At 61.4% G+C, this 922,746-nt stretch carries 814 protein-coding genes, 13 tRNA genes, 3 other RNA genes, 12 pseudogenes, 1 riboswitch and 1 other annotated feature (2 of these 844 only partly in view); of the genes and pseudogenes, 385 read left to right on the top strand and 457 right to left on the bottom strand.

The window, feature by feature from the left end:
- Both ACPW75_RS09475 and pdxY read left to right on the top strand, forming a co-directional pair.
- Positions 1-33, top strand: the end of a protein-coding gene (locus ACPW75_RS09475; RefSeq protein ID WP_077097091.1) for a DUF429 domain-containing protein. Its footprint begins 723 nt before the window's first position; only the last 33 of its 756 coding nucleotides appear in the window; its start codon lies beyond the left edge, outside the window; it ends in the stop codon at positions 31-33.
- 449 nt (positions 34-482) lie between these two features.
- Positions 483-1,346, top strand: coding sequence for a pyridoxal kinase PdxY (gene pdxY, locus ACPW75_RS09470; protein WP_077097089.1), 864 nt, complete (start codon positions 483-485; stop codon positions 1,344-1,346).
- 165 nt (positions 1,347-1,511) lie between these two features.
- Here pdxY and ACPW75_RS09465 read toward each other — a convergent pair whose 3' ends face one another.
- The 5 genes from ACPW75_RS09465 to ACPW75_RS09445 form a co-directional block, all read right to left on the bottom strand.
- Complete coding sequence (locus ACPW75_RS09465; protein WP_077097087.1) at positions 1,512-1,838, bottom strand: antibiotic biosynthesis monooxygenase family protein; 327 nt, start codon at positions 1,836-1,838, stop codon at positions 1,512-1,514.
- Positions 1,839-1,954: 116 nt separating this feature from the next.
- Positions 1,955-3,073 carry a glycerol dehydrogenase gene (locus ACPW75_RS09460; protein WP_016350588.1) on the bottom strand — a complete coding sequence of 373 codons (1,119 nt, stop codon included), beginning with the start codon at positions 3,071-3,073 and terminating at the stop codon, positions 1,955-1,957.
- 266 nt (positions 3,074-3,339) lie between these two features.
- Positions 3,340-3,846 carry a GNAT family N-acetyltransferase gene (locus ACPW75_RS09455; RefSeq protein WP_077097085.1) on the bottom strand — a complete coding sequence of 169 codons (507 nt, stop codon included), beginning with the start codon at positions 3,844-3,846 and terminating at the stop codon, positions 3,340-3,342.
- Between the two features lie 169 nt (positions 3,847-4,015).
- Positions 4,016-4,408, bottom strand: a complete 393-nt coding sequence (locus ACPW75_RS09450; protein ID WP_179101472.1) for an NUDIX hydrolase — start codon at positions 4,406-4,408, stop codon at positions 4,016-4,018.
- Complete coding sequence (locus tag ACPW75_RS09445) at positions 4,405-4,977, bottom strand: class IV adenylate cyclase (RefSeq protein WP_077097081.1); 573 nt, start codon at positions 4,975-4,977, stop codon at positions 4,405-4,407. Before ACPW75_RS09445 ends, ACPW75_RS09450 begins: the two co-directional genes overlap by 4 nt.
- Before the next feature lie 356 nt (positions 4,978-5,333).
- Here ACPW75_RS09445 and ACPW75_RS09440 point away from each other — a divergent pair, with 356 nt between their 5' ends.
- From ACPW75_RS09440 to ACPW75_RS09425, 4 genes are all read left to right on the top strand, one after another.
- Positions 5,334-6,179 (top strand): DUF5718 family protein, encoded by an 846-nt coding sequence (locus ACPW75_RS09440; RefSeq protein ID WP_077097079.1) that lies wholly within the window; start codon positions 5,334-5,336, stop codon positions 6,177-6,179.
- A 173-nt stretch (positions 6,180-6,352) separates the two neighbouring features.
- The gene (locus ACPW75_RS09435; RefSeq protein WP_011706244.1) at positions 6,353-6,685 is read left to right on the top strand and encodes a YnfA family protein; all 333 of its coding nucleotides are present in this window, start codon (positions 6,353-6,355) and stop codon (positions 6,683-6,685) included.
- Between the two features lie 33 nt (positions 6,686-6,718).
- On the top strand, positions 6,719-7,210 hold the full coding sequence (locus ACPW75_RS09430; protein WP_077097077.1) for a GNAT family N-acetyltransferase: 492 nt from the start codon (positions 6,719-6,721) through the stop codon (positions 7,208-7,210).
- A gap of 7 nt (positions 7,211-7,217) precedes the next feature.
- Positions 7,218-7,655 carry an acetyltransferase gene (locus ACPW75_RS09425; RefSeq protein WP_077097075.1) on the top strand — a complete coding sequence of 146 codons (438 nt, stop codon included), beginning with the start codon at positions 7,218-7,220 and terminating at the stop codon, positions 7,653-7,655.
- A gap of 63 nt (positions 7,656-7,718) precedes the next feature.
- Here ACPW75_RS09425 and ACPW75_RS09420 read toward each other — a convergent pair whose 3' ends face one another.
- Together ACPW75_RS09420 and ACPW75_RS09415 are read right to left on the bottom strand one after the other, a co-directional pair.
- Positions 7,719-9,104: a DEAD/DEAH box helicase gene (locus ACPW75_RS09420; RefSeq protein ID WP_011706241.1), complete on the bottom strand. Its 1,386-nt coding sequence runs from the start codon at positions 9,102-9,104 to the stop codon at positions 7,719-7,721.
- Positions 9,105-9,263: 159 nt separating this feature from the next.
- The gene (locus ACPW75_RS09415; protein ID WP_016350595.1) at positions 9,264-9,740 is read right to left on the bottom strand and encodes a glutathione peroxidase; all 477 of its coding nucleotides are present in this window, start codon (positions 9,738-9,740) and stop codon (positions 9,264-9,266) included.
- A 287-nt stretch (positions 9,741-10,027) separates the two neighbouring features.
- On the opposite strand from ACPW75_RS09415, the gene ACPW75_RS09410 reads away from it, so the two are divergent.
- Complete coding sequence (locus ACPW75_RS09410) at positions 10,028-10,636, top strand: 2OG-Fe(II) oxygenase (RefSeq protein WP_016350596.1); 609 nt, start codon at positions 10,028-10,030, stop codon at positions 10,634-10,636.
- A 200-nt stretch (positions 10,637-10,836) separates the two neighbouring features.
- Positions 10,837-11,826: a D-alanine--D-alanine ligase gene (locus tag ACPW75_RS09405; protein ID WP_016350597.1), complete on the top strand. Its 990-nt coding sequence runs from the start codon at positions 10,837-10,839 to the stop codon at positions 11,824-11,826.
- Between the two features lie 78 nt (positions 11,827-11,904).
- On the opposite strand, the gene ACPW75_RS09400 is transcribed toward ACPW75_RS09405, so the two are convergent.
- Positions 11,905-12,318, bottom strand: coding sequence for a VOC family protein (locus ACPW75_RS09400; RefSeq protein ID WP_029301010.1), 414 nt, complete (start codon positions 12,316-12,318; stop codon positions 11,905-11,907).
- A gap of 166 nt (positions 12,319-12,484) precedes the next feature.
- Here ACPW75_RS09400 and ACPW75_RS09395 point away from each other — a divergent pair, with 166 nt between their 5' ends.
- Together ACPW75_RS09395 and ACPW75_RS09390 are read left to right on the top strand one after the other, a co-directional pair.
- Positions 12,485-13,246, top strand: a complete 762-nt coding sequence (locus ACPW75_RS09395; RefSeq protein WP_045789937.1) for a tRNA-uridine aminocarboxypropyltransferase — start codon at positions 12,485-12,487, stop codon at positions 13,244-13,246.
- Positions 13,247-13,454: 208 nt separating this feature from the next.
- Positions 13,455-14,234: a TSUP family transporter gene (locus tag ACPW75_RS09390; RefSeq protein WP_011706235.1), complete on the top strand. Its 780-nt coding sequence runs from the start codon at positions 13,455-13,457 to the stop codon at positions 14,232-14,234.
- A gap of 84 nt (positions 14,235-14,318) precedes the next feature.
- Here ACPW75_RS09390 and ACPW75_RS09385 read toward each other — a convergent pair whose 3' ends face one another.
- Together ACPW75_RS09385 and ACPW75_RS09380 are read right to left on the bottom strand one after the other, a co-directional pair.
- On the bottom strand, positions 14,319-15,173 hold the full coding sequence (locus tag ACPW75_RS09385; RefSeq protein ID WP_077097071.1) for a LysR family transcriptional regulator: 855 nt from the start codon (positions 15,171-15,173) through the stop codon (positions 14,319-14,321).
- A gap of 57 nt (positions 15,174-15,230) precedes the next feature.
- Positions 15,231-16,142, bottom strand: a complete 912-nt coding sequence (locus ACPW75_RS09380; protein WP_043161018.1) for a DMT family transporter — start codon at positions 16,140-16,142, stop codon at positions 15,231-15,233.
- A gap of 167 nt (positions 16,143-16,309) precedes the next feature.
- On the opposite strand from ACPW75_RS09380, the gene ACPW75_RS09375 reads away from it, so the two are divergent.
- The 4 genes from ACPW75_RS09375 to ACPW75_RS09360 all read left to right on the top strand — a co-directional run bounded on the left by ACPW75_RS09375 (position 16,310) and on the right by ACPW75_RS09360 (position 20,025).
- Positions 16,310-17,197 (top strand): helix-turn-helix domain-containing protein, encoded by an 888-nt coding sequence (locus tag ACPW75_RS09375; protein ID WP_077097067.1) that lies wholly within the window; start codon positions 16,310-16,312, stop codon positions 17,195-17,197.
- A 61-nt stretch (positions 17,198-17,258) separates the two neighbouring features.
- Positions 17,259-17,381 carry a hypothetical protein gene (locus tag ACPW75_RS09370; RefSeq protein ID WP_254902163.1) on the top strand — a complete coding sequence of 41 codons (123 nt, stop codon included), beginning with the start codon at positions 17,259-17,261 and terminating at the stop codon, positions 17,379-17,381.
- Between the two features lie 77 nt (positions 17,382-17,458).
- The gene (locus tag ACPW75_RS09365; protein WP_042067495.1) at positions 17,459-19,096 is read left to right on the top strand and encodes an ATP-dependent endonuclease; all 1,638 of its coding nucleotides are present in this window, start codon (positions 17,459-17,461) and stop codon (positions 19,094-19,096) included.
- A 209-nt stretch (positions 19,097-19,305) separates the two neighbouring features.
- Positions 19,306-20,025, top strand: coding sequence for a hypothetical protein (locus ACPW75_RS09360; protein WP_077097065.1), 720 nt, complete (start codon positions 19,306-19,308; stop codon positions 20,023-20,025).
- Between the two features lie 70 nt (positions 20,026-20,095).
- Here the strand turns inward: ACPW75_RS09360 and glgX are convergent, their stop codons facing one another.
- On the bottom strand, positions 20,096-22,159 hold the full coding sequence (gene glgX, locus ACPW75_RS09355) for a glycogen debranching protein GlgX (RefSeq protein WP_077097063.1): 2,064 nt from the start codon (positions 22,157-22,159) through the stop codon (positions 20,096-20,098).
- A 196-nt stretch (positions 22,160-22,355) separates the two neighbouring features.
- Here glgX and ACPW75_RS09350 point away from each other — a divergent pair.
- The 5 genes from ACPW75_RS09350 (at position 22,356) to yjjG (ending at position 25,132) form a co-directional block, all read left to right on the top strand.
- A tRNA-Met gene (locus ACPW75_RS09350) sits at positions 22,356-22,432 on the top strand.
- Between the two features lie 92 nt (positions 22,433-22,524).
- Positions 22,525-22,601: transfer RNA gene (locus tag ACPW75_RS09345), tRNA-Met, on the top strand.
- 96 nt (positions 22,602-22,697) lie between these two features.
- Positions 22,698-22,774 (top strand) — tRNA-Met (locus tag ACPW75_RS09340).
- Between the two features lie 172 nt (positions 22,775-22,946).
- Positions 22,947-24,443, top strand: coding sequence for a M17 family metallopeptidase (locus tag ACPW75_RS09335; RefSeq protein WP_077097526.1), 1,497 nt, complete (start codon positions 22,947-22,949; stop codon positions 24,441-24,443).
- An 8-nt stretch (positions 24,444-24,451) separates the two neighbouring features.
- Positions 24,452-25,132, top strand: coding sequence for a pyrimidine 5'-nucleotidase (gene yjjG / locus ACPW75_RS09330; protein WP_077097524.1), 681 nt, complete (start codon positions 24,452-24,454; stop codon positions 25,130-25,132).
- An 80-nt stretch (positions 25,133-25,212) separates the two neighbouring features.
- Here yjjG and ACPW75_RS09325 read toward each other — a convergent pair whose 3' ends face one another.
- The 4 genes from ACPW75_RS09325 to elyC form a co-directional block, all read right to left on the bottom strand.
- Positions 25,213-26,469 carry a M20 family metallo-hydrolase gene (locus ACPW75_RS09325; RefSeq protein WP_043122694.1) on the bottom strand — a complete coding sequence of 419 codons (1,257 nt, stop codon included), beginning with the start codon at positions 26,467-26,469 and terminating at the stop codon, positions 25,213-25,215.
- A 1,224-nt stretch (positions 26,470-27,693) separates the two neighbouring features.
- Complete coding sequence (gene pfkA, locus ACPW75_RS09320) at positions 27,694-28,665, bottom strand: 6-phosphofructokinase (protein ID WP_011706225.1); 972 nt, start codon at positions 28,663-28,665, stop codon at positions 27,694-27,696.
- Positions 28,666-28,812: 147 nt separating this feature from the next.
- Positions 28,813-29,568, bottom strand: a complete 756-nt coding sequence (gene tpiA / locus ACPW75_RS09315) for a triose-phosphate isomerase (protein ID WP_011706224.1) — start codon at positions 29,566-29,568, stop codon at positions 28,813-28,815.
- A gap of 135 nt (positions 29,569-29,703) precedes the next feature.
- A complete protein-coding gene (elyC, locus tag ACPW75_RS09310) occupies positions 29,704-30,474 on the bottom strand; it encodes an envelope biogenesis factor ElyC (protein WP_179101491.1) in 771 nt (256 codons plus the stop codon).
- A 299-nt stretch (positions 30,475-30,773) separates the two neighbouring features.
- Here elyC and cmoM point away from each other — a divergent pair, with 299 nt between their 5' ends.
- The 12 genes from cmoM (at position 30,774) to ACPW75_RS09250 (ending at position 43,049) form a co-directional block, all read left to right on the top strand.
- The gene (gene cmoM / locus ACPW75_RS09305; protein WP_029303111.1) at positions 30,774-31,550 is read left to right on the top strand and encodes a tRNA uridine 5-oxyacetic acid(34) methyltransferase CmoM; all 777 of its coding nucleotides are present in this window, start codon (positions 30,774-30,776) and stop codon (positions 31,548-31,550) included.
- A 77-nt stretch (positions 31,551-31,627) separates the two neighbouring features.
- Positions 31,628-32,947 (top strand): chromosome partition protein MukF, encoded by a 1,320-nt coding sequence (gene mukF / locus ACPW75_RS09300; protein WP_077097520.1) that lies wholly within the window; start codon positions 31,628-31,630, stop codon positions 32,945-32,947.
- Complete coding sequence (gene mukE, locus ACPW75_RS09295) at positions 32,928-33,665, top strand: chromosome partition protein MukE (RefSeq protein WP_077097518.1); 738 nt, start codon at positions 32,928-32,930, stop codon at positions 33,663-33,665. Before mukF ends, mukE begins: the two co-directional genes overlap by 20 nt.
- Positions 33,666-33,692: 27 nt before the next feature.
- Positions 33,693-38,120, top strand: a complete 4,428-nt coding sequence (gene mukB, locus ACPW75_RS09290) for a chromosome partition protein MukB (RefSeq protein ID WP_077097516.1) — start codon at positions 33,693-33,695, stop codon at positions 38,118-38,120.
- Between the two features lie 171 nt (positions 38,121-38,291).
- On the top strand, positions 38,292-38,690 hold the full coding sequence (locus tag ACPW75_RS09285; protein WP_017410169.1) for a septal ring lytic transglycosylase RlpA family protein: 399 nt from the start codon (positions 38,292-38,294) through the stop codon (positions 38,688-38,690).
- Positions 38,691-38,824: 134 nt separating this feature from the next.
- Positions 38,825-39,145 carry a putative quinol monooxygenase gene (locus ACPW75_RS09280; RefSeq protein ID WP_179101490.1) on the top strand — a complete coding sequence of 107 codons (321 nt, stop codon included), beginning with the start codon at positions 38,825-38,827 and terminating at the stop codon, positions 39,143-39,145.
- A 304-nt stretch (positions 39,146-39,449) separates the two neighbouring features.
- The gene (locus tag ACPW75_RS09275) at positions 39,450-39,905 is read left to right on the top strand and encodes a GNAT family N-acetyltransferase (protein ID WP_077097512.1); all 456 of its coding nucleotides are present in this window, start codon (positions 39,450-39,452) and stop codon (positions 39,903-39,905) included.
- A 26-nt stretch (positions 39,906-39,931) separates the two neighbouring features.
- Positions 39,932-40,432, top strand: coding sequence for a peptide deformylase (def, locus tag ACPW75_RS09270; RefSeq protein ID WP_077097510.1), 501 nt, complete (start codon positions 39,932-39,934; stop codon positions 40,430-40,432).
- 64 nt (positions 40,433-40,496) lie between these two features.
- A complete protein-coding gene (locus tag ACPW75_RS09265; protein WP_077097508.1) occupies positions 40,497-41,108 on the top strand; it encodes a DJ-1/PfpI family protein in 612 nt (203 codons plus the stop codon).
- A gap of 66 nt (positions 41,109-41,174) precedes the next feature.
- Positions 41,175-41,660, top strand: a complete 486-nt coding sequence (locus ACPW75_RS09260; protein WP_077097506.1) for a GNAT family N-acetyltransferase — start codon at positions 41,175-41,177, stop codon at positions 41,658-41,660.
- A gap of 52 nt (positions 41,661-41,712) precedes the next feature.
- On the top strand, positions 41,713-42,222 hold the full coding sequence (locus ACPW75_RS09255) for a GNAT family N-acetyltransferase (protein WP_077097504.1): 510 nt from the start codon (positions 41,713-41,715) through the stop codon (positions 42,220-42,222).
- Positions 42,219-43,049 (top strand): hypothetical protein, encoded by an 831-nt coding sequence (locus tag ACPW75_RS09250; protein WP_077097502.1) that lies wholly within the window; start codon positions 42,219-42,221, stop codon positions 43,047-43,049. The genes ACPW75_RS09255 and ACPW75_RS09250 overlap by 4 nt, the downstream gene beginning before the upstream one ends.
- Positions 43,050-43,140: 91 nt before the next feature.
- Here the strand turns inward: ACPW75_RS09250 and ACPW75_RS09245 are convergent, their stop codons facing one another.
- Entirely contained in the window at positions 43,141-43,344 is a 204-nt protein-coding gene (locus tag ACPW75_RS09245) for a hypothetical protein (RefSeq protein WP_077097500.1), read from the bottom strand.
- 186 nt (positions 43,345-43,530) lie between these two features.
- Here ACPW75_RS09245 and ACPW75_RS09240 point away from each other — a divergent pair, with 186 nt between their 5' ends.
- Positions 43,531-44,418, top strand: coding sequence for a PhzF family phenazine biosynthesis protein (locus tag ACPW75_RS09240; protein WP_077097498.1), 888 nt, complete (start codon positions 43,531-43,533; stop codon positions 44,416-44,418).
- 75 nt (positions 44,419-44,493) lie between these two features.
- On the opposite strand, the gene ACPW75_RS09235 is transcribed toward ACPW75_RS09240, so the two are convergent.
- Positions 44,494-45,771 (bottom strand): esterase/lipase family protein, encoded by a 1,278-nt coding sequence (locus tag ACPW75_RS09235; protein WP_252410680.1) that lies wholly within the window; start codon positions 45,769-45,771, stop codon positions 44,494-44,496.
- 660 nt (positions 45,772-46,431) lie between these two features.
- Positions 46,432-47,010, bottom strand: a complete 579-nt coding sequence (locus ACPW75_RS09230) for a PhnA domain-containing protein (RefSeq protein ID WP_016350625.1) — start codon at positions 47,008-47,010, stop codon at positions 46,432-46,434.
- A gap of 225 nt (positions 47,011-47,235) precedes the next feature.
- Here ACPW75_RS09230 and ACPW75_RS09225 point away from each other — a divergent pair, with 225 nt between their 5' ends.
- The 5 genes and pseudogenes from ACPW75_RS09225 to ACPW75_RS09205 form a co-directional block, all read left to right on the top strand.
- Complete coding sequence (locus tag ACPW75_RS09225) at positions 47,236-48,465, top strand: methyltransferase (protein WP_077097430.1); 1,230 nt, start codon at positions 47,236-47,238, stop codon at positions 48,463-48,465.
- A gap of 316 nt (positions 48,466-48,781) precedes the next feature.
- Entirely contained in the window at positions 48,782-50,230 is a 1,449-nt protein-coding gene (locus ACPW75_RS09220) for a chitinase (RefSeq protein WP_077097428.1), read from the top strand.
- Between the two features lie 454 nt (positions 50,231-50,684).
- The gene (locus ACPW75_RS09215; protein ID WP_077097426.1) at positions 50,685-51,065 is read left to right on the top strand and encodes a VOC family protein; all 381 of its coding nucleotides are present in this window, start codon (positions 50,685-50,687) and stop codon (positions 51,063-51,065) included.
- Positions 51,066-51,091: 26 nt separating this feature from the next.
- Positions 51,092-51,241 (top strand): annotated as a pseudogene (locus ACPW75_RS09210) (GFA family protein); the annotation flags it as partial.
- A gap of 43 nt (positions 51,242-51,284) precedes the next feature.
- Positions 51,285-51,878 (top strand): annotated as a pseudogene (locus tag ACPW75_RS09205) (histidine phosphatase family protein); the annotation flags it as partial.
- A 13-nt stretch (positions 51,879-51,891) separates the two neighbouring features.
- Here the strand turns inward: ACPW75_RS09205 and ACPW75_RS09200 are convergent.
- On the bottom strand, positions 51,892-53,187 hold the full coding sequence (locus ACPW75_RS09200) for a sensor domain-containing diguanylate cyclase (protein ID WP_077097422.1): 1,296 nt from the start codon (positions 53,185-53,187) through the stop codon (positions 51,892-51,894).
- 221 nt (positions 53,188-53,408) lie between these two features.
- On the opposite strand from ACPW75_RS09200, the gene ACPW75_RS09195 reads away from it, so the two are divergent.
- Positions 53,409-53,819, top strand: a complete 411-nt coding sequence (locus ACPW75_RS09195) for an SRPBCC family protein (RefSeq protein ID WP_011706200.1) — start codon at positions 53,409-53,411, stop codon at positions 53,817-53,819.
- Positions 53,820-53,915: 96 nt separating this feature from the next.
- Here the strand turns inward: ACPW75_RS09195 and smrB are convergent, their stop codons facing one another.
- Positions 53,916-54,440: an endonuclease SmrB gene (gene smrB, locus ACPW75_RS09190; protein ID WP_011706199.1), complete on the bottom strand. Its 525-nt coding sequence runs from the start codon at positions 54,438-54,440 to the stop codon at positions 53,916-53,918.
- A 65-nt stretch (positions 54,441-54,505) separates the two neighbouring features.
- Here smrB and prmB point away from each other — a divergent pair, with 65 nt between their 5' ends.
- Positions 54,506-55,441 carry a 50S ribosomal protein L3 N(5)-glutamine methyltransferase gene (prmB, locus tag ACPW75_RS09185; protein ID WP_077097436.1) on the top strand — a complete coding sequence of 312 codons (936 nt, stop codon included), beginning with the start codon at positions 54,506-54,508 and terminating at the stop codon, positions 55,439-55,441.
- Between the two features lie 12 nt (positions 55,442-55,453).
- Positions 55,454-56,542 carry a chorismate synthase gene (gene aroC / locus ACPW75_RS09180; protein WP_016350634.1) on the top strand — a complete coding sequence of 363 codons (1,089 nt, stop codon included), beginning with the start codon at positions 55,454-55,456 and terminating at the stop codon, positions 56,540-56,542.
- A 100-nt stretch (positions 56,543-56,642) separates the two neighbouring features.
- Here aroC and ACPW75_RS09175 read toward each other — a convergent pair whose 3' ends face one another.
- On the bottom strand, positions 56,643-57,458 hold the full coding sequence (locus tag ACPW75_RS09175; protein ID WP_077097420.1) for a substrate-binding periplasmic protein: 816 nt from the start codon (positions 57,456-57,458) through the stop codon (positions 56,643-56,645).
- 323 nt (positions 57,459-57,781) lie between these two features.
- Between ACPW75_RS09175 and ACPW75_RS09170 the strand changes: the two genes are divergently transcribed.
- Positions 57,782-59,182, top strand: coding sequence for a DEAD/DEAH box helicase (locus ACPW75_RS09170; protein WP_024945273.1), 1,401 nt, complete (start codon positions 57,782-57,784; stop codon positions 59,180-59,182).
- 106 nt (positions 59,183-59,288) lie between these two features.
- On the opposite strand, the gene ACPW75_RS09165 is transcribed toward ACPW75_RS09170, so the two are convergent.
- From ACPW75_RS09165 to cra, 4 genes are all read right to left on the bottom strand, one after another.
- A complete protein-coding gene (locus tag ACPW75_RS09165; RefSeq protein WP_077097418.1) occupies positions 59,289-59,978 on the bottom strand; it encodes an RES family NAD+ phosphorylase in 690 nt (229 codons plus the stop codon).
- Entirely contained in the window at positions 59,978-60,382 is a 405-nt protein-coding gene (locus ACPW75_RS09160; RefSeq protein ID WP_077097416.1) for an MbcA/ParS/Xre antitoxin family protein, read from the bottom strand. Before ACPW75_RS09160 ends, ACPW75_RS09165 begins: the two co-directional genes overlap by 1 nt.
- A 261-nt stretch (positions 60,383-60,643) precedes the next feature.
- Positions 60,644-61,837, bottom strand: a complete 1,194-nt coding sequence (locus ACPW75_RS09155; protein ID WP_077097434.1) for an aromatic amino acid transport family protein — start codon at positions 61,835-61,837, stop codon at positions 60,644-60,646.
- Between the two features lie 306 nt (positions 61,838-62,143).
- Positions 62,144-63,130 carry a catabolite repressor/activator gene (gene cra / locus ACPW75_RS09150; RefSeq protein ID WP_017410145.1) on the bottom strand — a complete coding sequence of 329 codons (987 nt, stop codon included), beginning with the start codon at positions 63,128-63,130 and terminating at the stop codon, positions 62,144-62,146.
- A gap of 305 nt (positions 63,131-63,435) precedes the next feature.
- On the opposite strand from cra, the gene fruB reads away from it, so the two are divergent.
- The 4 genes from fruB to ACPW75_RS09130 all read left to right on the top strand — a co-directional run bounded on the left by fruB (position 63,436) and on the right by ACPW75_RS09130 (position 68,004).
- Complete coding sequence (gene fruB / locus ACPW75_RS09145; RefSeq protein WP_077097414.1) at positions 63,436-64,536, top strand: fused PTS fructose transporter subunit IIA/HPr protein; 1,101 nt, start codon at positions 63,436-63,438, stop codon at positions 64,534-64,536.
- The gene (gene pfkB, locus ACPW75_RS09140; RefSeq protein ID WP_077097412.1) at positions 64,536-65,525 is read left to right on the top strand and encodes a 1-phosphofructokinase; all 990 of its coding nucleotides are present in this window, start codon (positions 64,536-64,538) and stop codon (positions 65,523-65,525) included. The genes fruB and pfkB overlap by 1 nt, the downstream gene beginning before the upstream one ends.
- Positions 65,522-67,246: a PTS fructose transporter subunit IIBC gene (gene fruA, locus ACPW75_RS09135; RefSeq protein WP_077097410.1), complete on the top strand. Its 1,725-nt coding sequence runs from the start codon at positions 65,522-65,524 to the stop codon at positions 67,244-67,246. Before pfkB ends, fruA begins: the two co-directional genes overlap by 4 nt.
- Positions 67,247-67,431: 185 nt before the next feature.
- Positions 67,432-68,004, top strand: a complete 573-nt coding sequence (locus tag ACPW75_RS09130; RefSeq protein ID WP_256822243.1) for a glucose-6-phosphate isomerase family protein — start codon at positions 67,432-67,434, stop codon at positions 68,002-68,004.
- A gap of 21 nt (positions 68,005-68,025) precedes the next feature.
- Here the strand turns inward: ACPW75_RS09130 and ACPW75_RS09125 are convergent, their stop codons facing one another.
- The gene (locus ACPW75_RS09125) at positions 68,026-69,033 is read right to left on the bottom strand and encodes a LacI family DNA-binding transcriptional regulator (protein ID WP_044799945.1); all 1,008 of its coding nucleotides are present in this window, start codon (positions 69,031-69,033) and stop codon (positions 68,026-68,028) included.
- A 212-nt stretch (positions 69,034-69,245) separates the two neighbouring features.
- Here ACPW75_RS09125 and ACPW75_RS09120 point away from each other — a divergent pair, with 212 nt between their 5' ends.
- The 6 genes from ACPW75_RS09120 to ACPW75_RS09095 all read left to right on the top strand — a co-directional run bounded on the left by ACPW75_RS09120 (position 69,246) and on the right by ACPW75_RS09095 (position 74,861).
- On the top strand, positions 69,246-71,012 hold the full coding sequence (locus tag ACPW75_RS09120; protein WP_252410679.1) for a class I mannose-6-phosphate isomerase: 1,767 nt from the start codon (positions 69,246-69,248) through the stop codon (positions 71,010-71,012).
- A 5-nt stretch (positions 71,013-71,017) separates the two neighbouring features.
- Positions 71,018-71,449 carry a PTS sugar transporter subunit IIA gene (locus ACPW75_RS09115; protein WP_077096267.1) on the top strand — a complete coding sequence of 144 codons (432 nt, stop codon included), beginning with the start codon at positions 71,018-71,020 and terminating at the stop codon, positions 71,447-71,449.
- Between the two features lie 9 nt (positions 71,450-71,458).
- Positions 71,459-71,953 carry a PTS system mannose/fructose/N-acetylgalactosamine-transporter subunit IIB gene (locus ACPW75_RS09110; protein ID WP_077096266.1) on the top strand — a complete coding sequence of 165 codons (495 nt, stop codon included), beginning with the start codon at positions 71,459-71,461 and terminating at the stop codon, positions 71,951-71,953.
- A gap of 12 nt (positions 71,954-71,965) precedes the next feature.
- On the top strand, positions 71,966-72,769 hold the full coding sequence (locus ACPW75_RS09105; protein ID WP_039213311.1) for a PTS mannose/fructose/sorbose/N-acetylgalactosamine transporter subunit IIC: 804 nt from the start codon (positions 71,966-71,968) through the stop codon (positions 72,767-72,769).
- Positions 72,769-73,617 (top strand): PTS system mannose/fructose/sorbose family transporter subunit IID, encoded by an 849-nt coding sequence (locus tag ACPW75_RS09100; RefSeq protein WP_044799949.1) that lies wholly within the window; start codon positions 72,769-72,771, stop codon positions 73,615-73,617. Before ACPW75_RS09105 ends, ACPW75_RS09100 begins: the two co-directional genes overlap by 1 nt.
- 86 nt (positions 73,618-73,703) lie before the next feature.
- Complete coding sequence (locus ACPW75_RS09095; RefSeq protein ID WP_077096265.1) at positions 73,704-74,861, top strand: AGE family epimerase/isomerase; 1,158 nt, start codon at positions 73,704-73,706, stop codon at positions 74,859-74,861.
- A 24-nt stretch (positions 74,862-74,885) separates the two neighbouring features.
- Here ACPW75_RS09095 and ACPW75_RS09090 read toward each other — a convergent pair whose 3' ends face one another.
- Positions 74,886-75,137, bottom strand: a complete 252-nt coding sequence (locus tag ACPW75_RS09090; protein ID WP_077096264.1) for a DUF1289 domain-containing protein — start codon at positions 75,135-75,137, stop codon at positions 74,886-74,888.
- Positions 75,138-75,287: 150 nt separating this feature from the next.
- Here ACPW75_RS09090 and mltA point away from each other — a divergent pair, with 150 nt between their 5' ends.
- Positions 75,288-76,439, top strand: coding sequence for a murein transglycosylase A (gene mltA, locus ACPW75_RS09085; RefSeq protein WP_011706178.1), 1,152 nt, complete (start codon positions 75,288-75,290; stop codon positions 76,437-76,439).
- A 108-nt stretch (positions 76,440-76,547) separates the two neighbouring features.
- Here the strand turns inward: mltA and yfaE are convergent, their stop codons facing one another.
- The 5 genes from yfaE to ubiG all read right to left on the bottom strand — a co-directional run bounded on the left by yfaE (position 76,548) and on the right by ubiG (position 82,313).
- The gene (gene yfaE, locus ACPW75_RS09080; RefSeq protein ID WP_179101414.1) at positions 76,548-76,868 is read right to left on the bottom strand and encodes a class I ribonucleotide reductase maintenance protein YfaE; all 321 of its coding nucleotides are present in this window, start codon (positions 76,866-76,868) and stop codon (positions 76,548-76,550) included.
- Positions 76,865-77,998 (bottom strand): class Ia ribonucleoside-diphosphate reductase subunit beta, encoded by a 1,134-nt coding sequence (gene nrdB / locus ACPW75_RS09075; RefSeq protein ID WP_044799954.1) that lies wholly within the window; start codon positions 77,996-77,998, stop codon positions 76,865-76,867. The genes yfaE and nrdB overlap by 4 nt, the downstream gene beginning before the upstream one ends.
- Before the next feature lie 66 nt (positions 77,999-78,064).
- Entirely contained in the window at positions 78,065-80,332 is a 2,268-nt protein-coding gene (nrdA, locus tag ACPW75_RS09070; RefSeq protein WP_264098243.1) for a class 1a ribonucleoside-diphosphate reductase subunit alpha, read from the bottom strand.
- A gap of 578 nt (positions 80,333-80,910) precedes the next feature.
- Positions 80,911-81,597: an HAD family hydrolase gene (locus tag ACPW75_RS09065; RefSeq protein ID WP_077096261.1), complete on the bottom strand. Its 687-nt coding sequence runs from the start codon at positions 81,595-81,597 to the stop codon at positions 80,911-80,913.
- Positions 81,597-82,313 carry a bifunctional 2-polyprenyl-6-hydroxyphenol methylase/3-demethylubiquinol 3-O-methyltransferase UbiG gene (gene ubiG / locus ACPW75_RS09060; RefSeq protein ID WP_179101412.1) on the bottom strand — a complete coding sequence of 239 codons (717 nt, stop codon included), beginning with the start codon at positions 82,311-82,313 and terminating at the stop codon, positions 81,597-81,599. Before ubiG ends, ACPW75_RS09065 begins: the two co-directional genes overlap by 1 nt.
- Positions 82,314-82,514: 201 nt before the next feature.
- Here ubiG and gyrA point away from each other — a divergent pair, with 201 nt between their 5' ends.
- Both gyrA and ACPW75_RS09050 read left to right on the top strand, forming a co-directional pair.
- The gene (gene gyrA, locus ACPW75_RS09055; RefSeq protein WP_077096259.1) at positions 82,515-85,262 is read left to right on the top strand and encodes a DNA topoisomerase (ATP-hydrolyzing) subunit A; all 2,748 of its coding nucleotides are present in this window, start codon (positions 82,515-82,517) and stop codon (positions 85,260-85,262) included.
- A 304-nt stretch (positions 85,263-85,566) separates the two neighbouring features.
- On the top strand, positions 85,567-85,737 hold the full coding sequence (locus tag ACPW75_RS09050; RefSeq protein WP_179101411.1) for a hypothetical protein: 171 nt from the start codon (positions 85,567-85,569) through the stop codon (positions 85,735-85,737).
- 30 nt (positions 85,738-85,767) lie between these two features.
- Here the strand turns inward: ACPW75_RS09050 and ACPW75_RS09045 are convergent, their stop codons facing one another.
- Positions 85,768-86,823, bottom strand: coding sequence for a PA0069 family radical SAM protein (locus ACPW75_RS09045; protein WP_077096258.1), 1,056 nt, complete (start codon positions 86,821-86,823; stop codon positions 85,768-85,770).
- Between the two features lie 174 nt (positions 86,824-86,997).
- Here ACPW75_RS09045 and ACPW75_RS09040 point away from each other — a divergent pair, with 174 nt between their 5' ends.
- From ACPW75_RS09040 to ACPW75_RS08970, 15 genes and pseudogenes are all read left to right on the top strand, one after another.
- Entirely contained in the window at positions 86,998-87,585 is a 588-nt protein-coding gene (locus ACPW75_RS09040) for a tetratricopeptide repeat protein (RefSeq protein ID WP_026080375.1), read from the top strand.
- Between the two features lie 249 nt (positions 87,586-87,834).
- Positions 87,835-88,785: an IS1595-like element ISAeca5 family transposase gene (locus ACPW75_RS09035; RefSeq protein ID WP_279962591.1), complete on the top strand. Its 951-nt coding sequence runs from the start codon at positions 87,835-87,837 to the stop codon at positions 88,783-88,785.
- 75 nt (positions 88,786-88,860) lie between these two features.
- Positions 88,861-90,789 (top strand): threonine--tRNA ligase, encoded by a 1,929-nt coding sequence (thrS, locus tag ACPW75_RS09030; RefSeq protein ID WP_011706169.1) that lies wholly within the window; start codon positions 88,861-88,863, stop codon positions 90,787-90,789.
- Between the two features lie 3 nt (positions 90,790-90,792).
- Positions 90,793-91,341 (top strand): translation initiation factor IF-3, encoded by a 549-nt coding sequence (infC, locus tag ACPW75_RS09025; protein ID WP_026080374.1) that lies wholly within the window; start codon positions 90,793-90,795, stop codon positions 91,339-91,341.
- A gap of 86 nt (positions 91,342-91,427) precedes the next feature.
- The gene (gene rpmI / locus ACPW75_RS09020; RefSeq protein ID WP_005300673.1) at positions 91,428-91,625 is read left to right on the top strand and encodes a 50S ribosomal protein L35; all 198 of its coding nucleotides are present in this window, start codon (positions 91,428-91,430) and stop codon (positions 91,623-91,625) included.
- A gap of 15 nt (positions 91,626-91,640) precedes the next feature.
- A complete protein-coding gene (rplT, locus tag ACPW75_RS09015) occupies positions 91,641-91,997 on the top strand; it encodes a 50S ribosomal protein L20 (RefSeq protein WP_005300683.1) in 357 nt (118 codons plus the stop codon).
- 316 nt (positions 91,998-92,313) lie between these two features.
- Positions 92,314-93,297, top strand: a complete 984-nt coding sequence (gene pheS / locus ACPW75_RS09010) for a phenylalanine--tRNA ligase subunit alpha (protein WP_016350663.1) — start codon at positions 92,314-92,316, stop codon at positions 93,295-93,297.
- 12 nt (positions 93,298-93,309) lie between these two features.
- The gene (gene pheT / locus ACPW75_RS09005) at positions 93,310-95,697 is read left to right on the top strand and encodes a phenylalanine--tRNA ligase subunit beta (protein ID WP_077096257.1); all 2,388 of its coding nucleotides are present in this window, start codon (positions 93,310-93,312) and stop codon (positions 95,695-95,697) included.
- Positions 95,698-95,700: 3 nt separating this feature from the next.
- Positions 95,701-95,997, top strand: a complete 297-nt coding sequence (ihfA, locus tag ACPW75_RS09000; RefSeq protein ID WP_005300715.1) for an integration host factor subunit alpha — start codon at positions 95,701-95,703, stop codon at positions 95,995-95,997.
- A gap of 54 nt (positions 95,998-96,051) precedes the next feature.
- Entirely contained in the window at positions 96,052-100,011 is a 3,960-nt protein-coding gene (locus tag ACPW75_RS08995; protein ID WP_179101417.1) for an ATP-binding protein, read from the top strand.
- 1 nt (position 100,012) lies between these two features.
- Positions 100,013-101,260 carry a response regulator gene (locus tag ACPW75_RS08990; protein ID WP_011706164.1) on the top strand — a complete coding sequence of 416 codons (1,248 nt, stop codon included), beginning with the start codon at positions 100,013-100,015 and terminating at the stop codon, positions 101,258-101,260.
- 3 nt (positions 101,261-101,263) lie between these two features.
- Positions 101,264-101,863 (top strand): GNAT family N-acetyltransferase, encoded by a 600-nt coding sequence (locus ACPW75_RS08985; protein WP_077096256.1) that lies wholly within the window; start codon positions 101,264-101,266, stop codon positions 101,861-101,863.
- Between the two features lie 69 nt (positions 101,864-101,932).
- Positions 101,933-102,721 (top strand): annotated as a pseudogene (gene cobB, locus ACPW75_RS08980) (Sir2 family NAD+-dependent deacetylase); the annotation flags it as partial.
- 89 nt (positions 102,722-102,810) lie between these two features.
- Complete coding sequence (locus ACPW75_RS08975; RefSeq protein ID WP_043119653.1) at positions 102,811-103,287, top strand: hypothetical protein; 477 nt, start codon at positions 102,811-102,813, stop codon at positions 103,285-103,287.
- A complete protein-coding gene (locus ACPW75_RS08970; RefSeq protein ID WP_179101410.1) occupies positions 103,287-104,936 on the top strand; it encodes a GGDEF domain-containing protein in 1,650 nt (549 codons plus the stop codon). Before ACPW75_RS08975 ends, ACPW75_RS08970 begins: the two co-directional genes overlap by 1 nt.
- An 87-nt stretch (positions 104,937-105,023) precedes the next feature.
- Here the strand turns inward: ACPW75_RS08970 and ACPW75_RS08965 are convergent, their stop codons facing one another.
- The 7 genes from ACPW75_RS08965 to ACPW75_RS08935 form a co-directional block, all read right to left on the bottom strand.
- Entirely contained in the window at positions 105,024-106,028 is a 1,005-nt protein-coding gene (locus ACPW75_RS08965) for a substrate-binding domain-containing protein (RefSeq protein WP_077096253.1), read from the bottom strand.
- Positions 106,028-106,960 (bottom strand): ribokinase, encoded by a 933-nt coding sequence (rbsK, locus tag ACPW75_RS08960; RefSeq protein ID WP_077096252.1) that lies wholly within the window; start codon positions 106,958-106,960, stop codon positions 106,028-106,030. Before rbsK ends, ACPW75_RS08965 begins: the two co-directional genes overlap by 1 nt.
- A 107-nt stretch (positions 106,961-107,067) precedes the next feature.
- Positions 107,068-107,943 carry a ribose ABC transporter substrate-binding protein RbsB gene (rbsB, locus tag ACPW75_RS08955; protein ID WP_010634030.1) on the bottom strand — a complete coding sequence of 292 codons (876 nt, stop codon included), beginning with the start codon at positions 107,941-107,943 and terminating at the stop codon, positions 107,068-107,070.
- A gap of 21 nt (positions 107,944-107,964) precedes the next feature.
- Positions 107,965-108,930, bottom strand: a complete 966-nt coding sequence (gene rbsC, locus ACPW75_RS08950) for a ribose ABC transporter permease (protein WP_011706157.1) — start codon at positions 108,928-108,930, stop codon at positions 107,965-107,967.
- Entirely contained in the window at positions 108,927-110,444 is a 1,518-nt protein-coding gene (rbsA, locus tag ACPW75_RS08945) for a ribose ABC transporter ATP-binding protein RbsA (protein ID WP_077096268.1), read from the bottom strand. Before rbsA ends, rbsC begins: the two co-directional genes overlap by 4 nt.
- Positions 110,445-110,519: 75 nt before the next feature.
- Positions 110,520-110,939, bottom strand: a complete 420-nt coding sequence (rbsD, locus tag ACPW75_RS08940; RefSeq protein ID WP_077096250.1) for a D-ribose pyranase — start codon at positions 110,937-110,939, stop codon at positions 110,520-110,522.
- A gap of 205 nt (positions 110,940-111,144) precedes the next feature.
- Positions 111,145-111,762 carry a glutathione S-transferase family protein gene (locus ACPW75_RS08935; RefSeq protein ID WP_077096249.1) on the bottom strand — a complete coding sequence of 206 codons (618 nt, stop codon included), beginning with the start codon at positions 111,760-111,762 and terminating at the stop codon, positions 111,145-111,147.
- Positions 111,763-112,031: 269 nt separating this feature from the next.
- Between ACPW75_RS08935 and ACPW75_RS08930 the strand changes: the two genes are divergently transcribed.
- Entirely contained in the window at positions 112,032-112,769 is a 738-nt protein-coding gene (locus ACPW75_RS08930) for a hypothetical protein (protein WP_029303065.1), read from the top strand.
- A gap of 71 nt (positions 112,770-112,840) precedes the next feature.
- The gene (locus ACPW75_RS08925; RefSeq protein WP_190284287.1) at positions 112,841-113,518 is read left to right on the top strand and encodes a DUF2987 domain-containing protein; all 678 of its coding nucleotides are present in this window, start codon (positions 112,841-112,843) and stop codon (positions 113,516-113,518) included.
- An 84-nt stretch (positions 113,519-113,602) separates the two neighbouring features.
- Here ACPW75_RS08925 and ttcA read toward each other — a convergent pair whose 3' ends face one another.
- The 11 genes from ttcA to ccoN form a co-directional block, all read right to left on the bottom strand.
- Entirely contained in the window at positions 113,603-114,511 is a 909-nt protein-coding gene (ttcA, locus tag ACPW75_RS08920) for a tRNA 2-thiocytidine(32) synthetase TtcA (RefSeq protein ID WP_011706151.1), read from the bottom strand.
- A 67-nt stretch (positions 114,512-114,578) separates the two neighbouring features.
- Complete coding sequence (uspE, locus tag ACPW75_RS08915; protein ID WP_005300766.1) at positions 114,579-115,523, bottom strand: universal stress protein UspE; 945 nt, start codon at positions 115,521-115,523, stop codon at positions 114,579-114,581.
- A gap of 134 nt (positions 115,524-115,657) precedes the next feature.
- Entirely contained in the window at positions 115,658-116,413 is a 756-nt protein-coding gene (locus tag ACPW75_RS08910; protein WP_005300768.1) for an FNR family transcription factor, read from the bottom strand.
- A 68-nt stretch (positions 116,414-116,481) separates the two neighbouring features.
- Positions 116,482-117,168, bottom strand: coding sequence for a sulfite exporter TauE/SafE family protein (locus tag ACPW75_RS08905; RefSeq protein WP_024945239.1), 687 nt, complete (start codon positions 117,166-117,168; stop codon positions 116,482-116,484).
- On the bottom strand, positions 117,152-117,343 hold the full coding sequence (gene ccoS, locus ACPW75_RS08900) for a cbb3-type cytochrome oxidase assembly protein CcoS (RefSeq protein ID WP_005300771.1): 192 nt from the start codon (positions 117,341-117,343) through the stop codon (positions 117,152-117,154). The genes ACPW75_RS08905 and ccoS overlap by 17 nt, the downstream gene beginning before the upstream one ends.
- Positions 117,344-117,471: 128 nt before the next feature.
- Positions 117,472-119,871: a heavy metal translocating P-type ATPase gene (locus ACPW75_RS08895; protein WP_077096247.1), complete on the bottom strand. Its 2,400-nt coding sequence runs from the start codon at positions 119,869-119,871 to the stop codon at positions 117,472-117,474.
- A 92-nt stretch (positions 119,872-119,963) separates the two neighbouring features.
- Entirely contained in the window at positions 119,964-120,452 is a 489-nt protein-coding gene (locus ACPW75_RS08890; protein ID WP_011706148.1) for a FixH family protein, read from the bottom strand.
- A 118-nt stretch (positions 120,453-120,570) separates the two neighbouring features.
- Entirely contained in the window at positions 120,571-121,560 is a 990-nt protein-coding gene (gene ccoP, locus ACPW75_RS08885) for a cytochrome-c oxidase, cbb3-type subunit III (protein WP_011706147.1), read from the bottom strand.
- The gene (locus ACPW75_RS08880) at positions 121,560-121,739 is read right to left on the bottom strand and encodes a CcoQ/FixQ family Cbb3-type cytochrome c oxidase assembly chaperone (protein ID WP_005300779.1); all 180 of its coding nucleotides are present in this window, start codon (positions 121,737-121,739) and stop codon (positions 121,560-121,562) included. Before ACPW75_RS08880 ends, ccoP begins: the two co-directional genes overlap by 1 nt.
- A gap of 12 nt (positions 121,740-121,751) precedes the next feature.
- Positions 121,752-122,366 carry a cytochrome-c oxidase, cbb3-type subunit II gene (gene ccoO, locus ACPW75_RS08875; protein ID WP_077096245.1) on the bottom strand — a complete coding sequence of 205 codons (615 nt, stop codon included), beginning with the start codon at positions 122,364-122,366 and terminating at the stop codon, positions 121,752-121,754.
- Between the two features lie 16 nt (positions 122,367-122,382).
- A complete protein-coding gene (ccoN, locus tag ACPW75_RS08870; RefSeq protein ID WP_016350679.1) occupies positions 122,383-123,807 on the bottom strand; it encodes a cytochrome-c oxidase, cbb3-type subunit I in 1,425 nt (474 codons plus the stop codon).
- 283 nt (positions 123,808-124,090) lie between these two features.
- Between ccoN and ACPW75_RS08865 the strand changes: the two genes are divergently transcribed.
- The 14 genes from ACPW75_RS08865 (at position 124,091) to rmf (ending at position 144,829) form a co-directional block, all read left to right on the top strand.
- Positions 124,091-124,549, top strand: a complete 459-nt coding sequence (locus tag ACPW75_RS08865) for a hypothetical protein (RefSeq protein WP_077096244.1) — start codon at positions 124,091-124,093, stop codon at positions 124,547-124,549.
- A 110-nt stretch (positions 124,550-124,659) separates the two neighbouring features.
- The gene (locus ACPW75_RS08860) at positions 124,660-125,118 is read left to right on the top strand and encodes a GAF domain-containing protein (protein WP_011706144.1); all 459 of its coding nucleotides are present in this window, start codon (positions 124,660-124,662) and stop codon (positions 125,116-125,118) included.
- Between the two features lie 101 nt (positions 125,119-125,219).
- On the top strand, positions 125,220-125,858 hold the full coding sequence (gene proQ, locus ACPW75_RS08855) for an RNA chaperone ProQ (protein WP_077096243.1): 639 nt from the start codon (positions 125,220-125,222) through the stop codon (positions 125,856-125,858).
- An 8-nt stretch (positions 125,859-125,866) separates the two neighbouring features.
- Positions 125,867-127,882, top strand: a complete 2,016-nt coding sequence (prc, locus tag ACPW75_RS08850; RefSeq protein WP_016350681.1) for a carboxy terminal-processing peptidase — start codon at positions 125,867-125,869, stop codon at positions 127,880-127,882.
- 134 nt (positions 127,883-128,016) lie between these two features.
- Positions 128,017-130,641 (top strand): aminopeptidase N, encoded by a 2,625-nt coding sequence (gene pepN, locus ACPW75_RS08845; protein WP_264098245.1) that lies wholly within the window; start codon positions 128,017-128,019, stop codon positions 130,639-130,641.
- Between the two features lie 72 nt (positions 130,642-130,713).
- Positions 130,714-130,935 (top strand): DUF2835 domain-containing protein, encoded by a 222-nt coding sequence (locus ACPW75_RS08840; protein ID WP_005300804.1) that lies wholly within the window; start codon positions 130,714-130,716, stop codon positions 130,933-130,935.
- Positions 130,936-131,213: 278 nt separating this feature from the next.
- Positions 131,214-136,052, top strand: a complete 4,839-nt coding sequence (locus tag ACPW75_RS08835; protein WP_077096241.1) for an NAD-glutamate dehydrogenase — start codon at positions 131,214-131,216, stop codon at positions 136,050-136,052.
- A 76-nt stretch (positions 136,053-136,128) separates the two neighbouring features.
- Positions 136,129-137,139 (top strand): quinone-dependent dihydroorotate dehydrogenase, encoded by a 1,011-nt coding sequence (pyrD, locus tag ACPW75_RS08830; RefSeq protein ID WP_029300913.1) that lies wholly within the window; start codon positions 136,129-136,131, stop codon positions 137,137-137,139.
- A gap of 87 nt (positions 137,140-137,226) precedes the next feature.
- Positions 137,227-137,763, top strand: coding sequence for a cell division protein ZapC (locus ACPW75_RS08825; RefSeq protein ID WP_011706138.1), 537 nt, complete (start codon positions 137,227-137,229; stop codon positions 137,761-137,763).
- A 681-nt stretch (positions 137,764-138,444) separates the two neighbouring features.
- The gene (gene rlmKL / locus ACPW75_RS08820) at positions 138,445-140,616 is read left to right on the top strand and encodes a bifunctional 23S rRNA (guanine(2069)-N(7))-methyltransferase RlmK/23S rRNA (guanine(2445)-N(2))-methyltransferase RlmL (protein WP_179101416.1); all 2,172 of its coding nucleotides are present in this window, start codon (positions 138,445-138,447) and stop codon (positions 140,614-140,616) included.
- Positions 140,616-140,846, top strand: coding sequence for a glutaredoxin family protein (locus tag ACPW75_RS08815; protein WP_077096239.1), 231 nt, complete (start codon positions 140,616-140,618; stop codon positions 140,844-140,846). The genes rlmKL and ACPW75_RS08815 overlap by 1 nt, the downstream gene beginning before the upstream one ends.
- 74 nt (positions 140,847-140,920) lie before the next feature.
- The gene (gene uup / locus ACPW75_RS08810) at positions 140,921-142,843 is read left to right on the top strand and encodes an ATP-binding cassette ATPase Uup (protein WP_024945227.1); all 1,923 of its coding nucleotides are present in this window, start codon (positions 140,921-140,923) and stop codon (positions 142,841-142,843) included.
- Positions 142,844-142,851: 8 nt separating this feature from the next.
- Positions 142,852-144,489 (top strand): DUF3466 family protein, encoded by a 1,638-nt coding sequence (locus tag ACPW75_RS08805; protein ID WP_029303051.1) that lies wholly within the window; start codon positions 142,852-142,854, stop codon positions 144,487-144,489.
- A 160-nt stretch (positions 144,490-144,649) separates the two neighbouring features.
- Positions 144,650-144,829, top strand: coding sequence for a ribosome modulation factor (gene rmf, locus ACPW75_RS08800; protein ID WP_005315693.1), 180 nt, complete (start codon positions 144,650-144,652; stop codon positions 144,827-144,829).
- 81 nt (positions 144,830-144,910) lie between these two features.
- Here rmf and fabA read toward each other — a convergent pair whose 3' ends face one another.
- The 13 genes from fabA to ACPW75_RS08735 form a co-directional block, all read right to left on the bottom strand.
- A complete protein-coding gene (fabA, locus tag ACPW75_RS08795; RefSeq protein WP_016350690.1) occupies positions 144,911-145,471 on the bottom strand; it encodes a 3-hydroxyacyl-[acyl-carrier-protein] dehydratase FabA in 561 nt (186 codons plus the stop codon).
- Positions 145,472-145,552: 81 nt separating this feature from the next.
- On the bottom strand, positions 145,553-147,532 hold the full coding sequence (locus tag ACPW75_RS08790) for a Lon protease family protein (protein ID WP_039213568.1): 1,980 nt from the start codon (positions 147,530-147,532) through the stop codon (positions 145,553-145,555).
- Positions 147,533-147,920: 388 nt separating this feature from the next.
- Entirely contained in the window at positions 147,921-148,154 is a 234-nt protein-coding gene (locus ACPW75_RS08785; RefSeq protein WP_143239038.1) for a hypothetical protein, read from the bottom strand.
- A gap of 13 nt (positions 148,155-148,167) precedes the next feature.
- On the bottom strand, positions 148,168-148,464 hold the full coding sequence (locus ACPW75_RS08780; RefSeq protein WP_143239039.1) for a hypothetical protein: 297 nt from the start codon (positions 148,462-148,464) through the stop codon (positions 148,168-148,170).
- A 49-nt stretch (positions 148,465-148,513) separates the two neighbouring features.
- Entirely contained in the window at positions 148,514-148,714 is a 201-nt protein-coding gene (locus ACPW75_RS08775) for a hypothetical protein (protein ID WP_077098244.1), read from the bottom strand.
- A gap of 118 nt (positions 148,715-148,832) precedes the next feature.
- On the bottom strand, positions 148,833-149,978 hold the full coding sequence (locus tag ACPW75_RS08770) for a zonular occludens toxin domain-containing protein (protein WP_077098246.1): 1,146 nt from the start codon (positions 149,976-149,978) through the stop codon (positions 148,833-148,835).
- Positions 149,979-149,989: 11 nt separating this feature from the next.
- Positions 149,990-150,316 (bottom strand): hypothetical protein, encoded by a 327-nt coding sequence (locus ACPW75_RS08765; RefSeq protein ID WP_077098249.1) that lies wholly within the window; start codon positions 150,314-150,316, stop codon positions 149,990-149,992.
- Positions 150,317-150,321: 5 nt separating this feature from the next.
- Positions 150,322-151,788, bottom strand: a complete 1,467-nt coding sequence (locus tag ACPW75_RS08760; RefSeq protein WP_143239040.1) for a hypothetical protein — start codon at positions 151,786-151,788, stop codon at positions 150,322-150,324.
- A gap of 171 nt (positions 151,789-151,959) precedes the next feature.
- Complete coding sequence (locus ACPW75_RS08755) at positions 151,960-152,172, bottom strand: hypothetical protein (RefSeq protein ID WP_019841175.1); 213 nt, start codon at positions 152,170-152,172, stop codon at positions 151,960-151,962.
- Positions 152,173-152,182: 10 nt separating this feature from the next.
- Entirely contained in the window at positions 152,183-152,431 is a 249-nt protein-coding gene (locus ACPW75_RS08750; RefSeq protein WP_077098252.1) for a hypothetical protein, read from the bottom strand.
- Between the two features lie 3 nt (positions 152,432-152,434).
- Positions 152,435-152,722 (bottom strand): hypothetical protein, encoded by a 288-nt coding sequence (locus tag ACPW75_RS08745; RefSeq protein WP_077098254.1) that lies wholly within the window; start codon positions 152,720-152,722, stop codon positions 152,435-152,437.
- Positions 152,723-152,785: 63 nt separating this feature from the next.
- Complete coding sequence (locus ACPW75_RS08740; RefSeq protein ID WP_077098256.1) at positions 152,786-154,828, bottom strand: replication endonuclease; 2,043 nt, start codon at positions 154,826-154,828, stop codon at positions 152,786-152,788.
- Between the two features lie 85 nt (positions 154,829-154,913).
- Positions 154,914-155,228 (bottom strand): hypothetical protein, encoded by a 315-nt coding sequence (locus tag ACPW75_RS08735; protein ID WP_077098258.1) that lies wholly within the window; start codon positions 155,226-155,228, stop codon positions 154,914-154,916.
- 202 nt (positions 155,229-155,430) lie between these two features.
- Between ACPW75_RS08735 and ACPW75_RS08730 the strand changes: the two genes are divergently transcribed.
- On the top strand, positions 155,431-155,616 hold the full coding sequence (locus ACPW75_RS08730) for a hypothetical protein (protein WP_077098259.1): 186 nt from the start codon (positions 155,431-155,433) through the stop codon (positions 155,614-155,616).
- 470 nt (positions 155,617-156,086) lie between these two features.
- On the opposite strand, the gene ACPW75_RS08725 is transcribed toward ACPW75_RS08730, so the two are convergent.
- From ACPW75_RS08725 to ACPW75_RS08675, 11 genes are all read right to left on the bottom strand, one after another.
- Positions 156,087-156,320 (bottom strand): hypothetical protein, encoded by a 234-nt coding sequence (locus tag ACPW75_RS08725; protein ID WP_143239038.1) that lies wholly within the window; start codon positions 156,318-156,320, stop codon positions 156,087-156,089.
- 13 nt (positions 156,321-156,333) lie between these two features.
- Positions 156,334-156,630 carry a hypothetical protein gene (locus ACPW75_RS08720; RefSeq protein ID WP_143239039.1) on the bottom strand — a complete coding sequence of 99 codons (297 nt, stop codon included), beginning with the start codon at positions 156,628-156,630 and terminating at the stop codon, positions 156,334-156,336.
- A 49-nt stretch (positions 156,631-156,679) separates the two neighbouring features.
- Entirely contained in the window at positions 156,680-156,880 is a 201-nt protein-coding gene (locus ACPW75_RS08715; RefSeq protein ID WP_077098244.1) for a hypothetical protein, read from the bottom strand.
- Positions 156,881-156,998: 118 nt separating this feature from the next.
- Complete coding sequence (locus ACPW75_RS08710; protein ID WP_077098246.1) at positions 156,999-158,144, bottom strand: zonular occludens toxin domain-containing protein; 1,146 nt, start codon at positions 158,142-158,144, stop codon at positions 156,999-157,001.
- An 11-nt stretch (positions 158,145-158,155) separates the two neighbouring features.
- Complete coding sequence (locus tag ACPW75_RS08705; protein WP_077098249.1) at positions 158,156-158,482, bottom strand: hypothetical protein; 327 nt, start codon at positions 158,480-158,482, stop codon at positions 158,156-158,158.
- A 5-nt stretch (positions 158,483-158,487) separates the two neighbouring features.
- The gene (locus ACPW75_RS08700; protein ID WP_143239040.1) at positions 158,488-159,954 is read right to left on the bottom strand and encodes a hypothetical protein; all 1,467 of its coding nucleotides are present in this window, start codon (positions 159,952-159,954) and stop codon (positions 158,488-158,490) included.
- A 171-nt stretch (positions 159,955-160,125) separates the two neighbouring features.
- A complete protein-coding gene (locus ACPW75_RS08695; RefSeq protein WP_019841175.1) occupies positions 160,126-160,338 on the bottom strand; it encodes a hypothetical protein in 213 nt (70 codons plus the stop codon).
- 10 nt (positions 160,339-160,348) lie between these two features.
- Positions 160,349-160,597, bottom strand: coding sequence for a hypothetical protein (locus tag ACPW75_RS08690; protein ID WP_077098252.1), 249 nt, complete (start codon positions 160,595-160,597; stop codon positions 160,349-160,351).
- Between the two features lie 3 nt (positions 160,598-160,600).
- Positions 160,601-160,888, bottom strand: a complete 288-nt coding sequence (locus ACPW75_RS08685; RefSeq protein WP_077098254.1) for a hypothetical protein — start codon at positions 160,886-160,888, stop codon at positions 160,601-160,603.
- Between the two features lie 63 nt (positions 160,889-160,951).
- The gene (locus ACPW75_RS08680; RefSeq protein WP_077098256.1) at positions 160,952-162,994 is read right to left on the bottom strand and encodes a replication endonuclease; all 2,043 of its coding nucleotides are present in this window, start codon (positions 162,992-162,994) and stop codon (positions 160,952-160,954) included.
- An 85-nt stretch (positions 162,995-163,079) separates the two neighbouring features.
- Positions 163,080-163,394, bottom strand: a complete 315-nt coding sequence (locus ACPW75_RS08675; RefSeq protein ID WP_077098258.1) for a hypothetical protein — start codon at positions 163,392-163,394, stop codon at positions 163,080-163,082.
- Between the two features lie 202 nt (positions 163,395-163,596).
- Between ACPW75_RS08675 and ACPW75_RS08670 the strand changes: the two genes are divergently transcribed.
- A complete protein-coding gene (locus tag ACPW75_RS08670) occupies positions 163,597-163,782 on the top strand; it encodes a hypothetical protein (RefSeq protein WP_077098259.1) in 186 nt (61 codons plus the stop codon).
- A gap of 470 nt (positions 163,783-164,252) precedes the next feature.
- On the opposite strand, the gene ACPW75_RS08665 is transcribed toward ACPW75_RS08670, so the two are convergent.
- From ACPW75_RS08665 to ACPW75_RS08635, 7 genes are all read right to left on the bottom strand, one after another.
- Positions 164,253-164,486 (bottom strand): hypothetical protein, encoded by a 234-nt coding sequence (locus ACPW75_RS08665; RefSeq protein ID WP_143239038.1) that lies wholly within the window; start codon positions 164,484-164,486, stop codon positions 164,253-164,255.
- 13 nt (positions 164,487-164,499) lie between these two features.
- Complete coding sequence (locus ACPW75_RS08660) at positions 164,500-164,796, bottom strand: hypothetical protein (protein ID WP_143239039.1); 297 nt, start codon at positions 164,794-164,796, stop codon at positions 164,500-164,502.
- Between the two features lie 49 nt (positions 164,797-164,845).
- Positions 164,846-165,046, bottom strand: coding sequence for a hypothetical protein (locus ACPW75_RS08655; RefSeq protein WP_077098244.1), 201 nt, complete (start codon positions 165,044-165,046; stop codon positions 164,846-164,848).
- 118 nt (positions 165,047-165,164) lie between these two features.
- Positions 165,165-166,310: a zonular occludens toxin domain-containing protein gene (locus ACPW75_RS08650; protein WP_077098246.1), complete on the bottom strand. Its 1,146-nt coding sequence runs from the start codon at positions 166,308-166,310 to the stop codon at positions 165,165-165,167.
- A gap of 11 nt (positions 166,311-166,321) precedes the next feature.
- On the bottom strand, positions 166,322-166,648 hold the full coding sequence (locus tag ACPW75_RS08645; RefSeq protein ID WP_077098249.1) for a hypothetical protein: 327 nt from the start codon (positions 166,646-166,648) through the stop codon (positions 166,322-166,324).
- Positions 166,649-166,653: 5 nt separating this feature from the next.
- Positions 166,654-168,120: a hypothetical protein gene (locus ACPW75_RS08640; protein WP_143239040.1), complete on the bottom strand. Its 1,467-nt coding sequence runs from the start codon at positions 168,118-168,120 to the stop codon at positions 166,654-166,656.
- A 171-nt stretch (positions 168,121-168,291) separates the two neighbouring features.
- Positions 168,292-168,504, bottom strand: a complete 213-nt coding sequence (locus ACPW75_RS08635; protein ID WP_019841175.1) for a hypothetical protein — start codon at positions 168,502-168,504, stop codon at positions 168,292-168,294.
- A 190-nt stretch (positions 168,505-168,694) separates the two neighbouring features.
- Here ACPW75_RS08635 and ACPW75_RS08630 point away from each other — a divergent pair, with 190 nt between their 5' ends.
- The 3 genes from ACPW75_RS08630 to istB all read left to right on the top strand — a co-directional run bounded on the left by ACPW75_RS08630 (position 168,695) and on the right by istB (position 171,526).
- The gene (locus ACPW75_RS08630; protein ID WP_425904435.1) at positions 168,695-169,015 is read left to right on the top strand and encodes a hypothetical protein; all 321 of its coding nucleotides are present in this window, start codon (positions 168,695-168,697) and stop codon (positions 169,013-169,015) included.
- 199 nt (positions 169,016-169,214) lie between these two features.
- On the top strand, positions 169,215-170,756 hold the full coding sequence (gene istA, locus ACPW75_RS08625) for an IS21-like element ISAs29 family transposase (protein ID WP_001274811.1): 1,542 nt from the start codon (positions 169,215-169,217) through the stop codon (positions 170,754-170,756).
- A 14-nt stretch (positions 170,757-170,770) separates the two neighbouring features.
- The gene (gene istB, locus ACPW75_RS08620; protein ID WP_000194037.1) at positions 170,771-171,526 is read left to right on the top strand and encodes an IS21-like element ISAs29 family helper ATPase IstB; all 756 of its coding nucleotides are present in this window, start codon (positions 170,771-170,773) and stop codon (positions 171,524-171,526) included.
- Positions 171,527-171,735: 209 nt separating this feature from the next.
- On the opposite strand, the gene ACPW75_RS08615 is transcribed toward istB, so the two are convergent.
- A complete protein-coding gene (locus ACPW75_RS08615) occupies positions 171,736-173,778 on the bottom strand; it encodes a replication endonuclease (RefSeq protein ID WP_077098256.1) in 2,043 nt (680 codons plus the stop codon).
- A gap of 85 nt (positions 173,779-173,863) precedes the next feature.
- The gene (locus ACPW75_RS08610) at positions 173,864-174,178 is read right to left on the bottom strand and encodes a hypothetical protein (protein ID WP_077098258.1); all 315 of its coding nucleotides are present in this window, start codon (positions 174,176-174,178) and stop codon (positions 173,864-173,866) included.
- Between the two features lie 202 nt (positions 174,179-174,380).
- Between ACPW75_RS08610 and ACPW75_RS08605 the strand changes: the two genes are divergently transcribed.
- Positions 174,381-174,566 carry a hypothetical protein gene (locus ACPW75_RS08605; RefSeq protein ID WP_077098259.1) on the top strand — a complete coding sequence of 62 codons (186 nt, stop codon included), beginning with the start codon at positions 174,381-174,383 and terminating at the stop codon, positions 174,564-174,566.
- Between the two features lie 294 nt (positions 174,567-174,860).
- On the opposite strand, the gene ACPW75_RS08600 is transcribed toward ACPW75_RS08605, so the two are convergent.
- Both ACPW75_RS08600 and ACPW75_RS08595 read right to left on the bottom strand, forming a co-directional pair.
- Entirely contained in the window at positions 174,861-176,138 is a 1,278-nt protein-coding gene (locus tag ACPW75_RS08600) for a tyrosine-type recombinase/integrase (protein ID WP_077097765.1), read from the bottom strand.
- A 278-nt stretch (positions 176,139-176,416) separates the two neighbouring features.
- Positions 176,417-176,731 carry a YebG family protein gene (locus ACPW75_RS08595; RefSeq protein ID WP_077097764.1) on the bottom strand — a complete coding sequence of 105 codons (315 nt, stop codon included), beginning with the start codon at positions 176,729-176,731 and terminating at the stop codon, positions 176,417-176,419.
- 173 nt (positions 176,732-176,904) lie between these two features.
- Between ACPW75_RS08595 and ACPW75_RS08590 the strand changes: the two genes are divergently transcribed.
- Complete coding sequence (locus tag ACPW75_RS08590) at positions 176,905-177,801, top strand: esterase/lipase family protein (protein WP_179101511.1); 897 nt, start codon at positions 176,905-176,907, stop codon at positions 177,799-177,801.
- A 48-nt stretch (positions 177,802-177,849) separates the two neighbouring features.
- On the opposite strand, the gene ACPW75_RS08585 is transcribed toward ACPW75_RS08590, so the two are convergent.
- Complete coding sequence (locus tag ACPW75_RS08585) at positions 177,850-179,820, bottom strand: SDR family oxidoreductase (RefSeq protein ID WP_077097760.1); 1,971 nt, start codon at positions 179,818-179,820, stop codon at positions 177,850-177,852.
- A gap of 248 nt (positions 179,821-180,068) precedes the next feature.
- Between ACPW75_RS08585 and ACPW75_RS08580 the strand changes: the two genes are divergently transcribed.
- The 4 genes from ACPW75_RS08580 (at position 180,069) to ACPW75_RS08565 (ending at position 183,418) form a co-directional block, all read left to right on the top strand.
- Positions 180,069-180,650 carry a phasin family protein gene (locus tag ACPW75_RS08580; protein ID WP_024945221.1) on the top strand — a complete coding sequence of 194 codons (582 nt, stop codon included), beginning with the start codon at positions 180,069-180,071 and terminating at the stop codon, positions 180,648-180,650.
- 88 nt (positions 180,651-180,738) lie between these two features.
- Positions 180,739-181,923: a patatin-like phospholipase family protein gene (locus ACPW75_RS08575; protein ID WP_077097758.1), complete on the top strand. Its 1,185-nt coding sequence runs from the start codon at positions 180,739-180,741 to the stop codon at positions 181,921-181,923.
- Between the two features lies 1 nt (position 181,924).
- Entirely contained in the window at positions 181,925-182,575 is a 651-nt protein-coding gene (locus ACPW75_RS08570) for a TetR/AcrR family transcriptional regulator (protein WP_016350698.1), read from the top strand.
- Between the two features lie 42 nt (positions 182,576-182,617).
- Positions 182,618-183,418: a hypothetical protein gene (locus tag ACPW75_RS08565; RefSeq protein ID WP_077097756.1), complete on the top strand. Its 801-nt coding sequence runs from the start codon at positions 182,618-182,620 to the stop codon at positions 183,416-183,418.
- Between the two features lie 116 nt (positions 183,419-183,534).
- Here the strand turns inward: ACPW75_RS08565 and ACPW75_RS08560 are convergent, their stop codons facing one another.
- Together ACPW75_RS08560 and ACPW75_RS08555 are read right to left on the bottom strand one after the other, a co-directional pair.
- The gene (locus ACPW75_RS08560) at positions 183,535-184,959 is read right to left on the bottom strand and encodes a wax ester/triacylglycerol synthase family O-acyltransferase (RefSeq protein ID WP_077097754.1); all 1,425 of its coding nucleotides are present in this window, start codon (positions 184,957-184,959) and stop codon (positions 183,535-183,537) included.
- Positions 184,960-185,241: 282 nt separating this feature from the next.
- Positions 185,242-185,619, bottom strand: coding sequence for a polyhydroxyalkanoic acid system family protein (locus ACPW75_RS08555; protein ID WP_029303024.1), 378 nt, complete (start codon positions 185,617-185,619; stop codon positions 185,242-185,244).
- Positions 185,620-185,818: 199 nt separating this feature from the next.
- Here ACPW75_RS08555 and ACPW75_RS08550 point away from each other — a divergent pair, with 199 nt between their 5' ends.
- A complete protein-coding gene (locus ACPW75_RS08550; RefSeq protein ID WP_077097752.1) occupies positions 185,819-186,562 on the top strand; it encodes an FFLEELY motif protein in 744 nt (247 codons plus the stop codon).
- Between the two features lie 84 nt (positions 186,563-186,646).
- Here the strand turns inward: ACPW75_RS08550 and ACPW75_RS08545 are convergent, their stop codons facing one another.
- From ACPW75_RS08545 to prpB, 3 genes are all read right to left on the bottom strand, one after another.
- Positions 186,647-188,092, bottom strand: coding sequence for a bifunctional 2-methylcitrate dehydratase/aconitate hydratase (locus tag ACPW75_RS08545; RefSeq protein WP_190284299.1), 1,446 nt, complete (start codon positions 188,090-188,092; stop codon positions 186,647-186,649).
- Between the two features lie 129 nt (positions 188,093-188,221).
- On the bottom strand, positions 188,222-189,349 hold the full coding sequence (prpC, locus tag ACPW75_RS08540; protein WP_043162712.1) for a bifunctional 2-methylcitrate synthase/citrate synthase: 1,128 nt from the start codon (positions 189,347-189,349) through the stop codon (positions 188,222-188,224).
- A gap of 11 nt (positions 189,350-189,360) precedes the next feature.
- A complete protein-coding gene (prpB, locus tag ACPW75_RS08535) occupies positions 189,361-190,248 on the bottom strand; it encodes a methylisocitrate lyase (RefSeq protein ID WP_077097749.1) in 888 nt (295 codons plus the stop codon).
- 148 nt (positions 190,249-190,396) lie between these two features.
- Here prpB and ACPW75_RS08530 point away from each other — a divergent pair, with 148 nt between their 5' ends.
- From ACPW75_RS08530 to rsmF, 5 genes are all read left to right on the top strand, one after another.
- Positions 190,397-191,029 carry a paraquat-inducible protein A gene (locus ACPW75_RS08530; protein ID WP_039215808.1) on the top strand — a complete coding sequence of 211 codons (633 nt, stop codon included), beginning with the start codon at positions 190,397-190,399 and terminating at the stop codon, positions 191,027-191,029.
- A complete protein-coding gene (locus ACPW75_RS08525) occupies positions 191,007-191,615 on the top strand; it encodes a paraquat-inducible protein A (protein WP_016350707.1) in 609 nt (202 codons plus the stop codon). The genes ACPW75_RS08530 and ACPW75_RS08525 overlap by 23 nt, the downstream gene beginning before the upstream one ends.
- A gap of 77 nt (positions 191,616-191,692) precedes the next feature.
- Positions 191,693-194,245, top strand: coding sequence for an MlaD family protein (locus tag ACPW75_RS08520; RefSeq protein WP_190284300.1), 2,553 nt, complete (start codon positions 191,693-191,695; stop codon positions 194,243-194,245).
- Positions 194,246-194,371: 126 nt separating this feature from the next.
- Entirely contained in the window at positions 194,372-195,709 is a 1,338-nt protein-coding gene (locus tag ACPW75_RS08515) for an IS4-like element ISAeme15 family transposase (RefSeq protein ID WP_024945976.1), read from the top strand.
- Positions 195,710-195,818: 109 nt separating this feature from the next.
- Entirely contained in the window at positions 195,819-197,246 is a 1,428-nt protein-coding gene (gene rsmF / locus ACPW75_RS08510) for a 16S rRNA (cytosine(1407)-C(5))-methyltransferase RsmF (RefSeq protein WP_043162715.1), read from the top strand.
- 220 nt (positions 197,247-197,466) lie between these two features.
- Here rsmF and ACPW75_RS08505 read toward each other — a convergent pair whose 3' ends face one another.
- The 18 genes from ACPW75_RS08505 to ACPW75_RS08420 form a co-directional block, all read right to left on the bottom strand.
- On the bottom strand, positions 197,467-197,736 hold the full coding sequence (locus ACPW75_RS08505) for a RepB family protein (protein WP_077097002.1): 270 nt from the start codon (positions 197,734-197,736) through the stop codon (positions 197,467-197,469).
- A gap of 180 nt (positions 197,737-197,916) precedes the next feature.
- Positions 197,917-198,858, bottom strand: coding sequence for a site-specific integrase (locus tag ACPW75_RS08500; RefSeq protein ID WP_289710413.1), 942 nt, complete (start codon positions 198,856-198,858; stop codon positions 197,917-197,919).
- A 385-nt stretch (positions 198,859-199,243) separates the two neighbouring features.
- Entirely contained in the window at positions 199,244-200,023 is a 780-nt protein-coding gene (locus tag ACPW75_RS08495; protein ID WP_077097005.1) for a TatD family hydrolase, read from the bottom strand.
- A 21-nt stretch (positions 200,024-200,044) separates the two neighbouring features.
- A complete protein-coding gene (gene holB, locus ACPW75_RS08490; protein WP_077097007.1) occupies positions 200,045-200,992 on the bottom strand; it encodes a DNA polymerase III subunit delta' in 948 nt (315 codons plus the stop codon).
- A complete protein-coding gene (tmk, locus tag ACPW75_RS08485) occupies positions 200,977-201,618 on the bottom strand; it encodes a dTMP kinase (RefSeq protein WP_077097009.1) in 642 nt (213 codons plus the stop codon). Before tmk ends, holB begins: the two co-directional genes overlap by 16 nt.
- Positions 201,618-202,619, bottom strand: a complete 1,002-nt coding sequence (gene mltG, locus ACPW75_RS08480; protein WP_016350715.1) for an endolytic transglycosylase MltG — start codon at positions 202,617-202,619, stop codon at positions 201,618-201,620. The genes tmk and mltG overlap by 1 nt, the downstream gene beginning before the upstream one ends.
- Positions 202,609-203,463 carry an aminodeoxychorismate lyase gene (pabC, locus tag ACPW75_RS08475; RefSeq protein WP_077097011.1) on the bottom strand — a complete coding sequence of 285 codons (855 nt, stop codon included), beginning with the start codon at positions 203,461-203,463 and terminating at the stop codon, positions 202,609-202,611. The genes mltG and pabC overlap by 11 nt, the downstream gene beginning before the upstream one ends.
- 19 nt (positions 203,464-203,482) lie before the next feature.
- Positions 203,483-204,724: a beta-ketoacyl-ACP synthase II gene (fabF, locus tag ACPW75_RS08470; protein WP_017408413.1), complete on the bottom strand. Its 1,242-nt coding sequence runs from the start codon at positions 204,722-204,724 to the stop codon at positions 203,483-203,485.
- A gap of 82 nt (positions 204,725-204,806) precedes the next feature.
- Positions 204,807-205,043 (bottom strand): acyl carrier protein, encoded by a 237-nt coding sequence (acpP, locus tag ACPW75_RS08465; RefSeq protein ID WP_005300909.1) that lies wholly within the window; start codon positions 205,041-205,043, stop codon positions 204,807-204,809.
- A 157-nt stretch (positions 205,044-205,200) separates the two neighbouring features.
- Positions 205,201-205,935: a 3-oxoacyl-ACP reductase FabG gene (fabG, locus tag ACPW75_RS08460; RefSeq protein ID WP_005300916.1), complete on the bottom strand. Its 735-nt coding sequence runs from the start codon at positions 205,933-205,935 to the stop codon at positions 205,201-205,203.
- A 13-nt stretch (positions 205,936-205,948) separates the two neighbouring features.
- Positions 205,949-206,884 (bottom strand): ACP S-malonyltransferase, encoded by a 936-nt coding sequence (gene fabD / locus ACPW75_RS08455; RefSeq protein ID WP_024944762.1) that lies wholly within the window; start codon positions 206,882-206,884, stop codon positions 205,949-205,951.
- Between the two features lie 69 nt (positions 206,885-206,953).
- Positions 206,954-207,913: a beta-ketoacyl-ACP synthase III gene (locus ACPW75_RS08450; protein ID WP_017408410.1), complete on the bottom strand. Its 960-nt coding sequence runs from the start codon at positions 207,911-207,913 to the stop codon at positions 206,954-206,956.
- A 7-nt stretch (positions 207,914-207,920) separates the two neighbouring features.
- Entirely contained in the window at positions 207,921-208,940 is a 1,020-nt protein-coding gene (gene plsX, locus ACPW75_RS08445; protein ID WP_077097013.1) for a phosphate acyltransferase PlsX, read from the bottom strand.
- Between the two features lie 9 nt (positions 208,941-208,949).
- Positions 208,950-209,117, bottom strand: coding sequence for a 50S ribosomal protein L32 (gene rpmF, locus ACPW75_RS08440; protein WP_005300935.1), 168 nt, complete (start codon positions 209,115-209,117; stop codon positions 208,950-208,952).
- A gap of 19 nt (positions 209,118-209,136) precedes the next feature.
- Positions 209,137-209,658, bottom strand: coding sequence for a 23S rRNA accumulation protein YceD (yceD, locus tag ACPW75_RS08435; RefSeq protein WP_011706102.1), 522 nt, complete (start codon positions 209,656-209,658; stop codon positions 209,137-209,139).
- Positions 209,659-209,906: 248 nt separating this feature from the next.
- Complete coding sequence (locus ACPW75_RS08430) at positions 209,907-210,572, bottom strand: START domain-containing protein (protein ID WP_077097015.1); 666 nt, start codon at positions 210,570-210,572, stop codon at positions 209,907-209,909.
- 69 nt (positions 210,573-210,641) lie between these two features.
- Complete coding sequence (yidZ, locus tag ACPW75_RS08425) at positions 210,642-211,616, bottom strand: HTH-type transcriptional regulator YidZ (RefSeq protein WP_017764484.1); 975 nt, start codon at positions 211,614-211,616, stop codon at positions 210,642-210,644.
- A 2-nt stretch (positions 211,617-211,618) separates the two neighbouring features.
- The gene (locus tag ACPW75_RS08420) at positions 211,619-212,812 is read right to left on the bottom strand and encodes an MdtL family multidrug efflux MFS transporter (protein ID WP_077097017.1); all 1,194 of its coding nucleotides are present in this window, start codon (positions 212,810-212,812) and stop codon (positions 211,619-211,621) included.
- A gap of 186 nt (positions 212,813-212,998) precedes the next feature.
- On the opposite strand from ACPW75_RS08420, the gene ACPW75_RS08415 reads away from it, so the two are divergent.
- Entirely contained in the window at positions 212,999-213,580 is a 582-nt protein-coding gene (locus ACPW75_RS08415; RefSeq protein ID WP_179101470.1) for a Maf family protein, read from the top strand.
- A gap of 77 nt (positions 213,581-213,657) precedes the next feature.
- Here the strand turns inward: ACPW75_RS08415 and ACPW75_RS08410 are convergent, their stop codons facing one another.
- A complete protein-coding gene (locus ACPW75_RS08410) occupies positions 213,658-214,305 on the bottom strand; it encodes an HAD family hydrolase (protein WP_077097021.1) in 648 nt (215 codons plus the stop codon).
- On the bottom strand, positions 214,305-215,249 hold the full coding sequence (rluC, locus tag ACPW75_RS08405; protein ID WP_201356046.1) for a 23S rRNA pseudouridine(955/2504/2580) synthase RluC: 945 nt from the start codon (positions 215,247-215,249) through the stop codon (positions 214,305-214,307). Before rluC ends, ACPW75_RS08410 begins: the two co-directional genes overlap by 1 nt.
- 411 nt (positions 215,250-215,660) lie before the next feature.
- On the opposite strand from rluC, the gene rne reads away from it, so the two are divergent.
- Complete coding sequence (gene rne, locus ACPW75_RS08400; RefSeq protein WP_077097023.1) at positions 215,661-218,792, top strand: ribonuclease E; 3,132 nt, start codon at positions 215,661-215,663, stop codon at positions 218,790-218,792.
- An 823-nt stretch (positions 218,793-219,615) separates the two neighbouring features.
- Here the strand turns inward: rne and ACPW75_RS08395 are convergent.
- The 4 genes from ACPW75_RS08395 to apbC all read right to left on the bottom strand — a co-directional run bounded on the left by ACPW75_RS08395 (position 219,616) and on the right by apbC (position 223,974).
- Positions 219,616-221,085 carry an inorganic phosphate transporter gene (locus tag ACPW75_RS08395; RefSeq protein ID WP_011706094.1) on the bottom strand — a complete coding sequence of 490 codons (1,470 nt, stop codon included), beginning with the start codon at positions 221,083-221,085 and terminating at the stop codon, positions 219,616-219,618.
- 407 nt (positions 221,086-221,492) lie between these two features.
- Positions 221,493-222,074 carry a dCTP deaminase gene (gene dcd, locus ACPW75_RS08390; RefSeq protein WP_011706092.1) on the bottom strand — a complete coding sequence of 194 codons (582 nt, stop codon included), beginning with the start codon at positions 222,072-222,074 and terminating at the stop codon, positions 221,493-221,495.
- A 63-nt stretch (positions 222,075-222,137) separates the two neighbouring features.
- The gene (udk, locus tag ACPW75_RS08385) at positions 222,138-222,782 is read right to left on the bottom strand and encodes a uridine kinase (RefSeq protein ID WP_011706091.1); all 645 of its coding nucleotides are present in this window, start codon (positions 222,780-222,782) and stop codon (positions 222,138-222,140) included.
- Between the two features lie 109 nt (positions 222,783-222,891).
- Positions 222,892-223,974, bottom strand: a complete 1,083-nt coding sequence (gene apbC / locus ACPW75_RS08380) for an iron-sulfur cluster carrier protein ApbC (protein WP_190284302.1) — start codon at positions 223,972-223,974, stop codon at positions 222,892-222,894.
- Between the two features lie 186 nt (positions 223,975-224,160).
- Here apbC and metG point away from each other — a divergent pair, with 186 nt between their 5' ends.
- On the top strand, positions 224,161-226,194 hold the full coding sequence (gene metG / locus ACPW75_RS08375) for a methionine--tRNA ligase (protein ID WP_077097027.1): 2,034 nt from the start codon (positions 224,161-224,163) through the stop codon (positions 226,192-226,194).
- A gap of 208 nt (positions 226,195-226,402) precedes the next feature.
- Positions 226,403-227,038 carry a glutathione S-transferase family protein gene (locus ACPW75_RS08370; RefSeq protein ID WP_010633965.1) on the top strand — a complete coding sequence of 212 codons (636 nt, stop codon included), beginning with the start codon at positions 226,403-226,405 and terminating at the stop codon, positions 227,036-227,038.
- An 84-nt stretch (positions 227,039-227,122) separates the two neighbouring features.
- Here the strand turns inward: ACPW75_RS08370 and ACPW75_RS08365 are convergent, their stop codons facing one another.
- A complete protein-coding gene (locus tag ACPW75_RS08365; protein WP_043162739.1) occupies positions 227,123-227,395 on the bottom strand; it encodes an acylphosphatase in 273 nt (90 codons plus the stop codon).
- A gap of 85 nt (positions 227,396-227,480) precedes the next feature.
- On the opposite strand from ACPW75_RS08365, the gene ACPW75_RS08360 reads away from it, so the two are divergent.
- Positions 227,481-228,911 (top strand): methyl-accepting chemotaxis protein, encoded by a 1,431-nt coding sequence (locus ACPW75_RS08360; protein WP_077097029.1) that lies wholly within the window; start codon positions 227,481-227,483, stop codon positions 228,909-228,911.
- A 158-nt stretch (positions 228,912-229,069) separates the two neighbouring features.
- Here ACPW75_RS08360 and ACPW75_RS08355 read toward each other — a convergent pair whose 3' ends face one another.
- Positions 229,070-230,584, bottom strand: coding sequence for a flagellin (locus tag ACPW75_RS08355; RefSeq protein ID WP_077097030.1), 1,515 nt, complete (start codon positions 230,582-230,584; stop codon positions 229,070-229,072).
- A gap of 347 nt (positions 230,585-230,931) precedes the next feature.
- Between ACPW75_RS08355 and ACPW75_RS08350 the strand changes: the two genes are divergently transcribed.
- Positions 230,932-232,125 carry a class I SAM-dependent methyltransferase gene (locus ACPW75_RS08350; RefSeq protein WP_049049566.1) on the top strand — a complete coding sequence of 398 codons (1,194 nt, stop codon included), beginning with the start codon at positions 230,932-230,934 and terminating at the stop codon, positions 232,123-232,125.
- Positions 232,126-232,617: 492 nt separating this feature from the next.
- Here ACPW75_RS08350 and ACPW75_RS08345 read toward each other — a convergent pair whose 3' ends face one another.
- The gene (locus ACPW75_RS08345) at positions 232,618-233,262 is read right to left on the bottom strand and encodes a glutathione S-transferase family protein (protein WP_077095442.1); all 645 of its coding nucleotides are present in this window, start codon (positions 233,260-233,262) and stop codon (positions 232,618-232,620) included.
- Between the two features lie 259 nt (positions 233,263-233,521).
- Between ACPW75_RS08345 and ACPW75_RS08340 the strand changes: the two genes are divergently transcribed.
- The 4 genes from ACPW75_RS08340 (at position 233,522) to ACPW75_RS08325 (ending at position 237,898) form a co-directional block, all read left to right on the top strand.
- On the top strand, positions 233,522-234,706 hold the full coding sequence (locus tag ACPW75_RS08340) for an acyltransferase family protein (protein WP_077095443.1): 1,185 nt from the start codon (positions 233,522-233,524) through the stop codon (positions 234,704-234,706).
- 385 nt (positions 234,707-235,091) lie between these two features.
- Positions 235,092-236,129, top strand: a complete 1,038-nt coding sequence (gene selD / locus ACPW75_RS08335) for a selenide, water dikinase SelD (RefSeq protein ID WP_077095444.1) — start codon at positions 235,092-235,094, stop codon at positions 236,127-236,129.
- A complete protein-coding gene (gene mnmH / locus ACPW75_RS08330) occupies positions 236,126-237,226 on the top strand; it encodes a tRNA 2-selenouridine(34) synthase MnmH (RefSeq protein WP_077095445.1) in 1,101 nt (366 codons plus the stop codon). Before selD ends, mnmH begins: the two co-directional genes overlap by 4 nt.
- 27 nt (positions 237,227-237,253) lie before the next feature.
- Complete coding sequence (locus tag ACPW75_RS08325; protein WP_024945381.1) at positions 237,254-237,898, top strand: MBL fold metallo-hydrolase; 645 nt, start codon at positions 237,254-237,256, stop codon at positions 237,896-237,898.
- Here the strand turns inward: ACPW75_RS08325 and ACPW75_RS08320 are convergent.
- The 7 genes from ACPW75_RS08320 to ACPW75_RS08290 all read right to left on the bottom strand — a co-directional run bounded on the left by ACPW75_RS08320 (position 237,888) and on the right by ACPW75_RS08290 (position 249,300).
- Positions 237,888-238,889: an HD domain-containing phosphohydrolase gene (locus tag ACPW75_RS08320; RefSeq protein ID WP_077095446.1), complete on the bottom strand. Its 1,002-nt coding sequence runs from the start codon at positions 238,887-238,889 to the stop codon at positions 237,888-237,890. The two genes, ACPW75_RS08325 and ACPW75_RS08320, sit on opposite strands and share 11 nt — an antisense overlap.
- Positions 238,886-242,056, bottom strand: coding sequence for a hybrid sensor histidine kinase/response regulator (locus tag ACPW75_RS08315; RefSeq protein WP_179101320.1), 3,171 nt, complete (start codon positions 242,054-242,056; stop codon positions 238,886-238,888). Before ACPW75_RS08315 ends, ACPW75_RS08320 begins: the two co-directional genes overlap by 4 nt.
- A gap of 205 nt (positions 242,057-242,261) precedes the next feature.
- Positions 242,262-242,549 (bottom strand): 50S ribosomal protein L25, encoded by a 288-nt coding sequence (rplY, locus tag ACPW75_RS08310; protein WP_024945378.1) that lies wholly within the window; start codon positions 242,547-242,549, stop codon positions 242,262-242,264.
- 106 nt (positions 242,550-242,655) lie between these two features.
- Complete coding sequence (locus tag ACPW75_RS08305) at positions 242,656-243,522, bottom strand: hypothetical protein (protein ID WP_077095449.1); 867 nt, start codon at positions 243,520-243,522, stop codon at positions 242,656-242,658.
- A gap of 66 nt (positions 243,523-243,588) precedes the next feature.
- Positions 243,589-247,503 carry an ATP-dependent RNA helicase HrpA gene (hrpA, locus tag ACPW75_RS08300; protein ID WP_077095450.1) on the bottom strand — a complete coding sequence of 1,305 codons (3,915 nt, stop codon included), beginning with the start codon at positions 247,501-247,503 and terminating at the stop codon, positions 243,589-243,591.
- 219 nt (positions 247,504-247,722) lie between these two features.
- Entirely contained in the window at positions 247,723-248,145 is a 423-nt protein-coding gene (locus tag ACPW75_RS08295) for a CBS domain-containing protein (RefSeq protein ID WP_016350742.1), read from the bottom strand.
- Between the two features lie 84 nt (positions 248,146-248,229).
- A complete protein-coding gene (locus tag ACPW75_RS08290; RefSeq protein WP_017408386.1) occupies positions 248,230-249,300 on the bottom strand; it encodes a helix-turn-helix transcriptional regulator in 1,071 nt (356 codons plus the stop codon).
- Positions 249,301-250,340: 1,040 nt separating this feature from the next.
- Here ACPW75_RS08290 and ACPW75_RS08285 point away from each other — a divergent pair.
- Complete coding sequence (locus tag ACPW75_RS08285) at positions 250,341-252,029, top strand: ArnT family glycosyltransferase (RefSeq protein ID WP_041215998.1); 1,689 nt, start codon at positions 250,341-250,343, stop codon at positions 252,027-252,029.
- A gap of 187 nt (positions 252,030-252,216) precedes the next feature.
- Here ACPW75_RS08285 and ACPW75_RS08280 read toward each other — a convergent pair whose 3' ends face one another.
- From ACPW75_RS08280 to ACPW75_RS08265, 4 genes are all read right to left on the bottom strand, one after another.
- A complete protein-coding gene (locus tag ACPW75_RS08280) occupies positions 252,217-252,546 on the bottom strand; it encodes a YbaB/EbfC family nucleoid-associated protein (protein WP_011706069.1) in 330 nt (109 codons plus the stop codon).
- 115 nt (positions 252,547-252,661) lie between these two features.
- Complete coding sequence (gene dnaX / locus ACPW75_RS08275; RefSeq protein WP_077095451.1) at positions 252,662-255,208, bottom strand: DNA polymerase III subunit gamma/tau; 2,547 nt, start codon at positions 255,206-255,208, stop codon at positions 252,662-252,664.
- A gap of 181 nt (positions 255,209-255,389) precedes the next feature.
- Entirely contained in the window at positions 255,390-255,935 is a 546-nt protein-coding gene (gene apt, locus ACPW75_RS08270) for an adenine phosphoribosyltransferase (protein ID WP_016350746.1), read from the bottom strand.
- Between the two features lie 131 nt (positions 255,936-256,066).
- Positions 256,067-256,444: a YbaN family protein gene (locus ACPW75_RS08265; RefSeq protein WP_077095452.1), complete on the bottom strand. Its 378-nt coding sequence runs from the start codon at positions 256,442-256,444 to the stop codon at positions 256,067-256,069.
- A gap of 218 nt (positions 256,445-256,662) precedes the next feature.
- Here ACPW75_RS08265 and dusC point away from each other — a divergent pair, with 218 nt between their 5' ends.
- From dusC to ACPW75_RS08250, 3 genes are all read left to right on the top strand, one after another.
- Positions 256,663-257,607, top strand: coding sequence for a tRNA dihydrouridine(16) synthase DusC (gene dusC, locus ACPW75_RS08260; protein WP_077095453.1), 945 nt, complete (start codon positions 256,663-256,665; stop codon positions 257,605-257,607).
- Positions 257,608-257,704: 97 nt separating this feature from the next.
- The gene (locus tag ACPW75_RS08255; RefSeq protein WP_011706064.1) at positions 257,705-258,073 is read left to right on the top strand and encodes a TraR/DksA family transcriptional regulator; all 369 of its coding nucleotides are present in this window, start codon (positions 257,705-257,707) and stop codon (positions 258,071-258,073) included.
- Positions 258,074-258,167: 94 nt separating this feature from the next.
- On the top strand, positions 258,168-258,926 hold the full coding sequence (locus ACPW75_RS08250) for a substrate-binding periplasmic protein (RefSeq protein WP_077095454.1): 759 nt from the start codon (positions 258,168-258,170) through the stop codon (positions 258,924-258,926).
- 47 nt (positions 258,927-258,973) lie between these two features.
- Here ACPW75_RS08250 and rnd read toward each other — a convergent pair whose 3' ends face one another.
- The 7 genes from rnd to ACPW75_RS08215 form a co-directional block, all read right to left on the bottom strand.
- Positions 258,974-260,086, bottom strand: a complete 1,113-nt coding sequence (gene rnd, locus ACPW75_RS08245; RefSeq protein ID WP_174892443.1) for a ribonuclease D — start codon at positions 260,084-260,086, stop codon at positions 258,974-258,976.
- Between the two features lie 96 nt (positions 260,087-260,182).
- Positions 260,183-261,859: a long-chain-fatty-acid--CoA ligase FadD gene (gene fadD / locus ACPW75_RS08240; RefSeq protein WP_011706061.1), complete on the bottom strand. Its 1,677-nt coding sequence runs from the start codon at positions 261,857-261,859 to the stop codon at positions 260,183-260,185.
- A 198-nt stretch (positions 261,860-262,057) separates the two neighbouring features.
- Positions 262,058-262,924: an alpha/beta fold hydrolase gene (locus ACPW75_RS08235; RefSeq protein ID WP_179101321.1), complete on the bottom strand. Its 867-nt coding sequence runs from the start codon at positions 262,922-262,924 to the stop codon at positions 262,058-262,060.
- A gap of 8 nt (positions 262,925-262,932) precedes the next feature.
- Positions 262,933-263,448 carry a Slp family lipoprotein gene (locus ACPW75_RS08230; protein WP_016350775.1) on the bottom strand — a complete coding sequence of 172 codons (516 nt, stop codon included), beginning with the start codon at positions 263,446-263,448 and terminating at the stop codon, positions 262,933-262,935.
- Between the two features lie 95 nt (positions 263,449-263,543).
- Positions 263,544-264,245: a tRNA (adenosine(37)-N6)-threonylcarbamoyltransferase complex dimerization subunit type 1 TsaB gene (gene tsaB / locus ACPW75_RS08225; RefSeq protein WP_179101322.1), complete on the bottom strand. Its 702-nt coding sequence runs from the start codon at positions 264,243-264,245 to the stop codon at positions 263,544-263,546.
- Positions 264,246-264,354: 109 nt separating this feature from the next.
- Complete coding sequence (locus ACPW75_RS08220) at positions 264,355-266,277, bottom strand: ATP-dependent DNA helicase (RefSeq protein ID WP_045789731.1); 1,923 nt, start codon at positions 266,275-266,277, stop codon at positions 264,355-264,357.
- 67 nt (positions 266,278-266,344) lie between these two features.
- Positions 266,345-266,587, bottom strand: coding sequence for a hypothetical protein (locus ACPW75_RS08215; RefSeq protein WP_077095456.1), 243 nt, complete (start codon positions 266,585-266,587; stop codon positions 266,345-266,347).
- Between the two features lie 186 nt (positions 266,588-266,773).
- Positions 266,774-266,902, top strand: a sequence feature (His leader region).
- A gap of 24 nt (positions 266,903-266,926) precedes the next feature.
- Here ACPW75_RS08215 and hisG point away from each other — a divergent pair.
- The 11 genes from hisG to hisIE all read left to right on the top strand — a co-directional run bounded on the left by hisG (position 266,927) and on the right by hisIE (position 281,756).
- A complete protein-coding gene (gene hisG, locus ACPW75_RS08210) occupies positions 266,927-267,823 on the top strand; it encodes an ATP phosphoribosyltransferase (protein WP_017408376.1) in 897 nt (298 codons plus the stop codon).
- A gap of 12 nt (positions 267,824-267,835) precedes the next feature.
- The gene (gene hisD / locus ACPW75_RS08205) at positions 267,836-269,161 is read left to right on the top strand and encodes a histidinol dehydrogenase (RefSeq protein ID WP_077095457.1); all 1,326 of its coding nucleotides are present in this window, start codon (positions 267,836-267,838) and stop codon (positions 269,159-269,161) included.
- Positions 269,158-270,228, top strand: a complete 1,071-nt coding sequence (hisC, locus tag ACPW75_RS08200; protein ID WP_077095458.1) for a histidinol-phosphate transaminase — start codon at positions 269,158-269,160, stop codon at positions 270,226-270,228. Before hisD ends, hisC begins: the two co-directional genes overlap by 4 nt.
- Positions 270,229-270,243: 15 nt before the next feature.
- Positions 270,244-271,395, top strand: coding sequence for a bifunctional histidinol-phosphatase/imidazoleglycerol-phosphate dehydratase HisB (gene hisB, locus ACPW75_RS08195; RefSeq protein WP_077095459.1), 1,152 nt, complete (start codon positions 270,244-270,246; stop codon positions 271,393-271,395).
- Positions 271,395-272,036 (top strand): imidazole glycerol phosphate synthase subunit HisH, encoded by a 642-nt coding sequence (gene hisH / locus ACPW75_RS08190; protein ID WP_077095460.1) that lies wholly within the window; start codon positions 271,395-271,397, stop codon positions 272,034-272,036. Before hisB ends, hisH begins: the two co-directional genes overlap by 1 nt.
- A 5-nt stretch (positions 272,037-272,041) precedes the next feature.
- Entirely contained in the window at positions 272,042-272,785 is a 744-nt protein-coding gene (gene hisA / locus ACPW75_RS08185) for a 1-(5-phosphoribosyl)-5-[(5-phosphoribosylamino)methylideneamino]imidazole-4-carboxamide isomerase (RefSeq protein ID WP_044800028.1), read from the top strand.
- Positions 272,786-272,950: 165 nt separating this feature from the next.
- A complete protein-coding gene (locus tag ACPW75_RS08180) occupies positions 272,951-274,060 on the top strand; it encodes a response regulator (RefSeq protein ID WP_016350784.1) in 1,110 nt (369 codons plus the stop codon).
- Positions 274,053-276,206, top strand: coding sequence for a PAS domain-containing protein (locus ACPW75_RS08175; protein WP_077095461.1), 2,154 nt, complete (start codon positions 274,053-274,055; stop codon positions 276,204-276,206). The genes ACPW75_RS08180 and ACPW75_RS08175 overlap by 8 nt, the downstream gene beginning before the upstream one ends.
- The gene (locus ACPW75_RS08170; protein WP_077095462.1) at positions 276,203-280,174 is read left to right on the top strand and encodes a PAS domain S-box protein; all 3,972 of its coding nucleotides are present in this window, start codon (positions 276,203-276,205) and stop codon (positions 280,172-280,174) included. The genes ACPW75_RS08175 and ACPW75_RS08170 overlap by 4 nt, the downstream gene beginning before the upstream one ends.
- 180 nt (positions 280,175-280,354) lie before the next feature.
- Complete coding sequence (gene hisF, locus ACPW75_RS08165; RefSeq protein WP_010633929.1) at positions 280,355-281,128, top strand: imidazole glycerol phosphate synthase subunit HisF; 774 nt, start codon at positions 280,355-280,357, stop codon at positions 281,126-281,128.
- Positions 281,121-281,756 (top strand): bifunctional phosphoribosyl-AMP cyclohydrolase/phosphoribosyl-ATP diphosphatase HisIE, encoded by a 636-nt coding sequence (hisIE, locus tag ACPW75_RS08160; RefSeq protein WP_077095463.1) that lies wholly within the window; start codon positions 281,121-281,123, stop codon positions 281,754-281,756. The genes hisF and hisIE overlap by 8 nt, the downstream gene beginning before the upstream one ends.
- Before the next feature lie 39 nt (positions 281,757-281,795).
- Here hisIE and ACPW75_RS08155 read toward each other — a convergent pair whose 3' ends face one another.
- Both ACPW75_RS08155 and ACPW75_RS08150 read right to left on the bottom strand, forming a co-directional pair.
- Complete coding sequence (locus ACPW75_RS08155; RefSeq protein ID WP_077095464.1) at positions 281,796-283,286, bottom strand: KAP family P-loop NTPase fold protein; 1,491 nt, start codon at positions 283,284-283,286, stop codon at positions 281,796-281,798.
- Between the two features lie 139 nt (positions 283,287-283,425).
- Complete coding sequence (locus ACPW75_RS08150; RefSeq protein ID WP_077095465.1) at positions 283,426-285,048, bottom strand: acyl-CoA synthetase; 1,623 nt, start codon at positions 285,046-285,048, stop codon at positions 283,426-283,428.
- A gap of 635 nt (positions 285,049-285,683) precedes the next feature.
- On the opposite strand from ACPW75_RS08150, the pseudogene ACPW75_RS08145 reads away from it, so the two are divergent.
- A pseudogene (locus ACPW75_RS08145) lies at positions 285,684-287,210 on the top strand (YfcC family protein).
- A 60-nt stretch (positions 287,211-287,270) separates the two neighbouring features.
- Here the strand turns inward: ACPW75_RS08145 and ACPW75_RS08140 are convergent.
- Positions 287,271-287,459 (bottom strand): hypothetical protein, encoded by a 189-nt coding sequence (locus ACPW75_RS08140; RefSeq protein WP_017764436.1) that lies wholly within the window; start codon positions 287,457-287,459, stop codon positions 287,271-287,273.
- A 504-nt stretch (positions 287,460-287,963) separates the two neighbouring features.
- Here ACPW75_RS08140 and ACPW75_RS08135 point away from each other — a divergent pair.
- Positions 287,964-288,509 carry a glycine zipper 2TM domain-containing protein gene (locus ACPW75_RS08135; protein ID WP_016350791.1) on the top strand — a complete coding sequence of 182 codons (546 nt, stop codon included), beginning with the start codon at positions 287,964-287,966 and terminating at the stop codon, positions 288,507-288,509.
- A 136-nt stretch (positions 288,510-288,645) separates the two neighbouring features.
- On the opposite strand, the gene ACPW75_RS08130 is transcribed toward ACPW75_RS08135, so the two are convergent.
- From ACPW75_RS08130 to mocA, 12 genes are all read right to left on the bottom strand, one after another.
- Positions 288,646-291,864 carry an ExeM/NucH family extracellular endonuclease gene (locus tag ACPW75_RS08130; RefSeq protein WP_077095467.1) on the bottom strand — a complete coding sequence of 1,073 codons (3,219 nt, stop codon included), beginning with the start codon at positions 291,862-291,864 and terminating at the stop codon, positions 288,646-288,648.
- 530 nt (positions 291,865-292,394) lie between these two features.
- Positions 292,395-292,880, bottom strand: a complete 486-nt coding sequence (gene xdhC / locus ACPW75_RS08125; RefSeq protein ID WP_077095468.1) for a xanthine dehydrogenase iron sulfur-binding subunit XdhC — start codon at positions 292,878-292,880, stop codon at positions 292,395-292,397.
- Positions 292,877-293,755, bottom strand: coding sequence for a xanthine dehydrogenase FAD-binding subunit XdhB (gene xdhB, locus ACPW75_RS08120; RefSeq protein ID WP_077095469.1), 879 nt, complete (start codon positions 293,753-293,755; stop codon positions 292,877-292,879). Before xdhB ends, xdhC begins: the two co-directional genes overlap by 4 nt.
- Positions 293,748-296,066, bottom strand: a complete 2,319-nt coding sequence (gene xdhA / locus ACPW75_RS08115) for a xanthine dehydrogenase molybdenum-binding subunit XdhA (RefSeq protein ID WP_077095470.1) — start codon at positions 296,064-296,066, stop codon at positions 293,748-293,750. The genes xdhB and xdhA overlap by 8 nt, the downstream gene beginning before the upstream one ends.
- Positions 296,067-296,395: 329 nt before the next feature.
- Positions 296,396-297,772 carry an NCS2 family permease gene (locus ACPW75_RS08110; protein WP_011706033.1) on the bottom strand — a complete coding sequence of 459 codons (1,377 nt, stop codon included), beginning with the start codon at positions 297,770-297,772 and terminating at the stop codon, positions 296,396-296,398.
- A 285-nt stretch (positions 297,773-298,057) separates the two neighbouring features.
- A complete protein-coding gene (guaD, locus tag ACPW75_RS08105) occupies positions 298,058-299,374 on the bottom strand; it encodes a guanine deaminase (protein ID WP_077095471.1) in 1,317 nt (438 codons plus the stop codon).
- Between the two features lie 24 nt (positions 299,375-299,398).
- A complete protein-coding gene (locus ACPW75_RS08100; protein WP_077095472.1) occupies positions 299,399-300,916 on the bottom strand; it encodes a nucleobase:cation symporter-2 family protein in 1,518 nt (505 codons plus the stop codon).
- Positions 300,917-301,011: 95 nt separating this feature from the next.
- On the bottom strand, positions 301,012-303,909 hold the full coding sequence (locus ACPW75_RS08095; protein ID WP_218668657.1) for a molybdopterin-dependent oxidoreductase Mo/Fe-S-binding subunit: 2,898 nt from the start codon (positions 303,907-303,909) through the stop codon (positions 301,012-301,014).
- Positions 303,906-304,682 carry a molybdopterin-dependent oxidoreductase FAD-binding subunit gene (gene ygfM, locus ACPW75_RS08090; RefSeq protein WP_077095473.1) on the bottom strand — a complete coding sequence of 259 codons (777 nt, stop codon included), beginning with the start codon at positions 304,680-304,682 and terminating at the stop codon, positions 303,906-303,908. The genes ACPW75_RS08095 and ygfM overlap by 4 nt, the downstream gene beginning before the upstream one ends.
- Before the next feature lie 80 nt (positions 304,683-304,762).
- Positions 304,763-306,091: a putative aminohydrolase SsnA gene (gene ssnA / locus ACPW75_RS08085; protein WP_077095474.1), complete on the bottom strand. Its 1,329-nt coding sequence runs from the start codon at positions 306,089-306,091 to the stop codon at positions 304,763-304,765.
- Between the two features lie 30 nt (positions 306,092-306,121).
- Complete coding sequence (gene ygfK, locus ACPW75_RS08080) at positions 306,122-309,232, bottom strand: putative selenate reductase subunit YgfK (RefSeq protein ID WP_077095475.1); 3,111 nt, start codon at positions 309,230-309,232, stop codon at positions 306,122-306,124.
- 420 nt (positions 309,233-309,652) lie between these two features.
- Positions 309,653-310,288: a molybdenum cofactor cytidylyltransferase gene (gene mocA, locus ACPW75_RS08075; RefSeq protein ID WP_256821929.1), complete on the bottom strand. Its 636-nt coding sequence runs from the start codon at positions 310,286-310,288 to the stop codon at positions 309,653-309,655.
- On the opposite strand from mocA, the gene yqeC reads away from it, so the two are divergent.
- The gene (yqeC, locus tag ACPW75_RS08070) at positions 310,287-311,135 is read left to right on the top strand and encodes a selenium cofactor biosynthesis protein YqeC (protein ID WP_077095477.1); all 849 of its coding nucleotides are present in this window, start codon (positions 310,287-310,289) and stop codon (positions 311,133-311,135) included. The genes mocA and yqeC overlap by 2 nt on opposite strands.
- 19 nt (positions 311,136-311,154) lie before the next feature.
- Complete coding sequence (yqeB, locus tag ACPW75_RS08065) at positions 311,155-312,747, top strand: selenium-dependent molybdenum cofactor biosynthesis protein YqeB (RefSeq protein ID WP_077095478.1); 1,593 nt, start codon at positions 311,155-311,157, stop codon at positions 312,745-312,747.
- A gap of 68 nt (positions 312,748-312,815) precedes the next feature.
- On the opposite strand, the gene ACPW75_RS08060 is transcribed toward yqeB, so the two are convergent.
- The 12 genes from ACPW75_RS08060 to fadI form a co-directional block, all read right to left on the bottom strand.
- A complete protein-coding gene (locus tag ACPW75_RS08060; protein WP_077095479.1) occupies positions 312,816-313,739 on the bottom strand; it encodes a DMT family transporter in 924 nt (307 codons plus the stop codon).
- A 184-nt stretch (positions 313,740-313,923) separates the two neighbouring features.
- Complete coding sequence (gene arcC / locus ACPW75_RS08055; RefSeq protein ID WP_077095480.1) at positions 313,924-314,856, bottom strand: carbamate kinase; 933 nt, start codon at positions 314,854-314,856, stop codon at positions 313,924-313,926.
- A 95-nt stretch (positions 314,857-314,951) separates the two neighbouring features.
- Positions 314,952-316,376 (bottom strand): dihydropyrimidinase, encoded by a 1,425-nt coding sequence (gene hydA, locus ACPW75_RS08050; RefSeq protein WP_077095481.1) that lies wholly within the window; start codon positions 316,374-316,376, stop codon positions 314,952-314,954.
- Positions 316,377-316,494: 118 nt separating this feature from the next.
- Complete coding sequence (locus ACPW75_RS08045) at positions 316,495-317,712, bottom strand: YgeY family selenium metabolism-linked hydrolase (RefSeq protein ID WP_077095482.1); 1,218 nt, start codon at positions 317,710-317,712, stop codon at positions 316,495-316,497.
- Positions 317,713-317,835: 123 nt separating this feature from the next.
- A complete protein-coding gene (gene dpaL, locus ACPW75_RS08040; protein ID WP_077095483.1) occupies positions 317,836-319,035 on the bottom strand; it encodes a diaminopropionate ammonia-lyase in 1,200 nt (399 codons plus the stop codon).
- A 127-nt stretch (positions 319,036-319,162) separates the two neighbouring features.
- Positions 319,163-320,350 carry a knotted carbamoyltransferase YgeW gene (ygeW, locus tag ACPW75_RS08035; RefSeq protein WP_011706019.1) on the bottom strand — a complete coding sequence of 396 codons (1,188 nt, stop codon included), beginning with the start codon at positions 320,348-320,350 and terminating at the stop codon, positions 319,163-319,165.
- Between the two features lie 428 nt (positions 320,351-320,778).
- Complete coding sequence (locus tag ACPW75_RS08030) at positions 320,779-322,713, bottom strand: sigma 54-interacting transcriptional regulator (RefSeq protein ID WP_077095484.1); 1,935 nt, start codon at positions 322,711-322,713, stop codon at positions 320,779-320,781.
- A gap of 215 nt (positions 322,714-322,928) precedes the next feature.
- Positions 322,929-323,813: an AEC family transporter gene (locus tag ACPW75_RS08025; protein ID WP_010633898.1), complete on the bottom strand. Its 885-nt coding sequence runs from the start codon at positions 323,811-323,813 to the stop codon at positions 322,929-322,931.
- 11 nt (positions 323,814-323,824) lie between these two features.
- Complete coding sequence (locus tag ACPW75_RS08020; RefSeq protein ID WP_016350817.1) at positions 323,825-324,382, bottom strand: YaeQ family protein; 558 nt, start codon at positions 324,380-324,382, stop codon at positions 323,825-323,827.
- Positions 324,383-324,574: 192 nt separating this feature from the next.
- Entirely contained in the window at positions 324,575-324,715 is a 141-nt protein-coding gene (locus ACPW75_RS08015; protein ID WP_005301193.1) for a TIGR02808 family protein, read from the bottom strand.
- Positions 324,716-325,010: 295 nt separating this feature from the next.
- Positions 325,011-327,158: a fatty acid oxidation complex subunit alpha FadJ gene (gene fadJ / locus ACPW75_RS08010; protein WP_077095485.1), complete on the bottom strand. Its 2,148-nt coding sequence runs from the start codon at positions 327,156-327,158 to the stop codon at positions 325,011-325,013.
- Positions 327,158-328,468: an acetyl-CoA C-acyltransferase FadI gene (gene fadI, locus ACPW75_RS08005; protein ID WP_077095486.1), complete on the bottom strand. Its 1,311-nt coding sequence runs from the start codon at positions 328,466-328,468 to the stop codon at positions 327,158-327,160. The genes fadJ and fadI overlap by 1 nt, the downstream gene beginning before the upstream one ends.
- Before the next feature lie 193 nt (positions 328,469-328,661).
- Here fadI and ACPW75_RS08000 point away from each other — a divergent pair, with 193 nt between their 5' ends.
- The 11 genes from ACPW75_RS08000 to ACPW75_RS07950 all read left to right on the top strand — a co-directional run bounded on the left by ACPW75_RS08000 (position 328,662) and on the right by ACPW75_RS07950 (position 341,061).
- Positions 328,662-329,612, top strand: coding sequence for an AAA family ATPase (locus ACPW75_RS08000; protein WP_043123155.1), 951 nt, complete (start codon positions 328,662-328,664; stop codon positions 329,610-329,612).
- A 34-nt stretch (positions 329,613-329,646) separates the two neighbouring features.
- Positions 329,647-330,537 (top strand): DUF58 domain-containing protein, encoded by an 891-nt coding sequence (locus ACPW75_RS07995; RefSeq protein WP_179101323.1) that lies wholly within the window; start codon positions 329,647-329,649, stop codon positions 330,535-330,537.
- Positions 330,522-331,103, top strand: a complete 582-nt coding sequence (locus tag ACPW75_RS07990; protein ID WP_077095488.1) for a DUF4381 domain-containing protein — start codon at positions 330,522-330,524, stop codon at positions 331,101-331,103. The genes ACPW75_RS07995 and ACPW75_RS07990 overlap by 16 nt, the downstream gene beginning before the upstream one ends.
- Positions 331,100-332,113 (top strand): VWA domain-containing protein, encoded by a 1,014-nt coding sequence (locus tag ACPW75_RS07985; protein WP_077095489.1) that lies wholly within the window; start codon positions 331,100-331,102, stop codon positions 332,111-332,113. The genes ACPW75_RS07990 and ACPW75_RS07985 overlap by 4 nt, the downstream gene beginning before the upstream one ends.
- Positions 332,113-333,612 (top strand): tetratricopeptide repeat protein, encoded by a 1,500-nt coding sequence (locus tag ACPW75_RS07980; protein ID WP_077095490.1) that lies wholly within the window; start codon positions 332,113-332,115, stop codon positions 333,610-333,612. Before ACPW75_RS07985 ends, ACPW75_RS07980 begins: the two co-directional genes overlap by 1 nt.
- A 50-nt stretch (positions 333,613-333,662) precedes the next feature.
- On the top strand, positions 333,663-335,150 hold the full coding sequence (locus ACPW75_RS07975) for a hypothetical protein (protein ID WP_370539138.1): 1,488 nt from the start codon (positions 333,663-333,665) through the stop codon (positions 335,148-335,150).
- Positions 335,151-335,162: 12 nt separating this feature from the next.
- A complete protein-coding gene (locus ACPW75_RS07970) occupies positions 335,163-335,753 on the top strand; it encodes a sigma-70 family RNA polymerase sigma factor (RefSeq protein WP_017408325.1) in 591 nt (196 codons plus the stop codon).
- On the top strand, positions 335,746-336,489 hold the full coding sequence (locus ACPW75_RS07965) for a DUF3379 domain-containing protein (RefSeq protein ID WP_077095492.1): 744 nt from the start codon (positions 335,746-335,748) through the stop codon (positions 336,487-336,489). The genes ACPW75_RS07970 and ACPW75_RS07965 overlap by 8 nt, the downstream gene beginning before the upstream one ends.
- 410 nt (positions 336,490-336,899) lie before the next feature.
- Positions 336,900-338,198 carry an outer membrane protein transport protein gene (locus ACPW75_RS07960; RefSeq protein ID WP_024945328.1) on the top strand — a complete coding sequence of 433 codons (1,299 nt, stop codon included), beginning with the start codon at positions 336,900-336,902 and terminating at the stop codon, positions 338,196-338,198.
- A 253-nt stretch (positions 338,199-338,451) separates the two neighbouring features.
- A complete protein-coding gene (locus tag ACPW75_RS07955) occupies positions 338,452-339,708 on the top strand; it encodes an OmpP1/FadL family transporter (RefSeq protein ID WP_077095493.1) in 1,257 nt (418 codons plus the stop codon).
- 129 nt (positions 339,709-339,837) lie between these two features.
- Positions 339,838-341,061 carry an EAL and HDOD domain-containing protein gene (locus ACPW75_RS07950; protein ID WP_024945326.1) on the top strand — a complete coding sequence of 408 codons (1,224 nt, stop codon included), beginning with the start codon at positions 339,838-339,840 and terminating at the stop codon, positions 341,059-341,061.
- Here ACPW75_RS07950 and ACPW75_RS07945 read toward each other — a convergent pair.
- Positions 341,058-342,221: a thiolase family protein gene (locus ACPW75_RS07945; protein ID WP_077095494.1), complete on the bottom strand. Its 1,164-nt coding sequence runs from the start codon at positions 342,219-342,221 to the stop codon at positions 341,058-341,060. The genes ACPW75_RS07950 and ACPW75_RS07945 overlap by 4 nt on opposite strands.
- Before the next feature lie 121 nt (positions 342,222-342,342).
- Here ACPW75_RS07945 and ACPW75_RS07940 point away from each other — a divergent pair, with 121 nt between their 5' ends.
- Positions 342,343-342,738, top strand: coding sequence for a MerR family transcriptional regulator (locus ACPW75_RS07940; RefSeq protein ID WP_016350830.1), 396 nt, complete (start codon positions 342,343-342,345; stop codon positions 342,736-342,738).
- A gap of 60 nt (positions 342,739-342,798) precedes the next feature.
- Here the strand turns inward: ACPW75_RS07940 and ACPW75_RS07935 are convergent, their stop codons facing one another.
- On the bottom strand, positions 342,799-344,037 hold the full coding sequence (locus tag ACPW75_RS07935; RefSeq protein WP_011705999.1) for a dicarboxylate/amino acid:cation symporter: 1,239 nt from the start codon (positions 344,035-344,037) through the stop codon (positions 342,799-342,801).
- A 269-nt stretch (positions 344,038-344,306) separates the two neighbouring features.
- Between ACPW75_RS07935 and ACPW75_RS07930 the strand changes: the two genes are divergently transcribed.
- From ACPW75_RS07930 to ACPW75_RS07920, 3 genes are all read left to right on the top strand, one after another.
- Positions 344,307-344,591, top strand: coding sequence for a pyrimidine/purine nucleoside phosphorylase (locus ACPW75_RS07930; protein ID WP_010633884.1), 285 nt, complete (start codon positions 344,307-344,309; stop codon positions 344,589-344,591).
- Between the two features lie 202 nt (positions 344,592-344,793).
- The gene (locus ACPW75_RS07925) at positions 344,794-346,176 is read left to right on the top strand and encodes an L-serine ammonia-lyase (protein ID WP_077095495.1); all 1,383 of its coding nucleotides are present in this window, start codon (positions 344,794-344,796) and stop codon (positions 346,174-346,176) included.
- Positions 346,177-346,453: 277 nt separating this feature from the next.
- Positions 346,454-347,824 carry an L-serine ammonia-lyase gene (locus tag ACPW75_RS07920; protein WP_011705996.1) on the top strand — a complete coding sequence of 457 codons (1,371 nt, stop codon included), beginning with the start codon at positions 346,454-346,456 and terminating at the stop codon, positions 347,822-347,824.
- A gap of 219 nt (positions 347,825-348,043) precedes the next feature.
- On the opposite strand, the gene ACPW75_RS07915 is transcribed toward ACPW75_RS07920, so the two are convergent.
- A complete protein-coding gene (locus ACPW75_RS07915) occupies positions 348,044-349,003 on the bottom strand; it encodes a lytic murein transglycosylase (RefSeq protein WP_077095496.1) in 960 nt (319 codons plus the stop codon).
- Entirely contained in the window at positions 349,000-349,281 is a 282-nt protein-coding gene (locus tag ACPW75_RS07910) for a YcgL domain-containing protein (protein WP_077095497.1), read from the bottom strand. Before ACPW75_RS07910 ends, ACPW75_RS07915 begins: the two co-directional genes overlap by 4 nt.
- 107 nt (positions 349,282-349,388) lie before the next feature.
- On the opposite strand from ACPW75_RS07910, the gene minC reads away from it, so the two are divergent.
- The 5 genes from minC to mtgA all read left to right on the top strand — a co-directional run bounded on the left by minC (position 349,389) and on the right by mtgA (position 352,475).
- Entirely contained in the window at positions 349,389-350,105 is a 717-nt protein-coding gene (minC, locus tag ACPW75_RS07905; RefSeq protein ID WP_041216358.1) for a septum site-determining protein MinC, read from the top strand.
- A gap of 18 nt (positions 350,106-350,123) precedes the next feature.
- Complete coding sequence (minD, locus tag ACPW75_RS07900; RefSeq protein ID WP_011705992.1) at positions 350,124-350,936, top strand: septum site-determining protein MinD; 813 nt, start codon at positions 350,124-350,126, stop codon at positions 350,934-350,936.
- A gap of 2 nt (positions 350,937-350,938) precedes the next feature.
- Positions 350,939-351,205, top strand: coding sequence for a cell division topological specificity factor MinE (gene minE, locus ACPW75_RS07895; RefSeq protein ID WP_011705991.1), 267 nt, complete (start codon positions 350,939-350,941; stop codon positions 351,203-351,205).
- A gap of 188 nt (positions 351,206-351,393) precedes the next feature.
- Positions 351,394-351,720: an HI1450 family dsDNA-mimic protein gene (locus tag ACPW75_RS07890; protein WP_043162467.1), complete on the top strand. Its 327-nt coding sequence runs from the start codon at positions 351,394-351,396 to the stop codon at positions 351,718-351,720.
- A gap of 47 nt (positions 351,721-351,767) precedes the next feature.
- On the top strand, positions 351,768-352,475 hold the full coding sequence (gene mtgA / locus ACPW75_RS07885) for a monofunctional biosynthetic peptidoglycan transglycosylase (protein ID WP_029300775.1): 708 nt from the start codon (positions 351,768-351,770) through the stop codon (positions 352,473-352,475).
- A gap of 18 nt (positions 352,476-352,493) precedes the next feature.
- Here the strand turns inward: mtgA and ACPW75_RS07880 are convergent, their stop codons facing one another.
- Positions 352,494-352,628, bottom strand: coding sequence for a hypothetical protein (locus ACPW75_RS07880; RefSeq protein WP_256821928.1), 135 nt, complete (start codon positions 352,626-352,628; stop codon positions 352,494-352,496).
- Positions 352,629-352,773: 145 nt separating this feature from the next.
- Here ACPW75_RS07880 and ACPW75_RS07875 point away from each other — a divergent pair, with 145 nt between their 5' ends.
- On the top strand, positions 352,774-353,097 hold the full coding sequence (locus ACPW75_RS07875) for an HI1450 family dsDNA-mimic protein (protein WP_016350838.1): 324 nt from the start codon (positions 352,774-352,776) through the stop codon (positions 353,095-353,097).
- A gap of 41 nt (positions 353,098-353,138) precedes the next feature.
- On the opposite strand, the gene ACPW75_RS07870 is transcribed toward ACPW75_RS07875, so the two are convergent.
- Positions 353,139-353,450 (bottom strand): DUF1289 domain-containing protein, encoded by a 312-nt coding sequence (locus ACPW75_RS07870; protein WP_077095499.1) that lies wholly within the window; start codon positions 353,448-353,450, stop codon positions 353,139-353,141.
- Positions 353,451-354,323, bottom strand: a complete 873-nt coding sequence (locus ACPW75_RS07865; RefSeq protein ID WP_039214397.1) for a CvfB family protein — start codon at positions 354,321-354,323, stop codon at positions 353,451-353,453.
- A 212-nt stretch (positions 354,324-354,535) separates the two neighbouring features.
- Between ACPW75_RS07865 and ACPW75_RS07860 the strand changes: the two genes are divergently transcribed.
- From ACPW75_RS07860 to ACPW75_RS07845, 4 genes are all read left to right on the top strand, one after another.
- A complete protein-coding gene (locus ACPW75_RS07860; protein ID WP_077095501.1) occupies positions 354,536-355,750 on the top strand; it encodes a UPF0149 family protein in 1,215 nt (404 codons plus the stop codon).
- A 168-nt stretch (positions 355,751-355,918) separates the two neighbouring features.
- Positions 355,919-356,389 carry a MarR family winged helix-turn-helix transcriptional regulator gene (locus tag ACPW75_RS07855; RefSeq protein ID WP_016350842.1) on the top strand — a complete coding sequence of 157 codons (471 nt, stop codon included), beginning with the start codon at positions 355,919-355,921 and terminating at the stop codon, positions 356,387-356,389.
- The gene (locus ACPW75_RS07850; protein ID WP_042065161.1) at positions 356,386-356,574 is read left to right on the top strand and encodes a DUF4250 domain-containing protein; all 189 of its coding nucleotides are present in this window, start codon (positions 356,386-356,388) and stop codon (positions 356,572-356,574) included. The genes ACPW75_RS07855 and ACPW75_RS07850 overlap by 4 nt, the downstream gene beginning before the upstream one ends.
- A gap of 163 nt (positions 356,575-356,737) precedes the next feature.
- A complete protein-coding gene (locus ACPW75_RS07845) occupies positions 356,738-356,917 on the top strand; it encodes a hypothetical protein (protein ID WP_039214394.1) in 180 nt (59 codons plus the stop codon).
- 96 nt (positions 356,918-357,013) lie between these two features.
- Here the strand turns inward: ACPW75_RS07845 and ACPW75_RS07840 are convergent, their stop codons facing one another.
- On the bottom strand, positions 357,014-357,601 hold the full coding sequence (locus tag ACPW75_RS07840; protein ID WP_179101324.1) for an FMN-dependent NADH-azoreductase: 588 nt from the start codon (positions 357,599-357,601) through the stop codon (positions 357,014-357,016).
- A gap of 225 nt (positions 357,602-357,826) precedes the next feature.
- Here ACPW75_RS07840 and ACPW75_RS07835 point away from each other — a divergent pair, with 225 nt between their 5' ends.
- The 4 genes from ACPW75_RS07835 (at position 357,827) to ACPW75_RS07820 (ending at position 361,111) form a co-directional block, all read left to right on the top strand.
- A complete protein-coding gene (locus tag ACPW75_RS07835; protein ID WP_179101325.1) occupies positions 357,827-358,717 on the top strand; it encodes a DMT family transporter in 891 nt (296 codons plus the stop codon).
- A gap of 85 nt (positions 358,718-358,802) precedes the next feature.
- Positions 358,803-359,981 carry a formate-dependent phosphoribosylglycinamide formyltransferase gene (gene purT, locus ACPW75_RS07830; RefSeq protein ID WP_077095504.1) on the top strand — a complete coding sequence of 393 codons (1,179 nt, stop codon included), beginning with the start codon at positions 358,803-358,805 and terminating at the stop codon, positions 359,979-359,981.
- Between the two features lie 128 nt (positions 359,982-360,109).
- Positions 360,110-360,769 (top strand): hexitol phosphatase HxpB, encoded by a 660-nt coding sequence (gene hxpB / locus ACPW75_RS07825; protein ID WP_077095505.1) that lies wholly within the window; start codon positions 360,110-360,112, stop codon positions 360,767-360,769.
- Positions 360,770-360,907: 138 nt separating this feature from the next.
- Positions 360,908-361,111 (top strand): CPXCG motif-containing cysteine-rich protein, encoded by a 204-nt coding sequence (locus ACPW75_RS07820; protein WP_005301298.1) that lies wholly within the window; start codon positions 360,908-360,910, stop codon positions 361,109-361,111.
- Positions 361,112-361,200: 89 nt separating this feature from the next.
- Here ACPW75_RS07820 and ACPW75_RS07815 read toward each other — a convergent pair whose 3' ends face one another.
- Positions 361,201-361,818 carry a riboflavin synthase subunit alpha gene (locus tag ACPW75_RS07815; RefSeq protein ID WP_077095506.1) on the bottom strand — a complete coding sequence of 206 codons (618 nt, stop codon included), beginning with the start codon at positions 361,816-361,818 and terminating at the stop codon, positions 361,201-361,203.
- Positions 361,819-361,948: 130 nt separating this feature from the next.
- Here ACPW75_RS07815 and ACPW75_RS07810 point away from each other — a divergent pair, with 130 nt between their 5' ends.
- The 7 genes from ACPW75_RS07810 to ACPW75_RS07780 all read left to right on the top strand — a co-directional run bounded on the left by ACPW75_RS07810 (position 361,949) and on the right by ACPW75_RS07780 (position 364,402).
- Positions 361,949-362,155 (top strand): YaeP family protein, encoded by a 207-nt coding sequence (locus ACPW75_RS07810; protein WP_005301307.1) that lies wholly within the window; start codon positions 361,949-361,951, stop codon positions 362,153-362,155.
- A 146-nt stretch (positions 362,156-362,301) separates the two neighbouring features.
- A complete protein-coding gene (locus tag ACPW75_RS07805) occupies positions 362,302-363,681 on the top strand; it encodes an MATE family efflux transporter (RefSeq protein ID WP_077095507.1) in 1,380 nt (459 codons plus the stop codon).
- A gap of 160 nt (positions 363,682-363,841) precedes the next feature.
- A tRNA-Val gene (locus ACPW75_RS07800) sits at positions 363,842-363,918 on the top strand.
- A gap of 12 nt (positions 363,919-363,930) precedes the next feature.
- A tRNA-Val gene (locus tag ACPW75_RS07795) sits at positions 363,931-364,007 on the top strand.
- Between the two features lie 17 nt (positions 364,008-364,024).
- Positions 364,025-364,101 (top strand) — tRNA-Val (locus ACPW75_RS07790).
- Positions 364,102-364,211: 110 nt separating this feature from the next.
- Positions 364,212-364,288, top strand: a tRNA-Val gene (locus ACPW75_RS07785).
- 37 nt (positions 364,289-364,325) lie between these two features.
- Positions 364,326-364,402, top strand: a tRNA-Val gene (locus tag ACPW75_RS07780).
- A 132-nt stretch (positions 364,403-364,534) separates the two neighbouring features.
- On the opposite strand, the gene ACPW75_RS07775 is transcribed toward ACPW75_RS07780, so the two are convergent.
- Positions 364,535-366,964, bottom strand: a complete 2,430-nt coding sequence (locus tag ACPW75_RS07775; protein ID WP_077095508.1) for a DNA polymerase II — start codon at positions 366,962-366,964, stop codon at positions 364,535-364,537.
- Between the two features lie 211 nt (positions 366,965-367,175).
- Here ACPW75_RS07775 and ACPW75_RS07770 point away from each other — a divergent pair, with 211 nt between their 5' ends.
- The 3 genes from ACPW75_RS07770 (at position 367,176) to ACPW75_RS07760 (ending at position 369,650) form a co-directional block, all read left to right on the top strand.
- Complete coding sequence (locus ACPW75_RS07770) at positions 367,176-367,670, top strand: prolyl-tRNA synthetase associated domain-containing protein (protein WP_161785090.1); 495 nt, start codon at positions 367,176-367,178, stop codon at positions 367,668-367,670.
- Between the two features lie 208 nt (positions 367,671-367,878).
- Positions 367,879-369,117 carry a GGDEF domain-containing protein gene (locus tag ACPW75_RS07765; protein WP_179101326.1) on the top strand — a complete coding sequence of 413 codons (1,239 nt, stop codon included), beginning with the start codon at positions 367,879-367,881 and terminating at the stop codon, positions 369,115-369,117.
- Positions 369,117-369,650: a GNAT family N-acetyltransferase gene (locus ACPW75_RS07760; protein ID WP_179101327.1), complete on the top strand. Its 534-nt coding sequence runs from the start codon at positions 369,117-369,119 to the stop codon at positions 369,648-369,650. The genes ACPW75_RS07765 and ACPW75_RS07760 overlap by 1 nt, the downstream gene beginning before the upstream one ends.
- Before the next feature lie 52 nt (positions 369,651-369,702).
- Here ACPW75_RS07760 and ACPW75_RS07755 read toward each other — a convergent pair whose 3' ends face one another.
- The 4 genes from ACPW75_RS07755 to ACPW75_RS07740 all read right to left on the bottom strand — a co-directional run bounded on the left by ACPW75_RS07755 (position 369,703) and on the right by ACPW75_RS07740 (position 374,113).
- Positions 369,703-370,563 carry a PA4780 family RIO1-like protein kinase gene (locus ACPW75_RS07755; RefSeq protein WP_043161761.1) on the bottom strand — a complete coding sequence of 287 codons (861 nt, stop codon included), beginning with the start codon at positions 370,561-370,563 and terminating at the stop codon, positions 369,703-369,705.
- 141 nt (positions 370,564-370,704) lie between these two features.
- The gene (locus ACPW75_RS07750; protein ID WP_043161760.1) at positions 370,705-371,700 is read right to left on the bottom strand and encodes a lipid A biosynthesis acyltransferase; all 996 of its coding nucleotides are present in this window, start codon (positions 371,698-371,700) and stop codon (positions 370,705-370,707) included.
- 172 nt (positions 371,701-371,872) lie between these two features.
- Positions 371,873-372,862 carry a lauroyl-Kdo(2)-lipid IV(A) myristoyltransferase gene (gene lpxM, locus ACPW75_RS07745; RefSeq protein WP_077095512.1) on the bottom strand — a complete coding sequence of 330 codons (990 nt, stop codon included), beginning with the start codon at positions 372,860-372,862 and terminating at the stop codon, positions 371,873-371,875.
- Positions 372,863-373,129: 267 nt separating this feature from the next.
- A complete protein-coding gene (locus ACPW75_RS07740) occupies positions 373,130-374,113 on the bottom strand; it encodes a TDT family transporter (protein WP_043168602.1) in 984 nt (327 codons plus the stop codon).
- Between the two features lie 99 nt (positions 374,114-374,212).
- Between ACPW75_RS07740 and ACPW75_RS07735 the strand changes: the two genes are divergently transcribed.
- Positions 374,213-375,121 (top strand): LysR substrate-binding domain-containing protein, encoded by a 909-nt coding sequence (locus ACPW75_RS07735; RefSeq protein ID WP_077095513.1) that lies wholly within the window; start codon positions 374,213-374,215, stop codon positions 375,119-375,121.
- A gap of 115 nt (positions 375,122-375,236) precedes the next feature.
- Here ACPW75_RS07735 and ACPW75_RS07730 read toward each other — a convergent pair whose 3' ends face one another.
- The 3 genes from ACPW75_RS07730 to ACPW75_RS07720 form a co-directional block, all read right to left on the bottom strand.
- Positions 375,237-376,226, bottom strand: a complete 990-nt coding sequence (locus tag ACPW75_RS07730) for a Gfo/Idh/MocA family protein (RefSeq protein WP_077095514.1) — start codon at positions 376,224-376,226, stop codon at positions 375,237-375,239.
- 33 nt (positions 376,227-376,259) lie between these two features.
- Positions 376,260-377,105, bottom strand: a complete 846-nt coding sequence (gene nfo, locus ACPW75_RS07725) for a deoxyribonuclease IV (protein WP_077095525.1) — start codon at positions 377,103-377,105, stop codon at positions 376,260-376,262.
- A gap of 165 nt (positions 377,106-377,270) precedes the next feature.
- Positions 377,271-378,224, bottom strand: a complete 954-nt coding sequence (locus tag ACPW75_RS07720) for a LysR family transcriptional regulator (protein ID WP_077095515.1) — start codon at positions 378,222-378,224, stop codon at positions 377,271-377,273.
- A 126-nt stretch (positions 378,225-378,350) separates the two neighbouring features.
- Here ACPW75_RS07720 and ACPW75_RS07715 point away from each other — a divergent pair, with 126 nt between their 5' ends.
- Entirely contained in the window at positions 378,351-379,106 is a 756-nt protein-coding gene (locus ACPW75_RS07715) for an SDR family NAD(P)-dependent oxidoreductase (RefSeq protein WP_077095516.1), read from the top strand.
- Positions 379,107-379,151: 45 nt separating this feature from the next.
- On the opposite strand, the gene ACPW75_RS07710 is transcribed toward ACPW75_RS07715, so the two are convergent.
- Entirely contained in the window at positions 379,152-380,441 is a 1,290-nt protein-coding gene (locus ACPW75_RS07710; RefSeq protein WP_179101328.1) for an HD-GYP domain-containing protein, read from the bottom strand.
- A gap of 301 nt (positions 380,442-380,742) precedes the next feature.
- Between ACPW75_RS07710 and ACPW75_RS07705 the strand changes: the two genes are divergently transcribed.
- Together ACPW75_RS07705 and ACPW75_RS07700 are read left to right on the top strand one after the other, a co-directional pair.
- A complete protein-coding gene (locus ACPW75_RS07705) occupies positions 380,743-381,228 on the top strand; it encodes a molybdopterin-dependent oxidoreductase (RefSeq protein WP_077095518.1) in 486 nt (161 codons plus the stop codon).
- 2 nt (positions 381,229-381,230) lie between these two features.
- Positions 381,231-383,153, top strand: a complete 1,923-nt coding sequence (locus ACPW75_RS07700) for a putative bifunctional diguanylate cyclase/phosphodiesterase (protein WP_179101329.1) — start codon at positions 381,231-381,233, stop codon at positions 383,151-383,153.
- A gap of 109 nt (positions 383,154-383,262) precedes the next feature.
- Here ACPW75_RS07700 and ACPW75_RS07695 read toward each other — a convergent pair whose 3' ends face one another.
- Positions 383,263-384,696 carry a glycoside hydrolase family 1 protein gene (locus ACPW75_RS07695; RefSeq protein ID WP_043161748.1) on the bottom strand — a complete coding sequence of 478 codons (1,434 nt, stop codon included), beginning with the start codon at positions 384,694-384,696 and terminating at the stop codon, positions 383,263-383,265.
- Between the two features lie 157 nt (positions 384,697-384,853).
- On the opposite strand from ACPW75_RS07695, the gene ACPW75_RS07690 reads away from it, so the two are divergent.
- Together ACPW75_RS07690 and ACPW75_RS07685 are read left to right on the top strand one after the other, a co-directional pair.
- Positions 384,854-385,756 carry a LysR family transcriptional regulator gene (locus tag ACPW75_RS07690; RefSeq protein ID WP_077095519.1) on the top strand — a complete coding sequence of 301 codons (903 nt, stop codon included), beginning with the start codon at positions 384,854-384,856 and terminating at the stop codon, positions 385,754-385,756.
- 188 nt (positions 385,757-385,944) lie between these two features.
- Positions 385,945-387,582 (top strand): GGDEF domain-containing protein, encoded by a 1,638-nt coding sequence (locus tag ACPW75_RS07685; protein ID WP_077095520.1) that lies wholly within the window; start codon positions 385,945-385,947, stop codon positions 387,580-387,582.
- A gap of 124 nt (positions 387,583-387,706) precedes the next feature.
- Here ACPW75_RS07685 and ACPW75_RS07680 read toward each other — a convergent pair whose 3' ends face one another.
- From ACPW75_RS07680 to ACPW75_RS07670, 3 genes are all read right to left on the bottom strand, one after another.
- A complete protein-coding gene (locus ACPW75_RS07680; RefSeq protein ID WP_077095521.1) occupies positions 387,707-388,555 on the bottom strand; it encodes an aldo/keto reductase in 849 nt (282 codons plus the stop codon).
- Positions 388,555-388,773 carry a hypothetical protein gene (locus ACPW75_RS07675; protein WP_077095522.1) on the bottom strand — a complete coding sequence of 73 codons (219 nt, stop codon included), beginning with the start codon at positions 388,771-388,773 and terminating at the stop codon, positions 388,555-388,557. Before ACPW75_RS07675 ends, ACPW75_RS07680 begins: the two co-directional genes overlap by 1 nt.
- 108 nt (positions 388,774-388,881) lie before the next feature.
- Complete coding sequence (locus ACPW75_RS07670) at positions 388,882-389,865, bottom strand: aldo/keto reductase (protein ID WP_041218643.1); 984 nt, start codon at positions 389,863-389,865, stop codon at positions 388,882-388,884.
- 192 nt (positions 389,866-390,057) lie between these two features.
- Between ACPW75_RS07670 and ACPW75_RS07665 the strand changes: the two genes are divergently transcribed.
- On the top strand, positions 390,058-391,038 hold the full coding sequence (locus tag ACPW75_RS07665) for a LysR family transcriptional regulator (protein WP_081398581.1): 981 nt from the start codon (positions 390,058-390,060) through the stop codon (positions 391,036-391,038).
- 363 nt (positions 391,039-391,401) lie between these two features.
- Here ACPW75_RS07665 and ffs read toward each other — a convergent pair.
- The 9 genes from ffs to ACPW75_RS07620 form a co-directional block, all read right to left on the bottom strand.
- An RNA gene (gene ffs / locus ACPW75_RS07660) (signal recognition particle sRNA small type) lies at positions 391,402-391,498 on the bottom strand.
- Positions 391,499-391,600: 102 nt separating this feature from the next.
- Complete coding sequence (locus tag ACPW75_RS07655) at positions 391,601-392,389, bottom strand: sulfite exporter TauE/SafE family protein (protein ID WP_011705953.1); 789 nt, start codon at positions 392,387-392,389, stop codon at positions 391,601-391,603.
- Between the two features lie 90 nt (positions 392,390-392,479).
- A complete protein-coding gene (gene arcD / locus ACPW75_RS07650) occupies positions 392,480-393,916 on the bottom strand; it encodes an arginine-ornithine antiporter (protein ID WP_039214372.1) in 1,437 nt (478 codons plus the stop codon).
- A gap of 389 nt (positions 393,917-394,305) precedes the next feature.
- Complete coding sequence (locus tag ACPW75_RS07645; protein WP_041218642.1) at positions 394,306-395,067, bottom strand: SDR family oxidoreductase; 762 nt, start codon at positions 395,065-395,067, stop codon at positions 394,306-394,308.
- A gap of 71 nt (positions 395,068-395,138) precedes the next feature.
- Positions 395,139-396,059 (bottom strand): 3-hydroxyisobutyrate dehydrogenase, encoded by a 921-nt coding sequence (gene mmsB, locus ACPW75_RS07640; protein WP_190283603.1) that lies wholly within the window; start codon positions 396,057-396,059, stop codon positions 395,139-395,141.
- 27 nt (positions 396,060-396,086) lie between these two features.
- Entirely contained in the window at positions 396,087-397,190 is a 1,104-nt protein-coding gene (locus ACPW75_RS07635) for an enoyl-CoA hydratase/isomerase family protein (protein WP_190283604.1), read from the bottom strand.
- A gap of 59 nt (positions 397,191-397,249) precedes the next feature.
- Positions 397,250-398,062 carry an enoyl-CoA hydratase gene (locus ACPW75_RS07630; protein WP_077097675.1) on the bottom strand — a complete coding sequence of 271 codons (813 nt, stop codon included), beginning with the start codon at positions 398,060-398,062 and terminating at the stop codon, positions 397,250-397,252.
- A gap of 137 nt (positions 398,063-398,199) precedes the next feature.
- Positions 398,200-399,357, bottom strand: a complete 1,158-nt coding sequence (locus ACPW75_RS07625) for an acyl-CoA dehydrogenase family protein (RefSeq protein ID WP_167825099.1) — start codon at positions 399,355-399,357, stop codon at positions 398,200-398,202.
- 65 nt (positions 399,358-399,422) lie between these two features.
- Positions 399,423-400,934 carry a CoA-acylating methylmalonate-semialdehyde dehydrogenase gene (locus ACPW75_RS07620; RefSeq protein ID WP_077097679.1) on the bottom strand — a complete coding sequence of 504 codons (1,512 nt, stop codon included), beginning with the start codon at positions 400,932-400,934 and terminating at the stop codon, positions 399,423-399,425.
- Positions 400,935-401,179: 245 nt separating this feature from the next.
- Between ACPW75_RS07620 and ACPW75_RS07615 the strand changes: the two genes are divergently transcribed.
- From ACPW75_RS07615 to ACPW75_RS07575, 9 genes are all read left to right on the top strand, one after another.
- Positions 401,180-402,328, top strand: coding sequence for an isovaleryl-CoA dehydrogenase (locus tag ACPW75_RS07615; RefSeq protein WP_077097681.1), 1,149 nt, complete (start codon positions 401,180-401,182; stop codon positions 402,326-402,328).
- Positions 402,325-403,926: a carboxyl transferase domain-containing protein gene (locus tag ACPW75_RS07610; RefSeq protein ID WP_077097683.1), complete on the top strand. Its 1,602-nt coding sequence runs from the start codon at positions 402,325-402,327 to the stop codon at positions 403,924-403,926. Before ACPW75_RS07615 ends, ACPW75_RS07610 begins: the two co-directional genes overlap by 4 nt.
- Positions 403,927-403,935: 9 nt before the next feature.
- The gene (locus tag ACPW75_RS07605) at positions 403,936-404,775 is read left to right on the top strand and encodes an enoyl-CoA hydratase-related protein (RefSeq protein WP_077097685.1); all 840 of its coding nucleotides are present in this window, start codon (positions 403,936-403,938) and stop codon (positions 404,773-404,775) included.
- Positions 404,772-406,736, top strand: coding sequence for an acetyl/propionyl/methylcrotonyl-CoA carboxylase subunit alpha (locus tag ACPW75_RS07600; RefSeq protein ID WP_077097687.1), 1,965 nt, complete (start codon positions 404,772-404,774; stop codon positions 406,734-406,736). Before ACPW75_RS07605 ends, ACPW75_RS07600 begins: the two co-directional genes overlap by 4 nt.
- Positions 406,733-407,689: a hydroxymethylglutaryl-CoA lyase gene (locus ACPW75_RS07595; protein WP_077097689.1), complete on the top strand. Its 957-nt coding sequence runs from the start codon at positions 406,733-406,735 to the stop codon at positions 407,687-407,689. Before ACPW75_RS07600 ends, ACPW75_RS07595 begins: the two co-directional genes overlap by 4 nt.
- Positions 407,690-407,700: 11 nt before the next feature.
- The gene (locus tag ACPW75_RS07590) at positions 407,701-408,123 is read left to right on the top strand and encodes a MerR family transcriptional regulator (RefSeq protein ID WP_016350898.1); all 423 of its coding nucleotides are present in this window, start codon (positions 407,701-407,703) and stop codon (positions 408,121-408,123) included.
- Positions 408,124-408,160: 37 nt separating this feature from the next.
- Complete coding sequence (locus tag ACPW75_RS07585) at positions 408,161-408,922, top strand: substrate-binding periplasmic protein (RefSeq protein WP_077097691.1); 762 nt, start codon at positions 408,161-408,163, stop codon at positions 408,920-408,922.
- A 48-nt stretch (positions 408,923-408,970) separates the two neighbouring features.
- Positions 408,971-411,871 (top strand): DUF748 domain-containing protein, encoded by a 2,901-nt coding sequence (locus tag ACPW75_RS07580; protein ID WP_190283606.1) that lies wholly within the window; start codon positions 408,971-408,973, stop codon positions 411,869-411,871.
- Between the two features lie 673 nt (positions 411,872-412,544).
- On the top strand, positions 412,545-413,141 hold the full coding sequence (locus tag ACPW75_RS07575) for an acetate uptake transporter (protein ID WP_011705937.1): 597 nt from the start codon (positions 412,545-412,547) through the stop codon (positions 413,139-413,141).
- 82 nt (positions 413,142-413,223) lie between these two features.
- On the opposite strand, the gene ACPW75_RS07570 is transcribed toward ACPW75_RS07575, so the two are convergent.
- Both ACPW75_RS07570 and ACPW75_RS07565 read right to left on the bottom strand, forming a co-directional pair.
- A complete protein-coding gene (locus ACPW75_RS07570) occupies positions 413,224-414,033 on the bottom strand; it encodes a zinc-dependent peptidase (RefSeq protein ID WP_077097695.1) in 810 nt (269 codons plus the stop codon).
- Between the two features lie 18 nt (positions 414,034-414,051).
- Positions 414,052-414,489, bottom strand: a complete 438-nt coding sequence (locus ACPW75_RS07565) for a GNAT family N-acetyltransferase (RefSeq protein ID WP_179101507.1) — start codon at positions 414,487-414,489, stop codon at positions 414,052-414,054.
- Positions 414,490-414,803: 314 nt separating this feature from the next.
- Here ACPW75_RS07565 and ACPW75_RS07560 point away from each other — a divergent pair, with 314 nt between their 5' ends.
- The 3 genes and pseudogenes from ACPW75_RS07560 to ACPW75_RS07550 all read left to right on the top strand — a co-directional run bounded on the left by ACPW75_RS07560 (position 414,804) and on the right by ACPW75_RS07550 (position 418,412).
- Positions 414,804-416,303, top strand: coding sequence for an alanine/glycine:cation symporter family protein (locus ACPW75_RS07560; RefSeq protein WP_425904434.1), 1,500 nt, complete (start codon positions 414,804-414,806; stop codon positions 416,301-416,303).
- A gap of 85 nt (positions 416,304-416,388) precedes the next feature.
- A pseudogene (locus ACPW75_RS07555) lies at positions 416,389-417,377 on the top strand (replication endonuclease); the annotation flags it as partial.
- A gap of 117 nt (positions 417,378-417,494) precedes the next feature.
- Positions 417,495-418,412 carry an IS5 family transposase gene (locus ACPW75_RS07550; RefSeq protein ID WP_024946304.1) on the top strand — a complete coding sequence of 306 codons (918 nt, stop codon included), beginning with the start codon at positions 417,495-417,497 and terminating at the stop codon, positions 418,410-418,412.
- Positions 418,413-418,614: 202 nt separating this feature from the next.
- On the opposite strand, the gene ACPW75_RS07545 is transcribed toward ACPW75_RS07550, so the two are convergent.
- From ACPW75_RS07545 to ACPW75_RS07510, 8 genes and pseudogenes are all read right to left on the bottom strand, one after another.
- Positions 418,615-419,127, bottom strand: coding sequence for a hypothetical protein (locus ACPW75_RS07545; protein ID WP_143239050.1), 513 nt, complete (start codon positions 419,125-419,127; stop codon positions 418,615-418,617).
- Between the two features lie 92 nt (positions 419,128-419,219).
- Positions 419,220-419,792, bottom strand: a complete 573-nt coding sequence (locus ACPW75_RS07540) for a YkgJ family cysteine cluster protein (RefSeq protein ID WP_143239049.1) — start codon at positions 419,790-419,792, stop codon at positions 419,220-419,222.
- Positions 419,793-419,939: 147 nt separating this feature from the next.
- Positions 419,940-420,845, bottom strand: coding sequence for a hypothetical protein (locus tag ACPW75_RS07535; RefSeq protein ID WP_077098391.1), 906 nt, complete (start codon positions 420,843-420,845; stop codon positions 419,940-419,942).
- A gap of 81 nt (positions 420,846-420,926) precedes the next feature.
- A complete protein-coding gene (locus ACPW75_RS07530; RefSeq protein ID WP_077098389.1) occupies positions 420,927-421,508 on the bottom strand; it encodes an AlbA family DNA-binding domain-containing protein in 582 nt (193 codons plus the stop codon).
- 64 nt (positions 421,509-421,572) lie between these two features.
- Complete coding sequence (locus tag ACPW75_RS07525) at positions 421,573-422,166, bottom strand: hypothetical protein (protein WP_081398637.1); 594 nt, start codon at positions 422,164-422,166, stop codon at positions 421,573-421,575.
- A 377-nt stretch (positions 422,167-422,543) separates the two neighbouring features.
- Positions 422,544-423,461, bottom strand: a complete 918-nt coding sequence (locus ACPW75_RS07520; protein ID WP_024946304.1) for an IS5 family transposase — start codon at positions 423,459-423,461, stop codon at positions 422,544-422,546.
- A 152-nt stretch (positions 423,462-423,613) separates the two neighbouring features.
- Positions 423,614-423,864 (bottom strand): annotated as a pseudogene (locus ACPW75_RS07515) (ogr/Delta-like zinc finger family protein).
- Between the two features lie 412 nt (positions 423,865-424,276).
- Entirely contained in the window at positions 424,277-425,083 is an 807-nt protein-coding gene (locus ACPW75_RS07510) for a crotonase/enoyl-CoA hydratase family protein (RefSeq protein ID WP_077096976.1), read from the bottom strand.
- Between the two features lie 177 nt (positions 425,084-425,260).
- Between ACPW75_RS07510 and ACPW75_RS07505 the strand changes: the two genes are divergently transcribed.
- The 5 genes from ACPW75_RS07505 (at position 425,261) to ACPW75_RS07485 (ending at position 431,578) form a co-directional block, all read left to right on the top strand.
- Positions 425,261-427,048: a putative nucleotidyltransferase substrate binding domain-containing protein gene (locus ACPW75_RS07505; RefSeq protein WP_077096978.1), complete on the top strand. Its 1,788-nt coding sequence runs from the start codon at positions 425,261-425,263 to the stop codon at positions 427,046-427,048.
- A 2-nt stretch (positions 427,049-427,050) separates the two neighbouring features.
- On the top strand, positions 427,051-427,677 hold the full coding sequence (locus ACPW75_RS07500; protein ID WP_077096980.1) for a 3'-5' exonuclease: 627 nt from the start codon (positions 427,051-427,053) through the stop codon (positions 427,675-427,677).
- Positions 427,678-427,786: 109 nt separating this feature from the next.
- Positions 427,787-428,098, top strand: a complete 312-nt coding sequence (locus ACPW75_RS07495; RefSeq protein WP_077096982.1) for a DUF485 domain-containing protein — start codon at positions 427,787-427,789, stop codon at positions 428,096-428,098.
- Positions 428,095-429,750, top strand: coding sequence for a cation acetate symporter (locus ACPW75_RS07490; RefSeq protein WP_017408234.1), 1,656 nt, complete (start codon positions 428,095-428,097; stop codon positions 429,748-429,750). The genes ACPW75_RS07495 and ACPW75_RS07490 overlap by 4 nt, the downstream gene beginning before the upstream one ends.
- 235 nt (positions 429,751-429,985) lie before the next feature.
- A complete protein-coding gene (locus tag ACPW75_RS07485) occupies positions 429,986-431,578 on the top strand; it encodes an ABC-F family ATPase (protein WP_077096984.1) in 1,593 nt (530 codons plus the stop codon).
- 226 nt (positions 431,579-431,804) lie between these two features.
- On the opposite strand, the gene ppiD is transcribed toward ACPW75_RS07485, so the two are convergent.
- The 6 genes from ppiD to tig form a co-directional block, all read right to left on the bottom strand.
- Positions 431,805-433,718 carry a peptidylprolyl isomerase gene (gene ppiD, locus ACPW75_RS07480; RefSeq protein ID WP_043123304.1) on the bottom strand — a complete coding sequence of 638 codons (1,914 nt, stop codon included), beginning with the start codon at positions 433,716-433,718 and terminating at the stop codon, positions 431,805-431,807.
- A 151-nt stretch (positions 433,719-433,869) separates the two neighbouring features.
- On the bottom strand, positions 433,870-434,142 hold the full coding sequence (hupB, locus tag ACPW75_RS07475; protein ID WP_005315375.1) for a nucleoid-associated protein HU-beta: 273 nt from the start codon (positions 434,140-434,142) through the stop codon (positions 433,870-433,872).
- A 240-nt stretch (positions 434,143-434,382) separates the two neighbouring features.
- On the bottom strand, positions 434,383-436,737 hold the full coding sequence (lon, locus tag ACPW75_RS07470; RefSeq protein WP_077096986.1) for an endopeptidase La: 2,355 nt from the start codon (positions 436,735-436,737) through the stop codon (positions 434,383-434,385).
- 141 nt (positions 436,738-436,878) lie between these two features.
- Positions 436,879-438,153 (bottom strand): ATP-dependent protease ATP-binding subunit ClpX, encoded by a 1,275-nt coding sequence (clpX, locus tag ACPW75_RS07465; protein WP_190283610.1) that lies wholly within the window; start codon positions 438,151-438,153, stop codon positions 436,879-436,881.
- A 146-nt stretch (positions 438,154-438,299) separates the two neighbouring features.
- Positions 438,300-438,923 carry an ATP-dependent Clp endopeptidase proteolytic subunit ClpP gene (gene clpP, locus ACPW75_RS07460; RefSeq protein WP_005301526.1) on the bottom strand — a complete coding sequence of 208 codons (624 nt, stop codon included), beginning with the start codon at positions 438,921-438,923 and terminating at the stop codon, positions 438,300-438,302.
- 86 nt (positions 438,924-439,009) lie between these two features.
- Positions 439,010-440,320 carry a trigger factor gene (tig, locus tag ACPW75_RS07455; RefSeq protein ID WP_077096990.1) on the bottom strand — a complete coding sequence of 437 codons (1,311 nt, stop codon included), beginning with the start codon at positions 440,318-440,320 and terminating at the stop codon, positions 439,010-439,012.
- A 428-nt stretch (positions 440,321-440,748) separates the two neighbouring features.
- Here tig and ACPW75_RS07450 point away from each other — a divergent pair, with 428 nt between their 5' ends.
- Complete coding sequence (locus tag ACPW75_RS07450; protein ID WP_011705879.1) at positions 440,749-441,183, top strand: YccF domain-containing protein; 435 nt, start codon at positions 440,749-440,751, stop codon at positions 441,181-441,183.
- A gap of 73 nt (positions 441,184-441,256) precedes the next feature.
- Positions 441,257-441,847: a 5'-deoxynucleotidase gene (gene yfbR / locus ACPW75_RS07445; RefSeq protein ID WP_017408232.1), complete on the top strand. Its 591-nt coding sequence runs from the start codon at positions 441,257-441,259 to the stop codon at positions 441,845-441,847.
- Positions 441,848-441,930: 83 nt separating this feature from the next.
- Here yfbR and lolE read toward each other — a convergent pair whose 3' ends face one another.
- The 3 genes from lolE to ACPW75_RS07430 form a co-directional block, all read right to left on the bottom strand.
- A complete protein-coding gene (gene lolE, locus ACPW75_RS07440) occupies positions 441,931-443,172 on the bottom strand; it encodes a lipoprotein-releasing ABC transporter permease subunit LolE (RefSeq protein WP_041217146.1) in 1,242 nt (413 codons plus the stop codon).
- Entirely contained in the window at positions 443,172-443,870 is a 699-nt protein-coding gene (gene lolD, locus ACPW75_RS07435) for a lipoprotein-releasing ABC transporter ATP-binding protein LolD (protein ID WP_020480138.1), read from the bottom strand. The genes lolE and lolD overlap by 1 nt, the downstream gene beginning before the upstream one ends.
- 76 nt (positions 443,871-443,946) lie before the next feature.
- The gene (locus ACPW75_RS07430) at positions 443,947-445,182 is read right to left on the bottom strand and encodes a lipoprotein-releasing ABC transporter permease subunit (RefSeq protein WP_190283611.1); all 1,236 of its coding nucleotides are present in this window, start codon (positions 445,180-445,182) and stop codon (positions 443,947-443,949) included.
- A 76-nt stretch (positions 445,183-445,258) separates the two neighbouring features.
- On the opposite strand from ACPW75_RS07430, the gene ACPW75_RS07425 reads away from it, so the two are divergent.
- Together ACPW75_RS07425 and mfd are read left to right on the top strand one after the other, a co-directional pair.
- The gene (locus tag ACPW75_RS07425) at positions 445,259-445,834 is read left to right on the top strand and encodes a hypothetical protein (RefSeq protein WP_011705874.1); all 576 of its coding nucleotides are present in this window, start codon (positions 445,259-445,261) and stop codon (positions 445,832-445,834) included.
- Positions 445,835-445,843: 9 nt separating this feature from the next.
- Positions 445,844-449,305, top strand: a complete 3,462-nt coding sequence (gene mfd / locus ACPW75_RS07420) for a transcription-repair coupling factor (RefSeq protein ID WP_077096995.1) — start codon at positions 445,844-445,846, stop codon at positions 449,303-449,305.
- A gap of 217 nt (positions 449,306-449,522) precedes the next feature.
- Here mfd and fbp read toward each other — a convergent pair whose 3' ends face one another.
- Positions 449,523-450,557 carry a class 1 fructose-bisphosphatase gene (gene fbp, locus ACPW75_RS07415; protein ID WP_077096996.1) on the bottom strand — a complete coding sequence of 345 codons (1,035 nt, stop codon included), beginning with the start codon at positions 450,555-450,557 and terminating at the stop codon, positions 449,523-449,525.
- A gap of 384 nt (positions 450,558-450,941) precedes the next feature.
- Between fbp and ACPW75_RS07410 the strand changes: the two genes are divergently transcribed.
- The gene (locus ACPW75_RS07410) at positions 450,942-452,558 is read left to right on the top strand and encodes a peptide ABC transporter substrate-binding protein (RefSeq protein ID WP_077096997.1); all 1,617 of its coding nucleotides are present in this window, start codon (positions 450,942-450,944) and stop codon (positions 452,556-452,558) included.
- Between the two features lie 49 nt (positions 452,559-452,607).
- Here ACPW75_RS07410 and ACPW75_RS07405 read toward each other — a convergent pair whose 3' ends face one another.
- From ACPW75_RS07405 to sixA, 3 genes are all read right to left on the bottom strand, one after another.
- Positions 452,608-453,525: a DMT family transporter gene (locus ACPW75_RS07405; protein ID WP_024943970.1), complete on the bottom strand. Its 918-nt coding sequence runs from the start codon at positions 453,523-453,525 to the stop codon at positions 452,608-452,610.
- A 201-nt stretch (positions 453,526-453,726) separates the two neighbouring features.
- Positions 453,727-453,933, bottom strand: a complete 207-nt coding sequence (locus tag ACPW75_RS07400; protein WP_016350921.1) for a DUF1107 domain-containing protein — start codon at positions 453,931-453,933, stop codon at positions 453,727-453,729.
- 133 nt (positions 453,934-454,066) lie between these two features.
- Positions 454,067-454,534, bottom strand: a complete 468-nt coding sequence (gene sixA / locus ACPW75_RS07395) for a phosphohistidine phosphatase SixA (RefSeq protein WP_077096998.1) — start codon at positions 454,532-454,534, stop codon at positions 454,067-454,069.
- A gap of 162 nt (positions 454,535-454,696) precedes the next feature.
- On the opposite strand from sixA, the gene ACPW75_RS07390 reads away from it, so the two are divergent.
- Positions 454,697-457,471 carry an insulinase family protein gene (locus ACPW75_RS07390; RefSeq protein WP_077096999.1) on the top strand — a complete coding sequence of 925 codons (2,775 nt, stop codon included), beginning with the start codon at positions 454,697-454,699 and terminating at the stop codon, positions 457,469-457,471.
- A 295-nt stretch (positions 457,472-457,766) separates the two neighbouring features.
- On the opposite strand, the gene ACPW75_RS07385 is transcribed toward ACPW75_RS07390, so the two are convergent.
- Complete coding sequence (locus tag ACPW75_RS07385) at positions 457,767-458,420, bottom strand: thiopurine S-methyltransferase (RefSeq protein WP_016350923.1); 654 nt, start codon at positions 458,418-458,420, stop codon at positions 457,767-457,769.
- 216 nt (positions 458,421-458,636) lie between these two features.
- Positions 458,637-459,986 carry a leucine-rich repeat-containing protein kinase family protein gene (locus ACPW75_RS07380; RefSeq protein WP_190283612.1) on the bottom strand — a complete coding sequence of 450 codons (1,350 nt, stop codon included), beginning with the start codon at positions 459,984-459,986 and terminating at the stop codon, positions 458,637-458,639.
- A gap of 337 nt (positions 459,987-460,323) precedes the next feature.
- Here ACPW75_RS07380 and ACPW75_RS07375 point away from each other — a divergent pair, with 337 nt between their 5' ends.
- The 4 genes from ACPW75_RS07375 to ACPW75_RS07360 all read left to right on the top strand — a co-directional run bounded on the left by ACPW75_RS07375 (position 460,324) and on the right by ACPW75_RS07360 (position 465,821).
- Entirely contained in the window at positions 460,324-461,088 is a 765-nt protein-coding gene (locus tag ACPW75_RS07375; RefSeq protein ID WP_077097267.1) for an SDR family oxidoreductase, read from the top strand.
- Between the two features lie 51 nt (positions 461,089-461,139).
- Positions 461,140-461,967, top strand: coding sequence for a bifunctional transcriptional activator/DNA repair enzyme AdaA (locus ACPW75_RS07370; RefSeq protein ID WP_077097253.1), 828 nt, complete (start codon positions 461,140-461,142; stop codon positions 461,965-461,967).
- Between the two features lie 376 nt (positions 461,968-462,343).
- Positions 462,344-464,089 carry a hypothetical protein gene (locus ACPW75_RS07365; RefSeq protein WP_077097251.1) on the top strand — a complete coding sequence of 582 codons (1,746 nt, stop codon included), beginning with the start codon at positions 462,344-462,346 and terminating at the stop codon, positions 464,087-464,089.
- A complete protein-coding gene (locus ACPW75_RS07360) occupies positions 464,073-465,821 on the top strand; it encodes a hypothetical protein (protein WP_077097250.1) in 1,749 nt (582 codons plus the stop codon). Before ACPW75_RS07365 ends, ACPW75_RS07360 begins: the two co-directional genes overlap by 17 nt.
- 176 nt (positions 465,822-465,997) lie before the next feature.
- Here the strand turns inward: ACPW75_RS07360 and ACPW75_RS07355 are convergent, their stop codons facing one another.
- From ACPW75_RS07355 to guaB, 3 genes are all read right to left on the bottom strand, one after another.
- Entirely contained in the window at positions 465,998-466,270 is a 273-nt protein-coding gene (locus ACPW75_RS07355) for a hypothetical protein (RefSeq protein ID WP_010633780.1), read from the bottom strand.
- Between the two features lie 378 nt (positions 466,271-466,648).
- Positions 466,649-468,238 carry a glutamine-hydrolyzing GMP synthase gene (guaA, locus tag ACPW75_RS07350; protein WP_016350936.1) on the bottom strand — a complete coding sequence of 530 codons (1,590 nt, stop codon included), beginning with the start codon at positions 468,236-468,238 and terminating at the stop codon, positions 466,649-466,651.
- 83 nt (positions 468,239-468,321) lie between these two features.
- Positions 468,322-469,785, bottom strand: a complete 1,464-nt coding sequence (gene guaB, locus ACPW75_RS07345; RefSeq protein WP_011705859.1) for an IMP dehydrogenase — start codon at positions 469,783-469,785, stop codon at positions 468,322-468,324.
- Between the two features lie 465 nt (positions 469,786-470,250).
- Here guaB and ACPW75_RS07340 point away from each other — a divergent pair, with 465 nt between their 5' ends.
- From ACPW75_RS07340 to xseA, 6 genes are all read left to right on the top strand, one after another.
- Positions 470,251-472,119, top strand: a complete 1,869-nt coding sequence (locus ACPW75_RS07340) for a potassium transporter Kup (RefSeq protein WP_218668673.1) — start codon at positions 470,251-470,253, stop codon at positions 472,117-472,119.
- 251 nt (positions 472,120-472,370) lie between these two features.
- The gene (locus ACPW75_RS07335) at positions 472,371-473,174 is read left to right on the top strand and encodes an energy transducer TonB (RefSeq protein ID WP_077097246.1); all 804 of its coding nucleotides are present in this window, start codon (positions 472,371-472,373) and stop codon (positions 473,172-473,174) included.
- Between the two features lie 2 nt (positions 473,175-473,176).
- The gene (locus ACPW75_RS07330; RefSeq protein ID WP_077097244.1) at positions 473,177-473,932 is read left to right on the top strand and encodes a MotA/TolQ/ExbB proton channel family protein; all 756 of its coding nucleotides are present in this window, start codon (positions 473,177-473,179) and stop codon (positions 473,930-473,932) included.
- Complete coding sequence (locus tag ACPW75_RS07325) at positions 473,932-474,351, top strand: ExbD/TolR family protein (protein WP_044800135.1); 420 nt, start codon at positions 473,932-473,934, stop codon at positions 474,349-474,351. Before ACPW75_RS07330 ends, ACPW75_RS07325 begins: the two co-directional genes overlap by 1 nt.
- A 138-nt stretch (positions 474,352-474,489) precedes the next feature.
- The gene (locus ACPW75_RS07320) at positions 474,490-475,419 is read left to right on the top strand and encodes a DMT family transporter (RefSeq protein WP_045789635.1); all 930 of its coding nucleotides are present in this window, start codon (positions 474,490-474,492) and stop codon (positions 475,417-475,419) included.
- A 107-nt stretch (positions 475,420-475,526) separates the two neighbouring features.
- On the top strand, positions 475,527-476,891 hold the full coding sequence (gene xseA, locus ACPW75_RS07315) for an exodeoxyribonuclease VII large subunit (RefSeq protein ID WP_077097242.1): 1,365 nt from the start codon (positions 475,527-475,529) through the stop codon (positions 476,889-476,891).
- Positions 476,892-476,977: 86 nt separating this feature from the next.
- Here xseA and hutW read toward each other — a convergent pair whose 3' ends face one another.
- Positions 476,978-478,348: a heme anaerobic degradation radical SAM methyltransferase ChuW/HutW gene (gene hutW, locus ACPW75_RS07310; protein ID WP_179101480.1), complete on the bottom strand. Its 1,371-nt coding sequence runs from the start codon at positions 478,346-478,348 to the stop codon at positions 476,978-476,980.
- A gap of 262 nt (positions 478,349-478,610) precedes the next feature.
- Between hutW and ACPW75_RS07305 the strand changes: the two genes are divergently transcribed.
- On the top strand, positions 478,611-480,206 hold the full coding sequence (locus ACPW75_RS07305; RefSeq protein ID WP_026080109.1) for a methyl-accepting chemotaxis protein: 1,596 nt from the start codon (positions 478,611-478,613) through the stop codon (positions 480,204-480,206).
- Positions 480,207-480,309: 103 nt separating this feature from the next.
- Here ACPW75_RS07305 and aroG read toward each other — a convergent pair whose 3' ends face one another.
- The 5 genes from aroG to ACPW75_RS07280 form a co-directional block, all read right to left on the bottom strand.
- Positions 480,310-481,365 (bottom strand): 3-deoxy-7-phosphoheptulonate synthase AroG, encoded by a 1,056-nt coding sequence (gene aroG / locus ACPW75_RS07300; protein WP_011705850.1) that lies wholly within the window; start codon positions 481,363-481,365, stop codon positions 480,310-480,312.
- Between the two features lie 213 nt (positions 481,366-481,578).
- Positions 481,579-482,862 (bottom strand): 3-phosphoshikimate 1-carboxyvinyltransferase, encoded by a 1,284-nt coding sequence (gene aroA, locus ACPW75_RS07295; protein WP_039213554.1) that lies wholly within the window; start codon positions 482,860-482,862, stop codon positions 481,579-481,581.
- A 171-nt stretch (positions 482,863-483,033) separates the two neighbouring features.
- The gene (gene serC, locus ACPW75_RS07290) at positions 483,034-484,122 is read right to left on the bottom strand and encodes a 3-phosphoserine/phosphohydroxythreonine transaminase (protein ID WP_016350946.1); all 1,089 of its coding nucleotides are present in this window, start codon (positions 484,120-484,122) and stop codon (positions 483,034-483,036) included.
- Between the two features lie 223 nt (positions 484,123-484,345).
- Positions 484,346-485,272 (bottom strand): electron transfer flavoprotein subunit alpha/FixB family protein, encoded by a 927-nt coding sequence (locus ACPW75_RS07285; RefSeq protein WP_017408213.1) that lies wholly within the window; start codon positions 485,270-485,272, stop codon positions 484,346-484,348.
- Between the two features lie 100 nt (positions 485,273-485,372).
- Complete coding sequence (locus ACPW75_RS07280) at positions 485,373-486,122, bottom strand: electron transfer flavoprotein subunit beta/FixA family protein (RefSeq protein WP_039213551.1); 750 nt, start codon at positions 486,120-486,122, stop codon at positions 485,373-485,375.
- 124 nt (positions 486,123-486,246) lie between these two features.
- Between ACPW75_RS07280 and ACPW75_RS07275 the strand changes: the two genes are divergently transcribed.
- The 3 genes from ACPW75_RS07275 to ACPW75_RS07265 all read left to right on the top strand — a co-directional run bounded on the left by ACPW75_RS07275 (position 486,247) and on the right by ACPW75_RS07265 (position 489,980).
- Entirely contained in the window at positions 486,247-487,890 is a 1,644-nt protein-coding gene (locus tag ACPW75_RS07275) for an electron transfer flavoprotein-ubiquinone oxidoreductase (RefSeq protein WP_077097234.1), read from the top strand.
- Between the two features lie 529 nt (positions 487,891-488,419).
- A complete protein-coding gene (corA, locus tag ACPW75_RS07270) occupies positions 488,420-489,367 on the top strand; it encodes a magnesium/cobalt transporter CorA (RefSeq protein ID WP_011705843.1) in 948 nt (315 codons plus the stop codon).
- A 142-nt stretch (positions 489,368-489,509) separates the two neighbouring features.
- A complete protein-coding gene (locus ACPW75_RS07265) occupies positions 489,510-489,980 on the top strand; it encodes a DUF2919 domain-containing protein (RefSeq protein WP_024943989.1) in 471 nt (156 codons plus the stop codon).
- 60 nt (positions 489,981-490,040) lie between these two features.
- Here ACPW75_RS07265 and ACPW75_RS07260 read toward each other — a convergent pair whose 3' ends face one another.
- Positions 490,041-490,793 (bottom strand): hypothetical protein, encoded by a 753-nt coding sequence (locus ACPW75_RS07260; RefSeq protein ID WP_077096489.1) that lies wholly within the window; start codon positions 490,791-490,793, stop codon positions 490,041-490,043.
- 250 nt (positions 490,794-491,043) lie between these two features.
- Between ACPW75_RS07260 and ACPW75_RS07255 the strand changes: the two genes are divergently transcribed.
- From ACPW75_RS07255 to ACPW75_RS07235, 5 genes are all read left to right on the top strand, one after another.
- Positions 491,044-492,273 carry a siderophore amonabactin export MFS transporter gene (locus ACPW75_RS07255; RefSeq protein ID WP_026080106.1) on the top strand — a complete coding sequence of 410 codons (1,230 nt, stop codon included), beginning with the start codon at positions 491,044-491,046 and terminating at the stop codon, positions 492,271-492,273.
- Positions 492,274-492,330: 57 nt separating this feature from the next.
- Positions 492,331-494,304 carry a siderophore amonabactin TonB-dependent receptor gene (locus ACPW75_RS07250; protein ID WP_077096491.1) on the top strand — a complete coding sequence of 658 codons (1,974 nt, stop codon included), beginning with the start codon at positions 492,331-492,333 and terminating at the stop codon, positions 494,302-494,304.
- Between the two features lie 67 nt (positions 494,305-494,371).
- Positions 494,372-495,388 carry an amonabactin ABC transporter permease subunit 2 gene (locus tag ACPW75_RS07245; RefSeq protein WP_011705838.1) on the top strand — a complete coding sequence of 339 codons (1,017 nt, stop codon included), beginning with the start codon at positions 494,372-494,374 and terminating at the stop codon, positions 495,386-495,388.
- Between the two features lie 13 nt (positions 495,389-495,401).
- Complete coding sequence (locus ACPW75_RS07240) at positions 495,402-496,469, top strand: amonabactin ABC transporter permease subunit 1 (protein WP_039213545.1); 1,068 nt, start codon at positions 495,402-495,404, stop codon at positions 496,467-496,469.
- A 43-nt stretch (positions 496,470-496,512) separates the two neighbouring features.
- Complete coding sequence (locus tag ACPW75_RS07235) at positions 496,513-497,316, top strand: amonabactin ABC transporter ATP-binding protein (RefSeq protein WP_016350955.1); 804 nt, start codon at positions 496,513-496,515, stop codon at positions 497,314-497,316.
- 60 nt (positions 497,317-497,376) lie between these two features.
- Here the strand turns inward: ACPW75_RS07235 and amoD are convergent, their stop codons facing one another.
- The gene (gene amoD / locus ACPW75_RS07230; protein ID WP_077096518.1) at positions 497,377-498,162 is read right to left on the bottom strand and encodes an amonabactin biosynthesis phosphopantetheinyl transferase AmoD; all 786 of its coding nucleotides are present in this window, start codon (positions 498,160-498,162) and stop codon (positions 497,377-497,379) included.
- Between the two features lie 156 nt (positions 498,163-498,318).
- Between amoD and ACPW75_RS07225 the strand changes: the two genes are divergently transcribed.
- Complete coding sequence (locus ACPW75_RS07225; protein WP_077096493.1) at positions 498,319-499,263, top strand: amonabactin ABC transporter substrate-binding protein; 945 nt, start codon at positions 498,319-498,321, stop codon at positions 499,261-499,263.
- Positions 499,264-499,345: 82 nt separating this feature from the next.
- Here the strand turns inward: ACPW75_RS07225 and ACPW75_RS07220 are convergent, their stop codons facing one another.
- Entirely contained in the window at positions 499,346-500,731 is a 1,386-nt protein-coding gene (locus ACPW75_RS07220; protein WP_077096494.1) for a tryptophanase, read from the bottom strand.
- A gap of 469 nt (positions 500,732-501,200) precedes the next feature.
- Between ACPW75_RS07220 and ACPW75_RS07215 the strand changes: the two genes are divergently transcribed.
- The 3 genes from ACPW75_RS07215 (at position 501,201) to ACPW75_RS07205 (ending at position 504,290) form a co-directional block, all read left to right on the top strand.
- A complete protein-coding gene (locus tag ACPW75_RS07215; RefSeq protein ID WP_077096495.1) occupies positions 501,201-501,365 on the top strand; it encodes a DUF2256 domain-containing protein in 165 nt (54 codons plus the stop codon).
- Positions 501,365-502,885, top strand: coding sequence for a cryptochrome/photolyase family protein (locus tag ACPW75_RS07210; protein ID WP_077096496.1), 1,521 nt, complete (start codon positions 501,365-501,367; stop codon positions 502,883-502,885). Before ACPW75_RS07215 ends, ACPW75_RS07210 begins: the two co-directional genes overlap by 1 nt.
- 151 nt (positions 502,886-503,036) lie before the next feature.
- Positions 503,037-504,290, top strand: coding sequence for a D-amino acid dehydrogenase (locus ACPW75_RS07205; RefSeq protein ID WP_011705831.1), 1,254 nt, complete (start codon positions 503,037-503,039; stop codon positions 504,288-504,290).
- Positions 504,291-504,401: 111 nt separating this feature from the next.
- Here ACPW75_RS07205 and ACPW75_RS07200 read toward each other — a convergent pair whose 3' ends face one another.
- Entirely contained in the window at positions 504,402-505,094 is a 693-nt protein-coding gene (locus ACPW75_RS07200; protein ID WP_179101441.1) for a TetR/AcrR family transcriptional regulator, read from the bottom strand.
- A gap of 166 nt (positions 505,095-505,260) precedes the next feature.
- Between ACPW75_RS07200 and ACPW75_RS07195 the strand changes: the two genes are divergently transcribed.
- On the top strand, positions 505,261-507,195 hold the full coding sequence (locus ACPW75_RS07195) for an amidohydrolase (RefSeq protein ID WP_077096497.1): 1,935 nt from the start codon (positions 505,261-505,263) through the stop codon (positions 507,193-507,195).
- Positions 507,196-507,237: 42 nt separating this feature from the next.
- On the opposite strand, the gene ACPW75_RS07190 is transcribed toward ACPW75_RS07195, so the two are convergent.
- Positions 507,238-508,365, bottom strand: a complete 1,128-nt coding sequence (locus tag ACPW75_RS07190; protein WP_077096498.1) for an HPP family protein — start codon at positions 508,363-508,365, stop codon at positions 507,238-507,240.
- A 285-nt stretch (positions 508,366-508,650) separates the two neighbouring features.
- Between ACPW75_RS07190 and ACPW75_RS07185 the strand changes: the two genes are divergently transcribed.
- On the top strand, positions 508,651-509,772 hold the full coding sequence (locus ACPW75_RS07185; RefSeq protein ID WP_077096499.1) for a glycosyltransferase family 9 protein: 1,122 nt from the start codon (positions 508,651-508,653) through the stop codon (positions 509,770-509,772).
- Between the two features lie 89 nt (positions 509,773-509,861).
- Here ACPW75_RS07185 and metE read toward each other — a convergent pair whose 3' ends face one another.
- Entirely contained in the window at positions 509,862-512,126 is a 2,265-nt protein-coding gene (gene metE / locus ACPW75_RS07180; RefSeq protein ID WP_060389561.1) for a 5-methyltetrahydropteroyltriglutamate--homocysteine S-methyltransferase, read from the bottom strand.
- 182 nt (positions 512,127-512,308) lie between these two features.
- Between metE and ACPW75_RS07175 the strand changes: the two genes are divergently transcribed.
- Positions 512,309-513,229 (top strand): LysR substrate-binding domain-containing protein, encoded by a 921-nt coding sequence (locus ACPW75_RS07175; protein WP_077096501.1) that lies wholly within the window; start codon positions 512,309-512,311, stop codon positions 513,227-513,229.
- Positions 513,230-513,380: 151 nt separating this feature from the next.
- On the opposite strand, the gene ACPW75_RS07170 is transcribed toward ACPW75_RS07175, so the two are convergent.
- The 3 genes from ACPW75_RS07170 to ACPW75_RS07160 all read right to left on the bottom strand — a co-directional run bounded on the left by ACPW75_RS07170 (position 513,381) and on the right by ACPW75_RS07160 (position 517,602).
- Entirely contained in the window at positions 513,381-514,187 is an 807-nt protein-coding gene (locus tag ACPW75_RS07170) for a siderophore ferric iron reductase (protein ID WP_077096502.1), read from the bottom strand.
- 38 nt (positions 514,188-514,225) lie between these two features.
- Positions 514,226-516,370 carry a TonB-dependent siderophore receptor gene (locus ACPW75_RS07165; protein ID WP_190283616.1) on the bottom strand — a complete coding sequence of 715 codons (2,145 nt, stop codon included), beginning with the start codon at positions 516,368-516,370 and terminating at the stop codon, positions 514,226-514,228.
- Positions 516,371-516,624: 254 nt separating this feature from the next.
- Positions 516,625-517,602, bottom strand: a complete 978-nt coding sequence (locus ACPW75_RS07160) for an AraC family transcriptional regulator (RefSeq protein ID WP_077096504.1) — start codon at positions 517,600-517,602, stop codon at positions 516,625-516,627.
- Positions 517,603-517,787: 185 nt separating this feature from the next.
- Between ACPW75_RS07160 and ACPW75_RS07155 the strand changes: the two genes are divergently transcribed.
- Positions 517,788-518,528 (top strand): SDR family oxidoreductase, encoded by a 741-nt coding sequence (locus ACPW75_RS07155; protein WP_011705821.1) that lies wholly within the window; start codon positions 517,788-517,790, stop codon positions 518,526-518,528.
- 115 nt (positions 518,529-518,643) lie between these two features.
- On the opposite strand, the gene ACPW75_RS07150 is transcribed toward ACPW75_RS07155, so the two are convergent.
- Positions 518,644-519,549 (bottom strand): LysR family transcriptional regulator, encoded by a 906-nt coding sequence (locus tag ACPW75_RS07150; protein ID WP_077096505.1) that lies wholly within the window; start codon positions 519,547-519,549, stop codon positions 518,644-518,646.
- Between the two features lie 101 nt (positions 519,550-519,650).
- Here ACPW75_RS07150 and ACPW75_RS07145 point away from each other — a divergent pair, with 101 nt between their 5' ends.
- From ACPW75_RS07145 to ACPW75_RS07135, 3 genes are all read left to right on the top strand, one after another.
- The gene (locus ACPW75_RS07145; protein ID WP_019838689.1) at positions 519,651-520,289 is read left to right on the top strand and encodes an NAD(P)-dependent oxidoreductase; all 639 of its coding nucleotides are present in this window, start codon (positions 519,651-519,653) and stop codon (positions 520,287-520,289) included.
- Positions 520,290-520,758: 469 nt separating this feature from the next.
- Positions 520,759-521,829: an isopenicillin N synthase family dioxygenase gene (locus tag ACPW75_RS07140; RefSeq protein WP_190283617.1), complete on the top strand. Its 1,071-nt coding sequence runs from the start codon at positions 520,759-520,761 to the stop codon at positions 521,827-521,829.
- A gap of 106 nt (positions 521,830-521,935) precedes the next feature.
- A complete protein-coding gene (locus ACPW75_RS07135) occupies positions 521,936-523,099 on the top strand; it encodes a trans-sulfuration enzyme family protein (protein WP_077096507.1) in 1,164 nt (387 codons plus the stop codon).
- A 79-nt stretch (positions 523,100-523,178) separates the two neighbouring features.
- Here the strand turns inward: ACPW75_RS07135 and ACPW75_RS07130 are convergent, their stop codons facing one another.
- Complete coding sequence (locus tag ACPW75_RS07130; protein ID WP_077096508.1) at positions 523,179-525,956, bottom strand: M16 family metallopeptidase; 2,778 nt, start codon at positions 525,954-525,956, stop codon at positions 523,179-523,181.
- A 601-nt stretch (positions 525,957-526,557) separates the two neighbouring features.
- The gene (asd, locus tag ACPW75_RS07125; protein WP_077096509.1) at positions 526,558-527,673 is read right to left on the bottom strand and encodes an aspartate-semialdehyde dehydrogenase; all 1,116 of its coding nucleotides are present in this window, start codon (positions 527,671-527,673) and stop codon (positions 526,558-526,560) included.
- A 339-nt stretch (positions 527,674-528,012) separates the two neighbouring features.
- On the opposite strand from asd, the gene sugE reads away from it, so the two are divergent.
- The 4 genes from sugE (at position 528,013) to pflB (ending at position 533,772) form a co-directional block, all read left to right on the top strand.
- Positions 528,013-528,327, top strand: a complete 315-nt coding sequence (sugE, locus tag ACPW75_RS07120) for a quaternary ammonium compound efflux SMR transporter SugE (RefSeq protein ID WP_011705814.1) — start codon at positions 528,013-528,015, stop codon at positions 528,325-528,327.
- A gap of 127 nt (positions 528,328-528,454) precedes the next feature.
- On the top strand, positions 528,455-530,215 hold the full coding sequence (ycaO, locus tag ACPW75_RS07115; RefSeq protein WP_077096510.1) for a 30S ribosomal protein S12 methylthiotransferase accessory factor YcaO: 1,761 nt from the start codon (positions 528,455-528,457) through the stop codon (positions 530,213-530,215).
- Between the two features lie 380 nt (positions 530,216-530,595).
- Positions 530,596-531,444, top strand: coding sequence for a formate transporter FocA (focA, locus tag ACPW75_RS07110; RefSeq protein WP_011705812.1), 849 nt, complete (start codon positions 530,596-530,598; stop codon positions 531,442-531,444).
- A 45-nt stretch (positions 531,445-531,489) separates the two neighbouring features.
- Positions 531,490-533,772, top strand: a complete 2,283-nt coding sequence (gene pflB / locus ACPW75_RS07105) for a formate C-acetyltransferase (RefSeq protein WP_016350517.1) — start codon at positions 531,490-531,492, stop codon at positions 533,770-533,772.
- A gap of 123 nt (positions 533,773-533,895) precedes the next feature.
- Here pflB and phnX read toward each other — a convergent pair whose 3' ends face one another.
- From phnX to phnW, 3 genes are read right to left on the bottom strand one after another with little or no spacing between them, the layout of a single operon-like run.
- Positions 533,896-534,735, bottom strand: coding sequence for a phosphonoacetaldehyde hydrolase (gene phnX / locus ACPW75_RS07100; protein WP_077096511.1), 840 nt, complete (start codon positions 534,733-534,735; stop codon positions 533,896-533,898).
- Positions 534,728-536,152 carry an aspartate aminotransferase family protein gene (locus ACPW75_RS07095; RefSeq protein ID WP_077096512.1) on the bottom strand — a complete coding sequence of 475 codons (1,425 nt, stop codon included), beginning with the start codon at positions 536,150-536,152 and terminating at the stop codon, positions 534,728-534,730. The genes phnX and ACPW75_RS07095 overlap by 8 nt, the downstream gene beginning before the upstream one ends.
- Positions 536,149-537,291, bottom strand: coding sequence for a 2-aminoethylphosphonate--pyruvate transaminase (gene phnW / locus ACPW75_RS07090; RefSeq protein ID WP_077096513.1), 1,143 nt, complete (start codon positions 537,289-537,291; stop codon positions 536,149-536,151). The genes ACPW75_RS07095 and phnW overlap by 4 nt, the downstream gene beginning before the upstream one ends.
- A gap of 241 nt (positions 537,292-537,532) precedes the next feature.
- Here phnW and phnR point away from each other — a divergent pair, with 241 nt between their 5' ends.
- The 5 genes from phnR (at position 537,533) to ACPW75_RS07065 (ending at position 543,917) form a co-directional block, all read left to right on the top strand.
- Positions 537,533-538,240, top strand: a complete 708-nt coding sequence (phnR, locus tag ACPW75_RS07085) for a phosphonate utilization transcriptional regulator PhnR (RefSeq protein WP_029303195.1) — start codon at positions 537,533-537,535, stop codon at positions 538,238-538,240.
- A 120-nt stretch (positions 538,241-538,360) separates the two neighbouring features.
- Positions 538,361-539,380: a putative 2-aminoethylphosphonate ABC transporter substrate-binding protein gene (locus ACPW75_RS07080; protein ID WP_077096514.1), complete on the top strand. Its 1,020-nt coding sequence runs from the start codon at positions 538,361-538,363 to the stop codon at positions 539,378-539,380.
- Between the two features lie 272 nt (positions 539,381-539,652).
- Positions 539,653-540,747, top strand: coding sequence for a putative 2-aminoethylphosphonate ABC transporter ATP-binding protein (locus ACPW75_RS07075; RefSeq protein ID WP_077096515.1), 1,095 nt, complete (start codon positions 539,653-539,655; stop codon positions 540,745-540,747).
- A complete protein-coding gene (locus ACPW75_RS07070; protein ID WP_077096516.1) occupies positions 540,744-542,492 on the top strand; it encodes a putative 2-aminoethylphosphonate ABC transporter permease subunit in 1,749 nt (582 codons plus the stop codon). The genes ACPW75_RS07075 and ACPW75_RS07070 overlap by 4 nt, the downstream gene beginning before the upstream one ends.
- Positions 542,493-542,510: 18 nt before the next feature.
- Entirely contained in the window at positions 542,511-543,917 is a 1,407-nt protein-coding gene (locus ACPW75_RS07065) for an FAD-dependent oxidoreductase (protein WP_190283618.1), read from the top strand.
- A gap of 118 nt (positions 543,918-544,035) precedes the next feature.
- Here ACPW75_RS07065 and ACPW75_RS07060 read toward each other — a convergent pair.
- Positions 544,036-544,305: pseudogene (locus tag ACPW75_RS07060) on the bottom strand (YcgN family cysteine cluster protein); the annotation flags it as partial.
- A 50-nt stretch (positions 544,306-544,355) separates the two neighbouring features.
- Between ACPW75_RS07060 and ACPW75_RS07055 the strand changes: the two are divergent.
- Together ACPW75_RS07055 and ACPW75_RS07050 are read left to right on the top strand one after the other, a co-directional pair.
- Positions 544,356-544,670 (top strand): transposase, encoded by a 315-nt coding sequence (locus ACPW75_RS07055; protein ID WP_039026396.1) that lies wholly within the window; start codon positions 544,356-544,358, stop codon positions 544,668-544,670.
- Entirely contained in the window at positions 544,667-545,488 is an 822-nt protein-coding gene (locus ACPW75_RS07050) for an IS3 family transposase (RefSeq protein ID WP_039026397.1), read from the top strand. Before ACPW75_RS07055 ends, ACPW75_RS07050 begins: the two co-directional genes overlap by 4 nt.
- 28 nt (positions 545,489-545,516) lie before the next feature.
- On the opposite strand, the pseudogene ACPW75_RS07045 reads toward ACPW75_RS07050, so the two are convergent.
- The 10 genes and pseudogenes from ACPW75_RS07045 to sdhC form a co-directional block, all read right to left on the bottom strand.
- Positions 545,517-545,708 (bottom strand): annotated as a pseudogene (locus tag ACPW75_RS07045) (YcgN family cysteine cluster protein); the annotation flags it as partial.
- Between the two features lie 460 nt (positions 545,709-546,168).
- A complete protein-coding gene (locus tag ACPW75_RS07040; RefSeq protein ID WP_190283619.1) occupies positions 546,169-547,200 on the bottom strand; it encodes a hypothetical protein in 1,032 nt (343 codons plus the stop codon).
- Between the two features lie 255 nt (positions 547,201-547,455).
- Positions 547,456-548,328 carry a succinate--CoA ligase subunit alpha gene (gene sucD / locus ACPW75_RS07035; protein ID WP_005300222.1) on the bottom strand — a complete coding sequence of 291 codons (873 nt, stop codon included), beginning with the start codon at positions 548,326-548,328 and terminating at the stop codon, positions 547,456-547,458.
- The gene (gene sucC, locus ACPW75_RS07030) at positions 548,328-549,494 is read right to left on the bottom strand and encodes an ADP-forming succinate--CoA ligase subunit beta (protein ID WP_016350506.1); all 1,167 of its coding nucleotides are present in this window, start codon (positions 549,492-549,494) and stop codon (positions 548,328-548,330) included. Before sucC ends, sucD begins: the two co-directional genes overlap by 1 nt.
- 223 nt (positions 549,495-549,717) lie before the next feature.
- Entirely contained in the window at positions 549,718-550,905 is a 1,188-nt protein-coding gene (gene odhB, locus ACPW75_RS07025) for a 2-oxoglutarate dehydrogenase complex dihydrolipoyllysine-residue succinyltransferase (protein ID WP_017409622.1), read from the bottom strand.
- Positions 550,906-550,997: 92 nt separating this feature from the next.
- Positions 550,998-553,808 (bottom strand): 2-oxoglutarate dehydrogenase E1 component, encoded by a 2,811-nt coding sequence (gene sucA / locus ACPW75_RS07020; protein WP_024945410.1) that lies wholly within the window; start codon positions 553,806-553,808, stop codon positions 550,998-551,000.
- Positions 553,809-553,930: 122 nt separating this feature from the next.
- A complete protein-coding gene (locus ACPW75_RS07015; RefSeq protein ID WP_011705798.1) occupies positions 553,931-554,647 on the bottom strand; it encodes a succinate dehydrogenase iron-sulfur subunit in 717 nt (238 codons plus the stop codon).
- Positions 554,648-554,663: 16 nt separating this feature from the next.
- Positions 554,664-556,430 (bottom strand): succinate dehydrogenase flavoprotein subunit, encoded by a 1,767-nt coding sequence (gene sdhA / locus ACPW75_RS07010; RefSeq protein ID WP_011705797.1) that lies wholly within the window; start codon positions 556,428-556,430, stop codon positions 554,664-554,666.
- 1 nt (position 556,431) lies between these two features.
- Complete coding sequence (gene sdhD / locus ACPW75_RS07005; RefSeq protein ID WP_011705796.1) at positions 556,432-556,776, bottom strand: succinate dehydrogenase, hydrophobic membrane anchor protein; 345 nt, start codon at positions 556,774-556,776, stop codon at positions 556,432-556,434.
- Positions 556,770-557,159 (bottom strand): succinate dehydrogenase cytochrome b556 subunit, encoded by a 390-nt coding sequence (gene sdhC / locus ACPW75_RS07000; protein ID WP_011705795.1) that lies wholly within the window; start codon positions 557,157-557,159, stop codon positions 556,770-556,772. Before sdhC ends, sdhD begins: the two co-directional genes overlap by 7 nt.
- A gap of 424 nt (positions 557,160-557,583) precedes the next feature.
- Between sdhC and ACPW75_RS06995 the strand changes: the two genes are divergently transcribed.
- The 3 genes from ACPW75_RS06995 (at position 557,584) to ACPW75_RS06985 (ending at position 559,898) form a co-directional block, all read left to right on the top strand.
- Positions 557,584-558,870 carry a citrate synthase gene (locus tag ACPW75_RS06995; protein WP_005300205.1) on the top strand — a complete coding sequence of 429 codons (1,287 nt, stop codon included), beginning with the start codon at positions 557,584-557,586 and terminating at the stop codon, positions 558,868-558,870.
- A 94-nt stretch (positions 558,871-558,964) separates the two neighbouring features.
- Positions 558,965-559,291 (top strand): DUF4377 domain-containing protein, encoded by a 327-nt coding sequence (locus tag ACPW75_RS06990; RefSeq protein ID WP_077095926.1) that lies wholly within the window; start codon positions 558,965-558,967, stop codon positions 559,289-559,291.
- A gap of 112 nt (positions 559,292-559,403) precedes the next feature.
- Entirely contained in the window at positions 559,404-559,898 is a 495-nt protein-coding gene (locus tag ACPW75_RS06985) for a GNAT family N-acetyltransferase (RefSeq protein ID WP_042065806.1), read from the top strand.
- 58 nt (positions 559,899-559,956) lie between these two features.
- On the opposite strand, the gene fabB is transcribed toward ACPW75_RS06985, so the two are convergent.
- Positions 559,957-561,168: a beta-ketoacyl-ACP synthase I gene (gene fabB / locus ACPW75_RS06980; RefSeq protein ID WP_029301086.1), complete on the bottom strand. Its 1,212-nt coding sequence runs from the start codon at positions 561,166-561,168 to the stop codon at positions 559,957-559,959.
- Positions 561,169-561,258: 90 nt separating this feature from the next.
- On the opposite strand from fabB, the gene mnmC reads away from it, so the two are divergent.
- Positions 561,259-563,277 (top strand): bifunctional tRNA (5-methylaminomethyl-2-thiouridine)(34)-methyltransferase MnmD/FAD-dependent 5-carboxymethylaminomethyl-2-thiouridine(34) oxidoreductase MnmC, encoded by a 2,019-nt coding sequence (gene mnmC / locus ACPW75_RS06975; protein WP_179101382.1) that lies wholly within the window; start codon positions 561,259-561,261, stop codon positions 563,275-563,277.
- An 82-nt stretch (positions 563,278-563,359) separates the two neighbouring features.
- On the opposite strand, the gene ACPW75_RS06970 is transcribed toward mnmC, so the two are convergent.
- The gene (locus ACPW75_RS06970) at positions 563,360-563,959 is read right to left on the bottom strand and encodes a DUF922 domain-containing Zn-dependent protease (protein ID WP_179101383.1); all 600 of its coding nucleotides are present in this window, start codon (positions 563,957-563,959) and stop codon (positions 563,360-563,362) included.
- Positions 563,960-564,294: 335 nt separating this feature from the next.
- Here ACPW75_RS06970 and dcuC point away from each other — a divergent pair, with 335 nt between their 5' ends.
- The 5 genes from dcuC (at position 564,295) to ACPW75_RS06945 (ending at position 570,766) form a co-directional block, all read left to right on the top strand.
- Entirely contained in the window at positions 564,295-565,647 is a 1,353-nt protein-coding gene (gene dcuC / locus ACPW75_RS06965; RefSeq protein ID WP_016350497.1) for an anaerobic C4-dicarboxylate transporter DcuC, read from the top strand.
- Between the two features lie 131 nt (positions 565,648-565,778).
- Complete coding sequence (locus ACPW75_RS06960) at positions 565,779-567,437, top strand: bifunctional metallophosphatase/5'-nucleotidase (protein WP_077095928.1); 1,659 nt, start codon at positions 565,779-565,781, stop codon at positions 567,435-567,437.
- Positions 567,438-567,632: 195 nt separating this feature from the next.
- Positions 567,633-569,276, top strand: a complete 1,644-nt coding sequence (locus tag ACPW75_RS06955; RefSeq protein ID WP_179101384.1) for a hypothetical protein — start codon at positions 567,633-567,635, stop codon at positions 569,274-569,276.
- Positions 569,277-569,416: 140 nt separating this feature from the next.
- Positions 569,417-569,920, top strand: coding sequence for a M48 family metallopeptidase (locus tag ACPW75_RS06950; protein WP_011705787.1), 504 nt, complete (start codon positions 569,417-569,419; stop codon positions 569,918-569,920).
- 24 nt (positions 569,921-569,944) lie between these two features.
- On the top strand, positions 569,945-570,766 hold the full coding sequence (locus ACPW75_RS06945) for a DUF2927 domain-containing protein (RefSeq protein ID WP_077095930.1): 822 nt from the start codon (positions 569,945-569,947) through the stop codon (positions 570,764-570,766).
- A 135-nt stretch (positions 570,767-570,901) separates the two neighbouring features.
- Here the strand turns inward: ACPW75_RS06945 and ACPW75_RS06940 are convergent, their stop codons facing one another.
- A complete protein-coding gene (locus ACPW75_RS06940) occupies positions 570,902-571,150 on the bottom strand; it encodes a DinI family protein (RefSeq protein ID WP_011705785.1) in 249 nt (82 codons plus the stop codon).
- Positions 571,151-571,365: 215 nt separating this feature from the next.
- Between ACPW75_RS06940 and ACPW75_RS06935 the strand changes: the two genes are divergently transcribed.
- A complete protein-coding gene (locus ACPW75_RS06935) occupies positions 571,366-571,635 on the top strand; it encodes a type B 50S ribosomal protein L31 (protein WP_010634187.1) in 270 nt (89 codons plus the stop codon).
- Entirely contained in the window at positions 571,632-571,757 is a 126-nt protein-coding gene (ykgO, locus tag ACPW75_RS06930) for a type B 50S ribosomal protein L36 (protein WP_005300174.1), read from the top strand. Before ACPW75_RS06935 ends, ykgO begins: the two co-directional genes overlap by 4 nt.
- Before the next feature lie 50 nt (positions 571,758-571,807).
- Here ykgO and ACPW75_RS06925 read toward each other — a convergent pair.
- Positions 571,808-572,674 (bottom strand): annotated as a pseudogene (locus ACPW75_RS06925) (pirin family protein).
- 123 nt (positions 572,675-572,797) lie between these two features.
- Here ACPW75_RS06925 and ACPW75_RS06920 point away from each other — a divergent pair.
- Complete coding sequence (locus ACPW75_RS06920; RefSeq protein WP_077095931.1) at positions 572,798-573,703, top strand: LysR family transcriptional regulator; 906 nt, start codon at positions 572,798-572,800, stop codon at positions 573,701-573,703.
- 87 nt (positions 573,704-573,790) lie between these two features.
- Here the strand turns inward: ACPW75_RS06920 and araC are convergent, their stop codons facing one another.
- The 4 genes from araC to ACPW75_RS06900 all read right to left on the bottom strand — a co-directional run bounded on the left by araC (position 573,791) and on the right by ACPW75_RS06900 (position 578,453).
- A complete protein-coding gene (gene araC / locus ACPW75_RS06915; protein WP_044799840.1) occupies positions 573,791-574,702 on the bottom strand; it encodes an arabinose operon transcriptional regulator AraC in 912 nt (303 codons plus the stop codon).
- Positions 574,703-574,847: 145 nt separating this feature from the next.
- A complete protein-coding gene (gene araH / locus ACPW75_RS06910; RefSeq protein ID WP_029303215.1) occupies positions 574,848-575,849 on the bottom strand; it encodes an L-arabinose ABC transporter permease AraH in 1,002 nt (333 codons plus the stop codon).
- Positions 575,850-575,897: 48 nt separating this feature from the next.
- Entirely contained in the window at positions 575,898-577,397 is a 1,500-nt protein-coding gene (araG, locus tag ACPW75_RS06905; RefSeq protein ID WP_077095932.1) for an L-arabinose ABC transporter ATP-binding protein AraG, read from the bottom strand.
- Between the two features lie 72 nt (positions 577,398-577,469).
- Positions 577,470-578,453 (bottom strand): arabinose ABC transporter substrate-binding protein, encoded by a 984-nt coding sequence (locus ACPW75_RS06900; RefSeq protein WP_077095933.1) that lies wholly within the window; start codon positions 578,451-578,453, stop codon positions 577,470-577,472.
- A 361-nt stretch (positions 578,454-578,814) separates the two neighbouring features.
- Here ACPW75_RS06900 and ACPW75_RS06895 point away from each other — a divergent pair, with 361 nt between their 5' ends.
- The 5 genes from ACPW75_RS06895 to ACPW75_RS06875 all read left to right on the top strand — a co-directional run bounded on the left by ACPW75_RS06895 (position 578,815) and on the right by ACPW75_RS06875 (position 585,036).
- Positions 578,815-580,506 carry a ribulokinase gene (locus ACPW75_RS06895; RefSeq protein WP_425904432.1) on the top strand — a complete coding sequence of 564 codons (1,692 nt, stop codon included), beginning with the start codon at positions 578,815-578,817 and terminating at the stop codon, positions 580,504-580,506.
- Complete coding sequence (locus ACPW75_RS06890) at positions 580,503-581,201, top strand: L-ribulose-5-phosphate 4-epimerase (protein WP_077095935.1); 699 nt, start codon at positions 580,503-580,505, stop codon at positions 581,199-581,201. The genes ACPW75_RS06895 and ACPW75_RS06890 overlap by 4 nt, the downstream gene beginning before the upstream one ends.
- A 13-nt stretch (positions 581,202-581,214) precedes the next feature.
- Positions 581,215-582,714, top strand: coding sequence for an L-arabinose isomerase (gene araA / locus ACPW75_RS06885; protein WP_077095936.1), 1,500 nt, complete (start codon positions 581,215-581,217; stop codon positions 582,712-582,714).
- A 233-nt stretch (positions 582,715-582,947) separates the two neighbouring features.
- Positions 582,948-584,375 carry an exodeoxyribonuclease I gene (gene sbcB / locus ACPW75_RS06880; RefSeq protein WP_179101385.1) on the top strand — a complete coding sequence of 476 codons (1,428 nt, stop codon included), beginning with the start codon at positions 582,948-582,950 and terminating at the stop codon, positions 584,373-584,375.
- Positions 584,376-584,529: 154 nt separating this feature from the next.
- The gene (locus ACPW75_RS06875; protein ID WP_039214596.1) at positions 584,530-585,036 is read left to right on the top strand and encodes a hypothetical protein; all 507 of its coding nucleotides are present in this window, start codon (positions 584,530-584,532) and stop codon (positions 585,034-585,036) included.
- Between the two features lie 72 nt (positions 585,037-585,108).
- Here the strand turns inward: ACPW75_RS06875 and ACPW75_RS06870 are convergent, their stop codons facing one another.
- Positions 585,109-586,818, bottom strand: a complete 1,710-nt coding sequence (locus ACPW75_RS06870; protein ID WP_077095938.1) for a glycoside hydrolase family 36 protein — start codon at positions 586,816-586,818, stop codon at positions 585,109-585,111.
- Between the two features lie 159 nt (positions 586,819-586,977).
- On the opposite strand from ACPW75_RS06870, the gene ACPW75_RS06865 reads away from it, so the two are divergent.
- The 3 genes from ACPW75_RS06865 to cdd all read left to right on the top strand — a co-directional run bounded on the left by ACPW75_RS06865 (position 586,978) and on the right by cdd (position 589,086).
- Positions 586,978-587,334, top strand: coding sequence for a CidA/LrgA family protein (locus ACPW75_RS06865; protein WP_011705771.1), 357 nt, complete (start codon positions 586,978-586,980; stop codon positions 587,332-587,334).
- The gene (locus tag ACPW75_RS06860) at positions 587,331-588,017 is read left to right on the top strand and encodes an LrgB family protein (protein WP_011705770.1); all 687 of its coding nucleotides are present in this window, start codon (positions 587,331-587,333) and stop codon (positions 588,015-588,017) included. The genes ACPW75_RS06865 and ACPW75_RS06860 overlap by 4 nt, the downstream gene beginning before the upstream one ends.
- Before the next feature lie 187 nt (positions 588,018-588,204).
- On the top strand, positions 588,205-589,086 hold the full coding sequence (gene cdd / locus ACPW75_RS06855; protein ID WP_077095939.1) for a cytidine deaminase: 882 nt from the start codon (positions 588,205-588,207) through the stop codon (positions 589,084-589,086).
- Positions 589,087-589,169: 83 nt separating this feature from the next.
- On the opposite strand, the gene ACPW75_RS06850 is transcribed toward cdd, so the two are convergent.
- The 3 genes from ACPW75_RS06850 to ACPW75_RS06840 form a co-directional block, all read right to left on the bottom strand.
- Positions 589,170-590,834, bottom strand: coding sequence for an AMP-binding protein (locus ACPW75_RS06850; RefSeq protein WP_016350478.1), 1,665 nt, complete (start codon positions 590,832-590,834; stop codon positions 589,170-589,172).
- 97 nt (positions 590,835-590,931) lie between these two features.
- Positions 590,932-591,210 (bottom strand): YfcL family protein, encoded by a 279-nt coding sequence (locus tag ACPW75_RS06845; protein WP_011705767.1) that lies wholly within the window; start codon positions 591,208-591,210, stop codon positions 590,932-590,934.
- Positions 591,211-591,320: 110 nt separating this feature from the next.
- A complete protein-coding gene (locus ACPW75_RS06840) occupies positions 591,321-592,436 on the bottom strand; it encodes an ATP-NAD kinase family protein (RefSeq protein WP_190283623.1) in 1,116 nt (371 codons plus the stop codon).
- A gap of 118 nt (positions 592,437-592,554) precedes the next feature.
- Between ACPW75_RS06840 and ACPW75_RS06835 the strand changes: the two genes are divergently transcribed.
- Positions 592,555-593,289, top strand: a complete 735-nt coding sequence (locus ACPW75_RS06835) for a TerC family protein (protein WP_016350476.1) — start codon at positions 592,555-592,557, stop codon at positions 593,287-593,289.
- 57 nt (positions 593,290-593,346) lie between these two features.
- Here the strand turns inward: ACPW75_RS06835 and ACPW75_RS06830 are convergent, their stop codons facing one another.
- The 12 genes from ACPW75_RS06830 to pspA all read right to left on the bottom strand — a co-directional run bounded on the left by ACPW75_RS06830 (position 593,347) and on the right by pspA (position 602,966).
- Positions 593,347-593,835 carry an OmpA family protein gene (locus ACPW75_RS06830; protein WP_011705764.1) on the bottom strand — a complete coding sequence of 163 codons (489 nt, stop codon included), beginning with the start codon at positions 593,833-593,835 and terminating at the stop codon, positions 593,347-593,349.
- Between the two features lie 2 nt (positions 593,836-593,837).
- Complete coding sequence (locus ACPW75_RS06825; RefSeq protein ID WP_077095941.1) at positions 593,838-595,106, bottom strand: diguanylate cyclase domain-containing protein; 1,269 nt, start codon at positions 595,104-595,106, stop codon at positions 593,838-593,840.
- Positions 595,103-595,684 (bottom strand): YfiR family protein, encoded by a 582-nt coding sequence (locus ACPW75_RS06820; RefSeq protein ID WP_017409649.1) that lies wholly within the window; start codon positions 595,682-595,684, stop codon positions 595,103-595,105. Before ACPW75_RS06820 ends, ACPW75_RS06825 begins: the two co-directional genes overlap by 4 nt.
- A gap of 165 nt (positions 595,685-595,849) precedes the next feature.
- Entirely contained in the window at positions 595,850-597,397 is a 1,548-nt protein-coding gene (gene tyrR, locus ACPW75_RS06815) for a transcriptional regulator TyrR (protein WP_016350472.1), read from the bottom strand.
- A gap of 134 nt (positions 597,398-597,531) precedes the next feature.
- Positions 597,532-597,624 (bottom strand): 4a-hydroxytetrahydrobiopterin dehydratase, encoded by a 93-nt coding sequence (locus ACPW75_RS06810; protein ID WP_373881255.1) that lies wholly within the window; start codon positions 597,622-597,624, stop codon positions 597,532-597,534.
- Between the two features lie 28 nt (positions 597,625-597,652).
- Positions 597,653-597,991, bottom strand: coding sequence for a 4a-hydroxytetrahydrobiopterin dehydratase (locus ACPW75_RS06805; RefSeq protein WP_005300093.1), 339 nt, complete (start codon positions 597,989-597,991; stop codon positions 597,653-597,655).
- Positions 597,992-598,045: 54 nt separating this feature from the next.
- A complete protein-coding gene (phhA, locus tag ACPW75_RS06800; protein ID WP_011705758.1) occupies positions 598,046-598,840 on the bottom strand; it encodes a phenylalanine 4-monooxygenase in 795 nt (264 codons plus the stop codon).
- 171 nt (positions 598,841-599,011) lie between these two features.
- On the bottom strand, positions 599,012-600,043 hold the full coding sequence (locus tag ACPW75_RS06795; protein WP_077095943.1) for a YcjF family protein: 1,032 nt from the start codon (positions 600,041-600,043) through the stop codon (positions 599,012-599,014).
- 62 nt (positions 600,044-600,105) lie between these two features.
- Positions 600,106-601,512: a YcjX family protein gene (locus tag ACPW75_RS06790; protein ID WP_179101386.1), complete on the bottom strand. Its 1,407-nt coding sequence runs from the start codon at positions 601,510-601,512 to the stop codon at positions 600,106-600,108.
- A 132-nt stretch (positions 601,513-601,644) separates the two neighbouring features.
- The gene (pspC, locus tag ACPW75_RS06785; protein ID WP_029303246.1) at positions 601,645-602,049 is read right to left on the bottom strand and encodes an envelope stress response membrane protein PspC; all 405 of its coding nucleotides are present in this window, start codon (positions 602,047-602,049) and stop codon (positions 601,645-601,647) included.
- On the bottom strand, positions 602,046-602,282 hold the full coding sequence (pspB, locus tag ACPW75_RS06780; protein ID WP_005300084.1) for an envelope stress response membrane protein PspB: 237 nt from the start codon (positions 602,280-602,282) through the stop codon (positions 602,046-602,048). Before pspB ends, pspC begins: the two co-directional genes overlap by 4 nt.
- Positions 602,283-602,285: 3 nt before the next feature.
- On the bottom strand, positions 602,286-602,966 hold the full coding sequence (gene pspA / locus ACPW75_RS06775; RefSeq protein ID WP_011705754.1) for a phage shock protein PspA: 681 nt from the start codon (positions 602,964-602,966) through the stop codon (positions 602,286-602,288).
- 196 nt (positions 602,967-603,162) lie between these two features.
- On the opposite strand from pspA, the gene pspF reads away from it, so the two are divergent.
- From pspF to ACPW75_RS06740, 7 genes are all read left to right on the top strand, one after another.
- A complete protein-coding gene (gene pspF, locus ACPW75_RS06770; protein WP_077095960.1) occupies positions 603,163-604,197 on the top strand; it encodes a phage shock protein operon transcriptional activator in 1,035 nt (344 codons plus the stop codon).
- Between the two features lie 90 nt (positions 604,198-604,287).
- On the top strand, positions 604,288-605,883 hold the full coding sequence (gene sapA, locus ACPW75_RS06765) for an ABC transporter substrate-binding protein SapA (RefSeq protein WP_016350465.1): 1,596 nt from the start codon (positions 604,288-604,290) through the stop codon (positions 605,881-605,883).
- Positions 605,884-605,885: 2 nt separating this feature from the next.
- Positions 605,886-606,845: an ABC transporter permease gene (locus tag ACPW75_RS06760; RefSeq protein WP_011705751.1), complete on the top strand. Its 960-nt coding sequence runs from the start codon at positions 605,886-605,888 to the stop codon at positions 606,843-606,845.
- 35 nt (positions 606,846-606,880) lie between these two features.
- Positions 606,881-607,774 (top strand): ABC transporter permease subunit, encoded by an 894-nt coding sequence (locus ACPW75_RS06755; RefSeq protein ID WP_011705750.1) that lies wholly within the window; start codon positions 606,881-606,883, stop codon positions 607,772-607,774.
- Entirely contained in the window at positions 607,774-607,902 is a 129-nt protein-coding gene (locus ACPW75_RS06750; protein WP_256821944.1) for a hypothetical protein, read from the top strand. Before ACPW75_RS06755 ends, ACPW75_RS06750 begins: the two co-directional genes overlap by 1 nt.
- Positions 607,902-608,900 (top strand): oligopeptide/dipeptide ABC transporter ATP-binding protein, encoded by a 999-nt coding sequence (locus ACPW75_RS06745; RefSeq protein WP_005300065.1) that lies wholly within the window; start codon positions 607,902-607,904, stop codon positions 608,898-608,900. The genes ACPW75_RS06750 and ACPW75_RS06745 overlap by 1 nt, the downstream gene beginning before the upstream one ends.
- 55 nt (positions 608,901-608,955) lie before the next feature.
- On the top strand, positions 608,956-609,741 hold the full coding sequence (locus ACPW75_RS06740) for an ATP-binding cassette domain-containing protein (RefSeq protein WP_011705748.1): 786 nt from the start codon (positions 608,956-608,958) through the stop codon (positions 609,739-609,741).
- Positions 609,742-609,895: 154 nt separating this feature from the next.
- Here ACPW75_RS06740 and miaE read toward each other — a convergent pair whose 3' ends face one another.
- The 8 genes from miaE to lrp form a co-directional block, all read right to left on the bottom strand.
- Positions 609,896-610,654 (bottom strand): tRNA isopentenyl-2-thiomethyl-A-37 hydroxylase MiaE, encoded by a 759-nt coding sequence (miaE, locus tag ACPW75_RS06735; RefSeq protein WP_017409658.1) that lies wholly within the window; start codon positions 610,652-610,654, stop codon positions 609,896-609,898.
- Positions 610,655-610,838: 184 nt separating this feature from the next.
- On the bottom strand, positions 610,839-612,359 hold the full coding sequence (purF, locus tag ACPW75_RS06730) for an amidophosphoribosyltransferase (protein WP_011705746.1): 1,521 nt from the start codon (positions 612,357-612,359) through the stop codon (positions 610,839-610,841).
- A gap of 21 nt (positions 612,360-612,380) precedes the next feature.
- A complete protein-coding gene (locus ACPW75_RS06725) occupies positions 612,381-612,869 on the bottom strand; it encodes a CvpA family protein (protein WP_011705745.1) in 489 nt (162 codons plus the stop codon).
- Between the two features lie 186 nt (positions 612,870-613,055).
- Entirely contained in the window at positions 613,056-614,351 is a 1,296-nt protein-coding gene (gene serS, locus ACPW75_RS06720) for a serine--tRNA ligase (protein WP_011705744.1), read from the bottom strand.
- 339 nt (positions 614,352-614,690) lie between these two features.
- Entirely contained in the window at positions 614,691-616,028 is a 1,338-nt protein-coding gene (locus tag ACPW75_RS06715; RefSeq protein WP_077095946.1) for a replication-associated recombination protein A, read from the bottom strand.
- 152 nt (positions 616,029-616,180) lie between these two features.
- Positions 616,181-616,789 (bottom strand): outer membrane lipoprotein chaperone LolA, encoded by a 609-nt coding sequence (lolA, locus tag ACPW75_RS06710; RefSeq protein WP_011705742.1) that lies wholly within the window; start codon positions 616,787-616,789, stop codon positions 616,181-616,183.
- A gap of 77 nt (positions 616,790-616,866) precedes the next feature.
- A complete protein-coding gene (locus ACPW75_RS06705; protein ID WP_077095947.1) occupies positions 616,867-619,389 on the bottom strand; it encodes a DNA translocase FtsK in 2,523 nt (840 codons plus the stop codon).
- A gap of 201 nt (positions 619,390-619,590) precedes the next feature.
- Positions 619,591-620,082, bottom strand: coding sequence for a leucine-responsive transcriptional regulator Lrp (lrp, locus tag ACPW75_RS06700; RefSeq protein ID WP_005300047.1), 492 nt, complete (start codon positions 620,080-620,082; stop codon positions 619,591-619,593).
- A 149-nt stretch (positions 620,083-620,231) separates the two neighbouring features.
- Here lrp and ACPW75_RS06695 point away from each other — a divergent pair, with 149 nt between their 5' ends.
- From ACPW75_RS06695 to ACPW75_RS06685, 3 genes are all read left to right on the top strand, one after another.
- On the top strand, positions 620,232-620,462 hold the full coding sequence (locus ACPW75_RS06695) for an alanine dehydrogenase (protein WP_077095948.1): 231 nt from the start codon (positions 620,232-620,234) through the stop codon (positions 620,460-620,462).
- Positions 620,463-621,066: 604 nt separating this feature from the next.
- A complete protein-coding gene (gene trxB, locus ACPW75_RS06690) occupies positions 621,067-622,017 on the top strand; it encodes a thioredoxin-disulfide reductase (RefSeq protein WP_017409663.1) in 951 nt (316 codons plus the stop codon).
- A gap of 57 nt (positions 622,018-622,074) precedes the next feature.
- Positions 622,075-623,322 (top strand): response regulator, encoded by a 1,248-nt coding sequence (locus ACPW75_RS06685; RefSeq protein ID WP_039214578.1) that lies wholly within the window; start codon positions 622,075-622,077, stop codon positions 623,320-623,322.
- A 110-nt stretch (positions 623,323-623,432) separates the two neighbouring features.
- Here the strand turns inward: ACPW75_RS06685 and ACPW75_RS06680 are convergent, their stop codons facing one another.
- Positions 623,433-623,903 carry a glycine zipper 2TM domain-containing protein gene (locus ACPW75_RS06680; RefSeq protein WP_077095949.1) on the bottom strand — a complete coding sequence of 157 codons (471 nt, stop codon included), beginning with the start codon at positions 623,901-623,903 and terminating at the stop codon, positions 623,433-623,435.
- Between the two features lie 19 nt (positions 623,904-623,922).
- Between ACPW75_RS06680 and aat the strand changes: the two genes are divergently transcribed.
- From aat to infA, 3 genes are all read left to right on the top strand, one after another.
- Positions 623,923-624,630, top strand: a complete 708-nt coding sequence (aat, locus tag ACPW75_RS06675; RefSeq protein WP_029303253.1) for a leucyl/phenylalanyl-tRNA--protein transferase — start codon at positions 623,923-623,925, stop codon at positions 624,628-624,630.
- Positions 624,627-625,343 (top strand): arginyltransferase, encoded by a 717-nt coding sequence (locus ACPW75_RS06670; protein WP_011705735.1) that lies wholly within the window; start codon positions 624,627-624,629, stop codon positions 625,341-625,343. Before aat ends, ACPW75_RS06670 begins: the two co-directional genes overlap by 4 nt.
- A gap of 69 nt (positions 625,344-625,412) precedes the next feature.
- On the top strand, positions 625,413-625,631 hold the full coding sequence (infA, locus tag ACPW75_RS06665) for a translation initiation factor IF-1 (RefSeq protein WP_005300033.1): 219 nt from the start codon (positions 625,413-625,415) through the stop codon (positions 625,629-625,631).
- Positions 625,632-625,700: 69 nt separating this feature from the next.
- Here the strand turns inward: infA and clpA are convergent, their stop codons facing one another.
- Entirely contained in the window at positions 625,701-627,953 is a 2,253-nt protein-coding gene (gene clpA, locus ACPW75_RS06660; RefSeq protein ID WP_024944043.1) for an ATP-dependent Clp protease ATP-binding subunit ClpA, read from the bottom strand.
- Between the two features lie 59 nt (positions 627,954-628,012).
- Entirely contained in the window at positions 628,013-628,330 is a 318-nt protein-coding gene (gene clpS / locus ACPW75_RS06655; protein WP_005300028.1) for an ATP-dependent Clp protease adapter ClpS, read from the bottom strand.
- 228 nt (positions 628,331-628,558) lie between these two features.
- Here clpS and cspD point away from each other — a divergent pair, with 228 nt between their 5' ends.
- Positions 628,559-628,777, top strand: a complete 219-nt coding sequence (gene cspD, locus ACPW75_RS06650) for a cold shock-like protein CspD (protein ID WP_005300025.1) — start codon at positions 628,559-628,561, stop codon at positions 628,775-628,777.
- A 107-nt stretch (positions 628,778-628,884) separates the two neighbouring features.
- On the opposite strand, the gene folD is transcribed toward cspD, so the two are convergent.
- Positions 628,885-629,748, bottom strand: a complete 864-nt coding sequence (gene folD, locus ACPW75_RS06645) for a bifunctional methylenetetrahydrofolate dehydrogenase/methenyltetrahydrofolate cyclohydrolase FolD (protein WP_077095950.1) — start codon at positions 629,746-629,748, stop codon at positions 628,885-628,887.
- Positions 629,749-629,951: 203 nt separating this feature from the next.
- Here folD and ACPW75_RS06640 point away from each other — a divergent pair.
- From ACPW75_RS06640 to ACPW75_RS06630, 3 genes are all read left to right on the top strand, one after another.
- A tRNA-Pro gene (locus tag ACPW75_RS06640) sits at positions 629,952-630,028 on the top strand.
- Between the two features lie 36 nt (positions 630,029-630,064).
- A tRNA-Arg gene (locus ACPW75_RS06635) sits at positions 630,065-630,141 on the top strand.
- 49 nt (positions 630,142-630,190) lie between these two features.
- Positions 630,191-630,266, top strand: a tRNA-His gene (locus tag ACPW75_RS06630).
- 436 nt (positions 630,267-630,702) lie between these two features.
- On the opposite strand, the gene ACPW75_RS06625 is transcribed toward ACPW75_RS06630, so the two are convergent.
- The 30 genes and pseudogenes from ACPW75_RS06625 to ACPW75_RS06480 form a co-directional block, all read right to left on the bottom strand.
- A complete protein-coding gene (locus ACPW75_RS06625; protein ID WP_143238969.1) occupies positions 630,703-631,614 on the bottom strand; it encodes a hypothetical protein in 912 nt (303 codons plus the stop codon).
- A 1-nt stretch (position 631,615) separates the two neighbouring features.
- The gene (locus ACPW75_RS06620) at positions 631,616-634,150 is read right to left on the bottom strand and encodes a hypothetical protein (protein ID WP_077095951.1); all 2,535 of its coding nucleotides are present in this window, start codon (positions 634,148-634,150) and stop codon (positions 631,616-631,618) included.
- Between the two features lie 9 nt (positions 634,151-634,159).
- Positions 634,160-636,205, bottom strand: coding sequence for a type VI secretion system tip protein TssI/VgrG (gene tssI, locus ACPW75_RS06615; RefSeq protein WP_077095952.1), 2,046 nt, complete (start codon positions 636,203-636,205; stop codon positions 634,160-634,162).
- A 10-nt stretch (positions 636,206-636,215) separates the two neighbouring features.
- Positions 636,216-636,503 carry a type VI secretion system PAAR protein gene (locus ACPW75_RS06610; protein WP_017411057.1) on the bottom strand — a complete coding sequence of 96 codons (288 nt, stop codon included), beginning with the start codon at positions 636,501-636,503 and terminating at the stop codon, positions 636,216-636,218.
- A 257-nt stretch (positions 636,504-636,760) separates the two neighbouring features.
- Positions 636,761-638,191 (bottom strand): VasL domain-containing protein, encoded by a 1,431-nt coding sequence (locus ACPW75_RS06605; protein ID WP_077095953.1) that lies wholly within the window; start codon positions 638,189-638,191, stop codon positions 636,761-636,763.
- A gap of 46 nt (positions 638,192-638,237) precedes the next feature.
- Positions 638,238-641,723: a type VI secretion system membrane subunit TssM gene (gene tssM / locus ACPW75_RS06600; protein ID WP_077095954.1), complete on the bottom strand. Its 3,486-nt coding sequence runs from the start codon at positions 641,721-641,723 to the stop codon at positions 638,238-638,240.
- Positions 641,724-641,764: 41 nt separating this feature from the next.
- Positions 641,765-643,210 (bottom strand): type VI secretion system protein TssA, encoded by a 1,446-nt coding sequence (gene tssA, locus ACPW75_RS06595; RefSeq protein WP_077095955.1) that lies wholly within the window; start codon positions 643,208-643,210, stop codon positions 641,765-641,767.
- Positions 643,211-643,218: 8 nt separating this feature from the next.
- Positions 643,219-643,824 carry a type VI secretion system-associated protein VasI gene (gene vasI / locus ACPW75_RS06590; protein ID WP_077095956.1) on the bottom strand — a complete coding sequence of 202 codons (606 nt, stop codon included), beginning with the start codon at positions 643,822-643,824 and terminating at the stop codon, positions 643,219-643,221.
- Positions 643,824-645,362 (bottom strand): sigma-54-dependent transcriptional regulator VasH, encoded by a 1,539-nt coding sequence (gene vasH, locus ACPW75_RS06585; protein ID WP_077095957.1) that lies wholly within the window; start codon positions 645,360-645,362, stop codon positions 643,824-643,826. Before vasH ends, vasI begins: the two co-directional genes overlap by 1 nt.
- Before the next feature lie 2 nt (positions 645,363-645,364).
- Positions 645,365-647,698 (bottom strand): annotated as a pseudogene (gene tssH / locus ACPW75_RS06580) (type VI secretion system ATPase TssH); the annotation flags it as partial.
- Positions 647,699-647,756: 58 nt separating this feature from the next.
- Positions 647,757-648,674, bottom strand: a complete 918-nt coding sequence (locus ACPW75_RS06575; RefSeq protein ID WP_024946304.1) for an IS5 family transposase — start codon at positions 648,672-648,674, stop codon at positions 647,757-647,759.
- A gap of 78 nt (positions 648,675-648,752) precedes the next feature.
- A pseudogene (locus tag ACPW75_RS06570) lies at positions 648,753-649,067 on the bottom strand (type VI secretion system ATPase TssH); the annotation flags it as partial.
- A 20-nt stretch (positions 649,068-649,087) separates the two neighbouring features.
- Positions 649,088-649,867 (bottom strand): type IVB secretion system protein IcmH/DotU, encoded by a 780-nt coding sequence (gene icmH / locus ACPW75_RS06565; RefSeq protein WP_179101467.1) that lies wholly within the window; start codon positions 649,865-649,867, stop codon positions 649,088-649,090.
- Between the two features lie 22 nt (positions 649,868-649,889).
- Entirely contained in the window at positions 649,890-651,224 is a 1,335-nt protein-coding gene (gene tssK / locus ACPW75_RS06560; protein WP_029301183.1) for a type VI secretion system baseplate subunit TssK, read from the bottom strand.
- A gap of 2 nt (positions 651,225-651,226) precedes the next feature.
- Positions 651,227-651,742 (bottom strand): type VI secretion system lipoprotein TssJ, encoded by a 516-nt coding sequence (gene tssJ, locus ACPW75_RS06555; RefSeq protein ID WP_011705718.1) that lies wholly within the window; start codon positions 651,740-651,742, stop codon positions 651,227-651,229.
- Positions 651,742-652,992, bottom strand: coding sequence for a type VI secretion system-associated FHA domain protein TagH (gene tagH / locus ACPW75_RS06550; protein WP_011705717.1), 1,251 nt, complete (start codon positions 652,990-652,992; stop codon positions 651,742-651,744). Before tagH ends, tssJ begins: the two co-directional genes overlap by 1 nt.
- A gap of 56 nt (positions 652,993-653,048) precedes the next feature.
- Positions 653,049-654,047, bottom strand: a complete 999-nt coding sequence (tssG, locus tag ACPW75_RS06545; protein ID WP_077096904.1) for a type VI secretion system baseplate subunit TssG — start codon at positions 654,045-654,047, stop codon at positions 653,049-653,051.
- Positions 654,011-655,777: a type VI secretion system baseplate subunit TssF gene (gene tssF, locus ACPW75_RS06540; RefSeq protein WP_011705715.1), complete on the bottom strand. Its 1,767-nt coding sequence runs from the start codon at positions 655,775-655,777 to the stop codon at positions 654,011-654,013. The genes tssG and tssF overlap by 37 nt, the downstream gene beginning before the upstream one ends.
- Before the next feature lie 3 nt (positions 655,778-655,780).
- Positions 655,781-656,212: a type VI secretion system baseplate subunit TssE gene (gene tssE / locus ACPW75_RS06535; protein ID WP_011705714.1), complete on the bottom strand. Its 432-nt coding sequence runs from the start codon at positions 656,210-656,212 to the stop codon at positions 655,781-655,783.
- A 6-nt stretch (positions 656,213-656,218) separates the two neighbouring features.
- Positions 656,219-657,697, bottom strand: coding sequence for a type VI secretion system contractile sheath large subunit (gene tssC, locus ACPW75_RS06530; RefSeq protein WP_043163044.1), 1,479 nt, complete (start codon positions 657,695-657,697; stop codon positions 656,219-656,221).
- 38 nt (positions 657,698-657,735) lie between these two features.
- Entirely contained in the window at positions 657,736-658,239 is a 504-nt protein-coding gene (gene tssB / locus ACPW75_RS06525; protein ID WP_011705712.1) for a type VI secretion system contractile sheath small subunit, read from the bottom strand.
- Positions 658,240-658,911: 672 nt separating this feature from the next.
- Positions 658,912-660,285 carry a tetratricopeptide repeat protein gene (locus ACPW75_RS06520; protein ID WP_077096906.1) on the bottom strand — a complete coding sequence of 458 codons (1,374 nt, stop codon included), beginning with the start codon at positions 660,283-660,285 and terminating at the stop codon, positions 658,912-658,914.
- A gap of 135 nt (positions 660,286-660,420) precedes the next feature.
- Complete coding sequence (locus tag ACPW75_RS06515) at positions 660,421-660,966, bottom strand: DUF6630 family protein (protein ID WP_077096908.1); 546 nt, start codon at positions 660,964-660,966, stop codon at positions 660,421-660,423.
- Positions 660,967-661,089: 123 nt separating this feature from the next.
- On the bottom strand, positions 661,090-662,079 hold the full coding sequence (locus ACPW75_RS06510; RefSeq protein WP_077096910.1) for a PoNi-like cognate immunity protein: 990 nt from the start codon (positions 662,077-662,079) through the stop codon (positions 661,090-661,092).
- A gap of 9 nt (positions 662,080-662,088) precedes the next feature.
- Entirely contained in the window at positions 662,089-663,408 is a 1,320-nt protein-coding gene (locus tag ACPW75_RS06505) for a hypothetical protein (protein ID WP_077096912.1), read from the bottom strand.
- A 1-nt stretch (position 663,409) separates the two neighbouring features.
- Positions 663,410-665,641, bottom strand: a complete 2,232-nt coding sequence (gene vgrG / locus ACPW75_RS06500; RefSeq protein WP_252410918.1) for a type VI secretion system effector VgrG — start codon at positions 665,639-665,641, stop codon at positions 663,410-663,412.
- A gap of 279 nt (positions 665,642-665,920) precedes the next feature.
- Positions 665,921-666,439, bottom strand: a complete 519-nt coding sequence (gene hcp1, locus ACPW75_RS06495) for a type VI secretion system effector Hcp1 (protein WP_010634822.1) — start codon at positions 666,437-666,439, stop codon at positions 665,921-665,923.
- A 796-nt stretch (positions 666,440-667,235) separates the two neighbouring features.
- Positions 667,236-667,371, bottom strand: a non-coding RNA gene (locus ACPW75_RS06490) — RtT sRNA.
- 222 nt (positions 667,372-667,593) lie between these two features.
- Positions 667,594-667,681, bottom strand: a tRNA-Ser gene (locus ACPW75_RS06485).
- A 146-nt stretch (positions 667,682-667,827) separates the two neighbouring features.
- Positions 667,828-668,283 carry a YbjN domain-containing protein gene (locus ACPW75_RS06480; RefSeq protein ID WP_029301206.1) on the bottom strand — a complete coding sequence of 152 codons (456 nt, stop codon included), beginning with the start codon at positions 668,281-668,283 and terminating at the stop codon, positions 667,828-667,830.
- 158 nt (positions 668,284-668,441) lie between these two features.
- Between ACPW75_RS06480 and ACPW75_RS06475 the strand changes: the two genes are divergently transcribed.
- A complete protein-coding gene (locus tag ACPW75_RS06475) occupies positions 668,442-669,779 on the top strand; it encodes a flavohemoglobin expression-modulating QEGLA motif protein (RefSeq protein ID WP_077096916.1) in 1,338 nt (445 codons plus the stop codon).
- 68 nt (positions 669,780-669,847) lie between these two features.
- Here the strand turns inward: ACPW75_RS06475 and ACPW75_RS06470 are convergent, their stop codons facing one another.
- Positions 669,848-670,429 (bottom strand): thymidine kinase, encoded by a 582-nt coding sequence (locus tag ACPW75_RS06470; RefSeq protein ID WP_011705703.1) that lies wholly within the window; start codon positions 670,427-670,429, stop codon positions 669,848-669,850.
- A gap of 86 nt (positions 670,430-670,515) precedes the next feature.
- Positions 670,516-672,096, bottom strand: a complete 1,581-nt coding sequence (locus ACPW75_RS06465) for a Na+/H+ antiporter NhaC family protein (RefSeq protein WP_011705702.1) — start codon at positions 672,094-672,096, stop codon at positions 670,516-670,518.
- Between the two features lie 86 nt (positions 672,097-672,182).
- Positions 672,183-672,354, bottom strand: a riboswitch (Lysine riboswitch).
- A gap of 321 nt (positions 672,355-672,675) precedes the next feature.
- On the opposite strand from ACPW75_RS06465, the gene ACPW75_RS06460 reads away from it, so the two are divergent.
- Positions 672,676-673,080 (top strand): H-NS family nucleoid-associated regulatory protein, encoded by a 405-nt coding sequence (locus ACPW75_RS06460; RefSeq protein WP_011705701.1) that lies wholly within the window; start codon positions 672,676-672,678, stop codon positions 673,078-673,080.
- A 66-nt stretch (positions 673,081-673,146) separates the two neighbouring features.
- Here ACPW75_RS06460 and ACPW75_RS06455 read toward each other — a convergent pair whose 3' ends face one another.
- The 5 genes from ACPW75_RS06455 to ACPW75_RS06435 form a co-directional block, all read right to left on the bottom strand.
- Positions 673,147-673,710 carry a cob(I)yrinic acid a,c-diamide adenosyltransferase gene (locus tag ACPW75_RS06455; protein WP_011705700.1) on the bottom strand — a complete coding sequence of 188 codons (564 nt, stop codon included), beginning with the start codon at positions 673,708-673,710 and terminating at the stop codon, positions 673,147-673,149.
- Positions 673,707-673,937, bottom strand: coding sequence for a DUF3820 family protein (locus ACPW75_RS06450; RefSeq protein ID WP_005299948.1), 231 nt, complete (start codon positions 673,935-673,937; stop codon positions 673,707-673,709). Before ACPW75_RS06450 ends, ACPW75_RS06455 begins: the two co-directional genes overlap by 4 nt.
- A 1-nt stretch (position 673,938) precedes the next feature.
- Complete coding sequence (gene queE, locus ACPW75_RS06445) at positions 673,939-674,610, bottom strand: 7-carboxy-7-deazaguanine synthase QueE (RefSeq protein ID WP_016350442.1); 672 nt, start codon at positions 674,608-674,610, stop codon at positions 673,939-673,941.
- Positions 674,611-674,671: 61 nt separating this feature from the next.
- Positions 674,672-675,379 (bottom strand): 7-cyano-7-deazaguanine synthase QueC, encoded by a 708-nt coding sequence (gene queC / locus ACPW75_RS06440; RefSeq protein ID WP_077096919.1) that lies wholly within the window; start codon positions 675,377-675,379, stop codon positions 674,672-674,674.
- Between the two features lie 22 nt (positions 675,380-675,401).
- On the bottom strand, positions 675,402-676,088 hold the full coding sequence (locus tag ACPW75_RS06435; RefSeq protein ID WP_077096921.1) for a tRNA-uridine aminocarboxypropyltransferase: 687 nt from the start codon (positions 676,086-676,088) through the stop codon (positions 675,402-675,404).
- Here ACPW75_RS06435 and rrtA point away from each other — a divergent pair.
- A complete protein-coding gene (gene rrtA / locus ACPW75_RS06430) occupies positions 676,018-676,596 on the top strand; it encodes a rhombosortase (RefSeq protein WP_225319234.1) in 579 nt (192 codons plus the stop codon). The two genes, ACPW75_RS06435 and rrtA, sit on opposite strands and share 71 nt — an antisense overlap.
- A gap of 47 nt (positions 676,597-676,643) precedes the next feature.
- Here the strand turns inward: rrtA and pyrF are convergent, their stop codons facing one another.
- From pyrF to cmk, 6 genes are all read right to left on the bottom strand, one after another.
- Entirely contained in the window at positions 676,644-677,345 is a 702-nt protein-coding gene (pyrF, locus tag ACPW75_RS06425) for an orotidine-5'-phosphate decarboxylase (protein WP_049049063.1), read from the bottom strand.
- Positions 677,346-677,446: 101 nt separating this feature from the next.
- On the bottom strand, positions 677,447-678,613 hold the full coding sequence (gene lapB, locus ACPW75_RS06420) for a lipopolysaccharide assembly protein LapB (RefSeq protein WP_077096923.1): 1,167 nt from the start codon (positions 678,611-678,613) through the stop codon (positions 677,447-677,449).
- Between the two features lie 9 nt (positions 678,614-678,622).
- Entirely contained in the window at positions 678,623-678,907 is a 285-nt protein-coding gene (locus ACPW75_RS06415; protein ID WP_011705692.1) for a LapA family protein, read from the bottom strand.
- Between the two features lie 156 nt (positions 678,908-679,063).
- Positions 679,064-679,348, bottom strand: a complete 285-nt coding sequence (ihfB, locus tag ACPW75_RS06410; protein ID WP_011705691.1) for an integration host factor subunit beta — start codon at positions 679,346-679,348, stop codon at positions 679,064-679,066.
- Positions 679,349-679,443: 95 nt separating this feature from the next.
- The gene (gene rpsA, locus ACPW75_RS06405) at positions 679,444-681,114 is read right to left on the bottom strand and encodes a 30S ribosomal protein S1 (protein WP_011705690.1); all 1,671 of its coding nucleotides are present in this window, start codon (positions 681,112-681,114) and stop codon (positions 679,444-679,446) included.
- A gap of 93 nt (positions 681,115-681,207) precedes the next feature.
- Positions 681,208-681,900, bottom strand: coding sequence for a (d)CMP kinase (cmk, locus tag ACPW75_RS06400; RefSeq protein ID WP_011705689.1), 693 nt, complete (start codon positions 681,898-681,900; stop codon positions 681,208-681,210).
- Positions 681,901-682,149: 249 nt separating this feature from the next.
- On the opposite strand from cmk, the gene ribA reads away from it, so the two are divergent.
- Entirely contained in the window at positions 682,150-682,743 is a 594-nt protein-coding gene (gene ribA, locus ACPW75_RS06395) for a GTP cyclohydrolase II (protein WP_010634253.1), read from the top strand.
- A gap of 78 nt (positions 682,744-682,821) precedes the next feature.
- Here ribA and cysB read toward each other — a convergent pair whose 3' ends face one another.
- Together cysB and ACPW75_RS06385 are read right to left on the bottom strand one after the other, a co-directional pair.
- Positions 682,822-683,796 carry an HTH-type transcriptional regulator CysB gene (cysB, locus tag ACPW75_RS06390; RefSeq protein WP_010634254.1) on the bottom strand — a complete coding sequence of 325 codons (975 nt, stop codon included), beginning with the start codon at positions 683,794-683,796 and terminating at the stop codon, positions 682,822-682,824.
- Positions 683,797-683,869: 73 nt separating this feature from the next.
- Entirely contained in the window at positions 683,870-684,745 is an 876-nt protein-coding gene (locus ACPW75_RS06385; protein WP_077096925.1) for a LysR family transcriptional regulator, read from the bottom strand.
- Between the two features lie 93 nt (positions 684,746-684,838).
- Between ACPW75_RS06385 and ACPW75_RS06380 the strand changes: the two genes are divergently transcribed.
- Positions 684,839-686,047 carry an MFS transporter gene (locus ACPW75_RS06380; protein WP_252410920.1) on the top strand — a complete coding sequence of 403 codons (1,209 nt, stop codon included), beginning with the start codon at positions 684,839-684,841 and terminating at the stop codon, positions 686,045-686,047.
- 46 nt (positions 686,048-686,093) lie between these two features.
- Here ACPW75_RS06380 and ACPW75_RS06375 read toward each other — a convergent pair whose 3' ends face one another.
- The 4 genes from ACPW75_RS06375 to ACPW75_RS06360 all read right to left on the bottom strand — a co-directional run bounded on the left by ACPW75_RS06375 (position 686,094) and on the right by ACPW75_RS06360 (position 690,346).
- Positions 686,094-686,648: a VOC family protein gene (locus ACPW75_RS06375; RefSeq protein ID WP_179101454.1), complete on the bottom strand. Its 555-nt coding sequence runs from the start codon at positions 686,646-686,648 to the stop codon at positions 686,094-686,096.
- The gene (locus ACPW75_RS06370; protein WP_011705685.1) at positions 686,642-687,406 is read right to left on the bottom strand and encodes a DNA repair ATPase; all 765 of its coding nucleotides are present in this window, start codon (positions 687,404-687,406) and stop codon (positions 686,642-686,644) included. The genes ACPW75_RS06375 and ACPW75_RS06370 overlap by 7 nt, the downstream gene beginning before the upstream one ends.
- A gap of 188 nt (positions 687,407-687,594) precedes the next feature.
- Positions 687,595-688,320 carry an oxygen-insensitive NADPH nitroreductase gene (gene nfsA, locus ACPW75_RS06365; protein ID WP_077096720.1) on the bottom strand — a complete coding sequence of 242 codons (726 nt, stop codon included), beginning with the start codon at positions 688,318-688,320 and terminating at the stop codon, positions 687,595-687,597.
- Between the two features lie 88 nt (positions 688,321-688,408).
- Positions 688,409-690,346 (bottom strand): putative bifunctional diguanylate cyclase/phosphodiesterase, encoded by a 1,938-nt coding sequence (locus ACPW75_RS06360; RefSeq protein ID WP_425904467.1) that lies wholly within the window; start codon positions 690,344-690,346, stop codon positions 688,409-688,411.
- Positions 690,347-690,512: 166 nt separating this feature from the next.
- On the opposite strand from ACPW75_RS06360, the gene ACPW75_RS06355 reads away from it, so the two are divergent.
- The 4 genes from ACPW75_RS06355 (at position 690,513) to ACPW75_RS06340 (ending at position 693,755) form a co-directional block, all read left to right on the top strand.
- A complete protein-coding gene (locus ACPW75_RS06355; RefSeq protein ID WP_041218153.1) occupies positions 690,513-691,214 on the top strand; it encodes a DUF2982 domain-containing protein in 702 nt (233 codons plus the stop codon).
- A gap of 73 nt (positions 691,215-691,287) precedes the next feature.
- A complete protein-coding gene (locus tag ACPW75_RS06350; protein WP_042064364.1) occupies positions 691,288-692,226 on the top strand; it encodes a LysR family transcriptional regulator in 939 nt (312 codons plus the stop codon).
- A gap of 54 nt (positions 692,227-692,280) precedes the next feature.
- Positions 692,281-693,315 carry a response regulator gene (locus ACPW75_RS06345; RefSeq protein ID WP_045526399.1) on the top strand — a complete coding sequence of 345 codons (1,035 nt, stop codon included), beginning with the start codon at positions 692,281-692,283 and terminating at the stop codon, positions 693,313-693,315.
- An 8-nt stretch (positions 693,316-693,323) separates the two neighbouring features.
- Positions 693,324-693,755, top strand: a complete 432-nt coding sequence (locus ACPW75_RS06340; RefSeq protein ID WP_005346525.1) for a PAS domain-containing protein — start codon at positions 693,324-693,326, stop codon at positions 693,753-693,755.
- Positions 693,756-693,815: 60 nt separating this feature from the next.
- On the opposite strand, the gene ltaE is transcribed toward ACPW75_RS06340, so the two are convergent.
- From ltaE to ACPW75_RS06325, 3 genes are all read right to left on the bottom strand, one after another.
- Positions 693,816-694,835 carry a low-specificity L-threonine aldolase gene (ltaE, locus tag ACPW75_RS06335; protein ID WP_077096722.1) on the bottom strand — a complete coding sequence of 340 codons (1,020 nt, stop codon included), beginning with the start codon at positions 694,833-694,835 and terminating at the stop codon, positions 693,816-693,818.
- A 90-nt stretch (positions 694,836-694,925) separates the two neighbouring features.
- Complete coding sequence (locus ACPW75_RS06330) at positions 694,926-695,627, bottom strand: short-chain dehydrogenase (protein WP_077096723.1); 702 nt, start codon at positions 695,625-695,627, stop codon at positions 694,926-694,928.
- Between the two features lie 81 nt (positions 695,628-695,708).
- Positions 695,709-696,116 carry a helix-turn-helix domain-containing protein gene (locus ACPW75_RS06325; RefSeq protein WP_011705676.1) on the bottom strand — a complete coding sequence of 136 codons (408 nt, stop codon included), beginning with the start codon at positions 696,114-696,116 and terminating at the stop codon, positions 695,709-695,711.
- A 115-nt stretch (positions 696,117-696,231) separates the two neighbouring features.
- On the opposite strand from ACPW75_RS06325, the gene ACPW75_RS06320 reads away from it, so the two are divergent.
- Complete coding sequence (locus ACPW75_RS06320) at positions 696,232-697,131, top strand: aldo/keto reductase (RefSeq protein WP_039214919.1); 900 nt, start codon at positions 696,232-696,234, stop codon at positions 697,129-697,131.
- A gap of 71 nt (positions 697,132-697,202) precedes the next feature.
- On the opposite strand, the gene ACPW75_RS06315 is transcribed toward ACPW75_RS06320, so the two are convergent.
- Positions 697,203-697,481 carry an RNA recognition motif domain-containing protein gene (locus ACPW75_RS06315; RefSeq protein WP_026080382.1) on the bottom strand — a complete coding sequence of 93 codons (279 nt, stop codon included), beginning with the start codon at positions 697,479-697,481 and terminating at the stop codon, positions 697,203-697,205.
- A gap of 219 nt (positions 697,482-697,700) precedes the next feature.
- Positions 697,701-698,243 carry a hypothetical protein gene (locus tag ACPW75_RS06310; protein ID WP_077096725.1) on the bottom strand — a complete coding sequence of 181 codons (543 nt, stop codon included), beginning with the start codon at positions 698,241-698,243 and terminating at the stop codon, positions 697,701-697,703.
- A gap of 175 nt (positions 698,244-698,418) precedes the next feature.
- On the opposite strand from ACPW75_RS06310, the gene mepA reads away from it, so the two are divergent.
- The 23 genes from mepA to ACPW75_RS06195 all read left to right on the top strand — a co-directional run bounded on the left by mepA (position 698,419) and on the right by ACPW75_RS06195 (position 723,200).
- The gene (mepA, locus tag ACPW75_RS06305) at positions 698,419-699,183 is read left to right on the top strand and encodes a penicillin-insensitive murein endopeptidase (protein WP_179101455.1); all 765 of its coding nucleotides are present in this window, start codon (positions 698,419-698,421) and stop codon (positions 699,181-699,183) included.
- A gap of 42 nt (positions 699,184-699,225) precedes the next feature.
- Positions 699,226-699,831 (top strand): LemA family protein, encoded by a 606-nt coding sequence (locus tag ACPW75_RS06300; protein ID WP_179101456.1) that lies wholly within the window; start codon positions 699,226-699,228, stop codon positions 699,829-699,831.
- The gene (locus ACPW75_RS06295; protein WP_077096729.1) at positions 699,828-700,562 is read left to right on the top strand and encodes a TPM domain-containing protein; all 735 of its coding nucleotides are present in this window, start codon (positions 699,828-699,830) and stop codon (positions 700,560-700,562) included. Before ACPW75_RS06300 ends, ACPW75_RS06295 begins: the two co-directional genes overlap by 4 nt.
- Before the next feature lie 20 nt (positions 700,563-700,582).
- Positions 700,583-701,200 carry a TPM domain-containing protein gene (locus tag ACPW75_RS06290; protein WP_011705669.1) on the top strand — a complete coding sequence of 206 codons (618 nt, stop codon included), beginning with the start codon at positions 700,583-700,585 and terminating at the stop codon, positions 701,198-701,200.
- A 145-nt stretch (positions 701,201-701,345) separates the two neighbouring features.
- A tRNA-Ser gene (locus ACPW75_RS06285) sits at positions 701,346-701,433 on the top strand.
- A 440-nt stretch (positions 701,434-701,873) separates the two neighbouring features.
- On the top strand, positions 701,874-702,632 hold the full coding sequence (locus ACPW75_RS06280) for a flagellar motor protein (protein ID WP_011705668.1): 759 nt from the start codon (positions 701,874-701,876) through the stop codon (positions 702,630-702,632).
- A complete protein-coding gene (locus tag ACPW75_RS06275) occupies positions 702,610-703,485 on the top strand; it encodes a flagellar motor protein MotB (RefSeq protein WP_011705667.1) in 876 nt (291 codons plus the stop codon). The genes ACPW75_RS06280 and ACPW75_RS06275 overlap by 23 nt, the downstream gene beginning before the upstream one ends.
- 258 nt (positions 703,486-703,743) lie before the next feature.
- Positions 703,744-704,148, top strand: a complete 405-nt coding sequence (locus tag ACPW75_RS06270; protein WP_016350419.1) for an NADH-quinone oxidoreductase subunit A — start codon at positions 703,744-703,746, stop codon at positions 704,146-704,148.
- A gap of 29 nt (positions 704,149-704,177) precedes the next feature.
- Entirely contained in the window at positions 704,178-704,852 is a 675-nt protein-coding gene (locus ACPW75_RS06265) for a NuoB/complex I 20 kDa subunit family protein (RefSeq protein WP_005299840.1), read from the top strand.
- Positions 704,853-704,854: 2 nt separating this feature from the next.
- Positions 704,855-706,660: an NADH-quinone oxidoreductase subunit C/D gene (gene nuoC, locus ACPW75_RS06260; RefSeq protein ID WP_011705665.1), complete on the top strand. Its 1,806-nt coding sequence runs from the start codon at positions 704,855-704,857 to the stop codon at positions 706,658-706,660.
- Between the two features lie 61 nt (positions 706,661-706,721).
- Positions 706,722-707,264, top strand: coding sequence for an NADH-quinone oxidoreductase subunit NuoE (gene nuoE / locus ACPW75_RS06255; RefSeq protein WP_077096731.1), 543 nt, complete (start codon positions 706,722-706,724; stop codon positions 707,262-707,264).
- Complete coding sequence (gene nuoF / locus ACPW75_RS06250) at positions 707,261-708,628, top strand: NADH-quinone oxidoreductase subunit NuoF (RefSeq protein WP_044799798.1); 1,368 nt, start codon at positions 707,261-707,263, stop codon at positions 708,626-708,628. The genes nuoE and nuoF overlap by 4 nt, the downstream gene beginning before the upstream one ends.
- 79 nt (positions 708,629-708,707) lie before the next feature.
- Positions 708,708-711,437, top strand: a complete 2,730-nt coding sequence (nuoG, locus tag ACPW75_RS06245; RefSeq protein ID WP_077096733.1) for an NADH-quinone oxidoreductase subunit NuoG — start codon at positions 708,708-708,710, stop codon at positions 711,435-711,437.
- Complete coding sequence (gene nuoH, locus ACPW75_RS06240; protein ID WP_011705661.1) at positions 711,434-712,402, top strand: NADH-quinone oxidoreductase subunit NuoH; 969 nt, start codon at positions 711,434-711,436, stop codon at positions 712,400-712,402. The genes nuoG and nuoH overlap by 4 nt, the downstream gene beginning before the upstream one ends.
- 128 nt (positions 712,403-712,530) lie before the next feature.
- A complete protein-coding gene (gene nuoI, locus ACPW75_RS06235) occupies positions 712,531-713,073 on the top strand; it encodes an NADH-quinone oxidoreductase subunit NuoI (protein WP_011705660.1) in 543 nt (180 codons plus the stop codon).
- A gap of 10 nt (positions 713,074-713,083) precedes the next feature.
- Positions 713,084-713,632, top strand: a complete 549-nt coding sequence (nuoJ, locus tag ACPW75_RS06230) for an NADH-quinone oxidoreductase subunit J (protein WP_011705659.1) — start codon at positions 713,084-713,086, stop codon at positions 713,630-713,632.
- A complete protein-coding gene (nuoK, locus tag ACPW75_RS06225; protein WP_005299823.1) occupies positions 713,632-713,940 on the top strand; it encodes an NADH-quinone oxidoreductase subunit NuoK in 309 nt (102 codons plus the stop codon). The genes nuoJ and nuoK overlap by 1 nt, the downstream gene beginning before the upstream one ends.
- Complete coding sequence (gene nuoL, locus ACPW75_RS06220) at positions 713,937-715,784, top strand: NADH-quinone oxidoreductase subunit L (protein ID WP_077096734.1); 1,848 nt, start codon at positions 713,937-713,939, stop codon at positions 715,782-715,784. The genes nuoK and nuoL overlap by 4 nt, the downstream gene beginning before the upstream one ends.
- Before the next feature lie 78 nt (positions 715,785-715,862).
- Positions 715,863-717,383, top strand: coding sequence for an NADH-quinone oxidoreductase subunit M (gene nuoM / locus ACPW75_RS06215; RefSeq protein ID WP_011705657.1), 1,521 nt, complete (start codon positions 715,863-715,865; stop codon positions 717,381-717,383).
- Between the two features lie 61 nt (positions 717,384-717,444).
- The gene (gene nuoN / locus ACPW75_RS06210; protein ID WP_017410206.1) at positions 717,445-718,908 is read left to right on the top strand and encodes an NADH-quinone oxidoreductase subunit NuoN; all 1,464 of its coding nucleotides are present in this window, start codon (positions 717,445-717,447) and stop codon (positions 718,906-718,908) included.
- Positions 718,909-719,097: 189 nt separating this feature from the next.
- The gene (locus ACPW75_RS06205; RefSeq protein WP_077096736.1) at positions 719,098-720,228 is read left to right on the top strand and encodes an FIST signal transduction protein; all 1,131 of its coding nucleotides are present in this window, start codon (positions 719,098-719,100) and stop codon (positions 720,226-720,228) included.
- Positions 720,225-721,658 carry an HD domain-containing phosphohydrolase gene (locus ACPW75_RS06200; protein ID WP_077096738.1) on the top strand — a complete coding sequence of 478 codons (1,434 nt, stop codon included), beginning with the start codon at positions 720,225-720,227 and terminating at the stop codon, positions 721,656-721,658. The genes ACPW75_RS06205 and ACPW75_RS06200 overlap by 4 nt, the downstream gene beginning before the upstream one ends.
- Positions 721,659-721,673: 15 nt before the next feature.
- Positions 721,674-723,200, top strand: a complete 1,527-nt coding sequence (locus tag ACPW75_RS06195) for an HD domain-containing phosphohydrolase (protein ID WP_077096740.1) — start codon at positions 721,674-721,676, stop codon at positions 723,198-723,200.
- 60 nt (positions 723,201-723,260) lie between these two features.
- Here the strand turns inward: ACPW75_RS06195 and purL are convergent, their stop codons facing one another.
- Positions 723,261-727,166, bottom strand: coding sequence for a phosphoribosylformylglycinamidine synthase (gene purL, locus ACPW75_RS06190; RefSeq protein WP_264098114.1), 3,906 nt, complete (start codon positions 727,164-727,166; stop codon positions 723,261-723,263).
- Between the two features lie 149 nt (positions 727,167-727,315).
- On the opposite strand from purL, the gene mltF reads away from it, so the two are divergent.
- Positions 727,316-728,806 (top strand): membrane-bound lytic murein transglycosylase MltF, encoded by a 1,491-nt coding sequence (mltF, locus tag ACPW75_RS06185; protein WP_077096766.1) that lies wholly within the window; start codon positions 727,316-727,318, stop codon positions 728,804-728,806.
- Between the two features lie 358 nt (positions 728,807-729,164).
- On the opposite strand, the gene ACPW75_RS06180 is transcribed toward mltF, so the two are convergent.
- From ACPW75_RS06180 to trmJ, 20 genes are all read right to left on the bottom strand, one after another.
- Entirely contained in the window at positions 729,165-729,398 is a 234-nt protein-coding gene (locus ACPW75_RS06180) for a zinc ribbon domain-containing protein (protein ID WP_077096764.1), read from the bottom strand.
- Between the two features lie 103 nt (positions 729,399-729,501).
- A complete protein-coding gene (der, locus tag ACPW75_RS06175; RefSeq protein ID WP_077096762.1) occupies positions 729,502-731,010 on the bottom strand; it encodes a ribosome biogenesis GTPase Der in 1,509 nt (502 codons plus the stop codon).
- Positions 731,011-731,084: 74 nt separating this feature from the next.
- The gene (gene bamB / locus ACPW75_RS06170) at positions 731,085-732,269 is read right to left on the bottom strand and encodes an outer membrane protein assembly factor BamB (protein WP_024944077.1); all 1,185 of its coding nucleotides are present in this window, start codon (positions 732,267-732,269) and stop codon (positions 731,085-731,087) included.
- Positions 732,262-732,912 carry a YfgM family protein gene (locus ACPW75_RS06165; RefSeq protein ID WP_077096760.1) on the bottom strand — a complete coding sequence of 217 codons (651 nt, stop codon included), beginning with the start codon at positions 732,910-732,912 and terminating at the stop codon, positions 732,262-732,264. The genes bamB and ACPW75_RS06165 overlap by 8 nt, the downstream gene beginning before the upstream one ends.
- A gap of 3 nt (positions 732,913-732,915) precedes the next feature.
- On the bottom strand, positions 732,916-734,193 hold the full coding sequence (hisS, locus tag ACPW75_RS06160; protein WP_011705646.1) for a histidine--tRNA ligase: 1,278 nt from the start codon (positions 734,191-734,193) through the stop codon (positions 732,916-732,918).
- A gap of 138 nt (positions 734,194-734,331) precedes the next feature.
- Positions 734,332-735,447, bottom strand: coding sequence for a flavodoxin-dependent (E)-4-hydroxy-3-methylbut-2-enyl-diphosphate synthase (ispG, locus tag ACPW75_RS06155; RefSeq protein ID WP_016350405.1), 1,116 nt, complete (start codon positions 735,445-735,447; stop codon positions 734,332-734,334).
- Positions 735,448-735,457: 10 nt separating this feature from the next.
- Positions 735,458-736,396 carry a RodZ domain-containing protein gene (locus ACPW75_RS06150; RefSeq protein ID WP_077096758.1) on the bottom strand — a complete coding sequence of 313 codons (939 nt, stop codon included), beginning with the start codon at positions 736,394-736,396 and terminating at the stop codon, positions 735,458-735,460.
- Positions 736,386-737,177 carry a PilW family type IVa pilus biogenesis/stability lipoprotein TapF gene (tapF, locus tag ACPW75_RS06145; protein ID WP_425904430.1) on the bottom strand — a complete coding sequence of 264 codons (792 nt, stop codon included), beginning with the start codon at positions 737,175-737,177 and terminating at the stop codon, positions 736,386-736,388. Before tapF ends, ACPW75_RS06150 begins: the two co-directional genes overlap by 11 nt.
- A gap of 12 nt (positions 737,178-737,189) precedes the next feature.
- Positions 737,190-738,293, bottom strand: a complete 1,104-nt coding sequence (locus ACPW75_RS06140; RefSeq protein WP_011705642.1) for a bifunctional tRNA (adenosine(37)-C2)-methyltransferase TrmG/ribosomal RNA large subunit methyltransferase RlmN — start codon at positions 738,291-738,293, stop codon at positions 737,190-737,192.
- Positions 738,294-738,461: 168 nt separating this feature from the next.
- On the bottom strand, positions 738,462-738,890 hold the full coding sequence (gene ndk, locus ACPW75_RS06135; RefSeq protein ID WP_011705641.1) for a nucleoside-diphosphate kinase: 429 nt from the start codon (positions 738,888-738,890) through the stop codon (positions 738,462-738,464).
- 269 nt (positions 738,891-739,159) lie between these two features.
- Complete coding sequence (pepB, locus tag ACPW75_RS06130; RefSeq protein WP_039214901.1) at positions 739,160-740,443, bottom strand: aminopeptidase PepB; 1,284 nt, start codon at positions 740,441-740,443, stop codon at positions 739,160-739,162.
- Positions 740,444-740,546: 103 nt separating this feature from the next.
- The gene (gene pepB, locus ACPW75_RS06125; RefSeq protein ID WP_077096756.1) at positions 740,547-741,848 is read right to left on the bottom strand and encodes an aminopeptidase PepB; all 1,302 of its coding nucleotides are present in this window, start codon (positions 741,846-741,848) and stop codon (positions 740,547-740,549) included.
- Between the two features lie 157 nt (positions 741,849-742,005).
- A complete protein-coding gene (gene fdx / locus ACPW75_RS06120; RefSeq protein ID WP_005299781.1) occupies positions 742,006-742,344 on the bottom strand; it encodes an ISC system 2Fe-2S type ferredoxin in 339 nt (112 codons plus the stop codon).
- Between the two features lies 1 nt (position 742,345).
- Positions 742,346-744,193, bottom strand: a complete 1,848-nt coding sequence (gene hscA, locus ACPW75_RS06115) for a Fe-S protein assembly chaperone HscA (protein WP_077096754.1) — start codon at positions 744,191-744,193, stop codon at positions 742,346-742,348.
- Between the two features lie 28 nt (positions 744,194-744,221).
- A complete protein-coding gene (gene hscB / locus ACPW75_RS06110) occupies positions 744,222-744,740 on the bottom strand; it encodes a co-chaperone HscB (RefSeq protein ID WP_016350399.1) in 519 nt (172 codons plus the stop codon).
- A 122-nt stretch (positions 744,741-744,862) separates the two neighbouring features.
- Positions 744,863-745,186, bottom strand: a complete 324-nt coding sequence (iscA, locus tag ACPW75_RS06105; protein WP_011705636.1) for an iron-sulfur cluster assembly protein IscA — start codon at positions 745,184-745,186, stop codon at positions 744,863-744,865.
- A gap of 15 nt (positions 745,187-745,201) precedes the next feature.
- Positions 745,202-745,585 (bottom strand): Fe-S cluster assembly scaffold IscU, encoded by a 384-nt coding sequence (gene iscU, locus ACPW75_RS06100; protein ID WP_005299770.1) that lies wholly within the window; start codon positions 745,583-745,585, stop codon positions 745,202-745,204.
- A 41-nt stretch (positions 745,586-745,626) separates the two neighbouring features.
- Entirely contained in the window at positions 745,627-746,841 is a 1,215-nt protein-coding gene (locus ACPW75_RS06095; RefSeq protein WP_005299763.1) for an IscS subfamily cysteine desulfurase, read from the bottom strand.
- Between the two features lie 57 nt (positions 746,842-746,898).
- Positions 746,899-747,402, bottom strand: a complete 504-nt coding sequence (iscR, locus tag ACPW75_RS06090; RefSeq protein WP_011705634.1) for a Fe-S cluster assembly transcriptional regulator IscR — start codon at positions 747,400-747,402, stop codon at positions 746,899-746,901.
- Positions 747,403-747,495: 93 nt separating this feature from the next.
- Positions 747,496-748,221 (bottom strand): tRNA (cytosine(32)/uridine(32)-2'-O)-methyltransferase TrmJ, encoded by a 726-nt coding sequence (gene trmJ, locus ACPW75_RS06085; RefSeq protein ID WP_011705633.1) that lies wholly within the window; start codon positions 748,219-748,221, stop codon positions 747,496-747,498.
- A gap of 179 nt (positions 748,222-748,400) precedes the next feature.
- Between trmJ and ACPW75_RS06080 the strand changes: the two genes are divergently transcribed.
- Positions 748,401-748,817 (top strand): hypothetical protein, encoded by a 417-nt coding sequence (locus ACPW75_RS06080; RefSeq protein WP_039214895.1) that lies wholly within the window; start codon positions 748,401-748,403, stop codon positions 748,815-748,817.
- On the opposite strand, the gene ubiT is transcribed toward ACPW75_RS06080, so the two are convergent.
- The gene (ubiT, locus tag ACPW75_RS06075) at positions 748,764-749,303 is read right to left on the bottom strand and encodes a ubiquinone anaerobic biosynthesis accessory factor UbiT (protein ID WP_039214938.1); all 540 of its coding nucleotides are present in this window, start codon (positions 749,301-749,303) and stop codon (positions 748,764-748,766) included. The two genes, ACPW75_RS06080 and ubiT, sit on opposite strands and share 54 nt — an antisense overlap.
- A gap of 189 nt (positions 749,304-749,492) precedes the next feature.
- Here ubiT and ubiU point away from each other — a divergent pair, with 189 nt between their 5' ends.
- Both ubiU and ACPW75_RS06065 read left to right on the top strand, forming a co-directional pair.
- The gene (gene ubiU, locus ACPW75_RS06070; RefSeq protein WP_017410222.1) at positions 749,493-750,488 is read left to right on the top strand and encodes a ubiquinone anaerobic biosynthesis protein UbiU; all 996 of its coding nucleotides are present in this window, start codon (positions 749,493-749,495) and stop codon (positions 750,486-750,488) included.
- 12 nt (positions 750,489-750,500) lie between these two features.
- Positions 750,501-751,373: a U32 family peptidase gene (locus tag ACPW75_RS06065; protein WP_077096753.1), complete on the top strand. Its 873-nt coding sequence runs from the start codon at positions 750,501-750,503 to the stop codon at positions 751,371-751,373.
- A 117-nt stretch (positions 751,374-751,490) separates the two neighbouring features.
- On the opposite strand, the gene nlpI is transcribed toward ACPW75_RS06065, so the two are convergent.
- The 7 genes from nlpI to queA all read right to left on the bottom strand — a co-directional run bounded on the left by nlpI (position 751,491) and on the right by queA (position 758,486).
- Positions 751,491-752,438: a lipoprotein NlpI gene (gene nlpI, locus ACPW75_RS06060; protein ID WP_280940144.1), complete on the bottom strand. Its 948-nt coding sequence runs from the start codon at positions 752,436-752,438 to the stop codon at positions 751,491-751,493.
- A 90-nt stretch (positions 752,439-752,528) separates the two neighbouring features.
- Positions 752,529-752,897, bottom strand: coding sequence for a rhodanese-like domain-containing protein (locus tag ACPW75_RS06055; RefSeq protein ID WP_011705627.1), 369 nt, complete (start codon positions 752,895-752,897; stop codon positions 752,529-752,531).
- A gap of 99 nt (positions 752,898-752,996) precedes the next feature.
- Positions 752,997-753,944: a protein translocase subunit SecF gene (gene secF, locus ACPW75_RS06050; RefSeq protein ID WP_016350392.1), complete on the bottom strand. Its 948-nt coding sequence runs from the start codon at positions 753,942-753,944 to the stop codon at positions 752,997-752,999.
- 9 nt (positions 753,945-753,953) lie between these two features.
- Complete coding sequence (gene secD, locus ACPW75_RS06045; RefSeq protein WP_011705625.1) at positions 753,954-755,807, bottom strand: protein translocase subunit SecD; 1,854 nt, start codon at positions 755,805-755,807, stop codon at positions 753,954-753,956.
- 18 nt (positions 755,808-755,825) lie between these two features.
- Positions 755,826-756,161 carry a preprotein translocase subunit YajC gene (yajC, locus tag ACPW75_RS06040; RefSeq protein ID WP_011705624.1) on the bottom strand — a complete coding sequence of 112 codons (336 nt, stop codon included), beginning with the start codon at positions 756,159-756,161 and terminating at the stop codon, positions 755,826-755,828.
- Between the two features lie 50 nt (positions 756,162-756,211).
- Positions 756,212-757,348 carry a tRNA guanosine(34) transglycosylase Tgt gene (tgt, locus tag ACPW75_RS06035; RefSeq protein WP_016350389.1) on the bottom strand — a complete coding sequence of 379 codons (1,137 nt, stop codon included), beginning with the start codon at positions 757,346-757,348 and terminating at the stop codon, positions 756,212-756,214.
- A 70-nt stretch (positions 757,349-757,418) separates the two neighbouring features.
- Positions 757,419-758,486 carry a tRNA preQ1(34) S-adenosylmethionine ribosyltransferase-isomerase QueA gene (gene queA, locus ACPW75_RS06030; protein ID WP_016350388.1) on the bottom strand — a complete coding sequence of 356 codons (1,068 nt, stop codon included), beginning with the start codon at positions 758,484-758,486 and terminating at the stop codon, positions 757,419-757,421.
- 212 nt (positions 758,487-758,698) lie between these two features.
- On the opposite strand from queA, the gene ACPW75_RS06025 reads away from it, so the two are divergent.
- From ACPW75_RS06025 to ahpF, 3 genes are all read left to right on the top strand, one after another.
- A complete protein-coding gene (locus ACPW75_RS06025; RefSeq protein ID WP_011705622.1) occupies positions 758,699-759,145 on the top strand; it encodes a CBS domain-containing protein in 447 nt (148 codons plus the stop codon).
- 658 nt (positions 759,146-759,803) lie between these two features.
- Positions 759,804-760,370: an alkyl hydroperoxide reductase subunit C gene (gene ahpC / locus ACPW75_RS06020; protein ID WP_011705621.1), complete on the top strand. Its 567-nt coding sequence runs from the start codon at positions 759,804-759,806 to the stop codon at positions 760,368-760,370.
- Between the two features lie 93 nt (positions 760,371-760,463).
- Positions 760,464-762,044, top strand: a complete 1,581-nt coding sequence (gene ahpF / locus ACPW75_RS06015) for an alkyl hydroperoxide reductase subunit F (RefSeq protein ID WP_077096751.1) — start codon at positions 760,464-760,466, stop codon at positions 762,042-762,044.
- Positions 762,045-762,110: 66 nt separating this feature from the next.
- On the opposite strand, the gene ACPW75_RS06010 is transcribed toward ahpF, so the two are convergent.
- Positions 762,111-763,403, bottom strand: a complete 1,293-nt coding sequence (locus ACPW75_RS06010) for an MFS transporter (RefSeq protein WP_077096749.1) — start codon at positions 763,401-763,403, stop codon at positions 762,111-762,113.
- Between the two features lie 166 nt (positions 763,404-763,569).
- On the opposite strand from ACPW75_RS06010, the gene ACPW75_RS06005 reads away from it, so the two are divergent.
- Positions 763,570-763,815, top strand: a complete 246-nt coding sequence (locus ACPW75_RS06005; protein WP_029301252.1) for a hypothetical protein — start codon at positions 763,570-763,572, stop codon at positions 763,813-763,815.
- Positions 763,816-763,912: 97 nt separating this feature from the next.
- Here ACPW75_RS06005 and ACPW75_RS06000 read toward each other — a convergent pair whose 3' ends face one another.
- From ACPW75_RS06000 to ACPW75_RS05955, 10 genes are all read right to left on the bottom strand, one after another.
- Entirely contained in the window at positions 763,913-764,662 is a 750-nt protein-coding gene (locus ACPW75_RS06000; protein WP_077096748.1) for a class I SAM-dependent methyltransferase, read from the bottom strand.
- 140 nt (positions 764,663-764,802) lie between these two features.
- Positions 764,803-765,234: a glutaredoxin-dependent arsenate reductase gene (gene arsC / locus ACPW75_RS05995; protein WP_077096746.1), complete on the bottom strand. Its 432-nt coding sequence runs from the start codon at positions 765,232-765,234 to the stop codon at positions 764,803-764,805.
- Complete coding sequence (arsB, locus tag ACPW75_RS05990) at positions 765,231-766,307, bottom strand: ACR3 family arsenite efflux transporter (protein WP_179101458.1); 1,077 nt, start codon at positions 766,305-766,307, stop codon at positions 765,231-765,233. The genes arsC (ACPW75_RS05995) and arsB overlap by 4 nt, the downstream gene beginning before the upstream one ends.
- Before the next feature lie 45 nt (positions 766,308-766,352).
- Entirely contained in the window at positions 766,353-766,703 is a 351-nt protein-coding gene (locus tag ACPW75_RS05985; RefSeq protein WP_041216337.1) for an ArsR/SmtB family transcription factor, read from the bottom strand.
- 158 nt (positions 766,704-766,861) lie between these two features.
- Entirely contained in the window at positions 766,862-769,738 is a 2,877-nt protein-coding gene (gcvP, locus tag ACPW75_RS05980) for an aminomethyl-transferring glycine dehydrogenase (RefSeq protein WP_077097724.1), read from the bottom strand.
- Positions 769,739-769,990: 252 nt separating this feature from the next.
- The gene (gene gcvH, locus ACPW75_RS05975; protein WP_010634317.1) at positions 769,991-770,380 is read right to left on the bottom strand and encodes a glycine cleavage system protein GcvH; all 390 of its coding nucleotides are present in this window, start codon (positions 770,378-770,380) and stop codon (positions 769,991-769,993) included.
- 105 nt (positions 770,381-770,485) lie between these two features.
- Complete coding sequence (gcvT, locus tag ACPW75_RS05970; RefSeq protein ID WP_039214983.1) at positions 770,486-771,583, bottom strand: glycine cleavage system aminomethyltransferase GcvT; 1,098 nt, start codon at positions 771,581-771,583, stop codon at positions 770,486-770,488.
- Between the two features lie 478 nt (positions 771,584-772,061).
- Positions 772,062-773,297, bottom strand: coding sequence for an FAD-dependent 2-octaprenylphenol hydroxylase (locus tag ACPW75_RS05965; RefSeq protein ID WP_179101509.1), 1,236 nt, complete (start codon positions 773,295-773,297; stop codon positions 772,062-772,064).
- 89 nt (positions 773,298-773,386) lie between these two features.
- Entirely contained in the window at positions 773,387-774,604 is a 1,218-nt protein-coding gene (gene ubiH / locus ACPW75_RS05960; protein WP_077097722.1) for a 2-octaprenyl-6-methoxyphenyl hydroxylase, read from the bottom strand.
- A 183-nt stretch (positions 774,605-774,787) separates the two neighbouring features.
- Positions 774,788-775,357 carry a UPF0149 family protein gene (locus tag ACPW75_RS05955; RefSeq protein ID WP_011705605.1) on the bottom strand — a complete coding sequence of 190 codons (570 nt, stop codon included), beginning with the start codon at positions 775,355-775,357 and terminating at the stop codon, positions 774,788-774,790.
- A 173-nt stretch (positions 775,358-775,530) separates the two neighbouring features.
- Between ACPW75_RS05955 and zapA the strand changes: the two genes are divergently transcribed.
- Together zapA and ssrS are read left to right on the top strand one after the other, a co-directional pair.
- Complete coding sequence (zapA, locus tag ACPW75_RS05950) at positions 775,531-775,863, top strand: cell division protein ZapA (RefSeq protein ID WP_016350376.1); 333 nt, start codon at positions 775,531-775,533, stop codon at positions 775,861-775,863.
- A 16-nt stretch (positions 775,864-775,879) separates the two neighbouring features.
- A non-coding RNA gene (ssrS, locus tag ACPW75_RS05945) (6S RNA) lies at positions 775,880-776,062 on the top strand.
- A 159-nt stretch (positions 776,063-776,221) separates the two neighbouring features.
- On the opposite strand, the gene emrD is transcribed toward ssrS, so the two are convergent.
- The 3 genes from emrD to ACPW75_RS05930 all read right to left on the bottom strand — a co-directional run bounded on the left by emrD (position 776,222) and on the right by ACPW75_RS05930 (position 778,981).
- Positions 776,222-777,421, bottom strand: coding sequence for a multidrug efflux MFS transporter EmrD (emrD, locus tag ACPW75_RS05940; RefSeq protein ID WP_016350375.1), 1,200 nt, complete (start codon positions 777,419-777,421; stop codon positions 776,222-776,224).
- 250 nt (positions 777,422-777,671) lie between these two features.
- Positions 777,672-778,334: a glutathione S-transferase family protein gene (locus ACPW75_RS05935; RefSeq protein ID WP_077097721.1), complete on the bottom strand. Its 663-nt coding sequence runs from the start codon at positions 778,332-778,334 to the stop codon at positions 777,672-777,674.
- Positions 778,335-778,525: 191 nt separating this feature from the next.
- Positions 778,526-778,981 carry a hypothetical protein gene (locus tag ACPW75_RS05930; RefSeq protein WP_077097719.1) on the bottom strand — a complete coding sequence of 152 codons (456 nt, stop codon included), beginning with the start codon at positions 778,979-778,981 and terminating at the stop codon, positions 778,526-778,528.
- Between the two features lie 201 nt (positions 778,982-779,182).
- Between ACPW75_RS05930 and suhB the strand changes: the two genes are divergently transcribed.
- Positions 779,183-779,986 carry an inositol-1-monophosphatase gene (gene suhB / locus ACPW75_RS05925; protein WP_016350372.1) on the top strand — a complete coding sequence of 268 codons (804 nt, stop codon included), beginning with the start codon at positions 779,183-779,185 and terminating at the stop codon, positions 779,984-779,986.
- Between the two features lie 53 nt (positions 779,987-780,039).
- Here the strand turns inward: suhB and ACPW75_RS05920 are convergent, their stop codons facing one another.
- On the bottom strand, positions 780,040-781,377 hold the full coding sequence (locus tag ACPW75_RS05920; protein ID WP_024945976.1) for an IS4-like element ISAeme15 family transposase: 1,338 nt from the start codon (positions 781,375-781,377) through the stop codon (positions 780,040-780,042).
- 504 nt (positions 781,378-781,881) lie between these two features.
- The gene (locus ACPW75_RS05915) at positions 781,882-783,513 is read right to left on the bottom strand and encodes a methyl-accepting chemotaxis protein (protein ID WP_179101448.1); all 1,632 of its coding nucleotides are present in this window, start codon (positions 783,511-783,513) and stop codon (positions 781,882-781,884) included.
- A gap of 377 nt (positions 783,514-783,890) precedes the next feature.
- On the opposite strand from ACPW75_RS05915, the gene ACPW75_RS05910 reads away from it, so the two are divergent.
- From ACPW75_RS05910 to ACPW75_RS05890, 5 genes are all read left to right on the top strand, one after another.
- Positions 783,891-784,823 (top strand): ZIP family metal transporter, encoded by a 933-nt coding sequence (locus ACPW75_RS05910; protein WP_039214986.1) that lies wholly within the window; start codon positions 783,891-783,893, stop codon positions 784,821-784,823.
- Between the two features lie 94 nt (positions 784,824-784,917).
- A complete protein-coding gene (locus ACPW75_RS05905; protein ID WP_077096648.1) occupies positions 784,918-785,676 on the top strand; it encodes a substrate-binding periplasmic protein in 759 nt (252 codons plus the stop codon).
- A gap of 107 nt (positions 785,677-785,783) precedes the next feature.
- A complete protein-coding gene (mtnN, locus tag ACPW75_RS05900; RefSeq protein WP_077096647.1) occupies positions 785,784-786,476 on the top strand; it encodes a 5'-methylthioadenosine/S-adenosylhomocysteine nucleosidase in 693 nt (230 codons plus the stop codon).
- Positions 786,473-787,423 (top strand): cobalamin biosynthesis protein, encoded by a 951-nt coding sequence (locus tag ACPW75_RS05895; RefSeq protein ID WP_179101447.1) that lies wholly within the window; start codon positions 786,473-786,475, stop codon positions 787,421-787,423. Before mtnN ends, ACPW75_RS05895 begins: the two co-directional genes overlap by 4 nt.
- A complete protein-coding gene (locus ACPW75_RS05890) occupies positions 787,416-788,246 on the top strand; it encodes a cobalamin-binding protein (protein ID WP_077096646.1) in 831 nt (276 codons plus the stop codon). Before ACPW75_RS05895 ends, ACPW75_RS05890 begins: the two co-directional genes overlap by 8 nt.
- Positions 788,247-788,256: 10 nt before the next feature.
- On the opposite strand, the gene ACPW75_RS05885 is transcribed toward ACPW75_RS05890, so the two are convergent.
- The 7 genes from ACPW75_RS05885 to flaA all read right to left on the bottom strand — a co-directional run bounded on the left by ACPW75_RS05885 (position 788,257) and on the right by flaA (position 795,415).
- Positions 788,257-790,338, bottom strand: a complete 2,082-nt coding sequence (locus ACPW75_RS05885) for a motility associated factor glycosyltransferase family protein (RefSeq protein WP_077096645.1) — start codon at positions 790,336-790,338, stop codon at positions 788,257-788,259.
- A gap of 7 nt (positions 790,339-790,345) precedes the next feature.
- Positions 790,346-790,645 carry a hypothetical protein gene (locus ACPW75_RS05880; RefSeq protein WP_077096644.1) on the bottom strand — a complete coding sequence of 100 codons (300 nt, stop codon included), beginning with the start codon at positions 790,643-790,645 and terminating at the stop codon, positions 790,346-790,348.
- Entirely contained in the window at positions 790,642-791,064 is a 423-nt protein-coding gene (fliS, locus tag ACPW75_RS05875; protein WP_077096643.1) for a flagellar export chaperone FliS, read from the bottom strand. The genes ACPW75_RS05880 and fliS overlap by 4 nt, the downstream gene beginning before the upstream one ends.
- Before the next feature lie 25 nt (positions 791,065-791,089).
- Positions 791,090-792,499: a flagellar filament capping protein FliD gene (fliD, locus tag ACPW75_RS05870; protein ID WP_077096642.1), complete on the bottom strand. Its 1,410-nt coding sequence runs from the start codon at positions 792,497-792,499 to the stop codon at positions 791,090-791,092.
- Positions 792,500-792,525: 26 nt separating this feature from the next.
- Entirely contained in the window at positions 792,526-792,969 is a 444-nt protein-coding gene (locus ACPW75_RS05865) for a flagellar protein FlaG (RefSeq protein WP_077096641.1), read from the bottom strand.
- A 38-nt stretch (positions 792,970-793,007) separates the two neighbouring features.
- Positions 793,008-793,919 (bottom strand): flagellin B, encoded by a 912-nt coding sequence (gene flaB, locus ACPW75_RS05860; RefSeq protein ID WP_077096640.1) that lies wholly within the window; start codon positions 793,917-793,919, stop codon positions 793,008-793,010.
- Between the two features lie 578 nt (positions 793,920-794,497).
- The gene (gene flaA / locus ACPW75_RS05855) at positions 794,498-795,415 is read right to left on the bottom strand and encodes a flagellin A (RefSeq protein WP_077096639.1); all 918 of its coding nucleotides are present in this window, start codon (positions 795,413-795,415) and stop codon (positions 794,498-794,500) included.
- Between the two features lie 416 nt (positions 795,416-795,831).
- Here flaA and ACPW75_RS05850 point away from each other — a divergent pair, with 416 nt between their 5' ends.
- Entirely contained in the window at positions 795,832-796,464 is a 633-nt protein-coding gene (locus ACPW75_RS05850) for a trimeric intracellular cation channel family protein (RefSeq protein ID WP_011705587.1), read from the top strand.
- A 101-nt stretch (positions 796,465-796,565) separates the two neighbouring features.
- A complete protein-coding gene (locus tag ACPW75_RS05845; protein ID WP_039214967.1) occupies positions 796,566-796,958 on the top strand; it encodes a hypothetical protein in 393 nt (130 codons plus the stop codon).
- Between the two features lie 77 nt (positions 796,959-797,035).
- Here ACPW75_RS05845 and thiI read toward each other — a convergent pair whose 3' ends face one another.
- Complete coding sequence (thiI, locus tag ACPW75_RS05840) at positions 797,036-798,484, bottom strand: tRNA uracil 4-sulfurtransferase ThiI (protein ID WP_077096636.1); 1,449 nt, start codon at positions 798,482-798,484, stop codon at positions 797,036-797,038.
- Between the two features lie 178 nt (positions 798,485-798,662).
- Here thiI and ACPW75_RS05835 point away from each other — a divergent pair, with 178 nt between their 5' ends.
- On the top strand, positions 798,663-799,622 hold the full coding sequence (locus ACPW75_RS05835) for a hypothetical protein (protein WP_143239000.1): 960 nt from the start codon (positions 798,663-798,665) through the stop codon (positions 799,620-799,622).
- A gap of 101 nt (positions 799,623-799,723) precedes the next feature.
- On the opposite strand, the gene pbpC is transcribed toward ACPW75_RS05835, so the two are convergent.
- The 3 genes from pbpC to ACPW75_RS05820 all read right to left on the bottom strand — a co-directional run bounded on the left by pbpC (position 799,724) and on the right by ACPW75_RS05820 (position 808,608).
- Complete coding sequence (pbpC, locus tag ACPW75_RS05830) at positions 799,724-802,123, bottom strand: penicillin-binding protein 1C (RefSeq protein ID WP_077096635.1); 2,400 nt, start codon at positions 802,121-802,123, stop codon at positions 799,724-799,726.
- A gap of 10 nt (positions 802,124-802,133) precedes the next feature.
- Entirely contained in the window at positions 802,134-807,023 is a 4,890-nt protein-coding gene (locus tag ACPW75_RS05825) for an alpha-2-macroglobulin family protein (protein WP_370539143.1), read from the bottom strand.
- A gap of 187 nt (positions 807,024-807,210) precedes the next feature.
- Positions 807,211-808,608, bottom strand: a complete 1,398-nt coding sequence (locus tag ACPW75_RS05820; RefSeq protein WP_024943695.1) for an amidohydrolase — start codon at positions 808,606-808,608, stop codon at positions 807,211-807,213.
- Between the two features lie 806 nt (positions 808,609-809,414).
- Here ACPW75_RS05820 and ACPW75_RS05815 point away from each other — a divergent pair.
- The 5 genes from ACPW75_RS05815 to ACPW75_RS05795 are packed head-to-tail and all read left to right on the top strand — an operon-like array spanning position 809,415 to position 814,599.
- Positions 809,415-810,509, top strand: a complete 1,095-nt coding sequence (locus ACPW75_RS05815; protein ID WP_425904428.1) for an AI-2E family transporter — start codon at positions 809,415-809,417, stop codon at positions 810,507-810,509.
- Between the two features lie 25 nt (positions 810,510-810,534).
- A complete protein-coding gene (locus ACPW75_RS05810; protein ID WP_256822052.1) occupies positions 810,535-812,034 on the top strand; it encodes an efflux transporter outer membrane subunit in 1,500 nt (499 codons plus the stop codon).
- Positions 812,027-813,133: an HlyD family secretion protein gene (locus ACPW75_RS05805; RefSeq protein WP_077096632.1), complete on the top strand. Its 1,107-nt coding sequence runs from the start codon at positions 812,027-812,029 to the stop codon at positions 813,131-813,133. Before ACPW75_RS05810 ends, ACPW75_RS05805 begins: the two co-directional genes overlap by 8 nt.
- Positions 813,134-813,140: 7 nt before the next feature.
- Complete coding sequence (locus ACPW75_RS05800; protein ID WP_077096631.1) at positions 813,141-814,169, top strand: DUF2955 domain-containing protein; 1,029 nt, start codon at positions 813,141-813,143, stop codon at positions 814,167-814,169.
- A 1-nt stretch (position 814,170) separates the two neighbouring features.
- Positions 814,171-814,599: an ion channel gene (locus ACPW75_RS05795; protein ID WP_016350335.1), complete on the top strand. Its 429-nt coding sequence runs from the start codon at positions 814,171-814,173 to the stop codon at positions 814,597-814,599.
- Positions 814,600-814,690: 91 nt separating this feature from the next.
- On the opposite strand, the gene ACPW75_RS05790 is transcribed toward ACPW75_RS05795, so the two are convergent.
- On the bottom strand, positions 814,691-816,379 hold the full coding sequence (locus tag ACPW75_RS05790; protein ID WP_077096630.1) for an FAD-dependent oxidoreductase: 1,689 nt from the start codon (positions 816,377-816,379) through the stop codon (positions 814,691-814,693).
- A gap of 134 nt (positions 816,380-816,513) precedes the next feature.
- On the opposite strand from ACPW75_RS05790, the gene ACPW75_RS05785 reads away from it, so the two are divergent.
- The 3 genes from ACPW75_RS05785 to ACPW75_RS05775 all read left to right on the top strand — a co-directional run bounded on the left by ACPW75_RS05785 (position 816,514) and on the right by ACPW75_RS05775 (position 821,065).
- Positions 816,514-819,453, top strand: coding sequence for a sensor domain-containing phosphodiesterase (locus ACPW75_RS05785; RefSeq protein WP_179101446.1), 2,940 nt, complete (start codon positions 816,514-816,516; stop codon positions 819,451-819,453).
- A 65-nt stretch (positions 819,454-819,518) separates the two neighbouring features.
- The gene (gene pflA / locus ACPW75_RS05780; RefSeq protein WP_011705579.1) at positions 819,519-820,337 is read left to right on the top strand and encodes a pyruvate formate lyase 1-activating protein; all 819 of its coding nucleotides are present in this window, start codon (positions 819,519-819,521) and stop codon (positions 820,335-820,337) included.
- 86 nt (positions 820,338-820,423) lie between these two features.
- The gene (locus tag ACPW75_RS05775; RefSeq protein ID WP_077096628.1) at positions 820,424-821,065 is read left to right on the top strand and encodes an energy-coupling factor ABC transporter permease; all 642 of its coding nucleotides are present in this window, start codon (positions 820,424-820,426) and stop codon (positions 821,063-821,065) included.
- A 50-nt stretch (positions 821,066-821,115) separates the two neighbouring features.
- Here the strand turns inward: ACPW75_RS05775 and ACPW75_RS05770 are convergent, their stop codons facing one another.
- The 4 genes from ACPW75_RS05770 to ACPW75_RS05755 all read right to left on the bottom strand — a co-directional run bounded on the left by ACPW75_RS05770 (position 821,116) and on the right by ACPW75_RS05755 (position 824,366).
- Positions 821,116-821,808 carry an ABC transporter permease gene (locus ACPW75_RS05770; RefSeq protein ID WP_039214955.1) on the bottom strand — a complete coding sequence of 231 codons (693 nt, stop codon included), beginning with the start codon at positions 821,806-821,808 and terminating at the stop codon, positions 821,116-821,118.
- Positions 821,809-821,811: 3 nt separating this feature from the next.
- Positions 821,812-822,552, bottom strand: a complete 741-nt coding sequence (locus ACPW75_RS05765; protein WP_011705576.1) for an ABC transporter permease — start codon at positions 822,550-822,552, stop codon at positions 821,812-821,814.
- Positions 822,553-822,756: 204 nt separating this feature from the next.
- Positions 822,757-823,530 (bottom strand): ABC transporter substrate-binding protein, encoded by a 774-nt coding sequence (locus ACPW75_RS05760; protein WP_011705575.1) that lies wholly within the window; start codon positions 823,528-823,530, stop codon positions 822,757-822,759.
- 65 nt (positions 823,531-823,595) lie between these two features.
- Complete coding sequence (locus ACPW75_RS05755; RefSeq protein ID WP_011705574.1) at positions 823,596-824,366, bottom strand: ABC transporter ATP-binding protein; 771 nt, start codon at positions 824,364-824,366, stop codon at positions 823,596-823,598.
- A 533-nt stretch (positions 824,367-824,899) separates the two neighbouring features.
- Here ACPW75_RS05755 and ACPW75_RS05750 point away from each other — a divergent pair.
- Complete coding sequence (locus tag ACPW75_RS05750) at positions 824,900-825,802, top strand: lysine exporter LysO family protein (RefSeq protein WP_077096650.1); 903 nt, start codon at positions 824,900-824,902, stop codon at positions 825,800-825,802.
- 112 nt (positions 825,803-825,914) lie between these two features.
- On the opposite strand, the gene iadA is transcribed toward ACPW75_RS05750, so the two are convergent.
- Complete coding sequence (gene iadA, locus ACPW75_RS05745) at positions 825,915-827,045, bottom strand: beta-aspartyl-peptidase (protein WP_077096627.1); 1,131 nt, start codon at positions 827,043-827,045, stop codon at positions 825,915-825,917.
- Between the two features lie 175 nt (positions 827,046-827,220).
- On the opposite strand from iadA, the gene ACPW75_RS05740 reads away from it, so the two are divergent.
- A complete protein-coding gene (locus ACPW75_RS05740; RefSeq protein ID WP_077096626.1) occupies positions 827,221-827,841 on the top strand; it encodes an ACP phosphodiesterase in 621 nt (206 codons plus the stop codon).
- 36 nt (positions 827,842-827,877) lie between these two features.
- Here ACPW75_RS05740 and ACPW75_RS05735 read toward each other — a convergent pair whose 3' ends face one another.
- From ACPW75_RS05735 to arsC (ACPW75_RS05725), 3 genes are all read right to left on the bottom strand, one after another.
- Positions 827,878-828,948, bottom strand: a complete 1,071-nt coding sequence (locus ACPW75_RS05735) for a linear amide C-N hydrolase (protein WP_077096625.1) — start codon at positions 828,946-828,948, stop codon at positions 827,878-827,880.
- A gap of 294 nt (positions 828,949-829,242) precedes the next feature.
- The gene (locus ACPW75_RS05730) at positions 829,243-829,638 is read right to left on the bottom strand and encodes a DUF2069 domain-containing protein (protein ID WP_077096624.1); all 396 of its coding nucleotides are present in this window, start codon (positions 829,636-829,638) and stop codon (positions 829,243-829,245) included.
- The gene (gene arsC, locus ACPW75_RS05725; RefSeq protein ID WP_043121948.1) at positions 829,635-829,985 is read right to left on the bottom strand and encodes an arsenate reductase (glutaredoxin); all 351 of its coding nucleotides are present in this window, start codon (positions 829,983-829,985) and stop codon (positions 829,635-829,637) included. The genes ACPW75_RS05730 and arsC (ACPW75_RS05725) overlap by 4 nt, the downstream gene beginning before the upstream one ends.
- A 60-nt stretch (positions 829,986-830,045) precedes the next feature.
- On the opposite strand from arsC (ACPW75_RS05725), the gene ACPW75_RS05720 reads away from it, so the two are divergent.
- Positions 830,046-830,528: a TlpA family protein disulfide reductase gene (locus tag ACPW75_RS05720; RefSeq protein ID WP_264098109.1), complete on the top strand. Its 483-nt coding sequence runs from the start codon at positions 830,046-830,048 to the stop codon at positions 830,526-830,528.
- A 98-nt stretch (positions 830,529-830,626) separates the two neighbouring features.
- Here the strand turns inward: ACPW75_RS05720 and ACPW75_RS05715 are convergent, their stop codons facing one another.
- Positions 830,627-832,081, bottom strand: a complete 1,455-nt coding sequence (locus ACPW75_RS05715; RefSeq protein WP_348981351.1) for a beta-barrel assembly-enhancing protease — start codon at positions 832,079-832,081, stop codon at positions 830,627-830,629.
- Between the two features lie 128 nt (positions 832,082-832,209).
- Here ACPW75_RS05715 and ACPW75_RS05710 point away from each other — a divergent pair, with 128 nt between their 5' ends.
- The 3 genes from ACPW75_RS05710 to ACPW75_RS05700 are packed head-to-tail and all read left to right on the top strand — an operon-like array spanning position 832,210 to position 834,377.
- Positions 832,210-832,452 carry a sulfurtransferase TusA family protein gene (locus ACPW75_RS05710; protein WP_011705565.1) on the top strand — a complete coding sequence of 81 codons (243 nt, stop codon included), beginning with the start codon at positions 832,210-832,212 and terminating at the stop codon, positions 832,450-832,452.
- Between the two features lie 15 nt (positions 832,453-832,467).
- Positions 832,468-833,535, top strand: coding sequence for an AI-2E family transporter (locus ACPW75_RS05705; RefSeq protein ID WP_077097981.1), 1,068 nt, complete (start codon positions 832,468-832,470; stop codon positions 833,533-833,535).
- Positions 833,536-833,570: 35 nt separating this feature from the next.
- Positions 833,571-834,377 carry a MipA/OmpV family protein gene (locus ACPW75_RS05700; protein ID WP_077097979.1) on the top strand — a complete coding sequence of 269 codons (807 nt, stop codon included), beginning with the start codon at positions 833,571-833,573 and terminating at the stop codon, positions 834,375-834,377.
- Positions 834,378-834,449: 72 nt separating this feature from the next.
- Here the strand turns inward: ACPW75_RS05700 and ACPW75_RS05695 are convergent, their stop codons facing one another.
- Positions 834,450-835,250 carry an alpha/beta fold hydrolase gene (locus ACPW75_RS05695; protein WP_024943709.1) on the bottom strand — a complete coding sequence of 267 codons (801 nt, stop codon included), beginning with the start codon at positions 835,248-835,250 and terminating at the stop codon, positions 834,450-834,452.
- 112 nt (positions 835,251-835,362) lie between these two features.
- On the opposite strand from ACPW75_RS05695, the gene ppk2 reads away from it, so the two are divergent.
- On the top strand, positions 835,363-836,178 hold the full coding sequence (gene ppk2, locus ACPW75_RS05690; RefSeq protein WP_011705561.1) for a polyphosphate kinase 2: 816 nt from the start codon (positions 835,363-835,365) through the stop codon (positions 836,176-836,178).
- 115 nt (positions 836,179-836,293) lie between these two features.
- Here ppk2 and ACPW75_RS05685 read toward each other — a convergent pair whose 3' ends face one another.
- The 5 genes from ACPW75_RS05685 to yejK all read right to left on the bottom strand — a co-directional run bounded on the left by ACPW75_RS05685 (position 836,294) and on the right by yejK (position 842,757).
- Positions 836,294-837,430, bottom strand: a complete 1,137-nt coding sequence (locus ACPW75_RS05685) for an ABC transporter ATP-binding protein (protein ID WP_011705560.1) — start codon at positions 837,428-837,430, stop codon at positions 836,294-836,296.
- A 69-nt stretch (positions 837,431-837,499) separates the two neighbouring features.
- Entirely contained in the window at positions 837,500-838,390 is an 891-nt protein-coding gene (gene malG, locus ACPW75_RS05680) for a maltose ABC transporter permease MalG (protein WP_005299600.1), read from the bottom strand.
- Positions 838,391-838,402: 12 nt separating this feature from the next.
- Entirely contained in the window at positions 838,403-840,055 is a 1,653-nt protein-coding gene (malF, locus tag ACPW75_RS05675) for a maltose ABC transporter permease MalF (protein ID WP_077097977.1), read from the bottom strand.
- 75 nt (positions 840,056-840,130) lie between these two features.
- On the bottom strand, positions 840,131-841,312 hold the full coding sequence (gene malE, locus ACPW75_RS05670; RefSeq protein ID WP_011705558.1) for a maltose/maltodextrin ABC transporter substrate-binding protein MalE: 1,182 nt from the start codon (positions 841,310-841,312) through the stop codon (positions 840,131-840,133).
- A 395-nt stretch (positions 841,313-841,707) separates the two neighbouring features.
- Positions 841,708-842,757: a nucleoid-associated protein YejK gene (gene yejK, locus ACPW75_RS05665; protein WP_016350315.1), complete on the bottom strand. Its 1,050-nt coding sequence runs from the start codon at positions 842,755-842,757 to the stop codon at positions 841,708-841,710.
- 73 nt (positions 842,758-842,830) lie between these two features.
- Here yejK and ACPW75_RS05660 point away from each other — a divergent pair, with 73 nt between their 5' ends.
- From ACPW75_RS05660 to hdfR, 10 genes and pseudogenes are all read left to right on the top strand, one after another.
- Positions 842,831-843,058 carry a DUF1414 domain-containing protein gene (locus ACPW75_RS05660; RefSeq protein ID WP_011705556.1) on the top strand — a complete coding sequence of 76 codons (228 nt, stop codon included), beginning with the start codon at positions 842,831-842,833 and terminating at the stop codon, positions 843,056-843,058.
- Positions 843,059-843,101: 43 nt separating this feature from the next.
- A complete protein-coding gene (locus tag ACPW75_RS05655; RefSeq protein ID WP_077097975.1) occupies positions 843,102-844,952 on the top strand; it encodes a DUF3413 domain-containing protein in 1,851 nt (616 codons plus the stop codon).
- 304 nt (positions 844,953-845,256) lie between these two features.
- A complete protein-coding gene (locus ACPW75_RS05650; protein WP_077098414.1) occupies positions 845,257-847,419 on the top strand; it encodes a TonB-dependent hemoglobin/transferrin/lactoferrin family receptor in 2,163 nt (720 codons plus the stop codon).
- A pseudogene (locus ACPW75_RS05645) lies at positions 847,419-849,497 on the top strand (prolyl oligopeptidase family serine peptidase). The gene ACPW75_RS05650 and the pseudogene ACPW75_RS05645 overlap by 1 nt, the downstream one beginning before the upstream one ends.
- A 32-nt stretch (positions 849,498-849,529) precedes the next feature.
- Positions 849,530-851,944, top strand: a complete 2,415-nt coding sequence (locus ACPW75_RS05640; protein ID WP_077098416.1) for a proprotein convertase P-domain-containing protein — start codon at positions 849,530-849,532, stop codon at positions 851,942-851,944.
- A gap of 59 nt (positions 851,945-852,003) precedes the next feature.
- Positions 852,004-853,377: a DUF1566 domain-containing protein gene (locus ACPW75_RS05635; RefSeq protein WP_264098107.1), complete on the top strand. Its 1,374-nt coding sequence runs from the start codon at positions 852,004-852,006 to the stop codon at positions 853,375-853,377.
- Complete coding sequence (locus tag ACPW75_RS05630; protein WP_017409924.1) at positions 853,374-853,931, top strand: DUF1566 domain-containing protein; 558 nt, start codon at positions 853,374-853,376, stop codon at positions 853,929-853,931. Before ACPW75_RS05635 ends, ACPW75_RS05630 begins: the two co-directional genes overlap by 4 nt.
- Before the next feature lie 231 nt (positions 853,932-854,162).
- Positions 854,163-854,645: a serine protease inhibitor ecotin gene (gene eco, locus ACPW75_RS05625; protein ID WP_005299572.1), complete on the top strand. Its 483-nt coding sequence runs from the start codon at positions 854,163-854,165 to the stop codon at positions 854,643-854,645.
- A 302-nt stretch (positions 854,646-854,947) separates the two neighbouring features.
- The gene (gene maoP, locus ACPW75_RS05620) at positions 854,948-855,310 is read left to right on the top strand and encodes a DUF413 domain-containing protein (RefSeq protein WP_016350309.1); all 363 of its coding nucleotides are present in this window, start codon (positions 854,948-854,950) and stop codon (positions 855,308-855,310) included.
- Positions 855,310-856,185 (top strand): HTH-type transcriptional regulator HdfR, encoded by an 876-nt coding sequence (gene hdfR, locus ACPW75_RS05615; protein ID WP_016350308.1) that lies wholly within the window; start codon positions 855,310-855,312, stop codon positions 856,183-856,185. The genes maoP and hdfR overlap by 1 nt, the downstream gene beginning before the upstream one ends.
- A gap of 72 nt (positions 856,186-856,257) precedes the next feature.
- Here the strand turns inward: hdfR and tyrA are convergent, their stop codons facing one another.
- The 4 genes from tyrA to glpD form a co-directional block, all read right to left on the bottom strand.
- Positions 856,258-857,397: a bifunctional chorismate mutase/prephenate dehydrogenase gene (gene tyrA, locus ACPW75_RS05610; protein WP_077097440.1), complete on the bottom strand. Its 1,140-nt coding sequence runs from the start codon at positions 857,395-857,397 to the stop codon at positions 856,258-856,260.
- A gap of 118 nt (positions 857,398-857,515) precedes the next feature.
- Complete coding sequence (locus ACPW75_RS05605; protein WP_011705545.1) at positions 857,516-858,589, bottom strand: 3-deoxy-7-phosphoheptulonate synthase; 1,074 nt, start codon at positions 858,587-858,589, stop codon at positions 857,516-857,518.
- A gap of 318 nt (positions 858,590-858,907) precedes the next feature.
- Complete coding sequence (glpQ, locus tag ACPW75_RS05600; RefSeq protein WP_077097442.1) at positions 858,908-859,987, bottom strand: glycerophosphodiester phosphodiesterase; 1,080 nt, start codon at positions 859,985-859,987, stop codon at positions 858,908-858,910.
- 102 nt (positions 859,988-860,089) lie between these two features.
- The gene (glpD, locus tag ACPW75_RS05595) at positions 860,090-861,577 is read right to left on the bottom strand and encodes a glycerol-3-phosphate dehydrogenase (protein ID WP_077097444.1); all 1,488 of its coding nucleotides are present in this window, start codon (positions 861,575-861,577) and stop codon (positions 860,090-860,092) included.
- Positions 861,578-861,681: 104 nt separating this feature from the next.
- Between glpD and ACPW75_RS05590 the strand changes: the two genes are divergently transcribed.
- Positions 861,682-861,891 carry a hypothetical protein gene (locus ACPW75_RS05590; protein ID WP_081304644.1) on the top strand — a complete coding sequence of 70 codons (210 nt, stop codon included), beginning with the start codon at positions 861,682-861,684 and terminating at the stop codon, positions 861,889-861,891.
- A gap of 7 nt (positions 861,892-861,898) precedes the next feature.
- Here the strand turns inward: ACPW75_RS05590 and ACPW75_RS05585 are convergent, their stop codons facing one another.
- On the bottom strand, positions 861,899-862,657 hold the full coding sequence (locus tag ACPW75_RS05585; RefSeq protein ID WP_011705542.1) for a DeoR/GlpR family transcriptional regulator: 759 nt from the start codon (positions 862,655-862,657) through the stop codon (positions 861,899-861,901).
- A 101-nt stretch (positions 862,658-862,758) separates the two neighbouring features.
- On the bottom strand, positions 862,759-864,114 hold the full coding sequence (glpT, locus tag ACPW75_RS05580) for a glycerol-3-phosphate transporter (RefSeq protein ID WP_029301313.1): 1,356 nt from the start codon (positions 864,112-864,114) through the stop codon (positions 862,759-862,761).
- A 487-nt stretch (positions 864,115-864,601) separates the two neighbouring features.
- On the opposite strand from glpT, the gene ACPW75_RS05575 reads away from it, so the two are divergent.
- Together ACPW75_RS05575 and glpK are read left to right on the top strand one after the other, a co-directional pair.
- Positions 864,602-865,450 (top strand): MIP/aquaporin family protein, encoded by an 849-nt coding sequence (locus ACPW75_RS05575; RefSeq protein ID WP_077097448.1) that lies wholly within the window; start codon positions 864,602-864,604, stop codon positions 865,448-865,450.
- A 54-nt stretch (positions 865,451-865,504) separates the two neighbouring features.
- Positions 865,505-867,007 carry a glycerol kinase GlpK gene (gene glpK / locus ACPW75_RS05570; protein ID WP_017409920.1) on the top strand — a complete coding sequence of 501 codons (1,503 nt, stop codon included), beginning with the start codon at positions 865,505-865,507 and terminating at the stop codon, positions 867,005-867,007.
- Between the two features lie 165 nt (positions 867,008-867,172).
- Here the strand turns inward: glpK and ACPW75_RS05565 are convergent, their stop codons facing one another.
- Positions 867,173-868,075 carry a LysR substrate-binding domain-containing protein gene (locus tag ACPW75_RS05565; protein WP_029303383.1) on the bottom strand — a complete coding sequence of 301 codons (903 nt, stop codon included), beginning with the start codon at positions 868,073-868,075 and terminating at the stop codon, positions 867,173-867,175.
- Positions 868,076-868,269: 194 nt separating this feature from the next.
- On the opposite strand from ACPW75_RS05565, the gene ACPW75_RS05560 reads away from it, so the two are divergent.
- The 5 genes from ACPW75_RS05560 to ACPW75_RS05540 all read left to right on the top strand — a co-directional run bounded on the left by ACPW75_RS05560 (position 868,270) and on the right by ACPW75_RS05540 (position 871,888).
- A complete protein-coding gene (locus ACPW75_RS05560; protein ID WP_077097450.1) occupies positions 868,270-868,668 on the top strand; it encodes a DUF6404 family protein in 399 nt (132 codons plus the stop codon).
- Positions 868,655-869,017 carry a VOC family protein gene (locus tag ACPW75_RS05555; protein ID WP_029303385.1) on the top strand — a complete coding sequence of 121 codons (363 nt, stop codon included), beginning with the start codon at positions 868,655-868,657 and terminating at the stop codon, positions 869,015-869,017. Before ACPW75_RS05560 ends, ACPW75_RS05555 begins: the two co-directional genes overlap by 14 nt.
- A 175-nt stretch (positions 869,018-869,192) precedes the next feature.
- Positions 869,193-869,489, top strand: a complete 297-nt coding sequence (locus tag ACPW75_RS05550) for a putative quinol monooxygenase (protein ID WP_077097452.1) — start codon at positions 869,193-869,195, stop codon at positions 869,487-869,489.
- 47 nt (positions 869,490-869,536) lie between these two features.
- Positions 869,537-870,340: a 2,5-didehydrogluconate reductase DkgB gene (gene dkgB / locus ACPW75_RS05545; RefSeq protein ID WP_077097453.1), complete on the top strand. Its 804-nt coding sequence runs from the start codon at positions 869,537-869,539 to the stop codon at positions 870,338-870,340.
- A gap of 375 nt (positions 870,341-870,715) precedes the next feature.
- Complete coding sequence (locus ACPW75_RS05540; protein ID WP_065478163.1) at positions 870,716-871,888, top strand: MFS transporter; 1,173 nt, start codon at positions 870,716-870,718, stop codon at positions 871,886-871,888.
- Between the two features lie 62 nt (positions 871,889-871,950).
- Here the strand turns inward: ACPW75_RS05540 and cydX are convergent, their stop codons facing one another.
- From cydX to ACPW75_RS05525, 3 genes are read right to left on the bottom strand one after another with little or no spacing between them, the layout of a single operon-like run.
- Positions 871,951-872,064 carry a cytochrome bd-I oxidase subunit CydX gene (cydX, locus tag ACPW75_RS05535; RefSeq protein ID WP_005310033.1) on the bottom strand — a complete coding sequence of 38 codons (114 nt, stop codon included), beginning with the start codon at positions 872,062-872,064 and terminating at the stop codon, positions 871,951-871,953.
- A 27-nt stretch (positions 872,065-872,091) separates the two neighbouring features.
- Positions 872,092-873,219, bottom strand: a complete 1,128-nt coding sequence (gene cydB / locus ACPW75_RS05530) for a cytochrome d ubiquinol oxidase subunit II (RefSeq protein WP_077097454.1) — start codon at positions 873,217-873,219, stop codon at positions 872,092-872,094.
- The gene (locus tag ACPW75_RS05525) at positions 873,219-874,790 is read right to left on the bottom strand and encodes a cytochrome ubiquinol oxidase subunit I (protein ID WP_077097455.1); all 1,572 of its coding nucleotides are present in this window, start codon (positions 874,788-874,790) and stop codon (positions 873,219-873,221) included. Before ACPW75_RS05525 ends, cydB begins: the two co-directional genes overlap by 1 nt.
- 120 nt (positions 874,791-874,910) lie before the next feature.
- Here ACPW75_RS05525 and ACPW75_RS05520 point away from each other — a divergent pair, with 120 nt between their 5' ends.
- Positions 874,911-876,350 (top strand): PLP-dependent aminotransferase family protein, encoded by a 1,440-nt coding sequence (locus ACPW75_RS05520; RefSeq protein WP_252410928.1) that lies wholly within the window; start codon positions 874,911-874,913, stop codon positions 876,348-876,350.
- A 40-nt stretch (positions 876,351-876,390) separates the two neighbouring features.
- Here the strand turns inward: ACPW75_RS05520 and ACPW75_RS05515 are convergent, their stop codons facing one another.
- The gene (locus ACPW75_RS05515; RefSeq protein WP_077095529.1) at positions 876,391-876,909 is read right to left on the bottom strand and encodes a GNAT family N-acetyltransferase; all 519 of its coding nucleotides are present in this window, start codon (positions 876,907-876,909) and stop codon (positions 876,391-876,393) included.
- 135 nt (positions 876,910-877,044) lie between these two features.
- On the bottom strand, positions 877,045-877,695 hold the full coding sequence (locus ACPW75_RS05510; protein ID WP_077095530.1) for a tellurite resistance TerB family protein: 651 nt from the start codon (positions 877,693-877,695) through the stop codon (positions 877,045-877,047).
- A 142-nt stretch (positions 877,696-877,837) separates the two neighbouring features.
- Between ACPW75_RS05510 and ACPW75_RS05505 the strand changes: the two genes are divergently transcribed.
- The 5 genes from ACPW75_RS05505 to ACPW75_RS05485 all read left to right on the top strand — a co-directional run bounded on the left by ACPW75_RS05505 (position 877,838) and on the right by ACPW75_RS05485 (position 880,696).
- Positions 877,838-878,149, top strand: a complete 312-nt coding sequence (locus tag ACPW75_RS05505; RefSeq protein WP_016350291.1) for a hypothetical protein — start codon at positions 877,838-877,840, stop codon at positions 878,147-878,149.
- Between the two features lie 20 nt (positions 878,150-878,169).
- Entirely contained in the window at positions 878,170-878,640 is a 471-nt protein-coding gene (locus tag ACPW75_RS05500) for an acyl-CoA thioesterase (RefSeq protein WP_041216644.1), read from the top strand.
- 81 nt (positions 878,641-878,721) lie between these two features.
- Complete coding sequence (gene rsmS / locus ACPW75_RS05495; protein ID WP_077095531.1) at positions 878,722-878,877, top strand: pleiotropic regulatory protein RsmS; 156 nt, start codon at positions 878,722-878,724, stop codon at positions 878,875-878,877.
- Positions 878,878-878,917: 40 nt separating this feature from the next.
- Complete coding sequence (locus ACPW75_RS05490; protein WP_041216645.1) at positions 878,918-879,385, top strand: GyrI-like domain-containing protein; 468 nt, start codon at positions 878,918-878,920, stop codon at positions 879,383-879,385.
- A 111-nt stretch (positions 879,386-879,496) separates the two neighbouring features.
- A complete protein-coding gene (locus tag ACPW75_RS05485) occupies positions 879,497-880,696 on the top strand; it encodes an MFS transporter (protein WP_077095532.1) in 1,200 nt (399 codons plus the stop codon).
- A gap of 22 nt (positions 880,697-880,718) precedes the next feature.
- Here the strand turns inward: ACPW75_RS05485 and ACPW75_RS05480 are convergent, their stop codons facing one another.
- Positions 880,719-881,567: a LysR family transcriptional regulator gene (locus ACPW75_RS05480; protein ID WP_043166442.1), complete on the bottom strand. Its 849-nt coding sequence runs from the start codon at positions 881,565-881,567 to the stop codon at positions 880,719-880,721.
- 105 nt (positions 881,568-881,672) lie between these two features.
- Here ACPW75_RS05480 and ACPW75_RS05475 point away from each other — a divergent pair, with 105 nt between their 5' ends.
- The gene (locus ACPW75_RS05475; RefSeq protein WP_077095533.1) at positions 881,673-882,176 is read left to right on the top strand and encodes a nucleoside deaminase; all 504 of its coding nucleotides are present in this window, start codon (positions 881,673-881,675) and stop codon (positions 882,174-882,176) included.
- Positions 882,169-883,404 (top strand): cyanate transporter, encoded by a 1,236-nt coding sequence (locus tag ACPW75_RS05470; protein WP_041216650.1) that lies wholly within the window; start codon positions 882,169-882,171, stop codon positions 883,402-883,404. Before ACPW75_RS05475 ends, ACPW75_RS05470 begins: the two co-directional genes overlap by 8 nt.
- A gap of 73 nt (positions 883,405-883,477) precedes the next feature.
- On the opposite strand, the gene rluF is transcribed toward ACPW75_RS05470, so the two are convergent.
- Positions 883,478-884,512: a 23S rRNA pseudouridine(2604) synthase RluF gene (gene rluF / locus ACPW75_RS05465; RefSeq protein ID WP_077095534.1), complete on the bottom strand. Its 1,035-nt coding sequence runs from the start codon at positions 884,510-884,512 to the stop codon at positions 883,478-883,480.
- A 629-nt stretch (positions 884,513-885,141) separates the two neighbouring features.
- Here rluF and gdhA point away from each other — a divergent pair.
- Positions 885,142-886,488 (top strand): NADP-specific glutamate dehydrogenase, encoded by a 1,347-nt coding sequence (gdhA, locus tag ACPW75_RS05460; RefSeq protein WP_077095535.1) that lies wholly within the window; start codon positions 885,142-885,144, stop codon positions 886,486-886,488.
- A gap of 198 nt (positions 886,489-886,686) precedes the next feature.
- On the top strand, positions 886,687-888,270 hold the full coding sequence (locus tag ACPW75_RS05455) for an alpha/beta hydrolase (protein ID WP_077095536.1): 1,584 nt from the start codon (positions 886,687-886,689) through the stop codon (positions 888,268-888,270).
- A 125-nt stretch (positions 888,271-888,395) separates the two neighbouring features.
- Here ACPW75_RS05455 and ACPW75_RS05450 read toward each other — a convergent pair whose 3' ends face one another.
- Positions 888,396-888,764 carry a VOC family protein gene (locus ACPW75_RS05450; protein ID WP_010634411.1) on the bottom strand — a complete coding sequence of 123 codons (369 nt, stop codon included), beginning with the start codon at positions 888,762-888,764 and terminating at the stop codon, positions 888,396-888,398.
- Between the two features lie 153 nt (positions 888,765-888,917).
- Positions 888,918-889,385, bottom strand: coding sequence for a hypothetical protein (locus tag ACPW75_RS05445; RefSeq protein WP_077095537.1), 468 nt, complete (start codon positions 889,383-889,385; stop codon positions 888,918-888,920).
- Between the two features lie 256 nt (positions 889,386-889,641).
- Here ACPW75_RS05445 and ACPW75_RS05440 point away from each other — a divergent pair, with 256 nt between their 5' ends.
- Positions 889,642-890,319 (top strand): HNH endonuclease, encoded by a 678-nt coding sequence (locus ACPW75_RS05440; protein ID WP_232105234.1) that lies wholly within the window; start codon positions 889,642-889,644, stop codon positions 890,317-890,319.
- Between the two features lie 58 nt (positions 890,320-890,377).
- On the opposite strand, the gene ACPW75_RS05435 is transcribed toward ACPW75_RS05440, so the two are convergent.
- The 4 genes from ACPW75_RS05435 to ACPW75_RS05420 form a co-directional block, all read right to left on the bottom strand.
- Positions 890,378-890,965, bottom strand: coding sequence for a histidine phosphatase family protein (locus tag ACPW75_RS05435; RefSeq protein WP_077095539.1), 588 nt, complete (start codon positions 890,963-890,965; stop codon positions 890,378-890,380).
- 143 nt (positions 890,966-891,108) lie between these two features.
- Positions 891,109-891,762 carry a helix-turn-helix transcriptional regulator gene (locus ACPW75_RS05430; protein WP_005299461.1) on the bottom strand — a complete coding sequence of 218 codons (654 nt, stop codon included), beginning with the start codon at positions 891,760-891,762 and terminating at the stop codon, positions 891,109-891,111.
- Positions 891,763-891,820: 58 nt separating this feature from the next.
- Positions 891,821-893,110 carry a serine dehydratase subunit alpha family protein gene (locus tag ACPW75_RS05425; protein WP_043166427.1) on the bottom strand — a complete coding sequence of 430 codons (1,290 nt, stop codon included), beginning with the start codon at positions 893,108-893,110 and terminating at the stop codon, positions 891,821-891,823.
- A 22-nt stretch (positions 893,111-893,132) separates the two neighbouring features.
- Entirely contained in the window at positions 893,133-893,516 is a 384-nt protein-coding gene (locus tag ACPW75_RS05420; protein ID WP_005299455.1) for a Rid family detoxifying hydrolase, read from the bottom strand.
- 248 nt (positions 893,517-893,764) lie between these two features.
- Here ACPW75_RS05420 and ACPW75_RS05415 point away from each other — a divergent pair, with 248 nt between their 5' ends.
- The 3 genes from ACPW75_RS05415 to ACPW75_RS05405 all read left to right on the top strand — a co-directional run bounded on the left by ACPW75_RS05415 (position 893,765) and on the right by ACPW75_RS05405 (position 897,833).
- Entirely contained in the window at positions 893,765-895,060 is a 1,296-nt protein-coding gene (locus ACPW75_RS05415) for an amino acid permease (protein WP_218668658.1), read from the top strand.
- Between the two features lie 189 nt (positions 895,061-895,249).
- Positions 895,250-897,256, top strand: coding sequence for a methyl-accepting chemotaxis protein (locus tag ACPW75_RS05410; RefSeq protein ID WP_179101330.1), 2,007 nt, complete (start codon positions 895,250-895,252; stop codon positions 897,254-897,256).
- Positions 897,257-897,542: 286 nt separating this feature from the next.
- A complete protein-coding gene (locus ACPW75_RS05405) occupies positions 897,543-897,833 on the top strand; it encodes a hypothetical protein (protein ID WP_179101331.1) in 291 nt (96 codons plus the stop codon).
- Positions 897,834-897,907: 74 nt separating this feature from the next.
- Here the strand turns inward: ACPW75_RS05405 and ACPW75_RS05400 are convergent, their stop codons facing one another.
- Positions 897,908-898,096, bottom strand: coding sequence for a hypothetical protein (locus ACPW75_RS05400; RefSeq protein WP_011705509.1), 189 nt, complete (start codon positions 898,094-898,096; stop codon positions 897,908-897,910).
- 282 nt (positions 898,097-898,378) lie between these two features.
- The gene (gene speA / locus ACPW75_RS05395; protein ID WP_024943754.1) at positions 898,379-900,280 is read right to left on the bottom strand and encodes a biosynthetic arginine decarboxylase; all 1,902 of its coding nucleotides are present in this window, start codon (positions 900,278-900,280) and stop codon (positions 898,379-898,381) included.
- Between the two features lie 27 nt (positions 900,281-900,307).
- On the opposite strand from speA, the gene ACPW75_RS05390 reads away from it, so the two are divergent.
- The 3 genes from ACPW75_RS05390 (at position 900,308) to ACPW75_RS05380 (ending at position 904,437) form a co-directional block, all read left to right on the top strand.
- A complete protein-coding gene (locus tag ACPW75_RS05390; protein ID WP_143238953.1) occupies positions 900,308-900,565 on the top strand; it encodes a hypothetical protein in 258 nt (85 codons plus the stop codon).
- 782 nt (positions 900,566-901,347) lie between these two features.
- Positions 901,348-902,571, top strand: coding sequence for a peptidase T (pepT, locus tag ACPW75_RS05385; RefSeq protein ID WP_041218310.1), 1,224 nt, complete (start codon positions 901,348-901,350; stop codon positions 902,569-902,571).
- A gap of 141 nt (positions 902,572-902,712) precedes the next feature.
- Positions 902,713-904,437, top strand: coding sequence for a lysophospholipid acyltransferase family protein (locus ACPW75_RS05380; protein WP_077095543.1), 1,725 nt, complete (start codon positions 902,713-902,715; stop codon positions 904,435-904,437).
- Between the two features lie 62 nt (positions 904,438-904,499).
- Here ACPW75_RS05380 and ACPW75_RS05375 read toward each other — a convergent pair whose 3' ends face one another.
- The 4 genes from ACPW75_RS05375 to ACPW75_RS05360 form a co-directional block, all read right to left on the bottom strand.
- On the bottom strand, positions 904,500-904,811 hold the full coding sequence (locus tag ACPW75_RS05375) for a SelT/SelW/SelH family protein (RefSeq protein ID WP_077095544.1): 312 nt from the start codon (positions 904,809-904,811) through the stop codon (positions 904,500-904,502).
- Between the two features lie 37 nt (positions 904,812-904,848).
- Complete coding sequence (locus ACPW75_RS05370) at positions 904,849-905,970, bottom strand: adenosylhomocysteinase (RefSeq protein ID WP_077095545.1); 1,122 nt, start codon at positions 905,968-905,970, stop codon at positions 904,849-904,851.
- Positions 905,971-906,156: 186 nt separating this feature from the next.
- Positions 906,157-906,894, bottom strand: coding sequence for a hypothetical protein (locus tag ACPW75_RS05365; protein WP_077095546.1), 738 nt, complete (start codon positions 906,892-906,894; stop codon positions 906,157-906,159).
- Positions 906,894-907,454 (bottom strand): YceI family protein, encoded by a 561-nt coding sequence (locus tag ACPW75_RS05360; protein ID WP_011705502.1) that lies wholly within the window; start codon positions 907,452-907,454, stop codon positions 906,894-906,896. The genes ACPW75_RS05365 and ACPW75_RS05360 overlap by 1 nt, the downstream gene beginning before the upstream one ends.
- Positions 907,455-907,564: 110 nt before the next feature.
- On the opposite strand from ACPW75_RS05360, the gene ACPW75_RS05355 reads away from it, so the two are divergent.
- On the top strand, positions 907,565-908,467 hold the full coding sequence (locus tag ACPW75_RS05355) for a LysR family transcriptional regulator (RefSeq protein WP_005299405.1): 903 nt from the start codon (positions 907,565-907,567) through the stop codon (positions 908,465-908,467).
- A 23-nt stretch (positions 908,468-908,490) separates the two neighbouring features.
- On the opposite strand, the gene ACPW75_RS05350 is transcribed toward ACPW75_RS05355, so the two are convergent.
- Positions 908,491-908,907 carry a hypothetical protein gene (locus tag ACPW75_RS05350; protein WP_077095547.1) on the bottom strand — a complete coding sequence of 139 codons (417 nt, stop codon included), beginning with the start codon at positions 908,905-908,907 and terminating at the stop codon, positions 908,491-908,493.
- Positions 908,908-908,973: 66 nt separating this feature from the next.
- Here ACPW75_RS05350 and ACPW75_RS05345 point away from each other — a divergent pair, with 66 nt between their 5' ends.
- Complete coding sequence (locus ACPW75_RS05345) at positions 908,974-910,704, top strand: formate--tetrahydrofolate ligase (protein WP_077095548.1); 1,731 nt, start codon at positions 908,974-908,976, stop codon at positions 910,702-910,704.
- Between the two features lie 241 nt (positions 910,705-910,945).
- On the opposite strand, the gene ACPW75_RS05340 is transcribed toward ACPW75_RS05345, so the two are convergent.
- Together ACPW75_RS05340 and folE are read right to left on the bottom strand one after the other, a co-directional pair.
- Positions 910,946-912,601: a methyl-accepting chemotaxis protein gene (locus ACPW75_RS05340; RefSeq protein ID WP_077095549.1), complete on the bottom strand. Its 1,656-nt coding sequence runs from the start codon at positions 912,599-912,601 to the stop codon at positions 910,946-910,948.
- A gap of 422 nt (positions 912,602-913,023) precedes the next feature.
- Positions 913,024-913,680, bottom strand: a complete 657-nt coding sequence (gene folE, locus ACPW75_RS05335) for a GTP cyclohydrolase I FolE (RefSeq protein WP_011705496.1) — start codon at positions 913,678-913,680, stop codon at positions 913,024-913,026.
- 305 nt (positions 913,681-913,985) lie between these two features.
- Between folE and moeA the strand changes: the two genes are divergently transcribed.
- Together moeA and moeB are read left to right on the top strand one after the other, a co-directional pair.
- On the top strand, positions 913,986-915,212 hold the full coding sequence (moeA, locus tag ACPW75_RS05330) for a molybdopterin molybdotransferase MoeA (RefSeq protein ID WP_077095550.1): 1,227 nt from the start codon (positions 913,986-913,988) through the stop codon (positions 915,210-915,212).
- Entirely contained in the window at positions 915,209-915,964 is a 756-nt protein-coding gene (gene moeB / locus ACPW75_RS05325) for a molybdopterin-synthase adenylyltransferase MoeB (protein WP_077095551.1), read from the top strand. The genes moeA and moeB overlap by 4 nt, the downstream gene beginning before the upstream one ends.
- A gap of 85 nt (positions 915,965-916,049) precedes the next feature.
- On the opposite strand, the gene ACPW75_RS05320 is transcribed toward moeB, so the two are convergent.
- The 11 genes from ACPW75_RS05320 to napH all read right to left on the bottom strand — a co-directional run.
- Complete coding sequence (locus ACPW75_RS05320) at positions 916,050-916,826, bottom strand: alpha/beta fold hydrolase (protein ID WP_016350261.1); 777 nt, start codon at positions 916,824-916,826, stop codon at positions 916,050-916,052.
- A 64-nt stretch (positions 916,827-916,890) separates the two neighbouring features.
- A complete protein-coding gene (modC, locus tag ACPW75_RS05315) occupies positions 916,891-917,967 on the bottom strand; it encodes a molybdenum ABC transporter ATP-binding protein (RefSeq protein WP_077095552.1) in 1,077 nt (358 codons plus the stop codon).
- A complete protein-coding gene (modB, locus tag ACPW75_RS05310; RefSeq protein ID WP_016350259.1) occupies positions 917,964-918,644 on the bottom strand; it encodes a molybdate ABC transporter permease subunit in 681 nt (226 codons plus the stop codon). Before modB ends, modC begins: the two co-directional genes overlap by 4 nt.
- Before the next feature lie 104 nt (positions 918,645-918,748).
- The gene (modA, locus tag ACPW75_RS05305) at positions 918,749-919,477 is read right to left on the bottom strand and encodes a molybdate ABC transporter substrate-binding protein (protein ID WP_077095553.1); all 729 of its coding nucleotides are present in this window, start codon (positions 919,475-919,477) and stop codon (positions 918,749-918,751) included.
- Between the two features lie 103 nt (positions 919,478-919,580).
- The gene (gene moaE / locus ACPW75_RS05300) at positions 919,581-920,054 is read right to left on the bottom strand and encodes a molybdopterin synthase catalytic subunit MoaE (RefSeq protein ID WP_077095554.1); all 474 of its coding nucleotides are present in this window, start codon (positions 920,052-920,054) and stop codon (positions 919,581-919,583) included.
- A 2-nt stretch (positions 920,055-920,056) separates the two neighbouring features.
- The gene (moaD, locus tag ACPW75_RS05295; protein WP_077095555.1) at positions 920,057-920,302 is read right to left on the bottom strand and encodes a molybdopterin synthase sulfur carrier subunit; all 246 of its coding nucleotides are present in this window, start codon (positions 920,300-920,302) and stop codon (positions 920,057-920,059) included.
- Complete coding sequence (gene moaC / locus ACPW75_RS05290) at positions 920,299-920,823, bottom strand: cyclic pyranopterin monophosphate synthase MoaC (protein WP_011705487.1); 525 nt, start codon at positions 920,821-920,823, stop codon at positions 920,299-920,301. Before moaC ends, moaD begins: the two co-directional genes overlap by 4 nt.
- Before the next feature lie 9 nt (positions 920,824-920,832).
- A complete protein-coding gene (moaB, locus tag ACPW75_RS05285; protein ID WP_077095556.1) occupies positions 920,833-921,339 on the bottom strand; it encodes a molybdenum cofactor biosynthesis protein B in 507 nt (168 codons plus the stop codon).
- Positions 921,340-921,601: 262 nt separating this feature from the next.
- The gene (locus tag ACPW75_RS05280; RefSeq protein WP_011705485.1) at positions 921,602-922,192 is read right to left on the bottom strand and encodes a cytochrome c3 family protein; all 591 of its coding nucleotides are present in this window, start codon (positions 922,190-922,192) and stop codon (positions 921,602-921,604) included.
- An 11-nt stretch (positions 922,193-922,203) separates the two neighbouring features.
- A complete protein-coding gene (locus ACPW75_RS05275) occupies positions 922,204-922,659 on the bottom strand; it encodes a nitrate reductase cytochrome c-type subunit (RefSeq protein ID WP_005299342.1) in 456 nt (151 codons plus the stop codon).
- A protein-coding gene (gene napH, locus ACPW75_RS05270) for a quinol dehydrogenase ferredoxin subunit NapH (RefSeq protein ID WP_011705483.1) crosses the window boundary here: on the bottom strand, positions 922,659-922,746 show its final stretch. 788 nt of this gene lie beyond the right edge of the window; only the last 88 of its 876 coding nucleotides appear in the window; its start codon lies off the right edge, out of view; its stop codon occupies positions 922,659-922,661. Before napH ends, ACPW75_RS05275 begins: the two co-directional genes overlap by 1 nt.

Here is a 922,746-nt window from a genome sequence, read left to right as displayed (position 1 = left end):
GAGGGTTGGGTCTACCACTTTGCTCGCCCCTGATAAACCGGATCGGGCCGACTAGCCCGATCCGACCTTTGGCCGGCTGGTGATACCTTCATTTGCACCGACGCCGTTGCCTCCTTCCACTACATTGCCTTGCTGCCTTGCTGCCTTGCTGCCTTGCTGCCTTGATGGCCGATGGCCGGGGCTGCCGCAGGTATCTGCCGGTTTACTCGTCATCAAATGGCTCTACGCACAAAAAGCTCACTTGTTAATCTTATATGCCATCAAACAAGAGTTTTGTACCACCTTATCAAGCCATGTCGGCCATGCTCGCGGTTGCAAGCTGCGGCATGTCAGTGTAGAGGGGGCCGGTGATGGCAATGGCAACCAGCGTTATCGAGAATTTTGCCGACCAAATAAGGGTTTGTGCTGATCAAGGGTGGAAGATCAATATCTTCATCCGATATATTGCGCCTTTCCCCTGACTCTTCTCTGCGGTGATGTCGATGAAACGCATTCTCTCTATCCAGTCCCACGTGGTGTTCGGCTGTGCCGGCAACAGCGCCGCCGTGTTTCCCATGCGCCGTCTCGGTATGGAGGTATGGCCAATCAACACGGTGCAGTTCTCCAACCACACCCAATATGCGGCCGGTTGGCAAGGAATGGCGATGCCCGCAGGGCATATCAGCGCCCTGTGCGAAGGGCTCTCGAACATCGAGGTGCTGGCCCACTGCGACGCCGTGCTGAGCGGTTATCTGGGCTCGGCGGAGCAGGGGGACGAGATCCTGGCGGTGGTGGCCGCGGTCAAGGCAGCCAATCCTGCCGCCATCTATTTCTGCGATCCCGTGATGGGCCATCCGGAGAAAGGGTGCATCGTCGCCCCTGGGGTGACCCGTTTCTTGACCGAGCAGGCGCTGCCGGCGGCCGACATCATGGCCCCCAATCTGCTGGAGCTGGAGACCCTGTGCGACGTCCATCTGACGGATTTGGCGCAGACGCGGGCCGCCGCCCATCAGCTGCTGGCACGCGGGGTGAAGATGGTGCTGGTCAAGCATCTTGGACGTGCCGCTCGCGAGCCGGGCCGTTTCGAGATGCTGCTGGCCACCCCCGAGGGAGATTATCTGATCGACCGCCCGCTCTACGAGTTTGCCCGCCAGCCGGTGGGGGTGGGGGATCTCATCAGCGCGCTGATGCTGGCCAATCTGCAGGCGGGTTACGATGCCGTCAGCGCATTCGAGCGCACCAACGCGGCGGTGGATACGGTACTGCTGCACACCTGGCAGGCCGATGCCTATGAGTTGCAGCTGATCGCGGCTCAGGATGCCTTTGCTGCCCCCCTGATCAAGGCGCGGGCCGAACGGCTGGCCTGATCGCGCCATTGGGGGCCAAGTCTGGTCGCGGATGATCCGCGCTCATTTAGCCCCCTGATCATCCTTTCCCATCTCTCAGTTAACAGCCCCCCGCGCCACTTATCTGCTTGCACACCTGACGAGGCAATGCCGCTTCAGCCGTTACCCTGGTCCATCCGGTTCAGGTCAGTCGTTATCCTGTTCCCGCTGCTCTGCCTCATCGAATACTACCTGCCGGTAGTGCTCGACCGTGGGGAAGGGATCGTAGAAGTGATGGAGCAGGGCCTTCCACTGCTGGTACTGGGGTGAGCCACGAAAGCCCTGGGTGTGATCTTCGAGGCGCTGCCAGTTGACCAGCAGCAGATAGCGGTGGGGATCGGTCAGCGAGCGCTGGAGCTGGTGTCCGCCGTAGCCCGGCATGGTGCTGATGATGCGCTGGGCCTGGGAGAATGCCAGCTCGAAGGCGGCAGCCTGACCGGGGATGACCTGCAGAGGGGCGACTTCCAATATCATGGTGACTCCTTGTCCCAAGGATAAAGGGGCCATTGCAGCAGGTTGGGTAGGGAATGACAAGGCCGGCCGCTGGGGCCGGCCTGGTCGGTATGATCACGGCTTTGCTTGCGTGCCGATCAGGCGCGTGGGTGGCGGGCCCGGTAGCGCTCTGCCATGGCGTTGGCCGCGATCATGGCGTGGTAGACATCCTGCTCGCTGACGCTCATCGGCATGTTGCCCATGGTGTCGAGGGGATCGCAGGCAAGCTTGGCCACCTGGCGCCACTCGCTCTCCACGAAACGGCTCAGCCCCATCTCCTGCAGGGTCATGGGCAGGCCGGCCAGCTGGATGATGCGCATCACCTCGTCCAGTTCGGCCTGGGGCGCGCGCTCGAGGACCAGCTGGGTGAGCAGGCCGAACACCACCTTCTCACCGTGCTGGGCCCGGTGCAGATCCGCCACCACCGACATACCGTTGTTGACCGCATGGGCCGCCGCCAGGCCGCCTGCTTCGGCGCCCACGCCGCTCAGATAGATGGTGGCCTCGATGGTCTGCTCCAGCGCCGGGGTGGTGACATGGTGGCGCACCGCGTCCATCGCCAGCTCGATGTTCTCCCCCAGCAGCTCGTAGCAGAGCCGGGCCAGCCCGAGGCCGGTGCGGGAGGGGCGCTTGCCCACCAGATTGATGCCGTCCGCCCGGTAACAGGCGCGGGCCTCGAAGTAGGTGGCGAGCGCATCACCCACGCCGGCGGCAAAGAAGCGGGCGGGGGCCGCCGCTATGATGGCGGTGTCGGCGATCACCACATCCGGGTTCTGGGGCAGGAACAGATAGCGCTCGAACTCGCCCGCCGGGTTGTAGATCACCGCGAGGGCGGTGCAGGGGGCATCGGTGGAGGCGATGGTGGGAAACAGCACCACGGGGCGGCGCAGGTAGAAGGCCACCGCCTTGGCGACATCCAGGGTCTTGCCGCCGCCGATGCCGACGATGACGTTGGCCCCCTGTTGTTCGGCCAGATCGCACAGGCGGCGGATCTCGATGTCGGTGCATTCGTAGTTGAACTTCTCGACCGCCCCCTTCAGACCTGCCTGCAGCAGGCCGGCCAGCGCCTCCTCCCGCACTCGCTCCAGAATGAACTCGTCGCTGACGAGCAGGGCGTTGTCGCCGAAATCTTTTACGTGATCATGGAGTTGGGGCAGCAGATCGTGGCCGATGATGAACTTCTTGGGGGAGGTGACGGTACGAGGCAGGATAGGCATGCAGTATTCCTCAAGGCAGTGAGCGGCATCCGCTTGGTATGCAAACGGGTCTTTCTGCCACACCATACGCCTCGTCTGGTGTGAGGTGAAGGAACAATCATATGCAAATGGGGCTATAGCAGATTCAAAATTAATCTTGATGATAATTTGATTGTTTTTGAAAGCTGAAGGGGTAACGCAACGCGCCCTCCATGGGGAGGGCGCACTGTGGCTACAGAGTAGGGGCGAGCAGTGTAGAGGCGTGCGAAGCGGAGGCGATGCGCGGCTCAGAGCTGCTTGTAGAAGAAGAGGGTGGCCGCCAGGGTGCCGTCGGCACTGCGGGCAAAGGCGGGGATTTGGCCCGCCTCCTGGTAGCCGAGCTGGCGATAGAGGCGGGAGGCGGCATCGCCCACCCGGGTGTCGAGTACCAGCAGGTTGCGGCCGGCCTCTCTGGCTCCTTGCTCCATGCTGGCCATCAGGGCACGGCCGACCCCCTTGCCACGGTGGAGACTGTGCACCATTAGTTTTTCCACCTCGGCGCGGTGACGGCCATTGGCCTTGGTGCACAGCGAGAGCTGGAGGGCGCCGACCAGCTGGTGTTGCAGGAAGGCGACCCAGAGCCGGCGGCTGCCCGCGGCCAGCTCCGTCTCTATGCCCTGCCAATAGACGAGCCCCTGCTCTTCGGTCAGCGGCGGCAGGAAGCCCACCGACGCGCCGCTGGCGACGCTGTCTTGCAGCAAAGTGATGAGGGCAGGCTTGATGCCCTGGGTGGTATCAACCTCAACTATGTCCATCAGGAGTCCTTGTCAACGAAGTTCACGCCGCCGGCCCGGTCTGCCGCGGCGCCTGCCGCCAACGGGACCGGCGGCAGGATGACTGGCTAGACTCGCCGTTTCTGCCGCCAATTTCAAGTCGTTGTCGCTCGCCGGGTGCGCCCGATCACGCCCTCCAGGCGGGTTTCCCTCAGCGGATGAGCTGCTGTTCGACCAGCCAGGCAAACAGCAGCCGGGAAACCGGAGAGATCTCGGCCATATGGCGGCTGTCGAGCCAGCGCAGCTCGGCGATCTCCGCCGAGGCGACGGGAGTGCCGTCAGCCTCGCCGGTGTAGCAGCGCAGCCTGACGTTGACCCCCTGCGGCTTGCCGTCGGCCTGGGCGCTGAACTCGCAGGCAAACGCCAGGGTGTCGGGCTTGAGTGCCACGGCCAGCTCCTCCTCGATTTCGCGCATCAGCGCCGCTTCATCGGTCTCTCCCGCTTCGCGCTTGCCGCCGGGAATGTAGTAGATGTGCTTGCCGTGGGAGCGGGCACAGAGCAGTTGCTGATCCTTGAAGGTCAGCCAGGCGAGTTTGTCGATCATGAACGTCTCTCTGGTGATGGGGTGGTGGCTTGTCCGCACAGGGTGCGATAGGAGCGGGTCTCCAGCCATTCGGGGTTCAGCCCGAGCTGGGCGGCCAGGGACAGCAGTTGCTGGCGATAATCTGGCAGCAGGGTTTCGTCATCGGTCATGATGGCCAGCTCGGCAAAATCACCAAGCCCCGCCAGGTGATCCAGGGTGACGTGGTACGGGCCGACGAAATAGATGCTGCGCACTTTGCGAAGGGTCAGTATCGGCTGGTAGCCCAGGGTGTGCAGCATGCTGATGGCCTTGTCGGCGTCGGTGATGTTGACCGCCTCGCAGCGATCGGGTTCGGGCCCCTTCACGATCCAGAGCTGGATGCCGGAGGGCTGCATGGCGCGGATCAGCAGGCTCTTGCCCGCCGCGCTCAGGCTGCGGTCCGGCGTGTCGAAGTAGGTGTCCTGCTCCTGGTTGCGCTCCAGCATCAGCTCGGGATTGAGGGCGGCGAGGGCTATGCTGAAGGCCTCGACATCGCCGAGCCTGTATTTGAACTCGACCTCGAAGCGGCCCTGAAAGTGCTGTGCTGACATCGGCAGGCATCCTTGAGTGTGCAGATTGGCATGGCGGGCAGCCTAGCAAAGTTGGCGGGCTGGCCCAAGGGGCAAGGCGGTAGGATGTGGAAACGATCTGTTTCCGGGGGCCATGGTTGATCAATGCGCAGCCTGTCGCCCTGATCAAGGGCAGGCACCGCACACGGTCGAGTCAGTTTGGGCATGGCGGTTGTTCACAAGCTCGCCGAGCGGCCGGCAAAAGTTCGCGCTGGCGCACAGGATGGGGCGTGCAGGCTGGGTGAGGGCAGACCCTTGTGTTTTAATCCTCGCCACGTTTGCGGCAGCCGCCCCGTGCCGGGCCGCTGCCTTCGCTTTGGCAAGAGGCAGGTGAGAAGATGCAAGTGACAGCAGAGAGCAAGTTTATCGGACTCGGGGTGGCGGGCAATTTCGCCGGTCATCTGGAGCAGGCCGGCGAGGCCTCGGATTTCGTGGCGGTGGTGGTGCGTGACACCAGCGCCCCCAAGGCGCTGTTCCCCTTCTACGTGCCGGGCCACCCCGGCCAGCTCGGGGTCTTCCCCTTGAGCGGCGACGCCATCTTCTTGCCGGAAGCGGCGGTGAGCGGCGATGAGAAGGTGCAGATAGAGCCGGAAGTGGCGCTCTGGTGCGAGCTAGAGTACGCGGGGGAGCAGGTGGTGGCCATCCATCCGCGCGCCTTTGGTGCCTACAACGACTGCTCCATCCGTCGTCCCAACGCCAAAAAGATCAGCGAGAAGAAGAACTGGGGCGAAGAGAGCAAGGGGCTGGCCCCCACGTTGCTCCCCCTTTCCCATTTCGCCGCCGGCTGCGAGCTCGATGACTACCGCATCGCCTGCTATCTGGAGCGGGATGGCGAGCTGTACCCCTACGGGGTCGACAGCGCTGCGGTGGATTACAGCTACTTCCACGGCCAGCTGCTGACGTGGGCCATCGACAAGTTCAACCATCAGCAGGACGAGGGGCCGGCCGAGCACATCCAGGGGCTGCTGGCCCAGGCCGGGCGCCCGGCCCATGCCCTCATCAGCATCGGCGCCACCTGCTATACCCCGTTTGGCGAGACCCACTTCCTCAAGCCCGGCGACACCGCCTGCGTGCTGCTCTATCCGGCCAGCCGTTATAGCGAAAGTGATATCCGTGAGGCCATTCGCACCCGTCAGTTCGGGCCGGATTTGTCTGTCCTGCTGCAGGCGGTCAAGACCCGCTGATGACCCGGCCTTCCCCCGTGCTGGCGGGGGAAGGCCGGCTGCGCGTTGCATCCGCTATCCTTCCCCCTCGCGTTTGTTGCCTGATCCCGCTTACCCGGCTCGGCCATTTGGCTTACCATTGCTCTTTTTGCCGAACACGTTGCTGAATACGTTGTTGAATAATGGGGTAGCCGATGGGCGAGTTGAAAACCATGGGGTTGTTTCTGGTGACGGCGCTGGCTGAGATCCTGGGCTGTTATCTGCCCTATCTATGGCTGACCCAGGGGCGCAGCGTCTGGCTGCTGCTGCCGGCGGGGTTGAGCCTGATGCTGTTCGCCTGGCTCCTGTCGCTGCATCCGACCGCGGCCGGGCGCGTTTATGCCGCCTATGGTGGCGTCTACATCTTCGTGGCCATCCTCTGGCTCTGGCTGGTGGACGGCATCCGGCCCAGCCTGTGGGATCTGGTGGGGTCGCTGGTGGCCCTGTGCGGCATGGCCATCATCATGTTTGCCCCCCGCGAGGCGTGAAGCCGCATCGCCCGCAGTTCAAGGAGAAGAAGGATGACGCTCATCAGGGCCTGTACTCTGCAGGATATGACCGGTCTGCTGGCGCTCTATCGGGAATTGCGCCCCCATGACCCTGCACTTGCGCCGGATGCTGCCCGTACGGCGCTGACGGCCTTGCTGGCGCAGCCTCATCTTCACCTGCTGGTGGCGGAGGTGGATGGCCAGCTGGCGGCCACCTGCCAGCTCGGCGTGGTAGCGACCCTGACCAATGGCGGCCGGCCGTTTGGCATGGTGGAGCACGTGGTGACGGCCTCTGCGTTTCGGCGCCGGGGCATCAGCCGACAGTTGCTGACCCATGCCCTCGCGCTCGCCTGGCAGCAGGATTGCTACAAGGTGATGCTGCTGTCGGGGGAGGGGCGCGAGGCGGCCCACCGGCTCTATGCGTCGCTCGGCTTCAAGGCCGGCATCGAGAAGGGGTTTGTCCTCAAGCATGTCGACGCCATGGCGCCGGCCGGGCAGGCTCCAAACAATCAATCTGTTGAGTGAGTACGATATGAAACTGGAACAGCCATCACGCGGGGATTATCAGGCCCTGATCGCACTGTGGGAGTCGTCGGTGCGCGCTACCCACCATTTCTTGCCGGATGAGGAGATCGCCACCCTGCGCGAGCTCATTCTGGAACACTACTTTGACGCCGTGACCCTCACTTGCGCCCGCAACGACCAGGGGATCGCCGGCTTTTGCGGGGTGCACGAGGGCAACATCGAGATGCTGTTCATCGACCCGGCGCTGCGTGGGGGCGGGGTTGGCCGCCTGCTGGTGGCCGATGCCATCGCCCGGCTGGGGGCGACCCGGGTGGACGTCAACGAGCAGAATGAGCAGGCGCTCGGCTTTTATCGCCACCTGGGCTTCGAGGTGGTGGGGCGCTCGCCACTGGACGGGCAGGGCAAACCCTATCCATTGCTGCATATGACACTGGCAGGCCAGTGACATCGGCCCAGTAAAAAACCGCCCTCGGGCGGTTTTTGTTTATGACGTGAGCAGGAAGGCCTGTTACTCCTCGTTGGAGTTGTCCTGATAGTCGTCGCGCTGGGCCTTGGGCAGGCGGCGCATGGGGGTAAAGCCGATATCCTCGCCCACCACTTCCCGCTTGCGGGCTGGGGCAGGCTTCTTGCCGCCATCGCTCTTCGCCTTGCTCTTGCCTGCGGCGGATTTGCCGTTGCCACCCTTGGCATTGGCGGCGCCACGGGCACGCGGCGGATTTTGTACCGGCTTGCTGCCCGGCAGGGTCTGCCGGCTCGGCTTGCCGCTCGGCTCATACCCTTCCAGGATCTCCACCGAGAGGGATTGGCCGATCAGCGCCTCTATGCCCTTGAGCTGGCCCAGCTCGTCCTGGCTCACCAGCGAGATGGCCTCGCCGCCACGGCCGGCGCGGCCGGTGCGGCCGATGCGGTGGATGTAATCCTCCGCCATCTGGGGCAGTTCGAAGTTGATCACGTGGGGCAGCTGATCGATGTCGAGGCCGCGAGCGGCGATGTCGGTCGCCACCAGCACCCGCACCTTGCCTTCCCGAAAATCTGCCAGCGCCCGGTTGCGGGCACCCTGGCTCTTGTCGCCGTGGATGGCGACGGTATCGAGCCCGTCTTTTTGCATCTGCTGGGCCAGGCGATCGGCAATCTGCTTGGTGCGCACGAACACCAGCACCCGCTGCCAGTTGCCGCGGCCGATCATGTGGGAGAGCAGCTCGCGGCGACGTTCCCGGTCGACCTGAATGATGCGCTGGGTCACCTGCTCGGCGGCGGTGTTGCTGGGATCCACCTCGATCAGGGTGGGCTCTTTGAGCAGGTCATCCGCCAGCGCCTTGATCTCGCTTGAGAAGGTGGCGGAGAACAGCAGGGTCTGCCGTTCGGCCGGCAGCGCCTTCATGATGCGGCGAATGTCGACGATGAAGCCCATGTCGAGCATGCGATCCGCTTCGTCCAGCACCAGCACTTCCAGCTCGGACAGGGTCAGCGCCCCCTGGGTCAGCAGATCCAGCAGACGGCCCGGGGTAGCCACCAGGATGTCGATGCCGAGCTTGATGGCGTCCAGATTGGGCTTGATGCTGACGCCGCCGTAGGCGATCAGGGTACGAAACGGCAGGTGGTGGGCATATTTGATGATGCTCTCACCCACCTGGGCAGCCAGTTCGCGGGTCGGGGTCAGCACCAGGGCCCGCACCTGACGGCGGCCACGGCCATGGTTGGCCAGCAGGCGCTGCAGCATGGGCAGGGTGAAACCGGCCGTTTTGCCTGTGCCTGTCTGGGCGCCGCCGAGCACATCCTGTCCGGCCAGAATGGCGGGAATGGCTTGTTGCTGGATGGGGGTTGGCTGTTCGTAACCCAGCTCCTTGACGGCCCGCAGGATGTGCGGAGACAGACCCAGTTCGTTGAATGACATGTTCGAGAGAGACTCCTCTGGTGAGCCTTGGGCTCAGCGGATGGCAGGTGCGCTGGCACCCGCCACAAGATGGAAATGATAACGGGGGCGTAATATAGCAGATGCGCGCCCTGCACGCAGCAGCCGTGTCGCGTTGTCCGGCCGCTGCGTGCAGCGGCCTCAGAGCAGGGCCAGGATATCGTCTCGCAGGCTCTCGGGTTTGGTGGTGGGGGCAAAGCGGTCAACCACCTTGCCATCCCGGTCGATCAGAAACTTGGTGAAGTTCCACTTGACGTTCTCCAGCCCCAGCAGGCCCGGTTTCTCCTTCTTGAGCCACTGATAGAAGGGGTGCGCCTGTTCGCCGTTGACCTCGCACTTGGCCATGATGGGGAAGCTGACCGGATAGTCGAGGGAGCAGAAGCGGGCGATCTCCTCTGCATCTCCCGGCTCCTGATGGCCAAACTGATCGCAGGGGAAGCCGAGGATCACCAGCCCGCGTGGGCCCAGTTCGCGATAAAGCGCCTCCAGTCCGGTGTACTGAGGGGTAAAGCCGCAGCGGCTGGCGACGTTGACCACCAGCACGACCTGGCCTTGCAGGGTGGACAAGGGCAGTTCGGTACCGTCAAGGCGTTGCAGGATAAGGTCGGGCAATGACATGAAGCACTCCTGTTGCATGGGGCCCATTCAGGGCGTATCGCTCCACGGTAACGGGCGCGACGGCGCGGAGCAAGCGCCGCTTTTCCCTTTGCCATGAAAGATCTGGCCCGGTCTGAGGCCATTTGAGTGCGCCGGATCACAGGTTGGCGAGGGCGACCAGATAATGGGGGCCTTGTGCGCCCGGATAGCGTATTGATGGTGGGACTTCTGAGGATAAGCAAACCGGTTTGTGTCTTGCCCTGGAAGTCGCTAAAAAGCGCGCTCTCTCCACTTGTTGCGAGTCAATCTTGGACTATCAAGCCGTCATGGACGCCATTTACACCCGGGGATGGGTGATAGTGGATGATTTTTTAACCGCCGCCGAGGTGGATGCCCTCAAGGCGTGTCTGCCGGATGCGTGGCGGCCGGCGGGGATCGGCCGCGATGCCCTGCATCAGGACAACCGCGCCATTCGCCGGGATCAGATCCACTGGCTAGAACCCTCCCTCGGTGCGCCGGTGGCCGACTATCTGGCCCGCATGGAGGCACTGCGGCTGGCCGCCAACCGGATGCTGATGCTGGGGCTGTTCGACTACGAGGCCCACTTTGCCCGCTATCGTAGCGGTGACTTCTATGCCACCCATCGCGATGCCTTCGCCGGGCGCTCCAACCGCCGCCTCACCTCGGTGTTCTACTTGAACAACGACTGGCAACCCCAGGCGGGCGGGGTGCTGCGGATGTACGATGACGACGAGCAGTTTTTGATGGATGTCTCGCCCCGAGGCGGGCGACTGGTGCTGTTTTTATCCGAAGAGTTCCCCCACGAGGTGTTGCCCGCCAACCAGGAGCGCTACAGCATCGCTGGCTGGTTTCGGGTCAACGGCAGCGGCAACGGCCGGCTCGATCCGCCGCGCTGAGCTCTTTTCATCCAATTTCTGACACAGGCGGGAATTTTTATGGCCGTTGTCGGCGGATGGGGCTCCCATCGGCTGACAAGGCTTGATCTCCCTTGCTACACTGGCCCGCACTTATCTTCGTATCTGGCTTCGTCCGGTTTTAATGCGGTTGGGTTTTAAATGGTGATGGCGAAGCCGCTTTTCCCAAGGGATCACATCTAATGAAGAACATCCATGTCTTGCTGCTGTGCGGCGGCGGTGGCTCCGAGCACGAAGTCTCTCTGCGAAGCGCAAATTTTCTCGAGCAACAGCTCGGTCTTTTGCCTGGGGTCGACGTGACCCGGGTCGAGATGTTTGCCGACCGCTGGCTCAGCGCCGACGGCCGCGAATGCAAGCTGGGGCTGGACAAGCTGCTGTCGTTTGACAGCGTGGCCCGTCCGGTGGATTACGTGGTGCCCTGCATCCACGGCTACCCTGGCGAGACCGGCGACCTGCAATCCTTCCTCGAGCTGGCGGGCCTGCCTTATCTGGGCTGCGATGCCGAGGCGAGCAAGATCTGCTTCAACAAGATCAGCACCAAGCTGTGGCTCTCCGCCATCGGCATCCCCAACACCCCTTATCTGTTCCTGACCGAGCAGAACGACGCGGCGCTGAGCGAGGCGAAAGCCGCGCTGGCCAAGTGGGGCAAGGTCTTCATCAAGGCGGCCTCCCAGGGTTCCTCCGTCGGCTGCTACTCCGCCAGCAACGAAGCGGATCTGGTGAAGGGCATTGCCGATGCCTTCGGTTACTCCGAGCAGGTATTGATCGAAAAAGCGGTCAAGCCGCGCGAGCTGGAAGTGGCGGTGTACCAGTACGGTGACGAGCTGGTGGCCACCTACCCGGGCGAGATCTGCGTGCCGCAGGACAAGTTCTACACCTATGAAGAGAAGTACAGCAGCGCCAGTCACACCGAGACTGCACTGCGCGCCGAGGGGCTGACCCAGGCACAGGCTGACGCCATTCACGAGTACGCGCTCAAGGCGTTCCGTCAGCTCAAACTGACCCACCTGTCGCGCATCGACTTCTTCCTGACCGAAGAGGGCGAGATCCTGCTGAACGAAATCAACACCTTCCCGGGCATGACCTCCATCTCCATGTTCCCGAAACTGCTGGAGCATCACGGTCACCGCTTCGCCGACTACCTTGAGCAGATCCTGCGCAAGGCGGTCTGAGGCCGGCGCCCGATCAGGGCGAGCTGAATGATGAAGAGGGGCCCGCGGGCCCCTCTGTCGTTGTTGCGGTGGGCGATGTCACATGGCTTCCGGGGTGAACAGCCAGATGTGCGCCCCTTGTGGATCTGCGATCAGGGCCATGCGCCCGACCCCCGGGATATTCATGGCGGGCACCACCACGCTGCCGCCGTGCTGGTTGACCCTGAGCACCCTGGCATCGACGTCATCCACCGCGATATAGGTTGCCCAGTGGGGTGGTACGCCGGCCATCTCGGGATTGCCCCGGGTGGCCTGCACGCCGGCGATCGGCCTGCCATTGGCAACCAGCATGGGGTAGTCGCCGCCCTCCATCGCCATGGTCTGGCTCTCCCAGCCGAGCACCTCGGTGTAGAAACGGATCCCGGCCTCGGCATCGGGCAGATAGAGCTCGTGCCAGGTGAAGGTAGTGCCTTCGGCCAGGGCGTGCTCGCGGGCAATATCTTGTTCTGCCATCGTCGTCCTCCTGTGTCCCATGCGTGGGTGCATGGGTTGACGACCAAGTATAGAGAGGCGTGGCCTCCCGGCTTGCCCCGGATGGGGGGCCTTGCTGCGCGGTGGACGGCTCGTTACAATCTGCCCCCTTTTTGTCCTGCCACAGGCATCGCCAGAGCCGCGTTCCATGAAGCCAATTCCCGATCACGCCGTCAATCGCCTGCGCATCTGGCGCAAGAGCGTCTCGACCCGACCCTTTCTCGCCCGTGGCGGCAGCGTGCCGCGCTGCGAAGCCTGTCAGCTGCGCCACGACTGGTGTGCCTGCGAATGGCGCCCCGAGCTCAAAGCCGAGGCCGGCTTCTGCCTGCTGATGTACGACAGCGAGCCGATGAAGCCCTCCAACACCGGTCGTCTCATCGCCGATGTGCTGCCGGATACCACCTGGGCGTTTCTCTGGTCGCGCACCAAGCCCCATCCCGAGCTGCTGGCCCTGCTGGCGGATCCCGTCTGGCAGCCCTATGTGGTGTTTCCCGCCTGCGAGAAGGAGCCGGCCCGGCTCACCTCGGTGGTGACCCCGCTCCCTGGCAAGAAGCCGCTGTTCATCCTGCTGGACGGCACCTGGCCCGAGGCGCGCAAGATGTTCAACAAGAGCCCCTATCTGGACGGCTTGCCGGTGCTCTCCATCAAGCCCGACGCGCTCTCCACCTATGGCATGCGGGTAGCGCACTGCGACGAGCACCTGTGCACCGCCGAGGTGGCGGCCTGCGTGCTGGAGGTGGCCGGCGAGCTGGCGGCGGGGCAGGCACTGCAGCTCTGGTTCAATCTCTTCAGCAGCCGCTACATGGCGGGTCGGGTCAGCCGGGCCCCCGGCGAGGATGAAGTTCATCTGCAGCAGGCGCTGGCCGACATCAAGGGCGATGGGGCGACCTGTGCGCCCGATGCTGCCTGAGCAAGACGGGTGAGGGGGCCGGCATGCTTGCCAGCCGCTTCACCGGGATGATTCATTGATGAAAATCAGGAATCAATTGCCTGCCACTGTTTCGTTAGCTTCATGAGCCAAGCCCCATTAGGATAGCGACCAGCGTTGTTCATCAGGCTCATGGCGAGCCTGCGCCGTGCGGGCCCTTGCCGGCCCCGTCAATGTTGTGAGGCTATGGATGGAATTGGAACTATTTACCCTGCTTGCCCTGTTCGGTGTGGCCCTAGTGGCCGGCTTTATCGATGCCATTGCCGGCGGGGGCGGCCTGCTGACGGTGCCCGCCTTGCTCGCCACCGGCATGCCGCCGGCGCTGGTGCTCGGCACCAACAAGCTGCAGAGCAGTTTTGGCTCCTTCTCCGCCACCTGGTTCTATGCCCGCAAGGGGCTGCTGGAGTGGCACATCATCTGGCCGGCGGTGATCTGCACCTTCATCGGCGCGGCGCTCGGCACCCTGGCGGTGCAGACCATCGACGCCGCCATCCTGGAGCGGTTGCTGCCCTTCCTGCTGATGGCCTTCGCCTGTTACTTCTTCTTCTCTCCCCGGGTGAGCGATGCCGAGAGCTCCCGCCGCCTCGCTCCCATGGCGTTCGCCCTGCTGGTGGGCGGCGGGGTGGGTTTTTATGACGGCTTCTTCGGACCGGGCACGGGATCGTTTTTTGCCATCGGTTTCGTGGCGCTGGCGGGTTTTGGCATGGCGCGGGCCACCGCCCACACCAAGCTGCTCAACTTCACCTCCAACATCGCTTCGCTGCTGTTTTTCGCGCTGGGGGGCAAGGTGGTGTGGAGCGTCGGCTTCTGCATGGCGCTGGGCCAGTTCATCGGCGCCCGTTTCGGCTCGAAAATGGTGCTCAAGCAAGGGGTCAAGCTGATCAAGCCGCTGCTGGTGACCGTCTCCTTGCTGATGTCCGCCAAGCTGGTGTGGAGCCAGTACCCCGAGCTGTTTGCCTGGCTGGGGTAAGCGCTTTTCGCCGACAGCGGCAGTCACGGCTGTCAACACTAAGGGGGCCCGATCCGCAAGATCGGGCCCCTTGTGTTGTGGCGCTCAGCCAGCCAGCGGCTGGAAGTGGGCTTGCAGGGCCTGCACCAGCTGGGCGATGCGCGCACGCTTGAGGCTGTTTGGCCGATAGACCAGGTGCAGCGGGCGGGCGAGCCCGGCGAGGGGGCGAGCCTGGGGCCCCTGTGCGCCGACCAGCGCCAGCAGGCCGGCCGGCAGCAGCACAGGGCCGATGCCGGCCTTGGCCAGCTCGATCAACGCTAGGTAGGAGTCGAGCTCCATGGCGGGGATGAGGCCAAGGGCCGCCAGCGGTTCGCGCAGGTAGCGGTTGGAGGGGTTGTCCAGGTCCATGGTGAGGATCTGGCGCAGGTCTTGATCGGCGTTTTCCCCCTCGCGCTGATCGCCTTCCACCAGATAGAAGGGCTCCTCCAGCAGCAGTCTGGCCTCCAGTCCGTGGCCCGGTGGCAGGCGCCCGGCGCAGATGCCGAGCAGGGCATCGCCGCTGCGCACCCGCGCCAGAATGACCGGTGTATGGTGGGTGGAGAGGGCGAGGTGGGGATCCTGTCGCAGGTAGTCGTGCATGAAGCGGGCGAGGTAGCCCGCCAGCAGGGTCTCGGAGCAGGCGACGGGCAGGGGAGTCAGGTCGGTGAGGATCTGGCTGTCGGCCAGCACCCCCTTCATCTCGGCGAGGCTGGGAGCGACCCGGGCCAGCAGCTCTTGTGCCTGGGGGGTGAGCCTTATCTGGCGCCCGTCCGGCTCGACCAGCTTCTTGCCGAGGCGCTGTTCCAGCTGGGCGATGCGCTTGCTCACCGCCGACTGGCTGATATAGAGCCGGCTGGCCACCTTGGCCATGGTGCCTTCGCTGGCCAGCAGGCAGAGTGTCTCCAGCCCTTCCAGTAACATATCGCCTCCCGTCGTCTTCGTAGGAAGGCGTTACCTTAGGGGCTGGCGGGGTTGGGATCAAGCATCCTTCGCCGTTCTGACGGGGCGCAGGCGCCACTCCCGCAGGGGCGGTGCGAAGATCACCAGATTGCCAAGCAGGCTGATCATGACCCCCACCACCGACACAGGCTGCCAGACGAACCCCTCGTAGAAGGTGGAGAGCGTCAGCGCCACCAGGGGGAACAGCACGGTGGCGTAGGAGGCCTTGCTGGCCCCGATCCGCCCCACCAGGGTGAGGTAGGCCGTGAAGGCGATGACCGAGCCGAACAGGGCGAGATAGACCATGGCCGCCAGGTAGTGACCATCGGTCGGGATCACCAGCTGCTGGCCGAGCAATGTGACCCAGCCCAGCAGCAACACCACTCCGTAGACCATGCCCCAGGGCACCAGCTGCAGCACATGGTAGCCCTGGCGCTGGCCGCGGGCCGAGACCAGATTGCCGAGCGAGAAGCAGAGGGTGCCGCCGCAGGCGAGCAGCAACCCCTTCCAGCCGTTTGCACCCAGTTGCGCATCCGCCAGCACCGGCCAGAACAGCAAGAGGGTGCCAAGGAGCCCCAGCAAGGATCCTTGCAGCCAGCGCAGGCCGGGTCTTTTACCCTCGAACAGCCAGAGGTTGAGGCCGTTGAAGATGCTGGCACTGGCGAAGATCACCGCCGACAGGCCGCTCGGAATGTAGAGGGTGGCGTGGTAGAAACAGAGGAAGTTGGTGGAAAAGAGCAGGCCGCCGAGCAGGGCGGCATAACGTTGGCCCGCCCAGGGCAGGCGCGGGAAACGGCCGCTTGCGGTGAGCAGGGCAAACAGTGCCAGCGCCGCCAGGGCGAAGCGATAGAGCACCGAGACCTCGATGGGAATGGGGCCAAGCTGCCAGGCGATGGCGATCCAGGTGCTGCCCCAGATAAGGACGGTGGCAAGATAGAGCATCAGATTCATGGGGTATCCGGTGAGATGACAACGACATGGGATCAGCATGCAGCGGGCGATGACGGCGGGCTTACACCATCTTGCGGTTTTTTGCGGGCAGCCGCAGCCTTTGCCGCCGCGCCGCGTTAAGATGGCGCACAAGGGCCATCAGGCAAGCAACAAGAGGAACGGAGCGGGTGCTGCAGACTAAGCCGGCGGGAGTATTCGATGCACTGGTCAGCACGGGCGCGCGCCTGGAGAACGCCTGCTGGCTGGAACCCGGCCTTGGCGTCGCCAGCTGGCGCAACTGTTACGATCAGACCCGCTACCACAAGCCGGGCCACCATACCCTGAGCGTCTACCTGCAAGGGGGCGAGCAGACCGAGCGGCTGGACGGCCCGGGCGGCCACGGCGGCACCGGCAAGGTGTGCATCATGCCGGATCACCACAGATCCGAGTGGCTGGTGCGCGAGGAGTTTCGCTTCTTCCACCTCTACTTCACTCCGGCCCACCTGACCCGCATCGCCGAAGAGGTGTGCGACAAGGAGGGGCGTCACCTGCAGCTGGAAGACAAGACCTTCATCGACGATCCCAAGGCCGCCACCCTGGTGCAGGGCCAGCTGATGCAGCTGGACTGGCAGCACCAGGTGGATCGGATGGCGCTCTCCCACGGCGCCTGGATGCTGATGCTGCACGCCTATCGCCACCACACCCGGGAGGCGCCGCCGCTGCCCGAGGTGCGTGGCGGCCTGGCGCCAGCGGTGATCCGGCGGGTGCAGGAGTACCTGCTGGCCCATCTGGCCGAACCTGTCACCCTGGCCGAGCTGGCGCAGGAGGCGGGCCTGAGCGAATACCACTTCGCCCGCATGTTCGGCCAGAGCCTCGGCTGCCCGCCCCATCGCTACCTGCTGGGGCTGCGGCTCAAGCGGGCCAAGCAGCTGCTGGCCGGCGCCGACTCCCTGGCCAGTATCGCCATCCAGTGCGGCTTCTCGTCCCAGGCTCATCTTGGCAACCGCTTCCGGGAGGCGTTTGGCCTGACGCCAGGCCAGTGGCGCAGCCAGCTGTCATCCTCCTGTCACAGATAAGCGGCAGATTGGTTGGCAACGAGGGGGAGCCTCGTTCCTTCAACCTGCACAGGAGTTGCCCTTGAATCATCGCAAACGTCAGACCCGTACCCGCCACCTCTGGTTTAGCCACTGGAATGCCCCTCAGGGCCGCCTTGGCATGCCGACCCCGCCCGAACCGCTCGTTCCTCACAGTTCCCGCTGAAAATCGCCACGACCCGATAGGATTTTCCCGACAACTTTGCCACTATTGCGCCATCAGGATGGACTGGATATGGCCGCATGTTTCTGGAACGCATTGAAGTCAAAGGTTTTCGTGGAATAAATCGCCTCTCGCTCGGGCTGGACAACACCACAGTGCTCATCGGCGAAAACGCCTGGGGCAAGTCCAGCCTGCTGCGCGCCCTCTGGTGTCTGTTGGGTCAGGATGCCGAGCCCTATCAGTTCAGCAGCGATGACTTTCACCAGCCCGAAGATCCCGAACTCGAACCGGCCCGCCACCTGCAATTGGTGCTCACCTTCAGCGAGCACAGACCCCAGATGTGCTTGCACTCCCGCCGGCTGGCTAGACTTGGCGCGGCCTGGGTCAAGCATAAGGACAAGTTTCACCGCATTCACTACCGCGCCAGCGCCGAACTGCAGAGCGATGGCAGCGTCACCACCACCCACGACTTTCTCGACGGCATTGGCAAGAGCCTGCCCATCGACGATGCCCATGAGCTGGTCTGCCTGCTCATCACCATGAACCCGGTGTTCCGGCTGCGGGATGCCCGTACCGCGCGCAACGGGGTGGAGACCCTGCAGTGGGGGGATCTCTCCGAGCACCGGCTGAGCGAGCTGGCCGACAAGCTGATCGACGAGCCCCAGCGCATCGGCGAGCCCGAGCTCAAGGAGGCGCTGCAGGCGGTGCGCCAGCTGATGGATCACTACTTCAACGCGCTGGCCCCCATCAAGAACAAGCCGCGCAGCCAGCGGGAGATCGTCAATCGCCCCATGACCCTGCGCAACCCCGGCAATCTGCAGGCGCTGCTGCGCAATGCCGACAACCGAGCGCTGCAACTGGCGATGGCAGGCATGGCGGCCACCCTGCTGCAGGCGCGGGGCAACCGGGAGCTGGAGCAGGGGGCGCGCCCCATCATGATCCTGGAAGACCCGGAGAGCCGCCTGCACCCCACCATGCTGGCGCTGGCCTGGGGGCTGCTGGAGCAGTTGCCGGGGCAGAAGCTGCTCACCACCAATTCGGGGGACCTGCTCTCCTCGCTGCCCCTCAACCAGATCCGCCGGCTGGTGCGCCGCCAGCAGGACATCGTCTGCCATCAGCTGGGGGGCGAGCGCTACAGCAGCGACGATCTGCGCAAGATAGCCTTCCACGTGCGCATCAACCGCCCCATGTCGATGTTTGCCCGCTGCTGGTTGCTGGTGGAGGGGGAGACCGAGATCTGGCTGCTCTCCGAGCTTGCCCAGATCTGCGGCTACAGCCTGCGGGCGGAGGGGGTACGGATCATCGAGTTTGCCCAGTGCGGCCAGTCACCGCTTATCAAGGTGGCGCGAGATTTCGGCATCGAGTGGCATCTGCTCACCGACGGCGACGAGGCGGGGGTCAAGTACGCCACCTCGGCCCGCTCCCTGCTCAAGGGCGAGCGGGAGCGGGATCGCTTGACCCAGTTGCCGGCGGCGGACATAGAGCACTACCTCTATCACAACGGCTTCGAGGCGGTGTTCCGGCGTGAAGCCGGCGTGGGGGGGCGCTCGACCCTCAACGCCGGGCGCATCATCAACAAGGCGATTCATCATCGCAGCAAGCCGGGCATGGCGCTGGCGGTGGTGGAGGAAGCGGAGCGGCTCGGTGGCGAGCACATCCCGCCGGTGCTGCGCCAGATGTTCGCCCGGGTGGTGGCGCTGGCCCGCGGCCAGGGCTGACCGCTGCCGGCTCGGGTCGCAGCGGATGACGAGGGCCTGGCATTCTTGGCAGGCAAGGCCGCTGGCACCCGTTGCCTGCGTCTGATCGCCAGTGGTCAATGACGGCCGTGCTCCCGGCAGGGATTGGGGATGGCGGCGGCTTTGGGTATACTCGGCCCCTTCATCCGGCGCCCATCGGCGCGTTCTGAATCCTTGCTGCTGGAGGCGTCATGTTCGTCCAACTCCCTTTTTGGCTCTTTCCCCTGACCGGCCTGATGGCGCTGGGGGCCCTCATCGCGCTGGTCCTGGTGCTCTGGCGCGGTGATCTCTGCCCGGGTCAGCGCTCGCGGATCACCACCCAGCTCTTCTCGGTCTGGGTGATCACCGGCCTCTCCCTGATGCTGGCGGTGGAGGCCAAGGCGGCCGACTGGCTGATCTGGAGTGGTGCTGCCGCCCTGATCCTGGGGGTGGCGCTGTCGCTGGCTCAATCCAGGCTGGAGGGCAAGCGCGCCATTCCTGCCACGCTGTTCTGGCTGCCGGCCATGCCGCTGCTGGTCTATGGCATCGGCTTGCTGCAGATCCAGGGCTGGCTCGGCGGTCTGCTGCAGATGGTGCTGCTGGGGGCGGCCTTTGCCCATTTGATGCTGCTGCGGGCCCGTCACCGCCTGCAGGCGTTCAATACCCTGCTGCCGCTGGCCGGGTTGGTGGCCGCCATCCTGAGTCTGCTCTGGCTGGCAGTGCTGGTGGGCTGGCAGGGAAGCAGCGCCAGCCTCGATGCCCTGATCCCCGGCGTGCTGACCCAGGCTGCCCTGCTGATCGCGGCCCTGCTGCTCTGGTTCAGCCCGCTCTATCGCCAGCAGGAGACGGCGCCGGTGGTGGTCTCCACCGCCCTGTGCGGCCTCATCATCGCCCAGCTTGCGGCGACCAGCGTGCTGCACCAGCTGGTCTGACAGACTGGCGTCATGACAAAGCCCACCCCGGTTGCCCGGGGTGGGCTTTTTGCTGGCTGCAAGCCACCCCTTAGTAGAAGTCGTCGGCGCCGCAGATGAAGAGGCAACTGCTGCGCGGCTGGGCCAGGTACTCCCGGGTCAGCCCCTCCAGCGGCATGCCGAAGGTGCTGATGTCCTCGGGCGAGGGCAGGGCGGTATCCAGGATCCGGCGCCAGTAGCCGCCGACCCCCTTGGGGGGGCTTGGCAGATTGAAGGTGAGCGGCTCCCAGTAGGCGTTGAACAGCACGTAGAGGGCCAGCCGGGTTTCACTCGACAGGGCCGACATGGCGATGGCGTGGGAGTGGGGGCTGAAGTCCGGCTGGGCGGCGTTGACCCCGTGCCAGCAGATCTCGCTGTGGCGCAGGATCTCGGTCAGCGACAGCGGCATGCTCTCCTGCTCCGGGCGCTGGAACAGGTGCTTGCGATACTGGATCAGCTCCTTCATGAAGCGGAACATCTCCTGGCCCATGGCGTCGGGCTGCCACTGCATCCAGCAGGTGTCGTTGTCCTGGCAGTAGCCGTTGTTGTTGCCGTGCTGGGTGCGCAGCACCTCGTCCCCCATCAGCAGCATGGGGGAACCCACCGAGAGCAGGGTGGCCACCATCATGTTCTTGGCTTGCCGTAGCCGCAGGGCGTTGATCTGGGGATCCTCGCTCGGCCCCTCCTGGCCGTGGTTCCAGCTGAAGTTGTGATCGCAGCCATCCCGGTTCTGCTCGCCGTTGGCGTCGTTGTGCTTGCCGTTGTAGCTGGCCCAGTCCCACAGGGTGAAACCGTCATGGCAGGTGACGAAGTTGATGCTCTTCTCCGGATCGGCGTGATGGTAGTGGTAGATGTCCGGGCTGCCGCACAGCCGCTCCACGAAGGGCATCACCGCATTGTCATCCCCGCGCAGAAAGCGGCGCACGTCGTCCCTGAACTGGCCGTTCCACTCGCGCCAGCGGGCGCCGGCCAGGCTGCCCACCTGATAGAGGCCCCCTGCATCCCAGGCCTCGGCAATGAGCTTGATGTCGGCGATGCGAGGATCGGTATCGATGGTGCGCAGGGTCGGCGCATTGGCCTGGGGCTGGCCCGATTCGTCCCGCGACAGGATGGCTGCCAGGTCGAAACGAAAGCCGTCCACGTGCATCTCCTGGCGCCAGAAGTGGAGGCTGTCCATGATCATGCGCAGCACCACCGGGTGGGCACCGTTGAAGGTGTTGCCGCAGCCCGAATAGTTGGTGTCCTTCTGATTGGCGTCGAGGATGTAGTAGGCCTCGTTGTCGATGCCCCGAAACGAGAAGGTGGGGCCATCGTCGCCTCCCTCGGCGGTGTGGTTGTAGACCACGTCCAGAATCACCTCGATGTTGGCCCGGTGCAGCGCCTTGACCATGTCGCGAAACTCGGTGAGGGGATCTTCGCCGCTGGCGTACTGGGCGTGGGGGGCAAAAAACGACATGGGGCTGTAACCCCAGTAGTTGGAGAGCCCTCTGGGGGAGTCCTGGGGATCGAACTGGAACACCGGCAGCAGCTCGACCGCGGTGACGCCGAGGGATTGCAGGTAGGGGATCTTCTCGATGAGACCGAGGTAGGTGCCGCGCAGGGCGGGGTCGACCCCTGAACTCGGCGACTTGGTGAAGCCCCCCAGGTGCAGCTCGTAGATCACCGAGCGGGAGAGGGAGTGGGCGGGCAGCTTGTCCCCCTCCCAGTCGTAGTGGCGGGTGTCCACCACCCGGTTCTTGGCACACTCCGCCAGGTTGCTGCCGGGGCGGGCCGCCGCCCAGCGATCATAGTTGGCACCCAGCTCGATGCTGCGGCCATACGGATCCAGCAGCACCTTGTCCGCATCGAAGCGGGTACCGTAGTAGGGGCGCCAGGGGCCCTGGATGCGATAGGCATAACGTTGACCGAGCTCGATGCCCTCTATATGGATGTGCCAGTAGTAGGCGGTACGGTTGAGGCGAGGGGAGAGCGGGATCACTTCCGGCGTGGCGTCGTCGGCGCTGGTAAACAGCAGCAGTTCGACCCGGCTGGCGAGGCGAGCCCAGATGGCGAAGTTGACGCCGTCGTGCTCGGGTGTGGCCCCTAATTGACGGCAATGACCGGCGGAGATGCGCATGATAAACCTACCCAAAACGAGGAGTTACAAACCATCTGAGTGTAGTGCGCCAAGCTGGCCCCAAACCTGCTTGTCTGAAAAATCGGCGCTCTGTTGCAAATTCCTGCGATTTGTGCCGGTTTAATCTTCGAATGAAGTTTTTTTAGGATATTTACTTGCAATCTGAGCGCCGGCGCCTATTATTGGCGACCTCAGACGCGGGGTGGAGCAGCCCGGTAGCTCGTCGGGCTCATAACCCGAAGGTCGTCAGTTCAAATCTGGCCCCCGCAACCATCTGAGTTCTTGTATCAGAATTGCCTTGCAATGGTCTGATAAACAAGAGAATTCGAACAGGCTACTGCTCAGCCTGAACGAAAAAATACGGACGCGGGGTGGAGCAGCTCGGTAGCTCGTCGGGCTCATAACCCGAAGGTCGTCGGTTCAAATCCGGCCCCCGCAACCAACTACTTGTGTCCATGGCAAGCGCATTGCGCGGCGGTGGAGACGAAGACAGCAAGGGACAACTGCTCTGTCTCTTGTGGTGGCAATACAATTCGGACGCGGGGTGGAGCAGCTCGGTAGCTCGTCGGGCTCATAACCCGAAGGTCGTCGGTTCAAATCCGGCCCCCGCAACCAAATTCCTTTCTCTATTACCTCAATCTCACCGTTTTTCATCCAGCCGCCTTCGCGGTTTTCTGCTTTGTGTCGCCTTCACGCTTGATATTGATTTTCAAGTGCAAATCTGGCTGTGACCCCGCTTTGTTGGGTATCATCTCTGGTATCTCTTCATGGATGAGGGCCTTGCCCAATGATGCAACCATTTACCTATCTGCCGCCGCAGATCGACATTCACGACGCCGGCCTCGCTGCCGTCCTCACCAACGGCCTGGCCGCCAACCTGCTGATCTGCGCCGAAGATCGCCGCGAAAGCCTGCTGGCCCTGCCCGAGTTTGCCGCCGTCGGCGCCCAGATCGCGCTGGGGCAGAAAGCGCCCTACAGCTTGGTGCTGCACAATACCCTGCAACTGCTGATCTTCCTGCCGGCACACCCCACGCGCGATCATGCCCTCTACAAGCAGGTGCGCGGCTGGGTTGCGCCGCTGGCCGGGCTCAAAATCGAGCGGTTGGGGCTGCACCTGGAAGGTTTTGACGAGGCCGATACCACGCTGTTGGCCGAACTGGTGCTGGCCACCTTGCTAGCCGCCAACGTGCCGCTGCCCAGTCACAAGCATCGCAGCGAGGATCCCTGGCGCTACCAGCAGATTTCGGTGTCCCCCAATTGCGTGCTGGATCTGGCGCGGATCTATGCCGAGGCGGAGGGCAACGGTCTGGCGCGCCATCTGGCGGTGTCGCCGGCCTCCGATCTGACCGCCCGCAGCTACCGGGAGTGGGTACGTCAGCTCGCCCAGAGCGAGGGGTGGCAGTGGCATGAATACGATCAGGCCCAGCTCGCCGAGCGGGGGGCTGGCGCCTTCATCGCGGTGGCGCGCGGTTCGGAAGACAACCAGGCCGCCATGGTCAAGCTGAGCTACTGTCCGCCCAATGCGGTGCGGCGGCTGGCGCTGGTGGGCAAGGGGATCTGCCACGACTCGGGCGGCTACAACCTCAAGATCTCCGGCAGCATGTATGGCATGCACCTGGACATGGGGGGCAGCGCGGTGGCGCTGGGGGCGCTCCATGCCATCAGTCGGGCCAGGTTGCCCTATGAGGTGCACTGCTGGCTCGCCATCGCCGAGAACCACATAGGCCCGCTCGCCTACCGGCCGGGGGAGGTGGTGACCGCCCTCAACGGCACCACCATCGAGGTGGTGGATACCGATGCCGAGGGGCGCATGGTGCTGGCGGATACCCTCTGCATGGCGGTGCAGGACAATCCGGATCTGCTGATCGACTACGCCACCCTGACCGGGGCCTGCAAACGGGCGCTCGGCAGCCGTTACAGCGGCGCCTTCACCAACCGCCCCCAGTGGCTGGGGGAGCTGATCAATCTTGGCCAGCGCAGCGGCGAGCGGATCTGGCCCTTCCCGCTGGATGAGGACTACGACGACAACCTCGATAGCGAGTGGGCCGATCTGTTACAGTGTGCGCCGGGCTCGTCGCCGGATCACATCGATGCGGCCCGCTTCCTCAGCTGCTTCGTCCCCGCCCAGACCCCCTGGCTGCACCTCGACTTGAGCGGTTTTCGCAACAAGGGTGGCAATGGCGTGGTCAGCAGCGAGGTGACCGGATTCGGGGTCAGATTGACACTGGATCTGCTGGCCGGCCCGCTGGGGCGGCGCAATGAATTTGATCAACCAGAACAGTAAGGGATCCCGTGAAAGAACCAAGTTATGACTGGGTGTTGTTCGATCTGGACGAAACACTGCTCGATTTCCCGGTCGCCCAGGCGCTGGAACAGACGCTGCACATTTACGGCGTGACGCCGACCCCGCCCAAGATGGCGGAGTACCATGCCCTCAACCACCGGCTCTGGCAGCAGTACAACTCCGGCGAGATTGATGCCGCCCACCTGCAGCAGACCCGCTTCTCCCTGTTTGCCGAACAGGTGGACGTGGCGCCGATGGCGATGAACGATACCTTCCTGCAGCAGATCATCGCCCTGAGCATGCCATTGGAGGGGGTGGTGGAGACCCTGCAGGCGTTGAAGAGCAAGGTGAAGATGGGGATCATCACCAACGGTTTCAGCCTGCCGCAGCGCGGTCGCCTCGACAAGCTGGGCTGGAACGAGTGGTTCGAGCCGTTGGTGATCTCGGACGAGGTACAGGTGACCAAGCCGGCGGCGGCCATTTTCCAGCATGCCCTCGAGCTGATGCAGCGCCCGGATCCGGCGCGGGTGCTGATGGTGGGGGACAACCCCAAGACCGATATCGCCGGCGCCGCGGCGCAGGGGCTGGCAACCTGCTGGTACAACCCGGCTCGCCAGGATGGTCCGTGCGAGGCGACCCACGAGATCCACCACTTCGCCCACCTCTCGGCCATCGTGCTGGGACAGTAGATGCAATCGAGCCCCTTGCCACACAAGGGGTGAAAAAAACAAGGCAGCCCACGGGCTGCCTTGTTTGATCCGGCTGCTTGCTAGCGGCCGAGGCGAGCCAGCAGCCAGGACTCCAGTAAGGCAACGCCGGGGGCCAGCACGGCCTCGTCAAAGTCGAACTCCGGGTGATGATGGGGCGCCGCCAGATTGGCCCCCAGGATCAGGTAAGCCGCCTCGCCACCGCTTCGCTGCACCCGTTCGATGAGAAAGCCCGCATCCTCGCTGGCGCCGAAACGGCGGGTATGGATGGTCTCCAGCTTGAGCGCCTGGGCGAGCGGAATGATCTCTTCGAGCAGGGCCGGACTGTTGTCGATGCCGATGGCTTCACCCTGCTTGCGGATGAGGTAGGTGGCGCCCTGCATCATGGCTGCCCCTTCCACCATCTGCTGCACCTGGCTGAACATGTAGTCGTTGAGGGCCGGCGTGGCGCCCCGGGTCTCTCCCTGCAACAGGGCGTGACCCGGGATCACGTTGCGGCCGCTGCCGCCATGGAGCTGGCCCACGTTGATGCGGGTCATGCCATCGCGGTGGCGGGCGATGCCGAGCATGGCGGTGGTGGCCATGCAGGCAGCCGCCAGCGCATTGCTGCCGGCGTTGGGCTCAAGCCCCGCGTGAGCGGCACGCCCCATGAACTCAACGTCGAACTTGGTGGAGCAGAGAAACTCGGTGGGATTGACCACCAGCTCGCCGCTGTTGGCATGAATGCCGATGTGCAGCGCCAGCAGGGCATCCACGTCGTCGAGTTGACCGCCGGCGGCCAGCGCCTTGCCGCCGCGACAGCCCTCTTCGGCGGGCTGGAAGAACAGCTTGATGCGGCCGTTCAACCGATCGGCGAGGGCGGCGATCCGCTCGGCCAGTACCAGCCCGATGGCGGTATGGCCGTCATGGGCACAGGCGTGCATCCAGCCGGCGTTGCGCGAGTGCCACCCCTCCTGGCTGGGGGGATGCAGCTCATCCTGGCTCTCTTCGACCTCCACCGCATCGATGTCGAAGCGAAAGGCCAGGGTCGGGCCGGGACGGCCGCTGTCCCACAGCCCCATCACGCCCGTTATCTCTTCTATCCTGCCCAGCCAGTCCGGATGGGCACCCTGGCGCAGGGCTCGCTCCTTCTGGGCCTGCACGTCGATGTTGCGTCCCATGATGAGGTTGCTGGCCAGCAGCTTGTCGCCCAGCATGATGGAGAAACCGAGTTCACTGAGGTGGTGGGCGATGAGGGAGCTGGTACGAAATTCACACCAGGCCGCTTCGGGCAGACGATGAAGATCACGACGCCAATGGCTTAGCGCATCTTGTGTCATGGTAATTCCTGCATGGCGAATCCAGCGGACATTGTGACGGGCAGGGGGGCAAGAGTAAATCCCGCAGACGCAAATGCAACAGGGGGAGCCACTGGCTCCCCCTGTTGACGCGCTGCCTCTGGCAGGCAGCTGTAATTATGTTCGCTTGGTCGTACTAATGGCCGTATTGGTCGCTGTTTTCTATGAACCACCAAAAAATGACATTAAGCGGTGAATTAACCAGCGTGGCGATGCCTGTCGTTGCCCATCAGGATCACTGGGTGGGCAACTAACCGCCTCAAAGCTGTGACAGTGACGGCAGAGAGACGGCAACCAGAGTGAAAAACACAGTAAAAACTGCAGTAACCACAAACTCTTTCATATTTTGTCTCCCTTGGCTGACTGTTGATGGAACCAAGATACCACAATTGTGCGGTAAAACAATAGTAAGTTGCATTTATTGGCTTTAATCTGTCTAGTGCGCATCAAAAGCTTCATTTTTGCATTTTTAAGCTCATTTTATCGCCTTGATGGTCATGTCATGCGGTGTAGAGACATGGCATCTTAAGTTATTTCAATTAAAACAATGCATTAGTTCATTTCATTGCGATATCAATGATGGGTTTTATATGAGGCTTTTTTGTTTTTTTAAAATTATGTCGGCAAAAAATGACGATTTTTAGGGGGGAGTGATGACCTCGCCATGGTTTGGGCGGCTGTCAGCGCCATTTTCCGTCTCCAACATGTTTTTGTCGCAGTCGAACGCTTTTTCCCTGTCGTGACGCCACCTTCTGACATGTCTCTTCCCGTCTTTTTGCAAAATCCCCTTCGCTGATGGTGTTCTGTCGGCCCACTTTTCGTCTCTGTTCGGATCTTTTCCAGGCATGTTGGCGGCCCGACAGGGCGCCTGCGGTCGGCAACGCCAGGGTGCAGAGCACAAGAAGAGTGTGCAGAGCAAGAAGAGTGTGTAGAGAGGTGGTGCTGTTCTTGGCAGAAGCCGGACTGCAGAGGGTTGTGTACCGCGTTGTTTCAGCCCTGAACCGAAGCAATGCCACTTGAATCGGTTAACGGGTCAAGGAGCCCCGAAGAAGGGGGATGGTGGGCAGGCGATAAACAGAGGAAGTGCTGCGAGGAGAGCAAGGATGGTTGTAACGAGGTGGCATCATGGCCCGGGCGTGGCGAGCAGGGCCCAATGAAAAAGCCCTCCAGTGGAGGGCTTTTGTCACAGCAACCTGAAAGCGGGGCTTAGAACAGGGTGGTGGAGAGATCGTAGAGCTCCTGATCGAACGGGCGCTTGAGGTTCTCGATGCAGTCGATGATGTCGTGATGCACCATCTCGTTGCGCTGGATGCCGACGCAGCGGCCACCGTGACCGGCCAGCAGCTGCTCGACGGCGTAGGCGCCCATGCGGCTGGACATGATGCGGTCACGTGCGGTGGGGGTACCGCCACGCTGGATGTGGCCCAGGATGGTGGCACGGGTTTCGCGGCCGGTCAGGGCTTCGATGTCCTTGGCCAGGGCGTTCACGTCGGTGACGTGCTCACAGATGGTGATGATGGCGTGCTTCTTGCCCTTGGCTTCGCCTTCCTTGATCTGTTGCAGCAGCTTGTCCTTGTCGAACGCCACTTCCGGCACGATCACGTACTCGGCACCGCCGGCAACGGCGGCGGACATGGCCAGATCGCCGCAGTGGCGGCCCATGATCTCGACCACGGAGATGCGATGGTGGGAGCTGCAGGTATCGCGCAGACGGTCGATGGCGTCTACCACCACGTTCAGCGCGGTATCAAAGCCGATGGTGAAGTCGGTACCGGCGATGTCGTTGTCGATGGTGCCCGGCAGGCCGATGCAGGGGAAACCCTCTTCGGTCAGCTTCTTGGCACCCATGTAGGAACCGTCACCACCGATCACCACCAGGGCGTCGATGCCGTGCTTTTTCAGATTTTCGATCGCTTCGGCGCGTACTTTCGGATCTTTGAAGGCGGGGAAACGGGCGGAGCCGAGGAAGGTACCACCACGGTTGACCACGTCGGAGACGCTGTGACGCTCCAGCTTGACGATACGGTCCTGGTGCAGACCGAGGTAGCCATCATAGATGCCGTAGACTTCCAGGCCATGATGCAGACCGGCGCGCACCACGGCGCGGATGGCTGCGTTCATACCCGGTGCGTCACCACCACTGGTCAAAACACCAATACGTTTGATTTGTTTGGTCATGAGTGCCTCTGGATCTGAGTTGTCGAATACGAAATGGTTGAATGAGACAAGCCACTTTTACTATATCGGCTTTCCTATGGGATGCGGCGGCTGCCATAGGAAAAGCGATATGCAGGAGGGGGCAAGCGCCCCCTCCATGGCAGCCGATTACTTGGCCGCGCCAGCGATGATCTGGGAGAAGTCGTCCACTTTCAGGGACGCGCCACCCACCAAGCCGCCGTCGATGTCCGGCTGACCGAACAGGTCGGCAGCGGTAGCACCGGTAACGGAACCACCGTACAGGATCTGTACCTTGGCAGCCACGGCGGCGTCGAAGCCGGCCAGGTACTGACGGATGTGGGCGTGAACGGCCTGAGCGATTTCCGGGGTGGCAGTCTTGCCGGTACCGATGGCCCATACCGGCTCGTAAGCCACGACGGCGTTCTCGAAGGAGGCGATACCGCAACGGTCGATCACGGCTTTGAGCTGGGTTTCGACCACGGAGTTGGTGGTGCCGGCTTCGAACTGAGCCAGAGTCTCACCGATGCACAGCACGGGGATCAGGCCGCCTTTCTGGATGGCTTCGTACTTGGCAGCAACCACGTCGTCGGTCTCTGCGTGCAGGGTACGACGCTCGCTGTGGCCGACCAGGGAGTAGGTGCAACCGAAGGCTTTGAGCATGGACGGAGCATTCTCGCCGGTGAAGGCGCCGGACTCGTGAACGTCAGCGTTCTGGGCACCGTAGGCAATCTTGCTGCCGGCGGTCAGTTGCTCAACCAGACCCAAAAAGATAACCGGCGGGCAGACGGCGACTTGCACAGAAGGATGAGCGGCAGCAGCCGGGGTCAGTCCTTTGATCAGAGCTTCGACGGAAGCTTTGGTGCCGTTCAGTTTCCAGTTACCCATTACCAGGTGCTGTCTCATCTTGTATATCTCCTAGGCATTTGATTGCGCGACATTATATGAATTGAACCGAGCCCAAGATAGCTGACCCGGCGGCAAATGACGTAATTTTTTTTCGCTTTCCTGATCCAAATCAGGAATGAAAGGCTCGATTGCTCAATCGTTAACCTGCCCCCGCAAACGGGCCCACCATACCCCAATCCATTCGTGAATGGCAGCCTCGGAATACATCAGATAGCGCCCTTTTGGCAGGTAGCTGTAGAGGGGCTGGGCCACCTGACTCTGCTTGGCGGTGTAGTCGGTGGGGGCGGGCACGGCGTTCAGTCCCTGACCCTGATAGAGCGCCATGGCTCGCGGCAAATGGGTTGCCGAGCTCACCAGCGCCACCTGCTTGCCCTTGAGATGACGGCCGATGCTGACCGCCTCGTCGTGGGTGTCTTTGTTGTTTTCAAACAACGTCATCCGCGAGCGGGGAATGCCGAGGCTCACCGCCATGCGGGCGTTGACCTCGGCGTTGGACAGGGGATCCCCGGACACATAACCGGAGAAGATGAGCTCCGCCTGCGGATACGCCTGGGCCAGCCGTACCCCCTCGAGGGTGCGGGCCAGCGCAATATTGTTCTGCCAGGAGCGCTCGGGCACCGCCGGGTCGCTGACATGGCCGTTGCCGAGCACCACGATGGCCTCGATGTCGGGGTGCTGGCTCACTTCGAAGGGGGGGAAGGTCTGCTCCAGCCCGCGGGCCAGCTCGTAGCTCACCGGTCGCATCCCCATCAGGGTGACCAGCAGCAGCGAGAGGGTGGCCAGCAGCTTGCCGGTCTTCTGGAAACGGGTGAACCAGAGCAGCAATAGCGCCAGCAGCAGCAGGCTGAGGGAGAAGGGGAGCGGCATCAGCAGCTGGCCCAGCCACTTTTTGAGGTCAAACAGGGCGTCCACTTGTTATTCCTTATATAACAATGCATTAAAAAATTATTAAGGATTTTGGCGCCCTTGTATAGGCGCCTCTTCCCAAGGCAGCATGGCGCCATCAAGGCACGCAGGTTGTGCAGTGACTGCCCGCACAACCCCGAAAAGCGCTAAACGGGGGCAAAGTGAGCGCGGCTCGATGTTTTTTTAATCACCTGGGGGAGGGAGCTGCGCCTTGAGTTTTCAGCAAATTCGGGATGTGACAGAATACCCTCTTTTTCGTCAGGCCCGTTTCCCGTGGCCACAGAGTTGAGTTCGTCTTGAAGCAAGATCAGAGTTTTGACGGGCGCGCCGACAAGTTCGCCCGCAACATTTATGACTCCACCAAGGGGCGCATCCGCACCACAGTGGTCTGGAGCGACATCGAAGCCTGCCTGGCCCGCTTGGGCAACCGGCCGCTGCGCATCCTGGATGCGGGGGGCGGCTTTGGCTATTTCGCCCAGAAGCTGGCGGCTATGGGCCATCAGGTGGAGCTGTGCGATCTGTCGGCGGAAATGCTGGCACTGGCCCGCAGCCAGATCGCCGAGAAGGGGCTGGAAGACAGAATTCGTCTCATCCATTGCCCCATTCAGGATCTTAAAGCACACGTGACCGGCACCTTCGATCTGGTGCTCTGTCACGCTGTGCTGGAGTGGCTCGCCGAGCCGCGCCAGACCTTGCTCGGTCTGTTCCCTTTCGTCAATGCCGGGGGCATACTGTCGCTGCTTTTTTACAACCGTCACGGTCTGCTGTTTCAGAGCCTGGTGGTGGGCAATTTTGACTATGTGCGCCAGGGGCTCAACAAGAAGCGCCAGACTGCGCTGACCCCCACCAATCCCCAGCTGCCGGAGCAGGTCTATGACTGGATTGGCCGGGGCGGGCTCAAGATCATCGGCAAGACCGGGGTGCGGGTGATCCACGACTACATGCGCCACAAGCAGGATCAGCGGGAAAAGTTCGATGATCTGCTGGCCATGGAGCTGCAATATTGCCGGCAAGAGCCGTTTATCTCCCTGGGGCGCTATATCCACGTGATGGCGCAAAAACCCACCGGCTGAGGCCCCCTTTTTTGATGCTACCGGATGTAGCCGCGCGCAAGGCTTTGCGCCCAATACAACAACGAGATGACAACATCATGATGAGTACATCCCGTACCCTGCCCGAAATGGTGGGATGGGTCAGGCAGGAGGGGTTGGCGTTGAACCTGCCCACCGATCGGCTGGCCTTTCTGATTGCAATCAAGACGCTGTCCGAAGATGAATCGGATCTGTCGGAAGCGGCGCTGCACGATGCCTTTGGCTACGTCAGCAACGCCTTCGGCCAGATGGACGAGACCCTCACCGGTCGCGCCAACAACGCCATCAATGATCTCATTCGTCAGCAACTGCTGTCGCGCTTCAACACCGACATGGTGGCGGGGGAGAGCCTCTATCGCCTGTCGCGCCTTGGCATGGGCATCGTCGACTTCTTCATGGATCAGCGCCAGGTTGATTCCATCAAGCTCTCCATCCTGCTCGAACACCTGGCGGCCGAGCTCGACACCGCCCGCAAGGCGGCGCTCGAGACCAACACCCGCGAGCAGTGGGATGCCGAGGTGCTGCCACGGCTCACCTTCTCGCTGGAAGAGACGCTGGGGCGCATCGATCTGACCCAGCGCGCCATGGATGAGCAGCAAAATCAGGTCAAAAGCGAGATCGCGGCCCTGCTGACCCAGAACTGGGTCGATGCCATCCACAGCTGCGAAAAGCTGCTGCACGAGACCGGCCAGACCCTGCGCGAGCTGCAAGATACCTTGGACGCCGCCGGCCACCGCCTGCAGGCGGGGCTGCTCAACATTCAGGAAGCGGCGCAGGGGCGCGAGGATCTGTTCCACGTCGAGGAACTGACTCATGCCCTGCAGGGGCGGCTGGACGTCATCACCAGCTGGGGCCAGCAGTGCATCGAGCTGTGGGCCCGCTATGACAGGCACGTCCACAAGTTCATCCGCAACGCCATCGACATGGACAAGAACCGCGCCTTCAGCCAGCGGCTGCGCGACTCCATCCGCAACTTCGAGCAACACAACTGGTTGCTGCGGGTGGCTGAGGAGCCGCGCCTGCTGGAACTGCGCGACGAAACCATCGCCATCCACGACGAGGAGGTGACCGGCGAAGTGCCCCTCGAGATGGAGTACATGGAGATGGTCGACATTAACCAGGAGCTGGCCGAGCGTATCGAGCGCTATCTGGCTCGCTACCCCGAGCAGGGCCAGCAACTGGATCTCGCCGACGTGCTGCGCGAATACCTGCTGGACTACCCGGCCCATGCCCACTTCGACGTGGCGCGTCTTCTGATCGACCAGGCCGTGCGCCTGGGCCATGCCAGCGGCGAGCACCAGCTGCATCGTCAGCCCGCATGGAAACCCATTAACCAAGCTGGATCCAAGGTTCAGGCCTATGTCATTGATCAATACTGAGTTTCCCTTGCCGCTGCGGCTCGCAGAGGCGATTGCCAACCCCTTGTTTCCGCGCATCGACACCGCCTTGCGCTCCGGCCGCCACATCAGTGCCGACGAGTTCGAACAGCACTCGGCGCTGGTGGAGTACCACCAGGAGCTGGAGATCTTCTACGGCCGCTATCAGGTTGAACTGATCAAAGCGCCGGAAGGCTTCTTCTATCTGCGCCCGCGCCCGAGCGCCGACATTGGCACCACCGTCCTCTCCGAGCTCGACATGCTGGTGGGCAAGGTTCTCTGTTACCTGTTCTTAAGCCCAGATCGGCTCGCCTCGGAAGGGGTGTTCGCCATGGGCGAACTGCAAGAAGAGGTGTTGAGCCTGGCCGACGAGAAGCAGCTGCTGCGGATGGTCAACAGCCGCTCCGGCGGCACCGATCTGGACAAGAAGAAGCTCTTGGAGAAGATCCGTACCTCCATGCGCCGTCTGCGCCGCTTGGGCATGATCACCGCCCTTGGCAACAGCGACAAATTCCGGGTCAACGAATCGGTGTTCCGCTTTGCCGCCGACGTGCGCTCCGATGAGGATCCGCGCGCCGTCCAGCTGCGGATGATCCAGGAGGGCGAGGCCATCTTCCACGACGACGAAATGCCGAGCAGCGACTCGCTGTTTGAGGATATCGAGGCGGATCTCGATGAAGAGCAGCTTGAACTGGAGGTGGAAGATGACCTGCAGCGTTAAATCCAAGGCCCAGATGGAGGCAAAGTCGTGAGAGGCAAATTCAAATCCCTGACCATGGTCAACTGGAACGGCTTCTTCGCCCGCACCTTCGATCTCGACCAGCTGGTCACTACCCTGTCCGGCGGCAACGGCGCGGGCAAGTCCACCACCATGGCGGCCTTTATCGCGGCGCTCATTCCCGACCAGTCTCTGCTCCATTTCCGTAACACCACGGAAGCGGGCTCCTCCAGCGCCTCCCGCGACAAGGGGCTCTACGGCAAGCTGCAGCGCGGCCACTGCTATTCGCTGCTGGAAGTGATGAACAGCCGCGAGCAGCGGATCTGGGTCGGTGTTCACCTGGAGCAGGTGGCCAACCGTGACAACAAGGTCAACATCACCCCGTTTGCGCTGGTGGATGTGCCGGAGCAGTTGCAACCCACCGATCTGCTGCTGGAGAAGCTCGATGACGGCAAGGGGCGGGTACGTGCCTTCGCCGATCTGAAAGGCGCCGCCGCCGAGCTGGGGGCGCTCAAGGTCGCCAAGTTCAATACGGTGACCGATTATCACAACTTCATGTTCGAGTTTGGCATCACCCCGAAGAAGCTGCGTGATCAAAAGGATCGCGGCAAGTTCTATCGCCTGATCGAAGCCTCCCTCTACGGCGGCATCTCTTCCTCCATCAGCCGCTCCTTGCGTGAATACCTGCTGCCGGAGAACTCCGGGGTGCGCAAGGCCTTCCAGGACATGGAGGCGGCCATCTACGAGAACCGCCGTACTCTGGAAGCCATTAAAGAGACCCAGGGTCAGCGGGATCTGTTCAAGAACCTCATTACCGAGACCACCCACTATGTGGCGGCCGACTATGTGCGCAACGCCGCCGAGAAGAATCGTCTCTCCGAGCTGGCCCTCAAGGCCCGCCAGGAGCTGGCAGGCAAGCGTCGCCTGCTGGCCGAGGAGAAGCAGCGCGCCATCTATCTGGCCGACGAGGTGGAGCAGCTCACCAACCGTGAGAAACTGCTGACCGACGAGCTGGAATCGGCCGCCGAGCACCTGGCCAAGGTGATGGCAGCGGTTTCCTTGCAGAAGAAGATCGAGATGTATCGCGCCGATCTGGCGGAGCTGATGGACAAGCTGGAGCAGCAGCAGGCGATCGTGGAGGAGATCCATGGCCAGTTGCTGGAGGTGGAAGAGCGCAAGGAGCTGGCGCAGGCAGAGGTAGACAGCCTCAAGACCCAGCTGGCCGACTACCAGCAGGCGCTCGATATCCAGCAGACCCGTGCCATCCAGTACCGTCAGGCGGTGCAGGCGCTGGAGACTGCCCGCGAGCAGTGCGAGCTGCCAGGGCTGACCGCCGAACAGGCGAGCGACACCCTGCATCAGTTCCGCGCAGCCGAACAGAGCCTCACCAGCCGGGTGCTGGGGGCCGAGCAACAGCTGGCGCTGGCCAAGGCGGCGGTGGCCGAGCACGAAGCGGCGCTGGCGCTGCTTTTGAGCATCGCCCCCGAGACAGTGCGCGAGGCCGCCTGGCCTACCGCGCAGGCGCTGCTCAAGCGTCACATCGAAGACAAGGCCCGCATCGCCCAGGGGCAGGGGCTGCGCGCCGCGCTGGCTCGCCTCGAGAAAGAGAGCGAAAGCCAGCAGGCGCTGCTGCGCTTGCGTGACGAGCTGCAGCAGGCCTCTGGCCAGCTTATCGCCAGCCAGGACGAGCTGGAGATCTTCCTCGAAGCCCAGCGCACCCGTCAGGAAGAGCTGGCCGAGCAACAGGCGGAGGTAAACCAGCGCCGCGCCAGCCTGGAGCATCAGGGCACCCAGCTGGGCCGCGATATCAGCGAGCTCACCAAGCTGGCGCCGCGCTGGCTCAAATCCTTTGAAAAACTTGAGCAGTTGCGCGAGCAGAGCGGTCTGCCGCTCACCACCGCCGAAGAGCTTTCTTCCGGCATGCAGAGCGTGCTCGACAAGGAGCGCGAGTTCGAGCAGGAGAGCAACCGCATCGCGGCGCAGAAAAAGGCGCTAGAGCTGCAAATTCGCAACCTGCAGCTGGGGGCCGGCGAGGCGGATCCGCGCCTGGCTCGCATCGCCGAGCAGGTGGGGGGGGTGCTGCTCTCCGATGTCTATGACGACATCTCCATCGACGATGCCCCTTATTACTCCGCGCTCTACGGCCCGGCTCGCAGCGCTTTGGTGGTGCTCGACCTGGAAGGTGCCATCGAGCGGCTGAAAAAGCTGGAAGATTGCCCGGAAGATATCTACCTCATTCAGGGCAACCCCGACTCCTTTGACGAGGATCTGGTGGAAGCCGACGAGCTGGGGGACGCCGTGCTGGTGCGCGCCAGCAAGCGTCAGGTGCGCTTCTCCCGCTACCCCGAGCTGCCGCTGTTTGGCCGCGCCGCCCGGGAAAAACGCATCGAGCAGCTTGACCTTGAACGCGAAGGCCTCATCGAGGGTTATGCCAAGGCCGCCTTCGAGCAGCAGAAGTTCCACCGTCTCTACGGCCACTTCCGCGACTTTATCGGTCAGCATCTGGACATCGCCTTCCGCCCCGACCCGGAAGCGGAAGTGCAGGCCAAACAGCACGAGCAGCGTAAGCTGCAAGAAACCATAGCCGAGTGCAACAAGCAGCTGGCGGATGCCAAAGCGGCTGCTGCCCAGCTGACTCGCCATATCCAGCTGGTGCAGGGCATGCTGCCCTTTGCCCACCTGTTTGCCGAGACAGACCTGGCGGCCCGCCTCGAGGCGGCTCACGCCGATGTGGAAGCACTGAAACAGGCCGAAGCCTTTATCGTCAAACACGGCAAGGCGCTTGAGAAGCTGGAAACCATGGTGCAGGTGCTGCGCCAGGATCCACAGGATCTGGCCGCGCTGCAGGCAGCTTACGATGAGGTGAGTGACCTGCTGGCCGAGCAGAAGCGCCGTTGCTACGCCCTCGATCAGCTGGTGGCCCGTCTGCCGCACTTTGCCTATCAGGATGCGCAAGACCTGCTGGGCAAAGCGTCCGAGATGAGCGAGCGACTCAAAGAGAAGCTTAAAGCTGCCGAGCTGGCGGCCCGCACCGCTGGCGAGCAGCACAAGCAGATTGCCCAGCGCCACACCGAGGCGTTGCAGCTGCGCACCGCCCTCAACTCCAGCGTCGAGGCCAAGCGCCAGACCCTGACCGAGTTCGAGCAGGAGCTGGCGGCCATGGGCTTGACCCTCTCTGACGACATGGAAGAGAAGGCGCGCGCCCACAAGAAAGAGATCGAAGAGCTGCTGATCCGCACCCGTTCCCGTCGCACCAGCGCCGAGGCCCAGTTGCAGGTAACCAAGCGCGAGATCGAATCCCTTGGCGGTCGTCTCAAGCTGGAAGGCAAGGATTACTACGGCGCCCGTAAATCCCTGGTGGGTCACAAGGCGAGCTGGTCGCGGGTGGTGCGGCTGGCGCGGGAGACCGACGTCGAGAAGCGCCTCAACAAGCGCGAGCTGGCTTATCTGGACAGCGACGAGCTGCGCTCCATGTCGGACAAGGCCCTCGGTGCCCTGCGGGTCGCGGTGGCCCACGACGAGGCCCTGCGCGATGCGCTGCGTCTCTCCGAGGGCAACCGCAGCACCGAGCAGAAGGTGGCCTTCTATGTGCAGGTGTACCGTTACCTCAAAGATCGCATCCGCAACGACATCATCCGCTCCGATGATCCGGTGGAGGCGATCGAGGAGATGGAGATCGAGCTGGCCCGTCTGGCCGACGAGCTCAAGCAGCGGGAAACCCATCTGTCCCTCTCCTCCCACGAGGTGGCGGCCAAGATCACCAACATCATCCGCCGCGAGCAGAACCGTATCCGGGTGCTCAACCAGGGCTTGCAGAACATCGCCTTCGGTCTGGTGCGCGGGGTGCGCCTCAACGTCAATATCCGCGAGGCTCACACCCGTCTGCTGACGGCGCTGGCGGATCAAACCGCCATGCACAACGATCTGTTTGCCGACAAGGAGCTCAGCTTCTCCGAGGCGATGGCCAAACTGTTCCAGCGCTTGAACCCGCAAGTGGAGCAGGGGGATCGCAGCTATCAGGTGATGGGCGACGTGCTGCTCGACTATCGCAACTACCTGGAGCTGGAGATCGAGGTGCAGCGTGGCGCCGATGGCTGGCTGCGGGCCGAGAGCGGCGCGCTCTCCACCGGTGAGGCGATCGGTACCGGCCAGGCCATCCTCTTGATGGTGCTGATCAGCTGGGAGGAGGAGTCCCGCCGTCTGCGCGGCAAAGATATCGCCCCCTGCCGCCTGTTGTTCCTGGACGAAGCGGCTCGCTTGGATGGCAAATCCATCGCCACCCTGTTCGAGCTGTGCGAGCGGCAGGATATGCAGCTGCTTATCGCGGCGCCCGAGAACATCAGCCCCGAGAAGGGCACCACCTACAAGCTCATCCGCAAGGTGCAGGGCAAGCACGAGCATGTGCATGTGGTGGGGCTGCGCGGCTTCGGCTTCGCCGACGACAAGCTCATCGCCTGACAGAGGCTGACGGACGAGGTATGAAAACGGGAGGCTTGGCCTCCCGTTGTGTTTGGAAACTGTGGCAAAGTAGCGGCGCGGCCATGGCTGGCCGGCACCACGCCGGTTCGCTCATGCCCGCTACCGCTTTATTGGCATCGACAACCCCGCAGGGGAGCAAGGACAAGGCACATGGTTGAAAAGGGGCAATTTTTGCGAAAGGGGCTGCTGCTGTCGCTCACCGTGCTGCTGGCGGCCTGCAGCAGCCGCTATGACGAGAGCCACGGCGGCAGCTGGCGCGGCTATAGCGAGACGGGGCTCGCTTCCTACTACGCCGATCGCTACCACAACAAGCGCACCGCCAGTGGCGAGCCGTATCAGCGCCACGCCAACACCGCCGCCCACATGGAGTTGCCCTTCGGCGCCATGGTACGGGTCACCAACCTCGCCAACGGCAAGAGCGTGGTGGTCAGGGTCAACGACAGGGGCAATTTCCCGCGCGGGCGCATCATCGACCTCTCCAAAGCGGCCTTCAGTGCCATCGGCAATCCTCGCGCCGGGCTTATCAAGGTGAAAATAGAGGCGCTCTAGGCGCCGACTCGTTCAGTGGCTTGAACAGAGTGTCCATCCTGCCCGGCTATATCCCGCCTGGCCGCTCCTCTTACACTGCAGCTCGACGCAAAGGCAGCGCCCGGATCTGGGCCCCTTTGCTTACCCTCGAGAACATGGAGCAGACCGAAATGAATGAACAGAAACGGGTGTCCATCGCCGTGCTGAAAGCCCGCGCCGGCATGAGAGAGGCGCTGCGCCGCGAGCTGCTCAAGCTCATTGCGCCGACGCGGCGTGAGCCGGGCAACCTGGATTACGTGCTGTTTGAATTGCAGGACGAGCCGGGTACCTTCTACATGCGTGAGGCGTTCGTCAATCAGGCAGCGCTGGACAGTCACTGCCAGACGGACTATTTCCAGGCCTTTGCCGCCGAGGCTGAGGCACTGCTGGCAGAGCCGCTGCGGCTGATTTTTATGGAGGAGGTGAGCCACGCCTAAATTAGTCGGGCCCACGGCTGGCCCGGCTTTTACTCATGCTCCGATGTCGCCCCGGACGCTATTCCATCACATCCCATTATGGCCCCCCTGGTCTGCGTCTCTGCATCCTCTACCGAGAGGTTGATCGGGGCTTATTGCTCTTGTCCCGCCTGTTTATGCCTGCCCTCTTTTCATCTCCAGATTGTCCGCTAAGATACCCAAATGAAAATCAACATTGGGCCAAGCGACATGACCGCCATGGCGGGTGGGCGCTCTGACCAGGGTAGTCATCAGGCCGCCAAGATGGTTGAGCCGAGGAGGCGGGATGGAGATCGAACTGGCGGGGATAGCGCCAAGTGAGTTTGAACAGCGTTTTGCGGCCGTCAAAGAGGGGATCTTTCCCTATGTCGAGGCGGTGTTTGGCTGGGATGACGAGATGCAGCGTGAGCGGTTGACCAGCGAATATGAGCCGCACTGGTTCTCGTGGATCCTGGCAGGGAGCGAGCGAGTCGGCCTGCTCTGCTGCAAGGCATACGACGATGCGCTGCACGTCCATCTGCTGATCATCTTCCCTCGCCATCAGGGCCGGCAACTTGGTTCTGCCGTCATGGCGCGGCTGCATCGCGAAGCGGAATCTGAGGGGAGACTCCGGGTGACCTTGTCGAGCTTTAGCGCCAATCAGAGGGCGATAGGGTTTTATCGGCGCCTCGGTTATCAGGTGGTAGCGGAAGAACCGGCGTTCGTCTCCTTGTCTCGGCCGGTGACGAGAGAAGAGTTGTAGGTACTAATGGTTGACGGAGAGCCCTCATGGCAATGCTGGATATTTTAACGGTTCCCGACCCGCGATTGGGCATCAAGGCCGAGCCGGTTGAGGATATTGCGGCCGTGCAAGGCCTGATCGATGACATGCTGGAGACCCTCTATGCCACCGACAATGGTATTGGTCTGGCGGCCACGCAAGTGGGGCGCAAGGAGGCCATCGTCATCATCGACCTGTCGGAAAAACGGGATCAGCCGCTGGTGTTGATCAATCCGCAAGTGATAAGCGGTACCGAACCGGCGTTTGGCCAAGAGGGGTGTCTGTCCGTGCCGGATTATTATGCCGATGTTGAGCGTTACGGCTCGGTGGTGGTGTCAGCACTGGATCGCCATGGCGTGCCTATCACGGTAAAGAGCTGCGATTTTCTGGCCATCGTGATGCAGCATGAGATCGATCACCTGCAGGGCAAGGTGTTTATCGATTATCTCTCGACGCTAAAGCGCAAGATGGCGTTGAAGAAGGTGAAAAGGCACCTCAAGGCGACATGACGTGATATTTCATGCGGCGCGTTACATATCCATTTGATTATCTGCACAGGAGGACGGGGTAGCCATGTACAAGGTTGGTATTGTTTTATTTGATGATTTCACCGATGTGGATTTTTTCTTGATGTATGACCTGCTTGGGAGAAGCAAAGAAAGCTGGTCGGTGAAAATACTGGGAACCAAGCCTGAGCATGGCTCTGCACTGGGTATCAACGTAAAGACGGATGGAGATGTGGCGGAAGCACAGGATCAGGATGTGGTGCTGATCACCAGCGGGCAGCGTGGTATCCCTGCCGCGCTGCAAGACGATGAGTTCATGTCCGCATTGCGGCTGGATCCGCAGCGGCAGCTGATTGGCTCAATTTGTGCTGGTTCATTCATATTGCATGAGCTGGGCTTGCTGCAGGGAAAGAAATTAACAACCAACCCTGTAGCCAAAGCCCAGTTGCTGGAGATGGGGGGTGATGTTCAAGACGCTCCTCTGGTCGTGCAAGGAAATATTGCAACGGCAGGCGGCTGCCTCTCACTGGTTTATTTGATTGGTTGGATGGCCGAACGGTGTTTTGGTCCGGAAAAACGTAGGTTGATGCAATCTCAGCTTATTCCTGCCGGACAAATGGAAATCTTCGAACAGCTGATCTCCTCCACTATCAGAGAGGCTGAAGAGTCATTCGACTGATGTTATTGCTCACTGTTTATATCTGTCTGGACCCATAGCCGGTCTGCCCAAGCAAACAGGATGGCGATGAATCTCGAATTCAAAAAAATAAACCTGGCGCGTGACTATGAGTTTTGTGTGGCAGCCCGTCGGGACGCCTATGTTTGCAGCTTCCACCGCGATGAGGGATTTGACGAATTTCTGACGGACTATCGGGAGCGGATGGCGACGAGGCTGGCCAGCCAGGAGTGGCATTATCTGCATGTCTGGCAGGGTGGCGAGATTGTGGGGCAGCTGGAGTTTTGCACTGTCTCAGCCGAGCCGGAAACCGGTTACATATACCTGATCTATTTGACGCCACAGGCTCGTGGTCAAGGCATGGCCGATCTGCTGCTGCAATATATCGGCCGCACCTTGTGGCAGGCTGGCTGCCGGCGAGTGGTGTTGTCGGTCAGCCGTCTCAACCCGCGGGCGCTGCGTTGCTATCGGCGCAGCGGGTGGCAATATCGGGGGCTCAACCCCAAGCATGCCGAGACAGATTTCTATGAGTATTGGTTGTCGGATCCGGCGTGATCAGTAGCCGTATTTGAACGGGAAAAACAAAGTCCCATGGAGGGGAAAATAGATGGAAGTGAGACAAGTCCGGGTATCGGATGCAGATAACCTACTGGCCTTGATGAACAGACTCGACAATGAAACAACCTTTATGCTCTATGAGCCGGGTGAGCGCACCACGACAGAGATCGAGCAAGCTCAAATATTGGCCTCGTTTATCGATGCAAACAACAAAGTCATGCTGGTACTGTCGGAGCATGACGAGATTGCTGGTTTTATTGTCGGCATCGGTCAACCGGCAAATCGCAACAAACATGTACTGTATTGCGTTATCGGCATTCAACTCTCTGCAACTGGACAGGGCTTTGGCAAAAAGATGATGTCTGCGCTGGAGGCGTGGGCCAGGGCGCACGGCTTTACCCGTATGGAGTTGAGCGTCATGTGTCACAATGCCCGGGCTTGTGCGCTATACCGCGCCTGCGGATTCGAGGTGGAAGGGGTCAAACGCAATACGATGAGGGTCGATGGTGCATATGTCGATGAATATATGATGGCCAAGCTGATTGAGGAGGTGGCATGAGCAAGATGCAGTGGCAGGTTTCCTGGAACGTCGCTTGGTCGTCAAGGCGTGTGCGCAGTGGGGTGATACTTGTGCTGGTGTCGTTGCTGGGCTGGCTGCAGATCATGGCGCCAGCTTATGCCGAGGAGCCGCAGCTCGGCGCCGAGTATCGCCCTCTGGTACAGAAGGTGATCGATGCCGCCAAGGCGCGGGATCCACAGGCTCTTGCCCGTCAGTTCAAATATCCCTTCAAGCAGGAGTATCCCATCCCTGTCGTCAAGAATTCGTCCGAGATGGTAGCCCGTTTCGACGAGGTGTTTGATGAGGCTCTTTTAAACAGCATCGCCAGCTCCCGGGTCGGGCAGGATTGGCAGGCCATGGGCTGGCGCGGCATCATGCTGGGCAGTGGCGAGGTGTGGCTGGATTTTGATGGCAAGGTGATCGGCATCAATCATCAGACGGCGCAGGCTGCAAAACGCAAGGCCGAGCTTGTCGCCAAACAGAAAAGCGATCTTTATCCCGGCCTGCGGGAGTACCAGCGCCCCGTGCTGATGTGGCAGACCGAGAAATTTACCATTCGCATCGATGAGCTGGGTGACGGCCGTTATCGCTATGCCTCCTGGGCCAAGGGCAAGGCGCTCAGCGACAAGCCGGACCTGGTGCTCAGCAATGGCACCGTCAGGGTGGAGGGGACGGGGGGCAACAACACCTATCTATTCACCAGCGGCCCTTACCGCTACCAGTGCGCCGTGACCGTGTTGGGTGAGAGCGGCACGCCGCCGGGTGAGCTGGTGGTCTATCAGAACGAGGTTGCCATCATGCACCAGCCGGTGATCAAGGTGCTCTGATATCCCGTGATCTACCCGGAACGTTCAACGCGCGGCCAAGAGCCGCGCTTTTGTTGTCTGCAACGGTTATCTGCAACGGCTGACGGCTTCGCTAGCCCTGCGGTACTCGAACTCCCTTGTCGAGGTAGAGGCTGCTGTAGTGGGCGCGGTGGGTGACAAACATCACCTGATGACGGCTGCCATCGGAGAGGATGACGAAATCACCGGCCTGGGCGGGAGTGTGCAGGCTGATTTCATGTTCGGGGGCGGTCAGCTTGTCGACCTCCTCCTTGAAGGTGAGGGTGTAAGAATACATAGGGTGCTCCACAACAGGACCTTATACAGACACGCATCAAACGTAGCTGCTGTGGCCCGGATCTGCGGCGCCCAAGCGGCACCCGCGTACCATTTAATTTACCGGCCGCGGCGGGCTCGCTATCTTATGGAAAGCGGCCCGCGGCAAGTGCAGGCCAATCATGTCGGCGACAGTCAGGAGCGAGCGATGACAGAGCGTGAATGGAAACCCGAGTTGGTGCGCATTGCCGCCTTCTCCACCGGTGCCAAGGGGGGCAATCCAGCCGGGGTCTGGCTGGGGCCGCAGCTGCCCGGTGTCGAAGAGATGCAGCGCATCGCCGCCGAGGTGGGCTTTTCGGAGACCGCGTTCGCCGCGCCCTTGCCCACGTCCGCAACGCCGGTGGATGAGCAGGCCGGCCCACGGCAGTGGCGGGTTCGCTACTTCTCTCCTGCCGCCGAGGTGCCGTTTTGTGGGCACGCCACCATTGCCCTCGGGGTGGCGCTGGCCCGTCGGGTTGGCGCCGGCGAGTATCAGCTGCAACTCAATCAGGCCACCATCTCGGTCTCGAGCTGGCTGGACGGGGAATGGGAGTGGCAGGCGGCGCTGCAATCGCCCCCCACTCGTAGCAAGCCAGCCCCTGCCGAACTGGTGAGCGCCACGCTGGCGCTGTTTGGTTATACCCAGGCAGATCTGGATCCCCGTATTCCGCCGGCCCTCATTCATGGCGGTGCCGATCACCTGGTGCTGGCGCTCAACAGTCGCGCCGCCCTGGCGGCCATGCACTACCAGATGGCCGAGGGACGGACCCTGATGCAGCAAGGGGGGCTGGTCACCATCTTGCTGGCGTATGCCGCCCGCGAGCAGCTGTTTCATACCCGCAACCCCTTTGCCTATGGCGGCGTGTATGAGGATCCCGCCACCGGCGCCGCCACCGCGGCCTTTGCCGGTTACCTGCGGGATCTGCACTGGCCCCACGGCGGCATCATCGATCTCTTTCAAGGGGAGGATATGGGGATGGCGTCGCACCTGCATGCCGAAATTCCCCCCGAGCCCGGCAGCTCAATCCGGGTATTTGGCCGCGCCCGCCTGATGTGAGCGCCAGACAATGAAAAAACCGCCGGCTGGCGGTTTTTTCATTGTGTCGGGACGAACCTGAACGGTCGTTTCGGCCTATTGCGAGTCGTGCTTTTCAGCTGGGATCTGCTCTTGCTGATCGCTCTGTAGCCAGTGCAGCAGCTGACGAGCCACCTGCGGGCTGCCGAGCAGCGCCATGTGGCTGGTGCGATAGGCAATCATGGTATGGGCGGGGAGAAAGGCCAGCTGGTGGCGAGCCTCGTCATGCAGGCCAAGGGCACTGCGCAGGGGCACCAGACCATCACCAATCAACCGATCTGCCAGCACGCTGCGTTTGGCCGCCGTGGTGGCCGCAATGGCAAAACAGCGTACTCCGCTTGGCAGGGGCAAGGGGACGCGGGGATCGGCCAAGGGGGAAGAAGGGGGATTCCGGGCAGAGGATGAGTCCATCACCTTGCCGTGGCGCAGATCCTTGATGCCGACGCTGCGCAGCTGTGCCAACCTGACGAACGGCTCGCTGTAGGCAGTCGCCGGCAGCAGTTGCTCGAGCCAGTGGCCGGCGGATTCGAGCGGTGCGCCGTGATGGGGTGTGCCAAGAAACAGCAAATTTTTAAGGTGAGCCGGCCAGGCCTGGGCGGCCAGGTCGGCGCTGTGACAGGCGCTGCGGATCACCAGCCCGCCCATGCTGTAGGCCAGCACGCTGATCTCGCCAAGGCCGCCGGGCCAGTGGGTTGCCAGTTGTTCCAGTTGACGGGCCAGTGCTTGACCGTTCTGCACGATGGAGAGGCCCGAGTTGTAGCGCACATAGATGGGGACGTAACCGAGCGTCTCGGCCAGCATCTCCCCGTGATTGACCGGCGCATCCTGATGCCGGGTCTGCCACTGCAGATCGTTCATGCACAGCCCGTGCACCATCAGCAGCACCCGTGCGCGAGGGGGCAGTGGCGCCGGCAGGGCCGGCCAGCTCAGGGGCTTGCCGAGATAACGCAGGGTCATGGGGGTGGCCAGGGCATTGTGACTCTCGACCAGCTTGTCCCCCATCACGCCATTGAGGGTGGCGAGCAGGGCGGCGCGGCTGGGGGTGTCGGGAATTTGCTGCAAAGGCGGGGCTGGCGGCAGACGGGCAAGCAGGCTATGGATACCGCTGCCCAGCGCGCTGGCAGCGCCATATACCCCCTTGTAAACCAGCCCGGTGATCCCCGCCGTCTTTCCTTCCTCCCGCCCCTTGAAGCCCATGCCGCTCAATACCGCCTGATGGACGGCCTCGGTGAGCTGTATCGTCGCAGGCAGGGCCTGAATGAACAGTCGGGTCAGCTCGCGAATATCCGCAAGATGCCAGGAGGAGGCGGGTTGCGGTGCTGTTGGTTGCGTCATGAAAAGCCCCTCTGAAGGTATCGCCGGCCGGCTCCCGCCCGGCAGCGGGGCGGCATGCATGACAACCAGCTTGCGCCGTTTGTCCCGGGTTTGCCAGTGACGTATCGGCGGGCTACCTAGTACGCTGACCGGCGGGCAGGGCAATCCGCTGGCAGAGGCGCTTATGCAGCTGATCAGGCAGGGTTGGTGGCTGGAGCAGGAGGTATTGGTACTGGCCAGGGGATGGCAAGCATGGCCACTGGATGGTGGTTTACGACTGATATCGCCACAAAAAAACCGCCATCAGGCGGTTTTTTTGTTCTGCCGGCCCTTATTTCAGGGCTTTCTTCAGCTTCTTGATCTTGCTCTCGTGCTTGGCAATTTTCTCAAGGCGGGCGGCAATCTTCTGCTTGATCTCTTTCTTGCTGACTTTGGCCATCTGGCGTGCTCCTTTTGCAGTGATGACACTTGCGGTGTCGGGGGTAGGTCAGTCCATGAAACGCCAGAGTGCCACAGGGTCGCTGATGACACCAACTTTTCGCTCAAAATAACAGCAAACGATGTGCTGAGGGGCGACCTTTTGCCGTGACGGGTCGCGGCAAGAAGAGGGGGATGGCGGGCAATCGGCAGGCACAAAAAAAGCGCCCCGCGGGGCGCTCTTGCTAGCAGGGCTGAGGGCGATCAAGCCTTTTTCAGGTAGGCGGCGACCAGCACGATCTGCACGCCGTTGACCTTGCCTTCGATGTGCAGCGGGTTGTTGGTGAGGCGGATGCCCTTCACCAGGGTGCCGCGCTTGGCGGTGAAGCCCGCGCCCTTGACGTCCAGATCCTTGATCAGGGTCACCGAGTCACCTTCGACCAATACGGCGCCGTTGGAGTCGACGGTGGGCACGCTGTCATCATCATCGCTGGCCATGCCCGCTTCGGCCCAGGCCTTGGTCTCTTCTTCCATGTACATCATGTCCAGCATGTCCTGGGCCCAGACCTCGCCTTGAGCGGAGAGGTTCTTCAACTGGCGCCACGCCATGACCTGTACCGCAGGCACCTGGCTCCACATGCTGTCGCCCAGGCAACGCCAGTGGTTGACCACTGTGGTCGCCGGCTGCTCCAGCTGGCCACGGCAGGTGTCGCACAGGGCAACGCTGTGATCATCATCGCTGGCCGGAGAGTGGGGGACCGCGAAGGCAGTCAGCGCCTGTTCGGCACCGCACAGTTCACACTTGGCGCCCGCGCGCGCTTGCAGGATGGCATTGATGGTCATGTTTTGGTTCCATTCACGTTGGTAAAATGGCCCGCGATGGGCAGGCCAAGATAATGAAGGGGCGGAATATACCACAAAACCCCGCTCTTTGTCAGGCTAAGCCCGGTCGCGGGCTTGCTGCCGACCAGCGGAGGCATCATCGGGACCTGTTGGCGCAGGAGGACTGCGGGGCAGCCATAACGGCGCAGCATAGATGAGGGTGCTTTTTGACGCGGGATCGCTAGAATGAGCCTCCATTTTGACGGCAGAACAGGGGCGCGCGTGCTGGCTCAACGTTTTCAACAACTGGATCGACTGCTGAGCGAAGCCCGGCACTGGTGGCAATACCAACCCTACCACCACCTGGACCTTGCCTTTGCCAAGGCGGCGCCGGCGCTGGCTGAGCGGCTCAATGCCCTGTCACTGGCCGAGATTGAGCGGCTCGATGGCGACATGCCCGCCCTGTGCGAGCTGCTGGCCCCCTGGATCCCGCAGGGGGCAGCGCTGCATGCCCTGAGCGCACTGCCGACCCTGACGGCCGAGCCCATCCCGTGCGAGCGGACCATGGCGATGTACATGCCGGGGCGCAAGCAGGCCCAGATTGAAGCCTTCACTGCCTGTCTGCCCGTGCACCGCGGCCCCTATCTGGAGTGGTGTGCGGGCAAGGGCCACCTGGGGCGACTGGTCTCCCTGCACCGCCAAGCCGAGGTGCTGAGCCTGGAGCTGCAGGCGCCACTGTGCGAAGAGGGGCGCCAGCTGGCCGCTCGCGACGGTGCCCGGATGGCATTTGTCTGTGCCGACGCCTTCGCCGATGAGACTTCCCAGCTGATCGCCCCGGCCCATCACGCCATGGCGCTGCACGCCTGTGGCGAGCTGCACACCCATCTGCTTGAACAGGTGGCGGCGCGCGGTGCCGAGGGGGTGACCCTCTCCCCCTGCTGTTATCACCTGATCCGCACCAGCCACTACCGCCCGCTCTCCGGCCCGGCCAAGGCCAGTGTGCTGCAGCTTGCCAAGAGCGATCTGAAGTTGCCGCTGCAGGAGACGGTCACCGGTGGCGCCCGCATCGCCCGCCTGCGCGAGCAGGAGGTGGCCTGGCGGCTGGCCTTTGATTGCCTGCAGCGCCAGGTGCGCGGGGTGGACGAGTATCTGCCGGTGCCCAACATGCAAAAGAGCCTGCTGACTGGCACCTTCGAGGATTTCTGTGGCTGGGCCGCCGAGCGAAAGGGGCTGGTGTTGCCGGCCGGCCTCGACTACGCCGGGTTTCTGGCAAAGGGGGAGGCGCGCTATGGCGATGTCGCCCGCATGGAGCTGGTACGTCACCTGTTTCGTCGCCCGCTGGAACTCTGGCTGGTGCTGGATCGCGCCCTCTTCCTGCAAGAGCAGGGCTACCGGGTGGAGGTGGGCGAGTTTTGCGACAAGCCCATGACCCCCCGCAATATCCTGATCCGCGCGGTGCGAACACGGCACGGATAAGCGGCGGGCCTCGTCGCGGCGGGGCCCGTTGCAGCGCTGTGCGGTTTGCCCTTTGGTGCTTCTCGTTGATGGGATCTTGTCGTTGAAAGAGCGGCGTGACCGCTCTTTTCTCATTTTTCTTCGGTTTATTTTCATATAGCCGAAAGGCTCGCCATCACATCGCTTCACAATGCATTTTATGCTCGCCAACCGGCAGAGTGAATTGGCTCACAGTTCCTACAACATTCTTAATTTTCATCGTGAATTTAGTGGCCTGGAGGATTATTCTCGAGGCGACTCTTATCCCGACGTTATTCTGACATAAGGACTGTCTGTTATGTTCAAGCCTACACAGTGTGCCTGGCTGGTTGCGGCTGCCTGCGCATTGCCAAGTTATGCCATGAATATTCAACCCGATCCGCAAAATGCCGGTGGATATGTCATTGCCGCCCCGGATCTGGCGGCGGTGGAAAAAACCAAGACGGCCAATCCCATGTACGGGATTTGGGCAAAGGCGTTGGCGACACGTTCCAATACCATTGTCGATGCCATCAAACCAAGGGCGGTCAGCAATCCGGATAACGTCAAGCGGGTCGAGCGGGTATTCACCGAATCGGATTGGGATTATTTAACCCAGATGGCGGCGCCGGAATATACCTATGAACGCTTCTTGCGGGCGGTTGGTAAATTCCCGGCTTTCTGCGGTGAATATACCGATGGCCGCGATGCCGATGCCATCTGCAAAAAATCCATCATCACCGCCTTTGCCCATTTCGCCCAGGAGACCGGCGGTCACATCGCCAAGGAGAATATCTCCGACAACCCGCTGGCGCTGGAGGAGTGGCAGCAGGCGCTGGTGCACGTGCGCGAGATGGGCTGGTCGGAGGGGCAGACCGGCTACACCACCGGCTGCGGCCAGAACGACTGGCAGAACAAGAAGTGGCCATGCAGCACAGGCCAGGGTTATTTCGGCCGCGGCGCCAAGCAGCTCTCCTATCACTTCAACTACGGCGCCTTCTCCGAGGCGATGTTTGATGGCGATGCGTCCGTGTTGCTCAACAACCCCGGGTTGGTGGCCGACTCCTGGCTCAACCTCGCCTCCGCCATCTGGTTCTTCCTGACGCCGCAGGCACCCAAACCCGCCATGCTGCACGTGATTGATCGCACCTGGGTGCCCTCCCAGCGCGAGATCGCCGCCGGCATCGGCTACGGCTTTGGTACCACCATCAACGTCATCAATGGCGGCATCGAGTGCGGCGAGCAGAACAAGAACAAGGGCCAGCCGGTCAACCGCATCCGCTACTGGGAAGGGCTCGCCGAGCACTATCAGATCCCCGTCAAGGCCGACGAGAAGAACACCTGCTGGCAGCAGACCCCCTATGGCAGCCTCAACCTCAACGGTGCCACCGACGTGCTCTACACCAACTGGGACGGCAACTGGAAGTACTATCCGGATCGGCCCGGCGGCTACTCGTTCGAATGTGAGCTGGTGGGGTTCCAGACAGCCTACTCGGCACTGGTGCCGGGGGATTACGAGAAGTGCGTGACCAACTTCTACGGCTCCCACGCCAACTGGCCCAAGGTGCGGGTAGTGGCCAAACTGGATCCTGCGCCGGTTGATCCGACCGATCCTCCCGTGGGGGATGTGGCCGCCTGGAGCGCCAGCAAGGTCTATACGGCGGGCAACAAGGTGAGCTACAAGGGCGCCATCTATCAGGCCAAGTGGTGGACCCAGGGCAATGAACCGGGCAAGGGTGATCCCTGGGTGCTGGTGCCGGCGAAATAGCGTAAAGCGGCTGGTATCAATAAACACGGCAATGGATAACACCTCTCTTGCCAAGTCGGGGGACATATTGTCCCCCTTTTCGATATCCGGCCTGCAAAAAATAAAACCAGTGTCTAATTTTGCAGGATAGAGTGCGGTGCTGGATCTCTATCAGCGTATAAGCGTGCTCGGTGATAAAAATATCCGGCAACAATGGCTGAGGGGGGCATAGTCAGTCAAAAATATCGCGCTGGCCCTGTTTTTAATCTTGGCTGTGTGTCATCGGATATTATTTATTAGGGCCGAAATTGGTGACTGCCAGGTGTTATTGTGCTGCCTCCTTTTTGTCACTAGGTACCCATCGCCCGAATATTCATCTCTATGGAAGCAGGCATATCCAGCGGTTAAAAAGCATTGGCCATTACCCCGCAATGGGGTATCACTGTGTCGATGAGTGCAAATCAAAGGAGACTTCATGTTCAATATTGCCATGCATTTTGAAATCCCGGTGACGGATATGGCGCGTGCCACGGCGTTTTACCGCCGTGTGTTTGGCATCGAGTTCGAGTTGACCCAGATTGATGGCAACGAGATGGCATTGTTCCCGCTGATGGAAGGGGTGGAGGGTTGCTCCGGCGCCTTGGCCAAAGGGGAGAGCTATGTGCCCAGTATCGACGGCACGCGGATCTATTTCGCGGTCAGCGAGATTGAGCGGGTGATGGCGATGGCCCTGGAAACCGGGGCCCGGCTGCTCTACCCGGTAACTCAGGTTGGGGAGGGCATCAAGGTGGCCGAGTTTCAGGACTTGGAAGGTAATCGGATTGCATTGCAGGAGCGTTGGCTGCCGGCCTCGTGAGCTATCCCACAGCCGGTTTTGTGATGATAGTACCGGCCGGCCTGTTTCAGAGCGAATCCTTCCAGCTGGCGAGCCAGATCTTCATCGATGAAAAGCCGGACTTCTACGAGCTGAAAAACGAGACACCGACCCTGACCGGTCAGCAGGTGTTCGAGCAGTTTGCGTCCAAGCCGTGAGAACGGGCTGCGCGAGCATCGGCCGCAATCAAAGGAACAGACAATGCAACTGGTGGTGATGCGCCATGGGCAAACCCCGGCCAATGCCGAGGGGCGCTATCAGGGGGCGCTGGATATCGGTCTGAGTGACACCGGGGTGGCCCAGATCAGATCGCAGGCAAGGGCGCTGGCCTTGGCGCAGGCTCCGTTTCAGCGGCTGCTGAGCTCCCCTTTGCTGCGGGCACGGCAAAGCGCGGCCCTGGTGGCGGACGAGCTGGGGTTGCCGGTGACGCTCGTCCCCGCTTTTCGTGAGCGCCATGTCGGGGTGTTCGAGGGACTGACCCAACAAGAGGCGAGGGAGCGTTACCCTGCGCTGTGGGCACGCAACATCACCCGGCGCTGGGCCGAGGCCCCACCTGGGGGCGAATCGCTGGACGAAGTCATTGCCCGGGTCGGGCTGGGACTGGCAGAACTGGCGCAGAGCGGCCGCCAGGAACGGGTGCTGCTGGTGGCGCACGGCGTAGTGGCCAAGGTGATCCGGGCGTTGACCGTGGCGGGATTTGACGACTTCTTCGAGTGGCAGCTGGCCAACGGGGCCGTGCTGGAGGTGTCGCTGGCATGTGGCGACGCTGGCGGGCCGCTGAGTTTCTTTGCCCGACGCGTATTGCCTGTCAGGGGGTATCTGGCAGTGCTTTTCTTAAGCAGTTGCGCCCCTGTTTCTTGGCCAGATAGAGGGCGGTATCGGCCCGGCGCACCATGCGTTCCACCGTATCCTGCGGGCCCAGGCTGGCACTGATGCCGATGCTGATGGTGAGCGGCACCTCGGTGCCTGGGCCCAGCTGATGCAACTGCGACTCGACGGCGAGGCGGATCCGCTCCGCACTGGCCCAGGCCAGCTCCAGCGAGGTTTCCGGCAGCTGCACGATGAACTCCTCGCCGCCCCAGCGGCCCAGCATGTCCACCTCCCGCAGCTGTTTGGCAACCCGTCTTACCAGGCTGAGAATGGCCTGATCCCCTTGTTGATGGCCATAGGTGTCGTTGATCTGCTTGAAGTGATCGATGTCGATCAGCAGCAGGCTCATGGTGTGGCCGAAGCGCTGACAGCGTTGCATCTCCAGCTTGACCAGCTCGTCGAAGCGGCGCCGGTTGGCGATCCCGGTGAGGGGATCCGTGGTGGCCGCCACCTTGAGCTCCTCCACCAGCCGGGCCCGTTCCGAGATATCCCGCAGGATGGCGGTCATCTCGGTAGTCTGACCCAGATTGATCTTGGCGATGGTCACCTCCAGCGGAAATTCGCTGCCGTCGCGGCGCAGCCCCATCACGGAGGCGCGGGCATGCATGGGGCGCGAGTTGATGGGGGAGTTGCTGAAGGCCTTGAAGTAGCCATCGTGGTTGGCCCGAAAGCGCTGGGGCAGCAGGGTCTCCAGCCGTTTGCCGAGGTAGCTCTCGTCCACCCCGAACATCTCGCAGGCAGCGGTGTTGATAAGTTCGATGCGCGACTCGCTGTTGACGCTGATGATGCCGTCGTAGGCGGAGTTGACCACCGCCTCGAAGCGCTTGCGGCTCATCTTGAGCGCCTCTTCCAGCTGCTTTTTGGCGGTGATGTCGATGGCGGTGACCATGATGCGGGTGATGCGGGACTGCTCGGGAATAATGGGGGAGATGACAAAACGCCACCAGCTGGTGCGCGACAGGGTGTCGATGGGCAGCTCGCTCTCGAGCCCCGTCTGCTGGCTCACGCACTCGTGCATCGGCTGCTCGATGCTGCCGGTGATGTAGCGGGGAAACATTTCATTCAGGCGCTTGCCGATGCTGCCGAGCACGTCCAGCTCGAAGGCTTGGGCAAAGGTGTCGTTGGCGGAGACCAGGGTAAAGCGATCGTCGTCGTCGAGGGAAAACACTGCAACGGCGGCACCGATGGCATCGAGAGACGACTTGATGTCGGCATGGGAACCCTGTGTGAACATGCAACCTCCATGGCGAATAACGTATTGATATTCAGTATAGTGCGGCCGTTTTTGATCCTTGTCCCGCAGGCAGAAGCAACACCTTGCCACTGGGTGGGCGGTGGTCAGCCCCGCCAGATGGACTGGCTCGACGCCATCGGCTGGGCTTTACTTGCTGGCATCCGCAAGCGAGCTGGCCGGCATGGCCAGTCATCCCACAGCAAACTAGCACGGAGCGCGTCATGAAGATCAGCATCGAGGCACATATCGAGCAGGAGATAGAGGCCGTCTGGTGGGCCTGGAACGATCCGGACTGCATCGCCAGATGGAATGCGGCCTCCAGCGACTGGCACACCACCGGCAGCCGGGTCGACTTGGTGGTGGGCGGGCGTTTTTGCCATCACATGGCGGCCAAGGATGGCAGCGCCGGTTTTGATTTCACCGGCACCTTTACCCGGGTGGAGGCACCGACCCGCCTCTCGTTCGTGATGGATGACGGGCGCGAGGTGGATGTGCAGTTTGCGAGCGAGCCGGGCGGCACCTGGGTGCAGGAAACCTTCGATGCCGAGACGAGCCACACCCCGGCCCAACAGCAGGCGGGCTGGCAGGGGATCCTCGACAATTTCAAGCGTTATGTGGAGGCGGCGGGCTAGGGGAGGTGCCTGCGTCCATAAAAAAACCACCGCCAGGTCGCGGTGGTTTTTTTATGCTGCTTTGCACGTACGCCAGAGCATGCCAGAGGACGAAGGCTACTCCTCGATATCCAGCAGCACCAGGATGGCGCTGTCGCCGCCCCACTCGCGGGGGGCCTGATGGAACGCCTGCACGTTGGGGTGCTGGGCCAGCCAGCTTGGAATGCGCTGCTTGAGGATATGTTTGCCGATGCCGTGCATCACGGAGGCGACGTGGATGTTCTCTTTTTGGCAGAGGGTCAGCAGGGCCGCCAGCTCCTGTTTGGCCTGCTGCTGGTTCATGCCGTGCAGGTCCAGGTAGATCTCCGGCGGATAGCTGCCGCGCTTGAGCTTTTTCAGCTCGAATTTTGACACATCTTCGCGCACGTAACGGGTCGGTCCATCGGCCTCGAGATGGGGCTGGTACTCATCGCTGAAATAGTGGTCAACCCCAAGCTTTTCGCGGCTCTCACGCAGTTCGCGTTTCTGCTTGACCGGGCGCAGGTCGGCCCTTATGGTATCTTGCTTGATTTTCCGGGTACCTTTTATCGCATCGCGGAACAGCTGGGTTTCCTCGTCTGTCGGTGAGGGCGTTTTTTTCATCAGGTACTCGTCTTGCTCGCTGTATAGAATTCTCGGGCCGGATATTACTCGACTTGGAGGTGGATTTGGACAAGATATTTATCGATGAGGTGGTTGCCGAGATGCACACCATCCAGGACATGTTGCGCTGGGCCATGAGTCGTTTCAACGACGCCGGGATCTTCTACGGACATGGTACCGACAACGCCTGGGATGAAGCCGTGCAGCTGGTACTGCCCGCGCTACATCTGCCGCCGGACGTGGATCCGGGCATGCGCCACTCCCGTCTGACCACCAGCGAACGGCACCGTATCGCCGAGCTCATCATCCGCCGCGTGCAGGAGCGGGTACCGGCCGCCTACCTGACCAACAAGGCCTGGTATGCCGGTTGGGAGTTCTACGTGGACGAGCGAGTGCTCATTCCCCGTTCCCCCATCGCCGAGATGGTGGCCAACCGCTTCTCTCCTTTCCTCAAGCATGAACCGACCCGGATCATGGACCTGTGCACCGGCTCCGGCTGCATCGCCATCATCATGGCCCACGAGTTCCCACAAGCCGAAGTGGATGCCATCGACATCAGCGTCGATGCCCTCAACGTGGCCGAGCGCAACATCAACGATCACGGCTTGGAGCAGCAGGTCATTCCGATCCGCTCCGATCTGTTCCGCGATCTGCCGGTTGGCGACAAGTACGATCTCATCGTCTCCAACCCGCCCTACGTGGATTCCGAAGACATGTCGGATCTGCCGGACGAGTTTCGTCACGAACCCGAGCTGGCGCTGGCCTCCGGCTCTGACGGCCTCAAGCTCACCAAGCGCCTGCTGGCCAATGCCGCCGACTTCCTCAAAGAGGACGGCGTGCTGGTGGTCGAGGTGGGCAACAGCATGATCCATCTGGAAGCCCAGTTCCCGGACGTGCCCTTTACCTGGGTCGAATTCGAGAACGGCGGTCACGGCGTGTTCGTGATGAGCCGTGCCGATCTGGTGCAATACCAGGACTATTTCGCGATTTACAAGAGCTAAGCAGGAGCACTCATGGCAGGGAACAGTTTCGGCCAACTCTTTCGTGTGACGACCTTCGGCGAGAGCCACGGCCTGGCGCTGGGCGCCGTGGTCGACGGCTGCCCGCCGGGACTGGAGATCAGCGAAGCGGATCTGCAGGGGGATCTGGACCGGCGCAAGCCCGGCACCTCCCGCTACACCACGCCGCGCCGCGAGCCGGACGAGGTGAAGATCCTCTCCGGGGTGTTCGAGGGCAAGACCACCGGCACCTCCATCGGGCTCTTGATCGAGAACACCGATCAGCGCTCCAAAGACTACTCCGACATCAAGGACTTGTTCCGTCCGGGCCACGCCGATTACACCTATCACCAGAAGTACGGCCAGCGCGACTATCGCGGCGGCGGTCGTTCCTCCGCCCGTGAAACCGCGATGCGGGTGGCGGCGGGGGCCATTGCCAAGAAGTACCTGAAACAGGTGCACGGCATCGAGATCACCGGTTTCCTCTCCCAGCTCGGCCCCATCAAGGCAGAAGCCTTCGACGCGGCGCAGATCGAACAGAATCCCTTCTTCTTCCCCGATGCGGGCAAGCTGGAAGCGCTCGATCAATACATGCGCGACCTGAAAAAAGAGGGCAACAGCATCGGTGCCAAGGTGCAGGTCATCGCCAGCAATGTGCCGGTGGGCCTCGGTGAGCCTGTGTTCGATCGCCTCGACGCCGACATCGCCCATGCCATGATGGGCATCAATGCGGTGAAAGGGGTGGAGATTGGCGACGGGTTCGCGGTGGTGGAGCAAAAAGGCTCCGAGCACCGTGACGAGATGACCCCGGCCGGCTTTGCCAGCAACCATGCGGGCGGCATTCTGGGCGGCATCTCGTCGGGTCAGGATATCGTGGTGAGCTTAGGCTTAAAGCCTACCTCCAGCATCACGGTACCGGGCAAGACCATCACCACAGAGGGTGAGGCCACCGAGATGATCACCAAGGGTCGTCACGATCCTTGCGTCGGCATCCGTGCCGTGCCCATCGCCGAGGCGATGCTGGCACTGGTGCTGATGGATCACCTGCTGCGCCACCGTGCCCAGAACCAGGGCGTGCTGACGCATACCCCGCAACTGCGCTGATCGGCCTGTTCACTGCTCGGCTGATCGAGTAGTGCAGCCACAGACACAGTCAAAAGGCGACCTCAGGGTCGCCTTTTTCATGGGCCTTCATCGCGCTGGGTTATTGGTTGGGTGTCACCTGCTCAGCCGCCGGGTTGTCGAGCCGGCAGGGGGGCGGCGCCACATCACGGCCGGGTGGGGGCAGGCCGGCAATCACCTCATTGACCTGGGTGAGCTGCTCGTCGGTGACGGCCGAGCTGGCAAACATCAGGCTGACCGGTTGGTGATGGAGCAGCAACTGACAGCGGATAAAGCCGTCGGCCCCCAGCTGTTGCAGCCGGTAGCGGGCGTATTGCCACTCCATGATGACGCCGTCCAGCCGGCGGGCCAGCAGCAGATCGACCAGCCGGTCATCCGCGTTGTATTCACTCGCCTGCTTGAGGGCGGGGCACGCTTCCATCAGCTGGATGGGGCGGGTGCCGCGCAGCTTGCCAAGGCGCAGCTGGCTTTGCTGGCAAAGCTGTGGCAGGTCTGACACCGCCAGCCAGGGATCACGCTGGCCCGGGATGGGGTTGTTGCTCAGCAGCACGAAGGTACTGCGCCGATAGGGCACCGAGAAGCGGGCAAAGGCGCGCCGCTCCGGCGTATCGAGAGCCCCCATGGCCACGTCCAGCTGCTGCTGTTCGAGCAGATGGATGGCCCTGGCCCAGGGCAGGTTGCGAAAGTGGGATTCCAGCCCCGCCTGGCTCAGGATCTGGCGGGTCAGGGTGACGTCCAGCCCATCCAGCGTCCCCTGGGGATTGATGTAACTGAACGGGGGCCAGTGACTCCAGGCCACCGACAACCTGGGCTTGGCCTGCAGCGGCAGAGAGAGCCCAACTGCCAGCAGGAAGAGCAAGAGCCAGCCAGGGGCGGCCGACAGAAGATGAACACGCATGAACCTGAACCTCCTTGTACAGGACGGATGCGGCGGTATCGCCGTTATCTGGCATCAAGCATAGCCTGATTCGAATGAGTTCTTGAGCGGCTTTTCCGGGCGGGACGGTGACCTGCTTTTGGCAAACATGCTGGGAGGAACGTCACATTTTTCTCGTTTCTCCTCAATAACTCCGTTAGACTGCGCCCCTATTCTTTCCCCTTTGCTCTGCTCCCCGGGGAAATCGTTGTGTTCTCAACAGGCCCGAGTCTGGCGAGATGGCATCGGCTCAGCAGAGGAGCCCCATCCCGGATTGTCGGCGCCCCTATCCCTAGCAGGTAACTATGAGTTTTACTTCCCTCGGTCTGGCCGAACCCTTGTTGCGTGCCGTTGCCGAGCAAGGCTACGACACCCCGTCTCCCATTCAGCAACAAGCGATCCCGGCGGTACTGGCTGGCCGTGATCTGATGGCCGCCGCCCAGACCGGGACCGGCAAGACCGCAGGTTTTACCCTGCCGATGTTGCAGCGTCTGACTGAAAGCAAGCGCAAGGTCTCCCCGAACCGCATCCGTGCCCTGGTGCTGACTCCGACCCGCGAGCTGGCCGCCCAGGTGGGCGAGAGCGTGCGCAACTACGGCAAACATCTGCCGATCCGCAGCCATGTGGTATTTGGCGGCGTGAGCATCAACCCGCAGATGATGGCCACCCGCCGTGGTCTGGACGTGCTGGTGGCCTGCCCGGGCCGCCTGATGGATCTCTACAACCAGAACGCCGTCAAGTTCGACGAAGTGGAAATCCTGGTGCTGGACGAAGCGGATCGCATGCTCGACATGGGCTTTATCCGCGATATCCGCCGCATCCTGGCCCTGTTGCCGAAGAAGCGCCAGAACCTGCTGTTCTCCGCCACCTTCGCCGACGAGATCCGCGAACTGGCCACCGGTTTGCTGGACAACCCGGCGGTGATCGAAGTGACCCCGCGCAACAGCACCGCCGAGCGTATCGAGCAGCTGGTACACCCGTGCGACAAGGCCAACAAGATTGCGCTGTTGAGCCATCTGGTCACCAGCAACAACTGGCAGCAGGTGCTGGTGTTCACCCGTACCAAGCACATGGCCAACCGCGTCGCCGAGACCCTCGACAAGAACGGCGTCAGCGCCGCCGCCATCCACGGCAACAAGAGTCAGGGTGCCCGTACCCGCGCCCTGGCCGGTTTCAAGGATGGCAGCGTCAAGGTGCTGGTGGCGACCGACATCGCCGCCCGTGGTCTGGACATCGACAAGCTGCCGCAGGTAGTCAACTTCGAGCTGCCGAACGTGGCGGAAGACTACGTGCACCGCATCGGTCGTACCGGCCGTGCTGGCGCCGCCGGTCATGCCATCTCCCTGGTCGCGGCCGATGAAGGCAAGCTCATCAAGGCCATCGAGCGGCTGACCAAGCAGAACATTCCGTGCGAGCAGGTGGCCGGTTTTGAAGCTTCCCGCGAAACCCTCGACAACATCGCCCGTGGCATCGGCGCGCCGCTGCGCAAAGAGCCGCGCGATCCGAGCGAGCAGCGCCGTGCGCCGCGCCCGCAAGGTCAAGGCCAGCGTCAGGGTGCCGGTCGCTCTGCCAACGGTGGCAATGGCGGCGGTAACCGCTCCGGCAACGGTGGCAAGCCCAAGCCCCAGGGTGGCCAGCGCCCGGAAGGCGGCGCCGGCAAACCGGCTCAGGCTCGTCGTCCCCGTCGCGCTACCCACAACCAGTAAGCGGCCTGGGAGCCTGCTCCCCGCTCGGTTGATGTAAAAAGCCCCGCCAGTCTGGCGGGGCTTTTGTATATCTAGGAGTCGGCCGAGTGAGGCGGGGCAGTGCCCGTCATTCGCCATAGAGGGTGATTTGCAACACGTTGGCGATGGCGCTGCCGTTCCAGTGGTACTCCAGATGGCGGGGCTGATGGACGCGGCTGACCAGGCGCGGGCGATAGAGCAGGTAGCAGTCGTGGCCGCTGTGGCGCACCGAGCGGTAACAGATGCCGTCCACATCCAGGGCTTTCTGCTCGCGGGCGAAGGCCTGGGAATACCCGTAGTCGGTCGCATGGTAGAGCGGTGTGGCGAGAAAGGCTTCGCCGGTAATGTCGACCAGGCTGGCGCTGAATTCGGCATGGATCACCCGCATCTGCACTTTCTGGGCGGGTTCACGGGTGTAGCCGAAGACGCGCTCCTGGTGGTAGACCGTCTCCTTGATGGCGGTGTCGAGGCTGGGGGCGCAGTAATAACCGCCAAAATCACCGGTGGTGAAGCGGGCCCCTTCCGGATTGAGGTGGGTGAAGGCGGCCATCACATGGCTGCCGCCGGGCAAGCCTACCAGCCAGTCCGCTTTCGGTACCCGCGTCAGCTCGCCGGCCTCTTCCCTCAGCCTGTCGTTGGTCAGCGCCTCGATGGCCCAGACTGCCTCCAGTTCGTCGGCGTTGGCCACATCCTCATAGAGGCAGATGGTGGGGTAGCGGCTCGGGATGATCCGGTAGGCGGACTCGTCCTTGAATGCACGCTGCGGGGGAGTCTGCATCAGGCTATGCCTCCGCGCCAGGCGTGCAGGCGGGTAGCGACCTCATAGAGATCGGCCACGCGGCCACCCTGCATCACCTCCATGGCGCTGCGGCCGGCGAAGAAGGGGTGGCTGTTGGACTTGCGTACCCAGCCATAGATACTCTCGTCCGCGCTGAACAGCACCCGCAAGCTCTTGTGAATGTTGAGCAGGTAGCTCATTCGCTCCTGCAGATCCGCACTCAGTCTGATCCCGCCGTGGGACTCCTTGTACTTGTTCAAGGTTGAACGGGAAGAGATGCCGAGCAGTCGCAACTGTTCATCTGTGTTGCACTGCCATTTGTCCAGGATGCGAAACACCACCGGCAGCGCCTTGCTGGGATCAACGGCGCCATCTTGCCGTTGAACGTGTGCGGTTGCGACCATGTCAGGCTCCTTGCGGGATTGAGCGTGTGTTCTGTTGCCAAAAAGGCGATCTGTTATCAGTGTACAAGAACTGTTCACATATATACAGGGTGTCGATGTATTGTGCATATATGAATGCGTGGTGTATCAGAGAGATGATCACCGCGCCAGCGGCTCCCTTTATATCGATGGCATGTACCGATGGCATAGAAAAAGCCCCGCCAACTGGGTTGGCGGGGCTTTTGTGCTTTTGCTATTGGGGCATGCAATACCGGCTCTGGCTTAGAGCGCGGGCAGCAATCCCATGCTGACGCTTATCTGCACCCCGACGATCAGCACCCCCATGGCGCCGGCAAGGCCCAGGGCCAGCACGCCGCCCGGGGCGCGGTAGTGGTGCGCCTCGGTTTGCTTGCGGCTCTGCCACACCAGGGCCACCGGCAGCAGCACCGCCAGCACCGCCAGCGCAATGGCGGCGTAACCGAGCGCCATGATGAAACCCTGCGGGAAGTAGAGGGCAAACAGCAGGGGCGGCACGAAGGTGATGAGGCCGGTCTGGGTGCGACCTTGCCAGTTGTCCTTGCGACGGGTCACCTTGGCCATGAAGTCGAACAGTCCCAGCGTCACCCCGAGGAAGGAGGTGGCCAGCGCCAGATCGGCGAACAGGTGCATCGCCTGGTTGAAGGCGGGCCAGCTCACCAGATTGCCGACGTTGGCCAGCAGGCTGTCCAGCGCCCCGCCGGTCTGGATCAGGGATTGTTGACCTAGCAGCCCCAGGATGGCGACTTGCCACAGCACGTAGAGGATGAGCGGCAGGGCGGAGCCCCACACGAACACCCGGCGCAGCTGCTTGGGGCAATCCCCCAGGTAGAGCATCACGCTCGGGATGGAGCCGTGAAAACCGAACGAGGTGAAGATGACCGGCAGGCCTGCCAGCAACAAGCCCTGACCGAGCGGCATGGAGAGCAGGTGTTGCCCCTCGGCACGCGGCAGCAGCAGCCCGAGGACAGCCACCATGATCACCAGCTTGACGGTGAACATCAGTCGGTTGAGGTAATCCACCTGTTTGGTGCCAACGCACACCATGCCGCCAAACAGCAGGGTAAAGGCCCAGGCCGCCTGCTCCTGGCTGAGGGGCAGGCCGGCATCGGCCAGCGCCTGGGCCAACAGGCTGCTGCCGCCGCTGATGTAGGCGGAGGCCAGCGAGTAGAACAGCATCAGAATGCAGAAGGAGGCAATGCGCTTGCCCCAGGGGCCGAGCAGGTGATCCGCCAGCTGGTGCAGGTACCACTTGCCGGTGTTGAGGCTGGCTTCCACCTGCAGCATGGCGGTAAAGGCCATCAGGCCCCAGAGACCGATCATCAGGAGCAGGGTGACGGGCCCGCCAAGGGAGGAGGAGGCCAGCGGCAGGGCCAGCATGCCGGCGCCTATGGTGGTGCCGGCAATCAACAGGGTACATCCCAGGGTTTTGGTATTCATGGTGTCCATCCGAATCGAGAAACTGCGCCGTGCGCAGCAGGCATATGAGGTGTTGGCAAGGCGCCTCCGGGGTCGAGACCGGAGGCTAGCAATATCGGAGTGAACCCATCGTTACGAAAAATCCGCTTGTTGTAAAAGATGGTTGCCAACTTAGCGAATTAAAATGTTGGATACAAGCGTGTAAAGGCGGATTTTGTACTGGGTGGGTAGAATAAGTGGAAATAAAAGATGACAGGAGTGCGCCTTGGCTGGTGAAAAAAAGCGCCGCTACGAACCGGGTCGCAGCGGCGCGTGATGCAGAGAGGATTAGCGGCGGCGCTTGAGGGTACGGCTCACATAGTGCAACCCGCACTGATATTCACCGCCAATCGCCTTGAGGGCCAGCTCCAGCGCCTGGCTGGCGAGGGCATCGTGTTGCTGGGGCAGGGAGTTGATGCCGAAGGGGAGAAAATCGAGCAGGCGATCGTCGCCAAAGGTGGCCATGGCCAGCCGGCTCATGTCGGTCTCCTGTTCCAGCAGATAGTCGAGCACCCCCTCCATCAGAATGTAGGAGGTGGCCACCAGTGCCTGGGGCAGCTGGCCGAGCTGTTGATGCAGCGTCTTGATCAGGCGGTAGCCCTCGGCGCGGGAGAAGTGGGCCCCTTCACACAGATGGCAAGCCGTGCTGTGGCTGGCGACGGCCTGCTCGAAGCCTGCCTTGCGTTCACGGCTGATCGTGAGCGCCGGCAGCGCGGTGATCAGGGCGATGTGCTTGATTGCCGGCGAGAGCAGGGAGGCGGTGAGATCGCAGCTCGCCTTCTGGTTTTCGCTGGCCACGGTGACGAACTTGTCGGCCGCCATGGCCCGGTCGATGGCGAGCACCTGGATGCCGCGCGTCTGCAGGCCGAGGTAGAAGGGATCTTCGGGTGGCAGGCAACTGGCCACCAGCAGTGCATCCACGTGGCGACTGGCCAGCATCTCGGCCAGCTCTTTCTCGGTAGCGGGGTCATCTTCCGAGCAGACGATCAGCAGCTGATAACCCTGTACCCGCGCCCCTTGTTCCAGCCGTTTGGCGAGCTTGGCATAACTGGCGTTCTCCAGGTCGGGCAGGATGAAGCCCAGGGTCTTGGTCTGGCCACCGCGCAGGGAGGCGGCGCGGCTGTCCGGCTGGTAGTTGTGGGCGGTGACCACCGCCATCACCTTGTCGCGGGTGGCCTGGCTGATGCGGTATTGGTCGGCCTTGCCATTGATCACATAGCTGGCCGTGGTGCGCGAGACACCGGCGAGGGCGGCGATTTCATCCAGTTTCATCATGTTGGCTCTGTTTGAGTTGCAAGGCCCACGGGCACTGCCTGGTGAGGGCACCGAAAAGTGTGCGCGGGATCATATCATTGAAAAGCACTCTTTGTGGGTACTTGATCAATTCGCTGAAACGATTCAGTCTGAGTGTAAGTGAAACGATTCAGCTTGTCAGCAGACAATCGATGGCCGGGCATAAAAATCGGGTATGACCCGCGAAGGGATGCAATCCGGTCTATTGTCAGCAGGCGAGTGGTAAGAATGGTTATGTTTGATGAGCCGGTACGGCCAGGCCGCCCGGCACCTGATGGAGAATCTCTATGTTGAAGTTGGCGCGACAGCAGATCCTGCTGGGGCAGTCGGTGGCGACCAAGGCCGAAGCCATTGCCCTGCTGGCAGGCAAACTGACCGAAGCCGGTCTGGTGGAAGCGGGATATGTAGATGGCATGCTGGCGCGTGAAGCGCAGCACGCCACCTATCTTGGCAGCGGCATCGCCATTCCCCACGGCACCACCGACACCCGGCATCTGGTGAAGAACACCGGCGTCATGGTGGCCCAGTTCCCGCAGGGGATCGAGTGGGATGAGGGGCAGATCGCCTATGTCGCCATCGGCATCGCCGCCAAGTCCGACGAGCATCTGGGCATTTTGCGCCAGCTCACCCACGTGCTGGGTGACGAGCAGGCGGCGGCGCAATTGAAAGAGGCCACCGATGCCGACACCATCATCAATATCCTGACCGGTGCGACGGCGGCCAAAGAGGTGCAGTTCCTGGCTTTGGCCGACTTCCCGGCGGACGATCGCGACCAGCTGCTGCTGGGCGCAGCCGCCCGCGCCAAATCCGCCGGCTGGGGCGATGCCGCCATGGTGAGCGCCCTGCTGGCAAGTGAACCCGCCTACCTGGGCGAGGGCATTTGGCTGGCCCGGACGCAAGCAGCCCAGACCGGCTGGGTGCTGGCCACCCCGAGCAGCGCGCTGAGCGCTGGTGATCTGCCGGTCAGCGCCCTGCTGCTGCTGTGCGCCGCAGATAGCGGCCATCTGGCGCAGCTCGACAACCTGGCCAAACTGGCCGCTGCCGGTCAGCTGGCTACGCTGGCAAGTGGCGAGGGGCTGGCCATGTTGCAAGCGGGGCCGGCCAGCGGTCTTAGTGAAACTTTCACCATCATCAACCCCCACGGGTTGCACGCCCGTCCGGGCGCCATGCTGGTCAAGGTGGCCAAAGAGTATGAATCCGATATTCGCGTGGCGAATCTGGATGGCAGCGGCGAAGCGGTCTCCGCCAAGAGCCTGATGAAGGTGATTGGCCTTGGCGTCAAGTGCGGGCACCGTCTGGCGTTTCGTGTTGAAGGCCCGGATGCCGAAGCGGCGCTCAAGGGCATAGGCGCCGCCATTGCGGCCGGTCTGGGCGAGGGGGCGCACTGATGGACATAGTGACCATCACCCTCAATCCTGCGCTCGATCTCACCACCCGTCTCGAGGCGATGAGCCTGGGCGAGGTGAACCTGGTGAGCGAGGCCAACCTGCGTGCGGCGGGCAAGGGGATCAACGTCGCCATGGTGCTCAAGGACTTGGGCCGCGAGGTGGGCGTCACCGGCTGGCTTGGCGCCGATAACCAGCAGAGCTTCGTCTCCCTGTTTACGGAACGTGCTCTGGCCGATCACTTCGTGCGCGTGGCGGGCAGCACCCGCATCAACGTCAAGATCTCCGAGCAATCCGGTCGGGTCACCGATCTCAACCTGCCGGGGCTCACCATCCACCAAGGGGAAGTGAGCGCGCTGGAGCAGGCCATCGACCAACTGGCAGCGCACGCCGACTGGTTTGTGCTGGCGGGCAGCCTGCCCAAAGGGGTGGCCCCCGATTACTGCGCCCATCTTATCCGCCTGCTCAAGGCCAAGGGCAAGCAGGTGATCTTCGATTGCAGCGGCGCGGCCTTAAGCGAAGGGATCAAGGCGGCGCCGACCCTGGTCAAACCCAATCTGGAAGAGCTGAGCCAGTGGGCGGGCCGCCCCATCAAGACCCTGAGCGAGCAGGCCGAATGTGCCCGCGCGCTGCAGGCAAGCGGCATCCCCAACGTGGTGATCTCCAACGGCGCCGATGGCCTCATCTGGTTTGCCCCGGATGCCGTCTGGCAGGCGATTCCGCCGCGCATGCAGGTGGTCAGCACGGTCGGTGCCGGCGATTCCCTGGTGGCAGGTCTTGCCCATGGTCTCAGCCTTGGCTGGGCGCCGGAGCAGACCCTGCGGCTGGCCACCGCCGTCTCGGCGCTGGCGGTCAGCCAGGTGGCGGTCGGCTTTAGCGATATCTGTGTGCTCAACCCCTTGCTTGAACAGGTGCGCGTACAGCGTCTGGATGCGCTGGCTCCGGTTCAATGCCATACCCCCTCAATGGAAAACTCAGGAGATGCCCAATGAAAGCAATCTTGGTTACGGCTTGCCCGGCGGGCATTGCCACCAGCTTTCTCGCTGCAAAACGGATAGAACAGCAGGCCAAACTGGCTGGCTGGGAGCTCACCCTCGACGTCGGCTCCAGCGTGCAGCCCCGCCAGGTACCGAGCAAGGAGCAGATTGCCGCGGCCGACCTGGTGCTGGTTGTCGCCAGTGCTCCGGTGGATCTCGCCGCCTATGACGGCAAGCGGGTCTATCAGGGCAGCATGGATCTTGCCCTGCAGGATCCGGCCGCCTTGCTGGACGCTGCCGCCAGCGGTGCCAGCCTCTATCGCCATCAAGCCGCGCCCGTTGCCGCCAAACCGGCAGCCGCTGGCAAGCGCATCGTGGCGGTGACTGCCTGTCCGACCGGGGTGGCTCATACCTTCATGTCGGCAGAAGCGCTGGAGACCATGGCCAAACAGCTGGGTCATCAGATCCGCGTCGAGACTCAAGGCTCGGTCGGTGCCCAGAATGCCCTGACTGCCGAGGAGATTGCCGCCGCCGATCTGGTGTTCCTCGCCACCGACATCGAGGTGGACATGGCCCGTTTCGACGGCAAGCCGGTCTATCGCACCAGCACGGGCGCGGCGCTGAAGAAAACCCGTGCCGAGCTCGACAAGGCCTGGACCGAGGCGAAAACCTATCGCCACAGCGGCGCCAGCCAGCCCAAGAAAGAAGAGAAGGCTGGCCCCTACAAGCACCTGCTGACCGGGGTCTCCTTCATGCTGCCGATGGTGGTGGCGGGCGGTCTCATCATCGCGCTCTCGTTCGTATTCGGTATTGAAGCGTTCAAGGTGGAAGGCACTCTGGCCGCGGCTCTGATGAAGATCGGTGGCGGCTCCGCCTTTGCCCTGATGATCCCGGTGCTGGCCGGCTATATTGCCTACTCCATCGCTGACCGTCCGGGCCTCGCTCCCGGCATGATCGGCGGCATGCTGGCAAGCTCGCTGGGCGCCGGCTTCCTTGGCGGCATCGTGGCCGGTTTCCTGGCCGGTTACAGCGCCAAGTACCTGAGCGACAAGGTGCGCCTGCCGGTGACCCTGGAAGCGCTCAAGCCCATCCTGATCATTCCGCTCTTTGCCAGCCTGTTTACCGGCCTGGTGATGATCTACGTGGTGGGTGGTCCGGTGGCCGGCATCATGAATGCCATGACCACCTTCCTCAACAACATGGGATCCGCCAACGCCGTGCTGCTGGGTGTCATCATCGGCGCCATGATGTGCTTCGACATGGGTGGCCCGGTCAACAAGGCGGCTTACGCCTTCGGGGTCGGCCTGCTGGCCTCCAAAACTTACGCCCCGATGGCTGCCGTGATGGCCGCTGGTATGGTGCCGGCACTGGGGATGGGGATCGCCACCTTCCTGGCCCGCACCAAGTTCATCAAGGCGGAGCAGGAAGCGGGTAAAGCCTCCTTCGTGCTGGGTCTGTGCTTTATCTCCGAGGGGGCCATTCCGTTTGCCGCCAAGGATCCGATGCGCGTTATCCCGGCCTGCATGGTCGGCGGCGCCCTGACCGGAGCGCTCTCCATGCTGTTCGGCTGCGAGCTGATGGCACCCCACGGCGGTCTGTTCGTGTTGTTCATCCCGCATGCCATCAGCAACGTCATGATGTATATCGTGGCGATTGCAGCAGGCTCGCTGCTGACCGGTGTCTCCTACGCCATGCTCAAGCGCGGCGAAGAGCAGGCCAAGCTGGCCACGGCATAAGCCGCTAACCAGCGATACGCCATACAAGAGAGCGGCCTTTGGGCCGCTTTTTTATTGCCCCAATTTATTGTCCAAAAAAGTGACGAGGGTAGGGCAACCTGGCTTGTGGTTAATGGATTAACCCTCTAGCGTGGAGCCCCGAAGGGCGCCGCTGCGCCTGCCGATAACCCGATCCCCAGGAGCTGATGATGACCCCCATGATCCCCCCCATCCTCGATTTTGCGACCGGCAAACTCGGCGGCGCCGAGCTGGTGGAAAAGAGCACCACCCTGGCTGACCTGCAGGGGCTGTTTGCCGATCCGCACGCCGAGGCGGCGCTTTCGCCTGATACCCGGCTCTATCGGGTCGCCATGCTGCCCGGTCATGGCGGCGAGGGGGATCTCAACATGGGGGTCACCTATCTGGAGGCGGGCCGGGTTGGCCAGGAGTTCTTCATGACCCGCGGTCATCTCCATGCTCGTGCCGAGCAGGCCGAATACTACTTCGGGTTGTGCGGAAAGGGGCTATTGCTGTTGCAGGATATGGCCGGTGTCTGCCGGCTGGAGCAGGTCTTTGCCGGCAGCGTTCACCATATCCCTGGCCATGTGGCCCATCGACTCATCAACACCGGCGCGACGCAGCTCTCGGCGCTGGCGGTGTGGCCCGCCGTCGCCGGTCACGATTACGAAGCGCTGGGAGCGCGCGGCTTTGGCCTGCGGGTGCTGGCCGGGGAGGATGGCACGCCCCGCATTGTCACTTCTGCTGGGCAAGCAACTTGAAACCGCGCTTGCGGCGGCCCGCTAGGGGCTGCCGCAGGATTGGCGCACCACCAGGGTGGGGGGCAGAATGATGCTCTTGGCCGGTTCGTCGTTGCCGGCCATCCGCTCGAGCAGCAGCTCGCCGGCTTTTCGGCCGATCTCCCGCGACGCCACCGAGACGGTGGTGAGGGGCGGGTCCACCAGCGCGGTTTCCGGCAGATCGTCAAAGCCCACCAGTGCAACGTCCTGACCGATGACCCGCCCCAGCTTGCGCAGCGCCAGAATGGCGCCGAGCGCCACCACGTCCTGATAGCAGACCGCCGCCGTCACCTCGGGATGCTGTTCCAGCAGCGCCGCGATGGCACGGGTGCCTTCCACCCGGCTGGCGCCGCAGCCGATGATCCACTCCGGTCTTGGGGAGATGCCGTGTTCGAGCAACTTGCTCATGTAGCCGCCGAGGCGCTGGGAGCGACTGATGGAGGCGGGGTTGCCCCCGACAAAGGCAATATGGCGGTGGCCCAGCTTCAGCAGGTGTTCGGTCGCCAGCTGGCAGCCCAGGAAGTTGTCGGTGCCGACGAAGTCGATCGCCACGTCCGGCACCGGCCGCACGATCAGAATGGTGGGCATGCGGCGGCGCTGCAGGCTCTCGAAGAAGCTGCGGGGAGTGGTCTGGGTGGCGCAGATCACCATGCCGGCGGCGTTGTTGCGCTGCAGCGAGTCGGTGAACTGCTGCTGCCGGGTGGCCGACTCCTCGCTGTTGGCCAGAAACAGCATCAGATCGTGATGCTCCATCTCCCGGCTCAGGCCCGCCGTCATCTCCGCATAGAAGGGGTTGGTGATGTCGTGCAGCAACAGACCGACCTGGTTGCTGCTCTTGTTGCGCAGGTTGGCGGCGGTCTGGTTGTAGACATAGCCGAGCTCGTCGATGGCCCTGAGTACCCGCTGGCGGGTGTGCTCGGAGATGCGCCCCTTGTTGCGCAGGGTCATGGAGACGGTGGCAGTCGACACCCCCAGATGGCGGGCGATGTCGGCAACGGTCACATTGCTCATGGGATGGATCCTGTCAGGGAGTAGGCCTCAAAGGTATATCGATTAACCTTCTGTTGTTAACGTGCCATGATGAAATTGCCGTCATGATCACATATTTCGCCCATGTTGGCGATCAAATACACCATTTTATGAGGTTAATCTTGTTTATCAGGTTGTGGTTAACAGGTTAATCGATTTATCTCTTTCGTAGGTGTCAACGAGAGAGCAAGCCAATGATTCATTCGAGTTACGTCTCCAACTACGACAAATTCCCGGAAGTGGTGGTCGCCGGCCATGAGGGCGCCGCCTGTGCCGGCTGGCACGAGATAGCCCGGCGACTGCAGGCCGCGGCAGACGGGCAAGGTGGGGCAAGGGTAGTGCTGGTGATCGACTGCTATCACGGCGTGGATAAGGACGAGCTGCGTAGCCAGCTGCTGGCGAGGCTTGGACCCCACACGCTCATCGAGGTGGAGCAGGCCCGCCTGCCCGAACCAAAAGTGCTGGCGATGCTGGATCGCTTCATCACCGACGACCGGGTCTTTGGCGTGCTGGCCCCCCACAAGATGGTGGAGTTTTTTGACCCGGCCGCGCTGGCGCGTCTGCAGCAGCAGGTCGCAGAGATAACCGGTGGCCTGGTGGTGGTGATGGGCAGTGGCGCCTCCCTGGTGGCCGAGGGGGACGTGCGGGTCTATGCCGATCTCGCCCGCTGGGAGATCCAGCAGCGGCTGCGTCGCAAGGAGATCGGCAACTGGGGGGCCGGCAACGAGGAGGAGGACATACTGCGCCGCTACAAGCGCGCCTTCTTCATCGAGTGGCGGGTGTTTGACCGCCATAAACTGACCCAGCTGCCCACCATCGATTTCCTGCTCGATACCAACACCCGAGGCAAGCCGACCCTGGTGACGGGGCAGGCGCTGCTGGCGGGGTTGCATCAGGCAGCGCGCCAGCCGTTTCGGGTGGTGCCCTTCTTCGACCCCGGGGTCTGGGGCGGGCAGTGGATGAAGCAGGTGTGCGATCTGGACCCGGCTCAACCCAACTATGCCTGGTGCTTTGATTGCGTACCGGAAGAGAACAGCCTCTACCTGCGCATTGGCAAGGTGCGGGTGGAGATCCCGTCGCAAAACCTGGTGCTGTGCCAGCCCAGCGCCCTGCTTGGGGAGCGGGTACACGCCCGCTTTGGCGCCGAGTTCCCGATCCGGTTCGATTTTCTCGATACGGTGGGGGGGCAGCCGCTCAGTCTGCAGGTGCATCCGCTGACCGAATACATCCAGCAGGAGTTCGGCATGCACTACACCCAGGACGAGAGCTACTACCTGCTCGATGCCAAGCCGGACTCCTGCGTCTACCTCGGTACCCGCAACGGTATCGACCCGCAGGCGATGCTGGCGGATCTGGCTGCCGCCCAGCGCGGCGAGAAGCTCTTTGATGACGAGCGTTTCATCAACCGCTTCCCGGCCCGCAAGCACGATCACTTCCTGATCCCGGCTGGAACCGTCCACTGCTCGGGAGAGGGGGCCATGGTGCTCGAGATCAGCGCAACCCCCTACATCTTCACCTTCAAGCTGTGGGACTGGGGTCGGGTCGGGCTCGACGGCATTCCGCGCCCCATCCATCTGGCGCATGGCAGCAAGGTGATCCAGTGGGAGCGCGATACCGACTGGACTCGCGAGCATCTGGTCAATCGCATCGAGCCCATTGCCGAGGGGCCAGGCTGGCGCGAGGAGCGCACCGGGTTGCACGAGCGGGAATTCATCGAGACCCGTCGCCACTGGTTCAGTGTGCCGGTGGAACACGACACCGGCGGCACCGTACAGGTACTCAATCTGATCGAGGGGCGAGAGGCGACGGTGGAAAGTCCCGACCATGCGTTCGCGCCGTTTGTGGTGCACTACGCCGAGACCTTCATCGTCCCGGCCTCGGTGGGGCGTTATTGCATCCGCCCTAGCGGTGAGAGTGAAGGGGCGACCATCGCCACCATCAAGGCCTATGTGAGGGGGTAACCAAGATGCTGAGGATCCTTATCGCAACCCATGGTTCACTGGCGCCGGCCCTGCTGGCCAGCGCCAGCATGGTTTACGGCGAACTGCCCGCTGTGGCGACCGTCTCCCTCACCGAAGAGGGGGGAATAGCGGCGTTTCGCAGCGAGTTTGAACAGACCCTGCGCCACCATGGCGCGGGGGCTGACGGGGTGCTGGTGCTGTGCGACATGGAGTGCGGCACCCCCTACAACGTGGCGTGCCGCTTCGCGTTTGACCCCGAATGGCGGCAGCCGCTGGCGGTGGTGACCGGGGTCAACTTCCCCATGCTGCTGATGAGCGCCGATCTGCTGGATGCCGTGGATGTGCACGAGGCGGCCCGCCAGTTGCTGGTCCAGGCGCTGGAATCCATGGTGATCGCGGCCCCGGCGGTTGCACACCAGCAAGACGACAACTTCTAGGAGAGCGAGATGGCCATTTCATTTGTACGCATTGACGATCGGGTGATCCATGGTCAGCTGGTGACGCGCTGGGCCAGGGAGCTGCCTTGCGACGGCATCGTCGCGATCGATGACGAGGTGGCGGCCGATCCGCTGCTCTCCCAGGTGATGATCGGTGCCGTGCCTGACACCCGGGTATGGCTGTTCGACGTGGCGACGGCGATTGCCAAGCTGCCCAAGGTGATCGCCAGCGACAAGCGCTACTTCGTGATCGGCAAGTCGCCGGTCACCCTGCAGCGGCTCTGCGCCGCCGGCATCTCCCTTGAGAATCACAACGGCAAGATCAACGTCGGGCCCATGAGTGCCCGCGAGCAGACCACCACCATAGGCCCCAACCAGTCGGTGACGGCGCAAGAGATCGCCGCTTTTGACTATCTGGCCAACCTTGGCCACGAGATCGACTTTCGGCTGGTGCCGGATGCCAGCCACTACAGCTGGGCGGATGCCCAGAAAAAGCTGAAATAGGGAGCAAACATCATGTTTCTGGAAGCAACACTCATCGGGATACTCTGTTATCTCGGTGCCCTCAGCAGCCCCTGGCTGCTGGGATTGACCGGGGGCTGGTACACCATCACCCGTCCGCTGGTCTCGGGCATGCTGGTGGGGGCCATCCTCGGTGACATCCAGACCGGGATCCTCATCGGGGTGGCGGTGCAGGCGGTCTACATCGCCATGGTGACGCCGGGCGGTTCCATGCCGGCGGATCTCAACTTCGTCGCCTTTCCGGCCATTGCGCTGGGCATCCTGTCGGGCAAGGAGCCGTCAGTTGCCGTGGCCATTGCCGCCACCATAGGCATTGCCGGCACCATCCTCTTCAACTTCATGATGGTGCTCAACTCCTACTGGAACCACAGGGCCGACGTGGCACTGGAACAGGGGGACGAGCAGGGGGTCTACCTCAACAGCGCCATCTTCCCGCAGGTCAGCAACTTCGTGCTGCGCTTCGTGCCCACCTTCATCGCCGTCTATTTTGGCAACCAGTACATCGAAGGCTTCATGAACAGCCTGCCGGAGCTGGTGATCCGCACCATGACGGTGGTGGGCGGCATTCTGCCGGCGGTCGGCATCGCCATCCTGCTCAAGCAGATCATCAAGCAGAGCAGCATGCTGATCTATTTTCTGGTGGGCTTTGTCGGCATCGTCTTTCTCAAGCTCAACATGGTGGGGCTGGTGATGATCGGCGCCCTGCTCGCGCTCATCCACTACAACTACAAGCCGGAGCCGCGCCCTGCGTCGGCTGCCCGCGCTGCCACCCAAACCGACGATGAGGATGAATTCTGATGGACGCACAGCTGCAAGCGGGCCAGCCGGTGAGCAAGGCGCCGGTGGCCCTCACTCTCAAGGATCTGCGTGCCTGCTGGCGCGCCTGGATGATGTACAACCTCTCCTCCATGAGCTTCGAGCGGCTCGAATCCTTCGGCTTCTGCCTTGGCATGATGCCGGCGCTCAAAAAACTCTATCCCGGCAAGGCGGAGCGGACGGAGGCGATGAAGCGTCACGCCTCCTTCTACAACACCGAGCCTCAGCTTGGCGCCATCATCAACGGGTTGGCGGTAGGGCTGGAGGAGAAGCGGGCCAACGGCGAGCGGATCGATGGCGAGACCATCAACACCCTGAAAGTGGGGTTGATGGGGCCCATCGCCGGGATCGGGGACTCCATGATCCCGGGCATGCTGGTGCCCATTCTGCTCAGCATCGGCATGGCGCTGGCCGCCGGCGGCAGTGTGCTGGGGCCGCTCTTTTACATCATCAGCTTCAACGCCATCGTCATCACCGGCTCCTACATGCTGTTCATGAAGGGCTACCGGATGGGGACCGGCTCGGTGGAGGCGCTGGTGAGCTCGGAGTCGGTCAAGCTGCGCGAGGCGCTCTCCCTGCTCGGGGTCTTCGTGATGGGCGGGGTGGCGGCCAGTTACGTCAATCTCTCCACCGGGCTCGATTTCGTCACCTCGGACGGGGTCAATATCCAGGTTCAGAGCATGCTGGACGGCATCTTTCCCAAACTGATGCCACTGCTGGTGGTGCTTGGCACCTGGTATCTGATGGCCAGACGCAACGTCTCGCCGGTCAAGGCCATGCTGGGGCTGCTGGTGCTGGCCTTTGTCGGGGTCGCCGTCGGGCTCTTCTAGGCCGGTTGAGGGTGAGCACAGACAGGGGAGAGCGGGGCTCTCCCTTTTCATGGGCTGGATGATGGGTTGGCTGGAGAGGTGCTGAGATGCATGACGAGATAAGAGAGGCCGCGCGGCGCTGCCGACGCTGGCTGGTGGAGGAGGCGCTGCCTCACTGGGGGGCAAGGGGTTTTGATTGGGAGCGGGGGCTGTTTGCCGAGGGGCTGGATGGCGCAGGCGCGCCGCTCTGGCAGCCCATTCGTTTTCGGGTGCAGAGTCGCCAGATCTACGTGTTCAGCCACGCAGCCCTGCTCGGCTGGTATGAGGGGGGCGAGCTGGCAGAGCGCTGCGCCAAATTCGGCATGAGGCGCTTTGATGATGGCACCGGCAACCAGCAGTTTTCCCTCAATGCAGATGGCTCGCCTGCCGACGGTTCGGTGTGCTGCTACGAATACGCCTTTGCCCTGCTGGCCGAGTGCTGGCTCTACCGTTTGAGCGGCGAGCCGCGCTGGCAGCTGCAGGCCGAGTCGCGCTATCAGGCCATCGAACTGCTCTTTACCGATCCTGTGTATGGCGGGTTTCACTCCTGCTTTCCGCCAAGCGTGCTGCGCTGTCAAAACCCTCATATGCATCTGTTCGAAGCGCTGCTGGTGGCGGCGGAGTGCTTTGATGATCCGCGCTGGCAGGGGCGCACCCATCGGCTCTATCAGCTGTTTCGCCAGCGCTTGCTGGAGCCCGCCTTGCTGCGGGAGTTCTTCGATGAACGGCTTCTCCCGACCCATCCCGATTCGCACCTGATCGACCCGGGCCATCACTACGAGTGGTGCTGGCTGCTGGCCCGTTACCGGGCATTGGCACAAGAGTGGGAATGTGGGCCGAGTGAGCGCGAGATCGAGGAGGGGATCGCCATCCTGACCCGCTTTGCCGCCGCTCACGGCCACGGGCCGACCGGGCTGGTGCTGGATGAACTCACCGATGACGGGCTGCCCCATCGGACGACCAGCCGGCTCTGGTGTCAGACCGAGCAGCTCAAGGCGCTGCTGGCAGCCTACGAGCGGCGAGGGGAGGCTGAGACAGCCCGCCGGATTGGTGAGGTGGTGGGGCGGATCTTTGACTATTACCTGATGCCGGCGCTGCCGGGTCAGTGGCTAGATCAGGTGGATGTGACGGGGGCGCCGTTGGCCGACCATGCACCGGCCAGCACCTTCTATCACCTGTTCGTGGCGTTCAGCGAGCTGGTGCGGGTGGCGCAAAGGGAGGGGTAAAGAGGGATAAAAGAAGGGCTGGATTTAAAAATCCCAGCCAGGTTGCTCTGGCGACTCGGGTTGGGCCCCCTCCTGCGCCTTGCGGCGAGCGGCTTCCACCCGCGCCTTGCGACCACGGCACAGGCGCATCACCTCTTGTTGCTGGGCATGGCTCATGGTCAGCCAGTTGAAACGCTCCTCGCGGCTGCGCAGGCACCCCTTGCAGTAGCCCTTGTTGTTCACTTCGCAGACCCCGATGCAGGGGCTCTGCAGCGGGAAGATTTCGAGCTGTTCCATCCATGGCCTCTCACACCCTGTTACCTTGTTATAACCCAGAAGATCCCCTTTGGAGAAATCCGCTGTCCCAGGCCTGAAGGCGTTTGCTTTCCCCCTGCAAATTTGGCATCTTCCCCGCCGAACATAACCCTTGGTGTTATATGAGGACATATGAATAAACACGCTTACTGGCTGACCGCCGCAGTGCTGGGGTTGGCCGGTTGTGCGGGCAACTCTGAGCAAGCCCAGGTGCCCAAAAACAAACCCGATGCCAGATGTTTTCTCAACTGCGAGGTGCCGGAAAATCTGGGCAAGCAGTATCTGGACGGTCCCCTGCCTGATGATCTGGTGCGAGTGGAGCGGGTCAACAGCCGACAGCGTGCCGACTACAGCAAGTTCGGCCCCCAGAGCCGGCTGGTGCTGGAGCGCTCCGGCAAGATGACTCGTCGCTACGGCGAGCTTTACCATCAACTCTCCCGCTGGGTGGCCAATGGCGGCGATCCCGCTCAGATCACCCGTTACGGCATCAGCCTGGCCCAGCTGGGTGGCTCGGATCGGATGGGCAACGTGCTGTTCACCGGTTACTACTCGCCGGTGCTGGAGGTGCGTCACCGCCCGGATGCCAAGTACAAGTACCCCATCTATGCCATGCCCAAATGCGGCGGGCGCTGCCCGAGCCGGGCCCAGATCCATCAGGGGGCCCTGGCCAACCGTGGGCTGGAGCTGGGCTACAGTAAATCCCTCATCGACAACTTCCTGATGGACGTGCAGGGCTCGGGCTTCGTTCACTATGGTGACGACGATCGGCTGCAATATCTGGGTTACAGCGGCAAGAACGGTCATGGTTACGTCAGCATCGGCCGGGTGCTGATCGATCGTGGCGAAGTGCCCAAGGAGCAGATGTCCATGAAGGCCATCAAGGAGTGGGCCAACCGCCAGCCGGAGGAGAGCGTCAAGGAGCTGGTGGAGCAGAACCCCTCCTATGTCTTCTTCGAGCGTCGCCCCACCAACGACGTGATCGGGGCCGCTGGCATTCCGCTGCTGCCGATGGCGGCGGTGGCCGCCGACAAGACCCTGCTGCCGATGGGCACGCCGATCCTGGCGGAAGTACCGCTGCTGGACAAAGAGGGCAACTGGACCGGCAAGCATCAGCTGCGGCTGTTGATCGCGCTGGATGTGGGCGGTGCGGTGAAGAAGGGCCACCTCGACCTCTACCACGGCATGGGCGAGAAGGCCGGTGTCGCGGCGGGGCATTACAAGCACTTCGGCCGGGTCTGGAAGCTGGGTCTGCACCATGGGCCGACCGCCGCGCCCTGGCTGTAAGGCGCTGTGGGGGCGGTTGTGCATCAGCCGCCCGCCTACAAGGCATAGAAAAAAGCCGCCGGAGCAATCCGGCGGCTTTTTGTTTGCTGACGCGAACCTGAGGGGGTCTCAGCGCTTCTTGATGTCCAGCCGGATGGCGCCCATCGGTTTGCAGCAGCAGGGCAGGCACTCTCCCTGCGAGACAAAGGCGAGCGGCACGGCGGCATAGTGCACCTTGCCTGCCAGCAGCGGGGTGCGGCAGGCGCCGCAATAGCCGCTGCGGCACTGGAACTCCACGTGATGACCGTGGCGCTCCAGGGTTTCCAGCACGCTCTCGCCGGGATGGGCGTGCAGCACGCCATCCTGGGTATGCACCCGTGGCGAGCCTGCGTCGCTTGGAGCGGGGGCCGCGTGCGGGGCAGGGGTCAGCGTGCTGGTGGCGTCACTCACAGCTCGAAATCACCCAGGTCTTCGGCATTCACTTCGCTGTCGATCTGACCTACCAGATATGAGCTCACTTCCACTTCCTGCGGGGCGACCTGCACGTTGTCGGACGACAGCCAGGTGTTGATCCAGGGGATCGGGTTCTGCTTGGCCCCGGCAAAGGCTGGCTGCAGACCCACCGCATTCATGCGCAGGTTGGTGATGTACTCCACGTACTGGCAGAGGATGTCCTTGTTCAGACCGATCATGGAGCCGTCCTGGAACAGGTACTCGGCCCACTCCTTCTCCTGAATGGCCGCTTCCTTGAACAGCTCGAAGCAGGCCTGCTCGCACTCGGCGGCAATCTCGGCCATCTCGGGGTCGTCCTGGCCGCTGCGCATCAGGTTCAGCATGTGCTGGGTCCCGGTCAGGTGCAGCGCTTCGTCGCGGGCGATCATCTTGATGATCTTGGCGTTGCCCTCCATCAGCTCGCGCTCGGCGAAGGCGAAGGAGCAGGCGAAGCTGACGTAGAAGCGGATCGCTTCCAGCGCATTGACGCTCATCAGGCACAGATAGAGTTTCTTTTTCAGCTCGCGCAAGGTGATGGTCACGTCACGACCGGCCACCCGGTGGGTACCTTCACCGTGCAGGTGGTAGAGCGCGGTCGCTTCAATCAGATCGTCGTAGAAGTGGCTGATGGAGCCGGCGCGCTTCAAGATCTGCTCGTTGGTGACGATGTCGTCGAACACCTGGGCGGGGGTGTTGACGATGTTGCGGATGATATGGGTGTAGGAGCGAGAGTGGATGGTCTCCGAGAAGGCCCAGGTCTCGATCCAGGTTTCCAGCTCCGGAATGGAGACCAGCGGCAGCAGTGCCACGTTGGGGCTGCGACCCTGGATGGAGTCCAGCAGGGTCTGGTACTTCAGGTTGGAGATGAAAATGTGCTGCTCGTGGGGCGGCAGGGCCTGGAAGTCGATGCGGTCGTGGGAGACGTCCACCTCTTCCGGGCGCCAGAAGAAGGAGAGCTGCTTTTCGATCAGCCGTTCGAACACTTCGTGTTTTTGCTGGTCATAACGGGCCACGTTGACCGATTGGCCGAAAAACATCGGCTCCTTGAGCTGGTCGTTTTGGGTCTGGCAGAACGTTGAATAGGCCATGGTGATTTGAATGTCTTGAATAAGGGGAAACAGGAGGGCGGGAGCTTGTCGCTCCCGCCCGGTTCATCAGATCTTGCAGGCGCCGCCGGCACAACCGTCATCTTGCAGATCGGTCTGGGCATCGTCCGCACCATCACGGGTGTTGTGATAGTACAGGGTCTTGAGGCCGTATTTGTAGGCGGTCAGCAAGTCCTTCAGCAGCTGCTTCATCGGTACCTTGTTGCCTTCGAAACGGGCGGGGTCATAGTTGGTGTTGGCGGAGATCGCCTGATCCACGAACTTCTGCATGATACCGACCAGCTGCAGGTAACCATCGACGCTCGGTTGCTTCCAGAGCAGTTCGTATTGATCCTTCAGGCGGTCATACTCGGGCACCACCTGCTTGAGGATGCCGTCCTTGGAGGCCTTGACAGAGACCAGGCCGCGCGGCGGCTCGATGCCGTTGGTGGCGTTGGAGATCTGGCTGGAGGTCTCGCTCGGCATCAGGGCGGTCAGGGTGGAGTTGCGCAGACCCACGGTGCGGATCTCCTCGCGCAGCGCTTCCCAGTCCAGGTGCAGCGGCTCGTTGCACAGGTTGTCCAGATCCTTTTTATAGGTATCGATGGGCAGGATACCCTGGGCATAGGTGGTCTCGTTGAAGGCCGGGCAGGGGCCGAACTCGCGGGCCAGCTGCACGGAAGCCTTCAACAGGTAGTACTGGATCGCCTCGAAGGTGCGGTGGGTCAGCGCCAGACCGGAACCGTCGGAGTAGCGGGCACCGTTCTTCGCCAGGTAGTAGGCGTAGTTGATGACGCCGATCCCCAGGGTACGGCGGTTCATGCTGCCCTTCATCGCGGCCTTGAGCGGGTAGTCCTGATAGTCGAGCAGGGCATCCAGAGCGCGCACGGCGAGATCCGCCATCTCTTCCAGATCTTCCAGCTTCTCGATGGCACCCAGGTTGAAGGCGGACAGGGTGCAGAGCGCGATCTCGCCCTCTTCGTCATCCACGTTGTTGAGCGGCTTGGTGGGCAGTGCAATCTCGAGGCAGAGGTTGGACTGGCGTACCGGCGCCACGCTCGGATCGAACGGGCTGTGGGTGTTGCAGTGGTCTACGTTCTGGATGTAGATGCGACCGGTACCGGCGCGCTCCTGCATCATCAGGGAGAAGAGATCGACCGCCTTGAGGGTCTTCTTGCGAATGCTCGGATCCTGCTCGTACTTGACGTAGAGCGCTTCGAACTTGTCCTGATCCGCGAAGAAGGCATCGTACAGACCCGGTGCATCAGACGGGGAGAACAAGGTGATGTCGCCGCCCTTGATGAGGCGCTGATACATCAGCTTGTTGATCTGCACGCCGTAGTCCATGTGACGGACCCGGTTCTCTTCCACGCCGCGATTATTCTTCAGTACCAGCAGGCTCTCCACTTCGGTGTGCCACAGCGGGTAGAACAGGGTGGCCGCACCGCCGCGCACGCCGCCCTGGGAGCAGCACTTCACGGCAGTCTGGAAGTACTTGTAGAAGGGGATGCAACCGGTGTGGAACGCTTCGCCGCCACGGATCGGGCTGCCCAGACCACGGATGCGGCCGGCGTTGATGCCGATGCCGGCGCGCTGGGAGACATAACGCACGATGGCGCTGGCGGTGGCATTGATGGAATCCAGGCTGTCGTCGCACTCGATCAGCACGCAGGAGCTGAACTGACGGGTCGGGGTGCGCACGCCGCTCATGATCGGGGTCGGCAGCGAGATCTTGAAGGTCGAAACCGCATCATAGAAGCGCTTGATGTAGTCCAGACGGGTATCTTGCGGATACTTGGAGAAGAGGCAGGCCGCTACCAAGATGTAGAGGAACTGCGGGCTCTCGTAAATTTCGCCGGTGACGCGGTTCTGGACCAGGTACTTGCCTTCCAGCTGCTTGACCGCCGCATAGGAGAAGTCCATGTCGCGCCAGTGATCCAGGTGCTGGTTCAGCTCCTCGAATTCGGCCTGGCTGTAGTCTTCCAGCAGGTGCTTGTCGTACTTGCCCATGTCCACCAGTTTGGCAACGTGCTGATAGAGATGGGGCGGCTCGAACTGGCCGTACGCCTTCTTGCGCAGGTGGAAGATGGCCAGGCGGGCGGCCATGTACTGGTAGTCCGGGCTTTGCTCGGAGATCAGGTCAGCAGCGGCCTTGATGACGGTTTCGTGGATATCGGCGGTACGGATGCCGTCATAGAACTGGATGTGGGACTTGAGTTCCACCTGGGAGACCGACACGTTGTCGAGACCCTCGGCAGCCCAGTCGAGCACGCGGTGAATTTTATCCAGATCGATGGGTTCTTTGTGGCCGTTACGCTTCGTCACAAACAAGTTCATTGGCTGATGACCTTTAGTTGATTCCCGAAAAACCATCGCACGGTGCTTGCCTCCAGGCCTTTGAGGGGCGTGGGAGGTGGGGACCTATTGTGCGATGAATCACAAGATATAGTGTTATTTTGATTTCGAGCTACAAGATAGTGAGGTCGGCCCGGCTTTGCAATCTGTGGATAAGGGATTAGCTGTGGATAAATTGTGGGTGTTCCGCTCTGTGTTAGTAGACGCTCACAGCGAGTGGGTTTTCATCCGTCCGATCCGGTAAATGCAAGTCTGATGATCGAACATGGAAAATTTAAATAACTTTTTTTGCTTGCGAAAAGGGGGTGTTTTTACTAGCAAATTCAGCCTGATTATCCCTTGTGCAGCAAGGGTCAAAAGGTGTCCGATCTCGCCGCTTCCCTGCTTGTCAAACCGCCAAAACGGGGGATCGCCAGGGATCCCCCGTCGGTACTGCCAAGGCACTGCCGCGATCAGTCAACAGTGCTCATCTGGCCACCCTTTGGCGGCAAAGCTGCCTTTGCTATCCATCTCTGTTGTCTGCTTCCTGTACCAGAGGGTCCCGGCACGGGCTGGCAATCTCAGCCCAGCTCGTAGCGCAGCCAGTGGTGCAGGGCTTGCACGGTGTCAAAGTGCAGATCGGCGCCCCACTGGGCCGGATCCTCATCGTCATTGAGATAACCCCAGCCGGCAACGGCAGTGCGCATGCCGGCGTTGCGGCCCGCCTCGATGTCGCGCACGTGATCCCCCACATAAAGGCAGTGGCTCGCCTCGACGCCAAGCTGGTCGCAGGCAAAGTACATGGGGGCGGGGTCGGGCTTGCGCACCGGCAGGGTGTCGGCGCTGACGGTGACGCTGCAACTGGCGAACTCGGGCAGGGCCGCCAGCAGCGGCTCGGTGAGAAAGCCCGGCTTGTTGGTGACGATGCCCCAGGGCAGCTGCTTCTCGTCGAGCCACTCGATGAGATCCACCATCCCCTCATAGGGGCGGGTGCCAACGCAGAGGTTGGCGGCGTAGTAGTCGAGCAGGGCGGTGCGAAGGCGGGTGGCGCCCAGCTCTTCCAGCAGCTCGTCACCAAGGCCGGCTCTGAGCAGCCCGAGCGCCCCGTGGGAGGTGGTCTGACGGATGATGTCGTCAGAGAGGGGGGCAAAGCCTTCGCTTATCAGCACGTGGTTGACGGCGGCCCCCAGATCGGGCGCGGTGTCGAGCAGGGTGCCGTCCAGATCGAACAGCACGCAGCCAAGGGGCGCAGCAGAGTGAGTCGTCATCAGCCTTGCTCCGGGCGCTCGAACGCCACCATGTAGTTGACGTCGACGTTGCGACCGAGCTTGAAGCTGTTGGAGAGCGGCGCGTAGTGCACCCCGCTCATGTCCCGTACCAGCAGGCCAGCTGCCTCACCCATGCGACACAGTTCGGCGGGGGTGATGAACTTCTTGTGGTCGTGGGTACCCTTGGGCACCATCTTCATCAGGTACTCGGCGCCGAGGATCATCATCAGATAGGCTTTCGGGTTGCGGTTGATGGTGGAGACGAACACCTTGCCGCCCGGGCGCACCAGGGTGGCGATGGCACGCAGCACGGAGGCGGGATCCGGCACGTGCTCCAGCATCTCCATGCAGGTGACCACGTCATACTGGCCGGGGGCCTCATCGGCGTGAGCCTCGGCGGTGATCTGGCGATACTCGAGCTCCACGCCTGCTTCGAGGGCATGGAGGCGGGCGACCCCGAGGGGCTCCTTGCCCATGTCGATGCCGATGACCTTGGCACCCCGGCGGGCCATGCTCTCGGCGAGAATGCCGCCGCCGCAGCCGATGTCGAGGATGCGCTTGCCAAACAGGCCGCCGCTCTTGTCGGTGATCCAGTCAAGGCGCACCGGGTTTATCTGGTGCAGCGGCTTGAACTCTCCCTCCATGTCCCACCAGCGGGAGGCGATGGCTTCGAATTTGGCAATTTCTGTCAGATCGACATTGGCATCACTGTGCATTTTTTGATGATCCTGTGGCAAGGGCGCGCAGGCTGGGTGGGGCGCGCGCAATCTGTTGTCCTGGCGGGCATTATAACGGACGGACTTTGTCACACCAGCCCGACTTGTTACCGGATTTGTGGCTTAAGGTATTTGGCTCAGTGTGTTACCATGTCGCGCTGTTTAAGCCAAAGAACAACTAATTAGGGATTAAGGCTTTCTATGAGCGATCTGGCCAGAGAGATCACGCCGGTCAACATCGAAGAAGAGCTCAAGAGTTCCTATCTTGATTACGCCATGAGCGTGATCGTAGGACGAGCTCTGCCGGATGTGCGTGATGGCTTGAAACCGGTTCACCGCCGCGTTCTGTATGCAATGAACGAGCTGGGGAACGACTGGAACAAGCCCTATAAAAAATCGGCCCGTGTGGTCGGTGACGTAATCGGTAAATATCACCCGCACGGCGACATTGCCGTGTATGACACCATCGTTCGCATGGCGCAGGATTTCTCCATGCGTTACATGCTGGTCGATGGTCAGGGCAACTTCGGTTCGGTCGACGGCGACAGCGCCGCCGCCATGCGTTACACCGAAGTGCGGATGGCCCGCATCTCCCACGAGCTGCTGGCCGATCTGGACAAAGAGACCGTGGACTGGGTGCCGAACTATGACGGCACCGAGATGATACCGGCTGTCATGCCCACCAAGGTTCCCAACCTGCTGGTCAACGGCTCCTCCGGTATTGCGGTGGGCATGGCGACCAACATTCCGCCTCACAACCTCACCGAGATAGTCAACGGCTGTCTGGCGTTGATCGAGAACGGCGACCTCACCATCGACGAGCTGATGACCTACATCACCGGCCCGGATTTCCCCACCGGTGGCATCATCAACGGTCGTTCCGGCATCGTGCAGGCGTACCGTACCGGTCGTGGTTCCGTCTATGTGCGGGCCAAGGCCGAAGTGGAGGTGGACGAGAAGACCAGTCGCGAGACCATCATCGTTCACGAGATCCCCTATCAGGTGAACAAGGCTCGTCTGATCGAGAAGATCGCCGAGCTGGTCAAAGAGAAGAAGATCGAGGGCATCAGTGCCCTGCGCGATGAGTCTGATAAAGACGGCATGCGCATCGTTATCGAGATCAAGCGCGGCGAGTCCGGCGAGATTGTGCTGAACAATCTCTACAAGCACACCCAGATGCAGACCACGTTCGGCATCAACATGGTGGCGCTCGATAACAACCAGCCCAAGGTGATGAACCTCAAAGAGATCCTGGATGCGTTCCTGCTGCACCGCCGTGAAGTGGTGACCCGCCGGACCGTGTTCGAACTGCGCAAGGCGCGGGATCGGGCGCACATCCTGGAAGGTCTGGCGGTGGCGCTGGCCAACATCGACCCGGTCATCGAACTCATTCGCCACAGCGCGACCCCGGCCGACGCGAAAGCGGGCCTGGTTGCCCGTGGCTGGGAGCTCGGCAACGTGGCCTCCATGCTGGAGAAAGCCGGTGACGACGCGGCCCGCCCCGAGTGGCTGGAACCCGAGTTCGGCATCCGCGAAGGTCACTACTACCTGACCGAGCAGCAGGCCCAGGCCATCCTTGACCTGCGTCTGCACAAGCTGACCGGCCTCGAGCACGAGAAGATCCTGGAAGAGTACCAATCTCTGCTGGATATCATCGCCGAGCTGCTGTTCATCCTGGCGAGCCCGGTGCGACTGATGGAAGTGATCCGTGACGAACTGCTGGCCGTGCGCGAGCAGTACGGCGACGAGCGTCGTACCGAGATCAGCATGTCCAGTGCCGAGATCAACATCGAAGATCTGATCACCCCGGAAGACGTGGTCGTGACCTTGTCTCACCAGGGTTACGTGAAGTATCAGCCGCTCTCCGACTACGAGGCCCAGCGCCGCGGTGGTCGTGGCAAGTCGGCTACCCGGATCAAGGAAGAGGACTTTGTGGAACGTCTGCTGGTGGCCAACACCCACGACACCATTCTGTGCTTCTCCACCCGTGGCAAGGTCTACTGGCTCAAGGTGTATCAACTGCCGGAGGCGTCCCGTGGCGCCCGCGGTCGTCCGATCATCAACCTGCTGCCGCTGGATGAGGGTGAGCGCATCACCGCCATCCTGCCGGTTAAAGAATATGACGCCGACAAGTATGTGTTCTTCGCCACCGCCAACGGTACCGTGAAGAAGACCAGCCTGTCCGATTTCAGCCGTCCGCTCTCCTCCGGCATCCGCGCCATCAACCTCAAAGAGGGTGATGAGCTGATCGGGGTGGATATCACCGATGGCAGCAACGAGATCATGCTGTTCTCCGATGCGGGCAAGGTGGTTCGCTTCGCGGAAGGCAGCGGTCGCGCTGATGCCGATGCCACTGACGAAGTCGACACCGACGACGACGCCGGCAACGACGATGATGGCAGCGACAACGGCGAAGGCACCGAAAGCAAGGGCACCTTCAAGGGCGTACGTCCCATGGGTCGTACCGCTGCCGGTGTGCGCGGCATCAAGCTGGGCGCCGGTGACAAGGTGGTGTCCCTCATCGTGCCGCGTGGCGACGGGGCCATCCTCACCGCCACCGAGAACGGTTACGGCAAGCGTACCGCGCTGGACGAGTACCCGACCAAGAGCCGTGGTACCCAGGGCGTCATCTCCATCAAGGTGGATGAGCGCAACGGCAAGGTGATCGATGCGATCCAGGTCGAAGATACCGACCAGATCATGCTGATCACCAACGGCGGTACCCTGGTACGTACCCGGGTGTCCGAGGTGAGCGTCATCGGCCGCAACACCGGCGGTGTGCGTCTGATCCGTACCGGTGAAGACGAGACCGTGGTCGGTCTGCAGCGGGTTGCCGAAAGCGACGAAGACGAAAACGAAGTGCTGGCCGTTGAAGGGGAGGTGTCTGAAGGCACCGATACCGCAGCGGACACCGGTGCTGTCGATGCTGGTGAAGCGGGCGACGAATAATCGCTCTCCTTTACCCGATACCAAAGAGCGGCCTCATGGCCGCTCTTTTCATTGGTTCGCTTGTTGCTGGCGTCCCCCGTTATCCTCCTTCCTTCTCTTCCTTCTCTTCCTTTTCCCTGTCCAGTCTTGCCTGTCATGGCAGAAAGAACGGGCACTACCCGCTTGCCAGGCTGCCCTGATGGGAGCATGGCCTCGACACGGCTCCTTCATGTGAATGTCATTGCTCTGTCATGGCGGCCAGCCATGCTGCTCCCGTTGGAGAGAAACCACCATAGACGCAGGTAACGCCTGCCAGGAGCATGTCATGACCAGCTGGGTAATGTGGGAGATCTGGTGGAGCCGGGTATGGGGCGAGGCAGAGATGGATGCGCGCACAGGCGAACATGAACCTGAGGTGGCACACGAGCCAGCCCGTTTGCCCGCCGAGTTGATTGCCCACCGCAGCAAGGCCAGTGCGTCGCGACCAAGGGGCTGAGGCTTTGCCCGTGGCGGGCTTGACGGGCGCCTAGAACAGTCGCAACTGCTCGCCAGGGCGGATGAAGGCATCCTGGCGCAGCTGAAAGTGGCGCTTGCCGAGCCCGAGCCGCTTGGCGATCAACCGAAAGCGCTGGGCCAGCAGATCGGCAAACTGGCCTTCTCCCCGCATCCGGCTGCCGAAGGCGGGACTGTTGAGGGCGCCGTCCCGGCTGGCCCGCAGCTGGTTGAGGATCGCCTCCTTCTGGCCGGGATAGTGCTCATCAAGCCAGTCACTGAACAGCGGCGCCAGCTCGTGGGGCAGTCGCAGCAGGATATAGTCGGCGCAATGGGCTCCGGCCTCGGCTGCGCCTTTGATGATCTGCTCGAGCTCGGGCTCGTTGAGCCGCGGGATCATGGGCGCCGCCAGCACGCCGACCGGCACGCCGGCGCCGGCCAGTTTCTCCACCACCTTGAGCCGGCCGGCCCCGGTGCTGGCTCTTGGCTCCAGCTGTCGCCGCAGGGTTTCATTCAAGGTGGTGACCGACACCATCACCTGGCAGAGCCCCTCCCGGGCCAGCTCCGTCAGCAGATCGAGGTCGCGCAATATCATGGCGCTCTTGGTGATGATCCCGACCGGATGGCGGTGGGCCAGCATCACCTCGAGCAGCTGGCGGGTGAGGCGATAGTGATGCTCGATGGGTTGATAGGGGTCGGTATTGGCTCCCAGCACTATGGTCTGCGGCTGATAGGCGGGTCTGGCAAACTCCCGGCGCAGCAGCTCGGCGGCATTGAGCTTGGCGAACAAGCGGGTCTCGAAGTCGAGGCCGGGGGAGAGTTCGAGATAGGCGTGGCTCGGTCTGGCGTAGCAATAGATGCAACCGTGTTCGCAGCCCTGATAGGGGTTGATGGAGCGGCTGAAAGGGACGTCGGGAGAGCTGTTGTAACTGATGATGCTGCGGGCGCTGATCTCCGTCACCTCGGTGCGGGGATCGCTGGCGGCAAATGCCGCTTCCCACTCGGGTTGGGACCAGCCGTCGTCGACCGCATCGACTCGCTGGCTGCTGAAACGGTGATCAACATTGTGGGAACTGCCTCGACCTGCCATCGCACCCTACCAACACTGTTTATATATACAGTTATCATGCTGGCCCCTATTGCCGAATGCAAGCCCTGCCGACCCAGCCGTCCATAAAAAGCATGTCAAAGGGATCTCTTGCTTGATCGCGGCGCTACATTTCGTTTACATAGACGAAATGCGAACTGGATCACGGAAATCATCATGGCACCCATCACCTCCCGCTGGCTCTTCATCGCTGTCATTGCGCTGGTTATCTGGCGCCTGATCCCGCTCTCCACCGAGCAGGAGCTGGCCTCGGCCAATCGCGCCTGGCGCACCGGTCACTTCGATGAGGCGACCCGGATCTGGTCGCCGCTGGCCGAGCAGGGCCAGCCACGAGCCCAGGCGCTGATGGGCTGGAGCCATGAAGTGGGGCAGGGGAGCGAGCAGGATATCAGTCGGGCCATCACGCTCTATCGTCAGGCGGCGCAGGCGGGGGATGCCTTCGGCCAATACCGGCTGGGGGAGGTCTACCTGCGGGGGGCCGGGGTGAAGCGAGATCTGCGCGAGGCGTTTCACTGGATGGAGCTGGCAGCCAAGAACGGTGATGTGCCCGCCATGTTGAAGGTGGGCGTGCTGCATCTGATGGGGGTCAGCGGACGGGTCGATCTGCCCCGTGCCAAGGAGTGGCTCTATCAGGCCGCCAAACAGGGCAACCAGCTCGCGCTCAAGGTGCTGCAGGAGCTGGAACTGGCGCAGGAGGGGAGCTCCACGTTCGATTTCAACTGGCAGCCCCTGCTGGGGGAATAGCTGCCAAGCACTTCATCTGACTGTAGAAAATCTCAGCAAACCCGATACAGCCCCGCCTACTTCTGGTAGCATGGTCCGGTTTTTGGTTTGTCTTGCGACGTTGAACGGGTTGTTTGCGTCGCGGGGCGCCTTCGCAAAGTGCTGTGGAGAGCCAGAACATCACCCATTTTTGAACCTGATTACCCATGATTAGCAGTCAGTTACCACGAACTATACTGATCTTACGTACAGTTATCGAGGTGCGAGATCATGGCCAAAAGCAAAGTCCAATTCCAGAAAGGCTACAGCCTGTTTGATTTTTTCAAGGACTATGGCACTGAAGCGCAGTGCGAAAACGCGCTGCTTGCTTGGCGTTTTCCGAACGGTTTCATCTGTCCTGAGTGCGCCAACAAGACCTGCTGTCGCCTGAAAAGTCGGCCACGCGTGCTGCAATGCAATAACTGCCGTCACCAGATGTCATTGACTGGAAACACGATTTTTGCAAACACCAAACTCCCACTGACCAAGTGGTTTCTGGCGATGCAGCTGCTGTCACAGACCAAAACTGGCTTGTCAGCGATGGAGCTAAAGCGCCAGTTGGACGTCAAATATGACACCGCCTGGATGCTCAAGCACAAGCTGCTGCAAGCCATGAAAGAGTCCGATGACAAGCAGCCCATCAGCGGCATCATTCAGCTCGATGATGTCTACTGGGGTGGAGAGCGCCGTGGTGGCAAACGAGGTCGCGGCGCGGCAGGCAAGACGCCGTTTGTGGCAGCAGTAGCCCTGAACAAGGAAGGGCATCCAATCAAGATGCGGATGACGGTGGTCGATGGTTTCAAAACCAACGTCATTGCTGATTGGGCAAAACGGCATCTTGCTAGTGGTAGCGCGGTGATATCCGATGGATTGGCCTGTTTCAAAGCGGTCAAGGAGGCCAATTGTGAGCACCTGGGTGTTGTCACCGGGGGCAACCTTGATTTGCTGGATCATCCGGCATTCAACTGGGTAAACACGATGATAGGGAATGTGAAGAACTCGCTGCGGGGCAGTTGCCATACGCTCGGAGCGAAGCATTTACCAAGGCATCTTGCGGAATACTGCTTCCGGTTTAATCATCGTTTTGACCTCAAGAGCATGTTGGTTGAATTGGGGCATGCAGTCGTGGCAAGCCCTCCGATGCCATATCGGCTCTTGAAGCTGGCTGAGGGTCATGGGTAATCAGGTTTTTGAATGAATCTTTCCATCCCGCATGTGCCCTTTGGTAGGGGGCACCACTGTATAAGGAAACACACAATGCCAATCATTACTCTGCCTGATGGCAGCCAACGTCAATTTGCCCACGCCGTTTCCGTCATGGATGTGGCCGCGGACATCGGTCCCGGTCTCGCCAAGGCGTGCATTGCCGGTCGGGTAAACGGTGAACTGGTGGATGCCTGCGAGCTGATCGAAGCCGATGCCTCCCTGGCCATCATCACCGCCAAAGACGAAGAAGGTCTGGACATCCTGCGCCACTCCTGTGCTCACCTGCTGGGTCATGCCATCAAGCAACTCTGGCCCCAGACCAAGATGGCCATCGGTCCCGTCATCGACAACGGTTTCTACTACGACATCGATCTCGATCGTACCCTGACCGACGAAGATCTGGCGGCGCTGGAAGAGCGCATGCTGGCGCTGGCCGCCAAGGATTACGACGTCATCAAGAAGAAGGTCTCCTGGCAGGAAGCACGCGACGTGTTCGAAGCCCGTGGCGAGACCTACAAGGTCGAGATCCTGGATCAGAACATTGCCCGTGATGACCAGCCTGGTTTGTATCATCACGAAGAGTACATCGACATGTGTCGCGGCCCGCACGTGCCCAACATGCGTCACTGCCACCACTTCAAGTTGCAGAAGATGTCCGGCGCCTACTGGCGCGGCGACTCCAACAACAAGATGCTGCAGCGCATCTACGGCACCGCCTGGGCCGACAAGAAGCAGCTCAAGTCTTACCTGCAACGTCTGGAAGAGGCCGCCAAGCGCGACCACCGCAAGATCGGCAAGCAGCTCGACCTGTACCACATGCAGGAAGAAGCGCCCGGCATGGTGTTCTGGCACAACGATGGCTGGACCATCTTCCGTGAGCTGGAAACCTTCATCCGCGGCAAGCTCAAAGAGTACGACTATCAGGAGGTGAAAGGCCCCTTCATGATGGATCGCGTGCTGTGGGAGCGTTCAGGTCACTGGGAGAAATACGCCCAGGCCATGTTCACCACCCAGTCCGAGAACCGCGAGTACGCTATCAAGCCGATGAACTGCCCGGGTCACGTGCAGATCTTCAACCAGGGTCTGAAATCCTACCGCGATCTGCCGCTGCGCATGGCCGAGTTCGGCTCCTGCCACCGCAACGAGCCGTCAGGCTCCCTGCACGGTTTGATGCGAGTACGTGGTTTTACCCAGGATGATGCGCACATCTTCTGTACCGAAGAGCAGATCATGGAAGAGGTGTCGGCCTGTATCCGCATGGTCTACGACGTCTATGGCACCTTCGGCTTCGAGAACATCGTGGTCAAGCTCTCCACTCGTCCGGAACAGCGTATCGGCTCCGATGAAGCCTGGGATCGCGCCGAGGCCGCACTGGCTGAAGCCCTGGTGCTGAACGGTCTGAAGTACGATCTGCAGCCGGGTGAGGGGGCGTTTTACGGTCCCAAGATCGAATTTACCCTGCACGATTGCCTTGATCGTGCGTGGCAATGTGGTACCGTGCAGCTCGATTTTGCCCTGCCGGGCCGTCTGGGCGCCACCTACGTGGGTGAAGACAACGAACGTCATGTTCCCGTGATGATCCACCGCGCCATTCTGGGCTCGCTGGAGCGTTTCATCGGGATCCTGACCGAAGAGTACGCCGGACTGTTCCCGACCTGGCTGGCACCGACCCAAGCCGTGGTCATGAATATCACCGACAATCAGGCCGATTATGCAGTGAAAGTAGCCAAAGCATTGAATGATGCGGGCCTTCGCGCAAAAGCGGACTTGAGAAATGAGAAGATTGGCTTTAAAATCCGCGAGCATACTTTGAAGCGAGTACCCTTCATGCTGGTCTGCGGCGATAAAGAAGTAGAAGCCGGCAAGATTGCAGTGCGTACTCGTAAAGGGGCTGACCTGGGCACTTATCCTGTTGAAGAGCTGATTGCTCTGTTGACCCAGGAAGTTCAGACCCGCGGACAAAAGAAAGTGGAGGAATAAGCTATAAAAGGCGGAAAAAAACTGGGCAAGCAACCGCAAGCCCGCGCTCACCGGATCAACGAAGAGATCCGTCTGAAAGAAGTTCGTCTGACTGGTCTGGATGGTGAAGCCATTGGCATCACCTCCATCCAGGATGCCCTGAACTTGGCCCTTGAGGCCGGAGTGGATCTGGTCGAGATCAGTCCGAACGCTGAGCCGCCCGTTTGCCGGATCATGGATTACGGCAAATTCCTCTACGAAAAGAGCAAGACCACCAAAGAACAGAAGAAAAAGCAGAAAGTCGTCCAGGTCAAGGAAATCAAATTCCGTCCTGGCACCGACGAAGGCGACTATCAGGTAAAACTACGCAACCTGGTTCGCTTTCTGGAAGACGGGGACAAGGCAAAGGTCACCCTGCGCTTCCGTGGTCGTGAAATGGCCCACCAGGAACTTGGTATCAAGGTTCTGGAGCGAGTCAAGAACGATCTGGAAGAGCTGGCCGTAGTCGAATCGTTCCCGAAAGTCGAAGGCCGTCAAGCTGTGATGGTCCTCGCACCTAAGAAGAAATCTTAAGGCCCACAAGAAATTGACTCATGGGGCTGGCCCCATGAGTTGGTTCGCCTTGCGATTTTGTTGTCACTCACAATGCGGAGTATGAAATGCCGAAGATGAAAACCAACCGGGGCGCCGCAAAGCGCTTCAAGAAGACTGGCTCAGGTCGCTTCAAGTGCAAGCACAACCACCTGCGTCACATCCTGACCAAGAAGAGCAGTAAGCGTAAGCGTCAGCTGGGACCGAAATTCTTTGTTTCCGCTGCCGACCACAAACGTGTTGTCGCTTGTCTGCCGTACGCATAAGGGGGGATGTGAAAAATGCCAAGAGTTAAACGTGGTGTGACCGCTCGCGCTCGTCACAAGAAAGTAATGAAAGCCGCCAAGGGTTACTACGGCGCCCGTTCCCGTGTCTACCGCGTAGCGGTACAAGCGGTAACCAAAGCTGGTCAGTATGCCTACCGTGACCGTCGCCAGAAAAAGCGTCAGTTCCGTCAACTGTGGATTGCTCGTATCAACGCAGCAGCCCGTCAGAACGGTCTGTCCTACAGCCGTCTGATCAACGGTCTGAAGAAGGCTTCCATCGAGATCGATCGCAAGATCCTGTCCGATATCGCCGTTCACGACAAGCTGGCTTTCACCGCCCTGGTTGAAAAGGCCAAAGCAGCTCTGGTCTAATCCGGTTCTGTTATAAATGCTAAAAGGAGGCCTAGGCCTCCTTTTTTGTTGTCTGTCATTTGTCGTTTGCAGGCAGTGATGACTCTACCATCATGATAGCCATACATATGGTTCCATATGCCATCAAACTAAAATTGTGTAGCCAATCACGAAGAAGAAGCCGGTCCGGCTCGAAGCCCTACTTGATAACAAAATGATTTCTAGGGAGAAAAGGGCACCTTAACTATGGTCAGTGAAGGGGCTTTTTTTGTATTATTCCCCTCTTGACCTTATTTAGCCTAAAGGCTCCTGTATCGGGAGTGGTGACGAGGAAGACATGCAACAGCTTGAAGAAGTAGTCGGCCAAGCCAGGGCCGAAATTGAGGGCGTAAGCGACATCGCCGCCCTTGACGAAATCCGGGTCAAATATCTGGGTAAAAAAGGCTTTTTTACCGAGCAGATGAAGGGCCTGGGCGCCCTGTCCGCTGAAGAGCGTCCCGCCGCGGGCGCCGTGATCAACCAGGCCAAACAGCAGGTTCAGGATGCCCTGAACGAGCGTCGTGAAGCCCTCGAAGTCGCCGTGCTGAACCAGAAGCTGGCCGCCGAGACCATCGACGTCAGCCTGCCGGGCCGCCGCATCGAGAATGGTGGTCTGCACCCGGTGACCCGCACCATTGAGCGCATCGAGCGCCTGTTTGGCGAGATGGGCTTCAAGGTTGCCCGTGGTCCCGAGATTGAAGATGGCTTCCACAACTTCGATGCGCTGAACATCCCGGCTCACCACCCGGCGCGTACCGATCACGATACCTTCTACTTCAATCCTGATCTGATGCTGCGTACCCACACCTCCGGTGTGCAGATCCGCACCATGGAACATCAGCAGCCGCCGATCCGCATCATCGCGCCGGGCCGCGTCTATCGTAACGACTACGACATGACCCACACCCCGATGTTCCACCAGGTCGAAGGCCTGCTGGTCGACGAGCATGCCAGCTTCACCGAGCTGAAAGGGATCCTGCACGATTTCCTGCGCAACTACTTCGAGGAAGACTTGACCATTCGCTTCCGTCCTTCCTACTTCCCGTTCACCGAGCCGAGCGCCGAAGTGGACGTGATGGGCAAGAACGGCAAGTGGCTGGAAGTGCTGGGCTGCGGCATGGTGCATCCGAACGTGCTGCGTTCGGTCGGCATCGATCCGGAAAAATACTCCGGCTTTGCCTTCGGCATGGGCGTTGAGCGCCTGACCATGCTGCGTTACGGGGTCAACGACCTGCGTGCCTTCTTCGAAAACGACCTGCGCTTCCTCAAGCAGTTCAAGTAAGGGCGAGAGAACATGAAATTCAGTAAATCCTGGGTGATGGAGTGGGTCCGCACCGAGTTGAGTGACAACGCACTGGCCGAGCAGATCACCATGGCCGGTCTGGAAGTGGACGCCGTGGAAGCGGTGGCCGGCCAGTTCAACAACGTGGTGGTGGGTGAAGTGGTCGAGTGCGCCCAGCACCCAGACGCCGACAAGCTGCGGGTGACCAAGGTCAACGTGGGCGAGGCCGAGTTGCTGGACATCGTCTGCGGCGCGCCGAACTGCCGCGCCGGTCTGAAAGTGTGCGTGGCTAAAGTAGGGGCGACCCTGCCGGGTGATTTCACCATCAAGAAAGCCAAGCTGCGCGGCCAGCCGTCTCACGGCATGCTCTGCTCCTTCAGTGAGCTGGGTATCGACGTCGAAGCCGATGGCATCATCGAGCTGCCGCTGGATGCGCCCATCGGTACCGATATCCGCGAATACCTCGCGCTCAACGACGTCAGCATCGACGTGGATCTGACCCCGAACCGTGCCGACTGCCTCGGCATTGCGGGTCTGGCTCGTGAAATCGGCGTGCTCAACAGCGTGGACGTGGTCGAGCCGACCTGGGCGCCGGCTATTGCCACTATCGATGCTAGCTTCCCGATCCGGGTTGAAGCGCCGGCTGATTGCCCTCGTTATCTGGGCCGCGTCATCAAGGGGCTGAATCTGCACGCCCAGAGCCCGCTCTGGATGCAGGAGAAGCTGCGCCGTGGCGGCATCCGTTCCATCGACGCCATCGTCGACATCACCAACTACCTGCTGCTGGAATACGGTCAGCCGATGCACGCCTTCGATCTGGCAACGCTTGAAGGGGAACTGGTGGTGCGCCGCGCCCACGCCGATGAGCCGATGACCCTGCTCGATGGCAACGAAGTGAAGCTCAAAGAGACGACTCTGGTGATTGCCGATGCTAAAGGTCCTGCCTGCATGGCCGGTATCTTCGGCGGTGATCGCACCGGTGTCTCCGAGACCACTACCGACATCCTGCTGGAGTGTGCTTTCTTCGCGCCGCTCTCCATCACCGGCCGTGCCCGTGCCTACGGTCTGCACACCGACTCTTCCCACCGCTTCGAGCGCGGGGTGGATCCGCAGCTGCAGGCCAAGGTGATGGATCGTGCCACTCGTCTGCTGCTGGACATTTGTGGCGGTGAAGCCGGTCCGGTCATCGAGGTCAAATCCGATGATCATCTGCCCAAAGCGGCCCCCATCCGCTTGCGTCGCACCAAGCTCGACAAGGTGATCGGCATCAGTGTGGCAGATGCGCAGGTGGTCGAGATCCTGACTCGCCTTGGCATGCAGGTCACTGTGGACGCCGACGGCTGGACCGCGCTGGCCCCCTCCTGGCGTTTCGACATCGCCATCGAGGAAGACCTCATCGAGGAAGTGGCCCGCATCTACGGCTACAACAATATCCCGAACCTCAAACCCGCCGCCTCTCTGGCGATGGTGGAGCAGGCAGAAGGGCAGGTGACCTTGAAGCGCGTGCGCGACCTGCTGGTTGATCGCGGCTTCCAGGAAGCGATCACCTACAGCTTCGTCGATCCCAAGGCTCAGCAGACCCTGTTCCCGCAGAGCGATGCCATCGTGCTGCCGAACCCGATTTCGGTCGAGATGTCCGCCATGCGCGTCTCTCTGTTCCCGGGTCTGGTGCAGGCCGTGGTTTACAACCAGAACCGTCAGCAGCCACGGGTGCGCCTGTTCGAACAGGGCCTGCGCTTCATCAAAGACGAAAACGCCGAGAACGGCATCCGTCAGGAGCCCATACTGGCCGGCATCATCACCGGCAACCAGAGCGACGAGCACTGGGACATCAAGAGCCGCGCTGCCGACTTCTTTGATTTGAAAGGGGATCTGGAAGCGGTGCTGGATCTGACTGCCGAAGGAGCCACCTTCAGCTTCGAGCGTGCCGAGCACAGCGCCCTGCACCCGGGCCAGAGCGCCGCCATCCTGCGCAATGGCGTGGTCATCGGCCACATCGGCGTGATCCACCCGAGCCTCGAGAAGAAGCTGGGTCTGAAGAGCCGCGCCGTGATGTTCGAGCTGGAGCTGGACAAGCTGACCCCGGCCAAGGTGCCGGTTGCTGCCGAGGTTTCCAAGTTCCCTGCCAACCGTCGTGACATCGCCGTGGTGGTTGATCGTCAGGTCCTGGCCGGTGATGTCCTCGCAGTAATTAAAAAAGTTGGCGGAAATCAGGTAGTTGGAATAAACTTGTTTGACGTATACCAGGGTGCTGGCATGGCAGAGGACAAGAAGAGCCTGGCCATCAGTCTTGTTCTGCAAGACACCCAGCGCACTCTGGAGGAGAAAGAGATTGCCGAGACCGTAGACAATGTCGTGCGGGCCCTTGGTGAAGAGTTGAATGCATCCTTGAGGGATTGATCTATGGCGCTTACCAAAGCCGACATTGCAGAGCACCTGTTCACCCAGCTCGGGATGAGCAAGCGTGAAGCCAAAGATATGGTGGAAGCCTTCTTTGAAGAGATCAGACAAGCGCTTGAGCGTGGTGAACAAGTCAAGATTTCAGGCTTCGGTAACTTTGATCTTCGTGAGAAGAACCAGCGTCCTGGACGTAACCCGAAAACCGGCGAAGATATTCCTATCAGCGCCCGGCGGGTGGTCACCTTCCGCCCTGGTCAGAAGCTCAAGGCCAGGGTCGAAAATGTTGAGCCCAACGAGTGACAAAAAGCCAGGCAACCGCCTGGCTTTTATTTTTTCATGAGAAAAACCAGCCTATTGCTAGGCCTGCTGCTGGCTGCGCCACTGCAGGCGATGGATCTCCCCCTCTCTCCGGCGGCCAAGGCGTATGCCGATGCCACCAAGTCGCTGACCATCTGTTATCCGGCGCTGATCCGGCCGCCTTATCTCGAGGAGTCGGGAGGCTTGCTGATCGATCAGATGGAGCGGTTGGCAGAGCAGCTCCCTTTTCCGCTCCTGCACGAGAAGCTGCCCAACTGGTCGGCGGTGCAGCGCGGCTTGCAGGAGGGGCGCTGCGATCTCATTCCCAATGTCGGCCCTTCGTTGCAGGCCCTGCCGGGCATGGCACTGAGCCGTGCCATGCTGGAGGCCGAATCCGCCATCCTCTATCGCGGCGATCTGGAGCGGGCGACCTTCTTGGTCTCTCCCATCTGGCAGGCGAACGAGGTGCTCAAGGCGCTTTATCCCCGCTCAACCCAGTTGCCCCTGACCGAGGCGGACAACTGGTACGCGGCGCTGGCGGCGGGCAAGGGGACCGCCTACCTCGGTGACTATCTGCAACTGCGCTACCTGATGCGCGAATACCCGGATCAGGGGCTGCGGCTGCGCCGGCTGCGCAGCGATGAACTGGTGGTGAGCTACCGGCTGATGATGCGCGACCAGCCGGAACTGCGCGAGCTCATCGATACCGCCATCCGCTATCTGCCGCCCGGTGCCCTTTACAAGGATCTGGACCGTTATCTGGCGCAGGGGGAGCAGGACATCAACCCGCTTCACTTTACCGACAAGGAGCAGGCCTGGCTGGTCGGCACCTCCCGCGCCATCAAGCTGGTCGTCAACCCGGATTTCATGCCCTACAGCGGTCTCGACGAGCAGGGGGAGCTCAAGGGGTGGAGCGCCGACGTACTGCGGCAGGTGAGCCAGCAGACCGGCCTCAACTTCCACGTGATCCCGATCGCCAGCAAGGAAGAGGCGCTGGCCAAGCTGCGCAGCGGCGAGGCGGACATGATGGCCGGCCTGCTGGAGACGCCGGCGCTGACCGATACCTTCGACTTCACCCGCATCATGGCGCTCAATCGCTATGCCCTGGTCAGTCGCAAGGCGAAGTCGTTCGATACGCTGGCGGCGGTGAAGGGCGACATCGTGGTGCCCGCCACCCTCTATGACGAAGCGATGCTGGCCCGGCTGGGTGGCGAACATCATTGGCGCAAAAGCGACACCCTGGCGCAGGGGCTTGCGGCGGTGCAAAGCGGTGAGGCCGACGCCATGCTGGCCGAGCTCTACCAGCTGCAATACCCGCTTCGCAACAACCAGCTGGACGGGCTGGATATCAGGGAGCTGCCTCAACGATTCGGACTGGGGTTTGCCATCAGCCATCACAGCCCGCGACTCGCCGGGGTGATGGAACAGAGCCTGATGGCCTTCACCAGCAGGCAGAACGACGATCTCAATCAGCGCTGGCGCCGGCTGGTGCTGACCCAGCAAGCCGGGGTCAGCTACGGGATCTGGCTGGGGTCGGTGTCGCTGGCGCTGTTGATCAGTGCTGGTGTCATCTGGCTGATCTGGCGTTCCCGCCAGCAGCTGGCCCGGGAAGTGAGCCAGCGTCAGGAGATGGAGCAGACCCTGGCGCTGGAGAGCCAATTCAGGGAGTCCCTGTTCCAGGCGCTGCCGGTGCCGGTGTTTCTGCGGGACAACCAGGGCGAGATCATCAAGCGCAACAAGCAGGCCAAGCGGCTGGAGGCGCGCTACCTGGCCGAGCTGCACCTGCCAGAGGCCCAGTTGCAGGGGGGCGAGGGGGAGATGGCTTTGGGCGATCAGGTCTACTCCTATGCCCAGATCCCGCTTCAGCTTGGCAAGCAGTCGCCGGCCGGGGATCTCATCGCGCTCTCCAACATCAGCGCCCTGCGCGAGCGCACCCGCTTGCTGCGCCAGGCCGAGCGCCGCTTGCGGGCATTGACCAATACGGTGCCCGGGGTGGTGATCCAGTTCCTGCTGCAGCGAGAAGGCATCGCCCAGGTAGAGTTCATCAGCCGTGGCAGCTACGAGCTGCTGGGGCTGGCCAGTCAGCAGATCCGCCGCAATCCCGGTCAGGCGCTGGGCCGACTGGAGCAACATGACAGGCGCAAGATGAAGGCCCCCATGCTGGAAATGCTGCAGGCCGGTCAGCCTTTTTCCTACGCGCTGCGCTATGAGCACCCGGGCAAGGGCACCCGCTGGCTGCAGTTCTACGGCCGGGGGCGCAGCCAGTCCGAGCAGGGCTGGCGGGTGTACGGGGTGGTGCAGGATGTGACGACCCGGGTCGAGCAAGAGCAGGCGCTGCAGGCTTCCCACGAGCGGGCCGAGCAGGCGGTACTGGCCAAGGGGCGTTTCCTCGCGGCGGTGAGCCACGAAATTCGCACCCCCATGAACGCCATTCTGGGGTTGCTGGAGTGGCTCAGCCACACCTCCCTCAATGCCGAGCAGCGCTCGGCACTGGCCCACGTCCGCCAGGCGGGGGACGAGCTGCTGGGCCTGCTCAACGACGTGCTGGACTTCAGCCGCAACGAGAACCGACAGTTGGCGCTCTCGCTGCAGCCCACTGATCTGGTGGATTTGTGCGAGCACGTGGCGGCCGTGCACTGGTCCAAAGCCCGCTCCAAGCGTCTGCAACTGCGGCTGGATCTCGATCATCGACTGCCCGCCCAGGTGGAGCTGGATCCGCACCGGGTGCAGCAGGTGCTGCACAACCTGCTGGCCAATGCCATCAAGTTCAGCTCCCGTGGCGAGGTGGTGCTGTGGGCCCGCCGCGCTGGCTCTCAGCTGTTGTGCGGAGTGGATGACGAGGGGCCCGGCATCAGTGCCGAGCTGCTGCCGCGGCTGTTCCTGCCCTTTGAGCAGGGCGGGGAGGCGGGTCAGCCGCGGGCCCAGGGCACCGGGCTCGGACTTGCCATCTGTCGCCAGCTGATGGAGCAGATGGGTGGCGAGATCCGGGTCGAGCCGCGGCCGACCGGCGGCAGCCGTTTCCTCTGTGCGCTGCCCCTGGTGTTGCTGCAGGAGATGCCGCGCTGGCGACCAAGGGTGGCCAGCGTGCATGTGCAACTCGGCGGGGCCGAGCGGGACTATCTGCTGCCCTGGCTGGGCGAACTGGATTTGCAGGACGATCCGGCCGGCCCGGTATTGAGCGTCCGGCTGGATGAGCAGGGGCTGCGTTACTGGGACTGGCAGGGGGAACCCTGGGTGCCGGGCTCGGTGGTGAGTCTGATGCAGCCAAGGCTGGTGCCCTCTAGCCAGGGCATGATCACGCTGCCGGGGCAGGGGATGCGGGTGCTGCTGGTCGAAGATCACGAGGTGAACCGGGTGTTGATCAGCATGCAGCTGACCCAGCTGGGGGCCCGGGTGATCAGCGCCGCCAACGGCCAGCTGGCGCTCGACATCCTGCAGCATGAGACGGTCGATCTGGTGTTGACCGATCTGCAGATGCCGGTGATGGACGGCGCCGAGCTCTGCCGCCAACTGCGCGACTCGCCGCGCTGGCAGCATCTGCCCACCTACGTCATCACCGCCGATCTCAGCGAGCAGGCGGCGGCGCAGCTGGCCAGCTGTGGTTGTCGCGGGCATCTGGACAAACCGCTGCTGCTCAAAGACTTGGCCAATCTGCTGCGCAGCCTGGGCGAGCCGGACCAGGCACTGGCACCCGAGCCGCCCCCTCAAAGCGACGTATCGGCAGAAGGGGAGGTCTGGGCAGCGCGGGAGGTGTCGCTGCTGGCGCCGGAGCTTATCCCCCTCTATCTGGATGCGACCGGGCAGGATCTGGCCGACATTGAGCGCTGTGTCACACAAGGGGATGAGATGGCGCTTGAAGCCGCTTTACACAAGATGAAGGGGGCCGCCAAAATGGTGGGAGCCACCCCGCTTGTTCAGGTGATCGAGCAGTGGAAACGGGATCCACGGCAACCCCTGCTACCCCCGCTGCGGCAAGCTCTGGATGAGGTGTGCCGGCGACTACGTGAGAGGCTCTGACATGATCATCACAGATGAAGAGTTACTGGCGTTGCTGAACTCGGAAGAGACGGACGAGCGCCTGTTCCACCCCGTGACCATCTACGCTCTGGACGGGGTCGCCTATCGGACGGCAAAGGCCGTCGAGCTACCCGAGTTCGCCACCTTGCGCCGTACCCGCCCTGATGCCTGCTGGCAGTGGGAAGGGTTGTTTGCCGCCGGTGCCATCGCCCTGTTCGATCCCGACTCCCACGTGGGGGCTGACTATCTGCCGCAGCTGACGGCGCAGGCCGAGGGTGTCTATCGCCTCACCGACGACTGGCTGGCGGGGGTCAATGGCCGCTACCTGGCGTGGCAGGAGTGGCTGGCCCAGACCCAGGTGCTGCTGCTGGAGGATCACCCGTTTCAGGGGGCCCACATCCAGCAGGAGATCAAGGGGCTGGGGGTGCCCTGTCAGTGGGTGCAGGATGGCAACGCCTGCATCAAGGCGCTGGCCGGCGGCGAGGTCAAGCTGCTGGTGAGCGATCTCAGTCTGGTGGAGCAGGATGCCATCAGCCTGCTGATGAGCCAGCCCCAATACCAGCACAGTGGCTTGCCCATCGTGCTGCTCTCGGCCCACGATCAGACCTTGATCGACGGCGCCCGCCGCCTGCTGCACGATGCCGGTTTCAACGTGCTGGCCGCCCTGGCCAAGCCGCTGCTGGCAGATGATCTGCTGCGGCTGCTCAAGACGCTCTATCTGGGGCCGCAGCGTCAGCGCCGGTTGAGCGGCCTGCGCCGCACCATCCGCACCTGGCAGGGGGAAGAAAAAGGGCTGCTCGGGCTCTTGTCCGATCCTCCGTCGCCCTTGCCCATCTGGCTGGCAGTGACCGGCTTGCCACCGCGCTGGGAGCGGGTGCGCGAGTGGCTGGTCCAGCAGGGCCGGGAGCCTGGCGAGCTCACCCTGCTCATCCACCGGCGCGACCACCTGCTGAGCCAGGCGGAGCGTTTTGCCCTGGTGTTGCAGGCCAGTCTGGCGGGGGCCAAACTGGCACTGCTGCTGGACAACGATCAGCACATCCCGTTCGACTTGCTGGAGCGGATGCCGCTGCAGCACCTGCTGCTGGGACAGAGTCTGCTGCCCGGGCTGGAAGCCATGACCCCGGACTCCCTGCTGGGGCGTTTCATCAATCGGGCCAGAGAGCTCGGGATCGCCCTCTATCTGGACGATCCCTTCAACCTGCTGGACAGCAATCTGTGGCGCGATCAGGGCGTGGCGGGGCGCTGGTAGACAGTGGCCCGCTACCTCTGCTGGCCACCGGACGAGGCCCGGCTGCGGCGCGCCCTGGCCGGCTGGTTGCATCCTCATTCGCGGGCAGCCCTGCCGCTGATGATGGAGGTGGGGGGCATTCCCTGCCGCTTGCAGGAGTTGGCGGGGGCCGATCCCGAGCGGATCAGGGCCGCCTATGGCGAGCTCAGCGAACAGAGCGTCTACCTGCGTTTCATGCGCGCCAAGCAGCTCCCGAGTGACGAGCAGCTCGCCTTCTTCCTCGATTACCCCAAGGAGCAGCAGATTGGGCTGCTGCTGACCGACGGTCAGGGGCGACCACTGGCCCAGGCCCAGTCCATCCGGCGGCGGCTGCACCCGGATCGGGCCGAGTTTTCCTGTATCGTCGCCGATCACTTCCAGCACAGGGGGGCAGGGCGGCGCATCCTGCTGGCGCTGGCTTTGCTGGCGCGCGCCGAAGGCATTCGCGAGTGGACGGCAGAGGTGCTGCCCCAGAATCGCCCCATGCTGGCGCTGCTGCGCGGGCTGGGCTTGCCGCTCACCCTGGTGACGGGACGGGAGCTGGTGTTCGTGCGACTCGATCTGAGCGTGCTCGACACCCTGTAACCGCGTCATAAGACCAAGGGCGAATAGGCCGGTTTTTCACCCTGTGCTAAGGTCAGCCAGAGAAGTAGCCAGAGGGAGTCAGTCATGGTGCAGTCAGCGAAACACATCGTCATTCTTACCGGTGCCGGGATCTCGGCCGAGTCGGGCATCAAGACCTTTCGCGCCTGTGACGGTCTGTGGGAAGAGCACAGGGTCGAAGACGTGGCGACGCCGGAGGGCTACGCACGGGATCCCGCTCTGGTGCAGGGCTTTTACAACTCCCGCCGCCACCAGCTGCAGCAACCCCACATCCACCCCAATCCGGCCCACTATGCGCTGGCCAGGCTCGAGCGCCTGCTGCCGGGCTGCGTCACCCTGGTGACCCAGAACATCGACAACCTGCACGAGAGCGCCGGCAGCAAGAACCTCATTCACATGCACGGGGAGCTGCTCAAGGCGCGCTGCCCGGGCTCGGGCCAGGTGATCGAGTGGCGTGGCGATCTGCAGCAGGAGGAGCTGTGCACCTGCTGCCAGTTTCCCCAGCCGCTGCGCCCGCACGTGGTCTGGTTCGGCGAGATGCCGCTCGGGCTGGATCGCATCTACAGCGTGCTGGCCCAGTGTGATCTGTTCATCTCCATCGGCACCTCGGGCGCTGTCTATCCGGCGGCCGGTTTCGTGCACGAGGCGGGATTGAACGGGGCCCACACCATCGAGCTCAATCTCGAACCGAGCGAAGTGGGCAGCCAGTTTGACGAGAAGCGCTACGGTCCGGCCTCGTTGCTGGTGCCGGCCTACGTGGATGAGCTGCTGCAAAGCTGCGGCGTCCACCAGCCGGCGCAGATCGAGGGCCACAACTGGATGGAGATGCGCGGTCCCTGAGCTATTGTGCGACTGGACAGTTGCAATGAACCGGTGAAATCGCCACACTGGCAGCCACAAAAAATGGGACGCAGTTGGCGCAAATTACCATGACCGCAGTAAAGCAATGGATCGCTTTTTTTCTCCTGATGCTGGCCAGTGCCGGCGCATCGGCCTCGATCCCCCTGATGACCCTGGTGCTGCCAGGCGGCCAGCAAGTGACCCTCGATGAGGCGGCCCTGTCCGCCCTGCCGCAGACCGAATTCACCACCACCACCCCCTGGACCCAGGGCGCCCACCACTATCGCGGGCCGACCCTGGCGGCCGTGCTGGCGGCGCAAGGGATCCTGGATGCCCGCAAGATCGCCGTCTCGGCCCTCAACGGCTATCAGCAGGTGGTGGATCTGGCCCTGTTCGACGGCGTGCCGCTGACCCTGGTGCGCCAGGAGGACGGCAAACCGCTGACCCGGCGCAACAAGGGCCCGCTCTGGCTGCTCATTCCGTTCACCACCTATCCCAAGCTGGACGTGCCCGCCATCCACAATTGCATGGTGTGGCAGGTGACCCGCATCGAGATCGTCGATTGATGGGGCTATCCCGCCACAAACTGCTGTTGGTTGCGGTGTCGCTGCTGTTTCTGCTCTCCTCGGGCAGCAGCCTCTATCTGCAGCATCGCCAGGAGCAGCTGGTCGATACCTTCTACCGCAATATCCACTGGAACATCAGCCAGGTGATGCTGGAATCCCAGCGTTTCCTCTACGATCTGCAGCTCTACCGAGCCGGCCGGCTGGGGATGGAGACCCTGAGCCTGGATTACGATCTGCTGTGGAACCGGCTCGATATCTTCCTCATCAGCAGCGAAACCGCCGAGGCGCGCCAGCGGCACGGGCTCGGCAAGGCGCTGGCCGGACTGTTCGAGCAGATCAAGCAGCTCGAACCCCAGATGGAGGCCGGTGCGCTGCGCGAGGGGGCCGAGCTTGCTCGCTTGCAGGAGGCGATCGCCAGCCAGACCCGCCTCATCGAGCAGATAGGGGATCAGATCCTCTCCGGCCAGGAGCGGGAGCGTTCGGTCAGCCAGATCCGCAGCAGCCTGTTCTGGTTGCAGATCTGGCAACTGATCCTGTTGCTGACCGGCGGCGCCCTGGTGGCCGCCCTCATTCGTGCCAATCTGGCAAATCGCCGGCTCGCCCTGCTGGATCCCCTGACCCGGCTTGGCAACCGCCGTGCCCTGCAGGAGCAGCTCTCCCGCGCCCTGCATGCCGGCGAGGCGAGCGCCCTGGTGGTGCTCGATCTCAAGCGCTTCAAGCAGGTCAATGATCTGCTCGGCTATCAGGTCGGTGATCGGCTGTTGCAGACGGTGGCCGACAAGCTGCAGCAGGCCCACGGTGGCCACGCCTACCGGCTCGGTGGCGACGAGTTCGCGGTGGTGTTGACCAGCGCGGATGGCGCGCTGGAAACCCGCATTCATGAGCTGGTGAGCCTGCTCCATTTCGAGTTCGTGACCCGGGAGTGCAGCTTCGATCTGGCCTGTCGGCTCGGGGTGGCCAAGGCGCAGCAGCAAGATGCCGGCCGGCTGCTGGATCAGGCCATCCTGGCCCTCAATCAGGCCAAACGCAGCCAGGAGGGGGACATCTGCTGGTTCGAACCTGCCATGCTGCAGCAACTGCAGTTGAGCCAGCATCAGCTTCATCAGCTGCGCGACTGGCTGGCCGGGCGTGAGCCTGCACCGCTGCGAGTGGCGTTGCAGGGGCTGACGGACGGGCAGGGCAACGACCTGTGGCAAATGACGCTCTACTGGCGTGAGCAGGGGGCGCCCTGCCAGATGCGCTGGCTGCAGGAGTGCGGCGTGCTGGGGCCCGTGCTGGCCCGGCTGCTGCAAGCGCACGAGGCGCAGCATGTCGATGGGCGGGCGTTGTTGCTCCCGCTCGACAACCAGGCCCAGCTGGCCCATGTCGTGGCCTATCTGCCGGGTGCATCCCGCACGCCGCGGGTGCTGCTGGTGCCAACGCTGTTGCCGGATGCTGCCTTGCTGGCGGGGTTGCGGCAGCAGGGTTGCACCCTGGCGCTCAGAGACATTGGCAGCGCCACCCCAGCGCAGCTGGCGGCCGGCTGGCCTGTCCGTTACTGGCTGCCAGATGACGCGGAGCACAGCGAGTTGTTGCAGCCGCTGGCCCGGCGACTGGGGCTGGTTCAGTTGCAGGTGCTGGCGGGCAGTGAGGCAAGGCAGCTGGCCTGAGCACAAAGAGCGGTATTGAACCGGCCAGAGACAAAACGCAGCAAGGCGACCCCAGGGTCGCCTTGCTGCGTTTAATGCCCGTGAATGTCAGGGGCGGGGGGCGCAAGAATCCCTGATCACCAGGTCTGGGTCGACGGTGATCAGATGATCCGCCACCGCCTCGCCATTGATGCGCGCCAGCAGCCGGGTGACGGCGAGGCGGCCCAGCTCCTCTTTCGGCTGATTGACGGTGGTGAGCGGCGGCGACATGAATTCAGCCAGCGCCACGTTGTCATAGCCGACGATGGAGAGATCGCGCGGGATCACCAGCCCCGCCTGATGAGCGGCGCTGATGGCCCCCATCGCCATCATGTCGTTGCAAACGAACAGCGCGGTGGGGCGCTCGGGCAGCGCCAGCAGGCGGGTCATCGCCTGGTGGCCGCTGGCGCAGTCGAAGTCACCCTCCTGGACCCACTGTGGGTTGACAGTTAGCCCGGCCTCCTGCATCGCCTGCTCAAATCCTGCCTGACGCTGGTTGGCGGGAGCGCGGCTGTGGGGGCCGGTGATGCAGCCGATGGCGGTGTGACCGAGTCCCAGCAGGTGGCGGGTCGCCAGGTAGCCGCCGCGATGGGAGTTGTCGGCGATGAGGTCCACGTCGGCACTCTCCATCCCCCAGTCCATCACTACAACAGGAAGACTCTTGAGCCAGTCGAGCTGGTTGAACACCTCTTGCTGGCCTTCGCTACACATGATCAGCAGGCCATCGACCCGCTTGCGCAGCATCATCTTGAGGTAGGAGAGCGCCGTCTCGGCTTGGCCCTCGGTGTTGCCCAGCATCAGGTTGTAGCCCTGCTCGAAGCAGTAACGCTCCACCCCGCGCACCACCTCGGCAAAGAAGGGGTTGCTGGAGGTGGTGACCAGCATGCCGATACTGTTGGTCTCCTTCACCTTGAGGCTGCGGGCCACCAGGCTCGGGGCATAGTTGAGATCACGCATGGCGGCGAAGACCCGCTCGCGGGTCTCCTCGGCGACGAAACGGGTCTCGTTGATGACGTGGGAGACGGTGGTGGTCGACACCCCCGCCAGCGCCGCCACCTCCTTGATATTGGCCATCAGTGCCCCTGCGCAGTCTGCTCAAGCAGGAAGGCGTCGACCTCCTGCTTGCTCGGGATGGAGCTTTGGGCACCAAACCGGGTGACGGAGAGCGCGGCGGCGCCGTGGGCAAAGCGCACGGCAGCGTCAAAGTCGGCGCCGGCGAGCTCGGCCGCCAGCAGGGCGCCGTTGAAGGTATCGCCGGCCGCCGTGGTGTCCACCGCCTTGACCCGAAAACCCGGGATGAGCGCTTGTTGCTGCCCCTTGCTGCAATAGACTCCTTGCGAGCCCAGGGTAATCATCACCTCTCCGATGCCCATCTGGTGGAAGCGGGCGGCCGCCTCGGCTGCGCTCGCCTCGTCGGTGACCTTGATGCCGGTCAGCAGCTCTGCTTCGGTCTGGTTGGGGGTGATGAGGTCGACCAGTGCCAGCAGTTCGCTTGAGAGCGGGCGAGCGGGGGCGGGGTTGAGCACCACCCGGGTGCCGTGGGCACGGGCCAGGCGGGCGGCTTCCTGCACGCTCTCCAGCGGCACTTCCAGCTGCAGCAGCAGGGTGTGGGCGGCGGCGATCATCGCTTCATGGCCTTTCACCACGGATGGGGTGAGGGCGCCGTTGGCTTCAGCGGAGATGCCGATGCTGTTCTCCCCCTCATCGCTCACATAGATGATGGCGATGCCGGTCGGGAGCTTGGGGTCGAGCTCGACGGCGCTCACGTCGATGCCGTCTTTGGCAAAGCCGGTTTTCATCTGGTGGCCGATGGCGTCATCGCCGATGCGGGCGATAAAGGAGACCTCAGCACCTAGCCGAGCGGCGGCCACCGCCTGGTTGGCGCCCTTGCCACCGGGCACCACTTGATAGCTGTGGCCGGTCAGGGTTTCACCCGGGCGAGGAAAGTGGGGAACGCGCAGCACGTGGTCTGCATTGACACTGCCCAGAACGACGAGACGATTCATGTTGAGTACTCCTGATGCATCTTGGCATGGACACGAAAGCCGGATCCAGGCCGGGAGGCACCGTAAACCTTGAGTGAAAAGGGGGAGGTGAACCTCCCCCCGTCAACTTACTTGCTGACCACTTGCAGCGGAACCGGGATGGATTTTTCCACCGGCTGGCCCTTGAGCACCTTGTCGGCGGTTTCCACGCCGATGGCGCCGATCAGCGCGGGCTGCTGGGCCACGGTGGCGGCCAGTTTACCCTTGGCTACGGCGGCCTTGCCATCGTCGGTGCCGTCGAAGCCGACGATCATCACCTCTTTGCCGGCGGCCTGCACGGCGCGGATGGCACCCAGAGCCATCTCGTCGTTCTGAGCGAACACCGCCTGTACGCTCGGGTGAGCGGCCAGCAGGTTCTCCATGACGTTCAGACCCTTGGTGCGGTCAAAGTCGGCGGGCTGGGAGGCCAGCACTTCCAGCTTGTTGGCGGCCACGGCCAGGGCAAAGCCTTCGCCACGGTCACGGGCGGCGGAGGTACCGGCGATCCCTTCCAGCTGGATCACCTTGGCACCGGCACCCAGCTTCTGGGTGATGAAATCGCCGGCCAGTTTGCCGCCCGCCACGTTGTCGGAGGCGATGTGGGCCTTGACGTCACCCTGCGCCGCGCCGCGGTCCAGGGTCAGCACCGGGATGTTGGCCTTGTTGGCCAGCCGGATGGCGTTGCCCACCGCTTCGGAATCGGTCGGGTTGATCAGGATGGCGTTGACCTTGCGCACGGTGAGATCTTCCATGTTGGAGAGCTCCTTGGCCGGGTCATTCTGGGAGTCCAGCACCACCAGCTCGTAGCCAAGCTCCTTGGCCTTGGCTTCGGCCCCTTCCTTCATGGTGACGAAGAAGGGGTTGTTGAGGGTGGAGACCACCATGGCCAGGGTGTGATCGGCGGCCTGGGCGGTGCCCAGCACGGACATGATGGCGGCAGCGAGCAGGGTATTGAGCTTTTTCATCATTTCATTCCTTGTGTGTGCTTACTTGCTTTTGTTATCGATCATCACGGCGAGCAAAATCACGCTGGCCTTGGCGATCATCTGGTAATAGGACGATACGTCGAGCAGGTTGAGGGCATTGTTGAGGAAGCCGATGATCAAGGCACCGATCAGGGTGCCCATGATGCGACCCTTGCCCCCCATCAGGCTGGTGCCACCCAGCACCACGGCGGCGATGGCATCCAGCTCGTAACCCATGCCGGCGGTCGGCTGGGCGGAGGAGAGGCGGGAAGTGACGATGAGCCCGGCCAGTGCCGACAGCATGCCGCACAGACCATACACCGCGAGCTTCACCCGGTCCACATTGATGCCGGAGAGGCGGGTGGCCGATTCGTTGCCGCCGAGGGCATAGATGTAGCGACCCAGGCGAGTGTGGTTGAGCATGAACCAGGCCAGCAGGAAGACGATGGCCATCAGCCAGATGGGCACCGGCAGACCGAACAGGTAACCGGTACCCAGCCAGGCGAAGTGATCAGCGCCGTCACTGAAACCGGTGGAGATGGGACGCCCCTCGGTATAGACCATGGTGACGCCGCGCAGAGCGGTCATGGTGACCAGGGTGGCGATGAAGGCCTGCACCTTGCCCTTGGCAATGATGAGGCCGCTGATGCCGCCAAGCAGGGCACCGGCCCCCAGGGTGAGGGGGATCACCAGGGCGATGGGCAGCTCCATGGCGACCATGGTGGCGGCCAGGGCGCCGCACAGGGCCAGTACCGAGCCGACCGACAGATCGATGCCGGCGGTGAGGATGACCAGCGTCATGCCGACCGCCATGATGGCGTTGACCGAGGTCTGGCGCAGGATGTTGAGCAGGTTGTCGGCGGTGAAGAAGTTGGGGCTGAGGAAGGAGACCACGCCGATCAGCACCAGCAGCGCGACCAGGGATTTGTTCTCGATCCACCAGGCCTTGCTCATGACGCCGCGGCGGGAAAGGGTTTGGGTTGTCATTGTGCTGCCTCTTGCTCTGCTTGCCACTGTTTACCGACTGCCGCTGCCATCAGCTTCTCCTGATTGGCATCGCGGGTGTTGAATTCTGCGCTGATGCGCCCTTCGTGCATCACCATGATGCGATCACTCATGCCGAGCACTTCCGGCATTTCGGAGGAGACCAGGATGATGCTCATCCCCTCCTTCTTGAACTGGTTGATGAGCTGGTAGATCTCCTTCTTGGCGCCGACATCGACGCCGCGGGTCGGCTCGTCCAGGATCAGCACCTTGGGCCTTGTCAGCAGCCCCTTGGCGATGGCCACCTTCTGCTGGTTGCCGCCGGAGAGGAGCTTGATCAGCTGATCCTGACTCGGGGTCTTGATGTTGAACAGGCGCACATAGTCGCCCACCGCCTGGCGCTCGGCCTGGCCGTCAATCTTGCCGTGGCTGATGAACTCGCCAAGGGCGCACAGGCTCATGTTCTCGCGCACCGACAGCTCCAGCACCAGGCCGTCGCCCTTGCGATCCTCGGAGATGTAGGCGATGCCGGCGGCCAGGCCATCGGCCGGGCTCTTGGGGGCCAGTGCATGGCCATCCACGGTAATGTCACCGGCGCTGATGGGGCTGGCACCGTAGATGAGCTTCATCAGCTCGGTACGGCCGGAGCCCATCAGGCCGCTGAAGCCCAGAATTTCACCCTGACGCAGGGAGAAGCTCACCCCGCGCACGCCGGGACCGGCCAGCTCCTTGACCTGCAGGCTGACCGGGCCAAGCTCGCGGGCGAGGCGGGGGTACTGCTCTTCCAGCCGGCGACCCACCATCATCTCGATGATCCTGTCTTCGTCTAGCTCGCTCACCGCCTGCTCGCCGATCCACTTGCCATCGCGCAGCACGGTGACCCGATCGCAGATTTCGAAGATCTCCTTCAAGCGATGGGAGATGTAGACGATGCCGCAGCCCTGCTCACGCAGCTCGCGGATGACCACGAACAGCTGCTCGGTCTCGGTGTCGGTGAGGGCATCGGTGGGCTCGTCCATGATGATGACGCTGGCATCGAACGACAGCGCCTTGGCGATCTCCACCATCTGCTGTTCGCCGATGGAGAGATCCCCGAGCCGGGTATCCGGGCCGTGCTTGACGCCAAGCCGTGCCAGCAGGGTGCTTGCCCGTTCGCGCAACTGTTTGTGGTCGATGCTGCCAAAACGGGTACGAGGTTCGCGGCCGAGGAAGATGTTGGCGGCAATCGACAGCTCAGGCAGCAGGTTCAGCTCCTGGTGGATGATGCTGATCCCCTGATCCTGGGAGTCGCGGGGGCCCTTGAAGTGAACCGGCTGGCCGCGATAGCTGATGCTGCCCGCATCGGCCTGGTAGATGCCGGTCAGCACCTTCATCAGGGTCGACTTGCCGGCGCCGTTTTCGCCGAGCAGGGCCATCACCTGACCCGGATAGACCTTGAGGCCCGCCTCATCGAGGGCACGCACCCCGGGGAAGGTCTTGACGATCCCGGAAAGCGCTAGAATGGGCGAGGGGAGCATATTGGCGTTCCCGGAGAGCCCGGCAGGGGACGGGGGGAGCATATTGGCGTTGCTCATAGCTGCTTCCTTGGGAATTTAAAACGCCACGCCGGCGCAGAGAATGAGGTTGGCGTAGGGGGTCACCTCGCCGCTGCGCACGATGGCCTTGCTCTGGTGGGAGCGAGCCTTGAACGCTTCGTGCAGGCAGTACTCGATGGTGATGGGCTTGCCCTGGGCGGCGGCGTGCGCCTCCAGCTGATCCACCAGCGCCTGATGGGCGGCGGGGCTGATCTGCTTGATCTCGCTTGCCATGATCACCTTCTCCACCACCAGGTCGGTGAGCAGGGCGGTCAGCACGCTTTCAAGGCTCGGCGTCCCCGCCATCAGCGCCAGATCGATGCGCTCCGGGCCCGCCGGGATAGGCAGGCCCGCATCGCAGACGGTGATCTCGTCGGTGTGACCCATCCGTGCCACCAGGGCACTCAGGGGAGCATTGAGCAGTACGCCTCGTTTCATACAGCACCTCGGCAGGCTATGCCTGCGTATCTGATGTTAGCTAGGCAACCGGTTACGCAATCGGTTGCGTCATGAGGTGGAAGATAGGCGCTCAGGCGGTTTTGATCCACCAAGAGATGGCAGAAATGTGAAAACGATCTCAATGGCGAGGGGGAAGCGGGGAAAAACAGGTGCCAGAAGAGCACTGGCACCCGCAACGAGAGGACTAGAGGGCGAGCCCTTGTTGCACGCCGGGACGTGCCAGCATGCGCCGATAGTGGTCCGCCACCTTGGGAAATTCGCTGATGGCCACCCCGTCGCCCTCGAGCCAGCTCGCCACCACGAACAGGTAGATGTCGGCCAGGCTGAACTGCTCCCCCAGCACCCAGGGGCCGGCCAGATAATGGCGTTCAATCTCGGCGAAGCCCTCGCGCATGTTGTGCGGCACCTTGGCCTGCATGGCGGCAATGGCCTGCGGGTCATCGGCCCAACGACTGCCGCGCCGGCCGTGGGCATGGGCGACGTGCAAGGTGGCGGCGAGAAAGCCGTGTACCTCCTGCATGCGGGCCAGCAGAAAGGGGTCGTCCAGCGGCGCCAGCCCGGCATCGGGAAAACGCTGCGCCACATAGAGCAGCAAGGCCGGGGTTTCGGTGAGCACGCCGCGCTCGGTCACCAGAGCCGGCACTCGGCCTTTGGGGTTGATGGCAAGATAGGCAGGGGAGCGCTGCTCGCCGGCCGCCAGATCCAGCTGCTTGATCCGGTGAGGGGCACCGGCTTCGGTGAGGGCGATACGCACGGCCATGGCGCAGGTACCGGGCGCAAGATAGAGGGTCAAATCAGACATGAACATCTCCTTGTGAAGTGCGTGCCCCCTGTGTTCCCGTGTGGGTCGGGGCGCGCAAAAAAAATCCGCACTGTCGCCTGGCATCCTACGCTCCTGATTGGTGTCGGCCAAGGAGGGGATCTTGGCCTGGACTATGGGGGCTGATGAAATCAAAGGCTTTTTGAGCGCAGCCGCGCGGGAAAAACGGCTACGCATGCCGGGTCAAATCGCTATAATGTGCTCCCTGAATAGCAGTTTTTCGGATGTTGGATAGTCAATTGAGTAACAAAATGCGGATAGGTGGTTCCCTCGAACAGTCCCTGAGCCAGGGATATCGTCTCGACCTCAAGGGGGTATTGCAGGAGAGCTGGCAACAGACACGGCGCACCGGATTCGGCTTGCTGCTGGCCATCGTCGGGGTGACGGCCATCTGGATGCTGCTGAGCAACACCCTGCTCGCCCCCTACGTCAATCAAGAAGGGGGGATGGACGTGGCCCTGGTGCTGAGCCTGCTCATCACCATCATCATGTCGCCGATGACTTCCTCCCTCGACATGCTGGGCTTGCAGCAGTCGGTGGGGGTGCGTGCCCGGCCGAGCCAGGTATTTGACTTCTTTCGCCACTTCCTGCGCCTTGGCAGCCTGAGCCTGCTCGGCAGCCTCATCACCAGCCTGTTCGGCCCGCTGTTCGAACTGCTGGGTCTGCCGGTGATGCTGGCCTTCATTCCGTCGGCCCTGATCGGCATGGGGCTGGTGTTTACCGTGCCGCTGGTGCTGGAGCGCGGCCTGTCACCGGTGCAGGCCATCCTGGTCTCCCTGCGGCTGTTTGCCCGCGGCTGGCCCAGCATAGTGCTGCTGCACGGGGTCATGATGGCGCTGTTCTTCCTGGCGCTGATCCCCATGGGGCTGGGACTTATCTGGGTGGCACCGCTCTATTTCAACTGCAAGGGGATCCTCTATCGGGATCTGTGCGGGGTGGCGGTCGAAGTGACCGAGGTGAGCCAAGGCCCCGATCATTTCAACGCCTGACGGCATGCAGGGCGTCAGACAACAGCAACAGACAGCGGCGCGTACAGATGCGTGATGCAAAAGGATGGCATATGAACAATCGATACGGGATGGCGGCCGCGCTGCTGATGGCGCCCATGCTGGCAGTGGCGCAGCCTTCCCTTGAGCTGCAGTACGGCACCTTCTACAGCCAGATGAAGACCTTCGCCAAAGGGGAGTTTGGTCACGCCAGGCTGGGCTTTTATCTGACCGATCAGCAAAATGGCCGGCGCTGCCTGCTCACCTCGGCCCGGGTCTCGACCCTGGATCGGGACGTGGCGGCCGAGGTGACCGTCGACAGCGAATTGCGGCTGCCCTATGACGACGACTTGAATCTCGACAAGGCGACCGTGGTGGTGGGGCTCACCGAGCCCCATGAGGCCTGCGATCTGTCGGTACAGGTGATGGCGGATGTACCGCCGCCGGAAGACAGTGGGTGGGAGCTCAAGGTGAGCGAGCTGACAGGGCGCCAGCACGACATGCAGAGCCTGCTGGAGAAGCTGGCCGGCATGGTCGGCAAGTATTTCCTGCCCGAGATGACGGGGGTGAGGGTCAGCCTGGTGCAGCCAAGCGGCACCGCCTACCTCATCGATGGTGCTCGCCAGCTGCCGCTGCCCTGGCAGGAGGGACAACTGCTGCTGAGCAACGCCCAGCTGGCGGAGTTTGCCGAGGGCAAGCTGCAGCTGCAGGGGGAAATCCTGCGGTTGACGCCCTGGCTGCACAAGGGCTAGCCCATCTTGAGCCGCCACTGAGGGTGGCCGGCATAAAAATGAAAAAGGAGCGCGATGCGCTCCTTTTTTATGGCTGAGGTGGGCTTAGCGCACCTCAATGACGTCCAGCATGTCCATCTCGTCGATGTCCAGCAGCGGCGCTTTGGGCAGCTCGGGCGGATCAAACGCCTTGTCGCCACCGTCGATGATGCCGGAGTCGCGGTTGATGCTCTTGAAGTCAAACAGCTTGTGATCGAGCAAATGGCTCGGGATCACATCCTGAATGGCGGTGAACATGGTCTCGAGACGACCCGGGAAGCGGCGATCCCACTCCTGCATCATCTGCTTGATGGCCTGGCGCTGCAGGTTCTCCTGAGAGCCGCACAGGTTGCACGGGATGATGGGGAAGGCCTTGACCTCGGCGTAGCGCACCAGGTCCTTCTCCTTGCAGTAGGCGAGCGGGCGGATCACCACGTTCTTGCCGTCGTCGCTCACCAGCTTGGGCGGCATGGACTTGAGCTTGCCGCCGTAGAACATGTTGAGGAACAGGGTCTCGAGGATGTCGTCGCGGTGGTGGCCAAGGGCAATCTTGGTGCAGCCCAGCTCCTGGGCGGTGCGGTAGAGAATGCCGCGGCGCAGGCGGGAGCAGAGTGCGCAGGTGGTCTTGCCCTCCGGCACCTTCTCCTTGACGATGGCGTAGGTATCTTCTTCGACGATCTTGAAGTCGATGCCGAGGGTGGTCAGGTATTCGGGCAGCACGTGCTCGGGGAAGCCGGGCTGCTTCTGATCCAGGTTGACCGCCACCAGATCGAAGTGGATGGGGGCGCTGGCCTTCAGGCTCATCAGAATGTCGAGCATGGCGAAGCTGTCCTTGCCGCCGGACAGGCACACCATGACCTTGTCACCCTCTTCAATCATGTTGAAGTCGGCGATGGCCTGACCTACGTTGCGCCGCAGGCGCTTCTGCAGTTTGTTGAAACTGTATTTTTCTTTGGCGTTAAGCTCTTCTAGCATGACCTGAAACCCGGGACAAAAATAAGCGGCTTATTATAGCCATGTCCCGGGGGAGGGCAAGAAAGGCTTATGCTGGACGGCGGCTATCGACCGGGCAGCTGTAATCGGCGGGCTTGAGGATCAGCATGTCGCAGGCGAGACGATCCACCACGTGTTCGGCGGTGTTGCCGAGCAGGGCGGCGGAGAGCCCGGTGCGACCAACGCACCCCATGATCATCAGGGTGGCCTGCAGCTCGCCGGCGAGATCGGGCAGCACTTCTTCGGGCAGGCCTTCCGCCACCCGGGTCCAGAGATGGCCGATGCCGTATTTGTCGGCGTGGCTCAGCAGCAGGCTCTCGTGGTGTTTGCGAATGGCGTCGTTGTAGGCGTTGGGGTCAAACTCCGGCAGCTCGATAGCCACGTTGACCGGGGTGCCCGGATAGGTGTTGACCAGATAGAGGTTGGAGCCGAGCAGCTCGGCGATGGCGATCCCCTCTTCGGTGATCCGCTCGTTGAGCAGTTTCTGATCCTGATCGTCGCTGGAGCAATTGATGGCGGCGATGATGTTGCCGCCCCGCTGCCAATGACCCTCTTTCACCAGCAGCACGGGGCAGGGGCACTTGCGCAGCAGATGCCAGTCGGTAGGGGTGAAGATGAAGGTTTGCAGGAAGGAGTGGTGGTGGGTGGCCTTGACCACCAGATCGTGGCGCTGCTCCAGCACTTCCTGAATGATGCATTCGAAGGGACGGTTGTGCCAGACCACCTTGATCTCGCAATCCAGTCCACGGGCACGGTAGGGTTTGAGGATGTCGTCGAGCCATTCGCGGCGCTGGGCAATCACCCCGTGGCGCATCTCTTCCCGCTCATCCACCGACAGCATGGCGGTCATTTCATACGAGAAGTCGTAAATGGTGAGCAACAGGGTCAGTTGGGCGCCTTCATCCAGCTCGGCTACCTTGACCGCACGTTCGAGGGCGATTTGCCGCTCTTCTTCCGGGTTGATGACCACCAGGATTTTTCGGTACTTGACCATGTTCTCCTCCTCTTTGGCAAAAATACCAATGATGGCAGACCTTTAGCCATTACAGCTTAGCTCAGGAGGAGAAGGGGGGACGTGTGCCGGATCAAATTTCGGAGTAAACCGATCCGGCACCAGAGAGAGGAAGCTTAACCGCAGGGGGGGCGGGTCGCACCGGCCATGACGCCGAGGGCGACGTGATCCAGTACGGTAATGTATTTGCCCTTGACGCTGATGAGACCGGACTTCTGGAAGCGGCCCAGCAGGCGGCTGATGGTCTCGACGGTGAGGCCGAGGTAGTTGCCGATGTCGCCGCGGGTCATGGAGAGGCGGAACTCCTTGGCGGAGAAACCACGCTCGGAGAAGCGCACCGACAGGTTGTGCAGGAAGGCGGCAAGGCGCTCTTCGGCATTCTTCTTGGAGAGCAGCAGGATCATCTCCTGGTCGCCCATGATCTCGTTGCTCATCAGCCGCATGATCTGCTGGCGGAGCTTGGGCATCTTGCCGGAGAGATCGTCGAGCACGTCGAACGGGATCTCGCACACCATGGCGGTTTCCAGCGCCTGGGCGAAGGAGGGGTGCGCCTGTTTGTGGATGGCGTCAAAGCCGACCAGATCGCCAGCCAGGTGGAAGGCCGTGATCTGCTCGTCACCCTGCTCGGTAATGGTGTATGACTTGATGGTCCCGGAACGGATGGCGTAGAGCGATTTAAGCTCATCGCCGGCCTTGAACAACTCTTCACCCTTCTGGATCGGCTTCTTGCGCTCGATGATGCTGTCCAGCTGATCGAGCTCGTTGTCGTTCAGAGTGAAGGGAATGCAGAGCTGGCTGATGCTGCAATCCTGGCAATGAATTGCACAGCCACCGCTCTGAATACGTCTGCCAGGTTTCTTTTCCGGGATCATAGGCTCATACGAATAATTGATTTATATCAAACAAGTTTACCATCAACTCATCCGTTTTGGATAGGGTTTCAAAAGGACGCAATCCCGATCCAGAGGGTATGCAGCCCGTATGCGATGAGCAGCAGGGCCCCACCAAGGCGCAAACTGCGCAGGGTCAGCCAGTAGCGCAGTCGATCCGCCAGCCCCCCCAGCGCAAACAGGGTCGGCAGGGTGCCGAGACCGAAAAAGAGCATGATCAGCGCTCCGCCGCCAGCGGATCCCGCCGCTGCGCTCCAGGTCAGCATGGAGTAGACCAGCCCGCAGGGGAGCCAGCCCCACACCATGCCAAACGGCAGTGCCTGCCAGGCCGAGGTGAAGGGGATGAACTTGCCCGCCAGCGGCTTGAGGCGGGGCCACAACCTAGCGCCAATGCGCTCGAGCAGCAACACTCCCTGCCACCAGCCGGCGAGATAGAGCCCGAGAGCAATCATCAGGAAGGCCGCCACCAGCCGCAGGCCGGCGATGGCGTGCTTGCCCGCGCCGAGTTCACTGGTGGTGGCCAGCAGTCCCCCGACCAGGGCACCGGCAATCACATAGCTCAAGATCCGGCCGAGGTTGTAGTTGAGCAGGTAACCGAGCCGACCCCAGAAGTGCTGCTTCTCGGCAGGAATGGCCATGGAGAGGGCGGCGGAGACACCGCCGCACATGCCGATGCAGTGGCCGGCGCCAGCCAGTCCCACCAGCAGGGCGCCCAGCAGATCAAGGGTGGCCGTCATCTTTGTGCTCGTGCTCGGCGTGTTTGGGGGCGGGTTGCTCTTCATCGAACAGGATATTGGAACCCTGGCGGTCGAGATCTTCAAACTGCTCGGAGCGAATGGCCCAGAAGAAGACGGCGCCGGCGATGATGACGAAGAGGATGGCGATGGGGATGAGGACGAAGATGATGTTCATGCAGCAAACCTTGCAATGAAAGGGGTCATGGTACACCACCTTGGTGGCCGCAGACCCGTCGATTTGATGGTGAAGGGAGCCTGACAGGAGCCCGCTCCCTTCACCCTGTCTGTCCTTGTGGCCACGGCTCAGCGGTTGAGCCGCATGGAGTTGGTGACCACGATGAGGGAGCTGAGCGACATGCCCGCCGCCGCCACGTAGGGAGGCAGCCAGCCGCTCGCCGCCAATGGCAGCACCAGCAGGTTGTAGCCGATGGACCAGGCGAAGTTCTCCTTGATGATCTTGCGGGTGCGCAGCGCCAGGGCGCGGGCATCCAGCAGGCGGGAGAGATCGTCGGCCAGCAAAATGGCGTCGGCGCTGTTCTTGGCCAGGTCGGTGCCGCCGGCCATGGCGAAGGAGGCGTGGGCACCGGCCAGCACCGGGGCGTCGTTGATGCCATCTCCCACCATGATGCTGATGTCACCGCGGGCCTCGTGCTCCTTGAGGTAGGCCAGCTTGCCATCCGGCGTGACGCCCTTGACCAGCTCGTCGACCCCCAGCTCGCGGGCCACCTCGTCGGCCTGGGCAGAGCTGTCGCCGGTGAGGATGGTGGTCTTGAGGCCGGCTGCCTTGAAGGCCTGGATCAATGCCTTCGCATCGGGGCGCAGGGTGTCGGTCAGCAGGAAACGGGCGAGCGCCCGGTCCTCGTCGGCCAGGTAGATGACTAGCCCGTCCGCTTGCGCTGCGTGGGTATCGCTGATGCCGAGCCAGCGGGCACTGCCGAGGCGATAGTGGCGACCCTCGATCACCCCTTCGATACCGTGTCCGATGACGGGGGTCACCTTGCTGGCCGCCAGCAGCACGGCGTCCTCTGCGGCGTTGCTGCGAAAGGCGCGGGCGATGGGGTGTTCGGAATAGGCCTCCAGGGCGCGGGCGATGGCATGGCAGCGCGCCGCGTCGAGATTACCCAGGGCCTCCGTGCTGGTGAGGCTGATGTTGCCGGTGGTCAGGGTGCCGGTCTTGTCCATCACGATGCGGTTGGCTCGGGTCAGTACGTCCAGCACGTGACCGCGGCGCAGCAGGATGCCGGCACGGGTCAGGCGGGCGGTGGCCGAGGTGAGCGCGGTGGGGGTGGCCAGCGACAGGGCGCAGGGGCAGGTCGCCACCAGCACTGCCAGGGTGACCCAGAAGGCCTGCTCCGGCTGATGGAAATGCCAGAAGGTCCAGACCCCTGCGGCGATGAACAGCAGCACCAGAATGAAGTGGCGAGAGAGCACGTCCGCCATCTGGGCGATGGCCGGTTTGTCGTCCAGCGCGTGATCCTGCAGCCGCATGATCTGGGCCAGGCGCGACTCTTCGATGCGATGGCTGACCCGGATCTCGAGGGGGGCGTCGGTGTTGATGGTGCCGGCATAGACGGCATCCCCCGCCTGCTTGAGCAGCGGCAGCTGTTCGCCGGTCAGCATGGATTCGTTGAGGCTGGCCTGCCCAAGCAGGATGATGCCATCCGCCGGCAGGGTGGCCCCCGCCAGCACTCGCACCCGGTCGCCCACCTGCAGCGTCTTGGCGGCCACCTCGTGTTCACCCTCCTCATCGAGCCGGGTGGCCATGATGGGTACCAGCCGCGCCAGGTTGGAGCTCGACTCGGAGGCCTTGCGTCTGGCCCGCAGCTCGAGGAAGCGCCCCAGCAGCAGGAAGAAGACGAACATGGTGATGGAGTCGTAATAGACCTCACCGGTATTGAACACGGTGGCCCACATGGAGGCGACGAAGGCACCGATCAGCGCCAGCGACACCGACACGTCCATGGAGAGGTGCCCCTGCCTGAGGCTGCGCCAGGCGCCCACGTAGAAGGGCTGGGCCGAGTAGATCATGATGGGGGTGGAGAGCAGCAGACTTATCCACTTGAAGTAGACCATGAACTCCTCTTCGACACTGATGAAGAGGTCCATGTAGAGCGCCACCGCGCACATCATCACCTGCATGGAGCCGAGCCCCGCCAGTGCCAGCCGGAACATGTAGCTGCGCACCTCTTTGGCATAGAGCGCTTCCTGCTGGTGAGTCTGGAAGGGGTAGGCGCGATAGCCGATCTTGGCAAAGCCCTTGAGGATATCGCTCAACGAGAGCCGGTCCGGATCCCACTTGATGCGGGCCCGGTGGGTGGTGGTGTTGACGTTGATGTAGTACAGCCCGGCCAGATTGCCCAGATGGCGTTCGATGAGCCAGGCACAGGCGGCGCAGGTCAAGCCTTCCACCGTCAGCTGGATCTCGCGCACCTTGTGGCTGCCGGTGGCGCTGTCGGTGACAAAATCCTGCTGCACTTCGGCCAGATCATAGTGGGTGAGGGCGGCGAGCTCTGCGGGTACCAGCTCGCCCTTGGTGCCGGGGGCGGTGCGGTGCTCGTAGTAGCTGGCCAGGCCGCACTCCAGAATGGTTTCCGCCACCGCCTGACAACCGGGGCAGCACATGGGCTGGACTATGCCTTTTATCTCGAGGGCATAGCGGCTGCCGGCGGGCACCGGCTCACCACAGTGAAAGCAGCCGCTCATGACAGCTGGCCGCAGGCCGCCTGGCCTGTCGGCAGAAACAGTGAAGCGCCGGTCACTGCCGGCGCGTCATGGTAAACAGGACGGCTCATGACTCAGCGTCCTTTGGGATCGAGTTCGACGGGGGCCTTGGTGGGGAGCTGGACAGTCTCTTGCAGCCGCCATTCGTGGTTGAAGGCATCCACCCGCACATGCCACTTACCGGTGAGCGGTTTGTCGAGCAGCAGGCGATAGACGCCGTTGCCGTCGGCGGTCACCATGTGCTCGCTGTCCATGCCGGCGAGGGTGGGGTGAAACAGGGAGAGGTAGAGCGCCTGGCCGGCCGGGATATCCCCCGACAGCGGCTTGAGGGTCAGCTCGTTGCCGTTGACCTCCAGCGCGATGTGGATGTTGAGGGCTTCGGAGCGATCAAACTTGCTGAGATCCTGATTAATCTCTTTGCCTTGCTTGTAATAGTCTTCGGCCACCAGGTTGACGCCATCCTTGCTGGCGATGATCGCCGTGCTGATGCTGCCGATCACGGCTGCGGTCGGGAGGGCGATGATGAACCAGGGCCAGAATTGGCGATACCAGGGTTGGGACATAGTGCTACTACCGTGAAACCAGTGATTAACGAAACAGAGGAATTTCAGTCAACACAAGATAACAAAAAGCCTCGAAGAGTCGAGGCTTTTTGCTGAGTAATCACGTGTTTATCACATGTTACTGCTTATTTTGCTGGTCGTTGTGGGACAAGCTGTAAACGTAGGAGGCGAGCAGGTGCACCTTGTCTTCACCCAGAATATCCTTCCAGGCCGGCATCACGCCGTGACGACCGTGGGTGATGGTCTGCTCGACCACCTGACGGGAACCGCCGTAGAGCCAGGTGTTGTTGGTGAGATCTGGCGCCCCGAAGGCGATGCCGCCCTTGGCGTCCGGACCGTGACAGGCGGCGCAGATGGTGAAGCGTGCTTCACCCTTCTTGGCTTCCACCATGTCCACCTTGCGACCGGAGAGGCTCAGCACGTAGGAGGCCACTTCCTTGACCCCGTCCTTGCCGAGGATCTCGCCCCAGGCTGCCATCACGCCCTGGCGACCGCCCATGATGGTGGTCTTGATCTGGTCGGGCGCGCCGCCCCATTGCCATTCGCTGTCAGTCAGGTTCGGGAAACCGCGACCACCGCGGGCATCGGAGCCATGGCACTGGGAGCAGTTCTGCAGGAACAGACGCTGACCCACCTTGCGGGCTTCCGGATCGGCGGCGATCTCTTCGATGGCGCGATAGGTCTTGCCATCAGCCTGATAGGCCAGCTCGCGGAACTTGGCGCCGTAGATCTCGTCGGCCTTGATGAGCTCGCGATCGTACTCCACCGCACGCCCTTCAGCCTTGGCGGAGGCCGCCGCAGCCTTGGACTCGGCCAGCGAGCGTACGTCCTGGTTGGAGCTCTGCCAGCCCAGTACGCCCTTGAAGTTGCCAAGGCCCGGGAAGGCAATCAGATAGACCAGACCGGTGACGATGAAGAAGAGGAACATGTAGGTCCACCACTTCGGCAGCGGGTTGTTGATCTCTTCGATGCCGTCGAAGGCGTGTCCCATGGACTTGCCCTCTTCCACCCCCATCTTGTCGCGCAGGCACCAGACCAGCAGCAAGAAGCAGCCGAGGATGGTCCCCAGACTGATGACGGTGACAAAAATGCTAAACAAAGTGCTCATTATTGTTTCGCTCCTGCGTTCTTGTTATCAGCACTGGGTTGCTCGTCGTCGGCAAAAACCAGATTGGCAGCCTCGTCGAAGGAGGTCTTGCGGCGCTTGCTGTAGGCCCAGACGATGATGCCGATCATGATGGCCATCAACAGCAGGGTATACAGGCCGCGAAATGTGCCGTAATCCATATCCTGACTCCTTTATTTCAGGGCATGACCCAGTGATTGCAGATAGGCTACCAGCGCATCCAGCTCGGTCTTGCCCTTCACGGCCTCACCGGCATCCTGAATGTCGGCATCCGTGTAGGGTACGCCGAAGTGATCGCGGAACAGGGCCAGCTTCTTGCCAGTCAGTTCACCGGTCAGCACGTTGGTGTCGAGCCAGGGGAAGGCGGGCATGTTGGACTCGGGCACCACGTCGCGCGGGTTGATCAGGTGGGCACGGTGCCAGTCGTCGGAATAACGACCGCCGACCCGGGCCAGATCCGGACCGGTACGCTTGGAGCCCCACAGGAAGGGGTGCTCCCACACGCTTTCGCCGGCGACCGAGTAGTGGCCGTAACGCTCGGTTTCGGCGCGGAACGGACGGATCATCTGGCTGTGGCAGACGGTGCAGCCTTCGCGGATGAAGATGTCGCGCCCTTCCATTTGCAGAGCGGTATAGGGCTTGAGGCCCTCGACCGGCTCAGTGGTCTGCTTCTGGAAGAACAGCGGGGTGATTTCGACCAGGCCCCCCAGGCTGATGGCAAATATGATGCCGACCACCAGCATGGGAACGCTCTTTTCAAAGATCTCGTGACGGTTATTGTTGCTCATGCTTTGACCTCTTCAATCATGCTGGCTGTGCGACAGGTTCCAGGGAACCTTTGGGCGCAGTGATGGTGCGATAGGCGTTGTAGGCCATCAGCAACATGCCGGTGACAAAGAAGCAGCCACCCAGGAAGCGCACGAAGTAGAAGGGATAAGAGGCCTGCAGCGCTTCTACGAAGCTGTAGGTCAGGGTGCCGTCGTCGTTGACCGCACGCCACATCAGACCCTGCATCACCCCGGAAATCCACATGGCGACGATGTAGAGCACGGTGCCCACGGTAGCCAGCCAGAAGTGGACGTTGATGAGCTTGATGCTGTACATGCGGCCCTGGCCGAACAGGTTCGGGATCAGGTGGTACACGGCACCGATGGAGACCATGGCAACCCAGCCCAGTGCACCGGAGTGGACGTGACCGATCGTCCAGTCGGTGTAGTGGGAGAGGGCGTTGACGGTCTTGATCGCCATCATCGGGCCTTCGAAGGTGGACATGCCGTAGAACGACAGGGACACGATCAGGAAGCGCAGAATGGGGTCGTAACGCAGTTTGTGCCAGGCACCGGAGAGGGTCATGATGCCGTTGATCATGCCGCCCCAGGAAGGTACGAACAGGATCAAGGACATCACCATGCCCAGCGACTGGGCCCAGTCAGGCAGCGCGGTATAGTGCAGGTGGTGCGGACCGGCCCAGATGTAGAGGGAGATCAGCGCCCAGAAGTGAACGATGGAGAGACGGTAGGAGTAGACCGGACGACCCGCCTGCTTGGGCACGAAGTAATACATCATGCCGAGGAAGCCGGCGGTCAGCAGGAAGCCTACCGCGTTGTGGCCATACCACCACTGCACCATGGCATCCATGGCGCCGGAGTACATGGAGTAGGACTTCATGCCCGAGAGCGGTACTTCCATGTTGTTGACGATGTGCAGCACGGCCACCGTGATGATGAAGGCACCGAAGAACCAGTTCGCCACATAGATGTGGGAGGTGGTGCGCTTGACCAGGGTGCCGAAGAAGACCACGGCATAGGCGACCCAGACGATGGTGATGGCGATATCAATCGGCCATTCCAGCTCTGCGTACTCCTTGGAGGTGGTGTATCCCAGCGGCAGCGAGATGGCGGCCGAGAGGATGATCGCCTGCCAGCCCCAGAACACGAAGGAGGCAAGCTTGCCGCCGAACAGTCGGGTTTGACAGGTGCGTTGCACCACATAGAAGGAGGTCGCCATCAGGGCGCTACAGCCAAACGCGAAGATCACCGCGTTGGTGTGCAGAGGGCGAAGGCGACTGTAAGTCAGCCAGGGAGTATCAAAGTTGAGGGCAGGCCAGATCAACTGGGCTGCGATCAGTACGCCAACCGACATGCCGACAATTCCCCAGACAATCGTCATGATGGTGAACTGGCGAACAACGGTGTAGTTGTACTCAGGATGGTTAGTTGTATGGCTCATCGTTGTATTCCGCTTCCGATGCTGCTGTTGTTTGATTTTGTGTCCAGTGACGTGGACCGACTTCATTGGCTACTGCCTTTTCTCTTGTTAACAACTGTTAATAAAAGGAAAAGCAAAAAGTAGCTAAATGAAAATTCAATGGGAATGATACTGAACTGACAGGTAAAATAACAGTATAAACAGTGATATATTTGGCTCCGTTGGGTCTCGCCTGTTCAATTATTTACCTTGCGCGAGATCACGAAAATGTCATTTTTCAGACATCTTACAAGGCTGTTTTTTCATGAAAGAGAGACTCACTTCACGCAAAATTGTCCATTTGGCGATCGTATTGGCCATTTTGCTCGGATTGGTTGCCTATCGAACCTGGTTCGACAACGCGCAGACCGCGGTGGCGGGATCAGAAAAAGATCAGATTTGTGATCTGTCCCACACCAGCTGCAACACCCGGCTGGGCGACAAGCCGTTGACCGTGCGTGTTGTCTCGCTGCCGGTGCAGGCCGAACGTGACTTTGTGATACAGCTTCAGGGCGGCGATCCGGCCGTGACGCCGGTGAAGGCGTGGCTGGAGGGGCGGGACATGTTCATGGGGACCATTCCGGTCAACTTTGAGGCCACCGAGCAGGGCTGGCAGGGGACTACCCTGGTGGGATCCTGCACCTCGCCGCTGATGGTCTGGCTGCTCAATATCGAGTGGAGCAATGGCCAGCGCCAGCAACTGGCGCTCTCCGTTGCCCGCTAAATGCCTCGCCTGATTGAAGAAAGGATGGGGGGTGAGGTGAAAATTGATTTGAATTTTTCAGGCGGGGCGTTACCTTGCACTGATTGTCAGGGAGTGAAGTTCATTTAATCATGATTGAAAAACAAGCATTTTATCGCACCCTCAACCAGCAGGCCCAGGCATTGCTGGAAGGGGAGCCGGATCTCATCGCCAACCTGGCCAACCTGTCTGCACTGCTCAACCAGGAGCTGGCCGACATCAACTGGGTCGGCTTTTACCTGTTGCAGGGCGAGACCCTGGTGCTCGGCCCGTTCCAGGGCAAGCCGGCCTGCGTGCGCATTCCGGTCGGACGCGGGGTGTGTGGTACGGCGGTGGCCGAGGGCAAGACCCAGCTCATCGACGACGTGCACCAGTTTGAAGGCCATATCGCCTGCGACGGTGCCAGCAATGCCGAAATCGTGATCCCGCTGCGGCGTGGTGGCGAGATCATTGGCGTACTGGATATCGATAGTCCAATCTTTAACCGCTTTGATGCGCAAGACCGGATTGGACTGGAAGAAACGGTGCAAATTTTGGAAAGCATGCTCTAAGTCATTGCTTGATGGTTCGCAAAAGGCCCCAAGCTCTCTATAATGGGGCCTTTGTTGTGCTCGGGTGTGCCCGCGCGTTTATATGAAAGCCAAGGTTATACATGGAAAACACTGAGAAGCTGAAGAACAGTAAAGAGATCGTTGCCTACCTGGTCGAGAAATTCCCGGCCTGCTTCATTGCTGAAGGAGAGGCCAAGCCGCTCAAGATTGGCATCTTCCAGGATTTGGCCGAGCGTCTTGCTGACGACGCCAGAGTCTCCAAGACCATGCTGCGTTCTGCTCTGCGTCAATACACCTCAAGCTGGCGTTACCTGCATGGCCTCAAGGCCGGCCAGGCCCGTGTCGATCTGGACGGCAATCCGGGCGAGCTGCTCACCGAAGAGCACATCGAGCATGCCAAGCAAGCCCTCAAAGAGAGCAAAGAACGTGTCTTTGCCAGCCGTCGTACCAACACCAAAGAAGAGAAGGCCAAGCAGCCACGTCGTCCTGCCCCGCGCAAGGCCGATGTTGCCGCCAAATCCGACAAGCCGAAAGCCGCTCCCAAGGCTGTTCCCGCTGCTGTCGAAGCACCGCTGGTCAAAGTGGATGCCGCTACCCTGAAAGTGGATCAGGGCGTCCGGGTTGTGCTGGGCAAGTCTCCGGTGCCGGCCACCATCAAGGAAGTGACCAAGGATGACGTTCAGGTTCAATTGCAGACCGGCATGATGCTGCGGGTCAAATTCGAGCACCTGGTTCTCTAAGGAGACAAATGTTGAAGCATGGCGTAATTCGTTTTTCCCTCGTTGCCTGTAGCCTGGCGCTTGCCGGGCTTGCACAGGCCATCGAGCCGGTGCTCAAGGAAAGTGATTTGCCTGTGTTGGCTCAGGAGAGCCAACATGCTACGGCTAGCAAGCGAATTGCCAATCTGTTTACCCGCTCGCATTACAAGCAGTTCAAGCTGGACGATGCCTTTTCCTCCGTGATCTTTGACAAGTATCTGGAGAATCTGGACTACAGCCGCAACCTGTTTCTGGCCTCTGATATCAGCCGCTTTGAAAAGTACCGTACCGGTTTTGACACCGACCTCGAGAGAGGACGGCTGGCACCGGCTTACGAGATGTTCAATCTGAGTCAGCAGCGGCGTTATGAGCGGTTCGAATACGCCCTCAAACTGCTCGATACTCCTTTCGATTTTACCCAGCCCGACAACTACATCTTTGATCGGGAAGGGGCGGCCTGGCCGAAAGACGAAGCCGAACTCAACGAGTTGTGGCGCCAGCGGGTCAAATTCGATGCCCTGAGCCTCAAGCTCAGCGGCAAGGAGTGGCCCGAGATCAAGGAACTGCTTGGCAAGCGTTACAACAACGCCATCAAGCGGATGTCCCAGACCGAGAGCGAGGACGTGTTCCAGCTCTTCATGAACTCCTTCGCCCGCGCCATCGAACCGCACACCAGCTATCTGTCTCCGCGCAGCGCCGATCGTTTCAACACCGAGATGAACCTCTCGCTGGAGGGGATTGGTGCCGTGCTGCAGGCCGAGGATGACTTCACCGTCATTCGCTCCCTGGTGCCCGGTGGTCCGGCTGCCAAGTCCAATCACCTCAAGCCTGATGACAAGATTGTCGGGGTAGGGCAGGACGACGGCAAGATTGTCGATGTGATCGGCTGGCGTCTCGATGACGTGGTCGAACTCATCAAGGGACCAAAAGGCAGCAAGGTGAAGCTGGAGATCCAGCGCGGCAAAGGCGCCGCCGCCAAGACTGAGCAGATCGAGCTGGTGCGCGACAAGGTGCGGCTGGAAGACAGAGCCGCCAAGTCCAAGGTGATCACCGCCGAAGGCAAGAAGATCGGGGTGCTTGAGATCCCTAGTTTCTACGTCAACCTGCACGACGACGTGATCAAGGAGCTCTCCAGCCTCAACAAGCAGAAGATCGATGGCCTCATCGTCGATCTGCGTGGCAACGGCGGCGGTGCGCTGACCGAAGCCTCTGCCCTGAGCGGCCTGTTCTTTGCCAGCGGTCCTGTGGTGCAGATCCGGGATCACATGGGCCGCATCACCGTCAACGGTGATGACGACGGCAACGTCTACTACGGCGGTCCCATGTCGGTGATGATCGACCGCTACAGCGCCTCGGCCTCCGAGATCTTTGCCGCCGCCATGCAGGATTACGGCCGTGCCCTGATCCTCGGCGAGAACTCGTTCGGCAAGGGCACGGTGCAGCAGCATCGCAGCCTCGCCAAGGTGTATGACTTCTACGAGCAGCCGCTCGGTCATGTGCAGTACACCATCGCCAAGTTCTACCGGATCAACGGTGGCAGCACCCAGAACAAGGGCGTCGCTCCGGACATCAGCTTCCCGACTGCGGTAGCACCGGAAGAGACGGGCGAGAGCCGCGAGTTCAACGCCTTGCCGTGGGACAAGATTGCATCGGCCAAGTACGACAAGCTCGGCAACTTCGCCAGTTTGCTGCCCAAGCTGCAGTCTGCCCATGAGGCACGGATCAACAAGGATCCGGAGTTTGCCTACGTGATGCAGGACATTGCCGACTACAAGGAGGAGAAAGACAAGAAGTCGGTCTCCCTCAACGAGGCGGAACGTCTGGCGGATCAGGCCAAGCAGGACGAGAAGGCTCTCAAGCGCACCAACGAGCGTCTTGCCCGTCTCGGCAAGCCGGCGGTGAAGAGTCTGGATGAACTGCCTGCCGATTTCGAGGCGCCCGACGAGTATCTGGTCGAGGCTGCCAACATCACGGCGGACCTGGCCAAGCTCAGCAAACGCAGCTGATCATCGGCGAGTCAATTAATCAACAAGGGCGACTGAGGTCGCCCTTTCTTTTGCCTGAATGCAAACTATTTGACCCTGCCAACCGGTTGTGACAGCCTCTGACACGTCAATTACAAGCGTGGAAGCAAACAATAATGACCGATCACTCCCAGGCCATGACGGCCAAATATCGCCAGGATTACCGGGCTCCGCTCTACTGGATCGACAGCATCGATCTCGACTTTCAACTGCAGGAGCCGCTGACCCAGGTGACCGCCATCTCCCGTCTGCGGCGCAATGGCGAGCACAATGAACCGCTGGTGCTGGATGGGGAGGGGCTCTCCCTGCACAGCGTCAGCGTGGACGGGGTGCCCTTCACCCAGTACGAGCAGGGCGAGAGCAGTCTGACTCTGTTCAACTTGCCGGCCGAGTGCGTACTGACCATCGTGACCTTGCTGGATCCGGCTGCCAACACCGCGCTGGAAGGGCTCTACAAGTCCGGCGACGCCTACTGCACCCAGTGCGAGGCAGAAGGGTTCCGGCGTATCACCTATTACCTGGACCGGCCCGACATTCTGGCCCGTTACAGCACCCGCATCACCGCCGACAAATCCCAGTTCCCTTTCCTGCTCTCCAACGGCAACAAGGTCGACAGCGGCGATCTGGGTGACGGCCGCCACTTCGTGCAGTGGCAGGATCCCTTCCCCAAGCCGAGCTACCTGTTTGCCTTGGTGGCCGGGGACTTCGACGTTGAACGCAGCCACTACACCACCAAGAGCGGCCGCAAGGTGGTCCTCGAGATCTTCGTCGACAAGGGCAACCTGGACCGCGCCGGTTTCGCCATGGAGAGCCTCATCAACTCCATGCGCTGGGACGAGCAGCGCTTTGGCCTCGAGTACGACCTCGACATCTATATGATCGTGGCGGTGGACTTCTTCAACATGGGCGCCATGGAGAACAAGGGGCTCAACATCTTCAACTCCAAGTTCGTGCTGGCCAATCCGGCTACCGCTACCGACAGCGACTACCACGGCATCGAGCGGGTGATCGGCCACGAATACTTCCACAACTGGACCGGCAACCGCGTCACCTGCCGCGACTGGTTCCAGCTCAGCCTGAAAGAGGGGCTGACGGTGTTCCGGGATCAGGAGTTCTCCTCCGATCTGGGCTCACGCGGGGTCAATCGCATCAATAACGTGCGCACCGTGCGCGGCCCGCAGTTTGCCGAAGATGCCGGCCCCATGGCCCACCCCATCCGCCCGGATGTGGTGATCGAGATGAACAACTTCTACACCCTGACCGTCTACGAGAAGGGCTCGGAAGTGATCCGCATGCTGCACACCCTGCTGGGTGAGGCCGCCTTCCAGGCAGGCATGCGCCTCTATTTCGAGCGCTTTGACGGTCAGGCCGTCACCTGTGACGACTTCGTGCAGGCGATGGAAGATGCCTCCGGGGTCGATCTCGGCCGCTTCCGCCGCTGGTACAGCCAGTCCGGTACCCTTGAGCTCACCGTGACCGACGAGTACGATGCCGAAAGCGGCGTCTATCGCCTGCACGTGAGCCAGCACACCCCGCCGACCCAGGATCAGCCGCAAAAACTGCCGCTGCACATTCCGCTCGATATCGAACTCTATGATGAGCAAGGGGCCGTCATTCCGCTGCAGTATCAGGGCAAGGCCATTGGCAACGTACTCGACGTGCTGGAAGCACAGCAGACCTTCGTCTTCGATCGGGTGGCGGTCAAGCCGGTGCCCTCCCTGCTGCGTGATTTCTCGGCACCGGTCAAGCTGCATTTTGACTACAGCGACGAGGCGCTGGCCTTCCTGATGCGCCATGCCCGCAACGAGTTTGCTCGCTGGGATGCGGCGCAGATGCTGATCAACAAGGCGGTCATCGACGGCGTGGCCCGGGTGCAGCATGGGCAGGGGGTTGAACTCTCCCAGACTCTGCTGGCGGCCTTTGTCGCCATTCTGGATGACGGCGAGCTGGACCCGGCCCTCAAGGCGGAGATCCTGGCGCTGCCGGGTGAGGCGACCCTGGCCGAGCTGTTCGAGGTGGCCGACATCGACGCCATCCATCAGGTTCGCAACGAGATCCACACCTCGCTGGCCCACGCCTTCGGTGCCCGTCTGACAAGCAGCTACGAGGCGTTGCGCCTGCCGGCGTATCAGGTGGTGCATGCCGACATGGCCAAGCGGGCGCTCAAGGGCGTCGTGCTGGGCTATCTGGCGGCGCTCGACGCCGGCAGTGCCGATCTGCTGGTACGCCAGCAATATGCCACCGCCGACAACATGACCGACACCCTGGCGGCGCTGCAGGTGGCCAACAGCCATCTGTTGCCGTGCCGCTCCGAGCTGCTGGCCGATTTCGAAGGCAAGTGGGCCAAGGACGGGCTGGTGCTGGACAACTGGTTGCGACTGGTGGGTAGCAAGCCGGCGGAAGACGTGTTGGAGGAGGTGAAGCTGGCGATGGCGCATCCTACCTTCAGCATCCGCAACCCGAACCGGCTACGTGCGCTGATCGGTAGCTTTGCCATGAACAACCAGGTGCAGTTCCATGCGCGCGATGGTCGCGGCTACCGCTTCCTGACCGATCTCTTGATCGAGCTCAACGAGGTCAACCCGCAGGTGGCCTCCCGCCTCATCACCCCGCTCATTCAGTTCAAGCGGCTCGATGAGGGGCGCAAGGCGCTGATCCGCACCGAGCTGACCCGTCTGGCCAACCTCGAGGGGCTGGCACGGGATCTGTTCGAGAAAGTGAACAAGGCACTGCAGCAGTAAACCCAACGGGGTGGGGGAGCCATCTCCCACCCTTTCAACCCCCGGGCCGTTTATCAGACCAGAGGAGTCATCGTGAAGCAGTTTACCTTTCGCCTGTCCCTGAGCCACGACGAGGTCATGCTGATGTATCAGGGCCATGCCAAACGTCTGGTGGTACGCAGCGAGCAGGGGCTGACCCTGGAGCTGGGCATTGAGAAAATCCGGCCTTTCGTCGCCATCAGCGGGGTACATGGCTATTTTCGCCTCAAAACCCAGGACGATTATCGCTTTATCAGCCTCGAACGCATAAATTAACAAAACTTGAACATATTTCCGCGCAATTCACTGCTTTAAGTCACTATCTATCCGGTAAATCCGTAACCATCCAGTGGGATTTTCTGTTTTTTGCCAGAACGGCAAAATATTTCACAGCTTAAGGCGTGATCTGACCCTTGTTTTTAACAACTCATTATCACCTTTGCTCGCCTTCCTTGATCCAAGACATTACACTTCGCAGCAACTCTGTACCGGTGGGCATCCAGGGTGGATGTCTCTGTGTCGGTGGTTAATGTCGTCCGATAAGGAATATAGAAATGGCATTGAAAGACGCCCCTACCTCAGTTCTGCTCGAAAACGTTCTCAGCCTGATCCATCAGAAGTTGCCCAAGAAGAGTGCCTCCCTGGTCGAGTGTTTCGTCGCCAAGTTCTACGGCAACATGGCGAGCACCGATCTGCACGATCGCAATGACAGCGATCTCTATGGTGCCGCGCTCAGCCTGTGGAATGCGCTCAACCAGCGCACCTCGACCTCCCCCTATATCCGAGTCTACAATCCCGAGCTGACCCGCCATGGCTGGCAGTCTCCCCATACCATCGTCGAGATCATCCTGCAGGACTCCCCCTTCCTGGTGGACTCCATCCGCATGGCGCTCAAGCGCCGGGGCATCACGGCGCACATGATGCTGCACCAGCCGCTGCACCTCATTCGCGGCAACGAAGGCAAGATCAGCGCCATTCTGGATCTCGACAACAGCGCCGAACAGACCTCGGTCGAGACCGCCTTCCTCATCGAAATCGATCACCTCACCAGCGAGGAGCAGATGGAAGGGCTGACCGCCGAGCTCAATTCCGTGGCCGGTGAAGTGGCCCTGGCAGTCGGTGACTGGCAGCCCATGCTGGCACGTTTGAACGAGATCATCGACGAATTGCCCAAGCGCAAGAACCCGGTCAGTCAGGCCGAAGTGGACTCCTGCGTTGCCTTCCTCAAGTGGGTAGCGGCCCATAACTTCACCCTGATGGGCTATCGCCGTTACGACGTCAAGGCGGTGGAGGGGGATCACGAAATTCTGCCCCAGGCGGACTCCAGCCTGGGTCTGATGAAGAACTCCATCAAGGAAGCGGGGCAGCGCCTTGGCAACATGCCCGCCAGTGCCCGTCACGCGGCGCTGAGTTCTGATTTGCTGATCCTCACCAAGTCCAACAGCAAGTCGCGGGTGCATCGCCCGGCGTATGTGGACTACATCGGCATCAAGCGCTTCGACGAGCACGGCAAGGTGGTGGGAGAGGATCGCTTCATCGGCCTTTATGCCTCCTCCATCTACAACACCAGCGCGACCCAGATCCCGCTCATCAGTCACCGTCTCGAGCACATCATGGCCGCCTCCGGTCACGAGAAGGGCTCCCACGCCTACAAGGCGCTGCTGAACGTGCTGGAAACCTACCCGCGCGATGAGCTGATCCAGGCCCGTGAAGAGGAGCTGCTGGCCACCGGTCTTGGCGTGCTGGAGATGCAGGAGCGCGACATGCTGCGCCTGTTCGTGCGCCGCGACGTGTACGGCCGTTTCTTCTCCTGCATGGTCTATGTCACCAAGGAGCGCTACAACACGGCGCTGCGGGTCAAGACCCAGCAGATCCTGCAGAAGTATTTTGGCAGCAGCGAAGAGGTGGAGTTCAACGTCTACTTCACCGAGGGCGTGCTGGCACGGACCCACTACATAGTGCGGGTCAACAACAACAACGTGGATGTGGATGTGAACGAAGTACAGAACAACCTGATTGAAGCGGCCCGCAGCTGGGATGATCGCCTCGACTCCGTGCTGCTCTCTCACTACGGTGAAGCCCGCGGCAACGAACTGCGCCGCCGTTTCAGCACCGCCTTCCCCCGCGCCTACAAGGAAGACGTGCTGCCGGGTTCCGCCGTGGCCGACATCATGGAGCTGGACAACCTGAGCGAGGCCAATCCGCTCGGCATGCTGTTCTACCGCGCTCAGGAGGAGGAGAACGATCGCCGGGTCCGCCTCAAACTGTTCCACCGCACCGAACCCATCCACCTCTCCGATGTGCTGCCGATGCTGGAAAACATGGGGCTGCGCGTCATCGGCGAAACCCCGTATCAGGTGCGCACCCCGGCGGGTGACATCTTCTGGATCCTCGATTTCTCCATGCTGCTGCATGGCGAGCAGCCGTTCGATCTGGAGCAGAGCCAGCAGCGCTTCCAGCAGGCCTTCGCCGCCATCTGGAACAAGCAACTGGAAGATGACGGCTTCAACCGCCTGGTGCTGGGGGCCGGCCTCACCGGTCGTCAGGTCTCGGTGCTGCGCGCCTATGCCAAATACATGCGTCAGACCGGCGTCTCCTTCAGCCAGTCCTATATCGAAGAGACCCTGACTCGCTACCCGGATATCGCCCAGTTGCTGTTCACCCTGTTCGAACAGCGCCTGGATCCGGCCGGCAAGCAGGAAGCCAAGGTACAGATCAAGCTGCACGAGCAGCTCGCCGCCAAGCTGGATCAGGTCGCCAACCTGGACGACGATCGCATCATCCGCCGCTATGTGGAGATGATCGACGCCACCCTGCGCACCAACTACTACCAGCTGGACAAGGCGGGCAACATCAAGCCCTACATCTCCTTCAAGCTGGCCCCCTCCAGCATCACCGACATGCCGCTGCCGCTGCCTAAGTTCGAGATCTTCGTCTACTCGCCGCGGGTAGAAGGGGTGCACCTGCGCTGGGGCAAGGTGGCCCGTGGCGGTCTGCGCTGGTCTGATCGCAAGGAGGACTTCCGCACCGAAGTGCTGGGTCTGGTAAAAGCCCAGCAGGTGAAGAACACCGTCATCGTGCCAGTCGGTGCCAAGGGCGGCTTCTACTGCAAACAGATGCCGGCGGGGGCCCCCCGTGCCGCCATCCAGGAAGAGGGCAAGGCCTGCTATCGCCTGTTTATTCGCGGCCTGCTCGATGTGACCGACAACATCATCGGCGGCGAGGTGATCCCGCCGAAATCCGTGGTGCGTCACGACGAGGATGACTACTACCTGGTGGTGGCCGCCGACAAGGGCACCGCGACCTTCTCGGACATCGCCAACGAGATAAGCCTCGAATACGGCCACTGGCTGGGCGATGCGTTCGCCTCCGGCGGCTCGGTCGGCTATGACCACAAGAAGATGGGCATCACCGCCCGTGGCGCCTGGGAATCGGTCAAGCGGCATTTTCGCGAGATCGGCGTCAACTGCCAGACCACCGACTTCACTTGCGTCGGCATCGGCGACATGGCGGGGGACGTGTTTGGCAACGGCATGCTGCTCTCCGAGCACACCCAGCTGGTGGGCGCCTTCAACCACATGCACATCTTCATCGACCCGACCCCCAATGCGGCCAAGAGCTTCGTCGAGCGCAAGCGCCTGTTCGAGCTGCCCGGCTCCAGCTGGGATGACTACAACCGGGAGCTGATATCCCAAGGGGGCGGCATCTTCCTGCGCTCGGCCAAGTCCATCAAGCTGAGCCCCGAGATCCAGACCCTGCTCGGTACTGACAAGGCCAGCATGGCCCCGAACGAGCTGATCAAGGCGCTGCTCTGCCTGAACGTGGATCTGCTGTGGAACGGCGGCATCGGCACCTATGTGAAGAGTTCCCGCGAGAGCGACGCCGAAGTGGGCGATCGCAGCAACGATGTGCTGCGGGTCAATGGCCGCGATCTGCGGGTCCGCATCGTGGGTGAGGGCGGCAACCTCGGCTTTACCCAGCTCGGCCGGGTGGAGTACGCCAGCCAGGGCGGTCGCATCAACACCGACTTCACCGACAACGTGGGCGGGGTGGATTGCTCCGACAACGAGGTGAACATCAAGATCCTGCTGAACCAGCTGGTGGCGGCCGGTGACCTGACCCTCAAGCAGCGCAATCAGATGCTCTATGAGATGACCGACGACGTGGCGCAGATTGTCATCACCAACGCCTATCGCCAGTCCCAGTCCATCTCGGTGACCAGTTTCCGCGGCGCCGAGCAGCTCAAGGAGCAGCAGCGTTTCATCCAGGGGCTGGAGCGGGAAGGCAAACTGGACCGCGCCCTGGAGTTCCTGCCCTCCGACGAGGAGCTCTCCGAGCGGATGGCGGCGGGGCAGGGGCTGACCCGTCCCGAACTGGCGGTGCTGGTGGCCTATGGCAAGATGGTACTGAAAGAGCAGCTCAACTGCCCGGAAGTGACCGACGAGCCCTTCCTCGCCAACATGCTGGTGACCAGCTTCCCGGCCAAGCTGCAGCAGCAGTTCGGTGCGGCACTGGCCCAGCATCCGCTGCGCGGGGAGATCATCGCGACCCGGGTGGCCAACATGCTGGTCAACGACATGGGGCTCAACTTCGCCAGCCGGATGAAGGACGAGACCGGTGCCTCGGTGGCGGAAGTGGCCTGCTGCTTCGCCATGGCCCGCGAGGTATTTGGCCTCAACCAGCTGTGGCGTGACATCGAAGGGTGCGACAACCTGGTGGGGGCAGAGACCCAGCTCGAGCTGATGTTCTACAGCCGTCGCATCGTGCGCCGCGCCACCCGCTGGTTCCTGCGCGCCCGCAATCGCAGCTGGAGCATCAGCGAGAACATCGCCTTCTTCCGTCCGGCCTTCGAGACGCTGGGTCAGCACCTCTACGAGGTGATGGACGAGAGCGAAGTGGCCGAGCACCAGCAGGCGGTCGCGGCGTTGGTGGCCAAGCAAGTGCCACAAGCCATCGCCCGTCAGGTGGCCCACATGAGCAGCCTCTTCTCCAGCCTGGATCTGGCGCAGATCGCCGCGGAGCACAAGACCGACATCCTGCGTGCCGCCAACGTCTACTATCGCCTCGGTGCCAAGCTGGATCTGCACTGGTTCCTCGACCAGATCAACCATCAACCGGTGGGCAACCACTGGCAGGCGATGGCGCGGGCCTCCTTCCGTGAAGATCTGGACTGGCAGCAGCGCAGCCTCACTTCCGTGGTGCTGGAAGGGTGCAAAGATCAGGGAGAATGCGCTACCATACTGGCCGACTGGATTTCGGAGCATGAGCAACTCTTGTCCCGTTGGACCCACATGTTGGCCGACTTCAAGACCACCAGTACCCATGAGTTCGCCAAGTTCTCGGTGGCCTTGCGGGAGTTGAACCTGCTCCAGTTGAATTGCCGAGCACTGTGATTGCCAGTTAAGGCATGACAGCGGTATCACACCCAAAGCCCCGGCCAGTTGCCGGGGCTTTTTTTAAGGAGCAAACATGCTGTACCCTCTCGCCAGGCATTTCCTGTTCAAGCTCAACCCGGAACAGGCGCACGATCTCTCCATCAAATATTTGCCCCGCCTTCTCGGTACGCCGCTTGATTGTTTCTTCCGCCACTCCTTGCCCAAACGCCCCGTCACTGTCATGGGGCTTTCTTTTGCCAATCCGGTGGGTCTGGCGGCCGGTCTGGACAAGGATGGCGAGTGTATCGATGCCTTCGGGGCCATGGGGTTCGGCTTTATCGAGGTCGGTACCGTCACCCCCAGACCCCAGAGCGGCAATGACAAGCCGCGTCTGTTCCGGGTTATTCCGGCAGAGGGGATCATCAACCGGATGGGCTTCAACAACAAAGGGGTCGACCATCTGGTTGCCCAGGTCAAGAAAGCCAAATATCAGGGGGTGATCGGCATCAATATCGGCAAGAACAAGGACACCCCCATCGAGCAGGGCAAGGATGATTACCTGATCTGCATGGACAAGGTGTATGACCATGCCGGTTATATTGCCGTCAATATCTCTTCTCCCAATACGCCGGGGTTGCGTTCACTGCAATATGGCGATGCGCTGGATGAACTGTTGGCTGCCCTCAAGGTTCGTCAGCAGGAGCTGGCCGCGCAATATAAGAAATACGTGCCACTGGCCGTTAAAATTGCGCCGGATTTGACTCCGGATGAAATTAATCAGGTGGCCGCATCTCTGATAAAAAATGGCATTGATGGGGTGATTGCCACCAATACTACCCTTGAGCGCGACATGATTTATGACATGCCCCATGCCGCTGAAGCGGGTGGCCTCAGCGGTCGTCCTTTGCAGCACAAGAGCACCGAAGTGATCCGCCAGCTGGCCAAAGCACTGGATGGTGCGCTGCCCATTATTGGCGTCGGTGGCATCGACAGTGCCATGGCGGCCCGCGAGAAGCTGGCTGCGGGTGCCAGTCTGGTCCAGATTTACAGCGGCTTTATTTATAAGGGCCCGGATCTGGTCAAAGAGATTGTGACCCATATATAAGAAATAAATCGGTGCCCTTTATTTAAAGTTGCTGAAATTCTCGACATGGAATAAAGTCGAGTAACGACTTTCAGTAAGGGCACCTGCATGTGTATCCAACCCAATGACAATTGGCAGTGGCATTATGATGCTCATGATGATCGTCTGATGCTGGATTTATCCGATCGCATGATCTTCGCCACCGAATATAAAGGGCGACAATTGGTGCCCAGCTCCTTCACCACCCAGCCTTTTTGCGTGGATGATGCGGCGCTCTATTATCAGCTGATGGACAGGGTTGCCGAACTGGAGTGGAGCGTACCGCATCAGGTTCAGCTGGTACTCAATGCTATCGCCGTCAGCCGCTTTTACAAACCCCTGATGCCACAAAGCTGGTTCTTTGGGGAAACCCACCCCGCCATTATTCCCGAAACCGGTGCGCTGGTGTGCATGGGCACTCCTCACGGCAAAGGGGAGTTTCTGGTGATCGAAGCCGGTGAACAGGCCAGCGTCTGTTTGAACCTGACTGACGATCTGATATTGACCACCAGCAAGACACTGCCCCGTTTTGGTGTTATCAAGGTGATGAACAATCGCATGAGCCCAAGGCCGGTGGCACAGGCGCAATATCGCCAGGTGAGTTGAATCTCGGGTTATTTTATAGCAAGCCTTTATCCTCTCCTTCGGTTCATCCTAATGAACACTCACTCGTCCCCATTCTGTTCCTATCATTAGCCTTGATTATTTCAGGTGACTGCTTTTGTGCAAAAAATGCCCTCCGATCAATTTGATAAGAGGGCGGCAAACACACACTACAGGAGGAATAAGCGGTTGTATCAACAACACGGGGTTATTCTAAATCCTGTAGTTTCTCTTGAAACCTGATAGATGTGACAGTCGGACAATAGCGATATGAACAGAGAGAGGAGGAAAAAATGGCCCTCCCGTTTACGGACGATAACGGGAGGGCCAAACACGGGGTTTACAGAAAGGACTTGCTCTGTCGTGGGAAATAATAACGAGTTGAGTCTTGTTTGACGCCTGTCAGATATGGCAGCGGGATAGATCACCTATTCCTGACCATGGCCATGTCATATATGGTTGCAGCCTCAGCAAGGTAATGCCGTGCCAATAAGAGATGCCGGAGTACACCTGGTTATTGTTTGAACTTGCCGAGCGGCTGGTACATTTTTTATTCGTGAGATCCTTCCTGCGCGCATGCCTCGCCAGAACGGCCAAAAGGTCGGAGGCGGCGCATGTCAGATACCCTCGGTTTATGTCGTTACTGGCAAGCTTTTGCTGCTCCGGATCGCGGCTTAAGGTATAATACGGCACTATTTTTATGGGTTCCCCGTGAGCGTGATGAAAGAATTTTTTGCAACCTGCCCCAAAGGGCTGGAAAACCTGTTGGCCGTCGAGCTGACCAACCTGGGCGCAGAGCAGGTCCGTGAGACCGTGGCTGGCGTGCATTTCAAAGGCGAACTGGCCACTGGCTACAAGGCCTGTCTGTGGAGCCGTTTCGCCTCCCGCATCGTGCTGGTGCTGTCCGAATTCCAGATGAATGACGACCTGGATCTCTATCTGGGTGCTCACACCATTCCCTGGGAAGAGCACTTCTCCGGTACCTCCACCATTGCCGTGGATTTTACCGGTACCAATCCGGCCATTCGCAATACCCAGTACGGTGCCCTGAAGATCAAGGATGCCATCGTCGATCGTTTCACCAAGCGCGGTCACGTGCGTCCTGACGTGGATAAGAAGTCGCCGGATATTCGCATCATGGCGCACCTGGGCAAGGGCAAGGCCAATATCACGCTGGACTTGTCAGGCCCCGCGCTGCACCAGCGTTTCTACCGCCAGGGCACCGGCGAGGCGCCGCTCAAAGAGAACCTGGCCGCTGCCATGATTGCCCGTAGCGGCTGGGCCGGCGAGCCCATGATGGACCCCATGTGTGGCTCCGGTACGCTGCTGGTGGAAGCTGCCTTTATCGCCGCCGACATGGCACCGGCCCTGCGCCGTGAGCGTTTCGGGTTCGATCGCTGGCTGCAACACGATAGCGAGCTGTGGCAGAGCCTGCTGATGGAGGCTCAGGTACGGGCCAAGCGCGGCATGCAGCGCTGCGAGGTGAAGCTGTTTGGTTGCGATGCCGACAGCCGCGTGCTGCTCAAAGCCCGCGACAACGCCAAAGCCGCCGGCGTGGCCCATCTCATCACCTTCAAACAGGCCGACGTCACCGCGCTGGAAAACCCGCTGCCGATGCCGGCAGTGGAAGGGGAGGCCCGTCAGGTCGGCATGCTGATCTCAAACCCCCCCTATGGCGAGCGTCTTGGCGAGTTCCCGGCACTGCTGGAAGTCCACCAGGCCCTCGGTGATGCCCTGCGTCGCAGCTTCCAGGGCTGGAAAGTCTCCATTCTTTCCGCATCCCCCGAGCTCTTGAGCTGTCTGCGTCTGCGCGCCGACAAGCAATATCGCCTGTTCAACGGCGCCCTCGAGTGTCAGCTGCGCAACTACCAGATTGCACAGGACTCCGTTGCTTCCCAGAAAGAGGTGGCGCAGGACTTTGCCAACCGTCTGCGCAAGAATCTGAAGACCCTGGAGAAGTGGGCACAGAAAGAGAACCTCGACTGCTATCGCCTCTATGACGCCGATCTGCCGGAGTACAACGCCGCCATCGACCGTTATCAGGACTATCTGGTGGTGCAGGAGTACGCGGCGCCCAAGGACATTCCCGCCCAGAAGACCCGTCAGCGCCTGCTCGACATGGTGCAGGCAGCCATCAAGGTGACCGGCATGGACGGCGAGAAGGTGATCCTGAAGGTGCGCGAGCGTCAGGAAGGCAAACAGCAGTACCAGAAGCTCTCCGAAGAGCAGCACCGGATGGAAGTGCAGGAGTACGGCGCCCGTCTGTGGGTCAATCTCTATGACTATCTCGACACAGGTCTGTTCCTCGACCACCGTCAGACTCGCCGTATGCTGGGTCAGATGGCCAAGGGCAAGCGCTTCCTGAACCTCTTTGCCTACACCGGCAGTGCCACCGTGCATGCTGGGTTGGGCGGTGCCAGCGAGACCACCACGGTGGACATGTCACGCACCTACCTCAACTGGGCACAAGACAACATGCGCCTCAACTCGCTGGTGGGCCGAGAGCACAAGTTCGTGCAGGCCGACTGCCTGAAGTGGCTCTCCGAGGCGGACGAGCAGTACGACCTCATCTTCATCGATCCGCCCACCTTCTCCAACTCCAAGCGGATGGACGAGAGCTTCGACGTGCAGCGCGATCACATGCTGCTGATGCAGCACCTGAAGCGGCTGCTGGCTGCGGGTGGCACCCTGGTGTTCTCCAACAACAAGCGCCACTTCAAGATGGATCTGGCCGGTCTCGAGGCCATCGGTCTCAAGGCCCAGAACATCACCGGCAAGACCCGACCCAAGGATTTCGAGCGCAACCAGCATATCCACAACTGCTGGATCATCACCCATGCGGAGGCCCAGGCCTGATGCTGATCCTGTTTCACACCGACGGTTGCCACCTGTGCGAACAGGCGTGGGCGCTGGTGGAGCAGGCCGGTCTTGCGGCCGACACTCGCCAGTGCGACATCATGGATGATGAGCAGTGGCTGGCAACCTATCGGGTCCGTATTCCAGTACTGCGCGATGAGGCGGGGCGTGAACTGGGTTGGCCCTTCACCCTGGCTGAGCTGCAAGCGTGGCTTGCCAGGCAGGGGTGAGCGGGCGATTTGACGATGAAACGGGGGGAGATCCAGTCTGCCACCCGTTTTTTCATTAGCAATAAGGAACAAGAATGGCTCTTTTGACATTGCACGGCGCATCGTTGTCGTTCAGTGATTTTCCGCTGCTCGATCAGGCCGAGCTCACCATCGAGCGGGGCGAGCGCCTCTGCCTGGTGGGGCGCAACGGGGCGGGCAAGTCCACCCTGATGAAGGTCATCGCTGGCGAACTGCCGCTCGATGACGGTCGTCTGGTGCTGCAACAAGATTTGAAAGTGACCCGTCTCGAGCAGGATCCCCCCGCGTCGAGCGAGCTCACCGTGTTTGACTACGCCGCCGAAGGGCTGGCCGGGGTAGGGGAGCTGCTCAAGCAGTATCACCATATCTCCATGGAACTGGCACACGATGCCTCCGATGCCAACATCCGCAAGATGAGCCAGCTGCAGGAGCAGCTCGACTACCAGAATGGCTGGCAGTTCGAGACTCGCATCAACCAGGTGCTGACCCTGCTCGGTCTGGATCCCGACGTGACCCTCGACAGCCTCTCCGGCGGCTGGCTGCGCAAGGTGGCACTGGCCCGCGCACTGGCCTGCGATCCGGATCTGTTGCTGCTGGACGAGCCGACCAACCACCTGGACATCGATGCCATCAACTGGCTGGAAGAGTTCCTCAAGGATTTTCGCGGCGCCATCGTCTTCATCTCCCACGACCGGGAATTCATCCACAAGCTGGCGACCCGGATCATCGATCTGGACCGCGGTGTGATCACCTCCTGGCCCGGCAACTACGACGAGTACCTGCAGGGGAAAGAGGAGTGGTTGCGGGTCGAGGAGCTCAAAAACGCCGAATTCGATCGCAAGCTGGCCCAGGAAGAGGTGTGGGTACGCCAGGGGATCAAGGCCCGTCGCACCCGCAATGAGGGACGCGTGCGCGCCCTCAAGGCGATGCGGATGGAGCGGACCCAGCGCCGTGAACTGCAGGGCAAGGCCAAGCTGCAGCTGGATGAGGCGAGCCGCTCCGGCAAGCTGGTATTTGAAAGTGAAGGCCTGGGGCTGGACTTTGGTGATCGCACCCTGTTCCAGGGGCTGGATCTGCAGGTGCTGCGCGGCGACAAGATTGCGTTGGTCGGCCCCAACGGTTGCGGCAAGTCGACGCTGATCAAGCTGCTGCTCGGCCAGTTGAGCCCAAGTCGTGGCACGGTCAAGGGGGGCACCAATCTGGAGGTGGCCTACTTCGATCAGTACCGCGAGCAGCTCGATCCCGAGAAGACGGTGGTGGACAACGTCGGGGAGGGCAAGCAGGAAGTGATGGTGCGCGGCCGCTCCCGCCACATTCTCGGTTACCTGCAGGACTTCCTGTTTGAGCCAAAACGGGCACGCACCCCGGTGAAAGCCTTGTCAGGGGGCGAAAAAAACCGTTTACTGTTGGCCAAATTGTTCTTGAAGCCCAGTAATTTACTGATCCTCGATGAACCAACCAACGACCTGGATGTCGAAACGCTGGAATTGCTGGAAGAGCTGCTGGCGGACTACCCCGGCACCCTGTTGCTGGTGAGCCACGATCGTCGTTTCATCGACAATACCGTGACCGGTTGCTGGTTGTTTGAAGGGGACGGGCAGATCAGCGATTATGTGGGCGGTTACGCCGACATGATGGCCACCCGTGCTCAACAACAGGCACAGCAGTCTGCGCAGCACGTCGCCAAACAGGCGCAGAGCAAAACGCCAGAGCCTGTCGTGGCGCCGGCGCCTGCTGCCACAAAAGCCAAAAAGCTCTCTTACAAGTTGCAGCTGGAGCTGGATAATCTACCGGCTCGACTGGAACAGCTGGAGGCAGAGCTGGATGCCCTGCAGACCGAGATCAACCACCCCGGTTTCTTCTCCCTGCCGAGCGACCAGACTCAAGCCAAACTGGATGCCCTGAATGCAGCAGAGGCTGCATTGGAACAAGCCTTCTCCCGTTGGGAGGAGTTGGAAGCGTTGAAACATCAGGACTAAGGAAGTAGATGAAAAAGCAATTATCCATGCTGGCCATTCTGGTCAGCGCCAGCCTGCATGCCCAGGCGGCACAAAGTCCCTTTTTCACCATTGTCGATGCGTCCGACAAGGGTTACGCCAGCGGGATCAGCGGCGACGGCAACGGGCTCATCGGGATCAATACCAAGAACAACATGGCCGAGCACTTCTCGACCGTGCGTTTCGCCGACTTCCTGGTCGATCGTTTCCGTTTCGAGCAGGGCTGCATGCTCTCCAACTCGGTCTGCAACTCCTTCTGGAACGACAACAGCAACTTCGCCTATCAGTGGCGTCGTGACTTCCTCGACGGGGTCGACCAGCGCAACAACGTAGGTTACGTACAGCTGGGCGAGACCGACGGTCTGGTGACCGCGCTGGGCGACGTACCCGGTACCCGGGCAGGCTACAAGATGAGTGGCAAGCTGCGTACTGCCTTCGCCGTGGTCGAGGAGGGCAACCCCGTCGAGCTGAAAGACGGCGCCGGCACTCACAGCCTGAGCGTACCGACCAGCATCAAGAAACTGGACAACGGCCAGTATCTGGTGACCGGCACCGCAGCGACCGGCAAGAACATTGCCGTCAACTCCGAAACCTACAACTGGTGCTTTGCCGGCAACGACGGCCAGTATGGCGACTACCGCTACTGCCCGGGCCTCAATACCCAGGCCAGCTTCTGGCTGGTCAACAGTACCGGCACCTTCAACAAGCTGCTGCAGGCCAACGAGTATGCCCGCGCCCGCAACGAAGTAGTGCAGACCGCCTCCGCGCTCGGGGTGGGTAAATTCAACGGCAATCTGTACGGGGTAGGGTACTCCTCCACCGGCGAGATCGGCACCAACTACCTGGACGGTCGCAACCTGGCCGCTTACTGGACGCTGGATCTGGATGGCAGCAAGGTTGGCACTACCCAGATCATCCCGTTGGCCGAAGGCGAACCCGGCAAGGATGACGCCAAGCTGCAACACAGCTGGGCCGTGGGGGTCAATGACAACGGTTATGTGATCGGCAACCAGCTCTATCGCATCAACAAGGGCCAGAACCGCCCGGTCGAGATGTTCGTGTTCAACCTGAACACCCCGACCACCAATGCCGTGGTCTCCTTGCAGGACAAGCCGCTCAGCGGCTCCGGCTCGGAAGCGGCCGCCATCAACAACCACAACATGGTGGTTGGCTGGCGTGATTCCCGCCATCAGACCCAGCCCGTGGTCAATGGCACCAATCGCATGCAGGAAGGCTTCCTGCTGAACGCGGCTACCGGCAACAACTGGTATCTGAACGATCTCATCTGTGGTCTGGATGATGCGGGTGCCAAGCAGTGTACCCAGAACGGTTACTACTACCACATCGCCTATGCCAGCGGCATCAGCAGCAACGGTACCGTCGCGGCCACGGCTTATCGCTACAACAGCGAGAGCGATCTGAACAACCGCACCAATGCTACCGTAGTCAGCGTCAAGCTGGCGCCGGTGGTAACCGACTACAAGAACAACGATCCGGCCGGTTATGTGGTCGCCAACGCACCGGTCAACAACCAGACCGGTCAGGATGGCGGCAGCGGTGGTGGCAGCCTGTTCTGGTTGACTCTGCTGGCCCTGCCATTCGCCTGGCTGCGCCGTTTCCAGCGCTAAAAAGTTGTGTCACTAAAAATTAATGCGGTTCAGTGTCTTGTGTCACAATGACCGGATAGCATGAAATTTTTTGTTTGACCCTGCCGACCCCCTGGGGTAAAGATGAAAGCGACCGATGAAAAATTGGTCGCTTTTTTTGTTCCACGGAAGAGGGTCGTAGATGATGAAGAGACAAAAACGGGACCGTCTGGAAAGAGCTCGTGCTCGTGGTTATCAGGCTGGCGTGGTCGGCAAACAGAAAGAAGCGTGTCCGTATCAATGCCTTGATGCCCGTGGGCATTGGCTTGGTGGTTGGCGTGATGCCATGGAAGGGCGGGGCTCAGGCCTCTTCATGAAGTAGCCGGTACTTCATCACTCATTGCAAAAGGAAAGGGGCCATGATGGCCCCTTTACGTTGTTCAATTCGACCTGAAGGTCAGACTTAGAATGCGGTGGTGTCCTTGAACAGACCCACTTTCAGATCGGTAGCGCTGTAGATCGGGCGACCATCCACTTCCACCACGCCATCGGCGATCCCCATCACCAGCTTGCGGTTGATGACGCGCTTGAAGGTGATCTTGTAGGTCACTTTCTTGGCGGTTGGCAGGATCTGGCCGGTGAATTTCACCTCGCCAACCCCCAGTGCACGACCCTTGCCGGGGCCACCTTTCCAGCCCAGGAAGAAACCGACCAGTTGCCACATGGCATCCAGACCGAGACAGCCAGGCATGACCGGATCACCCGGGAAGTGGCAATCGAAGAACCAGAGATCCGGCGTGATATCGAGCTCTGCCAGGATTTCTCCCTTGCCATGCTCACCACCGTTGTCATTGATCTTGACGATGCGATCCATCATCAACATGTTGGGGGCGGGCAGCTGACTGTTACCCTCACCAAACAGTTCGCCACGGCTGCAGGCGAGCAGCTCTTCACGGGTAAACGAGTCTTTGCCTTGTTCACACAGGGAAAGGCGGGCATCAATGGTGGTATTGTCTACGGTCACGCTGTTTATCCTTCAAATGGGTCAAAGCCGGGCCAATTTAGCGTACAGTTGTTCGCTAAACAACTCCGATCACTTCTTTTCTCACCGTCCGAACACTCGACCAAGCAGGCGGCGCAGCACGCCACCCTTGATGACGTCGGTGCCGTTGAGCTCATCCAGCCGCTGCTGGATCCGGCCGAACAGGGTATCCGGCATATCCGGCTCACCGGCAACACAGCCAGTCAGCAGCTCGATGGCCTCTTCCACATGATCCACCGGATGGATATGGAATTGGCCGGCTTCGACGGCTGCAATCACCTCATCGGACAGGTTGAGCTGCTGGGCATTGGTGCCGGGCAGCAGGATCCCCTGTTTGCCGGTGAGACCGTGGATCTTGCACACCCGGAAGAAGCCTTCAATCTTCTCGTTGACGCCGCCGACGGCCTGCACATTGCCGAACTGATCGACCGCGCCGGTCACCGCAAAGTGCTGGTAGATGGGCTGGCGGGCGAGGGCAGAGAGCAGGGCACACAGGCCGGTCAACGAGGCGCTGTCACCATCGATTTCGTGATAGGACTGCTCGAACACCAGGTTGGCCGACAGCGGGGAAGGGTTCTCGGCCCCAAACTTGTTGGAGAGATAACCGTGGATGATCATCATCGCCTTGGCGTGGATATGACCCGCCAGCTCCGCTTTGCGCTCGATGTCCGCCACATCGCCATCACCCAGATGCACTGTGGCGGTGAGGCGCACCGGCTCGCCGAAATCATAGGGATGCCCTGAGACCTGGATAACAGAGAGGCCGTTGATCTGGCCCACTTCCTCACCGTCGGTCTGCAGCAGGATCTGGCCGTCGATGACGCCCTGGTCGGACTGTTCGACCAGATAGTTGAGGCGGTAATCCTGCTCTTCCAGTGCACCGCGAATGTGCTCGTCGGTGACGACGTCCGCTTCCAGCTCGCGTGCCAGGCTGTCAGCCATCCGCATGATGGCAGAAAGTTGCACCTCGGAGAGCGACAGCCACTCCTGATGGTCGCACAGTCGGCTGGCGTGACGGCAAAGGGCGGCGAGGGCGGCTGGGGTGAAGTCCAGCAGCTCCCAGCGCTCGCGCAGCCAGGCCAGATACTGAAGATAATCGGGCAGATCCTCTTCAATGTTCACCTCGGAGACCAGATCTGCGCGCAGGAAGATACGCTCGGACATGTCGCGGTCCAGCATCTGGAACTCGGCCACATCGAGTCGATCGCCGACCAGGATCAGCTTGAGCTTGATGGGGGTGGCTTCCGGAGTGAAGAAGGGGGTGAGGGTCTTGCCTTCCTGATAGGCGTTCCAGTCCAGCTCGCCTTTTTGCATCGCGTTCTTGAGCTTGAACCAGAGATGGGGCTGATCCAGCAGCTCGTCCAGCTGCAAAATCAGATAGCCACCGTTGGCCTGACGCAGCAGACCCGGCTCCAGCAGGTGCTGGTTGGCATAGACCGAACCTTGCTCGGTCTGATAGTTGATGGAGCCAAACAGGGTATCCCAGTTCAAATCCCGCCCATAGATGATCGGCGCTTCCTGCTCTTCATGGTGGATCAGCAGATTGATGAGTACCGGATGCTGGAATTCGAGCCCTTGAGCCACGTGCGCCGCGAGATCGGAGAGGAAGTCATCGATCTTGGGATCGTTGTTCTGTTTGCGCATGATGCGGGTGACCAGGCGCTCGGCATCCAGATGATGGCTCATCAGCTTGAGCAATTCACCGACCATTTCACAGAACTCGAAGCCGGTGCCGGGTTGCAGGCGCAGCCAGATGGGCTTGAACGGGTTGTTCAGATTTTCGGTGTAGCAGAGATCGAACAGGTCTCCATCCTTGCCGTTGGAGGCGGCGATCAGCGTTTGGCAAACGCCTTCATAATCCACCCCGGGAAAACCGTTGAGCAGCATGACCGGGCAGTCGCCATCAAAGCTGGCGAGACGCTTGATGCCGGAAATGGCTCTGGGTTGCAAGGCGGCAAAAGGAATGGGTTCGAGTTCGCTGAGGGCAGGAAACTGTTCAATCGAAAAAACAGGTTTTAATTGTTCTGATGTTAATTCAGCCACTTAAGACATCCGGTCGGAGATAGGATCAATTGTTGCCATTATACACAGTTCAATAGGTGGTGACAGGAAACAAGATAGTTAATTTAACATAATATACATTATGCGCGGTGACGGGACAATCTATCGTGGCCAGCGCATCGAGAGGCTGCCGGCGCAGAGCGTTATGCCGATAACTAGCTTTATCGGCATCAGAGATAATGGGTTGCCCTGTTGAGCATTTGCGGGCGCTGCGGCGCTCACCGGCATCTGGTTCTGATCGCCTCAACTGCCGGTTTTGCAGGAATGGGAGGTTTCCACCTCACAGCAGCATTCCAAAGAAGTTTCGGCGGGCTCACCGACGTCACGACAATCGGCATCTGTGAGCCGCCTTATAGGGCTTCGCCCTGACTCATTGACCATCAGCCAGCTTACGAGCTGCGGCCTTGGCACGACGTCTGGCACGGGCACGATCTTCACTCCACCCGGCGATACAGGCAACCCCCAACAAGAGCGCCCAACCCAAGGGCAGCGATACAACCACCACGAAAATGAAGTACCACGTGGTGATCGGGTATCCGAACTGATGGGCACCAAGCAGCAGGCCCAAGAAGACCAGCACGGCAAATGCTTTGGTTAAGTCCATGATTGGCATCATTTCACCTCTTGGTGTCAAAGCTGGGTGGCGTTATAGGGTGCTGATAGCACCAAGCTGTAACGTGCTTGATTTTCTTCATATCGATCTGACGTAACAGCCACTCCGAATTGACCGAGTGCTCGGCGAACTGAAATTCAGCGGCATGCCAGACCACGATCTTGCGCCCTGGCTCTGGGCGTTGTGTGAGGGGCTGCCAGTCATAAACCAACCCGCCGCCAGCAGGACGATCCACATGATTTCTGTGATCGGTTATCACTGCCCTCACCTGTTCCAAACACCCTTCGGGGACGCGCACCATGGTCGTGGCCTCTCCCTTGGGTCGTCCGGCGCCTTCTCGAACCCCGCCCCTAGACATAGAAAGACTCCCTGATCAGTTTCTTGACCTGAACCACTGTAAAGCCTTCTGGGACTGGCAATTCGGCGATATCCGCGCCTTCGTTACTCACATCAACCCGCGTGTCTCCCTTGAACCAAGAGAAATCATTCCCTGTCTCAGAGCAAAACCCCTCCAGTATTCCGCTGGCGTACTCGAAATTGACCTTCACCATTTTCCCCTCTCCTTTTTGAATTCCGTTTACATCATTCATTGTAGGCAAACACACTGAATTTCGCTCACTAAATTCAAACGTGGAGACGATCAAATTCGCTCATGCAATTGCTCGCGCATCAGAATACATCGGTGCTTGCCTTGGCGACTTCGGTCGGGATTTCACTCCGGTCCGGAGAGGAGACACGCGGCTTGGCGTTCCGTTCCCGAAACAGCATCTTGGTATCGCCCTTCTCGGCCAGGACACCGGAGGGCTTGAGAGTGAGAGTCCAGCCAAGATCCAGCAGGTCGACCTGTCTCCAGACTTCGAGAACGTTGTCCGACTTGTCCCAGACCTCCACGTTGAAGTCGACGAGGTTGCCGTCCACGGTGAGGAGATAGGTCAAGGCGATACGGTTCTCCCCCACCGAATCAAGAAAGAAATCGCCCTGCGGCTTGGGTCTGGATTTGGGCTTGGGAGCCGCACCATCCGGCGTACCGTTCTGCGGCGTTCCAGGCTCGACTTGCTCTTGCTTCGGAGACTCCGGTTTCTCAACAACCGGGTCGCTGAATCCGGTCATGATGAAGTACATGCCGATGCAGGATGCCACCAGAGAGATCCCAGCCAGCGGCATGCCAATCCGGAATTTCCACCCCTTGAGAACGTTCGCCCGGTCATCGGAATACGTCCCCATGTTGTTGTCGTCGGCGGTGGTCGAGGCGTAGGAGCCGAAATACTTGGTTTCGTATGATCGGATACCAGATTGCACCTTGGTGAACTCCACCTGGGTGCGCCTGCCGCTTGAGATGAGCGAGCCGTTGTAGGATGTCCATGAGTACCGGTTCTCTTGCCCGATGGCGTCCAGCTTCATGAACGTCAGCTTGCGGTTGCAGCGGAATCGCCAAATGGAGTGCAGGTCGTTGAGGTTCTGCCCCATGCCAATGATGTCGATACCGCGGTGCCGGTGCTCCGAGATAAAGTCGGTGATGTCGTCTGCCATGCGGCGCTGGGCTGCCCGCCAATACTTGTGAATTTCGTCGACAACAATCAGCTCTTTGTCTTGGGCTACCTCATGAACCCGCAGCACTTCGTCATCCGTCATCTCTATCAGCAGATCACGGCAAACGTCCTCCGGTATCTCGGCCAGCGCGGCAATCTGAGCATGGTTCAGGCCATTGATACGCGCCCTGACACGCCTGCCCAGTTTGAGCGCGGGTATGATGACGAAGACCAGCGCCTCGTAACTCTTGCCGGAGCCCGGCATACCCTCGTGGAAGATAAACATGACCAGTCACCTTACCACTGGAAGAGGGTCGCGAACTTGCGCACAATCCGGAACAGAAACGCCGAACTGAACACCGCTACCGAATAGGAAAATCCGGTCTTGTCGAGGAAATACATCACTTGGTCAGGCAGCCCCAAGAATAAGTCATTGAGGCTATATGCCAATATATCAGGCATGGGTATCATGCCAATAACGGTACGCATCGCCGCAAGTATTAACTCTAACGTATTCAGCAGGAAATCGTTCACGAACTGGATGATTGCCAAAACAATCGACAATATCCATTGCGCAAAGCTGTTTATTATTTCCCAAAGCCAATTAGTGAATTCGCCCAACATGATATTTACTCCAGTGCGTATCTGACTGCGAAGAATGTCGATGCAACAATTACCACGCTCTTGATTATGCGCAGAATGACATCCATGTTTGTTTCACAAAACGAATATTGAACTTGGCCGCCACCGAATGAGCCGACACCGGGCAAATTTGCCGTTGGAATATCAAGGGTGAATTCTGGGCACTTGCCGCCATTCACGTTCACATGAAAGAAGCCGCTCACACCTGAATATAACGGAAGCTCTTTCATCTTATTCGCATGGTTCTGCAAGACGGTCGCGTAATTACGTTCCGCCCAGTTGTTGGGGTTCTCATTGATGGTCGCCGGGTCTGCATCAATGGTGGTTGCCACTGGCGGGAAATCCTCCCCTTCGTCCTGCTTCTCGATGGCATCCTTGATCGCGTCCAGCTTATCACCGAGCGAGGCGTTGCCGTCCTTGATGGCGTTGGCGGTCTGCATCTGGCCGATACTGGCCCCAGCGTTGCCCACGGACGCCGAGTCCTTGATAGCCGCCTGAATGTCTCGCCCTACCCCCTCAATCACCTTGCCGGTTGCTGCGCTCTGCTGCGCACTGGCCTTGATTTGGGCATTACCGACTTCGGCTATCTTGTCGACCACATTATTCAGATTGGCCGTGCCGGTTGATGGCTGTATCGGGTTCGCCGTAGCGCTGCTGGCGGCGTTCTGGAGCTGGGTCTGAGCGTTAGCCGTGCCCTGTGACGTAGTAGGCCCATCAACGTTACCAGAGACCGTTTCGTTGCCATCCTCGCCACTGACTTGAAGCGGACAGTTCTGCCCTGTGAACTTGATAACGCCCTGATAGACGTTCGGATTCTGCAAGGAGTTAATCGACGCACCAACGGACACCACGGAGCACTGGCCATAACAGGAAAGCTGTGACGAGCCAATATTGCCCGAGAAGAATGTAACGAGTGCGCCTGGAGCGCCAAGCGTGTTACCGGCAATGCCGTGGCAATATGGGCGGCAGAACTCTTTACCGGTGATGACGTTGGTTTCGAGAATAGAACCAGTCAGACATGTCAAAGGTTTTTTCTGACAAACAGTGCCATCTTTAGTCACTACAGGACCAACTAGAAAATCGGGATTACCATCAGGCGGGCAATAAGCAGTGGGGCCACCCTGCGTATTAAGAACAAGCGCAGTCTGTGAGCAAGAGTTTGCGGGTGTGCATGATTTAAAAGTCCATTGGAAGGAAGATGCACCAGAACCACTTGCCGCCCAGTTCTGAACAAAAGTAACAGTATTATCAGGTTTTTGAGACTTTAAAAGATTCTGATAGAAAGTTGTGCATTGAGTCGGAGTCCAATCAGAACCATAAGTAGTGGTGGCGTATTTGCAAGAACCTTTATAAGCAGTGGGCGATGTAACCCATTCAGCCGCATGCGAAAGAGACATGGTGAGAAATGACACCACAAGGCTTAGGAAGAAGAAATAAAAGAACCATTTCAGCAACCTGAACGGGTTCAATATGTATCGGAGGAGCCGGAATATATCAACGGCCCTTAAACCCTTCAATGACCGCATACGCTAATACCATCCCTAGAATAACCATTATTGGTGCCCAAATCATGGGAGCCCCCTATAAGAAGAAAGGGCGGCCGAAGCCGCCCCAGTTGCTTGACCTTAACGGCTCGACACCATGGAAGAGATTTTCTTCCAACCCCAGATACCCCCGTTCAGCGACACCTTGGCCACCCCCACCGTGGCCAGGAAGGTACCCAGCGCGACGATGATCGCCAAAATGGCGGCTTGAGGGCCGGTGATGTCAAAACCGTCGGCAGCTTGAGCAGCGCCAGCAGACAGCAGCATGGCGGCAATGATGGTCATTTTTTTCATGTGATATTCCTTATCTCATTCTTACGATGGATGACGCCTTGGCATATCCCCACGCCATGAAATAGACGGTGATGATTGCCGAGAACGTCCCGCCGCACATTGCGACGAGGGTTGCTTGCCCACCGATGGTTGCTGGGTCTAACCATGCGGCCATCGTGGCAAGGTCTTGGGGCTCGACCAAGTACGTACCTTGGCACTGCGAAACCGCCGTATCGACGGCTTGCAGGAACCCATCAGCAGTGACCTGGACGCAGCGCATGGGTTACGCCTTCTTGACGTTGTTCGGGAGGGCGAACAGACGGAACCCGTTGAAACTCTTGTGCTGACCGCCTTCACCGGCATAGGAATTGTCGACGTACTCGATCTGCAGGGTGATTTTGCTGCCGACCATGCCACGCAATTCGCCGTGCTGGTTGGCTGCAACCTGTTCCTCGCTCAGAGCGACGTCGATAACCGCCGTAGGCTTGGTGGTGGTGAACTTGACGTTACCAACCTTGACGTCCTGCCCGTTGCGTTTGCGGGTGCTCAGGATGACGTCTGCTTCGTCCATGATGATTCCAGTGATTTCCATTTTTCGTTTCTCCGGTTTGATGGGATTTAAAAACCACGACACTTAATGACACGGGTCCAAGCCGCCGCCGTGCGGCTCGCACCCCAGAGGGGGCCCCGCGAGGCGCTCGGTGTCGGGATAGAGCAGCCACACACGAGACTCGTGGTCGCATATCGCGTGTAAGCGCATCTGCTCAAATTCTTCGTACTCCATGAAGGCGTAAGCCTTCTCGGCCTTGAGCACTTCAAACTGTTCGTTGATGCCTTCCATGGTTTTCTGGCAAGCGGCTTCCCACTTCTCTTTCGAGGTGATAAGCCAGTCTTTGGCGCGAGTCAGGATGAAGACCTGCGAGAACATCAACCCCATGGGGCGGTCGGATGCCATGTCGCCGAACTGGGTGCGGCCACGCGGCTTGTGCTTGAGGACGCCGTCTTCATCACAGAGCATCTGCATGGCTTCGGGGATGCCGTAGGAGACCCGCACGGTCTGGTCATTGCGACGAACCTGCACACCGCCCATGGCGCAGCAGAAGGCTTGCCAGTCCCCGGCGTTGGCGGCCATACGGACGTTCTCGAGCGCGAAATGCTGCTCGGGGGTGAGGTCTTGAAGCATCTGGTTATCCTGTTCAAGGGGTTCACGAACACGGCGAAACTCGCGCCATGCCTGTACGGACGGGCCGCCGAGCTGCTGGAACTGTCGAATTCTGTTATCAGATTTCCATGCATCCACGCGGGCAGCGGTTTCAATGGACTTGGCACGTTTACCGGCTTCGTGGTCATTGCCAACCGCAAAGCCGTCGATGTTCTTGGCCACGTACTTGGAGCAGTACGCCACAGCGTCACCCTTGCGCGGGTCGATGAATACGACCTTGAAGCGGTGCTGACGCGCACCTGGCTCATTGCCTGAATCGGCCAGCATGTAGTGACGGCAGATCTTGATATAGGTCTTGATGTCAGCCAGCGTCATGAACAGCACGGCGTGCCAGTGCGGGGTGCCGTCGTGATGCGGTTCTGCAAAGCGGAAGCCATACGGCTTGATGCCCTCTTTGTCGGCCTTCTTGCGGATGTTGTTGAAGGTCTTGACCAGCCATTGCTGGGCATCCCGGACTGAGGGCTTGCCGGCTTCCAGCCAGTTCTGGTTTTGATTTCCGTTACGGTGAACAGAGTGGAACCGGCTCGGGGTTGTGAACGTCAGGAAGATGGCGTGATGGCCTTGCTCCTTGGCGCATTTGGAGAAGCCGGACAGGCGGGCCATGAGCTCGGCACGGCGGTTCTTGAGGTTGCTGACGCTGGCGTCTACGGCGTCTTTCATGCCTACCGCGTCAAAAACATCCTCTGAATTGTGCGCAACCAAAGCCGCAAGAGTCTCGTCATTTCTGGCACGACGAAAGGCGCGGCGAGCAACAGAGAGATCAGTTGTATACGGCGCCAGTCGACCGCTGATAAGGGAGTACTCTCGGGCGGTATCGTACAGACGGCTAGCTGAAACACGACGAATACGACACCGAACCCAAGCCATATCGGCCCAGCGATTGAGCGTCGGATAGGGGTCAAGCGCCTGCTCCTCGGTGATTGTATCCACAGGACGCAGGCCGTAATGGTGAGCCAGTTCAACAACGAGTTGCAGAGCAACCACGTGAGCCCGAGTAGAAACCAGCTTGCCGGTATGGTCAGCGAACCGCTGGGCAAAGGTATCAACAAACTGGTCATCCCCAGAAAAACGGAGCACGCCGAGCTCGCCAGAAATAGACAGCCGCTGGTCAATGGTGCGTATTGCCGCGTTAGCAGCTTGTAGGCCCAATAACGCATTGCGCGATTGATAGACATGGGTGAACCATCCAATCAGAGCAGGGTGACGGAGCGCGATTTTCTCCCTGAATATCGCGCATGAAGCCGTGCCGATTGGCAGGGCGGCGAATTTGTCGGCGACAGTCTCCGGCGAGAACGGCTGACAGCGGCGCAGGTTAGCGATGCTGTTCCAGGCGGTGCTGGTGACGGGCGCAAAGTTGGGCTGAATCTCGCGGGGGGCGCATTTGGCGGCCCGCTTGGCTTGGGCCTTGTTGAACCACTCGGGCAGCGGGACTTGTTGGTTCTGGGCGATGTTCATTGGGTCACCAAGGATGCGTAGTAGGAGGCAGCGAACACGCCACACAGCAGGCTCAGCCAGCAGAATTGGATGAAGGCTTGGCGACTCATTGGGCGGCCTCGCAACTGGCGCGGGTGCAGGTGACCTGATAGCTGGCCTTGGTCTGGAAGCAGCGCGGGCAGTAGAGGTCGGGATTGAGCAGGCAGTCACGCAGCATCTTGATGGCGAGCAGCCGGTTACGACCGGAGTTGTACCGGGCCACACGCTGCTGGATGGTTTCTTTGGGCTCGTGGATTTCTTCGTCCCATTCTGGGTCGAGCTGGATGTCGCCATCCAGAATCATCAGGTCGGAACAGGCGGCGCACCCTTCACCGCCGCAGAGCTGGCAAACGTGGTATACGGGCACCTGATGGCAGGCCATCGAATCGCCCTCCCCTCTACCCAAAACGCTGTTTGCGAACCCGTGCAAAGCATCCATGATTGCCTCCGAAACCCAAAACTAACTTTCTAAGAAATCAGATATTGGGCAAATCTTGGCTTCTGATTTCTTAGATGTCAAGAAATCTCAATTCTGCGAATCAATTTTGTTAGAATTGGAGAGATAGTTCACAAGGAGTAAAACCATGCCGTCAAAGCACATCGACGACAGCACCTGGAGGAGGGTTGAGTCCGAAACCGTGAAAGCGGTGATAGCGACACGAACAAGCTTGAAGGACACCGAGATCCTGAAGCTACTAATCCTGAAGGGTCTGGAATGTATTACCGAGGACGATTACAGACAGTACCTGAAGGAGAAAGGTAGAGACTGACGTGGTCGGTTGTTTGCCTGCAAGGCCCCGCATGGATAGCGGGGTTTTTGATTTCTGGGGGTCTGGAAAGTGTCCTTCCCTCACCTCGCATAATGCGGTTTATATTCAATGCCCCCTACGGGGCCGCCTGCTGCTGGCGCAAGTTAGCAGACGGGCCGCAAGAAACATAAACCCTGTATATTATGCGCGGTGACGGGACAATCTATCGTGGCCAGCGCATCGAGAGGCTGCCGGCGCAGAGCGTTATGCCGATAACTAGCTTTATCGGCATCAGAGATAATGGGTTGCCCTGTTGAGCATTTGCGGGCGCTGCGGCGCTCACCGGCATCTGGTTCTGATCGCCTCAACTGCCGGTTTTGCAGGAATGGGAGGTTTCCACCTCACAGCAGCATTCCAAAGAAGTTTCGGCGGGCTCACCGACGTCACGACAATCGGCATCTGTGAGCCGCCTTATAGGGCTTCGCCCTGACTCATTGACCATCAGCCAGCTTACGAGCTGCGGCCTTGGCACGACGTCTGGCACGGGCACGATCTTCACTCCACCCGGCGATACAGGCAACCCCCAACAAGAGCGCCCAACCCAAGGGCAGCGATACAACCACCACGAAAATGAAGTACCACGTGGTGATCGGGTATCCGAACTGATGGGCACCAAGCAGCAGGCCCAAGAAGACCAGCACGGCAAATGCTTTGGTTAAGTCCATGATTGGCATCATTTCACCTCTTGGTGTCAAAGCTGGGTGGCGTTATAGGGTGCTGATAGCACCAAGCTGTAACGTGCTTGATTTTCTTCATATCGATCTGACGTAACAGCCACTCCGAATTGACCGAGTGCTCGGCGAACTGAAATTCAGCGGCATGCCAGACCACGATCTTGCGCCCTGGCTCTGGGCGTTGTGTGAGGGGCTGCCAGTCATAAACCAACCCGCCGCCAGCAGGACGATCCACATGATTTCTGTGATCGGTTATCACTGCCCTCACCTGTTCCAAACACCCTTCGGGGACGCGCACCATGGTCGTGGCCTCTCCCTTGGGTCGTCCGGCGCCTTCTCGAACCCCGCCCCTAGACATAGAAAGACTCCCTGATCAGTTTCTTGACCTGAACCACTGTAAAGCCTTCTGGGACTGGCAATTCGGCGATATCCGCGCCTTCGTTACTCACATCAACCCGCGTGTCTCCCTTGAACCAAGAGAAATCATTCCCTGTCTCAGAGCAAAACCCCTCCAGTATTCCGCTGGCGTACTCGAAATTGACCTTCACCATTTTCCCCTCTCCTTTTTGAATTCCGTTTACATCATTCATTGTAGGCAAACACACTGAATTTCGCTCACTAAATTCAAACGTGGAGACGATCAAATTCGCTCATGCAATTGCTCGCGCATCAGAATACATCGGTGCTTGCCTTGGCGACTTCGGTCGGGATTTCACTCCGGTCCGGAGAGGAGACACGCGGCTTGGCGTTCCGTTCCCGAAACAGCATCTTGGTATCGCCCTTCTCGGCCAGGACACCGGAGGGCTTGAGAGTGAGAGTCCAGCCAAGATCCAGCAGGTCGACCTGTCTCCAGACTTCGAGAACGTTGTCCGACTTGTCCCAGACCTCCACGTTGAAGTCGACGAGGTTGCCGTCCACGGTGAGGAGATAGGTCAAGGCGATACGGTTCTCCCCCACCGAATCAAGAAAGAAATCGCCCTGCGGCTTGGGTCTGGATTTGGGCTTGGGAGCCGCACCATCCGGCGTACCGTTCTGCGGCGTTCCAGGCTCGACTTGCTCTTGCTTCGGAGACTCCGGTTTCTCAACAACCGGGTCGCTGAATCCGGTCATGATGAAGTACATGCCGATGCAGGATGCCACCAGAGAGATCCCAGCCAGCGGCATGCCAATCCGGAATTTCCACCCCTTGAGAACGTTCGCCCGGTCATCGGAATACGTCCCCATGTTGTTGTCGTCGGCGGTGGTCGAGGCGTAGGAGCCGAAATACTTGGTTTCGTATGATCGGATACCAGATTGCACCTTGGTGAACTCCACCTGGGTGCGCCTGCCGCTTGAGATGAGCGAGCCGTTGTAGGATGTCCATGAGTACCGGTTCTCTTGCCCGATGGCGTCCAGCTTCATGAACGTCAGCTTGCGGTTGCAGCGGAATCGCCAAATGGAGTGCAGGTCGTTGAGGTTCTGCCCCATGCCAATGATGTCGATACCGCGGTGCCGGTGCTCCGAGATAAAGTCGGTGATGTCGTCTGCCATGCGGCGCTGGGCTGCCCGCCAATACTTGTGAATTTCGTCGACAACAATCAGCTCTTTGTCTTGGGCTACCTCATGAACCCGCAGCACTTCGTCATCCGTCATCTCTATCAGCAGATCACGGCAAACGTCCTCCGGTATCTCGGCCAGCGCGGCAATCTGAGCATGGTTCAGGCCATTGATACGCGCCCTGACACGCCTGCCCAGTTTGAGCGCGGGTATGATGACGAAGACCAGCGCCTCGTAACTCTTGCCGGAGCCCGGCATACCCTCGTGGAAGATAAACATGACCAGTCACCTTACCACTGGAAGAGGGTCGCGAACTTGCGCACAATCCGGAACAGAAACGCCGAACTGAACACCGCTACCGAATAGGAAAATCCGGTCTTGTCGAGGAAATACATCACTTGGTCAGGCAGCCCCAAGAATAAGTCATTGAGGCTATATGCCAATATATCAGGCATGGGTATCATGCCAATAACGGTACGCATCGCCGCAAGTATTAACTCTAACGTATTCAGCAGGAAATCGTTCACGAACTGGATGATTGCCAAAACAATCGACAATATCCATTGCGCAAAGCTGTTTATTATTTCCCAAAGCCAATTAGTGAATTCGCCCAACATGATATTTACTCCAGTGCGTATCTGACTGCGAAGAATGTCGATGCAACAATTACCACGCTCTTGATTATGCGCAGAATGACATCCATGTTTGTTTCACAAAACGAATATTGAACTTGGCCGCCACCGAATGAGCCGACACCGGGCAAATTTGCCGTTGGAATATCAAGGGTGAATTCTGGGCACTTGCCGCCATTCACGTTCACATGAAAGAAGCCGCTCACACCTGAATATAACGGAAGCTCTTTCATCTTATTCGCATGGTTCTGCAAGACGGTCGCGTAATTACGTTCCGCCCAGTTGTTGGGGTTCTCATTGATGGTCGCCGGGTCTGCATCAATGGTGGTTGCCACTGGCGGGAAATCCTCCCCTTCGTCCTGCTTCTCGATGGCATCCTTGATCGCGTCCAGCTTATCACCGAGCGAGGCGTTGCCGTCCTTGATGGCGTTGGCGGTCTGCATCTGGCCGATACTGGCCCCAGCGTTGCCCACGGACGCCGAGTCCTTGATAGCCGCCTGAATGTCTCGCCCTACCCCCTCAATCACCTTGCCGGTTGCTGCGCTCTGCTGCGCACTGGCCTTGATTTGGGCATTACCGACTTCGGCTATCTTGTCGACCACATTATTCAGATTGGCCGTGCCGGTTGATGGCTGTATCGGGTTCGCCGTAGCGCTGCTGGCGGCGTTCTGGAGCTGGGTCTGAGCGTTAGCCGTGCCCTGTGACGTAGTAGGCCCATCAACGTTACCAGAGACCGTTTCGTTGCCATCCTCGCCACTGACTTGAAGCGGACAGTTCTGCCCTGTGAACTTGATAACGCCCTGATAGACGTTCGGATTCTGCAAGGAGTTAATCGACGCACCAACGGACACCACGGAGCACTGGCCATAACAGGAAAGCTGTGACGAGCCAATATTGCCCGAGAAGAATGTAACGAGTGCGCCTGGAGCGCCAAGCGTGTTACCGGCAATGCCGTGGCAATATGGGCGGCAGAACTCTTTACCGGTGATGACGTTGGTTTCGAGAATAGAACCAGTCAGACATGTCAAAGGTTTTTTCTGACAAACAGTGCCATCTTTAGTCACTACAGGACCAACTAGAAAATCGGGATTACCATCAGGCGGGCAATAAGCAGTGGGGCCACCCTGCGTATTAAGAACAAGCGCAGTCTGTGAGCAAGAGTTTGCGGGTGTGCATGATTTAAAAGTCCATTGGAAGGAAGATGCACCAGAACCACTTGCCGCCCAGTTCTGAACAAAAGTAACAGTATTATCAGGTTTTTGAGACTTTAAAAGATTCTGATAGAAAGTTGTGCATTGAGTCGGAGTCCAATCAGAACCATAAGTAGTGGTGGCGTATTTGCAAGAACCTTTATAAGCAGTGGGCGATGTAACCCATTCAGCCGCATGCGAAAGAGACATGGTGAGAAATGACACCACAAGGCTTAGGAAGAAGAAATAAAAGAACCATTTCAGCAACCTGAACGGGTTCAATATGTATCGGAGGAGCCGGAATATATCAACGGCCCTTAAACCCTTCAATGACCGCATACGCTAATACCATCCCTAGAATAACCATTATTGGTGCCCAAATCATGGGAGCCCCCTATAAGAAGAAAGGGCGGCCGAAGCCGCCCCAGTTGCTTGACCTTAACGGCTCGACACCATGGAAGAGATTTTCTTCCAACCCCAGATACCCCCGTTCAGCGACACCTTGGCCACCCCCACCGTGGCCAGGAAGGTACCCAGCGCGACGATGATCGCCAAAATGGCGGCTTGAGGGCCGGTGATGTCAAAACCGTCGGCAGCTTGAGCAGCGCCAGCAGACAGCAGCATGGCGGCAATGATGGTCATTTTTTTCATGTGATATTCCTTATCTCATTCTTACGATGGATGACGCCTTGGCATATCCCCACGCCATGAAATAGACGGTGATGATTGCCGAGAACGTCCCGCCGCACATTGCGACGAGGGTTGCTTGCCCACCGATGGTTGCTGGGTCTAACCATGCGGCCATCGTGGCAAGGTCTTGGGGCTCGACCAAGTACGTACCTTGGCACTGCGAAACCGCCGTATCGACGGCTTGCAGGAACCCATCAGCAGTGACCTGGACGCAGCGCATGGGTTACGCCTTCTTGACGTTGTTCGGGAGGGCGAACAGACGGAACCCGTTGAAACTCTTGTGCTGACCGCCTTCACCGGCATAGGAATTGTCGACGTACTCGATCTGCAGGGTGATTTTGCTGCCGACCATGCCACGCAATTCGCCGTGCTGGTTGGCTGCAACCTGTTCCTCGCTCAGAGCGACGTCGATAACCGCCGTAGGCTTGGTGGTGGTGAACTTGACGTTACCAACCTTGACGTCCTGCCCGTTGCGTTTGCGGGTGCTCAGGATGACGTCTGCTTCGTCCATGATGATTCCAGTGATTTCCATTTTTCGTTTCTCCGGTTTGATGGGATTTAAAAACCACGACACTTAATGACACGGGTCCAAGCCGCCGCCGTGCGGCTCGCACCCCAGAGGGGGCCCCGCGAGGCGCTCGGTGTCGGGATAGAGCAGCCACACACGAGACTCGTGGTCGCATATCGCGTGTAAGCGCATCTGCTCAAATTCTTCGTACTCCATGAAGGCGTAAGCCTTCTCGGCCTTGAGCACTTCAAACTGTTCGTTGATGCCTTCCATGGTTTTCTGGCAAGCGGCTTCCCACTTCTCTTTCGAGGTGATAAGCCAGTCTTTGGCGCGAGTCAGGATGAAGACCTGCGAGAACATCAACCCCATGGGGCGGTCGGATGCCATGTCGCCGAACTGGGTGCGGCCACGCGGCTTGTGCTTGAGGACGCCGTCTTCATCACAGAGCATCTGCATGGCTTCGGGGATGCCGTAGGAGACCCGCACGGTCTGGTCATTGCGACGAACCTGCACACCGCCCATGGCGCAGCAGAAGGCTTGCCAGTCCCCGGCGTTGGCGGCCATACGGACGTTCTCGAGCGCGAAATGCTGCTCGGGGGTGAGGTCTTGAAGCATCTGGTTATCCTGTTCAAGGGGTTCACGAACACGGCGAAACTCGCGCCATGCCTGTACGGACGGGCCGCCGAGCTGCTGGAACTGTCGAATTCTGTTATCAGATTTCCATGCATCCACGCGGGCAGCGGTTTCAATGGACTTGGCACGTTTACCGGCTTCGTGGTCATTGCCAACCGCAAAGCCGTCGATGTTCTTGGCCACGTACTTGGAGCAGTACGCCACAGCGTCACCCTTGCGCGGGTCGATGAATACGACCTTGAAGCGGTGCTGACGCGCACCTGGCTCATTGCCTGAATCGGCCAGCATGTAGTGACGGCAGATCTTGATATAGGTCTTGATGTCAGCCAGCGTCATGAACAGCACGGCGTGCCAGTGCGGGGTGCCGTCGTGATGCGGTTCTGCAAAGCGGAAGCCATACGGCTTGATGCCCTCTTTGTCGGCCTTCTTGCGGATGTTGTTGAAGGTCTTGACCAGCCATTGCTGGGCATCCCGGACTGAGGGCTTGCCGGCTTCCAGCCAGTTCTGGTTTTGATTTCCGTTACGGTGAACAGAGTGGAACCGGCTCGGGGTTGTGAACGTCAGGAAGATGGCGTGATGGCCTTGCTCCTTGGCGCATTTGGAGAAGCCGGACAGGCGGGCCATGAGCTCGGCACGGCGGTTCTTGAGGTTGCTGACGCTGGCGTCTACGGCGTCTTTCATGCCTACCGCGTCAAAAACATCCTCTGAATTGTGCGCAACCAAAGCCGCAAGAGTCTCGTCATTTCTGGCACGACGAAAGGCGCGGCGAGCAACAGAGAGATCAGTTGTATACGGCGCCAGTCGACCGCTGATAAGGGAGTACTCTCGGGCGGTATCGTACAGACGGCTAGCTGAAACACGACGAATACGACACCGAACCCAAGCCATATCGGCCCAGCGATTGAGCGTCGGATAGGGGTCAAGCGCCTGCTCCTCGGTGATTGTATCCACAGGACGCAGGCCGTAATGGTGAGCCAGTTCAACAACGAGTTGCAGAGCAACCACGTGAGCCCGAGTAGAAACCAGCTTGCCGGTATGGTCAGCGAACCGCTGGGCAAAGGTATCAACAAACTGGTCATCCCCAGAAAAACGGAGCACGCCGAGCTCGCCAGAAATAGACAGCCGCTGGTCAATGGTGCGTATTGCCGCGTTAGCAGCTTGTAGGCCCAATAACGCATTGCGCGATTGATAGACATGGGTGAACCATCCAATCAGAGCAGGGTGACGGAGCGCGATTTTCTCCCTGAATATCGCGCATGAAGCCGTGCCGATTGGCAGGGCGGCGAATTTGTCGGCGACAGTCTCCGGCGAGAACGGCTGACAGCGGCGCAGGTTAGCGATGCTGTTCCAGGCGGTGCTGGTGACGGGCGCAAAGTTGGGCTGAATCTCGCGGGGGGCGCATTTGGCGGCCCGCTTGGCTTGGGCCTTGTTGAACCACTCGGGCAGCGGGACTTGTTGGTTCTGGGCGATGTTCATTGGGTCACCAAGGATGCGTAGTAGGAGGCAGCGAACACGCCACACAGCAGGCTCAGCCAGCAGAATTGGATGAAGGCTTGGCGACTCATTGGGCGGCCTCGCAACTGGCGCGGGTGCAGGTGACCTGATAGCTGGCCTTGGTCTGGAAGCAGCGCGGGCAGTAGAGGTCGGGATTGAGCAGGCAGTCACGCAGCATCTTGATGGCGAGCAGCCGGTTACGACCGGAGTTGTACCGGGCCACACGCTGCTGGATGGTTTCTTTGGGCTCGTGGATTTCTTCGTCCCATTCTGGGTCGAGCTGGATGTCGCCATCCAGAATCATCAGGTCGGAACAGGCGGCGCACCCTTCACCGCCGCAGAGCTGGCAAACGTGGTATACGGGCACCTGATGGCAGGCCATCGAATCGCCCTCCCCTCTACCCAAAACGCTGTTTGCGAACCCGTGCAAAGCATCCATGATTGCCTCCGAAACCCAAAACTAACTTTCTAAGAAATCAGATATTGGGCAAATCTTGGCTTCTGATTTCTTAGATGTCAAGAAATCTCAATTCTGCGAATCAATTTTGTTAGAATTGGAGAGATAGTTCACAAGGAGTAAAACCATGCCGTCAAAGCACATCGACGACAGCACCTGGAGGAGGGTTGAGTCCGAAACCGTGAAAGCGGTGATAGCGACACGAACAAGCTTGAAGGACACCGAGATCCTGAAGCTACTAATCCTGAAGGGTCTGGAATGTATTACCGAGGACGATTACAGACAGTACCTGAAGGAGAAAGGTAGAGACTGACGTGGTCGGTTGTTTGCCTGCAAGGCCCCGCATGGATAGCGGGGTTTTTGATTTCTGGGGGTCTGGAAAGTGTCCTTCCCTCACCTCGCATAATGCGGTTTATATTCAATGCCCCCTACGGGGCCGCCTGCTGCTGGCGCAAGTTAGCAGACGGGCCGCAAGAAACATAAACCCTGTATATTATGCGCGGTGACGGGACAATCTATCGTGGCCAGCGCATCGAGAGGCTGCCGGCGCAGAGCGTTATGCCGATAACTAGCTTTATCGGCATCAGAGATAATGGGTTGCCCTGTTGAGCATTTGCGGGCGCTGCGGCGCTCACCGGCATCTGGTTCTGATCGCCTCAACTGCCGGTTTTGCAGGAATGGGAGGTTTCCACCTCACAGCAGCATTCCAAAGAAGTTTCGGCGGGCTCACCGACGTCACGACAATCGGCATCTGTGAGCCGCCTTATAGGGCTTCGCCCTGACTCATTGACCATCAGCCAGCTTACGAGCTGCGGCCTTGGCACGACGTCTGGCACGGGCACGATCTTCACTCCACCCGGCGATACAGGCAACCCCCAACAAGAGCGCCCAACCCAAGGGCAGCGATACAACCACCACGAAAATGAAGTACCACGTGGTGATCGGGTATCCGAACTGATGGGCACCAAGCAGCAGGCCCAAGAAGACCAGCACGGCAAATGCTTTGGTTAAGTCCATGATTGGCATCATTTCACCTCTTGGTGTCAAAGCTGGGTGGCGTTATAGGGTGCTGATAGCACCAAGCTGTAACGTGCTTGATTTTCTTCATATCGATCTGACGTAACAGCCACTCCGAATTGACCGAGTGCTCGGCGAACTGAAATTCAGCGGCATGCCAGACCACGATCTTGCGCCCTGGCTCTGGGCGTTGTGTGAGGGGCTGCCAGTCATAAACCAACCCGCCGCCAGCAGGACGATCCACATGATTTCTGTGATCGGTTATCACTGCCCTCACCTGTTCCAAACACCCTTCGGGGACGCGCACCATGGTCGTGGCCTCTCCCTTGGGTCGTCCGGCGCCTTCTCGAACCCCGCCCCTAGACATAGAAAGACTCCCTGATCAGTTTCTTGACCTGAACCACTGTAAAGCCTTCTGGGACTGGCAATTCGGCGATATCCGCGCCTTCGTTACTCACATCAACCCGCGTGTCTCCCTTGAACCAAGAGAAATCATTCCCTGTCTCAGAGCAAAACCCCTCCAGTATTCCGCTGGCGTACTCGAAATTGACCTTCACCATTTTCCCCTCTCCTTTTTGAATTCCGTTTACATCATTCATTGTAGGCAAACACACTGAATTTCGCTCACTAAATTCAAACGTGGAGACGATCAAATTCGCTCATGCAATTGCTCGCGCATCAGAATACATCGGTGCTTGCCTTGGCGACTTCGGTCGGGATTTCACTCCGGTCCGGAGAGGAGACACGCGGCTTGGCGTTCCGTTCCCGAAACAGCATCTTGGTATCGCCCTTCTCGGCCAGGACACCGGAGGGCTTGAGAGTGAGAGTCCAGCCAAGATCCAGCAGGTCGACCTGTCTCCAGACTTCGAGAACGTTGTCCGACTTGTCCCAGACCTCCACGTTGAAGTCGACGAGGTTGCCGTCCACGGTGAGGAGATAGGTCAAGGCGATACGGTTCTCCCCCACCGAATCAAGAAAGAAATCGCCCTGCGGCTTGGGTCTGGATTTGGGCTTGGGAGCCGCACCATCCGGCGTACCGTTCTGCGGCGTTCCAGGCTCGACTTGCTCTTGCTTCGGAGACTCCGGTTTCTCAACAACCGGGTCGCTGAATCCGGTCATGATGAAGTACATGCCGATGCAGGATGCCACCAGAGAGATCCCAGCCAGCGGCATGCCAATCCGGAATTTCCACCCCTTGAGAACGTTCGCCCGGTCATCGGAATACGTCCCCATGTTGTTGTCGTCGGCGGTGGTCGAGGCGTAGGAGCCGAAATACTTGGTTTCGTATGATCGGATACCAGATTGCACCTTGGTGAACTCCACCTGGGTGCGCCTGCCGCTTGAGATGAGCGAGCCGTTGTAGGATGTCCATGAGTACCGGTTCTCTTGCCCGATGGCGTCCAGCTTCATGAACGTCAGCTTGCGGTTGCAGCGGAATCGCCAAATGGAGTGCAGGTCGTTGAGGTTCTGCCCCATGCCAATGATGTCGATACCGCGGTGCCGGTGCTCCGAGATAAAGTCGGTGATGTCGTCTGCCATGCGGCGCTGGGCTGCCCGCCAATACTTGTGAATTTCGTCGACAACAATCAGCTCTTTGTCTTGGGCTACCTCATGAACCCGCAGCACTTCGTCATCCGTCATCTCTATCAGCAGATCACGGCAAACGTCCTCCGGTATCTCGGCCAGCGCGGCAATCTGAGCATGGTTCAGGCCATTGATACGCGCCCTGACACGCCTGCCCAGTTTGAGCGCGGGTATGATGACGAAGACCAGCGCCTCGTAACTCTTGCCGGAGCCCGGCATACCCTCGTGGAAGATAAACATGACCAGTCACCTTACCACTGGAAGAGGGTCGCGAACTTGCGCACAATCCGGAACAGAAACGCCGAACTGAACACCGCTACCGAATAGGAAAATCCGGTCTTGTCGAGGAAATACATCACTTGGTCAGGCAGCCCCAAGAATAAGTCATTGAGGCTATATGCCAATATATCAGGCATGGGTATCATGCCAATAACGGTACGCATCGCCGCAAGTATTAACTCTAACGTATTCAGCAGGAAATCGTTCACGAACTGGATGATTGCCAAAACAATCGACAATATCCATTGCGCAAAGCTGTTTATTATTTCCCAAAGCCAATTAGTGAATTCGCCCAACATGATATTTACTCCAGTGCGTATCTGACTGCGAAGAATGTCGATGCAACAATTACCACGCTCTTGATTATGCGCAGAATGACATCCATGTTTGTTTCACAAAACGAATATTGAACTTGGCCGCCACCGAATGAGCCGACACCGGGCAAATTTGCCGTTGGAATATCAAGGGTGAATTCTGGGCACTTGCCGCCATTCACGTTCACATGAAAGAAGCCGCTCACACCTGAATATAACGGAAGCTCTTTCATCTTATTCGCATGGTTCTGCAAGACGGTCGCGTAATTACGTTCCGCCCAGTTGTTGGGGTTCTCATTGATGGTCGCCGGGTCTGCATCAATGGTGGTTGCCACTGGCGGGAAATCCTCCCCTTCGTCCTGCTTCTCGATGGCATCCTTGATCGCGTCCAGCTTATCACCGAGCGAGGCGTTGCCGTCCTTGATGGCGTTGGCGGTCTGCATCTGGCCGATACTGGCCCCAGCGTTGCCCACGGACGCCGAGTCCTTGATAGCCGCCTGAATGTCTCGCCCTACCCCCTCAATCACCTTGCCGGTTGCTGCGCTCTGCTGCGCACTGGCCTTGATTTGGGCATTACCGACTTCGGCTATCTTGTCGACCACATTATTCAGATTGGCCGTGCCGGTTGATGGCTGTATCGGGTTCGCCGTAGCGCTGCTGGCGGCGTTCTGGAGCTGGGTCTGAGCGTTAGCCGTGCCCTGTGACGTAGTAGGCCCATCAACGTTACCAGAGACCGTTTCGTTGCCATCCTCGCCACTGACTTGAAGCGGACAGTTCTGCCCTGTGAACTTGATAACGCCCTGATAGACGTTCGGATTCTGCAAGGAGTTAATCGACGCACCAACGGACACCACGGAGCACTGGCCATAACAGGAAAGCTGTGACGAGCCAATATTGCCCGAGAAGAATGTAACGAGTGCGCCTGGAGCGCCAAGCGTGTTACCGGCAATGCCGTGGCAATATGGGCGGCAGAACTCTTTACCGGTGATGACGTTGGTTTCGAGAATAGAACCAGTCAGACATGTCAAAGGTTTTTTCTGACAAACAGTGCCATCTTTAGTCACTACAGGACCAACTAGAAAATCGGGATTACCATCAGGCGGGCAATAAGCAGTGGGGCCACCCTGCGTATTAAGAACAAGCGCAGTCTGTGAGCAAGAGTTTGCGGGTGTGCATGATTTAAAAGTCCATTGGAAGGAAGATGCACCAGAACCACTTGCCGCCCAGTTCTGAACAAAAGTAACAGTATTATCAGGTTTTTGAGACTTTAAAAGATTCTGATAGAAAGTTGTGCATTGAGTCGGAGTCCAATCAGAACCATAAGTAGTGGTGGCGTATTTGCAAGAACCTTTATAAGCAGTGGGCGATGTAACCCATTCAGCCGCATGCGAAAGAGACATGGTGAGAAATGACACCACAAGGCTTAGGAAGAAGAAATAAAAGAACCATTTCAGCAACCTGAACGGGTTCAATATGTATCGGAGGAGCCGGAATATATCAACGGCCCTTAAACCCTTCAATGACCGCATACGCTAATACCATCCCTAGAATAACCATTATTGGTGCCCAAATCATGGGAGCCCCCTATAAGAAGAAAGGGCGGCCGAAGCCGCCCCAGTTGCTTGACCTTAACGGCTCGACACCATGGAAGAGATTTTCTTCCAACCCCAGATACCCCCGTTCAGCGACACCTTGGCCACCCCCACCGTGGCCAGGAAGGTACCCAGCGCGACGATGATCGCCAAAATGGCGGCTTGAGGGCCGGTGATGTCAAAACCGTCGGCAGCTTGAGCAGCGCCAGCAGACAGCAGCATGGCGGCAATGATGGTCATTTTTTTCATGTGATATTCCTTATCTCATTCTTACGATGGATGACGCCTTGGCATATCCCCACGCCATGAAATAGACGGTGATGATTGCCGAGAACGTCCCGCCGCACATTGCGACGAGGGTTGCTTGCCCACCGATGGTTGCTGGGTCTAACCATGCGGCCATCGTGGCAAGGTCTTGGGGCTCGACCAAGTACGTACCTTGGCACTGCGAAACCGCCGTATCGACGGCTTGCAGGAACCCATCAGCAGTGACCTGGACGCAGCGCATGGGTTACGCCTTCTTGACGTTGTTCGGGAGGGCGAACAGACGGAACCCGTTGAAACTCTTGTGCTGACCGCCTTCACCGGCATAGGAATTGTCGACGTACTCGATCTGCAGGGTGATTTTGCTGCCGACCATGCCACGCAATTCGCCGTGCTGGTTGGCTGCAACCTGTTCCTCGCTCAGAGCGACGTCGATAACCGCCGTAGGCTTGGTGGTGGTGAACTTGACGTTACTGCATATTCCGGCCGATCATGAACACCAATTCCGATTCAACGTGAACACCATTTCCGGACCAATGTGAACGCTCATTCCGGTTCAACCTGAACACTTCGCCCCTCCTTTCCGGAAACAGTGTTCAACATCCCGGAATCACTGTTCACATTCACCGGAATCATCCTTAACGCATTGATTTAACAACCTTTGATACGCTCTCCCTTTTGCCAGGGAAGAGCCTATGTCTGCCAAGAGGATTGCAATGCGTAAAATTCGTGAAGTACTGCGACTGCGGCTGGAAGCTGACCTCTCTGTTCGCCAAATCAGTATCTGTACCAAGGTCAGTGTCGGCTCCATCCAGAAACTCCTCAAAAGTGCCCAGGCGCTCGGCCTTACCTGGCCCTTACCTACCGAGCTTGATGATGGCCGACTGGCTGCCCTGTTCTATCCGCAGGCCGATACCACCATCTCGGCCCGCCATGTTGTGCCGGATTGGCCCTCTGTCCATCAGGAGCTCAAGCGCAAGGGGGTCTCCAAACAGCTGCTCTGGGAGGAGTACACCCAGCGCTATCCCAATAGCTGTTACAGCTACTCCCAGTTCTGTGACCGTTACAAGTCCTGGTGTCAGTTGCAAAAGCGCTCCATGCGCCAGATCCACAAGGCGGGGGAAAAGCTCTTTATCGACTACTGCGGGCCCACGGTGCCCATCGTGTCGCCGACTACGGGTGAGGTCCGTCAGGCACAAGTCTTTGTCGCCGTGCTCGGTGCGTCCAACTACACCTTTGCCGAGGCCACCTGGTCACAGTCACTGCCGGACTGGCTGCAAAGCCATGTCCGTGCCTTTGAGTTTTTCGGCGGGACACCGGCACTGCTGATCCCCGACAACCTCAAGAGCGGTGTCAGCAAGGCTTGCCGATACGATCCCGAGCTCAACCCCAGCTACCAGCAGTTGGCCGAGCACTATCAGGTGGCGGTGATGCCAGCTCGTCCTTACAAGCCCAAGGACAAGGCCAAGGCGGAGGTGGGTGTGCAGATCGTCGAGCGCTGGATCCTGGCCCGTCTACGCCATCAGACCTTCTTCTCGCTTGCCGAACTCAACCAGTGCATCCGTGCCTTGCTGAACGAACTCAACGAGCGTCCGTTCAAGCAACTGCCCGGTAACCGACGTGACGCATTTGAGCAGTTGGACCGCCCGGCACTGGGACCACTGCCGGTGCATCCCTATCGCTATGTCGCCATCAAAACGGTCAAGGTCAACATCGACTATCACGTCAGTTATGAGCAGCACCATTACTCGGTGCCACACCAGTATGTGGGTCAGCAACTGGAGCTCCATGCAGGCGACACACTGCTTCAGGTCTATCACCAGCAACAGCTGGTCGCGAGCCATCCACGTAAAACCATCCCGGGGATGAGCACGCTCCCTGAGCACATGCCGGAACGTCACAGCAAGCAGCAACGCTGGACCCCAGGGCGTCTTAAACAGTGGGCTGCTGACATCGGACCGAGCACCTTGTGCTGGGTTAGCGAACGGTTGGAAGAGAAAGCCCATGCCGAGCAGGCATACCGACTCTGCCTGGGGCTGCTGAGTCTTAGCCGGGAGTATCCGCCATCACGGGTTGAAGCCTGTTGCCAGTTGGCCAACCGGGAAGGTCTGGTGCGACTCAAACAGCTCAAGTCGGTGCTGACCAGTGGCCGCGACCAACTGCCCGCAAGCCCGCTGAGCTACCCAGAGTTACCGCAAGAGCACGAGAACATCCGTGGCCCCCAGAGCTTCCACTAAAGAGGATACGTCCCATGACCCAACAAACGCTGACCCGCTTGAGACACCTGAAACTGACCGGCATGGCGGATGCCGTGCAACAACAACTGGAACAGGCAAGTACCTACGAAGGGCTGCCCTTCATCGAGCGGCTAAGCCTGCTGGTCGAACACGAACAACTGAGCCGGGAGCAGCGTAAACAAGCTCGGCTGGTCAAGCAGGCGAGGCTCAAACTCCAGGCCACGGTGCAAGAGGTGGACTACCAGTCTGCACGCAACCTGGAGCGGTCACAGGTGGCAAACCTGGCCCAAGGAGAGTGGCTGCGCCGGGGCCAGAACCTGCTCATTACCGGCCCCTGTGGCTGCGGAAAAACCTACCTAGCCTGTGCGCTGGGCTACCAAGCCTGTCAGCAGGGGCACAGCACTCGTTACTACCGGCTGCCGCGTCTGCTACTTGAGCTGAGCCAGGCCAAGGTAGATGGCAGTTACGCCAGACTGCTGGGTCAACTGGCAAGGATAGAGCTGCTGATCCTGGATGACTGGGGACTGGAAGCGGTGAATGCCGAGCAGCGCAACGCCCTGCTGGAGATCATGGATGATCGGTACGGGAAATACTCGACGGTCGTGGTCAGTCAGCTGCCAACGGAAGAGTGGTACGCGAGCTTGGGGGACAACACTCTGGCAGATGCGATCCTGGACCGGCTGATGCACAACGCTCACCGGCTGTCACTGAAGGGAGAATCGATGAGAAAGAGGAGAAGTGAGTTGACCCAATCTGAACACTCGAGTTAGAAACGGGGTGACGTGAGCGCGTTAAGGATCAGGGTGTTCACGTTGGCCGGAATGGCTGTTCAACTTCGCCGGAATACGCAGTTACCAACCTTGACGTCCTGCCCGTTGCGTTTGCGGGTGCTCAGGATGACGTCTGCTTCGTCCATGATGATTCCAGTGATTTCCATTTTTCGTTTCTCCGGTTTGATGGGATTTAAAAACCACGACACTTAATGACACGGGTCCAAGCCGCCGCCGTGCGGCTCGCACCCCAGAGGGGGCCCCGCGAGGCGCTCGGTGTCGGGATAGAGCAGCCACACACGAGACTCGTGGTCGCATATCGCGTGTAAGCGCATCTGCTCAAATTCTTCGTACTCCATGAAGGCGTAAGCCTTCTCGGCCTTGAGCACTTCAAACTGTTCGTTGATGCCTTCCATGGTTTTCTGGCAAGCGGCTTCCCACTTCTCTTTCGAGGTGATAAGCCAGTCTTTGGCGCGAGTCAGGATGAAGACCTGCGAGAACATCAACCCCATGGGGCGGTCGGATGCCATGTCGCCGAACTGGGTGCGGCCACGCGGCTTGTGCTTGAGGACGCCGTCTTCATCACAGAGCATCTGCATGGCTTCGGGGATGCCGTAGGAGACCCGCACGGTCTGGTCATTGCGACGAACCTGCACACCGCCCATGGCGCAGCAGAAGGCTTGCCAGTCCCCGGCGTTGGCGGCCATACGGACGTTCTCGAGCGCGAAATGCTGCTCGGGGGTGAGGTCTTGAAGCATCTGGTTATCCTGTTCAAGGGGTTCACGAACACGGCGAAACTCGCGCCATGCCTGTACGGACGGGCCGCCGAGCTGCTGGAACTGTCGAATTCTGTTATCAGATTTCCATGCATCCACGCGGGCAGCGGTTTCAATGGACTTGGCACGTTTACCGGCTTCGTGGTCATTGCCAACCGCAAAGCCGTCGATGTTCTTGGCCACGTACTTGGAGCAGTACGCCACAGCGTCACCCTTGCGCGGGTCGATGAATACGACCTTGAAGCGGTGCTGACGCGCACCTGGCTCATTGCCTGAATCGGCCAGCATGTAGTGACGGCAGATCTTGATATAGGTCTTGATGTCAGCCAGCGTCATGAACAGCACGGCGTGCCAGTGCGGGGTGCCGTCGTGATGCGGTTCTGCAAAGCGGAAGCCATACGGCTTGATGCCCTCTTTGTCGGCCTTCTTGCGGATGTTGTTGAAGGTCTTGACCAGCCATTGCTGGGCATCCCGGACTGAGGGCTTGCCGGCTTCCAGCCAGTTCTGGTTTTGATTTCCGTTACGGTGAACAGAGTGGAACCGGCTCGGGGTTGTGAACGTCAGGAAGATGGCGTGATGGCCTTGCTCCTTGGCGCATTTGGAGAAGCCGGACAGGCGGGCCATGAGCTCGGCACGGCGGTTCTTGAGGTTGCTGACGCTGGCGTCTACGGCGTCTTTCATGCCTACCGCGTCAAAAACATCCTCTGAATTGTGCGCAACCAAAGCCGCAAGAGTCTCGTCATTTCTGGCACGACGAAAGGCGCGGCGAGCAACAGAGAGATCAGTTGTATACGGCGCCAGTCGACCGCTGATAAGGGAGTACTCTCGGGCGGTATCGTACAGACGGCTAGCTGAAACACGACGAATACGACACCGAACCCAAGCCATATCGGCCCAGCGATTGAGCGTCGGATAGGGGTCAAGCGCCTGCTCCTCGGTGATTGTATCCACAGGACGCAGGCCGTAATGGTGAGCCAGTTCAACAACGAGTTGCAGAGCAACCACGTGAGCCCGAGTAGAAACCAGCTTGCCGGTATGGTCAGCGAACCGCTGGGCAAAGGTATCAACAAACTGGTCATCCCCAGAAAAACGGAGCACGCCGAGCTCGCCAGAAATAGACAGCCGCTGGTCAATGGTGCGTATTGCCGCGTTAGCAGCTTGTAGGCCCAATAACGCATTGCGCGATTGATAGACATGGGTGAACCATCCAATCAGAGCAGGGTGACGGAGCGCGATTTTCTCCCTGAATATCGCGCATGAAGCCGTGCCGATTGGCAGGGCGGCGAATTTGTCGGCGACAGTCTCCGGCGAGAACGGCTGACAGCGGCGCAGGTTAGCGATGCTGTTCCAGGCGGTGCTGGTGACGGGCGCAAAGTTGGGCTGAATCTCGCGGGGGGCGCATTTGGCGGCCCGCTTGGCTTGGGCCTTGTTGAACCACTCGGGCAGCGGGACTTGTTGGTTCTGGGCGATGTTCATTGGGTCACCAAGGATGCGTAGTAGGAGGCAGCGAACACGCCACACAGCAGGCTCAGCCAGCAGAATTGGATGAAGGCTTGGCGACTCATTGGGCGGCCTCGCAACTGGCGCGGGTGCAGGTGACCTGATAGCTGGCCTTGGTCTGGAAGCAGCGCGGGCAGTAGAGGTCGGGATTGAGCAGGCAGTCACGCAGCATCTTGATGGCGAGCAGCCGGTTACGACCGGAGTTGTACCGGGCCACACGCTGCTGGATGGTTTCTTTGGGCTCGTGGATTTCTTCGTCCCATTCTGGGTCGAGCTGGATGTCGCCATCCAGAATCATCAGGTCGGAACAGGCGGCGCACCCTTCACCGCCGCAGAGCTGGCAAACGTGGTATACGGGCACCTGATGGCAGGCCATCGAATCGCCCTCCCCTCTACCCAAAACGCTGTTTGCGAACCCGTGCAAAGCATCCATGATTGCCTCCGAAACCCAAAACTAACTTTCTAAGAAATCAGATATTGGGCAAATCTTGGCTTCTGATTTCTTAGATGTCAAGAAATCTCAATTCTGCGAATCAATTTTGTTAGAATTGGAGAGATAGTTCACAAGGAGTAAAACCATGCCGTCAAAGCACATCGACGACAGCACCTGGAGGAGGGTTGAGTCCGAAACCGTGAAAGCGGTGATAGCGACACGAACAAGCTTGAAGGACACCGAGATCCTGAAGCTACTAATCCTGAAGGGTCTGGAATGTATTACCGAGGACGATTACAGACAGTACCTGAAGGAGAAAGGTAGAGACTGACGTGGTCGGTTGTTTGCCTGCAAGGCCCCGCATGGATAGCGGGGTTTTTGATTTCTGGGGGTCTGGAAAGTGTCCTTCCCTCACCTCGCATAATGCGGTTTATATTCAATGCCCCCTACGGGGCCGCCTGCTGCTGGCGCAAGTTAGCAGACGGGCCGCAAGAAACATAAACCCTGTATATTATGCGCGGTGTTGGGTTGTAGAAGAATCCGGAGTGATGCCGGTTAAAAAACGCAGGTCCATCACAGCCATGTTCCTGAACTTCTCTCTTCGTTATCTCTCATTTTGAAAGGCCTAGTCGTGCAACCGATCCAGCGGTTTGTGATTGGCACTTTCATGGCGCTCGCTGTTGCCGGTGTGCAGGTACTTGGAGGTGGTGTCGATGCTGTCGTGGCCGGCATCGGCTTGCACGTGTGATAACGGCCGTCCGTTGAGATTGATGTCGTGAGTGATGCCGGTATGACGAATGGAGTGTGGTGTCAGGTTGCGCATCTCGGCGCCGTCCTGCATAAACCCATCTTTTTCTGCCAGCTCGGCGGCGGTCTGGATGACGCTCATCACCAGGTCACGCAGCTGGCGGATCCCGAGGTTGGCGTTGAGCTCGCCTTGTTCCCGGCCATGTGCCGCAGCTTTGTGGCGCACAAACAGCGGAGTCTGCTCATCGGGCGCCGGTAATGGTGAGAGACCGAGAAACGTCCGATAGCGTTTGAGGGCCTCAAGCAAGGCATGGGAGACCGCCACGGTGCGGCGCTTGCCACCCTTGCTGCGGGGAATGAAATAGCCCCAGACGCCGGTTTTTCCATCGCGGCGAAACTGCCCCATGACGGGGGTAAATCCCGGTCTTGCCGCGACTTCCGAGATCCGCAGGTAACAGGCGTACATCAGGCTTATCAGGAAGCGACTGCGCTCGTGCTGCTCTGGTGATTCGGCCGCCAGCAGGTCGGCTGCCTGCATCACATAGGACCACTGCAACTCGCTGAAGGCCTGGCCATGGTCGTCCGACTCCTGCTGCATTGAGCGCTTCACCCGTTGCAGTAACAGCGCGGGGTTGCGGTCCATGTACTCTTCCTGGATCAAGAACTGGAAGAAGGCAGACAGAATGGCGAGTTTGGTCTTCATGGCCTGTTCGCTGAGGCGGTACGGCAGCTCGCGGCCCAGCTCCCGCTTGCCAAGGAAGGGTCGCCATTGGGGATTGGGCAGTCGTTCTCCCCACTCCTTGTCGAGCACGAACTGGGCTACGTTGCGATAGGCAATCAGGGCCGCCGGCGGTGCCTGACAGTAATCGAGATAGCGCATCATGATGCGCCGGGTCAGATCCTTGGGGCTGATGCGCATTTCGCCGAAGCACCAGTGCAAAAACGTGGTCAGCTCGCTGCGATAGGTTTTGTAGTTGTTCTCGCTGTTGCGCTGCTCCAGCAGCCAGTCGACGGCGAGCTCATAGACCAACCCGGCATCGGGCACATCGTTGAGGCTGAGGTTGGCAAGATATTGATTGACCTGAGGGTTGCCCGCCTCTAGGTAGGCCAGACCATCGAACAGCGGCATGGCGGGTGGAAGTAACATAGTGGTCATGATGATGCTTGTGGATGAGAGGCTCGGCTCGGGGTTTGCGTGATGGTGATGCCGATAAATGGGGTTATCGGCATCACGCGGGAATGGAACGTCGATGCTGTACAGCGAACAGCATCGCCATCAACAGCTGATGCTGCATAGTGTGTTTATTCAATGGATATGCACCTTAGTTGGAAAATTCTCGGGGTAAATATCCATATAAATGCTTTAAAATTCTCATCAATGCATAAACTGAGGCTGTTTCCATACTGTGATGGGCAGCCTCCCCCGTGTCGTCCTCACGCTACACGCTTGAGGGATTTGTCTTTTGGCTTGCCCGCCTCGCTCTGTTCTTCCTGCGGCTCCGACTTGCCGCTCCCCTGCCCCTTGGCCCCGCGCAGCACGTTTTGCAGCAGATCGCGCTGCTCGGCCAGGTAGAAGGCCAGACTCTCTTGCTGCTCCGGTTCAAGGCGAACGGGCGCGCCTGCCAGCAAATGCATCAACTCATCGGCAGTGTCCAGCAGCTTGTCATAGGCATCGGCCTCTTTCTTGCTGGTAAAGGTCATCTTCTCCACTCCCCCACGCACCACAACATATTTGATCTCAACGGCCATAGCGGCGTCCTCCTTCTGATAGTGATCACAAGTATATGTATGGATATACAGTATTGCAAATAACCCCATGCAGAAGTGTTTTATTGGCGCGCCGGCTAATGATTGCGCGTCTGCCATCACATTGATGAAAGGGTCATTTGACTTCCATGCCAAACTGGTCGGATGATTGGGTCATGACGATCACAAAGCAACTCCTGATCCTGCTGCTGGTTGAGGTGACGCTCCTTGGAGGCATCGCCCATCTGGTCATTGGCCTCTCGCTACAGCTCTCCCTCCTGTTCGTGGTGGTGGCCCTGTTGGGGCTGCGCACCCTGGTGGTGCTGCTGACCTGGGGCTTTTCCCGCTTCTACCCGGTGCCTGCCATCGGTTGGCGAGCATGGTTGCCCATGGTGGGACGAGAGATAGCCGCCTACCTGCTGACCTTCACCTGGTTGCTGCCGTTCGAGCGCTGGCTGATGGCGCCAGACAAGCTGACTCCCTCCCCCCTGCCCCTGCTGCTGATCCACGGTTATGGTTGCAGTCGCGGCATCTGGCGGGTGCAACGAGCCAGACTGAAGGCTGCCGGCCACACGGTGGCGACCGTCACCCTGACCCCTCCCTTCGGCCATCTCGACGACATGGTGCCGCTCTTGGCCAATCGCATCGATGAGGTGTTGGCTGCCACCGGTGCGTCGCAGCTGGTGCTGATCGGCCACAGCATGGGTGGCCTGGTGTGCCGCGACTATCTGGCGGTGGCGGGCGGGGACAAGGTGGCCCAGCTCATCACTCTGGCCACTCCCCATCAGGGCAGCCAGCTGGCGACCCTGGGACTGGGCGACAATGCCCGCGAGATGGAGCCCGGCTCCGGCTGGTTGCAGCGCTTCGCCGCCGTACCGCTCTGCGTGCCCGGGGTCTCGGTGCGCACCAGCCACGACAACTTCGTGCTGCCCCAGTCCCGCCAACGGCTGGATGGTATGGAGGATGTGGAGCTTGCCGCCCTCGGCCACCTCTCCTTGCTCTACTCCCGCCGTACCACGGCCTTATTGTTGACCCTGCTCTCCCGCCCGCAGCCGCAAATGAAAAGGGCCTGATTGCGCAGGCCCTTTCCGTTTTTGCTACCTCAGTTCGTTGTCACCCCCCTAGAAGTGGATCCCCTTGATCAGGGTGGAGACAGCCATCTGATCTGCCGAGGCCTTGGACTCGTTGCCCTCCTTGGGGTCGGAGAAGGTGCGGAAGCTGGTGTTCATGATCACCTGGGCCACTCGCGGCGCCAGGGCATGGATGACCTGGCCGAATACCCCGAGCCGGGTGGCCAGTCGCACGTGCTTGTTGATGATGGTGTCGCACACCAGATCGGCGGCCTCTTCCGGCGTCATCATGGGCACCTGCTCATACACCTTGGTGGGCGCCACCATGGGGGTCTTCACCAGCGGCATGTTGATGATGGAGAAGTTGACCCCCTTGTCGGCAAACTCGGAGGAGGCGGTGCGCACCCAGGCATCGAGCGCCGATTTCGAGGCGACGTAGGCGGAGAAGCGCGGCGCATTGGTCAACACCCCGATGGAGGAGATGTTGATGATGTGGCCCTTCTTCTTCTCGATCATGGTGGGCAGCAGCCCCATGATCACCTTGAGGGTGCCGAAGTAGTTGAGCTGCATGGTGCGCTCCAGATCGTGGAAGCGATCAAAGGAGTCCTCAATGGCGCGGCGGATGGAGCGACCGGCATTGTTGATGAGGATGTCCACCCCGCCGTGCTCGGCCACGATCTGGCGGGTGATTGCCTCCCCTTGGGCGAGATCGGCCAGATCCCCCTGATAGACCTGCAGAGTCAATCCCAGCTCGGCAAACTCGGCCTGAGTCTCGGCAATCTTGTGCTCGTCACGGGCGATGGTCAGTACCTTGGCCCCCGCCTCGGCCAGTTTTCTCGCCGTGGCCTTGCCGATGCCGGAGGTGGCACCGGTGATCAGCACCACCTTGCCCTCGACCCGGCCGCGCAGGGTACGATCGATGAACAGCTCAGGGTCGAGGTGACGCTCCCAATAGTCCCACAGCCGCCAGGCATAGCTGTGCAGCGGCGGCACTTCGATGCCGGTCCCCTTCAGTACCCGCTGGGTTTCGCGGTTGTCGAAGCGGGTGGGATAGTTGATGAGCCGGAAGATGTCCTTGGGCAGCCCCAGATCGGCAATCGCCGCATCTCGAATGCGCCGCACCGGCGTCAGCGCCATCAGCATGGTCATCAGATGGCGGGGAATGAAGCTGAACAGGGCCGCATTGATGCGAATGGCAGGCTCGGGGGCATGGGCGGCGCGGGAGAAGGTGCTCAGCATGTCGCCGACCCGCATGGGGTGGGAATCGGTCAGGTGGAACGCCTTGTTGTCCTCTCCTTCCAGATGGGCGATGTGATCGATGGCATCCACCACGAAGTTGACCGGCACCAGGTTGATGCGTCCCCCTTCGACTCCGATGGCGGGCATCCAGGGCGGCAGCATGCGGCGCAGCTTCTGGATGGTCTTGAAGAAGTAATAGGGGCCGTCCACCTTGTCCATCTCGCCGGTGTTGGCATCACCGACCACGATACCCGGTCGGTAGATGCGCCAGGGCAGCGTGCTCTCCTTGCGCACGATTCCTTCGGCCTCGTGCTTGGTCTGGAAATAGGGCATGTCGAGGTGTTCGGCCTCATCGAACATGTCTTCCCGAAACAGGCCGTCGAACAGACCGGCCACCGCGATGGAGCTGCAGTGATGGAAACAGCGGGCCTGGAGCCGCTCGGCCAGTTGCAGGGCCTGACGGGTGCCTTCGGCATTGACCTGCTGCTGAATGCCCGCCTTGGCGTTGAGATCGTAGATGGCGGCGAGATGCAGGAAGTGGTCGACTTTGCCGATGAGAGGCTCCAGCTCGGCACTGCCCACTCCGAGCAGCGGGTGGGTCATGTCGCCGACCACGGGGATGGCGCGATCCGCCTCAACCCCCCAGTAGGCCAGCAGATCGGGTACCCGATCGAGATGGGCGGCACGCATCAAGAAATGCACCCGGCTATTCGGGCGCTGCAGCACTTTTTTAATCAGCCGGCGACCGATAAAGCCGCTGCCCCCCGTGATGAAATAGTCCATGGTATTTATATCCCTTACTGATTGGGCTGTTAGTTGCTGTTAGATATATCACGCTTTAACGCAAAATATTCATTCGAATATCATTCTTCGTGACCCAGACCAAAATTACCAGGGTTGCTTGTTCCGTTATTAGGTAGAACCCTCTATTTTTTCTCCATAGACTGAGGATGAAAGCCAAGTAATGCCACAACGAATATATCAAGGTTGTTGTCATTACCATCATCTATATCACGAGCAAGGAGATTGTCATGGCCAAAAAATTGAAAGCACTGGCAAGTTCGGTGACCGACAACCAACTCACCTCCACCATCAAGGAGTCCACCCAGCAGATCTGGTTGGCGGGTCTGGGTGCCTATGCCAAAGCCCAGGAAGAAGGCGGTAAAATCTTCGAAGCCCTGGTGCAGGAAGGGGAAGCCCTGCAAACCCGTACCCGCCAGAGCGCAGACGAGAAGATCGCTGCCATGACCGACAAGACTGCCGGTACCTGGGGACGTCTGGAGCAGGTGTTCGAGGATCGCGTGGCCCGCGCCGTCGCCAGCCTCGGCATCCCGACCCGCAAGGACATCGACAAGCTCTCCAAGCGCATGGCCGAGCTGACCGAGGTGGTACAGCAGCTGATCGATGCCCAGGATCTGGATGACGTTGCTCCGGCTGACGAGGCCAAGCCTGCCGCCGCCGCTGCCAAGAAGCCGGTGGCAGCCAAAAAGCCGCCGGTCAAGAAAGCCGCCGCCCCCATCGCCAAGGTGAAGGAAGAGGTGAAAGCACTGGCAACGGAAGTGGAGAGCGTGGCCAAAGAGGTCAAGGAGAAGAGTGAAACCACGCTCTTCTGATCCACTGACCGGCTTGTTCTGATTGCGTAATGATCCACCGGCCCATGCCCTCTGCTGGGCCGGTTTTGCATGAGAAGGGAGGCAAATCATGAGCACGATTGCGGTTGCCCTCGCCGGAGGGGGACCTCTGGGGGGGATCTACGAGATCGGAGCCTGCGCCGCCCTGGCCGACAGCATCAAGGGGCTGCGTTTCGAGCAGGCCGATATCTATGTGGGGGTGAGCTCGGGGGCGGTGATCGCCTCGGCGCTGGCCAACGGCATCTCGCCGGACAAGCTGGTGCGGATCCTGTTAAGCGATGACACCGGCGAGTTCTTCGACCCCTCCACCCTGCTGCGTCCCGCCTTCGGGGAATATTTTGACCGGCTCACCTCGCTGCCGCCGCTGGTGCTGACCTGTCTGGCCGACTATCTCTCCTCTCCCTGGAACAAGAGCCTGCTCGGCTCGTTGCAGGGGTTGTCCAGAGCGATCCCGACCGGCATGTTCGACAGCCGCGGGGTGGATCGGATCCTCACCCAGTTTTTCTCCCGCCCCGGTCGCAGCAACGACTTTCGTGAGCTTGCCAGCCGGCTGTTCGTCATCGCCACCGAGCTCGATACCGGCCGCGCGGTGGCCTTCGGCAGCCCTGGGCTGGACCAGGTGCCCATCTCCGCCGCGGTACAGGCCTCGGCCGCCCTGCCCGGTCTGTTCCCGCCCTCGCTCATCGATGGCCGCTACTACGTGGACGGTGCGCTGATCAAGACGCTGCACGCCTCGGTGGCGCTGCAGGAGGGGGCCGATCTGGTGTTTTGCATCAACCCGCTGGTGCCCTTTGATGCGGGACTGGCCTGCGAACACCCCGCCAAGCTGGTGGACCGCGGTCTGCCGGTGGTGCTGGCCCAGACGTTTCGCGCCATCATCCATTCGCGCATGCACGTGGGGATGGATCGCTACAAGCACCAGTATCCCGAGGCGGATGCCCTGCTGTTCGAACCCTCCTCGGCCGACGGCGAGATGTTCTTTACCAATGTGTTCAGTTACCGGGATCGGCGCCATCTGTGCGAGCACGCCTTCCAGCATACCCGCCAGGATCTGTGGCAGCGACGGGACGAGCTTGGCCCCATCCTCGCCAGACATGGGTTGGAACTGGATCTGGGCGCGCTGGCCGATGAACAGCGTTCCCTGCTGACCCCGGGCACCGGCTCGGTGGCAGCGCTGGATGCCTCTTTGACCCAGCTGCAGCACTGGCTGACTCGCCGCTATGGCGGCAAGGGTCGCCGGCAATCGAAGGAGTAGCATGGACTGCAAACCCAAGCGGCGTACGCGGGATCGCATCCTGGCCACCGCCCTCGCCCAGTTCAACCTGCTGGGCGAGCCGACCGTCACCACCTCCGCCATCGCGGCCGAGCTGGAGATGAGTCAGGGCAACCTCTATTACCACTTTCACAACAAGGAGGAGATCGTCAACGCCCTGTTCGGCGAGTTTGAACAGGAGATGGCCCACCTGCTCGATACCATTACGCCGCCGCTGAACGAGGCGGAAGACATCTGGTTCTTCTTGCACCTGATGTTCGAACTCATCTGGAAGTACCGTTTTTTCTATTACGACATCAGCACCCTGATGAGCGGCAACCACAAGGTGGAGCTGCGCTTCTCGGCCCTGCTGCGGCGCAAGGAGCAGACCGCTGCCGCCATCTGTCACAGCCTCTGGCGCAGCGGCCTGCTGCAAGGCGATGAGACGCAGGTGACGGCGCTGGCCGCCAACATCGCGCTGGTCGGGACCTTCTGGATCTCCTACCAGCGGGCGCTGCATCCGCGGGCCGATGCCGACATCGCGCTCGGGGTGTTTCAGGTGATGCAGCTGGTGGCCCCCCGGCTGCGAGCCGATGCCCGCGCCGATCTGGATGCCATCGCCACCCATTATCAGCCCGCCACCACGGCGAGCTGACAGCATCGTGTATTTGATTGTGTTTTTAACAGGGAGAATCATATGACCACTTCACAGCCCAAATTGTCCGATTTCACCCCCTTCCCCTGGCCGGATGCGGCCTATGACTATGCCGGGGAGCGCCTTGCGCAGCATTGGGAGCGGCTACACCAGGGGGATGCCGAACCCTGGCCCGAAGATGAACAAGTGCAGGAAGCCTGGCGCGCTTATCACGCCGGTGATTTCGCCCGCGCCGTCACTCTGGGGCTGGGCGCCGGCGAGGAGGGCCTCAACGTGGCGAACAAGGCGCTGGTGATCCACGCCAGCTACCTGCTGGATGACAAGTATGCCAAGCGCGAAGCGTTCGAGCTGGCCGCCAGCAACGCCGAGAAGCTGCAAAAGCGCCAGCCTGGCAACGTCAACGCCTGGTACTTCCACGCCCTGGCGCTGGGTCGTTACAGCCAGGTGATCTCGGTCTCCAAGGCGCTCTCCATCGGCATCGGTGACAAGATCAAGAGCAGCCTGGAGCAGGCGCTGACCCTTGAACCTGACCACGCAGAGGCTCATATCGCCTTCGGTGCCTGGCATGCGGAGATCATCGACAAGCTGGGCGCCATGATCGGTGGTATCACCTACGGCGCCAAGAAGGATGAGTCCGAGCGTCACTTCAAGGCGGCGCTGGCCATCATCCCCCACTCCGCCATCGCCCGCATGGAGTACGCCAACGCCATGGTGATGATGCACGGCAAGAGCAAGATGGCGGCCGCCGAGGCGCTCTACGGCGAGGCCGCCGCGTGCGAGCCGCTGGATGCCATGGAGCGGCTCGACGTGGAAGCCGCCCGTGAGGAGCTGGCGGACGAGTAAGGCAGCCATTGCTGCAATGAAAGAGGCCAACCCCCGGGTTGGCCTCTTTTCTTTTTCACTTTTTTTCTTGCAGGCTTCCTTTCTTGCCGGCTCCTTCTCTTGCAGGAGTGGCACGGTCAGCCGTGCAGCAACTGATCCAGCATGTCGGGATCATAGAGCAGGTCCGGCTCCATCAACACCAGCAGCAGTAACTGCTCAAACTCCACGGCGAAGCGCTCGACGATGAGATCCGGGTCCGGCACCCGCTTCTTGTCGGTGATGAGGCCGAGCTGCACCTTGTTGTCATAGGAGAGAATGGAGACGCCGACCGCGATGTCGCCGGCCTGGGGCACCCAGAACAGCGGCTGACGCAGGCGGGCGCCGGCCAGATAGAGGGTCTGCTGCGGGCCCGGTACGTTGGTGATGACCGCGCTGGCCTTGGCCGAGAGGATGTCGATGGCCTGCTGCTGTACCGCCTTGGGGGCCATGCCCATCACTTCCAGCAAGTTGAGCACCACCGCCGGCTGCAGGGAAGACTTGAGCGCCTGCATCCGATCCCGCACCACATAGAGCCGCTGCAGCGGGTGCTCGATGTTGAGGGGCAGATCCAGAGCCACCAGCCCGAAGCGATTGCCCAGCGCCCCCTTGTCGTCCGGGGCGCGCATGTTGACCGGCACCAGCGCCCGGATGTCGATGTCGGTCTGGTCGCCCTGCTCCAGCAGGTAGTGGCGAAACGCACCGGCGGTGGCGGCGATCAGCAGATCGTTGACCGAGCAGCCGAGCACTCGCCCTACCGCCTTCACGTCCGGCAGCGGGATTTGTTCTGACCAGGCTACCCGCTTGGTACTGCCGGTCTCCCCCTTGAGCCGGGTATTGGCATCATCGGAGAGGGTGGCGATGGTATAAAGCTCGGCGGTCACGTCCCGGCTGGTCTTGAGGTAGTCCATCGCCTTGGTGGGATGGGTCAGCACCTCGACGTACTTGGACCAGAGGGTGCCGGTCAGCTTGAGGCCGGCCCGCAGCAGGCGACTGCCCTGCTGATCGTGCTCCTCGTCGCCGTCGTCATTGGCCACCGGCTCGGGTTGGGGTCTGGGGGGCGCCACCGGGCTCTCGTCCATCATGGTCAGCATGGCCCGCACCAGAGAGAAGCCGTCCCCCATGGCGTGGTGAAAACGCACCACCAGCGCCTGGCCGCCCAGAGAGGTATCCACCAGGTGCATCTCCCACAGCGGGCGCTGGTGGTTGAGCGGGGTGGAGGCAAAATCGGCCACCAGCCGCTCCAGCTCGGCTTTGCCGGCCTTGCCTGGCAGGATCACCCGCTTGAGGTGCAGGTCGAGGTCGAAGTCGGGATCGGTGCGCCAGTAGTATTCGCCCCCTTCCAGGCAGGCCTTCTGCCCGAAGCGCGGCTGTACCCGAACTGTGTGCAGCAGGCTCTCCCGCAAGATGGCTTCATCCAGCTGACCGTCGAACATCAGCACGCCGACGATCTGCATCAAGTTGTTGGGCCGGTCCATCCGCAGCCAGGCGGTATCGACACAGGAGATGAGTTCACACACAGACATGTATTATCCCTATCGTTTCGCGTTATTTGTCTCCTGCCGTTTCATGAATTGGCTTGATCAGGAGTGAATGAACAAATAGCACTTATATGTTGGTGAAACTGCACGGCGATTAATTCAGGATGATGTTTCATGACAAAAATGGAGGCAATTTTCATGCCTCTTAAAATAAAGCAAACAAAGTGTGCTTGGCCCTTTTAATAATAAATATCAGGCCGGGTCACGATAGTGGAATCGGTTATTTCATGACTATTTCTTGCGCTGGATCAGTATTTATTGGCCTCATCAGCGCCGGGTTGGGCAAGGCAGGCGCTGATCGACGTATTCGAGGATCTCCTGCTCCAGCACGCTGCGCACCGGCAACAGCATCAGGCCGAGGCGCACCTCCAGCGACAGGGTATCGTCGGTGAGGAACAAAGAGCCGTTGACCCCGGCGCCACGAAACAGCAAGCGGGTCTCCTCCTCGTCTTCCCACTCGCAGTCGAGTTCGTACTCCTCGCTCATGTCCTGGGCGATGGCTTCGGCGGCCAGTCTGGCGCCGGCGAGGCCCAGCGGGTGTTGGCGGCTGACCTGGATGGTCGACAGGCTGCTGCCGGCAAGGGGATCGTATAGAAACATGCTAACTCTCTGAGCGATGACAACATTTATTGATATTAAACACATGAATCAAACAAGTGAAAGCCATTTGCAACATTTTTGGGACTCACTTAACAAAGCCTGTTGAGTAAAAGCTCCATCGATTCCGCCTGGGCTGCCGCCGCGTTACACTGGACCGGCAACACGTGACGAGCGTCGGCAAGGCGCCGCCTGTCGTCATGTCTATCCGTGACAGGCCATTGGAAACAGGTCAAGAGAGCCGCAAATGACCCAACAGCAACAACCATTCGATGACCCGCAACCGGATGAAGAGAGTACCCTGGCGCGACTCTATCGCCAGCTCAACCGGGTGGCCGCGCTGCGCGAGCAGATGCGCACCCATCCGCAGGATCAGCAAGACAGGGACGCATTGCGCCAATGGCAGGCCGATCGGCTGGGGCGTACCCACCGCGATCTGCTGGAGAGCAAGCGCTACGGGCCGGCCGCGCAGTTCTTCCTGACTGACCTCTATGGGCCGGGAGATTGTGCCCGCCGGGATGCGGACGTGATGCGGGTGATGCCGACCGCCGAGCGACTGTTGCCGGAATCCGGTCTCAAGGTGCTGGCGCAGGCAATTGAACTCGATGCCCTCTCCGAGGAGCTCGACTACCTGATGGTGGTGGCGCTGCGTCGCAGTGGCCGCATGGCGCGGCTGAATGCCAAGTCCTATGCCCTCGCCTATCAGGAGGTCGGTGAGGAAGCGCGCCGCCGTCATCAGTTGCAACTGGTCACCGAACTGGGGATGACCCTGGATCGGCTGGCCAGAAAGCCGCTGCTCGGGGCAACCTTGAAGCTGGTATCGGGGCCGGCCCATCTGGCGGGACTGGGCGAGCTGTTTACCTTTGTCGAACGGGGTTACCGGGTCTGTCACCACATGGGACGAGCCAACGAGTTTCTCGAGACCATCGCCAGCCGCGAGACGGCCATCATGCAGGCGCTGCTGGCGGGCGACGAGACTGTGCTGGATTGACCCTGGGAGCCATGCGGGCAGACATGACAAAGCGGGCCGAGTGGCCCGCTTTTCATTTATAACAGTATGCCGATAGACAAGCGGTCAGATCACCAGCAGGTCCATAAAGGCGTGCACCGGGGTGGCGGCCAGTTGCTTGCCATCCTGGCAGAGGGCCAGGATCGCCTCGGCCCGTTTGGCCGGGAAGCGGGTGGCCAGGTTGTGGCGAAACTTCTCCACCAGCAGCGGGATCCCCTCTTCGCGGCGGCGACGATGACCGACCGGGTACTCCACCTCCACCTTCGGCGTGTGGGTGCCGTCCTTGAAGAAGACCTGGATGGCGTTGGCAATGGATCGCTTGTCCGCTTCCAGATATTCGCGGCTGTAGCGTTTGTCCTCCTGCACCACCATCTTGGCTCGCAGCCCATCGATGCGGGGATCGGCGGCCACGGCGTCCTCGTAATCCTCGGCGATCAGGCGACCGAAGATGAGCGGCGCCGCCACCATGTACTGCAGGCAGTGATCCCGGTCGGCCGGGTTGTTGAGGGCGCCGACCTTGCTGATGATGCGAATGGCCGACTCATGGGTGGTGAGCTCGATGCGGTCGATCTCGTCGAGGCGTCCCTTCACCTGCTCATGCAGCTTCATGGCGCACTCCACCGCGGTCTGGGCGTGGAACTCGGCAGGATAGGAGATCTTGAACAGCACGTTTTCCATCACATAGCTGGCGTAGCCCTGATGCAGGGCGAACTGGTTGCCCTTGAACAGCACGTCGTAGAAGCCCCACTTGGGGGCAGTCAGAGCGCCGGGATAGCCCATCTCGCCGCTCATGGTGATAAGGGCGAGGCGCACCGCCCGAGAGGTGGCATCCCCCGCCGCCCAGCTCTTGCGCGACCCTGCATTGGGTGCATGACGGTAGGTACGCAGGCTCTGGCCATCGACCCAGGCCTGGGAGACCGCATCGATCACCTGATCGCGGCTGCCGCCGAGCATGTGGGTCACCACGGCGGTACTGGCAACCTTCACCAGCACCACGTGATCGAGACCGACCCGGTTGAAGGAGTTCTCGAGCGCCAGCACCCCCTGGATCTCATGGGCCTTCACCATGGCCGTCAGCACATCGCTCATGGTGAGCGGCGCCTTGCCTTCGGCCACCCGGGTACGGGAGAGCCAGTCGGCGGTGGCGAGGATGCCACCCAGGTTGTCGGAGGGGTGACCCCACTCGGCGGCCAGCCAGGTGTCGTTGTAATCGAGCCAGCGGATGATGGCACCGATATCCCAGGCCGCCTTGACGGGGTCGAGGCAGAGCTGGGTGCCGGGTACCCGGGCGCCGAAGGGCACGACGGTGCCCGGCACGATGGGACCGAGGTGCTTGGTGCACTCGGGAAAACGCAGGGCCAGCAGGCCGCAGCCCAGGGTATCCATCAGGCAGTAACGGGCGGTATCGAGGGCTGCCTGGCTGGTGATGGGGTGATTGCAGACGTAATCGGCAATATCGACCAGCACCTGATCGGGGTCTGGTCTGTGGTTGACGTCGACGTTGGCGGACATCGTGACTTCCTTATCGTTGTTGTGAATGAAACAGGGTGATGAAACGGCGCCCTGCCCGCCCGCCTGCGCGTATCGACCCCGGTGCTGCCGGGGTCGGGTGAGGCAAGGGAGTGACAGGGCCGCCCATGTTTATCGCTGCTGCAGCGAGACGAAATGACGGGGCGCCGGGCCGACATAATCGGCGCTCGGGCGGATGATCCGGTTGTGTTCGCGCTGCTCCATCACGTGGGCGCACCAGCCGGTGACCCGCGAACAGACGAAGATGGGGGTGAACAGCTTGGTCGGGATCCCCATGTAGTGATAGGCGCTGGCGTGGAAGAAGTCGGCGTTGGGGAAGAGTTCTTTCTCCTCCCACATCACCTTCTCTGCCTCGCAGGAGACGCGGTAGAGCCTGCTATCGCCCACTGCCTCGGCCAGCTTGGCCGACCAGTTTTTGATGATGACGTTGCGCGGATCCGAGGTGCGATAGACGGCGTGGCCAAAGCCCATGATCTTCTCCTTGGCCGCCAGCTTGGCCAGCAGCTCGCGCCGCGCCTGGGCCTCATCCTGCCAGGGTTCGATCATCGCCATGGCCGCCTCGTTGGCGCCGCCGTGCAGCGGGCCGCGCAGGGTGCCGATGGCCGCGGTGACGCAGGAGAACATGTCAGATAGCGTCGAAGCGCAGACCCGCGCCGCGAAGGTGGAGGCGTTGAACTCATGCTCGGCGTAGAGAATGAGGGAGACGTGCATCACCCGGCGCTCCAGTTCGCTCGGCGCCTTCTGGTGCAGCAGCGCCAGGAAGTGGCCGCCGATGCACTCCTCGTCGGTGTCAAGGGCGATGCGTACCCCGTCGTGGCTGAACTTGTACCAGTAGAGGAGAATGCCCGGGAAGGCGGCCAGCAGCCGATCCGCCACTTCATGCTCGTGCTCGAAGCCATCTTCCGGCTCCAGATCGCCAAGCATGGAGCAGCCGGTGCGCAGTACATCCATGGGGTGGGCATCGGCGGGAATGCGCTCGAGCACTTCCAGCAGGGCGGCAGGCAGGGTGCGCAGGCTGCGCAGGGTCCGCTTGTAATCCTCGAGCTGCTGCTCGTCCGGCAGCTCGCCCTTGAGCAGCAGGTAGGCGACTTCTTCGAACTGGGCGCCGTCGGCCAGCTCCTGGATGTCATAGCCGCGATAGGTGAGCCCGGTGCCGCTCTTGCCCACGGTGCAGATGCTGGTCTCCCCCGCGCTCTGGCCACGCAGGCCGGCGCCACCCAACGGTTTTTGCTGTCCCATTGCCTTTCCTCCTAGTCCCTGGATGTAAACAGACGGTCCAGCGTCTGCTCGTAGTGGTGATAACCGAGGAAATCGTAGAGCGACTCCCGGGTCTGCATGGTGTCGACGACGGCCCGCTGATGGCCATCCTGGCGAAGGTGCTGATAGACGTTGAGGGCCGCCTGATTGGCCGCCCGGCTGGCACTCAAGGGATAGAGCACCATGTCGACGCCGTGGGCGGCGAGTGCCTCCTTGTCGAACAGCTCGGTTTTGCCAAATTCGGTCATGTTGGCGAGAATGGGCACCCCGGCCGCCTGCTTGAACAGGTCATACTGACCGAGTTCGGTCACTGCCTCGGCGAAGATCATGTCGGCCCCGGCGGCCACATAGGCGGCGGCGCGCTCCAGCGCCGGGCCAATCCCCTCCACCGCCAGCGCATCGGTGCGGGCCATGATGATGAACTCGTCACTCTCGCGGGCATCCACCGCCGCCTTGATGCGATCACACATCTCTTCCTGCGAGACCACCGCCTTGTTGGGCCGGTGACCACAGCGCTTCTGGGCCACCTGATCTTCCATGTGCACGGCGGCCACCCCGGCCCGCTCGAAGGCGCGCACGGTGCGAGCGATGTTGAATGCCCCGCCCCAGCCGGTGTCGATGTCGACCAGTAGTGGCACACGGGTGGCTGCGGTGATGCGCTCGGCGTCGATCAGTACGTCGTTGAGGGAGGTCATGCCGAGATCCGGCAGGCCATAGGAGGCGTTGGCAACGCCGGCGCCTGACAGATAAATGGCCTGAAAGCCGCTGCGCTCCGCCATCAGCGCCATGTAGGCATTGATGGTGCCGACGATCTGCAGGGGGCGTTCGTTGGCGAGGGCGGTGCGAAAACGCAGGCCTGCCGAGGGGGTAAGGCTGGACATCATGACTCCTTTCACTTGTCTGGTGAGACTATCTAATATCACGTTTACGTTAACGTCAATCATACTTTCGTGGCATGCCCCCGCCAGGCAAGACAGGACGCGGCTTTTAGGGTAAATTTCACCAATTCCTTCAACAGGTTGAATCGTAATGTCGGATCTCAATCCCGTGATCGTCTGCCCGGCTTGCGACTTGCTGATCGAACGCAAGTTATTGCCGCTGAGGCGCCACGCCCACTGCCCCCGCTGTCACCAGCATCTGTACGGGCGCTATGCATTTCGCCCCTCCCAATTGATGGCGCTGACCATCACCGGCTTCCTGTTGCTCCCGTCCGCCTTCTTCGAACCGCTGATCTACCTGCGCCTGGCCGGCGTCAACTCGGACGCCAACCTGCTCAAGGGCATCATGGTGCTGCTGCTCGAGCACGAGATCTGGGTGGCGGGGCTGGTGTTCTGGTGCGCCGTGCTGGCGCCGGTGGGCTTGCTGCTCGGGATCTTTGCGCTGGCCTCGGGCCTCGCCAAACGCTGGCACATACTGGCGCCGACCCTGAAGGCGGTGGAGGTGTTTCGTCACTGGGCCATGCTGGAGGTCTACATCGTCAGCCTGCTGGTCGCCCTGTTCAAGCTGATCGACATCGCCGACGTGCGCCTCGGCGGCGGACTGTTGAGCCTGGGGATCCTGATGCTGCTCAACCTGACCCTGCTGATCCTGTTTGACCCGGCCCCCTACTGGGAGCGAGTGCCACTGGAGGAGCCGGACCATGTCCCAGACCAGCGCTCGTGAACTGGGGCTCTGCCGCTGCCACACCTGCGGCCTGTTGGTACGCTATCAGGCGGGCAGCGTCTGCCCTCGTTGTCACAGTCGGCTGCAGGTGCGCATTCCCCACTCCCTGGCCTGGTCCTGGGGGCTGCTGGCGCTGGCCAGCTTCATGCTGCTACCCGCCAACCTGCTGCCCATTACCCATTTCTATAACAAGGGATTGTTGCAGTCCGACACCATCTTCAGCGGTATCATGATGCTCTATCGCAGCAAGATGTCGGGTATCGCCACCATCGTCCTCACCGCCAGCATCATAGTGCCGGTGGGCAAGATCCTGGGGCTGGGTTGGATCTGCTGGCAGCTGCAGCGAACCAAGCCGGTGCGGCGCAAACGCCAGCTCATCATGTATCGCATCATCGATTTCATCGGCCGCTGGTCCATGCTGGACTTGTTCGTCATCTCGCTGATGGTGGCCCTGGTGGATCGCGGGGTGCTGCTCAACGTGCGGGCCGGCCCCGGCGCCACCGCCTTTGCCGGCGTGGTGGTGCTGACCATGATGTCGGCTCGCATGCTGGATACGCGCCTGCTGTGGGACAAGGCGGCCCGCTAGGGTCGGCTATCACATATGCCTGAAACTGTTTGTCTTTATCTGAACTGCTGTTTATCTCAGCCAATTAAGGAGTCGGTATGATCGGGGCTGAACCCGTCATTGAGAAGCGTCGCTGGTTGTCACCCGTCTGGTTGCTGCCCTTTATCGCCCTGTTGCTGGCGGGGGGCTTCATCTACCAGCAGTTTGCCAGTAGTGGCCAGCTGATCCGCATCAACTTCGCCCAGGGCAACGGTATCCTGCCGGGCAAGACCCAGGTGCGCTATCAGGGGGTCGCCATCGGGGTGGTGCAGGAGCTGGAGCTGGCCGAGGATGGCCGCAAGATAGCCGTGCTGGCCAAGATTGACAGCCGGGCCCGCCCGCTCATCCGCAAAGGCTCGGATTTCTGGCTGGTGAGCCCCAAGGCATCGCTCACCGAGATCTCCGGTCTCGATACCCTGGTCTCCGGCAACTACATCAACCTGCAGCCCGGGCGTGACAACAACCCGCTGCAGGAGGAGTTCGACGCGCTGGACGGCCCTCCCCCCGGTTATCAGGCCCAGGGGCGGATGCTGCACCTGACCGCCGATTCGCTCGGCTCGGTCGGCATCGGCGCCAAGCTCTATTTTCGCGGTATCGAGGTGGGCAGCGTCATCAACACCCGCCTTGGCGAAGAGAACCAGAACGTGATCCTGGATCTGGTGATCGAGCCGCGTTTTGAGCACCTCATCAAGGCCGACACCCGCTTCTGGAACATCAGCGGCATCAAGGGCTCCTTCAGCCTGGCCGGGGTCAATGTGGAGGCCGGCAGCCTCACCTCCATCCTGAGCGGCGGCATCGCCTTCGACTCTCCCAAGGACTCTCCGGAGCCGGAGAAAGGCCAGGTCTTTACCCTCTACAAAGGGTTGGCCGAAGCGGCTCGCGGCGAGCGGATCGACATTTTGGCGGGGGATCTGCCCATCAAAGAGGGGATGCCCATCCTGTTCGAAGGCATCGAGATCGGTCGCATCGACCCCATTCGCCTCACCGACAAGGGCCGGGTGGTGACTGCACTGATCAACCCGGAACAGGCGTTTCGGATCACCGGCAACAGTCGTCTGGTATGGGAGAGCGTCTCCCTTGACGCCGGTGGTATCAAGCATGCGGATCGCCTGCTGGCGGGTCCGGCCATTCGCCTCGACTATGTGGCGGGTGAGCGGGTCAAGGCCATGACCCTGAGCAGTAAAGAGCAACCGGGTGGCATCAAACTGGTGCTGCAGGCCGACGATCTGGCCGGCCTCAACGAAGGAGCGCCGCTCTGGTACAAGGGCTTGCAGGTGGGTCAGATCAGCCAGCTTACCCTGGATGGTGGCGGCAATGCCAGCGTGACCCTGGTCGTGCAGAGCCAGTATCAGCATCTACTGAACCGTGCCCGTTTCTATCGGGCAGCGCCGCTGCAGATCGATGCCGATCTGAGCGGCATCAAGGTGGAAACCAGCCCGGCCAGCGCCTGGATCGGTGGCGGCATCAAGCTGGTGCAGGCCCCCACCGGCGAGCGGCTCAACCGGCTCTATCCCAGCCAGGAACTGGCCCTGCTCGGTACCCGGGATACCAAGCCCCGTCGCTGGATCTTGAAGGCGGAGCAGGCTGACGGCATCGGCATCGGCTCCCCCGTGCTCTATTTGGGGCTAGAGGCCGGCAAGGTCAACGCGCTGCGCGCCGCCAAGGAGGGGGTGGAGATCGAACTCGAGATCGCCGGTGTCTATGCCCCCTTGCTGGAGCAGCAGCCGCAATTCTGGAAAAAACCGGCGCTGGATACCCGGGTGCGGGTGGATGGCGTGCAGGTCAAGGTGGGGAATCTCGCCACCCTGCTGCGCGGCGCCATCGAATTCGATCGGCTCGGCACGGGCCGCAGCAGTCACCAGCTGTTCGACAGCAAGGAGCAGGCCAAGGCCAAGGTACGGACCCTCTCCCTGGTGGCTGACAGCAACCCGGGACTCGGGGTCGGCAGCCCTATCCGCTACCGCGGGGTCGACATCGGCAAGATTGAACAGATTGAGCTGGAGCCAACCCTGGGTCAGGTGATCTTCAAGGCCGAGCTGGATGGCCAGTATGCCGCGCGCTTCCTGCAGTCTGGTGCCCGCTTCACCCTGGTGCAGGCCAAGCTGGGGCTGGGCGGCGTGGCCCACCTCGATACCCTGATCAAGGGCGCCTTTGTGGAGGCGCAGCCCGGTCAGGGCGCAGGCAAGGAGCGCTTTCCCCTCAGCCAAAGCGGCCCGGCCGGCCTGGCGCTTACCCTCAAGAGCGCGTCGGTCAACGGCTTGAGCGTCGGCAGCCCATTACTGTTTCGCAAGATGGTGGTGGGCAGCGTGACCAAGGTAGCGCTGGCCCGCGATGGCAGCGAGGTGCTGATCGACGTCAACGTGGAGCAGGAGTACGCCCATCTGGTGCGGGCCAACTCCCGCTTCTGGAATGTCTCCGGGGTCAAGGCAGATATCGGCCTGACCGGTGGCACCATCGAGGTAGAGACGGTGCAGAGCCTGCTCGCCGGCGGCATCGCCTTCAATACGCCGGAGAAAGAGATGGGGCCGACCGTCAAGGCCGGTCACAGCTACCCGCTGCATCCCAAGGCCGAGAAAGAGTGGCAGGAGTGGAGCCCCCGCATCCAGCCCTGATCGCTCCCCTCACCTACGTTCACCCAAGCCCGGCACTGTGCCGCAATGCTGATCAGTTAAGGATCCATTGACCGATCCTTCTGCTGTAGGACAATCCGGAACCAATCACTGGTTCCGGATTTTTTTATGTCTATTGCAAACGATCTGAACGATGTTGTTGAGGCATCTGGCGACATGCTGGCTCGGCTGGCCATTTTTGCCGACCATATTCCCGACGAATGGATTACTGCCGCTGCCGCCTTGTCTGAAAAGGCCACTATCCGCCGACGCCGCTTACCTTCTGATATGGTCTTGTGGCTCGTCGTGGGGATGGCCTTTTTCCGCAATGAGCCTATCTCCGAGGTCGCTCGGCGCCTCAACATCTGTGCAGAAGGGTTGGCCAATGATGCCTTGCTCGCGGACAGTGCCCTGTCTCAGGCCCGTCAGCGACTCGGCAAACAGCCGCTCGAGTGGCTGTTCAAACAGTGCGCCGATGTGTGGGGGCGGGAACGTTATCCTGAAGACCATTGGCACGGTTTACAGGTCTTTGCCATCGATGGGGCCCTGTTCCGAACCCAGGATATGCCTGAACTCAGAGCACATTTCGGCTCGGGTAACACCTCAACCAACCGGCAGACACCCTACCCGATGCTGCGGTTGGTCACGCTCATGAATGTCCGCTCGCATGTCATTGCCAACGCGGCCATCAGCCCGTACCGCAAAGGGGAAATCCCCCTGGCCAGCGAGTTCATTCACTCATTGCCGGACAAGTCAGTGACCCTGCTGGATAAAGGCTTCTTCGGTGCCGACCTGTTGCTGCGTATTCAGGCCGAAGACACCGACCGTCACTGGCTCATCCCGGAACGCAAGGGGCTGGTATACACGGAACTTGAGCGCTATGGCGACGGTGACCGTCTGTTGCAAATGACGGTCTCGCCTCAGGCTCGCAAGAAAAACCCGGCGTTGCCGACACACTGGCAAGTTCGCGCAGTGACCTATGAGGTGGCAGGCAAGGAGAAAACGGTCTTTACCTCCCTGCCCGTGGCGCGATTCAGCGCAGCTCAGGTGGCGACCCTGTACCACGAGCGCTGGGAAATCGAGCTGGGATACCGGGATATCAAAAGCGCGATGCAGCACAACGCCATCACGCTGAGAAGCAAGAAAGTGGACTTGGTCTATCAGGAGCTGTGGGGATTGCTGCTTGGATACAATCTGGTCAGGCGGGAGGCCAGCCAGGCCGCCGTAGCCCATCAGCGAGCGCCCAATGAGGTGAGCTTTAAGTTTGCCTGTCATTTCATCGCGAACCAGATGGCAGTGATGGCGGGCGCGTTATCGCCAGCCCATACGCCACGGAGGTTGGCGGAGTTGCGGGGCTGCATAGGCGTCATGTTCATAGAAAAACGCCCCAGGCCATCGAGACCCAGGGCGGTGAAGATATCAAAGACCCGTTTTCCGGTAAATCGCAATGCGGCTCCGCTTAAGTGAACAGCATTGCGGCACTGTGCCGGGCTTGTTTTTACCCGCCGTGTTTTCAGAATATTCCTACCCTTGTGATAAGATGTCGCCCCTCTTTTTCGGTCAACGAGACTGCACCGTGCACGACAACACCTATCTTCCCGATCACTTCTTGCGCCATATCGCGGCCATCATGCCGGCGCACCTCTCCATGGATGAGTTCGTGGCCAGTTGTCGACGACCGCTGCGGCGCAGCATTCGGGTCAATACCCTGAAGATCTCGGTGGCGGAGTTTGTGGTGCAGATGCAACCGCTCGGTTGGCAGCTCGATCCCGTGCCCTGGTGCGACACCGGCTTCTGGCTCAGTCGCGAAGACGAGAGCGTGCCCCTTGGCAACACCGCCGAGCATTTGAGCGGTCTCTTCTATATTCAGGAGGCGAGCTCCATGCTGCCGGTCACCGCCCTGTTTGCCTGCGAGCAGACCCGGCGCGACGGCATGTTGCTGGACGCGGCGGCGGCCCCCGGCTCCAAGACCACCCAGATCGCGGCCTTGATGAACAACCAGGGCATGCTGGTTGCCAACGAGTACTCCAGCAGCCGGCTCAAGGTGCTCAGTGCCAATCTGCAGCGCTGCGGCGTGACCAACGTGGGCATGACCCACTTCGATGCCAAGGTCTTCGGCCAGTGGTTGCCAGAAACCTTCGATGCCATCCTGCTCGACGCCCCCTGCTCCGGCGAGGGCACGGTACGCAAGGATGAAGACGCCTTGCGCAACTGGAGCATCGAGAGCATCGACGAGATTGCCGCGGTACAGCAGGGATTGCTGGAGAGTGCCTTTCATGCCCTCAAACCGGGCGGCGTGCTGGTCTACTCCACCTGTACCTTGAGCCTGCAGGAGAACCAGGCAGTCTGTCAGTCACTGCTGGACAAGTTCGGCGATGCGTTCAGCTTTGACTCGCTGGCCGATCTCTTCCCCGCTGCAGAGCAGGCCTGCACGCCGGAAGGATACCTGCACGTTTGGCCCCAAATCTTCGACAGTGAAGGCTTTTTCGTTGCAAGATTGCGCAAGCACCACTCCGTACCCAACACCATGTTCAAACCGGGCAAGCTCGGCAAATTCCCCTTCTCGCCGCTGCCGGCCAAAGAGTCCGAGCCCATGCTGCGCGAGATTGAAGCCGCCTTCGGGGTCGTGCCGCAGGGCAATCTGTTTGGCCGCAGCGAGGAGATCTGGCTCTTCCCCCAGCTGTTCGAACAGGTGCAGGGCAAATTGCGCTTCGATCGCATCGGGCTGAAACTGGCGGAGACCTTCAAGAAAGGTTATCGGCTGACCCATGAGTGGGCGCTGGCCTATGGCGACGGCGCGAGCAAGGGATTCGTCGAGCTCGGCATTGCTGATGCGCGGGAGTTCATGATGGGGCGGGATGTGTGGCCGGAGCAAGCCGCCGGCACTGGCGAGGTGATCGTTCGTTATCAGGGTCATACCCTGGGCATGGGGAAATGGGTGGGCAGCCGGGTCAAGAATGCCCTGCCCCGCGAGCTGGTGCGCGACAACAATCTGTTCGTGTAACGAGTGTCGTCGGAGCAGGAAAACCCACACTCCGGTTGAACTTTTACGTGGATCTTGAAAAGCCTTGAGCCTTGTCTAAGCTTAAGGCTATCCGAACACCAGTTAGCGCACGGCTCTGCAAGGAGCCAATTCCCCTATGCCAGGTACAAGGAATTCGTACCTGGCTTTTTTTATGTTCGCCGTTCGCATCTAGCAATTAGGCATCATGCCGCCGATGCGTTTACGCGAGCACCTCTGCCGGTTCTGGCACTTCGACATGCGGCGCGGTTTGCTTCTGTTCCAGCTCATGTTGATAAAGCAGATCGATGGCCTGCTCGATGAGAGAGGCCTGGCTGTCTTCGAGCTGCAACCCCAGCATGGCCAACCGTTCGGCGTGGCGATTGCTGATCCAGCATTGCAATCGGCTGTGAGTTTCCTGTTTGCGTTTCACGTGCTGGCGCTGGCGCTCGGCGTTGTCTTGCGCACTGCTCACTTTCATTTCCTGGCTCATATTACCTTGCAACTTTGATTCTTATCGCCTGTTATCTCTCATCGAGTCTTCACAATTCGCTGACGAACGTGAGGAGCCTGACTCTCCCCCTCTTGATGGGGGTGAGTTCAGTGCGCTGCAAATATATCATTGGATCAACAAGATATCATTTAACATAAAAATGTGAGTGACGCGGTTAGCTTACAGCAAGCCATCCAGGGCGTGATCCGAGAACTTGTGGGCATCGTCGAAATACTCCTGCAAGGTGCGGATGTCCTTGTGACGGGTGACCTCGATGATTTTGTTCATCGGTTTGCCGGCAGTGACCGCCGAGGTGATAAAACCTCGGCGCAGACTGTGGCCACTGACCTGGAGATCGTCGATGGCTTGACCGGTACGCCGCTTGATCATCAGATTGATACCCTGCGGACCGAGCGGCTCCTGCATGAGCTGACCCCAGCGATTCATGCGGCGAAACAGGGCACCCTCGCTGATCCTGCTCTGTTTGAGCCAGCGCGCCAGAGCCGATACCGGACAATATTGTTTACCTGGCACCAGGGCGATCTCCGTTTCATGCAGCTGATGCTTGCTGGGTTTGAGCCGAAGACGGATCCCCTGCCCTACAAAGTCGAGATCATCCACTTCAATTCTTGCGGCCTCCGAGCGTCGCAAGGCGCCGCTGAACATCAGCAACAACAGGGTGTAATCCCGCAGCCCCGCCAGATTGCCGGTGTCGATCTCGTCGAGCACACAGGCCAGCGGTTTCAGGGTCAGCGCCCCCGTTTTGCGTTTGCGGTTGTCACCGAGCCGCACTATGCCCCGCATCAGCTCCTTTATTTCCGCGTGCTCGGTCGGCATGGGATGGATCCCCTTCTGCTTGAAAGCATAACGAATGCCGGCGAGCCGTCTTACCAAGGTGGCCGGCTTGCGGGGTTCACCGTTGCGCAGTTCCCCCTTCCCCTCTTCTTTGTCCAGCCAGACCCAGTCGGCCAGGATGCCATCGGCCTGATCTGCCAGGAAGTTCATGATGTCATGATGGGTGATCTGCAATGGATCGAGCCCATGCAGCTGACACCAGAACACGAAGATGCGGGTATCGGCCTGATAGGCATTGAGGGTGGAGTCGGCTTTGGCGCTGCGCAGGAAGCGTCTGGCCCGGCTGTTCAACTGAGGATCGAAGACACTCTGCAAAGCCTGTTGCGTTTGGGCCTGGATGTGTGGGTAGTTCACTTAACTCTATGATTTAATGCGGAGTTTCGTTGGATCTTACAGGATCTTGCAGATCTATCAAGTATCGATAATGATTATTATCGATATCTATGAAGTGTGCTTTTAACACATTTATCCTCCTCATTTATTCCTCAAGCTCCCTCTGATCCCTGCTCCGTTTTATCAGGGTTGGGGATTTGATCTCATCAGCATCCACCACACCAAGTGAGAGATAACGACTATCCATGATTGTTTTTGGATAGGTCATGATAGTGCTGACTGTCATAGTAAAACGCCCCGCATAGCGGGGCGTTGTTTGTTATCGCTTTGCCAACTTGAACAACTCAAAGAAGTTGTGACTGGTCGCTTGCGCCAATTCGGCCAGCGGTATTTGCCGCAGATCCGCGATGAACTGGGCCACGTCGCGCACAAAGGCCGGCTCGTTCTCCCTGCCCCGGTGCGGAACTGGCGCCAGATAAGGTGAGTCGGTTTCAACCAGCAGCCGCTCCAGCGGCAGCGCCTTGACCACCGCCTGCAGAGCTGCCGCATTCTTGAAAGTGGCGATGCCGGAGATGGAGATATAAAAACCCATCGCCATGGCCGCCTCGGCCATCTCGAGCGACTCGGTGAAGCAGTGCAACACCCCGCCGACCTGCTCGGCCCCCTCTTCGCGCATGATCTGCAGGGTGTCCTGCTGGGCATCACGGGTATGGATGATGAGGGGTTTGTTCAGAGCGCGGGCCACCCGGATATGCTCGCGGAAGGAGGCCTGCTGTACTTCCTTGTTCTCCGGCGAATAGAAGTAGTCGAGCCCGGTCTCGCCGATGGCCACCACCCTTTCATCTGCCGCCTGGGTCAGCAACAAGGCGGCATCGACGCCAGGTTCCTGGTTGAGAGGGTGCACACCACAGGAGGCAAATACCTGAGGATAAGGGGCGATCGCTTCCAGCATGGTCGGGAACTGCACCTGGGTGACGCTCACGCACAGAAAATATCCCACGTCCTGCTCGGCGGCCTTGGCCAGCACATCGGCCATATTGGTCTGCTTGCGGCCATAGCTCAGGCGATCGAGATGACAATGGGAATCAACGAGTAACATATAAAACCTTTGTAGCGAGATCTATAACCAGCGAGTGAGCCAGTTCATCAGATGGATGGTGGGATTGGAGAGCTGCCCCGGCTGACAGGCCATCTTCAGCTCGACCAGCTGTTGCTCCGCCTCCAGCAGCTTCTCGCTGGAATGAAGCTCGGCCAGTTGCTGGCTGAGTGCCGTCAGATCCGGCATCGCCAGCTGATGATGACCACAACCGGCCTGCGTCTTGAGAGCATCGCACAAGAACAGCTGCAACCAGTGCAGCCTGACCTGGGTATCGCTCGCCAGCAGACCGCACACGTGGTTGGCCCGGGTCGGCGTCTGTGCCAGCGCGAGAAAACTCTCCAGCAGATCCCGGCGGGCACTGTCTTGCTGCTCTTCGATATAGCGCAGCACCCGCAGCGGCGCCCCCTGGCAGATCCGTACCTGGGCCAGCGTGGCCTGATGACCCTGCTCGGCCAGCCAGCGCACCGTCTCACCCTCGGCAGGCAACTGGCAGACATGTTTGTGACAGCGACTGAGAATGGTCGGCAACAGGCGGGAAACCTGGGAGGCGATCAGCAGCAGCAAGCTGTCGCCGGCAGGCTCTTCCAGGGTTTTGAGCAGGGCGTTGGCGGCCGACTCCGTCATGCGCTCCGCATCCGGGATGATCACCACCTTGCCGCGGCCAAGCTGGGCCGAATTCTGCAGGCGCGAACAGATCTCGCGGATGGCCTCGACCCCGATGGTCTTGCTCTCCGTCGTCAGGGTGCCCAGATCCGGATGATGGCCCTTCTCAAACAGCTGGCAGGAGTGACATTGCCCACAGGGCTCACCCCGCTCGGGCCGATGACAGAGGTGCAAGCGCGCCAATTGTTCCGCAAGCTGCTCCTTGCCAAGACCGGGATCACCGAGCAACAACCAGGCGTGACCGAGTCGGCCGGCCGCGGCGGTCTGGCTTAAGGCATGCCAGTCCGGGATCAACCAGGGATACATGAGGGCTCATCTTTCAGATAGTGGGCCAATGCAGCCTCGATGGCCGCCTTGACCTGCGCCGGCGCTTGGCCGGCATCGATCACCTTGATTGACTCATCAGCGGCGGCCAATTCCAGATAGCGCTGGCGGGTACGTTCGAAGAAGCTGAGTTGCTCGAGCTCGATCCGGTCCAGTTCACCGCGGTGGCGAGCCCGTTGCAGACCGATGGCGGGATCGATGTCGAGATAAAGCGTCAGATCCGGTTTGAAGTCGCCGAGCACGGCCCGTTTGATGGCGCCGATGAGGTTGGCATCGATGCCGCGGCCACCGCCCTGATAGGCCTGGGACGAGAGATCGTGGCGATCGCCCACCACCCAGATGCCGTCGGCCAGCGCCGGCTTGATGCGGGTCTCGACCAGCTGGACCCGGGAGGCGTACATCAGCAACAGTTCGGCTTCGATGGTGAGGCGCTCGTCGTGCACTTCCTTGACGATGGCCCGCATCCGCTCGGCCAGCGGGGTGCCGCCCGGCTCACGGGTACACTCGATCCGCGCCACGCCGTGGCCATGCAGATAGTCGGTCACATAACGCACCGCGGAGCTCTTCCCTGCTCCTTCCAGTCCTTCAATCACGATAAATTTAGACATTAGGGTTTCTTCAATATGTATTCGCGGACCGCCCGATTGTGTTCATCGAGGGTCTTGGAGAAGTAGTGGGCACCTCCCCCTTTGGCGACAAAATAGAGGTAGTCGGTCGATTTGGGGTTGAGCGCCGCTTCGATGGAAGCCTTGCCCGGCATGGCGATGGGCGTGGGCGGCAAGCCGTCGATCACATAGGTGTTGTAGGGGTTCACATCCGTCAGGTCGCTGCGGCGGATGTTGCCATCATACCTGTCCTTCACCCCGTAGATGACGGTGGGATCAGTCTGCAGCTTCATGCCAAGGCGCAGGCGATTGACGAACACCGAGGCAATCTGGGCCCGCTCTTCCGGCTGCCCGGTCTCTTTCTCGATGATCGAGGCCATGATCAGCGCCTCGTAAGGGGTCTTGTAAGGCAAATTGGCCTGGCGCTTGTCCCAGCTCTGCTGCAGGAAGGCCCGCATGTCCTGATAGGCCCGGCGCAGGATGGAAATATCGCTGGCATGGGTGGTATAGGCGTAAGTCTCCGGCAGGAACCACCCCTCCAGCTTGCCATTGTCGATGCCAAGCTCCTGGGCCAGATCCGCCTCGCTCTGCTCCACCGTCAAGCGCTCCAGATAAGGGGCGCTGGCCAGCTGCTTCAGCCAATCCTCGAAACGGGATCCTTCGACGAAGGTCAGGCTGAAGTGAAACTCCTTGCCGGAGGCGAACAGGGAGAGGGTCTCCTTGAGCGGCGCCCCTTCCTTGATTTCATAGGTGCCGGATTTGATGGCAACCAGCTCGGGGTGACCGCGCAGCCAGAGCCGCACCGCCCAGGGACTGGTTTCCCCCTCCCCCAGTTCGGCGATCAGGCGCGCCGCATGGGCCCCCTTCTCGACGGTAAAGAGGCGGGTCGGCCCCTTGTTGGTGAGCGTCTCCACCTGCTGCCATTTGTAATGTACATAGCCCCCGGCCACGGCGACTGTCAGCGCCGCGCCCGCGAGCAGGGTGTAAAGCCGATTAAACTTCAATGACCAAACGCTCCTGTAAGCGGCGGATCAATACCGGACTGGCATATTGGGTCTCCCCGATGCCGGTCACCGGCACTATGCCCATCAGGGTATTGGTCAGCCATACCTCTTCGGCCTGCCACAGTGACTCCAGCGGAGCCTCCACGACACGCAGTTCAATGCTCATCTGTTTTAGCATCGCCATCACATGGCGCCGCATGATGCCGTCTATGCCGCAGTGGGTAAGATCCGGCGTAAACACCGTTCTGCCACGGCGCCAAAACAGATTGGCACTGACCCCTTCTACCAGAAATCCCCGGCTGTTCAAGACTATACCTTCGACTCCCGAACGCGCCGCAAGTTCGCTTTTCAGCAGCACCTGCTCCAGCCGGTTGAGGGTCTTGAGGCCCGCCAGCATGGGGGCATCGCCCAGTCGTTGCTGGCACACCAGCAGTGGAATACCGGTTTGCTGCCACGCCGGGTAGTGAGCCGGGTAAGCAGCCAGCGACAGGATCCGGGTCGGTGCATGGCAGGCGGTGCCATCATACCCCCGACCACCGCTGCCTCGGGTCAGCATCACCTTGATCACCGCCAGCGTCTGGTCGCGAGCCATCCCGGCGACCTCGTCACCAAGTTGTTGCCAGTCCAGCTCGGCAAGGCCGAGTCTGGCGCTCGCTTGCTGCAGCCGTGCCAGGTGAGCCGGCCACCAGACGGGGTGACCATCCTTGACCAGCAAGGTGGTGAAATGGCCATCGCCATAAGCCAGGCCACGATCCATGGCGGAAACGCTGTCTGTCGGTATTCCATTGATCAGCAAAAGGATCCCTCCGATAAAAAAGGCCCGATACTGTCGTATCGGGCCCATACTATCCGCCCAGGGCGAATTATACGCGTTTGAAGATCAGTGAGCCATTGGTGCCACCAAAACCGAAGGAATTGGAGAGGGCGTATTCGAAGTTGCCAGCCTTGGCAACATGAGGCACCAGGTCCAGATCGCACTCATCATCCGGGTTGTCCAGGTTGATGGTGGGCGGCGCCATCTGATCGCGCAGCGCCAGTACCGTGATGATCGCCTCGATGGCGCCGGCGGCACCCAGCAGGTGACCGGTCATCGACTTGGTGGAGCTGATCATCAGGGATTTGGCATGCTCGCCAAACACCGCTTTCATGCCGCGCAGTTCGGCCACGTCACCCAGGGGGGTGGAAGTGCCGTGGGCGTTGATGTAACCCACCTGCTCGGGGGCGATGCCGGCATCCTTGATGGCATTTTGCATGGCGCGGGCGCCACCGTTGCCGTCAGCGGGAGGCGCCGTCATGTGGTAGGCATCGCCACTCATGCCAAAACCGACCAGCTCGGCGTAGATCTTGGCGCCGCGGGCCTTGGCATGTTCGTACTCTTCCAGCACCAGCACCCCGGCGCCATCACCCAGCACGAAACCGTCGCGATCTTTATCCCACGGACGGCTGGCCTTGGTGGGCTCGTCGTTGCGGTTGGAGAGCGCCTTGGCCGCCGCAAAACCCCCCATCCCCATCGGGGTGGAAGCTTTCTCGGCGCCGCCGGCCACCATCACGTCCGCATCACCGTAGGCGATCATCCGGCCGGCCATGCCGATGGCATGGGTACCTGTGGTACAGGCGGTGGTCACGGCGATGTTCGGCCCTTGCAGACCCTTCATGATGGAGAGATGACCGGACACCATATTGATGATGGTGGACGGCACGAAGAAGGGGCTCAGCTTGCGGGGGCCACCGTTGACCAAGCTGCTGTGGTTCTGTTCAATCAGACCCAGGCCGCCGATACCGGAACCGATCGCCACACCGACGCGCTCGGCATTTGCCTCGTTGATGACGAGACCGGCATCATCCAGCGCCTGTATGCCTGCGGCGATACCGTACTGGATGAAGAGATCCATCTTGCGAGCTTCTTTGCGGTTGATACCGTACTGCTCGGGATCGAAATCCTTGACCTGGCCTGCGAAACGGGTCGCAAACTCGCTGGCATCAAAGTGTTCGATGGGAGAAATGCCGCTCTGCCCGTTGAGCAGGGCTTGCCAGCTGGATTCGGCAGTGTTGCCTACCGGGGAAAGCATCCCCAAGCCGGTCACCACGACTCTGCGTTTTGACACTGAGGTAGTCTCCGAGAGGTGTTTTGAAAAGGGGTAAACATAAAAGAAGCGGCCCTTGGGCCGCTTCTTTCAGAACAGGAACTTATTCCTGATTAGCGGTGATGTAGTCGATAGCCGCTTGAACAGTGGTGATCTTCTCGGCTTCTTCATCAGGAATTTCGGTATCGAATTCTTCTTCCAGCGCCATTACCAGTTCAACGGTATCCAAAGAGTCAGCGCCCAGGTCGTCGACGAAGGAGGCAGCGTTCTTAACGTCTTCTTCTTTAACACCCAGTTGTTCGATGATGATTTTCTTTACGCGTTCTTCGATGTTGCTCATGACCTGAATTTTCCTTTAAAAATACGCTATTGCGTCTGGTTGGGGTAGTTTATTCAATTGACGTGAGTTTGCAAGTGGCTTGCCGCTGGTCAAACCACGAAATTCGCCAAACTTCGGCGTACTATCGCAAATTTGAACAGATCTCACGACAAATTGATTACACCATGTACATCCCGCCATTAACATGCAGGGTTTCGCCAGTGATGTAGGCGGCATCATCCGATGCCAAGAATACCACAGCAGCGGCAATTTCTTTTGGATCGCCCAGACGAGCGGCAGGCACCTGGCTCATGATGCCGGCACGCTGCTCTTCATTGAGCGCCTTGGTCATATCGGTCTCGATGAAACCGGGGGCAACCGCGTTCACGGTAATGCCGCGGGAGGCCACTTCACGGGCCAGCGACTTGGTAAAACCAACCAGCCCCGCCTTGGCGGCCGCATAGTTGACCTGACCGGCGTTGCCCATGGTGCCCACCACGGAGCCGATGCTGATGATGCGACCATTGCGCTTCTTCATCATGGCGCGCAGCACCGGTTTGCTCAGTCGATACAGGGAGGTGAGGTTGGTGTCGATGATCTCGTTCCACTCATCGTCCTTCATCCGCATCAGCAGGTTGTCACGGGTGATACCGGCGTTGTTGATCAGGATGTCGATGTCACCAAAACGCGCCTTGATGGCGGCGAAGACGGCTTCGATGGATTCCTGGCTGGTCACGTTCAGCGCCATGCCGCAACCCTGTTCACCCAGATAGGCGCTGATCGCCTCGGCGCCGCTCTCGCTGGTTGCCGTGCCGACTACCTTGGCGCCACGGGCCGCAAAAGTTTCGGCAATTGCACGGCCGATGCCACGACTGGCACCGGTCACCAACACAACCTTATCGGTAAAGCTCATTACTTGCTCCTGTTTACTTGATCTGGGCCAGCGCCTGCTCGAAAGAGGCGGCGTCGTTGGCATGAATACCTTCCACGCGCTTGTCGATGCGCTTGGCGAGCCCGGTCAATACCTTGCCCGGTCCCATCTCGATCTCGAGGGTAACCCCCTCATTGGCCATCCGCTCGACAGTCTCGGTCCAACGAACCGGACTGAACAGCTGACGCACCAGAGCCTGTTTGATGGCGGCCGGATCCTGTTCACAGGATACATCGACATTATTGATGACAGCGATGGCAGGAACCTTGATCTCGATCCCGTCCAGCGCAGCTGCCAATTTTTCTGCGGCAGGTTTCATCAGGGCGCAGTGAGAAGGCACGGAGACCGGCAGCGGCAGTGCACGCTTGGCGCCGGACTCTTTCATCAGCACGTTGGCACGCTCGACGGCCTCTTTGTGGCCGGCGATGACCACCTGGCCCGGAGAGTTGAAGTTGACCGGGGAGACCACCTGTCCTTGCGCCGCTTTTTCGCAGTTGGCGGCGATGGCGTCATTGTCCAGCCCGATGATGGCGGCCATGGCACCGGTGCCTTCCGGCACGGCTTCCTGCATGGCCAGACCACGCAGCTCGACCAGTTTGACCGCATCGGTAAAGGCCAGTGCACCGCTGCACACCAGGGCGGAGTACTCACCCAGGCTGTGGCCAGCCATCACGGCGGGGGTTGCCCCACCCTGTTGTTGCCACAGGCGCCACAGCGCGACAGAGGCTGTCAGCAAGGCGGGCTGGGTGCGCCAGGTCTTGTTCAGATCGTCGGCCGGACCATCCATCACCAGGGCAAACAGGTCATAACCCAGCACCTGGCTCGCCTCGGCGAAGGTCTCCTTGATCACGGCATGTTGTTCGGCCAGCTCGGCCAGCATGCCGACGGTTTGGGAGCCCTGTCCCGGGAAGGCAATGGCAAATTGGGTCATCATTGATTCCTTTAGATAAGACAAAAATGAGAGCAGCAGGATGAGCCAGATTGCTCATCCCGACCACGATCAGAGGCGAACCAGCGCCGAGCCCCAGGCAAAACCACCGCCGAAGGCCTCCAGCAGTACCAGCTGGCCCGGTTTGATCCGGCCGTCACGCACCCCTTCATCGAAGGCAATGGGCACGGAGGCGGCAGAGGTGTTGCCGTGCTTGTCGAGGGTCAGCACCACCTTGTCCAGCCCCATGCCAAGCTTCTTGGCGGTGGCGCTGATGATGCGGAAGTTGGCCTGATGAGGCACCAGCCAGTCCAGCTCGCTCGGCGCGATGCCGGCGGCGGCCAGGGTCTCGGTGACGATCTCGCTCAAACGAGTGACCGCCACCTTGAACACATCGTTGCCCTTCATGTACATGTAGGCTTCAAGCTCGGCCCCCGGCATACCGCGGCGCGGCTGCGGCAGCTTGAGTAGATCGCCGTAACGGCCATCGGCATGCAGATGGGTGGAGAGAATGCCCGGTGTTTCGCTGGCGCCGATCACCACGGCCCCTGCCCCGTCACCAAAGAGGATGATAGTGCCGCGATCTTCCGGATCGCACATGCGTGACAGCACATCGGCCCCGACCACCAGGACGTGGCGGGCAGCACCGGATTTGACGAACTGATCGGCGATGGAGAGCGCGTAGGTAAAGCCGGCGCAGGCGGCGGCCACATCAAAAGCCGGGATCCCTTGCACCCCGAGCAGCCCCTGCAATTCACAGGCTGCGGCCGGGAAGGCGTTCTCGGCACTGGTGGTGGCCAGCACTATCATGTCGAGATCGGCAGCGGTCAGGCCCGCCGCGTCCAGGGCGCGCAGAGCAGCCTGGTGAGACAGGGTGGCGACGGTTTCATCGGCACCGGCAATGCGACGTTCACGGATCCCGGTACGCTCCACAATCCACTCGTCGCTGGTTTCCACCATCTGTTCGAGATCGGCATTGGTACGTACCGAGTTCGGCAGATAACTGCCAGTACCCAAAATTTTGCTATGCATAGAGTTCTTATAGATCCCTGTCGGAAAAGACAGATTCAAGGCGATCTGCTATTTGCAATGGAAGTTGATGCTTGGCCTCTTGCGCGGCCAGCAGGATCGCGTTACATAGGGCGCGCCGTTCGGCCCGCCCGTGGCTTTTTACCACAATGCCGCGCAATCCTAACAGACTTGCACCGTTATACTGGTCGGGGTTCAGGTAAGAAAAACGCCGTTTGAACATAAATCCGGCGATACGACCAAGAAAACTGCTTTTTTTGCGGGGATATCCGGCCAGTTGGGCCATCATCCGCACGACCCCTTCCGCCGTCTTGAGGGCCACGTTGCCAACAAAACCGTCGCAGACGATCACGTCGCACTCACCGCTGAAGATCCGGTCCCCTTCGACAAAACCGACGAAGTTGAGCGCCTGGCACTGGCGCAGCAACTCGGCACTGTGGCGCACCAGATCGTTGCCCTTGATCTCCTCCTCCCCCACGTTGAGCAGGGCCACCCTGGGAGTGGCAATGCCCTCCACCTTTTCAGCCACCACGGCGCCCATCACCGCAAATTGCAGCAGGGTATCGGCATCACAGCTGACGTTGGCGCCAAGATCCAGCATCACGGTACGTTTGCCGGAAAGAGTGGGCAGCGCCTTGATGAGGGCGGGTCGGTCGACCCCGGGCAGGGATTTGAGCACGCACTTGGCCATCGCCATCAGCGCACCGGTATTACCGGCGCTGACGCAGGCATCGGCCTCGCCGGCCTTCACCAGATTGAGGACGACCCGCATGGAGGAGTCTTTCAGGGTGCGCAGCGCCACGATCGGTTTGTCGCCCATGCCAACCACCTGGGATGCATGCACGAAACGAACGCGGGGGTGATTCAGCAAGCCATGTTGCTGCAAAAGAGGGGTGGTCTGGTGTTGGTCACCAACCAGGATCAGTTTTAACTGGGGTAAAAGAGACAGTGCCTGCACGGCGGCAGGCACTGTTTCCGAGGGGCCAATATCTCCCCCCATGATGTCTAGCGCGACAGTTTGCGTAGACAAAGGCAATCCTTAAGCGATTACCTTTTTACCGCGGTAGAAACCATCGGCAGTCACGTGGTGACGACGATGAATTTCGCCACTGGTCTGATCAACAGTCAGGGCAGCGGTGGTCAGCGCATCGTGGGAACGACGCATGCCACGCTTGGCACGGGTTTTACGGTTCTGTTGTACGGCCATTGTAGGCTAACTCCTAAATTCACTTACGTTTAAGCTCTTCAAGAACTGCAAAGGGATTCGGCCGCTCATCAGCAGGTTCGATTTCACCCCAGGTCATCTCCATGTTACCGCGCGGGCAAGCATCCATGGGATGCATGGCCACCTGCGGCAACGAGAGGATGAGTTCATCCTCCAGGATTTGATGAAGATCCATCTCGCCGTTTTCGTCCAACTCAATGGGCTCATAAGCTTCCGGCAGTTCTTCCTCGTTTGTTCTCTCGAACAGCGGAGTGTAGATAAATTCAGCTTCACAGAGATGCTCGAATGTTTCTCCACAACGCTGGCAAACCAGGTCAACCTTGGCATGGGCAGTGCCTTTCATAACGGTCAACTTCTGGACATCTTTGCCAAAGTGCAGCGATACATCGATATCACTCTGCAAGCCTGCGGTTGATTCCTCCAGCCTGGGCATCTGCGACTTTTCCACTATCCCGACATAATCGAGCAGCTTCGAGGCACTACGGACTGGATCAACCTTTACGGGCAACTTCACCTTTTGCATAGGGCGCGAATATTATAGGTCCAACAACTGATAGTCAAAGGAAAAAGTCCTTACCGCCGATGATTTTAACCTCACAACCCCCGCACATGGCGGAACTTGCGCTCACCGGTGGCTGATTATGCCATAAACCCACGGATCCGACACCGGATCCTGGCCGCATTTGCGTTGACGGCGGGGATCCGGCGCACTCCTTGACAGCAGCATTTCACAGCGCAGGTGGCTCAACCACTCCCCTGCCCCCACAGGGTTCATGGATGGCTGCCGCACAGCCCGACTAGGCGCCCCTGCCGCATGCGGGCGCAAGGGCAAGGCTCGGGCGGGATGGCCTCCATCAGGCGACGGATGGCCCGAAAACTGTCCAGCGCCGCCTGGGCGGCGATGGGATTGATAAGCCAGCCAGGCAGGTTGTCACCCGGGTTGGTATAAGTTTCGAGGCGTATCAGGGTGGTGCCGTTGAGTTGCGGCACCGCCTCCCAGCGTCCTTCACTTGCGCGGATCCGCACCCGACCGGGGTAAGGCGGCAGTGCATCAGGGGCGGCCCATACCGTCAGCACCAGGGCGCAATTTGGCAGGCGTTGCAGGCGGGAGTGGGTGATAAGCTCCCGCTCCTGTACCGGCCAGGGCGCAGAGAGCCGGGTATAGACCAGATCTTCATCGGGTGCCGGCTTGGCCAGCACCCTTACCTCCAGGCTCTGAGGCAGCCACTCCTGATGGCGGGAAGTATCGCGCAGTACGGCCAGCAGTGCCGACGGCGGCGCGGCCACGTTCATCTCCAGGCGCAAAGCCTGAAAAGCGCCAGGGGGATGAGCCCGGCTCCACAGCAATATGCCCGCCTCCCCCGCCTGCAGGTGCCAGCCCTGTGCCCAGGCCGGTATACAGAGCAACCATAACAGCCATATCCCGACTCTCATCATCCATGACCCCGTTTTGCCCATTCCTATGCTTATAGCCGTTTTTATGACCCTGCGAGGTAGAGGCCAGGGTTAACCTGCGCCGGTTGCCCCGATATGCTGGTGGTAGAGCCGTTTGATCTCGTCGCGCAGCCACAGCACCTTGGTGTTGTGGTTGTTGCGCTTGTGCCAGAGCAGGATGAAGGCGATGTCGAGTTGCCGATAGAGGGCTTCATCCAGCGGCAGCGGCAAGGAGATCAGATTGTCGTGGTGCTGACGGGCATAGCTGGCGCAATAGGAGGGCACCACCGCGATCAGTTCGTGGTCAGACTGGGCTGCGATATGCAGCGCCTGCTCGAAGCTGGAGACCCGGATCGGCACCTGCCGGCTGAGCCCCTCATCATCCAGCAGGCTGTCGAGCGCCCAGGCATCGCTCGCCTCCCACACCACGCTGACATGGGGATAGGCGAGGAAGTTGTCGAGGTTCCAGGTGCGGGCCAGCAGCGGGTGATCCTTGCGCAAAAACACCATGGGCCTGTCTTCGAACAACACCTCGTGATCGATGTAATAGGGCAGCCGGTTGACCCTGGCCAGCGAGCTGGGGTGGGTTTCCCTCGCACAGAAGCCGAGATCGGCATCACCATTGATGATGTCGTTGAGGGAGTGATGGTCCCAGTTCATGATCCGGATGGTCGATTTGCGATAGGTTTCATAAATCACCATGGGCAGGTCATTGAGAAAGCTGATGTAAAAGGGCGACTCCAGCACCAGCCTGAACGCGGCCCCCGCCGGAATGGCATTGCCGCAGAGAGAGGCGATGTTGCCCGATAGCTGGAACCACTCCTTGAGCTCTTCCTCCAGGGTGAGCGACAGATTGGTGGGCTCCAACCCCCGCTGAGTGCGAAGGAACAGCGGGTCGTCGAACCAGTCGCGCAGCCGCGCCAGCGCCTTGCTGACGGTGGGCGCCGTGACATTAAGTTTCTTGGCCGCCTTGGTGACACTGCGCTCTTGCAGCAACAGCCGAAATACCACCAACAAATTGAGATCGAGGTCGATCAGGGGACGCATGCTCAGGGATTCTCCATGACCGGGGCGCCATGGGCGGGGCTGTCGAAGGCCGGCCCCAGGGCGCGAAAGAGCAGATAGAGTAACACGGCGCCGAGCAGGGCACAGGCAAGCAGCGTGCTGGGTGCAAAGCCAAGCCACCCCATCAGCCAGATATAGCCGGCGCTCACGGTTATCTGGGCAAGACAGAGGGTGGCGCTGGCGAGCGCTATCTGATGACGGCAACTGGCCAGCGCCTCGCCCATGGCGATGCCGAAGCTCGCAGAAAAACCGATGCAGGTGAAGGCAAAGCCCGCCAGCAGCAGCCACAGGCCCCAGGAGCTCTCAAGATGAGAGGCCAGGATCAGCAGCAGTGCCAACCCCAACCCACCGTGGGCCAGCTCGAGCAGGCTGTGCTTGTGGAGCCGACGCAGCAACAAGGGGGCGAAGAAGGAGGTGATCATGCTGATCATCGCCATGATCATCATGATGCGGGCATACTCTGCGGTTGCCAGCCCCCTCTGGGTCATCAGGATCATGGGTGAAGTGCTGACGTAGGTCAGAATGCAGGTCATGCCGGCACTGCTCAACGCGCACATCCAGAGGAACTGCGGCACTCGCAAGAAGGCAAAGCGGGCTACTGACGCACGCGAGGATGGCTCAGAGTGCAGCGGCAGACTCTCTTTCAGCCCCAGCAGGTTGATCAGCAGCACCACGCCACCGAGCAGCGCCATGGCCTGAAAGATGGCAGGCCATGGGAAGCCGGTCAGGATGAGATAGCCGAGCAGTGGCGCCAGCACGGGGATCACGCAGATGACCCCATTGATGGCCGACAGCACGGCCGCCAGCCGGGCCGGTGGCAACACGTCTCGCAGCACGGTAAAGGTCATGATGTAGAGTGCGCCGGCCCCTGCCCCCTGACCCACCCGTGCCAGCAGAAACTGCGCTGTGTCGTCGGCGCTGCCGGCCAGTAGCGACGCCAGCATAAACAAGCCGGCCCCGCTCAGGATCACCGGCCTGCGGCCGTGGCGATCCGCCAGCAAGCCGGCCAGCGGGACGGTCGCGGCCATGCCGAGCAGATAGAGGGAAAACGCGGTGTGCAGCTGAGCCTCGCTGGCCTGAAGGCTGGCGCCTATGTTGGGCAACGCCACCAGATAGAGATCGATCCCCACCGGGTAGAGCTTGATCATCAAAAAACAGCAGAGTATGTAACGGCCCATGGTGACTCCTCAGCGAATGGGTAGCATCGACGGGGCACTATAACGTCAGGCCGGATGAATAAGCCGATAGCGGTGTTTTCCAATCTCGACATGCTGGAAAAGAGAATGGCGGCGACATTTGCCCTCGCCGCACGGTGGCGATACCATCCACGCCTGCCCGTTTCTGAACCTGGATACCTGATTGCCATGTCACGTCCCCTGATCCTCGCTTCCACCTCCCGTTACCGCAAAGCCCTGCTGGAAAAGCTGGGCCTCCCCTTTGAGTGCGCCGCGCCAAATGTTGATGAATCTGTGCAGCCTGGTGAGGATGCACTGACGCTGGTGGCACGGCTGGCCCATGCCAAGGCCCGTGCCATCGCCGACCAGCATGATCAGGGGCTGATCATCGGCTCGGATCAGGTGTGCGTCTGCGATGGCCGGATCCTGGGCAAGCCGGGAACGGTCGAGCGAGCGGTGGCCCAGCTGATGGCGGCCCAGGGGCGCAGCGCCACCTTTTATACCGGCCTGTGCGTGCTGGACACCGCGTCTGGCCGCGCCGAACAGCTGATAGAACCCTTCACCGTTCACTTTCGCCAGCTGGGTGAGGCGGCCATTCGCCGCTATGTAGAAGCTGAACAGCCCCTCGACTGTGCCGGCAGCTTCAAGTGTGAAGGCATGGGGATCGTGCTGTTCAAGGCCTTGGAAGGCCGCGATCCCAATGCGCTGATCGGCCTGCCGCTGATCGGCCTGATCGAGCTGCTGGCCCGCCACGGTATTGCCCTGCCCTGATGGGAGCGGCATGCCAGCCACGAAAAACGGGAGCCAAGGCTCCCGTTTTTCGTTTATTCATCTGTCATATCGCAAGGCTAATCCAGCAACCGCTGGAGCTCCGCCATGGTATCGACCACCGCCAGCGGATGGTGGGCCAGCAAGCGCGCACGGTCGTGCACGCCCCAGCTAACCCCGATCCGCGGCATGGCCAGCGCCTCGGCCATCGCCATGTCGTGGATGGAATCGCCGATCATCACCGCCTGGTGCGGGGCAATGCCCAGCTCATCCAGAATTTGCGTCAGCATCAGGGGATCGGGCTTTGAGTTGGCCTCGTCCGCCCCGCGCGTGGCAACAAAGAGCGGCCGCAACCCGGTTTCATCCAGTACCCTGTCCAATCCACGCCGGGACTTGCCGGTGGCGACCGCCAGGGCCACGCCTTGTTCATGCCAATGCTGCAACAGCTCCCTTGTACCGGCAAACAACGGGCTGGGTGTGCTGTCATGCACGTAATGGTGGCGATAACGGGCGATCAGGGCGTTGGCTCGTTCACTCCCCTGCTCCAGGGAAAACAGCCGGGGGATACCGACCTCCAGACTGAGACCGATGATCTGGTGCGTCTCGACGGCGGTGGGCACGGGCTCACCACAGTCGCACGCCGCGTGCGCCACACAGGCAACAATCCGGCCCACCGAGTCCATCAGGGTACCGTCCCAGTCGAAGATGGCGAGCCGGATGGTCTGCATCAGCGGGCCAACTTGTTCAGGAAGTCGTCGAGTTCGGGGGCCAGCGGTGCTTCCACCTGCATCTCGCGACCATCGGCCGGATGGATGAAGCTCAGCTTCCAGGCATGCAAAAACAGTCGTTTCAGCCCCTGACTGCGCATTTTATCGTCAAATGCGGCTTCTCCATACTTGTCATCACAGGCGATGGGGTGACCCGCATGCTGGGTATGCACCCGGATCTGATGGGTACGACCGGTGATCGGGCTGCACTCCACCAGGGTGGCCTCGGCAAACTGACGGGCAATCCGGAAACGCGTTTCCGAGGGCTTGCCATCGCTACTGACCCGCACTACCCGCTCGCCGGATTGCAGGTCATTTTTACGCAGCGGTGCATTGACCACCTTGACGTGAGGCTGCCACTGGCCACGCACCAGCGCCAGGTACTGCTTGCGCATGGTTTTGACCCGCAGCTGTTCATGCAGGCTGCGCAGGGCGCTGCGCTTCTTGGCAACCAGCAGTACGCCGGAGGTGTCGCGATCGAGCCGATGCACCAGTTCGAGGAAACGGGCTTCCGGGCGCAGGGCGCGCAGCCCTTCAATCACGCCAAAGCTAAGGCCGCTGCCGCCGTGTACCGCCATGCCGGACGGCTTGTTCAGCACTATCATGGCGTCATCTTCAAACAGGATCTGGCTCTCCAGACGCTGGATGCTGCCAAGATTGGCCGAGGGCAGTTCGTTCTTTTCGGCAACCCGCACGGGGGGGACCCGTACCTCGTCGCCAGTGCAGAGTTTGTATTCCGGTTTGATGCGCTTTTTGTTGACGCGCACTTCCCCTTTGCGAAGGATGCGATAGATCAGGCTCTTGGGGACGCCCTTTAGCTGAGTCTTGAGAAAATTGTCGATGCGCTGCCCTTCATGCTCAGCTTCGATGGTGAGCAGCTGCACTTGTTGATGTATCTGTGTCATGGCGCGGATTTTAACACTGCCGGCGGCCCTTGGCTGCATGCTTTGTTGAAAAATGGCGCCTTGCTATAAAAGTGGTTTAAATGGGATAATAAACAAGGTTTTGTCATTGTGTTCAAGCCTTGTACTAAGTGGCCAAAATTTATGCCACCCAATCCCGAAACACCGTGTATACAAGAACATGACGGTTCCCGGGTGCGAGGTACAGCGCATGGAGAACGCAAACAGAACCGCTAATTTGTCTCCACACCGGTATCCTTTTCATGCCTTCTCGAGAAGGCTGGACCAGAGTGCCCTTAGTTTGCGCCTCATGCATACCCCAACCGGGAGGTTGCCCCAGTATGCTGAAGACCCGAGGCCGGCGCCGGCAGGATCCTGTGGAGGAAATCAAAATGACAAAATAACGAGAACTCAATGAAAAGAATGCTAATCAACGCGACTCAGGAAGAAGAGTTGCGCGTAGCGCTGGTTGACGGACAACAGCTCTACGATCTGGATATTGAAAGTCCGGGACACGAGCAGAAAAAAGCGAACATTTACAAGGGCAAAATCACCCGCGTAGAACCCAGTCTTGAAGCTGCTTTTGTCGACTATGGCGCCGAGCGCCACGGTTTCCTGCCGTTAAAGGAAATCGCCCGCAATTACTTCCCCTCCGGTTACTCCTATCAGGGTCGTCCCAACATCAAAGAAGTGGTCCGCGAAGGCCAGGAAGTGATCGTCCAGATCGACAAGGAAGAGCGTGGCACCAAGGGTGCAGCCCTCACTACCTTTATCAGTCTGGCCGGCAGCTACCTGGTACTGATGCCGAACAATCCTCGCGCCGGCGGTATCTCCCGCCGTATCGAAGGTGATGAACGGACTGAACTGAAAGAAGCCCTGAGCGGCCTGACCGTGCCGGACGGCATGGGTCTCATCGTGCGTACCGCCGGTGTGGGCAAATCCCCGGAAGAGCTGGAGTGGGATCTGAACGTTCTGCTCAACCACTGGGATTCCATCCACAAGGCGTCACAGAGCCGCTCTGCACCAGTGCTGATCCATCAGGAAAGCAACGTCATCGTGCGTGCAATCCGTGACTACCTGCGTCGCGATGTCGGCGAGATCCTGATCGACAACCCGGTCATCTTCGAGCGTGCCAAAGCGCATATCGAGCTGGTTCGTCCCGATTTCCTCAATCGCGTGAAGCTGTACAAGGGTGAAGTTGCCCTGTTCAACCACTTCCAGATCGAGAGCCAGATCGAGTCGGCCTTCCAGCGTGAAGTGCGTCTGCCCTCCGGCGGCAGCATCGTCATCGATCCGACCGAAGCACTGACCTCCATCGATATCAACTCCTCCCGCGCCACCAAGGGCGGCGATATCGAAGAGACTGCGCTGCAAACCAACCTGGAAGCGGCCGACGAAATTGCCCGTCAATTGCGCCTGCGCGACCTGGGTGGTCTGATCGTCATCGACTTCATCGACATGACCCCGGTTCGTCATCAGCGCGAAGTGGAAAACCGTCTGCGTGAAGCGGTGCATCAGGATCGTGCCCGCATCCAGCTGGGCCGGATCTCCCGTTTCGGTCTGCTGGAGATGTCTCGCCAGCGTCTGCGTCCCTCCCTCAACGAGTCCAGCAGCCATATCTGCCCTCGTTGCCAGGGCCAGGGGGTGATCCGTGACAACGAATCACTGGCGCTGTCCATCCTGCGTCTCATCGAAGAAGAGGCCATGAAGGACAACACCGAGCAGGTTCACGGTCAGGTGCCGGTCGATGTTGCCGCCTATCTGCTCAACGAGAAGCGTGCCTCCATCGCCAGCCTGGAACAGCGCAATGATGTGCGTGTCTACATCATTCCGAACCAGCATCTGGAAACCCCGCACTACGAAGTGACCCGCATCCGTCAGAACGAGATCCCGGAAGCGGCCAGCTACGAGCTGAAAACCGAGATTGCCAAGCCGGTCTACCAGCCGAAGCAGGCTCAGGTGATCGAGCGCGAACAACCGCTGCTGCAAGGTTTTGTCCAGGCGCCCCAGCCGGCTCCCGCCGCGCCGGCCCCGGTCGTGGCTCCTGCTGCACCGGCCGCGCCCGAAGCTGGTCTGTTTGGCAAACTGTTCAAGGCCATCTCCGGCTTATTCGGTTCCGACACCGCCCCTGCCGACGTGAAGGCTCCTGCCGACAAACCGGCAGCCCAGCGCGAAGCACGCAAGGATGAGGGTCATCGTCATCAACGCGATGAAACCCGCAGCCGTGGTCAGCGTGGTCGTCGTGATGACAACCGTGGTAACCGCAGCCCTGCCGATACCGCAGAGAAGCGGGAAGCGGGTGCCAACCGTGAAGGTGGTGAAAGCCGCAACCGTCGTCCCCGCAAAGAGCGTGAGCCGCGTCAGGAGCGTGAAGCCCGTGGCGAAGTGCGTGAACAGCGCATGGAACGTGAACCTCGCGAGGCTCGTGAGCCACGTCAGGAACGCGAACCCCGCGCACCGCGCCCGGCTCGTGAACCCCGCGCTCCGCGTGAACCTCGCGCCGAAGTGGTCGTTGACGCGGTAGAAACCGTCGATACCACCATGGTCAACGACGAGCCGCGTTTGGAAAAAGAGCAGAAAGTGGCTGAGCGTCGCGAACGTCGTCAACTGCGCAAGCAGATCCGGGTCGATGCCCCGGTCAGCGACGTTGCCGCCCTGCCCGCCGATGCTCCGGTTGTTGCCGAAGAGACCACCGACGCAGTAGAGCAACACGATGAGCAGGCCGAAGGCCAGCGTCGTTCCCGTCGTACGCCGCGCAATCAGCGTATCGAAGGCCAACGTCGCAAGCGCATCAATGAAGATGCCCGCAGCCAGCGTGAAGATGAAGAACAGTCTGCCGAAGGCGCTACCCCTACCCTGACTGCAGCTGCCCAGGCAGATGCCGCCCAGGTGAAAGTGGAAGAGCCGGCAGTTCCTGTCATCACCATCCCCAGTGCTGAAGCGGTTGCCGCCGCCCTGCAGGCCTCTGCTGCGCTGACTGAGCATGTCGTGCCTGAAGCAGTTGTGGCCGAGGCTCACGAGCAGGCTGAAGTCGTGGCCACAGAGCCAGTGGTAACCGAAGCGGTAGTTGCTGAAGAAGCCCAGGTAGCGGTTGTCAACGAGCCAGTGGTTGCAGAAGTTGCTGCCCCGGTCATTGCGGAAGCCGTTGCTGTCGAGGCTCCGGCCATCGAGACTGCCGTGGTTGAAGCGGCACCTGCTGCACCAGCAGTTGAAGAAGCGGCTCCGGCAGTGGTTGTAGCCGAGGTTGCCCCTCTGGTAGTTGAACAGCCAGCTCCGGTCGCTGAGCCTGTCATCGCTGACGAAGCTCCGGTAGCAGCTGCCGTAGCAGCCCCTGTGACCAAGCAAGTCAAACGTGGTGGTGGCCTGCTGGCCGGTGCCCGCAAGGCCTCTGCGCCAATGGCAACTCCGGCTGCTGCCCCTGCCCTGCCGGTACGCGAGCCGGTTGATCATGCGCCGCTGGTGCGCAGTGAAGTGGCAAGCTCAGGTCGCCATGGCGGCAGCACCGCTGCCGTGAACGTTGCAACCAGCCCGGCCGGTCGTCCTTGATGACTCGCTAGTCTGACAAAAAGAGCCACACATTGTGTGGCTCTTTTTTTATGTGCGTGCGGCATAGCACCGTCAGCTCGTCTCGGTTACCAGTCCTTTTACTACTCCGCTACCTACTAGCACTTAGAGCCACAAGCTTCTCCCATCATATTGAATAACCACAGCCATTGACTCGCTGCGGTTCAATCCACACTCCTTGTTTTGTCTTCCTGCTGCTGCGACTGTATAGCTCCTTGCTTTGGCAGAGTGGATAAGATAAGAGCCGGCACAGATACAAATATCGAGCTGTATAGACATCCTTCACGACACTGGCGCGCATGAACTGAATGGCCACAAGCCTGCCACCCATCTCGAAGTCAGCTTGGTGTGCGTATGCTTCTATCAATCGACACCGGTTGTCCATTCGACCATCCATCCTCTCGGCACTCCAGACGTACTGCTGACCAATGCAGGCAAAGACCTCTCCTCCACCGCCGCCAACACAGCTAATCCCATCTGCTAATTTAGGCCGTCATGTGCCATGAGATGACAGGCACCGACCTTAGCCGAACAACTCCATGGCCCTCGCATCTCCCTAGCAGGGGCAGAACCGCAAAAGACGCCCAATCGGCCACTGCCCTCTATTTTGAATACATGTGATGGGTGGGGATGATCTTAGTGGGTGAGAGAAGTAATTGATTGGATTGAAAAAATAGTTTGATGGCATATAGGAGATGGTCAAATTGGAAAAACGGCTGGCGGGAGCTTGGCATCACATATCCGTTTTGAGGCCATGAAAAAAGGGCCACAAGGGCCCTTTCTCAATATGCTTTGGTATCTGCTATTAGCTGAACAGATGATGGCTGATCAGGAACAGACCACCAGAGAGCAGCATGGTCAGCGGCAGGGTCAGCACCCAGGCCATCAGGATGGTCTTGATGGTCTGGCTCTGCAGGCCCGACTTGTTGGCCACCATGGTCCCCGCTACTGCAGAGGAGAGGATATGAGTGGTCGATACCGGCATCCCGGTCAAGCTGGCCACGCCGATGGAGGCGGCAGCGGTGATCTGGGCGGCAATCCCCTGGCTGTAGGTCATGCCGGAGGAGCCAATCTTCTCGCCTACGGTGTAGACGATACGACGCCAGCCCACCATGGTGCCACAGCCCAGCGCCAGCGCGATGGAGACGATGACCCAGGTCGGTGCATATTCGGCAGTGGCCGTCAGATCCTTGCGCCATTTGGCAAGGTCGGTCAGCTCTTTGGCCGGCAGCGGCAGCTTGGACACCTTGCGAGCGGTATCGTCGATACACAGCAGCAGACGGCGCACTTCACGGCGGTCGGTCAGGTCCATCTCTTCATAGGTCCGCACCTGGGCAAGACGATTGTCCAGCGTGGCCATGGCCTGCAGAGCACCATCGGCAGCACAGTGGGTCATCAACTCTTCCTGGGCCTGGGCAGGCACACTGAAGTTCACTACTTTGGAAACCTGCTCATGGTTGCGCTGATAGATCTCCATGATGCGCTGATTGGCATCTTGGGTGCGATCCAGATCATAGGAGCGGCTGTTCATGTCCAGTGCGAAATAGGCAGGAGCCATGCAGATCAGCACCAGCATCACCAGACCGATGCCCTTCTGGCCATCGTTGGAACCGTGCACAAAGCTCACGCCCATGGCAGATGCCACCAGAGTGAGACGCGCCCAGAACGGCGGATGCTTCTTGCCGTCCACCAGCAGACGCTCTTCCGGGGTCTTGTGGATCTTGCTGCCCTGCCATACGCGTTTCATGGCGAACAGCAGCAATGCGGCGATGATGAAACCGACGGTGGGAGAGATGATGAGGGAAAGCATGATGTCGATGGCTTTCGCGACGTTGATGCCTTCCTGCAGCGGTTGATGGCTGATCCAGGCATAGGCGCCGCCTACCCCCAGAATGGAGCCGATCAGCGTGTGTGAGCTGGAGGCCGGGATCCCGAAGAACCAGGTACCCAAATTCCACACGATAGCGGAGAACAGCAGGGAGAACACCATGATCAGACCCTGAGTGGAGTCCATCCCCAGCAGCAGATCGATGGGCAGCAGGTGGACAATGGCATAAGCCACCCCCAGACCACCCATCATGACCCCGGCAAAGTTGAACAGACCGGAGGCCACTACTGCCATGTGTGCCGGCATCGCCTTGGTATAGATAACCGTTGCTACCGCGTTGGCGGTATCGTGAAAGCCGTTGATGAATTCATAGGCCAACACAAAAAAAACGGCCAATACCAAACCGATTGACCACCACAAACCCAAACCACTAAACATTTCAAACATAAAAAACGAACCTGTTTATGAGTTGCGGCGGATTATGCCAGAAGGCTGGTAACGCCATACCCGTTGTTGAAATATTTCAGTAAGAAAAAAAAAGAGCATTCCGTCAGCAAATAGCTTAGAGCCAGTCACCATGCGGCTTGTCCTTGATTAATTAAACAGACCTTGCCTGACAAAAACAGTTCCCAAATGGGAACAATTCATCATCAGTATGCCGCAAAAATCACTCTCACCGACTTAGGCTCCGTCAATTTTCGACCGACCGCATCGCCCTGTTTGTACAAATGGCAGGCAAGATCACTCCCTCGCCCTGCCCTCTTCGCCACATCAATCTGCCGAAGCAAATGGAGAAGGGCGCCACCGGCGCCCTCTTTTAACACATTGCCGACGGCTCGACTGTCGATCCGATCTCAGTCCTGATTGATGCGACTGGCCACCGCACCCTGCTGGCTCTTGTACTTGGCGTTTTCCCGTTTGTTGTAGGGACGCGCCGCCACACCGGAGAGCATCTCGAAGTTCAGCGCACCGATCTTCATCTTGGGGCGCAGCGCCAACGGCAGCTTGCCGCCGTTGTAGAACTCCAGCACGATGCGGCCGGACCAGCCCGGATCGATGCGGTGCGCGGTCACGTGCACCATCAGCCCAAGGCGGGCCAGGGACGAGCGGCCATCCAGCCAGCCCACGATGTCGGCCGGCAGGGTGACCGATTCATAGGTCACCGCCAGGGCCAGCTGGCCAGGGTGCAGATAGAAGGCTTCGCCATCCGGCACATGGATTTCATCGCTCATCACCCGATCGATGGCGTCGGCCATTTCGCTGCTGGGGCCGCTCAGATCGATATAGGGGGCGGTGTGATCGCGAAACACCCGAAACTCGTTGCCCAGCAGCACGTCGACGCTGACGCCGCTGATCCGTTCAATACCGGGTCTGGGCTCAATGACGATCTTGCCTTCATCCAGATGACGTTCGATATCGGTATCACAAAGACGCATTGGGCGACTCTCCTGACAAATTGTTCATTTAAAAAAGCCGGGCATCACCCGGCTTGATATATCTCAACCAATCAACATGTGGCGAATACGCGCCTTGAGCATGTCAATGGCGATGCGGTTCTTGCCGCCACGGGGGACGATCACGTCCGCATACTGCTTGGAAGGCTCGATAAACTGCAGGAACATGGGACGCACCGTCTTCTGGTACTGCTTGAGCACGGAATCCATGGTCCGGCCACGCTCCTGCACGTCGCGCACCAGGCGGCGCAGCAGGCAGATGTCGAGCGGGGTATCCATGAAGATGGAGGCATCCATCAGATCCCGCAAGCGGCTGTCGGTCAGCAGCAAGATCCCTTCCAGAATGATCACCCGGCGCGGTGCGAACGGGGTCACTTCACTCATGCGGGTATGTTCGGTATAGGAGTATTGGGGAATATTGACCGCATCACCTTGCACCAGCTGGCTCAGATGCTGGACCAGCAGATCGTGATCCAGCGCGTTGGGGTGGTCATAGTTGGTTTTGACCCGCTCTTCCATGGTCAGGTGGGTCTGATCGCGGTAGTAGCAATCTTCGGTGATCACGCCAATCTGACCGGCTCCCAGCTCGGCCACCAGCTCTTCATAGATGGTTTGGGCTATAAGACTCTTGCCGGAAGCGGATGCACCAGCAATACCGATGATCACACACGAATGTTGAGTATCAGACATTGAAAATACCTAAAGAGAAGAGCAGTGGGGATGGTTTAAACCGATCCATTATATAAAAAAGGGTGAGCCATGCCCACCCTCAAATCCACCCCAGGCGGTCGACCGCCGATTATTCATCCAGCGCCATGGCATAGAGGGGGGTCGCAATCGGTTTACCGCTGAAATAGAGTTCAGCCCCCACCCGACGGGCCAGTTTCAGATAGGCCTCTGCCAGCTCCCCGGTCGGGGCGCCGAACACGGTCGGACAGCCATCGTCCATGTGCTGGCGGATGTCGATGTGCAGCGGCAGCTGGCCAAGCAGCGCCACTTGGTACTGCTCAGCCATCTTCTGGCCGCCACCAGTACCGAATAGCGGCTCATGATGACCACAGGCGCTGCAGACGTGGTAACTCATGTTCTCGATGATGCCGAGCACCGGTACGCTGACCTTGTTGAACATGGCCAGTCCCTTGCGGGCATCTGCCAGCGCCACGTCCTGCGGCGTGGTGACGATCACCGCCGCCGTGGTCGGCACCTGCTGGGCCAGGGTCAGCTGGATGTCGCCGGTACCCGGCGGCATGTCCACCACCAGATAGTCCACTTCACCCCAGCGGGTCTCGTGGAGGATCTGGGCCAGCGCCTTGCTCGCCATGGGCCCACGCCAGATGGTGGCATCCTGCTCGGCCACCAGATAGCCGATGCTGTTGCTCTTGAGGCCGCAGGCCATCACCGGCTCCATCAGCTTGCCGTCATGGCTGACGGGGCGCTCCTTCAAGGTCCCGGTCATGGTCGGAATGGAGGGGCCATAGATGTCCGCATCCAGAATGGCGACCCGCGCCCCCTCCTTTTGCAGCGCCAGCGCCAGGTTGACGGCAGTGGTGGACTTGCCCACCCCGCCCTTGCCGGAGGCGACCACGATGATGTTGCGAATGCCCTGCACCGCCGCCAGCCCTTGCGCTCGCGGCAGGCTGGCGACCTCGACTTCGCCCACCCAGTCGATACGGGTGGCGCCGGTGGCGCTGCACAGACGAGCATCGAACTCCTGCTTGATCTGCTCAAACAGGGAGTGGCCTGCAAAGGGCAGCACCAGCTTGATGGTCAGCGTCGAGCCCTGTTTGTCGATGCTGCGCACGAAGCCGGCAGCCACCAGATCCTTGCCCCAGCCAGTTGGCTTAAATTCGGCGAGGATCTGTTTTACTGAATCAATCACCATTAACTCCTCATTATCTTGTCTTTATCTTGAGGTGAACGGTTACCGCACACAAATCAGTGGCTTGCCTGCTGGTCGGCCAGCGTGCGCCGGCAGAGCGGACGAGCCACAACCCTAGGCAGGCTACCCCCAATTCGGGTAACATGCACGGCACTCTATCATCCCAACAAGCACATCAAGAACGACTATATGGCAACTGATCCTCGTACAATGCTGGTAACCTGCGCCCTTCCCTATGCCAATGGCTCCATCCATCTTGGCCACATGCTGGAACACATCCAGGCCGATATCTGGGTTCGTTATCAGCGAATGCGCGGTCACCAGGTGCACTTTGTCTGTGCCGACGATGCCCACGGCACCCCGATCATGCTCAAGGCCCAACAGCTGGGGATCACCCCGGAAGAGATGATCGCGGCCGTCTCCAAGGAGCACCAGGCCGACTTCGCCGGGTTCAACATCAGTTTTGACAACTATCACTCCACCCACAGCGACGAGAACCGCGAGCTGGCGGAGCTGATCTACGCCCGTCTGCAAGCCGGCGGCAAGATCAAGAGCCGCACCATCTCCCAGCTGTTCGATCCGGAAAAGTCCATGTTCCTGCCGGACCGCTTCGTCAAAGGCACCTGTCCCAAGTGCAAGTCCCCGGAGCAGTATGGCGACAACTGTGACAGCTGCGGCGCGACCTACAGCCCGACCGAGCTGATTGATCCGAAATCCGCCGTCTCCGGCGCCACCCCGGTGATGAAGGACTCCGAACACTTCTTCTTCGATCTGCCGCAGTTTGAAAAATGGCTGGCAGAGTGGGTACGCGGCTCCGGCGCCATCCAGGAAGAGATGGCCAACAAGATGCAGGAGTGGTTCGAAAGCGGCCTGCAGCAGTGGGACATCACCCGTGACGCCCCCTACTTCGGGTTCGAAATTCCCGGCGCCCCGGGCAAGTACTTCTACGTCTGGCTGGATGCCCCCATCGGCTACATGGCGTCGTTCAAGAACCTGTGCAACAAGCGCGGCGACATCGATTTCGACAGCTACTGGAAAGCGGACTCCGAGGCCGAGCTCTATCACTTCATCGGCAAGGACATCGCCTACTTCCACTGCCTGTTCTGGCCGTCCATGCTGGAAGGCGCCGGTTTCCGCAAGCCGACCAAGGTCAATGTGCACGGCTACGTGACCGTCAACGGTGCCAAGATGTCCAAGTCCAAGGGCACCTTCATCAAGGCTTCCACCTATCTCAATCACCTGGATCCGGAGTGCCTGCGTTACTACTACGCCGCCAAGCTCAACAGCCGCATCGACGATCTGGACTTGAACCTCGATGACTTCGTCGCCCGCGTCAACGCCGACGTGGTCAACAAGCTGGTCAACCTGGCGTCGCGCAACGCCGGTTTCATCGCCAAGCGTTTCGACGGCAAGCTGGCCGCCACCTGCGCCGAGCCCGAGCTCTACGCCGAGTTCGCCAACGCCCGCACAGCCATCGCCGAGGCCTACGAGAGCCGCGAGTTCAGCCGCGCCATCCGCGAGATCATGGCGCTGGCCGACAAGGCCAACCGCTACGTGGATGACAAGGCTCCCTGGGTCATCGCCAAGCAGGAAGGCGCTGATGCCGAGCTGCAGGCGGTCTGCTCCGTCGGCATCAACCTGTTCCGGGTGCTGATGGCCTACCTCAAGCCGGTGATGCCGCTCTTGGCCGAGCGCGCCGAAGCCTTCCTGGGGGAAACCCTCAGCTGGGACGGTGTCGCCCAGCCGCTAACCAACCATCAGCTGGCCCCGTTCAAGGCGCTGTTCTCCCGTATCGAACCGGCCAAAATCGAAGCCATGATCGACGCGTCCAAGGAAGATCTGGCCAAAGAGCAGGCACCGAAAGCGAGCGGCCCGCTGGTAGACGATCCCATCAGCGAAACCATCAGCTACGACGACTTCGCCAAGATTGACCTGCGCGTTGCGCTGATCAAGAAGGCCGAAGCAGTACCGGAAGCGGACAAACTGCTCAAGCTGCAGCTGGATATCGGCGGTGAGACCCGCCAGGTGTTTGCCGGCATCAAGTCCGCCTACAACCCGGAAGATCTGGAAGGCAAGCTGACCGTGATGGTGGCCAACCTGGCCCCGCGCAAGATGCGCTTCGGCATGTCCGAAGGCATGGTGCTGGCGGCAGGCCCGGGCGGCAAGGATCTCTGGATCCTGGAGCCGCAGGACGGCGCCCAGCCCGGCATGCGCGTCAAGTAAGCGCAGCCCGGTCATCAAGCAATCAAGGGAGGCCTGCGGCCTCCCTTTTATTTTTCCCTCTTCGCCCCCTTCCCTCTCTCCTCTCCCCACTAAACGCCCTGGGTTGTGGACGCGCTCCCCCTTTCGGTGCTTGTTGCACCTGGGTAATTTGCCTAGACTGGCGATTCACTTCGGGCCCATGGCCCCCTTCATCAGGCAAGGAGCAAGCATGATCACCTTATATGGCACCCCCGTCAGCCGGGCCCTGCGCGTATCCTGGTTACTGGAAGAGCTGGACGTGGCATGGCAGTTCCAGTTTCTCGACTTCGCCAAGGGCGAGAACCGCAGCGACTGGTTTCTGACCCTCAACCCGAGCGGCAAGATGCCGGTGCTCAAGGACGGGGAGTTCGTGCTGACCGAATCCGCCGCCATCATGCAGTACCTGGCCGAGGTGTATGGCCCGAACTGGCTGCCGGCCAGAGGGACCCAGGCCTCGGCGCTGCACGCCCAGTGGGTCAGTTTCATCACCTGCGAGCTGGAGCAGCCGCTGTGGACCATCGGCAAGCACCGCTTCGCTCTGCCCGAGGCCCAGCGCCTGCCGGCCATCTTCCCCACCGCCAAGTGGGAGTTCGACAAGGCGGCGGCCATCGCCGAATCCTGGGTACCCGAGCAGGGTTACCTACTGGGTGAGCAGGTAACCATCGCCGATCTGCTGCTGGCCCATACCCTGATGTGGGCCACCCGCTTCGAGCAGACCATTCCCCCCAAGCTGGCGGCCTATCGGGATCGTCTGGCCAAACGCCCCGCTCTGCAGGCGGTGCTGGCCAAGACCCAGGCCATCGCCGATGCCGCCCAGGCTGGCTGACTCAAGAGTGCCATCGATGCAAACGGGAGCCTGTGTGGCTCCCGTTTTTCATGGCTGTTCGGCGTCATTGGCGTGGCAAGGCGCTCAATTGGTATGAAAGCCGTTCCCCTTGGGCGGTGGCGCCGCTTCATACTCCATCCGGGTCACCTCGGCGGTGCGCGGCCCGCGCTCCAGCCAACCCAGCATCATTTGCACGCTCTGCTCCGGCCCGCAGATGAGGATCTCCACCGAGCCATCTTCCAGGTTGTAGGCGTGGCCCCGCAGCCCCAGTTGCAGCGCCCGCTCCCGGGTGAAGTAACGAAACCCCACCCCCTGAACCAGACCCCACACTCGCACGACAAACGATTGCTCTCCCATTTCTCACACCTTCCCCTTAAGAAATTTCCCCCCAAGGCGATAATGAGCGCGACACTCTCATCCCCTTGCAGGACGCAATACCATTATGAAAGAAGTAAAGTTTCGGTGGGTTGACCGTTATCTCATTCACCTCACGATCAGCGAAAAATTTCTCATCACCTTCTGGTGCCCGCTGCTGTTCATTGCCTTTCTCAGCTGGTATCTGCTGGCCGACGGCCATCAGCAACAGATGCAGCTGCGCCTGGATCAGCTCAAGCAGCGGGTCGAACTCAGCGCCCAGCTCTCAAGCCAGCACGCCGGTCTCACCCTGCCGGCAGAGCTCACCTTGAGTCCGACCGGCAGCACAGGGTTAACCCGGCAGGGCGACATCTATCGATACGGTGCCAGCGCCGGTCAGGCCGGGATCGTCACCGGCACCCTGGATGCCTCCCGCTACTCCATGTGGGATGGTCAGGGCACCACGCTCACCATCATCGCCGTGCTGGCTGCCCTGCTGGCCCTGGTCACCCACTACCTGATGACCTTTGTCTCCGGTGCGCTCTACTCCACCAACAAGGCATTGCAGACCGTGGCGGATGGCGATCTCACCTTCCGCCTCAACTTCTTCCCGGTACGGGACGAGTTCTCCATTCTGGCGGGCAGCATCGACAGGTTTACCGACCGCCAGCACAAGATAGTGCAACTGGTGGAAGAGTCCGCCGAGGCGCTCACCCTGGCCGCCGACGAGTTTCGCGATCACGCCAGCGAGGGTGAGAGCATGGCCCGCTCCCAGCGCCAGCACATGGACTCCCTGGCCGCCGCCATGGAGCAGATGTCTGCCGCCATCCGTGAAGTGGCCCGCAACGCCAACGACACCCTGCAGCAGACCCGCCAGTCGAGCGAAGAGGCGGCCAACGGCGCCGCCCGGGTATCTCGCACCATCGCCGCCATCCGCACCCTGGCCGACGAGATCGGCAACGCCTCCGGCGCGGTGGAACGGCTGACCCACAACGCCAATCGCATCAACGAAGTGGTCAACGTCATCAATGCCATCTCCCAGCAGACCAACCTGCTGGCCCTCAATGCCGCCATCGAGGCAGCCCGCGCCGGCGAGCAGGGCCGCGGCTTCGCGGTGGTGGCCGACGAGGTACGCACCCTCGCCAGCCGTACCCAGCAGGCCACGGTGGAGATCCAGCAGATGATCGAAGAGCTGCAGGCCGGCACCGGCGCGCTGAACGACATCATGGAGAAAACCGTAGGTCGCGCCGCCAGCAGCCAGGCCTTGATCAGCGAAGTGGGGCTTGATATCGACAAACTCAGCAACCACAGCGATGCGGTGCTGGAGATGAGCACCCAGATCGCCACCTCCAGCGAGCAGCAGAGTTCGGTGGCCGAGGAGATCACCCGCAATCTGGATCAGGTGCGCCACGAAGCGGGCCAGGTGGAAGAGTCCGCCAGCGCCTCGGTGGCCGGCACCGCCGGCCTCAAGGCCACCGCCACCGAGCTGGCGCAGGCATTGAAAGGGCTAAAAATCTAACGTACCGCCCAAACAGCAGAGGCCATCCATGGGACGGCCTCCGTTGTTTCAGCATCAATTCACAATCTGAATATCATGACTTCACAATCATCTGCCAAGGGAGAAATCCCTTTGTTGAACTCATGGCACTGCAGAGTGCCATGAGTTCAACTTGTTGCTCATGACTGCAGCAGACTAAGTGCCATATTGGGCCGACTATTGGCCTGACTTAATATGGATGAGCTAGCCTGCTGCAAGATCTGGGTACGAACCAGACGCGCCGACTCACTCGCCATATCGGCATCACGGATCCGTGAACGGGCAGCACTGAGGTTCTCATTGGCATTGGCAAGATTGCGCACCCGTGCATCCAGCGCATTGGCCTGCGCGCCCAGTCTCGCACGCTGCACTCCCAGCTGTTTCATTCCCACATCCAGCGTCTTGATCGCTCTGCTGGCATTGTCATTATTCAGAACATCAATGTTATCAACGGTGTATTTCTTCTTGTCCGCTTGATAGAAGCCCAGCGCATTCAAGCTAGCCCCTTGCATATCGATGTTAGAGTACTTGTCGCCTGATGAATGCAGCTCCATCTGACCGATATACGTCGTGGGGGTAACATCAGGCAACAGAGCGCTCAAAGAGGAGTTGCTGCTCACTGGAGGCGCCGGTGGAGCGGGCTGCGGTGGGGCTGTTGTGCCATTGGCCAGCGCCAGGCTGTTGCCCTGAGCGCTATGCATGGTCAAAGCATTGCTGGCGGGATTGCTGTTGTTGGAGGCACTCACATAAAAACCCAGACCTGCCGCTTGAGCAGTACTGTTGATGCGTTGAACCACGGTTGCCATGATGGCACTATTTTTCGCTGTCGGATTGACCGGATCCCATCCAGTCATGTCAATGCCGGTGGTCAAGTCCACAGAGTGGCCCGCCACATCGATATAGGATGGCAATGCGGATAAATCGACTGCAGAAGCGACTGAAAAAGGCAGTTGTTGTGCTTTTACCGGCCCCTCATTATTGGGGAAAGTGGTGCCATTGATATCTGCCACGAATGCTTCCAGGGTGGAATAATCTTTGTCAAAGGTCACGCCATTGAGAGTCACTGGTTGAGATGAAAGTTTGAGATCAGCAATGTCATATGCCCCCGGCTTGATGCCTGCCGGACTGCGCGCTTGCCACTCCATCTCTCCCAAATTTTTGGTCTGGGCATTGAGATCGGTAATGACGGTATTCTGTCCTGCATAAGCACCAACCGAAAAAATGCCTTTGTAGCTCCCCACCAGCAGATCCTGTCCGGCAAACCGGGTGCCTGTGGCAATCCGGTCCATCTCCAACTGCAGTTGCTTGAATTCAGCATTCAAGGCCGCGCGATCCTCTGCCGTATTGGCACCGCTTCCCGACTGAAGAGCCAAGGTGCGCATGCGCTGCATCAGGTTTACCGACTCATCGAGTGCACCATCGGCCACATTGATGACCGAGATCCCATCATTGGCATTGCGGATCGCCGTGTTGGTTCCGTTCACTTCACTGGTAAGACGATTGCTGATCTGCAAGCCGGCTGCATCATCGGCGGCACTGTTGATACGCAGTCCGGATGACAGTCGTCGATATACAGAGTCCAGCGTATTTGCTGACTGACCAAGATGGCGAGACGCATTGAGGGCAGAAACATTGGTGGCAATAGAAAGTGACATGGACAGCTCGATGCAAGGAAAGATTCAAAATAGCCCCCACTCTATCGACATCACCAAATGGCTCTTTAGAGGAAATCTCACAAAATAAAGATAAAAATACCAATATGGATATATTTTGCGCATCAAGAAACGATTATTGAACATAAATTAAGCACCTCAAACCACAGCCACTGAAATAAGCAGTCTGCAACACCAACAAGAAATCTCCTCAAACTGCGCATATCCTGCATCCAACCATTGTCCAACGGCAAAGATGAGTCATTCGTCATATACCAGCAAAGACTGGCTTAGCCGCCCTATTGCCCTTAGAATGTGGCCCCTTTTCTTTTGACCATCTGGCAACCCCCATGAGCGCTTCCATCTATCTCGTCAAAGGCCGCGAAAAATCCCTGCTGCGTCGCCACCCCTGGATCTTCTCCAAGGGGATCGAGCGGGTACAGGGCAACCCCATCGATGGCGATACCGTCGAGATCTACACCCAGGATGGCAAGTGGCTCGCCCGCGGTGCCTGGTCCGGCAGCTCCCAGATCCGTGCCCGGGTCTGGACCTTCGACAAAGAGGAAACCGTCGATCTCGACTTCTTCATCCGTCGCCTCAAATACGCCCAGGAGTCCCGCGACGGGCTCATCAAGCGTCAGGGCCTCACCGGCTATCGCCTCTGCGCCGCCGAATCCGACGGCCTGCCGGGTCTGACCATCGACCGCTACGCCGACTTTCTGGTGTGCCAAATTCTCTCCGCCGGTGCCGAGTTCCAGCGCGAGTTGATCACCCAAGCACTGCGTACCCTCTACCCCGAGTGCAGCATCTATGAGCGCTCCGACGTGGCGGTACGCAAGAAGGAAGGGCTGAAAGAGCGTACCGGCGTCATCTATGGCGAAACCCCGACCGAGCCGGTGGTGATCGAGGAGAATGGCGGCGTCAAGATCCTGGTAGACATCCGCAACGGCCACAAGACCGGTTTCTATCTGGATCAACGGGACAACCGCCAGGCTGCCGCCAAGTACACCGAAGGCAAGCGGGTGCTCAACTGCTTCTGCTACACCGGTGGTTTTGGCGTCTACGCCCTCAAGGGCGGCGCCAAGGAAGTGGTCAACGTCGATCTCTCCCAGAACGCGCTGGATATCGCCCGCCAGAACGCCGAACTGAACGGGCTGGATACCAGCAACACCCAGTTCGTCCGTCACGACGTGTTCAAGCTGCTGCGTGAATACCGCGAGAAGGGCGAAAAGTTCGACGTCATCGTGCTGGATCCGCCCAAGTTTGCCGAGAGCAAGGCCCAGCTGCTGGGCGCCTGCCGCGGCTACAAGGACATCAACATGCTGGCGTTCCAGCTGCTGGCGCCGGGTGGCGTGCTCTTGACCTACTCCTGCTCCGGCCTGATGGAGCAGAGCCTGTTCCAGAAAATCGTCGCCGATGCGGCGCTCGATGCTGGCCGCGACGCCCAGATCCTGGAGCTCCTGTCCCAGGCATCCGATCACCCCATAGGTACCGCCTATCCGGAAGGCTTCTACCTCAAGGGGCTGGTGGTGCGCGCCCGCTAAGCCGGGCAGACCAGCGCTGCCCCCCTGTCCCCGGCTCCAGATCCGGGCCAGGACTGGGTTCGGCAAGCCATCAAAAAGCCCGCGCTCAAAGCGGGCTTTTTTTATGCGGCCGCCAAAGAGATAACCTCGCCCTCACCCTGACTCTGACTCTGCCACCAGCAGCGATGGGTGCCCCCAACAATCCTCTTCGACTGACTGCAGCCATCCTCAACCTGGAATTGCCGCATCGTTAGCCAGATTCTCATCTCTCTTTCACCCCAGACATGGCATACACAGCCCACCAGCACGGACATTCCCGGTATTTTTATGCAAAAACATGAAGTATTACGCATCAATATTCAAAATTTCTCGGGGAAATATCGGCCATAAATGCATACTCACTCAATCGAATGAATACTGCTGTTTTTCCCCTGCGGTTGATCCCGTCATGCCCCTGTCCGCCTCGCACATTACCCGCGGCGGCAATATTCCGCCCGGCACAAACCATCCCGCTCAGTCACGCGCCGGCGCACCCAGCGGGAAGTAGTGTCGAAATGGCCTGGCCTCCTCCACTACCCGCACGATGGAGGGATGGCTGAGCAGCCGGGCGCGATAGGCACGCAGGCGACCATAGCCAGCGGGGATCTCGTGGGCCCAGTCGGCGTAGAAGAGCGAGGGGGCGGCGGCGCAATCGGCCAGCGTGAAGTCTGCACCGGCAATCCAGTGGCGTCCTTCGAGCCGCTGATCGAGCCAGGGGTAGATCTGATCGAGCAGCTCGCGGGCCTCCGCTACGCCATAACGGTCGCGATCCGCGACCGGGCGCAGCGCATCCAGCACCACTTTTTGCATCGGCGTCATTACATAATTATCGAAGACGCGATCCAGCATATGCACCTCCAGACCCGCATCACCAGGCGGGATCAGGCAGACGGGGCCCGGGTGGTGCGCCTGCAGATGGGCGACGATGGTGCTGCTCTCGAGAATGCAGCGACCGTCATCCAGCAACACGGGGAAGCGCTTGAGTGGCCAGAGGGCGGCAAGTTCGGCGTTGGCCGTCGGCTCTTCGAGATTCAGGTACTCGAACGGGGTGGCATTCTCGTAGAGGGCGATCAGCACCTTCTGGCTGTAGGATGAGAAAGGATGGGCATAGAGTTTCATTAGGACAATCCTCGCACGCTGATGGATGACTTCCCTAGTCTAGATCCCCTCTTCACCTTCGCTGCAGCGCTGATCCCTTGCTGGTTTTTGGATGATAAATGCGCATTCATGACGAAAATCACACCCGTATGGCTCTCTTTTAGGTAGGGTGATCCCGCCTGTGGCCGCCAAGCCAGGGCAGCCGACTCATCAGGGTTGATGAGCGGCACCACAACAAAAATCGATGTCAGGCCAAGCTGAACATCACAAGGATCCCGTCATGAATCAATCATTGCCGCTGTTGACGCCGCTGCGGGGCATCGCTGCCCTGATGGTGGTACTGTTCCACGCCCGCTTGCTGCTCTTTCCCCAGTGGATGGAGTCGATCGCCGGCCACACCCAACTCATCGAGAACGGCTACCTCTGGGTCGATCTGTTCTTTATTTTGAGCGGGCTGGTGCTGGCCCATGTCTACGGGGAAGCCTTCGCCCGCTCGCCCCGCACCATAAGTTATGGCCGCTTCCTCTGGCTGCGGCTGACCCGGGTTTATCCCCTCTATCTGGCGACCCTGCTGCTGCTGCTGGGCTGGGAGCTCTACAAGGCCCACCATGAGATTGGCTTCTACGCCGGCCCCCTGTTCAAGATGTGGGAGTGGGAAGGGATGCCTCCTTTCGGCTCGCCCTTTACCCCGGCCGAGGCGCTGCCAAGCAGCCTGTTGCTGCTGCAGGTGGTGACCGATCACGGGTTGACCTGGAACTTCGCCGCCTGGTCGCTCAGCGTGGAGTGGATTAGCTATCTGCTGTTTCCGCTGCTCATTCCGCTCGCCGTCACCCGCAGCCGCTGGAGCAACCTCGCCCCCTTGCTGGCCCTGACGGTGCTGGCCTTTATCGTGCACAGTCGCGGTACCCTGGATGTCACCAGCGGGGCGCTGGCCATCGGGCGCGGGGTGGGTGAATTCGTGCTCGGCCTCTGGCTGCTGCCGAAGGTCAAGGCCGCCCAGCAGTGGCCCATGATGCAGCGGGATCTGCCGCTGCTGCTCGCCTTTCTGCTCCCCTTCGCGCTGATGCAGTTCACCATGACGCCGCAGCTGACCCTGCTGCTGATCAGCGCCTACGTGTTGCTGATCTGGATTGCCGCCTGCCAGGGCGATCGCCAGAGCCCGCTGCTGCGCCTCCTGGATAACCGCTTCACCAACTGGCTGGGGGATCTCTCCTACTCCATCTACCTGCTGCACGCGCTGGTGCTGCTCACCGGCTGCGAGCTTGTCCACTATCTGGCGCCAGGGCTCACCGCGTGGTGGTACGCCCAGACCAACCCCTTGCTGGGTGTGCTGGCCACGTTGTTGATGCTGGCGGTGCTGATCGGGCTCTCGTCCCTCAGCTACACCCTGCTGGAGCGGCCGCTGCAACGGCGCCTGCGCCGGCTCGGCAAGGCTCGCCAGCCGGTGATGGAGCAAGCCGGCTAAGTTCCCCACCAAAAGATGGCCCCGATGGCAGCATGGCTCGCCTTTGGGGCTACGCCGGGGGAGAGCCTTGTCAGCGTCATGGCGAGGGCGGCTCCCCTCATCTAAACCCGCCAATTCCCTGCGCTTTGTGTGAATTCCAGTTCGAACCAGAGTGGCCATTTGTGGCATAATGGCCCGTCCTGTGGCCCTTGGCGGGGCTGCGCCGGCGCATCTGTCGCCTCTCCTCCCCCGTCCTGCCAGACTGCCTTGCACGGCTGCCTGACATCGCTGCGCTCAAAGCCAGCCAAGGCCACCCGAATTTCGCGCGCATACGCGCACATTTGACGGCTCCACAGAGCCGCTGCACTTATTTGTACACACAAGTTTGCACACACAAGGGGAAAGTATGTCTTCCATTCGTCTGACCCAATACAGCCACGGCGCTGGCTGCGGCTGCAAAATCTCTCCCAAGGTGCTCGACACCATTCTCAAGAGCCAGATCCCGGGCTTTGACGACCCGACGCTGGTGGTCGGCAACAGCAGCAAGGATGACGCGGCCGTGGTCGATATCGGCAACGGTCAGGGTATCGTCTCCACCACCGACTTCTTCATGCCCATCGTCGATGATCCCTTCACCTTCGGCCGCATCGCCGCCACCAACGCCATCAGCGACATCTACGCCATGGGCGGCAAACCCATCGTCGCCATCGCCATCCTCGGCTGGCCCATCAACACCCTGGCGCCGGAAGTGGCCCAGCAGGTGATCGACGGTGGCCGTCAGGTGTGTCACGAAGCGGGTATTTCTCTGGCCGGCGGCCACAGCATCGATGCCCCCGAGCCCATCTTCGGCCTCGCAGTGACCGGTATCGTGCCGCTCAATGCCATCAAGCAGAACGACACCGCCAAGGTGGGTGACACCCTCTATCTGACCAAGCCGCTTGGCATCGGCATCCTCACCACCGCCCAGAAGAAGGGCAAACTCAAACCAGAACACGAGCAGCTGGCCCCCAACGCCATGTGCACCCTCAACAAGATTGGCCAGCGCTTTGCCGAGCTGCCCGGCGTACACGCCATGACCGACGTGACCGGCTTTGGTCTGGCCGGCCATCTGCTGGAGATGTGCGAAGGTTCCGGCGTCAGTGCCCGCCTGAACTTCAAGGCGCTGCCGCTGCTGGACGAGGTGGATTACTACCTGAGCGAGGGCTGCGTACCGGGCGGTACCCTGCGCAACTTCGACTCCTATGGTGACAAGCTGGACGCCATGGATGATCGCACCCGCAACATCCTGTGCGACCCGCAGACCAGCGGCGGCTTGCTGGTAGCCGTCGGTAAAGAAAGTGAAGCCGAGCTCCTCGCCATTGCCGCACAGGCAGGGCTGACCCTCTCCCCCATCGGCCAGCTGCAGGCCCGCACCAGCAACCAGTTCATCGAGGTTGTCCAATGAGTGCACTGCCACTGGCCACGGATTACGCCCGAATCTTTCTGGATGACGTTCCGCTCATCGACCTGCGCGCCCCCATCGAGTTCAAGGAGGGGGCCTTCCCCTGCTCGACCAATCTGCCATTGATGACGGATGATGAGCGGGCCCAGGTCGGTACCTGCTTCAAGCAGCAGGGGCAGGCGGCCGCCATTGCACTGGGCCATCAACTGGTCGGTGGCGCCGTGCGCGCCGAACGCCTCGAGGGCTGGCTGGCCCAGCTGCGCCGGCAGCCGGATGCCGTGCTCTACTGCTTTCGCGGCGGCCTGCGCTCGCAAACGGTGCAGCAGTGGCTGCATGAAGCTGGGGTCACCCGCCCGCGGATCGCCGGCGGCTACAAGGATCTGCGCCGCTTCCTCATCGACACCCTCGATGGGGCGGCAGCAGAGTGCCAGTGGACCGTGCTGACCGGCATGACCGGCTCCGGCAAGACCCACATGCTAACCGAGGTGGCCCAGGCGCTGGATCTGGAAGGCCATGCCCATCACAGGGGGTCGTCGTTTGGCCAGCTGCCCGGCGGCCAGCCCAGCAACATCAGCTTTGAGAACAACTTGGCCATCGAGCTGCTCAAGCGCCGCCAGCAGGGCGAGCAGACGTTCGTGGTGGAGGACGAGAGCCGTCTCATCGGCCGCTGCTGCCTGCCCAATCCACTGTTCGATGCCATGAGCCAGGCGCCGCTGGTGGTGGTCGAGGTGCCGCAAGAAGAGCGCGCCGAACAGATCCGCCAGGACTATGTACACGATCTCTGGCTGCGCTATCAGGCGATGTTTGGCGCCGAAGAGGGCTGGCCACTGTTTGCCACCTACCTCACCGATGCACTGGCCAGACTCAAGCGCCGGCTTGGCGATCAGGCCCATCGCGAGCTGGACGCCCTGATGCAGAGCGCGCTCGCCGAGCAAGCCAGCAGCGGTGATACCTCGCTGCACCTGGCCTGGATCACCCTGTTGCTGACCCGCTATTACGATCCCATGTACCTTTACCAGCTTGGCAACAAGCGCGAGCGCATCATCTTCCAGGGTGACAAGCAGGCTTGCCTCGACTTCTTTGCCGAGCAGCACGCCTGAATCAGCGGCCCATCAAGAGGACCCCATATGTTGAAATTCGAGGTGATCCCGGTCACCCAGTTTGCCCAGAACTGCTCCCTCATCTGGTGTGACGAGACCCATCAGGCCGCCCTCATCGATCCGGGCGGCGAAGCAGACAAGCTGCTGACCGCCATCGCCAAACGCGGGCTGACCCTGACCCATATCCTGCTGACTCACGGTCATCTGGATCACGTGGGTGCCGCTGCCGAGTTGCGGGAGAAAACCGGGGTGGCCATCACCGGCCCCCACAAAGAGGATGCGTTCTGGCTCGACATGCTGCCCCAGCAGAGCCAGATGTTTGGCTTCGCCCATACCCCCGCGTTCACGCCGGATCACTGGCTTGAGCAAGGTGACAAGGTAAAGGTGGGTCAATGCGAGCTGGAGGTGTACTTCTGCCCTGGCCACACCCCGGGTCATGTGGTGCTGCTCTCGCAAACCGAGCGGCTCGCCTGGGTGGGTGACGTGCTGTTTGCCGGCAGTATAGGCCGGACCGACTTTCCCCGTGGCGATCACGGGACGCTCATCAAGTCGATCACCGAAACCCTGCTGCCCCTTGGCGATGACATCGTCTTCATCCCCGGCCACGGTCCCAGCTCGACATTCGGCCGCGAGCAGGCAAGCAATCCCTACCTGACCCAACCTATCTGGTGATCCCCCGCTCCTCGCGGGTGTCCCACTGGGCCTTGAGGCGCAAGATCTCCGGCATGATCTCGAGAAAACAGGCGAGCAGCCGGGGATCGAAGTGCTGGCCGGCACCGTCACGCATCGTCGCCAGCACCTGCTCCAACGGCCAGGGTTCCTTGTAAGGGCGACGCACACTCAGGGCGTCAAACACATCGGCGATGGCCACGATCCGCGACGCCTCGGGGATCCCTTCGCCGGTTTCTCCTGCAGGGTAACCCGAGCCGTCCCACTTCTCGTGGTGATGCAGGGCAATCTCCGCCGCCATGCGGAAGATGAGCCCGTCTGAGCGCTTCAAGATTTCGTAACCGATGCGCGGATGGGTGCGCATGATGGCCCACTCCTCTTCGGTGAGGGGACCGGGCTTTTTGAGGATATGATCGGGGATCCCAATCTTGCCCATGTCGTGCATGGGGGCCGCCAGCTCCAGTAACTCGGACTGATCCGCACTCCAGCCTGCCGCGTCGGCCAGGGCTCGGGCATAGGCGGCCATGCGCCAGATATGTACCCCTGTGTCGGTGTCGTTGTAGTGACCCGCCTCGCTCAACATCACGATGGCAGTGCGGTAGCTGCGTTCGAGCTGATCGAGACGCACCAGCGAGAGGTGAGTGCGCACCCGGGCGCGCACCGTGCTTGGGCAGACCGGCTTGTAAATGTAATCCACCCCGCCCGCTTCGAACCCCTGGCTCTCGCTGTCCGGGTTGTCGCTCGCCGTGATGAACAGCACCGGGATCCCGGTGTGGGCCGGATCGGCCTTGAGCCGGCGGCACACCTCGTAGCCGTCCATGTCAGGCATGCGCACGTCAAGCAGGATCAGGGCCGGTTCGTGGCGCGCCACGGCGGCCAGCCCCTCCTCGCCGCCTTTGGCAAAAAAGAGGCTGTACTCCTCCTTGAGGATTTGCCGCAACAGCCCGAGGTTGCTCGGCTCGTCGTCGATGATCAACACGCGCGGTCGATTCATGATCCAGCTGCCTCCCGATTATCCAGATACCCCTCCAGCTTGCAGGTCGCGAGCTGGATGTCGAACAGCTCCAGGGCCGCACCGATCTCGCTCACCAGCTCAGCAGGCAAGTAACTCTTGGCCTGGCCCAGCGCCGGTTCAATCAGTTCCAGATCCTCGCTCACAAGGGCCTCACGCAGAGCGTGCAGGCACACCTCCTGCGCCTCACTCTGAGCCAGCGGGGAGCTGACGGCTCCCGGCTCTCGTCCGGCATAGAGGTCGATGGCCTGCTGCGCCCGTTCCAGCGCCTCCAGGAAGGGAGCCATCAGCTGACTGGTGTCTCCCCCCTGCTCGATGGCCTCATTCAGTTCTGCACTGATGCGCGCCACATCGGTGAGCGACAGGCTGCCTGCCACCCCCTTGAGCTTGTGTGTCAGGCTCGCGGCCGCATCAGTCTCGTGCTGGGCGATGTAGTCCGGCAGCACGGTACCGACCGTCATGTAGTCATCGCGGAATCGGCGCAGGTATTTGAGATAGACGGAGGCCTCGCCCCAGTTGCGAAGCCCGGTATCGATGTCAATGCCGGCCACCGGCTCCACGGCAGGTGGCACGTCGTTGATCGTGAGCGGCACCACGCTGTCGGGCAGGTAACGCAACAGGGTCGCGATGAGCTGCTCCACGTCAAGCGGCTTGGCGATGAAATCGTTCATGCCACAGGCCAGCGCCGCCTCGCGTTGGTCCTTGAACACCCCGGCGGTGAGTGCCAGCACGGGCGTCTCCTTGTGTCCCGGCAGCTGACGCAGGCGACGGGTCGCCTCGTAGCCATCCATCACCGGCATCTGCACGTCCATGAGCACCAGATCGATACGCTGCGCCGGGTCGGCAAGACAGGCCAGGGCCCGCTCCCCGTCGATGGCGGTGATCACCTCGGCCCCCTCCCGCTGCAACAGGCGGGTTGCCACCTCCAGGTTGATGTCGCTGTCATCGACCAGCAGTATGTGAACGCCAGGCAGGCGCAGACGGCGCTGACCGCTCTCCAGCAGATCCACATGCTCGCGCTTCTCATGAATGAGGCGTGCCACCGCGTTGTAGAGGCTGGAACCGGTGACCGGCTTGTGCAGCACCAGATCCACCTGCTCCGAGCCGGGGCGGCGCATCAGCTCTTCTTGGGAATAGGCCGTTGCCATGATGATGATGGGCGAGCGATCCTGCTGCTCGAAGGCTTGGCGAATGGCCACGCAGGTCTCGAGACCGTCCATGCCCGGCATGATCCAGTCGAGCAGGATCACGTCGAAACGCTCCCCCTGCCGCAACAGATGGTGCAAGGCCTTCTCGCCCGACTCCACCACCCGTGACTGCCAGCCGAGGGAGCCCACCGTCATTGACAGGGTGTCACGGGTCACCTGGTTGTCGTCGGCGATAAGCAGCGAGACGTGCTGCAACCGCTCGTGGAAGGCCTCAGGCCGCTCTACCTGCTCCAGCCGGACGCGGAACCAGAACTCGCTCCCCTTGCCCAGTTCGCTGGTGACACCGATGTCGCCCCCCATCAGGTTCACCAGACGGCGACTGATGGTCAGACCGAGCCCGGTTCCCCCAAAACGGCGGCTGGTAGAGGAGTCGGCCTGGGAGAAGGCATTGAAGATGTTGGCCTGCTGCTCGGGCGGAATGCCGATCCCGGTATCACGCACCCGAAACAGCAAGGTGGCCATGCCGTCTTGCTCGGCTTCCAGCTCGACCTTGACTTCCACCTCCCCGCGCTCGGTGAACTTGATGGCGTTGCCGGTCAGGTTGAGCAATACCTGCTCGAGGCGCAGGGCGTCCCCAACCAGGTGGGCGGCCTGCTCGGGGGCGCTGCTCACCACCAGCTCGAGGTGCTTGTTGCCAACGCAGGTGGACATGATGGCCGCCACATGATCGAGCACCTCTTCCAGGCTGAATGGCACCTGCTCGAGCTCGAGCCGGCCCGATTCAATCTTGGAGAAATCGAGGATGTCGTTGATGATCCCGAGCAGAGCCTGCCCGGCCTGATGGATCTTGCGCACCAGGGCGCGCTGGCCATCGTCGAGCCCCCCCTGTTCGAGCAGGTAGGCCAGCCCCATGATGGCGTTCATGGGGGTACGGATCTCGTGGCTCATGTTGGCGATGAAATCCCCTTTGACCCGCGCCAGTCTGGCCGCCTCCTGCTGCGCCAGCTGCTCCCGATGCCGGCTGAGCACCAACGAGGCCACTGCGGCGCCGAACAGCAACAGCAAGATGGCGCAAGTGGCCGAGATGATCCCCCAGATATGGGTTCGAATGGCCAGCAGCTCGCTGCGTGGCACCATGGAGGCAGCCTTCCAGGCCAGCTGATCGTGATTCAGTGCCGGGTACAGCGTGGTCCAGCTCCACAGACCGTCGGCGAGTTCAACCTGGCCACTCGAAGCACCCAAGAATGCCTGCCAGGCCTGGGGAGAAAACTGCTTCAAGGTGAGGTCCGGACGTTCGAGCATGAAGCCCCACTCTTGTGCCGGATCCGGGCTGCGCAACCAATAGCCATCCTGATTGAGCAGCATGGTGTGATCGGCGGCCCTGCCACTGCTGTTGGCGAATACCTTGAGCATACGGCCGGCCTGCACGTTGATGAGCAGCAAGCCCAGATCGCGATCTCCCAGGCGCAGACGCTTGGCAATACGGATCATGGGATTGAAGGGGCGATCGATCACCCCCTGCTCGACGTTGAGATCGAGCGGCGAGACGTAGATCCGCTCCCAGGGCAGCGCCATGGCATCGCGGAAATAGTAACGATCCTTTTTGTTTTGCAGCTGGTCATCGGGCACACGCTGCAGATGCTGGCCCTGACGATTGAAGCGCACCAACTCCATGCCATCCGGCGCCAGCCAGCGCACCTGGGCATAGTCAGGATTGCGGTTCATCAGCACGGTAAACTGGGCGGCAATGTTGTCACGTTCGTTGCGACCCGCCGCCTCGAGCAGGATGGGCTCTTCAGACATGCTGCGCACATGGCGCAGCGGCACCGCCAGTTCGTCGTCGAGACGACCGCTGGCGAGCGACAGGAAGGTGCTCTCATCACTGCGTACACGGTAGAGCTCGCGCTCGATCAGTGCGTCACCCAGCAGATACCCACCCACCAAAACCAGTACCAGAATGGGTGTGAACAGCAGGAAATATCCCCGTATGATTCCCTTCATCACGGTCAACATTACCCCGTATTTGGACTTGTTCGAATACTTTGTAGATGCCAGAGCATCACAATTGGTGTGTTGCTGTCAATCATGCCTACAAGTAAAGACTAACAGTACTATTTGAGTATTTTATTTTTATCGGGGAAAAACGCTGTAAAAACAAAGAGGCCACCCGTTTGGGTGGCCTCTTTACTGGAACGTTCGTTGTCGATTAGACGCGAACGAAGTCCAGGTGAACCAGCTTGTAACGTACCGGGTGACGCTGGATAGCCTTCACTTTCACGTTAACTTCTTCGCCGTTGATAACCAGAGTCAGTACAGACTCGTAGAATTCCGGCTTTTCTTGGGCCAGGATGAATTTCTTGTGGTCAACAGTGATGGACTGGGCTTCTTTGCCTGCACCGTAAACGATGGCAGGAACTTGGTCAGCATGACGCAGGCGGCGGCTCGCACCTTTCCCCAGGTCAGAACGGACTTCAGCTTGGAATACGAAAGACATAATGTTTATCTCATATGGATGAATGTATGGTGTTGACTGCGACCGGTCAGCACCTCGCAAAACGAGGGCGCATACTATCACGGGCCCCTAACAGTGACAAGAGACCTTAACGCCCCTGCTCCAACCGGGCAAAGCGCTGCTGCCGCTGGGCCGGGCTCAGGGCATCGAAGCGGGCCAGGGTCTGCGGCGCCGGACAATACAGGGTGTCTCCGGCCTTGACCCGAATGCCGTTGCCCATCAGCGCCCGATTGTCATCGACGATGGCCAGCAGATAGCTGTAGGTATCCCCTGCCGCCCCCGTCACGGTACCGCTCTGGGCCAGCATGGCGGCGATACGCCAGAGCGTCTCCCCCGCCGCAACCTGATGACATACCCGTTTGCCACCCGCCGCTGGTGCCGCCAGCGTGAGGGTACTGCCGGTCGGCTCGCTCGCCAGTGACACCAGCGCGGGATCCTGCCCCTCACCAGCTTGAGCAAGCAGTATCGCAGGCGCTTGCCAGTCCTCTGCTCGCAGATTCAGAACGGCCAGCAGGGGCTCGGCACCCTCTGTACTATTGCTACGGGGCTGACCTGGTCGCTGCGGCGCGGCAAACTCGGCCATGAAGGGGACGCCAAGGCTGACCACCTCTTGCTGCGCATGGTGCTGGTAAGGGGGAACCACAACGGGTGCCAGCCCGTAGGCTGCCTCGTCAATGCGCCTTAACCTGGCCAGATAGGCCTTGGAAAGCTCGGCCTCCCCTTCGAACAGATCGAACGGTGGCACCAGCCTGGCCGGAAACAGCACCTGCCAGCGCCCCTTCTTCTTCTTGAGTTCCAGGGTGGGAAATTGATTGCCCCGCCAGGCCACGAACATGGCGGGCGGGGTACGTTGCAGCGGGTAGTATTCCGGGTTCAGTTGCACCCAGGTTTGCTCGGCAATGGGTTGATAGCCACTGATGTTGACCATCGCCATCCCTAACCAGATTCCAAGCATCCTTGCTCCTCCGTCAGCGTCCAACCGGCCGGTAATACGGCACCGGCTCCTCTCCTTTACAGCAGATTAGCACTGAGCGATAGCGTTCAGCACCCGTTTATCGGAGACCGGATAGGGGGTTCCCAGATTCTGGGCAAAAAACGACACCCGCAGCTCCTCGATCATCCAGCGAATATTGGCCACCTCGGTGGGAATAAGCTGGGACTTGGGGATCTTGGCAAGCAGCGCCTTGTACTCCAACTCCACGCTGTGCACCTTGAGCATGTAGACCCGATCCCGGTTGGGATCGATGGCAAGCTTCTCCAGGCGCCGCTCGATGGCCCGCAGGTAGCGCAGCAAGTCAGGCAGCCGCTGCCAGCCGGTCTCGGTGACAAAACCCTTGTGGATGAGGTTGCCGAGCTGCTGCTGGATGTCGGACATGGCAAAGGCGGTGTCGAGCTGCATCTTGCCCTTGAGCCGTTTCTTGATCTCATGGGACAGCGTCAGTACGGCTTCCACCTGCTTGGCCACCTCTACCACCGCATCGTTGAGCTCGGCGCGGACATACTCCTTGAGTGCCTCGAAACCGGCCTCGTCCCACGCCATGCCGCCGTGCTGCTCAATCAGCTTGTCACAGCCGCAGGCGATGCAATCATCGATAAGCTCCGCCACCTTGCCAAACGGGTTGAAATAGAGCCCCAGCTTGGCCTTGTTGGGCAGCTTTTCCTGCAGATACTTGATGGGCGATGGCACGTTGAGCAGCACCAGCCGGCGCTGGCCCGCCCACATCAGCTGCTGCTGCACCACCGGGCTCTCCACCAGCTGGATGGCGACCGAATCCTTCTCGTCTACCAACGCCGGATAGGCCTTCACCTCGAACCCGCCGCGCTTCTGGCTGTACTCCTGGGGTAGCTCGCCAAAGCTCCACAGAGTGAGACCGGACTGCTCGATGTCATCGTCCGCCACTTGTGACAGGGTCTCCTGCACCTTGCCGCGCAGCGACTCTTTCAATGCCTCCAGATCTTTGCCTTCCGCCACCTTCTTGTGCTTGTCGTCCACCACCCGGAAGGTGAGTTTCAGGTGATCGGGCACCGCAGCCCAGTCCCAGGATTCACGGGGCACGGTCACACCCGTCATACGGCGCAGCTGGCGCTCCATCTCGTCCAGCAGCGGCCCCTGTTCAGGGTTGATACTGGCGAGCAGTGCATCGGCATAGTTGGGCGCCGGCACGAAGTTCTTGCGCATCGGCTTTGGCATCGACTTGATGAGAGCCACCAACAGCTCGTGACGCTGCCCCGGGATCAACCACTCGAACCCCTTTACCTCCACCTGATTCAGGAGCGGCAGCGGAATATGCAGGGTCACGCCGTCCGCCGCCTCCCCCGGCTCGAACTGATAGGTCAGCTTGAGCTTGAGACGCCCCTGCTGCCAGAAGTTGGGGTAGTCGAGATCACTGATGTGGGCCGCATCCCCCTTCATCAACATCTCTTTCTCGAAGTTGAGCCGCTCGGCGTCCTGCTTTTGCGCCTCTTTCCACCACTTGTCGAAATGGCGGCTTGATATCACCTCCTCCGGCAAGCGGGCATCGTAGAAGCGGAACAGATCCTCGTCATCCACCAGGATGTCGCGCCGACGAGACTTGTGCTCCAGCGCCTCCACCTCGGCCAGCAGCTTGCGGTTATCGCTGAAGAAGCGGTGGCGAGTCTCGAAATCCCCCTCCACCAGGGCGCGACGGATAAACAGCTCGCGGCACAGCGCCGGGTCGATGCGGCTGAAGTTGATGGTGCGCTCATTGACCAGCGTCAGGCCATAAAGCGTCACCTTCTCCTTGGCCATTACGGCGCCGTTTTTCTTCGACCAGTGAGGGTCGCTGTGGTGCAGCTTGATGAGGTGTCCTGCCAGCGGCTCCACCCATTCGGGTTCAATCTTGGCGTTGATGCGGGCGTAGAGGCGCGAGGTTTCCACCAATTCTGCGGCCATCACCCACTTGGGCGGCTTCTTGAACAGACCCGAGGCCGGGAACAGGTGGAAGCGGCCGTTGCGGGCGCCGAGGAATTCAGGTTTTTCCAGATCCTTGTTGCCGATGTGGCTCAAGAGGCCGGTCAACAGGGCGCAGTGCACCGTCTTGAAATCTGCCGGTTCATGGTTGGCTTTAAAACCAAGCTCCTTGACCGTCTGGCGCAGCTGGAAATGGATGTCCTGCCATTCGCGCACCCGCAGGTAGGAGAGAAACTCCTTCTGGCACATGCGACGGAACGGGTTGCTGCCGAGCAGATCCTGCTGCTCTTTCAGGTAGTTCCACAGATTGACGAAGGCGAGGAAGTCGGAATCCTTGTCCTCAAAGCGTCTGTGCTGCTCGTCGGCGGCCTGTTTCTTCTCCATGGGCCGCTCGCGGGGATCCTGAATGCTGAGGGCAGCAGTGATCACCATCACCTCGCTCAGACAGCCGGTCTGCGCCGCGCTGATCACCATCTTCGCCAGACGCGGATCAAGGGGGATGCGCGAGAGCTGGCGACCGGTCTCGGTCAACTGCAGTTTGGCTTCGCGATCGCCGGTGGCGGGCAGCTCGCGCACCGCCTCCAGCTCTTTGAGCAGGGTCAGGCCATCCTTGATATGGCGCGACTCGGGTGGCTCGACAAAGGGGAACGCCTCCATGTTGCCAAGGCCGAGCGCCAGCATCTGCAGGATGACGGAGGCCAGGTTGGTGCGCAGGATCTCGGGATCGGTAAAGGCCGGGCGGCCATTGAAATCCTCCTCGGAGTAGAGACGGATACAGATACCGTCCGCCACCCGGCCACAGCGACCTTTACGCTGGTTGGCGCTGGCCTGGGAGACCGGCTCGATGGGCAGGCGCTGCACCTTGGTACGCCAGGAATAGCGGCTGATGCGGGCGGTGCCCGGATCGATCACATAACGAATGCCCGGCACCGTCAGCGAGGTCTCCGCCACGTTGGTGGCGAGCACGATGCGCCGTCCGGCGTGTTGCTGGAACACCTTGTTCTGCTCGGCGTTGGAGAGACGGGCGTAGAGCGGCAGTACCTCGGTATCGCGCAGGTTCAGCTTGCGCAGGGCATCGGCAGTATCACGGATCTCCCGCTCACCGTTCATGAAGATGAGGATGTCCCCCAACCCCTCGCGGGCCAGCTCTTCCACCGCATCGAAGATCCCCTGCAGCTCATCGCGCTCCTCCAGCCCTTCACTTTTATCACTGCTTTTTTTATCAACAAATAGCGGACGGTAGCGCACCTCCACCGGATAGGTGCGACCGGAGACCTCGATCACCGGCGCCTTGTTGAAATGGCGGGAGAAACGCTGCGGGTCTATGGTGGCCGAGGTGATGATCACCTTGAGGTCCGGGCGCTTTGGCAACAGCTGCTTGAGATAACCCAGAATGAAGTCGATGTTGAGGCTGCGTTCGTGAGCCTCGTCGATGATGATGGTGTCGTACTGGGTGAGCATCCGGTCGTTCTGGATCTCGGCCAGCAGAATACCGTCGGTCATCAGCTTGATGTGAGTCTGCTCACTCACCTGATCGGTAAAGCGCACCTTGTAGCCCACGTAGTGGCCGAGTTCGGACTCCATCTCTTCGGCAATACGGGCCGCCACGGTGCGGGCCGCCAGACGTCTTGGCTGGGTGTGACCGATGAAGCCCTTCACCCCGCGCCCGAGCGCCAAACAAATCTTGGGGATCTGGGTGGTTTTGCCCGAGCCGGTTTCACCGGCGATGATCACCACTTGGTGCTCTTCAATGGCTTTGGCGATCTCCGCCTGCTTCTGGCTGACCGGCAGGTTGTCCGGATAGGTCACCTTGGGTACGCCCGCCAAACGGGATTGGTAGCGCGCCTGTGCCGCATCCAGATCGGCGGCGATGGTCTCAAGCACGGCGGCCTGTTTGCCCTCGGGCAGCTTCTTGGCTCCGTGCAGACGGCTGGAGAGACGGCGGGCGTCGAGATTCATGCAGGCTGGGAGACGGCGGCGCAGCGCCTCGATAGAGAGAGACAAGGTACGAATTCCTTAAAAGAGTGCCCGGCAAGAGGGCCATATCGATAGCTTCGAGCGATCCTAAAGAGCGAGGCCGGAGGGCGCAAGCCTTAAAGCGGCCGCGAGGGCGATGAAAGAGACGTTATCCGGGTAGCAAGCCCTTCATTACGGACTCACCATAAGAAAGAGCAGGCCAGATGCCTGCTCTTGGGATGACAACAGTGCCCCCATCAACCGGGTTCAGGCCCGCGCCTTGCGCACGAAGCAGGCTCCCAGCTGGGCGTGGATGGCCTGCATCACGTCGTGGCGGCTGATGACCCCGAGCAGATGCCCCTCCTCCACCACCGGGTAGATCTTGGGTTTTTGCCCCATCATCATCTCGGCCAGCTCCAGGATGCTGGTATCGGGGCCGACGGCCAGCACCTCCTTGCGCATCACGTCCCGTACCTGGGCCACCTGTTCACAGTGATAGGCCTCTTTCAACATGACGGCAATGCAGTCTTGCTCGGAGACCCAGCCCACCAAGTGACCCCGCCCATCCACCACGGGGCCACCAAGCTGACGGCTGTTGAGAAATTTTTCCACCGCCGCCTGCACCATCATCTCCGCGCTGAAGGTGATGGGCCGAGTCTGCATGTAATCCTTTGCTTTGAGTGATTCCATCGTGCATTCCCCCAACCGGCCTCCCGGCCGGGAGGCGCGAGCCGGGCACTATGTCCGGCTCACTCCAAGCATAGCTTGCATGGATCAGGAGATGGATTGCAGCAACAGCAAGAGCTCGTTCTGGCTGTGGCAGTCGGTCTTCTTGAAGACCCCTTTCAGGGTCGAGCGCACGGTTTCCACCTTGACGCCGCGCAGCTCGGCGATGTCGTTGCTGCTATAGCCCTTGCTCATCAGCACCAGCAACTCTTTCTCGCCGATGGTGAGCGGATAGAGGCTGGCCAGTGCTTCGATGTCGGGGTTGAAGGAGTGTTCGGGATCCCGCAGCACCACTTCCACATACCGCTCGAAGCGGTTGAGACCGCTCATCAGGGTGCACTGGATCAGCAATGGCCGCAGATTGGGCTGACGGGGAATGGACATATAAGCGCTGGCACCGGGCAGCAGATAGGCAAAACCATTCAATATCTCTTTGAACTGGCGTTGCTGCTCCTTATTTTGCAGCGAGAAAATACCATTGCCTGCCCGCAACTCCACGTTCTCGTCGGCAATACGATTGAAGGCCACATTGGAATAATGAATATGCCCTTTGTCATCGACGATGGCGCTGGGCTTATTGTGGTTTTTCACCAGCTGTTGCAGCTGATAATTCTGGGTTTCCAGGGCCAGCAGGTTCCAATAATGGTGGCTCCAGGCCGCGAGGCCAGAATAAACTTCGCCAAGGGAAGAAATTTCCTGGGCACTGAAATCATCCTGGGTAGCCGCCCGATAGGTACACAGGCTGCTCAGTCCCCGCCCCTTCACCCGGCAGACACCACCGGCCGCGAACTGGGCGCCGAAGCTGGCCAGCAGACCCGCCGAGTTGGACAGCGTGTTGGCGCTGACGATCCCCTGGCAGCCCTTGTCCAGATAGTGATTGAACCACACATCCTGGCGATGATGCTGGACGTAGAACTGCTGCTGGGCCTCGGTCAAGCCGCTCGCGAAGAGCTTGATGCCGTCGCTCTTGTCATCATCGCGCAACAGGAACAGCGACGAGCTGCCCGACACGTCGGAGCGGAACTGATCCACCACCAACTTAATGTCAGAATCATTAATACCGCACTCATATAACTGGCTTATATAGGGCGATACCCTTTCTTTTACTAATGCCTTCACACCCGAACTCCTAATTCTTATTTTTATTGAAGTGGCATCTTACTCTGCAATGAGAAATGCGAAAAGTAGTCAAATGAACAAAGGTTTTATAACTGATCCATAAATAGTAATGATGAAACGACATAAGCGTCTTCGAAAGCGAAAATCTTAAATCCAAGTTAATGTTTTATATGATTTTTGTCGTTGATGTTGGGTTTGTCTGCAACAAGGCAACAGGCCGGTACCACGGTCGATTGCGCGCAAAAGCACTCCTCTTGCACCATTTGTCGCGACAAGTTGCACTGCAACGACAAAATCATCCCGCCAGCCGGGTCGTTGCCCCAGTTATTCTGGGCCTGCCGCCGGCGCAACGCACTCCGCCATTCGCACGCATCGGCTGCAACTTGTCCAAAGATCTGCGGGCAACCAGCAAGGTTCTCTCGGCAACTCGAAGCGCTTCATCTCGACCTTCGTCCCCAGCATCCTCCTCATCGTCTTGGTCAACATGGATCAGCTGATGGTGATCTGGCTGCAGAATGAGCACACCCAAAAGACGCGATCACCTCACTTGCTGTTGACGTCTCCAGTCAAGCGAAGATCCCAACGCAACGCATCTGCTTTGCCTAACTTCGAGATTGCCTCGATACTTGGTGCACCTTCCATCAGGAGGTCGCACATATCGAGCTCCAGAAAACCGATATGAAAAATAAAAACATAGAAGCGGCCAGCGGTATCAATATATGGCCGGCATGTTTATCCATGGCTCGTCAAGCATCTTAGCGATGACCAAACCAAAAGTGTCAATGAGCCAATAAATGTATTTATTTGACAAATGGCAGAGCAAGACAAAATGTCTCCCCACAATAATGGTTAACGTCTTAAGTAATATTTGGTAACAACTTGTTCATTAGCATCCATCAGAATATGTGATACTAGATTGAGCATCGCTATTTTAGTGTGGTGAGCCTTTATCAATATGGATATTGCCACGACCCATTCTCAGACCACGGATGTCAGTCTGTTCGTTATCAAAGCGCAGCTTTACCTGCCGAGAGGACCTCATGCAGCCCACTAGCACAGCCCCGAATACGCATCTGTACGGATTATTGCTGATGGTGCTGGCCATCACTCTGATGGGCCAGTTTGGCCACCAGTTGTGGACCCCCGACGAGCCTCGTGAGGCGGCCATCGCCTGGGAGATGTTCACCAGCCGTGAACTGGCCATCCCGACACTGGGCGGCAGCAGCTTCATCGAAAAACCGCCCCTCTATTACATCCTCACCATTCCCTTTCTTGCCCTTCTCCACAACAACCTCGGCGTCACGGTGGCGCTGCGTCTGGTGGGAGCGCTGTGGGCCATGGCAACCCTGCTGTTCACCGGCCTGTTGGCCAGACGGGTACTGGGCTCCAGCACTGCCGCACTCTGGTCGGTGATCGCCCTGGGCACCATGGAGGGCTTCATCATGAACAGCCACTGGATCCGGGTCGATACCAGCCTCGCCTTTTTCGTCGCTTTCACCATGTGGGCATTTGCCGAATGGTATCTGGCGGATCGCCAGCACATGCTCTGGTGTGCAGGGCTTGGGCTCTCCCTCTGCTTTCTGGTCAAGGGCCCCATCGGTCCCATCACCCTCTTCTTCGGCTGGCTGGCGCTGTTTCTGCCGGCACTCAAACGCCAACTTGCACACCAGGAGGGAGGCCGCTTCGTGATACAGCACCTCGGCATGACCCTTCTGTTTGTCGCCCCCATCGCCGGCTGGCTGCTGGCCCTGTGGCAGCATCCTGAGGGAGAGTCGCTCTGGCAGCAGTGGTTCTGGCAAAATCAGGTGGGCAGGTTGACGGGCAGCTCGGCCGAGCTCGGTCACATCAAGCCCGGTGAATACCTCTTTTACCTTGGCGGGCTGGCCGAATACACCCTGCCCTGGCTGCCCCTGGTGCTGCTCTGGTGCTGGCAGACCCTCAGGCAGAAGCAGTGGAGCGCCTCCCGCCTGTTTCTGCTGAGCTGGGCGCTGGGCACCCTGCTGCTGCTCAGCATTGCCTCCACCAAGCGGACTCTCTACCTCTTTCCACTGATGCCGGTCTTTGCCCTGATGATCGGGCAACTGAGCGTCTGCTGGCCTCGCTGGCTCAATGGTTATGGCCGTGGCTGGACCTTGTTCATGTTCCTGTTTGCACTGGCGCTACTGACGGCCCCCTTTTATCTGCCGCTGTTGCCGCTGGAAATACCCGATAACGTGCTCAGGGTCATCAGTACGCTGGGCTGGCGGCATGTATTTGCGGCCATATTACTTATCTTTGCAGTAGAACAGTTGTGGCGCTGGCGCGAAATACACAGTGCAACCTTGCTGGCCAGCGCAGCCGGCATTATGTTTATGCTGACGTTTATTCTGGCCTACCCCGCCATTGATGCTGCCAAGAATATGAAAGATGACACCCAACACTTCTTGGTTAAAATACCGCTAGAACAACGCGCCAATATTGCCGGCTGGCAATTTGGTGAAACCGAACGCGGATTATTTTCGGTATATGGCAACTGGCAAATAACCAATGTCGACAAGGCCCGCCTCAATGCTATTTTGACCTGCAAGGACCCCGTCTATACCAGCCTGCTCATCAACCAGGATGACCCGCATTTCCAGCTGGCCCAGTTGCTGGCAGAGCTGCCTTACCAGCTGCTGGCGACAGGCCACCCCAGGGTGGACAAGGATGCCCGAGCCATCTATTGGGTGAAGGGACGCTGCCTGCCTTGATGATCCCCCCCTGCATGGCTGGGGTAGCACTTCACAGTTGCGCGCCAGCAGACGACCAAACAAGACCGGCTATCGCCTTGCAAACCGGATAAAAAAACACAGCGGATACATTTCTGTATCCGCTGTGTAGTCTGGTCACGCCGTCATCTGCAAGAAACGCGGTACGGCGCGCTCTGCCAAGCCGAGCTTAGAACGGCATCTTGAAGCCGGGGGGCAGTTGCATGCCGCCGGTCAGTTCGCCCATCTTGCTCTTGTTCTGCTCTTCCACGCGACGCACGGCATCGTTGACAGCTGCGGCCACCAGATCTTCCAGCATCTCTTTGTCATCTTCCATCAGGCTCGGGTCGATCTCGATGCGGCGCACGCTGTGGCTGCCGGCCATGGTGACCTTGACCATGCCAGCGCCGGCTTCACCGACCACTTCCATCTGGGCAAGCTGCTCTTGCATCTTCTGCATGCGCTCTTGCATCTGTTGGGCCTGTTTCATCAGGTTCCCCATTCCACCTTTACCAAACATATGTCGTCTCTCGTCTTGAAATCCGGCATCCAGCGCCGGGCCGTGGGTTTACCCGTCCTAAGTGGGGACAGCCAAACCATTTTTCAACCGGGCACCAGGCCCGGCATGGTGTTTGTCAGCGACTCAGCGGCTCTATGCTGTCGTGGTGAAGCACGGCGCCGAATCGCTGCTGCAAAAATTGCACGTTGGGATCCTGCTCCAGATCTCGGGTGACCTGCTCACGCACCCCGAGATAGAGGCGATGTTCTATCTCCAGCGGCGTCTCCTGCTCGGGCACACTGCCCAGCGTGACCGCCACCTGCACCGGTTGCCCCAGCTCGGGGCCGATGATCTCGGCCAGATCGGCGCACGCCCTGTCGCTGATCAGATGGCGCTGCTCCGGTTTGAGGGTCAACAGTACCTTGTCCCCCTGCTGGCTCATGACCGAGTTGATGGCCAGCTGACGCAGCCGACCACCGACACCGGTGCGGGCAATCAGCTCGGCCCAGGGATCGCCACAGCTGTTCAGCAGGGAGGACGGGATCAATCTGGCCACCACTTCTCCCGCTTGCGGCTGGCTGTCACCCTCCAGCTCGTCCCAGTCGATGGTTTCCATCACCGAGACCGCTGGTGCCGGCTCGCTGGCAACGACCTCGCGAGAGGCCGTCACGGGAGCCGCAACAGGCGCAGCGCTAACCTGCCGAGGTGCACTGCCGTCCAGATCCCAGGGCGGCAGATCGTCTGACTGAGGACGTGTCACGGCCGCGGGGACAGGTACCGGTGAAGCCGCTTGGGCAGCCCGCTCCGGCAGAGGGGCGCTGGCAAACGCATCGCTGAAACCTTGGCTCAAATACTCTTCGTAGTCGCTGCCGCTCTCTTCATAGGCATCGAGCGGCGGCAAGTCGTCATACCCCGTCTGCGGGGCTGGCCGGGCAGACGTCTGCCCTTGCCCATCAACTCGCGCCGGTTGCGGCTCGAACGCCGGGGATGACGTGGCGGAAACTGACTGTATTGCAGTTGCCGGTCTGGCGGCTGCCACCGGTTTGGCGGGCGCTGCGCGCACAGCGCTGGTCGCCGCAGACGGTTCGCTGCGCAGGCGACTGCGCAACAGATTGCGCTTGCCAAGCAGGCTTTGCATGCTGGAGACCGTCGAGGGAACGGCTTCTGCGTCGGCCACCACCTCGGCCTGCGCAATTGGCTCGGGCTCGGCCATGACAGGCATTGAGGGGGGAGCCACAGACGGCTCTGCCGGCAGGTCGCCGGACGCGGCCGGCAACGTAACCGCCTCGTAGCCCATCTGCTCGGCCTCGCGCAGCAACTCATCCTGCTCGGCAAACAGCGGATCCAGCTCGGCGCCGTTATCCTGTCTATCCGGCGCTGGCTCGACAGCTGTAGGCTCGGCCATCACCACAGGGGCCATGGTCGCTGCAGGCGCGGTGGCGGCAACCGCAGACGAAGCCAGTGGCGCTGCGCTGGCAGCCGGGGCCGGCTCAGCCCCCTGGGGCTTTCCCGGCGCCGCTGCGCCACTTCTCGCCTCTGTCGCAAACCCTCCCATGGCGGGGGGCAGCGCCGTCAGGCTGGCAGGGTGCAGTACTTCGCGCCGGGGCGAGAAGGCCAGCATCCGCAGGCAGGTCATCTCCAGTGCGGTGCGGCCATCGGGGGCCCAGGGCAGATCCTTGCGACCGCCCAGCACGATCTGATAGCAGAGCTGCACCTCTTCCGGGCTCATGGCCTGGGCCAGCTGCAGCAGGGCATCGGCGTCCGCCCCCTGCTCCTGCACGGTGGCGGGCAGCAGCTGCGCCATGGCGATGCGATGGAGCAACCCTTCCAGCTCGGCGTGCAGCTGATCAAAATCGGGGCCCAGGGTGGCGATTTCGGTGATCTTGGCCATGGTGGCCGGCGCATCCTGGCGCAGCACCGCCTCCAGCAGCTGGTGCAGATGGCGATGATCGAGCGTGCCCAGCATGGCCAGCACGCTGTCGAGGCGCACGCTGCCATTGCCGTGGGCCAGCGCCTGATCGGTCAGGCTCAGGGCATCGCGCATGCTGCCGTCAGCCGCCTTGGCCAGCGCCAGCAGGGCGCGTGGTTCAAAGGGTTGCCCCTCCTGATCCAGCACCCATTCGAGCTGCTTGGCGATCTGGGTCTGATCCAGACTCTTCAGATGAAACTGCAGGCAGCGCGAGAGGATGGTGATCGGCAGCTTCTGCGGATCCGTGGTTGCCAGCAGGAACTTCACATAGGGGGGCGGCTCTTCCAGGGTTTTCAGCAGGGCGTTGAAGCTGTGGCGCGACAACATGTGCACTTCATCGATGAGATAGACCTTGAAGCGGCCACGGGCCGGCCGGTACTGCACGTTGTCGAGCAGTTCGCGGGTATCTTCCACCTTGGTACGCGACGCAGCATCGATCTCCAGCAGGTCGACGAAGTTGCCCTGATCGATCTCGCGGCAGGTGTCACACACCCCGCACGGGTGGCTGCTGATCCCCTGCTCGCAGTTGAGGCTCTTGGCCAGGATGCGGGCGATAGTAGTCTTGCCGACCCCGCGGGTGCCGCTCAGCAGATAGGCGTGATGCAGCCGTCCCTGATCCAGGGCGTTGGTCAAGGCGGTCAGCACATGGTGCTGGCCTACCACTTGTTCAAACGTATGGGGGCGCCATTTACGCGCCAGAACCTGATAGCTCATAGATCTCGATGCAGGGATGACAAGGCATTGAGGCTGGATGCTAACACAAATGCGGGGCGGGCTGTATCGGCTATCGGCCAGGGCGAGAGGGATCGCTTGAATTTCAAACCGATGCCCGTACGGGCACCGGTCTGGACGCAGGCAGGCTGACGAGACCTGCCTGCTTGGTGAAACTGGGGGCTTATTCGCCCGGCAGTTCGACCAGAGAAACCACCTTGACGCCGGCGGCAGTCAGGCGAGCATCACCACCGAGGGACGGCAGGGAGATAATGAAAGCGGCATCAACCACTTCACCGCCTGCGCGGCGAATGAGCTTGACGGTGGCATCGACGGTGCCGCCGGTGGCCAGCAGATCGTCCACGACCAGCACCTTGTCACCGGGCACGATGGCGTCGGTGTGCAGTTGCAGGGTGTCGGTGCCGTATTCGAGGGCGTAGGACTCTTCGATGACGGCGCGGGGCAGTTTGCCCGGCTTGCGAACCGGCACGAAGCCCAGACCCATGGCGTAGGCAACCGGCGCACCGAAGATGAAGCCGCGCGCTTCGGTACCGACAATCTTGGTGATCCCTTGATCACGATAGTGATTGGCCAGCAGATCGATGGTGGCCTTGAAGGCATCGGCATTCTCGATCAGGCTGGTGATGTCGCGAAACAGGATGCCCGGCTTCGGATAGTCGGGAATGGTCTTGATGCTCGCTTCGATAAATTTCAGGGTTTCCGGATTCATGGTTTGACCGTTTGTTTTTCGACGCAGATGGTCGTTTCTCTCAGCTTCCCGCCAGCGGGAAATAAAAAGGCCCGTCACGCAAAAATGACAGGCCGACTCCATAGCATTATTGCCGCAATAGCTTAGGGACTTCACTTCTCCATTGCAACTGGCTCCAGCACCGGCAGACGCATTAACCAGGTGAGCAGGATCACCATTATGGCAATGAGCAGCAGCCTGACCCACAGCAGGGGGACCACCGCCAGCGACACCGAGAAGGAGAACAGAATGAAGAGGATGGCACGCCGCCGCGCATGGCGGCGAATGCCGCGATACTGCTGCCAGTCGGCAATGGGCGGCCCAAACCAGGGATGGGCCAGCAGCCAGCGGTGAAAACGAGGGGACGAGCGGGCAAACAGGGCCGCCGCCAGCAACATGAAGGGCGTGGTCGGCAGCAGGGGCAGCACGATGCCGATGATGCCGGTCACGAATGCCAGCCAGCCCAACCCCATCAAACACCAACGTTTCATCACAACCCCTCTTGCATACCCTTGCGTCATCCTAACAGGATCCACCCCCATGTTGACAACGATTCCCATTACCACGGCAACTGATGTCCTGGATTGCGCTGCTTGCGCGCCAGTCATGGCCTTAACCTGCCCCCTTCCCGTGGCGTGACGGCTGACAACCTGCCCCGTTACTACTACAATCTGCGCTCTTTTTCTCTGTTTGCCCTTCGGAACCGGTTATGCGCGTTATTTTGGCCCCCATGCAGGGGGTGCTGGATCACTTGATGCGGGAGGTGCTCACCTCCGTCAACGATTACGACCTCTGCGTCAGCGAATTCATTCGGGTGGTCGATCAGCTGCTGCCGGCCAAGGTGTTTCATCGCCTCTGTCCCGAGCTCAAGCAGGACGGCAAGACCCGGGCCGGCACCCCGGTGCGGGTACAACTGCTGGGCCAGCACCCCGAATGGCTGGCCGAAAACGCGCTGCGGGCCATCGAGCTCGGTTCCCCCGGCGTCGATCTCAACTTCGGCTGCCCCGCCCCCACGGTCAACAAGAGCAAGGGGGGCGCCGTGCTGCTCAAAGAGCCCGACACCATCTATCGCATCGTCAAGGCGGTGCGCGAAGCGGTGCCTGCCCATCTGCCGGTGAGCGCCAAGATCCGCCTCGGCTACGATGACAAGGAGCTCTATCTGGAGAACGCCCAGGCCGTTCATCAAGGCGGCGCCAACGAGCTGGCGGTGCATGCCCGCACCAAGCGCGAAGGCTACAAGGCGCCGGCCCACTGGGAGTATGTGGACGCCATTCGCCGTGCCCTGCCCATTTCCGTCACCGCCAACGGCGAGATCTGGGATCATGCGGATGCCCTCGCCTGCGCCCAAGTCTCCGGCTGCGATACCCTGATGGTGGGTCGCGGCGCCATCTCCCTGCCCAATCTGGCCAACGTGATGAAGACCGGCTGCGCCCACATGAGCTGGGCCGAGGTACTGCAGCTGATGGTGAGCTACACCGAGCAGGACTTGGCGAGCGAGAAGGCAGACTACTACCCGAGCCGGATCAAGCAGTGGTTCAGCTATCTCAAGCGGGAGTATCCCGAGGCGGATCGGCTGTTTGGGGAAATCCGGGTACTCAAGGAGACCCATCCCATCCGGGATGCCTTGCTGCAGGCGTCGAAAACTGTGATCTAACCGTCCTTTACTTGACGCATATCATCTTGATAATCCTGTCGCTTCCCTATACTGCCCCAGATTCGTAATTCGTCTGTTGGGGGCTAGTGTGTGTGAAATGACGCAAGCTCAGTTGGCCGTGTGGCGTGATCGCCTGCTGACTGACTGGGCGCAAGTAAGAGAAGAGCTGATCGGTCAGCTCAAAGCCTGTCGGCGTGACGAGTGGGCAGAAAAGGTGGATCACTGCGAGCGGGATCAACTGGTGGATCTGACCAGCCGTCTCGACTTGCCCAAGGTGGAGCAGAGCGTGGCTCGCCTCAAGCGCATCGATGCCGCCCTCTGTCAGATGGATCTGGGCCTCTATGGCCTCTGTTCCGACTGCGAGGAGCCGCTGGCCATCGAACAGCTGGAACAGGACCCGACCCTGCAACGCTGCCCGCGCTGCGAAGCCCGCTATCGCAAGGGATTCCACGCCCACGAACTCTGAGGGATGCACGTCCGTGCATCCTCTTCTGCGGGCTGGTCAGCCCGACATTTCTATTCAATAATCAACAACAACCACGCTGAACAGGGACATCTCCGTGTACAGAGTCTTGTTGTTATGGTGTTTGTGCTGCTCCGCCTGGGCGCAAGAGTCGCTGCTGGTAGGCTGGTCAAGCTGGCACCCGTTCAGCTTTCGCGACGAACAGCAGCAACTGCAGGGGCTGGATATCGACCTGCTGGAAGCCATCTTCAACCGGGCTGGGTTTCACGCCAACTACAGCGAGATGCCCTGGGCCCGCGTGCTGCGCGAGCTGGAGTTCGGTACCATCCAACTGACCATGTCCGCCAACCAGACCGCCGAGCGCGACCTGTATGCCCGCTTTACCCTGCCCTATCGCAATGAAGAGACCGTGCTGCTCATCCGCCGTCAGGACAAGGGTCGCTGGCAGGAGATAACACAGCTCTCCGACTTGCTCTCCCGGCCGGACTTCACCATCGGCCTGCTGCGTGATTTTGATTACGGCACCGATTTTCGCACCTTCATGCAGTCACCCCAGATGCAGCAGCGACTGCTGGTCAGGCTGAAAACGGAGCCGCTGATCAAACTACTGCTGGCCGGCCGGATCCAGGGGGTTGTCATGGACCCCATGGGATTGCAGCAGCTCAATCTGGCCGGGATCCCCCTCGATCAACTGACCCCCCTGCTCGACATCCAGCAGACCCCAGTCCACCTGATGTTGAGTCGTCGCACCACCACGCCACAGCAACTGCAACGGCTTGATGAGGCGATCCGGGCGCTGCTGCAGAGCCCGGTGTACGGGCAGATCCTGGCTCGCTACCGCTATCCGCTGCAGTAACGCCGACAAAAAAAGGGGCCCCGAGGGCCCCTTTTTCTGTTTTGTGATCACTGTGCCAGCAAGTGGCCAACCAGTTCATGGCGCCAGCCCTGCAGCAGCATCGGCTTGTCGGCCCGGGCGCGCTCTTCGTCGCTCATGCGCCAGCTCCAGGTGAAGTACTGGTGAATGATCTTCTTGCTGGCCACCAGCTCGGGCGGAATGTTGCTGGCCTTGGCCTTCTCTTCCACCATCCCCTTGATCCGCTTGAGCTCGGCCTTGTACTGGGGGTAGTCCACCAGCCGGCGAATGGGCTCGGGCCAGCTGTCGGGATCGCTCTGCTGAGCTGCGGCCACGATGTCGAGCATCCGCTTGCCGTGGATCTTGATCTCGATGGGGGCCAGCCCCAGCTCGTTCAGATCGCGCAGCGACGTGGGTCTGCGCTCCGCCACCTTGAACAGGTGCAGCTCTTTGACCACGAAGTTGAGGGCCAGATCACGGCGCACTGCCTCCTGCTGACGCCAGGCGGCCAGCTCACGCAGGATCGCCAGCTCACGACGCCCCAGTTGCCAGGCATTGACGATGTCGAGATAGGCCTGGCGAGGATCGCTGGTCTGGGTCTTGCGGGCGGAGTGGTTCTGGCACTCCTGCTCGAACCAGGCGAACTTGCCGCTCTCATGCAGCTTGGCCATCACCTTCTCGTAGAGTGGTAGCAGATAAAACACGTCGGCCGCCGCGTACTCGAGCTGGCGAGGTGTGAGCGGGCGCGCCAGCCAGTCGGTGCGGGCCTGATCCTTTTCCAGCTCCACCGCGAGAAACTCGTTGACCAGGGCGCCAAAACCGACCGATACCCCGTAACCCAGAAAGGCGGCGGCCAGCTGGGTGTCGTGCATCTGGTTGGGCAGATGGCCCGCCTGATGCTGGATAAGCTCCAGATCTTCACCGGAGGCGTGCAAGATGGCGATCTGCCCTGCCCGGCCGAGCCGTTGCCAGAGGGAGGAGAGATCCAGCGTCAGCGGATCCAGCAGTGCCAGATGCTCACCGTCATAGATCTGGAACAGGCCCAGCTGGGGATAGTAGGTGCGGGTGCGAACGAATTCAGTATCGATGGCCAGGGGAACGTCGGCCAGGGAGGCGAGATACTGCTCCAGTTCGGCTTGCTGTGAAATGAGTTGATAGTGCATCTGTGCCTGCGCGTTGATCAGGGCCAAAAGAAAAAACCGTGGGCTGACCCACGGTTTTGCATAACGACGGCATGCTGCTTGGCAGCGCCACGCCGGTTACTGCTTGGCAATCTCCTCGTCGCGCAGCACGCGGCGCAGGATCTTGCCCACATTGGTCTTGGGAAGTTCGTCACGAAATTCTACCAGTTTCGGTACCTTATAGGCAGTCAGATGTTTGCGGCAGTGAGCAATAATCTCGTCTTCCTGCAGCTTTGCATCTTTCTTGACCACGAAGATCTTCACCAGCTCGCCGGAGACCTTGTGCGGCACGCCGACGGCGGCCACTTCCAGCACTTTCGGGTGCAGCGCCACCACGTCTTCAATTTCGTTCGGATACACGTTGAAGCCGGAGACCAGGATCATGTCCTTCTTGCGATCGACGATCTTGAAGAAGCCCTGCTCGTCGCACACCGCGATGTCGCCGGTACAGAGCCAGCCATCCTGCATCACCTCGGCGGTGGCTTCCGGCCGCTGCCAGTAACCGCTCATCACCTGCGGGCCGCGTACCTGCATCTCGCCGGGTTTGCCAAGCTCGTGGATCACCTGACCTGCATCATCCACCAGACGAATGTCGGTAGAGCAGACTGGCAGACCGATGGAGCCGTTGTAGTCGAGCAGATCATAGGGGCAGACGCTCACCAGTGGCGAACACTCGGTCAGGCCGTAGCCTTCCAGCAGCGGCGTATCGGTCAGCCCTTTCCACTGTTCGGCTACCGCCCGCTGCACCGCCATGCCACCACCTATGGTCAGCTTCAGGCGGGAGAAGTCCATCGACTGGAACTCCCCATTGTTGACCAGCGCATTGAACAGGGTGTTGACCCCGGTGATGCAGGTAAAGGGGTACTTTCTGATCTCTTTGACAAAGCCCGGGATGTCGCGCGGGTTGCTGATGAGCAGGTTGTAACCGCCGATGCGCATGAACAGCAGGCAGTTCACGGTCAATGCAAACACGTGATAGAGCGGCAGTGCGGTGACCACGAACTCCTTACCCCGCTCCAGCATGGGGCCGTATACCCCGAGGCACTGCTCGACGTTGGCGATGAGATTGCGGTGAGTCAGCATGGCCCCCTTGGAGAGGCCGGTGGTACCGCCGGTGTACTGCAGGAAGGCCAGATCGTCGTTATTGATCTCGGGCTTGATGTACTGCAGATAGCGGCCCTTGGCCAGCGCCTGGCGCATGGTGCTGGCGTGGGGCAGATTGTATTTGGGCACCAGCTTCTTGACGTATTTCACCACGAAGTTGACCAGGGTGCCCTTGGCCAGACCCAGGTTGTCCCCCATGCGGGTCAGGATCACGTGCTTGACCGGGGTATCGTAGACCACTTTTTCCAGGGTATGGGCAAAGTTGGAGACGATGACGATGGCCTTGGCACCGGAGTCCTTGAGCTGATGTTCCAGCTCGCGCGGGGTGTAGAGCGGGTTGACGTTGACCACTATCATGCCGGCACGCAGGATGCCGAACACCGCGATGGGGTACTGCAGCAGGTTGGGCATCATCACAGCGACCCTGTCACCCTGGCTGAGCTTGAGCTCGTTTTGCAGGTAGGCGGCAAAGGCGCGGGACTGCTCTTCGAGGCGACGGTAGGTAATGGTCTGCCCCATGTTGACGAAGGCAGGCTGGTCGGCGAATTCGTTCACCGACTCTTCAAACATTTCGACCAGGGAGCTGTATTGGTCTGGATTGATCTCGGCGGGCACCCCTTCTGGATAACGCTTCAGCCAGACTTTTTCCACGAACTTCTCCTGCATAACTAGCACCTGTGCGCTCACTGTGTTGCCTCCGTCCCTGTTCACATCCATTTCAAGCAGTTGTTTTAAGCTCATACTCTAATGCCGCCCATATTTACATAGGGCAACATCAATTAACAGCAAATTAACAACGGAAAAATGTGAGGGAGAAGACAAACCTGGAATTATTGAAAGCCGTCGATTCTACCGAATTTGACAAAATTTTTCGATACAAACCGCGGTCTCTGCCGAATTTTCCATATGAAAATGGTGGTTTCCCGCCAAAACGACCCGCTCTATCTGGGTAAACGCGGCATGACGCTGTTGCCACTGCGCCTGCAGGCTGGCAAAACCCTCTGCACCGGCGATAAACAGTACCGGGCAACGGATGGCCCGGATCAGCGCCTGGGCCTGCCCTTCGCTCATGCGCATGGGGGAGAGATCCCGCAAACAAGGATCGCTGCGCCAATGCCAGCGCCCTGCCCGTACTTCCAGCTGCCGCTCGCAGATGAGGCGTGCCGAACCTGGGTCAATGTCGGCCACCTTGCAACGCGCCGCCACCGCTTCATCGATGGACGCAAAGCCCAGGGAGGCTCGCTCGCGGGTGCGACTGCGATTCAGGATGGCGCGGCGCAGTTGCTCCGGCACCGCCTCGTCGGGTTGGCTGAGAGGCCCGAGCCCCTCCAGCAGGATGAGTCGCTCCACCTGCTCGGGGAAGACCCCGGCATAGGCGGAGGCGATCAAGGCCCCGAGGGAGTGGCCAAGCAGCGTGAAGGCCGTCCAGCCCGCCGCCTGAGCGATCTGGTAGAGATCGTCCAGCCAGTCGACAAAGACATAGGGCGTGCTCTTGTGATCCGAGCGACCGTGCCCCGGCAGATCGATGCAGACCAGCTGAAAGTGGGTCAGATAGGGGGCAAGGGGCACAAAGCTCGCACTGTTGTCGAGCCAGCCATGTAGCGCAACCAGCAAGGGTTTGCTGGTCTGCTCATCCGGCATTGGCTGACTCTCAAGCAAGGCCACCCGGCGGCCATCGGCCAGGGTCAGGAAACGCTCCTGCAGCACGGTCTTCACTCCTGGTCCTAGCGGCGCAGCGGCCGTCTCGGCCAGTAGGGATCATAGAAGGGGTCGTAGAAGTAGGGATCCACATAGCGAACCTCTACCTCCTTGACCGGCGGCCACAGCTTGCTGCCCGTCACCTTGAGCACCGAGAAGCGGTATTTGTGCTCGCCTATCTGGCTGTCGAGCGGCTTGTCGATGGTGCCAAGCACCGTCAGGCTGCGCCCCTTGGCATAGAGGGTCGGGTCGACAAAGCCCTGCATGATGGCCAGAAAACGGCCCGGGCTCTGCTCGGTCTGCTCTGGCACCCCGTTGGACTTGAGCGGCAGATAGACCACCTCGATGACGCTCTGATCCGCCTTGTTGTGTACTGCCGAGATGACCCCGCTCCAGCGGGCCGGTTTGCCCTCCAGGCCGGCAAGGGCCGGCTGGTAGGCCACCAGCTGGTTGGCGGGCTCATAGGCCAGCTCTTTCGGGACCGAGCTGCAGGCACCGAGCAAGAGCCCTGCGGCCCCCATCACCATTGCACGCTTCAACATGTCACGCTCCTCTGGCCGGATGAAACCGGCCTGTCAACCACCCGCAATGGGGCATGTTCCCAGCGGCGTGAGCGACATGCCTGCCACTCCCGCCCTTATTCGCGACCCGGCAGCTTCTTCCAGGTCACCTTGTCACGCAAATAGACCGGGGTCGCCTGCTCCACCGCCACCGCTTCGCCCGCCAGCCAGGCGCTGCGCGCCAGTGGCAGCATGTCTTCTGCCGCCGGGAAACGCACCTGACTCGCTACCAGCTCGTCGGCAAGACCACTCAAAATCTCGCCATAGGTCTCAAAACCGGTGCCGACGCAGGTCACCCGACCCGCCAGCTTGCCACGGACGTCAACCAGTGCCGCGGGATCGCTCACCACCTCGTCGCCCACCAGCTGCATGCGGCCGTCGATCAGCTCATAACGGCCGAAATAGACCTCGTTCATCCGCGCATCGATGGCGGTCAACACCTGTTCGGCGCCATCCAGTCGGTGGGCGCCTTGCGCCATGGCGGCCAGGGTGGAGATGCCGATCAGCGGCACGCCGGCCCCAAATGCCAGGCCCTGCGCCACACCGATGCCGATCCGCACCCCGGTAAAGGAGCCGGGACCACGGCCAAAGGCAATGGCATCGAGCTCATCCAAGGTTATCCCGGCGTCGTCCAACACAGCCTGAACCATGGGCAGGATCTTGCGGGTGTGATCCCGCGGCGCCTCCTCCCAGCGGGAGAACACCTGCGCCCCCACCAGCAAGGCGGCGGAGCAGGCTTCGGTGGCGGTATCAACGGCCAGGATCTTCAACTCGTTCATGCTTTCCAATCTCTATAAAATCAGTCAATTACATAATCTGCAAGCAGACAGTGCCAGCAGTTTTTCAAAATGTTGCAAGGCTTGGCCGGCCGCGGCCGCGCAAACGCGATCACCGACCGGCGAGCGCCTGCTGCTCAAAGAAATTCCCCAGCATCGCCAGCTCCCGGGTCCGTGGAATGGCGGGCAGACTCTTGATAAAGGTGGCACCGTAGGGCTTGTTGACCATGCGGGGATCACAGATGACCAGTACTCCGTGATCACTGCGATCACGGATGAGCCGCCCCACCCCCTGTTTCAAGGCGATCACCGCCTTGGGCAACTGGATATCGGCGAAAGGATCGCCGCCCCTGAGCTTGCAGTCGTCCACTCGCGCTTTAAGCTGCGGATCATCGGGGCTGGCAAACGGCAGCTTGTCGATGATAACACAGGAGAGCGCCGCCCCCCGCACGTCGATCCCCTCCCAGAAGCTGCTGGTCGCCACCAGCACGGCGCGGCCATTCTCGACGAACTCCTTGAGCAATCGCTGCTTGTTGTCCTCCCCCTGCAGCAGGACGGTACGGCCGATCTCCCGGCGCAGCACCTCGGCCACCTGCCGCATTACCTGATGGCTGGTACAGAGAAAAAAACAGCCCCCCGGCGTCTTGTTGATGAGCGGGATCATCAAATTGGCCAGCTGCTCGCCACGGCCAAAGGCATTGGGCTCGGGCAGAAAGCGCGGCACGCACAGCCGCGCCTGCTCGCTATAGTCGAACGGGCTGTCGAGAATAAGCTCGGCACTGCCAGCCAGTCCCAGCTCGGCTTTGAAGTGATCAAAGCGCATGTCCACCGTCAGGGTGGCCGAGGTAAACACCCAGGCGACCTCTGGGCGCAGCACCTCGGCGCCAAAGCGCTCGGCCACCGACAGCGGGGTCAGGTTGAGGGTGAAATGGAGCCGCGAGCAGTCGTACCAGTAGGAGAAACCGGTCTGGTTGATGGCCAATACCTCTCCCAACCGGGTGCGCAGCTCACTGATCCGCTCGAAACAGTGATCCAGCTGCTCGCCGCGCCCGAGCGCCAGTTTCAGCACCTCGTAGCAGAGTCCGAGGGCATCGTTGAGGCGGGCCAGCGCCTGGCCCCAGAGCGGCTGGCGCAGCATGTCGCGGGTGTTGCCGCGCCCACCGTCCACCCCGAAGGCGAGCCGCAGATCCTGGCTGGCAATGGCAAGCCGGTCGGCCGCCTTGCCGAGCTGGGCCATGTCGTGGGCCTCGGCCCGATAGGCGAGCTGGATATCCTGCGCCAGATCCAGGATGGTGCGGCTGCCCACCGATTTGCCGAAGTAGTTGGTGGCGATCTCGGGCAGCTGGTGCGCTTCGTCAAACACGTAAACCTGTGCTTCGGGCACCAGCTCGCCAAATCCGGTGTCTTTGACCGCCATGTCGGCGAAGAAGAGGTGGTGGTTGATCACCACAACCTGGGCATCCATGGCACGGCGGCGGGCCACCACCAGATGGCAGTCGTCGTAATAGGGGCAGTCGCGACCGAGGCAATTTTCATTGGTGCTGGTGACGTGCGCGAGGATTTCGGCGTTCTCCTGCAGCCCCGGAATATCCCCCACGTCGCCGTTGTCGGTGGCGGTGGACCAGGACTTCACCTTGACCAGATCATTGAGCACTTCCGGTTTTTGCAGGTGGGATTCGCTGAGCAGCCGGTTCATCCGCTCGATGCACAGATAGTTGCTGCGCCCCTTGAGCAGGGCCACCGGCGGGGTATAGGAGAGCGCCCCCGTGATGGTGGGGAGATCGCGGTAGAAAAGCTGCTCCTGCAGGTTCTTGGAGCCGGTGCTGATCACCACCCGTTTGCCGGATTCCAGCGCCGGCACCAGGTAGGCGTAGGTCTTGCCGGTACCGGTGCCCGCCTCCACCAGCAAGCGACCATGCTCCTTGATGGCACGCGCCACCGCCTCGGCCATCTCCAGTTGCGGGGCACGGGCTTTGAAGCCGTCGATATGGCTGGCCAGAGGGCCGTCTGGCTTGAACAGGGTCTGGATGGTCAAAAGGGCGTCCCGCAGCAAAAGGGGGCATTATGCCAAAAGTGTGGCAAAAGCGGGACTGATTCTGCGCCTAGACGAAGAGATCGATCTGGTGATCGGGATCCGGCTTGTGATCGTCCTCTTCAGATGCTGGCTGATCACGCTTGGCCGATGGATAAGGCTGCTGGCGCTGCTGGGAGTCACCGTTGTCGGTGCTGGTCTTGCGCAGCTGATGCTTCTGGCTGATCTGGGTCACTTCCCGCTTGATGTCGTCACTGCTCGGGGCAGCCGGTGCCCGGGGCAGAATGGGGAATAACAGGTCCTGACTGGGCATGATGTCGCCTCCTCTGGCTCACCTTGTCTAGTTATCGACCAGAGAACCGTTTTCTCAACTTTAATCGACCAAATCACATTTTCCGGTTGCTTTTTCCGTCAAGGCAGGTAGTTTAAATCGGGCGTCAACTACGACATCTTATTTGTAAAGGATTGATTACATGCAGTTCACCAGCCTGAAGACTCATCACCACCATCATCATCCCGAATAGTCTTTCAGGAGGTTGACTGCTGGAAGACACTTAACTGGTGACTTCCAAAAGGACCGCAAGATTCATAAGCCCTCGGAAGCACTGACTTCCGAGGGCTTTTTCGTTTTTGACTAGAAGGAAATCGAGCAATGGAAACACAACGTCTGCGCATCGCCATGCAAAAATCCGGTCGCCTGAGCCAGGACTCCCAGGCCCTGTTCAAGAGCTGCGGCCTCAAGATCAACCTGCGCGAACAGCGCCTCATCGCCCATGTCGAGAACATGCCCATCGACATCCTGCGGGTACGCGATGACGACATCCCGGGGCTGGTGATGGAAGGGGTGGTCGACCTTGGCATCATCGGCGAGAACGTGCTGGAAGAGGTGCAGCTCATCCGCGCCTCCCAGGGCCAGCCCTTTGCGGTCAAGACCCTCAAGCAGCTCGACTTCGGCGGCTGCCGCCTCTCCCTGGCGGTACCGGACGACGTCACCTACACCGGGCCACAGAGCCTCGCCGGCAAGCGCATCGCCACCTCTTACCCGGGGCTGCTCAAGCGCTTCTTCGACGAAAAAGGGCTCGGCTTCAAGAGCGTGATGCTGGGCGGTTCGGTGGAAGTGGCCCCCCGCGCAGGCCTGGCCGATGCCATCTGCGATCTGGTCTCCACCGGCGCCACCCTGGAGGCCAACGGCCTCAAAGAGGTGGAAGTGATCTACCGCTCCAAGGCGGTACTGGTGCAGGCCCCCAACCCCTTGTCCGATGCCAAGCAGAAGATCATCGACACCCTGCTGCCCCGTATTCAGGGAATGCAGCAGGCGCGCGAGAGCAAGTACATCATGCTGCACGCGCCCAAGGACAAGCTCGATGCCATCACCGATCTGCTGCCGGGCGCCGAGCGTCCCACCATCATGCAGCTGGCGGGCGAGACCAACCAGGTGGCGCTGCACGTCGTCTCCAGCGAGACCCTGTTCTGGGAAACCATGGAACAGCTCAAGGCCCTCGGCGCCAGCTCCATTCTGGTGCTGCCCATCGAAAAAATGATGGAATAAGGAAGGGACATCATGCAGACCCTGATCTGGAAGACCCTCTCCCCCGCCCAGCAGGCCGACGTGCTGACCCGGCCGGCCCTGAGTGACGAAGCCGACATCGGCGCTGTGGTGCGGGAGATCATCGCTGCGGTACGCAGCCGGGGCGATGAGGCCCTGCGCGAGCTGAGCCAGCGCTTCGAGCGCGCCCCGCGCCAGCAACTGCAGGTGAGCGACGCCGAAATCGAGGCCGCCTGCGCCCGCTTGGGTGACGACATCAAGGGCGCCATCGAGGTGGCCATCGCCAACATTCGTACCTTCCACGCCGCGCAAGTGCAACCCGTGGTGCGGGTCGAGACCCAGCCCGGGGTGGTGTGCGAGCTGCGCACCCAGCCCATCAGCCGGGTCGGTCTCTATGTGCCGGGGGGCAGCGCGCCGCTCCCCTCCACCGTGATGATGCTGGCCATTCCAGCAGCTATCGCCGGTTGCCGTGAAGTGGTGCTCTGCACCCCGTCCCCGGCCAGCGACGAGATCCTGTTCGCCGCCCGCGCCTGCGGGGTCGAGAAGGTGTTCGCCATTGGCGGCGCCCAGGCCATCGCCGCCATGGCCTACGGCACCGAAACCATTCCCAAGGTGGACAAGATCTTCGGCCCGGGCAACGCCTATGTGACCGAAGCCAAGGGGCAGGTATCGCGCGACTGGCGCGGTGCCGCCATCGACATGCCCGCCGGCCCCTCCGAGGTGCTGGTCATTGCCGACGAGAGCGCCAACCCCGCCTTCGTGGCGGCGGATCTGCTCTCCCAGGCCGAACACGGCCCCGACAGTCAGGTGGTGCTGGTGACCACCTCGCCGCTGCTGGCCGACGCCATCAACGGCGAGATCAAGCGCCAGCTGGCCAAGTTGACTCGGCGCGATATCGCCGCGCAGGCGCTGGGCAGCAGTCTGGTGATCCTCTGCGACGATCTGGCAGAAGCCTGCGCCATCTCCAACGCCTACGCCCCGGAGCACCTGATCGTACAGACCCGCGCTCCCCGTGATCTACTGGATCAGCTTGAAAATGCCGGCTCCATCTTCCTTGGGGCATGGACACCGGAATCAGTCGGCGATTACGCCAGCGGTACCAACCACACCCTGCCCACCTATGGCTATGCCCGTACCTGCTCGAGCCTGGGCCTCGCCGATTATCAGCGCCGCTACACGGTGCAGGAGCTGAGCGAGCGCGGCATTCAGGGCCTTGGGCCCATCGTCGAACGCATCGCCCAGGCCGAAGGGCTTGATGGTCACAAGAACGCCGTCACCCTCAGGTTGAACGCCCTGGCCGCCGCGTCCCAACAAACAGCACAGCAGAAGGATTTGTCATGAGCATTGCCAACCTGGCGCGCCGCGTGGTGCGGGCCCTCACCCCTTATCAATCCGCTCGCCGCATCGGCGGCAAAGGCCACGTCTGGCTCAACGCCAACGAGGCGCCGCTGGCCTATCCCTTCACCATCGAGGGCAGCCGTCTCAACCGCTACCCCGAGTGCCAGCCGGCCGAGGTGGTGAACGGCTATGCCGCCTACGCCGGGGTCAACCTCGATCAGGTGCTGGTGAGCCGCGGCGCCGACGAGGCCATTGAGCTCTTGATCCGCACCTTCTGCGAAGCGGGTGAAGATCAGATCCTGATCTGCCCGCCCACCTACGGCATGTACGCCATCAGCGCCGAGACCTGCGGTGTCGGTATCGTCGAGCAGCCGCTGACCGCCAGCCGCCAGCCTGACTGGCCCGCCATTGCCGATCGCCTTTCCGACGTGAAGCTGGTGTTCCTCTGCTCCCCCAACAATCCCACCGGAGATCTGGTGGGCCGCGACGGCCTCATCGCCCTGCTGGAGAAAGCGCGGGATCGCGCCATCGTGGTGGTAGACGAGGCCTATATCGAGTTCTGCCCCGAGGCGTCCGTGGTGGACCTGCTGGCTCGCTTCCCCAATCTGGTGGTGACCCGCACCCTCTCCAAGGCCTTTGCCCTGGCGGGGATCCGCTGCGGCTTTACCTTAGGCCATCCCGAGGTGATCGCCATGCTGGCCAAGGTGATCGCCCCCTATCCCATCCCCGAGCCCATCGCCCAGATCGCGGCGCAGGCCCTCTCCCCCATGGGACTGGAGCTGATGCAGGAGCGAGTGGTGGAGCTCAACAAGCAGAAAGCCGCCTTCAAGGCCGCACTGGCAACCCTGCCCTGCGTGAAGGAAGTGTTCGAGGACAAGGGCAACTTCGTGCTGGTGCGCTTTGTGGATGGTGCCGCCGTCTTTGCCGCCATGAAGGCCGCCGGCATCATACTGCGGGATTTCTCGACCAAGCCTGGCCTGGACAACAGCATTCGGGTCACCATCGGCTATCAGGGCGAGATGGATGCCGTACTGGCCGTATTGCGTGACCAGCCCTCTCCCTCTTTTTAAGACAAGGATGTAGCGATGAAGACCCCGTTTTTGTTTATCGACCGCGACGGCACCCTGATTGAAGAGCCGGTCACCGACAAGCAGGTGGACAGCCTCGCCAAGCTGCGCTTCGAGCCCATGGTGATCCCGGTGCTGCGCGAATTGCAGGCCGCCGGCTACGTGCTGGTGATGGTGACCAACCAGGACGGGCTGGGCACCGCCAGCCTGCCGCTGGAGAACTTCCAGCCCCCCCACGACCTAATGATGCACCTGTTCGAATCGCAAGGGGTGAGCTGGGAGCAGGTGCTGATCTGCCCGCACTTCCCCACCGATGGCTGCAGCTGCCGCAAACCTCACCTCGGGCTGGTGAAGGAGTATCTCGCCTCCGGTCGCATCGACTTTGCCAACTCCTTCGTGATTGGTGACAGACAGACCGATCTGCAGCTGGCCGACAACATGGGCATTCGCGGTATTCGCTACCACCCGCAAGATCACGACTGGCTCGCCATCCGTGATCAGCTGCTGTCCAAGGGACGTGTGGCCGAAGTAGAGCGTTACACCAAGGAGACCCGCATTCAGGTTGCGGTGGATTTGGACAAGAGCGGCGGCAACCAGATCGCCACCGGCATCGGCTTCTTTGATCACATGCTGGATCAGATAGCGACCCACGCAGGTTTTCGGCTCAAGCTCAAAGTGAGCGGCGATCTGCACATCGACGATCACCACACAGTGGAAGACGTCGGGCTGGCGCTGGGTCAGGCGCTGCGCCAGGCCCTTGGCAACAAGCGCGGCATCGGCCGCTTCGGCTTCGTGCTGGCGATGGACGAGGTGCAGGCGGTGATCGACGGTCGCCCCCGCCTGGTTGACGGCGCCAATGACAGCACCCAGGCCCCCTCGCTGACCGAGCTGGACGTGGCCACCGCGCTCGACTTGAGCGGCCGCCCCTACTTCGTGTTCGACTGCCCAAGCGGTTTTGGCCGCGACAGCGTGGGCGAGATGGCCACCGAGATGGTGCCCCACTTCTTCCGCTCCCTTTCGGACGCCATGGCCATTACCTTGCAGATGAAGGTGGGCAGCGGCAACACCCACCACCAGGTGGAGGCGCTGTTCAAGGGCTTTGGCCGCGCCCTGCGTCAGGCCATTCAGGTGGAAGGGAGCGAGCTTCCCTCCAGCAAGGGAGTGCTGTGATGGATATAAGCAAGCAGAAGCTGGTCATTATCGACACCGGCTGCGCCAATCTGGCCTCGGTCAGAATGGCATTCGAGCGTCTCGGCGTGCAGCCGCTGGTCTCCAGCCAGGCGGCCGATATCGAGCAGGCGGACAAGCTGATCCTGCCCGGCGTCGGCACTGCGGTGGCCGCCATGAATAATCTCAACGAACGGGGGCTGGTGCCGCTCATTCGCGCCGCCAAGCAGCCGCTGCTGGGTTTTTGCCTCGGCATGCAGATGCTGGCGGAGGCGTCCGAAGAGAGCATGGCGGCCGATGGCAAGACCCATGCCTTGATCGATTGCCTTGGCATAGTACCGGGCAGGATCAAGCTGATGGAGGTGGGCAACCTGCGCCTGCCCCACATGGGCTGGAACCAGATTGAGCACGACGAGACCCATCCTCTGCTCAAGGGGATCCCGAGCGGCAGCTACTTCTACTTCGTGCACTCCTATGCGCTGGAGGTGACCGAGGCGACGCTGGCGACCTGTGACTACGGCAAGCCTTTCACCGCCATCGTGGGCGGGGTTGCAGAGCACAGCAATTTCTTTGGCGCCCAATTCCACCCGGAGCGCTCCGGCGCGGCCGGTGCCCGCCTACTGCAAAACTTTTTGGAGCTGTAACAAGGATGATTATCCCAGCCATTGATCTGATTAACGGCCAAGTCGTGAGGCTCTATCAGGGCGACTACGGCCAGAAGACCGCCTACAGCGACAGCCCGCAGGCCCGCTTCGACGAATATGTTTCCCAGGGGGCGGTGCAACTGCACCTGGTGGACCTTGACGGTGCCAAGGATGCCAAGGCGCGCCAGCTCCCCCTCATCGCCCAGCTGCTGTCGGCCACCGAAGCACCGGTGCAGGTGGGGGGCGGTGTGCGCAGCGAGCAGGATGTGGCTGACCTCTTGGCCGCCGGCGCCAGCCGGGTGGTGATCGGCTCCACCGCCGTCAAATCGCCGGAACTGGTGGCCAGCTGGATGGAAAAATACGGCCCCGAGCGCATCGTGCTGGCACTGGACGTCAACATTGATGCCCAGGGCAATCGCCATATCGCGGTGGCCGGCTGGCAGGAGAACAGCGGGGTGACCATCGAGGCGCTGATCGAGCGCTTTCTGCCCGCCGGTCTCAAGCACGTGCTCTGTACCGACATCAGCCGTGATGGCACCCTCTCAGGCACCAACGTCGAGCTCTACCGGGATCTCTGCGCCCGTTATCCGAGCGTCGGCTTTCAGGCCTCCGGCGGCATTGGCGGCATCGAAGACATCGAGGCGCTCAAGGGTTCAGGGGTCAAGGGGATCATCCTCGGCCGCGCCCTGCTGGAGGGCAAGTTCTCGGTAGGGGATGCCATCGCCTGCTGGGGGAATGGCAGCCTGTAAACAAGCCGCAGCGTCGCCATCAGGACGTCGATTGAGAGAGAGGCTCCCTGCCGGGCCATCCGGCCGGAAGCCTCTTCATCAAGGGGTAAATCGAGGTAAGTCCTTATTACTTGGTAACAATTGACTCTATACTCGAATTCACTGAGACAACGTCACGGAGGACCTATGTTTACATCTCACTCCGCCACCATCCTGATTGTCGATGACTCACCCGAAAATCTGATGGTGCTGACCGACCTGCTCTCTCCCACCTATCGGGTGCTCGCCGCCCAGAGCGGGGAGAAGTGTCTGCGGATCGCCACTGGCAAGACAATCCCGGATCTCATCCTGCTGGATGTGATGATGCCTGGCATGGACGGCTATGAGGTGCTCAAACAGCTGCGTATTACCCCTGCAACCAGTCGTATTCCGGTGGTGCTGCTCACCGCCCTCGCCGACCCCCAGAGCGAGGAGTACGGTCTGTCGCTGGGAGCCGCCGACTACATTACCAAGCCCATCAAACCGGCCATCGTCCAGGCGCGGGTGCGCACCCAGCTGGAGGCCAAACAGGCCCGCGACGGCCTGCAGAATCAGAACGCGGCGCTGGAGGCCGAGGTGGCACGCCGGATGACCGAGAACGACCTCATTCAGCAAGTCTCCATCCGGGCACTCGCCCATCTGGCGGAGATCCGCGACCCCGAGACCGGCAATCACATCTTGCGCACCCAGGGCTACGTCAGGCAACTGGCCTGTGCGCTGGCCAGTCACCCCCGTTTTACCGACACCCTGACCCCCCGCTACATCGATCTGCTGAGCCGCTCGGCGCCGCTGCACGACATCGGCAAGGTGGGCATTCCGGATCAGATCCTGCTCAAACCGGACAAGCTGACCCCGGCGGAGTGGCAGATCATGCGCACCCACGCCAAGCTCGGCAGCGACGCCATCGAAGAGGCCGAGCGGGACATCGAGCAGCCGCTGGTGTTTCTCACCCTGGCCAAGGAGATCGCCCACTGGCATCACGAAAAGTGGGATGGCAGCGGCTATCCCGACGGCCTGCAAGGGGACGCCATCCCGCTCTCGGCCCGCCTGATGGCACTGGCGGACGTGTTCGATGCGCTCATCAATGTGCGAGTCTACAAGGCGGCCATGCCCTATGAAGAGGCGCGCGCCCTGATCCTCTCCGGCAGCGGCCAGCATTTCGACCCGGATGTGGTGACGGCATTTGACAACCACTTCGAGCAGTTCGTCGCCATCGCCGAGCGCTACCAGGATGACAATGAGGCCAGACATGGCTGAGCAGCCCTCGTTGACCCGGGCCCATGTGCTCAACGTCGTGCTCACCTATGCCGCAGTGGCGAGCCTGTGGATCCTGCTCTCCGACAAGGCGGTGGAGTGGTTGTTCAGCACCCCGGCCCAGTTCGCGCTGGCCAGCACCATCAAGGGGTGGCTGTTCATCCTCATCACCGCCACCATGCTCTATACCATGCTGCGCCGGCGCATCGACCAGCCGACGGTGACCACTTCCCCTTCCCGGCGCCAGCTGTTGCCGTTCGTGCTGCTCAACGGCCTGATCCTGGCCCTGACCGCCATGGCCATCGCCCAGAACATCAACCTGACCCAGGACAAAGAGGCCGCCCGGCTCGAAACCATTGCCGATCTCAAGAGCAAACGCATCACCGAATGGCTCAGCGCCCGGGAATTTGACGCCCACATTCTGTTTGAAAATCCGCAATATGCCGCCCTCTATCGCGAAGCCCAAGCCACCCGTGCCGGTCATGCCAACCTGATGACCAAACTGGACGAATTTATCTCCATTCGCCGCTTCAGTGCCGCCAGCGTGCTCTCGCCAGAAGGCAACCTGCTGTGGCACACCCCGGATGCCAGCGGCCTGAGCGCCCAGTTGCGCGCAGCGTTGAAGGACGCAAAAAGCGGCAGCATCACCCGGGTCGGCCCCTATCTGGACGAACAGGGTCAAGCCCGCCTCGACTTTATCGCCCCACTCCCCATGGCGGGCGACAAGTCACCTTTCATCGTGCTGCAGATAAGCCGCAGTGACTGGCTCAACAACATTCTCAAGTCATGGCCGGTGCCGGACAGCAGCGGTGAGGCCCTGCTGTTTCGCCGCAGCGGCGATCAGATCCAGTTTCTCAACGATGTGCGCTATCGCCCCGGTTCGGCTCTCACCCTGCATTTGCCCGTCAGCAGCAAGGAGTTGCTGGCAGTCCAGTTCCTGCAGCAGAGTCGCAATGAAGAGGGCAAGGCGCTCTTCTTTGGCAAGGATTACCGCAACACGCCGGTATTTGGCACCGTACAGCCGGTCATGGGCACCGACTGGTATCTGCTGGCCAAGATAGACAAGGCCGAACTCACCCGGGCGGAGCTCAAAGAGAGCGTCTGGATTGGGCTCATTGGCCTGCTGGTGCTGCTTATCGCCAACACCGGCATCGTGCTGCTGCGCCAGCACACCCGACTGCAGATGGCCGAGCAGGTTCGCCAGTCCCAAGCCGGCCGCCTGCAGGCGCTGCAACTGCTCTCCGCCATCGCCGACAGCTCGGAAGATGCCATCTTCGCCAAGGACAGAGAGGGCAAATATATCCTGTTCAACCGCGCCGCCAGCCAGTTCGTCGGCAAATCGGCCAGCGAGATGCTGGGTCAGGACGACATGGCCATCTTTCCCCCCGATCAGGCCCGCATGCTGATGGCACTGGGTGAACAGGTGATCGCCAACAACCGGGTACAGACTCAGGAGGAGTACCTGACCCTACCAGGCGGCGAGCGTGTGTTTCTCGCCACCAAGGGGCCGCTGCAGGACAGCGATGGCCAGGTGATAGGCATCTTCGGCATCTCTCGCGACATCACGGATTTCAAGCGGGCCGAAGCGGGCCTGCGCGAGCGGGAGGGGCTGTTTCGCGCCCTGGTGGAACAGTCACTGGCCGGCATCTACATCATCCAGCAGGGTCAGCTCTGTTACATCAACCCAGGTTTTGCCCGCCTGTTCGGCTACGCCTCGACCGCTACCCTGCTCAAAATTGGCACCCTGCACGCCCTCGCCAGTCCGAAAGACAGCGCCAGGGTGGCTGAGCAGCTGCAACGCTGCGAACAGGAAGACAGCGAGATCCACACCCGCTTCACCGCCCTGCACCACGACCACCAGAACATCGAGATGGAGCTCTATGGGCGCCGTGTCGACTATCGCGGCCAACCTGCCGTGCTTGGTCTGCTGCTGGATGTCACCGAGCGCGAACAGGTCGAGCAGGCCCTGACCCGTCAAGCCAGCGAGCTTCGCCAGCAAAACAATGAACTGGAGCGGTTCAACAAGGTGATGGTGGACCGGGAGCTGGCCATGCTGGCCCTCAAGCACAAGATCAACGAGCTGTCACTTCAGCTCGGGCAACAACCCCCCTATCCGCAGGCCCCCACCCCGCCGGAGGAGTCCCTATGACGCGCTGGTCTTCACTGTGGCATCCTCGCCAGCCCAGACAGCGCTGGGGGGTCTGCCTGCTGGCGGTGTTGCTGCCCGTGCTGATGCTGCAGATCCGGGTCCAGCTGCCCATCGCCTTTGGCGAGCGGCCGCTGCTGGTGCTGTTCATGCTGCCCATCACCGTCTGCGCCCTGCTCGGTGGCCTGCTGCCCGGCCTGCTCTGTACCCTGGTGAGCGGTCTGCTCACTACCTACTTTCTACTCGCCCCGCTTCACGAGCTGCGCATCGGCGCCGGGCAGGATCTGGTGCAGTGGGGCATTCTGATCGCCAATGGCGTTCTCATCAGCCTGCTCAGCGCAGCCATGCACCGCTCCCGCGCCCGGGAAACCCAGCGCTGGCAGGAGCTCAGCAGCATCCAGTCCCGCCTGCAACAAAGCGAGACCCGCTTCCAGGCCACCTTCGAGCAGGCTGCGGTCGGCATCGCCCTGGTCTCCCCGGATGGCAAGTGGCTGCGGGTCAACCGGCGGCTGTGCGACATGCTGGGCTACCAGGCCGACGAGCTGATGGGCATGACCTTCCAGCAGATCACCCACCCGGATGATCTCTTCATCGACCAGACCTACGTCGCCCAGATGCTGGCGGGCGAACGGCAGCACTACACCCTGGAGAAGCGTTACCTGCGCAAGGGCGGCGAGGTCCTCTGGATCACCCTGACGGTGGCGCTGGTCAAGGACCTCAAGGGAAAACCGGATTATTTCATCTCGGTCATCGAGGATCACCAGCAGCGCAAGGAGACCGAAGAGGCGCTGCGCCGCAACGAAGGGATCCTGCGCGAATCCCAGCACCTGGCCAAGATCGGCAACTGGCGCTGGAACATCGCCGACGACAGCCACTTCTGGTCGCCGGAGATCTACCGCATCTATGGCCGCGATCCCTCCCTGCCCCCCGCCATCTACCCCGAGGTGAGGAAGTACTTCACCCAGGATGGCTGGCGCGCCATCGCCCAGTCGGTCGAGCGCTGTCTGCAGGATGGCCTGCCCTACGAGTGCGATGCCGAGGTGATCCACGAACAGGGCGAACCCATCTGGATCATCGCCCGTGGCGCCGCCCTGCGTGCCAACGACGGCACCATCGTCGAGCTGTATGGCACGGTGCAAGACATCACCGAACGCAAGCTGGCCGAGCAGCAACTGTTGCACAACCAGCAGGTGGCCCTCGATACCCAGCGCCGCGCCAGGCTGGCGGCGCTCAACCTGATGGACGACGCCATCAGCGCCCGCATCCGCGCCGAAACCACCAGCAGCGCCCTGCGCGAGAGCGAGCAACGACTGCTGATGGCCCAGGAGGGAGCCCACGTCGGGATCTGGGAGTGGAACATGCAGGGTGGCCGGCTCTTCTTCTCCCCTGAATGCGCCCGCCTCTATGGCCGCAGCGCCGAGCAGCTCAGCGAGTTCAAGCAGTGGCACAGCTGCCTGCACCCGGACGACAAGCCCCGTCTCGACAAGTTGCTGGCGGAGCTGCCGGCAAGCGGTAAACCCATCGAGATCGAATTTCGGATCCTCTTGCCAAACGGCGATGTACGCTGGCTCAGCAGCAAGGGCAGCATCTACCGGGATGCCCAGCAGCGCCCGCTGCGCCTGCTCGGCATCCACCTCGACATCACCGAGCGCAAGCAGGCCGAGCAGCAGTTGCGCCAGCTTTCACTGGCGCTGGAGCAGAGTCCGGATGGCGTCTTCATCACCGATACCCAGGCCCGCATCGAATATGTCAACGTCGCCTTCCTGGCTGCCAGCGGCTACCAGCAGAGCGAGGTGATAGGGCAGACTCCCTCTCTGCTGCGCTCCGGCCTCACCCCCAAGGCCACCTACATCGCCCTGTGGGATGCCATCAAGCGCGGCCAGCGCTGGCACGGCGAGTTCATCAACCGGCGCAAGGACGGCTCTCATTATCAGGTGCTCGCCACCGTCTCTCCCATTCGCCAGGAGAATGGAGCCGTGACCCACTACGTGACGGTGCAGGCCGACATCACCGAGAAGAAGCAGCTCGGCGAGGAGCTGGACCAGTACCGCTACCACCTGGAGGAGATGGTCAACGAACGCACCCTGCAGCTGGCTCAGGCCCATCAACGGGCGGAGAGTGCCAACCGCGCCAAGAGTGCCTTCCTGGCCAACATGAGCCACGAGATCCGCACCCCGATGAACGCCATTTTGGGGCTCACCTACCTGCTCAAGCGCGACACGCCGGATCACACCCAGCAGGATCGACTGGAGAAGATCGACAACGCCGCCCAGCACCTGCTCACCATCATCAACGACATCCTGGATCTCTCCAAGATCGACGCGGGCAAGATGGCACTGGAGCAGAGCGACTTCTCCCTTACCGCCATGCTGGACAACGTCAGCGCCTTGATGAGCGAGCAGGCTCGTGCCAAGAGGCTCACCATCATAGTCGACATCGGCGATACCCCGGCCTGGGTGCACGGCGACATCACCCGCCTGCGTCAGGCGCTGCTCAACTACGCGGCCAACGCCATCAAATTCACCGAACAGGGCTCGGTCACCCTGCGGGTCAGGGTGGACCACCCGCTTGCCGGCGGCTATCTGCTGCGCTTCGAGGTGGAGGATACCGGCATCGGCATCAGCCCGGAGCAGAGCGAGAAGCTGTTTCAGGCTTTCGAGCAGGCGGATGTCTCCACCACCCGCAAATATGGCGGCACCGGCCTTGGGCTTGCCATCACCAGCCGGCTTGCCACCCTGATGGGCGGGGAAGTCGGGGTCACCAGCACCCTTGGCAAGGGCAGCTGCTTCTGGTTTACCGCCCGCCTCGCGGTGGGTCAGGGCGAACCGCAGCAACCGGCGCCGCTCGAACAGACGGTGCAGCAGGCCCTCTTCTTTGCCAACCACGCCAGGGTACTGCTGGTGGAGGACAACGCCATCAACCGCGAGGTGGTGCTGGAGCTGCTCAACAACAGCGGCCTCGTCATCGAGACGGCGGTCAATGGCCAGGAGGCGCTGGAGCGCGTCAGCCAGCACCCGTTCGATCTCATCCTGATGGACATACAGATGCCGCTGATGGATGGCTACAGCGCGACCCGGGCCATCAGGGCCCTGCCGGGCTGGGAGCAGGTTCCCATTCTGGCGCTGACCGCCAGTGCCTTCGAAGAAGACAGAAAGGCCTGCGAATCCGCCGGCATGAATGACTTCATCGCCAAACCGGTGACCCCCGCCAAGCTGTTCGAGGCGCTGCAGCAGTGGCTGCCCCACAGCACGGCCGCCGCCCCCAAATACCAGCGGCGGACAACCGACCTGCTGACTGGCCCCCTCACCCGCCTGCAAAACCTGCCCGGGATGGATCTGCAACAGGGGCTGGCGGCGCTGCAGGGCAACCAGAGCAAATACGTCGCCCTGCTGCGCCACTTCGCCAGCGAGCACAGTCAGGACATGCAGCAGCTGGAGAGCCATCTACATGCTGGCGACAGGCCGGCCGCCAGCCGGCTGATCCACACCCTGCGCGGGGTGGCCAGCACCCTCGGGCTGGTGGAACTGGCCGCCCAGAGCCAACAACTGGAGCAGGATCTGGCCAACAACAGCCAGCCCCTGGCCGAGCGGATGGCACCGATCGCTCGCCTCCTCAGCGAACTGCCCAGTCTGCTGGGGGAAGAAGATCCCAGCCCCGCCGCGAGCGCCGCGCCGCTTGGCAGCCACGGGCAGCAACAGCTGCTGCGCCAGATTGAAGAGTTGCTGGTGCAGAGCGACACCGCCGTGATCCCGCTGTTTGAGCAGTACGCGGCCCCCCTGCTGCTCGCCTTGGGGACGCCAGGCGAGATCCTGGCTCGCCAGCTGAAAGTGTTTGATTTTGATGGTGCCCTGCTCACCCTTCGTGAGCTGCTGGCAGCAGATGGCTCTCAGCCAGGTTTGAGCGGCCAGGCGCCTGCTGGCACCAGCCGGCATCAGGGCGCGAGCAAGCTTGATAAAGGGTTGAATCACTGAATAAAGTCGTGCATATAGTGGTACTCCCCCGAGTGAAGACACCGCCCGTTTCGGGTCTCTTTTTCCCGCTCAGGAACCCGCTGTTAAAGCATGCAAGCCACCTTTTTCACTCGCCGCCGGGCCCCTGGGCCCGTTGGCAACAACGTTAGTTTTAACAGTGCTTTACATGGAGCAACGAGCATGTTGTCAAAGCGTATTATCCCCTGCCTCGACGTCAAAGATGGCGTGGTGGTCAAGGGAGTGCAGTTTCGTAATCACGAGGTGATGGGCGGCATCGTCGAGCTGGCCCGCCGCTACGCCAGCGAAGGGGCCGACGAGCTGGTGTTCTACGACATCACCGCCTCGAGCGATGAGCGGGTGGTGGACAAGAGCTGGGTAAGCCGGGTGGCCGAAGTCATCGACATCCCCTTCTGCGTTGCCGGCGGCATCAAGAGCGTGGAGGATGCCCGCCAGATCCTGGAGTTCGGGGCCGACAAGGTCTCCATCAACTCGCCGGCGTTGGCCGATCCCACCCTCATCACCCGACTGGCCGAACGCTTCGGCGTGCAGTGTGTGGTGGTGGGCATCGACTCCTATTTTGATGCGCAGAGCGGTCACTATCAGGTCAAACAGTTTACCGGCGACGAGAGCCGCACCCGCACCACCGCCTGGCATACCCTGGATTGGGTGCAGGAGGCGCAAAAGCGTGGAGCCGGTGAAATCGTGCTGAACGTGATGAACCAGGATGGCATGCGCCAGGGCTATGATCTCGAGCAGCTCAAGCTGGTGCGGGCCGTCTGCAAGGTGCCGCTCATCGCCTCCGGCGGCGCCGGTGCCATGGAGCACTTTCGCGATGCCTTCACCCTCGCCGACGTGGACGGAGCGCTGGCCGCCTCCGTGTTCCACAAAGGCCTTATCCCCATTCCCGAACTGAAACGCTGGCTGAAAACCGAAGGAGTCGCCATCCGTGAATAATCAAGCAGTAAACAACGAGCAGTCGCTCGCCGAACGCCTGGACTGGGCAAAATGTGACGGCATGATCCCCGCCATCGTCCAGCATGCCGCCAGCGGCGAAGTGCTGATGCAAGGTTTTATGACCCGGGAAGCTTTGGATAAAACCCTGGCGACCAGTCAGGTCACCTTCTTCAGCCGCAGCAAGCAGCGCCTCTGGACCAAGGGGGAGAGCTCGGGCCATGTGCTCCAGCTGGTCGCCATCACCACCGACTGCGATCAGGACTCCCTGCTGATCGCCGCCAACCCCGTCGGCCCCACCTGCCATCTGGGCAACCCCTCCTGCTTCGACGGCCACCCCGTGCCGCCCCTTGGCTTCCTGGCCGAGCTCGAGCAGATCTTGGCAGCCCGCAAAGGCGCGGATCCGGCCACCAGCTACACCGCCAGCCTCTATGCCAAAGGCACCAAGCGCATCGCCCAGAAGGTGGGTGAAGAGGGTGTCGAAGTGGCGCTGGCCGCCATGGCCAAGGATCGGGAGGAACTTATCAACGAATCCGCCGATCTGCTCTATCACCTGACCGTGCTGCTGCAAAATGAGGGGCTGGGATTGCAGGATGTCGTTCAGCGGCTTTATGAACGGCATAATAAATAAATTTTCTTATTGCTTAACGGGCTATTCAGCCCGTTAAGCTCAGTCAAATGACATCGCTAACTCAACCCAGTTTCTATATACCGACATATCTAATCTGGATTTTTCATATAGCTCTGCATTTAAAATGTAATACTTCAGAGCCTCGCAGTGCTCATCTCTATTAAATCGAGAATGCTGATCAATTAAAATTTTATTTTGTTCTAATAGATGAACAGATGCATTATTGTGTTCACCAAGATAACTCCAAAGATAGTCTCTGATTAAATTTTCAATTTGAATACTGTATTCACCAGAAACAAATTCGACTCCCTGCACTGCTCTCATGGAGAGATATATTGAGCCTTGCAGTTCATTTAATGCCTTTGGTTTTATTTCCTGCATCTTTACATTTGCCAGTTTCTGTCTGCTTCTTGCCATTGTGATTATCATTTCATAATCGGATGGTTTTATCTCATGTAATGCAAGCATATAAGCCAAGAAGACTACATTAATATCGTCTTTCTCTAAATTTAAAAGTACCAATGTCATACGGTCAATTAACTTCTCTGTACTTCGCAAAGATAAGTGGCATGCATCAGATATGGATGACAATACTGTGATAATAGCTTCTATATTTAACCCTTTAGGCCAAACATTATCAAAAGAATGATCTACAAGTACACTATTAGATAAATTACTTTCTATAAAATGTCGTTTTGAACCAGCTAACAAGCTAAAGCGCCTACTAAAAAAACGACTTAAATATGTATGTGCATCAAAATCAGCGCCGTAAATCACCTTCACTGCATGTTGCAATTGCTCGGTATCCGTTGCCAATACAAAAACAACTTTGGGAATGTCGAATATATGCTTGATTGTTTCCAGCATTTCTACCGCATAGGAGGGGCGGCAGCGATCCAGTTCATCAATCAAAATAAAAGCGGGATAATCAAGATCTCCATTACCTAATCCAACAGCCCCTTCCACCCATTGCCGTATCTCTTGTTTAAGATACTGGATAGATTCATAACGCTCTTTCTGATTACTGCATAAGGCATCTACCAGCTGATTGGCATCAGCCCCTTCCAGAGAAAAATCATCTTCTTCCAATCCAGCCTTCTTAATGGCCGCTTTCAATGCCAGTTTGCCGCCGACCTTAAATAATCCCAACAAACGCTGACGCATTCTCTCGGGAATAGGGTTCTCTTTACCTGCAACATGCTTTAGCTGGTCAATAATCGAAGAGATCACCGTCAATAAGGGATCATCAGAAAAGTCCTGCTGCCAAGCATCGATATAGACGGTGGGATAGTGCTGTTTCAGCTCCATATACCAGCGCTTGATAAACCAGGTTTTGCCTGCCCCCCATTCGGCATTGAGGTTCAACACATAGTTGCGCTGTTTGCCCTCTGTCGCCAGATAATTGGTCAGAAATTCGGCATAGCGAGCGCGATCCAGTCGATCTCCTGCGAGAGTATCCCGCACTCCTTCAATGGTTCCCGGACCACTCCATGCAATGGAGTTTTCCCAATTAAACTCTGCACGCGTCATAATATTTTCCTGCCTCGATATTGAGCAGGATATTACCAGAGTGAGCTCCGAAAGAGTTTGATGGACATAGAAGTTTGGTGCCATTTTGCTCCAGGCAAAATGGCACCAACTCAAAACTTGGGATGAGAGTGGCTAGCTCCTACCCCAGCTGCTGGCGCAGCATAAATTTCTGCACCTTGCCGGTGGAGGTCTTCGGCAGCGGGGTGAAGATGATGCGTTTGGGGGCCTTGAAATGGGCCATCTGCTCACGGCAAAACGCAATCAGCTCGGCCTGGCTGAGTTCGCGCCCCTCCTTGAGCTTGACGAAGGCGCAGGGCACCTCCCCCCACTTCTCGTCCGGCATGGCGATCACCGCCACCTCGTCCACATCGGGATGGCGATAGAGCACGTCCTCCACCTCCAGACTGGAGATGTTCTCCCCGCCGGAGATGATGATGTCCTTGGATCTGTCCTTGATCTCCACGTAACCGTCCGGGTGCCATACCGCCAGATCGCCACTGCGAAACCACCCCTCCGCCATCGCCTCGGCGCTGGCAGAAGGATTCTTGAGATAGCCCTTCATCACCACATTGCCGCGCAGCACGATTTCGCCCATGGTCTTGCCATCCCGGGGGACCGGCTCGCCGCTGACCGGATTGATGACCCGCATCTCTCCCTGCAGGGGTGAGGCTACCCCCTGACGTGCTTTCAGACGCGACAGCGTGGTGGCATCCTGCCCCTGCCAGCTTCTTTGCGGTTCGCACAGCACGCAGGGGCCATAGGTTTCGGTGAGGCCGTAGACGTGGGTCACGGCAATCCCCATCGCCTCCATGCCGGCGATCACGGTGGCGGGTGGCGCCGCCCCTGCCGTCATCGCCTTGATGGGGTGGTCGAGCCCGCGTTTGAGGACCGGATCGGCGTTGTTGAGCATGTTGAGCACGATGGGGGCGGCGCAGAAGTGGGTCACCTTGTGCTCGTGCAGCGCCTCATAGATGGCTGCCGCCTGCACATGGCGCAGGCAGACGCTCACCCCGGCGGTAGCTGCCAGCGTCCAGGGGAAGCACCAACCGTTGCAGTGAAACATCGGCAGGGTCCAGAGATAGACGCTGTGCTTGGGCAGCTCCCAGGAGAGCACGTTGTTGACCGCATTGAGGTGGGCGCCGCGGTGGTGATAGACCACCCCCTTGGGGTTGCCGGTGGTGCCGGAGGTGTAGTTCAGGGAGATCGCCTGCCACTCATCTTGCGGCAGCCAGCCGGGCTCATCCCCATTCCCCTCTGCAAGAAACGCCTCATAGTCGAGGTCGCCGACCAGCTCCCCCTCTCGGTAGAGGGGATCGTCGATGGCGATGAGCAGCGGCGCGAGTTCAATCAATGTCAGCGCCTTGCGCACCACGGCGCCGAATTCCCTGTCTACCAGCACCACCTTGCTCTGGGCATGCTGGAAGATAAAGGCCATCGACTCGGCATCGAGCCGGGTGTTGATGGTGTTGAGCACGGCGCCGCTCATGGGCACCCCGAAGTGGGCCTCGAACATGGCCGGGGTATTGGGGGCGACGATGGAGACGGTATCCCCCTCGCCGATGCCATGCAGGCGAAGGGCCGAGGCCAGCTGGCGACAGCGCTGCTCGGTCTGGGCCCAGCTCTGGCGCAGGGGGCCGTGGATCAGCGCCGGATAGTCGGGGTAGACCCGGGCGGCCCGCCCCAGAAAGCTGATGGGGGTCAGCGCCTGGTAATTGGCGGGATTTTTTTCCAGATCGCGCTGATAGATGTTCTGCTCTGTCATCGGGTTCCTTCCTCGCAGGTAGCAAAAGCGGTGCGCTCCCGGGAGCGCCGGCAACCACCCTCTGGCGTCCTGCCAGAGGGTGCTCGTATCGGGGATCACAGCCTAGCGCGAGGTGATGGTCGCAGGTATTAGCAAAACGTCTTAGAGGCGCCGTGCTGGCGCCGCTAGTCTGACCAAGCTGCATGCTGATGCCTGTTTTTTCAGCGACAAATGTCGATGGCCAATATCCTCGGCATAAAACCCGGCAAATAATGAATATGCTGATGCTTGCATGCAAGCTGGCCATATCTGGTTGCAGGATTACCGATATCGATATATTTACAAACATCGCCAGCTGGATATTTATGGCATAAGCAAGCGCATCGGTTTATTGCCAATAAATTAATGACAAACCTCCCATTAAATATATTTTGTGACGGCTTCCATAAAGCAGGCCCGCAGCGCTGTTCATGCTTCCCCTCGGCGGGTTATGGTTTCTTGGTGAAACAATCTACCGGATGTTCAATATCAGGCCAGATTTCTCGCCATACGATGCGCCACAACCAGTGAGTTTGCGCACTCTCGCTGCATGACGAAGGAACCCTATCGACCCGATATTCCGCCGAGCCCGAACCTGCTTTATCGAGGAGCATTTTATGTGTGCCGAGCCGAATACCCAGACCCGCAGACAATTTCCCACCGCGTTTACCATTTTGTTTTTGATCATGTTGTTGGCCATCGCCCTCACCTGAATAATTCCGGCGGGCGCCTATGCCAAGCTCTCTTATAATCCCGCCAGCCATATGCTGACCATCAACACGCCGCAAGGGGAAACCCGGCGCGTGCCCGCCACTCAGGATGAGCTGACCAGGCTCGACATCAATATCGGGGTGGAGCAGTTCGTCAACGGCACCATCCGCAAGCCCATCGCCATCCCCGGCACCTATGAGCGGCTGGCCCAGGCGCCGAAGGGGCTCTCCGACGTGGCAGTGAGCATGGTCAAGGGCACCATAGAGGGAGCCGACATCATCGTCTTCATCCTGGTGCTGGGGGGGCTGATCGGCGTCATCAACAAGACGGGGGCCTTCAACGCCGGGCTGGTGGCGCTGTCGCGCAAGACCCGGGGCAACGAGTTCCTGTTTGTGGCGCTGGTCTGCTTTGTGATGGCGCTGGGGGGCACCACCTGCGGACTGGAGGAGGAGGCCGTCGCCTTCTATCCCATCCTGGTGCCCATCTTTCTGGCGCTCGGCTATGACGCCATCGTCTGCGTGGGGGCCATCTTCCTTGCCGCCTCCATGGGCACCACCTTCTCCACCATCAACCCCTTCTCGGTGGTGATCGCCTCCAACGCCGCCGGCATCCCCTTTACCGAGGGGCTGAGCGTTCGCGCCGTCGGCTGTCTGGTGGGCACCCTGGTGGTGATCGGTTATCTCTACTGGTACTGCAAGAAGATCAAAGCCAACCCCGCCTTCTCCTACACCTATGAGGACAGAGAGAGCTTCCGGGCCCGCTTCCTGAAAGAGGGCTCCCTCGATGAAGGGGTCCCCTTCACCCTGCGCCGCAAGATCATCCTGACCCTGTTCATCCTCGCCTTCCCCCTGATGGTGTGGGGCGTCTCCATGGCTGGCTGGTGGTTCCCGCAGATGGCGGCCTCCTTCCTTGCCGTCGCCATCGTCATCATCTTCATCTCCGGCCTCAAGGAGAAAGAAGCGGTCGAGGCCTTCACCCAGGGCGCGTCCGAGCTGGTGGCCGTCTCGCTCATCATCGGGCTGGCGCGGGGGGTCAACCTGGTGCTGGATCAGGGGATGATCTCGGACACCATCCTAGCCTATGCCTCCAGTCTGGTGGCCGGCATGCACGGCGCCGTGTTTGCGGTGGCCCAGATGCTGGTGTTCACCCTGCTGGGGCTGGTGGTGCCCTCCTCCTCGGGGCTGGCGGTGCTCTCCATGCCCATCATGGCGCCGCTGGCGGATACCGTGATGATCCCGCGCTACATAGTGGTGTCGGCCTACAACTGGGGACAGTACGCCATGCTGTTCCTGGCCCCCACCGGGCTGGTGCTGGTCACCCTGCAGATGCTCGGTATCCAGTTCAACCAGTGGGTCAGGTTCGTGCTGCCCATGGTGGGCTTTGTGCTGGGATTTGGCGCCCTGATGCTGGTGGCGCAGGTGATGATGATCTAGGGCACATGGCCCCCGCCCCGGCGGGGGTCATGCCTTATCCAGGGTGCAGATCTGGAGAGCCTAGTGACGCACCCTGTGTTGCTGGCGAAAACAGAAGAGCTTTAGGCTGATGTCGGCAAGGTCGGCGGGCAGCTCCTGCGCCGTCTCACAGAGGGGTTGATAGAGGGAGTCCAGCAGCCGCTGGGCTTGTTCCCGGGTGATGATGCCGGCCTGCACGGCCGGTTGTATCCATCTTGGCAGCATCGACATATGAACCCCCTTGCTGACCGGATGACCGCAGCCGATCTGGCCTGACTGCGGGTGGCGCCTGCCGGCTCACATTGGAGCGGGCCGCCAGAGACGCGCGATTTATTCTCTCTGCCAACAGAGCAAGCATAATGCTTGCCGTGATCTGTTATCGGCCGCCAGCCATCCCGGCAACAGTGATTTATCAAGCGGTTGGCGCGCCCTGACTGACGCTGGTGGATGACAAGTTCCTCTGGTTTGCCACTGCGCCAGCCAGCGGTGGCAGGAGCTTGGCGCAAAATGGGAAAACAGGTCCAGCTGAATCGCAAAATGCCATTCGCAGATCGCTTTTGTAGCCTTCCCCCCGCCCCTTGTCGCCAAAGCCCGACACCTTTTTGACGAGGCTCTTTTCGATGCAGTCAGGGGCTGTCGTGCCCGCACCGGCTTTGCCTTGTGCCTCCTTGCCCTTGTGCCAAGATGACCGCAAGCAAGAGACGCATCCCGTGATGCATTTGAGGAGAAGAAAAAATGAACAAATCCATGTTGGCAGGAGTCGGGATCGGTGTGGCCTCTGCGCTGGCCTTGTCAGCCGCCGCCAGCGGATCCCTGTTTTCATCACAGCCTCAGTTCGCCGAAGTGCTGGCCAGCAAAGCGGTGACCGAGACCATCAAGACCCCCCGTCAGGAATGTCGCAACGTCACCGTGACCCACCGCAAGCCGGTGCAGGACGAGCACAAGATCCTGGGTACCGTGGTCGGCGCGGCGCTAGGCGGGGTGCTCGGCAACCAGTTCGGCGGCGGCAACGGCAAGAAGGTGGCGACCGCCGCAGGTGCCGTGGCCGGTGGCTATGCCGGCAACCAGGTGCAGGGCAACATGCAGGCCGGTGATACCTACACCACCACCGAGCAGCGCTGCAAGACGGTGCAGGAGAGCAGCACCCGTACCCTGGGCTATGACGTCACCTACCGCCTCGCCGGTCAGGAAGGGGTGATCCGCATGAACAAGGCCCCCGGCGCCACCATCCCGGTCAAGGATGGCAAGCTGGTGATCGACGGCCCTCAGAGCGGCAGCTGATCCCGTCAGCTGGTCCAGCTCAGAGGCCCATCCTGGTGATGGGCCTCGCTGTTTTCGGTACTCCCGGCTGACAACAGCAAGGTGACCAACAACAGAAAGGGGCCCGCAGGCCCCTTTTTATATTGAGAAGTCATCCTCAGTGGCGACCGAAAGGCCACCAGGACTTGTCGTTGTCCAGAATGTCGACCCGGGTCTCCTGCAGGTTGCCCGGCTGGCCACCTTGCAACGCAGCCAGGCTCACCTTGAACTGCTCGGTGGGCTCGACAAACCAGTCATCGATGATCAGCACCTTGACCGACTTGCTGCCCCCCTCGCCCGCGGCCCAGCTCACCGACTGACCGAACCAGGGCAGGAAATCTAGCCCCCAGCGCGCCGTGACTCCGTCAAGGGCCACCCGGGCCCGGGCCGGCTTGCTCAGATCACCGCTGCGCACCAGCGGGATCTCGGCAAACCACTGCCCCTCGTTCACCGTCAGGCTGGCGCGCGCCAGCGAGATGGTGGACGGCGCCAGCTTGTCCTTGATGGTCACCAGGGTCTGGTGCTGCTCGCCCAGGGTCGCGCCACTCGGGTCAAACAGCTCCAGGGTAAAGGTCTCGTCCCCCTCGTTCAGGGTGTCGCTCTTCACCGGGATGCTGATGGTCTGGCTGTCGCTCTGTCCGGCGGCCCAGTGCAGGGTGCCGGTAAGCGGCGCCACGTCGTTGGCATCGGCGCTGCCGTAGGCAATGCGGTAGCTGACGCTGGCCTCCCCATAGGTGCCGTCACGGCGCGCCACGCTCAAGGCCAGGGTGTTGCCCTCCTCCACGTTCGCAGCGGCGCTCTCGAGGCTCAATACCCCGGCAGGCGGCAGCGGATACTGGATGGCCACCAGCACGGGATCATGATCCGAGGCGCTGAAGGGCCCTTCGGATTTCGCCAGCTGGCCGCTGTACTTGCTGCCGTACTCGAAGAAGTTGCTCTCGGCGGAGTTGATGTGCCAATCCTCGATGCCGATCACCTTGGCCGCGAGACTCGGGTTTGCCAGGGCGTGATCCAGGTTGCCGAGCTCACCTTCATAGCTGTAGGAGTAGGTGTCGGTGCCGTGGAAGCGGGTGTTGAGGTTGATAAGGCCATACCCCTTGCCAAGGGCGCTGCCGCTCTCCTCATAGGGCTGACCCGCCAGGGTGGTGAAGGAGGCGCTCATGATCTGACGGGGTTGAGCGGCCGGATCATAGTTGGTCAGCACCCGGATGGGATCCTCCATGCCGTAGGCGTTCATGTCGCCGATGAGCAGCAGATCCCCGGCCAAATCCTTGAGGTGCTCCCCCAGCACCTTGGCGGCGGAGACCCGCAGCGCATTGCAGTGGCCCTGGCCATCCAGCGGATCGGCGGTGGCGTAGTCGGGGTAATCCTCGAAGCAGGCGGAACCCTTGGACTTGAGATGGTTGACCACCAGAGTCAGCGGCGCATCCCCCTTGGGCGAGCTGAAGCGCTGCACCAGTGACTCGCGCATCCCCTGATTGATGGTCACCGGCTTGCCGCTGGCATCCACCGCCTCAGCCTGCTGCACCGGCAGCGCGATGAGGCTGGCAGCCCCCTCCGGGGTCACCTTGGCGGGTCGGTAGATGAGCCCCACCGTGATGGCGTCGGTGCCAATCGGCTTGCCATCCGGCGAGGCAATCCAGCGGTAGTGATCCGCCTCATCCGGCTGGGCGGCGTTGAGGGCCGCCACCAGGTTGGCGATGGCGGAGTTGTCGCCATAGCCGTTGTTCTCGATCTCCATCAGCCCCACCACGTCGGCATTGAGGCGGGTGATGGCGCTGACGATCTTGGTGCGCTGCAGCTCGAACTCCGCCACCGTCAAGGCGCCCCGGTTGCTGCCGGTGGGGTTGGCATCCCCGCCCACGACCGTGGTGAAGAAGTTGAGCACGTTGAAGCTGGCGACCCGCAGATCCCCCGCCTCGGCGAGTTCCGGCGTTTCCACCCGATCCCAGCCACTGTGATCTATCTGGCTGGCGTCGATGTGGTTGCTGGCCACCAGTCGGAACAGGTTGTAGGAGTAGCCAAGCGCCCCTTCCAGCCCGTTGAGCTTGTCGCCGATGCGCAGGTAACCGTCCTCGGCGTTGAAGCCGGGGAACCAGGGCAGCACGCCGTCCGGCGCCTTGGCGTCGGTCTCCACCACCAGCTGGTTCTGCTGGTTGCGCAGAGCCCAGTTGCTCGCCTCCTGGCTCATGGCGGCAAATTTCTGGGTCGACTTGATAAGCGGCGCACCATAGGCCAGCACCAGGTTGTTGCGCTTGCCGTCGTAATCGAAGCTGAAGTTGCGGGTCACCACCAGGCTGGAGCCCGGCACCAGCCGTACCTGCATCCCCTCGTGACGCTCCAGCAGCTGGCTCAGGCTCTCGCCCGCCACCGGCAGCAGATCCACCGCGGCCGGGATGGCCCCCTGCGGCCGGGTCACCACCAGCTCGTCGGCGTTGAGCTGGGTCTGGTTGAAATACTCCTTCACCTTGCCAGAGACGCACACTTCGGCCCCCGGCACGATGGCAGCGTTGGCCTTGGTGCTGTAGACGAAGAGGCCGTCGGAGGTGGCCGGATCGCCGTCCCCCTGCTCATCTTGAATGAAGAAGCCCTTGTAGAGGCCGCTGACCACCTGAGTCACCACGCCGCGGGTGGCGTAGGCCTGTTCCGATTCGAACTTGCCGGCCGGCACCAGCGGGCTGCTGGTGCCCGGGCCCTGAATGGCGGGCACCGGCACCAGGCTGTCCACCGGGCAGACGAAGGCGGGCGGCTGGGTGCCATCGCAGGGACCATCGCCACTGCAACCCAGGCCACTGGCGTCATCTTTCGGGGCGGCCACATATTCCAGCGCTGGATCGAAGGGTCCGGTTGCCTCAGTCCGGCCGGTGGTGACGGTGGCCTTGCGGCGCAGGGTCATGTCCAGGGTCGAGACGTTGCCCGACACCCAGGCCGTGCCCGGATCCACCCCGACCTGGCCGAAGCTGTCGATTATCTCGCTGCCGCGATAGAGCACCAGGGCGTCGTCACCGTTGAACACCAGGTTGCCGCTGGTGCGGTTGGCCTTGGCCAGGATCTCGCTGCTGGCGGAGGGGTTGGCCAGCACCAGGGTGGCGCCCGGGGCCAGCGTGCCTTGCAGCGTCAGGCTGTTGGTGGGGGATTCGCTGATGGGTTTGCCGTTGGCGTAGAGTGCCAACCGGTATTGGGAGAGATCGACGAGGTCGCTGCCGAGGTTGCTCAGCTCCACCGCCTTGTTGTTGCCCGAGCCTTCCAGGTATTCGCTGATGAGCAGCTGTGCCTGTGCCGGTCCCGCCAGCGCCAGCCCGACGGCCAGCGCTACCAGAGAGTGTCTTCCTGACATGCCAGTTTCCTTTTTCTTTTTGATGTTATGTTTTGCGCCCCGCCAAGCGGGCCGCAGCACCTGATTACAACCCTGATTGCGTATCATGGCGGCCTTGGCCGACCATGGCGCCTACTCTGCCCGTTTCCGCTAAGGGTCGCCGCGAGCTGGCTAACAATTACAGAAAAATGTTGCGACCAGGTGACAAAAAAGAGGGCTTTTTTCAGACTCCTTGCCATTATTTTCCGTTATTTCCCGCCCGCCGGTATTTGCTGCCGCCAATAGGCAAAGGCGGCGCACAAGATGGCGACACAAGCTGACATATCGCGTAAAAACAGTCGCTTGCCACCCCACCGGCTGCCGCGCGCAGCCGATTGTTTGTTATTCAGGCGAACAGATGGGTGACACGGGATAGGTGCCCCCCACTGCCCGCCCGAAATAACGGGATGCACGCTTGAGCAGCGGGGTGAAAATAACCTCTCGGCCTATTTCAGGCGCTGTCACCTCGCTGCCGAACGACGGCTTGCGAGGCTAATCGAGGGGTGAGCCCGTCACCCCTTGCAGCACTTCTTCACCGCCCGTACCACGTTCTGATAACCGGTGCAGCGACACAGATTCCCCGACAGGCCGCGGCGGATCTCCGCGTCGGTCAAGGGACGGCGATCTGTCTTGTCGAGCAGGGCGGCGCTCGCCATCACGAGGCCCGGGGTGCAAAAGCCGCACTGCACCGCCCCCTCGTCGATAAAGGCCTGCTGCACGTCGGAGAGCTCATTGCCCTGCCGCTCCCCCTCCACAGTGCGAATGGATTTGCCATCGGCCCACACCGCCAGATAGAGGCAGCTGTCGATGGCGGTGCCATCCACCCGCACGGTACAGGCGCCGCACTCACCGACACTGCACCCCTCTTTTACGCTGATGAGCCCCTGCCCGCGCAGGAAGTGAAGCAACGACATGGTGGGCGACACCGCGTAGGAGTAAGGCTTGCCGTTGATCTCGCACTGGATCGCAACAGTGGGACAGCTTTGCGGTTGCATCATAGGATCTTGCCTCCGGCACGTTCGACGGCGCAGGTGATCACCCGCTGCGCCAGGGTTTTGATCAGGTGCAGGCGAAACTCTTTGTCTGCCCGCCAGGAGGAGCGCGGCGCCACGTCGGCCCCCACCGCCTCGGCAATGGCCGCCAACGTCGCCCGGGTCAGCGGTTGCCCCTCGGCCGCCGCTTCCGCGTGCGGGGTGCGCACCGGCGTCGGGGCCGCCACGCCGTAGGCCAGCCGCAGGCGCTTGAAGTGACCATCCTCAATCTGGCAATAGGCGGCGCAGCCGATGGTGGCGATGTCCATGGCCCCCCGCATGGCGTATTTGAAGTAGTGGGAGCCCACCTGGGGGTGCGCGTCCGGGGCAAAGTGCAATGCCACCAGGATCTCCGCCGGTTGCAGCGCCACCTTGCCCGGGCCGGTGTGAAAGCCGGCGATGGGAATGCGGCGCGTGCCATCGGGGCCGGCGATCTCCAGCTCAGCCTCCAGTGCGACCGTGGGCGCCGCCGAGTCGGCACTGGTGGCGCCGTTGCAGATGTTGCCGCCATAGGTGGCCACGTTGCGGATCTGCGGGCCGGCGATGGTGGCGGCGGCTTCCGCCAGCATCGGCAGGCGGCGCTGCACCAGTTCGTTTTCGATGAGCTCGGTAAAGGTGGTGCCAGAACCGATGCGAATAGAACCGTCAGCCAGTTCGCTCACCCCCTTGAGCTCAGGCAAGTCGTGAATATCGACGATATGGCGATAGGCGGCGTTGAGGTGATGGAGCTGGATCATCACATCGGTGCCACCAGCCAGCAGGCGCGCTTCGGGGTCGGCCTGGCGCAGGGCGACCGCCTCGGCCACGCTGTGGGCCTTGTAATAACGGGCAATATCAAACATGGCGTTGCTCCTCCCCTGCTCCCTCGCCAATCAGACCCGCCGCGACAAACTCCCGAAACAGGGTCTTGGGGGTGATGGGCAGCTCGTTGATGGCGACCCCGGTCGCCATGCGAATGGCGTTACGGATCGCCGGGCCCGGCGAGATGATGGGCGGCTCCCCCAGTGACTTGTGGCCATAGACCGACTGGGGCTCGTAGGTCTGCACGAAGTCGCATTCAAGCTCGGGCAAATCCAGCATGGTGGGGAACTTGTAGTCGAGCAGGTTGGGGTTGCGCACCACGCCGGTCTTGGCGTCGATGATCATCTCCTCGAACAGCGACCAGCCGATCCCCATCCCCATGCCGCCGTGCACCTGCCCCTCTGCCAGCTGTGGGTTGAGGATCTTGCCCGCATCGTGCAGGTTGAGGATGCGGTTGATGGTCACCTTGCAGAGATCGATGTCGACACTGAGATCGACGAAGGTGCAGCCAAAGCTCGGCGGGTTGGTGGTGGTCTTGTGGGAGACTTCCGAGGTGATCTGGCCGCCGATGGTGAGGTGGTAATAGGCGTTGACCGATACCTCGGCGACGCTGATGAGCACCTTGTCCGGCGCACCCGCCAGCACCACGTAACCGTCGATCAGGGTCAGCGATCCCACGTCCTGATGGCAGAGCTGAGCCGCCAGCGACAGGATGCGGGCCCGCAACTGCAGCGCCGCCTGATGGATGGCGGGGGCCGCCACATAGCTCTGGCGCGAGGCGAACGAACCCGGATCATAGGCGGTGATGTCGGTATCCTGGGTCGAGATGACCCGGATCTGCTCAAACGGAATGCCCAAGGTCTGGGCCGCCATCTGGGCAAAGACGGTATCCGAGCCCTGCCCTATCTCGGTGGCACCGATCTGCAGATTGACGGTGCCATCCTGGTTGAGCAGCATGCGGGCGCCGGCAATTTCGACCCCTACCGGATAGGTGTTGGAGCCGTAGCTAAAACAGGCCACCCCGATACCACGGCGTACCCGACTTGCCGGTTCCTGCGCCAGACACTCGGCCTTGAGCCGTTCCCACTCGAACTGCTCGCCACCCCGGCGCAGACACTCAGGGAGCCCTGCGCTGTAGATGGTCTTCTGGTTGACCTGATTGACATCCCCCTCGCGCGCCACGTTGGCGATGCGTACCGCAAGCGGATCCAGTCCCAGCTCGGCGCAGGCGTCATCCAGCATGCATTCGAGGGCAAACACCACCTGGGGCGCGCCGTAGCCGCGCATGGCACCGGCGGTGGGCAGGTTGCTGTAGAAGGTTTTGGCGTCATAGCCAAAGGCGCTGCGCGGATAGAGGTAGCTTATCTTGTTGGCGCCGGCGCTGGCGATGGAGTGGCCGTGGGAGGCATAGCCGCCGGTGTTGGAGAGCACGTTCAGCTGATACCCCTTGAGGGTGCCATCCCGGTTGATACCGAGGGTGCCGTCGATGGCAAAACCGTGGCGGGTGCGCGAGGCAAAGAAGCACTCCTCCCGGCTCAAGGTCACCTTGACCGGCACGCCGCCAAGCTTGTAGCTCAAAAATGCCGCCATCGGCTCTTCCAGCACATCCTGCTTGTTGCCAAAACCGCCGCCCATGTAGGGCTTGATCACCCGCACGCTGGACCAGGGCAAGCCGAGGGATTTGGCCACCCGGCTGCGCACAATCTGGGGGATCTGGGTGCTGGTGACGACGATGATGTGGTCCGGCTGATCCATGTAGGCGTAGCAGGTCACCGTCTCCAGATGACAGTGCTGCACCACCGGCGTCTGGTAGTGCCCCTTGAACTGCAAGTCGGCGGCGGCGATGGCCTGCTCCGGCTCTCCCGCCCGGATCTGGCTCTGGCGCAGCAGGTTGCCGGTTGGGTGGATGGGATAAGCCCCCTCGGCCAGGGCGCTGGCCGCATCCGTCATCACCGGCAGCGGCTCGTAGGTCACCTTGACCAGGGCGGCGGCCTTCTCGGCCACCAGCGGATCGCGGGCTACGACGATGGCGACGCCATCGCCAAAGTGACGCACATGGTCGGTGAGCAGGCGGCGGTCTTTCACATCCCGCTTGGTCTCATCGAGGGACCAGGCGTGACCGGCGGTGCGAAAACAGGTGGTGGGCACATCCTCGTGGGTGAACACGGCTTCAACCCCGTGCAGCGCCAGCGCTTCGCTGGCATCGATGGTGAGCACCTTGCCGTGGGCGATATGGCTTCGCACGTACTTGGCGTGGCGCATGCCGAGCATGATGTTGTCGTCGGTGTAGCGGGCGCTGCCGGTCACCTTGGCCTCGGCATCCACCCGCTTGAGCGGTAATCCTATGGACATATGCAAGTCCTTTGTCAGGCAGAAAAAATCAGAACCGGTATAAAAAACAGCAAGATATGCGCCCGTTTCCGGCAAGGCGGGCCAACCGGGGGGCAAAGGCGGCGAGCAAAGGGAAGAAGTGTGAAGAAGATCCCATCCGGCGCCCATCAGGCTCTCCGTCATGGCCGTGACCAGCCCCGCAGCTGCAGCCCATGGAGGACGCGGCGGCGCCAGTGTCGGGCGGCGTTATCAATCTGGTAAGCCCCGTTATCAAAATGGTATGAGTTCGGTTTGCAGCGCGGGGCCGGCCAAGAGAGGCTGGCCCCGCCAAGAGAAGGAAATGATCCGGACTAGATGGCCCAGCCGCCGGCGTAGAAGAGCACCAGCGCCAGGGCGATGATGACGGTGCCGACGTTGAGCTTGCGCCACTCCTTCGAGCAGATGCGGCCGATCACCAGGGCGCTGAAGCCCAGCATGATGCCGGTGACGATGTTGCAGGTGAGCACGATGAAGACCGCGCACAGCAGGCCGGACATGGCCCCGACGAAGTCATCGAAGTCGAGCCGGGCGACGTTGCTCAGCATCAGCAGCCCCACGTACATCAATGCCGGCGCGGTGGCATAAGCCGGCACCAGGTAGGAGAGCGGCGAGAGGAACAGCATCAGCAGGAACAAGACCCCCACCACGGTGGCAGTGAGGCCGGTCTTGCCGCCTGCCGCCGTGCCCGCCGCCGATTCGATGTAGACGGCGGCCGGCGCGGCCCCCACCAGACCGGAGAAGATGCTGCTGATGGAGTCGGCGCTGAGCGCCTTGCCGCTGTTGATGATGTGGCCATCCTTGTCCAGCAGGTTGGCCTGCCCCGCCACCGCGCGAATGGTGCCGGTGGCATCAAACACCGCCGTCATCACCAGCGCCAGCACGCTTGGCAGCACCAGCGGCGAGAGCGCCCCCATGATGTCCAGGCTGAAGATGAGGGACTTGCCCTGTTCGTCGGCGAGACTCGGCATGGCGAACAGCCCCTGGTACTTGACCGCCGGATCGAAGATGAGGCCGAAAATGGAGATGGCGATGATCACCAGCAGGATCCCGCCCGGAACTTTAAGCTTCTCCAGCCCGACGATGACCGCCAGCCCGATGAGGGACATGATGACCGGCATGGAGGTAAAGGCCCCCAGCGCCACCGGTAGCCCCTCCAGCGGGTTCTTGATCACCAGCCCCACCCCGTTGGCGGCGATCAGCAGCAGGAAGAGCCCGATCCCGATGCCGGTGCCGTGGGCGATCCCCATCGGCAGGTTGTCGAGGATCCAGCTGCGCACCCCGGTCACCGAGATGGCGGTAAACAGCACCCCCATCAGAAAGACGGCGCCGAGCGCCACCGGGATGGAGATCTGCTGCCCCAGCACCAGGCTGAAGGCGGTAAAGGCGGTAAGCGAGATGGCGCAGCCGATGGCCATCGGCAGCTTGGCCCAAAGCCCCATCAGCAGCGAACCAAAGCCCGCCACCAGACAAGTGGCCACGAACACGGCGCCGGGGGGAAAACCCGCCTTGCCGAGCATGCTGGGCACCACGATCACCGAATAGACCATGGCGAGGAAGGTGGTGAGCCCCGCCAGCACCTCCTGGCGCACGTTGCTGCCCCGCTCGCTGATCATGAAGTAGCGATCGAGCGCGCCGCCGGCGGGTTGTCGTCCCGCCGCCGCCCCCTTGTCCGCAACTGCCCCGTCCATCTCGTTTATCCTGTTTGTCTGGCTCATGGCCGACTCCTTCCTGCATCCCTGAATGTGTCGTGACGAAATGGCGGTCGGTGCCGTGGATCTCTGCTGCCACGGTCGCCGGCATCATGGGGTTGGCAGGCAAGGCAAACGTTTGACTTGCCATCTAAAAAAACCGGGCCATTTCACCTGCTGTGGCGGGGCAAGCGCCCCGCCTGTCGTGCGGCGCAGGCGCCACGCTGGCCCCTGCTGCCGTGTTCCCGGGGCGAGCATGCCCGCCCCTCTGCTTTGAAAACCGGATCAGCCCCGCTCGTGCACCAGCTGACCATCCACGTAGGTGCGGTAGATGGATCTGTCATCCCCCAGGGTCAGCAGCACGAACAGCTTGTCGCGCAGGGTGGTGGAGTTGTCATAACGCAGTTGCTGCAGCGGGGTGGCGACCGGGTCGAGCACCACGAAGTCCGCCTCCTTGCCCACCGCGAAGCTGCCGATCTGCTCGTCCAGCCCGAGCGCATGGGCGCCGCCCAGGGTGGCCAGGTAGAAGGCCTGATAGGCCGAGAGGCGCTCGCCCTGCAACTGCATCACCTTGTAGGCCTCGTTGAGGGTCTGCAGCATGTTGAAGGTGGTACCGGCACCGATGTCGGTGCCCATCCCCACCTTCACCTGCTTGTGCCACGCCTTGTGCAGCTTGAAGAGGCCACTGCCCAGATACAGATTGGAGGTGGGACAAAACGCGATGGTGGAGCTGGTCTCTTTCAGGCAATCCCACTCCTGCTCTTCCAGATGGACGCAGTGGGCAAAGACGCAGTTGTGACCGGTCAGCCCGTGCTGGTGATAGACGTCGAGATAGCCCTGATGCTCTGGGAAGAGGGATTTGACCCAGGCTATTTCGTCCTTGTTCTCGCACAGGTGGGTGTGCAGATAGGTGGTCGGGTACTCTTCGCGCAGTCGTCTCGCCATCGCCAGCTGCGCCGGGGTCGAGGTGGGGGCAAAGCGCGGCGTGATGGCGTAGAGCAAGCGACCGTTGCCGTGCCAGCGCTCGATGAGCGCCTTGCTCTGTTCATAACTGCTCTCGGCGGTATCGAGCAGATAGTCGGGGGCGTTGCGATCCATCATCACCTTGCCGGCGATCATCCGCATGTTGATGCGGCTGGCCGCCTCGAACAGGGCATCCACCGACTCGGGGTGGACAGTGCCGAACACCAGCGCCGTGGTGGTGCCGTTTCGCAGCAGCTGCTTGATGAAGAAGGTGGACATCTCGCGGGCGTACTCGAGGTCGTTGTAGCGCCGCTCGGCCGGGAAGGTGTGGCGGTTGAGCCACTCCAGCAGCTGCTCACCATAGGCCCCCACCATCTCGCTTTGCGGGTAGTGGATGTGGGTGTCGACAAAGCCGGGCACTATCATCTTGCCGCGATAGTCGCGCACCCGCACCTGGGCCGGAATGCGATCCTTGCCTTCCTCCCACTGGCCGAACCAGTCGATGCAGCCGTTGCGGATGATCAGCAGGCCGTCTTCGATGAGGCGGGCATTGGGCTCTATCTCCTCGGGCTGGCTCACCACCCGGGTGATGTCAAAGAAGCTGCCACGCACCGCCTTGACGGAGTTGTCGTTTTTCATCTCTCAATTCCCTCTTGTTGTTCGTTAGCCGCGATCCACTTGCGGGGCGCGCACCTGGGCCTCGTCCGTCGCCAGCCCCTGTTGGCAGGCTGTGGCTGACGGAGCGGGCCGGGTGGCAAAACGGCTGTCGGGTTTGTCGCTCAGCTGGATCATCTCCACCGCCTCGGCGGCATTGGCGGCCGCCTGGCGTCTGCGGCTTTGCGGCAGCACCAGGTTCATGATGATGGCAGTGATGCCGCCGGCGCAGATGGGGTTCTCCACCAGCATGTAGATCCCCGCCGGCAGCACCTTGAACACGTTCGGGTCGTAGGAGACACCAAGCCCAAGACCCAGGGAGGTGGCGACGATCAGGGTCTCGCGCCGATCGAAACCATGGCTGATGATGATGCGACCGCCGGCGATGGCGATCATGGAGAACATGATGACCATGGCGCCCCCCATCACAGGGGATGGGATGGTGGTGAAGAAGCGTCCCACAACAGGGAAGAGCCCCAGCAGCACCAGGATGACGGCGATGAACTTGCCCACGTGGCGCGAGGCCACCCCGGTCATCTGGATGACGCCGTTGTTCTGGGCGAAGGTGGTGAGCGGCAGGGAGCCGAGCGCCGAGGCGATCACCGACACCAGGCCGTCCGCCAGCACGCCGCCGGAGAGCCGTTTTTGGAACTCGGGGCCCTGGATCTGCCGGTGGGAAACCATGGCGGTGGCGGTGATGTCCCCCACCGCCTCCAGCACGCTCAACAGATAGATGGTGCCGGCCAGCACGAAGGCGTGCAGATCGAAGGAAAAACCGTACTTGAACGGGATGGGCACAGTAATAAGCGGCAGGTTCTCAAGGGCGGAGAAATCAACCATGCCGAGCATCAGGGCCACCGCATAGCCCACCAGCAGGCCGATGGCGATGCCGCTCATGCGAAGCAAGGGGCTCTTGCTGCAGTTGAAGGCGACGATGACGCAGAGCACCAGCAGCCCCAGGCCGATGTTCTCGTATTTGCCAAAGGTGCCGCTGCTCATGGCGGAGAAACCGCCGCCAAAGTCGATGATCCCCACCTTGATGAGGCTCAGGCCAATCATCAGCACCACCACCCCGCTCACGGTGGGGGTGATCACCCGCTTGAGATAAGGCAGCACGAAGGAGGAGCCCATCACCAGGAAGGCGCCGACGAAGGAGACCCCGAGCAGGGTCGAGACGATCAGCTCCTCGTGCAGGCCATCTTTTTTCATGGCGCTGCCAAGCGCAATCATCACGGTGACGAAGGAGAAGTTGACCGACTGGATGGAGAGCAGCCCCGATCCTATGGGGCCGTAACGGTTCACCTGCAGCCAGGTGCCGATGCCGGAGGCGATCATCGCCATGGAGACCAGGTAGGCTGTGGTCTCGGTGGAGAGGCCGAGGGCCCCGCCCACGATCAGGGCCGGCGTCACCATGGGCACAAAGATGGCCAGCAGGTGGGTCACGGCCCCCATCAGGGTTTGGTAAAAGGGTGGTTTGTCTTCGAGCGCGTAAATCAGGTCCGAGTGCTTGCGTGTTGTTTTAGACATCTTGATTGTCCCATCACACAGAATATGGGCGGAGTACTCATTCCGCTGTCAGGTGCTGGGGGCGAGCCTGCGCCCGCCCCTCACCTTTTCTTTTGTTATGCCGACGCTTGTTGCTCCAGCTTGCCCAGTTCGCGCAGGATCTGCTCCGGCGTGAAGTGCCACTTGCGCAGCCAGACACCGCAGGCGTCGTGGATGGCGGTGGCGATGGCGGGCGCGGCGCCGTTGACACCGATCTCCGAGATGGACTTGGCGCCGTAAGGGCCGACCTTGTCGTCACTCGGTACCAGGAAGGCCCGAAAATCGCGCGGAATGTCGCCAATCTTGGGCGCGCCATAGCTCTTCAGATCCCGGGTGAGCGGAATGCCCTTGCCGTCGTAGCAGATCTCCTCGGTCAGGGAGTGACCGATGGCCCGCATGGTCGCCCCGTAGATCTGGCCGAGCGCCAGCTCCGGGTTGATGGGGGTGCCGCAGTCGAGCAGGGCGTAGAACTTGTCGAGCCGGATTTGACCGGTTCTGACGTTGACCGCCACCTCGGCGAAGTTGGCCCCGTACGGGAAGGCAAGCTCCGAGGTGATGTAGCTGGCGGTGCCCACCAGGATGCCGAAGCCGGTACCTGTCTCGGCCTTGTGGGCCAGCTTGGCGAGGCTCACCTCCCCCAGCTTGCCGCGCACCAGGCCCGGGAACGCCAGTTCAACATCGGCTACCGGCTCGCCCAGCATGGCGGCGCCGTGGAACAGGATCTTCTCCTTGAGGTTCTCGGCCGCCTTCTTGGCCGCGTTGCCGGAGAAGCAGGTACCTGACGAGGCGTAGGCCCCCTTGTCAAACAGGGCGTGGTCGGTGTCACCGGAGATGACGTGCACATCCCCGAGCGGGCAGTGCAGCACCTCGGCAGTCAGCTTGGCCACCACTGTATCGAGGCCGGTGCCGATATCGGCGCCACCGGAGTGGACGATAAAGGTGCCGTCCGATTCCAGCTTGACCATGCAGTTGGCCTGATCGATGTCCGGGATCCCCGATTTTTGCATGATGATGGCGACGCCACGGCCGATGCGCCAATCCCCGTCGGCGGGTTTGGGGCTATCCCACTCGATAAGTTCGCGACCCTGCTTGAGGATGGGTTCAAGGGCACAGCTGGCCGCATGGGGCACCGAGGTAGGCATCTTGCCCTCGCCGATGGCACCCAGCACCTTGAGGATGTCCCCTTCGTGCACCCGGTTGTGCTCCACCATGTCGAGCTGATCGATGCCGAGTTTCTCGGCAAGTTCGGCAATCGCCATGGTCAGCGCGAAGTTGCCCTTGGGCGCACCATAACCCTGATAGGCGCCGGTCGGGCAGATGTTGCTGTAGTAGGTATTGACGGTAAAGCGCACGTTCTCGCACGGATAGAGCGGCAGGGAGAGCGCCGGGCCGTTGCTCGGCACCGTCAGAGAGTGGTTGCCGTAAGGGCCGGTGTTGGCGCGAAAATCCATCTCGATGGCGGTGATGGTGCCATCTTTCTTGGCCCCCACTTTCACCTTTACCTTGGCCACATGGCGGGAGGTGTTGCTGATGAACTCCTCTTCACGGGTGTAGCGGAAGGTAACCGGACGGCCGGTGACTCTGGTCGCCCAGGCGCACACCTCTTCCAGCAGGATATCCTGCTTGGAGCCAAAGCCGCCCCCTACCCGCTCCTTGATCACATGCACCTGGTGCTGCTTCATGCCGACGATGCGTGCCACCTGACGGCGCACGTGCCAGGGCACCTGGGTGGAGGCGTGAATGACCAGACGCTCCCCATCCATGTAGGTGAAGCAGATATGCGGCTCGGTCGGGCACTGCTGGGCCTGGGTCGATTCGTAGGTACGTTCGACAATCTCGTCTGCCTCGGCAAAGCCTTCTGCCACATCGCCAATCTGGCCATGGACGCTGGCGGCCAGGTTCTCGTGCGGACGGGAACCGATGGGGAAGTTGATGATCATGTGCTCGTCGCCGCGGCGCACCGAGCAGGCGTTCTGCTGCTCGAGATCCGCAGGGGCACCAGCCATGTAGATGATGGGCTCGTCGTGCACCAGGGGTGCATTGGGGGCCATCGCCTCGTCTATGTTCATGACCGCCGGCAATACCTGATACTCGACCTCGATGAGCTTGAGTGCGGCCAATGCGATGGCTTCGCTCTCGGCCACCACGGCGGCCACCCGATCACCCACGTGACGCAGCTTGCGGCCAAACATGCGGCGATCCAGCGGTGACGGCTCAGGGGCGCTCTGGCCACCCGGGGTGTAGTAGACATCCGGGCAGTTGAGGTGAGTGATGACGTGCACCACCCCCGGCATGGCTTCGGCGCGACTCACGTCGAGTTTGGTGATCACCGCATGGGGATGGGGGCTTCGCAGCATCTTGATGACCAGCGCATCCTCGCTGACCCTGTCCTCCACGTAGCAGGGTTTGGCCTGCACCATCTTGGCAGCATCCACTTTCGGGCAGCTCTTGCCGATGTGGCGCAGGTCGTCACGAAACTCGGGGGCAATCTGGCACAGGTAATCGGGATCCTTGAGGCGCGAGCTGGCAAGCTCGATGGCCTGATAGAACTGCTGGTAACCGCCGTCCCGGTGAAACAGGCCCGAGAGCGCGTCGTCGATTTGATCACGGGTCGGTTCGGGATGGCGATCAAGCAGGTCGGTGACGATGAGCGCCGCAGCCGGATCGTTGTAGCCGGACTGCACCACGCCCACATCCACCATGGCCTGCTGCACCAGGCTGAGCTGGTTCCAGCTACCCAGTGACTCGGCGGTGCGCACCTGCGCCCCATCCAGTTGTGCGGCGATCAGCAGGGAGGCGTTGATCACCTTGCCGTTGAAGAGGATGGCGTCGGAGCCAGCAAAACCGAAGCCGTCGTCACTGTTGCGCACCGAGTGCATCCGGCACTGGTTGAACAGCACCCGCTGGGCATTCTCACCCGCCGGGGTGATGACGGTGCGCAGGGCACCGTTCAGGGTGAAATTGAGTTCCATCATGCCTGTACCTCCTGCTGCTGGCACTCCACCAGCAGATCCGCCACCACCACGCCGCTGATATAGCGTTTGTAGGCCACGCTGCCGCCGAGATCCTCGCGCGGTGCAACCAGCTCGCTCACGGCCGCCTCCAGCGCGGCATCGTGCAGATCGCGGCGCTCCACATCACGCAGGCGCATCGGTTGCGGCGTAACGCCAGCAACGGCGACCCGCATCTCACCCAGGGCATCGAGGGCCACGGCGGCGGTCATCACCGCCAGACCATCGGCGTTGCGGCTGATGCGGCGAGTGGCGCAGCGCAGCGCGGGCTCCGGCAGCACCACCCCCAGCATCAGCTCCTTGCGCTGGCCGGCCAGGTAGGCATCGATGGGTTGCAGCTGGTTGTTCTCCAGCACCACCACGGCTTCGAGTACCAGCAATACCGGCAGCAGCGGGGAGTCCTGCTGCTGGCAGGCAATTTCGCCGCCAATGGTGGCCTGATTGCGCAGATGGCGGGAGTAGACAAGCCCCAGCGCCTCGCACAGGGCGGCCGGGGTACGAGGGTCATCTTTGAGGGCTTGCAGGGTGACGGTAGCGCCGATGTGGAGTTGACCGTGCTGCTGCTCAATCTGGCCAAGTCCGAGCTTGTCCAGCGAGATGGCGACCTTCTTGTCGGTGCGGGTCGGGGCTGCGTTGAGCTTGCTGCCGCCCCCCATGTAGACGGCGTCGTTGCCAAAGCGGGCCTTGAGTTCCAAAGCCTGACCCAGTTGCTCGGGTCGGAAGAATTGCTCAATCATGTGTCGTCCTTACTCTTGCTGCCCGCCGCCGGGAAAATCCACAGGGCGGGCAATCCAGTCCAAACGTGCGGAGGGTGGCCTCAGGCCAGCTGATCCATCCGCTGCCACAGGCGGCTCGCCACCTTGCTGGCCTGCTGATAAATGGGTTCGACGTCAAAGGCGAACTCGCGATCCTGATAGACCATGCGCCCCTCTACCATCACGCTGTTGACCGAGGATGAGCCCATGCCAAAGGCGAGATGGCCGCCGAGGTTGCGCGGTGCCAGCGGGGTCGGTGCGGCGTAGTCGCAGATGGTGAGGTCGGCCTTGTAGCCCGGCTCCAGGCGGCCAAATTTGGCGCCGAAGTTGCGCTCAAGCAAGGTGTTGCCGTTCCAGAGGAAGCGGGCAAAGCTGTCTGGCCAGAGCGCCCCGCCGGCATCCTTGTGCTTGAAATAGGCAAACTTGAGCTCTTCGAGCATGTCGGAGCCGATACCATCGGTGCCGAGCGCCAGATTGCGATACTCCGGCAGGTGCATGTTGTAGCCCACGTGGTTGTTCATGTTGGAGCGGGCGTTGTGCACCAGGAAGGCATCGCGGCTGTTGAGCAGCTCGATGTCGGCCGGGCTTAAGTAAATGCCGTGAGCGATCAGGGTCTTGCTGTCGACAAGGCCAAACTCGTCCAGCCGGGCGATGGGCTCCTTGCCATGGTGGTGGTGGCCGTGGGCCATGTCGTAGCGGTCTTCCGCCACATGGATATGCAGACCGCGACCGGTGACCTGCACCGCTTCGCACAGCATGGCGAGCCCCTCGTCGGGCACGGTGAAGGGGGCGTGAGCGCCGATGTGGGCCTCCACCAGATAGGGTTCGCTCCCCTTGGCCTTGGCGGCATCAATGGCCTGCGCAAACAGGATGTTCTCCTCCACCCCGGCCTGCAGTTCGGCGAGGCCGCCGTTGCGATCCGTGGTCTCGAAGCAGGTCATGCCGCGCAGACCCGCCTCCACAAACCCTTTGCGCAGTACGTTCAGGGAGCCTTTGATGAAGTTGGGCGACGCGTGGTGGTCGATCACCGCGCTGCAGCCGCCCTTGATCGCCTCCAGCGAGCAGATGAGACCGCTGTAGTAGAGGGACTCCTCATCGAGCGCCCGATCGAGCCGCCACCAGAGGTTTTTCAGGGTGGAGATAAAATCCGGGCAAGGGGCGATGTTGGCCATGATCCCCCGCGACAGGCCGGAGTAGAAGTGGTTGTGGGCACAGACGATGCCAGGCATCACCAGCTTGCCGCCCATCTCCCGATAGGTGGCCTCTGGGTAGAGGGCCCGCAGATTGGGCCCCACCGCTTTGATAAGCGATCCTTCGATGGCGATATCCACCCCCTCCAGCACCAGGGTCGGCTCCAGCTGGACGGCGGTGACGTTTTTCAGAATAAACATGGTTGGCTCCTTCGCTTATTCGTGGTCCGCTCAGGCCTCGACGGCCCCCAGCAGGTAGTGGTGATGAGCGTGGACATGGCTGATGATGCGGCACATGTCGCCAAGGGCCGCTGGTGCATCCTTGATCCGGCTCTGGGCGTCGATGGTCAGGCGATAGGTCTCGCCATCCTGACGCACCCGCAGTTCGCCACCATCCGCCAGATAGAAACCGGGATTGCGGCTGTTGTCGAAGTCCTCCGGCAGGCTGAAGATGGTGACCTTGTCCTGATAGGGCTTGCCCTGCCAGGGGCAGAACTGGGCGCAGTTGCCGCACTCGTTGCAGTAGGCATCTAGGTGCAGGGTCTGGAACTGGTCCTTGAAGCCCGGCACCGCGATGGCGACGTTGGCCCGGTTGGGGCAGACATCCACGCACTTGCTGCAGAGGTAGTTGCACTCGAGGCAACGGTGCGCCTCTTGCGCCACGAAGGCATCGCGCTCCCCCTTGTCCACCAGAGTGATGGCGATGTTTCCTTTGCGGCGGTAGATCTCATCCTTGCCCGACGGCTGGGTGGTCACGTCACGCTGCTGGCTGGCGATATGCTCGCGGGCCAGCACCAGATCCACGGCGCGGCGGGCACCGCCGATGGCACCGACGATGGAGGACGGGCCGCTCTGCACGTCACCGATGAGGAAGACGTTGCGACGGCTGGTTTCGCCGGTCTGGCCATCCACCTCGGGCCAGCCATCGCTGCCAAGAGGAATCCCCATGGCTTTGAGCACCTCGCAGTCAGGCTGTTCACCGATGGCGGTGATCAGGGCATCCATCTGCATCACTTCGGTCTGCTCGGTGGGCACCGGACGGCGGCGGCCCTGCTCGTCGGGTTCCCCCAGCGCCATCATCCGCACGACAAGCTTGCCATCTTTGTCAAAGCGCTCCGGATTGGTGAGGAAGCAAAAACGCACCCCATCTTCCACCGCTTCCAGATACTCCTCGCGATAGGCGGGCATCTCTTTTTCGCTGCGACGGTAGATAACGGTCACATCGCTGACACCGGGCACCTTGAGGGCGGCGCGGGCGCAGTCCATGGCGGTGTTGCCGGCGCCGACCACAGCCACATGGCGGCCCAGCGGCAGCGGCTTGCCCTGATTGAAGCTGCGCAGGAAGTGGAAGGATTTGTAGACCCGATCATGACCCCCTTCGAGACGCATGCCGCCATTCTTGTCGGCGCCGATGCCGACGAAGACATAGGTAAAGCCCTGGGCGTGCAGCTTGTCGACGGTGAGCGCCGGATCGCAGCCAAACTCGAACTTGACCCCGTGGGCGGCGACAAAGTCGATGTCGTGCTGGATAAGCTCGGCCGGGATCCGGAACTCGGGGATGATGTGTTTGACCACGCCACCGGCATCGGCTTCACGCTCGAACAGAGTGACCGGATGACCGGCACGGGCCAGGAAGTAACCGGCTGAGAGACCGGCCGGGCCGGCGCCAATCACCGCCACCGGGTGCTTGTCACCGCTGCCTGCCGGTTTGTGCCAGCGAGCCTTGTACCCTTCCCAGCCGCGCTCCAGCGCCACTTTCTTGAGCTCGCGGATATTTAGCGGGCTGTCGTAATCAAGACGGGTGCAGTTGTACTGGCACTGGTGATCGCAGATATGGCCGGTGATGGCGGGCAAGGCGTTGCGCTGATAAATCAGCTCAAGGGCAGCCACATACTCCCCCTCGCCCATCAGGCGAATGTACTCGGGGATATCCTGATGCACGGCGCAGGCAGTGACGCAGGGCGCCACGTAGCAGTCGGTCAGCGGCAGGCCGCCACCCACTTCGATGCGATCCTCGGACTTCCACTCCTTCTGGGTGTAATCCATGGTGAGGGCCTTGGCGGCAAGGGCTTCCAGCTTCTCGACATCGACCTGGGTCATGGCCCAGCTATCGGACGCGTCGATCTCGTTGAGGCACTCAATCTGGCGCAGGTAGCCACCCGGTTTGAGCAGGTCGGTGGCCATGGTGATGGGACGAATACCGGTCTCGAAGATATCGCTGATGTTGAACTTGCTGGCGCCGCCCGAGTAGGAGATGGGCAGCTTGCCATCGAAGGCGCGGGACAGCACGGCGGCCACGTTGATGGAGAGCGGGAACAGCGCACGGCCGGACATGTACATCTCGTCGCCGGGCAGCGCCCCTTTGCGGTTGATGGTGCCGAGGGTGTTGGTGAGCTTGACCCCGAAGGTGAGCCCCTTCTCGGCCCCCAGCGCCATCAAGCGGGTCAGCATCGCCTTGGCCTGATCCAGTTTGAGGTCATGATCGAACGACGCTTCGCTCAGACCGATGTAATCAAAACCACAGGCATCGAGGATCTCGCGCACCCGCGGGTAGCCCAGCAGGGTCGGGTTCAATTTGACGAAGGTGTTGAGCCCCTTCTCTTCCAGCATGTAGCGGCAGATGGCCTCGATCTCGTTGGGCGGGCAGCCGTGCATGGTGGAGAGGGTGACGCCGTGCACCAGCTCGGCCGGAATGCGCTCCGCCAGCTGTTGCAGGCGAGCGCGGTGCGCCCCCAGCCCCAGCTCAGCGATAAACTGCTCGTCGGCCACGAGGTCACGTACCACCTGCTGGTACTCGGCAAATTTCGGATTGCTGCTTGCATCCATCAGGCTGTGGATGAACTGCTGCATCGGTGGCTGTTTGATGCCATCCAGGTTGTACCCCACGCTCATGTTGAAGATGAAGGATTTGGCCTCTCCGTCGAGGCGCGGGTCGAACACCTCTTCCAGCAGGTAGAGGGCAAACCAGGCTTTCAGGTACTCGTCAAACGCCTTGGGCAGGGTGAACTCGGTGGACCACTCGGTGTTGAAGCACTCGTCTTCGGCATCGATGCAGGGCTTTTCCAGTTCGAGACGGTCCAGGATCTGCACCGTCTTGAGCTCGATAAAGCGCCCGCCGGTCAGCCAGGAGGTGACGATGTTTTGGGCCAGCTGGGTATGGGGGCCGGCTGCCGGGCCGATGGGAGTCTCGCAGGTTTCACCGAACACCTTGATCTTGCGCTCGTCCTGCTTGCGATAGAATTGCGCGGCGGGAATGCCGAAGATGGATTGACTCGCTTTATATTCCGAGAAGATACGGACCAGAAGGTTCTTGAAGGGAACGGGTCGCATAATATCGCCCATGTTGATCTCCTTGCAGCGGCACTGCTCATTGACAGGGTGAATAAATGGGGCCCATCCACAACCACGCATAAAAAGCCCCTTGAAACTGACAAGAGCAACAATCAGGCCAGCGCCGGATCTTTTTATTTTTCAGCCATAAAAACGTGAGGCACCTCCAATTAATAAAACATCGAAAGCCGATACCAGTTTCGACAATGAGAGTGGCTATCAACACCGAATTTAAATAATGGAAACGCCGCCCTCACGGCTAAAAATGATCTCACTTTGGCGCGGCGCGCTATCAGTTTGATAAAGAGTGCGGCCAGCGCCATTATCAGGCCGGCCAGGATGATAACGGCCGCTGTAGGTCCCTGATAACGGGTTCGACAAGGGGATAAATATGCAAACCAAGACCGGGCAAGCCCCTGCCAGCCGACCAGTTCAGCGCTCGAATGCTTCGTTTGCCAGCAGCGCCTGATAGCGCTCCGGGGTATCCACATCCTGCAGGATGGCGTCGCTCTGCACCTCGATGAATCGATGAGGGTGCGCCAGCAGCCAGCGGCGCACCGAACCCTGTGCAGGCGCTGCTGCCAGCGCGGTGGCAAGGGCTCTGGGCAACAGCACGGGGTGGCCCGCCTCCCCCTGATAGGAGGGAAAGAGGGTCTCGTCCCCCCGCGCCTGCCAGAGCGTGCGGAATATCTCGGGGGGAATGCAGGGCAGATCGCCGTGGCTCACGAAGAGGTGATCGCTGGTACAGGCGGCGAGCCCCGCACGGATGGAGCTGCCAAGCCCCTGTGCATAATCATGGTTGTGTACCAGCCGGATACGGGGGTGATTGGCGTAGCGGCTGATCAGCTCATCGGCGCGATGTCCCACCACCAGAATGACCCGGTCACACAGCACCATGGCATTTTTGAGACTCTCATCAAGAATCGTGCTCTGGCGATACGGTAGCATCAATTTCCACGCGCCCATTCGTGATGAGAGCCCGGCCGCCGTAATTAGGCAGTCACACCGCTCGCGCGAATGCCAGTGCTTCTCACTGACCGCGCCTCTATTTTCATCGGTCGTCTCCATGGCTATTTCATCACCCATCCTGCTCACCTCGCCAAATATCGAGAGTGTATTAAACCCGCTCACCGAAAATATTGATGGGCGTACCACTTTAATTAGTCTTTGCGGCGCCGGGGGGAAAACCAGCACCCTCTTCTGGCTGGCCGACTATTTCCATCAACAGGGCAAGAAGGTGCTGCTCACCACCAGCACCCGGATGTTTCTGCCTGCCCCCTCCTCTCGGCGCACCCTGCTGATCGAGGCCGACCCCATCCGTCAGCTGACCCGCTGCCAGGCGCTGCCCGATGAACCGATGCAGCTGGTGCTGTTCAGCCACCTCGATCGGGCCAGCGGCAAGGCGGTGGGGCCGAGCCCCCAGCAGATCGATCTGCTCAAGGGGCAGCAACGCTTCGACATCATCCTGGTGGAGGCGGACGGCGCCCATCACAAGTTATTGAAAGCGCCCGCTTTGCACGAACCTTGCATTCCTCAGCACAGTGATTGGGTGATCGCCCTGGTGGGCGGCGCCATGGTGGGAGCCAGCGCCGACCCGGCGCAGATCCACCGCTGGGCCGAGTTCCAGGCCCTGTGCGGGATTGCGGCCGGTGAACGGCTCGACTGGGCCCTGTTTGATCGGCTCATCGCCCACCCCGAGGGGGCGTTCAAGGGCACCCCGCCCGGGGCGCGCCGAGTCTGGTTTATCAATGGCGATTATCAAAATGAGCAGCAGTGGCTGCCCGCCCTGATAAACCTGCTGCAACACCACCCCGAGCTCCACGCCATCTGGCAGGGGGCCGTGCGTGAACCCGGCGCCATTCACCATGTTTGCTGTCGGCCTGCCTCCGAAGCCGCGCAGTCACTGACCCGTTAAGGATGATACGAGGTACCTTATGAATCTGTTTGCACACGCTGCCCGACTGGAGCAGGAGAACACTCCCTTTGCCATGGCCCAGATCATCGAGAGCCGGGGCTCCACCCCGCGCCATCAGGCCCAGATGCTGGTGATGGCCGATGGCCGGATCCTCGGCACCATCGGCGGCGGCATGATAGAGCGGCTGGTGATCGAGGAAGCCATGGCCGCCATTGCCGAGCGCAAACCGCGCATCTTCCACGGCCGGATGGCCCGCAACGGCGAACATGCGGTGGGCTCGGATTGCGGCGGCGCCATGTCGGTCTATATCGACGTCTACGGCCTGCGCCCCCGGCTGGTATTGATCGGCGCCGGCCACGTCAACCGGGCACTGGCCCATGCCGCGGCGCCGCTCGGCTTTGACATCCACGTGGGGGATTGCTTCGAGGGGAGCCTCAGCCCAGATCGCTTCCCGGCCGGCACCCATCTGCAGCAGGCCGATACCATCAGCGCGGTGATCGAGCAGCTTGCCATCGAACCCGCCAACTTCGTCATCATCGCCACCAACCATCAGGACAAGGAGGCGCTGGATCGGCTCATCAGCCGTCCCCTCGCCTACCTGGGGCTGCTCGCCAGCAAGCGTAAGGTACAGACCTTCACCCAGGCCCTGCGCCAGCAAGGGGTGAGTCAGGAGCAACTGCAGCGGCTGCACGCCCCCATCGGCTACAACATAGGTGCCGAGACCCCCGAGGAGATCGCCATCAGCATCCTCGCCGAGCTGCTGCAGGTGAAAAATGGCAAGGCCGGTGGCCTGATGCAGGATGACGTGCGCCTCAAGCGGGATCAGCTGGTGGTGATGCGTGGCTCCGGCGATATCGCCACCGGGGTGGCGCTGCGCCTCTACCATGCCGGCTTCAAGGTGGTGATGCTGGATCTCGACAAGCCGACTGTGATCCGCCGCACCGTCGCCTTCGCCCAGGGGATGTTCGACGGTGAAACCCGCGTTGAGGGGGTGCGAGCCAAGCGGGTCGAGAGCGTCGAGCAGGCGTTCGAGCAGCTGGATCTGGGCGTCATTCCGCTGCTGGTTGACCCCGACTGCGCGACCCTCGCCGAACTCAAGCCCCGCTATCTGGTGGATGCCATCCTCGCCAAGCAGAATCTCGGCACCCACAGGGAGATGGCCCCCATCACGGTGGCCCTTGGCCCGGGTTTCGAGGCGGGGCGCGACTGCGATGCGGTCATCGAGACCAACCGTGGCCACCATCTGGGGCGGGTCATCTATCAGGGCCCCGCCCAGCCCAATACCGGCATTCCCGGGGTGATCGAGGGGCACTCCGCCCGCCGGGTGGTGCGCGCCCCCGTCGCCGGCGTGATGAAGAGCCTGATCAAGCTCGGCGATCTGGTGCAGGAGGGGGACGTGATCGCCCACGTGGGGGATGCTCCCATCATAGCGCCGCTCTCCGGCATGGTGCGGGGGCTGCTCAGCGATGGCATCGAGGTGACCGTCGGTTTCAAGATCGGTGACATCGACCCCAGAGGCGAGCGGGCCGATCCCACTACCGTCTCTGACAAGGCGCGAGCGATCGGTGGCGCCGTGCTGGAAGCCATGATGCATCTGGCCCAGCGCAGATAAGCCAGCGCACCAACAAAAAGGGCCCGCCATGATGGCGGGCCCTTTTTATCTCGTTGCCGACAATCAACTCAGCCGTGCTTGATGCGGGTCTCCCCCGCCACCGACACCAGGGAACGTTTGCCCTTTCGGCTGATGACGACCAAGGCCAGCACGATAAGGCCAATGCCACTCCCCTCCACCGGCCCCGGATTTTCACCAAGCAGCCACCAGGAGAGCAGCACGCCGCTCACCGGCACCGCCAGGGTGCTGAGCCCGGCGATCCCCGCCGGCAGCTTTTTCAGCACAAACAGCCAGAGGCTCCAGGCCAGCGCCGTGGCGAAGATGGCGCTATAGGCGAGCGCACCAAACACATAGGGCTGCCAGTCGATGGGTCGCTCCGGCACCAGCGCCGCCACCAATGCCATCACCACGGTGGCGTAGATCATCTGCCAGGTGGTGAGGGACATCAGATCCACCCCGGGGTGGCGGGCATACATCCGCTTGGCGATGATGGCGCTGATCCCCCAGCAGATGCCGGAGGCAATGCCCAGCAGCGCGCTCTTCATGGAATCCAGGTGTAGCTGCCAGGGCTCGATCACCAACAGCAGGCCGCAGGCGGCCACCCCGACCGCCAGATAGTGCAGCTTGCGCATCCGCTCCCCCAGAAAGAGCGCTGCGAAGATCACCACCCAGAACGGCATGGTGTAGCTCAGAATAGCCACCTTGCCCGCCCCGCCGCTGATGAGCGCCCACTGGGCCAATCCCACCATGCCGCAGGTCTGGAACAGGGCGATGGCGAGGGTATAGCGAAACGGGGTGGGTTTGAGATAACGGCGTCCGCGCAGGCACTGCACCAGCAGCAACACCAGGGATCCGCACAGGCAGCGCAGGGCGGTGAACTCGAACGCCCCCGCATAGAGCATCACCTGCTTCATCACGATCCAGCTGTAACTCCAGATGGCGGTGAGCAGGATCAATCCCCCCAGCGCCGCCATGTTCAACTTGCTATTCATTGTGCTGCCTTGTTGCTGCTGCGGTCGGTGCGTCCGCCATTCGGGGCGCCATCTTACTCCTCTGCCGTCCCCCTGCCCACCGCGGATAAGAGCTGGCCGGCCCATGCTTCCCTCTGCCAATCCCTGGCACCGGCCAACAGAAAGGGGGCCTTGGGCCCCCTGTTTGCAACCATCAAAGGCGAGGCTACAGGCTGATCAGGGTCCCAGTCTTGCCGGCAATGCCGTCGGCGGCCTTCTCCAGCAGGGTGATCAGGGATTTGCGCCCCGGCATGGAGGTGGCGAACGAGAGCGCCGCCTCCACCTTGGGCAACATGGAGCCCTTGGCAAACTGCCCCTGAGCGATAAAGCTGTTGGCATCGGCGACGCTCAGCTGATCGAGCCACTGCACATCGGACTTGCCGAAGTTGATGGCGACCTTCTCTACCGCGGTAAGGATGATCAGCATGTCGGCGTCAATGAGCTCCGCCAGTCTGGCACTGGCCCAATCCTTGTCGATCACCGCACTGGCACCGCGCAGGTGATTGCCCTCGCGCAGCACCGGAATGCCGCCACCCCCGACGGTGATCACCACCTGACCGGCGGCCAGCATGGCAGAGACGGTCTCTTTCTCGATGATGTCAATGGGTTTGGGGGACGCCACCACCCGGCGATAGCCGCGACCGGCATCCTCCTTGAGTCGCTCGCCCTTGGCCATCAGCGCCTCAGCCTCCTCCTTGCTGAAGAAGCCACCGATGGGCTTGCTCGGGTCGAGGAAGGCGGGATCGTTTTTATCCACCTCCACCTGGGTCACCAGGGTGGCGACCGGCTTATGGATGCCGCGCTCAAGCAGGGCCTCGCGCAGGGCGTTTTGCAGGTCATAGCCGATGTACCCCTGGCTCAGGGCCACGCAGACCGACATGGGCAGATGGGGCGCCTTGGGATCGTGGCGGGCCGCCACCTCGAACGCCTGCTGGATCATCCCCACCTGAGGGCCGTTGCCGTGAGTCACCACCACCTCGTGCCCCTGGGCGATCAGGTCGGCAATGGTGCCCGCCGTGCTCTGCACCGCCTTCATCTGCTCGGGCAGGTTGTTGCCCAGCGCATTGCCACCAAGGGCCAGTACGATTCGCTGTTTCATCTTGTTATCTCCAGTGATGGGACAAGCCGGCGCGATACCGGCCCACCTTTCGTTGTTCAAATAACCTCGTGACTTTGCGGGATGCGAACTGCTTGTCAGCCTGCAACCGCGGGGCAAGGCGAGTGCCGATCCGGCGCCAACGCCGGGTCAAAGGGCGCTCTGGCCAAAAACCGGCCATGACCACGGCGCCCGAGGAACTCGCCATCGCGAGCGACTATCTCGCCACGGCTCAGGGTCAGCCTGATCCGGCCGGGGCAATGCATCCCCTCGTAGGGGCTGTAGTCGCCGTTGTCATGCAGCAGTGGGTGAGAAATCAGGGTGTCATCGCGGGGATCCATCAGCACCAGATCGGCATCAGACCCCAGTTGCAGGTTGCCCTTGCGCGGCCAGAGGCCAAACAGGCGCGCCGGGTTGGCGCTGGTGAGCGCCACGAAGCGCGATGGCGAGATGCGCCCCCCCAGCACCCCGTGGGCAAACAGCAGCAGCATCCGGTTTTCGACCCCGGGCAAGCCGTTGGGGCAGCGGCTGAAATCACCGCCTGACAGGGTCATGCGCTGGGCGTGGGAGAAGTTGCAGTGATCGGTCGCCACCGTATCGATGTCGCCAGCAGCGATACCGACCCACAGCTTGTCCTGCTCGCTACGCCCACGCAGCGGCGGACTCAGCAGATAGTCGACCCCGTTCTCCTTGTAATAACACTGCTCATCGAGCAGCAAGTATTGCGGGCAGGTCTCCACCCAGACCGGTTGGCCCTGACGGCGCGCCAGTTTCAGATACTCCAGCCCCAAGCCATTGGAGAGATGGACGATATAGAGCGGCGCATTGCCCGCCAGACCCGCCAGATTGATCATCCGGGCGATCGCCTCCGCCTCGCACTCCAATGGGCGGCTTTGCGGGTGATGCCAGGGTTCACAGTGGCCGGCGGCCAGCAGAGCAGCCCGGCGCGCCGCGATGGCGGCATCGTTCTCGGGATGGACGGTGGCAAGCGCCCCCACCTCCTTGAGGCGGGCCAGGGCGCGCAGCACGTCGTGGTCCCCCAGCTTGTACTGGTAGGTGAGGTAGAGCTTGAAGCTGCTGATCCCCTCCTCCTGCACCATGGCGGCCATCTCGTGGAGGATGGCGTCATCCACATGCTGAACAACGCCGTGAAAGCTGTAATCGATCACCGCCTGTGTGGCGGCGTAGTCGTGATAGCGGGCCAGCTGGTGATGCAGATTGCACCCCGCCGGGCCAAATCCCATGTGATCGACGATGGTGGTGGTGCCACCACAGGCGGCGGCACGGGTACCGCTGAAAAAGTCATCGCAACTGCGGGCAATCCCGACATCTATGTTGAAGTGGGTATGGACGTCGATACCGCCCGGCATCACGTAGCAGCCGCTGGCATCGATCAGCTCGGTCTCGCCATCGGGCTCGATAGCGGCGGCGCGCTCAAGGATCACCCCGTTCTCGATCAGCAGATCCTGACGATATTCACCCTGCGCATCGACCAGCACACCGTGTTTGATCAGCCGTTTCATCCCCACCCCCTCGCACATCCGATCGCGTCAAACAGCAAGGCCCCGCCTGCTAAAGACGGGGCACTTACCACACATGCAACAGCCGGGCGGTGATGAGAGTCACCGCCCGGCAGACCCCTTACTTGTCCAGCTCAGCCAGATAGAGCATGGGGATCACGGCGTACATGGCGGCGCACTTGACCAGATGCTCTTTCCAGGTCTTCTCGTTCGGCGCGTGGGCCTCCGGCTCTTTACCCGGGCCAAAACCGATGACCGGAATGCCGTGGCGACCCATGATGGAGACCCCGTTGGTCGAGAAGGTCCACTTGTCCACCACCGGCGCCTTGTTGAACAGCTGGGTGTACGCCTTGGAGAGGGTCTTGACCGTGATGTGATCCTCTTCCACCTTCCAGGTCGGGAAGTAGCACTCGGTCGGGTAGACCAGGCCGGTGTAGGCCGGACGGTCGTACTGGTACATGGAAACCTCGGCACCGGCGGCTTTTACCGCAGGCAGGGCGCGGATCTCGTCGAGCGCACCTTGCCAGGTCTCGCCCCAGGTGAGACGGCGGTCGATGGAGACGGCGCAACTGTCCGCCACGGCGCAGCGGCTTGGCGAAGTGAAGAAGATCTCGGAGACGGTCAGGGTGCCCTTGCCGAGGAAGTCGTCGTTGCCGAGGTTGTGGCTCAGCTCCTGCAATTCGCCCAGGATGGGGCCCATCTTGAAGATGGCGTTGTCACCGCGCTCCGGCGCGGAGCCGTGGCAGCTGACCCCCTGCACCTCCACGCGGATCTCCATGCGACCACGCTGGCCACGGTAGATCTGGCAGTCGGTGGGTTCGGTACTGACCACGAACTCGGGGCGGATCTTGCTCTGCTCGATGATGTACTGCCAGCAGAGGCCGTCGCAGTCCTCCTCCTGCACGGTGCCGGTCACCAGCAGGGTGTACTCGTCTTCCAGTCCCAGGTCCTTGATGATCTTGCCGGCATAGACCATGGAGGCCATGCCCCCTTCCTGATCGGAGGCGCCACGGCCACCGATGATCTCGTGATCTTCCATCCCCTCATAGGGATCGAAGGTCCAGTTGGCCATGTTGCCGACCCCTACGGTATCGATGTGAGCATCCATGGCGATCAGGTGCGGGCCCTGGCCGATATAGCCCAGCACGTTGCCCATGGGGTCGATCTCCACCTTGTCGAAGCCGACTTTTTCCATCTCCTGCTTGATGCGCAGCACCACCCGCTCTTCATCGCAGCTCTCGCTCGGGATGGCGATCATGTCGCGCAGGAACTGAGTCATCTCGGCCTTGTACTGGTAAGCCTTCTCCAACACCATTTCAAACGGAATTTGCTTGCTCATTGTGATTCTCCATAACAACTGAGAGTGCGCGGCCTGTTCGTCAGCAGCGCCCTGTGCCCGTTACCGCGCCCCGTTAGTGAGGCGCGATCAGTTCTTCAATTCGTGTCTCTGTTCTCGCAGGGATTAGTCGCAGGCGGGGTGCTTGCCTTCCCACACCACTTCCCGGTAATGGGCCACGTCGGTGTCCCCTTCGGTGTTGATCACCAGCACCACCGACTGCTCATCGAGCCCCAGCCGGGCCATCAGCGCCGCGCGATCCGGGTGGTGACGCACCGCCGCCAGCACGCCAGTGCCGACCGAGCCGGATTCGCCGGAGATGATGCGGGGATCATCGCCAAGGGGGTTGCCGAGCACGCGCATGCCGAGCGCCGAGACCTTGTCGTGACAGGAGATGAACTGGGTGGTGCAGCCGCGCAGCACCGGCCAGCCGAGGGGATTGGGTTCGCCGCAGGCGAGGCCGGCCATGATGGTGCGCATGTCGCCCCCCACGTTGACCATCTCCCCCGCCACGCCGGAGCGGTAGATGCAGTCGGCCTGATCCGGCTCGACCACGATACTGTGCAGATTCTTCGCCCCGAAGCAGTCCACCAGATAGCCGAGCACGCCGCCCGCCAGCGCCCCGACCCCAGCCTGCAGCAGCACGTGGGTGGGCTGTTTGATGCCCATGGCCTGCATCTGCTCGACCGCTTCGTCGGCCAGGGTGGCGTAGCCCTGCATGATCCAGGTCGGGATCTTGGTGTACCCCTCCCAGGCGGTGTCCTGCACTATGTACCAGCCGCGCTCCTCGGCCATCTTCATGGTCAGGCGCACGGTATCGTCATAGTTCATGTCGGTGACGATGCACTCGGCCCCCAGCGCCAGGATGTGGTCCACTCGCTCCTGGGCCGAGCCCTTGGGCATGTAGACCACCGCATGCTGACCCACCTGCTTGGCGGCCCAGGCGACGCCGCGACCGTGGTTGCCGTCGGTGGTGGTGGCGAAGGTCATCGGCTCCTTGATGGTGCGCTTGATGAGATCGAAGGTGAAATCCTCTACCGCCACCCCGTATTTTTCACAGAGCAGGTTGGCGATGGCGTAGACCCCCCCCAGCATCTTGAAGGCGTTGAGGCCAAAGCGTTTGGACTCATCCTTCACTAGGATGTTCTTCACCCCGATATAGCCGGCGAGCGCTGTCAGATCGCACAGGGGGGTGGGCTCATAACCGGCCAGTTTTTTATGAAAGGCGCGGGCCTTTTGCGCCTGCGCACGGGAAAACAGGGGCAGCGACTCACCGGTAAAGAAACGGTTATCGGCAATCTCCATCTTCAGGGAAAATTGGGACATGAATACCTCGCAAAGAGTCATCTCGCCGGGGATCATCGAGTGAAAAGCGCCCCGGGGAGAGAACCCGTGACAATCATTGCGTGATGACGACGGCCGGGCGGGACTTATTTCCCGCCCGGCCAGGCCATTATTTGACGCGTTTTTGCGCCTCTTTTATCAAGCCTTCGAGGGCGGCGCCCGGTGCCGAGAATTTACGGGCGACAATCATGGCGGCGATAATATAGGGCTTCCAGCTCGCCTCTTTATAAGTGGCGATCCGGTATTTCTCGAATACCCCTTCACTCACTTCCCCTTCCTTGCAGGAGACGCCGGAAATATCCGCCGGCAGGCAGTGCATATAGAGCGCCTCGCCCCCCTTGGTGAGTGCCATCATCTCTTCGGTGCAGTGCCAATCCTTGTGCTTGGCGTTCTGTGCCAGGCAATGCTGCTCCAGCTCCTTGAGGCCCGCATGATCGTTGGCCCGCAGCAGCTCGGTGCGCTGCTCCATCACCTGATAGGGAGCCCAGGACTTGGGATAGACGATGTCGGCATCCTTGAATGCCTCTTCCATGGAGGTGACTTGACGAAAGCTCCCGCCGGAGGCCTTGGCATTCTCCTTTGCCACCTCGATCACGTCCGGGATCAGGTCATACCCTTCCGGGTGGGCCAGGGTCACGTCCATGCCAAAGCGGGTCATCAGACCGATGATGCCCTGCGGCACGGAGAGCGGTTTGCCGTAGCTCGGCGAGTAGGCCCAGGTCATGGCAATCTTCTTGCCCTTGAGGTTCTCGAGGCTGCCGAAGTGCTCCTGCAACCAGGCGAGATCAGCCATGGACTGAGTCGGGTGATCAATGTCGCACTGCAGGTTGACCAGCGCCGGGCGCTGGGGCAGTACCCCCTTCTCGAACCCCTCGTCGAGCGCGGCGCCCACTTCACGCATGTAGGCGTTGCCGGCCCCCAGGTACATGTCGTCGCGAATGCCGATGGCGTCGGCGCAGAAGGAGATCATGTTGGCGGTTTCACGGACGGTCTCGCCGTGGGCAATCTGGGACTTGCCCTCGTCCAGATCCTGCTGGGTCAGGCCGAGCAGGTTGAGGGCGGAGGCGTAGGAAAAACGGGTACGGGTGGAGTTGTCACGAAACACCGAGATGCCAAGACCGGTATTGAACAGCTTGGTGGCGATGTTTTCGGCGCGCAGTCCCTTGAGGGCCTCGGCCAGTTTGAGCACCAGCGCCAGCTCCTGAGGGGTCTGCTCCCAGGTCAGCAGGAAGTCTTTTTCATGCAGGTTGGACTTGAGTTCATTGATCTCTTTGATTAACTGGTTCACTGCTTTCATCGTTAGCCCCAATCTGTTGATGAGAAATGCATTGCTCCCCTTCCACTCACAGGTCACCGAAACAAGGGCCATTGGGTGAGTTCATCGGTCAGCGTCAAATAAGGGCAATCAATAAGCGTGCCAACGCATAAATAAGCGGGGAATAACCAGAAAAGGCGTCTTGAATTTGAGCCGGCGCACAGCCTGAGGCTATATGGCGCCCTGCCAAGGCAGGTGGACCAGCTTATTTTCAAGCTGATGACTGAGCGCCACTGAAATAGCGCGAGAATAGTGTGAGAGAAGGCCAAGCCGGCCCTGATAATTATCAGTCCGGCTATCACCAGAGCCTGCCAATTGATAGAAAGCGGGACCACATTCTCATAATGATAACGCCGCGATTGTCGGTCGCGGCGCGGTCAAGCGGGGCCGCCAGGCGACCCGCTGCGGGATCAGGCCTGCACGGCTATCTCGTACTTCTTTATCTTGCGATAGAGGGTGGCGATGCCGATCCCGAGTGCCTGGGCGGCCAGCTTCTTGTTGCCAAGACGCAGCAGGGTCTCCTCTATCATCTGCTTTTCCATGTTCTCCAGCCCGTTTTCGCCAAGTGGCAGCGCCAACCCGCGCTCGACCTGGCCGGCAGCCGGCTCTAACGGGCTTGCCTCTGGCGATGACCAGGGCGTCCCGCTAGCAGATGCCGGGTTGCCAGCGGCAGGGCTGAGCGCAGGGTCGGCCAGCACGCCATGGGGATAAGGGTCGGGCGAGAGCGGCATGCGCGCGATCTGCACCGTGCTCCGAGGCGGCTCGTCCGCCCCACTGCGCTGGTTGCGCAGGATGTTGGGGGGCAGCAGGATGCTCTCGATCACCTCCCCCGCCTGCACCACGTTCACCAGGTACTCGATGAGATTGCTGAGCTCGCGCACGTTGCCGGGCCAGCGGTAACCTTCGAGCAGAGCCATCACCTCCGGGCTCAGCCCCGGATACAGCAGGCCGATGCGGCTGGTGTGCAGGTTGAGGAAGTAGTGGGTCAGCAGCGCCACGTCCCCCTCCCGCTCGCGCAGGGGCGGCAGGTGGATGGGGATGACGTTGAGGCGATAGAAGAGATCCTCGCGAAACTTGCCCTCGGCGATGTACTGCTCCAGATGCTGATGGGTCGCGGCTATGATGCGAATGTCCACTGGCACCGGCCGGCTGGCACCGATGGGGGTCACCTCCCGCAGCTCAAGCACCCGCAGCAGCTTGGCCTGCATGGTGAGCGGCATGTCCCCTATCTCGTCGAGAAACAGAGTGCCCTGCTGGGCGGCCTGGATCAGCCCCTGCTTGCCGGTGCTAGAAGCCCCGGTGAAGGCCCCCTTCACGTAGCCGAACAGCTCGCTCTCGAGCAGCTGCTCGGGGATGGCGGCGCAGTTGATGGCGATGAAGGGCTTGTCGCGGCGAGGGCTGAGCCGGTGGATGGCGCGGGCCACCACCTCCTTGCCGGTGCCGCTCTCGCCGCACACCAGCACGCTGGAGGGGCTCAGGGCGATGCGATGGAGCAGCTTTTTCAGGGCCCGCATCGGCTTGCTCTCCCCGATCAGCATGCTGACCCCTTCATCGGGCTCCAGCGGCGGGTTCGGCGTGCCGTGAGACTGGTGAAACGCCATCAGAAACAGCTGCTGACCCTGCACGTGGTGCAACTGGCCGATGATCAGCTCCTGACGATCCCCCAGGGTGACGATGTGCTGCAGGTGGCCGGTCAACCCCTGCTGGGCAAAGGTGAGCGGGCGCAGCCCTATCTCGCAGCCCAGCAGCGCCTCTTGCTGGCAGTTGAGCTGCTTGAGCGCGACCTCGTTAGCGTAAAGCACCTGGCTCTTCTCATCGAGCAGCAGGCAGCCCTGATCCATGTGGTTCATCAGGCTCAGAAAGACCTTGTTGACCCCGTCCGACAGGCCGCGCGAGTCGAGCAGCTTGGCCACGAAGATGCTGGAGATGTGCTGCACATAGTCGCACACCTCCTGCAGGTTGTTGTTGAGACGGGCCTGCTGCTCCGGGTTGAAGGCCACCAGGCTGATCACCCCGATGCAGTTCTCCTCCACCATGATGGGCACCCCGAGGAAGGCCCGCTCCCGGCAGCTCTCCTTGCAGCTGCACCCCTCGCAGACCGGATCCTCGCTGGTGTGGGTGACGATCTTCTCACGCTGATGCTCGATGACGTAGCGCAACAGGCGGGAGTCCCCCTCCAGCTGGCGACCGAAGAACTTGCCGTAAGGGCCGGTTCCCGCCACCCGCACCATGTTGGCGTCCACGATTTCCACTTCCAGTTGCAGCACGCTGGCCAGCATCTTGGCAAAGCGCAAAATGGTGGGCTGGATCTGCATCAACAAACATTGGTTACTGACGGACATCATGTTGTAAATCCCCTGGCTCCCACCCCGGGTGGGATTCATGCTGGCCAGATACTATGCCAATTCGACGGCAGCGACTTCGCCGAGGATCACGAAAAGGGAACTTGCACCCGCCCCGCATCCCGGAGTGAGAGCTGGCGCAGAGTGGGGAAGAGAAAAGCCAAGGAGCAGGCCGCCCACATCATCCGGTGGGCGCGAAAACGGTGAGAAAGGACGCCTCAACTGCCCAGATGCAGGGCCAGCCAGACTGCCAGCGGGATCACCAGGACCGAGAGCGCATTGCCGCCGAGCACTATGCTGGCCACCTTCTCCGGCTGGCACTGGTACTGCTCGCACAGCATGTAGTTGAGCACCGCCGGAGGCAGCGCCACCGACAGCATCAGCAGCGGGATCCAGGCCGGTTGCAGCGGCAGCAGCCAGACCGCCAGCCCCAGGGAGATGCCGCCGGCCAGCAGATAGAGCAGGTTGCACTTGAGGGCGAGCCCCAGATGATCCAGCTCCCCCTCCATCAGCCGGATACCGAGGGCAAACAGCATCAGCGGTACCGAGATCTGGCCAAGCAGGGAGGCGCTGGTCACCAGGTATTCGGGCAGCGGGATGTGCAGATTGGCCACCAGCAGGCCCGCCAGGGCGGCCCACAGCACAGGGCTGCGTAACCAGAGCCAGCGGGAGGTGTTGGCCGAGAGGATGAACATGCCCACCGAGAAGTGGAGCAGGTTGGAGAGCACGAACAGTATGATGATGGCGCCCAGCTGCTGCTCGCCGAAGGCCAGCACCATCAGCGGAATGCCGAGGTTGCCGGTGTTGCGAAACATGGCGGGCAGGATCAGGGCCGGTCGGCTGATGCTGCGAAGCCTGAGCAGGGAGAGCAGCAGCCCCGGCAGCAGGATCACCAGGGCCCCCGCCGCGATGAGCGACAGGTGGGCCATCAGATCCAGCGGGTATTTGACCAGCGCCGAGAACACCAGCGCCGGGGTGAACAGCTCGATATTGGCCCGGTTGACGTAACCCAGCGCGCCGCCCGGACGCAACCTGCCGTAGAGGGCGCCAAGCCCCACCACCGCAAACACCGGAATGACGATATTGAGCAGCGCGCTGAACATGGGCGAGTCCTTTACAGTTCGCGGGCGGGGGTTCCCATCAGCAGCACGGGATCCAGAGTCACTTCCTGGCGGCCGTTGCTCACCCAGAGCTGACCATCGGAGATGGTGCAGGTGAGCTGCATGGTGCGCTCGACCATCTCGGTCAGCGGCAGGGTCTGGCTGTCGGAGAGCTCAATCACGGTGAGGTTGTCGTGCAGGCCGAGTTTGCCCTGGTTCTGCTTCCACCAGACGCTGGTGCCACGGCCGCCGTAGAGGTAGAGCACCACATGACGGGAGCGGTTGCACGCCTTCTTGAGACGGCGCTCGTCGGGCTGGCCGAGTTCGATCCAGAGTTCAATCTCGTCGGAATAGTTCTTGCGCCAGAGCTCCGGCTCGTCATCGGCAGAGAGGCCCTTGGTGAACTCCAGTCGCTCGGCGGCATGCCAGGCGAAGGCCGCCAGCCGGATCATCATCCGCTCGTCGGTCTCGGAGGGGTGACGGGCCAGGGTGAGAGAGAAGTCCTGATACAGATTGCGATCCATGTCGGACAGGCTGAGCTGAGCCTTGAATACGGTTGCCTTGAGAGCCATAGAAAACCTTGAATACCTTGGGAAGCGGGCCGAAACGAAAAACTGCGCGCCAGTGTAATCAAAATCGGCGGCCGGTTCGACCTCAAGCAGCACACATTTGGCCCCTGGGCCGCAGATAACTGCCTGCCAAGGCTCAAAAAACAAATGCCAGTCCGAAGACTGGCATTTGGCGGTATGAACGAAAGAAGCGGATCACTTCTCGGCGGACTTGACCCCGAAGGCATTGAGCAGCAGGCAGCAGGTCACTGCCACCGCCACAAACCCGCTCAGGAAGATAAAGGGCATGGCCCCGTATCCCAATACAGTCCAGATGGTTTGTTCAAGCAGACTCATTATGTGTCCTTCATCCAGTGAAATGGGTGTCCCTTTCGTGACGGGGTTATCCCCCCGTTCCTGATGATGCTATTTGACCCCAACCAGCGCCTGAGTCCTATGCCACCAAAGTAATAAATAGGGGGCTAGTTTGAGTTGGATCAACAATTTATCCCTTGCCGAGGAAAAATATGGACGGGATTCAACCAGTTGTCAGCCTGCTGCCCCCGCATTTTCCATCTCGGTGCCGAAAAAAAAGAGGCGACCCCGGGGTCGCCTCCTTGTCGGTTGGCCTGTTGTAGCGAGCGGCGCGCACTCAATAGAAGCGCAGCTGCTCCGCCGCCATCGCCTTGAGGCGATCGCAGGGGGCGAAGCGGTCGCCGTAGCGCTTCTGGTAGTGCTCAAGGCGCCCCACCAGGTGCTCGATGCCGAGGCTGTCCATGTAGCGGAACGGGCCGCCCAGGAACGGCGGGAAGCCGATACCGAAGATGGCGCCGATGTCGCCATCGCGAGCCGAGGCCACTACGCCGCTGTCCAGCGCCATGGCCGCTTCGTTGAGCATCATCAGCACGCAGCGCTCGGCCAGCTCCGCCTTGGCCAGCTTGGCCTGGGGCGAGATGCCGAGCACACCGTAGACGCTCTCGTCCACCGTCTTCTTGCCCTCCTTGCCGGTGAGCTTGCTGCGCGGGGCCGCCTTGCCGTAGAGGTAGAAGCCCTTGCCGTTCTTGCGCCCCTTGCGATCGTTTTGCAGCAGCTTGTCAAAGGCCGCCGGAGCCTGGAACTGCTCGCCCCCCAGCTCTTTTTCGAGGATCGGGGAGATCTTGGCACCCACGTCGATCCCCACCTCGTCCAGCAAGGTGATGGGGCCGACCGGGAAGCCGAAATCGAGCAGGGCGCCGTCCAGCACCTCCACCGGCTCCCCTTCCAGCACCAGGCGCGCCGCCTCGTTCATGTAGGGGGCCAGGATGCGGTTGACGTAGAAGCCCGCCTCGTCCTTGACCACGATGGGGGTCTTGCCCTGAGCGCGGGCAAAGGCCAGGGTGGTGGCGACCGTCTCGGCACTGGTGCCGGCGTGGGGGATGATCTCCGCCAGCGGCATCTTGTCCACCGGGCTGAAGTAGTGCAGCCCCACCACCCGTTCCGGGTGCGCCGCCGCCGAGGCGATCTGGTGGATAGGCAGAGAGGAGGTGTTGGAGGCAAACACGGTGTGCTCGCCACATTCACGCTCCACGTCCTTCACCATCTGGTGCTTGAGGGAAAGATCTTCAAACACAGCTTCCACCACCATGTCGACCCGGTGGAAACCGGAGTAGTCGAGGGTGCCGGTCAGCAGGCTCATCTGCTTCTCAAGCTCGCTGCGCAGCAGTTGGCGGCGCTTGAGCTTCTTGGCCAGGATATCGTAGCTGTAGCGCATGGCATTGCCGATGCCGCTGCTGGCCACGTCCTTGATCCGCACCGGCACGCCTGCCTTGGTGGCGGTGACGAAGGCAATGCCGCCCCCCATCAGACCGCCGCCCAGCACGGCGGCGTGACCCACCTTGCGCGGCTCGGCCCCCTGATAGGTGACCTCCTTCTTCATCTCAGTGGTGGCAAAGAAGATGGAGCGCAGGGCGGCGGATTCGCTGGTCATCACCAGCTCGCCAAAATGGCGGGACTCGGCGGCAAGGCCGGCCTGCATCCCCTCTTCCACCCCGATGCGCACCACTTCCAGGATCAGATCCGGGGCCGGATAGTTGCCGCGGGTCTTCACCTTCACCCCTTTGCGGGCCTGATCGAACAGCACCTTGCGGCCAAGCTTGTTGGTCTCCAGCAGCTTGCCCTGCAGATCCCGCTTGAGCTCGTGACGGGGCTTGCCCTTCTTGGCTAACTTGATGGCGGCGTCCAGCAGGATGGAGGGCGGCACCACGTCGTCCACCAGCCCCAGTTTCTTGGCCTGCTTGGCCCGCACCTGCTTGCCGGTCAGCATCAGATCGAGCGCCTTGGCCACCCCGATGAGGCGCGGCAGACGCTGAGTCCCGCCGGAGCCCGGCAGCAAGCCCAGTTGCACCTCGGGCAGGCCGAGCACCGTCTTGCCGTGATCGGTGACCACCCGGCCATGGCAGGCCAGTGCCAGCTCCAGCCCGCCGCCGAGGCAGGGGCCGTGAATGGCGGCGATCACCGGGATCGGCAGTGACTCGATCTCGGCGAAGATCACCTGCCCTTCCCGCGACAGCGTCTCGGCATCCTTGGCGCTGGTACAGGCCGCCAGCATGCTGATGTCGGCGCCGGCGATGAAGGAGTCCTTCTTGCCAGAGACCACCACCAGGCCGATCAGCTCTTTATTGGCTTTCACCTCGGCCAGCACCGCGCGGATCTCCTCCACGAAGGCGGCCTTCAGGGTATTCATGCTCTCGCCCGGCACATCCATGGTGAGAATGCCGATGCCATCCTGGCGCACCGCCAGGGAAAAAGTCTTCTCGCTCATCACTCTACCTCCAACACCATGGCCACGCCGAGACCACCCGCCGCACAGGCGGTGTTAAGCCCCAATCCCCCACCCCGGCGCCGCAGCTCGTGCAGGGTCTGGGTGATCATGCGCGCACCGGTCGCGGCAAAGGGGTGACCAAAGGCCAGCGAGCCACCGAGGACGTTGAATTTGTCCATGTCCACCTCGCCGATGGCCTGATCGCGACCCAGCTTGCTCTGGGCAAACTCTTTGCTGGCAAACATCTTGAGGTTGGCCAGGGTCTGGGCGGCAAAGGCCTCGTGCATGTCGATCAGGGTGAGATCGCTGAGCGTGATGCCGGCGCGGTCCAGCGCCAGCGGGGTGGCGTAGGAGGGGCCCATCAACATGTCCTGCCACACGTCGATGGCAGAAAACGCGAAACTGCGGATATAGCCGAGCGGCTCGAGGCCAAGCTCGCGGGCCCGCCCTTCGCGCATCAGCAGCACGGCGGCGGCGCCGTCGGTGAGCGGGGTGGCGTTGGCGGCAGTGACGGAGCCGTGTACCCGGTCAAACACCGGCTTGAGCTTGGCGTAGCTCGCCAGATCCGAGCTTTCACGGATGTTGTTGTCTCGCTCCAGCGGCGACTTGTAGGGCGGCACGTGGGCGGTGAACACCTCGCCACTTAACTTGCCATCGGCCCAGGCCTGCGCGGCCAGGGTGTGAGAGCGGTGCGCCAGCGCATCTTGCGCCTCGCGACTGATCTGGTGGCTCTTGGCCATCTGCTCGGCGGTCTGCCCCATGGAGAGACCGGTGGAGTACTCGGCCACGGCGGGCGGCACCGGCAGCAGATCCTTGACCCGCAACTGGCGCAGGATATTGAAACGCTGCTGCAGATTGCGCGCCTTGTTGAGATCCACCAGGGCGCGGGCCAGCTTCTTGCTCACCCCGATGGGCAGCACGGAGGAGGAGTCGGCGCCGCCGGCGATGGCGATATCCACCGTGCCGGCCATGATGGATTCGGTGACGTTGGCGACGGCCTGGAAACTGGTGGCGCAGGCGCGCGACACGCTATAGGCATCGGTGCTGACGCTCATGCCGGTGCCGAGCACGATCTCGCGGGCGATGTTGGGGGCTTCCGGCATCTGTACCACCTGGCCGAACACCAGCTGGTCGATGAGCTTGGGATCGAGATCGGTGCGAGCGAGCATCTCGCTCACCACCAGTTTGCCCAGATCCACCGCAGGCACGCCGTGAAAGGCGGTGGCCTGCTTGGCAAAGGGAGTGCGCAAACCCGCCACGACGGCAATCCGTTCGCCCTGGCGAGTCGTCAGTTTCAATGGCTCTTTCATCCTGGCTCCTTGGTTAAACGAGAAGACTAAAGGGAGAGGTCTGACCTCATTGCGCCACATCTTAACAATCCACTCACAAATTTCATACGGCTGATTGAAACTAAATTGCCGCCATCTTGGCCCCCTCCCTCGCCCTTGTGCGTCAACTGGAGTATAAAAAGATCAACTTCTATGAAAACAACGGGTTTATTGCATGGCAGCGGCCGAGTTCAGACAGCTTGGGGACTATCTGGGTAGTCAAATTCTGGGACAGGGCCCCCTCATCGAGGGGCTGCTGATCGCCCTGTTATGTGAAGGACATGTGTTGATCGAAGGCGCCCCCGGTCTTGCCAAGACCCGGGCCGTCAAGGCGCTGGCCGGCGCGGTGGAGGGGCGCTTCGCCCGCATCCAGTTCACCCCCGACCTGCTGCCTGCCGATCTCACCGGCAGCGAGGTGTTTCATCCCCAGGATGCCAGCTTCGTGTTTCAGCCCGGCCCTCTCTTCAACCACCTGGTGCTGGCGGACGAGATCAACCGGGCGCCGGCCAAGGTGCAGTCCGCCCTCTTGGAGGCGATGGCCGAGCATCAGATCACCGTGGGCAAGAAGAGCTGGCGCCTGCCGCCCCTCTTTATGGTGGCCGCCACGCAGAACCCCATAGAACAGGAGGGGACCTATCCCCTGCCGGAGGCCCAGCTCGATCGCTTCTTGCTCAAGCTGCTGGTGGACTACCCGAGCCCCGCCATGGAGCTGGCCATCCTTCAACTCAACGCCCGCGGCGACACCCTGCCGACGCCGCCGCTCACCCTGAGCCAGGCCGATCTGCTGGCGGCCCGCAGCGCGGTACAGGCGGTGCAGATGCAGGGGCGCCTCGAGCACTATCTGGTGCAGCTGGTCTGCGCCACCCGCCCGGGCAGTGGCCTGTGCCCGGAACTCGAACCCCTTGTCGCGGTGGGCGCCAGCCCCAGGGCCAGCATAGGTCTGGCCAGAGCGGCCCGCGCCAGGGCCTGGCTGGCCGGACGGGATTTCGTGCTGCCCGAAGACATTCAGCAGCTGGCGCCGGCCGTGCTGCGCCATCGCCTCATCCCCAGTTATCAGGCGCTGGCGGACAACCTCGACAACGAGGCGCTCATCACCCTGCTGCTGGATGCGATCCCATGCCCCTGAGCCCGCTCGTTTCCTCTGTGCGGGCCCTGCTGCCATGACGAGCACCGTCGATCCCCTCGCCCATCCCGATATCGCCCTGCCGCTTGCCAGACTGCTGGCGATCAGGCTGTGGGCCCGGCAGGGGCCGCGCTCGCGCATTCAACCGGTGGCGCAGGGCCGACTTGGCCGCACGCCGGGGCTCACCTTTCGCGAGCTGCGCGCCTATCAGGCCGGCGACGAGGTGCGCCACATCGACTGGCGGGTGACCGCTCGCCTCGGTCGCCCCTATACCCGGCTCTACAGCGAGGAGCAGGATCAGGCCCATTGGCTGTTGCTCGATCTCTCTCCGGCCATGTACTTCGGCTCTTGCCGCCAGCTCAAGGCGCGCCTGGGCTGCGAGCTGGCTGCCGCCCTGCTCTGGCAAGGGGAAAAGCAGGCCAACACCCTGATCTGCCACGGTGTGGAGCCGCATCTGCAACACCAGCGCGGCCCCCTGGTGCCCTTGCTGGAGGCCCTCTGCCACCACTACCGGCTGGGGCTGGCGCGCACGCCGCCCCCCCACGCCCTGGCCCATACCCTGGCCCGGCTCAACCTGCCCCACGGCGCCAGATTGACCCTGATCACCGATCACAGCCCCCTCGACGAGGCACTCTGCCGCCAGTTGCAACTGCTCGGCCGGCGCCACGACCTGCATTGCTGGCAAATTCGGGATCCGCTGGAGGCAGCCCTGCCCGCCCAGGGGCGTCTGGCGGTGCGCGCCGGCCAGCAGAACGGCTGGCTCGAGGCCGGCGAACCGGGGTTCGCCTGGCGCTATCAAGAGGCTGCCGAGCAGCTGGCCCGCCAGAGCCATCAGCAACTGCTGCCGCTGGTGCAACGCCTCTACCGGCTCGACAACGGCCAGCCGCTGCAACGCCAGTGGCAGGAGGGGGCATGCCGCCAATTCTGAACTGGCTCGCCAGCGCCGTGCCGGGCAGCAGCGTCCCCACCTCGCCGCTGGCGGCCCAGCTACGCGACATTCACCCCGGCCCGCCGCTGCAGCTGGCCTCTGATCCCCGTCTGCTGGGCTGGTGGTGGCTGCTGATCGCGTTGCTGGTCGGCGCCATCATCATCCTCGGTGTGCAGAGCCTGCTGCGTTATCGCCGCTGGCGGCGGCAGCTCGACTGGCAGGCCCCCGATCTGGTGCCCCAACTGCAGACTGTATTGCGCGAGGCTGTGCTGCCCCGCTGGCCCGAGGCGGCTTCCCTGCAAGGCGCGCCCTGGCTCGCCTTTCTCGATTCTCTGGGGCTCGATCCTCTGGGGGGCAGCCGCTTTCGCGAGCTGGCCCCGCACTGGTCTGCCTGGCTCTACGGCGGTCAGAGCCCGGATGCGCAGCAGCGCCAGGCGCTGCGCCGGGCCTACCTCGCCTGGGGACGTCACTGCATCTGCCCGCCAGCCTGGTTGTTGGACCTGCGCACCCGCTGGCCACGGAGGCGAACTCGCACCAGCGACGCGCACGCCGGGAGAGAGCCATGATCCTCGCCTGGCCCTGGTTTGCCCTGGCGCTGGTGTTGCCGCTGCTGGTGCGCTTTGGTCTGCCGCCCCGCCCCAGCAGCGCACATGATCCTGGCGTATTGACCCATGCCGGCTTTCCCCTGCTGCGCCCCCATGCCGGCCAGCCCCTGTGGCGAATGGCGCTGTGCTGGTGCGCCCTGGTGCTGGCGCTCTGCCGTCCCCAGTGGCAGGAGCCGCCTCAGGTGAGCTATCAGAGCAGCCGGGATCTCATCCTGGCGGTGGATCTTTCCGACAGCATGCGCACTCAGGACATGCTGGATGAAGGGGAGCAAAAAGACCGGCTCAGCGCGGTGCGCCAGCAGATAGACAGGCTCATCGCCGCCCGTCCCGGCGATCGCATCGCCCTCATCGTGTTCGCCGATCATGCCTACCTGCTCTCCCCCCTGACCCAGGAGACCAACGCCCTGCTCGGTCTGACCCGCGAGCTCGATTTCGAGCTGGTGGGACGCACCACCGCCCTCGGCGAGGCCATCCTGCTTGCTCGCCAGCACAAGGCCCCCGATCGCTCCACCGCCCTGTTGCTGGTCACCGACGGGCGCAACACTGCCGGCAGCGCCGATCCCCTGCGCGAGGCCAAGCAGGCCGCCGCAGCAGGCATTCGTCTCTATACCCTGGGAGTGGGCGCCGATCCGGATACCTTTGCCGAGGCGATGACTCCCGCCCAGGCCCCGGCCCAGAGCGACCCCAGTGCCGAGCTCGACGAGGCCCTCTTGCAGCAGCTGGCCGAGGTAGGCCATGGCCGTTACTTCCGGGCGCGCACCCAGGGGGATCTCGAGGTCATCAATCAGGCGCTGGATACTCTGGAGCCCGTCGCCACCGCGCAGACCCGCTATCGTCCCAACCAGGAGCTCTACCCCTGGCCACTGGCGCTGGCCTGGCTGCTGCTGAGCTGGCCCGCCCGATTGCGCTGGCCGACGCGGCTGAGCCACAAAGCCACTGTGCCTGACAGTCCGTCCCGAGGCGCCCCATGATGGAGCTCACTCTGCTGCGCCCGCTCTGGTTGCTGGCCCTGCTGCCCTGGCTGTGGCAGGGATGGCGCCGTCGTCGCCAGGCGCCGCTGCTGGCTCCCGCCATGCAGGCTTATCTGCTGCCTGGGCAGCGGCGCCATTTTCCCTGGCTCTGGCTGGCCTGCCTGCCGCTGATCCTGGCCTTGAGCGGCCCGGCCCTGCGCCAGCAGAGCCAGAGCGTTCCGAGCCCGGCCCTCGACATCTGGCTGCTGGATCTCTCCCGCTCCATGCTGGCCACCGATCTGCTGCCAGACCGGGCCACCCGGGTGCGGGTGCTGCTGCAGGATTTATTGGCTGACCGAGTGCAGCAGGAAGCGGCCCATCCCATCGCCCTCATCCTGTTTGCCGGGGATGCCTACCTCGCCATGCCGCCAACCCGGGATCACCAGGCCCTCGCCCTGCTGCTACCCGACCTGCGCCCGGCCATCATGCCAAGGCAAGGCAGCGCGCCCGAGCGTGCAGTGGCGCTGGCACTCAAGCAGATCCCCGCCGGCCAGCAGGCCCGCCTGCTGCTGATCACCGATGACCTGACCGCCCGTCAGGCCAAGCGGATCAAGGCGGTGTGGCCCTGCCAGGGCAGCCTCTTTTGCCACGCCCAGGTACAGGCACGCCTCGACGTCTTGCTGGTCAACAGCGGCCAGGCCAGTCGCCTGCCCGCCACCATAGGCGGTGGCTTCGGTCGTGCCCTGCCGGCCCCCGACGTGGCCACCCTGCAACAGCTGGCCGGCGATCTCGGCGGTCAACTGCAGTGGCTGCAACAGGGGGCGCCACGCTTTGCCCCCCTGCCCATGAGCCAGAGCATAGGTACACACCAGGCCATGGATCTCGGCCCCTGGCTGCTGCTGCCCCTGCTGCCGCTGGCGCTGCTGGCCCGCATTGGCAGCCTCTGGCTGGTGCTGGTGGGGGCGCTCTTGCTGACGCCCCCCTCCCTGCAGGCCAGCCCGGCGCCAACGGCCCTGCCGCCCGCTGCCCATGACAATCAGGCCTGGCAGGCCTTCTTGCAGAAGCGCTATCAGGAGGCCGCCCGCACCTTTGCGGATCCCGTCTGGCAAGGCAATGCCTGGTATCGGGCTGGCGACTACGCCAAGGCGGCCGCCGCCTATGGCCGGGCCAGCACGGCCACTGCCCACTACAACCGGGGCAATGCCCTGGTGCAGCTCGGTCAGCTGGCGGCCGCCGAGCAGGCCTATCTGGCGGCGCTGGCACTGGAACCCAGCCATCAGGATGCGCGCTACAACCTGACCTTGCTGCGCGCCCAGCCGCCCGAGGCAACCCCACAGGCGCAGGATCCCAAGCCCATCGATGCCCCCGAGCAGGCCGCTACCCCGGACGCTCCTCTGCCTCCGTCACCTCCCGTCCTGCTGCTGGAGCAGCGGCTGCGCAAGGAAGATCAGCGCAGGCGCGAGCAGGAGGCCGACCGTGGCCTCGCCCCTGGCAACCTGAAAGGAGAGGATCCCTGGTGAGCTGCCTCTTCACTCGTTGCCATACCCTGTGCCTGTTGCTGCTCTGGCTGATGACGGCGCAGGTTTTTGCCGCCCCGCCCCGGGCCGAGCTGCTGCCAGGGGCCGATCGCCGCGACTGGTTGCTGATCATCGAAGCGGACGGCGAGCGCCAGAGCAATGAGCTTGCCATCACCCCTCTGCTGCGCCAGTTTGCGGTGGGCAAGGTGACCATGAGCCGGATCAGCGCCCCGCAGCAGAGCCTGACCCGGTGGCAGATCCCCCTGCACCTGCTGGATACCAGCCCGCAGCAGGTGCCGGCCCTGCCACTGGGGGCGGAGCAGACTCCATCCATCCCCTTTCCGCCACGCAGCGAAGCCGGCAACCTGGCGCCAACGCCTGCCATCTCCCCCATCGAACTGCAGGCCCGGGTGCTGCAACAGGGGCCGCTCTACCCCGGCCAGCCGTTTGTCTATCAGCTCAGCCTCTGGCTGCCGGCCAACATGGAGGCTCCCAACCTCACCGAGCCGGCCAGCGATGCCTTCACCATTCGCCGCCTCGGCAACGATCAGTGGCAGCCACCGGCAAGCCCCGGTCTGCCCGGCCGCCTGACCCGCAGCTGGCTGCTGCAGGCCAAAGAAGCGGGGCGCCATCCACTGGAATCCCCCCGCTTTCAGGGGCGCCTGCCGCAAGATGACGGTGGCAGTGACCCGCTCTCGGCCCGGGCGGCCACCCTGTTCGTGCAGATCGACGAGCCCCCGCTGCAACCGGTGGCGAGCCAGCTCACCCTGGGTCAGCGGCTGGATCCCCCGACGGCGGCCAGAGCGGGTGAGCCGGTGATCCGTACCCTGACCCTCACCCTGGAGGGGGGGGATGGCAGCCGCCTCAATCTGGCACGCCTGCTCGGCTCATCCGGCCTGCCCGCCGGCATCAGGGCCAGGCCAGATGGGGAGCAGCAGCAGGAGCGCTATCTCGCCAAGGGGACGCTGCGCTTCGAGCGCGAGTGGCGCCAGGCCTTGACCGTGGACGAACCTGGTGACTACCTGCTGCCCGCCATCGAGATGGCCTGGTTCAACACCCAGCGCGGGCGCATCGAATATGCTCGGCTGCCCGCCACGCCCCTGCACATCGCCGCAGGCACGCAGTCGCAGCCGGCGCAGGATGGGCCGAACGACGAGAGCCTGCTGTGGGTCATCTGGGCTCTGCTGCTGCGCGCCTGCTGGCGCCACGGGCCGCGCTGGCACGCCTTCTATCGCCTGCAACAGGCGCTGTGTCGGGCCGATACCGAGCAGATCCGGGCCCGCTTGCTGGCGTGGGCCCACCTGCACTGGTCACTGCCCCATCACCGCCTCGATGTCCTGCCCTGTCGTCGCGATCCCGCCCTTGTACCCCACTTTGCCGCCCTGGAGCGCGCCTGTTTTGCCGCCGCGTCCCCTGCTGAGAGCCACCCGCAAACCTGGACGGACTTTGCCAGCGCCCTATGCGGCCACGAAACTTTTGCGATAGCCTATGGCCTCAGGCAACTGGCCAGGATCGGTCGATCCTGGCCTTCATTCAAATAAGGAAGCCCAGCGATGGCTTTAGGTTTTTTCAGAAAAAAAGGTGCCACGGTCGGAAAGGATCCCACGACCTCCCCGGTCTATGGAGGCATGGCAGACAAACAAACCAAATACGAAGCCTTGGTACATGCCCTGCACGGGGACATCTACCGCTACGCCTACTGGCTGTGCCGGGACCCGCAAGTGGCGGAAGACCTGGTGCAGGAGACCTTTCTGCGCGCCTGGAAGAGCATAGACTCCCTGCTCGACGACAAGGCCGCCAAGGCCTGGCTCATCACCATACTGCGGCGGGAAAATGCACGCCGCTTCGAGCGCAAGCAGTTTGACCTCGTCGATCTCGACGAGCATCCCCAGAGCGATCAGGAGGCACTGCACAGCGAGCAGGAGATGGAGAACGAGTGGCTCAGACGCCACATCGCCCGCCTGCCGGCCGAATATCAGGAACCCCTGCTGCTGCAGGTGCTGGGGGGCTTTAGCGGCGACGAGATAGCGGCGCAGCTGGGGCTCAACAAGAACACCGTCATGACTCGCCTGTTTCGGGCCCGCAACCAGATAAAAGAGGCCATGGAGTCAACGACCCAACAGAGAGGACACACCAATGGATGAGCTGGAATTTCGCCGTCGGGCCATAGCCCATCCACAGGAGCAGGATCCCGCGTTTCTCGCGCAGGCCCAGCGATCCCCCGCCAACCGCAAGCATCTGGACGAGATGAAGCAGCTCGATCGCAGTCTGCAGCGAGCCATGGAGGTCGAGGTGCCGGCCGGTCTGGCCGAGCGTATCCTGCTCAGACAGGCGCTGGAAGCCGATCAGCCGCAGGTGGTTCCCCTGCCGGTGCGCCCGCGCAGCAACTGGCGTGCGCTGGCGATGGCTGCCTCGATCGCTTTCCTGCTCGGCATGAGCACCCGCTGGCTGAACTGGCCGCTAGCCGCTCCCGACGAGCTCTCGCTGGCCCAGGTCGCCATGGCCCACATCTATGGCGAGGAGCCCTTCATCAAGGATGTGGACGAGCAGGTGAGCCTGCGCACCATCAACGCCAAGATGGAGAAATATGGCGCGACCTTGATGGGCATGCAGGGGCTGAAGATCACCTATGTCAACCACTGCTCCTTCTATCAGGGGCCGGCGCTGCACATGGTATTGCAGGGCAAGATGGGCCCGGTCACCCTGTTCCTGGTGCCCAAGCATGTGCCACTCACCCTGCAGCCCACCTTTGAAGATGGCCAGCTCAAGGGCGAGATCCTGCAACTCAAGGGGGCCAACATGGTGCTGATCGGTGGGATGGAAGAGCCGCTGGCGCCGGTGGCAGAGCAGCTGGAATCCCGACTGCACTGGTCGATTTAACAGGCATTAACCCAATCTTGACTCGCCTCGTAGCGGGTCAAGCCAACGGGCAGACCAATCAGGTTGGCTGCCCGTTTATCTCCTTTCCCGTCACGATTCTCCCCTATTCGCTGCTCATTCCCCGCAAATACCCAAAAATATTTTTGTGATGCAGATCGCTGTATGTGGGTGTTTTTTATCCAATTAATGGTAAAAGAGACTATTTAACCGGCGAATTCAAACAAATGATTAACACTCTGGAAACTTTTATGTATTCTGCTGTCACTGGTCTGATTTCTTACCTCCTACCAGATCCATAGAATCACGCCAGAATTGAATGGGAAGAAGCTGAAATAACAACAGATCTTGTCACATACAGAGGCAAAATAGCCCTGATGCCGACGGAAAATCTGCCTACAAGAGAGAACACTATGACAACTGCCTTTTTCAAAAAGAGCCTGATCGCTGCCGCCGTCACCCTGGCCAGTACCCAAACCTTCGCCGCCGCGTTCCAATTGAACGAACACTCAGCCTCCGGCCTGGGTCGTGCGTATGCAGGGGAAGCCGCCGTGGCGGACAACGCCTCCGTGTTGTCCCGCAACCCGGCAGCCATGACCCAGTTTGACAAGATGGCGTTCTCTGTCTCCGGTACCTATATCAAGCCGGATGTGGATGTAAATGGTGACATCTATGCAGGCTCCGCCAAGATGGCCGGTGCCAGCGAAAGCGGCATTGCGCCGAGCGCCTTCGTGCCTGCCACCTACTTCATCCAGCCGCTGAACGACCAGTGGGCCTGGGGTATCGGCCTGTTCTCCAACTACGGTCTGTCGACCGAGTATACCGAGAACTTCAACGGTGGCTCCATTGCCGGCAACACCGAACTGCTCACCTTCAACATCAACCCGAACATCGCCTACCGCGTCAACCAGCACTTCAGCGTCGGCGCCGGTCTGAACCTGGTCTATGCCAAGGCTGAACTGAACCGCCGCGCCGGTGTACTGGCCGCCGTGCCGCCGCTGAGCAGCGTACCGGGTATCGGCAAGGACACCATCGTCAGCCACCTGAAGGGGGACGACTGGGGTTACGGCTGGAACGTGGGCACCATGTATGAAGTGAACGAGAACAACCGCTTCGCGCTGACCTATCGCTCCCAGGTAGACCTGAAGTTCAAGGGTGACTATCAGGGCACCTCTTCCGGCTTCAAGACCGTCGGTGGCGAACTGCCGCTGGATCTGCCGGCCCAGGCCGAGTTCGCCGGTTACCACCGTCTGAACCAGCAGTTTGCCGTGCACTACTCCGTCAACTGGACCGACTGGAGCGCCTTCCAGGAGCTCAAAGCCACCAGCGGTCAGTGCAACAGCACCGACGGTGCCGGCGTCTGCCTCTACAAGCCGGAGAAGTTCAAGGACTCCACCCGTTACTCTCTGGGCGGTACCTGGTACGTCAACCCGTCCTGGGAAGCCCGTATCGGCTTTGCCTACGACAACACCCCGATCGAGCCGGAATACCGCAGCCTGAGCATCCCGGATTCCGACCGCGTATGGTATAGCGCTGGCGCCACCTACCACATCGACAAGGACATGAGCGTCGACTTCGGCATGGCCTATCTGGACGGCAAGAAAGTGGACGTCAACGAGAAGCTGGTCGAAAGCAACGAAGCCCTGCGCTGGAAAGGCACCTCCCACGGCAACGCCTTCCTCGCTTCCGCTCAGTTCAACATGAAGTTCTGATAATCAGCGAATTGACCAGAGCGCCTGCGGGCGCTCTTTTTTTATTCCAAATTCATGTTTCAGCGTACATCTGTAGTAAACAACTGTACGCTTTTCTTTTTTTATCAAGCTATTAGCAGCACATCCCCCAGCATTTAATCCCGTTTTCATCCCCTCGCCCCCACGCCCGTTGCCTTACTGGTCATACCATATAAAATCCTGCCTCCAACCATAAGAACGTTCGAACTCCAAGTTCATTTTCAAGGACAATGCAATGCACTCCATCATGAAGCCGTCTCTCATCGCCCTGCTGGTGCTGTCGAGCCAGGCCCAGGCGGCAGGTTTTCAGCTGGCCGAGCAATCCGCCACCGGCATGGGCCGCGCCTTCGCCGGCGAAGCCGCCATCGCCGACAATGCCAGCGTGCTCTCCCGCAACGCCGCCGCCATGACCCGTTTCGATACCATGGCCTTCTCCGGTGGCTTCATCTATGTGCACCCCGACGTCAACATCGAGGGCACCACCCGGGTGCCGACCCCCAAGGGGCCGGTCAGCCTGGATGCGGCGGCCCACGACATCGCCGATGATGCCTGGGTGCCCAACGCCTACCTCATAGTGCCGCTCAACGACCAGTGGCGCCTGGGGCTGGCTGCCACCTCCTATTACGGGCTCGGCGTCAAGATGCCGGACAACTACAATGCCGGCCACTTCGGCAATGTCTCCGACATCAAGACCGTGGATCTGGGGGCGTCGCTGGCCTACCGCATCAACCGCGTCTGGTCCGTCGGCGCCGGCCTCTCCGCCATTCAGGGCGAAGGGGAAGTGGGTGGCACCTTCCCGTCCAACAACCAGATCGCCAAGCACCTGAAAGGGGATGGCTGGGCCATGGGCTGGAACCTGGGCACCCTGCTGGAACTGTCGGAGGCGACCCGCATCGGCCTCTCCTACCGCCACGACGTCACCCTGAAGCTCTCTGGCGACGCCATCGGCATCGACCAGAACGGGCAGCCCTTCACCGATACCGGCAGCCTGGATCTGCCGCTGCCCGCCACCGCCGAGCTGGCCCTGTTCCATCAGCTCACGCCGGCACTGGCGCTGCATTCGAGCATCAACTGGACCAACTGGAGCAAGTTCGTGCAGCTGGAATCCGAGCTCGACCACCACGGTGTCATGCACATCAAGGACGAGCACTGGGAAGACAGCTGGCGCTACGCGCTGGGCCTGACCTACCAGCTGGCACCGCAATGGCAGCTGCGCTCCGGCCTTGCCTATGACCGCAGCCCGGTCCCGGCGGATCGCCGCACCATCTCCATCCCCGACTCGGATCGGGTCTGGTACAGCGCCGGGGTGGGTTATCAGATCGATCGCCACCTCTCGCTGGATCTGGGGGTGACGCTGATCGACGGCAAGAAGGTGGACGTGAGCGAGACCATGCAGCTCAAACCTGGCATCCCGCAGACCACCTCCACCTTCCAGGGCACCTCGGAAGGGGATGCCTGGCTGGCCGGTCTGCAGCTCAATTACCTGTTCTGAAGCGGGCGGGCATCCCCTGCCCGCCCACTCAAGCACTATGCCAGTTATTGACCGTTTCTGGCCTCCAAGCGCTGGCATAGTGCGCGGCTTCACAATAAAATCAATCCAGTACACACGCTGGAGAGATGCATGTATTCATACGTAGCAAGGCAGCCCATCCTGGATCGGGAGTTGAACACCCACGCCTATGAGCTGCTGTTTCGCGACAGTCTGGATAACGTGTTCCCCCCCATCTCCTCCCAGCAAGCCACCGCCAGACTGGTGGTCGAACAGTTCCTGCAACAGAACATCGATCAGCTGCTCGGCGGTCGCCCCTGCTTCATCAACTTCCCTCATTCGCTGCTGCTGGAAGGGCTGGCCGAGTGCCTGCCGCCGGAGAAGGTGGTGATCGAGATCCTGGAAGATGCCGATCCCGACGATGCGCTGCTGGCCAAGGTCAAACAGCTGCACGGGCTGGGCTATCAGCTCGCCCTCGACGACTTCACCCTGTCGCCGGACTGGGAGCGCTTCCTCCCCTACATCCACATCATCAAGTTCGATCTGCGCGCCACGTCGCTGCTGCAGATCAAGGTGTTCATCCAGCAGCATCAGCAGCTCAAGCTCACCTATCTGGCGGAGAAGGTGGAGGACAAGGCGGAGTTTGAACGGGTCAAGCGACTTGGCATCGACCTGTTCCAGGGTTTCTTCTTCAGTCGACCCGAGATGGTCAAGCAGGCGACCATGGAGCCGGCCCAGGTGGTGGTGATGCAACTGCTCAACGTGGTCAACCAGCCCGAGCCCGACCTCAACCGCATCGAGCAACTGCTGAGTCAGGACATCTCCCTGTCCCTCAAGCTGCTGCGTTACGTCAACCACCTCAAGAGCCACGCCAACCCCATCTCCTCCTTTCGCCAGGCCGCCGTCTATCTCGGCCACACCCAGCTCAAACGTTTCGTGACCCTGGTCGCCGCCACCAGCGCCGGCCACGGCAAGAGTGCCGAGCTCTATCAGATGTCGATGATCCGGGCCCGCTTCTGCGAGCTGCTGGCCCACACCCATGCGCCGACCCAGGAAGCCCAGCAGGCCTTCATCACCGGCCTCTTCTCCCTGCTCGATGTGTTGATGGAACAGCCCATGGACAAGCTGCTCGGCACCATTCCGCTGATCGAGGAGATCCGGGTCGCCCTGCTGGAACGCAAGGGCAACCTGGGGTTCTATCTGTCGTTTTGCGAGGATTACGAGAGTGCGAACTGGCAGCGGATCACGGCCAGAACGGCCCGGCTCGGGCTCAATGAAGAGAAGGTCAGCCAGCTCTATCTGACCGCCACCGCCTGGGTCAACCAGCAACTCCAGGCGATGGCGGAGACAGATTAACCCAGCTCGATGGCGACCGCCGTCGCCTCCCCGCCCCCGATACACAGACTGGCCACCCCGCGTGTGAGACCGCGTTCGCGCAGGGCATGGATCAGGGTCACCAGGATCCTGGCACCGCTCGCCCCCAGCGGATGACCCAGCGCGCAGGCGCCGCCGTTCACGTTGACCTTGTCATGGGGCAGCTGGCAACCGGCCATCGCCAGCAGGCTGACCATGGCAAACGCCTCGTTGACCTCGAACAGATCCACCTCCTCCACCCGCCAACCCACCTTGGCCAGCAGGCCCTTGATGGCCCCTACCGGTGCGCTGGTAAACTCGGCGGGCAGGGCCGCGTGGCTCTGATAACCCACCAGTCGCGCCAGCACCGGCAGTCCCAGCTGCACGGCAGTGTCGGAGCGCATCAGGATCAGCGCCGCCGCCCCGTCCGAGATGGAGCTGGCATTGGCCGCCGTGATGGTGCCCGTCTTGCTGAAGGCAGGCTTGAGCTGGGGGATCTTCTCGGGCCTGGCCTTGGCAGGCTGCTCATCCTCGGCCAGCAGCAGGGTATCTCCGGCCATCACCGGCGCCAGCTCCGCCGCAAAGGCACCGCTGCGCTGGGCCGCCAGCGCCCGCTCCAGCGATGCGATGGCAAAGGCATCCATGTCGGCACGGGTCAGTCCGGCGCGATCGGCGCTCAGCTGGGCATAATGCCCCATCAGCTGGCCTTCGTAGGCATCCTGCAGTCCGTCGAGGAACATGTGATCGAGCACGCTCTGGTGCCCCATCCGAAAACCACTGCGCGCCTTGTCCAGAAGATATGGGGCGCGGCTCATGCTCTCCATCCCGCCGGCGATCACCACCTTGGTATCGCCGAGCCGCAAGCCATCGGCCGCCAGCATCACCGCCTTCATGCCGGAACCGCACACCTTGTTGACCGTGGTGCAGGGGATGCTGTCCGGCAGACCCGCCTTCAGCACCGCCTGGCGGGCGGGTGCCTGGCCGACCCCGGCACTCAGCACGTTGCCCAGATAGGCTTCATCGATCTGCTCTCCCCTGAGCCCCGCTTCTGCCATGGCCGCGGCAATGGCACAGGCCCCCAGTTCAGGTGCCGTCAGGTTGGCCAGGGCTCCCTGGAAGGCCCCCATGGGGGTACGTTTGGCCGCAACAATCACGATATCCATCAATTGCACTCTCCTTGTTACATTGAAATAACATATGCTGCCGCCGCTGCGGGAACAAGACTTGCGGGGCAGTTGACGTTTGGGTAAGGTGCCAGCCAGGATTGACAGTCAAGATAGCGCCATGAACCGAACCAAGGATGACACGCGGACCTACAGCATCAGCGAACTGGCCCGTGAATTTGATGTTACGACCCGAAGTATTCGTTTTTATGAAGATCAGGGACTTTTGAATCCTGCCCGCCAGGGACAGACCCGGATCTACAGTCGGCAGGACCGAGTGCGACTCAAGCTGACCCTGCGCGGCAAGCGGCTGGGCTTCAGCCTGGCGGACATCCGCGATCTGTTCGATCTCTACGATGCGGACAAGAGCAGCCGTACCCAGCTGCAAACCATGCTGGGGCTGGTGGCCGACAAACGGGAGACCCTGCAGCAGCAGCTGGAAGACATCAAGATGGTGCTGCTGGAGCTGGACGCCGCCGAGCAGCGCTGCCAGCAGGCACTCGCTCAGCTCGGCTGACGGTCACAACAACAAGCATAAAGAAAGGGGCCCGCAGGCCCCTTGTTCATTGCAGCTGGATTATTTGTTCCAGCGGTCCGGATCGTAATCCGGACTGTAGCGGTCAACGATGACGGCGCAGGCCGCATCGCCGGTGATGTTGAGGGCGGTCCGGATCATGTCGAACAAACGATCCAGCGCGAACAGCAGCGGCAGCCCCTCGATGGGGATCCCGGCTGCCAGCAGCACGGCGACCACCAGGAAGCTCGGGCCCGGCACACCGGCCTGGCCGATGGCCCCCAGGGTGGCGGTCACTATGATGGCGGCCCAGGCACCCATGGAGAGGTCGATCTGGTAGACCTGGGCAAAGAAGATGGCGACCAGGCCGTAATAGATGGCGTTGCCGCTCATGTTGATGGTGGCGCCCAGCGGCAGCACGAAGGAGGCCGTGGCATTGGTCACCTTCAGCTCCTCCTCGCAGGTCTCCATGTTGACCGGCAGGGTCGCCATGGAAGAGGCGGTGGAGAAGGCGACGATCTGCGGCTTCTTCATGGCAGACAGGTACTTGCGTACCGGCGTGTTGGAGAACAGCACGATCAGCAGCGGATAGACCACGAAGGCGAAGATCAGGATGGCGGCCAGATAGACCACGAACAGCTTGAGCACCAGGGTCAGCACGTCGAAACCGTAGGTGCCGATGGCATCGGCCATCAGGCCGAACACGCCGAGCGGCGCGATCAGCATCACCTTGTTGATCATCCAGACGAAGGCATCCACCAGGGTATTGAGGCCGTCCACCAGCGGCTTGGCCCGCTCGCGGGGTTGCTTGGCCAGGGCGATGCCGAGGAACATGCAGAACACCAGGATCTGCAGGATGTTGGCTTCGTTGAGCGACTGGAAGACGTTGGTCGGGATCATCCCGAGCAGGGTGGCGACCGCATCGGGCAGCGCGCCCTTGTCGGCATAGTCACCGGAGAACATGGAGGCCATGGAGCCGAACTCGACCCCGACACCGGGCTTGAAGATCTGCCCCATCACCAGGGCCAGCAGTACCGCCAGCGCCGAGGTACCGAGGAAGAAGGCCAGCGTGGTAACGCCAATCTTGCCAGCAGCCGGGCTGGCGCCGAGGTTGGCCGCCCCCGACAGAATGGCGACCGCCACCAGCGGGATCACCAGCATCTTGATCAGCTGGATGAAGAGAGTACCGAGCGGTGCAAACACGGTGGCTTGTTCACCCATGAACGCCCCCACCAGTGCCCCCAGCACCATGGCGACCACGACCTGGAAGCCAACGTTCTTAATGAGTCCTTTTGTTAACACAGAATGTTCCTTTAAGTAGCAAATATTCGCACTTTCCCAGTGCAATCAACCAAACAGGGGATGAACAGCTGTCCATTCCCCTGAGCGCGCGCTTTATCTCATATTTATTCGCTGTTTTAAATCGTCAAATCGTTAACGGGAGTTATTGATAAGTTTGCAACAAAGTAAAGATTCAAAAGGCTCACGGCGATTTTTCCCGCTTTATTCATGACAACTGGCAAAAGATTGTGCTACTTTGGCTGGGCAAACGTGCATACAGGGATGAAAACATGCTGAAAGTTAACGAGTATTTTGATGGAAATGTAAAATCCATCGGTTTCGAGCAAAAAGGCGACAAAGCCACCGTGGGTGTGATGGAAGCCGGTCACTACCAGTTCAATACCGCCGCCCCCGAGCGGATGACGGTGGTCAAAGGTGCGCTCACCATCCAGCTGGCCGACGAAGACGAATGGCACACCTATGAGCAGGGTCAATCCTTCGACGTGGCCGGCCACTCCTCCTTCAAGCTGGAAGTGAAAACTCCCACCGCCTATCTGTGCGAGTTTCTCGATTAAGCCGCCGGCAACCCTTGCCTGAACACGCACAAAGGAGCAGCCCCCGGGCCGCTCCTTCTTTTTTGGCGCAAGCCGCCCTCTTCTTTGCAACCCATCCTTGCTTTCATTTGCGTGCCGCCATCACACCCCTCGGTTTTCCCGCTTTCCATCGACTACAAAAAATTTACAATATTTAGACGAAACCCATAATCGGAGTGGTGTCATGATCAGTGTCTTCGACCTGTTTTCCATCGGGATCGGTCCCTCTTCTTCTCATACCGTGGGGCCGATGCGCGCCTCCTACGCCTTTGCCAACGCGCTCAAGCAGCAGGGGGTGCTGCCCAGCACCGAACGGGTAGAAGTGGAGTGCTACGGCTCCCTCGGCCAGACCGGCAAGGGCCATGGCACCGGCAAGGCCATCATCCTGGGACTGGCCGGTTTCGAACCCGAGTCGGTGGACATCGAAGCCATCCCCGCCTTTTTGACCGAGGTGGAGCGCAGCCAGTCGCTGCTGCTGGCGGGTGAACAGCCGAGCCAGTTTGCCCGCAGCGGCGCCATCATCTTCAACCGGCGCAAGACCCTGCCCGCCCACTCCAACGGCATGACCCTGCGCGCCTTCGCCGGGGAACAGCTGCTGTTTAGCCAGACCTACTACTCCATCGGTGGCGGTTTCATCATCGAGGAGAGCCACTTCGCCAACGCCAAGGAGGAAGCCGCCCGCTTCGATGCGGCCCACCCCATCCCCTATCCGTTCGAGAGCGGCGCCCAGTTGCTGGCCCACTGCCAAGAGAGCGGCCTCTCCATCTCCGGCGTGATGCTGGCCAACGAGAAGGTGTTTCGCACCGAAGCCGAGATCAAGGCGGGCCTTCGCAAGATCTGGCAGGCCATGCAGGGCTGCGTCGAGCGTGGCTGTCGCAGCGAGGGGGTGCTGCCCGGCGGCCTCAAGGTGAAACGGCGGGCCCCGGCGCTCTATCGCCAGCTCAGCTGCGAGACCAATTTCAACAAGGATCCGCTGATGGTGATGGAGTGGGTGGATCTGTTCGCGCTGGCCGTCAACGAGGAGAACGCCGCCGGCGGCCGGGTGGTGACCGCCCCCACCAACGGCGCCGCTGGCATCATCCCCGCCGTGCTGCACTACTACGATCGCTTCGTGCGCAAGGTGGATGACGAACTGCTGCTGAGCTACTTCCTCGCCGCCGCCGCCATCGGCATCCTCTACAAGAAGAACGCATCGCTCTCCGGCGCCGAGGTGGGCTGCCAGGGTGAGGTGGGCGTTGCCTGCTCCATGGCGGCGGGGGCGCTGACCGAGATCCTGGGCGGCAGCCCGGCGATTGTCGAAAACGCCGCCGAAATAGGCATGGAGCACAACCTGGGCCTCACCTGCGATCCAGTGGGTGGCCAGGTGCAGGTGCCCTGCATCGAGCGTAACGCCATGGGGGCGGTCAAGGCCATCAACGCCGCGCGCCTGGCCCTGCGCGGTACCGGCGAGCACAAGGTGTCGCTGGACAAGGTGATCAAGACCATGTGGGAAACCGGCAACGACATGAAGACCAAATACAAGGAAACCGCCCGCGGTGGCCTGGCGGTTAACATTACCGAGTGTTAAAAATCGGTAACTTGCCCCATTTGGTTCCTAAATACCCGGCATTGTCGGGTATTTTTATGGGCAAACGCTTAACAAAATGGATAAGCATCAAAATAAATTTTATACTCGCCCGCTCTGATTCAACAAAAATAGATCTATTTCAACTTTTTTTGGGCTTTGAGCCGTTACACTGTGGTTATCTGGTTCATTGACCTCGGCGACGACGCCCTCGTCCCATGGATCACCCCGTTTCTGCGAGTGGGCATGGCGCCCCCTTCTATCCTGAGGTAATTGTTACATGATCAGCGTTTTTGATATCTTCAAAATCGGTGTTGGCCCCTCCTCTTCCCACACTGTCGGCCCGATGAAAGCAGCCAAACAGTTCGTGGATGAACTGCGTGCAGGCGGCAAGATCCGTGACATCACCCGGATCCAGGTCGATGTCTACGGCTCACTCTCCTGGACCGGCAAAGGTCACCACACCGATACCGCTATCATCATGGGTCTGGCGGGCAACCTGCCGGAAAATGTCGACATCGACGGCATCCCCGAGTTCATCTCCCGCGTCGAGCAGACCGGTCGTCTGCCCATCGGCCTGCACTGCCACACTGTCAGCTTCCCGCGCGACGCCATGGTGTTCCATGACGAAGCCCTGCCGCTGCATGAAAACGGCATGAAGCTGACCGCCTTCATCGAAGATGCTGCCGTCTACAGCAAGACCTACTACTCCATCGGCGGTGGCTTCATCGTTGACGAAGAGAACTTCGGCAAGGCCGACAGCGGCGACATGTCCGTCAGCTACCCGTTCAAGAGCGCTGCCGAGCTTATCGCCCACTGCAGCCAGACCGGCCTTTCCATCTCCGCCCTGATGATGGAGAACGAGAAGTGCTTCAATACCCCGGAAGAGATCTACAAGAAGCTTGGCAAGATCTGGACCACCATGCGTGAAGGGATCGAGCGCGGCTGCCGCACTGAAGGCGTTCTCGCCGGCCCGCTGCGCGTACCGCGCCGCGCCGCGCCGCTCTATCGTCAGCTGACCACTAACGAGAACCTCTCCAACGATCCGATGAACATTGTTGACTGGGTCAACATGTTCGCCCTGGCGGTAAGTGAAGAGAACGCGGCCGGTGGCCGTGTGGTGACCGCTCCGACCAACGGTGCCGCCGGCATCATCCCGGCCGTGCTGGCCTACTACGACAAGTTCATCCAGCCGGTTGGCCGCGACGACTACACCCGCTTCTATCTGGCTGCGGCTGCCGTCGGCATGCTCTACAAGATGAACGCTTCCATCTCCGGCGCCGAAGTGGGCTGTCAGGGTGAAGTGGGCGTCTCCTGCTCCATGGCCGCCGCCGGTCTGACCGAGTTGATGGGCGGCAGCCCGGAGCACGTCTGTGAAGCCGCCGAGATCGGCATGGAACACAACCTGGGTCTGACCTGTGACCCGGTCGCCGGTCAGGTGCAGGTGCCCTGCATCGAGCGCAACGCCATCGCTGCCATGAAGGCGGTCAACGCCTCCCGCATGGCGCTGCGTCGCACCTCCAAGCCGCGTGTCTCGCTGGACAAGGTGATCGAGACCATGTACATCACCGGCAAGGACATGGACTCCAAGTACCGTGAAACCTCCCGCGGTGGCCTGGCCATCAAGGTGATGCAAGTCGCCTGCGAATAAGTCGGCGTGGCAACAATAAAAACGGCGGGCATTCCCGCCGTTTTTATTGCCTGTCGTTTGGATATTCCGCCCCGCCTCACCCGGCAAGTCCGCCGCATCCGATCGTTATTCCCACGCTGACGGCTTGTCCCTGAGGACAAATCCGGCAGCACTATTCCGATCGCTATTCCCACCCCGACCGCTTGCCCCCGGTGGCAAATCCGGCGGCGCCATTATCGATTATTCCACGATACGATCGGCCAGGGTGCCCACCGCCACCACGAAATAGTGGGAGCGATTCCAGTCGCGCAGCACCCGATAATTGGGATAGGCGAGATAGGCAGCCCCGCCCTCCCCATCGGGCTGCACCAGCGAGGCTTGCAGCGACGCCTGCGGCAAGTCTGACCCATCCGCTTTGCGCACTCCGAGGGCCTGCCATGCCGACAGCGCCCGGGTCTCCTCCAGCCCGACCAGCGCAGGATCCAGCCCTGCCGGCACCCTCACCAGACGACCCCAGGTTTCATCCCCGTGCCAGCCGTTCTGATGCAGATAATTGGCTGCCGAACCAAACACATCCGCCAGATTGCCCCACAGATCCTGCTTGCCGTCCCCGTCCTGATCGACCGCATATTTGAGATAGGACGAGGGCATGAACTGCACCTGCCCCATGGCGCCGGCCCAGGATCCCTTGAGATCGGCTGGCGCCATTTTCTGCTGCTCCAGAATGCGCAGGGCGTCAAACAACTGCCCCTTGAAGAAGGCTTCACGGCGCCCCTCCCAGGCCAGGGTCGCCAGCGACGACACCAGCGGATATTTGCCGGTCAATTTGCCGAAATTGGTTTCAATGCCCCACAGGGCGACAATAAAACGCGGTTGCACATCATATTCCGCCCCTATTTTTGTGAGCAGCGGCAAATACTGACGATATAGCCGTTTGGCTTGATTGACTTTCCATTGCGGCACGGCGCGAGGAATATAAGTGGCGAGGGTCTGTTTAAATTCCGGCTGATTTTTATCGTGCCGGATGGCGACCTCGATCAGGTGAATATCGGCGAAGGCGGCAGTGACCGTCGCCGGCGAGATCCCGGCGGCCAGGGCCTCTTGTTTGAGGCCCGTCACATAATGTTCAAAATCGGGGCTGGCCTGCAGCGGGTAACTGACGATCCCGCTTATCAATAACAGAGCCAGCCGACCCTTCATTCCCGTTCGGCCTTTAATTGGGCCTTGTGTTGTTCCAGCAGGTTTTCCGGTGGCGGTGGCACCTGTAGATAGAAGCCCTGGCTCTGCAGCGCCCCCATCACCCGGCTGGTGGAGGCGATCCCCAAGGGCTTGGCTGGGTCCAGTTTGGTCATCAATACCAGTTCGGGACGGCCAAATGCACTCATCAGCACCTCGGGTACGCGGGAAAAATCCTCTCTTCTTTCAACAAAAAGATAGGTCTCGGCTTTTTTGCGACTTTTATAGACTGCACACAACATGGAAATTGATATAATCCAACCGGTTTATTGCCTCTGAGGATGGCAAACTATAACATCGGGAATTGAATAACAATAACGGATTACCGTCTCTGTCTCGGGGAAGATTCATGGTTGAGCGCGATAACGAATTGAAAGGGACCACCTTCACTATTTCTGTGTTGCATATCAGCGATGGCAAACCTGAGCGGATCCGCCAGTTGCTGGCGGCCAAAGTGGCTCAGGCGCCCCAGTTTTTTAATTGTGCCCCCCTCGTCATCAATGTGGAACGGCTCACCGATATCCCCGACTTCGAGCAGCTCAAGGAGCTGGTGGAATCGGAAGACTTCGTGCTGGTCGGGATCACGGGGGCCCAGAGCGAGGCGATGAAGACGGCCGCCAAGGCGGCCGGACTGGCGGTGATGGCCTCCGGCAAGAGCCGCAAGGCCGAGCCGCAACCCCAGCCAGAGCCGACCCCGGCACCCATCGTTGAGGTGAAAGCCGTGCCGGCTCCGCTTGTCGCGAGCAAGGTGCATGTGGGCCCGGTGCGATCCGGCCAGCAGCTCTATGCCGCCGGCACCTCGCTGGTGGTGCTGGGTTCGGTCAGTCCGGGCGCCGAAGTGATCGCCGACGACAGTATTCATATTTATGGCACTCTGCGCGGCAGGGCCATTGCCGGTGCCAAGGGCAACCCCCAGGCACGGATCTATTGCCAGCAATTGCAGGCCGAGCTGCTCTCCATCGCAGGCACATTCCAGCTGAGCGATGCATTGCCGGCCGGCCTCATCCAGCAGCCGGTTCATGTCCGGCTGGATAACGAACAACTCCGTATAGACCGTATCAAATAGAGTTACAAGGAAGCGAGAATGGCGCGAATCATAGTCGTTACATCGGGTAAAGGTGGCGTTGGCAAGACCACAACCAGCGCGGCCCTGAGTACCGGTTTAGCTCAGCGTGGCCACAAGACCGTGGTCATCGATTTTGACATTGGTCTGAGAAATCTGGACCTCATCATGGGCTGCGAACGGCGCGTGGTGTATGACTTCGTCAACGTCATCAATGGCGAGGCCAACCTCAACCAGGCCCTCATCAAGGACAAGCGCTGCGAAAACCTGTTCATCCTGCCCGCCTCCCAGACCCGGGACAAGGACGCCCTCACCCGTGAAGGGGTCGAGAAGATCCTGGATCAGCTGACCGAGATGAAGTTCGACTACATCGTCTGCGATTCTCCGGCGGGGATCGAAGCGGGAGCCCTGATGGCGCTCTACTTCGCCGACGAGGCCATCGTCACCACCAACCCGGAAGTCTCGTCCGTGCGCGACTCGGACCGAATCCTCGGCATCCTGGCCTCCAAGTCCCGCCGTGCCGAACGTGGCGAAGACCCGATCAAGGAACACTTGCTGCTCACCCGCTACTGCCCGACTCGCGTCAACCGTGGCGACATGCTGAGCGTGCAGGACGTGCAGGAGATCCTGGCCATCAAACTGCTCGGGGTGATCCCGGAGTCCCAGGCGGTGCTGCGTGCCTCCAACTCGGGGGAACCCGTCATCCTGGACAAGGAGTCCGATGCCGGTCAGGCCTATGAGGATGCCGTTGCCCGTCTGCTGGGCGACACCAAGGATTTTCGTTTTCTGGAAGAAGAAAAGAAGGGCTTCTTTAGCCGACTGTTCGGGAGTTAAGCATGTCATTATTGGATTATTTTCGTTCCAACAAGAAACAGAGCACCGCACAACTGGCCAAAGAGCGGTTGCAGATCATCGTGGCTCACGAGCGTTCATCCAGAGGGGGGCCGGATTACCTGCCCCAGCTCAAGCAGGATATTCTCGACGTGATCCGTAAATATGTGCAGATCGACCCTGACAAGATCACGGTCCAGCTGGACAAGAAGAGTGATGAGTTGTCCGTGTTGGAGCTCAACATCACTTTCGCCGATGACAAGAAGGGATGAGCTGACGCCCTATGCGTGACCCCTTCCCCCAATGAAGACCGGATCCTGTGCCAGGATCCGGTTTTTTATTGCCACGGCGCCGCCAGCCGTACTCGCCAAGCAAGCAGGGGCCAGCTAGAATACCGCGCGCCACCGCCCGGCCTTGCCGACGGGGTTTTTCTTTTATTTTCAGCTGGAACAGACCGCTTATGTCTTTGAACGACGAAATGCACAGCGTCGAGGAACTGCTCGACACCGCTCTGGAACTCTTCATGGAGCTGGCCTCCGACAACCTGCCGGAGCAGGAGATTGCCCGCTTCAATCAGGAGTTCAATGATCGCGGCCTGCTGGCGGAAACCGATCCGGCCGATGACTGGGAAGCGGATGTAGGGTTCGAAGTCAGCGACGCCGAGTATGCCGAAGTCTGGATCGGGCTTGGCAACGAACAGGAAGAGTACGAGCACCTGTTCGCCCGCATGCTGCTCTCCCGCCGTGTTGACGAGAAGTTCTGCCACATCGAATGGCTGCCCCAATAATTCCGGATCCCGATGATCCCAGCCACTACGTCTGGGAGCCCGACCCCGTGCGTCCCGCCCTCGCCAGACGCCTGCTGAGCGGGCTCGGCAAACTGCTGCTGGCGGCGCTGCTCAGCACCATCGTCTCGGTGGCCTTGCTGCGCTTCATCGATCCGCCCATGTGGACCTGGCGCCTCGAGCGGGCGCTGTTTCCACCGGCCAAGGTAGCCGAGGTGAAGCACGACTGGGTGCCGCTCGAGCAGATCTCCCGCGAGCTGCAACTGGCGGTGATCGCCGCCGAAGATCAACGCTTTGCCGAGCACAACGGCTTCGACATGGATGCCATCAGTTCGGCCCTCAAGCACAATCAGCACAGCGAGCGGGTACGCGGCGCCAGCACCCTCAGCCAGCAGACAGCCAAGAATCTCTTCATGTGGAGCGATCGCAGCTTCCTGCGCAAGGGGATCGAGGCCTGGTTCACCCTGCTGATGGAGCTGGGCTGGGACAAGTCCCGCATTCTCGAGATGTACCTGAATATCGTGGAGTTCGGGCCCGGCATCTACGGCGCCGAGGCCGCGGCCAGACACTACTTCGGCAAACCGGCCGCCCGCCTGACCCGCTACGAGGCCTCCCTGCTGGCCGCCGCCCTGCCCAATCCCTGGCGCTACCGGGTCAAGCCTCCTTCACCCTACGTCCAGCAGCGCTCGGCCTGGATCCGCCGTCAGATGGGCCAGCTGGGGCAGGTAACCCTCAACAAGGTGCATCAGGCCGATTGACGAGCCGGCTGCCAAGGCTCAACTGCTGGCGGTCGGATCGTCTGCCGGCGGGCCCAGATGGCCGCCGATGGTGCCCCGATGCAGCGGCAGATAGTGCCACCACCAGGCCTCTCGCCGCCGTTTGATCTGCTGTCGCCTTGTCCGTCGTTTCATGGCACCTCTCCCTTGCCCTCGCCCCCTTCAACCATACCCCTTTGCCGGCGCCCTTGCCCAGACCCGGTGCACCATGGCCACTGGTCTGGCCGCCACCGCCAATAATTGCTACAGTAGCGAACCTCGATGTATCTGGAGTGATTTCATGGAACAGCGTACCCCGGATCAACTGGTCGAATGGGCCTATGATCAGTTTCTTGAGCAGGCCGCAGACATGCTGGCCCCCGAACAAATCGTCGACATCACCCTGGAGTTCGAACAGCGTGGTGCCGTCGAGGCGACCCTGCCCAACGCCGACTGGTCAGCCGAACTCGGTGTGCCGGTCGACATGGAGCGCTGGGTCGAGGTGTGGGTCGGCTTGCTGGATCATCAGGAGGAGTTTGAGGTGATTTTTGCCACCTTCCTGCTGCCCCGCCATCTCAATGAGCACGATGTCCATGTACGCTGGCACCGCCAGCAACAGGCATGAAAAAGGCGCCCTCGGCGCCTTTCTCTTTTCTACTGAGCCCCTCAGGGGCAGGCCGCAATGGCCTTGACCAGACAACGGCGGCACCAGCAGGCGCTGGCCTCCCCCATGGGCAGGGCCGGCAACTGGCTGCACCAGCACTCGGCGATGGTCGCGCCGGCTGACACGGCGCAAAATGCCGGCTCACCACAGCCAGGGCAGCGGTGGGTGCTGGTTGAACCATCCAGCTGCGCCATCACCGCCAGCTGGGCATCACTGTCCATGGCGGACCAGCGACCTATCTCGGTCAGGGTACGGCCACAGCCGAGGCAGAGGCCGTCCTTTGCCTGGCAATGGCCAATGCAGGGGCTCGGCACTTATTCGCCATCCGGCGCGTTATCGGCAGCCACGAGCGTGATGCAGTTGTCCTCGAGCACAATCTTGCCCTGCTTGTAGAGGCCGCCGATGGCCTTCTTGAAGGTGCCCTTGCTCATGCCGAGCAGCTTGTAGATGAGCTCGGGTTCGCTCTTGTCACCCACCGCCAGGCTGCCGCCCTGTTTCTTGAGACGGGCCAGGATCAGCTCGCCGGCATCGTCCATTCGCGCCATGCCCGGCTTTTGCAGGGTCAGGTCCAGCTTGCCGTCGTCACGCACCTGCTTGACCCAGGCGGTCAGTGGCCGGCCCGTGGTCACCCGGCCGAATACCTCGTTCTTGAACAGCATGCCGGCGTATTCGCCGTTGACGATCGCCTTGATGCCGAGCGGCGTGCGCTCGCCGGGCAGGGCTGTCACTTCGTCACCCGCCTTGAAGGGGGGCTTGTCGGTGCGCAGGAAGCGCTCGAGGCGGCTGGTGCCTACCATGCGCCCCTCGTGATCGAGCATCAGCCGCACCAGATAGACATGGCCCACCTGCATCGGCTTGTTCTGCTCACGGGTCGGCACGAACAGATCCTTCTTCATGCCCCAGTCGAGGAAGGCGCCAATCTTGTTGGCATTGACCACCTTGAGGCCGACGATGTCGTCCACCATGGCAAACGGCTTGTCGGTGGTGATCACCGGCTCGCAGTCGGCATCCAGATAGAGGAAGACCTTGACCTCACTGCCTTCGGCCACCCCTTCCGGCAGTTGGCGTTTGGGCAGCAGCAGCTCGCCATATTCGTCGGCCGCAAGCCAGGCGCCGCGCTCTTCGAGCTCGACTACGGTAAGGGTGTTCATCTTGCCAATCTGTAGCATGGTGTTCTCTTCTTTCATTGTCCGGATGGCCAATTTTTCATTGTCCGTATGGGCGCGCATGTTACCCCAAGAGCGGTAACAGGGCCTAGTCCCTTGCCCGGTTCGCGGGTGATTTTCAGGGCCTTTTGGCCGCTTTACGGCGATATAATCGCCAGTCAGCCGCCCTTTAGCTGCAAATAACCCCACTTTTGGGTAGACTTCGCCGCTGTCAAAATCCAGAGGAACTGTCGATGAATTCATCCACTCGTACCCGTCATCTCAATCAATGGATCCAGACCCACAGTGGGCAGGACATGACCTACCCGGCGCTGCACGGCTTTTTGTGCGCCCGCCTGGTCGGGCCGGATGCCCCTGACTGGCAGGCCCCGCTGGCCGGTCTGTTGCCCCATGACGCCGAACTGGATGAGAAGAGCAGCGACGCGCTGCACCATCTGATCGCCGAGCTGGAAGCCCAGGCCGATGAGGCCCAGCTCGCCCTGCCGAGCCAGTGCCGCCTCTCCACCGAGAGCCCGGAACAGGTCTTCGAGCAGAGTCACCCGCTCGGTCAGTGGTGCTACGGCTTCAGCCAGGGCTTTGCCACCTGGCCCAAGCCCAAGGATCTGAACGACCCGACCACCCAGTACCGTTTCAGCCTGGCCGCCGAGCTGAGCCTGTTTCGCGACAAACCCATGGCGCAGATGCTCCACTCGGCCGCCGGCAGCGACCTCCCCTTCATGGAGTTTTGCAAGCGTCAGCGCCAGAACATGAAGACCGCCCTCAACCAGCTGCTGCAACTGGACGAGTATCAGGCCGTGCCAAGCACGGAGCTGGCGCTGGACAGCGAGCAGGCCGAGCAGTGGCAGCAGTGGTTCGAACTGGCCGATGCCAGTCGCGATCCGCACAGTCGCCTCGGCTGGTTCGACAAGGTGATCGCCGACGCCGAGCCGCTGTTCGACGCCGCCTTCTGGCAGCAGATTGCCGGCCATGGCTGGAGTGCCCACGAAGCGCGTCCGCTGCTGGCCGCCCGGGCCGGACGGGCCGACTGCCTGCTGCGCCTCGGCCAGCTGGAACAGGCGCGCAGCGAATATCTGGCGCTGCTCGAGCTGTGCGTGGCCGACGAGCTGGGTTGCCGCTATCCCCTCTCCAGCCTCTATGCCCTGCAAGGGGAGTGGCAGGCGCTGCAGGCCCTGCTGGTGCGCTTTGATGAAGCCTCCAGCTGGCTGCTCTATAACAAGGCGCTGATGACGTTCGTCTGCGCGGGCACCGAGGCCGCGCAGCCGCTGCTGAGCGCCGCCATCAAGGCCAACGCCCATGTGCCGGCCTGCCTGCTGGGCCAGCGCAAGCTGCCCAAACAGGAGCCCCACAGCTGGCAGGCGGGCAGTCGCGACGAAGCGGCGCTCTACACCCTGCAAAGCCGCGAGGCCTGGCTCAAGCACAACGCTTTGATCTGGCTGCGCAAAGGCTGAGCCGCAGCCACAAAACCAGCCTCGAACAGACCCGGTTGCGGCGGATGACGTGCGCAACCGCACATTTCTCTGGTGCATGTTCAGACAAACGGCCTTGTGTTACGTATCATCAAGGCCAAAGTATCAAGAGAAACTGCACCCGATGCAGCCGTCACAGCAGGATGTCATATGTCAAAGATCATAGAGCTGCTTGCCCACTATCCCCCCTATCAGCTGGTTCACGCCGCCGAGATGGTGCGCGACACCTTTGAGCAGTTTTACCAGCAGCGCTATCAGCTGACGGTGCCCCAATGGCGCCTGATGATGGTGCTCGGCCCCAACTACCCCATCAGCCAGAAAGAGCTGGTCGAGGCGAGCGGAATGGACAAGGTGCGGATCTCCCGCGAAATTCACCGGCTGGTGGAGAAAGGGATCCTGTTCACCGAGAGCAGCGAGCACGACAAGCGGGTCAGTCTGGTCTCCTTCACCCAGGCGGGGCTCACCCTGTTCCAGCAGCTCAAGACCGAAGCGGGCAGCTGGCAGCACACCCTCACCGACTACCTGCCGGCCGAGGCGCGTCAATCCATTCGTCTGCACCTGCAAAGCGTCAGCGACGCCATCGAACAACTTCACCTGCTAGATAGCGAGCGACCCTCATGAACCTGAACAACTTTGCCACCATGGACGTCAACATGCTGCTGAGCCTGGTCAACATGCAACTGCGTGATCGCTTCGATGATCTCGATGATCTCTGCAAGTCGCAGGATCTCGACAAGGCGGCGCTGGTCGCCAGGCTGGCCAGCGGTGATTTCCATTATCAGGAAGATCAGAAGCAGTTCAGATAGGGATCCGGATCACAACCCGGCCCATACCGCTGGCTCCGGCGGCAAAAGCTGCTATGGTGATGGCTACCCCGGTCAACTGACCTGCGGCAAGAGGTATGGATACATCTTGCTGTCACAGACCGCGGTTAGCCTTCTACTCACCAGCCGCAGCCAAGGATGACCCATGATGTTCCTGACCCGCCCAACCAGCCTGATCACCCTCTGTGCCCTGCTGATGATCAGCCTCTTGTCACCGCGCCTGCCCGACAGCGCCGAGCAGTGGCTTACCACCTTGCTGCTGGGCTCTCTGGTGGCGGTCTGCCTGATGGTCGGCAGCGGCTGTCGCCGTTTTCTGCGGGATTGACCTACCCGGCCCCATTCGCCGCAAGGCCCCAAAACAGACAACGCAGCCCGAGGGCTGCGTTGTCGCTTTCTGACGTCTGGCAAAGTGCCGTCTTGATCAGAGTGCCAGGGTCTCCAGCTGGCCTTTGGCCTGCTCGATGCCCTTGGCCTGGGCATCCGGGCCCATGCCCATGCCTTCGGCGTAGATGAAGTCCACGTCCTTGATGCCGATGAAGCCCAGCACGGTACGCATGTAGGGGGTCACCAGATCGGTGGCGCTGCCGACGTGCATGCCGCCGCGGGGGCTGATCACCAGGGCGCGGGTGTTTTCCACCAGGCCGACCGGACCGGTTTCGGTGTAACGGAAGGTGACGCCGGCGCGGGCCACCAGATCGATCCAGTTCTTCAGCTGGGTCGGGATGTTGAAGTTGTACATGGGGGCGGCAATCACCACCAGATCGCTTGCCTTCAACTCGGCAACCAGCTCGTCGGATTGGGCCAGCACGGCCAGTTGACGCTCATTGAGGTTCTCACCACCGCGCAGGCCAGAAGCCAGCTCGCCATCCAGTACCGGCAGGTTCAGGGCCGCCAGATCACGCACGGTGACGGTGTCGGACTGATGGTCGGCCAGAAAACCGTCGATCAGGGCGTTGGATTGGGAATATTGGCCCAGGATGCTGGACTTGAGTACGAGGATATTGGCCATGGTGAAACTCCATTTGGTTGTCGGTTGAACAGCGGTGCTGTCGATGGAGGTCACTCTAAACATTGGGCTTCTATACAGATAGCGAAAATAGATGCTCAACTTATTCAAAATATTTGATGTTAGCTCACTCTCTCGCCAGCCACCGCTCCCCCGCCCCGCCAAGGCTTGGCAGAACAAACGATTGCCGTTATGATCCGCCGCACTTTTTTCAGCGTTCCGGATCCCATGACACCCTCGCGCAGGCACTCTCCCTTTGCCGGTGCAGTCTGGATGATGGTAGCGGGCCTCTGCTTCGCCGCCGTCAACAGCCTGAGCCAGTATGTCAGCTTCAAGCTCGGCCTTCCTTCGACCCAGGTCGCCTTCCATCAATATCTGATTGCCCTGATCTGCCTGCTGCCCTGGCTCATTCGTCACGGTCTGCGCCAGTCGCTGATGACCAACCAGCTGCGGCTGCACCTGCTGCGGGTCGCCCTGGCGGTGGTCGGCATCCAGTTCTGGCTGTGGGCGCTGGCGGTGCCCGTGCCCATCTGGCAGGGCATTGCGCTGCTGATGACATCGCCGCTGTTTGCCACCCTGGGGTCGGCGCTCTTTCTCAAAGAGCAGGTGAGCCGGGCCCGCATTATGGCGACCCTGGCCGGTTTTGTCGGCGCCATGCTGATCCTGGCCCCCTGGACCGACGATTTCAGCTGGGCCTCGCTGCTGCCGGTGGCGGCGGCCCTGTTCTGGGCCGGCTACTCCTTGCTGGTGCGCTATCAGGCGGCGAGCGAGTCGTCCCACACCATCGTCGTCTACCTGCTCATCTTCAGTACCCCGTTCAACGCCATGCTGGCGCTGCCGGAGTGGCAGTGGCCGAGCGAAACCCAGTGGCTGCTGGTGGCCGCCTCCGGCGTGCTGTCGGCACTGGCCCAGATGTCCATCGCCCGCGCCTACAGCGTGGCCGAGGCTTCGTTCGTACAACCCTTTGATTTTGCCAAGCTGCCGATGAACGTGCTGGCCGGCTGGCTGGTGTTTGGCTGGGCGCCACCCGGCCGATTGTGGCTCGGGGCCGCCATCATCATCGGCGCCATCACCCTGCTCACCCATCTGGAGCAGCGCGCCCACAAATCCGTTTCCTGAGGTACGCCATGCGTGCCTCTTTTTTTGCCCGCTATTCGCGCAATAGCGGCCATCAACCATCACTCACGACATCAGGAGAGATCACATGTTTGGAACCGCTACCCGCCCCGGCGCCACCCGCGCCCTGCTGCTGGGCTCCGGCGAACTTGGCAAGGAGGTCGCCATCGAGCTGCAACGCTTCGGCATCGAGGTGATCTCCGCCGACCGCTATGCCGATGCCCCCGCCATGCAGGTGGCGCACAGAGCCCATGTGCTGGACATGCTGGACAGCGCCGCCCTGCGCGCCCTGGTCGCCGAGGTCAAACCCGACCTCATCATTCCCGAGATTGAAGCCATCGCCACCGATACCCTGGCCGCCCTGGAGCAGGAGGGCGTCAAGGTGGTGCCGAACGCCCGCGCCACCCAGCTCACCATGAATCGGGAGGGGATCCGCCGCCTCGCTGCCGAGACGCTGGGCTTGCCCACCTCCCCCTACCGCTTTGCCCAGAGCAAGGAGGAGTTTGTCGCCGCCGTTGACACCATCGGCCTGCCCTGCGTGGTGAAGCCGGTGATGAGCTCGTCCGGCAAGGGCCAGAGCGTGCTGCGCGATCTCGCCAAGCTCGACGAGAGCTGGACCTATGCCCAGGAGGGCGGTCGCGCCGGCCGCGGCAAGGTGATCGTCGAGGGCTTCGTCCCCTTCGAGTACGAGATCACCCTGCTCACGGTACGCGCCGTCGACGGCATCCACTTCTGCCAGCCCATCGGCCATCGGCAGGAAGATGGCGACTACCGCGAATCCTGGCAGCCACAAGCGATGAGTGAACTGGCGCTGGCCCGCTCCAAAGAAGTCGCCGCCAAGGTGGTCGAGGCCCTCGGTGGTTACGGCCTGTTCGGGGTCGAGCTCTTCATCAAGGGTGATGAGGTCTGGTTCAGCGAGGTCTCGCCGCGCCCCCACGATACCGGCATGGTGACCCTGATTTCCCAGGATCTCTCCGAGTTCGCCCTGCACGTGCGCGCCATTCTGGGGCTGCCGGTCGGCACCATCACCCAGTACGGGCCGAGCGCCTCCGCCGTGGTGCTGCGCGAGGGTCACAGCCAGGACATCCGTTATCAGGGGATTGGCGAGGCATTGGCGCTGGTGCCGGGTGCCCAGTTGCGGCTGTTTGGCAAGCCGGAGATCGCCGGTCGCCGCCGGCTCGGCGTGGCGCTGGCCCGGGCTGAAGATTGCCGCGAGGCGGTCGAGCAGGCCAAAGCCGTGGCCGCCAGGGTGGACGTGATTTTCTGACCGCTGTTTTTTGTCTCGCGCAAACAAACGTTTACCTGCGTGATCCGGCGCAAGGGGCATGGCAATGCCCCTTTTGCATTGAGGCACCTCGCTTATAATCCCCCCTTCACCTATGTCAGGAGTACAAGATGTTAACTGCCGTGATCTTCGATATGGATGGTGTTCTGATCGACTCGGAACCCTTTTGGCAACGGGCCCAGATGGCCGTATTCTCCGAGCTGGGGCATCCCCACACGGTGGAAGATTGCGAATCGACCATCGGCGTGCGCATCGATCAGCTGGTGGCCCACTGGTATCGCCTGCGCCCCTGGAGCGGCCCCAGCCAGGAAGAGGTGGTGCAGCGCATTCTGGATCGGGTCAACGCGCTGATCCTCTCCGAAGGTCAGGCCAAGGCCGGCGTGCTGGAGGCACTCGATCTCATTGAGGCGCAAGGCCTTAAAATTGGTCTGGCGACCTCCTCCCCCTTTGCCATGGTAGAAGCGGTGCTCGGCAAGCTCGGCATTCGCGATCGCTTCCTGGCGGTTCACTCCGCCGAGGTGGAGCGCTTCGGCAAACCGCACCCGGATGTCTATATCCACGCCGCCGAGAAGCTGGGGGTGGAGCCGGTGCATTGCCTGGCCATCGAAGACAGCTTCACCGGCCTGCTGGCGGCCAAGGCGGCCTCCATGAAGGCCTTGATCGTACCCGACCCCGCGCTGGTGGGCGATCCTCGTCTGGCCATTGCCGATCATCAGCTGCGCTCGCTCACCGAGCTGGATGCCGAGATGCTGGCCAACTGGGTCAAGTAAACAGCACGCAGGCGCTGCCGGACTGACCTCCTGCCTCCCTTGATCCCGGTCATAAACGTGCGCTTGCTCGCGGTCAGGACAGAGCGAACCAACTAGAATCAGGGGAGATAGGCGGCCCACGGGCCCGAGGAGGTCATCATGATCGAGTACACCAGCAAGCGCATCGTCTGCCCCCACTGTGGCCATCATACCCGGGTCGAGCTGGATGCCAGCCAGGGGGATCAGGAGTTCTACGAGGATTGCATGGCCTGCTGCAACCCCATCCATCTGCGACTGCATCGGGATGAGGCGCGCGACTGCCTGCAACTGTTTGTGGACGCAGACGACGAACAGATGTTCTGACTGCCAGTGAACCCACCCACCAGATCGCCAAGGGCTTGCATGATGCAGGCCCTTTTCTATGGCAAATCCCTGAGGGCGCGTTGGTCAGCTTACCCCGGCTGACGGGCCGCCAGTACCCGCTCCACCGTGTCGACGATGGCCTGAGTCTGGGGGTCGATCTCGATGTTGGTGTGCCAACCGGCTTTGACCCAACCCAGGTTGGTGCGAGCCAGCGTCTCGGGAATGAGATTGACGCAGAACTCGCAGCCGCGCACTTCTCCCACGGTGAGGCTGATGCCGTCGATGCCGATGTAACCCTTGGTCAGCACGTATTTCATCAGCGTGGGGGCGAGGCGATACCATACCTGCCGGTTGTTGGGGGTGTCGATGACCGACACCACCTGCGCGGTGCCCATGATGTGGCCGGACATGGCGTGGCCGCCAATCTCGTCGCCAAAGCGGGCAGCCCGCTCCACGTTGACCTTGTCCCCGGGCTGCAGCTGGCCGAGGTTGGTGAGGCGCAGTGTCTCCTGCATCAGATCGAAGCTGACCAGCTCCCCCTCGACCCGGGTGACGGTCAGGCAGCAGCCGTTGTGGGCCACGGAGGCGCCCAGCGCCAGCCCCTCGCCCCAGGCCGGGCTCGGCATGCGGATCACGTGGGTACGAAAGTTGGGCAGCTGGTCGATGGCCACCAGTTCGGCGGTCCCCTGTACTATGCCGGTGAACATGTCTCGTCTCCTGCTACGAAAAAAGGCAGGGTAACCTCGCCACGGGCCCCAGACAAGCGCGCTGGCTGACAAGCAGGCGGCCGATCGCTATAGTGACGGCATTCAAACCAGCGCTGACAAGGAAATAAAAATGCAGGTATATCAATGCTGTGAGGCCATTCGCATCGCCTACAACCAGATTGGCTCCGGGGAGCAGGGCTATGTGCCACAGGCGATTGCCGCCACCATCAGGGCGCTCAATGCCGTGGCATCGGACGAGCGGGTACCGGCGGATCTGCGCGAACAGGCCGCCTACGCCGCCGCCAACCTGCTGATCAGCGATCACGAAGACGCCTGATCCGGCCCTTGCGCCAAACGTTTCGTCCCGGATGAATTTCAGGCTAGAATGACCCCCCCGCACTTTGCATTCCCGTTTCGGGAGTGCAAAGGCTCTTCCCGCTACCCGCTCTTTTTACGCTTTATCTGATCCACTCGGAGGTGTCAGTGCAACGTTATTGGTCCGAGGCGAGGCAACTCGTTCGTCTAGCCAGTCCCATTCTGGTGGCCCAGGTGGCCCAGGTCGCCATGAGCTTCGTCGATACCGTGATGGCGGGCCAGGTCAGCGCCGTGGATCTCGCTGCGGTGTCGGTGGCATCCAGTTTCTGGCTGCCGATCATCTTGCTGACCCAGGGCATCATCATGGCGCTCACCCCCATCGTCTCCCAGCTCAACGGGGCCCGCAAGCGGGACGATGTACGTCCCGCCGTGCATCAGGGCTTCTGGCTGGCGCTGATGGTGATCCCGATCGCCATGCTGGCGCTCTATTTCAGCCCGCTGGCGCTGCACCTGATGAAGGTGGATCCCGTCATGGCCGCCAAGACCACCGGCTTTTTGCACGCCATCATGTGGGGTCTGCCCGCCTTCGTACTCTTCCAGGTGCTGCGCAACTTCAGCGAGGGGCTCTCCCACACCATGCCGACCATGGTGATCGGCTTCGTGGGGCTGGCGGTCAACATCCCCGCCAACTATGTCTTCATCCACGGTCACTTCGGCATGCCCAAGCTCGGTGGCGTGGGCTGCGGCGTGGCCACCGCCATCGTGCTGTGGGCCATGCTGCTGGCGATGATCGTCTATGTGAAGCTCTCCTCTCATTTCAAGGAGATCAACCTCTTCTCCCGGCTCGCCCGCCCCAACGGCAGCCGGATCTGGCGCCTGTTCCGGTTAGGCTTTCCCATCGCCATGGCCATCTTCTGCGAAGTGACCCTGTTTACCGTGGTGGCCCTGATGCTGGCCCCCTTCGGTGCGGAGACGGTGGCGAGCCACCAGATAGCCCTCAACTTCTCCAGCCTGGTGTTTATGCTGCCCTTGTCGATTGGGGTGGGTGTCACCATCCGGGTCGGCCACAGCATCGGCGAGGGTCAGCCCGCGCACGCCCGCGTCGCCGCCCGCACCGGCCTGATGCTGGGCATGGCGGTGGCTGCCGGTACCGCCGCCCTCACCGTGCTGCTGCGCGAGCATATCGCCAGTATCTACACCGACGACCTGCAGGTGATCACCCTCGCGGCCATACTGCTGTTCTTCGCCGCCATCTACCAGATCTCCGACTCGGTGCAGGTGGTGGCCGCAGCCGCCCTGCGTGGTTACAAGGACACCAAGGCGATCTTCTACGTCACCATCGTCGCCTACTGGGGACTGGGGCTGCCCACCGGCATGATCCTGGGGCTGACCGACTGGCTGGTGCCGCGCATGGGGCCGCAGGGCTTCTGGATCGGTTTCATCGTCGGCCTGACCGGCGCCGCCCTGATGCTGGGTGCCCGCCTGCGTCATATCTATGGCCGCTTTGCCAGCCCGGAGGCCTGCAGCGCCCTCTCCAAGGCGCAATAGGGCAAACTCGCCTGCAAAATCAACAGGCTGCGCAAGAACTGGGCAAACAGTCTGCTTTGTGCGTGCGGCCTGTTGACAGCCTTGGGGGGCATGGGTAGTATGCCGACCACGCCAGCAGTGCTGGTGTGGTGAAACGGGTTTGTGACCCGGTTTGCAAAGTGGGTTTATAGCTCAGTTGGTTAGAGCACTACCTTGACATGGTAGGGGTCGTTGGTTCGAATCCAATTAAACCCACCACTTTTCCGTAATGCGTCCTTAGCTCAGCTGGTTAGAGCACCACCTTGACATGGTGGGGGTCGGTGGTTCGAATCCACTAGGACGCACCATCATGGAAACCTGTTATGCGTCCTTAGCTCAGCTGGTTAGAGCATCACCTTGACATGGTGGGGGTCGGTGGTTCGAATCCACTAGGACGCACCATAACAGCTTGAATATATTGCAGATGTGGATTTATAGCTCAATTGGTTAGAACAGTACTTTGACATGGCGTAGGCGATGTCGTTGGTTCGAATCCGGTTGAACACAGATGTGGGTTTATAGCTCAGTTGGTTAGAGCACTACCTTGACATGGTAGGGGTCGTTGGTTCGAATCCAATTAAACCCACCACTCCCCTGCAATCAGATAAAGTCGCCTTGCGCACCCTGCGTCCTTAGCTCAGCTGGTTAGAGCATCACCTTGACATGGTGGGGGTCGGTGGTTCGAATCCACTAGGACGCACCAGATTAGAAAAGCCCGCTCCTCGAGCGGGCTTTTTGCATTTCCCCTTTCCAGCTTCTCCCGACGTCCGCACGGCGGCAGCCGCCACATGCTCAACCATGCCTGGCGGGTCAACCTCTCCCCGCGCCACACCGCTTAAAAGAGATCGAGCTGCTGGCCGCAGATCCGCTCGAACGACTCGCCGATAAAGGGGAGGATCGCATCGGCAATGGGCCGCAACTGCTTGTCGATGTAGTGCTCGTAGTCGATGGCGCTGCGCCGGTATTCCAGCGGCTCGGGGCCATTGAGAGTCATCAGGTAGGCGATGGAGCCCCTGTGCTGGTAGCGCTGGGGCAGGCCGCGGCGCAGGTTCTCCTCGTCCGCCAGGCGCGCCGCCCGCACATGAGGTGGCACGTTCTTCTGGTACTCCTCGAGTTTTTGGCGCAGCCGCTTGCGATAGACCAACAACTCGTCGTGCTGGCCGGCCCGGGTCTCGTCCACCATGGTGCGCACATAGCCGCTGGGATCCTGGTCGTGAAACACCATTTCATAGAGGCGGGTCTGAAACGCCTTGGCAAGGGGCGTCCAGTCGGTGCGCACCGATTCGAGCCCCTTGAACACCAGCTGCTCCTCTTCACCTGCCTGATCGCCTGCCACCAACCCGGCATAGCGCTTCTTGCTCCCCTTCTCCAGCCCGCGAATGGTGGGCATCAGGAAGCGGCGATAGTGGGTCTCGTACTGGATCTCCAGATAGCTTGGCAGGTTGAACTCGCGCTTGATCAGCGCAGCCCAGTTGTCGTTGATCATCTTCGCCAGCCGCCGGCCAATCTCGTCCGCCTGCTCGGGGCTGGCATCCCGCCCCAGGTGCACGAAGGTGGAGTCGGTGTCGCCATAGATCACCTCGAAGCCCTCCCCTTCGATCCACTCCCGGGTCTGCTGCATGATGCCGTGACCGCGCAAGGTGATGGAGGAGGCAAGCCGCGGGTCATAGAAGCGGCAGCCCCCCGAGCCCAGCACCCCGTAGAAGGAGTTCATGATGATCTTGATGGCCTGGGAGAGCGCCTTGTTGCTGGCGGCCTTGGCCCGATCCCGCGCCGCCCACAGGGTGGCGATGAGATCCGGCAGGAAGTGGCGCTCGCGCGAGAACATGGCGCCGCGAAAGCCCGCAATGGCGTGTTCTGGGTGTTGCAACCCCTCGATGAGCCCCATGGGGTCGATGCAGAAGGTGCGGATGATGCTGGGATAGAGGCTCTTGAAATCGAGCACCAGCACGTGGCGATAGAGGCCGGGTTTGGAGTCCATCACATAGCCACCGGGGCTCGCCAGCCCGCCGTCGGCCGGCAAATTGGGGGCCACGTAGCCGCCGCGATGCAGCCGCGGCAGGTAGAGGTTGGTAAATGCCGCCACCGAGCCCCCAACCCGGTCCAGTTCAAGGCCGGTGAGGGAGGCACGCTCGATGGCAAAGGGGATGAGGTGGCAGAAATCGAAGATCTCCCACACCAGCCGGCAATCTTCCAGGTTGTAGCGGGCCAGCGCCTCCTTGTCGGAGTGGAACAGCTCGGTGATCTTCTCCCCCCGGTTGGCCACGTCCTCGATATCCTTGCCACGGCCGAGCAGCTCGCTCGCCACCGCATCCAGGCTGTAGCTCGGGAACTGCCAGGTGGCGCTTTTGAGGGTGTCGATGCCGTCCAGCACCATGCGTCCGGGAATGATGACGCTGCCGCTCTGGGGGTCGTTGCGCGATGAGCGCCAGAAGCAGAGCTCGTGACCGCGCCCCAGCCGCAACCGCCGCTTGTTGAGCTCGGCGCGGCGCAGCAGCAGGCGAAAGTCGAAGTTGACCACGTTCCAGCCGATCACCAGATCCGGGTCGTGCCGCACAAACCAGCGCTCCAGCGCACTCAGCAGGGCGCTCTCGTCCGCCACCCACTCGACCTGGGTCCCCCAGCTGTCGGCATCGGCCTCCGGCACGCCGATCATGATGACTCGCGCATCCTCTTCGCTGTAGAGCCCCACCGAGAAGAGCGCCCCGTCCATGGCGCACTCCACGTCCAGCGACACCCAGGAGAGGGTCGGCGTCACCGCCTGCGGCGCACAGCGCGCCTCGTTCACCTCCCAGTAGCCATGCTTGCCCCCTTTCTTGAGGGTGCGTCCCTCGAAGCGCACACCAGCGGTGATGAAACGCTCCATCAGATAGCGCTCCGGCAGCCGGATATCTGCCTCGAAGTGCTCCAGCCCGCGGATGAGCAGCAGCTCGATGGCGCGGTGAAAGGCGCTCAAGGTGGCAAAGTAGCAACCCACCACGGCGCGGCCGTCGAAGGTGTGCATCGGCAGGCGGCGAAACCGCCCGCTCACCCCTGCCCCCTTGAACAGCTCGGCGGCTTCTTCCATATGGCTCTGGGGCAGGAAGAAGACCGGCTCCTGCCCCGGCACCACCAGGCGCACCGGCCCCTGCGCGCTCCAGAGCCACATCACGATCTCGGTGCGTTCGCCATGTCCGTTGCGACCGCGCACATCCCGCCCGTGACGGGTCAGGATAAAGCCATCGAGTGGCAGAGTAACGGGAGGAACAGGCTTGATCTCGGTCATGCAGGCTACTGGGGTCAACGCTGGGATGGAACCATTGTACGTTCATACAGTGCTTTGCTGCAATCGGCACGCCCAGCCGCAATGACCACGCCAGGCTGCGAGCCGCGCCGCAAACTGGTAAGCTCGGCCAGACTGGCAGCGACTGCCGGTGGCAGCTTTATTCGCCGCGCCATTCATCCAACACTCACTCTTCACCCGACATCAGGAGGTCATGGTGGCGCTTTACTCTCTGCTGGATCAGCTGGCCATTCCCTATCAGCGCATCGATCACGCCCCCGTATTCACCTGCGAGGAGGCCAGCCGGCTGCTGCCCAAGCTGCCCGCCGCCAAGACCAAGAACCTCTTCTTGCGCGACCCGAAGAGCGAGCGACTGTTTCTGGTGGTGACTCCTGAAGAGAGCCGGGTCGACCTAAAGGCGCTGGCGAGCACCCTTGGGGTCAAGCGGCTGAGCTTTGGCTCGCCCGAGCGGCTGGAATCCGTGCTTGGCCTCACCCCGGGCTCGGTCACCCTGCTCGCCATGGTGCGCGACAGGGAAAAAGCGGTGGAACTGATAGTGGATGAAACGATCTGGCAGGCCGAGCGGGTGCAGTGCCACCCGCTGGTCAATACCGCCACCCTGCTTATCCGCCTCGACGACGTGCGCCGCCTGCTGGCCCACCTCGGCCGGGAGGCCACCGTCATGCGGCTGCCGGTCGTGAGCAACTGATCCAAGAAGGGGGGAAGCATAAACGCCCCGGCGTCATGCCCCGCCCCTGATTAATCGAGTCAGCAGCCCTCTTGTGGCGGTTGTTGCCGCGATCGTGCACGGATCACTTAAACCATTGCTCAGCGGCGCAATTCATGCTGTGATCCGGCCCAGTCACCCGGCCCTGAGGTCGCTGCGCCGTTCCCGGCAGGAAGAGCCCACACCCTTGATGCAGAGTCTGTTTTCCTCGGCCCAGTTGCTGAGTCTGGTGCTGTTCGTCAGCCTGTCGCACATCGGGGTCGCGGCCATTTTCGCCTACCTGTGGCATACCCAGCGACCGCTGCGCTCCCTGCTCTACTGGTCGGCCAGCGAACTGGCCATCGCCGCCGCCTTTGGCTGCCTGCTGCTGCGAACCCTCACGGGGGATAGCTCCCTTGCCAATATCCTGCTCACCAACCTGCTGATCATCGCCACCCCGCTGCTCTATGAGCGGGGGCTGCGCCACTTCTTTCGGCGCGAAGCCGACCGTTTCGGCTGGCTCTGCCCGCTCCTCGCCCTCGCCGGCTTCCTGCTGTTCGCCGTCACCGCCGCGCAACTGCCAGCGGATGACATACACAGCCGGATCGTGGTGCTCTCCGGGGCCATCTCGCTGCAGATATGCCTGCTGCTGTGGCAGCTCTGGCGCTATCAGCGACTGGCACCCGCCTACCGGGTGCTGCGCTTCGCCATCCTGCTGCTCGCCCTGCAACTGGCCCTGCAGCTGGTCAGGATCGCCAAGCATCAGTGGTGGCCGGAGTCGGCCGCCTCCAGCCTCACCGATCCCCTGCTCGGCCCGGTGATCCTGCTCAGCCTGCTCTTTACCATCGCCCGCAGCTTCATTTTGCTGAGCCTGGTGCACACTCGCCAGCAGCAGGCGCTGCTTGCCACCCAGCGCGAGCTGGAGCGGCGCGCCAACCTGGATGCCCTGACCGGGCTGGACAGCCGCCACCATTTCGAGCAGCAGCTGGCGGCGCGCGCCTGTCGCAGTGCCCGCCCCTGGCAGTTACTGCTGATCGACCTGGACAACTTCAAGCAGATCAACGACCGCCACGGTCACCCCGCAGGCGATGCCATGTTGCGGGCGGTGGGCCGGGTGATCCGGGAGAGCCTGCCGCCGGCGGGGCTGGCCGGCCGCCTTGGCGGCGACGAGCTGGCACTGCTGGTGATGGAGACATCGCAGACCCTGCCGGCCTGCTGCCAGACCCTGCAGCAACGGGTAGCAGATGCCACCCGGCCGCTGGCCGGCGGCCCCATCAGCCTCAGCATCGGGCTGACCTCGCTGCAGCAGGGCGAGAGCTTCGAGCAGGCCTATCCACGCGCGGATCGGGCACTCTATGCCGCCAAGCAGGCCGGCCGCCAGCGTGCCTGCATCCAGGAGCCGCACCACAGCGAACCCAGGCCGCTGTGGCCCCTGGCCACCCAGACCTGATGCAACCCCCCATCGAGTGCCGGGCCGCTCGGCTGACCGACGCCCCCGCCTACCGCCGCTACGTGGCCGAATGTGGCGCCGCCGGGTTGCCGCTCTATCAGGTGGCGCAATTCGACCCGGAGCAGTGGCTGCAGGAGTTGCTCGCCCATGCCGATGGGCTGCATCTGCCGCCGGGCTACCCATCTACCACCACCTATTTTGCCCTCGAGGGGGAAGAGATCCTCGCCACCTTGCGCCTGCGTCACGGCGACAACTCCGCCACCTGTCAGTGGCTTGGCCACATCGGTTACGAGACCCGTCCCACCCGCCGGGGTGAAGGCGTCGCCCGCACCCTGCTCGGCTGGCTGCAGCGCCATGTGCTGAGCGAGCCCGTGCTCATCAGCTGTGACGAGGCAAATGCCGCCTCGCTCAAGGTCATTGCCGCCGCCGGTGGGCAATGGCTGGATCGCCGCTACCATGCCGGCGATCGCTGCTGGCTCCGGTTTTACCGGCTGGCCCCGGCCAAGGGGCCAGGACTGAGCGGCAGACAATAAAAAAGAGCGCCACAAGGCGCTCTTTTTTCACTGACCACGGCCACTAGCAAGATCAGTAGCTGTCTTCCTCTTCGGCCTTCATCCTGGCCTGACGGGCCAGTGCCTCCTCCTGGGCGCTCTCGATCTCGTGCAGCACGGAGTCGAGATCCACCTGCTCGCGGCTCTCCTCGAACAAGCCGGTCAGCTCGCTGTCGGGGGTCAGTTTGCCATCTTCATACAGGGCCCACATCTCCCGGGCGTAGCGGGTCTTGAGCAGCTCGGGGGCATACATGCCGTAGTAGTTGCGCATGTTGTTGACGTCGCGCTCCAGCATGGCCCTGGCCTGGTTGTTGGCGGCGGCGTCCACCACCTGGGGCAGGTCGATGATGACCGGGCCCTGTTCATCCACCAGCACGTTGAACTCGGAGAGATCGCCGTGGATGAGGCCGGCGCAGAGCATGCGCACCACATAACGGATCACCTTGCCATGGTCGATGACCGCCTGCTCGGCAGAGAGCGCCACGTCGTTGAGGCGGGGGGCAACATTGCCCTCTTCGTCGGTGATGAGCTCCATCAGCAGCACGCCATCGAGGCAGACATAGGGCCTGGGCACCCGCACCCCGGCCGCAGCCAGTTTGAACAGGGCATCCACTTCGGTGTTCTGCCACACCTCTTCGTGCTGCTTGCGACCGTATTTGGAGCCTTTCTCCATGGCACGGGCATCACGACTGCCGCGCACCTTGCGCCCTTCCTGATAGACCACGGCCTGCTTGAAGCTGCGCTTGGACGCCTCTTTATAGACTTTGGCGCAGCGGATCTCGTCGCCGCAGCGCACCACATAGACGTCGGCCTCTTTGCCGCTCATCAGCCGGCTGATGACGTCATCGACCAGGCCGTCATCAACCAGAGGTTGGATTCGATTTGGAATTTTCATGGCCGCCCTTTTACCCTATTTGCGCATCAGAAGATAGCCCCTCCCGGGCCACTTGCCTATCCCTGTTTCCTGACGGCACCCGGCGTGCCGGCAACCGCGATGATCCCGGTGCGATAACCCGCGCCGCCGGGTCGGCCGGCCTCACTCCCCGGGAGGGAGATCGCCACGGATCCGCTTAATGCCCTCTTCGTAGAACCCATCCGATCCTTGCTGGTGCTCCATGGTCTCGAAGATCTTGAGAAACCACATGTACTGCTCGGGATGCTGGCGCAGCTGCTGCTCCACCATGCCGTTCATGGCACAGACATCGGCCACCAGATCCGCACCGGGATAGGGGTCGAAAGGCGGCTCGATCTCCAGCCGGTAGCAGCCCTCCTCCTCGTCATAACAGGCGAGAATGGGCACCGCCCTGGCGCCGGTCAGTTTCACCAGCTTGGGCAGGGCCGGCAGGGTCGCCTTGGGATGGCCGAAGAAAGGCACGAAGATGCTGGCTTCACGGCCGTGATCCTGATCCGGCAGATAGAAGAAGCTGGCGCCGCTGCGGATCGCCTTGATGGCAGGTTTGATGCCGACGCTGCGCTCATATACCTTGCCGCCCTTGGCCCGCTCGCGGTTGATGTACCAGTCAAATACCTGATCCTTCGGGCTCTTCATCATGGTGCACATGGTCAGCCCCCGAATGGCGAAGTAGCGGCCGATCATGTCCACCGCCCAGGTGTGGGGCACCACCAGGATCACCGGCCGGCCGGCGGCCCGCTCTGCCTCGATATGCTCCCAGCCACGCACCTTGACCCGGCTGGCCAGATGAGCGGCGCTGCGCAGGGTCAGTTCGGCAAAGCCCATGAAGGTCTTGAGACCGACCCGGATCGATTTGAGCAGCAGGGCCTGACGGCCAGCCTCGTCCAGCTCGGGAAAACAGATCTTGAGGTTGGTCTCGGCAATGTAGGCCTGCTTCTTAGAAATCCGCAGCAGGGTGGGCGCCAGACGGTTGGCGAGCCGGTCGCGCAGACCATGGGGCACCAGCGCCAGCAGACAGAGCAGACCAAGCGCCAGCCAGCTGCCCCACCAGCGCGGATGCAGCAGACGGGGATGAAATGAGGTGTCAAAAACCGGATCGTGTGAGGACATGGCCGCCATCAAGTCATAGAAAATAAACGGTTATTTTAATTATCCTGACAAATTTTTCCACTTTGGCGGCCACGCCCCCCGGCCACCGGGCTGGCAGGCAAGGAAGCTCTTCCCTCATGACGAGTCACCATCGCCAATAAAAATGGCCCCGCAGGGCCATATGACATAAAGGCGTGCCGCCTCAGGGTAGCGGCTGCAAGCCACTGCGGATGCGCTGGATCCCCGCCTCGTAGCGACCATCCAGGCCCACCTGATCTTCGCGGGTATCGAAGATCTTGAGGAACCACATGTACTGACCGGGGTCGCGGCAGAGCTGCTGCTGCACCATGTCGTTCATCCGGCAGGTGTCGGCCATCACATCCTCGGTGGGATAGTTGTCAAACGGCGCGTCGATCTCCAGCCGGTAGCAGTGCTTGGCCTCGTCATAACAGGCCAGCAGCGGTACCGCCTTGGCGCCGCTCACCTGCACCAACCGTGGCAACGCCGGCAGCGTCGCCTTGGGGTGACCGAAGAAGGGGGCAAAGATGCTCTTCTCGCGGCCATGATCCTGATCCGGCAGATAGAAGAAGCTGCGACCGCCCTTGATGGTGCGGATCACCGCCTTGATGCCGGCACTGCGCTCATAGACTCGGCAACCGTTGCGGGCCCGGGCCCGATTGAGGTGCCAGTCAAAGACCGGGTTGCGTGCCCGTTTCATCATGGTGCACATGGGCACCCCGCGCTGGGTGAAGTAGTAACCAGCCGCATCCACCGGCCAGCTGTGGGGCACCACCAGGATCACCGGTCGGCCGACGGCCTGCTCCGCCTCGATATGTTCCCAGCCGCTGACCTGCATCCGACTCATCAGATAGGCGGGGCTGCGCACGGAGAACTCGCCAAAGCCGAGCAGACTCTTGAGACCGACCCGGATCGAGGTCATCAGGATGGCATCGCGTTCGGCCTCGCTCTTTTGCGGAAAACAGAGTGCCAGGTTGGTTCTGGCGATATAGATCTGCTTTTTCGAGATACGGAACACCAGCGGTGCCAGGGCGGCGGCGAGACGGTCGCGCAGACGGACCGGCACGAAGGCCAGCAGCATCAGTACGCCAAGCGCCAGCCAGCTCAGCCAATAGCGTGGATGCAGGAATCTGGCCTCGAAGCGGGTGTCAAACACGGGATCATGGGAAGACATGGATGGGGATCAAGCTAAGAAAATGGAGCTGCATTGTATTCGTCCTGACAGGTAATACCAGTGAAATTCATCATTGTCTCCCCAGGCTGGGCGCTGGCGCAAAAAACGGGGCGCCAACGGGCATGAATGGCACCTTTCGCTGCCAGAACCGGTACAAAAAGCGCTTCACCCGAGGGTGAAGCGCTTGGTCATTATCCGGTTGATGGCCCCTGTCTGATGCAAGGTTGCTCATCAACGCCCCGTATCCCGGCTCTCGCCGTCTTCTTCTTAGCGACGAACCATGCCGTGCGCCACCTCGTCGCTGCCGTCGAGCGGCAGGAAGAACATCAGGTAGCGCAGGGCCACATAGCCGACGATCAAGGTGGCGGCGCCCAGTTCGAAGTGGGCCAGCAGCCGGATCTGCTCGACATACTCGGCCGCCTGGGGCCACTGCTCGACCAGATGGCTCACCTTGAACAGGGCGGTGGCGCCGATCACCAGCGGGAAGGTGAAGGCGGCGTAGCCCGGTGAGAACGGCAGACGCAGCAGCTTGATGAAGGCCAGATAGATGATGCCGGTCATCAGCACCGCAATCCCCAGCAGCACGGCCACCAGCAGCAAGGAGGGTTCCTCGCTCACGGTCAGGTAACCGGCCAGTGACAGGCTGGCGGGGGCCGCCAGGATGGCGATGGTCGGCTTGGCGGCATCCGGCACTTCATGGCTGAAGATGAGGCGATAGAGCATCAGCGGCAGCATCAGGCCGTAGCAGAGCATGCCGAACCAAAGCAGGCCGTTGGCCAGCGCCGCAAACTGGCCGCCCGGGAAGGCGACGTCCGCGACTATGATCCCCACCGGCGGCACGAACCAGCTCGGCACCATGTGGTGGATTTCAAACTGTTTGGCCCGATGCCAGACGAAAGTGGCCAGGAACGCCAGGTGCAGCAGCACGGCAAACAGCCAGAGCCCCTCGCCCAGACCGGCGTCCAGCATGCCGACCGCCTTGGAGACCACCATGGTACCCATGGCATAGGTGGGCACCACGCTGCCGACCACGGGGTGGGCCAGATCCTGCCACAGCAGGCGCGGGTGCAGCAAAAACTTGAAGGTCAGGATCACCAGCAGCACGGCGGCAATGGCTGCCCCCAGCAACTGCAGACGGCCATCGAAGTGACCGGCATTTTCCCAGCACCAACCGAGACTGGCGATCCCGAGTGCCAGCCCTGCCATGGGAGTCGGGGCTTTGCCTAAGGATTGACGGGTTCTTGCGATCATGTCTGAAACCTCTGATGAGAGACGATGGGCATAGGATAATGGCCCCGTATCGTTTACGATATCTAAATGAATTAAATCAATCGTTCAGGATATCCAAACATGAAGCTGACCCTGCAACAACTCAAGGTCTTTGCCACCATAGCCCGTTACGGCAATCTGGGGCTGGCCGCCAATGAACTGTGCCTGAGCAAGGGCGCCGTCTCCCAGTCGTTGCAGGAGCTGGAGCGCCAGCTCGCCACCCCGCTGTTCGATCGCATTCACCCCAGATTGCAGCTCAACAACGAGGGGCGACTGCTGCAACCGGCGGCCGAGGAGCTGCTGACCCGCATGCAGGACATCGAGACCCTGTTCAGCCCGGATGCCGAACCGAGCGGCCAGCTGCGTCTGGGCGCCAGCCAGACCATCGGCAACTACTTGCTGCCGGCCCTGCTCGCCACCAGCAAGCAGGAGCTGGGGCAGCCGCCCCGCGTCACCATCACCAATACCCACCAGCTCTGCCACCTGCTGGCCAACTTCGAGCTGGATCTGGCGCTGATCGAGGGGGAGAACCACCACCCGGATCTGGTCAGCGAGCCCTGGCTCCACGACGAGATGCTGATCGTGGCCCAGCCCGCTCACCCCCTCGCCGGTCGCAGCCGTCTCTCCCTCGCCCAACTGAGCGATGAGACCTGGGTGCTGCGCGAGCCCCAGTCCGGCAGCCGCGAGCAGTTCGAGCAGCAGATCCAGCCCGAACTGCCGCGCTGGCAGACGGGGCTCGAGCTAAATACTCTGGAGGCGGTGATGCTGGCGGTCGAGAAGGGGCTCGGCATCTCCTTCATCTCCCACCTGGCGGTGTCGGATCGGTTGCAGGCCGGCCGTCTGGTGGCCCTGCCCCTGACCCGTCGCTTCCCCCGTCAGCTCTCCCTCATCTGGCACCGGCAGAAGTATCACTCCGCCACCCTACGCCGCTTTCTGCAATTTTGCCGCGCCCAGGAGGATGTGTTGCACAGCGATGCCAGCAGCACCTGAGCCAATGGGATGATCGGGCAGCCTATTGCCCGGCATTGCCCTTGCCGCCGGAGTATCGGCAGCAATAGAAGAGGGAGAGCCCAGGCTCTCCCTCTTTGTCATTCAGCCTTGTAACTCAGCGTTTCGCGGGCAGCAATCCCCGCTCAACCCAGCCCAGCACTTGTCTGCTCAGCGCCTGCGGCACCCAGGGCGAGTCGCTCAATCCTTGTCTGACGCAGGCGGCAAAGTGATCCGCCTCGTGCTGCATGCCGCCGCCCCCGACCGGCAGTGCGATGTCGTATGGCCAGGCAGGCAGAGGATCGCCACCACGCCACGCTATCTGCTGGGGATTCCACCACTTGCCCACCAGCTCCAGCGCCCAGCCGGGCCCGGACAGCCAGGCCGACTTGTCGAGATCCGCGACGATGGAGGCAGCAAGTTCGGCCTTGAGCGGGCCGGAAAAATCAAAGCGGGCGGCTTCGTCCACCTCGCCCGCCTGGCGAGACAGCGTGACCTCGGGCTCACCCGCCGCCAGCCCGAGCTGGTGACAAAGAGCGGAATAGAGCCAGAGCGGGTAGACCCCCACATCCCAGGCGGCGCCGCCGGCCAGCGCCGGGTCAAACAGCTTGCCGTCCCGCGCCTGCACCGAACCAAAGGCGGCCCGCAGCCTGTCGGGGGCCGGCAGAGCCGCAAGCCGCCCCAGCAATTCGCGCATGGCGGGGAAGCACATCACCTTCATCGCCTCCATCAGCAGCAGGCCCCGCCCGGCGGCGAGCCGCACCAGCCGATCCCAGTCCGCCACCCGGGTCACCGCCGGTTTTTCCACCAGCACGTGCTTGCCCGCCAGCAGCATGAGTTCGATCAGGGCGGCGTGCTCCGGGTGGATCACCGCCACATAGACCGCCTCCACCTGGGGGCTGGCCGCCAGCGCCTGATAGCTGCCATGGGCGTGGGGCAGCCCCTGCTCGTCGGCAAAGGCCTGCGCCCGCGCTTGATCACGGGCGGCGATCGCCACCACCCGGCTGCCACTGGCGTGCCCGTTCACATCCTGACAAAAACGGCGAGCAATGGCCCCCGCCCCGGCAATCCCCCAGCGCAGCGGCTGGTCGCTTGATCTATCTTGCATCCCTGTTTCCTTATGCTGTCTGCCAGTCAGTCATCATGCCTTCGCCAGGCTGCGCAACCAGCGGATCTCGTCGCCCCAGATGGACTCGTCGATGGTCTCCAGGATCAGCGGAATGCCGTCGAAGCGATGGTCATTCATGATGTGATGGAACACCGCCTCCCCCAGGTTCCCCTCGCGCAGACTGTGGTGGCGATCGACCCGGCTGCCGAAGGTGCACTTGGCGCCGTTGATATGCATCCCCTTCAGATACTGGAAGCCCACCGTCTGCTCGAACTCGGCAAAGACGGCGGCGCAAGCGTCTGCAGTGCGCAGGTCATAACCGGCAGCAAAGGCGTGGCAGGTGTCAAAGCAGATGCCGACCCGACTCTTGTCCTCTACCCCGTCGATGATGGTGGCCAGATGCTCGAACGACCAGCCGAGGTTGGTGCCCTGGCCAGCGGTATTTTCGATCACCGCCGTCACCCCCTGGCTGCGCTCCAGCGCCCAGTTGATGGATTCACTCACCAGCTTGAGGCTGGCCGCCTCCGGGATCTGCTTCAGGTGGCTGCCCGGATGAAAATTGAGGTAGCAGAGCCCCAGCTGTTCGCAGCGCTTCATTTCGTCCAGAAAGGCGTCACGGGACTTGGCGAGGCCGTCGGGGTCGGGATGACCCAGATTGATGAGGTAGCTGTCGTGGGGCAGGATCTGCTCGGGGCGAAAGCCGCCCTTCTCGCAGGCCAGCTTGAAGGCGCGGATGCTGGTCTCGGAGAGCGGTGCCGCCTGCCACTGGCGCTGGTTCTTGGTAAACAGGGCGAAGGCATTGGCGCCGATGGCCTGGGCGCGGGCGATGGTATTCTCCACCCCGCCGGCCGCACTGACGTGGGCTCCGATAAATTTCATCTTATCTCCTCTGCACTGTTGCTGGGTCTGGCCGCGCAGCAAAGGGGCGGCCAACATGGGGCGCTATTATGCCCAAGCTGCCCTCCTTGCGCCAAACCGGGATTGTCGATGGCAACCATAGAGAGGCCCGCAATGCCGGCCGCCGATGAGAGAAACGTCAACGAGTCAATCGACCGCGTCGCCCCCGACGCTTTGCTGCCCGCCATCGCGCAGTCCCTCAGGCTCCAGAGCTGATGCCAGAATGCCGCTCAGCCACTGGATGAACGCCTGCACCCGGGGGGCCAGCTGACGGCGATGGGCATAGAGGGCATGAATGGGCAGCGGCGGCGCCTGCCACTTTGGCAGGATGGCCACCAGCTCGCCGCTGGCCAGCAGTGGCTCCACCCCGACTCGCGGCAGCTGGATGATGCCAAGACCGGCCAGCGCCGCCGCCAGATAGGATTCGCTGTCGTTCACCGTGAGCGCCCCGCTCATCGCCAGCACGGCGCGCGAGCCATCCGCCTGCAGATACTCGAAACCACTCTCCTTGGGCCCGCTGCCACCGCCGTAGTGCACCAGCCGATGATCAGTCAGCTCGCTCAGGCTGCGCGGTGTCCCATGGCGGGCCAGGTAACCAGCACTGGCACAGTTGATCTGGCGGTAGTGGCCGAGGGGGCGCGCCACCAGGCTGGAGGGCTCGAGTGCCCCGACCCGGATCACGCAGTCAAAGCCCTCCCGCACCAGGTCGACCCGCCGGTCCGTGCTGCTCAGCAGCAGTTGCAGGTCGGGGTGGGCCGCAAGCCAGGCGGGCAGCGCCGGGATCACCAGATGGCGGGCCATCCGGCTCGGCATGTCCACCCGCAGCTGGCCGCTCAGCTGCCCCTGCTGGCGAAACAGCGCGTTGAACTCCTCCATGTCCGCCAGCAGATCCTGGCAGCGGGCGTAACAGAGCTTGCCATCCGGGGTCAGCTGCACCCGTCGGGTGGTGCGGTGCAGCAAGCGGGTGCCCATCTGCTCCTCCAGCCGCCGAATGGTCGCCGAAAGCGTCGCCTTGGGAACACCCAGCTGTTCGGCACTGCGGGTAAAGCTCTCCAGCTCCGCCACCCGCACAAACATCCTCATCGCATCCAGTTGATCCATGCCGCCATTGTCTCGCCAATTGGAACAGTGCATTCATTATCAACTTATTTATCCAATCAACAATGGACAATAGAGTGATCACACCGGCTCATCCCGAGCGCATTACCCACAGACAGGAGTTCCCACATGGCCCACCCCATCGCACTCATCACCGGCGCCAGCCGCGGCCTTGGCAAACAGGCGGCGCTGACCCTCGCCGCTCGCGGCGTCGACCTCATCATCACCTATCGCAGTCAGGCCGATGACGCGGCGGCCGTGGTGGCCGAGGCGACCGCACTCGGCGTCAAGGCCCACGCTCTGCCCCTCGATGTGGCCGACAGCAGCAGCTTTGCCAGCTTCGCCCACCAGGTGCGCGAGCTGCTGAGCGCATGGCAGCGCCAGCAGATCGATTTTCTGGTCAACAACGCCGGCATCGGCATTCACGCGACCCTAGAACAGACCACCGAACAGCAGTTCGATACCCTGTTCAACATTCACCTGAAGGGGGTGTTCTTTCTGACGCAACAGCTGCTGCCGTTGATCCACGATGGCGGGCGCATCCTCAACCTGTCGAGCGGGCTCACCCGCTTTGCGCTGCCCGGTTATGCCGCCTATGCGGCCATGAAGGGGGGTGTCGAAGTGCTGACCCGCTATCTGGCCAAGGAGCTGGGGCCGCGCGGCATCGCCGTCAACGTGGTGGCGCCGGGGGCCATCGAAACCGACTTTGGCGGGGGTGTGGTGCGGGACAATCAGGTCGTCAACGACTTCATCGCCAGTCAGACCGCCCTGGGACGGGTGGGCCAGCCGGAAGACATCGGCGGCGTGATTGCCGCCCTGCTCTCCCCTGACAGCCGCTGGATCAATGCCCAGCGCATCGAAGCCTCGGGCGGCATGTTCCTCTAGACCTGTCCCCGCAGAGGCTACGGCGCAGCCAGCAGGGGCAGCCCGTCAGTGACTTGAGCTGACGTCAGGCGCCTGTCCGCAGGCGGCACACAGCGCCTGCGGCAGATGGGCGGCCAGGGTCGCAACCACTTCCACATCGACCCGGCTCTGGCTGGCCAGTTGCTGCAAAAAGCTGAGCGCCTGCCCGGCGCTCAACCCCTCCCGGTAGGGTCGGTTCTGCACCATGGCCTGAAAGATATCGGCCACCCGCAGGATCTTCGCCTCCAGCGGCATCGCTTCGGCGGTCAGGTGGAAGGGGTAACCGCAGCCATTGGGCTCTTCATGGTGATAGGAAGCCCACAGGGCGATGGCCTCGAAGCCGTCGATATGGCGCAGGATCTGATAGGTCTCGAAACTGTGGGTATTGATGATGGCCCGCTCCCGTTCATCGAGTGACCCCGCCTTGTCGAGGATTTCGTCAGGCACCCGCAGCTTGCCGAGATCGTGCAGCAGCCCGGCAATCTCCAGCTGCTCGCAGTGCCCCTCTTCAATGCCCATCAGCTCGGCCAGCAGCCGGGCCAGTCTGGCCACGCCGAGGGAGTGGGCCACGGTGAAGGGACTCTTGGCATCGACGATGGCCGAGAAGATCCGCGCCAGCTGCTTGAGCTCGCCGTTGCTGGTGAGACAGGGTTCCCGCTCGCTCAGCATGTCGTGCATGTAGTCGCTGATGGCACGCCCCTCCAGTTGCAGCCAGAACGCCTCCGAGCGAGACGCCAAGAGGAAGGCTGCCACCAGCTCGGGATCGAAAAACTCGCCGGCACACGCCTCGATCCGTTGCCGGATCTCGTGGGTGTGCATCAACAGGGAGCCGTCGCCGTAATGAGGTGCCGCCAGGGCATCCACCCGGTCCACCAGAAAAATGAGATTGGCCTGGCGCATCACGCCCGCCGCCAGGCCAGGGGTTTGTAGCAACCGGTGCCAGTGGGTGTGGTGGTAACGGATGGGTTCCGCCAGCGGCGCCAGCGGCGGAAAGTCCTTGAGCAGGTCATGACCGACCTCGCAGTGGAACTGGGAGGACTCCCAGTCAAACTCGCTGACCAGATGACAATGAATAAAGGTGGAGGAGACGCCGATGTCGTGCAGCACCCCCAGTTCGAACAGACAGGCTCGCTCGCTGGCATTTGCTCCCAGCGCCTTGCCGCACTCGGCAGCCATGATGCCGACCCGCTTGCCGTGCGCCACATCACCGATGCCGACCAGATCCAGCGACGCCGACAAGGCGTATACCACCTGGCGCAGGTCTACCTGCTGGGAAATGTGCTCACCGCTGCGGGTGTATGGGGTGTTGCTGTTCATGATGCGTGTCCACATCTGCCAACGTGAAACATCCCGTGTCTGGGGCCGAGTAAACACATTGAATTTAAATCAGAATATGAACTCTGGTGGTAGCCTCACCCAGATACCCTCATCTAATTGATAAAAAGATGAGTTGGATCAATTTGGCAAGGCACGTGCCGGTTGTGTAATAGATGTGAAGAAAATGAGGCCTTGTGGTTACCTGAAACCATCATCAATAGTCATTCGGAAATGGTCTATGGTTAGAGCGAAATGGCCTCAACAGGCTGGATATCAATAAGTTGCCCATAAGGAACCAACCATGAAAGCGCTAACCTTACCCCTGTTTTACCTCTTGTCTTTACTCTTCTGCGGTCAGGCCTACAGTGCCGATGAAGTCATCCTCAGCGTCGCCGCCAAGGGTTGCTGCAACAACGCCGACAAGAAGGAGTACAGCCGTGCCCAGCTGCAAGCGTTGCCGCAAGCCAGCGTCACCACTACCACTCCCTGGACCAAGGGCTCCCATGTCTATCGCGGCGTCTTGCTCAAGACGGTGCTCGATACCCTCGGCGTCACTGCCGACAAGATAAAAGTGATGGCCCAGAACGACTACTTCGCGGTGATCCCGCGGCAAGATGTCGAGAAATACCCCGTGCTGCTGGCCATCGAGGAAGATGGCAAGGCTCTGACCCTGCGCAACAAGGGCCCAGTCTGGGTCATCTACCCCCTGTCGGACCACCCCGAGCTCAATATCGAGCAATATCACAGCCTGATGGTGTGGCAAGTGCTCAAGCTTGAAGGGATGTAACGATGATCAAGGGCAAGTTCCTCTCCCTTGCCTTTATCATGGTCTCCTTTCTGGGGGTGACCATCTGGTCACTCTTCAATTACGATCGCACCTTCAATGACATGGTCAAATACAACCAGCTCTCCGCCTGGTCTCTGGCCCAGCTGGAACTGGAGCTGCACGGTTTTGACGAGCAGCTGTCGCTGTATCGCAGCGGTCAGACCGATGCCGGGCAGTTGAACAAGGCCTATGACATCGCCTGGAACCGGCTGGACATCTTCTTGACCGGGCAGGAGACCGCTCTCATTCGCGAGCGTTTCAACGCCAGCGAGAGAGTCGGCGCCTTCTTTGAGGTGCTCAAGGAGTATGAGCAGGACGTGGTCAACCCCACCCCCGATTCAGCCCGGCTGGCCGAGATGGAAACTAGGCTAAGCAAGCTGCTGCCTTCCATCCGGGATCTGATGGTGATGAACTTCACCGGCCCCTCCGCCATCAAGCAGCGTCAGGAGCTGCAGCAGTCCAAGGAAGGGCACGTACTGGTGCTGGTCGCCCTGCTGGCCATCGGCCTGCTCATCCTGTTCGTGGTCTCCCGGGAGATGAAGCTGCAATACTTCCTGGCCTGGAACGACCCACTGACCCTGCTGCCCAACCGGGCCGCCTTCATGACCCGGCTGGAGCGGCTGGCCAAGGGCAAGCAGCCCGCCGACGCTACCCTGACCATCTGTCTGGTCGAATTGAACAACTTCAAGGAGGTCAACGACAGCCTGGGCTATGCCGCCGGGGATGAGCTGCTCACCATGGTGGCCAACCAGATCAGAGAGTATGCCCATGACCAGGCCTTCATCGCCCGCATGGGCGGCGATGAATTTGCCCTCTTCATCTATGGCGCCATGCCCATCGAGCACCGTGTACCCTATCTTGTCCGGCTGCTGGATGAGTTGAGGCCCACCGTCTTTCAGGCCGATCCGGCGCACCGGGTGCGCGTTAGCATGGGAATAAGCCAGCACCCCATCACCGCCCACAAGATCGAGGAGCTGATCCTGTTCGCCGACATTGCCCTCGCCAATGCCAAAAAGCTCAAGGAGAACCACCTGCAGGTGTTCAACCACCGGATGTTCGAACACTACAGCCGCAACCGGAAACTGGCCGCCGAACTGCGTGAACATCTGAATATCATCTCCAACAGCACCCTCTATCTGCACTATCAGCCGGTGATAAAACCGGGCAATGCCTACAACATGGGGGCCGAGGTGCTGATCCGCTGGCATCATCCCGAATACGGCTTCATCAACCCGCTGGATATCATCGCCATGGCGGAGGAGAACGGCCTCGGCGAGCTGCTCGGCAAATGGATCTTCAGCCGGGTCAACCACGACATGTCGCAGCTGCCGGCCAGCTTCGTGGACAAGCTGGAGCTGGCCATCAACCTCTCCAACTCCATGTTCACCCCGGCCCTGTTCCACCAGGTCAACGAGATGCTGCAACAGAGCCCGCTGCGCGCCGAACAGCTCATTCTGGAGCTGACCGAAACCATCGCACTCGACGATCTGCCGCTCAGCCAGCGCATCTTCAAGGAGCTCAAACACATCCACGTGCGCATCGCGCTGGATGATTTCGGCACCGGCTGGTCCTCCTTCTCCTATCTGATGTCTCTGAGCTTTGACAAGCTCAAGATTGACAAGTCCTTCGTCAGCAACATCGAGACCGACCCGCGGCAATTCATGTTCGTCGAGTCCATCACCAAGCTATCCCATCAGCTGGGGCTGGTAGTAGTGGCAGAAGGAGTCGAGAGCCTGCATGAACTGCAGCAGCTGGCCCATATCGGGGTGGACGAGATCCAGGGCTACTACTACTCCAAGCCGCTCTCCCCTGCCGAATTTTTCATCTATGCCATGACCCATCTGGCCCATAGCGCCGAGGAGAGCGTGGACGTCAGCTATCACTAAACGCACATCCCATTGCGGACCACCCTATCTTTCGCCTCACCGTCTCGTTCCCACCAAAAACAACAGGCCCCGCCGGTGGGCGGAGCCTGTCAAAGTATTGCTGATTTGCTTAGAGCGTTTTGCCGCCCGAGCTTATCACCGTCTGGTACCAGTAGAAGCTGTCCTTCTTGAGCCGGCGCAGGGAGCCGCCCTGCTCGTCACGCTCCACAAAGACGAAGCCGTAGCGCTTCTGGTAGCCGTTGAGCCAGCTCAGGATGTCGGTGAACGACCAGGCGCAATAGCCGAGCAGTTCCACCCCGTCCTGCAGCGCCTCTTGGCACGCCTTGACGTGGCTGCGCAAATAGTCGATGCGGTAGTCGTCGTGCACCCGATCTCCCGCTGCCAACTTGTCGAACTCGCCGAGGCCGTTCTCGGTGATCATCAGCGGCAGACCGTAGCGAGAGGAGAGCCGGCGCAGGGCGATGCGCATCCCGGTCGGGTCGATGGCCCAGTCCCAGTTGCTGGTCTCAAGGTGCGGGTTGGGGGCCGTCTTGTAGAGGCCGGGAATGCCGCTCGAGGGAGTGGTGCCCTTCTGCCCCGTGGTATTGATGCGCTGCAGGGTCTGGCCGCCGAGCGGGTTGTCGGTGAAGGTCAGGGTGTAGTAGTAGTTGACGCCGATGTAGTCGGGCGTCCCTTCCCGCAGCAGCTCGAGATCGCCGGGCAGGATATCCGGCGCCTCGCCGGTTTCCCGCAGGTAGGCAAGCGCCGCCTGCGGATAACGGCCAAAGCAGTAGGCATCCAGCCACCAGAGGTTGGTGAACTCCTCGGCGTTTTCAAACGCCAGCATGTCTTTGGGATCGCACGACGCCGGATAGGCGGGCGAGTAGGCAAAGCTTGGGCCGATCAGCCCCCCCGGCACGTGCTGGCGGAACGCCTTGATGACCCGGGCGTTGGCCAGAAACGCGATGTGGTTGGCGGCAAAGAAGCGCTTGCGGTCCTGCACTGCGGGCGGGTGAGTGCCGAGCTGATAGGCGTTGGTCAGGTTGTAGTTCTGCTCGTTGAGCGACACCCAGTATTTCACCTTGCCGGCAAAACGCTGATACAGGGTCACGCAGTAGCGCTCGAAATCCTCGATGATGCGTCGGTCTTCCCAGCCGCCGTATTCATCCTGCAGCGCCTGGGGCAAATCCCAGTGATAGAGGGTGAGCACCGGCTCTATCTGGTGAGCCAAGAGGGTATCGATCAGTTTCTCGTAGAAGGCCAGCCCCGCCTCGTTCACCTCGCCGCGGCCGGTGGGATAGATACGCGGCCAGCTCACCGAGAAGCGGTAGGCCTTGAGCCCCATTTCCGCCATCAGCGCCACGTCCTCCTCCATGCGGTGATAGTGATCCACCGCCACGTCGCCATTGCTGCCCTCGAAGGTCTTGCCCGGCAGCTTGGTGAACAGATCCCACACCGAGGGGCCCTTGCCATCGGCGTTCCAGGCCCCTTCCACCTGGTAGGCGGCGGAGGCGGCGCCCCATAGAAAATCGGCGGGGAAGTCGTTGAACTTGTGGTGATGCATCTGGGGTTGCTCCTTCTGCGGCGGTGGCACCTGCCACCTTTATCGCGCCGACTGGCGGCGCCCAATGGAATTGGCATAAGCATCGAACAGTTATAAAATTCCGTCCAATGACAAATAAAACCATTCAACATTCCAAGCAGGAATCATAGGGGCCGGGATGGAGTTACGGGATCTGAAAGCCTTCGTCACCCTGGGAGAAGTGCTGCACTTCGGTCAGGCAGCGGTACGCCAGCACGTCACCCAGTCGGCCCTGAGCAAGCAAATACGGCGGCTGGAAGAGGAGCTGGGCGGCGAGCTGTTCGAACGCAATGCCAGCAGTACCCGCCTCACCGTGCTGGGGCGGGCTCTTTACCAGGATGCCAGCGCGGTGGTGGCGGCCAGCGAGCAGCTCGGTCGCACCGCCCGTGACGTGCTGGCGGGCAACAGCGGCACCCTGCGCATCGGCTTCGGGGTTGCCACCAAGATCCTGGTGCCCGCCGCCATCGCCCGTTTTCGCACCGAACGCCCGCAGGTCACCATAGAGCTCAACGATCTCTCCACTCACCACCAACTGCTGGCCTTGAGCGAGGGCAAGCTGGACCTCGGTTTTTGCCGCCTGCCCGCCCCCAAGGGGTGGCACTGTCTGCCGGTGGTGCGAGCACACTTTGTCGCCGTGCTGCCGGCCAGCTACGCCGGCGTGCGCGAACTGGCGGATCTGGTGGACAAACCGCTGGCTATCTTGCGCCGGGACAAGGCCCCCTCGTTTTATGATCACCTGATGAACTATCTGGCCCAGAGCGGGCTGCGCTTTCGCGATATCCAGTACGTCAACGACTTCGCCGCCGGCGTCGCCACCGCCGCCGCCGACATCGCCTGGACCCTGGTGCCCTCCTCCACCACCATAGAGCACCCGGATGTGCTGACCCTGCCGCTGCATGATACCGAAGCGAGCTGGATCATCGGCCTGATCCGCCCGCCCCACAGCAAGGGCCCGCTCATCGACGCCTTCTGGCAGATTGTCGCCGACCTGAGTGAGCCAGCTCCCACGCTGCAAGCGGGGCCTTCTCCAGAGCAGCCATGAGCCTGCTCGGCGCCTCTGCCTTCCCCCCTCCTGGCAGGCGGCCGCTTGGTGATAGCGCTGACATCCCTTTGCCGATCAAGTGATTATGGTGAAGAAGGGGGTTGGATAGTGATAGCTTTTCGGCAGTTGGCTCCATTAGAATCAATCGTTTTACGATCACTCACCCTCATCGCGGATGCCACACTGCCATGCTGCTTCACCGGTTATTGAAAATTGATCTGCGTCGTCTGATCCTGGCGCTGGCCGTCGTCGGCGTCATGGCGACCCTGAGCAACAGTTTCTATGCCACCTACGAGGCGCAACGGGAGCTGTTGATCTCCAATACCCTGGATGCCAACCGCGTCTACGCCGCCAAGCTGGCCGACATGACCAATACCATGATCCAGTCCAGCCAGAGCCAGCTGGCCTACAGCGCCACCCTGCTCGCCCCTGCCATGGCCGATGACGATGTCCTGCTGGGTGAAGTCCGACGCTTGCAACAGCAGACCGCGACGTTCAACTCGGTGGCCGTGGTCAATGCCGACGCCGTGGTGGTGAGCGTCTACCCGGATACCCTCAAGATCAAGGGTGCCAAGCTCACCTCCGCTGGTTCCAGAGCCGCCATCACGACCCGGCTGCCGGTGATCACGGATCCGTTTATTTCCCTCTCCGGCAACTATCTCATCAGCCTCTCCAGCCCCATCTTCGACAAGGAGAAGAACTATCTCGGCTATGTGGCAGGCACCATCTATCTCCAGTCACCCAATCTGCTCTCCGGCATGCTGGGCCAGCACTACTACCAGGATGGATCCTCCCTCTATGTGGTCGATCGCAACAGAACCCGCATCTATCATCCGGACTCTGCCAGGGTCGGTGAAAAAATCCGTGACAACGGGGTGGTCGACCGGGTGTTGAACGGCGAAGAGGGGGCGCTCGAGCTGACCGATGAGACGGGCACCGAGATGCTGGCCGGCTTTGCCCCCATCCGGCAGACCCACTGGGGAGTGGTGGCGCAGCGTCCCCGCGCCGCCACCCTGACCGGGCTGGATCAGCAGATGGTGCGGGTGCTGCTCAAGATCATTCCCATCAACCTGCTGATCCTGCTGTTCATCTGGATTTCCGCCATCTTCATCTCCAGGCCGCTGTGGCAATTGGCCCACAAGGCCAAGCTGATGGATCAGCAAGAATCGCTCAAGAACCTCGCCAAGATCCGGGCCTGGTACTTCGAGGCGGCGCAGCTCAAGCAGGCCATGCTCAAGGGGCTGGGGCTGCTCAATACCCGGATCACCCAGTTGCACAATGACAGCCATACCGACGCCATGACCGGCCTGTTCAACCGCCGGGGCATGCAGCAGGTGCTCGACAGTTATCAGACACTGGATCAACCCCTCGCCGTGATTGCGCTGGATATCGACCATTTCAAGCAGATCAATGACGGTTTCGGCCATGATGTCGGGGATCAGGTGCTGGCCACCCTCGCCACCCTGATGCAGCAAGGTGCCAGACAGGCCGATACCGTGTGCCGCAGCGGCGGTGAAGAGTTTCTGATCTTGCTGCCCGGGCTGTCGCTTCCCCTCGCCTTCGAGATCGCCGAGCGGCTGCGCCAGCGGGTCGCCGCGCACCCCATGCCCGGCGCCGGCCACATCACCATCTCGCTCGGGGTCGCCCATTGGCCCGGCAGCGATGACGATCTCAACGTCGTCCTGAAGCAGGCCGACCAGGCACTTTATGAAGCCAAGCGACGGGGACGCAATCGTACCGTGCAGGCCGGTCGTGACCAGCAACGTGCCCCCGACAGCGCCCTGCCACCGTCCGAGGATGTCCCCGAGCGCGTGCAGCACGGCTAGACAACGTCAGCTGGGCAACCGGGTGTACAGACCCAGTACCATGGGCGTCAGCTGCGGCAAGCGGCTTGATGCGACAGGCGGTTCGCCGTCAGCCATGACCCGACTCGATGGCTCATTGCCCCGGTCAGACGTCGAGCCTGCGCTGGGTCAGCCACTCCACCATGGCCGGATCGCGGTGCGAGAAGAATGCGCTGACCGCCGTATCGAGCGCCGCTATCTGTACCATCTCCTCATGACTGAGTTCAAAGTCGAAGATAGCGAGATTCTCCTCCATCCGCACCTTGCGCACAGACTTGGCCAGCGCCGCTATGCCCCGCTGGTACAGCCAGCGCAGCACTACCTGCCCCACACTTTTCCCGTGTCTCGCCCCGATGGCGGTCAGCTGCGGGTGTTGGAACAGTCCGTTTCTGCCCTCTGCGAAAGGAGCCCACGCCTGCGACTGTATATGTCTGCTCTGCATCCAGGGCACGGCATGCAGCTGCTGATTGAAGGGGTTCACCTCTATCTGGTTGATGGCGGGCGCCACCTTGTTGAATGCCATGAGATCCGCCAGCCGGTCCGGGTGGAAGTTGCTGACGCCAATCGCCCGGACCTTGCCGGCTTGCTGCAACTCCGCCATCGCCCGCCAGGCGCCGTGGACATCCCCGTAGGGCTGGTGGATGAGATAAAGATCCACATAATCGAGCTGCAGGCGGTTCAAGGAACGCTCGAATTGCGCCTTGGCCCCCTCATAGCTGGCATCCTGCAACCAGAGTTTGGTGGTGATGAACAGCTCGCCGCGCTCGATGCCACTCCGCCTAATCCCGTTGCCGACCTGGGTTTCATTTTGATAGGAGGCGGCGGTATCGATCAGCCGGTAACCTGCATTGATGGCCTCGATGACGGCACGTTCGCACTCTGCCGCCGCCATCTGGAAGACCCCAAAGCCCAGCAGGGGCATCTCGATATCATTGTTCAGCTTTACTGCTTGCATCATCTGCTCCTTGTGTTGTTTGTCATTGGCATGACATGAACCGCCACCATGCCGGATCCTGTCAGCCTGGCTGCGGGTAACCGCATCTTGGTGACCTTCAAGATGGCAACGCCGCTCAATCCCGCCACCAGATTGTGAAACCGGCCCGCCCGATACTGAGCGGAATCCTGGTGTTCGGGCAGCCCCGATTGCACTACAGGCGAGATGATACCGGCCATCGCGGCTCCTGTGAGTCATAACAACAGAACGGCCCCGGCCAACCGGGGCGACGCGAACCAGCGTCTCGACACGCGGCAGTGGCCGGGCTCGCTTTCCAGCAGGGAGCCTCAGCGCCCCACCAGTTTTCCCAGGTGCGCCGGGTAGCGCCCCCCTTCCAGCTCGATGCCTGCCACGGCGGCGTCAATATCGGCCAGCTCGCGGCTGCCGAGCCTGATGGCAGCCGCCCCCAGGTTCTCTTCCAGCCGGTGCAGCTTGGTGGTGCCCGGAATGGGCACGATCCAGGACCGCTGGGCCAGCAACCAGGCAAGCGCAATCTGGGCTGGCGTCACCCCCTTGCTGGCGGCCAGATCCCCCAGCACCTCCACCAGGCGCAGGTTGGCCGCGCGGGCGCCTTCGGCAAAGCGCGGCACTATGCTGCGAAAATCGTTCGCCTCGAACCGGGTATCAGCCTTGATGGCTCCCGTCAGAAAGCCCTTGCCGAGCGGGCTGAACGGCACAAAACCTATCCCCAGCTCGTCAAGCAGCGGCAGGATCCCCTGCTCCGGCTCCCGCCACCAGAGGGAGTATTCGCTCTGCAGCGCCGCTACTGACTGCACCTTGTGGGCACGGCGGATGGAATCGACGCCGGCCTCGGACAGGCCGAAGTGACGCACCTTGCCCTCCTGAATAAGATCGCGCACCGTCCCTGCGACGTCTTCCATCGGCACATCGGGATCGACGCGGTGCTGGTAGAAGAGATCGATGACGTCGGTGTTGAGGCGGCGCAGCGATGCTTCCGCCACGGCGCGGATATTCTCCGGCCGACTGTCCAGCCCATCAGGCACCTTGCCATTTTTGAAGCCGAACTTGGTGGCGATCACCACCTTGTCGCGAAACGGGGCCAGCGCCTCTCCCAGCAACAACTCGTTGTCGCCCGGGCCATAGGCCTCGGCGGTATCGAAGAAGGTGACCCCGAGCTCAAAGGCACGCCGGATCAGGGCGATCGCCTCTGCCTTGTCGGTCGCGGGGCCATAGCCAAAGCTCAAGCCCATGCAACCCAGACCGATGGCGGACACCGTCAGCCCGCTGTTACCCAATTGACGTGTTTGCATGTTTGCTCCTGTTCTCACAATGCAGCCGGAACTGCCCTGATAACCATGGATGCTCAGCCTCTTGTCTCAACCCAACCGGTGGGAGACAAGCGTTAAAGGCTGGCACGTTGGATGGACGAACTATAGAGATGGGATAAACATCGAACTAGACGGTAAATAGCGGAATCAGTTACAACCAAATGATGTAAATCCATGAGCAAGACCATGATCAACGAATTGCGATCCATCACCACCTTCGTCCACACGGCCGAGCTGGGCAGTCTCAGCAAGGCGGCCGAGGCTCAGCAGATCTCCCCTCAGGCCGCCAGCAAGGCGCTCGGCCAGCTGGAAGCGTATCTGGGGGTGCGTCTGTTTCATCGCACCACCCGCAGCATGTCGCTGACCGAAGAGGGTCAGCGGTTTCTGGAGGCGTCGCAGCCTGCCCTGCTCGGCCTGCAACAGGCTCTGACGGCAGCGCGCCAGACCCGTGAGGAGTTCGCCGGTCCGCTGCGGATCGTGGGCCCGCGTTCCGTGGTGCAGACCATCATAGGGCCGGTGCTGGAGGAGTACTGCCGGCGCTATCCCGATGTGCAACCGGATATCCAGCTCGATGACAGGGTCGGCAACTGGGTGGAGGAGCGGGTCGATGTGGGGTTGCGCATCGGCATCTCTCCTCAGGAGGGGCTGATCGCGCGCCGCCTGTTCCCCATGCAGCTCATCATCTGCGCCGCCCCCGCTTATCTGCGCAAATATGGCGTGCCCCTCACCCTGCATGATCTCGGCCTGCACCGCTGCAGTGCCTTTCGCCACGCGGGCAACGGTCGCCTGGTGCCCTGGCATGTCAAGATAGGGGACGAACTGCAGGAACATCCGGTACGCCCGGCACTCTCCACCAACGACGAGATGGTGGAGCTGGGGGCCGTGCTGGCTGGCGACGTCATCGGCCAGCTGGCCGGGCCGACGGCAGCGGCGCATATCCGCGCCGGCCGCCTGGTGCCCCTGCTGCTCGAGCACATGACCCAGATGCACGGCCTGTTTCTCTACTATGGCAGTCGCGCCGCCCAGCCCGCCCGGGTACGCCACTTCATCGATCTAGCGATAGCCTGCCTCGCGGACAAGCGCGACTATGTGCTCGACATGGATGAACTGGCGCAGGCCCATCTGGCCGGCACGGGGTCACTGCAACCGACATAACGTCCCAGATAAGCGCTCGGGGTTGCTGATTGCTGGGTGCGTTCCGGGCTTGGGCGTTGGTGCACGGCAAGCACTTCTCTTTCGAAAAAGGGTCGTAGCGGGGTGAGAATAAAGAGGATGAAATGGCAATAGAGCCCACGGAAAGTGACTGAAGGGAAAATGCTCGCGTAAGGTGCCGGCCCTGAAGATCAAGGGGAAGTTTGCACCAGACTCCAGGCACCTTGCGGTCGTACCTGATAAGTTGCTGCAGAGGGTCGGAGATCCGAGATTAAGAGGCCTGACTCATCCACACAAAGTGGATTACCAAGCGATCTGAAGGGGGCTATTAGCTGTAACTTATTGAATTGCAGAAACAAGTGGTGGCCCTACCAGCCACATCCCGGCACTCGAGTCCCCCGCCTTGGCTGCTACCTTCCGGTCCTGACCAGGTCGACGGGTTATCAATGCGAGAGGACCAATAGGACCACCGGCGAGGAGAATAGGCAAACTGGCCTCTCAATGCAACGGCTTTCTGCCCTCGCTCATGCTGTTCGCCTTATTTTTCAACAATCTGGCCAAGGGTTCAGCTAAACAGCATGAATTTGGCGCCCACCAGCAGCATCAGCAGGGCGAATGCCTGCTTGAGCCGCTGGGGAGAGAGCCGGTGCGCCAGCTTGGCCCCCACCCGGGCAAACTGGGTACTGGTGAGCACGATGCCGAGCAGCGCCGGCAGGTAGATGAACCCCAGGCTCCACTCTGGCAGGTCTGGATTGTTCCAGCCGGCGTAGAGGTAGCTGAGGCTGCCCGCCAGGGCGATGGGCATGCTGCAGGCGGCGGAGGCTGCCACGGCGTTGCGCATCGGCACGCTGTTCCAGCTCAGATAAGGCACGGTCAGCGAGCCGCCACCGATGCCGAACAAGGCCGACATCCAGCCGATGACGGTGCCGGCGATGCCGGTGCCGAGCGCCCCCGGCAGATGACGCTCCGCCTTGGGCTTGAGGTTGAGCCCCATCTGCAACGCCATGGTCCAGGCGAAGCAGCCGATGATGATGTTGAGGGTGCTGGCGCTGAGCAGGTTGGCGGTCATTCCGCCGAGCCAGGCCCCGACCAGCATGCCGGCGCCGAGCCGGCGGATCATCACCCAGTCGACCGCACCGGCCTCCTGGTGGGCACGCAGCGAGCTGAAGCCGGTGAAGATCATGGTGGGCAGCGAGGTACCTAGTGCCAGATGGGTAATGATGTCGGGCGCAACGCCCTGGGCGTGAAAGCTCAGCACCAGCACGGGGACGATGATGAGACCGCCGCCGATGCCGAACAATCCCGCCAGCATGCCGGCGAACGCCCCCAGCAGCAGATAACCCATAAACAGCATAAAAATTCCTTCCGAGGCGGTGCAGCGAGCAAAGAGTGCGCTGCACATAAAAAAAGAGATGGCCCTTGGGCCATCTCTTTATTGTGCCGGTTAACTCAAGGGAATGGTACCGTCCATCACCTTGTAGAAGGCCAGCACCGCGCAACCGAGCAGGGCCGCCGTCATCCCCTGCTCCAGCCGGTTGAGGCCGCGCAGCCCGTGGTGCTGGCGCGCCTTCCAGTAGATGAAGATGCCGGGGCTGTAGAGCAGCGCCACCAGCAGCAGGTACTCGACCCCGGCGGCATAGACCAGCCAGCAGCCGTAGCCGGTGGCCACCAGCGCCAGGAGCAGGTCGCGCTTGCGCTGATGGGGCTGGCCTGCGTAGGTCTCCCCTTTCAGCGCCAGCTTCAGCCCGTAGGCACCGGAGAAGACGTAGGGCACCAGCGCCGCCGAGGTGGCGATGTTGACCAGCGCCAGATAGGTGCTGCTCTGGAAGTAGATGATGATGAGGAAGGTCTGCACCAGGCAGGTGGAGCACCAGAGCGACACCTGCGGCGAGCCGTTCTTGTTCTCCTTGGCAAACCAGCCGGGGAACACGCCGGTCTTGCCCGCGATGTAGGGCACTTCCGCCGCCAGCACGGTCCAGCTCAGCAGGGCCCCCATCACCGAGATCACCAGGCCGATGTTGATGAGCCAGGCGCCCCAGGGGCCAACCACGGCCTCCAGGATCATGGCGGTGGAGGGATTCTTGAGGGCCGCCAGTTGCGGCTGGTTCATGACCCCCAGCGAGAACAGGGTCACCATCACGTAGAGCGCCAGGGCCCCCAGCAGCGCCAGCACGGTGGCACGGCCTACATCCTTGCGATGACGGGCACGGGCGGAGACCACCACGGCCCCCTCGATGCCGATGAAGACCCAGAGCGTCACCTTCATGGTGGACTTGACCTGATCCATCACCGAACCCAGTTCAGGGGTGCCCTGACCCCAGATATCCAGGGTGAAGGTCTCCATGTTGAAGGCGAGCAGGATGGCCACGCAGAACACGATGAGCGGCACCATCTTGGCGATGGTGGTGACGATGTTCACCAGCGCCGCCACCTGAATGCCGCGCAGCACCAGGGCGTGCACCGACCAGATCAGGATGGACGCCAAGGTGATGGCCACCGGCGTGTTGCCGTCACCGAAGATGACCTTGTCCGGCGTGTCGAAGAAGTAGCTCAGCGCACTGAACACCACGATGGCGTAGGAGACGTTGGCCAGCAACTGACAGAGCCAGTAGCCCCAGGCGGCGTTGAAGCCGATGAAATCGCCGAAACCGGCCTTGGCATAGCTGAAGATGCCACCATCGAGATCCGGGCGACGCATGGAGAGGTTCTGATACACCAGTGCGAGGCAGATCATGCCGATACCGGTGATGGCCCATCCCAGCGCGACGGCCCCGGCACTGGCATGAGCGGCAATGTTTTGCGGCAGACTGAAGACTCCGGCACCGACCATGGAGCCGATCACCAGCGAGATGAGGGCACCAAGCCCCAGTTTCTTGTCCATCTCAATCCTGTTTAATTAGGCGGCGGCAGAGCGTCCGTATTCATACTGCGCGCAATATGGGAGGGGCTAGAAATCCGTACCCCGTGAAAAAGGCGGCAACTATATTGCATGACTATTCCGACCGCAATCCCTCGTACCGTCAATCATGCACCGTCTTGACCGCGCGCAATTTTACAGCACTGACCCCGGGGGCCTGTGAGCTGGTTCAAATTAAGAAAGACCCGTTGATATTTCACATTTTTCCATGACCTGAGCCCCGTTTTTACGGATCAGACCTGCATGAGAATGCAGCTTGCGGCCGAGGTCGACAAACCCGGTTGCTGACAAACGTTTCAATAAAAATGCCCCTGCGCCGAGGGCCAGGGGCATCTGCAAAAGAGCGCCGATATTCAGAGGCGCAAGCCGCCGTCCAGCTCGATCATCCGCCCCGACAGATAGTCATTGGCGAGAATAAAATGCACCGTCTGGGCCAGCTGCGCCGCCTGCCCGAGGGTGCCCACCGGGATGGCCTGCTGCATGCGGGCCATCGCCTCCGGCTTCATCGCCGCCGTCATGTCGGTGGCAAACACCCCGGGAGCAATACCCATCACCCGGATGCCGTGGCGAGCCAGCTCCTTCCCCCAGGTGACCACCAGCGAGGCCACCCCCGCCTTGCTGGCGGCATAGTTGCTCTGGCCGATGTTGCCGGCGCGGGCGATGGAGGAGATGTTGATGATGACGCCCCCCTCCCCGCCGGTGGCCATCAACGCCGCCCCCTCGCGCCCGCACAGGAAGGAGCCGGTGAGGTTGACGTCGATGACGCTCTGCCACTGGGCCAGGCTCATCTTCTCCGTCAGCACCCCCTCCTTCACCTTGATCAGCATGCCGTCGCGCAGAATGCCGGCACAGTTGATGAGGCCGTGCAGGGCACCGAACTGTCCCTTGATGGCGGCAAAGGTCGCCTCGACCTCCGGCTCGCTCGCCACGTTGCAGACGAATAGGGCGCACTGGCCGTCACGGCTGCGCACTTCCGCCTCGGTCACCTCCAGATCGGTGCGGTTGACGTCGATGAGCGCAAGTTGCGCCCCCTGCTCCGCCAGACTCAGGGCGATGGCGCGGCCCAGCCCCCTGCCCGCCCCCGTGATGGCGATAACTTTCTGTGTGATATCCATAAATGCTCCTGGTGAGATGGCCGGTGACTGTCGAGTCAAAGACTATCGGGTAAAAAGGTAGATAGCGGCCCTTAATCCGGCGCTGTCTTGTCCCGATAGAGTTCGAGAATGCTGGAGAAATCCTTGTTCCCCTGCCCCTTGCTGGCGTGCAGGTTGAAGAGGTTGCGGGCCAGGGCCCCCATCGGCACGGCGCTGTGGGCATGCTCGGCCAGGGCCATGGCCAATCCTAAGTCTTTGACCATCAACCGGGTCATGAAGCCCCCCTGATAGTTGCGCGACGCCGGTACGTTTTCCATCACCCCGGGCCAGGGGTTGTAGCGCTCGAGACTCCAGTTGTTGCCCGAGCTCTTGCCCATGATGGTGGAGAGCACGCCCGGATCCAGCCCCTCCTTGACCCCGAGCGCCAGCGCTTCCGCAGTGCCCGCCATGTGGATGGCGAGCAGCATGTTGTTGCACATCTTGGCGATCTGGCCAGCGCCGAGCGCCCCGGCGTGAAACAGGTTCTGCCCCATGCAGGCGAGCACGGGTTTGGCCGCCTCAAAATCCGCTTGTTCGCCACCGACGATGAAGGTGAGCGTGCCCGCCGCCGCGCCGGCCACCCCCCCCGAAACAGGGGCATCGAGAAAACGGATGCCGCGCGCCTGCGCCGCCGCCCCCACCTGACGGGCCGAGGCCACGTCGATGGTGGAGCAGTCGATGACCAGGGCGCCAAGCGGCAGGGCTGCCAGCAGATCCTGCCCGCCCCGCTCACCGGCACTCTCACCCAGCCAGAGGCTGCGCACATGCTCGCCCGCCGGCAGCATGCTGATCACCAGCTCGCAGCCGCTCACCGCCTCGCGGGCATCGCCGGCGGCGATGCAGCCGGCCTCGATGGCGCGGGTCAGGCTCTCGGCCACCAGATCAAACACCTGTACCGTGTGCCCCGCCCTGGCCAGGTTGGCGGCCATGGGGCCCCCCATGTTGCCAAGCCCGATAAATCCAATCCTTGTCATGGTCTGTTCCTTGTGTGTGATCGCCCGTCAGCAGGGACGCAGGGGGTTGTTCCCCTCGGGCCAACGATAGAAGTCATCCAGCCAGGCCTCGCCCGCCTGCGGGGCCTGCCAGCGGGGTGATTTGTCCTTGTCGATGAGCAGGGCCCGCACCCCTTCCACGAAATCCCCTTTGAGCACGCAGTTGACCGAGAGGGCCAGCTCGTCGGCAAACACCTCGGCCAGCGACTGGCGCCGAGCCTGCCAGAACTGACGCCAGAGGATGGCGCGGCTGATGGGGCTGCCGCTCTGGCAGGTCTCCCGCGCCAGGGCCAGCGCCGGTTCGTCCAGCTCGGTGCCCGCGAGGCGTGCCAACACCCCTTGCAGGGAGCGGCCGGCCAACAGCGCATCGATGCGCTCCTGGTGGGGCAAGAGCACGGGGGCCGGCAGCGTCTGGCCAAGGGATCGCTGCAAACCGGCCAGCAGCCCCTCAATCTGCTCGCCAGTATCGGCAGAGTCAGACCAGTCGAGGGCGGCGAGGCGCGCCGGCAGCTCCACCCGCTCGCGGCTCGCCATGGCGTGATCCGCCAGACCCAGGCCGATGGCGTCCGCCCCGTTGAAGCGGGCTCCGGTGAGGCCGAGCCAGAGCCCGAGCCGCCCCGGCATGCGGCTCAAAAACCAGCTGGCCCCCACATCGGGGTAGAGGCCGATGGTCACCTCCGGCATGGCGAACAGGCTCTTTTCAGTCACCACCCTGAACCCGGCACCGGCAAAGAGGCCGATGCCGCCGCCCATGCAGATGCCGTCCGCCACGCAGATGAGGGGCTTGCTGTAGCGATGGATATGGTGATCGAGCCGGTACTCCTGCTCGAAGAAGTCGCGGGCATAGCCAAACAGTGCCGACTCGCTCACCTCCTGTTTGCGGTAGTAGAAGGAGCGGATGTCGCCACCGGCGCAAAACGCCTTCTCGCCGGCCCCCTGCAGCAGCACGCAGACGATGGCCGGATCCTGCTCCCAGCGGGTCAGCGCCGCCTGCAACAACTGGATCATCTCAAGGCTCAGGGCGTTGAGGGAGGCGGGGCTGTCTAGGGTCAGTATGCCGATCTGGCCACCATCCGCCGTGGGGTGGGTCTCGATGCGCACAGGCTCACTCATGGCGAGCCCCCGCAGACCGGGTATCAGCCCCTGCGACATGGCGGGCCGCCATCATTACCTCATTCATCCTTCACTCCCTCACTCTTCACCGACTTGGATTGGTCGTAGTGCCAGCGCGGGGCTCGCTTCTCGAGGAAGGCGGCCACCCCTTCGCGCTGGTTGGCATCGTCAAACAGGGTGAGAAACAGGCTGCGCTCGAGCGGCAGTGCCGCGTCCCGATGGCCGCTGCGCCCCTGGTTGATGAGCTGCTTGCAGGCGCGCAGGGCGCTCGGGCTCTGGCGCTCCACCAGCTGGGCCATCTGGTGCGCCGCCTCCCAGGCATGGCCCTCCTTCACCACCTCCTCCACCAGCCCCATCTCGTAGGCCAGGGTGGCGCTCACCTTCTCGCCGCAGAGGATCATCCGCTTGGCCCAGCCCGGCCCCACCAGTTCGGTGAGGCGCTGGGTGCCGCCGGCGCAGGGCAGCAAGCCCACCGAGGCCTCCGGCAGGCCCAGCTTGGCCTGCTGCTCGGCGATGCGGATGTCGCAGGCCAGCGCTACCTCGAGGCCCCCGCCCATGGCGTAGCCGTTGATGGCGGCGATGCTGACACCATGAAAGCGGGCCAGTGCCTCGAAGGCGCGGCCAAAGGCCTCGGCCACTTCGCGGGCGTGCTCCAGGTTGCCGTCGGCAAACATGTTGAGATCGGCACCGGCGCAGAAGAATTTGTCCCCGGCCCCGCGGATCACCAGCGCCACCACGTCGGGGCGGCCGTCGAGCTCCACCATCATCTGCAAGAAGGCCTGCAGGCTGGCGAGGGTCCAGGTGTTGGCGGGAGGATGGTCGAGGGTGATGTAGGCCACGTGACCGTGATATTCGAGCCTGATCCTTGTCATTGCGTTGTCCTTGTCAAAAAACCTGCCCCATGATGACAGGGTTGAATGGAGCCGACCTGCGGCTGGCTCACAAAGCCTGACGACGAGTCACGCCAGCCGCGTCGTCAGGGCGGGCAACGGGCACGGCGGCCCTCCCGCTACTCCAGCGCCAGCCCGGGTTCGGCCAGCAGACGGCGGGCGATGATGAGCCGCATCACTTCATTCGTCCCTTCCAGAATGCGGTGGACCCGGGTATCGCGCAGGTAGCGCTCGAGCGGGTACTCGCGGATATAACCATAGCCGCCAAAGAGTTGCAGGGCGTCGTCGCAGACGCGGTGCCCCACGTCGGTGGCAAAACGCTTGGCCATGGCGCACCAGGCGCTCTTGTCCGGTGCCCCGGCATCGAGCCTGGCGGCGGCCTGACGCACCAGCAGCCGGGCGGCCGCCAGTTCGGTGGCCATGTCGGCCAGGCGGAACTGCACGCTCTGGAATTCGCTGATCGGGTGGCCAAATTGCTGGCGCTGCTGCACATGGGCCAGGGCATCGTCGAGGGCCTGCTGGGCGGTGCCCACAGAACAGGTAGCGATGTTGATGCGCCCGCCATCGAGCGCCTGCATGGCGAACTTGAACCCTTCCCCCTCCTGCCCCAGCCGGTAACGGGCGGGAATGCGCACAGCACTGAAGTTCACCTCCCGGGTCGGCTGGCTGTTCCAACCCATCTTCTCCTCCGCCTTGCCATAACTCACGCCGGGGGTCTGGGCCGGTACCATGAAGGCGGAGATCCCCTTCGCCCCCTCGCCACCGGTGCGGGCCATCACCACCAGCACGTCGGTGCTGCCGGCGCCCGAGATGAACACCTTGCTGCCATCGAGAAGGTAATCCTCGCCGTCACGCACGGCGCGGGTCTTGAGGGCCGCGGCATCGGATCCTGCGCCCGGCTCAGTGAGGCAGTAGGAGCCCAGTAGTTCGCCGCTGGCGAGCCTTGGTACCCACTCCTCGGCCACCTCGGAAGGCAGCCAGCTGCCCAGCATCCAGCTCACCATGTTGTGGATGGTCAGATAGGCGGTAGTGGAGGTGCAGCCCATGGCGAGGCGCTCGAAGATGAGGCTGGCATCGAGCCTCGGCAGGCCGAGGCCGCCATACTGCTCCGGGGTGTAGAGGCCGCAAAAGCCGAGTGCCGCCGCCTGCTTGATGGTAGGGATGGGAAATTCATGTTCCTTGTCCCAGCGCGCGGCGTGGGGCTTGAGCGCCTCCTCGGCGAAGGCACTGGCGGCCTCCACATAGGCCTGCTGATCCGGGGTCAACGTAAAATCCATCTTGTTCGCTTCCTTGTACTTGTTCGATCCGTTTCTGTCAGTGGGTGCGCCTGGGCAACCTGCCATCAGCGCAGCTGAATCGTCATGTTGGGACCGCTGGGGATGTCTTCGTCGAACCAGCGTTCGGTGACCGTCTTGGTCTCGGTGTAAAAACGCACCGCCTGCTTGCCGTAGGCGTGCAGATCCCCGTAGAAGGAGCCGCGCCAGCCGGTGAAGGAGAAAAACGGCAGCGGCACCGGGATGGGCACGTTGATCCCCACCTGGCCCACCGCCACCTCGTGACGAAACTTGCGGGCAGCAGCACCGCAACCGGTGAAGATGGAGGTGCCGTTGCCGTAGGGGTTGTCGTTGATGAGGGCGAGCGCCTCATCGAGGCTCGCCACCTCGAGACAGGCCAGCACGGGCCCGAAGATCTCCTCCTTGTAGATGCGCATCTCTGGGCTCACGCCGCGAAACAGGGTCGGCCCCACCCAGTTGCCCACCGGGTAGCCGGCCACGTCGCAAAAACGGCCGTCCAGCAGGCACTCGGCCCCCTCGGCGATCCCCGCCTCGATGAGCCCCTCCACCCTGACTTTGGCCTCCGGGCTGATAAGCGGGCCATAGGCGGCCTCTGGATCGTGCCAGACGCCGGGCTTCACCTTGGCGAACTCGGCGGCGAGCTCGGGGATCCACTCCCGGGCACTGCCCACGAACACCGCCACGCTGATGGCCATGCAGCGCTGACCGGCGGCGCCGACCCCGGCCCCCACCAGATTGCTCAGCACCTGCGCCTTGTTGGCATCCGGCATGATCACCATGTGGTTCTTGGCACCGACAAAGCACTGGGCCCGCTTGAGCTGCGACGTGGCGCTGCGATAGACGTGGCCGCCAACCCGGGCCGAGCCGACGAAACTGACCGCCTTGATGTCGGGATGGGCCAGCAGCGCATCCACCTGCTCGGCGCCGCCGTGCACCACCGACAGAATGCCCTTGGGGGCCCCCGCCTCGGCAAACAGTTCGACCAGGCGCATGGGGGTGAGCGGATCCTGCTCGGAGGGCTTGAGCACGAAGCCGTTGCCGCAGGCCACCGCCAGCGGGAACATCCAGAGCGGGATCATGGCCGGAAAGTTGAAGGGAGTGATGCCAAGGCAGACCCCGAGCGGCTGCACCCAGGAGTGGCCGTCGACCCGCCGCGCCACGTTGCCCATGGTCTCCCCCAGGGTTTGGCTCGCGATGGCGCAGGCCTGCTCCACCACCTCGATGCCGCGCCACACATCCCCCTTGGCATCCGCCAGATTCTTGCCGGTCTCCTGGGCCAGCAGGGCCGCCAGCTCGTCGTGATGCGTCTTTAAGAGATGCTGGTAGTTGAACATCACCCGGGCTCGCTCGGAGGCCGGCACCTCTCGCCACAGCAGATAGGCGTCGTGAGCGGTGCGCACCGCCAGTTCAATTTCCGCCGAGGTGGCCTTCGGCACCCGCGCCAGCAGGCTCTGATCCGCCGGATCGGTCACCTCGATCCACTGCTCGCTCGCGGAAGGATACGCCTCCCCGCCGATGTGCAGCGGCACGTCGCCGAACCGGGTCTGATGGTTGTTCATGGGCACTCTCTCCTTGCTGGCACATCATGGGCCGTTTGCGGACGGACCATGGGCACTCCTGTGACGGGGGCCATCACGACCGGGCAATCGCCCTTGCCGTCATGGCGCAACAAATTTACCTTAGACTAACAATCAATTTACGTTTACGCTAACGTAAACTTAAATCACAAATGGACTGACCAGTTTGGCCCCCTGTTTCAGCTCGGCCGCCAAGCTGTCACCCCCTTCATATGAGGAAAGTAAGGATGCATGCAGTGATGGACGAGACCCTGTGCGCCCTGACCGAGCAGGTCGAGGCCTTCTGCCAGAAAGTGATCGCGCCGCGCGCCAGCGAGATTGATCAAAGCAACGCCTTCCCCCGCGATCTCTGGCCCCGCATGGGTGAGCTGGGGCTGCACGGCATCACGGTGGCGGAGGAGTATGACGGGGTGAACCTCGGCTATCTGGCCCACGTGCTGGTGATGGAGCAGGTGAGCCGCGCCAGCGCCTCGGTCGGTCTCTCCTACGGCGCCCACTCCAACCTCTGCATCAACCAGATCCACCGCCACGGCACGGCGGAGCAAAAAGCGCGCTACCTGCCCCCGCTGGTGAGCGGTGAGCATGTGGGGGCGCTCGCCATGAGCGAGCCGGGCGCCGGCTCCGACGTGGTGAGCATGCGCCTGACTGCCGTGCGTGAGGGGGATCACTTCGTGCTGAACGGCAACAAGATGTGGATCACCAACGGGCCCGATGCAGACACCTTCGTCATCTATGCCAAGACCGATCCCGCTGCCGGTCCCAAAGGGATTTCCGCCTTTATCGTCGAGGCGGGGACCCCCGGTTTCTCCACAGCCCAGAAACTCGACAAGCTCGGCATGCGCGGCTCCAGTACCTGCGAGCTGGTATTCGATAACTGCCGGGTGCCGCAGGAGAACCTGCTGGGCCCCCTGCACGGCGGCGTCAAGGTATTGATGAGCGGGCTGGATTACGAGCGGGTGGTGCTGGCGGCGGGCCCCCTTGGCATCATGCAGGCCTGCATGGACGTGGTGCTGCCCTATGTGCGCGAGCGCAAGCAGTTCGGCCAGCCCATCGGCGAGTTCCAGCTGGTGCAAGGCAAGCTTGCCGATATGTATACCCGCCTCGCCAGCAGCCGGGCACTGGTCTACTCGGTGGCGAGCGCCTGTGATCAGGGCCGCACCAGCCGCAAGGATTGCGCCGCCGCCATCCTGTTTGCCGCCGAAAATGCCACCCAGATGGCGCTTGATGCCATCCAGCTGCTCGGCGGTAACGGCTACATCAACGAATACCCCACCGGCCGCCTGCTGCGGGACGCCAAGCTCTACGAGATAGGCGCCGGCACCTCGGAGATCCGCCGCTGGCTCATCGGCCGCGAGCTGATGGGGGATAACGCATGAGCAGGATCCACTCCCGCCTCGACACTGCCAGTCCCGACTATGAGGCCAATCGGGCCGCCATGCAGGCCCTGGTCGACGATCTCAATGCCCGCCTGGAGGAGATAGCCTTGGGCGGCGGCGCTGCCAACAACGCCCGCCATCAGGCCCGTGGCAAGCTGCTGCCCCGCGAGCGCATCAACCAGTTGCTGGACCCGGGTTCCCCCTTTCTCGAACTGTCGGCGCTGGCCGGCTGGCAGGTCTATGACGAGCCGGTGCCCGCCGCCGGCATCATCACCGGCATCGGCCGGGTCTCTGGGCGCCTGTGCATGCTGGTGGTGAACGACGCCACCGTGAAGGGTGGCACCTACTACCCGCTCACGGTGAAAAAGCACCTGCGCGCCCAGGCCATCGCCGAGCGGCTGCGCCTCCCCTGCCTCTATCTGGTGGATTCCGGCGGTGCCTTTTTGCCGATGCAGGACGAGGTGTTCCCCGACCGGGATCACTTTGGCCGCATCTTCTACAACCAGGCTCGCATGTCGGCCCAGAACATCCCCCAGCTGGCGGTGGTGATGGGGCTCTGCACCGCCGGCGGCGCCTACGTGCCCGCCATGGCGGACGAGTCGATCATGGTCAGGGAGCAGGCCACCATCTTTCTGGCGGGGCCGCCGCTGGTCAAGGCTGCCACCGGCGAGGAGATCAGCGCCGAGGCGCTGGGCGGCGCCGAGGTGCACTGCGCCCACTCCGGGGTTGCTGATCACATGGCCCGCGACGATGGCCACGCCCTGGCCCTCGCCCGCACCCTGGTGACCCACCTGAGGAGCGAACCGGTAGAGACCAGCCCCGGCTATGAGCCCCCCTGCTATCCCATCGAGGATCTTTACGGCCTGGTGGGCACCAGCCTCAAGCGCCCCTATGACGCACGGGAGCTGATCGCCCGGCTGGTAGATGGTTCGGATTTTGACGAATTCAAGGCGCTGTTCGGCACCACTCTGATGACCGGCTTTGCCCGGATCTGCGGCATGCCGGTGGGGATCCTCGCCAACAATGGCGTGCTGCACAGCGACAGCGCCCAGAAGGGGGCCCACTTCATCCAGCTTTGCAACCGGCGCGCCATCCCGCTGATCTTTTTGCAGAACATCACCGGCTTTATGGTGGGAAGCCAAGCTGAGCGCGAAGGGATCGCCAAGCACGGCGCCAAGCTGGTCACCGCCGTGGCCTGCAGCCGGGTACCCAAGATCACCCTGATCGTCGGCGGCAGCTTCGGTGCCGGCAACTACGGCATGTGCGGGCGCGCCTACGACCCCGATTTTCTGTTCAGCTGGCCCAACAGCCGCATCTCCGTCATGGGCGGCGAGCAGGCGGCCGGGGTGCTGGTGCAGGTGCGCCGAGACAAGCTGACGGCCGAGGGCAAGAGCCTGAGCGAGCAGGAGGCAACCGCTATCCGTGCCCCGGTGATCGAGCAGTATGAGCGTCAGGGTCACCCCTACTACGCCAGCGCTCGCCTGTGGGATGACGGCGTCATCGACCCGGCCCAGAGTCGCACCGTGCTGGCGCTGGCGCTGGCGGCCTGTCAGGGGGCCGAGACCGGCCCAGAACAGTACGGCATCTTCCGGATGTAAGGAGTTCACATGTCCGATCCACTCAGTCACGCTCTCCAGCCCGGTTTTCGGCTGGAGCGACACGGCCCGCTGGCCGAGCTGGTGCTCGACCGCCCGGCCCGCCACAACGCCTTTGACGCCGACCTCATGCTGGGGCTGCTCGACTGCCTCGACGAGCTGGCCCACACCCACGGCCAGGCCCTCGCCGATCGCCCCCACGCCTTGCTGCTGCGGGCCGAAGGCAAGCATTTTTGCGCCGGCGCCGACCTCAACTGGATGCGCAACCTGGCCCATGCCGATTTCGAGCACAACCGGGAAGACGCCCGGGTGCTGGCGCGGCTGATGCAAACCCTGGACGAGCTCCCCTTCCCCACGGTGGCGCTGGTGCAGGGCGCCGCCTACGGCGGAGCGCTGGGCCTCATCTGCGCCTGCGATCTGGTGCTGGCCGCCGATGACGCCCGCTTCTGCCTCTCCGAGGTGAGCCTCGGGCTGGTGCCCGCGGTGATCAGCCCCTACGTGGTGCGCGCCATGGGGATGCGCCAGGCCCGGGCCCTGATGCTCTGCGCCGAACCGTTCGATGCGGTCACTGCCTGCCGGCTCAATGTGGCGCACCGACGCTGCCCGCCGGATCAGCTGCTGGCCGAAGGACGCGCGCAGGCTCTGCGCCTGTGCCGCAACGGGCCAGAAGCGATGAAAGAGACCAAGCGGCTGCTGGCCGCCCTCGAGAGCCATGGCGCCAACCTGCACGAAGAGAAAACCGTCGAGACCATCGCCCGGGTACGGGTCGGTCTCGAAGCCCAGGAGGGGATGCAGGCCTTCTTCGACAAACGCCCCCCCGCCTGGCGCCCCCGTTTCAAGGACGAAGCATGACTCAATACCACTCCATCAAGCGCCTGCTGATCGCCAACCGCGGCGAAATCGCCGTGCGCATCATCAAGACAGCCCGGCGCCTCGGCATTCACACCATCGCCCTCTACTCGGACGCCGACGCCCGCGCCATGCATGTGCGGGAAGCCGACGAAGCCTGGCATCTGGGGCCGGCCCCCGCCCGGGAGAGCTACCTCGACACCGGCAAGGTACTGCGCATCGCCCAACAGGCCAACGCCGACGCCATCCACCCGGGCTACGGTTTTCTGTCCGAAAACAGCGACTTTGCCACCGCCTGCGAGCAGCGGGGCGTGCGCTTCATCGGCCCAAGCGGCGCCGCCATCCTCGCCATGGGCGACAAGTCGGGCGCCAAGGCGCTGATGCAGGCAGCCGGCGTGCCGGTGCTGCCCGGTTATCACGGTGCGGATCAACACCCCGACTTTTTGCGCGATCAGGCGAGCCAGGTGGGCTTTCCGCTCCTTATCAAGGCGGCCAGTGGCGGCGGTGGCAAGGGGATGCGCCGGGTCGATCAGCTCGCCGACTTTGACGACGCCCTGGCGGCGGTCAAGCGGGAGGCTAGCGCCGCCTTCGGTGACGACCACGTACTGCTGGAGCGCTATCTCGCCCGTGCCCGCCACGTGGAGGTGCAGGTGTTTGCCGATACCCTTGGCAACGCCATCTATCTGGGGGACCGGGACTGCTCGTTGCAGCGCCGCCATCAGAAGGTGATCGAGGAGGCTCCCGCCCCCCACATCGCACCGGCGCTGCGCCGTACCATGGGCGAGGCCGCCGTCACCGCTGCCAAAGCCATCCACTATCAGGGGGCTGGCACCATCGAGTTTCTGCTGTGCGGGGAGGAGTTCTTCTTCATGGAGATGAACACCCGGCTGCAGGTGGAGCACCCGGTCACCGAGGCCGTCACCGGCCAGGATCTGGTGGCCTGGCAGCTGGCTGTGGCCGAAGGCAAGCCGCTGCCGCTCACCCAGGATGAGGTGGTGCTGCGCGGCCACGCGGTGGAAGCCCGTCTCTACGCCGAGGACGTGGCCGCCGGTTTTCTGCCCGCCAGCGGCCCCATCAATTGGCTCCACTGGCCGGATGGCGTGCGCATCGACACCGGCGTCGGCGCCGGCGATGCGGTGAGCCCCTATTACGACCCCATGATCGCCAAGCTGATCGTCCACGCACCGAGCCGCAGCGAGGCCTTTGCCAGCCTGGCCGACGCGCTGGCGGCACTGGAGCTCGGCCCCCTGATGCACAACGGCCCGCTCTTGCTGCGCCTGTGCGAAGAGCCAGAGGTGCTGGCCATGGGCCACCATACCCAGTGGCCCATTCCCACCGATACCCTGCCCGTCCCGGCGCTCGCCTGGCCGCTCGCCGCGCTCTGGCTCGCCACTCGCGAGCACGGCGCCTCCCCCTGGCAGCAGGCCGCAGGCTTTCGGCTGGGCCCCACCCGCAGCTTTAGCGCAGCGGTGCGCATCGGCGAGGAGGCCCGCGTGCTGACTCTCACCGAACGGGCCGGCAGCCTGCTCTGGCAGGGCGAGCAGATCCCGTTCGAGCTCGGGGCGGATCAGATCCGCCTGCAGCAGGCCGGCAGCTGGCAGCGCTACCCGCTGCACGCCCTCGACGAGGGCGACTATCTGCTGCACCTGGCGGGCAGGCGCATCCGCTTCTCGGCCGATGATCAGCACCATCAGCTGCACCATGATCATGAGGCAGGCGACGCCCCCGGCATCCTGGCCCCCATGCACGGCATCGTCGTGGCATTGCAGGTCGAGGCCGGCCAGCCGGTCAGCAAGGGGCAGCCCCTGCTGGTGCTGGAAGCGATGAAGATGGAGCACGTCCTCAAGGCCGACCGGGATGGGGTGATAGAGGCGCTGCAGTGCCGCCAGGGCGAACAGGTGAGTCAGGGCGCCCTGCTGGTGCGCTTTGCCGAGCAGCATACCACTCAGGAGGAGCGCTCATGAGCCGAGCACAGGAGAGCCGGGACGACAAGGTCAGCCTGGTGGAGATGGGGCCGCGGGACGGCCTGCAAAATGAGGCCGCGACCCTCTCGCTGGTGCAGCGGCTGGAGCTCATCGCCCGCCTGGCCGAGAGCGGGTTGCAGCGCATCGAGGTGGGCGCCTTCGTGTCACCCAGGAAGGTGCCGCAGATGGCGGATTCCGCCGAGCTGTTCAACGCCCTGCCGCGCAGGGGGCCGACCCGCTATGGCGCCCTGGTGCCCAATCTGCAGGGTCTGCAGGCCGCCATTGCCGCCCGCGCCGACGAGATAGGCCTCTTCACCGCCTGCTCCGACGGCTTTACCCGGGCCAACATCGGCATCAGCGTGGAGGAGTCGCTGGTGCGCTTCGCCCCGCTGGTGCAGGAGGCGCGCAGCCTCGGCATCAAGGTGCGCGGCTACCTCTCCACCGTCATTGCCTGCCCGTTCGATGGTCCGACCCGGCCCAAGCGGGTCGCCGCCATGGCCGAGCGGCTGCTGGATCTGGGCTGCCACGAGATATCCCTCGGCGACACCATCGGCGTCGGCACCCCGGGCACCGTGGCCCCCATGCTGGATGCGGTGCTGCACGAGATCCCGGCTGGCCGGCTCGCGGTCCATTTTCACGACACCTATGGCCAGGGGCTGGCCAATCTGCTGCCGGCGCTGGAGCGCGGCATCCGCACCATCGACAGCTCAGTGGCCGGGCTCGGCGGCTGCCCCTATGCCCCCGGCGCCTCCGGCAACGTCGCCTCGGAGGAGGTGGTCTACCTGCTGCACGGCCTTGGCATGAGCACCGGCGTCGATCTCGACCAGCTGGCCGCCACCGGCCAGTGGGTGAGCGAGCGGCTCGGCCGCCCCAACGGCTCGCGGGTCGGCCGGGCCCTGCACGCCAATGCCGAGCGGCTGCGCACCCGGCTGTGCCAGCCATCCCCGCAATAAGGAGCCCTGCCATGTCCAATACCCTCGCCCACGGGCTCGCCGGCAAGGAGGTGACCTACAGCATCTCCGAGCTGGCCCACGAGTTCGACATCACGCCGCGCACCATCCGCTACTACGAGGACGAGGGGCTCATCACCCCGACCCGGGAGGGACAGACCCGCATCTACAGCCACAAGGACAAGATCCGGCTCAAGCTGACCCTGCGTGGCAAACGCCTCGGCTTCAGCCTGGCGGAGATCCGCGAGCTGTTCGACATGTATGACACCGACCGCTCCAGCAAGACCCAGCTCAACTCCATGATCCAGCTCATCGAGGCCAAGCGTCACTCCCTGCGCCAGCAGCTGGAGGACATCCAGATGGTGATGGCCGAGCTGGAGGCGGCCGAGCAGCGCTGTGTTAATTCCCTTAACAGCTTGAAAACCAGCGCAGATTAACCGAATCTGGGATCATCTCTGCCTCCTGGGAGACCCCATGAAACGCTGGTGCTGGTTGTTGCTGCTGCTCTGCTGTACGGCATGGGGCCACCCGCTGATCCGGGTCGGTGGCTATCCCTATGCCCCCTTCGTCGTAAAAGACGACAGCGGCCGCTATCGCGGGCTGACTCTGGATCTCATTGCCCTGCTCAACGACATCCAGCAGGATGTGCACTTCGTGTTCGTGCCCACCTCTGCCCCCCACCGCTACAAGGCGCTGGCCCTCGGCCGCTTCTCGCTGATGCTGTTCGAGGATATCCGCTGGGACTGGAATGCCGATCAGGTGCGCATCAGCCGTCCACTGCTGCTGGGGGGCGAGCGCTACGTCGCCCTCAAGGCACCGGGGCGGGATCAATCCTTCTTTGACAACCTGGCCCAGCGCCAGCTGATCGGGGTCAGTGGCTATCACTACGGTATCGCCGATTTCGACGCCACCGCCAGCACCCTGAAGCTGCGCTTCAATATCACCCTGGTCAAGGACAACATCAGCGCCCTGCAGGGACTGTTCAAGGGGCGCGGCGAGGTGGCCATCCTCAACCTCTCCTACCTCAACCAGTTCGACAAGGATTACCCCGAGCAGGCAAGCCAGCTGCTGCGCTCCAACCGGTGGGATCAACAGTATGAGCTACGAGCCTTGCTCAGCCCGGACGCCGGGATCTCGGTACAGCAGCTGGAACAGTGGCTGGCCCGGCTGAAAGAGAGCGGGCAATTGGCAAGCCTTTGGACAAAGTACGGCGTACAGCATCAAGTGGCACCATGATCATGCCCTGAAAGTTTGTTACCCTATGCGCATCAATTGGAGACCCTCATGCCCAAGCCTCTGCGTGCCCGTCTGCTGCGCTACGCCCTCTACCTCTGCGCCGCCCTGCTGCTCTCCCTGCTTATTCTGTTATGGCAAGCCCCCACGCTGACCCAGCGCCACCTGCCAACCTGGCTGGCCAAACACTACGGCCTGCACTTGAGCCTGGGGGAGATCGACGTCGGCCTGCGCCACCCCTCCCTCGCCATCGGCCCCACCACCCTGTTCGATGACCAGCAGCAGCCCCTCGTCACCTTCGAGCGCCTGCAACTCACCCCCTTGCTAGGGGAAAGCTGGCGCCAGCGCGCCCTGATCCTCGACGAGGCACGCCTCGTCAAGCCAACCGTCAACCTGGTGCGGCTGGCGGATCAAGACAAAACCGTTCGCTTCAATCTGACCGAGGCGCTGGCCAGCCTGCTCGTGCAAGATGATGTACCGACCACCAGCAACGAGGCCCCCCTGCTGGTGCAGATCAACCAACTGGCGGCAGAGCAGGGTCACATCGCCTATCAGGACAGCCGCAAGCAGAGCAGCCCCGGCTGGGTGCCCACCCTGACCCTGAGCGGGCTCGACCTGCAACTGCCGACCTTCTCTACCGCCCCTGGTCGCGCCAACCCCTTCGTGCTCGCCGCCACCCTCAACCAGCAGAGCCCGCTCAAAGCCAGCGGTGAGCTCGACATCATGAGCGGCGCCGGCAAGGGTAAGATCAGCCTCGGCAAGCTGGCGCTCGCCCCCTTCGCCCCGCTCTGGGCGCCTTATCTCGACGTCAAGCTGCCCAAGGGCGAGGCCAACGCCGAGCTTGCCTACCAGATAGCCGAGGGCAAGCAGGGGCTGAGCTGGCAGCTTTCCAAGGGCAAGCTGACCCTCAATGACTGGCATCTCCAGCGCCGCCAGGGCGACGAATTTGCCCGCTTCAAGCAGCTGGCGCTGACCGGCATCGCACTCGACGGCAACAAGCAGACGCTGCAGATAGACCGGCTGGCGCTCAAGGCCCCGGCCATCAGCGCGGTGCTCGATGCCAACCAGCAGCTGGATCTGGCGACCCTGCTGCTCCCCCAACCGCCGGTCAACACCAGCAAAGCTGCCAAACCGGCGGCGCCGGGCAAACCCTGGCGCTGGAGCCTCAAACAAACCCGCATCGAACAGGGCCAGCTCAAGCTGACCGAATCGAGCAGCGGCAAACTGCTGCTGCGCGAGCTCTCCGCCCTGACGCTGGCGCTGGGCCCGCTGGGCAGTCAGAGCGGACAGAGCGCCCCGCTCACCTTGAGCGGGGCGTTCAACAACCAGGCGAAACTGGATTTTGACGGCGACCTCGCCCTCACCCCCTTCAGCCTCAACGGCGAGATCAAGCAACAGGGTCTGCCGCTCAGCTGGGCCCAACCCTATCTGCAGGATCTGCTGCGCATCAGCGTGCGCGACGGCCAGCTTGCCAGCCGCACCAAGCTGGCGCTGGCCACCGATGCCAAGGGGGCATTGAGCAAGCTGGAGCTGAGCGGCGGACTCGATATCGAACGGCTCAACGTGCTGGATCGGGCCGACAACCAGCGCCTGCTGCAAATTGAGCAGCTGCAGCTGAGCGGCCTGCATTACGACGGCATCAGCCAGCAGGTGAAGATCGACGACATCCTGCTGCGCAAGCCCTTCGCCCGCATCGAGATCAACGAAGACAGGGTCACCAACGTGCAGCAACTGCTGCTGCCGCAACCCGCCACGGCCAAGTCCGCCAGCAGCGAGCCAGCCCCTCGCGTCAGCATTGCCCAGGTTCGCACCGAGCAGGGCAACCTGCGCTTTGCCGATCGCAGTCTGAGTCCGGAATTCGTGGTGGACATCGCCTCCCTCAGCGGCCAGAGCCGCCACATCAGCAACATCCCCGGCCAGCGCTCCGAGCTGGCCTTCAACGGCAAGGTGGACCGCTACGCCCCGGTGACCATCCGCGGCGGCACCAACCTGCTGATCGAGCAGCCGGTGCTGGACGTGGCCGTCACCTTCAACAACCTGGAGCTCACCACCTTCACCCCCTACTCCAGTACCTACGCCGGCTATGCCATCGACAAGGGCCAGCTCTCCATGAAGCTCAACTACCAGTTGCAGGGCAACCGGCTGGAGGGGGACAACGACATCACCATCAAGAAGCTGCAGCTGGGGGAAAAGGTCAAAAGCGAACAGGCCAAGGATCTGCCGCTGGGGCTGGCGGTCGCCCTGCTGAGCGATGCCAACGGCGTCATCCAGATGAACCTGAAGGTGAAGGGCAATCTGGATCAGCCGGACTTCAGTCTCGGCAACATTTTCTGGGACGTACTCGGCAACACCCTGCGCAAGGCGGTCACCTCCCCCTTCTCGCTGCTTGCCTCCCTGGCGGGCGGCAGCGAGGATCTCGATGAGCTGCCCTTCCTGCCCGGTGAGCCGGATCTCACCCCCACCCAGCAGGAGAAACTGGCCAAACTGGCGCAGGCCCTCAAGGACAGGCCCAAGCTCAGCATGAACATTCGCGGCAAGGTCAACTTCAACGAGGAGCGCCCCATCCTGCAGCGCCAGAAGCTCGAGCGGGTGCTGGCCAAGATCACCGGCGGCCCGGTGGACCTCGAGCTGCTGGAGCAGGACCCCGCCATGCAATCGGCGCTGGCACAAGCTTATGAGGCCCGGTTCAACGAAGATCTCGGGGATCTGGCCGCTCGGCTGAAGCTCGATGAAGAGAGCCCGGCCCTGCGCGCCCAGGCGGTTCTCCTGCTGCGGGATCAGCAGCTCATCACCGCCAAGTCTCTGCGCAATCTGGCCATGCGCCGTGCCCAGAACACCAAGGAGTTTCTGGTGGACCGCCAGGGGATCGCGCCGGAGCGGCTGTTCGTGCTGGACAGCCAGGTCAAGGAGGCCGACAAGGAGGCCAAGGTGGTGCTGACCCTGGACGATTGAGTCGCTGACATCTGCAGGATGAGGGGGATGCCATCTCCTCATCCTGCACGTGGCACGCTCGCCTTCTTCTCGCGCCTGCCGCTACATGCATAGTCTCGCCGCAACGTTGCTTTTCCCCCTTCTTCGACCGGCCACTGGCTCTTCGGCCATTCAGCCACCGCACGGCCACGCCTGCGTGATGACACAGCCACTTATCGGCCCAGGATTTTCTCACCCAGCCCCCTAGCCTTCGGTTGTTTCGCTCCTCAATCCCCTTAGCGAACAAGTCCGGCGCAAAGACCTCTGCCTAACCTTGCCAGCGCTGCGAGCAGACAACTTGGCCGTTTGCCTTAATCAAGTAATGGACGCCCCTTGTCTGATGGCATATGAGAGTATTTTTTAGCCTCAAATGTACTCTGGCTTGGCGATGGAAATACTGTCGACGACGCGGCTCAACCCATCGGCTTGAATTGTATGAAACTTTCAGAATCGTGCAGCTCAATACAATTTATCAACCTTGTCCGTACCATTCATTCACCTGCCATCTACCTGGATCGCACGAATGGTCAGTCAGGTAAAAAATCCCGTTATTTTTTTACCGTTTCAGCCATTCCCCCCCTTGCCCAGCGCCCAGACCCTGCCTAAAATCGCGCGTCTTTTATCAACCCCCACCTCTATTTTTGGAGAACGCCACGTGAGCGAAAAATTGGCCAACCCTGCCCCTCTGGGTCTGATGGGTTTCGGTATGACCACCATTCTGCTGAACATCCATAACGCAGGTTTCTTCCCCATCAGCGCCATGATCCTGGCCATGGGCCTGTGCTATGGCGGTCTGGCCCAGATCATCGCCGGTATCATGGAGTACAAGCGCGGCAACACCTTCGGTGTGACTGCCTTCATCTCCTACGGCACCTTCTGGTGGAGCCTGGTGTTCCTGTTGGTGATGCCGACCATGGGTCTGGCCGAAGCCACCCCGCACGCCTACATGGGCTGGTACCTGCTGATGTGGGGCATGTTCACCCTGTTCATGCTGATCGGGACCGTCAACTACCCGCGCGTGAAGCAATTCGTGTTCGCCTCCCTGACCGTGCTGTTCTTCCTGCTGGCCGCCCGTGACTTTACCGGCAGCACCCTGATCGGCACCATCGCCGGTTTCGAAGGCATCATCTGCGGCGCCAGCGCCATCTATCTGGCCATGGCCACCGTGATCAACGAGCAGTTCGGCCGCACCGTGATGCCCATCGGCGATCACAAGAAAGCCGCCGCCGTTCAGCTCAAAGCCGCAGCCTAAGCACCCGGCCGACACAGCTGTCACGAAAAAGGCACCCTGCGGGGTGCCTTTTTGTTGGGCGCGATTTGCCAGGATCGCCCGGCTAGCCGTGATACTCGGGCTCCTCCGCCAGCAGCCGGGTGGCAGGAAAACGCGCTGCCGGCTGCTGGCCGAAGAAGCGGGTGAACTGCTGATACACCGCCGGATAGGTGTCGCGCAGGCGCAGCGGATCGGTGAAAAAGCACTCGCTGCACACCGCAAAAAATTCGGCCGGGTGCGAGGCAGCGTAAGGGTCGATGGCGGTAGGCTCGTGGCGATCCAGCTGCGCCTGCATGGCATCGAATGCCGCCTGCAGCGCATCGGTCCACTGGCGCGGATCCATGCCCGCCGGCAGTGGCGGCGCCCCGTCGGCCTCCCCTCCCAGCATGTCGAGCTTGTGGGTCAGCTCGTGGATCACCAGATTGAAGCCGTCCCAATCCCCGTCCTGCTGCAGCTCGCTCCAGGCCAGCACCAGCGGCCCCTGCGGCCAGGATTCGCCGGCGTTCTCCTCTTCAACTTCGCTCACCAGCCCGAACTCGTCCTGCACCTGCTGCCGGCGCACCACCGGCTCGGGGATCAGGATGATCTCGTGAAAGCCCCGATACCAGTCGAGCCCCAGGTGCAAAATGGGCAGCGCCGCCTGCAGGGCCAGCACCGCCTGCTGACGGGGAGTGAGCGACACCCCGAGCTGGGTCAGGGTCTTGCGAGCCAGCAGCTGCTGCGCCAACCCGATCAGGGTCTGCTCCTCCTCCCGGGAAAAACCCTGCAAAATGGGCACTGCAGCCAGGGCCTGCTGCCACTCCAGCGCACCAGGCCCATTGTCATCTTGCCGGGACGCACCACCAAACACACTTCGTAAGCGGGACCAGAACACGCAGACTCCTCTTGCTGATCAGACTGTTTTCACAAACCGTTTCGGACGCTCGACATACCCCTGCGCCAGATAGAAGCGATGGGCCCCTTCCCGCTTGAGGCTGCTGGAGAGCTCCAGCTGGCTGCAACCCTGCGCTCGCGCCCGCACCTCTGCCGCCACCAGCAGGGCGGCGCCGACGCCGCGTCCCCTTGCACCCTCATCGACAACCAGCGCCGAGATCAGGCCCCACGCTGGTGCAACGTGCAGCGGGCTGAGCCAGTGCCACACCAGCACGCCCGCAATCTCTTCCCCCAGGCAGGCCACCAGCACCTCGCGGGCCGGATCCGGCGCCAACCACCGCTCGCCCAGCACCTGCGGGCTGACCGGATAACCCAGCTGGCCGAACAGGTCGGCCATGGCAGCCATATCCTCGGCACACGCCGGGCGGATCATCGCTTTTTCTTGCTCCATCTTCATCCTTGGCCTTGATTTTGCTCTCCCTCTCCCGCCGCAGAGCGCCGACGAAAGAGGAGATGATACCGGGCCAGCACCGCATTCTGTCCAGTTGCACCGGCCATTTGTTAATGTCAATTCACAAATTAACAAGATAACAACATATTTCGCTGGGAAGCCCCAGCACAAATCGATATGTTAAAACCCGCGGACTGGCCAGTGGAAACATCCACCGACCCGTCCCATACCATAACGAGTGACCCGAGGGTCACCACCAATTTGAGGGAGCAGGGCACAGACCCCGCCAACAAGACAGCACAACAAAGGAGTTGTTGTACATGAATGAGATCGTCAATGCCATCAATGGTGTGATTTGGAGCCCGGCGCTCATCTATCTGTGTCTGGGGGTAGGCCTCTACTTCTCCCTGCGCAGCCGCTTCCTGCAACTGCGTCACATCAAGGAGATGATCCAGCTGATGTTTGATGGCAAAAGCACGGATGCTGGCGTCTCCTCCTTCCAGGCGCTGGCCATGACCCTGGCTGGCCGGGTGGGTACCGGCAACATCGCCGGGGTCGCCACCGCCATCACCTTCGGCGGCCCGGGTGCCATGTTCTGGATGTGGATGGTGGCCTTCCTCGGCTCCAGCTCCGCCTTCGTGGAGTCCACCCTGGGTCAGGTCTACAAGGAGAAGATCAACGGCGAATACCGCGGCGGTCCGGCCTTCTACATCGAGAAGGGGCTTGGCATGAAGTGGTACGCCTGGACGTTCGCCATCGCCACCATCTTTGCCTGCGGCGTATTGCTGCCGGGGGTGCAGGCCAACTCCATCGGCGCCAGCCTGCAAACCGCGTTTGATATCGATCCGAATGTCACCGCCGCCGGCCTGGCGCTGCTGCTCGGCTTCATCATCTTCGGCGGCGTCAAGCGCATCGCCAACTTCGCCAGTACCGTGGTGCCCTTCATGGCGCTGGGTTACATCATCGTCGCCTGCGTCATCATCGCCCTCAACATCCACGCCCTGCCCGGCGTGATCCTGCTGATCTGGAAGAGTGCCTTCGGCTTTGATGCCGGCTTTGGCGCCATTCTGGGTCTGGCCATCATGTGGGGGGTCAAGCGCGGGGTCTACTCCAACGAAGCGGGTCAGGGTACCGGGCCGCACGCCTCCTCCGCCGCCGCAGTAAGCCACCCGGCCAAACAGGGCCTGGTGCAGGCGTTCTCGGTCTACATCGACACCCTGTTCGTCTGCTCCGCCACCGGCTTTATGCTGCTCATCACCGGCCTCTACAACGTGCAGGGTCCGGACGGCGCCGCCCTCTACACCGGCATCGCCGGCGTGGCCGCAGGCCCGGGCTACGTGCAGACCGCCATGGAGAGCATGATGCCTGGCTTTGGCAGCATGTTCGTGGCCATCGCGCTGTTCTTCTTCGCCTTCACCACCATCGTTGCCTACTACTACATCGCCGAGACCAACATCGCCTACATCAACCGCAAGGTAAACCGTCCCTGGTTGACCTTCGTGCTGAAACTGACCCTGATGGCCTCCACCGTCTATGGCACCGTCAAGACCGCCGAGCTCGCCTGGGGCATGGGTGACATCGGCGTCGGGCTGATGGCCTGGCTCAACATCATCGCCATCCTGCTGCTGCAAAAGACCGCCTTTGCCTGCCTGCGCGACTATGAAGCACAGCAAGCCAAGGGGCTGGATCCGGTGTTCCACCCGGAGAAGCTCGGCATCAAGAACGCCGACTACTGGGCCGGTCACCGCTCCGAAGACAACCTGGAGCAGGAGAAATCCGGTCACCCCTTCGAACCGGACCAGGATCGCAAGATCTCCTGATCGCGCATAACTCCCCAACAAAAATGGCAGCCTCGGCTGCCATTTTTATTTCTTTAAATTCAACACCTTGTGTTAGCTCAATTAGTTCAGTGCCAAAAGCATCGACGGCGCCTACCTGGACGATGACGAAGAGGTCGGTACTGCCGCCGATGAGGACGCCCTGCATGCCGTGGCCTGGGCCATTTGGTGGGGCATTCGCACCTTCCAGCAGAGCGGCGGCGCCCCGGTCGGGGTATGGCGCGCGCTGCGCCACATCAGCAACGCCAAGCAGCATGCCGATCTGGTGGGCCCACCCAAGCCAGTGCTGCAAGACCCGCGTTTTGAGGCTGCCCGCTTTGCCGCAGATAACGACATCTTTCGCTGCTACCAGCACGCCATGGGCGGTACACTGGCCACCCGTGCCGAACACCCCATCAAACTGGCCCACCTCACTGAGGAGCAGACCAAAGCTCAAGGCGAAGACATCAAGCGCCTGATGGGCATTACCTGCGCTCGCCTTGGCATCAAGACCCGCCTGCAAGGGTGGGAAATTGTGCCCGCCGGCACCCATGAAGCCAGGAAAGCCGCCGAGGCTGCTGCGAGGGGGTTGGGGTTAAGACGGGCGACAGCCCGGCACCTTGGCGCTCTGACAATAACTGTACGCTACCGGATCCTGATGCCTTCGCAGACCTGATCATGAGCGAACAGTGGGAGTTATCGCCCTTTTCCATCGACCGATTGCGGGCGGGTTCCAGCGTCACGGCTGACGGTTTCACCCTCTGGCTTGAGAACGGGCAGGTGCAGTCGTGCAAATCGCTCACAAGACAGCCGGATTGGCAGCTGGAGGGACTACAGCCTCCCGAACAGGCCGAAGCGGATGAATACGCGATCCCGGATTATGACCAGAATTGGCCGATGCTGGTTGAGCTGTGCAGCGAGGTCTACCAAGCACAAGGCCATGTCGGAGCACACCAATGGATTGAGATGCTGCCGGAGTCCTATCGGTTGGAGATGTGGGCAGAACTGGAGAAACTGGACACCCCGAAGTGGCTGCAAGAACAGAACGACTACAGCGCGGATTGGGCATTAAAATGAGGAGCAAGCAGAATATCAGCCGCGAAGAGTACCGCAGCCTGGCCTTGTTGCTCAAATCGGGGAACTATCTGTCATCTCGGTGATCTGATCCTGTAGCGCAGTCTCCGAGAGCATCAGATGGGCAAGTCCAAGCACAAGATCAGCAACTGGCAGCAGTACAACCAAGCCTTGGTGCAACGCGGTTCGTTGACCATCTGGATGGACGAACAAGCCATTAAGCAGTGGCATTGCCTGGTCCACCATGGCCGCCGAGGGAGAGGTTTCCACTACAGTGACACCGCCATTGAGACGGCCCTGATGCTAAAAGGCTTGTTCAAGTTGCCGCTGCGGGCGCTAGAAGGCTTCATTAACTCGTTGTTCCAACTGATGGCGGTGCCTTTGCAGTCGCCGGACTATAGCTGTATCAGCAAGCGCGCCAAGACCGTCGACATCAAGTACCGCCTCCCCAGCCAAGGCCCGGTGGCTCACTTGGTCATTGATGCCACCGGCCTCAAGGTCTATGGCGAAGGCGAATGGAAAATTCGCAAACACGGCAAGGAGAAGCGACGAGTGTGGCGCAAGCTCCACTTGGCGGTGGATGCCACAACCCATGCGGTCATCGCTGCCGAAGTCAGCCTGGAGACGGTGGCGGATAACGAGGTGTTACCGACGTTGCTCAACCCCTTACGACGCAAGATAAAACAGGTCAGCGCCGATGGTGCGTATGACACCAAGGCCTGTCATGCGCTACTGAAGAAGAAGGGGGCGAAAGCCACCATACCGCCGAGAAAAAATGCGGCACCGTGGGAGGAAGACCATCCCCGCAACGAGGCGGTGACGGCGCTCAAGGCCGGTGAACTGAAGCAATGGAAGAAAGACTCCGGCTATCACCAGCGCTCGATAGCCGAGACCGCCATGTACCGGTTCAAGCAACTCATCGGGCCAACGCTGAGCCTGCGGAACTACAACGCCCAGGTGGGCGAAATCCTGGCTGGCGTGAAGGTGATGAACAAGCTGATAGGGCTTGGTATGCCTGTTCGCCAGCCAGTGAATTGAGTGGTATCAACGGGTTGGGGAACGGCCATCCAGCGACGGATTTGATCAACAACGCCCCGCAGCCTGGGTAATCGGGTGGCCTGTATTCTCCAACAACGAGCTCAACCAGTGGCTGGCTTTGATACAGGGCAAACAGCTGTCTGCGTCCTGCGCCATCCTCTCATAGGATCTCAAACATTGGAAAGCCATGTTAAACGCTTTTTCATACATCACGCTCTCGCCCTTCAACCGCTTCTTTTTTAGATTTTTGCCATTCACTTTTTAACAATTCTTGAGCATTTTTTTCAAGAGCGGCTATTTCAGCCTTTAGCTTGATTAAATTCAATCGTTCTTTCTCACAGGTAGAATAAATTGAATTTATTGATTTTAACACAGCATGATCAAGTGCATGCTCCGAACTATAAAACCAAGCTTTAGGGTTAAGACGCATAATAACTAGAGATTTCAAACTACTAAGTTCTGAAAGTTTTCCTGTGTTTTCGATAAACTTATATGAACACTCGATGTATATACCAACAGTCTCACGTAACTCACTGCGCCAAACAGCTCTTTCATTAGTAACCGATGAGGTAAAAATAGTTTTATCTGTATCTTTGGTAGTTTCTGAAAATTTTCTCACTGCTGATTTGTAACCACAAGCCGCACCAACTGCGCCTACAGCCAATTGGGCTATAATCTTAAGACCTTCCAAATACCAATTTATTTCCGAACTCAATTTTATACCTCTACCTTGTGGCTATGCATAATGTTAAAATTACCCCCACCCCCGTAAAATAGAGCCCTCCAACAGCTGTTGATATGTAACAATTAAAAAACTTCGCGTATATCAAAAAAGTTATTCTTTCCAGATTTAAAAACCAAATACTCAAAGCTTTTTTGAGTTTCAGTGAAATTTAAAAGAGGCATTATTTCTTGGTTGCAACGCTCAAGCTCACACCAATAAGGTGTTTTTGTTAAAACAACATGCCTTCTGCAAACAAACGGCCTCACATTGTATATGGAACAGCTATTATTTTTTAGAAAAGGACAAGGTTTACTCTGCGTTTTGTCATATTCAGAGAATGACTTTCTTTTTATTTTTAATGATCTTTCTATATATTCAACCTCTAGCTCAGACACTGTCACTGGAATATAACAGCAATGAGAGCAACCTTTTTCACAAGGAGTATACTTATCTACATAAGCGTAAATCTCATTCATTTCAGAGAATAATGACGACAACTTATTTAAATAATTTCCTTTGCTTTTTAACATTCTTAAATATAATCCTTCTTCTTTTTTAGATAGAGAAGCAGGAAATAATTTAATTATTTTTTCACGATTCACATTCGCGAATTCAACAGCGCTTCTTGGATTTTTTTCATCGAACTCATGATCCATAAAAAGTCCTAAGTTGCTATAGATGAAGAAAACGTGGCATAAAGTTCCACTCACCTGCACATACAGCAGAGGGGGTTGTTTTGTAAAGTTTGTACCCAGCTACAGAAAAAGCCTGTGCAGCACAGTCAGTCTTAACAGAGCAGTTTGTTACATATTTTCATTGACAAATCTAATGTACTCATCCCTTTGTTCTTTATCTGATATAGCCTCAGAAATCTTAAGAAGATTATCTTTTTGCAAAAAAATCCGTCCAACTTCAATTAAGCTCTTTGTTTTCTCAATTTTCCGCTCTATATCGAAACACCATGCAGACCAACGTTTTAAATCGTTGAAACTACCGTTGTCAACGTCTAGCTCAGACAAACTTTTGAAGCCTTCCTCAAGATCTAAAATCAATATACTTCTTAAGCAATTTTCTTCGAAAAGAAATGACAGACCAGATAATTCTCCAATCTTTTCCTCAATGTAATACGGACGTGGTAATTTTTTCCCTTGAATTACCTCGAGGTCGTCAATCTCCTCTCTACTAGCCTCTCTCTCGGTAGTTATAACTGGATTTCTGCTGCGAACCATTTTAGAGATGATTGATGTAGCAGCCTCTGGGCAACCAGACGATCCTTTTGCTAGAAGTCTGGACTTCTTATACAAAACATCTGCACCTTGAGACCCACTCCTAATACTTGTGATCTTTTCTTTGTACAAATCGAGCACTATAAGCGTGCTTCCAACATTCTCACGGTATGTATGAAGTGAAATATCCCTCTCAAATGCTTTAGACAGCTGATCGAACTCAACATCAAAATGGTTCTTTCCACAATTATGTCCAATATTCGTAATAGGCCCTGATTTTGTGCTAACAATATATCCTTTTCCATGAGGGGTGTGGCAGCTGGACAAACCGCATTTAATATAATCTTTAAATATGTACCTACCAATAATTTGATTTAGTTCGTGCTCTTTGGGATCTAAATTCGTTGTGAAGCCAGGAAGGGTTTCAATATCTTCCCAGCTTTCAACCTTAACAAATCCTCGTTCACTATTAAGTGTAATCATTTGTAGATCTCGATTAACATGTAACGTTTGGTTAAGGGACAGGGTTTAGCCGGTTCTGCAGCAAACGACTTGTATTATTTATTATTCAATTAGTATATCGAGTGAGGCTAAGAATAATTTGGCAATTCCAGTAGCCAGAGCCCCTAGTAGAGCATAGAAGAATTTACGTTTCCAAGAATTTGCACTTTCAAATGACTCACGGAGCTTTCCAATTTCTTCTGTTTGTTTTGAAACTGTTTGACTAAGGGAATCAACCGCATTGTTAATACTAATCTCTTTAGCAAAAAGCTGTTTTAATTGCTCAGGGCCTAAAGCACGGTCTGACTCGCCGAGTCTTGTAAAATAGCCCTCGCTTGAGCCTACGGGGGAAACTGCTTTTTCGACGTGGATGACACCTATCTTTTTATTATTAAGTTCAATAATTTCGCTTGAGGTCTTTGCAAGCCCAGTCACACGCTGAACCGCTTGTTGATAAGTGTTCTCGAACCTCTCAGGATCTATGCCTACGACTATATTAGGCTCTCTAATGCCAATTAATATTGTACCACCGTCAGTGTTTGAAAATGCTGAAATTATCCTTGCTAGCATTTGAGGCGCGGTAATTCGCTCTTTGAATTCGACTGTTTGACTTTCACCATTTTTTATTAAATCTTCAATTATCAACTAAGCTTCCTCAAGTAACTAACACATGCTGTGACGTATTTCATTGTCCTAGCATATAAATCTTTTAGGTTTTTGACATAAATAAAATGTCGATTACCGCTCCATATTTATCATCAATACTTCGTATATATTCTTCTCCGCCATGTGGTTCTGGTGGATAAATACCAGTTTGTTCCTGCCAACGAGAAATAAGAGCAGAGAATATTTCATTTACTTTATGCGCTTGACGTAATAAATTAACTGTAAACTGTTTTGCAACACATCTACCTCTTTCTGTATTTAAATCCCACTCTGGTATTTGATCATTGTTGTGTATGAAGTCATTTCTATTTTTGAGGTAGTCCGAAAGCAGATTTTCAAGAGGCAGAGCTAGAGTTGCTCTTTCTTTCACTTTTCCAATGAAATAACCAAGAGCTTTTTTTCGCTCCTTTGCTTGGATAGAGTTTAGTTTTGCTAAGGTTAATGGATCATCATCTTGCAAGACATAGGTAGTAACAAAGCTAATACTTCTTTCCACAACCTGAATATAGGTAAGTGTGAATCCTATAAGAGAATATATGTCTTCGCTATTTGGTGATGTCATATTGAAACCTATCGTAGCCATAGGGAGCCCCAAACCTGCTCCTTTTTGCTGGCGGTTTAATGCTTTGTTAGGCACTGAATGGCACTATCCCAACTATAAAGCCTATTCCATTTGATCGACTCTTTCAGGTTAACTAGTGTCAGAACTCATTACCCTGCATCTCAGTTTCTGGTAGACAAGATGGCTACCGCTGGGGGTTTCAGCTCCCTGCGCGCTGCTTTATCACCAGATTGAAGAGGGGCATCTCAACAACAATTAGCTCCTCGGATAGTCTGATGAGTAGGGTATCAAACGCAAACCATTACAGTAAGCAAAAAGTTATCTATCAGACTGATTTCTTTCTCATTTTTTGATGAAGGTCAGCCTTGTAGGAAGAATTAAGGGAGGCTGCGGAGAGGCGTTGTTGATCAAATCCGTCGCTGGATGGCCGTTCCCCAACCCGTTGATACCACTCAATTCACTGGCTGGCGAACAGGCATACCAAGCCCTATCAGCTTGTTCATCACCTTCACGCCAGCCAGGATTTCGCCCACCTGGGCGTTGTAGTTCCGCAGGCTCAGCGTTGGCCCGATGAGTTGCTTGAACCGGTACATGGCGGTCTCGGCTATCGAGCGCTGGTGATAGCCGGAGTCTTTCTTCCATTGCTTCAGTTCACCGGCCTTGAGCGCCGTCACCGCCTCGTTGCGGGGATGGTCTTCCTCCCACGGTGCCGCATTTTTTCTCGGCGGTATGGTGGCTTTCGCCCCCTTCTTCTTCAGTAGCGCATGACAGGCCTTGGTGTCATACGCACCATCGGCGCTGACCTGTTTTATCTTGCGTCGTAAGGGGTTGAGCAACGTCGGTAACACCTCGTTATCCGCCACCGTCTCCAGGCTGACTTCGGCAGCGATGACCGCATGGGTTGTGGCATCCACCGCCAAGTGGAGCTTGCGCCACACTCGTCGCTTCTCCTTGCCGTGTTTGCGAATTTTCCATTCGCCTTCGCCATAGACCTTGAGGCCGGTGGCATCAATGACCAAGTGAGCCACCGGGCCTTGGCTGGGGAGGCGGTACTTGATGTCGACGGTCTTGGCGCGCTTGCTGATACAGCTATAGTCCGGCGACTGCAAAGGCACCGCCATCAGTTGGAACAACGAGTTAATGAAGCCTTCTAGCGCCCGCAGCGGCAACTTGAACAAGCCTTTTAGCATCAGGGCCGTCTCAATGGCGGTGTCACTGTAGTGGAAACCTCTCCCTCGGCGGCCATGGTGGACCAGGCAATGCCACTGCTTAATGGCTTGTTCGTCCATCCAGATGGTCAACGAACCGCGTTGCACCAAGGCTTGGTTGTACTGCTGCCAGTTGCTGATCTTGTGCTTGGACTTGCCCATCTGATGCTCTCGGAGACTGCGCTACAGGATCAGATCACCGAGATGACAGATAGTTCCCCGATTTGAGCAACAAGGCCCTGCGGAGACCATAGCAAAGGAGGGTATTCCTGATGAAGACCCATCGTGCAAGAGTGAGAAAACAACTAGGAGCGCTATTGCGCCCCCAGTCCTTTGAGTACCAGTTGCCGCCCCTCTGGTGTCAGCGAGCTCATCAAGCCCAGTACCAACTGGTTCGTGGTCTTGGCCGAAGGGCTTAGGTGTGGGCGAACGACAAGGTGGCCACCCAGCTGTGGCCACACTCGGTATCGGTGCACTGGCAGTAGAGATCCGAGACATCATCGCTCAGTCGGTTGGTCTTGGTAATGCGGCCCCGCTGGCCAGACACTTTGCAATAAACCCGCATTACACCCCCTTTTCTATCTAAATCAAAAGCCTATCTTGCCACGGCAAACTCTGATACCTACCATCCGACCTATTACACCGCCATCATCTGGCCGAAGCACGCTCGCTGGTCCGGCCATGGCACGGTACAGGCGCTCAAGACCAAAGAGGTCGATGACAAGCTCAAGCCGTTCGCCATCCTTTGCCCGAATCGGGATCTCATCTACTGGAACCAGAGCGGCCATATCAGTTCTGCTCCATCGAGCCGATCGAGCAATTCGCCTACCTGGCGCACACCTACCTGCTGGGCCTCGGCATCACCGATGAGCCCAACCCGCAGATGAGGAAATGAAACCAGAACGGTTCGATCAGATGCTGGGGCCCTCAATGGCCTTGGCACCAGATCGATACCATTTCTTGTTTATCCCGGCCTGTCAGAGCGCGTTGCGGCGCGGCCCGAACGGCAGGCGCCAGCGAAACAGGCTGTTGAGGGTGGCGCGCCACTGGTTGGGGCGTCCCAGGATCTGCTTTTGCAACCGGGTCTCTTCCTTCAGCATCGCCTCGTCGCTGCGGGCCCAGGCCTGGTTGTAGAGCTGCTTGATCCCCGCCAGTGCGTCCGGCGACTTGGTGATGAGGGTCTTCGCGAACTCCCGCGCCTCGGCCAGTGGATCGTCGCAGACCCGGCTCACCAGCCCGAGAGACTTGGCCTCAGGCGCCGGCAGCTCGCGTCCGCTCATGGCCAGCTCCATGGCGGTGTCCACCCCCATCAGGTTGCGCATGGTGACGCTGCCGCTCATGTCGGGGATGATGCCCCACTTGATCTCCATCACCGAGAAACGGCAGTCGGGGGTGCTGAAGCGAAAGTCGGCGCCGAGCGCAATCTGCAGCCCGCCGCCAAAGCAGACCCCCTGGGTCACGGCGATCACCGGCACCGGCAACTCGTGCCAGCCATAGGCCACCCGCTGGACCAGGTTGGTGGCTTCATCCGCCTCGCGTTTTAAGATCTCGAGCGCCGCCACCGGCTGCTTGAGCATGGATTTCACATCCAGCCCGGCACAAAAGGCCCGCCCCTCCCCGTGCAGGATCACCGCCCGCAACCCCTTGTGCTGGCGCAGCTGATCGAGAACACCGTCGATGGCGCTGAACATGGCCCTGTCCAGCGCATTGAGCTTGTCGCCCCGTGCCAGCATCACCTCGGCGATGCCGTCCCGGATCTCGCATTTGACCCTTGGTTTTTCCATTTTCCCCTGTCCTCTCCTGAGTTCACACTGGTCATACCACCACGTTATCAGAGTGTTATCGCCAGGTACAGCGAGGAGCCCGGTTTCCCCACTGCCGCGGCGCGTGCGACTAAAGTCGGCTGGCTGGCCAGGCGCCGCTTTGTCAGACTGGCTTGACGCCACCGGCCAAGGATTGCCATGACCAGCCTGTTCAACTTTGCCCGCCCGCCGTTTGACTGCCTGAGCGCAGAGGAGCGCCAACGGCTCGAGCAGCACCTCTCCATCTGCTACTTTCGCGCCGGCCAGCCAGTGCTCAAGGCGGGTGATGCGCCCCCCGGCCTCTATCTCGTCCTCAAGGGAGCGGTGGAGGAGTCGAGCCCTCATCATCAGTTTGGCGACTATGGCGAGGGGGACCTGTTCGACGTGCGCGCCCAGTTCGACGGCCACTGCCGCCACCAGTTCAGTGCGCTGGAAGATCTGCTCTGCCAGCTGATCCCCAGAGCCACCTTCATCGAGCTGTGCGAGGGCAACCCCGCCTTCGCCCGCTACTTCACCGCCAGCCTGGCACAGCGGCAACAACAGCAGGAGCAGCGCGCCCAGCTGGGGCAGAAGAATCTGGCGGAGTTCATCCTGACCCGCATCGAGCCCGGCCATCTGCAGCCGGCGCTCATCGTCGACAGCCGCCTGTCGCTCTTGGCCGCCACCGAGGCTATGGTGGCCAAGGGCACCGATTGCCTGCTCTACCCGGCCACGGACGGCAGCCTGAGTCTGGCAACCCGCAAGACCCTGCTGCACGCCCTGACGCTCAAGGGACTGCCGCTGACGACGCCGCTGGCGGTGCTGGATCCGACCCCGCTCATCGGCCTGCCGCTGGGCAGTTATCTGTTCGACGCCCTGCTGCTGATGACCCGTCATCGCATCAAGCGGCTGGTGGTCTGGCAGGGGCAGGCCGTGGCGGGGATCCTGCACCTGACCCAGGTGCTCGGTCTCTTCTCCACCCACTCCCATGTGCTGACCCTGCGCATCGCCCGCGCCGACACCCTGCCGGCGCTGGAAGCGGTGGCCCGGGAGCAGCAACAGCTGACCCGCTCGCTGTTCGGCCAGGGGATCCACACCGCCTTTTTGATGAAACTCATCGCCACCATCAACGAGCAGCTAATCGCCAAGGCCTTTGCGCTGCTGATCCCGCCCGCGGTGCAGGAGCGGGTCTGCCTGCTGATGCTGGGCTCGGAGGGGCGCGGCGAGCAGATCCTCAAAACCGATCAGGACAATGCCCTGATCCTGCCCGCCGACCTGCACTGGCCGACCCAGCAGGCCGACCTGGCCGCCTTCAGCGAACTGCTGGCCCGGCTCGGTTACCCACCCTGCCCCGGCCGGGTGATGGTCAACAATCCGGCCTGGGTGAGACCCCTGGCGCTCTGGCAGCAGGAGATCGAGCGGGCCTGCGTCGAGGCCAGTGAAGCAGACTTGCTCTGGCTCGCCACCCTGGCCGACGCCCACCCCATCGCCGGCGATCGTGCCCTGCTTCCTCCTCTTGCGCGCAAGTTGCGCGAGCAACTGACCGAGCGGGGAGATCTGCTGGCGGAGATGGTGCGACCGGCGGTGGCGTTTCATGCGCCGCTCACCCTGTTTGGCCGTCTGGAGCGAGCGCCGGAGGGACTGGATCTGAAACGCGGTGGCCTCTTCCCGCTGGTACACGGCATTCGCATGCTGGCGCTGGAAGCCGCCATTCTGGAGACCTCTACCCTGGCACGGATCGAGGCGCTGGTGACGGCCGGGCGGCTTAGCACCGGCTTTGGCGACAATCTGGCGGAGGCATTCAGGCTGTTCGTTCGCTTGCGGCTGCGCAGCCAACTCAAGGAGGGAGAGAGCCGGGTGCAGGTGAATGATCTCAGCCACGGCGAGCGGGATCTGCTGCGCCAGGCGCTGCATCAGGTGAAGAAGTTCCAGCAGTGGCTCACCTTGCACTTTCGTCTGAGGCAGTAGCCATGTTGAACCGCCTGCGCCGTTATTGGCATGGCCGCCGCGTTCAAGACCCGGCGTTTGCCCCGCTCTATGCCGACCCGCCCGCCGACGAGTGGGTGGCCCTCGACTTCGAAACCACCAGCCTGGATCCTGCCCAAGCCGAGATCGTCGCCATCGGCGCGGTGCGCATCCAGGGCAACCGGGTGCTGACCGGCGAGGCGCTGTCCATCCGGGTGCAAGCGCCGGCCAGCCTGAGCGAACATTCGGTGGTGATCCACGGTCTGCGCCATCAGGATCTGCAACAGGGCATGACGCTGGAAGCCGCGCTGCGCCTTCTGCTCGCCTTTATCGGCCCGCGCGAACTGGTGGGCTATCACATCGCCTACGACCTGCGCATCCTCAATCTCGCCTGCCAGCGATGCTGGGGGCTGACCCTGGCGCAGCGCGGGATAGAGGTGAGCCGGCTCTACCACGATCACCTCTATCGCCGCTATCCCGATGCCGCCATCGACCTGCATCTGGCCGCCATCAGCAGCCATCTGCGCCTGCCGGCCCTGCCCGCCCACGATGCCCTGAGTGACGCCATCACCGCCGCCCTCATCTTCTTGCGCCTCACCCGGGGCGGGCCACTGGCTTATCCCAAAGTCTAATTGTCCACAAATAACATTTGATTCACATTTTGCTTACATGAGCAGCCCTGCTGCTCGGTAGGGACCTCCCTTCATTCACCGTCGACACTCAATGTCATGGAGCACTGCAATGGAACAGCAACCGTATCTTCGGATCCAGCAAGATCCCAACTTCCAGGAGCTGGTCGCCAAGCGCCAGCGCTTTGCCTGGTCCCTCTCCATCCTGATGCTGGGGCTCTATCTGGCCTTCATCATGCTCATCGCCTTCGCCCCCGGCTGGCTGGGCACCCCCTTGAGCGAAGGGTCCACCATTACCCGCGGTATCCCGGTCGGCGTTGGCCTCATCGTCTCCTCCTTCGTGCTGACCGGCATCTATGTGTTTCGGGCCAACAGCGAGTTTGACGAACTGAACCAGAAGATCCTCAAGGGAGCCCAATCATGAAAGGCAAGTCTCTGCTGTTGCTGGCCACGCTGGCCTCCTCCCCCCTGCTGGCAGCCGATGCGCTGACCGGCGAGGTGCATCGCCAACCGCTCAATATCTCGGCCATCGTGATGTTCGTGATCTTCGTGGCGGCCACCTTGTTCATCACCTACTGGGCCTCCAAGCGCAACCGCTCGGCCTCCGACTACTACGCCGCCGGCGGGCGCATCACCGGCTTCCAGAATGGCCTGGCCATCGCCGGTGACTACATGTCCGCCGCCTCTTTCCTCGGCATCTCCGCGCTGGTCTACACCTCCGGCTACGATGGCCTGATTTACTCCATCGGCTTTCTGGTGGGCTGGCCCATCATCCTGTTCCTGATCGCGGAGCGGCTGCGCAACCTCGGCAAGTACACCTTTGCCGACGTGGCATCCTATCGCCTCAAACAGACCGAGGTGCGCACCCTCTCCGCCAGCGGCTCGCTGGTGGTGGTCGCCCTCTACCTGATCGCCCAGATGGTGGGCGCCGGCAAGCTGATCGAGCTGCTGTTCGGCCTGCAATACCATGTGGCCGTGGTGCTGGTCGGCATTCTGATGGTGCTCTACGTGCTGTTCGGCGGCATGCTGGCCACCACCTGGGTGCAGATCATCAAGGCGGTGATGCTGCTCTCCGGTGCCAGCTTCATGGCCATCATGGTGATGAAGTCGGTCAACTTCGACATCGGTACCCTGTTCAGTGAAGCGGTCAAGGTGCACGAGAAGGGCATCGCCATCATGAGCCCGGGTGGCCTGGTCGCCGATCCCATCTCCGCCATCTCGCTGGGTCTGGCCCTGATGTTCGGCACCGCCGGCCTGCCCCACATCTTGATGCGCTTCTTCACCGTGAGTGACGCCAAGGAAGCGCGCAAGAGCGTGTTCTACGCCACCGGCTTTATCGGCTACTTCTACATCCTGACCTTCATCATCGGCTTTGGCGCCATCCTGCTGGTCAGCACCAACCCGGACTTCAAGGATGCCACCGGCGCCCTGCTGGGCGGCACCAACATGGCCGCCATCCACCTGGCCGATGCTGTGGGCGGCAGCCTGTTCCTCGGCTTCATCTCCGCCGTAGCATTTGCCACCATCCTGGCGGTGGTGGCCGGGCTGACCCTGGCCGGTGCCTCTGCGGTCTCCCACGATCTCTATGCCAGCGTCATCAAGAAGGGCAAGGCCAACGAAGCCGACGAGCTGCGCGTCTCCAAGTACACCACTGTGGTGCTGGGTGTGGTCGCCATTGGTCTCGGCATCCTGTTCGAGAAGCAGAACATCGCCTTCATGGTGGGGCTGGCCTTCTCCATCGCCGCCAGCTGCAACTTCCCGGTGCTGTTCCTCTCCATGTTCTGGTCTCGCCTGACCACTCGTGGCGCCGTCTACGGCGGCTGGTTGGGGCTGGTGAGCGCGGTCAGCCTGATGATCCTGGGCCCGACCGTGTGGGTGAAGGTGCTGGGCCATGCTCAGGCCATCTTCCCCTACGAGTACCCCGCTCTCTTCTCCATGGCGGTGGCCTTCGTCGGGATCTGGCTGTTCTCGGTCACCGACAAGTCGCAAAATGCGCTCGACGAGCACGCCAAGTTCTTCCCGCAGTTCGTCCGCTCCCAGACCGGACTGGGGGCAGCCAGCGCCAGCTCCCACTGAACCTTCGATTGACGGTTGCAAGCCGGCCCCCAGGCCGGCTTTTTTCATGCCGACAGGCAATGGCCAGCACCCGTTGCAATCGGAACGATGCGGCCATCGCCGCCAGGGGGCGCAAGCGCTCGCCACCACCCTCTCTATCCCCTCTGCAATAGGCCCGGATCACAGTTCTTGCTAAAACTTTCGGGGGATCTGTGCCATAATGCGCGCCATTTGACAGACCAACCGGGACATTCCAGTGCTTTCAAGCAACAACATCACCATGCAGTTCGGCGCCAAGCCGCTGTTTGAGAACATCAGCGTCAAGTTTGGCGGCGGCAACCGCTACGGCCTTATCGGCGCCAACGGCTGTGGCAAGTCCACCTTTATGAAGATCCTCGGCGGCGATCTGGAGCCCACTGGCGGTAATGTGAGCCTGGACGTCAACGAACGCATCGGTAAGCTGCGTCAGGATCAGTTCGCCTACGAAGAGATGCGCGTACTGGACGTGGTCATGATGGGTCACACCGAGCTGTGGGCCGCCATCGCCGAGCGCGATGCCATCTACGCCAACCTGGAAGCGACCGACGACGACTACATGAAGGCTGCCGAGCTGGAAGGCCTGGTCGCCGAGTACGACGGCTATACCGCTGAATCCCGCGCAGGCGAGCTGCTGCTGGGTGCCGGCATTCCCATCGAGCAGCACAACGGCCCGATGAGCGAAGTGGCACCAGGCTGGAAACTGCGGGTGCTGCTGGCACAGGCGCTGTTCTCCAACCCCGACATCCTGTTGCTGGACGAACCGACCAACAACCTGGACATCAACACCATTCGCTGGCTGGAACAGGTGCTCAACGATCGCGAGAGCACCATGATCATCATCTCTCACGACCGTCACTTCCTGAACTCCGTCTGTACCCACATGGCGGATCTGGACTACGGCGAGCTGCGCGTCTACCCGGGCAACTACGATGAGTACATGACGGCCGCCACCCAGGCCCGTGAGCGCCTGCTGGCCGACAACGCCAAGAAGAAGGCCCAGATCGCCGATCTGCAATCCTTCGTGTCGCGTTTCAGCGCCAACGCCTCCAAGTCCAGCCAGGCCACCTCCCGCCTCAAGCAGATCGACAAGATCAAGATTGAGGAAGTGAAGGTCTCCAGCCGGCAGAACCCCTTCATCCGCTTCGAGCAGGAGAAGAAGCTCTACCGCAACATCCTGGAGATCGAAGGCGTCTCCAAGGGCTATGGCGAGGCTCCGCTGTTCAAGGGCCTCAACATGATGCTGGAAGTGGGCGAGAAGGTCGCAATTCTGGGTACCAACGGGATCGGTAAATCCACCCTGATCAAAACCCTGGTGGGCGCGCTGGCACCGGACACCGGCACCATCAAGTGGTCCGAAAACGCCCAGATCGGTTACTACGCCCAGGATCACGCCGAGGACTTCGACACCGATCTCAACGTGTTCGACTGGATGGCCCAGTGGAAACAGGAGAACGAAGACGAGCAGGCGGTACGTTCCGTTCTGGGCCGTCTGCTGTTCTCCCAGGACGACATCAAGAAGCCGGTCAAGGTGCTGTCAGGTGGTGAGCAGGGCCGCATGCTGTTTGGCAAGCTGATGATGCAGCGCCCCAACATCCTGATCATGGATGAGCCGACCAACCACCTGGACATGGAATCCATCGAATCCTTGAACCTGGCGCTGGAGATGTACAAGGGCACCCTGATCTTCGTCTCCCACGACCGTGAGTTCGTCTCCTCCCTGGCGACCCGCATCCTGGAGCTGACTGAAAATGGCATCCGCGACTTCGGCGGTACCTACGAGGATTACCTGCGCACCCAGGGCGTGGTATAACCCCCTCCTGCCCGCACATCCCGTCAATGAAAACCGGCACCTCAGTGCCGGTTTTTTTTATGCCTGCGATTCTGCTGAACGACGCGGATCATCCCGTGCGTCATATCCCCTTCCCCCTGCCAAGACTGGATTGTCATCCCGCCAGAAAGGAGACCAAACAGGCCTTGCAGATAAAAAAACGGCCCCATCAAGGGGCCGTTTTCACATCGATTGGAGTCGGTTCGACTTATTCGACCGTGGCTTCCACATCGGTGAAGTACTCGATCTTGGCAGACTTGCGCAGCTCGTCGATAAGAGACTTATAGCTCACCTGAGCCTTTCCCTGACCCAGCTGGCCTTGCAGCAGCTTGGCCATGCCAGACGGCTCCTTGGCGACAGTCACCTTGTCCAGGGCCACCACTACGCGGTCGCCGTTGGCTTCGGTCACCAGCTCGACGCTCGGCTTGCCGTCGATCGGATGAGGCATGCGGAAGGCCTGTGCCACCAGGTTCTGATCCAGATCCTGAGCGAAGCGGGCTACCCCGTCATGATTCTCCACCTTCAGACCCAGCGCGGTCAGCTCGGCCTGGATATTCTCGCCAGCCTTGAGCTTGTCCAGCAGACCCTGCGCCTTGCCACGGGCCACTTCACTGGCCTTGTCGTGCTTGATGGCTGCAATCACCTGCTCCTTGATCTCCGCCAGCGGTTTGGCCGCTTTCGGCTGGTGACCGGTGATGTGCATGACCAGCGCCTTGCCATCCGCCAGCTCGATCACGTCGGAGTTGGTGTTGTCATCGCGCAGCTGCTCGGAGAAGGCGGCGGAGAGTACCTTGGGATCGTTCAGCGGTGCCGGTGCATCAGCCTGGCTGAAGTAACCGGTGGACTGCACCTTCAGACCCATGGTGTCGGCGGTCAAGTCCAGCGAATCCGGGTTCTCGAAGCTGCTGTCGGCCATCTTCTGCTGCTCGGCAAAGAACAGCTCCTTGGCCTTGTCTGCCTGCAGACGGCTGATGGTCTCTGCTTTCACATCGGCAAACGGCTTGGTCTGGGCCGGTTCAACCCCCAGCAGCTTGATGACGTGGAAACCGAACGGGCTCTTCACCACGGTGGAGAGATCGCCGGCCTTGGCCAGTGCAAACGCGGCCTTCTCGAACGCCGGATCCATCACCCCTTTCTCGAACCAATCCAGCTCGCCGCCTTTTTTGGCGGAGAAGGTATCGGATGAGTCAGCCTTGGCCAGCGCGGCGAAATCGTCACCGGCCTTGGCTTTGGCCAGCACGGCCTCGGCCTTCTGCTCGGCGGCTTTCTCGTCCTTGCCGAACGGGATCAGGATGTGAGCCACATGACGACGCTCGGCACGCTGGAACAGATCCTGGTGCTGATCGTAGTAATCCTGGGCATCCTGCTCGCTCACCTTGACGTCTTTGCCGAGGGTGGCAGCGTCCAGCAGCAGGTAGTCGACCTTGACCTGCTCGTCATTCATGAAGTGGCTGCTGTTGGCCTTGTAGTACTGCTCCACCTCTTCATCGGAGACTTTCACATCCCCCAGGTAGGCAGATGCGGCCAGGCGCACCAGACGCAGATCGCGAGTCTGGTTGTAGAGCTTGTCCAGTTGCTCGGCTTCGCCCTTGAGTGCAAATTCGGTGCCCAGCAGGGCGCCCATCAGTTGCTGGCGAACCATGTCCTGGCGCAGGGAGTCACGGAACATCTCCGGGGTCATGCCGGCGCGGCGGATCAGCTGCAGATAGCGATCGTTGTTGAACTTGCCATCTTCGGCAAACTCGGGCATGGCGACGATGGCCTGCTTGATCTGCTCATCGCTGACGCGCAGACCCAGTTCACGGGCCTTGCTGTCGAACAGGGCCTGATCGATCAGACGGTCCAGCACGCCACGGCGGAACTGCTTCATGTAGTCAGGATTGGCGGCCAACTGGCTGAAAGACTCCCCCATTTGGGATTCCATGCGGGCCCGCTCGTTGCGATAGGCATTTTCCAGCGCAGCGGAGCTGATGTCATTGCCGTTGACGGTGGCGGGGGCGGTACGAGCCGGGCCGTTGAGGTAGCTACCTACACCGGCCAAGGCAAAGGAGAGGATGATCAGGCCCAAGATAACCTTGGCTACCTTGCCCTGCGCCCCTTCGCGTAGTTTATCCAACATCATGTTTGTACTTATGCTCCCGAACTCGATGGGCGTAAATAATGAAAAGGCGCACCGATTGCGATGCGCCTTGGTCAATCAGTATGAGGGAGAGCCCTCTCACTTGTCTGGTCTGTGACCAAGGACGGTGGCCGATGTGATATCAGCGCCCGGCTTAGTTGACAGCGTCTTTCAGGGCCTTACCGGCTTTGAAGGCAGGAACTTTACCAGCGGCGATTTCGATGGTCGCGCCAGTTTGCGGGTTACGGCCAGAACGGGCAGCACGCTCGCGCACGGCGAAAGTACCGAAACCCACCAGAGCAACCTGGTCACCCTCTTTCAGGGCTTCACCCACGGCGTCAATGAAAGCATCCAGCGCACGGCCAGCAGCGGCTTTGGAGATATCAGCACCGTCTGCAATCTTGTCAATCAGTTGAGATTTATTCACTCTTATATTCCCCTTTTATCGAACATCGCTGCGGCGCCGATTTCCCTGGCCACAACAAGTGGAGGTTTTATAGCAAGCCTCCTGATCAGTTGCAAGTGACAATCTAGCGCAAACCCGCGCCACATCACGCATTGCGACTCATCATGAGTACCCGATCGGTGGTCAAGGCTACTTCCGTTATCCGGCGCATGCAAGCCTTAACCACCCCCCGAATGCGCCAAATTTGCGGCGCATCAACATTTACACGACAGAAACGCGCTCAAACCCTTGCGGATTGTCCTGCAACGCCAGTTCCAGCACCTCGTCAATCCAGCGAACCGGATAGATTTCAAGGTCTTGTTTGACGTTGTCCGGGATCTCCTCGAGGTCACGCTCGTTCTCTTTCGGGATCAGCACCCGCTTGATGCCACCGCGATGGGCGGCCAGCAGCTTCTCTTTGAGGCCGCCAATCGGCAGCACTTCGCCGCGCAGGGTGATCTCCCCCGTCATGGCCACATCAGCACGAACCGGATTACCGGTCAAGCTGGAGACCAGGGCGGTACACATGGCGATACCGGCGCTCGGACCGTCTTTCGGGGTCGCCCCTTCCGGTACGTGCACGTGGATATCGCGCTTCTCGTAGAAGTCGGCATTGATGCGCAGCTTCTCGGCACGGGCCCGTACCACCGTCATGGCGGCCTGGATGGACTCCTGCATCACGTCACCCAAGGAACCTGTGTAGGTGAGTTTGCCCTTGCCCGGCATGTTGGTGGTCTCGATGGTGAGCAGATCGCCCCCCACTTCGGTCCACGCCAGACCACACACCTGACCAACCTGGTTCTGATCGGTGGCCTTGCCGTAGTCAAAGCGCTGCACCCCGAGGAACTCCTTGAGGTTGGCCTGATTGACCTGAACATGCTTGATGCTCTTGTCCAGCAGGATGCGCTTGACCGCTTTGCGACAAATCTTGGAGATCTCGCGCTCCAGACTACGCACCCCCGCCTCGCGGGTGTAGTAGCGGATCACCCCGACCAGAGCGGAATCCTCGATGGTGATCTCGGACTCTTTCAGGCCGTTGCGCTGGATCTGCTTGGAGACCAGATGCTGCTTGGCGATGTTGAGCTTCTCATCTTCGGTGTAACCGGAGAGGCGGATCACTTCCATCCGGTCCAGCAGCGGACCCGGAATGTTCATGGAGTTGGAGGTGGCCACGAACATCACGTCCGACAGGTCATAATCCACTTCCAGATAGTGATCGTTGAAGCTGTTGTTCTGCTCGGGATCCAGCACTTCCAGCAGGGCTGAGGCGGGATCGCCACGCATGTCCGAACTCATCTTGTCGATTTCATCGAGCAGGAACAGCGGATTCTTCACGCCGACTTTCGCCATCTTCTGGATGAGCTTGCCGGGCATGGAACCGATATAGGTACGGCGGTGACCGCGGATCTCCGCTTCGTCACGCACCCCGCCCAGCGCCATGCGCACATATTTGCGACCGGTCGCCTTGGCGATGGACTGACCGAGCGAGGTCTTGCCCACGCCGGGAGGTCCTACCAGACAGAGGATGGGGCCCTTGAGCTTGTTGACGCGCGCCTGCACCGCCAGATACTCGAGAATGCGATCCTTGACCTTCTCCAGGCCATAGTGATCGGCATCCAGCACCTCTTGCGCCTTGCCCAGGTCTTTCTTGACCTTGGAGCGCGCCTTCCACGGCACCTGTACCATCCAGTCGACGTAGCTGCGCACCACGGTGGCCTCGGCCGACATGGGCGACATCATCTTCAGCTTGGCGAGCTCGGCCTGCGCCTTCTCACGGGCATCTTCCGGCATGCCGGCCTCTTCAATCTTGCGATTGAGGGCTTCGAATTCATCCGGACTGTCTTCCAGCTCACCCAGCTCTTTCTGGATGGCCTTCATCTGCTCGTTGAGATAGTACTCGCGCTGGCTCTTCTCCATCTGCTTCTTGACCCGGGAGCGGATGCGTTTCTCGACCTGCAGCAGGTCAATCTCCGACTCCATCATGGCCATCAGAAACTCGATGCGCTCGGACACGGAGGCGATTTCCAGCACCTTCTGCTTGTCTTCGAGCTTGAGCGGCATGTGGGCGGCCATGGTATCGGCCAGGCGCGCCGCATCGTCGATCGCCGAAATCGAGGTGAGCACCTCGGGCGGGATCTTCTTGTTGAGCTTGATATAGCCTTCGAACTGACCGATGGCGGAGCGCACCAGCACATCCTGGTCCTTCTCCTCAATCGCCTTGGAGGCGATGTAGTGCGCCTCGCCAACGAAGAAGTCCCGGTCGTCGATCATCCGCTCAAGACGGGCACGCTGACCCCCTTCCACCAGCACCTTGACGGTGCCATCGGGCAGCTTGAGCATCTGTAGAATATTGGCCACTGTCCCGACGGAGAAGATCTCCTCCACCGTCGGCTCATCGGTTGACGCATCCTTCTGGGCCACCAGCAGAACTTTCTTGTCCTGCTCCATGGCCGCTTCCAGACAGCGAATGGATTTTTCCCGCCCCACAAAGAGTGGAATGACCATGTGGGGGTAAACCACCACGTCACGAAGAGGCAGGACGGGAATCTCGATGCGTTCTGAACGCTCTAGGTTCATATATGTCCTCTCGGCTTGTTATACCGTTGGCAAAGCGCTTGGCTGAGTATATGGGGGCGCTTAGATGAGATTCAATCGCCGAAACCGCAAAAAGCATGAAAGGGGCAAAAAGCCCCTTTCATTTGATTAAAAATCAGACAGTTACTCTGATGCGGCGGCATGGGTCTCGGGATTTTCGTAGATCATCAAGGGCGCGGAGTCCCCCTTGATCACGGTTTCGTCGATCACCACCTTGCTGACACCGTCCAGCGACGGCAGGTCATACATGGTATCGAGCAACACGGCTTCCACGATGGAACGCAGACCGCGGGCGCCGGTTTTACGCTCCATCGCCTTGCGGGCGATGGCGTTCAACGCGTCGTCACGGAACTCCAGCTCCACCCCTTCCAGATCGAACAGCGCGGCATACTGCTTGGTCAGCGCATTCTTCGGCTCTTTCAGGATCTGGATGAGGGCAGCCTCGTCCAGCTCGGTCAGGGTCGCGACCACCGGCAGACGGCCGATGAACTCGGGGATCAGACCGTACTTGATCAGATCTTCCGGCTCCACCTTGGCAAAGCTCTCGCTCAAGGTCGCCTTGGCGCTCTTGGACTTGACCTCGGCACCAAAGCCGATGCCGGTGCCCTTGACGGAGCGCTGCTCGATCACCTTGTCCAGACCGGCAAAGGCGCCACCGCAGATGAACAGGATCTTGGAGGTATCAACCTGCAAGAACTCCTGCTGCGGGTGCTTGCGACCACCTTGCGGTGGCACGGAAGCAATGGTCCCTTCGATCAGCTTGAGCAGGGCCTGCTGTACCCCTTCCCCGGACACGTCGCGGGTGATGGAGGGGTTGTCCGACTTGCGGGAGATCTTGTCGATCTCGTCGATGTAGACGATGCCGCGCTGGGCCTTCTCTACGTCGTAGTCGCACTTTTGCAGCAGCTTCTGGATGATGTTCTCCACGTCCTCGCCCACATAACCGGCTTCGGTCAGGGTGGTGGCGTCGGCCATGGTAAAGGGAACGTCCAGCAGACGAGCCAGGGTTTCAGCCAGCAGGGTCTTGCCGCTGCCGGTCGGACCGATCAGCAGGATGTTGGATTTGCCCAGCTCCACACCACCGGACTCGCTGCCGCTGCGCAGCCGCTTGTAGTGGTTGTAGACGGCTACCGCCAGCACCTTCTTGGCGTACTCCTGCCCGATCACATAGTCATCCAGATGAGCGCGGATTTCATGAGGGGTCGGCAGCTCGCTACCATCGCGCTTGGGCGAGATCTCGCGGATCTCTTCGCGGATGATGTCGTTGCACAGCTCGACACACTCATCACATATGTAGACGGAAGGGCCAGCGATCAGCTTGCGCACTTCATGCTGGCTTTTGCCGCAAAAAGAGCAGTAGAGCAGCTTATCACCCTCACCCTTGCGTTTTTCTGTCATTCAGCAACCTCGTTTTATCAATAGAGGATGGATTGTCCTGTTGAGTTTACAACAGTCCGGAACACCCTGCCCATGCCTGATCTGCCGATTGAGGGCATCATCAAACCAGATGATGCCCTCGACGATGGTACGGGCTAGCTCGTGGCTCAGCCGCGGCGGCTCAGGACACCGTCAACCAGGCCATAGGCCACGGCCTGCTCGGCCGACATGAAGTTGTCACGGTCGGTGTCACGCTCGATGGTGGCCATGTCCTGACCGGTATGGAAGGCCAGACGCTCGTTCAGGGTATTCTTGATCTTCAGGATCTCCTGGGCATGGATCTGGATATCAGATGCCTGGCCCTGGAAACCGCCCAGCGGCTGGTGGATCATCACGCGGGCATTGGGCAGGCAGAAACGCTTGCCCTTGGCACCACCGGCCAGCAGGAAGGCACCCATGGAGCAGGCCTGCCCCATGCACACCGTGCTGACGTCCGGCTTGATGAACTGCATGGTGTCATAAATGGACATACCGGCCGTGACGGCCCCACCCGGAGAGTTGATGTAGATGCTGATGTCCTGATCCGGATTTTCAGACTCCAGGAACAGCAGCTGAGCCACCACCAGATTCGCCATGTGATCTTCAACCTGACCGGTCAGGAAGATCACCCGTTCCTTCAGCAGACGAGAATAGATGTCGTAGGAACGCTCCCCTTTCGCGGTTTGCTCTACCACCATCGGGATGAGCGCATTGCGTGGGGATTCAGTCACATCGTTATAGTTCTTGTACATAAGGCATTGTCCCTAAAATAAAATGGCCCGAGTGGAGATCACACGAGCCATTATACTTAACAGTCTTGACCTTAAGTCAAATGTTCTTAGGCAGCGGCACCGGACTTGTTGATCACTTCGTCAAATGCAACTTCCTTCTCGGTCACCTGGGCCTTGGACAGGATCAGGTCGATGGCTTGATCTTCAACTGCCAGGTTGCGAACGCCGTTCAGCATCTGTTCGTTCTTCTGGTAGTACTCGATCACTTCCTTCGGATCTTCGTAGGCAGTGGCCATGGATTCGATGATGCTGTTGACACGCGCTTCATCAGCCTTGATCTCGTTGGTACGGATCACGTCGCCCAGCAGCAGACCTACGCGTACACGACGCTCGGCCTGGCCCTGGAACAGCTCGGCCGGCAGTTCAGGAGCGTTGCCGCCCTGGAAGCCACCGAAACGCTGCAGCGCCTGCTGACGCAGGGCATCGATTTCCTGAGCAACGGCAGCCTTCGGCAGATCGATCTGGTTGGCTTCAACCAGACCGTTCAGAACCTGCTCTTTCACGCTGTTTTTCAGGGCTTGAGCCAGTTCGCGCTCCATGTTCTTGCGCACTTCGGCTTTCAGCTCTTCAACGTTGCCGCTCTCGATGCCGAAACGCTTGACGAACTCTTCGGTCAACTCAGGCAGGATCTGCTCTTCAACCTTGTTCAGCTTGGAAGCGAACTTGGCGGCTTTGCCTTTCAGGTTTTCAGCGTGGTAGTCAGCCGGGAAGGTCACGTCGATGGTGAACTCGTCGCCTGCTTTCTTGCCCAGGATGGCGTCTTCGAAGCCCGGGATCATGCGACCGGCACCCAGTACCAGGTTGAAGCCTTCGGCCTTGCCGCCGTCGAACTCTTCACCGTCGATGGAACCGACGAAGTCCATGGTCACACGCATGCCATCGGCAGCGGCGGCGTCCACTTCACTCCAGGTAGCGTGCTGCTTGCGCAGGGTGTCGATCATGTTGGCCAGATCTTCATCCTTCACGGTAGCAACCGGCTTCTCGACCTTGATGGTCTCGAGGCCAGCCACTTCAAACTCGGGGTACACTTCGAAGGTCGCGGTGAATTCGAAGTCCTGACCTTCCTGGATCTCTTTCGGATCCATGGTCGGGGCACCGGCCGGGCTCAGTTTGTTTTCGATGATGGCCTTGATGAAGTTGCTCTGCATCATTTCGTCAGCAACGCGAGCATGAGCCATGGCGCCGAACATCTTCTTGATGATGGCAACCGGAGCCTTGCCAGGACGGAAACCGTCGATGCGACGGGTTTTGGCCAGGCCGTTCAATTCTTTGCGCACGGCGGCGTCAACGGTAGCGGCCGGTACGGTGATGGTAAGACGGCGTTCCAGACCCTGGGTTGTCTCTACAGAAACTTGCATTCTTCTACCTCGTTCAACTCAGCACTGCGTGCTGACCCTTTATTGCCCCTGGGCAAAGCCCGGAGTCTTCCTGTTTATAAAGACAACGACTGTCTTTGTGATGAGAAAATATGACGCGACATTATAGCGGCGCACTTTGATCGAGTCGAGCCACACGTCCCCCAACCGGGCAGGGGATGGCACAATTCCCGCCAAACTGCCCCTTATATGGGGAATAGCGGAGCCGACTTCAAGCACACAAGCCGCAAGAATTTGCACTTGCTCACCTTTTTTCGTGCAAGAGCCTACTTTTTCACCTCATATCTCTCCATCGCGGTCTCTTTTCGCCCCCTGCGACCCAAATTGTCCACCCCGCCCCTTCAACCATTGCGTCCATGACCATCGCTCGTTATGGTGGCAGCCATCTTGATAAGTCTGGAGTCACCGACATGGCCTTTTTCCGCTTCTTGTTCAATCTGCTCTGGTTCGTACTGGGAGGCGTCTTCATGGGGCTGGCCTGGTGGCTGGCCGGGCTGATCTGTTTTATCTCCCTCATCGGGATCCCCTGGGGACGCGCCTGCTTCGTCATCGGCACCTTTACCTTCTTCCCGTTTGGCAAGCAGGCGGTCAACCGCAAGACCATGACCGGTCTGAGCGACATGGGTACCGGCACCATGGGGCTGATTGGCAACATCATCTGGTTCGTGCTGATCGGGATCTGGCTGGCCATCGGCCACATCGCCTCGGCGCTGGCCTGCTTCGTCACCATCGTCGGCATCCCGTTCGGCATCCAGCACCTCAAGCTGGCGCTCATCAGCCTGGCCCCCATCGGCCAGATGATCGTCACCAATCAGGAGGCCGAATCCGGTCGTTATATTCGCTGAAGGCGATGCCGTCAGCCGTAAAAAAGGGCAGACTAGGGTCTGCCCTTTTTCATTGCCATCTTTGAGGTCATCCATGCTGCCCAGCCACTTCTTCGCCAATCTCGCCCGCATGAAGCTCATCTATCGCTGGCCGCTGATGCGCAACATCCAGCCCGAAAACATCGCAGAGCACAGTCTGCAGGTGGCCATGGTGGCCCACGCCCTCGGCCTCATCAAAAACCGGCTCTTTGGCGGCAACGTGGATGCCGATCGCGCCGCCGTCATGGCCCTCTATCACGACAGCAGCGAGGTGCTGACCGGCGATCTGCCCACGCCGGTCAAGTACTTCAATCCCGAGATTGCCCGCGAATACAAGAAGATTGAGCTGGCCGCCGAGCAGCGCCTGCTGGGCATGTTGCCGCCCGAGCTGGTCGAGGATTTTCGCCCGCTGCTCGATTCGGCAGCCCAGGATGGCGAACTGGCCAGACTGGTGAAGGATGCCGACACCCTCTGCGCCTATACCAAGTGCCTGGAAGAGATTAACGCCGGCAACCGGGAGTTCGAGCCGGCGCGCAAGCGCCTCGAGCAGATGCTGGCGGCCCGGATGAGCGACGAGATGCGCTACTTCATCGATATCTTCGTGGCGAGCTTCTCGTTGCCGCTGGATGAACTCAACGCCCACTAAACCAGACATCCCCCCAAAACAGCAGGGCCCGCCGGTTTGCACCGGCGGGCCCTTCGTTTTTATCAGCAGCAAGATGCCGCCTATCAGTGCCCCAGCTCGCGGGACGGCACCAGCCCGCTTGCCCGCCAGGCGGGGTAGAGGGTGGCCAGCAGGCTCATCAGGATGGCGGCGCCGGTCACGATGAGCAAGTCCTGCATGTGCAGCTCGGTCGGCAGGAAGTCGATGAAGTAGATGTCCGGGTTGAGGAAACGGTGGCCAATGAGCTTCTCGATGCCCCCCAGGATCTGGGTCAGCTTGCTGGAGAGCAGGCCGCCCAGCAGGGCGCCGAGCAAGGCACCCGCCACCCCGTTCACCATCCCCTGAATGACGAAGGTGAGCCGGATCTGGCCCGGGCTCGCCCCCATGGTCTTCAAGATGGCTATTTCGCTGCGCTTCTCGTTCACCGCCATTACCAGGGTGGAGACGATGTTGAAACAGGCCACCGCCACCACCATCAGCATCACCACGTACATCACGGTGCGCACCATCTGGATGTCCTGATAGAGATAACCCTGGCGGCTCATCCAGCTGCTGATGTAGACGTAGTGCGGGAACTTCTGGGCGGCCGCCACCGTGATGGACTGCGCCTTGAGCACGTCGTTCACCTTGAGGCTGAAGCCCTCCACCGCACTGCCCATGCCGGTGATGGCCTGGGCATCCGCCAGATGCATGAAGCCGAGCACCCCATCGAGCTGGCCGCCGATCTCGAGCAGCCCCACCACGGTGAGAGACTCGCGCTTCGGGTTCTTGATGCCAGCGGCATCGCCGCCCTGGGGCAGCAGCAGGGTGACAGTATCCCCTATCTTGACCCCCAGCTTGTCGGCGATGGTCTTGCCGAGGATGAGGCCGTGCTCGCCGGCTTCCAGCTCGCGCAGACCCCGGCCCGTCATGTAGTTGCCCGCATCGGACAGATTGGCTTCAAGCTCCGGCAGCACGGCGCGCACCTGCAGCCCTTTGAGGGCACTGCCGTGCTCCAGCAGGCCGTCGAGCCGGATCACCGGGGCGGCAGCCTCCACCCCGGGCTGGGCCAGCAGGTAGTCCCGCAGCTTGGGCCAGTTGGGGAGCGGTGCCTCCATCCCCATCAGCTCACCGTGGGGCACCACGGAGAGCACCCGGTTCTTGAGTTCCCGCTCAAAGCCGTTCATGGCGGAGAGCCCCAGAATAAGCGCCATCACCCCGAGGGCGATACCGATGAGGGAGGAGGCGGAGATAAAGGCGATGAAGCCGTTGCGACGGCGGGAGCGGCTGTAACGCAGGCCCAGAAACAGGGGCAGCGGTTTGAACATCAGGCGACCTCCGCCATCACGCCGCTCACCAGGGTCACCCGGCGATGGAGCTTGGCTGCCAGGCTGAGATCGTGGGTCACCACCACGAACGCGGTGCCGAGCTCGCGGTTGAGCTCGCAGAGCAGCTCATAGACGGCGGTGGCGCTGGCGTGATCCAGGTTGCCGGTGGGCTCGTCCGCCAGCACCAGGCTGGGTTCGTTGACCAAGGCACGGGCGATGGCCACCCGCTGGCGTTCGCCACCGGAGAGTTCGGACGGTCGGTGGTTGAGACGGTGGGAGAGCCCTACCCGCCCCAGCATCCGGCTCGCCTTGTCGGTCGCGCTCTTCACCGACTCACCGGCGATCAGCAGCGGCATGGCAGCATTTTCCAACGCGGTGAACTCGGAGAGCAGGTGGTGGAACTGGTACACAAAACCCAGCTCCTGATTGCGAAACTTCGCCTGGGTGCGGCTGTCCCAGCGATGGATGTCCTGCCCCTTGAACAACACGGCGCCGCTGGAGGGGTTGTCGAGCGCCCCCATCAGGTGCAGCAGGGTGGTCTTGCCGGAGCCCGAGCTGCCCACCACCGCCAGCATCTCGCCGGGCGCCACGCTAAGATCGATGCCCTTGAGTACCTGGGTCTCCAGATCGCCCTCTTTGTAGACATGGTTGAGGGCCTGACAGCGCAGCAGCGGCTCGCAGGAGACGGATTGATTCATAAAGGAGGCTCCACTTGCACCTGTAACAACGCCGGCGCCGGCAGCAACACCGGCACCAGTAACAACAGAAGATGAATTATTCATAACGCAGCGCCTCGGCCGGTTTGACCCGGGCCGCACGGGCCGCCGGGTAGAGGGTGGCGCTGAAGCTGAGCAGCACGGCACCCAGCAAAATGGTCACGACCTGAGCGGGTTCGACGATGACCGGCAAGCCCGAGCCGCCAGCCGTCATGTAGAGGTTGAGCCCCACCGCATCGAGCAAGGGGTTGAGCCCCATGGAGAGCGCCAGCCCCGCCAGACCGCCGAACAGGGCGCCGATGACGCCGCTGGAGGCCCCCAGCACCATGAAGATCTTGACGATGCCGGTCTCGCTCATGCCCATGGTGCGCAGGATGGCCACCTCCCCTTCCTTGTCGGTCACCACCATCACCAGGGCGGAGAGGATGTTGAAGGTGGCGACCGCGATGATCAGCACCAGCATCAGCCCCATCATCCGCTTCTCCATGGCCACCGCCTGGAACAGCTCGCCGCGCTCGCGGCGCCAGTCCTGCCACTCCAGCCCGTCCGGCAGCGCCGTCTTCACCACCTGATCAGCGGCGAAGGGGTCATCCAGCCAGAGGCGGATGCCGCCCACCTGATCCGCAGGCAACCGCAGCATGCGCTGGGCATCCCCCAGCGCAATCAGGGCGACCTGGCTGTCCACGTCGGCACCGACCCCGAAGATGCCGGAGACGGTAAAGAGACGCTGGGCCGGTACCCGGCCAAACGGGGTGAAGCGGGTGCCTTCGGTCAGGATCAGACGGACCTGGTCGCCCATGGAGACCTTGAGGCGATTGGCCACCCCCTGCCCCAGCACTATGTGGTATTCGCCGGCCTGCAGGCTGTCCAGACGCCCCATCTGCATCTGGGCGTGCAGGATGTCGTCCTTGGGCCACTGGGCGGGACCGATGCCCTGCACGCTGACGCCGGTGAGCTGACCGGGGCTTTGCAGCATGCCTTCGCTGTCGAGCATGGGGGCATGGGCAATCACGTGCGGCAGCCTGGCCAGATCGGGTAGGCCCTGCGGCGCGGCATCGATGCGCCCCGCCGGGCTGGTCACCACCACATGGGGGATCACCCCCAGGATGCGGCCCTTGAGCTGCCCTTCAAAACCGTTCATCACCGAGATGACCACCATCAGGGCGGCGACCCCGATGGCGATGCCGAAAGTGGAAAACAGGGAGATAAATGAAACGAAGCGATTGCTGCGTCGCGAGCCTGCATAACGCAGGCCGATGGCCAGCGACAGTGGCTGAAAAAGTCCAGTCTTCAAGGATATCTACATTGCCAACAAAATAAGATACCGGATAATAAAGGGAAACCGTCTATGACAACAAGGGATAGCCTCCATGCAGGAACAGTTCTTCAGTGTCACCCATGCCACACCGGTCAATGTGATCCCCATGCCCGGTGACTTTCATCTGCCCTCGCTGGAGGCACTGGAGGCCGAGCTGCCCGAACCGTTTCGCATCGCCTCCGCCATTACCTCCATCGACATGGTGACCAGCCGCCTGATCCGCAATCAGAACGATTCGATGCACGATCTGGTGGAGATCATCAACCAGCAGTCGCGCAAGATCGACATGATCATGGGCTATGTGCTGTCGGTGCAGGATCATCCGGAACATCGCTTTCACACCCTGCGCTTTGGTGCCGGCCAGCTGACCTATCTGCATCCGCGCCAGGGCCACGGCGAGGTGCCGCACCTGCACCAAATTGTGCGGCTCAAGATCTTCCTGCGCGAAGAGGCCTCCGCCATCTACTGCTACGGCCAGGTCAAGCAGCTGGAACCGAGCGAGCACGGCACCCACGTGATGCTCGACTATGTGCGGATCCGCGAGGATGACCGTGAACTGCTGGTACGTGCCAGCCTGCATATCCAGTCCAAACAACTCAAACTTCGTGCGCAAGACCGTCAACGTTAAAAGAATCGAATGATGCCAATGAAGCTTCCCGCCTTGCCCGCCAAGGCGGGCCAAAAGTTAACGCTCGGCCAGCTGACAGGCAGCAGCCTCTCGCTGATGGCCGCCCGCCTCACCCAGGAGGCGCATCGCCCCGTCCTGCTGGTGACCGCCGATACCCCGAGCGCCCTGCGCCTCGAACAGGAACTGCAATACCTGTTGGCCGACACCGGCTGTCCGGTGCTGCTGTTCCCGGACTGGGAGACCCTGCCCTACGACACCTTCTCCCCCCATCAGGACATCATCTCCCAGCGGCTCGAGACCCTCTACAAGCTGCCGCAGATGAGCAGCGGCGTGCTGATCGTGCCCATCTCCACCCTGATGCTGCGCACGGCGCCCCGGGTCTATCTCGACAAATACAGCCTGATGGTGAAAAGCGGTCAGCGCCTCAATCTGCAGCAGCTGCGCGCGCGCCTCGCCGAGGCGGGCTATGTGGCGGTGGAGCAGGTGCTGGAGCACGGCGAATTTGCCGCCCGCGGCTCCCTGCTCGATCTCTTCCCCATGGGCAGCAGCAGCCCCTATCGCATCGACTTCTTCGACGACGAGGTGGACTCCATCCGCCCCTTCGATCCCGAGACCCAGCGCTCCAGCGAGCCGGTCAAGAGCGTCAGCCTCTTGCCTGCCCGGGAGTTTCCCACCGACGAAGGGGCCATCGAGCTGTTTCGCGGCCAGTATCGCGAACAGTTCGAGATCTCCCGCGCCGAGGGCTCCGTCTATCAGGAGGTGAGCAAGGGGCGCTGGCCGGCCGGCATCGAGTACTATCTGCCGCTCTTCTTCCAGCAGACCGCCAGCCTGTTTGACCACCTGCCGGACAACACCCTGCTGCTGACCGTGGGGGAGATCTACCCCGCCGCCCAGCGCTTCTGGAACGACATTGCTCAACGCTACGAGGACAGGCGCTGGGACAATACCCGTCCCCTGCTGCCACCCCAACAGATCTATCTGCCGGTGGAGCAGCTGTTTGCGGCGCTCGGCCAATACGCGGCCGTGCGGCTGCAGGAGGCGCCCACTGCCGGTGATGCGGGCCAGCACGACCTGCCCATCTCGGCGCTGCCCGAGCTGCAGCTCGATCACAGCAAGGAGCAGCCGCTGCTGGCCCTCAACCAGTTCCTGCAAGGTTTTGCTGGGCGCACCCTGTTTGCGGTGGAGTCCGAGGGGCGGCGCGAGGTGCTGGGCGATCTGCTGGCCCGCATCGCGCTGCAGCCCAAGGAGTTCGCATCACTCGACGCCTTCATTACCAGCAAGGCCCGTCACGGCCTGCTGGTGGCACCGCTCGAGCGCGGCTTCTTGCTGCGAGAGCCGGGGCAAGAGGAGCTCGCGCTCATCACCGAGACCGAACTGCTGGGCGGCAAGATCCGCAGCAAACGGCAACGGGAGAAGAGCAAGAACCTGAGCTCGGATGCGGTGATCCGAAACCTCGGCGAGCTGACCCAGGGTCAGCCGGTGGTGCACCTGGATCACGGGGTCGGCCGCTATCTGGGGCTGGAAACCATCGATGCCGGCGGCCTGCCCACCGAGTTTCTGACCCTGGAATACGCCGGCGGCGACAAGTTGTTCGTGCCGGTCACCAGTTTGCACCTGATCAGCCGTTATACCGGCTCGGACAACCCGCCCAGCCACAAGCTCGGCGGCGAGGCCTGGGTCAAGGCCCGGCGCAAGGCGGCCGAAAAGGTGCGCGACGTGGCAGCCGAGCTGCTGGATGTCTATGCCATGCGGGCGGCCCGTCACGGCTTTGCCTTCAAACACGACCGCGAGGCCTATCGCCAGTTTGCCGCCGGCTTCCCGTTCGAGGAGACCGACGACCAGCTCAACGCCATCAATGCGGTGCTCGGCGACATGTGCCAGGCCAAGAGCATGGATCGGCTGGTGTGCGGCGACGTGGGCTTCGGCAAGACCGAGGTGGCGATGCGGGCGGCGTTTGTGGCAGTGCATGGCGGCAAGCAGGTGGCCGTGCTGGTGCCCACCACCCTGCTCGCCCAGCAGCACTATGACAACTTCCGCGACCGCTTCGCCAACTGGCCGGTACGGGTCGAGGTGTTGAGCCGCTTCCGCTCTGCCAAGGAGCAGTCCGCCGTGATGAAAGAGCTGGCCGAGGGCAAGGTCGACATCATCATCGGCACCCACAAGCTGCTCGGCGCCGAGCTTACCTTCAAGGATCTGGGGCTGCTCATCGTCGACGAGGAGCATCGCTTCGGGGTGCGCCAGAAGGAGAAGATCAAGGCGCTGCGGGCCGACGTGGACATCCTCACCCTCACCGCCACCCCCATTCCGCGCACCCTCAACATGGCGATGTCGGGCATGCGGGATCTCTCCATCATCGCTACCCCGCCCGCCAAGCGGCTCGCCATCAAGACCTTCGTGCGCCAGCAGGAGCCGGCGGTCACCCGCGAGGCGGTGCTGCGGGAGTTGAAGCGCGGCGGCCAGGTCTACTACCTGCACAACGACGTGGAGAGCATCGAGAAGTGCGCGGCAGATCTTGCCGAGCTGGTGCCGGAGGCGCGCATCGGCATCGCCCACGGCCAGATGCGCGAGCGCGAGCTCGAGCGGGTGATGTCGGACTTCTACCACCAGCGCTTCAACCTGCTGGTCTGCACCACCATCATCGAGACCGGCATCGACGTACCGAGCGCCAACACCATCATCATGGATCGGGCGGATCACCTGGGATTGGCCCAGCTGCACCAGCTGCGGGGCCGGGTCGGCCGCTCCCACCACCAGGCCTATGCCTACCTGCTCACCCCCCATCCCAAGCTGATGACCAAGGATGCGGCCAAGCGGCTGGAGGCCATTGCGTCCCTTGAAGATCTCGGTGCTGGCTTTGCACTGGCCACCCACGATCTGGAGATCCGCGGCGCCGGCGAACTGCTCGGTGACGATCAGAGTGGCCAGATTGAATCGGTCGGCTTCACCCTCTACATGGAGATGCTGGAGCAGGCGGTCGAGGCGCTGAAATCGGGCAAAGAGCCGTCGCTCGAACAACTCATGAGCCAGCACACCGAGGTGGAGCTGCGCCTGCCTGCGCTGTTGCCGGACGACTACATCCCGGACGTCAACATGCGCCTCTCCATGTACAAGCGGATCGCCAGTGCGGCGGACGAGCAGGAGCTGCGCGAACTGAAAGTGGAGCTGATCGACCGTTTTGGCCTGTTGCCGGAGCCGACCAAAACCCTGCTGGAGCTGGCCGCCTTCCGCCAGCGCGCCACAGCCCTTGGCATTCGCCGGGTGGAGATGAGCGAGCGTGGCGGCTATCTGGACTTTACCCAGGAGACCAAGGTCAACCCTGCCTATCTGGTCAAGCTGCTCTCCGAGCAGCCGCGCATCTACAAGATGGACGGGCCGACCCGGCTGCGCTTCCAGGTGCCGACCCAGGACAGGGCCATGCGCCTCAAGCTGGTGGACGGCCTGCTGGCAGACCTCGCCAACAACAGCCTGTAGGCGGAAAGCGAAACAAAACGGGAGCCACTGTGGCTCCCGTTTTGTTTATGTTGGCTGGTGACGAGCGTCTCCCTTCTCCCCTTGTGGGAGAAGGGTCGGGGATGAGGGGGGCAGTGAAAACCATTCCCCTCACCCTGCCCTCTCCCAGAGGGAGAGGGAATCGCACCGGTAAACGTTGGGCTTCGCTGCGCTCAGCACCAACCTACACCTCTGACGATCAACCCTGATTAGCCGGATCCTCATGGGAAGAGAACTCCCGCATAAAGGCCTCGGCCCGCTCCACCATCTTGGTGGAACCCACGAAATAGGGGGTACGCTGGTGCAGCGCGGTGGGCTGGATGTCCATGATGCGGCCAAAGCCGTCTGATGCCTTGCCGCCGGCCTGCTCCACCAGGAACGCCATGGGGTTGCACTCATAGAGCAGGCGCAGCTTGCCGTTCGGCGAGTTGGTGCCGGACGGATAGATGTAGATGCCGCCCTTGAGCAGGTTGCGGTGAAAATCGGAGACCAGCGAGCCGATGTAGCGGGAGGTGTAAGGACGGTGGGTCGCCTCGTCCCGCTCCTGGCAATATTTGAGGTACTTCTTCACCCCGTCCGGGAACTTGATGTAGTTCCCCTCGTTGATGGAGTAGATCTTGCCCTCCTCCGGAATGCGGATGTTCTCGTGGGAGAGGCAGAAGCAGCCGATGGAGGGGTCGTAGGTAAAGCCGTTGACGCCAAAGCCGGTGGTGTAGACCAGCATGGTCGAGGAGCCGTAGACCACGTAACCGGCGGCGACCTGGCGGTTGCCCGGCTGCAGGAAGTCTTCCAGGGTGACGCCGGCGCCCGGCTTGCTGACCCGGCGGTAGATGGAGAAGATGGTGCCGACGGAGACGTTGACGTCGATGTTGGAGGAGCCATCGAGGGGGTCGATCAATACCACGTACTTGGAGTGACGGGAGAGCTCGGAATCGAAGGAGACGAAATCCTCCTCCTCTTCGGAGGCCATGCCGCACACTTCGCCACGGGCTTCCAGTGCCGCCTTGAAGCGCTCGTTGGCGTAGACGTCCAGCTTCTGCTGCACCTCGCCCTGCACGTTTTCAGCGCCCATGGAGCCGATGATGTCCGCCAGCCCCGCCTTGTTGATCTCCCGGTTCACCACCTTGGCGGCCAGGCGGATGGAGCTGAGCAGCGAGGTCAGCTCGCCGGTCGCGGTGGGATAATCCGCCTGCTTTTTGACGATGAACTCGCCCATGGTGATCATGTTTCGCATTATTGTTCCTTTAAGATCGTTTCCGTTGGCTTTGAAAACGTTTGCACGCATAGACAAAAAAAGTGCCGATCCTCGGCAGCCTTGTTTTGTAACCTAATGTAACGCCTGTTTTTTGTTTTTGCAGCGAATTAAGCCGCTGAATAAACGCACATCTCCCCCACCTTTTTCGCCCGAAACCGCCCTCAAACTGGTTTCAATCGGTAACTTTTTCGATGTTAATTCGTGGCAAAAACTCACGAAGATGTCGCCATGAGGATGGCAAGATCCCCGCCATGCCCCCTATCTGGGACACATGCCATGGGGGACCTGTCTGCCTCTTGAGATCTCGCCATCAATCCCGCACACTGGCCCGGCTTTGGAAGCAAAAAAACATAAGGATATTCAATGAAAAGGACACTCATTGCCGGCACGGTTGCCGCCCTGTTCACACTCCCCGCCCTGGCAGCCCAGGTACCGGCCGGTACCAAGTTGCTGCCGGCAGAACAGCAAACCTTCATCCGCAACATAGGTACCGAACCCGCCTCCATCGACCCCCAGATGGTGGAAGAGAGCGCGGGCAGCGAAATCGTCAACGATCTGTTCGAGGGGCTCTACACCCTGGACGGAGACGGCAAGCTGCAGCCTGCCGGCGCTCTTGGCTACGAGCTCGACCCCACGGGCACCGTCTACACCTTCAAGCTCAGACCCGATGCCAAATGGTCCAACGGCGAGCCGGTGACGGCGGCCGATTACGTCTATGGCTGGCAGCGGGCGGCGGATCCCAAGAATGCCTCCAACTACGCCTGGTTCATCGAGCTGACCGGCGTCACCAATGCCGCCGAGGTCATTCAGGGCAAGCAGAGCCCGGATACGCTGGGCATCAAGGCGCTCGATGCCCATACCCTGCAGATCACCTTGAAAAACCCGGTGCCCTTCTTCCTCAAAACCCTCTCCCACTACACCACCTTCCCGGCGCCGAGGGCGACCATCGAGAAGTTCGGTCATGAGTGGGTCAAGCCGGGCAACATCGTCTCCAACGGGGCCTTCGTGCTCAAGGAGTGGACCCCCAACGAGCGTCTCATCTCCGAGCGCAACCCCCATTACTGGGACAACCAGCATACGGTGCTGAACAAGGTGTTCTATCTGGAGATCGTCTCCGACACCGCCGCCTACAACCGCTATCGCGCCGGCGAGCTGCACTACACCAGCTATCCGCTCGAGCAGTACAAGCAGCTCAAGCAGCAGAGCCCGCAGGAGCTGGTGAGCGTGCCGACCCTGGCCACCTACTACTACGTGTTCAACACCCAGCGCAAGCCGTTCGACAACCCCAAGGTGCGCAAGGCGCTCTCCCTGGCCATCGATCGGGACACCATCACCGAGAAGATCCTGGGGCAGGGCCAGATCTCCGCCTTCAGCCTGACGCCGCCGATAGTGGACGGCTTCGAGCTCAAGCGACCGGCCAGCGAGCGGATGAGCAAGGAAGAGCGGATCAAGCAGGCCAAGGCGCTGCTCGCCGAAGCGGGTTATGGCCCGGGCAAGCCGCTGGATGTGGACATCCTCTACAACACCAACGAAGGGCACAAGAAGATAGCCTTGGCCATCTCCTCCATGTGGAAGCATAACCTGGGAGTGCAGGCCAAGCTCAACAACATGGAGTGGAAGACCATGGTGTCGGCCCTGAACGAAGGGGACTTCGGGGTCAGCCGCTACGCCTGGAACGGGGATTACAACGATGCCTCCACCTTCCTCGACATCATGACCTCCAGCAGCAGTGCCAACAGCGGCAAGTGGTTCAACAAGCAGTACGATGCCCTGCTGGCCAAGGCCCATGACGCCAGGGATCCGGCCGAACGCAACCAGCTCTATCAGCAGGCCGAGGCTCTGATCGATGCAGAAGCGCCCATCGCCCCGGTCTATTTCTATGTCAAATCCCGCCTGCTCAAACCCAACATCAAGGGCTACCCCTATCAGAATCCGCAGGATCTGGTCTACTCGAAAGATCTCTATCTGACCGCGCAATAAGGTTCGCCATCCCGCAGACAAAAAGACCGCCTTTCGGCGGTCTTTTTTCTCATTCGTCCCGGCAGGCGGCCAACGCCACCCTGCGCCGGCGCAGCACCACAGGCTGCACCAGCAACTGGGCCAGCAGCACCCCAAACAGGGTCATGCCGCCACCGATCAGATGATAACTGGTCAATCTTTCGCCGAGCCAGCTGATGGCCAGAGCGGCAGTCATCACCGGCAGCAGGTTCATGAAGATGGCAGTGCGACTTGCCCCCAGCAGGGCGATGCCCTGCATCCACAGCCAGGGCGACAGGGCCGAGGTCGGGATCCCCGCATAGAGGATCAGCCAGAGCGCCCGGCCGTCCGGCCATTGCCCGTCCACCAGCAAATAGAACGGAGTGAGAAACAGCAGGCTGCAGAGCACCTGGCCGTAGAGCATGGACCAGTTGTCGAGCCCCAGATCCCACTTCTTGAGCAACACGCTGTAGAGCGCATAGGTACCCGCCGACAGCAGCATGTAGACGGAGCCGATGTGGATACCCTGAGTAAAGAGGCGGGCGGGATCCCCCTGCCCCAGCAAGATCGCCAGCCCCAGGATGGAGATGACGCCGCCAAGCAGCGCCCCCCAGGTGGGGCGCTCGCGCAGCAGCCAGATGCTGAGCAGCACCGTCATCAGCGGAGTCAGCCCCATCATCAGGCCGATCTCGGTGGCCCCCAGGGTCTGCGCCGCGTAATAGCCGAAAGTCTGGTTGAGCACCATGCCGAGCAGAGCCAGCGCCGCCAGCTGATAGAAGCCGGCGCGCAGCTTGGCGCGATCCCGCCAGGCCCGGTGCGCAAGGAACGGCGTCAAGATGATGGCGGCCACCATCCAGCGCGACCAGGCCAGCGCCGCCGGTGAGAGTACGCCCACCGCCAGTTTGCTGACGATGGCGTTGCCGGCCCAGATGGCCATGCAGGAGAAGGGAAACAAGAAGGCAAGTGGCATCGCTATATCCAGAAAAAAGCAGCGGGTATTTCTGGCGGCAGTATAGGGGGGTCAACAGGATTAGCAAGCGCCGCGCCGCCTGGGCAGAATTGGCTGACAAAAAGGGGGGTCGAACAGCGCTGAAGAGGCCGGAGGGAGCCCAAAAACAGTCATGCCCGCACGGTGGCGGGCATGACGCGGATCAGCGAGGTGACGAAGCAATCACGCCGCATCCATGTGCAGTCTCGAGATCAACTCGTTGACCTCGACCACGGTCTGACGGTGGGGAATGTCCGCCGACGTGGGCATCATCAGCAGGCCGGACTGGAAGTCAAAGCGTCCTCTGCCGTGGATGTAAATCCGCCCCTTGAAGAAGGTTTTGACATGTTTTGCCACCATCAGCGGCAGGTACTTCTTGAACACTCTCATCGTTTGCAACCTCTTGCAGTTGTATCCGTATGACAGCAGCTTCTGCGAAATAATTCCGTAAATTCTGTATAAAAATCCGGAAAAATCGCGACTCTCTTCCCCAAAAAACCAATCTATAACTTTTTATTAACTTTTAGCGTATTGTATGTGGTCCTTCCAACCAGAGCAAGACCCCCTTGCCATCTTGCCACTCGATACAGGCCAGACCTGAGGTGGAAAACATGGGGGCACCGGCTGCCGGACAGAGGCTCTGCACCAGATAGCCCACCAGCGGCAGGTGGCTCACCATCAGAATGCTGTCGTGCTTGGCCGCAAGCGCAGTGAGGTAGCTCGCCACGAAGGCCGGATCGCCATAAGGGGTGATGTCACCACTCTCTTCGACGGCCCCTGCCTTGGGTAATTCACTGCATATGCTCTGCCAGGTTTGTTTGGCGCGCAGGTAGTTGCTGTGGATCACCCGATCCAGCTTGTCGCCAAGCTGGGGAGCCAGCCAGCGGGCCATGTAGATGGACTCTTCGATTCCCTGCTCGGTCAGTGGACGCTGTTCATCTGTTTTCGCATTCATGCCTGCCTGGCCATGACGCATGATGTAGATTTTCATTACAACCTCGCCCAACGGGCCTGTTTTGATAGCGGGGGGATCTTACCCCGCCATGCCGGGGGAAACAATTGCGCTACCTCTCAGAAAAGGGTTTGCCTCACCGGGTAGCGGGGTCGATAATCATGTTTAAATTCAAATAAATCCAACAAGAGTCACGCGCCAATGAGCCCATATGCCAGTCCCAACGACCATCGGCAGTACCACTATCTGGAGCTGGCAAACCGGCTCAGGGTCTTGTTGATCTGCGATCCCGACACCGACAAGTCTGCCGCCTCCCTGGCCGTCAACACCGGCCATTTCGACGATCCGGCGGACCGGCAGGGAATGGCTCATTTCCTTGAGCATATGCTGTTCCTTGGCACCTGCACCTATCCCAAACCTGGTGAATACCAGCAATTTATGAGCCGTCATGGCGGCAGCAACAACGCCTGGACCGGCACCGAGTTCACCAACTTCTTCTTCGAGATCGACAACGGCTTCTTCGAGGCTGGGCTGGACCGTTTCTCCCAGTTCTTCATCTGCCCCACCTTCGATCCCGAGTGGGTGGACAAGGAACGCAACGCGGTCGACTCCGAATACCGCCTCAAGCTGCAGGACGACGTGCGCCGCAGCTACCAGGTGCATAAGGAGACGGTCAATCCCGCCCACCCCTTCGCCAAATTCTCGGTGGGCAACCTCGATACCCTGGCCGATCTGCCCGGTCGGGATCTGCGCTCCGACCTCATCCGGTTTTACGAAACCCACTACAGCGCGGATCGCATGGCGCTGGTGATAATCTCGCCAGCCACCATCGAGGCCCAGCTCGGCTGGTGCGATCGCTTTTTCGCTCCCATTTTGAATCGCAATTTGGGAACGCCGACCCTCGAGATGCCCCTCTACCGGCTCGATGACCTGGGCATTCGCATCCAGATCAACCCGGTCAAGGAGACCCGCAAACTCGCGCTCACCTTCCCGTTGCCCAACGTGGATGAGTATTACGACAAGAAGCCCCTCACCTTCCTGAGCCACCTCATCGGCTACGAAGGAGACGGCAGCCTGCTCTCCCTGCTGAAAGCGAAGGGCTGGGTCAACCAGCTCTCCGCCGGCGGCGGCATCAGCGGCGCCAACTTCAAGGATTTTGGCGTCAACTTCGGCCTGACCCCGCTCGGGCTCGAGCACGTCAACGAGATAGTGGCGGCCCTGTTCGGCTACTTGAAGCTCATCGAACGCGGCGGGGTGGAAGCCTGGCGCTACGACGAGAAGCGCACCGTGCTTGAGTCCGCCTTCCGCTTCCAGGAGCGGGGCCGGGCGCTCGACACCGTCTCCGGGCTGGTGTTGAACCTGTTCAGCTATGCTCCCGACGACCTGCTCTACGGCGACTACATGATGCGCGCATACGACGAGCCGCTCATTCGCCGCCTGCTCGCCAAGCTCACCCCCCACAACCTGCGCCTGACCATCACGGCGCCGGAGCTCGGCACGGACCGGCTGGCCCGCTGGTATCAGACCCCCTACAGCGTGACCACCATCACCGAGGCGGAGAAGATCCGCTGGCAGCAGAGCGAACCGGATCCGGCGCTGGCCCTGCCGCTGCCCAACCCCTTCATCAGCAACCGGCTCGATGTGCGCACGCCCGAGCTCACCGCAGACATGCCCGCCTGCCTGATCGATCGGCCCGGCTTTCGGCTCTGGCACCTGCACGAGCATCAGTTCAGCGTGCCCAAGGGCAACCTCTACATCTCCATCGACAGCGAGCACGCGGTCAAGAGCCCGCGCCACATTGCCATGGCCCGCCTGGCAGTGGAGCTGCTCACCGACCACCTCAACGCCCTCACCTACCCGGCGGAGCTGGCGGGGCTCGGTTACCAGATCTATGCCCACCAGGGAGGCTTTACCATCAACCTGAGCGGCTTTGCCGACAAGCAGCCGCTGCTGCTCGACATGATCCTCGGCAACCGCACCCTGGGTTACCCGGATCCGGCCCGCTTTAGCGAGATCAAGGAGCAGCTCATCCGCAACTGGGACAACCAGTCCAAGGCGCGCCCCATCTCCCAGCTGTTCAACCAGCTCACCAGCCTGCTGCAGCCCAACAACCCGCCGTTCGAGCAGTTGCTGCGCCACCTGCGCAGCGTCGAGCTGGGCGAGATGCCCGCCTTCGTGGCGAGCCTCTTTGCCGAGGTGCACGTAGAGACCCTGGTGCACGGCGACTGGACCGCCGCCGAGGCCCTCGAGCTCGCCGCCCTGCTGGAGCGCCACCTCGGTGTCAACAGCCAGCCCAGTGCCGAGACCCGTCGTCCACTCATCTCCATTCAGGACAGGGGCACCCTCATTCGCGAACAGGGCTGCGAGCATGAAGACTCGGCCCTGCTGGTCTACTACCAGTCACGCACCACACGGGCGCGGGATCTGGCCTGTTTCACCCTGGCCAACCACATCATGTCCTCCACCTTCTTTCACGAGTTGCGTACCCGTCAGCAGCTCGGCTACGTGGTGGGGGCCGGCAACCTGCCCCTCAACCGCCATCCCGGCCTCATCTTCTACATCCAGTCGCCAGTAGCCGGGCCGCAGATCCTGCTGGATGCGGTAGAGGAGTTCATCGATCTGTTTCCGCTGGCCATGCTCGAGCTCACCGCCCGCCAGTGGCAGGACAGCAAGGCGGGCCTGCAGGCCCAGCTGAGCGAGCGGGATGCCAACCTGCGCAGCCGCGGCCAGCGACTGTGGGTCAGCATCGGCAACAAGGATCTGGGCTTTGATCAGCGCGAAAGGGTGTGCGAGGAGGTGGGCAACCTGAGCCGCGCCGATCTGGTGCGCTTTATCACCCAGCTGAGATCGAGAACGTCGGATCGGCTGATCCTCTGCAGCTATGGCCAGGGCCACGAGCACGACGAGCGCATCACCGGCCAGTTCATCGACGACCCGCGTGCGTTCCGGCTCAATGCCGCCACCTTCGAGGCCTGATCCCCTTCTTTCAGCCAATAAAAAGCCGACCCCGTGGGGTCGGCTGGAAAAACCATAATCAATTGCGACCAGAGCCGCCAAAAGTGAACATGAGCGTGAAAATCAGACACTGAGTTGATGGTCGGCGGGCAGTCCCAAACCAGAGCGCGCCTGCCGATGACAACAGTGATTGAGAAACAGGCTCATCTTAGGCACTCCCCTCCCTTGTCACGTTGATCTATGTCAAAGGAGGTAATAAAGAGTCAACCAGCTGCAGCTTTATGGCGAGTTTTATGGCCTCGGGTCACGCTTTTGGTCAAGCCTCTGGACGGCGCACCAACCGGTAGGCCACCTCGTCGAAGTAGGAGAGCTGGCCCGACAGCACCCTGGGGTGATCGAGCTCCGCCGCTCGCCCCAGCACCTCGACCTGGAAGTGGCGCTCAAACAGGGTGCGCACCTCCATCTCCCCCACCGAGAACGGCGGCTGGCGCTGCTGCTCCGGCTGATACTCCAGAGTCACCAGCAGGATCTGACCGCCCGCCTCGATAAGCCGGCTCATCAGCTCGGCATATTGACGGCGCATGGCGGTCGGCAGGGCGATGAGGGCTGCCCTGTCGTAAGCCAGCCGATAGCGGCGGCCAAGTTCGGGGGCGGCGAAAAAATCCCCCTCATAGATGCGCAGGCTGTCGTGCTGATGGCACTGATAGGGTCCCTCGGCACTCACAGTGTCGCTCAACTTGTTCTCGCTGAAAAAGCTGTTGATGGCGACGGACGAGAGCTCGAACCCGTCGACCGGATGGCCCTGCCCGCTCAACCAGAGCATGTCGCGGGACTTGCCGCACAGGGGCACCAGCACGGGCTCGCCCTGCTGCTGGGCCGACCACCAGGATTGCAGCCAGCGATTGAAATCCGCCTGATGAAAGCCGATCCGGTTCTCTTCCCAACGCTGATGCCAAAATGCCGCTTCCATCCAGTAACCCCTGTCATGTAAAGATGCCTCAATATCACAACTTAGCCCGGCACACGCAAGCACCAACAAGGCGGCAGCCATAACTTTTGCCCAAAAAAGCGGAACAAAACAAAAAAGGGCCCCAAGGCCCCCTTTTGACATCTTTTTGTCATCCACTCCTGCTTTTGCTCGCCTGCTTTCCACCTGCTTGCAACCGCGACGGCAGGGCGGGCCGGATCACAGCAAAACTGGCTCGGCGCAGATGACCGGCGCCACCGCAGCAAGCCTGGCTACAATCTCGGCAAAGCCGGGACGCACCGCCACCACCTCGGCAAAACAGTCATCTACCAGCACATGCAGGGCATCCAGCCTGTCATCACAGGGGGCACAGCGGGCCAGCAGCTCTTCCAGCAGGCAGCCGAAGGCTCTCACTTCCAGTCGCTCCAGCAAGCCGGCCAGCTCACCATCGGTTCGCTCATAACAGGAGGCGGCGCCGAAATCCCCGAGCAGCAACTGCCCCTCCTCTTGCAAAGAGTGCAGCATGTTGTGGGCGTAGAGATCGCCGTGCAGGATGCCGCGTCCGTGCAGATGCAGCGCGGCGCTCGCCACCCCCTGCACCATGGCCAGCAGCGCGGCCGGGGTAAAGCGGGCATCGGCCGGGTAGATGTCGCGAGTGCAGGAGTCCAGGCTCGGCGGCCCCGCCAGGTTGATAAAATCTGGGTCTATCAGCGCCATCACCAGCGCCGGGATGCCGGAGGGGTGATCGCCCACCCGCCCCTCGACCCCGACCAGATGGGGATGACGACCAGCCGCCAACGACACCGCCAGCTCGCAGCGGGGCAGCCCATCACTGGTCACGGCCCCCTTGAAGCACTTGACCGCCACCGCCCGCGGCCCCGCCGGCGTGGCCAGCTCCGCGCGATGGATGACACCGGATGCCCCCTGCCCCAGCAGCTCGCCCACCGTCAGCGCAGCCCACGGGATGTCGGCCACCGAGGCGCACTGGCCCAGCCGCTGCTCCTGCTTGTCGCTGAAGGGGTTGCCTGCATACGCCAGCCAGGCGAGGCGTGGCAGGCTCACCAGCCAATCCGGCAGCGCGTCGAGCCGGTTGGCGGCGATGCGCACCAGCTCCAGACGCTGGCAGTTGGCCAGGCTTGCCGGCAGCTCGCGCAGGCGATTGCCCGAGAGCATCAGCTTTTGCAGGGCGCCGCATTGACCCAGCTCATCGGGCAACTGCTCCACCGCGTTGTCGGTCAGGATCAACCAGCGCAGCCCCGCCGGCAGCGACGCAGCGGGAACCGTGGTGATCCGGTTGGCCTTGAAGCCCACCATGGTGAGCGCCGGGCTGCGCCCCAGCACCTCGGGCAGCTCGGTAAAGCGGTTCTCGGAGCAGAAAATGATGCGCAGCTTGCTGAACTCGGCCAGCTCGTCAGGCAGCCGACTCAACTGGTTGCCGGTGAGATCCAGCACCTCCAGCGTCTCTTTGAGACTGAAGATCTCGGGCGGGAACTCCGTCAGGTTTTCGGCGAGTTTGAGGTGGCGGGCGCCGCAGAGTTCACCTGCGCGCAGCTGTTCCAGAGTATGCATGACATCGTCTCTATCGGGGTGGCCGGCTCGCGGCCAGCGGTGCCGCCGGTATGGCCCAGCAGTCAAACCGGCAGTCAAAAAAAGAGGGGGCATTATAGAGAATGACGGCCGAAGATCCCCTGTTTTGTTGCCGCGAGGGTCGGCATCGGCGCACGGTGCCGTGATATGGGGCAAAGAGAGCAAGATTCGGGTCGTGTCTGTGAGGGCCGATTGCCATAGTGGGGTCAAACCAGAGTGGGTTCGAATCAATTGAGAGCCGAACCCGTTGAGGTTCCAACCCACAGCCAACCCCGTGCGCCACTTAGCTGGCGCACAACACACCTGCGAGGGAACTGCCATGTCATTACTGTCCAACAAGGTCGCCATCATCACCGGCGCCAGCTCCGGCATCGGCCGCGCCAGCGCCATCCTGTTTGCCCGGGAAGGCGCCAGCGTCGTCGTCGGCGCCCGCCGCCAGCCCGAGCTGGAGCTGCTGGTGGAGGAGATCCGCCATGAAGGGGGCCAGGCGGTGAGCCTGGCGGGGGATGTGAAAAGCGAGACTTACGCCCGCGCCCTGGTGGAGCTCGCGCTGACCCGTTTCGGCGGGCTCGATATCGCCTTCAACAACGCCGGCACCACGGGGACGCCGGGCAGCGTGCCGGCGCTTGAACTGGCGCAGTGGCAGGAGACCCTGGATACCAACCTCACCAGCGCCTTTGTGGGGGCCAAGTACCAGATCCCCGCCATGCAGGCACGCGGCGGCGGCTCGCTGATCTTTACCTCCACCTTCGTCGGCCATACCCTGGGGCTGCCCGGCATGGCGGCCTATGCCGCGAGCAAGGCGGGCCTCATCGGCCTGACTCAGGTGCTGGCCGCCGAATATGGGGCACAAGGGGTGCGGGTCAACGCCCTGCTGCCGGGGGGCACCGACACCCCCATGGGGCGGGCCTTTACCGATACGCCGGAGAGTCTCGCCTTTGTGCAGAATATGCATGCCCTCAAACGGCTGGCCCAACCGGAGGAGATCGCCCGCTCGGCCCTCTATCTCGCGTCCGATGCATCCAGCTTTACCACCGGCATTGCCCTGCTGGCCGATGGTGGGGTATCTATTTGTCGCACATGACCTTGTCGCACCCAACACCCTGCGGCTGCAAACTTATCGTGAGAGCGCCTTATGTCTGATTACGCCCGCATCGCCGATGCCATCCGTTTTATCGCAAGCCAGGTGACGCGCCAGCCCACCCTGGACGAGATAGCGGCGCACGTGCATCTAAGCCCCTTTCACTTCCAGCGGCTGTTCAGCCGCTGGGCCGGGGTGACGCCCAAACGCTATCTGCAGGTGCTGACTCTGGAGCGGGCCAAGGCACTATTGCAGGAGTCACGCCCGCTGCTGGAGGTAGCCGATACCCTGGGCCTGAGCAGCGGCTCGCGGCTCTACGATCACTTCGTGCAGCTCGAAGCGGTGACGCCGGGCGAGTACAAGCAGCGCGGGGCCGGGCTGGTTATCGATCACGGGGTGCACGACACCCCCTTCGGCCAGGCGTTCGTTGCCCTGACCCCGCGAGGGGTGTGCAACTTCTCGTTTCTCGATGACCAGGCCCCACAGGCGCCGCTGACCGCCCTCGCCCACAGCTGGCCAGAGGCAGAACTTAGGGTGGCGCCATCACGTACCCGGGGGGTCATCCACACCATGTTTGACAGCAGCAAGGCGCCGGATCGCCCCATCTCCTTGCACGTGAGCGGCACCAACTTTCAGATCAGCGTCTGGCGGGCGCTGCTGCAGATCCCGCCCGCCAAAGTGGTGAGCTACGCCCAGGTGGCAAGCGCCGTCGGCAATCCCAAGGCCGCCCGCGCCGTGGGGCTGGCGGTGGGCGCCAACCCGGTCGCCTTGATGATCCCCTGCCACAGAGTCATTCAGCAAAACGGCAAGCTCGGCGGCTATCACTGGGGCGAGACCCGCAAACAGGCGATACACGCCTGGGAAGCGGCGAGGTATGAGTGAACCTGGCCTTTTCTGCTCGCCCTGATGGGGGAGAAACTGGAGTGTTGGTTGTGAGTCAGCAGACAATCAGGCAGCGCCGAACGAGCAGGCAGCGATATAAAACGGGAACATGAGAAGAATCGGGGCGCAGATCGCCCCTTTTGTTGTTTTGGCGAGGCATGGCGCTTAGCAACACCACCCCAGCAAATTAACGAAACACGTAGGGTGCAATAAGCGCAGCGCATTGCACCATTTTCAGAGCATTTTTTTGCAAGATATAATATGTCAAATAATCTGCCGAACTACCTCTAAAATAAAAAATTTTCCATTTGACCTCCTTACCGATACATTACAAAGTAACTACTTATTTAATGACAGTGTGTTGAGGTACAGGATAATGTCGTTAGAAGAAACCAGAGGTAAGTTGCTAAATGAAAGTAAAAGCGTAGAAAATCTACTTACTCTGATTCACGATTTGTATATTCAAGAAATACATTCAGAAGAGACCTTCTTGACAGAGACTCTATCTGACCTTCACAACGCAGGTGATATTGATCTCTTAAAAATAGTGCTAGACGTTAATAGAACCTCTCATGAAAGAATTTTTTTTACAATTTTGCATACAGTTGAAGGTGCTCTACCTTTAATAGATGCAAGAGTCGAAGATGTTGTACATTGCCTAGCACACCTCACACAACAAGCAGGCAGAGATTTAGCCATCAATGGAATCTATGATGCCTTTGAGAGTTTCTGCCGCGTAGATGATATACATCGACCTACAGAGTGCGTCATGTATATAATGAAGCAAAATGAGCTTGATTTGTATGCCCCATTTCTTTCCTGTGCAATTCTCGCATATAATTTAGAACATGTAGTTGAGGCTATACAGATAACAAAAAGTTTGATTGCCAATAGTAATGGTCTCATTAGGAATCAAGCCTATTATGCATTAGGGAGGCTAAATATCGATGAAGTTCAAGCCTGCCTCATCTGGGAGCTAATTCAATGCAGTGCCAATATTGAGCATGATAGTATCTGCCGCGCTTCAATACTAAGGTCTGTACTTCACCTTGGAACTATATTTCCATCTTATTGGCCCCATATAGAAGAACTACTAATTACTTTCGTTAAAAAGTCGTCTCCCGAAGTTATTTATGCGATTTCTAATATAATCTTATTTCAAAAAAACAACTTCCCAGATAGTATTCAACAACTACTGGTAAGGCAGCTATTTAATGTCTATCCGGAGCAGAAAGGAATTATAGACAACATTGATTTATTATTATCCAGACTGATTGAAAAACAGGAGTTCTCTCTTGCAATAGAATTACTTGAATCAATTTTAGATAATAATATTAACTTTAAGTCCTTGGACAATTTTTCCAGCGAGTTATTAACAAAGCACTTCGAATTCCGCAATCATCTTATTACAAAATGGTTTTTAGATGGAGAGTCATCTCTTTGTCAGAATGTCTTTATTCTACTTCATGATATCTCAGGGAAGGATATTGAGCTCAATGCAGATATGGCATTGCTAGACGATGAACAGAAGAAATTATTTGTTAGTCGTAAAGCTGTCGGTTGGCTATTTACACGGCCTATAGCTGCAGCAAGTTTAATATTGTCTATATCAAGATCAGCTTCTAAACATACCATTGCAACACTTGAAGATATTTTATACGACCCATTGCTTCTTAGTTATCCTGGTGAACTTAAAAAATTCTTTCAAACATATAGAGATAATAATGAACAAGATTATATATGCAGACTTTTGCTTGACAAGCTTGAGGCACATAATTTAGACATATTAAGAGTGTCTGAATTAAAAGAGCTGGCAGCTCCAAGCAAAAATATAGAGTTATATTGGAAAGATTTTGAAAAAGATATGCAGGAATCCTATGAGGAAGCATCAAAGAATTCTTTTCTTAGACTGATTGCCACGCCACAGCGATTGTTGTATGGCAACAGTTCAATTTATTATATTCATCAGATCGGCGGACAGCCTTCACGACAGGAAATGCAAATGCATTCCTTCTCCCATTCTGCTGAGATGCCAACACTAAACATTTTAGACCCTGAATCCTTGGATTATTCTTTGCGATTTTTTCGTTGTGAGAGAATGAAAAATGAAATTAATTCTTAAGCAATATTTAGCTTCATTAAAAGAGCGGGCTGAATTAGATGCTGTGCTACCAGATTTGCTGAGTAGTATGGGGCTGAATGTATTCATTTCTCCAGCACGTGGAGTGAAAGAGTATGGTGTCGATATCGCCGCAGTTGGACGAATAAATGGTGAGGAAGATAAAGTTTATTTATTCTCAGTTAAGTCTGGCAACCTTACGCGCGAAACTTGGAACGGAAATACAGATCAAGCTCTGAGGCCTTCTCTAGATGAAATTCAAGACTCGTTTATACCTAGTCGCCTACCACCTCAACATAGAGATAAGCAAATAGTAATTTGCTTGTGCTTTGGTGGCGATGTTAACTCAGGAATTAGACAAGAGGTATCAGGTTATGAACAAAGAAATACGAAGAACAATATCTCCTTTGAAGAATGGAATGGTGATAAGCTCTCAGAATTTATACAAGAGCACTTGCTAAAAGAAGAACTATTACCTAGTTCTAATCAAGCATTATTGCGGAAATCTCTAGCATTACTTGAAGAACCGGATAGCTCTATCAAACACTTCTCAAAGTTGCTGGATAACATTTTGTTGCATGCCCTTGATGCAGATTCTACTATGTCATGTATCATTCGAGTAAACATTTGCTTATGGGTTCTTTTTGCATGGTGCCGAGATAGTGAAAACTTAGAGTCCGCATATATTTCATCGGAACAAGCATTGCTTTTATCATGGGATAAAGCCAAGGATTACTACACTGGAAGGAATAAAGTTTCAGCTGGATTTGATAGTATGTTAGATACTTATCAGCAGGTTACTGATTGCTATATAGACCACTGTTTAATTCCACATGTCGAGTTTAAATATGCTCTCTCCCATGCAGTTAAATCACCTTGTTCAATTGATGTAAACATTAAACTTTTTGATGTGCTAGGACGCTTGTCTGTCAAAGGCCTTTGGATTTTAGACTCATTATCCAAGAGCTATGATAAAAACCCTCCAATCGATGGAGAGAGTGAAGAACAGGAAATATTACGCTCTCGCCTTCAAACAATAACAAAATCAATCAAACAACTAATCATTAACAATCCTATACTACTGTCACCATATAAAGACTCACAAGCTATTGATATAGGTCTCGCTTTAACATTACTTTCAAATAACTCCGAGCATGATAACTTTGTACAAAATTGGCTATCTGATATTGTTCATCGATGCATATTTTCTTTCCAGAGTAATGGCATGTACCCAACAATATATAACTCCTATGAAAAACTTCTCGAACATAAGAAAAAAGATAAATCTGATGATGGCTATAAACATAAAGCTACGGAAGCCAGTATTTTATATCCTTTATTAACCATATTTTGCGCTCTATATAAATCAGCCCCAATAAGCCAAGAGCTGGAACAGTTCACTAACAATGAATTAAAACATTGCACGTTACAGTACTGGTATCCAAACCAATACAGTGAACAATTCATGTACTCAGACGCTGATGCACATGGGGCTGCATCAACTAACTTCCCAACGAATGGAAACACTGCTCTAGAGCACATAGCACAAGAGTGTAAACATGCCGATTCTTTTAGAAAAATGTCAGCCATAAATAAAAATAAAGCTCCATTGTTACTAACAGCTTGCCGCTATTACCGTTATCCTGTTCCTTTCCATTATATTGAGTATTGGTTATTAGATTCTTTACCACCTCAACAACCAGAATTAGGTCGCCCAACATCTCAGACAGAATAAATCAATGAGTAGGCTATGTATTCTATTAGTCGGCAACAGTATCAAGACCTTGAACTTTGAGGGAAATATTTCCTAAAATGACGTAAGAAAGACGCCCTAAGGCGTCTTTCTTATTTTCAGGATTTGGAGCAAACCGGTTAGGAGACCTCCCCCTCCCCGCCTTGCCCACAACCTAATCAGATCGGGGTGATGGAGGTGATATGGGCCGATCCATCCAGGGATTGGAAGATCTGCACCACGGCTTCCCCGTGGATCGGGTTGGGCAGCGGCACCGTGGTTTTGCATTTGAAGCGGTAGTTGGTGCCGGCGACGACCTGGGTGGAGACTTCAAAGGGGGTGTACTGCACCCCGACAAATCCTTCCAGCGCCTGGTTGAATACGGCCTGATCTTTGGCGCTCAGCTTGTGGTAGGCAGTCCATCCGCCCAACAACACTGCTTGTTCTGACATAACAAACCCTCCGTGATCTCTTGTCCCTACTCGTTTGGCTGTTCGGGTTCCGCCCCGTTTATTCAAGTGGTGTCCGGACTCCACCGGGTGCCATACCAGATTTGGTATGTCCGGTGTCGACAGTGCACATGAAGACTTTGCTGTCGTCACCCTCCCCTGCTGCCACGACCGCAGCCTCACGGCGTCGGTCTCAATTGGCATGGCAGAGCCTAGTGCGAGATCCATAAAACACCCCCTGTCAGAAATGACAGAGGCAGAGAGGTGAGAGAGCGGCTAGCGAGGGGAAAAGTGAGGCGCAAACGATTGGAAAAAGAAAAGACGCCGCAAGGGCGTCTTTTTTACATTTTTATGTTTGAAGGATGAAAGGGCGTTAGCCGCTTATTCCCATTCGATGGTTGCGGGCGGCTTGCCGGAGACGTCGTACACCACGCGGGAGATGCCGTTGATCTCGTTGATGATGCGATTCGACACGTGACCCAGGAAGTCGTACGGCAGATGGGCCCAGTGGGCGGTCATAAAATCGATGGTCTCGACGGCGCGCAGGGCAATGACCCAGTCATATTTGCGACCATCGCCCATGACTCCGACGGAGCGCACCGGCAGGAACACGGCGAACGCCTGGCTGACCTGGTTGTAGAGGTCGGCCTTGCGCAGCTCTTCGATAAAGACCGCATCGGCCTTGCGCAGCAGATCGCAGTACTCTTTCTTCACTTCGCCAAGCACCCGCACGCCCAGACCCGGACCCGGGAACGGGTGACGGTAGAGCATGTCGTAGGGCAGACCCAGCTCGAGGCCAACGCGGCGCACTTCGTCTTTGAACAGCTCGCGCAGCGGCTCCACCAGACCCATCTTCATCTCTTCCGGCAGGCCGCCGACGTTGTGGTGAGACTTGATGACGTGGGCCTTGCCGGTCTTGCTGGCGGCAGATTCAATGACGTCCGGATAGATGGTGCCTTGCGCCAGCCAGCGGGCGTTTTTCAGCTTTTTCGCTTCATCGTCGAACACTTCGACGAAGACGCGGCCGATGATCTTGCGCTTGGCTTCCGGCTCATCTTCACCGGCCAGGGCAGAGAGGAAGCGCTCTTCGGCGTCGACCTTGACGATGTTCAGACCAAAGTGATCGCCAAACATCTCCATCACCTGCTGACCTTCGTTCAGGCGCAGCAGACCGTTGTCGACGAAGACGCAGGTGAGGCGATCGCCGATGGCACGGTGCACCAGCATGGCGACTACGGAGGAGTCAACCCCGCCGGAGAGGCCCAGGATCACTTCGTCGTCACCCACCTGCTCGCGGATGCGGGCAACGGCGTCGTCGATGATGGTGGCCGGGGTCCACAGGCACTCGCAGCCACAGATGTCTTTGACGAAGTGCTCCAGCATGCGGGCACCCTGGCGGGTGTGGGTCACTTCCGGGTGGAACTGCACGCCGTAGAAACGCTTGGCTTCGTTGGCCATGGCCGCGTGCGGGCAGGTGGCGGTCTGGGCGATGGTGGTGAAGTCGGCCGGGATGGTGGTGACCTTGTCGCCGTGGCTCATCCACACATCCAGCAGTGCATTGCCGTTGTCGGCGATGGCATCTTCGATGTTGCGCAAGAGGGCGCTGGTCTTGCCGGAGTTGCCCAGCACTTCCACCTTGGCGTAGCCGAATTCACGCTCGGTGGAGGATTGTACCTTGCCACCCAGCTGCTCGGCCATGGTCTGCATGCCGTAGCAGATGCCGAACACCGGCACGCCGGCGTTGAACACGTACTCGGGGGCGCGCGGGCTGCCCGCTTCGGTGACGGACTCGGGGCCGCCGGAGAGGATGATGCCGCTCGGATTGAATTCGCGGATCTGCTCTTCGGTCACATCCCAGGCCCACAGTTCGCAGTAGACGCCGATTTCGCGCACGCGGCGGGCGATCAGCTGGGTGTACTGGGAACCGAAGTCGAGGATAAGGATACGGTGCTGGTGAATGTCTTTAGTCATTTTATTCCTGCATCAGGCTGCTGTTGTCACAAAAAGCACGGGATAAAAAAGGGGTGGAGAAACGGGGCCGCAGCCCCGTTTTGTCAACCCATCCGATAGTTGGGGGCTTCTTTGGTAATGGTCACGTCGTGAACGTGGGACTCTTTCATCCCGGCGCCCGAGATGCGCACGAATTCGGCCTTGGTGCGCATGTCGTCGATGGTGGCGCTGCCGGTCAACCCCATGGAGGAGCGCAGGCCGCCCATCTGCTGGTGGATGATCTCTTTGAGACGGCCCTTGTACGGTACGCGGCCTTCGATCCCTTCCGGCACCAGCTTGTCGGCGGCGTTGTCGGTCTGGAAGTAGCGGTCGCTGGAGCCCTTGGACATGGCGCCCAGAGAACCCATGCCACGGTAGGATTTGAAGGAGCGACCCTGATAGAGCTCGATCTCGCCCGGTGCCTCTTCGGTACCGGCGAACATGGAGCCCACCATGACGCAGCTTGCGCCCGCGGCGATGGCCTTGGCCACGTCACCGGAGAAGCGGATGCCGCCATCGGCAATCACCGGGATGCCGGTGCCTTCCAGCGCGTCGACGGCGTCGGAGATGGCGGTGATCTGGGGCACGCCCACGCCGGTCACGATACGGGTAGTACAGATGGAGCCCGGGCCGATACCCACCTTGACGGCGTTGACGCCGGCAGCGGCCAGCGCCTTGGCACCGGCGGCGGTGGCGACGTTGCCGCCGATGATCTGCAGATCAGGATAGGCTTCGCGGGTCGCCTTGATGCGATCCAGCACGCCCTGGGAGTGGCCGTGGGAGGAGTCGATCAGCAGCACGTCCACACCGGCTTCTACCAGCGCGGCGACGCGCTCTTCGTTGCCGGCACCGGCACCGACGGCAGCACCGACCCGCAGACGACCCTTGTCATCTTTACAGGCGTTCGGCTTGCGCTCGGCTTTCTGGAAGTCTTTGACGGTGATCATGCCCTTGAGTTTGAAGTCGGCGTTGACCACCAGCACCTTCTCGATACGGTGCTTCTGCATCAGGCCAACCACCTCTTCGCGGGGGGCGCCTTCACGCACGGTGACCAGACGATCCTTCTGGGTCATGATTTGTTCGACAGTCTGGGAGAGATCGATCACGAAGCGCACATCACGACCGGTGATGATGCCCACCAGCTGATTGCCCTCGGTCACCACCGGATAACCGGCAAAACCGTTCTTGTGGCTCAGCTCTTTGATCTGGGCGATGGTCATGTCTGGGCGTACGGTGACGGGGTCAGTGACCACGCCGCTCTCGTACTTCTTGACCTTGCGCACTTCGGCAGCCTGCTGCTCGATGGACATGTTCTTGTGGATAAAGCCGATACCGCCTTCCTGGGCCAGTGCGATAGCCAGACGGGCTTCGGTCACTGTATCCATGGCAGCGGAGATCATGGGGATGTTCAGGCTGATGGCAGAGGTCAGCTTGGTACGCAGATCGGCAGTATTGGGAAGAACTTCGGAGTGGGCGGGAACCAACAGTACATCGTCGAAGGTTAACGCTTCTTTGGCAATCCTGAGCATGGCAATATCTCACCGTTGAGGAAGTGGGGGTGTAAAATATTGCCGACGAAGTTTACTCACGCATTGGTCACTGGTAAAGAAGTTTTTTGAATTTTTTATGGCGTTTTGGCCTTTTCAGCCGCCAAGCCGCTAAAAAACCAACATTTTCAGTCGCAAAACAGCCTTTTGGGGACAAAAGAGTTGTCTCATTGCGGTTTTATGCAAAAAAGTTCCCGTTTCATTTTTTCAGACAGCCCCGCTTCCCCTCCCTCGTTGCAGACCGTTTGGCCCTGGTCGAGCGCACTCGACAACCAGCTCATGCGCGCTTGGCCGTCCCCCTCAAACACTGAATCGGGCAGAGCAACATCCGGGGTGTGTCAACCAAACCGGCACCCCAAACGCAGGGACCTTTGCGTGGTGCGGGTTTCCTTTGTGCCTGTCCCTGCGTATCATGATTAACAGTCTGAATTGAAATGGAATTTCATGATGAGCCACGGACACCAGCAAGGGCGCATGGCCATTACCCTGGCGGCACTGGGGGTCGTCTATGGCGATCTCGGCACCAGCCCACTCTATGCCCTCAAGGAGAGCTTCGCCGGACACCTGGGTCTGCAGCCCACCCCGGAGGGGATCCTCTCCATCGTCTCCCTCTTCTTCTGGACCATCATGATCGTGGTCTCATTCAAATATGTGCTGCTGGTGCTCCGGGCCGACGACAAGGGAGAAGGGGGGATCCTCACCCTCGCCTCGCAGGCCTCCCGCCGCCTCCCGGCCAAGTCGCGCGCCCTGCTCATGCTGCTCGGTCTGGTCGGCGTGGGGCTCTTCATCGGGGATGCGGTGATCACCCCCGCCATCTCGGTGCTCTCGGCAGTCGAAGGGTTGCAGGTGATCACTCCGGAGCTGGCGCCGTTCGTGCTGCCCATCACCCTCACCGTGCTGGTGATCCTGTTCGGGGCCCAGCATTACGGCACCGCCGGCATCGGTCGCCTGTTCGGCCCCATCATGCTGCTCTGGTTCGGGGTGCTGGCGGCGCTCGGGGCTTATGAGATCGCGCAAAACCCCGCCATCCTGCAGGCGGTCAACCCGCTCTACGCCCTCGATTTCATGATCAGCCGACCGGGTATCGCCTTCATCACCCTGGGGGCCGTCGTGCTCTGCGTCACCGGTACGGAGGCGCTCTACGCCGACATGGGCCACTTTGGCCGTGGCGCCATCCAGCTTGCCTGGGGCTCCCTGGTGATGCCCGCCCTGCTGCTCAACTACTTCGGCCAGGGAGCCCTGCTGCTGCGCAATCCCGCCGCCATCGAGAATCCCTTCTACCTGCTCGCCCCCTCCTGGCTGGCCTTTCCCCTGCTGATCCTCGCCACCCTGGCCACCGTCATCGCCTCCCAGGCGGTGATCTCGGGCACCTACTCGGTGGTGCGCCAGGCCATTTTGCTCGGCTACCTGCCGCGCCAGGAGATCCGCCACACCTCGGAGCACGAGATAGGCCAGATCTACCTGCCGCTGGTGAACTGGCTGCTGCTGGGGGGCATCGTCATCGTCATCCTCTGGTTCCAGAGTTCAAGCAACCTGGCCGCCGCCTACGGCATCGCGGTGACCGGTACCATGGCACTGACCACCCTGCTGTTGATGGTGGTGGCCGCCCGCCGCTGGAAGTGGTCGCGCTGGCTGATTGCGCTGGTGTGCGCACCGCTGCTGCTGGTCGATGTCACCTTCTTTGCCGCCAATACCACCAAGTTTCTGGCCGGTGGCTGGCTCCCCATCCTGTTCGCGCTGCTGGCCATCATAGTCATGACCACCTGGAAGCGCGGACGGGAGCTGGTGCTCGACAAGCTGGAGCACAAGTCACTGGCGCTGAAGGGGTTTGTCGACAACATGCTGGCGCACCCGCCGCTGCAGGTACCCGGCACCGCCGTGTTTCTCTCCAAATCGGTGCAGGTAGTGCCCCACGCCATGCTGCACAACCTCAAACACAACAAGATCCTGCACGAACGGGTCATTTTCCTGACCGTTCAGATCAAGGACGAACCCTGGCTCTCCTTCAAGGAGCGCATCGAACTCACCCACCTTGGCGAGGGGTTCTGGCAGGTGGTCGCCCACTTTGGCTACAAGGAGGTGCCCTCCATGGAGGAGATCTTCCAGGCCTGCGCCCAGGAGGATCTGAAGGTCACCATGGCCAAGACCTCCTTCTTCCTCTCCCACGAGAACCTGGTCAGCACCGATCTGCCCGGCATGGCGCGCTGGCGAGAGGGCCTGTTCGTCTGGATGAACCGCAACTCCCTCAAGGCGACCGACTTTTTTCATATTCCCGCCAACCGGGTGGTGGAGCTGGGGGTATTGCTGGAGCTATGACGCCGCCAGCCAACAGGAGGGCAAGACCGGTGCCAGCCCACACCGCTCAATCCGTTGCCAGGCGGGAACGCCGCTTGCCGGCCCAGCTTCTTATTCTCTGCGAGCCAGCCTCGCCACGATTAAAATGCGATTGATAATGGTTGCTGTTTGCGATACTTATTGTCAGGCATGCTAGCGGCCTGACGCCTGTTCTGGCGCCTTCACACTAGCCGTTTGAGTATGAATATGAAGACCTGGAAGGGAGACAAGTGATGGACTCCTGCAGCCCGAGACCAGCACTGCCCGCCAACGATCCCGACGCCGCCCGTCTCGTTTGCCTTGCCATCGCGATCGCCCTGCATCTTGCCGCCTTCTGGTGGCTCTATGCGCACCAGCCTGCGCCCATCACCCCGCCCTTGCCGCTGACCCTGTCGGCCCGCTGGGTTGGCGAGGCCGCAACCAATGACGCGCCAGCCAAGGCGGCCCCTGCCCCTGCTCCCACAGCGCAGCACGTACAAAAAGTGCAGCAAGTACAAAAAGTGCAGCAAAAGGCCAAGCCGTTACCGACACCCAAAAAACCGCCGCTCAAGCCAGTCAAGAAAAGCGTCAAGCCGGTGGTCAAACCGCTTAAACACAGTACCCCGCCGGTGCAGCCCGCCAAGGTCATGCCGGTGAGCAGTCCGCAACCGCCGGTCACTGCGCCCGCCCCTGCGACGGCGGCAACGGCCGCACAGGCGAGCGGCGGAAGTGCCAGTCAGAGCCCTGCCCACAAGGCTGGTGGCGGCGCGGGCAACAGCGCCCCCATCGCCCGCGATGCCCGGCTCAACAACCCCGAGCCCCAATACCCCTATGAGTCGAGACGACGGGGAGAAGAGGGGCGGGTCATCCTCAATGTGCGGGTGACGGCCGAGGGCACCGCCGCCTCGGTGGAGGTGGACAAGAGCAGCGGCTATCGGCGGCTGGACATGACAGCCCGCAAGACCGTCAGCCGCTGGAAATTCATTCCTGCCAAACAGAACAACGTGGCCGTCGAGGCCTCGGCAAAAGTCACCATCATTTTCAAATTAAGGGCTTGAACATGGATCCTGAAATCGCAAGCAACGGCATGGGCATCGCCCACCTGCTCAGCCAGAACAGCGGTGTGGGGCTGATCCCCTTCATCCTGCTGGTATTGATGTCTCTTGGCACCTGCTATTACGCCCTGCTCAAGGGCTATCTCGCACAGCGGGAACAACGCCTCAACGCCCGCTTCATCGCCGATTTCTGGCAGCACGACAGCGTGCAGGAGATGGAGCGCCAGTTGGCCCACCTACCGCCGCAGGAAGCCTATGGCCGGCTGACCGGCGCCGCGCTGGCGGCCGTGGCCCAGCTGAACCGGGCCGAGGATCGTGCGGTCAGCTGCAAGCTGGGCTCGCCGGATGAATATCTGCTGCGCGCCATGCGCCGGGCCATCACTCAGGAGCGGGTGCGGCTGGAGCAAGGGCTGGCCTTCCTCGCCTCGGTGGGCTCGGCAGCCCCCTTCATCGGGCTGTTCGGCACCGTCTGGGGCATCTACCACGCCCTGCTGGCCATCGGTGCCGCCGGTCAGAGCAGTCTGGACAAGGTCGCCGGCCCCGTGGGCGAGGCGCTGATCATGACCGGCTTCGGCCTCGCGGTCGCCCTGCCGGCCGTGCTCATCTACAACTTCTTCGTGCGGCGCAATCGCCTCAGGCTCGCGGCGCTGGAAGAGTTTGGCCACGATCTGTTCACCCTGCTGGTGACCGGCTTCGAGCAGGTCGCCACCAACAACGTCACCCCGCTGGTCGAGCGGGAAACCAGACAGGGGCGCGGCTGATGGCATTTGGCAAACTGTCGGACGAGGGGGACGATCAACCCCTCTCCGAGATCAACATGATCCCGATGATCGACGTCATGCTGGTGCTGCTCATCGTGTTCATGATCACCGCCCCCCTGCTCACCAACGCGGTCAAGCTGGAGCTGCCAGAGGCCAGCAGCCAGCTCAACCAGCCAGACAAGCAGGACATCAATCTCGCCATCGATGGTGCCGGCAAGATCTACTGGAACGATCAGCAGGTCGATGAGGCCGCCCTGCTCGCCAAGATGGAGAGCGCCGGCCAGGCCGAGGGGGAGCTGCCCGAGATCCAGCTTCGCATCGATCGCAAGGTGGAGTACGGCATCATCGCCAGGGTGATGGCCCAGGCCTCCCAGCACGGCCTGCACAAGATTGCCTTCGTGAGCCAGCCGGAGCCGTAACGCTCCCGTCACCCACGCACCGGCACCACAGGGCATGGACGCCCTGCTGCCATCCAGGCAGTTGCCAGCACAGGCACCTTGTCGGCATCATGCCGATGCAGCGCCAATATTGGCCACCATCACCTCAAGGACGACACCATGAAACCTGCCGATTATGGGCGCCTGCTCCTGCTGGCCGCCATCTGGGGCGCCAGCTTCCTGTTCATGCGCATCGCCGCCCCGGCGTTTGGCGCCGTCAACACCACCTTCCTGCGGGTACTGTTCGCCCTCATCGGGCTTGCCGTCATGCTCCTGCTGCTGCGCGCCCCCATGGGGTTTCAGGGCAAGCTCAAGTCCGCCATGCTGCTCGGCGTCATCAACTCCGCCATCCCGTTTCTGATGTACGCCATCGCCGCCCTCTGGCTGCCGGCCGGCTACTCGGCCATCCTCAACGCCACCACGCCGCTGATGGGGGCCCTCATCGGCTTTTCCTGCTTCAACGAGCGCCTTGATAGGCGCAAATGGCTGGGGGTGGTATTGGGGGTGATCGGGATCAGCCTCATCACCACCACCGGCGAGGTGAGTGCCGGTGGGCATCTGCTGCCAGGGGTGCTGGCCTGCCTGTTTGCCACCGCCTGCTACGGCCTCGCCGGCTTTCTCACCCGCAGCTGGATCACCCATCGCGGCGGGCTCGATGCCAAGCTGGTGGCCTTTGGCAGCCAGCTGGGTGCCAGCCTGTTCCTGCTGCCCTTTTTCGCTTACCAGCTGGCGGCCGGCCCTGCGGTCGACTGGGCCGTGCCCACCGCCTGGGCCAGCGTACTGGCGGTCGGCGTGGTCTGCACCGCCCTCGCCTATCTGCTCTATTTTCGACTGATCGCCGATATCGGCCCGCTGCGCAGCCTCACCGTCACCTTCCTCATTCCCCCTTTTGGCATCTTGTGGGGCGCGCTGGTGCTGGGCGAGACCTTGAGCCAGGGCTTCGTGCTGGGGGGCCTGGTCGTCTGCCTCTCGGTCTGGCTGGTGACCAGCCAGGCCAGCACCCCGGCCGTTCAGGCCCGGGCGCAGCCTCAGGATCCGGACGCACGTTGAACCCGACAGGGCCAGCGCCGCTCGGCGTTCGCCCCGAACTGCGTTAAGATGGCGCCATTGTTTTATGCCCCCGCCCCCAAGGCGGGGCACACAGCGCAGGACCAGCCTTGAACTACCGCAACGAACCGAGTCAAAGCAGACAACAGCAGGTCTTTACCGTCACCCGCCTCAACAGCGCCGTGCGCATGATCCTGGAGCAGGATCTGGGGCTGGTGTGGTTGACCGGCGAGCTCTCCAACCTGGCGATGCCAAGCTCCGGCCACTGGTACTTCTCGCTCAAGGACATGTCGGCCCAGGTGCGCTGCGCCATGTTCAAGGGCAACAACCGGCGGGTGGCCTTCCGTCCGCAGGATGGCATGCAGGTGCTGGTGCAGGCGCGGGTCTCGCTTTATGAGCCGCGCGGCGACTACCAGCTGATCATCGAATCGATGCAGCCGGCGGGCGACGGCGTGCTGGCGCTGCGCTTTGAGGAGCTCAAGCGTCGCCTTGGTGCCGAGGGGCTGTTTGACGAAGGGCGCAAGCGGCCACTGCCGCGCGAACCGCGCGCGGTGGGCCTCATCACCTCCGCCACCGGTGCTGCCCTGCATGACATGCTGACCGTGCTCAAACGCCGCGCGCCGGATCTGCCGGTGTTTATCTACCCGACCCAGGTGCAGGGCAGCGCCGCCATCGGCCAGATCGTCTCTGCCATTGCCCTGGCCAACCGCCGCGCTGAAGTGGATGTGCTGATCGTCGGGCGCGGCGGCGGCTCGCTCGAAGATCTCTGGTGCTTCAACGAAGAGGCGGTGGCGCGCGCCATCGCTAACTCAGCCATCCCGGTGGTAAGCGCGGTGGGCCACGAGGTGGATGTCACCATCAGCGACTTTGCCGCCGACTTGCGCGCCCCGACCCCGTCGGCAGCCGCCGAGCTGGTGGCGCCGGATCAGAGCGCCCGCGCCCAGCGCCTCGCCCATCTCAAGCAGCAACTGCTGCAGGCGATGAACCGCCAGCAGACCGCCGCCCGCCACGATTTCATCCTGCTGCAAAAGCGGCTCGATCATCAGGATCCGAAACGGCGGCTGGAGCAGCAATCTCAGCGGCTCGACGAGCTCTCAGCCCGTTTGCAGCAGCTGATGAATCACAGATTGCATCAGGGGGAGCGGCGCCTCGCCAACCTGGAGCTGCGCCTGCAGGGCAAGAGCCCGGAGCGCTTGCTGGCTGCCGGCAAGCGTCGCCACCAGCTGGCCGAGGAGCGCCTCCATGCCCTCATCGCCAAACGCCGGGATCTGGCCGACCACCGCCTCGCCATGCTCAGCGCTCGCCTCGACGGGGTGAGCCCGCTCGCCACCCTGGGTCGCGGCTACTCCATCACCCGCACCGCGCGTGGTGAAGTCATTAGCCGCGCCGCCCAGGTGGATGCCGGCCAGACGCTGGTCACCCAGCTTGCAGAGGGGCAGCTGCGGGTACGGGTGGAAGAGGTCCACCAGCCATAACGAACAAGGGGGCACATCAGGTGCCCCCTTGTTTATCATCCTCTCTTTGTCAGGCCCTCTCGGCCAGTGCACTCACACCAGCACACTCACACCAGCGAATGGCGCACCGCCTGCGCCGGATCGGCAGGTGGCGTACCCGACCCCGCCAGCGGGTTGAGCTGCAAGTATTCAAACAGCCCGGCCTGCAGATTGACGTTCCAGAAGCGCCCCGCCAGGGTGAGCTCAAGCCTCGCCTCGCTCAGCGTTGCCAGCCCGTGCTGCTGCCAGGCCTCGAACAAGGGGTGCAGATGTGCCCGCAGCGACGCCGGCAAACGGGCCAGCACCAGCCAGCCGCTGTCGAGCGCACCGCGCAGCAGACCATCGAGGCGGCCATTGGGATTGCGCCCCATCACCATGCCGGGGGCCCGCTGATCCGCCGCCAGCGCCTCGTGCCAGAGCGCCAGATCCCGGCCATACATGAGGCCGTGCCCATGCACGTTGCCGCCGGCCCCGGCCCCGAAGGGGAGGATCTCGGCGCCGCGCTTGGCCATCTGGTTGTAGCGGCTCTGTTCGGCCTCACCGCGCCGCCAGTGGCTGCAGGAGAGCCGCTGCCAGCCCCCCTGCTCCAGCGTCTGGGCGCCATAGGCATACATGGCGGCCCGCTGCTGGCCGTCGGCGGCCCAACCGAGCTTGCCCTTCGCCTCGGCACGGGCCAGATTGGTGCCGGCCATGGCGATGAGTTGATAGAGATCCACCCCATGCACCCCGCTCGCCATCACATCCGCGATGTCCTGACGCCACACGGCATCATCCTGGCCCGGCAGGCCGAAGATGAGATCGGCCACGATCACCGCGTCGTCGTGACGGGTCAGCGCCCCCAACCGGGTCAGCAGGGTCGCCCGGTCGTCGAAGCGAGCGGCCTCCTGGCGCACCTCGGTGTCAAAGCTCTGCACCCCGAACGAGAAGCGGTTGAAGCCGCCCGCCAGCGCATTGTGCCACTTGGCATCGTCAAAGCCGTTGAGGCGCCCCTCCAGGGTCACCTCCGCATCCGAAGTCAGAGGAAAACGACGGATGGCGGCGGCCAGCATCGCCAGCTCGTCGGCGCTCATGTCCGTCGGCGTGCCGCCCCCCACATAGACGGCCGAAAAGGGGCGGCTCTGGGTGAAGGGTGTCTCGGCCGCCTTGGCAAGCGAGCTGCAGAGCGCGTCGACATAGCGGGTGATACGGGCCGGGTTGGCGCCATTTTCAAAGAAATTGCAGAAGCTGCAACGCTTGCGGCAAAACGGGATGTGGATATAGAGCGCCCGCTCGTCCGCCTCGCTCTCGCGGCGCCACCAGGCTTGCCAGTCGGCATGGTCGAGGGTAAGCGGGCGCATGCCGCCACGACTGGCGTGGGCCGAGGTCTTGGCGCCAAAGGCGAACTTGAGGGGATCCGGGGTGGCAAGACCGGTCATGGTCGGGGTCAGCTGTGGTGTCATGGCAGGCAAGCTTATCAAGTGAAATAATGCAAATGATAACTACTATCAATAAATGCCAAGTTTGTGCTGGATCAACTCAACGACGAACAGCTCTCGTTTGCTACGCACCATTAACCTCTAACACGGATCCAGTTAACAGATAATTTACTCAAGATGAGGTAGGGTGTGCCGATAGAGAACCATCTCCCCCGTTCTGATGAGCGAGCGCGGGGAGAGTCATCAACCATTGACGATCGCTCACCTGCGCATGGACCTGCCAACGATGCAAAATCTGTCTCTGAACTGGAAAATCTTTCTCCCCCTCGCTCTGGTCATCGGCTGCACCTTCGCCCTCAGCTTCGAGCTCTCCGCCTGGCTGCAACGGGATCTCGCCATCCGGCTGGCGGGTGAAAAGGTGGAGAGCGCCGCCAACACCTACATGGATCAGCTCAACGTGCTGATGATGACGGGGGCCATCGCCAACCGCCAGATCGTGCAGACCAAGCTCAAGAGCGAAGCCGGCATCGTCGAGGCCCGCCTGATCCGCGCCCCGGCAGTGACCAGCCTGTTCGGCCCCGGCCACCCGGATCAGCAGATTGAAGACAAGCTGGACGAGCGTGCCATCAACCAGGGGGAGACCATTCTCGAGCAGCAGGGCAACCAGCTTACCCTGATCAAGCCTTTCAAGGCCTACAAGGAGTACCGCGGTACCCAGTGCACCACCTGCCACCAGGTGGCGGAAGGCACCGTCATGGGGGCGGTGCGCATCAGTTACGATCTCAGCCACACCTTTGGCGAGATCCACCGCAACAACCTGATCCTGAGCGGCAGCCTGGTGGCGGTGTTCGGGCTGGGCTTCGGCCTGCTGGGCTGGGTGCTGCAGCGCTACATCAAGCGGCCGGTGCGCCATCTGCAGCTGGCCATGACCCGCATGGCCAAGGAGCGGGATCTCTCCCTCCCCCTGATCAATCCCAACCGGGATGAACTGGGCGAGATGACCCGCGCCGTCAGCGACATGGTGCAGGGGTTTCGCCACAGCCTGCAGGAGGTGGAGAGCGCCACCCACCAGCTCTATCAGGAGTCCAACCAGATCCGCCAGGTGGCGACCCAGACCGAAGGCTCGGCCCGCCAGCAGGAGAGCATGACGGTTCAGGTGGCCGCCGCCGTGAGCGAGCTGGCCGCCAGCTCCCACGAAGTGCGCGAGCACGCCCGCAAGAGCGCCGAGCTTTCCGCCCTCACCAACCAGGATGCGGCCAACACCAGTCGCCTCGCCCAGCACTCCATCAACGACATGGGCGAGATGTCGGCGGAGATCGAACGGGTCGACAGGGTGATCCAGCAGCTCGACAACCGCTGTCTGGCGGTCGACGGGGTGCTGGAGGTGATCAAGGGGATCGCGGACCAGACCAACCTGCTGGCCCTCAACGCCGCCATCGAGGCGGCCCGGGCAGGCGAACAGGGCCGCGGCTTTGCGGTGGTGGCCGACGAGGTACGCGCCCTCTCCAACCGCAGCCGCGCCGCCAGCGAGGAGATCTCCCAGATGATCGCCGCCCTGCAAAACGAGGCCCAGAGCGCGGTGTCGGTGATCGGGGATGCCAAGGCCAAGGCGGACGAGAGCATCCACAAGACAGAGGCGACCCTGGCCGCCATGCAGAACATCATCGGCCGCATCAGCAGCATCAACGATCTCAATGCCCAGATGGCGCAGTCCGCCGAGGAGCAGGACAGGGTCTGCAGCGAGGTGGACGGCTCCGTGAGCGACATTCGCAACACCTCCAACGATACTCTGGGCCAGGCCCACGCCGCCAACCTCGCCAGCGTCCAGCTGGTGGAGCAGTGCCGCAAGCTCGAGCAACTGCTCAAGACTTACCGCTGGTGATCATGCCTGCCGCCTGCTCTGGCCAATAAAAAAGCGCGACCCAGGGTCGCGCTTTTGTTTTGTGTCGTAGCTCGGTGCGCCACGCGGCGCCGCCAGACCGAAATCAGCCTGCGTTGCGAGTGGCCACCGCATCGGCCAGATTGCGCAGCAGAATTTCGGTGTCGGCCCAGCCGATGCAAGCATCAGTGATGCTCTGACCGACGGTGAGCTCGCACCCTTCCACCAGATCCTGACGCCCTTCCACCAGATGACTCTCCACCATGACGCCAAACACAGCCCGACTGCCGGCACGCAGCTGACCGGCCACATCCTCGGCCACCAGCATCTGGTTCTTGAACTGCTTGCTGCTGTTGGCGTGGCTGAAGTCGATCATCACCTTCTGCGGCAGGCCGGCCTTGTCCAGCCCCTTCACCACCTCGTCCACGTGGGCGGCGCTGTAGTTCGGCTCACGACCGCCGCGCAGGATGATGTGGCAGTCCGGGTTGCCCCGGGTCGCGACGATGGCGGAGTGGCCGTACTTGGTCACCGACAGGAAGTGGTGCGGCGCACTGGCGGCCCCGATGGCGTCGATGGCCACCTTGATGGTGCCGTCGGTGCCGTTCTTGAAGCCCACCGGGCAGGAGAGACCGGAGGCCAGCTCGCGGTGCACCTGGGATTCGGTGGTACGGGCACCGATGGCGCCCCAGCTCATCAGATCCGCCACGTATTGCGGGGTGATCATGTCGAGGAATTCGGAGGCGGTCGGCAGCCCCATGTCGTTGAGATCCAGCAGCAGCTTGCGACCGATGCGCAGGCCGTCGTTGATCTGGCAGCTGTTGTCGAGGTAAGGATCGTTGATCAGCCCCTTCCAGCCCACCGTGGTACGCGGCTTCTCGAAGTAGACCCGCATCACGATCTCCAGCTGGCCCTTGAGTTCGTCACGCAGCACCTTGAGGCGCTTGCCGTACTCCAGCGCGGCGGCGGGGTCGTGAATGGAACAGGGGCCGATCACCACCAGCAGGCGCTGATCTTCACCGGCCAGGATCTGATGGATGGCCTGACGGGATTCAAAGACCGTACTGGATGCGGTCTCGGTGGCCGGAAACTTCTCAAGCACCGCAACCGGGGGCAATAACTCTTTGATTTCACTGATACGAACGTCGTCGGTTTGATGCTGCATGACAAGGCTTCCTGCTAGATGACTGCGATAAAGAAACTTCAATCTAGCCCGCACGGGCAGCGGTGTAAATAGAAAATTACATTATCTTGGGAGGAATTTTCTTATCCTGCCTTGCAAGTTTTAATAATGCTGCTAAGCGAGGATGAAAAGAGGGGGGTAGCAGAGCGGGACAGCCCAAAGAAACAGGCCCGCAGCGAGGCGGGCCTGGGTTCATCACGCGCGCTGACTGATGCTGGCCAGCTTGTCGAAGTAGTCCGGGAAGGTCTTGGAGGTACAACCCGGATCATTGATGGTGACGGCGGTATCGGACAGCGCCACCAGCGAGAAGCACATGGCGATGCGGTGGTCGTTGTAGGTATCGATGGCCGCATGCTTGAGCTGCGCTGGCGGGGTGACGGTGATGAAGTCACGCCCCTCCTCCACCTCGACGCCCAGCTTGCGCAGCTCGGTCGCCATGGCGTGCAGGCGATCGGTCTCCTTCACCCGCCAGTTGTAGATGTTGCGGATCGAGGTGGGCCCCTCGGCGAACAGCGCGGCCACGGCGATGGTCATGGCCGCATCGGGGATGTGGTTCATGTCCATGTCGATGCCGTGCAGCGGCGCCTGCTCGGCCTCGATGAAGTCATCGCCCCAGGTGATGCGCGCGCCCATCTTCTCCAGCACGTCGGCGAAGTGGATGTCGCCCTGAATGCTGTGCTTGCCGATGCCGGTGACCCGCACCTTGCCCTTGATGGCGCCCGCCGCGAGGAAGTAGGAGGCGCTGGAGGCATCCCCTTCCACCAGGAAGTCACCCGGGCTGACATAGCTCTGGTTGCCCTTGATGTAGAACAGCTTGTAGTTGTCGTGCTCGATGACCACCCCGAACTGCTTCATGATGTGCAGGGTGATGTCGATGTAGGGCTTGGAGACCAGCTCCCCCTTGATGTGGATGCGGGTGTCGCCCGCCGCCATCGGCGCCGCCATCAAAAACGCCGTCAGGAACTGGCTGGAGACGGAGCCGTCGACGTGCACGTCACCGCCCCACAGCCCCTTGGCATCCACCACCAGCGGCGGATAGCCATCTTTCTTCAGGTACTGGATATGGGCGCCCGCTTCGCGCAGGGCATCCACCAGATGGCCGATGGGACGCTCTTCCATGCGCGGTTCCCCGCCCAGGGTGTATTCGCCGGAGCCCAGACACAGGGCGGCGCACAGCGGTCGCATGGCGGTGCCTGCGTTGCCGAGGAACAGATTGACCGGCGCCGATACCGCGAAGCTGCGACCCAGACCGTGCACGGTGCACTCGGTCTTGTCGGCGGAGAGCTTGTACTTGACCCCGAGCTGGGTCAGCGCCGCTAGCATGTGACGAATGTCATCGCTGTCGAGCAGGTTGGTGAGCCGGGTGGTGCCACGGGCCAGAGCTGCCAGCAGCAGGGCCCGGTTGGACACGCTCTTGGAGCCGGGCAGATTGACCTCACCGGCCACACGAGAAATAGGTTCCAAACGCAACGAATTCATAGACTTCCTGTACGATCTCAAAAAAATGACCTGACCGGACGTTAGCAGCCCGCGCCCTGCTCGGCAAGACTGCGGGTGGCACAAAAGCAGGCTGCGGGGGCAGCCGGTCCGGCATCACGGAAAAAACAGACGCCGGGGAGTCCCCGGCGTCGGCAATCGGGGAAAAACGCCTCAGCCGTGGCGCTTGGCAAAGCCGTCCATAAAGCTGACCAGCGCCTTCACCCCTTCCAGCGGCATGGCGTTGTAGAGGCTGGCGCGCATGCCGCCGACGATGCGGTGGCCCTTGAGCGCCAGCAGGCCGGCGGCTTCCGATTCGGCCAGGAACAGCTTGTCCAGCTCGGCATTTTTCAGCTGGAACGGGATGTTCATTCGCGAACGGCAGCTGGCATCCACCTGGTTGCCATAGAAGCTCGACTGATCGAGATAGCCGTAGAGGAAATCGGCCTTCTCCTTGTTACGTGCTTCCATCGCCTCGAGGCCACCCTGTTCTTTCAGCCACTCGAACACCAGCCCGGCCAGATACCAGGCGTAGGTGGGCGGGGTATTGAACATGGAGTCGTTCTTGGCGGTGAGCTGGTAGTCGAAGATCGACGGCACATCGGCGCGGGCCTGGTTCAGCAGATCGTCGCGCACGATGGCGATGGCCAGCCCCGACGGGCCGATATTCTTCTGGGCACCGGCATAGATGATGCCGAAGCGGCTCACGTCGATGGGACGGGAGAGGATGGTGGAGGAGAGATCCGCCACCAGCGGCACATCACCGGTTGCCGGGATGTCAAACATCTCGATGCCGTCGATGGTTTCATTCGGGCAGTAGTGCACATAGGCCGCATCGGCGCGAAACGCCGGGGTCGGCAGCAGGTGGGAGATGCCCTCGGCACTCTTAGCCACCCCGTCAAAGGTCTGGATATCGCCGTACTTGCGCGCCTCGTCCACGGCACTCGCAGCCCAGACACCGGTCAGCAGATAGTCAGCCTTCTTGTTGGCGCCGCCGAGCAGGTTCATGGGCACGGCGGAGAACTGGCCACGGCCGCCGCCGTGCATGAACAGCACCTTGTAGTTGTCCGGTACCGCCAGCAACTCGCGCAGATCGGCTTCGGCCTTGGCGGCGACCGCCATGTAGGGCTTGCCGCGGTGGGAAAGCTCCATGACCGAGGCTCCCAGCCCCTGGAAATTACAAAATTCGCGCTGGGCGCGCTCCATGACTTCGACCGGCAACATGGCGGGGCCGGCGCAGAAGTTGTAAATCTGTTTGCTCATGACGCTTTCCGTGAGTGGATGAGTGTGATAGGTGACTTGTCTGGTTTTACACAAGTGCAGCCCCCGGATCAAAGGCTTTTTGGGAGCTGGCTCAACCTTTTGTCGACCCGCCGCCGGCGCAGTTGGCAGAAAAAAGCCCTGAACGGGTCAGGGCTTGCAGAGAACATGCGTAGAAACGGGCGCTTGCCGGTGCTCAATGCCCCCGGTCCCCTTTTTCACCAGGTTACAGCTTGGCAGTGAGCTCCGGCAGCAAGGTGAAGAGATCCCCCACCAACCCGTAGTCGGCCACCTGGAAGATGGGAGCCTCGCTGTCCTTGTTGATGGCGACGATCACCTTCGACTCCTTCATCCCCGCCAGATGCTGGATGGCACCGGAAATGCCGACCGCAATGTAGAGCTCGGGAGCCACCACCTTGCCGGTCTGGCCCACCTGCAGATCGTTGGCGACAAAGCCCGCATCCACCGCGGCCCGCGATGCCCCCACCGCCCCGCCCAGCTTGTCAGCCAGCGCCTCTATCAGGGCGAACTGCGCCTTGGAGCCCAGTGCCCGTCCGCCGGAGACCACCACCCGCGCCGCCGCGAGCTCGGGTCTGGCGGAGCGCACGGCGCGCCGTTCGATGAGGCGGGTACGGCAGGCCACCTCGCTCACCGGCAACCGCTCTACCTGAGCCTGGCCGCCGCTCGCCGCCTTGGCGAAGGCAGTGGGCCGGATGGTCAGCACCTTGATGGGGGCGCTGCTTGCCACCCGGGCCACGGCGTTGCCCGCATAGATGGGGCGCAGAAAGGTGTCACCGCTCTCGATGCCGGTCACCTCGGAGAGCATCTCCACCCCGAGTCTGGCCGCCACCCGCGGCAGCAGATCCTTGCCCTGGGTGCTGGCGGCCATCAGGCAGTGCTGATAATCCCGCGCGATATGGGCCAAGAGCGGATCGACCCCGTCGCTCAGCCCCTCCGCCAGCATGGGGTGCTCGGCCAGCAGCACCCGGCTCACTCCCTGCAGGGCGGCGGCCTGCTCACCCGCCTCGGTCAGCCCCTGCCCCAGCAACAGCAGATGCACCTCGCCGCCCAGCTGGCTCCCGGCAGTGACCAGACGGGCCACGTTGTCGGCCAACTGGCCCTGATGATGTTCGGCAATGATCAATACGCTCATGACTGCCCCTTGCTATCGTCCGTTGATGTCCCTGCCTGTGCGCCCATCACGCCCCCGAGCTTGTCGCCGGCGGGCGGGGTTCTGTTGATTGCTGGCAGCATCAGAGTACCTTCGCTTCGTGCTTGAGTTTGTCCAGCAGCTCGTCCACCGAGCCCACCATGATGCCGGCGCTGCGGGCCGCGGGGGCCATCACCCCGAGCAGCCGGGTCTGACCGGCCGGCTCGACGCCGAGGTCGGCGAAGGGCGCGCTCTCGAGCGGCTTGCGCTTGGCCTTCATGATGTTGGGGAGCGAGGCAAAACGCGGCTCGTTGAGGCGCAGATCCACGGTCACCACCGCCGGCAGCGGCATGCCGAGGGTCTCGAGGCCGCCGTCGATCTCGCGGGTCACCTGCAATTCCCCCTCCACCAGCTTGATGGCGGAGGCGAAGGTGGCGAGCGGCCAGTCATTGAGGGCGGCGAGCATCTGGCCCACCTGGTTGTTGTCGGAATCGATGGACTGCTTGCCGAGCAGCACCAGATCGGGCTGCTCCAGCTCGCACACCTGTTGCAGGGCGCGAGCCACGGTGAGCGGAGTCAGGGTCTCGCCAGTCACGTAATGACGCGCCCGATCCGCCCCCAGCGCCAGGGCGTGACGCAGTTGTTCGGCCGCCGCCTCGGGGCCGAAGGTCACCACCACCAGCTCACTCGCCACGCCGGCTTCACGCAGCCTGACCCCCTCTTCCACCGCAATTTCACAAAACGGGTTGATCCCCATCTTGACGTTGGCCAGCTCCACGTCTGAGCCATCGCTCTTGACCCGGACCTTGACGTTGTAATCCAGCACCCGCTTGACCGCGACCAGCAGCTTCATGACGCGCATCCCTCGCTTCTGTTGAGTGAATCCATGAAAACCCTCACATTTTTTTGCTTACATTTACTTTACGTTTACGTAAACTACCAGCACTACCCTAGGCCAAGTCGAGCACAGAGGCAAGATGGAACGCGAAGCAATGGAATTTGATGTCGTCATCGTCGGTGGCGGCCCGGCGGGACTCAGTGCCGCCATCGCCCTCAAACAACACAATGCCGAGCTGTCGGTCTGTCTGCTGGAGAAGGGGGCTGAGATCGGCGCCCATCTGCTCTCCGGAGCTCTGCTGGATCCCGTCGCCCTCAAGGAGCTGCTGCCAGAGAGCTGGCAACAGGCCCCGCTCGGGGTCGAGGTCAACGACGATCAGGTGCACCTGCTGCAAAGCGACAGCCGCGCCCTGCAACTGCCCAACTGGGCGGTGCCGCCACGCATGCACAACGAGGGCAGCCGCATCATCAGCCTCGGCAACCTCTGTCGCTGGCTCGGTCAGCAGGCCGAGCAGCTGGGAGTCGAAATATACCCGGGTTTTACCGCAAGCGAACTCATCATGGAAGCGGGACGGGTCAAGGGTGTGATCACCGGCGATCTCGGGCTGGATCGGGCTGGCAATCCGAAAGCGGATCACGTGCCCGGCATGGCGCTGCTCGGTCGCTACACCCTGTTTGCCGAAGGGGCGCGCGGCCATCTCGGCAAGCAGCTGATCGCCGACTTTCAGCTGGAAAACGCCGCCCAGCCGCAGCATTACGCCATCGGCTTCAAGGAGCTGTGGCAGCTCCCCCCCGGCCAGGGCAAACCGGGCCGGGTGCTGCACGGCAGTGGCTGGCCGCTCTCTGAGGGGAAGGAAGACAAGAGTCAGGGCGGCTTCTATCTCTACCATCTGGAGCAGGATCAGGTGGCGGTCGGTCTCATCGTCGATCTCAACTACCGCAACCCCTGGCTCAGCCCGTTTGACGAGTTCCAGCGCCTCAAGCATCACCCGCTCATCGCCGCGGCTTTGCAGGGGGGCGAGCGCATCAGCTACGGCGCCCGCGCCATCGCCAAGGGGGGCTGGCACTCCCTGCCCCGCATGCACTTTCCCGGCGGCCTGATCATCGGTTGCGATGCCGGCACCCTCGACTTCTCCCGCATCAAGGGGATCCACACCGCCATGAAGTCCGGCATGCTGGCGGCCAAGACCGTCGCCATGAGTCTGCGCGGTGGCGATGAAGGGGGCCGGGATCTGGCCGAATACGGCGATGCGCTGCAACAGAGCTGGCTGGCCTTGGAGCTGAAAACAGCGCGCAACTTCGGCGCCGCCCTGCACCGCTGGGGCCCCTGGCTCGGTGGCGCCTTCAACTGGCTGGAGCAGCGGCTGTTTGCTCGCTCGTCGCCGTTCACCCTGCTGGACAAGGAGCCGGACTACCGCCAGCTGCGCATGGCCAGCCGCTGCCAGCCCATCGACTACCCCAAGCCGGACGGCAGGCTCAGCTTCGACAAGCTCTCGTCTGTCTACCTCGCCAACACCAGCCACGACGAGGACCAGCCCTGCCATCTCAAGCTACAGGATGAGACTATCCCGGTGGCGGTCAACCTGCCCACCTGGGCCGAACCCGCCCAGCGCTACTGCCCGGCCGGGGTGTTCGAGATCCTGGGTTCAGAGAGCCTGCCCCGCCTGCAGATCAACGCGGCCAACTGCATCCACTGCAAGACCTGCGACATCAAGGATCCGAGCCAGAACATCATCTGGACGCCGCCGCAAGGCGGCTCTGGCCCCAACTATCCCAATATGTAACAGGCTTGCCCATGCAGACCTGCGCAGATAACAAGGATGTACAGCCTAGAACATAGTCTGGACGCCGCCGCAGGGCGGCTGTGGCCCCAACTATCCCAACATGTAACAGGCTTGCCCATGCAGACCTGCGCAGACCTGTTCAGACAACAAAAATGCTCAGCCCCAACACATCAAATAGAGGCGGTTTCCGGCGCGCGGCCGAGGGCTGTCGCAGGGCGCTCGGCAGCCCGCCATCCCGGCCGGTGAGCCCGACTCCTCCCACATACCAGGGGGAATAAAGGAGGCGGCGCCGGGATCGCCCGTTGCGAGGTCGGCGTGGCTGCTCCGACCTCGCTGTTTTTTTGAGCGAACAGGCTGAACCTCCGATGAATAGGCCCTGACAAGCGCGGCCCGCCCCTGTATAGTTCGCCGCATTCAGGTTTTCCATCGGCCCGTTCAGCTTGTCCACGGGATCGCTTTCTACGCGCTCTAAGGCCGCATGACCTGTGCAACCATCCCTGATTACCCATGACTTCTTAAGGGGGGACAGATGATCACCGCCTACATTCTCAATAACAAGGTACTGGACATAGTCACGCTCGGGCCTGACGACATAGTGCCTGACAACACCGTCTGGCTGGATGCCTACAAGCCGGACACGGCGGAACGAGAATGGTTGACGGGCCTGTTTCTGGAAGAGGTTCCCGACAAGGAGGAGCTGGATGACATCGAAGCATCCGCCCGTTTCTACTGGGATACCGACGGTCTGCACATTCACTCCCTGTTTCCCCAGCGGATCGGCCGAGACACCAAGGGTGTCCACGTCTCCTTTACCCTGCGCAACAACCTGCTGATCAGCATCCGCGAAGATGACATCGGCCTGGTGCGCCTGCTGCGCCACTACATGCGTCAGGATCGGCTGGAGGTGGAGGACGCCCTCGACATCCTGCTAGAGGTGCAGAATCTGAAAGTCGAATACCTCTCCGATCTCATCGAAGATGGCTACAAGACCCTGGAAAACACCGCCGATCAGATCTTCGAGCCGGATCAGATCAATCCCATGCTCAAGGAGTTGATGGCTCAGGAAGAGGCCAACGGCCAGATCCGTCTCTCCCTGCACGATACCCGTCGCGCCCTGCGCTTCTTGAAGCGCAGCCTGCGCCAGCGGATGAGCAACGAGCAGAACAAGTGGATCGACGAGATGCTGCACGACGTGGAGTCCCTGCTGCCCCACACCCAGTTCCTGTTCGACAAGATCAACTTCCAGCTGGAAGCCTCCATGGGGGTCACCAACCTGGAGCAGAACAAGGTGATCAAGATCTTCTCGGTGGCCGCGGTCATCTTCCTGCCGCCGACGCTGATCGCCAGCATCTACGGCATGAACTTCGGCCGCATGCCGGAGCTCGCCTGGGAGTACGGCTATCCACTCTCGCTGGTGCTGATGGTGATGTCATCGCTCGGCACAGGCCTCTTCTTCAAGCGAAAAGGCTGGCTGTGACGCCGGTGACCCGGCACCAAAAGAGATAAGCGGATTGGGGGGCATGGCCCCCCGATTAATTCCCGCCCCTCGCCCGCCTTGCAAAGGGCCCCCCTTCGCCCCATATCCCCTTCATCCTTTGCACAGACGACCCCGGGCAACCATGACCCTCTACCCCGAACACCGATATGACGATCACGGCCAGTTGCGTCCCCCGCTCTGGTTCTGGCCCATCGCCCTCTTGCTGACCCGCTCGGTCTGGCTGTTTCTGATGGCCGGCGTCACCCGCGAGAGCGGCAGCGCCATCCTGACCCTCTTCTATCCGGACCGGCTCGCCCTCTACATCAGCCTGCTGACCGACGTGCCCGCCATACTGGCGCTGCTCGCCTGCGGCGGCACCTATCAGCAGACCCGCAGCCTCCGGGCCTGGCTCAGGCGCCACAGCCCATTGCTGCTGCTCTGCTCTGCCGTCAGTGGCCTGCTGATGCAACTGCACAGCCTCAATCTGCAGAAGTGGTCGTTCAGCTGGCCCACCGCCCTGGTGCTGGTCGCTACCCTCTGGTCACTCTGGTATCTGCTGCGCAGCCGCCAGCTGCGTGAATACGCGGCCGATCAGCCCCACGCCGGCAACTGATCAGCCAGGTTCAACCCAGATGACCAGTCACCCGAGGGGCGAGCTGATCAACCAGGTGCCTCACTGGCGCGTGACCCGGATCTGCAGGGTCTGGCGATCGCTCTGACTGCCACTGCCCCCCTGCAACTGGGTGCCCAGGCTGCTGCCCTGCTGCGCCGCGCTGGTGGAGAGCTCCCCCACCGTCAGCCACTGACCGGGGGCACCGCTCACCTCGGTGGCGCTCTGCCCCCGGTTGATGGTGCCCTGCTCCAACCTGGCCTGCTCGCTGCTAAGCGCTATCTGTACTCTGTCGCCAATCAGGGTGGCGGTGGCATAGAGGCCGTTCACCAGCGGCATCAGCCCCACCACCTGGCCTCCACGCCACTGATAAAAGGTGACCGGTTGATAGGTGCCCATCTGCAATAGCACCGGCCGACCCGACAGGCCGCGTACCTGCCAGCTGTCGTTCTGGCTGCGCTGATACTGCTGGGCATTGCCCTCCAGCAACCACTGTCGCTTGGTGGCATCCCGGCCCAGCCCCACCCCGGCCTGCTGACTGCTGGAAGCGCCATCCACCCGCCACTCGATGAGCAGGCTCTGGGGCGGCTGGTTGAATTTGGCCAGCGCCGCTTCGGCCTCCTGCAGCTGGGCGGCGCTGCCGCTCAGCACCAACTGGTTACCCATGGCGCTCACCCCCAGCTCCGGATAGAGATCCTTGAGGGTCTGCACAGCCGCCTGGGTCTCGAATACCGGGATCACCTTCACCTCGGCCCACAGCGGCAGGCACCAGAGCCCCCACAGCAGCCAGAATCCAAACTCGCGCGATCTTCTCATCTTCTCCTCCCGTCCCACTCGGCGGCCAACCAGATCATGGCCTGCTCATCACCTCGTCATCATGGGCCATCCGCCCCGCTTTTCAATGATTTTGCCCGTGAGTGGCAAGCGCCATGAAGGTCAGGCCCTTCATTTTTCTATGAAAAGAGCGGAGACAGATCAAATAACACAAATAAAAATGATTACCATTTGTTGTCACGAAAAAATCGCTCGGATACAATTCGGTCTCATTTTTTTGAGCTTGCCGTCGATGAAGCCAGTGACCACCACCCCCGCCGCCATCCACCTGGCCCTGCTTGTCAACATGCTCTCCATGGGCAGCATGATGATGGTGATGCCGCTCGGGCCGGATCTGGTCATCAGCCTCGGCATGCTGCCGGAGCAGACCGGCTACTTCAGCGGTGGTGCCACCCTGGGAGCCGCCCTGATGGGGCTCATCGCCGCCCCCTGGCTCGATCGGGTCAACCGAAAGCCCGCCCTGCTGGTACTGCTCACCTTGCGTTTTCTGCTGCTGATGGCCTGCGCCCTGGTGCAAAACAGCCAGCAGCTGCTGGTACTGTTCGTCCTGTCGGGCTGTGTGGCCGGGCCGCTCGCCGCCATCCTGATGGCAGCCGTGCTGGATCTGGTGCCGCCGGCCGAGCGGGGCCGTCGCCTCGCCTACGTGGGCATGGCGTTCTCGCTGGCCGCCATCCTGGTGGTGCCCATCGCCCTGGTGCTGGCCCAGTGGTTTGGCTGGCAGAGCCCCTTCCTGCTGTTTGGCGTCTGCGGCCTGCTGCTGGCCCTGCTCTGCGCTACCCTGCTGCCTTCGCTGCCGGTCAGCCGCGCCCCTCACGGCAGCGGCCTGCGTCAGTTGCTGGCCTCCCCGCTCTGCCAGGGCGCCCTGTTCATCCTCTGTTTGCAGATGTTCGGTCACTTCCTGCTGATCCCGCACTTTGCCAACTACTTCCAGTTCAACCTGGCGTTCCCGCGCGAGCAGATCGCCGCCCTCTATCTGTGCGGCGGCCTTGCCAGCATGGCCACCATGCGGCTGTGCGGCAGCTGGATTGATCAGGGCCGGGCCCAGGCCGCCATCCTGATCACCAGCCTGCTGCTGGCGCTGATCACATTGCTCGGTTTCGCCATGCCGGTCGGCGTGCCCGTCTACCTGCTGTTCACCCTCTTCATGGCGCTGAGCTCGGCCCGCTCTAGCACCACCCTCGCCATCACGGCCTCCATCCCGGCCCCGCATCAGCGCGCCGCCTTCATGTCTTTTCAGGGCACGGTCACCAATGTGGCGGCCGGGCTCGGCAGCCTGCTCTCCGCCAGGTTGCTGGTGTCGGATGAGAGCGGCGTGCTGCACGGATTTGCCCATCTGGCCTGGATCAATATCGGCTGCGGCCTGCTGGCCTGCGGCGGTGTCTGGCTCCTGCTCAAGGGGCTGGCACAGACAAGGAATAACAATAACCCCGAGTCTGGCACCGCCAGACAAGGAAGTCAGTGAGCCACCGGCCCCAGAGCCGGACCCCATAACCTCTGTTTTATTCATGGAGTTTTGACTATGCAGTTGCAGCCTGGCGTATTTCGCTTGAACCCGATTTTGCTCTCCCTCGGCCTGCTTGCCTTGCCGGGCCTGGCCCAGGCCGAAGCGGTCAAGGCCAACGAGACCATGGTGGTTACCGCCACCCAGACCCAGCACACCGAACTCTCCGCCCCGGCCAGCGTCTCTGTGGTAACCCGCGCCGATCTGGACAAGATGAACGCCAACAACGTCGGCGAAGCGCTCAAGCACGTGCCCGGCGTCAACATCATCGGCACCAACCCCACCGGCCGCAGCGAGATCAAGATCCGCGGCATGGGCGGCGACTACACCCTGCTGCTGATCAACGGCAAGCGGGTCAACGCCCGCGAAACCCTGGGCAGCTCGTTTGGCAATGACTTCGACTTGAGCTCCATCCCCATGGCCGCCATCGAGCGCATCGAGGTGATCCGCGGTCCCGTCTCCTCCCTCTATGGCGCCGACGCCCTCGGCGGCGTGGTCAACGTGATCCTGCGCCAGGCCAAGGAGCAGACCGAGGCAGCCTTCGGCTACACCCACAGCATGCCCACCAAGGGTGATGGTGGTGATGCCAACCGTGGCAACGCCTTCGTCTCCGGCGCCCTGATCGACAACAAGCTGCTCGGCAGCCTGGTGGTGGAAGGCTATCAGCGCGACCGCTGGCACAGCGATCAGTCCAACAACCCGGACGCCGATGCGCTGGAGAAACGGGAAGTGGTCAACATGCTCTCCAGCCTGAAGTGGCTGGTGGCCGACAACCAGGATGTGGAGTTCGATCTGGGCTACAACCAGAACGACATGGACAGCTATTTCAACAACGTGCCGCGTGCCCCCACCGCCCCGGCTACCCCGCACAACGTGCAAAAACTCGATCGCCTGAGCTTGGGGCTGACCCACAACGGTCGTTGGGAGCACTTCGACAGCCGGGCCCGCTACTACTTCGAGCAGACCGATCTGATGGATGACTCTCAGCTCAACGGCGGCGCCGCCGATGTCACCCAGACCAACCACACGGTCGACGGCCAGCTGAGCGGCTACCTCGGGGATCACCTGCTGACCTCAGGCGCGGAATTCCGCAAGACCGAGCTGGAGCACAGCCGCAGCATCACCAGCGGCAGCGTGGATGCGAGCCAGAGCGCCCTCTACCTGCAGGACGAGTTCAGCCTGGGGGATCTGGCGCTGACCCTCTCCGGTCGTCTGGATCACCACGAGACCTATGGCAACGAGTTCAGTCCGCGCGCCTATGCGCTCTACAAACTGAGCGACGAGTGGGTGATCAAGGGCGGCGCCGGCAAGGCGTTCAAGGCCCCGACCCTGGCCCAGTCCAGCGAAGGCTTCGCCACCACCGCCTGCCGCGGCGCCTGCAAGGTGATCGGCAACCCGGACCTGAAACCGGAAACTGCCGTCAGCTACGAGCTGGGCACCGCCTATGAAGCCGATCGCTTCGGCGCCGGCCTCACCGGCTTCCACAACGACATCGAGGATCTGATCCAGAGCGATCAGTGGGGCCCGGGCTACCGTCCGACCGTGATGACCTACCTCAACGTCAAGAAGGCCCGGGTCAAGGGGCTGGAGCTGACCGGCTGGGTCGATGTGATGGACGACCTCAAGCTGACCGGCAACTGGACCATGCTGGACTCCGAAGACAAGAGCACCGGCGACGATCTGGCCAAGACCCCGGATCACACCGGCAACCTGAGCCTGGATTGGCAGGCCACCGAGATCGTCAGCACCAACCTGGCCTGGCAGTACGTGGGCAGCCAGTTCATCAAGGTGCCGATGCACAACTCCCAGGCGCTCAAGTCCGACAGCTACCAGACCCTGGACGTCAACACCAAGTGGAAGGTCACCCCGGCGCTCGACTTCAAGCTGGGCATCACCAACCTCACCAACACCAAGCGTGACCAGGTCGCCACCGACGCCGACTTCATTCTGGAAGGTCGTACCGTCTACGCCGGCGTGGATTACAAGCTGTAAACCCCGCAGGGAGCCCGTCAGGGCTCCCTTTTCTGCTGTTATTGCCTCGACGTGAAGGAGTAGCCGGGTGCACAGACACCAAACACACCTGTTCTGGCTGGGAGTGGTTCTCCTGTTCCTGCTCATCTGTCTCTCACTGGCCACCGGCGCCGGTGTCTATGGTGGCCGCGAGGTCGCCGGATTTCTGCTGGGCGATCCCGCCCTCATGGCCGATGAAAAGCTCGCCATGATCGTTCATACCCTGCGTCTGCCCCGCACCCTGTGTGCCCTGGTGGTGGGCGTCTGTCTTGCGCTGGCGGCCTCCATGCTGCAAAGCGCCACCCGCAATCCGCTGGCCGAACCCGGCCTGCTCGGGGTCAACGCCGGCGCCGTGTTCGCCCTGGTGATCGGCCTCACCTATTTTGGCGTCGAATCCGCCTACGGTTACCTGCTCTGGTCCGGCATGGGGGCCCTGCTCGGCAACCTCATCGTGCTCGGCCTCGGCCTGATGGTGGGGCGCTCCAACCCCCTCAAGCTCATCCTGGTGGGGGTCGCCCTCTCCGCCACCTTCGGCGGCCTCTCCAACTTCCTGCTGCTCTCCAACCAGGTGGTGCTGGAGCAGTTCCGTTTCTGGAATCTGGGGTCGCTGGCCGCCTCGGATCTCGATGCGGTGCTCACCGTGATGCCCTTTGCCCTGCTCGGCCTGCTGCTGACCCTGGCGCTCTGCCGTCAGCTCACCCTGATGCAGATGGGGGACAATCAGGCGCTGGCGCTCGGCATCCGGCCGACCCGGGTGCGCATCGGCGTGCTCCTGGCCGCCACCCTGTTTACCGCCTGCGCCATCGCCATCGCCGGTCCCATCGGCTTCGTCGGTTTTCTCGCCGCCTACTGCGCCCGCTTGGTGGAGCCGGTGCGCCTCGCCATTCAGGTGCGCTTCTCCGCCCTGTTCGGCGTGCTGTTTCTGCTCGGTGCCGACATCCTAGCGCGCTGGCTGATCCAGCCGTTCGAGCTGCCCAACGGGGTGATCCTGGCGCTGATCGGTGCCCCCGTGCTCATCCTGGTGGTGCGCAGCGGCGGCTTCCGCTCCCTGCTGGCCGTCAAATAAGGTTGCCTGCCTCATGAACAATTCCATCCATCCCTCCCTCACCACGGCGCTTCCCACCGGCACCGTCTGCCTGCGCGTTGGCAGCCGTACCCTGTTGCTGCACCGTCGTGCCTGGCTGATCACGCTGGGGCTCTTGGTCGCCCTGGTGCTGCTCTCCTTGCTGGCGCTGACCCTGGGCTCCGGCAAACTCACCATGCTGGGGGTGATCCAGACCCTGCTTGGCGAGGGCAACCGGCTGAGCGAGGTGACCGTCTTCAAGATCCGGCTGCCGCGCATCGTCGCCGTGCTGGTGGCGGGAGCGGCCATGGGTCTCTCCGGCTGCCTGGTGCAGACCCTCATTCGCAACCGCCTCGCCACCCCGGACATGATCGGGGTCAACGAGGGGGCCTCCCTGGCCATCATCGCCTTCTCCCTCTACCTGACCCTCGGCAGCTGGCCCTGGTGGGCCGCGCCGCTGGGCGCCCTGTTTGCCGCCGCCGTGCTCTATGCCCTGTGCAACAAGCCGGGGGAGCAGGGCTACCTGTTCGTGGTGATCGGCATCGGCGTCTCCGAGCTGATGAACGCCATCGGCCAGTTCGTGATGTCCACCCAGTCGCTGGTGCACCTCACCAGCCTCTACCTGTGGAACATGGGCAACTTCGTCGGCCAGGGCTACAGCACTGTGCTGCCGGTGGGGATCCTGATCCTGCTGGTCTGCCCTTGGATCATTTATCTCTCCCGGGCCCTGGGCGTACTGCGTCTGGGCCCCGTCACCGCCCAGAGTCTGGGGGTGAACGTCAATCGGGTGCAGCTCGGCGTGCTGGCCCAGGCCATCGTCGTGGCGGCGCTCGGCACCGCCATCGGCGGCCCCGTGGTGTTCATCGCCATGGCGGCCCCGGTGCTCGCCTCCTGGCTCAGCCGGGATCGCATCGTGCCGCTGTGGATTGCCGCCCTGTGCGGCGCCCTGCTGCTGCTGGCCAGCGATACCCTGGTGCGGGTGCTGGCCAGCCCCCACGAGGTGGCCACCGGCATCATGACCCGTATTCTCGGCGGCCTGTTGCTGCTGTTCATCCTGCTCAAAGACCGCCAGAAGGCCGACTGACGATGCCATTCATCCATTTTCAAGACAGACCGAGGGCCGCCTGATGACGCTCACCATCAATCACCTGCAATTTGGCTATCAGCACAAGCCCGTCTTCAACGACATCTCCTTCACCATTCCCCAGGGCAAGCTGGTGGGGATCGTCGGCCCCAACGGCGGCGGCAAGTCCACCCTGCTCAAACTCCTGGCAGGCCAGGAGCAGCAACAAGCCGGCGAGATCCTGCTCAAGGGCAAGCCGCTGGCCAGCTACGGCAAGAAGGCGCTGGCCCGCGAGCTCGCCTACCTGCCCCAGCGCCCGCTGGTGCCCGCCGGCATCCAGGTCGAGCAGCTGGTGCAGTACGGCCGCCATCCCCATCAGGGCTGGTTCAATCAGTGGAGCGAGGAGGATGCGCGCATGGTGCGCTGGGCCTGCGAGCGGATGCAACTGGGCGACATTCTGCAGCAGAGCGCCAGCTCCCTCTCCGGCGGCCAGGCCCAGCGGGTGTGGCTCGCCATGGTGCTGGCCCAGGATGCAGACATCATCCTGCTGGATGAGCCCACCAGCGCCCTCGACATCGGCCACCAGACCGAGGTGATGGAGGCCATCCACCAGATCACCGCCGAGGGCAAGACGGTGCTCATCGTCATCCACGATCTCGCCACCGCCGCCCGCTACTGCGACGAGCTGATCGCGCTGGGGGATGGCGGCATCCAGGCCATGGGGCCGGCCCGCGAGGTGGTGACCAAGTCCCTCATCGACCGCCTCTACCAGACCGACGTGGACATACTGCACGCCCCCGGCGACGGCGCCCCCATCATAGTGCCGCGCCGCAGGCCGCACGCCTTTGCCATGCGCCAACCGGCCTGAGCCCCATCAAAAAACCGCCGAGAGGCGGTTTTTTATGCTTGTGTCTCGGCGCACCGCCACTCACAGCAGCAGGCTGGTGAGCACCCCGCCCGGCCGTGTTTGCCAGTGCCCTGTTTGCCAATGCAGTGCCTGCCAGTACATTGGCTGCCAGTACACAGTGCAGCGCCAACCGGCGGGCAGTGTCGGGGTCAGCCCACCCACCAGTTCGACGGTGAGGGTCTGCTCCGTCATGGTCAGCCAGCGGGCATCGAGAAAGTCAAAATAGCGCCCCACACTGGGGTAGAGCGCCTTGAACAGGCTCTCCTTGGCCGAGAAGATCAAGGTGAGCGCCTCAGCCCTGCTCAGGCCGATGGCAGGGGCAGCGGCCGCCAGCCGGACCCACTCCTCCCCGCTGGCAATGCCGGGCCAGAGCTCGCTCGCCTGCCCCTCTGCCAGCCAGCCTTCCAGATCCAGCCCCATTCCCGCCCGACCCGGGCGCACCGCGCACAGCGCCATGCCGCGCCCCTGCAACAGGCTGTGGCTGATGCTGCCCTCAAACCCCGCAGGCCAGCAGGGTTCGCGGGCGGCCCCGATGCTCACCTGCTGCTGGCCCAGACCAAAGGGGTGCAAGGCCCGGCGCGCCGCCAGCCGGCCGGCCAGAAACTCCCCCAGCCGCTTGGGGACCGCGCGCTGCAAGCTGGCGGGCAGCACCATGCCGGCCGCGTCGTAACAGGCCGGGGTGAAGGCGGCGGGGTCAAAGCAGATCCGTTGCAGCGCCATGTGCGCCGCGCCGGGTAGCGGCAGGCTGTCAGCCTGCACGATAAAGCGATCCAGTGAACAGGCTGGCGCAGTGGCAATCAACATCACGAAGAGCCCTTGGTTGGTGAGCCCGCATGGTAGCAAACCGCGCCCTCCTCACGCCACAAACACAAATGACAATTCTTATCATTTGAATTTGTGGTAGCATGAGTTCGCCCGTTTGGGGCCCAGTGTCCCAATGATTTCACCAAGAAGGATGTAACGATGAAGATCTCCTCTCCCCTGGCTGCCGTGCTGATGCTGGCCAGCCTGGTCGGCTTCCAGGCACAGGCCGGCAGCGAGACCCGTCAGGTGACCGATGCCGACGGCAAGACCCAGGTCGTACCGGCCCAGCCCAAGCGGGTGGTGGTACTGAGCGAAATCGATCTGGACAGCGCCCTGACCCTGGGGCTGCAACCGGTCGGCACCGTCAATGGCCGTGGCCAGTCCACCCTGCCCCGCTACCTGCTGCAACAGGCGGGCAAGGAGATCGCCGTGGTCGGCGATCTGGACAATCCCAACCTGGAGAAGCTGATCGATCTGGAACCCGACCTCATCCTCACCGGCCAGACCAAGCCCGAGCTGCTGGCCCTGCTCAAGGAGATCGCCCCCACCGTGGTCACCGGCAACTGGGGTGACTCCTGGAAAGAGATCTTCAATCGCAGCGCCCACGTGCTGAACCGGGACGCCGAAGCCAAAACCTTCCTCGCCCAGTATGACGCCCGCCTGCAGGAAGCCCGCAGCAAGCTTGCCAAGCATCAGGGCGAGCGCCTGAGCATAGTGCGCTGGAACCCCAAGGGCCCGAGCTACATGCACAGCGGCACCTTCGCCAGCAGCGTGGTGGAAGAGATGGGGCTGACCCGGCCGACCCACCAGATCGGTGACAAGACCCCCCACTCCCCGGCTCTGAGCCTCGAATCCCTCAACCTGCTGGACGGCGACTGGCTGGTGATCGGCACCCTCAGCGCCAGCGGCGATGCGGTGGATGCCATGAGGCAGGCCGAGCAGACCCCGGCCTTCCAGCAGCTCGGCGCCATCAAGAGCAAGCGCTTCGGCGCCGTGGACGGATCCCTGTGGACCTCCACCGGCGGCCCCCAGGCGGCCCTCAAGGTGATCGACGACGTCGAGCAGCTGCTGGCCAAACCCGACGCGGCCCCCATCACCCAATAAGCCATCGTGATTGCCGCCCACAAAGAAGCCCGCATATGCGGGCTTCTTTTTATGTCGTGACCAATCCTCAAGGTGATGGCAATCAGACCGGCTTGAGCCGCGCGGTGAAGTGGCGCAGCAGCGGCGGCTCGTAGTCAAAGGTGAGCCCGCGAATGTCGCTGGCCCGCGCTTTCACCGCGATCAGGCAGTCGGCCACATAGTCCATGTGATCCCGGGTGTAGACCCGGCGCGGAATGGTGAGCCGCAGCAGCTCGAAGTCCGCCGCCTCCTGCTTGCCGGTGGCGGGATCGCGCCCGAGCAGCAGGGAGCCAATCTCCACCCCGCGCACGCCCCCTTCCAGATAGAGCGCGCAGGCGAGCGCGTGGGCCGGGAACTGCTCGGCCGGAATATGGGGCAGCAGCTTTTTGGCATCCACAAACACCGCATGGCCACCGGTGGGGGTCTGGATGGGGATGCCCGCCTCGGCCAGCCGCTCGCCGAGATAGGCCACCTGACTGATGCGATAGGTGAGATACTCCTCATCCATCCCCTCGCACAGGCCGATGGCGAGCGCCGCCATGTCCCGTCCGGCGAGGCCGCCATAGGTGACGAATCCCTCCATCGCCACGCAGCGCACCTGTACCGCGCGGAACAGCTCGAGATCTTCCTTGAAGCAGCAGAGCCCGCCGATATTGACCAGCCCGTCCTTCTTGGCCGACATGGTGAAGATGTCCCCCAGCGCAAACATCTGGCGCACTATCTCCTTGATGCTGCGCTTGGCATAGGCCGGATCCCGCTCCTTGATAAACCAGGCGTTCTCGGCAAAGCGGGCGGCATCGATCACCACCGGAATATGGTGGCGACGGGCCAGCGTCGAGACCGCTTCCATATTGGCCATGGAGACCGGCTGGCCGCCGGCGCTGTTGCAAGTGACCGTGATGATGATGCCGGCCACGTTGCCCGCCCCCAGGGTTTCGATGGTGTCGTTCAGGCGAGGGAGATCAAAATCCCCCTTCCAGGCGTAGGGGGCCGTGGTGTCGAGGGCTTTCGGAGTGAGCAGGTTGATGGCCCGCGCCCCGGCCAACTCCACGTGGGCCTTGGTGGTATCGAAGTGGTAGTTGGAGATGAAGACCGGCGCCTTGCCCTGGCAGCGCTTGACCAGCTCGGGGAAGAGGATCTGCTCGGCCCCGCGCCCCTGGTGGGTAGGTATCACATGCTGATAGCCAAAGATCTCGCGCACCGCGCGCTCCAGCTCGACAAAGTTGCGGCTGCCCGCATAGGCTTCGTCCCCCATCATGATGCCGGCCCACTGACGATCAGACATGGTACCGGTGCCGCTATCGGTCAGCAGATCGATATAGACATCCTCGGCCAGCAGCAGGAAAGGGTTCCAGCCAGCGGCCTCGAGGGCGGCGCGGCGCTCGGCGCCAGTGGTCTGTTTGATGGGCTCGACCATCTTGATACGAAACGGCTCGGGTATACGACGCATAAAAGACTCCTCACCGACACAAGGCCAGTGTGTTTGAAATTGGGATAGGCAAAGAGGCCGGGGCGATCAGAGTCGTCCGGCTGACAAATTCAAACGGCGGGTGCCGCCAATCAGCGGTGAGGAAAGTCGAGGGTCAGAATGGGATCCCGGGTGTACCAGTGGGCGAGCAGGCAGGCTGCCCGGGGCGTAGCTGTCACGATTGGCATCACTCCCCTCCATGTCGGTTGTAAACAGTCGGTCCAATAAGATCCATTGATGGGTGCTGCCAGCGGGCAGCCTCGCCACGTTAACGGCAGGTTAATTGGCAGACAAGAGGCGCACAGTCGGGCTGTGCGCCTGCTCACAAAGCGTCCATTCTTCCGACTCGATACCGGCAACGGTGATCCCACCCGCGCCCCGCTTCGTTAAGCTGTTATCCCGTTGACTTGACCCTGTTCACGCCGCTCCCTTGCCAACCATCGGAAGTCCCATGCATCGCAAAGCCCATCTGCCCGAGAAGATCTGCCCCGTCTGCCAACGCCCCTTCAGCTGGCGGCGCAAGTGGGCAAATTGCTGGGAGGAGGTTCGCTACTGCAGCGAGCGCTGTCGCCACGCTCGTCATTGCAGTCATCAACATAACGGGGAGCATGTCTAATGGAGCTGCGCCTCGTGCTCGGCGATCAGCTGAACGCCGGTCACAGCTGGTTTCGCACCCCGGATCCGGCGGTCTGCTATCTGATGGCGGAGCTGCGCCAGGAGACCGACTACTGCCGCCACCACCGCCAGAAGGTGCTGGCCTTCTTTGCCGCCATGCGCGCCTTCGCGGCGGCACTCACCCAAGCGGGCCACCGCGTCTGTTACCTGACCCTCGATGAGAGCGCCCGCTGGCCCGACTTGCCCGGCTTGCTGGAGGATCAGCTCGAAACACATCAGGCCGACAGCGTTGCCTGGCAGAGCCCGGACGAGTGGCGCCTCGCCAGCCAGTTGCAAGCATGGGCGGCAGGCCTTGCCATCCCTGCCACCGAGGTGGAAAGCGAACATTTTCTCACCCCCCGCGATGGCTGGCAGCGCTACCCCCACAGCCGGATGGAGTTCTTCTACCGCGCCCTGCGAAAGCAATACCGGGTGCTGCTCGATGAGCGCGGCCAACCCCTTGGCGGGCGCTGGAACTTTGATGATGAGAACCGCGCCAAATTGCCGGCGAGCCAGCCCATCCCGGCCCCCCTCACCTTTGCCAACGAGGTGAGCGACATCGATGCCATGCTGACCCGTCACGGGGTCAGCACCATCGGCGAGGCAGATGTCAGCAGACTGCCCTGGCCCATCAGCCGGCGCCAGAGCCGCGAGCTACTGGCCCATTTTCTGGCCCACTGCCTGCCCCACTTTGGCCGCAATCAGGATGCCCTGAGCGAGCGAGGCTGGAGCCTGTTTCACAGCCGCCTGTCGTTTTCCCTCAACAGCAAGATGCTCCACCCGCTTGAGGTGATCCGCGCCGCCGAAGCCCACTGGCAGGCCAATCAGGACACTATCACCCTGGCGCAAGTGGAGGGCTTTATTCGCCAGATCCTCGGCTGGCGCGAATTCGTACGCGCCCTCTACTGGGAAAAGATGCCCGCCTATCAGCAGACCAATTTTCTCGGGGCCGAGCGGCCGCTGCCCGGTTTTTTCTGGAGCGGTGAAACCAGGATGGCCTGCGTGCGTCACGCCATTGGCCAGTCTCTGAAGCACGCCTACGCCCACCATATCCAGCGGCTGATGGTGACCGGCAACTTTGCCCTGCTGGCGGGGATCGATCCTGACGAGGTGGATGCCTGGTATCTCGGCATCTATGTGGATGCCATCGAGTGGGTGGAGCTGCCCAACACCCGTGGCATGAGCCAGTTTGCCGATGGTGGCCTGATGGGCAGCAAGCCCTACGCCAGCAGCGGCGCCTATCTAGAGCGAATGGGCCACTACTGCAAGGGGTGCCACTATCAGGTGAAAGCCCGCAGCGGCGACGGGAGTTGCCCGTTCAACAGCCTCTACTGGCACTTTTTATGGCGCAACCGGGACAAACTTGGCAGCAACCCTCGTCTCGCCCTGCCCTATGCCAACTGGGATGGCCAGGCCGCCGAACAGCAGCACGCCATCCTAGGGACGGCGGAGCAGTACCTGATCCGGCTGGAGCAGCTCTGACTGCCACAGCTAATACCAACAAGTCCACACTTTTCAACATTGAAAACCAGTTAAATAAATGTAAATAGATATATATCCCAATTATATCTACACCAGTTGAATATCCTGTGGCGGCTGATTAAGGTGAGGGCCCCAGTCAAGGAGAGACAAGATGGACATAGTGGTACTCGGTGGTGGCGTGGTCGGCGTGACCAGCGCCTGGTATCTGGCCAAGGCGGGTCACAAGGTGACCCTGCTGGAACGGCGTGACGGAGTGGCCCTTGAAACCAGCCACGCCAATGCCGGCCAGATCTCCCCCGGTTACGCGGCCCCCTGGGCGGCCCCCGGCATTCCCCTCAAGGCCGCCAAGTGGCTGCTGCAAAAGCATGCCCCCTTCACGGTGCGACCGACCTCGGATCCCTTCCAGCTGCGCTGGATGCTGAAGATGTTTGCCAACTGCACCCCGGCGGCCTATGCGGTCAACAAGGGGCGCATGGTGCGTCTAGCCGAATACAGCCGCGACTGCATGAAGCTGCTGCGCGACGAGCTGAGCATCGATTATGAAGGGCGCCAGCTCGGCACCCTGCAGCTGTTTCGCAGTCAGGCCCAGCTCGATGCCAGCAAGCGCGACATCGAGGTGCTGGAAGAGTATGGCGTGCCCTACCAGTCCCTCGATGCCGCTGGCTGTGAAGGGGCAGAGCCGGCGCTGGCCCGGGTACGCGGCAAGATAGTGGGCGGCCTGCGCCTGCCGGGCGATGAGACCGGCGACTGCTTCCGCTTCACCAAGGCCATGGCTGCAGAAGCGCAGCGACTGGGGGTCAAGTTCGTGTTCAACTGCGCCATCGACGAGATCGAGCTGGCGCAGGGACGCGCCGTGGCGGTGCGGGCCGGCGAGCAGCGCTTCAAGGCCGACGCCATCGTCTGTGCCCTCGGCAGCTATGCCACCGGGTTCCTGCGCCCGCTCGGGCTCGATCTGCCCGTCTACCCGGTCAAGGGCTACTCCCTCACCCTGCCGATGATCAACGCCGAGGCCTCGCCGCGCAGTACCGTGCTGGACGAAACCTACAAGGTGGCCATCACCCGTTTCGACGAGCGGATCCGGGTCGGCGGCATGGCGGAGCTGTCAGGTTACAACCTGGCCCTCAACCCGAAACGGCACGACACCCTGGCCATGGTGGTCGGCGATCTCTTCCCCGAGGGGGGCGACATCAGCCGCGCCGACTTCTGGACCGGGCTGCGCCCCATGACGCCGGACGGCACCCCGCTGGTGGGCCCAAGCCCCATCCCCGGCCTCTGGCTCAACACCGGCCATGGCACCCTGGGCTGGACCATGGCGGCGGGCTCGGGCCAGCTGCTGTGCGATCTCATCAGCGGCAGCGACACAGCCATCAGCGACGAAGGGCTCACCCTGGCCCGCTACGGCTGAGACTTCTCCTCCGTCTCTTCGCGTTTCATCCCAAAGAGGGAGTGCCTGGCACTCCCTCTTGTTTTGACCCCAGTTTGTTTTGACCGCAGTTTGTTTTGACCCCAGCGCGGTTTATTCAGCCTCTGCCGCCGCACCGCCCGGCATCAGGGTGGGCAGCGCTTGCCACACTCTGGCGGGATCCGGCTCGGCGATGGCGCTCGCCACCAGTTGCTGCAGCCAGTGGCGATGGAGCAGCCAGATGGGATCCCCCAGGCGCCCCTGCTCCTTGGCGCACTGCTTGACCACATCCGCCGTCCGGTAGAAGTAGCGGATCAGGCTGGTGAGCTCGGGTTCGGGCCAGCGGCAGCCAAAATGGCGCAGCCGTTCGTGCCAGAATGCCAGCTGACCGCGCTCGTGCTCCTGCTCGAGCCCGTGCAGGGCCGGGATGAGATCCATCGCCTGCCACAGGGCCCCGTAGCCGACGAAGCGCTCATCCAGTGCGTCCAGCGCCTGATCCAGCATCGCCAGGGTCTGCGGCCAGTCGTCGGCCTGCTGGCGGATCGCCGCCTGCGCCTCGCACACCGCCGCCAGCCAGTCCATCGCCAGCCGGCAGATGATCGCCTCCTTGTTGGGATAGAGGTGATAGAGCGACTTGATGCCCACCCCGGCGCGGGCGGCGATGGCATTGGTGTTGAGCGCCGCGAACCCCTGCTCCCGCAGCAGCGCCAGGGTGGCCTGCTCGATGCGGGTCGCTACCTCCTGACTGCGCTGCTGCCGCGGCTGACGCCGCATGCAGAGCCCCTCTGGCAATGCGTGTTCCGCCATTGCGTCTTTCCCTCCATGGTCACCGAGTCTCATCACTACATGATGAGACAGACTCAACACAAGTCAAAAAAAGTGCAGTAATCACTGGCATTTTCCGGCACAGCTGCAATAAACAACTGTGCTCATATTTGCAGTAATCACTGCAATCATACAAGGAGAGCACGCAATGGATGGCAAACAACACAACCACCGCCGGGGGCTTGTCGCCCTGCTGATAACAGTCCTGCTCGGCGGCTGCCAGCAGGACAACCGCTCGCAGGAACCGACCAGCACCCTCTACTTCAACGGCAAGATTCACACCCAGGACGACCAGCGCAGCCTGGCCGAGGCCATGGTGGTCGAGGATGGCAAGTTCCGCTACGTCGGCTCGCGCCAGGGGGCCGAATCCTTCATGACCAACGCCACCCGCCAGGTGGATCTGCAGGGGCGCATGGTGCTGCCGGGGCTGCACGACAACCACATCCACCTGCTCGGCACCGTGGCCCTGCCCATGTGCGATCTGGATGGTCAGGCCGTCGATCTCGATCAGCTGGCTGCCAAGGTCAAGGCGTGTCTGCCCCGCTACGCCGCACAACCGGGCGAGTGGCTAGTGGTCAATCAGTGGTCCCCCTATGACGGCAATACCCCGACCGCCAGCCATGCCACCCTGCTGGCCGCCCTGGATGCCGTGGCGCCGGACAATCCGGTGGTGCTGCTCGGGGCGGACGGTCACGCCAGTGCCTACAACTCGCAGGCACTGGCCAGCGCCGAAGATCAGGATGGCAATCAGGTGGGCTTCAACCTCGGCACATTGGCGCCGGGCGGGGTGTTCGAGCGGTTCATCCCCTATGTGGACTTGACCAGCGGCGTCATCCGGGAGGGGGCCCGCAGCGCCATCCCGGTGCCGGACAGCGGGGTGCTGAGCGCCAGCGACGAGCGGGCCGCCACCCAGTACGAGCAGATCCTGCCGGCCATCGCTACCCTGATGGCCTCGCGCGGCATCACCGGCGTGCAGGACGCCTGCGCCACCGACTTCATCCGCCAGCGCCTGCTCAGCATGCAGGCACGGGGGCTGCTGCAGATGCGCATCACCGCCGCCACCTGCTTTCACGAAGATGACTACAGCGGCAAGCTGGACATTGAGGGGCACCTGGCCAAGGCCACTCAGGTCAGAAGCGCCTTTGCCGGCAACCCGCTGATCAAGGCCGATGCGGTCAAGATCTTCCTCGACGGGGTGCTGGAGGGGGATCCCTTCACCGCACCGCCTTTCCTGCCCAACGCCGGCATGCTGGAGAACTACCAGAACCCCCATCTGGCGCTGGATCCGGACAGCGGCCGGGTCACCATCACCGCCGACAGCGAAGACGCCGGCAGCAACGGCATCGTCAACTACCGGGAGGCAGACCTGAAACGCTACGTCACCGCGCTGGACGGGGCGGGTTTTGGCATCCACATGCACAGCATCGGTGATCGCAGCACCCGGGTCGGGCTCGATGCGCTGGCCGCCGCCCGCGCCAGCAACGGCGACCGAGGCATCCCCCACACCCTGGCCCACCTGCAGGTGGTGCACCCGGACGATCAGCGCCGCCTCGGCGAGCTCGGGCTCTACCTCACCTTCACCTACGCCTGGACCACGCCCCAGCTTGCCTACGACATGCTGGTCACCCCCTTCATCCAACCAACCAGGGCCGGCCAGTCCCTGAGCGAGGCGCTCTACGATCCGCTGGGTTATCTGCACCAAGCCCTCTATCCGGTCGAGAGCAGCCGCAAGGCGGGCGCCATCCTGGTGGCGGGCAGCGACGCGCCGGTCGACAGCCGGGATCCCCGCCCGTTTGAAAACATGGCCGCCGGCATCGTGCGGGCGGCCGGCAGCGACGATGCATTTCGCGCCAGCCAGCGCATCTCGCTGGCCGAGATGCTGGCCGCCTACACCATCAACGGTGCCAGGGCGGTGCGTCAGGGGAAGATCACCGGCTCCATCGAGGCGGGTAAATCCGCCGATTTCATCGTGCTCGACCGGGATCTGTTCGCCCTGGTCGAAGCCGGCACGCCGGAGCAGATTGCCGACACCCGGGTCGAGCAGACCGTGTTTCAGGGCAACACCATCTACCCGGCCCCCTGAGCCAAACCGCTGACAACAAAAAGGCCCCGCGAGGGGCCTTTCTTATGGACTGGCCGGCGCGCCGGTTTCGCCCTGCGCCGGATGCAGCGCCAGGTTGAACAGCGCTGCCACCATGTCCGACTGGGTCAGGATCCCCACCAGTTGCTCACCATCCACCACCGGCATGTGGTGCAGGCCGCCATCGGAGAAGGCGCCCACCAGATCGTAGAGCGGTTGATAGCGGCGGGCGGTCGACACGTTGCGGGTCATCAGGTCCGCGACCCGCAACTCGGCCAGATCCGCGGCGCCCCGCGGCTGTTGCTGCGCCCGGTCGATCATCAGGTCGTGCAGGGTGATGATGCCGGTCAGCCTGCCGGCCTCGTCCACCACCGGCAGCGCCTTGACCTGATGGTGGGAGAGCAGTTGCCAGGCCGCCATGGCCGGCTGCGGCGCCTCTATCAGGATCAGATCCCGCGACATCACGTCCTGCACCCGCACCGTGCCCACCCTGGCCCGCAGGGCGTGCAGCTGGGCCTCCTGCAGCAGCGCCTGCAGATCCTGGCGGCTGATGTCGAGCAGCTCGCCGTGCTTTTCCAGCGCAAAGTCGATGTCCTCCGCCTGGGTCGCCACCCGCCCGCTCGGCTGGGGATCGGTGGTCTGGTGGCGGTTGGGCTGGGCCTGACCGCTGTTGGGATAACGGCGCCCCAGCAGCCGGTTGTAGCAGAGCGCCAGTAGCAGCAACAGCAGCGAATTGAGCAGCACCGGCAGCAGCACATAGCCGACCCCGAGCTGGCGGATCCCCTCACCGCCGATGACCGCGGTCAAGGCCACGGCGCCGCCGGGCGGATGCAGGCTGCGGGTGAGAAACATGGCGGCGATGGCCAGCATCACGGCAAGGGCGGCAGCCTGCGCCGGATCCGCCACCAGGCTGGCACTCAGCACCCCCATCAGCGCCGAGACCCCATTGCCCACCACGATAGACCAGGGCTGGGCCAGCGGGCTGGCAGGCGCGGCAAACAGCAGCACGGCGGAGGCCCCCATGGGGGCGATCAACCAATGGACCTCAAGCCCCAGCCCCCACCGACACAAGAGGGCGGTACCCAGCAGCCCGACGAAGGCGCCCAGGGCGCCGTAACAACTCTCTTTGATACTGGTATTGGTGGATACCGGAAAAAAATCCCTGAACTGCATGGGGCTCCTGCGCGGATAACATTTATTTCAAATGCGCAATTTTAACGGCATCCCCTCGCCCAATACCACAGCCAGATGCAGCCAGGCCCCTCTTATTTGGTGCCGTGCGGCCTCATGGGAGTCACACCGCCATCCCTCTGCTCCCCGCGCTCGTCACCAAACTGTGATGCAGCAACAAATTCTTACAAAAAAGCTGCTGGCGGCCCCCTTTCCCTCTTCTCTTAACACGTCCTTAAGAATCGCAGTGTCATCTTGAGCTCATCTTCATGCACGGAGCCACTACTTATGAGCACCATCAGAGATGCCCTTCGCCGCTTCGACGGCCAGCGCCGCTGCTGGACCGCCGGGCTGGAGCGGGCCGCCCTCGCCTGGCTCGCGCGTCAAGGCCGACTGCCGGCAAGCAGCCAGCCTCCCCGGCGGATCCTGGTCATTCGCAGTACCTGCCGTATCGGCAACAACCTGTTTTTGCTGCCCTTTTTGCAAAAGGTGCGCAGCGCCCATCCCCAGGTCGAGATAGAGCTGGTGTGCAGCGGCGGCCAGCTGCTCCCCTTCCTGGCCGATCTGCAACTGCAGCGCATTCATCCGGTCAAGCTGCAGGGCAAGCGGCTGCTGGCCTCCCTGTCGGTGCTGTGGCAGTTGCGCCGTCAGCACTACGATCGGGTCTACGTGCCTTTTGCCTCCAGCACCGATCACCTGATCGCCGGCTGGGTGAAGGCGCGCGAGAAGCTGGGCTTTGACGATGCCAAGGGCGATGCCCTGTTCCCCCAGCCCCTCACTCCCAACCAGCACTGCCATTACGCCCACCAGCCGCTGCAACTGCTCGGCATGCACGGCCATCTCGCCGATCAGATTGAGCTCGGCAGCTTGCTGCACAGCGCCAGCCCACGGCTGGTGGCACTCAGGCATGACTACCCGGCGCGGCCGCTCATCGGCTTTTTCACCGGTGCCCGCAAGGGCAAGGGACTCTCTCTGCCCCAGTGGCAACGACTGCTCGGGGATCTGCGCCGCCACTACCCCAGCGCCCTGTTGATCCAGCTCGAGGATCCCACCGATCCCCAGCCCCGGCTCGGCGACGTGCAGGTCTCCCTCGCCAGCCTGAGCGAGCTGGCCCGCTTTGCCGGCGGCCTCTCCCTCTTCGTCAGCGGCGATACCGGGCCGCTGCACCTGGCCGCCGCCAGCGGCGTGCCCTGCCTCGGCCTCTTTACCCAGACCGATCCCGCCCGCTACGGCTGCCTCGGCGCCCAGCACCTCAATCTGGTGATCGGTGATCGCAATGCCATCCCCCTCGATCACCACTGGCTGGCCGAGGCACTGGCAAGAGAACCCCAGCCGCAGCAGCTGCCGAGCGCCCCCTCGCCCGTCCCGAGTCCAGGGCTTGCCAGCGGCGCCTTTGTCATCACCCTTTGAGGGGGCTACAAGCGCACAAAAAAAGAGGGAAGGCTTGCGCCTTCCCTCGTTCGTTATGCCCGTACTCTCTTGTTGTTTGCTGATGCTCTTCAGGCCAGCTCGGCGCGCAGCGCCTTGGTGGCATCGACCATCACCTTGAGGGCGGCCTCGGTCTCTTCCCAGCCGCGGGTCTTGAGGCCGCAATCCGGGTTGACCCACAGCCGCTCGGCCGGGATCTGCTTGGCCGCCTTGCGCAGCAGGCCTTCAATCCAGCTCTGGCTCGGCACGTTCGGCGAGTGGATGTCGTAGACGCCCGGGCCGATTTCGTTGGGGTAGTTGAAGCGCTCGAACGCTTCGAGCAGCTGCATCTGGCTGCGGCTGGTCTCGATGGTGATCACGTCCGCATCCAGCGCAGCCACTGCCTCGATGATGAGGTTGAAGTCGCTGTAACACATGTGGGTGTGGATCTGGGTGCTGTCCGCCACCGGGCTTGCGCTCAGACGGAAGGCGCGCACCGCCCAGTCGAGATAAGCCTGGTGATCCTGCTTGCGCAGCGGCAGCCCTTCACGGATCGCCGGCTCGTCGATCTGGATGATCTTGATGCCGGCGGCTTCCAAGTCAGCCACCTCGTCGCGAATGGCCAGGCCAATCTGCAGGGCGGACTGCTCGCGGCTCACGTCTTCGCGCGGGAAGGACCAGCAGAGGATGGTCACCGGGCCGGTCAGCATGCCCTTGACCGGCTTGTCGGTCAGGCTCTGGGCAAACTTCGTCCACTCAAGGGTCATGGGGGTCGGCCGGTCGATGTCGCGGGTGATCACCGGCGGCTTGACGCAGCGGGAGCCATAGCTCTGTACCCAGCCGAAGCGGGTGATGGCAAAGCCGTCCAGCAGCTCACCGAAATACTCCACCATGTCGTTGCGCTCGGCTTCGCCGTGCACCAGCACGTCCAGCCCGATAGCCTCCTGGCGCAGGATGGCATCCTTGATCTGGGCCTGAATGCCCGCCTCATAGGCACTGTCGTCGATGCGGCCAGCCCGCCAATCCTGGCGCAGCACCCGAATTTCCGAGGTCTGCGGGAAGGAGCCGATGGTGGTGGTCGGCAACAGCGGCAGCTTGAGATCCGAGCGCTGCGCCTCGGCCCGCACCGGGTAGGCGCTGTGGCGATCGAAATCGCTGTTGGTGAGGCTGGCGAGCCGTGACTGCACCGCCTTCTTGTGCACCCGGCTGTCGGACTCTCGATCCACGATGGGCTGGCTGTAGGCTGTGATCTTGTCCAGCTCCCCGCCATTGAGATGGTCAGCCAGCAGCCCCAGCTCGTAGCATTTTTGCAGGGCGAAGGCGAACCAGCTGCGGGTCTGGGCATCCAGCTCCAACTCGAGGGTCAAGTCCACCGGGCTGTGCAGCAAGGAGCAGGAGGAGGCCACCCAGAGCCGCTCGCCGAGCTTGGCTTTCAGTGCTTTCAGGGTTGGTACCAGCTTGGCCAGGTTGGCACGCCAGACGTTGCGACCGTTGATGACCCCGGCCGAGATGACCCACTGGGCCGGCAGGTGCGGGACCAGGGTCTCCAGCTGCTCGGGCGCCGCCACCAGATCCAGGTGCAGGCCGTCCACCTTCAGGCTGGTGATGATGTCGCGCTGATGGGCCACCGAACCGAAGTAGGTAGTGAGCAGCAGCTTGCAAGGACCGGCCAGACGCTCGTAAGCGTTGAGGTAGGCGAGACGCCACTCGTCCGGCAAGTCCAGCGCCAGCGCCGGCTCGTCGATCTGCACCCACTCCACCCCCTGGGCGGCCAGTTTCGCCAGGATCTCCTGATAGACGATGAGCAGGCGATCGAGCAGTTCGAGGCGGGAGAAGCCGCTCTCTTTCTCCTTGCCAAGCCAGAGGTAGGAGACCGGGCCCAGCAGCACCGCCTTGACCGGCAGCCCCAGCGCCTTGGCCTCTTCCACTTCGTCAAACAGCTGGCTCCAGCCCAGTTTGAAACGCTGGTCGCGGCTGAACTCGGGCACCAGGTAGTGGTAGTTGGTGTTGAACCACTTGGTCATCTCGGCGGCGGCGGCGGCCGGGCCGGTCGGCGCACGGCCACGGGCGACCCGGAACAGGGTATCGAGATCGGTGTCGCCATGACGGTGGCGGGCGGGGATGGCATCCACCAGCAGGCTGGTGCCGAGCACTTGATCGTACCAGGCGAAGTCGCCCACCGGCAGCAGGGTCACACCGGCCTGTTGCTGGGCCTGCCAGTGACGCTCACGCAGGCTCTTGCCGGTGGCGATGAGTTCGGCCTGGCTGGTCTCGCCACGCCAGTAGGATTCGAGGGCAAATTTCAGCTCACGCTTGGCGCCGATACGGGGAAAGCCCAGGGTGTGTGCGCAGGTCATAGGTTCCATTCCTTATGCTCATTCATCTGATGGTGAACTGGATGATTTAGCCATCCAGATGTTTACACATCCAAAATGACAAGATAAGGTGGCGTTGGCTATTGAATCCTTTTCAACTGGCTCTCAAGAAATTCTCAAGGCGGGCAACAAGCCGCCGCCCAGGCACAACAAGGAGGGATACCATGGCGGTGTCAAGCAACCCGGGGATCGACATCAAGCACCTGAAGACGGTGAGCGCGCTGGCCGAGCAGGGCTCGCTGGCCGGGGCGGCGCTGACCCTCAACCTCACCCAGTCCGCCCTCTCCCACCAGCTAAAAGAGCTGGAGACCCGCCTCAATCTGGAGCTCTATCTGCGCAAGAGCCGGCCGCTGGTGCTGACTGCGGCCGGCAACCAGCTGCTGGGGCTGGCCCGCCAGGTGCTGCCCGCGCTGGCGCAGACCGAGAAACAGCTGCAGGCCCTGCACAGCGGCGAGGCCGGTCGCCTCCACCTGGCGCTCGATTGCCACAGCTGCATCCAGTGGCTGCTGCCGCTGTTGCCCGATTTTCGCCGCCAGTGGCCGGGAGTGGATCTGGAGGTGGAGTCGGTGCCGGGCTTTGATGCCATCAGCGCCCTGCTCGGCGGCCAGCTCGACTTGCTGCTCACCTCGGACGTGCAGGCCCGCGGCGATCTCCACTTCGAGCCGCTGTTCGCCTTCGAGCTGGTGCTGGTGATGGCGCCGGATCACCCCCTCTGTGGCCAGCAGACCATCAAGCCTGAGGATCTGCGCCCCGAGGTGCTGCTGGTCTACCCGGTGGAGCGGGCGCGGATGGACGTGTTCAGCCGCTTCTTGCAGCCGGCCGGCATTGAGCCCGCCCGCTGCAAGCCGGTGGACAACACCTCTGTGATGCTGCAGATGGCCGCCGCTGGCCTTGGTGTCGCCGCCCTGCCGCGCTGGGCTTGCGAGGAGTTTGTCCGTCAGGGGCTGCTCGAGGCGCGCCCGCTCGCCGAGGGGGTGCGGCGCCACATGTATGGCGCCGTACGCGCCGCCGACCGGGATCAAGCCTGTCTACAGAGCCTGTTCGAGCGTATTCGCACCAAGATGGGCGACGTAAGAGCGCAGTAACTTGCAGGAGCAAGGACGCTGCGCCGACCAGGATCAGTTGTAGCTGTGGACGGCAGAGCCTGCTTGAGCGCATTCGTATCAAGATAGGCGACGTAAAAGCGCAGTAAAAAGCCGCCTGAGGGCGGCTTGTCATCACGCAGGGCTTCTCTGTTCAAGTACCCTCTTCACAGCTCGCCGCCCCCTGCCGCCGCGGACAGTTGGCGCACAGCTCACCATCGCGGCGCTTGTAGTGCAGGCAGCAGCGCTGGCGCACATAACCGACCAAGCTGGCCGCTGGCGGCCAAGGCGCCGGCTGCCAGCCCGCCAGATGCTCGGCCGGCAGGTCGCAGGCGGCAAGCCAGTGCGGCGCATGGGCCGCCACCTCGGCAGGGCTTATCTCGTCAAAGAACGCGGGCACCCGCACCAGCGCCGCCAGCAGATCGTCCGCCAAGAGCGGGCGCACGAAGCCCGGCCGCAGCCGCTGCACCTGCCCCAGCGCTGCGAACAGTGCCTGCCAATGGGCCTGCAGCCGCTCGCCCGCCGCCTTGATCAACACCTCCAGCTCCCCCTTGATCATGGGTTCGGCCGGCAAAGTAAAACCCGATACCAGCCCATCCTGATAGCCCTGGCCCAGCCTCTCCAGCGCAGGCACGGCCCGCAGCCGATAGACGGCCACCATGGCAAGATAGATGGATTGCCAGCAGAGCATGCCCCAGCTGCGAGTGAGCCAATAGGCGGGGCCCGCCTCCGGATGGGCCAGCCGCCAATACTCGTGCAGTGCGGCCGCCACCTCGGCCGGCGTGGCCTGCTTGGTCGCCGTCAACAGCGCCGCGGCATCACCGGCAGCCACCAGCCGCCCCTTGAGGGACGGGATAAGCCCGGCGGCGGCCGCAAACAGGGCGCCGTGATCCGCCAGCGCCTGCAGATCCGGCTCGCGCCGCGCCCCCGGAGTGCGGGCACGGCGGCCGGCGCCAGTCATGGGGTGAGAGAGTCCCGGGCGCGGCCCGGGACGCAGGGTCAGAATACGTATTTGAGTCGCGCCTCCACGCTGCGCTCTGCCCCGAACCAGCAGTTGTTCTGGTCGTAGCAGGAATAGTAGGTCTTGTTGAACAGGTTGCTGGCGCTGAGTGACACCTCGACCCCTTGCAGACGCTGGCTGAGCTGGGCCAGATCGTAGGAGGCAGCCATGTCCATCAGCAGGTAATCCGGCACGGTGTCGGTGTTGGCGGCATCAAGCTGGGCCTCCCCCACGTAGCGCAGGCCAGCCCCCAGGCGCGCCCCTTCCAGCGGACCGGCCGGCAGGTAGTTGCTCCACAGCGAAGCCATTTGCTTGGGCACCCAGACCGGGGTCTTGCCCTGCAGGCTGGTGGTGTCACGGGTGATCTCCATCTCCTGACGGGTATAGCTCAGCGCCAGATCCCAGCGGCTGGTGAGATCGAGTCGCCCCTCCAGCTCGACCCCCTTGGAGACCATCTCGCCGGTCTGCAGCTTGGGCCCGTAGACATTGTCCGGATCCGTCACCAGGGCATTTTGCTTGGTGATGTGGAACGCCGAGAGAGTGGCGGTCTTGCTCATGTCCTCGGAGAGGAACTTGAGCCCCCCCTCCCACTGCCGGCCGGTAGCCGGTTTGAACGCCTGGCCCTGCTTGTCTGCCCCCGCCACCGGCTCGAAACTCTCGGCATAACTCACATAGGGCGAGAGGCCGTGATCCAGCTCGTAGAGGGCACCAAGGCGCAGCGAGAGGTTGTCCTGATCAATCTGGGCCAAGGTGTTGCTCGCCGCCCCCTGATAGAGGGTCCGGCTGTCGGTGTCCATCCGGTAGCGGTCGTAGCGGGCGCCGCCGATGGCCACCAGCCGATCGAGGCGCACCTGATCCTGCAGGTAGAGGCCGCTCTGGTACTGGCGGATGGTTCGGTTGTCCTGATAGTTGAAGACCAGATCTGCCGGCACTATCTGCTGGTGATTCGGGTTGAAGATGTCGATGGCGGGGGCAGAGTAGTCGAGAGTATCCCGGTAGAAAATGCGTGCATCCAGATACTGGTAATCGACCCCCAGCAGCAGGTTGTGCTGGGCCTTGCCGGTCTGCACCTTGCCCGCCAGCTGGTTGTCGATGACAAAGCCGCGAGACTCTTCATCGGTCAGGTAGGCGTTGCGGGCCAGGGTGCGGTGGTCGGCCGCCAGCGCCGCGTTATAGGTGTTCTGCTGATTGGCCGAGGCATCCATGTAGCGGGCGTTTTGCAGCAGCTGCCAGTTGGCGTTGAAGTCGTGGCTCAGCTTGTAGCCAAGCAGGGTCACCTCCCGGCTGTAGTGGTTCCAGTTTTCATCGCCAAGGAAGGTATCGCTGCCCAGCTGGCCCAGCGGGTTGGATTTGACCGAGCCGCTGGCCGGCACCGTGGTGTAGATGCCGGCTTGCGGGTCTTTCTGGTAATAGAGGTTGAGGTTTAGCAGGGTGCGGTCACTCAACTGCCAGTCGAGAGAGGGCGCCAGCACGTAGCGCTCCTCCTCTGAGGTCACCGCCTGGCCCTCTTTCTGACGGGCCAGCCCCACCAGCCGATAAGCAAACTGATCGTTGAGAGCACCGGTGCTGTCGAGGGTCAGCTCCTTGAGGGTGCCCGTCCCGCTCGCCACGCTGACGCTGTGCCTGCTCTCCCGCTGGGGGCGCTTGGCGATGAGGTTGACCATGCCACCGGGGGGCATGCTGCCATAGAGCACGGAGGTGGGCCCCTTGAACACCTCCAGCTGCTCGATGGCCACCGGATCGATCTGGGGCTGCAGGTTCCAGTCGTTGTACTGCAGCAGCAGACCGTCGTAGAAGTTCTGGTAGTTGTCAAAGCCGCGGATGTTGAACAGATCCAGCCGGTTGACCGCCCCGCCCCGCAATTCGGTGTTGACGCCTGGCACGTAGCGCAGCGCCTCGCTCACCGAGCTGACGCCGCGCTGTTCCAGGGTGTCACCCTCCACCACCGAGATGGCCTGGGGCGTCTCCAGGGGGTCGAGCCGGGTCTTGGTCGCGGTGTTGCGATAGGTCTCGCCGAGCACGGTCAGGGTCTCGTCGGCCCGGGTCTGTGTCGGGCGCTCGGCAGCGGCGGCCTGCACGGGGCCAGCCAACAGGGCGGAGATGGTCGCGGCGACCAGGGTCAAAGGGGGGTGAGTGGCGTACATCTGATCCTCGAACGCAATGATTGAATAGTAACAAATCTCATTTGTATTTTATTGGGTCATTTTGCCCTTGAATTAACAATTTGGGGCATGTTGGTGCTGAAGAGGGAGAAAATGCGGCCAGTTTGGCCCCATCCGGCAACCTCAACTGACAGCAGACACGCAGGCGATGTCGAATGGATAGCAAAGCCTGGCGCAGTCAAAAGGGAAAGAGGGAATAGCCGCACCCGGCATCCGCCGGGCAAGAGGTGGTCAGCTCAGAGAGGGGCGACGGGCAGCCAATACTCCATGCGGGCATCCGGCTGGTTGCCGTCAAAATCGGGGGCGTAACGCTCCAGCTCGAAGCCATCCACCCCGCGATAGCCGGAGCTCGGCAGCCAGTGCAGGATGAACCAGTTGAGGGTCTGCCCCAGCTGGCTAACGGGACCAACGTGGCTTAACACCGCGTAGGTCTGGGCCGGCACCGGGAGGCGCGCCAGACCGGCGGGCAAGCTGGCCCCCTCCTCCATCACGCTGCCCGCCCAATAGGGGAGCGACTCGCCGGCGCCAGAAACATCCACCACCCCCACCCGCTCCTGCCCGGGTGGCAAACCGCCCGCCGTGCGCAGGGCGCGCCAGATGGCGGGCACCGTCTGCTGAAAGTCGGGGGCGGCGGCAAACAGCCCGCGGATCTGCCCCTTCACCCCTTGCAGGATAAAGCCCGGCTGGCTCTCGATCCGCACCTGTACCAGCCTGGCAGGCATGGGCTGCGGTAGGGTAGCCCGCACCAGGGGGGTACGCAGCCCCAGCCGCAGACCGCGCTTGCGATAGGCCAGCGGCGAGCAGCCGAACTGCTGCTTGAAGGCGCGGCTGAAGCTCACCTCGGAGCCAAAACCGTAACAGAGCGCCAGATCCAGCACCCGCTGGCGACCAGACAACAGCGCCTCTGCCGCCTGGCTCAGCTTGAGCTCGCGCACATAATGGGCCACCGTCAGCCCCGTCTCATGGAGGAACACCCGCTGCAGCTGCCAGCGCGACCAGCAGCTCTGCTCCGCCAGCTCGGCCAGCGCCAGCGGCTGATCCAGGTTGGCGTGGATATAGTCGAGCACCCGCTCGATGCGGGTCAGCTGGCTGTGCGGCTGGGGCACGCCGCCCGGAATGGGGGACAAGATGGTCATGACGAGATCGGATCTGGGCTGTCGGCAAGGCGCTGCGCGCAAGGGCCCCATTAAACATGGCCGCGACCTTGGCGGCAAGCGCTGGCCGCTGCGCTCACCCTGGCCCCCTTGCCTACCCCTTAGAACCAGCGCGTCAAGCCAGCTTGGCAGACTGTCACAAAAGTGACGCGTTTGCCTGTCAGATTGTTTGAAAACAAATATATCAATTACCTCAAAAAGCCCATAAAGTCCTCGTTCGAATCTTTTATGCAGGGAGAGCCAAGATGAAGAAAGTTGCCTTGATCACCGGAGCCCGTGGCGGCATCGGATCCGCCATCACCACCGCCTTGCTGGCCCAGGGGTATCGCATCATCGCCACCCACTCCAGCCCCAACGGGGCGGCGGCGCACGACTGGTACGGGGAGCAGGGTTTTCGGCCGGATCAGGTGCGGCTGCTGGCGCTGGACGTCGCCGACACCGCCATGTGCCGCGACACCCTGGGCCGATTGCTGCAGGATGAAGGGCGGGTGGACGTGCTGGTCAACAATGCCGGCATCACCCGGGACGGGGCCTTCAAGCGGATGACCCCGGAGCAGTGGTTCGAGGTGATCCACACCAACCTGTGCAGCCTCTACAACGTGACCCAGCCGCTGTTCGACGCCATGTGCGAGCAGCGCGATGCCCGCATCATCAACATCTCCTCGGTCAATGGCCAGAAGGGACAGTTCGGTCAGGTCAACTACTCGGCCGCCAAGGCGGGCATGCTGGGCTTCACCAAGGCACTGGCGGCGGAAGGAGCCCGCTTCGGGGTGACGGTCAACGCCATCGCCCCCGGCTACACCGCCACCCCCATGGTGGAGGCGATCCGCACCGACATCCTCGACAGCATCAAGGCCGACATCCCCATGCGCCGGCTGGCCAAGCCGGAAGAGATCGCCGCCGCCGTGGTGTTTCTTGCCAGCGAGGCGGGTGCCTATATCACCGGCGAGACCCTGGCCATCAACGGCGGCCTCTACATGAAGTGAGGCCGGGCCTGTTCTCACCGACTTGCGCATCGACAGAGGGCAGCCTGCGGGCTGCCCTCTTTGTTTGATCCTTGTTTGCGCCGGCCAACCGGAACGGCCTTCTTCCTTGCCCGGACTACGGACGTGTCGCCGCTGCCCCCACCGGCTCGGCGAAGTGGCTGCGCAGGGCGGCGATCACCCGGCGCACCTTCTCCGGGATCTCCCGCTGCGGAGTGATGGCGTGGATCTCCATGGGTGGCACCCGAAAGCCCGGCAGCAGTTCCAGCAGGCGGCCCGAGGCGAGATCGTCGGCGATCTCCCCCTCCGGCTGCAGCGACACCCCCTGCCCTGCCAGGGTGAACTGGCGCAGCGGCAGCACGTTGTTGCAGACCACCCGCGGCTTGGGCTTGACCCTGTGCCCCTGCCCCTTCTCGTCGAAGAAGGTCAGCCCGCCGCTCAGCATATCGGCGGCCAGCCAGTCGTGATCCAGCAGCGCCTCCGGGCTGCGCGGGGTACCCTTGCGCGCCAGATAAGCGGGCGAGGCGCACAGCAACATCCGGGTCTGGCCCAGCTTGCGCGCCACCAAAGTGGAGTCCGAGAGCGTGCCGACCCGCAGCGCCACGTCGATGCGCTCGGCAATGAGATCCCGCTTCTCGTCGTCGGCGATGATCTGGATGCACAGGCCGGGGTGGGCCAGCAGCAGCGGCGAGAGCGCCCGCGCCAGCGGCTGGCCGGCCATCCCCACCGGGGCGGTGATCCGCACCTCCCCCAGCAGGCTGTCACGCACCTCCGAGAGGCGCAGCTCGGTCTGGTTGAGGGTCTGCTGCAGGGACTGGCACCCCTGCCACACCACCTCTCCCGCCTCGGTCAGGTTGAGACGGCGGGTAGAGCGGTGCAGCAGGGTGAGGCCGAGCAGGCTCTCCAGCTGGCTGATATGCTGACTGACGGCGGAGGGTGTCATGCCGAGGGCCTTGGCGGCGCCGGTCATGCTGCCCGCCTCGACCACGGCGGCGAAGATGGCGTAACGCTTGAGCTGTTCCATTATTAAATCCAGCTTATAAGTGAATGCAATTTACAATGGATTATTAAATCACATTCGGGGGCGTAGGATAGCCCCATTCCAACAGTGAAGGAGAATCTCCCATGAAAATTGCCCTGATCGGTGCCAGCGGTTTTGTCGGTACAGCCATCCTCAATGAAGCCGTCAGCCGCGGCCATCACGTCACCGCCATCGTGCGTGACGTGAGCAAGGTCGCCGCTCACCCGCAGGTCACCGCCGTGGCGGTGGATGCCCAGGACAGCCAGGCGCTGGCCAAGGTGCTCAAGGGGCACGATCGGGTGATCAGCGCCTACAACCCGGGCTGGACCGCCCCGGACATCTACGACCAGTACCTCAAGGGGGCCAGCGCCATCGTGGCCGCCGCCGTCGCGGCCAACAGCTGGCTGCTGGTGGTCGGCGGTGCCGGCAGTCTGGAAATTGCCCCGGGCGTGCAACTGGTGGATACCCCGGAGTTCCCGGCCGAGTGGAAACAGGGGGCCCTGGCCGCCCGCGACGGCCTCACCGCCCTGCGTCGTGAAACCACCCTCGACTGGCGTTTCGTCTCCCCGCCCGTGTTCCTGGAACCCGGCGAGAAGCGCGGCGGCTACCGGCTCGGTGCCGATCAGGTGCTGTTCAGCGGTGAACAACCGGCCGGGATCACGGTCGGCGATCTGGCCGACGGCGTGCTCAACGAAGCGGAAAAACCGGCCCACCTGCGCCAGCGCTTTACCCTGGGTTACTGAGCCTGAGCCAGGCACCACACAGGGCAGCAACGTCCGTCACACAAAGGGAGGCATCAGCCTCCCTTTTTGCATCTCTGTATTTGGGCATCTCTGCATTTTGCGCATCTCTGTGCTGCCAGCGATGCTCGCCTCTCTATTTGCCCAACTTGCCCAACTCGCGCTCACATTGTGCTCAAGCCGATACATGCCGGGTCAGGCCAACATGGGTGCCAAGTGCGCCGGTATATTGCCATTATCGCCGCTCAATCGGCAGCCACCCGGATGGGTGGCGAATTCTATTTCGATTTTTGTATATAACTAAGAATAATTTGTTGTTTCCGTCTTATAACTCCGAACAGTAGCATCTCCCTCAATCCAAATGGCGCCATCCCTGGCAACAGGGTTGCGGCCGGTTCATCGGTCAGGGCGTCGTCGTTTTCATATCAGGTGTGCGGGTAGCATCCCGCCCCTGGCCAGTGAGGAGGTGCACATGGAACATTCACCACTGCCGATCATCGATCTCGCCGCGCTCGACGGCGCCCCCGAGACCCGTCGCCAGATGCTGGCCACCCTTGGCCGGGCGGCCCGTGAGGTGGGCTTTTTCTATCTGATCGGCCATGGCCTGAGCGAGCAAGAACAGCAGGAAACCCTGGCGCTGGCGGCCCGTTTCTTCGCCCTGCCGCAGCAGGAGAAGCTGGCGGTGCAGATGGTGCACTCCCCCCACTTTCGCGGCTACAACCAGGTGGGGGCCGAGCTCACCCGGGCGCGGCCGGATCTGCGCGAGCAGTTCGACATCATGAACGAAGAGGTCGCCCTCGATGCCGCCAGCCTGCAGCATCCCTGGCAGCGGCTCGTCGGCCCCAACCAGTGGCCGACCGCCCTGCCCGGCATGCAGGCACAGCTGCTGGCGTGGCAGGATAGGTTGAGCGCCATCACCCTCACCCTGCTGGCCGCCTTCGCCGAGGTGCTGGCGCAGCCAGCCGGGGTGTTTGACGACAGCATTCGCGGGGCGCCCCATCAGCACATGAAGCTGATCCACTACCCGGGGCAAGCCGCAGGGGGCAGCGGTCAGGGAGTAGGCGCCCACAAGGATCCCGGCTACCTGACCCTGGTGATGCAGGACCACCACTCCGGGCTCGAGGTGGAGACGGCCGACGGCTGGATCTCGGCGCCGCCCCTGCCGGGCGCCCTGGTGGTCAACATCGGCGAGCTGCTGGAGCTCGCCTCCAACGGCTACCTCAAGGCCACCCTGCACCGGGTGCAGAGCCCGCCGCCCGGGGTATCGCGCCTCTCCTGCGCCTTCTTCATGGCGGCGCGGCTGGATGCGACCGTGCCGCTGCTCAGCCTCTCCCCCGCGCTGGCGGCGCAGGCACAGGGGCCCGAGAGCGACCCGACCAACCCGCTCTTTTATCAAGTGGGGGAAAACGTGCTCAAAGGGAGGCTGCGCTCCCACCCGGATGTGGCGACCCGCCACTATGGTGTCGCCCCGCCGTCCGCCAATGCGCAGACAAGCAGCGAACAGATGGCAAAGCGCGATCGGCGCGAGCCACAACTCGCCTGACGCTGCCATACCTAATAGACGGGGGTGCCACGGCGCCCCCCTTCAGATGACACAAGCAGATGACACAAACAGTTGGGCCACAGCCTGGCAATGACGGAGCAATACAATGAAATTCAAAACCATGAGCGTGCACAGCGGCCAGCGGATCGATCCCCAGACCGGTGCCCTCACCACCCCGCTCTACCAGAGCAGCACCTTCAGCTACTTCAACGCCCAGGCGGGCAAGGAGCGCTTCGCCGGTCAGGCCCCCGGTTTCATCTACAGCCGCTTTGGCAACCCCACCACTGCCGAGCTGGAGCAGAAGCTGGCGGCACTGGAAGGGGCCGACGAAGCGCTGGTGGTGGCGAGCGGCATGGCGGCGGTGAGCGCCATCATGTATGCCCTGGCCGACAGCGGTGATGAAGTGGCCTATATCGGCCCGCTCTACGGTGGCACCGATGCCTTCCTCAAGCAGACCTTCAGCCGCGCCGGCATCAAGGTCACCGCCTACGAGAGCGATCAGGATCTGCTGGCCAACATCCGCCCCGCCACCAAGGTGGTACTGTTCGAAACCCTGACCAACCCTACTCTCAAGGTGGTGGATCCGCGGGTAGTGGTGGAAGCGGCCCGCAAGGTGGGCGCCATTACGGTGTGCGACAACACCTTCCTCACCCCCTATCTGCTGCGTCCGCTCGAGCTTGGCATCGACATCGTCATGCACAGCGGCACCAAGTATCTCGGCGGCCACGGCGACATCATCGCCGGGGTGGTGGCGGGTCGTCATGAGCTGATGAAGTCGATTCGCACCGTGGCACTCAAGCACATCGGCTCCCCCATCGGCCCGCAGGAGGCCTACCTGCTGCAGCGCGGGGTCAAGACCCTGCCCCTGCGCATGGATGCCCACCTGCACAACGCCCAGAAGGTGGCCGACTTCCTGGCCGCCCACCCGGCAGTGAAGAAGGTGATCTACCCAGGACTGGCCAACCATCCGGGCCACGATGCCCTCGGCGCCTTCGCCAGCGGCTTTGGCGGCATGGTGAGTATTGAACTTGAAGGCGGGTTTGAGCGCTGCGCCACCCTGCTCGACAACCTGCAGCTGTTCGTGCAGGCGGTGAGCCTCGGCGATCTCGAGAGTCTCGCCTGCCATCCGGCCAGCACCACCCACGCCGCCATGGACGAGGCAAGCCGCCTCGCTGCCGGGGTCAATGACGATCTCATCCGCTTCAGCATCGGGGTGGAAGATGCCGACGATCTGATTGCCGATCTGGCCGCCGCCCTGGCCCTTATCTGACCGTTTGCCTCTTTTGAGCGCAAAAAAACAGCCCGCCCCCTGCCAGGGGGCGGGCTGTTTTGCTTGCGGCAATCGCCCGCTAGGGGGTGGCAGAGAGGCGCTGCAGCGGCCAGCCCAACGCGGCCAGCTCGGGAGCCAGCGTCTTGGCATCCCCCACCACCAGGATCACCATGTCGTCGGGATCGAGCCAGCGGCGGGCCAGCTCACGCAGGGTAAACGGAGAGAGCCGGCTCACCTGCTGCACCCGCTGCTCCACATAATCCTCTGGCCACCCCTTAAGCAGAATGGGCAGCATGTACTCCATTTCCTGCGGCAACGTCTCGTAATCGAGCGCCTGACCATTGAGCACCCGATCCCGCAGGGTGCGTACCTCCAGCCGGGTCGGCCCCAGCCGCTGATACTTGTCGAGCTCCTGCAGGATCTGCCGCAGGGCTGCCCCGGTCACCCCGCTGCGCACGCTGCTTTGCAGCAGGAAGTGGCCCGCATCGGCATTGCCGTCGAAGGCGGCGTCGATAAAGTAGGTGTAACCCAGCTCCTCGCGCAGCCGGATGTGCAGCCGCTCGGCGAGGGACACATTCATCAGCCGGGTCAGGTAGTGCTCGCCGAAGGCATCCTCCGCCATGGCGCGCCGTCCCACCCGGATCTGGCTGAGCGCCGCCCCGGGATTGTCCAGCAGATAGATGGCCCGTTTCGCCTGCTGGCCGCGCCAGCCGAGGGAGTGCAGGGCCGCGGGCTGACCTGCTGGCTCGACCAGAAAGCCGAGGGCCTTCATCACCCGCTCCTGGGCCAGATCCCCGCTCACCACCACCTGGGCTTCCCCGCTGCGATAGACCGACTGATAAAAGTTGCGCACATCATCCAGCGTCAGCGCACGTACACTGGCCAGCAGATCCGGCCGCTTGCGCCCCTCGAGCAGGGCGCCGAACTGCCAGTCCGCCTGCCACTGGGGATCCTGCATCAGCTGTTGCAGCCACTGGACATGATCAAAGCGGCTGCGCTCAAAATCGGCTACTCGCATGGCGGGCTGCTGCACCAGCTCCCGCACCAGGGCCAGCGTCTCGTCAAAATGGGAGGTGAGCCCCTCGATCTCGACGTAGCTGCGCCCCTCCCCATGATTGAAGCGAATGCTGGCCCCCAGCTGGCGGGCCCGCTCCTCGATGCTGGCCGCCTGCAGCTGCTCGCTGCCAAGGAAGAGCATGGCGTCGGCCAGGGTGGCAACCCCGTCCTTGCCCTCGGGTTCGGCCCGCTCACCGCCCGGCCAGCTGATACTCATGGCAAAGGCCGGCACCTCGTCACTGTAGTGACCGAGCAGGGAGATCCGCTCACCCAGCTTGGCCTGCCACAGGGTCGGCATGGGCACCGGCAAGGCGCCGCCGCTGGCCGGCTCCTGACGCCGATCCAGGGTCTCCTTGATGACATGCGGCAGCAAAGAGGGGGTCGGCCGGGCCAGCGGCAAGGGGGGCGGCTCGACAAAATTGGGGCTGCCCGCCTGCCATTCAGGGTGCTCGGCCGGTACCACGCTCAGCACCACCCTGGGCTTGTTCAGCACATAGCGCGTCAACACCCGTTGCAGATCGGCCGGCGTCACCCGGGCGATGCGCTGGAGGTTGCGGTACTGGAAGTTGGGGTCAGCAAACAGGGTGTGGCCGGTGGCCAGCTGCTCCACCTTGCCGGCCACGCTGTCCAGCGGCCAGATCCGCAGGGCCCGCTGGGCATTGACCGAGTGGGCCAGCTGCTCGCGGGAGACGCCCTCGCTGGCGAGCTGGCCGACGATCCGGTCGATCTCCGCCTTGATGGGGCCAAGCTCGCCCCCTTTGGCCAGATTGGGCACCGCCTCAATCACCAGCATGCAGGCCAGCACGCCGCACTCCTGTCTGGCCGTCACCGAGACCAGCCGGCCACTTTGCTGCAGTTGTCGCTGCAACAGGCTGCTGGCCGAGCCCCCCAGCTGATCCGCCAGCAGATCGAGGGCCTCGAAATCGGGCTCGCGGGCGGAGACGGTCGGATAGGCCAGCACCAGCATGGGCTCGCTGACCCGATCGACCAGGGTGCGATAGCGGCTCTTCTTCAGCGTCACCGGGCGCACCACCGGGCTTGTCTGGGTTGGTGACGGAGGCAGCGCGGCAAAATAGCGCTCGACCCAGGCCAGGGTCTGAGCCGGCTGAATGTCGCCACCGATCACCAAGGTGGCGTTGTTGGGCCCGTACCAGCGCAGGAAGAACTGGCGCACGTCCTCCAGAGTGAGGCGATCCAGATCCGCCACCCGACCAAACGGCGTGTTGAAATAGGGGTGATTGGGGGGGTAGAGAGTGCGGTTGAGCACTTCCGGCACCCGGCCGTACGGAGCAGCATCTACCAGGGTGGCTCGCTCGTTCTTGGCGATGTCGCGCTTGGCTTCCAATTTCTGCTGGTAGAGGGTATCGAGCAGAAACCCCATGCGATCCGCCTCCAGCCAGAGCACCTTCTCCAGCTGATTGGCTGGCAGCGTCTGGTAATAGCGGGTCTGATCCTGGGAGGTCAAGCCGTTGATGTTGCGCCCGCCCACCTGTTGCAGCAGCCGGATGTAGCCCTCCTCCCCCACGTGGGCTGAGCCCTGAAACATCATGTGTTCGAACAGATGGGCCAGCCCGGACTGGCCGGGGGCCTCTTCCGGCAGCCCAACCCGGTAGTGGACCGCCACGTGCACCAGGGGATCGGAGTGATCCTGGGTCAGGATCACCGTCAGGCCATTGTCGAGCCGATATTGCTGATAGGGCACGATCAACGGATCGGCCACTTTTTTCTGCTCCTTGACCAGCACCGGGCCGGCCAAGGCCAAGACACTGAAGAAATATAGCAAACTCCACACGACTCTCATGTTATTTCCCAATTTTCAAACCTGAACATTATTATTGGCGGTCGCGGCGCGTCGTTCATATCCAGCGCGCAACAACGAAAAAATGGCGACAGCCCTCTGCAGGTGCCTCGCATTATTGATGACATGAATAATATTTTTCCGGCAGCAAAGTCTGCCCCGAGCCAGTCAATGCAGCCGCCAAAGGCTGGCAGCCTGCAACCCGGCCGTGGCCGTCAGTGTAATCAATCAAGCCCCGAAGGGATATCAGCAACAGACGTGCTTTTGTAACAAGGTATATATCTGGTCCATCAGTCAACGCCCTTGAATAGCCTGAACGGCGCTATTTAACCGTGTTAACTGTGCCGGTTAACAGTGCCGGAAAATATCGTCGGCCTGACGCTGCGCCCACTGCTGGGAAATAAGTCTGCCGTTATTGAGTCACGAACAAATAAGCCCGGCGGGTAGTCAATATTGATGCCATTAATAACAAGCTGATGGCAGGCGCCTTGCCGGCGCCACTCGCCAGCCCATCTTTTTTGCACTCGCTGCCGGCCTGCAAGAGTGGCAAAGGCGCAAAAAAACAGGGGGCCGCGGCCCCCTGTTCATGCTGGGTGCAACCGGATCAACCGCGATCCAGCAGGATGTTGAGCATGCGGCGCAGCGGCTCGGCGGCGCCCCACAGCAGCTGGTCACCCACGGTAAAGGCGGCCAGATACTCCGGACCCATGTTGAGCTTGCGCAGACGACCGACCGGGATGCTGAGGGTGCCGGTAACGGCAGCCGGGGTCAGCTCGCGGGCGGTGATGTCGCGATCGTTGGGGATCACCTTGACCCAGTCGTTGTGGGCAGCCAGCAGGGCTTCGATTTCCGCCAGCGGCACGTCTTTTTTCAGCTTGATGGTGAAGGCCTGGCTGTGGCAGCGCAGGGCGCCGATGCGCACGCACAGACCATCCACCGGAATGGCGGCGTGTTCGATGCCGAGGATCTTGTTGGTCTCGGCCTGGCCCTTCCACTCTTCGCGGCTCTGGCCGTTGTCGAGCTTGGTGTCGATCCAGGGGATGAGGCCACCGGCCAGCGGCACGCCGAAGTTGTCCACCGGCAGGGTGCCGGAGCGGGTCTTCTCGGTGATCTTGCGCTCGATGTCGAGGATGGCAGAGGCGGGATCCGCCAGCTCCACCGCCACTTCATCGCGCAGCAGGCCCATCTGGGTGACCAGCTCGCGCATGTGGCGCGCACCGCCACCGGAGGCGGCCTGATAGGTGGCCACGCTCACCCACTCCACCAGATCGGCCTTGAACAGGCCACCCAGGGCCAGCAGCATCAGGCTGACGGTGCAGTTGCCGCCGACGAAGGTCTTGATGCCGTTGTTCAGGGCATGTTCGATGACGTCGCCGTTGACCGGATCCAGGATGATGACCGCATCCTTCTCCATACGCAGGGAGGAGGCGGCATCAATCCAGTAGCCCTGCCAGCCGGCGGCTTTCAGGCGTGGATAGACATCCTTGGTGTAGTCGCCGCCCTGGGCGGTGATGATGACGTCCTGTGCGGCCAGCGCCTCGATGTCGAAGGCATCCTGCAGGGTGCCGGCATCGACGCCGAAATTGGGGGCGGCCTCACCGGCCTGGGAGGTGGTGAAGAAGGTGGGCTGAATGCGGGAAAAATCCTTCTCTTCCTGCATCCGGCTCATCAACACCGAACCCACCATGCCACGCCAACCGACCAAACCTACTTTTTTCATAATGTCCTACCCTGGATAGCTGCTTATAGAAACCGAGTGTGATACCCGTGATCCCTTGTCCGGCGCGGGCCGTTTACAAGCGGTTCACAAAATATGGGTTGCGAAAAATGCGTCTGTCCACATTACGGATTGTGACGGCGGGCGCAAGTCGAATTGCGCAATATTCTGTGCCGTTCGCTGCAATATCCGTCAGCCTGGCCGACCTGCGGGCAGCCGGTTGGCATCCCGCCCCCACTTGGGGCATCATTGAGACCGACCGGCAGCCCCGCTGCCCCTTGGGGACGACCCCGAGGCCTCCTGATACGCAGGGACGACCCTGCTGCCTGCGGAATCTGCCTTATGTCCTGGTTGCTCCTGCTGTTGGCCGGCCTGTTCGAGGTCGCCTGGGCCATCGGCCTCAAATACACCGACGGTTTCAGCCGTCCCCTGCCCACCCTGCTGACCCTGATCGCCATGGGGGTGAGCGTGCTGCTGCTCGCCATGGCGGTCAAACAGTTGCCCCTTGGCACCGCCTACGCGGTATGGACCGGCATCGGCGCGGTCGGCACCGTGCTGATGGGGATCTGGCTGTTCAACGAACCGGCCACCCTCGCCCGGGTGCTCTGCCTGCTGCTGATCATCGGCGGGATCCTGGGTCTGAAATTCATCGGCTGAGCCGTGACCGACCTCGGTTGAATGGAGAGCAAAACGGGGCATGGGCCCCGTTTTTTGCCTGCCAAACGCGCCGACCCCTGCTATTATCTGCGGCCAAACATGAGCCAATAAAAATCAGGATATCGTGATGACCGACCACACTTTTATTCCCGGCAAGGACGCGGCGCTGGAAGACTCCATCGAACGCTTCCAGACCAAGCTGCAAGCTCTGGGCTTTGATATCGAAGAGGCCTCCTGGCTCAACCCCGTGCCCAATGTCTGGTCCGTGCACATCCGGGACAAGGAGTGCTCCCTCTGTTTCACCAACGGCAAGGGTGCCAGCAAGAAGGCGGCGCTCGCCTCCGCTCTGGGTGAATATTTCGAGCGTCTCTCCACCAACTACTTCTTCGCCGACTTCTATCTGGGCGAGCAGGTCGCCAATGGCGACTTCGTTCACTACCCGAACGAGAAGTGGTTCCACATCGAGGGGGATCAGCTGCCCACCGGTCTGCTCGACCCCTTCACTCGCAAGTTCTACAACCCGGACGGGGAAGTGACCGCCGACATGCTGGTGGATCTGCAATCCGGCAACGAGGAGCGCGGCATCGTCGCCCTGCCCTTCGAGCGCCAGTCTGATCACCAGACCGTCTACATCCCGATGAACATCATCGGCAACCTGTATGTCTCCAACGGCATGAGCGCCGGCAACACCCGCACCGAGGCCCGCACCCAGGGGCTGTCGGAGGTGTTCGAGCGCCACGTGAAGAACAAGATCATCGCTGAGGCCCTCAGCCTGCCGCTGATCCCGAACGAGGTGATCGCCCGTTACCCCGGCATCAAGGCCTCCATCGATGCGCTGGAAGCCGAAGGCTTCCCCATCTACAGCTTCGACGCCTCCCTTGGCGGTCGCTACCCGGTCATCTGCGTGGTGCTGCTCAACCCGAGCAACGGCACCTGCTTTGCCTCCTTCGGTGCCCACCCGCGCTTCGAAGTAGCGTTCGAGCGCACCGTCACCGAGCTGCTGCAGGGCCGTAGCCTCAAGGATCTGGACGTGTTCGTGCCGCCCTCGTTCGACAACGAGCAGGTGGCGGATCACCACAACCTGGAGACTCACTTCATCGACTCCTCCGGCCTCATCAGCTGGGATCTGTTCAAGCAGGATGCGGACTTCGAGTTTGCCGACTGGGACTTCCGCGGCACCTCGCAGGAGGAGTTCGATCACCTGATCGGCATCTTCCACGAGCTGGAGCAGCCGGTCTACATCGCCGACTACGAGCACCTGGGCGTCTACGCCTGCCGCATCCTGGTGCCCGGCATGTCCGACATTTATCCGGCCGAAGATTTGCTGCTGGCCAACAACACCATGGGTGCCCACCTGCGGGAGACCATCCTGGCGCTGCCGGCGCTGGAGTGGGACGCGGAGCAGTACATGGCGCTGTTCGACCAGCTGGATGAAGAGGGTCACGACGAGCGCACCCGGGTGCGCGAGCTGCTCGGCATCGCCGCCGCCAAGGGCACCGCCCTGCACACCCTGCGGGTGGGCGAGCTCAAAGCCATGCTGGCACTGGCCGCCGGCGAACTCGACACGGCGCTCGATCTCATCGACTGGACCATGGAGTTTAACCAGTCGGTCTTCCCGGCCGATCGCGCCAACTACTACCGTGCCCTGCGCACCTGCGTCGAGCTGTTCCTGGATGAGGATCGCGACCCCGAGCAGTACCGCGCCGTGTTCACCCGCATGTATGGTGCAGAGACGCTGGCACAGGCCTGGGCCCACGCCAGTGGCGAAGCGCGCTTCCACGGGTTGGCAGCTGCCGACCTGTCCCTCAGCCAGTTCCCGCTGCATCAGAAGCTGCTGGCAGCCTATGAGAAGCTGCAGAAGGCCAAACGAGCCCACTCATGGGGCTGATGTGGTAGTATGTGAAGGGGCCCTGATGGCCCCTTTTGCTTTATGGTCGCCAGAGAGGCGATTTGTTATTCAAAGATGAAATAAAAAACAAAAAATACCTCTTAGGGGGTTGCCAAGCCGGGGCAGAGAATGCTGGGGAGATGCAAAGATGCCTTGCCAGTACCATTTTTAGGCGATGAAAAATAAATTGTTTAAAATCATTGCATTAAAAAATCAGCATTTATGTTTCAGCTGAAACCTGGTGTAAAGCAACGCTGCCGGAGGACTCAAATTTTTGTAGTAAAATTACATTCACAATCTGCAATTCTTGATCGGAGTCAATTTTGACGATCTGGCCCTTTGTTATGATTTCCACAGGCAAAACATCAGGTACATGAGAATTGAAAGCAGAATCTCCCTTTGATTGTCTCAAGCCAGAAGCCATCGCTGCACTGGCAGAAGATATCACCTATGCCAAGGCCACCAAGCCTGCATACAAGGTCATCCCCCTGGCCATCACCGCAGGCGCTTTCATCGCCATTGCTTTCGTCTTCTTCATCACGGTGACTACCGGTGCCGGCAATGTGGCCTGGGGCCTCAGCAAGCTGGTCGGCGGTCTCTGTTTCGCACTGGGTCTGATCCTCTGCGTGCTGCTCGGTGCCGAGCTGTTCACCTCCACCACCCTGACTCTGGTGGCCAAGGCGGCCAACCGCATCACCTGGGCCCAGCTGTTCAAGAACTGGGGACTGGTCTACTTCGGCAACCTCATCGGCGGTCTCATCATCGTCGGCCTCATCATCATGTCGGCCGAGTACATGGCGGCAGATGGTCAGTGGGGTCTGAACGCCCTCAAGGTGGCCCAGCACAAGATCCACCATACCTTCTTCGAGGCCCTTGCCCTCGGTATCCTCTGCAACCTCATGGTGTGTCTCGCCGTGTGGATGGCGTTCGGCGCCCGCAGTGCGACCGACAAGGTGATGGTCATGCTGCTCCCCGTCGCCATGTTCGTGGCCTCCGGTTTTGAGCACAGCATCGCAAACATGTTTATGATCCCGGTCGGTATCGCTATCCATGCGGTAGCAGGCCCGGAATTTTGGCAGGCCATCGGCCAGGACCCGGCGACCTTTGCCGACCTGACCGTATCCAACTTCGTCCTACACAACCTCATTCCCGTCACCATAGGTAATATCATTGGTGGTGGCGTCATGGTTGGTCTGACTTACTGGTTTATCTTCCGTCGTCATCATTAAGGATGATTGCGGGATACTACATCAATACCGTGTGAGGTAATGAAAATGGCAGAACTTAACGAACAGTTCCAAAAAGCATGGGAAGGCTTCGCGGCCGGTGAATGGCAGACCTCTGTCAACACCCGTGACTTCATCCAGAAGAACTACACCCCGTATGAAGGTGACGAGTCCTTCCTGGCTGGCGCGACCGAAGCTACCACCAAGCTGTGGGACAAGGTCATGGAAGGCATCAAGATCGAGAACCGCACCCACGCGCCGGTCGATTTTGATACCGACCTGCCCTCCACCATTACCGCTCACGATGCCGGCTATATCGATCAGAGCCTGGAGCAAATCGTTGGTCTGCAGACCGACAAGCCGCTCAAGCGCGCCATCATCGCCAACGGCGGTATCAAGATGGTCAAGACCTCTTGCGAAGTGTACGGTCGTCAGCTGGACCCGATGGTCGAGAAGATCTTCACCGAGTACCGCAAGACTCACAACCAGGGCGTGTTTGACGTTTACACCAAAGACATCCTGAACTGCCGCAAGTCCGGCGTCATCACCGGTCTGCCGGATGCCTACGGCCGTGGCCGTATCATCGGTGACTACCGTCGTGTTGCCCTGTACGGTATCGACTTCCTGATGGCCGACAAACTGGCCCAGTTCAAGTCCCTGCAAGCTGACCTGGAAAACGGCGTCAACCTGGAAGCCACCATCCGTCTGCGCGAAGAGATCTCCGAGCAGCACCGTGCCCTGGCACAGATGAAGGTAATGGCTGCCAAGTACGGTTGCGATATCTCCGTACCGGCCAAGAACGCCAAAGAAGCCGTCCAGTGGACCTACTTCGCCTACCTGGCGGCAGTCAAGTCCCAGAACGGTGCCGCCATGTCCTTCGGTCGTACCTCCAGCTTCCTGGACGTGTACATCGAGCGTGACCTGAAGAAAGGCCTGATCACCGAGCAAGAAGCCCAGGAGCTGATGGACCACATGGTCATGAAGCTGCGTATGGTTCGCTTCCTGCGTACCCCGGAATACGATTCACTGTTCTCCGGCGACCCGATGTGGGCTACCGAGACCCTGGCTGGTATGGGCGTTGATGGCCGTACCCTGGTCACCAAGAACAGCTTCCGTATGCTGAACACCCTGTACACCATGGGCCCGTCCCCTGAGCCGAACCTGACCATCCTGTGGTCCGAGAAGCTGCCGGTCGGTTTCAAGAAGTACTGCGCCAAGGTATCCATCGAGACCTCTTCCGTTCAGTACGAGAACGACGACCTGATGCGTCCGGACTTCAACAACGATGACTACGCCATCGCTTGCTGTGTGTCCCCGATGATCGTCGGCAAACAGATGCAGTTCTTCGGTGCCCGTGCCAACCTGGCCAAGACCATGCTGTATGCAATCAACGGCGGTATGGACGAGAAGCTCAAGATCCAGGTCGGTCCGAAAACCGAAATGGTCAAGTCCGAGTACCTCGACTACAACGACGTGATGGATCGTCTGGATCACTTCATGGACTGGCTGGCCAAGCAATACGTTGCCGCGCTGAACATCATCCACTACATGCACGACAAGTACAGCTACGAAGCCTCTCTGATGGCGCTGCACGACCGTGACGTATATCGCACCATGGCGTGTGGTATCGCCGGTCTGTCCGTAGCCGCTGACTCCCTGTCTGCCATCAAGTTCGCCAAGGTCAAGCCGGTTCGTGACGAAGATGGCGTTGCCATCGACTTCGAAATCGAAGGCGAGTACCCGCAGTTCGGTAACAACGACGCTCGCGTCGATGACATCGCCTGTGACCTGGTTGAGCGCTTCATGAAGAAAATTCAGAAGCTGAACACCTACCGTGGTGCCGTGGCTACCCAGTCCGTGCTGACCATCACCTCCAACGTGGTGTACGGCAAGAAGACCGGTAACACCCCGGATGGCCGTCGCGCTGGTGCGCCGTTCGGCCCGGGTGCCAACCCGATGCACGGTCGTGACCAGAAGGGTGCCGTTGCTTCCCTGACTTCCGTTGCCAAGCTGCCGTTCGCTTACGCCAAAGATGGTATCTCCTATACCTTCTCCATCGTGCCGAACGCGCTGGGTAAAGACATGGAAGCCCAGAAAGCCAACCTGGCCGGTCTGATGGATGGTTACTTCCACCATGAGTCCAACCTGGAAGGCGGTCAGCACCTGAACGTCAACGTGATGAACCGTGAAATGCTGCTGGACGCCATGGAAAACCCGGAGAAATATCCGCAGTTGACCATCCGCGTATCCGGTTATGCCGTTCGCTTCAACTCTTTGACCAAAGAGCAACAGCAAGACGTCATCACCCGTACCTTCACCGCTTCTCTGTAATAGAGTCTCGGTGAACAAAAACCGGCGCCAAGGCGCCGGTTTTTTTATGCCTGATAGTCAGGGAGCATCGACCTGAAAACCTGCCGGCAAGGCCGGCACTGCCCTCCTCTCATCCCACCTTGTTCAGGGCCGCTCTCCTGCCGCCAGACGGCGATTGATGTCGGCGATGACCGGGGCGATATCCGCCAGGGTGTCGATCACATAGTGTGCCCCCGCCGCCCGCAGTTTGGCCCCGGCCGGGGCGCGCCGGGCGGCGATCTCCGCCTCGCTCATGGCGGTAAACGCTTCCCAGGTGGCACCGAACTCGTTGCCGGAGACCGACAATCCCACCGTCCACATGCCCGCGTTCAACCCTTCGCTGATACCCGGCACGGCGTCATCCACCTTGATGCAGCGATGCACGGCGCTTATTCCCAGCTCAATCACGTTGGCCAGCGCCATCCAGGGGCCGGGGCGACCACCCGCTTTGAGATCGTCAGTGGCAACCCAGTGATCCGGCCGATAGCCTTGAGCGGCCGCCGCAGGCACCAGCGCCGCCATCACCGGACGGGGGTAACCGGAGCAGGAGCCGATTTTCATCCCCAGCCCCCGCAGAGCCTCCAGCACCGACAGCACTCCGGGGATGGGGTCGGCGAAGCGGGTCACCGCGGCAATCTGCAGCGGCATAAAGGTGTGATAGAGGTGGTCCACCTCGGCGTGGCTCATGGGGTGCCCAAAGCGAGCCTGCCAGCGCGCATCCACCGAGGGCAGACGGCCCAGCGCGGCGATATGATCCCACTTGCCCAGCCCCATGGGCTGGCGCGCCTCATCCAGGGTCACAGGGAAGTCATAGGCGCGAGCGAAGGCCTCGACGAAGATGGAGGTGGGAGCAAAGGAGCCGAAATCGACGACGGTGCCGGCCCAGTCGAGGATCAGCGCCTCTACGTCGGTGGCCGGGTCGATGGCAGTCTGCAAGTCAGTCATGGTGGTGTTCCTGTTTCGGTGAAAGTGCGAGCTCGCCAAGGGCGCGATCGAGAATGGAAATGGCGCGCACCAGATCGGCGCGAGCGATATTGAGCGGCGGCGAGAGCTGGATAACGTTGCCCTGAGAGACCTTGAAGCTGAGCCCCAGCTCCAGACAACGGTAGAGCAGCCGCTCGGCGGCCTGGCTATTGCGGGTACGACTCCGGTGATCGACCACCAGATCGAGCGCCCAGAGCAAACCGATGCCGCGTACCTGCCCGATCAGCGGGTGGCGCTCGGCCAATTTGCCGAGCTCGGCCGCCATAAAACGGCCATCCTCCCGCGCCTTTTCCAGCAGCCCCTCTTCACGAAGGGTGGCGATGGTGGCGAGTGCCGCCGCGCAGCCGATGGGGCTCTTCTCGTGGGTGTAGTGACCGAGCGAGATGGCTGCGGCCTGATTGAAACGGTCGCGGGTGATGAGCGCGGCAAACGGCACCACCCCGCCCCCCAACCCCTTGCCCAGACAGATGATGTCGGGCTCGATGCCGAACTCCTCGAAGCTGAACCAGTGGCCGGTGCGCCCCATGGCATTGGGGATCTCGTCGACGATCAGCAGCACCTTGTGGCGATCGCAGATCTCCCGCACCCGCTGCCAGTAGGCCTTCGAGGGCACCTGCACGTCGGTGTTGCGGATCGGCTCGGCGATAAAGGCGCCGACACCTCCCTCCTTCTCGATGACGTACTCCAGATAATCGGCGTAGTGCAGGTCACCCCCCTCTCCGCGATACCAGACGCCGCGATAACGGGTGGGCGGCGGGATGCGCTCCACCCCGGCCATCAGCGGGCCCATGCCGGCGCGAAAGCAGGCCTCTCCGCCGACCGAGATGGCATCGAGAGAGGCGCCGTGAAAAGCATCCCAGAGGGACACCACCTTGCTATTGCCGGTGATGAAACGGGCGAGCTTCAGGGCAATCCCCACCACCTCGCTGCCGCCGGGGGCGAACAGCACCCGGTTGAGATCGCCGGGGGCCAGTTCGGCCAGAGTGCGGGCGCAGTCGATGGCCACCTGATGGGTGTAGCGGCGGGGCGCGAACGGCAGATCGGCGAGTTGCTGCTGCACTGCGGCCACCACCCTGGGGTGACCGTGACCCAGCTGATGGACGCTGTTGCCGTGAAAATCGAGGTAACGCGCGCCCGATACGCTGGTCAGCCAGCTCCCCTGCGCCCCCTCAAGCAGATCGAGACAGGGGGTGGAGAGCGCCTGATGGAGAAAGTAGCGGCTATCCTCCGCCAATCCAGCCTGCACCGCCTCGCGCTGACCCTCCCACCAGCGCGCCCGACCCTCGCCAAGGTTGATATCCCCTTCGCTGTCGGCGCGGCCACTGCCGTGCAGCTTATGGTCGTGCTGAACGCAACCGTGAGGCGCTTGGCTCGTCATCGCGCGCCCCCTTGCCAGTAGCAGGCGCTGGCCATGGCGGCGAGCAAGGAGCGCACCCGCTCTGGGGTCACATCGCCGATATTGCCGATACGGAAACAATCGGCTTGCGAGACCTTGCCCGGATAGATGACAAAGCCCTGCGCCTTGAGCCGCTGGTAGAAGTCGGCGAAGCGGTAGTCAGTGTGGGCCGGAGAGTAGAAGGCGGTGATGATGGGAGACTGCCACTGCTCGGGCAGCAGCGGCGCAAAGCCGAGGGCAGCCATGCCATCCACCAGGGTGCGCTGATTGTCGCTGTAGCGCCGATGGCGGGCGGCAATGCCCCCCTCTTCGTCCAGCTCGCGCAGGGCCTGTGCAAAGGCGAGTACGGTATGGGTGGGCGAGGTAAAGCGCCACTTGCCCCCCTGCTGCTCCATGGTCTGCCACTGGGCATGCAGATCGAGGGAGACCGAGCGGGCGCGTCCGGCGCAGGCCGCCAGCGCGGCGCGGCGAGCGATGACGAAACCAAAGCCCGGCACCCCCTGAATGCACTTGTTGGCAGAGCTGATGAGAAACTCGATGCCAAGGCGCCCCATATCGATGGGGATGCCGCCAAAGCTGCTCATGGCATCGACGATCAGGCGAATGCCGCGGCGCTGGCAGAGCGCAGCCACCTCCTCAAGGGGGTTGAGCATGCCGGTGGTGGTCTCGCAGTGGACCATGGCCAGATGGGTGATCTCGGGGTGGCGCGCCAGCATCGCCTCGATGGCGGCAGGCTCGGGGCGGGTCGTCTCGCCGCAGTCGAGCTCATGGTGGCGCAAGCCAAGGCAGCGAGCCATCTCCCCCATGCGGGCGCCGTAGGCGCCGTTGTTGATGATCAGCAGACGCTCATCGACACCTATCGCCGAGCCCAGCACGCTCTCCACCACATAGCTGCCGCTCCCCTGCAGCAGCACGGCGCTGTAGTCGCTCTCATATTCCGGGCCGGTGGCGAGGCGCACCAGCTCGCGGCGGATGGGCTCGACCACACCCAGGTTGTAGTCCGCATCCCAGGTGCAGCTGTCTTGCAGCATGGCGGCGCGCACCGTGGTGGTGGTCGAGAGGGGGCCCGGGGTCAGCAGCAGGTAATCGACGGCGGCGGGGGCCGCAGGAATATGGGTCATGACTTCGCTCCTTTTGGTATATACCAGAATGAGCGCATTGTGGGTAACTGCCCCGCCAAGGTCAAAGGGGTGGCGCTACGTGCAACAAAAAATTCATTTTCAGCGCCGGGATCGCGATAATCTAGGAGGCCTCAACAGCAGGACCAATTCTGGTCTCTACCAATGTAGTTAAGCACCTGTATTTAGCGACTAGGCCGACGACCAGCCCGGTGCCCAACTCATTGCACAATCAGGGATTTTCATGAGCAAACCGCAATATCTGCAGATCAAGGATGCCCTCGCCAACCAGATCCTGGCGGGGGGTCTGGCCCCCAACGACAAGCTTCCCTCCGAGCGGCTGCTGGGGGAACTCTATGGCACCACTCGGGTTACCATCCGCGAGGCACTGGTGCAGCTGGAGGCCAACGGCCTTATCTATCGGGAGGATCGTCGCGGCTGGTTCGTCACCCCGCCGCGTTTCAGCCTCAACCCCAGACGCACCTCCAACTTTCACCAGATAGTGCGGGAGCAAGGGGGTGAGCCGCGCACCGAGCTGCTGGAGAAAAGCCGCCAGGCAGTGCCGCCCGCGTTGATGGCGCAGTTGCAGCTCAAGCCGTTCGACAGCCTGTTTCTGCTAAAACGGTTGCGCTACGCCAACGGGCGCGCCATCTGCTACTGCGAGAACCACTGCCTGCCAGAGCGGGTGCCCGGCCTGCTGGAGCTGGATCTCAACGGCAGTCTGACCGAGATCTACCAGGCCCATTACGATCTTCACTACGCCCGCATGCAGGTGCGTTTCTTCCCTACCGCCCTGCCGGACGAGGTGGCCAAGGCGCTGGGGGCCACCGCCGGCCTGCCCGCCCTGCGCCTCGAGCGACTCAACTTCGATCAGCACGGTCGGGTGCTCGACTTCGATCTGGAGTACTGGCGCCACGACAGTCTGGAGATCGAGGTGGATACCCAGGATTAGTCGCGGACAAATCAGGAACAGCAAAACGTCACGGGGCTGTCACGGTCACGTCATAAAAGTCCCCTAGCCTCTCTCTCGACCAATCTGGTTTATACCAAGCCAACTTATATGGAGAAGAGGATGAAACAGGGAACCCATCTGCTGGCCGCCGCCGTGCTGGCCACCACGACAGCCCCGGCACTGGCCGCCACCGATCTCACCGTCTACACCGCCTTCGAACCGGAGCAGCTCGGCGAGCTGAAAACCGCGTTCGAGCGCCAGCATCCGGATATCAACATCAAGTGGGTGCGTGACTCCACCGGCGTGGTCACCGCCCGCTTGCTGGCGGAAAAAGCCCAGCCCAAAGCGGATGTGGTATGGGGACTGGCGGCTACCAGCCTGATGCAGCTCGATCAGCAGCAGATGCTCAATGCCTATGCACCGAAAGGGCTGGATAAGCTCGACAGCCGCTTTCGCGACAGCAAGGCTGAGCCGCACTGGATCGGTCTGGACGCTTTCTTCAGCGCCATCTGCTTCAACAAGGTAGAGGCGGAGAAACAGGGGATCCCGGCACCCACCAGCTGGGCCGACCTCACCAAGCCCATCTACAAGGGCAAGGTGATCATGCCCAACCCCAGCTCCTCCGGCACCGGTTACCTGAGCGTCGCTGGCTGGCTGCAGACCATGGGTGAGAAGCAGGGCTGGCAATTTATGAACGGCCTGCACCAGAACATCGACCGTTACACCCACTCGGGCTCCGCCCCCTGCAAGCTGGCCGCCAGCGGCGAGACGGTGATCGGTATCTCCTTCGACTTCCCGGCTACCAGCCTCAAGGCCAAGGGAGCCCCCATCGAGGTGGTGTTCCCGAAAGAGGGCTCGGGCTGGGATATGGAAGCCGCCGCCATCATCAAGGGCACCCCCAAGCTGGAGGCCGCCAAACAGCTGCTCGACTTTGCCGCCACCGAACAGGCCAACACCCTCTACAACAAGTCGTTCGCCGTGGTCGCCATCCCGGAGGTAGCCAAGCCCAGAGCCGGCTATCCCGCCAACATCAAGGGCCAGATGATCGACAACGACTTTGGCTGGGCTGCCCGCGAGCGCAACACCATCCTGGCCCAGTGGAGCGCCAGCTTCGACGGCAAGACCGAAGCCAAGCAGTAAGCGTGAAGGGCGGCGGTTTGTTCACGCCCCACACACAGCCACCAATAAACTGCCAGTCGAAGGCCAACAGCTGTTGGCCTTCGCTTTTTGGTTTTAACTTCCCGAGTTTGTATTGCCTTCAATTAGCGACGCTTCGCCCATCCACACAGGGCCCAACTACTTGCTGGCGACCCGATGTCATTTGACTGTCATCAAGCTGTCATCCCCCGATCACCTGACCGTCACACTTTGCTCGCAAACTGGTATATACCAAATCAGTAGCGAGTCGAACCATGACCCAGCCCTATCTGGACATTCAACATCTCAACAAGCAGTTCGGTGCTTTTCAGGCCCTCAAGGGGATCTCTCTGACCATTGAGCCGGGGGAGTTTATCTGCTTTCTCGGCCCCTCCGGCTGCGGCAAGACCACCTTGCTCAGGGCCATCGCCGGGCTGGATCTGCCGGACAGCGGCGAGATCTGGCAAGGGGGGCGCAATATCTCCCGGCTGCCGCCCCAGCAGCGCGATTTTGGCATCGTGTTTCAGTCCTACGCCCTCTTCCCCAACCTGACGGTGGCCCAGAACATCGCCTTCGGCCTTGAGAATCAGGGGCTGGCGCGGGACCTCATCAAGGAGCGGGTCGATCACTGGCTGGGGCTGGTGGATCTCACGGCCCAGTCCCACAAATACCCGAGCCAGATCTCCGGCGGCCAGCAGCAGCGGGTGGCGCTGGCCCGGGCGCTCGCCCTCTCCCCCGGTTTGTTGCTATTGGACGAACCGCTCAGCGCGCTGGATGCACTGGTACGCACCCACCTTCGCAGCGAGATCCGTGCCCTGCAACAGCGCCTTGGCATCACCACCATCATGGTGACCCACGATCAGGAAGAGGCGCTGACCATGGCCGATCGCATCGTGGTGATGGAGGGTGGCCGCATCGTGCAGGTAGGCACCCCGCAGGCGATCTACCACCAGCCTGCCAGCCGTTTCGTGGCAAGCTTCGTCGGCACCATGAACTTCCTCGACACCCTGGTGCTCAGCCCCACTCAGGTGCGCCTCAACGAACAACCGCTGCAACTCGCCAACCGGGCAGCGGCCGGCAGCAAATTGCAGGTGGCGATCCGCCCCGAGGCGATCACCCTGAGTGCACCGAGCGAGCCGTATCTTGGGCAGCATGGCGTTGAAGCAACCATCGATCAGGTGGAGTTTCTCGGCGCCGCCCAACGCCTGATCTGTACCGCCGACACCTATCTGGGCCCGCAGCAAATTCTGGTGGAGCGCCCGACCCACGAGCTGCCCCGCCACCAACAGGGTGGCTGGCGCAGCGGCATGCGCTGCTCGCTGCACTGGCCCGCCGGGGCGATGCAGCTGTTTGAAGGAGAGCGCCCATGACAGCCCCCTTCGCGACTTCCTCCCTGTTGCCGCCAGCGACAGCCCGGCAAGACGCCCGCTGGCAGCGGCTCTGTCGCGGCTGGAGCCGGGATCAGCTGCTGCAACTGTTCCTGCTTGCGCTCGGCATCGCCCTGCTGGTGGGGGGGCTCTTGCTGCCGCTGCTCACCATGCTGCAAAAGAGCCTGCAGGATGAGAACGGGCTCTGGGTGGGCCTTGCCAACTTCAGCGCCTACTTCGACTCCCCTCATCTGGGGCGCACCATCGGCAACACCCTCTGGCTCGGGGTACTGATCACCGCGCTGGTGGTGACCATCGCCTGCGGCTACGCCTATGCCCTCACCCGCACCTGCATGCCGGGCAAGAGTCTGTTTCGCCTCATTGGCCTTATTCCGCTCCTGATGCCCTCCCTGCTGCCCGCCATCAGCCTGGTCTACTGGTTTGGCAATCAGGGGATCGCCAAGGGGCTGCTCGGCGGCGAGAGCATCTACGGTCCCATCGGTATCGTCATCGGTCTTGGCTTCTGGTGCTTCCCCCACGCCCTGATGATCCTGATCACGGCGCTCGGTCAGAGCGATGCCCGCCTCTATGAAGCCTCCCGGGTGCTGGGCAGCAGCGGCTGGCGCACCTTTGTCACCGTCACCCTGCCCACCGCCCGTTATGGCCTGCTCAGCGCCGCCATCGCCGTCTTCACCCTCACCATCTGCGACTTCGGGGTGGCCAAGGTGATTGGCGGCCAGTACAGCGTGCTGGCCACCGATATCTATCGACAGGTGATCGGGATGCAGAACTTCTCGCTGGGCGCCGTTGCCAGCGTCACCCTGCTGCTGCCGGCGCTCTTGAGCTTTGCGCTGGAGCACAGGGTACGCAGCAAGATGCAGGAGCAGAGCAGCACCAAGGCGGTGCCCTATCAGCCCAAACCCCATCGGCTGCGGGATCTGCTGGCGCTCGGCTGGTGTACCCTCTGGGCCCTGCTGTTTCTGGCGCTGGTGGGGATGGCCGTTTACGGCTCTCTGGTACAGTTCTGGCCCTACAACCTCGCTCTGACGCTGGATCACTACGCCTTTGACAGCAACAGCGTCTACGGCTGGCAGCCCTTTACCAACACCTTGCAGCTGGGCCTCTATACCGCGCTTATCGGCACCGTGCTGGTGATGGTGCTAGCCTGGGCACAGGAGAAGGGGCGCCACTTTGCATGGCTTCGCCAGTTGCTGCATCTGCTCGCCATGCTGTCGCTGGCGGTGCCCGGCATGGTGCTGGGGCTGGGTTACATCTTCTTTTTCAACGGTAATCCGCTCTTTGGCGGCCTCTACGGCACTCTCTATGGCACTCTGCCGCTGATGGTGCTCTCCTGCGTCATCCACTACTACACCGTGGGTCATCTGACGGCGCTGACCAGCCTGAAACAACTGCCCAAGGAGCTGGAGCTGGTGGCCATCTCATTGCGCATTCCGCTCTGGAAGGCGTTCTGGCGGGTCACCCTGCCCGCCTCCCTGCCCGCGCTGCTGGAGATCTTCATCTATCTGTTCGTCAACGCCATGACCACCACCTCGGCGGTGATCTTCCTCTATTCGAGCGACAGCGTGCTCGCCTCCATCGCCGTGCTCAATATGGAGGATTCCGGCGATACCGCCGCGGCCGCCGCCATGGCCACCCTGATCCTGCTGGCCGCCGCCACCGTCAAGCTGCTCCAGCTCTTTTTGAGCCGCGCCCTGCTAGATCGCACCCAGCGCTGGCGCCACCCATAACCTTGTCGAGGAGTCATCATGTCCACTCTCCCCTTCTGGCTGGCCGAGGCGCTCGCCGCCGAACAGCCCGCGCCGCCTAACCCCCTTGTCGGCAACCACGAGGCCGATGTCTGCATCGTCGGCGGCGGCTTTACCGGGCTGTGGAGCGCCATCGCCCTTAAACAGGCCGAGCCACGCTTGCGCATCCTGGTGCTGGAAAAAGATCGCTGCGGCAGCGGCGCCTCCGGGCGCAACGGCGGCTGCCTGCTCACCTGGTCGGCCAAATACCTGACGTTAAAGCGCCTCTTTGGCGAGCAGCAGGCCGCCTGGCTGGTGCAAAGATCCGAGCAGGCGGTGCACGAGATCGCCCGCTTCTGCGCAGCTCACAACATAGAGGCGGAGCTGAGGGTCGAGGGCACCTGCTACACCGCCACCAGCGAGGCCCAGCGCGGCCTGATGGAGCCGGTATTACGGGAGCTACAGCGAGCCGACCTTAACCAGTGGCAGGCGATTGAAGAGGATGAACTGGCGAGTCAGAGCGGCTCCCACGTTCATCTGGAGGGGCTCTACAGCCCCCACGCGGGCTCGGTGCAACCGGCGCTCTTGGTGCGCGGCCTGCTGCGGGTGGCGCGGGAGCTGGGAGTCGAGGTCTATGAGCACTCCCCCATGGAGCGCCTTGAGGCGGGCCAGCCTGCGCGGGTGCAAACACCGCAAGGTGAGGTGCGTGCCCGCAAGGTGGTGCTGGCCCTCAACAGCGCCATGGTTGCGCACTTTCGCGAGTTTCGCCGCAGCATAGTGCTGGTCTCCTCCGATATGGTGATAACCGACCCCGCGCCGGATGCACTGGCCGCCCAGCAGCTTGAGCACGGCCGCTCCGTGGTGGATGGCCGCACCTTTGTCCATTACTACCGCACCACCCCGCAAGGGCGGCTGATGCTCGGCAAGGGGGGCAACACCTTCGCCTTTGCCAACCGCCATCTGGCCGAGTTCGATGCCCCCAGCCGTTATCTTGCCCCCCTCACCCGCACCCTGCGCCGCTTCTTTCCCGCGCTCAAAGATGTGCCCATCGCCGCCAGCTGGTGCGGCGCCTCCGACCGCTCGGTAGATGGCCTCCCCTTCTTCGGCCACTGGCGAGGGCAGCCCAATATCGTCTATGGCCTCGGCTATTCCGGCAACGGGGTGGCCCAGAGCTGGATGGGCGGCCAGATCCTGGCGGCCCTTTTGAGAGATGAGGTGCGAGAAGCAGACAAGCCGTGGCGCGAATGCGCGCTGGTCAGCGGCCCGCGCGGCTACTTCCCGCCCGAGCCATTTCGCTGGCTGGGCGCCATGGCGGTGCGCAGCGCCATCCGGCGCAAGGAGCAGGCAGAGGATGAGAACCGGCCGGTGGCTTGGTATGACAAACAGCTGGCCAAACTTGCCGATGCCGCTGGCAAGGCGGACAAATAGGCGCCTTCGTCCAGCACTTAGGAAGGAGCCAGAAAGCCGAAGGGGCAGGAGAGTGATGACTCCCCTGCCCCTTCGCAGTTGGTACGGCTCGCAGCTGGCCTGATAGACAGGCCTGGCGTTAGCTGGCCCAGGTAATGATGTGATCGATCCAGTCGCCGGCATCCACCTCGTGCACCACCTTGCCACGCACCGACTGACCAGCCTGGTGCATGGCGCTGCGGCTGCCGGTGATAAGCGGATGCCACTCAGGCAAGCTCTGCCCCTCCGCCAGCAGGCGATAGGCACAGGTAGAGGGCAGCCAGTCATATTCGGCAATCTTGTCGTGAGTGATCTGCAGGCAGTCCGGCTCTTTTTTAAAGCGGTTGCCGTAGTCGGAGCACTGGCATGTAATGACCCACTGAAATCCTGCTCAGGTCATAATGAGTGGAGATCACAGACATGAGCATCACGATGGACGAAGAAATCAAACGTTGGACGGCCAAGCGCAAGTCCGCCTTGGTCATGGAAATCATTCAGGGCAAGACCACCGTCGCCGAAGCGGCTCGAGCCTTTGATTTGCCGCCCTCCGAGATTGAAGAATGGGTAGATGACGCCAAACGGGGCATGGAAAACGCCTTACGGGCCAAGCCACTGGATATTCGCGAGCAGTACGAGAAGCAGCTCAAGGAACTCCAGGAAGCTTATGGCGAGGCCATGCTGGAGTTACGCGCCAGAAAAAAGCTGGCCTCCCTGCTGGGCGAGGACGACAGATAGTCGCCGATGTTCAGCAGGGATTACGCGCAGAAGGTATTGATGTCTCCGTCAGCAAGCTCTGCCGCTGGTTTGGCCTGCCGCGTCGTAGTTGGTACTACCGCAGCGTCAAGGCCGCGCCCAAGCTTCAGGAGCATCTGGTCACCCCGATCAAAAACATGATTGAGGAGAACCCATCGTTCGGTTACCGGACGGTTGCAGCCCTGTTGGGGTTCAACAAGAACACGGTACAGCGCATCTTCCAGCTCAAGGGCTGGCAAGTTCGCAAGCGTCCGGTTGGGTTTCGCCCCCGGATCCAGGCCCTGCCTTCGGTGGCCTCAGCGCCCAACCAACGCTGGGCGACGGACCTATGCCGGATCTGGGCTGGTCGCGATGGCTGGTGTTCCTTGGCGCTGGTGATTGATTGCCATACCCGTGAACTACTGGGATGGCATCTCTCGCGCAGTGGTAAATCGAAAACGGCCGAGGCAGCGCTGGAGCAAGCCTTAATTGCTCGCTTCGGCAGCTTGGGACGAGTTGCATCGCCGTTTTTGTTACGTAGCGACAATGGGTTGGTGTTTACCAGCCGCAACTACACAGCACTGGTGAAGAGCTATGGGTTGCAGCAGGAGTTCATCACGCCGTACACGCCGGAACAAAACGGCATGGTCGAGCGGGTGATCAGAACGCTCAAGGAGCAGTGTGCCCATCGGCAGAGGTTCGAGACCTTGCAGCATGCCAGTCGGGTGATTGGCGACTGGATCCAGTTTTACAACCAGAAGCGTCCTCACCAGGCGCTAAAGATGAAAACACCGGCGCAGGCCTATGCCGAAGCCGCTTAGTTGTGCAGGAACGGCTGGGTCATTACAGGCAGGTCTTGGTATTGAGCAGGTTGCAGGCCACGTTGGTGAACACCAGCTCCTCGGTGTCCTCGTCGATAAGCTTGTTCAGGCAGCACTTGCCGCAGCCGTCGCACAGGGATTCCCACTCCGTCATGGTCATCTGTTGCAGGCTTTTTACCTGCCAAAAGGGGGTGTTCTGCACGGGTTCACTCTGCTGCATAAAAGTTGGCTCACTCAATACACTGACAAGCGCGTGGTTATACGCCCTATGGCCCGATTTTTCAAGGTTGGCGGAAGAGCCTTGCTCGCCTACTCACTAGTAGCTATCGATAAAACAATGGGAAACAAATAGATACAAGACAACAAATTTTGAAATTCTAATGTTCCCATGATGGGTTGAATTGCCCTATTAAGTATGAGTATCAGACTTTCTTGGTCAAGACATTACTCTATCAGTAGCCACATCAAACAATTTCAATGTCAAAAATGGCATTTCACTCGAATAAATGGGAAAACATTAATAATGTTTTTCAAGCATCCAATTACACTGCGATAATACAACCACAAAACTGTCATAATATATCGAAAAAGTTGTTAAAATGACTCATTGGTTCACAAACAAAACTATAAAACAACCATATATAATCACACTGCATATGCAGATGTGATCTGTAACTAATTTACTGTTTTCTCTCAATCATTTTTTTAAGCTCATCTAATTTTGTCATGGTTGCATAGAAAGTTTGATATCCATGGTCTTCTATCTTACCTGTTGCGCTCCACGTCGGCACATCTTTAATGTTCTTATTTACAGTGTGAAATTGACCCTCATTACTCAGGCTGCTTACATAATTGAAAGCTGCTGCCAGTTGTATTTTCTGAGCGCCAGACAAAGTGCTTATTATGTCACTAAATTGAGTGGGCGTTAGCCCTAAACGAGCTTGCACCGTAGCACTAATGCTTCTAGTACTTATATATGCAATTCCTTGTGCCTGCATGACAAATGTTGCTAATTTAGTATCCTTTGGCAAATTCCGATAAATACTGCTGATATCATTTCCCACTAAAAATTGGGATATGCGTAAACCAGACACGATTGTAATTCCACTATTCTGATAGCCACCCTGCCCATCAATTTTCCCATAGGGGTCAGCTTCTACATCGAATCCACCACCGGCTGTGCTGCTCCACTGAAATATAAACGTATTACCATCTGACAACTTTGATAATACTTCCGCCTGTAAAGATTGAAATTCTGACTGAGCAGTAGATGCACTCTCAACCTCCGCCGTGCATTCTTCTTTTCCTGCATTTTGGCAAGTAGCCTTAACAAGTAATTTGGTAACTAAGTCTTGTGATTTTTTCTCTAAATTAGTGAAGCTGTTTTTAATGTCTTTTATTTTTTTACCAGGATTTCCTGTCACGGGGTAGTCATATTCGATAACTTTCGACTTATCTGTACTCAGACATATCATTGAATATGGCACTCGATAACTACTCGCAACGCAAGGCATTCCTACAGTATCTATAGGAAGTTGGCCATTTATTGCAAGAAAGCGACTTTGAAATGGAATGTCATTAAAGTAAGATGAGATACCGCCATCATTTTGAGTCGAGCTAGTAAGTTTATCTACTGCACTTAGATTACTAGAACAGCCAGAAATAAGTGCAGAAGAAATACAAAATAAAAACATACATTTCGAAGTCATCATATTATCTCCCCCAGCAGCATTGATACCAATATCACTTGCAAACCATAAGAATATAGTTCGCCATTCAGCATGTGCAAATTTTATTATTATGATTGTATCGTTTACATGATGGTCTTCAATTCATCGCACGCAGAGACCAGCGCCCCTTTGAGCTGAGATGTGTACTGAATTAAGTTACGCAGGCGAAAAAACTATCCCTATAAAAAATGCCGCCCCAAGGGCGGCATTTTTATCAGAGATAACAGGCAAAAGAACTTACCAGCCGGTTACTTCACGCAGGGCCTTGCCGATATCGGCGAGCGACCGCACGGTTTTCACGCCGGCATCTTCTAGGGCGGCAAATTTCTCGGCCGCGGTGCCTTTGCCACCGGCGATGATGGCGCCCGCATGACCCATGCGCTTGCCAGCCGGGGCGGTGACCCCCGCGATGTAGGAGACCACCGGCTTGGTGACATGGGCCTTGATGTAGGCCGCCGCATCTTCCTCGGCGTTGCCGCCGATCTCGCCGATCATCACGATGGCTTCGGTCTGCGGATCATTCTGGAACATCTCCAGGATGTCGATGAAGTTGGAACCCGGGATGGGGTCGCCACCGATACCGACGCAGGTGGACTGGCCGAAGCCCTCGTCCGTGGTCTGCTTGACCGCTTCATAGGTCAGGGTGCCGGAGCGGGAGACAATGCCCACCTTGCCCGGCTTGTGGATGTGGCCTGGCATGATGCCGATCTTGCACTCACCCGGGGTGATGACGCCCGGGCAGTTGGGCCCTATCATGCGCACGCCGGTTTCCTGCAGCTTCACCTTGACGTCCAGCATGTCCAGAGTCGGGATGCCTTCGGTGATGGTGACGATGAGCTTGATGCCGGCATCGATGGCTTCCAGGATGGCGTCCTTGCAGAACGGGGCCGGGACATAGATGACGGAGGCAGTGGCGCCGGTGGCTTCCACGGCGTCACGGACGGTGTTGAACACCGGCAGGCCCAGGTGGGTGGTGCCACCCTTGCCCGGGGAGACGCCGCCGACCATCTGGGTACCGTAGGCAATCGCCTGTTCGGAGTGGAAAGTGCCCTGACCGCCGGTAAAGCCCTGGCAGATCACCTTGGTGTCTTTGTTGATCAGAACGCTCATTATTTGGCCTCCGCTGCTTTTACCACTTGCTGAGCTGCGTCAGTCAGACTCGTTGCGGCGATGATATTGAGGCCGCTGTCGGCCAGTTTACGGGCACCCAGTTCGGCGTTGTTGCCTTCCAGACGCACCACCACGGGCACTTTCACCCCCACTTCCTTGACGGCGCCGATGATGCCTTCCGCGATCATGTCGCAGCGCACGATGCCACCGAAGATGTTGACCAGCACGGCTTGTACCTTGCTGTCGGAGAGGATGATCTTGAACGCCTCGGTCACCCGCTCCTTGGTGGCGCCGCCGCCGACGTCCAGGAAGTTGGCCGGTGAGCCGCCGTGCAGGTTGACGATATCCATGGTGCCCATGGCCAGACCCGCACCGTTGACCATGCAGCCGATGTTGCCATCGAGCGCCACATAGTTCAGCTCCCACTGGGCGGCGTGCGCTTCGCGGGGGTCATCCTGGGACGGATCGTGCATCTGGCGCAGCTTGGGCTGACGGTACAGGGCGTTGGCATCGATGTTGATCTTGCCGTCCAGGCAGTGCAGGTTGCCCTGGGCGGTGATCACCAGCGGGTTGATTTCCAGCAGGGCGAAGTCGCAGTCCAGGAACATCTGGCCCAGACCCATGAAGATCTTGGTGAACTGCTTGATCTGCTCGCCGACCAGACCCAGTTTGAAGGCCAGCTCGCGGGCCTGATAAGGCTGCGGGCCGACCAGCGGATCGATGGCGGCTTTGTGAATGAGTTCCGGGGTTTCGTGGGCGACTTTTTCAATCTCCACGCCACCTTCGGTAGAGGCCATGAAGACCACGCGGCGAGAGCCACGGTCAACCACGGCGCCCAGATAGAGCTCCTTGGCGATGTCGGTGCAAGATTCCACCAGGATCTTGGTGACCGGCTGACCGTTGGCGTCAGTCTGATAGGTCACCAGGTTCTTGCCGAGCCAGTTCTGGGCGAAGGCACGGATCTCGTCCTTGCTCTTGGCCAGCTTGACGCCGCCCGCTTTACCGCGGCCACCGGCGTGGACCTGGCACTTGACGACCCAGGTGTTGCCGCCAATCTTGTCGGCCGCTTCGGCCGCTTCCTGCGGGGTGGCACAGGCATAACCTTCGGAGACCGGCAGGCCATACTCGGCAAACAGCTGTTTTGCCTGATATTCATGCAGATTCATAGATGCTCTATCCGTGTTGTAGGTATTTCCGTCCGGGGCTCGTGTTTCTCAATCCCCTGTGAAAGGGGCCAAGGCGGCCCCTCGTTATCTTTCTAATTTCACTTTCACTCAGACGTTCCGTCGGGGCCGGCTTGGCCCCCGCTTGCCGCCGAACGGGAAGTCCGGCGGCAAGCTTGTGGCGCGAGCCATCAAGCCAGAGGGCTTGCCGGTCCGGCCGATTTCTTTAGACGTCCAGCAGCAGACGGGTCGGATCTTCCAAGAGCTCCTTGATGGAGACCAGGAAGCCCACCGACTCGCGGCCGTCGATGATGCGGTGATCGTAGGAGAGCGCCAGGTACATCATCGGCAGGATCTCGACCTTGCCGTCGACGGCCATGGGGCGGTCCTGGATCTTGTGCATGCCCAGAATGGCGCTCTGGGGCGGGTTGATGATCGGGGTGGACATCAGGGAGCCGAACACGCCACCGTTGGTGATGGTGAAGTTGCCGCCGGTCAGTTCATCCACGGTCAGCTTGCCGTCACGGCCCTTGCCGGCCAGGTCTTTGATGGCCTTCTCGATGTCGGCCAGGCTCATGTTGTCGCAGTCACGCAGCACCGGGGTCACCAGACCACGGGGGGTGGAGACGGCGATGCTGACGTCGAAGTAGTTGTGGTAGACGATGTCGTCACCATCCAGCGCCGCGTTCACTTCGGGGTAGCGCTTGAGGGATTCCACCACCGCCTTCACGTAGAAGGACATGAAGCCGAGCTTGATGCCGTGCTTCTTCTCGAAGATCTCGCCGTACTGCTTGCGCAGCTTCATGATGGGCGCCATGTTGATCTCATTGAAGGTGGTCAGCATGGCGGTGGTGTTCTTGGCCTCCAGCAGACGCTCGGCGATGCGCTTGCGCAGACGGGTCATGGGCACGCGCTTTTCAGTGCGACCGGCCAGCGGAGCGACCGGTGCAGCCGGGGCTGCAGCGACAACCGGGGCGGCGGCAGGCTTGTTGCCACCCTTGATGAAGGCTTCCACGTCTTCCTTGGTGACGCGACCACCCTTGCCGGTACCGGTCAGCTTGGCGACGTCGATGTCATGCTCGGCCACCAGGCGGCGCACGGAGGGGCTCAGACCATCGGCAGCGTCATCGGCCACCGCTTCCACCGGCTTCTCCTTGGTCTCTTCGCCGGCCACCGGGGCAGGCTTGAGCATGGCGATCAGCTGGCGGGAGAGCACGGTGGCCCCTTCGCTTTGCAGGATGTCGCCCAGCACGCCGGCTTCCGGCGCCGGCACTTCCAGCACGACCTTGTCGGTCTCGATGTCGACCAGCACTTCATCACGGGCAACCAGATCACCCGGTTTCTTGTGCCAGGTGGCGATGGTGGCATCCGCCACTGATTCCGGCAGGTCCGGTACTTTGATCTCGATAGTCATCTAATCAGTTCCTTGTTACTTCTTGGCCAGCAGGCTTGTTCCAGAGTCGGAGAGGGTCGGCGCAGCGGCGCGCCCTCTCCTTCGCAACGGGTTTATTCCAGGGTCAGCGCGTCTTCCACCAGGGCTTTTTGCTGCTTGGCGTGGACTGACATGTAACCGACGGCCGGTGAAGCCGACGCCGGGCGACCGGCATAACGCAGACGGGCATGGCTTGGCAGCACGCTGTCATAGTGATGACGGGTGCAGTACCAGGCGCCCTGGTTCTGCGGCTCTTCCTGACACCAGACGAAGTCGGTGACGTGGGCATAGTCGGCCAGAATGGCGCGCACTTCCTCTTCCGGGAAGGGGTAGAGCTGCTCAATTCGCACCAGCGCCACATCTTGCTGCTCGGCCTTGCGACGGGCATCGAGCAGGTCGTAGTAGACCTTGCCGGAGCAGAACACCACGCGCTTGACGCCCTTCGGATCCAGCGCATCGATCTCGCCGATGGCGTTCTGGAAGGTGCCTTCGGCCAGCTCTTCGAGCTTGCTCACCGCCAGCGGGTGGCGCAGCAGGGATTTGGGCGTCATCACGATGAGCGGACGGCGCATCGGACGTACCACCTGGCGACGCAGCATGTGGAACACCTGCGCCGGGGTGGACGGTACGCACACCTGCATGTTGTGCTGGGCGCACATCTGCAGATAGCGCTCCAGACGGGCGGAGGAGTGCTCCGGGCCCTGCCCTTCGTAGCCGTGCGGCAGCAGCATGGTCAGGCCGCACATCCGGCCCCACTTCTGCTCGCCGGAGGAGAGGAACTGATCGACCACCACCTGGGCACAGTTGGCGAAGTCACCGAACTGGGCTTCCCAGATGGTGAGGCCGGCCGGCTCGGCGCTGGCGTAGCCATATTCGAAGGCCAATACCGCGTTTTCGGTCAGCACGGAGTCGTACACCTCGAACGGGCCCTGTTCGTCGTGCAGGTTGCACAGCGGGGTGTAGGTGCTGGCATCGGTCTGGCTGTGCAGCACGGCGTGGCGGTGGAAGAAGGTGCCACGGCCGGAGTCTTCCCCGGTGAAGCGGATACGCGAGCCTTTGTCCACCAGGGTGGCGTAGGCCAGGGTCTCGGCAAAGCCCCAGTCCAGCAGCTTCTCGCCGGCGGCCATCAGACGGCGGTCTTCGTAGATCTTCTCGACCTGGCGCTGCAGCACGTGGGTGGCCGGGTACTGGCTGATGCGCTCGCCGAGGGACTTCAGATGATCCATCGGTACAGTGCTGTCATAGGCCATGGCCCAGTCGTGACCGAGATAAGGGGTCCAGTCGACGGAGTGCAGCTCCATCGGACGCCACTCCTTGCTCACCCGCTCACCGCGATCCAGGGTCTCGCGATATTCGTTGACCAGGGTAGTGGCCAGCTCCTGACTGATGCTGCCTTCCGCCACCAGCTGGTCGGCGTAGATCTTGCGCGGGGTCGGGTGCTGTTTGATCTTCTGGTACATCAGCGGCTGGGTCGCACTCGGCTCGTCGGCCTCGTTGTGACCGTGACGACGGTAGCAGACCAGCTCGATCACCACGTCGCGCTTGAAGGTGTTGCGGTAATCCAGCGCAATCTGGGTCACCAGCACCACGGCTTCTGGGTCATCGCCGTTGACGTGCAGCACGGGGGCCTGCACCGCCTTGGCGATGTCGGTGCAATATTCGGTGGAGCGCAGGTCACGAATGTAAGAGGTGGTGAAGCCCACCTGGTTGTTGATGACGATGCGCACGGTCCCGCCCACGCCATAGGCACGGGTCTGGGACATGTTGAAGGTCTCGGCCACCACGCCCTGACCGGCCATGGCGGAGTCGCCGTGGATGGTGATGGGCAGTACGGTCGAGCCGTCCTTGTCACCACGGCGGTCCATGCGGGCACGGACCGAGCCGATGACCACAGGGTTGACGATTTCGAGGTGAGACGGGTTGAAGGCGAGCGCCAGGTGGACGTTGCCGCCCGGGGTGGCGAAGTCGGACGAGAAGCCCATGTGGTACTTCACGTCACCCGTGCCCCAGGATTCGCCGTGCTTGCCGGCAAACTCGTCGAACAGGTCCTGGGCGCGCTTGCCCAGCACGTTGATCAGCACGTTGAGACGGCCGCGGTGGGCCATGCCGATGACGGCCTCTTTGCAGCCCTGCTCACCGGCGCGGCGAATAAGCTCTTTGAGCATGGGCACCATGGCATCGCCCCCTTCCAGGGAGAAACGCTTGGCCCCCGGGAACTTGGCGCCCAGGTATTTTTCCAGCCCTTCGGCGGCGGTCAGGCTCTCGAGGAAGCGGGTCTTCTCTTCCAGGGTGTAGCTGCCCGTCCCTTCGATGGATTCGAGACGCTGTTGCAGCCAGCGCTTCTCCTCGGTGGAGGTGAGGTGCATGTAGTCGGCGCCGATGCTGCCGCAGTAGGTTTTCTTCAGCGAGGCATACAGATCGGAGAGCACCATGGTCTCGCGGCCGATGGCGTAGGAGCCCACGTTGAAGGTGGCCTCCATGTCTGCGCCCTGCAGGTTGTGAAACGCGGGATCCAGTTCGGCAACGGTTTCACGCGCCCAGAGGCCGAGCGGATCCAGATTGGCGTTTTGATGGCCACGGAAGCGGAAGGCGTTGATCAGCTGCAATACCCGCACCTGCTTGGCATCCACTTGCGGATCGGAGACGGGGGCACTGTAGCGGGAGGGATCCTTGGCCAGGCGACGGAAATAATCGCGGACTCGGGAGTGAGGTTGTTCTATCGCATGGCCATTGACCTGGGGCAGCGAGCTAAACAGGCTGCGCCACTCTTCGGCTACGGACTCGGGGTCTTCCAGGAAGGATTCGTACAAATCCTCAATATAGCTTGCATTCGCACCAGCCAGGTGAGATGACTCCAACCAGGCCTTCATCACGCCGTTATGCATTTCTATCCCTTGTACATCTTGTTCACTGCAGCGCAGCTTGTAGGGTTTAAATAGCCATCCAGCCATGGTGACGGATGGCTATCCAGAGGTCGGGCCTGGCGCGTGACGCCCTGGCCCTGATACTAAACAGCCCGATTGAGCAGCATCGACTTGATCTGACCGATGGCCTTGGTCGGGTTCAAGCCCTTGGGACAGACGTTCACGCAGTTCATGATGCCGTGGCAACGGAACACGCTGAAGGCGTCATCCAGATTACCCAGTCGATCGGTAGCCGCGGTATCGCGGCTATCAGCCAGCCAGCGATAGGCGGCGAGCAGACCGGCCGGGCCGATGAACTTGTCCGGGTTCCACCAGAAGGAGGGGCAAGAGGTGGAGCAGCAGGCACAGAGAATACACTCGTACAGGCCATCCAGCTTGGCGCGCTCTTCGGGGGATTGCAGGTGCTCACGCACGGGCGGCAATTTTTCGTCGTTGATGAGGAAGGGTTTGACCTTCTCCCACTGGGTGTAGAACTGGGTCATGTCGATCACCAGATCACGGATCACCGGCAGGCCTGGCAAGGGACGGATAACGACGTTATTGCCCTTCTTCAGCAGATCGGAGAGCGGGGTGATGCAGGCAAGACCGTTCTTGCCATTCATGTTGAGACCGTCAGATCCACAGACCCCTTCGCGGCAAGAGCGGCGGAAGGCGAGCGTGGGATCCAGCTCTTTGAGCTGGATCAGTGCGTCGAGCACCATCATGTCGGAACCTTCAGGAATATCAAGACGATATTCCTTCATATGAGGGACGTTATCAACATCGGGATTGTATCTGTAGACAGAGAATGTGACGTTCATAGGGCTAGCTCCGCAATCAGTAAGTCCGGACCTTGGGCGGGAACGCCTCACGGGTCTTGGGTGACATGTTGACAGCGCGACGGGTCATGGACTCGGTGTCCGGATGATAGAGGCTGTGGCACAGCCAGCTCTCATCGTCACGCTCCGGGAAATCGAAGCGGCTGTGGGCGCCCCGGCTCTCGGTACGGAAGTTGGCAGCCACCGCGGTGGCATAGGCCGTCTCCATCAGGTTGTCCAGCTCCAGGCACTCGATGCGCTGGGTGTTGAACTCCTTGGAGGTGTCGTCCAGACGGGCGTTCTTGAGGCGCTCGCGGATGAGTTTCAGCTCGGCCAGCCCTTCGGCCATGGCATCGCCTTCCCGGAATACGGAGAAGTTGTTCTGCATGCAGCGCTGCAGGTCTTTGCGGATCTGCACCGGATCTTCACCGTCACGGCAATTTTCCCAGCGATTGAAGCGGGACAGTGCAGCGTCGATATCGGCGTCGGAGGCGGCGCGGCCGTGCTCCATCTCGCTCAGGGTGTTGACCAGGTGCATGCCGGCGGCGCGACCAAATACCACCAGATCCAGCAGCGAGTTGCCGCCCAGACGGTTGGCACCGTGCACCGAAACGCAGGCGATTTCGCCCACCGCAAACAGACCGACCACCGGCACGTCGTTGCCGTCCTTGTCCTGGGTCAGGCACTGGCCATTCACGTTGGTCGGCACGCCGCCCATCATGTAGTGGCAGGTCGGGATGATGGGGATGGGTTCCTTGACCGGATCCACGTGGGCGAAGGTGCGAGAGAGCTCGCAGATGCCGGGCAGGCGGGATTCCAGCACCTCTTTACCGAGGTGATCCAGCTTGAGCTTGATGTGCGGGCCCCAGGGACCGTCGCAGCCACGACCTTCGCGGATCTCGATCATGATGGAACGGGCCACCACGTCGCGACCGGCCAGATCCTTGGCGTTCGGCGCATAACGCTCCATGAAGCGCTCGCCGTCTTTATTGAGCAGGTAGCCGCCTTCACCGCGGCAACCTTCGGTCACCAGCACCCCTGCCCCGGCGATACCGGTCGGGTGGAACTGCCAGAACTCCATGTCCTGCACGCCAACCCCGGCGCGCAGCGCCATGCCGACGCCATCACCGGTGTTGATGTGGGCGTTGGTGGTGGACTGGTAGATGCGACCGGCACCGCCGGTAGCGAGTACGGTGGCCTTGGCCTTGAAGTAGACGACTTCACCGCTCTCCATGTCGATGGCGGTACAGCCAACGATGTGGCCGTCCTGGTTCTTCACCAGATCCAGCGCATACCACTCGGAGAAGACGGTGGTCTTGTTCTTGACGTTTTGCTGATAGAGGGTGTGCAACAGGGCGTGACCGGTACGGTCGGCTGCCGCCGCGGTACGGGCCGCCTGCTCGCCACCGAAATTCTTGGACTGGCCACCAAACGGACGCTGATAGACAGTGCCGTTGTCGAAGCGGGAGAAGGGCAGGCCCATGTTCTCCAGTTCATAGACGGCCTCGGGGCCGGTCTTGCACATGTATTCAATGGCTTCCTGATCACCGATGTAATCGGAGCCCTTGACGGTGTCGTACATGTGCCACTGCCAGTTGTCGTCGTGGGCATTGCCCAGCGCAACCGTGATCCCGCCCTGGGCAGAAACCGTGTGAGAACGGGTCGGGAATACCTTGGATAACAGAGCGCAGCTCTTGCCGGATTGGGCAATCTGCAGCGCGGCCCGCATGCCGGCGCCACCGGCACCGATCACCACCGCATCAAATTCACGAGTTGGAATAGTCACCTTACACCCCCCACAGTACAACGAAGCCGGTCATCAGGTAGACGAACAGCACCACTACCAGGGCAAATTGCAGCGCACCGCGCAACCCCACCGGCTTGATATAGTCGGTCAGCACCTGCCACAGACCGATCCAGGCGTGGATCAGTACGCACAGCAGCGCCAACAGGGTGAACACCTTGGTGAAGGTTTTGGCGAAGAAGCCGGTCCACACCTCGTAGCTGATGTCGTTGAACGCGACAAAGCCCACCAGGTAGAGGACATAACAGGTCATGATGAGGGCGGTGGCGCGGATCAGGATGTAATCGTGAACGCCGCTGCGCCCGAAGGTTGCAGAATTGGTTACCATACCAGTACCCCCGCCAATACCGCCAAAACCGCGGTGATCACGAAGGCCACACGGGCACTCTGATTACCGGATTCCAGCTCTTCCCAATAGCCCATGTCCATGACCAGGTGACGCAGTCCGCCCACAATGTGGTACGCCAGCGCAGTCAGGATCCCCCACAGCACGAATTTGACCAGGAAGTTGTCCATGATGGACACCACGGTCTCAAATCCTTCGGGAGAGGCGAGTGAAGTACCAAGCATCCACAGCAAGATTGAGAGCGCCACAAAGGTGATGACCCCTGAGACACGATGCAAGATGGAAGCGATGGCGGTGACAGGAAAGCTGATCGTCTGTAGGTCGAGGTTTACAGGTCTCTGTTTATTTTTCACGGCTTTGCCCACTCAGCTCCATTGAGCACGTTAGTTATTGTTTTTACACGCTTATGAGGGCATGGAGTGGCATTTGTTAGGTTTTTGTTACCAAAACAACTCAGGAAAGCCAAAAATAACATTTTCAATATCACATCTAGCTTTGCGAAAGCGTTTCAAACACCGACAGCCATCACCCACGAGGCGCAGTATATCGGCGGGCTTAACCAATGACAATCAATTAGCTACAAAGAAAACCCAAAACCGTAAACCAGATCTCACAACTCATTTAACAAATCATTAATGATCATCCAGCAAAATTGACAACAGCCCTGAACTCTGTTTCAAATAAGGCGCTCCAGCCGCCCTGGTACGGGTCAGAACCTTTGCCAGCGTCATCAAACTCGTAATAAAGTAGAGCTGGAATCAAATTATAAAAGAGCAAAGGAGACGTGCTATGGCTGATAAGATAGCCACCCTACATCTGCCCGGTAAAGACCCGGTAGAACTCCCGATCCTGTCAGGAACTGTCGGACCCGACGTGATCGATGTCAGAAAACTGGGCGCGCAAGGGTACTTCACCTTCGACCCCGGTTTTATGGCAACCGGTTCTTGCAAATCATCCATTACGTACATAGATGGCGATCAGGGTGTCTTGCTGCACCGTGGTTACCCCATCGCCCAGTTGGCCACCCAGGCTAGCTATCTGGAAGTCTGCTATATCCTGCTGTACGGCGAGGCGCCCACCAAGGCGCAGTACACGGAATTCGAACGTCTGGTCACCCGCCACACCATGGTGCACGAGCAGATTGCCTTCTTCTTCCGCGGCTTCCGTCGCGACGCCCACCCCATGGCCGTCATGTGCGGCGTGGTCAGTGCGCTCTCAGCCTTCTATCACGATGCCCTCGACATCAACAACGAAGAGCACCGCGAGATCTGCGCCTTCCGTCTGCTCTCCAAGATGCCGACCCTGGCCGCCATGTGCTACAAGTACTCCATCGGTCAGCCGTTCATGCAGCCGCGTAACGCCCTCTCCTATGCCGGCAACTTCCTGCACATGATGTTTGGCGTGCCGACCGAAGAGTACAAGGTCAACCCCATCGTCGAACGCGCCATGGACCGCATCTTCACCCTGCATGCGGACCACGAGCAGAACGCGTCTACCTCCACCGTGCGTCTGGCCGGCTCCTCCGGCGCCAACCCGTTTGCCTGTATCGCCGCGGGGATCGCCTCCCTGTGGGGACCGGCCCACGGTGGTGCCAACGAAGCCTGCCTCAAGATGCTCGAGGAGATCGGCTCCGTTGACCGCATTCCCGAGTACATCGCCAAGGCCAAGGACAAGAACGATCCGTTCCGTCTGATGGGCTTCGGCCACCGGGTCTACAAGAACCACGACCCCCGTGCCACCGTGATGCGCGAAACCTGTCACGAGGTACTGACCGAGCTGCAGATCAAGGATCCGCTGCTGGACGTGGCCATGGAGCTGGAACGCATCGCGCTCTCCGACCCCTACTTCATCGAGAAGAAGCTCTACCCGAACGTGGACTTCTACTCCGGCATCATCATGAAGGCCATCGGCATTCCCATGTCCATGTTCACCGTGATCTTCGCCATCTCCCGTACCATCGGCTGGATTGCCCACTGGAACGAAATGCACTCGGATCCGGATCAGAAGATCGGCCGTCCGCGTCAGCTCTATACCGGTCAGCCGCAACGCGAGTTCACCCCGCTCGACCAACGTTGAGTCACGGGTTTCGGATTTTTTGTTACAAAGGCGGTCATTGACCGCCTTTTTATTTGCCGCTCTAATGCCCCCCTTTCCATCGAAGGAGTTCATCATGAGACCACTGTTCCTCAGCGCCGCTGCCGCCCTGCTGCTCAGCGCCTGTCAAAGCGCCCCCACGCCAACCGCAGGCGAGACCCTCTACGTCAACAGCCAGCTGGTACACTGCGTCGGCGTCGGCCCCATGCAGTGCATGCAGGTGCGCAGTGACGAGCAGCAGCCCTGGACCCTGTTCTATCAGCAGATTGAAGGCTTTCAGTTTGAACCCGGCTACCGCTATCAACTGACCGTCAGCAAGGAGCAGCTCACCGATGTGCCGGCAGATGCCCCTTCCCTGCGCTACCAGCTCATCAAGGTCGTCAGCAAACAGGCGGCGCGCTGATCAAAGCAGGCATCATTTGGAGATGCTTGTTCAGTTCATGACCCGGTTCTGGTACGCTGGTTGACGAATCCATTGCTTAATCAGCGTTTTCGGGCAGCCATGCCCTACCACTATGATCAAGATCCGCACGACACGGGCCAACGACTGGCCCGCCATCATGGCCATTCAGGACGAGTGTTATCACCAGCTGGATCCTGAGCCCATCGAAGTCATGAGCAACAAGGCCGAACTGGCCCCCGCCTGCTGCTGGGTGGCAGAACATCAGGGCCAGGTGCTGGGCTATTTGCTCTGCCACCCCTGGCGCGCCCACCAGCCACCGCCGCTCTCCGTCCCCATTCAACGCCTGGCCGGCAACGACGAATTCTATCTGCACGATCTCGCCGTCTCACGGCAGGCCCGCGGCAAGGGCATAGGGCAGCGGCTGCTCGCCACCGCCCTTGCGTTTGCCGCAGACGAAGGGTTTGAGCACGCTGGTCTGGTGGCGGTGCAGGATGCGCCGGCCTTCTGGCGCAAACAGGGCTTCCAGCCGGCCAGAACCCGCAAGTCCCTCACCGAATATGGCGAGGGCGCGACCTACATGCGGCTGCCGCTGCCGCAACGGGGCTGACGAACACCCAATGAAAAAGGCGCCTTGCGGCGCCTTTTTTCGACTCATGGTGGACTCATCAAGCCTTGAACTTGCTGAACACCAGGGAGGCGTTGGTCCCGCCGAAGCCGAAGCTGTTGGACATGACGGTATTGAGATCTGCCTCTTCGTACTCGCGCACGATGGGCAGGCCTTCGGCCTTCTCGTCCAGGGTCTCGATGTTGATGCTGGGGGCGATGAAGCCGTGTTCCATCATCAGCAGGGAGTAAACGGCCTCGTGCACGCCGGCAGCACCCAGGGCATGACCGGTCATGGCCTTGGTGGCGGAGAGCTTGGGCGCATTGCTGCCAAATAGGGTCTGGATCGCTTCCAGCTCCTTGGTGTCACCGACCGGAGTGGAGGTACCGTGGGTGTTGATGTAATCCACCTTGCCGACACCCTGCATCGCCATCTTCATGCAACGCACCGCGCCTTCACCGCTCGGCGCGACCATGTCGTAGCCATCGGAGGTGGCACCGTAACCGGTGATCTCGGCATAGATGTGGGCACCACGGGCCAGGGCGTGTTCCAGCTCCTCGACCACCAGGATGCCGCCGCCACCGGAGATGACGAAACCGTCGCGATCCGCATCATAGGTACGGGAGGCTTTTTCCGGGGTGTCGTTGTACTTGGTGGACAGGGCACCCATGGCATCGAACTGGATGGTGGAAGACCAGTCCAGCTCCTCGCCGCCGCCGGCGAAGACGATGTCCTGCTTGCCAAGCTGGATCAGTTCCAGAGCGTGACCGATGCAGTGGGCAGAGGTGGCGCAGGCGGAGCTGATGGTGTAGTTGACACCCTTGATCTTGAACGGGGTGGCCAGGCAGGCGGAGGTGGTGGAGGACATGGTACGCGGCACCATGTAGGGACCCACACGCTTGACGCCCTTCTCACGGGCGATATCCGCAGACTCGGAGGTGTTCTTGCCGGAGGCGCCACCGGAGCCGGTCACGATACCGGAACGCTCGTTGGACACCATCTCTTCCGGCAAACCGGCGTCTTCGATGGCCTGTTGCATGGAGAGATAGGCATAAGCCGCTGCATCGCCCATGAAACGCATGACTTTACGGTCGATCAGTTCAGACGGGTCGAGTTTGATGTTACCCCAGACACGGCTGCGCAGGTTGTACTGTTCGAACTGCTCGGAATAGGTGATGCCAGATTTGCCTGCTTTCAGGGAGGCCAGCACTTCTTCCTTGTTGTTGCCGATACTGGAGATGACGCCGATACCGGTGATCACTGCTCTTCTCATTAATTCATCTCGTCTGGAAAAACTGGCGCCAAGTCTACCCGCTTTCGGCTGCCAAACTGGTCTGCTTTCACGTAGAATGCCCGCGATTTTGTGACGCGAGCAGAGGAAAACGTGAGTCAAACATCCTTACATCATGCCCGATTGGACTGGAATGAAGCGGGAACTCCAGTCTCCAATGAGTTCGGAGATGTGTACTTTTCCAATGATAACGGTCTAAGTGAAACCCGCTACGTCTTTTTGCAGCAAAATCGGCTGCCAGCGCGATTTTCGCATCACGATAGTGACATTTTCGTGATAGGTGAGACAGGTTTCGGCACAGGTCTTAACTTTCTGGCGACAATGGCCGCCTTTCTGGAACAGGCGCCCCAATCCGGCAACGGTGCCCGCCTCCACTTCATCAGCTTCGAAAAATACCCGCTGACCCGGGAGGATCTGCGCAAGGCACTGGCCGCCTGGCCAGAGCTCGCCACCTTCAGCCAGCCCCTCATCGCGCAGTGGCCGCTGCCCGTTGCAGGCTGTCATCGGCTGCTCTTTGCCGGCGGCCGCATCCGGCTCGACCTCTGGTTTGGCGACATCAAGGAGATGCTGCCCCAGGTGCCCCACCCGGCAGACGGGCTGGTGGACGCCTGGTATCTTGATGGCTTCTCCCCCGCCAAGAACCCGGAGATGTGGACGCAAGAATTGTTCGACGGCCTGGCCCGCCTGGCGCGGCCCCACGCCACCATCGCCACCTTTACCTGTGCCGGCTTCGTGCGCCGCGGCCTGATTGCCGCCGGTTTTGCCATGCAGAAGGTGAAAGGGCATGGCAGCAAGCGGGAGATGCTGGCCGGGGAGCGCGCAGAGAAACAGCCACAGCAGACCATCGCCCCCTGGTATGCCAGACCTGCCGGCCGCGCGGGCGAGGTGCTGATCATCGGTGGCGGCATCGCCTCGGCCATGACGGCGCTCTCGCTGGTGGAGCGGGGCCGCAAGGTGACGCTCTTGTGCCAGGATGGCGAGCCGGCGACCGGCGCCTCCGGCAACCGGCAGGGAGCCCTCTACCCGCTGCTCAACGGCGAGCACGATGCCCTGTCGCGCTTCTATTCGCTGGCCTTCGGCTTTGCCAGAAACCGATTGTTATCCCTGGCCGAGCGCCACCCTGTCGCCTTCTCGCTGTGCGGCGTCACCCAGCTCGGCTATGACGACAAGTCCGCCGCCAAGCTGGCCAAGATGGCACAAGGCCCCTTCCCGCCCGAACTGATGCAGGTACTTTCCGAGCCGGAGGTTGAGCAAGTGGTCGGCCTGCCCTGCGGTCACGGTGGCGTCAGCTATCCGCAGGGAGGCTGGCTCTGCCCGGCGGATCTCACCCACGCCGCCATCCAGGAGGCGCAGGCCTGCGGGCTGCTTGAGGTGGCGTTCAATACCGAGGTGGTCGCCATTGCCGAACAGGCCGATGGCTGGCAGGTCGAGTCTCGTGACGGGCGCCGCTGGCAAGCCCCCAATCTGGTGGTGGCCGCCGGCCATCAGCTGCCTGCGCTCATCCCCTTTGCCGAGCTGCCGCTCTACCCGGTGCGTGGCCAGGTGAGCCATGTGCCGACCTCGGTGAGCTTGAGCAAGCTCAACACCGTGCTCTGCTACGATGGCTACCTCACTCCGGCTAGCCACGATCACCACTGCATCGGCGCCAGCTATGGTCGCAACCAGACCGACCTCGGGTTTCGCACCGACGAGCAGGCCCAGAACCAGGCGCGACTGCAAGCCTGCCTGCCGCAGCAGAGCTGGCCCGCCGAGGTGGATGTGAGTGGCAATCAGGCCCGGGTCGGCGTGCGCAGTGCCAGTCGGGATCACCTGCCGGTGGCGGGACCAGTCGCCAGCTTGGCCAACCTCGCGGATCACTACGCCGGACTGCAGGGCGATCAGCAAAACGCCGCGCCCTTGCCGCTGCATCCCGGCCTCTATGTGCTGGGGGCGCTCGGCTCGCGGGGACTCTGCTCGGCGCCCCTTTGCGGCGAACTGCTGGCCAGCGAGATCTGCGGCGATCCGTTGCCGCTGGCGGCCGATCTGCTGGAGGCGCTCCACCCGGCCCGCTACTGGGTGCGCAAGCTGCTCAAGGGCAAGCCACTCCAGTGAGCATTCAGATGCTCGGCAAGGCGCAACAACAAAAAGGGCTCCCCAGCGGGAGCCCTTTTTGTTCGCTCAAATCCTCTCGGGCTCAGATGCCCTTTGGCCAGTTAAGCCCCAGCTTGCGACCGTGATCGGTCTGCTGCTGCAACTGGCTGAAACGTTGGCGCGAGCTGGCCAGCACCCCCTGCCCCCGCTGCCAGGCCTGATATTCCAGGGCGGCGCAGTCGCGCTCCACCGGCAGCTGCGCCAGCTGGATGCCGAGCTGGCTGACGCTCTCCAGCAAGATATCTTTGTGGCGGCTCTCGTAATCGAACATGGCGGCCACCAGCTTGTCCCACTTCTGGCGCTCGGCGGCGGAAGCCTTGGCCTTGTCCATCCAGTTCGGCACCATCACCTTGATCCGGGTGGTGACCCTGACCTGCTCCAGCTCGCAGCGCTGCGCCTCGGGACGGGTCTGCAACTGCCAGGAGAGTTGGTAACTGGCCATGCCGATGTGGCCGTTGGCCCGGGCTGTGCCCGCATTGGTCATCTGGCGCGCCAGGCTCGCCACATCCGGTCCGGAAACCCGATAAAACTGAAAGTCGACCTTGATGTCAGGCACCGCCTTGATACCGGTGTAATGGGAACTCTCGGCCCCGGCCGTGGTGGCGAACAACATCAGTGCCACCATGAAAACTTTGCTGACCATTCCCATCTCTGCTGCCTTGACCTCGTTGCTGGCGGGGTTGTTATTTTAATTAATAATCAACGCATTAATACTCGAAGCAGGAGATTAACCGCGATCCCCGCGACTGTCACCTACTCCCGTCACAAAGCCTAAGTGTCAGGTTGACAAGTCGCAACCCCGCACCGCCATTGATTTGCAAGCAAGATCACAAGTGATGCGCAACATCATGGTGAGATACCCCTTATTGGATAATAATCGCCGAGTTTTATGTCGATACATTTCGGGATTGGCCAGATTAACCTCCAAGTTGACGCCAGGAATGCATCCACCTTCATTCGTACTCAGGAACTCACTCTATGATGGAACTCCTTATCGGCACCCTGGTCACCCTGGCTGTGGGTCGCTACATCTTCAAGGGCTACTCGGCCACCGGGGTGTTGCTCAGCGGCGGCTTGCTGCTGCTGGCGATCACCGCCCTGATGGGCAAGGCGGTGCTGCCCACCAGCGTCACCTCCACCGGCCACGTGGCCACCGACATCTTCGAATACGTGCGCTTCCTGCTGGTGGATCGGGGCGGTGGCCTCGGCATGCTGATCATGGTGCTGTGCGGCTTCGCCGGCTACATGAGCCACATCGGCGCCAACACCATTTTGGTGAAGCTGGCCAGCAAGCCGCTTGGCATCATCAAGTCCCCCTACATCCTGCTGGTTGCCGCCTATCTGGTGGCCTGTGCCATGTCGCTGGCGGTGAGCTCCGCCACCGGCCTCGGCGTACTCTTGATGGCCACCCTGTTCCCGCTGATGGTCAATATGGGGATCTCCCGTGGCGCCGCAGCGGCGGTGTGTGCCTCGCCGGCCGCCATCATCCTGGCCCCCACCTCCGGGGACGTGGTGATGGCCGCCCAGGCCGCCAACATGGAACTGCTCGATTTTGCCTTCAAGCTGACCCTGCCCATCTCGCTGGTGGCCATCGCCGCCATGGCGGTGACCCACTTCTTCTGGCAGCGTTATCTGGATCAGAAGGCAGGCGAGCACAACGAGGCGGTCGCCCCGAGCGATCTCATCACCGATGCCCCCGGTTTCTACGCCATTCTGCCCTTTACTCCCATCATCGGGGTGCTGCTGTTTGACGGCAAACTCGGGCCCAAGCTCGACATCGTCACCATCATCGTCATCTGCCTGGTGCTGGCCGCCCTGCTGGAGCTGGCCCGCAAGCGCAACGGCAAAGAGCTGCTGGACGGGTTGCAGGTGTGCTGGCGCAGCATGGCCGACGCCTTCGCTGGCGTGGTGATGCTGCTGGTGGGTGCCGGGGTGTTTGCCCAGGGGTTGATGGGGCTCGGCTTCATCGCCAACCTCCTGGATCTGGCCCAGAGCTTTGGTACCGGCGGCATCGTCATCATGCTGGTGCTGGTGGTCATCACCACTCTGGCCGCCTTTACCACGGGGTCCGGCAACGCTCCCTTCTATGCCTTCGTGGAGCTTATTCCCCATCTGGCCACCAGCCTCGGTGTCAACCCCGCCTACCTGGTGATCCCCATGCTGCAGGCCTCCAACCTGGGCCGCACCATCTCGCCGGTTTCCGGGGTGGTGGTCGCCTGTGCGGGGATGGGCAACCTCTCGCCGTTCGAAGTGGTCAAGCGCACCTCGGTGCCAGTCGCGGTCGGTCTGCTGGTGGTAATCCTCGCCACCCAGATCATGGTGCCTGCCTAAATTGGCCGGGGCTCCCTGAGCGGATGCCCCGCCTCTATATTCGCGCTACCAGCCCGGCCTGCCGCCGGGCTGGTATCTCCCCCCGCCATTGGAGTAGACTCGGTGCTCTTTTTTCTCTAAGGAGGACCGAGATGAGTATTACGGTTCAACTTGCCCACTTCAGTGACTGCCACTCCCATTTCGATGGCGCACCCATGCGCTTCGCCCCCGCAGGCGAGTCCGAGTGGCGCACCCAGTGTGGTGGCTACGCCCGCATCCTGACCCGGCTCAACGCCTTGCGCCGACAAGCCGACACGGCGGGCCAGACCTGCCTGTTCCTGCACGGCGGTGACACCTTCCAGGGCTCGCTCTATTTCAACCGCTTCAAGGGGCGCGCCAACGCCGACCTGCTCAGCCTGCTGCAGCCAGACGCCATGGTGATCGGCAATCACGAATTCGATCTGGGCAACGGGCCGCTGGTGGAATTTTTGCGCCAGCTCGACTTTCCGGTGCTGGCCGCCAACCTCGACAGCAGTCAGGAGCCCGCCGACGCCCCGCTGCGACTGCGCGGTCTGCCTCAGTTGTATGATGCCAGCCGTCCCTGGCACCAGCGCATCATCGACGGCGTGCCCTTCGCCCTGCTCGGCATCACGCTGCCGCAGATGGCGGCCATCGCCAGCCCTGATCCCCACACCCGCTTTCACGGCATCGAGCAGACCCTGAAAGCCGCGCTGGCAGAGATCAAGGCCGCCGGCATCCGCCACATCATCCTGCTGAGCCACCTGGGGCTGGAGCAGGACAAACAGCTGGCCGAGCATTTCCCCGAGCTCAGCCTCATCATCGGTGGCCACACCCACAGCCTGCTGGGGGATCTGGCGCCGCTCGGTCTGGCGAGCGAGGGCAGCTATCCGCTGATGCGAAACGGCGTCGCCATCCTGCACGCCGCCCACAGCGCTCTCTGCCTCGGGGTGTGCGAGCTGACGTTTGACCAGCACGGCCGGGTAGCGCGCAGCCGTGGCCAGCTGGAGTGGCTGCCCTGGCAGCCCTGGCCGTTTGCCTCGACACCGCCGGCCGGGCTGCACTTTTGCGAGCCGGCGCCTGCGCTCGAGCAACTGCTGGCCAAACGCTACCGGCCCGAGCTCGAGACCATGACCCAGCGCATCGTGACCCGCCTTGGCGGGCCGCTGCACCATCAGCGGCTGCCCGATGCCAGCCTGCCGGCCGGCAGCCAGGTGGCGCCCCTGGTGGCCAGCGCCATGCTGGCCGGGGCCCGCGAGCAAGTCGGTCAGGTGGACTTCGCCCTGCACAATGCCGGCGGGGTGCGCTGTTCCCTCGAACCCGGGCCGCTCAGCGAAGCGGACATCGCCGGCCGCCTGCTGCCCTTCGCCATCCCGCTCACCCTCTATCGGGTGCACGGCCATGAGCTGGCCGAGGCACTGGAGGGGGCCATCGACAACGCCACCAACAACGGCGTGACGGGCAATGGCAGCGGCAGCTTCCCCTATACCGCCGGCGTGCGCTTCTGTTATCAGGCGGACCAACCCAAAGGGCGCCGGATCACCCGGCTGGAGTGGGAGCGCGCCCCCGGCCAGTGGCAGCCGGTCGAGGCCGATGCCATCTATCGGGGGGTTTCCAGCGCCTACACCGCCTCCGGCAAGGAGGGCTACACCGCGCTGGCCCGCACCCTGACCCAGCACAACCAGGAGCTCGGCATCACCCTGGCGGATGCCTTCATCCGCTGGGCCCGCTATCTGCCAGAGCTCGCCGCTGCGCCGGCACTGGTGGAGTATCAGGGGCCATCCACCCGGTAAGGATCTGCCGGGCCCCTTGGTGGAGGTCCGCCAGGCCGCTTTAGCCGGTGTTGTCAGAACACGTGCCGCTTTCATGCCGTAAAGCGGCACTTTTACAAATTATTTCAAGCACATTCCCCTCGCCCATTGCATCGTGCTGTCAGGCTCGGCAAGATAGGCCCGCTTTCGAGACTTCCCAGCAGGAACAGGTCACCCATGAATCATGCCATCCGTTTTACCCCTCCTCGCGTCAATCCGGGCCTGCGGCCGCTGGTGATCCTGCTCACCGGCTTGCTGGCCTTGCTGTTCTGCCTGCGCAACCCGCTGTTCCACGGCATGGCGCCAGGCTTTGACGCCTCGCTGTTTGCGGTGATGGGCAAGATGTGGAGCGAAGGGGGCGTGCTTTACCGGGACATGATCGACATCAAGGGCCCCATGATCTTCGCCCTCGACGCCCTCGGCTACGGCCTCGGCGGCTTCTTCGGGATCTGGCTGCTGGAATGGGCACTCTGCTGGCTGGGGCTGCTGGCCAGCTGGCAGGCGTTCGGCCAGCTCGGCCTCTCGCTGCGGGCCCGGCTCGGCAGCATGCTGGCGGTGCTGGCGCTCTACGGTACCCGCTACTACTACGGCAACATGACCGAGGACTGGACGTTCCATCTGGCCCTCATCGCCCAGTGGGCCTTCATCACCATGCTGCTGGACAAGCGTTGCAGCTGGGGACCGGCGCTGGTGGCCGCGCTCACCTTTGCCATCGTCGCCTGGATGCGCACCAACAACGGCGCCTTCTGGGGTGCCTGGTATCTGGTGCTGTTCTGCCACTGGTGCCTGCGCGAGCAGTGGCGCTGCGCCCTCTCCCTGCTCTGCTCCAGCCTGCTGGGGCTGGCGCTCGTCGGCGGCCCGCTGCTCGCCTACTTCCAGCATCACAACCTGCTGGCCGAATTCAAATACTACGCCTTCGACATCTTCTTCGAGGGGAGCTACGGCAACGGCTTCTCGCCGGATGTGGGCAGTGTCGGCCTGTTGCGTACCGGCCTCATCATGCTGTTGCCCGCCTTCATCGTGCTGATGATGGGGCGCCGTCAGGAGTGGTATCTGCCGGCCCTGTGCGCCACCCTGTTTGGGGTCATCTTCACCCTGATCGCCAACTCGGTCTCCGGCCACGTGTTCGATCACTACGATGTGCTCTATCTGCCGCTGGCCCTGCTGCCGCTCGCCTGCCTGCTGGATCGCAGCGAACAGCAGGCCGATGGCCTCGGCCTGCTCTGCATCTCGCTGGTGGTGCTGACCGCCAGCTGGCTGCTGGCCCAGCAGCTGGGTTACGGCTGGAGCACCAAGGAGTTGTCGCTGGAGCGGGTGCGTGAAGTGCTCGGCAACAGCCTGTTGTGGGCGCTGCCGGTACTCATCCTGGTGCCCCTGTGGCGTGCCTGGGATGTGCGCAGCGCCACCCCCTGGCTCGCCTCGCTCGCCATGCTGGCCCTGCTGCTCAACAACGCCTGGGAAGGCACCCTGAAGGGCACGCCGTTCAACCCGCCGGCCCAGGTACGGGTCGATCGGATCAAGGCCGAGACCAGCCCCACCGACAAGATCTGGGTGGACGGCATCCAGCCGCAATATTACCTCTGGACCGATCGCCAGCCGGCCTCCGCCTACCTGTTCTTTGCCAACGTCAACCCGCCCTACGACGTGCGTGAACGGGTACTGGCCGACCTCAAGCGCCAGAGTCCCAAGTTCATCATCGCCAAGCCGGATCGGGTGGCCGATGAGCTCAAAAAGCCGAGCTCCCCCTCCAGTCTCGCCTTCTATCAACATCTGGTGAGCCAGTATGAAGAGGTGGATCCGGGCCTCTATCGCAGGCGCTGAGCCCCCTTGACCGAAAAGGGCCGTCATCCCGCGATGACGGCCCTTTTCATTGCGCCAACGCAGGCAAGGCCCGAAACGGTAGGCAAGCGGCGACGCGCTGACTACAATGGCGCTCTTTTGATATGACGAGTAATGCAGACATGGCGGAACTGACCTACCTCGGTGGCTACCCCGAGCCCCTCAAGGCCCAGGTGCAACAGCTAATCGCGGCGGGCAAGCTGGGGGACGTGCTGGCCAAGCGTTATCCAGAGACCCACCTCATCCAGAGTGACAAGGCGCTGCTCGCCTACACCATGGAGCTGAAGAACCGCTACCTGAAAAGCTCGGCGCCGCTTTCCAAGGTGATCTTCGATGGCAAGATCAACGTGATCAAGGATGCCCTCGGCCTGCACACCTATGTGAGCCGGGTGCAGGGCAGCAAGCTCAAGGCCAAGAACGAGATCCGCATCGCCGCCCTGTTCAAGGAGGCCCACCCGGCCTTCCTGAAGATGATCGTGGTGCACGAGCTGGCCCACCTGAAGGAGAAGGATCACAACAAGGGCTTTTATCAGCTCTGTCAGCATATGGAGCCCGACTATCATCAACTGGAGTTTGATCTGCGGCTCTGGCTCACCTGGCGCGATCTCGAACGGGCCACGCGCTGATCCCGACTGTTTCAAGGAGGAGACATGACTTCATTGCGCCGTTACCTTGCCGTGCGCCACTCAGACCGGCGCCAGCCGCTCGGCCGCTGGCTGGTGGCACTCCTGTTGCTAAGCCCCTGTCTGCAGGCCGCCGAGCGTTGGCAGAGCGATGCCTATCTCACCGAGAGTTTCTTCGAGGTCGCCATGAAGCGGGAGTACGGCCACGAACAGAACGTGCACTTCTCCCGCTGGGAGCAGCCCATCCGGCTCAAGCTGGTCAACGAATTTGGCGACAAGGCGCTGCAAAGCGAGGTGGTCAAAGTACAGAGCCAGCATCTGGCCAGCATCATAGGCCGTCCCATCGCCCTGGTCAGCGAGCGGCCCAACATCACCCTGATCATGACCGAACGCGCCAAGATGGCGAGCTGGGCCAAACGCACCATGGGGCAGGATGCCTCCGTCAAGACGGCGCTCAAGGAGGGGCTCTGCATGGCCAACTTCACCACCAATACCCGCCGCGAGATGGCCCGTGCCACCATCATCATTCCGGTGGATTACAGCCGGGCCAAGGGGCGCTTTCTCGACTGCGTGGTGGAGGAGCTCACCCAGGTGATGGGACTGCCCAACGATTCGGACAAGGTGTTCCCCTCCATCTTCAACGACAATAGCATCGACAGCTTCCCGACCGGGCTCGATTACGTGCTGCTCAAGCTTGCCTATCACCCGGCCCTGCAGGCTGGCATGACGGCCAGCGAAGTGCGGGCAGCCCTGCCTGTCGCCCTTAAGGCACTGCGCGCCAGCGGCGACATCGCCCAGGCCGATCAGCGGGTGCAGATCAACAGTCTCAAACACTGGGCCGGGCTTTGACGGTTGAGGATTAAAGGCTGAGTACTGACGTACGATCAGCTCGGAAGCTCATCCCACCAGCAACAAAAAACGCAGCCTTGGGCTGCGTTTTTTGTTCGGCAAGAGAGGCGCTAGATAAAATCCCGGCCACCAGGCTCAGGAGGCAACACTCTCCGGCATCCAGCTGTCGGCATTCTCCCATACCTCCTGCACCATGGCTTCAGCCAGCTCCTTGTCCTCCTTGCTGGCGCGGCTGACCGTCAGTGCCATGGCACTGCCGGGGGCGACCCGCACATGCAGGTCGGGGAACTTCTCGCCCAGTTGCTTGAGCAGCTCCTGACGCAGCGCCTCCATGGTCGAGGTGGGCACCTGATGTTTTTTGTCGATGATGATTTCCAGACGCATAGGATACTTCTCCATGATTTATAACTGTATTTTTATACAGTAAAAATCAAAAGTAAAGCGCGTCATCAACCTCTTGTTGCCAACCCTGCAGCGACATCACCAAACCCGGCCGGTTACCCCATCACCAAACAAGACAAAAAATTGTTGATATCTATTCTCAACAAAGGCATGATTTATTTGTTATGTTATAACAGTCAAATTGTGAGGCCAGCATCATGCGTCCCGACATTCACCCCGAGTACCGTCAGGTTTTGTTCCACGACCTGACCGCCAATACCTATTTTCTGGTGGGCTCCACCCTCAAGACCGATCGCACCAAGCTGTGGGAAGACGGCAACACCTACCCCTATGTGACGCTGGATGTCTCCAGTGCGTCACACCCTTTCTATACCGGCAAGCAGAAGCAGGTCAGCAAGGAAGGTCAGGTCGCCCGCTTCGGCCAGCGTTTCGGTCAGTTCTTCAACAAAGGAAAAGCGCAGTCATGAAAGTCCTCTCCTCCCTCAAATCAGCCAAGTCGCGCCACCCCGATTGCCAGATTGTCCGCCGCCGCGGCAAGCTGTTCGTGATCTGCAAGAGCAACCCCAGGTTCAAGGCCCGTCAGCGCTGATCCGCAGCCTCATAAAAACAAGGCCCTCATGGGAGGGCCTGGTCCATTTATCACTCCGGCATCATGCCGAATCTGCCGCTGTTGAAGTCATCGATGGCCTGCACTATCTCCTCATGGCTGTTCATCACGAAGGGACCGTGACCCACGATGGGCTCCTCGATGGGATCACCGCTCAGCAGCAGCACAGAGGCGTCGCTGTTTGCCTCGATCATGACCTGCTACCCTGCCCGGTCCAGCACCACCATCTGCGCCTCCCGGGCGATGGCACTGCCGTTGACCTGCACGGACCCCTTGAGCACGATGAGCGCGCCGGTCCAGCCTTCGGGCAACTCGAGTGTGCTGACACTGCCCTGCACCAGACGCAGATCCCAGACATGCAGCGGACTGAAGGTATGGGCCGGACCACGGACCCCCTCAAACTCGCCGGCGATGACCCGCACCGACCCCGCGTCGCTGGCCAGAGCCACCGTCGGAATGTCGCCCGCCAAGATAGGCTGGTAGCCGGGCGGCGTCATCTTGTGCCGGCTCGGCAGATTCACCCACAACTGCACCATCTCGAGCTCACCGCCCGACTCGCTGAAGGCCGGGGCGTGAAATTCCTCGTGCAGGATACCGGCGCCGGCGGTCATCCACTGCACGTCGCCCGGACCTATCACGCCGCCCTGACCGGTCGAATCCCGGTGCGCCACTTCGCCCTTGTAGACGATGGTCACCGTCTCGAAACCACGATGGGGATGTTCACCCACCCCGCGCGGCTGGCGGGTCGGCGAAAAGTTGGCCGGGCCGGCATAGTCGAGCAGCAGGAAGGGGCTCAGCTGCTTGCCGTGGCTGCTGTAGGAGAAGAGAGAGCGGACGGGAAAGCCGTCGCCTACCCAGTGAGGACGGGGTGCGCTGTAAACGCCGAGGATCTTTTTCATCTGTCGCTCCTGACATATCCGGTGGAATTGAACACTGGAGACAGCATAGTTTCGAGACGAACGGGTGGGTAGACTGCTAAATTGGGCATCAGCGTCCTATTTTTGGAACGATGAGAGCACCCTATGCAAGATCTGAACGATCTCTACTATTTCGTCCAGGTGGTGGATCACGGCGGCTTTGCCCCCGCCGGCCGCGCCATCGGCATGCCCAAATCCCGTCTCAGCCGCCGCATCGCACTGCTCGCAGAGCGGCTCGGCGTGCGGCTGCTCCAACGCTCGACCCGCCAGTTTGCGGTGACCGAGCTGGGCCGCACCTACTACGAGCACTGCAAGGCGATGCTGGTGGAGGCCGAGGCGGCGCAGGCCGCCATCGAGATGACCCGGGCCGAGCCCTGCGGGCTCATCCGCATGAGCTGCCCCATCGCCCTGCTGCATACCCATATCGGCCCCATGCTGGCGGATTTCATGGCCCGTCACCCGCAGATCAGGGTCGAGCTGGAAGGGACCAATCGGCGGGTCGATCCCATCGCCGAAGGGGTCGATGTGGCCATCCGGGTCAGGCCGCCACCGCTGCAGGACAGCGAGCTGGTGATCCGGATACTGGCGCAACGTCGCCAGTGCCTGGTGGCCAGCCCGGCACTCGTCGCACAGCAGGGCTTGCCCACCGCACCGGCAGATCTGCACGGCTGGCCGAGCATGGGGCTGGGGACGCCGCGGCAGCACTACCTCTGGTCACTGTTCGGGCCGCAGGGGGCACAGGTCGACCTCACCCACCAGCCCCGCTTCGTCACCACCGACATGGTGGCGCTGCGCAGTGCGGCGCTGGCCGGGGTCGGGGTGGTGCAGTTGCCGCTGTTGATGGTGCAGGAGCAGCTGAGCGCCGCCACCCTGGTCAAGGTAGTGCCTGCCTGGGAGCCGAAGCCCGAACTCATCCACGCCGTGTTCCCCTCCCGGCGTGGCCTGCTCCCCTCAGTGCGGGCCCTGATCGACTATCTGGTGGAGCGCTTCGCCGCCATCGACGAGGAGTGATGAAGAAAGCAGCAGCCCCAGGCAGCCACCCCATCATGGGGTGAATGCTGAATGGACAAGATGGGCCGCAGCCTCAGGCAAGAGGGGTCACAGCGGGGTGGCGCACTTGCGATATTCGGTGGGACTGACCCCCACCCGCTTTCGAAACACACGCGAGAAGTAGAGCTGATCGTCATAGCCCACCTGCTGGCCTATGGTGGCCACCGACAGCGGCGTGGTCTGCAGCAGCAGCTTGGCCCGCATTATGCGCTGATCCTCGCGCCAGCGCACTATGCTCACCCCCACCTGCTCGCGAAACAGGTGCGCGAGGCGCGAGGGGGACAAGAACACCTGCTCCGCCAACGCCTCCACCGAGATCTCGGCGCAGAGCGACTCGCTTAAGATCTGGCACGCCTGGTGAACCCGGTGGTCGATGGCGGGATAGGCATCCAGGGAGGAGGCTTCGTAGCAGCGAATGAGCAGCCGCTCCAGCAGGTTCATCGCCAGCTGCTCCGACATGGGTCGCAGCTGCTGGTGGGTCTCTTCGATGTCGAGGAACAGGGCATCGAACTCGGCGAGCAAGGCGGCGTCCGCCAGTTGCAATCGCCCCACCCGCTCCGTCACCTGCGGCCACTTGAGCCAGTCGGCCCAATAGGCCCGCGGCCGGAAATAGACCCAGCGGTGATACCACTCCTGGGCATCCGGCGCCCGGCCGTAATGGTGCACGGCCGCGGGTGGGAACAACAGCAGATCGCCAGGCTCCACGGTGAAGGCCTGCTCCCCCTGAAAGATCTGCCCCTTGCCCCTGATGGTCAGATTGACGATGAAGCCCTTCATCCCCTGGGGCCGGTCGATGATGAAGTCGAGCGCACTCCCCTGCTCGATGGGGGTCATGCCCGAGACCAGGAAGACGTCGAAGGCATAGCCCGGCAGCAGGGGGTTGAGTTGTTTCGGCTTCTCTTTTTGCATCGAGGACATGGCGGAAAACAGCGCTTGGGTAAAAAAATCGGCTTGGGCCATTGTAAAGACTCACCTTGAGAACGCGCTATCCGGCGCGTGGCGCCGTGTGAAATTGGTGAACTGGCTCACAACGGGATGTGTTGTGCGCCATGGGGCACCCCTCGGCAGGCCCGCAGCGCGCGGGCCTGCATCGGTCGGACAGGGATCAGATACGCGCCTTGCGTACCTGCTTGTAGCGGTCGAACAGCACGGCGGCGAGCAGGATGAGGCCACGCACCACGTACTGGGCAAACGGGGAGATGTTGAGCAGGTTCATGGCGTTCTCCATCAGCCCCAGGATCAGCACCCCGGCGATGATGTAGGAGATCTTGCCGATCCCCCCCTTCATGGAGACCCCACCCAGCACGCAGGCGGAGATCACCACCAGCTCGAAGCCGATGGAGGTCATCGGCTGACCCGAGGTCATGCGCGAGGCGAGTATGATGCCGGCGATGGAGGCAATCAGCCCGGTCATGGTGAAGATGATGATCTTGGTGCGCACCACGTTGACCCCGGCCAGGCGCGCCGCCTCCTCATTGCCCCCCATGGCCAGGGTGTTGCGACCGAAGGTAGTCTTGTTGAGCAGCAGGCCGAACAGCACGAAGCAGACGGCGGTCAGCCAGACCGGGGTCGGGATGCCGAGCAGGGCGGAGTTGCCGAGCTCGAAGAAACGCTCCTCGACGATGCCCACCGCCTTGCCGTCGGAGATGATGTAACCGACCCCGCGCGCCATCTGCATGGTGGCGAGGGTGGTGATGAGGGCGTTGATCTTGAATTTGGCCACCACGATGCCGTTGATGAGGCCAAACAGTACCCCCACCGACATGCCGGCCAGGATGCCCACCGTGATGCTCTCGGTGGCGTTGATGCCCACCGCGCAGGCAACGCCGGAGCAGGCCACCACTGAGCCCACCGACATGTCGAACTCGCCGGAGGCGAGGCAGAACAACATGCCGCAGGCCACCATGCCCGACATGGAGACGGCGAGCCCGAGCCCGCGCATGTTGATCAGGCTGGCGAAGTTGGGTACCAGCACGCAGGCCAGCAAAAACAGGATGGCGAAGATCACCAGCATGCCGTATTGATCCCAGACGCGGGCCAGTTGCAGGCGGGAGCCGCTGGCCGTCGCGGCGCTGGCGGCCTGGCCGACTGAGGTAGTAGTTGTCATGGTATTTCTCCTGAAAATTCCGGGTGCTATCTCGTTGCGGTCAGCAGATCAACGGGCCGGCATGGCCAGATTGAGCGCCTTGACCTCGTTGGCCTCGTCGTGGGAAAGCTCGCCGGCGATCTCCCCCTCCCGCATGACCATGATCCGGTCCGCGATGCCCAGCACTTCCGGCAGCTCGCTGGAGACCACCACCACGGCGATGCCCACCTTGGCCAGATCGTAAATCACGTTGTAAATCTCGTTCTTTGCCCCGACGTCGATGCCGCGGGTCGGCTCGTCGAGCAAGATGACCTTCATGTCCTCGGAGAGCCAGCGCCCCAGAATGGCCTTCTGCTGGTTGCCGCCGGAGAGGTTCATGATGGCCTGCTGAGGAGACGGGGTCTTGACCCGCATGTCGCGGATCCGCAGTCTCGCGTTCTCGTCCTCCCACCGCTGGTTGATCCAGAAGCCCCCCCACGCGTGGTGACGGCGGGCACTGATGTTGATGTTCTCCTGCACCGAGTGAATGGGGATGATGCCAAGTGCCTTGCGATCTTCGGTGCAGAGCATGATGCCGCTGCGAATGGCGTCGATGGGGCTGCCGATGACCACCGGCTTGCCAAATACCGCGATCTCGCCGCTGTGCATCTTGTCGGCGCCGAAGATGAGCTTCATCAGCTCGCTGCGACCGGCCCCCACCAGCCCGAAGATGCCGAGGATCTCCCCGCGTTTGACCTCGAACGACACCGGCGCCTTGAGTCCAGGCCCCATCAGGTGCTCCACCTTGAGGCCCGCCTCGCCGAGCGGCCTTGGGCTGTAGCCATAGATGTCGGTCAGCTCGCGCCCCACCATGGTCTTGACCAGCAGATCCCGGTCCACCTCGGCCATGGAGGCGAAGGTGCGCACGAACTGGCCGTCCTTGAATACCGTGATGGCGTCGCACAGGGCGAAGATCTCGTCCATCCGGTGGGAGACGTAGAGAATGACCTTGCCCTCGTCACGCAGCTGGCGGATGACCCGAAACAGCTGCTCGATCTCGCGCGACGACAGGCTGCTGGTCGGCTCGTCGAAGGCGATGACGCTGGCATCCCGGGTCAGCGCCTTGGCGATCTCCACCATCTGCCACTGCCCGAGCGACAGGTACTTGAGCGGCGTCTCGGGGGAGACGTCCATCCCGAGGCGCGCCAGCTGCCTGGCCGCATCCTGATAGAGCTTCTCCCGGTCGATGACCCCGCGCCGGGTCGGCAGCTGGCCGAGGTAGATGTTCTCGGCCACCGTCATCTCGGGCACCAGGTGCAACTCCTGATAGATGATGGCGATCCCGCTCTCCAGCGCATCGACCGTGCTCTGAAAGACCCGCTCCTGGCCGGCCAGCTTCACCACCCCGGTGGTGGGCGACTGAAAACCGCTCAGGATCTTGAGCAGGGTGGACTTGCCTGCGCCGTTTTCCCCCATCAGCGCGTGCACCGTGCCCTGCTGGCAGCAGAAGGAGACGTTCCTTAGCGCCTTGACGCCGGGAAACTCCTTGCTGATGCCGCAAAACTCCAGATAAGGAACTGACTGATTCATGTTTCACTCCAGCCGACCGGCATGGCGCACTGCGCCATGCCGGTCTCGGTGTCAGGGTTTAAATGGCGTCAATCACAGACCTTTCTTCTGCAGCTCGACCTTGAAGTTGTCGCGGGTAATGAGCACCACGTCGGTCACCTCGGTGAACTTGGCCGGTTCGGCGCCGTTGACTACCCAGTCATGAAGCATCTGGATGCTCTTGTAACCGTGCACGTCCGGGCTGGGCAGCAGGGAGCCGAGGAAGCCGGTGGCGCTGGACTTGGAGAGTTCGTTCACCGCATCCACCCCGTTGATGCCGATGCCGATGACGTTCTCGGCCTTGAAGCCCTGCCCTTCGGTGGCGCGCACGCCGCCGAGCACAGTGTTGTCATTCATGCCGACGATGAGCCAGTTCTTCACCTCGGGGTGCTGCACCAGCATGGAGTTGGCGGCATCCAGTGCCCCCGGAATGTCGTTGGCCTTGGTGGGTGAGCGGTAGATCTGCGCCTCGGGGAAACCGGCGGCCTTGAGCGCGCTCAGGGAGCCTTCGACCCGGCGGCGGGCGGTGTCGAGCTCGTCGGCGGTGATGGCAAGCACCCCGGTCGCCTTCACGTCCCACTGACGTTTTTGCATCTCCTTGTAGAGCTCCTGGCCCTGGCGTTCACCAATCTTGGTAGCGGCCATCATCACCAGCGGCACCTGCTCCATAGGCTGGCCCTTGGCGTTGACGAACTGATCGTCCACCGTGATGACCTTCAGATCCATGCTGTTGGCCTTGGCCATGATGGCGGCCCCGAGCTTGGGGTCTGGGGTGCAGATGACGAAGCCCTTGGCGCCGTTGGCCGCCAGGCTGTCGATGGCATTGAGGGTTTTCTCGCCATCGGGGACGGCGATCTTGATCACCTCGAAGCCGAGATTCTTGCCCGCCTTGTCGGCGAAGTTCCATTCAGTCTGGAACCAGGGCTCCTCCGGTTGCTTGACCAGGTAGCCCAGCTTCAGTGTCTCGGCCGAGAAAGCAGAATTTGCCATACCAAGGGCAAACCCCATTGCGATCATGCTGTTAACGATTTTGTTCATGCGAGTGTCTCCAGGTGTTCTATCAATCCATGTATCCACGCCGTGCTGCTCCTTGAGTCAATCAAGTCGCAGCCATATAAAAACATGCTTAAACAGGACGTTATTGTTGTTGCTAGTTGAGCGAACCAAGTTGTAATCGTTTTCACATGGAAAAATGGAGAGCAGGATCACGCCATGAAATTGCAGCTGTTTTGTCTATGTTTTCAGCAAAATAATCACATATCCGATCTTCGATGGCCGTCACCCTCTTGCCGGCATAGCGTTTAAATCCATATTTCCAGCAGCCAATGGCTAACCGCCCATCCAGTCCATCTCCTATGGTTCCTCCCCAGTCACCCCTCATTGATGGTCAGGAGCACTTATGTCTGAGCACCCCAGGTCCGAGCAGATCACCATCGGACTCGATTTCGGCAGCGATTCGGTCAGGGCACTCGCCGTGCGCTGCCACGACGGCGCCGAGCTGGCAACCCAGGTCGTCTATTACCCGCGCTGGCAGGCCGGTCGTTACTGTCAGCCGGTCACCAACCAGTTTCGCCACCACCCCCTCGACTATCTGGAATCCATGGAGCAGGCGGTGGTGGCGGTGGTGAGCCAGCTCACCCCGAGTCAGCGCGCAGCCGTGCGTGGCATCGGGGTGGACAGCACCGGCTCCACACCGGCCCCCATCGACGAGGAGGGCCGAGTGCTGGCACTGCGCCCGGAGTTTGCCTACAACCCCAACGCCATGTTCGTGCTGTGGAAGGATCACACCGCCATCGAGGAGGCCGAGGCCATCACCGCCCTGTGCCATGGCGGCCAGTTCCCCGACTACAGCCGCTACATCGGCGGGGTCTACTCCTCCGAGTGGTTCTGGGCCAAGATCCTGCACGTCTCCCGCGCTGACGCGGCGGTGCGCGCCGCCGCCTGCAACTGGGTCGAGCTGTGCGACTGGGTGCCCGCCATCCTGAGCGGTACCCAGGCCCCGGCCGACATCCGGCGCGGGCGCTGCTCCGCCGGCCACAAGTCCCTCTGGCACCCGAGCTGGGGCGGCCTGCCCCCCGCCGAGTTCCTCAACGCGCTGGATCCGCTGTTGACCGAGGATCTCGACTACCCGCTCTTTACCGACAGCTGGACCGCCGATCTGCCGGTCGGCACCCTGACCACCGAGTGGGCGGAGCGGCTGCATCTCTCCTGCGAAGTGGTGATCGCTGGCGGCGCCTTTGACTGCCACATGGGGGCGGTGGGGGCCGGGGCCGGCAACAATGCGCTGGTCAAGGTGATCGGCACCTCCACCTGCGACATCCTGATCGCCGACGAAGCCACCATAGGTGATCGGGCCATTGCCGGGATCTGCGGCCAGGTGGACGGCAGCGTGGTGCCGGGCATGGTGGGACTGGAGGCGGGACAATCGGCGTTTGGCGACATCTATGCCTGGTATCAGCGCCAGCTCGGCTGGCCGCTGGAGAGCCTCGCCGCCCAGTATCCGGAGCTGCGCACCGCCATCGAGGCCCACAAGCGGGAGCTGCTGCCAAGCCTTGCAACCGCCTGGGAGCAGCAGCGCGATCTGGCCCACCTGCCGGTGGTGCTCGACTGGTTCAACGGTCGCCGCACCCCATATGCCAACCAGCGCCTGCAGGGCACCGTCACCGGGCTCAACCTCGGCACCGATGCGCCCGATCTGTTCGGTGCCCTGGTCGCCTCCACCGCCTTCGGGGCTCGCAGCATCATGGAGTGCATGACCAGTCAGCAGGTGCCGGTGGAGCAGGTGATCGCCCTTGGCGGCATCGCCCGCAAGTCGGCCACCGTGATGCAGACCTGCGCCGACGTGATGAACAGGCCCATCCAGGTGGTGGCCTCGGATCAGTGCTGCGCCCTAGGGGCGGCCATCTTTGCCGCCGTGGCGGCCGGCATCCACGCCGATGTGGCCAAGGCCCAGCACCACATGGCGAGCGCCGTGGAGCGCACCCACCAGCCTGACCCTGAGCGGGTCGCCGAATACGAGCATCTCTACCAGCGCTACCTCGCCTGGGGCGCTGCCGCCGAGCCGCTCTACAACCGGGGGATTTCGGCATGAACCTCAAGATGCTCAAGGAGCAGGTGCTCGTCGCCAACCTGGATCTGCCGCGCCACGAGCTGGTGACCTTCACCTGGGGCAACGTGAGCGGCATAGACCGAGAGCGCAATCTGGTGGTGATAAAGCCAAGCGGCGTCAGTTATGAGCGGATGCTGCTCGAAGACATGGTGGTGCTGGATCTGGCCGGCAAGCAGGTGGAAGGCGCCTTGCGCCCCTCCTCCGATACCGCCACCCATTTGGTGCTCTATCGCGCCTATCCGGAGCTTGGCGGCGTGGTACACACCCACTCCACCCACGCCACCGCCTGGGCCCAGGCGGGGCGTGCCATCCCCATTTTCGGCACCACCCAGGCCGACTACTTTAACGGCGAGATCCCCTGCTCGCGCCTGCTCACCCCGGGTGAAGTGGAGGAGGATTACGAGGGGCTGACCGGTCATCTCATCGTCGAGACCCTCAAGCAGACCCCCATCCTCACCATGCCGGGAGTGCTGGTGGCCAACCACGGCCCCTTCAGCTGGGGCAAGAGCGCCGAGGACGCGGTACACAACGCCGTGGTGCTGGAGGAGGTGGCGCGCATGGCCTGGCTCACCGGCCAGATCAACCCCGCGGCCCGCCCCCTGCCCGATTACCTGCTGGAGAAGCACTACCAGCGCAAACATGGCAAACACGCCTATTACGGCCAGACAAAAGCATAAAGAGGACACCAAGATGGAATTGATGAAACAGCTGGAAGTGTGGTTTCTGGTCGGCAGCCAGCACCTGTATGGCGCCGCCACCCTGAAGCAGGTGGCCGATCACGCCCACACCATCACCAGCCAGCTCAACGAGCGCGCCGGCCTGCCGGTCAAGATAGTGCTCAAGCCCACCGGCACCACCCTCGACGAGATAAGCGCGGTGGCCCGTGATGCCAACCACGACCAGCGCTGCATCGGGCTCATGGTGTGGATGCACACCTTCTCCCCCGCCAAGATGTGGATCCCGGCCCTCAGCCAGTTGCAAAAACCCCTGTTGCAGTTCCACACCCAGTTCAACCGGGATCTGCCGTGGAGCGAGATCGACATGGACTTCATGAACCTGAACCAGACCGCCCACGGCGGCCGTGAGTTCGGTTTCATGGGGGCCCGGCTGCGGCTGCCGCGCACCGTGGTGGTCGGTCACTGGCAGGATGAAGAGGCCCACCGCAAGCTGGGCAACTGGATGCGGGTCGCCGCCGCCATTCACGACAGCCGCCACCTGAAGATCGCCCGCTTTGGCGACAACATGCGCAACGTGGCGGTCACCGAGGGCGACAAGATTGAGGCCCAGATCCAGTTTGGCTATCAGGTGAACTACCACCCGGTCGGCGATCTGGTGAAGGTGATCGACGCCGTGCCTGCAAGCGACATCGAGGCGCTGCTGGCCGAATACGAAGAAACCTACCACCTGACCGAGGCGGTGCAGGCGGGCGGGCCGCTTCGCGCCTCTCTGTATGAGGCGGCGCGCCAGGAGCTGGGGATGAAGAAATTCCTCACCGACGGCGGCTTTGGCGCCTTCACCACCACCTTTGAAGACCTTCACGGCCTGCACCAGCTGCCGGGGCTCGCCTGTCAACGCCTGATGCAGCAAGGCTTCGGTTTCGGCGCAGAGGGAGACTGGAAGACCGCGGCCCTGCTGCACACCCTCAAGGTGATGGGGGCCGGTCTTGCGGGCGGCACCTCCTTCATGGAGGACTACACCTACCACCTGGAGGCGGGCAACAACCTGGTGCTGGGCGCCCACATGCTGGAGGTCTGCCCCTCCATCGCCGGCGATAAACCCGTGCTGGATGCCCAGCATTTAGGGATAGGCAAGAAGGCCGACCCGGCCCGCCTGCTGTTCGCGGCACCCGCCGGCAAGGCTGTCAATGCGAGCCTCATCGATCTGGGCAACCGCTTCCGGCTGGTGGTCAATCAGCTCGAGGTGGTGGACCTGCCAGAGGCCATGCCGAAACTGCCGGTGGCCAGCGCCCTGTGGCAGCCCATGCCGGACCTGCAGACCAGCGCCGAGGCCTGGATCCTGGCGGGCGCCGCCCACCACTCGGTATTCACCCAGTCGGTGGATATCGAACAGCTGCGCACCTTCGCCGACCTCATGGGCATCGAGTTTGTGGTCATCGACGAGCACACCCGCATCCCCGAGCTCAAGCAGACCCTGCAGTGGAACGAGGTCTACTACAAGCTCTGCCACTGAGTCCGCCACCAGAAAAGCTGGACAGCCCCACCAGCGGGGCTGTCTCTTTGTACTCTCTCCCCCGTACCTCTTTTTCTCCTGCCACTGGCGCCTGCCTGCCCAATAAAGCGGCAGCCGGCCGGTCTGCCCTTCGTTCTGCCTGTACTATGGTTTACCATGCAGGCAACCGAGGTGCATGGCACCCCCACCCTGGCGCCAGGCGCCACCGTCATCGGATATCCCTCTCGAGCAACATGAGCAAAACAGCACACGCCGGCAGCGAGCCGACCTTCTACTTCCACGACTACGAGACCTTCGGCATCAGCCCGGCCAGGGACAGGCCGGCGCAGTTTGCCGGCATTCGTACCGACGGGGATTTCAACCTCATCGGCGAGCCGCTGGTCATCTATTGCAAGCCGCCCGCTGACTATCTGCCGGAGCCGGAGGCGTGCCTCATTACCGGCATCACGCCGCAAAAAGCGATGAAGGACGGGCTGTGCGAGGCGGATTTCATCCGTCAGATCCACGAGCAGTTCGCCACCCCGGGCACCTGCGTGCTGGGCTACAACAGCATCCGCTTCGATGATGAAGTGACCCGCTACACCCTCTATCGCAACTTCTATGACCCCTATGCCTACAGCTGGCAGAACGGCAACTCCCGCTGGGACATTCTCGACATGCTGCGGGCCTGCTACGCCCTGCGCCCGGAGGGGATCGAGTGGGCGTTTGATGAAGAGGGCAAGCCAAGCTTCAAGCTGGAGAAGCTCACCGTCGCCAACGGCGTGGCCCACGCCAATGCCCACGATGCACTGTCCGACGTGCTGGCCACCATCGAGATGGCCAAGCTGGTGAAAAAGGCCCAGCCCAAGCTGTTCGGCTATCTGTTTGACCTTCGCAACAAGAACAAGGTGAAGGCCCTCATCGACGTGGTGACCATGAAGCCGCTGGTGCACGTCTCCGGCATGTTCTCCCCCTGGCAGGGGTGCGCAAGCTGGGTCTCGCCGCTCGCCTGGCACCCCAGCAACCAGAACGCGGTGATCATGGTGGATCTGACCCGCGACCCCACCCCGCTCATCGAGCTCACCAGCGAGGAGATCCGCGAGCGCCTCTACACCAAGAAAGAGGAGCTGGGGGAGCTGGCCGGCATTCCGGTGAAGCTGGTGCACATCAACAAGTGCCCGGTGCTGGCGCCGGCCGCCACCCTGACGGCAGAGCGTGCCGACCAGCTTGGCATCGACCGGGAGCAGTGCCGCAAGAGCCTGGATCTGCTGCGCGCCCACCCCGAAGTGCGGGAAAAACTGGTGGAAGTGTTCAATCAGGAGTTTGCCGGCAGCAATGACGGCGACCCGGATACCCAGCTCTACGCCGGCTTCTTCGGTCACGGCGACAAGTCCACCATGGATCTGGTGCGCGCCACCCCGGCGGATCTGCTGGGTGAGCGGGAGTTTGCCTTCACCGACGCACGGCTGCCGGAGATGCTGTTCCGCTACCGTGCCCGCAACTGGCCGCACACCTTGAGCGAAACGGAGCAAAAGCGCTGGCGGCTGCACTGCAGCGACTACTTCAGCCACCGTCTGCCCGACTATGTACCGCGCCTCGAGGCGCTGGCCGAGCAGAATCAGGGTAACGAACGGAACTTTGCCATCCTCAAAAGCCTCTATCACTACCTCGAAAATCTGTGAGATGTGACCCGCCTCACGGTTAAATGACTGTACGCTCCCCCGCCCCGCGACATAATGGGAAGGGGAGCAAAGACTCCTGATGTTTCAATTATTTGTGCGCTAACATTGCACTAACGGCCGGTTGGCCTATCGACCCTTGGGGATGCCGCATCCGATGCGTTCAGGATTATCCGGTTTTGGTTTGCTCATCTGCGCCCTGCTGCCATCGGCCAGCATGGCGGGTGTGCGTTTTGATGTCCCCGACTATCTGTTGCAGTTGCCGCAGCAGACCTATCAGTTGATCGAGAGCAACTTCAGCCGCCTCTATCAGCAGACCGACTTTACCCCCCAGATCACCAACAGCTATTTCAACCGCTCCGATCTCTACAACTTCGTCGGCGTGCCCCTGGCCATAACCCCCCAGGCCGGTTTCCAGCTGGAAGTGTTCGGCCAGCTCTACAACCGCGCCTCCCAGAGTTATGTGCACATGAGCCAGGACATGTCGCTCTATCGGATGATCCGGGCCGACATGATGGGCAACACCAACGACGAGGTCGCCCTCGGCATGGGGCTCGGCATTCCGCTCACAGCGCAGCTCACCTTCAAGGCCCTGCTCTCCAGCAACGAGATCCCGGGCTATGGCGCCGCCAATTACGCCATCGGCTTCGAGTGGCGTTACTGACTCCGGCATAGCAGCGCCTTTCGCAATACATTCAGGCTCCCGTGGGAGCCTGAATCATGATGGCCAGCCTGCTCAGCGGTAGCGGATCACCCGCCCCTCGCCCCCCTGCAGGGTGAGCGCGGTACAGACTGTCCCCTCATCCCAGAAATCTTCGCCCCCTGCCGGCAACAGGAACTCCTGAGGCTGCGCCTCCCAGTTGAAGAGGCAGAGCAGGTTGCCTCCCTCGGGCAGGCTCACCTCACCGCAGGCAAAGTCCATCGACTCGAAACGGGCGCCAGGGGCGCGCGCCGCGCAAAGCTCGAGCAGCTTGCGCAGTTGCGCCGCCTGTACCTCGTCGAGATCCTGCAGCCTGTCCCCGGCCAGCATCATGCCGCCGCTTGCCACCAGCACCGCCAGATGGAAACGGTACTCGGCAGGGCTCGCCTGCTGGCTCGGCAGATCCCGCAAACAGATGCAGTCAGGGTCGAGGGCCCACAGCCGGTCGTTCTGCCAGGCGCGGCAGAAGGCCTCGCGAGCGATCTGGCGATAGCGATGGCCATTGCGCTCCACGTCATCGCTCACCCGCATGCCGTGCACCAGCCCAAGGCTTGGCCAGATGGGCGCGTTGCAGCCGAGCAGGAAGGCCCCCTCACCCGCCCCGCGCAGGATGGCGGCCATGCCGCGTCGGTAGGCCTCCACCCGGGTGGCGGCCGGGTCATGGAAGCGACCGCCGTGGATGGCCCCCCAGAAGTTGGCGTCGAGCTTGAAGTAGTGGATGCCCCACTGCTCGCGCAGGGTACGAAACACCCGCTCGAGGTGAGCCTGTACCTCGGGGTGGGTGCCATCCAGCACATACCAGGGGGTACAGCGCCAGCCGCCATAGGTAACCCGCTCGGAGGGCAGCGGCAGCCCGTCATCCCCCTTCACGAACCAGTCGGGGTGATCCTGAAACACCTGGGAGCCAGGCTCGGCGATAAAGGGGGCCACCCAGAGCGCGGGCTCGCAGCCGGCGCCTTTGATCTCGGCGGCCAGGGACGCCACCCCCTGCTCGAACTTGGCCGACGGGGTGAGCCAGTCGCCCATTTTCGCTTGATAGCCGTCGTCGATCTGCACGTAGCGCAGCGCCGGAAAGCGCTCGGCACGCACCTGCAGGTTCTCGCGAATGTCGGCGGCGCTCACGTCCGCGTAGTAGTGATACCAGGAGCACCAACCGCTGGGGCGTTCGCCAACCTGGCCGATCAGCGAGCCATGCTCCGCCTCGATCCGCTGCGCCAGTTCGGCCAGCAGTGCCTCCCGATCTTTCCCCTCAAGGCAGAGCAGCGCCTCGCTCTGCCAGAACTGGCCGGCAGGGAGTGCACGCCCCTCACCGTTCATCATGATCTGCAACCGGCCATCGGGGTAGAGCCGAAACTCCCCGCCAAAGCGCTGACAACTGGCAAAGGCGAGCAGCAGCCAGCCCTTGTCATGCTCCACCAGCAGCAGGTTGTGCACCGTGTGATAACCCTGATCATCGGTGATGCGATAGACACCGGCATCGGAGCAACGGCCGACCGGTTGTGGCGCTTGCCAGCTGCCCATGGTCTGGGCCAGCATCTGGAAGCCTTCGCCGTAGATGGCGCACGTAGGCGAGAGGCCGAGCTTGCCGTCAAACAGCGTCCAGTACCCGACCCGGGCCTCGCTGCCGCCGGTGTTGTCGAGCCGCACCCGGCACAGGGGGCCCTCCCACTGGCGGGTTTGCAGCAACGAAGGGGGCAGATGGTGGTCGTCCGCCAGCTGGCGCAGGCGGGACAAGAGAGATGTCATGGCGACTCCTTGTGGTTCGAAAAGGGTTCTATCTGAAAATCTTCAATTAAATCAGCCTCAAACGAACTGATTTCAGCTGTTATTGTTTTAATGCCGCGACCCGGCCTCTCTGGTAGACTGGCGTATTCCTTAGTTCACCGTTACCAAGATGGGGCTCCTGTGATCGCGCAACGTGCCTTGCTGTACCTTCGTGACTTTCTGGTCATCGTCGCCTGCCTGCTGGCGGGCAAAACCCTGGCAGCCATCCTGCCGTTCGCCTTCCCCGGCAGCATCATCGGCATGCTGCTGCTGTTCGTGCTGCTCTCCCTGCAACTGGTGAAACTGCACTGGGTTGAGCAGGGCGCCGGCCTGCTGCTGCGCCACATGGGGGTCCTGTTCGTGCCGGTGGCGGTCGGGCTGGTGGCCTGGCTGGAGCCGCTGCGCCAATCCTTCGGCCTCATCATGCTCTGCATCGTGCTCGGGATCGTGCTGATCCTCGGCACCGTCGGCCGCCTCTACCAGAGGATGAACAAATGATCTTCTGGCTGGCCATTCCCTTGACCCTGGCGCTCTACTTCGCCACCCGGGCCCTCTATCGCAAGCTGCCCTGGCCCATCATCAACCCGGTGCTGGTGCCCACCGCCGTCATCATCGGCCTGCTGCTCTGGTTCGATCTGCCGCTGGAGCAGTACGAGAGCGGCACCCGCCCCATCACGGCGCTGCTGGAGCCGGCGGTGGTGGCGCTGGCACTGCCCCTTTATCAGCAGGCCCGCCAGATCCAGGCCAGGCTCAAGCCCATCCTAATCTGTACCCTGAGCTCGGTCTTGATCTCGGTCTGCACTACCTTGCTGATCGGTCATTTTATGGGCGCCGATCCGGCACTGCTGGCCTCGCTCGCCACCAAATCCATCACCACGCCGCTCGCCATGAGCGTCAGCCAGTCCCTGGGCGGCATTCCCGCCATCGCCGCCGCCGTGGTGGTGGTGGTGGGGATCGTCGGCGCCCTGATCGGCTTCCCCCTGCTCAAACTGATGCGGGTCACCGACCCCGAAGCCCAGGGGCTGGCGATGGGGGCCTGCGCCCACGCCATCGGCACCGCCACCTCCGCCGAGCAGGGCATCACCCAGGGGGCCTTTGCCTCGCTGGCCATGGTGGTGTGCGGCATCCTTACCGCCGCCGTGGCCCCCCTGCTGTTTGCCATTTACCACTGGTTGAGCTGAAGAGCACCCTTTTCCGCGATGGCGGGCCTGCGGGCCCGCCGATGTGCGACCTGCCGCACAATTTGCACAAGACAAACGTTTCCATTACCATCCCCCTCCGTTTGCCCGTCAGGGCGTGAGCATGCTCACACATTTAGCCGAGCTTGCTCCCTACAATGGCCCCCCAATTGGCCTTTGAGGACACACTATGCATCCCCGTTTTGCCAAGCCACTCGATACCCTGTCCGCCCCGCTCAAGGCGGCGCTGCTGCCCATGCTGGGCGATGATTTCCAGGCTCGCTTCACCCCGGATCAGATCGCCACGCTGAAGGCCGCCACCGGTCTTGACGATCGCGCCCTGCGCCTGGCCCTGCTGCCACTGGCCGCCGCCTGCTCGGTGGCCCCCATCTCCAAGTTCTTCGTCGGTGCCATCGCCTGCGGCCTGAGCGGCAACTGGTATTTCGGCGCCAACATGGAGTTTGCAGGTCAAGGTCTGTTCCACTCGGTTCATGCCGAGCAGTCCGCCATCTCCAACGCCTGGCTGGGCGGCGAGACCGGCATCTCTGAAATCACCGTCAACTACACCCCTTGCGGTCACTGCCGCCAGTTCATGAACGAGCTGAGCACCGCCAAGATCCTCAAGGTCTCCCTGCCGGATGACTTGAGCGCGCTGCAATCCTTCCTGCCCCACTCGTTCGGCCCGGCGGATCTGGACATCACGGACGCGCTGATGAGCCCGCAGGCCCACGACGAGCTCACGCTTGCGAGCGACGATCCGCTGTGGCAGGCCGCGCTGGCCGCCGCCCGCCAGAGCTACGCCCCCTACAGCCAGGGCTATGCCGCGGTGGCGCTGCAGTTCGCCGACGGTCGCATCTTCTGCGGTCGCTACGCCGAAAACGCCGCCTTCAACCCCAGCCTACCACCGATGCAGATGGCCTGTGCCCACGCGGTGCTGGGCGGCGAGGATCTTGCCACCATCCGCCGCGCCGTGCTGCTGGAGAGCAAGGATGGCCAGATCAGCCAGCAGGACTCCGCCCGCGCCACTCTCAAGGCGCTCGGTTCGGTCGAGCTGGAGTATCAGGCGGTCTGACCTACCGTTGCCTGAAACAACAAGGGGAGCCAGTGGCTCCCCTTGTTGTTTTGTGGTGCTCAGCAGCAAGCCTGCCGGGCGCGTCAGGACTCCCAGATGATGCTCTGGGAAGAGGACCAGGCGTCGCCGAGATCGGCATACTTCTGCTCCAGCAGGTGGCGGCGGATCTTCATGGTCGGGGTGAGCACCCCGTTCTCGATGTTCCAGGGGCTCTTCACCACCAGGATGCCGCGAATTTTGGCGTGGGACTCCAGCTGCTCGTTGACCCGGTTGCGGGCCGCCTCCAGCTGGGCGTTGACCTGATTGCGATCCCCCTTCATGGCGCTCTCCGCCAGCTGCACCAGCGCCACCGGCTGCGGCATGCCGTAGCCAATCACGCACAGCTGCTCGATGATCGGCTCCTGGCCGAGCAGCCCCTCGATGGGCACCGGCGCCACATACTTGCCCTTGGCGGTCTTGAACACGTCCTTCATGCGACCGGTGATGGTGAGATAACCCTCCCGATCCAGCTTGCCCATGTCGCCGGTGTGCAGCCAGCCCTCCTCGTCGATGGCTTCACGGCTGTGCTCGGGATCCTTGTAGTAACCCAGCATCATCCCCTCGCAGCGACAGAGGATCTCCCCTTCGTCGGAGATCTTGATGGTGACCCCCGGCCCCGCCTTGCCGACCGTGCCTATCTTGTCGGCCCTAAACGGGTAGTTGAGGGTGGAGAAGGCATGGTTCTCGGTCATGCCCCAGGCCTCGGTGATCTCGATGCCGATGCTGTGGTACCACTCGAGCAGGGCCGGTGCCACCGGCGCCGAACCACAGCCCAGCACCCGCGCCTGATCCAGCCCCAGCCCCTTTTGCAGCTTGCGCTTGATGAGGCCCGACACGAACGGGATCTTGAGCAGCAGCTCGAGTTTCTTCTGGGGCAGTTTCTCGTGGATTTTGATGCGGAACATGGCCCACAGCCGTGGCACCGAGATGAACACGGTGGGACGGCAGCGCTTGACGTCCTCGATGAAGGTATCGAGGGACTCGGGGAAGGCGATCTCGGCGCGGCCATAGAGGCTGCCGCCATAGACATAGACCCGCTCGGTGATGTGGGCCAGCGGCAGGTAGGAGAAGCCGCGGTCCTGCTCGCACAGTCCGACCGCCTCCACCAGCTTCTCGCACGACCAAGCGTAGCGCTCGACGCTCAGCATGGCCCCTTTCGGCTTGCCGGTACTGCCGGAGGTGTAGACCAGGCTCAGCAGGGAGTCCGGTGCTTGCACCGGGCTGTCCGGGATGGGCTCGTGCTGCTCCAGCAGATCGTCCCACTGATGGGCCGCCGGCATGGTGTCATAGGGAAAGGCGATGCGCAGCAGTTCGGCGGGGACCCCCGCCTCCTGGCTCTTCCAGTCATCGAGCTTGCCGACGAAAATCGCCTTGGCCTCGCTGTGACGCAGCACGTATTCGATGGTGTCGACGTTGGCGGTGGGATAGATGGGCACGCTCACGTATTGCCCCATCTGCATGGCGAGATCGGCGATGAACCACTGGGCGCAGTTCTTGGAGAGCAGCGCCACCTTGTCGCCGGCCACCAGCCCCAGCTGACGCAGCGCGGTCACCATGCGGCGGGCCTCGTCAGCGACCTCACCCCAGGTGAAGTCCAGGTATTCGCGGTTGATGGTTTGACGCAGATAGACTCGGTCAGGACACTGCCGCTCCCATTGGTAGAGCATTTCGAGCGGCAGTTTATTGGCAATACGCGAGGAGGAAGCCATAGTTTAATCCCTGAAACAAAAGGCGAAACTTATTATTAACCTTTCACTAACCTCAGGGAAGAATAAACTCAAACTTCTGTTTGAACTGTGTAACCGATCAAGCTTCTGCTTGTTGTTGCAAACGAATCCACATTGCCTGCACCAGCTTCTCATCCTGCTCGGAGAGTTCACCCTGCAGGATGGCCTCGTTCAGGCTGCGCAGCACATAACTCTTTACATCCCGCACCAGGGTCTTGCCTTCCAGCTCGGCCCGCGCCACCGCCAGCGAGATGTGGCCGCGCAGATAACCCCCGGCAAACAGCTCATCGTCGGTCGCCGTGGCCACCATGCCGTCTATCAGTCCCAACAACTTGTGCTCAAAATCATGAATCGTCATTTAACGCAGCCTCATTTTCCGGGGTTGCCGGCAAAATAATTCGGGGGAGTGGAACCGCGATCCGGTTGATCACGGCTCTCTGGCGCCAGGCCAGCCGCATCCTTGATGTCCTATTCCGGGTTGGCCACCGGGTAGATGACCTGATCCTTGTATCCCGTGGTGATCCGCAGATAACCACTTAACGACCGGTTCAGCGCCGGGTCATCGGTATCCACCAGCAAGGGCCTGCCCGCAAGGGCCGCCAGCTTGGCTTTGGTGGCCAGGACCTGGATCTGGTCCCGCCCGACGGCCCGCAACACCTCTGGACTCAGTTGCTGATTTCCGCGCCCGAACAGATGTCCCTGACCGCCGATCAGGGTAATGATCAACCGGCAGCGACGGCCGCGGATCCGGGTCAGGATCTCGGCGGCGGACAGATCCTGCCCGATAAGCCGGCCATTTTCCACCAGATCCACACCGAGTAGGGTATTTTCGAGGCCGAGCTCCGTCATGCAGGCCGCCACCGTGCTGCCGGAGCCCATCAGATAGAGGGTATCGGGCTCCATCTGCTCGACCACGCCGGCGGCGATGTCTGCCAGCACCAGCTCTTCAGACTCGCGCCCCCCCTGCTTGACCGCCTGCACATAGCGCAGATCGCCGGGCACCTGCAGCTGGCCGTAGTGACGGGCGCGCACCTTGCCGGCACGAAACGCCTCCTCGTCGATGTCCATCACCTCGGCATCCACCAGACTCAGCAGCTCGCCGGCAATCATCCGGGCCGCCACCCGGCCGCTGGCGGCGGGGGTCACCCCATAGACCCCGGAGTGGATCTTGCAGCCGGCCGGAATGCCGAGCACGTGGCACGCCTCCCCCACCGCCGCACAGATGTCCCGCGCGGTACCGTCACCGCCGGCAAACAGCAGCAGGTCAACGCCCGCCTCGCGCATCCGTTCGGCAGCGATGCGGGTATCGGCCGCCGTGGTGGCTGCTGCCGCGGGCTGATGGACGATGCGGCAGGGCAGGCCGAGCTCGCCGGCAAGCTCGGCCCCCATCTCGCCCGCCACCGTCAGCAGCTCGAAGCGGTCCGCCAGTTCACACAGCGGCAGCAGCGCCTGACGGGTCCGCTCGCAGGCCTTGGGGACGGCGCCACGGGCCAGCGCCTCGGCCACCATGCCGTCACTGCCCTTGAGACCGACCGCGCCGCCGATGCCGGCGACCGGATTGATGATGAGTCCTAAACGAAACATGTGTCCCTCCCGTTGGATGGCCGCCATTTTTATCTTTTCCTGCCACTGGGACAAGCCATAACCCCCTGTTAGAATGCGCGGCTTCACCCCTCAATCAAAGTTCAACCAAGGTTCAATCATGCTGGAATGGATTGCAGACCCCTCCGCCTGGGTCGCGCTCGCCACCCTGACCCTGCTCGAGATCGTACTGGGCATCGACAACATCATCTTTATCTCCATCCTGGTCGGTCGCCTGCCGGAGGCACAGCGCCAGAAGGCGCGGATCCTGGGGCTGGGTCTCGCCATGGGTACCCGCATCCTGCTGCTGCTCTCCCTGGCCTGGGTGATGCGTCTCACCGAGCCGCTGTTCACCGTGCTGGGCGAGGCCATCTCTGGCCGCGATCTCATCCTGCTGCTGGGGGGTCTGTTCCTCATCGGCAAAAGTGCCCACGAGATCCACGCCACCCTGGAGGGCGCCGCCGAACCTGAGAGCGTGAGCGCCGCCGCATCCGGCTTCATCAGCACCCTGATCCAGATCGCCATTCTCGACATCGTCTTCAGCCTGGATTCGGTCATCACCGCCGTGGGCATGGCGGATCACGTGCCGGTCATGGTGCTGGCCATCATGATCGCCGTCTTCATCATGATGTTCGCCGCCAAGGCCATCGGCGATTTCGTCGACAACCACCCCACCATCAAGATGCTGGCCCTCTCCTTCCTCACCCTGGTCGGTTTCGCGCTGATGGCCGAGGGGATGGATCTGCACATTCCGAAGGGCTACATCTACTTCGCCATGGCCTTCTCGCTGACGGTGGAGATGATCAACATCCGCCTGCGCAGTCACCACGACCGCGAAAAGCTCAAGCAGGAATAACTGTGAGCCACAAAAAAGAGCGCCATCAGGCGCTCTTTTTTTATCTACACAACCATGTCATTCATTGCTGATGACAATCGCCACGCGGCGGTTCTCGGCCCGACCGGCAGCCGTCTTGTTGTCGGCGATCGGATCGCGTTCACCACGGCCCCGGATGTCCAGGTTGGCCTGCGGCATACCGACCGATACCAGCACGTCGGCCACCGACTGCGCCCGCTTGTACGAGAGCTGATCGTTATAGTCCGCCGCCCCGTTGGAGTCGGTATGACCATCGATCCGCGCCCGGTTCAAGCCAACCTCCTGCAGGGTCTTGCCCAGTTTTTCCACCACCACACGGGTCTTGGGGGTCAGGGCATCGGCGTTGTTGGCAAACAGCACACGGTTGGAGAAGTCCAGAGTCCAACCCTCGTCGGTCAGGCGAAAGCCTTGCTCCTTGAGTACGGCGATCTGCTCTGCGGTCAGGCCGTGGGGGGCGCTTTGGCACCCCGCCAGCACGCTCAACAGCAGGCCGATCAAGCCGGTTTTCATCAGGACATGGATCTTCATTGTTATTTTTCCTCAGCAGAGACATCGAATTCCAGCTGGTCATGGAGTGCAAGCTCCCGACGCAGCCGTTTGGCATGGTACATGGCATGGTCCGCCTGCTGCAGCAGATCGGCGGCGGTCAGCCCCTGATCCGGATACAGCGCGATCCCGATGCTGACGGCAGCCAGCAGCTGGCTGCCATCCCCCAGTACCACGGGGTCTGCCATGGCCTGCTGGATGCGGGTTACCACATCTTCCGCCTCGCCCACCTGGGACAAGGGGGTCAGCAGGATGGCAAACTCGTCGCCCCCCAGACGGCATACCAGATCCATCGGCCGCAGCTGATGTTGTATCCGTCTGGCCAGGGCGATCAGCACGTCATCCCCGGCGGCATGGCCCAGGGTGTCGTTAATCTGCTTGAAGCGATCACAATCGAGGTAGAGCAGTGCAAAGCGCTCATCATGCAGCCGGCCGGTGGTCACCGCCTGATCCAGACGAGCCTCAAACAGAGCACGATTGGGCAAGCCGGTCAAGGCGTCATGGGTGGCCTGGTGCAGCAGGCTGGCATTCTCCCGCCGCTGGTGAGCCTGCCAGGCTTCCAGTTCATCGAGCAGGGAGTTGAAATCCTGGCCGAGCGCGTGCAGTTCGGCGATGTTGGCCTCGGGCACCCGCATGGCGAGGATCCGCTGGCGGCTGACGCTGTGGGCCACCTGGGCCAGATCCTTGAGCGGCGCCGTGAGAGAGTTTTGCATCCGGCGCGCCACGTAGAGCGCCCCCAGGGTGCTGAGCACCAGGCAGAGCAGCATCGCCAGCAGGGTCTGCAACAGGAACAGCAGCAGGTATTGGCCGTGCCCCACCAGATGAATGCGGGCGATCTCCACCCCGCCCCGCAGCATGGGCTGATCCACCGGCCCCGGCAGAATGAGCCGCGCCAGGTACTGTTCAAGACCGGACCAGGGGGTGCTCATGGCTCGGCTCCAGCTGGCCAGCAGCTGACCGCTCGGCAGATAGATGCTGGCCCGCGCCACATCCTCGTGGGTAGTGATGGCCTGCAACGCCTCGCGGGCTGCCTCTTCGTCGTGGAACACCACGGCCGCTTCGCTGGTGTAGCTGATGGCCCGCGCCACCAGCTCCAGGTTGTGATCCGCATAGAGTCGCAGCACCAGCAGGGCGATGCCGGTCAGCAGCACACCGGCCATGCAGACCGCCGTCAGGGACGTCACCAAGTGGGTGCGTCCCAGACTCTGTCGCAAGGTGAGGCGCTGGTTAGGGGGGCGAAACAAGCCGATCATGAGCCCCCCTCATCGGCCTTGGCCAGCTTGAGCACGGCGGGGTGCACCCGCACCCCGCTCCTGGCCAGGGCATCCAGATTGACCCGAAAACGGATCCGCTCCTTGCCGATCTGCAGGCAGAAGACGGAGTCGGCCACGCACTCGGTGCTGTGTTCGCTGATGCTGAGAATGGGGTAGCCGCGCAGCCGCTCGAACAGCGGCAGCCGTCGCTCGGGGGACAACACCCCCAGATAGAGCACGTCACACTGGGGGCCGATCGCCTTGTCATCGACGTCGTAGCGATGGACGCTGACCGGCCGGCCGTTGGCCTGCTGCTTGATGGAGAAGAGCGCAGTGGCGTACTCCGTCGGCGCCGCCACGCACAGGCGCAGTTCGCTCGGCTCGGTCGGCCAGCGGGTGTAGCTGAGAATGTCGAGCACGGTCTGGCGCACCTGCTCGGCTCGCAGCTCGGCCGAGGTCAGGGGGGGCGGCTCGGTGGAGAGGGCCAGCGTGCAAACCAGCGGCGCCAACCACGCCAGGATCCGGATCAGTGAAAAAGAGTGCATCGTGCCTGCGCTTAAGCCCACATCAGCACCCATGAAGGGCGGTTGCCCGCGAGGGGTGAGCCGGATGGAAATAGTATTGAACTTGTCAGCAGCATGACAAGGCGCAGCCGACAGAGCAAGGGGCTGACCGGGCCGGCATCACAATAATGACGAGGGCCCACCCGTGCGTGAGCCCTGCAATAAAGTGCATTCATGGGGTTACTTCTTGTTGATCCCGTATTCCCGCAACTTGTTGGCGATGGCGGTGTGCGACACGCCCAGCCGTTTGGCCAGCTGACGGGTGGAGGGAAACGCCGGGTAGAGCCGCTCCAGCAGCCGGCTCTCGAAGCGTTTCACCGCCTCGTCCAGTCCCCCTTCGAACCACTCGTCGATGAGCGGCATGGCGTCGGCCGCCACCGGCAGATCCACGTGCTCAGGGCCGATCTCGTCCCCTTCCAGCAGCGTCATGGCGCGGTAGAGGCAGTTGCGCAGCTGGCGCACGTTGCCCGGCCAGCGGTAGGCGGTGAGGTATTCCGCCATGTTGCGGGTAAAGCGCGGGCGCGGGCGCTGCAGCTCGCTGGCAAAGCGGGAGACGAACTGCTGGGCCAGCGCCATGATGTCCGCCTTGCGCTCGCGCAGCGGTGGCAGCGCCAGGCTCAGCACGTTGAGGCGATAGTAGAGGTCTTCCCGGAACTTGCCCTCGTGCACCAGATCCAGCAGCTGCTTCTGGGTGGTGCAGATGAAACGCACGTTGACCTTCACCTCCTGCTCGTCACCGACCCGGCGGAACACGCCATCCTGCAACACCCGCAGAAACTTGGTCTGCAGATGGGGGGACATGTCGCCAATCTCGTCCAGCATCAGGGTGCCGCCGCTCGCCAGCTCCAGCACCCCGCGCTTGCCTTCGGTGTTGTTGCCAAAGGCGCCGGGGGCGTAACCGAACAGCTCGCTCTCGGCCACGTTGTCCGGCATGGCGGCGCAGTTGAGCGCCATGAAGGGGTGGCTGGAGCGCAGGCTGGCACCGTGGCAGGCGCGGGCCAGCAGCTCCTTGCCGGTGCCGGTCTCGCCGACGATGAGCAGCGGCGCATCCTGCATCGCCAGCTTGCTCGCCTGTGCCAGCACCTGTTTCATCTTCTGGCTCTCGGCCTGCAGGTGTTCAAAGCCCCCCACTTCCACCGCGTGCAGCGCGCTGAAGTGCATGCCGACCCGACGGGCGGATTTGAGCACCACCACGGCGCCGGCCAGGGCCTGTCTGCCCTTCTCTTCGGCCACGAACAGCGGCATCAGATCCGCCAGATACTCTTCGCCATTGATGCTGAGCTTGCAGGTCTGCGGCCGGATCTCGCTCGCTTCCAGCCAGCGGCTGAAGGAGAAGCCCTTGACCAGGGAGCCGAGCGCCGCGCCGCGCACCTCCTCCACCGGCAGAGCCAGGGTGGTGAGGGCGGACTGGTTGGCCTGGGTCACCTTGCCCTTGGCATCGAGGGAGAAGACCAGATCCGGCAGCGCCTTGAGCAGCGCCTCAATCTCGTGGTGTTCGCGCTCGGAGGGCATGTAGGGGATGGTCTTGACGTCATAGACCCCGGGAATGCGGCGGATCTCCGGCATCAGGTGCTGGAAATCACGAAACTCCAGCTCGGGAAAGTTGAGATAGATGATGCCTGAGGTATCGATTTCGATGCCGCGCAGATCGATGTTGTGCTCCACCAGACGGTCGAGCAGTTCCCGGGTCAGGCCCAGGCGGTCTTCACAGCTGACTTCAAGACGCATTCGGGACACACTTCCTAGCTAACTCTATGAATGACCGGATAATACAGACTCGATCCCGCCAGTGCGAGCGCCAGCCCATAAAAATGCGGGCCCGCCCCGTTTTCACCGGGCAGGCCCGCGCCATCTACAGACGTTTATTTGAGCAGCTGGTCGGTGCGTGCCGCCATGATGAAGTCGTTGCGGTGTAATCCACCGATCTTGTGGGGCCACCAGCTGACGGTCACCATCTCGCCCACTCGGTGAGTGAGGGCGTCTTCACTTCAGCAGTTCATCCGTGCGCGCCGCCATGATGAAGTCGTTGCGGTGTAATCCACCGATCTTGTGGGTCCACCAGCTGACGGTCACCTTCCCCCATTCGGTCAGGATTGCCGGATGATGAAACTCCGCCTCTGCCAGTTCACCCAGCCGGTTGGTGAAGGCGAGCGCCTCCTTGAAGTTGCGAAAGGTGAATTCGCGCCGCAGCTGCAGCTCACCTTTCACCACCAGCGGCTGCCAGTCGGGGATGAGGCGCATCAGTTCGCTCAGCTCCTGCTCGCTCACCTTGGGGGCATCGGCGCGGCACGCTTCACACTGCTGGCTGGCCAGTTCGGACATGGGACTCTCCTTGTGTATCGATGAAAAGGGGGTAATCAAACACCGGCGGGCGGCTCAGCTCGCCTGCTTGCCGCCGGCCGGTGCAAAACGGGGGGGACGCAGCCCCAGACGGCGCGCCTCGGCCACCATGGCCATGATGTCCTGCTCCGCCAGACGATAGAGCTCGCCAAGCTCGGGCAACACGAAATAGGTGGGTTGCATGATGTCGATGCGATACGGGGTGCGCAGCACCTCAATGGGATCAAAGGGTTGCAGCACGGGTTGGCCGCCGAGGGCATAGGCGGTCTCGCCGATGGAAGAGAGAATGCCACCGCCATAGATGCGCAGCCCGTCCGCCGTGGCCAGCAGGCCAAACTCCACCGTGAACCAGTAGAGCCGTGCCAGAAAGACCCGCTCCTCCTTGCCGGCCCGCAGGCCAAGCTGGCCGTAGACATGGGTGAAATGGGCGAAGGCGGGGTTGGTCAGCATGGCGCAGTGGCCGAAGATCTCGTGAAAGATGTCGGGCTCCTGCAGGTAGTCGAGCTCGTCTCGACGGCGAATGAAGGTGGCTACCGGAAACTGGCGATTGGCCAGCAGGGCAAAGAAGCGGTCAAAGGAGATGAGCGCCGGCACCGCCGCCACCGACCAGCCGGTGGCCGGTTGCAGCACGGCGTTGATCTGGGCCAGCTGGGGGATCCGATCCCGGGGCAGGTCGAGCCGCGCCAGCCCGGCCTGGTACTCGTCGCAGGCCTTGCCCTCGAGCGCCGCCAGCTGGCGCGCGATCAGGATCTGCCAGGTGCCGTGCTCCTCGTCCGAGTAGTGGATCGTGCCCGCTTCATCCGGCTGGTGGGCGGTGTAGAGACTTGCCATGGGTGACTCCATCCTCTGGGTTGCGACCCGCCATCCGGGCGGTCAGGCGCCATTGCGCGATGGGATCACTGTAACGGTTTGCCCCCCAAAAAAGCAGCCGACCCAAGGGTCGGCTGCCGCGGACAATTGTAAATAATTTGTGACAATCACAATCGAGCCCTGGCCGGCCGCTCACCCCTTGTTGAGGTAGCCTGCCAGCTGACCGATCAGCCGCTTGCGCAGCTCGCCGAGCCTGGGTTTCTCGTCCGCGCACCAGGGCAGCGGGCGGCACGCCTCTATGGTGCGCAGGCCGAGGCGAGCGGTGAGCAGCCCGGCCCCTACCCCTTGCGCAGCACGGGCGGAGAGCTTGGCGGTAAGCTCAGCCCCCAGCAAATCCATCCCCACCTCGGTCACCAGCTCGGTGGCGCCGGCGTAGAGCATGTTGCGAAATACCTGACGGATCAGGCGAATGCGGCTCCAGTAGCCGAGCTCGATGGCGTAGACGTCAGCGATATCCTCGATCATCCGCAGGTTGCGCCACAGCATCAGCATCATGTCGACGGTGGCGAGCGGGCTCAGGGCCACCAGCACGGCGGCCTCCCCCGACCATTTGGCCACCCGCGCCTGGGCCAGCTTGTCGCGCTCGCCGAGCACCAGCTGGCTGTAGAGGGTCAGCACTTCCCGATCGCTGTGGCTCTCGTCGAGCTGGGCCAGCCAGGTCTGATACCCTTCGCGCCCCTTGTCACCACTGCGTTCGGCCAGCCCTTCGCAGAATGCCTGCCCCTGGCCGACCCCCTGATGGGCCAGCAAATCTTCGGCCCGCGAGCGCACATCCTGGCGCCGCTTGAGGGTGCGCAGCCGCAGCCACTCGCGCCCCACCACGCCGGCGGTCCCTGCCGCCACCAGCGCCGAGGCCGCCAGCCAGGCGCCGCCCCAGAGCGGAGTGGTGAGAAACTGCTCGTAAAGGAAGGCGCCATACTGGCCCAGGGAGAGCACACCGACCGCCCCCAGCCCCCACGCCAGCAGCCGATGGCGGCGGCGCGGTTTGATGACAAGGGCGCTCTCCACCTCGGTGAGATCTTCCAGCTCGTCGAGGCGCTCGAAGCTCGCCTCCTCCAGTCGCTGGGCCGGTGCGGGCGCTCGCTCCTTCTCTGCTGCCGTCAACGCGGGCTCCAGGATCACCTTGCCCTGCAGCGGTGGCCGCTCTTTTATCTGATCGTTCATCGCTTCTCCTGAAAACAGTCTCCCGGGTACGGCGCAGGCAACCAGCCCGTGCCGCACACCGGTTATTCGAGGTGATCCCCGAGCAGAAACTCCAGCGCCGCATCGAGCCGGATATGGGGCAGCGCCTGATGGGGGCTCATGGGCAGCGGGCGAAACGCCTGAAAATCAAAGCCCTGATTGTTCCACCACTGGGCGGGGGGGATATGGGACGGCACCTCGCCCGGAAACAGCAGCAACGATTCACCACTCAGGCTGGTGCCACGGATGGCGGGAAACTCGCGGCCATCGGCCACTCCCTTGCCCACCTCGGTCGCCTTGATGGCGGCCAGCGCCAGGCACTCGGTGGCAATCCCCTCAAAACGGGCCTGGCCGCGGCCGCTGCGCACCAGATGCTGCAGCAGGGAAACCATGGGGCCATGCTGTTCGGGGGTGACGTGATCGGCCTTGCTCGCCACGAACAGCAGCTTGTCGATGCGCGGCGAGAAGAGCCGCCGCCACCAGTTGCTCTTGCCGTAGGCAAAGCTCTCCATGATGCGGGCGATGGCCTGCTGCATGTCGCCAAAGCTGGCCGCCCCGGCGTTGAGGGGCTGCAGGCAATCCACCAGCACGATCTGGCGATCGAAACCGGCAAAATGCTGCTCATAAAAACCCTGCACCAGGTGCTGCTTGTACTGCTCGAAGCGCTGCTTGAGGGTGGCGTAGAGGGTGCCTTCGGCCGGTTCGCCAACAGGCATCGCCCACACCCAGGGCACGAACTGCAGCATGGGGGCGCCGGCATACTCCCCCGGCAGCACGAAGCGACCGGGCTGGATCAGGTGCAATCCCAGCTCTTGTTTGCAGGCATGCAGATAGTCGGTGTAGCGCTCGGCGAGCTGGGCCACCGGCCGCTCCTCGAAGCCCTGATCCGCCTGCCATTCGGGTGCCAGCCAGCCGGCGGCAAGGGCCTGCAGCTCGGGGCGACGCAGCTGCTCGCGCACCTGCTCGCTCCACTGCTCGTAGCTCATCTCCAGCAGCGGCAAGTCGAGCAGCCACTCCCCGGGATAGTCCACCAGATCCACGTAGAGGGTGGAGATCTCCCCCAGGTGCTTGCGCAGCGGATGGCGGGTGCGATAGCGAATTTCGAGGCGCACCTCGGCCACCCCGCGGGTCGGCTCGGGCCAGGCCGGCGGATCGCCAAACAGGGCATCGAGGCCGCGCTCGTAGGCAAAGGTGGGAATGTGGGCATTTTGCTGGGGCACCCGGCGGGCACCGAGGATGCGCCCCTGGCGCAGGGCATCCCACAGGGGCAGGCGGCCGTCGATGGCCGCGTGTTCCAGCTGGTTCACCAGCGCCGTGATGAAGGCCGTCTTGCCGCTGCGAGAGAGGCCGGTGACCGCCAGCCGGATGTGGCGATCCCGTACCCGGTTGACCACGTCGTTCGCCTTGTGCTGCAGGCGATTGAACTGCTGTTCCAGTTTATTGAGTATCAAGGCTTGTCCTGTTCTCCCATCCATCCAGAGCGAAGGGGGATGGCCGCTGCCGCCCCCACACCATGGCCCCCTGGCGCGGTGCCCGCCATCAAAGGCCGGCCCGCGCCGGCGGGGCCATGGCATCGCTCGGGGTTACAAGTTGCGAAACTCCCGCTGCAGGGTGAACTCCTTGGAGGTCACCAGCTTCTCGATGCGCTGCAATCTGGGCTCCAGCCCATCCAGCTCCTGGCCGATGCGGGCAAGGGCCTGATGGGGCGTGACACCCGCCTGCCAGCTGCGCGCCTTCATCCGCACCTCGGCAAAGTCGGCATCCTCCTGGGCGTAGAGGGTGACTGGCTTCTTGTCGAGCAGAAACCAGGCGGCCACGTAGGCGGTGAAGGTGATGAAACCGGCGAAGATGAGGCCGCTGATGGCCAGCAGCCGCACGATCCAGGTCTCCACCCCGAAGTACTCTGCCAGACCGGCGCAGACCCCGGCTATCTTGCCGCGCTGGGGATCACGATAGAGGTTGCGCCCCTCTTTGCTCCACTGTGTCATACCTTGTTCCTCCAGCCCGGCACTTCCGCATCCAGAATCGACTCCAGGGCGCCGACCCGCTCCTGCATCTTCTCGGCACGCACCAGCAGCCCCTGCAGCTGTTCACGCTCGCCATCGGCAAGACCGGCGCCAATGCGTCCCTTGGCGCGGTAGTGCAGCACCAGCCAGATGGGGGCCACCACCACCATGAAGACCACCATGGGAACCATCAATACACCCAGCAGATCTTCCATCTGTTACTCCCCCTGTTTCGGCGTGGTATCGCCTTGGCCCAGCTTCTGGCGCATGGCCTCGAGCTCTTTGCTGATCTGATCGTCGGCTTCCAGTTCGGCAAACTGCTGGGCCAGCGCCTTGTCGGACTGTCCCAGATCGGCGCGGGCTTCCATCTCGTCGATGCGACGCTCCATGCGCTCGAACTTGCTCACCACCGCCTGGCTGTCGCCACGGGCGACCTGGCTCTGCACGTTGAGACGGCTGCTGGCTGCTTCGCTGCGAATGGCCATCGCCTTCTGGCGGGCACGGGCGTCTTCCAGCTTGGCTTCCAGCTGACGGATCTCCTCCCCCAGCTTGGCGATGCCGCTGTCCACCGCCTGCTGCTCGCGCTCGAGGCCGTCGGCCAGCTCGGCCTGCTTCTTCTTCTCGATGAGGGCGGCGCGGGCCAAGTCTTCCCGCCCCTTGCTCAGGGCCAGCTCGGCCTTGCCCTGCCACTCGGCAACCCGCTCCTGATGGCGGCTGACCTGGCGGCCAATCTCTTTCTGGTTGGCGAGGAAGCGGGCCAGATTGGAGCGCTCCTTCACCAGCTCGTCTTCCATCTCCTGGATGATCAGGCGCACCATCTTCTGGGGATCTTCTGCCTTGTCGAGCAGGGCCGTCAGGTTGGAATTGATGATGTCGGCCAGGCGGGAAAAAATACTCATGATTGTACTCCTGTGGTTGGCATACGTTGTTTCTCCATTGACAATGGCAACTTGTGTGCCAATCTGGAACAGAATTTAACTTGTTGATTTATATGGGGCTGATAAGTCGAGTTTCAAGATGCACCACACAAGTAATGATTAGAATCACCAACTTTTGGTAAGATTGACCAGCTTTCAACGATTCACGGGGATGACTATGACCACGGCCACGGAAAGCCTGTTGGGGGAATCCAACGCATTTCTCGAGATCATTGAGCAGGCCTCCCGCCTGGCGCCGCTGCGCAAGCCCGTGCTGATCATCGGCGAACGGGGGACCGGCAAGGAGCTCATCGCCCACCGCCTACATTATCTCTCTGCGCGCTGGGATCAAAGCTTTGTCACCGTCAACTGCGCCACCTTGAGCGAGAGTCTGCTGGAGACCGAGCTTTTCGGCCACGAGGCGGGCTCTTTCACCGGCGCCGCCAAGCGCCACCAGGGCCGCTTCGAGCGGGCCGATGGCGGCACCCTCTTCCTTGACGAGCTGGCCACCACCAGCGCGCGGGTGCAGGAAAAACTGCTGCGGGTGATCGAGTACGGCGAGTTCGAGCGGGTGGGCGGCGCCAAGGCCCTCAAGGTGGATGTGCGACTGGTGTGCGCCACCAACGAGGATCTGCCGGCGCTGGCCGACAAGGGGCAGTTTCGCCACGATCTGCTGGACCGGCTCGCCTTCGACGTCATCACCCTGCCCCCCCTGCGGGAGCGGCGCGAAGATATTCTGATGCTGGCGGAGCACTTCGCCCACGGCATGACCCGGGAGCTCGGTTATCCGCTGTTTGCCGGCTTCTCGCGCAAGGCGGCCCAGTTGCTGCTGGATTACCCCTGGCCCGGCAACGTGCGGGAGCTGAAAAACGTGGTGGAGCGCAGCATCTACCGCCAGGGCAACCCCCAGTTGCCGCTGGCCGAGCTGGTGCTCAACCCGTTCGATTCCCCCTGGCGTCCCCGGGCCCAGGCGGCGGTCGCGACCACCGTCCCGCTGGAGCAGACGCCGGCGGTGACACCGGACTCCCCCGCCCTGCCGCTGGATCTCAAACAGGCGGTGGCGGGCTACGAGATTAATTTACTCAAGCAAGCGCTGCAGCAATCCCAGTATAATCAGCGCAAAGCCGCCCAACTGCTGGCCCTGAGCTATCACCAGTTCCGCGGCATGCTGCGCAAATACCAGCTGCTGGACAGTGACAACGATGTGGATTAATCACCCGGGCAGCCTGCCCCAGAGCGGCACCCACCCCTTGCCGGCCCCGTCGCCGGCAACTTCGTATAAAAACATGGTTCGACAATGAGAATGCTCAAACCCTTGCTGCTTGGAGTGCTGGTGCTGCTCACCGGTTGTCAGAAACAAGACGACGCGTCCAGGACGGGACTCATCTATTGTGCCGAAGGCTCGCCCCAGACCTTCAATCCCCAGGTCTCCAATTCCGGGGTGACCCTGGATGCCAGCTCGCGCCCGCTCTACGACCGTCTGCTGGAGGTGAACCCCAACACCCTGGCACTGGAGGGAGGGCTCGCCACCCGCTGGAGCACCAGCGAAGACGGCCTCTTCTATACCCTGACCCTGCGCAAGGGGGTCACCTTTCACCACACGCCCTGGTTCAACCCCTCGCGCCCCCTCAACGCCGACGACGTGGTGTTCACCTGGCAGCGGCTGCTCGACAAGCAGCACCCCTATCACGACGTCTCCGGCGGCGAATACCCCTACTTCTACAGCCTGGGGCTGGATCAGCTGATCAAGCGGGTCTACAAGAAGGGCACGGATCAGGTGGTATTCGAGCTGAACCGGCCGGATGCCTCCTTCCTCGCCACCCTGGCCAGCGACTACGCCATCGTGCTCTCCGCCGAGTATGCCGGGCAGCTGCAAAAGGCCGGCACCCCGGGGCTCATCGACAGCCGCCCGGTGGGCACCGGGCCGTTCAGCTTCAAGGAGTATCGCCACAACGAATACGTGCGCTACCTGCGCCACCCCGGTTACTGGGGCGGCGAGGCCAAGATTGAGCAGCTCATCTACGACATCACCCCCAAATCGTCCAAGCGGCTGGCCAAGCTGCTGACCGGCGAGTGCGACGTGATGAGCACCCCCTCCGCCAGCCAGCTGTCGGTGATCGACCAGGATCCCGACCTCAGCCTGGCGGTGCAGTCCGGCATGAACGTCGCCTTCCTCGCCCTCAACACCCGCAAGGCGCCATTCAACAAGGTGCAGGTGCGCCAGGCCATCGCCAGCGCCATCAACATCGACAACCTGCTGCAGGCGGTCTATTTCGAGACGGGCCAGCCCGCCAACAGCCTGCTGCCGCCGCTCTCCTGGGGTTACAACCCCTCGCTGCCGATGCGCCAGCCGGATCTCAAGCGGGCGCGCCAGCTGCTCAAGGAGGCAGGTCTCGAGCAAGGGTTCGAGATGCAGGTGCTGGTGCAGCCGGGCTCGCGTGCCTACAACCCGGATGCCCTCAAAACCGCCCAGCTGATGCGAAGCGACCTGGCCAAGGTCGGCATCAAGCTCAAAATCGTGCAGCAGGAGTGGCCGGTCATCGAGGCCCGCCTCGCCCAGGGCCAGTACGACAGCCTGCTCAGCGGCTGGATTGCCGACAACGCCGACCCGGACAACTTCTTTCGCCAGCTGCTGAGCTGCGCCGCCGTCGAGCGCGGCAACAACTACAGCCGCTGGTGCAGCCCGGCGTTTGATCAGCTGCTGGACGATGCGGTGACCACGCCCCAGCTGGCATTCAGGCTGCGCAACTACTACTACGCCCAGACCCTGCTCAACGAGCAGATGCCGCTCATTCCGCTGGCCCATGCCCTGCGCACCCAGGTCAGCCGCAGCGACATCGAGGGGCTCTCCCTGATGCCCTTTGGCGGCACCGTCTTCAACCAGGCCTATCGGGAGTAAGCATGTTTCTCTATATCCTGCGTCGCATCAATCTGCTGCTCATCACCCTGCTGGCGCTGACCTTCGTCGCCTACCTGCTGGACGTGCGCCTCATCGGCCAGCAGGCCAGCTTCTGGAGCGGCTACCCCGACTTCCTGCGCCGCATTCTGGACGGAGATCTGGGCCTCTCCAGCGTCTCCGGCCTGCCGGTGCTGGACGAGATCCGTCACTACTTCCCCGCCACCCTGATCCTCTGCGTGGCGGCCTTCGCCATCTCGCTGCTGGTGGGCATTCCGCTCGGCACCCTGGCAGCCCTCTCCCAGGGCAAGCCGCTCGATCTCACCATCATGACCGCCGGCCTCATCGGCTACGCGGTGCCGGTGTTCTGGCTGGCCCTGCTGGTGGTGATGTTCTTCTCGCTGGATCTGGGCTGGCTGCCCGCCTCCGGCCAGATCAGCCTGCTCTATGACGTGCCCTCCATCACCGGCATCGCCCTCATCGACGTGCTGATGAGCCACGAACCCTGGCGCCAGGCCGCCCTGCACGACGCCCTGCGCCACCTGATCCTGCCCTCGCTGGTGCTGGCGGTGGTGCCCACCACCGAGGTGATCCGCCACGTGCGCAGCTCCCTCATCGACGTGATGAAGCAGAACTACATCAAGGCGGCGGCCAGCCGCGGCCTCTCCCGTCGCCAGATCGTCTGGCGTCACGGCCTCAAGAACGCCCTGCCGCCGGTGCTGCCGCTGCTGGGCCTGCAGCTGGGCAGCGTGCTCACCTCCGCCATGATCACCGAGGTGGTGTTCGAGTGGCACGGCATCGGCCGCTGGCTCATCAACAGCATCGCCCTGCAGGACTACGCCGCCATCCGCGGTGCCACCCTGGTGGTGGCCAGCTTCGTCATCTTCATCAGCGTCAGCACCGAGCTGCTCACCACCATCATCTACCCGGCGCGGCGCAAAGAACTCTATGCAAAACAAGACTGAACGTGCTCATGGCATGACCCGGAGCCAGGAATCCTATGCAAGACAAGACTAGCCTCTACCCCGAGCTCAAGATCCTCTCGCCGCTGGAGCAGACCTGGGCCTCCTATCGCCGCAATCCGCTGGCGATGGCAGGGCTCTGGTGCTTCGTGATCCTGCTGCTCATCACCCTGTTCGGCCCGCTGGTGGTGCCCTACGGCATCGACGAGCAGCACAGCGCCCGCTTGCTGCTGGCCCCCTCCTGGGCCAACAGCGGCAACATCGATTATTTCCTCGGTACCGACGATCTGGGGCGCGACATCCTCTCCCGGCTGGTGGTGGGTGCCAGGTTCACCTTTGGCAACGCCCTGCTGGTGGTGGTGATCGCCATGGTGGCGGGTACCGCCATCGGCATCCTTGGCGGCATGAGCAAGGGGCTCAAGTCGAGCGTGCTGCACCACCTGCTCGATACCCTGCTCTCCATCCCCTCCCTGCTGCTGGCCATCATCATGGTGGCCATCCTGGGGCCGGGTCTGTTCAATACCCTGATCGCCATCACCCTGGCGCTGATCCCTCCCTTCATCCGGGCCACCTATAACGCGGTCCACACCGAGATGCAGAAGGAGTACATCATCGCCAGCCGGCTCGATGGCTCTCCCCCCTTGCGCATCATGCGGCTGGCCATTTTGCCGAACATCGTCGAGACCCTGGTGGCCCAGACCACCCGCACCCTGTCGGCAGCCATCCTCGACATCTCGGCGGTGGGCTTTCTCGGCCTCGGCGCCCAGTCACCACAACCGGAATGGGGCGCCATGCTGGCCGACTCGAGCGATCTCATCTATCTCGCCCCCTGGACCGTGACCCTGCCGGGCATGGCCATCCTGTTCAGTGTGCTGGTCACCAACCTGGTGGGTGAAGGCATTCGCGAAGCGCTCAAAGAGGGGAATGACTGATGCAATGCTCTGTGCCCAAGATAGGCATGCTCACCCTTGTCCCCTGCCCATTCCTGTACGGCGTGCAGGTCAACCCATCGCTGGTGGGTGAAGGCACTCGCGAAGCACTCAAAGAGGGGAACGACTGATGCCTCTGCTCGATATACGCAACCTCACCATCGAGATCGACACCCCGCAGGGCAAGGTCAAGGCGGTGGACAAGGTGAGCCTGACCCTGGCCGAGGGGGAGATCCGCGGCCTGGTGGGCGAATCCGGCTCCGGCAAGAGCCTGGTAGCCAAGGTGATCGTCGGCATCCAGAAGGACAACTGGACGGTGCGCGCCGACCGGATGCGCTTCAACGACATGGACTTGCTGACCATGGCGCCTCGCGAGCGGCGCCGCATCATGGGCCGCGAGATCGCCATGATCTTCCAGGACCCCATCAGCTGTCTCGACCCCTCCGAGGAGATCGGTACCCAGCTGGAAGAGGCGATCCCGACCGACTCCTTCGAAGGGCAGTTCTGGCAGCGCTTCCAGTGGCGCAAGAAGAAGGCCATCGCCTTGCTGCACCGGGTCGGCGTCAAGGATCACCGCAAGGTGATGCGGGCCTACCCTCACGAGCTGTCGGACGGCATGTGCCAGAAGGTGATGATCGCCATGGCGATTGCCAACCAGCCGCGCCTGCTGGTGGCGGACGAACCCACCAGCGCCATGGAGTCCACCACTCATTCGCAGATCCTGCGACTGCTGGACAAGATGAACAAGCTGGGCAACACCACCATCCTCATCATCAGCAACGACATCGCCGCCATCGCCAACCTGACCGATACCATCAACGTGATGTATTGCGGCCAGATGGTGGAGGTGGGTACCCGGGAGCAGATCCTGGAGACGCCGCACCACCCCTATACCGATGCGCTGCTCAAGTCGATCCCCGACTTTGACAAGCTGGTGCGCCACAAGTCGCGCCTGGAAACCCTGCCCGGCGTGATCCCGCCGCTGCAGCACCTGCCCATCGGATGCCGGCTCGGCCCCCGCTGCCCCTATGCCCAGAAGCAGTGCGTGCAGACCCCGCTGATGAGCAAGATCAAGGGGCACCAGTTCAGCTGCCACTTCCCGTTGAACATGGAAGAGCCCAAAAAGTGAATTCAATCCCGTATCAGAGCGTGGCTACATGCCCTCTCACCAAGGAGCCAGGACAGTGATCGAACCCTCCCTGTTGCAGGTCAGGGGCCTGTGCAAGACCTATCAGAACCGCACCGGCCTGTTTCGACGCCGGGCGGTGGAAGCCATCAAACCGCTCTCCTTTGATCTCGAGGTGGGCCAGACCTTGGCCATCGTCGGCGAGGCCGGCTCCGGCAAGAGCACCCTGGCCCGCATTCTGGCGGGCATGATCGAGCCGAGCGGGGGCGAGATCGCCATCGAGGGGCAGCCGATGATCCACGGCGACTATCAGACCCGCTGCAAGCTGCTGCGGATGATCTTCCAGGACCCCAACTCCTCCCTCAACCGCAAGATCCGGGTCGGCCAGATCCTAGAGACGCCGCTGCGCCTCAACACCGAGATGACCGAGGAGGAGCGCCGCGACAAGGTGGTGCAGACCCTGCGCATGGTGGGCATGCTGGCGGACCACGCCCTCTTCTATCCGCAGATGCTCTCCGCCGGTCAGCAGCAGCGGGTGGCGTTGGCACGGGCGCTGATCCTCAACCCCAAGATTGTGGTGGCCGACGAGGCGCTCTCTACCCTGGATATCTCGGTGCGCTCCCAGATCATCAACCTGCTGCTGGAGATGCAGGAGACCATGGGGCTGAGCTATGTGCTGGTAGCCAACGATCTGGGGGTGGTGAGCCACATCAGCGACGAGGTGCTGGTGATGCACGAAGGACGGGTGGTGGAGCGCGGCAAGACCCTCAAGGTGTTCGCCGATCCCCAGCACGAGGTGACCCGGCGCCTTATCCAGAACTACAACAACGAATACCGCCGTTGATCCCCACCCGGCGGCTCGCCGCCGGCTCTTGCCCGCCGCTTTCACGCCTGAAAAAGAGACAAAAAAATCCCGGCTCAGGGGCCGGGAATTGCGCTCAAAAATGAATGCGTCGCTCGTAGTAGGAACGCTGCAATGGTAGGCAGCGCCCTGCCCGTCAACAACTGTCAGATCTGACAGGAAGACCGCTATGGAACCGGAACTGCGGATCCGGCGAGCGGATCAGCTCCGCCTCCACCTGGCCGAAGAAGGCCACCCGTTCACTGATGTCCTCCCCCGCATATTGTTCGGCCAGCGCCAGATAGTCCTGGTAGTGGCGCGCCTCGGAGCGCAGCAAGGAGACGTAGAAACGGCCCAGCTCCTCGTCCAGATGGGGCGCCAGCTTGGCAAACCGCTCGCAGGAGCGCGCCTCGATATAGGCGCCGATGATCAGCTTGTCGACGATGGTGGCGGGCTCGTGGGTGCGCACATGCTGCATCAGGTTCCGGGCATAGCGGGAGGCGGTCACCGGACCATAGGGAATGTCGCGGGCCTGCATGATCTCCAGCACCTGCTCGAAGTGGTGCAGCTCCTCCTGAATGAGCCGCACCATGGGAAACAGCAACGGATTGCGGGACAGCTCCTCGAACACGGTGCGATCAGACTCCCCCATGCTGCGCTTGCCCAGGATCTCGGCTTTCTCCGGGATGGCATCCAGCTCCCGATAGAACTCCAGCTTGGGCAACAGATGACGCTTGCCCTTGGGCAGACAGTAGCGGCGCACCAGGCTGTGGGCGGTGAGCGCGGCCTTGTTCTCGCAGTTGGCGTGATCGATGAGCAGGGTCGGCAACCAGGCGGGATCCCGCGCCATCTCGATCCACGCATCCGGGGTCTCGCAGTGCAAAAACTGGCGCACGGGGGCTAGCAGGTCATCCATCTGAATTCTCGTCTGTTCGGGTTGATACGGCGGCGGCCCATGCTAGCGGATCCCGCCGCCACTGCCCATAGCTGCGGATACAAACGCTGCTTTTTCAAGCAGATGCGGGCCCTTTTTAGCGAGCGGAAACAACAATGGGGGCCAAGGCCCCCATCTCGTTGCAACACCCCAGCGTGGAAAACGTTTAACTGCCTTCGTTAAAAATTTCCAGGTTGCTGGTGCCTTCCTGCCACTCGCGCACCGCCTTGTTGTCATCGCTGCGCATGGCGTTGAGGTGGTCGAGGTAGGATTGATCCACGTCGGAAGTGACGTAATGGCCGTTGAACACCGAGGTCTCGAAGTGGCGCAGCTCGGGGTTGATCTCCCGCACCGCCGCTTCCAGATCTTCCAGATCCTGGAAGATGAGGCCGTCGGCGCCGATCAGCTTGCACACCTCTTCCACTTCCCGGCCGTGGGCGATCAGCTCGTTGGCGGTGGGCATGTCGATGCCGTAGACGTTGGGGAAGCGAATTTCCGGCGCCGCCGAGGCGAAGTAGACCTTGGCTGCCCCCGCTTCACGGGCCATCTGGATGATCTGCTCGGAAGTGGTGCCACGCACTATGCTGTCGTCCACCAGCAACACCTTCTTGCCCTTGAACTCGGAGCTGATGGCATTGAGCTTGCGGCGCACCGACTTCTTGCGCTGGGTCTGGCCCGGCATGATGAAGGTACGGCCGATGTAGCGGTTCTTCACGAAGCCCTGACGGTACGGCAAGTCGAGGGTGTGGGCGATCTCCAGCGCCACGTCGCAGGAGGTCTCGGGGATGGGGATGACCACGTCCACGTCGAGATCTTCCCACTCGCGGGCAATCTTCTGGCCCAGCTTGCGACCCATGTTGAGGCGGGCGGCATAGACCGACACCTTGTCGATGCACGAATCGGGGCGAGCGAAGTAGACATATTCGAAGATGCAGGAGCTCATCTGCGGGTTCTCCGCACACTGCTCGGAGAAGAGCTGGCCCTGCTCGGTGATGTAGATGGCCTCCCCCGGCGCGACGTCGCGCACCGTCTCGAAACCGATGGCGTCAAGCGCCACGCTCTCGGAGGCGAGCATGTACTCCACCTGCCCCTGCTCGTCGACCCGGCGGCCGAGGATCAGCGGGCGAATGCCGTTGGGATCGCGAAAACCGATGAGACCGTGGCCGATCACCAGGGAGACCACGGCATAGGCGCCGCGGATCTGCTGGTGCACCTTGCGCACCGCCGAGAAGATGTCTTCCGGGCGCAGCGCCATCTTGTCACAGAGATCCAGCTCGTGCGCCAGCACGTTCAGCAGCACCTCGGAGTCCGAGGTAGTGTTGATGTGGCGACGGGCCACCTTGAACTGCTGCTCCTTGAGCTCCTTGGCGTTGGTGAGGTTGCCGTTGTGGGCCAGCACCATGCCGTAGGGGGAGTTCACGTAAAAAGGTTGGGCTTCAGCGGCACTGGAGCTGCCTGCGGTGGGATATCTGACATGTCCTATGCCGATATGCCCTTTCAAGCGCTGCATGTGACGCACTTCAAACACGTCCTTCACCAGGCCGTTGGCCTTGCGTTGCCGGAAGTTTCCACTGTCAATGGTCACGATCCCGGCGGCATCCTGTCCCCTGTGCTGCAACACCGTCAAGGCGTCGTAGAGGGCCTGATTGACGGGGGTGGTGCCAACTATACCGACAATACCACACATGTCTTTGCTACCTCGAAGTCACTATACCTGTTTAAGAAAACTCGATGAGTTCAGCATGAACCCGAAAAACCACTGGATGACCGGCTTGAACTCGGGCACCAGCTTGGACGCCGTCCACCAGTCGCTCTGGGAGAGATTGGTGAAGGTATCCATGAAAAAAAGCAGGGCACTGACGATCAGTACCCCGCGAATAGCGCCAAAACAGATGCCAAGCACCCGATCGGTCCCGGACAGCCCTGTCTTGTCCACCAGCAGCCCCACCACGTAGTTCACCACGCTGCCGAGGATCAGGGTCGCCACGAACAGGGCGGCGATGGCCAGGCCGTTGCGCACCAGCGGGTCGCTGAACGAGGTGAAGTAGATGGCGAGATCCGAATAGAAATGGCTGGCGATGAAGAAGGCGACGAACCAGGTGACAAGAGACATGGCCTCCTTGACGAAGCCGCGCACCAGGCTGATGAGAGCAGAGAAACCGACGATGCCGATGATGGCGTAATCAATCCAGACCATAGAAAAAGATGTCCTGCGAAATTGCGGCGCAGTCTAACAAAAACGATTGCGCAATGCTTGATAAAAATGTGTTAACGGTTCAAACAGGCGGCGAACCAGCGCATTCACGGCCCATTGAAACGGTTGACCGACGCCAGAATGCACAACGCCATGGCATGCCATGGCGTTGTCGTCTGCAATGAGCGCTTACCCGATGTGGGTCAGGCCGCCCATGTAGGATTGCAGCGCCGCCGGGATGGCGATGCGGCCGTCTTCCTGCTGGTAGTTCTCGATCACCGCCACCAGGGTGCGACCCACCGCCAGGCCGGAGCCATTCAGGGTGTGCAGCAGCTGCGGCTTGCCATCGATGCGCACGCGAGCCTGCATGCGGCGAGCCTGGAAGTCGGTGCAGTTGGAGACGGAGGAGATCTCGCGGTAGGTGTTCTGGGCCGGCAGCCACACTTCCAGATCGTAGGTCTTGGCCGCGCAGAAGCCCATGTCACCAGTGGAGAGCGCCATCACGCGATACGGCAACTCCAGCAGCTGCAGCACCTTCTCGGCATGACCCGCCATCTCTTCCAGCGCTTCCCAGGATTTCTCCGGGTGCACCAGCTGTACCATCTCGACCTTGTCAAACTGGTGCATGCGGATGAGGCCACGGGTATCACGACCGTAGGAGCCCGCTTCTGAACGGAAGCAGGGGCTGTGGGCGGTCATCTTGATGGGCAGTTCCTGCTCGTCAAAGATCTCGTCGCGGGCCATGTTGGTGAGCGGCACTTCGGAGGTCGGGATCAGGGAGAACTTGCGTACCTTGCCCTCTTCTTCCCCTTCGCCGTCGATGCCGGTATTGAACAGGTCTTGGGAGAACTTCGGCAGCTGGCCGGTACCGTACAGGCTGTCCGGGTTGACCAGATAGGGCACGTAGCACTCGGTGTAACCGTGCTGCAGGGTGTGCAGGTCCAGCATGAACTGGGCCAGCGCGCGGTGCAGACGGGCAATCTGGCCCTTCATCACCACGAAGCGGGAGCCGGAGAGCTTGACGCCGTTCTTGAAGTCAACGCCCTTGGCCGCTTCCCCCAGATCGATGTGATCGCGTACCGGGAAGCTGAACTCGCGCGGGGTGCCCCAGCGGCGCACTTCCACGTTGTCGTTCTCGTCACGGCCAACCGGGGTGGTGTCGCTCGGCAGGTTGGGGATGGCGTCCGCGATGACCTTCAGCTCGGCCAGCAGGGCATCCAGCTCGACCTTGCTGGTCTCGAGCTCTTCGTTGATCTTGGTGACCTCGGCCTTGAGCGGTGCAACATCTTCGCCGCGACGGGCAGCCTCACCGATGGATTTGGAGCGGGCGTTGCGCTCGGCCTGCAGCTCCTGGGTACGGGACTGCAGATCCTTGCGTTTCTCTTCCAGAGCATTGACAGCCGCTACGTCCAGAACGTAGCCACGTGTCGCCAGACGAGCGGCAGCTTCGGCGATATCGCTGCGCAGATATTTGGGATCCAGCATGGTTTACCTACTTTTTTAAAATGGGATCTGGGCCTGAGTCATCATGACGGGCTGGAAAACAGATCCGGAAGTTAACATCGGTTGGCGCACCCCTGTCGTCTTTCAGAATCGGGCCTATGGTGAGCAGGCCTTCGAAATCAAGAAGATGGCACCAGGCCAAGACAAGCGGGGTCAGAGGGCCAGTGTATCAGACCGCCCCCCCGCCCGAACAGGGACTATTGCGCCCGTTTTGCCCTGTTTTCCGGGGGATGACGACCTGGATCAAATCGGCTGACCAATTAACGCGCAACCCAGCAAGACAGACCCGGGAGAGGCTCGCTACCAGCCGCCATTGCATCACTATTTGTCCCGTTGCCGCGGGCTCTGCCGATCCAGCTCATGCAGATAGTCGAGCTTCTGGGCTATCTGCTTCTCCAGCCCACGCTCGGTGGGCTGATAGTACTGCTTGCCGGCCAGCTCGGGCGGGAAGTACTGCTCGCCGGCAGCATAGGCACCGGGCTCGTCGTGGGCGTAACGGTACTCGGCGCCATAGCCCAGCTCGCTCATCAGCTTGGTCGGTGCGTTGCGCAGGTGCGGCGGCACCTCGAAATCCGGCAGGTTCTTGGCATCGTGAAGCGCCGCCTTCCAGGCGGTGTAGACCGCATTGCTCTTGGGCGCACAGGCGAGGTAGACGATCGCCTGGGCGATGGCCCGCTCCCCTTCCGCCGGCCCGATGCGGTGGAAACAATCCCAAGCCGACAGGGCGACCTGCATGGCACGGGGATCGGCATTGCCCACATCCTCGGAGGCAATCGCCAGCAGCCGGCGCGCAATATAGAGCGGATCGCAACCGGCGCTCACCATGCGGGCATACCAGTAGAGCGCCGCATCCGGCGCCGAGCCGCGAATGGATTTGTGCACCGCCGAGATGAGGTCGTAGAAGTGATCGCCCCCCTTGTCGAAGCGCGCCACGTGCTCCCCCACCACGGCGGCCAGCAGGGTGCTGTCGATAAGCTTCTGGCCGCTGCCGTCGGGCTCGGCCATGTCAGCCAGCAGCTCCAGGTAGTTGAGGGACTTGCGCCCGTCCCCATCCACCGCCTTGGCCAGCGCCTCCTTCACCCCGGGGGCGAAGGTCAGCGCCGGATCATTGAGCCCGCGAGCGTCCTGCATCGCCTGATCGATCAGGGTGAGGATGTCCTCCTCCTCCAGCCGTTTGAGCAGATAGACCCTGGCCCGGGAGAGCAGCGCGTTGTTGAGTTCAAACGAGGGGTTTTCGGTGGTGGCGCCGATGAAGGTGATGGTGCCGTCTTCGATGTGAGGCAGGAACACGTCCTGCTGGCTCTTGTTGAAACGGTGCACCTCGTCCACGAACAGGATGGTGCGCACCCCGCGCCAGCTGTTCTCCTTGGCCTTGTCGATGGCGGCGCGGATCTCCTTGATGCCGGAGGTGACCGCCGAGAGCCGCTCGACCTCCGCCTGGCAGTAGTGAGCCATCAGTTCGGCCAGCGTGGTCTTGCCGGTGCCGGGAGGCCCCCACAGGATCATGGAGTGGCAGTGGCCGGCCAGGATCGCTTTGCGCAGGGGCTTATCAGGCCCCAGAATATGTTGCTGACCGATATACTGCTCGAGGGTTTGCGGCCGCATCCGGGCCGCCAGCGGACGAAAGTCCGACGAGAAATCCAGCGACAAGTTGCTCATCTGTTTTGACCGTTCAATATCACGCACACAGCCATGGAAAAACGGCCCGACCAGACATCCAATAAGAAGTTACTCATCTGTGTTGACCCCCAGCGTCACGCCCGTTGCCATTGGCAGACGGGCCGACCAGAAATCCAGCGACCGTCTGCTCATCAGCGCTGATCGTCCAGCGCGACCCCCTTCGGGATCTTGAAGACAAATTCGTTGCCCTTGAGCACCGGCTTGCGGTTGAAGTTGCTCAGAGTGAACTCGCTCCACTGGCCCTGGGCCTCTTTCACGTCGAAGCGGCTGATGTTGTTCTGCCTGTCGAAGGTGATGCGGAAGGAGGCGATCAGCTCGTCCTGGTTGCGACTGGTGACGGTGTAAACATCCCCTTCCTGGGTCACGTCATAGTTCTTCCAGAGGCTGTTGTCGTTGCCGGCGATCAGCACGAAGGGGGTGTTGAGCACGGCATCTTTCATCTTGAGGGCGGTCACCTGCTCGACGAAGGGATCATAGACCCAGACATCCTTGCCATCGGCCACGATCAGGCTCTCGTCCGGCGAGGTGGTGTGCCAGTTGAAGCGATTGGGGCGCTGCACCAGCAGATCGCCGCCGGCGCGCTGCAGCTCCTTGCCCTTGCTGTCATAGACGGTCTGGGCAAACTTGGCGGAGAAGAGGCTCACCCCCGCCAGCTTCTGCTTGAGATCGCTGGCCGCGTCGGCCCACACCTGGCTGCTGGCAACCAGCAGCACAGTGCCCATCAACAGTTGTTTTTTCATCATGCTTTTCATAACGACTATCTCGATAAAAGGCCACGCCCGCAGGGGGCATGGCCAGGATGATAGAGGGGTGAGGCTTAGTCCCGTACCGGTGGCGGGGCCAGCACGTCGCGCTGACCATTGCCGCCCGGGGCGCTGACGATACCCTGGTTTTCCATCTGCTCGATGAGACGGGCCGCCCGGTTGTAACCGATCTTGAACTTGCGCTGCACGCTGGAGGTCGAGCCGCGGCGCGACTCCACCACGAAGGCCACCGCCTCGTCGAACAGGGGGTCGAGCTCTTCGTCGTCACCACCGCCATATTCGCCGCTACCGCCCTCGCCGCCGGATTCACCGGAGAGGATCTCCTCGATGTAGTTCGGCTCGCCGCGCAGTTTCCAGTCCGCCACCACCTTGTGCACCTCGTGGTCGTCGACAAAGGCGCCGTGCACCCGGGTCGGGTTGGAGGTACCGGCCGGCATGTAGAGCATGTCGCCCATGCCGAGCAGGGATTCGGCGCCGCCCTGATCGATGATGGTACGGGAGTCGATCTTGCTCGACACCTGGAACGAGATACGGGTCGGGATGTTGGCCTTGATGAGACCGGTAATGACATCCACCGACGGACGCTGGGTCGCCAGGATCAGGTGGATACCGGCCGCCCGCGCCTTCTGGGCGATACGGGCGATCAGCTCCTCCACCTTCTTGCCGACGATCATCATCATGTCGGCAAACTCGTCCACCACCACGACTATATGGGGCAGCTTTTCCAGCTCAGGCGGCATCTGATCCATGGAGTCGCCTGGACGCCACAGCGGATCCAGCAGGGGTTCTCCCTCCTCGATGGCCGCCAGCACCTTGTCGTTGTAGCCCTTGAGGTTGCGCACCCCGACCGCCGACATCAGCTTGTAGCGACGCTCCATCTCGCCCACGCACCAGCGCAGGGCGTTGGCGGCGTCCTTCATGTCGGTCACCACCTCGGTCAGCAGATGGGGGATCCCCTCGTAGACCGACAGCTCCAGCATCTTGGGGTCGATCATGATGAAGCGCAGATCGTCCGGCGTCGACTTGTAGAGCATGGAGATGATCATGGTGTTCACCCCCACCGACTTACCGGAGCCGGTGGTACCGGCCACCAGCAGGTGGGGCATCTTGGCCAGATTCACCACCACGGGTTCGCCGGCAATGTCCTGACCCAGCCCCATGGTGAGCGGGTTGCGGCTGCCCGAGAACGCCTCGCAGTCGAGGGTCTCGCGCAGGTAGACGGTCTGACGCACCCTGTTGGGCAGCTCGATCCCGACGAACGTCTTGCCCGGGATCACTTCCACCACCCGCACGCTGCTGGCCGACAGAGAGCGGGCCAGATCGCGGGAGAGGTTGGTGATCTTGCTCGCCTTCATGCCAGGCGCCAGATCCAGCTCGAAACGGGTGATGACGGGGCCCGGATAGACACCCACCACCTTGGCCTGCACGTTGTAGTCGGCCAGTTTCGCCTCCACCAGTCGGCCCATGCGCTCCAGCTCATCCTTGCTCATCATCTGGGTCTTGGCGGGCGGACGGTCCAGCAGCTCGATGCTGGGCAAGGGTGGCAGCCCAGGTTGCAGGCGGCGCTTGGGCTTGCCGGGCGTGGGAGCCGCCGGTGCTGGCGCCTCCTCATCTCCTTCCGCCCAAGGCAGATCCAGATCATCGTCCTCGTCATCGGCCGTGACCAGGGCAGGCTGATGACGGGCACCGTTGGTGGCTGCTCGCTTGGCCTTGGCCACCGGGGCCGGCTCGTCATCTTCATCGTCAAACTGCGGGTCGAACTGGAAGGTATCTTCATCAAGCTCGGGCAGCCATTCATCGGACTTGGCCTTCTGGCTCTTGGCGCTGGCCTTTTCCTTGGGACGACGGGTCCAGCTGGAGTGCGGTTCATCTTCCTCGTCATCGAGCTCGATGGCCCCCACGCCCCCTTCCAGCAAGGGATCCGGTCCCTCAACGCGAGGCTGGCGCCAGCCACCGGTCAGCCAGCGGCCGAGGGTGGTGGGAAAATGGTAAACGGCGCTGACCGAACCGGTGCAGGCGGCGCCGATCCGCTCGACGATGGTCAGCCAGGACCAGCCGGTGAACAGGGTGATGCCGGTGGCCACGAAGCAGAGCAGCATCAGGTTGGCACCGACTCCGCCAAACAGCGGCACCACGGCGGAGGAGATCACGTCCCCCACCAGGCCGCCGGCGGAAAAATTCTGCAGATCATTGAAGTTCATGCTGGCGATGGCGGACATGCCTAGCACAGTCAGCACGAAACCGACGATGCGCACCGACAGGGTGAGGTAATCCACATCAAGCAGCCGGCTTGGACGCCAGAACAGGCTCCAGCCCAGCAGCACGACCAGGGGAGGAACCAGATAGGAAAACGCCCCGAAGGTAAACATGGTGATGTCGGCGAGCCAGGCCCCCGCGCTGCCGGCGAGGTTTTTCACCTCCCCTTGCCAGGAGGTCTGGGACCAACCGGGATCGGCGGGGTGGTAGGACAACAGGGCAAGCAAGAGATAGGCAGCCATCAGGGTGATGGCGATCAAGACGGCTTCGAAGATCCGTTGTGTACCTGATAAAGGAGTAAACAGCTTTTTATCGGCCAAACTCCGGCTCCTTTCTGAAAACATGTAATGCAGGGGGATAAGGGGGCCTAGTATCCCTGAAAAGCCCACCGGTTGTCAGCCAGTGCCTGGCGTGGCGGCCATATTCACAACCAACTCGATAAGAAGAAACGAGCGGACCGGCCGCTCGTTTCTGAATGTCGTGACTTGTCGCAAGGCTGGCAAGCCACAGCATAACCCGACTCAACGGGTGCTGATCACCAGACGACTGCTCTGTTTGACCTCTTCCATCACCACATAGGTGCGAGTGTCGTTGACACCGGGCAGACGCAGCAGGGTTTCCCCCAGCAGACGGCGATAGGCCGACATGTCGCTGACTCGGGTCTTGAGCAGATAGTCGAAATCGCCGGAGACCAGATGGCACTCCTGGATCTCCTCGAGCACCTGAACAGCCTTGTTGAACTGTTCAAACACATCGGGGGCACCGCGATTGAGGGTAATTTCCACGAATACCAGCAGAGACGCGTCCAGATAATGAGGGTTCAGAATGGCGGCATACCCTTCGATATACCCTTGTCGCTCGAGGCGACGAACCCGTTCCAGACACGGTGTAGGACTCAGGCCAACTCGTTTGGACAACTCAACGTTCGAAATTCTGCCATCCTTTTGCAGCTCATTCAGAATGTTGCGGTCAATCCTGTCCAAATCCTTTAGCCGACTCTTAGCTTCCATCATTTATTCCATCCTTTGGCTATTTTTTGGTAAGAATCACCAGTCATTTTATAATTATGGTCACAAATCCTGTCAATACCTGAATATGCAAGGCGCAAATGTTGCCAAACTAGCTTGCAACATAAACCACCAATCGATAGTCGAGGGATAGCATGATTATCGGTGTACCTAAAGAAATAAAAAACCATGAATACCGCGTAGGCATGGCTGTGGCCAGTGTACGTGAACTGACAGCACGAAACCATACTGTTTTCGCCCAAAGCGGCGCAGGAAGCGGCATTGATTCAGGTGGTGCAGATTATCGCGCTGCCACTGTCGCTATTTTGTCCTGCATTGCAGCAATTTTCACCGCGGCCGGCGTATCCATCAGACTCAAAACATAACGCCCCCCCCTCCCTGCGTCTTCGTCACAACTGCCCGGCAATGATTTGGCATTCCCCCTGCAAGATAACGGGAGGTCGCCATCGTGAATGTGCCCACCAGGAGAGCGGCCACCCCAGCGAAATCCTCCCTCATGTCAGTGCGCGGCCTGAGAATGTGTGCCCCCCCCTCATGGGGCGGGCTTGGCCTGAGGTGCTGTATTACAAAGCACCGGCAGCGAGGGCTACTGCGCCAAAACTTGTCAATCGCGTCTAGATCGCCGCCACACCAGCGGACAGGATCAGCCGAGCGGGCTACGCCCGCTGGCATACACGGCTGCAAACGCCCTTCCCCACCTCATCAATAGAAATGCGCACCACGTCCGGCAAGCGCCAGCGGATACCAAGCGCCACCTCTCACATCACCATGGAGTGAGAGCCATTTTGCTCCTTATCAAGGTGCACCAGACCCGGTTGAGGAGCCTTCCGCGACAGGGCATGTTTTCAGCCCTTTCTTACCCCCCACCCACCCCGCCAGCCGATTGATACAATCGACTCACTGGCCTTTGACCCCTTATCACGAATTACCTACAATCGCGCAAACTCATCACGTCTCGGAAATCACATCATGAGCCAAGTCACTCATAGCAAACTGCTGATCCTGGGGTCAGGCCCGGCGGGCTACACTGCCGCCGTCTATGCCGCCCGTGCCAACCTCAATCCGCTGCTCATCACCGGCATGCAGCAAGGCGGTCAGCTGACTACCACCACCGAAGTGGAGAACTGGCCCGGTGACCCCGAGGGTCTGACCGGTCCGGCCCTGATGGAGCGCATGAAAGAGCATGCGGAGAAGTTCGACACCCGCATCCTGTTCGATCACATCAATGAAGTGCAGCTGACCCAGCGTCCGTTCCGCCTCAAGGGCGACAACGGCGAATACACCTGTGATGCGCTGATCATCGCCACCGGTGCCTCCGCCAAGTACCTGGGCCTGCCTTCCGAAGAGGCCTTCAAGGGCCGCGGCGTCTCCGCCTGCGCCACCTGTGACGGCTTCTTCTATCGCAATCAGGAAGTGGCCGTGGTCGGCGGCGGCAACACCGCCGTGGAAGAGGCGCTCTATCTGGCCAACATCGCCAAGAAGGTGCACCTCATTCACCGTCGCGACGAGTTCCGCGCCGAGAAGATCCTGATCAAGCGTCTGCACGACAAGGTGGCCAGCGGCAATATCGTACTGCACACCCACCAGACTCTGGACGAAGTGCTGGGCGACGACATGGGGGTGACCGGTGTGCGTCTGCGCAACACCCAGAACGACACCACCACCGACCTGCCACTGATGGGCGTCTTCATCGCCATCGGTCACCAGCCCAACACCCAGATCTTCGCCGACCAGCTGGATATGCAGAACGGCTATCTGAAGGTGCGTGGCGGCCTCGACGGCTTCGCCACCCAGACCAGCATCGAAGGGGTATTTGCCGCCGGTGACGTGGCTGACCACACCTACCGCCAGGCCATCACCTCGGCCGGTACCGGCTGTATGGCCGCCCTCGATGCCGAGCGCTATCTGGACGCGCAATAAGCACAAGGGATATAAAAGGCATGCCGCGAGGCATGCCTTTTTACTTTAAGGAGCCGGATGAAACAGAAAATATTGATAGTCGAGGACAGTCTGACCATTCGACGGATGCTGATCCAGGCCATTGCGCAGCAAACCGGGCTGGAGATCGATGCATTCGATACCCTGGAGGGTGCCCGCCACTGTCGGGGAGAAGAGTACGTGGTGGCATTGGTGGATCTGACCCTGCCGGATGCCCCCAGCGGGGAAGCGGTCAAGGTGTTGCTGGAGCGGGGCTTGCCGGTGGTGATCCTCACTGCCGATATCAGCGAGGAGAAGCGTGCAGCCTGGCTGGAGGCGGGAGTACTGGACTATGTGATGAAGGATTCACGCCACTCCCTGCAATACGCCGTCAGCCTGGTTCATCGCCTCTACCTCAACCAACGCATCGAAGTACTGGTGGTCGATGATTCACGCACCTCCCGCCACCGCACCATGGCCCAGTTGCGCAAGCAGCTGCTGCAGGTGCACGAGGCGAGCCACGCCCGCGAGGCCCTGGCCCAGCTCGAACAGAACCAGGCCATTCGGCTGGTGCTGGTCGACTACTATATGCCAGAAATTGACGGGATCAGCCTGGTGCGCATGCTGCGCGAGCGTTACAGCAAGCAGCAGCTCGCCATCATCGGCATCTCGGTGTCGGACAAGCGCGGCCTCTCCGCCCGCTACCTCAAGCAGGGCGCCAACGACTTCCTCAACCAACCGTTCGAACCGGAAGAGCTGCAATGCCGGGTCAGCCACAACCTGGAAGCGCTGGAGCAGTTCAACAGCATCCAGGAGTCGGCCAATCGCGACTACCTGACCGGGCTCTACAACCGGCGCTACTGGTTCAATGAAGGACAGAAATGGTTCGAGGAACACCAGCGTCAGGAGACGCCCCTTGCGCTGTGCGTGCTCGATGTGGATCACTTCAAGCAGGTGAACGATCACTGGGGTCATGCCATCGGCGATCAGCTGCTCTGCCACCTCACCCGGCTGCTCACCCAGTTCTTCCCCGATGCCATGATCGCCCGTTTTGGTGGCGAGGAGTTTGCCCTGATGGTGCCCCACTGCACCGTACCGGTGCTGCTCAAACGGCTGGAGGGGCTGCGCCAGCAGATGCGCCAGCAACCGCTGTCCAGGGAGACGCCGCTGTTTGTTCGCGCCAGTTTCGGGGTGATCAAGGTCGGGCGCGGTTCCATGGACGAGGCACTGAGCGAGGCGGATCGCCTGCTCTATCAGGCAAAGAACACCGGCCGTGACAAGATAGTGTCGCAGGACTCATCGGCCTGACGTTACCTCGCCAGATGTTCTCCGTGTAGTACCCGCCCGACAGCTTGCCCAGCCGGCAGCCCGTCGGGTCACTTCTCCCTCCTTGATGACCGCCTGAGCCAGCGCCTGCTTCAATAGGTCTTGTCGACCCGCACGCCATCGTCGAAATAGAGGATGCGCACCTTGTCGCCGTTCATGAACACCATGGCCGGATCGTAATCCTGAATGACGTTGACCAGCCCGTTTTGCTCGTTGCGAATAAGCAGCTCCACCAGCTTGTTCTCCACCACGCTGCCGCCCAATTGATACTGCTGCGCCGCGGCCGCCCCCGCCAATGCACCGACCGCAGTAGCAATTTCACGGCCATGACCGCCACCAAACTGGTTGCCAAGCAGCCCCCCCAGGACGGCGCCGCCCAAGGTTTTCCAGCCGGAGTGTTCTGACTCCAGAATCTGGCGCTGGGTGATGTTGCGCACCGTCTCGACCTGACCAAACACCACCTGATTCACGGGTCTTGCCGTATTGCGCTCGTAGACCTGCGCCCAGGCGGGCGCAGTGACAAAGCAAAACAAGCTGGATACTATCAGGATAATGGCCTTCATCTATGAACCTCGTTACCTTATGTCTCGCTATCTTACCCAATTGGATGATGAGCTGTGCTGGTTTCCCGACCCCGAGCATGCCCTGGAGGAACCCAACGGCCTGCTGGCGATCGGCGGGGATCTCTCCCCTGCCCGCCTGCTGGCAGCTTACCACAAGGGGATCTTCCCGTGGAATGAACCCCACCAGCCGCTGCTGTGGTGGTCACCGGATCCCAGAGGCGTCATCCGGCCTGAACAGCTGCATATCGGTCGCACTCTGCGTAAATTTATCCGTGGTACCTCATTCGATATTTCCATCGATCGCGCCTTTAATGAGGTTATAGCGGCCTGCGCCGCGCCCCGTCGCAGTGCCAGTGGAACCTGGATTAGCACACCCATGATCGACGCCTATCGACAATTGCACCGCCTTGGCCATGCCCACTCCATCGAGATCTGGCAGGAGGGCCAGTTGCAAGCCGGCCTCTATGGCCTCTCCCTCGGCCGGGTGTTCTGCGGCGAGTCCATGTTCAGTCGTATCGACAACGGTGCCAAACTGGCCATGGTGGCCCTCTGCCGGCACTTCGCCCGCCATGATGGCGCCTTGATCGATTGCCAGATGCAGAACGATTTTTTGGCCACCCTGGGAATAGAAGAGTGGCCGAGACGCCAATTTTTGACGACGCTGGCACAACTGAGCCGACAACCGCTGGCGGCCAATTGCTGGCAAACGGGGAGCATTCTGTTATGACCGAAGAAGTGATCCTCAAGGTAGGGCTGACCCCGAAGCACCAATGCAGCTATCTGGGTCATGAGCAGGAGCAATTGCTGGTGTTGATGGATCACAGCCTGCTCAATGCCAGCGGCTACGAACGGCTGCTGACGGCCGGCTTTCGGCGCAGCGGCAACGACATCTATCGTCCCCACTGCCCGGCCTGCAATGCCTGCCAGTCCCTGCGCATCCACAGCGAGCGCTTCGTGCCGAGCCGCAGCCAGAAGCGGATCCGCCAGCTCAATCAGGATATCGAACTGGTGCTCAGCTACGACGACAAGCCCGAGTACTATCAGCTCTATGAGCGCTACATTCGCGAACGCCATCATGACGGCAGCATGTATCCCCCCAGCCGCACCCAGTACAAGGGCTTCCTGCACTGTGACTGGATGCCGCCCCTCTATCTGGAAATGCGCAAGGATAACCGGCTCATCGGGGTCGCAACCACGGATCTGCTGCCCCATTCCCTCAGCGCCATGTACACCTTTTTCGACCCGGCCCATGCGGATCGTTCCCTCGGTACCTTCGCCATTCTGAGTCAGTTGGAACTGGCCAGAAGAACCGGTCGGAGCTGGCTATATCTGGGCTATCTGGTGGAGGAGTGCCGCAAGATGAATTACAAGCGCCAGTATCTGCCCCATGAACGGTTGATACAGGGGGAATGGAAAAATATCGACAGCAAGCCCGAGTAAACTTTACACATAGCCTTAAATCCGGCATGATCCAGCGGATTTTTTGTTGTGGCTTATCAAGAGGATTCAATGGCTAAAGAAGACAGTATTGAGATGCAGGGCACTATTCTCGAAACCCTGCCCAATACCATGTTCCGTGTGGAACTGGAGAATGGTCACGTGGTTATCGCTCATATTTCCGGCAAGATGCGCAAAAACTACATCCGTATCCTGACTGGGGACAAAGTAACGGTAGCTCTGACTCCGTACGATCTCTCCAAGGGACGTATTGTTTTCCGCTCTCGCTAAGCCAGGAATTCAGCAAAAAACCCCAACCTTCCGGTTGGGGTTTTTTGTGGTTTTCCAACAGCGTTAAGCTTAGTGGGAAACAGCTTCAACATTGACTTGATAGTCAAAGCTGAGGCTGTCATTTATCAACTCAACCTTCACTACCCCCCCATCGACCAAGGATCCGAACAGGATCTCATTGGCAAGGGGTTTCTTGAGGTGTTCCTGGATGACCCGTCCCATGGGTCTCGCTCCCATGGCCCTGTCATATCCCTTCTCGGCCAACCAGTGGCGGACACCCTCGGACACTTCAAGAGACACGCCCTTGGCATCCAGTTGTACCTGCAACTCGACGATGAACTTGTCGACCACCTGATGTATCACCTGCATATCCAAATGGTTGAACCAGATGGTGTGATCGAGCCGGTTGCGAAACTCCGGGCTGAACGTCTTGTTGATCACCGCCATGGCATCGTGGCTCATATCCTGTTGCTGGAAGCCGATGGATTTGCGCTGGGTCTCCTGCACGCCGGCGTTGGTGGTCATCACCAGGATCACGTTGCGAAAATCCGCCTTGCGCCCGTTGTTGTCAGTCAGGGTGCCGTTGTCCATCACCTGCAGCAGCAGGTTGAACACATCCGGGTGCGCTTTTTCGATCTCGTCCAGCAGTACCACTGAGTGCGGGTGCTTGAGTACCGAATCGGTCAGAAGTCCACCCTGCTCAAAGCCCACATAGCCGGGAGGTGCCCCGATCAGGCGAGAGACGGTGTGGCGTTCCATGTACTCCGACATGTCAAAGCGCAGCACCTCGACGCCAAGCGCCTTGCCCAACTGCTGAGTGACCTCGGTCTTGCCCACCCCGGTCGGGCCGGCAAACAAGAAGCAACCCACGGGGCGCCGCTCATTACCCAAGCCCGAACGTGACAAGCGAATGGAGTCGGTCAGCACCTCGATGGCCTTGTCCTGACCAAATACCACCATCTTGAGATTGCGCTCCAGATTCTTCAGCACCTCCTTGTCGGAAGAGGAGACTGATTTCTCCGGGATGCGAGCAATCTTGGCCACAATGGCTTCGATCTCCTGCACATTGATCACTTTCTTGCGCTTGCTCGCCGGCAGCAGCCGTTGTCCGGCACCGGCTTCGTCGATCACGTCGATCGCCTTGTCAGGCAGATGGCGGTCATTGATGTACTTGGCAGAGAGCTCCACCGCGGCGCGGATGGCCTTGACGGTATAGCGCACCCCATGGTGAGCCTCATAGCGGCTCTTGAGACCCATCAGGATGCGAGTGGTATCATCCACGCTAGGCTCGACGATATCGATCTTCTGGAAGCGACGCGCCAGAGCACGGTCCTTTTCAAAGATCTGGGAGTATTCCTGATAGGTGGTGGAGCCGACACAACGCAGCAAGCCATTGGAGAGCAGCGGCTTGATGAGGTTGGCCGCATCCAGCTGACCACCGGAGGCCGCCCCTGCCCCTATGATGGTGTGGATCTCGTCGATGAACAGGATCGCCCCTTCCTGGCGCTCGATCTGCTTGAGCAGCACCTTGAGGCGCTTCTCGAAATCACCGCGATATTTGGTCCCCGCCAGCAGCGAGCCCATGTCCAGGGAATAAATGGTGCTGCCCGCAATCACCTCGGGCACATCACCCTTGACGATACGATAGGCCAACCCTTCGGCGATGGCCGTCTTGCCCACCCCTGCTTCACCGACCAGCAAGGGGTTGTTCTTGCGACGGCGGCAGAGCACCTGGATGGTACGGTTAAGTTCCTGATCTCGTCCGATGAGCGGATCGATACGCCCTTCCAGCACCAGCTGATTGAGGTTGGTGGCAAAGCTTTCTATCTGGGCGGCAGACACATCGTCGTCGGACTCTGCATTGTTGCTGCTGTTGTCCGGCTTGCTGTCTTTGCGCACGCCATGGGAGAGGAAATTGACCACATCCAGTCGGCTGATCTCGGCCTTTTTCAGGAAGTAAGCGGCCTGGGACTCCTGCTCGCTGAAAATGGCAACCAGCACGTTGGCGCCACTGACTTCCGTGTTGCCCGATGATTGAACATGGAACACGGCGCGTTGCAGCACCCGCTGGAAGCCCAGTGTGGGCTGGGTTTCACGATCTTCATCATCACGGGGAATAAGCGGGGTTGTTTGACTGATGAATGCGCTGATCTCTTTGCGCATCAGCTCCACGTCAGCACCACAAGAACTCAGCGCCTCATGGGCTGAGCTGTTATCCAGCAGGGCTAACAACAGGTGCTCGACAGTCATGAATTCGTGGCGCTCGTCACGGGCCAGTTTGAAAGCCTCGTTCAGCGTCTTTTCTAGATCTTTATTCAACATAGGCACCTCCCCTAGTACAGCAACAATGTGGTGTCGTCATCGCCATCAAGTCATCAGATTCAAGCCTTTTCCATGGTACACAGCAGTGGATGTTCGTTGTTACGTGCATAGGTGTTGACCTGGACCACTTTGGTTTCGGCAATCTCGGCGGTGAACGTGCCACAGACTCCTTTACCACTATAATGCACGCTCAGCATCACCTGAGTGGCCTTGTCCAAATCCATACCAAAGAACTTTTGCAGCACCTCCACCACGAACTCCATCGGTGTGTAGTCGTCGTTGTTCAGGACGACCTTGTACATGGGTGGCGGTTGCAGCTTGGTTTTCTCTGCTTCTGCAATCTCTTCATTAGCAAAGAGTTCTTTCTGCTTGCTCATAATCGCGCTTTGGTACCTCTAGATTACTACCGCCTAACACAAGATTGTCAATAGACTTGTTAACCAGATCACATCAGTTGTTAACAACTCCTTGACTCGCTCAAAAGTTAGACTAGATTGGTTACTTGCTAATCGGCGCCCGTCTGCTATGGGCTATGTTACTAGTTATAAAGGGCTGGCGCAGGTTACTCAACGACTTCAAGGTAATCAATAAAAGGATGTAGATGTATGGCAACCGGAACAGTCAAGTGGTTTAACAACGCAAAAGGATTTGGGTTTATCTGTCCGGAAGGAGGTGGTGAAGATATCTTCGCCCACTACTCCACGATACAAATGGAAGGCTACAAGACGTTGAAAGCAGGTCAAGCAGTCAACTTTGAACTGCAGCAGGGGCCGAAAGGCAATCACGCCTCTGTCATTGTGCCAAACGAAGCACAGAACATGTAAGAGTCGAACTGGATAAATAAAAAAACCGGCAAGCCGCAAGGTTGCCGGTTTTTTTATTACTGCAATTCACAGGAGAAGTTCGTTCACCCGAGCAGACTACAAGGAAATCATTGCGCGTTGTCGTGATAGTCCTGACAGGCGCTCAGGGTATTTTCCATCAGGCTGGCAACCGTCATGGGGCCAACCCCGCCCGGCACAGGCGTGATGAAGGAGGCATGATTGCGCGCGGTCTCAAACTCAACGTCACCGACCAGAGAGCCGTCTGCCAACCGATTGATGCCCACGTCGATCACCAGCGCCCCCGGTTTGACCCACTCACCCGGAATGAAATTGGGTTTGCCAACTGCCACCACCAGCAGGTCAGCACGGCGAACCTGATCTTCCAGATCTTGAGTGAAACGGTGACAGGTAGTGGTAGTGCAACCTGCCAGCAGCAGCTCCAGCGTCATCGGCCGACCGACGATGTTGGAGGCCCCGACTACCACCGCATGCAGACCATGCGTTTTTACACCAGTCGCTTCAATCAGCGTCATGATGCCTTTGGGCGTACAGGGGCGCAGTGCCGGAATACGCTGTGCCAGCCGACCCACGTTGTAGGGATGGAAACCATCCACATCCTTGTCGGGGCGAATACGCTCCAATACCTGAGTCGTATCACAATGGGGCGGAAGCGGCAGCTGCACCAGAATACCGTCAACGTCTGCGTCTTCATTCAGCTTATCGATCAGTGCCAGCAACTCTTCCTGGCTCGCCGTCGTATCCAGATCGTAAGAGCGGGAGATAAAGCCTACCTCTTCGCAGGCGCGCCGCTTGCTGCCGACATAGACCTGCGAGGCAGGATCTACCCCGACCAGGATGACCGCCAAGCCCGGCGCCCGTTTTCCTTGTGCCAACCGCTGTTGGACTTGCGCTGCGACCTGATTGCGAATCGTTTGCGCAACCTGTTTTCCATCAATGATTTTGGCAGACATCGTTCTTCACTCACCATGTGTTCAACTGCCGCGCATTGTCGCATTTTTTTGCCACGGGTGTTAGCGGCTCTCGCATGGAGGGCAATAAGTAGGCATTTGAATTCATTGGTGGAAAAATTCGTTGACGCTGGCTTTCCCGCTTGGGTATGATGCCGGCCCGTTGCCCAGTACAGCCGCTGTCGCTATGCTGGAGACGAGATTTTCGGTGATTAGCGCAGCCCGGTAGCGCATCTGGTTTGGGACCAGAGGGTCAAAGGTTCGAATCCTTTATCACCGACCAGGTTTTTCGACATGCCGCCAGGCTTGTCGAGGCAATGCGCCCTTAGCTCAGTCGGATAGAGCAACGGCCTTCTAAGCCGTGGGTCGCAGGTTCGAATCCTGCAGGGCGCGCCATTGATGATATGTGTCTCCCCGATGCAAACATTGATGGATATTTTCAGTGGTGGCTGTAGCTCAGTTGGTAGAGTCCCGGATTGTGATTCCGGTTGTCGTGGGTTCGAGCCCCATCAGCCACCCCATTATCCCTTTCAGAAAACATCCAATCTTATCGATTTAAATCCGGTAGACATAAACCGCTCTCCCAATGTCCTAACCGTTGCTGCAAAAATGCCCGCAATGGGTCGCACAGGCGACACTCTAAAAGGCATAAGTATTGGTGCTGGAGGTCGCCAGCAACCCGTATCAGACCTTGTGGGTATCAAATTGGTATGAATCGGTGGGGTTAATGTAGCCAGACCTGGAGTGCTATTTGGAACACTACTCACCAGAGGTGACATCAGAGCAAAACAATAGAAAGACAACCCCCCTCCTAGCACATATTCAAGAAGGTTCTGAAATTGATACCGAAAGAAGCACACACTAGAGTAGCGTAAACAAGACACCGGCTTGAAGCCGGTGTCAGATGATTACTATATTTATACAAACTAGACCAACACTGATGATCTACATAACTGACTACTTTACTCCAAAATTAATATCAGAGCATAATAAAGAACCGCTTACTTCTTTATTTTTTTCATTTATATAAACAACTTCACAAAGATGATTACTATCATCACTATAAAGATAATTAATAAAGTCCCCCTTAATCAGGTATGACGTAGTTACCTTTCCACCTCTATAAATATATGCTTTTCTAGAATCAACCTTGGCGGGGTTAAAATTCATACACAAACCATCATTCTCCTCATATTTAGCGCCAACTAGAAAAACATTTCCATTTCTGCTCATCTTGGTCTCAAAGGATATTGTTTTTTTATTTTCATAATAAACTACCCAAGGAGATTTTTTATAGCGTTTACAACTATCTCCGGAGATAATTAAATACTCATAATCACCAGCAATAAGAGACTCTTTACTTTCATACACTTTATTTAAAGTCGTATTTTTATCTCTATATGAGACGATAGCAAGATAATCATTTTTACCACTAATAAGACGAGATGTATCAATATCACTAATCTGTCTAGATATTTTATCAGAAAATGATGCTATATAGCTCTCAACATTTCCATACCCATTTACTATCTTTTTTTCTAGACCACAAAACCCTGTTTTATCATAAATTCCATTTTTATTGCTTTTAAATTCTATATAAATACAATCAATGTAAAAATCATCATTATGATATATTAATGTCGCATAAGATGAAAAACTATTCAATGAGTTACTATCATTGACAATAGCCGGTTTACCATTAAAAAAATCGAACCACCGTTCTGAATTACCAGAGCTATTTTCATCAAAATCAAACGATTTTTTCACCTCACCATTCATTACATAAACTTCCCCATCATCCTTACTATACTTTATTTCATGAGATGAAGCCCCAAAAGATACAAAAAGCAATAATAACATACGTAACATATCAGAATTCCTTTGAAGCTATAGATGTTACTTCTAACAGTGATTGAAATTTTTCTGCATAAGATGCAATCAATGCAGCAGCATCATTGCCATTTATTATTTTTCTTGCGGAAACATAGTTCATCGATGACTCATTGATATAATCATCCAACGATGAGCCAGTAAAAATCCCTTCCTCCATTCCCCATATCATAATCGAAACTGCATAGTCAAAATCGGCGGCCTTCTCAGGGAAGTTAACAAAATCAATACCAATATTGTCTTTTGCTCTCTGATAATTTTTTTTCCATGTAAGATGAACACAGCCTCGGCCTCTGTATTTATATCCATCACCTTCCACCGTGTTTCCATTTAATATTGCTCGTTCTCTACGTTTAGGCGTATCAGCTAATATTGGGTCATACTTATCAAAATAGCTAACTGAACCTACTTCAGGTTTCTCACTAAAGTACTCACCGGAAACAAAATGATATGTCTCATGCCTAGCAGTTGCTAACATATAGGCAATCTGATAAAGATTAGCCTTGTACAAGCTATTATTTGCATAGTATTTATTAATGTTAGCTATAAGCTTTCGGAGGTTTTTTTCAGACTGAGAAGATAGGGCCGGAGTTCCTGCTGAAAAACTCATATGCATTTCTTTATATTTCAGAACAAATTCATCGACATTTATCAACCAATCAAATCCCTCCTCCTTTATAACCATCTTCATTGGTGAAAAATGCCAGACCGCCTTATCAAGCTTTAACTTGGCAGCACTCTGCATCCACTCCAGCTTATCGATACGCTGTTTTTCGTGATCCACCAGTTGGTCAAAATCTGGCAGGCCAATTTTTGTCATCAATTTATCTAGCCACAGATAACTGCTGGCTGATGATTTTTCATACCACTCACTGGGATGCTTGACGATTAGCTTGTGAAGTTTTTCTGCATTGCTGATGTTTTGCAGGGCAACCTGTATCTCATCACTGTTAAGTTCACCATTGCCATCGGAATCAAAGCTCTTGACCAGATCGGTGAAAAAGGCTGGAGGTGCATCAGGATCCAGATAGCCGTCGGAGCCTGAACCATCGACCTTTTTAAAACCAATCTTCAGCCAGTCATGCTGGCTCAACAGTTCCACTGACTCTTTCTTGACATACTTTCCTGACGAAACACAGACCCACTCCTGCTTGGCGGCATCTTTTTCAAGCGTGGGTGATTCAACCAGTTCTTCCTGACTTTTGTCAGCAGTCGCTACCCAGAGATCTTTACCATCCTGCTTTTTCTTTTCGTATAAGACGAGTTCCGCCGGGACCTTGGCATAGGTAGCACCGCCTTTTGTTCCCGCCTTGTTGGCCAGCACATCGTCAAGACGAGGATCTTGGGTGAAGACTTCAAGATGGACTTGATGCTTGCTCTTTTTGCCTCCAATCAGAGAGCTTGGCGTTTCCACCAAGCCGAGATAGCCTATGGTCTCACCTGCGGCAATGGCCACGGGAGATGGCAACACATAGAGTTCGCCAAGATGGGAGGGAGGAAGCGTATTTGCCTTGATATATTTGTCTTCGACGCATACCCAGGCGACACCACAACTACTTGGCACACCGTCCACACTCGGCGTCACATATTTGCATCTGGCCATCTTGCGCGCCTTGTCACCATCCCAATGGAATTCGAGTTGGTGTGCATCATACTGCAACTTGGTACCGGCAGGCAGAGAAACACTTTTCTTTCCCACCACCGGACGACCTGTAGGCCCATCAACTCCAGGATCCGCACGGCCAACCATATTAGTCAGCAGTTCCGCCTCTATCTGATCGAATAGCCAGGTAGGCAGGTTGGGTTTAATCACCTCAACAGCAGCCGGACTATTGGCGATCCAGACCGAACTCCCTTGACTGACCACAACACCGGCCTTCTCGGCCTCTTTCATCTGGGTATTGGACAGCTTGCTCTTGATCGTCACCTTGATGAAATCATACTCCTTGCCCCCAACGCTCCCCTTTTGAGGAGGCGTGTTACTGTCCATTTCCAGTTCGGTATTTTTAGGTAGCGTGAAGCGCGGCAAAGCGGCATCAACACGTTGCTGCTCGGCATCAGGATTGGCATGGGGAACGGAATTGCGCGCATTCCACCCCTTCTTCAGTACCAGCTTCTCGGTACTTTGGTACTGATCCCAAGGCAGAAGATGCATATAGAGCGAATAGAAGGTGAACTCGTTTTTCGCCTTGGTCTCTGCATTCACTTCACAATATTCATGCTGTACCAGGCAGAAGCAGTTGGAATAACGCAAGGACTCCCCCTGAAATTCAGAGGTCAGGTAATCCTTCATCATCCGGAAGGCCACCACCTTGCCATCGGCCATGGCTCTGACAGGATACTTATCCTTGCACCAAGGGGCACTCTTGTCGCTGATATGAATGCCGCCATGCCATTTGTTGTGATTGCCAAGAAGATAGTGACCCGATTGCTCGCCATTGATCAGCGCCGTCAATGCCTTGACGTCTTTGAACTCTTCCCCTGTGGCAGTGAGGATGGGAAATGCAAACTTCATGCTGTTTCCTTATTCAGAAAAGAGATAAAACGCACCGGGCTTCTCTTCTTTCAAGAGCGCCTCCATCGCCTTCTCGGTAGGAAGGGCTTTGACCAGTTCAACCAGTTCCGGAGCTTTGACCACCTCAACCCCCTTGGGCACCACGGGGGCCTTGCCACCCCAGCCTGATCCTGACCCTGCGCTGCCACCGGCATTGAGTTTGATGGCGGGGCCCACCAGCTTGATGCCGCTAGGATCCACTTTCACAAAGCTGCCGCCGCCCTTGAGGGTGATCTCGGAACCAGCCTCCAGCACCAGCTTGTCGCCCACCTTGATATGCACTTCCTGCCCGGCTTCCACCAGCAGAGACTGCCCCAGCTTCTGATGCAGGCTGGCATCCACCGTCAGCGAGTAGTCGGCTTTTATCTGGTCGCGCTTCTCACCCTCCACCGTCAGGTGGTCATTAGCCTTGATGCGGGTCACCCGCTCATTGTCGATATCGGTATGCTGGTCGTGCTTGATGTGCCAGGCGGCATCATTCTCGATAAGCACGTTCAGGTCTTTCTGACCGTGGATATAAATCTCTTCCTTGCCAGCCTGGTCTTCAAAACGCAGCTCGTTGAAACCCTCACCCTGGTGGGTTTCGGTGCGCAGCACGGTGCGGGTCTTGTTGGCTGGCAGCTCATACGGCGGCCGATTGGTAGCGTGGTAGGTGCGACCAGTCACGATGGGCTGGTCGGGGTCCCCTTCCAGAAAGCTCACGATGACCTCGTGCCCGATGCGCGGGATGGCCATCATGCCGTACTGACCGCCGGCCCAGCCCTGGGAGACGCGCACCCAGCAGGAGCTCTGGTCGTTGGAGCTGCCGTAGCGGTCCCACGGGAACTGCAGCTTCACCCGGCCGTGCTCGTCGCAGTAAATCTCCTCACCGTCGGGACCCACCACCATGGCGATTTGCGGGCCATCCACCATCGGCTTGTGAGGGGCTTCCGGGCTGCCGATGCGCGCCCGCCAGGTGGTACTCGCTTTTACTACCCCGAATTCGTTGTGGTAGACAGTGGGGCCGCTGCCCCCCTCCTCTTCCAGTGCCTGTGGCTGCAAGCCGGTGTGCTGGATGCGCACGATTTGCCAGTCGGTGTTGAGGCTGCCGTTGGGGTGTTCGGTGAGCGAGAAGCTCTGCCCCGGCTGCAAGGCCGCGCAGTTGGACTTAGCCTGGCCCGCCACAGCATCGTTGCGCAGGGCATCGAGCCGGTGCTGGGCAAAGGCCTTGCCGCTGCCATCCTGCTTGTAACGGCCCGGATAGTCGAAGTGCTGGTAGGTATCGCGTTGATGCTCGAGCTCCGCGCCTTGCTTCTTGTGGGAGAGACCGTAGGCAGGCGTCTTGAAGCTGTAGTCTTTGAGCTCCACATCGCTTGGGCGCACTGCCTCGCGGTAGTGGAACTGCCGCACATAGAGGCCTTGCTCGAGGGAACGGTTGCCGAGGTTGAAGAAGAGTTCGGGGCCAGCGGTCAGGGCTGCCGCGTCATCGGCAAACACAATGCGGTGCTTGCCCGCTTCAAACTCGTGGAAGTAGAACATCCCCTCTTCGGCGGCGAGGCGATTGAGGAACTCGAGGTCGGTTTCCCAGTACTGAACGCAGTATTCCCGCTTGGCGTGCTCGTTTTTCAGGGCAAAGGCGTAGTCGGTGATGCCGTGCTCTTGCAACAGGATGGAGAGGATTTCGTCGGGCTTCTGCGCCTGGAAGATGCGGGAGTTCTGGCGCAAAGAGAGCCGCCACAACGCCGGCTGCACCATGAGCTGATAGCGGGTGTGGCGAAAACCGCTGTCCCCTTGCGCGAAGTCACTGACCACCCCGCACACCCGACGCTGCAGCTCGCCGTTGTACCACACCAGCAGCTCGCAGGGCTGGTCCAACACGGCGCCAAAGTCGATGTCTGGCTGGGCACTCGCCAGCTCCAGGCGCAGGCTGAACGGCCGGTTCAGCCCTTCATCCAGCGCAAACTCGACCACCACGAAAGTGCTCTCGGGCAGCGCCCCCACCTTGACGGTAAATTGTAATCCTGTGCTGTCTGCCATGAAGCGCTCCTTAACCTGCCTGTCCGCTGCCTGAGCCAATCACCACACCGCCGCAGCCGACGGCGGTACCGGTCACGGCGATGGGCTTGCCGTTAACCAGCACAGAGCCGACGCCGCCCGAGATGCTGCGCGGATGGGGTGGATTGTTGGGTTTGTCGTGGGGGGCCAGCGGATCACCCTGGCGGGCCACCGGTTTGCCATCGAGGAACACATCCGGGCTGGCAGCAATCACGGGGGATGGGTGGAAACCATCGTGGTCGGTGCCGATGTCACCGAGCAATGCAATAGAAGGGCACATCTGGATTCTCCGTGGGGCAACCATGGTGCAAGCGCAGTCTGGTGCAGAGACAGTTGGAACGGCGACCCAGCAGCCTCCATGCCATGGCTAAGTCGTCCACAATCACATTAAAAATCAGTCAATTACGATTCAAGCTCGCGGCATCTGACCAATCTGCTGCAATCCATTGCGCAAGACAGGGCAAGTTTCCCGGCAAACCTTGCCTTGCCAGTCAAACTCACCACAGCTTGCGCAATTTTTTGCTCATGACAGCACTTTCAGCTACCAGAAGCGCCCTGCTGCAGCTGATAGAGGCGGATATTGAGCGCTTTCAGATCATTTTCCAGGCTCTTGAGCTCGGCAGCCGTGATGGGCTCCTGGGAGGCTTTTCTCGCCTCCAGTTCACCGAGGCGCAGACTGAACGGAATGTTCTGCATCAGGTTCTTCTGCACTTCGTAGAGCTGGGATTTGAGGTAGGAGATGGTCACCGTCTTGCGCTGGCGCTCCAGCTCCAGCAGCTGATCGAGCAGGGCATCCACCCCGGCGCGGGCATCCAAGTAGGTGGGCACGCTGATGACATCCCCCTGCTGGGCGCCAAGCTGTGCCTGCCACTGCTTGTCCAGCGCCTTGACCGCCAGCGAGTCGGGATAGAGCATCAAGAGCGAGTTGCGCAGCCCTTCGCCGTAGCGATACCAGTAGAGCGGCGACGTCTGCTCGAGCCGGGTCAACTGATTCTGGTAGCGGGCCACCAGATCGCTCTCCATGTTCTGCAGGGTCTGCTCCCCCAGCACGATGCGAGCCTGACGAATGTCGTCATAGTTGAGGGCTCGGGGCAACTCGGCGGCCGGTTGCACCAGACGCTGGGCCGCCACGGTTTTCTCCTGCTGATGTTGCTGCCAGCCGAGCCAGCCCATCACCGGCAGGGCGCAGCTGAGCAGGCCGCAGCCAAACCAGAACCAGGCGGGGCGCTGCCGGCGGTGCTGCTCAATCTTGAGCACGGTGGGCTTGACCTGCCCCTTCTCGCGCCCCACCAGAATGCTGCCCTGGGGCAGGTGCGGGGTCGACGTCGAGACCGTGCCGCCGTGGTCACTCTCCAGGTCGGACTTGAAGAACACCATGGGCGGGATCTGCAGATCCTCCTTGAGGCCCGGCTCGTCGGAGACGATGACGATCTCGGTCTCGTCAAAGAGGTGGGTATACCCCTCGATGAAGTGCACCAGATTCTCGACCCGGGGAATGCGGCTCAGATCCGCGTTGTGCAGCTTCTCGCTGATGAGCTGCAGCGCGCGCTCGCAGCGATAGATCAGCCGCTTGTCCTCGTGGCTGATCTGGTACTGGCGAATGACGTCGCTGATGCGGGCGATGAACCAGTCGAGCATCTCGATGCGGGCCCGCTCCTGATGGACCGGCGGCCAGAAGCTCTCCCACTGGGTGACGATGAGGTTGGCGAGAAACTCGCACCCTTCGGTAAAACCGCTCAGCCCCTGCAGGCGCGAACGGGCCAGGGTGAAGTAGATGGCGGTCTGCAGATCCACCCCGTGTTTTTCGAAGATAAGGCTGGCAAGCTGATGGATCCGCTGCCAGTCCACCTCGGGGCGCGAAGCGTGGCTGAGCTTGTTGATCTCGGCCCGCAGCGCCTCGTACTCCGGCAACATCCTGGGGTCGCGCCCCACTTTCAGGGCCTGCTGACCTTGTTGATTCTGTGACATATGAACTTCCAACGCAGGAAGGGGGCACAACGTGCCCCCGACGCGATCAATAAAGGGATTCGGGCAGTCTGAACTGGCTGAACAGGCCGCCGGTGAAGGGGTTTTGCGCGCTGTCGGTGTAGACGCGATAGGTCATGGCCCCCTGATCCACCGGGAAGCGCACATCGAAGGTGGCGTCATTGACCTGGGTCAGCTCCCCCTTGTCCATCAGGCGGAACATGGCCCAGGGGCCGACGAAGCCTTCGCTGCGTGGTGAGCGCTCGCGGGCGGCCGGCACCAGGGTGATCTTGCTCTCGGCCCCATCGCGCATGGTGTTGGGCCACACCAGCGGGATCTTGGTACGACGGCCATGGGCGTATTCCAGCAGCTGGCCGTCCAGGTTCAGCACGCTGCGCCGCTTGTTGGCGGTGAGCTCGATGGGCTCGAGGGCAAACTGCACCTCCAGGTTGCCCTGCTGACTGAAGAAGATCTGACGGATGCGGGCCGCACGGTCCAGCTGCTTGACCAGCTCTGCCTGGATGGGCGAGCTGAACTCCCCTTCCATCAGGCCGCTCTCCACCATGGGTTTGAGGTTGACCTGATAGAAACTGTCCAGCGTTCCGTTAGGCGCGAAGAAGCGCTCCATCTCGGAGAGGGGCACGTCCTTGTTCGAGCTCGGATCAAACGGATAACGACCGGCCAGCTGGCTGTTGAAGGGGGCCAGCACCTTGTCCTGCCACTCCTGGTTGAGGGAGGACATGGCTAGGTCGATCACCAGCCGAGAGCTCTGCTCGGAGAGCTGACCCACCCAGCGATCGAGCGGGGCCGGCAGACTGCGGGCATATTGCTGCAGCGCGAACACCGGATCGGCGTACTTGTTGGTCATGCGCAGCTGCACCGCTTTCAAGGCGGACTGACCCGGCTCGGTGGCGTTGACGATGAGCTCCAGGTAGTGCTGCAGCTCCACCAGCTTCTGGTTGACCTCGGAGATGAGCGGCCCCTGCTCGCCGCGGCCGCTGAGCGCCGCGTTGGTGGCCATGAAGGGACGACCGATGCGGGCACTGATGGCCTGGGCCGGGTCCCCTTCTACGTCGGAGATCTTGCGAATGCGGGTGTTGTCATCCAGCGAGGCCAGCACCCGCTGGAACGGCTGATCGTTGCCAGTGATGGCAGCAAGCACGTCCAGCGCCTGCTCCGGGCTCTCCAGGGTCTGCACGTCCAGATTGGTCAGCAGTTTTTGCCACTGGTTGACGTAATCGGTGACGTAACGGTCGTTGACCTGACGGGTGATCTCCTTGCGATCCGCCTCGCTCAACTGACTCAGCTTGCGCTGGCCCAGCACCCAGGCATCCATCGCGGTGAGATCGATGAGCGCCTTGTCTTGTTTCAGGAAGAAGTCGTTGAAACCGGGCCAGGTCAGCAACCGCGGCACCTGGCCGGCGTTGTCGCTGCGCAGGGCAAACACGGTGTCGAAGGTGGGGCCCACCTCGTCACGCACGTTAAGATCCGGCGGCAATACATCGCCCGCCTTCACCACCAGATTCTGGTAGACCCGCTGATACATGGGCAGCTTGCCGAGCTCGCGCTGGGCACCGTAGACCGGCTCCTTGAACGGCACGAAGGCGGTGATGGCGGCCTGATCCCGCTCAGCCCTGGCGCCATACCAGTTGGTGTGGTCAAGGGCATAGTCCAGGTGCCCCATCAGCTGCTCCTGTACCGCTCCCTGCCCCGGGAAGGCCTTCTGCCAGCGGCTCGCCATGTACTGCGCTACCAGCTCCTTGTTGCGACCGGACGCATCGTCTAGCATCCGCATCACCCGCAGGATGGCGAGCTTCTCCTCGCTGCCGGCAGGCGCCTGGTTAAGATCCGCCAGCAATCCCTGCATCTGGGCCGGCAGGAAGCGCAGGCTCAGCAGTTGCAGGTAGGAGCCCTCCACATAAGGACCAATCTCGTCCCCCTGGTAGAGGCCGAGGTCGGCCACCAGCGGCATCCGCTCGCGGTAGTTGCCAAAGGAGAGGGTCGCCTCGCGAATGAGGTTCAGGCGCGGCAGCTGGCTCACGCCGAAGGCGTGGGCGTCGGCCACCTCGTTGATCTCCATGAAGGCCTGGGCCTTGGTCAGTACGTTGCGACCCGCCTCCTCGTTGACCCGGTAGAAGTAGTGCCAGCCACCGATGAGGGCGGCCGAGAAGAGCGACAGACAGCTGAGGCCGATGGCCATGCGGCGCCGGCGATAGAGGGTATGCAGCCGGTTTTCGCCGGCCAGATGGGCCTCCGGGAAGATGATGGAGGAGAACAGCTGGCGCACGAAATAGGTGTTGGACTCCCCGCGCAGGGCCGAGTGGATGGGCTCTGGCAGGTTGTAGCGGCGGGAAGCCGCCTGGGCAAACGCATCGAACGGCACCCCTTGCTGATAGACGGAGCTGACATAAACCCCGCGCACCAGCAGTGGCTTGCTCTCCTCGATGGCCAGGGTCTCGGCCAGCAGGCTGGTCACGTAATCCTTGAGGCCCGCCAGCTGGCGCACGAACGAGAACAGCGCGTTGCGCTGGGCGGCATCGAGCCGGCTCAGCATCAGTTCGGGCAGATTCTGGTTGAGGTTGTCCACCCACTGATCCCAGAACAGGGCCAGATCCTGCTGCCAGTCGGCGCCCGGCTTGAAGGTCACCCCCAGCACGGCCTCGCGGGCCTCCTTGTCGAGCTGCTGGTAGATAACGTCAAAGCCGCGCAGCAGATCGAGCTTGGTGAAGGCGACATAGAGCGGCAACCGGGTATTCATGGTGGCTGACACCTCCTGCAGGCGCGAGCGCATCAGCTGGGCATAGGCCTTGCGCTCGGCCACGCTGGCGTGGGAGAGCCAGGCCAGATCCACGGTGAGCACCAGGCCGTTGAGGGGCTGGCGACGGCGGTGTTCATTGAGCCAGCCAAGCAGGTGCAGCCAGAGCCGCTCATGCTTGCGCGCCTGCGGATCCAGTTCGGCTTCGCTCTGGGAGAGCAGCACCCCGGCGGGATCCAGCATCACTGCCTGTTCCCCCAACCAGCAATCCACCAGCTGATCCTGCGCCACGTCGCGCAGTTCGGTATCGAGTCTCGGGTTGAGCTTGTTGGCCGGGTTGGCGCGGTGAATGAGGCTGCTCTTGCCGCTGCCGGGCAGCCCCAGCACCAGATACCAGGGCATGGCGTAGAGCGCCCCCTTGCCCAGATGGGTATTCAACGCCTGCAGCCAGCGATCGAGGAACAGCGCCTGCCTGTCGATGAGCCCCTTGACCGGGTCCTGCTCCAGCACTACCTCGTGCTGACGCTCGGCCTTGAGCTGTTGCATCTTGCGCCACACTCGCCAGGAGACCACTCCCAGCAGCAACCAGAGCCAGAGCAGGGTGAACACCACCCGCCCCCACAGCGGCTCGAACGGCTTGGCGCCGTGCACCTCGAGACGAGGGCCCAGCCACCACACCAGGATGAGAGCCAGCACCCAGAGCACAGCACCGAGCAGGGGCCAGGAGGGTTTCAATTTCGGCAGCTGTTGCCGCAGAAAAGTAAAAATGGTTTTGAACATAAAATGTGATCCAACTCCGACTCAATGACTCATTTCGGCATTCATTTCGACAACGGCGCCGCCAGGCTCTCCAGGCGGTTGACCAGCCCGGGCTCCCAGTGCGACAACCCGAGGCGACTGGCCTCTTGCCACAAGTGTTGATAGTGCTGGCGCGCAAGCGCCTCCATGCCTTCCTGCGCCAACAGCTCCGCCTGCACCAGCAAGGCGTGGAAGCGATCTCTTGGCTCTTTCAACTGCGCAATCCGCTCATCGAGCAGGGCGAGCGCCGCCGCGATCCCCTGCTCGCCGTGGCGCTGGGCGACCTCCTCGGCCAGCCCCGCCTCGCCACTGCCCGCACTGCCGCTCTTGGCCGGTTGCAGCCAGCGGCTGCACTCGGGGGAGAGAAACGGCGAGCCGTCGCTGAAGGCCAGTTCCCGCAGGGCCGGCAGGCGCTGCAGAAAAGTGCCGAGCTCCTCGGCGATCGCCTGAGCCACCGCCCCAAAGCCGAGCTTCTGGGCCACCTCGGCCGAGAGCCTGTGCCCCTCGAACCAGTAAGGCGCCAGGGTCAGGCTCTGCTCGATGCGCTGCCAGAGCCCCTGATCAGGGGCGTTCATGGCGGCGCGGTACTCGTCCACCATGTCCGCCGACATGGGCGCCAGCGGGGTTTTATTGCCCGCCCCGCTCATGGGGACCGCCGTGATCCCGGCCCAGACGGCGTGACGGCGCAGCCGATAGCCCACCGCCGCCTCCGGCTGGCGCTCGATCAGGAGCTCCGCCACCTTGAGCTGGGTCTGGCGCCAGGCGCGATCGTTGGAACTGTCGACGTCGACGCCGGCACTGCCGCCACCGCCGCTGAGCCCCATGGCGCCGGCACCGCTGGCGGTCGACGCAGCCGAGGCCGGGGAGCCCGCTGCCGCCGCGCCGCTGCTTTGCGGCTGCCCGGCGGCATTGGCCTCGGCCTGTGCCACCTGCTGGCGCTGGGCCCGCTTCAGCCCCATCACCAGCGGGTCGAGCAGCTCCCCCTTGTCGGGACACTGCGCCAGCCAGACCCGCTCCAGCTGCTCGGCCTGGGCCAGCAACTGGGCCAACTCGGCAGCCGAGGCGCTCTCGCAAATGCGCGGCAGGGCCCCTTCGAAGCGCTTGACGATCTGCACCATCAGCCGCTGTTTCTGGCTGGCATTGCCGGGCCAGGCCAGCAGCCAGTAAGCCTGGATCCAGGCCTCCAGCAGGCTGATCGCCGCCCCCAGCGGGGTCGCCTTGGCCGGATGCTGCAGACAGCGCAGCAGCTGGGCCAGCACCCGCATGTCCTTGGTGCGGCTCTCCAGCAAGCCGAGGCAAGCCTCGGCCACCGCATTGAGATCCACCTGGCTGTGAGCGAGGGATCCCAGCTTGACCAGCTCGGTCTCCACGTAGTCCCAGCGCGGCTCGTCGGCCAGCACGGCGCCTTTTATCTGATCATCCGGCAGGCTGGTGAGCAGGCGTGCACACCAGGGGTGTTGATAGCTCATCGCCCCTCCTACCAGCGGCACTGCTGACGCAGCGGTGCCAGCGCCTCTTTCAGGCCGCTCAAATCGACCCGCAAGAGGGCGCCGTTGTCGGCCCGCACCTGCAGCTCGCGATGGCCCTGCCAGCGCTTGAGCTCCTCGATGGCGGGCAGGCCGCGGCCATATTCCAGCAACAGCCCCTGATCCCGGATAAACCAGCTCTGGGAGCCAGCACTCGGCTGACCATCCAGCTCGACCTGCACTTTCTCGCCGCTCCAGGGCTGATCCAGCCGCAGCCGGATATGGGTGATGCTGTCGACGCAGCCGATGGCCAGGGTCGCCCCCCGCAGTGCCGGGCGGGTCAGGGTTTCACTGCCACTGCCGGCGTCGCTCTGCAACAGGAAGGGCGCGCTCGCTGGCGTCCGAGCCTGCTCCTGGGCCCAGATGGCCTGCCAGGCCGCCGACTTGGGGGCGGCCCCCTCGGCTGCACTGACCGCCCCATTGCCGATGGCGTCGTAGCAGGCGAGGCGTACCAGCGGCGAGGGTTCCTGCCGGCAGGCCTGCCAGCGCGCCATGTCCAGCGGGACCTCGGCCGCACTGGTGGCCAGCAGCAGCGGTAACAAGCCGAGGATGCTCATCAGTTCACCTCCAGTTTCTGGCACTTGTGATCCAGGGTGCGCTTGGGAATGTTGAGGCTCTCGGCCACCAGCATCCGATTGCCCTGGAAGTGACGCAGCCGCGCCTCGATGACGGAGGCCTCGTACTGCTGCATGGCCCGGCGCAGATCACGGATGTGGTTGTAGTCGTCCATGGTGCCGGGCAACTCGACGCAGACCCGCTCACGCAACTCCGGCGGCAGCGCCTCCAGCCCCACCTCCTCCCCGTGACGGGTATGGGCACAGGCCACCTCCAGCAGGTTGCGCAGCTCGCGCACGTTGCCGGGGAAGTCATAGGTCTGCAGCTGTTTCAAGAACTTGCGCTGCAAACCGACGAGCGTCTTGCCATCCTGGGCGGCAAACTGGGCCATGAAGTGCTGGCACAGCAGCGGCACGTCATCCATGTGCTCGCGCATGGGGGCGATCAGCAGCAGGCACTGACAGAGACGGTGGTAGAGGTCGGCCCGAAACTGCCCCTCCTCCACATGTCGGGTCAGCGGCTGATGGGTAGCGGCGATGAGGCGAAAATCGGAGTGATACTCCTGCTCGGCCCCGAGCGGTCGGTAACTGCGGGTTTCCAGCACCCGCAGCAGCTTGGCCTGCATGGCAGCCGGCATGTCCCCCACCTCGTCCAGAAACAGGGTGCCGCCGTTGGCCTGGGCTACCAGCCCGGTCTTGTTGGCAAGGGCGCCGGAGAAGGCTCCCTTCTGGTAACCAAACAGCTCGCTCTCGATGAGGTTCTCCGGGATGGCGGCGCAGTTGATGGCCACAAAGGGCTTGTTGGCGCGATCGGAGCACTGGTGCACCAGCCGTGCCACCACCTCCTTGCCACTGCCGGTCTCCCCCTGAATGAGCACAGTCAGCTTGTGCTGGCCAGCCTGATTGATCTGCTCGCGCAGCCCGCGGATCACCGCCGACTGGCCGACCAGCTGATCGCCGAGCAGCTTCTCGTGCTGACGCAGCCGCTCCCCCTCCCCCTTCATCTGGCGCAGGGAGTCACGCAGTACCCCCTGATCCCGCCGGCTGCGACCGAGATCGCGAATGAGGGTGAGCTGGTTGCAAAAGACCTGGGAGAGCTGGGCCAGCTCGGAGCCATCGGCCCAGGCCCGCAGCACCTCCCCTTCATCCATCAGGGCCAGCACGGCAAACGGCTTGCCATTGCCGTCCAGCAGCGGATACGCATGCAACCCGCACTGCTGGCCAAGGTTGGCCAGCAGTGCGCGAAAACCGGCGTGCTCGATGCGTGCTCCGCCGTAGAGGGAGTCCCAGGTGCGGGACTGGGCCTTGTGCAGCACATAGGCAAGCGGGTGGGAAAAATCGTCCACCGCCAGCCCCAGCGCCACTTCCTTCCCCCTGACCCAGCCTTGGCACTCCAGCTGACGGCCGCTCACATCCAGCATGCCGAGCAGCAGCCCCCTGGGCTGGAAGCTGGCATGGACGGTCGAGCTCCACCAGTGGCACAGGTGCGGCTCATCACGCTGGGCGGTGAGGGCCAGGGCAAATGCGAGGGCTTGCTCCATACTCAAGCCCCCACCTCGGCCACAAACTGATGATCGACCACGGAAAAGTGGACGCGCTTGATGGGGTCACCGGCCGAGAGGCGCTGCAGCAGTTGCAGGGAGACCGGCGGCAGCAGGGCACCGTCGATGACGGACTCGAGCATGCGGGCACCGTTCTCGCTGCGATTGGCCCGCAGCAGGATCTCCTCGGCCACCTCGTCGTCCAGCACCACCTCGGCGCCAAAGCGCTCCTTGAGCAGCTTGACCAGCCGGTTGAGCTTGCCGCCCACAATCTGCACTAGCGTGTCGTGACCGAGCGGCAGATAGGGGATCACCTCCATGCGCGCCAGCAGCGCCGGTTTGAAGAAGGCGGCGAGCTCCGGATAGAGGGCATCCAGCAGCACGTCCGGTTGCTCGGCATGATCGACGATGGTCTGGAAACCGAGGTTGGAAGTGAGGAAGAAGACCACGTTCTTGCAGTCGATGATGCGCCCTTCCCCGTCCGCCAGCTCGCCCTTGTCGAACGCCTGATAGAAGAGGTTGAGCACGTCCGGGTGGGCCTTCTCCACCTCGTCCAGCAGCACCACGGAATAGGGCTTCTGCCGAATGGCCTCGGTCAGCACGCCCCCCTCGCCGAAACCGACATAGCCGGGCGGCGAGCCGATCAGGCGCGAGACGGTGTGCTTCTCCTGATACTCGGACATGTTGATGGTGGTCAGGTACTGGCGACCACCGAACATCAGCTCGGCAATCTGCAGCACGGTTTCGGTCTTGCCGACCCCGCTCGGTCCCACCAGCAGGAAGGCCCCGAGCGGACGGCCGGGACGACGCAGGTCCGCGCGGGCGGTGAGCAGGTGCTTGTGCAGGTGGGCCACCGCCACATCCTGCCCCTTGATGAGCTCGCCGAGGTACTCCGGCAATCGGGTCACCACGTCCAGCTCCCCTTGCGAGATGCGATTGAGGGGCACCCCGGTCCACTCGGCGATGACGGCGGCAATCTGGGTCTTGTCGACGTGGGCGGAGACCAGCACTTCTCCTTGCTGCAGCTCGGCCAGCTCGCGCTCGAAGGTAGCCAGCTGCTCGGCAGCGGCCTGCGGATCGAGCGGCGCATCGGCGAGATCCAGCGCCTCTCTGGCCAGCATCTCATCCTGCTGATCGGCCAGCAGGGCTGCGCGCAGCTCGACAATCTGGTGTACCAGCCCCTGCTGCTGCTGCCACCGGGCCTCCTGCTCGGCCAGTTCTTCACGGCAAGCCTGCTGGGCCGCCTGCAACTCGGCCAGGCGCTCTGCGTTGTCACCGAGACCTATCAGGCTCTGGCGCTCCAGCTGACGGATCTCCAGCTCACGCTGGCGCAGCGCATTTTGCAGGTGGCTGACCGCGCGCGGCGGCGTGGTGAGGTTGATGGCTACCCGGGCACAGGCGGTATCGAGCACGTCAATAGCCTTGTCCGGCAGCTGACGGCCGGAGATGTAACGGGCGGAGAGCTGGGCGGCTGCCTGCAGCGCCTCCTCATCGATCAGCACCCCGTGGGCCTTCTCGTAGATGCTGCGCAGGCCGCGCAGGATCACGGTGGCCTCGTCGGCATCGGGCTCACCGATTTTCACCAGCTGGAAGCGGCGCGACAGGGCCGCGTCTTTTTCCACGTATTTCTTGTACTCGCCCCAGGTGGTGGCGGCGATGGTGCGCAGCTCGCCCCGGGCCAGCGCCGGCTTGATGAGGTTGGAGACATCCAGCCCGCCGGCCTGGTTGCCGGCACCGATCAGGGTGTGCGCCTCGTCGATGAACAGGATGACAGGCTGCACGGCGTCCTTGACCTCCTGCATCACCCCCTTGAAGCGTTTCTCGAACTCTCCCTTGACCGAGGCGCCGGCCTGCATGGCACCGAGATCCAGGGTCATCAGCTCGACCCCGCGCAGCTTCTCGGGCACCTGGCCCGCCACCATGCGCAGGGCCAACCCTTCGATGAGGGCGCTCTTGCCGACCCCGGCCTCCCCCACCACGATGGGGTTGTTCTTGCGACGACGGGAGAGGATGTCGATCATCAGGTCGATTTCATGATCCCGGCAGAGCACGGGATCCAGGCTGCCCTGGCGGGCCTGCTCGGTCACATTGACGGTAAAGCGGGCCAGCAAGCTGGCATCGGCCGGCAGGGCGGCCTGGGCCGTCTTGCCGCCGGAGGCGGTGGTCACTTGCGTCTCGGCAGACTCCTTGACCCACTCATCGAACTGCTGGCGCAGCAGCTCGCGATTGACCTTGGCGAGCAGGCGGGTCACCGAGCCAGGCAGGTAGCGCTGGGGGGTCATCAGCAGCACCAGCAGCATGACGCCGCTGCGCAGCTGGGCATGTTGCAGCTCGGCGGGGCGTTGTTGATCAAATCCGTCGCTGGATGGCCGTTCCCCAACCCGTTGATACCACTCAATTCACTGGCTGGCGAACAGGCATACCAAGCCCTATCAGCTTGTTCATCACCTTCACGCCAGCCAGGATTTCGCCCACCTGGGCGTTGTAGTTCCGCAGGCTCAGCGTTGGCCCGATGAGTTGCTTGAACCGGTACATGGCGGTCTCGGCTATCGAGCGCTGGTGATAGCCGGAGTCTTTCTTCCATTGCTTCAGTTCACCGGCCTTGAGCGCCGTCACCGCCTCGTTGCGGGGATGGTCTTCCTCCCACGGTGCCGCATTTTTTCTCGGCGGTATGGTGGCTTTCGCCCCCTTCTTCTTCAGTAGCGCATGACAGGCCTTGGTGTCATACGCACCATCGGCGCTGACCTGTTTTATCTTGCGTCGTAAGGGGTTGAGCAACGTCGGTAACACCTCGTTATCCGCCACCGTCTCCAGGCTGACTTCGGCAGCGATGACCGCATGGGTTGTGGCATCCACCGCCAAGTGGAGCTTGCGCCACACTCGTCGCTTCTCCTTGCCGTGTTTGCGAATTTTCCATTCGCCTTCGCCATAGACCTTGAGGCCGGTGGCATCAATGACCAAGTGAGCCACCGGGCCTTGGCTGGGGAGGCGGTACTTGATGTCGACGGTCTTGGCGCGCTTGCTGATACAGCTATAGTCCGGCGACTGCAAAGGCACCGCCATCAGTTGGAACAACGAGTTAATGAAGCCTTCTAGCGCCCGCAGCGGCAACTTGAACAAGCCTTTTAGCATCAGGGCCGTCTCAATGGCGGTGTCACTGTAGTGGAAACCTCTCCCTCGGCGGCCATGGTGGACCAGGCAATGCCACTGCTTAATGGCTTGTTCGTCCATCCAGATGGTCAACGAACCGCGTTGCACCAAGGCTTGGTTGTACTGCTGCCAGTTGCTGATCTTGTGCTTGGACTTGCCCATCTGATGCTCTCGGAGACTGCGCTACAGGATCAGATCACCGAGATGACAGATAGTTCCCCGATTTGAGCAACAAGGCCGCTCGGCGGAGGCGAGCAGCCAGCTGTCTTGCAGCCACTCCACCAGCATGGGCGAGAAGGAGGGGTAACCCTGGCCATAGCCGTTGTCGGCAGCGGACGGTTGCAGCAGGGTCTTGAGCTCTTCCACCTCCACCTCGGCCACCTTCAGGATCTGGCGCACATCGCTCAGCGGGGTCTCCAGCATCTTGAGCAGCAGGTGCTCGATGCGGATCTCGGCTCCCTGGTGGTTGACGCAGAGGGCCGCAGCCTCTTCCAGCATGTGACGGCAGATGGGGTTGAGTCTTTCCACCAGTACCGGTAGCTCTATACGAATCAAGGCGTGCTCTCCTTAAGTATTTATTTTAATAATTCGCCCAGTTGACGCAGCACGTCCTGGGTCTGGTTATTGAGTTGGTGGTGATAGAGGCCAAAGATCAGCGCCAGGATCAGCGCGCCACCCATGAACAGGCTGCGCAGGGAGACCTGCTTGCGCAGCCGATAGCGGGAGGCCTGCTGCCCCAGATCGAGGTGAAACACGCTGGGCGCCTCGCCGCCGGCCTCGGGGGCCAACTGCTTGTGCAGCTGGCGCACGATGCGCTCGAACTCGCCTTGTCCCTTGCTCATCACCTTGTAGCGCCCCTCGAAACCGAGGCACAGACAGAGGTAGATGAACTCCAGAATGTCGCGATAACGCACCGGGTCTTCCTGCAGGCGGGCCAGCAGCACGAACACCTTCTCGCCGCCCCAGGTCTCGTTGTGAAAGCGGGTCAGCAGGGAGTGCTCGGACCATTCGCTCTGACTGCCCCAGTCGCGGCCCATCACGGCCTCGTCGATGAAGGTGCAGAGGATGTAGCGAAACGACAGCACCACCCCGTTCTCGTAGCCCTGGGCCATCAGCTCCTGTTCGATGGCCTGGATCTCGGTCACCACCCGCTGGTAGAGCTCGGGCACCCGGTCGTAGCGCGACAGCAGGCGTACCCGCTGCACCAGCCCCAGCAAGGGGGTCACCGCATCGATCATCGGATTGATGCTCTGGCCGCGCAGGCGGAACCAGTAGTCCGAATCCATGTCCAGCTGCTCGGCATGATCGAACAGCAGATCGCTGAGTTGCTCGTTCTTGATAATGTCCGTGGTCATCTCTGCTTATTCCTTGGTGCGATCACTGGCTGCGAATGGCCCAGAGCTGCATGTCGAGCTCGGGGAAGTCGCCGGCGATGTGGAAGGCAAGGGTGTTGCCCACCGCCAGCATCTGCCAGGCCGGGCTCTGCCGGTCGAGCTGGAAGTAGCTGTAACCGGCGTGATAGGGCAGCTGGCGCGGCGCCACCGGCAGCGGCAGCAGCGGAATGCCGGGCAGCTGCAGGCTGATGAGCTCGCGGATCTTGTCGCTGGAGGCCACCTTGGTCTGCTGCAGCAGCTGTTTGCGCAGCTGCTCCTGCGGCATGCGGGCTCGCACCGCCAGCACGAAGTCGGCGCTGGTCATCAGCTCGCTCTCGTTCACCATGGCCACCATGATGCCGTACTGGTGCTTGCGCAGCTGGATGGAGACGGCGCGCGGCGACAGCACTGTGCTGAGCGCCTGGCGCAGGGCCAGCATCACCGGCTCGAAGCTCACCTGCTGATCGTCGTGGCGATAGGCGGGGAACTCGGGTGGCAGGCGAGACTCGTCGGTAAAGGTCATCAGCTCGCCGCAGAGCTGCACCAGCGCCTCGTGCAGCCGCTCGGGGTGCAGGGTGCCAAGGCGCGCCAGATGGGAGAGCTGGGGCTGGGCCCGGTTGAGCAGTTGCAGCATCATGAACTCGGCCACGTCGGCCACCCCCTGCTGACCCGGCGCGGCGATGCGCTGGGAGAGGCTGCGGGCCCGCTCGGCGACCAACCCGGCCGACTCACCGAGGAAGCGCTTGAGGGTCGGGATGGCGGAGACGCTGATGCTGCAGGGCATGAAGTTGGGATCCAGCACCAGGCCGCCGTCCGGACGCTTGTCCAGAATGCGGGCGATGGCCAAAGAGGCGTAGGCACTGCGATCCTCCCGCTCCAGCATCAGCCGCAGGCTGACCCGCCCCACTTCGAGGGAGACCACGTCCCCCCCTTCGCTGTGCAGATCGCGCACGTCGTGGCGATGGGCCTGCAACCGGGTGGCCACCTGGCCGCCCTGATTGACCTCGTTGACACCGCTCACCGAGAGCGGCAGCGCCAGATAGACCTTCTGGTTGGCGACCGAAGCGTCGGTGACTTCCAGCGGGGTCGGCAGCACATCGTCATTGGGGATGTTGAACACGGTGCCGTCCGGCAGGATGCCGGTGGCCCCCACCAGGGCGATGCGGCCAAAGCCCAGGTAATCCTCGTTGATGGCGAGCGACTGCAAGCCATAGAAATAGTCGGACAGCGCACTCAGGCGAGCGTGCAGCGCATAATCCGAATGTCTTTGTTGTTGCTGGAAGTGCTGGGGCTTGATGAACAACCCCTCACGCCAGATAACCCGATTTCGACTCGACATGGTTATTCTTCTTCTTTTTGCAGTTCCACTTCATCCAGGCGCAGGTGCACCAGGATTTGATAAGCCGTTCCCTTGCTCTTGATCTTGATGACCTTGCGCCACTCGGCGCTGTCGGGGTCGGCGTAGCGTGCGATCACCCCGATGTAGCGGGTCTTCTCGTCGAGCTTGATGGGGGGCAGGTATTTGAACTGGCCCGGCAGCAGGGTGTAGTCCTGATGGTCCAGGTAGTTCTTGCCAAGGGCCTTCTCCACGTCCGCGGTCACCTGGTCGTAGTCGGTGGCGAGCAGCTTGGAATCCTCCGCCAGCAGCACCACCTGAAACTCGATGGGCGCCGCCTCCCCGCTCTCGTTGGGGTTGACGTCCGGCTCCGCCAGCAGGCTCAGCCCCAGGGTCGTCGGTTGACTGTCATTGCTGCCCACCTGGATATCCGGGTTCATGGCCACGTCGGCCATCTTGCCCATGGTGGTACAACCTGCCAGGGCCAGCAGCGCGGCGCCCAGCATCAGCGCACGTATCATCAAATCAGTCCCTGTTGCTGACGCACGGCCTGGTCGTAGGCCTGGGCATACACCTGGTGGAACAGCTTGTCGAACCCCTGCTGACGGGCGGAGGTGAGCTCGCGGTAGTAGTGCTGGTACATATCCCAGGCCCAGCCTTCATCAGCCGTGCCCGGTGCACCACTGCGGCGGTATTGCTCGAAACGCCCCAGCAGGGCCTGCGGCGAAAACGCCTGCAGGATGCTGTCGAGGGCTGCGCCGATGGCCTGCTGGTTCGCCACGTGGTGGATCCGCACATTGTGCAGGCTCTCGGCCACCGCCGCCGGTGCGCTCAGGTGGACCGGGCTCTTCTGCTCGGCAAACAGCACCGCCAGGGTCTCGTCATAATCGAGGCCCAGACGCAGCGGGTTGTCCTCGATGGGGCGCAGGTGCTTGTCCGCCAGCGCAGCCTGTTCGTTTTGCAGCTGCAGCAGCCCCTCCACCATGGCCCGCACCGTCTTGCCCATCTCTTCGAGCATGTCGTGAGCCTGCTGGGTGTCCTGCAGTTGCAAAGGTTGACCCAGGCCGCGCATCAGCGGGGTCAGGGCCACGTGATCGACGCCGTCCAGCGACAGCTGATAATCGGGGTGGTTCTCGATGGCGGGCATATCCAGAAATTCTTGGTTCATGGTGTTCTCGACAGCAGAAAAAGGGGCAAGAGGGGGAACGTCCACATCCGGTTGTGAACGCAGTGAAGCCTGCAGGCGACCGTCCGCCAGCGGGCCATCCATCAACGGATTGGGCGCCCTGCGCTCCTGCTGCAATGCCAGCAAGGGATCGGCCGCCAGGGTGCGCGGATCGTCAGCAGGTACGACGGGTTCATCGCTGGTCAGCCACTCGTCGAGCTGCTCGGTGGGGCGGTTGCCCAGCACCTGTTGCAGGCTCTGCTCGGGGGTGATGGCCCCCAGATAGGCGCGCAGCCGGAACGGGCCGACCACGAGCTCGTCCCCCTGCTCCAGATGCACCTTGCGGGCCCGCCCGATGGGCGAAGTGGCACCGTTGATATAGGTCTGGCCGCTCAGATCGCACAGGCAGAAGCGACCGTCGTTGAGCTCGATGCGGGCGTGGGCGGGCATAACGGCCCCCAGCCTGTCGCGCAGTTGCCAGTCATCCTGTTCGGAGGCCCCCAGGGTCCCCCCCATCTCGTCGAAGCGGTACTGCACCTGCTGGCTGCCGTCGAGCTGTTCGCTGTTGAGCACCACCAGGGAAAGTTGCTGGTTAAAATCGTCCACAGTTACTCCTGCACTGATTCCTGTAGTTAAATTTTCTGCGCTGCTGATGTCTGCACTTATTCCTGCACGCAGATGGTCACGAACGGATCGCTCGGCGGCTGGCCGAGAAAGGTACTCCACCCGAGGCGGGCACTCTGCTCCTCCCCCAGCCTCAGTCCCCTCGCCTGCTCCTGGCCGAACCCCAGGCGCAGATCCCAGGCCAGCTGATCGCGCAGGATGAAGGAGACAAAGGTCACCAGGGCGTGGAAGTGCTCCCCGTTCGGCAGAAAGCCGAGAAACTGGCCAAAGCTCAGGTTGTTGATCTTCAACAAGAACTTGCCGGCACAGTCGTTCACCTTGTCACCGATGACAAAATCGCTCCCCAAGGTGGCGCAGGCGCCGCCGAGGCGATTTTGCTGATCCTGATGAATAGGCACCTTGCGCCACTGCCAGGCACTCACCTGCACGTCGGCCAGATCGAAGCAGTGGGCCACCAGACCGGCCACCACCTCGGGGGAGCGGCTGGGGCTGGCCAGCATGCCCGCATAGGAGAGCATCTTGGCCCGGTTGACCGGCAGGCTCTGGCAGACCGCCTCGTTGCCAAGCCCTACCAGGGCCAACATCAGACGGGAGAAGCCATCCTCGCCGTTGTCCTGAAACCGCACGTGGTAGCGATACTTGCGCCAGATCCGGTGCAGCAGGGTCAGCAGACGGTGATGGAAGAAGTCCAGAAACAGGCCGAGCTTCTGCTCCCCCTGGGCGTACTCCCACGCCAGCGAATCGAGGTAATAACCGGGCATCGGCGACTGGCTGCCGTGCAGGCCAAGGAAGGCCACCTCCAGTTCGTGGCGCCCCTGCCCGTCCCGGCCAATCTGCAGCACGTCGCTGGTGGGGAACCCCAGAGAGGCGGTCGCCTTGAAGCGGATGTTCTCGTCACCCGGCAGGTAGTCGAGCCCCCGCTCCTGATCGGCGCCATCGAGCCGGTTGAGCAGCTCAACCAGCTGGAAGAAATTGAAGCGGGGCGCCTCCCGGGCGGCGTTCACATCAGGGAGTGCTGACCGATCTGGACTGGCCATTGGTAGCGCTCCTTGTTGTCGAGATTGACCACCTCAAGCAGGTGGAAGGCGTTGACGCTGGCATAGAGCGAGAAGAAGTGGGCCAGCACGGTACTGAACAGATAGAGCTCCCCTTCGCTGCCAAAGGCGGACTGGCGGATGGAGAGCACCGACTTGAGCCCCCGCACCGGCATGCCGCGCACCAGCCGGTCAACCGGTTTGGTCTCGATCTCCTCGATCCCCGCCAGCCGCTTGCGCGAGGCCTGCTCGGCCTGCTTGTCGTGCAGCGCCGGAAAATCGTAGGTGCGCAGCACCTGCACCAGGGCATCGCGGCGCAGCAGGGAGACATAGTTGAGCGACAGGTTGGAAATCAGCGTCCAGTGCAGACTGCCGTCCAGCGCCGGGCGCAGCGGCCGGGTCGGCCGGATCAGGTTGCGGAAGGTGGCAAACGAGGGCGAGCTGCCGGTCGGCACGCAGACGCTGCCCACCTTGAGACGGGCGGCGCGAGAGCGGTTGGTGCAAGTGAGCGTCACCGAGATGGATTCATCCAGTTCGACCGTGGTGGTTTCATCCCCGCGCACGAACGAGAGGCTGTGCTCGAAACCATCCCCGCTCACCGCCTCCTTGACCCGCACCCGGTAGTAGAGCGCCAGCCGCTGTTTGGCCCGCTCGATCTGGTGCTGGAAGCTCTCGAACGGCTGATAGATGCGCGGCGTGCCGCGGGAGCGGCCGAGGTTCCCCTCGACCCAGCCCTCCACCTGATCCACCGAGAAGATCTCGAAGCTGTCGGCATGACGATAGCTCGCCTTGAGGGGATACTCCGCCTGACGACCGTTGAGGTTGACCGGCTCGCTGTCGTGCTGGAACAGGTTGATGGCCGGCACGCAGTTGAGCATGAAGGAGTCGGGCCGGATCTTGAGCTCCGCCGGCAGCGGCCGGTCGAAGCAGAAGTGCACCTTGAATTCGCTCACTGGCAGCGGCTGTTTGGGCCACTCACCACCGGAGAGTTCGAAGAAGAGGAAGCTTTCCGGGAAGCAGAAGTACTCCTGCAGGATCCGGTAGCCGGAATAGACGTTGTTCGGATAAGGCAAGAGCGCGTCATCGCGTTCGAAGCCGACCGATTTGAGGGCCTTGGCCTCCTGGCGAAAACGCTTGCCATCGATCTCCAGCTCGATATGGGAGAGCTGGTTGGAGAGCCAGAAGTAGAGCTCATAGGCGGTGTAGCTGTCACCACCGAGGAAGAAGCGCAGCTTGTCCAGCTGCAACTCGCTGAGCGGCAGAGGGGCATGCAGGGCGATATCCAGCGAGATGGTGGAGAGATCGTTGCCACTCTGGGCAGCGATATGACGGATATCGGCCGGATAGACCCAGGTATCGTGACAGGTCTGGAAATGACAGGTCACCTCGTCCAGCGGCAGACTGTCGAGCTGGCAGCCTTGCCTGACCAGCGCCGGCTGGGCGATGGCCCCCGGAATGACCGAAAACTGCATGATGGTCATGCTGGGCACGGGACGCAGGTAGTTGGGCCAGAGCATGTTGAGCAGACCGTGGGTCAGCTCGGGAAACTCATCCTCAATCTTGGCGCGCAGGTTGCCCGTAAGGAAGGCGAATCCCTCCAGCAGGCGCTCCACGTCGGGATCGGTGTTCTGCTCCGACAGAAAGCGGGTGAGCTCGGGATAGGCGTCGGCAAATTCGCGCCCTTGCAGGCGCAAAAATGCCAGTTCATCCCTGAAGTAATGTTCCAGCGACATTGATCAAACCATGCGGTAGTGACGGTGACTGTCCATATGGACGTTGAACGAGGTAACTTGCTCGATATGCTCCAGCCGCACGTGGGCCGTCACCTGAAACGACATCTCAAGCGGACTCGCCTGATAGTCGGGTGAACGAACATCCACATGCACGATCCGCGGTTCATAACGACGGATGCATTGCCGGATCGCCTCCCGGATCCGCCCCTTGATATCCGCACTGCCCTGAGTGGCGTCATTGAGATCGATGACCCCCAGATCGGGTGCACTACGGCAATTGCCGGGGCGGGTGTTGAGAACCTGCTCGAGCTGCCGTTTGACAGATGCGATCAGTTCCTCAGACTCCGAGCGGGGAGAGGAGCCAAGCCCCTCCCCCCGGATGCGATCAAACAGGCTGGCCGCATTTCCTCTATCCCAAGAAGAGAGATGCGGCATCGGGCCTTATTCCTTGTCCAGACGACCTACCAGAGAGAGCTCGAAGCTCGCCCCCATGTACTTGAAGTGCGGACGCACGGCCATGGCGACCTGATACCAGCCCGGCTCCCCTTCCACATCCAGCACCTTGATCTGCGCAGCGCGCAGCGGACGGCGGCTGCGGACCTCTGCCGGCGGGTTTTCCTGGTCTGCGACAAACTGTCGGATCCAGCTGTTCAGCTCACGCTCCAGATCCTGACGCTCCTTCCAGGAGCCGATCTGCTCGCGCTGCAGCACTTTGATGTAGTGCGCCAGGCGGTTGATGATGAACATGTAGGGCAGCTGGGTACCCAGTTTGTAGTTGGTCTCGGCCTCCCGGCCTTCCTTGGTGTTCGGGAACACCTTGGGTTTTTGTACCGAGTTGGCGGAGAAGAAGGCGGCGTTGTCGCTGTCCTTGCGCATGGTCAGGGTGATGAAACCCTCTTCCGACAGTTCGTACTCGCGACGATCGGTGATCAGCACCTCGGTCGGGATCTTCGCCTGCAGCTGACCCATGGCCTCATAGACGTGCACCGGCAGGTCGTGGATGGCGCCACCGCTCTGCGGGCCTATGATGTTCGGGCACCAGCGATACTTGGCGAAGCTGTCGGTCAGGGAAGTCCCCATCAGGTAGGCGGTGTTGCCCCACAGGTAGTGATCGTGGTCCGAGCTGATGTCTTCCTGATAGTTGAAGCCCTTGATGGGGTTTTCGGTCGGGTCGTAGGGCAGACGCGCCAGGAAGCGCGGTGCGGTCAGTCCCAGATAACGGGCATCTTCCGACTCACGCAAGGCGCGCCACTTGGTATAGGCCGGCCCTTCGAATACCGATTTCAGATCCTTGATGGAGGACAGGTCGGTAAAGCTGTCGACGCCGAAGAAGGATGGCGCCACAGAGGAGATGAAAGGCGCATGGGCCATGGCACCCACCGCACTGACGTATTGCATCAGCTTGATGTCGGGTGCGCTGTGGGTGAAGGCATAATCACCGATCACGGCCCCCACCGGCTGGCCACCAAACTGACCATAACCGCTGGAATAGACATGCTTGTAGAGGCCGGACTGGGTGATTTCGGGTGAGAACTCGAAATCTTCCAGCAGCTCTTCCTTGGTGGCATGCAGCACCTGGATCTTGATGTTCTCGCGAAAATCGGTGCGATCCACCAAGAGCTTCAGGGAGCGCCAGGAGGATTCCATCTCCTGCAGCTCCTTGGCGTGCAGGATGACGTCCATCTGCTTACTGAGCTTCTTGTCGAGCTCGACAATCATGCTGTCCACCAGCGCCTTGTTGACCGGATCGCTGGTGGTGCCGCTGTCCAGAATGTTGGCGATCAGGGCTGCAACGCCCTGCTTGGCGACGCTGTAGCCCTCATCCACCGGGGTAATGCGGGCCTGCGCCATGATTTCGTCCAGCAAGGACGAGGAGGCGGCACTCGCCCCCGCTTGAACCTGTTCTTCGACCAAAGACATGTTTGTTCCCTTCTCGTTCAGTCAATCCAACCCGGCGATCACTCGGCAGGCTTAATCAAATCCAGCTCTTTGAGCAGCTGCTCACGAGCTTCATCACTGGACAGCAGATCCTGCAAACGATTGCGGAAGGCAGGAATATTCCCCAGCGGCCCCTTCAGGGCAACCAGCGCTTCGCGCAGCTCCAGCAGCTTGCGCAGCTCAGGTATTTGCTGGGCCACGCGGTCAGGGGTGAAGTCTTCCAGAGACTGGATATTGATCGAAACCGGCAATGCATCCTGGCTGTTCTCTTCCAGACGATTGGGAACGGAAAACTTCAGTTCCAGTGCGGATTCTTTCATGACGGACGAAAAATTATTCTTGTCGATGGAGACGGTCTGACGCTCCTCGATCGGGGTGTCTTCGGTACGGCCCTTCATATTGCCGACTACCATCATGGTCAACGGAAGTTCAACTTCTCCCTGCTGCCCACCGGTCGCCGGTACATATTTTATATTGATACGTTCTTTGGGCGCAACGGTGGCGCCATCGATATTTTTTCCCATGCTCTAAATACCAAGTTATGGATCTACAGAGACCCAAAAGCTTATAGCCGATGGATTAACCAACAACTGTCAAAAATGACAGTTGACGATATGGGTGGATATCGCAAGGAAAGTCCACAGGCCAACAGATATGCTTTTGATATGAATAGAGCAAAGCTCTAATAATCAAAAACATAATATTCACGTTTGTATTTATACAACCCGAAGTGCCTCTACTCTTTGTTAGAGGTCATATTGGCTTAAGGCGCCATTTGCGGCAGATGGTATATTCACAGGCAATAATCCGTCAATAAGCCATTAATAAAACAAGCAAAACAAAAATAAAAAACACAACAAAAACAGTGCGTTACAGGGATTTGCAAATCTAAACAAACATTTGTGGCATATTATCCACATCAAATATCAGAAAATAATTTCACTTTTCAACAATTAAAAATGTTATTTTTCATCATTAACGACTCAATACGTCACTTACTGTCTAAAATATAATGCCATTCATGCGTCAAACTGTGCCGCGACAGCACACAATAGGATTCCATTACATGAAAGGACATGATAAGTAGCTTTCATCAGCTAACCAGAACTCATTGAAAAACCAAGAAAACAATGCATTGCCATCGTAATGACATCATTGAAAAGATGAGTTCCTAGATTGAAAGGTAATTCCTCTACTTAACCAGGCAACAATTCCAGCTGATTTTTCTGTTGTAAAAACCAATGCTGCGCCAATTTTTGTCCAACACTTTTTTCTTTTTCCGTCATGCCTTTTTCCAGTTCATCACGGGCGTTGACAGACGCTTGATTACCATCTGTTGCCGCCAACAAATACCATGCATAAGCATGCACTCTATTGCGTGGTGCTCCCAGCCCCTGTTCACGCATGATCCCCATGCGATATTGGGCGATTCTGTGCTGGGCATTGGCAGCCAATCGATACTGTTTGAGCGCCTGCACATAATCTTCCTTGCCGCCCAATCCCAACCGCAGCATCTCGCCATAGGCATAACGGGCATCGACGTTACCCTGTGCTGCAGCCAGTGCAAAATACTGACGAGCGGTCACAAGGTCCCCCCGTTCTTGCTGCCATTGCGCCAATGCCAGCTGAGCCTGGCTCAATCCCCCTTCTGCGGCACGCGTCAACCAATGCTCTCGCCCTGCGGCATCGCTCTGTTGCAGGCTCAACTGATATTCGGCTTCATGAGAACCATTGCCAGCAGCCAGCTCCAGCCAATAACGACCCAAGGCAAGATCCTGAACGACCTTTTCTCCTGCCAGATAAGCCTGCCCCAGCCACAGTTGAGCTGGCGCAGACCCTGCATTGGCAGCCCGCTGATAGAAACTGAACGCCTCCTCAGGTGCAGCTTTGCGTGCCAGGATCAGCAAGGCATCCGGTTGCTGCTGAGCGGCGGCTTTCTCATACCAGCGCAGGGCAAGATCGGGGCGCTTGCTCACCCCTTTTCCCTGCTCATAGCGAGTGCCAAGCTGGAATTGGGCATCCCGATTGCCTTGTTCGGCGGCTTTCTCCAGCCATTTGACGGCTTCCTCATAGGATCCCACCTGACCTGCATACCATTGTCCAAGTATCAACTGGGCACTCGCATGATCGCGTTGGGCCGCCTGCTCGAACCAGTCGAGACACTCATTGGCCAGCTTGCCCTTGTGCTGCTGCCGACACTCCATCCCCAGCCGATAACTGGCATCCGGATTCCCCAACTTGGCCGAGCGCTGCCACCAGCCACTGGCCTGCTTGGGGCTCTTGGGCTCCCCCAGACCAGCCTGATACCAGTTCCCCACCTGCAGTGCAGCTTTGCCCCGCATGTCAGCATCTGCCGCCAGGGGGCCCGCCTGCTCGGCCGCCTGTTTCATCCAGCGCATCGCCTCGGGATAATCCGGCTTGGCCGCCAAACGATTGGCCAGCTCATATTGCGCCTTGCCTTGGCCCTGCTGAGCGGCTTGAATGAGATCGGATTCAGTCTGTGGCGTCGTAGTGGTACAAGCGGCGAGCCAATGGCTCGCCAGTACCAAACATAATGTGCGGTATGTCATCGTTTGTATCTGAAAATAATGAAGATGGAAGGGTAGTTGTGTACATAATGCTTGCTTACAACCAGATAGACTCTCTATTGCTTATCAACTTTTAAATAGAACTTATTCTGGACATGCCCATGGCGCCCAATAATCTTATTGCTCGTTCACATGATCCAGCTTGACCATAGCCAAACCCAGCTTGCGCCCCTCGTTTAACAGTTTATCGAGAACATCCGTTCGACAAATAAACCCTGTATATTGATCTGCATCTATATCCCAAAGCACGACTTCATATCCTCGCGCTTGCAGCCATAAGTCATAAAGCACCAACATGTGCCAAACCGATGTATCCTCACCCGGTTCGGATAAAATAAAATGTTCCTTGATACCATGAATATCCGCCAATGCGTTGCCCTGCAACTCAACTTCCTCGACGTCTCGCCAGTCAATATTGAGACACACCCAATGCTCATCAGAGTTGAATTCAACAAGTGCTGACACAATGCCCCCCTGTAGCTCATCGGTATGGGTATTCATCAGCGCGTTCAATCTGCCGACTCTGATCTCTTCAGGCAGAGGAAATAGTAAAATTGATAGAAGCCATTTCTTTCTTCGTCTTTCGACATAGACCATGGGAATCAACAGGGGTGACAAGATAATGACGGATAGGAGCAGAAATAGTTTTTTTATCGCCTTCACCTTTCTTTCTCGATTTTTTCATACAGAGCCAAAGAGGCCAAGCAATACCACGGCAGCACCAAAACGATGTTCGGTTCGCGATGTATCGATCACGCAGGCAATGCATGATCGATACACTGCGGACTACTCCTGTACCCAGAACAACATATCATCCTTGTTGACATGGGTTTGGGAAGGTAAGCGCTGCCCTTTGCGAAGCTGCCACTGCTCATCGGTCAGGTTGCAGCGCCAGTTGCCATCCTGCTCCACCACGGAACCCGGCATGGCAATAGGATGTTGGGCTACTCGCAATGCCTGCCATTTCTCTGCAATACCATTGGCTCTGGCATAATCCACCAGATCCTTGGGGTAATAGCGCATGTCTCGATAGCTGCTGTCATCCAGCTCATAAAGCAGGGTGACCAGCGCCGCTTCAAAAGCCCAATAGCCAAAGTAGATGGCATGCTTTGCCTTGTGCCTGTCGTGCCAATAGCACTCTTTACACCCCTTGTACCATCCTTTGAGATATTGCTTGATGCTCACCTGACGCTCAACCTTGGTGGGATTCACACCATCTCCCTTGATGGCATCAAATAGCGGGCGGTACACCTCTGGAATATAGGATTCTGGACCTCGAGGGAAGCCAGGATAACCCAGGCGGGCCAACAGTACGCTCCACAGCGGGTCGTCGTCCCCTTCCGGATTCTTACTGATATAACGCACCAACTCGGGCAATATCTCATCCTGGCCATAGAGGATGCTTAATGAGAACATCCAGAGCAGATATTGATAAGCATCTTGCTCCCAGTAATAAAACTGTTCATCTGGAAACTCTTTTTTATGGCGTAAAAACTCTTTAGTGACGACGCCTAGCTGAGCAATAACCTCTTCATGAGAGACTCCGCCAGAATAAAGCAAGATCAGATGTTCAAGATTATCCATAAACATGCCCGCACTGGCACCAGAGCGAGTAGGCAATCCTGCTGGGTCACTCCAGCGTTCATGGTGAGGATCATTTATCCAACTCCACCACTCCTGGTCAAAATAGAGCGATTCTTTGTAGTCTTCTAGCTGAACCAAGAAGAAATCCTCAGATAATAGTGGATCTCGACGCTGCTCAATAAACGAACTCATTCTCTACTCCTACTTGACCGGGATAGTACCGATAGCATCGGCATTCTTATTCAGCTTGGTGATCTGAATCACCTCACCAGACTCATCGACGATCATCAACCAAGATTCATATTTTTGTTTTCTGATATCCGCCAATAGTTTTTTATCTGCTATTTCATCCGGTAATCGCCTTTCTATCCACAAATTGCTCATCTGCTTGCCCGACCCCTTGGTCATCGACAACAGCTTGGTGCTCTTGGTGCCATCCTCGTCAATATACTCCCCCCCTGCCGTCCGAAACTTAGTCTCGGTCACCACGTAGGGAGGAGGAGGATTGGTATTCTTGTAGATACCATCGATGCCCCGCCCTCTGGGCTTGTCATTCAGGCTACGTACCCGGCGATGTTCTGGCAACAGGTTCTCGAACTTGTGATTTGCCATCCAGTTGTCGCTGATGATCTCACCATAAATCCCTTTCTTCGAGCGGCTCAGGATCTTGAGATCCACTTTGACCACATCGTCCGGCAGCGAGTGGATAACGGCCCCACCGGGCACGGCCTTGTAACCAGGGGTATGCTTGACCGCCTCTTTCTCCAATCCCGCGGCTATCTCATCGAGGGATTTGAGCACGGGCCCCATGGCGACAGGCAGCATCTGACCCGCCTGTGACTGCATCTGCAACACCAGACGCTGGGATTGCTCAAGCCAGATCCTGACTGAAGCAGGAGCCAATCCCTTTATCTTGCCGATCAAACTGGTCAGTGACTTGACTGCATCATTCAGATAACCCAGCAGCACGCTGACGGCAATCTGTCCTCTCAGCCCACGGATCTGGCCGGCAAATCCTTTCAGCACCTTGTCGAGGCGCGAGATACCCAGCACTTTCTTGACCTTGGGATCACTGAGAAACGTCAGCACGGGCGCCATTGCGGGTCTGATCGCCTTGGTGGCATCCCCACCCGCCTTGCGGACAAACAGGAAGATTATCTTCAACACCCCCTTGAGGGCTGAGCCCAGCGACGGGATCAGACCAATCAGGGTAAAGCTCAGAAAAACCCACTTATCCGGCTGCTTGGGATCACGGGAAATATCCCGGGCATTGGCAATCAGATCGCGGCAATCCAGCACCTGATCGACCACGGGAATGAGGCCCAGTACCGCATTGGCAGCGATTTGTCCTGCACTTTGATTGGGGTTGAAGTCACCCTGCAGGGCCTCCCAAATCCACTGCAGGCTGGAAGCAACCCCCTTTTTTACCGCTTCTGCACTTTGTTTGACATAGGCCGCGCCACCAGACACCGCCTGATCCAGGTGGTCATAGAGCTGTTCAAACAGATCGTTACCGAACATATCAGCCCTCGTCGCTCAGACTGTCGAGATGGCCGGTGAGGGCCGAGATGGATTCACGGGGCAGATCGGCAAAAGTGTCCTGCAGGTCATAGGTCACTGAGGCGGTGCCAGCAGGCACATCCTCGAGCAGCGCCATGCCCTCACCATCCAGCGTGCCTTCCCGCACCGAACCATCGCTCAGCACGGCCTTGTATGGGGTGCCCGCCAGCGGCATCAGCTCGGAGTCGAGGTGATAAAATTTCATCCAGCGTGTGTGAGGGCTGTCCAGCATACCCTCGATGCTCTTGGGTACCTTGCCAGCCCAACCAGATCCAGAGCCTGCATTGCCACCCGAATTCATCTTGATGGTGGGGCCGACCAGGGTGACACCGCCGCCATCGACCTTGATAAAGCAGCCACCGACCTTGACGGTAATCTCAGAACCCGCTTCCAGCACCACCTTGGCACCGGCTTTTACGTGCACTTCCTGCCCCGACTGGGTGAGCCAGCTCTGACCGAGTTTTTGATGCATGGAGGTATCCACGCTCAGCGAGTAGTCAGCCTTGATATGGTCCCGCTTCTCTCCTTCAACGGTCAGATGGTCGTTGCCAAGACTGGGTGGGGCCCCCTCCTCACCCGGTACCTTCCTGACACGGGTCACCCGCTCATTGTCGATATCGGTATGCTGGTCGTGCTTGATGTGCCAGGCGACATCATTTTCGATAAGCACGTTCAGGTCTTTCTGACCGTGGATGTAAATCTCTTCCTGCCCCGCCTGGTCTTCAAAGCGCAGCTCGTTGAAACCTTCACCCTGGTGGGTCTCGGTGCGCAGCACGGTGCGGGTCTTGTTGGCCGGCAGCTCGTAGGGCGGCCGGTTGGTGGCATGATAGGTGCGGCCGGTGACGATGGGCTGGTCGGGGTCCCCTTCCAGAAAGCTCACGATGACCTCGTGGCCGATGCGCGGGATGGCCATCATGCCGTACTGACCACCGGCCCAGCCTTGCGAGACCCGCACCCAGCAGGAGCTCTGGTCGTTGGAGCTGCCATATCTGTCCCACGGGAACTGCAGCTTCACCCGGCCGTGCTCGTCGCAGTAAATCTCCTCACCGTCGGGGCCCACCACCATGGCGATTTGCGGCCCATCCACCATGGGCTTGTGAGGGGCTTCCGGGCTGCCGATACGCGCTCGCCAAGTGGTGCTGGCTTTCACCACGCCAAATTCGTTGTGGTAGACGGTGGGGCCACTGCCCCCCTCCTCTTCCAGCGCCTGCGGCTGCAAACCGGTGTGCTGGATGCGCACAATTTGCCAGTCGGTGTTGAGGCTGCCGTTGGGGTGTTCGGTCAGCGAGAAGCTTTGCCCCGGCAGCAAGGCCGCGCAGTTGGACTTAGCCTGGCCCGCCACCGCGTCATTGCGCAGCGCATCCAGCCGATGTTGGACAAACGCCTTGCCGCTCGGGTCCTCTTTGTAGCGGCCCGGGTAGTCAAAATGCTGGTAGGTATCCCGTTGATGCTCTAGCTCCGCCCCCACCTTCTTGTGGGAGAGGCCATAGGCAGGGGTCTTGAAGCTGTAGTCTTTGAGCTCCACATCCGAGGGGCGCACCGCCTCCCGATAGTGGAACTGACGGACATAGGGCCCCTGCTCCAGCGAACGGTTGCCGAGATTGAAAAAGAGCTCTGGGCCGGTGGTCAGGGCGGCCGCGTCATCGGCAAACACGATGCGGTGCTTGCCCGCTTCAAACTCGTGGAAGTAGAACATCCCCTCTTCGGCGGTGAGGCGGTTCACGAAATCGAGGTCGGTTTCCCGGTACTGAACACAGTATTCCCGCTTGGCATGCTCGTTCTTGAGGGCAAACGCATAGTCGGTGATGCCGTGCTCTTGCAACAGGATGGAGAGGATTTCATCGGGCTTTTGCGCCTGAAAGATGCGGGAGTTCTGGCGTAAAGATAGTCGCCACAGGGCCGGCTGCACCAGCAGCTGATAGCGGGTGCGGCGAAAACCGCTGTCGCCTTGCGCGAAGTCACTGACCACCCCGCACACCCGGCGCTGCAGCTCGCCGTTGTACCACACCAGCAGCTCGCACGGCTGGTCCAGCACGGCACCAAAGTCGATGTCGGGCTGGGCACTCGCCAGCTCAAGGCGCAGGTTGAACGGCCGGTTGAGCGCTTCATCCAGCGCAAACTCGGCCACCACGAAGGTGCTCTCGGGCAGGGCCCCCACCTTGACGGTAAATTGTAATCCTGTGCTGTCTGCCATCGCTGAGCGCCTCTGAGATGTCGTGTAGCCCCATCAGGCGGGGCACTGCAAGCCCCGGGTGAGAGATCCGCCATCGCCCCGGTTTTTCTGACACCATGGCTACCGCACGCCCTTGACGGCGTGCGGCAAGACGTAAACCCGGATTTTTTCTTGTACCCGCTCACACCAGGCAAACGGACATAAGAAAAATGAGGGGGAAACTAGCTGACTCGGTTGAAAGCAACGGGCTATGGGTGAGGAAAACAAGGGGCACCGCACGCAGTGCCCCTGATGGGCAAGTTACGCCTCGATCGGCGCACGCCAGTCGTCCGCACCGGAAGTGCCGGCAACGGTGTGTTCCCAATCGATTTTGCGGTAGGCCAGAGAGACCTGGATCAGCTGGGTGAAGTCAGACTTCGCCGGATCCTGGCAGTGGGGCATCTGGCAGTCGATGTCAACGATGGTGGCATCGGTCAGCACGGTAGAGAAGAAGTGCTCCTGCTTGCCCTCGACGGAGGTGCGGTACCACTTCAGGGTCACTTTCGGCAGCATTTCGCCGGAGGCCAGCGAGTTGTACATCAACGGTACAGCTTTGTTCAGCGCAACGGTGAACTTGAACGGCTTGTGGACACGCTGACCAGCAGGCTGACCAGATTGCGGGTCAGTCGGGACAGTCACAACGTGTTGGAACTCTTGTACCAGCATCTCGTCTTCGTGACCCTGCACGAAAATGTTGCCGACGGAATCGGAAGTGAAGGCACCGGCGGTGATGTTGCCCTGGGTTTTACCTTCGATGCTGATATAACATGGAGTTGGCATGGGTATGCTCCTGATTGGTTGAACGGTAATGACACTCGACCGAATCCGTTAGCAGTGACCATGCCAAACAGTTTTTTCGTTAAAAAACAAACAATTAAAATAAACCCTTACTTATCCCGCCGCCATACAGCGCAACAAGTTGCGTAGTTGGCACATAAAACTACCCGCTCTTGCACAACCAGCACCAATCACTGAATAAATGGCAATCCATTGCGCAGAGCAGAGTTTATCCCTACCCCTCACCTATTACCCAGCGATCACTTACTGAAGAAAGGCACTTGACCAATCAAAGCGTGGGCGACCAAAGACTCTCACCACAGGCAGAGAGAAATAGAAAGAAGCGCGCCAGGAAGTCTTCGAAAAACAGACCTATTGGCGCCAGCGTAATAAGGAAGAAGAGAGGCGACGTGGTGAGCGCACTGCTCAACGAAAGGAGACAGCTTGGCAACCTTCCTCTGCATAAAGCCAAGACACCATGCACAGCGTCACCCGGCATCGAACTGACTACATGGCTTGGGCTCAATGCCCCTTACCCTCGACATCGGCATCGGCATCGGCATCGGCATCGGCAGATAATCACTGGCCAGAAACGCAAAAGCCCGACCATCAGGTCGGGCTTTAAATTGGGCAAATGGGTCAGGATTGATCCTCGCCATCCCCGACGCCGGCCCTGCAGGAGGGCTGTGACCGTCTAGGCGGGCTACACTGCCCGCAGGTCGAGCCTGGGTCAGAACCGGGCTGTCTTCAGCCCATAAAGTAAAAGGGCCTGTCTTTCGACAAGCCCTTTTACTTTATTTGGCGATGAGGGAAGGATCATTCGCCACTGCGTGGCTCACCCCTTCGGGGCGGCCTGCGATCCTTCATCTTCATCGCAGCAAGCTGCTCTGCTCGAACCCGGTGACGGTTCTCACCCCTCTCTTCGACATGAACGGATAATTCTTCCCCAAAGCAAAAAACCAACCATCAGGTCGGTTTTTCAATCTGCACGTTGGGCCGGGATTGACTCGCGCCATCCATAGCGCTCGCCCTGCGGGCGGCCTCTGGCCGTCCAGGCGGACTATCCTGCCCGCCTGTCGAACCTGGGCCCGAACCGCGCCGCCCGTCACCGGATAAAGTAAAAGGGCCTGTCTTGCGACAGGCCCTTTTACTTTATTTGGCGGTGAGGGAGGGATTCGAACCCTCGATACGTTGCCGTATACACACTTTCCAGGCGTGCTCCTTCAGCCACTCGGACACCTCACCAAATTTTGGTCTGTTGTTTAACGTGCTCAGCCAGCACGGTGTTCGCTGCGCCGTTGCGCTGGAACGGGGCGTAATTTAGGGGAAAGCCCCGCCGGCGTCAACGGCTTTTTGCATCAGGCGAACCGTTCGCACATTTAACGCACAAATCAGTGCACAGACTCCGGCGCAACCTGGATTTCCGGCAGATTCAGGAAGCCCAACCGCTCGCATTCGGAGACCACTTCATGGGTGGTGGCGATGGTGCTTTCAACGAACAGCAGGAACTGCTCGACCGACAGACCGGCCTTGGTGAAGACGGTGTGGCCCACCACCAGACGCGGCAGGTTGTCATCGATGATGTCGAGGAACACCTTAAGCGACGGGTACTGCATGTTGAGACGACCCAGTTCGGCCACCAGCGGCAGCAAGGCGGAGGGACGCACCTCCAGCTCGGATGAAAACAGCAGCCCTTCCTCTTCGACGAAGATCCGGCTCTCCTGAATGCCTTCGACGGACTGCAGAGAGACAATGTGGATACCGTGGCACTGATCACAGACGTAGTGCTCGATACGAGCCTGCTGCAACCAACGCATTATCATTTCGGAGCTGGGGATATTCATCATTTCCACGACACAATTGGGATCAAGGGGCGCAGTCTAAACCAATTTTCCGGCAACCAAAAGCGCACTGGCCGGATAAGCATACGCCTCGCTTCTTTTTGGCAAGCAGCCTGCATATACTCAGCCCATTCCAGCGCCACACTCGCCCCACAGGGGGCTAAATGACCATCCAAGAAAAGTACCGCCTGCATCTGAAATCCCTCTCGGATGAACTCTTGATCCTGCAAAAGCCCATCCGCATTCTGGATGCCATCAAGTGGCCCCGTCACCTGCAGGCCGACTTTCTGGCCAGTGGAGGACATACGCTGCCGGCCGTCGACAAGGCCTTCTATGATGGCCTCCCCCTCGGCTTCGATCCCCGCAACAAGTATCTGGAGCTCAAGGAGCTGCGGGACAGGATCCGCCGCCGGCTCGGCCCCCAGGACGAGCTTGGCCGCATCCTGCAAGAGACGGTGGATCAATACATGGTGGTCATCGAGATGCTGCGCCAGCGCGGCCAACCGGATTTTCTGCGCTACAGCCAGCTGCTGTACGGTTCGGCCGGCGATCACCTGCGCGGTGATCGCAAGACCCTCAAGGAGCTGGGCGCGAGGCTGTGCGATATCTTCTCCCTGCCTGGCGCCCGCCACCTGGTCCGCCCCTACCCCAAGGAGTTCGAGGGGGAAGCGGCGGTGGCCAAATTGCAGGGCAAGCTGTCGAGCTATTTCAGTGACGGCACCGTGCAGGTCAAGCTGAGCGATGGCATCGTCTCGGACGCGGCGGCCGGCGGCGATTACATCAAGCTCAACTCCCACGCCCGCTTCTCCGAGCTGGATCTGCAGGTGCTGGAGGTCCATGAGGGCTGGGTGCACGTGGGCACCACCCTCAACGGCCGCCAACAACCCTATGCCACCTGGCTCAGTGCCGGCTCGCCGCGCATCACCGCCTGTCAGGAGGGGTTGGCGGTGCTGATAGAAACCCTCACCTTCAGCTCGTTTCCAGACCGGGCCAAGCGCATCTCGGATCGGGTGATGGCCATCGACATGGCGGAGCGTGGCGCCGACTTCATCGAGGTGTTCCAGCACTTCGTCGGCCAGGGTACCAGCGAACACGACGCCTACAAGATCACCCAGCGAGTGTTTCGCGGCGGCATGGTCGAGGGGGGCGCCTGCTTCACCAAGGATCTCTCCTATGTGAAGGGCTATGTGGAGACGGTCAACTTCATCCGCAGCGCCGTGCTGGAGGGGGTGCCCGAGATTCTGCCCATGCTGTTTGTCGGCAAGGTGACCCTGGACGACATCCCGGTGCTCTATCAGCACTATCTGGAGGGGCTCATCAGCGCGCCCCGTTATCTGCCTACCATGTTTCGCGATCTCACCGGCCTCTACGTCTGGTTCGGCTTCGCCTCCGGCATGTCGCTGGTGGATATCGGCCGGGTCCAGCAGCACTTTCGTCAGCTGTTCCACCGCCTGCCGGTGGCCGATCCCATCATAGCCCCCGTCGACATCGAGATTGACTGAACCGCCAGCAACAAAAAAGGCGCCAGATTGGCGCCTTTTTCTATCCACTCATCGCGATGAAGAGGAGGTTATTTGAAGGCCCGCCCTTCCAGATAGTGTTTGCGGCACAGGGAGACATAACGATCATTGCCGCCGATCTCCACCTGCTCGCCATCACGCATCACCTGGCCGGCTTCATTGACCCGGGAGTTCATGTGCGCCTTGTTGCCGCACCAGCAAATGCTTTTCAGCTCCTCGAACTTGTCGGCCAGGCAGAGCAGGTGGTAGGAGCCGGGAAACAGCTCGCCGCGAAAATCGGTCTTGAGGCCGTAAGCGATCACCGGAATGTCCTGCTCGTCGACGATGCGGGCCAGCTGATAGACCTGCTCCTTGGTCAGGAACTGGGCTTCATCGACGATGAACACGTCGATGTGCCGCTCGGCATGGCGGGCTTTTACCATCTCGAACAGATCGCAGCTATCGCTGAACACCTCGACTCTCAGCTCCAGCCCCACCCGGGCACTGATCACCCCGACCCCGAAGCGGTCGTCGATGGCGGGTGTCATGGCCAAGGGATGCATGCCCCGCTCCAGATAATTGAAGTGCGCCTGAATGAGCTGGGTCGATTTGCCTGAATTCATGGTGGCAAACTTGTAGTGCAGTGAAGCCATGATACTGTTCCGAAACTGAATTTATGGGGCGCATGCTAACCAAAGCCCCCAACAAAACCAAGGGGCCTGGCGGCCCCTTGTTCTTTTTATGCGATGGCCAGGTCCGCTTGGGACCTTGCCTTGCGCAAATGGTAGCTGGAGAAGATGACGAACCAGAGCGCACTGACGCTGAAGCCTGCCAGCACCGAGTGCATCAGCCCCATCACCAGATAACCAAGGGCGGCACCAAAGGCGATGGCCAGGGCATAGGGCAGCTGGGTCATCACGTGGTCGATGTGGTGGCAGCCGGCACCGGTGGCCGACAGAATACTGGTGCTGGAGATGGGCGAGCTGTGATCACCGAACACGGAACCGGCCAGCACGGCGGCCAGCATCGGCAGCATCAGCGTGATGTCACTGGCTGCCGCCATGTCGCCGGCCAGCGGCAGCATGATGCCGAAGGTGCCCCAGCTGGTGCCGGTGGCAAACGCCATGGCGCAGGAGAGGATAAAGACCACGGCAGGCAGCACTTCGATGGGCAGGTTGCCGTTGGCAAGCGATGCCAGGTACTTGCCGGTCTCGACGTCACGCACCACGGCGCCGATGGTCCAGGCAAACAGCAGGATGTTGATGGCCGGCAACATGGCCATGACCCCTTGCGGCGCAGCCTTGATCCAGTTCTTGGCACCGAGCTTGAGACGCATGGCCAGACCGATGGAGACCACCAGGCTGCACAGAGCACCATATACCAGAGACGAGCCGACGTTGGTATTCTCGAACGAGCCGAGCACGCTGAACGGCTCGCCATTGGCAGCCAGCACGGCCGCGCCGGAGTCAATCATGAAATAGACGGTGGCCGCGGTCAGGGTCAGGATCGGCAGTACCATGTCGATCATGCCGCCGTTGCTCTCCTCCGGGCTCTCCATGTCCAGGCCGATGGGGCGCCCCTTGGACTCATCCCACAGCTTGCCTTCCAGCGCCCACTGCTCGTGCTGACGCATCGGACCGATGTCGAGCTGGAACGCGATCACCACCAGCACCATGATCAGGGTGAACACCGCATAGAGGTTCATCGGGATCATCTCGACGAAGGCGGAGATGGGGCTCTGCCCGGTGATGCCGTGAGCCGCCATGATGCCGCCGACCAGGGCGATGATATACGCACCCCAGGAGGAGATGGGCATCAGCACGCAGACCGGTGCGGCGGTGGAGTCCAGCAAGTAGGCCAGCTTGGCGCGGGAGATCTGGAAGCGGTCGGTCACCGGACGGCAGATGGCCCCCACCGACAGGCTGTGGAAGAAGTCATCGATGAAGAAGGCAAAGACCATCATGCCGGTCAGCGTCTTGGCCCCCTTGCGGGTCTTGGCGCGCTTGGCGGCCCACTCGGCGAAGGCCCGGGTCGCACCGGAAACGCTCATCAAGCTGATGAGCCCGCCCAGCAGCAGCATGAACAGCAGCATATTGATGTTGTCACGGTTGAGTGCACCGTCGACCCAGAAGATCTTGAGCACTGTGTTCAACATGTAATGCAGGGAATCGAGGGGAGAAAATTGGTTCAGCAGCAGACTGCCAGTGACTATGCCCACCCCCAGCGACAGCAGGACGCGGCGGGTCAGGATCGCCAGGGCGACGGCCAGCAGGGGTGGAATGATTGACCAACCGGAGTCGGCGTAGTGAATGATGTCCATGATCTCTTTGCACCTAAAGACAGCAGGTGGAGATCTACCGAGAGGATAAAGAAACAAAACCCATGGGGAGGTAATACTCCTCAGCCCCTTCAGGTAGCGCTCCATAGTGGATGACTATGGCAGTCCTGCACCTATTAGATGCAGAACCAGCAGCCCGGTATGATGGCCTGGCCACTTCGGCGCTGACTCCTTTCCTCGTGCATCACAGGCATCACCCTCCGCACAAGTAGTCATAGGCAGCGCGCCTCTACTTAAAGGTATTCGAGGCACATTTTATCGTGCCGGCACGTTATAGCAAGTTTTTTGATTAAATCACCAAATGGCGTGGCTTAAAATGGCATGGTGGTAGTCAAATGGTGCAAACATTATGATTTTGTCGCTATTTTCATCTATCAAGAACTCAGTCGAGTATGTATGTTGCCAATATTGCTGAATCGGGCCTGAATCCAAAATAGATCACTTAATTTCCACTATGAATTTATTAATTCAGCTGACTTGACTTGATCATAAATGGCCGTATAAATTAGCCAAAATTACTATATCTATTTAATTCACTCTTTTGCTCGCGTGGTGAACACTATGAACGAATTTTTGAAAGTCCTGCTGAATGTCCGTAGCCTGCGTGCCGCTTGCCGTGAGCTGACACTGGAACAATTGGAAGAAGGTCTGGAAAAGCTCTCCGCTATTGTCAGCGAGCGCCAGCAGGATGAAGCCGCCGAGCGTCAGGCTCGCGAAGAACATCTGCGCAAAATTAACGAATATGCCGAAATGCTGAAAGCCGCCGGCATCGATCCGGCCGAATTGGTTGGTACCGTGGCCGTTGAACCCGCCAAAGCCAGCAAGGGCAAACGTGCTCCCCGCCCGGCCAAATACCGTTATATGGACAACGGCGTGGAAAAAACCTGGACCGGCCAGGGCCGCATGCCTTCCGTGATTGCCAAGGCCGTTGCCGAAGGTAAATCCGTCGAAGAATTTGCCATCTGATAAAGCCGCATCGGCGCAATAAAAAACCTCGCATCGCGAGGTTTTTTATTGTCTGTAGCTTAGCTATCAGCCCCGCTCTGCCGCCTTGACCCAGAGCACTTCTGGGGTCGCCGTACAGGCCAGCAGGTAGCGGGCAATGGTGAAAAACCAGTCACTCAGCCGGTTCATGTAGGGCAAAATGGCCGGATTGAGCTGCTCGCTGCGGCTCAGGGTCAGCAGCAGACGCTCGCAGCGCCGGGTGAGGGTTCGCACCACATGGGCTTGCGCCGCCGCACGGGAACCACTGGGCAAAATAAAATTGCGCAGCACAGGTAAATTGGCGCTGTAGGCATCAATTTGTTGCTCCAGCCGCAAGGTCCACTCATTATTCACCTGCCAGATGGCAGCTTCCTGAGCGGCGCTGGAAAATGCCAGCTCCCCGCCCAGATCGAACAATTCCTGTTGCAATAATAACAAGTCAGCCAATAATCCGGTTTCGGCCGCAGGCACCTCGGCAATAAGAAGACCTATATGAGAATTTAATTCATCAATATAACCATAGGTTTCTACCCGCATATCGTCTTTGGCCAGTTGCAGCCCATCGGCCAGGCGAGTCATGCCCTTGTCGCCCTGCCTCGTATATATCCTCATACCGACATCCTGTTAATAATGGGAACAATCATGGATTCCAGCCCGTTGAGCTTGATTTCATAGGCCAGCGCCAGCGTTTGACCAAGTGAACCGGCGGGAAAACCGGTGCGGGCCAGCCACACCAGATAAGGCTCCGGAATATCGATGATGCGACGTCCCCGATATTTGCCGTAAGGCATCTTGTTGGCCAGGGACAACAATACCCGCTCGTCGGACAACCACTCCATCTCAATCGATATCCAGATATTTATGGGTCTGGATGGAGAGCCGCCAATTGCGGGCAATGCAGGTTGCCATCGCCAATTGAGTGGCCCTGGGTTTCTGGCTGATGGGTTGCAGCGCGATCACCACGTTTTCACGCAAGCGGGCGGTGGCCAGCAGCGCATCGAGCTCCTCCACATGGCGCTCGGTGGCCACCGGATGCTTGATCTCGTTGGCCCGCTCGAGGGCAGAGACCAGCACCGGCAGCCCTCCCTTCATATTGATCTTGGGGGATACGGTGACCCAGGTCTGCTCATGGGTCTGGATCTCGCTGGTACCGCTGGTTTCGATCTGCACCTGATAACCCGCCTCAATCAGAGCGGCAGAAAGATCCTGCAGATCATAGAGGCAGGGCTCCCCACCCGTGATCACCACGTGGCGCGCCTGATAACCGAGCTGCTGGAAGCTGGCCAGGATCTGCTCCGTGCTCATCTTGCTCCAGCCATCGGATTCGTTGGAGCAGTCGAGTACCGCCTGTACCCCCACTTCACGAGCAGGATCGACCACCCAGGTATGACGGGTATCGCACCAGGGGCACCCCACCGGGCAGCCCTGCAGGCGAACGAAGATGGCGGGCAGGCCGGTGAAGACCCCCTCCCCCTGGATGGTCTGGAATATCTCGTTGATTGGGTAGTGCATCTTGGTCACGGCTGGTTGCAAAAGTCGCGGATTATACCCCAAGCATGGCCGAGACGCAGGCTCAGCATCCGCTTTTCTCGCCCAGCCCGGTTTTTTGGTGCAAGCGTGCCGTCACGCCCGCCTTGTCGGCCAGGTACTGCTGCAGGCCACGGCTGCGCAGATCGCAAGCCGGACAGGCACCGCAACCGTCGCCGGCAATGCCGTTGTAACAGGTGAGCGTCTGCTGGCGCACGGTGTCGAGGTGGCCGTAGTGATCCGCCAGTGCCCAGGTCTCGGCCTTGTCAAGCCACATCAGCGGGGTCTCGAAGCGAATGGCGCGATCCAGCCCCAGCGAGACGGCCTGATTGAGCGCCTTGACGAACTCGTCACGGCAATCCGGGTAACCGGAGAAATCGGTCTCGCACACCCCGGTGATCACCGCCTCGGCACCCACCTGGTAGGCGTAGATGGCGGCCAGGGTGAGGAACAGGATGTTGCGGCCCGGTACGAAGGTATTGGGCAGGCCGTTGTCCTGCAGCTCGAAGCTCACCGGGATCTCGTCCCGGGTCAGGGCCGAGATGGCCAGCTCGCCCAGCATGGTCACGTCCATCACCTTGTGGGCGGCGATGCCGAGCCCACTGGCCAGACGGCGCGCCGTTTCGATCTCTTCCCGATGGCGCTGGCCATAATCGAAGGTGATGGCGTGCACCTCGTCATAACGGGACAAGGCCTGGACCAGGCAGGTGGTGCTGTCTTGACCACCACTGAATACCACGACGGCTTTTTTCACGAATAACTCTCCTCTGGGCAGTTCAACTGCGCCGGCCCTGGGCAAAATCGTGCCACTGCCGGTTCAAATGGGTAAAAAGGGCCATCAGCGGGGCGAAGCGATCGGTCGCCCTCTCCCACTGCGACAACAGATGGTAGCCCGCTTCCAGGGTCGACAGCGCCTCTGGAAACGGCTTCTTGCGAATGGAATATTGCCCCGCGACGGCATCCAGCTTTACCCGCGGCAGCTGCTGCAACTCAGGGTTGCTGTGCAGCATCCGGTAGGCCTTGCGCCAGGTGCCATCGAGCAGCAAAAAACAGACCCGGCGAGCCGGCTCGGCCGCCTCCCTCTCCCGCACCCTGGCAAGCGAGATGGCCTCCTCATCCGGCCACAGCAGATAACACTGCAGCGCGGGATCGGCCAGCAAGGCCGCCAGCTCGGGAACGTCAGCCACCTGTTCGCCCACATGCAGGCTGGCCTGCGCCAGCGAGGCGGCCAGCAGGATGGCGGTCCCCTTGGGATGCCCGACTTCGCTTGGATGCTGCAAAATATGGAGAGGGGCGAGATGCGGCACCTGCCGAATATAATCACACAGACAGGCTTTGAGGGCTCTGGTGCAACGTGTACAGTAGCGGCTCTTGTTGTCGTCGGACTGTTTCATGTTGTCAGAAAAATCAGGATTGCTCTGGGTCATCACGCTTTCACTCGCCAGTTTGCTGCTCTTTTTCATCGTGCCGAATCACCAGCTCTCCTTCGATCGCACCCTGATAGCCCAGGGTGAAGGGTGGCGCATCATAACAGGCAATGTGGCCCACACCAATCTGTGGCACCTGCTGCTCAATCTGAGCGGGTTGTGGGTACTTTACAGCCTGTTTCGCGAATACCTGACCGGTTGTCGGCTGCCGCTGCTGCTGTTGTTGCTCGGCTCCGCCGTCGGGCTCGGTATCTGGTGGTGGTGTCCGCAGACCCAGTGGTATATGGGATTGTCGGGCGCGCTGCACGGCCTGTTCGTCTGGGGGGCGCTGCAGGATATCCGCTATCGCCGCTACTCCGGCTGGTTGATGCTGGCAGGGGTGGCGATCAAGCTCGGAGTGGACTTCTACAGTGCAGGAGAGAGCCCGGTGTCCGCCCTCATCGGCGCCAGGGTACACATTGAATCACATCTGATTGGCTCGGGCGCCGGCCTGCTACTCGGCCTGCTCCCGATCACCCTGCGCGAGCCCGCTCCCAAGGAGTGACTCGGCCCTGATGCAATGCCGGCCCCATCGGGCCGGCATCCAGTCCGTTATCGATTTGCCAGCTCTGCGTTGATGCCTGCCAGCATGGCGGCAGGATCGGCCGCCTGGGTGATGGGGCGGCCAATCACCAGATAGTCGGCCCCCGCCTCCACCGCCGCCAGCGGTGTCATGACCCGGCGTTGATCCCCGGCTGCCGAGCCAGTGGGACGGATCCCCGGCGTCACCAGCTTGAAGTCGGCGCCGAGCAGCGCCTTCAATTCACGCGCCTCTTCGGCGGAGCAGACCACCCCATCGAGCCCCGCCTCCTTGGTCAATTTGGCCAGCCGGATCACCTGCTCGGCCGGGCCGACAGTGAGCCCCAGCGGCGCCATGTCGGCCTGCTCCATGCTGGTCAGCACGGTCACCCCGATAAGCAGCGGCGCCTTGTCGCCATAAGGCAGCAGCGCCTCCTTGGCGGCCCGCATCATCCGCTCGCCACCGCTGGCGTGCACGTTTACCATCCAGACGCCGAGCTCGGCACTGGCGGCTACCGCCTTGGCGACGGTGTTGGGAATGTCGTGAAACTTCAGATCCAGAAAGACATCAAATCCCTTGGCCACCAGCTGACGCACGAACTGGGGGCCAAACAGGGTAAACATCTCCTTGCCTACCTTGAGACGGCACTGGGCCGGGGAGATACGTTCAATGAAGGCGAAGGCATCGGCCTCGTGCTGATAATCCAGCGCAACCAGTACTTTGGGATCTAGCATCTCACTTCCTATCGATGGTTATTCGCCGCCCGGAGCTTGGCTCCGGTTCGACCTGAAAACACCAGGCCGCAGGGGCCTAGCTCATGATCTTGTGGTGGCTCTTACTCCCCGTCCAGGCCGCGGATCGGCTTGATGGACCCCCACTGGCGACAGGAGGGACACTGCCAGAACAGGGAGTGGGTTGCAAAACCGCACTGCCGGCACTTGTGGGTGGATTTGATCTTGATCTGCTCGCCAACCAGCTGCTGCAAGAGCTCAAGGCTCTCCTTGGCGGGCCCCTCCTCTGCGCTCGCCAGCTGGAACCCCACCAGCTGATAGAAGCCCTTCATGGAGGGATGACGACGCAATTGGCGCAGCACCAGCGCACGGGCCTGACTCAGGCCGTCGCGCTCTTCTACCAGCTTGGCCAGTGCCAGCGTCACGCTGACGCCGGCATGATCCTCCACCGCCTGCTCCAGCAGTGGAATGAGATCGTGGGCACGACCCAGACGCTGATAGCACTCGTTGAGGGAGGGAATGGCTTCGGAGGCAAAGTCGATATCCTGCTCGAACACCCGCAAGAGATCCTTGCTGGCCTGCTCGTATTCCCCTGCTGCCATGGCCAGCTCTGCCAGACGCAGGCTGGCACGGGCACAGGCTGGATTGACGCTGAGCGCCCGCTTGAGCTTGGCAAGCCCGGCGGGTTTGTCCCCTTCACGCAAGGCGCTCTCTGCCTGCTCGCAATAAAAATGGGAAATGGGCTCGGCCAGCTTCTTGCCCTGAAATTTCTGCAGCCGTACCGCCACCTCGATGGCCTTGTCCCAATCCCGCAGTTGCTGATGAATGATCAACAGCTGGGCCAGCGCCGTCTCTTCATAGTCGCTGTCATCGCACAGCTCGTTCCAGAGCGCCTCGGCCCTGTCCAGCAGACCGGCAGCAAGAAAGTCGCGCGCCAGCTCCTGCAACGCCAGCTGGCGCTGCTCACGGGTCAGCTGGCGGGTCACCAGGTTCTGGTGGATCTTGATGGCGCGGTCCACCTCGCCACGCTGGCGAAACAGGTTGCCGAGGGAGAGGTGGGTTTCGATGGTTTCGCTGTCCACTTCCAGCAGCTGGATAAAGAGATCCACCGCCTTGTCTGACTCATCGGACAACAAATAATTGAGGCCCGCCACGTACTGGCGGGAAAACTGGTTACTCTGTTTCTGGGTGTCCTGGCGAACACTCCTGCGCCCCATGTACCAGCCGTAGCCGGCAGCAATGGGCAACAGCAGGAAAAGCAGTTCAAGCATCGAGGGACATTATTCCTTGGCAGCCGACCGAGCCAGCTCCAACTCGCGGGATTGACGGCGCATGGTGCGATTGAGAGTGCGATTCTGCATCTTCAGACGCAGGAACAAGAGACCGAATACCAGCCAGCCCAGCAGGAAGCCACCACCAAAAAAGAATCCCAGCAACATGGAGAGTGAAAACTCGCCCTGGGCAATCAGATAGTTGAACTGCACCAGCTGGCCATTTTGCGAACCGACGGCCAGGGTCAGAATAAACACCAGCACCAGTGGAATGAGGGCCAAGATACGCTTCATAGGAGCTCCCTGTCAGTATCTAATGAAAGGCTGATTATCCTTAAAATCACCGGCAGACTCTAGAGCGAATGGGAAAAGACTTGGAGAAACCGGACCATTGCCACAAGGCAAACCATAAAAACAAAAAAGGCATACCCAAGTATGCCATTTTCTGCATTATTCAGCGATGTTCACTCGCTCGCGTAACTCTTTGCCAGGTTTGAAATGGGGAACATATTTCCCGGTCAATTCAACCTTGTCCCCGGTTTTGGGGTTGCGGCCCACGCGGGGGGCACGATAGTGCAGTGAAAAACTTCCAAATCCGCGGATTTCAATCCGGTCGCCGTTTTGCAAAGTCGATGCCATCTGCTCAAGGATCTCCTTGATGGCAGCTTCGACATCCTTGGCCGGCATATGCATGCGGCTGGCAGCCAATTGTTCGATGAGATCTGATTTGGTCATAACGTTAAATCTCCTTCCCCGATCACATGCAATATTCATTACGCCAATGATAAAAAAGGGCGGCGTGACACGCCGCCCTTTTCTTGCATCAAGGATTATTCACCCTTGGCGGCTTTGAACGCTTCAGCCATGGCATTGCTGAACACAACTTCTTCTTGTTGGTTCAGGCTGTCGATAGCAACACGCTCATCAGCCTCGTCCTTAGCGCGGACAGACAGGCTTACAGTGCGGTTCTTGCGGTCAACACCCATGAACTTGGCTTCAACTTCGTCACCAACAGACAGCACCAGAGTGGCGTCTTCTACGCGGTCACGAGCAGCGTCGGAGGCACGCAGGTAGCCTTCTACGCCATCAGCCAGTTCGATCACGGCACCCTTGGCATCAACCTCGGTAACCTTACCCTTCACAATAGCACCTTTCTTGTTGTCAGACAGGTACTTATTGAACGGGTCTTCTTCGATCTGCTTGACGCCCAGGGAGATGCGCTCGCGCTCCGGGTCCACTTGCAGAACAACGGCTTCGATCTCGTCGCCCTTCTTGAATTCACGCACGGCTTCTTCGCCCTGGTTGTTCCAGGAGATGTCAGACAGGTGAACCAGGCCGTCGATGCCGCCATCCAGACCGATGAAGATACCGAAGTCAGTGATGGACTTGATCTTGCCGGAAACACGGTCGCCCTTGGCGTGAGTTTCGGCAAACAGCTGCCACGGGTTGGATTTGCACTGCTTCAGACCCAGGGAGATACGACGACGCTCTTCGTCGATGTCCAGAACCATCACGTCAACTACGTCGCCAACGTTAACAACCTTGGACGGGTGGATGTTCTTGTTGGTCCAATCCATCTCGGATACGTGTACCAGGCCTTCCACGCCTTCTTCGATTTCAACGAAGCAGCCGTAGTCGGTCAGGTTGGTCACGCGGCCAGACAGACGGGTGGTCTCCGGGTAACGCTTGGCGATAGCAACCCAGGGATCTTCGCCCAGCTGCTTCAGACCCAGGGATACACGGGTACGCTCGCGGTCGAACTTCAGAACCTTGACTGCGATCTCGTCGCCAACGTTGACAATTTCGGAAGGATGCTTAACGCGCTTCCACGCCATGTCGGTGATGTGCAGCAGGCCGTCAACACCGCCCAGATCTACGAATGCACCGTAGTCGGTCAGGTTCTTGACGATACCCTTAACTTCTTGACCTTCTTGCAGGTTAGCCAGCAGGCTTTCGCGCTCGGAGGTGTTCTCGGTCTCGATCACGGCACGACGGGAAACAACAACGTTGTTGCGCTTCTGGTCCAGCTTGATGACTTTGAACTCGAGTTCTTTGTTCTCCAGGTGAGCGGTGTCACGGATCGGACGCACGTCAACCAGAGAACCCGGCAGGAAGGCACGGATGCCGTTCAGCTCAACGGTGAAACCACCCTTGACCTTGCCGTTGATGATACCGATAACGGTAGCTTGCTCTTCGTAAGCTTTTTCAAGCTGCAGCCAGGCTTCGTGGCGCTTGGCTTTTTCGCGGGACAGCTTGGTTTCGCCGAAACCATCTTCGATAGAGTCCAGAGCCACGTCAACGGAGTCGCCTACGTTGATTTCCAGCTCGCCCATGGCGTTCTTGAATTCTTCAGCCGGGATAGCGGACTCGGATTTCAGACCGGCGTCAACCAGTACGAAACCATTTTCGATAGCAACGACAGTACCCTTGACGATGGAACCTTGACGGGTTTCAACGGCGTTCAGGGACTCTTCAAAGAGTTGAGCAAAAGATTCGATCATTGTTTATGTCACAAATGAAACATCCACTTGCAATCCGGCACAAGCGGGGTTGTTTTAAATTATCTGCGCCATCCATAGTGCAGACGACTGACATCAGTTTGTACTGACATCACCAAGTTGTTGCTCTGCATAGGCAAGCACCGTTACCAGCACTTCGTCTATGGACATGGCGGTTGAATCCACCACGAGAGCATCTTCTGCCGGTTTAAGGGGGGCAACGGCGCGATTTCTGTCGCGATCGTCACGTTCCCGAATCTCGGTTAAAAGACGCTCAAAGTTAACATCAAAGCCCTTATCTTGCAACTGCTTATAGCGGCGAGCAGCCCGTTCTTCGGCGCTGGCGTCGAGGAAAATCTTCACCTCGGCTTCCGGGAAAACCACGGTGCCCATGTCACGGCCGTCGGCGATGAGGCCGGGGGCTTGGCGAAATGCTCGCTGACGACGCAGCAGGGCTTCACGCACCCGCGGGAAGGCGGCGATTTTACTGGCGGCATTGCCCACTTCCTCGGTACGGATGGTACGGGAAACATCCTCCCCTTCCAGCACGACCTTCACCTGCTCGGCATCGACCTGGAACTGCACGTCCAGATTGGCGGCCAGGGGAACCAGCGCAGCTTCGGCATCGAGCTCTACATCGTGATGCAGGGCGGCCAAGGCCAGCACCCGATAGATGGCGCCGGAATCGAGCAGGTGCCAACCCAGTTTTTCAGCCAGCAACTGACACAGGGTGCCTTTGCCTGCACCACTCGGGCCATCAATTGTCATCACGGGGGCCATCTGCGGCATAACGTCTCTCCTGCACACTTGTTGCACGCATCCCAGGGGGGATGAGGTAATGGGCGCCGATTATACCCAAATGTGCCGAGCCTGGCAGTCGTCGTGGCACACATTTGCGCAAAACCAGTCGCAACTGTCCTCTTTGTGTACCGCCAGGCAAATCATTAAGCTGTGCAAGGTTTTGTTCTTATGGTTGTTCCGCACAAGGCGCGCTAAACTGGCCGCCCTTTTTTAAGCAGCTGTAGTAAGGAGCAACCTATGAGCAGCGTTACCCTCGTGGCCAAATCCAAGTTGCCGACCCCCTGGGGCACTTTCACGCTGGTAGGCTTTCAGGAAACCGGCACCGGCAAGGATCACGCCGCACTGGTGATGGGCGATATCACGGGTGATGAGCCGGTGCTGGGCCGCATTCACTCCGAGTGCCTGACCGGCGATGCCCTGTTCAGTCTGCGTTGCGACTGCGGCTTCCAGCTGCAGGCTGCATTGGAAAACATAGCCAAGGCAGGCCGCGGCGTCTTGCTGTACGTGCGTCAGGAAGGGCGCGGCATCGGCCTGCTCAACAAGATCCGAGCCTATCATCTGCAGGATCAAGGCGCCGACACCGTCGAGGCCAACGTGGCACTCGGCTTTGCCGCCGACATGCGCGACTACACCATCTGCGCCGACATGCTCAAGCAGCTGGAGGTGAAATCCCTCAAGTTGATGACTAACAACCCGCGCAAGATGAAGGCGATGGAATCCTTCGGCATTCCGGTGGCGGAGCGGGTGCCCCTGCAGGAAGGGCGCAATCCCCACAACGAGTTCTACCTCTCGACCAAGGCCAACAAGCTGGATCACATGTTCAAGAAGTGATCTCGCCTCGCCGCTCGTCGCCATGAAAAACGCCTCCCATCGGGAGGCGTTTTTTGTTGCTCTCATATCGCCGCAGCGCTAGCGGATGGGCAGCTCGATATCGGCAAACATGGCATCCACGTCGTCGCTGGAGCGCAGGGCGATGGCCCGCTCCACCACATCCCGGGTCAGATGCGGGGCAAAACGGGTCATGAAGTCATACATGTAGGTACGCAGGAAAGAGCCCTTGCGAAAACCTATCTTGGTGGTGCTGTGGGCAAACAGGTGGCTGGCATCGAGCGCCACCAGATCGGTATCGACCTGGGGATCCAGCGCCATGGTCGCCATCACGCCGATCCCCACCCCCAACCGGACATAGGTCTTGATCACGTCCGCATCGGTGGCGGTGAAGACGATGTTGGGCTCAAAGCCGGCCCGATTGAAGGCTGTGTCGAGTTCGGAGCGGCCGGTAAAGCCGAACACATAGGTCACCAGTGGGAAGCGGGCGATGTCGGCGATGGAAAGCTTGCCAACCTGGGTCAGCGGGTGGCCCTTGGGCACGATCACGCTGCGGTTCCAGTGGTAGCAGGGCAGCATGATGAGATCTTCGTACAGGTGCAGCGCCTCGGTGGCGATGGCAAAATCGGCCTGGCCCTTGACCACGGCTTCGCTGATCTGGGTCGGCGTGCCCTGGTGCATGTGCAGGGAGACTTTGGGAAAGCGCTTGATGAAGCCCTTGATCACGTCGGGCAGCGCATAACGGGCCTGGGTGTGGGTGGTCGCAATGTGGAGCGTACCCTGCTCGGGGTGAGTGTGCTGACTCGCCACCGACTTGATGCTTTCCACCTTGCCCAGGATCTCGTTGGCAATCTTGATCACATCCCGGCCAGCAGGGGTGATCTGGGTCAGATGTTTGCCGCTGCGCTCGAAAATCTGGATCCCCAGCTCATCTTCCAGCATGCGCACCTGTTTGCTGATCCCTGGCTGAGAGGTGTAAAGGCTCTCTGCCGTTGCCGACACGTTCAGTCTGTGGTTGGCAACCTCAACGATATAACGCAATTGTTGGAGTTTCATGATGTTAGGCTCTAAAGGCGACTTGAACTAATACTAACAAACTTTTGCCTGATAGCCCTTCCTTCTTGGCCATTTATGGCTGTGCCTGCGCCAGCAAAAAATCCCGTAAGGCGCGGTTCGCCATGGAGAGCGGATCCCCCCGCCGCCACGCCACGCACAGATCGAGAAAGATCGGGGGGGCAAACGGGATCCCGGTCAGGGCTGGCTCTTCGTCCAGCGCCATCCGCAAGAAGGTGGTCACCGCAAAACCCTGCTTCACCACCGCCTTGAGCAGCGGGATGAGGTTGCTCTCAAAGGCGATGTCGGGCTCGCAGCCCAGCCCCTGGGCCAGCGCTTCCATGTGCTCGCGGTGATAGAAGCCGCGGCGAAACATCGCCAGCTCCTGGCCGAAGAACTCGCTCAGCGACACGCTCCGGGCCTGGCGCAGCGGATGCTCCTCCCCCACCACCATCAACATCTCTTCACGCAGCAGCTGGGCCCCCTCCAGCGCCGGCGGCAGGTCGCTAGTGATGAGGATGGCGAGATCCAGCGAGCCGTCCACCATGCGGCTCAATAGCTCGCGAGTACCCGCCTCCTCCACCCGGATCTTGAGGCCGGGGTAGCGATGCTTGAAGGCCATCAGGATCGGCGGAAAGTAATAGGAGCCCATCATGTAGGGGATGCCGATGCGCACCTCTCCGCGCTCCAGCCCCTTGAGCTCGGCCATCTCGGCCTCGGCCTGATGCATCTGGCGCAGCAGGCGCTCGGCATGGCGACAGAGCACCTCCCCTTCCGGGGTGAGCCGCACATTGCGATCCTGGCGGTCGAACAAGCGCAGCTCGAGCTGCTGCTCCAGCTTGGCGATGGCCATGCTGATGGCGGGCTGCGCCACGTGCAACCCGCTGGCCGCCTTGGTAAAGGAGCCGGCATCCCGCACTGCCAGCAGATAGGTGAGCTGTTTCAGGTCCATATCAATTCAATTTATCAGATGGATAACTTAAATATATTATATTTATGTTCTGGCGCGCACTAACCTGCAACAAAGCTGTCAGGACAATTGCATATGATCGAAGTCGGTAGTCGTGAATGGATCCGCGCCACCCTGGCCCTCAGCCTGGGCTCCTTCCTGGTGTTTCTCAATCTCTATCAAACCCACCCGCTGCTGCCGCTGCTGGCCGAGGTGTTCTCAGTCAGCTCGCTGTCGGCCGGCTGGACCCTGGCCGGCTGCACCGCTGGGCTCGCCGTCTCGCTGCTTGTCTGCGCCCGGTTGGCGGATCGCTTCGGCCGGCGCCGGATCATGCTGTGGAGTCTGGCCGGCGCCATCCTGCTTTCCCTGCTCATCAGCCTGGTCAGTCAGTTTGAACAGCTGCTGCTGCTGCGGGTCCTGCAGGGGGTCCTGCTGGCGGGGCTGCCCGCCACCGCCATCGCCTACATGGGGGAAGAGTTCAGCAAGCGGGCCCTGCTCTCCGCCGTCGGGGTCTACATCGCCGCCAACTCGCTGGGGGGTATCACCGGCCGGGTGGTCGGCGGTCTGCTGGCCGGCTGGTTTGGCGACTGGCAGCACACTTTTCTGGGCATCGGCCTCATCAGCCTGGCGCTGCTGCCCCTGGTCATCTGGCTGCTGCCGGCCCAGACCCGTTTCGTGCCCGTCATCGCCAAGCCGGGCCAGTTTCGCCAGGCCATCGCCAGCCACCTCGGCAACCCGCTGCTGGTGGGGGCCTACCTCATCGGCGGCCTCAACTTCATGGTGTTTCTGAACCAATACAGCTACCTCACCTTCCTGCTGGCCAGCCCCCCCTTCTCCTTGCCTACCCAATGGCTCGGCATGCTGTTTCTGACCTATCTGTCGGGGACGGTGGCCTCCTCCCTCAGCGGCCGCTGCGCCCACCGCTGGGGCGCGCAGCGCCTGCTGCTGGTCGGCATAGCCCTGATGGCGCTCGGCAGCGCCCTGCTGCTGGGCGGCTCGCTCGGCGCGATCCTGTCGGGCCTGCTCATCTCGAGCTTCGGCTTTTTCCTTGCCCACGCCTGCGCCAGCGCCTGGGTCGGCCAGCACGTGGAGCACAACCGGGCGCTCGCCTCGTCGCTCTATCTGGTGGGTTACTATCTGGGAGCCAGTCTGGGGGGGCTCTATCTGCACCCTTTCTGGGAGCAAGGGGGGCTCGGGGGATTGGTGCTCGGCATCGAGCTGGTACTGGTCATCACGGCGGGGTTGAGCCTCTGGCTCGGCCACTTGAAGGGACGCCCCGCCCGCCCCCGCATCTGCCATCCCTGATGCTATCTCGGCTATGAAACGGGGCCGGTCAAGCGGCCCCGTTTCATCAAGCCTGGTCGTAGTAGCCGGCAGGCACCGGCACCACGGCGCCGCTCACCAGCTCTTCTTCAATCACCTCGGCCAAGGTGCGCAGATGAAATTTGATCTGCCCAGAGGCCAGCATCACCGCCACGTCAGGATTGCGCTCATCACGCAAGTTGCCGGTTTTGAAGGACACTTCGGGATGGGCCGCCAGCAAGGCCTCCAGCGAAGGTACCACCAGTTCGATATGTTCCAGCCCAGCCTGGTGGCTACGACCCGGTTTGGGCGCCGCCAGCTCGATGCAGGGCACGATGCCGTCGGCGTGGAGCACCGGTTGATGCAGGCGGTAGGTGGCGATGGGCCGTCCGCCGATCATCCCCTCCACCAGCAGGTCACCATGGCTTGCCAGTTGTGCCTTCAGGGCCTGGTACTCAGGCAAGGTGGCGGCCCGGTAGCAGAGGTGGTCGACCTCGATGGTGGCAGGATGGATGGCGAGGGCCTCCAGCTCGGTCAACAGCTGGCAAACAAATGGGGCCATCGGCCCCAGTGTGGTATCGAGTGAGTGCGACATAATCACCATTTCTTCTTGGGTTGGAACAGGACGTCCAGCTCGTCCGCCTCTTTGTCCTTGATGCTTTGCAGCTCTTTCTCGCTGTGCTCCTGCAAGTGGGCATCGAGTCCGGCCAGGCCCTGCCGCATGTCCTCTTCACGGGCCATCAGGTAGGGATCCTTGTCGGTGACGCTGGCCAGAGCCGAAAGCCCCTTGGTGTAGAGCTGCCGGCAGGTGCCGAACTGCCCCTGGATCTGGGCATCCATGGCCCGTTTCACTAGGTTGGCGATGTTGATCTTGAGCTGCATCAGCTCGAGGCGGCGATCCTCCTGGGCAAAGCCCTGCGGATCTATCTTGCCCTTGTTGTGTTCAACCCGCAGCACAGCCCGCATCTTCTTGACCAGCTGCAGCATCTGGATGGCCTGGCGATCCGACTCCGGGGTCTTGAAGTGCCCCTCATCCTGGCTGCTGTAGTTCTCCTGCACGTTCTTGATCTGGGTCTGCACGTCGGCAATGCGCTGCTTGAGCTGACCGCTCGGCATCACCAAGGCGATGGCGCGATAGGCATCGAGGATCCGGTGCTGCAGCAGCAACACTATGTTCTTGGAGAAGGGCACCAGGTTGACGTTGAGCAGCATCTCTTCAGTTTCATCCACCACCGACTTGTGGCGAGCGATGGCGTGACGCTTGTCGGCCTCTGCCTTCTGCTTATATTGCTGCACCACGTTATAGGCGATGACCAGAAACAGGAGTGCGCCAATAGACAGCAATACCAAGGTTAAAATCATAGGAAGTCCAAACTCCTGTCCCAATCCAATTGCGTGATCCTACAACAGCTTACCTAGTTAAGGTAGTCCGCAGCGCGGAGCTTGCCCCCGATTTGTTGTGCCCAGACGGGCAGGAGCACAAGGGAAAGCCAGGATCACGCGGCGCTGGCGACACCGCCATTACCCCTTAGTATCGCCCATCGGGCCCATTACTTGAGGTTGAACCCTCTGGATCGCAGGAAATCCTGCATGAAGGGACGCGCCTCCTTGCCCAGGATGCCCCGGATCTGGCCGCTCCAGCTCTGCTGCTTGTTGTTGCTGCTGCGGGACTGGTAGTAAGCCTCAATCTGCTGGTCGTAGCCGGCAAGCAGTTCGCGATCCAGTTCGGTCTGATAGCGGTTTTCATGCACTACCAGAGCGCGGGGCAAGCGGGGTTTCTGTTCGGGCGCCTGGGCGGGGTGGCCGAGGCAGAGGCCGAACAGCGGGATCACCTGATGCGGCAGCCCCACCGCCTCGCTCACGGCGGCCGGATTGTTGCGGATCCCGCCGATATAGACGCCGCCAAGTCCCATGGACTGGGCTGCCAGCAGCGCATTCTGGGCCATCAGGGCACCGTCGATGGCGCCGATCAGCAGCTGCTCCACAAAACCGGTCTGGGCATCCGGCACCACTTCGCAGTGGCGATGGTAGTCGGCGCAAAACAGCAGGAACTCGGCGGCCTGGGCCACGTAGGCCTGGTGTCCCGCCAACTCGGCCAGGCGGCTGCGCAGTACCTTGTCGGTCACCCGAATGATGCTGTTGGCCTGCAGGAAGCTGGAGCTGGAAGCGGCCTGGGCCGCGCTCAGGATCTGGTCGAGCTGAATGTCGGTGATGGGCTCGGCGGTGAATTGACGAATGGAGCGATGGGCGAGAATAAGGTCGAGAGTCGGGTTCATGTTGCCTCCAGAGACGAAGTTCACACTCTACCCAAAAACAGCGAGGGGCCCAAGGCCCCTCGCATTAGCACCGCCACAGAGTCATCCGCTAGCCTGCCAGCGGATAGCGGCCGGCCTTGCAGCTGACCATGAAACGGCTTTCTTCCACCTGCGCCACCGTCATCGGCTTGCTGAACAGGAACCCCTGAAACACGTGGCAGCCCTGGGTACGCAGGGCGGCGAGCTCGTGCTCGTCCTCCACCCCTTCGGCCATGATGCCAAGACCCAGGCTGGTGGCCATGGCGACGGTGGCGCGGATCACCGGCAGGTTGAGGCCCACCACGAAGGAGCGATCCAGCTTGATGGTGTCGATGGGCAGCCGGTTGAGATAGGCCAGCGACGAGTAGCCGGTACCGAAATCGTCGATGGCAATCTTGATCCCCTGCGCGCTCAGGGCATCGAGGATCTCGATGCACCCCTTCATGTCCAACATCAATACCGTCTCGGTCAGCTCCAGCGTCAGCAGGCTGGCGGCCACCCCGAACTCCTTGAGCTGCTGGGCCACCAGTTCAGGCAGGGCGGAAGAGAGCTGGAAGCCGGAGAGATTGACCGACACCGGCACATTCACCCGCCACTCCCGTTGCCAGTGGGCCATCTGGGCCAGCGCCGTCGACAGCACCCAGCTGCCTATCTCGCGGATCAGCCCCATCTCTTCCGCCAACGGGATGAACTCCACCGGCGAGACGTGGCCCAGCACGGGATTGTGCCAGCGCAGCAGCGCCTCGTAGCCGAGCAGCTTGCCCTGCGCCACATCCACCTGAGGCTGGTAGCAGAGGCTAAGCTCCCCCCGCCCGATGGCCTTGGCCAGGAACTGCTTCAGGGTCAGCTTGCGATGCAGAGTCTGCTGCATGCTGGGAGTGAAGCGCTGCCAGCGCAGCCGGCCCAACTGCTTGGCCTGGTACATGGCCATGTCGGCGCGGGTGATGAGGTTGTCGCCGTCATCCGCATCGTCTGGATAGATGGCGATGCCGATGCTGCCGCCGATGGTCACCTCGGGCACGCCGCTCAGCTGCAGCGGCTTGGTCATCTGGGAGAGCATGAGGTCGGCCACCTCCTGCGCCCGATCGCTCGAGTGGCTGAGCGGCACCAGGGCGGTGAATTCGTCGCCACCGAGCCGGGCCAGCTCCACATCCCGCGGACAGATCTGCTTGAGCCGACCGGCAACCCGCTCCAGCAGCCGATCACCGGCCTTGTGGCCGTAGTTGTCGTTGACCAGCTTGAAGTTGTCCAAGTCCATGAACACCAGCGCAAAACGCCCACCCAGCCCGCAATAGGCCTCCAGCGATTTCATCAAGCCATAGCGATTGAGCAGGCCGGTCAGCGAGTCGTGCCAGGCCAGGTGACGGTGTTCCAGCTCTTCCAGTTTGCGGTCGGTGATGTCACGCATGGTGAGCAGGATCTGGGCCCCCTGCTGAATGTGGCGAAACTGGTACTGAAACCAGCGCATCCCCTTGAGGGTGCGGCACTCCCCCTCGGCCACCACTTCATCGAGGCGGGAGAGCTTCTGGTAGAAAGCCTCGTCATTGCCGGAGAAGAGCTGGGAGAGGTAGCGGATCTGGTTGCCGAAACACATGTCAAAATGGTGGTTGCCACTCTCCAGCTGGCCCTGATTGTCAAACAGACAGGCTAGGGTATCGCCGGTGGCGAGCGAGGACTCCTGATAGAGGGTATCGGCGTCGATCACCGCTTCGGTCATCATCATCAGCCGACCCGCCAGCTGGATGCCGGAGAGACGCAGGTAGATCTGCTTCTTGACCCCCTTGGGGGAGAGGGTCCACCACTCGCTGTAGCTGCGCCCCTGCTGGAAATCCCCGAGGTAACGCTGCAGCAGCAGATCGATGGCCTGTGCCATGTCGGCCGAAAAGTCGCGCGATTGCAGTTCGCCCAGCGAGCTCGCTTCCCACACGCTCAAGGCGGCGCGATTGGCCCAGTAGATGTGGTGATGCCGGATGTCATAAACCCAGATTGGGGTATGCAACACATCCATCCCGTTCAATAACCGTTCGTCTAGCGTATTCATCTAATATGGTGATTCATGATGTGTGATCACAGGGAAACCCAGCGACGGAGGGCCCTCCCGGGCACCCGGTGCTGGTACAAAATCGGATCCAGCCCATAATGTGAAACAAGCATGCGCAAAGGGCTGACTTCATATGAAAACGCTACATGTGAAACCCATGGTCAGAAAAAACGGACTCACGTTGGTATTGTTGGGCATCATAGTAACCATTGCTATGATTTTTATACTTTTTTTATTCGGTGAACAACCACTAATCCCCCTCGTCTCCGGCCTGCTGGCGGGTCTGATGATGATATTTATCGGCTCATTGAAGCTGATTGAACCCCACTTCAGTCTCTCGCTCTGTCACGATTGTCTGCAATATCACCATAAATACGGCGGTTGGATCCTGAAATGGAGAAATATTCAGCGAATCGACCAACCGCGCATTCATCTGGGCTGGGATCTGGTCCCCCTGCCCTATATCGGTTTGAAAATAAAAGATTACGACGATTTTTTGACATTGATCACACCCAGATTGGCAGTACGCCTGCTGACCGAGCAACGCAGTGTCTTGCTGCAGGCACTGCGCAGCGAACAACCGGCCTGCAGCAGCGGGGGTTGTGCCTGTGCCTTTCAGGGCGAGGGATTGCTGGAAGAGAGCCATTTTCGCTCTCCCTCCGGTCAGCGCTATGAAGGGGTGATCGCCATGCTGGCCAACCGCATGACCCGGCTGCGCGAGCTGCTCGGCTACGATCTGCTGGTGCCGGACAACAGCCTTGACCGGGATCCGGTCGAATTTGTCCGGCTGTTGCACCAGTACCAGCGGGAGTCGAATCTAATCCAGATCAATTAAACGCCGGATTGAGCTTGCCAAGGCGGGCGCCTCTTCTTAAGGTCACTGGCTTGTTACACCCAGAACACCGCTTATGAAGTACATCGAAGAGTTCTATCTGTTCGTCAAGGTGGTGCAAGAGGGAGGCTTCTCCCACGCGGCTGCCGCACTGGGCATGCCAACCGGCACCATCAGTCGACGTATTTCTCAGCTGGAAGAGCAGCTCGGCTGCTCCTTGCTACACAGATCCACCCGCAAACTCCGCCTCACCGACGAAGGGCTGCGCTACTACGAGCGCCTGTGCACCCCGCTGGCCGCGATCGAGCAGGCCACCGGCGAGATCCAGGGCAAAGAGGCCGACATCAACGGGGTGATCCGTCTGGCGGCCCCCATCGCCCTATCCAACACCATCCTGGTCGACATGCTGGCGGACTTTGGCCTGCACTACCCAGAAGTGCAGTTCGACATTACCCAGACCAACGACCACCAACATCTGTTCGACAACGACCGGGATCTGGTGTTCTTCAACGGCGAGCTGCCACAATCCTTGCCCAATGCACTCTGCCTTGGCCACATCGAATACGGCCTGTTTGCCTCCCCGCTCTATCTGGAGAAGATGGGCACTCCGGCACATCCCGCCCAGCTGGAAGAGCACGCGCTGATCTACTGCTGGCCGCACCAGCACTGGCAGTTGACCGATCGGGACGAGCAGACGGTACAGATCAAGCGCTCCGCCAAACTGACCGTAAACCAGACCCAGGCTGCCGTCAGGGCGGCCAGGCGCCACCTGGGGATCGTCAATGCCCCGCTCCACTACGTGCATCCCTTCCTGCAGGATGAGCAGCTGGTCCCGGTACTGCCCGACTGGAAAACCGGCAACCGGCCCTTCTATATGTTGCGCTGCCAGCCTCAGTTTGCCCCGCTGCGTGTTAAGATGTTCGCTGAATTTGTTGAAAAATATTCAGCGCGCTACCGGAATCGCCAATGGGACAATCAATTTTCACCGGCGACCAGCCTGTCCCATTGCATCTGACCGTTGGCGGGCCACACTTATAGCAATCCTCGTTGACCAGGCCAGCCTAACACTATGAATGTATTGATATGTGATGACTCAGGATTCGCCCGTAAACAGCTGGCCCGCGCCCTTCCCGCCGACTGGGACGTGACGCTGCATTACGCCGCCAACGGGCTGGAAGGGATAGAGCAGGTGCTGATGGGTCATGGGGATCTGATCTTTCTCGACCTGACCATGCCGGAAATGGATGGCTACGGCGTGCTGGAGACCCTGCAGCGGGAGGGGCTGCGCAACAAGGTCTTCGTGGTCTCCGGCGATATCCAGCCAGAAGCCTATCAGCGAGTGATGGGGCTGGGAGCGCTGGATTTCATCAAGAAACCCGCCGCACCGGAAACCCTCAGCGCCCTGCTGAAGCAGCATGAGCTGTGGCAGGCCAAAGGTGCCGCCACTGCACATGACACCCGGCCCGCCGGCCAGAATGTCAGTGATGTCGGCAGTCTGGATACCGGCATCAAGATCAGCCCCGAGGTGCGCGACGTCTATCAGGAGCTCGCCAACGTCTCCATGGGCCAGGCCGCCGACCTGCTGGCCCGCCTACTCAACGCCTTCGTGGTGCTGCCCATTCCCAACGTCAACGTGCTGGAAGTGTCCGAGCTGCACATGGCCCTCTCGGCCGCCGCCGACTCGGATACCCTCTCCGCCGTCTGTCAGGGCTTCATCGGCGCCGGTATCGCCGGCGAGGCGCTGATCCTGTTCCACGACTCCAGCTTCAAGGATCTGGCCCGGCTGATGAACCATCAGGGCGTGCTCGATCGCAACGCCGAGCTGGAGCTCTTGATGGACACGGCCAACGTGCTGATCGGCGCCTTTTTGCGCGGCTACGCCAGCCAGCTCGATACCCCCTTCAGTCAGGGCCATCCTGTGGTACTCGGCCAGCACAGGCCCATCAACGAGCTCATCAACACCAACAAGAGCCGCTGGCGCCGCACCCTGGCCATCGAGATCAACTACCGGGTCCAGGATTACGCGGTGCAGTGCGATCTGCTGCTGCTGTTTACCGAAGATTCCATCGCCACCATGAACAACAAAATCATGCACATGCTCTAGGAGTGACCATGGAAATCCGTGAATTTCATTGGCTGATGAACATAGTCCAGAACCTGGATGTGGGGCTGGTGGTGCTCGACAAGGAGTACAAGGTGCAGGTGTGGAACGGCTTCATGGAGAGCCACAGCGGCCGATTGGCCGGCGAGGTGCGCGATGGCGTGCTGTTCGAGCTCTTCCCCGATGTGGATCGGGCCTGGTTCGAGCGCAAGGCCAACATGGTGTTCAAGCTCAACAACCGCGCCTTCAGCACCTGGGAGCAGAAACCCTATCTGCTGCGTTTTTCCAACTACCGCCCGATCACCGGCTCAGCCCCCCACATGTTCCAGAACCTGACGCTGGTGCCGCTGGCTGATTTTGGCGGTCAGGTGACTCACATCGCGGTAATGATCTACGACGCCACCGACGAGGCCATGCTGATGAGCGGCCAGCGCCAGGCGTGACCCGCTTTCTTCTCAACAATAAAACAGGGCGCCTTGGCGCCCTGTTTTATTGAGTGAACCTTAACGTACGGCAAGGTACTCGGTGAAGGCATCGATCACCTCGTCGATGTCGTCATCGGTGATCTGCAGGTGAGTCACCAGCCGCATCTCGCCGTAACCGGAGAAGAGGATCCCCCGCTCCTTCATGAACGCGAGCAGCGCCTCGGCCTCCCCTTTCACCAGCCGCAGAAATACCATGTTGGTCTGCACCAGTGCGAGATCCAGCTCGATGCCGGGCAATGCGGCCAGCCCTTCGGCCAGCCGTCTGGCACGGCGGTGATCGTCCGCCAACCGGGCCACATGCTGATCGAGGGCAAACAGACCGGCCTGAGCCAGGATCCCCGCTTGGCGCATGCCACCACCCAGCATCTTGCGCAGCCGTCTGGCGCGTGCGATGAAGACGCGAGAGCCCACCAGCAGCGACCCTACCGGTGCTCCCAGCCCCTTGGAGAGGCAGATGGAGATGCTGTCAAAGGGGGCGGCCAGCTCGTCTACCCCATGGCCGCTCGCCACGGCGGCGTTGAACAAACGGGCACCATCCAGATGCAGTTGCAACCCGCGTTCGTCGACGAACTTGCGCATCGCCTGCAGGTAATTAAGAGGCAGCACCTTGCCGTTATGGGTGTTTTCAAGGCAGACCAGCCGGGTCTGCACAAAATGGGCATCATCAGGGGCGATCGCCGCGGCGACATCGGCCACTGCCAGCGAACCGTCGGCCTGCATGGGCACCGCCTGCAGCGCAACCGAACCCAGCACGGCGCTCCCCTGTGCCTCATAGCGATAGATGTGGGCCGCTTGGCCGACGATGGCCCCCTCCCCCCGCTGACAGTGGCTCATCACCGCCAGCAGGTTGGACATGGTGCCCGAGGGGACAAACAGCGCGGCCTCCTTGCCAAGCAGCTCGGCCCCGCGGGCCTCCAGTGCGTTGACGCCGGGATCTTCCCCGTAGACATCATCCCCCACCTCGGCATGCAGCATGCTCTGACGCATGGCATCCGTGGGCTGGGTGACCGTATCACTTCGTAAATCGATATAGCGCATGACATCCCTCCTGAAGCAGGAGGATGACGTTAGCCAGCAGGAGCTGGCTTGGCAAGCGGGCCGTTTCCGGAATGTGAAGCCGGTGACGGCTTACCAGGGCAGCGGCTGGCCCTGCAGGTCGAGGAAACCGCCGGACTGGGCCGGCGACAATTGGTTGATGAGATCAAGCAGACGCGGCGCCACCAGCGCCGGATCCTGCAAGGTCTCGGCCGCCAGTTCATCGAGAAAGGGTTGATTCATGGGGGTGGCCATCAGCCCTGGGTGCACGGTGACAACTCCGGCGGCGGGGAAGCGTTCTCGCCACTCGTGGGCCAGCGTTCTTGCCCCCATGTTGAGCGCCGCCTTGCTCATCCGGTAGCTGTAACGGCTGCCCGTCTCGTTGCCGCCAAGACTGCCGGCCAGATCGGAAAGAGAGCAAAGCCAGAGGCGGGTATCCACCGTCATTCGGCGGCTCAGGCAGGCGGCCAGAGCCAGCTGCGGCCAGGCGTTGGCCAGCAGGCTGTCGCACAGCCATCTGGGGTTGACCTCCTCCACCCGCCGCTCCGGCATGAAGTTGATGTCGTGCAGCAGGCCGATGGTGTTGATCACCACGCTCGGCAACGGCGCCGTGTCATAGAGGGTGAACAGGGCATCGAAGGAGAGCGCATCCACCTCCTGCAACGGAAAATAGCAGACGGGATCCACGCCCTTGGGCAGCTGCCTGCCGGCCAGCACCAGCTCCTCGCCACGGGCGGATAGCTCATGTGCCAGCGCCGTGCCCAATCCGCCGCTGCCCAAGATCAGATAGCCCATCTCCCTCTCCCCGCTGTCCTCATCTGCTTTAGAGGGTATCAGAATAATCCCCGGCCGTTGCCCGGCCATCCCCATACAGGCTCACGCCTCATGCAGGTGTTTGCCAAATTCGCGCGCCCGCGCCAGATCCAGAAATCCGTCAGCCTGCTTGTGACTGCGCAAGAACTGGTAATAGGCAAGCAGGGTTACCAGCTCGTCTTCTGCGGGCAGGCGCTGCTGCGGCAACTGTTCCTGCAACAGGGTGCCGGCGGCGCTCAGCGCTTCTCTGTCCACCACTTCCGCCTGCCGATAAAGGTAGCCGCAGCCGGTGGCGAGCCACTCCAGCGAGCAGTTGGCAGCCATGGCAATCTGGTTGGCCTTGCCAAGGCCGGGTTCGGCCCCTTTCAGATATTTACGGATCAGGGCTTCGCTCAACCCCACCTTGCGGGCAAAGGCACTGATGCTGCCCGTCCCGATCAGGCTCTGCAAGCGCTCGGCAAAACCGTCCATTTCCTTCCCCTTCAGAACCAAAGTTCGAATTAACAAAAGCCGTATTATTGCCTTGCCAACCAGAAGAGACCAAGATGCTGGCAGCTTTTTTCCCTTTATCCGCCAAGGAGCCACCATGTCCGTATCCCGCCTCTCCCTGCATCCACAGGGCCCGACCTTCTCTCGCCTCATCATGGGTTACTGGCGTCTGATGGAGTGGCAACTCTCCCCGAACGCCCTGCTGGATCTGATGAAGTACCACCTGGATCTGGGGGTCACTACCATCGATCACGCCGACATCTATGGTGGCTACCAGTGCGAAGAGGCCTTCGGCAACGCCCTGCGCCTTGAGCCCTCTCTGCGCTGCCGGATGGAGATCGTCAGCAAGTGCGGCATCGCCCTCACCGCCAAGCAGGGACACGCGCTGAATCACTACAACACCGGCAAGGCGCACATCATCGCCAGTGCCGAGGCCTCCTTGCAAAAGCTGGCCACCGACCATCTGGATCTGCTGCTGATCCACCGCCCGGATCCCCTGATGGATGCCGACGAAGTGGCCGATGCCTTCATCACCCTCAAGCAGGCAGGCAAGATCAAGCATGCCGGGGTCTCCAACTTCACCCCTCGCCAGTTCGAGCTGCTGCAGTCGCGCCTGCCCTTCCCGCTGGTGACCAACCAGCTGGAGATCTCGCCTCTCAACCAGAGCACCACTCTGGACGGTACCCTGGACCAATGCCAGCAACTGCGCATCAAGCCGATGGCCTGGTCCTGCCTCGGTGGCGGGCGCCTGTTCCAGGCCCCCGAATATGCCCCGCTGCGCGCCGAGCTCGAACAGATCCGCCAGGAAGTGGGCGCCGAGCAGATCGAACAAGTGGTCTACGCCTGGGTCATGATGCTGCCAAGCCAGCCGCTGCCGCTGATAGGCTCCGGCAAACGGGAGCGCATCGCCGCCGCCGTGGCCGCTGAATCCATCGTCCTCAACCGTCAGCAGTGGTTCCGCATCCGCAAGGCGGCGCTCGGCTACGACGTGCCCTGATTCATCCGGCAAACGCCAGAAACAAAAACGGCATGGGGGAAACCCATGCCGTTTTGCGTTATCGAGGCAGCTCAGCGATGACGCTGGGGGCGACCACGTGGTGCGTCTGTCTTCGGCTTGGCCTGGTTGACTGTGATGGTACGGCCACCGATTTCGGTGCCATGCAAACCGGCGATGGCCTTTTCAGCCTCGCCATTCACTGGCATTTCAATGAAGCCAAACCCCTTGGACTGACCGGTATCGCGATCGATGATGATATCGACCTTGTCTACCTGCCCAAATTGGCTGAACACGGTTGTCAGTTCGTCGGCCGTCATCCGGTACGACAGATTACCTACGTAAATCTTCATGCCATCCACTCTCGATTCAAGGTGCCTTCTCTATCCAATCACCAACACAAAGGTAAGGGCACAACCCCCATGCCGGACCTGCCAGGGCATCATGCCTGGGCACTCCCCCGTACGGTTCACTCAAGTCATTGATCTCTTGGGTGAACAGAACGAGCAAGATCAATTCGAGTCACTGGCAGTATCTGAGCTTTGGGGAAGATTGTCGAGAAAATAGTCAGCTCATATGGGGAGCAGGGCATCCAACAGCACCTGCAGCGTGCGTCGACCATGCCAGGCGCGCTTAAAGCCAAAGCGATAGATGCCGGGCGCCACGACATGGGTACCTTCCCGACTCAACCCCATCAGCGTGGTGGCGGTCGCCAGCTGCTCATCGTTCAGCGCCAGATCCAGGCTGAAGGCCAGCCACTGACCATCGTGGCCCACCTTGCGATCCCGCTCGACCCCGACCAGTACCGATCTTGGCAGGGCCTGTGCCCGATCACTGCTGCCATTGAGCAGGTAAAGGTGCGTCTCGTCCCAGGCCAGCTCCGCCAGCCGCCAGCGCTGCCAGCTGCGAGGCAGTATCATCATCAGCAGCACTATGCCGCCAAACACCAGCCCCACCCAGGGCAGCAAACCCATGTGCGGATAACCCAGACCGACGGCGGCCAGCACGGTGACCAGGCTCGCCAGCAACAGCACCACCATCACCGGATAGAAACGGCGAGCAGGGGGCATCAGCCAGACCAGTCCCTCTTTGTTCACCAGCTCACTGACCTTCATTCTCTTCTCCTCTTGCCTGTGCGTTTACACGCCCTGGATGCACCAATTTTGTCGCGCATTGTGCGCGAGCCCGACACCGGGATGCAACCGGGCTCGCTCATCGGGTGACGGTCTCACCGGACTCTTGGTATCATTCTCTTCATCTGAGCCCATTCGCATGCTTGTCGGGAGTCTCATGCTTGCCACCACCCTGCTCTTCATGGCCAGTGCCTTTCTTGCCGAACCTCATCCCCGCCAGGCTGAAGCCATTGGCGGCTACTCCGCCGGCTGCCTCAAGAACGGGGTAGCGCTGCCGCTGACCGGCCCCGGCTATCAGGTGATCCGCACCAAGCGACTGCGCTACTACGGCCACCCTGAGCTCATCGCCTACCTGACCACCCTGGCCAACCAGACCCGCATGGCCGGTATGCCGGACCTCTATATCGCCGATCTCGCCATGGCCCACGGCGGTCCCTTCACCTCCGGTCACCGCAGCCACCAGACCGGCCTCGACGCCGACATCTGGTTTCGCATGGCCAACCAGCCCATCTCAACATGGGAACAGGATGCCCCCAAGGAGTGGGCGCTGATCGATGAGCCCAGCTACCGGGTGCTGCCCGGGCGCTTCGGCCCCCAGCAGCTAAACCTGCTGCGCCTGGCAGCCAGCAAGCCCGAGGTCGCCCGCATCTTCATCAACCCGGTGATCAAGGCCGAGGTATGCAAACGGGCACCCGATGAACCCTGGGTCGCCAAATTGCGCCCCTGGGTCGGCCACTTCAGCCACTTTCATGTGCGTCTACGCTGCCCGGTCGGCAGCCCGGATTGCCAGCCTCAGGCGCCGATCCCGCCCGGCAACGGCTGCGGCGCCGAGCTGGCCTCCTGGCTCAAAGACAAGCCGCAACTGCCCAAGGTTTCGATGGCTTACCACAAACCCAAACTGCCCGCCCGTTGTGGCGGTTGACCACAAGCTGGTATGGTGAGCCGTTATCTGCAAAAAATGTCAATGGAGAACAACAAGATGGCCACTTCACTCTGGCAGAGGGCGACCCAGTCCCTGTTGGTTATGACCCTGCTGCTGGGCCTGACCGGTTGCGGCATGAACAATATTCCGACCCTGGATGAGCAGGTCAAGGCAAGCTGGGGCCAGGTCGAAAACCAGTATCAGCGCCGCGCCGATCTGGTTCCCAATCTGGTGGCCACCGTCAAGGGCTACGCCAGCCACGAGCAGGAGACCCTCAAGGCAGTGACCGATGCCAGAGCCCGGGTGGGCAGCCTGCAGCTCAGCGATCCCGCCCAGCTCAAGGAGTTTGAAGCGGCCCAGAACCAGCTCTCCGGCGCCCTCTCCCGGCTGATGGTGGTGGTCGAGCGCTACCCGGAGCTCAAAGCGGATCAGCAGTTTCTGACCCTGCAGGCCCAGCTGGAAGGCACCGAAAACCGTATCTCGGTGGCCCGGCGCGACTACATAGAAGCGGTACGCCAGTTCAATACCGAGATCCGCACCTTCCCCGGCGTCATCTGGTCCAAGCTGCTCTACTCGGATCTGGAGGCCAAACCCACGTTCAGCGCCAAACCCGGTGCCGATGAGGCGCCCAAGGTCAGCTTCCAATGAAGCGCGTGATCCCTGCCTTGTTGTCCTGCCTGCTGTTGTGGACGGCGGTGGTATCCGCCGCCCCCACCTTCCCTGCCTTGAGCGGGCGAGTGGTGGACGAGGCCAACCTGATGTCCCGCAAGCAGGCTCACCAGCTCACCCAGCAGCTGGCGGCATTCGAGAAGCGCAGCGGCATCCAGCTGGTGGTGGTCTCCATCGACACGCTGGCGGGCGACACCATCGAGGAGTACGGCTATCAGCTCGGCCGTCACTGGGGGATCGGCCAGAAGGGCAAGGACAACGGGGTGCTGCTGCTGATCGCCCAGGATGAGCGCAAGGTGCGCATCGAGGTGGGTTACGGGCTGGAAGGCGCCCTGCCCGATGCCATCGCTGCCAACATCATCCAGACCCGGATCCTGCCCGCGTTCAAACGCGGCGACATGGTGGCCGGGGTGGTTGCCGGCAGCCAGGCGATCATGCAGGCGCTGGCGGGCGAGTACAAACCGGTGGACAACGCCAGCAAGGATAAGCTGGGCGGACCCTGGCTGTTCATCCTGATGGTGATAGTGATGATCGTGCTGCACAACCTGCGTGGCGGTGGTGGTGGCGGCAGGGGTGGCCGGCGCCGCGCCGCTTACCTCGCCGGTGGCTTCGGTGCCGGTCGCTCCGGTGGCGGTTTTGGTGGTGGCGGCGGCGGTTTCAGTGGAGGGGGCGGCAGTTTCGGCGGCGGCGGTGCCTCCGGTGGTTGGTAACAGGGATTAAGAGACGACACATGATTTCGAAACAGTTCTTTCACACGCTGCAGGCCAGGGTTAAGCAGGCGGAGCAGGCAACCGATGCCGAGCTGGTGACCGTTCTGGCCCCCGCCAGCGACGGCTATCGCTACATACCCACCCTGTGGGCGGCGCTGCTGGCCATGCTCACCCCGCTGCTGGTATTCGAGCTCGGTTTCTGGCTCGGCTGGTACGAGATCCTGCTGGTGCAGTGGTCGGTCTGGCTGGTGCTGAGCATCCTGTTCCACTGGACCCCCATCAAGATGTACCTGATCCCCAAACAGGTTCGCCAGCACAGGGCCGCCCTGATGGCACGCCTGCAGTTCGTTGAACAGGGGTTGCATCGTACCCAGGATCGGCTGGGGGTGCTGATCTTCGTCTCGGTGGCCGAGCACTACGTGGAGATCCTGGTGGATGACGGCATCGCCCAGCACATCGACAACGGCCAGTGGCAGGAGATCATCGATGACTTCACCCGCCGGGTGCGCAACAAGGAGGTGGAGCAGGGGTTCCTCGAGTGCATCGAGCGGACCAGCGCCATTCTGACCGACGCCTTCCCCGCCACCCGCGACCAGAACGAGCTGCCGGACAGTCTGATTATCCTCCCCAAGCCCTAAGCGGGTTTAAAAAACCGGCATTCTGTTCAAGGGATAGGCATTCGATAAAGATTATGAAAAATAAGGGGAAAAGTGGTTGACCCAGGCAGCCCTTTCCCCTAAATTACGCCCCGTTCCAGCGCAACGGCGCTGTGAGCGAAAATTTGGTGAGGTGTCCGAGTGGCTGAAGGAGCACGCCTGGAAAGTGTGTATACGGCAACGTATCGAGGGTTCGAATCCCTCCCTCACCGCCAAATTTAAAGAACCGACCTGATGGTCGGTTTTTTGCTTTTGGGGTTTTCAGAAGCGTGACTCCCGTGAGAGAAAGCAACACCCTCGTTGGGTACGAGCAACGTTGCCTGCGGTGATCAACGACTGACTGCCGCCCACAAGGAAAAACCACATGGGTAAAGCGTCCCACCCAATCTAAAAAAACCGGCCAGTGGCCGGTTTTTTGCCTTCCAACATTTGCAATCTGATCTGCCCAGGCCCTCTTCCCGTCAAAGTCCCGCGACGGCCCCTCCTCTTTTCGGTAAAACGCCCTGCATGGACCGGCTGCTTGCCAGCCGGGAAAGAAATCTGTCCATCGAGGTCAAGGCACTCACTTTATTGCTCATCGATTGGATATCATTTTGAAAAACTGATACTTAAATAGCTACACTAGCCATTATCAATATTCAGGGATGTATAAAAAATGAGCTTAATCGGCCTGGTCCTGGCATTGATCGCCATCCTGGGCGGCAACATGATCGAGGGTGGACATCCCAGCGCCCTGCTCGATCTGCCCGCCTTTCTCATCGTGATCGGAGGTACCATAGGTGCCGCCTTGACCCAGTTCCCCTTCTCCGTTGTCGGCAGCACTCTCAAGCGTTTCAAGTGGCTGCTGGCTCCCCTCAAACTCGACATGCAGCAGCAGGCCGAACTACTGGAAAACCTGGCTGGCAATGCCAGACGCAGCGGCATGCTGGCCCTCGAGGGCATGATCGACGAGATCAAGGATCCCTTCCTGCAAAAAGGGGTGCAGATGATGGTCGATGGCTACGAGAAGACCAAGATCCACGAGGTGCTGGAGAACGAGATCGAGTTCGAGCAAGAAGATCTCGAGCAGACCGTCAAATTCTATGAAGCCATGGGTGGCTACTGCCCCACCATGGGGATCGTGGGGGCGGTGTTTGGCCTGATCCACGCCATGGGCCTGCTGGATGCCCCTGACAAGCTGGGGGGCGCCATCGCGGTGGCCTTTATCGCCACCATCTACGGGGTATCGGCCGCCAACCTGATCTTCCTGCCCTTCGGCAACCGCTACAAAGGGTTTGCCCATCAGATCCGCCACTACAAGGAGATGACCCTGACCGGTATCCTCTGCATCGTGGATGGCGAATCCCAGCAACGCCTGCAAGTCACCCTCGAACCCTACCTCGGAGGCCACGGTGGCAAAAAAGAAAAAGGCTGAAGCGCCGGAGAACCACGAACGCTGGCTGGTCTCCTATGCCGACTTCATGACATTGCTGTTCGCCCTGTTCGTGGTGCTCTACTCCTTTGCCATGGCCAAGCAGTCTGAAACCCGGGTGCTGATCCAGGGCTTCATCGAATCGCTGGGCAAAATTGGCCTCATCTCCCCTGCTGCGGGCTCCCCCGTGATGCAGGGCGGTACCGGCATCCTGGAACCCGAGTCCAAAACCACCCCCAGCAGCCCGAAGAAAGAGACTGTGCTGGAGAAGGATGCTCCGATGGCAGCTTCGGATCCGTTCAACGAAACCATCGGTGCCTCGGAGAAGCCGAGTGCCACCGAATCCTGGCCACACAAGACCAAAGAGCAGGAGTGGGTGCAGGTCACCAAGAAGAAGCTCGAGCAGCAGCTCAAGGCACAGATTGAATCCAAGGATCTGGAGGTAGAACAACTGGGCAGCCAGCTGGTGATCCGCATCGGCGAGAAGGCGCTGTTCCCGGCCGACTCCGCCTTCCTGCAGCCCCAGTTCATTCCGCTGGTCAACAAGATCTCCGGCATTCTGGCTGACATTCCCGGCAAGGTGGTGGTCACCGGCCACACCGACAACTCCCAGGCCCCGGTAGAGCTCTATCGCAGCAACTGGGAACTGTCGGTATTGCGCTCCGCTTCCATCGTGCACACATTGCTGACCAACCCCAAACTCGATGCCACCCGGGTCATCGCCCAGGGGGTAGCAGATGCCCAGCCACGCTATCCCAATGACACACCCGAGCATCGTCAGGCCAACCGTAGGGTCGAGATCACCCTCTCCCAGGGCAAGGCAGCCGAAGAGGCGCTACCTATCCTCAAACCCTGATCGAGCAGACCCCGCCTGGCGGGGTCTCTCCTTTCACGATTAGTTTATTTTTCAAACGATCCCGCCATTTCCGTTGCACCCTAAAAGCGATTGAAAATGATTCTCAAATAGGAACATTGACTCCGCTAGCAAAATACGATTTTCCTCCCGCTGATTAATAATTAATCCTTTGAAATGACATGTAAATCAGTACGAAAGTGGCATAATACGTAACATCCTTGTTAAGTCGCGTGATTAATTCGGTTAGGGAAAACTCCTATGTTTGCTGATATTGCTGTCCAGCATTGGGCTTTTGCTGTCTATGTAGTAGGGGCCATCTGCATCTGCCTGACCATGATCGGCCTTGCCGCCCTGCTGGGTGGTCGAGCCTATGGTCGTGCCAAGAACAAACCCTTCGAATCTGGTGTCGATTCGGTGGGCAATGCCCGTCTACGCTTCTCCGCCAAGTTCTATCTGGTTGCCATGTTCTTCGTCATCTTCGACGTCGAGGCACTCTACCTCTTCGCCTGGTCCGTCTCCGTTCGAGAAAGCGGCTGGGTCGGTTTCATCGAAGCCACCATCTTTATCTCCCTGCTGCTGGTAGGACTCGTCTACCTGTGGCGCATTGGCGCCCTCGACTGGGCACCGAAAAAACGCGTCCTGACCGACAAGAAGCCAGACTGAATTACTGATTATCCCTTTGAGGTTGCACCATGAAGTACACCCTGACCCGGATCGACCCAGATGCGCCCGTTGAGCGCTACCCCCAGGAACAGCGCCAGACCGTCGAGGATCCCCTGGCTCAAGAGGCCTCCCGCGGCATCATGATCGGGCGCCTCGAAGAGGTGCTGCAAGACACTGTCAACTGGGGCCGCAAGAACTCCCTCTGGCCTTACAACTTCGGCATCTCCTGCTGCTACGTGGAGATGTGTACCGCCTTCACCTCCCCCCATGACGTGGCTCGCTTCGGCGCAGAGGTTATTCGAGCCTCACCGCGCCAGGCCGATTTCATGGTGATCGCCGGCACCCCCTTCATCAAGATGGCCCCCGTCATCCAGCGTCTGTATGAACAGCTGCTCGAACCCAAGTGGGTCATCTCCATGGGTGCCTGCGCCAACTCCGGCGGCATGTACGACATCTACTCGGTCGTTCAGGGTGTCGACAAGTTTCTGCCGGTCGACGTCTATATTCCGGGTTGTCCGCCCCGTCCCGAGGCATTCCTGCAGGCGCTGATGCTGCTGCAGGACTCCATCGGCAAAGAGCGCCGTCCGCTCTCCTGGGTGGTTGGCGATCAGGGCATCTATCGCCCTCAAATGCCTGCCGAGAAGGACCGCAAGCGTGGCGAGCGTATCAACGTCACCAACCTGCGCACGCCGGATGAGATATGACCATGAAACTGACTCGAGAATTTCCCAGCAACTACGCCATGGCCCAGTGGCAACCGAGTGATCACAAAGACGCTCAGGTGATCGGCGAGCTGTTCGCCCATTTCGGTGCCGAACGTTTCACCATCCAGAATACCCGCACCGGCGTGCCGGTGGTCTGGCTCTCCCGCGAGCTGCTGCTGGATGTCATGGGCTTCCTGCGCAAGCTCCCCTCCCCGTTCGTGATGCTGTTCGATCTCAGCGCCACCGACGAGCGGATGCGCAGCCATCGCCACGACCTCCCCGACAGCGACTTCACCGTCTTCTATCACCTCATTTCCATCGATCGCAACGCCGACCTGATGTTGAAGGTGCCATTAAAAGAGGGTGATCTGACGCTGCCCACCGTCAGCCGCCACTTCCCCAACGCCAACTGGTATGAACGGGAAGTGTGGGATCTGATGGGCATCAATTTCGATGGTCACCCCCACCTGACCCGCATCATGATGCCCAAGAGCTGGCAGGGTCACCCGCTGCGTAAGGATTATCCGGCGCGCGCCACCGAATTTGATCCCTTCATGCTCGATGCGGTCAAGCAGGATCAGGAGCAGGACAACCTGCTGTTCAAACCGGAAGAGTGGGGCATGGCCCGTGGCAACGAGAACGAGGACTACATGTTCTTGAACCTCGGCCCCAACCACCCCTCCGCGCACGGTGCCTTCCGTCTGGTGCTGCAGCTCGATGGCGAGGAGATCCGCGACTGCGTGCCCGACATCGGCTATCACCACCGCGGGGCCGAGAAGATGGGCGAGCGTCAGTCCTGGCACAGCTACATCCCCTACACCGACCGGGTCGAGTACTTAGGGGGGGTGATGAACAACCTGCCCTACGTGCTGGCAGTGGAGAAGCTGGCCGGCATCAAGGTGCCACAGCGGGTCGACATGATCCGGGTGATGCTGGCTGAGCTGTTCCGCATCCAGAGTCACCTGCTGTTCATCGGTACCTATATTCAGGACGTGGGTGCCATGACCCCGGTCTTCTTCACCTTCACCGACCGGCAGCGGATTTACACCATCATCGAAGCCATCACCGGCGCCCGTATGCATCCGGCCTGGTTCCGCATCGGCGGCGTGGCCCACGATCTGCCCGTCGGCTGGCAGCGACTGGTGCAGGACAACCTGCTGAGCTGGCTGCCCAAGCGGCTGATGGACTATGAGAAGGCCGCCATGCGCAACAGCATACTGCGTGGCCGTACCATCGGCGTCGCCGCCTACAACACAGAGCAGGCGCTGGCCTGGGGCACCACGGGCGGTGGTCTGCGCGCCACCGGTCTCAACTTCGACGTGCGCAAGTGGCGCCCCTACTCCGGCTACGATCAGTTCGAATTCGAAGTGCCGGTCGGCGCCAACGGCGATGCCTACGATCGCGCCCTGGTACGCATCGAGGAGGTGCGCCAGAGCATGCGCATCATCGAGCAGTGCATGAAGAACATGCCGGAGGGGCCGTTCAAGGCAGATCACCCGCTCACCACGCCGCCGCCCAAAGAGCGCACCCTGCAGGACATCGAGACCCTGATCACCCACTTCCTGCAAGTGTCGTGGGGCCCGGTCATGCCGGCCGCCGAGTCCTTCCAGATGATCGAGGCGACCAAGGGGATCAACAGTTATTACCTGACCAGCGATGGCTCCACCATGAGCTACCGGACCCGGATCCGCACCCCGAGCTTTGCTCACCTGCAACAGATCCCCTCGGTGATCCGTGGCCAGATGGTGTCGGACCTCATCGTCTATCTGGGCAGTATCGATTTCGTTATGTCGGATGTGGACCGTTGAGTAACGGCTGTTACCAAGACCCGTTACACGACAAAAAGGACAAGCCACAAAAGGTTAAGCCATGAGCCAGCAATGTCAGTGCCAACACAGTCAGTCCCCGCAGGGACAGAGTTCATGCCAGGGCAAGGGGAACGATTTCGTCCTCAGCCAGGTAGAACGCGATGCCATCGAGCATGAGAAACACCACTACGAAGATCCCCGTGCTGCCAGCATTGAAGCGCTCAAGATAGTGCAGCAGGCCCGCGGCTGGGTACCTGACGGTGCCATCCACGCCATCGCCGCCGAGCTCGGCATCCCCGCCAGCGACGTGGAGGGGGTCGCCACCTTCTACAGCCAGATCTTCCGCCAGCCGGTCGGTCGCCACATCATCCGCGTCTGTGACAGCATGGTCTGCTACATCAACGGCCACGAACAACTGCTGGCCGGCCTGAAAGAGGTGATGGATCTGGCCCCCGGCCAGACCTCCGCCGACGGCCGCTTCACCCTGCTGCCGGTCTGCTGCCTCGGCAACTGCGACAAGGGGCCGGCGCTGATGATCGACGACGACACCTACGGTGGGCTCGATGCCGTCAGCCTGCTCAAGACCCTGGAGGCTTACCCATGAGTCTGGCATCCCTTGGTACCGCCAACCGTATCGCCCGCGCGGCCGAGACCCACCCCCTCACCTGGCGGCTGCGCGACGACGGCCAGCCGGTCTGGCTGGATGAATACCAGAGCAAGCAGGGTTACGATGCGGCCCGCAAGGCACTGGGCCAGATGAGCCCGGACGAGATCGTCGGCACCGTCAAGGATGCCGGCCTCAAGGGTCGCGGCGGCGCCGGTTTCTCCACCGGCGTGAAGTGGGGCCTGATGCCCAAAGACGAGAGCATGAACATCCGTTACCTGCTCTGCAACGCCGACGAGATGGAGCCGAACACCTACAAGGATCGGCTGTTGATGGAGCAGCTGCCCCACCTGCTGATCGAGGGGATGATCATCTCGGCCAAGGCCCTCAAGGCCTACCGTGGCTACATCTTCTTGCGCGGCGAGTACGTCGATGCCGCGGCCAACCTGCGCCGTGCGGTGATCGAGGCCAAGGCTGCCGGTCTGCTCGGCAAGAACATCCTGGGCTCGGGCTTTGACTTCGAGCTGTTCGTCCACACCGGCGCGGGTCGTTACATCTGCGGCGAAGAGACGGCGCTCATCAACTCCCTGGAAGGGCGCCGCGCCAACCCGCGCGCCAAGCCCCCCTTCCCCGCCGTTTCCGGCGTCTGGGGCAAGCCCACCTGCGTCAACAACGTCGAAACCCTGTGCAACGTACCCGCCATCATCGGCAACGGCGTGGCCTGGTATCAGGGGCTGGCGCTGCCGGGTTCGGAAGATCACGGCACCAAGCTGATGGGCTTCTCCGGCAAGGTCAACAACCCCGGCCTCTGGGAGCTGCCGTTTGGCATCACCGCCCGCGAGCTGTTCGAGAACTATGCCGGCGGCATGAAGCCCGGCTATCGCCTGAAAGCCTGGCAACCGGGCGGAGCTGGTACCGGCTTCCTGCTGCCCGAGCACCTGGATGCCCAGATGTACGCCGGCGGCATCGGCAAGGTCGGCACCCGGATGGGCACGGGCCTTGCCATGGCGGTGGATGACAGCATCAACATGGTCTCCCTGCTGCGCAACATGGAAGAGTTCTTCGCCCGCGAGTCCTGCGGCTGGTGCACTCCCTGCCGCGACGGCCTGCCCTGGAGCGTCAAGCTGCTGCGCGCGCTGGAGCGAGGCGAAGGTCAGCCAGGGGATCTCGCCACCCTGGAGCAGCTGGTCAGCTTCCTCGGCCCAGGCAAGACCTTCTGCGCCCATGCCCCTGGCGCCATCGAGCCGCTGGGCAGTGCGATGAAGTATTTCCGGTCGGAATTCGAGGCTGGCGTCAAGGCGCCACAGGATAATCGCAAGCAGCTCAAGGGTATCCAGCCCAACCTGCTGGGCGAGCGCTGGTAAGGCGCGCAGGGCGCCCGCCGCGGGCCTGCTGAACCGGCGCGAGCCAAAGAATTTATCTCATTGAAGTCAGGGAAGTTGTATGGCCACCATTCATGTAGACGGTAAAGAGTACGAGGTAGACGGGGCAGATAACCTGCTGCAAGCCTGTCTGTCCCTTGGTCTGGACGTCCCCTATTTTTGCTGGCACCCGGCGCTCGGTAGCGTCGGCGCCTGCCGCCAGTGTGCGGTGAAACAGTATCAGAATGCCGACGACAAGCGCGGCCGCTTGGTCATGTCCTGCATGACCCCCTCCACCGATGGCACCTATATCTCCATCGAGGATGAAGAGGCGAAGGAGTTCCGCAAGACGGTGGTGGAGTGGCAGATGACCAACCACCCCCACGACTGCCCGGTGTGTGAAGAGGGTGGCTCCTGCCACCTGCAGGACATGACGGTGATGACCGGCCACAACAGCCGCCGCTACCGCTTCACCAAACGCACCCACCAGAATCAGGATCTGGGCCCCTTCATCAACCACGAGATGAACCGCTGCATCGCCTGCTATCGCTGTGTCCGTTACTACAAGGACTACGCCGGCGGCGAGGATCTCGGGGTCTACGGCGCCCACGACAACGTCTACTTCGGCCGGGTCGAGGATGGCACCCTCGAGAGCGAGTTCTCCGGCAACCTGGTGGAGGTCTGCCCCACCGGCGTGTTCACCGACAAGACCCACTCCGAGCGCTACAACCGCAAGTGGGACATGCAGTTCGCCCCCAGCATCTGCCAAGGGTGCTCGGTCGGCTGCAACATCAGCCCGGGTGAGCGTTACGGCGAGCTGCGCCGCATCGAGAACCGCTATCACGGCGCCCTGAACCACTACTTCCTGTGCGACCGCGGCCGCTTCGGCTACGGCCACGTCAATCTGACCGACCGCCCGCGCCAGCCCCTGCTGCAGGATGGCAGTGACAAGCTGGCCATCACGGTGGACGGTGCCCTGAACCGTGCCGCCGATGCCCTGCGCACTGCCGCCGGTGTCATCGGCATCGGCTCGCCCCGCGCATCGCTTGAGAGCAACTACGCCCTGCGCGAACTGGTGGGTGCCGCCAACTTCTACAGCGGCGTCGAGCAAAGCGAATGGGAATGCCTGCAGAAGATGCTGCAGATCCTGCAGCACGGTGGTGTGCGTACCCCCAGCCTGCGTGACATGGAAGAGGCCGACGCCGTGCTGGTGCTCGGCGAGGATGTCACCCAGACCGCCGCCCGCATCGCCCTGGCCCTGCGTCAGGCAGTCAAGGGCAAGGGCCGCGAAATCGCCCGCAAGCTGAAAGTGGATCTGTGGCAGGTCGCCGCGGTGCAGACCCTGGCCCAGAACGAGCGCTACCCGCTGCTGATCACCAGCCTGGACAGCACCCGACTGGACGACGTGGCGAGCGGCACCCTGCACGCTCCCCACGCGGATCAGGCGCGCCTCGGCTTCGCCATCGCCCATCTGCTCGATGGCAGCGCCCCTGCCCTGACCGATCTCGCCCCCGAGCAGCAGGCCCTGGCCGCCAGCTGGGCCGCGCTGCTCGGCAACGCCAAGAAGCCGCTCATCATCGCCGGCACCGGTGCCCGCAGCCAGGCCCTGCTCGAGGCGGCCAGCAACATCGCCCGTGCCCTCAAGGGCCGTGGCCAGGCCGTGGAGCTCGCCCTGGTAGCCCAGGAGACCAACAGCCTGGGGCTTGCCATGCTGGCCGGCAATGCCGCCCCGCTGGAAGCCGCCCTCGAGCGTATCGAAAGCGAAGAGAAGCTCGCGCTGGTGATGCTCGAGAACGATCTCTACCGCCGCGCACCGCGCAGCCGTGTCGATGCCGCCATCGACCGTCTGCAGCACCTGCTGGTGGTCGACCATCAGGACACCGGCACCGCCCAGAAGGCGAATCTGGTGCTGCCTGCCGCCAGCTTCGCCGAAGCCGACGGTACCCTCATCAACATGGAAGGCCGCGCCCAGCGCTTCTTCCAGGTTTATGCCCCCGCCTTCTACGACGCCGACATCCAGGTGCGCGAGAGCTGGCGCTGGCTGGCCGCCCTGCAAGGCGTGCTGGATCGCAAACCGCTGCGCTGGAACACCTTCGACGAGGTGAGCAGTGCCTGCGCCGCCAGCGCCCCGCTGCTGACCAGCATGCGCGAAGCCGCTCCCAACGCGGGTCTGCGCATCCGTGGCATGAAGCTCGCTCGCGAGCCGCACCGCTACAGTGGCCGCACCTCCATGCTGGCGGATCAGAACGTGAGCGAACCCAGAGTCGCCCAGGACCCCGACTCGCCCTTCAACTTCTCCATGGAAGGCTACGCCGGTGCCCGCCAGCCGCTGCAACAGGTGCCGTTCGCCTGGGCGCCGGGCTGGAACTCCCCGTCCGCCTGGAACAAGTTCCAAGATGAAGTGGGTGGCAACCTGCGCGCCGGGGATCCCGGTCGCCGTCTGCTGGAAGCGGGCGAGGACAGTCTCGGCTGGTTCGACACCGTCCCCGCCCCGTTCAGCGCCAAAGAGGCGCTGCAGGTGGTGAGCTATGACCAGCTGTTTGGCGGCGAAGAGCTGTCTGCCAGAAGCCCGGTCATCCAGGCCCGCATGAGCGAGCCCGTGCTGGTGCTGAACCCGGCCGACGCCAACCGTCTCGCCCTCAGTGCCGGCAGCCAGGTCGCCTTCTCCTGGGGTGGCCACCACTGGCGACTGACCCTGCGTCTGAGCGAGCATCTGACCGCGGGTCTGGTGGGTCTGCCGCTCGGTGTCAACGGTCTGCCGACCGCCCTGCACCAGCAATATCTCGCTAACCTGCAGGAGGCCATCGCATGAGCGACTCTCTGATCGATCTGTTGCTGGAAATCGGCAAGGCATTGATCGTGCTGGTGGGGATCGTGGGGGCCGGCGCCTTCATGAGCTTCATCGAGCGCCGTCTGCTGGCGCTGTGGCAGGATCGTTACGGCCCCAACCGGGTAGGCCCCTTCGGCCTGCTGCAGCTGGCGGCCGACATGATCAAGATGTTCTTCAAAGAGGACTGGATCCCGCCGTTCGCCGATCGCCGGATCTTCGTGCTGGCCCCCATCATCGCCTTTACCGCCTTTATTCTGGCGTTTGCGGTGGTGCCGATCACCCCCACCTGGGGTGTGGCGGATCTCAACGTGGGGCTGCTCTACATCCTGGCCATCGCGGGGCTGGCGGTCTACGCCGTGCTGTTCGCCGGCTGGTCGAGCAACAACAAGTACTCGTTGCTCGGCAGCCTGCGCGCTTCGGCTCAGACCCTCTCCTACGAGGTGTTTCTCGGCCTCTCCTTGATGGGCATCGTCATCCAGACCGGCAGCTTCAACCTGCGGGATATCGTGGAAGCCCAGGCAGGACTGTGGAACGTGATCCCCCAGATCCTGGGCTTCATCACCTTCCTGTTTGCCGGCGTCGCCGTCACCCACCGCCATCCGTTTGACCAGCCGGAGGCCGAGCAGGAGCTCGCCGACGGTTATCACATCGAGTATGCGGGCATGAAATGGGGTCTGTTCTTCGTGGGCGAGTATATCGGCATCGTGCTGATCTCTTCGCTCATCGTGACCCTGTTCTTCGGTGGCTGGCACGGCCCCTGGCTGCCGCCCTTCATCTGGTTTGCCCTGAAGACTGCCTGTTTCATGGTGTTCTTCATCCTGCTGCGGGCCTCCCTGCCCCGCCCGCGCTTTGACCAGGTGATGTCGTTTGGCTGGAAAGTCTGCCTGCCGCTGACCCTGCTCAACATGCTGGTCACCGGTGCCGTGGTGCTGATGAATGCGCAGTGAGGCCGCAATGGACAGAAAAATTGTGATGCCGTTTGGCTGGAACGTCTGCTTGCCCGCCGCCCTGCATCCCGCTCGGGATGCAGCCGGTACGGGCTGTGGTGCTGATGAATGTGCAGTGAGGCACGACTATGAAAATTATTAACATCATCAAGGGTGTCGGCACCCAATTGCGCAGCCTGGGGATGGTGTTCTCCCATGCCTGGAGCCCCCGCGAGACCCTCAACTATCCGGAACAGGCCGTCTATGCGGCGCCCCGCTATCGCGGCCGCATCGTGCTGACCCGCGATCCGGATGGCGACGAGCGCTGCGTGGCCTGCAACCTGTGTGCGGTGGCCTGCCCGGTCGGCTGCATCTCGCTGCAGAAATCCGAGCGGGAAGACGGTCGCTGGTACCCGGAGTTCTTTCGCATCAACTTCTCCCGCTGCATCTTCTGCGGCCTGTGCGAAGAGGCCTGCCCCACCACCGCCATCCAGCTGACGCCGGATTTCGAGATGGGCGAGTACCGCCGCCAGGATCTGGTGTACGAGAAGGAAGATCTGCTGATAAGCGGCCCCGGCAAGTATCCGGATTACAACTTCTACCGCATGAGCGGGATGGCCATCGACGGCAAGCCGAAAGGGGATGCCGAGAACGAAGCCAAGCCCATCGATGTCAAGAGCCTGCTGCCCTGAGGAGTCAATCATGGAACTGGCATTCTATGCCGCGGCCCTGGTCGCCATTTACAGCACGCTGCGGGTGATCAGCACCAGCAATCCGATGCACGCGCTGCTCAATCTCATTATCTCCCTCATCGCCGTGGCCATGATCTTCTTCTGCCTGGGCGCCTCCTTCGCGGGTGCCCTGCAAGTGATCGTCTATGCGGGCGCCATCATGGTGCTGTTCGTGTTCGTGGTGATGATGCTGAACCTGGGCTCGGCCCAGGATCAGGAGAAGAACTGGCTCACCCCCACCACCTGGGTGGGCCCTGGCCTGCTTTCGCTCATTCTGCTGGGTTTTCTGGCCTACGGCATTCTCGGGGTCACCGGCGGTGAACTCGGTCTGACCGACGTCAGTGCCAAAGCGGTCGGCATCGCCCTGTTCGGTCCTTACGTGCTGGCGGTGGAGCTTGCCTCCATCCTGCTGCTGGCGGGTCTGGTCACCGCCTATCACCTGGGCCGTGAAGACAAGAGCGGGGAAGTGCTCTCCGTGCCAAAAGCCTCGGCACATCCGTCTCAAGAAGGAGGTCAATGATGAACGGAATCCCGATGGAACACGGCCTGCTGCTGGCTGCCGTGCTGTTCTGTATCGGCCTGTGCGGCCTGCTGATACGTCGCAACTTGCTGTTTATCCTCATGAGTATCGAGATCATGATGAACGCGTCGGCACTGGCATTCGTGGTGGCTGGCAGCCGCTGGGCCCAGGCTGATGGCCAGATCATGTACATACTGGTGATTTCTCTGGCGGCAGCGGAGGCCAGTATCGGCCTCGCCCTGTTACTGCTGCTCTATCGTCGTTACCACACCCTGAACGTGGACACTGTGAGCGAGATGCGCGGATGAGCCTCCTATACCTGACTTTTCTTTTTCCGCTGCTGGGATGGCTGGTGCTGGCCTTCTCCATCGGTCGTTTCGGCGAGCGTACTGCTGCGCTCATCGGCGTCGGCAGCATAGGGCTGTCGGCCCTCACTACCCTGTGGGTCGGCATCGATTTTCTCAACACCATGCCAGCTGGCGGCGTCTATACCCAGACCCTGTGGCAGTGGATCTCGGTGGGTGAATTCACCCCGACCTTCCGCCTGGCGCTGGACGGCCTGTCGCTGACCATGCTCGGCGTGGTCACCGGGGTGGGTTTCTTCATCCACCTGTTCGCCTCCTGGTACATGCGCGGAGAAGAGGGCTATTCACGCTTCTTCACCTACACCAACCTGTTCATCGCCAGCATGGTGTTCTTGGTGCTGGCCGATGACCTGCTGTTCGTTTACCTCGGCTGGGAAGGCGTGGGTCTGTGCAGCTACCTGCTGATCGGCTTCTACTACCGCAACCCGGCCAACGGCGCCGCCGCCCTCAAGGCGTTCGTGGTGACCCGGGTCGGCGACGTGTTCCTCGCCATCGGCCTGTTCGTCCTCTACCGGGAGCTGGGTACCCTCAACATTCACGAGTTGCTGGTACGCGCACCGCTGATGTTTGCCGAGGGTTCCCCTGCCCTGTCGTTTGCCTGTCTGATGCTGCTTGGCGGCGCCGTCGGCAAATCGGCCCAGCTGCCGCTGCAAACCTGGCTGGCGGATGCGATGGCGGGCCCGACTCCGGTCTCGGCGCTGATCCACGCGGCCACCATGGTGACCGCCGGTGTCTATCTCATCGCCCGTACCCACGGTCTGTTCCTGCTGGCCCCCGAGATCCTGCATCTGGTGGCGCTGGTCGGTGCCATCACCCTGGTGCTGGCAGGTTTTGCGGCCCTGGTGCAAACCGACATCAAGCGGATCCTGGCTTACTCCACCATGAGCCAGATCGGCTACATGTTCCTGGCCCTCGGTGTTGGCGCCTGGGAAGGGGCCATCTTCCACCTGATGACCCACGCCTTCTTCAAGGCGCTGCTGTTCCTCTCCGCCGGTGCCGTGATCGTCGCGACCCACCACGAGCAGAACATCTTCAAGATGGGGGGCCTGCGCAAGAGCCTGCCGCTGGTCTATGCCTGCTTCCTGGTGGGGGGCTCGGCCCTGGCCGCGCTGCCGCTGGTGACCGCCGGTTTCTACAGTAAAGACGCCATCCTGTGGCAGGTGCAGGCCAGCGGCCAGAGCGCCCTGCTGTGGGCCGGTCTGGGTGGTGCCTTCCTCACCTCTCTCTACACCTTCCGCCTGATCTTCATCGCCTTCCACGGCAAGGAGCAGACCCAGGCTCACGCCGGTCACGGCCTAGCCCATCAGCTGCCGCTGCTGGTCCTGCTGGTGCTCTCCACCGGTATCGGCGCCCTGATCGTGCCGCCGCTGGCGGGGGTACTGCCGGCTGGTCCGGGGGATCACATCGAAGAGGGGCGCCATGGGCTGGAGATCGCCTCCGCCGTCATCGCCATCGCCGGCATCGCCCTAGCTGCCTTCCTGTTCCTGGGCGAGCGCCGTCTGGCCAGCAGCGTGGCCAACAGTGCGCCGGGCAAGTTGCTCAGCACTCTCTGGTTCAATGCCTGGGGCTTTGACTGGCTTTACGATCAGCTGTGGGTCAAGCCGTATCTGCTGGCGACCCGACTGCTCGGCAAGGATCCGCTGGACTGGATGATGAACCTGCCGGCCTGGCTGGCACAGAGTGGCCACCAGCTGTTGGCCTGGACCGTTTCCGGCAAGTTGCGCTGGTATGCAGCCTCCATGGGGATGGGCGCCGCCCTGATCCTGGCCCTGCTGCTGCTCGGCTGATCCCGTGATGCAGCCCCTGAACTCGCAGCAAGCCCAAGGGCCTGCACAGTGACTAGAACATAGACGAGAGCTGATATCGTGACCTTACTCTGGATCTTGTTAATACCCTTCATCGGCGGTCTGCTCTGTTGGCAGACCGAGCGATTCGGCGAGTACTTCGTACGCTGGGTCGCCCTGCTGTCGATGAGCGCCTGCCTGCTGCTCTCCTGCGCCGTCTGGTGGAGCGGTGACTTCACCCTGGCAGCCCAGGGCGGCGTGCCCGTCTGGGCCGCCGAACTGCAACTGCCCTGGATCCCCCGCTTCGGCATCTCATTGCACCTGGCGGTGGATGGCTTGTCGCTGTTGATGGTGATCCTCACTTGCTTCATCGGCGTGCTGGCCATCCTCTGTTCCTGGAAGGAAATCGTGCAGCGCATCGGCTTTTTCCACCTCAACCTGTTGTGGATTTTGGGTGGCGTACTCGGCGTCTTCATGGCGCTGGATCTGTTCCTCTTCTTCTTCTTCTGGGAGATGATGCTGGTACCGATGTACTTCCTGATTGCGCTGTGGGGCCACTCGGTCACCGACGGCAAATCCCGGATCAACGCCGCCACCAAGTTCTTCATCTACACCCAGGTCAGCGGCCTCATCATGCTGGTCGCCATCCTGGGCCTGGTGCTGACTCACCATGCCGCCACCGGCGTGTTCACCTTTGACTATCAGGACTTGCTGAACACCCCGATGAGCAAGGGCGTGCAGTGGCTGCTGATGCTGGGCTTCTTCATCGCCTTCGCGGTCAAGATGCCGCTGGTACCGCTGCATGGCTGGCTGCCGGATGCCCACAGCCAGGCACCGACCGCGGGTTCCGTGGACTTGGCGGGGATCCTGCTGAAAACCGCCGCCTACGGTCTGCTGCGCTTCGCCCTGCCGCTGTTCCCCGAGGCGTCCGCCGAATTTGCCCCCTACGCCATGGTGCTGGGTCTCATCGGCATCGTCTACGGTGCCATCGTGGCGTTCGCCCAGACCGACATCAAGCGGCTGGTGGCCTACACCAGCATCTCCCACATGGGCTTCGTGATGATCGCCATCTACTCCGGCAGCGAGCTGGCCCTGCAGGGCGCCGTGGTACAGATGATCGCCCACGGCCTCTCCGCCGCTGGCCTCTTCATCCTGTGCGGTCAGCTCTACGAGCGGCTGCACACCCGGGACCTGCGTCTGATGGGTGGGCTGTGGGGTCGTCTGCGCTACCTGCCCGGCGTGATGCTGTTCTTCTCGGTCGCCTCTCTGGGGATGCCGGGCACCGGCAACTTCGTCGGCGAGTTCCTGATCCTCATCGGCAGCTTCCAGGTTGCCCCCGTGCTCACCATCATCGCCACCTTCGGGCTGGTGCTGGCCTCGGTCTACTCCCTCATCATGCTGCAGCGCGCCTGCTTCGGTACCCCCAAGGACGAGAGCGTCCTCAAGGGGCTCGACAGCCGCGAACTGGTGATGATGATGACCATCGCAGGCTTGCTGGTGCTGCTCGGTGTCTATCCCCAACCTGTGCTCGACACCGCAGGCAACAGCCTGCTGAGCGTGCTGCACTGGTATGCCCTGCCCTTCGCAGGAGCATTGCAATGAGAGTGACCGCTGTTAAACCGCTGGCCCTGTTGCCTTCCTTGTCCATTACAGGAGCACTGCAATGACCTTCACCGCTTCGCAACTGCTGGCCCTGCTGCCCCTGTTGCTGACAACCGGGGCCATGGTGGCCCTGATGCTAGCCATCGCCTGGAAACGGTGCGATGACACCGCCTTCGTGGTCACCATCGCCGGTCTCAACCTGGCGCTCTTCTCCCTGCCCATCGTGATGGCGCAAGGAGATCAGGGGGTCACCCCGCTGCTGCAGATAGACGGCTACGCCGTCTTCTACATGGGGCTGGTGCTTATCGGCGCCCTGGCGACCTGTACCTTCGGCCGCTCCTGGCTCAAGGGCTATCCGGACAACCGGGAAGAGTTCTACCTGCTGCTGCTGATCGCCACCGCCGGTGGACTGGTGCTGGCCGGCTCCCGTCACCTCGCCTCCCTGTTCATCGGGATCGAGATGCTGACCCTGCCGATGTTCGGTCTGGTGGGCTACGCCTATCGCGAGCGCCACTCGCTGGAGGCCAGCATCAAGTACATGGTGCTCTCCGCCGCCGCCACCGCCTTCCTGCTGTTCGGCATGGCGCTGCTCTATGCCCAGGCCGGCAGCCTGAGCTTCAGCGATCTGGGGCTGACCCTGGCCACTACCCCGGCTCACCACCCGCTGCTGATGGGCGGTCTGGGTCTGATGCTGGTCGGCTTTGCCTTCAAGCTCTCCCTGGCACCGTTCCATCTCTGGACCCCGGACGTGTACGAAGGGGCGCCGGCACCGGTGGCCACCTTCCTCGCCACCGTCAGCAAGATCGCGGTGTTCTGCGTGCTGCTGCGCTTCTACCTGGCGGTGCCCGCCGCCGCGGATCCCATGATCCACTGGCTGCTGGCCGCCATGGCGGTGGTCTCCATCGTCATCGGTAACCTGCTGGCTCTGCTGCAGACCAACATCAAGCGGATGATGGGTTACTCCTCCATCTCCCACTTCGGCTACCTGCTGGCGGTGATCGTGGCGAGCCGTCTCGGCCAGATGCCGGTGGAAGCGGCCGGCGTCTATCTGCTGATGTATCTGTTCACCAGCCTGGGGGCCTTCGGCGTCATCAGCATGATGTCCAGCCCCTATCGCGGCAAGGATGCGGACTCCCTGCACAGCTACCGCGGCCTGTTCTGGCGTCGTCCCTACCTGACCGCCGTGCTGACCGTGATGATGCTCTCGCTGGCCGGTATCCCCATGACGCTCGGCTTCATCGGCAAGTTCTACCTAATCGGGGTGACCGTTGATGCGAAGCTGTGGTGGCTCTCCGGCGCCATCGTGCTCGGCAGTGCGCTGGGTCTCTACTACTACCTGCGGGTCATGGTCACCCTCTACCTGCGCGAACCCGGCATGCAGCTGCGCGACGCCAAGGGGGACTGGGCCATCACCTCCGGTGGCCTGGTGGTGCTGCTCTCCGCCGCGCTGGTGGTGGCACTGGGTCTCTATCCCCAGCCGGTCATCAGCCTGGTGCAGGGCTTCCAGAACGTGGTGCTGCACTGATTTCACTCCATCTCAAAAACCGGCCCAAGTGGCCGGTTTTTTTATCTGCCCAAAGCGGGATGCCTGACCAGCCGTCTCAAATTTATCTGCCTTTATAACGGCTTATGGCCGCCAGCCGGACACGACCGGGTATCCACCGCGTCCCCCTTGCTGATATATTGATGATTGGCAGGAAAGGAGTTCCGAACGATGATGCAGCCCGCGTTTCATTCATTCGATGCGCAGCCACTGGCTGATGCACTGCGCTCCTATAGTGGCCAGCGGCTCGACGTCTTGCTGGCCGAGCAGGATGCAGAACACGTTGCCGACCTGCAGCAGCAGTGCCGGAACCTCGAAATTCAACTCAGCGGCGCTCTCTTTCCCCGCCTCCTCAGCCGTCACGGCTTTCATGAGCGCGGCGCCTGGCTGCTGCCGCGCCCGGCCTCCCACGCCCCGCTGCTCATCCCGCTCGATCCCATCGCCAGCGCCGATGAGCAGGCCCGTCGGCTCTGCGACGCGCTCGCCCCCCAGCTTGCCCAGTGGCCGCCAGCCGAAGGCATACCGACCCTCTTTCTGACCTTCGATGCCATGATCCCCAACATCGCCTCCCTCCTCGAGGGGATCTATCTGCATCTCGCGGACAGGGTCCACTATGCCGGTATCAATGCCGGCAGTGGCCAGTTTCGCCCCATGCCCTGCCTGTTCGACAACCACAGGCTGCTGGCACAGGCGGTCTGCTGCACCCTGCTGCCCCATCGCAGCTACCCCCTGCTCGAGCACGGCTATCAGCTCACCGCCCAGCCCATGCTGGCCACCAGCAGCGAGGGCAACAAGATCTCCTTCATCGACTGGCAGCCCGCCTTCAGCCGCTACCAGTCCCTGGTCCAGCAACAGTTCCAGCAGCGCCTGACTCCAGCGCAGTTCTACCAGTACGGCGTCCACCTGCCGCTTGGGCTGCTGAGGGCCAACGGCGACGTCATCGTGCGCATCCCGGTCGCCGTCACCGACGAAGGGGCGCTGCTCTGCGTCGGGGAAGTGCCGGATCACAGCATCCTCACCCTGCTCAAGGCGCCGCACAGCCCGACCGCCCACGCCATCGAGCTGGCCGAAAAACTGAGCCGGCACGGGGCGCCGGAGCGCCTCGAGATCTACTACTGCGCCGGCCGTCAGCAACACTTCGGCGAGCAGAGTGCGCTTGAGCTGGAGACCCTCTTCACTCACAGCGGCGCCCACCAGCTGGTCGGCGCCCTCTCCCTTGGCGAGATTGGCAGCCTGCGGCCGGGGGACTATCCGCTGTTTCACAACGGCGCCATTCTCTGCAACGGGGAGGGAACACGATGAACAACGACCACGCCATGGCCATCGTCTGCGATCTCGCCCTCTGCATCGGCCGCGAGGTCACGCTGGATGCCCTGCTGACCAAGGTGCTGCAGCGCTTTCTGTTTCACTGCGCCTGCCCAGTCGGGCTGGTGCTGCAGCAGTTGCCGCAGGGGGAGTACAAGATCATCAAGGCGATCGGCGACGATCAGCTGCTTCGCCATCAGGGAGAGCCGCTCACACTGCCCCACTGGGTCAGCGACGGCGAGCAGTGCATCCTGCGTGCAGCGTTGCCGTTGCCAGGCTCGCGCCCCTACCCGTTTGCCTATCGGCTGCGGATCGAGGGGGGCTATCTGATGCTGCTGCTCTCCCCCAATGCGGAACAGCAGGGAGAGCAGCTCTGTCACCTGTTCAGCCCCATCCTCGGCAACCTGGCCCGCGCCATCCAGCTGTGCCGGGACAGCGAGCAGCTGGCCCTGCGCCAGCAGGCGGAGCTGGTCGACATGCAGCGCTTCAACGAATCCCTGCTCAAGGCGATCCCCATCCCGGTGTTCTACAAGGATGTCGAGGGGCGCTTCATCAGCTGCAACCCGACCTTCACCCAGATCACCGGCATCAGCAAGGCCGAGCTGCAGGGCAAGCGGGTGGACGAGATCCTCCCCCCCGAGATGGCCGACGAATACACCCAGCGCGACTTGGAGGTGCTGCGCAGCAGGCAGCCGCAATATTTCGAGCACACCCTGTTTGATCGCAGCGGCCACCGCTATCAGGTGCTCAACTTCAAGGATCTCTTCTACGACCATCAAGGTGAGGTGGCCGGCATCATCGGCGCCCTGGTCGACATCACCCATATCAAGGAGAGCGAGCAGCAACAACGCACCCTGCTGTTCCAGACCATAGCGGCACTCTCCTCCGCCATCGCCCACAAGGATCCCGGCACCGCGGGCCACGAGCGGCGTGTGCACGATCTCGCACTGGCCATCGGCCAGCATCTGCAACTCTCCCAAGAACGCCTCGACGGGCTGGGCCTCGCCGCCATGGTGCACAACATCGGCCTGTTGCAGATCCCGGCGGAGATCCTCACCCGCCCCCGCGCACTGAGGGAGGTGGAGTTCGAGCTCATCAAGCAGCACCCGCAGGCGGGCTGTGAAATCCTGCAGCAGATAGACTTCCCCTGGCCCATCACCGCCATCGTGCAGCAGCACCATGAGAACCTGGACGGCAGCGGTTATCCGCAGGGGCTGCAGGGGGATGCCATCTCGCAGGAAGCGCGCATCATCCGGGTGGCCGATTCGCTCGCCGCCATGACGGCCCACCGCCCGTTCCGGCGAGCCATGTCCCTCACCGAGGCCTTTGCCGAACTGACCCGCTATGCCGGCGTCCATTACGACGAGCAGGTGGTCAGCGCCTGCTTCGCCGTGTGGCAGGCGGGTTATCGCTTTGCCCCCCTTTGACCGAGGCAGGATGACATGAGTTCAAGACCCGCACCGCCCTTTCCCCCGCTGCCCACGGCAGCCCTGCTTGGCCAGGTGATGGATCAGCTGCCTTATCGGGTGCTGCTCAAAGACATCCGCTCCGTCTTCATCGCCTGCAACCGGCTGCTGGCAGACGATCTCGCCCTCACCCCGGCCGATCTGGTCGGCAAGTGCGATGCCGACTTCTTCCCGGCCGAGCTGGCCAAGCGCTACCGGGATGACGATCTGAGGGTCATGGCCAGCGGCACCACCCAGCGCCACGAAGAGCCCTATTTGAAGGGGGGCGAGGCCCGCTGGCTCAGCACCACCAAGTTTCCTCTGCACGACGAGCTGGGCCAGGTGGTCGGGGTCGGCGTCTTCTTCGACGACATCACCGAGAAGAAACAGCAGCAGGAGCGGTTGCAGCAGTACACCTGGACCCTGGAGGCCATCGGCCGCGCCCACCACGCCATGCTCAAGCAGGATGATGAGCAGACCCTGCTGCAGGAGATCTGCGACGCCATCACCTTCGACGGCCGCTTTCCCCTCGTCACCGTGCTACAGGAAAACAGTGACCAGCACACCCTGCAGGTGCTGGCGCAGGCGGGCAACGCGGTCTGGTTTGCCAGCGACGACTGGCTGACCCGGGATCCCGCCCTGCATCAGGCCATCGGCACCGGGACGCCGTGCAACGAAGCCTTGGCCAGCGCGCTGGTGCACCACTCGGCCACCCTGCGCGCCCGTCTGCTGCTGCCGCTGCAGTGGCACGCCGGCGGGCATGGCGGCCTGCTCATTCACAGTGAACAGGCCCGCCCCTTCACCGACGAGGAGGTGCACCTCTTCAGCCAGCTGGCGGACTACCTCGCCTACGGCCTGCAGGCCCGCGCGACCCAGCAGGCCTATCTCACTGCCCAGCGCGACAAGGTGCTGCACGCCCGCCAGCTGGAGCTGGCGCTGGAAGATGCCCTCGGTGCCATTGCCGCCGTGCTGGAGCAGCGCGATCCCTACACCGCCGGCCACCAGAAGCATGTCGCCACCCTGGCGCTGGCCATCGGCCGTGAGCTGAAGCTGGACGAGAAGCGGCTGCGGGGGCTCTATCTGGGGGCCATGGTGCACGATATCGGCAAGATCCAGGTGCCACTCGACATCCTCACCAAACCGGGCCGGCTGACCCCGCAGGAGTTCAACCTGGTCAAGGAGCACCCGGGCGCCGGCTATCAGGTGCTCAAGGACATCGCCCTGCCCTGGCCCGTCGCCCAGATGATCCACCAGCACCACGAGTTCATCGACGGCTCCGGCTACCCGGCGGGGCTCAAGGGCGAGCAGATCCTGCTGGAGGCCCGCATCCTCACGGTGGCCGACATCGTGGAATCCATGTCCTCCGATCGTCCCTACCGCGCCGCCCTCGGCATTCCCCAGGCCAGGGCTCACATCATCGAACTGCGCGGCAGCAAGCTGGATGCAGCGGTGGTGGATGCCTGCCTGCGCATCCTCGATCGCGGGGATTTTACCCCCCATGAGCTGGGCCACGGCCAGTTCTAGCGAGCAAGCCGCCATAAAAAAACCGGCCACAAGGGCCGGTTTTTTGTTTGCGATTCGCGTTTAACCCAGGCGTACCCGGGCGTTGCGGAACATCCGCATCCAGGCGCCGTCCTCGCCCCAGTTGTCCGGGTGCCAGGAGTTGGCCACGGTGCGGAACACCCGCTCCGGGTGCGGCATCATGATGGTGGCGCGACCGTCGGTGGTGGTCACCGCGGTGATACCCGCCGGTGCGCCGTTCGGGTTGGCCGGGTACTGCTCGGTCACCTGACCGCGGTTGTCGACGAAACGCAGCCCCACCAGCCCACTCTGTTGCAGCGCAGCCAGGTGAGCGGCATCCCGCACCTCCACTCGCCCTTCCCCGTGGGAGACGGCAATCGGCATCACCGAGCCTGCCATGCCGGCGAAGAAGGCCGACGGGGAGTCCTGCACTTCCACCAGGCTGAAGCGGGCCTCGAAGCGCTCGGAGCGGTTGCGCACGAAGCGCGGCCACAGATCGGCACCCGGGATCAGCTCGCGCAGGTTGGACATCATCTGGCAACCGTTGCACACACCCAGGGAGAGGGTGTCGCCGCGCTCGAAGAAGCGCTGGAACTGCTCGCGGGCACCGTCGTTGAACAGGATGGATTTGGCCCAGCCTTCGCCCGCCCCCAGCACGTCGCCGTAGGAGAAGCCGCCACAGGCCACCAGGCTCTGGAACGCATCCAGCTTGATGCGCCCCTCGAGGATGTCGCTCATGTGCACGTCCACCGCCGCAAAGCCGGCGCGGTCAAACGCCGCCGCCATCTCCACGTGGGAGTTGACCCCCTGCTCGCGCAGCACCGCCAGACGGGGGGAGACCCCGCGGGCAATGTAGGGTGCAGCCACATCCTCGGCCGGGTGGTAGCTGAGCTTGGCCTGCAAGCCAGGATCGGCTGCGTCCTGACGGGCGGCATGCTCCTGATCCGCGCACTCCGGGTTGTCGCGCAGGCGCTGCATCTGCCAGCTGGTCTCGCCCCAGATGGTACGCAGGGCAGTGCGGCTGGCGCGATAGACCTCCTGACCGGCCCGCTGCAGGGTGATGAGATCCCCCTCGCGCACCGTGCCAAGCACGTGGGAGCAAGCCGCCAGACCGTGACCGGCCAGCAGGGTCATCACCGCTTCCTTGTCTTCACGGCGCACCTGGATGACGGCGCCCAGCTCTTCGTTGAACAGGGCCGGCAACAGCTCGCCGCCGATGCGATCCAGCTGCAGGTCGAGACCACAGTGACCGGCGAAGGCCATCTCCACCAGGGTGACAAATAGGCCGCCGTCGGAGCGGTCGTGGTAGGCGACGAGTTTGCGATCGCTCACCAGCGCCTGGATGGCGTTGAAGAAGCCCTTGAGCTGGACCGGGTTGTCCAGATCCGGTGCCTTGTCACCCAGCTGGCGATAGACCTGGGCCAGGGCAGAGGCGCCGAGACGCTGCTTGCCGTTGCCAAGGTCGATAAGGATAAGGTCGGTCTCACCGAGATCGGTACGCAGTTGCGGCGTGACGGTGTTGCGCACATCCTCGACCCGGGCAAAGGCCGAGATGAGCAGGGAGAGCGGCGAGGTGACGCTGTGCTCCTTGCCATCCTGCTGCCAGCGGGTCTTCATGGACATGGAGTCCTTGCCCACCGGGATGGTGATGCCAAGGGCCGGGCAGAGCTCCTCACCCACCGCTTTGACAGCCTCGTAGAGGCCGGCATCTTCGCCCGGGTGACCGGCGGCGGCCATCCAGTTGGCGGAGAGCTTGACCCGCTTGAGCGAGCCGATGTGGGCCGGCGCCAGGTTGGTGAGCGCTTCCGCCACCGCCATGCGAGCGGAGGCGGCGTGGGAGAGCAGCGCCACCGGGGTGCGCTCGCCCATCGACATGGCTTCGCCGTGGTAGCTGTCGTAGGTGGCGGCGGTGACGGCGCAGTCAGCCACCGGGATCTGCCAGGGGCCGACCATCTGGTCGCGGTTGACGAGGCCCGTTACGCTGCGATCGCCGATGGTGATGAGGAAGGACTTCTCCGCCACGGTGGGCAGACGCAGCACCCGCTCGGCAGCCTCACCCAGGGTGATGCCATCGAGCGCCAGCGGCTTGCCCTGCGCCGGCAGGCTTGCAACCTCGCGGTGCATCTTGGGAGTCTTGCCCAGCAGCACGTCCAGCGGCAGGTCGATGGGGTGGTTGTCAAAGTGCTCATCCGAGAGAGTGAGATGCTTCTCTTCGGTGGCGCTGCCGATGACGGCATAGGGTGCGCGCTCGCGCTCGCACAGCGCCTTGAACAGCGGCAGCTTCTCCTGGGCCACCGCCAGTACGTAACGCTCCTGGGATTCGTTGCACCAGATCTCGAGCGGGCTCATGCCCGGCTCGTCGTTCGGAATGGCGCGCAAGGAGAAACGACCGCCGCGATCGCCGTCGCTCACCAGCTCCGGCATGGCGTTGGAGAGACCGCCCGCCCCCACGTCGTGGATGAAGACGATGGGGTTGTCGTCCCCGAGCTGCCAGCAGCGGTCGATCACCTCCTGGCAACGGCGCTCCATCTCGGGGTTGTCACGCTGCACCGAGGCAAAGTCGAGATCTTCTGCCGACTGGCCGGAAGCCATGGAGGATGCCGCACCACCGCCCAGACCGATGTTCATGGCCGGGCCGCCCAGCACGATGAGGGCCGCCCCCACCGGGATCTCCCCTTTCTGGACGTGCTCGCTACGGATGTTGCCGATACCGCCCGCCAGCATGATGGGCTTGTGGTAGCCACGCACCTCGACGCCGTTGTGGCTCGGCACCTGCTCTTCGAAGGTACGGAAGTAGCCGAGAATGGCCGGACGGCCGAACTCGTTGTTGAAGGCGGCGCCGCCGAGCGGTCCCTCCTGCATGATGTCAAACGCGCTGACAATGCGGCTCGGCTTGCCGAAATCCTGCTCCCAGGGCTGTTCGAAGCCGGGGATACGCAAGTTGGAGACCGAGAAGCCCACCAGACCCGCCTTGGGCTTGGCACCGCGACCAGTGGCCCCCTCATCGCGAATTTCACCGCCGGAGCCGGTGGCGGCGCCCGGGAAGGGGGAGATGGCAGTCGGGTGGTTGTGGGTCTCCACCTTCATCAGGATGTCGACGCGCTCCTGATGGTAGTGATACTCGCCGCTGGCTGGGCTTGGGAAGAAGCGGCCACCCTGGCTCCCTTCCATCACCGCGGCGTTGTCTTTATAGGCAGACAGGACATGATCCGGCGTCTGCTCGAAGGTGTTCTTGATCATCTTGAACAGCGACTTGGGCTGCTGCTCACCGTCGATGGTCCAGTCGGCGTTGAAGATCTTGTGGCGGCAGTGCTCGGAGTTTGCCTGGGCAAACATGTAGAGCTCGATGTCGTTGGGGTTGCGACCCAGCCGGGTGAAATTCTCCACCAGGTAGTCTATCTCGTCGTCGGCCAGCGCCAGACCGAGCGCCACGTTGGCCTCGGCCAGCGCGGCGCGACCACCGCCCAGCACATCCACCTGGGTGAAGGGGCGCGGTTCGTGATGGACAAACAGGGCGGCTGCCTCGTTCATCTCGCCAAACACCGTCTCCATCATGCGATCGTGCAGCACGGCGGCCACGGCGGCGCGCTGGGCGGCGCTCAGCTCACCCTTGGCCTGCACGTAATAGGCGATGCCGCGTTCGAGCCGCTTGACCTGATTCAGGCCGCAGTTGTGGGCGATGTCGGTTGCTTTGGAAGACCAGGGGGAGATAGTGCCGGGGCGGGGGGTAACGAGAAACAGCTGACCGCTGGGGGTGTGTTCGGGGATGGTCGGGCCGTAGCGCAGGAGCTGGCCCAAGGTCGCTCGCTCCGGGGGCGACAGCGGGCTCGAGAGCTCGGCAAAGTGCACGTATTCGGCATAGACATCCTCTATCTCTACTCCTCTCTCCTGTTTCATCTGCGCGAAGCGTTGCAGCAGTTTTTGGACACGAAACTCAGACAGTGCGGGGGCACCACGCAAGATATCCATATGACCTTTCTCACCAAGTGTTGAAGTGGGGGGGAATTGAGACGCGCGTATTATAGGGATCAGGCCCATGCCGGACAAACGTTTTTCTTGTTTTGCCCAGTGTGACTCGGTGCACACTCTCTGGTATAAAGGTGCCTCTTTTTTGACAAATGCCGATTTTTTCAACAAGGGTACTCACCTACTTGCGCTGCATTTTTCGACTGTTTATCGGGCTGACGTTGCTGCTGACCCTGGTCGGTTGCGACTTCTACACCCCCTCCAGCCAGCTGGAGCAGATCCGCCAGCGAGGCGAGATCCGGGTTGGCACCATCTACGGCCCCACCTCTTATTACCAGCGTGACGACACCGCCCAGGGGTTCGATTACGAGCTGGCGCAGAGTTATGCCGACTGGCTGGGGGTCAAGCTGACCATAGTGCCGGTCTACTCCACCGCCGAACTGGTGGAACTGCTGAGAAAAGGCAAGCTGGATCTGGCTGCCGCCGCCATCGTGGTCACCCCGGAGCGGCGCCAGCTGTTTCGCTTCGGCCCCGGCTTCTACCAGGTCTCCCCCAAGCTGGTCTATCGCAACGGCTCTCCCAAGCCCAAGGACATCGGCGATCTCAAGGGCAACATAGTGGTGCCGGCCGGTTCCACCGGCGAAGACCTGCTCAAGGAGCTCGCCAAGCAGTACCCCAACCTGAAGTGGAGCACCAATCGGGATGCCGACGTGGAGGAGCTGCTCAAACAGGTGGCCGACGGCAAGATTGACTACACGGTGGTGCAGGATACCGTGCTGGCCCGCACCCAGCGCTACTACCCAGAGCTCACCGAAGGGATGACCCTGGCCAAGAACCAGACCGTGGCCTGGGCCATGACCAAGCTGCCGGACGACAGCCTCTACGCCAGCATCATCGACTTCTTCGGCCAGCGCTTCATGGACGGCGCCATCGCCAAGCTCGACGAGAAGTACTTCGGCCACGTGCAGAATTTCGACTTCGTCGACACCCGCACCTTCCTGCAGCGGGCCAAGAGCCTGCTGCCTAAGTATCAGGATCTGTTCAAGACCCACGCCAACGTGGTGGACTGGCGCCTGCTGGCCGCCATCAGCTATCAGGAGTCCCATTGGGATCCGGAGGCGCGCTCCTACACCGGGGTGCGCGGCATGATGATGCTGACCGAGCCCACCGCCAAGGCGATGGGGGTCAACAACCGGCTGCACCCGGAGGAGAGCATCAAGGGCGGCGCCCGTTATCTGGAGCAGATGATGGAGAAGGTGCCCGCCTCGGTGCCCGATGACGAGAAGGTGTGGTTTGCCCTCACCGCCTACAACATCGGTTACGGCCACATGATGGATGCCCGCCGCCTGACCAAGGAGCTCGGCAAGAATCCCGATGCCTGGAGCGACGTGAAAGAGGTGCTGCCGCTGCTGCAACAGTCGCGCTGGCATCGCAAGGTACGCTACGGCTATGCCCGCGGCGGCGAGGCGCGCAACTACGTCAACAACGTGCGCCAGTACTACCAGAGCCTGCTCTGGCTCGACAACGAGCAGCAGAAAGCCCACCGCCGCGAAGAGCTGGACGATGACGACAGCAGCGAGCCGCCCAATGCCGAACGCCCCACCGTCATCGCCGAAGTGGTCAAGCAGATCACCCTGCGCTGATCCCTTGTTGACAGGTTTGTTTTTCGGGTGGTTTCTCTGTTACCATCCGACCATACCGGAGCCTATCCGAAACTGTTTTTATCGCGCTATTTCATCCACTTGCACTTGGGATGACAGCACTTTCAGATAGGCTCCCATCATCACCCAAGGCCGGGATGGCCACCCAATGGGAGGAGACCAAGATGCGAGCTCGCAGAAGAACGACACTGGTCAGAAAAGCAAAGTGCGGCTGGAGCCCCAGACGCAAACTCAAGCTCAATGACATCAAACGCAAGATATGGCGCCGAAACCGCTCCTTCACCTTGCTGATAGCAGAACACACAGCATAAACCCGGCAATCGCCGGGTTTTTTATCGCCTCAATTCCCCGCCTGCGGGCTCACCTCAAAGATCACTGCCCGCTTCGATACCAGGCTGTTGCAGTGATTGCAGAAGTAATCCACCGCGCCGCAGGCCTTGAGCCGCTCCAGCTCCTGCCGGCAGGTCGGGCAGAGGGCCCGGATCTGGAAACGGGCCTGGCACTGGCTGCAGGTGGTCTCGCGGCTGCGACTGTCCAGCTCGCCCTGACAGGCAGGGCAGTGAAGGTGGCTCATGGTTGGCTCCTTGCAAAGTGAATGTGCAGTGGGTCGGCCCACTGCACATTCCCCTCCCCTGGCCCCAGAAAAAACGGCTGCCGGTGAGGGCAGCCGCTGGGCCTTATTTCTTGGCTTTGGCCTTGAGCAGGCGCTTGCGTTGACGCTCCTGGCTCAGGGTCAGGGTATTTTTCTTGCCCTCGAACGGGTTGGCAGACTCCTGGAACTCGACCCGGACCGGCGTCCCCATGATCTTCAGCGACTTGCGGAAGTAGTTGATGAGGTAGCGCTTGTAGGAATCCGGCAAGTCATTGAGCTGGTTGCCGTGGATCACGATGCGCGGCGGGTTGTAGCCACCGGCGTGGGCATATTTGAGCTTGACCCGGCGACCATTCACCATCGGCGGCTGGTGGTCTTCCTGCGCCATCTGCATGATGCGGGTCAGCATGGCGGTGCTGGTACGGCGGGTGGCGGACTGGTAAGCCTCCTGAATGGATTCGAACAGGTGGCCCACCCCGCTGCCGTGCAGGGCGGAGATGAAGTGCACGCGGGCGAAGTCGATGAAGCCCAGACGACGATCAAGCTCGTTCTTGACGTCCTCTTTCACCTTCTGATCCAGCCCATCCCACTTGTTCACCACCAGTACCACGGAGCGGCCGGTGTTGAGCACGAAACCGAGGATGCTCAAGTCCTGATCGGTGATGGTCTCCTGGGCGTCGATCACCAGCAGGCAGACGTTGGCATCTTCAATCGCCTTGAGGGTCTTGATGACGGAGAACTTCTCCACCGTCTCGTGCACCTTGCCGCGACGACGCACGCCGGCGGTGTCGATGATGACGTACTTCTGCTCGTCACGCTCCATCGGGATGTAGACGGAGTCGCGCGTAGTGCCCGGCATGTCATAGACGATGACCCGATCTTCACCCAGCATGCGGTTGGTCAGGGTGGACTTGCCGACGTTGGGGCGACCGACGATGGCAAACTTGATGGGCAGGTCGGCGAACGGCGTCTCCTTGGTGTCTTCCTTGGTGTCGAGTTCACCGGCAGCCACCATGCGCAGCAGGGCTTCTTCGTCGAAGTCCTCTTCTTCCTCATCTTCCTCATCCTGCGCGGTTTCTTGTGTGGCGGCGTCGACCAGGGTCTCCAGATGGGGGGCCAGCGCCAGCTCCAGCAGGCTCAGTACGCCGCGACCGTGGGCGGCCGCCATCTGGTAGACCTCGCCCAGAGCCAGACCGTAGAACTCGGACACGGCAGAATCACCGTCGATGCCGTCGGTCTTGTTGGCCACCAGAAACACCTTCTTGTGGGTCTTGCGCAGGTGCTCGGCGATGGCCTGATCCGCCGCGGTCAAACCGGCACGGGCATCCACCATGAACAGCACCACGTCCGCTTCTTCGATGGCCAGCAGGGACTGTTCGGCCATCTTCAGCTCGATCCCTTCTTCGGTGCCATCGATACCGCCGGTATCCACCACGATAAATTCCAGCTCGCCCAACTTCGCCTGGCCGTACTTGCGGTCCCGGGTCAGACCGGGGAAGTCAGCCACCAGGGCATCCCGGGTACGGGTCAGGCGGTTAAACAGGGTGGATTTCCCCACGTTGGGGCGGCCCACCAGGGCTACTACAGGAGTCATAAAAGCCTCATTCTCAAGACGACAAAGGCTCCGGGTCCGAAGACCAGGAGCCGGATATTCAGATTGACGGGCGATCAGGGACGCTTGATAGCGTACAACTTGCCGCCACGGCTCTGCACATACAGGGTGTCACCGTCCACCAGAGGGGCGGCGTACAGACCACTGCTGTCGAGCTGCTGCATGGCCTTGATGGTACCGTCGGTACGATCCAGCCAATACAGGTAACCTTCCACATCGCCGACCACCACATAGTCACCCAGGATGACGGGGGCGGTCACGGTGCGGTTTTCCAGCTGGGTATTGGACCACAGCTCGAGACCATTGCGACGGTCGACCGCAAACAGGTGGCTGCGGCTGTCGGTCAGCACGATGGCATTGCCGGTCACCGCCATGTCGCGGTAGCCGGAATACTTGCGCTTCCATACCTCGTCACCGGTCATCAGCTTGCGCGCCATCAGCTGGCCATTATAGGCGATGGCATAGAGCTCATCGCCGGCGATCAGCGGGGTGGCATCCACGTCGACCATCCGATCCAGCTCGGTGGCACCGCGCGGGTCGGCGACCTTGGACTGGCGCACCGGCTGACCGTTGCTGAGCAGGGCGATGCCCACCTTGCCATCGGCGCGGCCGTACAGCACGGCGCCGTTGGTGATGATGGGGGCACCGGCGCTGCGCAGGGTCAACGGCGGCTGTTCTTCCGCCAGGGTCCACTGCAGCTTGCCTTCATCGGTATCGAGCGCCACCAGGCGGCCCGAGGTGGTCAGCACCACCACCCGACCATCCTCGACGGCAGGGCTCGCCACCACTTCACCCGGCACCGAAGTCTGCCACAGCACTTCGCCGTTCTCCTGGTTCAGGGCGTACACCACCCCGTTCTCGGAACCCAGGAACAACTTGCCGTAACGGGATACCAGGCCACCGGAGAGGCGGGCGCTGCGCTTGTCGGCGTTGATCGGCAGGTCAGCCAGATCCACGCTCCACAGCTCCTTGCCGCTTTCGCGGTCAAAGGCGGTCACGTCGCCATCGCGAGCGGCGGCATAGATGCGCTCCTCTTCCACCACCGGCTTGAGCTGGGAGTAGAAGTCGCCGATGCCGTCACCCACCGAGGAGGACCAGCTGGTATCGGCCGTGAAGGCGGACTCGACCTTGGGCAGCGGCGCCATCGGGTTGAGATCCTCTTCCGAACTGAACAGGGAGCACCCCTGCAGGGCGAAGGAGACCGCAGCCCCCAACACCACCATCTTGAACAGATTACGCATCCGGAGCCTCACCCGTGGTCACCGCTGGCAACGCCAGATCGTCCATTTTCAGCTTGAGCTCGGCGCTGCCCTGCAGGCCGCCGGCATCGGCCGCCGCCTGATAGGCATCGCGCGCCTCTTCGGCCTTGCCCTGTTTGAGCAGCACGTCGCCGCGTACTTCCGCAACCTGGGCCTTGAAGGCATCGTTGTTGATCTTGCCAAGCTGGGCCAGCGCCTCGTCAGCCTTGCCCTGATCGTTCAGAACCCGGGCCAGACGCAGGGCGGCGATGGGACGGATGCTCTCGTCACCGCTGGTGGCCACCTGGGTCAGCTGCTCGACGGCCAGATCCAGCTTGCCGGCCTTGACGGCGGCGGCGGCCAGCTGCAGGGCAGCCAGTTCGGCATAGGAGTCACCCTTGTGGGCGCTGATGAAGCTTTGCGCCTGCTCGAAGCCGGCGGCATCGCCCTTGGCCAGCTGGGCAGACATCTCGTTGTAAGCCTGGGAGGCGGTCTCCTGGCTGGTCTGCTGATGCTCGTTGTAGTAGCGCCAGCCAAAGAGTCCAACCAGACCGATAACAGTTCCTGCGATCACCGAGGTTCCGTTCTCTTTCCACCAGCTCTTGATGACCTCAACCTGTTGTTCTTCGGTGGTATAAACTTCCACAGCTTACTCTCCTTTGGCTGCCAGCAGGGCAATGGCGGCGTCGACCGTGACGGTCTGTTGCTCGGCCTGGCCACGCAGATATTTGATGGTGATCTCCCCGTTTTGCACCTCGGTCTCGCCAAGGATCAGGGCAATGGCCGCGCCGCTCTTGTCGGCACGCTTGAGTTGTTTCTTGAAGTTGCCGCCGCCGCAGTGGCTCATCAGGCGCAAGTCCGGCAGGGCATCGCGCAGCCGCTCGGCCAGCTGGAAACCGGCCTGTTCAGTACCCTCGCCCACCATGGCCAGGTAGACATCCACCGCCGGGCGGATATCGCCGTTGAGTTCGAGGGTCTCGAGCATCAGCACCAGTCGCTCCATGCCCATGGCGAAACCCACAGCCGGCGTCGGCTGACCGCCGAGCTGTTCCACCAGACCATCGTAGCGACCACCGGCACAGACGGTGCCCTGAGCGCCCAGACTGTTGGTGACCCACTCGAACACGGTGAGGTTGTAGTAGTCGAGGCCGCGTACCAGCCGCTCGTTCACTTCATACTGGATACCAGCGGATTCGAGCAGGCGCTTGAGCCCCTCGAAGTGGGCCAGGCTCTCTTCGCCCAGGTGATCGAACAGACGCGGGGCCCCCACCAGAATGGCTTGAACCTTCTCGTCCTTGGAGTCCAGCACCCGCAGCGGGTTGCTGTACATGCGGCGCTGGCTCTCTTCGTCCAGCTGATCTTTGTACTGCTCCAGGTAGGCCACCAGCGCATCACGGTAGGCGGCGCGTTCGCTGCTCTGACCGAGGGTGTTGAGCTGCAGGGTCACGTGCTCGCTGATGCCGAACAGACGCCACAGGCGGTGAGTCAGCATGATGAGCTCGGCATCGATGTCCGGCCCGTTGATGCCGAACAGCTCGACCCCGAACTGGTGGAACTGGCGATAGCGGCCCTTCTGGGGACGCTCGTGACGGAACATGGGGCCCATGTACCACATCCGGCGTTCCTGGTTATAAAGCAGACCGTGCTCGATGCCGGCACGCACGCAGCTGGCGGTGCCTTCCGGGCGCAGACTCAGGCTGTCGCCGTTGCGGTCTTCAAAGGTGTACATCTCTTTTTCGACCACGTCGGTCACTTCACCGATGGCGCGCTTGAACAGATGGGTCTGCTCGACAATCGGCATGCGCACTTCGCTGTAGCCATAGCTGGCCACGACCTGGCGCAGGATCTGTTCTACTTTCTGCCATACCGGGCTCTGCTCCGGCAGGCAATCATTCATACCGCGAATAGCTTGGATCTGTTTTGCCACGTTGATACTCGAGAAAAAGAGGTAAAATTTGGCCGCATTATAGGGATTTTCGACCCCGAGGTAAAATCAGGGTATTCCAATGCGGGATGTAAAATCAGCAACCTAAAGACAGGGCCACCCTGAGTGGCCCTTGGTTGCTCAACCCTCGTCCACCTGGATCTGGTTGGCCGGATCCAGCATGGCGGCCCGGGCGCGAATGCGGCGTTCCAGGGTCGGGATGAGATCCTTGTTGTCGAGCCGGTCCACCCGCTGACCACCCTCGTAGAAGGCGCTCTTGTTGGCCGCCCCCGCCAGACCCAGATCCGAGACCAGCGCCTCGCCAGGACCATTCACCACGCAACCGATGATGGAGACATCCATCGGGGTGATGATGTCTTCCAGCCGCTCTTCCAGGGCGTTGACCGTGCCGATGACGTCGAACTCCTGGCGGGAGCAGGAGGGACAGGCGATGAAGTTGATGCCGCGGGAACGGATGCGCAGGGATTTCAGTATGTCGAAACCCACCTTGATCTCTTCTACCGGATCGGCCGCCAGCGAGATGCGCAGGGTGTCGCCGATGCCTTCGCTCAGCAGCATGCCAAGACCGATGGCGGACTTCACCGCGCCGGCGCGAAAACCGCCCGCTTCGGTGATGCCAAGGTGCAGCGGCTGTTCAATCTGCTTGGCCAGCAGGCGATAGGCGCCGACCGCCAGGAAGACGTCGGACGCCTTGACGCTCACCTTGAAGTTGTCGAAGTTCAGGCGATCCAGATAGTCCACGTGGCGCATGGCTGACTCGAGCAGCGCCTCCGGGGTCGGTTCGCCGTATTTCTCCTGAATGTCTTTCTCCAGCGAACCGCCGTTGACGCCGATGCGGATCGGGATGTTGTAGTGACGAGCGCAGTCGACCACGGCGCGAACCCGCTCCTCGTTGCCGATGTTGCCCGGGTTAATACGCAGGCAATCGGCACCGTATTCGGCCACTTTCAGGGCGATGCGGTAGTCGAAGTGGATATCGGCGACGATGGGAATGCGGGTCTGCTGCTTGATGAGCTTGAAGGCTTCCGCCGCTTCCATGGTGGGAACCGAGACCCGCACGATGTCGGCGCCAACCCGCTCGATCCGCTGGATCTGCTCGACGGTGGCGGCCACGTCCGTGGTCTTGGTGTTGGTCATGGTCTGCACCGTGATGGGGGCATCGCCCCCAACCGGTACATTACCGACCATGATCTGCCTGGATTTACGACGAATGATGGGAGATTCGTGAGCGGACATGGCGGACAGATTACTCCTGCGGCAGTGAGAGGCGAGCAGTCCGGCCGTTGTTGTAACGGCTCATGTCGATGGACTTGCCCTGATATTCGATATTGACGGCCATGGGCGCACCAATGATGAATTTGAGCGGCTCGGGTCCTTCCAGTACCAGTTCGTCATTGGCCTTCTTGAGGCCGCTGAACAGGGTCTTGCCCTTGGCATCCTTGACATCCAGCCAGCAGTCGGCGGTGAAGCTCATCTTCAGCTGAGGCACCTTGGCCGGCTCGCTCGCGGCGGTATCAGCAGCCGGTTGCGTGGCAGTGGCGGCAGAGGTCGCAATAGCCGTGGTCGCCACGGCGCTGCTGGCATCGACCGGCAGGGTGGTCGCGGCGGCGCTGGCCACGGGGTCAGCCGCGGTCGCGGCCGCAGCGGAAGTTGCCGGAGCAACCACAGGGTCAGCCACGTCCACCGCTGGCGGCACGGTGGCGCTCGGGGTGTTGCTGGTTGCGCCCATTTCAGTCGCGGCCAGGGCCTCGTCACCGGCGGAGCGACGCGCCGTGCTCTGCCACCACCAGGCGACGGAGAGCGCGATCAGCACCAAGATCACCAGCCAGGTGACGACCTTGAGGCGGCTGTCGTTGGCCTGCTGACGGGAGCGACGGGAGAAGCTCTGCATGTCGATGTTGTCGGGGGGAGTCAGCCCCAGCTTGTCATAAGCCGCGAGGATGGTCTCTTCCGGGATACCGACCAGCTTGGCATAAGTACGCAGATAGCCGCGAATGAAGGTATGGGACGTATGCTTGTCATACGTATCCGATTCGATCGCGGCAATCAGAGTCAGACGAAGGTGAATGCGAGACGCAACCTGTTCTCGTGTCCAGCCGAGCTGTTCACGGGCGTTGCGCAGCAGCTGGCCTGGGCCAACTGCCTGGGAGTCGTCTTGAAAATCGTGTGGCTGTTCAGTAGTCATTGGCTAAGTAACGCTTGGCTTGTTGCGAAGTGGGATATTGCCTTACCAGCTCAGTCCCGAATTGGTGAAGTAGTGCCGGTTTGTCCATGGCCTGCGCCAGCCGCAATCTCAACCAGAGACTGTTCTCGTTCTCGTCTGACACATCGGCAAAACGGGCGAGATAGGCCTGCACATCAGGCAGCTTGCCATCTTTCATGGAAAGCTCCGCCATGTCCAGCAATAACCTTGGATTGCGGGGATTATACCCCAAGGCCAAGCGATAATACTCGCTTGCTTTATCATTTCTGCGATTTTGCTCGGCGCAAAGTGCCGCGTTTTCATAGGTATCGGCAATCTTGATGTAGTTGGGCTGGCTGACTGCCTGCAGGAAGGCCTTTTCCGCCTCGTCGAAGCGACCACGATTGCAAAGGAAGGCGCCATAGTTGTTCATCGCGTCAGCATTGGACGGATCCATGGCAAGGGCTTTCTTGTAGCTCTCTTCGGCCGCCTTGAAATCCTCCACTTGCTGGTAGAAGTAGGCAAAACCGACGTAAACCTGAGGGTTGGCAGGGTCATACTGCAGCGCGCGGTCAAGGTTGAACTTGGCCTGCTCGGCGTTGCCCTGTTGCAGATATTGAATACCCAAATCCAGACGGGTCTGGGCTGCCGCCTTGAGATCGGGACCCACTTCACGCTGGGTGGAGTTCTGGCCAGCGTAAGTGGTCTCGGTAACACAGCCTGGCAGCGCACAGAGCGCTGCCACTACGATCAATGTACGTGTATCCATTCCCTGACTATACAATGGCTTAGCAAGTTAAACCATTTTGACGGAAATCCCATCCTGTTGCATCCGATTTTTCATGGTGCGCTTGGTGCGATCGATCACCTCCCCCACCAGCTGGCCACAGGCCGCATCGATGTCGTCGCCACGGGTCTTGCGGACGATGACGGTGAAGCCATATTCCATCAATACCTTGGAAAAACGGTCGATACGGCTGTTGCTCGGCTTGCCGTAGGGGTTGCCCGGGAAGGGGTTGAACGGGATCAAGTTGATCTTGCTCGGGGTATCCTTGAGCACCTTGGCCAGCTCGTGGGCGTGCTGCATGTCGTCATTGATATGATCGAGCAGCACATATTCCACGGTCACCCGGCCGCCGTTGGCGTTGGACTTGCCGAGGTAGCGACGGACGCCGGCGAGGAACTCCTCAATGTTGTACTTGTCGTTGATCGGCATGATCTCGGAGCGCAGCTTGTCGTTGGGTGCGTGCAGGGAGATGGCCAGGGCCACGTCAATCTGATCGCCCAGCATGTCCAGCGCAGGCACCACGCCGGAGGTGGAGATGGTCACCCGGCGCTTGGAGATGCCGTAACCGAAGTCGTCCATCATCAGCCGCATGGCCGGTACCACGTTGGCGAGGTTGAGCAGCGGCTCGCCCATGCCCATCATCACCACGTTGGTGATGGGACGCTTGCCGCCGACGATCTTGGCGGCACGCCATACCTGGCCGATGATCTCGGAGACTTTCAGGTTGCGGTTGAAGCCTTGCTGGGCGGTAGAGCAGAACTTGCACTCCAGGGCACAGCCTACCTGGGAGGAGACGCACAGGGTCGCCCGATCCTCTTCCGGAATGTAGACGGTCTCCACCTCCTGGCCGCCGACCTGCAGCGCCCACTTGATGGTGCCGTCGGAGGAGCGCTGTTCACGGCTCACTTCCGGCGCCCGGATCTCGGCGATCGCCTTGAGGCGCTCGCGCAGCACCTTGTTGACGTTGTTCATCTGATCGAAATCATCACAACCAAAGTGATAGATCCACTTCATCACCTGATCTGCCCGAAACGGCTTCTCGCCCAGTTCGACGAAGAAGGCGCGCATGGCATCCCGATCAAGATCCAGCAGGTTGGTTTTTGTTTCGCTCATCAAGGGCCTCAGCTCACACACTTCATAAATTATCGGCTGACCTACGTCAGGGGGCGGCATTGTACAAATTATGGGTCCGGCTTTCCACCTGGAGAATAAGTGGATATTGACCGAATGACCAAAAAACAAAAGGGAGCCGAGGCTCCCTTGGGGTTCTTTCGACAGAAATCAGCCGCGCGGGCAGATCTCGGCATCGGAGAAGAAGTAGGCGATTTCACGGGCAGCGGAGGCAGGTGCATCGGAGCCGTGCACGGCGTTGCGGTCGATGCTCTCGGCGAAGCAGGCGCGCAGAGTGCCGGCCAGGGCCTCTTTCGGGTTGGTGGCGCCCATGATTTCACGGTGACGGCGGATGGCCTCTTCGCCTTCCAGCACCTGGATCATGACGGGGCCGGAGGTCATGAAGCTGACCAGGCCGTCATAGAAAGGCTTGCCCTGGTGCTCGGCATAGAAACCGGCGGCTTGCTCGCTGCTCATGTGCAGCATCTTGGCGGCGATGACTTTCAGGCCAGCGCTCTCGAAACGGTTGTAGATGGCACCGATCAGATTCTTGCTGACGGCATCCGGCTTGATAATGGAGAAGGTACGTTCGATGGCCATTGAGATCTTTCCTTAACTACAGAGATTTATTGTTAGAATCCATGTTCGGCGGCGATTATACGTAAACAAAAAGCGAAATAACACACAGAAAAGCAACTTTTTATTAAACAAATTCTTCCCTAAAACAACATCACCACTCATCTTGGCCCAGGCTGGCAGGAAAAAATGTGCGCTTGTGCACGATAGTCATGTTAACCCCCTGAAACCCAGGCTATTGCTCACCCTCCCCCTGTCGAAAGGGCACCCGCAGGTGCCCTTGTCGTTGCCGGTCAGCGGACCTCCGCCAGCAGGGTGTGGGCGATGGTGCGCATCCCCAGGGTGTTGGCCCCCGGTGCCCACAGGTTGTCGCCGTTCTCGCTGAAACAGGCGGCGAGATCGACGTGCAGCCAGCCCTGCCCCTCATTGGCAACGAAGCGGGAGAGGAAGCCCGCCGCGTTGGAGGCACCACCCGGACCGCCGCCCGGCACGGGCCGGCTGTTGGCGGTGTCGGCATAGTGGGACGGGCACTGCTGGCGATGCCAGGGTTCCAGCGGCAGCGGCCAGGCGGGTTCCTGTTCGGCATCCGCATAACCCATGGCGCGGCTCACCAGCCCCTTGTCCAGCCCGAACAGGGCATTGTAACGTCCCCCCAGCGCCATCACCGCCGCCCCGGTGAGGGTCGCGGCGTCGATGACCAGCGGCGCGCCAGAATCCCCGGCCAGCTGCAGGCCATCGGCCAGCACCAGCCGCCCCTCGGCGTCGGTGTTGACGATCTCCACCGTGGTGCCGTTCTTGTAGGTGAGGATGTCGCCCAGCTTGTAGGCGTGACCCGAGACCAGGTTCTCGGCGCAGCAGAGGATGAGCTTCACCCGCTTGTCGAGGCCGCGCAGAATGGCCAGCGCCAGGGCGCCGGTGACGATGGCGGCACCGCCCATGTCGTGCTTCATGGTCAGCATGCCCTGGGAGGTCTTCATGGAGTAGCCGCCGGAGTCGAAGGTGATGCCCTTGCCCACCAGGGCCGCGGCCACCGGGGCCTTGGGATCCCGACCTGGATTGAAGTCCAGCTCCAGCAGCACGGGCTCGCGCTCGCTGCCACGGCCGACCTGATAGAGACCGACCCAGCCCGCCTGCTGCAAGGCTTCCCCCTTGAGGATGCGATGACTGATCCGGTCCGGCGCCAGCTCGGTGATGAAGGCGGCAGCTTCAACCGCCAGCTCCAGCGGCCCCAGCTGTTCCGGCGTGGCATTGGTCATCTCCCGCACCCAGCGCCCGCACAGCCAGCGCGCCTCCAGCTCTTCCCGATCCTCCTCGGACGAGGTAGCCCACTGCAGCTCGACCTCCACCTTGGGGGTCTGCAGCCCTTGGGCGAAAGCCCACTGCTGCTCACGCTCCCAGTGACCGGCCAACACCACCTGCTGGATCCCCTGACTGCACAGACGCCGTGCCGCCTGCTGGATATCCAGCAAGGGGCTGGCGGTCACCAGATGGATCACCATGCCGTCGGCGCGGTGGGAGAGCAGCGCCCCCTCGCCCCACTCGGGAGCGGCAAATTCTCGGCTCAACCAGATGTTCATGCACTCACCTCCTGCAGCCAGCGGGTGTCAGATAATACGCAGGCCGTGGCGCTTTTCGCCGATTGTCCAAAGCCTTCACCAAATGCTTGATTCAGCCAGACTCTCATTCACTCACCTCCTGCAACCAGCGAGCGATGGTGCGCAGACCGTGGCCCTTGGCACCGGTCGCCCACAGGTCATTGCCCGATTTTTGATAGGAGGCTGCCAGATCCAGGTGCACCCAGCCCTTGCCTTCGTCACGCACGAAGCGCGACAGGAAAGCTGCCGCCGTAGTCGCACCTGCGGTGCCTTCGGCGGACGCCACGTTGCCCAGCTCGGCAAAGGCGGAGGTGAGCTGGCCCGCATGCCAGGGCTCCAGCGGCAGCGCCCAGGCCTGCTCGTTTTCGGCTTTGGCGGCTGCCAGCGCACGTGCCTGCTCGGCCTCATCGAGGGCAAACACGGCGTTGTAGTCGCGACCCAGCGCGGTCTTGGCGGCGCCGGTCAGGGTAGCGGCGTCGAGGATATAGGCAGCCCCGCTTTCGCTCGCGGCCAGCAGGCCGTCAGCCAGCACCAGGCGGCCTTCCGCATCGGTGTTCTGGATCTCGACCGAGATGCCGTTGCGATAGGTAAGGATGTCACCGAGCTTGAAGGCATGGCCGGAGACCAGGTTCTCGGCGCAGCAGAGGATGAGTTTGACCCGCTTGTTCAGGCCGCGGCTGATGGCCAGCGCCAGCGCGCCGGTCACCATGGCGGCGCCGCCCATGTCGGACTTCATCGGCAGCATGTTGTCGGAGGACTTCATGGAGTAGCCGCCGGAATCGAAGGTGATCCCCTTGCCCACCAGCGCCGCCAGCACGGGGGCATTGGCATCCCCGGTCGGGTTGTAGTCGAGCTCCAGCAGCACCGGCTCGCGCTCGCTGCCGCAGCCCACCGACCAGATCCCGATATGACCGGCCTCATGCAGCGCCTCCCCGGCGGTAATACGGGCGGTCACCTTGTCACCGGCGAGATTGCGGATGAGCAGCAGGGCGGATTCCGCCAGGCTCATGGGGTAGATCTCCTGCGGGCAGCCGTTGGTCACTTCACGCACCCAGCGGGTCGCCTTGAGCAAGGCAGCCAGCTCGGCAGCCTCCTGGTCGCTCTGCTCGCCGAAATCGAGCTCGCGAACCCCCTTGGCGGCATAGAAGCCCTGGGCAAAGGCGTAGCGACGCTCCCCATTCCAGCCCTCACCCACCAGCTTGACGCGCTTGATGCCGCTTGACTCGAGTCGTCTGGCAGCGCGCTGGATGGCGCGCAGCGCCTCCTTCTCCTGGCCGCTGCCCAGATGGAGATGGGCTTCGTCGCCGTTGAAACTGAGCAGGGCACCCTCGCCCCAGTGGGCGGCGGCGGCCTGGGAAGACAACCGTACGTTCATCATGTCAGCCATGTTCTCTTGCTTCCTTTTTATTGGCACTTTCATCAACGAATAGGGAAATCACGGGCACAAAAAAGGCCGCTCCCTCAAGGGTCACGGCCTTCACCATATCATTACTGCACCACGAGATGCTGCACGCGCAATTCACTCATGTGTAATTAAGGGGTCATCAGTGGCGCTCAGACGCCAGATTCAGGGTGTACTTGGGCAGTTCCACCACCAGATCCTCGTCCGCCAGTCTGGCCTGGCAGCTGAGACGGGATTCCGGCTCCAGCCCCCACGCCTTGTCCAGCATGTCGTCTTCCAGCTCGTCGCTCGGCTCGAGGGAGTCGAAGCCTTCCCGCACCACGCAGTGGCAGGTGGTGCAGGCACAGGACTTCTCGCAGGCGTGCTCGATCTCGATGCCGTTGCGCAGCGCGATGTCCAGAATGGTTTCACCGGTCGCGCCTTCGAGGGCCGCGCCGTCCGGACAGAGCTCGGGATGGGGCAGAATAATCAGTTTTGGCATATTACACCTTGTTGACGTTTTGTCCGGTCAGCACCTTGCGGATGGAGGCGTCCATCCGGCGGGCTGCAAATTCGCCACTGGCAGCGTCCGCCGCCTCGATGGCCTCTTTGATCTGGTTGGTGGTGCCCGTGCTGCGCATGGTCAGCAGATGGGCGATGGCGGCATCCAGCTCGGCCCGCTCGGCGGGGCTCAATAAAGCCTCTCCATCGGCGGCCAGGGCGGCGTTGAGACTCTCGACCACCCGGTCGGCCTCGACCTGCTGCTCAGCCAGCATGCGGGCGTCCATGTCCTGCTGGGCATTGGCGATGGAGGCACTCAGCATGTTGAGGATGTCATCCTCACCCAATCCGTAGGAGGGCTTGACCTGGATCTCGGCCTGCACGCCGGAGGATTTCTCCATGGCGCTGACCGACAGCAGACCGTCCGCATCCACCTGGAAGGTGACGCGAATGTGGGCCGCCCCTGCCGCCATGGGCGGAATGCCGGTCAGGGTGAAGCTGGCCAAGGATCGGCAATCGGCCACCAGCTCGCGCTCGCCCTGCACCACGTGGATCGCCATCGCGGTCTGGCCATCCTTGAAGGTGGTGAACTCCTGGGCGCGGGCCACCGGAATGGTGGTATTGCGCGGGATCACCTTCTCGGCGAGGCCGCCCATGGTCTCAAGACCCAGGGAGAGCGGGATCACGTCCAGCAGCAGCATCTCGGCGTCAGGCTTGTTGCCCACCAGGATGTCGGCCTGGATGGCGGCACCGATGGCCACCACCTTGTCGGGGTCGATGCTGGTCAAGGGCGGACGCTGGAAGAACTCGCCCACCAGCTCGCGCACCAGCGGCACCCTAGTCGAACCGCCGACCATCACCACTTCCAGCACCTCCTCCTGCTCGAGTCCCGCATCGCGCAGGGCGCGGCGGCAGGCCAGCAGGGTGCGCTTGACCAGCGGCTGGATCAGCTGGTCAAACTGGCTGCGGGTGATGGTGCCCTGCCAGCCGGCAAAGGTACAGGGAACGGCGTCGGCGTCGGTCAGACCGTGTTTGACCGCGGCGGCCACATCCAGCAGCTCGCGCTGCAGACGGGCATCCAGCTCGCCAGTCAAACCGGCTTGTTCTTTCAACCAGTCTGCCAGCAGGTGATCGAAATCATCACCGCCCAGGGCCGAATCGCCACCGGTGGCCATCACCTCAAATACCCCGCGATGCAGACGCAGGATGGAGATATCGAAGGTACCGCCGCCCAGGTCGTAGACGGCGATCACCCCTTCCTGGCCGGAGTCGAGGCCATAGGCGATGGCGGCGGCGGTCGGTTCGTTGAGCAGGCGCAGCACGTGCAGGCCGGCCAGGCGGGCCGCATCCTTGGTGCCCTGGCGCTGGGCGTCGTCAAAATAGGCGGGCACTGTGATGACCACGCCGTCGAGATCGCCACCGAGGGCGGCAGCGCCCCGCTCGGCCAGTTTCTTGAGGATCTCGGCCGAGACCTGCACTGGGTTGACCAGCCCTTGACGGGTCTGCAGTTGCGGCATGCCGTTGTCGGCCGCCACGAATTGATAGGGTTGCTGGCGGGTATCGATGTCGGCCAGCGCCTTGCCCATCATCCGCTTGGCGGAAACGATGGTGTTGTGCGGGTCGAGGGCGGCCTCGCGCTTGGCATCGACGCCGACCCGGATGGTGTCAGCCTGGTAATGCACGACGGAGGGCAGCAGATCACGCCCCTGCTCGTCGCAGAGGGTATCGGCCTGACCGCTGCGCACGGCGGCGACCAGCGAGTTGGTGGTGCCAAGATCGATGCCAACGGCACGTTTGTGCTGATGAGGTGCGGCGCTCTGGCCGGGCTCGGCGATTTGCAGTAATGCCATGGGTAATCAAACTTCCAGCGTTAAAGGATCAAGACTCGAACAGCGAGTCTTCGAATCGTTCCAGCTCCTCGAGGAGCTTGTCGACAAACTTGAGTTTGCGAACACAATCAGCCGCTCGCGGATCCTCGCCGGTGGCGAGGGCCTGGGTCAGCTGCTGCATCAACAACTGGTGATCATGCCTGATCTCCTGGCGAAAATCCTTGATGGCACGCTCAGGGTCCGTCTCCCCTTTCAGGTCGGCCAGCCGTTCGCGCCACTCCAGTTGCTGCATCAGAAACGCGGTATCTTGCAACGTCTGTTGCTCGCCACGAAGTTCGGTGCCACGCAGGGAGAGCAGGTACTCGGCTCGGCGCAGGGGCGCCTTGAGGGTAGTGAAGGCATCGTTGATCTGGGCGGCACGTTGCACCGCAGCCAGTTGTTCCCGCTCGGGGGCGGTGGCAAAACGATCGGGATGAAACTGGGTTTGCAGCTGGCGGTAGGTCTCTGCCAGCTGACGGGTATCGAGCTCGAAGCCTTCAACCAGCCCAAACAGCTCGAAATAATTCATGCTGACCTCTTAGACACTGATGCTGCCCCCATGCCGCTCGCGCTCAGGTGGGCGAAGCGGCATGGTTGAACCGGCCGTGGCCGACCAGTTCAACGGACAAGCGATCATGTGTTGCACACATCTCAGACACTGAAGCTTTCGCCGCAACCACACTCGCCCTTGGCGTTGGGGTTGTTGAACTGGAAGCCCTCGTTGAGGCCCTCTTTGACGAAATCCAGCTCGGTGCCATCCAGGTGGATCAGACTCTTGGCATCGACGATGATCTTGACCCCGTCCTGCTCGAATACCTGATCTTCATCTGCCAGCTCATCGACGAACTCGAGCACATAGGCAAGACCCGAGCAGCCGGTGGTCTTGACGCCGAGGCGCAGGCCGATGCCCTTGCCCCGGTTGGTCAGAAACGAGGAAACCCGTGCCGCTGCGGCATCTGTCATGGTTATGGCCATACTGCGCTCCTGACCTTAGAGACCTTTCTTCTGCTTGTAATCGGCGATGGCGGCCTTGATGGCATCCTCGGCCAGAATGGAGCAGTGGATCTTCACCGGTGGCAGCGCCAGCTCTTCGGCGATGTCGGTGTTCTTGATACCGGCAGCTTCATCCAGGGTCTTGCCCTTGACCCACTCGGTCACCAAGGAGCTGGAGGCGATGGCGGAACCACAACCATAGGTCTTGAACTTGGCATCTTCGATGATGCCATCGTCGCTGATCTTCAGCTGCAGCTTCATCACGTCACCACAGGCCGGTGCACCGACCATGCCGGTAGCGATGCTGGGATCGTTCTTGTCGAAGCCACCTACGTTACGGGGGTTCTCGTAGTGGTCGATTACTTTTTCACTGTAAGCCATATCTAACTCCTGCTAATTCCGTTGAACACCGATCCCGCGGATCAGTGATGAGCCCATTCGACCGTGTTCAGATCGACGCCGTCCTTGTACATCTCCCACAGGGGAGACATCTCGCGCAGACGACCGATGGAGTCACGGATAAGCTTGATTGCGTAATCAATCTCTTCCTCGGTGGTGAAGCGACCCATGCTGAAACGGATGGAGCTGTGCGCCAGCTCGTCGTTCAGGCCCAGTGCGCGCAGCACGTAGGAGGGCTCCAGGCTGGCCGAGGTACAGGCAGAACCAGAAGAGACCGCCAGATCCTTCAGCGCCATGATGAGGGATTCCCCTTCCACATAGGCGAAGCTGACGTTGAGGTTGCCCGGCACACGCTGTTCCAGGTCACCATTGATGTAGACCTCTTCGATATCCTTGATGCCGTCCCACAGACGCTGACGCAGGGCCATGATGCGCTGACCTTCGCTCACCATCTCTTCCTTGGCGATGCGGAAGGCTTCGCCCATGCCGACGATCTGGTGGGTCGGCAGGGTGCCGGAACGCATGCCGCGCTCGTGGCCACCACCGTGCATCTGGGCTTCCAGGCGCACACGCGGCTTGCGACGCACGTAGAGGGCACCAATGCCTTTCGGGCCGTATACCTTGTGGGCGGACATGGAGAGCAGGTCAACCTTGAGCGCTTCCACGTCGACCGGGATCTTGCCCACGCTCTGTACCGCATCCACGTGCAGCAGGATTTTGCGGGAGCGGCACAGCTCGCCGATGGCGGCAATGTTCTGCACCACGCCGATCTCGTTGTTGACGTGCATGATGCTGACCAGGATGGTGTCATCACGCAGGGCGCCTTCGATCTGTTCCAGGGTGAACAGGCCATTGGGCATCGGCTCGAGGTAGGTTACCTCATAGCCTTCACGCTCCAGCTGGCGACAGGTATCCAGTACCGCCTTGTGTTCGGTCTTGGAGGTAACGATGTGCTTGCCCTTGCCGGCGTAGAAATGGGCGACGCCCTTGATGGCGAGGTTGTTGGATTCAGTCGCACCGGAGGTGAAGACGATCTCGCGCGGGTCGGCACCGATCAGCTCTGCCACTTGATTACGGGCCAGATCGACCGCCTCTTCGGCTTGCCAGCCAAAGCGGTGGGAACGGGAAGCTGGATTGCCGAACAGGCCATCCATGGTGAGACACTGCATCATTTTTTCTGCGACACGCGGGTCCACCGGACAGGTTGCCGAATAATCAAGGTAAATAGGCAGTTTCATGTTTTTCTCCGTTACAGCCAGGGTCATACATCGACCAGCTGTGGAAAGCACGTTTGTTTATAGTTGGACTTTCAAGCTCACATCGCCGCGTTCTGCCCGATCTACCAGGGACAACACGGTTTTCATTTGTTCATCTTGCTTGCCGGCAATCCGGCGCACATCGGCCTGATCAACCAGCTCGGCCAGGGTGATGTCCCCCAGGAAGCTGGAGATCCGCTCGCTCAGGTCACGCCACAGGGAGTGAGTGAGGCACTGGGTGCCGCCGTGGCAGCCCCCCTTGCCGAGGCACTTGGTGGCATCCACCGATTCGTCGACCGCGGTGATCACCTGACCGACCGAGATGGCATTCGGCGCCAGACCGAGGCGATAACCGCCGCCCGGGCCACGCACGCTGCTCACCAAGCCATGCTTGCGCAGGCGGGCAAACAGCTGCTCCAGATAGGACAAGGAGATGCCCTGGCGCTCCGAAATATCAGCCAGGGGTACGGGCCCCTGCTCTGCATGCAACGCCACGTCGAGCATGGCAGTCACAGCGTAACGTCCTTTTGAGGTCAGTCTCATATGCCTTACCGTTTTGCGAACCAATCAATATGGGCATATGGTCACATACCCGACTAAATCAGTCAAGTATATGGTTGAGTAATCCAGTCGGGTTTAATCCTGCGGTCTCGGTTTTTGCACCGAGGTCAGAATGCCGCGCAGGATGTTGAGCTCCACCGCCTCTGGACGAGCCCGGTTGAACAGGCGGCGCAGCTTGCTCATGACCTGTCCCGGATGATCGTCGGCGATGAAGCCGGTCTTGAGCAGCGTCTGCTCCAGATGCTGATAGAAGCCTTCCAGCTGCTCGGCGCTGGGATAATCCACCGCCATGTCGGTCTCGCCGACCTGTTCCTGCTGCAGCCAGTGCATCCGCACCTCATAGCAGAGGGTCTGCACCGCCATGGCCAGGTTGAGGGAGCTGTACTCCGGGTTGGCCGGAATGGCCACGTGGTAGTGGCACTTTTGCAGCTCGTCATTGGTCAGGCCGGTGCGTTCACGGCCAAATACCAGCGCCACCGGATGCTGCATCCCCTCGGTTACCAGCTTCTCGCCCGCTTCGCGGGGGTCCAGCATGGGCCAGCTCAGGGTACGGGAGCGGGCACTGGTACCGATGACCAGACCACAATCCGCAATGGCTTCATCCAGGGTCGACACGATACGGGCATTGGCCAGCAGATCGCTGGCACCGGCGGCCAGCGCATAGGCGTTGTCATCGGGCTGTGCTTGCGGATCAACCAGTACCATCTGGCTCAAGCCCATGGTCTTCATGGCGCGCGCCGCAGAGCCCATGTTGCCGGTGTGAGAAGTGTTTACCAACACGATACGAATCTGATCCAACATGCCCAGTCAATCTTCAGTCAAAAATGGCGCGCAATTGTAACATAGCCAATCGCTATTTTGGCACCGTAAATGGCGCGCCAATTCACAACAATGACGCCGTTTTGCAGAACAAAGCGGTATGAGGCGGGTGTGCTGACTGGCTAGACTTGAAGGATGGGAAGGTGAAAAGTGGAGGCAACATGTGCCCACGCTGGCTTTATGAGAGGTTGCCAGTCTGCTATCTGCTGATGGCGGTCGGCATCATCCTGCTCAGCCACTCCCCGCTGCTCTGGCTGGCGGGTACCTTGCTGTTTGTCGCCGGCGCCACCGTCTGGATGATGCGATCCAGCTATCGGCGTACCGATCTGGTCATCTTCCCGACCAAACGCTGGTTTCAGCCGGAGTGGCTCTACGAGGCCCAGCCGTTCATCTGGCTGGCGCTGGGTCTGCTGCTCTCGCGCCTTCCCAACGCCGGCGCCCTGCTGGCACTGCTGCCCTGTCTGTGGGCCTGTCGCTGCCTGTGGGCTCGCAATCACTACCGCCACCATGCCGATGGGCTGGTCTCACAACTGAGGCGCAACCCCACCCGCCGGCGCAGAGTGCGCCTCTTGCGCTGAGCCCGCCTTCGCCCGCTCGATGAAGGTGGCAAGATCCAGCAAGGGATAACGCACCAGGCTTGGCAAACCGTCCAGATCCAGGCTGTCCATCAGGTTTTTCACCTCCAGACCCAACTCGGTGTTCCCTTCAATCTTCAGCTTGCGCTGGAAGAAGAGAGAGTCGGGATCTTCCTTGCGTCCGGCGATCAGAATGAGGTCATTGGTGGTGCCGCTGAAACAGACATCGGCCTGTTCGCAATGACGCGCCACCACCAGCTTGCCATCCTGCTCGCTGATGAACCAGCAGAGCTCCAGATCCGAGACTTCCACCTTGAGCCACTTGCCCGCCAGAAATTCAAAGTCGCCATCTGCGATGGCCTCTTTGAACACGCTGGCCAGCAGGCGCTCCATCAGGCTCTGCTGCAAGGAAAATGGCACCAGCTTGAGAGGATGGCGCAGAATGCGGGGAGCCTGTTCGACCAGGCGACGTTGCAGTTGTTGAAACACGATAAACTCCCAGTTTTTTGCGCATTCAAGCACAGGGCCGCAACAATGATCCTGTTGGAAATCAAACTTGTGCCCACTTACCTCAAGAAGGGTAAAGCCACACAAAGCTGCCTCAGGTCAAAAAGTGGAAGGACGCCGGTGAATACAATCGGGCCACTTTTGCATTTTTGCCCTCTCGGAGCGTACCCGATGGAATTACTCTGTCCGGCAGGCAGTTTGCCGGCACTGAAAACAGCCGTGGATAACGGGGCCGATGCGGTCTATATCGGCTTCAAGGATGACACCAACGCCCGCCATTTCGCCGGGCTCAACTTCACCGACAGCAAGCTGGAGAAAGCGGTCGACTATGTGCACCAGCATGGCCGCAAACTGCACATCGCCATCAACACCTTCGCCCACCCGGGCTCCGATGCCCGCTGGCAACAGGCGGTGGACAAGGGCGCCGCATTGGGGGCCGATGCCCTGATCATCGCCGACCTCGCCGTGCTCGACTATGCCAGCCGCCGCTACCCGGATCTGGAGCTGCACGTCTCGGTGCAGGCCAGCGCCACCAACGCCGCCGCCATCCGCTTCTACCAGCAGCACTTCAACGTCGGTCGGGTGGTGTTGCCCCGCGTCCTCTCCATGCATCAGGTGAGGCAGCTGGCCCGCGAGACCGACGTCGGCCTCGAGGTGTTCGCCTTCGGCAGCCTCTGCATCATGGCGGAGGGGCGCTGCTACCTCTCCTCCTACATGACCGGCGAGAGCCCCAATACCGTCGGCGCCTGCTCACCGGCCAAGTTCGTACGCTGGGAGGAGACCCCGAGCGGCCTCGAGTCTCGCCTCAACGAGGTGCTGATCGACCGCTACGGCCCAGGGGAAAACGCCGGCTACCCGACCCTGTGCAAGGGCCGCTTCGAGGTGGATGGCCAGACCTACCACGCGCTGGAGGAGCCCACCAGCCTCAACACCCTTGGCCTGTTGCCCGAGCTGTTCCAGACCGGTATCCAGTCGGTCAAGATTGAAGGACGCCAACGCAGCCCCGCCTACGTGGAGCAGGTCACCCGGGTCTGGCGCGCCGCCATCGACGCCTATCAGGCCAACCCGGAAGCCTATCAGGTCAAGGCCGAGTGGGATGCCCAGCTCGCCCGCGTCTCCGAGGGGAGCCAGACCACCCTCGGTGCCTATCATCGCCAGTGGCAATAAGGAGCCCTGTTCATGAAATTCTCTCTCGGCCCCCTGCTCTTCTACTGGCCCAAGGCCGACACCCAGGGCTTCTATCAGGCCGCCGCCGCCAGCCAGGCCGACATCGTCTATCTGGGGGAAACCGTCTGCAGCAAGCGCCGCGAACTGAAAGTGGACGACTGGATTGCCCTCGCCCATCAGGTAGCCGGCTCGGGCAAGCAGGCGGTGCTCTCCACGCTGGCGCTCATCTCCGCCCCCTCCGAGCTCAAGGAGGTCAAGCGGCTGGTCGACAACGGCGAGCTGATGATCGAGGCCAACGATCTGGGGGCAGTCCAGCTCGCCAGCGAAGCCGGGCTGCCGTTCGTCTGCGGCCCCGCCATCAACGCCTACAACGCCGACGTGCTGCGCATGCTGCTCAAACAGGGGATGCAGCGCTGGGTGATGCCGGTGGAGCTCTCACGGGACTGGCTGGTGCAGCTCAATCAGGATCTGGGCGCTGCCCGCCAGCAGTTCGAGGTGGAGGTGTTCGCCTACGGCCACCTGCCGCTCGCCTACTCGGCACGCTGCTTCACCGCCCGCTCCCTCGACCGGCCCAAGGACAACTGCGAACTGGCCTGCATCGACTACCCCACCGGCCGGCTCGCCAGCAGCCGCGAGGGGCAGAAGGTGTTCAACCTCAACGGCATCCAGACCCAATCCGGTTACTGCTACAACCTGGGCAACGATCTGGCCGGGATGGAGGGGCTGGTGGATGTGGTGCGCCTCTCCCCCGAGGGGCTGGACACCCTGACGATGCTGGAGCGCTTCAAGGCCAACCAGCAGGGCCAGGCTCCCCTGCCCCTGCAGCAGGAGCGCGACTGCAACGGCTACTGGCGCCAGATCCCCGGCATGATGCTGGCGCAGTGAGCCGGCGGTGTACCCTCTGACGGGGGTGACTCCCCCCCTCGCATCTGACACCCGGACAGCAAAAAGGCCTCGCAGTGAGGCCTTTTCTACATCATTCAAACCGGCAACAGGGCAAGCTCAGGATGCCTGCTTGCTGCTCTTGCCCTGGGCACTCTGGGCACCGGGCGGCAGGGGTTTGCGCGCCATCAGCTCCAGCTCCAGCAGGGCATATCTGTGCTCGATGAAGTCATACACGTTGTTGGCGAGCGCCAGCTTGAAGTAGCTGATGGCTTCCTTGCGGTTGCCCTTGGCCAGTTCAAACTTGCCGAGGTAGAAGTAGGTTTCGCACAGGCGCTCGGCGAGCTCCCGGTTGTCCTTCACCCCTTTCACCACATTGCCCATCAACTGGGTGGCATTGAGTTCGCCGGTATAGAGGCGCACCAGATCCCAGTTCCAGGCATCGTCATCGTACTTGTTGAGCCGCTCGCGCATCCGGCTCATGGCGGCCGGTGCATTGAGCTTCTGTTCGGCCAGATAGAGCCAGATCACCCGATAGGGATCTTCCGGCTGCGCCTCGTAGAAGCGCTTCATATCGGCCGCGGCCAGCTCGGGACGATTGCCGTAATAGAGCGCAATGCCACGGTTCAGGTAGGCATAGTCATAATCGGGAGCCAGCTCGAGGGCGGAATCAAATGCCTCGTAGGCCTCGTCATAATTCTGCTGCTGCACCAGATAGACGCCGATGAAGTTGTAGGCTTCGGCGAAATCCGGCTTCTCCCGCAAGGCGCGGTTGAAATCCAGCCGCGCCAGGGAGCGCAAGCCTACCCGGTCAAACACGACAGCACGCTCATAAAACAGTTCAGCCCGTTGCTCCGTGGTCAATTCCATCTCACTGAGCATCTGCCCGAGTCGCGCCAACGCCAACTCGCTCTGGTAAGAGACCTGCAGGGGGGTCGCCAATACCAGTGAAGCGGGTTGCGGCTTGGGAACTTGAGGCGCTTCAACCTGACTGCTACTGCTGCAACCCCACATGGGGAGCAGCAACAGGATACCAAGGAGGTATCCAATCCCTTTCCTGACGTTCAATGAACACTCCGACGCTTACGCTTGACCCGGCATATGGTAAAGGTCAGCCGACACTTTGTCATGTGGCTGAGCCTCTCTCCCTCAAATAAATCAGGATTCGACAGGGTATCCGGCATCACACCAGCCCCGAAAGCCACCATCGACGCTGACCACCCGGCCATAGCCCATCTTCTGCAGGTTCTCCGCCACCAGAATGGAGCGAAATCCGCCACCACAATAGAGGTAGAGCTCGGTGTCAGGATCCGGGTAACGGGTCTCGATGTCCCGCTCGATCACACCACGGCCGAGGTAGGTCGCCCCCGGCAGATGGCCCCTGGCCCACTCGCTCTCTTCCCGCACGTCGACCAGGTGAAAGGTGCGCCCCTCATCTTGCCAGCGTTTGATCTGGTGCACATCGGTCTCCCGCACATGGGGACGAATGGCCTCTACCAGTGCCAGAAAACGGGGATTGTGTTGCATGGCTTGCTCCTTGCCTGTTGGCCAACAGCCGTGGGTGAGACCGTCATAATGACTCACCCGGACGATAAGAGAAAGGGCGCCTCGCGGCGCCCTTGTCATTTACGGCAGGATCTCTTGCTGATCCGCGCCCTCTTTTTCCACCTGGGTCGGCAGCATGTGCTCCCGCTTGACCCCGAAGAACATGGCGAACGAGCTCGCCACATAGATGGAGGAGTAGGTACCGAAGGCGACACCGATCACCATGGCCACCGAGAAACCGTGGATCAGCGGACCGCCCTTGAGCAGCAGTGCCAGCACCACCACGAAGGTCAACCCCGAGGTGATGATGGTCCGGCTCAGGGTCTCCGTCATGGAGAGATCCAGGATGTACTCGGTATCCCCCTTGCGCACCTTGCGAAAGTTCTCCCGCAGTCGGTCGAACACTACGATGGTGTCGTTCAGGGAGTAACCCACCAGGGTCATCAATGCCGCCAGCACGGTCAGGTCGAACTCGTACTGGAAGTAGGCAAAGACGCCGAGGGTGATCACCACGTCGTGCACCAGGGAGAGAATACCCCCCATGGCCAGACGCCATTCGAAGCGCACCGCCACGTAGATCAGGATACAGATGATGGAGGCCAGCATGGCCAGCGCACCGTCGGTCGCCAGCTCGTCACCCACCGAAGGGCCGACGAACTCGACGCGCTTGAGCACGGCCGCAGGATCGATCAGCTTGGCCGCCGCCAGCACCTCGTTGCCCTGCTGCTCCACCTTGACCCCCTCTTTCGGGGTCAGGCGGAACAGTACGTCACGGCTGGAGCCGAAGTGTTGCAGGGTCGCCCCTTCAATCTTCTGCTCGTCCAGCACCTGGTGCACCTTGTCCAGGCTCACCGACTGCTGGAAACCCACCTCGATGGTGGTACCACCGGTGAAGTCCAGACCCCAGTTCAAACCCCGATCGAACAGGAAGAACAGGGAGATCACCATCAGCAGGGTAGAGAAGACCACACCCGGCCTGGCATAGCGCATGAAGGGAATGGGCTTTTCAAAATGTAGAATCTGAAACATGTCTCTTCCTTAGATCGGCAGCTTGTCGAGGCGCCGTCCACCCCAGGCCAGGTTGATGATGGCGCGGGAGACCGTGATGGCGGTAAACATGGAAGCACTCAGACCAATCCCCAGCGTCAGGGCGAAGCCCTTGATGGCGCCGGTACCGATACCGAACAGGATCACACAGGTGATGAGCGAGGTGACGTTGGAGTCGGCGATGGTCGAGAACGCCCGATCAAAGCCCAGATGGATGGCCTGCTGCACCCCACGACCGTTGCGGATCTCTTCACGAATACGCTCGTAGATCAGCACGTTGGCATCCACCGCCATGCCCAGCGTCAAGACGATACCGGCAATGCCCGGCAGGGTCATGGTGGCCCCCGGGATCATCGACATGATACCGACGATCAGCACCAGGTTCATGGTGAGGGCGATGTTGGCCACCCAGCCGAACGCACGGTAGTAGATCCCCATGAACAGCACGATCACCAGCATGGCCCAGCCGATGGCTTCCATACCGCTGTCGATGTTCTGCTGACCCAGGCTCGGGCCTATGGTGCGCTCTTCGACGATCTGGATCGGGGCGATCAGCGCACCGGCACGCAGCAGCAGCGCCAGGTTGTGGGCTTCGTTGGCGTTGTCGATGCCGGTGATGCGGAACTGGCTGCCAAGGCGCGACTGGATGGTGGCGACGTTGATCACCTCCTCCTGCTTGCGGAACTTGCGCTTGCCGTCCGGACCCGGCTGACCGACCGGCTTGTATTCGATGAACACGGTCGCCATGCCCTTACCAACGTTGTCCTTGGTAAAGTTGGCCATCTTGTTGCCACCCTGGCCATCAAGCTTGATGTTGACCTGGGGACGGCTGTATTCGTCGAAACCGGACTGGGCACCCACGATGTGGTCACCGGTCAGGATGATGCGTTTTTGCAGCACCACCGGACGTCCGTTGCGATCGTTGTAGACCTTGGAGCTCGGCGGCACCCGACCATCGGCCGCAGCCTGGATGTCGGCGGTCTCATCGACCATGTGGAATTCCAGGGTCGCGGTCGCGCCCAGGATCTCCTTGGCACGGGCGGTGTCCTGAATGCCGGGCAGTTCCACCACGATGCGCTCGGCACCCTGCTGTTGTACCAGCGGCTCGGCCACGCCCAGCTCGTTCACCCGGTTGCGGATGATGGTGATGTTCTGCTCGAGGGCGTACTTCTTCACTTCCTTGATCTTGGCTTCACTCAGACCGGCCAGCAGGACGAACTCGTCCCCCTTCTGCTCGGTGGTGAAGGTGAGATCCGGGTTCTGACGACGCAGGTGAGAGATGGCCTTGGCCTGATCGGCCTCGTCACGGAACAGCACCTGTACCTGATCACCGGCCCGGCGCACGCCGGAATAACGGATCTTCTGGGTACGCAGCTCGGAGCGGAAATCCTGCACCATCTGCTCTTGCTGCTTGGTCAGCGCCTCGGCCATGTCCACTTCCATCAGGAAGTGCACACCGCCGCGCAGGTCCAGACCCAGCTTGAGCGGGTTGGCGCCAATGGCTTCGAGCCAGGCAGGTGTGGAAGGGGCCAGGTTGAGAGCGGTAATGAAGTTGTCGCCCAGCTTGTTGGCGACGATGTCGCGCGCCTTGAGCTGCTCTTCGGTATTTTTGAAACGAACCAGGATGAAGCCGTGCTCGAACGCTGCATGCTTGACCGGGATCTGAGCCGCATCGAGCGTCTCTTTCACCAGATCAAGGGTGTCCAGCTTGACTTCGGCCCCCCGGCTGGCAGAGATCTGCAAGGCCGGGTCTTCGCCGTAAAGATTGGGGGCTGCATATAGAAAACCGATGGCGATCACCACGACCACCATCAGGTATTTCCACAGCGGATAGCGATTTAACACGCTGTGCTCCTCGGGAGATTAGAGGGACTGGATAGAACCCTTGGGCAGAACGGCAGAGACGAAGTCACGTTTGATGGTGACCTGGGTCTGATCGTTCAGGGCCAGCACGAGGTATTCGCTGTCGGCGGATACTTTGGCGATCTTGCCGACCAAGCCACCGGAAGTGAGGACTTCGTCACCCTTGGAGAGGGAGCTCATCAGGTTGCGGTGATCTTTGGCGCGCTTGGCCTGGGGGCGATAGATCATGAAGTAGAAGATGAGGCCGAATACGGCCAGCATGATGATCATTTCCATGCCACCACCCTGTGCACCCGGAACTGCGCCTTCTGCATACGCCTTGGAGATAATGCTCATTTAACAACCTCTTATTGATGTAGATTTGAAAACTAGCTTATATATCGTTGTTATTTCACGTCATTTTCAGCTAACGGAGGCACGGGCTTCCCTTGCCGACGGTAAAACTCAGTTACAAAGTCGTCTAATTTACCCTGCTCGATCGCGTCCCGCAAACCCTGCATCACACGCTGGTAATAACGCAGGTTGTGAATGGTGTTCAGACGAGCACCGAGGATCTCGTTGCACTTGTCCAGATGGTACAAATAACTGCGGGTGTAGTTCTTGCAGGTGTAGCAATCGCAGTCGGCATCCAGGGTGCTGGTGTCCTCGCGATACTTGGCGTTGCGGATCTTGACCACTCCGTCGGTGGTGAACAGGTGGCCGTTGCGGGCGTTGCGGGTCGGCATCACGCAGTCGAACATGTCGATGCCGCGGCGCACCCCTTCCACCAGATCTTCCGGCTTGCCCACGCCCATCAGGTAACGCGGTTTGTCGGCCGGGATTTTCGGGCAGACGTGCTCGAGGATGCGATGCATGTCCTCTTTCGGCTCACCCACCGCCAGACCACCGACCGCGTAGCCGTCGAAGCCGATCTCCAAGAGACCTTCCAGCGACACATCCCGCAGGTCTTCGTACACGGAACCCTGGATGATGCCGAACAGGGCGTTCTTGTTGCCGAGCGCATCGAACTTGTCGCGCGAGCGCTTGCCCCAGCGCAGGGACATCTCCATCGACTTGCGCGCCTCTTCGTAAGTGGCCGGGTACGGCGTGCACTCATCGAAGATCATCACGATGTCGGAGCCCAGATCGTACTGGATCTCCATGGATTTCTCGGGGTCGAGGAAGATCTTCTCGCCATTGATGGGGTGACGGAAGTGCACCCCCGCCTCGGTGATCTTGCGGATGTGCCCCAGGCTGAACACCTGGAAACCGCCGGAGTCGGTCAGGATCGGGCCCTGCCAGTTCATGAAGTCATGCAGATCGCCGTGGGCGCGCATCACTTCCTGCCCCGGCCGCAGCCAGAGGTGGAAGGTGTTGCCGAGCAGGATCTGGGCGCCGGTCTCACGCACCTCTTCCGGGGTCATCCCCTTGACGGTGCCGTAGGTGCCGACCGGCATAAAGGCCGGGGTCTGCACGGTGCCGCGCTCGAATACCAGCTGGCCGCGACGGGCACGGCCGTCAGTGGTTTTCAGTTCAAATTTCATTGCTACCTCGTTGCGTCAGAGAAACAGTCTGACAGTAGGGGGCCCGAGGGCCCGGTATAAAGGGCGCGGCTTATGCCTGCGCCCGGCGACGGGTGACGAACATGGCGTCCCCGTAGCTGAAGAAACGGTACTGCTCGGCCACGGCCGCCTGGTAGGCCGCCATCACGTTGTCGTAGCCGGCAAAGGCGCTGACCAGCATGATCAGGGTCGACTCCGGCAGATGGAAGTTGGTGACCATGGCATCGACCACCTGGAACTGGTAACCAGGGAAGATGAAGATGTCGGTGTCGCTGAAGAACGGCGCCAGCGGCTTGCCCTGAGCCAGGGTCACCTTGGCCGCGCTCTCCAGCGATCGCACCGAAGTAGTCCCCACCGCAATCACCCGGCCACCGCGGGCGCGAGTCGCGGCGATGGCGTCCACCACCTCTTGCGGCACCTCGGCATACTCCGAGTGCATGTGGTGATCTTCAATCTTGTCCACCCGCACCGGCTGGAAGGTGCCCGCCCCGACGTGCAGGGTGACGAACGCCGTTTCCACCCCCTTGGCACGAATTTTCTCGAGCAGCGGCTCATCGAAGTGCAACCCGGCAGTCGGCGCCGCCACGGCACCCGGCTTCTGGTTGTAGACAGTCTGATAGCGCTCCTTGTCGGCATCCTCATCGGGACGGTCGATGTAAGGGGGCAGCGGCATGTGGCCGATGGCTTCCAGGATCTCCAGCACAGGGCGGGGGTCGAGGAAGTGGATCTCGAACAGGGCATCGTGACGGGCACGCATCTCGGCTTCGACTTTCTCGCCGTCGGCCCCGCCATCCAGAATGAGCCGGGTACCGGGCTTGGGCGATTTGGAAGAGCGCACATGGGCCAGCACGCTGTGCTCGTCCAGCATCCGCTCCACCAGCACCTCCAGCTTGCCGCCGCTGGCCTTCTGGCCAAACATGCGCGCCGGAATGACACGGGTGTTGTTGAATACCAGCAGATCGCCGGGGTTGAGCTGGTCCAGCACATCCACAAATTGACCGTGGCGCAGTGCGCCAGTTTGACCATCGAGCTGCAACAGACGACTGGCGGTACGTTCCGTCATGGGATAGCGGGCAATCAGCTCGTCTGGCAGATCAAAATGAAAATCGGATACTTGCATCTTTCACCTCGGGGGGAATCGGCGGCTAGTCTAGTTATCCCCTTCTTCCAAGGCAACCCAAAAGACCAAAAACCCAAGGCAGACAAGGGATAGCGAGCAATTATGTGAAGCAGGGCCAGTTAAAAAACCTTTAAGGTTTTGTATTGACCCTGATCATGTTTTGCCGAGGGGGGCTGGGCTAGGGTGAAAGCAGATACACAAGGAGGCCCACCATGATGACCCTATCCGAGATCATGACTGAACACCCCTTCACCCTGGGTCCGGAAAACAGCGTCAAACAGGCGATGGATCTGATGCAGCAGGAGCGGATCCGCCACATCCCCATCGTTGACGAACAGCATCATCTGCTGGGCCTGGTCACCCTCTCCGACATCCTGGCCACCCGCGAGTCCAAACTGCTGCTGATCAATCCGGAGCGGGAGGCGGAGTTCACCGACAGCGTGCAGCTCGACGAGATCATGACCCGCCAGGTGGCGAGCGTGGATCCCCATGCCGGCATCAAGGAGGCGGCGCTCTACCTGCAGCGGCACAGATACGGCTGCCTGCCGGTACTCAAAGGGCGCAAGTTGATCGGCATCGTCACCGAGTCGGACTTCATTGCCGTCGCCATCAACCTGCTGGAACTGATGGAGGAGCAGGAGCCGCCTGGCGACTTTTGATCTCAATTTCATGTAATAAAATTACAATAAGAGCGTTTTCAGCGTACTTGATCGGCAATAAAGCTGAAACCCTTTCATTTTGATTGAAAAATTACACCACAACCTTGCTTTGTGATCTGCATCACACTATCATGGCCGTCATGCAATAGTTGCCGAGCGGAAGACGAGGGATTGTGCACCCGTCCTCTTCCTCTCATATGTCTGCAAGTTTGCACACCCCGTAGTTAGTCTTTGCTGTAAAGCTTTTGTTTATATAGCCATTCCTTGTTTGATGACCCGGCCTTGTCCTTGCGACGACGCCGGGATTTTTTTATCTGCGCGTTTCCCCTCCCCTCGCCCAGTGCGTACTGGCGCCTGCATATTGCAAGGTGGCAACCCCCACTTCTCTGCGGTTGGCAGACTGCCACTCTCCCCTTGAAAAACCGAAGCCGCGCACAGATGTTGAATCTCGACAAGGAGTTATCCCGGCATGCCGGCGATATTCATGTTAGGTACAGCAGCCATGGTTTATCTAATAAGTAGATTTAAGTGATTCAAAATTGCGGCTTTGATCGATTAGGAAAAGTCCCTATGATGAATCCATCGAAAGTTAAACGCCTCGTCCGGCACGACTCTTCAAACCCAGACAGGCATATGTACATCACCAAGGAGCAAATACATGTCTACCTACATCAACACTGAAATCAAGCCGTTCAACGCCACCGCCTACCACAATGGCAAATTCGTTCAGGTGTCTGACGCTGACCTGAAAGGCAAGTGGTCCGTGGTGTTCTTCTACCCGGCTGACTTCACCTTCGTCTGCCCGACCGAGCTGGGCGACCTGGCCGACAACTACGCCGAATTCCAGAAGCTGGGCGTCGAGATCTACTCCGTCTCCACCGACACCCACTTCACCCACAAGGCCTGGCACGACACTTCTGACACCATCCAGAAGATCCAGTACCCGATGATCGGCGACCCGACCGGCACCATCACCCGCAACTTCGGCGTAATGATCGAAGAAGCCGGTCTGGCTGACCGCGGCACCTTCGTCATCGACCCGCAAGGCATCATCCAGATCGTTGAAATCAACGCCGGCGGTATCGGCCGTGACGCCCTGGAGCTGCTGCGCAAGGTCAAGGCTGCCCAGTACGTTGCCGCTCACCCGGGTGAAGTGTGCCCGGCCAAGTGGAAAGAAGGCGACGCCACCCTGGCTCCGTCCCTGGATCTGGTAGGCAAAATCTAAGCCTCCCCGCTCTGAAGACCGGCCCGTTCAAGGGCCGGTCTGCTTTCTGGCCTGACAAAACGCCGACCCGCAATCAAAAGAAGGAATTCGAAGATGTTGGATACCAACCTCAAACAACAGCTGAACACCTATCTGCAGTACATCGTCAATCCCATCGAGATCAGCGTGTCCGGCAACGACAGCGACAAATCCGCCGAACTGCTGGCATTGGCCACAGAGATCAGCGAGATGTCCCCCAAGATTGCCATGACCGATGGCACTGCCGCCCGCAAGCCTTCCATGAGCGTCGCGCCGAAGGGCCAGGCCCCGCGCGTTCATTTTGCCGGCATCCCCATGGGTCATGAATTTACTTCCCTGGTCCTTGCCCTGCTGCAAAGCGGCGGTCACCCCTCCAAGGCCGATCTGGCCGTGCAGGAGCAGATCCGCAACCTCAAGGGCGAGTTCCACTTCGAGACTTACATTTCGCTCTCCTGCCACAACTGCCCGGACGTGGTGCAGGCGCTGAACCTGATGGCGACCCTGAACCCCGGCATCACCCACACCATGATCGACGGTGCCCTGTTCCAGGACGAGGTCAACGAGCGTCAGATCATGGCGGTACCGAACGTCTACCTGAACGGTCAGCCGTTCAGCCAGGGCCGCATTTCGCTGGAAGAGATCGTCGCCAAGCTCGACACCGGCGCCGCCGAACGCAAAGCTGAAGAGCTGAGCGCAAAAGCGCCTTACGACGTACTGGTCGTCGGTGGTGGCCCGGCCGGCGCCGCCGCCGCCATCTATGCCGCTCGCAAAGGCATTCGCACCGCCATCGTCGCCGAGCGTTTCGGTGGCCAGGTGATGGACACCGTCGGCATCGAGAACTTCATCTCCGTGCCCTACACCGAAGGCCCCAAACTGGCTGCGAGCCTGGAGCAGCACGTCAAGCAGTACGGCGTGGAAGTGATCACCGAGCAGCGCGCCGCCGCCATCAGCAAGGATGGCTACGTCAACGTGGATCTCGCCTCTGGCGCTACCCTCAAGAGCCGCGCCGTGATCCTGGCGACCGGTGCCCGCTGGCGCGACCTGAACGTGCCGGGCGAGCTCGAGTACCGCACCAAGGGCGTGGCCTACTGCCCGCACTGTGACGGCCCCTTCTTCAAGGGCAAGCGGGTTGCGGTGATCGGTGGCGGCAACTCCGGCATCGAGGCGGCCATCGATCTGGCCGGTATTGTCGAGCACGTCACCGTGGTGGAATTCGCCGACACCCTGCGCGCCGACGAGGTACTGCAGAAGAAGGCCCGCTCCATGGGCAACATCGACATCATCATGAGCGCCCGCACCACCGAAGTGATCGGTGATGGCAGCAAGGTGGTGGGCATGGATTACGAAGATCGCACCACCGGCGAGATCAAGCATCTGGCGGTGGCGGGTATCTTCGTCCAGATCGGTCTGGTGCCGAACACCGAGTTCCTGAAAGGGAGCGACGTGGCCCTGACCCGCTTTGGCGAGATCGATATCGACACCAAGGGCGCCACCTCCCTGCCCGGCGTCTACGCCGCAGGGGATGCCACCACGGTGCCGTTCAAGCAGATCATCATCTCCATGGGCGCCGGGGCGACCGCCGCACTGGGGGCGTTTGATTACCTCATTCGCAATCCGGCGCCGGAAGCGACCAAAGCTGACGCCGTCACCGCCTGATAGCGACCAGATAAACAAAAAGCCGACTCAGTGAGTCGGCTTTTTTTGTTGCTACTAACCCGCGACTCAGCCGGCCTTCGTCTGCTGACCCTCCTCCGATCCGGGTATGGCATAGCTGGCGGGTACCGCCTCCCCAGCCAGATCCGTTCTCGGCTCCAGCTCCGCCGTCATGGGGGTATTGGGCGGCACCGGGATGAACACCTGGTGATCGGCCAGCGGAATGGGCGCTCGTTGCCGCTTGCGCCAGCCGAGATACCCCGCCAGCAGCAGGCCACAGAGAGCGAAGTAGACGAATAGCCCCTCTGGCCCGAACTGCGCCATGACAAAAGGCGCCAGCAACGGCCCGGTCATGGCGCCCAAGCTATAGGCGAGCAGCAACCCCTGATTGGCCCCCAGCACCTGATCCGGGCGCAGCTCGTCGCAGGCGTGGCTGAGGCTCAAGGGGTAGATAGAGAACGCCATGCCGCCCAGCAGGAACACCAGGCCACCCATCAGCGGCTCGCGCCAGCCGGCGGGCAGCAGCACCATCAACAGGGCCAGCAGCGCCAGCACGGCGCCGAGCAGCAGGATCACCAGCCGCCTGTCGTAGCGATCGGAGAGACGACCGATGGGGTACTGCAGGCACATGCCCCCCAGGATCACCAGCGCCATCATGTCCGCCACCTTGGAGAGCGACGAACCGCTGTCGGTAAAATAGAGCGGCAGCAGGCCGTAGATGGCCCCGAGAATGAGGCCGGAGGTAAAGCTACTACCCATCCCCGCCGGGGTGAGGCGCACCAGCTCCAGCACACCGACCGGCTGGGGCGCCACCATGGCCGGGGTCGCTACCCGGGAAATCGCCAGCGGGATCACCGACAGGGTCGCCGCCATGGCGCACAGGGCAAACGGGGTCAGCACCATGGGGTCCACCCACTTGAGCAGCAACTGTCCCATGGCCAGGGAGCCGTAGAGCAGGATCATGTAGAGGGACATCAGCCGGCCCCGGTTGGCCGGCGTGCTGGAGACCAGCATCCAGGACTCCAGCACCACGAACAGACCGCCGGTGGCAAAGCCCCCCAGCAGCCGCAGCGCCGCCCAGCTCAGCGGCTCCACCACCATGCCGTGCAGCAGAAACAGAAAGCAGAGCAGGGAGGCGTAGGCCGCATAAGCCCGGATGTGACCGACCCGGATGATGAGGCGGGCATTGACGAAGGCCCCCAGCACCAGACCGCCGAAGTAGGCGGCCGATACCAGGCCGATGGCCTGGGCCGATACCTGCTCGGCAGACAGGCGCACCGTCAGCAGGGTGTTGAACATGCCATGGCCCAGAATGAAGATCACCAGACTGGTCAGGGGTGAGAGGAACCTTGCGAGTGTCATGGGGTCTCCCTGATTGGCTCAATCGTGAGCAAAACAACCATGGTACCGTCTGCTTCCCGCCCACTTCAACCCGAGCGCCCCGCCAGGGCGCAGACCGCGGGCTATGCTTGCTGGGTATCCCATGATGGAGCGTCCCATCATGGTCATCACAGTGGAGACAGCCGACATGAAACCAGCCCTGCTTTTGGCCAGCCTGCTCTTTACCGGCAGCGCCCTCGCCTTTCACTGCCCCGCCGACATGAAGAAGATCGATGATGCCCTCGCCGCCAAACCCGCCCTCAGCGCCGACAAACTGGCCGAAGTGAAGAAGCTGCGAGCCGAGGGGGAAGTCCTGCACAAGGCGGGCAAGCATCAGGAGTCCGTCGATACCCTGGCCAAGGCAATGGCCATGCTGGGGTTAAACAAGAGTTAGCGCAGGCACCACAGCCCACCGCTGCGAACAGGATCAGCCATGCCCTTGCGGGCCCTCGCCACCGGTGGCAAGGGCCCGCTGTTTATCTGGGCCCCTGCTACACCCGGCCGCTGTAGAGCAGGGTGTCGTAATTGAAAGCAATCACGCCATCGGCCGCATGGCGGGCAAATTCCCGGGTGATCAACGCCGTCAGCGCGGCATGGGCTTGCGAGCCGGCGACCGGGGCATAGGAAGAGGAGTTGAGCCGCCCCAGCACTCCGTCGAGATCGAACAGCTGGCGGTTGGCGAAACGATCGAGCCGGTACTCCCCCTCGAAGAAGGCCTGGAAGTCCCCTTCACCCAGATTGCGGTGATTGACCTCCTCGTAATCCCCCGAATAGGTACGCAGCCCCGCCTCATAAGCCTTGAGAAATGGGGTGTCGGTCAGCCGGTCGTTCCAGATGAGGGCAACCCGGCCACCGGGTCTGAGCAGCCGCCGGCACTCCTGCTTGAAGGCGGCGCGATCAAACCAGTGAAACGCCTGCGCCACCGTCACCAGATCCACCGACCCGTCCGCCAGACCGGTGGCTTCGGCACTGCCATCCTGCCACTCGATATTGGCCACTGCCTGCAGCTGGTGCCGGGCCGCCCCGCGCATCTCCGCATTTGGCTCGACCGCCCAGACTTGCGCCACCCGGGGGGCCAGCAGCGCGGTCAGGATGCCGGTGCCGGCCCCGATATCGGCCACCCGGGCAGCCGGCCCCATGGCCAACTCGCTGGCCAGAAAATCGAGCATGGCGGCAGGATAACTTGGCCGATATTTCACATAAGCCTCGACCCGGGTCGAGAATCGCTGGGTACTGTCCATTGCCACTCCTTGTGCTGAATTTGTGCGGGATCAGGGCCGAGTCAATCGCCCCGCCCCTCATCCTGCCCCGAGTGCAACCGGCAAGGCAATGGCCCCGTCATAGCGATCCAACATCATCGCCATTCACGTCGCGGTCGGAGTCAGCCGATGCGCCGGCCTTGTGCATCCACCACCTGCTCTCCATCTTCCTTGCTGAAGGCTTCTTGCTGGGGGCTCGGCAGAATATCCAGCACCACTTCTGACGGGCGGCACAGCTTGGTGCCAAGCGGTGTCACCACGATGGGACGGTTGATCAGGATGGGGTGCACCAGCATGGCATCGACCAGTTCATCGTCGCTGAACTTGGTCTCGGCCAGTCCCAGCGCCTCATAGGGGGGCACGTTCTGGCGCAGCAGGTCGCGAACCGGCATGCCCATGGCGGCAATCAAGGCCAGCAGGGTGTCGCGACTGGGCGGTGTCTCCAGATAGTGGATGACGGTCGGCTCAACGCCTGAGTTGCGGATAAGCGCCAGCGTATTGCGGGAGGTGCCGCAGGCCGGGTTGTGGTAGATGGTGATGTGGGCGTCATTCATGATGGGTTCTCTGGGTTGGTATAAGAGCGCTTCATGCGCAGGGCGACATTGACCAGGGCGATCAGTACGGGAACCTCCACCAGCGGGCCGATCACCCCGGCAAAGGCCTGATCCGAGCTCAGCCCGAACACCGCGATGGCGACGGCGATGGCCAGCTCGAAGTTGTTGCCAGTGGCGGTAAAGGCGATGGAGGCGTTCTTGTCATAGGGGATGCCCAGTTTCTTGCCAACCAGGAAGCTGGTGAAGAACATCAGCACGAAGTAGACCACCAAGGGTACAGCAACCCGCAGCACATCCATGGGCAGTTCGACGATCATCTCGCCCTTGAGGCTGAACATCAGCACGATAGTGAGCAGCAGCGCGATCAGCGTGATGGGGGAAATTGCCGGAATAAAACGCTCGGTGTACCACTTCTCCCCTTTCGCCTTGACCAGATAGTGACGGCTCAGGAAGCCTGCCAGAAAGGGAATGCCCAGATAGATCAGCACGCTTTGCGCGATATCCAGCATGGTGATGTCCACTGCAAAGCCCTGCAGGCCAAACAGCGGTGGCAGCACGGTAATGAACAACCAGGCCATAAAGCTGTAGGTCAGGATCTGGAATGCACTGTTGAGCGCCACCAGGCCGGCGCCGTACTCCTTGCTGCCGCCGCCGAGATCGTTCCACACCAGCACCATGGCGATGCAGCGCGCCAGACCTATCAAGATCAACCCCACCATATAGCCCGGCTGATCGTGCAAAAACACCAGCGCGATGACGAACATCAAGATGGGGCCCACCAGCCAGTTCATCACCAATGAGAGGGTGATGGCGCGGCGATCCCGGGTCATGGCCCCCATGGTGGCGTAGTTCACCTTGGCCAGCGGCGGGTACATCATCAGGATCAGGCCAATGGCCAGCGGGATATTGGTGGTCCCGATCGACATGGCCTCGTTCCACTCGGAGACCTGGGGAAACAGATAGCCAATCCCAACCCCGATGGCCATGGCGACAAAGATCCAGAGGGTCAGATTACGGTCTAGAAAACGCATTTTTTTGCTGACGGGCAGATCGCAGCAGGCATTGGTACTCATGAAGAGACTCCCAGAAGGGTAACGAATGGCGGGCAGACAGTGCCCTTACTCTTTATCACAACAGGCAGGCGCACAGAGGGACTCGACACCTCCCACCCCGCAGGCCTCTGGATGACCGGCGCAGCACTCCTCGGTGAGGTAACCGATAAGATCCAGCATCAGGGGGATATTGGCGCGATAGCGCAAGAAACGCCCCTCCTGCTCCACCGAGAGCAGGCCCGCGTGCAACATGGCCTTGAGGTGAAACGAGAGGGTATTCGGGGCTATGTCGAGCTCGCTGGCAAGCTGGCCGGCCACCATGCCTTCCAGACCCGACTTGACCAGCAGGCGCCACACATCGAGACGAATGCCGGATGCGAGGGACTCAAACACCTTGGTAGCGATCGCTTTGTTCATGCAAACCTCCGTCTATCTCTGCATAATTTCAACTATACAAGAAACATTGAAATGACAAAACCTCCACGCTATTTCAGCGCCATCGTCCCCGCCAATAAAAAGGGCCTTGCACATGCAAGGCCCTTGGTCTCTCTGTTCGAGTCGAAGCGACTCTGCCCTTACTTGGCGTAATCCTCGGTCGGCATGCAGGAGCAGAACAAGTTGCGATCGCCGTAGACGTCGTCGATGCGGTTGACCGACGGCCACAGCTTGGCGGCACGCACGGCGTCCGACGGGAACACCGCCTCGGCGCGGCTGTAGCCACGGGACCACTCAACGTCCATCACGTCATCCTGGGTGTGCGGCGCATGGACCAGCGGGTTGTCGGTGAGACTCCACTGCCCGTCCTGCACCTTGGCAATCTCGGCGCGAATGGCAGTCATGGCCTCCACGAAGCGGTCCAGCTCGCGCTTGGATTCCGACTCGGTCGGCTCGACCATCAGGGTGCCCGCTACCGGGAAACTCATGGTCGGCGCGTGGAAGCCGTAGTCCATCAGACGCTTGGCCACGTCCATCTCGCTGATGCCAGAGGCTTCTTTGAGCGGGCGGATATCCAGGATGCACTCGTGAGCCACCCGACCGTTGCGGCCGGAATAGAGCACGGGGAAGGATTCACCCAGCTTCTTGGCCAGGTAGTTGGCGTTGAGGATGGCCACCTGGGTGGATTTCTTCAGCCCCTCGTCCCCCAGCATGGCGATGTACATCCAGCTGATGGGCAGGATGCTGGCCGAGCCGAACGGTGCCGCCGACACGGCGCCGTTGTTGCGGCTCTCCTTGTCGGTTTTGACCACGGCGTGACCGGCCACGAACGGCGCCAGGTGTTTCTTCACGCCGATGGGACCCATGCCCGGGCCGCCACCGCCGTGAGGAATGGCGAAGGTCTTGTGCAGGTTGAGGTGGGAGACGTCCGCCCCGATAAAGCCCGGCGCAGTGAGGCCCACCTGGGCGTTCATGTTGGCGCCGTCCAGATAGACTTGACCACCGTGCTGGTGAACGATGTCGCACACCTCCTTGATGGTCTCCTCGTACACCCCGTGGGTGGAGGGGTAGGTCACCATCAGACAGGAGAGCTGATCCCCCGCCTCGGCGGCCTTGGCGCGCAGATCGTCCAGATCCACGTTGCCCGACTTGTCACAGGCGGTGACGATGACCCGCAGGCCCGCCATCTGGGCGGAAGCCGGGTTGGTACCGTGCGCGGACGCCGGAATGAGGCAGATATCGCGATGCCCCTCGCCGCGAGACTCGTGGTACTTCTTGATGGCGAGCAGGCCGGCGTATTCGCCCTGGGCACCGGAGTTGGGCTGCATGCAGACCGCATCGTAACCGGTCACCTTCACCAGCCAGTTTTCGAGGTCGGCCAGCAGCAGCTGATAACCCTTGGCCTGGGCCAGCGGGGCGAACGGGTGCAGCTTGCCGAACTCGGGCCAGGTCACCGGGATCATCTCGGCGGTGGCGTTGAGCTTCATGGTGCAGGAGCCCAGGGAGATCATGGCGTAGTTGAGGGCCAGATCTTTGGCTTCGAGACGGTGGATGTAGCGCAGCATCTCGGTCTCGGAGTGGTACTTGTTGAATACCTCGTGGGTCAGCACGGCGTCGGTGCGCAGCAGATCCTGCGGGATGGCGTGATGGGACTGGGCCGCCTGGTCGAGGGCCTCGATGTCCAGGCCGTGGCCTGCCCCCAGGAACAGTTCAAACAACTCGGCCACATCGCCACGGGTGGTGGTTTCAGACAGAGACACACCCACCGCACCGTCCAGATCCGCGCGCAGGTTGATGCCGAGCCCCTCGGCCTTGGCGATCAGCTCTGATTTGCCCGTGGTCAGCACGGTCAGGGTATCGAACCAGCTGGCATGCTTGAGAGACACGCCCTTGGCCTTGAGGCCGAGCGCCAGAATGGTGGTCAGACGGTGCACGCGGGAGGCGATGGTTTTCAGCCCCACCGGGCCGTGGTAGACGGCGTAGAAGCTCGCCATGTTGGCCAGCAGCACCTGAGCAGTACAGATGTTGGAGTTGGCCTTCTCGCGGCGGATGTGCTGCTCGCGGGTCTGCATCGCCATGCGAAGCGCGGCCTTGCCACGGGCATCCTTGGAGACACCGATGATGCGGCCCGGCATGGAGCGCTTGTAGGCATCGCGAGTGGCGAAGAAGGCGGCGTGCGGGCCACCGTAACCCATGGGCACGCCGAAGCGCTGGGCGGAGCCCAACACCACGTCGGCACCCAGCTCGCCCGGGGATTTGAGCAGCAGCAGGGAGAGCAGGTCGGCGCTGACGCAGGCCAGCCCTTTCTGGGCCTGTACGGCGGCGATAAGGGCCCGCAGATCTTTCACTTCACCCGTGGTGGTGGGGTACTGGAACAGGGCGCCGAACACCTCTTCGGCGCAGGCCTGTGCGGCCGGGCCGACGGCCACGTCAAAACCAAAGTGGACCGCCCGTTCCTTGACCACGTCGATCACCTGCGGGTGCACGTCGTCGGCCACGAAGAAGAGATTGGCTTTGGACTTGGCCATCCGCTTGGCCAGCGCCATCGCCTCGGCGGCGGCGGTCGCCTCATCCAGCAGGGAGGCACTGGCCAGATCCATGCCGGTCAAGTCCAGGGTCAGCTGCTGGAAGTTGAGCAGGGCTTCTAGACGGCCCTGCGCCAGCTCGGGCTGGTACGGGGTGTAGGCGGTATACCAGCCCGGGTTTTCCAGCACGTTGCGCAGGATGACGTGGGGCACATGGGTATCGTGATAGCCCATGCCGATGTAGCTCTTGGCTACCTTGTTCTGGGCGGCATAGCCCTTGAGCTTGGCCAGCGCTTCCACCTCGGTCATGGAGGCGCCGATGCCGAGCGGACCCGGCCGGCGAATGGCGGCGGGGACGGTCTGCTCAATCAGATCATCCAGGCTCTCGGCGCCCACCACGGCCAGCAGGGCGCGCAGATCTTCCTCACCCGGCCCGATGTGACGGCGGATGAAATCGGTTTTTTGCTCGAGTTCAAACAGTGACTGGGTCATTTCCCTATTCCTGATAAAAAGTCCTGATAACTAAGTGCCTGACAGCCGGCCTCGGCCGGCTTCACTCATGTTCGGCTGGCAGGGTGGCCCCTGCCGGCACCGGATGTCGCTCATAGCGACAGGGGGTCGTCTTGCGGCTGACCGGTTGGCCGCAGGCAAACCGGTGCGGACGACTTCACCCTCGCCGGTCGGCCTCCAGGCCGACGGGCACCTATACAAGCGGGCCCTGCGCATTGGCAGGGCCCGGGGGCATTACTCTTCGTCCACCACGTTCTGGTAGCCTTCGGCATCCAGCAGATTGGCGAGCTCACCCGCGTCGTCCAGCTTGATGCGGAACAGCCAGCCGGCACCGTAAGGGTCGGAGTTGACCAGCTCGGGGCTGCCTTCCAGCTCTTCGTTGACGGCCAGGATCTCGCCGCTCACCGGGCTGTAGATGTCAGAGGCGGCCTTGACCGACTCGGCCACGGCGCAGTCATCACCGGCACCGACCTGCTTGCCCACTTCCGGCAGATCGACGAACACCATGTCACCCAGCAGCTCCTGGGCGTGCTCGGTGATACCGACCACGGCCTCGCCGTTGGCTTCGACACGGATCCACTCGTGGGAGGTGGCATATTTCAGTTCGCTCGGGATATGGCTCATTTGTGCTTCCTTTATTCACTTGGATCACTTGTCCCGGCGCGTTCGACAGGCGTTGCCGGGGCAAGGGGGTCTGGCGAAGGGCAGCCCCTTCGCCGCAATAGGTCGTTATACCAGCTTCTGGCCGTTGCGCACGAAAGCCGGCTTGGTCACTTTGACGGTGACCAGCTTCTTGCGGATCTCCACCGAGGCCTGTTCGCCGATATCACGGGGCACCCGTGCCAGGGCAATACTGTACCCCAGGGTGGGCGAGAAAGAGCCGGAGGTGATCACACCTTCCCGCTCTTCTCCGGCGGCGGTGGTGAAGGTGACCGGCATGCCGCTGCGCAGCACGCCCTTCTCTTCCATCACCAGCCCCACCAGCTTGGGCTGGCTACCGACGGCTTTCTGGGCTTCCAGCGCGGCGCGGCCGATGAACTGGCGATCGCTCGGTTCCCAGGCGATGGTCCAGGCCATGTTGGCGGCAAGGGGAGAGACGGATTCGTCCATGTCCTGGCCGTAGAGGTTCATGCCGGCCTCGAGGCGCAGGGTGTCACGAGCACCCAGGCCGCAGGGGGCCACGCCGTTGTCCAGCAGCGCCTGCCACAGATCGCACGCCTGCTCTTGCGGCACCACGATCTCGTAGCCGTCTTCACCGGTGTAGCCAGTGGTGGCGATGAAGAGCTCGCCAGCCTGCACACCGAAGAAGGGCTTCATGCCTTCCACTGCGGCATTTTGCTCGGCGCTGAACACCTTGGCCGCCTTGGCCTTGGCGTTGGGGCCCTGCACCGCGATCATGGCGAGCTCGGGGCGCTCGGTCACGGTCACCCCGAAGTCCTGGGCGTGGTGGCGGATCCAGGCCAGATCCTTCTCGCGGGTGGCGGAGTTGACCACCAACCGGTAGAAGGTCTCGCCAAGGTAATAGGTGATGAGGTCATCGATGACACCGCCTTCCGGGGTCAGCATGCCGCTGTAGAGGGCCTTGCCGAAGACGGTGAGCTTGGCCACGTCGTTGGCCAGCAGGTGTTGCAGGAAGGCTTTGACCCGCTCGCCGGTCAAATCGACGATGGTCATGTGGGAGACGTCAAACATGCCGGCATCGGTGCGCACCTGATGGTGCTCTTCCAGCTGTGAGCCGTAGTTGATGGGCATTTCCCAACCGTGGAAGTCCACCATCTTGGCGCCGGCTTCCAGGTGCTTGGGATGCAGTACTGTAGTCTGGATCATCGCTGTGTTTCCTTAAGCGTTCGCGACAACACTCACGCATCGCTCGCCCGGCAGCCACCATCCGGCTATCTACCTGGGTGGCAGCAAGCGACGTGCCTGAGTCTGTGCTCGTTCCGGCCCCGCAGGGCAAGAGTGATTCCTTGAACGCAGCGGATTATAAGCCAAGCGGACGCGCATGCCGCTCAAAAAAAACTAATCCACCGCCAGTAAACAGACCCCAGACACTAAGGTAAAAACAGTGATAAAAACAGACCAAACCCGGTAATGGCGATATTAAATTTCGATTTTTACCGTTTCGTCACAATTTGGAGAAAAACGTTTCGCCGACCGCCCAGATTAAAGGCTGATGCCCAAACCGGGTCATCAGCCTCATCACATTAGTTTTGCTGTGAAAACAGCCGGGTATTATTAGATTTTTTCACCCTTGGCCAGGGCGGGCTGCTCACCTTCCAGCCCCATGGCGACCCGGATCACCCTCTTACTTCGGCCGGGTCGGCAAATTGTTCCCCTTGGCCAAGGCCGGCAACTCACCCTCTAACCCCATGGCGGCCCGGATCACGCTTTGCTTGAGCGGCGTCAGCAGATCGAAGGCACACAGCCCGGCCCCACGCACCAGCTTCTTGAGCGGATTGGCACCGGCGAACAGCCGCTTTAGCCCCTCCATCGCCGCCAGCATGCTGGCCGCCTCGCTCTTGCGCCAGCGCTCATAGCCGCGCAGGTTGGTGAGCCGGCCGATGTCCTTGCCCGCCGCCTGATTGCGCAGGATCTGCTCGGCCAGGGCGGCGGCATCCAGCAGCCCCAGGTTGACCCCCTGCCCCGCCAGCGGGTGGATGGTGTGGGCGGCATCCCCCACCAGCACCAGCCGCTCGCGGGCAAAGTCGCGGGCATAGCGGGCGGTGAGCGGGATGGCGCTGCGCGCCCCTTCCACCTTGCACAGCCCCAGCCGGCCGTCGAACGCGGTGGTGAGCTGGCGGTTGAATTGCTCTTCATCACACTGACAGAGCGCCTCGGCACGGGCCGCTGGCACCGACCAGACGATGGAACAGAGATCCGGTTGCCACAGGGGCAGGAAGGCGAGTGGCCCCTCGGGGGTAAAGATCTGACGCGCCAGCGCCTCGTGAGGCTCGGCACAGCGCACCGTCGCCACCAGCGCGTGATGGCCGTAATCCCAGCTGGTGAGCGGGATGTCGGCCTGCCGGCGCACCCAGGAGTGGGCGCCATCGGCCGCCACCACCAGCTTGGCCGACAGCGCGCGGCCATCTTCCAGCAGCAGCAGGGAGCCCGCCTCGCCGCTTTGCAGGCTGCTCGCCCGGGCCGGGCTCAGCAGCTGGATGTTGTCGCCATCGAGGATCGCCTCCAGCAGCGCCAGCTGGATGACCCGGTTCTCGACGATGTGGCCGAGCTCGGGCTGGCGCAGGCTGGCGGCATCAAAGGCGATCCGGCCAAAGCTGTCCTGCTCCCACACCTCCATCTGCACGTAGGGCTGCAGGCGACGGGCCTCGATCCCGCGCCAAGCGTCCACCTGCTGCAGGATGCGCTGGCTGGCCAGACTCAAGGCACTGACCCGGTTGTCCGGCGCCTCGTCAAGCGCGGGCTCCGGCAGCTGGCCCTCGACCACGGCGACCTTGAGCGCACTTCCCTTGAGCGCGGCGGCGAGCCCCAGGCCCACCATGCCGCCCCCCACAATAACCACATCCACGTTTTGCATCTGCATCGTTCTATATCCTTTCAGGGCTGATCGCCGGGATCAGCGAGGGCACGCCCGAAGGCACACCCGTTCAATACCCATGACGTCACCTCGCCTCAGGGGCGGCACACATCGGCGACAAAGCCCAGGGTGCGGGAGGCCAGCGGCGCCTTGAGGCAGCTCAGCCGCCCCATCAGGGAGAGCGCCAGGTTGCGGCCCGCCACCAGCGGGTCATGATCATTGGAGAAGAGCTGGGCCAGCGAGGAGGTGAGCCAGACCGTCTGGGCCTGATCCCCCTTGCGCTGCTGCCAGTAGCCGCTGAGCACCTCAAAGCTGCCGATATCCTCCCCCGCCGTCAGCGCCCGGCCCACCGCCTGGGTGAGCAGGTCCAGATCGCGCATGCCTAGGTTGAAGCCCTGACCGGCGATGGGGTGCAGCAGATGGGCGGCATTGCCCACCAGCACGGTGCGCTGGGCCAGCGGGTAGTCGGCCACCGTCAACACCAGCGGATAGACGTGGCGCTGACCGGTTTGCAGGAAGCGGCCGAGGCGCCAGCCGAAAGCCTGCTGCAGACGGGCCAGAAACGCGGCGTCATCGAGCGCCATCAAGGCCGGCGCCTCATCCCGCGCCACGCTCCAGACCAGGGAAGATAGCCCGCCCTGCATCGGCAGCAGGGCCAGCGGCCCCCCTTGGGTGAAACGCTCGAAAGCCCGTCCGGCCGGGTCTTCGGCCGTCTTGACGGTGGCGATGATGGCGCTCTGACCGTAGTCGTGACGGCTTACCGCCAGCTTGCACTGCTGGCGCACGAAGGAGTTGCCGCCATCGGCCGCCACCAGCAGGCGGGTCTGATAACGCTCGCCACCGGCCAGGGTCAGGTTCACCCCCTCCGCCAATGGCTCCACGTGTTCGAGCTGGGCCGGACACAGCATGCGGATCTGCGGGCAGGCGGCAATCGCCTGCTGCAACGCAATGCCCGCCGCCGACAGCTCGATCACCTGGCCGAGGGCTGGCAGGCCATACTCCGTCGCCGTCAAGCCGGCCTGGCCGAAGTGGCCCCGATCCGACACATGAATCTGGCTGATGGGGCTGCAATGGGGAGCAAAACGGGACCAGAGCCCGTGCCGGGCCAGCGCCTCGCAGGTGCCGGCGGAGAGCGCGATGGCGCGGGCATCGAAACCGGGATGCGCATTGAGCTCGGGGGCGCTCGCCTCCAGCAGCAGGATCTGCTGGGGCTTGGGCACTGGCAGGGCCGCGAGGGAGAGCGCCAGCACGGCGCCGCTCATTCCACCACCGACGATGGCCACATCGACGTGGTTCAGATCAGATTGAGACATGAGATGAGGGGAAAGACTGAAAACGTGGGGTCATGCTAACACAAAGCGTGGGGTCGGGATGCGAAGCCACGGGCAAAAAAGCGCAGTCTCTGTCGTCACTTGTCTCATCACGGCGGGCCTGCGCAGGCAACATCCAGATGTAAAAAGAGCGCCACCAGGCGCTCTTTATCAAGTTCGACCGACTCAGTGCAGGGTCGGCGGCGTGCTTGGGGCATCCGGCCGCTTGCCGAACTCCTCGAAGCTCATCATCACCCCGAGGCGCACGTGCTCGTAGAGCACCAGGAATGAGGCTTCGTTCTCTTCATCTTCCTGATCGAACTCGGCGGAGACCTGGGTGATGCTGGCGATGTCCTGGATCATCTCCTGCAGCTCTTCGGAAGCCTTGGAGAGCTCCTGCTGCACCACGCCGAAACCGGCCAGGAAAGCCTGGGACCAATCCACCAGCGAGTCGATGCGCTCGTCGAGCGGCGCTTCGTCGCTCGGCAACAGCAGCTCGACCCCTTTCTGGGCCATCAGGCTCTCGATCACTTGGTGATAGAGATCGGTCATCACCTGGCGCACCGGGGCCGGCAGACCGAAACCGTCGTTGACCAGATCATTGAAATGGGGCAGCCAGCTCTTGTCGTCCAGTGCCACACCACCGCACACCAGACCGCAGATCACGCCATGGGCCTCTACAGCCGTTGCCATCAGCTCATGCTGCTCCATCAGGTCGGCCACGGCCGCGTATTTCAGGGGGTTCGTTTTGCTCATCGAAGATCCGCTCAAAGTTCAGGCAAATATGCAGAATTAATGGTCAGGATCCTAGCATTCTCCCCCTTCCAGAGCCAGCAAGGCCTTGAAACTTCTGCATCTGCGCTATATAGTCCCGCCCAGTTGTCCACGTGGATAAAGGCGGAAATCAGCTCCGCCGTATTGAGGAAGGCATGAGCACAGAGGCCGTAGAAATCGTCATTTTGGGACGTCCCTACAAGGTATCCTGTCCCCTGGGACAGCAGGATGCCCTGCGCCAGGCCGCCGACCAGCTGACTGATAAACTCATCGAGCTGCGTCAACGCTCCAAGGTCTCCAGCAACGAACAGCTGGCGGTGATGGCAGCGCTCAATTTTTGCCATGAGCTCTGCCTTGAAAAAGAGAAAAATCACCAATACTCTGAGACCATGGACAAGCGGATCAAGATGCTGCAACGCACCATCGAAGCGGCCTTGATCGAGCACGGACAATATGGCGAATCCAGCGACGAAGGCCTGCAGCCCTAATCGTCCACCGTTTTAAAATTCCCTGGGGTGTTTGTCAGCCGGTTCAAGTCCCCGAGCCGATATTCATACCAAACAGGGGATCTGCCTTCTGGCTATTGCGCATGCTCGGCACGACCGAGAAGCCTGCGGTCAGATCCGATCCCCGCCTTGAACCGACGGTTCAAGGGCCCAAACCGGCAACGGCATCTCCGGGGTACCAACAGCAAAAAGCCCGTCACCAACGTGACGGGCTTTTTCTTTATCTCCTGCGCCATCCCTCTCCCCTGCCGCTGCAACCCTTCGGCAATGCCCGCAGCGCCAGCCACAGCGGTCCATAAAAAACCCGCCGGCTTGGGCGGGTCTTTTCTATGCGCTCGGCTCAGACAGCCATCTGTTGATGGGGTGAGCCGTGGTGGCGCAGCCAGAGGAAGCTCAGCGCCACGATCAGCACCATCAGTGTCATGATGGCTCCCAGGGTCACCTGCCCTTCCATCGGGAAGCAGGCTGCCAGCAGCGTCACGATACCGGCCCCCAGGTTCTGCATGCCGCCGAGAATGGCACCGGCGGTGCCCGCCTGACCCGGGAAGGGTTCGATGGCGCAAGAGGTAGCGGTCGGATAGAGAATGCCGCTGCCGATGAAGTAGACGGCGGCGCCGCCAACCAGTGAGGCCGCACTCACGACTCCGAACAGACCCGGCAGCAGGATGATCAACGACCCCAGCGCCAGAAAGACGATGCCAAGGCGCATCAGCTTACCCTGACTCAGGCGAAAACTGAGCTTGGCAGAGAGCCAGGCACCAAACAGATAACCGGGCAGCGGCAGCACGAACAGCACGCTGACGGTACGGGCACTCAATTTGAGCACATCGCCGAGCAGCACGCCGGCCGCCGCCTCGAATACCGCCAGACCGGCAAAGGTCGCCATCAGGCAGAGCAGGTTGCCCTGAAAGCGCGGATTGCCGAGCACATGGCGATAGGCGGCACCAACTCGCAGCGGCTGTTGGCGTGCAGTCGCCGGCAGCGTTTCAGCAAACCAGGCCAGCAGCGCCAGGGTCGTCACGGCACCGAAGCCGAACAGGAACCAGTACCCGGCACGCCAGTTGAACAGCTCGGTCAACCAGCCGCCCAGCACCGGCGCCAGCAGCGGGGAGAAGATCACCCCCATGCTCACCAGGCTGTTGGCCCGGTTGAGCTCGGCGCCGCTGTAGCGATCGCGCATCACGGTCCGGCTCATGGCGCCACCCGCCCCGGTGCCCAGCCCCTGAATGAAGCTGCCCACCAGCAGCGCCATGAAGCTTGGGATCAACTGAATGGTCAGGGTGCCCACAAGAAACACCATCATGCCAATAAGCAGGATGGGGCGACGGCCGATACGATCCGACAGCGGGCCGTAAACAAACTGGGAGAGCCCGTACGGGATCAGGTAACAGGCCATCACCGCCTGCAACTGGCCGGAGGCCACGTTGAAGTCCCCCGCCATCATGGGAATGGAGGGCACATACAGGGTCTGGGTCATCTGGCCCACAGCGACCATCAGAATGGTCAGAAAAAACAGCGGATAAAAACTGTGCCGATACATATCTCAGTCCCGAAAATCATCAAAAAGCTGCCGCACCCCTGGCAGAAACCTACAGAGGGGATCCAAAAACACAGAGTCAATCAAAGGTGAAAATACAAGGCGGAGAACCCGCACCAGCCGGGAGCAGGACACTCCCTGGGCTTGCGGTGATCTTAGTGATTCAGATCACGAAAAACGAACGAATCTTTATAATCAGCTTTCCCTAGTTTTTCTAATGTGACGGGGTTTTTAGCCCCGTCAGCAATAAAAATCAACGTGTTACCATCTGCTGGGCCTGTTTGACCAGATCCTCCGGCTTCTCGTTGCGCGGCGGTATGGTGATCCCCTTCTGACAGGCGGGCTTCTGTGCCATCCGGTCCATCCAGGCTTGCAGATGGGGCAACCCCTCGATGGAGATGCCGCTCCAGTCATAAATGCGTACCCAGGGCCAGGTGGCAATGTCGGCGATGCTGTATTCGTCGGCCAGATATTCGTGATGAGCCAGGTGGCTGTCGAGCACCTCGAACAAACGGCGTCCCTCCTTCTGGTAGCGCTCGATGGCGGCCGGGATCTTCTCCGGGAAGTAGCGATAGAAGACGTTGGCCTGCCCCATCATGGGACCGACCCCGCCCATCTGGAACATCAGCCACTGGATGGCCTGGGAGCGGCGCTTGGGATCTGCCGGCAGCAACTTGCCCGCCTTCTCCGCCAGATAAAGCAGGATGGCACCGGACTCGAACACAGGGAAGTCACCATTATCCCGATCGACGATGGCCGGGATACGGCCGTTGGGGTTGATGGCCAGAAACTCGGGCTTCTTCTGATCCAGCGCCGACAGATCGAGCGGGATCACGCGATAGGGCAAGCCCAGCTCTTCCAGGGCAATCGCCACCTTGAAGCCGTTGGGCGTAGCGGCGGTATAAAAGTCGATCATCATGAACTCCTTGTGATTCACACATTAGTGCAAAGACGGCCACAGCCTCGCTCATGCGAGACGACAACGGACACAGAGCGGATGCCGCACCGGCATTTGCTCCGATGCCAGCATGGCAAAGCGGCACAATACTGGTCAGTTATGACAAATATTGTGCCGCTTGAACAGCCCGGACGCAGGGAAGAACGCGACTAGTTGCACAGCCCCATGGGTTGGCGCTGGCGCAGCAGGATCAGGCGGGACAAGAGCGGGAAGTAGGACTCCAGTTTGCTCAGCAGCACCCGGCTGCAGGCGGGATCGGCGAGTTCAGACTCTTCCAGCACGATACCGTTTGAGACGAAGTAGAAGCGCGGGTCCCGTACATCCGGCCCCTGAATGGTGAGGGTGGCATCGCCTTTGCGCATCAGCAGCGGCAACACCGGCAAGCCGAACGTATCGCTGTTGCACTGCCAGGCAAATTCCGGCCAGGCCGCATCGCCATCGAGCAGCAAGATCGCCGCTTCTTCCTTGCCTGGCTGCCATTGGCAAGGCTGGGCAATGCTCACCTCGTTGAAGTAGTCGCCATATCCGGTCGATGCGCGCAAGGCAGCCAGCAGCCCCTGGGTAGTGATTGCCGACGGTTTTTGACTGACTAATGACAAATTCATGATCCACGTCCCTATGCTCAATGCAGCCTGTTATTCGGCTGCTGCCCATAAGACTAGACCAAAAGGAGCCTATATTGGAGCCGTCAGATCTGGCAGTCGCCAAGGCTGGGGGGATGGCGTATAACGGTTGCCATTCTCGCGAAGACTGGTATGATACCGCGTCCTTTTATTCCCCGTTCTTTAACATCCAGTGGTGAACCTATGCATCCGATGCTGAATATCGCCGTGCGCGCTGCGCGCAACGCCGGTCAAGTAGTAGTAAAAGCCTTTTCTCAACCCGAGAACATCGAGGTTATCCAGAAAGGCAGCAATGACTTCGTGACCAACGTTGACCGTGAAGCCGAAGCGGCCATCATTCACACCATCAAAAAATCTTACCCGGAACACAGCATCGTGGCTGAAGAGTCTGGTGAGATTACCGGTACCAATCCGGACTACCAATGGATCATTGACCCACTGGATGGCACGACCAACCTGGTCAAAGGCATTCCGCACTTTGCCGTCTCCATCGCCCTGCGCGTGAAGGGCAAGACTGAACAAGCCGTTGTTTACGATCCGATCCGTGACGAGCTGTTTACTGCTACCCGTGGTAGTGGTGCCCAGCTGAACGGTTATCGCATCCGTGTCGGCAAGGCCAAAGAGCTGGCCGGTACCATCTTGGCGACCGGTTTCCCGTTCAAGCAGAAGCACCACATCGAGCCGTACCTGAAGATGTTCCAGAGCATGTTCATCGAGTGTGCCGACATCCGTCGTGCCGGCTCTGCCGCGCTGGATCTGGCCTATGTGGCTGCCGGTCGTGTCGACGGTTTCTGGGAAATCGGCTTGAAGCCCTGGGATACCGCAGCCGGTGAGCTGCTGGCCAAAGAGGCCGGCGCCATCGTCACCGACTTCGTCGGTGGTCACAACTACGAAAACTCCGGCAACATCGTGGTTGCCAACCCGCGCGTTCTGAAAGAGATGCTCGGCAAGATCCGTGAGAACCTGCCGGAGTCCCTGGCCAAATAAGCCAGCCTCGCGCAGCACAAGTACCACAAACCCGGCCCAGGCCGCAATGCTGTTCACTTAAGCGGAGCCGCATTGCGATTTACCGGAAAACGGGTCTTTGATATCTTCACCGCCCTGGGTCTCGATGGCCTGGGGCGTTTTTCTATGAACATGACGCCTATGCAGCCCCGCAACTCCGCCAACCTCCGTGGCGTATGGGCTGGCGATAACGCGCCCGCCATCACTGCCATCTGGTTCGCGATGAAATGACAGGCAAACTTAAAGCTCACCTCATTGGGCGCTCGCTGATGGGCTACGGCGGCCTGGCTGGCCTCCCGCCTGACCAGATTGTATCCAAGCAGCAATCCCCACAGCTCCTGATAGACCAAGTCCACTTTCTTGCTTCTCAGCGTGATGGCGTTGTGCTGCATCGCGCTTTTGATATCCCGGTATCCCAGCTCGATTTCCCAGCGCTCGTGGTACAGGGTCGCCACCTGAGCTGCGCTGAATCGCGCCACGGGCAGGGAGGTAAAGACCGTTTTCTCCTTGCCTGCCACCTCATAGGTCACTGCGCGAACTTGCCAGTGTGTCGGCAACGCCGGGTTTTTCTTGCGAGCCTGAGGCGAGACCGTCATTTGCAACAGACGGTCACCGTCGCCATAGCGCTCAAGTTCCGTGTATACCAGCCCCTTGCGTTCCGGGATGAGCCAGTGACGGTCGGTGTCTTCGGCCTGAATACGCAGCAACAGGTCGGCACCGAAGAAGCCTTTATCCAGCAGGGTCACTGACTTGTCCGGCAATGAGTGAATGAACTCGCTGGCCAGGGGGATTTCCCCTTTGCGGTACGGGCTGATGGCCGCGTTGGCAATGACATGCGAGCGGACATTCATGAGCGTGACCAACCGCAGCATCGGGTAGGGTGTCTGCCGGTTGGTTGAGGTGTTACCCGAGCCGAAATGTGCTCTGAGTTCAGGCATATCCTGGGTTCGGAACAGGGCCCCATCGATGGCAAAGACCTGTAAACCGTGCCAATGGTCTTCAGGATAACGTTCCCGCCCCCACACATCGGCGCACTGTTTGAACAGCCACTCGAGCGGCTGTTTGCCGAGTCGCTGACGGGCCTGAGACAGGGCACTGTCCGCGAGCAAGGCATCATTGGCCAACCCTTCTGCACAGATGTTGAGGCGCCGAGCGACCTCGGAGATAGGCTCATTGCGGAAAAAGGCCATCCCCACGACGAGCCACAAGACCATATCAGAAGGTAAGCGGCGTCGGCGGATAGTGGCCTTTTCAGACAAGGCGGCAGCGGCAGTAATCCATTCGTCGGGAATATGGTCGGCAAAAATGGCCAGCCGAGCCAGCATGTCGCCAGATGCCTCAACAACATCGTTCAGATCGTTTGCAATAGACATAAAAAAATCCGGAACCAGTGATTGGTTCCGGATTGTCCTACAGCAGAAGGATCGGTCAATGGATCCTTAACTGATCAGCATTGCGGCCCAGGCCGGGTTTTTTTATGGCCGTCAGCAAGGAAAACGTGCCTGTGTGCGCCCATATCCCTAAACGCCATTGCCCTACCTATTCCATCGGGGTGGCTGCATCCGTTACCCAGCCAGGGTCGCCCTTTGCTAGCTATATCTTCAACACGGCACGAGGATGCGCCCCCCTCCGAACCGCGCTGCGCCACCATCCGGCCTCACCCCTCAAGCTGCTCTCACATCGACCTGGCTGTCGGCTTCTGCCGTCGCGAGCTTGCCGCACCGTTCACTGAACTCGCTTTGCTCTCCCTTCATTGCAAACCAGATGTCCCAGAGCGTGGCCACCGTCCAATAACAAACAACCCGGCCAGAGCCGGGTTGTTTGAGTGCCTGCCAATGCAGGCAGCGGTTGCGGCTCCCTCCTGGCGCGCAGCAGCATTACGCCAGGCGGAAACGACCTATGGTCTGACGCAGACCGGCGGCCAGCTGGCTCAGCTCCAGGCAGGCACGGGCGGTGTGATCGGCCCCAACGGCGACCTCGTTGGAGGATTCGTTGATCCGCTCCACGTTGCGACCCAGCTCATCGGAGACCGCATCCTGCTCGCCGCAGGCGCTGGCGATCTGAATGGCCATGTCGGCGATCTGGGCCACCGCCTCTTCAATCTGCTGGATGCCGTTGCTGGTCTGCTCGCTCTGCTCCACGCACTGGCGGATCATCTCGCAGCTCTGGCCGGTCACCTCTTTGGCCTGGTTGGCACGTGCCTGCAGGGTTTCGATGATGGCAACGATCTCGCCGGTGGAAGCCTGGGTGCGACCCGCCAGGGTACGCACCTCGTCGGCAACCACCGCGAAGCCGCGGCCCTGCTCACCGGCGCGGGCAGCCTCGATGGCGGCGTTGAGTGCCAGCAGGTTGGTCTGATCGGCGATGCCGCGGATCACATCCACTACCACGTTGATCTGGGCGGATTCGCGCTCCAGTTCGGTGACCAGGGTACCCGCCTGTTCAATCTCTTCGGCAACCCGGGTGATGGACATCAGCGAGCTCTGCACATCCTGATTGCCACGACGTGCCAAGGCATTGGCGGAGCTGGCCGACTCGGACGCGGTCTCGGTGTTGCCTGCCACATCGGCCACGGTGGCCTTCATCTGGGCCATGGCGGTGGCGACCAGCGAGATCTCCTGCTGCTGGCTCTGGATCCCCTGTGCCGACTGCTCGGAGACGGCGCTCACCTCTTCAATGGCGGCACCCAGCTGAGTCACAGCCGCCACCACTTCTTCAATCAGGCCACGCAGGTTGTCCTGCATCTTGAGGGAAGCCCTGGCCAGCATGCCCAGCTCGTCGCGACCGATGTGCTGGCGGTCCAGCTGATGGGTCAGATCGCCGGCAGCGATGGCGTTGGCCTGCGCCACCACGGCCTGCAGCGGCAGGCAGATCTGGCGGGTCAGGAACCAGGTCATGGCCACCATGAACAGCAGCAGGCTGCCGATGCTCACCATGGCAAAACTGGTCACCATGTTGACGCTGCCAAGCAGGCTGCCACGGTTCTCTTTCACAAAGCCCAGGTTCACTTCCACCAGACCGTTGACCGCCTGCTCCAGCTCGCCATAAATGGGGTTGGACTGGAACAGCTGATCCTTGGCCTCGGCCAGCTGACCCTGCACCAGCAGTTGATCCACCAGATTGACCGAGTTCAGATAGCGTTGCCACTCCTGCTTGGCGCGGTTGAACACCTGGCGCTCATGGTCGGCACCGACTGTGGCTTCATAGGCACGAAAGGCCTGCTCGACTTTCTGGACGCTGGCCTGGATCCGGCCGCGACGGGCCTGCAGATCGCTGGCGTCATCCACCATCAGCAGGGCAAACTGGGCACGGCGCACGTAGGATACGTCGTAGAGCAGGTTCTCGACCGAAAGCACGCTCGGCAGGGTGGAGTCGGTAAAATTCAGCACGCGATCGCGCACGCCGCGCAGCTCGCTGGAGAGAAAAATACCGAATATCACGTTGACGGCGGCAATGACCGCAAAGACCACGGCAATCTTTTTGCCGATAGACAGATTTTTGTAAAACATGGTGGCTGGTGATCCTCGACTGCTGACAAGCAGGTGCACAGTGGCGATCACATCCGTATGAACTGGTAACCCGGGCTTTCCTGGCGGGAGATGGGACGTTGCGAAAGACCAAGGGAAGGGTGGGTTTCGCGAGGGCGGCACTTTACCACAAACCTGCCTACTCCTTCACCAGCTTTCGCCGCAACAAAGCAAGTTGTTTTTCCGTACAACCCGATCTTCATCACAAACTATTCAAAGCGACCAAATCATTTCAAATAGTTAGCCGATGAATGCAATCGATGCACCGGCATGGACAAGTCAGGCCCGGCTCGCTGTAATGCAAGAGTCCCCGGATGGCGCCTCGCCGTCCCCGCCATCAAGCAAGAGAGGTGATCTTCATGGATAACGCGTCGGCCCTGCCCCTTTCCTCCTGGTCTGCCCAGCTGCGCGAGCAACTGCGGGCACGCCCGGTGATCGCCGTCGGCCTGCTCGTGGCACTGACGGCCGTCGTGCTGTTGCTGCTGCAAAGCCTGGTGATGCTGGCCGCCGGCGACATCAGCCCGGGCGTTCGCTACGGCCTGCTCGGCGGCCTGGCCGGCTTTGCCGCCACCGCGCTCGGGGCCTTGCCGGCCCTCTTTCTGCGTTCGGTCCCCCAGCGAGTGGAAGACAGCATGCTGGGCTTTGCCGCCGGCATGATGCTGGCGGCCAGCGCCTTCTCCCTGCTGCTGCCGGGGCTCGAGGCGGCAGAGGGGCTCACCGGCAACGGCTTTCTTGCCGCCGCCGTCGTGGTGGCAGGCATGACCCTCGGGGTGCTGCTGATGCTGGGGCTCGATCAATTCACCCCTCATGAGCATGACAAGACCGGCCCCTGTGGTCCCGGCCATGAGAGTTGCTCCCGGGTCTGGTTGTTCGTGTTTGCCATCGCCCTGCACAACCTGCCGGAGGGGATGGCCATCGGGGTGAGCTTCTCACAGGGTGATATGTCGGTGGGTCTGCCGCTCACCACCGCCATCGCGTTGCAGGACATACCGGAAGGGTTGGCGGTGGCGCTTGCCATGTGCGCCGCCGGTTTTCGGCCCGGCAAAGCCGTGCTGGTCGCCATCGGCAGCGGTCTGCTTGAGCCGCTCGGGGCGCTGCTCGGCGTCGGCCTCTCCAGCGGGCTGGCCATCGCCTATCCCATCGGCCTCGGACTGGCCGCTGGCGCCATGCTGTTCGTGGTCTCCCACGAGGTGATCCCCGAGACTCACCGCAATGGCCACCAGACCCACGCCACCCTGGGCCTGATGGCCGGGTTTGCCTTGATGATGACCCTCGATACGGCGCTTGGTTGATAAGGTTCTGATATATGGCGTAATGTTTCAGCACTAGCGCCGTGACATCGGCGGCTAACGCCGCATTTCCCCACGCATCGAGGGCCAGCATGACATGATATTCCGGGTGATGGTGCTGGGTTGTCTGCTGGCAGTCGCTCACCGGGCCGTCTCTGCCACCGAAATCTATCGCACGGCGGCGCAGCCCGAGTCCGCCCCCAAATACACCCAGATGGCGGATGGCCGCATCGGAGGATTCTGCGTCGATCTGTTTCGACTGCTGGAGCGCCAGGAGCCCGCCCTGCACATCCAGGGCGATCAGCGCTTTGTGCCCCTCAAGCGACTGGAGAAGCAGGTGCGCTTCGGCCAGCTCGACTTCATCTGCGGCGTGGGCGACAACCCGGAACGTCGCAACCACTTCCTCTATCTGCAGCCCCCCATCTTCACCGTACGCTACCACCTGGCGGTGCGCAGCGATGATCCAATCGAGATCCGTCAGTGGGACGACGTCAGGGCCCTTGGTGAAGAGGGCATCATCCTCATCAATCACGGCAGCGGCGCCATCAAACGGCTGCAGGCCCTGCAGGGACTCGTCATCGACAGCGGCGGGATCAGCAGTGCTGCCAATTATGACAAGCTGCTGATGAAACGAGGGCGCTTCGTCTACTACCGCTCACCCGGCTTTGAAGCCGACCTACTGCGCCACCACCTGAGCGGCCAGATCCGCATCCTCCCCACCGCCATGGAGACCATTCCCTTCTATATCCTGTTTTACCAGCGCACCTCCCCTGCCCGGCTGGCCCTGTTCGGCAATGCCCTGCAACGGCTGGCGGACAGCGGCGAGCTGGCTGACCTCGCCAAACGCTACCCTTAAGCCCCCCTTCACATCGCACAGCATCGGAATGCTCGGCGCCATCGCCAACTTTTGTTATGATCCACAACAACTTATTCGGCCGCATGGCCATCAAGACGAGGTGAGTGATGAAAGTAGGTATTATCGGCGCCATGGAACAGGAAGTGGCCCTGCTGCGCAGCCAGATGAGCAACCCGACCACCCTGCAACTGGGCGGCTGCGAGTTCTATCAGGGCACCCTGGCAGGCAAGGAAGTGATCCTGACCCGCTCCGGCATCGGTAAAGTCGCCGCCAGCGTCGCCACCAGCCTGCTGCTGGAAAAATTCGCCCCCGACTATGTCATCAATACCGGCTCTGCCGGCGGCTTTGCCCAAGACCTACACATCGGTGACGTGGTGATCGCCAGCGAGATGCGCTTCCACGATGTGGATGTCACCGCCTTTGGCTACGAGATGGGCCAGATGGCACAGCAACCGGCCGCCTTCCCCTGCGATGAGACGCTCATCGCTGTCGCCCAGGATTGCATCGCCGAGCAGGGCAAGCATCAGACCAAAGTCGGCCTAATCTGCACCGGCGATCAGTTCATGTGCAAGCCGGACGCCATCGCCAAAGCCCGTGCCGACTTCCCGCAGATGCTGGCAGTCGAAATGGAAGGGGCAGCCATCGGTCAGGTGTGCCACATGTTCAAAGTGCCCTATCTGGTGGTGCGTGCCATGTCCGACATCGCCGGCAAGGAACAGGTTGAATCCTTCGATACCTTCATCGAGGTGGCCGGCAAGCACTCCGCCGAGGTGATCATCAAGATGCTCGGCAAGCTGTGATCCCACTCACCACGCTGGAACAGATGGCCGCCACTCCGGCGGCCATCTTGCTCGTGGCAGCCCTGCTGGAGGCCATCGTGCCTTGGCCGGCCCACTATCGGCTCTCCGCCGTCGTACCGCTGCTGACCCGGCTGGGTCACAAGGTGTGTCGCCCCGATGGCGCCCCCGGTCAGCAACTGCAGGCCGGTCTGCTGGCCATGCTGATTGTCTGGCTGCCTTGCGCCGCCGGACTCTGGGCGGTGCGCAACCTCTCGCTCTCGGAGCCGCTGTTCGATCTGCTGTTTCTGCTGCTGATGCTGGAATCGCGTCCGCTGCGGGAGCTGGCCCGTGCCACTCGCTCGCTGACAGACCAGGATACGCTGGTGGTGGCCAGGTTGCAGGCCACCCCCTGGCTCAGGCGCGATACCGGCAAGCTCTCTCTGATGGGGCTTGCCAAGGCGGTCAGCGAAAGCTGCGCCCTGCGCCTGATAGGACAGTGGGCCGGCCCTCTGCTGGGATTTGCCCTGGCGGGGGTTCAAGGCGCCCTGCTGTGGCGCCTCGCCCAGTTGATGAATCAGGGCTGGAGCCCGAAACTGCCAGCCTTTGCCCACTTTGGCCGGGCCGCCGCCGTGCTCTATCAGGCCCTGTGTACCCCTGCCATCTTGTTGCTGGCACTGCCCTTATGCCTGACCCAGCTGCGCCAGCTGGCAAACCGGTTGCGCACCGCGATACGCTGGCCCTACCCCGCCATGGGAATACTGCTGGCGCTGCTGTCTGGCTCGCTCGGCTGCAAACTCGGTGGCCCCCGCTACTATCAGGGCAGCTTGATCCGTTTTCCCGTGTTTGACGCCGCCGCCGAACCGGATGCCAGCACGGCCCTGCGCCTGCTCAACCGCCTGCAACAAGCCGCTTGGGGCTGGTTGGTGCTGGCATTGCTGCTCACTGTGCTGGAACACCTGCATGGCTAGATGGCTCACCCTGCTCTGCCTGTTGTGCGTGTCGCCCGCCCTGCTGGCCGGGACACCGACACGCATCGTCAGCCTCACCCCCCATCTGACCGAACTGCTGTTTGCCATCGGCGCTGGCGATCGCATCGTGGCCACCGACGATGCCTCCGATTATCCACCCGAGGTCAAACGCCTACCCCAGGTGGCCAATTACCGCAGCATCAATCTGGAAGCCCTGCTGGCCCAAAAGCCCGACCTGATCGTCGCCTGGCGCTCCGCCCAATCCCGCATGCTGGCCCCTGTCGAGCAATTGGGGATCCCGGTGTTCTATTCAGAACCGACCGACTTTGCCTCCCTCGCCACCGAGATGCGGGCCTTGGGAAAAACATTGGGGGTGGAACAAGCCGCCAATGCCGAGGCCGATGCCTATCTCGCCCGCCTGGCCGCACTTGGGCTGCGCTACGGCAAGCCAAAACATATCAAGGTGTTTTATCAGCTCTGGTATCCACCGCTCACCAGCGTTAGCGGCAATGCCTGGCCCGCCCAGGCCATCGAGCTGTGCGGCGGGGAAAACGTGATGGCAGCTGCCCGCACGCCCTACCCCCAGGTCAGCCTGGAGCAGGTGATCAAGGCCAATCCGGCATTGATCCTGGCTGGGAGTCAAGATCCCGACGCTCTGCGCCACTGGCAACAGTGGCCCAATCTGAACGCCGTCCGCCATCAGCGCCTGCACCTCATCAATTCGGACGAACTGCATCGTTTCACCCCAAGAGCCCTCAACGCCGTGGAGCAGATATGCCAAGTTATTTTATCTAGTCAGCCACCATTAATTAAAAAACAATAATGCAGTACATTCATTTAAAAATATCAAGACCGGAGAAATATGTTGAGTCTTTTTTGTTAAATGCATCAAGGTAGAACATCTTACTTTCGCAAAAGAACTTATCTAAAATAGATATGGCATTTTCAACTTTCTGCTCAAACGTTGCTTCATCAGCATCCTTCAATGCAAACAGCAAAGTAATAATGTTTGCATAGAAATAATTAATCGAACCAATCAAAACACGATATATATGGCTATTCTTACCCATTAAAAAATAAAGTAAGTGATCATGATGCTGTTGCATCATTCCTTGAATTGCTGTGGACTCATGAACTACAGATTTCCAATCATCACGAAACATGTCAATAATTTCATCAAAGACCGCTACATTCAGCAAACCCTGAAAATCGATTTGGCCAAAAGGTAGTGGTTCAAAGTTAGAGCCAAGTATTTCATCAACTATATTTACCTTATCTATAACTGGCCAATCAAAGTTCAGCGACTCAGAATAAGATGATATTGCCCCCTCTATATATGCGCCGTCACTGCAGTTAAAGCAATTAACTGATGGGTTTTCATAAAGAACTCTCTCCATATTATGAATGGAAAGACCAAATAAATTATTGATCAATACTTCTCTACCGAAGTTACCTCTGGCAGGGAACGTATCTCTCAAATCTTGATTGTATTTTGCTTCTTTCTGGTTGTTGTAGTACAAACTCAGACTAGAGTGATGCTTATCTGCCGACTGGAATCCATTATCAATACCAAAAAGATAAATATTTTTGAAGCCGAGTAAAACTGCGTAATTAACTCCCGTATTGCCAACAAATGGGTTCGAAAAATCTATGGTGTCAAATGAAAAACTACTTCCAAGGTAACTACTTAATAACTTAAACATTGGTTCATTAGGCTTAAATGCTAGTCCAGTCTTACGGAAAAATTGCTTACAATCTGGATGAATAACATCAACACTAAGAAAAACAGTATTTTGGATGAACTCGTTGGCATCGAGAATATGTAAAAAATCGGCAGAGCTTTTTGTTCTCTCTACGGCAACATAAATGTCTGGTTTTATTTCTGCCTTATAAAGAGCACTAATAGCCGTGCCACATGCAATAACTACTGCCTGATGCTGATGTAACCTTATAAAATCAATATCTTGATCTAGTGATGGACCATTTCCAACAACAAAAACCGGAGTCTTCCCAGATGAACACAGATCTCGCTGTTTTTTTAAGAATAGAGTGTTCTCTTTAATATTACAATGGCTATGAGCCAAGGCATATATATTGTCATCGAAGAACCCCCAACCTGTTCTAAGAAGATAAAAATCTTTCTCAACCAAGTTGATCAGTTTTTGTAACTTTGCAGAATGATAATGACTGAACGAAAAATAAGCTGCCGACCAGAAAGCACCTTTTCGATGCAATGCCTCCATCATATCTGCCGCGAGTAGCGCCTCATCCACACCTATAAACAGATGTAAACTAAGTGACTCCCCATCCATGTATTCAAGAAGAGAACACCAATCGAAACAAAATAAGGACGCATAAAACATGTCCAAATCAGGTTCAAAAGCAAAGAGGTTTCTTACTTTACAACGCTCATAGAAGTAGCCTAGTTGGTACCCAAGACCGATTCCATACATCATTGAAAGTGGAATCTCCATGGATAACACATCTTTAAGAAAAAGGCCTTGTAACGCTTTTCTATTTTTTAAGCTTGTAATCTCATTGTTATACTTAATATGAATCTGGCCATCAATATACCATTGAGGCTCAAAATCCACACATTGCAAATTACTATTTTTAATTACATCGTCTATCTGTGCTTGTGCTTCTAAAAAGGGATCATGACCATACAAGGAAACTTGCTCATCAAGCCACAGAATGTTTGGGATACCATTTTCGTTGCAGAAGAATCGAAAAGGCCTAGTCGGCTGGTACTCTTTGAAAAATGCATGAATTCCTGGCATGTATTTTTCGAAGGCGGCCATATTAGTCTGATGGCGAACAGGCAACACAGCCAGCATGGCTGTCTCCTGTTCTCTTTGTGCTGCTAGGCGAGAAAGCTCTTCTTCTGCATTTTTGATGTTTTTATGAAAATCCATTCGATGTTTAACCTGCATTCAACTTGTAAAGGCTTGTTGCTCGCCCAGCCTTGGAGAATTGGCGCAATTCATCTTCTGCCAGACTCCTGGCGCTCGCGATTCGCTTATGGATCATTTGAAACTGCAACAGAGCTTGCTGCTGTTCCATATCAAGGTGGCTTTCTACGGGGAACTGCCGAAACACACCATCGAAAGCATCAAGATAGTGATCCATTTGTGCCTCCGCTGCCGACAACTCATTTATCTCCAGCAGCAGCAACAGCTGGCTGCCGTGAGCCATCAACCCGGACAAAATGGAATCGCTCATTCCGTCCTGCCCGCTTTTTGCTGGGCAATGGCCTTGTCGCGCTCTTCGACCGGAATGGCATCCCAGCCGCTTTTGACGGTCAGCATCAGGGTCATCACCTCATCGATGGCTGCGATGTCCATGTCACGGCTGGCATCCATCATCCGTGCCTTCATATAGTCATACAGAGCAAAAAGATCCTCAGGCACCTTGCCGTAAGAGAGATCCAGCGAGTCCTGCAAACCATTGATGATGGCCATGGTCTTGGACACAGACTGGGATTTGCCCTCGAAATCACGACGCTCGATGGCGCCACGGGTCTGGGCAAGCCGCTCAAGACAGCCCTGCATCAGCAACTGGATCACCCGGTAGGGATCTGCCACTGCAAGCTCGGACTGCAGATTCTGGGTGGTGTACGCCTTGATATTTTTCCGATACATACGAGACACGGCTCCTGACTACGTATTAATTCGATTTGGTATTGAGCAGATTGAGATAAGAGGCCGACTTGTTCATCTTGGCCAGCATGGAGTCCAGGCTGCCATAACGGGCACGCAAGGTCTCCTGATACTTGGTCAGCTGAGAGGCGACATCCGACTCCTTGCGGCTCACCTCACGCAGATCCGAATTCAGCGTATCTTCCCGCTTGGCCAGCAAGCCACCGGTTTTGGAATAGGTTTCCAATTGTCCGGCCAGTTTACCTGCCACCCCATCCTTGCCGCCAAAAACGGCCACCACCTGGTCAAAGTTTTTGTCGATGGCCTCGCTGAACTTGGTGTCATCAATGGAGAGAACCCCTTTGTTGTCCATCTTCACACCCATCTGGAAAATCGTTGAATAGGTTGAGGATTTTTGTGAGGGTTCGGTAATGGCACCGTTCATCATGTTGATCACGGCGCGTGTTGTCGCGTCACCAGCCAGCGCTCCGCCATCATTCTGACTTTTTCCGGCCACGATGGAGTTGCGTTTGCCCAGCTCATTGCTCTTCTTCACCAGGGCGTTGTAGCCGTCGACAAAGCTTTTGACCATGTCTTTGATACCGGCCTTGTCGGTGCTCACGTCAACCTTGTTCGAGCTGTAGTTCTTGACGGGATTGCCGTCTGCATCGGTAGAGGTCGTACTGTCCGACTCTCTCAGCACCGTCAGTTTGAGCCCGACGATGGTGCCGTCAAAGGTATTGGTCGCGCTGGTCAGCGTGTTGCCATCCACCTTGATCTTGGCATCCTGAGCATCCTGGCGCTTGGTCAGCTTGCTGACCAGATTGTCGGTCAATTCCGTGGTGTTGCCGGTGATCTGCAGATCCTTGCCACTGCCACTGACCCCAGAATCAAGCATCAGCTTGGATTTTCCATCGGAGGTATTCATGATGTTGACGCTCAGACCAAAGTTGTCTGCGTCATTGTTGATGCGCTTTCGAATGGATTGCAGCGAATCGCCAGCTTTGACATCGACATCAAAGGTCTTGTCACCAGCCTTGAACGTCAATTTTCCGTCTTGGGTGATAAGAGGAGTGGTCGACGAGTCAAAAGTACCGTCAAATTTACTGGTTTTTGCCAGTTGTTCGACGCTGATGTCATATTGCCCATTAGAGGCTCCCGCCTTGCTCTCCACCTTGAGCACGGGTTTATCCTTGTCCTGGGTAATGTTGATGGCACGCTTGTTGAACGCATCATCCTTCGCCATGGCCTGCAGGGTAGTCACAAAAGAGGCGATGGCTGATTTCAGCTGCCCCACGCCGGAGAGAGTGATCTGAGTGTTGGTCTTCTTGGTGGTGATTGGCTGCATCAGTTGTGCTTTTTTTGCATCCACACTGGCAGAAATCACTGACTCCAGATCGAGTCCGGAGCCGGCACCTGCAGACGTAATGGTGGGCATACTCACTCTCCTCTTAAATTTTCATATCAGATCTCGTTATCGAGCAGCAACCCGGCACGTGAACCACCTCTGGTTGCATCACTCTCACGCAGATCTTTAATTCGTTTGCTGATAGCCAACAACTCTTCGCTCGGGATTTGCCGGATCATTGACTTGGTCTCGGCATCTACCACCTTGATCACCACCTGATCCAGATCCTTTTCAACACTGAAATTGACGGTCCAGCCTTGCAACTTGCTGAACTCCTGCAACTTTTGGACCTCATTTTCAATGTCTGTCTGAGGCACATCCTGTTTGGCGTTTTTTTCACCAGGTTGTCCCTCTTGCTGTTTTTTCACATCCTGTTGTGCCGTCACCCGCTGCTCTTCTGTCGTGCCTGATAGCACTTGAGCGGCCGATTGGCCGCTCTTGCTACTTGGCTGAAGAGAAGAAGGAGTGACCGATGACGGGATCCCAATTTGATTGGCCATATCGTCGCTCCTCTTTCTATCTCATCACTGCGTTTCTGTTAACCCAGCAGGGACAGAGCAGATTGCGGTCTTTGGTTGGCTTGTGCCAGGATGCTGGACGCCGCCTGTTGCAGAATGTTCTGCTTGGTCAGGTTGGCAGTTTCGGTCGCAAAGTCTGCGTCACGGATACGAGAACGTGCTGCGCTCAGGTTTTCGGAGACGTTGGACTGATTGCGAATGGTCGAGTCAAACCGGTTCTGCACCGCACCCAGCTCTGCCCGCTTGCTGTCAACAGCCTTGATCATGAAGTCAAGGTTCGCCATGGCTGACTGGGCGCCACTCGCAGTCTTGATGCTATTCATATTCGCAACGGTAACCGGTGATGTTCCTGCAGTAACTTTATAGGGCTCTTTGCTACCTGCAGTTGATGCAGCAACTGTGGCACTTCCTTTAGATGCAGCAGCAATTCCACTGATAGTGAATGCACTTGTCATCTTGAAGGTAATGGTCTGACCAGCGTCAGCCCCCACTTGGAACGACCCTTTGTATTTGCCATCGAGCAACTTCTGGCCACCAAAAGTGGTATCACTCGAAATACGGTCAATTTCAGTAGTGAGCTGATCATATTCTTGCTGCAATGCAGTACGGTCATCGGTGTTGTTGGAGCCGTTGGCGGACTGTTGTGCCAGCGTACGCATGCGTTGCAGCATGCTGGTCACTTCATCCATGGCGCCTTCTGCTGTTTGAGCAACAGAGATACCGTCGTTGGCGTTGCGGTTGCCTTGATCCAGACCGTTGACCTGAGAAGTCAAACGGTTGGAGATCTGCAGACCTGCTGCATCGTCCTTGGCGGTGTTGATACGCAAACCGGAAGCCAGTCTGGTATAGGACGTATCCAAGGACTTGTTGGTGTTCATCAGGTTACGCTGGGCGTTCAGTGATGAAATGTTGGTGTTAATGTACATGGCCATAAAATATTCTCCCGAAGAACATGCGACTGCAGGTTGCGCCGCCAAAGCGGCGTCCCACCGTTAGAAGAACAGGTTGAACAAGCCTGACTCTTCTGGCGGGTGTCTGTTTGAACGGACAGGCCACCCGCAGTAGTGCAAACGTTGGATTCCGAACACCCCTCGATTGCTTCACTTTATTTAACGGCTGCACAGCGACAAGCTTTAGGAAAATAATTGCCGAAGGCGGCAAGTTTTATCCGGCAAGCGGCAAACGGTAGGTACCCCATGTCCTTGGACACGGCACTAGACCTGAAACCAACTTGGAGGGATGAATGAACATATTTGGCACAGTTTGTGCTTTGCTATGGGGGAGTGGCGTCAATTTGACGGCACAATAAAAAGAGGCCGGAAAATCCGGCCTAAAACGAGCATACGCTCAGGAGAATATGACCAAGCGTGACAGAACTGAACAGCTGTACAACACTTGGCTTTACTAGTAGAGAATAGATTCTCTCCCGATAGAACAGAGTGCGAACCGAACACCCCTTTGTTCCATCTCTTGACCAGGGCGGCCTGAACAACCGCCCTGTTTTCTTTTATCAGCCCTGCAGCAGGGAGAGCGCTGACTGCGGACGCTGGTTTGCCTGAGACAGTATGGTCGAGGCAGCCTGTTGCAGAATGTTCTGCTTGGTCAGGTTGGCGGTCTCTGTCGCAAAATCGGCATCGCGGATCCGTGAACGCGCGGCACTGACGTTTTCAGAGACGTTCGCCTGGTTGCGAATGGTCGAATCGAACCGGTTCTGCACCGCACCCAATTCCGCACGCTTGCTATCCACGACCTTGATCATAAAATCTAGGTTAGCCATGGCTGATTGAGCTGAACTAGCGGCTTTGATGCTATTTAAATCAGTAACTGCAACATTGCCACTTGCCGATGGTGTCACTTTGTAAGGTTCCTTGCTGCCGGCTGTCGTTGCCGCCACAGTAGCTTTGCCTTTCGTTACAGATGCCATCCCAGCAATAGTAAATGCAGTTGTCATCCTGAATGTGATAGTTTGGCCAGCATCAGCCCCCACTTGGAAAGAACCAACATAGCCCCCTTTCAGTAGGCTCTGTCCACCAAAAGTAGTATCACCGGCAACTCGATCAATCTCTGTCATCAATTGATCATATTCTTGCTGCAACGCAGTGCGGTCATCGGTGTTGTTGGAGCCGTTGGCAGATTGTTGAGCCAAGGTACGCATCCGTTGCAACATAGAAGTCACTTCATCCATGGCGCCTTCAGCAGTCTGAGCGACGGAGATACCGTCGTTGGCGTTGCGGTTACCCTGATCCAGACCATTGATCTGGGAGGTCAAACGGTTGGAAATCTGCAGGCCGGCGGCATCGTCTTTGGCGCTGTTGATGCGCAGACCAGATGCCAGACGGGTGTAGGATGTATCCAGAGATTTGTTGGTGTTCATCAGGTTACGCTGAGCGTTAAGCGATGAAACGTTCGTATTGATATAAAGACCCATGACCATTCTCCTAAGCTATTAAATTTACTATCTAATTTGCTCGAACTTTATTGTCTTTCCTGTTCGATGCGTCTTATTTAACGGCCTCTTTTTCGATGTCTTTAGCATTATTTTCAACGCTTCATCGCATTAACGCCGCTTACCCTATTTATCGGCATGTTCTCGTTGAACTTGAGGAAAAAAATGCTCTCTTCTTCCCGCTAAGCTCATGAGGCAAACAACAGAGGGCGATGGGTGAGGCAGCGTGAGCCTTGCCGGAGCTCTGGCACCGCTCTGGCACCATGACACCAACCGGCATCATCACCGCCAACAAAAACTTGGTCTGGCTCCCACTTCTTGCAGGTAGCCATTGGTCAGACGCCGCAATCCCCCCTAAAATCGCGGCCCCATCAACAATTGGACGTGAGTTGTTCTCCATGCAGACACTGGTTGAGCAGATTGTTTACATCAGCGACATGTTTGGTACTGCGGTATTCGCGTTTTCGGGGGTTTTGGTGGCGGGCCGCCTCAGGATGGATGGTTTTGGCGTCATGGTATTGGCGGCAGTCACTGCCATCGGGGGCGGTACCATCCGCGACATGATCCTGGGGGCCACCCCCGTCTTCTGGGTACGCGACCCGCTCTACATCTGGGTGGTGATAGCAACGGCACTCATCGGGATGTGGATGGTCAAGCTGCCCCGCCGCATGCCCTGGTATGTGCTGCCGGTCGCCGATGCCTTCGGGCTGGCACTCTTTACCGTGATCGGGGCGCAAAAAGCCCTCAACTTTGGTACATCAGGGCTGATAGCTGTATTGATGGGCACCATGACAGGGGTGGCTGGCGGCATGATCAGGGACGTGCTGGCCCGGGAAGTGCCCATGGTCTTGCAAAAAGAGATCTATGCCACCGCCTGCATCCTGGGGGGCATCCTCTATACCCTGGCGCTGGAGATAAACGTGGATCGGGTGACCGCCATGCTCATCTGCATGACGGCGGTGTTCGGTCTGCGGGTGGCGGCCATATATTGGCATTTGTCACTGCCCACCTTCTCCCTGCAGCGCAATTGATGCCGTGGCCAGGGGTCGAGTCGCACTCCTGGCCAGGTTGCGTTGAACCAAGCAGGCTTTTCTGTTGTCATAAGGTCCAGTGTTGTAAGCCGGAATCCCTCATGCAAAAACTTGGACTCATCACATCACTGCTATTGATGAATGTGGCAACGGCGCAGGCTGAAGCGCAGGTATTGTTTGGACGGCTCGCTTCCACCCCGGTGCAGCAGTTCAACCAGCAGATCCGACAGGCAAGCACTGCCCAACAGAGCTGGGTCAATGACTATCGTGAAGTCGCATTGCGTTTTGTCGGCCACAGTGACATCCCCAGTCGCATCCAGGCACAACAGCTGGACAACGACCTGGTGCTCTCCGTTGCCCTCGACGGCACCAAGAGCGACATGATCTACATCCTGACCCTGTTTCGCAGCAACAACCTGTGGCAGATGCGCCAGGCGGAGATGGGGTGGCGCTGTCAGGGGCAATCCACCTTTACCCCGGTGCCCTGCCCTTAACGAAAATCATCTCCCCCGAGTGAAATAAAAAAATCCGGCTCATGGCCGGATTTTTTTATGCATGCGTGAACGTCATATTACGGACGGTACACCTTGACGTTGGCAAAGCCCTTCTCTTTCAGATAGAGCGCCTGCAGCTTGCTCATCACGCCGCGATCGCAGTAGAGCAGGTAGGTCTTCTCCTTGGGCAGATCGCCAAAGGCAGTGGCCAGCTTGAAGAAGGGGATATGCATGACCTCACGCCCTTCTACCTGCAACGGCTTCTCGTCGTGCTCGTCCATGGAGCGGATATCGAGGATCACCTCGTTGTCACCGCTTTCGGCGGTGGTCTCCACTTCCTGCACCTCGGCAGCGGTCTCTTCACCGATGCGACGGATATCGAGGTAACGGGCCTCGGCCACCACCTTGTCCAGAATGGCGAAGTCGAAGTTCCCCTCTTCCTCTTCAATGCGCGCCAGATCGGCCTTCACGGTCGGCTTCTTGGAGATAACACCGCAATACTCCGGCATGGTCTCGGCGAACTCCAGAGTGCCGATGCGGCGGGCTTCGTTGATGATGTCCGGCTTGTCCCAGGTGATAAGCGGGCGCAGGATCACCTTGTCGGTCACCCGGTCGATGACGTTCAGGTTGGTGAGGGTCTGGCTGGAAACCTGACCCACACACTCGCCGGTCACCAGCGCCGGGATCTGGAACTCGTCGGCCACCTTGGCGGCGGCACGCATCATCATCCGCTTGAGCACCACGCCCATCTGGCCGTTGTCGATCTTCTCGAGGATCTCGGCCACCACCGGCTCGAAGTCCACCGCGGTGAAACGCACCCGATGGGAAGAGCCGAAGCGGTTCCACAGGTGATAGGCCACCTGCTTGACGCCAATCTCGTGAGCGGCACCGCCCAGATTGAAGAAGCAGTAGTGCACCCGGCAGCCGCGCTTGATGAACTGGAAGGAGGCCACACCGGAGTCAAAACCGCCGGAGATGAGGCTCAGCACATCCTCCTGGGTAGCGATGGGCATGCCGCTCAGGCCCTGATGGATGGCGCTGACGATGAAGAGCTCTTCGCCGTCGATCTCGAGGTTGATCTTCACATCCGGGTTCTTGAGGCGCACGCCGTTGCTCACGCAGTGCTGGTTCAAACCACCGCCCACGTAGCGCTCCACTTCGAGGGAGGAGAACTCGTGCTTGCCGTGGCGCTTGGCGCGCACGCAGAAGGTTTTCCCCTCGAGCTGGTCACCCCACACGGCTTTCACCTGCTCGAAGATGTCGTGCAGGTCGGTAAACTTGCTGGCTTGCACCTCGAGGAAAGCCTGAATGCCGGGAATGCAGGCCAGGGCTTCGATGGCCTGTTCACGGAACTGGTCATTGCGCGAGCTCACGATCAGCTTGTCCCAATCCATCCGCACCCGGGCATCGTCGTCGAACCGGCGCAGGACATTACGGATATTGCCCTGCAGGATCTTGATAAAGCGCTGGCGAACCGACTTGCTCTTGATGGTGATTTCCGGGAACAGCTTGATAATGAACTTCATGGTAATGACTCGGGTGACCTTGATTTAAGGGCGCGAATTATATCAGAACTTTGTGGCCAGCGCCTACTGGATGAGCGTTTGCTCACATTCCCCCACGCAATGTTTGCCGCACCGAGGCAATCTTGCGTATATTCCCGAACCTGCGTCCCGGCAACATTCCTGACCACAGACCCATTCGATGAAGACCTACATCTACTACCCCGGCATGGAAGTACGCGACGAGCTGTGGCTCAAGTTTGCCCTGCTCTATCTGGAGCGGCTCGCCTTCGTCTTCACCGTCAGTGAGAAGAGCGGCCTTACCGCCCTGCTGCAGACGCTCGAACAGGAGACGGACCTGCTGGCCGAGCGGCCGGATGCCACCTTCTTTGCCGCCATCACTCCCCAGATAGAGAGTCAGATTGCCGGCCTTGTCGCCCCTGACTTCGTGCGTCACAAGGTGTTTGGTAACAAGGAGTTGATCGGTCGCTGGCGTACACCGGCCAACCACGACTGTTTCTGCCCGGCCCAGGCAGGGCTGGAGCGGCTGCACGGCTTTTGCCTGGCCCACGGTTTTGCCAGCCGGGAGGAGGGCGGGTTCAGGATGGCACGCCGCTTTGCCAACCTGCTCTCCATGCGGCTCGCCCGCGAGTGGGCACTCGCCAATGAGGGAGCCCTCATCACCGATCACGACTATCTCGACCGGCTGCTGCACCTGCTTGAATCCCGCTATCACAACCGCGGTGGTCAGGATTGCTTCCATCTGGAGATCCCGCTGCAAGTGCCCACTCACTTGGCCGACATCCCGTTTGCAGAACTGATCGCCCTGCGCAGTCGCAGCGGCTTTCGCCAGCAGTTGGCCGAGTTTAATCAGGCGCTCGATGCCCTGCTCGCCATGCTGGGCAGCGGCTACGCCGAGCCCGCCGTGCTGACCCGCTTCGAGCAGGCCCAGCAGGGGCTCAACCAGCTGCTGGGGCCGCAGACCCAGAGCCTGCCTCTCACCACGCTCGTCAGTACTGGCCTGCCTGCCATGGCGATGATCCATCGCCTCAAGGCGAGCCATCCGGACAGCAACCTGGTGTTTCACTCCATCAAGAAGAGCCACTTCCACCAGCGCAAGAGTCAACACTTCTTCACCCGGCTGGGGCAGGTCAAGCCCTGACTCCGCGACGCCCTGCTAGGAAATCGACAGTCAGCTGACGGCATCGGAGCCATCCCCCGATGTCGTCAATATTCTGACACTCCAGAGAGAGGCGCCTCCCCTCAGGAGGGATTCTCCAGCCGAAACTCGATGCGATCGCTGTTGCCCGCCTCGTCCACCACCACCAGCTGATAACGACCCGCCACGCTCAGCACCTGATCCCCGTCCCAGCGCAGCCGCTGGCCATTGAGGAACCAGGCCGGCTTGCCGACACCGCCCAGCACCTTGGGCTGCAGCCGGTAACGCTGGCTGCGGATAAGGTTGCCCTCCCCCAGCGCCACGATGCGAATGGGGGCCTGCAGCTCGGCGCTCTGCCCTTCCCCTGCACAACCACTGGCCAGCAGCACCTGCCGCCGCTCGCCGGGCACCCGCCACGGCTCCAGTGACAATGGCCAGAGCGCCCGAAAAACGGATTGCACCGCATCCTGGCAACGGGTCAGCGTCGGCTTGCCCGCGGCGGTCAGTGCAACTTGCCGCAGCGGCGAGGGCCAGTCCATGGGATCCGGCAAGGTGGGAGGATCGCGCCCTTCCAGCAACCAAGCGCTCTGGCGCTGCAAACACGTCTGCGGCAAGGTCGCGCTCGCCTTGCGCCCCAACGGCCAGCAAACTTCGGCCTCGCTCACCGTGTTGGGCTGCACCGGCAAGGGGCTGTTGTCAGCCAATCGCGAGTAGACCGAGAGCAGCAGCGGCACCGCCGCGCTCTGGCCGTAGAAACCGGGCATAGGGGTACCATCCGGGCGACCCAACCAGACGCCGATAGTCCAGCGACCTGAGACCCCCATCGCCCAGCTGTCGCGATAGCCATAGCTGGTGCCGGTCTTCCAAGCCAGCCGGTTGACCCGACCGGTCGCCTCGCTGGCAAAGGGCTGATCTGAGCGCCCCTGAGCGCTCAATATTTGCCAGATGATCCAGGCGGCCCCCGGGCTCAGCAAGGGGCGTGACACCGCCTGCTGCCCCGCCAGCCAGACCGGCATCGCCACCTGCCCCTGCCGGGTCAGCGCACTGTAGAGCGCCACCAGCTGCTCGAGCCGGATCCCCGCCGCCCCCAGCGCAATGGCCGGATTGGGCTTGTCGGAGAGCGCCAGCCTCACCCCGGCGTTGTCGAGGCGGCTGACCAGCTTGTCGGGCCCGAGCGCTTCCAGCACCTGCACCGCCGGCACGTTGAGGGATTGCTGCAGCGCCTGAGCCAGGGTCACCGGCCCCTGAAAGGCGCCGGAAAAGTTGGCGGGGCGATAGTCAGACCCGAGCCTTGGCGCATCGGAGAGCAGGGAGGCCGAGTGCACCAATCCTTCGTCCATGGCCAGACCGTAGATAAAGGGCTTGAGAGTGGAGCCGGGAGAGCGGATCGCCTGCACCATGTCGAGGTAACCGTGGCGACGCAAATTGCCATACTCGGCGCTGCCCACATAGGCGCGCACCGCCATGGTTTTGTTGTCTACCAGCAGCAGAGCGGCGGAGGTCTGCTCGGGAAAGCGGCGGATATAGCTGGCCACCCGCCCCTCCAGCCAGCGCTGCAGATCGCCGTCTATGGTGGTATGCACCAGCGCCCCGGCCTGATTGTCGGCGGCGAGGCGGGCAAACAGCGGCGCCTCCATCGGCGTGAAGTGGCCGCGAGCCAGCACCGGCTCGATGCGCCCCTCCAACCACACCTGTTCGGGCCAGACGCATTGCGCCACCAGCCGCTGCATCACCTTATCGCGGGCGGTGCGGGCCCGTTCTGGATGCCGGTCCGGCCGGTTGCGGCTGGGAGCCTGCGGCAGCACCGCCAACAGCGCAGCCTCGGCATAGGTCAGCTTGGCCGCACTCTTGCCGAGATAGGCAAAACTTGCCGCCTGCACCCCCTCCAGATTGCCGCCAAACGGCGCCCGGTTGAGGTAGACGGTGAGCAAGGTGCGCTTGTCGTAGTGCCACTCCAGCTGCAGCGCGCGCGCCATCTGGCGCAGCTTGCCGGGCACACTCCTGTGGTAGGGCTCGATAAGGCGGGCCACCTGCATGGTAAGGGTCGAACCGCCCGACACGGCCCGCCCGTAACGCAGCCACTGCCAGATCCCGCGCACCATGGCCACCGGATTGACCCCGGGATGACGCCAGAAGTAGCGATCCTCGTAGCCGAGCAGCGCCTCGATATAGCGGGGGGAGACCTGCTCCAGGGTCACGGGGTAGCGCCACACGCCGCTGGTATCGGCAAAGGCGCGCAGCGGTCGCCCCTTCATGTCGAGCACCACCCGCGCGTAGGCCGGGTCGAGTGGTGGCGGCGGGAACATGCGATCCAGCGCCAGCAGCGACAGGCATAGGGTGATGACCCCCAATACCGAGAAACGCAGCCAGCACGGCAGACGGCCCAGCCAGCGCCAGCCAGCGCGGCCACTGCGACCCAATTTCAGCCAGCCACGCAGCCAAAAAGTGAGCGGGCGAACCCGCTCAAGGGAGGGGACGTTACTCAGAGGGCGTCTGCGACTCATCAAGCGCCAGCTACTCAGAAATCGTTACCTCATGGATATCCTCACCCAGAGCCCTGAGCTCGGGGCGGTACATATCCTCCACCTGGGTCGGCGGCACCTGATAGCGACCCGGCGTCACCGCCCGCATCAGGTAGACCAGCTGCTGGTTGCTCCCCTCGCTCAGATCCAGCGCCGCCGTGTAACGGTCGTCGCGAAACTCCTGATGCTTGAGGTAGTCGTTCCACTCGCTCTGCCACGCCGGTTTCCCCTCGATGGAGAGCTCTTCGAGCTTGATGCTGTTGCCAAGGGCCGGGTTCTCCAGCTCGAAACCAGCGGGCACCATCTCCACCAGCAGGGCATCGGGCACCGCCGATTCGCTGCTGACGTTGAGCCGTACCACCACCAGATCGCCCACCTTTGCCTTGGCGGGATCAAACGGCTGACCGTCACTGTTGAACCAGCTGCGGGTCACGCTTATCCCCTGACTCAACCTGGTAGGAGCCTGCTCGGGGTAACCTACCAAGGTGCGCTGCACATAGAGGGAGCCCTTGCCCTCGTTGGTGACCACACTGGCGGCCAGTGCCTCGGGGGCGCCCTGCTGCAGCGGAGCCGAACCGCTCAGGGATCCACTGCCAAGAGAGGAAGTCACCTTGGCCTGCCAGTCGACGGCCGGATCGAAGCGGGCAAGTCGCAGCAAGGCGAGCCGCTCCTGAGTGCTGAGCCACTGACGATGGGCCAGGGTATCTGCCACCTTGGCACTGAGGGCTGGCCAGCGCTCCGCAGCCAACTTGTGCTGGCGCAGCAAGGAGAGCTCAAGGGCCTGATCGCGCAGCGGCGAGCCGTAATCACCCAGATAGTCATCACCACGCTCGATCGCCAATGCCCGACTGAGGGCCTTGGCGGCGTTCTGCTCATCCCCCATGGCCGAGAGGGCCAGCGAGAGGTGGAGCAGCGGCAAACCGGAACGGGCGTGATCGGCCTGCTGCTCCCAGATAAGACGCAGGGTGGCGAGCGGTGCCTTGCCCACCCGGGCCAGCACATAGGCACTGTAGGCCTGATAGGCCAGCCGGCTGTGCTCGGGGGCACTGCTCCAGCGCTCGCCATACTGGCTGTCGGTGAGATAGCTCTGCAGCCGGTTCAGCGCCTGATTGAGCATGGCCTCCGGCACTGTATCGCCCGCCTCCTTGCGCGCCAGCAGGTAGTCGGCGGCATAGGCGGTGAGCCACTGCTCCTCGTCAGAGCGACCATCCCAGAGGCCAAAGCCACCGCTTGGCAGTTGCAACCGTTGCAGCCGCTGCAGCAGGGTGCGCTGCACATCCGCCTCACTCACCGCGTTCTTGCCCTCTGCGGGTTTGCTCCAGGCGGCCCGCTCATCGGCCGTGGTCAGCAAGTAAGGCCAGGCACGGGACAAGGTCTGCTCCAGACAGGCGTAGGGGTAGTCGACCAGCGCCTGCCACTGGGCAGCCGGATCCCAGGGGGGAGTGCCGGAGAGGCTGAGCAGCCCCTGCAGGTTGGCGCGATCCAGCCCGGCCAGCTCAGCTGGCGCAAAGCTCATCTGCTGGCCGGGGGCCAGCATCTGGTAGCGCTGGCGAGTCTCGGCAGGCCAAGGGGAGCGCAGCGGCAAAGTCCAGTCGCGGCTGATGGCAAAATCCTTGCCGCTGGCCGCCAACTGCAGACTTGCCACACCGCTCGCCCCGGTCACGGTGAGCGGCAGGGTCAGCCACTGCTCCTCGCCATTTTTAAGGGAAAGGGTGCGGGGCAGCTCGCCGTTTGCTTTCAACCCGCCATTGAGGGTCCAAGCAAGGGAGAGGGTCTGATCCTCACCGCTCATGTTGCGCAGCTGCACCAGCGCCCGGGTCTCATCCCCTCTGGCGCCAAAGCGCGGCCAGCCAACTTCGGCCACCAAGGGCGCCACCACCTTGACGGCGCGCTCGGCCTCACCGACCTGCTGTTCGTTCCAGGCCAGCGCCATCAGCGCCAGCTCGCCGTTGAAGTTGGGCAGATCGAGCGGGATCACCGCCTTGCCCTGCTCGTCAAAACTCACCTCGCCACTCCAGAGCGCGGCGATCTCGACCCGACTCTCCAGCGCGCCGCCCTTTTTCAGCGGCGCCCGATCGCCGCCGTAGTTGAGGCGGGCCAGCTTGCCATCCTGCGGCGGGATCACCTGGCCGTAGTTGTCGAACAAATCTTGGGCGAAGCGCTTGCGGCCAAAGAAGATCTCGAACGGGTCGAGGGGCTGGTAATCGCTGATATTGAGCACGCCCCGATCCACCGCGGCCAGCACCACGCGGCCCTGACTGTTGGGGGTGGAAGTGGCGGTCACCTCCAGCCGGGTGAGCGGAACCGCTTTATCCGGCGCGCTCAGGGTAAGCGGCAGACGGCGCGCTTCCCGATCCAGAGTGAGCGGCACCAGCCCGACCGAGCGCAGGCTTTGCCCCTGCTGCTTGCCAGCCGGTTTGGAGGCGCTGTCTGGCGCGGCGATCTGGGCCGAAATGTGCAGGTCATGACGCTGCCACTCGGGGTTGACCGGGATCTCGAACTCGCCACGGGCATCCTTGGCATCGCCGCCGGCGCCCTTGAGTTCGATGCGCTGCCACCAGCGCAGGCCGTCGCCATCCTCCACCAGCAGCAACCCCTTGCCGGGGCGCGGCGCCACCAGCGTCACCTTGGCCTTGTCACCCGCCTGATAGGCGCGCTTGTCGAGGGTGATGGCAATCTTGTCGGGCCGCGCCTGCTCGCCACCGCCACCCCAGGCGTAACTGCCGATCTCCACCCGCAGGCTGGATTGATGGCCCTGACTGTTCTCAACCTCCAACCGATACCAGCCCGCCGCCAGTTGCAGCGTGAGCGGGGTCGGCCCCTTGCCATCCAGTTGCAGGGTTTGCTCCTGCTCCAGATAAGGCTGGCTGTTGAATTCATACTTCCACCCCTCGCCATCGGCGTAGTGCCAGTAGTAATCGCGGTACTCGTTGATGAGGCGCACCTTCACCGCCCCCGCCTGCGGCTGGCCCTTGTCATCGAGGTTGAGGATCTGGAAGGGCAGCGGCTTGCCCCCCTCTACCCGCTCCGCCACGAAATCGGCCTTGAGCGCCGGCCACTGGCTACCCGCGGGCCAGCCATACTGGGTGCGGCTGCGATTGACGGCGCGGCCACCGGGCTCTGAGAGCGACACCCGATAGGCCACCTCCAGCGGCCCGAGAGCGCGCACTCCATCGAGCTCATCAGCAAGCGAAAAAGTCCCCTGCCCCTGCGCATCTAGGGTGAGATTGAGGGGCTCGAGATCCTTGGCCTGCTCGGCGAGCAGCACGTCACCCAGAGTGAACTCCTGCCACTGGGTAAAGGGCATAGTAGCGCGGCTGATTTTCACCTCCGCCTTGGCCTTGGTGGCACTCGCCGGCGCGCCGTAGAGATAGTCCCCTTGCAGCGATAGGCTGAGGGCGGCGTCCAGATCCATGACTTCCCCATCCTGCCCCTTGCCAAGCTGCAATTTCAGCCGTTCCGGCAGAAACTCCTCCACCAGAAAGGGCCACTCGAAGCGGCTGCCGGCGGCGGTTTTGAGGTTGATGGTCCAGCGCCCGAGCGGCGCATCGTCCGGTAGACGCAGGCCGTAGTGGGCGGCGCCAAGGCTATCGGGCAGCAGCCGTTTCTGTTCGAGCAGCTGGCCGTCCGGCTGTTTCACCTCCAGCTCTACCGCCATCCCCGGCAACAGCTGGCCATCCTGTCCTTTTAGCAGGATCTCGCTGTCGAGCTGCTCGCCAGGACGATAGAGGTCACGCCCGCTGAACAGATAAAGCTGCTGGGCCTGCCAGGGCTGAGTGCCGAGATCAAAGGTGGAGAGATCGAGCGCCGCACCATCGAGGCGCAGCACTGCCAGATGGTTGCCCTGCTCGGCCAGCAGCAGGCGTGCACCCTGCACCTGATCGAAGCGACGATGGCCCTGCGGATCGGTATTTTGCACCTGCAGCCGGTTGCCCTTCTCGTCGAGCAGGGAGAGCTGCACATCCTTGAGCGGGTCGGCACTGGCCAGGGAGCTCACGAACACCTCCAGCTGATCGCGGTAACGGCGGGCACTGAGCCCCATGTCGCTCACCGCAAAATAGGTGGTCTCCTTGCGCCAGTCGTAGTTGCCAAGGGGCGACATCACCGCAAAGTAGACACCAGCCTCCGTCAGCTGCGGCTCCTTGACGTTGATGAGGCGGGTCTCGCGCCGGTTGGCATCGAGTTCCAGCGCGTAACGGCCGCTGAACACCCGCTTGGCCCGCTTGGTGATCTGCTCAAGCTCCCAGTTGCCCATGCCGGCACCGGGACGATACTCGGCCAGGAAACGGGGCAGATATTCCGCATCGACCCGGAAGAAGTCGATATTGACCTCATCCACATTGACCGCGCTGATGGGCAGGCGTAGCTCGTCGCGCAGCGGCAATACCATGCCACTGGCGGTAAAGGAGGCGCCCGCTTCCAGCGGGCGGGTCTTGAGGGTCCAGCGCTGGGGGGATGGACCCAGCCCCGCCTTGAGGCTCACCTCGTAACTTTTATCGGGCTGCACGTTCGGGAAGTAGAGGGTGCGGCCATCATCGGCCAGGATCCACTCCCCCTGCACCTGCTTGCCTCCCTCACTCACAGAAAGCCAGCTCTGCCAGTTCGCCTTGGGTGCCAAGGGGCCGGAGAAGACCAGCGCCAGCGCCGGGGCATCCCGATATTGACGGGCATTGGCTTGCACGACTGAACTCGGCGCCTCGGCCTCCTGCTGGGCATCAGTTTGCGCGGTCGGCGTATTGGCGACAGGCTTGTCGGGGCCACAGCCGCTCAGCAGCAGCGCAGTGAGCCCCGCCAGCAGCAGGGCCGACCAGCGGCGCCCCGGGGCGGTCATCTGTTGCGGTGAGGAACAAGAGAAGCGAGGGTGAGAGTCGACGCGGCGCATAAATGTCATCCCTGATTGGCTCGCTGCCAGTGCAGCGCAATAGCCAACAGGATAAGGGATCAGGCTCGCTTGACACAAAACTCATTGCCATGTTTGCGACAACACAGGAGGTAACTGCCACGATGACAACAGGGTGCTCTCGCGAGACACCCTGCCTTTATTTACCCGTAGTCAATGCTCAACGCAGCTATTGTGCCGGACCCGCCGATTTGGCCAGTACGCTAAGCGCGGTCGCCGTATTGACCCTGGCCCCGACCGGAATGGCGGCCAGATCCACGAAGAAGTCGGGATTGTGCAACCCATAAGGGAAGGTTTTTCCCTCCGCCCTGGCCTTGGCAAATACCGCGGGCGGTGCCACTCCGATGAATTGATAGGCATAAGGGACATTCATCCCCTTGAAGGCTTCGGCAAAATCTTCTGAGCCCATGGCAGAGGGGAAATCACTGATCACGTTCTGCTCCCCCAGCAGCTGACGCAAGACAGGCGTGACTCGGCTCATCAACTCGGCATCATTGACCACGGCACCGGCACTGCCTTTCATCAGCCGGGTCGGCAACTTGTCATCCGGTACCCCGGCAGCGATGGCGATGCCCCGGTTGACCTCGTCGATACGCCGCAGCAGCAGTTCACGCACTTCGTGGCTGAACCAGCGCAGATTGAGCTTGAGCACGGCACTGGCCGGGATCACGTTGTTGTCACGCCCCGCCTCGATGGCACCCACCGTCAGCACCGCTGGTTGCTGGGGATCGAGATTGCGGCTGATGATGGTCTGATAGGCCAGCACAGCCTGGGCCGCCATCACCACGGGATCCAGCGTCAGCTCGGGGGTCGAACCGTGACCACCTACCCCGTGAAAAGTAATGTCGAGCTGATCGACCCCCGCCATCCGCACTCCCGCCGCACTGGCCACCAGCCCGGTGGGGCCAGGTACCACGTGGGCACCAAAGGCGTAATCCGGCTTGGGGAAACCGCGCTGCCACAGACCGTCATCCACCATGCTCTGCGCCCCGGTCCCCGGCTCCTCCGCAGGCTGGGCATATACCACCAGGGTACCTGACCAGGCGGGCTTGAGCGCGACCATGGCCTTGGCCATGCCAAGCAACCAGGTGACATGGGCATCGTGACCACAAGCATGCATCACATCGATCTCACTGCCATCTGCCAGGCGTTGTTTGGTCTTGGCGGCATAATCGAACCCAGTCGCCTCCCGTACCTGCAGCGCATCCATGTCAGCCCGATACCAGACCGTCGGACCGTCCCCGTTTCTGAGCACCCCGACCACCCCAGTCTTGGCGATCCCTTCGGTGACGTCGAACCCCAACTCGCGTAACTGCTGACTGACGATACCGGCGGTACGCACCTCCGTGTAGCCAATTTCGGGATGCTGGTGCAAGTCCTTGTAAAGCGCGATCAGACGCTCGCTGTCACTTGCCACTGTATCATTAAGCTGGGTCAGCAGCTGGCTGGAGAGAAGATGGGCCTGCGTCGGCAAACTCTCTCTTGCATTCGTTACCGGCGTGATGGCCGAGGAAAGGGCCAGCATGGCGGCGATGGAGAGCCCCTGGCAACATGTGGATTTGTTCATTCAGATCCCTTTGCATGAGATGAAAACGGGGTGGACCGTCAAGGGCGGAAGACACGTGTAGATGCCAGTGCTGGTAGCCCGCGCCAAGCAACGCCCTGGATGGCGATTGCCAGCATGGCACAGGCAAACAACCTCAGCGAGAAATAAGTTGCGTTCGAGTCGCCACAAGCCGGTTAGTGTTTGCAGTGAGACCTACCCTACCAATGGCGGTATTGTCTTCACGTTGACAGGGTTATAACCACCGCAAGCTGTACCGGGGTTTAATCTGTAACGGCAAACCGGCGGAAAACATGTTTCAAAATATGACAAGCACCGGTTTGGTACACATCAACACATGGATGCCGTCAGCATGCTTCCTGTCAATGTCCAACTGTCAACATCGAGCACCTGGCTGCGGACACGTCTTCCTCACCGCCATCTGTGGCAACAGAAATATCCAGCCATGACAGGGCCGCAATATCCGCCATTCTACTGCGCACGCTGCCGGCGCTATTTTATATAGGCAAATCCGCCCCGTTTTCCGCCTGCAGACTAGACTGGAAACAACTGTTCTCTGGTGCCGCAGGTGATCGGACTCCTTATTATCCAGCCTCATCAGCGCCATTGAACCAATCGACTAGATATCAATCAGTTAAATATTTATTAAACATGGATTGTCGGCACAACAAATAAACCGGGGGCAACCTCGAAATACCCCCTACACTCTGAACTCAGTCTATTTATTACCGTACAACCCGCTTGCTGGGCAGTCCTTCACGTCAGACAAGCACGGTTGTGTGCTCATCCCTCGTTGGAGTCATACCAGAATGGAAAATAACGATCTGTCCATCGTCGAAAAGCGATTGGTTGCACGGTTCCTGGATATGTTCATCAAGTTCGGCCTGATCCTGGCGTTGGGCTCTTTCTGCTTCACCGTGTTCTCCCCCTTCATGAACATGATGTTGTGGGCCCTGATCCTGGCCGTCACCCTCTACCCTCTCCACCAACGCTTTGCCGTGCGGCTGGGGGGAAAACAGGGGCGGGCCTCCACCCTGCTGGTCTTGCTCGGCATCCTGCTGATCGTGGCTCCCACCGTGGCCATGCTGAGCTCCCTGGGTGACAGCGTCAGCGCCCTGATGGAGCGAATGGACAGCAACACCCTGCAGATCCCGGCGCCTTCCGCCGACATCGCCAGCCTCCCGCTGATCGGCACCAAGCTCCACGCCCTCTGGCTGAAGGCATCGGTGGACTTGCCCAGCCTCCTCATCAGCTACAAGCCGCAACTCGGCGATCTCGCCAAGCAGGTGGTCGGCATGCTGGCCAGCATGGGGGGTGGACTGCTGGGTTTCGTCGTCTCCTTCATCGTGGCCGGCATCATGATGGCCTGGGGAGCTTCGGGCGCCCTGAGCGCCGATCGCATCGCCATGCGCATCACGGATGAACGCAAGGGATTGTCGCTGACCAAGTTGTGCACCAGCACCATCCGGGCCGTGGCCATGGGGGTCATCGGGGTGGCCTTCATCCAGGCCCTGCTGGCAGGGATCGTCATGATGCTGGCAGGGATCCCGGCGGTCGGCATCTTCTTCGTCCTGGCGCTGATCCTCGGTATCGCCCAGGTGCCCGTGATCCTGGTAACGGGGCCCGCCATCGCCTACATGTGGAGCGCAGGCGATCACGGCACCCTGCTGAACATCTTCTACAGCGTCCTGCTGATCGTCGCCGGCATGGCCGACAACGTGCTCAAACCGCTGCTGCTCGGGCGCGGGGTCGATGCGCCCATGCCGGTAGTATTGCTGGGCGCCCTTGGCGGCATGGCCACCAGCGGCATCCTCGGCATGTTCATCGGGGCCACCCTGCTCTCCATCGGTTATCGCATCTTCATGGCCTGGGTCAACGAAGGTCTGGCTACTGCGGAAAAATAGCCCCATGGCCGCCCAACGTCATACCATGCGTCCTCTGCTTACGGGGGGCGCATGCCTGCTGTTGAGTGCCTGCACCCTGCTTGGCCCTGACTATCAGGCCCCCCGCGTCGAGGAGATGGCCGGCTGGCACCCCGCCAGCACGGGCCAGCAGATATCTTCGGCCACCGACTATCGCCAGTGGTGGACCCGGTTGCACGACCCCGTGCTGAGCACGCTGGTGGAAGAGGCGTTCATCAAGAACCCGGATGTGCGGATAGCGGGGCTGCGGATCCTCGAGGCCCGGGCCCAGCTCGGCATCGCCGAGAGCCTGCTCGGCCCCCAGGCCACCATCGGCACCGCCGAGCTGCTGCAGGCGGGCCAGACCCGCAACGGCCACAGCAGCTCGGGTAGCAGCTATGGCGCCGGCTTCAACCTCGGTTGGGAACTCGACTTCTGGGGCAAGTTCCAGCGCGGGATCGAGGCGGCGGATGCCAACTACTTCGCCACCCTGGCGCAATATGATGACATCCAGGTCCTGCTGGCGGCCCAGGTGGCCCAGCTCTATGTGAGCATTCGCACCGTCGAGGCCAGACTGCAGATCGCTCGCGAGAATGCCCGCATCCAGCAGCGCAGCCTGGAGATCACCGAGCGGCTGTTCAAGAGCGGCAACAGCGCCGAACTGGACGTGCAGCAGGCCAAGACCCAGTACCTGGGCACCCTCTCCGGCATTCCGCAGCTCGAAACCAGCCTGCGCCAGAGCCAGAATGCTCTTTCGACCCTGCTCGCCAGAGCCCCAGGGCCCCTGCCCGAGATGAATGCCGATACCGGCAAGATCCCCCGGGGCGAGCTGACGCTGGTCACCGAACTGCCGGCCGATCTGCTGCGCCGTCGCCCCGATGTGCGGGTGGCGGAGCGACAGCTGGCCGCCCAGTCGGCACTGATCGGCGTGGCCGAGAGCGAACTCTACCCCTCCATCACCCTGCTCGGTACTCTGGGCATCAGCGCCACCAGCGGGGAGAGCGGCACCTTCTCCTGGGCCGCCGGGCCGTCGCTGAGCTGGAACCTGCTCGATCAGGGGCGGCTCGGCAACCAGATCCTGGTGCAGGACGCCCGCTTCCAGCAGTTGCACGAACGCTATCGCGACAGCGTGTTCAAGGCGGCACGCGAGGTGGACGACGCGGCCGTGGCCTACGCCAACGGCCAGGACGAGATCGCCCTGCTGACCCAGACTGGCGAGGCCGCCCGCCGCTCCCTCAACATCGCCAACACCCAGTATCGCGAGGGGATGGCGGACTTCCAGCGGGTACTCGACTCCCAGCGCGCCCTGTTCAATCAGCAAGAGCGGCTGGTCAACAGCCGTGGCGCCCGGATGCGCGATCTCATCACCCTCTACAAGGCACTGGGTGGCGGTTGGGAACAGGGGCGAGAACGCCCTCTGGTCACCCCGGCAGTGGAAGCCCGCTTGCGCCAGCGCGCCGACTGGGCCCCGCTGCTCGACGCCGCCCAACCCTCATCCTCTGCCCGAAAGGTAACCTCGAATGACTGACAGCTCCGCTTCCCCCGGCCAGGCCAGCCGCCGCGCCACGCTCGGCTTGCTGGTACTCATCCTCCTGCTGCTCATCTGGTATCTGCTGGCTGACCGGCTGACCCCCTACAGCTCCCAGGCTCGCGTGCAGGCCTTCGTGGTTCCCGTCGCCGCCGAGGTATCCGGCCAGATCAAGCAGGTATATGTACGCGACAATCAGGACGTGGAAGCCGGCGCCCCCTTGTTCGAGATCGATGCCGAACCCTATGACATCGCGCTGGCCAAGGCGCGCTCCGATTACCAGACGGTGTTGAGCGGTGTCAGAGCAAATAGCGAAGGGGTCAAGGCGGCCGAAGCGGCCCTGATGGCCATGCGCACCGCCTACGACAACGCGGCCAAGGACGCCGAGCGGCAGGAGCGGCTCTATCGGGAAGATCCGGGCGCCATCTCGGTGCGTCGCCTCGAGGTGGCCCAGGCCAGCCGCGAGACGGCCAGGAGCCAGGTGGCGGCAGCCCAGGCCGACGTGCGCCGCGCCATCGAGGCCGCCGGGGCGAGCGGCGAGCACAACTCCCAGCTGCTCAGCGCCCGGGCGGCGGTGCACAAGGCAGAGCTGGATCGACAGAACACCCGGGTGGTGGCGCCGGGCCGCGGTCTCATCACGGATCTTCACACTGATGCAGGCCAGTTCATCGGCGCCGGTGCCCCGGCCATGACCCTGATCGCCATCCACGACGTCTGGGTGTCGGCGGATCTGACGGAGAACAACCTCGGCAACATTCACGCCGGTGACAGGGTCGCCATCCTGCTCGACAGCCTGCCCGGCCGCCTGTTCGAGGGGGAGGTTCGCAGCATCGGCTACGGGGTGAGCGACGGCAAGGGTCAACCGGCGGGCACCTTGCCAAGCGTGGACAACAACCGCGACTGGCTGCGCCAGGCTCAGCGCTTCCCGGTCAAGATCGCCTTCAAGGCCGCTGACTTCCCCCCGGTCGAGGCGCTGCGGGTCGGCGGTCAGGCCGACGTGCTGGTCTATACCGGTGGCAGCGCCGGCGGCAGCTGGGTGATGAACCTGCTGGGCTCGCTCCATATCCGGCTGATGAGCCTCTGCTCCTTCCTCTACTGAGGCACCCATGCATAACACCGACAGGGCAGTACTGCGCATTGGCACCGGCATCGCACTGGCAACCCTGATCTGCTACGGGCTGGCGCTGCCCATGCCGCATCTCGGGGTCATCATGGCCTGGGTGGTGCTGTGTCGCCCCGGCGAGCCGCTCAGCCTTGGCAAAGGGTTGCTGGGTGGCGCCCTGCTGCTGGCCGTGATGGTCGGCGGCGTGTTGCTGGTGCCCCTGCTGACCCACTATGCGCTGGCGGCAGTGCTGCTCGTCGCACTGCTGCTCCATGGTCTGATGCAACAAGCGCTGACGGGCAAGGGAGCGGCCGCCATGCTGCTCATCATGGCCATCACTGTGATCCCGGTGGCCGGCCTCATCGAGCAGGCGCTTGCCATCGCCCTTGCCCAGCTGATGGCGCTGGGGATCCTGATAGGCACCCTGGTCAACCGGCTGGCCCACAGCCTGTTCCCGCCCCAGCCGGTGACGGGAACCCAGACCAGGGCCACGCCTCAGCGCCCCGAACGTCCCGAGCGACTCGCGCTACGGGCCGTGGCCATCGTGCTGCCGGTGTGGCTGCTGGCGCTCGGCAATCCGGCCTTCTATATCCCGGCAGTGATGAAGACGGTGATGCTGGCCCAGCAGAGCAGCTCGCTCACTGCCAAAGAGGCAGGCAAGGAGCTGGTGCTGTCGACCCTGACAGGCGCCCTGCTGGCGTTCCTGCTCTGGCAGGGGCTCGGCCTCTGGCCCTCGCTGTTGATGCTGGTGCTGCTGCTGGCCTTGATGACGCTCTGGCTGGCACGACGGCTGGTGCGGCTGGTGCCAAGTCGCTTTCCGCCCTCGTTCTGGAGCAACGCCTGGATCACCGCGCTGATCCTGTTTGGTCCGGCGATCGAGGACAGTGCCACCGGCAAGGATGTCTGGCTGGCAGCCGCGATGCGCTGCGGCCTCTATCTGTTGGTGGCCGGCTACGGCTGGCTCTGTATCTGGCTGCTTGAACAGTGCTGGCCCGTCGGCCGGCCACTGGCACAAGCATCGATAGGAGAGTGATATGTTTTCCATTTTTCTGGTCGGCATCCCGGTGATCCTGGCCAACATGCTGCTGCAATCCCTGATGTCCGTCTGGTGTATCCGCTTCTACGTCAAGCGGTTCAGCGAACGGGAAGGCATGCTGGCCGGGGTGCTGGCGCTGTTTGGCATCATCACCCTGGTGATGCTGGGCAACCTGGTGCAGATCGGCATCTGGGGCGCCCTGTTCCTGTGGCTGGGCGAGTTCAACACGCTGCAGGAGGCCGTCTATCACTCGGGTGTCAATTTCGCCACCCTGGGCTATGGCGACATCGTCATGAGTGCGCAGTGGAAGCTGCTCGGGCCGCTCGAGGCGGTCAATGGCGCCCTGATGATAGGCCTCTCCGGTGCCTGCATGCTGGCGATCCTGCAACACCATGTTCGCAAGCAACTGGGCAACACGCCGCACTAGCCATCCATCCGTTAAGCAATGAAAACAAAAAGGCCACTCTCTGGAGTGGCCTTTGGCTGACATTGCCTCTTATGCCCTCCTCGGGCCAACGCTATTCGGCGGTGGCCATCTGCCAGGTCTTGAAGCCGCCGGAGAGGTTCTTGACCTTGAAGCCGTGCTGGCTCAACAGGCGACAGGCCACGTGACCGCGCAAACCCACCTGGCAGCTGATGAGCAGCTCTTTATATTTGGGCAGCTCGTGAAGGCGGCCGCGCAGCTCATCAAGGGGGATGTGCAAGGCGCCCGGAATGCGACCCAGCTTGTCGAGTTCAGGGCCATTGCGCACATCCAGCACCTGCTGATGGGGGTGACGGGCCTCAACTTCCGCTGCGTGGCAGAGCAGGGTATCCCCCTTCAAGTGGTTGCTGGCCACGAAGCCGGCCATGTTGATCACGTCCTTGGCCGAGCCGAAGGGCGGCGCGTAAGTCAGCTCCAGATCCTGCAGATCAAACACGGTAAGACCGGCGCGCTGGGCCACCGCCAGCACGTCGATGCGCTTGTCGACCCCGTCCTTGCCGATGGCCTGGGCGCCGTAAATCTTGCCATCGGGGGCAAACAGCAGCTTGAGGCTGACCGGGTGGGCGCCGGGGTAGTAACCGGCGTGGCTGCCCGGGTGGACATAAGCCTTCTCAAACGGCAGCCCCAGCTGCAGCAACCGCTTCTCGCTCAGGCCGGTGCTGGCTACCGCCAGATCGAACAGCTTGCAGATGGCGGTGCCCTGAGTCTTCTTGTAGGTTTCGCTGCGCCCCAGCATGTTGTCGGCGGCGATGCGCCCCTGCCGGTTGGCGGGGCCCGCCAGCGGGATCAACACAGACTCACCGGTAACGAAGTCGGTCTCCTCCACCGCATCCCCCACCGCATAGATGAAGGGATCCGAGCTGCGCATGCCCGCGTCCACCTTGATACCACCGCGCGGCCCCAGCTCCAGCCCCGCCTTGGCGGCGAGCAGGGTCTCGGGCTTGACGCCGATGGCGAGGAGCAGCAGGCCGGTATCGAGCCGGGAGCCATCGCTCAAGGTCAGCCGCAGTCCGCCCCGCTGCGCAGTCGCCACCGCCGAGGTCTTCTCGGCTGGCACATCCAGGCTCTCGATGGCAGAGAGGCCGGTGCGCAAACGCAGATCGATCCCCTCCTCCCGGATGCGGGCATGGAGCATGTTAGCCATCTCTTTATCCACCGGCGCCATCACCTGATCGGAGAGCTCCAGCAGGGTTACTGTCAGCTTGCGCTGGTGCAGCGCCTCCATCATCTCCAGCCCGATGAAACCGCCCCCCACCACGGTGACATGGCGCGGCTGATCGTGCGCCAGCGCCGCCAGAATGCGATCCATGTCGGGAATATTGCGCAAGGTGTGCACACCCGGGCTGTCGATACCGGGGAACGGAGGCCGGATGGGGGCCGCACCCGGGCTCAGCAGCAGCACGTCATAGGCTTCACGGCGCTCTTCGCCGGTCAGCAGATTGCGCACCAGCAGGTTCTTGCCGGCCTTGTCTATCTCGATGACGTCGTGAAAGACCCGCACATCCACGTTGAAGCGGCGTTTGAAGCTCTGAGGGGTCTGCAACAGCAGGGCATCCCGGTTGGGGATATCGCCCCCGATGTGATAAGGCAGCCCGCAGTTGGCGAAACTGACGAACTCGCCCCGCTCGAACATCACAATTTCCGCTTCTTCGCTCAGACGGCGGGCTCTGGCCGCCGCAGAGGCACCACCGGCCACACCGCCTACAATCAGGATCCGTTTCATCAGCAAGACTCCAGTCAACGACAGATTGCCATTAAATTAGTATTTTCTAATTTAGAATTCAATGAAATTTTGTTTGTACCGATTTTGCAGTATTCTTGCCACCCGACAGTCGTTCAACAGGATGTTATCAGTTCATGTCGTCAACCGCGCTCAGTCACCTTTCTTCTGCCAGCCAGACACCGCTGTTCTTTCGTCTGGACGTGCGCAGCCAGCGGCTGGTCGCCCTGACCGATGTGATGCAAACCCCGCTCTACTGGCTCGATGAGCCCAGAGGCCCCTGGCCGGCCCAGTTGCCGGATGCGCTGCGCCTGCCCATCGAGCAGGCGCTCACCAGCGGCCAAGGCGGCAAGCTGGTGCTGCGCTTTGCCGGCCAGCAGTGGCACGTCGCCCTCTCCCATGAGCAGGATGCCTTCTGGCTCATCTGCCTGCAGACCCTGCGCCAGGAGCCAGTGGCCGATCTGGCGCTGCACCTGCCGCGCCTGAGCCAGATGGCGAGCCAGCAGCAGTTTGCCGCCATGCTGGAGACCCTCAAGGAGAGCCTGGCGGCCGATCGCCTCATCCTCTGGCACTATCAGGCCAACGGGCCCCTCGGCAGCGAACAGCTGACCCCGGTCTTCACCCTGGGGGCCGACGAAGTGGCCGCCATTCGCGGCGACAGCCGCTACATCCGCGCCCTGCGCACCCGCAAGTCCCTGAGCTTTTCGGAGGCGGCGCACCAGCCCATGCTGAGCCAGCACTACTATCTGGCCAATGCGGGGGTGAGCTCACGCCTCGACGGCGCGTTGCTGGAGCAGGAAAAACTCATCGGCGTGCTGAGCCTCGAATACCTCAACGCCACCCCCCTCAGCGAGGAGATGCTGCAACTGGTGCGTCACAGCGCCCAGTTGCTCGGCCACTGGCAACCGCTCCCTGAACCTGTGCACAACCCTGTGCTGGCCCTGCCGGCCGAGCTCACCCTGCTGACCGGCATCGCCTATTGCCGCGCGCTGGTGCGCTGGGGCATGAGCGTCAGCGGCGCCCGCATCGGCTGGATCGGCGAGTACCAGCCCCGCGGCCAGGAGCTGTGGATGATCCCGCGCTGCGTGCTGGAGGGGGAGACCTTCTCGGTGCTCAAACCCATCCAGATGGACCCGGGCCCCGGCCAGGAGCTGTTCCAGCACGGCCAGGCGGTCTATGTGGAAGACCTGCCCCTGCGCTATCCCCAGGCCAGCCAGCTGCTGGCACTCAATGCCCCCGTCTATGTCGGCATTCCGCTGCACGGCCAGCACGGTGCCCCCATCGGCCAGCTCACCCTGCTGCTCGACACGCCGCTGGCCGACCCCATGCCGCTGCTCGATGCTCTCAGCAGCCAGCACGAACGGGCCGCCGTCGAACTGCAGCGGCTGGCCGCCGACGAAGCCTTGCGGCTGGCCGAGGTGGCCTTCAACACCCACGACGGCCTGCTGGTGATGGATCACAAGGGGATCATCCTCAAGGTCAACAACTCCTTTACCCGCATCACCGGCTTTGCCGACGATGAGATGATCGGCCAGCATATCGTCCAGCTCAGGCCCACCTACTATGGCGATCACCTGAAGCAGGATGTGCGCCAGGCGGTGGCGGCCCAGGAGTTCTGGATGGGGGAAGAGCGCTGCCTGCACAAGGATGGCCACCTGTTCCCGGTGCGCTTGATGGTGAGCGGGGTGCAGGACGAGCACGGCGAGATCAGCCACTACGTCTGCAGCTTCTACGACATCAGCAAGGAGAAGGAGGCGGCACGCCACATCGAGCAGCTCGCCTATTACGACGATCTGTGCGGCCTCTACAACCGCCGCAGCCTCAACGACATCATGCAGCGTACTCTGCAGGAGGCCAGCGGCCAGTGGGGCGCCCTGCTGCTGGTGGATCTGGACAACTTCAAGTCGATCAACGACTCCCTAGGCCATGCCTGCGGCGATCTGTTGCTGCAGGCGGTGGTGGAGCGGCTCAAGGGGCTGCCGCAGGACAACCTGGTGCTGGCCCGCATCTCGGGGGACGAATTCGCCCTGCTGTTCACCGCCTTGGGCCAGGGATATGTCACCGCCAAGATCCTGGCCGAGCACTTCGCCCGCGAGCTGATGGGGCTGTTTCGCATTCCGTTCGACATAGAGGATCACAAGCTGCACTGCAGCGCCTCGGTGGGGATCAGCCTCTTCTCCAGCGAGGACAAGGATCACCTGGTGCTGATGCAGCAGGCCGACACCGCCACCCACATGGCCAAGCGATCCGGCCAGGGCAACTATGTGTTCTTCAGCGAAGCGATGGCGGAGAAGGAGAAGAGCAAGCTGGCGCTCAACAACCAGCTGCGCGACGCCCTGCGCCACCACGAGCTGCAGCTGCACTATCAGCCGCAATACCGGGTCGACAACGGCGCACTGTCCGGCATCGAGGCGCTGCTGCGCTGGCAGCGCAGCGATGGCAGCATGGTGCCACCGGCGGAGTTCATTCCCATCGCCGAGGAGACCAGCCTCATCCAGGATATCGGCTACTGGGTGATGAAGACCGCCTGCGCCCAGTACAGCTTCTGGCTCAACCGCGGGCTGGCCATTCCCCATCTGTCGGTCAACGTCAGCGCCCGCCAGTTCCACACCGTCGGCTTCGTGCAGCAAGTGGAATACATACTGCGCGATACCGGGGTGCCCCCCTCCCGCCTGCTGCTGGAGGTGACCGAATCCGTGGTACTGGAAAACCGGCTGGAGAGCATCGCCAGAATGCGCCAGCTCAAGGAGCTCGGCATCCTGCTCTCCATCGATGATTTCGGCACCGGCTACTCGTCGCTAGCCTATCTGCGCGACCTGCCAGCGGACGAGGTGAAGCTCGACAGAAGCTTCATCCAGACCCTGGTACACAGCGAACAGGACAAGGCCATCGTCAAGGCAATCTTGGAACTGGCCAAGGTTTTTCGTTTTACCGTCACCGCCGAAGGGGTGGAGGATGAAGAGCAGCTCGCCATCCTCAAATCCCTCGGATGCCAGCATTATCAAGGCTTCCTGACCAGCCGACCGCTCACCGCCAAAGCCCTCGAGAGCCTGCTGGGTGCCGCGGTACCGGGCTAAACATGTAGGATTTATAGGGCTTTATGTAATAAAATAACGGCCTGCTCGAATCATTGGAGTCGTCTATGTCTGTCATTAATCGGATCCCCGCTGTCGAAGTCAGCGCCACCGCCGCTGAAACCAGTGTGACCGCCGATGCATCCGGGGTCATTGGCCGGATCCATTCCGTTGAAACCTGCGGCACCGTCGATGGCCCCGGAATACGCTTCATCGTGTTCATGCAGGGCTGCCTGATGCGCTGCAAGTACTGCCACAACCGCGACACCTGGGACACCCAGGGCGGCCGCGAGGTGACAGTGCCGGAGTTGATGAGCGACATCACCAGCTATCGTCACTTCATGAATGCCTCGGGCGGCGGCGTCACCGCCTCCGGTGGCGAAGCCATGCTGCAGCAAAATTTCATCGCCGAACTGTTCGCCGCCTGCAAGGAGAAGGGCATCCACACCTGCCTCGACACCAACGGCTTCGTGCGCCACTACGACGAGCAGCTCGACAAGGTGCTCGACAATACCGATCTGGTGCTGCTCGACATCAAGCAGATCAACGACGACAAGCACATTCCGCTGACCCACGTCAGCAACAAGTACACCCTGGAGTTTGCCCGCTATCTGGCCGCCAAGGGCAAGACCATGTGGATCCGCTACGTGGTGGTGCCGACCTGGTCGGACGACGACGAGAGCGCCGAAGGGCTCGGCCAGTTCATTGCCGAACTGGGCGAGTGCGTCGAGAAGGTGGAGCTGCTGCCCTACCACGAACTTGGCAAGCACAAGTGGGACGTACTGGGCGACACCTATGATCTCAACGGGATCAAACCGCCCAGCAAGGAGACCATGGACCGCGTCCAGGGCATCCTCGCCAAGTACCACAACAACGTAAAATACTGATAGCTCAGGGGCTGGCCGGGAAAACGCCAGCCCCTTTCACATCGGGCTTCGCCCATCTGCATGCCGTCACCGGACAAGGATCTGCCATGAGTGAAGGACAAGCCGCCGCCCTGCTGCTCTGGGTACTGCTGCTCATATTCAGCCTGCGCGGCACCTTGCTGCGCACCCTCTATCACCATCCGCTCTATCAGCATCTCTGTCTCGGCGGCGCCATCGTGCTGGTACCGCTCTGGACCCTGCGGGCCGGTCTGCACGAAGGATTGGACGTGCACTTTCTCGGTCTCACCAGCCTGACCCTGCTGCTGGGCTGGCGCCTCGCCCTGCTCGCCCCCTGCCTCACCCTGCTGGTGCTAAGCTATTTTGGCGTCATCCCGCTGGCCGAGATCGGCTGGCAGGCCCTCATCGGCGTGGCCCTGCCGGTCGCCACCACCTGGCTGCTGTTTCTGGCCAGCTGGGCCTGGCTGCCGCGCCATCTGTTCGTCTACCTGTTCGTGGTAGCCTTTCTTGGCGGCGCCCTCTCCATCTCGGTCAAGGTGGTGGCCAGCGCCCTCCTGATGGGTCTCAGCGACACCTACCCCTGGTACACCATCAGCGCCGACTACCTCTCCATCTGGCCACTGCTGCTCTTCCCCGAAGCCCTGCTCAACGGTATGACCATGACCCTGCTCGCCATCTACCGCCCCCACTGGGTCAACACCTTCTTCGACCGGGAATACCTGGGCCGCTGAGCAACAGGCAACGACAAAAAAGCCCGCAATTGCGGGCTTTTTTATGGCGTTTACACGGTGCGGGGGCGCAAGTGGGCGTGCCAGCGGGCTTCCCACTTCTTGAACAGCCAGACGATGACGAAGGTCAGCAGCATGTAGAGCAGGCCGGCGGTCAGGAATGCCTCGAACGGGCTGTAGTAGCGGGAGTTGATGATCCGCGCGGCGCCGGTCAGGTCGACGATGGTGATGATGCCCGCCACCGCCGAGCCCTGCAGCATGAAGATCACCTCGTTGCTGTAGGCCGGCAGTGCCCGGCGAAACGAGTTGGGCAAAATGATCCGGGTCAGGGTCTGCCAGCGGGTCATGCCGAAGGCGTTGGCCGCTTCAATCTGCCCCTTGGGCATATTCAGCACGGCGCCGCGCACGATCTCGGCGGTGTAGGCTCCGGTGTTCAGGGTGAACGCCAGCAGGGCGCAGAACCAGGCTTCGGCAAACAGATCCCAGGCGATGCTGTTTTTCAACCACTCCCACTGGGCGGCGCCGTAGTAGATGATGAACAGCTGCACCAGCAGCGGGGTGCCACGAAAGAAGTAGATATAGGCCCAGATCGGCCCCTTGATCAGCCAGTTGCGGCTGTTGCGCAGGATGCCGAGCGGCACCGCCAACATCAGCCCGAGGATCAGGGAAGCCGCCACCAGCAGCACCGTGGTGTAGAGGCCCTGCCAGTAGGTGGGCCATTCGGTGAGAATGATTGAGAAATCCATGGCTTACCTCGTCTTTATCGCATAGTGACGCTCGGCCCATTTCAGTGCCGAGGTGGAGACCGCAGTGAAGATCAGGAAGATCAGGGCCACCGCCATGTAGAAGGTGAAGGGCAGCTGGGTCGAGCCCGCCGCCAGGGACGCTTTGCGCACCATGTCATCGAGCCCGATGATGGAGACCAGCGCCGTGGTTTTCAGCAAGACCAGCCAGTTGTTGCCAAACCCAGGCAGAGCGTGGCGCATCATCTGGGGAAACAGGATCCGCACAAACACCTGGGTTGCCCGCATGCCGAAGGCCCGGGCCGCTTCCAGCTCGCCCTTGTCCACCGCCAGGATGGCGCCGCGGAAGGTCTCGGTCATGTAGGCGCCGAAGATGAAGCCGATGGTGGCCACCCCGGCCGCAAACGGGCTGATGTCGATGTAATCGGGCAGCAGGGAGACCCACTCCTGGTTGGGATTGCTCGCCAGCAGGTAGTTGTTGTAACTCTCGTTGACCCAGGTACAGAGGTTGTTGATGAGCACCTGGCCGCCGAAGAACAGCAGCATCATCAGCACCAGATCGGGGATGCCGCGAATGACGGTGGTGTAGGCGGTGGCAAAACCGCGGGCCCATTTGTAGGGGGATAGCTTGGCCAGCGCCCCCAGCATGCCGAGCACCAGTGCCAGCAGCAGGGAGGCCAGCGCCACTTCCAGGGTGACCCAGGCCCCCTCCAGCAGGGAGGTTTCGTATCCTTTCAAATCAAACATATGCGGCTCCATTGCAACTCATTGAGCGGGATCTCCCGTCCCAATATCCTTTCAAACCAAACACATGCAGCTCCATTGCAACTAAGCGGGCCCATCGCTCCCTTGCGAGAGACAACGGGCCCGATGACTACAGACGAGGGTCAACCTGTCGTGATGATTCGCCGCAATTGCGCCGGCGGCTACCGGGGTAGCGCGCCTTCGGGGTTACTCGCCGTACACGTCGAAGTCGAAGTACTTGTCGTTGATCGCCTTGTACTTGCCGTTGGCACGCAGCGCCAGGATGGCGGCGTTGAATTTCTCTTTCAGATCCTTGTCGGCCTTGCGCACAGCGATGCCGGCACCCTCGCCAAACCACTTGGGATCGGTCAGTTTCGGGCCGATGAACTCGAACGCATCGCCACCCTCTTTCTTGAGCAGGCCGTCGCTGATGGCGGCGGAGTCGGCCATCACGTAGTCAACCCGGCCGGATTTCAGATCAAGATAGGCCTCGTCTGCGGTGCCATAACGCTTGATGGTGGCGTTGGGGAAGTTGTCGGTGATGTAGGTGTCCATGGAGGTGGCGCGCTGCACGGCCACTGTCTTGCCACTCATGAACTCCTTGTCGAGCTTGATCTCGGTGCCCTTCTTGGCGGCGAAGCGGGCCGGAATGTGCTGGTACTTCTGGGTGAAGTCCACCTTCTTCTTGCGCTCTTCGGTGATGTCCATGGTGGCGATGATGGCGTCATATTTGCGCGACAGCAGCGCCGGAATGATGCCGTCCCAGTCCTGCTTGATCAGGGTACACTTCACCTTCATCTCCTCGCACAGGGCGTTGGCGATGTCGATGTCGAAACCTTTCACCTCGCCGCTCGGCTCGGTCCAGGAGAAGGGGGGGTAAGCACCTTCCACCCCGATCCGCACCTCTTTCCACTCCTTGGCCATCAGGCTGCCGGAAGACAGGGCAGTGACTATGGCGGTCGCCAGCATCAGCTTGTTCATGTATCTCTCCTTGATAAAATCATCGACTGTTGCAATTGCAGATTATTGGGGATCAGCCCCGGCCATCAATAGATGGAGGAGATGAATTGCTTGAACCGTTCGGACTTGGGATGGGCGAAGATCTCCTTGGGATTGCCCTCCTCCTCCACACGGCCCTGATGCAAAAACATTACCTTGTTCGACACATCGCGGGCAAACGACATCTCATGGGTCACCACCAGCATGGTGCGCCCCTCTTCGGCCAACTCGCGCATCAGGCCGAGCACTTCCCCCACCAGCTCGGGATCGAGCGCCGAGGTGGGTTCGTCAAACAGCATCACCTCGGGCTCCACCGCCAGCGCCCTGGCAATGGCCGCCCGCTGCTGCTGGCCGCCGGAGAGGTGACCTGGGTAGTAGTCGCGCCGCTCCCACAGTCCCACCCGGTTGAGCAGGTGTTCCGCCTTGGCCATCGCCTCGGCGCGGGGCACCTTGAGCACCTGGATCGGCACCTCGATGATGTTCTGCATGATGGTCATGTGGGACCAGAGATTGAAGCTTTGAAACACCATGGCCAAGCGGCTGCGAATGCGCTCCACCTGGCGCACGTCCTCCGGCAACCGTTCACCGGCCCGGTTGGTTTTCATGCGAATAAGTTCGCCATGGAGGGAAACCGTGCCGGAAGAGGGTGTTTCCAGCAGATTGATACAGCGAAGAAAGGTCGACTTCCCCGAACCGGAGGAGCCGATAAGGGAGATGACATCCCCCTTGTGGGCGGTCATATCGATGCCCTTGAGCACTTCGTGGGTGCCGAAATACTTGTGCAGATCACGAACTTCCAGTGCGGCAACGTCGCTCATCCATTACAACCTTGTCTGTCCCTAGACGCCGCTGGGGCGTAACTCACGCCATCGCTTATTTAACAAAAAGTTAACCGATGGCAACCTTCAGCGAAAATATCACTCGGATAGTTAAAAAACAATACAGAACCGAGGTCTTTGGTGTTTTGTCTGTATTTTTATTGGCCAAACAGGTATTTTTCAGCACTTTGTCTGCATAAAACGCTAATTCACCCTGCCTGACGACACCGCCTTTTTATACCCACAGCGCAAGGCTGGCAAGAAGATTCCTACGTTTTGGCCGCAAGCTATCCAGATTGACTTTATTCAACCATGCAGTACACGCATCCTGTTGAAAAATGGGCCTGTCAGACCCCATTCTGGCTGCACCAGAATGGGCCGGCGCCCCAACAGCGGGCCACATTTCGCACCAAAAACATAACATATTGATAAAAAAGCTCCGGATGGAGCAGGCAAACACACAAATATGTGACACAGGCCCAATAAGTGATGATAAGGTGTCATTTTTGTCAGTTTTTGTGATCGAGGCCCCGATGTTGCTCAATGTGTTGCTGATCCTGCTGCCGCTGGTAATCGGCTATCTGGTACCCCTCTCCTCTGCCCGTTTGATCAAGCTGGTCAATCAATCGCTGGGCAAGATGGTCTATCTCATTTTGTTCCTGATGGGGCTGGGGCTCGCCTACGTGGAGAACCTGGGCAGCAATCTGGCGGTGATCTTCAAGGTGGCCGGGGTGATGCTCGCCGCCATTACCCTGTGCAACCTGCTGGCCCTCTGGTGGCTGGACAGGCGCTCGCCCCCCACCCACGAGGCCAGCGACGGCCCGATGCCGAGCAAACTGCACCTGCTATGGGAGTCTCTGCAGCTCTGTTTCGTGGTGCTGGGCGGCGTCTTGCTGGGGCTGCTGGTCGACCTGCGCGCGCTGCCCATCGACAAATGGAGTGAGTGGGCACTGATGTTGTTGCTGTTTCTCATCGGGGTGCAGATGCGCAACTCCGGCATGCGGCTGCGCCAGATCCTGCTCAACCCCTGGGGCATGAAGATCGCCGCCACCGTCATCTTCAGCAGCTGGCTGGGCAGCCTGCTGGCCGCCCAGCTGCTCGGCATGCCGCTAACCCACGGCCTGGCCCTGAGTTCCAGCTTCGGCTGGTATTCGCTCTCCGGCATCCTGGTGGCCGACAAGCTGGGCCCGGTGCTGGGCTCCGCCGCCTTCATCAACGATCTGGGGCGCGAGCTCATCGCCATCCTGATCATTCCGATGCTGATGCGCCGCCACCCCTCCGCCGCCATCGGCTATGGCGGTGCCACCGCCCTCGACTTCACCCTGCCGGTCATCCAGAAATCCGGCGGCATCCAGGTGGTGCCGGTGGCCATCGTCTCCGGCTTTATCCTGAGCCTGCTCGGCCCTATCCTGATCCTGGGCTTCCTCGCCATCTGATTGCCCCTGAGCCACCCACCGCCAACAACGACAAGCCCGGCACTGCTGCCGGGCTTGTCGTTTAAAAGAGGGGGAACCGGGCGTGACAGCCCCCGCCGTCAACTAACGGCCTTCAGGTGCGCCAGCGGCCGCCGCTCATCACCCGCTCGATGGTAAGCGTATCGGGGTCGATCAGCAGCAGATCCGCATCCTGCCCCACCGCCAGCGTGCCCTTGGTCGCCAGCCCCAGCGCCCTGGCCGGATTGGCCGTCACCGCCGCCAGCGCCACCTCCAGCGCGACCCCCTTGCCGCAACTCTCCACCAGCGCCTGCCACAGACTGCCTATCTGACCGCAGCGCAGCTCGATGAGACGCCCCTCGCCATCGAAGCGCGGCAGGCTGGCGTTGGCGTCCGAGCTGAAGCTGATACGATCGGCGGGCACCCCGGCCGCCAGCAGCTCCACCAGGGCGTCGGCCGCCAGCCGCTCACCATCGTCCAGCAAGTCCGGGAAGCTCGAGGTGGTGAGATCGACCCAGCCGCCGGCCCGCCCCCACTCGATGGCCTCGGCAAACAGCCAGGGGTTGCGGTTGCAGTGAGTGGGATAGAGCTGGCGCAGCGGGATGTCAGTGCCATCGCGCAAAGCCCGCAGCGGCGCCAGCGCCCCGCGCCCGTCCCCCAGATGAAAGAAGCTGACCCCGCTCTTGCCGGCGAGCAGCCCGGCCACCCGCGCCTCGCTCACCAGCCGGGCCAGCTCGTCGTGGGTCGGCGCGCTGGATCTGTGATCGCTGATGGCCACCTCCCCCACCCCCAGTACCTCGGGAATGAGCATGATGTCGGACTCCACCGTGCCGGTGAGGGTCTTGACCGGCAGATGGTAGGAGCCGGTATACATGAAGGCGCTCACCCCGGCGGCGCGAAACTCGCGCACCTTGCCGAGCACCTGGGCCGGGCTGCGGGTCAGGCTGTCGGTACCGAGCGCCGCCACCAGGGTGGTGACCCCTGCGCTCAGCGCCTCCCTTGCCGCCAGCTCCGGGGTGCGAAAACCAAAGCCCCCCTCGCCACCACCGCCGGTGATGTGGGCCAGCGGATCCACCAGCCCGGGCACCAGATAGCGGCCGCGGCCATCCACCCGCGTCAGTGGCCAGTCGGCGGGGACTGACAAGCCCCGGCCGAGCCAGGCAATGCGGCCATCGGCCACCAGCAGATCCTGGCGGCCCAGCGCAGTCGGGCCATAGAGTTCGGCGCCCTCGATCAGGGTCAACATGTGCATGCTCCTCGTGATGATGATGGGCGCCACAAAGCGCCAGCCATGCTGCACTCTACCCAGCCGGCGGTCATGGTGGGAAGCACTTCCGCACGGCCAAGCGCCCGTTCCCGTAGGCAATGGCCGCCGGATCCGCTAGGCTCAGCGACAATCCCCCTGGCTGACGTCACCCTTCATGAACTATCTCGCTCACCTGCATCTGGCAGCCCATACCCACAGCTCCCTCACCGGCAACCTGCTGGGGGATTTCGTCAAGGGCGCCCTGCCAAGCGCGCTCGGCACCGAACTCGACGAGGGGATCTGGCTGCACCGCAAGATAGACGCCTTCACCGACAGTCACCCCGAACACAGGGCGGCAGTGGCCTGCTTCGAGGCCCCCTGGCGCCGCTTTGGCGGCATCCTGGTGGACATGCTCTACGATCATTGGCTCAGTCTGCACTGGCCGCAGTTTCATGACGAGGCCCTGCCCCGCTTCCTGCAGCAGAGTTACCGGCACCTGCTGGTGGATGCGGACCGCCTGCCGGATGGGTTGCCGCTGCCCCTCCGACGGATGGCGGAGCAGGACTGGATCGCCTCCTATCAGCACAAAGAGGGGCTGGCACAGGCCCTCAACGGCATCGGCCGCCGGCTGCGCCGCCCCCTGCCGCTCGGCGATGCGCTGCTCACCCTCAAGGAGGCGCAATGGCATGGGTGCGAGGCGGGCTTTCTGCGCTTCTATCCCCAGCTGATGAGTCACAGCGTGCAGCAGCTGGCCCACTATCGCGAGACTGGCGGCCACACTGGCTTGCGACCATAAAAAAGGCCCCGCGAGGGGCCTTCTACCAACTATTGATCAGGCCCCTGGCGTGGCGGGCAGGAAGGTGAACGCCTTGGCCGGCACAAACTTGTCCGCCGTTTCACCCGCATAGAGCTGACGCTCGGTCAGCGGGAGTTTCTTGACCGGGGCGCCCGCACTCAAGTCCAGCTGGTCCATGCTCACCCAGAAGGTGTTGGGCAGATGGGTCAGCTCGAAGAAGTAGCGGCGATGCTGTTGATCCGACACGCTGCGCCACAGGGTGGTGGAGATGTTGGGTTGATCCGGAGTGCTGATCCCCATGGGCACCGAGACGTTGCGCATCACGCTCATCACACCGGCCACGGCCTCATTGGCCTGATCCGTCTTGGGCAGGGTCTTGATATAAAAAGAGGCCCGAGCGAAACGATCCGCCGAACGGTTGGTGCCCGGCAGCATGGTGAGCCCGCCTATCTCCTCCCAGTACTCGTTGAGTGCCAGCTGCTTGTCGAACACGGGGGAGTTGGTCATCACCTGATAGCGGCGGTCGTGGTGGATCTGCAGCTTGCCATCCACGTACTGGAAAATGGCCGAATCGCCGCTGGCATCCGAGATGGAGAGGTGCAGCTGGCCCGGCTTGCCATCCGGCGTCAGGGTGGTCACTACATAGAACTCGTCCTTCGACAAGGCGGCGACCGCCTCGCTGACGGTGGCAAAATTGTCCAGCACATACTGGGCCCAGAGGGAGATGGAGAGCGTCTTGCGCGGATCCTTGTCACTCGGAGTCACATACTCGGACTCGGTCAGGTAAAGCAGGTTGGCCACCAGCCCCTTCTCGTTCATGCCATCGGCGGTACCCGCGTCAAACCCCGCGGCAACCAGGGAGCCATAGCGCGCATTCCACGTCATGGAGTGCGGCCCGGCCGCACCGCTCCGATCGATGCCACGCGGCAAGGCCCAGAGGTTGGTCGGCATGGCGGCGCGCCAGTCCATGGTGCGGCCGGTCACCACCAGACCGCCATCGCCCTGATAAACGGCGCGGGTGCAGGCATCGGCCAGCGAGCTGACCGACAGGGCCATGGTCAAGGCCAACAGGGTTTTCTGGAACAGGGGGCTGGATTGGCGTTTCATAGGATGCATCACTCAAGGCTGGTGAAAAGGACAGGCTAACGGCTGCCGCTGTATGGGAGCTTAATGAGGATAGTCAGCCGCCCGTCCCCCTCCCACCTCTCGGCGGCCAAGATGTGATCAGGTCGACATAGTGGCTGCAAGATCAGCGAGATACAGCGACATCTGCACTGCCAGCAAGCCCTTGGCCCACCCGCTGTTGCGTCGATTCCAGTCGTGTCATGCCTGGGCTGCGCATCCATAAAAAAACCGGACTCAAGGTCCGGTTTGCACAGAGCAGGCGCGCTGACGCGCGCCTCAGTGGTCTTGCGCCGAAAGCTCACCCTTCTTCTTGCGAATGCTCAGGCCCAGCTCACGGCCGCGCAGGCGGGCGTAATAGATGGTGCCGATGAAGGCGAGCACGGTGAACACCAGCTCCACCACCGCCAGCCACCGCTCCCCCTCATCCGTGGTGATCAGGGTCAGGGCGTGCAGGAAGTAGGGCATCAGCACGAAGTTGCCCCAGGCGTGGGTGTAGGGGTTGCCCTGCACGATCCCCTTGAGCGGGAACAGCAGCGGCACCGTCCAGATCACCGGCAGCAGCCAGGGGTTGAGGTCCGGGTGGGGCGAGAGCCACAGATGCCAGAGGCTGACCCAGCCCAGCAGGCCGAAGAAGCCGACCAGGGTCAGCAGGCGGGCGAAGCGGGTGCTCACTTGAGGATCTCCAGCACCTGCTCGGGCGGACGACCGATGCGGGCCTGGCCGTTCTTGATGACGATGGGCCGTTCGATGAGCTTGGGATACTGGTGCATGGCGCGAATGAGGTCATCGCCGCTCACCTCGCCAAGCCCCAGCTCCTTGTAGAGATCTTCCTTGGTGCGCATCAGCTGACGCGGATCACTGAACCCCAGCTGGCTCAGCAGGGTGCGGATCTCTGCCTCGCTCGGGGCCTGCTCCAGATAGAGCACCACATCCGGGGCGATCCCGTGCTGTTCCAGCAAGGCCAGGGTTTCACGGCTCTTGGAGCAGCGCGGATTGTGGTAGATTTGGGTCTCGCTCATGATAACTCCCTGATTAATCGCAAGATGGGACAAGAAACGGCGCTATTGTAGGGGAAACTGATGGTCAGGGTAAGCGCGAGAGTGCAGGAATTGAAACGAATTTGTTGGCTGATTGTGGCCGGCCTGCTGACGGCCTGCAGCCCGCCCCCCCAGTTCACCGACAGCCAGAACCAGCCGGTGGCTCTGGCCGACTTTGCCGGCAAGCCGCTGTTGGTCAATTACTTCGCCCCCTGGTGTGCCCCCTGCCTGCGGGAGATACCGCTGCTGGAGGCGCTGGCTCGGGAGGGGCAAACTGCCGTGGTGATGGTCAACTATGACCCAGCCACCCCGGCCGAGCTCGCCAAACTGGCCGGGCAGTACCGCATCAAGGTGCCGCTGTTCATCGCCCGGCAGGAGGCGAGCCTCCCCTTCCCCCGCCCCGCCGGGCTGCCCACCAGCTATCTGCTCGATGGCGAGGGCAAGCTCCAGCAGACCCTGGTGGGCGAGCTCACCCCAGCGCGACTCGAGGCCATCAGGGCATCCGTCAAAGCGGTTGGCCACTGACGCCAAAGCCTCTGGCGTTCCCGCCATTCTCTTCGTCATCATAAAACGACAAGGGCGCCCCTGGGGCGCCCTTGTTGTGAGTGAGAGCCGCTGGCCCGTCAGCCCTTGAGACTGTCGAGATCCTTCTTGGCCCGCTCCAGCTCGGTGATGCGCGCCTCCAGCCTGGCCAGGGTCAACTTGTCGTTGGTGGTGCCGCGCGCCACGATCAGCTCGTCGATGGCGGCCTGGTAGTCACCGCGCAGGGAGAGCATCTCGGCCCGTGCCATGTGCAGATCGGTCATCCTGCCCGCCTTGCGATAGGCATCGGAGAGCAGGCTCCAGGCCAGGTTGTTCTCTTCGTGCTCGCGGGCATAGGGGTCGAGAATGGCGATGGACTTCTTGTAGTTGCCCCCTTCCAGATAGGCGTTGCCGAGGTTCACCACCACCACCTCGTTGTCCGGCATGCGGGTGCGGAACTTCTCGAGCCGGGCGATGGCCTGGGCGCTGCGCCCCTTGGCCAAGTCGATGTCGGTGAGGGCATCCACCACGAACAGATCTTCGGGGTGGCGGGTCGCCAGCTCCTGCATCAGGGCATCGGCCTCGTCGGTGCGCTTGAGCTGCAGCAGCGCCAGCGCCTTGCCGTAGGTGGCCGCATCCTTGAGCGGGTAGTCCCCCTTCTGCAGGCGGTTGTCAAAATAGGTGAGCAGGGCCTGCGGGCTCTCGGTGCCAAAACGCACCTGGATGCGCACCTTGGCCAGCCAGAAGTCGAGACTCGGCGGCAGATCCCGGCGACCATAGCTGCCCGCCCGGGCGCGCGCCTCGCTGATCCGGGTCTCCGGCAGCGGGTGCGTCAGCAGCATCTCAGGCGGCTTGCTGGCGTAGCGATACTCGGCCGCCAGCTTCTGGAAGAAGTTGGCCATGCCCATGGGATCGAAGCCGGCATCGTAGAGGGTCTTCATGCCGATCCGGTCCGCTTCGTATTCGTTGTCGCGGGTGTAGTTGATGGCCGACTGCATGGAGAGGCCGAGCGTGGTCTGCAGCGCGGCGATACCTGCGGTGGGGTTGATCACCGCCAGCGCGATGGAGCCCACCAGCCCGGCCAGGGTCATGGCGGAGCTGCTCGCCTGCGCCTCCATGTAGCGGGCGATGTGGCGCTGGGTCACGTGGGTGATTTCGTGGGCCAGTACCGAGGCGAGCTCGCTCTCGCTGTCGGCATAGAGAAACAGGCCGGTGTGCACCTTGACCCGCCCGCCGAGGAAGGCTGCCGCGTTGATGCTGGGGTCGTTGATGAGGAAGAAGGTGAACGGGAAACGCACGCCGTCGGCGTTGGAGAGCAGCCGCTGGCCCAGATCGTCGATGTACTGGCTCAAGACGGGATCATCGATGATCGGCAAGCCGGCCCGGGCAAAGCGCATGAAGGCGTTGCCGTAGCGCACCTCCTGCTCGATGGGCAGAGCGGCCACCCCGGCGGTGCCGATGTCGGGAAGCTGGTTGTTGGCCTGGGCATGGAAAGTGGCACCCATCAGGGAAGCCAGCAGGGGGAGCGATGCCATCAGGGGGGAAAAGCGTGCCACGTTATCTCTATCTCCAATCAGACCCTACCGGGACACCGGCAGAATACCCTTGCCCATCAAGGGCTACAAGCGTTGTTTCGCGCTCTCATCACGGCCATAATAGCCGCCTCACGCGCGATGGAGCCTCCATGGAATACCTCGACCTGACCCCCTGGCGCTGCCCCGAGCCGCTGATCCGGCTCAAGCTCTGGCTGCGTCAGGCCAACGCCGGTCAATCCCTGTCCATCCGGCTGGCCGATGCCGGCTCCCGGCAGGACATTCCCGCCTATCTGCAACGCCAGGGTCATGCCTTCACGCTGCAGGAGGCGCCAGACAATACCCTCTCTTTGCAGTTGGTGGTCGGGGCCCAGCACCACGGCAAGCCCCAGTAACCTAAGGATGTCGCCATGTTAGAAGTCATCAAGCGCTGGTATCAGACCCGTTTCTCCGATCCCGATGCCGTCACCCTGTTCCTGCTGCTGGTGGCCTGTTTCGCCGTGCTCTGGCTGTTCGGTGATCTCTTGGCGCCGCTGCTGGTGGCACTGGTGATGGCCTACCTGCTGGAGTGGCCGGTAAGCCGGCTGCAGCGGGCCGGGCTCTCCCGTACCCTGGCCACCAGCCTCATCCTGCTGCTGTTCATCGCCCTCACCGCCATGGCGTTCCTCGGGCTCATCCCGACCCTGGCGAGCCAGGGGCTGAACCTCGCCAAGGAGTCCCCGGCCATGCTCTCCCATGCCCAGGACTATGTGCGCACCCTGCCGGAGCAGTACCCCGAGCTCATCAACGTCACCCTGGTGGAGACCATCATCGACAACATCCGCCAGCGCATCCTGACCGGGGGCGAGCAGCTGGTGAGCGCCTCGCTCAGCTCCCTCATCAACGTGGTGGCCATCCTCATCTACGCCATCCTGGTGCCGCTGATGGTCTTCTTCATGCTCAAGGACAAGCAGATCCTGATGGGCGGACTACGCCGCTTCCTGCCGCGCAACCGCACCCTGGTCAACCGGGTCTGGGTGGAGATGAACGAGCAGATCCTCAACTACATCCGTGGCAAGGTCATCGAGATCCTGATCGTCGGGGTGATCAGCTATGTGGCCTTCGCCATGCTGGGGCTGCGCTACTCGGTGCTGCTGGCGGTGGCGGTCGGCTTCTCGGTGCTGATCCCCTACATAGGGGCTGCCGCGGTGACGGTACCGGTGGCCATGGTGGCCCTGTTCCAGTGGGGACTGACGCCGGAGTTCACCTGGCTGATGGTGGTCTACACCGTGATTCAGGTGCTCACCGGCAACGTGCTGGAGCCCATCCTCTTCTCCGAGGCGCTCAACCTCCATCCGGTGGCCATCATCATTGCCGTGCTGGTATTCGGCGGCCTGTGGGGATTCTGGGGGGTCTTCTTCGCCATTCCCCTCGCCACCCTGGTCAAAGCGGTGCTCAACGCCTGGCCCAAGCGCGAAGAGCTGCCCGCAGTGAAATAACCAACTACCCATGCAATCGTGACAACGGAGTGTCCATGACCTTTTTGCATCAAATCAGAGCAGCAGGGCTGACGGCCCTGCTGCTCGCGGCCGCCATGCCCGCCCGTGCCGATATCAACCTTGGCGCCATGGATCTGCTCACCAGCGACAGTCCCACCAGCCCGGTGCCACAAGGCTTTGTCGCCGGTGCGGCGCTCATCGGGGGACAAGCCCGCTATGAGGCGCAGGATAATGCCACCTGCGCCATCCCGGGCTTTATCTACTTCGGCAAGCAGTTCATGTTTCTCGGCGATCGGGCGCGTTACTACTTCCACAAGGATGAACATGTCGCCCTGTATGGCTATGGCCGGGTGCGTTTTGGCAATCTGGATCCCGAGGATTCGCCCGCCTTCACCGGCATGGCACAGCGCAAATGGCAGCTGGAAGGCGGGATCGGTGGAAACATCATCACTCCCTACGCCCTGCTGACCGTGCGGGCCAACAGCGACATCACCGGCCGCAGCAAGGGTCAGGAGCTACTGCTGTGGGCCGACTTCCCCATCCAGCGCGACAACCTGCTGATCATGCCGGGGATGGGGGTGATGCTGCGCAGCGACAAGATGGCCAACTACTACTTCGGCGGCATCTCCGAAAGCGAGGCCACCGCCCAGCGCCCGGCCTGGGATACGGGGTCAACCCTCTCCCCCATGGCGGCGCTCATCACCAGCTATCGCTTCAGCCCCAACTGGATTGGCATGTTTGCCATGAACTACGAATTGTATGATCGGGATATTAAAAACAGCCCCATCGTCCAGCACGATGGCGAACTCTATGCAGGATTTGCCCTCGGCTATATCTGGTAACTGTAATTCGCCGTGAGATACGAACAAACAAAAGGGAGCCCTCGGCTCCCTTTTTCACGACCATCGTCAGGCTTACAGCGCAGCCAGAAACGCGCCGAGCTGATCATTGACGAAGGCGGGGTTCTCCAGCGAGGCGATGTGGCCGGCCGCCGGCACCTCCTTGAACGGGCAACCCAGCACCTCGGCCATCAGATAGCCTTCCAGCACAGGCCGCGCCTTGTCCTGACTGCCGGTCATCACCAGCGCAGGAACGCTGATCGCTTCCAGCCACTCGATGCGATCCTCGCGGGTAACGAAGCTGCGGCCCACCGCCACCATGGCGGCTACCTTGTCGGCCGGCCAGGCGGCGAGGCGCGCCTTGAAACCGCTCATCAGGTCGGCATCCGGCTGGTCGGCAAAGAACAGCGGCGCCACCTGCTCGACGATGGGGGCCGGGATGGTGCCGAGCTGCTCGATCATCGCCAGCATGCCGAGGTAGCGCTCGCAGGTGATCTGCGGCTCGAGACCGACGAAGCTGTCCATCAGCACCAGGCCCTTGAGGCGCGCGGGAGCCATGCGTGCCAGCTCGACACCCCACATGCCGCCGATGGAGAGACCCACCAGCACGAACTCATCGATGCCGAGCGCATCGAGCAGCGCCAGATGATCGCGTGCCAGGGTTGCCAGGGTGCAGGCCCCCTCGGGCAGCGCGTCGGAATCGCCGTGGCCCCACAGCTCGGGCACGATGCAGCGATACTGCCCCTTGAGGGCCTCGATTTGCGGCGCCCACATGGCGCTGTCCCACAGGTAGCTGTGACCAAACAACAGTACCGGGCCCTGCCCCTCGTCCAGATAGGCCATCTGGCGGCCCGCGATCTCCATAAATTGCTTCATGTTTTCTCCTGTTTCTGGTGCCGACTATTAACGGGGCGGCAGTGTAGCACGACCCTCTTGGCAGTGACGCCTGCCTGGTGCAATCTGGAAAAGTGTCAATAAGGAGAAGAACATGCCGAAGGACAAGAGCAAGAAACGCCCACGCCTGGACAAGAAGACCTACGAGCACCACCTGGCCCATCTGCAGGAGGAGCTGGTCAAGCTGCAGGAGTGGGTCAAGCAGGAGGGGCTCAAAGTAGTGGTGCTGTTCGAGGGGCGCGACGCCGCCGGCAAGGGGGGCGTCATCAAGGCGATCACCGAGCCCCTCAACCCCCGGGTCTGCCGGGTCACGGCGCTGCCTGCCCCCTCGGATCGCGAGCGCTCCCAGTGGTACTTTCAGCGCTATGTGGCACACCTGCCCGCCGCCGGCGAGATGGTGCTGTTCGACCGCTCCTGGTACAACCGGGCCGGGGTCGAGCGAGTGATGGGCTTTTGCAGCGACAACGAGTATCGCGAGTTTCTGCGCGCCTGCCCCGAGTTCGAGCGGATGCTGATCCGCGCCGGCATCACGGTGATCAAATACTGGTTCTCGGTCAGCGACGAGGAGCAGGAGAAACGGTTCAAGGAGCGGATCAACACCCCCATCAAGCGCTGGAAGTTCAGCCCGATGGACCTGCAGTCCCGCTCGCGCTGGGTGGAGTACTCCCGCGCCAAGGACGACATGTTCACCTACACCGACACCGAAGATTGCCCCTGGTTCGTGGTGGAGGCGGACGACAAGCGCCGCGCCCGCCTCAACTGCATCTCCCACCTGCTGGGCAAGGTGCCCTATGAGGCGATCCACTACGAGCCTATCACCCTGCCCCCCATCAACACCGAGGGTTACGAGCGCCCGCCGCTGGCCAACCAGCACTTCGTGCCCGACATTACCGCCGCACTCGAGGGCTGAGCCCTGCCACCTCACCTGCCGTTCTCGCCAAACGGCAGGCAATAAAAAGCCGGTCTTGCGACCGGCAAAAAGGCATTGAATCTAAAGAAAGGAAAACCTCGGCAGCCGCCCCTGGTCAGGTGCGGATGTATTTGGCCGTGCGCGGGAAGGCTTGCTCCTTGGCATCGAACAGGTAGCAGGCTTCGGCCGGAATGCCGACGCTGTACTGCTGACCGGTGGCCACATCCACGTCTGAGCTGGCCTTGACGGTGAAGTCGTGCCCTGCCACGTCCATGTAGACGAAGGATTCGGCCCCCAGGTGTTCAGCCACCTGCACCACCCCGCTCACCTTGCTGTCGGCATGGGGGTGATCCAGCGGCACCAGGTGCTCGGGACGAATGCCCAGCTCCACCTTGTCGCCGACCGCGCCGCTGCGGGCATCGACCCGGGCACGCACGGTATCGCCGGTGGTCAGCTTGACCACGCACTCCTGCTCGCCAATCTCCACCAGCTCGCCGGCCAGGAAGTTCATCTTGGGCGAACCGATGAAACCGGCCACGAACTTGTTGTCCGGGTTGTGGTAGAGCTCGAGCGGGGTGCCGAACTGCTCCAGGTTGGTGGTCGCCTCGCCCTTGAGCGGGCTCAGCACCACGATGCGGTTGGCCAGCGTCATGGCCTCCACCTGGTCGTGGGTCACGTAGATGATGGTGGAGTTGAGCTCCTTGTGCAGCTTGGCGATCTCGATGCGCATCTTGACCCGCAGGGCGGCATCCAGGTTGGACAGAGGTTCGTCAAACAGGAACACCTGCGGCTGCTGGACGATGGAGCGACCGATGGCGACCCGCTGGCGCTGACCGCCGGAGAGCGCCTTGGGCTTGCGGTCCAGCAGCGGCTCGAGACCCAGGATCTCGGCGGCGCGCATCACCCGCTTGTGGATGTTCTCCTTGTCCATCTTCTTGAGCTTGAGACCAAAGGCCATGTTCTCGTAGATGTTCATGTGCGGATAGAGGGCGTAGGACTGGAACACCATGCCCACGTTGCGTTCTACCGGCGGCACGTCGTTCATGTAACGACCGCCGATGGTCAGCTCGCCGCTGGTGATGTCTTCCAGACCCGCGATCATCCGCAGCAAGGTGGACTTGCCGCAACCGGACGGACCGACGAAGACGATGAACTCCCCTTCCTTGATGGCCAGGTTGATATTGCGCAGGGTGTCCTTGTGAACAGCCGGGTCGTAATTTTTGCGAACGTTGTTGAGTACTACTTCAGCCATGTCGAGCTCCGCTCTTGAATCTTTGCAAATCGTGATGGCGGGGGGAGTCGGCTCCCCCGGCCATGAACCTTAACCTTTCACGCCGCCGGCAGTGAGACCACCTACCAACCAGCGCTGTGCGAGCAGGAAGACAACCGTGATGGGGAAGCCCGACAGCACGGCCGCCGCGGCAAAGTCGCCCCACAGGTAGTTCTGCGGATAGAGGTACTGCTGAGCCCCGACCGCCAGGGTCAGATTGTTCACATCCTGCAGCAGGATGGAGGCCATAGGCACCTCAGTAATGGAACCGATGAAGGCCAGGATGAACACCACCGCCAGGATGGGCACCGACAGGGGCAACAGGATCAGGCGGAATGCCTGCCACGGAGTGGCACCGTCGATGGCCGCCGCTTCCTCCAGGGAGGAGTCGATGGTCTCGAAGTAGCCCTTTATGGTCCAGACGTGCAGGGCGATGCCGCCCATGTAGGCCAGGATCAGGCCGCCGTGGGTGTTGAGACCCAGCCAGGGGATGTAGTCACCAATCTTGTTGAAGAGCGCATAGATGGCCACCAGTGCCAGCACCGCCGGGAACATCTGGAAAATCAGCATGCCCTGCAGGATGGTGGACTTGCCACGAAAACGCAGGCGGGCAAAGGCGTAGGCACAGGTGGTGGAGAGCACCACGATCATCAGGGCGGTGATGCCCGCGATCTTGATGGAGTTCCACAACCAGGTCAGCACCGGGAACGGCGGCGGCGTGATGCTGCCGTCGGCGTTGGTGATGGACATGCCCAGCGCCAGCTTCCAGTGATCCAGAGTCGGGTTGGAGGGGATGATCTCCCCTACCGCGAAGTTGCCGTTTCTAAACGAGATGGCGATGACCATGATCAGCGGGAAGATGATCAGTGCCAGGAAGCCCCACATCACCAGGTGGGTTGCCCACACCCGGTATTTGACTGATTTGGGTTGTACGATTGCCATGTTGAAGCCTCCTTACAGTTGCTTGTCGGCTTTGGACAATTTCAGGTTGAGCAAGGCCAGCGCACCTACGATGAGGAAGATGGCGGTGGCGATGGCACTAGCCAGACCGTAGTCCTGACCACCCGAGCCCTGGAACGCGATCCGGTAGGTGTAGCTCACCAGCAAGTCGGTGGTACCGGCCGGGGTGCTGGCGCCTATGATGTCCGGCGCGCCGTTGGTCAACAACTGGATGAGCACGAAGTTGTTGAAGTTGAACGCGAACGAGGCAATCAACAGCGGCGTCAGCGGCTTCATCAAGAGCGGCACGGTGATCTTGAAGAAGTTCTGCACCGGACCGGCACCGTCCATGGCGGACGCTTCATAGAGATCTTCCGGAATGGCTTTGAGCAGGCCCATGCAGAGGATCATCATGTAGGGGTAGCCAAGCCAGGTGTTGACGATGAGGATCATCACCTTGGCCAGGAAGGGGTTGGTATACCAGTCCGGCTTGATGCCGAACGCCGCTTCCAGGAACAGGTTGATCTCACCGAAGTTCTGGTTGAACAAGCCCTTGAACACCAGGATGGAGATGAACGCCGGGATGGCATAGGGCAGGATCAGCATGACCCGGTAGAAGCCGCGCCCCTTGAGGGACTCCCACTGCACCAGACAGGCCAGCACCATGCCGATGGCCAGGGTGAAGCCCACCGAACAGGCGGAGAAGATCACGGTCCAGACGAAGATCTGCAGGAACGGAGCCTGGATACCCGGATCGGTGACGATGCGGGCGAAGTTCTTCCAGCCCACGCTCACCACGAAGCCTGGCGCCACGCTCTTGCCGACAAACTGGCCCTGCTCGTCGATGTATTGATAGAAGCCGGTGTCGCCGTTGGGCAGCATCAGCTCGCCGCTCTGGTTGTCACGCAGCAGGTTGCTGTCTTTGATCACCACCCCGGACTTGAGCACGGCACCGTCCAGCAGACGGGTGTACTGCTGCTTCTGGGCGGCGAACTTGCGCAGGCTGCTCAGGGTCAGGTGGGTTCCGCCATCCGGCAGCACCAGATCGAGTGCGCTCAGGTGGGTGCGATGGTCGACGATGGCCCGGATGGGTGCCACCTTGTCCACGGCCTCCCCTTCCAGGGGTTGCAGCTGAACAGCCTGCACCGGTTCATGGACTCTGCCCTCGCGGACAGCCAGTTCACGGGCCTTGTTGCTCATCAGGGTAACGGGTTGACTGATAAAGGATTGGTCGTCCTGTTTCAGCAGCAGCTGAAACTGATTGTTCTCACCACCCAAGAGGGTGAAATCGAATTCACCGCCCGCCACCTTGTAGGTTTTTTTCAGATGGTAATCTCGCGCCTGCTCGATGGAGAGCAGGTTGGATCCCGAATAGTTGGTGAAGGCGATGCCGATCGTGTAGGCAAGAGGGAAGATGATAAAAACAACCATGCCGGCCACACCGGGGAAGATATAGCGGTGGGCATAGGTCTTCTTGTTCATGAAGACATACAGACCGACGGAGACCACCACCAGATCCAGCAGAGCGAATACCCACTCACCGCTGGCGTACATCATCACGGCTGCATAACCGTTGAGGATGGCTACCAGAGCAGCAATGGTCCACTTAAGCCAGGTGTGCTTATCCTTCGGACCGGCATAGGATTCAATAGAAGGTACTACTTCCATGCCAATTAACCTTTATAACGCCAAGAGAGATTTGAGAGAGTGGGAGGCCATTGCGGCCTCCCGGGTAGTGCGTGCTTACTGAACGATACGCTTGGCAGCGGTATCCAGGGCTTCGTCAACGCTCTGACGGCCGGAGGTTACGTTCTTGAGGGCAGTTTCGAAGGAGGACCAGAAACGGCTCATCTCAGGCACGGACGGCATCGGCTCGCCATTCTGGGCGTTCTGCATGGTTGCCTTGATGTGCGGATCGGATTCCAGGGTCTTCTGGAAGGACTTCAGCGCCACGGCGCCCAGCGGCTTGTCGGCGTTGACCGGTGCCAGACCGGCGTCGGTCAGCAGGTAGTTCTCGAGGAACTCGATGGCCAGATCCTTGTTCGGGCTGGCGGCGTTGATGGTGGCACCCAGCACGCCAACGAAGGCCTTGGCCGGTTTACCCTTCAGGGTCGGCAGCGGCGCTACGCCGTACTTGATGCCGCTCTTGTCCAGGTTGCTCCAGGCCCAGGGACCGTTGATCATCATGGCCACTTCGCCCTTGTTGAACTTGGCGTCCATCACACCGTAGTCGATGCCTTTTTCCAGGTGACCGGACTTGATCATCTCGGAGATGTAGCCGACACCGGCCTTGGCACCCGCGTTGGCCACGCCGGTGTCTTTCACGTCATACCCGGTAGCGGTTTTCTTGAAAGCATAACCACCGTTGGCAGCCACCAGCGGGTAGCTGAAATAAGGGGTATCATAGGCCCACATGATGGCGCGCTTGCCGTTCTTCTTCAGAGTCTCGTCAATCTTGGCGATCTCTTCGAAGGTCTTCGGCGGCTCCGGCAGCAGATCCTTGTTGTAAATCAGGCTGACCGCTTCCACGGCAACCGGGTAGCCGTAGGTCTTGCCATCGACGGTCATGGCATCCCAGGCGAACTGTTCAAACTTGGCTTTGGTGGCTGCATTCGGGGTCACGGGGACCAGCAGACCGGCCTTGACCCACTCACCGTAACGGTCGTGAGCCCAGAAGAAGATGTCCGGACCGTTGCCAGTGGCAGCGGCTTGCTGGAATTTCACTTCCACCTGATCAGGGTGCGCAACCGTCACCTTGATGCCGGTTTCGGCTTCAAACTTCTTACCTACTTCGGCCAGACCATTGTATCCCTTGTCACCGTTAATCCAGATGGTCAGTTGACCTTCGTCAATGGCGGCAGTGGCAGAGCAAGCCACGCCCAGAGTAGCCAGACCGATCAGGGATGACAGCAATTTCTTTTTCATGAGCCTTTCCTTGTATTAGTTCCGCGCTGTAAGAGCATTGTGTGCGAGATGAATATTATCCCAAGCCGTTACCGCCTCACATGACGCAACTCGCATTTTTGAAACGCAATTACGTATTTTCTTCCAGAAAGTTCTGAAAACATTTTCTTATTTCAGGGGGTTATCGCCATTTATTGGCATATTTATCGCCAAATTAAGAAATTAAATTACCAAAGAGAAATAAAAAAACATGAATGAAAGGGTTTTCACCTCACTGAAAACCCTTTCACGGGGATTATTCTGTTTAATTTGTTAACAAAGCACCGAGTTGGTTTCGCTGCTGCCTACCCCGTTAAATAAAAAGACACCGCAGCGAAGTGCGGTGTCTTTTTGCCAAAACTGGAAAGCAGATCACATTACGACTGGCGCAGCAGCTGATCCTTGAGGTTGGGCGGGACCCCCTTGATGGTCAGGGTATCGGTCTGGGGATCGTAGAACACCCGGCTGTTGAGCAGCTTCTGCTCGAAGCTCAAAGTCAGGCCGCCACCGGAGCCGACGAACTTGGTCAAGCCGCGCAGGGTCGAACGGTCGGCCGGGAAGCGATCTTCCAGCTCGTACTCCTGACCGATGAAGCTGTAAAAATCGAGATCGCCATCGCCCGGCAATTCCGCCGACAGCTCCTTGATCTCGATCTCTTCACCGGCGCTGGCCTGCTCGGTGCAATATTTGAAGACCTGCTTCTTGTAGTCGTTGCGCTCGGCCGGCTCGAGCTGGCGGCTGTCGCAATAATCGTCCACCGCCTGCAGCAGCCCCTTATTCTGGATCTTGGCATCCATCCCCTCGCGGGCACCCAGCAGATCCATGAAAAAGTCACCCAGCTTGCGACCAACCCGGCCCTTGCTGAAGGTGATATAACGGCGCGAATCCGGCTGGGTTTTCCATTCGGTCAGATCGATGCGGGCTACCAGGTTCAATTTGCCGATATCCAGATACTGGATGTGACGCAGCTCCAGCGCCTCGCTGACGGTGACGCTCTCCTTGCCCTCCAGCAGGGCGATCATCAGATAATCCACCCCCACGTAGTTGTATTTGGCAAACAGCAGCACCCCCTGCTCGTCGAGGGCGTGCTCCACCAGCTGCTTGACCAGCAGTTGGGTCATCTCGACCGAGAAGGGGACGAAGTCGGTCTGTTCGCCGAGCAGCCGTTCGAGGGCGATGCGAAAGAGCGGAGAAGGCTGTTTGGGGGCGCTCTCCCCCTCCGCCAGCTCGGCGACGGCGGCCTCGGGGTCGGCAAAGAAGCCAAAACCCTTGCCCCCCTTGCCGTTGTAAATGCGATGCAGCTCCGCCATCAGCCCCTGTACCGCCTCATCGGCAGGCAGGAGCTGGCTGCGGGTGTCGGCGTGAGGTTGACCATCGCCGCCCTGGCGCAGGGAGTGAAGAATGATCTTGTCGATATCGAGACTCATGTCACAAAGCCATAGTGTTAGCCGAAAGGGTGAAGTATTATAAGGCGCTTTGAACCGAGATGAACCCAAGATTATGCCCATCGTATCAAAGTACAATAACGAGCAGTTTGACGCCCTGATGAACGACCTGATCACCGCCCTGGAGAAGCACAAGGCGCCGGTGGATCTGAGTCTGATGGTGCTCGGCAACCTGACCACCAATATCATCAATGGCATGGCCCCGGCCCAGCGTCAGGCGATCACCGAAAAATACATCCAGGCGCTCACCGCCTCGGTGGATCATCGCCACGATGCTCACTGAGTCTCTTCGCATTCTTTGATGTTTTTCAAGCAGATGGATCACTATGGTCGAAACCGGCAACCCCTATCGTGATAATGTTTCTCGCCTGATCACCTGGGGGCATTGGTTCTCCTTCTTCAACATCATTCTGGCCATGCTGATTGCCACCCGCTACCTGGGGGCGATCAGCTGGCCGTCGACCACGCTCGGCGTGACCTATCTCATCATCAGCTGGATCGGTCACTTCTCGTTTCTGAGCTTTGTCACCTATCTGTTGACGATCTTCCCCCTGAGTTTCGTGCTGCCCAAAGAGAAGCCGCTGCGCTTCATCTCGGCCATCATCGCCACCCTGGCGCTGGTGCTGCTGCTCATCGACACCCAGGTGTTCCAGCTGTTCAAGTTCCACCTCAACGGCCAGGTGTGGCAGTTGCTGCTGGATCAGGCCCAGACCGAGGAGGGCTCGATCTGGAGCATCATCTTCGTGGCGGTGCCCACCATCTTCCTGGTGCAGCTGCTGTTGTCGGCCTATGTCTGGCGCAAGATCAACAAGCGCAAGCGCCGTCAGTACGGCAATCAGGTGGGGCTGGCCCTGCTGGTCTGCTTCATCCTGACCCACGTGGTCAACAGCTGGGCCGATGCCACCCTGTATCAGCCCATCACCATGCAGCGCGCCAACTTCCCGCTCTCCTACCCGATGACCGCCAAGAGCTTCCTCGCCAAGCACGGCTGGCTGGATCTGGATCAGTACGAGAAGAAGGCCGAGTCACAGGATGGTGACAATGCGAGCCGCTTGCGCTACCCGCTGCGTCCGCTCAGCGTCAACGCTCCGCTGACCCACAAGAACCTGCTGATCGTGGTGGTCGACTCCCTGCGGGCCGACATGCTCAACAACATCAACATGCCCAATCTGCAGCGCTATGCGGATCAGCACCTCAACTTTGCCAACCACATGAGCGGTGGCAACGATGATGTGATGGGGATGTTCAGCCTGTTCTACGGCCTGCCGGGTCACTACTACGACGACATTCGCAACGACAAGACGCCGCCGGTGCTGTTCGACGAGATGCTGCGCCAGGACTACCAGTTCGGCCTGTTCGGCGCGCTGGAAGATGCCCAGAAGTACCGCCAGAGCATTCTCTCCGGCCTGCGCAAGCAGGTGTTCGTCTCCGAGCAGACCGATGACACCCAGCTCATCGGCGACTGGCAGCAGTGGCTCGCCAAGCGCTCGCCAGACCGGCCCTGGTTCTCGCTGGTCTATCTGTCGAGCCCAGGTGACTACCAGCTGCCGGCCAACGTGAAGGGGCCCTTCCAGCCGGAGCTCACCAAGTTCAACCCGGCCACCGCCTATCAGGCCGAAAACCTGGTGAAGCTGGAGAACCGCTACAAGAATGCGGTCTTCTATACCGACCAGTTGCTGGAACAGATGCTGGCCCAGCTGCAACAGCAGGGGCTCAGTGAGCAAACCATCGTCGTGGTCACCGCCAACCATGGTCAGGAGTTCAACGAGACCCAGAACAACAGCTGGGGCTATGGCACCAACTACTCACCCTATCAGGTGCAGGTGCCGTTCGTGCTGGCCTGGCCGGGCAACGATACCCTGCCGACGAGCCCGGTGAGCAGCCACCTGGATCTGGTACCGACCCTGATGCAGAGCATGCTGGGAGTGCGCAATGCGCCACGGGACTACAGCATCGGCCGCAACCTGTTCGACACCAGCCCGCGCAACTGGCTGCTGGCGGGGGATCAGCGCGACTTTGCCATCTATCAGGGCAACACCATCACCCACTTCAACAAGCAGGGTGACTTCGAGCTGCTGGAGCGAGATAGCTACCGTCCCATCAAGCACGGCACCCCCGACATGGGCGTCATGATCCAGGTGATGAACGAGCTGAACCGCTTCTATCGCGCCCCCTGATAGCCGCCTCATGCCCCTTGAAAACCCGCTCCTGCAGCGGGTTTTTTATTGCCGCTATCACCTTGGCATGAGCTGCCAAGCCTTCGGCCAACACCTTGCCCCCCCCCCGTTTCATCCCCCGTCTGCCCGCCCAGTTCCCTGCGGGCGCAAACGTTGGCCCGCGTTGCTACTGATGCCTTCATCAAAAAATGCAGTCTGATCAGGGTCATAAAAACAAAATGATAATGATTATCAGTCATTGATCTGACTGGACCTCTCTGCAATAATCCGCGGCCTTCAGGCTCAAATAATAACTATTCTCAACATGAAAACACTGCTTCACTACTGGCCCATGCTGCTGTCCGGTACAGCGCTGGCCGCCGGCGATCCCGCCGGCATAGATACCTCCGGCACCACCCCGCCCAAGGCGCGCGAGACCATAGTGGTCAAGGGTCAGCGGGTCGAACAGAAACTGTCCGACATCTCCGGCTCCATCACCGTCATCACCGAAGAGGATCTGGAACGCCAGATCGCCACCGAGCTCACCGACGTGTTCAAGAACGAACCCGGCGTCTCGGTGACCGGCTCGGCGGGCCGGCCGCAAAACATCAGCATCCGCGGCATCGGCGGCAACCGGGTGCTGATCATCAAGGACGGAGTCAGAGTCAGCGATGGCTTCGGCGCCGACGACCTCAACGACAAGGTGGGCCGTTTCAGCTTCGATCTCGATGACGTCAAGCAGATCGAAGTGGCCAAGGGGGCCGGCTCCGCCCTGCACGGCTCGGACGCCATCGGCGGCACCGTGGTCATCACCACCAAGCAGCCGGAAGATTACCTGCAGGGGCAGGATGCCTACCTCAGCAGCAAGGTGCTGCACGATGGCAGCAGCGACAAGCAGAAACTGAGCGCCACCGGCGCCGCCCGCTGGGGCGAGAGCGCCCACCTGCTGCGCCTCTCCGGCTGGCAGGGGCACGAGACCGCCAACTACGATCAGAGCCGTATCCCGGCGGATCTCGATGGCCTCAGCGCCTCCACCAGCTCCAGCCTGACCCTCAATGAGCAGCATCTGCTGCGCCTCGAGCTCGACTACTTCGAAGACAACGCCAAGCGGGATCAGGGGCCGCGCGAAATTCCCCAGCCCGACGGCAAGTGGCAGGTGCGCCAGTATCGCGAGAACGGCACCCAGCGCTCCCAGGGCGGTAAGCTGAGCTGGGAGGCGCAGGATCTCGGCCACCCGCTGGCCGACCGCTTTACCTGGAACCTGCACGGCAACTACGCCAAGAACACCGCCAACAAGCGCAGCCTGCTGCAAAATGACGAGCTGAGCGGCTACCCCCGCTATCGCAGCGAGCGGGAGCTGGCCACCTTCACCGAACAGCTGATCGGCAGCGAGCTGGATATCCGCCGCGATCTGGTCACCGGTGCCATCGAGCACAAGCTGAGCTACGGCATCGAGCTGGCGCGCACCCGGCACGAGCGACCGGTGGAGAAGCTGATGCTGGAAGCCGGCATTCCCCAGCCCACCCAGTCCGCCCCCTTCAGCAGCGCCCGCACCGATCGGGCCGGCATCTGGCTGGGAGACGTGGCGACCCTGGGCCAGTGGCAGTTCACCCCGACCCTGCGCATGGATCAGCAGTGGCTGAGCCCGCAGGATGGCCGGGGCGAGAGCAACCACAGCTGGCATATCTCGCCGAGCCTGGCCACCAGCTACCGCTTCAACGAGCAGTGGCGCAGCTGGCTGAGCTACGCCAACGGCTTCAGCGCCCCCTCCTACGACAAGGTGTACGGCAACATCCCCCACTACTTTGCCCTGCCGCCGTTCGAGATCATCGCCAACCCTAACCTCAAGGAGGAGACCAGCCACAGCTTCGAGTGGGGGGTGAGCGGCGAAGGAGATGAGTGGAGCATCAAGCCGGCCCTGTTCTACAACCGCTACTACAACTTCGTCGACTGGCGTCAGGTGGGCTTTCGTCTGAGCGACGGGGTCATGCTGCGTCAATACCGCAACGTCGCCAAGTCCGAAACCTGGGGCGCCGAGATCGCCACCAGCTACTGGCTGACCCAGCAGTGGGAGCTGGCCACCAAGCTGGGCTGGGTCGACGGCAAGACCAGCCAGGGCGAATCGCCGCGCAACCTCACTCCGCTCGAGGGCAACACCCGCCTCAGCTATCAGGCCAACGACTGGAGCCTGGGGCTGCAGGCCGACTACGCCGCCGCCATGAGCCGGGTGCCCAGCTGTGGCAACAGCCTGACCCAGCAGCAGGGCGAGTGCCTGAAAACCGCCGGCTGGCTCAGCTTCGCCCTGACCGCCGACTGGCAGATCACCGACGCCCTCAAGGCCAACCTCAAGCTCGACAACCTGCTCGACACCCGCTACACCCGCTATCAGGATGTCGCCGGGCTGGAAGCGGGCACGGATGCGGGCCTCTACACCCAGACGGGCCGCTCCCTGAGCGCCAGCCTGCGCTACACCTTCGTGGGGCTCTGATGCACGCACTCCTGATGCTGGCCAGCCTGCTGGCCAATCCGGCGCCTGCCCAGCCTGTCGCCCTTGCACCTGCCGATACCCAGAGCCAGGCCGCCGCTACCTCGGCGCCGCTCGTGGCCCCGCTGATTCCTCACCGCCCACTGCCGATGCAGGGGGAGCGGGCCCGGCTCGATCCCTATGGCGGCTGGCGCGACGACAGCCGTCAGGATCCCTCCCTGCTGGCCCTGCTGGGCGAGCAGAACCGCTGGACCGAGCAGCAGCTCGCCGCTCAGCGGCCGCTGGAGCAGGCCCTGCAGGCCGAGTGGCAGGCACAAGCGCGCGGTGAACCCATGCCGCAAGAGTAGCTGAGCGAGGCGGGCAGCCAGTGGCGGATGGAAGCCGACGGCAGCCTGTGGCAGCGCAGCGACGAGCAGGCTGAGCCCCGCCAACGGCTGGCAGCCCGCCAGCCGGCCAGCGGCTACTACGAGCTCGCCAGCTGGGCCCTGCACCCGAACGGGCGCTGGCTGGCCCTGGCCGAAGACCTGCAGGGCGATCGGGATTACCGCATCACCCTGCTCGACCTGGCCGACGGCAAGCCCCTGGCCACCCTGACGCACCGGGCCAGCGATCTGCTCTGGAGCCTGGACGGCAAGACCCTCTACACCATCGCCAACGAACCTCGCACCCTGCGCCCCTGGCAGCTGTGGGCCTGGCGCGATGGCAAGGAGCAGCAAATCCACCAGGAAGCGGACCCCGCCTGGCTGCTCAGCCTCTATCGCACCACGGATCGGCGCCACCTGCTGCTGCAGAGCAACAACCACGACAGTGCCGAGCAGTACCTGCTGGACGCGGGTACACCGGCTCTGCTCAAGGCCCGTCAGGCCGGCCTCGAGTACTACCTGGATACCCAAGGGGAGCGGGTGCTGCTCAAGAGCAACCGGGACGGTGCCCTCGGCCTCTATCAGGTGGCCGACCTGAGCCAGGTGGCCAAGGGAGAGTGGCAACTGCTCTGGTCTGGCGAAGAGAGGAGTCTCGAGAAGTGGCGCCTGTTTGCCGACTACACGGTGCTGCAGTATCGCCATCACGGGGATGACTGGCTCGACGTGCTGGATGGCCGCGGCCGGCTCAGCCATCGCCTGCTGCTGACCGAGGGGGCCGGCACGGCCTGGATCCAGGGCGCCCACGACCCCGCCAGCGGGCAGCTCCTGATCCGCCGCCAGGGCATGGCCGAGCCGCCGCACCAGCGCCAGCTCGATCTCGCCAGCGGCCGCTGGCTGCCGGACCCCCGGGCCGCCCTCCCCTCCCCCTACCAGAGCGAGCGGCGCTGGGTGGTGGGCAAGGATGGCGTCAAGGTGCCGGTCTCCCTGGTGTGGCGCAAGGACATCCACACCCCCAAGGCACTGCTGCTCTACGGCTATGGTGCCTACGGTACCCCCATGCGCCCCTACTACCAGCCCCAGGTGCTGAGTCTGCTGGATCGCGGCTTCGTCTACGCAATCGCCCACGTGCGCGGCGGCGGCATGCTGGGGGATGCGTGGTATCTGGCCGGACGCGGTCGCCACAAGCAGCACAGCGTGGACGACTTCCTGACCGTGGCCGCTGCGCTGGCCCGGGATCCCGCCATCGACCCCGCCCGGCTGTTCGCCATGGGCGGCAGCGCCGGCGGCCTGCTGGTGGCGGCGGCCCTCAACCAGGCGCCGACCCGCTTCGCCGGGGCCGTGTTGCAGGTGCCCTTCGTCGATCTCATCGGCACCATGAGCGATCCCGAACTGCCGCTCACCCGCCAGGAGTACGCCGAGTGGGGCAACCCGGCCATTGCCGCCGATTACGCCGCCATGCGCCGTCTGAGCCCTTACGACAACCTGCATGCGGCCCCCTACCCCCCCGTCTATGTGACGGCCGGGCTGCACGACAGTCAGGTGCCCTACTGGGAGCCACTCAAGTGGGTGGCCCGCCTGCGGGAACACAGCACGGGGCCGGGCCCCTATCTGCTCAGCACGGCCCTCGACGGCGGCCACCGCATAAGCCCGGGCAACGCGCGCCAGCAGGCGGCCCGCGAGTACGCCTTCCTGCTCACCCTGGCGGGCGCCCGCCGGTGATCCCTTTTCTCATTTTTGTGTTGGAGTAAACCATGAAACCCTCTTCCCTGGCCCTCTGGCTGGCGGCAACCCTGCTCTCCCAGCCGCTGCTGGCGGCCGAGCTGCAGTTTGTCGATGAACAACCGCTGACCACCACACCCAAGCAGTGGCTCGAACAGCGCCTGGGTGTGAGCCTGGCCCCCGACTACGAGCGGGCCAGTCTGCTCGGTCATCACTACAGCTTCCGCCAGCTGGTCAACGGCCTGCCGGTGGCCACCATCCAGGCCGCCGTCAGCGTCGATCAAACAGGCAAGCCCTGGCGCATCTATCACAACAGCCGGCCGCTGCAGAGCAGCGAACCCGGCTGTGACGCCGCTGGCACTCTGGATCCCTTGCTGGAGCAGCTGCGCGATGGCGGCAGCGACATCGACACCCTTGGTCCGGTCGAAGCCTGGTACTGGCGCGACGGTGACACCCTGGTGCCGGCCCTGCGCCAGCGGGTACGCGAGCATCAGGCGGGCAACGCCAAGGCCAGCTATGTGCAGCTCTTCGCCAGCTGTGACTGCAGCCGCGAGCTCGGTCGCTGGATGGATGCGGCCACCACTCAGGCCAGCCGCGTCGCCGACGCCGGCGACACCCAGCTGGAGGCTCGGGTATTCGACCCGGATCCCCGTACCCAACTACGCGACGCCAGCCTGGTCTGGCACGAAGCCCTGCAACTGGCGGACGCCGCCTATCAGGACAAGGTGCCGCTGCCGGTCACCCTGGCGGGTGGACGCTATCTGCTGAGCGGCCCCCACGCCCGGGTGGTGGATGCCATGGAGCCGGACACCGCCCCCTTCAGCGCCGACAACCCGCAGGCGTTTCGCCTCACCCGCGATGATCGCGGCTTTGCCGACATCAACGCCTACTACCACCTGGATCTGGCCCAGCGCCACCTCAAGCGCCTCGGCTTTGTCGATCTCATCCCGGGGGCGCTCGACATCGATACCGAGGCCGGCTATCAGGACAACTCCCTCTACGATCCGTTCGAGCGCCGGCTGGAGCTGGGTCGCAGCGGTGTGCCCGATGCCGAGGATCCCATGGTCATCTGGCACGAGTTCGGCCACGCAGTGCAGCATCACATAGTGCCGGATCTCGGGGACGAGGCAGACTGGGGTGCCATCGGCGAGGGCTTCAGCGACTACCTGGCCGCCAGCCACCGCCAGCGCAGCGAAGCCGGCCGCCAGTTCGAGCCCGCCATGGTGTTCAACTGGGATGCCCGCTTCACCGACCGCACCCCGCGCCAGCTGGACGATCTGCGCGCCCGCTACCACCCGGATTACAACTACCCGGCCCACCGCACCATCAACGGCAGCAATGGCGACCAGCTGTGGGGCACCCCGCTGTTCCAGGCGCTGCTGGCCGCGGTCGCCGAGCAGGGCGAAGGGGCGCGGGACGAGTTTGATCGCCTGATCATCGAGTCCCACTTCGGTCTCGGCCCAGCCATCCGCATGCCGCAACTGGCCCGCATCACGGTGGATACCGCCGCCCGCCTCTACCCGGCGCGCCCCTATGCCAGGCTGCTGGAGCAGGCGTTTCGCCAGCACGGCCTGTTGCAGGCACCGGTCAATGTGGGCCTGAGTGATGGCAGCGTCATCGAGCTGGGGCAGCGCCAGTCAGTGCAGCTGACCCTCACCAACCAGGGCAAGGCGCCGGTGACCCTCAATGAGCTGGCCCTCACCCTGCCAACCGGGTTGCAGGCCGATCCTTACAGCTGGCAACCGGCGACCCTCGCGGCGGGTGCCAGCATGACCACCACCCTGCGCCTGCTGGCCCAGAGCCCGCTCGCCTGTGGCGACGAGGTGGCGCTGCCGGTCAGTCTGACCATGAGTGGCACCAGCCCGACCGAGCGCCAGTGGCAGCAGTCGCTGACCCTGCCCATCGGCGCCCCCATCGTCAGCCGTGCCAGCGGCCAGCCGCTGACCTTGAGCGATGCCATGAGCGACGAAGTGCGTGGTCTCAGCGAAACCAGCCTGCTGATAGAGAGCAGCGAGGCCAGGGTGAGCGACCGGCTGCAGCTGAACCTGGATCTGCAACACCCGGCGCTCGATGAGCTGGAGATCTGGCTCAACTCCCCCTCCGGCACCCGCATCCAGATCTGGAACAAGGGCTACAGCCCATTGCCGCGCCTCAAAGGGGTGTTCCCCACCGAGCTGCTGCCCCTGCAGCCCTTCAGCGCACTGGAAGGGGAGCCGCTGGCCGGCCGCTGGACCCTGGAGATAGTGGACAGCAAGCCCGGCAATCGGGGCCGCATCAACGGCTGGAGCATCAGCCAGCGCACCGGCGCCCAGTGCAGCAAGCCGGTCACCCCGCCCGATGACGGCATCATCCACTTCCAGGTGGACGACGGCAGCGGCGGCGGGGCAGCCAACCTGCTCTGGTTGCTGCCACTGACGCTCTGGCGCCGCCTGCGCCAGCGCACCTGAATCCACCCCATCCATATATAAGAAGAGGGGGCCAAGGCCCCCTTGCCCAAGGACAAGAGATGACACCACATTACTCCCGCCTGGCCTGCCTGCTGGCCCCCCTGCTCACCGCCTGTGGCGGTGGCGGCTCGGACGAGGCGCCGCTGGCGGTCCCCGACTACAGCCTGACCGTGACCCTGCCCGAAGCCGGCACCCTCTGCGTCAACCTCAACCAGAATGCATCTTGTGATGCGGGGGAACCCAGTGTCAGCGGCGCGGCCGGTACTCATCGGTTGAGCGGCAGCGCCCCGGCGCTGTTGACCAGTACCTTGCTGTTCTTGCCAAGCAACCCGGCCGCCCCCGTGCTGCTGCACCCCGCCGCCCGGCTCGACGGCCAGCACCTCACCCCCAGCCCGCTCAGCACCCTGCTACAATACCGCATCGCCGAGGGGCAGCCCCCGAGGCAGGCCCTCGACCAGCTGCTGAGCGCGCTGGCACCGCTGCAACCGGGCCAGGATCTGGCCGCCCTCTCCCGGCTGAGCGACTTCAACCTGGCGCTGGGTCAGTTGCTGCAGGCGGTCGTCGAGACCGATCTACAGGCGCAGGAGGGCTTCTCGACCGCCACCCTGCATATGCTGGTGTGGCCGGCCATCGGCAGCCTGCTGCCCGAGCTGGCCAGCCACTTTGCCCTGCACGGCGAGCTGGCCAGCCAGCAGGAGCGCGTCAGCGCCAGGCTGCTGCAACAGCACTCCCATCCACTGATCACCGGCAGTGGCGTCACCACCTACACGGACGGGGTCGACTACCTGCTCACCCAGGAGCCCGCCGATCACCCGGGTCAGGAAGCCAGCCTCAACAAGGCGCCGCTGCGCTATCGCAAGCTCGACGGCCAGGGTCGGCCGCTGGCCGATGACGCCCCCGTCTGGCAGTGCGTGGAGGATCTCAATACCGGCCTGGTTTGGGAGAAGAAGCTCGATGATCCCGCCAGCCCGCGCGACCTGCACCGCACCTTCGCCTGGGAACTCGGCGACTATCACCCCACCCAGGAGGAACGTGACTACGCCTGCCCCGAGGGCGAGGCCATCTGCACCACGGAGCAGTACCGCCAGTGGCTCAACGCCCAGCAGTTGTGCGGCATCGCCAGCTGGCGCATGCCCCACTCGCGCGAGCTGATGAGCCTGCAGCACTACGGCTCCCTCGCCCGCCAGGACGGCCAGCCGGTGAGCATGGACGTGCGCTACTTCCCCGATGTCGGCACCACCAGCAAGGATTTCAGCGGCTACTACTGGAGCCAGACCCTGACCCCCTCGCGCCGGCTGGAGAGCGCCCCCATCAGCGCCATTGCACACATCTTCCTTGGCGATGATGCCGGCACCGACTACGCCACCACAGTTCAAAACAGCGATGATGCCAACGGTCTGCAATTGCGACTGGTGGCGGAGGTAACCCGATGAACCGCTTGATGTTGACCCTGCTGCTGACCCTTGGCAGCCCCCTCGCCCTGGCCACCGCCATCTGTGATGACAACATGCCCAGAACCAGCCCCACCGCCCGCTTCATCGATCGCGGCAACGGCACCGTCACGGATCGATCCACCGGCCTGACCTGGATGCGCTGCCAACTCGGCCAGACCTGGCGCAACCAGAGCTGCAGCGGCGAACCGACTCGGCTTTACTGGCAGCAGGCCCTGCTGACCGCCGAGCGGATCCGCACCGAGCCGAGCCATGCCCTCTACAACTTCGGCGGCCACGGCGGCTGGCGGCTGCCCACCATCAAGGAGCTGGCCAGCGTGCTGGAGTCCGCCTGCTACAAGCCGGCGCTCAACGAAACCATCTTCCCCCGCGCCATGGCCGGCGAAGGAAAAGAGGTGAACGACGGTTACGTCTACCTCTGGTCCTCCACCCCGGTACCGGCCAGCAAGGGGGTCGCCTATCTGGATATCACTAGCGGCGCCGTCGGCATGCGAGCGCCCGGCGCCTGGGCCAAGCAGGTGTTGCTGGTGCGCTGATGAAGCCGGGTGGCCAGGGGATCCCGATGAGCACAGGATCCCGGCTGGCCACCCATGTTTGGCACCCGGCCTGTCGCTTAGCCTCTCTTTCGTCCTGTCAGAAAATAGCCAGAACACGTCATTGTGTGCCGGATCTGCGTCATTTTACGCAGTTTTTACGTAGCAGATCGCTGGCATGAAACGGGCAGAGCGGTTAGTCTAGCGGCGTTGAACCAACCCCATGAGGTACAGATGAAAACCGTATTGCGTTTTAGCCTGCTGGGCGCCTTGTTGCTAGGCGGCCATGCCTTCGCCGCCGAACCGAAAAAATTTGATATCAGCATGTTCCCGGCCGCCGAAGTGAACCAGGAACGTGTGGTGATCCGCCTGCCGGAAGTCGAGAACGAAGCCGACATGATGGTCGAGCTGCAGGTCGGCAAGAAAATGATGGTCGATTGCAATGTGCCGCGTTTTGCCGGCAACCTGGAACAGCACAGCGTCAAAGGCTGGGGCTACAACTACCTGATGCTCGGCAAGGTGTCCGATCCCATCAGCACCCTGATGGCCTGCCCGGATGGCCAGAAGAAAGAGACCTTCGTCCAGATCTACGGTCAGGGCTTCTTCGTGAACTACAACTCCAAGCTGCCGTTCGTGCTCTACGTACCGCAGGAGTATGAAGTGCGCTACCGTCTGTGGCGTGCCGACACACTGGCTCAGCCAGCCATGATAGAGTGAGTCTCCATCGAGACCAAACCTCCCGCTTTGGTTCATGAATACAACAAAATAGAGCGCCGAATGGCGCTTTATTTTTAGCCGAATGTCGTCTGACCAGAGCCTCCAACCTTTACAGAACCTGACATAACTCCGCTTTTTTTCTCACTTTTTTGCCCTTTCCCCCGGCTCAGACCCACTGGATCATGGCTAAACCGCTTTCGATTAAAGATATTTATCCATATAGTGAAAAAATTGATTTTGCACTCTGCGACGGCCTGATGATACTTGCCCGCAAAGGTCAAACTAACCAGAAAAAGAGCACTATGAGCTTCGAATCAGACAAGCGTTTCAACGACTTCAAACATTTTCCCCGTGGCCTGCGTCGCAGTGGCGAATTCACTGTGGCCGAAGCGGACAGTCTGGAAAAATACGGCACCGCCATGCTCGCACTCTATCAGGGCAACCTGGCCCCGCGCGATGACGTAGAAAGCGCCTTTATCGAACAGGTCAAATCCGGCGCCGCCGGCAGCAACCCCCACGCCAAGGTGTGGTTCAAGTATCTGAAGGTGATCGGTCCCAAGCGCGTGCACCGGCTGTGCACCGTCGCCGGCGGTGCCAACGAGGAGACCGGTGGTGGCGGCTTTGAAGGTGGCAGCGGTGGTGGCAGCGACGAGTCCATCGATTAATGGATACCGAACTGCTTCGGACGTTTATCGAGGTCAGCAAGACCCGGCACTTCGGCCGGGCAGCTGAAAATCTCTACCTGACCCAGTCGGCGGTGAGCTTTCGGATCCGCCAGCTCGAACAGCAACTCGGGGTCAGTCTGTTTGCCCGTCATCGCAACAACATCCGCCTGACCGCCTCCGGTGAGCGTCTGCTGCCCTACGCAGACGCCATCTTGCATACCCTGGGCCGCGCCAAGCAGGATGTGGCCCTCTCCCCCGGTTTCAGCCAGCAGCTCGCCATCGGCGCTCCCGCGGTGTTCTGGGAGCTCGACTTCAACGACTGGCTCAACCATGTCTATGCCCTGGCCCCTGGCCTCGCGGTGCGGCTCGAAACCGCCTCCCGCGAGCACCTGTGCCGCCAGCTGCTGGAGCGCTCCCTCGATCTCGCCCTGCTCTCCGAGCCGACCAAGATCGACGAGATTGCCCTGCACCCCATCGGCGAGCTGGTGTTCGAACTGGTGAGCCGGGATGCCGCCGCCAACGCCGACAGCCTGATGCAGATGCCACACATTCATCTGGATTGGGGCACCAGCTTCGAACCCCAGCCCAGCCGGCTGCAGAGCCTGCAAAAGACCCCGGTGCTGCACTCAAGCTCCGCCAACATGGCGCTGCAGTTCGTGCTGGCCAACGGCGGCGCCGCCTATCTGCCAAGGCGCATGGTGAGCCCCTTCCTCGAGCAGGGGCGCCTGCACCTGGTGGAAGGTGCCCAAGCCTTGAGCCGTCCGCTCTACCTCGCCTATCTGGAAAAATCCGATCGGCGGGAGCTGATCGATCAGTTGCTGACCCTGCCGCTGGGCTGGGATGGCGCCGATCTGCGCTTGCCGCAGCCAGAATAAAAGCGCCGCAGCGCACAAGCGGGAGTGCAAAAGCAAAAGGGGCCGACAGGCCCCTTTTGCTTTTAGTTATTCTCAGCCGTGATGACGACGATCGTTGGCCTGCGCCAGCAGGGTGCGGCTTTCGCGCAGGAATTCGTCCGCCCGCTCGCCGAAGAAGCCGGAGACCTGGCTGAAGGCCTCGATGAAACCCTCCCGGTCCCCCCGCTCCAGCAGGCCCAGCGCCTCGCCGAAGTTCTGGTAGTAGCGGCGGATCATCGCCAGATTCTGCGGCGACGACAGTATGATGTCGGCGTAGAGGTGGGGATCCTGGGCGAACAGCCGTCCCACCATGGCCAGCTCCAGCCGGTAGATGGGGGAGCTCAACGCCAGCAGGCGATCGATGTTGGCCTGCTCGCGAGAGAGATGCCAGCCGTAGGCAAAGGTGGCAAAGTGGCGCAGCGCCTGGATAAAGGTCATCGCCTCGTCGTGAGCCTTGGCCTCCACCTGCTGCAAGCGGGCGCCCCAGATGGTCATCTGCTCCAGCAGCCACTGGCTGGCGGCGCCGTCGCGCCCCTGACAGCAGACGATCACCTGCTTGGCGAGGCTCGCCACATCCGGTCCGAACATGGGGTGCAGCCCCAGCACCGGCCCCTGGTGTACCGCCAGCATATGGGCAAGCGGTTCACTCTTGACGCTGGTCACGTCCACCAGCAGGCAGTTCTCAGGCAGGTTGCCGAGCCGGTCGATCACCTCGCAGGTGACGTCAATGGGCACCGCCACCATCACCAGCCCGGCCCCGTGCAGGATCTCGTCGGCGCGCGGCCAGTCGGCCTGACCCAGGGTCTCGACCCGGTAGCCCGAGAGGCTGAACAGGTTGCCGAACAGGCGGCCAAGCTGCCCCTCGCCACCGATGATCACCACCTTGCCGAGCTCAGGCTTCATGCACTTGAAGTGGTGCTCCTTGTCGCTGGCGGACTCCAGAATATAGGATTCGCGCATCACCCGGCGCAGCACGTCTTCGATAAGATCTCCCGGCACCCCCAGTGCCTCGGCCTCGGCGCGGCGGCGGGCCAGCATGCTCGCCTCCCGATCCGGTGCATAGATGGGCAGGCCGTGCCGGCTCTTCACTTCCCCCACTTCCCCTACCAGGGCGAGACGGGCTGCCAGCAGATCAATCAGCTGCTTGTCCACCGCATCGATTTTGTCCCTGAGGGCATTCAACTCTTCAGCCATATCCGGTCCCTGCGGCGCCGCCCGCAGCGACGCCCTGTGATTCAAGAGGCAACGAGGTGCCACCGCCTCGGCCGGTGACACCTCGATTGTTCAATCAGTGCTGACAAGATACCACGGCTTATGCCTTGGTTCTGGCCAAAAGTGGTGCCGCCAGCTGGCTGTGGCAGCGGGCCAGCAGCGCGTCCGTGGTCTCCCAATCGATGCAGGCATCGGTGATGGAGACGCCGTAGCGCATCTCGCACTTGGGCTGCTCGCTGGACTGATTGCCTTCGAACAGGTTGGATTCGAGCATCACCCCGATGATGGAGCGGTTGCCTTCCTGGATCTGGTGGATCACGTTGTCCGCCACCTTGGGCTGCAAGCGGTGATCCTTGCTGGAATTGCCGTGGCTGCAATCCACCACCAGACCGGGCAGCAGACCCGCCTTCTCCAGCGCCTCTTCCGCCAGCGACACATTGACCGAGTCGTAGTTCGGGTGCTTGCCGCCGCGCAGGATCACATGACCATCCGGGTTGCCCTGGGTCTGCAGCAACGCGACCTGGCCCTGCTGGTTGATCCCCATGAAGGCGTGGGGGCTGGAGGCCGCCTGCAGCGCATTGATGGCGGTGCCCAGGTTGCCGTCGGTGCCGTTCTTGAAGCCAACCGGCATGGAGAGACCGGAGGCCATCTCCCTGTGGGTCTGGGATTCAGTGGTGCGAGCACCGATGGCCGACCAGGAGAAGAGCTCCGCCAGGTATTGCGGGCTGATGGGGTCGAGCGCCTCGGTCGCCAGCGGCAACTCCAGCTCGGCCAGCCAGCAGAGCAGCTCGCGGGCGCGGTGCAGCCCCAGCTCCACGTCGAAGGTGCCGTCCAGGTTCGGATCGTTGATAAAGCCCTTCCAGCCGACCGTGGTGCGCGGCTTCTCAAAGTAGACCCGCATGACAATGTAGAGAGAGTCCTGATAGGCGTCATGCAGCGCTTTGAGTCTGGTTGCGTACTCTTTGGCGGCGTCCATGTCGTGGATCGAGCAGGGACCACAGATCACCAGCAAGCGGTGATCGCGACGGTGGATGATGTCGGCGATGGTATTGCGGGCCCCTTGCACGAATGCCAGCGCGCGATCGGAGATGGGCAGTTTCTCCTTGAGCTGGGCAGGCGTAATCATCACTTGTTCGGACTGGATATGGATGTTGTTCAGGGGATCTCTTTGCATGTTCTCATTCTCTCTACTGTTTCAAGCCAATCGCACCGACCGTTCATTTTTGTTTACACAAGTCAGTACTTTGTTACGCGACCCCCTCACCTTACCAATTAAAAACAAACAATCAAGTGAAACCAGTGGATTTATTCGCTAACAGATGGATAAATGACCACAAAAGAGACCCTTTCGGCCAGAAAGTAGCGATCCGCACATGCGCCACACATCAAAATCGTAAACATATCATTACAACCCTTCTATCTTTCCTTGCCCACCGACATAAAAAAGCGGGGCACCTGGCCCCGCTTGCATTCCCGTGTTTCTCTTCTTTTATTATTTGCCGTGAGCCTTGATCACCTCGCCCGCCTTGTCTGGGAAGTCGCTGAATACCCCGTCCACATCGGCCTGATAGAGGAAGATGTTGAGCAGGTCGGTGAAGTCTTTCGCATAGGCCGGGATCTGGCCCTCATCCTGACGGAAGGTATAAGGATGCACCTTGAGGCCGGCCGCGTGGGCCTCTTTCACCATGCCGGTGAAGGTCGGTTTGCCCAAGGTACCCGGCTCCGGCACTATCATCGGCTTCCAGGGGCCGATCCCCTCGGCATAGCCGGCGATCTCCTTCATGGCGCCCGGCTTGAACATCCAGTCATAGCTGTAGGGGGTCGCCTTGCCCTTGGCGTCATAGACCATGGTCTCATTCCAGTCGGTCTCGGCCATCAGCTGCACCAACTTCAAGTCCATGCCCATGGCAGGCATCAGTTCACTGTTGATGCGCTTGAGCTCGTTGGTATCGAAACACTGCAGATAGACCTTGTCGTTCTTGCTGGTGTAGCCGTACTCCTTCAGCACCTTGAGTACCGCCTTGGAGATGTCCTTGCCCTCGTGGCGGAACAGCCAGGGGGCCTTTATCTCCGGGTAGATACCGATGTTCTTGCCGGTGCTCTTGTTGAGCCCCTGGATCATCTCGATCTCTTCCTGGAAGGTGTGGATCTTGAAGCTCGACTTCCACAGCGGGAAGCGGGCCGGATAGACCGGCACCTGCTTGCCGTCCACCAGCTGGAACGGCTCGGTCATGCGCAGGGAACGCACCTCGTCCAGGGTGAAATCCACCACGTAGTAGCGACCATCCGGGCGGGCCCGGCCGGGGAAGCGCTCGGCCACATCGGTGATGCCATCGAGGAAGTGATCGTGCATCACCACCAGCTGGTCATCCTTGGTCATCACCAGATCCTGCTCCAGATAGTCGGCCCCCATGCCATAGGCCAATGCCTTGGACTCCAGGGTGTGCTCGGGCAGGTAGCCGGAGGCCCCCCGGTGAGCGATCACTATCTTGCCTTCATCGGCCGCCAGTGCGGGCAATGCCAGGGCGGCCCCCAGACCAAGGGCAAGCAGGGAGAGAGTGTGTTTTTTCATGCGCGGTGCTCTTTGTTATTGTTTATGGGATGTAGGTTATTGTTATAACAGAGGTTTATTGCATTTTTACGGCGGGCGGCCAGGGCCGCCCACCGGGGGTGATCAGCAGGCTTCGGGCAGGGCGTGGTGGTATTCGCTGAGCCAGGCAGCCAGTTGCTGCTGCTCGGCTTCGGACAGGCGCAGCCCCAGCTTGCTGCGGCGCCACAGAATGTCTTCCAGGCTGCAGGCCCACTCCCGCTCGATAAGGTAGCGCACCTCAGATTCGTACAGTCCGGCACCAAAGTGCTGACCACGATCCTGATGCAGCCAGAGACGGGCATGGGCGCCATAGGCCTCGGCAATGCGCAGGGCACTGCGATCATCGAGCCAGTCAAATTCCAACGCAAAGGCGCGCGCCAGCTCGCGCACCGAGCAGTCGAACTCGCCACCGGGCAGCCGGCTGTTGGCGGTCCAGTCATCCCCCATCTGGCTGAACCAGGGCTTGAGCTTGTTGCAGGCAGCCTGGGCCAGCTTGCGATAGGTGGTGAGCTTGCCACCAAACACTGACAGCAGCGGCGCGCCGTCGGATTCACCGGACAGTTCGAGGGTGTAGTCGCGGGTCACCGCCTGCGGCGAGTCGGACTCGTCATCGCACAGCGGGCGCACCCCGGCGTAGGTCCAGATCACGTCTTTGGGGGCGATCTGACGGGTGAAGTGGGCGTTGACCACCTTGCACAGGTAGTTGATCTCGGCGTCGCTGATCTTGGCTTCGCGCGGGCTGCCCTTGTGCTCCACGTCCGTGGTGCCGATCAGCGAGTAGTCCTGCTGATAAGGGATGACGAAGACGATGCGGTTGTCCTCGTTTTGCAGGATGTAGGCCTCTTCGCGCTCATGGATGCGCGGCACTATCATGTGGCTGCCCTTGATGAGACGAATGCCGCGCGGGGATTTCTCGTGCAGGCTCTCGTCATAGAAGGTCTTGACCCAGGGGCCGGCCGCATTGACCAGACCGCGGCAGGTGACGTTGAACTGCTCGCCCCCTTCCCGCTCCAGGGTCAGGGTCCAGTGTTTGGAGCCGCGCACCGCCTTGACGCAGCGGGTGCGGGTCTGCACGTCGGCGCCCTTGTCGCGGGCCATCATGGCGTTGAGCACCACCAGCCGGGCGTCGTCGACCCAGGCGTCCGAATACTCGAACCCCTTGCTGATACCGGCAGTGAGGCCGTCCTGCGGCAGGAAGCGCACGCCGCAGCTGCCCTTGAGCTTGTCGCGCTTGGCCAGGTTGTCATAGAGGAACAGGCCGGCGCGGATCATCCAGGCCGGGCGCAGGTGCGGGCGATGGGGCAGCCGGAAACGCATGGGACGGGCGATATGGGGGGCCATGCCGAGCAGCACCTCCCGCTCCGCCAGCGCCTCTTTCACCAGCCGGAATTCGTAATGTTCGAGGTAGCGCAGGCCGCCGTGGATCAGCTTGCTGGAGTTGGAAGAGGTGGCAGAGGCGAGATCGCGCGCCTCGAACAGGGCAACCTTCAGACCCCGCCCCGCTGCATCAGCCGCAATGCCTACCCCGTTGATGCCGCCGCCGACGACGACCAGATCATAATGTTCGCTCATGTTCACCTACTTTCTTATTTTGACCTTGCGAAACCGTCGCAATGTTTGATTTCGCTCATATTAGAGCATGAAAAAATGATAAACGAACATTTTATGGAGAAAATGTGATCGCGATTGTTTTGGCAATGCTAAAAATGCTGCCGGTCGGTGATAAAGCGGCGCAGCCTGGGGAAAACGGGGGCAAGGCTGTGAGCGAGATCGCGCTTTTGGGGACATCAGCACGACATTGGCGGTGGAATGAAGGCAAGCAGAAGTGCGTAGAGGCTGAAAACGAAGCGGCCGCCCGATGGCGGCCTGGTGCTGGAACGGGTTAACGGCGACTCAGCAGATGTGGCACTCGATCTGATGCTGGGACATCAGCCGCATCAGCTTCTCCGGCGGCTCCTGATCGGTGAACAGGGCGTGGATCTGGCTGAGGTTGCCGAGGTTGACCATGGCGTTGCGACCGAACTTGGTGTGGTCGGCGGCCAGGAACACCTGGCGGGAGTGGGCGATGATGGCCTGGGCAATCTTCACCTCGTGGTAGTCGAAGTCGAGCAATGAGCCGTCGCTGTCGATGCCCGAGATGCCGATGACACCGTAGTCCATGCGAAACTGGCCGATGAAGTCGCGGGTCGCCTCGCCCACGATGCCGCCGTCCCGGTTGCGAATTTCGCCGCCGGCGATGATGACGGTGAAGTCATCCTTGGCGGTGAGGATGCTGGCCACGTTGAGGTTGTTGGTGACGATGCGCAGCTCGCGGTGATCGAGCAAGGCGCGGGCGATGGCTTCGGTGGTGGTGCCGATGTCGATGAACAGCGACGAGCCGTCGGGAATATTGGCGGCCACCTCACGGGCGATACGCTCTTTCTCCTTGAGCTGCATCACCTTGCGGGCGCTGTAGGCGGTGTTGACGGTACTCGAATGCAGGGAGGCCCCGCCATGGTGGCGCCGGATCTTGTTCTGCTCGGCGAGATCGTTGAGATCCCGGCGAATGGTCTGGGGGCTGACGTCAAAGTGGGTCACCAGATCCTCGGTCGAGACAAAGCCCTGCCGCGTCAGGACGTCCAGGATCTCCAGATGTCGTTGGGTTTGCTTCACGCTTGAACTCCGATGATGAGACGAAAAAAGGCCCCGGCAGATGCGGGGCCTTGGGGAGTTTACCTGATCCCTTTTCCAATCGATAAGGGCAGGATCACGTTTTATGCCTTATGGGCAGCCGCTTTGGCGGCAATCGACAGGTTCTCGTGCTTGAGGGTCATCGCCAGCAGGATGATGGAGAGCACGCAGGAAGCGGTCAGCACCATGAAGCCGCCATCCCAGCCGAAGTGGTCAACGGTGTAGCCCAGCATGGCGTTGGCCGCGACCGCGCCACCCAGATAACCGAACAGACCGGTGAAGCCTGCCGCAGTACCGGCGGCCTTCTTCGGCGCCAGCTCCAGGGCATAGAGGCCGATCAGCATGACGGGGCCGTAGATGAGGAAGCCGATGGCCACCAGCGCCATCATGTCGACGGTCGGGTTGCCGGCCGGGTTGAACCAGTAGACCAGCACGGCCACGGTCACCAGCACCATGAACAGGATGCCGGCCGGCGCACGGCGGCCCTGGAACATCTTGTCAGAGATCCAGCCGCACAGCAGGGTGCCCGGAATACCCGCCCACTCGTACAGGAAGTACGCCCAGGAGGAGTTGTCGACGCTGAAATCCTTGGCCTCTTTCAGGTAGGTCGGCGCCCAGTCCAGCACACCGTAGCGAATGAGGTAAACGAAGGCGTTGGCAATGGCGATGTACCACAGCAGCTTGTTGTGCAGCACGTACTTGACGAAGATCTCCTTGGCGGAAAACTCCTGCTCGTGGCTTTCGTTGTAGTCCTTCGGATAGTCGTTCTTGTGCTCTTCGATGGGAGGCAGACCGACCGATTGCGGGGTATCACGCATCACGAAGAAGGCGATCACCGCGATGGCGGCAGCGGCAGCAGCCGGCACATAGAAGGCACTGCGCCAGTCGTTGAACCAGCCCATCCCCAGAATGAACAGCGGGCCTATCATGCCGCCACCCACGTTGTGGGCCACGTTCCAGACCGCAACCACTTCGCCGCGCTCTTTCTGTGACCACCAGTGCACCATGGTGCGACCGCAGGGCGGCCAGCCCATGCCCTGTGCCCAGCCGTTCAGGAACAACAGCACGAACATGATGGCGATGCTGGAGGTGGCCCAGTGCATGGTCCCCATCATGAACATGATGCCAGCCGACAGCAGCAGACCGGCGGAGAGGAAGTAGCGGGCGTTGGAGCGGTCCGACACGTTCCCCATCAGGAACTTGGAGAGACCGTAGGCGATGGAGACGCCGGACAGCGCCAGACCCAGATCGCCGCGGGAGAAGCCCTGTTCGATCAGATAGGGCATCGCCAGACTGAAGTTTTTCCGTACCAGGTAGTAACCGGCATAACCGAAGAAGATCCCGAAAAACACCTGCCAACGCATGCGTTTGTAGAAGGGGTCGACCTTGTCGGCCGGGAGCCTGTCTATGTGTGGTGCAGGCCTGAAGAGACTAAGCATGTTCTGCTTCCTTATTGTTGTTGTGGGCGGTTGAGGGTGCCCTGTCCATGCTGACCAATCAGATGAGTCCTGATTCGAAAGCGAGCCCATTGTGCTCATATGTGAACATTTAATCTGTGATGGAGGCTGAAATATTGCAGTTTTATTACAAAAGAAAGTGTCAAATGAGCAATCACTCATCAGCTGCAATCCCTTGTGTAGCAAGGCTTTTGGCTACCCACCAAGTGGTATAACCACTGTATCAACTTGCTTTCCGTCACATTTTCTTAGCAATGAGTGGGATCTTGTCCACATTTCCTGCGGGGAGGGAGTGGTGAATGGGCGATTTAGGTTTATTTTCTCTCTCGTCCGAGAACGAGCGCAAACGAGCATAACGTTTGCGTCAGCTCAAAAAACAAGAAGAAACGTTTTCGGACGCAATAATGGGAATGAAAAACAACAAAACGGAACATCAAACCTACTCTGGGTGGATATAAGGAATAACGGTATGAGCATACAAAGACCCAATACCCTGCTTGGCGAATGCATTGCCGAGTTTATCGGAACCGGCCTGCTGATATTTTTCGGCGTCGGCTGCGTGGCCGCACTGGTGCTGGCGGGAGCCAACTTCGGGCAATGGGAAATTTCCATTACCTGGGGTCTGGGCGTCGCCATCGCCATCTATGTCACCGGCGGTATCTCCGGTGCCCACCTCAACCCGGCCGTGACCCTGGCGCTGATGACCTTCTGCGGGTTCGACAAGCGCAAAGTGGTGCCCTACATCATCGCCCAGGTTGCCGGCGCCTTCTGCTTCGCGGCGCTGGTCTACTTCCTCTATGGTAACCTTTTCACCCAGTGGGAAGTGACCCACAACGTGGTGCGCGGCAGCGTCGAGAGCCTCGGCAGCGCCGGCATCTTCTCTACCTACCCGAACGCCCTGCTCTCCAACATGCAGGCCTTTGCGGTCGAGATGGTGATCACCGCCGTGCTGATGCTGGGTATCATGGCACTGGGTGACAACAACAACGGCGCCCCCAAAGGCTTCGCCGCCGCCCTGCTGATCGGTATCCTGATCGCGGTGATCGGCGCCTCCCTTGGCCCGTTAACCGGTTTCGCCATGAACCCGGCCCGTGATTTCGGCCCCAAACTGTTCGCCTTCCTGGCTGGCTGGGGTGACGTGGCCATGACCGGTGGTCGTGACAACCCCTACTTCTGGGTTCCCATCCTTGGCCCCATCGTCGGTGCCCAGATCGGTACTGCCCTCTATGTAAAAGTGTTGGCTCCCTGTGTGCCGGGCAACCGTGTTGCCGCCACCGAGCAAGTTGCCCAAACCGCCAAAGAAGAGGCCGCCGCCTAAGAGCGGCCCTCCCCAACGTGTAAAAACGTGGAAAATAAAAACGTGGAGAACATCATGTCTGCTGAAAAGAAATATGTCGTCGCTCTGGACCAGGGTACTACCTCTTCCCGTGCCATCGTGTTTGACCAGGACGCCAACATAGTCGGTACCTCCCAGCGCGAATTCACCCAGCACTACCCGAAAGCGGGCTGGGTGGAGCACGACCCGATGGAGATCTGGGCGACCCAGTCCTCCGTCTTCACCGAAGTGCTGGCCAAGACTGGCCTTCGCAGCGAAGAGATCGCCGCCATCGGCATCACCAACCAGCGTGAAACCACAGTGGTATGGGAAAAAGCCACCGGCAAACCCATCTACAACGCCATCGTCTGGCAGTGCCGCCGCACCGCGGCCATCTGTGAAGAACTGAAAGCGCGCGGCCTGGAAGAGTACGTCCGTGAAAACACCGGTCTGGTGCTGGACGCCTACTTCTCCGGCACCAAGGTGAAGTGGATCCTCGACAACGTCGAAGGGGCCCGCGAGAAGGCGATGAACGGCGAACTGCTGTTCGGCACCATCGACACCTGGCTGGTGTGGAAGATGACCAACGGCGAAGTGCATGTCACCGACCCGACCAACGCCTCCCGTACCATGCTCTACAACATCCGCGACCTGAAGTGGGATCAGAAGATGCTGGACGAGCTGGGCATCCCCATGTCCATGCTGCCACAAGTGAAACCCTCCTCCGAGGTCTATGGCTACACCACCCGTGGCGGCGGCTCCCGCATCCCCATCGCCGGTATCGCCGGTGACCAGCAGTCTGCCCTGTTCGGCCAGCTCTGCTTCGAGAAAGGGATGGCCAAGAACACCTACGGCACCGGCTGCTTCATGCTGATGAACACCGGCACCGAGCCGGTTCGCTCCAGCAACGGCCTGCTGACCACCGTTGCCATCGGCCCGAAAGGGGAAGTGAATTATGCCCTCGAGGGTGCGGTATTCATGGGTGGCGCCACCATCCAGTGGCTGCGTGACGAGCTCAAGATCATTCACGATGCCCGCGATACCGACTACTTCGCCTCCAAGGTGGGCGACACCAACGGCGTCTACCTGGTACCGGCCTTCGTCGGTCTGGGTGCTCCCTACTGGGATCCGTATGCTCGCGGCACCATGGTCGGCCTGACCCGCGGCGCCAACCGCAACCACATCATCCGTGCCGCGCTGGAATCCATCGCCTATCAGAGCCGCGATGTGCTGGATGCGATGCAGCAGGACTCCGGCATCAAGCTGGCCGCCCTCAAGGTAGACGGTGGCGCCGTAGCCAACGACTTCCTGATGCAGTTCCAGGCCGACATGATGCACACCCCGGTGGTGCGTCCGACCCGGATCGAGACCACCGCCATGGGCGCCGCCTTCCTGGCTGGCCTTGCCGTCGGCTTCTGGAAGAGCTCGGAAGAGCTGGAAGACAAGTTCAGCGTGGACCGCGAGTTCATCCCGCAGATGGACCGCGACGATCGCGCCAAGCGCTACAACGGCTGGAAGAAGGCGGTGGAACGTTCACGCCGCTGGGCAGAAGAGGAGTGATCGGGCAACCGACCCAGCTCTGAGCTGAAAAACGTGAGAGGCCGACAGCAATGTCGGCCTCTCTTTTTTAGCGCCGCCCCGATAATGACGCCCCCTATCGTCCCTAGGCAGACCCCCAAGCACGACGGACCCCTTCTGCCGGGCTGCCCGGTCAGAGAGCGGGGACTAGAGCATCTCGCTGCCGAGCTGCTCTTTGAGGAAATCGAGCCAGACCCGCAGCCGGATGTCACGCTGGGCATCGGAGTAGAACACCGCATTGATGGGGCGCGAGGCACCACTGTTGCTGCGGGCCAGCACCTCCACCAGCGCGCCGCTCATCCGATCCTGCCCAGTCATGAAATCCGACAGACAGACGATCCCCTGCCCCCGCAGCGCCAGCTGGCGCAGGGTTTCGCCGCTGCTGGCACGCAGGGTCGGGGTGATGGGAAAGCGGTCCCCCTGCTCCTGGCTCAGCAGCGGCCAGTGGTTGAGGTGATCGGGGTGCAAAAAACCGAGCAGCTCGTGCCCGCTCAGCAGATCCATCGGCTGGCGCGGTGTACCGCGCTCACGCAAATAGTCGGGGGATGCCAGCAACCGCAGCCGCGAACGGCCCAGCGGCAGCGCCCGCAGGGAGGAGTCGGTCAGCTCGCCGATACGAATGGCCATGTCCACCCGCCGCTCCATCAGGTTGATAAAGCCCTCGGAGCTGTGCAGTTGCAGCTCGATGGCGGGGTAGCGGCGGCGAAACTCGCCGATGATGGGCACCAGCCGGTGCAGGATAAAGGGGGTGGCAGCATCGACCCGCAATACCCCCTCAGGCTGCTCGCGGCGCATCAGCAGCAACCCCTCCGCCTCGCTCATCTCGGTCAGGATCTTCACCGCCCGCTGATAGAACCAGCTCCCCTCCTCGGTCAGGCTGACCCGCCTCGTGGTGCGGTTGAGCAGCACGGTCGAGAGCTTCTCTTCCAGCCGCTTGATGCCGCGGCTCACCACCGAGTTGTCCATGCCGAGGTTCTCCGCCGCCTGGCGAAAACTGCCCGCCTCCACCACCGCCACAAACAGGGTCAGTTCATCAGAATGGGTCTTCATTGCTGCAATCCAGACAAGAGTAATGGGCCTTTATAGGCGTAACTGCTGTGAGCTGGCAAGTGTACGGTGAGGTCAGTTCTTTTCTATACAGGAAAAGAACGTGACCGCGAGCCCATATCAAACTGGCGATTTGTCAGTACAATGCAGCCAGAAAAGCACCGTATGGCACCACTCATTTCACAAGGATGAATACCATGACATTTGAAGAGCGGCTGACCGCCGCCCATCAGGAACTGGAGAGCAAAGGGGTATGGCATGCCAACTACAATCCCCCTCTGTGCAGGCTGCTGCGCAGGTTCGGTTATCCCGTCAAACCGCCTCACTATGAGGGCTGGCTAACCAACTCTCTGGCATTCGGTATCAGCTTTGGTCTTGTCTGGGGCATGATGATGTGGTTTTTCAGCTGGCGACCCATGGGAACCGAACCGTTATTTGCCCTGCGCCAAATCGCGCTATTTGCAGGATTGTTCGGCCTGACCATGGCATCTTTGCTCTGGCTACGGCGCAAGCAGCTTAAACTGACCCCGTGGGAGCAACTTGCTGAGCCCACCGATGCTGATGATGAGGGAGATGAACTGAATGAAAGCCCATGAAAAACTGAACTATGTGGAGTTTGCGGCCAGAGATCTTGCCGCTACCAAGGCCTTCTTTCAGGCCGCTTTTGGCTGGCAATTTGCCGATTATGGCCCCGATTATTGCGCCTTCGAGGGGGAAGGGCTGGATGGCGGCTTCTATCGCGCCGATCTCTGTAGCCAGAGCGCGCAAGGTGGCGCCCTGCTGGTGTTCTACAGCGCCGATATTGAAGCGACCCAGAGCAAGGTAGCCGGCGCCGGGGGCACCATAGTTCGTCCCCTGTTCGATTTTCCCGGTGGCCGCCGCTTTCACTTCGTCGAGCCCAGCGGCAATGAATTTGCGGTCTGGTCCGAGCCGGCCAATGCCTGATGGCAAGGGGGCGCCCCGGCGCTCCCTGCTTCTTTTACCTCACTCACTTCCTCATCGCCACCTCGCCCCGGCCCATTCATTGCTGCTCTTGTCTCAATAGTGTTTTGCGACTGTTGCTCTGTTTCCCTCGATAGACGGCGGGCATACTGACTCCCGTCTTAACGAGGAGGTTCAGATGTCATCCCCCGTGATTGTGATTGCCCAGCTTGAAGCCAAACCCGAATTCGCCCCCCAGTTTCGTGCCGCCCTCGAGCCGCTGATCGCCGCCACCTTGCAGGAGGCCGGCTGCCTGCGCTACCAGCTGCATCAGGATTTGGACAATCCCCACAGCTGGATGCTCTACGAGGTGTGGGAGAGCGATGCCGCCCTCACAGCCCATCAGGGCCAGCCCCACTTTACCGACTTTGTCGCCAAGGCCGAGCCCTGGTTTGCCGGCAGTACCATTCGCCGCTATCAGCCGCTGAAGGCCTGATTTTCCGCGCCGCTGAGCGCCCTTTTACCACCTATTTGAGGAATAACATGATGAAGATGCCCAACCTGGGTCTTGGAACCTTTCGCCTGACCGGCCAACCCCTGCGTGGCTCCCTGCTGCAAGGGCTCGAGCTTGGCTACCGCCACATCGACACCGCCCAGATCTACGCCAACGAGGCCGAAGTGGGCCAGCTGATGAGCGAGAGCGGCGTACCTCGCCAGGATATCTATCTGACCACCAAGGTGTGGACCAGCGAGTTCGGGCCGGGCAAGCTGATCCCGAGCCTGGAAGTGAGTCTGGAAAAACTGGGCACCGACTATCTGGATCTGGCGCTTATTCACTGGCCCTCCCCCAAGGATGAGGTGCCGATGGCGGTCTATCTGGAGCAGCTGGTCGAGGCCAAAGCCCAGGGCCTGACCCGCGAGATCGGGGTCTCCAACTTCACCGTGGCCCAGCTTAAAGAAGCCATCGATATTCTGGGGCCGGGCGTCATCGCCCACCAGCAGGTGGAGATCCACCCGCTGCTGCAAAACCGCAAGGTGGTCGAATTCTGCCAGGCCCACGGCATCGCCATCACCGCCTATATGCCGCTCGCCTATGGCAAGGTGCTCACCGAGCCGCTGCTGATGGAGATCGGCAAGCGCCACGGCGTCTCGGCGGCCCAGGTGTCGCTGGCCTGGCTGCTGGCCCAGGGCATGACGGTGATCCCGAGCTCCACCAAGCGGGAGAATCTGGCCGCCAACCTGGCGGCGCTGAAGGTGCAACTCAGTCGCGATGAGATGGCCGCCATCGCTACCCTGGAGCGGGGGGAGCGCTGCGCCAACCCGGACTTTGCACCGGATTGGGACTAATAAGCAGGTTCAACCGGATTGTTCCCTCTCCCCATGGGAGAGGGCTAGGGTGAGGGTATAGCAGGCTACCCTAGGCTAGTTTTGCTGCATATACAGATTGCCCCCTCATCCCCGACCCTTCTCCCGCCAGGGGAGAAGGGAGGCAATAACGATCCGGGATATTTATCCAACCCCTAGCGGGAGGCATTGTGCCTCCCGCTTTTTTTGGTTTTGTGCGCCCCCCACACAATTCCCCGTCCAATAAGACCCGAGCCATCGCGATGATTGCTGCTGATTTGCCAAAAGTAATTTGATGTCACCGTCATTTTTACCAACAAACGCCCTCGGCATACTGGCGCCATTCTCCCGTCGGGAGTCCCTATCCAAGGAGTTGTTATGCCACTGGCGTTATTTGCCCTCACCCTGAGTGCCTTTGCGATCGGCACCACCGAATTCGTGATCGTGGGGCTTATCCCCACCATCGCCGAGCAGCTGAATGTCTCGCTCCCCTCCGCAGGCCTCCTGGTCAGCCTCTATGCCCTTGGCGTGGCCATCGGCGCCCCCGTGCTGACGGCACTGACCGGCAAGGTGCCGCGCAAGTGGCTGCTGGTGGGGCTGATGGCGCTCTTCACCGCCGGCAACCTGCTGGCCTGGCAGGCACCCGGTTACGAGAGCCTGATCGTGGCCCGTATCCTGACCGGGCTGGCCCACGGGGTCTTCTTCTCGGTGGGTAGCACCATCGCCACCGGCTTGGTGGCCAAGGAGAAAGCGGCGAGCGCCATCGCCATCATGTTCAGCGGCCTCACTATCGCGCTGGTGACCGGCGTACCGCTCGGCACCTGGATTGGTCAGGTCTTTGGCTGGCGTGAAACCTTTCTGGTAGTGAGCCTGCTCGGCCTCGTCGCCATGGTGGGCAGCCTGCTGCTGATCCCGAGCAACCTGCCCAAGGGGGCCGCTTCGACCATCCGCGAGCAACTCTCGGTGCTCACCAAAAAGCCCTTGCTGCTGGTCTACGCCAAGACGGCGCTGGGTTACGGCGGTGCCTTCACCGCCTTTACCTTCCTCGCCCCCATCCTGCAGCAGGTGAGCGGCTTTAGTGCCGGCGCGGTGAGCCTCATTCTGCTGGTGTACGGGGTATCGGTCGCCGTCGGCAATATCTGGGGCGGCAAGCTGGCCGACAAGATGGGCCCGCTGCCTGCGCTGAAGCTGCTGTTTGCAGGTCTCGCATTGGTGTTGCTGGTGCTCACCTTCACCGCGCCGCACCCGGTGCTGGCGGTGCTGACCGTGCTGGTGTGGGGCGCCTTTGCTTTTGGCAACGTGCCGGGTCTGCAGGTGCTGGTAGTGAAGCAGGCCGAGCAGCACACCCCCAGGGCGGTGGACGTGGCATCGGGCCTCAACATCGCCGCCTTCAACGTCGGCATTGCGCTCGGCTCCGTCGTCGGCGGTCTGGTGGTGGAACACCTGGGGTTGATGCACACCCCCTGGATCGGCGCGCTGATCGTGCTGCTGGCCTACGGCCTCACTCATGTCAGCGAGCGGCAGGCCGCCCGGGTCGCCCTCCCCGCCTAAGCTAACCCTCCAGCAGGATGCAAAAAGGCCGACACCTGTGTCGGCCTTTTCATGGCTGCGTCTCAAGACTCCTTGAGATCCTCATCGGCGGCCCAGCGCGCCTCCAGCCAGAGCAGGTTGACCAGCCCACACAACAGGGCGAAGCCCAGTCCCAGAATCCAGGTGAAATACCACATATCGCATGATCCTTTGGTTGAAGAGGGTTAGTAGAGGCTGTGGCCGTGCTGGCGGATCTGCTGGGCGCTCATCTTGCCGCGCACCACCCGGTAGACCCAGAGGGTGTAGCCGATGTTGATGGGCATCAGCACCCCGACAATCCCCAGCATGATGAAGAGGGTGCGCTCGCTGGAGGTACTGTCCCACAGGGTCAGGCTGCTGGACGGATCCAGCGACGAGGGCAGCACGAACGGGAACAGGGCGATGGCGATGGTCAGCATCATGCTGGCGCAGGCGCCGCCGCTGGCGAGCAGGGCCGTGCGCGGCAGCTCGCGGGCGCTGGCCAGACTGCTCACCATGGGCAGCACCAGGCCGAGCGCCGGCACGCACCAGAGCCAGGGATGGGCGACGAAGTTGGCAAGCCAGCCCTGCTGGGCCACCCCCACCTCCTTCATCAGCGGGGTGAGCGCCCCGTTGATATCCCCTATCTCCAGTACCCGGTAGCCGGCCATCTGGCTGAGCCAGACGCCGCCCAGGGCAAACAGGCCGCTCGCCAACGGGCCGAGCCAGAGGCTCTGGCGGGCGCAGCGCCGGGCGATCTCCCCCTGGGTCTTGCACTGCAGGAAGCTGGCGCCGTGCAGCAACAACAGCGCCAGCGCCGTCCCCATGCAGGTCAACAGCAGCGGCCAGTGGAAGTCAAAGGCACCGTAGTGGATGCGAAGGGCCGTATCGAAACGAAACGGCAGCCCCTGCAGCAAAAAGCCCAAGGTGGCGCCAAACACCAGGGTCGGCAGCAGGCCACCCACCACCAGGGCGCGATCCCACCAGCGGCGCCAGACCGGGTCCGCCAGCTTGCTGCGATAGTCAAAACCGACCGGCCGCAGGAACAGGCCGAACAGCAGGAACATGAAGGGCACGTAGAGCGCCGAGAAGGCGGCGGCATAGACCAGCGGCCAGGCGGCGAACAGGGCGCCGGCCCCGGCGATGAGCCACACCTGGTTGCCCTCCCACACCGGCCCCACGCTGTTGAGCAGCACCCGCCGCTCCTCGTCGTTCTTGGCCACCACCGGCAGCAGCATGGCTACGCCGAGGTCGAAGCCATCCATCACCACGAAGCCGACCAGCATGAACAGCACCAGCCCCCACCAGATCAATTTCAGGGTTTCGTAATCCATCAGGCAGGACTCCCGTTTTGCAACACTTCACCTTGATAGCGACCCGTCTGCAGGCTGGCGGGCCCTTTGCGGATCACATGACGCAACAAGAACAACTCCACCACCAGCAGGCTGGTGTAGATGAGGCTGATGGAGATCAGGCTGAACCAGAGCTGGCCCGGGGTCAGCAAGGAGACGGACGCCGACACCGGCAGCACGTCGCTGATGGTCCACGGCTGGCGACCGAACTCGGCCACGAACCAGCCCGCCTCGATGGCAATCCAGGGCAGCGGAATAGACCAGAACAGGGCCTTGAGCAGACGCGGGGATTGCACCAGCTTGCCCCGGCACAGCTGCAGGAAGGCAGCGGCAAACAGCGCCAGCAGCACCACGCCGATGCCCACCATCAGCCTAAAGCTCCAGAACAGCGGTGCCACCTGAGGGATGGAGTCCGCCACCGCCTTGGCGATGGCCGCCTCATCCGCCTTGCCAATCTCCTTGGCATAGGGGGTGAGCAAGAGGCCGTAGCCCAGATCCTGGCGATGACGCTCGAAGGTGGCTCGCGCCGCCTGGTTGCTGCCATCTGCCCGCATCGCTTCGAGCGCCTCGTGGGCCAGCATGCCGCTGCGAATGCGCTCCTCGTGCCGCGCCTTGAGATCTTTGAGGCCCGTCACCTGCTCATCGAGGGAGCGGGTGGCGATGATGCCCATCAGATAGGGGATCTTCACCGCGGCATGGGTGGTCTCGGCAGCCTGATCCGGAAAACCGAACAGGGTGAAGGAGGCCGGCGCCGGCTCGGTATGCCACTCCGCCTCGATGGCGGCCAGCTTCACCTGCTGCACCTCACCGGTGCGATAGCCCGACTCGTCGCCGAGCACGATGACCGAGAGGATGGCCGCCAGACCAAAGCCCGAGGCGATGGCAAAGGAGCGCAGGGCGAAGCGCACCTCCATGCGGCGCAGCAGATACCAGCTGCTCACCCCCATCACGAACAGGGAGGCCGCCACATAACCCGCCGCCACCGTGTGCACGAACTTGACCTGGGCCACCGGGTTGAAGATCACCGCAGCCACGTCCACCAGCTCCATGCGCATGGTCATGGGGTTGAACTCGGCGCCGACCGGGTTTTGCATCCAGCCGTTGGCGATGAGGATCCAGAGCGCGGAGAGGTTGGAGCCGAGCGCCACCAGCATGGTCACCAGCAGGTGCTGACCGCGGGAGAGCTTGTCCCAGCCGAAGAAGAACAGACCCACCAGGGTGGACTCGAGGAAGAAGGCCATCAGCCCCTCCACCGCCAGCGGCGTACCGAAGATGTCGCCGACATAGTGGGAGTAATAGGCCCAGTTGGTACCGAACTGGAACTCCAGGGTAATGCCGGTGGTCACCCCCATCACGAAGTTGATGCCAAACAGCTTGCCCCAGAAACGGGTGATGTCTTTGTAGATCACCTTGCCGGTCATCACGTAGGCCGACTCGGCGATCACCAGGATCCAGGACAGCCCCAGGGTGAGGGGCACAAACAGAAAGTGGAACATCGCCGTCGCCCCGAACTGCATTCGGGAGAGGCTGACCACATCATCCAGGCTTATCATGCATGACTCTCTATGTTGCATTTAACAGACAGGTTTTCGCCCGTTAAGTACATCACGGTCCATGACACCTATAACAGATGCAGTTATAGTGAAATACACCTATAACAGTTTAACAATCCCATGTCCCTATACGGCCAGCTGGCAGATCAGCTGCAACAGCAGATAACGAGCGGCCTCTGGCAGCCAGGGGAGCGCATCCCCTCCATCCGCCAGAGCTGCAAAACCCATGGCCTCAGCCCCATGACGGTGTTGCAGGCCTATCAGCTGCTCGAAAGCCGCGGCCTCATCCTGGCGCGGCCCCAGTCCGGCTACTACGTCAAGGCCGCCCCCTCCCGCCCGACCGCCAGCCTGCCCCAGCAGGCCCACTACAGCGGCTCGGTGGACATCAACGATCTGGTGTTCGAGGTGTTGCAGGCGAGCAAGTCGCGGGAACTGGTGCCGCTCGGCATGGCGGTGGCCGACCCCACCCTGTTCCCCCACCCCCAGCTCGGCCGGGCGCTGGCCAGCAGCATGCGCCGACTCGACCCCTTCAGCACGGTGGCAGATCTGCCTCCCGGCAACGAGGCGCTGCGCCGGGCCATCGCCCAGCGCTACGCCGGCGAGGGGCTGGCGGTAGACCCCCAGCAGATCATCATCACCACCGGCGCCATGGAGGCGCTCTCCCTCAGCCTGCAGGTACTGACCGAGCCCGGCGACTGGGTGGTGGTGGAGTCCCCCACCTTCTACGGCGCCCTGCAGGCCATCGAGCGACTCAAGCTGAACGCGGTGGAGATCCCGGTGATCCCGGGGGTCGGCATCGATCTCGCCCTGCTGGAGGAGGCCCTCGCCCAGCGCCCCATCAAGGCGTGCTGGCTGATGGGCAATGTCCAGCACCCGCTCGGTCACACCATGCCGGATGAGCACAAACAGGCGCTGATGGCGCTGCTCAACCGGCGCGGGGTGGCACTGGTGGAGGACGACGTCTATGCCGAGGTCTACTTCGGCCGCGAGCGGCCAAGGCCCATCAAGTATTGGGATACCAGTGGCGACAGCCTGCTGTGCAGCTCCTTTTCCAAGTGCCTGGCGCCCGGCTTTCGGGTCGGCTGGGTGGTGGCCGGTCGCCACGCCGAGCGGGTGCAGCGACTGCAGCTGATGTCGACCCTCTCCACCAATGTGCCAAGCCAGCTGGCGCTGGCCGAGATGCTGCGCCAGGGCGGTGTGGATGCCCACTTTCGCCGGCTGCGCCACACCCTGGCCCAGCGCCAGCAGCAGATGCGGGCCGCCCTGCTGCGCCTGCTGCCGGGGGAAGTGAGCATCTCCTCCCCCGATGGCGGCTACTTTCTCTGGCTCGAATTTGACCGGCGCCTCGACAGCCGCGCCCTGCACGCCCAGGCGCTGGCCAGCGGTTTTTCACTGGCCCCCGGCGCCCTCTTCTCCAGCAAGGGGCTGCACAACCACTGCCTGCGCCTCAACAGCTCCCATCCCTGGAGCGAGCAATTGGAGGCGGCCCTCACCCGGTTGGCAGAGCTCATTCACCAACAGCTGGACTCAGCTCCCGCCAAAGACCAAAAGGCCCCATGATGGGGCCTGTTCCTTGCGGAATTATCTGATTGAAACGGGCTTATCTGACCATGGTCTGTGACAACATCTTGAACCCCAGCGCCTCGTAGAGTGCCTTGGCCCGTTCGTTGAACGACATCACCTCCAGCCGGATCTGGTGGGCACCGTGCCCCTTGCCCCACTCGTCACAATGGGCGATCAGCGCTTTGCCGATGCCTTGGGAGCGGCGCCCCTCATCGACCACCACGGTGCCGATGCGGCAGATGGGCTCTTTGCAGAGAAACGGGATGGTTTCGTTGATGTCGATGCGCGCAGTCAAAAAGCCCACCACGGCCCCCTCCTGCTCGGCAACGCAAAACAGCCGCCCTTCGGCGGCGATGGCCGCCAGCAAGAAAACCCGCTCCTCGGGGGACGGAGAACAAAAGACCTGCGGGGCCTGCTCGAAGTGGATCTCTCCTATCTGCCGGTTCAGCTCGAGGATAGCGTCGATGTCCTGCTCCTGTGCCTTGCGTATTTCCAATGAATGCTCCTTGCCTCTGTGTTCTCGCGATGATGTGCCCTGGCGATGAGACGGTCTCATCTGCTCCCTTTTTGCCAAAGAGCCATCATAGTGGCTGCCCGCGTCAATAAGAAGTGTCGTGACCAGTGACTAGTGACCAGACACAACAAGGCCCCGTCACGGGGCCTCATCGACAATCCTTGTCCCTGACGGGGTTCAGGCCGGCTGCGCCAACTGGGCCACCTGCAGCTCTATGCTGCCTTTGAGGTTGTCATCAAGCTTGAGGGCGCGCGCCAGCTCGTCCAGATAACCGCGCTCCATGAAGTGATCTACCTCGATGGCGAGCAGGGAGGCGAGGTAGACCTCGGTCGCCAGCTCCATGTCGGTCACTTCCCGTGCCAGGGCGTGGGGGTCGAGCGGGCGGGCCAGCTCGGCATCAATCCAGCGGGCCGCATCACTCTGTCCCTGTTCGGTCAGGTACTGCTGGATCTTCTGGCGCTCGTCGCCGTCGATATGACCGTCGGCCCGGGCTGCCGCCACCATGGCGCGCACCAGCAGGGCAGCTCTGGCATCCAGCGCATTGCCTTGGAGGGTATCGAGCGGCTGGGTCGGCTGGGCCGGGCTTGACTGCTGGGCCTGCCAATCCTGATAGAGCTTGTAGGCCAGTCCGCCGAGCGCCGCCGCGCCGCCCACCGCCGCCACCTTGCCGCCATATTTGCGCATCTTCTTGTTGCCAAGCAGGAGGGCCATGGCACCGGCCGCGAGGCCCCCTTGCGCCATCCCCTTCATCTGCGCCTTGCGGCTGTCGCCGCCTTCGTTGAGCCAGCCTTTGCCAGCGCCCAACAACTGATCAAGCATCTGTTTCATCATGACTCCTCGCAATTGACTCCCCCATGCTTGCGCCGGGCCGATGAACCAAGAGTGAATGAGGCCCCATTATCGCAGCAGAGCCTGTGCATCCCGTCGCCATTCGCGGTATACCTGAAACAGGTCAACAAGGAGCAACCGGATGCGCACCCTCACCCCATGGATCCCCCTCGGCCTGGCCCTGCTGTGCGGCCCCGCCCATGCCGCCAGCGAGCTTGATCGCCCGGCCCAGCAAGCCAAGCTGGATGCCGCCTGCCAGCAGGCCCAGCAGCAGCTGGTCGAGCAGGGCAAGCAACAGCGGATCGACGCCTGCATCAAGGCGGGCGGCAAGGCTGCCAAATGCCAGCAGGAGTTCGCCAGCTTTGGTCAGCGCGAGGGCAACAAGCGGCCCGATCTCAACAACCTGGCTCCCTGCCAGCAGGCTGACGCCTATCGCAAGAGCTACCGGCAATGACCCTCAATCAAGGAGCCCCCATGACCCCACCCCGCGAGCTGACCTTGCAGTTTCTGGCCGAGCCCGCCGACGTCAACTTCGGCGGCAAGGTACACGGCGGCATGGTGATGAAGTGGATCGATCAGGCGGGCTACGCCTGCGCCGCCGGCTGGTGCGGCGGCTACGCGGTGACCGTCTATGTGGGGGGGATCCGTTTTCTGCGCCCCATCCAGATAGGCCAGCTGGTGGAGGTGCACGCCCAGGTGATCCACACCGGCACCACCAGCATGCACCTGGCGGTGGATGTCTACAGCCGCCATCCGGCCAGCCGGGAGCGCCACAAGACCACCCACTGCATCATCATCTTCGTGGCCATGGACGAGAGCGGCAAACCGAGCAAGGTGCCCCAGTGGCAACCGCAAAATGAGAGCGATCGGCAGTTGCAGCAGTACGCCAAGAAGCTGATGGCCCTGCGCGAGGAAATAGACAAGGAGATGCGCCAGCACCTCTAGCCGGGTCGCCCGCAACACCAGACAGGTCCCCATCCGGGAGCGGCCCTGTATAATGGCGTTTTCCCCGTTACGGAGTCTGTCATGTCACTGGAAAATGCCCCGCCCGAGGTCAAGCTCGCGGTGGATCTCATCGAGCTGCTGGAGACCAACCGGATCGATCCGGCACTGGCCCTGGCGGCGCTGGCCATCGTCTCCGCGGACTATCAGCGCAAGCTCAAAGAAGGCAAGGATTGCTGAGCGCGGCAGCGCTGCCGCCCCACCCCGCACAGGAGGTACCATGACAGGTCCTGTCCGTTTCGAAACCGGCCGCCCCATGCTGTTTGGCGGCCTGCGCCGTCATCATGCCTTCGCCCACGCCGACTTCGGTGGCCAATGGCGCGATTTCAGCGCCCTGGGTCCGCTGCCGGGCCAGCTGGACGAGCATGCCTATGGCGTCATCTGCGGCGTGACCGCGACCCAATGTGAATATATGTGTGCGGTGGAAGTCGCCGCGCTGGAGGTGCTGCCCAGGACCCTGGGGCGAATGCGCATCGAACCCCAGACCTATGCCGTCTTCCTGCATCAGGGGCATGTCTCGACCATGCCAAATACCTGGCAGCAGGCGCTGGACTGGCTGGCACAGTCCGCTTACCAGTCGGCCCACAAGCCAGATTTCGAGCGCTATGGCGCCGCCTTTGACCCGGAGACCGGCAGCGGCGAGGTCGAACTCTGGCTCGCCGTGCTGCCGTGCCAGGCCATCGTCTGAGCATCCAGTGCTCTCTGCCCTGATAAATTGGCAAGGTTTAACCCAGACGAGGGGCTGACTCGGCGCTCGGGCAGTGCAAGGATATGGCTCCCTTACTGCCCGAGAGTTGTTATGGATAACCAGGAATGTCTCGACCAGGCCGGTCTCTGGAGCCGCTCCGCCCGCATCATGACGCTGGCCTGCCTCATCGTCTTCATGGCCCAGATGGCCACCACCGTTTACCTCCCCTCCCTGCCCGTGGTGATGACGGATCTCGCCATGACCCGGCAAGGGGCCGAGCTCTCCATCTCGCTGTTCGTCATCGGCGCCGCCCTGCCGGTGCTGTTCTGGGGCGCCGCCGCCGATCGCTACGGTCGCCGCCTCCCCCTCGCCCTGTCACTCTTGCTGTTCGTCGGCCTCAGCCTGCTGCTGGCCACCACCAGCCAGGGGCCGCTGCTCTTGATCCTGCGCACCCTGCAAGGGGTGGCGGCCGGCGGGGCGGCCATCATCGCCCGGATCCTGGTGCGGGATCACTGGCACGGCGATGAGCTGGCGCGCCGTCTCTCGGTGCTCTCCATCGCCTTCATCACCGCCCTCGGCGGCGGTCAGTGGATAGGCGGCCTCATCAGCCGTTATGCCCATTGGCCGCTGGGATTCGTGCTGATGGCCGGGGTCGGTGTGCTGGCGCTGCTCTTGATGAGCAGCCTGCCGCTGCAGGGGCCCAATCCGGCGGCGGCGAGCGGCGGCATGTGGGCCCGTTACGCCAGCCTGCTGCGCCGCCCCGGCTTTTTCTGGCCGGCCTGCGCCGGCGGCATCGGCTTTGCCATCACGGTAACCCTGCAGGAGGTGAGCCCCTTCGTACTGCAGCAGGGGTTTGCCCTCGAGGTCACCACCTTCGGCAGCCTGGGGTTGCTGATCGGTATCGCCTACTTCGCCGGCGCCATGACGGTCAACCGGCGGGTCGCCCAGGTGGGAGGCCGCCAGCTGATGCGCCAGGGGGCCGCACTCATACTGCTGGCGGCCAGCGGCATGCTGCTGCTCTGGGCACTGGGCGCCCTGCAGGGCAGTGGTGGATTGGTGGCCATGATGACCTGCTACTGCCTCATCATCTTCGGGCAGGCGGTGCTCTTTCCCAACAGCATGGCGCTGGCGGTGAGCGATGGCCGCGAGCACGGCGCCTACGCCATGGCCCTGTGCGGCTTCCTGCAGCAGGGAGTGGCCGGGGTGGCCGCCGCCGGCGCCACCCTGGTGAGTCATCACGGAGCCTGGGCCCCGCTCGTCTTCACCCTGGCGCTCATCACCCTGCTCATCGTGCGCACCAGGGTGCGCTAAGCAGGCATCTGCCTGCGTCCCCTCACCGCTCAGCGGGCCCCATCACCCGATCACACAGGCTGATAAGGGCCTCGCAGAGGCGAGTGAGCGGCTCGCCGCGCTCCGCACCCAGGTGCAGCGCCAGCTCCACCGGCGCCACCGCCGGCCAGTGGGTCAGCTCCTGCTGATCTGGCTGCAGCAAGCGCCGGGGCAGCAGGCTGACCCCGATCCCGGCGCTCACCGCCCCCTGCAGGCTGGCCAGGCTGGCGCTGACGTAGGCGATGCGCCAGCGTCGCCCCATCCCGTCGAGTGCCTCGGTCACCTGCCGCCGATAGAGCCCTTCGCTCGGGAACACCACCAGCGGCAAGGGATCCCGCTCGCTGGCGGGCCAGGCACGGCTGTCGACCCAGGCCAGCGGCTCGCGCCAGCAGGCGCGCGGCGCCCCCTGTCCCCGCGCCTGTTTGACCAGCGCCAAGTCCAGCTCGCCGGCCTCGAAGCGCTGCCAGATCTCGTGGCTGAGGCCGCTGTGCACCTCCAGCCGCACCTGCGGGTAATCGCGGGCAAAGGCTGCCAGCACAGGGGCGATGGCGCCGGCGGCAAAATCCTCCGGTACCCCCAGGCTCAGTTGCAGGCTGGCCTCGGCCACCTGCTCCTCGGCCCGGGCCAGCAGGGCCAGGATGCTGCGGGCCAGCCCCAGCAGCTTTTCTCCCTCTGCCGTGGTCACCACCTGGCGACCGGAGCGGTCCAGCAGCGGGCAGCCGAGCTGCTGTTCGAGCCGTCGCATCTGCTGGCTGATGGTGGATTGGGTGAGGTGCACCCGTTCACCGGCACGGGTAAAACTGCCGCTGTCGACGATGGCGACAAAGCTGCGCAGCAAGAGGGGATCCAGCATGGCGACTCCATTTAAAAAACCACTGGATGTCATTCTATCATTTAATTTCCCCATGACTGATTCCCCCGCTAGGCTGGTCTCCTCCCCTTGCCTCGAGGATCCGTCATGCCCCACCCCCTTGCCGAACCAGCCGGCTCACGCCTGATCGCGTCGCTGACCGCCAACCCCAGCCATCAGGAGTGGCTGGAGCAGGCACTGCAACTGGCCCTTCATAATCGCCGGCAGGGAGGCCGCCCCTTTGCCGCCCTGCTGGTGCGAGACAACCAGCTGGTGACCAGCGCCGTCAACGGCATGCACCAGGATGGCGACCCCACCCGCCACGCCGAGCTGGAAGCCCTGCGCCAGGCCAGCCAAGTCGGGCCGCTGGCGGGCGCCATCGTCTACGCCAGCGGTCACCCCTGCCCCATGTGCCTGAGCGCCCTGGTGATGAACGGCATTGCCGCCGTCTATTACGCCTTCGATAACGCGGATGCGGCCCCGTTCGGCTTTGACAGCACGGCCGCCTACCACAAGCTGGGTCTGCCCCTCGCTCCTGCCCCTCTGCCACTCATCAAGCTGCCGAGCCCGCTGGCCGCCGCCGAGCTCTATGGTGCACAAGACCATGCTTAAGGCCCGCATCGATACGCGCCAGCAGCAGGCCCTGCTGGTGCTGGTGATCCTGATCGGGCTCAACCTGCGGCCGTTTCTCACCGCCATCGGCCCCCTGAGCCGCGACATTGCCGAGGCGCTCGGGCTTGGCATGGACACCCTGGCCTGGCTGACCCTGCTGCCGCTCTGGCTCATCGGCGGCGGCGTGCTGCTCACCCCGGCCCTGCGCAGTCACACCGGGCCGCGTCAGTTGTTGGGTGCGGCCCTGCTGCTGCTGGGAATGGGCAGCGCCATGCGCTTCGAGGCAGGCAGCGGCGCCCTGCTCATCGCCAGCGCCGCCCTCTGCGGGCTGGGTTCGGCCCTGGTGCAGGGGGTACTGCCCGGCCTCATCAAGCAGGCCTTTGCGCAGAAGGTGCCGCTGGTGATGGGCATCTTCTCGGCCTGCATGATGGGGGGCGGGGCGCTGGGCGCCAGCCTCACCCCGCAGCTCGCCACCCGGCTCGACTGGTCCCAGGCGCTGGCGCTGTGGAGCCTGCCGGTGCTGCTGGCCATGGGCTGGCTTGGCTGGCGGGTACGGCTGCCCGCAGCGCCGGTGGCAGTGTCCGGTGGCGGCGAGCAGCGCCTCATCAGCCTGCCCCGCAGCTGGCTGCTGATAAGCTGCTTTGGCATCATCAACAGCGGTTACGGCATCGTCGTTGCCTGGCTGGCGCCGGCCTACATGGCACAGGGCTGGAGCCCCCAGCAGGGGGGCGAGCTGGTGGCCTGGCTGGCGCTGGCCCAGACCGTGAGCGGCCTCGGCCTGCCGCTGCTGGCCGCCCGCCGGCTCGACCGGCGGCCCTGGATGGGCTTGGCCATCGCCATGCAACTGGCGGGCTTTGGCGGCCTCTGGCTGGCGCCGACTGCCGCCCCCATTCTCTGGTGCATGCTGTGCGGCGCCGGGCTTGGCGGCAGCTTCTCCCTCATCATGGTCATCGCGCTCGATCACCTGCCGGATCCGCGCCGCGCCGGCACCCTCAGCGCCCTGATGCAGGGGTTCGGCTTCATGCTGGCGGCCACCGGCCCCTGGGTAGCGGCCCGCCTGCATCACCTGAGCGGTGACTTCGCCGCCGCCTGGCAGTGGCAGCTGGCTGGCCTGGTGCTGATGAGCCTGCTGGTTCTGCGTCTCGACCCGCGTTACTACCCGAGGGCGATGCGACAATCCAGCAACGAAGCCACGGCTCCGTTGACGCGGGACAACCCTTCCGCCTAGCTCAGTCGCCAAAACAAAAACACCGGCCTGTGGCCGGTGTTTTTCACTGTCAACGCGGGGAGTGAGAGGGTGCTTAACGCCCCTTCTTCTGCCGCCCACCCTGACCGGCGCGCGGTTTGCCGGCGGCCGGTTTGGCCCCCTTGTTCGGGGCTCCTTTGCCTGCACTACCTTTGGCCGAGCCGCCTTTACCAGCAGCCCCCTTGCCAGCCGGGCTCTTGTTTTCGAATGCCGACGGCCCCGGCACGTTGGGACGCCCGCCAATCTCGTGGTCATCATCCCGGCGCGGTTTTTTGCCCGGTGCCGGCTTGCCGGCTTGCGCGGCGGACGCCTTGGGTTTACCGCCCTGTCCGGCGGCAGCTTGCCCGCCTTTGGCCGGTTTCACCTCGGAGGAGGAGTCTTCAATCAGCTTGAACAGCTCGATCAGCTCGTCGTCGGTGAGATCGCGCCACTCACCCACCGGCAGCCCCTTGAGGCTGACGTTCATGATGCGGATACGCTCGAGCTTGGTCACTTCGAAGCCGAAGTGCTCGCACATGCGGCGGATCTGGCGGTTCAGTCCCTGCACCAGGGTGATGCGAAACACGAACGGCGCCTCTTTCTTCACCTTGCACTTCTTGGTGACGGCACCCAGGATCGGCACCCCGGCGCCCATGCCCCGGATAAACTCGTCGGTGACCGGCTTGTCCACGGTCACCAGATACTCTTTCTCGTGATCGTTGCCCGCCCGCAGGATCTTGTTGACCAGATCGCCGTGGTTGGTCAGGAAGATGAGCCCCTGGGAGTCCTTGTCGAGCCGGCCGATGGGGAAGATGCGGGTACTGTGGTTGACGAAGTCGACGATGTTGTCCTTCTCACCCGCCTCGGTGGTGGAGACGATGCCCACCGGCTTGTTCAGAACGATGAACACCAGGCTGTCCGCCTCGCGCGGCTCGATCACCTGGCCGTTGACCTTGACCAGATCCCCGGCAAACACCTGATCCCCCACCCCGGCCCGCTTGCCGTTGATGAAGACGTTGCCCTGCTCGATAAAGCGGTCGGCCTCGCGGCGCGAGCAGATGCCGCTCTCGCTGATGTATTTGTTCAGGCGCATGGATTCATCAGCCAGCATGGGTCACCTGCCACTGGCCTGCGGCCTGGATCCGGGTCATCAGAGCGGCACGCTGCCGGTTCACTAACTCAAAATTGTGCATATCATTCCATCTTCAAAAAAGGCCGCTACCGACCTGTCCGGCAAAAAGCGCCGACACATTAACATATTGCCCCCTGACACACGCCGGATAGTTGCACTCGGCCCACCCCCTTCTCGCAAAATGCGCCCCCTGTCACGCGGTCAGCCCCCGGTATTGCATCGTCATGCGCGGCCATTCGATTGCCGCCAGCACCACCGAAGTCAGCATGGCAATGGCCACTTCCGCCGTTGCATGGGATCTTCTCGCTGCGCCATAAAGATGCATGAAATATGCAAGAAACGATAACCCAGGCCAAATGACAGCAACATTTTCTTGCTATTTATTAATCAAAAATGCATAAAAAGATTTTGATTCGCGCGAATTATCTGTCCCTGTCGGCACTCTTTTCTGCTGTTTTCGGCGATTCACACAACAATTTTCGCCCAATTGCGAAAAACACCAAATATTCACCTGCATCCAGGCCTGACAAAAACCATAAATTTGGTTGCAGGGTGTGCACTTTTCTCTGGCAAGAGGCCACTTTTACCCTTCACTACAGGAGTTACAGATGAGTCATTCCCTCTCCCAGGCGGATTTTCTGGCCCAGGTCGCCAGCCGCAACCCCCATCAACCGGAGTTCATTCAGGCCGTGAGCGAGGTGATCGCCTCCATCTGGCCCTATGTGGTGCGCCACCCCCGCTACCTGCAGCACGGCCTGCTGGAGCGGCTGGTGGAGCCGGAGCGGCTGATCCAGTTCCGGGTGAGCTGGGTGGATGATCGAGGCCAGGTGCAGGTGAACCGGGGCTACCGGGTACAGCACAGCTCCGCCATCGGCCCCTTCAAGGGGGGGATGCGCTTTCACCCCTCGGTGGATACCTCGGTGCTCAAGTTCCTCGCCTTCGAGCAGACCTTCAAGAACGCCCTCACCACCTTGCCCATGGGCGGCGGCAAAGGGGGCAGCGATTTTGATCCCAAGGGCAAGAGCGAGGGAGAGGTGATGCGCTTTTGCCAGGCGCTGATGCTGGAGCTGCATCGCCACCTCGGCGCCGATACCGACGTGCCGGCCGGTGACATCGGGGTGGGCGGGCGCGAAGTGAGCTATATGGCGGGCATGATGAAGAAGCTCACCAACAGCGCCGAGTGCGTCTTTACCGGCAAGGGGCTCTCCTTTGGCGGCAGCCTGATCCGCCCGGAAGCCACCGGTTACGGCCTGCTCTATTTCGTCGAGGCCATGCTGGCCAACCGGGGGCAATCCCTGGACGGCATGACGGTCTCTGTGTCCGGTTCAGGCAACGTGGCCCAGTACGCCATCGAGAAGGCGATGGCCCTCGGCGCCCGGGTCATCACCGCCTCCGATTCTGGCGGCACCGTCTACGATCCGGCAGGCTTTACCCCCGAGAAACTGGCGCGACTGATGGCGCTCAAAAACGAGCAGCGCAAACGCATCGCCGATTACGCCCACGAAGAGGGGCTGGAGTTTTTCAACGGCCGCACCCCCTGGCATCTGCAGACGGACGTCGCCCTGCCCTGCGCCACCCAGAACGAGCTGGATGAGTCGGACGCCGTCACCTTGATTGCCAATGGCGTGCAACTGGTGGCCGAGGGGGCCAACATGCCGAGCAGCGCCGCCGCCATCCGCCGCCTGCACGAGGCCAAGGTGCTGTTTGCCCCGGGCAAGGCCGCCAACGCCGGCGGGGTCGCCACCTCGGGCCTCGAGATGAGCCAGAACGCCCAACGCCTCTGCTGGAGCCGGGAAGAGGTGGACGCCCGCCTCAAGGGGATCATGACCAGCATCCACGCCACCTGCGTACACTATGGCCAGGATGATACGGGTCACGTGAACTACGAAAGCGGCGCCAACATCGCCGGCTTCGTCAAGGTGGCCGACGCCATGCTGGCTCAAGGGGTCTGCTGACGCCGCCAGCAACCACGAAGACGGACAGCATTACCACAGAGGGCAGCCCCGGGGCTGCCCTCTGTTTGCTCGGATGAGCCGCTCACTGTCTGTACTTATCACCTTGTTTCCCTTAGGCTTTAAGCCAGCTTTCGACCCTTAGTACGGCCGCCGTGGACGCGGGGCCGCCCCTCTTTTATCAGTGCCAAGGACTCTCCCATGCTGGCTCGCACCCGCCACCTCGTTCGCCGCCTTCTTCTCAGCCTGCTGGGCTTGCTGCTGCTCGGCTGGGCCCTGGTAGCCTACTTCGCCTGGCAGGCGGCGCCGCTGCAGCCCTGGCACACCCTGGTACCGCCCGAGCTCAGCGCCGAGCAGCTCGATAACAGCGACTGGCAGGCCTATCTGGCCCACGAGCAGCAGCTGTTCGAGCTGGTGACCAAGGAGGTGATCGCTAGAACGCCGCCGGAGCAGCAGCTCGACAGCAATCGCTACTATCAGGATGCCCCCATCAATCCGGCTCATTTTGCAACCGACTGGAACCGCTCCTATCTGCTGCGCCCGAGCGGCGAGGTGAAAGGGGTGGCGGTGTTCCTGCACGGTTTGACCGACTCCCCCTACAGCTTGCGCCACCTGGCCCAGCGCTACCGCGAGCAGGGCTTCATCGCCCTGGGGCTGCGCATTCCGGGCCACGGCACCGTGCCGGCCGGGCTGGTCGACATCGACTGGGAGACCTGGCTGGCCGCCACCCGGCTGGCGGTGCGCGAGGCCAGGGTGCTAGCGCCAAGCCCGCTGCCGCTGCATCTGGTGGGATTTTCCAACGGCGGGGCGCTGGCGGTGAAATATGCGCTCGATGCGGAAGGTGACAAGACTGGGGCACTGGCAAGGCCGGATCGGCTGGTACTTATCTCCCCCATCATAGGGGTGACCCGCTTTGCCCGCTTCGCCGGCCTCAAGGCGGTGCCCGCCCTGCTGCCCGCCTTTGCCAGCGCCGCCTGGCTCGACACCATGCCGGAGTTCAACCCCTTCAAGTACAACTCGTTTCCGGTCAACGGCGCACGCCAGTCCTACCGGCTGACCCACGCCATCCAGCAGCAGGTGCGTGAGCAGGCCGCCAGCGGCGAGCTGGCGGCCTTCCCGCCCACCCTCACCTTCCAGTCGGTGATGGACTACACCGTCAGTACCCGCTCCATCATCGCCGATCTCTATCACTTCCTGCCTGCCAACGGCAGCGAGCTGGTGCTGTTCGACATCAACCGCGGCACCCTGTTCGGCCCATTGCTGAGCAGCGCCTCCGAACTGGCGCTGAGCCACCTGCTGCCGCGCCCGCCGCTCTCCTACCGGCTGACGGTGGTGGGCAACCAGGCTCCCGCCAGCACCCGCACCCAGGCCAGTAGTTTGCCGGCCGGTGGCGGGCCTGAGCAGATCCAGCCTCTCGACATCGACTACCCCAGGGAGATCTACTCCCTCTCCCACGTGGCCCTGCCCTTCCCGATGGATGACCCCCTCTACGGCATGGCGCCACGGCCCGAGCAGCGGGAACAATACGGCATCAACCTGGGGGGCCTGGCACTGCGCGGTGAGCGCGGGGTGCTGATCGTCAACCCCGGCGCCCTCACCCGTACTTCCTCCAACCCCTTCTATCCCTATCTGCAGGAGAAGGTGATAGAGACGCTGACCGCGCCAGCCCAACCGCCGGCCGGCAAGCAGCCAACCCCGGTCTGGGACAGCGAAGACGAAGCCGCCTATCAGGCGGAGCGGGAACAGTTTCTACAGGATGCGCAGGAGAGCGAGGCTCCCTTTTAGAGAGCCCTGGCCAGGGCTCATTGAGGCTGTACGTCAGGATGGGGCCAGCGCGAGGCCTCTCGCCACTTGCCCCGATCGTCCCGGCAGGGCGACATCCACTGGCCGTCACCCGATGCCAAGCGCCATCAGGGATAACGGCTGATCTCAATCAGGTTCTGATCCGGGTCCAGGCAGTAGACCGACTCGATGGGGCCGCAGGCCCCGCTCTTGGTCACCGGCCCCTCCACTATCTCCACCCCGTGGCAATGGAGCTGGGCGATGACCTGTTCCAGCGGCCAGCGGGTGATGAGGCAGAGATCCCCCGAACCCACCTGCGCCCGGTTGCGCGGCTCCTGCCCCAGCAGTTGCAGATTGATCTTCTGGTTGCCAAAGCGCAGGGCCCGGCGCCCCGCCCCGAAGGTGATGGCTTCCATGTTGAGCACTGAGCTGTAAAACGCGACGGCCCGCTCGATATCACTGACCGTCAATACCAGATGGTCGATATGGCTGATCATGTCCCCTCCTGGCTGATGTGTGTCGATAGCGCTGGCCCGACAGACGGGCCTGTGGGCGCCCTCATCATACCCAATTGTCTACCAATCAACTGTGCCGAATGGCGCAAAGATGGCCGAGCAAAGCCGCTAGCTGAGTGAAGGCGGCGGTGGCCTTCACTGCTGCGGACCACACGCCTGATCACGCTGGGCCAGCAGGGTTTCATCATCACTGTCCATCGCGGCCAGAATGGCTTGATTGCAGGCGCGCTCACCCTGCCGGGCCGCATCCGGTTTGCTCTCGCGAATGTCGGCGATCATGGGGCGGTAGTTAACTGAAGCGGCGCAATACATGGCGCGATACTGAGGCTGCTGTGAGTGGCTGTCATCCTGGCGCGACAACTGATCGCACAGCTTGCTAAATAGCGCTGCCGCCTTGACGGTGCATTGGCTGAAGCGCCGTGCATCCTGCTCGTAGCTGCGGCAGACGCTTTTCGGCTGCAGCTGCCAAAACTGGAAGGCAAAGGGGATTTGTTCCCCCTCATACTCCACCACCAGCGACTTGAGCTCAGTGCCATAAATATCCGATACCTGCTGCTGTACCAGATTGAGATAAGCCGAGAAAAGATAAGAAACCGGATCCATCACCACCTCCTTGTGGTTGACCTGGGTGAACTGACGTTTGTGACGCCCCTGCGCTAAGCCCCTAATTAAAGGACCCACTCTAGCCTACCGTTTACTATCAGCTAATTGCTTGATGATGAACACATTATTGTGCCAACACAGCTGAAATAAGGTGTCGATTGGATTAAGATGCGCGCCATATCAGGTAACTCGGATGGGGCCATCCCGATCATGTCGGGGCTCAAGGCGACCGAGAAACAGTGCTGAGGAGCCAGTTTTGCGCGGGACATGGACAGAAGAGGAACTAAGGGCGACGGTCAGCGTCTACCTGGCGATGCGCACCATGGAGCAAAATGGCATCCCCTTCGTCAAAAAACGCTATTACACCGAACTTGCTAACCAGTTTGGCCGCACCGAGAAGGCATTCGAATATCGAATGCAGAACATTTCCTATATCTGCGCCCTGCTAGGGCGGACCTGGGTATCAGGTCTCAAACCGGCTAAAAACGTGGGCCCCCACAATGCCGCCATCATAGAGCGACTGCTCTGTGAACTCGATGGCCAACCCTATACCGGCAAGGCTGCTTTTGAGCATCAAGTGAGCCGCTACAAGATCAAGCCAGTACTCCCCACGCCCATCGGCATCCAAGAACCACAGCAGCGTTATGCAACCAACACAAGCTATGGGCGAGATCCAAAGGTGAAGGCTTGGGTATTGATGACGGCGGCAGGCCATTGCGAAAGCTGCGCACAACCGGCCCCTTTTCATGCCACCACGGGGGGCGCCTTCTTAGAGGTGCATCATCTGCGCACACTCGCCGAAGGGGGTTCGGATACCATCAGTAACACAGTGGCGCTCTGCCCTAATTGCCACCGTGAGCTGCACTATGGCGTCAACCAGGCACATAAACGTGAGGCCCTTTATCAGGCGCTGCCCAGGCTGGTGCGAGAATAACGTGCCTTCTGCGCTCATAAAAAAATGGCTCGCCAATGGCGAGCCATTTTGGTCTGGGTCAGCAGGGGATCCGCTCGATGCGGCCGTCGCTCAGTTTGAAGAAGGCATCTTGCGGCAGCTCCTGCAGCCAGGTGGTGGTGTAATCCAAGTCCGCATAGGCGCCGCGCAGCATGGCGCCGAACAGGCCGTGGGAGACCACGATGGCGCGCTCGGCGATCTGCTCATCCTGCAGCCAGCTCAGCGCCCGGCCTTGAATGCTCTGAAAACTCTCCCCCTCAGGGGCTTGCAGATACCAGTCAGGCTGTTCCAGATCCAGCTCGGGGTGGGCCGCCAGCAGCTCGGGCACCCGGCGACTCTCCCACTCCCCCATCCCCAACTCCACCAGCCGCTCGTCCCAGACGATACGCGCTTGGTCCAAGCCAAGCTGCTGACACACCCGCTCCGCGGTCTGGCGCGCCCGACCGAGGGGGCTGGCGTAAAGGGTCCAGTCGGCAGGCTCCGCCAGGAGCTTGGCCAGACGAGCCCCCATGGCGAGGGCCTGGGCTTCGCCCTTGGCGGTCAGTTCGGAGTTGCAGCGCCCCTGCAGCCGCAGTTCGGCGTTGTAACGGGTCTGGCCGTGGCGCAGCAGATAGAGGGTACGGGACATGGTTTCTCCAGCAGGTTCAATGAGATAACAAAGACAGAAGAGGCATGATAACAGATGCGCCGGGGCAGCCAAGGCGCAGGCGGGGGGCGGAAAAAACAAAACGGGCCAATGCTGACCCGTTAATGCTGGCTGGCGGCGCGCGCTCAGCCCTTCTTGATCTCCCGCAGATAGCGGTAGATGGAGTGAACCGAGATGCCGAGCTGGCGAGCGGCTATCTGGGCGCTGTCCTTGAGCTCGAAGATGCCGAGCTCGTGCAGCTGGTTGACCATGACCCGGGTCTTCTGGGACGGGGGCACCGCCTCATTGCCGCGCACCTCGGCACTGACGGTGTCGATGGTGCTGTTGAGGGCCTCGTCGATGTTGCGGGCAAACACCTCCGGGGTGGCGTGACCATCGTGGCCGTGCAAGCACTCCGGCATCATGGTACGCAGCACGGATTGCAGCGGGGCATCCATGTCGGTGTTGATGCAGAGCAAGCCGATGGCCTGCCCCTCGCCATTGCGAATGACGGTGGTGAGCGAGCGCAGCGTCTTGCCGGTGGCGCACTTGGTCATGTAGGGGCTGGAGATATCCTGCCCGCTCTTGAGTTTCATCATCGCCAGGTTGGTGATGGGGGCACCGACGCTGCGCCCCGTGATATGGCCGTTGGCAATCTTGATGATCGACGGATTGCGCGCATCCAGGCTGTGCAGCAGCACCTCGGTGTGCTGACCATACATAGCGGCGATGCCGTCCACGATGATCTCCATCGCCTTGAGGATCTCGAAATCGGTCTGACTCAGCTCTTGCAGCTTCACATTGAAACCTTATAAAAGGGCCGCCGACCCGGGCAAGGGTGGCAGCCGACAGGGACACTCAGGCGGACATGATATCAATAATGGTGCTGTCTGTGGCAGACATGCCGTCTTTGACCATCTGGCCCACGTTGCGAATGGTCTGCTCCACGTTGCCCGCCACGATCCCCTGCCCCGACACTGCATGGCTGTTGAGCGCCATCAGGAAGCCGCGCACCGCCGCCCCGGAGGAGGTGCTCACCTTCATGGCGCAGGAGGCCTTGGCGCCGTCGCACACCATGCCGGCGCTGTCGCTCAGCACGTTCTGGATGGCGTGGCAGGATTGTTCGAAACTGCCGCCCGCCAGATAGACCATGGCCATGGCGGCCGCCGCGCTGGTGACCGTGTTGCCGCAAAAGGCTGACAGCGGCGGATAGTGGGACTTGATGTAGATGGCCCCCAGGTGGCTCATGATGAGGGCGCGGGCCAGCTGCTCTTCGCTGGCACCGAAGCGCTCGGCGATGACCACCACCGGGATGGTGGCGGCGATGCCCTGGTTGCCGCTGCCAAAGTTGCTCATGGCCGGCAGACTGGCGCCCCCCATGCGGGCATCGGAGGCCGCCGCGGTGCGCATCACGATGCGGTTCATCACGTCCTCGCCGATGAGGCCGGCCTGGATGTTCTGCTGCATGGTGCGGCCGATCTCGAGGCCGTAGGGGTTGTTCATCCCCTCGTCGGAGAGTTTGCCGTTGAGCTCGGAGGCCTGCAGGATAAAGCGGATCTGCTCGAACTCCACCTGGGTGGCGAACTCATGAATGGCGGCGATGCTGATGTCGACCCCGTCGCAGATGGCACCGGTGGCGCCGCCCTGGCCCTGCTCGGCCGTGAAGGTTACTTCATCATTGCGGCGCTGCTCGACGATGCGGGTATGGCCGCCGCACAGGGTCACCTCGGCGCTGTGCTCGGTGCCCTCTGCATCAAGGCCCAGCAGCCGGACCCGGCAATAGATGAACTCGGGGGCCGAGGTACGGCTCACCTGCACCTGGCCTGCATCGATCAACTCCTGCGCCTCTGCGACCTGGGCCGGCGTGATGGCGGCCAGCACCTCCAGCCCGGCCTCGGCGTTGCCGCCGATGGCACCGGCGGCAGCGGCAATGGCCAGCCCGATCTTGCCGGTGCCCGGCACATAGACTCCCATGGAGTTCTTGTAGAGGTTGTCCGAGACCACCACCTCCAGCCGGACGGGCTTGCAGCCCAGTTGCCGGGCGGCGACGGCGGCGGCATAAGCGGCGGCGATGGGCTCGGTACAACCCAGCGCCGGTTTGACAACCTGTTGAATAATCTGCAGATACTGCTGCCACGCTTGCTTCATCAGAACACCCTTTCTATCAACATTAACCAGCGATGTGAGCGATCGCTTCCACTTCCACCCTGACACCCATCGGCAGATCCTTCACCGCAAAGCAGCTGCGGGCCGGGCAATCTTTCAGGAAATAGCGTTTATAAACCTCGTTGAACGCGGCAAAATCACTGATCTCGGCGAGATAGCAGGTAGTCTTGAGCACGGTATCCAGGTTGCCGCCGGCGGCTTCCAAGACATGCTTGAGGTTCTCCAGCGCCTGACGGCTCTGGGCTTCGATGCCCCCTTCCACCACGCCGCCCTGCTGTTTGCACACCGGCAGCTGGCCAGATGTAAAGATGAGGTCGCCATAGGCAGTGCCATGGCTGTAGGGACCGATGGCATCGGGTGCGGCATCCGCCACGATGATCTTTTTCATATCGCCACTCCTTAAAATGCAATTATTTTTGCAATCAATAGTCTCGTCTTGTTCAACATTATTTGCTTATTAGGCATTCCATTCAACTAAAACCTGCAAAAACAGCGATAAATTCGGTAGCAGGCGCAAATTGAAAGCGTGATCTGTCTCCCTCTTTAGGTAGAAGGGCGATAAAAAGCATTGTTTTGCCGCTTTTTATTCAACTATATTTGCGCCTGATTTTTACCCCTACAAAAACAAGGTATTTTATGGACGCGCACAGTACGACACTCACCCGGCCCGTGATGGGCACGCTGGAATGGAAAGAAGCGGTTCGTTTTGACAGCACCGACTGGGGCTGGGTCATCATGAGCATCGGCATGGCCATCGGGGCGGGGATCGTCTTCCTGCCGGTGCAGGTGGGATTGATGGGGCTGTGGGTGTTTCTGCTGTCGGCGGTGATCGGCTACCCGGCCATGTACATGTTCCAGCGCCTCTTCATCAATACCCTGGCCACCTCGCCCGAGTGCAAGGACTACCCCAGCGTCATCAGCGGCTACCTCGGCAAGAACTGGGGCGTGCTGCTTGGCGCCCTCTACTTCGTGATGCTGGTGATCTGGGTATTCGTCTACTCCACCGCCATCACCAATGACAGCGCCTCCTTCCTGCAAAGCTTCGGGGTCACCCAGCAACTGCTCTCCGAGAATCCCTTCTACGGGCTGGTACTGATCTGCGCCCTGGTGGCGCTGGCCTCGCGCGGCGAGAACCTCTTGTTCAAGATCTCCACCTTCATGGTGCTGACCAAGATCAGCGTGGTAGCAGTGCTCGGCCTGATGATGGTGGGCAAGTGGGATGCAGCCAACATCACCGCCATGCCGGCCAGCGGTGACTGGCTGAAGGATGCCATCGTCATGCTCCCCTTCACCCTCACCTCCATTCTCTTCATCCAGAGCCTGAGCCCCATGGTGATCTCCTACCGCTCGCGGGAAAAATCCCTGGAAGTGGCCCGCTTCAAGGCGATGCGCGCCATGAACATCGCCTTTGGCATCCTGTTCGTGGTGGTGTTCTTCTACGCCGTCTCCTTCACCCTGGCCATGGGCCACGAGCAGGCGGTCAAGGCCTCCGAGGAGAACATCTCGGCGCTGGCCATGGTGGCGCAAGGCATGCCGGGCCAGACCCTCAAGCTGCTCAGCCTCACCCTCAACATCTTCGCGGTGATGACCGCCTACTTCGGCGTCTATCTCGGCTTTCGTGAGGCCTGTCAGGGGCTGGCGATGAACCTGCTGCGCCGGGTGATGCCGGAAGATCGCATCAACAAGGGGCTGGTGGGCAAGGGCATCATGCTGTTCACCGTGCTGCTCTCCTGGGGGGCCATCGTGCTCAACGCCCCGGTGCTGAGCTTCACCTCCATCTGCAGCCCCATCTTCGGCATGGTGGGGTGCCTCATCCCGGCCTACCTGGTCTATCAGGTGCCGGCGCTGCACAAGTACAAGGGGGCCTCCCTCTACATCATCATCGTCACCGGCCTGCTGCTCTGCGTCTCGCCCTTCCTGGCGTTCAACTGAGCCACGACCTTCTCCAATCGGCAACGGGCCCCCCTGAGGGTGGCCCGTTTTTCTGACCCATTCAGCCCCCCTCGCCATGGGAAAAAGCCAAGGGGATCACAACTTCCACCCCGCCCCCAGCCGAGCCACCCGACGAGGAGTAATATCCAGCCATCCCGCTACACGCCCCGTCGGGGCCCGAGGCTTCATATGAAATGGATATTCACGCCCGCCATCCGGCTCGGCAATCAGCTCTCCTTCAAGTACAAGTTTTTGCTCTGGTCCTGCCTGATGCTGCTGCCGCTCGCCTACAGCATGACCAACCTGCTGGGTCGGCTGCAGGATGACAACGCCCAGGCCCGCAAGGAGCTGGCCGGCGTGGTCAAGCTGGCGCCGCTGCCCGCCATCGAGCAGGCCCTGCTGACCCATCGCAACCTAGTCACCCGGCACGGCTATGAGCAGAACCCGGTCGGCGAGGAGGAGGTCAAGGCCGCGGCCCGGGCCGTCGATGCCAGCCTGGCCGCCTTCGCCGCCACCAAACAGCAAAACCCCGTGTTCGATACCCTCGCCCAGGAGTGGTCCAGCCTGCAAAGCGAGGCGCTGGGGCTCGAGGTGGATCAGAGCAACCTGCGCCACGACAAGCTGCTGACCGAGGTACGCCACCTCTACAAGAGCATCACCGCCGCCAGCAGCCTGGTGCAGGATCCCGCGCTCGGCACCTACTACATGGTGGTGCTCGCCAGCGAGCGGCTGCCGCAGCTGCGCGATCTGCTGGCCCAGGTGCGGGACAGGGCCGCCACCATCGCCGACTTCGGCCTGTTTCAGGCCCAGGGCTATAGCGCCCTGCGCTTTCGCCTCGACCTCATCAACGCCACCCTGCAGGAGCTGGAGGCCGACCTGACCCTGCTCTATGAGATGGCCCCCGCCTATCGCAGCGAGCTGGGCCAGCAGACCGACGCCCTGCTGCAGCAAGCCCATCAGGGGGTCGACACCCTGGAAAACAAGATGATGAAGGATCAGCAGGTGCAGCTCTCCAGCAAGGAGGTGCTGGCGCTGGGGGATGGGCTGGATGCCGCCATCACGGCGCTGGCGGGTCAGGTGCGCCAGCGGCTGGAGGCGGACCTGCACCAGCGCATGACCACCAACCAGCACCACTTCTGGTGGGTGACCGGGCCGCTGACCGCCATCCTGCTGGTCTATCTCTACCTGATGATCGGCGCCTACCTCTCCTTGCGCGGCACCGTGGGTCGGGTGCGGGAGATCGCCGCCCGGGTCAACGCCCAGGATCTCAGCCAGCAGATCGAGATCGTCGGCCAGGATGAGCTGGCGGCCATCAGCCGGGATTACAACGTGACTCTGCAGACCCTGCGCACCCTGATGCTGCGGGTGCGGGAGAACGGCGTCAGCGTGGTGGAGAGCGCCACCGAAATCGACGCGCGGACCTGCCGCTCCCAGGAGGTGATCGCCGATCAGCAAGGGGAGACCCATCAGGTGGCCACCGCTATCAAGGAGCTGGCTGCCACCTCCCACGACATGGCAGGCAACGCCCAGCAGGCCGCTCGCATGACCCAGGAGGCGCAGGCCGTGGTGGGCCAAGGCGAGGCGGTGGTCGAGCGTACCATCAAGGCCATCGACCACATCAACCGCGAGGTGCTGCGCACCGCCGAGACCATCGGTCAGCTGGAGCAGCAGTGCAGCCAGATTGGTGGCGTCATCGGGGTGATCCGCGGCATCGCCGAGCAGACCAACCTGCTGGCGCTCAACGCCGCCATCGAGGCGGCCCGCGCCGGCGAGCAGGGGCGCGGCTTCGCGGTGGTGGCCGACGAGGTGCGCTCGCTGGCCAACCGCACCCAGGGGGCCACGGTCGAGATCCAGCAGATGATCGAGCAGTTGCAAACCGGCGCCCGCGCCTCGGTCAGCGCCATGTCCGCCGCCAGCCGCGAGGCGCAGGAGGGGGTCGGTCTGGCCCAGGAGGCTCAGCAGGCCTTTGGTGCCATCACCGAGCGGGTGGGCAGCATGGTCGACACCAACTCGGTGATCGCCAGCGCCATCGAGCAGCAGGGGGCCGTGGTCAACGAGATAGAGCGCAACGTGGTGCGCATCTCCGATGGCAGCGACGAGGCGCTGCAGGTGGCCAACGCGGCCCGCGACGCCGCCCGCCAGATCCACCAGCTCACCGAGCAGCTGCGTGCCATGGTGCAAAGCTTCGTGCTCTGAGCCAGCCCCCGTCACTCACCCCATCACCAGCCCCTTGCCGGGGCTGGCTTTTTTTGCCAATTCAGACCGTCAGGCTGCATTGTTTTTCTTGGCGAAAAAAGTATCAACTGCCCATTGTGCGATGAGGAGAAAGCGGGGTAATCTTCAGCCACAACAAGATTCGAACGTTACCTTTATTGCCTGCAACAGGCCCGGGGATCAGTTCGACGCCCGAGAAACAGTTCGACGAAAGTTCGGCGAGAGGAAGCTCGCATCACGACACACAAGTTCAGGCGAGGTATCGCAAATGGCGAAGTACCAGTTTTTCTCTATCCCGGCCTCCAACCGGCAGCAGTACACCTTTATCGACATGGCCTCCCCCACCTTCCTGCCCGAGAAAGAGGCGCTGCTGGCGCAGGGGTTCGAGGTGGAAGAGGATTTCATCGACGCGGCCAACCCGCGCGAGGCGGTGGAGAAGTATCGCTCCCACTTCCTCTATGTGGCCGATGAGATAGGCAAGTCGGACGCCGGTTACGCCGCGGCCATCGCCGTGCAGGCGCTCGGCAAGACACTGCTGGGGCAAAACCGAGACAATTGAGCAGATAAATGAAGCGCGGCCAGCGGCAAGCTGCCGATGGCCGCAGGCAATGCTGGCAATGCTGGCAATGTAGTTCAGCAGCGGGCGAGCTGGCGGAGCATCTCGATAAGTTCCTCCTCGCTGCTGGGCTCATAAGCCAGCTGCAGGCTCGGCGCGGCGCCCCCCATCAGCATGTAGACGTGGGTGCTGCAGTGATCGTAGTGATACCACTTACCGTCGATACAGACGTCGGTATAGCATCTCGGGTCCCTTTCAAGTTCCATACGCACATCCTTTTGTTACATCCCTTCAACATCACTCTGACCGTAAGATAACCCGGCCGCTGCAAACTTGATGCAGATCAAGGGAAGCGACGGCCGACGCGGATATCTGCCGGATCTGCGGCCCATGGGGCCCAACACCGACATCTATCAGCCGCACTCAACCCAAGATGCACCCCGCCGGCGCCTGCTGCGGATCATGCGCAACAAAAACGGCGCCCGCAGGCGCCGTTTTTTTATGCCCGCACCACGTGGTCTCGCGGGGCGGGTGAACAAGCCTTGGGCTTATTCGTCTTCCAGGTAGGCGTAGCCTTGCAGACCCAGCTCCAGCTCGTCGAGCAGGGCCTTGCGGGTCGCGTCGTCCAGCGCCGGGTGGGAGACGATGCGCTGGTAGTTCTCGCGGATGACGGACGGGTCGATGTTGACGTAACGCAGCAGCTGGTCGACGGTGTCGCCGCGCACCACGTTGCGAATGTCCATCTTGCCTTCGTCATCGAGCCACACTTCCGCGCAGTGGGTGTCACCGAACAGGTTGTGCAGATCCCCCAGGATCTCCTGATAGGCACCGACCAGGAAGAAGCCGACGTGGCACTCTTCGTTCTCGCCATACACCGGCATCGGCAGGGTGCTCTCGACCCCCAGACCGTCAACGTAGTGCTCGACCTGACCGTCGGAGTCACAGGTGATGTCCATCAGGATGCCGCGGCGGGTGAGCGGACGCTCGAGACCGGCCAGCGGCATCACCGGGAACACCTGACCGATACCCCAGGCATCCGGCAGGGACTGGAACAGGGAGAAGTTGGCAAAGCACTTGTCCGCCAGTTTCTCGGAGAGCTCGTCCGCCAGCGCACGGTGGTTGCGGTTGACCGGGTTGAGCAGCTCTTTGAGCGCCAGACAGGTGTTCTGGTGCAACATCTCGGCCCAGGCGCGTTGCTCCAGGTTGAGCAAGCCCATGGTGTACTGGGTATTGACGTCACCCAGGTCAGCCACCGAGTCGTGGAAGATCTCCAGCAGGGAGGGATCTTCGCTGCGCAGGTCCAGCCAGCCTTTCCACATGTTCTGCAGAATGGTGGGCGCATCGTCGTCCGGTGCGCTGATGTCGTTCATCTCCACCCCTTCGGCACCAATGATGTTGGTAACCAGCACGGCGTGGTGAGCGGTCAGGGCACGGCCGGACTCGCTGATGATGGTCGGGTGCGGCAGGTCGAACTCGCGGCAGACATCGCCGATGCCCCACACCACGTTGTTGGCGTACTCGGAGAGGCTGTAGTTGGCGGAGCAGTGGCTCTGGGAACGGGTTCCCTCGTAATCCACCCCCAGGCCGCCACCCACGTCAACCACTTCGATGTTGGCACCGAGGCGACGCAGTTCGGCGTAGAAACGGCCGCACTCGCGGATGCCGCCCTGGATGTCGCGGATGTTGGCGATCTGGGAACCCAGGTGGAAGTGCAGCAGTTGCAGGCAGTCCAGCTTGCCCAGCCCGCGCAGACGCTCGATCAGCGCCAGGATCTGGGAGGCGGACAGACCGAATTTGGACATGGAGCCGCCGCTCGATTCCCACATGCCGGAGCCGGTGGAAGCGAGCTTGGCACGCACCCCGATGTTGGGCTTGATGTTGAGACGAGCTGACTCGTCCAGCACCATTTCCAGCTCGGAGGGCTTCTCCACCACGATGTAGACCTTGTGGCCCATCAGGTTGCCCAAGAGGGCGTGGCGGATATATTCGCGGTCTTTGTAACCGTTGCAGACGATCACCGAGCCTTGCTCATGGTGATGGGACAGCACGGCCAGCAGTTCCGGTTTGGAACCAGCTTCCAGGCCAAGCCGGGGCTTGTCGCTGTAGGACTGGCTGATGGTCTCGATGACGCGACGCTGCTGGTTTACCTTGATCGGGTAAACACACAGGTAGTCCCCTTCATAGCCTGACTTCTCAATGGCCTGACCGAAGGCGTTGAACAGCGCATCGACCCGACTCTTGAGGATGTCGGGGAAACGCAGCAGTACCGGAGTGGTCAGCCCGGATTGACGCAACTGTTCGATGGCGTCGGAGAGCACGATCTGTGCATCAGGGCGTGATTTGTCGGGAGCGACGGTCACATGACCGGCGTCATTGATGTTGAAAAAACCCGCACCCCAGTAGGGAACGTTGTAGACCTTCAAGGAGTCCTTGCTGGACCAGTTAGTCATGGGCTATGCCTCGCAAATGAGCGGCCGGTGGCCGCCTTCGTTACCCTCAATCACATCCAGACCATCGATGACAAGGTGCGGCGCGCCGAGGCGGCCTGCCGGCTCGGGAAGGGCGACTCCTGCAACCTGCGCGCACTACGCGGCGGGTTGACTCAGGCCCTTCCGTCACATCCCTTGCACATCGCGGCAAGCCTAGGCTGCCTGGTGGATCTTGGGGAAGTAACGAGTCTTGATGTGGGGCTGGTGGCTTTACATCAAGCTCAACGGTATGCGGTGCTGCGCTAACAGCGCCGCGGTACTTTGATGACGGACAGCATCAGCCACGCGGTCCGTTCATCATTCGGCAGCCATTACGACAGCAAGGGAAGGTTTCAAGGAAGAGAAGCGAAGGCGTCAGCACGCGTGCGTGTTGATAGACGACAACAACCACAGCCAGCTCAGCACCAGTGACCGCCCATGACAAGGGAAGATGATGAGCCGTTGGCTCACTCGGTCAGCTGGACATTGAGTGTCCGTTGTTCTCCCTGATACCGGAGCCTAACCGGTATTAAAGAAACCATACCCTAGCAGTGTCTGTCGTTGCTGCGTGCCTCGCCCTATAGGCGTCTGATCTTCCGGGAGTCTGGCGGCCTCTGCCTGCTCAGGGTTACCCTTGGATCGGCGCGGAGTGTACACACTTACCGCCAGCGGTGACAATAAAAAATAGTGTTCAAAAACTGCTTTTAATAAGGCGATCAAATCTTGCTGCCAGCAGGCCTGGCAAGCGGGGGAAGAAGTCCGTCCACCCCCTCTTTTCCACCCTGAAAATAACGCCGGTTTGCGCCATCCGTTGTCGCCCCCGACCCCCTCAGCGCTGAGCGCCTGCCGAGCCACATCACAAGCCGCTTAAAAATGTCAGCAATTGGATATTTTATGCTGTGCTTGATATCAACAACCACAGCCTGAACCACCTTACACGTTTACAGCCAGATCTTCGCCAAAAAATGCGGCAAAAACTGCGCTGACGCAAAAAGCCGCGCCGCCAGATTGGCCACAATGGCCCCTCCCCACCGGTACGAGGCTTGCCAATGGATACCTTGCTTGAGCGTTTTCTGCGTTACGTGACTTTTCATACCCGCTCCGATGCGACCAATCCCGCCTGTCCCAGCAGCGAGGGACAGCTCGTCTTCGCCCGCGCCCTGTGCGACGAGATGCAGCAGATGGGACTGAGCCGGGTCACCCTGGACCAATACGGCTACCTCACCGCCTGCCTGCCGGGCAACCAGCCGGACGCGCCGGCCATCGGCCTCATCGCCCACATGGATACCGCCGACTACGAGGCGGCGCACGTGGTGCCCCAGATCATCGAAAACTATCAGGGCGGCGACATCTGTCTGGGCAAGGGGGACGAGGTGCTGGCCATTCGCGATTACCGCTTCCTGAAAAACTACCTGGGGCAGGATCTTATCACCACCGACGGCAGCACCCTGCTGGGGGCCGACGACAAGGCGGGCATCGCCGAGATCCTCACCGCCATCGACCACCTGCTGGCCCACCCCGAGATCCCCCGTGGCGATGTCTGGGTCGGTTTTACCCCGGACGAGGAGATAGGCCGCGGTGCCGACCGCTTCCCGCTGGACCGCTTCCCGGCCAAGTGGGCCTATACGGTAGACGGCGGCGAGCTGGGTGAGCTCGAATACGAGAACTTCAACGCCGCCGGTGCCACCGTGCGTTTTATCGGCAACAACGTGCACCCCGGCACCGCCAAGGGCAGCATGATCAACAGCCAGACTCTGGCCGCCCGCTTCCACGCCGCCATGCCTGCCGAGCAGACCCCGGAGGCGACCGACGGCTATCAGGGCTTCTTCCACCTGGCCCAGATGAACGGCACAGTGGAAGAGACCAGCCTGCACTACATCATCCGCGACTTCGACGACGAGGGCTTCGCCGCCCGCAAGGCCCAGCTCAAGGAGCGGGTCGCCTCGCTGCAGCTGGAGGCCCCCAGGGCGCGCATCGAGCTCACCCTGACCGACAGCTATCGCAACATGCGCAGCCAGATCGAGCCGCACATGCACATCGTCGAGCTGGCCAAGGCCGCCATGCAGGCCGCCGACGTCACCCCGAGGATCAAACCCATTCGCGGCGGTACCGACGGCGCACGGCTCTCCTTTATGGGGCTGCCCTGCCCCAACCTGTTTACCGGCGGCCACAACTTCCACGGCAAGCACGAGTTCATCCCGCTGCAGTCCATGGAGAAAGCGGTCACCACCTTGGTGGAGCTGGTGCGCCTGACTTCGGCCTGGCGCGGCTAAACCGGCCATCGTCACCGCCATGACCAAAGAGGGGAGCCGGTTAACCGGCGCCCCTCTTTGCCATCAAACTGTCATGCCGCTGCCATGGGGCGGGAACAGAAGGGCGTCACGCTAGGGCAACGACTCATCGGAGCCCAGCCCATGTTCAGTGTCGATGCCCTGCTACAACAACACCTGCCCCGCCTCTCGGCCCACGGTCTGCTGCGCCCCCTGCTCCGGCAGGGGCTGCGCTGGCTGCTGCACGAGCAGGCGTTTCAACGCTTCGCCACGAGCCATCCCCACCTGCGCGGACTCGACTTCGTCGAGCAGGCGCTGACCGAGCTCGACTTCGACTACCGGGTGAGCGAGGCCCAGCTCGAGCACATTCCGGCCAGCGGCCGGGTCATCATCGTCGCCAACCACCCCATCGGCTCCCTCGACGGGCTGGCCCTGCTGCGCCTGCTCGGCCGCATCCGGCCGGACGTCAAGATAGTGGCCAATCAGCTGCTGGCCCAGCTGACGCCGCTGCGCCCCCTGCTGCTGCCGGTGGACAACCTGGGCGGCAAGACCGACCGGCGCGCCATTCTGGCGATGGGGGAACACCTGGCGAGCGAAGGGGCGCTGGTGATCTTTCCCGCCGGCGAGGTGTCGCGCCTCGGCCCCAAGGGGGTCAAGGACGGCCCCTGGCAGGCGGGCTTCATCAAGCTGGCCCAGCGCACCCGCACCCCGCTGGTGCCCATACACCTGGACGGGAGCAATGGTCTCTCCTTCTATCTCGCCGCCTGGCTCCACAACGACTGGGCGGGGCTGTTGCTGGTCAAGCAGCTGTTTCGCCAGCAAGGGAAACGCCTCGGCGTCACCATCGGTGCCCGCATCCCGGCCAGCGGAGTGCAGGAGCTGCCCGCCAAGAGCGCGGCCCGGCTGGTGCGCAGCCACCTCTACCGAGTCGGGCGCGGCAAGCGGGGGTTGCTGACCACCGAGGCCCCCATCGCCCTGCCGGAGGAGCGCCGTCAGCTCAAGCAGGCCATCGACGCCTGCGAGGCGCTCGGCCATACCCCGGATGGCCAGGGGATCTACCTCTACCGGCGCCACGAGCTGAGCCATTCGGTGATCCTGCGCGAACTAGGGCGCCTGCGGGAAATCGCCTTTCGGGCGGTGGGGGAAGGCTCCGGCAGGCGGCGGGATCTCGATGCCTTCGACGATGACTACCACCACCTGATCCTCTGGGATCCGGCCCGGCTCGAGATCATCGGCGCCTACCGTTTCGCGCCGGTGGCCGAACTGCTGACCAGCAAGGGGCTCGGCGGCCTCTACAGCCACACCCTGTTCGGCTTTGAAGAGAAATTGCTGCCCAGGCTGGCACTGGCCATCGAGCTTGGCCGCAGCTTCATCCAGCCCGCCTATTGGGGCAAGCGGGGGCTCGATTACCTCTGGTTCGGCATCGGCGCCTATCTGGCCCGCTATCCCCGCTACCGCTACCTGTTCGGCCCGGTGTCGCTCTCCGGCAGCCTGCCGGCGGCGGCCAAGGATCTGCTGGTGAGCTTCTATCGCCAGTACTTTGCCCCCGAGCTCGCGCTCGCCCCGTCGCGCCGCCCCTACCCCGCCACGCCGCCGCTGTTTGCCGGGCTGGATTACGGCGCCGATCTGCGGGAGCTCAAGGCCCGCCTCGACAACCTGGGTTGTGCCATCCCTACCCTCTACAAGCAGTACTCCGAGCTGTGCGAGCCGGGCGGCGTGCAGTTCATGGATTTTGGCATCGACCCCAACTTCAACCACTGCATCGACGGCCTGGTGTGGGTGGATGTGAGCCGCCTCAAGCCCCACAAGCGGGCCCGCTATATCGGCCTTCCCGCCGAAGATGAGCCGTGTACAGCTGACGACCATTGAGCGAACGCCACAACGAGAGAGGGAGGCCTGTGCCTCCCTCTCTTTGTCATTGATGCTGTGGCCTACTCGGCGGCCGGCTTGCGATCGGCGTGGCCGAGATCGCGCTCGGGGGCGATGACATCGCGCACCCGCTGCTTGATCTCCTTGGCCTCGGGGAAGCCATCGTCGGCCACCCGATCCCACACCAGCACCCCGTCCACCAGGATGCGGAACTCCCCCTTGCTGGCCGGCACCAGCGCCACCTCCCCCAGATCGCTGTCGAAGGTGGAGAGCAGCTCCTGGGCCAGCCAGGCGGCGCGCAGCATCCAGCGACAGAGGGTGCAGTAGCGGATCTCGATGCGGGGTTTGGGGGGGGGCAGCGTCGTGTCGCTCATGTCGTCACTCCATCAATGGCGGCTAAGAAAAAGGCACTCACTGGGCGACCCCGTGGAAGTCGGCCAGCCAGTGGCGGGCAATGGTGCGCATGGTCGATTGCGGCAGGTCGAACAGACCGGGGGCCAGCGGCTGCAACGCCAGCTGACGCACCCCTTCGATGATCTCCGCCAGCACCAGATAGACATATTCGCCGATGACGGCGCCGTGGACGAAGTTGACCGCCTCGCCCCGGTTTAGCAGGAAGATGGTGCTGCCATCGGGGCGGGTCAGTGCCAGCACGTGGGGGCACACCTCCTCGCTCGGCCAGGGCAGCTGGGCGAGGCAGAACGCAAACTCGTCGTCCGCCGAGGTGACCGAGGCGACCATGGTGCCGGGGCGCAGCTGCTGCAGATCCGCCAAGTCCAGCGCGCCGTTGCCGGTGGAGCAGATCACCAGCTCGGCCCGACCGAGGGCTTCGGCCTTGCCCACCAGCTTGAAGCCGTGGGAGAGCGCCTCCACCTGGCGCAACACGTCGGTCTCCACCAGCTCCAGATGCAGGTTGCGGCACCTGAGTTCACGGGCGATGCTGCGGCCCACCTTGCCGTAGCCGAACAGGGCGGCCTGGCAGACATTGAAGGTGCGGTTGAGGGTGCGGGCCAGGGATTCGGCGGAGTAGACCACGCTCAGGCCAATCTGGATATCCTCGGCCTGCTTGAGGGGGCTGCGCGCCACCGAGATGACCGGGGTGGCCAGCATCTCCTGCTCGTAGCGCTGATGGCCGTTTTCGGTCATCTCCACCACCCCGAGGAAACGGGGGCCGAAATACTCGCTGAGGGTGACCTGGGTTCTGGCGAAATAGCCCCCGATATCGAGGATGATCAGCCGCTCATGGGGCGCCACCAGCGGGGCTATGTGCTCGATCACCCCCTGCGGGGTGTTGGTCCACTGGCGATTGAGGGGCAGTACCGGATAGTGTTGCTGGGCCCAGGTCAGGGTCGGTCCATGCACTGACTTGGGTTTGGGCAGGATGGCGCCGATCCGCCCGATCTGATCGAGGGCCTGGATAAACTGGGGGCGATCGGGAAGCAGATGGGTAACCAGCAGGATGCAGAGCCCGTCGAGACGTCCCTGCTCGGTGAAATGGCGAAAAAACAGATGCTCAGATCCTTGACTGCGCAACTGTGGCCTCCTTAGCGCGCCGCAAACAAGCAGGCAAACAGAACCCGGTCAGACCGGGTTCTGTGTGTGTCCAGATAATTGAAAATCCTTTTTATCTGAAAGCACTATGGGGCTCAATCTTTATCTGTGCAGACTATGACGAAGTCGGCAACTTTCGGGTTAATTGTCTGTTTTTTATGCTAAAAATCAGTACAACGAGGCTTCCGGCCACACCTTCCAGAGGCTGAGTCCGGCTCCTGCGCCCGCCAGCAGGATCAACATGGCCCAGCGCTGGATCCAGGGCTTGCTGCGCAAGGCCCACTCCAGCAGGGGCAGCAGCCAGACCGGCAGCAACACCAGCAGCGGTACTTCCACGTATTGCCAGGCGAGCATCTGCACAAAGGCCAGCGCCAACCCGAGCGCCGCGGGCGCCACCTGGCTGCCGGCAAAGGCCCCGAGCAGAGCGCGGAAACCGGCGAAAGCCGCCAGCGCGCCGGCCAGCTGGGCAATCAGCAGGCTGCCGTCGATGCCGATCACCAGCGCCAGCCAGATGAAGCCGAGGGCAAAGCCGAGCCCCTCGCGGCTGTCACCGCGCAGCCCGGTCCATCCCAGCCAGGCGATGGCAGGCAGCAACGCCAGCCAGATGGCAGGCTCGCTCGCCAGCACCGAGGCCAGCCCCTGCCACCACACCAGCGCCCCCAGAGCGGCAAACAGCGCAAGCGCGGCCCGCTGGTCGGCCAGCTGCGCCGCCAGGGCGGGCACCAGCAGGGTCAGCGGCAGCCACTGCCACGCTTTGACCGGCAGCCCGTAGGCACCGCCCAGCAGGCAGCCCACCAACCAGAGCGCCAGGGCGCCCCACAGATACCCCAGCCGCGGCCAGCGCCACGACAGCAAAGCGGCTCCCAAAGGAGCCGCCAGGGTTTGCAGCAGGAGTGCCGCGCCCATTACTTGCGCACGCCTTCGACGAACAGATTGATGCTCATCTCGTCGGGGATGTTCGGCACCATGTAGTTCACGCCAAAGTCGCTGCGCTTGATGGTGGTGGTGGCGTTGAAGCCGCTGCGGTAGCCACCCCAGGGATCCTTGCCTTCACCGATGTGGACCAGATCGAAGGCCACTTCCTTGGAGACGCCGTGCAGGGTCAGGGTACCTTTCAGTACGCCCTTATCCTTGGTGCCCTCGTAGCCGGAGCTGACGAAGGTCATCTTGGGGAACTGCTTCACGTCGAGGAAATCGGGGCTGCGCAGGTGTTTGTCGCGCGGCTCGTGGTTGGAGTCCACGCTGGCGGCATCGATCTCGAAGCTCGCCTTGGCCGCCGCCGGGTTGGCGTCGTCCATGCTGAAGGTGCCGCTGAAGGTATTGAAACGGCCCACCAGTTCGGAGAAGCCGAGGTGACCCACCTTGAACTGCACCGTGGTGTGCGCCGCATCGACGTCGTAATCGGCTGCCATCAGGGGAGCCGCCATAAACAGGCAGGAGGCCAGCAGGGCCTTGGTCATTTTCATCCGTTCGTTCCTTCATATTGGGGGTTCACAACAACAGCCAAGATGCTAACCTCCATATCGGAATAGATAATCAACGATTTATTAAAATAATTATCAACTGAGAGTGAAAGATGGACCAGATAGCCGCCATGCGCACCTTCATCAAGGTGGTGGAGTGTCAAAGTTTTACCAAGGCCGCCAACCAGCTCGGCATCTCGGTCGCCATGACCTCCAAGCTGATGCAGCAGCTGGAGGAGTCGCTCTCCACCCGGCTGCTGTCGCGCACCACCCGTCAGGTCAACCCCACCGAGGCAGGCCAGTTCTACTACCAGCGCTCCCAGGCGCTGCTGGCGGAGCTCGAAGAGACCCACAGCCAGCTGACCCGTAACAACCAGCAGCCCCAGGGCACCCTCAAGCTGTCGGTGCCGATGGATTTCGGCTACCTGCACCTCTCCCCCGCCCTGCCGTTGTTTCGTGAACGCTACCCGGACCTGAAGCTGGAGATAGAGTACAGCGACCGACGAGTGGCGCTGGTGGAAGAGGGGTTCGATCTGGCGCTGCGCATCGGCAACCTGCCGGACTCCTCCCTGGTAGCCAAGCCGCTGGCCATGATGCGACTGGAGGTATGTGCCAGCCCGGCCTATCTGGCCCGTCGGGGCACGCCAAACACCCCGGAGGATCTCAAACAGCACGACTGCCTGCTCTACACCCTGACCCAGCCGGACTGGGTGTTCAAACGAGATGGCGAGCAGCTGAGCGTGCGCCCGCAGGGGCCGCTGCGTGCCAACAACGGGGTGGCCCTGACCCGGGCGGCCTGTGACGACCAGGGCATCATATTGCAGCCCACCTTCATCGTCGGCGATGCACTGCGCTCCGGCGCCCTGGTGTCACTGCTGCCGGAATGGGAGAAGGGGCAGGTGGGGCTCTATGCCCTCTATCCGCACCGCCGTTTCGTCTCGGCCAAGGTGCGCTGTTTCATCGAATTCGTGCAGGAGCGTTATCTCGCCCCCCACTACTGGGATCGCAAGGCTTAAGTTTTGCCGCGGTGACAGAATGGCTATGAGGCGACGCTATCGGCAGGCAGCGGCAGCTCGGCCACCAGCAGCAGGTCGTGCAGGCTCAGCTGCCAGCGCGGCAGGCGCTGGCGCAGGGTCGCCAACTGCGCCTCGTCAAAGGCATAGGGCAGGGTGATGTGCAGGCAGTGGCAGTCGAGCATGCCGGCCAGCTGCAGGGTCAGGATGAGATTGGCTTCGTCGGTCTTGTGCTTGTTGATGCGCTTGCCCAGTTCATGGCGAAAGTGGGTCTCGGGATCCTGGGTCATCGCCTGCCAACCATAACCAAACAGCGGAATGAAGGCGCTGACGACCCCCAGCGCGGTCAACGGCTGTTTGGGCGGGTGATAGAGGGTGTTGAGATCCAGCTCGATGGGCGTTAGATGCAGCTCACGATTGCCGGACAAAATATTATTACTCATTGGATAACCCTGTTGATTCCACTAGACTGCGCCGCATATTTGACCTGACATGCCAACGAGGTGCTGATGCTAAGCGATATCGAGATCTCCCGCCAGTCCCCCCGTCTCCCCATTCACGCGCTGGCCGAGCGCCTCGCCATCCCTTCGCACCAGCTCCATCCTTACGGTCACTACAAGGGCAAACTCAGCCTCGAGCTGCTCAAGTCTCTCCCCAAACCGGCGGGCAAGCTGGTGCTGGTGAGCGCCATCACCCCCACCCCGCTTGGCGAGGGCAAGACGGTGACCACCCTCGGCCTCTCCATGGGGCTCAACCATATCGGCCAGCCCAGCATCGCCACCATCCGCCAGCCGAGCCTGGGCCCGGTGTTCGGGGTCAAGGGGGGCGCCGCCGGTGGCGGTCATGCCCAGGTGGTGCCGATGGAGGAGATGAACCTGCACCTCACCGGTGACTTTCACGCCCTCACCGCTGCCCACAACCTGGCGGCGGCGGCCCTCGATGCCCGCCTGTTCCATGAGCGCAAGCTCGGCGACCAGTTCAGCGCCAGAACCGGCCTGCAGCGGCTCGATATCGATGCAGACAACATCCTCTGGCCGCGCACCCTCGACATGAACGACCGCGCCCTGCGTCACCTCACGATTGGACAAGGGGGCGCCGCCGATGGCGTCGAGCGCCAGGATCGCTTCGTCATCACCGCCGCCTCCGAGCTGATGGCCATTCTGGCGCTGGCGAGCGATCTGAAAGACCTGCGCCAGCGCATCGGCCGCATCCAGCTGGCCCGCGACTTGAGCGGCAAGCCCATCACCGCCGAGCAGCTGGAAGTGGCGGGCGCCATGACGGTGCTGCTCAAAGAGGCCCTGCAGCCGACCCTGATGCAGACCACCGAGCAGACCCCGGTGCTGGTGCACGCCGGCCCCTTTGCCAACATCGCCCACGGCAACTCCTCGGTGATCGCCGATCGCATGGCCCTCGGCCTCACCGATTACGTGGTGACCGAGGCGGGCTTTGGCTCCGATATGGGGCTGGAGAAGTTCTTCAACATCAAGCACCGCCAGTCCGGCATCGCGCCGGCCTGCGTGGTGCTGGTGGCGACGGTGCGCGGCCTCAAGGCCAACAGCGGCCTGCTCGATATCCGCCCGGGTCAGCCGCTGCCCGAGAGCCTGCTGGGGGAAGACTTGCCCACCCTTGAGCAGGGCTGTGCCAACCTCGGCTGGCACATCGCCAATGCCCGCCGCTACGGGGTGCCGGTGGTGGTCGCCATCAACCGCTTCCCCACCGACAGCGAGGCCGAGCTGGCCTTGCTGGCCCGCGCGGCGCTGCAGGCCGGCGCTTGTGGCAGCGCCATCTCCAGCGCCTTTGCCCAGGGCGGGGCCGGTGCCAGCGAGCTGGCCCAGGCGGTGGTGGCCGCCTGTGAGCAGCCAGGCAAAGTCAAACTGCTCTACCCCAACGAGGCGAGCCTGGACGCCAAGCTGGCAACCCTGGTGGAGTGCGGTTATGGCGGGCGCGGCGTGCAGCTTTCCGACAAAGCGCGCCGGCAGCTGGCACAACTCTCTGCCGAGGGGTGGGATCACTTGCCGGTCTGTGTGGCCAAGACGCCGCTCTCCATCAGCCATGATCCGGCCCTCAAGGGGGTGCCGACGGACTTCGAGGTGCCCATCGAGGAGGTGAAGCTGTGCGCCGGTGCCGGCTTCGTCTATGCCCTGGCGGGCCCCATCATGACCATGCCGGGTCTTGGCAGCCTGCCGGCCTACCGTCATATCGATATCGACGATAACGGCGAAATAGTCGGCCTGAGCTGATGGTTGATGGTGAGTGGCAGCTGCCGGCCAAGCCACCGCCTCGACAGCCTGCCACCGGTTACCGTCATATCGATATCGACGATAACGGCAATATCCTCGGCCTGAGCTAAATGGTCGGATAAAGGGTCTGGCGCCGACCGATGGCGCTGCGCTCATCGACCCTGCGATCAGCAAACCTGCCAAAACAACAAGGCCCCGCCGATTGGCGGGGCCTTCTGTTATCTGTGACCAAGGGTCAGCCTTAGAGGCTAAAACGCTGGGTCATATGGTGCAGCGTATTGGCCAGCTTGCTCAGCTCCACACAGGCCTGGGCGGTCTGCTGAGCCCCCAGGGCGTTCTCGTCGGCCGCATTGTGGATATTGACGATGCTGCGGTTGAGCTCCTCGGTCACCGCGTTCTGCTCCTCGGTGGCGGTGGCGATCAGGGTGTTCATGTCGGTGATCTGGGTGACGGCACCGTTGATGGTGTCGATGCTGCTGCCCGCTTCCCGGGCCAGCCCCACGCTCTCCTGCATCTGCTGGCGACTCAGCTGCATGGCGCTGCCCGCCTCGGCGGTACGCTCCTGCAACACCTCGATCATCTTGCTGATCTCGGCGGTGGAGTTCTGGGTGCGCTGGGCCAGGGAGCGCACCTCGTCGGCAACGACCGCAAAGCCGCGGCCCTGCTCACCAGCACGGGCCGCCTCGATGGCCGCGTTGAGCGCCAGCAGGTTGGTCTGCTCGGCGATACCGCGAATGACGTCCAGCACCATGCTGATGTTGTTGCTGTCCTGCTCCAGCTGCTGCACCACGGCGCCCGCCTGCTCAATCTTGACCGACACCTCCTCGATGCTGCTGATGGCGCTGCGCACCACCTGATTACCCTGGGTCGAGGTACGGGAGGCATCCTTGGCGGCACTCATGGCGTCCGTGGTGTTGCGGGCCACCTCGTTGACGGTGGACTGCATCTCGTTCATGGCGGTGGCGACCTGGGAAACCTCGCTCTGCTGGCGAGCCATGCCGGTGGCGGATTGCTCGGAGATGGCGCTCACCTCCTCCACCGCGCTGCTGAGCTGGCTCACCGAGCCGGCGATCTCACTCACCAGATCCGCGAGCGAACCCTGCATGCGATCGATGGCGGCGCCGAGCTGACCCAGCTCGTCACGCTTGAAGCGACTGCCGCGGATCCACTCCTGCAGTTCGCCCTTGCCCAGATCACCGCTCGCGATGCGCTGCGCCTGACGGGCCAGCATCACCAAGGGATCGCGGATCTGGCGGGTCAGCACGGTGGACAGCACGCCCGCCAGCCCCAGTCCCAGCAGCAGGGCGATGATGATGCTCAACTTGGCGCTGTCAAACGCCTCCACCACCTGGGCACGGGAGTTGACGGAGTAGCCGTGGTTGATGCGGATCAGATCCGCCACCGACTTGGCCAGATTGGTATAGAGGGTGACGCCCTCGCTCATGAACAACTGCTGGGCCTCGGCCAGCTGGCCGCCATCCTGCATCAGCCGCACCCGCTGGTGTAGGGCGACGTACTTGTCCCAGTCCTGCTTGACGATATCAAAGGTGCGACGCTCCTCCACATCCTCTGCCCAGATGGTGGCATCGTGGGCTTTGACCTGCCGGGCAACCTCTTGCAGGCTCTGCTCGCTGAGATCCCGATAGTGGGTTCGCTGCTGCGGGTCGGCCGCCACCAGAAACACATCCAGTTCATAGCGGCGCAGAGTGTTGATGGTCTCACCCAGGGTGCTGGTGCGCACCACGGCGGGCAGTATGCTGTCGGTAAAGCCGATGGCCGCCCGGTTCATGTTGCCGAACTGCAGCAACGAGAAGCCACCGATGAAGGCCATCATCAGGCCGAGCACGGCAAAACCGGCGGTGAGTTTCTTGCCAATGGTCATGGTACTGGTATTCATGGCATGTCCTGGATATGAGTGAACAGATAACGCTCGTCTGGACCGTAGCGATACGATCCGCGGTCACCGCCTCCATGGCGGCTCATCCAGCCTTGATGAATCTATGTCCTTGCATGAACGAGGCGAACAGTTTTGCCAAAGTGCCGATCTGCCCAACAGCCGAGCCCAAGCCGCAATGGCACATGGCAGGGAAACGGCAGCAAGACCCCGGTCGAGAGAACCGCCGGAACAGGCACCTTGCCGGCTTGCCTGCACTCCCAAAGAGCGCACCCAAGCCATGAAAAGGTATATCGACCGGGTCTGCCAATCCCTTGAGGAAAATCGTCGGGTGACTGTCTGGCAGCCAGCGGGCGGTCAAGGGAAGAAAAAAGGGAGGGAAAAGCGAGGAGACATGCCGCAGCGGCGGCACGTCTCCAGGCAGATCAGCGCTTCAGGCCGGCCAGGAATTCGGCGCGGGTATCGGGCTGGGTCTTGAACACCCCACCGAGGGAGGTGGTGGTGGTGTAGGAGGTGGAGTCCATCACGCCGCGCGCCTTCACGCAGAAGTGGGTCGCCTTGATGCTGATGGCCACATCCTTGGTGCCGAGCAGGGTCTGCAGCGCCAGCAGGATCTGCTGGGTCAGCCGCTCCTGCACCTGGGGACGGCGGGCAAAGAACTGCACGATGCGGTTGATCTTGGAGAGCCCGATCACCTTGCCACGGGGGATGTAGGCCACATGGGCCAGCCCGTCGATGGTGACGAAGTGGTGCTCGCAGGTGCTGGTGAGGCTGATGTCCCGCACCATGATCATCTCGTCCACCTTCATCTTGTTCTCGATCACCGTCACCTTGGGGAAGGTGGCGTAATCGAGGCCGGAGAAGATCTCGTTGACGTACATCTTGGCGATGCGGTGCGGCGTCTCCGCCAGACTGTCATCGGCCAGATCCAGCCCCAGCGTCTCCATGATGGCGCGCATGTGGCCCTCGATCTTCTCCCGCTTCTGCTGACCGTCCAGTGCATTGGCCACCAGAGGTGTTTCGAGGCCCTCGGCCTCGAGGGCGGCCCTGACCAACAGGGCTTCCCGACTTAAGCTCGTCATCTTGTTCCTCTCCCACGCTCAGGGACTGTGATGGCCGCCTTGTCTATGACGGCATTCTGTTTTGGCGCAATAGTAAACGGCGATTATTGTCATTATTCAAGCTAACTCAAGCCCGTTCCCTGACTTTATGCCAATCCGGCGAATTTTACCCCGCCGGCGCTCCCCATACGGGGGTGCCCTTTCGCTCCGGTCGCTGTCTATCTGTGCAGCCAGTCGGTTTTATCCCGCAGCAACCTGCCCATCCAGCTGGATTTTTGGGATAATCCGCCCTCTACTCCCCCTCCATCACACAATGAGGTCATGACATGGGATTTGATACCAGCGGACTACTCCCCCTGAGCGACGCCCTGCAGGGCATGCTGGCACAGCTTGATGGCTGCTGCGACAGCGAACAGCTGCCCCTGCCAGAGGCCCTTGGCCGGGTACTCGCCATGGATATCGCCTCCCCTCTCTCCGTGCCCCCGTTCGACAACTCCGCCATGGATGGTTACGCGGTGCGGCTGGCGGATCTCGCCGCCGGCGCCCCCCTCATCATGGCGGGCAAGGCCTTTGCCGGGCAGCCCTATCAGGGTGAGTGGCCCGCCGGCCACTGCGTGCGCATCATGACCGGCGCCCCGGTGCCGGCCGGAACGGATGCGGTAGTGATGCAGGAAGAAACGCAGGCCGACGGCGACAGGATCACCTTTTTGACCACGCCGGTGCCCGGCCAGAACATTCGCCGCCGCGGCGAAGACATCTGCGAGGGCGCCAGCGTGCTCGCTGCCGGTACTCGCCTCACCGCCCGGGAGATGCCGCTGCTGGCCTCCCTCGGCATTGCCAGCGTACCGGTACGTCGGCCGCTCAAAGTGGCCATCTTCAGTACCGGTGACGAGCTCAAGCCGGTCGGCACCCCGCTCGCCCACGGCGACATCTATGACTCCAACCGTTACGGGGTCAAGGCCATGCTGGATCGCATGGGTTGCGATTGCCTCGACCTTGGCATCATCCCGGACGATCCGGCCCAGCTGCGCGCCGCCTTTCTGAAGGCCGATCGCGAGGCCGACGCCCTCATCACCACCGGCGGCGTCTCGGTGGGGGAAGCGGACTTCACCAAACAGCTGCTGGAGGAGCTCGGCGAAATCGGCTTCTGGAAGCTGGCCATCAAGCCGGGCAAGCCGTTTGCCTTCGGTCGCCTGCCCCACGCCTGGTTCTTCGGCCTGCCGGGCAACCCGGTCTCCGCTATGGTCACCTTCGATCAGCTGGTGCAACCGGCGCTGGCCAAGCTGGCGGGCCAACGCTTCGAGCGCCCGCTTCAACTGCCAGCCATTGCTGCAGAGCCGCTCAAGAAGGCGCCGGGCCGGCTCGACTTCCAGCGCGGCATCCTGACTCAGGGGCCAAACGGCCTGGAGGTGCGCAGCACCGGCTCGCAAGACTCCGCCGTGTTCAGCTCCCTGTCGCGCGCCAACTGCTACATCGTTCTTGAGCGCGAGCGGGGCCGCGTCGCGGCAGGCGAGACGGTCACCGTCGAACCGTTCGGGGGATTGCTGCTGTGAGCGAGATCCTGAGCGATGCCGAGCTCTTGCGCTACAACCGCCAGATCATCCTCAAATCCTTCGACTTCGAGGGGCAGGAGGCGCTCAAGCAGGCCAGGGTGCTGGTGATCGGCGCCGGCGGCCTTGGCTGCGCTGCCAGCCAGTATCTGGCGGTGGCCGGGGTCGGCCAGCTCACCCTGGTCGATTTCGATCGGGTGGAGCTCTCCAACCTGCAGCGCCAGGTGCTGCACACCGATGAGCGCATCGGCCACTACAAGGTGGACTCCGCCGCCCAGTCCCTGCACGCGCTCAACCCCTGGCTCAAGGTGGAGACTCACGCCTCTGTTGCCGACGAGGCGCTGCTCGATGCCCTGCTACCCAGCCATCAGCTGGTGCTCGACTGTACCGACAACCTGACCATCCGCAATCTGCTCAACCAATACGCGCGCAAGCACAGGGTGCCGCTGGTCAGCGGCGCCGCCATCCGGCTGGAGGGGCAGCTGTGCAGCTTCACCTGGCAGGAGGGGGAACCCTGCTACGCCTGTCTCAGCGCCCTGTTCGGCGAGCAGGCGCTCACCTGCGTCGAGGCGGGGGTGCTGGCTCCTGTGGTGGGACTGGTGGGCAGTCTGCAAGCGCTCGAAGCCATCAAGCTCTTGGCGGGGATGGGCCGCAGTTACAGCGGCCGCTTGCTGATGATCGACGGCCTTGGCGGCACCTTTCGCGAAATGAAGCTGCCCAAACGCCCCGACTGCCCGGTCTGCTCGCACGGGTGAATCACCCCAGCGAGCCTTTGCACCAACAAAAAAGCCGCCCCATGAGGTCGGCTTTTTTTATCTGTCACTGTTCTCCACCACATCATCAATGGGTAGAGAGGATCCGCTGCAACAGATGATTGAAGCCGGAGGGATCTTCCGCCGGCCAGGCATGGTGGCCGTTGGGGGTGTGGATGGTGGCGTTGGGCAGGGAGGCAAACTGCTCCACCCGTTTGGCCAGCGGCAGATAGTCGTGACTGGTGGAGATGATGGCCACCGGCTGCCAGATGTTGCCGAGCCGGGCGCGCACCGACCAGCCGGGCAGCGCCTCCAGCAGCGCCTTGTAGGTTTTCTTCTTGTTGCGCACGAAACGCAGCCGGAAGGTGTGACGCACCTGCGCAAGGTCGGGGCCGGGAAAGAGCTCGCGGCCAAGCCACCAGGCGAGCGGCCGCAGGCCGAACCAGCGCAGCCACTTGAGGCGCTGGGCAAAGCGCTCCTGCTCTTTTGGCGTCTCCAGCAAAAATTCGCTGAAGCCGTTGACCAGCACCAGCCCCTGCACCTTGTGGGGCAGTTGCAACGCCAGCTCCAGCGCCACCATTGCCCCGAGCGACAACCCCACCACCCAGGCGGGCTCAGGCTGTTCGTCCAGCCAGTTCACCACGTCCGCCGCCAGGGTCGCCACGTCGAACGGCCCCTCCTGCATGCTCTGGCCGTGACCACGCAGATCCAGCGCCACCACCCGGTAGTGCTCGGAAAAGCGTTCGATCTGCGCCTGCCAGTCGAGGCTGGAGGAACCCAGCCCGTGCAGCAGCAACAACAAGGGGCCCTCCCCCGCGCTGCGCAGGGCAAGACCGTTGGATTTCATCACCTGATTGCGGCGCATCAGTTCATTGCCTCTCGACTCATCCGCTGAACCATCCTGATTTTCTGCCTCTTCTACAATCCGCTCAACCTTCGCTGACCAGGCTCACCGCCTTGATGTAGGCGTAGATCTGCTGGTTCGGGGCGAGCGCCAGCCGTCTGGCGGAGCGGCTGGTGATCCGGGCCAGCAGTATCTGCTGACCCAGCGCCAACTGCAACAGGGTCTGGCCGGGACGCACTTCGCGTTCGGCCAGCAATCGGGTAGTGAGACAGTTGGAGAGGCTGGAGTGTTCGATGGGGGCGGTGGCAATCACCACGTCCCGCCCGGCCACCTTGATCTGCAGGGGGCCGCCATCATCCGGCACCTGGGTCATGGTGACCCGCAACTGCTGCTCGCCGAGCTGCAGGGTCGCCATCTGCTCGTCGTCATCGTAGTGAGAGAGGGTCGCCGCCAGCATCACCCCGGCATCGTCACGACTGGCGAGCGACAGATCGGTGCGGGCGAAGATCTCGCTCGGCCGGCCTTGTGCCTCCACCCGGCCATCCGCCAGCAGCACCAGCTGATCGCACAGCAGGCTCACCTCCTCCATGGCGTGGCTGACGAAGATCATCGGGATACCGCTCTCCTGCTGCAAGCCCTTGAGCACGTGGGCCTGATGGATGCGGCTGCGCCTGTCCAGCGCAGAAAAAGGTTCATCCAGCAGCAGCAGATCAGGCTCGGCCAACAGAGCCCGGGCCAGCGCCACCCGCTGGCGCTGGCCGCCGGAGAGGCCGTGGGCCGGCTGGGGCAGCAGTTCGGCAAAGCCGAGCCGCGCCGCCAGCACTTCGGGCTGCCAGCGCCCTCGCCCCTTGCGAGCCGCCAGTTGCAGGTTGCCGAGCACGCTCAGATGGGGGAAGAGACGCGAATCCTGAAACACCAGCCCGATGCGGCGCGCCTCGGGCAGCAGATCGCTCAGCGCCCTGCCCTGCCAGTTGAGCTTGTCACCCGGCGCCCTGTCCAGCCCGGCGATGATGCGCAGCAGGCTGCTCTTGCCGCAGCCGGAGGGGCCGAACAGAGCGAGGATGCCCCCCAGCTCCAGGGCCAGTTCACAGTCGAGGGTAAAGGCGCCAAACGCCCGCTTCGCCTTGAGCAGCAAAGGTTGCGCCTTGCGGGTGTCGCTCATCCGAACAGCCTCCGTTGCCGGCGCTGCAGCACCCCGTACACCAGCACCAGCATCACCAGCGAGAAGCCCATCAGGCCACCCGCCAGCAGGTGGGCATTTTGATAGTCCATCGTCTCCACGTGATCAAACAGGGCGATGGAGAGCACCTGGGTCTCGCCGGGGATGTTGCCGCCAATCATCAGCACCACCCCGAACTCTCCCAGGGTGTGGGCAAAACCGAGCGCCGCCGCCATCACGAAGCTGGGCAGCGTCATCGGCAAGATGATGTGAAAGAAGCGCTCCACCGGCCCGAGCCCCAGGGTGGCGGCGGCCTCCAGCTCCTTGTTGCCCATGTTGACGAAGGCGGAGGTGAGCGGCTGCACCACGAAAGGGAGCGAGTAGAGGATGGAGGCCAGCAGCAGGCCGGTAAAACTGAACGCGAGCGGTGCCCCGAAGGTGTCGCGCCACCAGGCACCCAGCCCATAGGAGGGGGAGAAAGCCAGCAGCAGATAGAAACCGAGCACCGTTGGCGGCAGCACCAGCGGCAGCGCCACCAGGGCCTCCACCACGGGTCTGAGCCTGTGCTGGCTGCGCGACAGCCACCAGGCCAACGGGGGCGAGAGCAGCAGCAGGATGGCGGTGGTGCTGGCTGCCAGTCTCAGGGTGAGCCAGACCGCCAGCAGATCCCCTTCACTCATCGCCTTCCTCCCGGATAGATGCGGACAACCATGGAGAGAGTGTCTTCATCGCACAGGCGGGCCGACCCGAAGGCCAGCCCGCCGTTAGCAGATCTGCCATGCCATTACTTCGGCAGCGCATAACCCGCCGCCTTGATCTGTGCCTGACCCGGCCCCTTGAGCCAGGCCACCAGCGCCTCGACCGCCGCCCCTTTCTTCAATACCAGCCCCTGCTGTTCGATGGGCGGATAGAAGTCGGCCGGCACGGCCCAGGCTTCACCGGTCTTGCCCGCTTCCACCAGATTGGCCCAGGCGACGAAGCCCAGCTCGGCGTTGCCGGTGTCGACGAACTGCCAGGTCTGGCCGATGTTGGTACCGGTCAGCAGGCGGTACTGCTTGGGATCGATCTTGAGATGATCGAGGGTCGCCATGGCGGCGGTGCCGTAGGGAGCGGTTTTCGGGTTGGCGATGGCAAGGTTGCCCTTCCAGCTGCGCAGGGTTGCCTCGTCAGGAGCAGGCCCCCCCTTCTGCCACAGACCCAGCTGGCCGATGGCGTAGGTGAAACGCTCGCTGCCCTTGCCCTCCTGCTCCAGCTTCTGCGGGGTTTTCACGTCGGCGGAGAGGAAGAGATCGAACGGCGCGCCGTGGCTGATCTGGGTGTAGAGCACCCCGGTCGCGGCGGAGGAGATGGCCAGGGTGTGGCCGGTCTTGGCGGTGAACTCCTTGCCGATGCGCTCTATGGTGCCCTTGAAGTTGGCGGCCACGGCCACCTTGACCTCATCGGCCTGCACGGCACCTGCCTGCAGCGCACTGGCGCAGACCCCGGCGATAACAACGGATAACAGCGGTTTCATTCCTTTACCTCCTGACTGGGGCCGCTTTTATGTATCCCCAGCCAAGGGGGCGGCCCCGAAAACAGGGGCCGCGGCTCCCGATGAGCCAGCCCCCTTGAACAGGTCAAGCTTGCCAGCGGGCGGCGGCAGTGTTGTCGCTATCCTTGGCCTCGACCCAGCGTTGTACCCCTTCGGCGGTCAGCTCTTTCTTCCAGAACGGCGCCCGGGTTTTCAAGAAATCCATGATGAAGTGGCAGGCTTCGAAGGCCGCCTCGCGGTGGGCACTGCTCACCACCACCAGCACGATCTGATCGCCGAGCAGCAGCTCGCCGATGCGGTGGATCAGGGTGCACTCCTGCAGCGGCCAGCGGCTGCGAGCCTCGGCCACTATGTCCGTCAGCGCCTTCTCGGTCATGCCGGGATAGTGCTCGAGGGCCAGCCCTTTCACCTGCTCCCCCTGATTGAAGTCGCGCACCTTGCCGACAAAGCTGACCACGGCGCCGGTATCCTGCCGGGCGGCGAGGCGGGCATATTCGTCGGCCAGCGAGAAGTCATCCCGCTGTACCAGAATGCGATCGGTCATGGTTGCCTCGCTCATCCTTAACCTCCGGTCACCGGCGGGAAGAAGGCGACCTCATCGCCATCATGGAGAGGCGTATCCAGCGGCACCAGGGTCTGGTTGACCGCCACCAGCAGCTTGCCCGCCTCCAGCGCCAGCGCCCACTTGTCGCCGCGCTCGCTCAAGGCGCTTCGCAACTGCTCGGCACTCGCGTAGTCGCACGGCAGGCTCAGCTCGTCGCAGGCCACCAGCTCTTTTACCTGGGCAAAAAAGAGTACCTTGATCATGCTTGCTCTCCGTCAGTCACTCCCAGCTGAAAATGGCCGGACTTGCCGCCCTTTTTCTCCACCAGCCGCACCTGTTCGATCACCATGTCCTTTTGCACCGCCTTGCACATGTCGTAGATGGTCAGCGCCGCCACCGAGGCGGCGGTCAGTGCCTCCATCTCGACCCCGGTCTTGCCGGCCAGCTTGCAGAGGGTGCGAATGTGGACCCTATTTTGCTCCGCCTGGGGTTCTATCTCTACCTCCACCCGGGTAAGGGCCAGCGGATGGCAGAGGGGAATGAGATCCGAAGTCTTCTTGGCCGCCATGATGCCGGCGATGCGGGCGGTGGCAAACACGTCCCCCTTGTGGTGCTGACCGCTCAGGATCAGGGCCAGGGTAGCGGGGGCCATGGTGACAAATGCCTCGGCGCGAGCCTCACGCTCGGTCACCTGCTTGTCGGTCACATCCACCATGTGAGCTTCGCCGCTCTGGTTGAGATGGGTCAGATTGGGCTGAGTCTGCTTGGGTTCGGTCGGGTTCATCAAAGGCCCTCAAAGATGGGAGACAAAGTTGCACGGCTTGGTGCGGGCGTCGAGCTGGTCCTGGACAAGCTTCTCCCATCCCAGCTGGCAGGCGCCGGGGGAGCCCGGCAGACAGCAGATCAGGGTGCGATTGGCCAGCCCGGCCAGCGCGCGGCTCTGCATGGCGGAGCCCTTGATTTCGGCAAAGGAGAGCTGGCGGAACAGTTCACCAAAGCCCTGCACGGTGCGCTCGAACAGCACACCGACCGCCTCCGGCACCCGGTTTTGTTCGTTGAAGCCGGTGCCACCGTTGATGAGCACCACTTGCACCCCTTCATCGGCGATCCAGTCGCTCACCTGAGCGCGAATGCGAAACAGATTGTCGGGGCAGAGCGCCCGGTCGGCCAACACGTGGCCGGCATCGGTCAGGGCAGAAACCAGATAGTCGCCCGCGCTGTCATCGGCGACGGTACGGCTGTCGGAGACCGTCAACACGGCGATCTTGAGGGGAATGAATGCGTTGTTTTTCTGTCCCATGGGCAGCTCCTGATGGCAAAGGACCGTAAGCAAAGAGAAGAAAAGTGGCCAGGATCCCGGCTGGCAGCGCTCGATTGCGAGGAGAGGCTCGTGTCCGTCAGGACCAAACCTTGACCAGTCGGTCACGCGCTGCGACTCACGGCGGGCCGATTCTACCAAAACTCGCGCCAGAGGGGGGATTAAAAGGGCGCACGGCGGCGCTTTTGCCCTGACCGGGCGGAATATGAACAGGCCGGGCGAACCCGGCCTGCATCAGATGGGCTTAGAAGCCCTTCACGCCCGTCATGTCGGGCAGCTGGTGAGCGATACCCTTGTGACAGTCGATACAGGTGCTCTCGCCGCTGGCCAGACTGGTGGAGTGCATCTGGGCACCCCGCTTGCCTTGCAGGGAGAAGTCCATGTATTCGAAGTTATGGCAGTTGCGGCACTCCCTCGAATCCGTGTCCTTCATCCGCTTCCACTCCCGCTCGGCCATCTCGCGCCGGTGCGACTCGAACTTCTCGCGGGTATCCACCTTGCCGGTCAGCATGCCCCACAGCTCCTTGGACGCCTGCACCTTGCGAATGATCTTGTAGGTCCATTCATGCGGCACGTGGCAATCCGGGCAGCTGGCGCGCACGCCGGAACGGTTGGCGTAGTGGATGGTGTCGCGGTACTCCACGAACACGTTGTCCTTCATCTCGTGGCAACCGGTACAGAACTTCTCGGTATTGGAGGCTTCCATGGCGGTGTTGAAACCGCCCCAGAAGATGACCCCGCCGAAGAATCCCATCAACAGCAGCACCCAGAGGGCGGCCTTCGAGGGAGACTTGAAGGTGGTCCACAGACGCTGCACAAAACCGGGTAATTTCATCTATGGGCTCCTCAGTTCAGCGCTTCAACTGGTTTAAACGTATTTTCCACCAGCGGCTTGGCATCCGCTTGCGGCACGTGGCACTGCAGGCAGAAGTAGCGACGCGGCGAGACCTCGCCCAGGGTCATGCCGTCACGGGTCTCGAAGTGAGTCGGGCTGATCTTGGGTGCCTTCATGGCGCTGGCGTTCTTGAAGCTGTGACAGGCCAGACACTTGTTGACCTTGTTGTCCACTTCATAGTTGCGGGTGTCGTGGGGGATCAGCGGGGGCTGATGCATGTACTGGCGATCGTAGAGGTCACCATCCTTGCGAAAGTTCTTCATGGGAGCCGCATCGGCATCCGTCACCAGATCCGTGCTCCCCCGCTCCGATTTGATGCCCCCCGTGCTGTTGGTGATCTCGGGGACTGCCGCCATCAAGGAACCAGCCATCAGACAGGCCAGCATTGCTCCAATCAGCTTCTTCATTATGTGTTCTCCGACGTTTTCTCTGCCTTGACGGCAAAACCTACAGTGATTTCAAAAACTTGCTCCGCGCAGACATCGATGCAACGG

This window comes from Aeromonas sp. FL131, assembly GCF_049860615.1.
Taxonomy (GTDB): Bacteria; Pseudomonadota; Gammaproteobacteria; order Enterobacterales; family Aeromonadaceae; genus Aeromonas; species Aeromonas hydrophila.
Note: the sequence above shows the minus strand (reverse complement) of the source record. Positions and strands in the feature narration are given on the sequence as shown.

Coding starts and splice junctions, on each gene's coding strand:
- phnW (WP_077096513.1), bottom strand. CDS start 537,291: ATGACCCATATTCCTGCGGCCCCCGCCGCCGTCGATTACCTGCTGCTG.
- ACPW75_RS05985 (WP_041216337.1), bottom strand. CDS start 766,703: ATGAACAAAGCGATCGCTACCAAGGTGTTTGAGTCCCTCGCATCCGGC.
- ACPW75_RS06745 (WP_005300065.1), top strand. CDS start 607,902: ATGCCTCTGCTCGATATACGCAACCTCACCATCGAGATCGACACCCCG.
- dcuC (WP_016350497.1), top strand. CDS start 564,295: ATGATGGAACTCCTTATCGGCACCCTGGTCACCCTGGCTGTGGGTCGC.
- ACPW75_RS07915 (WP_077095496.1), bottom strand. CDS start 349,003: ATGAAGGGTCGGCTGGCTCTGTTATTGATAAGCGGGATCGTCAGTTAC.
- sapA (WP_016350465.1), top strand. CDS start 604,288: ATGCTCAAACCCTTGCTGCTTGGAGTGCTGGTGCTGCTCACCGGTTGT.
- purL (WP_264098114.1), bottom strand. CDS start 727,166: ATGGATATCTTGCGTGGTGCCCCCGCACTGTCTGAGTTTCGTGTCCAA.
- ACPW75_RS06820 (WP_017409649.1), bottom strand. CDS start 595,684: ATGGGTGCTGATGTGGGCTTAAGCGCAGGCACGATGCACTCTTTTTCA.
- mltF (WP_077096766.1), top strand. CDS start 727,316: ATGCCGATTTTTTCAACAAGGGTACTCACCTACTTGCGCTGCATTTTT.
- pheT (WP_077096257.1), top strand. CDS start 93,310: ATGAAATTCAGTAAATCCTGGGTGATGGAGTGGGTCCGCACCGAGTTG.
- ACPW75_RS06415 (WP_011705692.1), bottom strand. CDS start 678,907: ATGAAGCGTATCTTGGCCCTCATTCCACTGGTGCTGGTGTTTATTCTG.
- clpX (WP_190283610.1), bottom strand. CDS start 438,153: ATGACAGAAAAACGCAAGGGTGAGGGTGATAAGCTGCTCTACTGCTCT.
- hisB (WP_077095459.1), top strand. CDS start 270,244: ATGAAGACCCCGTTTTTGTTTATCGACCGCGACGGCACCCTGATTGAA.
- ACPW75_RS08715 (WP_077098244.1), bottom strand. CDS start 156,880: ATGGTGAAGGTCAATTTCGAGTACGCCAGCGGAATACTGGAGGGGTTT.
- corA (WP_011705843.1), top strand. CDS start 488,420: ATGATCACCGCCTACATTCTCAATAACAAGGTACTGGACATAGTCACG.
- moaB (WP_077095556.1), bottom strand. CDS start 921,339: ATGGGACAGAAAAACAACGCATTCATTCCCCTCAAGATCGCCGTGTTG.
- rne (WP_077097023.1), top strand. CDS start 215,661: ATGAAAAGAATGCTAATCAACGCGACTCAGGAAGAAGAGTTGCGCGTA.
- ACPW75_RS06280 (WP_011705668.1), top strand. CDS start 701,874: ATGAGCTTAATCGGCCTGGTCCTGGCATTGATCGCCATCCTGGGCGGC.
- ACPW75_RS07325 (WP_044800135.1), top strand. CDS start 473,932: ATGGCATTTGGCAAACTGTCGGACGAGGGGGACGATCAACCCCTCTCC.
- ACPW75_RS07360 (WP_077097250.1), top strand. CDS start 464,073: ATGAAATTAATTCTTAAGCAATATTTAGCTTCATTAAAAGAGCGGGCT.
- ACPW75_RS05735 (WP_077096625.1), bottom strand. CDS start 828,948: ATGAAACGCCAATCCAGCCCCCTGTTCCAGAAAACCCTGTTGGCCTTG.
- pspC (WP_029303246.1), bottom strand. CDS start 602,049: ATGACACAGTGGAGCAAAGAGGGGCGCAACCTCTATCGTGATCCCCAG.
- vgrG (WP_252410918.1), bottom strand. CDS start 665,641: ATGGCAGACAGCACAGGATTACAATTTACCGTCAAGGTGGGGGCCCTG.
- ACPW75_RS08230 (WP_016350775.1), bottom strand. CDS start 263,448: ATGTTGAAGCGTGCAATGGTGATGGGGGCCGCAGGGCTCTTGCTCGGT.
- tssA (WP_077095955.1), bottom strand. CDS start 643,210: ATGAGCTATCAACACCCCTGGTGTGCACGCCTGCTCACCAGCCTGCCG.
- ACPW75_RS07850 (WP_042065161.1), top strand. CDS start 356,386: ATGAACCTGAACAACTTTGCCACCATGGACGTCAACATGCTGCTGAGC.
- ACPW75_RS08680 (WP_077098256.1), bottom strand. CDS start 162,994: ATGAACATCGCCCAGAACCAACAAGTCCCGCTGCCCGAGTGGTTCAAC.
- modA (WP_077095553.1), bottom strand. CDS start 919,477: ATGAAACCGCTGTTATCCGTTGTTATCGCCGGGGTCTGCGCCAGTGCG.
- ACPW75_RS07845 (WP_039214394.1), top strand. CDS start 356,738: ATGATGTTCCTGACCCGCCCAACCAGCCTGATCACCCTCTGTGCCCTG.
- mfd (WP_077096995.1), top strand. CDS start 445,844: ATGATGCCAATGAAGCTTCCCGCCTTGCCCGCCAAGGCGGGCCAAAAG.
- ACPW75_RS05920 (WP_024945976.1), bottom strand. CDS start 781,377: ATGTCTATTGCAAACGATCTGAACGATGTTGTTGAGGCATCTGGCGAC.
- ACPW75_RS08130 (WP_077095467.1), bottom strand. CDS start 291,864: ATGTCAGGAAGACACTCTCTGGTAGCGCTGGCCGTCGGGCTGGCGCTG.
- ACPW75_RS07810 (WP_005301307.1), top strand. CDS start 361,949: ATGCAGGTATATCAATGCTGTGAGGCCATTCGCATCGCCTACAACCAG.
- ACPW75_RS08180 (WP_016350784.1), top strand. CDS start 272,951: ATGTTTACATCTCACTCCGCCACCATCCTGATTGTCGATGACTCACCC.
- pbpC (WP_077096635.1), bottom strand. CDS start 802,123: ATGAGTCGCAGACGCCCTCTGAGTAACGTCCCCTCCCTTGAGCGGGTT.
- nuoH (WP_011705661.1), top strand. CDS start 711,434: ATGAGCGACTCTCTGATCGATCTGTTGCTGGAAATCGGCAAGGCATTG.
- ACPW75_RS06970 (WP_179101383.1), bottom strand. CDS start 563,959: ATGGTCAGCAAAGTTTTCATGGTGGCACTGATGTTGTTCGCCACCACG.
- ACPW75_RS08615 (WP_077098256.1), bottom strand. CDS start 173,778: ATGAACATCGCCCAGAACCAACAAGTCCCGCTGCCCGAGTGGTTCAAC.
- fabG (WP_005300916.1), bottom strand. CDS start 205,935: ATGAGCTTTACCGATAAGGTTGTGTTGGTGACCGGTGCCAGTCGTGGC.
- ACPW75_RS06330 (WP_077096723.1), bottom strand. CDS start 695,627: ATGGGCTATCTGATCTTGGGCAGCGGCGGATTGGGCACGGCGCTGGCA.
- ACPW75_RS08835 (WP_077096241.1), top strand. CDS start 131,214: ATGGCATTGAAAGACGCCCCTACCTCAGTTCTGCTCGAAAACGTTCTC.
- miaE (WP_017409658.1), bottom strand. CDS start 610,654: ATGGATGACCTGCTAGCCCCCGTGCGCCAGTTTTTGCACTGCGAGACC.
- ACPW75_RS08325 (WP_024945381.1), top strand. CDS start 237,254: ATGTTGAAATTCGAGGTGATCCCGGTCACCCAGTTTGCCCAGAACTGC.
- tpiA (WP_011706224.1), bottom strand. CDS start 29,568: ATGAGACAGCACCTGGTAATGGGTAACTGGAAACTGAACGGCACCAAA.
- pepB (WP_039214901.1), bottom strand. CDS start 740,443: ATGAACATCTGGTTGAGCCGAGAATTTGCCGCTCCCGAGTGGGGCGAG.
- ACPW75_RS06995 (WP_005300205.1), top strand. CDS start 557,584: ATGGCTGATAAGATAGCCACCCTACATCTGCCCGGTAAAGACCCGGTA.
- ACPW75_RS06805 (WP_005300093.1), bottom strand. CDS start 597,991: ATGTCCGAACTGGCCAGCCAGCAGTGTGAAGCGTGCCGCGCCGATGCC.
- sucA (WP_024945410.1), bottom strand. CDS start 553,808: ATGCATAACGGCGTGATGAAGGCCTGGTTGGAGTCATCTCACCTGGCT.
- aroA (WP_039213554.1), bottom strand. CDS start 482,862: ATGAATTCGTTGCGTTTGGAACCTATTTCTCGTGTGGCCGGTGAGGTC.
- ACPW75_RS05375 (WP_077095544.1), bottom strand. CDS start 904,811: ATGAGCGACACGACGCTGCCCCCCCCCAAACCCCGCATCGAGATCCGC.
- ACPW75_RS08690 (WP_077098252.1), bottom strand. CDS start 160,597: ATGCGCTGCGTCCAGGTCACTGCTGATGGGTTCCTGCAAGCCGTCGAT.
- ACPW75_RS08720 (WP_143239039.1), bottom strand. CDS start 156,630: ATGGTGCGCGTCCCCGAAGGGTGTTTGGAACAGGTGAGGGCAGTGATA.
- udk (WP_011706091.1), bottom strand. CDS start 222,782: ATGTCTGATACTCAACATTCGTGTGTGATCATCGGTATTGCTGGTGCA.
- ACPW75_RS05365 (WP_077095546.1), bottom strand. CDS start 906,894: ATGGGCGCGGCACTCCTGCTGCAAACCCTGGCGGCTCCTTTGGGAGCC.
- ACPW75_RS08355 (WP_077097030.1), bottom strand. CDS start 230,584: ATGTCACTTTCTATTGCCACCAATGTTTCTGCCCTCAATGCGTCTCGC.
- ACPW75_RS07285 (WP_017408213.1), bottom strand. CDS start 485,272: ATGAGCGTATTGATCATTGCCGAACATCATCAGGGCCAGTTGGCCGAC.
- ACPW75_RS08100 (WP_077095472.1), bottom strand. CDS start 300,916: ATGTCTAAAACAACACGCAAGCACTCGGACCTGATTTACGCGCTCGAA.
- ACPW75_RS05380 (WP_077095543.1), top strand. CDS start 902,713: ATGTTCAGTGTCGATGCCCTGCTACAACAACACCTGCCCCGCCTCTCG.
- ACPW75_RS07620 (WP_077097679.1), bottom strand. CDS start 400,934: ATGAACAACCATCAGACCCGGTTCGGCGACGTGCCGCTGCACATCGGC.
- yajC (WP_011705624.1), bottom strand. CDS start 756,161: ATGAGCATTATCTCCAAGGCGTATGCAGAAGGCGCAGTTCCGGGTGCA.
- nuoI (WP_011705660.1), top strand. CDS start 712,531: ATGAAAATTATTAACATCATCAAGGGTGTCGGCACCCAATTGCGCAGC.
- ACPW75_RS05965 (WP_179101509.1), bottom strand. CDS start 773,297: ATGCAGATGCAAAACGTGGATGTGGTTATTGTGGGGGGCGGCATGGTG.
- ACPW75_RS09440 (WP_077097079.1), top strand. CDS start 5,334: ATGCAAGTGACAGCAGAGAGCAAGTTTATCGGACTCGGGGTGGCGGGC.
- ACPW75_RS08155 (WP_077095464.1), bottom strand. CDS start 283,286: ATGACGCGTGCAGAGTTTAATTGGGAAAACTCCATTGCATGGAGTGGT.
- ACPW75_RS05650 (WP_077098414.1), top strand. CDS start 845,257: ATGAAAACACTGCTTCACTACTGGCCCATGCTGCTGTCCGGTACAGCG.
- ACPW75_RS08605 (WP_077098259.1), top strand. CDS start 174,381: ATGCCGTCAAAGCACATCGACGACAGCACCTGGAGGAGGGTTGAGTCC.
- ACPW75_RS06450 (WP_005299948.1), bottom strand. CDS start 673,937: ATGGAGTGGTTGTCCGACGAGCGGGTATTGTTGTCCCTGGCCAACAAG.
- ACPW75_RS08095 (WP_218668657.1), bottom strand. CDS start 303,909: ATGATGGAACTCAATTTCACCCTGAACGGTGCCCTGCGCACCGTCATC.
- rplY (WP_024945378.1), bottom strand. CDS start 242,549: ATGTCTTTCGTATTCCAAGCTGAAGTCCGTTCTGACCTGGGGAAAGGT.
- gcvT (WP_039214983.1), bottom strand. CDS start 771,583: ATGATCCAGACTACAGTACTGCATCCCAAGCACCTGGAAGCCGGCGCC.
- ACPW75_RS08695 (WP_019841175.1), bottom strand. CDS start 160,338: ATGAAAAAAATGACCATCATTGCCGCCATGCTGCTGTCTGCTGGCGCT.
- ACPW75_RS05575 (WP_077097448.1), top strand. CDS start 864,602: ATGAGCATACAAAGACCCAATACCCTGCTTGGCGAATGCATTGCCGAG.
- ACPW75_RS07135 (WP_077096507.1), top strand. CDS start 521,936: ATGAAATTCAAAACCATGAGCGTGCACAGCGGCCAGCGGATCGATCCC.
- ACPW75_RS07175 (WP_077096501.1), top strand. CDS start 512,309: ATGGCGGTGTCAAGCAACCCGGGGATCGACATCAAGCACCTGAAGACG.
- secF (WP_016350392.1), bottom strand. CDS start 753,944: ATGTTTCAGATTCTACATTTTGAAAAGCCCATTCCCTTCATGCGCTAT.
- ACPW75_RS06325 (WP_011705676.1), bottom strand. CDS start 696,116: ATGGACGGTTTTGCCGAGCGCTTGCAGAGCCTGATCGGGACGGGCAGC.
- ssnA (WP_077095474.1), bottom strand. CDS start 306,091: ATGTTTATTCTGAAAAACGTCACCGCCGTCCAGCTGGAGCCGACCCTG.
- ACPW75_RS07865 (WP_039214397.1), bottom strand. CDS start 354,323: ATGAAAGAAGAGAACACCATGCTACAGATTGGCAAGATGAACACCCTT.
- queE (WP_016350442.1), bottom strand. CDS start 674,610: ATGCACTACCCAATCAACGAGATATTCCAGACCATCCAGGGGGAGGGG.
- ACPW75_RS07645 (WP_041218642.1), bottom strand. CDS start 395,067: ATGGATATCACACAGAAAGTTATCGCCATCACGGGGGCGGGCAGGGGG.
- flaB (WP_077096640.1), bottom strand. CDS start 793,919: ATGGCCATGTACATTAACACCAACATTTCATCACTGAACGCCCAGCGT.
- ACPW75_RS08530 (WP_039215808.1), top strand. CDS start 190,397: ATGTCGGATCTCAATCCCGTGATCGTCTGCCCGGCTTGCGACTTGCTG.
- ACPW75_RS06860 (WP_011705770.1), top strand. CDS start 587,331: ATGATCTTCTGGCTGGCCATTCCCTTGACCCTGGCGCTCTACTTCGCC.
- lpxM (WP_077095512.1), bottom strand. CDS start 372,862: ATGTCTTCCCATGATCCCGTGTTTGACACCCGCTTCGAGGCCAGATTC.
- ACPW75_RS06315 (WP_026080382.1), bottom strand. CDS start 697,481: ATGAAGATTTACGTAGGTAATCTGTCGTACCGGATGACGGCCGACGAA.
- minD (WP_011705992.1), top strand. CDS start 350,124: ATGGCGCGAATCATAGTCGTTACATCGGGTAAAGGTGGCGTTGGCAAG.
- ACPW75_RS05510 (WP_077095530.1), bottom strand. CDS start 877,695: ATGAAACAGATGCTTGATCAGTTGTTGGGCGCTGGCAAAGGCTGGCTC.
- ACPW75_RS06825 (WP_077095941.1), bottom strand. CDS start 595,106: ATGATCGGCTTGTTTCGCCCCCCTAACCAGCGCCTCACCTTGCGACAG.
- ACPW75_RS07960 (WP_024945328.1), top strand. CDS start 336,900: ATGACAACTGCCTTTTTCAAAAAGAGCCTGATCGCTGCCGCCGTCACC.
- ACPW75_RS06715 (WP_077095946.1), bottom strand. CDS start 616,028: ATGAGCAACTTGTCGCTGGATTTCTCGTCGGACTTTCGTCCGCTGGCG.
- iscR (WP_011705634.1), bottom strand. CDS start 747,402: ATGAGACTGACCTCAAAAGGACGTTACGCTGTGACTGCCATGCTCGAC.
- smrB (WP_011706199.1), bottom strand. CDS start 54,440: ATGAAAAAAACGCCCTCACCGACAGACGAGGAAACCCAGCTGTTCCGC.
- def (WP_077097510.1), top strand. CDS start 39,932: ATGGCAATGCTGGATATTTTAACGGTTCCCGACCCGCGATTGGGCATC.
- ACPW75_RS05930 (WP_077097719.1), bottom strand. CDS start 778,981: ATGAATTTGTCATTAGTCAGTCAAAAACCGTCGGCAATCACTACCCAG.
- ACPW75_RS06990 (WP_077095926.1), top strand. CDS start 558,965: ATGAGACCACTGTTCCTCAGCGCCGCTGCCGCCCTGCTGCTCAGCGCC.
- ACPW75_RS08340 (WP_077095443.1), top strand. CDS start 233,522: ATGAATCAATCATTGCCGCTGTTGACGCCGCTGCGGGGCATCGCTGCC.
- ACPW75_RS06465 (WP_011705702.1), bottom strand. CDS start 672,096: ATGGACATCATTCACTACGCCGACTCCGGTTGGTCAATCATTCCACCC.
- ACPW75_RS09285 (WP_017410169.1), top strand. CDS start 38,292: ATGGTTGAAAAGGGGCAATTTTTGCGAAAGGGGCTGCTGCTGTCGCTC.
- ACPW75_RS07665 (WP_081398581.1), top strand. CDS start 390,058: ATGAGCAAGACCATGATCAACGAATTGCGATCCATCACCACCTTCGTC.
- ACPW75_RS06095 (WP_005299763.1), bottom strand. CDS start 746,841: ATGAAACTGCCTATTTACCTTGATTATTCGGCAACCTGTCCGGTGGAC.
- trxB (WP_017409663.1), top strand. CDS start 621,067: ATGAGCCAAGTCACTCATAGCAAACTGCTGATCCTGGGGTCAGGCCCG.
- ACPW75_RS09155 (WP_077097434.1), bottom strand. CDS start 61,837: ATGAATACCAAAACCCTGGGATGTACCCTGTTGATTGCCGGCACCACC.
- ACPW75_RS08345 (WP_077095442.1), bottom strand. CDS start 233,262: ATGAAACTCTATGCCCATCCTTTCTCATCCTACAGCCAGAAGGTGCTG.
- ACPW75_RS06295 (WP_077096729.1), top strand. CDS start 699,828: ATGAAGCGCGTGATCCCTGCCTTGTTGTCCTGCCTGCTGTTGTGGACG.
- ACPW75_RS05775 (WP_077096628.1), top strand. CDS start 820,424: ATGAGTGAAGGACAAGCCGCCGCCCTGCTGCTCTGGGTACTGCTGCTC.
- ACPW75_RS08580 (WP_024945221.1), top strand. CDS start 180,069: ATGGCCAAAAAATTGAAAGCACTGGCAAGTTCGGTGACCGACAACCAA.
- ACPW75_RS05280 (WP_011705485.1), bottom strand. CDS start 922,192: ATGAAATTACCCGGTTTTGTGCAGCGTCTGTGGACCACCTTCAAGTCT.
- ACPW75_RS06610 (WP_017411057.1), bottom strand. CDS start 636,503: ATGTGCCCTTCTATTGCATTGCTCGGTGACATCGGCACCGACCACGAT.
- ACPW75_RS05555 (WP_029303385.1), top strand. CDS start 868,655: ATGAAAGCCCATGAAAAACTGAACTATGTGGAGTTTGCGGCCAGAGAT.
- hscB (WP_016350399.1), bottom strand. CDS start 744,740: ATGAATTATTTCGAGCTGTTTGGGCTGGTTGAAGGCTTCGAGCTCGAT.
- ACPW75_RS05755 (WP_011705574.1), bottom strand. CDS start 824,366: ATGAGCGACGTTGCCGCACTGGAAGTTCGTGATCTGCACAAGTATTTC.
- icmH (WP_179101467.1), bottom strand. CDS start 649,867: ATGACCACGGACATTATCAAGAACGAGCAACTCAGCGATCTGCTGTTC.
- ACPW75_RS08890 (WP_011706148.1), bottom strand. CDS start 120,452: ATGTCCCAACCCTGGTATCGCCAATTCTGGCCCTGGTTCATCATCGCC.
- ACPW75_RS08515 (WP_024945976.1), top strand. CDS start 194,372: ATGTCTATTGCAAACGATCTGAACGATGTTGTTGAGGCATCTGGCGAC.
- araC (WP_044799840.1), bottom strand. CDS start 574,702: ATGGCCCAAGCCGATTTTTTTACCCAAGCGCTGTTTTCCGCCATGTCC.
- nuoG (WP_077096733.1), top strand. CDS start 708,708: ATGGCCACCATTCATGTAGACGGTAAAGAGTACGAGGTAGACGGGGCA.
- lolA (WP_011705742.1), bottom strand. CDS start 616,789: ATGAAAAAACAACTGTTGATGGGCACTGTGCTGCTGGTTGCCAGCAGC.
- hisC (WP_077095458.1), top strand. CDS start 269,158: ATGAGCATTGCCAACCTGGCGCGCCGCGTGGTGCGGGCCCTCACCCCT.
- ACPW75_RS09220 (WP_077097428.1), top strand. CDS start 48,782: ATGTTCAAGCCTACACAGTGTGCCTGGCTGGTTGCGGCTGCCTGCGCA.
- ACPW75_RS07580 (WP_190283606.1), top strand. CDS start 408,971: ATGCCCAAGCCTCTGCGTGCCCGTCTGCTGCGCTACGCCCTCTACCTC.
- ACPW75_RS06795 (WP_077095943.1), bottom strand. CDS start 600,043: ATGAACGATCAGATAAAAGAGCGGCCACCGCTGCAGGGCAAGGTGATC.
- ACPW75_RS08925 (WP_190284287.1), top strand. CDS start 112,841: ATGAACAATCGATACGGGATGGCGGCCGCGCTGCTGATGGCGCCCATG.
- ACPW75_RS06670 (WP_011705735.1), top strand. CDS start 624,627: ATGACCGAAGAAGTGATCCTCAAGGTAGGGCTGACCCCGAAGCACCAA.
- ACPW75_RS09405 (WP_016350597.1), top strand. CDS start 10,837: ATGAAGAACATCCATGTCTTGCTGCTGTGCGGCGGCGGTGGCTCCGAG.
- ACPW75_RS06505 (WP_077096912.1), bottom strand. CDS start 663,408: ATGTTCGGTAACGATCTGTTTGAACAGCTCTATGACCACCTGGATCAG.
- ACPW75_RS08770 (WP_077098246.1), bottom strand. CDS start 149,978: ATGTTTATCTTCCACGAGGGTATGCCGGGCTCCGGCAAGAGTTACGAG.
- lapB (WP_077096923.1), bottom strand. CDS start 678,613: ATGCTTGAACTGCTTTTCCTGCTGTTGCCCATTGCTGCCGGCTACGGC.
- ACPW75_RS05770 (WP_039214955.1), bottom strand. CDS start 821,808: ATGGATTTCTCAATCATTCTCACCGAATGGCCCACCTACTGGCAGGGC.
- uspE (WP_005300766.1), bottom strand. CDS start 115,523: ATGGTCAAGTACCGAAAAATCCTGGTGGTCATCAACCCGGAAGAAGAG.
- ACPW75_RS07390 (WP_077096999.1), top strand. CDS start 454,697: ATGAGCCCATATGCCAGTCCCAACGACCATCGGCAGTACCACTATCTG.
- ACPW75_RS08970 (WP_179101410.1), top strand. CDS start 103,287: ATGGGGCTATCCCGCCACAAACTGCTGTTGGTTGCGGTGTCGCTGCTG.
- ACPW75_RS08595 (WP_077097764.1), bottom strand. CDS start 176,731: ATGGCCGTTGAGATCAAATATGTTGTGGTGCGTGGGGGAGTGGAGAAG.
- serC (WP_016350946.1), bottom strand. CDS start 484,122: ATGAGCAAACAGATTTACAACTTCTGCGCCGGCCCCGCCATGTTGCCG.
- serS (WP_011705744.1), bottom strand. CDS start 614,351: ATGCTGGATCCCAAATATCTGCGCAGCGATATCGCCGAAGCTGCCGCT.
- ACPW75_RS09435 (WP_011706244.1), top strand. CDS start 6,353: ATGGGCGAGTTGAAAACCATGGGGTTGTTTCTGGTGACGGCGCTGGCT.
- mtnN (WP_077096647.1), top strand. CDS start 785,784: ATGAAAGTAGGTATTATCGGCGCCATGGAACAGGAAGTGGCCCTGCTG.
- ACPW75_RS08645 (WP_077098249.1), bottom strand. CDS start 166,648: ATGTTGGGCGAATTCACTAATTGGCTTTGGGAAATAATAAACAGCTTT.
- ACPW75_RS05605 (WP_011705545.1), bottom strand. CDS start 858,589: ATGCAAAGAGATCCCCTGAACAACATCCATATCCAGTCCGAACAAGTG.
- rbsD (WP_077096250.1), bottom strand. CDS start 110,939: ATGAAACGAGGCGTACTGCTCAATGCTCCCCTGAGTGCCCTGGTGGCA.
- ACPW75_RS08265 (WP_077095452.1), bottom strand. CDS start 256,444: ATGAAACGTTGGTGTTTGATGGGGTTGGGCTGGCTGGCATTCGTGACC.
- arcD (WP_039214372.1), bottom strand. CDS start 393,916: ATGGACAAGAAACTGGGGCTTGGTGCCCTCATCTCGCTGGTGATCGGC.
- ACPW75_RS07550 (WP_024946304.1), top strand. CDS start 417,495: ATGGGCAAGTCCAAGCACAAGATCAGCAACTGGCAGCAGTACAACCAA.
- thrS (WP_011706169.1), top strand. CDS start 88,861: ATGCCAATCATTACTCTGCCTGATGGCAGCCAACGTCAATTTGCCCAC.
- ACPW75_RS08025 (WP_010633898.1), bottom strand. CDS start 323,813: ATGTTCAGCGCGCTGCTCAATATCGTCATTCCGGTGTTTGCGGTGGTG.
- ACPW75_RS09275 (WP_077097512.1), top strand. CDS start 39,450: ATGGAGATCGAACTGGCGGGGATAGCGCCAAGTGAGTTTGAACAGCGT.
- ACPW75_RS05560 (WP_077097450.1), top strand. CDS start 868,270: ATGACATTTGAAGAGCGGCTGACCGCCGCCCATCAGGAACTGGAGAGC.
- prpC (WP_043162712.1), bottom strand. CDS start 189,349: ATGGGACAGCAAAAACCGTTGGGTGGCGCCGGCCTGCGTGGCCAGAGC.
- ACPW75_RS07145 (WP_019838689.1), top strand. CDS start 519,651: ATGAAAATTGCCCTGATCGGTGCCAGCGGTTTTGTCGGTACAGCCATC.
- ACPW75_RS07735 (WP_077095513.1), top strand. CDS start 374,213: ATGAAGCTGACCCTGCAACAACTCAAGGTCTTTGCCACCATAGCCCGT.
- pspA (WP_011705754.1), bottom strand. CDS start 602,966: ATGAGTATTTTTTCCCGCCTGGCCGACATCATCAATTCCAACCTGACG.
- selD (WP_077095444.1), top strand. CDS start 235,092: ATGTCTTCCATTCGTCTGACCCAATACAGCCACGGCGCTGGCTGCGGC.
- rluF (WP_077095534.1), bottom strand. CDS start 884,512: ATGCTGGCTGATGAATCCATGCGCCTGAACAAATACATCAGCGAGAGC.
- sucD (WP_005300222.1), bottom strand. CDS start 548,328: ATGAGCGTTCTGATCAACAAAGACACCAAGGTGATCTGCCAGGGCTTT.
- mocA (WP_256821929.1), bottom strand. CDS start 310,288: ATGGAGACGACCGATGAAAATAGAGGCGCGGTCAGTGAGAAGCACTGG.
- ACPW75_RS06455 (WP_011705700.1), bottom strand. CDS start 673,710: ATGAGGATATATACGAGGCAGGGCGACAAGGGCATGACTCGCCTGGCC.
- sixA (WP_077096998.1), bottom strand. CDS start 454,534: ATGAAAATCTACATCATGCGTCATGGCCAGGCAGGCATGAATGCGAAA.
- ACPW75_RS09430 (WP_077097077.1), top strand. CDS start 6,719: ATGACGCTCATCAGGGCCTGTACTCTGCAGGATATGACCGGTCTGCTG.
- minC (WP_041216358.1), top strand. CDS start 349,389: ATGGTTGAGCGCGATAACGAATTGAAAGGGACCACCTTCACTATTTCT.
- nuoK (WP_005299823.1), top strand. CDS start 713,632: ATGAACGGAATCCCGATGGAACACGGCCTGCTGCTGGCTGCCGTGCTG.
- ACPW75_RS05505 (WP_016350291.1), top strand. CDS start 877,838: ATGCGCACCCTCACCCCATGGATCCCCCTCGGCCTGGCCCTGCTGTGC.
- rbsA (WP_077096268.1), bottom strand. CDS start 110,444: ATGCTCCCCTCGCCCATTCTAGCGCTTTCCGGGATCGTCAAGACCTTC.
- pyrF (WP_049049063.1), bottom strand. CDS start 677,345: ATGCTAGATCCCAAAGTACTGGTTGCGCTGGATTATCAGCACGAGGCC.
- moaC (WP_011705487.1), bottom strand. CDS start 920,823: ATGAACCCGACCGAACCCAAGCAGACTCAGCCCAATCTGACCCATCTC.
- minE (WP_011705991.1), top strand. CDS start 350,939: ATGTCATTATTGGATTATTTTCGTTCCAACAAGAAACAGAGCACCGCA.
- rpmI (WP_005300673.1), top strand. CDS start 91,428: ATGCCGAAGATGAAAACCAACCGGGGCGCCGCAAAGCGCTTCAAGAAG.
- ACPW75_RS07305 (WP_026080109.1), top strand. CDS start 478,611: ATGCAAAATCTGTCTCTGAACTGGAAAATCTTTCTCCCCCTCGCTCTG.
- ACPW75_RS07970 (WP_017408325.1), top strand. CDS start 335,163: ATGGCTTTAGGTTTTTTCAGAAAAAAAGGTGCCACGGTCGGAAAGGAT.
- ahpC (WP_011705621.1), top strand. CDS start 759,804: ATGTCTACCTACATCAACACTGAAATCAAGCCGTTCAACGCCACCGCC.
- rbsC (WP_011706157.1), bottom strand. CDS start 108,930: ATGACAACCCAAACCCTTTCCCGCCGCGGCGTCATGAGCAAGGCCTGG.
- ACPW75_RS07075 (WP_077096515.1), top strand. CDS start 539,653: ATGACCCAGCCCTATCTGGACATTCAACATCTCAACAAGCAGTTCGGT.
- gdhA (WP_077095535.1), top strand. CDS start 885,142: ATGAGTCATTCCCTCTCCCAGGCGGATTTTCTGGCCCAGGTCGCCAGC.
- iadA (WP_077096627.1), bottom strand. CDS start 827,045: ATGTTGACCCTGATCGAGGGCGCCGAACTCTATGGCCCGACTGCGCTG.
- ACPW75_RS09390 (WP_011706235.1), top strand. CDS start 13,455: ATGGAATTGGAACTATTTACCCTGCTTGCCCTGTTCGGTGTGGCCCTA.
- ACPW75_RS09245 (WP_077097500.1), bottom strand. CDS start 43,344: ATGTATTCTTACACCCTCACCTTCAAGGAGGAGGTCGACAAGCTGACC.
- ACPW75_RS05500 (WP_041216644.1), top strand. CDS start 878,170: ATGACCCCACCCCGCGAGCTGACCTTGCAGTTTCTGGCCGAGCCCGCC.
- cspD (WP_005300025.1), top strand. CDS start 628,559: ATGGCAACCGGAACAGTCAAGTGGTTTAACAACGCAAAAGGATTTGGG.
- ACPW75_RS08910 (WP_005300768.1), bottom strand. CDS start 116,413: ATGATCCCGGAAAAGAAACCTGGCAGACGTATTCAGAGCGGTGGCTGT.
- ACPW75_RS06385 (WP_077096925.1), bottom strand. CDS start 684,745: ATGGACCTGAAACAGCTCACCTATCTGCTGGCAGTGCGGGATGCCGGC.
- glpQ (WP_077097442.1), bottom strand. CDS start 859,987: ATGAAAAAACACACTCTCTCCCTGCTTGCCCTTGGTCTGGGGGCCGCC.
- nrdB (WP_044799954.1), bottom strand. CDS start 77,998: ATGGCCTATTCAACGTTCTGCCAGACCCAAAACGACCAGCTCAAGGAG.
- ACPW75_RS05890 (WP_077096646.1), top strand. CDS start 787,416: ATGGCTAGATGGCTCACCCTGCTCTGCCTGTTGTGCGTGTCGCCCGCC.
- tsaB (WP_179101322.1), bottom strand. CDS start 264,245: ATGAACGAGTTGAAGATCCTGGCCGTTGATACCGCCACCGAAGCCTGC.
- ACPW75_RS07280 (WP_039213551.1), bottom strand. CDS start 486,122: ATGAAGCTGCTGGTCGCGGTCAAGCGGGTGCTGGATTACAACGTCAAG.
- prpB (WP_077097749.1), bottom strand. CDS start 190,248: ATGTCCAGCCTTACCCCCTCGGCAGGCCTGCGTTTTCGCACCGCCCTC.
- ACPW75_RS07685 (WP_077095520.1), top strand. CDS start 385,945: ATGCTGCTTCACCGGTTATTGAAAATTGATCTGCGTCGTCTGATCCTG.
- ACPW75_RS07990 (WP_077095488.1), top strand. CDS start 330,522: ATGCCGCCAATTCTGAACTGGCTCGCCAGCGCCGTGCCGGGCAGCAGC.
- sucC (WP_016350506.1), bottom strand. CDS start 549,494: ATGAATCTGCATGAATATCAGGCAAAACAGCTGTTTGCCGAGTATGGC.
- ACPW75_RS08295 (WP_016350742.1), bottom strand. CDS start 248,145: ATGGAATCACTCAAAGCAAAGGATTACATGCAGACTCGGCCCATCACC.
- ACPW75_RS05435 (WP_077095539.1), bottom strand. CDS start 890,965: ATGTCCCGTACCCTCTATCTGCTGCGCCACGGCCAGACCCGTTACAAC.
- ACPW75_RS07235 (WP_016350955.1), top strand. CDS start 496,513: ATGACGCTCACCATCAATCACCTGCAATTTGGCTATCAGCACAAGCCC.
- modC (WP_077095552.1), bottom strand. CDS start 917,967: ATGAGCGACACCCGCAAGGCGCAACCTTTGCTGCTCAAGGCGAAGCGG.
- istB (WP_000194037.1), top strand. CDS start 170,771: ATGACCCAACAAACGCTGACCCGCTTGAGACACCTGAAACTGACCGGC.
- ACPW75_RS08565 (WP_077097756.1), top strand. CDS start 182,618: ATGACCACTTCACAGCCCAAATTGTCCGATTTCACCCCCTTCCCCTGG.
- ACPW75_RS05865 (WP_077096641.1), bottom strand. CDS start 792,969: ATGGCCAATCAAATTGGGATCCCGTCATCGGTCACTCCTTCTTCTCTT.
- ACPW75_RS08315 (WP_179101320.1), bottom strand. CDS start 242,056: ATGAAGGGAATCATACGGGGATATTTCCTGCTGTTCACACCCATTCTG.
- fbp (WP_077096996.1), bottom strand. CDS start 450,557: ATGCGAAACATGATCACCATGGGCGAGTTCATCGTCAAAAAGCAGGCG.
- der (WP_077096762.1), bottom strand. CDS start 731,010: ATGACTCCTGTAGTAGCCCTGGTGGGCCGCCCCAACGTGGGGAAATCC.
- ACPW75_RS06200 (WP_077096738.1), top strand. CDS start 720,225: ATGAACAACGACCACGCCATGGCCATCGTCTGCGATCTCGCCCTCTGC.
- ACPW75_RS06480 (WP_029301206.1), bottom strand. CDS start 668,283: ATGATGAATATCCCCAGCTCCGAAATGATAATGCGTTGGTTGCAGCAG.
- ACPW75_RS05915 (WP_179101448.1), bottom strand. CDS start 783,513: ATGTTTTACAAAAATCTGTCTATCGGCAAAAAGATTGCCGTGGTCTTT.
- ACPW75_RS07930 (WP_010633884.1), top strand. CDS start 344,307: ATGCTGAAAGTTAACGAGTATTTTGATGGAAATGTAAAATCCATCGGT.
- pdxY (WP_077097089.1), top strand. CDS start 483: ATGAAACGCATTCTCTCTATCCAGTCCCACGTGGTGTTCGGCTGTGCC.
- ACPW75_RS06370 (WP_011705685.1), bottom strand. CDS start 687,406: ATGATTTTAACCTTGGTATTGCTGTCTATTGGCGCACTCCTGTTTCTG.
- ACPW75_RS07535 (WP_077098391.1), bottom strand. CDS start 420,845: ATGATTACACTTAATAGTGAACGAGGATTTGTTAAGGTTGAAAGCTGG.
- hxpB (WP_077095505.1), top strand. CDS start 360,110: ATGTTAACTGCCGTGATCTTCGATATGGATGGTGTTCTGATCGACTCG.
- ACPW75_RS05805 (WP_077096632.1), top strand. CDS start 812,027: ATGACTGACAGCTCCGCTTCCCCCGGCCAGGCCAGCCGCCGCGCCACG.
- ACPW75_RS05685 (WP_011705560.1), bottom strand. CDS start 837,430: ATGGCTGAAGTAGTACTCAACAACGTTCGCAAAAATTACGACCCGGCT.
- ACPW75_RS05550 (WP_077097452.1), top strand. CDS start 869,193: ATGTCATCCCCCGTGATTGTGATTGCCCAGCTTGAAGCCAAACCCGAA.
- ribA (WP_010634253.1), top strand. CDS start 682,150: ATGAGCAGCGTTACCCTCGTGGCCAAATCCAAGTTGCCGACCCCCTGG.
- guaD (WP_077095471.1), bottom strand. CDS start 299,374: ATGAAAAACGACAACTCCGTCAAGGCGGTGCGTGGCAGCTTCTTTGAC.
- ACPW75_RS05710 (WP_011705565.1), top strand. CDS start 832,210: ATGGAATACCTCGACCTGACCCCCTGGCGCTGCCCCGAGCCGCTGATC.
- ACPW75_RS07955 (WP_077095493.1), top strand. CDS start 338,452: ATGCACTCCATCATGAAGCCGTCTCTCATCGCCCTGCTGGTGCTGTCG.
- dusC (WP_077095453.1), top strand. CDS start 256,663: ATGCGCGTTATTTTGGCCCCCATGCAGGGGGTGCTGGATCACTTGATG.
- ACPW75_RS07240 (WP_039213545.1), top strand. CDS start 495,402: ATGAACAATTCCATCCATCCCTCCCTCACCACGGCGCTTCCCACCGGC.
- ACPW75_RS05485 (WP_077095532.1), top strand. CDS start 879,497: ATGGATAACCAGGAATGTCTCGACCAGGCCGGTCTCTGGAGCCGCTCC.
- ACPW75_RS06080 (WP_039214895.1), top strand. CDS start 748,401: ATGTGCCCACGCTGGCTTTATGAGAGGTTGCCAGTCTGCTATCTGCTG.
- ACPW75_RS06575 (WP_024946304.1), bottom strand. CDS start 648,674: ATGGGCAAGTCCAAGCACAAGATCAGCAACTGGCAGCAGTACAACCAA.
- lon (WP_077096986.1), bottom strand. CDS start 436,737: ATGAACCTAGAGCGTTCAGAACGCATCGAGATTCCCGTCCTGCCTCTT.
- ACPW75_RS07260 (WP_077096489.1), bottom strand. CDS start 490,793: ATGAGAAGATCGCGCGAGTTTGGATTCTGGCTGCTGTGGGGGCTCTGG.
- ACPW75_RS07495 (WP_077096982.1), top strand. CDS start 427,787: ATGGAACAGCAACCGTATCTTCGGATCCAGCAAGATCCCAACTTCCAG.
- ACPW75_RS06940 (WP_011705785.1), bottom strand. CDS start 571,150: ATGCGTCTGGAAATCATCATCGACAAAAAACATCAGGTGCCCACCTCG.
- pflA (WP_011705579.1), top strand. CDS start 819,519: ATGTCTGTCATTAATCGGATCCCCGCTGTCGAAGTCAGCGCCACCGCC.
- ACPW75_RS05415 (WP_218668658.1), top strand. CDS start 893,765: ATGGACGCGCACAGTACGACACTCACCCGGCCCGTGATGGGCACGCTG.
- ACPW75_RS07610 (WP_077097683.1), top strand. CDS start 402,325: ATGAGCAGGATCCACTCCCGCCTCGACACTGCCAGTCCCGACTATGAG.
- ykgO (WP_005300174.1), top strand. CDS start 571,632: ATGAAAGTCCTCTCCTCCCTCAAATCAGCCAAGTCGCGCCACCCCGAT.
- ACPW75_RS06510 (WP_077096910.1), bottom strand. CDS start 662,079: ATGAGTTCGTTTATTGAGCAGCGTCGAGATCCACTATTATCTGAGGAT.
- hdfR (WP_016350308.1), top strand. CDS start 855,310: ATGGATACCGAACTGCTTCGGACGTTTATCGAGGTCAGCAAGACCCGG.
- nfsA (WP_077096720.1), bottom strand. CDS start 688,320: ATGAACCCGACTCTCGACCTTATTCTCGCCCATCGCTCCATTCGTCAA.
- fliS (WP_077096643.1), bottom strand. CDS start 791,064: ATGTATCGGAAAAATATCAAGGCGTACACCACCCAGAATCTGCAGTCC.
- vasH (WP_077095957.1), bottom strand. CDS start 645,362: ATGGAGCAAGCCCTCGCATTTGCCCTGGCCCTCACCGCCCAGCGTGAT.
- ACPW75_RS06360 (WP_425904467.1), bottom strand. CDS start 690,346: ATGGATGTGTTGCATACCCCAATCTGGGTTTATGACATCCGGCATCAC.
- ACPW75_RS05880 (WP_077096644.1), bottom strand. CDS start 790,645: ATGAGCGATTCCATTTTGTCCGGGTTGATGGCTCACGGCAGCCAGCTG.
- ACPW75_RS07560 (WP_425904434.1), top strand. CDS start 414,804: ATGAATGAGATCGTCAATGCCATCAATGGTGTGATTTGGAGCCCGGCG.
- ACPW75_RS07920 (WP_011705996.1), top strand. CDS start 346,454: ATGATCAGCGTTTTTGATATCTTCAAAATCGGTGTTGGCCCCTCCTCT.
- ubiU (WP_017410222.1), top strand. CDS start 749,493: ATGGAATTACTCTGTCCGGCAGGCAGTTTGCCGGCACTGAAAACAGCC.
- ACPW75_RS07335 (WP_077097246.1), top strand. CDS start 472,371: ATGGACTCCTGCAGCCCGAGACCAGCACTGCCCGCCAACGATCCCGAC.
- ACPW75_RS06950 (WP_011705787.1), top strand. CDS start 569,417: ATGGCGGAACTGACCTACCTCGGTGGCTACCCCGAGCCCCTCAAGGCC.
- ACPW75_RS08020 (WP_016350817.1), bottom strand. CDS start 324,382: ATGGCTCTCAAGGCAACCGTATTCAAGGCTCAGCTCAGCCTGTCCGAC.
- maoP (WP_016350309.1), top strand. CDS start 854,948: ATGAGCTTCGAATCAGACAAGCGTTTCAACGACTTCAAACATTTTCCC.
- phhA (WP_011705758.1), bottom strand. CDS start 598,840: ATGGCAAGTCTCTACACCGCCCACCAGCCGGATGAAGCGGGCACGATC.
- bamB (WP_024944077.1), bottom strand. CDS start 732,269: ATGCGTAATCTGTTCAAGATGGTGGTGTTGGGGGCTGCGGTCTCCTTC.
- ACPW75_RS08110 (WP_011706033.1), bottom strand. CDS start 297,772: ATGGACGGGGCAGTTGCGGACAAGGGGGCGGCGGCGGGACGACAACCC.
- metE (WP_060389561.1), bottom strand. CDS start 512,126: ATGACCTGCGCACACACCCTGGGCTTTCCCCGTATCGGCGCCAAGCGT.
- ACPW75_RS05470 (WP_041216650.1), top strand. CDS start 882,169: ATGCTTAAGGCCCGCATCGATACGCGCCAGCAGCAGGCCCTGCTGGTG.
- ACPW75_RS09230 (WP_016350625.1), bottom strand. CDS start 47,010: ATGACCATCAATGCCATCCTGCAAGCGCGCGCGGGCGCCAAGTGTGAA.
- ACPW75_RS07775 (WP_077095508.1), bottom strand. CDS start 366,964: ATGACCGAGATCAAGCCTGTTCCTCCCGTTACTCTGCCACTCGATGGC.
- ACPW75_RS07815 (WP_077095506.1), bottom strand. CDS start 361,818: ATGTTCACCGGCATAGTACAGGGGACCGCCGAACTGGTGGCCATCGAC.
- fdx (WP_005299781.1), bottom strand. CDS start 742,344: ATGCCAAAACTGATTATTCTGCCCCATCCCGAGCTCTGTCCGGACGGC.
- ACPW75_RS06195 (WP_077096740.1), top strand. CDS start 721,674: ATGAGTTCAAGACCCGCACCGCCCTTTCCCCCGCTGCCCACGGCAGCC.
- pspB (WP_005300084.1), bottom strand. CDS start 602,282: ATGGAAGATCTGCTGGGTGTATTGATGGTTCCCATGGTGGTCTTCATG.
- ACPW75_RS07215 (WP_077096495.1), top strand. CDS start 501,201: ATGCATCGCAAAGCCCATCTGCCCGAGAAGATCTGCCCCGTCTGCCAA.
- ACPW75_RS05320 (WP_016350261.1), bottom strand. CDS start 916,826: ATGCGCCGCAATCAGGTGATGAAATCCAACGGTCTTGCCCTGCGCAGC.
- ACPW75_RS09175 (WP_077097420.1), bottom strand. CDS start 57,458: ATGCGTGTTCATCTTCTGTCGGCCGCCCCTGGCTGGCTCTTGCTCTTC.
- pheS (WP_016350663.1), top strand. CDS start 92,314: ATGCAACAGCTTGAAGAAGTAGTCGGCCAAGCCAGGGCCGAAATTGAG.
- dpaL (WP_077095483.1), bottom strand. CDS start 319,035: ATGTCCCAATTTTCCCTGAAGATGGAGATTGCCGATAACCGTTTCTTT.
- araG (WP_077095932.1), bottom strand. CDS start 577,397: ATGAATCAGTCAGTTCCTTATCTGGAGTTTTGCGGCATCAGCAAGGAG.
- ACPW75_RS07995 (WP_179101323.1), top strand. CDS start 329,647: ATGACGAGCACCGTCGATCCCCTCGCCCATCCCGATATCGCCCTGCCG.
- yfbR (WP_017408232.1), top strand. CDS start 441,257: ATGCTGCCCAGCCACTTCTTCGCCAATCTCGCCCGCATGAAGCTCATC.
- ACPW75_RS08575 (WP_077097758.1), top strand. CDS start 180,739: ATGAGCACGATTGCGGTTGCCCTCGCCGGAGGGGGACCTCTGGGGGGG.
- purT (WP_077095504.1), top strand. CDS start 358,803: ATGTTTGGAACCGCTACCCGCCCCGGCGCCACCCGCGCCCTGCTGCTG.
- ACPW75_RS09460 (WP_016350588.1), bottom strand. CDS start 3,073: ATGCCTATCCTGCCTCGTACCGTCACCTCCCCCAAGAAGTTCATCATC.
- ACPW75_RS09365 (WP_042067495.1), top strand. CDS start 17,459: ATGTTTCTGGAACGCATTGAAGTCAAAGGTTTTCGTGGAATAAATCGC.
- ACPW75_RS07855 (WP_016350842.1), top strand. CDS start 355,919: ATGTCAAAGATCATAGAGCTGCTTGCCCACTATCCCCCCTATCAGCTG.
- ACPW75_RS09050 (WP_179101411.1), top strand. CDS start 85,567: ATGACCAGCTGGGTAATGTGGGAGATCTGGTGGAGCCGGGTATGGGGC.
- arcC (WP_077095480.1), bottom strand. CDS start 314,856: ATGAAACAGCGAATCGTACTGGCCCTTGGTGGCAATGCGCTGGGCAAC.
- yqeB (WP_077095478.1), top strand. CDS start 311,155: ATGAATCTGTTTGCACACGCTGCCCGACTGGAGCAGGAGAACACTCCC.
- ACPW75_RS05765 (WP_011705576.1), bottom strand. CDS start 822,552: ATGTTTGATTTGAAAGGATACGAAACCTCCCTGCTGGAGGGGGCCTGG.
- ACPW75_RS08905 (WP_024945239.1), bottom strand. CDS start 117,168: ATGACGGCCACCCTTGATCTGCTGGGCGCCCTGCTGGTGGGACTGGCT.
- glpT (WP_029301313.1), bottom strand. CDS start 864,114: ATGCTTAGTCTCTTCAGGCCTGCACCACACATAGACAGGCTCCCGGCC.
- ACPW75_RS07760 (WP_179101327.1), top strand. CDS start 369,117: ATGCAACCCCCCATCGAGTGCCGGGCCGCTCGGCTGACCGACGCCCCC.
- ACPW75_RS05935 (WP_077097721.1), bottom strand. CDS start 778,334: ATGATCGACTTTTATACCGCCGCTACGCCCAACGGCTTCAAGGTGGCG.
- tssB (WP_011705712.1), bottom strand. CDS start 658,239: ATGGGAAAAAATATCGATGGCGCCACCGTTGCGCCCAAAGAACGTATC.
- ACPW75_RS06025 (WP_011705622.1), top strand. CDS start 758,699: ATGATGACCCTATCCGAGATCATGACTGAACACCCCTTCACCCTGGGT.
- nfo (WP_077095525.1), bottom strand. CDS start 377,105: ATGAAATTTATCGGAGCCCACGTCAGTGCGGCCGGCGGGGTGGAGAAT.
- ACPW75_RS08320 (WP_077095446.1), bottom strand. CDS start 238,889: ATGAATCGACCGCGCGTGTTGATCATCGACGACGAGCCGAGCAACCTC.
- ACPW75_RS09120 (WP_252410679.1), top strand. CDS start 69,246: ATGATTCATTCGAGTTACGTCTCCAACTACGACAAATTCCCGGAAGTG.
- ACPW75_RS07370 (WP_077097253.1), top strand. CDS start 461,140: ATGTCTGATTACGCCCGCATCGCCGATGCCATCCGTTTTATCGCAAGC.
- ACPW75_RS08670 (WP_077098259.1), top strand. CDS start 163,597: ATGCCGTCAAAGCACATCGACGACAGCACCTGGAGGAGGGTTGAGTCC.
- ACPW75_RS08555 (WP_029303024.1), bottom strand. CDS start 185,619: ATGTGTTTAATATCAATAAATGTTGTCATCGCTCAGAGAGTTAGCATG.
- ACPW75_RS09450 (WP_179101472.1), bottom strand. CDS start 4,408: ATGATCGACAAACTCGCCTGGCTGACCTTCAAGGATCAGCAACTGCTC.
- ACPW75_RS08140 (WP_017764436.1), bottom strand. CDS start 287,459: ATGTCGATGCTGCCAAGATGGATACAACCGGCCGTGCAGGCCGGCATC.
- cra (WP_017410145.1), bottom strand. CDS start 63,130: ATGATGAAACTGGATGAAATCGCCGCCCTCGCCGGTGTCTCGCGCACC.
- ACPW75_RS07700 (WP_179101329.1), top strand. CDS start 381,231: ATGATCAAGGGCAAGTTCCTCTCCCTTGCCTTTATCATGGTCTCCTTT.
- ACPW75_RS07055 (WP_039026396.1), top strand. CDS start 544,356: ATGAGCATCACGATGGACGAAGAAATCAAACGTTGGACGGCCAAGCGC.
- ACPW75_RS05540 (WP_065478163.1), top strand. CDS start 870,716: ATGCCACTGGCGTTATTTGCCCTCACCCTGAGTGCCTTTGCGATCGGC.
- ACPW75_RS08660 (WP_143239039.1), bottom strand. CDS start 164,796: ATGGTGCGCGTCCCCGAAGGGTGTTTGGAACAGGTGAGGGCAGTGATA.
- hisF (WP_010633929.1), top strand. CDS start 280,355: ATGTTGTCAAAGCGTATTATCCCCTGCCTCGACGTCAAAGATGGCGTG.
- ACPW75_RS09170 (WP_024945273.1), top strand. CDS start 57,782: ATGAGTTTTACTTCCCTCGGTCTGGCCGAACCCTTGTTGCGTGCCGTT.
- ACPW75_RS08060 (WP_077095479.1), bottom strand. CDS start 313,739: ATGAATAGCAAGTTGAACATGGCGGCGCTGGGGGGATTGATCCTGCTC.
- fliD (WP_077096642.1), bottom strand. CDS start 792,499: ATGCCCACCATTACGTCTGCAGGTGCCGGCTCCGGACTCGATCTGGAG.
- ACPW75_RS08895 (WP_077096247.1), bottom strand. CDS start 119,871: ATGAGCGGCTGCTTTCACTGTGGTGAGCCGGTGCCCGCCGGCAGCCGC.
- ACPW75_RS06620 (WP_077095951.1), bottom strand. CDS start 634,150: ATGAAGTTTGCATTTCCCATCCTCACTGCCACAGGGGAAGAGTTCAAA.
- ACPW75_RS07600 (WP_077097687.1), top strand. CDS start 404,772: ATGACTCAATACCACTCCATCAAGCGCCTGCTGATCGCCAACCGCGGC.
- ACPW75_RS08285 (WP_041215998.1), top strand. CDS start 250,341: ATGCAGCCCACTAGCACAGCCCCGAATACGCATCTGTACGGATTATTG.
- ACPW75_RS07320 (WP_045789635.1), top strand. CDS start 474,490: ATGAAACCTGCCGATTATGGGCGCCTGCTCCTGCTGGCCGCCATCTGG.
- ACPW75_RS09040 (WP_026080375.1), top strand. CDS start 86,998: ATGGCACCCATCACCTCCCGCTGGCTCTTCATCGCTGTCATTGCGCTG.
- nrdA (WP_264098243.1), bottom strand. CDS start 80,332: ATGAACTTGTTTGTGACGAAGCGTAACGGCCACAAAGAACCCATCGAT.
- ACPW75_RS07015 (WP_011705798.1), bottom strand. CDS start 554,647: ATGAACGTCACATTCTCTGTCTACAGATACAATCCCGATGTTGATAAC.
- ACPW75_RS07630 (WP_077097675.1), bottom strand. CDS start 398,062: ATGACAAGGATCAGGCTCGAATATCACGGTCACGTGGCCTACATCACC.
- ACPW75_RS05750 (WP_077096650.1), top strand. CDS start 824,900: ATGTTGCTCAATGTGTTGCTGATCCTGCTGCCGCTGGTAATCGGCTAT.
- ACPW75_RS06870 (WP_077095938.1), bottom strand. CDS start 586,818: ATGACATCTCTCTTGTCCCGCCTGCGCCAGCTGGCGGACGACCACCAT.
- pabC (WP_077097011.1), bottom strand. CDS start 203,463: ATGGGCCCGATACGACAGTATCGGGCCTTTTTTATCGGAGGGATCCTT.
- ACPW75_RS06680 (WP_077095949.1), bottom strand. CDS start 623,903: ATGAAGGCCATTATCCTGATAGTATCCAGCTTGTTTTGCTTTGTCACT.
- ACPW75_RS05700 (WP_077097979.1), top strand. CDS start 833,571: ATGACCTTTTTGCATCAAATCAGAGCAGCAGGGCTGACGGCCCTGCTG.
- ACPW75_RS05910 (WP_039214986.1), top strand. CDS start 783,891: ATGGATAACGCGTCGGCCCTGCCCCTTTCCTCCTGGTCTGCCCAGCTG.
- ACPW75_RS07820 (WP_005301298.1), top strand. CDS start 360,908: ATGATCGAGTACACCAGCAAGCGCATCGTCTGCCCCCACTGTGGCCAT.
- nuoF (WP_044799798.1), top strand. CDS start 707,261: ATGAGTCTGGCATCCCTTGGTACCGCCAACCGTATCGCCCGCGCGGCC.
- ACPW75_RS08590 (WP_179101511.1), top strand. CDS start 176,905: ATGACGATCACAAAGCAACTCCTGATCCTGCTGCTGGTTGAGGTGACG.
- ACPW75_RS09045 (WP_077096258.1), bottom strand. CDS start 86,823: ATGGCAGGTCGAGGCAGTTCCCACAATGTTGATCACCGTTTCAGCAGC.
- pfkB (WP_077097412.1), top strand. CDS start 64,536: ATGGACATAGTGACCATCACCCTCAATCCTGCGCTCGATCTCACCACC.
- ACPW75_RS08585 (WP_077097760.1), bottom strand. CDS start 179,820: ATGGACTATTTCATCACGGGGGGCAGCGGCTTTATCGGTCGCCGGCTG.
- ACPW75_RS07590 (WP_016350898.1), top strand. CDS start 407,701: ATGTCCAATACCCTCGCCCACGGGCTCGCCGGCAAGGAGGTGACCTAC.
- ACPW75_RS07695 (WP_043161748.1), bottom strand. CDS start 384,696: ATGCATCACCACAAGTTCAACGACTTCCCCGCCGATTTTCTATGGGGC.
- ACPW75_RS07625 (WP_167825099.1), bottom strand. CDS start 399,357: ATGGATTTTACGTTGACCCCGGATCAGCAGGCCTATGTGGAGGCCGCC.
- ACPW75_RS07130 (WP_077096508.1), bottom strand. CDS start 525,956: ATGAGAGTCGTGTGGAGTTTGCTATATTTCTTCAGTGTCTTGGCCTTG.
- ACPW75_RS06895 (WP_425904432.1), top strand. CDS start 578,815: ATGTCTGAGCACCCCAGGTCCGAGCAGATCACCATCGGACTCGATTTC.
- ACPW75_RS07670 (WP_041218643.1), bottom strand. CDS start 389,865: ATGCAAACACGTCAATTGGGTAACAGCGGGCTGACGGTGTCCGCCATC.
- ACPW75_RS09115 (WP_077096267.1), top strand. CDS start 71,018: ATGCTGAGGATCCTTATCGCAACCCATGGTTCACTGGCGCCGGCCCTG.
- ACPW75_RS06840 (WP_190283623.1), bottom strand. CDS start 592,436: ATGTTTCGTTTAGGACTCATCATCAATCCGGTCGCCGGCATCGGCGGC.
- ACPW75_RS07250 (WP_077096491.1), top strand. CDS start 492,331: ATGCAGTTGCAGCCTGGCGTATTTCGCTTGAACCCGATTTTGCTCTCC.
- ACPW75_RS07410 (WP_077096997.1), top strand. CDS start 450,942: ATGAAAAGGACACTCATTGCCGGCACGGTTGCCGCCCTGTTCACACTC.
- ACPW75_RS07165 (WP_190283616.1), bottom strand. CDS start 516,370: ATGTACGCCACTCACCCCCCTTTGACCCTGGTCGCCGCGACCATCTCC.
- ACPW75_RS08785 (WP_143239038.1), bottom strand. CDS start 148,154: ATGGACTTAACCAAAGCATTTGCCGTGCTGGTCTTCTTGGGCCTGCTG.
- ACPW75_RS07910 (WP_077095497.1), bottom strand. CDS start 349,281: ATGTTGTGTGCAGTCTATAAAAGTCGCAAAAAAGCCGAGACCTATCTT.
- ACPW75_RS08170 (WP_077095462.1), top strand. CDS start 276,203: ATGACGCGCTGGTCTTCACTGTGGCATCCTCGCCAGCCCAGACAGCGC.
- ACPW75_RS06270 (WP_016350419.1), top strand. CDS start 703,744: ATGTTTGCTGATATTGCTGTCCAGCATTGGGCTTTTGCTGTCTATGTA.
- ACPW75_RS08665 (WP_143239038.1), bottom strand. CDS start 164,486: ATGGACTTAACCAAAGCATTTGCCGTGCTGGTCTTCTTGGGCCTGCTG.
- ACPW75_RS07720 (WP_077095515.1), bottom strand. CDS start 378,224: ATGGATCAACTGGATGCGATGAGGATGTTTGTGCGGGTGGCGGAGCTG.
- ACPW75_RS05405 (WP_179101331.1), top strand. CDS start 897,543: ATGGCGAAGTACCAGTTTTTCTCTATCCCGGCCTCCAACCGGCAGCAG.
- ACPW75_RS07690 (WP_077095519.1), top strand. CDS start 384,854: ATGGAGTTACGGGATCTGAAAGCCTTCGTCACCCTGGGAGAAGTGCTG.
- ACPW75_RS05640 (WP_077098416.1), top strand. CDS start 849,530: ATGAAACCCTCTTCCCTGGCCCTCTGGCTGGCGGCAACCCTGCTCTCC.
- rmf (WP_005315693.1), top strand. CDS start 144,650: ATGATGAAGAGACAAAAACGGGACCGTCTGGAAAGAGCTCGTGCTCGT.
- ACPW75_RS09240 (WP_077097498.1), top strand. CDS start 43,531: ATGACAGAGCGTGAATGGAAACCCGAGTTGGTGCGCATTGCCGCCTTC.
- istA (WP_001274811.1), top strand. CDS start 169,215: ATGTCTGCCAAGAGGATTGCAATGCGTAAAATTCGTGAAGTACTGCGA.
- ACPW75_RS08975 (WP_043119653.1), top strand. CDS start 102,811: ATGACCGCAGTAAAGCAATGGATCGCTTTTTTTCTCCTGATGCTGGCC.
- ACPW75_RS06350 (WP_042064364.1), top strand. CDS start 691,288: ATGAAGTACATCGAAGAGTTCTATCTGTTCGTCAAGGTGGTGCAAGAG.
- ACPW75_RS05340 (WP_077095549.1), bottom strand. CDS start 912,601: ATGAATACCAGTACCATGACCATTGGCAAGAAACTCACCGCCGGTTTT.
- uup (WP_024945227.1), top strand. CDS start 140,921: ATGGCTCTTTTGACATTGCACGGCGCATCGTTGTCGTTCAGTGATTTT.
- mnmH (WP_077095445.1), top strand. CDS start 236,126: ATGAGTGCACTGCCACTGGCCACGGATTACGCCCGAATCTTTCTGGAT.
- ACPW75_RS08305 (WP_077095449.1), bottom strand. CDS start 243,522: ATGCTTGGAATCTGGTTAGGGATGGCGATGGTCAACATCAGTGGCTAT.
- ACPW75_RS07975 (WP_370539138.1), top strand. CDS start 333,663: ATGACGGCGCAGGTTTTTGCCGCCCCGCCCCGGGCCGAGCTGCTGCCA.
- aroG (WP_011705850.1), bottom strand. CDS start 481,365: ATGCAGCATCAAACCGACGACGTTCGTATCAGTGAAATCAAAGAGTTA.
- ACPW75_RS09265 (WP_077097508.1), top strand. CDS start 40,497: ATGTACAAGGTTGGTATTGTTTTATTTGATGATTTCACCGATGTGGAT.
- gcvH (WP_010634317.1), bottom strand. CDS start 770,380: ATGAGCCATATCCCGAGCGAACTGAAATATGCCACCTCCCACGAGTGG.
- ACPW75_RS08825 (WP_011706138.1), top strand. CDS start 137,227: ATGTGTATCCAACCCAATGACAATTGGCAGTGGCATTATGATGCTCAT.
- ihfA (WP_005300715.1), top strand. CDS start 95,701: ATGGCGCTTACCAAAGCCGACATTGCAGAGCACCTGTTCACCCAGCTC.
- hutW (WP_179101480.1), bottom strand. CDS start 478,348: ATGACACCACAGCTGACCCCGACCATGACCGGTCTTGCCACCCCGGAT.
- ACPW75_RS05520 (WP_252410928.1), top strand. CDS start 874,911: ATGTCCCTATACGGCCAGCTGGCAGATCAGCTGCAACAGCAGATAACG.
- ACPW75_RS06180 (WP_077096764.1), bottom strand. CDS start 729,398: ATGAGCCACCTTCACTGCCCTGCCTGTCAGGGCGAGCTGGACAGTCGC.
- ACPW75_RS08520 (WP_190284300.1), top strand. CDS start 191,693: ATGATCGGGGCTGAACCCGTCATTGAGAAGCGTCGCTGGTTGTCACCC.
- ACPW75_RS07730 (WP_077095514.1), bottom strand. CDS start 376,226: ATGCAAGATAGATCAAGCGACCAGCCGCTGCGCTGGGGGATTGCCGGG.
- ACPW75_RS07740 (WP_043168602.1), bottom strand. CDS start 374,113: ATGATCGCAAGAACCCGTCAATCCTTAGGCAAAGCCCCGACTCCCATG.
- lolE (WP_041217146.1), bottom strand. CDS start 443,172: ATGTTCAAACCGCTGCCCCTGTTTCTGGGCCTGCGTTACAGCCGCTCC.
- ACPW75_RS09465 (WP_077097087.1), bottom strand. CDS start 1,838: ATGATATTGGAAGTCGCCCCTCTGCAGGTCATCCCCGGTCAGGCTGCC.
- cydX (WP_005310033.1), bottom strand. CDS start 872,064: ATGTGGTATTTCACCTGGATTCTGGGACTGGGCTTCGCCCTGTTGTGT.
- ACPW75_RS08505 (WP_077097002.1), bottom strand. CDS start 197,736: ATGAGCCAGGAAATGAAAGTGAGCAGTGCGCAAGACAACGCCGAGCGC.
- rbsB (WP_010634030.1), bottom strand. CDS start 107,943: ATGAAAAAGCTCAATACCCTGCTCGCTGCCGCCATCATGTCCGTGCTG.
- ppk2 (WP_011705561.1), top strand. CDS start 835,363: ATGCCGAAGGACAAGAGCAAGAAACGCCCACGCCTGGACAAGAAGACC.
- ACPW75_RS07680 (WP_077095521.1), bottom strand. CDS start 388,555: ATGCAAGCAGTAAAGCTGAACAATGATATCGAGATGCCCCTGCTGGGC.
- ACPW75_RS09335 (WP_077097526.1), top strand. CDS start 22,947: ATGATGCAACCATTTACCTATCTGCCGCCGCAGATCGACATTCACGAC.
- ACPW75_RS06000 (WP_077096748.1), bottom strand. CDS start 764,662: ATGGACAGTACCCAGCGATTCTCGACCCGGGTCGAGGCTTATGTGAAA.
- ACPW75_RS05850 (WP_011705587.1), top strand. CDS start 795,832: ATGCAGACACTGGTTGAGCAGATTGTTTACATCAGCGACATGTTTGGT.
- ACPW75_RS06920 (WP_077095931.1), top strand. CDS start 572,798: ATGCAAGATCTGAACGATCTCTACTATTTCGTCCAGGTGGTGGATCAC.
- ACPW75_RS08395 (WP_011706094.1), bottom strand. CDS start 221,085: ATGTTTGAAATGTTTAGTGGTTTGGGTTTGTGGTGGTCAATCGGTTTG.
- ispG (WP_016350405.1), bottom strand. CDS start 735,447: ATGTCCGCTCACGAATCTCCCATCATTCGTCGTAAATCCAGGCAGATC.
- ACPW75_RS06375 (WP_179101454.1), bottom strand. CDS start 686,648: ATGGTGATTATGTCGCACTCACTCGATACCACACTGGGGCCGATGGCC.
- ACPW75_RS07940 (WP_016350830.1), top strand. CDS start 342,343: ATGAACCGAACCAAGGATGACACGCGGACCTACAGCATCAGCGAACTG.
- fabB (WP_029301086.1), bottom strand. CDS start 561,168: ATGAGAAGAGCAGTGATCACCGGTATCGGCGTCATCTCCAGTATCGGC.
- ACPW75_RS05450 (WP_010634411.1), bottom strand. CDS start 888,764: ATGATCAGCCATATCGACCATCTGGTATTGACGGTCAGTGATATCGAG.
- sbcB (WP_179101385.1), top strand. CDS start 582,948: ATGAGCAAAACAGCACACGCCGGCAGCGAGCCGACCTTCTACTTCCAC.
- ACPW75_RS08030 (WP_077095484.1), bottom strand. CDS start 322,713: ATGATGTCCGTCAGTAACCAATGTTTGTTGATGCAGATCCAGCCCACC.
- ACPW75_RS05490 (WP_041216645.1), top strand. CDS start 878,918: ATGACAGGTCCTGTCCGTTTCGAAACCGGCCGCCCCATGCTGTTTGGC.
- ACPW75_RS07205 (WP_011705831.1), top strand. CDS start 503,037: ATGGACATAGTGGTACTCGGTGGTGGCGTGGTCGGCGTGACCAGCGCC.
- ACPW75_RS07210 (WP_077096496.1), top strand. CDS start 501,365: ATGGAGCTGCGCCTCGTGCTCGGCGATCAGCTGAACGCCGGTCACAGC.
- ACPW75_RS07770 (WP_161785090.1), top strand. CDS start 367,176: ATGGTGGCGCTTTACTCTCTGCTGGATCAGCTGGCCATTCCCTATCAG.
- ACPW75_RS07755 (WP_043161761.1), bottom strand. CDS start 370,563: ATGAAAATTCCAAATCGAATCCAACCTCTGGTTGATGACGGCCTGGTC.
- ACPW75_RS07750 (WP_043161760.1), bottom strand. CDS start 371,700: ATGGCGGCCATGTCCTCACACGATCCGGTTTTTGACACCTCATTTCAT.
- ACPW75_RS05655 (WP_077097975.1), top strand. CDS start 843,102: ATGGTCGAAACCGGCAACCCCTATCGTGATAATGTTTCTCGCCTGATC.
- ACPW75_RS07605 (WP_077097685.1), top strand. CDS start 403,936: ATGTCCGATCCACTCAGTCACGCTCTCCAGCCCGGTTTTCGGCTGGAG.
- ACPW75_RS08525 (WP_016350707.1), top strand. CDS start 191,007: ATGTCCCAGACCAGCGCTCGTGAACTGGGGCTCTGCCGCTGCCACACC.
- ACPW75_RS06205 (WP_077096736.1), top strand. CDS start 719,098: ATGATGCAGCCCGCGTTTCATTCATTCGATGCGCAGCCACTGGCTGAT.
- ACPW75_RS07595 (WP_077097689.1), top strand. CDS start 406,733: ATGAGCCGAGCACAGGAGAGCCGGGACGACAAGGTCAGCCTGGTGGAG.
- ACPW75_RS07840 (WP_179101324.1), bottom strand. CDS start 357,601: ATGGCCAATATCCTCGTACTCAAGTCCAGCATCCTGGGCCAATATTCC.
- ACPW75_RS07185 (WP_077096499.1), top strand. CDS start 508,651: ATGAGCACCATCAGAGATGCCCTTCGCCGCTTCGACGGCCAGCGCCGC.
- ACPW75_RS08865 (WP_077096244.1), top strand. CDS start 124,091: ATGAAAGAGAGACTCACTTCACGCAAAATTGTCCATTTGGCGATCGTA.
- ACPW75_RS06695 (WP_077095948.1), top strand. CDS start 620,232: ATGATTATCGGTGTACCTAAAGAAATAAAAAACCATGAATACCGCGTA.
- ACPW75_RS06520 (WP_077096906.1), bottom strand. CDS start 660,285: ATGACATACCGCACATTATGTTTGGTACTGGCGAGCCATTGGCTCGCC.
- dkgB (WP_077097453.1), top strand. CDS start 869,537: ATGATGAAGATGCCCAACCTGGGTCTTGGAACCTTTCGCCTGACCGGC.
- ACPW75_RS07450 (WP_011705879.1), top strand. CDS start 440,749: ATGGCCTTTTTCCGCTTCTTGTTCAATCTGCTCTGGTTCGTACTGGGA.
- glpK (WP_017409920.1), top strand. CDS start 865,505: ATGTCTGCTGAAAAGAAATATGTCGTCGCTCTGGACCAGGGTACTACC.
- guaB (WP_011705859.1), bottom strand. CDS start 469,785: ATGCTCAGGATTGCCAAAGAAGCGTTAACCTTCGACGATGTACTGTTG.
- pepT (WP_041218310.1), top strand. CDS start 901,348: ATGGATACCTTGCTTGAGCGTTTTCTGCGTTACGTGACTTTTCATACC.
- ACPW75_RS06140 (WP_011705642.1), bottom strand. CDS start 738,293: ATGAGCGAAACAAAAACCAACCTGCTGGATCTTGATCGGGATGCCATG.
- aroC (WP_016350634.1), top strand. CDS start 55,454: ATGGCAGGGAACAGTTTCGGCCAACTCTTTCGTGTGACGACCTTCGGC.
- nuoJ (WP_011705659.1), top strand. CDS start 713,084: ATGGAACTGGCATTCTATGCCGCGGCCCTGGTCGCCATTTACAGCACG.
- ygfK (WP_077095475.1), bottom strand. CDS start 309,232: ATGGGCGATATTATGCGACCCGTTCCCTTCAAGAACCTTCTGGTCCGT.
- hydA (WP_077095481.1), bottom strand. CDS start 316,376: ATGAAACGGCTGATCAAACACGGTGTGCTGGTCGATGCGCAGGGTGAA.
- ACPW75_RS05630 (WP_017409924.1), top strand. CDS start 853,374: ATGAACCGCTTGATGTTGACCCTGCTGCTGACCCTTGGCAGCCCCCTC.
- ACPW75_RS09215 (WP_077097426.1), top strand. CDS start 50,685: ATGTTCAATATTGCCATGCATTTTGAAATCCCGGTGACGGATATGGCG.
- ACPW75_RS05350 (WP_077095547.1), bottom strand. CDS start 908,907: ATGAGTAATAATATTTTGTCCGGCAATCGTGAGCTGCATCTAACGCCC.
- ACPW75_RS07255 (WP_026080106.1), top strand. CDS start 491,044: ATGAAGCCAGTGACCACCACCCCCGCCGCCATCCACCTGGCCCTGCTT.
- ACPW75_RS07510 (WP_077096976.1), bottom strand. CDS start 425,083: ATGGAAAAACCAAGGGTCAAATGCGAGATCCGGGACGGCATCGCCGAG.
- ccoN (WP_016350679.1), bottom strand. CDS start 123,807: ATGAGCCATACAACTAACCATCCTGAGTACAACTACACCGTTGTTCGC.
- ACPW75_RS06265 (WP_005299840.1), top strand. CDS start 704,178: ATGAAGTACACCCTGACCCGGATCGACCCAGATGCGCCCGTTGAGCGC.
- ACPW75_RS09110 (WP_077096266.1), top strand. CDS start 71,459: ATGGCCATTTCATTTGTACGCATTGACGATCGGGTGATCCATGGTCAG.
- ACPW75_RS08015 (WP_005301193.1), bottom strand. CDS start 324,715: ATGAGTCTGCTTGAACAAACCATCTGGACTGTATTGGGATACGGGGCC.
- ACPW75_RS05955 (WP_011705605.1), bottom strand. CDS start 775,357: ATGAGCAAAACGAACCCCCTGAAATACGCGGCCGTGGCCGACCTGATG.
- cydB (WP_077097454.1), bottom strand. CDS start 873,219: ATGGATTACGAAACCCTGAAATTGATCTGGTGGGGGCTGGTGCTGTTC.
- ACPW75_RS08150 (WP_077095465.1), bottom strand. CDS start 285,048: ATGACAGAGCAGAACATCTATCAGCGCGATCTGGAAAAAAATCCCGCC.
- ACPW75_RS05275 (WP_005299342.1), bottom strand. CDS start 922,659: ATGAAGAAGCTGATTGGAGCAATGCTGGCCTGTCTGATGGCTGGTTCC.
- ACPW75_RS05740 (WP_077096626.1), top strand. CDS start 827,221: ATGAACTATCTCGCTCACCTGCATCTGGCAGCCCATACCCACAGCTCC.
- ACPW75_RS05400 (WP_011705509.1), bottom strand. CDS start 898,096: ATGGAACTTGAAAGGGACCCGAGATGCTATACCGACGTCTGTATCGAC.
- ndk (WP_011705641.1), bottom strand. CDS start 738,890: ATGGCCATCGAACGTACCTTCTCCATTATCAAGCCGGATGCCGTCAGC.
- ACPW75_RS05905 (WP_077096648.1), top strand. CDS start 784,918: ATGATATTCCGGGTGATGGTGCTGGGTTGTCTGCTGGCAGTCGCTCAC.
- malF (WP_077097977.1), bottom strand. CDS start 840,055: ATGGAAGTAGTACCTTCTATTGAATCCTATGCCGGTCCGAAGGATAAG.
- tssM (WP_077095954.1), bottom strand. CDS start 641,723: ATGTTCAAAACCATTTTTACTTTTCTGCGGCAACAGCTGCCGAAATTG.
- mukF (WP_077097520.1), top strand. CDS start 31,628: ATGATGAGTACATCCCGTACCCTGCCCGAAATGGTGGGATGGGTCAGG.
- ACPW75_RS06055 (WP_011705627.1), bottom strand. CDS start 752,897: ATGCAACACAATCCCCGTTTTCTGGCACTGGTAGAGGCCATTCGTCCC.
- zapA (WP_016350376.1), top strand. CDS start 775,531: ATGAGCACAGAGGCCGTAGAAATCGTCATTTTGGGACGTCCCTACAAG.
- ACPW75_RS09035 (WP_279962591.1), top strand. CDS start 87,835: ATGGCCAAAAGCAAAGTCCAATTCCAGAAAGGCTACAGCCTGTTTGAT.
- ccoP (WP_011706147.1), bottom strand. CDS start 121,560: ATGAGCACTTTGTTTAGCATTTTTGTCACCGTCATCAGTCTGGGGACC.
- ACPW75_RS05525 (WP_077097455.1), bottom strand. CDS start 874,790: ATGATAAGCCTGGATGATGTGGTCAGCCTCTCCCGAATGCAGTTCGGG.
- aat (WP_029303253.1), top strand. CDS start 623,923: ATGTCTCGCTATCTTACCCAATTGGATGATGAGCTGTGCTGGTTTCCC.
- ACPW75_RS06340 (WP_005346525.1), top strand. CDS start 693,324: ATGGAAATCCGTGAATTTCATTGGCTGATGAACATAGTCCAGAACCTG.
- araH (WP_029303215.1), bottom strand. CDS start 575,849: ATGACAACTACTACCTCAGTCGGCCAGGCCGCCAGCGCCGCGACGGCC.
- ACPW75_RS07425 (WP_011705874.1), top strand. CDS start 445,259: ATGCAGGAACAGTTCTTCAGTGTCACCCATGCCACACCGGTCAATGTG.
- ACPW75_RS09415 (WP_016350595.1), bottom strand. CDS start 9,740: ATGTCATTGCCCGACCTTATCCTGCAACGCCTTGACGGTACCGAACTG.
- mepA (WP_179101455.1), top strand. CDS start 698,419: ATGCTTGCCACCACCCTGCTCTTCATGGCCAGTGCCTTTCTTGCCGAA.
- nuoE (WP_077096731.1), top strand. CDS start 706,722: ATGAGCCAGCAATGTCAGTGCCAACACAGTCAGTCCCCGCAGGGACAG.
- ACPW75_RS09260 (WP_077097506.1), top strand. CDS start 41,175: ATGAATCTCGAATTCAAAAAAATAAACCTGGCGCGTGACTATGAGTTT.
- odhB (WP_017409622.1), bottom strand. CDS start 550,905: ATGACTATCGAGATCAAAGTACCGGACCTGCCGGAATCAGTGGCGGAT.
- ACPW75_RS08360 (WP_077097029.1), top strand. CDS start 227,481: ATGAAAGAAGTAAAGTTTCGGTGGGTTGACCGTTATCTCATTCACCTC.
- sugE (WP_011705814.1), top strand. CDS start 528,013: ATGTCCTGGTTGCTCCTGCTGTTGGCCGGCCTGTTCGAGGTCGCCTGG.
- malE (WP_011705558.1), bottom strand. CDS start 841,312: ATGAAAAAGAAATTGCTGTCATCCCTGATCGGTCTGGCTACTCTGGGC.
- acpP (WP_005300909.1), bottom strand. CDS start 205,043: ATGAGCAACATCGAAGAACGCGTAAAGAAAATCATCATCGAACAACTG.
- ACPW75_RS06355 (WP_041218153.1), top strand. CDS start 690,513: ATGAAAACGCTACATGTGAAACCCATGGTCAGAAAAAACGGACTCACG.
- yidZ (WP_017764484.1), bottom strand. CDS start 211,616: ATGCGTCCCCTGATCGACCTCGATCTCAATTTGTTGGTGGTATTTCGG.
- ACPW75_RS09235 (WP_252410680.1), bottom strand. CDS start 45,771: ATGACGCAACCAACAGCACCGCAACCCGCCTCCTCCTGGCATCTTGCG.
- pepB (WP_077096756.1), bottom strand. CDS start 741,848: ATGGCTGACATGATGAACGTACGGTTGTCTTCCCAGGCCGCCGCCGCC.
- hisH (WP_077095460.1), top strand. CDS start 271,395: ATGGATATAAGCAAGCAGAAGCTGGTCATTATCGACACCGGCTGCGCC.
- ACPW75_RS08175 (WP_077095461.1), top strand. CDS start 274,053: ATGGCTGAGCAGCCCTCGTTGACCCGGGCCCATGTGCTCAACGTCGTG.
- ACPW75_RS05355 (WP_005299405.1), top strand. CDS start 907,565: ATGGACCAGATAGCCGCCATGCGCACCTTCATCAAGGTGGTGGAGTGT.
- ACPW75_RS06605 (WP_077095953.1), bottom strand. CDS start 638,191: ATGTCACAGAATCAACAAGGTCAGCAGGCCCTGAAAGTGGGGCGCGAC.
- ACPW75_RS08675 (WP_077098258.1), bottom strand. CDS start 163,394: ATGGCCTGCCATCAGGTGCCCGTATACCACGTTTGCCAGCTCTGCGGC.
- dnaX (WP_077095451.1), bottom strand. CDS start 255,208: ATGAGCTATCAGGTTCTGGCGCGTAAATGGCGCCCCCATACGTTTGAA.
- rnd (WP_174892443.1), bottom strand. CDS start 260,086: ATGCACTATCAACTCATTTCACAGCAAGCCGAACTGGAGCAGTATCTC.
- ACPW75_RS08745 (WP_077098254.1), bottom strand. CDS start 152,722: ATGGACGAAGCAGACGTCATCCTGAGCACCCGCAAACGCAACGGGCAG.
- ACPW75_RS08000 (WP_043123155.1), top strand. CDS start 328,662: ATGGCAGCGGCCGAGTTCAGACAGCTTGGGGACTATCTGGGTAGTCAA.
- ACPW75_RS07965 (WP_077095492.1), top strand. CDS start 335,746: ATGGATGAGCTGGAATTTCGCCGTCGGGCCATAGCCCATCCACAGGAG.
- ACPW75_RS07945 (WP_077095494.1), bottom strand. CDS start 342,221: ATGGATATCGTGATTGTTGCGGCCAAACGTACCCCCATGGGGGCCTTC.
- vasI (WP_077095956.1), bottom strand. CDS start 643,824: ATGAGCATCCTCGGCTTGTTACCGCTGCTGCTGGCCACCAGTGCGGCC.
- ACPW75_RS06300 (WP_179101456.1), top strand. CDS start 699,226: ATGGAGAACAACAAGATGGCCACTTCACTCTGGCAGAGGGCGACCCAG.
- ACPW75_RS08430 (WP_077097015.1), bottom strand. CDS start 210,572: ATGATGAGAGTCGGGATATGGCTGTTATGGTTGCTCTGTATACCGGCC.
- ppiD (WP_043123304.1), bottom strand. CDS start 433,718: ATGATGTTGGATAAACTACGCGAAGGGGCGCAGGGCAAGGTAGCCAAG.
- ACPW75_RS06435 (WP_077096921.1), bottom strand. CDS start 676,088: ATGAAAAAGAGCAGCAAACTGGCGAGTGAAAGCGTGATGACCCAGAGC.
- clpP (WP_005301526.1), bottom strand. CDS start 438,923: ATGTACAAGAACTATAACGATGTGACTGAATCCCCACGCAATGCGCTC.
- metG (WP_077097027.1), top strand. CDS start 224,161: ATGGCAACTGATCCTCGTACAATGCTGGTAACCTGCGCCCTTCCCTAT.
- ACPW75_RS06900 (WP_077095933.1), bottom strand. CDS start 578,453: ATGAACAAAATCGTTAACAGCATGATCGCAATGGGGTTTGCCCTTGGT.
- ACPW75_RS06005 (WP_029301252.1), top strand. CDS start 763,570: ATGAAACCAGCCCTGCTTTTGGCCAGCCTGCTCTTTACCGGCAGCGCC.
- ACPW75_RS06010 (WP_077096749.1), bottom strand. CDS start 763,403: ATGACACTCGCAAGGTTCCTCTCACCCCTGACCAGTCTGGTGATCTTC.
- ACPW75_RS06065 (WP_077096753.1), top strand. CDS start 750,501: ATGAAATTCTCTCTCGGCCCCCTGCTCTTCTACTGGCCCAAGGCCGAC.
- ACPW75_RS07715 (WP_077095516.1), top strand. CDS start 378,351: ATGGCCCACCCCATCGCACTCATCACCGGCGCCAGCCGCGGCCTTGGC.
- ACPW75_RS05425 (WP_043166427.1), bottom strand. CDS start 893,110: ATGAAGCAAGCGTGGCAGCAGTATCTGCAGATTATTCAACAGGTTGTC.
- ACPW75_RS07070 (WP_077096516.1), top strand. CDS start 540,744: ATGACAGCCCCCTTCGCGACTTCCTCCCTGTTGCCGCCAGCGACAGCC.
- hcp1 (WP_010634822.1), bottom strand. CDS start 666,439: ATGCCAACTCCATGTTATATCAGCATCGAAGGTAAAACCCAGGGCAAC.
- ACPW75_RS07540 (WP_143239049.1), bottom strand. CDS start 419,792: ATGGATCATGAGTTCGATGAAAAAAATCCAAGAAGCGCTGTTGAATTC.
- ACPW75_RS06890 (WP_077095935.1), top strand. CDS start 580,503: ATGAACCTCAAGATGCTCAAGGAGCAGGTGCTCGTCGCCAACCTGGAT.
- ACPW75_RS06290 (WP_011705669.1), top strand. CDS start 700,583: ATGATTTCGAAACAGTTCTTTCACACGCTGCAGGCCAGGGTTAAGCAG.
- ACPW75_RS06875 (WP_039214596.1), top strand. CDS start 584,530: ATGCGTTCAGGATTATCCGGTTTTGGTTTGCTCATCTGCGCCCTGCTG.
- glgX (WP_077097063.1), bottom strand. CDS start 22,159: ATGCGCATCTCCGCCGGTCATTGCCGTCAATTAGGGGCCACACCCGAG.
- ACPW75_RS07950 (WP_024945326.1), top strand. CDS start 339,838: ATGTATTCATACGTAGCAAGGCAGCCCATCCTGGATCGGGAGTTGAAC.
- rplT (WP_005300683.1), top strand. CDS start 91,641: ATGCCAAGAGTTAAACGTGGTGTGACCGCTCGCGCTCGTCACAAGAAA.
- ACPW75_RS06755 (WP_011705750.1), top strand. CDS start 606,881: ATGCAAGACAAGACTAGCCTCTACCCCGAGCTCAAGATCCTCTCGCCG.
- ACPW75_RS06310 (WP_077096725.1), bottom strand. CDS start 698,243: ATGAAGGTCAGTGAGCTGGTGAACAAAGAGGGACTGGTCTGGCTGATG.
- ACPW75_RS07565 (WP_179101507.1), bottom strand. CDS start 414,489: ATGAAGATGGAGCAAGAAAAAGCGATGATCCGCCCGGCGTGTGCCGAG.
- ACPW75_RS07520 (WP_024946304.1), bottom strand. CDS start 423,461: ATGGGCAAGTCCAAGCACAAGATCAGCAACTGGCAGCAGTACAACCAA.
- lrp (WP_005300047.1), bottom strand. CDS start 620,082: ATGATGGAAGCTAAGAGTCGGCTAAAGGATTTGGACAGGATTGACCGC.
- ACPW75_RS08350 (WP_049049566.1), top strand. CDS start 230,932: ATGAGCGCTTCCATCTATCTCGTCAAAGGCCGCGAAAAATCCCTGCTG.
- xdhC (WP_077095468.1), bottom strand. CDS start 292,880: ATGATGCAACCGCAAAGCTGTCCCACTGTTGCGATCCAGTGCGAGATC.
- tssE (WP_011705714.1), bottom strand. CDS start 656,212: ATGCCGCATCTCTCTTCTTGGGATAGAGGAAATGCGGCCAGCCTGTTT.
- xdhA (WP_077095470.1), bottom strand. CDS start 296,066: ATGTCCATAGGATTACCGCTCAAGCGGGTGGATGCCGAGGCCAAGGTG.
- ACPW75_RS08735 (WP_077098258.1), bottom strand. CDS start 155,228: ATGGCCTGCCATCAGGTGCCCGTATACCACGTTTGCCAGCTCTGCGGC.
- ACPW75_RS09420 (WP_011706241.1), bottom strand. CDS start 9,104: ATGTCATTCAACGAACTGGGTCTGTCTCCGCACATCCTGCGGGCCGTC.
- tgt (WP_016350389.1), bottom strand. CDS start 757,348: ATGAAATTTGAACTGAAAACCACTGACGGCCGTGCCCGTCGCGGCCAG.
- ACPW75_RS06810 (WP_373881255.1), bottom strand. CDS start 597,624: ATGGTGACCGTCAGCTGGTGGCCCCACAAGATCGGTGGATTACACCGC.
- ACPW75_RS07170 (WP_077096502.1), bottom strand. CDS start 514,187: ATGACTGGCGCCGGCCGCCGTGCCCGCACTCCGGGGGCGCGGCGCGAG.
- ACPW75_RS08860 (WP_011706144.1), top strand. CDS start 124,660: ATGATTGAAAAACAAGCATTTTATCGCACCCTCAACCAGCAGGCCCAG.
- ACPW75_RS08255 (WP_011706064.1), top strand. CDS start 257,705: ATGACGCAAGCTCAGTTGGCCGTGTGGCGTGATCGCCTGCTGACTGAC.
- ubiH (WP_077097722.1), bottom strand. CDS start 774,604: ATGTCTCAATCTGATCTGAACCACGTCGATGTGGCCATCGTCGGTGGT.
- ACPW75_RS08280 (WP_011706069.1), bottom strand. CDS start 252,546: ATGTTTGGTAAAGGTGGAATGGGGAACCTGATGAAACAGGCCCAACAG.
- phnR (WP_029303195.1), top strand. CDS start 537,533: ATGAGCAAACCGCAATATCTGCAGATCAAGGATGCCCTCGCCAACCAG.
- ACPW75_RS08805 (WP_029303051.1), top strand. CDS start 142,852: ATGAAAAAGCAATTATCCATGCTGGCCATTCTGGTCAGCGCCAGCCTG.
- mukE (WP_077097518.1), top strand. CDS start 32,928: ATGTCATTGATCAATACTGAGTTTCCCTTGCCGCTGCGGCTCGCAGAG.
- ACPW75_RS08635 (WP_019841175.1), bottom strand. CDS start 168,504: ATGAAAAAAATGACCATCATTGCCGCCATGCTGCTGTCTGCTGGCGCT.
- ACPW75_RS09225 (WP_077097430.1), top strand. CDS start 47,236: ATGAGCCTCCATTTTGACGGCAGAACAGGGGCGCGCGTGCTGGCTCAA.
- clpS (WP_005300028.1), bottom strand. CDS start 628,330: ATGAGCAAGCAGAAAGAACTCTTTGCTAATGAAGAGATTGCAGAAGCA.
- ttcA (WP_011706151.1), bottom strand. CDS start 114,511: ATGCTAGAAGAGCTTAACGCCAAAGAAAAATACAGTTTCAACAAACTG.
- ACPW75_RS08410 (WP_077097021.1), bottom strand. CDS start 214,305: ATGCAGACCATCCGGCTCGCCATCTTCGACTGGGACGGTACCCTGATG.
- ACPW75_RS07860 (WP_077095501.1), top strand. CDS start 354,536: ATGAATTCATCCACTCGTACCCGTCATCTCAATCAATGGATCCAGACC.
- pfkA (WP_011706225.1), bottom strand. CDS start 28,665: ATGACCAAACAAATCAAACGTATTGGTGTTTTGACCAGTGGTGGTGAC.
- tyrR (WP_016350472.1), bottom strand. CDS start 597,397: ATGCGTCTTGAAGTCAGCTGTGAAGACCGCCTGGGCCTGACCCGGGAA.
- nuoL (WP_077096734.1), top strand. CDS start 713,937: ATGAGCCTCCTATACCTGACTTTTCTTTTTCCGCTGCTGGGATGGCTG.
- ACPW75_RS07095 (WP_077096512.1), bottom strand. CDS start 536,152: ATGACGAGCCAAGCGCCTCACGGTTGCGTTCAGCACGACCATAAGCTG.
- emrD (WP_016350375.1), bottom strand. CDS start 777,421: ATGTATCGGCACAGTTTTTATCCGCTGTTTTTTCTGACCATTCTGATG.
- hisG (WP_017408376.1), top strand. CDS start 266,927: ATGGAAACACAACGTCTGCGCATCGCCATGCAAAAATCCGGTCGCCTG.
- ACPW75_RS07155 (WP_011705821.1), top strand. CDS start 517,788: ATGAAGAAAGTTGCCTTGATCACCGGAGCCCGTGGCGGCATCGGATCC.
- ACPW75_RS09425 (WP_077097075.1), top strand. CDS start 7,218: ATGAAACTGGAACAGCCATCACGCGGGGATTATCAGGCCCTGATCGCA.
- fadI (WP_077095486.1), bottom strand. CDS start 328,468: ATGAAAGAGCCATTGAAACTGACGACTCGCCAGGGCGAACGGATTGCC.
- ACPW75_RS09385 (WP_077097071.1), bottom strand. CDS start 15,173: ATGTTACTGGAAGGGCTGGAGACACTCTGCCTGCTGGCCAGCGAAGGC.
- ACPW75_RS08725 (WP_143239038.1), bottom strand. CDS start 156,320: ATGGACTTAACCAAAGCATTTGCCGTGCTGGTCTTCTTGGGCCTGCTG.
- ACPW75_RS07985 (WP_077095489.1), top strand. CDS start 331,100: ATGATCCTCGCCTGGCCCTGGTTTGCCCTGGCGCTGGTGTTGCCGCTG.
- arsC (WP_077096746.1), bottom strand. CDS start 765,234: ATGAATGACGCCCACATCACCATCTACCACAACCCGGCCTGCGGCACC.
- ACPW75_RS09065 (WP_077096261.1), bottom strand. CDS start 81,597: ATGACGACTCACTCTGCTGCGCCCCTTGGCTGCGTGCTGTTCGATCTG.
- suhB (WP_016350372.1), top strand. CDS start 779,183: ATGCATCCGATGCTGAATATCGCCGTGCGCGCTGCGCGCAACGCCGGT.
- ACPW75_RS05760 (WP_011705575.1), bottom strand. CDS start 823,530: ATGAACAAGCTGATGCTGGCGACCGCCATAGTCACTGCCCTGTCTTCC.
- ACPW75_RS06945 (WP_077095930.1), top strand. CDS start 569,945: ATGACTTCATTGCGCCGTTACCTTGCCGTGCGCCACTCAGACCGGCGC.
- ACPW75_RS07675 (WP_077095522.1), bottom strand. CDS start 388,773: ATGGCCGGTATCATCTCGCCTGTAGTGCAATCGGGGCTGCCCGAACAC.
- eco (WP_005299572.1), top strand. CDS start 854,163: ATGAAAACCGTATTGCGTTTTAGCCTGCTGGGCGCCTTGTTGCTAGGC.
- ACPW75_RS09100 (WP_044799949.1), top strand. CDS start 72,769: ATGGACGCACAGCTGCAAGCGGGCCAGCCGGTGAGCAAGGCGCCGGTG.
- ACPW75_RS07400 (WP_016350921.1), bottom strand. CDS start 453,933: ATGAGAGTGTTCAAGAAGTACCTGCCGCTGATGGTGGCAAAACATGTC.
- ACPW75_RS06835 (WP_016350476.1), top strand. CDS start 592,555: ATGCTGGAATGGATTGCAGACCCCTCCGCCTGGGTCGCGCTCGCCACC.
- ACPW75_RS06685 (WP_039214578.1), top strand. CDS start 622,075: ATGAAACAGAAAATATTGATAGTCGAGGACAGTCTGACCATTCGACGG.
- ACPW75_RS08765 (WP_077098249.1), bottom strand. CDS start 150,316: ATGTTGGGCGAATTCACTAATTGGCTTTGGGAAATAATAAACAGCTTT.
- trmJ (WP_011705633.1), bottom strand. CDS start 748,221: ATGTTGGATCAGATTCGTATCGTGTTGGTAAACACTTCTCACACCGGC.
- ACPW75_RS08420 (WP_077097017.1), bottom strand. CDS start 212,812: ATGGGCCGTTACATACTCTGCTGTTTTTTGATGATCAAGCTCTACCCG.
- ACPW75_RS05720 (WP_264098109.1), top strand. CDS start 830,046: ATGGTCAGGGTAAGCGCGAGAGTGCAGGAATTGAAACGAATTTGTTGG.
- rpmF (WP_005300935.1), bottom strand. CDS start 209,117: ATGGCCGTACAACAGAACCGTAAAACCCGTGCCAAGCGTGGCATGCGT.
- ACPW75_RS07490 (WP_017408234.1), top strand. CDS start 428,095: ATGAAAGGCAAGTCTCTGCTGTTGCTGGCCACGCTGGCCTCCTCCCCC.
- ACPW75_RS07765 (WP_179101326.1), top strand. CDS start 367,879: ATGCAGAGTCTGTTTTCCTCGGCCCAGTTGCTGAGTCTGGTGCTGTTC.
- cdd (WP_077095939.1), top strand. CDS start 588,205: ATGCATCCCCGTTTTGCCAAGCCACTCGATACCCTGTCCGCCCCGCTC.
- ACPW75_RS08550 (WP_077097752.1), top strand. CDS start 185,819: ATGACCCAACAGCAACAACCATTCGATGACCCGCAACCGGATGAAGAG.
- ACPW75_RS07500 (WP_077096980.1), top strand. CDS start 427,051: ATGTTGAACCGCCTGCGCCGTTATTGGCATGGCCGCCGCGTTCAAGAC.
- rpsA (WP_011705690.1), bottom strand. CDS start 681,114: ATGATCGAATCTTTTGCTCAACTCTTTGAAGAGTCCCTGAACGCCGTT.
- gcvP (WP_077097724.1), bottom strand. CDS start 769,738: ATGACCCAGTCACTGTTTGAACTCGAGCAAAAAACCGATTTCATCCGC.
- rbsK (WP_077096252.1), bottom strand. CDS start 106,960: ATGAATCGTCTCGTCGTTCTGGGCAGTGTCAATGCAGACCACGTGCTG.
- asd (WP_077096509.1), bottom strand. CDS start 527,673: ATGAAAAAAGTAGGTTTGGTCGGTTGGCGTGGCATGGTGGGTTCGGTG.
- araA (WP_077095936.1), top strand. CDS start 581,215: ATGGAATTGATGAAACAGCTGGAAGTGTGGTTTCTGGTCGGCAGCCAG.
- ACPW75_RS06470 (WP_011705703.1), bottom strand. CDS start 670,429: ATGGCTTCACTGCACTACAAGTTTGCCACCATGAATTCAGGCAAATCG.
- ACPW75_RS09130 (WP_256822243.1), top strand. CDS start 67,432: ATGATGACCCCCATGATCCCCCCCATCCTCGATTTTGCGACCGGCAAA.
- tmk (WP_077097009.1), bottom strand. CDS start 201,618: ATGTCTAAATTTATCGTGATTGAAGGACTGGAAGGAGCAGGGAAGAGC.
- glpD (WP_077097444.1), bottom strand. CDS start 861,577: ATGAGCGAACATTATGATCTGGTCGTCGTCGGCGGCGGCATCAACGGG.
- ACPW75_RS08930 (WP_029303065.1), top strand. CDS start 112,032: ATGCGGATAGGTGGTTCCCTCGAACAGTCCCTGAGCCAGGGATATCGT.
- ACPW75_RS07195 (WP_077096497.1), top strand. CDS start 505,261: ATGGATGGCAAACAACACAACCACCGCCGGGGGCTTGTCGCCCTGCTG.
- ACPW75_RS05815 (WP_425904428.1), top strand. CDS start 809,415: ATGGAAAATAACGATCTGTCCATCGTCGAAAAGCGATTGGTTGCACGG.
- ACPW75_RS07635 (WP_190283604.1), bottom strand. CDS start 397,190: ATGAGTGAGCCTGTGCGCATCGAGACCCACCCCACGGCGGATGGTGGC.
- apt (WP_016350746.1), bottom strand. CDS start 255,935: ATGAATCCGGAAACCCTGAAATTTATCGAAGCGAGCATCAAGACCATT.
- ACPW75_RS08560 (WP_077097754.1), bottom strand. CDS start 184,959: ATGTCTGTGTGTGAACTCATCTCCTGTGTCGATACCGCCTGGCTGCGG.
- ACPW75_RS07040 (WP_190283619.1), bottom strand. CDS start 547,200: ATGATGACTTCGAAATGTATGTTTTTATTTTGTATTTCTTCTGCACTT.
- ACPW75_RS06725 (WP_011705745.1), bottom strand. CDS start 612,869: ATGGTCTGGATTGATTACGCCATCATCGGCATCGTCGGTTTCTCTGCT.
- ACPW75_RS08990 (WP_011706164.1), top strand. CDS start 100,013: ATGATCATCACAGATGAAGAGTTACTGGCGTTGCTGAACTCGGAAGAG.
- speA (WP_024943754.1), bottom strand. CDS start 900,280: ATGACTAACTGGTCCAGCAAGGACTCCTTGAAGGTCTACAACGTTCCC.
- ihfB (WP_011705691.1), bottom strand. CDS start 679,348: ATGACCAAATCAGATCTCATCGAACAATTGGCTGCCAGCCGCATGCAT.
- ACPW75_RS07615 (WP_077097681.1), top strand. CDS start 401,180: ATGCATGCAGTGATGGACGAGACCCTGTGCGCCCTGACCGAGCAGGTC.
- ACPW75_RS08365 (WP_043162739.1), bottom strand. CDS start 227,395: ATGGGAGAGCAATCGTTTGTCGTGCGAGTGTGGGGTCTGGTTCAGGGG.
- ACPW75_RS08570 (WP_016350698.1), top strand. CDS start 181,925: ATGGACTGCAAACCCAAGCGGCGTACGCGGGATCGCATCCTGGCCACC.
- ACPW75_RS08685 (WP_077098254.1), bottom strand. CDS start 160,888: ATGGACGAAGCAGACGTCATCCTGAGCACCCGCAAACGCAACGGGCAG.
- ACPW75_RS06750 (WP_256821944.1), top strand. CDS start 607,774: ATGCAATGCTCTGTGCCCAAGATAGGCATGCTCACCCTTGTCCCCTGC.
- ACPW75_RS05845 (WP_039214967.1), top strand. CDS start 796,566: ATGCAAAAACTTGGACTCATCACATCACTGCTATTGATGAATGTGGCA.
- ACPW75_RS09105 (WP_039213311.1), top strand. CDS start 71,966: ATGTTTCTGGAAGCAACACTCATCGGGATACTCTGTTATCTCGGTGCC.
- ACPW75_RS06625 (WP_143238969.1), bottom strand. CDS start 631,614: ATGTTACGTATGTTATTATTGCTTTTTGTATCTTTTGGGGCTTCATCT.
- ygfM (WP_077095473.1), bottom strand. CDS start 304,682: ATGATTGAGCAATTCTTCCGACCCGAGCAACTGGGTCAGGCTTTGGAA.
- ccoO (WP_077096245.1), bottom strand. CDS start 122,366: ATGAGCAACAATAACCGTCACGAGATCTTTGAAAAGAGCGTTCCCATG.
- ACPW75_RS08935 (WP_077096249.1), bottom strand. CDS start 111,762: ATGTCTGATTTGACCCTCTATCTTGCGCCCGGTACCTGCGCCATGGCC.
- ACPW75_RS06960 (WP_077095928.1), top strand. CDS start 565,779: ATGAGTATTACGGTTCAACTTGCCCACTTCAGTGACTGCCACTCCCAT.
- ACPW75_RS07200 (WP_179101441.1), bottom strand. CDS start 505,094: ATGGCGGAACACGCATTGCCAGAGGGGCTCTGCATGCGGCGTCAGCCG.
- ACPW75_RS07890 (WP_043162467.1), top strand. CDS start 351,394: ATGTCTTTGAACGACGAAATGCACAGCGTCGAGGAACTGCTCGACACC.
- yqeC (WP_077095477.1), top strand. CDS start 310,287: ATGGCTATTTCATCACCCATCCTGCTCACCTCGCCAAATATCGAGAGT.
- xdhB (WP_077095469.1), bottom strand. CDS start 293,755: ATGTTTGATATTGCCCGTTATTACAAGGCCCACAGCGTGGCCGAGGCG.
- thiI (WP_077096636.1), bottom strand. CDS start 798,484: ATGAAGTTCATTATCAAGCTGTTCCCGGAAATCACCATCAAGAGCAAG.
- ACPW75_RS08610 (WP_077098258.1), bottom strand. CDS start 174,178: ATGGCCTGCCATCAGGTGCCCGTATACCACGTTTGCCAGCTCTGCGGC.
- ACPW75_RS09455 (WP_077097085.1), bottom strand. CDS start 3,846: ATGGACATAGTTGAGGTTGATACCACCCAGGGCATCAAGCCTGCCCTC.
- holB (WP_077097007.1), bottom strand. CDS start 200,992: ATGTATCCCTGGTTGATCCCGGACTGGCATGCCTTAAGCCAGACCGCC.
- tssF (WP_011705715.1), bottom strand. CDS start 655,777: ATGTCGCTGGAACATTACTTCAGGGATGAACTGGCATTTTTGCGCCTG.
- hisD (WP_077095457.1), top strand. CDS start 267,836: ATGCAGACCCTGATCTGGAAGACCCTCTCCCCCGCCCAGCAGGCCGAC.
- mmsB (WP_190283603.1), bottom strand. CDS start 396,059: ATGACAAGGATTGGATTTATCGGGCTTGGCAACATGGGGGGCCCCATG.
- ACPW75_RS05635 (WP_264098107.1), top strand. CDS start 852,004: ATGACACCACATTACTCCCGCCTGGCCTGCCTGCTGGCCCCCCTGCTC.
- ACPW75_RS05360 (WP_011705502.1), bottom strand. CDS start 907,454: ATGAAAATGACCAAGGCCCTGCTGGCCTCCTGCCTGTTTATGGCGGCT.
- gyrA (WP_077096259.1), top strand. CDS start 82,515: ATGAGCGATCTGGCCAGAGAGATCACGCCGGTCAACATCGAAGAAGAG.
- ACPW75_RS07220 (WP_077096494.1), bottom strand. CDS start 500,731: ATGCGTCGTATACCCGAGCCGTTTCGTATCAAGATGGTCGAGCCCATC.
- ACPW75_RS06850 (WP_016350478.1), bottom strand. CDS start 590,834: ATGGCTTCCTCCTCGCGTATTGCCAATAAACTGCCGCTCGAAATGCTC.
- ccoS (WP_005300771.1), bottom strand. CDS start 117,343: ATGAACATCATCTTCGTCCTCATCCCCATCGCCATCCTCTTCGTCATC.
- ACPW75_RS07655 (WP_011705953.1), bottom strand. CDS start 392,389: ATGCTGTTTATGGGTTATCTGCTGCTGGGGGCGTTCGCCGGCATGCTG.
- ACPW75_RS09380 (WP_043161018.1), bottom strand. CDS start 16,142: ATGAATCTGATGCTCTATCTTGCCACCGTCCTTATCTGGGGCAGCACC.
- ACPW75_RS07380 (WP_190283612.1), bottom strand. CDS start 459,986: ATGCATACTCTGGAACAGCTGCGCGCAGGTGAACTCTGCGGCGCCCGC.
- ACPW75_RS07925 (WP_077095495.1), top strand. CDS start 344,794: ATGATCAGTGTCTTCGACCTGTTTTCCATCGGGATCGGTCCCTCTTCT.
- ACPW75_RS06935 (WP_010634187.1), top strand. CDS start 571,366: ATGCGTCCCGACATTCACCCCGAGTACCGTCAGGTTTTGTTCCACGAC.
- ACPW75_RS08755 (WP_019841175.1), bottom strand. CDS start 152,172: ATGAAAAAAATGACCATCATTGCCGCCATGCTGCTGTCTGCTGGCGCT.
- ACPW75_RS07705 (WP_077095518.1), top strand. CDS start 380,743: ATGAAAGCGCTAACCTTACCCCTGTTTTACCTCTTGTCTTTACTCTTC.
- mltA (WP_011706178.1), top strand. CDS start 75,288: ATGAATAAACACGCTTACTGGCTGACCGCCGCAGTGCTGGGGTTGGCC.
- pyrD (WP_029300913.1), top strand. CDS start 136,129: ATGCTGTACCCTCTCGCCAGGCATTTCCTGTTCAAGCTCAACCCGGAA.
- ACPW75_RS08600 (WP_077097765.1), bottom strand. CDS start 176,138: ATGACCACTATGTTACTTCCACCCGCCATGCCGCTGTTCGATGGTCTG.
- ACPW75_RS08450 (WP_017408410.1), bottom strand. CDS start 207,913: ATGCATAGCAAAATTTTGGGTACTGGCAGTTATCTGCCGAACTCGGTA.
- dcd (WP_011706092.1), bottom strand. CDS start 222,074: ATGCGTCTTTGTGATACCGATATCGAACGTCATCTGGATGAAGGCAAG.
- pspF (WP_077095960.1), top strand. CDS start 603,163: ATGACCACGGCCACGGAAAGCCTGTTGGGGGAATCCAACGCATTTCTC.
- ACPW75_RS06320 (WP_039214919.1), top strand. CDS start 696,232: ATGTCCGTATCCCGCCTCTCCCTGCATCCACAGGGCCCGACCTTCTCT.
- ACPW75_RS05885 (WP_077096645.1), bottom strand. CDS start 790,338: ATGGATTTTCATAAAAACATCAAAAATGCAGAAGAAGAGCTTTCTCGC.
- ACPW75_RS06955 (WP_179101384.1), top strand. CDS start 567,633: ATGAATCATGCCATCCGTTTTACCCCTCCTCGCGTCAATCCGGGCCTG.
- ACPW75_RS08965 (WP_077096253.1), bottom strand. CDS start 106,028: ATGGCCAATATCAAGGAGGTGGCGGCGCTGGCGGGGGTGTCGACCACC.
- hisA (WP_044800028.1), top strand. CDS start 272,042: ATGATTATCCCAGCCATTGATCTGATTAACGGCCAAGTCGTGAGGCTC.
- ACPW75_RS09400 (WP_029301010.1), bottom strand. CDS start 12,318: ATGGCAGAACAAGATATTGCCCGCGAGCACGCCCTGGCCGAAGGCACT.
- ACPW75_RS08880 (WP_005300779.1), bottom strand. CDS start 121,739: ATGGATTACGGCACATTTCGCGGCCTGTATACCCTGCTGTTGATGGCC.
- modB (WP_016350259.1), bottom strand. CDS start 918,644: ATGAGTGAAGGGGATCTGCTGGCGGTCTGGCTCACCCTGAGACTGGCA.
- ACPW75_RS05790 (WP_077096630.1), bottom strand. CDS start 816,379: ATGAAACGGATCCTGATTGTAGGCGGTGTGGCCGGTGGTGCCTCTGCG.
- tssC (WP_043163044.1), bottom strand. CDS start 657,697: ATGTCTTTGGTCGAAGAACAGGTTCAAGCGGGGGCGAGTGCCGCCTCC.
- ACPW75_RS08495 (WP_077097005.1), bottom strand. CDS start 200,023: ATGTTACTCGTTGATTCCCATTGTCATCTCGATCGCCTGAGCTATGGC.
- ycaO (WP_077096510.1), top strand. CDS start 528,455: ATGACCGACCACACTTTTATTCCCGGCAAGGACGCGGCGCTGGAAGAC.
- ACPW75_RS05705 (WP_077097981.1), top strand. CDS start 832,468: ATGTTAGAAGTCATCAAGCGCTGGTATCAGACCCGTTTCTCCGATCCC.
- ACPW75_RS09160 (WP_077097416.1), bottom strand. CDS start 60,382: ATGGTCGCAACCGCACACGTTCAACGGCAAGATGGCGCCGTTGATCCC.
- fabD (WP_024944762.1), bottom strand. CDS start 206,884: ATGACCCAATTTGCCATTGCCTTCCCGGGACAGGGCTCCCAAACCGTC.
- ACPW75_RS08750 (WP_077098252.1), bottom strand. CDS start 152,431: ATGCGCTGCGTCCAGGTCACTGCTGATGGGTTCCTGCAAGCCGTCGAT.
- ACPW75_RS06845 (WP_011705767.1), bottom strand. CDS start 591,210: ATGACGATTCATGATTTTGAGCACAAGTTGTTGGGACTGATAGACGGC.
- iscA (WP_011705636.1), bottom strand. CDS start 745,186: ATGGCCATAACCATGACAGATGCCGCAGCGGCACGGGTTTCCTCGTTT.
- ACPW75_RS09165 (WP_077097418.1), bottom strand. CDS start 59,978: ATGCAGACTCCCCCGCAGCGTGCATTCAAGGACGAGTCCGCCTACCGG.
- tssJ (WP_011705718.1), bottom strand. CDS start 651,742: ATGATACGTGCGCTGATGCTGGGCGCCGCGCTGCTGGCCCTGGCAGGT.
- purF (WP_011705746.1), bottom strand. CDS start 612,359: ATGTGTGGTATTGTCGGTATAGTTGGCACCACCCCCGTCAATCAGGCC.
- ACPW75_RS05410 (WP_179101330.1), top strand. CDS start 895,250: ATGAAATGGATATTCACGCCCGCCATCCGGCTCGGCAATCAGCTCTCC.
- yceD (WP_011706102.1), bottom strand. CDS start 209,658: ATGCAAAAGGTGAAGTTGCCCGTAAAGGTTGATCCAGTCCGTAGTGCC.
- phnX (WP_077096511.1), bottom strand. CDS start 534,735: ATGACTGACTTGCAGACTGCCATCGACCCGGCCACCGACGTAGAGGCG.
- ACPW75_RS07140 (WP_190283617.1), top strand. CDS start 520,759: ATGGAACATTCACCACTGCCGATCATCGATCTCGCCGCGCTCGACGGC.
- cysB (WP_010634254.1), bottom strand. CDS start 683,796: ATGAAACTCCAACAATTGCGTTATATCGTTGAGGTTGCCAACCACAGA.
- ACPW75_RS05660 (WP_011705556.1), top strand. CDS start 842,831: ATGCCCATCGTATCAAAGTACAATAACGAGCAGTTTGACGCCCTGATG.
- ACPW75_RS08710 (WP_077098246.1), bottom strand. CDS start 158,144: ATGTTTATCTTCCACGAGGGTATGCCGGGCTCCGGCAAGAGTTACGAG.
- ACPW75_RS06345 (WP_045526399.1), top strand. CDS start 692,281: ATGAATGTATTGATATGTGATGACTCAGGATTCGCCCGTAAACAGCTG.
- clpA (WP_024944043.1), bottom strand. CDS start 627,953: ATGTTGAATAAAGATCTAGAAAAGACGCTGAACGAGGCTTTCAAACTG.
- nuoN (WP_017410206.1), top strand. CDS start 717,445: ATGACCTTCACCGCTTCGCAACTGCTGGCCCTGCTGCCCCTGTTGCTG.
- sdhD (WP_011705796.1), bottom strand. CDS start 556,776: ATGGTAACCAATTCTGCAACCTTCGGGCGCAGCGGCGTTCACGATTAC.
- ACPW75_RS08135 (WP_016350791.1), top strand. CDS start 287,964: ATGAACAAATCCATGTTGGCAGGAGTCGGGATCGGTGTGGCCTCTGCG.
- ACPW75_RS06760 (WP_011705751.1), top strand. CDS start 605,886: ATGTTTCTCTATATCCTGCGTCGCATCAATCTGCTGCTCATCACCCTG.
- ACPW75_RS07585 (WP_077097691.1), top strand. CDS start 408,161: ATGAAACGCTGGTGCTGGTTGTTGCTGCTGCTCTGCTGTACGGCATGG.
- moaD (WP_077095555.1), bottom strand. CDS start 920,302: ATGATCAAGGTACTCTTTTTTGCCCAGGTAAAAGAGCTGGTGGCCTGC.
- ACPW75_RS07710 (WP_179101328.1), bottom strand. CDS start 380,441: ATGAACAGCAACACCCCATACACCCGCAGCGGTGAGCACATTTCCCAG.
- hscA (WP_077096754.1), bottom strand. CDS start 744,193: ATGGCATTACTGCAAATCGCCGAGCCCGGCCAGAGCGCCGCACCTCAT.
- ACPW75_RS06985 (WP_042065806.1), top strand. CDS start 559,404: ATGATCAAGATCCGCACGACACGGGCCAACGACTGGCCCGCCATCATG.
- ACPW75_RS07365 (WP_077097251.1), top strand. CDS start 462,344: ATGTCGTTAGAAGAAACCAGAGGTAAGTTGCTAAATGAAAGTAAAAGC.
- ACPW75_RS07505 (WP_077096978.1), top strand. CDS start 425,261: ATGACCAGCCTGTTCAACTTTGCCCGCCCGCCGTTTGACTGCCTGAGC.
- ACPW75_RS08730 (WP_077098259.1), top strand. CDS start 155,431: ATGCCGTCAAAGCACATCGACGACAGCACCTGGAGGAGGGTTGAGTCC.
- tyrA (WP_077097440.1), bottom strand. CDS start 857,397: ATGGCTGAAGAGTTGAATGCCCTCAGGGACAAAATCGATGCGGTGGAC.
- ACPW75_RS08650 (WP_077098246.1), bottom strand. CDS start 166,310: ATGTTTATCTTCCACGAGGGTATGCCGGGCTCCGGCAAGAGTTACGAG.
- ACPW75_RS05420 (WP_005299455.1), bottom strand. CDS start 893,516: ATGAAAAAGATCATCGTGGCGGATGCCGCACCCGATGCCATCGGTCCC.
- ACPW75_RS08655 (WP_077098244.1), bottom strand. CDS start 165,046: ATGGTGAAGGTCAATTTCGAGTACGCCAGCGGAATACTGGAGGGGTTT.
- moeA (WP_077095550.1), top strand. CDS start 913,986: ATGGGATTTGATACCAGCGGACTACTCCCCCTGAGCGACGCCCTGCAG.
- ACPW75_RS06150 (WP_077096758.1), bottom strand. CDS start 736,396: ATGACTACTGAACAGCCACACGATTTTCAAGACGACTCCCAGGCAGTT.
- ACPW75_RS07265 (WP_024943989.1), top strand. CDS start 489,510: ATGACCCTCTACCCCGAACACCGATATGACGATCACGGCCAGTTGCGT.
- ACPW75_RS08415 (WP_179101470.1), top strand. CDS start 212,999: ATGTCACGTCCCCTGATCCTCGCTTCCACCTCCCGTTACCGCAAAGCC.
- ACPW75_RS07355 (WP_010633780.1), bottom strand. CDS start 466,270: ATGTCAGAACAAGCAGTGTTGTTGGGCGGATGGACTGCCTACCACAAG.
- ACPW75_RS09280 (WP_179101490.1), top strand. CDS start 38,825: ATGGAGCAGACCGAAATGAATGAACAGAAACGGGTGTCCATCGCCGTG.
- ACPW75_RS05795 (WP_016350335.1), top strand. CDS start 814,171: ATGTTTTCCATTTTTCTGGTCGGCATCCCGGTGATCCTGGCCAACATG.
- ACPW75_RS08045 (WP_077095482.1), bottom strand. CDS start 317,712: ATGAGCAAGCAAATTCCGTTTGAAATGGTGTTGGAGAAGGCTTACCAG.
- ACPW75_RS08775 (WP_077098244.1), bottom strand. CDS start 148,714: ATGGTGAAGGTCAATTTCGAGTACGCCAGCGGAATACTGGAGGGGTTT.
- fadJ (WP_077095485.1), bottom strand. CDS start 327,158: ATGAGCGAGAAGACTTTTTCCCTGGCGGTGCGCCAGGATGGCATCGGC.
- infA (WP_005300033.1), top strand. CDS start 625,413: ATGGCTAAAGAAGACAGTATTGAGATGCAGGGCACTATTCTCGAAACC.
- ACPW75_RS09445 (WP_077097081.1), bottom strand. CDS start 4,977: ATGTCAGCACAGCACTTTCAGGGCCGCTTCGAGGTCGAGTTCAAATAC.
- apbC (WP_190284302.1), bottom strand. CDS start 223,974: ATGGTGATTGATTCAGTAAAACAGATCCTCGCCGAATTTAAGCCAACT.
- tssK (WP_029301183.1), bottom strand. CDS start 651,224: ATGTCGAGTCGAAATCGGGTTATCTGGCGTGAGGGGTTGTTCATCAAG.
- ACPW75_RS06460 (WP_011705701.1), top strand. CDS start 672,676: ATGAACGAATTTTTGAAAGTCCTGCTGAATGTCCGTAGCCTGCGTGCC.
- yejK (WP_016350315.1), bottom strand. CDS start 842,757: ATGAGTCTCGATATCGACAAGATCATTCTTCACTCCCTGCGCCAGGGC.
- nuoC (WP_011705665.1), top strand. CDS start 704,855: ATGAAACTGACTCGAGAATTTCCCAGCAACTACGCCATGGCCCAGTGG.
- ACPW75_RS09090 (WP_077096264.1), bottom strand. CDS start 75,137: ATGGAACAGCTCGAAATCTTCCCGCTGCAGAGCCCCTGCATCGGGGTC.
- ACPW75_RS07375 (WP_077097267.1), top strand. CDS start 460,324: ATGTCATTACTGTCCAACAAGGTCGCCATCATCACCGGCGCCAGCTCC.
- ygeW (WP_011706019.1), bottom strand. CDS start 320,350: ATGAAAGCAGTGAACCAGTTAATCAAAGAGATCAATGAACTCAAGTCC.
- ACPW75_RS08780 (WP_143239039.1), bottom strand. CDS start 148,464: ATGGTGCGCGTCCCCGAAGGGTGTTTGGAACAGGTGAGGGCAGTGATA.
- ACPW75_RS09325 (WP_043122694.1), bottom strand. CDS start 26,469: ATGACACAAGATGCGCTAAGCCATTGGCGTCGTGATCTTCATCGTCTG.
- ACPW75_RS09360 (WP_077097065.1), top strand. CDS start 19,306: ATGTTCGTCCAACTCCCTTTTTGGCTCTTTCCCCTGACCGGCCTGATG.
- ACPW75_RS07330 (WP_077097244.1), top strand. CDS start 473,177: ATGGATCCTGAAATCGCAAGCAACGGCATGGGCATCGCCCACCTGCTC.
- ACPW75_RS07405 (WP_024943970.1), bottom strand. CDS start 453,525: ATGCCACTTGCCTTCTTGTTTCCCTTCTCCTGCATGGCCATCTGGGCC.
- arsC (WP_043121948.1), bottom strand. CDS start 829,985: ATGAGCGAGACCCAAATCTACCACAATCCGCGCTGCTCCAAGAGCCGT.
- ACPW75_RS07080 (WP_077096514.1), top strand. CDS start 538,361: ATGAAACAGGGAACCCATCTGCTGGCCGCCGCCGTGCTGGCCACCACG.
- tig (WP_077096990.1), bottom strand. CDS start 440,320: ATGCAAGTTTCTGTAGAGACAACCCAGGGTCTGGAACGCCGTCTTACC.
- ACPW75_RS05820 (WP_024943695.1), bottom strand. CDS start 808,608: ATGAACAAATCCACATGTTGCCAGGGGCTCTCCATCGCCGCCATGCTG.
- tssI (WP_077095952.1), bottom strand. CDS start 636,205: ATGGCAGACAGCACAGGATTACAATTTACCGTCAAGGTGGGGGCGCTG.
- ACPW75_RS05455 (WP_077095536.1), top strand. CDS start 886,687: ATGCTGGCTCGCACCCGCCACCTCGTTCGCCGCCTTCTTCTCAGCCTG.
- ltaE (WP_077096722.1), bottom strand. CDS start 694,835: ATGCGCTATATCGATTTACGAAGTGATACGGTCACCCAGCCCACGGAT.
- ACPW75_RS05800 (WP_077096631.1), top strand. CDS start 813,141: ATGCATAACACCGACAGGGCAGTACTGCGCATTGGCACCGGCATCGCA.
- folD (WP_077095950.1), bottom strand. CDS start 629,748: ATGTCTGCCAAAATCATTGATGGAAAACAGGTTGCGCAAACGATTCGC.
- rsmS (WP_077095531.1), top strand. CDS start 878,722: ATGTCACTGGAAAATGCCCCGCCCGAGGTCAAGCTCGCGGTGGATCTC.
- pflB (WP_016350517.1), top strand. CDS start 531,490: ATGGCAGAACTTAACGAACAGTTCCAAAAAGCATGGGAAGGCTTCGCG.
- queA (WP_016350388.1), bottom strand. CDS start 758,486: ATGCAAGTATCCGATTTTCATTTTGATCTGCCAGACGAGCTGATTGCC.
- ACPW75_RS07150 (WP_077096505.1), bottom strand. CDS start 519,549: ATGGAACAGCTCAAGCGTTACGCCATCTTCGCCGCCGTGGTCGAGGCG.
- guaA (WP_016350936.1), bottom strand. CDS start 468,238: ATGACTAAAGACATTCACCAGCACCGTATCCTTATCCTCGACTTCGGT.
- ACPW75_RS07275 (WP_077097234.1), top strand. CDS start 486,247: ATGGAACGCGAAGCAATGGAATTTGATGTCGTCATCGTCGGTGGCGGC.
- ACPW75_RS05825 (WP_370539143.1), bottom strand. CDS start 807,023: ATGCGCCGCGTCGACTCTCACCCTCGCTTCTCTTGTTCCTCACCGCAA.
- ACPW75_RS06475 (WP_077096916.1), top strand. CDS start 668,442: ATGACCATCCAAGAAAAGTACCGCCTGCATCTGAAATCCCTCTCGGAT.
- ACPW75_RS05835 (WP_143239000.1), top strand. CDS start 798,663: ATGAAGACCTACATCTACTACCCCGGCATGGAAGTACGCGACGAGCTG.
- ubiG (WP_179101412.1), bottom strand. CDS start 82,313: ATGCACAGTGATGCCAATGTCGATCTGACAGAAATTGCCAAATTCGAA.
- ACPW75_RS05695 (WP_024943709.1), bottom strand. CDS start 835,250: ATGAAGCAATTTATGGAGATCGCGGGCCGCCAGATGGCCTATCTGGAC.
- pepN (WP_264098245.1), top strand. CDS start 128,017: ATGACCGATCACTCCCAGGCCATGACGGCCAAATATCGCCAGGATTAC.
- ahpF (WP_077096751.1), top strand. CDS start 760,464: ATGTTGGATACCAACCTCAAACAACAGCTGAACACCTATCTGCAGTAC.
- ACPW75_RS07065 (WP_190283618.1), top strand. CDS start 542,511: ATGTCCACTCTCCCCTTCTGGCTGGCCGAGGCGCTCGCCGCCGAACAG.
- ACPW75_RS09095 (WP_077096265.1), top strand. CDS start 73,704: ATGCATGACGAGATAAGAGAGGCCGCGCGGCGCTGCCGACGCTGGCTG.
- rluC (WP_201356046.1), bottom strand. CDS start 215,249: ATGACACAGATACATCAACAAGTGCAGCTGCTCACCATCGAAGCTGAG.
- ACPW75_RS06380 (WP_252410920.1), top strand. CDS start 684,839: ATGATCGAAGTCGGTAGTCGTGAATGGATCCGCGCCACCCTGGCCCTC.
- ACPW75_RS08370 (WP_010633965.1), top strand. CDS start 226,403: ATGATCACCTTATATGGCACCCCCGTCAGCCGGGCCCTGCGCGTATCC.
- ACPW75_RS09195 (WP_011706200.1), top strand. CDS start 53,409: ATGAAGATCAGCATCGAGGCACATATCGAGCAGGAGATAGAGGCCGTC.
- tssG (WP_077096904.1), bottom strand. CDS start 654,047: ATGGCCAGTCCAGATCGGTCAGCACTCCCTGATGTGAACGCCGCCCGG.
- ACPW75_RS09125 (WP_044799945.1), bottom strand. CDS start 69,033: ATGAGCAATGTGACCGTTGCCGACATCGCCCGCCATCTGGGGGTGTCG.
- prc (WP_016350681.1), top strand. CDS start 125,867: ATGTTGAAGCATGGCGTAATTCGTTTTTCCCTCGTTGCCTGTAGCCTG.
- flaA (WP_077096639.1), bottom strand. CDS start 795,415: ATGGGTCTTTATATCAATACGAACGTTTCATCGCTTAACGCTCAGCGT.
- arsB (WP_179101458.1), bottom strand. CDS start 766,307: ATGAGTACCAATGCCTGCTGCGATCTGCCCGTCAGCAAAAAAATGCGT.
- cmk (WP_011705689.1), bottom strand. CDS start 681,900: ATGCCGCAGATGGCCCCCGTGATGACAATTGATGGCCCGAGTGGTGCA.
- ACPW75_RS05345 (WP_077095548.1), top strand. CDS start 908,974: ATGCTAAGCGATATCGAGATCTCCCGCCAGTCCCCCCGTCTCCCCATT.
- malG (WP_005299600.1), bottom strand. CDS start 838,390: ATGGCAATCGTACAACCCAAATCAGTCAAATACCGGGTGTGGGCAACC.
- lolD (WP_020480138.1), bottom strand. CDS start 443,870: ATGAATCAATCCGTCTCCTGCGAGCCGCTGCTGCGCTGTCAGGCCCTC.
- ACPW75_RS08705 (WP_077098249.1), bottom strand. CDS start 158,482: ATGTTGGGCGAATTCACTAATTGGCTTTGGGAAATAATAAACAGCTTT.
- fruB (WP_077097414.1), top strand. CDS start 63,436: ATGTTGAAGTTGGCGCGACAGCAGATCCTGCTGGGGCAGTCGGTGGCG.
- ACPW75_RS07190 (WP_077096498.1), bottom strand. CDS start 508,365: ATGCAGTTCAGGGATTTTTTTCCGGTATCCACCAATACCAGTATCAAA.
- ACPW75_RS07225 (WP_077096493.1), top strand. CDS start 498,319: ATGAAGATCTCCTCTCCCCTGGCTGCCGTGCTGATGCTGGCCAGCCTG.
- ACPW75_RS05810 (WP_256822052.1), top strand. CDS start 810,535: ATGCGTCCTCTGCTTACGGGGGGCGCATGCCTGCTGTTGAGTGCCTGC.
- ACPW75_RS07980 (WP_077095490.1), top strand. CDS start 332,113: ATGGAGCTCACTCTGCTGCGCCCGCTCTGGTTGCTGGCCCTGCTGCCC.
- ACPW75_RS05445 (WP_077095537.1), bottom strand. CDS start 889,385: ATGGATCCGGTTTCTTATCTTTTCTCGGCTTATCTCAATCTGGTACAG.
- ACPW75_RS08815 (WP_077096239.1), top strand. CDS start 140,616: ATGCTGATCCTGTTTCACACCGACGGTTGCCACCTGTGCGAACAGGCG.
- iscU (WP_005299770.1), bottom strand. CDS start 745,585: ATGGCTTACAGTGAAAAAGTAATCGACCACTACGAGAACCCCCGTAAC.
- ACPW75_RS08545 (WP_190284299.1), bottom strand. CDS start 188,092: ATGTCCGCCAACGTCGACGTCAACCACAGACCAGACCCCGATCAGGTG.
- ACPW75_RS05785 (WP_179101446.1), top strand. CDS start 816,514: ATGTCGTCAACCGCGCTCAGTCACCTTTCTTCTGCCAGCCAGACACCG.
- ACPW75_RS09250 (WP_077097502.1), top strand. CDS start 42,219: ATGAGCAAGATGCAGTGGCAGGTTTCCTGGAACGTCGCTTGGTCGTCA.
- ACPW75_RS07875 (WP_016350838.1), top strand. CDS start 352,774: ATGGAACAGCGTACCCCGGATCAACTGGTCGAATGGGCCTATGATCAG.
- ACPW75_RS09395 (WP_045789937.1), top strand. CDS start 12,485: ATGAAGCCAATTCCCGATCACGCCGTCAATCGCCTGCGCATCTGGCGC.
- proQ (WP_077096243.1), top strand. CDS start 125,220: ATGGAAAACACTGAGAAGCTGAAGAACAGTAAAGAGATCGTTGCCTAC.
- ACPW75_RS08740 (WP_077098256.1), bottom strand. CDS start 154,828: ATGAACATCGCCCAGAACCAACAAGTCCCGCTGCCCGAGTGGTTCAAC.
- ACPW75_RS07385 (WP_016350923.1), bottom strand. CDS start 458,420: ATGGAAGCGGCATTTTGGCATCAGCGTTGGGAAGAGAACCGGATCGGC.
- fruA (WP_077097410.1), top strand. CDS start 65,522: ATGAAAGCAATCTTGGTTACGGCTTGCCCGGCGGGCATTGCCACCAGC.
- ACPW75_RS07880 (WP_256821928.1), bottom strand. CDS start 352,628: ATGAAACGACGGACAAGGCGACAGCAGATCAAACGGCGGCGAGAGGCC.
- ACPW75_RS05475 (WP_077095533.1), top strand. CDS start 881,673: ATGCCCCACCCCCTTGCCGAACCAGCCGGCTCACGCCTGATCGCGTCG.
- folE (WP_011705496.1), bottom strand. CDS start 913,680: ATGACGAGCTTAAGTCGGGAAGCCCTGTTGGTCAGGGCCGCCCTCGAG.
- ACPW75_RS06830 (WP_011705764.1), bottom strand. CDS start 593,835: ATGAAGATCCATGTCCTGATGAAAACCGGCTTGATCGGCCTGCTGTTG.
- ACPW75_RS05480 (WP_043166442.1), bottom strand. CDS start 881,567: ATGCTGGATCCCCTCTTGCTGCGCAGCTTTGTCGCCATCGTCGACAGC.
- ACPW75_RS09255 (WP_077097504.1), top strand. CDS start 41,713: ATGGAAGTGAGACAAGTCCGGGTATCGGATGCAGATAACCTACTGGCC.
- moaE (WP_077095554.1), bottom strand. CDS start 920,054: ATGAGCGAGGCAACCATGACCGATCGCATTCTGGTACAGCGGGATGAC.
- ACPW75_RS08215 (WP_077095456.1), bottom strand. CDS start 266,587: ATGCCCAGTCAGGACCTGTTATTCCCCATTCTGCCCCGGGCACCGGCT.
- ACPW75_RS07835 (WP_179101325.1), top strand. CDS start 357,827: ATGACACCCTCGCGCAGGCACTCTCCCTTTGCCGGTGCAGTCTGGATG.
- ACPW75_RS09200 (WP_077097422.1), bottom strand. CDS start 53,187: ATGTTCACACAGGGTTCCCATGCCGACATCAAGTCGTCTCTCGATGCC.
- ACPW75_RS05515 (WP_077095529.1), bottom strand. CDS start 876,909: ATGAGACCGTCTCATCGCCAGGGCACATCATCGCGAGAACACAGAGGC.
- rrtA (WP_225319234.1), top strand. CDS start 676,018: ATGTTGTCAGAAAAATCAGGATTGCTCTGGGTCATCACGCTTTCACTC.
- ACPW75_RS07340 (WP_218668673.1), top strand. CDS start 470,251: ATGAGCCACGGACACCAGCAAGGGCGCATGGCCATTACCCTGGCGGCA.
- ACPW75_RS05565 (WP_029303383.1), bottom strand. CDS start 868,075: ATGAAGACCCATTCTGATGAACTGACCCTGTTTGTGGCGGTGGTGGAG.